Raw genomic sequence first — 913,312 nt, forward strand, 5'->3', positions numbered from 1 at the left:
TTCCAGCAGATCGAGGGAGATCTCCAGTCGGTCAGCCTCTTCGGCGTCGATATTAATACCGATGTCGTACTGACGGGCCAGCAGTGTCAACGATTTCAGGCGTGGATAGAGTTCATCCATTACGCGGTCATATTGCGCGCGGCTATAGCGCGGGTGCAGCGCCGACAGCTTGATCGATATGCCGGGCCCTTCATAAATGCCGCGTCCGTTAGACGCTTTACCAATGGCGTGGATCGCCTGCTGGTAAGAAACCAGATAAGCCTGGGCATCTGCGGCGGTAAGCGCGGCTTCGCCCAGCATGTCGTAAGAGTAGCGGAAGCCCTTTTCTTCCAGTTTACGTGCGTTAGCCAGCGCTTCGGCGATGGTTTCTCCAGTGACGAACTGCTCGCCCATTAAGCGCATCGCCATGTCGACGCCTTTGCGTACTAAAGGTTCGCCGCTCTTGCCGATAATACGGTTGAGCGAGCGGGAGAGGCTGGCTTCGTTATGCGTAGAAACCAGACGACCGGTAAACAACAATCCCCAGGTCGCCGCGTTAACGAACAGGGACGGGCTACGCCCGATGTGCGACTGCCAATTACCGTTGCTGATTTTGTCGCGGATCAACGCATCGCGGGTTGCCTTATCGGGAATACGCAGCAGGGCTTCGGCCAGACACATCAGCGCCACGCCTTCCTGCGAAGAAAGGGAGAACTCCTGCAATAAACCTTGTACCATCCCAGCGCGGCCGCTGGCGGTCTTCTGGTTACGCAGTTTGTCCGCCAGTTCGTACGCCAGCTTATGCGCCTGCTCGGCAATGGGTTGCGGCAGACGTGCCTGCTCCATCAGCATCGGCACGGCGTCGGTTTCAGCGCGGCGGTATGCGGCGGTGATTGCCGCGCGGGAAACGGACTGCGGCAGAATTTGTTCGGCAAACTCCAGGAAAGGCTGATGCGCTTCATTCTGCGGCGCGGTTGACTCCTCGCCCTCATTCGCAGCGCCCGCCAGCAGGGCCGGCAGTTCAGGAAGCGCATCGTCATTTTCCAGTCTTTCGAGATAATTAAAGATGGCTTGTTTGATCAGCCAATGCGGTGTGCGATCGATTCGTGATGCGGCTGTTTTAATACGCTCGCGAGTGGCGTCATCCAGCTTAACCCCCATCGTGGTGGTTCCCATGCCGTTTACTCCTGTTGTACTGAAATACGGGTCTGATAGTTACCGAGAAATATCCTCTATGTTGCAACTTTGTGCAACCGTGTTAAATGTGACGTGGTTTGCAAGCTTGAAAATGAATGAAATGTTAATAAAGTTGGGTTTCGTGACAGGGGGAATAAAAATTACGGAATCTTTTTCTCTGCGGTAGTTAACACTTTTCAAAGGTGCAACCGAAAAAAATGTGAGAGAGTGCAACCTACAGAAAAATGCTATCTACTCTGGATTAATTTTGATGTAAATGGTGTGTTAAATCGATTGTGAATGACCATCGCTTCCGGCAGGATACGGTCGCCCTGGTAAACATAGATATCTTTGCCACGTTCCGGCAGGGTAATAAAACGGCAAGCCACGGCATTGCTGATACATAATTTTGGAGAGTTTTGATGGCTATTAGCACACCGATGTTAGTGACATTCTGTGTCTATATTTTCGGCATGATATTGATAGGGTTTATTGCATGGCGTTCGACCAAAAACTTTGACGATTACATTCTTGGTGGACGCAGTTTGGGTCCATTCGTTACCGCGTTATCCGCTGGCGCATCCGATATGAGCGGCTGGTTGCTGATGGGGCTGCCAGGCGCGATTTTCCTGTCGGGAATTTCAGAAAGCTGGATCGCTATCGGCCTTATTTTGGGCGCATGGATCAACTGGAAGCTGGTGGCCGGACGTTTACGCGTACACACCGAGTACAATAACAATGCGCTGACGTTACCGGATTACTTCACCGGTCGCTTTGAAGATAAAAGCCGCATTCTGCGGATTATCTCCGCGCTGGTTATTCTGCTGTTTTTCACCATCTATTGTGCTTCAGGAATTGTGGCAGGGGCGCGTCTGTTTGAAAGCACCTTTGGCATGAGCTATGAAACAGCGCTGTGGGCGGGAGCGGCCGCGACGATCATTTACACCTTTATCGGCGGTTTCCTGGCGGTAAGCTGGACCGATACCGTTCAGGCCAGCCTGATGATCTTCGCCCTGATCCTGACGCCGGTCATGGTCATTATCGGCGTGGGTGGATTCGACGATTCTCTGGAAGTGATTAAACAAAAGAGCATTGAGAACGTAGACATGTTCAAAGGGCTGAATTTTGTTGCCATCATTTCGCTGATGGGCTGGGGCCTGGGCTACTTTGGCCAGCCGCATATTCTGGCGCGCTTTATGGCGGCAGATTCTCACCATAGCATTGTGCATGCACGTCGCATCAGTATGGCCTGGATGATTCTGTGCCTGGCGGGTGCCGTTGCCGTGGGTTTCTTCGGTATCGCTTACTTTAATAACAACCCGTCGCTGGCGGGTGCCGTTAATCAGAACGCCGAGCGTGTGTTTATTGAACTGGCGCAAATCCTGTTCAACCCGTGGATTGCCGGTATTCTGCTGTCTGCGATCCTCGCGGCGGTGATGTCGACCCTGAGCTGCCAGCTGCTGGTGTGCTCCAGCGCAATCACCGAAGATTTGTACAAAGCGTTCCTGCGTAAAAATGCCAGCCAGAAAGAGCTGGTGTGGATTGGTCGTATCATGGTGCTGGTTGTGGCGTTGGTGTCCATCGCACTGGCGGCGAACCCGGAGAACCGGGTGCTGGGTCTGGTAAGCTACGCCTGGGCAGGCTTTGGCGCGGCGTTTGGTCCGGTGGTTCTGTTCTCGGTAATGTGGTCGCGCATGACCCGTAACGGCGCGCTGGCAGGGATGATCATCGGCGCAGTGACGGTAATCGTCTGGAAGCAGTTTGCATGGCTGGGTCTGTATGAAATCATCCCAGGCTTTATTTTCGGCAGCATCGGTATTGTCGTCTTTAGCCTGTTGGGTAAAGCGCCTTCAGCCGCTATGCAGCAACGTTTTGCCGAGGCTGACGCGCATTATCACTCCGCGCCGCCGTCGCGTTTACAGGCAGAATAATTAATCTACCTTTGTCCTCAGGCCCGCTGTGTGCGCAATACCGTTCGGTTAAGCATGTATGGAGAACGTTTTACCCTGAATTAGTTTCCGTTCACCTTATGTGCATTGCTTCTCTGATATCGCTAGACCTGTGAACGTGCAAGGGAGGCTCACCGCCGCCTCCCTTGCATCCCAGGCTCCCGGCGGGAAAATCGTCGCTGCGCGATTCATTCGTCTTATGCCGTCTGCCTGTCGGGTCGGGGCCGAGCCTGCGTCCCTGCAGGCAGCCCCCTCTGTCCGCATCCCTGCGGACAGACCCGGTCAGCCGTCAACGCCTCATCGATTTTCCCGCCGGGAGCCGGGATTGTAAAGGGCGTGGCGGAGAACGCCCTTTACACGTTCACAGGAATCGGTGTTTCAGAGAAATGATGTACATGAGGTGAACGGAATCCTTTCTCTGAAATAGCATATTCATTACCTTCGCGAATACAGATTGATGCTTTCTGATACAGAGGCGTTAACTTAATGACATTGCGCATGTGGGGGCTTTTATTACCTACTTTGCAAGCTCGCTATAACCATTACCTGCCTAACCTTTTACATTCAGTCATCATTCTCAAAACATTCTGCTTGAGTTTTTCTTTTCTGTAATGATAATCACTATCACTGTAATTTACTTTTCTTTGCATCAATTGACTGAGAATAACGTTTAAGGGTTCTTCGCATGTTTGTTCCATTTCTAATTATGTTGCGCGAAGGGTTAGAGGCCGCGCTGATTGTCAGCCTGATTGCCAGCTACCTGAAACGGACTCAGCGTGGTCGTTGGATTGGTGTGATGTGGATTGGTGTTCTGCTGGCGGCGGCGTTATGCCTGGCGTTAGGGATTTTCATCAATGAAACCACTGGTGAATTTCCGCAAAAAGAGCAGGAGCTGTTTGAAGGCATCGTGGCGGTCATTGCCGTAGTGATCCTCACCTGGATGGTGTTCTGGATGCGTAAAGTTTCACGCAACGTTAAAGTCCAGCTTGAACAGGCAGTTGATAACGCGTTGCAGCGCGGCAACCATCACGGCTGGGCGCTGGTGATGATGGTCTTTTTTGCCGTCGCCCGCGAGGGGCTGGAATCGGTGTTCTTCCTGCTGGCGGCGTTTCAGCAGGATGTCGGCATCTGGCCGCCGCTGGGCGCGATGCTGGGGCTGGCCACCGCGGTGGTACTGGGTTACCTGATTTACCTCGGCGGTATTCGTCTCAATCTCGGGGCATTCTTCAAGTGGACCAGTCTGTTCATTTTGCTGGTGGCTGCCGGACTTGCCGCTGGAGCTATCCGCGCCTTCCATGAAGCCGGGTTATGGAATCATTTTCAGGATGTGGCGTTTGATATCAGCAGTGTGCTTTCGACGCACTCACTGTTTGGTACGTTGATGGAAGGAATCTTCGGCTATCAGGAGGCGCCAAGCGTGAGTGAAGTGGCTGTCTGGTTTATCTACCTGATTCCAGCATTAATTATATTTGCATTACCGCCGCGTTCAGGCACTACGGCATCGCGTACCGCACCTTAAAAAAACGCGATGCAGAATACTTTTTAGTTACAACATACTTATTTAAAGGAATAGGTTATGACGCTTCATTTTCGCCGTAGTGCGCTGCAGTTAGGTATTGCCGCGCTGTTTGCATCCGTTTTTTCTGCACAAGCCGCCGATATTCCGCAGGTGAAAGTCACAGTTAACGATAAACAGTGTGAGCCGATGACGATCACGGTTAACGCCGGGAAAACGCAGTTCATCATCCAGAACCACAGCCAGAAAGCGCTGGAGTGGGAGATCCTCAAAGGCGTTATGGTCGTTGAAGAGCGTGAAAACATTGCGCCGGGTTTTAGCCAGAAAATGACGGCCAACCTGCAGCCTGGCGAATATGATATGACCTGTGGTCTGTTGACCAACCCGAAAGGCAAACTGATCGTAAAAGGAAGCGCTACAGCGGATGCCGCGCAGAGTGATGCTCTGTTGAGTCTGGGCGGCGCGATAACCGAGTACAAAGCCTACGTGACGGCTGAAACCGCGCAACTGGTGGCGGGCACCAAAGCCTTCACCGATGCAATTAAAGCTGGTGATGTGGAAAAAGCGAAATCCCTGTATGCGCCAACGCGTCAGCACTACGAGCGTATTGAACCGATTGCCGAACTGTTCTCCGATCTCGATGGCAGCATTGATGCACGGGAAGATGATTACGAACAAAAAGCCGCCGATCCGAAATTCACCGGCTTCCACCGTCTGGAAAAAGCGCTGTTTGGTGACAATTCCACCAAGGGGATGGACAAGTATGCCGACCAGTTAAACCGCGATGTCCTTGACCTGCAAACGCGTATTAGCGAGCTTGCCTTCCCACCGTCTAAAGTGGTGGGTGGCGCGGCTGGGCTGATCGAAGAAGTCGCAGCCAGCAAAATCAGTGGGGAAGAAGATCGCTACAGCCATACCGATCTATGGGATTTCCAGGCTAACGTCGATGGTGCGCAGAAAATTGTCGATCTCCTGCGTCCTCAGTTACAAAAATCCAATGCTGAACTGCTGGCGAAGGTGGATGCGAACTTCAAAAAAGTCGATACCATCCTGAGCAAGTATCGTACCAAAGACGGTTTTGAAACCTATGACAAACTGACCGATGCCGATCGCAATGCGCTGAAAGGGCCAATCACGACGCTGGCGGAAGACTTGTCACAATTACGCGGTGTTCTGGGTCTGGATTAAGCACTATGCAGCAAGAAAATGAAAACGGCGTGAGCGAACCGTCACGCCGACGTTTGTTGAAAGGAATGGGCGCCTTGGGTGGCGCGCTGGCGTTGGCAGGTGGATGCCCGGTTGCCCATGCGCAAAAACCGCAAAGCGCGCCGGGAACGTTGTCTCCTGATGCTCGCAGTGAAGTGCAGCCGTTTTATGGTCAACATCAGGCGGGGATCCTGACGCCGCAACAGGCATCTATGATGCTGGTGGCGTTCGATGTTCTCGCCAGCGATAAGGCCGATCTTGAACGTCTGTTGCGGCTACTAACCCGTCGTTTTGCGTTTCTGACTCGCGGAGGACCCGCGCCGGATACGCCGAATCCGCGGCTACCGCCGATGGATTCCGGTATCCTTGGCGCATACATCGCTCCAGACAATCTGACGATGACATTGTCGGTCGGATCCTCGCTGTTTGATGAGCGTTATGGCCTGAAACCGCAGATGCCGAAAAAGCTGCAAAAAATGACGCGCTTCCCGAATGACTCGCTGGATGCTGCGCTGTGCCATGGCGATCTGCTGTTGCAGATTTGTGCCAACACACAGGACACCGTCATCCACGCGCTGCGCGATATCATCAAACATACGCCCGATCTGCTCAGCGTTCGCTGGAAACGTGAAGGATTTATTTCCGATCACGCCGCGCGCAGTAAAGGCAAAGAGACCCCGGTCAACTTGCTTGGCTTTAAGGACGGTACAGCGAACCCGGACGCGACTGATGCGAAGCTGATGCAAAATGTGGTGTGGGTTACGGACGGGCAGGGCGAACCTGCGTGGGCGCAAGGCGGCAGCTATCAGGCCGTGCGGCTCATTCAGTTCCGCGTGGAGTTTTGGGATCGCACGCCGCTGAAAGAACAGCAAACGATTTTTGGTCGCGATAAACACACCGGTGCGCCGCTGGGTATGCAGCATGAGCACGATGTACCTGACTATGCCAGCGATCCAGAAGGTGAGGTGATTGCGCTCGACAGCCATATCCGTCTGGCAAACCCGCGGACAAAAGAGACCGAGTCCAGCCTGATGATGCGCCGCGGTTACAGTTATTCGCTCGGCGTGACCAATTCCGGACAACTTGATATGGGACTGTTGTTCGTCTGCTATCAGCACGATCTGGAAAAAGGTTTTCTGACGGTGCAGAAACGCCTGAACGGTGAAGCGCTTGAGGAGTATGTCAAACCGATTGGCGGCGGTTACTTCTTTGCATTACCGGGTGTCAAAACCGCAGATCATTATCTCGGACAGACTCTGCTCGAAGCGTGATACCTATGCCCCGCAGCGCGGCGGGGCTTTTACTGACATCTTCATGAATGAACGAATTATTTTTTATGATCGGTCGGTGAATGAAATAATTCTGTCATCTCTCTGCAAGAGACTGTCAGTGACGACAAGTCAAAATGAAGTTAATAACAAGTGAAAATATTGTTGCATTAGCGAAAGATTATGATGTACTTATAAGTGACAGCGGTAGTTCCCGGCGGTGATAGTTGTTCACTATGGAGATCGCGAATGGAAAAGTCCTGTACTGGACACGTTTTTCACAGTAGCAGCAGTACTTTACGCGGACGTTTCTCTTCCGGTAGCCACGTCGTCACCGCTAAATCTCTCCCCCTTTCTCTTTTTATCCTTGTACCTGACGCCCTGTACGGTGCGCGTAGCCGTGGGTGGCGTCTTATCCAAAAGCAAGCAATGGCTTACAAGGAAGCCAACCCTCAGATGTTCGTGCGCATAATCGTGCCGCCAACGGCGCGCGTGATGTATACCTACAACTCAAGGTGCTATCCATGGGAAGACAAAAAGCAGTGATCAAAGCTCGTCGCGAAGCAAAACGGGTGCTGAGGCGGGACTCGCGTAGCCATAAGCAACGTGAAGATGAATCGGTCACCTCGCTTGTGCAGATGGGCGGCGTAGAAGCGATCGGAATGGCGCGTGATAGTCGCGATGCCACGCCAATCACGGCGCGAAATGAGGCTCAGGCGCACTACCTGAATGCTATCGAGAGTAAACAGCTGATCTTCGCCACCGGTGAAGCCGGGTGTGGTAAAACCTGGATCAGCGCGGCAAAAGCAGCAGAGGCTCTGATCCACAAAGACGTGGACAGGATTATTGTAACCCGTCCGGTTCTGCAAGCTGATGAAGATCTCGGCTTCTTACCTGGAGATGTTTCCGAGAAGTTCGCTCCCTATTTCCGCCCGGTGTATGACGTGCTGGTGAAACGTCTGGGAGCCTCTTTCATGCAATATTGCCTGCGACCTGAGATTGGTAAGGTGGAAATCGCGCCGTTCGCCTATATGCGTGGACGAACATTTGAAAATGCCGTGGTCATTCTTGACGAGGCGCAGAATGTCACTGCTGCACAAATGAAGATGTTTTTGACTCGCCTCGGGGAGAATGTGACGGTGATTGTGAATGGGGATGTAACCCAGTGCGATCTCCCCGCCCACGTTCGCTCTGGGCTAAGCGATGCGCTGGCCCGTTTTGAAGAAGATGAAATGATTGGGATCGTTCGTTTCAATAAAGATGATTGCGTTCGCTCGGCGCTTTGTCAGCGGACGCTCAACGCTTACAACTGATGAGTACGCCGTCTTCAAGGCCCGGGAAACCGGGCTTTGTTTTTAGCGATATTACAGAATATCTTTTAAGGCGGCGGTCGTCATGGTCGCTTCAAATGGGATCAACTCAACTTGCGCGACGCCAGCTTGCTGGAAGGGATCCAGGCTCAGATAGTGTTGTAATTTCTCAGCATCATCACATTTCGCCAATATCACCCCTCCGGAACGCGGGATTTTGCGGCCTGACGCCAGGAATAAACCTTCCGCATAGCCTTTTTGCAGCCATTCCACGTGGGCAGGAAGCAGGCTATCGACGTCATTCAACGGTTTTATATAGGTTAAAACAACAACATAAACAACACTCATTTTATTATCCCTGTTTTTTAAAGGTGTATTAACGTAGCATATAACCAAGGAGAGAAAAGATTAATATCAGAACTGACCTTCCTAAGCTTTAATATTAAAACGTCATATGCCGCATTTATGTATGTTAATTGAACACTTGTAGGGCGAGGATGATTTGGCGTGGTTGATGGCTGGCGAAAAAATGGCGGGAATCACTTTATCGGCGAGTTTTATTAATAATAATGAAACATGCGTGATGCGATAAATATTACGATAATGTTCCAGATCATAAGCGTTTTATATTTTTTAACATATTTGGCAAACTGAAACGCATACTTTCGCTATACTGTAGATCCTTGAATATTCTGCGCTCCCGAACTGGACCCGCCTTCTAATGCTTGAATTAAAAAATATTGCGTGCCTGCGGGATGAACGTCAACTTTTTTGCCGCTTATCCTGTTCTATTCAGCCCGGCGAAGTTGTCCAAATATCGGGCCCAAATGGGGCAGGAAAAACCTCTTTATTACAGCTACTAACCGGGTTATCAACGCCGAGCGAAGGGCAGATTTTGTGGCAGGGTAAACCGCTGCATCGGATGCGTGACGACTGGCATCGTCAACTGTTGTGGCTTGGCCATCAGGTTGGCGTTAAAGGTGGGCTGACGGCGGAGGAGAATTTGCGTTTTTATCACCCGGAGGCATCGCTTGAGATGCGCTGGCAGGCGCTGGAGCAGGTCGGGCTGGTCGGTTTTGAAGATGTTGCTGTGGCACAGCTTTCTGCCGGGCAGCAGCGGCGCGTGGCGCTGGCCAGGCTGTGGCTTAGCCGCACAACGTTCTGGATTTTAGATGAACCCTTTACTGCGCTGGACGTAACCGGTGTGCAAAAACTGACCTCACGACTGGAACAGCATGTCGTCCAGGGCGGCGCAGTTATTCTGACAACCCATCAACCTTTACGGCCTCTCTGCGTCCCGTTGCGCACGATTACGCTCAATGAGTATGAGGCGGCAGTGGCATGATCGCGCAGATATTCTGGCGCGACCTGCGTCTGGCCTTTCGTAACTGTGCCGAAATTATCAACCCGCTGTGGTTCTTCCTGATTATCGTCACGCTGTTTCCTCTAAGTATTGGCCCTGAGCCGCAGTTGCTGCGGCAAATTGCCCCCGGCATCGTCTGGGTGGCGGCGCTACTCTCCTCACTGCTGGCAATGGATCGACTGTTTCGTGATGACTGGCTGGACGGTTCGTTGCAGCAGATGATGCTAATGCCAGTCCCGCTTTCGCTGGTGGTGTTGGCGAAAGTCGCCGCGCACTGGGTGGTTTCCGGGCTACCGTTGTTAATCATCTCGCCGCTCATCGCCACGCTGTTTGGCCTCTCAATTACCGAGTGGAAGGTGTTGGCTCTGACGCTGCTGCTGGGTACGCCTACGCTCAGCTTTATTGGTGCCATCGGCGTGGGGCTGACCGTCGGGTTACGGCGCGGCGGCGTATTGCTCAGCCTGCTGGTGCTGCCGCTGATGATCCCTTTATTAATTTTTGCGACCGCGGCGGTGGGCGCGGCGCAAATGCTGCTGCCGGTTGACGGATATCTGGCGATTCTCGGGGCCTTCCTCGCCGGAAGCGCTACCTTAAGTCCGTTCGCCACCGCGGCAGCGTTACGAATCAGCGTGCAATAACTCCCGTCATCTGCGGGAATATGAGGCAAAGAAAAATGTGGAAAGCGTTACACCAACTCGCCATTCCAGAGCGGTTGTATAAGGTCTGCGGGCGGTTTATTCCGGCAATGGCTATCCTGAGCACGCTGTTTTTGGTGGTGGGCTGCGTCTGGGGCTTTGTCTACGCCCCAGCGGATTATCAGCAGGGCGAAAGTTATCGCATCATGTATCTGCATGTGCCCGCGGCTATCTGGTCGATGGGGATTTATGGCTCGATGGCGGTGACCGCCTTTGTGGGTCTGATTTGGCAAATGAAAATGGCAGACAACGCGGTGATGGCGATGGCGCTTCCTGGCGCTGTCTATACCTTCATCGCGCTGGTCACCGGTTCGGCCTGGGGCAAACCAATGTGGGGCACCTGGTGGGTGTGGGATGCACGTCTGACCTCCGAGCTGGTGCTGCTGTTCTTATATGTCGGCGTGATTGGCTTGTATCACGCCTTTGACGACCGCCGTCTGGCCGGGCGCGCCGCCGGGATCCTTGTTCTGGTCGGGGTGGTTAATTTGCCGATTATTCATTTTTCCGTTGAATGGTGGAACACCCTGCATCAGGGGTCGACCAATATGCAGAAAACCATCGACCCCTCTATGCGTATGCCGTTGCGTTTGACGATTTTCGGCTTCTTGTTCCTATTTATTACTCTGACATTAATGCGTATGCGTAATTTGATTCTGCTGCAGGAACGTCGCCGCCCATGGGTGGCACAGCTGGTTTCCGGGCGCAAGAGCGAGGTTAATTCATGACGAGCGCTTTCCACTCCTGGAGTGATTTCTGGCAGATGGGCGGCTACGCCTTTTATGTCTGGCTGGCGGTTGCCGTGACGGTGCTCTCGCTGCTGGTTGTGGTCTGGCATGCCTGCTGGCAGCGCAGGGCGCTGCTGGCTGACGTTCAGCGTCAGATGGCGCGCGAGCGTCGGATGCTGGCGGCGCGTAAAAAAGGAGAGGCGTTGTGAATCCGCGGCGTAAGGTACGACTCTGGCTTGCCTGTAGCGTGTTGGCAGGGCTGGCGCTGACGGTCGGACTGGTGATGTATGCGCTCAGCGCCAATATCGATTTGTTCTATACGCCGGGGGAAATCATTTACGGCAAGCGGGAAAATGGCCAGAAGCCGGAGCCGGGACAGCGCCTGCGTATTGGCGGCATGGTGATGCCCGGCAGCGTGAAGCGTGACGATAAAACGCTGGACGTGACCTTTAAGCTCTACGATGCGCGCGGCGTGGTAGAGGTGAGCTATACGGGGATTCTGCCAGCGCTATTCAGAGAAGGACAGGGGGTAGTGGCACAGGGAACGCTGCAAGACGGTACCCATATCCGCGCCAAAGAGGTGTTGGCGAAACACGATGAAAACTATACCCCTCCGGAAATTAAAGAGGCGATGGACGAAAATCATCACCCTGCCGGGAATCAACAAGGAGCCGCGCAATGATCCCTGAAATTGGGCATTTTCTGCTGTGTTTGGCGTTGGGCATATCCTGCCTGCTGGGGCTGTATCCGACCTGGGGGGCGATGCGTCAGGATTCGCGGATGATGGCGCTGGCTAAGCCGCTGTCGTTCGCCATGTTTGCGGCGATCCTCGGGTCATTCCTGATACTGGTTTATGCTTTTGTGGTGAATGATTTCACCGTTCAGTATGTCGCCAGCAACTCGAATACGTTGCTGCCGGTGTGGTATCGCGTGGCGGCCACCTGGGGAGCGCACGAAGGCTCGCTGCTGCTGTGGGTGCTACTGATGAGCGGCTGGACCTTTGCAGTGGCGGCGCTGAGCCGCAACATTCCCTTAGAAGCATCATCCCGCGTGCTGGCGGTGATGGGGATGATCTCCTTCTGCTTCCTGGTGTTCATCCTGCTGACCTCAAACCCGTTTGTACGCACATTGCCGGACTTTCCGATCGAAGGCCGCGATCTGAACCCGATGCTGCAGGATATTGGACTGATTTTTCATCCGCCAATGCTGTACATGGGGTACGTGGGCTTTTCCGTCGCCTTTGCTTTTGCCATCGCCTCGCTGATGACCGGGCGTCTGGACAGCGCCTGGGCGCGCTGGTCGCGTCCGTGGACGCTGGCGGCGTGGAGCTTCCTGACGGTGGGCATCGTGTTGGGTTCTGCCTGGGCATACTACGAGCTGGGCTGGGGCGGTTGGTGGTTCTGGGATCCGGTAGAAAACGCCTCGCTGATGCCGTGGCTGGCCGGAACGGCGCTGATTCACTCACTGTCGGTAACGGAGAAGCGGGGTAGCTTCAAATCCTGGACCGTGCTGCTGGCAATCCTCGCCTTCTCGCTCTGCCTGCTCGGCACTTTCCTGGTGCGTTCCGGGGTACTCATCTCTGTACACTCATTCGCCTCTGATCCGACGCGCGGCCTGTTTATTTTGGCGCTGCTGGTGATCACCATCGGCGGTTCGTTGCTGCTGTTTGCCATTAAAGGCGGGAAGGTGCGCTCTCGGGTACGTCATGAGCTGTGGTCGCGTGAGTCGCTGCTGCTGGGTAATAACGTTCTGCTGATTGCTGCGATGCTGGTGGTGCTGTTGGGCACATTACTGCCGCTGATTCATAAATTGCTGGGGCTGGGTAGTATCTCCATCGGTGAACCATTCTTTAATTCGCTGTTTATCGTGCTGATGATTCCCTTCTCGCTACTGCTGGGCATTGGGCCACTGGTGCGCTGGCGGCGCGATGAGTTCCATAAGCTGCGTAAGCGGCTGCTGATTGCGGCGCTGGTATCTATTGTGCTGGCCGTGGTGCTGCCGTGGCTGATGCAGGACCGTATTAAGGCGATGACCGTGCTTGGTCTGCTGATGTCGCTATGGGCGTTGGTTCTGACGGTGATGGAGGTAGTGGAACGCGCGACCGATCGCCACACCTTCTGGCGCGGGCTAACTCGCCTGGGACGCAGCCACTGGGGCATGGTGGCTGGACATGTCGGGCTGGTGGTGACGGTGATTGGCATCGCCTTTAGCCAGAACTATAGCATTGAGCGCGATGTGCGCATGAAGCCGGGTGATAGCGCCGATATCCATCAATATCACTTTGTCTTCCGCGACGTGCAGGACATTACCGGGCCGAACTACTTTGGCGGCGAAGCGGTGATTGACGTCTCGCAGGACGGGCGGCACGTCAGCACGCTGCAGGCAGAAAAACGCGTCTACAGCAGCAGCCGGATGGAGATGACCGAGGCCGCCATCGATGGCGGGCTGGTGCGCGATCTGTATGCCGCGCTGGGTGAAGAACTGGATGACGGCAGTTGGGCGGTGCGCCTGTACTACAAACCGTTTGTTCGCTGGATCTGGTTTGGCGGAATGTTAATGGCGCTTGGCGGCGTATTGTGCATTCTGGACCCGCGCTATCGCTTACGTAAATCGCTGCCGGAGAACGCACAATGAACCGTAAAGCCCTCTACCTGCCGCTGGTTATCTTCTTGATTCTGGTCGCGGCGCTAATGTGGCAACTGCTGCGCAATAGTAATGGCGATGATCCGACGGCGCTAGAGTCGGCGTTGGTAGGCAAACCGTTGCCAGAATTCCGCTTGGCGTCGCTGGAGAAACCCGACGTGATGCTGGATCGAGCCGGCATTATCAACGGCAAACCTGTCCTGCTTAACGTCTGGGCGACCTGGTGTCCAACCTGCCGCGCGGAGCACCAATACCTGCGTTCCCTCGCGGCGCAGGGCATTCGCATCGTGGGCATCAACTACAAAGACGATCGCCAGAAAGCTGTGGACTGGCTGCAAGAGCTGGGTAATCCGTACGCGCTGGGCGTGTTTGATGGTGACGGTATGCTGGGGTTGGATCTCGGTGTCTACGGTGCGCCGGAAACCTTCCTTATCGACGGCAAAGGCATTATTCGCTACCGCCATGCGGGCGATCTGAACGAACAGGTATGGCAGCAGGAAATCCTGCCATTGTGGAATAAATACAGTCGGGAGGGCAGCGCGTGAGATTTTTGCTAATGACGTTGCTGACGGCGCTGCTATCGTTTCAGGCGCTGGCGGCGATTGACACTTATCCGTTTAAAAATGAGGCTCAGGAGCAGCAGTTCCGCCAACTGACCGCGCAGCTGCGCTGCCCGAAATGCCAAAACAACAGCATTGCCGACTCCAATTCGATGATTGCCGCCGATATGCGTAAAAAAGTCTGGCAACTGATGGCGCAGGGGCAAAGTAACCAGCAAATTACCGATTATATGGTGGCGCGCTACGGGAACTTCGTTACCTATGAACCGCCGGTAACGCTGGCTACGCTGATCCTCTGGCTGCTGCCCGCCTGTTTCGTACTGGGCGGCGCGCTGGTCATTTTCCGTTTAAGCCGTCGCCCGCGGGCCGCGCAGGAAACGGAACTCAGTCCGCATGAGCAGGCGCGTTTGCAAGCGCTTCTCGATGAAAACAAAAGGACCCTGAAATGATCGTCGCTTTTCTCATCATGGTGATTTTACTGCTGGGGACGGCGGCACTGCTGTTCATTCCCTGGTCAGGCAGACAGCGCGTTGATCGTAATACGATGAATCATATGATTTTTCGTGCGCGTCTTCAGGAACTTGATGAAGACATTTCTCCGGTAAATGCGGCTCAGCAACAGCAGTTGGTTGACGATTTACGCTTGAATTTATTGGAAGATTTGCCTGAATCGCCGAAAACGGATAACAAAAATAGTAGCTATTGGGTGTATATTCTCGGGGTTATTATACTAACCTCTTTATGCGTAGGGGTATTCGTCCGAACGAGTTATGTTCCCCGCGTGATGGAGTGGCAGCAGGTCGTGCAGCAAACGCCGCAACTGATGCAGCGCGTGATGGATCCTCAGGGGAAACCGCTGTCGGAAGAAGAGCTGTTTCGCCTGGCGCTGGGGCTACGTACCCGTTTGCAGCAATATCCGGCAGACCAGCTAAGCTGGACGATGCTCGGCAGGCTGCAACTGGTGCTGAACAACCCCGCGGCTGCGTTACAGGCGTTTGATAAAGCGCGACAGTTGGCGCCGGGAAATGCGGACGCGCAGCTGGGATATACCGAAGCATTGCTGCACTCTACGGATCCGAATGATAGCCGTGAAGCCCAGCAGTTGCTTGATACGTTGCTCAAAAATAACCATAACGATGTACGGGTGCTCAGTCTTGCGGCGTTTAATGCCTTTGAGCATCAACAATATGATAAAGCGATAGCGGCATGGCAACTGATGCTGAAGCTGTTACCGCCGGACGATAGCCAACGAGAGATCATTACTCGTAGTATCGACCGCGCGAAAAAAGAACAAATCGCTACACTGAAATAATCAAAATATATCAACATTTGCGCAAAGGTTTGTTTGATTTGCAATGTGATACCACGCTGAAATTATCGGCTAATCAACCTCTGATGATTAGCCCGCAGAACCAAACTTCCATAAGCATTGTTGGATTAGAAGATGACGGTAATCGCTATAAATATTTTTATATAGCGATTGTCATATGGCAAGGACTATTGCGTCTTTATTTTAGGAAAAGGGTTAAATAATAAGATGAGAAAACTTTCACTGGAACGCTCAGGTAGGCGAAAAATTATATTTATCGCCCTGCTGGTTGGGATCATTATTGGTGTCGTGCTGCTGGCGGGTACGGCAACTATCATGCATAAAACCAGCGATACCGAATTCTGCGTGTCGTGTCATACCATGCAACAACCTCTGGCGGAATATCAGGGCAGTGTGCATTTCCAGAACGATAAAGGTATTCGCGCCGAGTGTGCCGATTGCCACGTTCCCCACCAGCCGATCGATTACATGCTGACCAAAATTGGCGCCCTGAAAGATGTTTGGGGTGAAATGACCGGCAAAATCGATACCCCAGAAAAATACGAGGCGCATAAGCTCGCGATGGCCCAGAGCGTGTGGGATGGGTTGAAGAAGAACGACTCGGCAACCTGTCGTTCCTGCCACGACTACAAAGCGATGGATATTCTGGCGCAAACCCCTGAAGCCCGTAAGCAGCACCCGGTGGCGATCAAAGAGGGCCAAACCTGTATCGATTGTCATAAAGGCGTCGCGCACATTCTGCCGAACATGAGCGGCCTGGCAGCAGCCGGGGCGAGCGAACTGGCGAATGCGGCAGCGAAAACGCCGGCAACGGCGACCACGCTGTACACCATTCAAACCCAGCCGTTCTGGCTCAGTGAGAAAACCGCCGATCATAACGACGGTAACCTGATGGCGTCCACCGAAGTGCAGGTCGTGAAACGTGACGGTGATATGGTACTGGCTGACGTCAAAGGCTGGCAGCAGGATGGCGTCACCGAGGCGTTCTACGCCGCGCGCGGTAAACGCATCATGAGCGCCCTGTTGGGCGAAGAAGCGCGTAAGGCGCTGAAAGTGAACAGCACGGTAACTGATGAAGAGACCAAACAGGTCTGGCATGAAGTCGATCTGCAGGTCTGGCTGCCGGCGAAAAGTCTGATTGGCGATCAACAAAAAATCTGGAGCTACGCTTCCGATCTCATGGCTAACAACTGTACCGGTTGCCACGGTCTTACCGAGTTGAATCGCTTTAATGCCAACCAGTGGATTGGGGTGGTTAAAGGCATGTCCGGTCGTACGTCGCTGACGCAGGAACAGGTTCGTCTTCTGACCCAGTACGTACAAAAACACGCGAGCGACATGCCCGCAGCAGCCGATCAGGACAAAAAATAAGGAGCCATGATGAAAAAGAATAATGACCATGACATGGCGGAGCAGAGCCAGGAAGCAGGTATGAATCTGACTCGTCGCCGTTTTCTGGCCGGTGCCGGAGCTTTAATGGCGGCACCGCTGCTGGCGGGAATGTGGCCACGCTCGGCGCTGGCCGAAGCGATTAGTCAGGCATTGCCACAGTTTGTCGCGCTGCGCCAGGCGGAGAGCGGCATTCTGACCGGTGCCCACTGGGGCGCGTTTGAAGCGATTATCCGCGATGGCAAAATGGTTGACGTTCGTCCGGTGAAAGACGATCCGTATCCGAACGAACTGATTACTATGGCACCCTATCAGGTGTATGCCGAAAACCGCATTAAGTACCCGATGGTGCGTAAAAGCTGGCTGGAAGGCGGCGCGAAAGACTGTAAACCTGAGCTGCGCGGCCGCGATGAGTGGGTGCGCGTTAGCTGGGATAAGGCGTTGCATCTGGTGGCCGGTGAAATCAGCCGTCTGCAGAAAGAGCACGGACCGTCCTCAATCTATGCGGGTTCTTATGGCTGGAAAAGCGTGGGGATGTTCCACAACCCGCGCACGTTACTGCAACGCATGATGAACCTGGCAGGCGGTTTTGTTGGCTATTCCGGCGACTACTCGACCGGTGCCGCACAGGTGATTATGCCGCACGTGGTTGGCTCTGTTGAGGTTTACGAACAGCAGACCGCATGGCCAAACGTCATTGAAAACACCGAGCTGGTGGTGATGATTGGCTGTAACCCTATGATCACGCTTAAAAACAGCTGGAACCTGCCGGATCACGTCAGCCAGACTGGTTTTGAAGCGCTGAAGAAAAAAGGCACCCGGATGATCTGTATCGATCCGGTGCACAGCGACAGCGCCCGTATGCTGGGTGCCGAGTGGATTGGCCCCCACAGCTATACCGACTGTGCGCTGATGGCGGGGATTGCGCATACGCTGTTGGTGGAAAAACTGCACAACGCTGATTTCCTGAAAACCTACACCGTCGGCTTCGATAAGTTTGAGGCATACCTGACCGGTCAGGATGACGGTATCGTGAAAGACGCCAATTGGGCGGCGGACGTCAGCGGTGTTGACGCCGAGGTGATCAAACAGCTGGCGCGCGATATGGCAAAACACCGCACCATGATCATGGGCGGCTGGGGTATTCAGCGCCAGCATCACGGCGAACAGGCGCACTGGATGATGGTGACGCTGGCGTCGATGCTGGGGCAGATTGGTCTGCCAGGCGGCGGCTTCGGCTTTAGCTATCACTACTCTTCCGGCGGTAGCCCGACTGCTCGCGGCGGCATTCTCGCCGGGATCTCGGCGGGCAGCCCAACCTCTCCGGCGGCAAAAGACATTACACCGTTCCCGGTGGCGCGTATTGCCGATGCGCTGGCAAACCCTGGTAAGACCATTGACTATAACGGCACGAAAGTGACCTACCCGGATATTAAAATGGTCTACGTGGCGGGGGGGAATACCTTCCACCAGCATCAGGATACCAATAACCTGGTTAAAGCCTGGCAGAACCCGGAGACCGTGGTCGTCAACGAACCTTACTGGACGGCAACGGCGAAACATGCCGACATCGTTCTGCCGGTCACCACGACCTATGAACGTAACGATCTGGACATGGGCGGCGATTACTCGCAGCTCTACGTCTTCCCGCTACGCCAGTGTGTGCCGCCGCAGCATGAAGCGAAAAATGACTTTGACGTCTTTGCCGGTATTGCCGAGATCCTCGGCGTACACGACGCCTTTACCGAAGGTAAAGATGAGATGTTATGGTTAAAAGGCATGTATGACGACATGAAAGCCCAGGCGCGTAATGCACGCGTGGCGCTGCCGCCGTTTGATATGTTCTGGGCGTCCAACAACTACATTCGCTTCCCGATTCCGGAAGAGAATAAACAGTGGGTACGATTTGCTGATTTCCGTGAGAATCCGCTGCTTAACCCTCTGGGTACGCCGTCCGGTAAAATCGAAATCTATTCTGACGCCATTGCCAAAATGGGTTACGAGGACTGTAAAGCGATCCCGACCTGGATGCCGCCTCACGAGTGGTATCGCGGGCCGGAAGCCGCGAAATACCCGCTGTCGCTGAATACCGGTCATCCGATTAACCGTCTACACTCTCAGCTCGACAACACGCCGCTGCGTAAGAAGTATGCAGTAGCCGACCGTGAGGCTATCTGGATCCATCCGAAGGATGCAAACGCGCGCGGTATTAATGCGGGCGATCTGGTTCGTGCCTTTAACGATCGCGGGCAGATCCTGGTTGGGGCCGTGATCACCGATAACGTCCGTGAAGGTGTAGTGCGGATCAGCGAAGGGGCGTGGTTTGACCCGGCCGATCCGTCACAGCCTGGTTCGCTGTGTAAGAACGGTAACGTTAACTGTCTGACCTTTGACGTCGGTTCCTCCAGCCTGGCGCAGGGGAACTGTGGGCAGATGTCACAGTTGCAGATCGAGAAATATACCGGACCGGTGCTGCAAAACACCGCGCATAATGTGCCTGTAGGCGCATAATCGACAGCCGGTCATAACGAACGGCCCCTCTCACCACTGGCAAGAGGGGCCGTTTCTTTTAACCCTGGCTGCGCCAGCAGTCGAACCCCGGTCGGGTTTCTCATCCCCCCGCTGGCGTGCAATATGCGAAAAAAAAGCCCGTACTTGCGTACGAGCTCTTCTTAAAATATGGCGGTGAGGCGGGGATTCGAACCCCGGATACGTTGCCGTATACACACTTTCCAGGCGTGCTCCTTCAGCCACTCGGACACCTCACCATATTGTTGTTCCAGTGCTGCTGGAACGGGCGCTAATTTAGGGAAATACCGCCCCGACGTCAATCAACTTTTTGAAAAAAACGTGCATTTACACAAACTTCAAACAATCTGCAGCTTAAATAAGCGGGAATTGTTTTTTTTGCCAGCATCCGAAAATTTGCTACTCTGATGTTCCCTCGGAAAATGATGATAATAAGTGCGAGAAAGTTCCGCATAGCAATGCTCAGGAGACAAAATGGATATAATTTTTTATCACCCAACATTCGATTCAACCTGGTGGATTAATGCGCTGGCAAAAGCAATACCTGGCGCGAACGTTCGTGAGTGGAAAGCGGGTGATAATGCGCATGCTGACTATGCGCTGGTTTGGCATCCGCCGGTTGAAATGCTCGCGGGGCGAAAATTAAAAGCCGTCTTTGCGCTGGGTGCGGGCGTCGATTCCATTCTCAGTAAACTAAAGGCTCACCCGGAAATGTTGGATACCTCGATCCCGCTTTTCCGCCTGGAAGATACGGGTATGGGCCTGCAAATGCAGGAATATGCGGTCAGTCAGGTGCTGCACTGGTTCCGTCGTTTTGATGATTACCAGGCATTAAAAAACCAGGCGAAATGGCAACCTTTGCCAGAGTATACGCGCGATGAGTTTACCATCGGGATCATGGGGGCCGGGGTTTTAGGTGCGAAAGTTGCCGAGAGTTTACAGTCATGGGGCTTCCCGCTGCGCTGCTGGAGTCGTACGCGTAAATCCTGGCCTGGCGTGGAAAGCTTTGCCGGTACCGAAGAGCTGGGCGCGTTTTTGAGTCAAACTCGCGTGCTTATCAACCTTCTACCCAATACGGCAGAAACCGTGGGCATCATTAACGCAGGTTTACTCAGCCAATTACAGGATGGCGCTTATGTGCTGAACCTGGCGCGCGGCGTTCATCTCAATGAAGATGATCTTCTGGCATCGCTGGAAAGCGGCAAGGTGAAAGGCGCCATGCTGGATGTCTATAGCCGTGAACCGCTACCGCAAACCAGCCCGCTATGGAAACATCCGCGAGTGGCGATGACGCCGCACATCGCCGCCGTCACCCGTCCGGCGGAAGCGGTGGATTATATCTCCCGTACGATTTTGAGTCTGGAAAGTGGTAAAGCCGTTACGGGTCAGGTCGATCGCGTACGGGGATACTAATGCCAACCCGGCGGATGCTGGGTTTCAGCTAATAAATGGCGGCGATACCTGCTATCCTTGACGGAAAATGACTACAGGAGAGAGTTATGTATCCCGTTGACCTGCATATGCATACCGTCGCCAGCACCCACGCCTATAGCACCTTAAGTGATTACATCGCTGAAGCCCGTCGCAAAGGCATCAAGTTGTTTGCCATTACCGATCATGGACCGGACATGGCGGATGCGCCTCACCACTGGCACTTTATTAATATGCGCATTTGGCCTCGTGTCGTGGACGGCGTAGGGATCCTGCGCGGAATTGAAGCGAATATTAAAAATATCGAAGGTGAAATTGACTGCTCAGGTCCGATGTTTACTTCCTTGGATCTGATTATCGCTGGCTTTCATGAGCCGGTTTTCGCGCCGCACGATAAAGACACAAATACGCAGGCGATGATAGCCACCATGGCCAGTGGCAACGTACATATCATCAGCCATCCGGGTAACCCCAAATATCCCGTCGATATCACTGCGATTGCCCAGGCGGCGGCAAAATACCAGGTTGCGTTGGAAATCAACAACTCTTCGTTTTTGCATTCGCGTAAGGGCAGTGAGGACAATTGCCGCGCGGTTGCTGCGGCTGTACGTGATGCCGGCGGCTGGGTCGCATTAGGGTCGGATTCGCACACCGCTTTCACGCTGGGAGAATTTGGTGAATGCCGTAAAATTCTGGATGACGTGAATTTCCCGGAAGACCGAATTTTAAACGTTACGCCTAAACGCCTGCTGACGTTTCTGGAATCGCGAGGCATGGAGCCGATCGCGGAATTTGCTGAACTGTAATTGTTACTAACTGGAATATATCAATGAACGAGTTTTCTATCCTGTGTCGTGTATTGGGCTCGCTGTTTTACCGCCAACCGCAGGACCCTTTACTGGTTCCGCTGTTTACCCTGATTAGCGAAGGTAAACTTTCCGCCAACTGGCCGCTGGAACAGGACGAACTGCTGGCTCGTCTGCAGAAGAGCTGCGATATGCCTCAGTTGGCTGCGGATTACAACGCGTTGTTTGTGGGAGACGATTGTGCGGTGCCGCCTTATCGTAGCGCCTGGGTAGAAGGGGCTAAAGAATCGGATGTGCGTGCATTCCTTTCTGCCCGGGGAATGCCGCTGGCAGATACGCCGGCAGATCATATTGGCACGCTGTTGCTGGCGGCGTCATGGCTTGAAGACCAGTCTGCGGAAGATGAAAGCGAAGCGCTCGAAACCTTGTTTGTGGACTACCTGTTACCCTGGTGCGATAAGTTTCTGGGCAAAGTTGAAGCGCATGCGAATACGCCATTCTGGCGTACTATAGCGCCTCTGACGCGCGATGCGATTGGTGCGATGTGGGACGAATTACAGGAAGATACAGACGAGTAAGTGTGGTTTAAGTCACATTGAACTGCAACGCAATCTATCAACTTGCATAAATTGTGTGCGCGATCTCATTCCAATGCCGTTTTTCTGCTAAGATGCGCGGCATGAACATACTTCTCTCAATTGCAATCACAACGGGCATTCTCTCCGGGATCTGGGGATGGGTGGCCGTTTCTCTCGGTTTACTCAGCTGGGCTGGTTTTCTGGGCTGTACGGCCTACTTTGCCTGTCCGCAAGGTGGGCTGAAAGGGTTGTGGATCTCGGCGTGTACGCTGCTAAGCGGTGTGGTGTGGGCGTTGGTGATTATTAACGGCAGTGCGCTTGCCCCGCATATGGATATTGTCGGCTATGTCATGACGGGAATTGTCGCGTTTTTGATGTGCATTCAGGCAAAGCAATGGTTGCTTTCATTCGTGCCGGGCACGTTTATTGGTGCTTGTGCAACGTTTGCAGGGCAGGGGGACTGGCGACTGGTCGTGCCGTCTTTGGCGCTGGGCCTGGTATTTGGCTATGCAATGAAAAATAGCGGATTGTGGCTGGCGTCACGCCGTGAAAATAGAATATCTCCGACGCTGACCAATAAATAAAAAGCGTGAGGATCCCCTCACGCTTTTTATGCCGTAACGACCCATCAGGATTCTGGCGGTACCGACATATGGCGGTATTTAACCAGGATGTCATTATCAACTTGTTTCTTATCCTGCAAATCCCACAATCCGCGGTCTATCCCGTCATTAATCAGGAAGATAACGCCGGTTTCAATTGCTGACATCAGACAAAGCATAACCGGTTCGTTAGAGGTATAGCCAATTTCACCCTCCAACAGACGCTGGTAGTCAATGAAGCGGAATACCCCAGCCTGCACTTCATAAGACAAAATGGTTTTGCTGGTATTCACCGATGAGAGGATCTCACCGGTACTGACGTTAACCACGCGTAGGTTTACCGCTATCTGGTCGAGCTGATATTGCGTATCGGCGCCAATACCGAAATAGCGTGCGCCAACACCACCGGATTTAACGTTGCTTTCATAACCAATAATCGACCCTTCCACCATGACGTTTGCAGCGGTCAGAGACTGGAGCGGGATCCGGTTATTAATGGCAACCGTACCGTTTTCCTGAGCCGCACGAATGATTTTTCGTTCGTTAAGCAAGTTCTGTAACCCCTGACGTTCCAGTGGGACGAACCAACGAGAATCCTTCAATGCGGTGACGAGCATCGCCGTGGCGCTTTGCGGGACGGCGGTAGAGAAGTTACTTGCCGGGTAAGGTTTAAACTGGCCAGTCTCATCCTGAATGTTGTATACCGACACAAATATCTTACCTGTAGGCATAGGCAGATGCGTCAAATCTTTATAGCTTTGGGCTCGGGGCATTAACGTCGGCTTAGCGGCCTCTTGAGGCGGGGCGGTTAAGCATCCGCTGAGTAAAATTACTGCCACCATGATAAGTAAGCGCTGCATGATTTTTTCCTTTCGTGGCTATAATTTAGAAATCGGTTGACTGATTTTGCAAACCCGAAACTTCAATAGTCGACGTTTTCCCTGTTTTCCTGTCCGTGACATTCAATTGCAGTTGCCCATCCCGGTTGGCGATATCAATGATAAAATCATTGGTTACCATCCTCCCCGGTTTACCGGTATTGATATTAGTCAGTAAGCCACCGAGTATTTGCGACTGAATAGCTTGAGTAAAATTATCCAGTGCTGATGGGACTTCAATCCCGAAATCATCACCACTCGGATCTTTATACGAGTTCTGCGCCTGGGCGCTATTTAATAAAAAAGAACCGTTGTTTGGATTGCCACCAAAGTTTGGGTTGCGGAACTGGAACGTCATGTTTCCGGCCCAACTTAATGGTGAAATTAGCATGAGCAAAACCACTGCATGTTTGACACGCATGAAAGCCTCCGGACAAAATCATATTTTAGAATTCATCACGCGCTAAATCGCTTGTGCTTAATAGTGTTTGATCTATTTGCCGGCGATTTAATGCTTCCTCAGTTTCTGCCAATGCGAAGACCACTATTTTGTCGAAGTCTCTTTTCGTCGGGAATAAAAAGGTCTGGAAGATAACGTCCTGATTGACCGTTATCGTTATCCAACTTCCCCAACGTGCACTGGGCCTTTCATTAATGGTTAAGTTTCCTGTGTACTCGCTTTCCCACTTGTCACTAAAGGCCCGATAAAAATCATGGCCAATGGAAGAGACCGTGTGGTCAGTCAATAGTCCGGGAACCTCCACTTCTACAGCTGCGTGTAGAGTCCCGGCAGCAAGGAACAAATTTGCTGCCACAATCCAGGTCAGATAGCGTTTCATGGCTTTATCGCCTGAGGTTATCATTGGCCCACGAAACCGCCTGCGTACGATTTTTGACAGCTATCTTTTTGAAAAGATTATAAAGATGTGTTTTCACCGTATTTTCACTGATAAACAGTGAGCGCGCGATTTCAATATTTGAGGCGCCGATACGCAGTTTATTAAGGATCTCTTTTTCACGGTGAGTCAGTAATGCCGACTCCGTGCTGTTGTAACGATAGTTACCGGAATGCGTGATCAGGTAGCTGGCGAGCTTTTGCGAAAAGTAGCATTCGCCGCGCAACACACCTTGCAAGCCGCTGACTACACGTTGTTCATCTTCGGTTGCGTAAAATACACCATTGATATGCGGCCAGTTTTCAATATCCCGATAGGGATAATCATCTGGGGTATTCAACAATAAAGTCTTTATATTGTTGTTTTTTCTGCTCAAATTATCTTGCCAGTAATGGATCAGTTTTTTATCTGCCTCCATCATATCCATTAAAACAATGCAGCTGGAGGAAATATCATCCAGAGAACGTTGAATATTATGTAGTTTTCCGGTCAATGCCAGTGATTGCTTTAAATGCTGTAATAACGCAGTTGCTTGCAGAGAAGGTTTAGTGATCAACAATAATGTATGACCATGAATACTATGGACTTCATTAAACATGATGAAACTCCACTTTTTTAGTCGCACACCTGACAGCTGTCTCTACTAAAATAGAGGCACCAGAAGTACTGACAGATGTTGCACTGCTGTGTAGAAATAAAATATCGACCCAACGGGGTGATAATAACAAAACAAATGGACTTCAACTGTTTTCAATCTAGCTATTACAAATCTTAAAGCAAGTGTTAAACGTGTTACAAAATGTAAATTTATATATTAAAATGTGATTTTTGGGTTTTAATTGAGTTTAGATTTGATAGTAAAGTTGTACATTCTAGCGTTATTGCATAGATTTAAAAAATCATACAAATTATAATATCTTGTTGATTGTAAAAGATAATTATTATCTTTTTCCGATTTTTCATTTCTAATGAATTCATCTTCTCTTGTCTCACTTTAAGCTGGACAATTTTAGATAGAAAAAAATGACGCTTGTCACGACTTGTACCGATGCCTATCGCAGCACTATGCTGCGAGGCCCGTAAATGGAGGGAAATGCGCTTTTTCTGTCACTGCATAGAAATTCACTCTTATGCTTTTAAAAGAAATTAAGTTCAAGGCGGTAACGGTATTGTCTGTTGTTAATTAATACTTTGGGGTGAATCCAAATATAAAAATACCACTGGCGGGTGAGTTATTTAAAATGTTTCAGCGGACATACTCTTCATCGTAACGTGGCGTTAACAAATGTAAGTCATGTTAACAACAATTTGAGTGGTAACTAATTTAACTTCATGTACGACCAGGTCCAGGGTGACAACATGAAAAACAAGTTGTTATTTATGATGTTTACAATACTGGGTGTGCCTGGGATTGCATCCGCAGCAAGTTATGATTTAGCTAATTCAGAATATAACTTTGCGGTAAATGAATTAAGTAAGTCTTCATTTAATCAGGCAGCCATTATTGGTCAGGTCGGCACTGCGAACAGTGCAAATACTCGTCAGGGCGGCTCGAAGCTATTGTCGGTCATTTCGCAAGAAGGTTCTGGTAACCGGGCGAAAACAGACCAGACGGGATCATATAACTTTGCATATATCGATCAAGTGGGTAGTTCCAATGATGCAAGTATTAAACAAGGTTCTTACGGTAATACAGCGGTAATTATCCAGAAAGGCTCTGGTAATAAAGCGAATATTACCCAGTATGGTACACAAAAAACAGCAGTTGTGGTGCAGAGACAGTCGCATATGGCAATTCGCGTAACTCAACGCTAATCCATTAACGACTTTTAAATCAATCCGATGGGGGTTTACCATGAAACTTTTAAAAGTGGCAGCATTCGCAGCAATCGTAGTTTCTGGCAGTGCTCTGGCTGGTGTTGTTCCGCAATGGGGCGGCAGTCATCATGGCGGCGGTAATAACTATGGCCCTGATTCCTCAATGAGCATCTACCAATATGGGACAGGCAACGTAGCGAATGCTCTGCAAAGCGATGCGCGTAAATCAGATGTCACCATCACCCAACACGGGCGTGGAAACGGGGCTGTTGTAGGTCAAGGTGCTGATGACAGTACCATTAACCTGAAACAGACCGGCTTCCAGAACAGCGCCACTATCGATCAGTGGAATGCAAAAAATGCTGATATTAGCGTGACCCAGTTCGGTGGCCGTAACGGTGCGTTGGTTAATCAGACCGCTTCTGACTCCAATGTGCTGATTCGACAAGTTGGCTTTGGCAACAACGCCACCGCTAACCAACACTAATTCAGTTTTCTGACTGATAATAAACAGGGCGTGAGCCCTGTTTTTTTTCGGGAGAATATGATGCATACGTTATTACTCATTGCCGCGCTGGCAAATCAAATAACATTCAATACGACCCAGCAAGGCGATATGTACACCATTATTCCACAGGTGACGTTAACTCAACCCTGCGTATGTGAGGTACAAGTCCTTGCCGTTCGTAAGGGGGAAGGGGGGCAAAGCCAGTCGCAGCAGAAAACAAGTCTTTCGGTCCCCGCTAATCGGCCGATTGAACTAACCAAACTGAGCTTTAATATTTCACCTGGGGACTCGGTCAAAATTATCGTTACCGTTTCGGATGGGCAGTCTCTGCATCTGTCACAACAATGGCCTGATTCAACCAGTCAGCCATAATTTTTGCTTTATTTGCATTAAGGGTGTGGCTGGGAATGCGGTGCTGTTCTATGAATATAGAAACGTACAACGTTTTATTTGATCGTAGCTCGCAGCGGTGAAGGATCATTCAGATCCCTCAAGGATGACTAATCATTGAGGAACCCTTATGTGTACATTTTTTAAACGTATTTTCAGCGCCAGTTTTTGTACGTTATCTTTTTTTATTCTCCCCGCAATGGCACAGCAAATCTCGTCCGGCGGGATTATTCATTTTCGCGGTGCAATAGTTGAAGCGCCCTGCGACGTTAGTACCCGACAACAACAGATCGAATTGTCATGTATGCGTAATGGCTCTACCCGTAATACTCTCTACAATCATCAACAGGTCACCACAGCCCCTCAGAATGTGCAGCAAATTGCCACTGTGAAAATGCATTACCTCAATGAACAGAAAAACATGGCAATTCTTAACATTGAATATAAATGAACCATTCTGGCTTAGACATGCAAGCTTGCGGTTAAAAATTGAGATTTCAAGGAAAACCCTGCTGTACACTTAATGAATCGTGTTTTGTCAGGGGGAGTTTATGCAATCACGCGTGCATGTGTTACATGGCGATATTACGACGATCGCTGTTGATGTGATTGTCAACGCGGCGAATTCAACGCTACTGGGAGGCGGTGGTGTTGATGGCGCGATCCACCGCGCTGCCGGACCTGCATTGTTGGAGGCCTGCAAACAGGTTATACAGCAACAAGGAGAATGCCCGACCGGGCATGCGGTTATCACGCTGGCGGGGGCGCTTCCTGCAAAAGCGGTTATTCATACCGTAGGACCTGTCTGGCAGGGTGGTGGACATCATGAGGCTGAACGTCTCGAAGAAGCCTATCTGAATACGCTGCAACTGGCCCTGGCCAATGGGTATCAATCCATTGCTTTTCCGGCGATCAGTACCGGGGCCTACGGGTATCCCCGCGCAGCTGCGGCGGAAATCGCGGTAAACACGGTGTTGAAATTTATTACCCGTCGTACGCTACCTGATCAAATATACTTTGTTTGTTTTGACGAAGAAAACGCTCAACTCTACAAGAGACTACTTGCCCAGCAAGGTGACAATAACGGACTGATATGACACGACTTGAGCGGGCTATCACGCCACTTTGCGCTAACCACCCTGGAGACTGTGGCATTCTTACGTTGGATGACAGCCTGGATGCCTTTGCTGCTCGTTATCGGCTAACAGAAATGGCGGAACGTACACTGGATGTGCAGTACTACATCTGGGAGAACGACATGTCCGGGCTATTGCTGTTTTCAGTTCTGTTGGCGGCGGCGAAACGTGGAGTGAAGGTCCGCTTGCTGTTGGATGACAACAACACGCCGGGTCTTGATGACACGCTGCGGCTGCTGGATAGCCATCCTAATATAGAAGTTCGCCTGTTTAATCCCTTTTCCTTTCGCATCCTGCGCGCCCTGGGCTATTTGACCGATTTTGCCCGGCTTAATCGGCGTATGCACAATAAAAGTTATACCGCTGACGGCGTGGTGACTATCGTGGGCGGGCGTAATATTGGTGATGCCTATTTTGGTGCGGGTGAACAACCGCTGTTTTCCGATCTGGACGTCATGGCTATTGGGCCAGTTGTCAAAGATGTTGCGGATGATTTTGAGCGTTACTGGCACTGCCGTTCTGTTTCAACGTTACAAAACGTACTGGAGATGTCGGAGTCAGATTCTTCGCAGCGTATCGAGCTGCCTGAATCCTGGTATAACGATGATATTACTCGTCGTTATCTGCATAAGCTGGAAACCAGCCAGTTTATGGCCAGTCTCGATCAACAGTCGCTGCCGCTGATTTGGGCGAAAACGCGTTTGCTGAGTGATGATCCTGTCAAAGGTGAAGGGAAAGCGCCGCGCCATTCGTTATTACCGCAGCGTTTGTTTGATGTGATGGGGTCGCCTGGCGAACGAATTGATATTATTTCCGCCTACTTTGTGCCAACTCGCGCTGGGGTGGCGCAGCTTTTGAGAATGGTAAGGAAAGGCGTCAAGATTGCTATTTTAACCAATTCTTTGGCGGCGAATGATGTGGCTATCGTTCATGCGGGCTATGCGCGATGGCGAAAAAAACTGCTGCGCTATGGCGTAGAATTATACGAACTTAAGCCTACCCGCGAACGCGTTTCGGTGGTCCACGATCGCGGATTAACCGGTAATTCAGGCTCCAGCCTGCATGCAAAAACCTTCAGTATTGACGGTCGAAAAGTATTTATCGGCTCGCTTAATTTTGATCCCCGTTCAACGCTGCTTAATACGGAAATGGGGTTTGTGATTGAGAGTGAAGTGCTGGCAGAAGTGATCCATAAACGTTTTATGCAGAGCCAGCGTGACATGGCCTGGCAACTACGCCTCGACCGCTGGGGCAGAATTAATTGGGTGGATCGCGTTTCCGGCAGCGAACAGGTACTAAAAAAAGAACCCGCCACAGGATTCTGGAAACGGGTTCTGGTGAAGCTTGCATCCGTGTTACCCATTGAGTGGCTGCTCTGAACCACACAATGAGAGAAAAATTAACCGGGCACCGCTTTATTTTTATCCTGCTTAACGAGTGGTTTACCCGAGAAGAGAAACTTCAGCACCGGTATGCGTAAATGGATTTCGTACAGTATCACCGCAATCCCCACCACAAACAGCAGACCGCAGAAAAAGCCCAGCAGATTCGATGAGATATGCGGTGTGATATACGCGCCAAAAAACAGCGTCAAAGGGTGGTGCACTAAATAGATAAACAGCGACGCGTTGACAAAATAGGTTACGCGGGCCGACTGGAAATTCAGCAAACGGTGGCCAAGTGAAAAGACGACGTTCACCATCCACAGTCCCATGACCATGGTGATGACATATTCGGTTTCATACATCCAGGCGTCGCCACTGCCATAGCGTTGATTGAGCAGGTAGGCGACAAATGCCAATGCGGCGCCTATTGTGCAGCCGCGCGATGGCGTGGTGAACAGCGCTTTCAGATTAGGATTGATAAATGCCAGTGCGCCGAGCATAAAGAAAGGCACATAAAACAGCGTCTGCATAACAATAAAATTAAACATGCCATCGCTGAGAATTGAAGGGTAGAGGATGAAAATCGTCCTTCTGACGGCCGCATAACCGACACCCAATAAAATAAAAATCAGCGTTAATTGGGTCATTGATACCGGGGACGCGTTGGTGCTTTCGCTACGCATCGTCTTGTTTTTCATCTGGGTAAATACCCATATGCTCACGGTCGTTAACACCACCAGAACCAGTAAAAACCACAGATGGGAAATAAGTTCCCAGGCCAGCGTGTTGTACTTTTCGTACCCGCTGAGAGTATGCCAGCTGTCTGCTTTGCCCTTCACGTATTGCAGCATGATAAATTGCGGCAACGTCAGCAATGGAATCGCCGTCAGCATGGGGATTCCCACGCGTTCTACTCGCACCTTCCACCACCGCTTTAGCGGATAGCGCAAAAATAACATGTACGAAAAGTAACCCGAAATAACAAAGAAGACCTGCATGCGAAATGCATGGATAAAATCGTTAAAAAGGGTCAACCACCACGACGGCTCTGCGCTGTTCACGTGCCAGGTATGGGTGGAGTAGATCAAAGAAATATGGAATGGGATCCCTAACAACATTAGCCAGGCACGGATGGAGTCAAGAAAATATTCACGTGGTGGTGATACAGAGCTCATAGACAGTTACGTATTCTCAGACTTTTCGTCTTATCCCTAAGACGAATAATGGTTACATTCGAGGGCAACCCTACACGAAGTCCAACAACCTGTCTCCAGGATAAGCACGCAAAGTGAAAACAGCAGACGAAGCTGCTTAAAGCATGAGCCAGCGCGCGAACAATACAGGGATTCAGTTGTCGGAATACCCGATTATCCATTAAAATGGATCGGATCAATATAAGCACACAAAGGGGGAAGTGCTTACTAATTATGAAACATAAACTACAAATGATGAAAATGCGTTGGTTGGGTGCAGCAGTTATGTTAACGCTGTACACATCATCGAGCTGGGCGTTCAGCATTGATGATGTTGCAAAACAAGCTCAATCCTTAGCCGGTAAAGGCTATGAGGCGCCAAAAAGTAACTTGCCCTCCGTTTTCCGCGACATGAAATATGCGGATTATCAGCAGATCCAGTTTAATCGCGATAAAGCCTACTGGAGCAATCTCAAGACCCCATTTAAGCTCGAGTTCTACCACCAGGGTATGTACTTCGACACGCCGGTCAAAATCAACGAAGTTACCGCCACTGCGGTGAAAAGAATCAAATATAGCCCGGATTACTTTAATTTTGGCGATGTTCAGCATGATAAAGACACGGTAAAAGATCTCGGTTTCGCCGGGTTCAAAGTGCTGTATCCGATCAACAGCAAAGATAAAAACGATGAAATCGTCAGCATGCTCGGTGCCAGCTATTTCCGCGTTCTCGGCGCAGGCCAGGTCTACGGTCTGTCTGCGCGCGGTCTCGCGATCGATACCGCTCTGCCTTCTGGTGAAGAATTTCCCCGCTTCCGTGAGTTTTGGATCGAACGTCCGAAACCGACTGATAAACGTCTAACCATTTATGCCTTGCTGGACTCTCCGCGGGCAACCGGAGCGTATCGCTTTGTCATTATTCCGGGGCGCGACACGGTCGTTGATGTTCAGTCCAAAGTTTACCTGCGCGACAAAGTGGGCAAGCTGGGCGTGGCACCGTTAACCAGTATGTTCCTGTTTGGCCCAAATCAGCCTTCTCCGGCAACTAATTATCGTCCGGAACTGCATGACTCTAACGGTTTGTCTATCCACGCTGGCAACGGCGAGTGGATTTGGCGTCCGCTGAACAACCCGAAACATCTCGCGGTGAGCAGCTTTGCCATGGAAAATCCGCAAGGTTTTGGTCTGTTGCAGCGTGGCCGTCAGTTCTCACGTTTTGAAGATATTGACGATCGTTACGACCTGCGTCCGAGTGCCTGGATCACGCCAAAAGGTGACTGGGGCAAAGGTAAGATTGAGTTAGTCGAAATTCCGACTAACGATGAAACCAACGATAACATCGTCGCGTACTGGACGCCGGATCAACTGCCTGAAGCGGGCAAAGAGATGAACTTCAAGTACTCCCTGACGTTCACGCGTGATGAAGACAAGCTTCATGCGCCGGAAAATGCCTGGGTACAGCAGACTCGTCGTTCTACGGGCGATGTTAAACAATCCAATCTGATTCGTCAGCCAGACGGTACTATCGCATTTGTGGTGGATTTTACCGGTGCAGACATGAAAAAGCTGCCGCAGGATACCCCGGTTACCGCACAAACCAGTATTGGTGACAACGGCGAGATCGTTGAAAACACCGTGCGTTACAACCCGGTCACTAAAGGTTGGCGTTTGATGCTGCGCGTGAAGGTGAAAGACGTGAAGAAAACCACTGAAATGCGAGCAGCTCTGGTCAATGCCGATCAGACGTTGAGTGAAACCTGGAGCTACCAGTTACCTGCCAATGAATAAGACAACTGAGTATATTGACGCAATGCCGCTTTCGGATATCGAAAAAGCGGCACTGCCGAAAACTGACATCCGCGCCGTTCATCAGGCGCTGGATGCCGAGCATCGTACTTACTCGCGCGAAGATGATTCACCGCAGGGTTCTGTGAAAGCTCGCCTTGAGCAAGCATGGCCAGATTCTCTGGCGAAAGAGCAGTTGGTTAAGGACGATGAAGGGCGCGACCAGCTCCAGGCGATGCCAAAAGCAACGCGTACTTCGATGTTCCCCGATCCCTGGCGCACCAATCCGGTTGGCCGTTTTTGGGATCGTCTGCGTGGACGTGATGTGACTCCGCGTTATCTTTCGCGTTTGACGAAAGAAGAACAAGAGAGCGAGCAAAAATGGCGTACCGTGGGCACAATCCGCCGCTATACGCTGTTGATCTTAACGCTGGCGCAAACGGTCGTAGCAACCTGGTATATGAAGACGATCCTTCCGTATCAGGGGTGGGCATTCATTAATCCGGTCGACATGATGGGGCAGGATCTGTGGGTCTCCTTTATGCAACTGCTGCCCTACATGCTACAGACCGGCATTCTGATTTTGTTTGCCGTGCTCTTCTGTTGGGTCTCTGCAGGGTTCTGGACCGCGCTGATGGGCTTCCTGCAACTGCTGATTGGGCGAGATAAGTACAGTATCTCCGCCTCAACGGTAGGCGACGAACCGCTGAATCCGGAACACCGCACCGCACTGATTATGCCTATCTGTAACGAGGACGTTGACCGCGTATTCGCGGGGCTGCGCGCCACGTGGGAGTCAGTTAAAGCAACGGGCAACGCTGAGCATTTTGATGTTTACATCCTGAGCGACAGCTATAACCCCGATATCTGCGTAGCGGAACAAAAAGCGTGGATGGAACTGATTGCCGAAGTGCAGGGCGAAGGGCAGATTTTCTACCGTCGCCGTCGTCGTCGTGTGAAGCGTAAAAGCGGCAACATTGATGACTTCTGCCGCCGCTGGGGGAATCAGTACAGCTATATGGTGGTGCTCGACGCTGACTCCGTGATGAGCGGTGACTGTCTGAGCGGTCTGGTACGTTTGATGGAAGCGAATCCGAACGCCGGGATTATCCAGTCTTCACCGAAGGCTTCCGGTATGGATACGCTGTATGCACGCTGTCAGCAGTTTGCGACCCGTGTTTATGGCCCGTTGTTTACCGCCGGGCTTCACTTCTGGCAGTTAGGTGAGTCGCACTACTGGGGCCATAACGCCATCATTCGTGTGAAGCCGTTTATTGAGCACTGTGCGCTTGCACCATTACCGGGCGAAGGCTCATTTGCCGGCTCGATCCTTTCCCATGACTTCGTGGAAGCGGCATTAATGCGTCGTGCGGGATGGGGCGTGTGGATCGCTTACGATCTGCCTGGTTCTTATGAAGAGCTGCCGCCAAACCTGTTGGATGAGCTCAAGCGTGACCGTCGCTGGTGCCACGGTAACCTGATGAACTTCCGTCTGTTCCTGGTTAAGGGGATGCACCCGGTTCACCGCGCGGTGTTCCTGACCGGCGTTATGTCCTATTTGTCAGCGCCGTTGTGGTTCATGTTCCTCGCGTTGTCTACCGCCTTGCAGGTCGTCCATGCGTTGACGGAGCCGCAGTACTTCCTGCAACCGCGGCAGCTGTTCCCGGTCTGGCCTCAGTGGCGTCCTGAACTGGCGATCGCGCTGTTTGCCTCCACCATGGTGCTGCTGTTCCTGCCGAAGCTGCTGAGTATTTTGCTTATCTGGTGTAAAGGGACAAAAGAGTACGGCGGATTTATTCGCGTCACGCTGTCGCTGCTGCTGGAGGTTCTGTTCTCCGTGCTGCTGGCGCCAGTGCGTATGCTGTTCCATACCGTTTTCGTGGTGAGCGCATTCCTCGGTTGGGAAGTGGTGTGGAATTCGCCGCAACGTGATGACGATTCCACCCCGTGGGGGGAAGCGTTTATGCGTCACGGTTCTCAGCTACTGCTGGGGCTGGTGTGGGCTGTGGGTATGGCCTGGCTGGATCTGCGTTTCTTGTTCTGGCTGGCGCCAATTGTCTTCTCGCTGATCCTCTCGCCGTTTGTTTCCGTGATTTCCAGTCGTTCTACGGTTGGATTACGAACCAAACGCTGGAAGCTGTTCCTGATCCCAGAAGAGTACTCTCCGCCGAAGGTGCTGGTGGATACAGATACCTATCTGGTGATGAACCGCAATCGTACGCTGGACGACGGTTTTATGCATGCGGTGTTTAACCCATCGTTTAACGCGCTGGCTACGGCAATGGCGACTGCGCGCCACCGCGCCAGTAACGTACTTGAGATTGCACGCGACCGTCATGTGGAGCAGGCGCTGAACGAAACGCCGGAAAAACTGAATCGCGATCGACGTCTTGTGCTGTTGAGCGATCCGGTGACCATGGCGCGTTTGCATTATCGTGTCTGGAACTCACCTGATAAATATTCTTCTTGGGTGAACTACTATCAGGGCCTGACCCTGAATCCGTTAGCGCTCAGGAAAGAATAAGCGTTCTGTAACGTGAAAATACCGGCCTGGTGCCGGTATTTTTTTATACTCAATAAAAGAGTCATGAGGTACCAGATGCGAATAGTGGCAGTGGCGATAATGGTCTTGTTCCTGAGCGGATGCGGCAGCATTATTAGCCGGACCATCCCAGGGCAAGGGCACGGCAACCAATACTATCCGGGCGTACAATGGGATGTCCGGGATTCCGCATGGCGCTACGTCACCATCCTCGACCTGCCATTTTCGCTGGTGTTTGATACGCTGCTGTTACCGCTCGACATTCACCATGGACCTTACGAATAATTATCGCTCATCCCATTCATCGGCTGCGGTCTGACCCTCTTCGGTATCAAGGGGAGGCTCCAGCTGAAATTCACCTTCATCCCATTCGTGAAGCGTGTTTTCTTCCTGCCACTCCTGACGAATTTCAATCTCGTCATAATCACCATCAAAAACGCTTTGCGCCGCTTCACCGCTTAGCATTGGCAGACATTCACCATCGACATCATCCTCATCGGCGAAGAATTCTGCTTGCCACATAATGTCGCCATCCTGTAGCACGTATTTTTGTACGCTTAGCTGCTGAACACTGGCGTCGTCAGCCTCCAGACCAGGGTTATCTGCCAGAAAAACTTCACGAGCAGCATCGATAGCCTCTTCCAGCGTGGCATAAAAATACATGTCATTCTTTGCCATAATCTTCTCCTAAGGTGAACAATAAACGGTGATGATTCAATCTATAGACCTCGATCCGCGGAGCGTCAAACCCGTTGACTGCAGGGCAAACCTAAACGAATGGTAGCTTTTCGATGGGTGATAGAAAAATTTACAATGCGAGATACTGAAGTTGGCGTAATGGACGACCGCGAATTTGAGAAAAAAAGGTAATGTGTGTGGTTGGTCGTGGAGTAATAAAAATCAAATAAATAAACAATACTGTTATATAAATGAATCTTCAGATTTAATACGTATTTATTCTGATTTTTGATTGCGGTAATGCCTGTTGTGCTAATGAAATGATTCCTAACCTTATTAAAATGAAAGGAATAATAATTATTAATGTGAAAATGTCACAGAGGTAATCATTGAGAGGTATTAAACTTAAAGGTAGGCAAAGTAATGATTACGTATCCGCTATGTACAAGATGTATTAATGGCGCGAGGCGTTTAAAAGAAAGATACATAATAATAAATTATTAATACCATGTGTTATAAATGGATAAAAAATCATTGAATAAGAAATGAATAAATATCACTGAAGTTGTGCGGTCATATAGATTGCAAATACTTATGCTTTATTATATAAAATGCCAACTCAAGAATACTCCTAAGGATGTTATGGAAAACAGTAATTCAAATAACAGGAAGTTGATGGCGTTCTATATAACTTGCTTAATCAGCTATATTCTTGGTGGGTTATGTCTTACGCAGTTTAAATTAACCATACAGAGTGTTCCGCAAACCATATACTTGATTATCATAGTAGGCTTGTTCTTTTTATATGCAATTATTTTTCTTTTTATGTTGTTTCAGTATTTGTGCAGAAAAGACCTAACATGCCTCATGATCTTAGGCATGGCATTTCTTAGCAATAATATTTTCTTTGTGGAAACCATCTATATCGTTCAGGATTTAATCAATGATCACACTTCGATAGAAAAAAGAACTAACGATATCGCTATATTCTACTATTTTCGCCAGCTTAGTTTTATCGCCTTATTATTTGTATCCTTAAAATCTTATAAAGCATCTTCGACAATCATTGAAACCAAAGAAAGAGAACCATGCTATATAGCGGTAGCATTTTTAATCATGCTGGCTATCGCTGTCCTGGCACATAGCCTGGCCAGTTATAATCCGGGCATGACCCTTGAGATTACGAGCTTAAAACCCGATAACGTAACCGTACACTGGCATATTGGTTATATTTATTCGCTGATTGTTGCCTGGGGACTGGTTCTTTTATATTTGGTCATTAAAACTAAAACGCATAACATCTTATGGAAAAGTATCGGTTTACTGTGTTGCTCAGGAATATTAACCAATGTGCTGCTATTAAGTTTAGATGAATATAGTATGTATATTTGGTATATCAGCAGAGGGATTGAGGTGATCAGTACTCTTTGTATAATATCAATATTAATGTATAACACTTTTATTATTCTAAAAAAAGAAACGGATTCAGCTATCAAAGATGCCATGACCAAAATATACAACCGAAAACTGTTCTATAGAACGTTAAAGGCATCGCTAGCGAAAGGAACTGTTTGCGTAATGGTTCTGGATATCGACAAATTTAAACGCATTAATGATACCTATGGTCATCAGGAAGGCGATCGGGTAATAATAAGTATTGTTGATATAATCAACAACTCAATTAGAGATACGGATATCTTTGCACGCATAGGCGGCGAGGAGTTTGCGATTCTTCTTAAATGCAAGGACAAAGATGAAGCTATTGTCGTTGCAGAACGAATCAGAAGAAATGTTGAGCATGGAACGACAATACCCAACGCCTATGATCTGAAAGAAAAGATGACGATCAGCATCGGTGTATATTGTAGCAAAGTTACTGATGAATCAGCGGATAAAGTTGTTTCTTATGCCGATGCTGCGCTGTATGAGGCCAAAAACTCTGGCCGGAATAAGGTGTGTTACTATTATAATTAAAAGTAATACTGCCTGAAAACGCAAAGTTTACTCTTCGGGTTCAGGCATATATACAGATCATCCAGCGAGCTCAGCGCTCCGGCGACGGCGCAGGCTATTCCACGAGTAGATCGCGTTAAACAGTACTACCCCCGCGGTCACGCAGAAGACGGCGCGAAAGCCGTAGTTGGCGGATATTGCCGCCCCCATTAATGGTCCTGTTACGTTGCCGATATCGCGAAATGACTGGTTGTAACTGAAAATACGCCCGGCTATTTGATTGGTTGAGTTATAGACCAGCAGCGTTTGCACCGCCGGGAGCAGAGCACCATCGGCAGCACCCAATAAAAAACGCAGTACGCCCAATTGCCAGGGCGTTTGTACAAATGACATCGGAATCAGCAGTAGCACGGAAATAATCAGTGCGACGATCAGGATCTTCTCCGGGCCAATTCGGTCACCGAGTTTGCCAAGCCTTGGGGCACTGATTAACGCCGCTACGCCGGGTACGGAGGCAATCATCCCACTAATGAACGCGATATTACTGACGTTTCCGGCCAACTCCCGCACGTATAACGTCAGGATTGGCGCAATAGAACCGGTCGCCACCTGAATGATTAAGGTGGTGACAAACAGGCTCAGCACCAGTTTGGGGTTTTTTAACGAGGCCACGACTTCACGTATGTGCAGCATCTCTTTCTTGCTTACCGGCTGAAAACGCTCGCGGATAAAAAATAGCGTCAGGATAAAACAGACCAGCAGTACGCTGGCGGTAATGAAGAATACGGGACGCAATCCATACTGGTCAGCGAGTAGTCCACCTGCCAGCGGTCCCAGCAGTGCGCCGCTGACGCCGCCGGTTGAGAGCGTTCCCAGCGCCCAGCCGCTTTTATTGCGTGGAACCTGGGTAGCGATCAGCGCATTGGCGTTGGGTATGAAACCCCCGAGCAGACCTAACAGCGCGCGCAGAACCAGGAACTGCCATATATTTTGCGCCAGGCCCATCAGCAGCATCACAATAGCCATACCCAACGCGGAACGCAGCAGCATGATTTTTCGCCCTTTGCGGTCGGCAAGGCCACCCCAGAAAGGGGAGGCGATGGCTGAAAACAAAAAGGTGATGCTGAACACCAGACCTGACCACATGTTCAGGGCGCTATGGCCCGTGACGCCGAGACTCTCAACGTACAGGGGCAAAAAGGGCATGACCAGGCTAAATGCTGCGCCGGTTAAAAAACAACCCAACCAGGCAACGGTGAGGTTGCGTTTCCAGTTTATGGGGGCATCTGAGGGTGACATAACGATCCGCAGTGTGATGCGCTGTATGCGCTATCGATTGAATATAAGTAAGCAGACTAATTATGCGCCCGGTTGATAGTTGCTGCAATGTGGATAGCAGTTAAACCTAAAGCGGGTAGGGTGGCGGTTGCAGCCCACTGGACTGCAACCACGTTTTAGTACAGGGAAGGGGCGCCTGCAGGACGTGTCTTGAAGCGACGATGTAGCCACATATATTGTTCTGGGGCCATCATGATGCATTGCTCAACGATCTTATTCATCCAGGCCGCCGTGGTTTCCGCGTCGTCTAATGGCGGTGAACACTCTGGCGGTAGCATAATCAATTGATACCCTTTACCGTCGGGCTTGCGGCGAGGAACAAACGGCACCAGGCAGGCATTCGACATGCGTGAAAGCATCCAGGTCCCGGAGGTTGTGGCAGCCTGTTCAACGGCAAACAGCGGCACAAACACGCTGGCGCGAGGACCGTAGTCATGATCCGGCGCGTACCAAACCACTTCGCCTTTTTTCAACGCTTTAATCATTCCTTTCAGGTCCTTACGATCAAGCATTGATTTATTAGAGCGCATGCGGCCCCAGGTCTGTAACCAGTCGAGCAGCGGGTTGTCATTGGGACGATACACACCGATACCAGGCTCCTGCAAACCAAACTGACGCGCACCCAGTTCCAGGGTCAGAAAGTGCAGACCGACTAACAGGATCCCTCGCTTTTGCGCCTGAACGTCACGGATATGTTCCATCCCGATCACTTCTGTCCAGCGTGAAATGCGCTTATCGGACCAAAACCAGGCCATCCCGGTTTCTATCACGCCCATACCGACGGACTCGAAGTTCCTGAAGACCATCTGCTGGCGTTCCTGCTCACTCATCTGTGGGAAGCACAGCTCCAGATTACGTGAAACGATTTTTGCCCGACGTTTCATCAAACGTAACGCCAGACGACCTAACGCACAGCCCAACTTGTAAAGTACCGGGTAGGGTAACTGCACGATTAACCAAAGGATGCCAATACCCAGCCAGGTTAACCAATAACGTGGATGCAGAAGCGCAGCCGTAAACTTGGGTAAATTCGTCATGTCTATCCTGTCTTCAAACGACCAATTCCCTGTATTGTCGCATTTTTTCGCGCGTATCAAAAATTTGTGACGGGAGAACGGTGATTAAATCGGCAATTGTTGTTGCGTTTTTATAGTGGAGTATGAAATGTAGCGTAAAATGTGTGGATGTAAATTGGCGATGTTTGCTTTATTATGCCGCCGATTTTCATTTACTCCCTATTTGCAGGATACGTACACCATGCCAGTGTTACACAACCGCATTTCAAACGACGCGCTCAAAGCCAAAATGCTGGCCGAGACTGAGCCGCGCACGACGATCTCGTTTTATAAATATTTCACCATCGCTGACCCGCAACATACGCGTGATGCACTGTACCAACTGTTCACTGCGTTGAATGTGTTCGGGCGTATATATCTTGCCCACGAAGGCATTAACGCGCAAATCAGCGTGCCGCAAAGCAACGTGGATGCATTCCGCCAACAGCTGTATGCGTTCGATCCTGCCCTGGATGGATTACGCCTTAATATCGCCCTGGACGATGACGGAAAATCATTCTGGGTGCTACGCATGAAAGTTCGCGAACGCATTGTGGCGGATGGGATTGATGATCCTGACTTTAACGCCAGCGATGTGGGTGATTACCTGAAAGCGGCAGAAGTGAACGCCATGTTGGACGATCCTGACGCGGTATTCATTGATATGCGCAACCACTATGAATATGAAGTGGGGCACTTCGAGAATGCGCTGGAGATCCCGGCAGACACGTTCCGTGACCAGTTGCCGAAAGCGGTTGAAATGATGCAGGAGCATAAAGATAAAAAGATCGTTATGTACTGCACGGGCGGGATCCGCTGTGAGAAGGCCAGCGCCTGGATGAAGCACAACGGATTTAGCAAAGTCTGGCACATTGAGGGGGGTATTATTGAATATGCCCGCAAGGCGCGTGAACAGGGGCTTCCGGTACGTTTCATCGGCAAAAATTTCGTTTTTGATGAGCGCATGGGCGAAAGGATCTCTGAAGATGTTATCGCGCATTGTCATCAGTGCGGAACCGCATGCGACAGCCACACTAATTGTAAAAATGATGGCTGCCATCTGCTATTTATTCAGTGCCCCGCTTGCGCGAAGAAGTATAAAGGCTGCTGCAGTGAGCTGTGCAGCGAAGAGAGTGAGTTACCGGAAGAAGAGCAACGACGTCGTCGTGCCGGGCGTGAAAATGGCAACAAAATCTTTAATAAATCCCGCGGTCGTCTGAATACCAAACTGGGTATTCCGGATCCCGCGCAATAAAATTTTGCCGGATGATGGCTTTCACCTCATCCGGCAACACGCATACGTTACTTCTGCTGCACGCCTTCCACTGAGATGATTAAATCGACTTCCTGCGAAGCAGGGCCGAGATCGGTGGTGATGTTAAAGTCCTTCAGCTTAATCTTGCCTTGCGCTTCAAAACCAGCGCGCGTGCCACCCCATGGGTCGCCACCCTGACCAATCAATTTCGCGTCCAGCGTAACCGGTTTAGTGACGCCGTTCAGGGTCAGATTACCGGTGATATCGAGGTCGTTCCCCTCTTTCTTCACGCTGGTGGAGCTAAAGGTCGCCTGCGGGAACTTTGCCACGTTGAGGAAGTCTGCGCTGCGCAGGTGTTTGTCACGTTCGGCGTGGTTGGTGTCAACACTGTTGGTGTTGATGGTGACGTTGACCTTATCGGCAGCAGGATTTTTTTCATCAAAGGTGAATGTACCGTCGAAATCTTTAAACGTGCCATACAGCCAGCTGTAACCCAGGTGCTGAATACGGAAATTAACAAAGGCATGCTGTCCCTCTTTGTCAATTTTATAATCTGCCGCTACGGCTGAGCCGGTCGTGAATAACAGAGAGGCGAGTGTCAATCCCAGCAGGTTTTTTTTCATTTTAAGCTCCATAGTCAGATGACGATTTTCCCAACATGCGATTCAGGGTATCGTCGTGATCGATAAAGTGATGTTTCAGGGCCATAAGCCCATGAAGAAGCGATAAAACCACCACGGTCCATGCAAGCCACAGGTGCAAGCTGCCGGCAAGGTCGGCCTGAGCACCTGCGTTGGCAAGAGTGGCGGGAATATCGAACCAACCAAATACGCTTATCGCTTTGCCATCTGCGGTCGAGATCAGATAACCGCTGATAACAATCGAAAAGAGCAGGGCGTAGAGTGCAAGGTGACCCATTGCCGCTGCGATGCGGGTTAAGCGGGAATAACTTGTCAGCGCAGCAGGAGGAGGGGAGAACAACCGCCAGATAACGCGAATGACCAATCCCATCATGAGCAGGATGCCGATGCTTTTATGCAGTTCAGGGGCCTGGTGATACCAGCCATCGTAATAGCTGAGCGTGACCATCCATAAACCCAACGCAAACATGCCATATACAGCAATCGCAACCAGCCAGTGTAAAGCGACTGACACCACGCCATAGCGCTGTGGACTATTAGTGAATTGCATAAAAACACCGTGATATATTTCAGGAGTGAATAAAAATGGCGTGTAAAAGACATGAATGCAACTAATAAATAACAATGGTGACGATATTTATTTTTAGGTCAATAAAATTGATTGAATATAAACATAATCATCAAATGATTAGACGGAATGTGCAGGATGATGCTGTTATCACAAGGTGTAGATGCAATTTTTCTTGTTCAGTTTATTGCAATAAAAATTAAGCAATTATCAATTTTTGTCAATTATTGTCAGCGAGATGCAATCAGAAAAACATAATATATATCACATCCATAATTGCCAGCAGCGACCATAAAATAATGTAGAGCATAAGATGCTCACGAATATTATTAACCAGATAATGAAAGATGCGCCGCATCAATGTTATTCCTGTCATTAAAAATGGCCTCACCATGAGGCCATTAATGCGTTATTGCTTAAAGCGACTCAACCTGAATGGCTTCAGGTCAAAGGCTGGCGGTTTGTCCTGCGCAAAATCCGCTGCGATTTCCCCGAGCACGGAGGCAAACTTAAAACCATGTCCGCTCAGCCCGGTGATGATCAGGGTATTGTCATGCTCAGGTAGCGTATCAATGATAAAGTCTTCATCGGGTGAATTATCGTAAGTGCAGGATGCACCATGCAGGCAACAGCCAATGCCTGGCAGAACTGTACGCAGGAATGGGAAGGCTTCGGAGCCATCGCTGGCCACCGCGGCGAACGGTTTGCGCTCTTCGGCAGCGTGAATAGCCTGTCCGCCGTTGTGCTTACCAATTTTTAGTTCGTCGTTTTCAGCCGGAAAACCGTAGTACTGATCGCCATTTGGCAACTCGCCGGTAAAGGCCGGGAAGTTATTTTTAACGCTGTAGCGCCCATCGGCCTGATACCATGCGAACACTTTGCGCACCGGCTGAATCGGCAGTTCCGGTACTAATGCCTGCACCCATGTCCCGGCGCTGACCAGGGCTTTTTTCGCGTGGTAGTCACCGTCGGCGGTTTCCACCGTGAGGCCATCTTCAGTGTGATGAATAGCCGTGACCGGGCATTTAAACAGCTGCGCGCAGCCAGCTTCTTCAGCCAGACGGATCCAGGTTTTAATCGCTAACTCACTACGCAAAAAGCCCGACTCAGCTTCAAACAGACCAATATAATTTTCAGGTACGCGAATCTCGGGCCAGCGAGCCATGATGGCGGCGGCATCAAGATGCTCGACGTTGAGTTGCCATTGCTTTGCGCTTTGCGCAGCGGTAGCTAAGAAAGTTGAATCAGCCGGACCGAGGTTGATCACACCGGAGCGAACAAAAATCGGCTCTTCATTTTGGGTGGAAAGTTCATCCCACAATGTCTGCGCGCGCAGCACCAGCGGAACGTATTTTTCACCTTCGCCATATGCATGACGAATTAATCGTGTGTCGCCGTGGTGGCTACCCTGTTGATGCGGTGGCATATGCGCATCGATCATCAGAACGTTCAGACCGGCGCGAGTGGCATAGTATCCGGCTGCGGCACCCACGGAACCGCTGCCAATAATGATTAAGTCGTATTTCATCCGCTTCTCTCTGCAATCGCGATAGTAGCAGGGTAAATAACTGACCCGGAATATTCAACCTGGAAATAAGAAAGGCACCGTTAAGGTGCCTTTTGATGGTTGGATGTATCAGATTTAATGGCGCTGATACTCATTTACCTGGTAATCGCCGGATTCAATTTTGGCGATTCCTGCTTCTAATATCGAAATAAATTGCCTGGCAACATCAGTGGTTAACCAGAGCGTTTGACCAACTTCAGTCCCATCCGGGTCCGGTCGATTCGGGGTCTGGTAGTGCAAACGCAGCATCAGCGCATCGTAGCTATCAACGGTGCTGATGTCCCATCCTACAAGCGGATGAGTCTGAATGACTTCATTATTCTTTTCCATCATGCCCCCTAATTCGTGTTACTAGACAACGGTTTTCGAGGTTCAATGCATTTTTTTTCTGAAGCAACTTCAGTATATCAATAAATAAGGGTATTCATTGAAAATTTAAAGAGGGCGGTGCATAAATTTTTAGTTTTCGGCGTTATCTGACTAATAAAACAACATGTCATTCATTTTTTTTTAGCAAGTTGCACAATTATTTTGTTGTTCTGGTTAAAAGATAACCAGGAAATTAATATTAAATTAAATCCCTGCAAGGTTGAATCTGCATTTGTTTTAAAAACTGCGCGTATAAAAAAGCCGGGGCGACCCGGCAAACAAACATCACTGCATATCATTATTTATTCGTTGATAAACCAGTCATCCGCGCTTTCCCAGGTCTCCTGCAGGATCTCGCTGATGCGTTCTTTGTCCTCTTTGGTCGCGCCAATTACCGACAAATTGTTAGCCCCGGCATAACGGACGGTAACGTTACCTTCGTTATCCGGAAAATGATGATGGATACGGCGGGAGAGTTCACCTGCCAATGCGTCAATCGCACCGGCAGGTAAAGGTGAAGTTTTGGCAATAGTGACTTCAATACGCATAGTAGCCCCCTGTTGAATATACTGTTTATTTATACAGTCATTCAAATCAGTTGGCTACACTTTTTTTAGTTTTTTACTGACCAACGTACCGTTTCGCCACCCAGGAAAGGTACCAGCGTATCATCTGCCAGCGCAATGCTCTCCGGGACCTGGTGCTCCACGCGCTCAAGCTCAATAAAGGTCTCATTTACCGGCAGGCCATAGAACTGCGGGCCATTGAGTGAGCAGAAGGCTTCAAAATGGCTTAGCGCATTCATCTCTTCAAATACGGTGGCATAGCTGCCCAGCGCTGTCGGGGCGTTGAAACACCCGGCGCAGCCGCAACTGGATTCTTTGCGATGACGCGCATGCGGCGCTGAGTCGGTACCAAGGAACGCACGGCTAAATCCGCTGGCGACCAGTTCACGCAGCGCCTGTTGGTGGTCGTTACGTTTAAGGATCGGCAGACAATACAGGTGCGGGCGAATGCCGCCTACCAGCATGTGGTTGCGGTTAAACATGAGATGTTGTGGCGTAATGGTGGCGGCGAGAAGCTCGTTACCGTCGCGCACATATTCGGCAGCATCTTTAGTGGTGATGTGTTCAAACACCACTTTCAGCGCGGTCAAACGCTGACGCAACGGTTCCATAACCGACTCAATAAAACGTGCTTCGCGATCGAAAATATCGATATCCGCATGCGTCACTTCACCATGCACCAACAGTGGCATACCCAATTTTTCCATCCGTTCCAGCACCGGCATGATGGCATCAATAGAAGTTACGCCATGCGTCGAGTTGGTGGTGGCATTGGCCGGGTAGAGTTTCGCGGCGGTGAACACGCCTTCGTTGAAACCACGCTCCAGCTCATTGGGATCCAGCGTATCCGTTAAGTAGCAGGTCATTAAAGGCGTGAAGTCGTGTCCGGCAGGTACCGCATCAAGAATGCGTTGGCGATAAGCGATAGCCGCATCAACCGTGGTGACGGGCGGTGCCAGGTTCGGCATGACAATGGCGCGGCCGTAAATTTCACTGGTATAGGGCACGACAGTTTTTAACATGTCGCCATCGCGAAAGTGAAGATGCCAGTCGTCTGGGCGGCGGATCTTTAAAACCTGGGATGGTGCAGTCATCAATATGCTCCGGCTGAGGATTGTCTTTTTTGCCGGAAACAAAGGATAAGCGGAAACGTTTTCGTTTGCACGAAAAAAAAGGGCGCATCAGCGCCCTCGGGTTTATTAGTCGGTGAACGGGATGATGATTTCGCCCGGTTTCACTTCTATACCTTTCGCCAGTTTTTTCGCCAGCGCTTCACCCTGGCTGCTGTCTTCCTGCAGAACGTAGGCAGGCTGTTGGTTAAAGTAATTACGCAGCGACTGGTTTAAATATGGCATCAGCGTTTGCAGTACCGACTGCATTTTTTCTGGTGTCACGGTCGCGTCCACGACCTCCATCTCTTGCAAATAAATTGCGCCTTTCTCTTTATTGAAGACCGGTAAGGCCTTGAGCTTCAGCTTCATGGTGGCTTTCTGACTGCCAAACAGGGAATTCATGTCCAGGTTAGCATCACCCGTCAAAGTCACTTTGTTAGGCTCTTCACGCCCTATCTGACTGGCGAGGTTGCTCAGTACGATGTGTGCCTCAGCGACGCCGGGTAAACCGATATCTTTAGAAAAGTTGTTATGCTTCGCCAGCGCCTGATTAATCTCTTGCTCGCTAACCGTATATTGCGTGAGTTGATTACAACCAACCAACAGGCCGCCAACAATGAGTGCAGCGGCAAAAAAAAGCTTTTTCATGGGGTTCCTCAACATGATGCTTGTGGCGTAATCGTGACACAAAGCATCATCGAGTACCAGCGCTCCGGGCACCAGCAGAAAAAACTGAAAAGTGCCCGTGCACCGAATTAGCTATCAGGCGTCGGGTTCCAGCATGCCGCGCGTTGGGCGTTTGTGGCTGAATTGCCAACCCAAAGCCAGGAAGGTGATGAAGCCGATAATACCGAGCATCATCCACGGCAATTCAGGCTGCGCCAGGGCTTTACCCATATCAAACAACCAGCCGCCGCCGACATAACCGATGGCGCCGCCGATGGCGAGTCCCAGTCGGCTGAAACCCATGTAACTTCCTCGAGCCCGCGCATGGGCCAGCGAGGCGCTCAGCGTTTCACGCGCCGGTTCGGCGATGATCGAGCCAATATAGAAGGTGCAGATCAGCGTGAATAGCTGCTGCAAATTCCCGACCAGACCGATAGGCATCATGCTCAGAGACATCACCAGCAGACCGGCCATCAGGCGATGTTCAAGGCGAAAACGTTTTTCACTCCAGCGGGCAATCGGGTAGAGCAGCGTTAACGAGAGGCATGCTTCGATGGCATACATCCATTTTACGGCGGCAGGTGAGCCTGCGATGTCGTTCACCATAATTGGCAGCATTAACATGACCTGTACCGCCAGCATGTAATAACCTGCCAGCGTCAACACATAGGTGACAAAACGTTTGTCATGCATCACGTGGCTCATCCCTTCGCGCACCGGAATTTTTACCGTCGATAGCTTCCACGCCGGGAGCAGCCAGGCGTTAAACGCCGCGCACAGAACAAACAAAATGGCTCCTGTCGCGCAGACCAGGCGGAAATCATACTGTAACAGCCAACTGCCGAGTAACGCACCAACCACGGCGCCTGCGCTATCCTGCATCATCAGGATAGAGAAAAAACGCCCGCGCTTTTCCGGGCGGATCAGTTTGACCACCAGCGCCGAACGGGGAGGGTCGAACAGCGTGCCGCCTAATCCGGAGAGAAAACAGGAAAACCACAGCAGCCATGGCTCGTGGGCAATCCCCATGGTGGCGAACCCGGCGGCGCGCATCAGCATACCGGTGACGATCATCGGTTTTGCGCCGAAACGGTCAGCAATAGCGCCGCCAAAAATACCCAGCCCCTGCTGAATAAATTGACGCAATCCTAACGCGATCCCGACCATAACGGCAGCCCAGCCCATTTGGTCGACGAAGCGAATTGAGATCAGCGGGAAAACGACGAAGAAGCCCAGCACGACCAGCATATTATCGATGAGAAGGAAGTATTTACCCAGGTTCCTTGCCTGCGAGACTTGCGACATTTCCCCTCCCGGGAAAAACTCGTCACTCTGATTAGAGTTTAAAAGATAAGCACCTCCTATTCTGCGGTGTCGTCATCGCTTTTCCCACCCTTGGCGGGACAATATTTTTTTATCAAAAGTCCGTCTTGATAGAGAGTTTTCATCAAAATGTGTGAATAATTCAAAAAATGGCAATTTGCTCTTTTCAAAGGGCATATTTGCACAGGTATAGTATCGCGAATAGCGTATTGAAGACGTTACGGGAAGGAGTAGGTATAGAATGTTTGGCTATCGCAGTAACGTGCCAAAAGTGCGCTTAACCACGGACCGCCTGGTCGTGCGTTTGGTGCACGAGCGTGATGCCTGGCGTCTGGCAGATTATTACGCAGAAAATCGTCATTTCTTAAAACCCTGGGAACCTATTCGCGATGAAAGCCACTGTTATCCCTCCGGCTGGCAGGCGCGTCTGAGTATGATCTCTGAGTTTCATAAACAAGGCACCGCGTATTATTTTGCGCTGCTCGATCCGGAAGAAAAAGAGATTATCGGCGTCGCGAACTTCTCTAACGTGGTGCGGGGATCTTTCCACGCCTGTTATCTCGGTTATTCCATTGCGCAAAAGTGGCAGGGGCAGGGGCTGATGTACGAAGCCTTAACCTCGGCCATTCGTTATATGCAGCGCACGCAGCATATTCACCGCATTATGGCGAACTATATGCCACACAATAAACGTAGTGGTGACTTGCTGGCCCGACTGGGTTTTGAAAAAGAAGGGTATGCCAAAGATTACCTGCTGATTGACGGGCAGTGGCGCGATCACGTGCTGACGGCGTTGACCACATCAGAATGGACCCCTGGTCGCTAAGTTTCAGGTTAGCCTGAGTAATGGAGAAGACGATGAAATACGAATTAACCGCCACCGAAGCACGCGTGATTGGCTGTTTATTAGAAAAACAGGTCACCACGCCGGAACAGTATCCGCTTTCGGTCAATGGCGTCGTAACCGCCTGCAATCAAAAAACGAATCGTGAACCGGTGATGAATCTGTCGGAATCGGAAGTGCAGGATCAGCTTGATAACCTGGTGAAGCGGCATTTTCTGCGAACGGTGAGCGGCTTTGGTAATCGTGTCACCAAATATGAGCAGCGTTTCTGCAACTCTGAATTTGGCAATCTGAAACTCAGTGCCGGCGAGGTGGCGCTGGTCACTACTCTGTTGCTGCGCGGCGCGCAAACGCCGGGCGAACTGCGAAGCCGTGCATCGCGAATGTACGAATTCAGCGATATGGCTGAAGTGGAGTCGACGCTGGAAAAACTGGCGACCCGTGAAGATGGCCCTTATGTGATCCGTCTGGCGCGTGAGCCGGGTAAACGTGAAAGTCGCTATATGCACCTGTTTTGCGGTGATGTTGATGAGCCCATCGCTGCGACAGATGAACTCCCGGTCGCGTCTGGCGATCTGCAGGCGCGCGTTGAAGCCCTGGAAACAGAAGTTGCGGAACTTAAGCAGCGGCTGGATTCATTACTGGAGCACCTGGGAGACTAATGTGAATAAATTACGTATCGGCGTTGTCGGTCTGGGTGGTATTGCACAAAAAGCGTGGCTGCCCATACTGGGCAGTTCCGCTGACTGGACGCTGCAAGGCGCGTTTTCACCTTCGCGGGAAAAAGCGCTGCGTGTCTGTGAGACCTGGCGCATACCCTACGTTGACTCACTGGTGAATCTGGCAAAAACCTGTGACGCGGTTTTTGTCCATTCCAGCACCGCGACGCACTTTGCGGTAGTCAGTGAACTACTGAATGCTGGGGTCCATGTGTGTGTGGATAAACCGCTGGCGGAAAACCTGCGTGAGGCTGAACAACTGGTCGAGCTGGCCGCGCGGAAAAAACTGACGTTGATGGTCGGCTTTAACCGCCGATTTGCGCCACTGTATCAGGATCTCAAAGCGCATCTGGGCAACGCAGCGTCTGTGCGTATGGATAAGCATCGTTCGGACAGCGTTGGACCACATGACCTGCGTTTCACCCTGCTGGACGACTATCTGCACGTGGTCGATACCGCACTGTGGCTGGCGGGCGGGAACGCGCAGTTAAATAGCGGTACTCTGCAGACTAATGACTCTGGCGCGATGCTTTATGCTGAGCACCATTTTTCTGTCGATCAGCTACAGATAACAACCAGTATGCATCGCCGGGCCGGTAGCCAGCGGGAGAGCGTTCAGGCGGTGACCGATGGGGGCTTGATTGACGTCACGGATATGCGGGAATGGCGGGAAGAACGCGGGCAAGGTGTCGTACACAAGCCGATAGCAGGCTGGCAAACGACCTTAGAACAGCGAGGTTTTGCCGGATGTGCCCGGCATTTCATTGAGTGTGTGCAAAATCAGACGGTTCCCCAGACGGCAGGCGAGCAGGCGCTACTGGCCCAGCGTGTTGTCGAAAAGCTATGGCGGGAGGCGATGGCTGAATAATCCTCTGTAACAACTGGCGGTAGTAATTCATTGTAATCCAGGTACTATATGCCAACTCAAAATAACACCTCTTTTCAACCATAGGCTGGCTTGTAGGCCTGATAAGACGCTGCGGCGTCGCCATCAGGCAACAGTGACATTGCCGGATGGCGATGTTGGTTATACGGGGTTTTGCCTCAGGGTCTGGAATACAACATAGATGAATTTATTAAAGTCGCTGGCAGCCGTCAGCTCGATGACGATGTTTTCACGTGTGCTGGGTTTTGCGCGTGATGCGATTGTCGCCAGAATCTTTGGCGCAGGGATGGCGACCGATGCCTTTTTTGTGGCCTTCAAACTTCCAAACCTGCTGCGCCGAATTTTTGCTGAAGGCGCATTTTCTCAGGCGTTTGTGCCTATTCTGGCTGAGTACAAAAGTAAGCAGGGTGAAGATGCTACCCGCGTGTTTGTCGCTTACGTTTCAGGGCTGCTGACGCTGGCGCTGGCCGTGGTGACGGTTGCCGGGATGCTGGCTGCGCCGTGGGTGATTTTAGTCACTGCGCCTGGGTTTGCCGACACCGCCGACAAATTTGCGTTGACTACCCAACTGCTGCGGATCACCTTTCCTTATATCCTGCTGATTTCACTGGCCTCGCTGGTCGGCGCGATCCTTAACACCTGGAACCGCTTTTCTATTCCGGCGTTTGCGCCGACCTTTTTGAATATCAGCATGATCGGTTTTGCGCTGTTTGCTGCGCCTTATTTTAATCCTCCGGTGCTGGCGCTGGCGTGGGCCGTGACCGTTGGTGGCGTGCTGCAACTGGTGTATCAACTGCCACATCTGAAGAAAATTGGCATGCTGGTGCTGCCCCGCGTGAACTTTCGCGATGCGGGGGCGATGCGTGTCGTCAAGCAAATGGGGCCGGCAATCCTCGGGGTTTCCGTCAGCCAGATTTCACTGATCATCAATACGATTTTCGCCTCGTTTCTGGCCTCCGGTTCGGTTTCCTGGATGTACTATGCCGATCGTCTGATGGAGTTTCCGTCCGGCGTCCTTGGCGTGGCGCTGGGGACCATTCTGCTGCCATCTTTGTCCAAAAGCTTTTCCAGCGGGAATCATGATGAGTACTGCCGTCTGATGGACTGGGGGTTGCGTCTGTGTTTTCTGCTGGCATTACCCAGCGCCGTGGCGTTGGGTATTCTGGCTAAACCGCTGACGGTGTCTCTGTTCCAGTACGGGAAATTTACCGCCTTTGATGCCGCCATGACCCAGCGCGCGCTGGTGGCATACTCGGTCGGTTTGATTGGTTTGATCGTGGTGAAAGTTCTGGCCCCTGGCTTTTACTCGCGCCAGGATATTAAAACGCCGGTGAAAATTGCTATTGTGACGCTGATTATGACTCAGGTGATGAACCTGGCGTTTATCGGGCCGCTGAAGCATGCCGGGCTGTCGCTGTCGATTGGTCTGGCGGCATGTCTGAACGCTTCGCTGCTTTACTGGCAACTGCGTAAACAGAAAATCTTTACCCCGCAACCGGGCTGGGCCTGGTTCCTGGCGCGTCTGGTGATTTCCGTGGTGGTGATGTCAGCGGTGCTGTTCGGGATGCTCTATATCATGCCGGACTGGTCGCAGGGAACGATGTTATGGCGTTTACTGCGTCTGATGGCCGTTGTGGTGGCTGGGATCGCAGCTTACTTCGCCGCACTTGCTGTGCTGGGCTTTAAAGTGAAAGAGTTTGTGCGCCGGACGGCGTAACAGACATTGCCGGATGGCGGCGTTACGCCGTATCCGGCCTGCAGAACGCGCTGGCCTGAAAGCTGCGAACGATCAGGCTAGCATTAAATAGAGAATTTTTTCCCGCCGCGGTGCGCAGCAGAGGTTTGACCGTTTGCGCCATACAGCGCCGGTTCCTGGTGTGGTTTCAGCACTTGAATCGCTTGTTGATTACGCTCAATCTGCCCTTCCAGCAGCCAACCGTTGTGCTGGTTGAGGTCACGCAAATGCTGCGTTTTTTGGGTGATCGTCTGCCAGCGTTCAGCTATCTCATCGTTGGCGCTGCGCGTGGCGTCATGCTCCAGACGGCGCTGCTGCTCCAGATAATCAAGGGTTGCCAGCAAAGAGCTTTTTTCTTCTGTAATACGCTGTAGCTGGCTGCCGTTGATATATCCTGCGGAAAGCTGCTGCTGCTCAGCATCCATTACCGTTTTCAGGTCATTGAGGACGGTTGTCATCTGATCAAGTATTTCTGACAAGCGAGTCATACTTTATTTACTCTGTAGGTAGCTCTGTGCCTCTCGAATGAGCGAGTCGGCAATTTTTCCGGTATCCATTTTCAACTCACCGTTACGGATCGCGGTTTTCAATGCTTCGACGCGTTCCATATTGATGTCATTGGTGCCGGGCTGCATCAGTTTGGCCTGGGCGTCGCTCAGCATAACGCTGGTGCTGTTTGTCGCGGTGGTTTTTTCCTTCCGCGCTTTTTGTACCGGCGCATCGCTGGTTTCACGTGGCTGAACGGTACTGACTGGCTTCAATGGTGAGGTACGATCAATGCTCATTTTGTTTATCCTCATCGAGGGGTTACGCTATAGCGGCCCGCTGTAATCATTGGTTGTTTATCTATCGGCACACGCTAAAAAATCTTTAACCTATTATAGGTTAATAAGAATATTCCCATCAGAATCGACGATGCCGCTCACCACCTGGCCTGAAATCATCCGCACTCGCGCATTCTGTGCGACGGCGGCATTGTTCAGCGCTTTACCTTCGGCATTCACCCGAAAACCATCGCCGTTGGCGATAACCAGTACGCGTTGACCGGCTTTGATCCGCCAGGCCTGGCGCAACATCGAAAGCTGTATCGGCTGACCCGGAACCAGATCCCGCAGACTCACCGCATCCTGCACCTGATTCAAATCTAACACGGCGCGCGGCGGCAGTTGGTCCAGCCGACCACGCTTTAACGTCACGCTGGTCGAGGTTAACGCGCTGCCCCGGGCGACAGGCGCGGCGGCAACCACGTAGTTTCCCGTGGCCTGCACATTCACCTGCAGATAACGTTTCTCGTTAGCGCAGCGGGCCAGCACGTTCACATTGCCCCACAGTTTCGCGCTGCCGGACACGCTTAATGCGGGTTGCTCGCAACTGGGCAGTAGATTAGGCGACGTACGGATAGAGACGACCACCTCATCGCTGAATCCGGCCAGACGTTGGGAAAACCATGCCGTCAGCTGTGAATTCAGGTCTTGCGCCAGCGTCATAGGGCTGAACAGCAGTGCTGCCACAACTATTCCACGTTTAAACGTTTGCATCAAAACCTCGCGCTTTTTCAGGTAGTGGCAGGATTTTACCTGTGCAACGCAGTCATCAACGCAACAAATAGCGACGCATTTTGCGTTTATTCCGGCGATAACGCGCGCGTAATGGGATTTAAGCTGTCGGCTGAATTTTGTCATTTGCGGAGGAGATATGCTCGATAAGCTCGACGCCGCCTTACGTTTTCAACAGGAAGCGCTGAATTTGCGCGCCCAACGTCAGGAAGTATTGGCGGCCAACATTGCCAATGCCGACACGCCGGGGTATCAGGCGCGCGACCTGGATTTCGCCAGTGAATTGAAAAAAGTCATGGTGCGTGGACGGGAACAAACCGGCGGTGTCTCGTTGACGCTGACCTCTGCACAACATATTCCGGCCCAAACCGCTTCTGCTCCCGCTACGGAATTGCTCTATCGCATTCCTGACCAGCCGTCTCTGGATGGCAATACGGTGGATATGGACCGGGAGCGTACGCAATTTGCAGACAATAGCCTCAAATATCAAATGGGGTTGACCGCGTTGGGTGGACAAATCAAAGGCATGATGAACGTGCTGCAAGGAGGGAACTAATTCGTGGCGCTGTTAAATATTTTTGATATCGCAGGCTCTGCGCTGACGGCGCAGTCCAAGCGCCTGAACGTGGCGGCCAGCAACATGGCGAATGCGGATAGCGTCACTGGACCCGATGGTCAACCGTATCGCGCCAAGCAGGTTGTTTTTCAGGTCGATGCCGCGCCAGGTGCGGCTACAGGCGGCGTAAAAGTGGCTGACGTGATTGAAAGCCAGGCGCCGGATAAGCTGGTTTATGAGCCGGGTAATCCACTGGCCGATGCGAACGGCTACGTAAAAATGCCGAATGTGGACGTCGTCGGCGAGATGGTCAACACCATGTCAGCCTCGCGTAGCTACCAGGCAAACGTCGAAGTGCTCAACACCGTGAAAAGCTTGATGCTCAAAACGCTTACGTTAGGCCAGTAGAGGAGACGCACATGTCTGTTGCTGTAACCATGAATGACCCGAGCAATGCAGGCGTTAAAGCCGCTACCGGGAATAGCTCCCTGACGGGCAGCAATGCTGCTGACCTGCAAAGCAGTTTTCTGACGCTGCTGGTCGCACAGTTAAAAAACCAGGACCCAACCAATCCGCTGCAAAACAACGAACTGACCACCCAACTGGCGCAAATCAGTACGGTGAGTGGGATTGAGAAACTGAACACCACGCTGGGGTCTATTTCCGGACAGATCGATAACAGTCAGTCGCTGCAGGCCAGTACGCTGATTGGCCATGGTGTCATGATCCCTGGCACCACCATCCTGACCGGCAAAGGTACGGAAGAGGGCGCGAAAACGACCACGACGCCGTTTGGCGTTGAGCTGCAGCAGCCGGCGGATAAAGTCACCGCAACGATTACCGATAAAGACGGCAAAGTGATCCGCAGTATTGATATTGGCGGCTTGAAAGCAGGTGTTCATACCTTTACCTGGGACGGCACCATGACCGATGGCACGGATGCGCCAAGCGGTTCTTATAACGTCTCAATTGCTGCCAGCAATGGCGGAACGCAACTGGTGGCACAGCCGCTTCAGTTTGCGCTGGTGCAGGGGGTTATTCGCAGTAACGGCGGTAACACGCTGGACCTGGGCACCTATGGAACCACCACCCTCGACGAAGTACGGCAAATAATCTAAGCCCTCACACTTATCAGGAGTAAGTCATGGCCTTTTCTCAAGCGGTCAGCGGTCTGAACGCTGCAGCGACCAACCTCGATGTCATTGGTAATAACATCGCCAACTCCGCTACCTACGGTTTTAAATCTGGTACGGCTTCTTTTGCCGATATGTTCGCCGGTTCTAAAGTGGGGCTGGGCGTTAAAGTTGCGGGTATTACCCAGGACTTTACCGATGGTACTACCACCAATACCGGACGCGGACTGGATGTGGCTATCAGTCAGAACGGTTTTTTCCGCATGGTAGACAGCAACGGTTCCGTATTTTACAGCCGTAACGGTCAATTCAAGCTCGATGAAAACCGCAATATCGTCAACATGCAGGGGTTACAGTTGACGGGTTACCCGGCTACCGGTACACCGCCGACAATACAGCAAGGCGCTAACCCGGCACCGATCACTATTCCGAATACGCTGATGGCAGCGAAAACCACGACTACCGCGTCAATGCAGATCAACCTGAATTCCACTGACAAGGTGCCAACTAAAACTCCGTTTAGTCCAAACGATGCGGACTCCTACAACAAAAAAGGCACTGTTACCGTTTTCGATAGCCAGGGTAACGCCCATGACATGAACATTTTTTATGTCAAAAACGCAGAGAGCAACACCTGGGAAATTCACACTCAGGATGCTTCAACTGGCGAAGCTGCAAAATCAGCCGGGTTTATGAAGTTTAATAACAATGGCGCGTTTTTAGGGATGAGCGCCACGGCAACTGGGGCGCCAGCAGGAACGGATATCACAATTACAACCGGTCAGATTAATGGCGCAACTGAAGCCACTTTCTCTCTGAGTTTCCTGAACTCTATGCAGCAGAACACCGGCGCCAACAATATCGTCGCCACGAATCAGAACGGCTACAAGCCGGGCGATCTGGTGAGCTACCAGATTAACAATGACGGTACCGTGGTCGGCAACTACTCCAACGAACAGCAACAGGTGCTGGGGCAGATCGTGCTGGCTAACTTTGCCAACAACGAAGGTCTGGCGTCTCAGGGCGATAACGTTTGGGCGGCTACACAGGCTTCCGGCGTGGCGCTGCTGGGTACCGCAGGCGAAGGTAACTTCGGCAAGCTGACCAACGGCGCGCTGGAAGCCTCAAACGTGGACTTGAGTAAAGAACTGGTGAATATGATCGTCGCCCAGCGTAACTATCAGTCGAACGCGCAGACCATCAAAACCCAGGATCAGATCCTCAACACGCTGGTCAACCTGCGCTAAGCGCCTGACGGGATGGCTTAATGGATCACGCAATTTATACCGCCATGGGCGCGGCCAGTCAGACGCTGAATCAACAGGCGGTGACGGCCAGCAACCTGGCAAACGCCTCCACGCCGGGTTTTCGTGCGCAGCTCAATGCGCTGCGTGCGGTTCCCGTTGAAGGTTTATCTTTGCCGACGCGTACGCTGGTGGTGGCCTCCACGCCGGGGGCCGATATGACGCCGGGCCAGATGGACTATACCTCCCGCCCGCTGGACGTGGCGCTGCAACAGGATGGCTGGTTGGCCGTCCAGACCGCAGACGGTAGCGAAGGGTATACCCGTAATGGCGCCATTCAGGTAAGCCCTACGGGTGAACTGACTATTCAGGGGCATCCGGTAATCGGGGAAGCCGGGCCGATAGCCGTACCGGAAGGTTCCGAAGTCACCATTGCGGCTGACGGGACGATCTCTGCGCTTAACCCAGGCGATCCGGCTAATACGGTTGCGCCCGTTGGGCGTTTGAAACTGGTAAAGGCGACGGGGAATGAAGTGCAACGTGGTGATGACGGTATGTTTCGTCTGACCCAGGCCGCGCAGGCTACCCGAGGCCCGACATTGCAGGCCGATCCCAGCATCCGCGTTATGTCGGGCGTGCTGGAAGGGAGCAACGTTAAGCCGGTTGCCGCGATGAGTGACATGATCGCTAACGCCCGCCGTTTTGAAATGCAGATGAAAATTATCAGTAGCGTGGATGATAACGCGGGCCGCGCCAACCAACTGCTGTCGATGAGTTAACACAGGACATTTTATGATCAGTTCATTATGGATCGCCAAAACCGGCCTGGATGCGCAGCAAACCAACATGGATGTGATTGCCAACAACCTGGCAAACGTCAGCACCAACGGATTTAAGCGCCAACGTGCAGTGTTTGAAGATTTGTTGTATCAGACGATTCGCCAGCCTGGCGCCCAGTCTTCTGAACAGACGACGCTGCCGTCCGGTTTGCAGATTGGTACCGGTGTGCGTCCGGTGGCAACCGAGCGTTTACACAGCCAGGGTAACCTGTCGCAAACCAATAACAGTAAAGATGTGGCGATTAAAGGCCAGGGCTTTTTCCAGGTCATGCTACCTGATGGCACGTCCGCCTATACCCGTGACGGTTCTTTCCAGGTGGATCAAAACGGCCAGTTGGTGACCGCGGGCGGTTTTCAGGTTCAGCCGGCCATCACTATCCCGGCTAACTCGCTCAGCATTACCATTGGACGCGACGGCATTGTCAGCGTGACCCAACAGGGCCAGGCTGCGCCTGTTCAGGTCGGGCAGCTTAACCTGACCACCTTTATGAACGACACCGGCCTGGAAAGTATTGGTGAGAATCTGTACACCGAAACGCAGTCATCCGGCGCGCCGAATGAGAGCACGCCGGGGCTGAACGGCGCGGGTCTGCTGTACCAGGGGTATGTTGAAACCTCTAACGTCAATGTGGCGGAAGAGCTGGTAAACATGATCCAGGTTCAGCGCGCTTACGAAATCAACAGTAAAGCGGTATCGACCACCGATCAGATGCTGCAAAAACTGACGCAACTCTAAAGTGGGGCCCGGTGAGGTGAGAGCCTCACCGGCACACTGATTTTGAAGATGACCGCAATGCGAAAATACGCGCTTCACCCATACCCCATTTTAGCCCTGCTGGTGGTTTCACTGACAGGGTGCGCCTGGATCCCAGCCACGCCGCTCGTTCAGGGCGCGACGTCTGCTCAACCCGTTCCAGGCCCGACGCCGGTGGCGAATGGCTCAATCTTCCAGTCGGCGCAGCCGATTAACTACGGTTATCAGCCACTTTTCGAAGACCGCCGTCCACGCAATATTGGCGATACGCTGACCATCGTATTGCAGGAAAACGTCAGCGCGAGCAAAAGCTCCTCGGCAAACGCCAGCCGCGACGGCAAGACCAACTTTGGTTTTGATACCGTACCGCGCTACCTGCAAGGGCTGTTTGGTAACGAACGTGCCGACGTAGAAGCCTCTGGTGGCAACACCTTTAACGGTAAAGGCGGCGCGAACGCCAGCAATACCTTCAGCGGTACGTTGACCGTGACGGTCGATCAGGTACTGGTGAATGGCAATTTACATGTCGTGGGTGAAAAACAGATCGCCATTAATCAGGGCACTGAGTTCATTCGCTTCTCCGGGGTCGTTAACCCACGCACCATCAGTGGCAGCAACTCCGTACCGTCAACTCAGGTTGCGGATGCGCGTATTGAGTACGTCGGCAACGGCTACATCAATGAAGCGCAAAATATGGGCTGGTTGCAGCGTTTCTTCCTTAACTTGTCGCCGATGTAAGCGAGGTACCCGGTGTTTAAATCTCTTGTTGGAATGGTACTGGTACTGGCAACCGCCTTTGCGCATGCCGACCGTATTCGTGACCTGACCAGCGTGCAGGGCGTGCGGGAAAACTCGTTGATAGGTTACGGGCTGGTGGTCGGGCTGGATGGTACTGGTGACCAGACCACACAGACGCCGTTCACGACGCAAACGCTCAATAACATGCTGTCGCAGTTGGGGATCACTGTACCAACCGGCACCAATATGCAGCTGAAAAACGTGGCGGCGGTGATGGTTACCGCACAGTTCCCAGCCTTTGGACGCCAGGGGCAAACCATTGACGTGGTGGTCTCTTCTATGGGTAACGCCAAAAGCCTGCGCGGCGGCACGCTGCTGATGACCCCGCTGAAAGGGGTCGATAGCCAGGTATATGCCTTGGCGCAGGGAAATATTCTGGTTGGCGGTGCGGGCGCGGCTGCGGGTGGCAGTAGCGTGCAGGTTAACCAGCTCAATGGCGGACGTATTACCAACGGCGCGACCATCGAGCGTGAGTTGCCCAGCCAGTTCGGCGGTGGCAACACCATTAATCTGCAGCTCAATAATGAAGATTTCACTATGGCGCAGCAGATCACCGACACCATTAATCGCTCGCGTGGCTTTGGTAGCGCAACGGCGCTGGATGCCAGGACCATACAAGTGCGTGTGCCAAGTGGCAACAGCTCGCAGGTACGTTTCCTTGCCGATATCCAGAATATGGAGGTGAACGTCACGCCGCAGGACGCGAAAGTGATTATCAACTCGCGCACGGGATCTGTGGTAATGAACCGTGAAGTCACGCTGGATAGCTGTGCCGTGGCGCAGGGTAACCTGTCGATTACGGTAAACCGCCAGGCAAACGTCAGCCAGCCGGATACGCCGTTTGGCGGCGGGCAGACCGTGGTGACGCCACAAACCCAGATCGATCTGCGTCAGAGCGGCGGCTCGCTGCAAAGCGTGCGTTCCAGCGCCAACCTGAACAACGTTGTGCGCGCGCTGAATGCGCTGGGGGCGACGCCGATGGATCTGATGTCCATTCTGCAATCGATGCAGAGCGCGGGTTGCTTACGCGCCAAACTGGAAATCATCTGATGATTGGTGACAGCAAACTGCTGACCAGCGCCGCCTGGGATGCGCAAGCACTGAACGAACTGAAAGCGAAAGCGGGTCAGGATCCGGCGGCGAATATTCGCCCCGTGGCCCGCCAGGTTGAAGGGATGTTCGTGCAGATGATGCTGAAAAGCATGCGTGAAGCGTTGCCGAAAGATGGGATGTTTAGCAGCGATTCAACGCGTTTGTATACCAGCATGTATGACCAACAAATTGCGCAGCAGATGACCGCAGGTAAAGGTCTGGGACTGGCTGAAATGATGGTTAAGCAGATGACGCAAGGGCAAGCGCAACCTGCTGATGATGCGCCACAGGTGCCGATGAAGTTCTCGCTGGAAACGGTGACCAGCTATCAAAACCAGGCGCTGACGCAACTGGTGCGCAAAGCCATCCCCAGGGCGACGGAAAGCAATGATGAACCGCTGTCGGGCGACAGTAAAGACTTCCTCGCCCAGCTGTCGCTGCCGGCAAAACTGGCGAGTCAGCAAAGCGGCGTTCCGCATCATTTGATTCTGGCGCAGGCGGCGCTGGAGTCCGGTTGGGGCCAGCGGCAAATTCGCCGGGAAAACGGCGAACCGAGCTTCAACATTTTTGGCGTGAAAGCTTCGGGAAGCTGGAAGGGACCAACGACCGAAATCACCACTACCGAATATGAAAACGGCGAAGCGAAAAAGGTGAAAGCCAAATTCCGCGTCTATAGCTCTTACCTCGAGGCGCTATCGGATTATGTCGGGCTGATTTCCCGTAACCCGCGCTATGCGGCGGTGACCGCAGCAGCAACCGCTGAGCAGGGCGCGCAGGCCCTGCAAAATGCCGGTTACGCTACCGATCCTAACTATGCGCGGAAATTAACCAGCATGATCCAGCAGTTGAAATCGATGAGTGAAAAGGTGAGCAAAACCTACAGCACCAACATCGATAATCTCTTTTAAATAGCTCAAGTCTACCGACCTGCTGCCGATAATAACGAGTATTGAAGGATTACAAGGAACCTCCATGTCCAGCTTGATTAATAACGCGATGAGTGGACTCAGCGCAGCGCAGGCCGCGTTGAACACTGCCAGTAATAACATCTCCAGCTATAACGTCGCCGGATATACCCGACAAACGACCATTATGGCGCAAGCGAACAGCACGCTGGGTGCGGGGGGCTGGGTAGGCAATGGCGTCTATGTTTCTGGCGTACAGCGCGAGTATGACTCGTTTATCACCAATCAGTTGCGGGCAGCGCAAAACCAGAGCAGCGGTCTGACGACGCGTTATGAGCAAATGTCGAAAATCGACAACCTGCTGTCCAGCAAAACCAGTTCGATTTCGACCTCAATGCAAGACTTTTTTACCAGCCTGCAAACGCTGGTCAGTAACGCCGAAGATCCGGCAGCACGCCAGGCGCTGATCGGTAAAGCTGATGGTTTGGTGAATCAGTTTAAAACGACCGATCAGTATCTGCGCGATCAGGATAAGCAGGTTAATACCGCTATCAAAGCCAGTGTCGATCAGATCAACAACTACTCGAAACAAATCGCCAGCCTTAACGACCAGATTTCTCGTCTGACCGGTGTCGGGGCGGGTGCATCCCCGAATGATTTGCTCGATCAGCGCGACCAACTGGTCAGTGAACTGAACCAGATTGTCGGCGTGGAAGTCAGCGTTCAGGACGGTGGTACTTACAACGTAACCATGGCGAACGGCTATTCACTGGTGCAGGGCAGCAATGCGCGCCAACTGGCGGCGGTGCCTTCCAGTGACGATCCTTCGCGTACCACCGTTGCGTATGTGGATGGCGTTGCCGGAGCGGTTGAAATCCCGGAAAAATTGCTGAATACCGGTTCACTGGGTGGTCTGCTCACCTTCCGTTCCCAGGAACTGGACCAGACGCGTAACACGCTGGGCCAACTGGCACTGGCGTTTGCCGATGCGTTTAATACCCAGCATAAAGAAGGTTTTGATGCTAACGGCGATAAGGGTAAAGATTTCTTTGCTATCGGCGACCCGTCGGTACTGAGTAACACTAAAAATAGCGGTAAAGCAGAATTAACTGCTGAAGTTGATGACAGTTCGAAAGTGCAGGCTACCGACTATAAAGTTGTGTTTAGCGGCGGGAAATGGCAGGTGACGCGTCTGGCCGATAACACAACGTTTGAAGCCAAACCTGATGCGAACGGTAAACTGGATATTGATGGTCTGAAGGTAACGGTTAAGGCTAATCCAACCGGCGCTAACGATAACGACAGCTTTATTCTGAAACCCGTGAGCAACGCTATCGTTGATATGAAAGTCATGGTGACAGACGAGTCAAAAATCGCCATGGCGTCAGAGAAAAGCACTGATCCTGCTGCGGATACAGGTGCAAGCGATAACCGTAACGGTCAGAAACTACTGGATCTGCAAACCAAGGAAACGGTAGGTAATAAAACCTTTAACGACGCTTATGCCACCCTGGTGAGCGACGTGGGCAACAAAACGGCGACGCTGAAAACCAGCAGTACCACGCAAAACAATGTGGTCAAACAGCTTTATAACCAGCAGCAGTCGATTTCCGGGGTAAACCTCGACGAAGAATACGGTAATTTGCAGCGTTATCAGCAGTATTACTTGGCTAATGCACAGGTATTGCAAACTGCGAATGCGCTGTTTGATGCATTGATCAATATTCGCTAAGGGAGAGGGACACAATGCGTATCAGCACCCAGATGATGTACCAGCAGAATATGCGTGGCATCACTAACTCTCAGGCTGAATGGATGAAGTTCGGCGAGCAGATGTCGACCGGCAAACGCGTGATCAGCCCGTCTGACGATCCGATTGCCGCCTCACAGGCCGTAGTGCTTTCTCAGGCTCAGGCGCAGAACAGCCAGTATACGCTGGCGCGCACATTCGCGACGCAGAAAGTCTCTCTGGAAGAGAACGTACTGAGCCAGGTAACAACGGCTATTCAGGCTGCGCAGGAGAAAATTGTGTATGCCGGGAACGGTACATTAAGTGATGATGACCGTGCATCGTTGGCCACTGATTTGCAGGGGATCCGCGATCAGTTGATGAACCTGGCGAACAGCACCGATGGTAATGGTCGCTATATTTTTGGCGGCTACAAAACAGAATCCGCGCCGTTTGCCCAGGCTGATGGTTCCTATAGCGGTGGTACAACAAATGTGACCCAGCAGGTTGATGCTTCCCGTACCATGGTCATTGGCCACACGGGCGATAAAATCTTCGCCAGCCTGACCAGCAACGCCGTGCCGGAACCACCAGGTAGCACTCAGGAAAAGAACCTGTTCAAAATGCTGGATAGCGCGATTGAAGAGCTAAAAATTCCTATTGCGGGTGATGATGTGGCAAAGGATAAAGCCGCAGCAGCTATCGATAAAACCAATCGTGGTCTGAAAAACTCACTGAATAACGTGCTTTCCGTTCGCGCAGAATTAGGTACCCAGCTTAGTGAATTAAGCTCGCTGGATTCACTGGGCGCGGATCGGGCGCTAGGGCAAACCCAACAGATGAGCAACCTGGTGGATGTCGACTGGAATGCGGCGATTTCTTCCTACGTCATGCAGCAGGCCGCACTTCAGGCGTCTTATAAAGCATTTACCGATATGCAGGGAATGTCGTTGTTCCAGCTTAATCGGTAATAACCCTTTTTGAACATATCTTGAAACTGGGTATGTTTGTCTGCCCGCTCCCTTAACACCCGGGAGCGGGCATTTTTTTAGGCTACCGTTGTTTTGCTAAGCGGCAGATTTCCCGTCAGCCTTATCGCCAGTGCCAGTGCACCGCTAATGGTTGCCAGCGTCACCACACCTTCCCAGTTTGCCAGCGCATAGACCTGACTGCCGAGAACCGAACCCAGCGCCATACCAATGAACACCATCGTAAACAGCAGTGCATTCAGACGGCCCCGGGCCTGAGGCTCCAGGCTATAGACCAGGTTCTGGTGGGCAACGAGGCTGGATTGCAATCCGAGATCAAAACCAACCGCCGAAAGAGCAATCAGCAGCCACTGCCCCTGTACTGGCAGGGCGGGTAACAAGAACATCAGTGCGAAAGAGACGGTTACCAGCAAAGCACCTAATTGCGTCACTTTTGCTGCGCCCACTTTGTCGGCAAGATGACCCGCCAGCGGTGCCGCAAGCGCACCGGCGGCTCCCGCGATACCAAATGCGCCCGCCATAGCGCTACCCATCTGGTAATGTTCAGCTAACATCACCGCCAGCGTGGACCAGAAAGCGCTAAAGGCTATGGACAGAAAGCCCTGTGCCAGCGCCGCGCGGCGCAATGCGGGATACCGTTGCCAGAGCTGCGCCATAGAGAGCATCAATGATGGGTAGCTCAGCGTGGAATGGGCCGTAAAACGAGGCAGCACCTTCCACATAATGACGGTAATAATGGCAATGCTGGCGGCGGCAAGTTGGTACATCTCACGCCAGCCAAACGCTTCACCCCCCAGTCCGCTGACGGTACGCGAGAGTAAAATCCCCAACAGCAGGCCTGTCATCACCGTGCCCACCGTTTTTCCCTGTTTACCTTCCGGCGCCAGAATAGCCGCCGCGGGAACGATGTCCTGCGCCATCGTTGCCGCCATGCCCATCAACAGGCTCACTATTAGCAGTGAATGCAACTGCCCGGTAAAGCTGCATGCCAGAAGCAGCACGGCAAGAGAGATACTTTTCAGCAGGATTAATGTCCGGCGGTCATAACGATCGCCCAATGGCAATAAAAACAAAATACCCAGCGCGTATCCCGCCTGGGTCAGCGTCGGAACCAGTCCCATGCCGGTAATACTTAAGTCCAGATCCTGACCCATTAAAGGCAGAAGGGGCTGGGCATAGTAGATAGCGGCGACGCTGAATCCGGCTCCTAATGCCAGAACGAAAATGACCCAACGGGAAAGTGCGGTGTGTGTGTTCACAAATGATTCCTCAATCACAGGATGTGCGGCTATTTTTATCCTTCTGCGGGTGGTGCGGTAGCGAGCGCAGTGGTAAAACAGTTATACGCCACACGTATGAAGAAACTGATAATGATAAAAACTGAACGTATAGATAGGGTGGAGCTGATGCGCACGTTTGTTCGTATCGTGGAAGCAGGATCGCTTTCCGCAGCGGCAAAACAGATGGGGACAACGCAAGCGACCGTAAGCCGACGGTTGCAATCTCTGGAAACCCTGCTGGGTGTGAAACTGATTATGCGTACCACGCATGCGATGAAACTAACCGACGATGGCGAGCGTGGTTACCAGCACGCCAAAAATATCATCGATGCCTGGCTGGCGCTGGAAGATGGACTTAATGTCACAGAAGATGAACCAGTAGGGACGTTGCGCGTACGGGCGCCGCATGCGTTTGGACAGCAACAGCTTCTTGAGCCGCTTTTGCAGTTTCTTTCGCGCTATCCACAGTTATCGGTGGAGTGGATGCTTAACGACAAAACCGTTGATTTCCTGAGCGATAATATTGATTGCGCGATTCGGGTTGGCGCGGAAGTCGATCCGGCCACGGTTTCCGTTTTACTGGCTGAAGTTCCCCGTAGCATGGTGGCGAGTCCTGTATTGCTTGAGCAATATGGCGCAATTTCGCACCCTGAGCAGTTATCCGCGCTGCCGTGGATTGCAGTGAACACATTTTTTCAGCATAGCGTTTCGTTACTACACCAGGCGCGTAATGAACCTGTCACGCTGACTATTTCTCCCAGATTAAGTACTGACAGTATTTATGTGGCAAGAAATGCCGCGCTGGCCGGGCTGGGAGTGACGATTGTTTCAAGCTGGATGGTTGAAGAAGATATCGCCAACGGACGTTTAGTTATGCTGCTACCCGAGTGGCGGGCGGCATCGTTGCCGGTGCATTTGGTTTATCCGTGGGCGCGTTACTATCCGACACGGTTGCGCAAGTTTTTAGAGTTAATGAAGGATGTCATGCCGCAGCTAACCGGGATGAAACGCATAGAGCCGATATAAAAAAAGCCGACCCTAAGGTCGGCTTTGATGCTGATTATGGCTTATTCAACCGGCTGCGGGCGTGTTGCTGGCGCAGTGGCCTGATGCGTGGCGCTGTGTCCACCTGCGGCGCCTTTACCTTCAAAGGCGAATGCCGGGCGCTGCCAGTCGCTATGACGCGGCGCTTCTGGCACATAATCCGGCGCGGGAGCGCGGGTCATCGGCGCAGTCGCATGGCTGTGAAGGTGTTCGGCCTCAACGCTTGTGGCGACCACTTCAGCCTTAACGACTTCAGGCTTAACAACTTCTGCTTCTACAACCGGCGCTGCAACAACTTCCTGCGGCGCAGCGACTTCTTCAACAGTCGGCGCTACTTCCACAACTTCTTCAACCACTTCCGGCTGGGAGACAACGATTTCCGCAGGCTCTTCAACGGCGACTTCAGCGGCAGGTTCAGCTTCAGCGGCGATTTCTTCCGCTACAGGCGCGTCAGATTCAGCGATAATTTGCGGTTGTTCTTCAACCGGGGTCGCAATGACTTCCGGATGCGTGGTTTCAACAACGGCAATCTGAGGTTCCGCTACAATTTCCTCTGGCTGCACGGCTTCAACCGGCGCAGGAGTGTCCACAATGTGCTCAACAGCAGCCGCAGCAACCTGAGGCTCTACCGCGACAGAGGCAGTTTGCTCCTGGTGAGTTTCCTGCTCGCGTTGGTCTTCAACCTGCTGATCCTGCGGACGAACAACAGGGTAGCTGATCCATACTTTACCGGACGCTAATTCAGGAGAAGCACAGGCGACGGTCAGCGGCATTGGCGACTGAACCGGATAACGCTCGTCACGATAACGACGACGACGCTGTCCACTTACGCGCAGATGGCGAGGGGAACGGCGGGAACGGCGCGGCATACCGTTGGAGTCACGCGCTTCGCTGTTGTCTTCCTGCTCTGGTGCAACAACGGCTGGCAGATCAACTTTCGCCAGTTCGGTACGCGGAGCCGGTACGGGCTGCTCAACGGGTTGAGCGACAACGACCTCAGCTGCCACAGCGGCAGTTGCCACTTCGGCTTCAACCGCCGCGCTGTCCGTGTAACGAACTTTCTGGTTCAACTGACGCTGTTTACGACGGGTCTGAGGCTGACGTACGCGCTCTTCCTGCTCGGTATCCTGCGCTGGCTGTTCAGCCAGGTTCAGCTCTTTAACTTCCTGCTGCGCCTGACGCTTGTCATCGTTGCGGCGGCGGTTGCGCTCGCGACGCGGAGTCTGCTGTTCATCCGCGGATTTCGCTTTGTCAGCGACATCACTGGACTGCTGGCGATTATCGCGTGCTTCTGCATTTTGCTGCTGGGCCTGACGACGGTTACGACGATTGTCATCGCGGTTTTCGCCGTTTTCTGCACGTTCGTTACGGTTATCACGATCGCCACGGCTATCGCGGTTATCACGACGATCGTTACGATCGCGGCGATTATTTTGACGCGGTTTACGGCGGTCCTGCTGACGTTCCGTCTTCTCTTCAGCTTTCGGTGCGGGTTGTTCAACCGGCTTCGCTTCTTCGTTACCGCCGAAGATAGACTTCAGTGCGCTGAAGAAACGGCTAATCAAACCTGGCTGAGAGGCTGTTGCTGTGGTGGCGGCAGCAGCTTTAGGCGCGGCGGCTTTAACAGCGGGCTCTTGCACGGTTGGTGCTGGCGGCACGTCTGGCATAGCAAAGGTCGCGAGTGCTGGTTGCTCTGGCTGCTTACGCTCGACATACTCTTGTTCTGACGGCAGCTCCATTGCTTCTTCGTGCAATTTCGGCAGCAAGTAGCTCAGGGTTGGCGTTTCTTCGCCTTTGCGGACGCGCAGCACGGAATAGTGCGGGGTTTCCATCTGATCGTTTGGCACGATCACACAACGCACGCCATTCTGACGCGTCTCGATGGCGTTGACCGCAGTACGCTTTTCGTTGAGCAGATAAGAGGCAATCGGCACAGGAACGATAGCGTGAACTTCCTGGGTATTCTCTTTCAGTGCTTCTTCTTCGATCAGACGCAGAATAGACAGCGACAGCGATTCGTTATCACGCACGGTGCCGGTGCCGGAGCAGCGTGGGCAGACGTGATGGCTGGACTCACCCAGTGACGGGCTCAGACGCTGGCGGGACATCTCCAGCAGGCCGAAGCGAGAAATATGGCTGATCTGAATACGCGCTCGGTCCTGACGCACGGCTTCACGCAGACGGTTTTCAACCGCACGCTGGTGGCGAACCGGCGTCATATCGATAAAGTCGATAACAATCAGGCCGCCGAGGTCGCGCAGACGCAGCTGACGAGCAATTTCGTCGGCGGCTTCCAGGTTGGTGTTGAATGCGGTTTCTTCGATGTCGCCGCCGCGCGTAGCACGTGCGGAGTTGATATCGATAGCGGTAAGGGCTTCAGTGCTGTCGATGACGATGGAGCCGCCGGACGGCAGACGCACTTCGCGCTGGAACGCAGACTCAATCTGAGATTCAATTTGATAGTGGCTGAACAGCGGGATTTCACCGGTGTACAGTTTGATTTTGCTGCTGAAATCAGGACGGCCCAGCGCGGCGATGTGCTGACGCGCCATCTCCATGACTTTCGGGTTATCGATGAGAATTTCGCCGATATCCTGACGTAAATAGTCACGGAATGCGCGAACGATGACGTTGCTTTCCTGGTGAATCAGGAATGGAGCAGGGCGGCTGTCAGCGGCTTTTTGAATGGCTTCCCAGTGTTTCAGGCGGAAGCTCAGGTCCCACTGCAGCGCTTCGGCGGATTTGCCGACGCCTGCGGTACGCACAATAAGCCCCATGCCGTCAGGCAGTTCCAGGCTTGCCAGCGCTTCTTTTAATTCGGTACGATCGTCGCCTTCAATACGACGGGAGATGCCGCCCGCGCGCGGGTTGTTCGGCATCAGAACCAGATAACTACCCGCCAGGCTGATAAAGGTGGTCAGCGCAGCGCCTTTATTGCCGCGTTCTTCTTTATCGATCTGAACGATGACTTCCTGACCTTCACGCAACACATCTTTAATGTTGGGACGACCATGGGAGTTGTAGTTAGCGGGGAAGTATTCGCGGGCAATTTCTTTTAACGGAAGGAAACCGTGACGTTCAGCGCCGTAATCAACAAAAGCAGCTTCCAGACTCGGTTCAATACGGGTAATTTTACCTTTATAGATGTTGGCTTTTTTCTGTTCGTGTCCAGGACTTTCGATATCCAGATCGTACAGACGTTGCCCATCTACAAGGGCGACACGCAACTCTTCCTGCTGAGTCGCGTTAATTAACATTCTTTTCATCGTAACTTACTCATTATTCTTACATTGACGACTAAGCTGCGGGCAGAGTAATGCCTTTCCGGGTGTGAACCGATGGCCTCGTGTCTATTCGCGTCGCCAACCTCACGGTTATCGTCAGCTCAAAGAGGCGCAGAGTGTCGGTTGCCTGTATTTCATACGGAAACACAGCGCAATTATCAGGGGAACAGTCTGGGTGTTACTCTCCAGAAAAGCTTCCTTATTACCGGTAAGGACTGCAACCCGCAGCCCGCTAACTGCCTGAAAGATCAATACGTCTTACGCCATTGCTGCGTTGATGATCGGTCGGGCAAAATTGGGTCATTCCGGAAAAGGTCTTGTTTTAACAAGATTCAACACGGAAACAACCTCATTATTCCACTGCTAACCTTGTTATAGCAAGATGACTTTTGCCATTTATCACCCGGTTACTCACAGTTTTTTCACTTCCGCGTAGTGATTGGTTTAATAACCACCAAATCGGCTATGTCAAACTTAAGTAATAGGGTATAGCAGTTAATATAAGCATAGAAAAATGTGTGGCGCGAATCTTGATGGCTATTTAAAATCGGCCCCCATGAAAACAGAGACTCCAGCCGTAAAAACAGTTGCCATTACTGCCGACGAAGCAGGGCAACGCATCGACAACTTTTTGCGCACTCAACTCAAGGGTGTGCCGAAAAGTATGATTTATCGCATTTTGCGTAAAGGCGAAGTGCGGGTGAATAAAAAGCGCATTAAACCCGAGTACAAACTCGAAGATGGGGACATCGTGCGTATTCCACCTGTGCGTGTCGCCGAACGTGAAGAAGAGGCTATTTCCCCAAATCTGCAGAAGGTTGCGGCGCTGACTGATGTCATTTTGTATGAAGATGACCATATTCTGGTGCTTAACAAACCTTCTGGAACGGCCGTACACGGCGGAAGCGGATTAAGCTTTGGTGTAATTGAAGGCTTACGTGCGTTACGTCCGGAAGCGCGTTTCCTCGAACTGGTGCATCGCCTGGACCGCGATACCTCCGGTGTGCTGCTGGTGGCTAAAAAACGCTCAGCCTTACGTTCGTTGCATGAGCAGTTGCGTGAAAAAGGGATGCAGAAAGACTACCTGGCGCTGGTGAGAGGCCAGTGGCAGTCGCATGTCAAAACTGTGCAGGCACCGCTGTTGAAGAATATTCTGCAAAGCGGCGAGCGTATCGTGCGAGTGAATCAGGAAGGCAAGCCGTCGGAAACACGCTTTAAGGTGGAGGAGCGCTATGCGTTTGCCACGCTCGTGCGCTGTAGCCCGGTGACAGGGCGTACGCACCAGATTCGTGTGCATACCCAATATGCCGGGCATCCGATAGCCTTTGACGACCGCTATGGCGATCGCGAGTTCGATAAGCAACTCGCGGATACCGGACTGAGCAGGCTGTTCCTTCATGCCGCGGCGTTAAAATTCACCCATCCGGGGACGGGCGAAGTGATGCGTGTTGAAGCGCCGATGGATAAGCAGTTGAAGCGCTGCCTTGAGGTGTTACGCAGCAAAGCCTGATGCGCGTTGCTTATCAGGCCTACAATCGCGTTATGCGCCGTAGGCCTGACAAGGCGCATCGCGTCGCCATCGGGTAAATCAACTAGGCGTTCAGCGGGTTCATCTCTTCCCGGCGCAGCATTTGGCACAATGCGATCAGCGGCAGGCCGATCAACGTATTTGGGTCGCGGCCTTCAAGACGTTCGAAGAGAGCAATACCTAATCCCTCACTTTTAAAACTCCCGGCACAATGTAGCGGGCGTTCTTTGCGCAGATAATCATCAATTTCCGCTTCGCTTAAATGCCGGAAATGAACGTCGAACGGCTCGACCTCAGTTTGTAAATGTCCGGTAGCTGAATTATAAAGCGCCAGTCCGGTGTAAAACGTCACAATATTGCCACGGGCTTTGAGTAATTGTTGGCGCGCATTTTCTTCTGTTAAGGGTTTGCCGGTTATTTCGCCATCAAGAACACAAATTTGATCGGAGCCAATAATCAGATGCGCTGGATAACGGTGGGCGAGAGATTGCGCTTTTTGTTGCGCCAGTCGCGAGACTAAATGGCGTGGCGCTTCGCCGGGTAACGGCGTTTCATCTACCTCGGGAGCCGCGCATTCGAACGGAATTGCTAGTTTTTCAAGTAAAGCGCGACGCCAGGGAGAGGTCGAGGCAAGTATAAGTTGAGGCATATTTTTTCCCTCGCATATAGCGTATTGATGAGAGCCATTTTAAACTACGGACTTCGTCCTACAAGCTGGCTGTATTGGCTTGTCTTGAGCGATTTTAGGTCGATGACCCGCAATGTGTGCGAATTATTGGCAAAAGGCAACCTCAGGCTGCCTTTTTCTTTGACTATATGACGTTACAAAGTTAATATGCGCGCCCTATGCAAAAGGTAAAATTACCCCTGACTCTTGATCCGGTTCGTACGGCTCAAAAACGCCTCGATTATGAAGGTATCTATACTTCTGATCTGGTTGAGCGCGTCGCCGATTCTGTAGTCAGTGTGGACAGTGATGTGGAATGCTCCATGTCGTTCGCTATCGATAACCAGCGCCTTGCCGTTATAACCGGCGATGCAAAAGTGTCGGTTACGCTCGAATGTCAGCGTTGCGGGAAACCGTTCCCGCTTCATGTTCACACAACATATTGTTTTAGTCCTGTCCGTTCTGACGAGCAGGCTGAAGCACTCCCGGAAGCGTATGAGCCGATTGAGGTTAACGAATTCGGTGAAATCGATCTGCTTGCAATGGTTGAAGATGAGATTATCCTCTCCTTGCCGGTAGTTCCGGTGCATGATTCTGAACACTGTGAAGTGTCCGAGGCGGACATGGTCTTTGGCGAATTGCCTGATGAAGCGCAAAAACCAAACCCATTTGCCGTATTAGCCAGCTTAAAGCGTAAGTAATTGAGGAGTAAGGTCCATGGCCGTACAACAGAATAAACCAACCCGTTCCAAACGTGGCATGCGTCGTTCTCATGACGCTCTGACCGCAGTCACCAGCCTGTCTGTAGACAAAACTTCTGGTGAACAACACCTGCGTCACCACATCACTGCCGACGGTTTCTACCGTGGCCGTAAGGTAATCGCTAAGTAATCACGCATGACTCAATGGATTTCCCGCTTCGGTGAGAAAGACAGAGAGCGCACGCGTGATGAAGCTTAGTGAGGCTTTCCCCGGGTAACTGGGGAAACACCGAACCGGGCAGCGACGATACCTTGACACATCTAACCCTGGCGTTAGATGTCATGGGGGGAGATTTTGGCCCTACCGTGACAGTGCCTGCAGCATTGCAGGCACTGAGTTCTAATTCGCAACTCACACTTCTTTTAGTCGGGGATCCCGATACAATCACGCCATTACTTGCCAAAGCTGACTTCGAACAACGTTCACGTCTGCAGATAGTCCCTGCTCAGTCAGTTATTGCCAGTGATGCCCGGCCCTCGCAAGCTATTCGCGCCAGTCGTGGAAGCTCAATGCGTGTTGCCCTGGAGCTCGTGAAAGAAGGTCGAGCGCAAGCCTGTGTGAGCGCCGGTAATACGGGCGCGCTAATGGGACTTGCAAAGTTGTTGCTCAAACCCCTTGAGGGTATTGAGCGTCCTGCGCTGGTGACGGTTTTACCGCATCAGCAAAAGGGCAAAACGGTGGTGCTGGATTTAGGCGCCAACGTGGATTGTGATAGCACGATGTTGGTGCAATTTGCCGTCATGGGTTCCGTGCTGGCAGAAGAAGTCGTTGGGATTGCTAATCCTCGCGTTGCGTTGCTCAACATCGGCGAAGAAGAAACGAAAGGTCTCGACAGTATTCGGGATGCTTCTGCAGTGCTAAAAACAATCCCTTCCATTAACTATATAGGCTATCTTGAAGCCAATGAGTTACTGACAGGCAAAACCGATGTGCTGGTCTGTGATGGCTTTACCGGTAATGTCACATTAAAGACGATGGAAGGTGTTGTCAGAATGTTCCTTTCACTGCTGAAATCTCAGGGTGAGAGCAAAAAACGGTCGTGGTGGCTGCTTTTATTAAAACGTTGGTTACAAAAAAGCCTGACAAGGCGATTTAGTCACCTCAACCCCGACCAGTATAATGGCGCCTGTCTGTTAGGATTGCGCGGCACGGTGATTAAGAGTCATGGTGCGGCTAATCAGCGAGCATTTGAGGTCGCGATTGAACAGGCAGTGCAGGCGGTGCAGCGACAAGTTCCTCAGCGAATTGCCGCTCGCCTGGAATCTGTATACCCAGCTGGATTCGAACTGCTGGACGGTGGCGAAAGCGCAAACTCACGGGCGCACAGATAATAGTGCGTTTGTGAATGCTGCCAGCGTACCAGCGTTTTGCTCGTGGCGGTATATAACCAAAAAGTGACTGAGCGTACATGTATACGAAGATTATTGGTACCGGCAGCTATCTGCCTGAACAAGTGCGTACTAACGCCGATTTGGAAAAAATGGTCGAGACATCTGATGAGTGGATCGTCACTCGTACAGGTATCCGTGAACGCCACATTGCAGCGCCAAATGAAACAGTTGCGACGATGGGCTTTACCGCCGCAAACCGTGCACTGGAAATGGCAGGCATCGACAAAGAAGAAATTGGTCTGATTGTGGTTGCCACCACTTCATCCACACACGCATTTCCAAGCGCGGCATGCCAGATCCAAAGTATGCTGGGAATCAAAGGCTGCCCGGCGTTTGACGTTGCGGCTGCTTGTGCCGGTTTTACCTATGCCCTGAGCGTTGCTGACCAGTACGTTAAGTCTGGCGCAGTGAAGCATGCGCTGGTCGTGGGGTCTGATGTTCTGGCTCGTACCTGTGATCCAACCGATCGTGGAACGATCATTATCTTTGGTGACGGCGCGGGCGCAGTAGTACTGAGCGCATCAGAAGAGCCGGGTATTCTCTCCACGCATCTGCACGCTGATGGTCGTTACGGTGAGTTGTTGACGTTGCCTAACGCCGATCGCGTAAACCCGGATAACCCGATCCACCTGACGATGGCGGGTAACGAAGTATTTAAAGTCGCGGTGACCGAGCTTGCCCACATCGTTGATGAAACGCTGGAAGCCAATAATCTCGACCGTTCTGCGCTGGACTGGCTGGTGCCACATCAGGCAAACCTGCGCATTATCAGCGCGACTGCGAAAAAGCTGGGCATGTCGATGGATAATGTCGTCGTTACGCTGGACAGACATGGCAATACGTCCGCGGCTTCCGTACCGTGCGCCCTGGACGAAGCCGTCCGCGACGGGCGTATCAAAGCCGGGCAGTTGGTATTGCTTGAAGCCTTCGGGGGGGGATTCACCTGGGGCTCCGCGCTGGTTCGTTTCTAGTATAAGGATTTTAACATGACGCAATTTGCATTTGTGTTTCCGGGGCAGGGTTCCCAGACCGTTGGGATGTTGTCTGAAATGGCAGCAAGCTACCCAATTGTTGAAGAAACTTTTGCTGAAGCATCAGCTGCGCTGGGCTATGATCTGTGGGCGCTGACTCAGCAAGGTCCGGCAGAAGAGCTGAATAAAACCTGGCAGACGCAGCCAGCGCTGCTGACGGCATCTGTCGCGCTGTATCGCGTATGGCAGCAGCAGGGTGGTAAAACACCTGCGCTGATGGCGGGTCACAGCCTGGGCGAATACTCTGCGCTGGTATGCGCGGGCGTTATCGATTTTGCCGATGCCGTCCGTCTGGTTGAACTGCGCGGCAAATTTATGCAGGAAGCCGTACCGGAAGGTACCGGCGGCATGTCTGCAATTATCGGTCTGGACGATGCCTCTATCGCTAAAGCGTGTGAAGAGTCTGCTGAAGGGCAGGTCGTTTCTCCGGTTAACTTCAACTCGCCGGGCCAGGTGGTTATCGCCGGGCATAAAGAAGCGGTAGAACGTGCAGGGGCTGCCTGTAAAGCTGCTGGCGCTAAGCGCGCGCTGCCGTTGCCGGTCAGCGTGCCTTCTCACTGCGCGCTGATGAAGCCTGCCGCTGAGAAACTGGCCGTTGAATTGCAAAAAATCACTTTCAACGCGCCGACTGTTCCGGTTGTGAACAACGTCGACGTGAAGTGTGAAACTACCGCAGACGCGATTCGCGATGCGCTGGTTCGTCAATTGTACAGCCCGGTTCAGTGGACCAAAACCGTTGAATTTATGGCATCTCAGGGCGTAGAGCACCTGTATGAAGTGGGTCCAGGTAAAGTTCTCACCGGTTTGACGAAACGTATTGTTGATACCCTGACCGCTTCGGCACTGAATGAGCCGACGGCGCTGTCTGCGGCGCTAGAGCAATAAAAGAGGAAGCCCATGAATTTTGAAGGAAAAATCGCGCTGGTAACCGGTGCAAGCCGTGGAATTGGCCGCGCAATTGCTGAGACACTCGTTGCCCGTGGCGCGAAAGTTATCGGTACTGCAACCAGTGAAAGCGGCGCGCAGGCCATTAGCGATTACTTAGGTGCAAATGGTAAAGGTCTGATGTTGAATGTGACCGATCCGGCATCTATCGAATCTGTTCTGGAAAATATTCGCGCAGAATTTGGTGAAGTCGATATCCTGGTCAATAATGCCGGGATTACTCGTGATAACCTGTTAATGCGCATGAAAGATGACGAGTGGAACGATATCATCGAAACCAACCTGTCATCTGTTTTCCGTCTGTCAAAAGCGGTAATGCGAGCTATGATGAAAAAGCGTCATGGGCGTATTATCACTATCGGTTCTGTGGTTGGTACCATGGGAAATGCGGGTCAGGCTAACTACGCTGCGGCGAAAGCAGGTCTGATCGGCTTCAGTAAATCACTGGCGCGCGAAGTTGCGTCTCGTGGTATTACTGTAAACGTTGTTGCTCCGGGCTTTATTGAAACGGACATGACGCGTGCGCTGTCTGATGATCAGCGTGCGGGTATTCTGGCGCAGGTTCCTGCGGGTCGCCTTGGCGGCGCTCAGGAAATCGCCAGTGCGGTTGCATTTTTAGCTTCTGACGAAGCAAGTTACATCACAGGTGAGACTTTGCACGTCAACGGCGGGATGTACATGGTTTAACCACGATTGAAAAATATTTGCGTTATTAGGGTGAATGGCCTCAAAATAACGTAAAATCGTGGTAAGACCTGCCGGGATTTAGTTGCAAATTTTTCAACATTTTATACACTACGAAAACCATCGCGAAAGCGAGTTTTGATAGGAAATTTAAGAGTATGAGCACTATCGAAGAACGCGTTAAGAAAATTATCGGCGAACAGCTGGGCGTTAAGCAGGAAGAAGTAACCAACAATGCTTCCTTCGTTGAAGACCTGGGCGCAGATTCTCTTGACACCGTTGAGCTGGTAATGGCTCTGGAAGAAGAGTTTGATACTGAGATTCCGGACGAAGAAGCTGAGAAAATCACTACCGTTCAGGCTGCCATTGATTACATCAACGGCCACCAGGCGTAAGTGAACATCTCCAGGCGGTCATTCGACCGCCTGAGTTTTATCTTTTTATCCCACTTGAATTATTTTCCCTCCCTGGAGGACAACCGTGTCTAAGCGTCGTGTAGTTGTGACCGGACTGGGCATGTTGTCTCCTGTCGGCAATACCGTAGAGTCTACCTGGAAAGCTCTCCTTGCCGGTCAGAGTGGCATCAGCCTGATCGACCATTTCGATACTAGCGCCTATGCAACGAAATTTGCTGGCTTAGTAAAGGATTTTAACTGTGAAGACATTATCTCGCGCAAAGAACAGCGCAAGATGGATGCCTTCATTCAATATGGAATTGTCGCTGGCGTTCAGGCCATGCAGGATTCTGGCCTCGAAATTACGGAAGAGAACGCTCACCGTATTGGCGCCGCTATTGGCTCCGGTATTGGCGGTCTCGGTCTGATCGAAGAAAACCATACCTCTCTGGTAAACGGTGGACCGCGTAAGATCAGCCCGTTCTTCGTTCCGTCGACGATTGTTAACATGGTGGCTGGTCATCTGACCATCATGTACGGCCTGCAAGGGCCAAGCATCTCCATCGCGACCGCCTGTACTTCAGGCGTACATAACATCGGTCATGCCGCACGTATCATTGCATACGGTGATGCAGACGCGATGGTTGCGGGTGGTGCTGAAAAAGCCAGTACCCCGCTGGGCGTGGGTGGCTTTGGCGCAGCACGTGCGCTGTCTACGCGTAATGATAACCCGCAAGCGGCAAGCCGCCCGTGGGATAAAGAGCGTGACGGCTTTGTGCTGGGCGATGGCGCAGGCATGGTGGTACTGGAAGAGTACGAGCATGCGAAAGCGCGCGGCGCAAAAATCTATGCTGAAGTCGTTGGCTTTGGTATGAGCAGCGATGCTTACCACATGACGTCACCACCGGAAAACGGTGCAGGCGCTGCGCTGGCAATGGTCAACGCACTGCGCGACGCGGCTATTGAAGCGGGTCAGATCGGCTATGTCAACGCGCATGGTACGTCCACCCCTGCAGGCGATAAAGCTGAAACTCAGGCAGTGAAATCTGTCTTTGGCGATGCGGCGAGCCGTGTGATGGTAAGCTCAACCAAATCCATGACCGGTCACCTGTTAGGCGCGGCGGGCGCGGTAGAGTCTATTTTCTCTATCCTGGCGCTGCGCGATCAGGCTATTCCGCCAACCATCAACCTGGATAACCCGGATGAAGGTTGTGACCTGGATTTCGTTCCTCACGAAGCGCGTCAGGTGAGTGGTTTGGAATATGCTCTGTGTAACTCCTTCGGCTTCGGTGGTACTAACGGTTCTTTGATCTTTAAAAAGATTTAAGTCCCGTCAGGTGATGCGTTAGCATCGAAATAAAACTGAAAAGGTCCGCTTGTCGGGCCTTTTTTTATTCGGTTTTTCGCCCTTGTCCTGTGTTACTCATCCTGCCAAACTAGCGGACCAGATATAAGGAGCCTCCATGTTCTTAATTAATGGCTGCGAGCAAAATCTGCTGGCCGCAGGCGATCGAGCGACCCAATTTGGTGATGGTTGTTTTACTACAGCGCGCATTATCGACGGCGATATTTGCCTCTTTGCAGCGCATCTTGCGCGTTTACAAGACGCTTGCCAAAAGTTGCTGATCTCTTTCGAACAATGGTCAGAACTGCAAGATGAAATGAAAATGCTGGCGCAAGGACACGCGCGTGGCGTATTGAAAGTCATTATTAGCCGCGGTAGCGGCGGTCGGGGCTACAGCGGCGTAAATTGTCACAACGCCACCCGTATTCTCTCTGTTTCAGCCTGGCCCGATCATTACGATCGTTGGCGCCATGAGGGGATTACGCTGGCGTTGAGTCCAGTGCGTCTGGGCCGTAATCCACTGCTTGCCGGACTTAAGCATCTGAATCGCCTGGAGCAGGTATTGATTCGCTCTCATCTTGAGCAGACGGATGCCGATGAAGCGCTGGTTCTTGACAGCGAGGGATGGGTTACGGAATGCTGTGCGGCTAATTTGTTCTGGCGTAAAGGCCATGTGGTTTACACTCCCCGGTTGGATCAGGCCGGAGTGAACGGCATTATGCGACAATTCTGTATCCGTATGCTGGCACAATCACCGTTCAGTCTTGTCGAAGTGTATGCCGGGTTGGACGAGGTTATGCAAGCCGATGAAATTGTCGTCTGTAATGCATTAATGCCGGTTATTCCCGTGCGTACCTGTGGCGACACGTTGTTGTCTTCACGTTTATTATTTGATTTTTTAGCCCCACTTTGTGAGCACCCGAATTAGTCATGAAAAAACTGTTACTCGTTGTCCTGTTATTGCTGGTTGTGCTGGGCATTGCCGCGGGAGTGGGAATGTGGAAAGTTCGCCATCTGGCGGACAGTAAGTTATTGATTAAAGAAGAGACCATTTTTACGCTGAAAGCGGGTACGGGCCGCCTGGCTCTCGGTGAACAACTGTATGCGGATAAGGTTATCAATCGTCCGCGCGTGTTCCAGTGGCTGCTGCGTGTGGAACCTGACCTGTCGCATTTTAAAGCGGGCACCTATCGCCTGACGCCTGACATGACGGTGCGAGAAATGCTGCTACTGCTGGAAAGCGGTAAAGAGGCGCAGTTCCCGTTACGTCTGGTGGAAGGGATGCGCCTGAGTGATTACCTCAAACAACTGCGCGATGCGCCCTATATCAAACATACGCTGAGTGATGATAACTACGAGACTGTCGCTCAGGCGTTGAAGCTGGAAAACCCGCAGTGGGTGGAAGGCTGGTTCTGGCCTGATACCTGGATGTATACCGCTAATACGACCGACGTAGCGCTGCTAAAACGTGCGCATCAAAAGATGGTTAAAGCGGTAGATACCGCCTGGGAAGGGCGCGCTGAGGGGCTGCCTTATCAGGATAAAAACCAACTGGTGACAATGGCCTCGATTATTGAAAAAGAAACCGCGGTTGCCAGCGAGCGTGACCAAGTGGCATCGGTCTTTATTAACCGCTTACGTATTGGCATGCGTTTACAAACCGATCCGACGGTGATTTACGGCATGGGGACACGGTATAATGGCAAATTGTCGCGTGTGGATTTAGAAACGCCAACCGCCTATAACACCTACACCATTACCGGGCTACCGCCTGGCCCGATTGCCATGCCGGGAGAGGCCTCGTTGCAGGCTGCCGCACATCCGGCAAAAACGCCGTATCTCTATTTCGTGGCAGATGGTAAAGGCGGTCACACATTTAACACCAATCTTGTCAGCCATAACCGGTCAGTACAGGATTACCTGAAAGTGCTTAAGGAAAAAAATGGGCAGTAACTATATCGTCATCGAGGGCCTGGAAGGCGCCGGAAAAACCACCGCGCGTAATGTGGTGGTAGAGACACTTGAGCAACTCGGTATTCGTGACATGGTTTTTACCCGCGAGCCTGGTGGAACGCAGCTCGCTGAGAAACTAAGAAGTCTGGTGCTGGACATTAAGTCGGTAGGTGACGAGGTCATTACCGACAAAGCCGAAGTCCTGATGTTTTACGCCGCGCGCGTACAGTTGGTCGAAACCGTTATCAAACCTGCGCTGGCGAGAGGCGCATGGGTCATTGGCGATCGTCACGACCTGTCGACCCAGGCGTATCAGGGCGGTGGACGCGGCATTGATCAAAACATGCTGGCAACTCTGCGTGATGCGGTACTCGGCGATTTTCGCCCGGACCTGACACTCTATCTGGATGTCACTCCAGAAGTCGGATTAAAGCGTGCGCGTGCGCGCGGCGAGTTGGATCGTATTGAGCAAGAATCTTTCGATTTCTTTAATCGCACACGAGCGCGCTATCTTGAGCTGGCTGCCAAAGACGCCAGCATTCGTACTATCGATGCGACGCAGCCGCTGGAGGCTGTGATGGCTGATATCCGCAATACCGTTACCCAGTGGGTGAAGGAGCAGGGCGCATGAAATGGTACCCATGGTTACGACCTGATTTTGAGAAGCTGGTAGCGAGCTACCAGGCGGGTCGTGGTCACCATGCGTTACTGATTCAGGCATTACCCGGCATGGGCGACGATGCGCTGATTTACGCGCTCAGTCGCTATTTAATGTGTCAGCAGCCGGAAGGACATAAAAGCTGCGGACACTGCCGCGGCTGTCAGCTAATGCAGGCGGGGACCCATCCGGACTACTATTCGCTACAGCCGGAAAAAGGTAAAAGCACGCTGGGCGTTGACGCGGTACGTGAAGTCAGTGAAAAGCTGTACGAGCATTCACGCCTGGGCGGAGCGAAAGTTGTGTGGATCCCGGATGCCGCTCAGTTAACCGATGCCGCCGCCAATGCGTTGCTGAAAACGCTGGAAGAGCCTCCGGCGCAGACCTGGTTTTTCCTCGCCAGTCGAGAGCCTGCGCGTTTATTGGCCACCCTGCGTAGCCGCTGTCGGTTACATCACCTTGCACCCCCGGCAGAGTCGTACGCTATCTCCTGGCTTACCCGTGAAGTGACGGCGTCACCAGAAGCATTGTTGAGCGCCTTACGTCTGAGTGCGGGATCGCCAGGGGCGGCATTAACGTTACTGCAGGCTGAAAGCTGGACGCACCGCACAGATTTCCTCGCCGAGCTGGCGAACACCCTGCATTCAGGCGACTGGTATATCCTGTTAGCGGCGCTCAACCACGATCAGGCTGCCGCTCGTTTACATTGGCTGGCAACGCTGTTTACGGATGCCTTAAAGCGTCCCTATGGGATTTCCCATTTAACCAATCCTGATGCTCTGGATCTCATCTCTTCTATCGCAGAGCGGTTATCCGTCGCCCAGATACAGGCGATACTCGGTGATGTTTGTCATTGCCGTCAGCAGTTGCTGAACGTGACGGGCATAAACCGTGAACTGGTGTTAACCGATCTTATCCTTCGTATTGAGCATTACCTGCAACCAGGCACCGTACTGCCTGTTCCTCATCTTTGAGAGAGACATTATGTTTTTAGTCGACTCACACTGCCATCTTGATGGTCTGGATTATCAATCTTTGCACAAGGACGTGGATGACGTGTTGGCGAAAGCGGCCGCACGCGATGTGAAATTTTGTCTTGCCGTCGCGACAACCCTGCCAGGATACCGCAGTATGCGTGAACTGGTTGGCCAACGTGACAACGTGGTTTTCTCCTGCGGTGTGCATCCGTTAAACCAGGATGAAACCTATGATGTTGAAGATCTGCGTCGTTTTGCCGCCGAAGACGGTGTGGTAGCGATGGGGGAAACCGGGCTGGACTATTTTTACACGCCGGAAACAAAGGTTCGCCAGCAGGAATCGTTCATCCACCATATTCAGATTGGCCGCGAGTTACAGAAGCCGGTTATCGTGCATACCCGTGATGCCCGAGCCGATACGTTATCGATTCTGCGCGAAGAAAAGGTGACGGATTGTGGTGGCGTACTACACTGTTTTACAGAGGACAGAGAAACGGCGGGCAAATTGCTGGATCTCGGGTTTTATATCTCGTTTTCCGGCATCGTCACGTTCCGTAATGCTGACCAACTGCGTGATGCTGCCCGTTATGTTCCTCTGGATCGTTTGTTAGTTGAGACGGATTCCCCGTACCTTGCGCCGGTACCGCATCGCGGAAAAGAGAACCAACCCGCCATGACGCGTGATGTCGCAGAGTACATGGCCGTAGTGAAAGGTGTTGCCGTGGAAGAACTGGCGCAGGCAACCACTGATAACTTTGCCCGCCTGTTTCACATCGATGCTTCTCGCCTGCAATCAGTCCGCTAACTGACTTTTTTTAAAGCTCGTAATTAATAGCTAAAGCGAGTAAAGTTCACCGCCACAAAATGGGCGGTGAATAACCAGTTAGACACATTCAGAAACTCATTTTATCGGAATGTGCGAATTTTGCGGCCATTCACAACTGAATTGTGATAGCCGTCAAACAAAAACAGACTGAATTATTTTACTCTGTGTAATAAATAAAGAGCACTTAGATGCTCTGTCCACGGCGAGGTTCTCCCCCCTTGCCAATGCGTGAGAACGTAGAATACACAAAATCATTCAAGCTGCATCAAGGCGGCAAGTGAGTGAATGACAGGAGCTTACGAGAGTAAGTGACTGGAATGAACGAGCGTAGCCAACGCTGGGGCGGTTTGAAGGATGAAGTGTATAAGCACAAATACTCAGGAGCACTCCTAATTATGTTTAAGAATGCATTTGCTAACCTGCAAAAGGTCGGTAAATCGCTGATGCTGCCGGTATCCGTACTCCCGATTGCAGGTATCCTGCTGGGTGTCGGTTCCGCTAACTTCAGCTGGCTGCCAGCCGTTGTATCGCACGTAATGGCAGAAGCAGGCGGTTCTGTTTTTGCGAACATGCCGCTGATCTTTGCCATCGGTGTGGCGTTAGGCTTCACCAACAATGACGGCGTATCTGCACTGGCATCCGTTGTTGCCTACGGCATCATGGTTAAAACCATGGCTGTTGTTGCGCCGCTGGTTCTGCATTTACCTGCTGAAGAGATCGCCGCTAAACACCTTGCTGATACGGGTGTTCTCGGGGGGATTATCTCCGGTGCGATCGCAGCGTACATGTTTAACCGTTTCTACCGTATTAAATTGCCTGAGTATCTCGGCTTCTTTGCGGGTAAGCGCTTCGTTCCTATTATTTCTGGTCTGGCTGCCATCTTCACAGGTGTGGTTCTGTCCTTCATTTGGCCGCCGATCGGTACTGCTATTCAGACGTTCTCCCAGTGGGCTGCATACCAGAACCCGGTAGTGGCGTTCGGTATCTATGGCTTCATTGAACGCTGCCTGGTGCCGTTTGGTCTGCACCATATCTGGAACGTTCCATTCCAGATGCAGATCGGTGAATACACCAACGCTGCGGGTCAGGTATTCCACGGCGATATCCCTCGCTATATGGCGGGTGACCCGACCGCGGGCAAACTGTCCGGTGGCTTCCTGTTCAAAATGTACGGTCTGCCGGCTGCCGCTATCGCTATCTGGCATTCTGCTAAACCAGAAAACCGCGCGAAAGTGGGCGGTATCATGATCTCCGCGGCGCTGACCTCGTTCCTGACCGGTATTACCGAGCCGATCGAGTTCTCCTTCATGTTCGTGGCGCCGATCCTGTACATCATCCACGCGATTCTGGCTGGTCTGGCATTCCCGATCTGTATCCTGCTGGGTATGCGTGACGGGACATCGTTCTCTCACGGTCTGATCGACTTTATCGTTCTGTCCGGTAACAGCAGCAAACTGTGGCTGTTCCCGATTGTCGGTATCGGTTATGCGATTGTTTACTACACCATCTTCCGTGTGCTGATCAAAGCGCTGGACCTGAAAACGCCAGGTCGTGAAGATGCTACTGAAGACAGCAAAGCGGGTGCGTCCGGCGAAATGGCTCCGGCTCTGGTTGCTGCCTTCGGTGGTAAAGAAAACATCACTAACCTCGATGCGTGCATCACTCGTCTGCGCGTTAGCGTGGCTGACGTTGCCAAAGTGGATCAGGCTGGCCTGAAGAAACTGGGTGCGGCGGGCGTGGTGGTTGCTGGTTCCGGTGTTCAGGCGATCTTCGGTACCAAGTCCGATAACCTGAAAACTGAAATGGATGAGTACATCCGTAACAGCTAAGCAGTAAGAAGTTGGGGAGAACTAAGGCAGCCTGCGGGCTGCCTTTTTTAATGCATTAATTGGCCTGAACGCGAATGGGCGCAGTGGCGGCGAACAGCCACGGACGGGCTTCTGCGTTTACGCGCGGGGATAACGTCTCTCTGACCTGCTGGTGGTAATCATCAATCCACTGTTTCTCAGCATCGCTCAGCAGATGCAGTTCCACCAGGTTCAAATCAATCGGCACCAGCGTCAGCGTTGAGAAGCGGCAGAAGCCCGGACGGCTGTTAATAATCTCCACCTGATTCTCAATACGGATCCCATATTGCCCGGCCAGATAATAACCCGGTTCGATGGTGATGATATTGCCCGCGACCAGAGGCCAGGGGTTAACTTTTTTGGCAATGCGATGGGGTTGTTCATGGATAAGCAACTGATGGCCCACGCCGTGTCCGGTACCATGATCAAAATCCAGTCCTAAATCCCACAACGCCCGTCGACTAAAGGCATCCAGTTGATGGCCCTGAGTACCGCTGGGAAACTGCAGTGAAATAAGTGACAAGAAGCCTTTCAACACGGCGGTGTAGTGTAAGCGTCGCTGTGGATCCTGTGGGCCAAATGCGAGGGTGCGCGTCGTATCCGTCGTACCATTCTGATACTGACCACCGGAATCATTCAGGTACATAGCCTGCGAGGTAATTGAGGTATTGGTTTTTTCGCTGGAGTGGTAATGACACATCGCCGCATTGCTGGCAGAGGCTGAAATCGTGCTGAAGCTCTGCTCGATAAATCCCGGCTGCTGCTGGCGAAACTCCAGCTGTTTCGCCTGTGCTTCCAGTTCGGTGATTGGATTGCCTGCCGCTTCGCGTAAAGGGACCTCATGCGCCAGCCATGCGAGGAAGTTAACCCAGGCTGCGCCATCCTGTTCATGGCATTCCCGATAGCCTGCCAGTTCAACGTCATTTTTATGCGCTTTCATTAACGTGATGGGATCGGGGGCCCAGAGGACGTTGCCGCCATGTTCTTCTATGGCAAAACGCAACGCCACCGGAGCGTAATCTTTATCGACCAGGAAGCGCTTGCCATTGGCTAACTGTTGGCAGCGAGCCAGGAAGTTCTCTTGCGGGGCCAGCGTAAGCGTATCTAACAGCGATGCGGGGAGTTGCTGCGTTTTATTGCTATCTACAAACCATTCCAGTTCGCCGCTGCGATGGAGCAGGGCAAATGAGAACGGCACCGGAACCATAGCAAGATCCGAACCGCGGACATTGAGCAGCCAGGCAATGTTATCCGGCAGCGTAATCGCCAGCACGTCGGCCTGGTATTGAGCGAGCAGTTCTACCACCCGCGCTCGTTTCTGTGCGCTGTTCTCACCGCTGATGTCGAGGGGCATTTCGCGAATGATGCCGCAGGGCGCTGCCGGACGATCTAGCCATATCTGGTCGAAGGGATCTTGCTCCACAGGCACCAGTTCGCAGTGGGTAGCCGACAGCGCTTCAAACTGGCTGTTGACCATCAGCAGCGGCTCAAAGCCGATACGTGTACCCGCTGCCACGTGAGACTGCAAATAGTCGGCCAGCGGTTCGTCGTGTAAATGATGAATTTCAAAATCATCCAGCGAGACTTCATTGCGCACCTGGACCTGATAGCGCCCATCGACAAACATTAATGCGCGGTCGCGCAGGACCAACGCGAGTCCCGCAGAGCCGCTAAACCCAGTCAGCCAGGCCAGCTTATTATCATGCGGCGTACAATCTTCACTTTGGTGAGCGTCGGCGCGCGGGACAATCATACCATCCAGCCCCTGCGCTATCAGCAGGTTACGCAGGGCGGAAAGAGGAGTTGAGTTGTGCATAGTTACCTTCAGGCCTTAACGGAACGGCGGTTCGTTGAACGTGCGTAATTTACGGGAGTGCAGTCGGTCGCCTTCGGCGCGAAGACGATCGATAGCCCGGATACCTATTTGCAGGTGCTCGGAAATGGCGCCTTCATAAAAACGGTTGGCCTGGCCGGGCAGTTTGATCTCGCCGTGCAAGGGTTTGTCGGAAACGCAAAGCAATGTGCCGTAGGGAACGCGGAAGCGGTAGCCCTGGGCGGCGATGGTGGCGCTTTCCATATCGATAGCCACCGCGCGGCTAAGGTTAAAGCGCAGCGCAGAGGCGGAGTAACGTAATTCCCAGTTGCGATCGTCGGTGGTGACAACGGTACCGGTACGCAGGCGCTGTTTGACCTCTTCGCCGGGCATGCCGCTGACCTCTTTGGTCGCGTCATACAGCGCGCGTTGCACTTCAGCGATGCTCGGAATCGGGATATCCGGTGGGAGTACGGCATCCAGCACGTGATCATCACGCAAATAAGCGTGGGCCAGAACATAATCGCCAATTGCCTGACTTTCGCGCAGGCCGCCACAGTGCCCAATCATCAGCCAGACGTCAGGGCGCAGTACGGCGAGATGATCGCAAATAGTTTTGGCGTTAGACGGGCCGACGCCGATATTCACCAGCGTGATCCCCTGACCATCAGCGGTGATTAAATGCCAGGCGGGCATCTGGTGTTTCTTCCAGGCAAGGTCGGAGATGGCTTCCTCTGGCGCTTCGGTTTCGGCGGTGATCCAGATCCCGCCTGCGCATGACAGCGCGATGTATGGGCTGTCCGGGTCGAGGATCTGGCTGCAGCCCCAGCGTACGAACTCATCGACATAGCGGGTGTAGTTGGTGAACAGCACAAAGGGCTGGAAATGTTCAACCGGTGTTCCCGTGTAATGACGTAGTCGCGCCAGTGAAAAATCCACGCGTCGGGCATCGAAGTGAGACAGGGGAGAAAATTCCGCCGGATGAAAAATCCCGTCCGCCGTTTCGTCACCAATCTGCGACAATTCAGTGGTGGGGAAATGGCGCGTTAATCCGGCGCTCATCGAGCGATCCAGCGTCAGTTCAGAACCGTCAATCACATAGGGATAGGGGATTTCATGCTGCGATGGCTCAACGGAGATATGCGCATCATAATCCTGATACAGCAGCGTGAGCTGTTCTTCAAGATAAGGACGAAAGAGCGACGGACGGGTAATGGTGGTGGTGTAGCACCCTGCATGGGTAAAGCGGCCATAGGCGCGGGTTTTCGGAGGATTAGTGGCGCTGCCATCCCAGGTGACACGAAGTGACGGGTAAACAAAAAGACCGTTATGGCGGGCGATTACGTCAGGGAGCGTCCCTGTTTCAATATACTTTCCAATGGCGCTACGCAGTGATGTAACTGACTGTTCGTACAGCGCGTCCAGTTTATCCAGTGCCTGAGCCGGGGTCAGGCTGGCGCCCTTATTTTTCATGTCTGTCTCCTTGTTCCACAGATATACCGCTCTCCCGATAGTATGTCACAGGAATGTGAAACAAAAGTCAGACGTTAAGGAAGATTGTGCGAAGACCTGATGGCCTTCGCACCAGGGGTTAACCGTGCTGCTTATCCCGCATCAACAGCGCAGTAGTGGCGGAGATAAGACACCCCGCCATCAGATAAATGGCTACGCTGTGCCAGTCTCCGCCTGAGAATGTCACCAGTGCCGCCGCAATAAAGGGGGTAAAACCGCCACCAACCACGCTGGCCACCTGATAACCAACGCCAGCGCCACTGTAGCGATAGCTTGCGCCAAACAGGCCGGTAAACATAGGCTGCTGCACACACACCACCATATCGTGCGCGATGTTGGCCAGCATAATCGCGAAGAACACGATCCAGAAAATGGACTGCGCTTCCAGCGCCATAAAGAACGGGAAGGCGCTTAGCGTACCGACCAGTGCCCCGGTAATGTAGACGCGACGACGACCAAAGCGGTCGGCAAGCCACGCAAAGCAGGGGATGGTCAGGCAGCTCAGCCCGCCGACCAGCAATCCGATATTCAGAAACAGCTCGCGCGGCAGGCCCAGGTTTTGCGTCGAGTAGTTAAGGGCAAATGCGGTGACGATATACATCGTCAGTAGTTCACACAGGCGCAGGGCGATAATTTTTAAGAACGCGCCCGGATGGCGGATTAAAGCCTCGATGACCGGTAGCCGCTTTTTCTCCGGTTGCGGGGCCTGTTGCTGTTGTTCGAACTCGGCCGATTCATCCATTCTGTTACGCATCCACAACGCGCCTAATACCAACACGATGCTGAACAGGAACGGAATACGCCAGCCCCAACTGAGGAACTGCTCATCGGTGGTTTGAGAGCTAATCAGCGAGACGAGGCCGGTAGACAGCAGTAGCCCGACGCCGTACCCGACCTGTACACCACTGCTGTAGAAGGCTTTTTTATTTTTCGGTGCGCTTTCGACGGAGAGCAACGCAGCGCCGCCCCATTCACCACCTACGGCGAAGCCCTGAATGGCGCGCAGCGTCACCAGCAGAACGGGGGCCCACCAGCCAATGGTGTCAAAGGAAGGAATAATGCCAATCAGCGCCGTGGCAATCCCCATCATCCAGACGGTGAGCATCAGCATACGTTTACGCCCAAGACGATCGCCGAAGTGGCCGAAGATGACCCCGCCTAGCGGGCGGAACAGAAATCCGACGCCAAAGGTAGCGAAGGCGGCAAGTGTTCCCATCGCCGGACTGACCTGTGGAAAGAACTCGCGGTTAAAGACTAACGCGGCGGTAATGCCATAGAGCAGAAAATCATACCAGTCGACCACGGCGCCCGCGAAGCTACCAAGCGCAGCGCGTCGGGCACGGTTGAGCGAAGAGGCGTCCTGTTCGGGACCCGTGGAGGTGAGGGTGGAATCCATAGTTATCCTGTCTGTACTGTTTTTTTAATTATTAGTATTGAATTGGGTTACACACATTGCAGTTGTAATATTAACGAGAGTTATGAGATTACCGCGACAGACGGGAAGATTAAACGATTATATCCCTCACAGAGGGCAACATGAAAAATAAGACGAATGGAAAAATAGAAAAGCAAAAAGCCTGCTCGAAAGCAGGCTTTTCTAAATTTGGCTCCTCTGACTGGACTCGAACCAGTGACATACGGATTAACAGTCCGCCGTTCTACCGACTGAACTACAGAGGAATCGTTTGAACGAGGCGCATAGTAGCGAGGGTGATGAGGGTTGTCAAAGGGGTAAATGCAATTGTGCGTTTGTTTGCTGACAAAATCAGCAAAGCGGCGAACTTTCCATCTTTTTATGTTTTTGCTCCATTCTGGTGCGTGTCTACCTTTTCCAGGGCAGCCACAGTCATCTGTATAGGCGTATAAAAAATGTCATTCTTCACTGTGCTCCTTACCTGACGCGGCGTCAGGGGTAAAACTCCGCTTCCGACGAAACTGGCAAGTATCTTGCAATCCTGAATCACATGACTGCCAGCACGGGTTCTGGTATTCCGACAGGAGGCAAAATGAACTTCAGACGACTGAAATATTTCGTAAAAATCGTCGATATTGGTAGCCTGACCCAGGCAGCGGAAGTGTTGCACATCGCGCAACCCGCGCTGAGCCAGCAGGTCGCCACGCTGGAAGGCGAACTGGATCAGCAATTGCTGATTCGTACCAAGCGTGGCGTTACGCCCACGGAAGCGGGGAAAGTGCTATATACCCACGCCCGGACGATTTTACGTCAGTGTGAACAGGCGCAACTTGCGGTCAATAATGTTGGCCAGACTCTGAGTGGTCAGGTTTCTATCGGCCTGGCACCGGGTACGGCGGCCTCATCCATCACTATGCCACTATTACAAACAGTACGTGCCGAGCTGCCCGATGTACTGGTCTATTTGCATGAAAACAGTGGGGCAGTGCTAAATGACAAACTTCTCAGCGGACAATTAGATATGGCGGTGCTCTATGAGCGTTCGCCCGTGGCGGGCATAAGCTGTCAGCCGTTGCTGAAAGAGGATCTTTTCCTGGTGGGGACACGTGAGTGCCCGGGCCAAAGCGTTGATTTAGCCGCAGTGGCACAGATGAATCTGTTTTTGCCGCGGGATTACAGTGCGGTGCGTTTGCGGGTGGATGAGGCTTTTTCACTACGTCGCTTAACGGCCAAAGTCATTGGCGAAATCGAGTCTATCTCGACCTTAACGGCTGCCATTGCCAGCGGTATGGGCGTTACCGTGTTACCCGAATCCGCAGCCCGCGCATTGTGCAATGCAGCAAATGGCTGGATGGCGCGGATTACCACCCCATCAATGAATCTGCCGCTCTCGTTGAATGTGTCGGCCATGGGGAGCTTGTCGCCACAAGCGCAGGCAGTTAAGGAGATCCTGTTGTCGCTGGTTAGCCGACCGACGCTGGAAAACCGCGAACTGCAGTTGGTGAGCTAAACCTTATTCCCCAAAGGAATAAGATGCAGGTTTTTATTATTTGTTATGCCGGGCATCAGACTTTAACAATAGCGTAATGTCTGATGTGCCCGGAGCGCAAAGTGAATTTCCAGCAACTTAAAATAATCCGCGAGGCGGCCCGTCAGGATTACAACCTGACAGAAGTCGCGAATATATTGTATACCTCGCAGTCGGGCGTCAGCCGACATATTCGTGAACTTGAAGATGAACTTGGCATCGAAATATTTATTCGTCGCGGGAAACGCCTGCTGGGCATGACCGAACCGGGTAAAGCCTTGCTGGTCATTGCTGAACGTATTCTGAATGAGGCCAGTAATGTTCGCCGACTGGCGGATCTGTTTACCAATGACACCTCAGGTGTTCTGACGATAGCCACCACGCATACCCAGGCGCGCTATAGCCTGCCCGCAGTGATTAAAGCATTTCGTGAGCTTTTCCCGGAGGTGCGTTTGGAGCTGATTCAGGGCACGCCACAGGAGATCGATGCATTGTTGCAAAATGGCGGAGCAGATATTGGGATCGCCAGTGAACGTCTGAGTAGCGATCCGCTGTTAGTCGCTTTTCCCTGGTTTCGTTGGTACCACAGTCTGCTTGTTCCTCACGATCATCCACTCGTCAAAACATCCCCTTTAACGCTGGAATCCATCGCCCATTGGCCGTTAATTACTTATCGTCAGGGAATTACAGGACGTTCGCGTATTGATGAAGCGTTTGCTCGTAAAGGGTTAGTGCCGGATATTATACTCAGCGCTCAGGATTCAGATGTGATTAAAACCTATGTGGCGTTGGGACTGGGTATTGGGCTGGTGGCTGAGCAATCCAGCGGTGAGCAGGAAGAGGGGAGCTTAACCCGTCTGGATACCCGACATTTATTTGATGCGAATACCGTCTGGTTGGGTCTGAAACGAGGACAACTGCAGCGCAACTACGTCTGGCGATTTATCGAACTCTGTAACGCTGGATTATCTGTGGATGAAATTAAGCGCCAGGCAATGGAGCCGGATGAAACGGTGATTGATTATCAGATATAAAGCGGGGTTTTCAATATCAATTACTTTGCCACTGGCGCTCTTTTGAATGCGCCAGTCTTCCACTGATTCTGCGGCCTGCATTGCACCGTTGTCTGTAGCGAAAAATTAAGCCCCGGTAATAAATGAGACAAAGCGATTAAGCACCCGGCTGACTTCTCGGTTTTTAAGCCATATCATCATAGTGTTCACGTTACCTATTTGTGGCGTAATCGTATGGCTTCGGATAGGGAAATTATGTTCATACTGTCTGACTACGCTCTCTGGCAACAGGGCAATCCCCATTCCGGCACTCACGCAGCCAAGGATCGCCTGAAAAGAGCCGAACTCCAGGGGATCGGCATAATCGACGCCCTGCAGCCGCAGCCATTGTCCCAGACGGGAGCGATAGTTACACCCCTTAACAAAGACCAGCGGTCTTGACACCTTGAGATCCGCGCCGGTAATGACATCCCGGTGCTCTGCCGCCGTCACCAGTACCAGCGTTTCCTGACATAAAATGTGCAATTGCAGAGGCGAATTTTCCGTGTGCAGTCCCTGATGATCGGCAACGAAAGCGATTTCCAGTTCATTGTTCAGGATGTGCTGCACCAGTACCTCCGTGGGGGAGGTTTTCAGGTTTAGCTCAACGGAAGGCATTTCGCGGTGGAAATTCGCCAGTATCGAAGGCAGACGTACCGCTGCGGTCGTTTCCATTGCGCCGATGCGTAACGGTCCCGCCACTTTTGTTCCATGCATGGACAATTCCGCTTCGTGTAACAGGGCCAGAATTTTGTTGGCATAGCGAAGAAGAAGCTCGCCTTCTGGGGTGATGTAGAGACGATTTTTCTCACGGACAAACAGAGATACGTCAAGGCTGGCTTCCAGCTGTTTGAGACGGGTTGTGACATTCGATGAAACGCAGTGCAGACTACGTGCAGCAGCGGATATGGAACCCGTTTCCGCAACCGTTTTAAACAAGTTAAGCGAGGTACTGTTCATAGAAGGCATTACCTAAAGTGAATGTTTTCGTCATTTTTATTAACTTTTTATTATCATTTCCTTGTGTAAGATAACAATCAAACTTAATTCGTCTTTTGAGGCCAAAAAATGGATCTCGATCACAGCGCTATTGGCCATCGTCAGCTGAGTACTGCTGTATTTGGTATGATCGTCTTGACCTTAGGAATGGGAATTGGGCGTTTTTTATATACCCCTATGCTTCCCGTTATGCTTCATGAAGGGCTTTTTACCTTTTCGCAATTATCCTTAATTGCCAGCGCAAACTATGCAGGTTACCTCGTCGGCAGTCTCCTTTTCTCATTTGGTATTTTCAACGCAGTCAATAAGTTAAGAATGCTGTTACTGGCTTCAGCGTTACTCACAGGCCTGCTGATTTTTCTGATGGCAAAAGTGACTCAGCCTGAAATTATTCTGTTAATCAGATTCCTTGCGGGTGTGGCAAGCGCGGGAATGATGATATTTGGTTCAATGCTGGTGCTCCAGCATACCCATAATCCTTTTGTTATCGCCTCACTGTTTTCAGGCGTAGGAATAGGCATTTTTATCGGTAATGAATATGTCATCGCTGGCGTGTCTTACGCGTTAGATTCAAGCTTGTTGTGGATTGGCGCTTCCATACTTTCAGCGATATTTTTCGTTATCCTGCTGATTTTATTGCCGAAAGATAAGCATATGCTCCCCCCGGTAAAAGCAGTCGTAAGTGCGGAACCTGATATCCAGTGGTGGAATTTAGCCTTACTGTATGGTCTGGCCGGATTCGGCTATATCATTGTCGCTACATATTTACCGTTAATGGCCCGGGGGGTTGGCAACACCTTTTTAGCCGACCATATCTGGTCCATTGTCGGTCTTGCCGTTATTCCTGGATGCTATGGCTGGTTATGGGCCGCGCGCAAGTGGAATATATTATCCTGCCTAAGTGTTAACTTAATTGTTCAGGCGAGTTGCGTAGTCATGGCCATATTTATTAACTCACCATTGCTACTAACCATTAGCTGTATTGGTTTTGGCGGCACATTCATGGGGACAAGTTCTTTGGTCATGCCGCTGGCAAGAAAAATAAGGGCACCAAAAAATATTAACCTTCTTGGCCTCGTTACGCTGACTTATGGGGTTGGGCAGATCGTCGGTCCATTAATTGTCAGTGCCTTCCAGAGCAATAAAAATGGAATGACCTATTCCATATTATTGGGTGCAGTCTCGTTATTTATCGCAGCAGGGATTAGCTATTTACAATACAGTAAAGTTAAATATTCAGACAGTTGGAGCAAAGAATGAAAAAAATGACAGTGGCTATACTGGGTATGGGACCGCGTGGTTTAAGTATTCTGGAAAGGATTTGTGCCCTGCATACAGAGTATGCGATTAATGAACACATGCAGATTATTATTATTGATAAAAATGCCATGGGTGTGGGAGCGCATAGTTTGTCTCAGCCCGATCATTTATTAGTTAATACTGTTGCCTGTCAAATAACATTGTTTGGCGATGCGACCGTAAAAAATGCCGGCCCTTTTCGCCCGGGCCCATGTTTTCATCAATGGGCTAACAATCAGGGTTATCGCAAAGTGGGTGATCGCTATATAAAAAGCGAAACAGGTAGAGCTATTGATGCAAATGATTACTTGCCTCGTCGCCTACTGGGAGAATATTTGAATTGGGCGTATGAGAGAATACTAAAAAATCTGCCAGCCAGTCTGACGGTAACACAAGTAAATCAGCAGGCAACTAATCTTTTTATTCAGCAAGATAAACAATCAGCCATCGTTTTAGAAGATAATCAGAGGATTGTTGCTGACTTTGTCTATTTGACAACCGGCCATGGCGACAATATGAAAACGTTGGAAGATCATTATGTCGAAAAATTTATTGCCAGCAGTAATAAGCAAAATGAACTGCTGGAATATTATTCCACGCCTTATCCGGTTGATAGGTTAAATAATATTCACTCCCGAGCTAAGGTTATCGTCCAGGGCATTGGGTTGACAGCTTATGATGTTATTTCTCAATTAACACTGGGACGTGGTGGACGGTTTGTGACAGACAATGGGATGCTTCGCTATCACCCTAGTGGCAATGAACCTGATATTTTTATTTATTCCAGACAGGCTCTGCCTTTCAGCAGTCGCGGCATGAATCAAAAAGGTGTTGCCGGTCAATACCGACCACGATTCTTAACTTCAGCCGCAATTAATGAATTTCGTGTCCAGAATTTAATTCATAATGCCACATCAAAAATAAATTTCATCGAACAAATTTTTCCGTTGCTGCATAAAGAAATGTGCTACGTCTATCGATCTACTCTGGAGGGGAAGTGGCAGGAACCCACGACATACGTTGCTGATGAGCATGATGCCGCGATTATCGATAGCATACTTTATCCTCATCGCCATCAGGAACATGCCTGCCTGGAAGAATATAGCCAATGGTTTATTGATTTTTTACGCGATGACTTGCATGAGTCTGACAAAGGCAACGTCAAGGGCCCAGTTAAAGCGGCGACCGACATTATTCGTGACGTAAGAGATATTTTGCGAGGGGCTATCGATAATTGCGGACTTGACGCGAAATCGCATCAATACTTCATTGAGCAGATCAATCCTGTCTTTAATCGTATTGCCGTAGGTCCGCCGAAATTGCGTAATGAACAACTGTTGGCATTAATGCATGCCAACATAGTTCGTCTGGCAGGAGGAAAGGATTCCCGGTTAATGATGAATGAATATGAGGGTAAGTTCGAGGTTCATTCTGAATTTAAAGATGAGAGTAGCGTAGTGAAAGCTGATGTGTTGATAAAAGCCAAAATTGCTAACTTTTCGCCGTTGCACGACGTTTCAACGTTGATGAGGAATATGACTATCAACGGCATTGTTCGTCCCTTTATGAACGATGGTTATCATCCAGGCGGGCTGGATATTGATATCAATCAGCATCCGATTAACTGCCTTGGGGAAACGCAAGAATCGATTTGGGTGTTAGGCAATCCAGCGGAAGGGGCTAATTTTTACACTTATGTATTGCCCCGACCCCTTGTCAATTCGAGGTTCCTGGTCGATGCCGGGCGCTGTGTAACCGATATGTATCAACAATTGCACCATCGCAATGTTCAGCATGAGGTTGCCATTAATGCAGGCTGAGCAAATCCAGGCGCACGGTAATCTATGGCAAAATCTGCAATCCTCAATGATTGTGATCTCATTGGGTGTTTTCCTTGCATCCTGTGTGCTTGCCGAAAAATATCCCGTGATGTCGGCTTTTGCACTCGTTGCGTCAATAATGTATATCCTGTTAACTTTTTCATTCTGGTGGAAAAAGTCATCGGCAAGAAGTGGGATCCTCATTTTTATCGCTTCGATGATTTTTCTACTGGCAGCAAACAAGAGTGGGGAACTTAACCTCCTCGCTGTTTTTGTACGATATTCAGACGTCATGTTCTTGCTAGTGGGGATTGCATTACTCCGGCAGGTGATGAACGCGATAAATTTTAACGCTGCGCTGGGGGCATATTTACTTCAGAAAAAACCGTCTCGAGTCACATTGTCCATTACGTTGCTGACCGCTTTTTTAACCTGGCCAATGAGCCTTGGGGCCATTCCTCTCCTGCTTGATAGCCTGAAAAAAGTGGTTCAACCGAAGTTTAACCTGGCGAAGATTGTCACCCGTACGGTATGTATCACGATGGTTTTAATGCCGACGACTATTGGTGCGGCGGCGGTATGGGCAGCTATGCCGGATATCCCTCATGTTCCGGCGATGCTGGTCGGCATTCCCCTGTTTTTATTCAGTATCCTGTTAAACCAGAAATCGCGTGTCCAACTGGTTGTCGAAGATAGCCATACGGTTTCTGACCGCGGCAATATGACCTCCATTATTGCTTTTATCGGCTTGTTTTGGGGAAGCTTTATTCTATCGTTGAGCGTGCTGGGGTTGAATCCTTTGCAGAGCATCACCTTCACGGCAGTTGTTCTTTTTATCGTCAGCCATTTTGTGAATCGCAAAAAGCAGTGGGCACAACAACTGTCTGAATCTGCTCAGGGGATCTCCGGAGAAGTGGTATTACTCCTGGCATGTAGCCTATTAACATCGGTATGTATGATGTTATTTGCAAACATCCCGCAAGGCATTACAGCGTTTGTTAGCGGTCTTACAACTTTTCAGTGCTATGCCATTATTTTATTTGTTCTGCCCTTGCCTGGTATCCTTGGTATTCATCCCCTAATTATATTTAGTGTGTCGTGGTCGATTTTTTCCGACTATCTTTCCGGCAGCGTGGTGGATTATCAGATTTGGATTTGCCTTTTTATTGCTACGCAACTGTTATCTCCGGTATCGATAAACGCAATTTTTGCTGCCAACAGCCTTAATGTTTCTCCCGGCAGAACCAGTTTCCAGATGCATTATGGTTATGTTCTGCTGTTTAACCTGTTTGCGCTTAGCTACCTCGGCGCATTATCCACAATCATTTAGTTTACAGGAGTTGTTATGCCCTACGTAAATATTAAGATCACTAAAGAAGGTGTGACCGATAAACAAAAGAAACAGCTGATGGAAGGCGCGACTCAGCTACTGGTGGATGTGCTTAATAAAAACCCTGCTACAACCATTGTGGTTATTGACGAAGTCGATACCGATAACTGGGGGATTGGCGGCGTACCGGTGACCGAGTTGCGTAAAAAAAGTCAGTAATAGTGAATGTGATGGCGGGGAACGTGCGTTCCTCGCCTGATATCCGCAGTCATCGTGTTTTGCCCTGGATGCAGGTAATGATATTGGCCCTTGCCGGTGTCATAAGCTGAGAAAAATAACCAACATACATTATTGTCTCTTTTCTGAGGATGTCATATATGCATGCTTATCATCATATACGTTTGGGTAATACCTCGATTAATGTTAAAAAAAGCTTTGATGAGTTGCTACCTGATCCCTGGCTTAAAGCTGAAGATGGAAAATTTCGTTTTCGAAGTTATCTTCAGGCAAAGGCAGGGTGTGAAAAATATTTTAGTTTGTGCGAGGCCGGAGTTTTCTTTCAGTCTGAAAAACTTAATACATATTCAGGTGGCATTAGCAGAAAGTATCCAGCAATAAAACAGGATGTTGCCGAAGAAATTATGAATCTGGTATTCCGCAAATTACTGCCATTGCTACCGAAGGATAACTATAACGTTGGTATTCATCAAATAAGAATTACAACACATGATCGACAACCGGGCTATCCTGCTCCGGAAGGTATTCATCAGGATGGCTTCAAGTTCATTGCCGTCTATTGCAGCGAAATGGAAAATATCGCCGGTGGGGATACCACGTTAATCCCTCATCACGACGGCGGAAATGACGCAACAACCTTCAAAATTCTGGCGGGGGAGGCGATCATTTTCAATGATGTTAATTATCTGCATTATACCGCACCAGTGGTACCGTTGTTGCCCGGGAAAGGATTTCGGGATGTGTTTGTCATTACGTTTGATATCGAGAGTGAAAAATAATGAACATCTTACTGTGCCCACCCAAAATTCTTTTACAACACTCGCCAAACGCCTGGCATGAACTCCAGCAATCAACGCCGTTAGTGATAGCCACCTGCGCCAGTCAAAAAGCGCCGATTTTGCATCATATGGGGAATGATTTTACTTTTCTGTTTTATGAAAACTTTAACGATAATCCCCTGGTAGAACTGGATATTTATCATTATGCACGTTCGAACAACGCCAGCGGTATTTACTTCCTGGCTGAAATTGATGTGCTCAGAGCGGCAAGGATCAGCGATCGTTTAGGTTTAACGCAGGGGCGTGAGAATGCGGCGATCCTGTTTCGCGATAAGTTTCTGATGAAATCCCGTGTGCAGCAATATCAGTTGCCGATTCCAGCGATGGCTCGCGTGGGAAATGCGACGGCAATGGCCTCATTTATTGCGCAACAAGGATATCCCTGCGTGATAAAACCAAATGATGGACGTGGATCTCTGGGGGTGGTGGTTTTAAAAAATGAAGGTCAGTTATTTAAATATCTGGCGCAGATGAAATCCTCTGAATACCATAATCTATTAATCGAGAAGTTTATCGAAGGTGAGGCTTATCAGATCAACGCGTTGTATCTGCAGGGGAAACCCATATTTATTTCCGCCTCTCGGGCCACGGTATCTTGTCTTGATTTTCTATCAGGGCAAACCTTAGGGTTGGTCATGGAAGATGATAATTCGCTACACCAGAAGTTGATTGACTATACAAAATACCTTGCGAAAGAAGTCTTCCCTATTGAGAAAAACACCTTACTTCATCTTGAGGTATTTGTGGATCAGGGCGGTAATATTATTTTCGGCGAGCTTGCCTGCCGGTTAGGCGGATGTTTCGTTAATGAAGAATTAGGTGCGGCGTTTGGCCTCGATCCGCGTATGACATGGCTCAAGGCCTGTCTGAGCGAAACGTATCCGCGGGATTTAGCGCAAAGAACACCTGTTATCCGGGTTGGACAACTGAATGTGCCGCCTTCTCAAGGAACCTTACAGGCTATTGCGGATAAATGTCCGTTACCTTTTGTGATCAATTATCGGGCTACAGGTGTTGTCGGACGTCATTACGATGTGATGAAACTGACGAATGGTGAGATTGTCAGTGCTATTGTTGAAGGTGAGTCCAGTCGCGAAATTGAGGAACATCTTGCGATACTAACGCAATGGGTGAGCGATAATACGCATTGGGTTAAAGATACGGTGCACTGAATATATTTATGACGTTGCTGGCGAAAATTATTGTTATCTGAACAACCGGCCTGGAGAGGTACTGGATGAGAGTATTGGCAGGTATTATCCTCTGTTTTCTCGTCGGGCAGGGATTCACTTTCTGTAACGTTCCGCTGGGCATGATGTTTGGTGCCCTTTTTACCGTGCTTATGCTTAAACGTATTGGGTTCTCCGTATCCTCAATGCCGGGGAGTATCACGGTTATCCAGCTTTCTCTCGGAATCTCGATAGGGATTATGTTCAGAGATTTTTCATATGGCGAACATCGGCAGATAAGCCTTTTGTTTGCTTTGTTATTATTCTGCTTATCTTTACAATTTACCTTGAGTTACTTCTGGTGTGTGCGGCGGTTAGGCTGGAGTAAAGAAGAGGCGCTTTTAGGTGCAGTGCCAGGAGCGATGGCGGCGGTACTGGCGTTAGCCTCCCATATTAAGACGCCGCCACAAAAGATTGTGATCTCGCATTCTCTGCGTCTCATTACCCTGACGTTTCTGGCCGGGTATATCACCCGTGGGGCATCTGCAGATATTCTGGCAGCGACTCCAGCCGTTTTTTTCTCCGGGCACAATCTGCTCTGGCTGACCGGAATGGTATTAGCAGGATATATTGCGGGGAAGTTTCTGGAGCGCTTACATTTCCCGGCACCCTTTATGATAACCTCGCTGGTTTGCGCGGCTGTATTGCACCCATTATCCTCACAACCGCTAATTTTCCCCGATCTCTTTAACCAGATTAGCATGGTGTTGATGGGGATCTTGCTGGGGCATCATTTTACGACTTATTCGATGGCTGAATTTAGTCGTCATCTTTGGTCTTCGGTACAGCTTGTTCTGATTGGACTGGGGGTGACGATAATCATGGCATCTATCTCGGCGCGCTTGCTGGATTATCCCTTCCCGGTGTTGATGCTCTCCTGGGTTCCCGGCAGCGTGGAGTCGATGTCATTTGCCGCGCTGGCGTTAAAAGCGGATGCGAGCTTTGTTATGGCGAATCATATTATTCGTATGCTTCTCATTCATACCGTTCCTGCATTGGTTTTCTTTCGCAAAAGACAGATGAAAGTGGATTAATGTCTTCCTTGAAGAGCAAGGCATTGTTGTGGCCCCGACACTGTCGTGAATGAAGTGCTGGCCCGACTGGAAACCATTCTGGCCTGATGCTTTAGTATGCACAATGATCAACGCCACAATAGCAAAAAAACCCGCTCAGTTTCCTGAGCAGGGTTTTCTAAATCTGGCTCCTCTGACTGGACTCGAACCAGTGACATACGGATTAACAGTCCGCCGTTCTACCGACTGAACTACAGAGGAATCGTTGTGGAGGCTAATCTTAGCGGCGAAATTTTTTTTGTCAAACCCCATTTTCCTGAATAACGCTCAATTGATGCTTCTCTCGACAGTTTGTTGCATTTGCAGACATTTTAAATGGAAAAAACTTTGCAGCTTTCTTGATTCTCCCTCATCATTTGAAATGAGGTTTCAACTTTCTTCTTTAAGGTCCACTTTGAACGTCTCCGCAGCCTTACGCCAGGTCGCATCCCGCACGCCCTGGTATGCCAAACGCAAGAGTTATAAGGTTCTCTTTTGGCGCGAAATCACTCCGCTTGCCGTGCCTATTTTTCTGGAAAACACCTGCGTGCTATTGATGGGTGTCCTGAGTACTTTCCTGGTGAGCTGGTTGGGAAAAGAGGCGATGGCTGGTGTTGGACTCGCCGATAGTTTCAACATGGTCATCATGGCATTTTTCGCCGCTATCGATCTGGGTACCACGGTGGTAGTTGCCTTTAGCCTGGGAAAACGAGATCGTCGCCGGGCCAGAGCTGCTGCCCGGCAATCGTTGGTGATTATGACGATTTTTGCTACCGTGCTGGCAGCGGTCATTCACTATTTTGGTGAACAAATTATTGACGTTGTCGCAGGTGAAGCGACGCCCGATGTAAAAGCTCTGGCACTCACCTACCTGGAGCTGACGGTGCTCAGCTACCCGGCGGCAGCGATTGCGTTAATCGGTAGTGGTGCCCTACGCGGTGCGGGTAATACAAAAATACCGCTGTTGATTAACGGTGGTATGAACATTCTGAATATCATTATCAGTAGCATCCTGATCTACGGCGTATTTTCCTGGCAAGGGCTGGGGTTCGTCGGTGCTGGACTGGGGCTGACAATCTCGCGCTACATTGGCGCAATTGCCATCATCTGGGTTCTGATGATTGGGTTTAACCCAGCGCTGCGTATTCCCTTCAAAAGCTATTTTAAACCACTCAACCTCGCCATTATCTGGGAGGTGATGGGGATCGGCATTCCGGCCAGTATCGAATCAGTGTTGTTTAACGGCGGCAAGCTGTTAACGCAGATGTTTGTTTCAGGCATGGGGACCAGTGTGATTGCCGGGAACTTCATTGCCTTTTCTATTGCCGCACTCATTAACCTGCCGGGGAACGCTTTAGGCTCTGCCTCGACAATTATTACCGGCAGACGTTTGGGAAATGGTCAGATTGCCCAAGCCGAAATCCAGTTACGGCATGTATTCTGGCTGTCGACCATCGGTTTAACTGCCATCGCCTGGCTGACCGCCCCTTTTGCCGGCGTTATGGCCTCGTTTTACACCCATGATCAGGACGTAAAAGAGGTCATAGTCATTCTGATTTGGCTCAATGCGGCATTTATGCCGATATGGGCGGCCTCCTGGGTATTACCTGCTGGGTTTAAAGGCGCACGCGATGCCCGCTTTGCGATGTGGGTATCTATGTTGGGTATGTGGGGCTGTCGCGTAGTGGCGGGTTACACCCTGGGAATTGTATTAGGATGGGGGGTAGTGGGCGTCTGGTTAGGGATGTTCTTCGACTGGGCCGTACGCGCCGCATTATTTTACTGGCGTATGGTGACAGGCCGTTGGTTGTGGAAATATCCACGTCCCGAACGTGAAAAGTGTATAAAACAACCCGTTGCGCCTGAATAAACGACGAAATGGGGAATATTTCAGCAAACGATCGAATTTATCGATTCAAGCTTTGACAACGCTGAGTGGCATCGCTAATATTCGCCTCGTTCACACGATTCCTCTGTAGTTCAGTCGGTAGAACGGCGGACTGTTAATCCGTATGTCACTGGTTCGAGTCCAGTCAGAGGAGCCAAATTTAAGAAGCCTGCTTAGGAAACTAAGCAGGCTTTTTGCTTTTTCTTTTTCATCGTCAAAGGCATCCACCTATTGAGCAGGTGGATGCTTGATATCAGAACTGATAGCTGGCGGTAACGCTGACGTTGCGTGGTTCGCCATAAACAATAGAGCCGTCGATATTAGTGTCGTAGGTTTTATCGAACAGGTTGTTGAGATTGCCCTGCACCGAGAAGTTTTTCGTCACCTGATAGCGAGTGAATAAATCTACCAGGGCGTAGCTTCCCTGTTCTGCGCGGAATGTGCCGTAGGGGGTGACCGTATCGCTGTAAACGCGATTCTGCCAGTTAACACCACCACCCACGGTCAGTTCTGGCATCGCTGGCAGGCGATAACGGGTAAACAGTTTTACCGTCGTACGCGGCAGGTTCGGGTTTACCGCATTACCGTCATTGTCTTCAGCAACATAGCGTGTTGCGCCGAACGTCATTTGCCAGTTATCGGTGATCGCGCCGTTGATTTCGAACTCGACTCCTTTGCTGACTGTACCATCTACTGCTTTATAAGCCGTGTCTCCGTTACTGCCGGCAATAGGTACACCGGTTGATTGTCCCACATTATCCTGTTCAATGCGGAATACTGCGAGGGTGGTGGTTAACCGGCTGTTCATCCAGTCTGACTTCAGGCCAACCTCATAGTTGTTGCCCGTAATCGGTGAGAGATATTGACCGGAACTGTCGCGTTTGTTTTGCGGCTGGAAGATAGAAGTATAGCTGGCATAGGTTGACCAGTTATCGTCAATGTCATACACCAGACCTGCATATGGCGTGGTGTGGTTTTGCTCCATGCTGTAGGTCAGTGTGTCGATACGCCAGTTGGTATAGCGCGCGCCGACAATCAAATGCAGCGGGTCGGCCAGTGAAATACGCGTGGCGGCGTAGAGCGATTTCATGTGCGTGGTATCATCCTGGGCTAATGACTGCGGGTTCCAGTTGGTTTCCGGGAGGTTACCATCGAACGTATAGAAGCTGCCTGTCTCGTTGGGGAAGACGTTCGCCCATGAACTTTCGTAACGGTTATTCTGCTTACTATAACTGCCGCCCAGCATCAGATTATGCTGACGACCAAACAGGTCGTAGCCGCCGTCGGCGAAGAGGTCGATGGCATCGACTTTACGTTTGCCGCTGTTCCAGCCGGTACCGCCCACGTAGTCATAACCTGGACCATAATTAGAATATGGACCCACCAGCGAGCCATCGGCTTTGTTGACGTACGCATCGATGTACATCATTTTGCTGTCAAACTTAACCTCGGAGTGGGTGGCGTTCAGGGTTGCCTGCCAGGTATCGGCAAAACGTTGTTTGAGGGTGACAAACACTTTGTTGAAGTCTTTATCGTTGTAGGCCCAGTCCGGGGCAGTGCTACGCGAGCGGTCATAGCTGTTTTTACTGCCATCGGTATTCCAGCGCGGCAATCCTCCCCAGGTTGGGCTGTTGATATCAATCTGCTGGTATTCGTAACCTGCAGACAGGCTGGTGGTGTCACCCAGATCGGCATCGACAATCCCGGAGAAGAACATTTTCTCGCTGTTGTAGCGATCAAGCCATGAGTCATTATTCTGGTAGCCTGCCACGATGCGGCCGCGTACGTTACCGTCCGGCGTCAGAGGACTTTGTAAATCAGTAACATAACGCTGTTTATTCCAGCTACCGTATTCTGCTGAAACATTACCGGTAAACTCACGGCTGGTGGCATGTTTGCGGATCATATTGATGGTGGCGGAAGGGTTGCCGGTCCCGGTCATTAGCCCGTTAGCTCCACGGACAACCTCAACACGCTCAAATAAGGCCGTGTCGGAAAGCGCGTCGCCGAGATTCCAGCGGGATTCAAAATAGGTCGGAATACCATCGACCATGTAGTTATCAATCTCAAATCCGCGGGAGTAGTAACTATTGCGATCGGAATCGGCCTGGCTTTTACTGATCCCCAGCGTGTTGTCCATTACGTCGCCCAGCGTTTGCAGTTGCTGATCCTCCATCCGCTGCTGGCTAACAATACTGACCGATTGCGGAATATCGCGCTGCGTCATCTGCATTTTCGTACCCGCAGTCGTCGACTTTACGCTGTAATCCTGTTCCTCGCTGGAGGCGGTTGAAGTGGAACCCTCAACGATAACCGTCTCTTCCGTCGGGGCCGCCTGGCTGGTAGCAGGCAATAGCGCTAACGTGATGCAGGCGGCCAGTAAGGAGGGCGCACGTGCTGGCTGACGCTGATTATTCCCAGTGTTTGTTGTGAAAGACATCGAAAAGCCCTTGATAATTATTAATATTAAGTTCGAATCACCCGTAACGGTGATGAACCCTTTGGTTGTAAATAATTAAATGCGCATGCAAATACAAATGCGAAATATACGCATTAACATTCAATGTGTAAACAGGTGCTTCATTACAAATGAAATATTGTTTCAGTACTATGCTTAAGCAATAGCGTAGGGAAATGGTTATAAGAGCAGCACTGACCAGGGTTTTTGCTTAAAAAATCGAGGGTTAAAGTTGAAAGAGCGTGAGCAACTCGCTCATACTCTATACTCGCAGTGTTACCCGGCGTAGCATGGCATAACGCTTGGGCTGTTAATGAAAAAGGAAAATGTCGTGGCAGAAGAAACTATATTCAGTAAAATTATCCGTCGTGAAATTCCGTCGGATATCGTGTACCAGGATGACCTGGTCACTGCGTTTCGTGATATTTCCCCTCAGGCACCTACGCATATTCTGATCATTCCTAATATCCTGATCCCCACCGTCAACGATGTGACGGCAGAACATGAGCAGGCGCTGGGCCGAATGATTACCGTTGCGGCGAAAATCGCGGAGCAGGAAGGCATCGCTGCGGATGGATACCGTTTAATCATGAATACCAACCGTCACGGCGGCCAGGAGGTGTATCACATTCATATGCACCTGTTGGGTGGACGTGCGCTTGGTCCAATGCTTGCACATAAAGGTCTTTAAGCATGACCAGAGGATGCATTGCACTTTCACTGGGCTTGCTGTTGCTGGCAGGCTGTCGCTCACACCCTGAAATTCCGGTCAGTGATGAACAGTCTCTGGTGATGGAATCAACGATTCTGGCGGCGGGCATCACCGCAGAACAGCCCGTGTTAACCACGTCTGATATTCAGGCCTCAGCATCCTCGCGACTCTATAACGAAAGACAAGAATCCGTCACCGTGCATTATCGGTTTTACTGGTATGACGCCAGAGGATTGGAGATGCACCCTCTGGAAGCGCCACGCAGCGTGACTATCCCGGCTCATTCGTCGGTAACACTGTACGGCAGCGCCAATTATCTGGGGGCGCACAAGGTTAGACTTTATCTATATTTGTAAGGGGTGAATCTTGATGATCAAAATGAATCGCTACGCATTGCTTGCCGCGCTGGCGATGTTTCTCTCTGGTTGTGTGGCTCAACGTGAACCCGCGCCGGTAGAGGAAGTGAAGCCGGTGCCGGAACAGCCCGCGCAGCCGCAACAGCCGGTGCCTGTAGTACCAACGGTGCCAAGCATACCGCAGCAGCCGGGTCCGATCGAACACGAGGACCAAACGGCGCAGCCAACACCGCGCCAACGTCACTACGACTGGAACAGCGCAATGCAGCCGATGGTGGGTAAAATGCTGCAAGCCGATGGCGTGAAAGCGGGTGGCGTTCTGCTGGTTGATAGCGTGAATAACCGTACCAACGGTTCGTTGAACGCTGGTGAAGCGACTGAAACCTTACGTAACGCGCTGGCGAATAACGGCAAATTTACCCTGGTTTCCGCCCAGCAACTGGCTGTCGCCAAGCAGCAGTTAGGTCTGTCGCCGAACGATAGCCTGGGAACACGTAGCAAAGCGATTGGTATTGCCCGTAACGTTGGTGCGCAGTATGTGCTCTATTCCAGCGCATCTGGCAACGTCAATTCGCCGGCACTGCAAATGCAATTAATGCTGGTACAAACTGGCGAGATAATCTGGTCAGGTAAAGGTGCCGTTCAGCAACAATAACAGACTGACGCGCGATGAAGTTCTGTCGCGCTACTTTCCACAGTATTATCCCGTCGTAGCCAGCCACCGCGGCTTGAGCGGCGGGAGCTGCATTATCGAATATCGGACCCACCGTTTAGTGCTGCGCTGTCATCACGACCCCGACGCGCCGGAATCGCATTTTCTACGCCAATATCATGCGTTAAAACACCTACCGGAAAATCTTGCGCCCCGACCACGTTTTTATACGCGTGGGTGGATGGCAGTCGACTTTTTTCACGGTAAGGTAGAATCCAGATTACCGGACGCCGACGAACTTGCTGGCTTATTGTATTATCTGCATCAGCAACCCCGACTGGGCTGGCGAATCAGTCTGCTGCCGTTACTCGAGCAGTACTGGCAGTACGCGGATCCGGCGCGTCGTACACCACATTGGTTACGAACGCTGAAGCGGCTAAGAAAAAGCGGTGAGCCCCGACCTTTTCGGCTGGGACCGCTGCATATGGATGTCCATGGTGACAACATTGTGCGCGCGCCGTCAGGGTTGCGGCTGATTGACTGGGAATATGCCGGAGACGGTGATATCGCTCTTGAGCTGGCGGCGGTGTGGGTCAGTGATGAACTCCAGCACCAACAGCTGGTCAGCGCCTATGCCCGACGGGCGCGTATTGAGCCAACCGTTTTGTGGCGACAGGTCAGGCGATGGCGACCCTGGATCATCATGCTAAAAGCGGGGTGGTTTGAGTATCGCTGGCGACAAACCGGCGATCAACAATTTATCAGGCTGGCCGATGAAACCTGGCGGCAGCTAACAGTGAAAGGATGAGGAGAGCAGTGTGGGCCCAGTAATGTTGGATGTCGAAGGGTATGAGCTGGACGCTGAAGAGCGGGAGATTCTGGCGCATCCGCTGGTAGGTGGGTTGATTCTCTTTACCCGAAATTATCATGACCCGGAACAGTTGCGTGAGTTAGTGCGTCAGATCCGTACCGCGTCGCGTAACCATTTGGTCGTGGCGGTTGATCAGGAAGGCGGACGCGTACAGCGTTTTCGCGAAGGTTTTACCCGCTTGCCTGCGGCTCAATCCTTTGCCGCTCTACACGGTCTGGAAGAGGGCGGCAAACTGGCTCAGGACGCCGGGTGGCTGATGGCCAGCGAAATGATCGCCATGGATATTGATATTAGCTTTGCCCCGGTTCTGGACGTGGGACATATCAGTGCAGCGATTGGTGAGCGCTCTTACCATGCCGAACCGCTGAAAGCGTTGGCGATGGCGACCCGTTTCATTGACGGTATGCATGCCGCTGGCATGAAGACCACCGGTAAACATTTCCCCGGGCATGGGGCGGTGACGGCAGATTCGCACAAAGAAACGCCAACCGATCCGCGCGCAGAAGCCGAGATTCGTGCGAAAGATATGTCCGTATTTCAGACGTTAATTACGCAAAACAAACTCGATGCCATTATGCCTGCGCACGTTATCTACAGTGACGTTGATCCGCGTCCGGCGAGTGGTTCGCCTCACTGGTTGAAAACGGTACTGCGTCAGGAGCTGGGCTTCGACGGCGTTATTTTCTCTGACGATCTGTCGATGGAAGGTGCGGCGATTATGGGAAGCTACGCCGAGCGTGGGCAGGCATCGCTGGATGCTGGTTGCGATATGATCCTGGTCTGCAATAATCGTAAGGGAGCGGTCAGTGTTTTAGATAATCTGTCGCCGATCAATGCAGAACGTGTTACACGTTTGTATCATAAAGGTTCATTTTCACGTCAGGAACTGATGGACTCGACACGCTGGAAGACGGTAAGCGCCCAGCTCAACCAGCTGCATGAGCGCTGGCAGGAAGAGAAAGCAGGTCATTAACGCACGATTGGCGAGGATGCGATGATTATCTATTTACACGGTTTTGACTCTAATAGTCCGGGCAACCACGAGAAGGTGTTGCAGCTGCAATTTATCGACCCGGATGTCAGGCTGATTAGCTACAGTACGCGGCATCCTAAACATGATATGCAGCATCTGCTGAAAGAAGTGGACAAAATGCTGCAGCTTAATGTGGACGACCGTCCGCTGATTTGTGGCGTCGGGCTGGGGGGATATTGGGCAGAACGTATTGGTTTCCTGTGTGATATTCGTCAGGTGGTCTTCAATCCTAACCTGTTCCCGTATGAGAATATGGAAGGGAAAATCGACAGACCTGAAGAGTATGCTGACATTGCGACAAAATGCGTGACCAACTTTCGTGAAAAGAACCGCGATCGCTGCCTGGTGATCCTCTCTCGTCATGATGAAGCTCTGAACAGTCAGCGCTCGTCAGAAGAGCTGCATCACTTTTATGAGATCGTCTGGGACGAAGAGCAGACGCATAAGTTTAAAAATATCTCCCCACATTTGCAGCGCATTAAGGCGTTCAAGACATTAGGCTAAGCCTGATGAGCGTGTAAAAAACCAGCTTTCGGGCTGGTTTTTTTTGTCCTTAACCTTCGGGTTGTCTATCTTTTCAGCATCAAAACTTGATGCACATCAATTTTGGTATGACCAATGCACCGTTCGTGTTATTCTCACTCTCGAAGGACATTTTCATTATCGTAACTTGTTGTTAATTAAAGGCTATGCCAATAACTTTTAATTAACAATTGGTTAATAAATTTGAGGGGGTCACGTTGACTACACCATTGAAAAGGATCGTGATTGTCGGCGGCGGTGCTGGCGGACTGGAAATGGCGACGCAGCTGGGTAAAAAGCTGGGGCGTAAGAAAAAGGCCAAAATTACGCTGGTGGACAGAAACCACAGCCATTTATGGAAACCGTTACTGCATGAAGTGGCGACCGGTTCTCTGGATGAAGGTGTGGATGCGCTGAGCTATCTGGCGCATGCCCGTAACCATGGCTTCCAGTTCCAGTTGGGCTCGGTGGTTGATATCGATCGCGAAGCGAAGACCATTACTATCGCTGAGCTGCGCGATGAGAAGGGCGATCTGCTGGTTCCTGAGCGTAAAGTACCGTATGACACGCTGGTGATGGCGCTGGGCAGTACGTCCAACGATTTCAACACGCCGGGCGTCAAAGAGAACTGTATTTTCCTGGATAACCCGCATCAGGCGCGTCGTTTCCACCAGGAGATGCTGAATCTGTTCCTCAAGTATTCCGCGAATCTGGGCGCTAACGGTAAAGTGAATATTGCCATTGTCGGCGGCGGCGCGACGGGGGTTGAACTCTCCGCGGAACTGCACAATGCGGTTAAACAGCTGCACAGCTATGGCTATAAAGGGCTGACCAATGACGCGCTGAACGTTACGCTGGTTGAAGCCGGTGAGCGTATCCTGCCTGCATTGCCGCCGCGAATTTCCAGTGCCGCGCACAATGAGTTAACCAAACTGGGCGTACGCGTACTGACTCAGACGATGGTTACCAGCGCTGATGAAGGTGGGTTGCATACCAAAGATGGCGAATACATTGAGGCCGACCTGATGGTGTGGGCCGCAGGGATCAAAGCGCCAGACTTTATGAAGGATATTGGCGGTCTGGAAACGAACCGCATTAACCAACTGGTGGTTGAGCCGACGCTGCAAAGCACACGCGATCCTGACGTGTATGCGATTGGCGATTGCGCTTCCTGCGCGCGTCCGGAAGGTGGTTTTGTGCCGCCGCGCGCTCAGGCTGCGCACCAGATGGCGACCTGCGCGATGAACAATATCCTGGCGCAGATGAACGGCAAACCGTTGAAAGCGTATCAGTACAAAGATCACGGTTCTCTGGTCTCGCTGTCTAACTTCTCTACCGTCGGTAGTCTGATGGGTAACCTGACGCGCGGTTCAATGATGGTAGAAGGCCGTATTGCGCGCTTTGTCTACATCTCACTGTATCGTATGCATCAGATTGCGCTGCATGGTTACTTCAAAACCGGCCTGATGATGCTGGTCGGCAGTATTAACCGGGTGATTCGCCCGCGTCTGAAACTGCATTAATATTGACCTGAGGCGTCGGACGATTTCACGCATCCGACGCCTTCCTTCAGAGTTCTCCGAATCATCCTGCTTTATCCCTGCCTTCCGCTATTTTCATCCGTAATCTGATTGGCATTCCTTACCTTCTGTTGCAAAGTTGTTGCTAATAGCAAAAAAGGAGGAAGTCCCGTGAATAAATCAATGTTGGCGGGTATAGGGATTGGCGTAGCTGCTGCGCTGGGTGTTGCAGCGGTGGCCAGTCTTAACGTTTTCGAGCGTGGCCCACAGTATGCACAAGTTGTCTCTGCAACACCGATTAAAGAGTCGGTAAAAACGCCACGCCAGGAGTGTCGGAACGTGACGGTCACGCACCGTAAGCCGGTGCAAGATGAAAACCGTATCGCGGGCTCTGTACTGGGTGCCGTTGCTGGCGGCGTTATCGGCCATCAGTTTGGTGGCGGACGCGGTAAAGATATTGCCACCGTGGCGGGAGCGTTAGGCGGCGGTTATGCCGGTAACCAGATCCAGGGTTCGATGCAGGAAAACGATACGTACACCACCACGCAGCAGCGCTGTAAAACGGTGTATGACAAATCAGAAAAAATGCTGGGCTACGACGTGACGTACAAAATTGGCGATCAGCAGGGGAAAATTCGTATGGATAAGGACCCCGGCGCGCAAATTCCGTTGGATAACAACGGACAGTTGGTACTGAATAACAAAGCGTAAAATAGCATTATCCTGAACATTAGCCCCCCATTCGCTCAGGCTGGGGGGCTTTTTTTATCAGAAGGTTAAGGCGTAGTTCAGACCAAAGGTACGTCCCCGGCCCTTGTATTCATACAGTGACGGGCTGCCATAAGTTGGGCTGTACAGCAGTGGCGCACGTTGTCCCCATAGCGTGGTGTACTCCTCATTCAGCAGGTTTTCCACGCTGAAGGTCAGTTTACCTAACGGGAGCTGGTAGCTGCCGATAAAGTCCATGGTGTTATAGCCGTCCAGCTTATTGCCACTGGCGTCGCTCAGATCAAATGTTTGCTGGCTCTGTACGCGCAACGACCACGGTTCAGGCGCCCAGCCGACCCATGCGGTTGCTTTAGATGGCGAAGCCAGAGTGACATCCCATTTCTGCCATTTACCGTTTTGTTTCACTTCGGATTTAATGACGTTGAAGTTGCTGCCCAGACTCCAGTCGGTATCGGCGATGAAATAATCTACCGCGCCTTCCAGACCATAAATCCGGCGATCGTCGGGTTGTACGTTTATGGTCATATCACTGCGGTTGATAACGATCGATTTATCCGAAGTGGAGTAATAAGCAGCCAGTTGCGTACGCAGGTTATCGCCCGTGTAACGCCATCCCAGTTCGTACGAGTTAACTTTAATCCCCTCCAGACGTGAATCCGCCACGTTGACGCTGCGCTGGAGCTGGTAATGATCGCCAACCAGAGAATAGGTGCCGTTACCGTAATATTTCCCCGGGTCCGGAAGCTCCACGCCCTGAGAGAAGTTAAACCAGGTTTGCTGGCGCTCAGTCAGGTGGGCGAGGATCCCGGCGTTAAACAGGAAGTTATCGTAATCGGTTTTGCCGCCCGGAATGGTATCGGCGGAGTTTGCAACGCCGGTCGCGATGCCCTGCTGTTGGGCATAGCCAACGAAATCATCAACCCTGTTTTCGGTCCATTGATAGCGCACGCCGCCGCTGAGGGTAAAGATGTCGTTTATGTCATAGCTATTTTGCAGGAAAGGCGCGAAGTTGGTGATGCTGTAACCAGGATAACGTCCGGTAGTATAGGCGGTACGGTTGTCCATGCCGCCGGAGGGCAGAGAGTAAGCCAGATCGAAGAATTTCTGATTGGAGTCGAAGGTTTCATGATCGGCATCGATGCCCCATGTCAATTCCCAGTCATTCATCACCTGGCTGTTGAGGGTGATTTTTGCGCCAAACTGGTCGGTATCCTGCTGTGAGGCGGAGAAACTGGTGACCTTGCCTTTGCTCAATGTGGGGAAGGGGTAGAACTTAAGGGATTCGTCGCGGTAATAGATTTGACTGACCAGGTTCTGACCAAAGAAATCTGCATCTGAATATTGCAGGCTGATCAGATGGCGCTCGGTGCCGGGAATACGATCGGAGTTCAGTCCGCTGCTGGTATACGCTTTACCGTTTCCGGTCACGGCGGACATGTTCTCGCCGAGATCCAGCCCGTAATCGTCATCCCCCTGGCTCTTGTAATACTGGGTAACCAGTTGCAATTGACGGTTGTCATCCAGCTCAATCGTCCCGGTGCCCATCACGTCCAGACGATCGGAATGCTGCAGGCCGGTTTGGGTGTTATCCAGCAGCAGAGCATCGTGGTTGCCATCATACCAACCGCCAAACCGTTGATACGCGACGGACATACGACCGGATGCGCGATCGGTTCCTCCGCTCACCGCGGCGGCGACGCGTTCGTCATGATCGTTACTGTTATTAAACCCGCTTTTACTGCCCAGTTCGAGTTCGACTTCACGCTCAGGCTGACCTTTTTTGGTGACGATGTTGATCAAACCGCCGGTACTCCCTCCGCCATACAAGGATGTGGCGCCTGAGATGACTTCAATATGCGCAATATTAAACGGGTCAATGGAGTCAAGTTGCCGGCTGTCGGTGCGGGAAGAATTCAGACGGACGCCGTCTATCAATACGACTATGGCGCGACCGCGCATGTTCATGCCGTAGTTGGTTCGTCCCTGACTGCTGACATCAATTCCGGGGATTAACTGAGCAAGAACATCCTTGAACTCTTTGCCACCCTGAACTTGCTGTTCAATTTCGCTTCCTTCAATAACCCAGGTCGTTTGCGCCATTTCTGCCACGGTGCGTTGGCTACGGTTAGCGCTGACGATGAGATTCTCTTCCTCCGCCGCAATGGCCGGTAGGGTTAAAGATAATAAGAGCGGATTGAGCACCCAGAGACGCTTATGCATTTGTATTCCTTTTAAAAAAGTCGGTCTGTTTTTGTTATTGCGGTAGAGAAACCGATAGTTACATTGGGAAACAGGTGTTAAAACAAATGCGAATATTGCTGATAATAATTGTCGTTATCAATACATTTTTTAAAAAAGATCTGCTAATGCGATGAAAACAATAAGGAATGAAGGGGTATTGGTACAAATAAACCGAGGGCTTTTAGCCCCCGGCAGTGTCATCTGTTCGTGGAAGAGAGAGGAAAGGACTAAGCTTTGATGAGTTCGGGCCACAGCCGCAGGGTGGTATGTGCGATCTGCATCAGTTTCTCAAATGACGCACCTTCACGGGCGCTAATCGACATACCCTGTAAAATGCAGTTCAGATATTCGGCCAGCTTTTGCACGTCGCAGTGGGCCGGAATTTCGTCCCGCTGCTGGCGCTGACGAAGGAACTGGGTGAGCGTCTGTTCCTGCATCGCATGGCGTGATTTCACCGTGTGGGCGATCTCGCGGGAAGAGGCCGCCAGCGTAGCGGACGTATTAATCATAAAACATCCTGCCGGAGTATCTTTACTGGTAAAGCAGGTCGCTATGGCGGTGAAATAGTCTTCCAGTGCGGACTCCAGGCTTTTTTCCTCACAAAACAGCTGGGCTTCGTGTTTCGCCGCAAAGCGCGTGATATAGCGGTCCAGCACGGCACGAAACAACCCTTCCTTGTTGGTAAACTCCGCATACAGCGTGGGCGCTTTGGCACCGGTTGCTTCCACGAGATCGGCGAGCGATGTCGCTTCATATCCGTGCTGCCAGAAGAGTGTCATGGCCTTATCAAGCGCGGCTTCCCTGTCGAACACTTTTGGTCGGCCACGGCTTTTTTTTGCACAACCTGTCGTTTCAGTTGTCATGGCGCCGATGTACCTTAGTTGGGTTTATTGAATAACCATTATAAAAATATTCCCCCCCACACTCCAGCGGATTAGCGATAAAAATAATTTATAGCTATTAGCATGAAAAATAAGGTCTTTATGTTTTATATAACGATCATTATAAAAAAATGTTGACGTGTGACCTGGATCACATCTATGATTTACCTATCGATCGTTAAGTTAATACTTACGACACCCATTCATCTGCAAAAGGTCACTATTATGAAAAACGTAAAAACTCTGTTTGTTGCTGCTGTTCTTAGCTCACTGTCATTTGCAAGCTTTGCCGCTGTTGAAGTTCAGGCCACGCCTGCAGGTCAACAGAAAGTCGGTACTATCTCTGCAAATGCGGGGACGAACTTAGGTTCTCTGGAAGATCAACTGGCGCAGAAAGCGGATGAGATGGGCGCGAAATCGTTCCGTATTACTTCCGTTACCGGTCCTAACACCCTTCACGGGACTGCCGTTATCTACAAATAAGATTTAACCCATCGCAATGCCACTGCGAGTTAAATAAAAAACCCCCGCGGAATAAAATCCAGCGGGGGTTTTTTTATGCGTAACGTTTACATCGGTTGCTGAGCCACGTCGTGATGACGGGTCACATCGACCGGCATGCCTGAGCGAATTTCCATCGCATGTTCCATGACGGCAGGATCCGTTTGCGCCGCATTTTTAAAGGTCTGCATTGCGGCGTTCAACACGATCGGCAGCAGTTGCGGGTCGTCATTGATCTTTTCAGACAGCGGCTGGTGTACTTCCACCAGCCGCACGCCGTTAGGTTCGACAGAGGCTTTGATCGGCGTGTTAATGATATTGACTTTGGTTCCTGGCTTCACTTGACGGAACAGGGTTTCGATATCACCGTCGCGCAGACGAATACAGCCAGAACTGACGCGCATGCCGATGCCAAAATCAGCATTGGTGCCGTGCAGCAGATAAACGCCGCCGTATGCGGCTAAGCGAATCGCGTGATGGCCCATCGGGTTATCTGGCCCGGCAGGGACAACGGCAGGAAGATCGATGCCGTTTGCCTTATAGCGCGCGCGGATGTTTGCCGTAGGCGTCCAGGTGGGGTTGGCGCGTTTATCGGAAATGGTGGTTACCATGGTGGGGGTCAGCGTATCACCGCCTAACTGGCCAATGCCAATAGGATATACGGTCACCGAATTTGTCCCGGGCTGGTAATAATAAAGACGCAGCTCGGCGAGATTGATGACAATGCCTTCGCGTGGTGCATCCGGTAACAGAGTTTGCAATGGGATAGTCAAAACGCTGCCAGGGCGCGGTACGAAAGGATCAACGCCGGGGTTGGCCTGTAGCAGCGCTAAAAAGCCGACGTTGTATTTTTTCGCAATCGCTTCGAGAGAACCGCCATTGTCTTCGACAACGTGAACGGCATTCTGTCCCACCAGGCGGCTTCCCGGCGGCGGCAGCGGCCAGGTGTTTGCCTGAGCCGGAAGTGCTAACGCAAAGGTCGCTGCAAGCGTAAAAAACGCTAACCAGCGAGAGAGTCGTTTATTGTTTAACATCACCATAAATCCATTGTTTTTACGTGGTTTTTATTATGTAAAAGTAAACAGGAATTATGGCCGTTTGCTGTGTCGGGAAGTGCAGGGAAGTGCAAAGAGTTTGTAAATTCAGGCCGGGAGAGCTGTGTGCGCTCCCGGCCTGTTCACTATGCTACGGCATTTTCTTCAAGCTGGCGCATAAACTGGCGTACCCAGTCGATTCGCGTTTTGCGCTCGCCCAGATCCTGCATGAATTTTAGCCGGGTTGGACCGTCCAGACGGAAGTGCTGCGGCTGTTTTTGCAGTAAACCAATCAGCCAGACCGGGTTGACGTGGTTTTTCTCGGCAAACTCAATCGTGCCGCCTTTTTCATTGCCTTCAAGCTTTCTGATGCCAAGTTTCTGCGCCTGTTGGCGTAAGCGGGCAATATCCAGCAACGTACGGGCCGGATCGGGCAACAGACCAAAACGGTCTATCAGCTCGACCTTAATTTCTTCCAGCTCGTTTTCGCCTTTCGCACTGGCAATACGCTTGTAGAACGACAGTCGCGTGTTGACATCGGGAATATAGTCGTCCGGCAGCAATGACGGCATGCGCAGTTCAACTTCGGTTTGCTGGCTGGTGAGATCTTCCAGCGACGGTTCGCGTCCCTCTTTGAGCGCATCGACAGCATTTTCCAGCAGTTCCATATATAGCGAGAAGCCGATGCTTTCCATGGAACCACTCTGATCTTCACCCAGCAGTTCCCCGGCGCCGCGAATTTCGAGGTCGTGGGTCGCCAGCGCAAAGCCCGCGCCCAAATCTTCCAGCGAGGCGATGGCTTCCAGACGCTTTTGCGCGTCGGTGGTCATCGCTTTTGGATGCGGCGTCAGCAGCCAGGCGTACGCCTGATGGTGCGAGCGTCCCACACGGCCACGCAACTGGTGCAATTGCGCTAAACCAAAATGATCGGCGCGTTCGATGATAATGGTGTTGGCGGTCGGAATGTCGATCCCGGTTTCGATAATGGTAGTACACACCAGCACGTTAAAACGCTGATGGTGGAAATCATTCATCACGCGTTCCAGTTCGCGTTCGCGCATTTGACCGTGGCCGATACCAATACGCGCTTCCGGCACCAGTTCCGCTAATCGGTCAGCGGTTTTCTGGATATTTTCGACGTCGTTAAACAGATAATAAACTTGCCCTCCGCGCAGAACTTCACGCAGGATAGCCTCGCGAACCACCAGATTGTCGTACTCGCGCACAAAGGTTTTCACCGCCAGACGACGGGCAGGAGGCGTGGCGATGATCGACAGATCGCGCATGCCGCTCATCGCCATATTGAGCGTACGCGGAATAGGCGTTGCCGTCAGCGTCAGGATATCGACATCCGCGCGCATTGCTTTGATGCGCTCTTTATGACGAACGCCAAAACGGTGCTCTTCATCGACAATCAACAGACCCAGATCTTTTAGCTTCACGTCCGCTTGCAGCAGTTTGTGGGTGCCGATAAGAATATCGATTTTACCCTCGGCAACCTGCTCCAGAATTTGCGCTTGCTCCTTGGCGCTACGAAAACGGGACAGCATCTCGATGCGTACCGGCCAGTTGGCAAAGCGGTCGCGGAAGTTGTCGAAGTGCTGCTGCGCGAGCAGGGTGGTCGGAACCAGTACGGCAACCTGCTTGTGGTTCTCTACGGCGAGGAAGGCGGCACGCATCGCGACTTCGGTTTTACCAAAGCCGACGTCGCCGCACACCAGACGATCCATGGCCAGCGGCTGACACATATCGCTGAGGACCGCGTTGATCGCCTGCGCCTGATCGGGCGTAGTTTCAAACGGGAAGCTGTCGCAAAACAGCTGGTACTGCTCACGGTCATGCTTAAAGGCAAAGCCTTCTTTCGCCGCCCGCTGAGCATAGATATCCAACAGTTCTGCCGCGACATCGCGCACCTTCTCAGCGGCTTTCTGGCGGGCACGAGACCAGGCATCGCCGCCCAGTTTATGTAGCGGCGCATTTTCTTCCGCGCCACCAGCGTAGCGGCTGATCAGGTGCAACGATGACACAGGCACGTACAGTTTGGCGTCGTTGGCGTAGGTGAGCATCAGGTACTCGCCGGTGATACCGCCCGCTTCCAGCGTGGTCATCCCGGCATAACGGCCAACGCCGTGCTCCAGGTGCACCACCGGTTGACCTGGATGCAGTTCTGCGAGGTTGCGAATTAACGTATCTGGATTGATGGTGCGACGAGAATCCTGGCGGCGGCGCGCCACGCGTTCCCCGAGCAGATCGCTTTCACAAATCAGCGCCAGGTTGCGTTTGCTATCAATGAAGCCGTGTTCGGCTGCGCCAATCATCAGATAGCGGCCATTGTCGATGGCTTCGTCGAGACGCAGTATGCGCTTCGGCGCGATTTTGATACGGGCGAGCAGTTCGCCGAGCGCTTCGCGACGACCTTCACTTTCAACCGAGAAAATCACCGGACCGGTGAAGGCTTCAAGAAATTTACGTAACGCATCTAACGGTGCTTTTTGCTGCGCCTGAACCGCGATATCTGGCAACTTCTGGAAGCCGAGGTTAGTATTTGCGGCTTTGTTCGCCAGTGTCTCGGTTTTCAGTTGAACGCGCGGCCAGCGTTTTAGTTCGGAGAACAGCTCATCAACGCGCAGCCACAGCGAGTGCGGCGGCAGAAGCGGGCGCATCGGATCAACACCCCGATTCTCAAAACGCGACAGGGTATCGGCCTGGAAGCGCTCTGCACTGGTCTCTATATCACCCGTATTGACCAATAACGTATTGGCGGGGAAATAGCTGAACAGGGGGGGCAGCGGCTCGCTGAAAAACAGCGGCTGCCAGTATTCAATACCCGCAGGTAACGTGCCTTTGCTGACCTGCTGGTAAATATGTTCGGCGTCGCGTTTAACTTCAAAGGTATCGCGCCACTGGCTGCGGAACAGCTCGATTGCCGTTTTATCGGTCGGGAATTCGTGCGCGGGCAGCAAATTAATGGCATCGACTTCTTCCAGCGTGCGCTGGGTGTCGGTATCAAACAGACGCAGGCTGTCGATTTCGTCATCAAAAAAGTCCAGACGATAAGGCAATTCACTGCCCATTGGGAACAGATCCAACAACGCGCCGCGCGTGGCGTATTCGCCGTGCTCCATCACCTGATCAACATGGCGGTAGCCCGCGCTGTCCAGTTGTTCGCGCAGGGCGTCGCGCGAAAGCCGCTGACCTTTTTTCATCACCAGCGCATGGCCGTGCAGATAGCTGTGCGGACAGACGCGCTGCATCAGCGTGTTCACCGGTACAATCAGCACACCGCGCTGCATGGCGGGGAGTTGATACAGGGTGGAAAGTCGCGAGGAGATAATCTCCTGATGAGGGGAAAAGCTATCGTAGGGCAGCGTTTCCCAGTCCGCCAGGTTCATTACCATCTGGTCGGTAAACTGACGAATTTCATCATGCAGTCGCAGGGCATTTTGCATGTCCGGCGCGATCAGTACTACAGGACCCGCATGACGTTCAGCGATTTCGGCGACCAGCGTCGCGCAAGCTGCGCCGGTCAGTTCACCTAACTGGCGCTGGTCGGAAGCGCCGGCCGGGAGCGTGTAACGATGTTGTTCAGGCATTCGGTTGTCAGGATCTCGTTTAGATATACATCTGATAAGCAATGTTCTTTATTATCCGTGATCGTTTCTCATAAGCAAATTGATTCGCCCCCTGATGGGGGCAAAAAGCGCGTTGAAATTAGCGCGAGGATGTCGATAAAGACGGTGGGGAAAAGAGCAAGTCGGCAACGGTTTTTTGCGAAATTTTACGCACCAGCAAGCCAAACAGGGTGCACAACAGCAGGCAGGCGAAGGGATAAACCAGCAGCAGGAGCAACTCGCCGTACGCAGGCCAGGCGGCATGATTGATTTTGGGGATTAGCGTTAAGCTGAACAGCTCAACCAAAATACGATGAGTGGTGTAGATGGCGATGGTATTGGATCCAATCACGCTTAACGGGCTGGATGCGCGCATACCAAAGCGCTGCTCGAACTGATAAAACAGCTTCATGATCAGTACAATAGACAGGAGGGAAAGCAGTAGCGAAATATTTGCCAGCCACGCGACCACGGCGGCGACTACGCTAACCATAACGATGAGCGTATGACGGCGCAGGGGCACCTCTTTGATCCATACCATCAGCGTTGCGCCAAACCAGGCGCCGAGGCTGTACCAGGGCAAATTGCGAATCACGCTGTTCATTCCCCACCACGGCGTGGGGAAAAAGTTGATCGCCACGCTTAGCACGACAAACAGCGTCAACAGCGGTAACGCCCAGCGGTTGAAAATCTTACACAGTACAAAATAGACCATCAGTGCATACAGATACCATAGGCTGGTGCTGGCGGTCAGCATCCCGTGGGTAAAGCCAGCGATTGATCCGGCATACGCGGCGTTGGCGGCATGACTCAGATCGCGTTGCGGAGCCAACCAGTTATTGAGCGAGACTAACGCCAGCCATTGCACGATTCCCCATAGCACCAGCACCCAGGCAATACTCCAGATCCGTTTATCCACACAGGTTGTCCAGGGAACGCTATCGATGTAGCGGCGAATCAAATAGCCCGAAATAAAGAAAAATACCGGCATACGAAACGGCGCCAGGTACAGATTGAGGTAAATCCAGCATTTGCTCAGTATCTCTGAAAGCGGATGCTGAAAGGTGGTGAGGTGCGGGTAAAACGTAATGACTGAGTGGTATATAACCACCAGACAAATGCATAACCCTTTGATTTGATTAATCCATAGTTCTTTTTTATTCATCGAGACAGCGTACCCATATTGTTGGCTATAGCCTGCCATCGTGCGCAACCCGCTGTACGCTGTAATGCGTAACTGTCTGCATTTTGTTTTTTTAGGATAAAGATCAGGGACCGGCACTGAAGGGGCGAGGGACAACTACAGCGGATTGATTTGTTTATACTTTTAGGAATAGTGCTGACGAACACTTACGGTTCAGTCATTTACCCATTCCGCTTTCGCTTATATACTCGTGACTTTGCTAACAGCAACCAGACGGATTTCATGTACCAACCTGTCGCTCTATTCATCGGCCTGCGCTATATGCGTGGGCGTGCAGCAGATCGCTTCGGTCGCTTCGTTTCCTGGCTCTCCACCATCGGCATTACTCTCGGGGTAATGGCGCTGGTCACAGTGTTGTCAGTGATGAACGGTTTCGAGCGCGAGCTGCAAAACAATATCCTTGGCCTGATGCCTCAGGCCGTTCTCTCGTCTCAACAGGGTTCCTTAAACCCGCAGCAACTGCCGGAAAAAGCGGTGGTGTTGAACGGCGTCAACCGCGTTGCACCCATAACTACGGGAGATGTGGTGCTGCAAAGTGCGCGTAGCGTGGCGGTTGGCGTAATGCTGGGGATCGACCCGGCGCAAAAAGATCCGCTCACGCCGTATCTGGTCAATGTGAAGCAAACAGATCTGCAACCGGGTAAGTATAATGTCATCCTCGGTGAACAGCTTGCCGGGCAATTGGGCGTTAACCGTGGCGATCAAATTCGCGTGATGGTGCCGTCCGCCAGTCAGTTTACGCCGATGGGGCGCCTACCGAGCCAGCGTCTGTTTACGGTGATCGGTACCTTTGCCGCTAACAGCGAGGTTGACGGCTACCAGATGCTGACCAACATTCAGGATGCCTCACGCCTGATGCGCTACCCGGTGGGTAATATCACCGGCTGGCGCTTGTGGTTGAACGAGCCGTTAAAAGTGGACACGTTGAGCCAGCAAACGCTGCCGCAAGGTACCAAGTGGCAGGACTGGCGCGAGCGTAAAGGGGAACTATTCCAGGCCGTGCGCATGGAGAAAAACATGATGGGGCTGCTGCTAAGCCTGATCGTGGCGGTTGCAGCCTTTAATATTATTACCTCGCTGGGTCTGATGGTAATGGAGAAGCAAGGGGAAGTGGCGATTCTACAAACGCAGGGGCTAACGCCGCGGCAGATAATGATGGTGTTTATGGTCCAGGGGGCCAGTGCCGGAATTATCGGCGCGCTGCTGGGCGCAGGGCTGGGCGCATTGCTCGCCAGTCAACTGAACAACCTGATGCCCATTATCGGCGTACTTCTGGATGGCGCTGCGCTGCCGGTCGCCATCGAGCCGCTGCAGGTTATCGTCATTGCGCTGGTGGCGATGGCCATCGCGCTGCTGTCTACGCTTTATCCTTCCTGGCGCGCTGCCGCCACTCAACCCGCTGAGGCTTTACGTTATGAATAAGATCCTGTTGCAATGCGACAACCTGTGCAAACGCTATCAGGAAGGCACAGTGCAGACCGATGTACTGCACGATGTCAGTTTTTGCGTTGGCGAAGGCGAGATGATGGCGATTGTCGGCAGCTCCGGCTCCGGTAAGAGTACACTTCTGCATCTGTTAGGTGGGCTGGATACGCCGACGTCCGGCGACGTCATTTTTAGCGGTCAGCCGATGAGTAAACTCTCGTCTGCGGCGAAGGCGGAACTGCGTAATCAGAAGCTGGGCTTTATTTACCAGTTCCACCATCTGCTGCCGGATTTTACCGCGCTGGAAAACGTGGCGATGCCGCTGCTGATCGGCAAGAAAAAACCGGCTGAAATCACCGCACGCGCGCGCGATATGCTGAAAGCGGTAGGGCTGGACCATCGTGCCAGTCATCGGCCGTCTGAACTGTCGGGCGGCGAGCGTCAGCGCGTGGCGATTGCCCGTGCGCTGGTGAATAACCCTCGTCTGGTGCTGGCGGATGAACCCACGGGTAACCTGGATGCGCGTAATGCGGACAGCATTTTCGAGCTTCTGGGTGAACTTAACCGCTCTCAGGGCACGGCATTTCTGGTGGTGACGCACGATCTGCAGTTGGCGAAGCGGATGAGCCGCCAGCTTGAAATGCGCGATGGTCGCCTGACGGCTGAACTGAGCCTGATGGGAGCAGAGTAATGGCGTCGCCTTTATCGTTATTGATTGGCCTGCGCTTTAGCCGTGGTCGGCGGCGCGGCGGTATGGTCTCGCTGATTTCTGTGATTTCTACCGTTGGCATTGCGTTGGGTGTGGCGGTGTTGATCGTCGGGTTAAGCGCCATGAACGGCTTTGAGCGTGAGCTGAACAACCGTATTCTGGCCGTGGTCCCGCACGGTGAAATTGAGGCCGTCAACCAGCCGTGGAACAACTGGCAGGAAGCGCTCGATAAAGTACAGAAAGTGCCTGGTATTGCCGCCGCAGCGCCTTATATCAACTTTACCGGGCTGGTGGAGAGTGGGGCGAATCTACGCGCGGTGCAAGTGAAAGGCGTTGACCCGAAACAGGAGCAGCGTTTAAGCGCGCTGCCATCGTTCGTGCAGAACCACGCCTGGGATAATTTCAAAGCCGGTGAGCAGCAAATCATCATTGGTAAGGGGATTGCCGATGCGCTGAAGGTGAAGCAAGGCGACTGGGTGTCGATTATGATCCCTAACGCCAGTGCGGACCATAAGTTACAGCAGCCTAAACGCGTGCGTTTGCACGTTACGGGCATTTTGCAACTGAGCGGTCAGCTCGATCACAGCTTTGCCATGATCCCAATGGGAGACGCGCAGCAATACCTGGATATGGGATCCAGCGTTTCCGGGATCGCGCTGAAGGTTAACGACGTGTTTAACGCTAATAAACTGGTGCGAGACGCGGGTGAAGTGACCAACAACTATGTTTATATTAAGAGCTGGATTGGCACCTACGGCTATATGTATCGCGATATTCAGATGATCCGCGCCATTATGTATCTGGCGATGGTGCTGGTGATAGGCGTGGCCTGTTTTAATATCGTTTCCACGTTAGTGATGGCGGTAAAAGACAAAAGCGGTGATATTGCGGTATTAAGAACCTTGGGAGCTAAAGATGGCTTGATACGTGCCATTTTTGTCTGGTACGGCCTGCTGGCGGGTCTGTTCGGTAGTCTGATAGGTGTGGTCATCGGGGTGGTTGTCTCGTTGCAGCTGACGCCGATCATCAACGGAATCGAAGCGCTTATCGGCCATCAGTTCCTGTCTGGCGATATCTATTTCATTGACTTCCTGCCATCGGAATTACACTGGCTGGATGTGATTTACGTGCTGGTGACAGCATTAGTGCTGAGTCTTTTGGCGAGTTGGTATCCGGCGCGTCGCGCCAGCAATATTGATCCTGCGAGAGTACTTAGCGGCCAATAACAATAAGAAGGAGCGGTGATGTATTACGGATTTGACATCGGCGGGACCAAAATTGCGCTAGGGGTATTTGATAACCAACGCCGTTTGCAATGGGAAACACGCGTCCCTACGCCTCGTGACAGCTATGACGCTTTCCTTGATGCGGTCTGCAATCTGGTAACGGAAGCGGACCAGCGATTCGGCGTCAAAGGTTCGGTGGGTATCGGCATTCCTGGCATGCCGGAAACAGAAGACGGTACGCTGTACGCGGCCAATGTGCCTGCCGCCAGTGGTAAACCGCTCCGTGCCGATCTCAGCGCCCGCCTTGATCGCGATGTTCGTCTGGACAACGATGCCAACTGTTTTGCCCTCTCTGAAGCCTGGGACGACGAGTTCACTCAGTATCCACTGGTTATGGGGTTAATCCTCGGCACCGGTGTCGGCGGCGGACTGGTGCTTAACGGTAAATCTATCACCGGACGCAGCTATATCACCGGTGAGTTTGGCCATATCCGTTTGCCTGTCGATGCGCTGACGCTGATGGGATTTGATTTCCCGCTGCGCCGCTGCGGATGCGGTCAACTGGGCTGTATTGAAAGCTATCTCTCCGGTGGTGGATTTGCGTGGTTGTATCAGCATTACTACCATCAACCGCTGGATGCCCGTGAAATTATCGCGCTGTGGGAGCAGGGTGATGAGCAAGCACGCGCCCACGTTGAACGTTATCTGGATTTACTGGCAGTCTGTTTGGGGAATATCCTGACCATCGTTGATCCTGATTTAGTGGTGATTGGTGGTGGTTTGTCGAATTTTTCCGCTATCACGACGCAATTGGCGGACAGATTGCCACGCCATCTGCTGCCGGTTGCCCGCGTGCCGCGTATTGAGCAGGCACGGCACGGTGATGCGGGCGGAATGCGCGGGGCCGCTTTTTTACATCTTACCGATTAATACAAAGAGGTTGTTATGCTGTCGCGTCGGAGTCATCGGTTAAGCCGCTTTCGTAAAAATAAACGCCATTTGCGCGATCGCCTGCGTCAACGAATCTTTTTCAGAGACAGAGTGGTGCCTGAATTGATGGAAAAACCAAGAGTGCTGGTACTGACGGGAGCGGGGATTTCTGCCGAGTCAGGTATTCGAACCTTCCGCGCGACGGATGGACTTTGGGAAGAACATCGGGTCGAAGACGTTGCGACCCCGGAAGGGTTTAGTCGTAACCCGGAATTGGTTCAGTCGTTTTATAACGCCCGTCGTCATCAATTGCAGCAACCCGAAATCCAGCCCAATGCGGCGCATATCGCGCTGGCAAAACTTGAAGCTGAGCTGGGTGACCGTTTTTTACTGGTGACGCAGAATATTGATAACCTGCATGAACGTGCGGGCAGCCAGAATGTCATCCATATGCACGGCGAACTGCTCAAGGTTCGCTGTTCGCAAAGCGGGCAGATTCTGGAGTGGACCGGCGATGTGACTGCGGAAGACAAATGCCATTGCTGCCAGTTCCCGGCCCCGCTGCGACCCCACGTCGTGTGGTTTGGTGAAATGCCGTTGGGAATGGATGAGATTTATATGGCGCTGGCAATGGCGGATGTGTTTATAGCCATTGGCACATCGGGCCATGTTTATCCGGCCGCGGGTTTTGTGCATGAAGCACGACTGCATGGGGCGCATACGGTAGAGTTAAATCTCGAACCGAGCCAGGTGGGAAGCGAGTTCGAAGAGAAGCATTACGGTCCGGCAAGCCAGGTGGTGCCCGAGTTTGTTGAGAAGTTATTGAAAGGATTGTGAGCATGGGCCCGATAAGCGCAGCGCCATCGGGCCGTGATGATGCGCCGGATGGCGACGCTGGCGCGTCTTATCCGGCCTACACGGACGGCAATTAGCGTCCGGCTTTCAGCTTCTGATAATACTCTTCATAGATAGCGCTGGCGGAACCGACGTCGTTTTGCCATTCCCCTTTGTTGATGGTTTCTGCATCAGGGTAGAGCGTTTTATCGTTCGCGACCTCCGGACTTAACAGCTTACGTGCCGCCAGGTTTGGCGTTGGATAACCGATGGTTTCTGCGACTTCTTTCGCCACGTCCGGGCGCAGCAGGAAGTTAATCAGCTTCAGCGCACCTTCTTTGTTTTTCGCATTTGCCGGAATAGACAGGCTGTCCATCCAGAAAATACCCCCTTCCTTCGGCCACACCACTTCCAGCGGCGTACCCGCCTGGCGCGCAACATACGCGGAGCCGTTCCACACCATTCCCAGATTGACTTCGCCTTCCATATACGGGTTGGCCGGGTTGTCAGAGTTAAATGCCGCGACGTTAGGCATCAGCTTCTTCAACTCGTTATAGGCGGCTTCAATCTCTTTCGGATCGGTGGTATTGCCGGAATATCCCAGCTTGCGCAGCGCCATCTGGAAGACTTCGCGCGCGTCGTCGGTTAACAACAGGCTACCTTTGTACTCCGGTTTCCACAGGTCGGCCCAACTGGTTACGCTTTTCGGGTCGATGGCATCGCTGTTTATGCCAATGGCCGTCGCACCCCAGATATACGGAATGGAGTAGTCATTGTTAGGGTCAAACGGCTTGTTGAGCATTTCCGGATCGAGGTTGTGGAAGTTGGTCAACGTCGACTTGTCGATCTTCTGGATCATGCCTTCTTTACGCATTTTATCGACGTAATAGGTAGACGGAACCACCAGATCGTACGCACCGTCTTTATAGGTTTTGAGCTTGGCGTACATGGTTTCATTCGACTCGTAGGTCGAATAGATAACCTTAATGCCGGTCTCTTTGGTGAACTGCTCCAGCAGTCCTGGCGGCACATACTCAGTCCAGTTATAGAAATAGAGCGTGTTGTTGTCATTCGCGTGAGCGGCGCTCATGCCCAGTGCCAGAGCACCCGCCGCGAGCAGGTGGCGTGACCATTTTTTCATCATTTAACGTCCCCTGAATTAAGGGCCTTAGCGGCCCTTGGTTTTATCACGTGCAATAAGCTGGCTAGCGATCACCATAACCAGCGACAGAACCAACAAAATGGTCGCCAGCGCGTTCACCTCGGGTGATACGCCGACTTTTACCATTGAGTAGATTTTTAAGGGCAAAATTTCATAACCCGGTCCGGTGACGAAGGATGAAACGACGACGTCATCCATCGACAGCGTAAAGCTTAGCAACCAGCCTGCGGCCACCGCAGGCATTGCCAGCGGTAGAATGATCTTGCGCAGGATAGTCACTTCACTGGCACCCAAATCTTTTGCCGCTTCCAGCATTCGCACATCAAAACCTTTCAGACGTGAATAGACCGTCACCACCACAAAAGGCAGACAGAAGGTAATATGCGAAAACAGCAGCGACCAGAAGCCGAGCTGAATGCCAATCAACATGAACAGCACCAGCAGCGAAATCGCCATCACGATATCCGGCGACATCATCACCACAAACAGCATGCCGCTGACAAAGGGTTTCCCGCGAAAACGGTAGCGATAAAGTGCGACCGCGGTGAGTGAACCGATCAGCGTGGCAAACGTTGCGGAGAGCACTGCCATCGTCAGGGAGTGTTGCGCCGCCTGCAGCAGGCTGTCGTTGTTCATCAGCAGGCCGTACCACTTGGTGGTAAATCCTTGCCAGTTGATGCCAAAGCGCGAGCTGTTAAAGGAGTTCACAATCAAAATAATGATTGGGATATACAGATACGCGTAGATAGCGGTCATAAAACCGCCGCGAAGCAGTCGACCGATCATTCGAGTTCTACCCTCTTATTCAGCAAGCGGGAGGCGCGCCAGTAGACCAGCAGCATCAGCCCCATCACGATAGTCAGCGTTATGCTGGTAGCCGCGCCAAACGGCCAGTCGCGAATGTTCAGGAACTGCACTTTAATCACGTTACCAATCAGCAGGTTTTTCGCCCCGCCCATTAAATCGGAAACGTAAAACAGCCCCATTGCCGGCAGCATAACCAGCAGACATCCGGCGATAATTCCCGGCATCGTCAACGGAATAATGATGCGGGTAAAGGTCTGAAGTTTGCTGGCCCCCAAATCGCGTGCGGCTTCCAGCAGTGGTTTATCGAGCTTCTCAATGCTGGAGTAGAGCGGCATTACCATAAACGGTAGCAGGATATACACCAGGCCGATAATCACCGCGCCTGGGGTAAACATGATGCGAATGGGGGTATCAATAATGCCGAGCCACAACAGAAATTCGTTGAGATAGCCCTTGGTGCTGAGGAAAATTTTGAGTCCGTAAATGCGAATAAGCGAGTTGGTCCAGAACGGAACAATCAACAGGAATAGCAGCAGCGGGCGCACTTTTTCCGGCAGCTTTACCAAAAACCAGGCAAACGGATAGCCGAGTACCAGACAAGCGAGCGTGGCAATCAACGCCATATTGAGGGAGTGAAGCAATACCTCAAAATAGAGTGGATCGAGCAGGCGAGTATAGTTGTCCAGCGTAAAGACCATTTTGACGAAATTAGCGTCGTCGCGGGTCAAAAAGCTGGTGCCGATGATCATCAGGTTGGGCAGAAAGACAAATAACACAAGCCAACCGACAATGGTGACGATCACCACACTCTGGAATTTACTTGTGTTCTTCATCAGCCAGTACGACCTCCCAGCTTTCTACCCAGTTAATCGCCATTTTCTGGTCGAGCGAGTGGTCGAAGTCAGGATCGTCTTCATTGAAGAATTCACTGACCATCACCATCTTGCCATTTTCCAGTTCCACAACCGACTCCAGCGTCATGCCTTTGTAGTTGCGTTCACGCACGTAGCCGATAAGACCTTCAATATGATTATCGTCGTTGATCTCATCAACGCGCAGATCTTCCGGGCGCAATAATACGTGCAGTTTTTGTCCCGGAACCACCGCGAAGTTGACGTAAATGTTACACTCGCGACCTTCCACATTAGCACGAACGCGCTGATCGTCCAGACGCTCAATGACCGTCGCGTTAAACATATTGATCTCGCCGATGAACCCGGCGACGAACAGATTTTTCGGCTCTTCGTAGATTTCGCGCGGCGTACCGTCTTGTTCAATCTTGCCATCGCGCATCACCACGATACGGTCTGACATGGTCAGCGCTTCTTCCTGGTCGTGCGTGACAAAAACAAAAGTGATACCAAGCTTACGTTGCAGCGCTTTCAGTTCGTTCTGCATCTGTTTGCGCAATTTGTAGTCCAGCGCAGAGAGGGATTCATCCAACAGGAGCAAACGAGGTTTGTTGACCACCGCACGGGCAATCGCCACGCGCTGCTGCTGCCCACCGGAGAGTTGATGCGGCTTTCGTTGGGCGAATTCTTCCAGTTGTACCATGCGCAGGGCTTCGGTAACGCGAGGAGGAATATCAGCAGCGGGTGTTTTCTGCATGCGTAAACCGAAGGCCACATTTTCAAACACGGTCATGTGGGGAAATAACGCATAGCTTTGGAAGACGGTGTTCACGTAGCGATTTTCCGCAGGAACGTGAGTGATGTCCTGGTTGTCCAATATGATATGACCGGAATCAACCGTTTCCAGACCGGCAATCAGGCGAAGAACGGTTGTTTTACCGCAGCCAGAGGGGCCGAGCAGCGTGAGAAACTCGCCGTTTTTGATGGTCAAATCCAGGCTGGAAATCACCTCTTTGCCATCGAAACTTTTGCGAATTCCCGCTAATTGCACCAGTGGAGAAAGCGAACGCGGTTGTTTATTCAATTTTTTACTCTGTCCCATGTAAACGCAACGGATGGCTGACCGATGCGGGGTTTGTGGTTAACCACCTTGATGACTCTTAATGAGGGCCGTTATTCTACGGCAAACCATGGTAATCGCCAATCCTTGTTGCGAATTACTGACTTAGCCCTATAGTCAGAGGGGATGTCATGGCGAAATATTCTTACTTGCAGGGATAAAAGTGACCTGACGCAATATTTGTCTTTTGTTGCTTATTGATAATGTTGTCACAAAAAGTGAGGGTGACTGCATGGATAAACTACTTGAGCGTTTTTTACACTACGTGTCGCTGGACACCCAATCAAAATCGGGCGTGCGGCAAGTACCCAGCACCGAAGGACAGTGGAAGTTATTACAACTGCTCAAACAACAGCTCGAAGAGATGGGGCTGGTCAATATTTCACTCAGCGAAAAGGGAACGCTGATGGCAACGTTGCCTGCTAACGTTGCTGGTAATATTCCCGCTATCGGTTTTATTTCCCATGTGGATACCTCACCGGATTTCAGTGGTAAAAACGTTAATCCGCAAATCGTTGAAAACTACCGTGGAGGCGATATCGCGTTAGGCATTGGCGATGAAGTTCTGTCGCCGGTGATGTTCCCGGTACTGCATCAGCTTTTGGGTCAAACGCTCATCACTACAGACGGCAAAACATTGCTGGGCGCCGATGATAAAGCGGGCATCGCGGAAATCATGACCGCGCTGGCTGTGCTGATCCAAAAAGAGATCCCGCATGGTGATATCCGCGTGGCCTTTACGCCGGACGAAGAGGTTGGCAAAGGGGCGAAGCATTTCGACGTAGCGGCATTCGATGCGCAGTGGGCCTATACCGTTGACGGCGGTGGCGTAGGGGAACTGGAGTTTGAAAACTTTAACGCCGCGTCGGTTAATATCAAGATCGTGGGCAACAATGTGCATCCTGGCACCGCAAAAGGGGTGATGGTGAATGCGCTGTCGCTGGCTGCGCGTATTCACGCTGAGGTTCCGGCAGATGAAAGCCCGGAAACGACGGAAGGCTATGAAGGCTTTTATCACCTCGCGAGCATGAAAGGGACGGTTGATCGGGCGGATATGCACTACATCATCCGGGATTTTGACCGCAAGCAGTTTGAAGCGCGTAAACGCAAGATCATGGAGATCGCCAAGAAGGTTGGCAAAGGGTTACACCCGGACTGCTATATCGAACTGGTGATCGAAGACAGCTACTACAATATGCGCGAAAAAGTGATTGAGCATCCGCACGTGCTGGATATTGCCCAGAAGGCGATGCGCGATTGCGATATTGAGCCAGTTCTGAAGCCTATTCGTGGCGGAACCGACGGCGCGCAGCTGTCGTTTATGGGGTTACCGTGTCCGAATCTGTTCACCGGCGGCTACAACTATCATGGCAAACATGAATTTGTAACCCTGGAAGGGATGGAAAAAGCGGTGCGGGTAATTGTGCGTATTGCGGAGCTGGCGGCGAAACAAAAATAAATGTAGATGCCGGATGGCGCTTCGCTTATCCGGCCTACAAATATCTCATCCCGTAGGCCGGATAAGCGAAGCGCCATCCGGCGCAGTCACAATGCTTTACCCTTCGAAGAACCAATACCCGCTGTTAACCAGTGCGGCCAGCATAGCAAGGAAGGATGGATCTTCCAGCGCATCCTCAAAATTCTCGGCCGTCAGTACGATATGGCTGGCAAGGGCTTCAAGGGCAGGACGATGCGGCGAGTCAATTTTCTCACCATTGGCGTAGATATCGTCGCCGATGCGCAATACACGCAATCCACCCAGACGCACTAAGACATCCCCTTGCTTCAGGGCGTCGTAGATTTCGTCAGGCTGATACGGTGGCTCTGGCGGGGCAATATCCAGCTCATGACGAGACTGAGAAATAAACTCACCAAACCATTGTTGGAAATGTTCAGGTTGATTAATTAGCCCCAGCATCATTTCGCGCAGCTTGTCCATCTCCTGCGGCAGAACGTCAGCCGGATGATCGCGTGGCGGCAGATCCGGATCGCTGTAATACGTGCTGCCCAGTTCACGCTGCAAAACGTAATCGGCAAATCCGCTGATCAGCTCGCGAGTGTTTGGCGCACGAAAGCCCACCGAATAGTTCATCGCATTTTCCAGTGCGTAGCCTTCATGTGGGAATCCCGGCGGAATATACAGAATATCGCCGGGTTCCAGCTCTTCATCGATGATGGCTTCAAACGGATCAACCTGCAGCAGGTCCGGGTGAGGGCAGTGCTGCTTCAGCTGCAGTTTTTCGCCCACGCGCCAGCGACGACGCCCGGTACCCTGGATAATAAACACATCGTACTGATCCAGATGCGGACCAACGCCGCCGCCGGGTACGGAGAAGGAGATCATCAGATCGTCGATACGCCAGTCCGGTAGCTCGCGAAATGGGCGCATCAGCGCCGCGGTTGGCTCATGCCAGTGATTGACCGCCTGTACCAGCAGCGACCAGTTGTTTTCGCCAAGATGGTCATAGCTTTCGAAAGGACCGTGGCTAACCTGCCATTTACCGTCCTGATGGCTGACGAGTCGGCTGTCGACTTCGCTTTCCATTGCCAGTCCAGCCAGTTCGTCAGGAGAGAGTGGATCAATAAAGTTGTTAAACCCGCGTTTTAAGACCACTGGGCGTTTTTGCCAGTGGCGTTCAAGAAAATCGGGCCAGTTAAGTGTGAGTTGGTATTCCATAATGAGCATCCGCAGGCTGGTATCTGCAACCGATTATAACGGATACTTAACCGCAAGCGTGAAGTCAGTACATATTTATTACATGCGGCGATTACTCGTCTTTCTGACCCGGCTGCTGGCGGCCAAAAATAACTTCCATGCGTGCGCCACCCAGCAGGCTGTCGCCTGCAATAATCTGCCCCTCATACTGCTCGGTGATCTCACGCGCTACCGCCAGTCCGACACCTTGTCCTGGACGTAGCGTATCGACACGTTGTCCACGGTCAAACACCACTTCACGTTTGCTGTGTGGAATGCCGGGGCCATCATCTTCAACCAGAATATGCAGTTGGTCTTCTGACAGTTGTGCCGAAATCTCGACGAACTCCAGACAATATTTACAGGCGTTATCCAGCACGTTACCCATCACTTCGACAAAATCGTTCTGCTCGCCTACAAAACTAATTTCAGGTGAGATGTCGAGATTAATGTTAACGCCTTTACGCTGATATACCTTATTCAGCGCCGAGGTAAGTTTATCCAGTAACGGTGCGACCGGATGCAGTTCCCGGCTGAGCAGGGCGCTGCTGCCACGCATGCTGGCGCGATGCAGGTAATAGCCAATCTGCTGGGAAATACGGCTGATTTGCTCAAGCATGATGGGCTCCGCATCGCTTACGCTCATTTTTTCGTTACGCATTGAGCGAAGCGTGCTTTGCAATACGGCCAGCGGGGTCTTCAGGCTGTGGGTGAGATCGGTTAAGGTCGTGCGGTATTTGTCATAGCGCTCGCGTTCGCTTTTCAAAAGCCGGTTGAGGTTGCGGACCAGGCTGGTCAGTTCTCGCGTGGTGGCGGGATTCAGCATCTCACGATGATGTTCTTCAAGTTCACGAACTTCACGCGCCAGCGATTCAATAGGCCGCAGGCTCCACCAGGCGGCCACCCATAACAGTGGGATGACCAACAACAGATTAGCGACCAGCACATAAATAAACCAGCTCCAGACCATATACGAGCGCTTTAACTCAATAGGAATGGTATCGACAACCACAATGGTCAGTTGTGGCATTCGGGCGGTGGCTGGGTAGACATTCACCGCTACCGAGTGGGTCATTTCAGCATCGTCGTCGTCTTCTCTGACTTCTTTTAACTGCTGCTGTGCGGAGTGATCTGCACCCAGCAACGTGCTGGTGGCGTCGACATTGGCCTCAATTTCATGAAAACCGTTCGTTTTAAGCCAGTCAGGTTGAATACTCTGGGTCAGCCAGGGGACGTTGCGCTGTGCCCATAGCAATTTGCCGTTTTCATCATAAATCAGCGACATTGTGGGGCTTTGCATATCGAGATTTTCGGGCAACTCGACATTAATTTTACCGTTATCCCATTTCGCCAGGGTATAGAACAGATTACTTTCACCGCGCAACAGGCGGAACGTTGTCTTATCAAAGCTGACGCTGTAGCCCACCAGGGCAACCATGCCGTAGGCCAGTGAGAGCACCAATACCACGCCAGCGGTTGCCAGTAAAAAACGTAGCCGTAGCGATAACGGAAAAAAATGACGCAATAATTTATTCATTAGCGAAGTTCAAAAAGATATCCCTGGCCACGCACGGTGGTGATAACGTCGTCAGGATATTGCGCCTGTATTTTTTTGCGCAGACGTCCCATCAGAACATCAATAGTATGACTTTCACGCAGCTCGGCATCCGGATACAGCTGCAGCATGAGCGAATCTTTACTGACCACTTTGCCGTTATTACGGATAAGTGTTTCCATAATGGTGTATTCAAACGCCGTGAGCTTGATAACCTCATCATTGACGGATAACTCGCGGCGAGAGAGGTCCACCTGAAAAGGCGGAAGGGAGATAATCTGCGATGCCAGACCGCTGTTGCGACGCATCAACGCCTGCATGCGCGCAGCCACTTCTTCAATGTGAAACGGTTTGGTAACATAATCGTCGGCACCAGCGCTGAGCACTTCCACCTTGTCCTGCCAGCCTTCACGGGCGGTTAATACCAGAATCGGGAGTGAAACATCGTTGCTGCGCCAACGGCGGATCAACGACAAGCCATCTTCATCAGGGAGCCCTAAATCAACGATCGCAATATCCGGCAGATGTTCATTAAGATAATAGTCTGCTTCCTTAGCATCCTCTGCATCATCCACCTGATGTCCTAAATCCTGTAACTGAACCTTGAGGTGGTGGCGTAATAAAGCATTATCCTCGACAACCAGTACGCGCATCATCGTTACTCCCTATATGAACGGTATGAATAGTTTAACGCTGATTATGTGGCTGTGGGGATAAACATTTAATAAACCGGGGGAAGGGCGGTTATTGCGGGCGATAAAAAGCCGGAAGACGCTGACGCTTATCCGGCTTCAATATGGCATCAACTGGAGGCCGGAACGGGCGAAACCGCCGCCCGGCACAAAACAGATTACTTCAGTTCATCAACCAGGGTGATGGCGCGACCAATATAGTTGGCTGGTGTCATCGCTTTCAGACGAGTTTTCTCGTCTTCCGGCAGGGCCAGGCCGTCGATAAACTGTTTCATACCTTCGGCGTCAACGCGTTTACCGCGGGTCAGCTCTTTCAGCTTCTCGTATGGTTTTTCAATGCCATAACGACGCATCACGGTCTGAATAGGTTCTGCCAGCACTTCCCAGTTATGGTCCAGTTCATCAAGCAGATGATCGCGATTGACTTCCAGTTTGCTCACGCCCTTCAGCGTGGACTGATACGCGATCAGCGCATAGCCAATACCGACGCCCAGGTTACGCAGAACGGTTGAGTCCGTCAGGTCGCGCTGCCAGCGGGAAACCGGCAGTTTGCTCGCCAGGTGTTGCAGAACCGCGTTAGACAGACCCAGGTTACCTTCGGAGTTTTCGAAATCGATTGGGTTAACCTTGTGCGGCATGGTGGAGGAACCGATTTCGCCCGCGATAGTTTTCTGTTTGAAATGGTTCAGCGCCACGTAACCCCAGACATCGCGGTCAAAGTCGATCAGGATAGTGTTGAAACGGGCGATGCAATCAAACAGCTCGGCAATGTAGTCGTGCGGTTCAATCTGAGTGGTGTACGGGTTCCACTGGATGCCCAGCGACGTAACAAACTCTTCGCTGAACTGATGCCAGTCTACTTCCGGGTAAGCGGCGATGTGGGCGTTATAGTTGCCAACTGCACCGTTGATTTTACCGAGAATCTCGACCTGATTAAGCTGGCGGTACTGGCGCTCCATTCGGTAAGCCACGTTAGCCATTTCTTTGCCCAGCGTAGACGGGGTGGCGGGCTGACCGTGAGTACGGGAGAGCAGAGGGATATCGCGATACTGTACGGACAGATCTTTCACTGCGTCGATAAGCTTGCGCCAGTACGGCAGAACCACTTCGTCGCGAGCGGTTTTCAGCATCAGCGCGTGAGACAGGTTGTTGATGTCTTCTGAAGTACACGCGAAGTGGATAAACTCGGAAACGGCGTGCAGTTCCGGGATATCCGCCACTTTTTCTTTCAGGAAATACTCAACTGCCTTCACGTCATGGTTGGTCGTACGCTCAATGGTTTTGATGCGCGCGGCATCTTCTTCATTGAAGTTAGCAACGATTGCATCAAGGAAACCGATTGCGTCGGCAGCAAAAGCAGGAACTTCCTTAATCGCTGCGTGCGCGGCCAGTTTTTGCAGCCAGCGTACTTCAACCTGTACACGGAATTTCAGCAAACCGTATTCGCTGAAAATCCCGCGCAGCGCGCTGACTTTATCGCCGTAGCGTCCATCGACAGGGGAAACGGCGGTCAGTGAGGATAATTCCATAGATCACAACTCCGGGGTTAAATGAGCAAGAATTTGTTTTGCCTGAGTCGTCAGGCGATTACGAGAAAACATGAGTTGCAGACGGCCTCCACCAACCTGATGCCAGAGCACGGCTGCACGAATGCCAGCTAATAGCGAAGCGCGTACTTTGGCCTGAACCTGTGGGCTCTGGAGGATAGCAGGGGAACCCGTGACCTGAATACGCGGGCCAAGTGGGCTGATGACGTCAACATAAATGCCAGCCATCGCGCTCAGCAACGTTTCTGACTGCAAATCAAAATGGTCCAATTGGCGCTGTAAGCCGTTGATACGGTCTCCCAGCGTGTCCATAGCGCCTTTGGCCGCTGACAGCTTACGCTCCAGCACCATCAGGCTTAACGTGTAGCGGGTGAGCTCCGCATTCAGCCCCTGACGACTGCTGGCGTTGAGCACGCCGAGCAGCGTTTCAAGGCCAAGTCGCAGGTTAGCTTCACTCCCGCCAAAAACCCCAAGCGTCGAGCTGGGGTTCATGTCGATGATACTATTGAGTGAAACGTGTAACGCATCGGCATCACAATGCCCCTGGTGCGCCAGTTCTTGCACCAGGCGTGCCGACTGGCATATGCCTGCCAGGGCGAGGGTGATGTCATAATAATTCTTTGCCACGTTCACTGCTTCCTTGTATCAAATGGGTAAATAATTAGACCGGCAAAGGCAGGCGTTGTTCGATAATTCCGCCGCCGAGGCAGACTTCGCCATTGTAAAAGACAGCCGACTGACCCGGCGTTACCGCTGCGACAGGTTCGTCGAAAATGACTTCAATACGCTCAGCATCCAGCGCTTTAACGGTGCACGGAATGTCGGTCTGACGATAGCGGGTTTTCACCGTGCAGCGCATTGTGCCGGTGAACGGTTCGCGATCGACCCAATGCAGCTGTTGCGCCACCAGGCCAACAGACATTAGGCGTGGGTGTTCGTGACCCTGAGCGACAACCAGAATGTTGTTCTCAACGTCTTTATCCACCACATACCATGGATCTTCCGTCCCTTCTTTTGTACCGCCAATGCCAAGACCTTTACGCTGACCCAGGGTGTGGTACATCAGCCCCTGATGCTGACCAATCTCTTCGCCGTCCACGGTGATGATTTTGCCAGGCTGAGCGGGCAGGTAGCGACCAAGAAACTCGCGGAACTTACGTTCGCCGATAAAGCAGATACCCGTGGAGTCTTTTTTCTTGGCCGTAATCAGTCCGAGATCTTCGGCAATTTTACGCACCTGGGGTTTTTCCAGTTCACCAACGGGGAACAGGCTTTGCGCGATTTGCTCATGGCCAAGCGTGTAGAGGAAATAGCTCTGGTCTTTATTGCCATCGAGCCCTCGCAGCAGGCGGCTTTTGCCGTCGACATCGGCGCGGCGCACGTAGTGACCGGTGGCGATGTAATCGGCACCCAAATCTTCGGCGGCAAACTCAAGGAAGGCTTTAAATTTGATTTCTTTATTGCACAGAATATCCGGGTTCGGCGTACGGCCCGCTTTGTACTCTTCAAGGAACAGCTCAAAGACGTTGTCCCAGTATTCTGCAGCAAAGTTAACGGTATGCAGTTCAATGCCGAGTTTGTCACAGACCGCCTGCGCATCCGCAAGGTCGGCAGCCGCTGTGCAATATTCCTCGCCATCGTCCTCTTCCCAGTTCTTCATGAACAGGCCTTCTACCTGATAGCCCTGTTGTTGCAACAGCCAGGCAGAAACGGAGGAATCGACACCGCCGGACATGCCGACGATCACTTTTTTTGGGCTTTCAGACATAGGAATACTCACGACATTGAACTTCAAGGCGGCATATTCTAGCACGCAGCCCTTTACTTGACACCCTCTGTAAACGGCCAGTTAAATTCGCCGATCATTGCCAGCGGATAGCGTTGTCCGCTTTGATAACAGAGAATGCTCTCGGCAACCAGCGGCGAGCGCAGGTTTGGCGCTGAGAGAATCTCTTCTGCGCTGACCCAGCGACAGCAATCTATATCGCTGTCATGGGGTTCAGTAGCGCACATAGTGGCAAGATCTATAGAAAACAAAAAACGTAAAAAAGGCGTCCTGTCCGGAGCAATCCATTGGTGCATCCGAATGAAGTGCTGCGGCTGTGCGTTGATGCCTGTCTCTTCCCATAGCTCACGGGCGGCGGCCTGTACCAGGGTTTCGTCCGCTTCCAGGTGCCCGGCAGGTTGATTCCACAAGGCTTTGCCGTTGATGGTTTCCTCAACGACTAAAAATTTATCTTCTGCATGTACAATGCAGGCGACCGTAACGTGCGGTTTGAACATACCAATTCCTTATACAGTTGCATCCCGCCACTGGCCGTTAGCGAGATTATCCAGCGTGTAATTACCCATGGCATAGCGGATGAGGCGTAGCGTAGGAAACCCAACATGCGCTGTCATACGACGTACCTGACGGTTGCGGCCTTCATATAAGGTGATTTTTAGCCAACTGGTGGGAATATTCTTCCGTTCACGGATGGGCGGGGTTCTTGGCCACAGCCATACAGGTTCTTCTACCACTTCAACGCCTGCGGGCAGCGTGGGGCCATCATTAAGCGTTACGCCAGTGCGCAAGGCTTCCAGCGCTTCGGGCGTAGGTTCTCCCTCAACCTGAACATAATAAATTTTCCCCGTGCGCTTGCCGGGCTGCGTTAACCGCGCCTGTAATGCGCCATCATTGGTCAGCACTAAAAGCCCTTCACTGTCCCGATCCAAACGACCCGCAGCATACACACCTTGCACGGGAATAAAATCTTTTAACGTTTTGCGTCCCGCTTCGTCAGTAAATTGTGGCAAAACATCGTAGGGTTTATTGAACAAAACCACGCGTTTTGGCTGGTTTTCTTTACGCTGCTTAGTGACTTGTCGTGAGCTGAATCGCTCAACCCGGTGATTTCTAAAAGAAGTTTTTTGCATGGTATTTTCAGATTATATCAATTGCCGCATTATAGCCTAAGAACGAGTGTCTTTCATGGCGGCGAACATTAGGGTAGTATTGACATGCTCATTACAAAACATTAACAAAAAATTGCTCTAACGCAGTCGTGCAGCAGGACGCAAACGCACATGCAGCGCGATGACAGACGAGCAGAACCAGAAGCGCTCGAAGGAGAGGTGAATGGAAAGCAAAGTAGTTGTTCCGGCGGAAGGTAAGAAGATCACCCTGCAAAACGGCAAACTCAACGTTCCTGAAAATCCGATTATCCCGTTCATTGAAGGCGACGGTATCGGCGTTGATGTAACCCCACCGATGATCAAAGTTGTCGATGCTGCTGTCGAGAAAGCCTATAAAGGCGAGCGTAAAATCTCCTGGATGGAAATCTACACCGGCGAGAAATCCACTCAGGTTTATGGCCAGGACGTCTGGCTGCCTGCTGAAACTCTTGATCTGATTCGTGAATATCGTGTTGCCATCAAAGGTCCTCTGACCACGCCAGTTGGCGGCGGTATTCGCTCTCTGAACGTTGCCCTGCGTCAGGAACTTGACCTGTATGTCTGCCTGCGCCCAGTACGTTATTACCAGGGTACACCAAGCCCGGTTAAACACCCTGAACTGACCGACATGGTTATCTTCCGTGAAAACTCCGAAGATATCTATGCGGGTATCGAATGGAAAGCAGACTCCGCAGATGCTGAGAAAGTGATTAAATTCCTGCGTGAAGAAATGGGCGTGAAGAAAATTCGCTTCCCGGAACATTGCGGTATTGGTATCAAGCCGTGTTCTGAAGAAGGCACTAAGCGTTTGGTTCGTGCGGCGATTGAATACGCCATCGCGAACGATCGTGATTCTGTTACCTTGGTACATAAAGGTAACATCATGAAGTTCACTGAAGGCGCGTTCAAAGACTGGGGTTACCAGTTAGCGCGTGAAGAATTCGGTGGCGAATTGATCGATGGCGGCCCGTGGGTGAAAATCAAGAACCCGAAATCCGGCAAAGAAATCGTGGTTAAAGACGTTATCGCCGATGCGTTCCTGCAACAAATCCTGCTGCGTCCTGCTGAATATGATGTGATTGCTTGTATGAACCTGAACGGCGACTACATCTCTGATGCGCTGGCGGCACAGGTGGGTGGTATTGGTATCGCGCCGGGCGCTAACATCGGTGACGAATGTGCGCTGTTCGAAGCGACCCATGGTACTGCACCGAAGTACGCAGGTCAGGACAAAGTGAACCCAGGCTCCATCATTCTGTCTGCAGAAATGATGCTGCGCCACATGGGGTGGGTCGAAGCGGCTGACTTAATTGTTAAAGGTATGGAAGGCGCGATTAACGCCAAGACCGTAACCTATGACTTCGAACGTCTGATGGATGGCGCTAAGCTGCTGAAATGTTCAGAGTTTGGTGACGCGATCATCGAAAACATGTAATCCAGATTCTGGGTTGTATGAGAACGGGAGCCATTTGGTTCCCGTTTTTATTATGAGGATTCGAACACTTATCAAAAAAAAATTAGCAGGGTTTAATAACCGACTGATTTCTATTAAATAATTCTGACATAGGCGTGACTTTATCGGTATTGCATATGTTTACAATTAGATCTTATTTCCCGATAAGTGATACTTTTAACCTTCGTGAAAAAGAAGCAACATCATTCCTGCCATACAGTTTAAACAAATTAAACCATCGATTCTTACCGAGATGATTTAGTTTGATTAATTGAGGTTTATAATGGTAACACATTATAAAAATACCCTGATCATCATCAACAATATTGTTTCTAAGCGTTTTTATTTGGCACTGACAAACCAATTCATAAAATTCCTTCCATTTATTTTGTGTTGCAACAACTGCACCGCCAATAATATAAGAACGATTATTAATCATGTGGTCGAAAACCTGATGAAGCGTTTTGACAGTCAAACCTTTTTTTACTGTGAATAAGTTAACTTTGTTGACGTCAAATGGATAATTCCACTGAGATAATCCATTTATTACTTCTGCACTACGGCAGTAACCAAAGTCAACCCATGCAACCATATTATTATTAACAAGATTTAAATCTATTGCCTTATTTACAAAATATGACTTTAGATTGCAAACGAGTACGTAGTTTGAGGACCAGTATTCTGGATTTATCAGTTGGCGAGTTTCAAGCTTATTTCTAAATTCATCATCTTTCTGAATCTGCGAAATCCTGTTTTTAATATGTTGGAATTTATTGTTAATATCTAAAGAAATTACAACGGTTCGCTTACCATTTCTAATTTTTTCTATTTTTGGTTTAAGATCGTTGGATGTAAATATAACCATGTCATTGTCTAATTCAGACAGATTTTTAAAATACTCAATGTAGGTATCAGATGTTCTTTCTAAATGAGGAGAAAAACCTTTATCACTCGTCCAATTCCCCCTCCCAATATCGAAAAATGCTGTAACGATGGTAATAGATGAGTTCATTTTTATGCAGTCCGTTTTTTAATCCAATAACTATTTGATTATGGGGAATATATTTTTGACATCTGTCATAATTCAGTATTCTAACAGTATCAACCTGGAGCAGGAAGCATAATGTGCTATTTAAAATGATACACAATTGTTACCAACCGCGCAGATGGTACTTCTCCGGCGGTGAATTAGGGCGTTTAATCTGAGACCAGCCACATATCGGCCTCTTCAAACATTTCCTGCACGGTACGACTTATTTGCTCTTTTTCGTGCTTGCTGGCATCTGTATTGATTGCCGGTAGTGTCATCATCGGTTTAACGCGGACATCAGCGTCCGGGAAGATCCGGTGCACTCTCTTACTCAACTCGCCCAGAATGATGTCTTTTGCACCTGGCAGTCCATCAAAATTCCTTTTGTCATAAACGAGTTCCACGAACATTGCTACTTACCTCTAATCTGTATGGATATACAGTATTTATACTGGCTTTTTATCCGGTATTCAAGAGGAAGGGCGCCACTATGAGTTTTCCGCCATCTGTCGTCGATTATGTTAAACGCGGGCCTTCAATTTTTCGACGAAATTTTGTACGGAAAAACGTGTAGAGCATTGGCTGCAATTGGGTAAACGCCGAGGCTTTCAGTTCTGGCCTTGATTTCCTCAAAGGGAAGTGAAGGAGACGGTTCCCTTCCTCCCCAGAGATTGATCCCTTCCGGAATGTCGTCTCTGCCGTATTCCTCGGCGATCTCAATCGTTTTGCCGTTATTCAATTCGATGACAACGCTTTTTCCCTCAACGGGGATCAGATTTCCGTCATTGTCAGTAATAAAGATTTTCATTTGCTCCCCCCCTGGTTATGCCTTCATATGATAGCAAATTAAATGTGGGGCAATACTGCTATTGCACTGACCATACTCAATGGTTATTTACTATTAATCAATGCGTTATGATGTGATTCAGAAAATGTGATTGGTTTCATGGCGATTTATGTTGCTGTCTACCATGCTCTGTAGAGACAAACATGACTCAGTCAACGTCTGTTTTCACGTGTTCATTTTTCGCCACAGGATATAAGAATGCGCAAAGCTCTGTTACCGATACTTACTGCGATATGTGTGTTCGTAATCGGCGTTTTTATTCTCAATATGCAGCTTTGGTATTCCTCATCAATGGATGCTCTTGGGGGAGCACGATATGCCGCGAAAAATATGGACAACATACTTAATGAAGCTTTCCAGGCAACGGATACAGCTAAGCGCATCGCTGAAAAGAAATGTGACCTGGAGAGCCAATACCAGCTCGGAACTGAAGCCGCGCTTCGGCCTCATCTACGAACGCTGATTATTATCCGGCAAGGGAAGGTCTGGTGCACCTCACTGCCAGGTAATAGGATCTTACTGAAGCAAATCCCCGAGATACCTGATACAAACTTACTACTGGCCTCTGCACAAAATACGGTGAATGAGATACCTGTACTATTATATCAAACTCATACTCAAACAAGTCGCATCATTGTCACAATAAGTGGCGTGCATATTCGAGGCGCATTGAATGTCCCATTAAAAGGAGTAACGTATTCATTGCGCGTGGGCGATAAAGTACTCGGTTTATTGGCGGATGTGACAGATTTCACTGCCAGCGCACAGCAGTCTGGTCAGGTGAATTCTGCAAAATATCCCTTCAGCATTATTTTCGATCAACCTCCATTATTTAGCTTAAAAAGGCTCGTTACTAATGGTCTGGGAATTCTGATTTTCATCCTGCTGATCTCGGTCGCTGTGGCTTATGCCATCGATAAATATTTGAATAAGGATGATACCCCTGAAGAAACATTGCGCAGAGCGATAGATAAAGGGGAGATAGTGCCTTTTTATCAACCAATCGTAAATGGTCGCGATGGAACGTTACGCGGTGTTGAGGTGCTGGCCAGATGGAAGCACCCAAGGGCTGGGTATATCTCTCCTGCCTCTTTTATTCCGGTTGCCGAAAAATCAGGTCTGATAGTCCCGCTTACTCAAAGCTTGATGAGGCAGGTCTCTGCGAATATGAACTCCATCGCTAGCAAATTACCATCCGGTTTCCATGTCGGAATTAACTTCAGCGCATCCCATATTACTTCCCCTACGTTTGTGCAGGAGTGCCTGTGCTACAGAGACAGTTTCAGCCGTAATGATTTAAATTTGGTGATCGAGGTGACTGAACGAGAACCGTTGCATGTGGATGATGATCTTGTGCAAAGGCTCAATACGCTACATGAAAATGGTTTTGTCATTGCGTTAGATGATTTTGGTACAGGCTATTCTGGGCTTTCTTACTTGCATGATCTGCACATTGACTATATCAAGATCGATCAGAGTTTTGTGGGACGAGTAAATGACCTTCCCGATTCAACCCGAATTTTAGATTGTGTCCTCGACCTGGCGCGTAAGCTGTCTTTAAGCATTGTTGCAGAAGGTGTTGAAACGAAGGCGCAGCTTGATTATCTCAACAAAAACCACATTGTTTTTCTGCAAGGATACTACTTTTATAAACCGGTCACTTTTACTGAGTTTATCTTTATTCTGCTTTCAAAACCCAAAGTGAAGGTATTTGTCGAATAAAACGGGATGAATCTTGTTGATGAAGGTGAGGATGGGGCGTCATCGGCCGTAGAAACCTGTGTTTTTCTTTATCGTGAGATGAATCTCAGACCGCGCTATTGAAAGAATATACCCTTAGCTGTGTAGTGGTTATTTGCGTTTTCACATACAGCAAATGGATAACAGCATGACAGATATAACATTTACCAAGGGAAGCGCTTCAAGTCGTGGTGTGCAGGTAGTACATAAGAAAAAGTTGGCTGTGCGTAGTAACCCTAAATACACAAACCGCGACCAACTAGCCATTGCAGCAGTTCTGTTTCTAGGCGGTATCGCCGGGGCTATTGTTTTGGCAATGTACTTAATGATGCTGGAAGGAATATTTCTGTACTAATTGTTTAATTGTCCTTATGTTTTATTACGGTGTTTGTTGTGTCGTTAATGCCATCACGCAGCATGATCAATATTATTAACCATCAATAAAGTTAAGCAGGTATTACAAAAATACCTGCTTAAAATATCATTTAGAACAATACACTCTGGCTTCACGAGGGGTATAGATGCCAATCGTGATGATGCGCAAGAAAACATCCATACCAGACTCCTGAACTTCGGTACGAACAACCTTGTCTGCACCGCCGCATACAGAAGCTGCATCGATGGTTTGTGACTGGCCAATACCATTAACAAAAAAATTCTGTCTGGTTTCCTGAGAGGGGTTTTCTGCAATGCTGTTGTTGATTTTAAAGCTTTGCTGAGCGCAACCGGATAAAGCTGTTGCCGCTATAATTGCAATCATTAACTTTTTCATTTTGACCATTTTTAGTGTGGGATAGAGTGCAAATGATCTTCTTTAATGTTGCTGGCACATATCCGACCAGCGCTTGTGCCTGACACTATTATGCTGATTGTTTATCTATTATTTAGTTAGATAAATGATTAATGAACTTTCTGTTTAGACTTTGTGGATCATTAGTGGTGGCTTGCGATATCAGCTTTCATTTTATCAATATCAGCATTAAAGTGGATAAAATATATGGGGGTTAATGTCTTTTACTCGAAAATATCAAGAACAGTTACGCATTTGAACAGGGCTATCAGAGATAGCCCTGCCAATAAAACGTTTTAAAATTAGAACTGATAGTTTAAGGAAACCCAATAATTACGGCCTGGGTTTACGTATCCGGTGGTGGATTGCGCAGTCTGATAGTAATCACCTGCATAGGTGCTATTGCGACCTACCTGATACAGTTTGACGTCGCTGAAGTCTTTATCCAGTACGTTATTGACTGCCGTATTCAGCGTCAGGTCTTTGGTCAGCTTATAGGACATTCCCATATCAAGAACGGTCCATGCTTTTAAATTCGCGCCTTTGTCGTCATACACCGCCTTTTGTACCGCGCTGAGGTTAGCGTAATTTTCGGTAAAGCGGGGGGCCTTACCGCGATAACGGGCGCTCAACCAAGCGTTCATATCTTCTGTAGCCTGCCAGTTCAGGCGGGCGTTAGCCATATGTTTAGGGGTGTAGCTCAACGGCGCGCCTTTATTATCACCATCTTTTTGCTTGCTCTGTGTGTAGGTGTAGTTAAGGGATAAACTCAGTACATCCGACCAGAGAGGGAAGGTACTGGCGAATTCAATACCATCTGTCCTTGCCTTACCGCTGTTGGTATAGCTGTTGGTATTATCATCGATAGAATACGAGACAATTTTATTTTTATATTCGGTATAGAAGCCGGTAATGTTGGCGTTAAGTCCGGCCTCGTTCTCGTAATATAGCCCGGTTTCGTAGCTGATACTTTCTTCCGGCTTGAGGTCAGGGTTACCGACCGTATTAACGGTTCCTTGCGCAGTTACGCCGCTAATGCCGTTATGCAACTGGCTGAGTGAGGGCGCTTTATAACCTGTCGTGACACCGCCTTTGAGCGTCCATTCATCGGAGACATCCCAAACCATATAGGCGCGAGGACTGAGGTGACCGCCAAAGACATCATTATGTTCATAACGTGTACCTGCTGTTAACGCCAGTGAGTCGAGAATATGCCATTCATCTTCCGCATAGGCTGCCCACGTTTTTTGGTGGAACGTCTCGCCGGTATTGGCCAGTACGACACCGTCTTTCATTCGCGCATCCCAGTATTCCCCACCAAGGGTTAACAGGTGTGAGTCACCTAATGGTGTCAGTAGCACCGAGTCGAGAATGACGTTAGTGTTCTTCAGTTCTCGCGCATCACCGGCACGGCCAGCGTTCTCCGGCGTGAGTGCTGAGGAGACCAGTTGTCGACCTTTGTTCTCGGTCTCATTCCAGCCGAGGGAGGATTTCCAGGTGCCGAACGTTAAGGCGGTATCGTGGCCGAGAGTCACTTTGTTACGCTCATAGCGCAGCGTTTTATCATAACCCCCCGTCAGGTTGCCCAACTGTCCGTCGTCATTGTCATAGCGCTGTCTGGCAGAGTCGAGATCTAACCACAACGTATTGTTCTCATTGGTTTTCCAGTCCAGGCGCGTGCCGATATTATAGTTCTCAGATTCAGTAGGATAGGGGACGCGAGTAGAGGCGGTATCGCTCAAAGAGGTGACGCTTGAGCCCTGGCGCTGCGTTGTGCTTCCGCGAACCTGCATATCCAGCACGCCGGCGATTAACGGACCGCTGGACCAGAAGTTGGCGACTGTGCTGTTACCCCATTTATTACTTTCTTGCAGGTTAACGCCGGTATTGATGGAGGTGCTCCATTTATCGGTACTTTTTTTAGTAATGATATTCACCACGCCACCGATTGCGTCGGAGCCATACAGCGTCGACATTGGGCCGCGGATCACTTCGATATGATCGATTGCCGCCAGCGGTGGCATAAAGCTGGTATTCATGGCAGAGAAGCCGTTTGGCGTTACATCGCTGCTGCCGTTTTGACGAATACCGTCAATCAGTATCAGGGTATAGCTCGCAGGCATACCACGGATGCTGATCTCCAGACCACCGGTTTTACCGGTGCTGCTTTCAACATCCACGCCCTCTACTGAACGCAGGGCTTCACCTAAATCATTATATTTATTGGTTTGTAACTCTTGCTGCGAAATTACGGAAACACTGGCGGCTGCGTTGGTAATTTTCTTTTCGTAACCGGAGGCGGTGACGACCATGACATCTTCAGCAAAAACCAGGGGGCTGGTGAAACCCAGACAGGACAGAACGACAGAGGCAACAGGTTTTAAACGCATAGTCAAACTTCCTTTGTTAAATTTCAAAGGCAGTAAGATAATTGATGGAAATGATAATACAAATAATTATCATTACAAATTTACATAACTTGTCACTTCTGGTGTTTTTCTTGAATAAATATACATAAGTTGTCGTTAATTTAGCTTAAGAGAATGATCTTGAAGGCAATAGTCTGTATAGGTAATTATTAGACAGAAATTAATATGCCATTGAATAAAAGGCTAAATTTTAAACTGTTTCTGGGATTCACATCGTACTCATAACGGAGTATCAGAAAAAAGTATGATAATTTTAGAAAATCGTCATACTTTTCTGCGCCGCATCATTTTTTTCGCCAATTCTCTTCGCCATAATCCCTTTCCCAGGAGACTGCTTAACGACAATGCATCGTTAAGCGGCATATACATAACGCAAATCTGGATAAAATAATGATCAAAGGCAAGCTGGCACTCCTGACGTGTGCATTGACTCTCGCATTAACCTCACCACTCCTCGCCGCGCAGAATGCGGGCGGAGGTCAGACGTTAAAACTGGCGATTGGGCCGGAGCCAACGGAAGGGTTTGACCCGATGTTGGGCTGGAGTCATGGCAGCTATTTGCTTTTGCATGCACCGTTATTAAAACAAAATGCAGATATGAGCTGGGGGAACCTGCTGACGGAGAAGGTGGTGACCAGCGCTGACGGCAAAACCTGGACGCTGACGCTAAAACCCGACCTTAAGTTTTCTGATGGTTCGCCGCTCACCGCTGAAGATGTTGTGTTCACCTATAACAAAGCAGCAAAAAGCGGTGGGAAAATTGACATGGGGAACTTCGCTCATGCCAGCTTGAAAGATAACCGCACGGTAGAAGTGACGCTGAGCAGCCCGCAGAGCACGTTTGTGAATGTGCTGGGATCGTTAGGCATTGTTCCGGCAAAGCTTTATAACGAAAAAACATTCGCCAAAAATCCAATTGGTGCCGGTCCTTATCGGTTGGTGAGTTTCCAGCCCGGGCAGCAACTGATCGTGGAGGCTAATCCCTGGTATGCCGGGAAGAAAAATGACTTTAGTAAGCTGGTGTTTGTTTTCCTTGATGAAGATAACGCTTATGCCGCAGCACGCAGTGGGCAACTGGGATTAGTACGTATTGCGCCTTCGATGGCGGTCGCCCCTCAGCAGCAGAATTTGAAACTGTGGGTGCGTGACAGCGTGGAAAACCGGGGCATTGTGTTCCCGATGGTGCCGGCGGGTAAGAAAGACGCCAATGGTTATCCGATTGGTAACGATATCACCGCCGATGTCGCGATCAGACGCGCTATCAATTACGCCATTGACCGTAAGCAGCTCGCCGATCAGGTTATGGAAGGTCATGCGATCCCCGCCTATAGCGCGGTTCAGGGCCTGCCATGGCAGGGGCAGTCAGCCGCGTTCAAAGATGGCGACAGCGAAAAAGCGCTGACGATCCTGGAAGCAGCCGGCTGGAAAGTAGGGAAAGACGGTGTACGGGTGAAAGACGGTAAAGAGGCGCGTCTGACGTTGTGGTATGCCAGCGGTGACAGTACCCGCCGGGATTTAGCCGAAGCAGTTCGTGCGATGCTGGAGCCTGTGGGTATCCAGGTATCATTGCAATCCGGAAGCTGGGAAACCGTTGAGCGTCATATGCATGCCAACCCGACGCTGTTTGGCTGGGGAAGCCTGGATCCCATGGAACTGTTCCATCATTACAGCAATCAGGCTGCGGGCGTAGAGTATTACAACCCCGGTTACTACAGTAATTCTGTGGTTGAAGAGCATCTCAAACAGGCTATTGATGCACCGGACTGGCAAAAAGCGCTGCCTTTCTGGCAACAGGTTGAGTGGGATGGCAAGCAAGGCGCTGGTGTGCAGGGCGATGCCGCATGGGCATGGTTATTGAATATTCAGCACACTTACCTGGCAAATCCATGTATTGACTTAGGCAAAGGCGCACCGGAAATTCACGGGAGCTGGTCACTGCTCAATAATCTGGATGAATGGACCTGGACCTGCCGTTGATGAAGTCTGTAGTGGGCCATGTTCTTCGGCTGATGGTGTTATTAGTGCTGGTTGCGGCTGGCACTTTTGTGCTGCTCAGCTTTTCGCCGGTCGATCCGATTCGCGCCTATATCGGCAACGATCTCCTGCACGTGCCGCCGGAACAATATGCGCGTATCGCCGCTCGCTGGGGATTGGACCAGCCGCTGTTGGAGCGTTTTGCTAACTGGTTTATACGGGTATTGCAGGGCGATCTCGGCTACTCGATGTTGTTTAATGCGCCGGTTGCCAGCGTAATCAAGGAGCGCTTTGCTACCTCGTTTGCGCTGCTTAGCGGCGCATGGCTGCTCTCCGGTATCGTGGGGACGGCAATGGGATTTGTCGCAGGCCGCTACCTGAATCGCTGGCCGGATAAAGCAATTTGTCGCCTCAGCTATTTGCTTTCATCGTTGCCGACCTTCTGGATTGGCATGTTGCTGCTGGCGTTATTTGCCGTTCGCTGGCCGGTGTTCCCGGTCTGCTGTGCGTGGGAGCCGGGCAACAGCAGCGAGATGGCGACGCTGACCGAGCGTCTGCGCCATCTGGTGCTTCCCGTTTGTGCGCTAAGTTTGTTGGGGCTGGGGCAGATTACGCTGCATACGCGGGAAAGTATCGCCAGCGTAATGAAGAGCGAATTTGTCCGTTTCGCGCGCTCTCAGGGCGACAAAGGTTGGTCGCTGTTGCGCCATCAGGTTCTGCGCCACGCTATCACGCCCGCGCTGTGCTTGCAGTTCGCCTCGCTGGGAGAACTTTTGGGGGGCGCACTGCTGGCTGAAAAGGTCTTTGCTTATCCTGGGCTTGGGCAGGCGACCATTGATGCCGGATTGCGGGGTGATCTACCGTTACTGATGGGGATCGTCTTGTTTAGCACCGTGCTGGTTTTCATTGGCAATTCACTTTCTACCTGGTTTGTTCACCTGTTGAACCGTGCTCTGGAGCGACCCGATGCTCTATAATCCGACGCCGACGCTTATTCGTCTGGTGCTCTCTTTTAGCTGCCTGCTATTCATTGCGGTGTATGGCGCAGCCACGCTGGACAACCCGTTGAGCGTGAATTTACTTGCCCGTCATCTGCCCCCTGATGCGCTGTACTGGTTCGGTACCGATAACCTCGGTCGCGATCTGTGGGTGCGTTGCTTTCAGGGGGCGTTAACCAGTCTGCAAATTGGTATTGGCGCGGCCTTGTGCAGCGGCTTCATTGCGTTAATGATGGCGGCGGTTTCGCGCCTGCATCCACGTCTGGACGTGCTTATGCGCCTGATAACCGATGCCATGCTGTCGATGCCGCATCTGCTGCTGCTTATTTTGATTTGTTTTACGCTGGGTGGTGGGAAAAGTGGGGTGATCATGGCGGTGGCGCTAACCCACTGGCCGCGCCTCGCATTGATTCTACGTGCTGAAGCCGAGCGCGTTGCCCACAGCGATTATCTGACGCTGACATGGCGTCTGGGGCATGGTCATTTTTACTGCTGGCGACATCACTATCTACCGGCGCTGTTACCCCAGTGGCTCACGGGGACATTGCTGATGTTCCCCCATGCGGTGCTGCACAGCGCGGCGTTGAGTTTCCTTGGCTTTGGGCTGGCGCCGCATGAACCGTCGTTGGGCCTGCTGCTGGCGGATGCCCTGCGGTTTATCAGCCATGGCGACTGGTGGTTAGTGTTGTTTCCGGGGCTGATGCTATTCAGCTTGGTGATGTTATTCGATCAGCTCGCGAGGGCAGTGCATCGTTTATGGTTGCGAGGTGACCTATGTTGAGTTTAAGACAGGTCTCGCTGGACGTGGCGCGTTATCGTTGGTTCGGCGCGAGAAAATGGTCTCCGCTGTTGCAGGATATCTCTTTCGACGTAGCGCCCGGTCAGATGGTGGCGTTAGTGGGGGGAAGCGGTGAAGGGAAAAGTTTGCTCCTGCAATGTCTGCTCGATCTTTTACCGGAAAATTTGCGTCTCCACGGCGCAATAACTCTTGATGGCAAAACGTTGGGCAGTCATGACATTCGCGAATGTCGGGGCAATACCTTCAGCTATGTGCCGCAAGGCGTGCAGGCACTGAACCCGCTGCTCTCAATTGAAAAGCATTTACGTAGAGCAAGTCAGCTCTCCGGCCAAAACTGGAATGCCGGAAAAATAGAAAAATTGCTCCAGCGTAGTCAACTGGAAACCAGCGTATTAGATGCCTTCCCGCGTCAGCTTTCGGGCGGTATGGCGAAACGTGTTCTGGCCTGCCACGCGTCGCTGAGTCAGGCTCGCTATATTCTGGCTGACGAAATTACCGCCTGGCTTGATGCGCCATTAGCTAATCAACTGCTTGAGCAGTTGCGTGGTTTATGTGAACAGGGGGCTGGTGTTTTATGGGTGACGCACGATCTCACGCTGGCGGCCCAGCATGCGGATCGCATCGTCGCGCTGCATCAGGGAGGGGTGTCGGATAACGTTAGTCGTGAACAGCTGTTGCGCGGGGAAATGAGCGAGCATCTGCAACGTCAATGGCGGGCTCTGCCTGAGAGAAATCAATTATTTGGAGTGCGCGATGCTGTGCTGTCATGATGTCGTGATTCGCCAGGGAGGAAAGGTGCTGTGGCAAAACCTGTCTTTCTCTTTGTCCCCCGGTGAACGTATTGGGATTTGTGCGCCCAGTGGAACCGGCAAAACGACGTTGGGACGCGTGCTGGCGGGCTGGCAAAAGCCGACCTCGGGCGACATTCTTATCGATGGCCAGCCGCTACCGATGCATCAATATTGCCCAGTGCAGTTGGTACCGCAGCATCCGGAATTAACCTTTAACCCACGGCGTAGCACCGGCGATGCGGTTCATGACGCCTGGCTGCCTGGCGCGGAAATCCTTACCCGTCTGCATATCAAACCGGAATGGTTAACCCGTCGCCCTGGACAGCTTTCTGGTGGTGAACTGGCGCGAATCGCCATACTTCGCGCGCTGGACCCGCGTACCCGTTTTCTTATTGCCGATGAGATTACCGCCCAGCTCGATCCTTCTATTCAAAGAGATATCTGGGCGCTGCTGCTCGAAGAATGCCAGCGTCGACCATTAGGTATGCTGATTATCAGCCATCAGCAGGCGCTGCTTGATCAGATCTGCACGCGGGCGCTACTCTCCTCGGTATCTTCATCATTGCAGGCAGATAACTAACGTGAGCGTAAAATCAATAGCTATGGCCGCGCTATTGTGCGGGGCCGGTGTTTCTGCGACGCATGCTTCCATACAGGTAGGCTTTTCGCCGGAAGGTTCGGCTCGGGCTTTAGTACTGGATTCGATTAACCATGCCCAGCGAAGCATCGACATGATGGCGTATTCATTTCAGTCTGCAGATATTATTCAGGCGTTGGTGAATGCGGAAAAAAGAGGCGTTGTTGTCCGGGCGGTTATCGACAAAAAACGTAACCGGGGCAAGGTCAGTCAACATGCTATCGCGTATGCCACCGCCAACGGGGTCAATGTGCGACTGGATGGACACTACCACATCCAGCATGACAAGGTGATGATTATTGATGGCGACACGCTGGAGACCGGCTCGTTCAATTTTGCTAAATCCGCCGAATTCGCGAACTCCGAAAATATGTTGGTGATTCGTGGGGAGCCTGCCGTAGTGGCGCAATATCAAGCCCATTTTGACAGTCGGTGGAAGATTGCGAACCAGAGTGGCTAAACATTCACAACGGCGTTGATTAAATTGTAATGTTATATTATAACATTTCACTCGCAAATGATTTGAGGGTGAAATTTTGGCTATTCATTTAAAAAAACTGGCAATCGCTCTGGGAATGCTTTTGGTCAGTGGTCAGGTATTGGCTCACGGTCACCATTCGCATGGAGTTCCAATGAGTGAGACAGAACAAAAGGCGTCAGAAGGCGTATTTGATGATAATCAGGTACAGAACAGAGCGCTGACCGACTGGGATGGCATGTGGCAATCTGTCTATCCGTATCTGGTCAGTGGCGAACTTGATCCGGTATTCAAAAAGAAAGCGGAGAAAGATAAAAGCAAAACGGCAGAACAGATTAAAGATTATTACCGTCAAGGCTATGCAACTAACGTGGATACCATTGGCATTGAAAATGGTGTGATGGAATTTCATACCGGTAATCAGGTTACATCATGCAAATACGACTATGCCGGATATAAAATTTTGCACTATAAATCAGGCAAGAAAGGTGTACGTTATTTGTTTGAGTGTAAAGCTGCTGATAGCAAAGCGCCTAAATACGTTCAGTTCAGCGATCATATCATTGCTCCGCGCAAGTCAAGCCACTTCCATATTTTTATGGGAAATACCTCGCAGGCAGCCTTGCTCGAAGAGATGGAGAACTGGCCCACCTACTATCCTTATCAGTTGAAAGGTGAAGAGGTGGTGGATGAGATGCTGCACCATTAATCCGGACTAAGTTTATCTGTACATACCCGCCGCTCGCGGCGGGTATTTTAATTAACAACCTTCTCTTTCCATCCCCCTGCGCATTCGTTAGCATATTGTCTTGCAGCAAGTGCATGTGTTTTTTCAGGAAGAGGTTAACGTGTTTGCAGAGTATGGAGTTCTGAATTACTGGACATATCTGGTGGGGGCTATTTTTATCGTACTGGTTCCGGGGCCAAACACGATATTTGTGTTGAAGAATAGTGTCGGTCGGGGAGTGAAGGGCGGTTATCTCGCCGCAAGCGGTGTGTTTATCGGTGATGCTGTGTTGATGTTTTTGGCCTATGCCGGTGTTGCCGCTTTGATCAAAACCACGCCTGTTTTGTTTAATATTGTTCGTTATCTCGGCGCTTTTTATCTGCTGTATCTCGGTGCGAAGATCCTGTACGCCACGCTGAAATCGAAGGCGAGCGACGCCGCGGCTGAAGAAGTCCCGTTTGGTGCCATTTTCAAGCGCGCTTTAATTCTGAGCCTGACTAATCCCAAAGCTATCCTGTTTTATGTTTCGTTCTTCGTGCAGTTCATTGATGTCAATGCGCCGCACTCAGGGCTGTCATTCTTTATTCTGGCTATTACGCTCGAGATAGTGAGCTTTTTCTACCTGAGTTTCCTTATTTTCTCCGGCGCGTTTGTGACCCAGTACATTCGTACCAAGAAGAAGTTGGCTAAGGTGGGTAACTCACTTATCGGTCTGATTTTCGTTGGTTTTGCTGCCCGTCTGGCGACACTTCAGTCGTAATCATTGGCCCGCTGAATATGGCGGGCTGCAATTTTCAGCTTTTCTTCCCCACGCATATCAGCTGATGGTTATAACCAATAAATGGTATTTTAAATGTATATTTTGAGGCGTACTCTGTGCACAGCAGCGGTTGAATAAGACTCGCTGGTTGTCGACTGGAAAAGGGAAGAAAAATGCTTCAAATTCCACAGAATCATATCCATACACGCTCAACTCCGTTCTGGAACAAAGAAACTGCACCTGCCGGAATTTTCGAACGCCACCTTGATAAAGGCACCCGTGCCGGGGTTTATCCTCGACTGTCAGTTATGCAGGGGGCGGTCAAATATCTCGGCTATGCAGATGAACACAGCCCGGAGCCCGTAGAGGTGATGGTTATTGAAGCCGGTCAGTTTGGCGTTTTTCCGCCGGAAAAATGGCATAACATCGAAGTGATGACCGACGACACTTACTTTAATATCGATTTTTTCGTTGCCCCGGAAGTTCTGATGGAGAGTGCAAATCAACGAAAAGTCGTGCGCACTGGCAAGGAGTAAATCATGGGCAAAGCAACCTATACCGTCACCGTAACCAATAACAGCAACGGTGTGTCTGTCGATTACGAAACCGAAGCGCCGATGACATTATTGGTTCCGGATGTCGCGGCAGAAGTGGTCAAAGACCTGGTCAATACCGTCCGTTCATATGATACCGAAAATGAGCATGAAGTCTGCGGATGGTAGTGCTTTGACTTCTGCTACCGTTTGAACTGATTGATTTTTAAATTGAAAACCGCACTGCGTTTTGATGGCGCAGGGCGGTTTTTTATTTGAGCCGGATAGATCGCGGTCTGGAAAAAGATTTATTAAGAATACCTTAAGAAATTCGCATTGTTTGCTAATAGTTGATCATTCACAGGAGTTATGATCGAGCACCAGTTACAATACAGAACTCCGCGCTTATATGAAATTGAATACCCGAGTCACATTATCCACATTCATTCTTGGACTTGTCCTCGTAGCGATCCCGTTCACCGCGAACTGGCATCTCCCTCTGCTCAATGGCACGGTCGTCACATGGATTGAAAATGGCCAGGCGCTATGGTTATTGTTTGGTGCAGTATTTACTCTTTGCTACATCCGGCCTTTATCGCGTCCTGCCGGTGAGAAGCAATTTTGGCTTTGGGCGGCGGTATGGTGGCTGGTATTGCTGGGCCGAAGCACCAGTTGGGGCCGTGATTACTTCCCGGAGCATCCTAAACTGCTGTTCAGAGCTATCTCAGTCGTGTTAATTGCGATGATTATTCTGCCGGTCCTGCTGTCGAAGCACTTACGCCAGGATATTGCCCGCCGCTTGCGCAATGAACCACTACCGCTGTGGCTACTTGCGATCACCGTCTGCGCATTTTTGATTTCCGACACAGTGGAGCATCATCGCCTACTGGCCCCTGTCTTTTTGCATAACGCCAGTTACGGCGATTTGATTGAAGAATTGTACGAACTGCCGTTTATGGCGGGACTGTTTCTGATGAACCTCAGTTTTATGCAGCGGGATAAACAGCACGAGTCTGCCGCTATTCGTTTCAGTGAACCGCAGCTGGCGAAGTAGTTGGAAAAGGCCTGAGTCTGAAAAGCCAGACTCAGGCGGTCAGGACGATAATTTACGCAATGGCCTCACACAAGCGTGATTTCATTTCGCTATACGTTTGCGCCGCATACTTCTCTGCCCATCCCTGATCGGTAATATGCTCAATATTTACCGCACAATATTTGGTTTCCGGCGTTTTCGAGATCGGATCAAGGTTATCCTGTGTTAACTCGTTACACGCGCCAATCCACCATTGATAGGTCATATACACTGTTCCGGCATTAATACGCTCGGATACATCCGCACGGCTGATGACCTTGCCTCGGCGCGAGCTTACCCATACCAGGTCACGATGACGGATACCCAGTTTTTCTGCATCATCGGTGTTGATCTGAACATATCCAGGCTCATCTGCCAGCGCCTGTAATGCCGCGCAGTTGCCGGTCATGGAGCGGCAGGAGTAGTGTCCGACTTCGCGCACGGTACACAACACCAACGGATAGTTCTCATCAGGGACTTCAGCGGGAGCACGCCACGGCGCGGCAAACAGTTTGCCTTTGCCATTAGCGGTATCGAACCGGCTGTGTGCGTAAAGATACGGTGTGCCTGGGTGATCGAGATCCGGACAAGGCCACTGAACATGACCCATTTCACCCATTTTCTCATAGGTCACGCCATAGAATAGCGGGCACAGTTCGCGCATCTCATCCCAGATTTGCTGGTTATTTTGGTACTGCATCGGGTAGCCCATTTCGCTGGCCAACAGACTGATAATTTCCCAGTCACGTTTTACATCCCCGCTGGGTTCAATCGCTTGCTCGAAACGCTGGAAGCCACGATCGGCGCAGGTAAAGACGCCACCGTGTTCGCCCCATGATGTTGCAGGCAACAGGACGTCGGCCATCTCTGCCGTTTTGGTCATGAAGATATCCTGCACGACGACAAAATCGAGCGCGTTAAATCCTTCCCGGACCAGCCCCAAATCAGCCTCGGTTTGCAGCGGATCCTCTCCCATGATGTAGTAGGCTTTGATTTTGCCTTCAATCGCCAGATGCGGAACTTCGGTGATGCGCGTTCCAACTTTGTCATCCATCTGATTAACGTCAATACCCCAGGCGGTGGCAAATTTCTCCCTGACGGCAAAATCGGTTACGTCCTGATACCCCGGAAACTGGTTAGGCAGCACGCCCATATCACATGCGCCCTGCACGTTATTTTGCCCGCGTACCGGGCCAACGCCGACGTTTGGACGTCCCAGATTCCCGGTCAGTAAGGCCAGGCTCGACAGCCCACGGACAACGTCAACGGCCTGACCAAACTGCGTGACGCCCATTCCCCACATCACGGTTGCCGATGGCGCAGCCGCAAATGTACGCATCGCCTGACGAACCTGTTGTGCAGGAACGCCGGTTAAATGTTCTACAGCTTCGGGAGCATAGTCCTTAACGGTTTCCCAGTATGTTTCCAGACCTTCGGCATGCTTATGCACGTACTCGCGATCGTAAAGCTGCTCTTCAATAAGCACATGACCAAAGGCGTTGACCAGCGCCATGTTACAACCATTTTTTAACTGCAAGTGCTGATCGGCGATACGGGCGGTTTCAATACGGCGGGGGTCGCAAACAATGATTTTCGCGCCGTTCTGGCGAGCTTTAATCACCCGACGGGCCACAATAGGGTGTGAGTCCGCGCAGTTATAACCAAAGATGAGCAGGCATTTTGAGTTTTCAATCTCGCTGATGGAGTTGCTCATTGCGCCATTGCCCAGCGTTTCCTGTAGACCGGCAACGGAAGGGCCGTGACAGACGCGGGCACAGCAATCGACATTGTTGGTGTTGAGCACCCCACGGGCGAATTTTTGCATCACATAGTTGGTCTCATTCCCTGTTCCCCGGGAGGAGCCTGTCGTCATAATGGCGCGAGGACCATAGGTGTTTTTTATTTCAGATAAGCGTTTAGCGGTGTAACGAATGGCTTCATCCCAGCTAACGGGAGTGAATTTTCCACCTTTTTCATAACGGATCATCGGGCGAGTCAGACGGGGAGTCAGAAGACGGGTGTCGTTCAGAAAGTCCCAACCATAGTAGCCTTTCAGGCATAACTGATTTTGGTTCGTTACACCCTCAGCGGCTTCGGCGCGGATGATTTTGTTATTTTCAACAACAAGCTTGAGCTTGCACCCGGCCCCACAGTATGGGCATACACTGGTGATTTTTTTCATCAATAACAGACCTGTTAAATGCTGAAATAGCGCGAATTGTAGACGGAGCCACGCGAATCGGTATCACGGGCCACGATTTGTCGTAGCGACGGGCTGTCAAAGCATAAAGCATGCCAAAGATAAAAACCCAGTATTGGCAGGGGTAACTGCCCAAGGAGCAGAGAGAAATGACTGTCGATTCGTCACTATTGACGAGAAGCGTCAAAAATATCACCGTCTTGACGTTGGTTTAACTCTATGAAACATCAGAAAAAGATGAAAATCACAGGTGATACCGATCACAAATTTTAATTTTTCAGCGCTATGCTATGCTTTTATACAACGAGTCAATCGTTAACCTAAAAACATAAGTGAGGAAAATAATGGGCATTCTTTCATGGGTAATTTTCGGTCTTATCGCGGGGATTTTGGCAAAATGGATTATGCCGGGTAAAGATGGCGGCGGATTCTTTATGACCATTATCTTAGGGGTCGTTGGTGCGGTGGTTGGCGGCTGGATCAGTACCTTCTTTGGCTTTGGTAAAGTTGATGGCTTCAACTTCGGCAGTTTCGTCGTAGCGGTTATCGGTGCGATCGTGGTGTTGTTTATCTACAGAAAGATCAAAAGCTAACTCATTATACAGAGATGAAAGGCCACTGAAGTGTGGCCTTTTTATTGGTTACCACCAGCCTAGTTCCGTACCCAGAACTACGATGATCGCCACGCCAATCATAATGAGCGTTGTTTTTTTCATCGTTATGCACCCGGCGCAGCGTAGCCGCCAACAAAAAACCAGGATAAGAAAACGACAGCGGAAATAAAAATGATGACGGGGAAAATAATACCGAGTCGCATAGGATTATCTGCCAGAGTTATTTAAAGACGAGCCAGCATAGCAGGGCTTAATGTACGACAAAAGTGGTTTTATCCTGCCGCTTTTTATCTTTGTACATGGCGCTGTCTGCCATGTGGAGCGCACAGTTTACATCGGTCTCATGCGGATCAATTTCCACCACGCCCAGACTGGCTCCAGGATAAAACAGATGGACGCTGCCCATGTGATAGTCGCCACAAATTCGCTGTTGCAGCTGATTTTTCACCTTTTGCAGGTGCCCGCACCGATCGCTTTCACTTTCCGGCGACAGGCTAACGACTAAAAATTCGTCACCACCCAGTCGACCGAGAATATCATTGTCGCTGCATTCGTGGAGCAGGCGCTGTCCGATCTGGATCAGGAACTGGTCGCCAACCTCATGACCAAAGCGGTCATTAATCAGTTTGAAATCATCCAAATCGATATAGGCAACGACGACCTTCTGCTGAAGATGTCGGGCAAGCGAAAATAGGGTTTCAACATTTTCAAAAATCGAGCGTCGGTTCGGTAGCCCGGTCAGCGCATCGGTGTAGGAATGAGCAATCAGCGCGGCGTTGGCTTCGCGTAACTGCGCGACCAGCGACTCTTTTTGAATAGACTGGGCGATCAGGCCCGCAAACAGATGCAGCACTTGTTCACCTCGCTCGCTCAATGCCTGCTGGCGGCGACTGGTGGCGCAGAGCGTACCGTAAAACGTTCCATCCGGAAGATGAACAGGCGTGCTCAGAAACGTGGTGATTTCCAGTGCACGGGCTGCGCTGCATTCCGGCCAGCGTGCGGGCACGTTGTCGCTGTACAGACAGTTATCCTCGATGGCACGTTTGCATAGCGTCTCATCCCACGGGACGGACAGCCCTTCCGGGATCTGCATTTGTTTGCTATTGCGCGCGTACAAAATATGCTGCAGACGAGCATCTAAATCGACCTTGGTTAAATAGGTTGATTCCATCTCTGTCACCACCTCCAGCATCTCCAGAAGTTGCCGGACCAGACTCTCAACAGACTGCTCCGTGGCTAAGGATTGCGAGACTCTGGCGAGGATCATGTCCGACATGAAGTGTAAATACTCCTGAGTAATGACAAGGCTGGCGTTGCCCGCATGATAGAACATCATGGTGAAAGATGAAACACGCTATCCAGCGCAGAATGTAAACATAAAATGGATAGTTAGCAGGAAAACATGGAGATAGGTGGAAAGTCAGGGTAACCTGCCAGGATAAGGTTTTTAACAGGAGTAGATATGAAACTGGCGTCTGTTGTTTTGCCCGCCATGCTGGTGTTGGCAGGATGTAGTACCCCACAACCAGAAGCGCCAATGCCACCGAAAATTGGCATGGCGAATCCGGCATCGGTGTATTGCGAACAAAAGGGCGGCTCGCTGATCGCGGTGCAGACTCCGCAAGGGGTAAGGTCTGACTGCAAACTCCCCGGAGGGGAAGCGATCGATGAATGGGAACTCTGGCGTAGAGATCATCCGGCAGCGGGGAAGTGATCCGCGGTTAGTATTGACGTAGCCACTCAGCCAGCACCAGCGCGTGGTTTTGCTGAGTATTCTTCGCCGCATACAGTAGCGTTAAGGTTTGCTGCCGGGCAATCTCTGCGAGGCGCTTGCCTTCCTGCTGCTGTTGGGCCAGTTCGGTGCGATACAGCTGGGAGAAGTGCGCAAAATCAATCAGTTCTGCGTGGAATGCTTTACGTAAATCTGATGACGGCGTCAGCGCTTTATTCCATTCATTGAAAGCAAGGTCGGTCTTTTTTATCCCGCGTGGCCACAACCGGTCGACCAGGACGCGATAACCATCGCTTGTTTCTGCCGGCTCATACACGCGTTTACACTGAATATTCATCTCTTCATCCGCTCCGTTAAGCTGCCGCTTTGGTTTTTAGCATCATTTTTATTACGGTTAAATAAGATCCCAAAACGTGACCATTATAGCATTTTGCCAGCCCGGACTCCCAATTTAAGGGATTGTGATACCGATGAAAAGTCGGTAGGCTGAGGCTCCTTATGTTGTCCCTCATTGTCTGGACATAAGGAAAGCTTAATGGACATTTCCCCGATAAAAGATACGCTTCGCATTGCGCTGGTGGGCGATTACAACCCCGAGATTGTGGCGCACCAGGCGATTCCCCTTGCTATTGATGATGCTGCTGCCGTGCTGGAGTTGGTGGCTGATTATGACTGGCTAACCACTTCTGATATCAATAGCAGCGAAGATCTGATTGGCTATGATGCCATCTGGGTCGTGCCAGGCAGCCCCTATCGACACCCGGAAGGGGCGCTGATCGCGATACGCTATGCACGCGAAAACAGCATTCCATTTTTAGGCACCTGTGGTGGTTTCCAACACGCCATACTGGAGTATGCCCGTAACGTGCTGGGCTGGAGCGATGCCGCACATGCAGAAACGGATACCTCTGGGCGAATGGTGATCGCGCCGTTGACCTGCTCGTTGGTAGAAAAAACAGACGATATTGAGCTACGGGCCAATACGCTGATTGCGAAAGCCTACGGACGCGATGCTATCTCGGAGGGGTATCACTGCAACTATGGTGTGGCGGACGCTTTTGCCGCCGAGCTTGAGAGCGGCGATCTCCGGGTGACCGGTTGGGATGACGCCGGGGATATCCGCGCCATTGAGCTGGTAACGCATCCTTTTTTTGTTGGCACACTCTTTCAGCATGAACGTGGCGCGCTGGCGGGAAAACCCGTGCCGTTAGTCCAGGCGATGCTCCGCGCCGCACGGGGATAAAATGCCGGGCAGGCGGTTAGCTCACCTGCCCGCAACATTATGCGTTGGCGATCTCCCGATCGCGCCCAGCGCACAGACCAAACACGGCCATCAGCATCGCTAACACGGCGACACCCGCTAATGGAATCAGCCAGCTACCGTTGAGGTCGTGAATTTTCCCCATCAAGGGTGGCCCGCAGGCGGCCAGTAAGTACCCGACAGACTGCGCCATTCCGGACAGAGCTGCGGCCTGATGTGCAGAGCTTGCGCGCAGGCCAATGAAGGTCAAGCCGAGGATCATGGTCGCACCTGAGCCAAAGCCAAACAGAATGGTCCATAGCAAAGCCTGGTTGGGCATTATGGCGAATCCCGCCGCGCCAACGGCGCACATTATCGAAACCAGGGCGGCGATGGCACGCTGATCCTTGAATCTGTTCAGGACGAGGGGAATCAATAACCCTGGCGCGGCGGTCGCCAGTTGCAGTAAACCGTGCAACGAACCGGCCTGCGCCTCGCTGTAACCGTAGCTGATTAAAATGGCGGGTAACCAGCCGATGATCACGTAATAGATAAGCGAGTTGATTCCCAGAAACAGGGTCACCTGCCAGGCGAGGCTGGAGCGCCAGATAGCACGGGAATGTAATGCGCGTGAGTTACTCAGGCTGGCATTTCCTGTCTGACGGCATTGGGGTAACCAGATAACCAGCGCCAGCAGCGGAAAAACCATCAGTACCATCAGTGCGCCGCGCCAGCCAAATCCATTTAACGCCAGCGGAACAACCATGGCTGAACCCAACGCCGCCGCTGCGCCCATGGTTAGCGAGTAAGCGCCAGTCAGTTTTGCCACATGCTGGGCATAATCACGCTTAATTAGCCCCGGCAACAGCACATTTCCCAGGGCGATTCCGCACCCGATGATGGCGGTGCCGCTAAACAGTAATCCCGGTGAGGGCAGCGAGCGTATCGTAATACCGGCGCAAATCAGCAGCATAGCGGCAAACAGGCTGCGTTCGATGCCCCAGCGGCGCGCAACGGCTGCGGCCAGAGGTGATACCAGCGCGAAGGCCAGCAGCGGAAGGGTAGTCAACAGTCCCGTCTGGGCAGTACTCAGACCGTAGTCGGCGCGAATGGCATCTAACAGTGGGGCGGCGCCGGTAAAGGTAACGCGCAGCGTGGTGGCAATCATCAGGATACCCGCGATCAGCAAAGCAGCGTTTTTACCGCGGGAGGAAGGCGTATTTATCATTTTTTTCTCATATTGTCAGGCGAGGCGATACCTTAGCGTTTTTACTCCATGAGTGAATCAAGCTAAAATGACAGTTTATCGCTAAAATCGGACATTCTTATGTTGGGACTAAGACTGGATGGGTATGAACCCGATCTTCACCATGATGCCGCGGTAGCATTTTGTATTCAGGCCCGGGAAGATGAACTCTTTAGTCCGCTGCATCAGCATCGTAAGGGGCAGTTGATTCTGGCTTTGCATGGCGCGATTACCTGCGAGGTTGAAAATGCCATGTGGATGGTGCCTCCCCAATATGCGGTGTGGATCCCTGGTGAAATTCCGCACAGCAACCACGTTACCGTGGGGGCACAATTGTGCTTCTTGTTTATTGAACCTCATGCCGTCGTGATGCCTGAGCGTTGTTGTACGCTGAAGATATCTCCCTTGTGTCGGGAGCTTATTCTGGCGCTGGCGTCGAAAACGGACGACCAACGGCTGGAGCCGTCAACTCAGCGACTGACGCAGGTGTTGTTTGATGAACTCCCGCAACAGCCGCAGGAGCAACTGCAGTTACCGGTTTCCGATCATCCGAAAATCCGCAGAATGGTGGCGACAATGGCGCGAGAGCCTGCCCAATGGCAGACGCTGGGGCAGTGGGCCAGCGTATTTGCGATGAGTGAGCGCAACCTTGCCCGGCTGGTCGTCAAAGAAACGGGATTGAGCTTTCGCCGCTGGCGTCATCAGCTGCAGTTGATCCTGGCGCTGCAGGCGCTGATAGATGGTCATAACGTGCAACAGGTCGCGCAAATGCTCGGTTATGATTCAACCACCGCATTTATCACGATGTTCAAAAAAGGCCTGGGGCAGACTCCAGGCCGTTATCTGAGCTGACTTGCTACTGCTTCCCAACAATCAACGAGACCAGACCAGCCGCAATAAGCGGCCCCACCGGCACGCCGCGAAACAGCGCCACGCCCAGCACTGTACCGACCAGTAAACCGGCAACAAGCTGGGGCTGGCTGCCCATCAACGTGACGCCGCGCCCGCCGAGCCATGAGACCACCACGCCGACGGCAATCGCGACCAATGATTTCCAGTTTACAAAGGAGTGAATGAGCGTGGAGGGCGGTAGCGTTCCGCTGGCGATCGGGGCCATTACGCCGATAGTCAGAATAATAATCCCGACGGTCAGGCCCTGTTTTTCAATCCACGGAAAGAACGTATTCAGAGGGGTTACACGGACGATGATCAGCACCAGAATTGAAACAGCGACAGTGGTGTTGTGACTGACAAAGCCCAGAGCTGCCAGTCCGAGGAGGATCAGCAGAGTGACATCAAACATCGTAGTTTCCTTGCCAAAAGAAAAAAATAAGCCTGCTTACTGTACGCGTAAACGCGTGACGGAACAGGCTTTATTTAATAATTATGAATTTTTTGAGCTAATGCACGATGCGACGTTTTTTACCGCTAACTCGGCTGTTATTGAACGCGGCGGAAAGAAATTAATTCCGGTTGTGCAATTCGCAGGTAATCAGCAGTATCCATGATCACGGATTTCTCCAGCATTCCGGCATTGAACGCAATTTCATTAAAACGTTCAAACAGCAGCGGATCGGCGACCAGTTTGAGATTCGGATGGAAACTAAATGGTGGGATGGCGCCAAATACGCAACCCGTCAGTTCATCGACTTCCGCCGGGCTGGCGAGCGACGCTCTCAAGCCGCCGATATGACTGGCCAACAGGCTCAGGTCGGCCTGCTGGTCGGCAGAGAGAATCGCCAGTACATGCTGATTAACGCCGTTACCCTTTACTTTGCAGACCAGAGCTTTTGCCCCCTGGCCCAGTGCAGTACCGCGAATTTCAGAGACCGCTTCACATTTGCCGACGGCTTCATGGCTAACCACGCGATACGTCGCGCCTTGTTCTGATAACAGCGAAATTAAACGCTGATGCGTTGCGTTACCTTTGTTCACTTCCGTCATGACTTGCTCCTGGTACAACAATGAAAATCCTGGCTGAAAAATGATTACGCATCGGTGCGTTTTTTCTGTTTGTTCAGGTAGAGTTGCGCATCCGATGCTTTGTAAGCATCATCAATGGTGTCGTTTGGCTGCATATTATAAATCCCGACAGAGAAGCTGATTGATATATCTTGCGCAATAATTTGTAAGTTGTAGCGAATCCGTTCCAGCATGCGGTGCGTTAATTCACTGGGATGATCGATGAGGATAATGCAAAATTCATCCCCGCCGAGACGGATGGCATAGTCGCTTTTGCGAATCGAGGTTTGAATGGCTTTAGCCAGAATGGTGATAATGCGATCGCCTTCCTTATGCCCCAATGTGTCATTAATAACTTTTAGCTTATCGCAATCAATGGCGATAAAGGTTACGAGGGTTCCCGTGTTGACCAACTGCTGCAAACGCTGTTCGAGCATCGGTGTTAAAATTTTACGGTTATAGAGCCCGGTCATCGCATCGCTGATATTTTCCCGCGTGACGTTGTGATACAACCGAAAATGTGTTCTGACCATATTCAGCAGCAATATCGTTGCCAGAAGATAAAAGGCGAATATTTTCCACGATGAAACGATAAAGTACATAAAATCAAGCGATAACGTGACGCGTATGCCGCCAGGGATGTCCTTCTCGTAGTGAACGTAGCGGAATAGATTGGTCTCACTTTGGTGAACAATAATCTCTTTACCTGAGCTAATATCCGAGAGTGTAACGTTAAGAAAACGCCAGACGAGAGGGCGATCGCTGGTATAAAAGATATTTTTTAAATTTTCTTTGTTAATATCGACCATCACCACGCCTTTTAGTTTACCGGCAGAGTAGACCGGCGTTAAAAAGCTCATCACCTTTTTCTCGGTCAGGTTATCCTCATAAATACTGGAGATCACCGTACGACCCGTAAAAATACCGTCAATATCATTCTGGTCGATTCCCAGCGTGCCTTTTTGCAAAAACGTCCAGTTGTGTATCGCAAATTTCCGTGAGTCGATCAGATCATAGAAATAGACGTAGTTATTTTTCAGATCGACGTAGTAGCGAAATTTATATTCCAGCGTCCCTAATCCCTGACCGTAATCTTTTTGTAGGCGATTGACGTTCACCGCCCGGTCAAAAGAGGGTAACAGGAATACGTCTTCAAGTTGGCCGCTACATTTCGTTGAGGTGGTCTGCAACGTACCGTGTAATGGCAGGTAATTATGTGCTGTGAGATTGAGACCATGTGTACCGTTAACGCTGTCGAAAGCATCGCAGAACGCTTTTTGTTGTTCGACAGATGCGGGTTCCTTAGGGGATGAAAAGGTGCGCATCAGATGGGCTGCAATACTCTGATTGGTGTACTTATCATAGAGAAAAGAGGAGTCGGCTTTCTCATTGATATAACGCATATAGGCATTCATTGCCTTATCGCTGGCAATGAGTTCATAAACCAAAAAAGAAGATGTCAAAACAATAACGCTGACTGAGATAAAGAGCCTGAGCGCTTTATGATGCAACTTCATAATGAATTACAGCCCATAGGTTAGAGATGCGATTTTACCACATGCTCCACATTCGCTCTAACGAAGCGGCGGGATAAACCATTGCAAAATGTCACGATCATGATACAGGGTAATGTAATCAGCCGAAGCCGAAGCCTCGGCTGAAAGTGGTCGCTTAATTATTGCTGGTTGTACTTTGCTTATGAAACAGTTCGCGGAATACCGGATAAATGTCATCCTGATCGCGGATATGCTGCATCGCAAAGTTTTCAAAGGTTGATTGCAGATGTTCGTATTCACGCCACAAGGTCTGGTGCGCGCGGCGGGTAATTTCGATATAGCTGTAATATCGTACTACCGGTAACAGTTTTTTCGCCAGAATCTCATGACACAACGGTGAGTCATCCGCCCAGTTATCACCATCCGACGCCTGTGCGGCATAGATATTCCACTGAGCAGGGTCGTAGCGCTCTTTCACCACTTCATCCATTAACTTCAGCGCGCTGGAGACAATGGTTCCCCCGGTTTCCTGAGAGTAGAAGAATTCATGCTCATCTACCTCTTTCGCCTGGGTGTGGTGGCGAATATAAACCACTTCCACGTTCTTATAGGTGCGGCTTAAGAACAGATACAGCAGAATATAAAAACGCTTTGCCATATCTTTGGTCGACTGATCCATCGAGCCGGAGACGTCCATCAGACAGAACATCACCGCCTGGCTGGAAGGATCGGGCCGTTTTTCATAATTCTTGTAGCGTAAGTCAAAGGTGTCGATAAACGGCACACGTTCGATTTTTGCCCGTAGTTCGGCAATTTCTTTGCGTAACCGTTCTTCTTCCAGCAATTGAGCGGGTTCACTTTTCGCGATGGTCTCCAGATCCGCTTCGAGCGCATGCAGTTCGCGACGCTTACCTGCCGTCATTGCCGTGCGGCGCGCCAGTGAATTTTGCAGGGAGCGCACCACGCTGATGTTGGCCGGCACACCGTTAGAGGTAAAACCTGCCCGGTGCGTTTTGTACTCCGTTAGCTGACGCTGCTGATTTTGCTTGAGGTTTGGCAGGGCTAAATCTTCGAAAAGCAGATCGAGATATTCATCTTTAGAAATCTGGAAGACGAATTCATCCTGACCCTCGCCATCCTGGCTCGCCTGGCCTTGTCCGCTTCCCGAACCGCCGCCTCCGCCCTGTGGACGTTCAATACGGTCATTCTGCACAAAATGGTCGTTACCCGGATGCACACGATGGCGCAGGCCACCGCGCCCCTGATGGAACATCGGTTCGCTAATATCATCGGTCGGAATAGAGACAGATTCGCCGCTATCTACATCAGTCACCGAACGCTTGTTAATGGCCTCGGAGATCGACTGTTTAATTTGCGATTTATAACGGCGTAAGAAGCGCTGGCGGTTTACCGTGCTCTTGTTTTTGCCGTTAAGACGCCGGTCAATAAACCAGGTCATAAGCCCCCCGTACTGCATTTGCCAACTTTATGCTACATCAGTAACCTGGATGCACAGAGCATATCTGGCCTACTGATGAGTATTGTAGGCCCGGTAAGCGCATGCGCTACCGGGCACTTATGTTAAGACGATTTACGTACGCGCAAATACCATTCGCACAGTAAACGCACCTGCTTACGCGTGTAGCCTTTTTCCATCATACGGTCGACAAAATCGTCGTGCTTTTTCTGCTCGTCAGTCGAGGTTTTGGCGTTGAACGAAATAACCGGCAGCAGCTCCTCGGTATTGGAGAACATTTTCTTCTCAATCACCGTGCGCAGTTTTTCGTAACTGGTCCAGTTTGGATTACGACCGCTGTTATTCGCTCTGGCGCGCAGAACAAAGTTGACGATCTCGTTACGGAAATCTTTCGGGTTACTGATACCTGCCGGCTTCTCAATTTTCTCCAGCTCTGCGTTCAGCGACTCGCGATCGAACAGTTGACCGGTATCCGGGTCGCGATACTCTTGATCCTGAATCCAGAAATCCGCGTAGGTGACATAACGGTCGAAAATGTTCTGTCCGTATTCGGAATAGGATTCGAGATAAGCCGTCTGAATCTCTTTGCCAATAAATTCAGCATATTTCGGGATCAGATAGCCTTTCAGGAACTCAAGATAACGTTCCGCCTGTTCCTGAGGGAACTGTTCACGCTCGATTTGCTGTTCCAGGACGTAGAACAGATGCACCGGGTTCGCCGCGACTTCGGCATGATCAAAGTTAAAGACACGAGAGAGGATCTTAAACGCGAAACGCGTAGACAGACCGTTCATTCCCTCATCAACCCCGGCGTAATCCCGATACTCCTGATAGGATTTCGCTTTTGGATCGGTATCTTTCAGACTTTCGCCATCGTAAACACGCATCTTCGAGTAAATGCTCGAGTTCTCAGGTTCTTTCAGGCGAGAAAGAATGGTGAAGCGAGAGAGCGTTTCCAGCGTGCCTGGCGCGCAAGGCGCATGGGTCAACTCACTGTGGTTAAGCAATTTCTCGTAGATTTTGATTTCTTCGGAGATCCGCAGGCAATAAGGCACTTTGACAATGTAAACACGGTCAAGGAACGCCTCATTGTTTTTGTTGTTGCGGAACGTTACCCATTCGGACTCGTTCGAGTGGGCAAGAATAATTCCGTTAAACGGCAGGGCAGAGATACCTTCCGTCCCGTTGTAGTTTCCTTCCTGGGTGGCGGTCAGCAGAGGGTGCAGCACTTTAATCGGTGCCTTAAACATCTCTACGAACTCCATAATCCCCTGGTTAGCACGGCACAACGCACCCGAGTAACCGTAGGCGTCAGGATCGTTCTGGGCGTGGTGTTCGAGTTTACGAATATCCACTTTCCCCACCAGCGCAGAGATATCCTGGTTATTTTCATCACCAGGTTCTGTTTTGGCGATAGCGATCTGCTCCAGAATAGACGGCCAGACTTTGACGACGCGGAATTTCGTGATGTCCCCGCCAAAATCGTGCAGGCGTTTCGCCGCCCATGGCGACATGATCGTCCCGAGATAGCGACGCGGGATCCCATACTCTTTTTCCAGGATCTGCGCGTCTTCCTGTGGATTAAACAGGCATAACGGATGATCGTTAACCGGGCTACGTTCGCCATTGGCGCTCAGGACATAAATCGGTACTCTCTGCATCAGCGACTTGAGTCGCTCAGCGAGAGATGATTTCCCCCCTCCCACAGGCCCCAACAGATACAGAATCTGTTTCTTCTCTTCCAGACCTTGAGCTGCATGTTTCAGATAAGAAACAATTTGCTCAATGGCGTCTTCCATGCCGTAAAACTCTTCGAAAGCGGGATAACGTGCAATTACCCGATTCGAAAAGAGTCGAGAAAGACGAGGTTCGTGGGCAGTGTCAACCATGACAGGCTCACCAATAGCCATTAATAGCCGCTCTGCCGCGTTGGCATAAGCACTGCGATCTTGCCGACAAGTGGTAAGAAACTCCTGCAGCGTGAACTCTTCGTCCTTGGCAGCTTCATAACGCTGGCGATAGTGATCGAATATATTCATGGTATGCCGTCCTTTCGTTTTTTAGCACATGTTAAGAGCCGTTCATATGAATAGTAGAGGCCCCTGAAGAGGTAAACTGAACGACGTCGCTGCTGAAGAAATAAGCAACTCTCATGCCATTTTGATGGTCAGGAGATCAACGTATTCGGTGATACACCTTCTAAAATTAAGCGTAGATGGCATTTGCAAAACTTGCATGGGTGCGCAAATGAATTTCAACGGCATATCAATAACTCATCAGCAAAAAAAGCACATCTTATGTAAAGAAATGGGGCAGATTTCATGCGGAGTTCACTGTCCTGCAAGCAAAATGTCATCACTCGTTGAGAAATTAGGGGGTTACATTCCTGGACTAATACGTAAAATAGTTGGGCTGAAGCGTATTGGCGATTACACTTTGACCGCTACACATTTGAATAAGGAATTATGGATTGTGACCAAACTCAAACTTCTGGCACTTGGCGTCCTTGCCGCAACCGCAGTTAGCACCGCACAGGCGGAAAGCCAGTGGACTGTTGGTGCAGGTGTCGGCGTGATTAATAGCCCGTACAAACAGTATGACCGCGATGTTTATCCCGTTCCGGTTGTCACCTATGAAGGCGATAACGTCTGGTTCCACGGTCTGGGTGGCGGCTACTATCTGTGGAATGATACGGCAGATAAGCTCTCCATCATGGCGTACTATGACCCGACGCACTTCAAGCCGGGTGACAGCGACAGCCATGCTTTGCGCCAACTCGATAAGCGCAAAAGCAGCCTGATGGCTGGCCTCTCGTATGTACATAACACCCAGTATGGTTTCCTGCGTACCGCTCTGGCGGGTGATACCCTGGATAACAGCAACGGCTTTATCTGGGATCTGGCGTGGCTCTACCGTTACACTAACGGCGCGCTGACTCTGACACCGGGTATCGGTGTGCAGTACAGCAGCGAAAACTACAACGACTATTACTATGGCGTGTCCAATCATGAGTCACGTCGTAGTGGTCTGAAAAGCTACAGCGCTGACGATGGATGGGATCCGTACCTGGAGTTGACCGCGAGCTATAACTTCCTTGGCAACTGGAACGTATACGGCACTGGCCGCTATGTGCGTTTGAGTGATGAAGTGAAGGATAGCCCGATGGTCGATAAGTCCTGGTCTGGCATCTTCTCGGTGGGTGTGACCTACAAGTTCTGATGCTACTGCATGTCAAACACAAGCCTGCAGAGATGCGGGCTTTTTTATGCTTTGAGGGGATGAATATTGATCTAAAACATGAGATTGCATTTTTATAGGGGTTTTGCGTTTCGCCTCGCCACAACGATTATTTAACCTGGTATCTCTTTCAATGTTACTAAAAATAAACCTCTCATTTGATTAGCCTGATATCTATTCTTTTTTGCATGAGGTCATATCGACATGCCTTAATGATTTATTGTTCGGGTCTGGCGTCTTCCAGATTTACAATTTATTGATAATGCTGTGTTTTATTGTATTGCGAAGCATGGGCTATTTATTCTCAAGTGGCATAAAGATAACTGAGAGCTATTTTTTTCTATTTTGGCTTCTTTTGAATGTTAACTTTCAGATGAAAAAATAAAAATTAATCATTTGTTTTTATTTTACATCTTTTAGGTATTTGTCAGAAAAAATTAAAATTGACATTAAATATCCTATTGCCGATATTCGTTAAACTTTAAAAGTAGTGATAGCAACTCTCGTGGTAAAGCCTATAACACGCCACGGGGATATCTTGAGTAAAAACCTGGTATAAATAATGAAAAAGTTAATCATGATAGCTGTGATGGGCGGGGTTCTGGCTGGATGCACCAGCGAGGCTTCACGCATGAGTGCATGCGAAAATAAAGGAATTAGCCGCGATGCCTGCTACATCGCCGAACAAAACCGTCAGGCGACAATCAATGCCGCGGCTGAAAAACAGGCGCTGGAAAACGCGCAAAATCTGTATAGCTCCGATGATACTCATTCCGGTCATCACCACAAACACGATAAATACTAAGGTTTAACTCATGAAGAATTTGATTATTATTGCTGCGCTGGTGGCTTCATCTGCGGCGCCTGCTTATGCTATTAGCGAAGCATACCGTCAGCAATTACAGCATGAACACAAAACTCAGGTCAGCGACGCTAATGCCCCGGTACATGCCAGCAAAACCACACCCGTGCATGTGAATAAACTGGGCGTGGACTTTAAACGTGGCGCTGATGGTATTGCATATATTAATGGCAGCCCTGCGGCAAATGATGAAAACAATGCTGATGCACAATCCTACAGTGCGGGTTTAATTTCCGTCATCGTCTATAAAAACGGAAAAATTAACGCCATGAAAGAGGGCAAATATTTAGGTCGGTTGAAATAACCGCTGTAAGGATATAATTATTCGTTATTTCGGCCCGGGACGGCATCAGATCCCGGGCCTTTTTTACTTTAATCGCGTTAACACTCGACACGCCAAACTATGATGGTGCAATTTGTGCACCATAACAGGACACATGTCTGTTGTTTTGCTTTACTGTGGTGCATTAACACAGGAGGGCACGATGACAGCGAAACAAGTGATGTTTACGGAGCAGGTAGCGCTGCCTGCTATTGGGCAGGGGACATGGTACATGGGCGAGGATTCAGGCCGACGTCGGGATGAAGTCGCCGCGTTACGGGCTGGGCTGGATCTTGGCCTGCGATTGATTGATACAGCCGAAATGTACGCAGATGGTGCAGCGGAAGAGGTCGTTGGCGAGGCGCTGGCAGGTCGGCGCGATAGCGCTTTTTTAGTCTCGAAGGTTTACCCATGGAATGCCGCGGGTCAGAAAGCGATTGCCGCCTGCGAAGCCAGCCTGCGTCGTCTGAAAACCGATTATCTGGATCTCTATTTGTTGCACTGGACGGGAGACTTTTCATTTGCTGACACCGTCGACGTGATGGAAACGCTCATCGCGCAGGGGAAAATCCGCCGCTGGGGCGTCTCTAATCTCGATTACGATGATATGCAGGCGTTATGGCAGGTTGCGGATGGACGGCACTGTGCAACTAATCAGGTGCTCTATCATTTAGCATCGCGTGGCATTGAATATGATTTACTGCCATGGTGCCAGCAACAGCAAATGCCGGTTATGGCCTACAGTCCGTTGGCTCAGGCAGGGCGGCTCCGGGGGGACTTGCTTTCTAACCCCGTGGTAAATGACATTGCGCGCGCCCACAATGCCAGCGCCGCGCAGATTTTGCTGGCATGGGTTATTCGTCTTCCGGGAGTGATAGCCATTCCAAAAGCCGCAAACGTGGCGCATGTCGAACAGAATGCTGCGGCACTGGAGATAACGCTCTCAGCCGATGAGCTGAAGCAGTTAGATAAGGCATATCCGGCGCCAAAAAGTAAAACGGCGCTGGATATGGCCTGATTTGCCGAATAGCCTACGGCTACGAGCAGTTTGTAGGCCGGATAAGGCGTGAGCCGCATCCGGCATGGTGCGCAGAGCTGTGTTAGCGTTTAGCAACACGAATCGTCTGTGCCAGACGAGACGGTTTTTCTTCGGTGGTTTTCTGCGGCGCCGTGGCGTAAGCCGTTTCTACGCAAACAAACGTTTTGTAACCGTCATCCGGCATGTCGCCCATGCTGACAGACAGCGCCGGGCCTGGGTTCCAACCAACAACATTCAGATGGTGGTGGTGGATCACCTCGATATTGCGATTCAGCGCATCATCATGAATGACGCTGCACGCTTCCGGATTCAGATACACACGATCGGTACGGTCCGGGAAGGTCTGAATACCATCAGCCAGCATATCTTCTTTGGCATCATTCACTTTGTCGATCAGACGATCGCCAAGACCGCTAACCTTCACTGCCGCAATATCACCAACGTTGAAGTAGGTATGCAGCGCGGAGGTGGTTTCAAACTCGCCGTGCGCTTCCAGCTCCATCTCGCAGGTGGCGCCCACTTTGAAACGGGCCAGCAGGCAGAACTCGTGCGGCCAAAGCTGATGCGTTTCAGCACTGCTTTGCAGTTCGAACGTCAGAACTACACCATTCTCGTCTTCGTTGTGTGCTTTCAGCGTCCATGGCAGGTTACGGGCAAAACCATGAGACGGTAGGCCTGGCTGAGCGGCAGGGCCAAACCACGGCCAGCAAATCGGTACGCCGCCACGCAGCGCAACACCGGTTTTAAACGGCGTATTGTTACTTAACCACAGGACTTCTTCTTCACCGTTTGGTTTCCAGGAAAGAAGATGTGCGCCCTGCAGCGCAAAAGAGGCTTTAACCTGCGGGTGATCGACAACAATGACCTCAAGCTCATCAAGCTGACGGCGGGAGAGGACCGGGGCAATTTGTTCGACTACCGGAAGTGCAAAAATTTTATTAATCATTACGCAATCCTTTTTAACCCTAAATAATTCGGGTTGCAGGACGGCGGCAAGTGAACGAACCCCGATGAGCTTACTGTAGTAAGTGATTCGGGTGAGAGAGCGTAGCCAACACACCTGTAACTCGAAGTATGACGGGTATCTTCAGGCAAAAAAAAGAGCGACCATAGTCGCTCTTACAGATTACTGTTTCATCTCAACTTATTTGGAGATGTGAGCAATCAGATCCAGAACTTTGTTGGAGTAGCCGGTTTCGTTGTCGTACCAGGATACCAGTTTCACGAAGTTGTCGTTCAGTGCGATACCTGCTTTAGCATCGAACACGGAAGTGCAAACTTCACCGTTGAAATCGGTAGATACTACGTCGTCTTCGGTGTAACCCAGAACGCCTTTCATCGGGCCTTCAGAAGCAGCTTTGATTGCTTTCTTAATTTCTTCGTAAGAAGCAGCTTTTTCCAGACGAACGGTCAGGTCAACAACGGATACGTTCGGGGTAGGAACGCGGAACGCCATACCAGTCAGTTTGCCGTTCAGTTCTGGCAGTACTTTACCTACAGCTTTAGCAGCACCGGTAGAGGACGGGATGATGTTCTGGGATGCGCCGCGGCCGCCGCGCCAGTCTTTGTGAGACGGGCCATCAACGGTTTTCTGAGTAGCGGTGGTTGCGTGAACAGTAGTCATCAGACCTTCGATGATGCCGAAGTTGTCGTTGATAACTTTAGCCAGCGGAGCCAGGCAGTTAGTGGTGCAGGAAGCGTTAGAAACGATGTCCTGACCTTCGTATTTGTCAAAGTTAGCGCCTTTAACAAACATCGGAGTGTTATCTTTGGACGGACCAGTCAGAACCACTTTTTTCGCGCCAGCAGTGATGTGCTTACGAGCGGTTTCATCTGTCAGGAACAGGCCAGTAGCTTCAGCTACTACGTCAACACCAACTTCGTCCCATTTCAGGTTAGCCGGATCACGTTCAGCGGTAACACGGATTTTTTTACCGTTTACGATCAGATGACCGTCTTTCACTTCAACGGTACCGTTGAAACGGCCGTGAGTGGAGTCATATTTCAGCATGTAAGCCATGTAGTCAGCGTCTAACAGGTCGTTGATTGCAACGATCTCGATGTCAGAGCGTTCTTGAGCAGCACGGAAAACAATGCGACCGATACGGCCAAAACCGTTGATACCTACTTTGATAGTCATATATTCCACCAGCTATTTGTTAGTGAATAAAAGGTTGCCTGTAAAATTACAAAAACCTTACGCAGCGTCAAGCGGAATCGTGTCAATCATTGCGACAAATCAATCTGCTGCCTAAGCTTTGCGCAACTGACTCGCCTCACTCTTCCTTTGGGCTTGAAACCACATGGGGTCGGCGGCCCGAATTTTAAAGGGCAATCAAGATAAAAACGTGATTTTGATCACGATTTGCAGGCTGCCATTTCGCAAGGATCAAGTTTAGAACAAAAGTTCGCACCACGGTGTTAATGTTTTGTTAGAATCTGTCTCGCGATGTGAGTTTAGATAAAGCGAGATGTGAGCAAATGGCTAATCAACCTTCTCCAGAAGAACTGAAAAAAAATTTATCCGAAATGCAGTTCTACGTGACGCAGAATCACGGGACAGAACCGCCATTTACCGGGCGTTTGCTGCATAACAAGCGTGACGGCATCTACCACTGTTTGATCTGCGATAAACCGCTGTTTCGTTCCGAAACTAAATATGACTCGGGCTGCGGCTGGCCCAGCTTTTACGAGCCTGTTAGCGAAGAGGCTATCCGTTACATAAAAGATACTTCGCATGGCATGCAGCGCATTGAAATCCGCTGTGGGAACTGTGATGCGCACCTGGGACACGTCTTCCCGGATGGTCCGAAACCTACCGGTGAACGCTACTGCGTTAACTCAGCCTCTTTGAACTTTACCGATGGCGAAAACGGTGAACAAATTAAAGGCTGAAGAAACGATTCAGCAAATTATTCTACGGAGAGTGGATTTCACATGAATCTTGATGAAATGATCAACAGCATGACGCCGGAAGTTTATCAGCGCTTATCTACTGCCGTTGAGCTTGGAAAATGGCCGGATGGCGTGGCGCTGACAGCAGAACAAAAAGAGAACAGCTTACAGTTGGTGATGTTATGGCAGGCGCGCAACAACATTGATGCGCAGCACATGACGATTGATACCAACGGTGAGATGGTGATGAAGAGCAAGCAGCAGCTAAAAGTTGATTTTGGTATTACGCCTGAGCCTATAGCAACCTTCAAATCGTGATAATCCTGGCCCGGCAGTAAAAATGTCGGGCCCGTAGTCGCTGTTATTTTTTGTTCATCATCGCTTTCAGATCGGCAAACGGATTATATTTCGCTTCGCCGACAGCCTTCTGCGCATCTTCTCCGGCAACCACCGTTGAACCATACTGGTCCGCTTCCGTATATTTGGAATGCTCGTGATCGTGACAATACAGACACAACATTTCCCAGTTGCTACCATCTTCCGGGTTATTGGAGTGATCGTGATCGATATGATGTACCGTCAACTCGCGCAAATTTGAATAAACAAACTCACGGGAACAGCGTCCGCAGACCCAGGGGAAGAGCTTGAGCGCCTTTTCCCGGTAACCAACTTCCAGACGGGCGTAATTTTTAGGGATAAAAGCCATAAAAGCTCATGCCTCCAATAGAAAATGAAGAGCTGCGCCAAAGGCTGGCGCAGCGGAATTCGGTAATCATAACCTATTGTGTCAGGCGTTGGGATCAGTGTTTAATGCCTAACGAATCAGCCAACTGCTTAGCCAGTTGATTGCTGTCATCCGCACCGTATTCCCAGAACATAGCGCCTCCCAGCCCCTTACTCTTGATGTAGTCAGCTTTGATCGCCACCGAGCGCGGGTTTTCATAAGAGAGAGCGAAGAGCGCTTTCCCGTCTACTGACTGTACCGACAGCCACGGTACTTTCGCCTCATCGTCCCAATGCTGGCTAAAGCGCTTCTGCGGATCGTTGATCAGCTTCGCAACGATATCGTTGTACTTCACATAGGTATCTTTGCTCAGATCGACGCCCAATGATTTGAACAACGCAATTTGTGCTGCTTCGAAATAGGGCTGGGTGGCAGGATTCTTCTGCGCGTCAGGTTTGCTCCAGTCAATCCCCGGTTCGACGGCGCGTTTTGGCACGCGTCCATAAAAACCAATACCCAGATTCATTTGGCTCGGTTTTAACCCGGCGGCGAGATAGTTATTGACCACAAAATCGGCGCTGTACTTATCTGCGGCGGCGACCGTCGGCCATTTCGTCGAATCATACAGGTTTGAGTTGAAATATTGAGTGCCGTAGGCCATGTCATAGGTCATTAGATTGATATAGTCGAGTGATGGCGCAATGGCTTTCACATCCACCCAACTTTTCGGACTTTCCGCATTCGCGCCCACGGCAATGGTCAGTAGCTTTTTATGTCCCAATGCTGCCCGCAGCTCTTTTAACAGCGCGGTAAAGTTAGCGCGGTCGGTTGGTTGGCTTTCGACCAGTCCCCATGCGCCATTGACCGGATATTCCCAGTCGAGGTCGATGCCATCCAGACCGTATTTCTCAATGACCTCTTGCGCAGACTGAATGAATACTGCTCGTGTTTCTTTCGTCGCCGCCGCGCCTGAGAATCCACGCGCGCCCCAGCCCCCAACAGAAAGCAGAACTTTCAGATTCGGGTTCTGCTTACGCAGTTCCGGGATTTTCTGCAAATCTGCCTGCACTTTCTCTGAAAGCCAAATCTGATGCAGCTTGCTGGCGTCTTTCAAGGCGTCATTGGTCTCATCTTTTTCGTTGTTGTAGATAAGGCCAAACGAATAGTTGAGGTGGGTTATCTGGCGAACATCCAGTTTATCGATATCGCCGCCAGGACCGGCAGTGACGTCGCCGCCGCCATTGAAGTAGCCAACTGACATCAGTGAATTGGCGGAAACAACGCTGGCGCAGAGCAGGGGAAATGCTGCCAACAAAGGCAATAGTTTCATCGGTGTTCCTCTTTGACATTTAAACAAGTAAACACGCCACGGAAATGGCGTGGCGAAAAAAACAGCTCTTGCAGATTAACAGTTCCATAACAGGAAAAATGCGAAGGGGTTCACGGCGTACAGGCGAAGCGGCTTCCACGTTTCTTTGTGTTTCAGTGCATCTTTGCACTTATTTGTGATCTAAGTTGTGAAATGCAGATCATAATCTGTGTTTTAAAGATTTTGTGTTGACCTCAAAAATTATATGGATAAGTATGATGACCACTGATGCAAAACTAAACACAAAGGAAAATTCAATGAAAGCACTGGCAAGATTTGGCAAGGCCTTTGGTGGCTACAAGATGATTGATGTTCCGGAACCGGTATGTGGCCCGGATGACGTCGTGATTGAAATCAAGGCGGCTGCTATCTGTGGCGCGGATATGAAACACTACAATGTTGATAGCGGTTCCGACCAGTTTAATTCGATTCGTGGTCACGAATTTGCCGGTCGAATTGTCCAGGTCGGCGACAAGGTTAAGGACTGGAAAGTGGGTCAGCGCGTGGTTTCTGACAACAGCGGGCACGTTTGCGGCGTCTGTCCGGCCTGCGAACAAGGTGATTTTCTTTGTTGTACAGAAAAAGTGAATTTAGGCCTGGACAACAATACCTGGGGCGGTGGTTTTTCGAAATATTGTCTGGTTCCTGGAGAGATCCTCAAAATTCACCGCCATGCGCTGTGGGAAATCCCGCCAGGTGTTGATTATGAAGAAGCGGCAGTCCTGGACCCCATCTGTAATGCCTACAAATCTATCGCTCAACAATCCAAATTCCTCCCTGGTCAAGACGTGGTGGTTTTCGGTACTGGACCACTAGGACTCTTTTCCGTGCAAATGGCACGCATTATGGGGGCCGTTAATATCGTAATGGTTGGTCTTGAAGACGACGTTGCGGTGCGTTTCCCCATTGCTAAAGAAATGGGGGCGACGGCAGTCGTCAACGGTTCAAGCGAAGATGTGGTCGCACGTTGTCAGGAAATCTGCGGCAAAGACAATCTGGGATTAGTTATCGAATGTTCCGGCGCCAATATTGCCCTGAAACAAGCTATTGAAATGCTGCGTCCTAACGGTGAAGTTGTTCGCGTAGGGATGGGTTTTAAACCTCTCGACTTCTCCATTAATGATATTACCGCGTGGAACAAAAGCATCATTGGCCATATGGCCTACGACTCCACTTCCTGGCGCAATGCCATTCGTCTGCTCGCTAGCGGCGCGCTCAAAGTCAAACCGATGATCACTCACCGTATCGGCTTATCGCAATGGCGCGAAGGTTTTAACGCCATGGTCGATAAGACCGCGATTAAAGTCATCATGACTTACGACTTTGATGAATAAAATATTTATTAAAGGGACGTTATCGCATGGAACAGATTGCAAAACCGCACTGCGGCGCCAGGCTGGACAGGCTGCCTGATTGTCGCTGGCATACGTCGATGTTTGCTATGGTTGCCTTCGGATTATTGGTTTGCTGGAGTAATGCCGTTGGCGGATTAATTCTCGCGCAGTTAAAAGAACTTGGTTGGACCGATAATTCTACCACCGCCACGTTTTCCGCCATTACTACGGCGGGCATGTTTCTTGGTGCACTCGGTGGGGGAATTATTGGCGATAAAACCGGGCGTAAAAACGCGTTTATCCTGTATGAAGCGATTCATATTATTTCCATGGTAGTTGGCGCGTTTTCACCCAATATGACCTTTCTGATCGCCTGTCGTTTTGTTATGGGGATTGGTTTAGGCGCGTTGCTGGTAACCCTGTTTGCTGGGTTTACCGAATATATGCCAGGCCGGAATCGGGGCACCTGGTCCAGTCGGGTCTCGTTTATTGGCAATTGGTCTTATCCGCTCTGTTCACTGATTGCGATGGGGTTAACGCCACTGATCAGTGCGGAATGGAACTGGCGCGTACAGTTGTTGATACCGGCGGTACTGTCGCTCATTGCAACCTTTATCGCATGGCGCAGTTTCCCGGAGTCGCCCCGCTGGCTGGAGTCCCGCGGACGCTATCAGGAAGCTGAACAGGTGATGCGGGTCATTGAGGAAGGCGTCATTCGACAGACAGGTAAGCCACTACCGCCGGTCGTGACAATCGATGATGACAAACAACCGCGTTCAGTTCCGTACTCCGCCTTATTAACGGGAGTATTGTTAAAACGTGTGGTTCTGGGCTCTTTTGTACTGATCGCCATGAACGTTGTGCAGTACACCTTAATTAATTGGTTACCGACAATATTTATGACTCAGGGGATTAATCTGAAAGACTCCATAGTCTTAAATACTATGAGCATGTTCGGTGCGCCGTTTGGGATTTTCATCGCCATGCTGGTAATGGATAAAATCCCAAGGAAAACGATGGGCGTAGGATTATTAGTGTTAATTGCCGTGCTGGGTTATATCTATTCGCTGCAAACCAGCATGTTGCTAATCACATTAATTGGTTTCTTCCTGATTACCTTTGTCTATATGTACGTTTGTTATGCCTCCGCGGTATATGTTCCAGAAATATGGCCGACTGAAGCGAAGCTTCGCGGTTCTGGACTTGCGAACGCGGTAGGCCGTATCAGTGGTATCGCCGCCCCATATGCGGTCGCTGTATTACTTAATAGTTATGGCGTGACGGGGGTGTTTGTACTGCTGGGCGCCGTCTCAATTATTGTCGCTGTTGCTATTGCCACCATCGGAATTGAAACAAAAGGCGTTTCTGTCGAGAGTCTGGGAATTGATGCGATAACCAACAAATAATATTGATGGGAAATGAAATGAAAAACTCAAAAGCGATATTAAAAACCCCAGGTACGATGAAAATCATCGACGCCGATATCCCAGTACCTAAAGATCATGAAGTGCTTATTAAAGTTGAATACGTTGGTATTTGCGGTTCAGACGTTCATGGTTTTGAATCAGGCCCCTTTATTCCGCCGAAAGATCCCAATCAGGAAATAGGTCTTGGGCATGAATGCGCTGGTACGGTGGTCGCAGTAGGGAACCGCGTGACCAAATTTAAACCTGGCGATCGGGTTAATATTGAACCAGGCGTACCGTGTGGTCACTGTCGCTACTGTCTTGAAGGGAAATATAACATCTGTCCTGACGTCGATTTTATGGCCACACAGCCAAATTATCGCGGCGCGCTAACGTACTATCTGTGCCACCCAGAGAGTTTCACTTACAAGCTCCCCGATAACATGGACACGATGGAAGGTGCGTTGGTGGAGCCTGCGGCGGTCGGCATGCATGCTGCAATGCTCGCAGACGTTAAGCCGGGCAAGAAAATCGTCATTTTGGGGGCTGGATGTATTGGTTTAATGACCCTACAAGCCTGTAAATGTTTGGGGGCTACCGATATCGCTGTTGTTGATGTTCTGGAAAAACGTCTGGCGATGGCCAAACAGCTTGGAGCTACGGTCGTTATCAACGGGGCAAAAGAGGACACCGTTGCCCGCTGCCAACAGTTTTCCGGCGATATGGGGGCGGATATTGTTTTCGAAACAGCCGGTTCGGCTATCACCGTTAAGCAGGCGCCATATCTGGTAATGCGCGGTGGGAAAATCATGATCGTGGGCACTGTGCCGGGTGATTCAGCGATTAATTTCCTCAAAATTAACCGTGAAGTCTCAATTCAAACTGTTTTCCGTTATGCCAATCGTTATCCAGTCACCATCGAAGCCATCTCCTCCGGGCGTTTCGATGTGAAGTCGATGGTGACGCATATTTATGATTATACAGATGTTCAGCTCGCGTTTGATGAATCCGTCAATAACAAGCGCGAGATTATTAAAGGCGTTATTAAAATCAATCATTAATTAATTGAAAAGGGAGAAATAATCATGCTGGCAGATATTAAATATTGGGAAAACGATGCCCAAAATAAACATTATGCGATTGCCCACTTTAATGTGTGGAATGCTGAAATGCTAATGGGGGTTATTGATGCGGCGGAGGAGTCTAAATCACCGGTGATCATCTCCTTCGGTACGGGTTTTGTGGGTAATACCTCGTTTGAAGATTTTTCGCACATGATGGTTTCTATGGCGAAAAAGGCCTCAGTACCGGTTATCACGCATTGGGATCACGGACGTAGCATGGAGATCATTCACAACGCCTGGGTCCATGGTATGAACTCTCTGATGCGTGATGCATCTGCATTTGATTTTGAAGAGAATATTCGTCGGACCAAAGAGGCTGTGGACTTCTTTCATCCGCTGGGCATTCCGGTCGAAGCGGAGCTGGGGCATGTGGGGAATGAAACGGTATATGAAGAGGCGCTGGCGGGTTATCACTATACCGACCCGAGCCAGGCTGCAGAATTTGTTGAGCGTACCGGCTGTGACTCTTTGGCGGTGGCGATTGGCAACCAGCATGGGGTGTATACCTCAGAGCCAAAACTGAATTTCGAGGTTGTTGAGCGCGTACGCCAAGCGGTATCTGTTCCACTGGTGCTGCATGGTGCGTCCGGGATTAGCGATGCGGATATTAAAAAAGCCATCTCATTAGGCATCTCTAAAATCAATATTCACACCGAATTGTGCCAGGCGGCAATGGTGGCGGTGCGCGAGAACCAGAATCAGCCATTCCTGCACGTTGAACGTGAAGTGCGTAAAGCAGTAAAAGAGCGAGCATTGGAAAAAATCAAACTATTTGGCTCTGACGGTAAAGCGGAATGACAATATGGATAATATCGAGGTTATTTGTATAGGTGCTGCAATTGTTGACATTCCCTTGCAGCCGGTGAGTAAAAATATCTTTGATGTAGACTCTTATCCGTTAGAACGTATTGCCATGACTACCGGGGGCGACGCAATCAATGAAGCGACGATTATTTCCCGTCTAGGGCATCGTACTGCGTTAATTAGCCGGGTAGGGGATGATGCGGCAGGTCATTTTATTCTCGACCACTGCCGTCGGGAGAACATTGATATTCAGAGTCTGAAACAGGATGCGGGTATTGATACTTCCATTAACGTGGGTTTAGTTACAGCTGATGGTGAACGCACCTTTGTCACCAACCGCAACGGCAGCCTGTGGAAACTGAATATAAACGATGTTGATTTTGCTCGATTCTCTCAGGCAAAGCTGCTGTCGCTGGCGAGTATTTTCAACAGCCCGTTGCTCGACGGCGAAGCATTAACGGCGATTTTCACTCAGGCGAAAGCGCATCGGTTAATTATTTGTGCCGATATGATCAAGCCACGACTTAATGAAACGCTGGACGATATTCGCCACGCTTTGAGCTACGTAGACTATCTGTTTCCTAATTTTGAGGAAGCCAAACTGCTTACCGGCAAAGAGACGCTGGATGAAATTGCCGACAGTTTCCTGGGCTGCGGTGTAAAAACGGTAGTGATTAAGACCGGCAAGAGAGGCTGCTTTATTAAGCGAGCCGATATGAAAATGGAGGTCCCGGCGGTGTCGGGAATAACTGCCATCGACACCATTGGCGCGGGCGATAATTTTGCCTCGGGATTTATCTCCGCGTTACTTGAAGGCAAGTCGCTGCGCGAGTGCGCACTGTTTGCTAACGCGACGGCGGCAATATCGGTACTGAGCGTGGGCGCCACGACGGGCGTAAAAAACAGAAAGCTGGTTGAACAACTTCTTGATGAATATGAAGGGTAATAACGGCAGATGAAAAAGATTCCTTTAGGCAGTACGGATATTATGCTTTCCCGCATGGGATTAGGGACATGGGCGATTGGCGGCGGTCCGGCATGGAACGGCGATCTCGATCTGCAGGTTTGTATCGATACCATTGTCGAGGCGCATCGCTGCGGTATTAATTTGATTGATACTGCACCAGGTTACAATTTTGGTAACAGTGAAGTCATCGTTGGGCAGGCGCTGAAAAAGTTACCGCGCAAAGATATCGTGGTCGAAACTAAATGCGGCATCGTCTGGGAGAGAACGGGCAGCCTTTTTAACAAAGTGGGCGATCGGCAGTTGTATAAAAATCTCACACCCGAGTCGATTCGCGAAGAGGTCGATGCCAGTTTGCAGAGGCTGGGTATCGAGAGCATTGATATCTATATGACCCACTGGCAGTCGGTCGAACCTTGTTTTACGCCGATTGCGGAAACCGTAGATACGCTGAATGCACTTAAGAAAGAAGGCAAAATTCAGTCTATCGGTGCCGCCAACGTGGATGCAGGGCATATCAGGGAGTATCTTAAACACGGCCAGTTGGATATTGTGCAGGCCAAGTACAGTATCCTTGATCGCGCGCTGGAGGCTGAATTGTTGCCGTTATGCCAGCAGCATGGCATCGTCGTGCAGGTTTATTCACCGCTCGAACAGGGGCTACTGACTGGAACAATCGCACGGGATTATGTTCCGGGCGGCGCACGGGCCAACAAAGTTTGGTTCCAACGGGAAAATATGCTGCGGGTGATTGATATGCTCGAGCAATGGCTGCCATTGTGTGAAAAATACCGTTGCACGATCCCCGCGCTGGCGTTGGCGTGGATTTTAAAGCAAAGCGATTTAATCACCTTACTGAGCGGTGCTACCGCGCCTGAACAGGTTCGTGAGAATGTCGAGGCGTTGACCATTGCCCTGACTGATAGCGATTCATCATTGATGAGACAAATGGCAGAAGCGTTGGATATAAAATAAGCCAGATGGTAATGACCTCTGTTTCTGTGTAAAAGAGTACTAAATCTGTGATTCAGACATGTTCTTTTGAAAATAAACATAGCCTGTGAGATACTTGGGTCTTATTATTACTTTGCAGGAAACAGAGGTGTCATTGTGGCGGCAAAAGACAGGATTCAGGCCATTAAGCAAATGGTGGCTAATGATAAGAAAGTGGCGGTATCTAATTTAAGTTCCATCTTTCAGGTAACAGAGGAAACAATTCGCCGCGATCTGGAGAAGCTGGAAGATGAAGGTTTTTTGACCCGAACTTATGGTGGTGCGGTACTTAATACCACCGCGTTGTCTGACAATATTCATTTTTATAAACGTGCAAAGTCTTTCTTTGAAGAGAAGCAGATCATTGCCCGTAATGCATTACCGTTTATTAAAAATAAGACCACCATGGCCGCAGACTCCAGCAGTACGGCGATGGAGTTATTAAAGCTGTTGAAGGAAAGAAACGATCTGACGTTGCTAACTAACTCGGCTGAAGCATTTCATGAACTGGCTCAGTCGGAAATTAACGTCGTTTCCACCGGCGGCGAGTTGAATAAGAATACGCTGTCATTACAGGGAAGGATTACCAAGGAGATCATCAGTCGCTATCATGTTGATATTATGGTGATGAGCTGCAAAGGTCTTGATATGCAGAGCGGGGCGCTTGACTCTAATGAAGCGGAGGCGGAAATCAAAAAAACTATGATCCGCCAGGCGGCTGAGGTGGCTCTGTTGGTTGATCACTCAAAGTTTGATCGTAAAGCTTTCGTCCAACTCGTGGACTTTAGCCATATTAATTACCTTATAACCAATAAGGCACCGGGTGCAGAGTGGATTGCGTTTTGCAAAGAGAATAATATTCAACTCGTTTATTAATTTTAACATTTCTCGTGTCGATATTATTTTAGTTTGCACCTGGAAAATGCCATAAAAATATAATGATGATGGATGGCGCGGCAAAATTACCTCTGCCGCGATCGCCATACTTTCTATTTAGTTGAACTTGAGGCATCCAGATGGAACAATGTGACCCTATCGGTGCAAGATTAGATCGCTTACCCTTATCGCGATTTCATTTTCGTATTTTTGGCATTATTAGTTTTAGTTTATTAGTCACCGGTTTCCTCAGTTATTCCGGGAACGTAGTATTGGCGAAATTAGTCAGTACCGGTTGGTCTAATAATTATCTCAACGCAGCATTTACCTCAGCGCTGATGTTTGGCTACTTTGTTGGTTCGCTAACCGGAGGCTTTATTGGTGATTATCTTGGTCGACGCAAGGCATTCCGCATTAATTTGCTGATTGTTGGGGTCTCTGCTTGCGCTGCAACCTTTATGCCCAATATGTACTGGCTTATTTTTTTCCGTTGTCTGATGGGGATTGGAATGGGGGCGCTGATTATGGTGGGCTATGCCTCATTTACCGAATTTATTCCGCCTGCGGTACGTGGGAAGTGGTCTGCTCGCCTGTCATTTGTTGGTAACTGGTCGCCGATGTTGTCCGCGGCAGTGGGTGTCGTGGTGATTGCCTGGTTAAGCTGGCGGGTGATGTTTTTGCTCGGTGGCGCGACAATGCTGTTGGCCTGGTATCTGTCCGGAAAGTACTTTATCGAATCTCCCCGTTGGCTGGCTGGTAAGGGACAGAGAAGTGAAGCTGAAAAACACCTCGTACAGGTGGAGTCGCAAATTGAGATAGAGAAAAATATCACCTTACCCTCCTGTCAGAGCAATTACCTGACGGCAAAATCTGGCGTGAAAAGTGGTTCATTTTGGCTATTGTTCAAGGGACCGATGTTGCGCTGTACGCTGGTGGCGATCACCGTGCTTATTGCGATGAATATTTCGCTTTATACCATCACAGTATGGATCCCAACGATTTTTGTTAATTCGGGAATCGATGTGACGAAGTCTATCTTTATGACCGCGATAATTATGATTGGCGCGCCCGTTGGGATATTCATTGCCGCGATGATTATCGATCGTTTTCCACGGCGATTATTTGGTTCATTCTTACTCGTTATTATCGCGCTGCTCGGATATTTCTATTCGATTCAAACCGAAGAGTGGGCCATTTTGAGTTACGGGTTGGTGATGATCTTTTTTCTGTATATGTATGTTTGCTTTGCCTCTGCGGTATATGTCCCAGAGTTGTGGCCGACACATCTTAGATTACGTGGTTCGGGTTTTGTGAATGCAGTAGGCAGGATTGTCGCAGTGTTTACGCCCTATGGCGTTGCAATTCTGTTGACACGCTATGGCTCGATCACTGTCTTTATCGTGCTGGGCGTTATGTTGGTATTTTGCGCGCTGATTCTGTTGTGCTTTGGCATCGAAACACGCAAAGTTTCGCTGGAAGAAATTTCAACCCTGGCCTGAGATAACGCGCCGACAGGAGCGATCCTGTCGGCGTCGCTTACGGTTGTGTTTCCAGCCAGTCATCCAGCGTATACAGGGTTGCACCCGCCGCCGCCATTTCCATAAAGGCGTTTGCGCTGTCCTGAGGGTGAATATTGACGCCACGACAGCCATCGGTGATGACGCTGACGGCGTAGCCAAGATCGAGCGCATCCAGAACGGTAAATTTTACGCAATAATCGGTAGCCAGCCCCATGATAACAAGCTCGGCAACGCGATGTTCCAGCAGCCATGCGTTCAGCGCGGTTGCCTGACGACGATCATTATCAAAAAACGCGCTATAGCTGTCGACCCGCGGGTTTTCGCCTTTAGTGAACGTTTGAGCTATCGCGCGCTGGTTAAGCAGAGGATGCAGGGCAGCCCCTTCGCTGTTTTGCACACAATGATCGGGCCAGAACGTCTGCGCCAGGCCATCCAGTTGTCCCTGACTGTAAGGCGCGACCTGGTGCTGGCTGGCAAAACTACCATGATTAGCCGGATGCCAGTCCAGACTGGCGACGATGGCGTCACCGCGTGTGGCGCACCAGTCAATCAGGCGGTTGGCAATATCGATTGTGCTGTCACCTTGCGGGACGGCGAGGGCGCCGCCTGCACAAAAATCATTTTGTAAATCGACCAACAGTAAGGCGCGGGCCATGGGTGTAGACTCCTTATTCGTCTGGGGTGAGCTCGCCACGCAGATTTTGCGACATTGCTTGACGAATGCTCTGCGTATCCAGCCCCTGACTCAACAAATAGTGCAGTTTGGTGAGCGTTGCTTCGACCGTCATATCCGCGCCGCCGATAACGCCTGCATGTGCCAGCGCGTTCCCCGTCGCATAACCGCCCATGTTTACCTTGCCAGACATACACTGCGTAAGGTTAACCACCACGATACCGCGTGAGCTGGCATCTGCAAGCTCTTGTAGAAACTCTTTATTCTGTGGCGCATTACCCACGCCGTATGAGCGTAAAATTAATGCTTTAACTGGCTGACGCAAGAAGTTGCGTACCACATCGGCGGAGATCCCAGGATAAATAGTCACCACGCCAATCGGTTGTGGCGTGATAGGGTGAACAATCAGCTCACCTGTACCGTGAGGCGCAGGGGGCGTTCCCAGTCGACGGATATGGATCCCAGCTTCCAGCAGAGGGGCAAGATTGGGGGAGGCAAAGGCGTCAAAACCATCGGCGTGCGCTTTGGTGGTACGGTTACCGCGAAACAGTCGATTGTTGAAAAACAGGGTCACTTCGTTGATCGGGTAATTAGCTGCAACGTAGAGCGCATTCAGCAAATTAATTTGTCCGTCGGAGCGCAATTCTGCCAGCGGAATTTGTGACCCTGTCACAATGACCGGCTTACCAAGATTCTCCAGCATAAAAGAGAGCGCCGAAGCCGTAAACGCCATGGTGTCTGTACCGTGCAGGATGACAAAACCATCGTAATCGTCATAGTGCGCTTTAATATCTTCCGCAATATGTTGCCAGTCTTCCGGCGTCATATCGGAGGAATCCATCAGCGGATCGTATTCATGGATGGTGAAGTCTGGCATCTCAGGGCGGTGGAATTCTGGCATCAATGCCAGTTGGCGCTGAAGATGACCCGAAACGGGGATATAGCCCTGTTCTGAGCGCTGCATACCAATGGTACCGCCGGTATAGGCAACGTAAATCGATTTCTTTTGCATGGATTTTTCTTCTGTTCCAAAGAAAAACCCCTCTTCATCCCGAAGAGGGGTTAACAGTTAACGAACGTTGGCGCAGGTCAGGCAAAACGCATAGCGGTTTTGCGGATCGTTAAACGCGGCCAGCTTATCGCTTTCAGCTTTTACCGTATTTGCCGCAGAAGCCAGCGGAGCCGGAAGCATTGCCTGAATGGCAGCAGGCAGCATGGCGCGAACCGAACCTGACATACTGTCCATGACCATATCAACGAAAGTTGGCTCATCCTGGTAATACTCAATGTGCCATTGTTTCAGTTTGGCCAGTTCAGCCGCTTTGGCGACGGCGTCGTCAAAATCCCCCAGACTGTCGACCAGACCGTTGGCTTTCGCATCCTGGCCGGTCCAGACGTGGCCCTGAGCGATTTTGTCAATCTGCTCTGGCGTTGTCTTACGTGCATCCGCGACCAGCGTGATAAAGCGCTTATAGCCGTTCTCGATGCTCAGTTGCATCATTTGCTGCACTTCAGGCGGTAACGCTTTGGTGATGGAAATGTCCGCCAGCGGGGAGGTGGCGACGCCGTCGGTATGTACGCCAATGGAATCCAGACTGTTTTCCACGGTGTTAATCACGCCAAAGATCCCGATTGAACCGGTCAGCGTGCTGGGGTTAGCCACAATGTAACTGGCTGGCGTGGAGATCCAGTACCCGCCTGATGCCGCCATGCCGCCCATCGACACGACGACCGGTTTGCCCGCCGCTTTTGCCGCAGCCAGTTCAGCGCGGATCACTTCGGAGGCGCTGACGCTGCCGCCAGGACTGTTCACTCGCAGAACAATGGCTTTCACCTTCGGATCAAGACGCGCTTCGCGAATCTGCGCGGCAGTAGTGTCGCCGCCCACATTACCCGGGGTTTCTTCACCGTCCATAATCGCGCCATTCGCGAAGATGACGCCAATGCTCTCTCCGGTATCCGCTGGGGTTTTCAGCGAGTAATCGTAGTAGCTGACGGCGCGGAAGTTTTTATCCGCTTTGCTCCAGCCGAACTGTTTGGTCAGTATTTTTTCGACTTCGGCGCTGGAGGCGAGTGCATCCACCAGTTTGTTGTCGAGCGCGTATTTTGCGGTATCACCCTCGACTTTTGTCAAACCTTCCAGCATCGCCTGCGCGCCTGGGAACACCTGCTGGGCTGGGATCTGACGGTTTGCGGCTACCGTATCGAGATAGTTCTGCCACAGCTCGCCGATCCAGCGGCTATCGGCCTCGCGCGCAGCAGGGGACATATCATCGCGGATGAATGGTTCTACCGCAGACTTATAGGTACCGACGCGGAACACGTGCGTTGAGACTTTCAGTTTATCCAGCAGGGACTTGTAGTACAGACCGTTAGTGGCAAAACCGTGCAGATCAACGGACCCCTGCGGAGAGAGGTAAATTTTGTTGGCAAAACTGGCGAGGTAATATTGCCCCTGGCTGAAGTTATCGCCCACGGCAAAGACCGGTTTGCCGCTGTCGCGGAATTCCCGCAGCGCTTTACCGATGTACTGCATTGAAGGCTGGTCGGCCCCGGCAAAGTTTTTCAAATCCATCACGATGCCGGTGATGTTGCGGTCATCTTTCGCCTGGCGAATGGTATTCACGATATCAAACAGGGAGTTTTCCTGCAGTCGATCAGAACTGGCGCCAAACAGTTGACGGCCAATGACGCTCAAGCGGCTGGTGCTCGAAGGTTTGTCGACAATCACGCCCGAGATATCCAGCAGCAGCGCACCACGCTCAGCGTGTTCACTGGTGTTGCTGCTACTGACCTGCATCCAGATCCCTACGCCAACCAGCACCAAAAAGATGAAGAACAGGTTAAGCACAAATTCACGGACGAAATTGAGTAATCGCCACGTCCATTTAAAAAATCCGGCAATAAATCGCCACAGGGTTCGCATGTATTCTCCCTACCGATTAACAACACGCCACCCGGTTATCCCGAAAAAGGCGTTAAGATGTGGCTATCGTAATGACCCGACAGGCACTTGTCAGCAGGAATCACCGCCTGTGCTGTAACAAAATCCGCTCACGTGTTAATTTTGTGAATAAATCTCATTGTTGGAGTTAAACAAATGGATGCACTCGAATTACTCACCACCCGTCGTAGCGCTTCTCGTCTTGTCGAACCGGCACCAGCGGGAGAGCAACTGCAAAACATTCTGCGGGCGGGAATGCGCGCGCCAGACCACAAAACGCTGCAACCGTGGCAATTCTTTGTCATTGAGGGGGACGGGCGCGAACGCTTTAGCGCCGTGCTTGAAAAAGGCGCTATTGCCGCAGGCAGCGACGAGAAAGCTCAGGAAAAAGCGCGGACGGCACCGTTTCGCGCCCCGCTGATCATTACCGTCGTCGCGAAATGTGAAGAAAACGACAAGGTTCCGCTGTGGGAACAGGAAATGTCCGCCGGTTGCGCGGTAATGGCCATGCAGATGGCCGCTGTCGCTCAGGGCTTTGGCGGTATCTGGCGTAGCGGCGCATTAACGGAAAGCGCGGAAGTTCGCGAAGCGTTTGATTGTCGCCCGCAGGATAAGATCGTCGGTTTTCTCTATCTGGGCACGCCGCAGCTCAAAGCGTCCACCACGATCAGCCCTGCCGATCCAAGCGCATTTGTTCGTTATTTCTGATATCAACGGCAAAACTGTCTGGATTATGAGCAAAGACACCTGAATTCAGACAGTCACTCTTACCACATCATGGAATGAGCGCTACCATATCCGAATTGCAATGACAGGAGATGTCCATGAGCGAGCAAGCTATTCGTTTAACGCAATACAGCCACGGAGCCGGTTGCGGTTGTAAAATTTCCCCTAAAGTGCTGGAAACCATCCTGCACAGTGAGCAGGCGAAGTTCGTTGATCCAAACTTACTCGTGGGTAATGAAACCCGCGATGACGCCGCTGTCTACGATTTGGGTAATGGCACCAGCGTTATCAGCACCACCGATTTCTTTATGCCGATTGTCGATAATCCGTTTGATTTTGGCCGCATCGCCGCCACCAACGCCATCAGCGATATTTTTGCTATGGGCGGCAAACCGATTATGGCAATTGCTATTCTGGGCTGGCCGCTTGATAAGCTGGCGCCGGAAATCGCCCGCGAAGTGACCGAAGGCGGACGCTTTGCCTGCCGTCAGGCGGGTATCGCGCTGGCGGGCGGTCACTCTATTGATGCCCCAGAGCCTATCTTCGGCCTTGCGGTTACTGGCGTTGTGCCGACTGAACGCGTGAAGAAAAACAGCACCGCCGAGGCGGGATGCAAACTGTTCCTGACCAAGCCTCTGGGCATTGGCGTCCTGACTACCGCAGAGAAAAAATCGCTGCTGAAGGACGAACATATTGGGCTGGCGACGGAAGTGATGTGTCGGATGAACATTGCCGGTGCGGCATTTGCCGATATCGAGGGCGTGAAAGCCATGACCGACGTTACCGGTTTTGGTTTACTGGGGCATCTGAGCGAGATGTGTCAGGGCGCAGGCGTTCAGGCGCAGATCGTCTACCAGGATATTCCTAAGCTTCCTGGCGTTGAAGAGTACATCGCGCAGGGCGCGGTGCCGGGCGGTACCCAGCGTAACTTTGCCAGCTACGGACACCTGATGGGTGAAATGCCGCAGCCGGTACGCGACCTGCTCTGCGATCCGCAAACGTCCGGTGGCCTGCTGCTGGCGGTAACGCCGGAAGCTGAAGCCGAAGTGAAAGCGGCAGCGGCGCAGTTTGGTATCGATCTCACGGCAATTGGTGAGTTAGTGGAAGCTCGTGGCGGTCGCGCCATGGTTGAGATCCGTTAACTCGATGCGGTTGTTTATTGCCGAAAAACCGAGTCTGGCGCGTGCTATCGCCGATGTGCTGCCAAAGCCGCATCGCAAAGGTGACGGTTTTATTGAATGCGGAAACGGTCAAGTGGTGACCTGGTGTATTGGTCACCTGCTAGAGCAGGCGCAGCCAGACGCCTACGACAGTCGTTATGCGCGCTGGAGTCTGGTCGATCTGCCGATTGTCCCGGAAAAGTGGCAACTGCAGCCGCGTCCTTCGGTGACCAAACAGCTCAACGTCATTAAGCGCTTTTTACATGAAGCCAGCGAAGTTATTCACGCAGGAGACCCCGACCGTGAAGGACAGCTGCTGGTGGATGAAGTGCTGGATTACCTGCAACTGGCTCCCGAAAAGCGCCAGCAGGTGCAACGTTGTCTGATCAACGATCTCAACCCGCAGGCCGTCGAGCGGGCTATTGAGCGTCTGCGCGCCAACAGTGAGTTCATCCCACTGTGCGTATCGGCACTGGCGCGGGCGCGGGCGGACTGGCTGTACGGCATCAATATGACGCGCGCTTACACCATTCTTGGGCGCAACGCGGGCTATCAGGGTGTACTTTCGGTCGGGCGCGTACAGACGCCGGTGCTCGGCCTGGTTGTGCGTCGTGATGAAGAGATTGAAAACTTCGTCGCCAAAGATTTTTTTGAAGTGAAAGCGCATATCGTGACGCCTGCCGATGAGCGGTTTACCGCTATCTGGCAGCCAAGCGAAGCATGTGAACCGTATCAGGATGAAGAAGGGCGCTTACTGAATCGCACGCTGGCTGAACACGTGGTGAACCGTATTAACGGCCAGCCGGCGTTCGTCACCAGCTATAACGATAAACGGGAATCAGAATCCGCGCCGCTGCCGTTTTCGCTGTCGGCATTGCAGATTGAAGCGGCGAAACGCTTTGGCTTGAGCGCGCAGAACGTTCTGGATATCTGCCAGAAGCTGTATGAAACCCACAAACTGATCACCTACCCGCGTTCGGATAGCCGTTACCTGCCGGAAGAACATTTTGCCGGACGTCACGCGGTGTTGAATGCGATTAGCGTCCATGCGCCGGATCTGCTCCCGCAACCGGCGGTCAATCCCGATACGCGCAACCGCTGCTGGGACGATAAAAAGGTGGATGCGCACCACGCCATCATTCCTACCGCGCGCAGTTCGTCCATCAATCTGAATGACAACGAAGCGAAAATTTACAACCTGATTGCCCGTCAGTATTTGATGCAGTTTTGTGCGGATGCGGTATTCCGTAAGTGCGTCATTGAGCTGGATATTGCCAAAGGCAAGTTTGTCGCCAAAGCGCGTTTTCTGGCAGAGGCCGGATGGCGTACGCTGCTTGGCAACAAAGAGCGCGATGAGGATAACGACGGGACGCCGTTGCCGGTGGTAGCCAAAGACGATGAATTGCTGTGCGAAAAAGGCGAAGTGGTTGAACGTCAGACTCAGCCGCCACGTCATTTTACCGACGCGACGCTGCTGTCAGCGATGACCGGGATTGCGCGCTTTGTGCAGGATAAAGATCTGAAAAAGATCCTGCGCGCCACGGATGGATTAGGCACCGAAGCGACGCGTGCCGGGATTATCGAGCTGCTGTTTAAACGCGGATTCCTGGTGAAAAAAGGGCGCTATATCCATTCGACCGATGCCGGAAAAGCACTGTTTCACTCGCTGCCTGAAATGGCGACGCGTCCGGATATGACCGCGCACTGGGAATCTATTCTGACCCAAATCAGTGAAAAGCAGTGTCGTTATCAGGACTTTATGCAGCCGCTGGTGGGAACGCTGTATCAGCTCATCGATCAGGCGCGCAGTACGCCAGTACGACGCTTCCGGGGAATTACCGCGCCGGGTGGCAGTGGTGGCGATAAGAAAAAGAGTGCGCCGCGTAAACGCCCGGCGAAAAAAAGCCCGCCATCCGAAGAGGCAGGCGTGTAAGTCTGTAGGCCTGATAAGCGTAGCGCCATCAGGCTTTGCCGGATGCGGCACTCGCGCCTTATCCGGCCTACGGGTCTACAGAGACAATATTAAATCACACCCTGACCCAGCATCGCGTCGGCAACTTTCACGAAGCCCGCGATGTTGGCGCCACGTACGTAGTTGGTTTGTTTGCTTTCGCCGCCGTATTCAACGCAGGCATGGTGAATATCCAGCATGATGTGGTGCAGGCGCGCGTCCACTTTCTCCGCTTTCCAGCCCAGACGTGCGGCGTTTTGCGCCATTTCCAGACCAGAGGTCGCAACGCCACCGGCGTTGGCGGCTTTACCCGGCGCGAACAGAACGCCTGCTTCGAGGAACAGATCGGTCGCTTCGATGGTCGTCGGCATGTTTGCCCCTTCGGCGACAGCTTTCACACCGTTGGCAATCAGCACGCGCGCCGCATCGACATCAAGTTCGTTCTGGGTGGCGCACGGCAGGGCGATATCGACCGGAACCGACCACGGTTGTTTGCCTTCCAGATAGGTCAGGCCAAACTCACGGGCGTAATCCGCCACGCGACCGTCACGGCTGTCTTTGATCGCGCACAGCCGCGCCAGTTTTTCTTTGGTAAATCCACTTTCGTCGACCACGGTACCGCTGGAGTCGGAAGCGGTCACTACCCGGGCGCCAAACTCCATGGCTTTTTCAATGGCGAACTGCGCCACGTTGCCAGAGCCAGAGACCGCCACGCGCATGCCTTCAAAGCTGAGACCATGACGTTTAAGCATCGCTTCGGTGAAGTACACCAGACCATAGCCGGTCGCTTCCGGGCGAATCAGGCTGCCGCCGAAAGAGAGACCTTTACCGGTAAACACGCAGGCGCTGTTGTTGGACAGCTTTTTCATCATCCCGGCCATAAAGCCGACTTCACGACCGCCCACGCCGATATCGCCCGCCGGAACGTCGGTATCGGGACCTAAATGGCGGAACAGTTCGGTCATCAGTGCCTGGCAGAAACGCATGATTTCACCTTCGCTTTTACCTTTCGGATCGAAGTCGCTCCCGCCTTTACCACCGCCCATCGGCAGGGTGGTGAGGGCGTTTTTGAAGGTCTGCTCGAAACCAAGGAATTTCAGGATCGACAGGTTCACGGAAGGATGGAAACGCATGCCGCCTTTGTATGGGCCAATGGCGGAGCTAAACTGCACGCGCCACGCACGGTTAACCTGCACCTGATTACGATCGTCCAGCCAGACTACGCGGAACTGGATCACGCGCTCCGGCTCAACCAGACGCTCCAGCAGCGACATCTGACGATAGCGCGGGTTTTGCTCAAGGAAAGGCCACAGTGTCGTCATTACCTCACGAACGGCTTGCGCGAACTCGGTTTGGTTTGGGTCGCGCTTTTGTACATGGTTAAGAAACGACTCCAGAGAACATGTCTGATCCATAGATATAAAAACCTCTTATGTATTGATATGGTTATATTTTTGATATTTGTGTTAAGTGTTTTGCAGTTTTTGACTATACCACCAGCAGTGTGACGGGACGCAAGAAAAAATTAACCCCGCTAAGTAAATTAATATTGCGGCGAGGGTCATAACCAAAAACGATGACGGGAGGGGCTAAAGTTTCTGCCGATTTATACCGTTATACTGAGCATAACTGTCAGTCACAAAGGAAAGAATATGCGCCGTTTAATCATGGCAGGAGCGTTGGTACTGGTGTCCAGCGCGACGCTGGCAAATCAGCTTTATCGCCCGGATGTGCAGGTGAATGTGCCGCCGGAAGTGTTCAGTTCCAGCGGTCAGCGAGCGCAGCCCTGTAGTCAGTGCTGTATTTATCAGGATCAAAACTATTCTGAAGGGGCGGTGATTAAAGCGGATGGTGTGCTGCTTCAGTGCCAACGCGATGATAAAACGATCAGCACGAATCCGCTGGTCTGGCGGCGCGTAAAAGAATAAAGGCTTCTAACAGCGGGATATCGGCAGGCGCCAGCGGATAACGTCGCGCCTCTTCGGGCGAGCACCAGACAATATCCTGGTGTTCATACGCATTCACTTCTCCCTGAAAAGACGGTACATGCCAGGCATGTAAATGAATCAGCCGGCCCGAAACCTCACGTTGGTGGCTGGCGATATAGCGCCCAACGACCGCCTCAATGCCCAACTCTTCACGCAATTCACGCACCAGCGCCTCGGGCTGACTTTCGCCCGCCTCAACCTTACCACCAGCAAACTCCCACATGCCTGACTGATCCGCATCCAGCGAACGCTGAGCCAGTAAAATTTTGCCATCACGTTCAATGATAGCGGCGACCACGTCGAGGGTTTTCATCATATTCATCAAGATCTAACAGCAGAAAATGACATACTATATTTATCTTTGAGTTATCTAAAGTATTCAGGAGTCATCGTTGAACGATCCTCACTCGTGGGTAAATCCGTTAACGCGTATCCCCTCCAGTTTGCAACCGCTCGTCGCTACGCAGAAAAAACATTATGGCGATGTGCTGCATCCTACACGCTGGTGGGGGCGGATGCCGTTTCTGTTCTGGCTGGTGGCGCTGTTTGTCGGCTTTCTGGAGCGTAAAAAGGCGCGCTTAACGCCGGTGATGCGTGCACTGCTAATGACCCGCGTTTCTCAGGTGTGCCACTGTGCTTTCTGCGTTGATGCTAACAGTTTACGGCTGGCTGAACGCTGTGGCGTGGTGGATAAAGTCTTGCAGGTCGCCAACTGGCAAGAATCAACGCTGTTTAGCGCAGAAGAGCGCATAGCGCTGGCCTATGCAGATGCGGTGACCGCCACGCCACCGCAGATTGACGATGCGCTGAAAAAGCAAATGAAGCAGCATTTTACCGATGACGTCATTACTGAAATGACCGCGCTGATTGCGTTTCAAAATCTCTCGGCGCGTTTTAATGCCGCCTTCGATATTCCTTCGCAAGGACTGTGCGACAGTTTTAAAGGACGCCCGCATGCTTGACCGTCATCTTCATCCACGGTTAAAACCGCTGTTGCATCGCTGTGTGGGCATTATTGATAAGCCCGCGATTACCCCGGATGGCCTGACGCTGGTTGGTTTTGCTATTGGCGTGCTGGCTCTGCCATTTCTGGCGTTAGGCTGGTATCTGGCGGCGCTGGCGGTCATTGTGCTTAATCGCGTGTTTGACGGACTGGACGGGGCGCTGGCGCGGCGCAGAGGGTTAACCGACGCGGGAGGATTTCTCGATATTTCACTCGATTTTCTGTTTTACGCCCTGGTACCGTTTGGTTTTATTCTTGCCGCGCCTGCGCAAAACGCACTGGCTGGCGGCTGGCTGTTGTTTGCGTTTATTGGCACTGGCAGTAGCTTCCTCGCTTTCGCCGCCCTGGCTGCGAAACACGATATTGATAACCCGGGCTACGCGCATAAATCGTTTTATTATCTGGGGGGGCTAACTGAAGGCACTGAGACTATCCTGCTGTTTGTTTTGGGCTGTTTGTTCCCGGGATATTTTGCGGTGCTGGCGTGGGTCTTTGGCGCGCTGTGCTGGATGACGACGTTCACCCGGATCTGGAGTGGATATCTGACGCTGAAAGAGGCTCAGCGTCAGGCGTAATGTCTTGCCTTGCCGGATAGGCTTATCCGGCAATAATGCCAATCTTACTTGCTGGCGTCCGGGCCACGTTCACCGGTAGCCACCGGGTTTTTCGGATTGCTGCTCCACTCATACCAGCCACCGTCGTAAACAGAGACGTTTTTCCAGCCCATCGCGCGGGCATACATAAACGTTTCTGAAGCGCGCCAGCCGGTGCCGCAGTAGAAAGAAACCTGTTGGTCTGGCGTGATATTCCACTGTTTCCACATGGCGGCGATGTCATCCGCGCTGCGCATGGTGCCGTCCGGGTTATGAAAATCTTCCATATGGGTAGAATCACTCCCCGCGTGGCCCCAGCGCGCGCCGGCGATCTCACCTTTTGGTTTGATGTAGCTATAGCCGCTGGTGGTACCAATAAACTCAGGCCACGAGCGGATGCTGACCAGCGACGCATCCTGGCGATGCAGCAGGCCGCGAGCCTGTTCCATATCCAGCATCAGCTGTGGTTGGGCAGGGATAGCAACGCCAAAATCAGGCTCCGCTTTCACCGTCGGCGGCGTGCCACGTTCCACCGGTAAACCGGAATCTGACCAGGTTTGCCACCCGCCATCGAGCAGACGCACATCTTTCACGCCTGCATACAGCATGATTTGCGCCACGCGCGCGGCGGCGTAGACGTCGCGACCGTAGAGGATCACCGTGGTGTCGTGACGGATGCCGTGTTTCGCCAGCATCGCCTTGAGCTGCGCGTCGGAAACTTTATTCCACAGCGGTTCGCTTTCGACTTCGTTGGTATCAATGTAGCCCGCACCGGGGATATGGCTGAGCAGATACAGCTTCGGCGCTCCCCAGGCGGCTTCAATCACTTTCCAGTCACCCGACGGTTTGGCGGTCACGTCTTTTCCCTGCTGCAGGTCGTGCAGCCACTGCGGGTAAACCAATTGTTCGAAGTGCGGCAGACGTTGCAGGCGGGCAGGATCCGCAAGGGCGTCGCTGAGGGTGGAAATATGGCTAAAACCGACTTTCTGCAGGCGGGATTTAACGGCCTGCATCTCGCTATCGCTACCATACAACGCCACCGGTGCATCGGTTTTCAGCTGATGCGCTTTAACCCAGGCATTGAGTTGTTCATCATTCATCTTGTCGAGCCAGGCGGCAGACAGGTTCAGTGCGGAGGGTTCGTGTCCGGAAGGACCGTTGAGCGATTGCGGCCAGCCGTTGTAAAAAGCGCTCTGACGGGTATCGATCGCCGCGCCTTGCTTTTGCTGTAACTGGTTGAGGGTGAGCGTCTGTGCTGTTTCAGCAGCCCAGGAAGAAGCGCAAGCGAGCCCTAAAGCCAGTGCCAGCGCGGTCATTTGAGAAACACGTTTCATCGAATAGCCCGACGTTGAAAAAAAGAAGACGACATTCTGTGCCGCCGGTTAAGGAAAAACCTTGCGTTAACGCAGCATATCGCCACATTCACGCCCAGTTTCCCATCTGTAATACACGGCCTGCTGGCGGGACATCCTGCGCATCATGCGTAACTTGTACCACCGGAATATTCAGCTTGCGCACCTCGGTAAAGACCCATTGGCGAAAGGTATCGCGTAGCGACGCATCCAGTCTGCTAAAAGGTTCATCGAGCAGCAGCGCCTGAGGCTGAGCCAGCAGGGCGCGCAGCAGGGCGACACGCGATCGTTGACCGCCGGAGAGTGAGGCCGGATCGCGATGATAAAACCCTGCCAGGTCCGCACGCGTAAGGGCGTTTTCAACAGTATGGCGTCTGGCGGATCCTTGCAGGCTGGCGGGTAAGGCCAGCAGTAAATTCTGCCCAACGCTGAAATGGTCAAACAGCAACGCATCCTGGAACAGAATGCCAATCTGGCGCTGTGCGGTAGGCAGGGTGTCTATGCGCCGTTCGTTGAGCCACAGTTCGCCTGAAGCCTGAAACTGAGAAGACAATGCGCCGACCATCCACGAAAACAGCGAAGACTTACCGCTACCGGAAGGCCCCATAATAGTGACAATGTCACTTTTATTCACCTGGAAATTAACGTCTTTCAGTAGCGTTGTCGCGCCCTGGTACACTGAAAGGCTTTGAACGATGAGCATTAACGGAGTCCTTGTCGAAAGCGGCCGAGCCACGCGGCGAAAAACGCCGTCAGTGCGAAAACGAATAGCGGTAACAGAAGCTGCCATAGCGCCTGTGTCGCTAAAATAGCCGTGCTGCCGCCGCTGCTTAATGCCACCGCTTCGGTGGTCAGGGTGGGATAGCGTCCGGCTCCTAGCCATAGCGTTGGCATATATTGGGCAATACTGACCGAGAAGCCAACCGCGAAGGCGATCAGTGCCGGGCGTAACAGCAGCGGGCATTTTACCCGCCAAAATATGCGACCTCGCGCCCAGCCCAGCGTTTGTGCAATCAGAATCAATCGTGGATCAATGCGTTGCCACGCCGGTTTGAGTACAAACAGCATCCATGGCATCACCCACAGCAGGTGGCCCCAGATGATGGTCGTCATCAGCCCATCTTGTCCGGTGTATAACGCCACCAGATACTGTCCGGTGACCAGCGGCAGCGCGGGCAGGATAATGGGCAGCCAGACCCAACGGTGTCCGGTTTGCGGTCCCCATTCCAGCCACGCAAAAAGTATCAGTAACCCCAGCACGCTGGAGATGAGTCCCAGTTGCAGACTATTGCTGAGCGCCTCGCTGTTGAGCGATGAAGAGTTGGCGCAAAGCGCCAGTACCAGGACGCATACCACTCCGCTGATGGGCAAAAGTTGTACCAGCGGGCGTGCGATTGTCGCGGACGAAAAATGCAGGCGTATTCCACTTACTGCCGGAATTGTGCGCCGCCAGCCACGCCAGAACAGATAACCCACCAGCGCGAAGATAAAGAGCAACAACACCAGCAATAAGCTGGCGAGTGCGCCTTTGGCCTGCTGTTCGGCATCACCCTGGCTGAGCCATTGCCAGCTCAGCACGGCAAGCGTGGGCGGATTTCCGGGGCCAAGAACGATGGACACATCCACAACGGAGAGCGACCAGGCCACGACGGCCAGCATGGCTTTGCCTAATGCAGGGGCGATGGAGGGCAGTACCAGCCAGTTCAGACATTGCAAACGGCTGTAACCGAGCGAATCCAGGACGATAACCTGCTGTGAAAGTTGTTTTTCACTCAACAGGGCTGAGAGGATCCACAACAAAAAGGCGCTCTCTTTCACCGCCAGCGTTATGCCAAGCCCAACCCCATAGCGGTCCGGTTGCGCGTTGAGAAAGGGCAGCCACTGCCAAAGCATACCGCCTTCGGCAAAAATCAACAGCATGCTGGTCGCGAATGCGACGTGCGGGATCGCCAGCAGCAACGGCAGGCGCGAGCACAGTCGCGCCCAGCCAGCGCCAGGCCACAAAAAGAGGATCGCCAACAGCGCAATGGTCAGGGCACCCAGAGCCGCGAGGCTTACGGAAACCAGCGTTGCCAGCAACGCCTGCGAGAGTTGAGGATCGTCAAAGAGCGCCAGCCAGTGCGTGATGCGAAGCGCTGGGGCTAGCAGAGAGAACGTTGCTGGCACCAGCGGCAGATAGACTGCCGTCATGATGCCCCACAGCAACAGAATTAATGCGTACCGTAGCGGCGTAGCCATTCTTGTTCCAGAGCGTTTACCCAGGCAGCATGTGGTTCTGGCAGTACGGCAGGGAGTCCTTGCGGGATATACGCCAGCAGCGCGTCACGCTGTTCGTCAGGCAGTTTTTGCGGATCAAGCACCGAAGGATCTCCCCAGATAGCAGGGTCGGCTTTACGTAGTTGCGCTGCGGGAGAAAGCAGAAAGTTTGCCACGACTTTTGCTCCGGCGCTGGCGCGGGCATTCGCCGGAATAGTGACAAAATGCACGTTGCCGATCATGCCCTGTGAGAAACCAAAACTATAGCTGGTTTTGGGCAATTCGCCGCTGGCCACTTTTTGCTGCGCGTGGGCTGGGTTAAAGGTCAATGATAAACGCAGCGTACCGGTATTGAGCAACGCATCCATCCGCGCAGGCGTGGGTGGAAAATCTTTGCCGTCACGCCATAGTACAGGGTGGAGTGCGTTAAGATAATGCCATAACGGAGCGGTAACGTTGGCGAATGTGGCGGCATCGGGCGCAACTTTCAATGCTTGCGGTTCCGTGGTAAGCATAATCAGCAACTGCTCGAGAAAAGCCGTGCCGGTAAAGTCTGGCGGGCGCGGGTAGGTGACTGTGCCAGGGTGCGCCTGCGCAAATTCAAGCAATGCCTGCGGGGATTGCGGCGGCTGGGCAGTGAGATCGCGTCTGGCAATGAAGGTTAGCTGTGCGCCGCCCCATGGTGATTCTGCCCCCTCCGTTGGGATGGCAAAGTCTTCACTGACCGGTTTCCGGGTATCAACATAGCGCCAGTTAGGCAATGCCTGCGCCCACTGGGTTTGCAGCAGGCCAGCTTCTTTTAAAGTGCGGAAGTTTTCACCGTTTACCCACAATAAGTCGACAGAACCGCCGGTTTTTCGCCCGGATGCCGCCTCGGTCTGGATGCGTTTCACCGCGTCGGCGGCATCCGCCAGGCGTACAATTTTCAGGTTAATGGCATAGTGCGTTTTCATCTCACCGCTAACCCAGTCGAGATACTGGTTAATGGCGTTATCGCCACCCCAGGCGTTGAACCATACCGTCTGACCGCGGGCATCATTTTTGATTTGCTGCCAGCTGGCGTCCTGGGAAAAAGCCGCCAGCGGGCAGAGCAGCAAACTCAGGCACAATAAGCAGTAACGCATAATATCTCCATTGCTAAAAATGGCGTATGTCTCAGGTTTTTTTCCGTTGACGCTCAAGGTAAAGGCTTCTTGCTACTGAAATCACCACGCTCAGGGCAAACAGGATGAACAGGCCGGTAACAAACCAAAACGTACCGCCGGTTAACAGGCTACCTGCCCATGAATAGACAATCGTGGCGGGTAACTGACCGATGCCAGTGGCGATGATAAAGTGGCGAAAACGAATCGAGGTCAGGCCCGCGGCATAGCTTACCGGGTCGAAGGGCACAAAAGGTAACAGGCGACAGATGAGAATAGTGTGCTTGCCATAGCGTTCGAAAAAAGCGTCCATGTTGTTCAGCACCGTTTTCCCGGTCAGCTTTTCCACCGCACTGCGACCCAAAACGCGGGCAATAAAAAAGCACAGCGCCGCGCCGACCATCGCGCTGCTCCAGGACAGTACACCGCCCCAAAACGCGCCAAACAGCGAGGCATTGGCAAACGTAATCACAAAGGCGGGTAGCGGCGCGACGATGGCCTGTAAGATCATCAGGAAGAACGATACAACCGCCGCCAGGGTCCCGTACGAACGAATGAAGTTCTCGAGAGCATGTTGATCCAGCGTAGTAAACGCCGCCAGGCTGCCGCGGAGAAAATCGCTGACGCCAGGTATCCACGCCCATGCCATCAGCGCGAGCAGCAGCACAGCGAGTAATCCTGTCCGGTAATAGCGGATTAATCGCGGTTTATTCAGCTTTGTCATTTATCTGCGCACCCGTGACTGGACGACGGATCGATATGTCTATATCTGGCCCAGGCTTTTGCCACCTGAACAAGAATGAATAACGCCAGGCCCGCAACGCTGAGTTTGCCGATGAATGCCAGAGTAATGCCTTCGCTGGCCAGTTCGTGCGACATCAGCGTATAGATAAAGATGCCGGGCAAGGTGGTTACCGCAGATATCACCGTAAATGACCAGAACGGAATAGCCGTCAGCCCATAGGCGTAATTTTGAATATTATAGGGGAACAGCGGCACGAGCCGGGTGAGGATCAGAAAGTCCAATCCGCTATGGGCAATGCCTTTTTCGATGGCCTGAAATGTCGCCGTGTGCCCAACGTATTTCAGCAGTAGATCCCGACCAAGCCAGCGGGCCAGCAAAAACGACAGCGCCGAGGCGACTGTTGCCGCCACTAACGAGATTAACGTCCCTGTCACAGGGCCAAACAGCACACCGCCGACGATCACCAGAATGCTGCCGGGGATCAGACACAGCGTAGCGATGATAAACAGCAAGATATAAAGCGTATAGCCGAACATGCCGCTTTGGCGGATGACGTCTTGTAAATGCTGGAAATTGGTTATCAGGTCGGTCAGGCCGAAATAATGGAAAACTCCCGCCAGAATGCAGAACAGGACCGCGACGATCAGCAGTCGGTATTCTGCGTTATGCGAACTTCTTTTTCATGGGGGTTCTCCTGTAAAACCGAGTGTAATGCAGCGTTTCGTCAGCGAAAAGTGCGCGCGAAGATATAATAAATTCCCGGGCACAACAATGTATTACCGTCGCTTTATTGATTTTGCACAGCATCAACAGACTCTCCAGGCGAGGCCCGGAGAGTGAAAAATCGCAGGAGGTCAGACGCGGAATTTAGCCCATACCGGCGCATGATCGGACGGTTTCTCCATGCTGCGGATCTCATAGTCGATACCGGTTTCTTCGCAGCGCTCCGCCAGTGGATTGCTCGCTAACAGCAGATCGATACGCAGGCCACGGTTATCGTCAAAGCCTTTTGAACGGTAATCAAACCACGAGAACTGGTCATTTTTTTCAGGATAAGCATGACGATAGGTGTCCACCAGGCCCCAGCCCAGCAGGCGCTCCATCCACTCACGCTCTTCCGGCAGGAAGGAACATTTACCGGTACGCAGCCAGCGTTTACGGTTTTCTTCGCCAATGCCGATATCGAGATCGGTTGGGCTGATGTTCATATCGCCCATGATCAATACCGGATTGTCGCGTTTCAGTTCAGTCTCCAGATAGTTTTGTAGATTCTGGTAAAACGCGGCCTTGGCCGGAAATTTGGTTTCGTGGTCACGGCTTTCGCCCTGTGGGAAATAACCGTTGATCACGGTAATGCTGCCCAGAGGAGACGGAATTTCCGCCATGATGATACGACGCTGCGCTTCTTCGCCATCGCCCGGGAAGCCACGACGCACCGCGATTGGCGTTTCTTTCGTTAACAGCGCCACGCCGTAATGACCTTTCTGACCATGATAAAAGACGTTGTAACCGAGCTTTGCTACCTCTTCGAGAGGGAACATGTCGTCGTGGACTTTTGTCTCCTGTAAGCCAATCACATCCGGTTGGTGTTTTTCGACAATGGCTGCCAGTTGATGGGGACGGGCACGCAGGCCGTTGATATTAAAAGAGACAAATTTCATAGTTGCTGCCGCTTTGCAAGATGAATAGTGCAAGGATGGTAGCAGAATTTCTGCTGGCTGACTGCTTCTTGTCACCTGATTCCAACAATGATTGCCAATGGTGTTAACGATGGAGCAAAAACTGCACCGTTTTGGCGCGAAGCGCGTCATAACAGAGCAATAATTTCCGATAAATTTCGTATACGATCACATTTCCAGAATTATATTTGGCAACTGAATAAAACTGCGGTTTTTCCTCTATTTAGTCGCCTGATGCGCGAACATATTCACTTTTTATGCGCATAAAGTGAATATCGCCACGTTGTAACCTGTTGATATCCTGTCATCGACCTTCGTTTATGCACTTTTTTTGCTGGCTGGCACGAACCCTGCAATCTACATTTACACCGCAAACACTATATTTATTAACATATAAATAACTTTTTATTTACCGTTGAGGTCGCTATGTCTCTGTCAATTACGCGTGAAAATTTTGATGAATGGATGATGCCCGTATATGCCCCGGCTCCTTTTATTCCGGTGCGTGGCGAAGGTTCACGTCTGTGGGATCAGCAGGGTAAAGAGTATATCGATTTCGCGGGAGGCATTGCGGTTAACGCGCTGGGTCACGCCCATCCGGCATTGCGCGAGGCATTAAACGACCAGGCGAGCAAATTTTGGCACACGGGAAATGGCTACACCAACGAGCCGGTGCTGCGTCTGGCGAAAAAGCTGATTGATGCCACCTTCGCCGAGCGTGTTTTCTTCTGTAACTCCGGCGCGGAGGCCAATGAAGCGGCTTTGAAGCTGGCGCGTAAATTTGCTCACGATCGTTTTGGCAGCCAGAAGAGCGGTATCGTGGCGTTTAAAAATGCTTTCCACGGCCGCACGCTGTTCACCGTCAGCGCCGGAGGACAGCCCGCTTACTCACAAGATTTCGCGCCGCTGCCGCCGGATATCCGCCATGCCGTGTTTAACGATCTCGACTCAGCCCGCCAACTGATTGATGACACCACCTGTGCGGTCATCGTTGAGCCGGTGCAGGGTGAAGGTGGCGTCGTACCGGCAACAAATGAATTCTTACAGGGGCTGCGTGAATTATGCGATCGCCACAATGCGCTGCTGATTTTTGACGAAGTCCAGACTGGAGTAGGCCGTACCGGCGAACTGTATGCCTATATGCACTATGGCGTTACGCCAGATCTGCTGACGACAGCTAAAGCGTTGGGCGGCGGTTTCCCTATTGGCGCGTTATTGGCGACAGCAGACTGTGCCAGCGTGATGACGGTTGGCACACACGGTACAACATACGGCGGAAATCCGCTGGCCACGGCGGTGGCGGGCAAACTGCTGGAGATTGTTAACACGCCGGACATGCTCAACGGTGTCAAGCAACGTCACGACTGGTTTGTGGAGCGTATTAACGCCATTAACGAACGTTTTGGACTGTTTAGTGAAATTCGTGGGCTCGGCCTGCTGATCGGCTGCGTACTGAACGCGGATTTTGCCGGAAAAGCGAAACTTATCTCGCAAGAGGCGGCCAATGCCGGAGTGATGGTACTGATCGCCGGTGCTAACGTGGTGCGCTTTGCGCCAGCGTTAAACGTCAGCGAAGAAGAGGTTGCTAGCGGACTTGATCGCTTTGCGCTGGCCTGCGAACGCATTAAAGCAGGAGGTTCATCATGATGGTGATTCGTCCGATTGAACGCGCTGATATCACCGCGCTGATGCAACTGGCCGGTAAGACGGGCGGTGGGCTGACCTCGTTACCGGCCAATGAAGCCACGCTGATGGCGCGTATTGAGCGCTCGCTACAAACCTGGCGCGGTGAGTTGCCGAAAAGTGAGCAAGGCTATGTTTTTGTACTTGAAGACAGCGCCAGTGGAACCGTGGCAGGGATTTGCGCCATCGAAGTGGCGGTGGGGCTTAACGATCCCTGGTACAACTACCGGGTTGGGACGCTGGTGCATGCCTCGAAAGAGCTGAACGTATATAACGCGCTGCCGACGCTGTTTCTGAGTAACGATCACACGGGTAGCAGCGAGCTATGCTCTCTGTTTCTCGATCCCGACTGGCGTAAAGAGGGCAATGGTTATTTGTTGTCTAAGTCGCGCTTTATGTTTATGGCGGCATTTCGTGACCGGTTTAATGAAAAGGTGGTGGCCGAGATGCGCGGCGTAATCGATGAGCACGGTTACTCCCCCTTCTGGGAAAGCCTCGGCAAACGCTTTTTCTCCATGGAATTCAGCCGGGCGGATTTTCTCTGCGGCACCGGACAAAAAGCCTTTATTGCTGAACTGATGCCCAAGCATCCTATTTATACCCATTTCCTGTCTGATGAAGCACAAAGCGTGATTGGTCAGGTACATCCGCAAACTGCTCCGGCGCGAGCGGTGCTGGAGAAAGAAGGATTTCGCTACCGCAACTATGTCGACATTTTCGATGGCGGTCCGACGCTGGAATGCGATATCGATCGCGTGCGGGCTATTCGTAAAAGCAGGCTGGTGGAGGTGGCTGAAGGTCAGCCTGCAACCGGCGATTACCCGGCCTGTCTGGTCGCCAATGAAAACTATCAAAACTTCCGTGTCATGTTGGTTCGCGCCGACCCGGACACCCAACGTCTGGTGCTGACGGCGGCGCAACTGGACGCCCTGAAATGCCACGCGGGCGACCATGTACGTTTTGTGCGTCTTTGTGCAGAGGAGAAAACAGCATGACATTATGGATAAACGGCGACTGGGTGACCGGGCTGGGTGAGCGTCGGATGAAAACCAATCCGGTAAGCGGTGATGTGCTGTGGCAGGGCAATGACGCCGATGCAACCCAGGTGGCGCAGGCGTGCCGCGCAGCGCGCGCAGCCTTTGCCGGTTGGGCTAAACAACCTTTTAGCGCGCGTCAGGCGATTGTTGAAAAATTTGCCTCATTGCTGGAAAGCAATAAAGCCGAGCTCACGCAGATTATCGCCCAGGAAACCGGTAAACCACGCTGGGAAGCCGCCACGGAACTGACGGCAATGATCAATAAAATTGCTATCTCGGTGAAAGCTTACCACGCGCGTACCGGAGAGCAGCACAGTGAATTGCCGGATGGTGCGGCGACGTTGCGCCATCGCCCGCACGGCGTGCTGGCGGTATTTGGCCCGTATAACTTTCCCGCTCACTTACCTAATGGGCATATTGTTCCGGCGCTGTTGGCAGGCAACACAGTGATTTTCAAACCCAGCGAATTGACACCGTGGACCGGTGAAGCCGTGACAAAGCTGTGGGAGCAGGCGGGATTGCCGCCGGGCGTGCTGAACCTGGTGCAGGGCGGACGTGAAACGGGGCAGGCGCTGAGCGCGCTGGATGATCTGGATGGTCTGCTGTTTACCGGCAGTGCCAATACCGGTTATCAGCTGCATCGACAGTTATCCGGCCAGCCGGAAAAAATCCTTGCGCTGGAGATGGGCGGCAACAACCCGCTGATCATTGAGAACCCGGACGACATTGATGCGGCAGTGCACCTGACCATTCAATCCGCATTTGTTACCGCCGGGCAGCGTTGTACCTGCGCCCGTCGCCTGTTGGTTAAAAAAGGTGCGCAGGGTGATGCGTTCCTCGCGCGTCTGGTGGAAGTCAGCCAACGCTTAATGCCGGGTCACTGGGATGCAGAACCGCAGCCATTTTTAGGCGGGCTGATTTCTGAACAAGCCGCGCAGCAGGTTTGCGATGCCTGGCAGCGTCTGGTGTCGTTAGGGGGGCGCACGATGCTGGCGCCACGTCTGGTGAAAGCCGGAACGTCGCTGCTGACCCCGGGAATTATTGAACTGACCGAAGTGGCAAACGTACCCGATGAAGAGGTTTTTGGTCCACTGCTCGGCGTCTGGCGCTATCACAGCTTTGATGATGCGATTCGTATGGCGAACAACACCCGTTTTGGGTTGTCATGCGGGCTGGTTTCACCCGATCGCAGCCAGTTTGACCAGCTCCTGCTGGAGGCGCGGGCCGGGATTGTTAATTGGAATAAACCGTTAACCGGCGCGGCAAGCACCGCGCCGTTTGGTGGTGTGGGCGCTTCCGGCAACCATCGCGCCAGCGCGTGGTATGCCGCGGATTATTGCGCCTGGCCGATGGCGAGCCTGGAATCACCGGCCTTAACCCTGCCGTCGGCGCTCAGCCCCGGTCTGGATTTCTCTCGCGAGGATAAGCAATGAAAGCGCGTGAGGTAAATTTCGATGGTCTGGTAGGGCTCACCCACCACTATGCGGGACTGTCATTTGGTAATGAGGCTTCGACCAGCCACCGTTTTCAGGTGTCGAACCCTCGTCTGGCGGCAAAGCAGGGTTTGTTAAAAATGAAAGCGCTGGCGGATGCGGGATTCCCTCAGGCGGTGATCCCGCCTCATGAACGTCCCTATATCCCAACGCTGCGTCAGTTGGGCTTTTGCGGCAGTGATGAGCAGATTCTGGACAAGGTGGCGCGTCAGGCGCCGCACTGGCTTTCCAGCGCCAGCTCCGCATCACCTATGTGGGTGGCGAATGCGGCAACGGTATGTCCTTCAGCAGATTCGCTGGACGGGAAAGTGCATTTGACGGTGGCGAATCTGAATAATAAATTCCACCGTTCGCTGGAAGCGCCGACGACCGAAGCCTTGTTACGCTCGATTTTCCGCGATGAAAATACCTTTGCGATTCACGGCGCGTTGCCTCAGGTTGCGTTATTCGGTGATGAAGGGGCGGCAAACCATAACCGCCTTGGCGGGGATTATGGCGATCCCGGCGTACAACTGTTTGTTTACGGTCGTGAAGAGGGGAACGCGTCACAGCCGAGCCGCTATCCGGCGAGACAATCCCGCGAAGCCAGTGAAGCTGTAGCCCGACTCAATCAGGTCAATCCGCATCAGCTTGTTTTTGCTCAGCAAAACCCGGACGTCATCGATCTTGGCGTGTTTCATAATGATGTGATTGCGGTGTCGAATCGCCAGGTGCTGTTTTGTCATCAGCAGGCGTTTGTCAGACAGCAAGCGTTGTTAGAGCAACTACGCTGTCAGGTGGACGGTTTTACCGCGCTGGAAGTCCCAGCCGAGGAGGTGTCGGTGCAGGATGCGGTAACGACCTATCTGTTTAACAGCCAATTACTGAGTCGTGATGACGGTTCGATGATGCTGGTTTTACCGCAGGAGTGTCGGGAGCATGCGGGCGTGTGGCGATATCTGAACCGCTTGCTTGCAGATGACAATCCGATCGATGACCTGCAAGTCTTTGATTTGCGCGAGAGTATGTCCAACGGCGGCGGTCCGGCCTGTTTACGCCTGAGAGTGGTACTTACCCCACAGGAGCTGCAGGCCGTGAATCCGGCGGTTATCATGAACGATACGCTATTCAATACGCTGAACAACTGGGTCGACCGTTACTATCGCGATCGTCTTATCGCAACGGACCTCGCGGATCCACAGCTGTTGCGCGAAGGACGTGAAGCATTGGATACGCTGACGCAATTGCTCAATCTCGGCTCGGTTTATCCCTTCCAGCAGGAGAGAACGCGTCATGGATAATTTTCTGGCCCTGACGCTCTCGGGTAGCCCCCCTGAGAAAACGCAGGGCACAATTCACGGTTTTGTCTGGCAATGGCTTGGTCACGGGGTGCTGGAACTGACGCCAACTAAGCCGGTTGAGCAGTCGCTGGTGCTTTCTGCGGGGATTCACGGCAATGAAACCGCGCCGGTAGAAATACTTGATTCATTGCTGACCAGACTGTTTAACGGTGAGCTGACGCTAACATGGCGGCTGCTGGTAATTCTGGGTAACCCGCAGGCGCTGGCCGCGGGGAAACGTTATTGTCATAGCGACCTGAACCGTATGTTTGGTGGCCGGTGGCAGAGTTTTGCCGAGAGTGAAGAAACGCATAGAGCTCATGAGCTTGAGTTGTGTCTGGAAGATTTTTACTCGCGCGCGAAAGAGCCTGTGCGCTGGCATCTGGATCTCCACACCGCGATTCGCGGCTCTCAGCATCTGCGCTTTGGCGTGTTGCCACAACGCAACGTTGCCTGGGACGAAAATTTTCTGGGCTGGCTGGGGGATGCGGGGCTGGAGGCGTTGGTTTTCCATCAGTCCCCAGGCGGCACGTTCACCCATTTTAGCGTTGAACATTTTGGCGCGCTGGCCTGTACGCTGGAGCTGGGTAAAGCACTCCCGTTCGGGCAAAACGATCTGACCCAGTTTGCGTGCACGGCAGATGCGATGGCGAAGCTGCTACGGGGCGAGCGAGTGTCTACCGGAGAAACATCCCCGCTGCGCTACCGCGTGGTCTCTCAGATTACGCGTCGGAGCGATGATTTTATTCTCCACATGGATAACCAGACGCTCAACTTTACCCCCTTTACCGAGGGAACGCTGCTGGCGCAGGACGGAGATGAACGTTTTATCGTCACCCATGATGTTGAATACGTTCTTTTTCCGAACCCAAACGTGGCCTGTGGTTTACGTGCCGGATTGATGCTCGAAAGGTTTTGATAAATATAATCGCCCTCAGGTTTATTTCTGAGGGTTTATTTATGCGTGCGCTTTAACTTTATTACAGATTATTCCTGGTAAGTTGCTTTCTTAATAATCATAGTTCAGGTATAGTTCTTCATAATCCTTTCAAAATCATCTTGTTGTAATTTTTTATTGCAACTCTGCGCAATTTATTCTTTTTTTCTTCATAATTGATGAAAGTTTGTTTTTTACACTTTCATTGTTTTACCGTTGCTCTGATTAATTGACGCTTAAGCCGGTAAAGTTAATCTCGTCAACACGACATCACATTGCATAAGAGTCGCATGAATGTCGTAAAAATAACTGAAAGAAAGGATAGAAATTATGCGTAAACTGACTGCTCTGTTTGTTGCCTCTACCCTGGCGCTGGGCGCTGCAAACCTGGCCCATGCTGCTGACACCACAACAGCTGCGCCAGCGGATGCCAAACCAATGATGCACCACAACGGTAAGTTTGCCCCGCATCACAACATGATGTTTAAAGACCTGAACCTGACCGATGCGCAGAAACAACAGATTCGCGACATCATGAAAGGTCAGCGCGATCAGATGAAACGTCCGCCGCTGGAAGAACGCCGCGCGATGCACGACATCATCGCCAGCGATAGCTTCGATAAAGCGAAAGCCGAAGCGCAGATTGCCAAGATGGAAGAACAGCGTAAAGCCAACATGCTGGCGCATATGGAAACGCAGAACAAGATTTACAACATTCTGACGCCGGAACAGAAAAAGCAGTTTAATGCCAATTTTGAGAAGCGTCTGACAGAACGTGCCGCGCAGAAAGGTAAAATGCCGGAAGCTGCCGAGTAATCACCAGGCGTCTACACTAAATTAGTCATGCTGTGTCGGCGTTCAGTGCCGCACAGTGTGCAACAAACTCAAGACCGCCGCTCTTGTCCACAACACGTTTAACGATGTGGGCAGGATCGGCGGTTTTTTCTTGTCCGCTGGATGGCGCGTTAATCTTTTTTGCAAAATACCCTATTCAGCGCTAAGGCTAATCACCCCTGTTGCCGATAACGATACTCTGCAGGGTGAATATCACAATGATGATTTATGGCTGGCTGTTTACGGCAGGTCGCCGTGCTACGCCTTTCTGGAGGGATGATGGAATATTTTGATATCCGCAAAATGCCGGTCAGTCTGTGGCGCAATGGTGCGGGAGAAACGCGTGAGATTTGCTGTTTTCCGCCAGCAACACGAGATTTTCACTGGCGAGCGAGTATCGCCTCCCTTGCAGCGAACGGTGAGTTTTCGCTTTTCCCGGGCGTAGAACGGGTTATTACCTTGCTGGAAGGAGGGGAAGTGACACTGGAAGAGGCGAACATGTTCACTCACATCCTGAAGCAGCATCAACCTTTTACTTTTGCGGGTGACAAGGTAGTAAAAGCAAAGCTGACGGAAGGGCGGATGTCGATGGATTTTAATATCATGACCCGACGAGATGTTTGCCAGGCGAAAGTCAGAGTTGCCGATCGCACTTTTACGACCTTTGGCTCTCGTGGCGGTGTGGTGTTTGTCATCAGTGGTGCCTGGCAATTGGGTGAGAAGCTGCTGACGGCCGATCAGGGCGCGAGCTGGCACGATGGTAAACACACCCTGCGCCTGTTGGAGCGCGAGGGGAAACTGCTGTTCAGCGAGATTAACTGGATGCCGGGACACTCTCCGGATTCAGTTCAATAATGTTGTATTCGCCAGACAGAACAGGCCGGCAGAGAATTTTGTAGCCATCATGGTCAAAGCCAGCCGGCATTCTCGCCAGAGTTGTCGCCTCATCCAGCGTTGCAACGGCACCCAGCCAAAACCAGTTATTGATGATATGGTACTGAGTCATTTCAGCGCGGGTTTCTTGCAGCGCAATGGCATTGTTCCATGGCCAGCAGATGACGCGCACTCTTTCCAGCGCTTCAAGCAGGCGCGAATGATGCGCTTGCGGACTCTCTTTCCCACAGCACGCTCCGGCGCAGCGCTTTAGCGCTGAGCGAAAGCAGGCGCGCCCGCGACTCAGAGGTTCCAGCCCCAGCAGGCCGTAGCACAGTTGCTGTTCATCGGCGAGGCTTTGTAATGTTTGTAGCGCGGCACGGCGATTGGCAAACAGGCCAAACAGATTGGGGGCATGGGAGAAATCAATATCTCGTGCGTAAACAACCTGAACAGTCCGATCGGTGAGCTGCAAGGCGCAAAGCTGACGGTTGCGTCGCAGTCGTTTGTTAAACAGCGGCTGCTGCTCTTTGATAAGCCGCGCTTCTAACAGTAGGGCGCCAATTTCTCCAGCTGTACAAATCCAGCTAATGCGTTTGGACTGGCGCAGCATTGCTGCTTCGTCCGTGGTACGCAGGTGTGACAACACGCGGCTGCGAATGTTGACGCTTTTGCCTATATAAAGCGGCATGGTGTCGCTTTCGCTGTGAAACAGATAGACGCCGGGCACAGCGGGAAGCGCGCTCAAAAAGGGGCGCAGGTGCTCGGGGTATTCATAAATTGCTGCTGCCTCTAATGTCAGGCGAGGGGCTGTTTGACGGCGTACCACTTTTCACTCCGCTGCTGGTTATCCATCCAGTATAACAGCTGAGGGGCGATTAAAAAAGCGGCATGCTCAGACAGCTAAGGCCGGAGAGCAGCAAGAGGGGCGCTACCCGGCCTTAAGCAGGAAAAATTACGCTTTTTTCCAGAAATCATCAAACACCGTGATGGGTGGGCGACGTTTGTGCTCTGTCTTCACGTACCAACCTTCGATTATTTTCGCGATATCGGCAGCCAGGGTTTTTCCTTCCAGATAATCGTCGATGTTGTCATAGCTCACGCCCAACGCGGCTTCATCCGGCAGAGAAGGGCGATCGTCTTCAAGGTCGGCGGTGGGGGCTTTCTTATATAAATGCTCCGGGCAACCCAGCGCAGCAAGCAGCTGTTTACCCTGGCGCTTGTTCAGACGGAATATTGGATTTATGTCAGTACCGCCATCGCCATATTTAGTGAAGAATCCGGTGATCGCTTCTGCTGCATGATCGGTACCCACGACAACGCCGCTGGTCATGCCGGCGATGCTGTATTGTGCCTTCATACGTTCGCGGGCTTTTTCATTGCCACGCACAAAATCACTCAGCTCAATACCCGCCTCGCGCAGCGCCTGCTCGCTGGCCAGTACTGCACCTTTGATATTGACGGTGAGTACACGGTCCGGTTGTATAAAGGCAATGGCGTCCTGGCAATCCTGTTCGTCAGCCTGAACGCCATACGGTAAACGCACCGCAATAAACTGTAGCGCGTCATTCCCCGTTTCCTGGCGGAGCTCGGAAATGGCCATTTGACAGAGTTTCCCGGCGAGCGTTGAGTCTTGTCCGCCGCTAATTCCTAACACCAGTGATTTCAGAAAGGGGTAGGTTTGCAGGTATGATTTCAGGAAATCTACGCTGCGACGAATTTCCTCTTCTGCATTGATGTGCGGTTTTGCGCCAAGCGCTTTGATTATCTCTTGCTGCAGAGTCATACAACCCCCTGTGAAAAATAAAATGATAAAAAATGATAGGGTAAAGCTAACGCGTTGAGGCCCAAACGACAAGGGATGCAAGCCTGATATAACATCATTTTGTTTTAATAGAATTTTCCGAAACGGCCTAAGTATCATCTGATTGCTTGAAAAATGTGTTGTTGTGCTCCAGGCTTACATAACACGCTGAAAAACAAGAGGACGAAAAAATGAACAAGAATCTAACAGGAATTCTGGGTGCAGCGGCTGTTTTGACTATGCTGGCGGGGTGTACGGCTTATGATCGTACCAAAGACCAATTTGTTCAGCCCGTGGTGAAAGATGTGAAGAAAGGGATGAGCCGGGCGCAAGTCGCGCAAATTGCCGGGAAGCCTTCTTCAGAAGTAAGCATGATCCATGCGCGCGGGACCTGTCAGACCTACATCCTGGGTCAACGAGATGGTAAAGCTGAAACCTATTTTGTGGCTTTAGACGATACCGGCCATGTGATTAACTCTGGCTACCAGACCTGCGCAGAGTACGACACCGACCCACAGGCAGCGAAGTAGTAACAACTGTTTATTGCCTGAGCACTCTGAACAACCGGCCATCGCGCCGGTTTTTTTGTGCCGCACGATCTTATTTATTGCCGCGAATTATTTGCACAAAATGTGAGGGGGGTCATAACGACAGGTCAAGGAGAGACAATTTAGTTGGTCAAGGAAATACCATCCGCCGGTGCAATCCCGTATACTCATTTCAGCCACCTAAAAAAGTAATTTAGCTGACGCAAGTTACCCAGAGCATGGATGCAGGTTATGGCTTGCGGAGTGTCTGGTTGACAGATAATCGCACATGAGGATCGTTTTAATGGAAAAGAAACACATTTATCTGTTTTGTTCTGCGGGCATGTCGACTTCATTGTTGGTTTCGAAGATGCGTGCTCAGGCCGAAAAATACGAAGTGCCGGTTATTATTGAAGCGTTTCCTGAAACGCTGGCCGGAGAAAAAGGCCCAGCGGCCGATGTTGTGTTATTAGGTCCGCAAATTGCTTATATGTTGCCCGAAATTCAGCGTTTGTTACCCAACAAGCCTGTGGAAGTGATTGACTCGCTGCTGTATGGCAAAGTCGATGGTTTAGGCGTGCTTAAGGCTGCTGTTGCAGCAATTAAAAAAGCCGCAGCAAATTAATTATTTTATTTTAATTTTTCCCGTCAAAGAGTTATTTCATTAACATTCACCGCAATTATTAATTGCGGTATTTAAGGGTATTTTTCTATGAGTAACGCTATTGCTTCACTTGAAAAGGTACTCCTTCCTTTTGCTGTAAAAATTGGAAAGCAGCCGCACGTTAATGCAATCAAAAACGGTTTTATTCGTTTAATGCCGTTAACCCTCGCAGGGGCAATGTTTGTATTAATTAATAACGTTTTCCTGAGCTTTGGGGAGGGGTCGTTTTTTTATTCGATGGGCATTCGACTTGATGCTTCAACTATTGAAACGCTGAATAGTTTGAAGGGCATCGGTGGAAACGTCTATAACGGTACGCTGGGTATCATGTCCTTGATGGCGCCGTTCTTTATCGGTATGGCGCTGGCGGAAGAACGCAAGGTTGACTCACTGGCTGCCGGGTTGTTATCTGTCGCCGCGTTTATGACCGTAACGCCGTATAGCGTGGGGGAAGCCTATGCTGTCGGTGCTAACTGGCTGGGCGGTGCCAATATTATTTCCGGTATTATTATCGGCCTGGCGGTCGCGGAAATGTTCACTTTTGTGGTCCATCGTAATTGGGTGATTAAATTACCTGATAGCGTACCGACGTCCGTATCGCGTTCCTTCTCTGCGCTGATTCCTGGCTTCCTTATTCTCTCCATTATGGGGATCATCGCCTGGGCGCTGAACACCTGGGGTACCAACTTCCATCAGATCATTATGGATTCCATTTCAACGCCGCTGGCATCGCTGGGTAGCGTAGTGGGTTGGGCCTATGTGATTTTTGTTCCGCTGCTGTGGTTCTTTGGTATTCACGGTTCTTTGGCGCTGACCGCGCTGGACAGCGGAATCATGACGCCATGGGCGCTGGAAAACATCTCTATCTACCAACAGTTTGGTTCCGTAGACGCCGCGCTGGAAGCCGGTAAGACCTTCCACGTCTGGGCGAAACCGATGCTCGACTCCTATATTTTCCTTGGGGGTAGCGGGGCAACGCTGGGTCTGATTATCGCTATCTTCCTGGCATCGCGTCGTCCTGACTATCGCCAGGTGGCTAAGTTGGCACTGCCGTCAGGTCTCTTCCAGATTAACGAACCTATCCTGTTCGGTCTGCCGATCATCATGAACCCGGTTATGTTTATTCCGTTCATTCTGGTGCAGCCGATTCTGGCGGCGATTACGCTGGCAGCTTACTACTCAGGCATTATTCCACCGATTACCAACATTGCACCGTGGACCATGCCAACCGGTTTGGGCGCGTTCTTTAACACCAACGGTAGCGTCGCCGCTCTGCTGGTCGCGCTGTTCAACCTCGGTATCGCAACGCTGGTTTACCTGCCGTTCGTGGTGGTAGCCAACAAAGCTCAGAACGTTATTGATCAAGAAGAAAGCGAAGAAGATATCGCTAACGCATTGAAATTCTAAATTTAATCCGGCATGGCTTCACCGTCATGCCGGACTGAACCAGAGGAAAAAAGTATGTTGGATATCGAGAATATCGTCGACACGCAGTCAGAAGCAGAAGAACTTGAAGAAGTGGTGATGGGGCTGATCATCAATTCTGGTCAGGCTCGTAGCCTGGCATACGGCGCGCTCAAACTGGCCAAGCAGGGTGATTTTGAATCAGCGAAGACCATGATGGACCAGTCTCGCCTGGCGCTGAATGAAGCGCACCTCGTGCAAACGAAACTGATTGAAGGCGATCAGGGCGAAGGTAAAATGAAAGTCAGCCTGGTGCTGGTCCACGCACAGGATCACCTGATGACGTCGATGCTGGCGCGCGAGCTGGTCACTGAACTGATTGAACTTCACGAGAAGCTGAAATAGCGAGGAGTGCACAATGCAGCTACAGATTAACGCACCGGAAATCAAAACCGTCTATGAACAGCAGCTGTTTAATGGCAAAAATTTCCATGTGTTCATCTATAACAAAACTGAGAGCATCAGTGGGCTGCATCAGCATGACTACTATGAATTTACGCTGGTTTTAACCGGTCGCTATTATCAGGAAATCAACGGTAAACGCGTATTGCTTGAGCGTGGGGACTTTGTTTTTATCCCGTTGGGATCGCATCACCAGAGTTTCTATGATTTCGGTGCGACAAGGATCCTTAACGTCGGTATCAGTAAACGTTTTTTTGAACAGCACTACCACCCGCTGCTGCCATTTTGTTTCGTTGCATCACAGGTCTATCGGGCGAATAACTCGTTTCTTACCTACATTGAAACGGTTATTGCATCACTGAACTTTCGGGAGAGCGGACTCGATGAATTTGTAGAAGTGGTCACCTTCTATATTATTAATCGACTGCGCCATCATCGCGAAGAGCAGGTGCTGGATGATAATCCTCAGTGGCTCAAAACCACCGTCGAGACCATGCACGACAAACGGCAGTTTAGCGAGAATGCGCTGGAAAATATGGTACACCTGTCCGCGAAGTCCCAGGAGTATCTGACCCGCGCAACCCAGCGTTATTACAGCAAAACGCCGATGCAGATCATTAATGAAATTCGCATTAATTTTGCTAAAAAACAGCTGGAAATGACTAACTATTCTGTAACGGATATTGCTTATGAGTCTGGTTACAGTAGTCCAAGTTTGTTTATTAAAACGTTTAAAAAGCTGACGTCGTTTACGCCAAATAGCTATCGTAAGAAATTAACTGAATTTAATCAGTAGATATTATTTTCCAAAAACTCATTTTTTATAGCTTGCCCTAAATAGCGTCGGGACAGCCACGCTATACCTGACAAACGGGCTGAGCATAATACATGTCAGTGTTTTGACACTGAAGGGAGAACGTATGAGCCAGAAATTAAAAGTCGTCACTATCGGTGGCGGGAGCAGCTACACCCCTGAGTTACTTGAAGGCTTTATTAAACGCTATCATGAATTACCGGTTTCTGAATTGTGGCTGGTTGATGTAGAGGGTGGTAAAGAGAAGCTGGACATTATTTTTGACCTTTGCCAGCGGATGATCGACAAAGCTGGCGTCCCGATGAAGTTGTATAAAACGCTGGATCGTCGCGAAGCGCTGAAAGATGCGGATTTCGTAACCACTCAATTACGTGTGGGGCAACTTAAAGCCCGTGAGAAGGATGAGCGTATCCCGCTGAGCCACGGTTATCTGGGACAGGAAACGAATGGTGCGGGCGGTCTGTTCAAAGGATTGCGTACCATTCCGGTTATTTTTGACATTGTGAAAGATGTGGAAGAACTGTGCCCAAATGCATGGGTGATTAACTTTACTAACCCGGCCGGGATGGTGACTGAAGCGGTCTATCGTCATACGAATTTCAAGAAATTTATCGGCGTGTGTAATATTCCCGTCGGCATGAAAATGTTCATTAGCGATGTGCTGGCGCTGAAAGAGAGCGATGATCTCTCTATCGATCTGTTCGGTCTGAACCATATGGTCTTTATCAAAGACGTGCTGGTGAATGGTGTCTCTCGGTTTGATGAGCTGCTGGACGGCGTCGCATCGGGAGAGTTGAAAGCGTCTACCGTGAAGAACATCTTTGACCTGCCGTTTAGTGAAGGACTGATTCGTTCGCTGAAGCTGCTGCCGTGCTCTTATTTGCTCTACTACTTCAAGCCAAAAGAGATGCTGGCGATTGAAATGGGCGAATACTATAAGGGCGGGGCACGCGCTCAGGTGGTACAGAAAGTTGAGAAACAACTTTTTGATCTCTACAAAAATCCTGAGTTGAACGTCAAGCCGAAGGAACTGGAGCAGCGCGGTGGCGCTTATTACTCCGACGCGGCCTGTGAAGTGATCAACGCTATCTACAACGATAAGCAGACTGAACACTATGTTAACATTCCGCACCATGGGCATGTGGATAACATTCCTGCGGACTGGGCGGTAGAAATGACCTGCACGTTGGGACGCAACGGCGCCACGCCACACCCACGTATTACTCATTTTGATGAGAAAGTCCTCGGTCTTATCTATACCATTAAAGGCTTTGAAGTGGCGGCAAGCAACGCGGCACTGAGCGGCGAGCTGAATGATGTGCTGCTGGCGTTGAACCTTAGCCCACTGGTACATTCTGACCGCGATGCTGAAGTGCTGGCGCGTGAATTGATTCTGGCGCATGAACAATGGCTGCCAAATTTCGCCGGGTGCATCGAGAAACTGAAAAACGAACAACACTAACTGAGGTCGGCTATGGAACGCGTACTGATTGTAAATGCGGATGATTTTGGCCTGAGTAAAGGACAAAACTACGGCATTGTTGAAGCCTGCCGCAATGGCGTGGTCACCTCGACGACGGCGTTGGTGAATGGCGCGGCGATTGACCATGCGGTACAGCTGAGTCGTGACATACCTGCACTTGCCGTCGGGATGCACTTTGTTCTGACGCTGGGCAGACCGTTGACGCCAATGCCGGGCCTTACGCGTGACGGATTGTTGGGGAAATGGATCTGGCGGATGGCAGAAGAAGATGCTTTACCGCTGGATGAAATTTCACAAGAGCTGGCCGCGCAGTATCAGCGTTTTATAGACCTGTTTGGGCGGGAACCGACGCATCTGGATAGTCATCACCATGTGCATATGTTCCCGCAGATTTTCCCCATTATCGCGAGCTTTGCAGCCGAACGAGGGATTGCGTTGCGTATCGATCGTCAGGCGGTGTTCCAGGCGTCTGATTTACCCGACACGTTGCGTACTTCCCAGGGATTCAGCAGCGAGTTTTATGGCGAAGCGATTTCAGAGGCTCTGTTTTTGCAAACGCTGGACGCCTCAGCAGACCGGGGAGAGTCCTCACTGGAAGTCATGTGTCATCCAGCCTTTGTCGATGACACTATTCGTCAAAGTGCCTACTGTTACCCCCGCTTAACTGAGCTTGACGTACTGACGTCTTCGTCACTGAAATATGCTATTGCGGAGCGCGGTTATCGTCTTGGCAGTTTTCTGAACGTGTAATTCCTGAGTTTGCGGCGCATTATGCGCCGCATTTTTTTAGGCAGGGATCGCGTCGATTTTTCCGGCCCGCGACCAGACACGATGCGCAGTCATCAGTGTCAACAGGGTATCCATAAACTGTGCGTCTGCACTGTCCGCTTCTACCACGCCTTCCTCACTCTGATTTGTGATATCCAATGCAGCTTTAAGCTGGCGAGCATCTCCAGCCAGGGCGATAGGTTTCAGGTGCTTATACGCTTCGAGTAAATAATATTTAGCATCTCCATTCGTGGCGATATCTGCGATATTCCCACCCGGAACGATAACCGCATCGACCGTCAGCGACGGCGAGCCGGCAAAGGTGCCCGCGATCGTCAGGATGGAGCCATCGTCGGCAACCACATTGCCCATTCTGGAATACAGCAGCTTGGCATGAACGCCTTTCGCCTGCAGGGCCTGCATAATGGCGAGCAGATCGTCCGCCTTTACCTGATCATTGAGCAGAATGGCGACCACGCGGCCTTTAATATCGCCTTTTGATCCCGCATACAAACTAAGCGAAGGCGCATTGGTTAATCCGTTGACGTCCGGCGGAGGTGAGATCTGGGTTTGCTCTTCGGTCAGCTCAAAACCGAGGTTGCTGGCCACGGACTGCGCCAGTGCGGTATCAATATGCGCCAGATGATCGACCACTCTTTCGCGAATATAAGGCCGGGTCACTTTGCTGAGTTCGAAACTGAATCCGCCAATAATATGCTGTTGCTCTATTGGCGTCTGGCTTAGCCAGAACAGGCGAGGGTGGGCATAGTATTCGCCGAAAGAGGGGCTACGCTCACGAATTTTATTCCCGTCAATGCGCTCCTGATACGACTCAAATCCACCACGTTTTGGCCCCGGCGGTGTTTCTCGCGGCCAGTTGTCATTGATGGAGTTAGGTTCATAGTTGGCGGGATTGGTATCAATATCCATGCGATGCATACCGTCGCGCTGGAAGTTATGGTATGGGCAGGTCGGGCGGTTGATGGGGATTTCATGGAAGTTAGGTCCACCCAGGCGACTGATCTGGGTGTCCGTATACGAGAATAGTCTGCCCTGTAACAGCGGATCATTGGTAAAATCGATGCCCGGAACGATGTGACCGGGATGAAATGCCGCCTGTTCGTTTTCAGCGAAAAAATTGTCCGGGTTGCGGTTTAGTACCATTTTACCGACGCGCTGAACCGGAACCAGCTCTTCCGGGATGAGTTTGGTCGGGTCGAGCAGGTCAAAATCGAATTTAAACTCATCTTCCTCCGGGATTAACTGCAGGCCAAGTTCGTATTCCGGGTAATCACCGGCTTCAATTGCCTCCCACAGATCGCGGCGATGGAAATCAGGATCTCGCCCCGTCAGTTTCTGCGCTTCATCCCATACCAGAGAAGCTTTGCCAGCCAGCGGTTTCCAGTGGAAGCGGACGAAAGTGGCTTTCCCCTGCGCATTAATCAGCCGAAAAGTATGGATGCCGAAACCTTCCATCGTGCGATAACTGCGCGGGATCCCCCGGTCAGACATCGCCCACATCACGTTGTGCAGGGTTTCAGGTTGCAATGAGACATAATCCCAGAAGGTATCATGCGCGCTTTGGCCCTGCGGGATTGCCCAATGTGGCTCCGGTTTTACGGCATGGACGAAATCCGGGAATTTATGTGCATCCTGAATAAAAAAGATCGGCGTATTATTTCCTACCAGATCAAAGATGCCCTCTTCAGTATAAAATTTTGTCGCAAATCCCCGAATATCTCTGACCGTATCCGCTGAGCCTGCACCGCCCTGGACAGTTGAGAAACGGACAAAAACGGGAGTTATCTTGTTTTCTTCGGATAAGAAATCGGCTTTTGTCGTTGCGCTTAAATCGGTATAGGACTGAAAGTAACCGTGCGCGGCAGATCCTCGGGCGTGAACGATACGTTCTGGTATACGTTCATGATCAAAATGGGTGATTTTTTCTCGCAGGATAAAATCTTCCAGTAATGTTGGCCCGCGATTTCCGGCGCGTAGAGAGTTTTGATCGTCTGCGATGCGTACGCCCTGATTGGTGGTCAGGGCAAAGTCTTCGCTTCCTTTGCGAAAACTGTCCAGCGCGTTGAGTTTGTCACTTCTGATGTCAGGCGCTTTTAAGCTGCCGGACGTGGTGGGTTGCATGCCCGGAGGCGTCGGTTCTGGCGTAGGCCGATGTGAACCGTCTGCTGGCGCCAGAGAATCAAGACCAGGTTTGGATTCGCTGGCGTCATGAACCGGCGCAGTGTGATGGAGCGGATGCTTATCTTTCTGTGACATTAAACTCGTCTCCTGTATTCATCGCTGAAAGGGGCGTTGTTGCCGTCAAAAGCTTTAACTATAGACCACTCATTCAGCCGTGCAGGAATATACCGGGCAGGTAAAGCGCGATGAGGCAGACAAACCGCGCACGCAAGGCAGGACGCAGGAGGGGAAAATCGGCTAAGATAGCCGTTTTCTGATTTTTAGAATTTGTCTTTAGTGAAGCAACTGATTATGAAACCTCTTCGCCAACAAAATCGTCCGGTTATCAGCTATGTGCCACGTGTGGAGCCCGCTCCGCCAGAGCATGCGGTTAAAATGGACGCGTTTCGTGACGTATGGATACTGCGCGGAAAATATGTCGCTTTTGTCTTAATGGGGGAGGCGTTTCAACGTTCGCCTGCATTTACGGTTCCGGAATCAGCGCAACGCTGGGCTAATCAGATTCGCCAGGAAAATGAACTGAGCGATTAATTGGATATAAAAAAACCGCCGGAGCATCACACACCGGCGGTTTTTTTGTTTTTCAGCAAACAGGCTTAGCGATGTGCCAGTTCGGCGTTATCGTCGCTGTCCAGAATCGTTTTGTCGGTCTGCTTCAGCCATTGGCTGGTCAGCGTACCGGCAGTCATGGAGCCGCTGACGTTCAGCGCGGTACGACCCATATCGATCAGCGGTTCAACGGAGATCAGCAGAGCAACCAGCGTTACCGGCAGACCCATAGCAGGCAGAACGATCAGCGCGGCAAAGGTCGCGCCACCACCCACACCCGCAACGCCTGCGGAACTCACGGTCACGATACCGACCAGCGTGGCAATCCACATTGGATCCAGCGGGTTAATACCGACGGTTGGTGCGACCATTACCGCCAGCATGGCCGGGTACAGACCGGCACAACCGTTCTGCCCAATCGTAGCGCCAAAAGAGGCGGCAAAGCTGGCAATGGATTCAGGTACGCCCAGGCGACGGGTTTGTGCTTCAACGTTCAGCGGAATGGATGCGGCGCTGGAACGGCTGGTGAAGGCGAAAGTCAGCACCGGCCAGACTTTGCGGAAGTATTTCAGCGGGCTAACACCGTTAATACCCAGCAGGATCCCGTGCACCACAAACATAATACCCAGACCGAGATACGAAGCGACGACGAAGCTGCCCAGCTTGATGATGTCCTGCAGGTTGGAGCCAGCAACCACTTTAGTCATCAGCGCCAGAACACCGTACGGCGTTAACTGCATAACCAGACGAACCAGCTTCATCACCCAGCTTTGCAGGGTATCAATAGCGACCAGAACGCGCTCGCCTTTTGGTGCGTCATCTTTCAGCAGTTTCAGTGCGGCTACACCGAGGAATGCAGCGAAGATAACTACGCTGATAATCGACGTCGGGTTCGCTCCGGTCAGATCGGCAAACGGGTTTTTCGGGATGAACGACAGCACCAGTTGCGGAACGCTGAGATCGGCTACTTTGCCAACATAATTGGTTTCAATGGCGTTCAGGCGAGCGGTTTCAGCCCCACCTTGCACCAGACCTTCAGCGGTCAGGCCGAACAGGTTGGTCACCAGAACACCTACCAGCGCGGCAATCAGCGTGGTAAACAGCAGCGTGCCGATGGTCAGGAAGCTAATTTTACCTAACTGAGAGGCGTTGTGCAGACGCGCAACGGCACTGAGTATAGAGGCAAAGACCAGCGGCATAACAATCATTTGCAGCAGTTGGACGTAACCGTTGCCGACAATATTGAACCACTGTACGGAATCTTTAAGAACTTGGCTGTCGGAGCCATAAATGGTATGCAGAGCGAGGCCGAACACCACACCCATGACCAGACCGACCAGTACTTTTTTTGCCAGACTCCACTGTTTGTGACGGGCTTGCGCCAGCACGAACAGCAGCACTACGAACACGATAATGTTCGCGATTAATGGAAAGTTCATCCCCGTTCTCCTGATCTTATTATGCGTATCACCGTACGATGGTGATTCTGTTGGCGCAAGATTAGCAGAACTGTGACATGCCTCTTATATTCAAATGGAATTGTTTATGCCAAAAATGACATTTCGGCTGATTTATTAGTCAACCTGGTGCGTTATGAAACGATTAAACTGCATTTGTAGCGTATTTATCATTTGCGATGACCAGCGTACTGCACTGTTTTCTTGTACGGTTTGCGGCATCCAGATGGCCCAGGCAAACAGCGCCATACACAGAAATCTTTCCAGTTGATTTCCTTTTTGCGGCACAAGGATCGGCAGACGAAAACGCCAGCGGCAGGGCCAAAGCAGGGGGACGCCTGCCGGGGTCAGCATATCGGCCAGAATGTGGCTGAGATAACCGAGAACCATGCCTTGTAAGGCATCAGCCGGAATTATCCAGGTATCAGGGACTTTCAGGTAAAACGTGGCCAGCAGGGCAAAGACTGCCAGCAGGCTATGCGTAAACCCGCGATGGCCAAATGCGCGGGCAATGGGTTTCGATATCCACTTCAGACGCTGCCCGAGCAGGGATTTTGGATGATCGATATCCGGTAGCAGACATGTCAAAATGGCCGAAGGGACGATATGCCACCAGTCACCCTGCGCAAGAACGGGCGTTAGCTCGGCATTTTTGGCAAATACCGCACAGGCAATAGAAAAAAGAAGGTGGCCTTCCGCCGTCATGATACAACCCAATAAACTGTCAATTCATACAGTATAGGGGTTTTATACAGTAGGCGGAAGAGGTGACGTTGTAACCCTTTGTCACAAGTGCGACATTACCGCGCCAGCCAACCACCATCCACGGCCAGCGTATAACCATGAATATAGTCAGAGGCTGAACTTGCAAGGAAAACGACCGGGCCTTTCAGATCGTCTGGCTTTCCCCAGCGTCCGGCTGGAATACGATCGATAATCTCCTGATTGCGCTCGCTGTCTTCACGTAATTGCTGCGTGTTATTGGTCGCCATATAGCCGGGCGCAATAGCGTTGACATTAATACCTTGTGCAGCCCATTCATTGGCCAGCAGGCGGGTGATACCCAGAACACCGCTTTTAGATGCGGTATAGGAAGGAACGCGGATCCCGCCCTGAAATGAGAGCATTGAGGCAATATTAATTATTTTCCCACCGTTACCCTGCACCACAAACTGGCGCGCCACAGCCTGCGACAGAAAGAACACGGACTTGAGATTCAGGTTCATCACGTCATCCCAGTCTTTTTCGCTGAAGTCCAGCGCATCCTGGCGGCGTATGGTGCCCGCATTATTGACCAGAATATCGACCCGCCCAAATGCCGCCACCGTTCGTGTCACGATACTGGCAAGTGCTTCCTGTTGGCTGAGATCGGCCTGAATCGCCATAAAACGTCGACCGAGCGCGTTAATTTTCTCTGCGGTTTCATGCGGGATTTTACGATTCACGCCGACCACATCACAGCCAGCTTCAGCCAGCGCCAGTGCCATACCTTGTCCAAGGCCGGTATCACAGCCGGTGACGATGGCGACTTTACCTGCGAGACGAAAAGCATCCTGAATCATATTCACCTCAATTATTCATTTTATGCACGTTTTACCATGCGGAAAGAATAGGAGAGGCTGAGCAAAAACACAATAAAAATGAAACGCTGTTTTAAAAATAAAGGAGGAGCGGGCAATGCGAATCATTGCCCGTGAGAGGGTTAGCCGCGCAGATGAACGGCGGTGAGTTCGGTGAGCGAGGACAGTTTTACGTCGGCCAGTACAAAGCGAGGATCGTCCTGATTTTCATGCGCAGGCACCACGATAGAGCGCATGCGAGCCGCTTTCGAGGCGATCATGCCGTTGACTGAATCTTCCAGGGCAACGCAACTCAATGGATCAATGCCCAGTTTCGCTGCGCAATCGAGATACACCTGCGGGTGCGGTTTGCTGTAGGGCAGTTTCTCCGCGGAGGCAAGTGCGTCGAAGCTGTCGCGCAGATCAAACATGGTCAGCACTTTTTCCAGCATATGCAACGGTGATGCGGATGCCAGCCCGACCAGAATTCCCTGCGATTTGCACAACGCCACGGCTTCACGTACGCCAGGCAACAGCGGTCTTGTTTCTTCAACTAACGCAATAGCCCGGGTGATGATACGTTCAGTCACTTCCTGACGTGTGGGGCCATTCCACGGTTGCTGCGCAAACCACAAATCAACCACCATGTCGATGCGTAAGCCAAGGGTATCGGGAAGTTCATGGCGGCGAGTGATATCAACGCCTAAACTTGCCATCACATCCAGTTCGGCCTGATCCCAGAGGGGTTCTGAATCGACCAGTAATCCATCCATATCGAAAATTGCAGCAAGAATTTGACGCGGGGTTGACATCACAACCTCTCCTTTAGGGTGATAAAAGGGATTTCGAGCCAGTCATAACAGGCTCTGAGCGTTCATTATGGCTAATTCTCCATTATACCGCCTTTAAAGATCAGGCGAAAACGGTTATCAACGGGTAAACTTAGGCCAAAATGACACGTCTTTATCAAGGGGAACTCATGACGTATCAACAAGCTGGACGCATTGCCGTCTTGAAAAGGCTGGTGGGATGGGTGATTTTCATTCCCGCGCTGATTTCAACACTGGTTTCTGTACTGAAGTTTATGTATGCGCACAGCGAAAAGCAGGAGGGGATTAATGCGGTGATGCTCGATTTTGCCCATGTAATGATCGACATGATGCGAGTGAACACCCCCTTTCTTAACGTATTTTGGTATAACTCACCGACTCCCGATTTTCAAAGTGGACTCAATCTCGTTTTTTGGCTGATTTTCATCCTGATTTTTATCGGCTTAGCGTTGCAGGATTCAGGTGCAAGAATGAGCCGTCAGGCGCGTTTTTTACGCGAAGGCGTTGAGGATCAACTGATTCTGGAACAGGCCAAAGGTAGTGAAGGGTTATCACGCGCGCAAATTGAGTCACGTATCGTGGTGCCGCACCATACGATCTTTTTACAAATTTTCCCGCTGTATATATTGCCGGTGATCGTTATCGTCATCGGCTACTTCTTCTTCTCATTACTGGGCTTTTTGTAAGCGTTGAAATATCAGGCCTGCCGCGTTGTGTAACGCCAGGCCTGATAAGCGCTTTGCTAAGCCGCCAGTAACCTATCCATCGCTTTCTGCGCCACAACCAGATGCTGCCCTCCGAACAGAATAGCCCGATTCAGCAGCGTATAGAGCTGGTAGACAGGCTGTCTGTCGAGAAAATCCAGGGGTAGCGGCGAGACGGACTGATAACCATCATAAATTTGCGGCGGCTGTTCGGTATGTAACGGCAGCATTGCCAGATCGCACTCTCTGTCTCCCCAGTAGCAGGCAGGGTCGAAAATGTAGGGACCGTTCGGGCCGAGCGCACAGTTCCCCGACCACAAATCACCATGCAGGAGCGACGGCTGTGGCTGATGGGAAGAGAGACGTTGCTGAACATGCTCGACAATGGCGTCAATATTGCCAAACGCAATACCTTTTTCAGCGGCGAGTTCCAGTTGCCAGCCAATACGCTGCTCGGCAAAAAAAGTTGACCAGCGACGTTGCCAGGCATTGGGTTGCGGCGTGGTCGAGAGCGCATTGTCGAAGTCAAGTCCGAACTGCGGCTGATCGCTCCATTCATGCAAATGCGCAAGCTGTTGACCGAGGATAAACGCATTGTGCGCGTCAAGCGGACGGGGAGGGAGGAAGTCCATCACCAGGAAACTGTAATCTCTGTCTGCGCCTACCGCCCAAACTTTCGGTACAGATACGGTTTGGCTACGGGAAAGTAGCTCCAGCTGATCGGCTTCCGCCGTAAAGCCGGTTAACAACTCTCTTTCATCGCATTTGACGAAAAAATCGCGCCCCGCATAGCGTAAATGCCATGCGGCGTGGATCTCTCCGCCGGGCAGTTCATTACGCAGTTCGATTTCGCCTTCACCTAATTGCTCGCTTAAAAGACGACTGATAGCCTGCCACATGATGTCTCTCCCCATGTTGTCTGCCAGATCATAAGGTTAGCGCAAGAATGCGGTTAAAAAACACGAACTGACGCACACCACGGACGCGTCATCGTTGGAAAGGCACTTAATGTTTGCTCTTCTTCTTCATCTCGCACCGTTGTGGAGATGTCCGGTTGCACGTGATTCACTTCTTTGTAATCACGTGATTTTTTATCATAGACGTATAACAACCATGCCGACAGTTTTACGGGAAAATCCCCCTTTCTATTAAAAAGGGGGACGCTGCCATTACTGAGCAAGGTAGGCATATATTTTTTGCGTATCGTCCAAAGCGCACAGACGTGTACCCTGATTCAGGGTTGCTGCGCTACCGGCAGCGACACCGAAACGAACAATATCGTCAAAAGGTGCGTTTTCAGCCAGTTTAAGCGTCATGGCGCCGACCATACTGTCGCCCGCGCCTACGGTACTTTGACTCTTCACCGGGGGAGGAACCACCTGGACGCAAGTTTCGCGATCAACGCCCAGCGCCCCCTGTGGCCCAAGAGAAACAACAACGCGGTGTGCTTTACCCGACTGCACAATTTCCTGCGCGGCTTTACGTACGTCATCGGGTTGCGTGAGTTCGCGGTTCACCAGCGCGCTCAGTTCTTTGAGGTTGGGTTTGACCAGTTCGATATTGCCGATGGCTAACGCCGCCGTTAGCGCCTCGCCTGAGCTATCGACGATGCAGCGAATACCTTGTTTTTGTGCAGAGGTAACGAGTCGGGTCAGCTTCTCAAGCTGTACGCCAGGCGGCAAACTGCCGCTAATCACCAGCAGCGCGCCGGACTCAATTTCCAGCACCTGATCCTGAAGTTGATAGAACTCATCATCGGTCAGCGCAGCCCCGGGCATAACGAAGCGATACTGCTCACCGCTGGACTCAACGTGAACGTGCAGATTTTGGCGGGTCCAGTCTTTGGCTTCGACCGTAGAGACGGGAACATTTTCGTCGGCGAGCAATGCTACAAGATGTTCTCCCGTGGCCCCACCCGCGGGAAAAATAGCCGTCGCAGTACCGCCAAGATGAGCAATTGCACGAGCGACATTGATGCCACCACCACCGGGTTCAAAAACCGGCGAGGTACAGCGAAGTTTACCTTCTGGGTAGATTTGCGGAGTGATTGTTGCGCTATCGAGAGAGGGCGCAAGTGTTAACGTATAGATACGTACCATCTTTACCTCCTGTTAGGCTGCCTTCAGTCTGGCACTTAACCCCCCGAAAGTGAAGTAATTAACAACATGATTTTTCATATCTTTATTTAAAATTATCTGGGTAAAGTTATATAAATAAAATAACGATTTAAGAACGCTCTTATTCAAAAAATGAAATAAGAATTTATTGCTATGTTATTCGAGTCTTTTTATAATTTGTTACCTTTCAAGGGTCTTTTGTCATTGATCCATATGAAAGTTTCCGAGACCGTTATGGTCTCTTTTTTTGTTGTACGGACTCTTAATAAATGAAGCTTTTGAAGACAGTGCCCGCAGCATTCATGCTGATGGGAGGCCTGCTTGCGTCAATGCATGCTGCCGCCGATGATTCCGTTTTTACTGTCATGGATGACCCTTCCAGCGCGAAAAAACCCTTTGAAGGTAACCTGAACGCGGGATATCTCGCCCAGTCAGGCAACACAAAAAGTTCTTCTTTAACTGCAGACACCAACATGACCTGGTACGGTCAGGCCACGGCGTGGTCTCTGTGGGGAAATGCCAGCAATACCTCCTCAAATGATGAGCGTTCATCAGAGAAGTATGCCGTAGGGGGCCGTAGTCGTTACAACATGACCGACTATGACTATCTCTTTGGGCAGGCAAGCTGGTTGACCGACCGTTACAACGGTTATCGCGAGCGTGACGTACTGACCGCAGGTTACGGTCGTCAGTTCCTCAATGGACCGGTGCACAGCTTCCGTTTTGAATTCGGTCCTGGTGTTCGTTATGACGAGCACACTGATGGCACCACCGAAACGCAGCCGTTGGGCTATGCGTCCGGGGCGTATGCGTGGCAGATGACGGACAACACCAAGTTTACTCAGGGTGTATCGGTATTTGGTGCTGACGATACGACACTTAACTCTGAAACGGCTTTGAACGTTGCCATCAACGAACACTTCGGGTTAAAGGTAGCTTACAACGTGACCTGGAACTCTGAACCGCCGGCAACTGCGCCGGAGCATACCGATCGTCGAACGACTGTTTCGCTCGGTTATCGTATGTAATGACAAGCCGGGTCAAATAATTGGCCCGGTTTTCCCAATTAAAGTTAAGTTTATTTAATATTTAATCTACGTTTTATTTTTACCACGCATCAATACGCGCTATTTTTCAGATGAATTCGATTTAATAGATAAATAAACGGAACCGCACGGCAGTTGCCAATAATTTAACCCCAGATCATGGCGGCCCAACGCAGCATCAGCATTGCCGCACAAATAACAAGCAGAATCACCACCATTTTCCAGTGTTTCTTCGCAAAGCGATTTGTTGGCATAGTTCCTTCCTGCTCATATTTGATGACTTTCGGCAAGTGTAACAAAGACGTCAGGGTGTCAGTGAATTGATTTACATCATAGAGTACGCGTTGATTGCTGCTTTGATCGGCCCGTAACACCGTGTACACTGTCAACGGTGTTATCAAAAAGCGGGTGTAGGTCCAGCGTAGCTACCAAGGCAACCAGTGACATATTTCGCAGAGTGAAGCGGGAATCAGCCCACACCTTTTTGATAATTTTAAATATTGAATCTTTGTATGTGATCTTACGTGTGGGTCACCACTGCAAATAAGGATATAACATGCCTGTTATTACTCTTCCTGATGGCAGCCAACGCCATTACGACCACGCTGTAAGCCCCATGGATGTTGCGCTGGACATCGGTCCAGGTCTGGCGAAAGCCACTATTGCTGGCCGTGTTAACGGTGAGCTGGTAGATGCTTCCGATCTGATTGAACATGATGCGAAGCTCTCCATCATCACCGCGAAGGATGAAGAAGGTCTGGAGATCATTCGTCACTCCTGTGCGCACCTGTTAGGGCACGCGATCAAACAACTGTGGCCGCACACCAAAATGGCGATCGGACCGGTTGTTGACAACGGTTTTTACTACGATATCGATCTTGACCGTACGTTAACCCAGGAAGACGTCGACGCGCTCGAGAAGCGGATGCACGAGCTCGCTGAGAAAAACTACGATGTCATTAAGAAGAAAGTCAGCTGGTACGAAGCGCGTGAAACCTTCGTGAAGCGTGGCGAGACCTATAAAGTTTCTATTCTTGATGAGAACATTGCCCATGATGACAAGCCCGGCTTGTACCATCATGAAGAATATGTCGATATGTGCCGTGGCCCGCACGTGCCAAACATGCGTTTCTGTCATCACTTCAAGCTGATGAAGAGCGCAGGGGCATACTGGCGTGGCGACAGCAATAATAAGATGCTGCAGCGTATTTATGGTACTGCATGGGCAGATAAAAAAGCCCTCAACGCCTACCTGCAACGTCTGGAAGAAGCCGCCAAACGCGATCACCGTAAAATCGGTAAACAGCTTGACCTGTATCATATGCAGGAAGAAGCGCCGGGTATGGTGTTCTGGCACAATGATGGCTGGACTATCTTCCGTGAGCTGGAGGTCTTCGTTCGTTCGAAACTGAAAGAATACCAGTATCAGGAAGTTAAAGGTCCGTTCATGATGGACCGCGTGCTGTGGGAAAAAACAGGTCACTGGGATAACTACAAAGATGCGATGTTCACGACTTCTTCAGAGAACCGTGAATACTGCATTAAGCCCATGAACTGCCCGGGCCACGTACAGATCTTTAATCAGGGTCTGAAATCTTATCGCGATCTGCCGCTGCGTATGGCTGAGTTTGGTAGCTGCCACCGTAATGAGCCGTCAGGCGCGCTGCACGGTCTGATGCGTGTTCGTGGCTTCACTCAGGATGATGCGCATATCTTCTGTACTGAAGAACAGATTCGTGATGAAGTTAACGCTTGCATTCGTATGGTCTACGATATGTACAGCACCTTTGGCTTCGAGAAGATCGTTGTCAAACTGTCCACTCGCCCCGAAAAACGTATCGGTAGCGATGAAATGTGGGACCGTGCTGAAGCTGACCTGGCCGTTGCGTTGGAAGAAAACAACATCCCGTTTGAGTTCCAACTGGGTGAGGGCGCATTCTACGGTCCGAAAATTGAATTTACCCTGTATGACTGCCTCGATCGTGCATGGCAGTGCGGTACTGTACAGCTGGACTTCTCTCTGCCGTCCCGTTTAAGCGCCTCTTATGTTGGCGAAAACAACGAGCGTCAGGTGCCGGTTATGATTCACCGCGCAATTCTTGGGTCGATGGAACGTTTCATCGGTATCCTGACCGAAGAGTTCGCTGGCTTCTTCCCGACCTGGCTTGCGCCGGTTCAGGTTGTGGTCATGAACATTACCGATTCTCAGTCTGAATACGTTAACGAATTAACGCAGAAACTACAAAATGCGGGCATTCGTGTAAAAGCAGACTTGAGAAATGAGAAGATAGGCTTTAAAATCCGCGAGCACACTTTACGTCGTGTCCCTTACATGTTGGTCTGTGGCGACAAAGAGGTTGAAGCAGGCAAAGTTGCCGTGCGCACCCGTCGTGGCAAAGACTTGGGCAGCCTGGACGTAAATGAAGTGATTGAGAAGCTGCAACAAGAGATTCGCAGCCGCAGTCTTCAACAACTGGAGGAATAAGGTATTAAAGGCGGAAAACGAGTTCAAACGGCACGTCCGAATCGTATCAATGGCGAGATTCGCGCCCTGGAAGTTCGCTTAACAGGTCTGGAAGGCGAAGCTTTGGGTATTGTGAGTCTGAGAGAAGCAATCGAAAAAGCTGAAGAAGCTGGAGTAGATTTAGTTGAAATCAGCCCTAACGCCGAACCGCCAGTTTGTCGTATTATGGACTACGGCAAGTTCCTTTATGAAAAGAGTAAGTCTTCTAAGGAACAGAAGAAAAAGCAAAAAGTTATCCAGGTTAAGGAAATTAAATTCCGTCCTGGCACCGACGATGGCGATTACCAGGTAAAACTCCGCAGCCTGGTACGCTTTCTGGAAGATGGCGATAAGGCTAAGATCACGCTGCGTTTTCGCGGTCGTGAGATGGCCCACCAACAGATCGGTATGGAAGTGCTTAACCGCGTCCGTGACGATCTGAGTGAACTGGCAGTAGTCGAATCCTTCCCTACGAAGATCGAAGGCCGTCAGATGATCATGGTGCTCGCTCCTAAGAAGAAACAGTAAGGCCTTCAAGTAGCAATGTCTGTGGAGCCTGCGGGTTCCACAGCCGTTGTTCGCCTACGTTTCGTTTATTAACAATGCGAAGTGGAAGTTATTAAAATGCCAAAAATTAAGACCGTACGCGGTGCTGCTAAGCGCTTCAAAAAAACCGGTGGTGGTGGATTTAAGCGTAAGCACGCAAACCTGCGTCATATTCTGACCAAAAAATCTACTAAGCGTAAACGTCACCTGCGTCCAAAAGGCCTGGTTTCTAAAGGCGATCTGGGTCTGGTTATCGCGTGCCTGCCGTACGCATAAGCCGTTAACGTTTAATTAATTTTTTACTAAGAATATAGAGACAGGAGAGCACATATGGCTCGCGTAAAACGTGGTGTAGTTGCCCGTGCACGTCACAAGAAAATTTTGAAACAAGCTAAAGGCTACTACGGTGCGCGTTCTCGCGTATACCGCGTTGCCTTCCAGGCTGTTATCAAAGCTGGTCAGTACGCTTATCGTGACCGTCGTCAGAAAAAGCGTCAGTTCCGTCAACTGTGGATTGCGCGTATCAACGCAGCAGCACGTCAGAACGGTATTTCTTACAGCAAATTCATCAACGGCCTGAAAAAAGCCTCTGTTGAAATCGACCGTAAGATCCTGGCTGACATCGCAGTATTCGACAAAGTAGCGTTCACCGCTCTGGTCGAAAAAGCGAAAGCAGCTCTGGCATAAGCCGGTGAAAAGAGGGAGCCTGGCTCCCTCTCTTTTATTGTAGCGCAATCAATTGGTTGACAATTTATCCATAAGCCTTTTCAATAAAGGTTGTCCGGTTTTTACCACACAAGGTAACGCAAGCATGAATGCTGCTATTTTCCGCTTCTTCTTTTACTTTAGCACCTGAATCCAGGAGGCTTGCGCGTGAAAGAAGAAACGGAAAACAGCGCCTAAAAGCCTCCCTGGTGGAGGCTTTTTTTATACGCGTCATCCTTCAAGTTGTCTCAGTGTTGGCTGCATTCGCTCACCCCAGTCACGTACTGATGTACGCTCCTGAGGATGAGCTCTTTTGCCGCCTTGATACAACTTGAATGATTTTGCGTATAGACGAGCGACTAGTGAATATCGCCACATAACGAGGAAAACCATGTCACATCTCGCAGAGCTGGTTGCCAGTGCAACGGCCGCCATTAACCAGGCTTCAGATGTTGCCGCGTTAGACAATGTCCGCGTCGAATATTTGGGCAAGAAAGGGCACTTGACCCTTCAGATGACAACCCTGCGCGAGCTGCCGCCAGAAGAGCGTCCGGCAGCAGGTGCGGTGATAAACGAAGCCAAAGAGCAGGTACAGCAAGCGCTGAACGCACGTAAAGCCGAATTAGAAAGCGCTGCGCTGAATGCCCGTCTGGCTGAAGAAACGATCGATATCTCTCTGCCGGGACGTCGTATCGAAAACGGCGGTCTGCATCCGGTAACACGTACTATCGATCGTATTGAAAGCTTCTTCGGTGAGCTGGGCTTTACCGTGGCGACCGGTCCGGAAATCGAAGATGACTATCATAACTTCGACGCCCTGAATATTCCTGGCCATCACCCGGCGCGTGCCGACCACGACACTTTCTGGTTTGACGCGACCCGTCTGCTGCGTACGCAGACTTCCGGCGTGCAGATCCGCACCATGAAAGAAAAACAGCCACCGATCCGTATCATCGCCCCTGGCCGCGTATACCGTAACGACTACGATCAGACGCACACCCCGATGTTCCATCAGATGGAAGGGCTGATTGTTGATACCAACATTAACTTCACCAACCTGAAAGGCACGCTGCACGATTTCCTGCGCAACTTCTTTGAAGAAGACCTGCAGGTTCGCTTCCGTCCTTCTTACTTCCCGTTCACCGAACCTTCTGCGGAAGTTGATGTGATGGGCAAAAACGGCAAATGGCTGGAAGTGCTGGGCTGCGGGATGGTTCACCCGAACGTGCTGCGCAACGTGGGTATCGATCCGGAGATCTACTCCGGCTTTGCATTCGGTATGGGTATGGAGCGTCTGACCATGCTGCGTTACGGCGTGACCGATCTGCGTTCTTTCTTCGAAAACGATCTGCGTTTCCTCAAACAGTTTAAATAAAGGCAGGATAAAACAATGAAATTCAGTGAACTGTGGTTACGCGAATGGGTAAACCCGGCGATTGATAGCGATGCGCTGTCAAACCAAATCACGATGGCGGGTCTGGAAGTTGACGGTGTGGAACCTGTTTCGGGCGCGTTCAACGGCGTTGTGGTTGGTGAAGTGGTTGAGTGCGGTCAGCACCCGAACGCTGACAAACTGCGCGTCACCAAAGTGAATGTAGGCGGCGACCGCCTGTTAGATATCGTCTGTGGCGCGCCGAACTGCCGTCAGGGCCTGAAAGTGGCTGTGGCAACCGTGGGCGCCGTACTGCCGGGCGACTTTAAAATTAAAGCGGCGAAACTGCGCGGTGAACCGTCTGAAGGCATGCTGTGCTCGTTCTCCGAGCTGGGCATTTCCGACGATCATAACGGTATTATCGAACTGCCTGCCGATGCGCCAATTGGCACCGATATCCGCGAATACCTGAAGCTTGACGATAACACCATCGAAATCAGCGTTACGCCTAACCGTGCAGACTGCCTGGGTATCATCGGTGTGGCTCGTGATGTTGCTGTACTGAACCAGGCTCCGCTGGTTGAGCCACAAATCGCGCCTGTAGCCGCAACCATTAGCGATGTCCTGCCGATTCAGGTCGAAGCAGTGGAAGCCTGCCCACGCTATCTGGGCCGTGTGGTGAAAGGCATCAATGTTAAAGCGCCAACTCCGCTGTGGATGAAAGAGAAGCTGCGTCGCTGCGGCATCCGCTCTATCGATGCTGTGGTTGACGTGACGAACTATGTGTTGCTCGAACTGGGTCAGCCGATGCACGCGTTCGACAAAGATCGTATCGACGGTGGCATTGTTGTCCGTATGGCAAAAGAGGGTGAAACCCTGGTTCTGCTGGACGGCAGCGAAGCGAAACTGAATGCGGATACGCTGGTGATTGCGGACCATAACAAAGCGCTGGCCATGGGCGGCATCTTTGGTGGTGAACACTCCGGCGTGAATGACGAAACGCAAAACGTCCTGCTGGAATGCGCGTTCTTCAGCCCGCTGTCTATTACCGGTCGCGCACGTCGTCATGGCCTGCACACCGATGCTTCCCATCGCTATGAACGTGGTGTCGATCCGGCGCTGCAACATAAAGCCATGGAACGTGCTACGCGCCTGCTGATTGATATCTGCGGCGGTGAAGCGGGTCCGATTATTGACGTAACCAACGAAGCCACGCTGCCAAAACGCGCGACCATTACGCTTCGCCGCAGCAAACTGGATCGTCTGATCGGACACCATATTGCTGATGAGCAGGTGAGCGATATTCTGCGTCGTCTGGGTTGTGACGTCACGGAAGGTCAGGATGAGTGGAAAGCGGTAGCGCCGAGCTGGCGTTTCGATATGGAAATCGAAGAAGACCTGGTCGAAGAAGTTGCCCGTGTATACGGTTATGACAATATCCCGAATACGCCAATTCAGGCAGGTCTGATCATGGGTGAGCATCGTGAAGCGGATTTATCGCTGAAACGTGTAAAAACCATGCTGAATGACAAAGGCTACCAGGAAGTGATCACCTATAGCTTTGTCGACCCGAAAATTCAGGCGTTGCTGCATCCGGGTGAAGAATCGCTGCTGCTGCCAAGCCCAATTTCTATTGATATGTCGGCAATGCGCTTGTCACTGTGGACCGGTTTGCTGTCAACGGTGGTGTATAACCAGAACCGTCAGCAGAACCGCGTGCGTATTTTTGAAACGGGTTTACGTTTCGTACCGGATACGCAGGCCAACCTCGGGATCCGTCAGGATCTGATGCTGGCAGGCGTGATCTGCGGTAACCGTCATGATGAACACTGGAATCTGGCAAAAGAGACCGTTGATTTCTATGATTTGAAAGGCGATCTGGAAGCGGTTCTCGACCTGACCGGCAAACTGGCGGACATTCAGTTCAAAGCTGAAGCGAATCCAGCACTGCATCCGGGTCAGTCTGCGGCGATTTATCTGAAAGGTGAACGTATTGGTTTCATTGGGGTTGTTCATCCTGAGCTGGAACGTAAACTGGATCTGAATGGTCGCACTCTGGTGTTTGAACTGGAGTGGAACAAGCTCGCAGACCGCGTGGTGCCTCAGGCGCGTGAAGTTTCTCGCTTCCCAGCGAACCGTCGCGACATCGCAGTCGTTGTGGCAGAAAACGTTCCCGCTGCGGATATTTTATCCGAGTGTAAGAAAGTTGGCGTAAATCAGGTAGTTGGCGTAAACTTATTTGACGTGTACCGCGGTAAGGGTGTTGCGGAGGGCTATAAGAGCCTCGCTATCAGCCTGATCCTTCAGGATACCAGCCGTACACTTGAAGAAGAGGAGATTGCCGCTACCGTCGCCAAATGTGTAGAGGCATTAAAAGAGCGATTCCAGGCATCATTGAGGGATTGAACCTATGGCGCTTACAAAAGCTGAAATGTCAGAATATCTGTTTGATAAGCTTGGGCTTAGCAAGCGGGATGCCAAAGAACTGGTCGAGCTGTTTTTCGAAGAGATCCGTCGTGCTCTGGAAAATGGTGAGCAGGTAAAACTCTCTGGTTTTGGTAACTTCGATCTGCGTGATAAGAATCAACGTCCGGGCCGTAACCCGAAAACGGGCGAAGATATTCCCATTACAGCACGGCGCGTGGTGACCTTCAGACCCGGACAGAAGTTAAAAAGCCGGGTTGAAAACGCAACGCCCAAAGAAGAGTGATTTAACGATTCGTTAAGCCACTTGCGCTGCTAAGCGCAAAGCATAACGTATATATACCCTAAATAATTCGAGTTGCAGGAAGGCGGCGACGCAGCGAATCTCCAGGAGCGTACATAAGTACGTGACTGGGGTGAGCGAGTAAAGCCAACGCACATGCAGCTTGAAGTATGACGGGTATAACTAAAAAGGCCGCTCTGCGGCCTTTTTCCTTTTCACTACCGAAACTGCACCGTAGAATCACCCCCATCTCTTTTCAGCAGAATGGAAAACATGCTGACTTTCGCCCATCAACAGCAGCGACGAAACGTGCGCTGGATACTGTCACTGTCAGTGCTGATGTTACTGGCAACGATTTTAAGCTTGTGCGCAGGAGAACAGTGGATCGCACCCGGTGACTGGTTCAGCGCCCGCGGCGATCTGTTCGTCTGGCAAATCCGATTTCCTCGAACCCTCGCCGTTTTGCTGGTAGGCGCTGCGTTGGCCTTATCCGGTGCGGTAATGCAGGCCCTCTTTGAAAATCCTCTCGCGGAACCGGGTCTACTGGGCGTGTCTAACGGCGCAGGCGTAGGACTCATCGCTGCGGTGCTGCTCGGCCAGGGACAGCTTCCCGGCTGGGCGTTGGGCTTATGCGCCATCGCCGGGGCGCTGATTATAACTCTCATTCTGTTACGCTTTGCCCGTCGGCATTTGTCTACCAGTCGCTTGCTGCTGGCGGGAGTGGCGCTGGGCATTATCTGTAGCGCGCTGATGACGTGGGCCATCTACTTTTCCACCTCTTTTGACTTACGACAGCTGATGTACTGGATGATGGGGGGCTTTGGCGGCGTAGACTGGCATCAGGCGTGGCTGATGGTGGCCTTGATCCCTGTACTGATATGGATCTGCTGTCAGTCTCAGCCGATGAATATGCTGGCGCTGGGGGAAACGTCTGCGCGCCAACTGGGGTTACCATTATGGTTCTGGCGCAATCTGCTGGTGGTGGCCACGGGATGGATGGTCGGCGTAAGCGTGGCTCTGGCGGGCGCGATTGGTTTCATTGGATTGGTTATCCCACACATTTTGCGGTTGTGTGGTTTAACCGATCACCGTGTTCTCCTGCCTGGCTGCGCGTTAGCTGGCGCAATCGCGTTATTGTTTGCCGATGTTGTCGCGCGTTTGGTGCTGGCTTCGGCTGAACTGCCCATCGGCGTGGTGACGGCTACCATGGGAGCCCCGGTATTTATCTGGCTATTGTTGAAAGCCGCGCGCTAGAAAGCGTTGGTTCGGTCTATGATTAAAAACTGAAAATCAACCTGTTGTTCTGGAGATGCTATGCAAGACACTATCCTCAATACAGAAGTGACGACCATTGACGGCGAGGCGACTACGCTGCAACCGTATTCCGGCAATGTACTGTTAATCGTCAACGTTGCTTCAAAATGTGGACTGACGCCGCAATACGAACAACTGGAGAACCTGCAGAAAGCCTGGCATCAACAGGGCTTCAATGTGCTTGGTTTTCCCTGCAATCAGTTTCTGGGCCAGGAACCGGGCAGCGAAGACGAAATAAAAACGTACTGCAGTATGACCTGGGGCGTTACTTTCCCAATGTTCAGCAAGATTGACGTCAACGGCGAGGGGCGTCATCCGCTGTATCAGAAGCTGATTGATGCCGCGCCAACGGCTGTTGCGCCAGAAGACAGTGGATTCTATGAACGTATGGCCAGTAAAGGCCGGGCGCCGCTCTATCCGGACGATATTCTGTGGAACTTTGAAAAGTTTTTAGTGGGTCGGGATGGGCAAGTACTGCAACGATTCTCTCCGGATATGACGCCTGAGGATCCGATCCTGGTGCAAAGCATCAAGCAGGCGCTGGCAAACTAATGTCTCGATTGATGCAGCTACAGGATGTAGCGGAATCGACCCGCCTCGGCCCGCTTTCTGGTGAAATCAAAGCAGGGGAAATCCTGCATTTGGTGGGACCTAACGGTGCGGGGAAAAGTACGCTGTTGGCGCGTATGGCGGGTTTGACGACCGGGGAGGGCAGTATCACCTTTGGCGACATGGCGCTTGAAGAGTGGCCGGCAGCAAAGCTGGCGCAATATCGTGCTTATCTTGCGCAACAGCAAAATCCGCCTTTTGCCATGCCAGTCTGGCATTTTCTGACGCTGCATCAACCCGACAAAACGCGTGCCGATCTGTTACAGGAGGTCGCCGATGCGCTTGGTCTGGGGGATAAGCTGGGGCGTGGCGTGAATCAACTCTCCGGCGGTGAGTGGCAGCGTGTACGCCTCGCTGCCGTTATTTTGCAGATTTGCCCGCAAGCTAATCCATTCGGTCAGCTTTTACTGTTGGATGAGCCGATGAACAGCCTGGACGTCGCGCAACAAAACGCCCTGGACAGGTTGTTGGGCCAGCTGTGTTTGCAGGGAATAGCAATTGTGATGAGCAGCCATGACCTCAATCATACTTTGCGCCATGCGCATAAGGCCTGGTTGCTCAAACGTGGAAAGCTGCTGGCCAGTGGCTCACGTGATACGGTCCTGACGCCAGCTAATCTCTCTGCGGCTTACGGCGTCAACTTCCGTCGTTTGGATATCGAAGGCCACAGAATGCTCATATCAACCACTTAAGTTAAATGGGTTCTTGAAAATCCTGTAATTTCCACGCTAAATTGGCATAAAAATTAAATCCAGAGGATTTGTCCGGAATGCGCTTTTGGCTCCTTTTCATCACAGCATTGTTTTTGGCGGGCTGCAGCAGCCATCGTGCTCCTGCGCCAAATGCCCATTTGTCGGATTCTATCGCCGTTATTGCTGGTCTTAATGACCAGCTACAAACCTGGCATGGTACACCTTATCGTTATGGTGGTATGAGCCGTAGCGGGGTGGATTGCTCAGGGTTTGTTTTGATGACGATGCGAGACAAATTCGATCTACAGCTCCCGCGCGACACGCGCACGCAATCAAAGATTGGTACCGAAATCGATAAAGATGATTTGCTGCCAGGCGATCTGGTTTTCTTTAAAACCGGATCCGGAGAAAGTGGTCTGCATGTCGGAATTTATGACACCAATAATCAATTTATTCATGCCTCAACCAGCCGCGGAGTGATGCGCTCGTCACTGGATAATGTCTACTGGCGTAAAAACTTTTGGCAGGCTCGACGTATTTAATCCTCACAACTGACGAGGCTGCCAACGACTGCGCAGCCTCGCCCCCAGCGTTTGCACGTTAACTTTTATATCTGTCTTATGCAGAACAATAATCCTGCGCGTTAAGAGAGTATCTTACTAAAAATATGATTTATGCCGAGATATTAAAAAGTGCAAAGCTGGATATTCGCTTATAATCAGGATAAGCTAAAAAAAAGGATTCGATTTACTGGCTATAAAGGGAAAAATGAAAGAGCCTCTACTTGCATCAGCAGTAACGTATTTCTCCATCCTTTGCTACAGGATGCCGGATAACACCTATGCAGAGGGGCTGGCACGATGATTGTTTCACTGGATAATCTTTATCAATCGGAATTCTCTTTTCTTCCGGCGAGAAGTGAAAAAGGCGATCTTGAGTTCGTAGATATCATCACCAGCTTTGCCAGCCTGCATGGGGATGTGCGTATACCAACCGAGCTGGTCTTACCCCGGATGTCGGACGATGAGCAATGCCGTTTATTTGCAGAAAAACTAGAATTAATCGAAACGTGCCAACATTTTTTTATTCAGCGCAGAGTCTCTGCCTGGATTAATTTAACCCCGGCAATTGCTAATACTTTATTATCAGACGCTGAATATGCTTCACAAATTGAACGATTTTCATTTCTGGAACTGACTATTAATGAAAGCTATCCAGAGTTAAACAAAGGTAAAGACAATCCAACGCTGGCTGCGCTTGCGGCAAGATTTCCATTAGTTTTGCAAAACTATGGCGCCGGCGGCATATCAACGCGGGCAATTTTTGATGGCTTAGTCAAACGCGTGGTGTTGGATAAAAACTTTGTTCAACAAAGGATTGCACATATTTCATTTGAACCATTTATGCGCGCTATCCAGGCACAAATATCACCCTGTTGTGAGTCAATCATCATTAGCGGTATTGATACGCAAGATATGTTGGCGCGAGTACTTCCCCTCGGTTTCAGCGCCATGCAGGGAGGACTGTGGCCTGCGGTACCGCCCGCGCAGATAATTTCGTTGTCCAGGATATAACCCTTTTATTTGCTGGTGTTTAACAGGCTATTAACAGTCTACACTAGAGACAGGAGGCCTTATGACCCTGTCTTTTACCACCCGCTGGCGTGATGAATTACCAGCAACCTATACAGCACTCTCGCCTACGCCCCTGAAAAACGCGCATCTTATCTGGTATAACGATGCTCTGGCTGAGCAATTGGCTATTCCTGCGGCGCTGTTTACTATTCCAGATGGTTCAGGCGTTTGGGGAGGCGAATCCTTGCTTCCCGGGATGTCGCCTTTAGCGCAAGTTTATAGCGGACATCAGTTCGGCGTCTGGGCAGGACAGCTTGGCGACGGACGCGGGATCCTGCTGGGCGAACAACAGCTTGCTGATGGCTCGACGCTTGACTGGCACCTGAAAGGCGCCGGACTGACGCCTTATTCCCGCATGGGGGATGGTCGCGCCGTGCTGCGTTCAACCATTCGTGAAAGCCTGGCCAGCGAGGCGATGCACTACCTGGGAATACCCACCACGCGGGCATTGTCGATTGTCGCTAGCGACACCCCGGTATATCGCGAAACGGTAGAAGCAGGGGCGATGCTCATTCGCGTGGCGCAAAGCCATATGCGCTTTGGTCATTTTGAACACTTTTACTATCGTCGCGAGCCGGAGAAAGTACGCCAACTGGCAGACTTCGCGATTCGTCATTACTGGCCGCACTGGCAGGAAGAAGCCGATAAATATCAGCTGTGGTTTAGCGATATTGTCACGCGTACCGCAAACTTAATCGCCGACTGGCAGGCGGTAGGGTTTGCGCATGGCGTTATGAATACGGACAACATGTCGATTCTGGGGCTGACGATGGATTACGGTCCGTATGGTTTTCTTGATGACTACGTGCCAGATTTTATCTGTAACCACTCCGATCATCAGGGACGATACAGTTTCGATAATCAACCGGCCGCCGCGCTGTGGAACCTGCAACGTCTGGCACAAACCCTGTCGCCATTTATCCCGGTCGAGGCACTCAATGATGCGCTGGACAATTACCAGCTGGCGCTGTTAACGCGTTACGGTCAACGGATGCGGCAAAAGCTCGGCTTCTTTAGCGAGCAAAAAAACGATAACGAGCTGCTGAGTGAACTGTTTAGCCTGATGGCACGAGAAAGAAGCGACTATACGCGAACGTTCCGCATGCTCAGCCTGACGGAACAACACAGTGGGCTATCTCCGCTACGCGATGAGTTTGTGGACCGTGCGGCGTTTGACGACTGGTTCACGCGGTATCGCTCGCGCCTGGAACAAGACAGCGTTGCTGACGAGGTCAGACAAACGCAGATGAAAGCGGCAAACCCGACGATGGTTTTACGCAACTGGCTGGCGCAACGGGCGATTAGTCAGGCGGAGCAGGGAGATTACGCCGAGCTACATCGGCTGCACCAGGCGTTGCGTACCCCGTTTGTGGATCGCGATGATGACTATGTCAGTCGGCCGCCTGACTGGGGCAAACGGCTGGAAGTGAGCTGTTCAAGCTAAGGTGCCAGAAACACCTGGGGGGACGCGTTGGCCGGATGATAGCCAACGTGAACCTCAGCACCGTACCAGCGCATCAGATCATCGGTCCGTAACACGCTCTCCGGCGTCCCTTGCGACACCAGCCTGCCATTATGCAATAACACTATTCTGTCAGCCCACAAGGCGGCGAGATTCAAATCGTGAAGCACAATACATACATGCAGCTCTCCTGAAGCGACAAGCGTCTTCAGTAACCGCAGCAGATGCTGCTGGTGGTAAAGATCCAGCGCAGAGGTGGGTTCATCAAGAAATAACCAGCCGCGAGGCGCTCCATCGCACCAGAGTTGCGCCAGGGCACGGGCTAACTGCACGCGCTGTTGCTCGCCGCCGGAAAGCGCGGCGTATTGCCGGCCTGCCAACGGTGTGCATCCGGTCATCTCCATCACCTGTGCGATAAGGCGAGGTTCCGAACGCGGGGTCCAGGGCGCGCGTCCCATCGCGATAACGGCCTCCACCGGCCAGTCAAATCCCAGTTGCGTTTGCTGACGCATCACCGCCCGATGGCGCGACAGCGTCTGCGTATGCCACTCATCCAGCGCTTTGCCTGCCAGCACGCAGCGCCCCGCAATCGGTTTGAGAAAACCGGTCAGCAGGCGCAGCAGGGTAGACTTCCCCGCACCGTTGGGGCCGATGAGCGCCACCAGTTCACCTTTTGCGAGGGCAAGCGATACGTCATCAATCACTGACCTGCCTGCCACACGATAGTGAAGTCCTTCAGCAACGAAATGTTCAGCCATGCGATCCTCGCTGACGAAAAATAAGCCATAAAAACCACGGGGCGCCGAGCAGACTGGTTAACAGACCGACCGGCATTTCCGCAGGCGCAACTGAAGTGCGGGCCAGCGTATCGGCAATCAGTAATAAGAACGCGCCTGCCAGCACGGAACCGGGGATAACGGCCCGATGGTCTGCGCCGAGCCACATCCGCATTAAATGCGGGATAACCAGCCCGATGAAGCCAATTACGCCGCTTACTGCTACCGCTGCGGCTACCAGCAAGGCGCTGCAAAGCAGCAAAATACGCTGGATTGTACGCACATTCACGCCAAGATAATGCGCCTCTTCCTCGCCCAGTTGCAGCAGGTTCAGGGCCGGAGCCAGACGCGAGATGATCAGCACCGTCGGGATAACCAGCGAAGTAACCGCCAGCAGCGTGGACCATTGCGCAGCGCCCAGACTTCCCATCCCCCACAGCGACAGCTGGCGCAGTTGCGCATCATTACTGACCCACGACAGAACGCCAACAGCCGCCCCGCAGAGCGCGTTGATCGCAATACCGACCAGCAGCAGCCGCGAGAGTGAACCGTCGCGCTGTTGGCTGAGGATAAAAATCACCACGGTAGCCGCCAGCGCGCCGACAAATGCAGCCAACATTGGCGCATACAGCATCAGCAACGCTGGCAAAGAGACAGGCAGTACCACCCACAGGGCGACGGCGCAGGCCGCACCGCTGCTAATTCCGAGTAATCCCGGGTCGGCAAGCGGGTTGCGAAACAGTCCCTGCATCACACAGCCGGATAGCGCCAGAGCGCCGCCGATTACCAGGGCCAGCAGGACGCGGGGGAGACGAATAGTGAGCCAGATTTGACGCAGCGTTTCATTGTCATCACGCCAGAGCAGACTTACCGGCAGGCGCAACGCGCCAAAACCGGTAGCCAAAATTGTCATTACGACCAGCATTAGCGCCATGGCCCACAAAGAACAGGTGATTCGTCGGGACATCAGGGCAATTGCTCTGCTTTCGCGCGAAGCTGCAAAATGGCCTGCGGCGTACGGATACTGAAGCCAAGCAGTGCCATATCATCAACCTGCAATACCTGTTTATTCCGTCCTGCAGGTGTTTGCGCCAGCCCCGGCAGCGCCCACAGGCTCGTCTCGCCACCCATTGCCTTAACACCTTCCCGGGAAATCACCACCAGGTCAGGCTGGCTGGCAATCACACCTTCTTGTGAAAGAGGTTGATAACGTTTAACCCCCTGCATCGCGTTGCGCAAACCGGCGGCGCGAATAGCCGCATCGGCTCCGGTTTGCTGGCCTGCGGCCATGGCGGTCATCCCACCATGATTAAGAATAAACAGGACGCGTTTGTTAAGTTCAGATGACGGGAGGACCGCCAGCTCCTGACGTAAGGTTGCCCGTAACGTTTTGCCTTCTGCCTCCCGGTGAGTCGCCTCGGCAATGACGCGAATTTTTTCATCAATCGCGTTAAGGTCGTTGTTTGCCGGGATCGTAACAACCCTGACGTTGCTCTGCTCGACCTGTTTTAGCGCCAGAGAAGGCTGCGCCTGTGCGCTGGCAAGGACCAGCGAAGGGCGGGTGGCAAGGATCCCTTCGGCGTTAAGCTGGCGTAAATAGCCGACGTCAGGTAGTGCGTTTGTGGCTTCAGGCCACTGGCTGGTGCTGTCTCGCGCCACCAGCGTTGACTGCGCCCCCAGCGCGTACACAATTTCGGTGACGTCGCCCCCCAGAGCAACGATCCTTTCTTCGGGGGCCGCCAGCGCTGCGATGGGCAGCAGCGCAATCAGGAGCAGCAGTTTGTTCATGCGGCCAGCCCTTTCGGCGTCAGTGCGTCAATTTGCGCACGCCATTGCGTTTGCTCCGGTTCGCCTTCCGTACGTTGACCATACAGTTGGGCAATCTGTGTGCCGTCGGCCGCAAACAGTTCCAGGCTGGTGACGTGCCCATCGGCGGTTGGTTTGCGTGTAACCCACGTTTCAGCCACGCTCTCTTCCAGCAGATGCAGGGTGAAGGTCGGATTAAATATATTCAGCCAGCCTTTCATCGGCACCAGTTTTTCGATCACGCCGGTAAAGATCTGTACACAGCCGCGATTACCCACAAAAACCATAATTTCATTGCCATCCTGACGTGCGGTATCGAGTAACTGCGCCAGTGCGCCATTGGTCACTTTACAGGCCAGATCGTCGCCCACCAGATTAAACGCCTGTTGGCGAGTGAGATCGTGGCGTTTCAGCAGACCGAAGAACTGGTGTACATCGGTCATGGCTCGCCACTCTTGATCCACGGTGTGTGCATCAACGGTGACGGCGGCAGGCGCTGGGTTTTTAGCGGATTGCAGCGCCAGTGCCGGGTTTTCAGTGAAGATGAAACGGGTCAGTAACGCAGCCCATGCCTCAACGAGGGTATTTTGTGTGGCATAGACTTTCAGCAATGCATCCCCCTGATGGTCGAAAAACTGAATGCTCTGACGCTCGCCGTGAGCGGTAGTTTCTCTGATATGAAAGGCGCTTGCCCACTGATTCAGGAACAAACGCAGATCGAGGGCGCGCGGATTAAGTACCAGTCCGGCATGACCGTTGAGGTGCTGGTTAGTAAAAGCACCTACTTGCTCATGTACTGCATACTCGTTGCGGCAAATACATTTGGTTTCGCCTACGGCTTCCAGCGCGCCGAGGATCTCGCGGACTTCGCCACGTAAGCGCCAGGCGTCATGACCGACGCGCGCGAAGGTCAGTTCTGCCTCGCTTATGTGCATCATAGCCGCGATGTCACGTGCATATTTGCCAGGATTTTCTTTTTTCAGTTCCAGCCAGCGTGTGTGGTGATTCATTGTCTCTTCCTTCCAGATTGCTGCCCCGGCGAACCGGGGAAAAGTGATTACCACTGATAACTCACGAAAATTTTGCCATTACGACCATCCTGCGGAATGCCCTGCGGCGACCAGTACTCTTTGTCGAAGGCGTTGCCCAGTACCAACGTGGTGGTCATGCCTTTCAGCGCCTGTTGCCCCTGATAGCTCACGTAGAAGTCGTTCACCGCATAGCCGGGTTGTTTGGCGTAGCTGCTGCTGATATGCGTTGAGCGGTCAGCAAATGTACCTATCCAGCCAACGGAGAAACCGCTGTGCGCAACTGGCACGTTCAGTTTGCTGGTGACGGTGTCCGGGTTAATGCTGGAAATGTACTCGCCTGTGTCAGTATCTTTACCCCGCGTGCGGTTATAGGCCATATCGAGACTGAACAGGTCGGCGGTGTATTTTGCCATTACGTCCCAGCCCCAGATTTTGGCGTTGGGAACGTTATAGGATGTCGTTGTCGCAGCGGCAAAATCGACGCTGGTGGAGATGTAATCTTTCGCTTTGGTGTCGAAATAGCTGGCTTTAAATTCGAGCGCATCGCTCGCCATCAACAGATCGTCAAAGCGCAGGCCAAATCCGTATTCCTGTGTTTCGTTGGTTTCCGGACGCAGGTTTGGGTTTGGCACCCAGTAGTTGGTGTAAAAACGGCCAATCGAGAAGTGCTTCGCGTCGTTATACATCTCGCCCATGGTTGGGGCACGGAAGGCCTGAGCGTATGAACCGAAAAGCATCAGCCAGTCGGCAGGCGCAACGGTGAGTCCGGCGCGGGACGACCATTTATCGGCATCGACGTCTTCATAGCCGTCGCTGCTACCACGATAAGAGTCATAACGTGTACCCCCCAGCAGTGTAACCGGCAGGTCGCGCAGGGTGATTTCATCCTGTAGCCAGCCGGAGCTGAAATCGATTTTTGCCTCCGGGAAACCGGTGGTTGCGCCACCCGGTTGTTGTTCCTGACGATAGTATTCACCGCCGTAGGTCAGCAGGTGAGAAGCAAATGAGTCGGTAAACAGGCGGCTACGGTTGTCGATTTTCCCGCCTTTGGTGGTCTGCTTGCGAAATTCGCCGGTGCTATCTGTGTTTTGTGCATTAATGCGCGCTTCAGACCAGTAGATGCGCGCATCCGCGTTCAGCCAGTCATTATCCGCCGGGGCGAGGGAGTAGGTCAGTTGCGCATCGCGCTGGATGGTTGAGCGATCGGTCATCGGGTTGCTGGTGGCATCCGCCGCACTGGTTTGCGGGTTTTTAGGTTCCCGGGCATCATTGTTGTAATAACGCAGCGAGCCGGCCAGCGTCTGGGCGCTGTCAATTTTCCAACTGCCTTTCGCCAGCATATTGTTAATCGCTTCGTCATTCGGGGCGGTAGTGCCGTCGCTCTGGCGCAAATTACCGCGATCGCGACTGGACCAGGCCAGCAGCCCGTCCAGGTTATCGGTGCGGCCAAATGCGCTGGCACCCATACCGAGACTGTGATCGCCGGTAGCCGCGGTACCGAACACGCGATAACCACTATTCTGACCTGCCTGCAGTAAGTCTTTAGCATCCGCAGTGTCATAGGCGATTACGCCACCTAGCGCGCCGCTGCCATACAGCAGTGCAGAAGGGCCGCGCACAACTTCAATCCGCTTGATTAGCGCTGGATCGAGGAAGGTACTGTTCAGGTGCCCGGTGTCGGTTCCCTGACGAACGCCATCCACCAGCACCAGAACGCCGCGACGGTCATAGCCGCGCAGATTAACGTCCTGACCATTTGTCCGGCCCGTACCGTCAAGGGTCAGGCCCGGAACCTTACGTAACAGGTCGGCTGCCGAGCTGGCGGTCTGGTTTTCAGGTGCAGTAGCATCGATAACGCTGACCATCATCGGCGCTTCAAAGGCGCTACGGGCATTGCCGGTAGCGGTGACGGTCATATCCTCTACCGCCGCCCAGGCAACGACGGGAAGATTACTGACAATCGCCAACGCCAGGAGCGATGGGCGCAAGGATGCGGTGTGCAGGTGTGGCATAGCAACTCTCCATTAGAAAATCGAAAAGCGCTGGCTGCCTGGGTATCACCTGGGTGGCTGGCGAAAAGTGTTGTTTATTTAGTCAAAATGAGTTTTCCGGCATGGGTCTGGCGCAGCAGGTAGTGCTGACCATCGTGCTCTATAATCACGCGTCCTTCTTTGCCCAGCAGACTTTTACTGTCAATGCGACGCTCGGTTGCGGCGACGGCAGGCGGTGTTTTTTCTTTTGCAGGCGTTGCTGTTGTGTTATCCATACGTGACATAGAGTTTAAAAATAGCAATCAATGTAACAATGATAATCATTATCATCAAACTGCAAATTTGCGGCAAGCGTTTTTGTGAAATAATTGTGACGGGAACAGTTTTTGCACAACAATGAAGGGAAAAACAAAGAATTACCACCGGGCAACGTGGTGTTACCCGGTGAACAGCGTTAAAAACGGCTATCAACCGCAGAGGCGAGTTTGTCCACCAGCAGTTCAGTATCTTCCCAGTTCAGGCACGGGTCGGTAATCGACTGACCGTAAACCAGCGGCTGACCGCTAACGATTTTTTGCGTGCCTTCGCGCAGGAAACTTTCCGCCATGATCCCGGCAATCGCCGTCGAACCGTTGCGAATTTGCTGGCATACGTCATCACACACTTCCAACTGACGGCGATGCTGCTTCTGGCAATTACCGTGGCTAAAATCGACGACCAGATGCTCAGGCAGGGAAAATTCGTGCAGGGTATCGCAGGCGGCGGCAATATCTTCAGCATAATAATTCGGCTTTTTACCGCCGCGCATAATGATATGCCCGTATGGGTTACCGCTGGTCTGATAAATGGTCATCTGGCCGGTTTTATCCGGGGAGAGGAACATATGGCTGGCGCGAGAGGCGCGAATCGCATCGACGGCGATACGGGTATTACCATCCGTCCCGTTCTTAAACCCAACCGGGCAGGAAAGAGCAGACGCCATTTCGCGGTGGATCTGGCTTTCGGTGGTGCGCGCGCCAATGGCGCCCCAACTGATTAAATCGGCAATAAACTGGCCGGTCACCATGTCGAGAAATTCAGTGGCCGTGGGGACGCCCAGCTCATTGACCTGCAACAGCAATTTACGCGCCAGCTCAATGCCGTGGTTCACACGGTAGCTGCCGTTCAGGTCCGGGTCGGAAATTAAGCCTTTCCAGCCCACGACGGTACGTGGCTTTTCAAAATAGGTACGCATCACGATTTCGAGACGCGTCTGGTACTTTTCGCGCAGCGCCTGTAGACGCGTTGCATATTCCACTGCGGCATCAAGATCGTGAATCGAGCAAGGGCCTACGATCACCAGCAAACGGGGGTCTTCACCATTCAATATTTTTTCTATCCGGCGTCGGGAGTCCGTAACATGACGGGCGACGGAGGACGAAACAGGATGCCGCTGCGCAAGCTCTGCTGGAGTGACCAGGTTGTCAATACGCGCAGTACGGAGTTCATCGGTTCTGTTCATTACTTGTCTCAGAAATTTGTTACTTCAACGGCAGGACTACCGGGAAGTGATGTGCATCACAATATCACACTCATCCGGCCTGGTGGCGAGCATAATAACAAAAAATCGAACCAATGCACTAGCATTCTAGTACATGCGGCGATTCAGCCCCATAATGTCGAGGATCTTGGTGGCAATCTCTTCTACCGAATAATTGGTACTGTTCAACCAAGGGATCTGATTTTTCCGGTACAGCGCTTCCACTTCGGCAACTTCCATCCGGCACTGGCGTAGCGAGGCGTAACGGCTGTTCTCCCGTCGCTCTTCTCGGATCGCCGCCAGGCGTTCTGGGTCGATGGTCAGACCGAACAGTTTATGCTGCAGCGGCTTCAGGGACGTGGGCAGCACCAGGTTATCCATATCATCGGCAATAAAGGGGTAGTTGGCCGCGCGAATACCAAACTGCATGGCCAGATACAAACTGGTTGGGGTTTTGCCACAACGGGAAACGCCGAGCAGGATCACCTGCGCCTGATCGAGGTTGCGCAACGAAATACCATCGTCATGGGCCAGGGTGTAATCAATGGCGGCAATACGCGCATCGTACTTGTTGAGGTTGCCGGGATTCAGGCCGTGGGTGCGGTGGGCAATCGGCGTTGGGTCGAGCTTCATCTCGTGCTGCAGGGGGGCGACCAGCGCCTGCACGATATCCTGACAAAACCCCTCGCTTTGCAGAATGATTGAGCGGATTTCCGGCAAGACGATGGAGTAAAACACCAGAGGACGCACGCCGGTTTGTTGGTAAATGGCGTCAATCTGGTCTTTAACCGCGCGCGCGCGACTCTCATTTTCAACAAACGGCAGCGTAATGCTGTTGATAGTGACCGGAAATTGCGACATTACCGCGTGGCCCAATACCTCGGCGGTGATGGCCGTACCATCAGAAATATAAAAAACGTGACGATCAACAGCATTATCCATTTTGTGCATCCTGGGGCAGACATAATTCTCTGAAAGCATAAATTAAAATTCGCCAGAAGCGAATATTGCGCTATCACTTTTATAAAATGAAATGCTATTTTTATATTTAATGAAAAGTGCATTTCATTTTTCGGAACAAATGTTTATACCGATAGTTCTTGTGGTGATCCCGTGTGGCTCGCGGGTTTGCGCAAATGCGGAAACAATCTTAAAAAATAAAAAATAAAGTTGCTTGAACGATTCACCGTTTTTTTCGCCGAGGTAAATATGCCAAGATAAATACGCAAAATTGAGTTTCCTAACCTCGTTCATATATAAGGATTGTTCGATGTCCAACAATGGCTCGTCACCGCTGGTGCTTTGGTATAACCAACTCGGCATGAATGATGTAGACAGAGTTGGGGGCAAAAATGCCTCCCTGGGTGAAATGATTACTAACCTTTCCGTTATGGGTGTTTCCGTACCGAACGGTTTTGCAACAACCGCCGATGCGTTTAACCAGTTTCTGGACCAAAGCGGTGTAAACCAGCGCATTTATGAGCTGCTGGATAAAACGGATATTGATGATGTTACCGAGCTTGCGAAAGCCGGGGCACAGATCCGCCAGTGGATTATCGACACTCCTTTCCAGCCGGAGCTGGAAAATGCCGTCCGCGATGCCTACGCGCAGCTGTCAGCAGACGATGCCCATGCCTCTTTTGCCGTGCGTTCTTCCGCCACCGCAGAAGATATGCCAGATGCGTCATTTGCTGGGCAGCAGGAAACCTTCCTCAACGTCCAGGGCTTCGATGCTGTCCTGGTCGCTATCAAACACGTATTTGCTTCGCTGTTTAACGACCGCGCGATCTCTTATCGTGTTCACCAGGGCTATGACCACCGCGGCGTGGCGCTTTCTGCTGGCGTCCAGCGGATGGTGCGCTCCGACCTTGCGTCCTCAGGCGTTATGTTCTCCATCGATACCGAATCCGGTTTCGACCAGGTGGTGTTTATCACTTCCGCATGGGGGCTGGGCGAGATGGTGGTGCAGGGTGCCGTTAACCCGGATGAGTTCTACGTGCACAAACCGACTCTGGCGGCTAACCGTCCGGCGATCGTTCGTCGCACCATGGGATCGAAAAAAATCCGTATGGTCTACGCGCCAACCCAGGAACACGGTAAGCAGGTGACCATTGAGGATGTACCGCAGGAACAGCGCGATATTTTCTCTCTGACCAATGATGAAGTGCAGGAACTGGCAAAGCAGGCGGTACAGATCGAGAAGCACTACGGTCGTCCGATGGACATCGAATGGGCGAAAGACGGTCATACCGGCAAGCTGTTCATTGTTCAGGCTCGTCCGGAAACCGTGCGTTCTCGCGGGCAGGTGATGGAGCGGTATACGCTGCACGCCCAGGGTAAAATTATTGCTGAAGGTCGCGCCATCGGTCACCGCATTGGTGCCGGCCCGGTGAAAGTTATTCACGACATCAGCGAAATGAACCGCATTGAACCCGGCGACGTGCTGGTTACCGACATGACCGACCCGGACTGGGAACCGATCATGAAGAAAGCGGCGGCGATTGTGACCAACCGTGGCGGTCGTACCTGTCACGCGGCGATCATTGCCCGTGAACTGGGGATCCCTGCTGTGGTTGGCTGTGGCGATGCCACTGAGCGCATGAAGGATGGTGAGAAGGTCACTGTCTCCTGTGCTGAGGGCGACACCGGTTATGTTTACGCTGAGATGCTTGATTTCAGCGTGAAGAGCTCCAGCGTGGAGACCATGCCGGATCTGCCGTTGAAGGTGATGATGAACGTCGGCAACCCGGACCGGGCTTTCGACTTTGCCTGCCTGCCAAACGAAGGTGTCGGCCTGGCGCGTCTGGAATTTATCATTAACCGCATGATCGGCGTGCACCCCCGTGCGCTGCTGGAGTTCGATGACCAGACGCCTGAGCTGCAAAATGAAATCCGTGGCATGATGAAAGGTTTCGACTCCCCGCGTGAGTTCTATGTGGGTCGTCTGACGGAAGGGATCGCGACGCTGGGCGCGGCGTTTTATCCGAAACGCGTTATCGTGCGTATGTCGGACTTTAAGTCCAACGAATATGCTAACCTGGTCGGCGGTGAGCGTTATGAGCCGCACGAAGAGAACCCGATGCTGGGCTTCCGCGGGGCGGGCCGTTACGTTGCAGACAGCTTCCGCGACTGTTTCGCACTGGAATGTGAGGCGGTGAAACGTGTCCGTAACGACATGGGGCTGACTAACGTTGAAGTGATGGTACCGTTTGTACGTACCGTTGCCCAGGCGAAAGCGGTGGTTGAAGAGCTGGCGCGTCAGGGGCTGAAACGCGGCGAGAACGGCCTGAAGATCATCATGATGTGCGAGATCCCGTCTAACGCTCTGTTAGCTGAACAGTTCCTTGAGTACTTCGATGGTTTCTCCATCGGCTCAAACGATATGACGCAGCTGGCGTTGGGCCTGGACCGTGACTCGGGTGTGGTTTCTGAACTGTTTGATGAGCGTAACGACGCGGTGAAAGCGCTGTTGTCGATGGCGATTCGCGCAGCCAAGAAACAAGGGAAATACGTGGGTATTTGTGGTCAGGGACCATCCGACCATGAAGACTTCGCAGCCTGGCTGATGGAAGAAGGGATCGACAGTCTGTCGCTGAACCCGGACACCGTCGTGCAGACCTGGCTGAGTCTGGCTGAACTGAACAAGTAACATCATGCCTTATCCGGCCTATTCAACGTAGGCCGGATAAGATGCGTTAGCATCGCCATCCGGCACTCTATCCTGCAACACTCTCCATGCTCAAACGTTTAATAATATCCTGACGCAACTGGTATTTTTGTACCTTACCGGACGCTGTGCGCGGTAACTTCTCGACAACCACGATATGCTCCGGGTATTTATACTTTGCCACCCGTTTGCGGCTAAAAAAGGCGACGACAGATTCCAGCGACAGCGAATGATGCGGGGGTTTTAGTACCACGTAAGCGCACGACCTTTCACCTAACCGTTCGTCCGGCATCGCGACAACGCAGGCATCATGAATGCGTGGATGCTGCAATAAAATATCCTCCACCTCACGGCTGCTGATATTTTCCCCACCGCGCACAATAATATCTTTTTTACGCCCGGTGATTTTGATGTATCCCGCGTCGTCCATCCGGCACAAGTCGCCACTGTAATACCAACCTTCTTTATCCAGCGCGCGGGCGGTCAGTTCGGGATCATCGAGGTAGCCCATAAAAACATTGGGACCACGCGAGGCCTCTTCACCTTCTACCCCAGCAGGCAGGGTATTGCGCGCTTCATCGACGACTTTAATTTCGACCCCTGCGGCAGCATAGCCGTCGGTGGTCATCATGCGGGAAGGTGAATCATCGAGATTGACCAGCGCATGCGGCGAGCTCTCCGTTGAGCCATAAATGCTTAACAATTTAATGCCGAGCCGTTGGCAGTCACGGGCAATCTTTTGCGGAATGGTGGTACCTCCGCATAGAAAAAAGCGCAGCGATGAGAGATCACAGGATCGTTTTTCCATGCGACACAACATGTCATAGACAAATGGCGTTGCGCCGAGTACACAGGTGCCGTGCTGTTGCTCCAGCAGATCGAGACAGGCGTCTGGAGTAAAAATATCCAACAACACGCTGCGTGCGCCGATTAAAAATGGTGCGGTAACGCCGTGCAGAAAACCGGTAGCGTGGCCAAGCGGCGCGGGCATTAAAAACACATCTTGCCAGGTGAGATTGAGACGGGCGCAGTAGGCGCGTTCGCTGGCAAGAATGTTATTGTGAGTTAACATTACGCCTTTCGGCATTCCCTCGGTCCCGGAGGTAAACAGTACCGCTGCCAGTTCATCCGCGTGAACGTTAATCGTTTGACTTAACGGCGGGGCTAAAAGCAGTTGGCTGAGCGCCTGCGAGGTGGTTGCCGGCGCCAGTTTATCCACGGCGACAATCTGTTGCAGATGCGGTAACTGGTTTTGTAAGGGGAGGATCAAATCGACCGGCCGGGTTTGTTTAAACAGGGTAGGTGCGAAAAAAATCTTCGCTTTGCATTTATTCAATACCCATACCAACTCCGCTTCGCGCCAGGCTGGCAGCAACGGGACGGAAACGGCTCCGGTTTTCAGGCAGGCCAGATAAATAATGGTAAATTCGCACCAGCCCGGCAACTGGAAAGCGACGCGATCGCCGGGTTGAATACCGCAGGCTAAAAACCAGCTCGCCAGACTGCTGGCGGCACCGTCGAGTGCGGCATAGGTATATGAAGCGCCATGATTATCAACCACGGCGATTTTATCCGGCATGGCTCTGGCTGTTTGGTTCCAGTAATCGCCAAGCGAAGCATCTCCCCATAAACCTTGTTGTCGCCAGGCTTCGCGACGTTCGGCGTTAAACGTTAGTGTGATACTCATTTGTTAGTCCCAGGATAATATCGGCATACGTCTGACCGGATTGGCCGTGGAGGCCGATCCGGGGTACAACGGCTCAATCCGTTAGCCGTAGCGGAAATCAATGCCAAATGTTCCTGCCGGATACTCCCATTGTTCGAGGATCGTATCGCCGCACAGCACCCGACAGGTGCCACATTCCAGGCAGCCAGCAGAATCAAAATGAATATTTCCACTCTCGTCCTGCTTATACAGTCCGGCGGGACAAGCCTTCAGCAGTTTGCGAAATTCGTTAAGGTCGGGATGTTCGGCCAGAATAATGTGCGGGTGACCTTCATCGACATTGAATTTATTGACGCCCAACTTGACGTCGACGTTAACGGTATTGTCCTGACTCATAGCGCAGTTGCCCCCTTGATGCCGTCTTTCAGTAAGTTCATCAACCCAATTTGCTTCACATGGGACATCATCATCTTACGAATCGGTTGGTTCGCACGCCCGTCAACGGTGAACATATCGTTCATGATATCCGCGACCATGCGAGGGTATTGGGTGAACAAGCGCGGGTTTTCCATCAGCGCCGGGATCTTGCGAAAATGCTGCAAATCACGCATCACACAGCCCTGTTCGAGGGCGCGTTTGTAGTCCATCAGGCTGCTGGCGGAGAAGTCCTGGCGTTCTTTGGCTGCAATGGCGGTTTGGGCGGCGGCTTCTGCGGAGGCTATTGCTAAATCCATACCACGCACCGTGTAACCCAGATTCAGACAGAAACCCGCGGCATCGCCGACGATCATTACACCGTCATCAACCAGCTTGGGTACCATTGCCAGACCGCCTTCCGGCACCATATGTGCGGAATACTCCAGCAGTTCTCCTCCCGCAATCAGCGGACGAATAGTCGGGTGTTGCTTAAAGTCTTCCAGCATCTGCGGAATACTTTTCGTCGCGTGAGCAATATCCCCCAGCCCGCATACCAGCCCCAGAGAGACCGAGTCCTGGTTGGTATACAGAAAGCCTCCCCCCATCAGTCCATCCGACGGTGAACCGGCAAACAGCCAGGCTGCGCCTTCATCGCCAGAGAGGTTGAATCGGTCCGCAATTACAGCCGGCGGTAAGCCGATCAACTCCTTTACGCCAACGGCATAGTGGTGAGCGTAAGAGGGCGGGACCATCCCCAGCGACCGTCCTAATATTGAGTTGACGCCATCGGCCAGGATGACAATATTAGCTTCGAGGATATCGTCACCGGCTTGCACGCCGGTGACTCTGGTACCTTCGCGGATCAGCGCATCAACGCGGACGCCGGGGATGAACTGCGCGCCTGCCTGTTCTGCTTTTTCCATCAGCCAGGGATCAAGCCGGTTGCGCAACACGGTGTAAGAATCCTGCGCTGGCGCGTGGTCTTTTTCCCGATGGAAGTCGAGCGTTACGGCGCTCTCTTCGGTCAGGAAGGATATTTTTTCGCGGGTCACTTTACGTTCGAGTGGCGCTTCCTGCGCGAATCCTGGCATGATGCGTTCCAGACTATGCGCGTAGAGTCGCCCACCGGTCATATTTTTACTGCCCGCACTGTTTCCGCGTTCGATGACCAGCACATCCAGCCCGGCCTTGGCCATAACGTAGCCTGCAACGGTACCCGCCACGCCAGCACCGACCACAATGGCATCAAATTTTTCATCTGACATGCTTTATGCTCCTTTCCCGCCGCAAGGCAGCGGGATATGTGCGTTAAATGGGGGGATTAGCGGCTGAGATGTTCGATAAGAGCCGGAACAACTTTGTAGATGTCGCCTACCAGGCCGTAATCGGCGTAATTGAAAATAGGGGCTTTCTTGTCTTTGTTGATAGCGACAATGACTTTCGCGCCGTTACCGCCGACCATGTGTTGAATTTGTCCTGAGATGCCCAACGTGAGGTAAAGGTCTGATTTCAGTAACACACCAGAAACGCCAATGTAGCGCTCGCGCTCCATCCAGTTTTCGCCTTCGGCAATTGGGCGTGAACAGCCCACTTCTGCACCCAGTACGGATGCCAACTGGTGCACCATCTCCAGATCGTGTTGCGCAACCAGGCCGCGACCCACGCCAACCACACGTTTGGCTTTACTGAGGTCCACGCTGCTCACGGATTTGGCGCGACGTTCCTGGCACATAATTTCATGAAGCGGTGCGATGTAAGCTGCTGAGACAACTGGGCAGTTGTGCGATGCGTTTTCCGCTAGGGGTTCAAGCAGTCCTGGGGCAAGCGTAATAATTGCCAGCGCGCTTTTGATTTTTTCTTTGCCGAATGCCAGACCACCATACATGCGGTGCTCTGCGAACACTGTGTCATCCTCAAGAGTCACCGATATTGCGTCGTTCACCATCGCGGCATTGAGTTGGATGCTTAACCGTGCCCCAAGTGATTTCGCGCGCTTTGTGGCGGGCATCAACAGCATTCCGGCGTGTTCTTGCATCAGCGCTGCGATGGTTTCGGCGTAATTTTCAACACGCTGTAAACCGGAGGGAGCTTCGAGCATGATTATCTCATCGGCACCCAGGGGTTTAACCTGATTAGCCTGTTCGCTGCCCTGGACAATCAGATGGACATGTTCACCCCACTGGCGCGCGCCGGTCATTAATTCTGCGTAGCGTTCTACGTTATCGCTGAACACCCATATGTTAGCTAATTTACTCATGACAATTTCTCTCCGTTGAGCTTAGTTCAGGGCTTTTTTCAGGTGTTCAGCCAGTTCGGCAATGGCTTCCGCTGAGTCATTTTCCAGAATGATGTGCTTACGTTCTGTTTGTGGCGGTACGGTGAGGCTCACGAGTTCTGCTAATGGTGACGCAGGCGTCCAGCCAATATCGCTGGCTTGCCACGGCGTGACGGGCTTTTTACCCGCGCCGAGAATGGCTTTCATTGAGGGAATACGCGGCGTGTTGATATCCGAGGTTACGCAGAGTACAGCGGGGAGCGGCAGGTCAATCACTTCGACCTCATCTTCCAGCGTGCGCTCAACCACAATGCGGTCGCCGTTACGTTGGATATTGCTGACGGCGTTAATCACCGGGAGTTGCAACAGTTCGCCAACCAGTAAGCCAACCTGTTGGGCGTAGATATCCCCCGAACCTTCGCCGAACAGCATCAGGTCGAAATTCATATTTTTGGCCGCGCAGGCCAGCGCCTGAGCGGTGTCGCGGGGCAATGAATGCTCCAGTTGTGGATCCTGCACCATGAACAAACTGTCCGGTCCACGCGACAGCACGTCTTTACGCACTTTGGAATTTTGCAGTAGCGAGCCGCCCACGGTTAAAGCGACGATTTCATCACCCTCCGTACTCAGTTGCGCCGCGGCCTCAATCGCATTCAGATCAAACTGGCTGATTTTGGCGTCGGCCCGGTCAAAGTTAAGCGAACGCTGTGGGGTAACAACAATGTCCTGTTCTTCAGGCACCAACTTAAAGCAGGTTATTATTTTCATGGCATCTCCAGTCATCCACCGTAGGGAAAATTAACTGAAAATAGTGTGCGGCAGAGAGGGGACTGTTTTCGACGGGGCAATCTGTTTTCATTCCCAACAATCTTGCAAAAAAAAATGCTGCGGGGATGCTTGTTTTATAAACGTGAACTCGGGAGTGTGAACTGAAGAAAAACAAGAGCACATAAACCAGGGAAGGATAATTGCGAAATGCATCCTGTTTTTTATCGTTTATACGCTTAATTTGTTTCTAATATGTAAATTGTTAATGTTGAATTAATAACATTTATTCGTTTCAATTTATATAAAACCTAAATAATCCTGTGGAACAGTGTGATAGGGCTGGAGGTATCATCTTGCAGTCGACGCAAATAATTTTGTTTCGCCAGCAAGGAATAACGTTGTATAACAGCATTATTGTTCTGGTGTTCCGATATTAATTATTCGCAAAATTACTGCCTGTAGGTGGAGGTTGTCATGTATCAACGCTGCTTTGATAATGCCATGGAGACCCTTTTTGAGCAGGGTAAAACGCCGAGACTTTCCCGATTCGTCATTAGCGATGATCCTAACTGGGAGTCTGGTCATCATGTTCATGATAATGAAACGGAGCTTATCTATGTTAAGAAGGGTGTTGCAAGATTAATCATCGACTCTTCGCTGTATGTCGCGCATGCCGGGGACATTGTAGTGGTTGAGCAAGGGCGATTGCATGCGGTTGCATCTGATAGCAGCGCTCCGGCTACCACTTACACCTGTGCGCTCTATGGTTTCCGGTTTAACGGCTGGCAGGACAATCAGCTCTTGCAGATGCACTCGTGTCCGGTCATTAGCGTCAGTCAGGGTAAAGAGGTTATTAAGAGTATTTTTAATGAACTGGGGGTGATGCTCCCGCAAAGTAAGAACAACCTGACGTCTTCCGCTTATGACGCATTCGCGTATGCATTAACCGTGTTATATTACGAAAATTTTAAAAATGCTTACCGCTCTGAACAGGGATATATTAAAAAAGATGTCTTAATTAAAGATGTACTGGTCTATTTAAATAACAATTTCCGCGAAAAAATCACTCTCGAACAGTTATCTAAAAAATTTCGCGCCAGCGTGAGCTATATCTGCCATGAATTTACCCGGGAGTATCGTATTTCACCCATCAATTACGTTATTCAACGACGAATGACGGAGGCGAAATTTTCCCTGACCAATACGGAGGCGTCGTTGGCGGAAATTTCGTGGCGGGTAGGGTATGAAAACGTCGATCATTTTGCCAAACTTTTTCAGCGGCATGTGGGGTGTACTCCCAGTGATTATCGGAAGCAGTTTAAAAATAACCTTGCTGAACAGGAATGTTTGATGCCTGAAGTCTGATTCTCCCGCACCGTCCCGGATAGCGCATCTGCGCTATCCGGTGAGTTATACCGTTTACTTATTCTGATAATCTTTCAGGATTTGGCGACCTGCGACGTAAATCATGATTTCATCGGTACCACCGCCAATGCGCTCACAGCGAACATCGCGCCAGAATCGGGATACGCGTGCTTCATCGGTGTAACCCAGCCCGCCCATGATCTGAATCGCGTCGTCAATCACTTCCATTGCTGTACGTGCACAATACAGTTTTGCCAGTGCCGCACTGGTGCGCAGCGACTGTTCCTGATCGGCCTGCCAGGCGACCTTCAGCACCATATTACGCATGTTTTCAATTTTGATTGCCATCAGCGCCAGTTTTTCCTGGATCATCTGGTTATGACCGATCGGCTTACCAAATGCGATGCGCTGGTTAGCGTAGCGGGCGGCATCTTCGAAGGCGCATTCGGCAAAGCCCGTGCTGCGCGCGGCGTTGATCAGGCGTTCCATTTCAAAGTTGTACATTACGTTGAGGAAGCCCATGCCTTCTTCGCCGACCATATCGCTTTCGTCCACTTCCACGTCATCAAGATAGACTTCGCAGGTGCTTAACATGTGCCAGCCGATTTTATGCAGCGGGTTAACCTTAATGCCCGGTTTCTTAGAATCCACCCACCACAGCGTAAAGGCTTTCTTCGGATCTTTCGGCTCCGGGTCGCGAGCCAGCACCAGCATGTACGGATACTCTTTAGCGCCGGTGATAAATGTTTTTTGCCCGTTGAGATACACCTTGCCATTTTTGCGGGTGTAGCTGGTGGTGGCACTATTATTATCGGAGCCTGCTCCCGGCTCGGTTAATGCCAGCGCATACGCCGGATCGCCCGTTTCCATGGTGCTTTCTGCTGTTTTACGCAGCTGCTCGGCGGAGCCAAAACGTCGCATGCTGTGGATGCACTGACCGTTGGTGATCAAAAAGGCGGGCGCGCCGCATTTTGACACTTCCATCAGAGCCAGCATCTGGGTGACGTAATCAGCCGGGATGCCGCCAAACTCTTCCGGAACGCCCAGCATCGAAATACCGTTATCCGCAAGAGCTCGCATAAATTCCTTCGGATAAGTCGCCGTCTGATCGCAGGTGCGGAAATACTCCTCCGGGAAATTGCTGGTAATCAGCTCGCGAATGCTGGCAAGCAACAGTTCTTGTTCTTCAGTTAATGAAAAGTCCATCAGGGTACTCCTTTTAATTGGCTGCGTCGGGTAATACAAAGCCCATCGAGGCATCGATAAATAATCTTTCGTCCATCAATTTCAGGTCTGGGGAAATAATCGGCGTGAAGTCCATTTTGTCGAGAATGTCTTCCTGCAAAGAGACCCCAGGCGCAATTTCAACTAAATGGAGGCCATCTTCTTTTAGCGTAAATACAGCGCGTTCGGTGATGTAGCGCACATCGAGACCACGCTCAAGGGCAATTTTCCCGCTGAACGTCACTTCAGGTAATTCGTTAACGAATTTTTTCACCCGACCTTCCTGCACGATATTTAACTTGCCATCGGCAACTTCCGTTTTCAAACTTCCGGCAGTTAACGTGCCGCAGAAAATAATTTTCTTTGAGGTGGCGCTAATATCGATAAAACCGCCGGTGCCCATGATTTTGCCATTAAATTTATGTACGCCGACGTTGCCGTGCCGATCCACTTCAGCAAAACTTAAATAACACACATCCAGGCCGCCACCATGGTAGAAGTCAAACTGGGAGGTCATATCCAGGATGGCGCGGGTGTTGACGTTGGCGCCAAACGCGATGCCCTGAGACGTAATGCCGCCAATCGGGCCGGTTTCGACCGTCAGAATAAAATCGTCGGCACAACCTTCTTCGCGTGCGACAAGGCCAATCCCGTCGGCGATGCCTACGCCAACGTTGCCGACTGCGCCTTTACGCATTTCGAACAGCGCGCGTCTGGCCACCAATTTACGCTGGTTAAGCGGCAGGGCTATTTGCTGGCTGTCATCGAGGACAAAATCGCCGGAAATAAAACGGTTAACCGGCGCGCCACCGTACAGTTGCGTTTGGTCGGGGTCGATGACCACAATATCGACCAGATAGCCCGGAATACGCACCGCTTTCGGATGCAGCGTGGCTTTCTTCACCATTTTTTGCACCTGCATCATGACGATGCCGCCGTTGTTGTGTACGGCCTGAGCAATCACCAGCGCATCGAGATACATCACTTCATCTTCAAAGGTGGCGTAGCCTTCGCTATCGCAGGTCGTGGCGCGAATAAACGCGATGTTTGGCGCAATGGCTTTGTAATAGAGGTACTCTTTGTTATCGATTTCTACCAGTTTGATCAGATCTTCGGTCGTCACCTCATTCAGTTTGCCGCCCTGTTGACGAGGATCGACAAACGTACCGATGCCAATATCACTCAGAATGCCCGGCTGGTGGGCTGCGGATGCTCGCAGGGCTTGGGTTAATACGCCCTGGGGATAGTTATAGGCAGCGATTTTATTCTGCTCCGCCAGGTCGGAGATTCGTGGCGATTGTCCCCAGTGGCCGCACAGCGCCCATTTGACTAACCCCTCCTGCGCCAGCGGGCTGATTCCCCGGTCGGCCCGGTCACCCAATCCCGTCGGGCTAATTAATGATAAATTACGTGGTGATTGCGTATTTTTGTATTTTTCTGCTAATGCATTAATTAATGTGGTTGCTTCAAGAATACCGCCACCAGCACCTAATACACAGAGCGTTGCTTCATCAGGAATATAATTAATGGCTTCTGCTGCGGATAATACGGGTACCCGACCATCGATACGGTTTGGTCTTGGAAATTTCATATAAACTCCAGATCATATGCGTGCGACTACCTGTCGCTATAGTCGACAATAATATTGTGAGTTAATTTAATCAGGCTTAGCTGCCAGCCAGATATTCGTGGTTAAACGAATATCTGGGGCAGGGCATCGCTAATCGTAATGTGGATATATTCTGTTATTAAGCCTGATGTAATATTGTTAATACAGTTCGCAGATCGGCGACTGAAATTTGACCCGGGGCCGACGCTTTTTTGACTGCACCAAAGGTGGCTGCTGAACCAAAAACCTCGCCGGAGAGACGTGAAATCACCCCAGTTTTAGCCATCGACATGGTAATAATCGGCCGGTCCGCATAGCGCTCGTGCATTTCCAGCGTTGCGCCAAGCAGTGTCAGCACATCCGTTTTGTTTTGCGGCATCAGAGCGATTTTAGGAATATCCGCGCCAAGTTCCTGCATTTTACGCAGACGCTGGATGATCTCCTCTGCGGCCGGTGTCTTATGGAAATCATGATTCGACATAATCACGCTGACATTTTTCGCGTGGGCATGTTCGACGGTCGCTTTAACCAGCTCATCACCGGTGAAAAGCTCCAGGTCGATCATATCCACCAGACCGCTGTCTACTGCTGCACGGTTAAGCGCAATATAGTTTTCGACAGACAGTGCCTGTTCACCGCCTTCTTTGGCACTGCGGAAGGTGAAAAGTAGCGGTTTGTCCGCTATCACATCGCGGATGGCGCGAGCCGCTTCCAGCACGGTATCTGTGGAAGAGACATCGCTGAAATGGTCAACGCGCCATTCCAGAATGTCGAAATCCGCTTCGCGATAGGCCAGCGCTTCGCTTTTTACCGTGGCGATGTCTTTACCCATCAGCGAGACAATGATCTTCGGCGCACCCTCGCCAATGACGAGGTTTCTTACGGTTACGGTTTTCATTGATTACCCTTTAAATATATTACAAATGCGTGCCCATCAGGCTGCAAAACCCATAACCTGTTTCACATACTCCAGTGGGAAATCTTTCCCGGTCCAGAGTTTGAACTGTTCAGCCCCTTGCCATAACAACATGCCGTAACCATCAATTGTTTTGCAACCGGCAAGTTGCGCCTGTTGCAATAATTTGGTCATATGCGGGTTATAAACGCATTCAGTCACCAGCAGGTCAGGGCGCAGCAGGGAAACGTCGGTCACGAGGGATTCGTTTTCCAGCGGCTTCATGCCGACTTTTGTGCCGTTGGTCAAAATATCCGCGGTGGCCAGCGCGTCAGCAAAAGCCTGTCGATCGTCGAGATCGATAACGGTGACTACGCAGTCGGTATTTTCATTAACGCGTTTGGCGAACGCCTGCGCTTTGGCAAAGAACTCGTCCTGACGGTTAAAGAGTTTAATTTCTTTGATACCTTCAATCGCCGCCTGAGCACCGATAGCTGTAGACGCGCCGCCTGCGCCCAACAGTACCATGGTTTTACCCCTGATATCGAAACCGCTTTCCTTAATGGCACGAATATGGCCAGTGCCATCGGTATTGTAACCGCGCAGGTAACCATCATCATTAACGATGGTATTGATCGCGCCGACCAGTTTGGCTGCTGGCGTTAATTCATCAACATATTCACAGGCCAACTGCTTATTGGGCATAGAGACCCCGGTACCGCGCATTTTTAAGGCTTTCAAGCCAGCAATCGCGTTAGCGAACGTTGAGTTATCGACTTCAAATGCCATGTAGGTAAAAGGTAATCCCGCTTTTTCTAATGCCTTATTCTGCATTTCGGGTGACAGGCTGTGCCTGATAGGGTAGGCCATCAAACCAATCAGTTCATATTTAGCAGTTACGTCCATTTGATACTCCTTCTAAACAATTTATTGAAAATAACGTTCGCCCAACCGCACATCATTTTTGGGGATATCAAATACGCGGTAGTAACGAATAAAGACGATGATGGCGGTGACGAAGGCCAGCAGAGCAAAGGCAAAGTCCAGCAAAATGATGTACTGCAGGCCAATGTTAGAAAGGTATCCGGTGATTAATGGGATAATAAAATTGGCTACGCCACCCATCATCATATAAACACTGGTGACTTTGGCTTTACTGCGGGGGAAAAACTCCGACATCACCGAGACACCAAGCTGTAAAATACCGCCAGCGGCAGAGAACCCAATCAGAAATGATCCAGCGTTACACACCAGCGGGGAGGGATATAAATAGATGACCGCTGCGGTGATGGTTGCCAGCCCGGCGTTAAACACATTTGCCCATATCGGTCGAACCATTTTCTTCAGCAGGGCGGCAAAAATAAAGACGCAGACCAACGATCCCATACTGTAGTAGGAGATCGTTTTCAGGGCATCGGCTTCCGCCATGCCGGCAAATGCCATAGCGTATTTCGGCATCCAGACCACGATGACGTAAAAGGTCGAAAACGCCGCGACACCGAACATTACGGAAGCGACACCTTCCAGCCAGACCAATGGTTTGCTGTGCATCTGTGGCAACTCTTTGGCGATACCGGCATCCACCATCTGGCTGGGAAAGCGGCTTTTTAACAGCATCAAAGTGATAACGACGAACAGTACGCCGGGGATAATGACCGCATAGCCGTACCAGATATGGTTGAGCAGCATGGTGCTGACGACAATGGGATAGATCATCTGCCCGAACGAGACCATCGCCTTAACCAGGATAACCGCCGATCCTGATGCTTTGGGGAAGCATTCCATTAATGCTGGATAGCCCCCGGTATCCAGCGCCGAGTTAGCCACGCCAACGCAAACGGCCAGAATAAAGGCAATCATTAGATTAGGGCTGGCGGGAATACCGAAGAAGAACAGCATATACAGAATAGCGCCTAACAGAATGATCGCCCGGCGGCCAAACTTATCTGAGAGCACACCGAAGAATAAAATACTCACCAGTCGCCCCAGACCAATGCCTGAAATTAAATAGGCAATTCCGGCATTGTCGGTGGAGAATTTTTCTGCGAGAGAAGTCATATTTTGCGCCAGTGTAATGACGCTAATGCCGTGTAGGAAATAACTTAAATAAATACAGGTTATCGCCAGAAGAAATGGCGTATTAAAGGTCTTGTTTTGAGACATTTTCACAACTCCTTGCGGATTTTAAAATTGTTCCGTACTTGTCGATATTGTTTATATTACGGCGACCTTGTGATTAATATACCTTTCAGTAGTTATAGAACCTACATAGCATGGCGTTTAACTTACCAGGTATTTTGCATCGTAAACTGTGAATTTAATTCTTCCTGATGACTTTTCGCTGAAATTTTAATAGTGCAGCTAATTATGTTGCAGAGGAGAGGAACAATATTGCATCTCCGTTATTCTGCGACCGTCGCCATTTTTAGTTGATGCTTTAATGCGCTGCGGCTGCGATAACCAATAAACAGCGCCAACAGAAAACCGACAGCGGCTATACCGGTATCAAACCACATGATATGTGCAATGCTGGTCTCAGAGATTCTTGCTGTAATCAGCGGAATGGTGAAAGTCGCAATGCTGCCCGCGCTGTAGTAAATGCCGGTCGCTTTACCCTTTGCATGTGGAAAGCGTGCCGCCATCAGCGTTAAGCCGATTTGCACCACGCCTCCGGCTGAAGAAAAACCAATGACAAACGCAAAGGCGATAACCACGTAGGGTGTCGGATGCAGGCAAACTATCAGCAGCGCAATAAATGAAATAAATGTGTACAGCATCAACAACGATGTTGCGCGTTCCGCTTTGCGCGCCAGTGGTGCAGTAATCAATACGCACAGCAAAGAGCCGCAGGTGTAAATGCTTAACAATTTGATAGATAACGTATAGGGCATGCCAGCGACAAATTGTCCGTACTGCGCCAGCCACTGGCTTACCAGATAAAATGTTGCCATGGCGATGTAGCCATACAGGGTGTAACTGGCAAGATCGAGAATCGAACAACGATGTTCAGATTGGGGGATTTCCCGTTTAGCAGGTAATGTCTTGATGGAAGTTTGATTCCCTGGATGCGCCGGGAAGCGACAGCGAAACAAAAAAACGCCGTTGAGTACCATGATGGCGGCCGCCAGCAGGAAGGACCAGCCAAACCAAAGCTCGGCCCACACCAACAAACTGATAATCATGGGAAGCAGAAACTGACCGCTGGAGACGAAGGCTTTTATTAATATATTGGCTGTACTGGGCGAGCGGGGAAACGCCTCCATCAGGCTGGGATAGGTTCCGGCATCGAGAAAACTATTGGCCACTCCTGCTAAAAAGCCAAAAGCATAGGCGATAAAAATACTGTGAGTATTAATGATGCCAACAAAGAAAATCAGGTAGCAGATCATGCCGAAAATAACAAACGGTCGGCGGCCATAGCGATCGGAGAGCATGCCTGCCATTAATAAGACACTTAAACGACCGATGCCCAGCGAGGAAATAACAATCGAGACGCCCGCGGCGTTGGTTTGCCATTGGTGTTCCAGCGAAGACATATTGAGGCTCATCAGAATGACCCCCATGCCGTGGACCAGGTAATTAAAGTACAGCCCTATCGCAGTGGAGAAATAGGTGTTTTTCATAATATGTTACTCAGCGAAGAGGCTAAATCGGTATGGCGTTGTAATGCTTAACACAAACGCTCAAGGTCGTGAGCATAGAGCTCAACAGCAGCCGACTGATAGATTTTCCAGTCGAGGAAATCGTTGTGATGATAAACCGTCTGAAATGAGTTCAGATCGGGGAAAAAACGCATGGTGTTATTACCGATACGGTTATTAATTTTGTCGATAACGGCATTAATTCTTACTTTCCGTCTGGCCTTCATTTCTTCACAAATGTGTACGATGTCTTCCGGGATTTCCCTTTCGCCATTTTCCCATTGCTGCCATGCGGCAACATTATTATCACGCGAGATATACATAGCGCTTTCCTCTACCGTCATAGCAAAAATATGGCGGATAGCCTGCAGTTCCAGTGCGTTCATTATTTGATCACCTCATAAAAGAACGGTGGAATAGTAATAACATTGCTGTGGATATTTCGGCTTGAAGAGAGTCACAGTATCTTGTGCAATATTATTTGTTGGATAGCGGGAAGAGGTGCTGTGTTTTGCAACCAGCCAAGCGGAGAGGCGAGTGAAGGACAAAAAAAAGCCCATCGTGGGAGATGGGCAAAGACTACACACAGCAATTCGTTGTTTCACTCAGGGGAATTCCATGCTTATAAATCAATGTGTTGATCTACAGCCTTGAGCTAATAGTAGGCATACAGATTTTTCGCGTCGATCAGATTCATCTCAATAGTTTAAAAACTGTAAAGAATTTGCGACATAAATGAGTACTTCGGGGAGGGTGCCGTACGGTTTAACTCAGCACCAGGGTGGAATAGATTAACTCGGCTAAACAATCAGGCGGCAATGCCGCCTGACGTTGAGTTACTTGTTGCTTTCTATTTCGGCGAGGAGTTCATCTGGATCGCCCCCCGGCGCAGGCGCTTCATTCACCCAGGCAGAGAACAGACGCCAGGACACGGCCAGTACCACCGGGCCGATAAACAGACCAATCATGCCGAATGCAATTAATCCGCCGATGACCCCGGAAAGGATAAGGATCAGCGGCAAATCGGCACCCATACGAATCAGCATTGGGCGAATAACGTTATCCAGCGTTCCGACCACGCCGCTCCACACCAGCAGCACGGTGCCCCAGGTTGAATCCCCGGTCCAGTACAGCCAGATAATGGCCGGGACCAGCACCGGCAGCGGCCCCAGTTGTACCAGGCAGGAGAGGATCATTAATACTGCCAGCAGCGTGGCATATGGCACGCCGGTTACCGCCAGACCAATGCCGCCGAGGACCGCCTGCACCAGAGCCGTAACCACAACGCCTAACGCAACAGCACGAATGGCCTGCGCCGCCAGCAGAATGGCGGCATCACCGCGTTTGGATGCCAGACGACAAGCGAAATGACGGATCCCTAACGCCACCTGTTCACCACGCCAGTACAGCAGGGCGCTGAACAGCAGCATCAGGCCACAATGCATCATAAAGCGGCCAATATGCGCAGCCTGACCGACAAACCAGGTGGTTGTGGTGCCGATATAAGGCCGAATCTTTGCCATAATGGCCGCGCCGCCCATATCCAGTAGGCTGTGCCATGCGCCATACATTTTGGCTCCCACCAACGGAATGCTGTTCAACCACGCCAGATCCGGCAGCGTCATATCGCCAGCGGTGACGGCATGGATCAACGGTCCGCTGCCATCAACAATGCTATTAACCAGCAGTGCGATGGGAATGATAAACAACATTATCAATAGCAGGGTCATTACCAGCACCGCCAGCGAACGGCGTCCCCACAGTAGTTTTTGCAAGCGTAACAGGATAGGCCAGGTTGCGATGACCACCGTACCCGCCCATGCAAAACCGAGGATAAAGGGCTGCACAATCCAGAGACAGGCCACAATCATGATGGCTAAAAACAGCACCGTTAGCAGCACTTGTGCAATATCCCTGGGCTGACGAAAATTTACCATAAATACTTTTCACCTTTGTCTTTGCGTCAGAACGTTGACGCGACGTGAACACTTAAATCACACCCTGTAATGATGAGCAATTTCAGCGGTTTTGAACAGGCGGATTCTGCCTGTAAATCTGCTGAGCGTATTAGAAAAAAATGTGATACAACAAACAAAGCAACACGCAAACGATTAAATTCACAACACAGACCGCAGGAAAGGGTCACTATAATGATTCCACAAATTTCTCAGGCGCCAGGTGTCGTTCAACTGGTGCTCAATTTTTTGCAGGCGCTGGAGCAGCAAGGATTTACGGGCGATACGGCAACGAGCTATGCCGATCGGCTGACAATGTCGACGGATAACAGTATTTATCAGCTGCTTCCTGATGCTGTGGTTTTCCCTCGTTCAACGGCAGATGTGGCGCTGATCGCCCGTCTGGCGGCGGAACCTCTTTTTTCGTCGTTGATTTTTACCCCGCGCGGCGGCGGCACCGGGACGAACGGTCAGGCGCTGAATCAGGGCATTATTGTTGATATGTCCCGCTATATGAGTCGCATTATTGAAATCAACCCGCAGGAGGGTTGGGTGCGGGTCGAAGCCGGGGTAATCAAAGATCAGCTCAACCAGTTTCTGAAGCCTTACGGCTATTTCTTTGCTCCGGAATTATCGACCAGTAACCGGGCAACGCTGGGCGGGATGATCAATACCGACGCATCCGGACAAGGTTCCTTGGTTTACGGTAAAACCTCCGATCACGTGCTGGGTATCCGCGCGGTACTGATAGGCGGCGATATTCTTGATACCCAGCCAATGCCGGTCGAACTCGCCCAAACGCTGGGCAACAGCAATACCACGATTGGCCGCATCTATAAGACGGTGTATGAGCGGTGTCGTGATAACCGTCAGCTTATTCTTGATAAATTCCCCAAACTCAATCGCTTCTTAACCGGTTACGATCTCCGGCACGTCTTCAACGACGAGATGACCGAGTTTGATTTAACCCGCATTCTTACCGGCTCTGAAGGCACGCTGGCGTTTATTACCGAGGCCCGCCTGGATATCACGCCGTTGCCCAAAGTCAGGCAGTTGGTCAACGTCAAGTATGATTCGTTTGATTCAGCATTGCGTACCGCTCCGGTCATGGTGGAAGCACGTGCATTGTCGGTAGAAACCGTCGACTCCAAAGTGCTTAACCTGGCGCGGGAAGATATCGTCTGGCATTCGGTAAGTGAATTGATTACCGATGTACCGGATAAAGAGATGCTGGGCCTGAATATCGTCGAATTTGCGGGTGACGATGAAGCATTGATTGATGCACAGGTTAGCGCGCTGTGTGAACGCCTGGATGGGTTAATTGCCCGTCAGGAAGCCGGTGTCATTGGTTGGCAACTGTGTACCGAACTCGCGGGCGTGGAGCGTATTTACGCCATGCGTAAAAAAGCCGTTGGTTTGCTGGGGAATGCGAAAGGTGCCGCGAAGCCGATTCCGTTCGCCGAAGATACCTGCGTTCCACCGGAGCATCTGGCTGACTATATTGCCGAGTTCCGTGCGCTGCTCGACAGCCACGGTCTGAGTTATGGCATGTTTGGTCACGTGGATGCTGGTGTGCTGCATGTCAGACCGGCGCTGGATATGTGCGACCCGCAGCAGGAAGTGCTGATGAAACGCATTTCTGATGATGTCGTTGCGCTGACGGCAAAATATGGCGGTCTGCTGTGGGGCGAACACGGGAAAGGTTTTCGTGCCGAATACAGTCCGGCATTTTTCGGGGAAGAACTGTATCGCGAATTGCGCAAGGTGAAGTCGGTGTTTGATCCGCAAAACCGGCTGAATCCGGGGAAAATCTGTCCACCGGAAGACATTGACGCGCCAATGATGAAAGTGGATGCCGTCAAGCGCGGGACTTATGACCGACAGATCCCACTGGCGGTGCGGCAAGAGTGGCGCGGAGCAATGGAGTGTAACGGCAACGGGTTATGCTTTAACTTTGATGCGAAAAGCCCCATGTGCCCGTCGATGAAAATTAGCCTCAACCGTATCCACTCGCCAAAAGGCCGTGCCACGCTGGTACGTGAATGGCTGCGTTTGTTGGCCGATCGTGGAGTTGACCCCGTTCAACTGGAAAAAGAGCTACCGGAAAAACGCGCCAGTTTACGCTCGCTGATTACCCGCACCCGCAATAGTTGGCATGCCCGTAAGGGCGAATACGATTTCTCGCATGAAGTTAAAGAGGCTATGTCTGGCTGTCTGGCGTGCAAAGCCTGTTCCACGCAGTGCCCTATTAAAATTGACGTACCGGAGTTCCGCTCGCGCTTCCTGCAACTGTATCACACGCGTTATCTGCGACCGTTGCGCGATCATATGGTGGCGACCGTCGAGAGCTATGCGCCGCTAATGGCGCGTGCCCCCAAAACGTTTAACTTCTTCATCAACCAGCCGCTGGTACGCAATCTGGCTAAAAAGCACATCGGTATGGTGGATTTACCGTTGCTGTCTGCGCCGTCGCTTCAGCGTCAGTTGGTTGGTCACCGTTCCGCCAATATGACACTGGAACAGCTCGAATTACTCAGCCCTGAGCAAAAAGCCCGCACGGTGCTGGTGGTACAGGATCCGTTCACCAGCTATTACGATGCGCAAGTGGTGGCTGATTTTATCCGTCTGGTAGAAAAACTGGGCTTACAGCCGGTACTGTTACCGTTCTCGCCAAACGGCAAAGCGCAGCACATTAAAGGCTTTTTAAACCGTTTTGCCAAAACAGCGAAAAAGACATCCGAGTTTCTCAACCGGGTGGCGAAGCTGAATATTCCGATGGTGGGCGTCGATCCGGCGCTGGTGCTCTGTTATCGCGATGAATACAAGCTGGCGCTCGGGGAACAGCGGGGTGATTTCCATGTGCTGCTGGCTAACGAATGGCTATCAACAGTTGTGGAGTCACAGCCGGCAGCTTCAATCGGCGGCGAACCGTGGTACTTCTTTGGACACTGTACTGAGGTGACGGCCCTGCCGGGCGCACCAGCTCAGTGGACGGCAATTTTTGCCCGATTTGGCGCCAGGCTGGAGAACGTCAGCGTGGGATGCTGCGGCATGGCTGGTACTTATGGGCACGAAGTGAAAAATCATCAGAACTCGCTGGGGATCTATGAGCTATCATGGCACCAGGCAATGCAGCGACTGCCGCGAAATCGTTGTCTGGCTACTGGATATTCCTGCCGTAGCCAGGTTAAGCGCGTTGAAGGCACGGGCGTTCGCCATCCATTACAGGCACTGCTGGAGATTATAGGATGATCTGGAAACGTGAAGTCACCCTTGAGGCGCTTAATGCCATGGGGGAAGGAAATATGGTGGGGTTGCTCGACATTCGCTTTGAACATATTGGCGACGATACCCTGGAGGCCACGATGCCGGTGGACCATCGCACCAAACAACCTTTTGGTTTGCTACATGGCGGTGCGTCGGTGGTGTTGGCGGAAAGCATCGGTTCGGTGGCTGGTTACCTGTGCACTCAGGGGGAGCAAAAAGTGGTGGGCCTTGAGGTTAATGCCAACCATGTTCGCTCTGCGCGGGAAGGGCGTGTCAGAGGCGTGTGTAGCGCGATCCATACCGGCTCTCGCCATCAGGTATGGCAAATCGAAATCTTCGATCAGCAAGGGCGATTGTGTTGCACATCGCGTCTGACGACCGCTATTTTGTGATGCATATTGCTTTTGGTCATTATCTGCGCAGTGAATGGTGTTATACTGTGCAGGTTTTGAACACAAGCGAGGATGATATGTCTACCCAATTAGACCCGGCCCAACTGGCAATAGAGTTTTTACGTCGTGATAAAACCGATCTTTCACCAGCTCAGTACCTGAAAAGATTGAAACAACTTGAGCTGGAGTTTGCGGATTTATTGACGCTCTCTTCAACTGAACTGAAAGAAGAGATCTATTTTGCCTGGCGCCTGGGCGTTCATTGATTCCGGTATGCTTATCGTAATGAAACCCCGACACGTGTTCGGGGTTATTTTTTGCTTTAAATCTTGTTTACCATTTCATCTCACCGGTATTGACCTTCGCACTTAGCTCCAGAGAGCTTGCGTCCGCCAGACCTGGCCATGCCGCCGTCATGGTTTTAATCACGTAAGCTGAACCCTTATTCGCGCTTAACGCCTGCTCAAACGACTGTAAATAATCCTGGGTGAAGCGAACCGCTTTATCGCCTGTCGGGCGTTCGCCAATGTAATGCCCCGGCACCACCTGAGCGGGATGTAAGTTCTGCATCTCGCTTAACACATTGCGCCACGCGGAACGCTGTTCAGCAGACTGCGTATCCGCCGTCCAGACATGAATACCCGAAGCCACGCCGGTACCGCCAATGATTGCGCGGTTAGACGGGATCCAGACATACGCCGCATAATCGTTGGGATGGCGAAGTTCCAGCGTTTCGCCATCAACCGTGAAACGCGTTTGTGTGGTGGCTTGCGGCACGATGAGTGAAGTTGGCGCGCCGTCCTGCATTTGCGGACCCCAGAACTGCAGTTTGGCCTCTTTCGTGGCGCGAATATGCTCTACCACATGCGGTGTTGCCAGCACTTTCACCTGTGGGAAGGCGCTGACGATGGGTTGCAGGCCAAAATAGAAATCCGGGTCGCCGGAGGTGATTACGATAGCTTTCAGCGTCTTACCGCTGGCACGAATCATCTGCACCAGTTGTTCGCCATCTTTGGTGCTGAACTGCGCGTCAAACAAAATCGCCTCTTTCGGTCCCGAAACCAGCGTCGAGGAGACCGGGAAAATAGCCTTATCCTGCGGGTTGTAGACGTCCAGTTGTAACGGAGCGGCAAAGACAGAAGAGGAGAACAGGGGGAACAGCAGGGCCAGAGTTTTAACTTTCATAATATGTAACCTTGTGCAGGAAATTGTCTTTTGATCGTTCGCGTATTCTAAGGAAATTTGCATCTGTTAGAATTCCTGTATCAGGGTATGCTGAGTTTCTTAAAACGATCGGATGGGATGCAATGGACAGAGTAATGGCGGCAACGGTCTTCAACCATATCTGTGATTTGGGTAGCTTAAGCGCCGCTGCGCGCGCGCTGGGGCTTTCCAGACCGATGGTTAGTCGTTACCTCGACGAAATGGAAAAGTGGGCGGGGGCAAGGCTTATTCACCGGTCGTCGCGTCGCCTGACGATCACGCCAGCGGGAGAAGAAGCGTTAGTGAAAACGCGTTCTCTGGCGCAACTTTCGCTGGATATTGCTGCCGCCAGTGCCGCGCAAATCCCCTCCGGTACGCTACGTGTTGCTTGTGCACATTATACCGCTATGCATATTCTTGCTCCGGTGCTGCCCACTTTTCTGGCGCGGTATCCGCAACTGCGTATTGAAGTTGAGATCAATAATCAGCCGGTCAGTCTTGTCGGGGAACGCATCGATGTGGCGATCCGCATTACGGACAACCCCGAGCCTGGGACCATCGCTCGTCGGTTGGGGAACTGTGAATCCGTGCTATGTGCGTCTGTCGAATATCTGCATCAACACGGCACTCCTGAAACTCTCGACGATCTTACGCAGCATAACTGCCTCTATTACAGCGGCTTTGCCGGAAAATCTTGGCACTTTCTCGATGCACAAGGGCAGACAGTTTCTGTTGCAATCAAAGGGAATTTGAGCGCCGGGATCTCTTCGCTGCTCTGTGAGTTGGCGCTGGCGGGTATGGGTATTGCGCTGGTACCGGAGCCGGAAGCGCGGGAAGGGTTGACGCAGGGAAAGTTAGTTCGGTTACTGCCAGAGCTGCAGCCTAAACGTCTGCCAATATACGGGTTGTATCTTTCTCGTGAGCACCAGCCAACTGGGTTACGCCTGTTGTTAGACGCAATTAGTGAAACTACGCGCTAATTATGTCATTGACTGCGCTCAAAAAATAATCAAACCGCAATTTGTGTTAAACAAAACTTATCCGGGAGTGAGATTATTCTTATGCCCCTTCAAGAGCTAAGCCATTACGAGTGCCGGAGATAAGCGCCGGATGGGGCCGGAACCCTTAAGCCTGCCAATAAGCAGACTTAAGGGTTTTTTGTTATTTGCACGCTTTTTGATCTGATTTCATCTCTGCCGTTACTCGCATCTATCCCTTAAATAGGTATTACCTATACATCTTTTGATATTTGACCTGCCTGAACGATTGGATTTTCATAATCCATTATTAATCAAAGCATTGAACAAAATAATCCATCTCTGATAACCCGCGCTGCAGGGTCTATGCTTATTAAAAGTAGCCAAAAAGGGCGATTAACCCGAATGCCCCTGCTGTTGAGGGGTTGAAGTGATAATCATTATCACTAACATGGTGTTATAGCTTGAAAGCTAATGACTCGAGGTAACCCTATGGAATTGCATTCAGGAACATTTAACCCGGACGATTTCGCATGGCGTGGTTTGACGTTAACGCCAGCGGCCGCGGCGCACATCCGCGAACTGGTGGCAAAACAACCCGACATGTTAGGCGTGCGTTTAGGTGTGAAACAAACCGGATGCGCGGGATTCGGCTACGTGCTGGACACCGTCCGTGAGCCGGAAAAAGACGATCTGCTGTTTGAAACGGACGGCGCCAGACTCTATGTGCCGTTACAGGCGATGCCGTTTATCGACGGGACGGAAGTCGATTTCGTTCGCGAAGGATTAAATCAGTTATTTAAATTTCATAACCCGAAAGCCCAGAACGAATGCGGCTGTGGCGAAAGTTTTGGGGTATAGGCGGTACTATGTCTCGTAATACTGAAGCAACTGATGATGTTAACACCTGGGCTGGCGGGCACCTCAATTATAAAGAGGGCTTCTTCACCCAACTGCAAACCGATGAGCTGGCAAAAGGGATCAATGAAGACGTTGTGCGCGCGATTTCGGCAAAACGTAATGAACCCGACTGGATGCTGGCGTTTCGCCTGAATGCCTTTAACGCGTGGCTGAACATGGAAGAGCCGCACTGGTTAAAAGCGCACTACGACAAGCTGAATTATCAGGATTACAGCTATTACTCTGCGCCGTCCTGTGGCAATTGTGATGAAACCTGTGTTTCTGAACCGGGAGCTGTTCAGCAAACGGGGGCGAATGCCTTTTTAAGCAAAGAGGTAGAAGACGCTTTTGCGCAACTTGGGGTGCCGGTTCGTGAAGGAAAAGAGGTGGCGGTTGATGCCATTTTCGACTCGGTGTCGGTGGCGACGACCTATCGCGACAAACTGGCGGAACAGGGCATTATTTTCTGTTCGTTCGGGGAGGCGATCCATGACCATCCTGAGCTGGTGAAACAGTATCTGGGCACCGTCGTTCCGGGTAATGACAATTTCTTTGCCGCGCTGAATGCCGCCGTGGCGTCAGATGGGACGTTTATCTATGTGCCGAAAGGCGTGCGTTGTCCCATGGAGCTCTCAACCTACTTCCGGATTAATGCGGAAAAGACCGGGCAGTTTGAACGTACCATTTTGATTGCGGATGAGGGCAGCTACGTCAGTTATATCGAAGGTTGCTCAGCTCCGGTACGTGACAGCTACCAGCTGCATGCGGCGGTGGTGGAAGTCATCATCCACAAAGATGCTGAAGTGAAATACTCGACGGTGCAAAACTGGTTCCCCGGTGATGGGAATACCGGCGGCATTTTGAACTTCGTCACCAAGCGCGCGCTGTGCGAAGGCGAAAACAGCAAAATGTCGTGGACGCAGTCGGAAACCGGCTCAGCCATTACCTGGAAATACCCAAGCTGCATTCTGCGTGGCGATAACTCCATCGGCGAATTCTACTCCGTCGCGTTGACCAGCGGACACCAACAGGCCGATACCGGCACCAAAATGATCCACATTGGCAAGAACACCAAATCGACCATCATCTCGAAAGGGATCTCTGCCGGACAGAGTCAGAACAGCTATCGCGGCCTGGTAAAAATCATGCCGACCGCCACCAACGCCCGTAACTATACCCAGTGCGACTCCATGTTGATCGGGGCGGACTGCGGGGCGCATACCTTCCCGTATGTCGAGTGTCGGAACAACAGCGCCCAGCTTGAGCATGAAGCCACGACGTCACGCATCGGTGAAGACCAGCTGTTTTACTGTCTGCAACGCGGGATTAGCGAAGAGGATGCCATTTCGATGATCGTTAACGGGTTCTGTAAAGACGTGTTCTCTGAACTGCCGCTGGAATTTGCCGTAGAAGCGCAAAAACTTCTCGCCATCAGCCTTGAACACAGCGTCGGTTAAAATTTAAGGAAAGCACATGTTAAGCATCAAAGATTTACAGGTCAGTGTCGAAGATAAGGCGATCCTGCGTGGGCTGAGCCTTGAGATTCGTCCCGGAGAAGTCCACGCCATCATGGGACCGAACGGTTCCGGGAAAAGTACGCTGTCTGCCACGCTCGCCGGACGTGAAGACTACGCAGTCACCGGCGGGACGGTGGAATTTAACGGTAAGGATTTATTGGAACTGTCGCCAGAGGAGCGGGCCGGTGAAGGGATCTTTATGGCATTTCAGTATCCGGTTGAAATTCCCGGCGTCAGTAATCAGTTTTTCCTGCAAACGGCTCTGAATGCGGTGCGCAGTTACCGTGGTGAGGAGTCGCTGGACAGGTTCGACTTCCAGGATCTGATGGAAGAAAAAATCGCGCTGCTGAAAATGCCGGAGGACTTGCTGACGCGGTCGGTAAACGTCGGTTTCTCCGGCGGTGAGAAAAAGCGTAATGACATTCTGCAAATGGCTGTGCTGGAGCCGCAGCTGTGCATTCTTGATGAGTCAGACTCCGGGCTGGATATTGATGCGCTGAAAATCGTCGCGGATGGTGTGAACTCGCTGCGCGACGGGAAACGTTCATTCATTATCGTCACTCACTATCAGCGCATCCTGGACTATATCAAACCCGATTATGTTCACGTTCTCTACCAGGGGCGAATTGTGAAGTCCGGTGATTTTACGCTGGTCAAACAACTGGAGGAGCAAGGATATGGCTGGCTTAGCGAACAGCAGTAACGTGCTGCAACAGTGGCATCATCTGTTTGAGACGCAAGGGGAGACCCGTTCGCACTATGCGCAACAGCATCTGCATCAGATGCTACGTCTGGGGCTGCCAACCCGTAAGCATGAGGACTGGAAATACACGCCGCTGGAGGGATTAACCCACAGCCAGTTTGTCAGCACTATCTCCGCGATAACGCCAGCCCAGTGTGATGCGTTGGCACCGGCTATTGATGCGGTACGGCTGGTCTTTGTCGACGGGCAATTTTGTCCAACTCTCAGCGACAGCGTGGAAGGTAGCGGCTTTGATATTGCCGTTGATGATGAGCGTCAGATGCTGCCTGCGGCTATCCAGCCGGAAGTATTCCTGCACCTGACCGAAAGCTTGTCGCGCAGCGTAACGCACATTTTGGTCAAGCGTAACCAGCGACCAGCGAAACCGCTGCTGCTGCTACACATTACCCAGGGACTGACGGGCGATGAGGTGAATACGGCGCACTATCGTCACCATCTTGAGCTGGCGGAAGGCGCAGAAGCCACCGTTATTGAGCATTATGTCAGTCTCAGCGAGCTTCGCCATTTTACCGGTGCGCGCTTAACAATGAACGTCGCGGCTAATGCGCATTTGCGTCATATCAAACTGGCGTTTGAGAATTCGCTCAGCCACCACTTTGCCCATAATGATATTCAGTTGAGTGCCGATGCCTCGGCAGTCAGCCAAAGCTTCTTACTCGGCGACGCTGTTTTGCGCCATAACACCAGTACTCAGCTTAACGGCGAAAATACCACGCTGCGCCTTAACAGCCTGGCGATGCCGGTGAAAAATGAAGTCTGTGACACCCGAACCTGGCTTGCGCACAACAAAGGTTATTGCAACAGCCGCCAACTGCATAAAACGATTGTCAGCGATAAGGGGCGGGCGGTATTCAATGGTTTGATCAACGTCGCTCAACACGCCATTAAAACAGACGGTCAGATGACCAACAACAATTTACTGCTCGGTAAACTGGCGGAAGTGGATACCAAACCACAGCTGGAAATTTACGCCGATGACGTGAAATGTAGCCATGGAGCAACGGTAGGGCGGATCGATGACGAACAGATGTTCTACCTGCGTTCGCGCGGGATCGGCCAGCAGGATGCTCAACAGATGATTCTCTATGCGTTTGCCGCTGAGCTGACGGAAGCCCTGACCGATGAAACGCTGAAACAACTGGTACTGGCGCGGATCGCCCAACGCTTGCCGGGAGGCGTAGCATGACATTTCCCATTGAAAAAGTGCGGGCTGATTTTCCGGTCCTGACCCGTGAAGTGAACGGTTTACCGCTGGCGTATCTGGACAGCGCCGCCAGCGCGCAAAAGCCTAATCAGGTGATTGATGCCGAAGCTGAGTTTTACCGTCACGGCTATGCGGCGGTTCACCGCGGTATCCATACGCTGAGCGCGCAGGCTACGGAAAAAATGGAGAATGTGCGCAAGCTCGCCTCGCTGTTTATTAACGCTCGTTCAGCTGAAGAACTGGTATTTGTTCGCGGTACCACGGAAGGCATTAACCTGGTGGCGAACAGCTGGGGCAACAGCAATGTCAGGGCTGGCGATAACATTATCATCAGCGAGATGGAGCACCATGCCAATATTGTTCCCTGGCAAATGCTGTGCGCCCGCGTGGGCGCAGAACTGCGGGTCATTCCGCTCAATGCCGATGGCACGTTGCAACTGGAGGCCTTGCCAGCACTGTTTGACGATCGCACGCAACTGCTGGCAATTACTCACGTCTCTAACGTACTGGGCACCGAAAACCCGCTGGATGAGATGATTGCGCTGGCGCATCAATACGGCGCAAAAGTGCTGGTGGATGGCGCACAGGCGGTTATGCATCATCAAGTGGATGTGCAGGCGTTAGATTGCGACTTCTATGTTTTCTCCGGACACAAGCTCTACGGGCCAACCGGTATTGGCGTTCTGTATGCCAGAGAGTCGCTGCTGCAGGAAATGCCGCCCTGGGAAGGTGGCGGTTCGATGATTGCGACCGTGAGTCTGAGTCAGGGGACGACGTGGGCCAAAGCGCCGTGGCGGTTTGAAGCCGGAACACCTAATACCGGCGGGATTATCGGGCTTGGTGCGGCTATTGAGTATGTTTCAGCGCTGGGGCTGACTGAAATCAGCGAATATGAACAGTTCATGATGCGCTATGCGCTGGAACAGTTGGCGGACGTGCCGGATTTGACGCTTTATGGACCGGATAACCGCCTGGGGGTGATTGCCTTTAACCTCGGCAAACATCACGCCTATGATGTCGGCAGTTTTCTCGATAACTATGGGATCGCCGTGCGGACGGGGCATCACTGCGCTATGCCGCTGATGGCCTACTATAACGTTCCCGCTATGTGTCGGGCGTCGATTGCCATGTACAACACCCATGAAGAAGTGGATCGCCTGGTGACAGGTCTCAAGCGTATTCATCACTTACTGGGATAACAGGGAGGCGTTATGGCTGCGCTACCGGATAAAGAAAAGTTGTTGCGTAATTTTCTGCGTTGCGCTAATTGGGAAGAGAAATACCTGTACATCATTGAACTGGGTCAGCGTTTGCCGGAATTAAACGCCGACGAACATTGCCCCGAAAATAGCATTCAGGGATGTCAAAGTCAGGTATGGATTGTAATGCGGCAGAATGCTGAAGGAATTATTGAATTACAGGGCGACAGCGATGCGGCAATTGTGAAAGGGCTTATCGCCGTGGTATTCATTTTGTACGACCGCATGACAGCCCAGGATATTGTGAATTTTGATGTGCGTCCGTGGTTTGAAAAAATGGCGCTCGCACAGCATCTCACACCGTCTCGTTCACAGGGGCTGGAGGCGATGATTCGGGCTATCCGCGCCAAAGCCGCAACTCTTAGCTAAACTGATAAAACACGTCAACTTTCAGACCGACTTGAAAGCGTCCGTGTAAGGCAACGCAGTGACTCGTAAGCCGGATCTGGCGCTCGCCGCCGTCCGGCAAGAACGCCAGGGGGGTGAGTGAGTATGAAACGCGCGTCTGTTATTACGTTAATGCTAATCGGCGCTTACAGCGCTATTCAGGCCGCATGGGCGGTCGATTATCCGTTGCCCCAGGCGAACAGCCGTCTTGTTGGGCAAAATCAAACTTACACCGTGCAGGAAGGCGATAAAAACCTACAGGCGATTGCCCGTAAGTTTGATACCGCCGCAATGCTGATCCTCGAAGCGAATAATACTATTGCCCCTGTTCCCAAACCCGGCACCCTGATTACTATTCCCTCGCAACTACTGCTGCCCGACGCGCCACGCGAAGGCATCATTGTGAATCTGGCGGAGCTACGTCTGTATTACTTCCCGCCGGGAGAGAATATCGTTCAGGTCTTCCCGATTGGTATCGGTTTGCAAGGGCTGGAAACCCCGGTAATGGAAACCCGGGTAGGGCAGAAAATACCGAACCCAACCTGGACCCCTACAGCAGGCATCCGTAAACGCTCTCTGGAGCGTGGCATAACATTGCCTCCGGTTGTACCCGCCGGGCCAAATAACCCGTTAGGACGCTTTGCACTGCGTCTGGCGCATGGAAACGGTGAATATCTGATCCATGGTACCAGCGCGCCGGACAGCGTCGGCCTGCGTGTCAGCTCGGGATGTATTCGCATGAACGCGCCGGACATCAAGGCATTGTTTGCTCAGGTTCGAACCGGAACGCCGGTCAGGGTGATTAATGAGCCGATCAAATATTCAATTGAGCCGAACGGCATGCGCTATGTCGAGGTGCACCGACCGTTGTCGCCCGAAGAGGAACAAAACGTCCAGACCATGCCGTATGTGCTACCAGCCGGTTTTACCCAGTTTAAAGATAACAAAGCGGTGGATAGCAGCCTGGTGGAACGCGCGTTGTATCGCCGCGCGGGTTATCCGGTCACAGTGACGGCCGGGCAAGCATCGGTTGTTACCAATGGGAGTGACGTGAAGTCTGCGCAGAATAGTGTGCCGGGAGAGAATACAGAGGTGCGCGCTACGCAATAACAGGGAACGAGAAATTCAGAGTAAAAAAAATGGCGCACAATGTGCGCCATTTTTATTACACAGTTACTATTACTTGCGGTATTTAGTAGCTGCGTTGTCCAGACGCTGGTTAGCGCGAGCTGCGTCATCTTTAGCAGCCTGAACGTCGGAACGCATTGCGTTCACGTCGTTGCTCAGCTGGTCAACTTTAGCGTTCAGAGTCTGAACGTCAGAAGACAGCTGATCGATTTTAGCGTTGCTGGAGCAACCTGCCAGCAGAGTAGAACCCAGGATTACCGCGCCCAGTACCAGTTTAGTACGATTCATTATTAATACCCTCTAGATTGAGTTAATCTCCATGTAGCGTTACAAGTATTACACAAACTTTTTTATGTTGAGAATATTTTTTTGATGGGAATGCACTTATTTTTGATCGTTCGCTCAAAGAAGCATCGAATTGTGCAAAAACGGCTAAAAAACTGAGTGAAAACAGAAAGCTTCCATCGGATTCATCTTAGATAATCACGGATTAGATAGTGAAATCCGATTTGATTTTTTATTAATTGTGGCTATCGATAAAATAAAAAAAGCGCCACGAGGGCGCTTTTTTAAGCAAATTAATTCGTGGTGGAATTATTACAGTACGTGAACGGATGCTGTGTTGGTCGTGCCGCTTGGAACCAGCGCGCCAGAAACCATAACTACAACGTCACCTTTCTGCGCCAGACCGCTCTCCAGAGCAACTTCTTTGCCCAGACGGTAGAAATCATCGGTAGAGCTGATTTCTTTAACAACCTGTGCCACAACGCCTTTGCTCAGTACCAGCTGACGCGCGGTAGTTTCGTTGGTGGTCAGCGCCAGGATGGTGGCATCCGGGAAGTATTTACGCACTGCACGCGCAGATTTACCGCCCTGGGTTGCAACCACGATCAGCGGAGCATCCAGTTTTTCTGCAGTTTCAACCGCGCCACGGCAAACGGCTTCGGTGATACGCAGTTTACGGCTGTCGTTGTTGAAGTCCAGACGGCTGGTCATTACGCGGTCGGTACGTTCGCAGATGGTTGCCATGATGGTCACGGCTTCCAGCGGGTATTTACCTTTCGCAGATTCGCCAGACAGCATAACTGCATCGGTACCGTCGAGGATGGCGTTAGCCACGTCGCCAGCTTCCGCGCGGGTAGGGCGCGGGTTTTTGATCATGGAATCCAGCATCTGAGTCGCAGTGATAACGACTTTACGTGCGCGGATACATTTTTCGATGATCATCTTCTGCGCGAAGATAACTTCTTCAACCGGGATCTCAACGCCCATGTCGCCACGCGCAACCATGATGCCGTCAGAGGCTTCGAGGATTTCGTCGAAGTTGTTCAGACCTTCCTGGTTTTCGATTTTGGAGATGATCTGGATGTTGTCGCCGCCGTGGGCTTTCAGGTGCTCGCGGATTTCAACGACGTCAGAACGTTTACGGATAAAGGAAGCCGCAACGAAGTCAACGCCCTGTTCGCAACCGAAGATCAGGTCCTGTTTGTCTTTTTCAGCCAGTGCTGGCAGCGCGATAGAAACCCCCGGCAGGTTAACGCCTTTGTTTTCGCCCAGGTCGCCGTTGTTCAGCACTTTACAGATAACTTTGTTACCTTCGATGGCGGTCACTTCCATGCCGATCAGGCCGTCGTCAACCAGTACGGTGTTGCCAACGGACAGGTCTTTCGTGAAGCCTTCATAAGTCACAGCAACGATTTCGCTGTTGCCGACAACGGATTTGTCGGTGGTGAAGGTGAAGGTCTGGCCTGCTTTCAGAGAAACGTCGTTGCCGCCTTCCAGCTTAATGGTACGGATTTCCGGACCTTTGGTGTCGAGCAGAATGGCTGCTTTTTTGCCGGTTTTGCTCATCACGTTGCGCAAATTTTTGATGCGCTGGCCGTGTTCTGCGTAATCGCCATGAGAGAAGTTCAGACGCATGACGTTCATGCCCGCGTCCAGCATTTTGGTTAACATCTCTTCGGATTCGGTTTTCGGACCGATGGTGCAAACAATTTTCGTCTTTTTCATGACAGTCTTAGTCTTTAAGTTGAGAAGGATTGGGAAATCTGGCCCCCATCGCGCACGGACGGGAAGCTAAACCTGAGTTACGAAAGTGGTGATGTCTCGCTCTAAGGATAGGTGACATCGAAAGAGCGTGCAGAGGAATGTGTGCTTGCGTTTCAGCCCAACGGGAAGGTGAGTTTTGTAGTCGTTGAGTTTTACAGGTCAATGTGCTGAAACCATTCAAGAGACAATTGGCGCGCATTATACGCTGAATTTTATCTAAAAGGAAAATGGAAACGCTGTTTCAAAACACTTCTGTGCAGTTTGCCGAAGAATATTCATTAATTTGTTCATCGGTATGGATAAAGGGATTGGACACAGCAGCCATTTGTTGCGCAACAAGCCGCGCTTGCCATCCCAACCAGGCAGATTTATGCGCGCGTTTTTAATGTTGTGATTATATTCCCAAAAATTATATCAAATTCGTTTTTATTCATTCTAAAAGCCAATTTCACTCATTACACTCGTTTGGACATCCATACTGCTAAACAGCCAAAAGCGCTAGCAGGATTACAAAAAGCAGCAGCGGATACCCAAACGACATGATTGTCCTGAAAAATATTTCAAAAGTGTTTACGCCAGGCAGGCTTGCAATTACCGCTGTCGATAACGTCAATCTGACGGTTGAGCAGGGGCAGATTTACGGAATTATTGGTTACAGTGGGGCGGGTAAGAGCACCTTAATCCGCTTGCTTAATGGTCTGGAAAAACCGACTTCTGGCAGCGTGACGATTAACGGACACGATATCTCTGCCGCCCGCGGAGAATCTCTGCGCCAGGCGCGACTGAAAATCAGCATGGTGTTCCAACACTTCAACTTACTGTGGTCGCGCACGGTTAGCGAAAATATTGCGTTCTCTATGCAAATTGCGGGTGCGCCAAAGGCGTCCATCAAAGCGCGGGTTGCCGAATTAATTACGCTGGTGGGGTTGAGTGGTCGCGAAAATGCTTATCCGTCCCAGCTCAGCGGCGGACAAAAACAGCGGGTGGGCATTGCCCGCGCGCTGGCGAACAATCCTGACGTACTGCTGTGCGACGAAGCTACCTCGGCGCTGGATCCGCAAACCACCGATCAGATCCTTGATTTACTGCTCGATATTAATCGTCGCTTCAAATTAACCATTGTGTTGATCACCCATGAAATGCACGTGGTGCGGAAAATCTGCGACCGTGTGGCGGTGATGGAGAACGGCAAAGTCGTTGAAGAAGGCGATGTGCTCAGCGTCTTTACCCATCCACAGCAGCCGATTACCCGACAATTCGTTCGTCAGGTGAGCCAGTACGCCGAAGAAGACGAGTTCAACCCACAACTGGCCAGCGAACTGGGCGGCGTGGTGATCAAGCTAACGTTTACCGGGCAGCGCACTCACCGTCCTGTGGTCGGAGAATTGACCCTGCGCTACGGCCTGCCGTTTAACATTTTGCGCGGCAAGATGACGCAAACCGCGCACGGTGTGTTTGGTCAGCTTTGGGTGCACGTTGTGGCCAGTGAAGAACAACTGAACAATATTCTGGCCGACCTGCGCCATAGCGACATTGAAGGTGAGGTGATTCAACATGCCTGAAGAACTGTTCCCCCATCTGAAATGGGATCAATTATTAGCAGCAACGCAGGAAACGCTCTACATGACCGCGCTTTCTGGCGTGGCGACCTTTGTTCTTGGGGTTGCGCTTGGCCTGGCGCTGTTTCTGACCGCGCGTGGCGGACTATTCCACAATCGTGCCGTGTATAGCGCGATTTCGCTGGTGGTGAATATCTTCCGTTCGATCCCGTTCATCATTTTGATCGTGCTGCTGATCCCGTTTACCAAAGCGATGGTTGGCACCATTCTCGGCGCTAATGCCGCCTTGCCTGCACTGATCGTAGGGGCCGCGCCGTTTTATGCGCGTCTGGTGGAAATTGCCCTGCGTGAAGTCGATAAAGGCGTTATTGAAGCGACGCGTTCAATGGGCGCGCGTCTGAGTACGCTTATTTTTCGGGTTTTACTGCCGGAATCTTCTCCTGCTCTGGTGTCCGGGATCACCGTGACGCTGATTGCGCTGGTCAGCTACAGCGCGATGGCGGGAGTCATTGGTGCCGGGGGTTTAGGGAATTTGGCCTATCTGGAAGGATTCCAGCGCAACCACAGCGACGTCACGCTGGTGGCGACGGTGACGATTCTGCTCATCGTCTTCATCATCCAGCTTTGCGGCGATGTGATCACCTCTCTGTTAGATAAACGCTAATAAAATACGGAAACCATTATCATGAAAAAATCACTGACATTACTCGCCGCAGCAACCTTAAGCGCCCTGAGCTTCACCTCCTGGGCTGATACGTTGACCGTTGGCGCATCAAACGTACCGCATGCTGAAATCCTTGAGCAGGCCAAACCGATTCTGGCAAAGCAGGGGATCGACCTGGAAATTAAACCGTTCCAGGATTACATTCTGCCGAACACCGCGCTGGCTGGCCGTGAGATTGACGCTAACTACTTCCAGCATATTCCGTATCTGAACAGCGTGATTAAAGATCATGCGGGCGATAAAACCTACGACTTCGTCAGCGCCGGAGCCATTCACATCGAGCCGATCGGCATCTATTCGAAGAAGGTGAAATCGCTTAAAGATCTGCCGGAAGGCGGCAAGGTCATCATGCGCGATGCGGTATCTGAGGAAGGCCGTATTCTGTCGATTTTCGAAAAAGAGGGTGTGATCAAGCTGAAGCCGGGGGTGGATAAAGTCACCGCGCGCATTAGCGACATCGTGGAAAACCCGAAAAAACTGAAGTTCCTGCCTAACGTGGAAGCGGCGCTGTTACCGCAGATGTACAACAACGACGAAGGCGATGCGGTGGTGATTAACGCGAACTATGCTATCGACGCGGGGCTGGATCCGGTGAAAGATCCGATTGCCGTCGAAAGCGGTGAAAATAACCCATATGCCAACATCATTACCGTACATCGTGGCGATGAGAAGAAAAAGGATATTGTGGCGCTGGTAGACGTACTGCATTCAAAAGAGATTCAGGACTGGATCCGCACGAAATACAAAGGCGCAGTGATCCCAGTAAATAACTGATCCGCTTTTTGCGTTATCCGGCCTACAACGTCCTGTAGGCCGGATAAAACGCGTTAGCGTTGCCACCCGATGCGAGAGTTACACGCGCTCGATTCTCGCTGGCAGACCCTGGCGTACCGCCGCCCCCGACACCCAGTCAAGCCAGGTATTAGCTACCTGCCGGGTAGGATCCGCAAAGCCCAGATCGTTAAGATTGATTCCCGACCTTATTTGCCTATCAAATGGCATCGGCTCGCCGTCAAGCGTATGTTGCGCCGCGCCCATTTCTTTATGTCCATAGCCATGTTCAACGGCGATAACTCCCGGCATCACGCCATGCAGCAGGCTTATTTGCGCCAGTGCCTGACCGCCAGGCGTGGTGATACGTACCGTATCGCCATGTGCTAAACCATACCGCTTACCATCCTGCGGGTTAAGCGCCACCAGATTAACCGGCTTCAGATGATGCAGGCGTGGGATCACCGCCGTGGCGCTGGACATGGTATTGGATTTAAAGGAGATCAATTTCAGCGGCCATTCTTGTTCCGGGAACAACTCTTCGACCGCACGTCCATCTGACAGGCGCGAAGGATACCAGGCTGGGCAACCGCTGTAGCGTTCTCCGGTTATCGCATGGCGGTGCGCGGCGACATTCGCATTCCAAATTTGCAGCGGTTTTTCCCACGCATTGCCGACGCGATTTTCCACCCGGCCACTGCTGGCTGGAGCGAAGCGCCCACCGCGTGAATACACAAATGCCACCCGGCTGACTTCATCGGCTTTCAGCGTTTGCGTTATCACTGGCATAATCCGTTGCACCCCGGTCAACGAAATATCTTCCGGCTGAGCCTCCGGGACCGGTGCTTTACCCATAAATGCAATATTCGCGGCGAGGCGTAAATAATAGTCTTCCGCACGATTTAACGGATACTGATTGCCTTGTGGGTCGGTAATCGCATTATCACCAAAACCAGGCAAGCCAATGCGTTTCGCTACCGCAATACAGAAAGATTCCATTGAGGCCGGTTGACCGTCAGCGGTACTGCTGGTTGCGGCTCTGACCACGGGCCAGCGAGCGGTGGTGGCTTTGCTGGCGACGCCCGCCCACGGGGCGCTGAATCCCCAACTTTCGAAGTTATGTGTATCCGGCACGATGTAATCTGCCAGCGCCGTGGTTTCGTTCATAAAGGCATCAATGGCGATAAATAGCGGCAAACGCGCAGGATCTTTAAGCTTTTCTTCCGCCACGCCGCGCAACCCTGCGATGCCGTAAAACGGGTTGGTCATGTTGGAGATCCAGGCTTTAAGCGGATAAGGGTAGCCTTCGAGTGCCGAGACAAGAAGTTCAGTAAGTTGACCTGCCACAAACGGATACCACGGGGCTTTTGCCGGGAAGGGCGATTGTCCGGCGGCTACTTTATTGCGGTACTCTTCGGAAGACTCATACGCGGTTTTACTGCGTGCGATGCTTAATCCCTTTGGTTTAATCTTCCCGGCAAAACTGTCCATGTTGTAGCGTGGTCCATCGGTGGCACCATTGAACTTGCCGCCGCCGACAAACACGCCGCCTTCAAGACTCAGGTTGCCAATCAGCGCATTAAGCATCATTACCGACCAGGCGTTATAAAATCCATTACCTGCCATCATTCCGCCGTGAGCGATCACCGCCGCTTTTCGTCCGTGGCGGGTAAACGCGTCGGCCAGGGCGCCGATGTCTGCTTCAGACACGCCGCACTGCTGGCTGTATTGCGCCAGCGAGAGTTTTTCGGCGGACTCTTTCAGGCACTGGAGGCTGCTTTTTACTGTCACCGTCTGGCCGTCTGCCAGCGTCACCTCGCGGGTGACAAACAACTGCGCGCGTGGGCAACCGCTGGCGGCGACGATTTCTCCGGCTCCGTTAATGACAACCGGTTCCTGGGCAGCATTTGCGTTCAGATGCGCGAGGGTTAAATGCTGTCCGGCAAGATTTGGGAGCTCATCGGTGATCACCAGATGCGTGGCGTTGCTCCAGCTTTTTTCTCCAGCCTGCTGCATAGCCTGCACGCCGGGAATGGCGAGGTAATCGGCGTTATAGCGCTGTTTTTCGATTATCCAGCGGATCATCCCCATCGCCAGCGCGGAGTCGCTTCCCGGGCGCACGGGCTGCCAGTGGCCGCGATCGTCAGCCAGTACCGTGGTTAATGGCAGGGCTGGCGCCACCACCACATAGCGGAAGTCGTCGCGTAAACGGGCGCTGGCGAGCTGGCGAGCCTGGCGTTTAAACGGGTTGCCGGATTGCGCTGGAGAGGTTCCCATAAACAGCGCGAACTCGACATTATCCCAGTCGGGCTTCACGTGGGCGTTTTTATCCAGATCCCCCATTAGCGCACCAGAACCGGCCCGGTAGGCCAGGCCACAGTAAGCGCCATGCGCGCCGAAGTTTTTACTGCCGAAACTGTTCAGCGCGAAGCGACGTAAAAACGTATCACGTCCTTCATCGCTGGTATTGGTGACCAGCAACTGATTGGATTTTGGCCCAAAGCCGGGATGTTTGGCATTAAGCGGCGTATGGGGATCGTGAATAGCCCGCAGGCCGTCAACATGGCCCTCACCAAACAGATCTCCGCCTTCCACCACCTCTTTGATCAACTGTTCGAAGCTGATGCGCTGCCATTTTCCCTCACCGCGTTTGCCGACGCGTTTCATCGGTTGCAGAATGCGCAGTGGGCTGTACAGACCTTCAAGTAAGGTTGCGCCACGGGCGCAGGCGGTGGAGCGCGCGTCCAGACCCGACTCACCCGCCAGTTGCGCCATTGCTGTGGCAAAGGGGACTGAGGCGTCAATAGGGTGCTCGTGAGATAACGGATGATAGGGGTTACCGGCAATGCGCAGCACCTTGCCTTGTTCACTGTCAACCCGGACCCGCACACCGCACTGTGTCCAGCAACCAAAACATTGCGTCATCGAGATCACCTGCTGTGGATTCTGCTGCCATTGCGGCTTGGCATTGGCTTCGGGGATGAGCGCATTACCAAAGATGCGATCTCGGGTAATTTTGCCGGAGGTACCGTCCAGCAAACCGTCCAGCGCGCGTTTTGCTACGTCCCGATAACTCAGACCAAACGTCACCATGCCACCTACGGCAAGACCGACTTTAAGCCACTGACGACGGGTTAAATTAGCCATGTTGCATTCTCCTTGCGATCGCGTTCAGGGCTTCACGAACAATAATAATCAGTGCTATCCACAGGCCGAAGGTGCCCACAATGGCCAGCCAGCCATCGGTGCCGCCGGGCAGGGTGTAAGGATTAAATTGGGCGTTAAATTTCGGTACGGTCTGTACCTGGATGAGTAACGTCCAGCGCATCAGCCAGCACAGCGCCATGGCGCTAAACGCCAGAAATATGCGCAGCGGCAGAGACAATGGAAAACGCTGCACCAGCCCGCAAAGGCCAAGCGAGACAAGCCATAGCGCAACCCAGCCGATGGCGTAGTGTCGTGCCGACGAGGCGACATCCAGCCACTGGCGGATTGCTGAACCGGAAAGCGTGTTGCCGCTCACCCAAAATGCCACCACGATTGCCAGCGCGCTCAAGGCGACAATTTGCCCCCACGCCAGTTTGCGGAGCAAAGATCCTTCACTTTTTGTTGCCGCGATGAGCAGGGCGAGGAACGTCTGCAGCGCGCTGAGGAACATCGCAACCGGAAAGGCATAGCTGAACCAGATGGGACGCGCCTGCACCACCGACACTTCGCGACCGGTGTAAACCAGTAATCCGATGGCGGACAAGGCGCTACCGACGGTCAACCATTTCGTTACACTGTAACTTTTGAGCGTTATATGCTTAACGTGCTGCGCCAGAAACCACAGGCCCAGGAAGCCGGTGAACAGCGGTAAAAACAGCGCGCCCCATGGCATCCAGGACCATGGCGTCGGATAAGCATAAAAATGCCAGACGCGGGCGGTTTGGTGTAAATCGGCGGTTAGCGCCAGCGGCGCGGTTATTGCACAGGTTAGGGCGATCAACAGCGTCAGGTTTTCCAGTTCAGTTGTCTCCTGTTTGCGCCAGTGCAGTACGCAGGCGAACAGCGCGGCGCAGGCGGCAATACCGATGAAAAAGAAATACTGTACAGCCCAGGGTAACCAGCTTACATGCTGCGGATGGGCCAGAACCTCTTCGATAATCAGTGAATGGTTCATTTAAACCTCCTGCCAGAGAGCGGGTTGCGCACGACCCATTAACGGGGTGACAAACGCCTCATCCAGACCCAGATAAAACACGTGTGGTGACGTTCCGCTTTCGGGTTTCAGCACCTTGATGGCCTCATGGTGTTCATGCAGCATTTGAGAAATCCGGCTGTGCGGATCTTTGATATCGCCAATGATGCGTGCGCCGCCGACGCAGGATTCCACGCAGGCCGGGAGCAGGCCCGCTTCCAGGCGGTGTACGCAAAACGTGCATTTATCGGCGGTTTGCGTTTCATGGTTGATGAATCGCGCATCGTATGGACAGGCCTGCACGCAGTAGGCGCAACCCACGCAGCGGGTGTTGTCGACGACCACGATACCGTCTTCGCGTTGGAAGGTGGCTTGCACCGGACAAACGGGCACACAAGGGGGATTATCGCAATGGTTGCACAGGCGCGGCAGCAGGACGTTGGTAACGCTTTGCTGGCCTGTCATCTGCACCTGATACTGGTTAACGAGAGTTCTGAAATCTCCCTGTGGCGTTTGGTTTTCAATGGCGCAACTGACGGTACAGGCCTGGCAGCCGATGCAGCGTCGCAGGTCAATCAGCATGGCGTAGCGATGCTCGAGTGAGCCTTCATGGCGTTCAGGCGAGAAGGGGAATTGCGCCTGGGCCAGCGGAACCAGTGAAGCCCCAGCGGTCAGGATGCCCAATTGCTGGAGAAACTGCCGTTTACTGCTGTCCATATTTTCTCCCGTCACGGTACAACAACGAAACATTGGTCACGCCGTTGATTTGTGTGTGATGAATAAAGAATCTCAATGATTTACAGTGTAAAAATCGTGATGGGGGGGACTCTATTGTGGTTAACCACATACCCGGCTTGTTGTTGATCTAAAACAACATAATTGACAGGGATAATTGATTGGGACGCAACGTAGTAAGATGTCTGACGGTGCTGGCGTCGCTGTGGATGCTAAGCGGCACGGTCGCGGCGCAGACATGGAACATTGGCGTGTTGGCAATGCGTGGGGAGATCTCCACACGCAATCACTGGCAGCCGCTGGAAACCCTGTTGAATCAGCAAATTCCCGATGAGCATTTTCATATACAACCGCTGGATCTGGGGCAGATGCAGGAGGCGGTAAATCGAGGCACGGTACAATTTGTGGTCACCAATCCGGCGCAGTTTGTACAGCTAAACAACCGCTCTGCGTTACGCTGGCTGGCGTCGTTACGTTCTACCCGAGGAGGCAAAGCCGCCAGTAACGTGATTGGCAGCGCGATTCTCGTCAGGCGCGATAGTGGGATCGCTTCCGCCCATGAACTGATCGGGAAAACGGTTGGCGCCATTGATGCTCAGGCCTTTGGCGGCTATTTGTTGGGGTATAAAGCGCTCAGCGATGCCGGTCTGCGACCTGAGCGCGATTTACGCCTGACGTTTACCGGTTTTCCCGCCGATGCCTTACTCTATTTATTACGCGAAAAAGCCGTGCAGGCGGTGATTGTACCGGTGTGCCTGCTGGAAAACATGGATGAGGAAGGGCTCATTCATAAAACGGACTTTCGGGCTGTACTCAACCATCCCACCTCGATTCCCTGTGTAACCAGTACGCCACTGTATCCTGACTGGTCGTTTGCGGCACTGCCTGCAGTAAGCGACGAGTTGGCCGATCGCGTCACGCGGGCGCTGTTCAATGCGCCGCAGAACGCAACGTTTCGCTGGGGAGCGCCTGCCTCGACTCGTGAAGTAGAAGCGTTGCTGCGCGATGTCCGCCAGCATCCGCAGCAGCGCCAGCTGTGGCTGGACGTCAAAAGTTGGTTTATCCAGCATCGACTGGCTATGGGGGCTGTGACCGTCGTGTTGCTGCTGCTTACGCTCAATTATATCTGGGTGATGCTACTGGTTCGCCGTCGCGGCAGGCTACTGGAGCGGAACAGCATTCTGCTGCGCAAACAAGAACAGGCGCTGGAAACCGCTCGCCAAATGAGCGTGCTTGGTGAGATGACTTCCGGGTTTGCCCACGAACTCAATCAGCCGCTGTCGGCTATCCGCCATTATGCGCAAGGCTGTTTGATCCGTCTGCGCGGTCAGGATAAGCAGCATCCGCTGTTGCCCGCACTGGAGCACATTGATGCTCAGGCGCAGCGGGGGGCTGACACATTGCACAATCTGCGCCAGTGGGTCAGCCAGGCGCAGGGTAATCCGGTGATGACCGATGACTGGCAAGCCGTCAACGTGAATGATGCTATTCATCACGTCTGGCAATTATTGCGCATGCCTCAGCAATTCCCGGCGGTAGCGCTGCAACCTCAGCTAAATAAGACGTTAACGCTGACTCTGCCAAGCGTTCTGCTTGAGCAGGTGCTGGCCAATCTGGTGCTCAATGCGGCCCAGGCCGGGGCAACCACGGTATGGTTTAGCGCCCAGCCTGAGGAGAGTGGTGTGCGTATTCAGGTGCAGGATAACGCCGGCGGTATTGATGAGGCACAGTTGTACCAGGCTTTTCAGCCGTTTATGACCACCCGTAAAGAAGGTATGGGGCTGGGATTAGCCATTTGTCAGCGACTGGTGCGCTACGCAAACGGAGAGATTGAGATCAAAAATCATCAGGCTCCGGATGGCAAGGCGGGCGTGGTAGTGACATTACATTTTAAACAAAACCGGGAGGGAGGCCGTAGTGGCAATAATTCACCTACTGGATGACGACATTGCCGTCACCCAGGCCTGTGCGTTCTTACTGGAAAGCCTCGGATACGAGGTATGTTGCTGGGATCAAGGCGAAACATTCCTCGCGGAGGCAAACCTACGCCAGGTGGGCGTACTGTTGCTGGATATGCGTATGCCGGTAATGGATGGGCATGCTGTACATGAAGCGATGCGTCGACGAGAAAGTACGCTGGCGGTGGTATTTCTCACCGGGCATGGCGATGTGCCGATGGCGGTTGAGCAAATGAAGCGTGGCGCGGTCGATTTTTTGCAAAAGCCGGTGTCCGCCGGGCCTTTGCAGACTGCGTTAGAGCATGCTTTGCTGGTTTCTCACGCCGCCTTCTCGCGACAAGAGATCGTGGCCTGCTATCAGATGCTCACCCCAAAGGAACGAGAGTTGGCGCAACTGGTAGCAAAAGGGTTAATGAATCGGGAAATTGCTGACGCCATGAATATTGCCGTGCGTACGGTTGAAGTTCATCGCGCACGGGTGATGGAAAAAATGCAGGCGCGGAGCCTTGCTGAGCTGGTTAATCGACTGCAGCGGATCCAGTAAATTTATGACATTTGTTTGATTTTCATTGAATTTTGTCTAATTAGCCAGAGTGATATATGCTGTTGGTTTGAGTTAATGACGAGCGGGCAAATATGGGAAATCAGACTAAAGACGACGAGTTGTACCGTGAAATGTGCAGAGTAGTCGGTAAAGTAGTGCTGGAAATGCGCGATCTGGGACAAGAGCCAAAGCATATCGTCATTGCGGGTGTGCTGAGAACCACCCTCGCCAACCAGCGTGTAAAGCGCAGTGAGCTAGAAAAACAAGCCATTGAGACCGTTATTAAAGCATTGGCCGGATAATCCATCAAAAGAGGAGGGTAGTCTCTTGCGCTATCCTCTTATTCTCGTCAGGTTAATCTATCAATATATATAATTTAGGACCGCAATTAGAGGAATACATCTCGTTGTATATTAAGTTTTATATCGATTGATATATAAAAATATATATGAGAGTGGAGTCACAAATATTTGCAAGGCATATGAAATATTATTTCAACTTATCTTAATGATAATAAATCTCAATCCGCATTAATTATTTCCCTTCCGTTTTTTAATTGATGACGATCAAAACGACGAGCGCCGAATAACCACATTATCTTTGTGCCTAACCCTAAAGGATTAGATTCATTTAGTTTAACCACCGTCATTTATACGATCAGGTTAGGGCAAATATTCACGTGTTGTTGGCAACATTAATGGCCGAATTGGCCGATCTGCGCGCAAAAATTAGCCTGGATGTGTTGCTGCTACTGCGTTTGCGAAGAGGATGCGAAATAAATGAACCAGGTTGATCGTCCATTTTTAGATTGTGGTTTAACGCGGCTTGAATTTCTACGTATATCCGGAAAGGGTCTGGCAGGACTGACCATTGCGCCCGCGTTGTTATCACTTTTTGGCTGTAAGCAGGAAGATATTGACAGCGGTACCGTTGGGCTAATCAATACGCCGAAAGGGGTGCTGGTAACGCAGCGAGCACGCTGCACGGGTTGCCATCGCTGCGAGATTTCCTGTACCAATTATAACGATGGGGCCGTTGGCACCTTCTTTTCCCGCATCAAAATTCATCGTAATTACTTCTTTGGCGATGATGGCGTCGGGTCCGGTGGCGGACTGTATGGTGATTTAAACTATACCGCGGATACCTGCCGCCAATGCAAAGATCCGCAATGCATGAAGGTCTGCCCAATTGGCGCTATTACCTGGAAGAAGGAAGACGGCTGTATTGCTGTAGACCACAAACGTTGCATTGGCTGTAGCGCTTGTACCACAGCCTGTCCGTGGATGATGGCGACCGTCAACACGGAAACGAAAAAATCCTCAAAATGTGTGTTATGCGGGGAATGCGCCAATGCGTGTCCGACTGGGGCATTAAAAATTATCGAGTGGAAAGATATTACCGTTTGATAGAGGGCAGGCATGCCTGATACGCGTCATTAATTGCCAAAAATAGCGCAGTTTTGAATAAAAAATCTGCCTGACGGGTATATCTATTAAACCTTCTTGCAAAGGAAAACATGATGGCTAATGGTTGGACAGGTAATATTTTACGGGTCAATCTCACCACGGGTAATATCACCCATGAAGATTCCAGTAAATTTAAGAAATTTGTCGGTGGGATGGGCTTTGGGTATAAAATTATGTACGACGAAGTCCCGCCAGGCACCATGCCTTTTGATGAAGGGAATAAACTGGTTTTTGCCACCGGGCCATTAACGGGCTCGGGCGCACCCTGTAGCTCCCGCGTCAATATCACCTCCTTGTCAACATTTACCAAAGGTAATCTGGTCGTAGATGCCCACATGGGCGGTTTCTTCGCCGCACAGATGAAATTTGCCGGTTACGACGCCATTATTATCGAAGGTAAGTCCGCATCGCCTGTCTGGATCAACATTAAAGACGATAAGGTCAGCATCGAAAAAGCCGATTTCCTGTGGGGCAAGGGCACGCGCGCCACAACCGAAGAGATTTGCCGCATTACCAGCCCTGAGACTTGCGTCGCCGCGATTGGCCAGGCGGGGGAAAATCTGGTACCGCTCTCCTGCATGATCAACAGCCGCAACCACAGCGGCGGCGCTGGCACTGGCGCGGTGATGGGCTCGAAAAATCTGAAAGCTATTGCGGTAGAAGGGACCAAAGGGGTCAACATTGCCGACCGCAAAGAGATGAAGCGGCTCAATGACTATATGATGACCGAGCTTATCGGTGCCAACAACAACCACGTTGTGCCGAGCACGCCGCAGGCCTGGGCAGAATACTCTTCGCCAAACTCGCGCTGGACGGCCCGCAAGGGACTGTTCTGGGGAGCCGCAGAAGGCGGGCCAATCGAAACGGGTGAAATCCCGCCGGGCAACCAGAATACCGTCGGTTTCCGTACCTATAAATCCGTGTTCGATCTGGGGCCAGCCGCAGAGAAATATACGGTCAAAATGAGCGGCTGCCATTCATGCCCGATTCGTTGTATGTCACAGCTCAATGTCCCACGGGTGAAAGATTTTGGCGTACCGAGTACCGGTGGCAACACCTGCGTGGCGAACTTTGTGCACACCACCATTTTCCCCAATGGCCCGAAAGATTTCGACGATAAAGACGATGGGCGGGTGGTGGGAAACCTGATTGGTCTGAACCTGTTCGACGATTATGGCATCTGGTGTAACTACGGGCAGTTGCACCGTGATTTTACTTATTGCTATTCGAAAGGCGTTTTTAAGCGCGTACTGCCAGCGGAAGAGTATGCGGAGATCCGCTGGGATCAACTGGAAGCGGGCGATCCTAATTTTATTAAGGATTTTTACTATCGGCTGGCGCATCGCGTGGGGGAACTCAGCCACCTTGCGGACGGTTCATATGCCATTGCTGAACGTTGGGATTTGGGTGAAGAGTATTGGGGTTATGCCAAAAATAAACTGTGGTCGCCGTTTGGTTTTCCTGTCCACCACGCTAACGAGGCTTCAGCGCAGGTGGGGGCGATCACCAACTGTATGTTTAACCGTGACTGCATGACGCATACCCATATTAACTTTATCGGTTCCGGTTTGCCGTTGAAACTACAGCGCGAAGTGGCGGGTGAACTGTTTGGTTCGCAGGATGCTTACGACGAAACTAAAAACTACACCCCGATCAATGCCGCGAAGATCAAATATGCCAAATGGACGCTGCTGAAAGTCTGTTTGCATAACGCGGTCACGCTATGCAACTGGGTCTGGCCGATGACGGTTTCGCCGCTCAAGAGCCGTAATTATCGCGGAGATCTGGATCTGGAAGCGAAATTCTTCCAGGCGGTTACCGGCGATGAAACCACGCAGGCGAGTCTTGACCTGGCCGCTGAACGTATCTTTACCCTGCATCGCGCCTATACGGTCAAACTGATGCAAACCAAAGATATGCGCAATGAGCACGATCTCATCTGTTCCTGGGTGTTTGATAAAGATCCGAAGATCCCGGTCTTCACCGAGGGGACTGACAAGATGGACCGGGAGGATATGCGTCTGTCACTGACGATGTTCTATCAGGAAATGGGCTGGGATCCTGAGCTGGGCTGCCCTACGCGCGAAACGCTGAATCGACTCGGACTTGAGGATGTGGCTGCCGATCTGGCGGCACAAGATCTGTTGCCAGCGTAAGGAACGTGAGATGACTAACGTGAGCTACGTTCAGGCACCCATTGAGGCGTTTCCTGACGAGGTGGATAGCCAAAAGAGACACTGGCTGCAGGCGCTACAGCCGCCTGCCGAACAGGTGAACGCGCCGCAGGTGCAGGAACCAGCCAGCCCGGAGTCGATAGTGGCGGAGTTTATCCGCCAGCATTCGGCCTCGGGCCAATTGGTGGCACGCAGTGTTTTCCTGCAGCCACCGTATTCGGTTCCTGAGACTGACCTTACCGTGCTGCTGGATACCCTGTGTCAGGGCGCGAATGGGGCGGATATTACCTGTGTGCACGGCGCTGAAGAGGCATATTTCTTTTCAACGCAGACCATGACGGCAAACTACGCCAGCATGTGTGTGCAGGTGGTGGAAAACGATATCTGTCGCGCGATAGCCGAGGCGGTGCGCTTCGACTGTCAAACGTATCCACGGCCCTACAAGGTCGCCATGTTGACACAACCGCCTTATAGCTTTGGAGCTCAGCAGGTTGCAGCGGCGATCTCGGCAATGGAAACGCACCCGGATTACGCAGATATACGCACTGTGGAATCGTCAAATGCGGAACCTTATTTGTTCAGCGAACGTTTTATGAGTTATGGCAAAGCGTACGGCCTGTGCGAATGGTTTGAGGTTGAGCAGTATCAGAACCCCTGAATTCTTCAGGTTGATGTCATGGAATGTGTGGACGACCACTGTCACAGCATTAGAGGATAACCCGATGTCCTTCACCCGACGTAAATTTGTCATTGGCATGGGGACGGTGATTTTTTTTACCGGCCCAGGTCAAAGTTTGTTAGCAAGCCCCAGGAGCACTAAAGGCGTTCGTTATGTCATGATCCACGACGAATCTCTGTGTAACGGCTGTAACATTTGTGCCCGCGCATGCAGGAAAACCAATCATGTTCCTGACCAGGGAAGCCGTTTGTCGATAGCGCATATTCCGGTTTCGGATAACGACAACGAAACGCTGTATCACTATTTTCGTCAGTCCTGTCAGCATTGTGACGATGCGCCCTGTATTGAGGTCTGTCCGACCGGCGCCTCCTGGCGAGATGAGAACGGCATTGTGCGGGTAGATACGTCTTCGTGTATCGGCTGCAGTTACTGCATAGGCGCGTGCCCTTATCAGGTACGCTATCTCAATCCGCGCACCAAAGTGGCTGATAAATGCGACTTTTGCGCTGAATCACGTCTGGCGAAAGGTTTCCCTCCGATCTGTGTTAACGCCTGCCCGGAACACGCGCTGATTTTTGGTCGTGAAGATAGCCCGGAGATTCAGACCTGGCTGCGGGAAAACAAGTATTACGAGTATCAACTTGCAGGCGCCGGGAAACCCCATCTGTATCGTCGGTTCGGTCAACATTTGATTAAAAAGGAAAATGTATGAACGCGTCGCAGAATGCCGAACAGTTTCACGCTCAGCTTGCGCAATATGTCCCTATGTTTTCACCTGACTACTGGCCTGTGTGGTTGGTCATCGCCGGATTAATGCTGGTGGGAATGTGGCTGGTGCTGGCGCTACACGCCATGCTGCGCTTTCGTGCCGCGCATAAAGCGTCGGCAGGGCACGGTGAGAAGGTCTACTTATACTCGAAGGCCGTTCGTTTGTGGCACTGGTCGAATGCGTTGCTGTTTCTGCTTCTTCTGGTGAGTGGACTCGTCAATCACTTCTCGGCCGTCAGCGCGTCGGTGATGAAAAGCCTGCTTACCGTACACGAGGTCTGTGGCTTTTTGCTGCTCGCCTGTTGGATTGGTTTTGTCCTGATCAACCTGATTGGCGGCAACGGACATCACTATATTATTCAGCGCCAGGGTTGGATCGGACGAGCGCAAAGACAAACGCGTTTTTACCTGTTTGGCATTATGCAGGGAGAGTCACATCCATTCCCGGCATCGCCACGTTCGAAATTCAATCCGCTACAGCAGGCGGCCTATGTTGGCGTGATGTATGGTTTGCTGCCGCTGTTATTGATATCGGGTCTGTTATCGCTCTATCCGGCGGTTGTCGGCGATCTGTTCCCCGGCGTGCGTTACTGGTTGTTACAGGCGCACTTTGCGCTGGCAATAGTCAGTCTGTTTTTCATTTTTGGGCATCTGTATCTTTGCACCACGGGACGCACGCCGGGCGAAACCTTCAAGTGTATGGTGGATGGCTATCACCGGCATTAAGCGATGATGATTACGCGTAATGACTTACGGGCCTGGCGCGTTGGGCCCGTAATGTATCGCTGGTTTCTACGTACTTTTCCCGCCGGGGGAAGTTATGCCGATGTACATCGTGCGCTCCAGCGGGAAGGGTATATCGACTGGGCAAATAGTCTGGTGGAATATGGCTGGTCAAAATGGCGGGAAGAAGAGAGTTTTGTCCGGCAGGATATTCGCGCGATGGGAAATATTTCCCGCGTGCAAACGGTGGGTGAAACAGGTAGGCCGCTGGCGAGTGCGGAAGATAATGCCAGCTTTGGTTGTGCGGATGACAACGTTAAAATCGCCAGCGCCGGCTATGCCGCACAGATTGCCAGTGCAGGTTACAGCGTACGTATAGGTAGCGTAGGCTATAACGCGCATATCGGCAGCTCGGGCGATCGCGGGCGAATTGCGGTCGCGGGAAATTCAGCCCGTATCAGTAGCGTGGGCGACGGTACACGTATCGCCAGTACCGGCATGCGTGTTCGCATCAGTGCACTGGGTGACAGAAATCGTATTGCCAGCAGCGGTGATTTAACCCAGCTAGCCTGTTTCGGCGTGGAATCGAAAATCGCCAATTGCGCAGACAATATCCATATTATTGCCAGCGGAGAGAACGCGGTTGTTGCCAGTACCGGTACTGTCGATTCGATTATACTCGGTCCTGGCGGATGCGCGGCGCTGGCCTATCATGATGGCGAAAGAATGCGTTTTGCGCTTGCCGTTGAAGGTGAAAATAATATTCGGGCTGGCGTGAAATATCGGCTCAACGAAGACCACCAGTTCGTGGAATGTTGAGCCTTGAGGTCATTTTAGCGCGAACCGTCGCTGGGTGATTTTTTCCAGGCTAAAGCACAGCAGGTAATAGACCAGTCCGGTAAAGATAAAAATGGCCGCCGGATAGATTTGCACCCGGCTATTAACCTGACCGGCAACGGTCGTGAGTTCTGGCACATTGACGATAAACGCCAGCGACGTGTCCTTCAGTAGTCCAATAAAAATCCCGGTCAGTGACGGCATTATGTTGCGCAGTACTTGCGGCAATAAAATAAGCCACAGGGCCTGGTACGGGCGAAAACCCTGCGCCACTGCCGCTTCATATTGCCCGCCAGGTAACGCGCTAATTCCCGCATACACCGAGTGCATCACCGAGGCGGCGGTGAACCATGCCAGCGCCAACGTCACAGTAACAGCGCCGGGCAGATCGCTTCCAGTCAGCATGGGGAGCAAATACCACATCCAGAAAATCACAAAGATTAACGGAATGCCGCGAATAAACTCGGCCCAGATAAACAGTCCTTTGCGAACCGCGCCCGGAAAACGCCAGGCGCAGCAGGCAAGAACTATCCCACCGGGCAGTGCCAATAATGCCGCGCCGATGGCCATCAGCAAAGTGAGCAGCACGCCGCCGGGTTGGCCTTCGGCCACACGTCCCCACAGGAGATAGTCAAGATTGTCGGTAATGACCGAAATATTAGCGATCATGTAGGATGCTCCTGAAACTGAATGGACGCGTTCTTACCCTGAACGGTTTACCTGACGCAGATTTCGGACCAAGACGCGTAAGCAGCATGCCCAGCACGATGCCGAAAAACAGATAGAGGGCTGTTCCAACGGCAAAGGCTTCCAGTGCATGCGCGTTATAGCTCTCAATTTGCCGTACCTGATAGGTCAACTCTGCAAATCCAATACCGCTGGCAAGTGAGGAGAGCTTCATCAGGTTGAGATATTGACCAACGATCGGCTGCCAGGCGTTCGCCAGTCCCTGAGGAAGCAGAATGTGACGAAAAGCCGCCCAGGCAGAAAAGCCCTGAGCAATGGCCGCCTCGCGTTGCCCGGCAGAAACCGCCTGCAAACCAGAGGCAATCTCCTCGACCAAAAAGGCTGAAGTAAAAACACCCAGCCCCCAAGCAGAACAGAGAAACTCCGGCGTTAACCACCAGACATCACCCGGCAGAACAGACCACGGGTGTTCAGCATTAATAAAGGTAATCACGTCACGGGGTAGCCAATTCCATGCAGCGAAATACCAGAACATCAGTTGCACCAGTAAAGGCGTATTGCGAAAAGCGGAGACCCACACGCCGACCACCGCGGTGGCAACGCGATTGCCCGTCAAGCGCAAGCCGAGTAGTAAGAGAGCAAAGAGAGTGGCGACCGCGACGCCTGCCAGCGTCACCCATAGCGTGGTGAGAAAACCGGAAATTATCCATTGTAGAGGTTGCCCGCTCAGCACCCCCTGCCAGTCCATTAGAAGCATTATTACGGTAACTCCTGGTGTAACGGGTCGAGCACTTTTTTCAGGAAACGCTGGGTTCTGGGATGTTGCGGGCGGGTGAAGAAATCCTCCGGTGAGGCGACTTCAAGTATATCGCCGCCATCAATGAATATCACACGATCGGCAATCTCGCGGGCGAAGTGCATTTCATGAGTCACGACGATCATTGTGATACCGCTGTGAGCCAGATTTTTCATCACTTGTAACACCTCGCCGATCATTTCTGGATCCAGCGCGGAGGTAGGTTCATCAAACAAAATGATTTGTGGCGATGAGGCCAGCGCGCGGGCAATGGCAACGCGCTGTTGCTGCCCGCCGGATAACTGAGCAGCATAGGCATCGGCTTTCTCGAGCAGTCCCACTTGATCCAGTAATTCGAGTGCCCGGCCTTTCGCCTCAGCCTTATTCCAGCCGTGAACATATTCCAGTGCCAGCGCAATGTTTTGCAGCGCTGTCAGATGCGAATAGAGATTGAATTGCTGAAATACAAAACCGATACGGCTGCGTAACTGGCGTAATGCCGCCCCGCGCAACTGGCTAATCGGTTTACCATCAATGAAAATTTCGCCACCGCTGAGCGACTCAAGCTGGTTGATAAGACGTATAAGAGTGGATTTTCCAGAGCCAGAGGGACCCAAAATGGTCACCACTTCACCAGGTTCAACTGCCAGGCTGACACCGTTAAGTACGGTATGAGCGTCATACTGTTTAATCACATTGTGCAGTTCGACGCTTGCCTGACCCAATTGGGTAAAGTCCGCAGCCGAAGCTGCGGAACGATGAAAAAGGGCTGAGAGCATATTACTTAGCTTCTATTTTAAAGGCGCGGGGCTGCGGGTTTTTGGTTTCAGGACCGAACCACACATCATAAATTTTTGCAGCCTGACCGGTAGACTCCAGCTTCAAGAGTTCATCGTTGACGGCTTTTAACAGAGCGGGTTCGCCTTTTTTTACCCCCACGCCGATCTCTTCTTTACTCAGCAGGTCCGGCAAAATTTTGAAATCTGCTTTATCCGGCGCACCGCTTAATAAGCCCGCCAGAATGGTACTGTCCTGGGTGATGGCCTGCACATTACCGTTGCGTAATGCGGTTAATGCCAGGGGGATATCGTCATAGGCTAGTACGCGTGACTGCGGGAAGCGCTGATGTAACGCCTGCTCACCGGTAGTCCCTTTTACCGCGCCGATTCGCGCTTTGCTGTATTCATCGAGCTTGTCCGGAGATTTTGCCGGCACAAGGAACTGCTGGCCGGTGACAAAATAGGGCACTGAGAAATCGATCACCTGTGCGCGCTCAGGTGTGATCGTGATATCCGCTACGATTAAATCGGCTTTACCGGATTGTAATAACGGAATACGGTTGGCCGGGTTGGTGGCTACCAGCTCCAGTTTTACCCCCAGTGATTTTGCCAGCGCTTCGGCAAAATCGACGTCGTAGCCGACAATCTTATGCGTTTTTGCATCAACTGAACCGAACGGCGGATTGGCGTCGAATGTCGCCACTTTTACTACGCCTGCGGCTTTGATATCGGCCAATTGGTCGGCCTGAGCTTGCGAAACGCTCATGCCAGAGGCCAGCAGCACGCTGAGTGCCAGAAGTGTTTTTTTAGCGCTGTGAATTTTCGTTGCCATCATTGTATGAAATCCCTGTAGTTTTTGGTTTGCGCTTTTTACGCTCCCATAACTTACGATTCAGACAAAATAAGAAAAAATTCTTATCTATATACAAAATGTTATTAGTGAAAGGAGGGAGCTGGAGTGATGTCTGCAAACGTTCAGAAACGCTACGTGATTACCCTTATGACCTGTACCATACGTCAATAAAGTTCATGGCTGGGGACAAGCATGCTGCGTGATAATTTTAACGACCTTTATTATCTTATTATCGTCGCCCGCGAGCGGAGTTTTACGCGGGCTGCGGCAAAGCTTGGGGTCTCGCAATCAGCGTTAAGCCACGCGATACGTGGACTCGAAGAGCGGCTGGATGTACGACTCCTAACCCGCACCACGCGCAGCGTTGCGCCGACTGAAGCCGGAGAACGGCTCATCAACAGTATCAGTCCGCGTTTTGATGATATTGAAACGGAACTGCTGGCATTAACCGACATCCGTCAGCGGGTGGCGGGTAACATTCGCCTAACCTTGGGTGAACATGCGTTGCAATCGACCGTCTGGCCCGCGCTGGCGCCATTTTTGCAGGCTTATCCTGATGTGAAGGTGGAAATGACCATCGACAACAGCCTGACGGACATTGTGGCTGGCCGCTATGACGCGGGTATTCGTCTCGGCGAGCAGGTGGCAAAAGATATGGTTGCCGTCAGGATTGGTCCGGACTGGCGCATGGTGGTGGTCGGTTCACCCGATTATTTTGCCCGCCATGGTAAACCACTTACCCCACACGATCTGCAAAGCCATAACTGCATCAACATGCGTATGCCGACGTTGGGCGGGCTGTATGCCTGGGAATTTAGCAAGGGCGGACAAGCATTGCGCGTGCGGGTTGAAGGGCAGCTTATTTTTAACAATCTGCCCCCGCGAATTAGCGCAGCGATTGCCGGGATGGGACTGGCGTTTGTGCCGGAAGATACTGTCGAACAGGCGGTGACTGATGGTGCGCTGGAAAAAGTGCTGGAGGACTGGTGCGAACCTTTCCAGGGCTATTATATGTACTACCCCAGCCGCAGGCAGCACACCGCCGCCTTTGCCCAATTGATTGCGGCTTTACGGTATACAAGCTGAAGTGGGAAGGGTTCACAGGCGATAAAAAACCGGCATTGCGCCGGTTTGGAAATCAGATTTTGCAGGCGTCGCCGCAGTCATTATCAGCAATAATTTCCTGCGCTTTCTTATCTGCATCTTCCAGACGTTCAGCATTACGCTCTTGCGCTTCTTCCAGTCCATCAAAGACCAGATTATCGAGATCAATTTCCATCATTCACCTGCTCAGGTTCAGCGTTTAACATCACACTATTATATTGCAAAAATGTTGCTTAACAGCAGCGATTATTGCTACTTAGCCTCGAACTTAAATCAGGTGCGCATATTTTTCCGGCAGCGTGGCCCACAGATGACGGTTTGCCGCGCTGAGAATAATATCGCGCATACATTCCCGCGCCGTAACACCTTGACGCAGCCGTATGGCTTCCAGTAGCAGACGATGCTGCTCTACAGCATGCTCTGTTTCCCGTACTGATGACTCCTGTGTCTGTTTAAACGACAACATCATGGCCGCTGAAAGGGCGTTGCCAATTGACATTAAAAATGGGTTATGACAGGACTTTAGCAGAGCGGTGTGAAAGGCTAAATCCCCTTCCTCAAAGAGTGCGACCTGATCCTGCTGTTGTCCGCGCGACATCAGCGTCCAGGCATCTTCAATGGCGGCCAAATCGCGGGCTGTCGCGTTCGCGGCAGCCAGTACGGCAGCGTTAGGCTCAAACATCAGACGCGTCACCACCAGTTGCTCCGCCACATCGGGTGAGATCCCCACTTCTTCCATCCAGCCCAGCACATCCGTATCCAAAAAACTCCAGAGTTCGCGCGGATTGACCGTACTGCGCCGTTTAGCCTGGATGGATAGCAAACCTTTTGCCGACAGGACATGCAGCGCGTTTCGCACGGACGTACGTGATGCGGAATATTGCGCGGCAAGCTCATTTTCACCGGGGAGCATATCCCCATCACTCAGTGTTCCGCGGATGATTTTCATCGCCAGATCGCGGGTGATCGTTTCAGAGATAGTGGCCAGAGAAGTGGTCATAGTTTGCCTTGAAAATTTGGGAGTTACCCATTGTAAGCATAAAACGCAACGTTATACATACAAGGTGTCACTTCTTGTCGCTTCAGATGAGAGGTGGCACGTTTTATTCCACTTCACGATCGCGCTCACAGATCCTCTATGCAAAATTCACTACATTCTTGTCATACAAGATTTGATTATTGAGGTTACAAGATGAAAGGGGAATGGATCGCAATCGACTGGGGAACCTCGAATTTCCGCGCTTGGTTATTGGCTGGAAATGATGTGCTGGATAAACGCAGCGCCAACTCCGGACTTCTCCATGTCGAGCCGGGGCGGTTTGATGTGACGTTAAAAACGCTACTTGGCGAGTGGGTTGCGGATAGGACGCCGATGATTGTGATGGCCGGGATGGTGGGGTCGCAGCAGGGCTGGTATGAGGTTGACTATTGTCCGTTACCAGCCAGTGCCGACAGTCTGCTTGCGCACCGCAAAAAGTTAACTACTTCGTGGGGCAGTGAAGCCTGGATTGTTCCTGGTTTATGTAAATCACCCAGTGGTGATTTACCGGATGTGATGCGCGGCGAAGAGATTCAGCTACTGGGACTGTCTTTACTGGAGGGAATCGATAATTTCCAGGCGATCCTTCCGGGTACACACAGCAAACACGTCCGAATGAATCAGGGGCAACTTGTTGATTTTTCAACATATATGACCGGTGAACTTTTCCATGTACTCATCACACATTCTTTGCTGGGACGTGCGCTTCCTGACGCAGTCGTTGATGACAACGCATTTCTGCGTGGCGTCGCGGTATCACGACGCCACGCTGCGCTAAGCCAACTTCTCTTCTCCGCCCGAACGCTACGCCTTTCGGGAGAAATATCTGCTGAATCAGTAGGGGATTACCTCTCCGGCTTATTGATCGGGTTGGAGTTTACCACTGACAACACCGGTCCTGTTTGGCTGGTGGGCAGCGCGGCCTTAACGCGCCGCTATCAACTGGCTGCCGAAGCATTCGGCATTCAGACATGCTGCATCGATGGCGATCGTTGTTTTATTGCCGGTATGCAGTCCCTTCAACAACGGCTAACTGAGAAACAAAATGGACAGTTTTGACTTTGCCTCCTTATGGCAGAAAACGCCGCTTCCGATGATCGCGATTTTACGCGGTCTGACGCCAGAGGAAGCGCCGGAAATTGGCGATGTATTGCTGGAGGCGGGCTTTACGTGGCTTGAGGTACCGCTAAATTCTCCGCGTGCGCTCGATTCTATTACGCTGCTACGTGAACGCGTCGGCGAGCGTGCTATCGTCGGGGCGGGTACGGTACTGACGGCGGAGCAGGTTGATAGCGTCGTCGATGCGGGCGGACAGGTAATTATATCGCCTAATATGAATCCCTCGGTAATTTACCGCAGCAGAGAACGAGGGGCTATCAGCTTGCCCGGTGTCGTCACGCCAAGTGAAGCGTTTACGGCCCTGGACGCAGGTGCCAGCGGTTTGAAGTTTTATCCTGCGGAAATGATCTCCCCAGATATCCTGCGGGCTATGTGCGTGGTATTACCACCTCACGTCGTTTGTATGCCGGTAGGCGGTATTACTGCCGAATCGCAGCAGTTGCAAAGCTGGTGCAGGGCGGGAGCGAAAGGTTTTGGCTGCGGCGGTGGTTTATATCGTGCAGGCGCAGATAGCAAACAGGTTCGGCATAACGCGTTGGCCTATGCTCAGGCATGGCAACAGGTAATCGCAGAGCGTAGCCAATAACAACTCAAGAGGCTGAAAGATGAATACGCGTACCCTCGATTCTGAAAACAAAAATGCGGTTTATCGTAAAGTTACCCGACGACTGATCCCGTTTTTAATCCTGTGTTATTTCTTCGCCTACCTCGATCGTGTGAACGTGGGTTTCGCCAAACTCCATATGCAGGATGCGCTAAATCTTAGCGATACGGTTTACGGAATTGGCGCGGGTATCTTTTTTATCGGTTACTTTATTTTTGAAGTACCGAGCAACTTGCTAATGCAGCGCTTTGGTCCCCGTTTCTGGATTGCGCGCATCATGGCCAGTTGGGCAGTGTTGTCTGCATTGACGATGTTTGTTACCACGCCAACCCAGTTTTACGTTGTGCGTTTTTTACTGGGCGTAGCAGAGGCCGGCTTCTTTCCGGGGATCGTTTACTATTTAACTTTATGGTTTCCTTCATGGCGTTCGGCGCGCACGCTGGGACTGTTTATTCTGGTGACGCCGTTATCCACCATTATCGGCAGCCCGCTCTCGGGGCTGATCCTGAAAATGTTTGAAGGCGTAGGTCATCTGCATAACTGGCAGTGGTTGTTCCTGGTAGAGGCAATTCCTTCATTCCTGTTGGCCTTTGTCGTGCTGCGTTATCTCGATAATGACGTGAAATCGGCGCAGTGGTTATCGAATGATGAGAAAGCATTAATCGAGCAGGATCTGCAAAAAGACCAGCTTGATAAAGTCGCTGCCAATGCGGGAATGCCGCAACATAGTTTGTCCGCGATGTTCCGTAATCGCTTCGTCTGGCTATTGGCGCTGATTTTCTTCAGCTTCAACATCGGGTATTACGGCATTAACTTCTGGCTTCCATCGATTATCAAAAGCTCTGGCGTACAGGATGATTTTGCCATTGGCCTACTGGCAGCTGTGCCTTATATCTTCGGTGCGGCCTGCATGTTGTGGAACAGTCGCCACTCAGATCTGAAACAGGAACGTCGCTGGCATATTGCGATTCCGGCAATAGTCGGCGCAATTGGCCTGACGTTCAGCGCGCTGAATGAAGGCTCAACGTTCTGGATGATGGCATGGATTTGCGTTGCTATGTCCGGCACGTTATCGCTGATTCCCACCTATATCAGCCTGCCGGGGACATTACTTTCTGGTACGGCGGCGGCGGCAGGTATCGCGTTAGTGAACTCAATCGGTAATCTGGCCGGGTTCTTTGGTCCAACCGTTCTTGGCTGGTTGAAAGACACCACCGGCAGCACCAGCAGCGGGCTATATATTCTGGCGGGATTTCTGGTGCTCTGCGCTCCGCTTATTTTCCTTATCCCGGCACGATTGATTAACCCTCGCGATCGCCAGGCAACGAAACCGACAGAAAACAATGTATTAACGAAAAGAGGTCATATATGAGCAGTTGTGGCAGCGGATGCGCAGGTTGCGGTGGCGAACACTTCAATCCGATCCTCAGTGGTGATGACGGTGCATTAAAGCGCGCCCTGTATAAATCGATGGGGCATACGGACGCGCAGCTCCGCCGTCCAGTAATTGCTGTAGTTAATAGTTATACCAATGCGACGGCAGGGCACGCCAATCTGAATGAACTGACCTCACATGTGCTAAAAGGCATTGATGAAGCGGGAGGAGTGGGAATGGTGTTTGGCACCATCGCCCCTTGTGACGGCATCGCCGAAGGGCATCTGGGTATGCGCTATATTCTGGCGGCACGCGAAATCATCGCTAGCTCAATCGAAGTCATGATGCGCGCCCACCGCTTCGATGGCATGGTGTTGCTGGGATCGTGCGACAAAATCGTCCCTGCCATGCTGATGGCGGCTGCACGTCTCGATATTCCTGCCATTCTGGTGAACGGCGGGCCAATGTATCCCGCGGAATACAAAGGTAAGCACTGGGACGGCAATATCGTCACCGAGGCGATTGGCTGGAAACGTCGTGGCGAAATTGATGAAGCTGAGTTCCGGCATATAGAAGATATTGCCGAACCGGGGCATGGTTCCTGCACCATGTACGGTACTGCCAATACGATGTGCTGTATTGCGGAAGTACTGGGTATGAGCCTGCCAGGTAGTAGCATGCTGCCCGCGATTTCACGCGAACGCCGTGATTGTGCTTATGCGACCGGGATGACGGCGGTGGATCTGGTAAAACGTGGAGTGAACGCGCGGCAGATTATTACACGCGAATCAATCCACAATGCGATGGCCTATCTGCTGGCGACGGGAGGTTCCACTAACGCCATTCTGCATTTGCAGGCCATTTACTATGAAGCTGAACTGGGGCATCTGCCGCTGTCTGAATTTGATGCGCTGAGCCATCAGGTACCACTGGTTGCTTCGCTCTATCCGGCATCGGAATACGACATGATCGATTTTTGGGAGGCCGGCGGCGTTGCGGCGGTGGAAAAAGAGATCGCCAATTTACTGGATCTCAACTGCCTGACGGTCAACGGCCAGAAAAAAGGGGAATGGTTGATGGATGTTCCCTCCACCCGACGCCCGGACGTTATCCATACGCTGGCGATTCCGGTACGCAATGAGTCGGGGGTTGCTGTGCTACATGGCAACTTGTCACCGATGGGATGCGTAGTGAAGCCCGCTGCGGTCCCGGACCATTTGATGGTCTTTACCGGTCCTGCGGTGGTATTTAACAGCGAAGATGAGGCCGTAGAGTCAATTCTCTCCGGCGATATTCAGCCCGGTAGTGTATTGGTTCTGCGCTATGAAGGGCCAAAGGGTGGACCGGGTATGCCGGAGATGTATAAGCCAATGAAATTCCTCGAAGGCATGAACCTCTCGGACTTCTGTGCGCTGATCACTGATGGGCGTTTTTCCGGTTCAAACCGCGGCCTGTTTGTTGGGCATATCTCGCCAGAAGCCAGCGATGGCGGCGTGCTGGCACTGGTGGAAACGGGCGACTCAATCAGTATTGATATTCCGCAGCGGACATTAACGTTGAATGTGGCAGATGCTATTTTGGATGAACGTCAGCAACGTTGTCAGTTGGTGCATAAAGAGGTACCGCGCGGGTTCTTGCGTCTGTATCGACGCTGGGCGCTACCTGCGGCGCAAGGCGCGGTGCTGGCGGACAAGGAGGATTTGTAATGGCAACAACTGCAAAGATCCAGGGCGTTAATCCCATTGTAGCTATGACGTTTACGTCACAAGGTGATGTGGATTTTGCAAGTTTTCGTCGTCTGTTGGCACATCTTTCGGGCGTGGGCGTTAACGGGCTGACGCTGTTTGGGATTGCCAGTGAGTTTCCTAAGCTTGACGATAGTGAACGATTGCAATTGGCGGAAATTTTTATTGCTGACTTAGCGGATAAAGGTGTCTTTCGCGCGCTGTCGGTAACCGATCACAGCACCGACCTCGCCGTACGTCGGGCGCGGCGGTATCAGAGTATGGGGGCTGACGCGCTGATGCTGCTTCCACCGTTCTTCCTTCAACCGTCACTTGCCGCCGTGCAGGCGCATATCGCGGCAGTTCTGGAGGCGGTAACCATTCCGGTAATGGTGCAGTACGCTCCGGGAGAGACCGGATTTCCGGTCTCTCCCGCACAACTGGCCGAAGTAGCCAAACGCTATCCGCATGCAGTGTTTAAGATTGAATGCAATCCGCCGGTGGACTATACCCGTGAGTTTCTGGAACGAGCACCAGAGGCTCATGTTCTCAACGGTTATGCCGGTTTGTATATGCTGCAGATGCTGGGGGTGGGGGGCAAAGGTGTGATGCCCGGCTGCTCGTTTAGCGAAATTTATGTGCGAATTTATCGTCACTGGCTGGCAGGAGAACATCAACAGGCGGTGCAATTACACGAGGCGCTATTACCCTATATTCAGCGCTGGATGCAGCACTGTGAGTATATCATTCAGGTTGAAAAGACAATATTACAGCGACGCGGAATCATCGATGATGACTACTGCCGCAAGCCTAGTTGGTCATTAACGAATGAAGATGTAAAACATATCGATCGTTTTATTTCACAATTCAGTTTGTTGGCCTGTTCCGTACGAAAAGAGAACATTTGATAACCGCTTTAACGATACGCTATGCGCCGGATTAAAAATCGAGATCCGGCGCAACTTAACGTTTTCTCTAAACACCTTCTTTTAGCTTTTAATTTCACATCTCCTCATTAACTCAGATTGTTAATTATTTGTAATATTTTGCTGCCTTGCGCCTGATATGGCAGCAATGTGATGTGCGATCATTTTTAACAAATATGCGACAAAATCACTATACATATAACTTAATATCTTTTATACATTCATTGTTCAACCCTGCGACTATTCCACAAAAGAGAAAGATATATGGAACAGACACCTGATAAGAAAAACGATAATCTTCAAAAAGATGGCAAAGAACAGTTCAATCGCTCAATCGGTTTAATTTCAAACTTCGCGTTGGGTTTTACCTACCTTTCGCCGCTCACGGCCGTCTATTCGCTGTTTGCGCTGGCCGTTACGCTGGCGGGGCCGCCCGCAGTATGGTGGATTTTAATCGTCGCATGTGGCCAGCTTTTAGTGGCGTTGGTGTTTGGTGAGGTCGCATCCCAGTATCCGATCACCGGTGGGTTGTATCCCTGGGCGAGAAGATTATGGGGCAAGAAATATGCCTGGATCGCCGCCTGGATTTACCTGTGGGCGCTGGTGGTCACCATTACGTCAATTGCGGAATATACCTCGACGTTTGTTGAGTCGCTGTTCCACTATGGCCAAACGCCTGCCACCATGTTGCTGACATCTGTCCTGCTACTGTTGTTGATGATGGCTGTTAATATGTCCGGGACCAAAAACCTGGCCAGGGTCGCCAAAATTGGCTTCTGGTGTGAAATTGTCAGCGTGATTGCGCTGGGAATTTATCTGTTGATCTTTCACCGTTCGCAGCCTTTCTCCGTCATCTTTGACTCGATGGGCGTGCTGGCTCAGGACGGAAGCTACTCCACCGCATTTATGTCTGCCGCGCTGATGGGGCTGTTTATGTTCTTTGGCTTTGAAGCCTGCGGTAACGTAGCGGAAGAGGTGCAGAACCCGAGCAAAAAGATCCCGGTCGCGATGATTTTAAGCATCGTATTTGGCGCGATTTCCGCCATCATTTCCGTGATGGGTTATCTGCTGGCATCACCGAATCTGGTCAGTATCGTGAATGGTAAAACGTCCGATCCGATCCCCGCCATTCTCAATGAAGCCCTGGGAGAAACCGGCGCAACTATCTTTATCATCGTCGCGATTGTGGCGATGTTGTCGTGCATTTTGTCTCTGCAGGCTGCGTTAAGCCGTCTTATTTTTTCGTTCTCCCGCGACAGAATGCTGCCGGGAAGTGAATGGATGTCCAAAATCTCGAAAAACGGCGTTCCGGATAATGCGATGGTCGTCAGTTGCCTGCTGCCGGTGATCATCTGCGTTTGGGTCTATTTCCAGCCAGACAACCTGTCGCGTATTACCGCGTTTGCCGTAATCGGTATTTATATCTCGTTCCAGATGGTCGTGCTTGCTGCGTTGCGTCAGCGTCTGAAGGGCTGGAAACCGGCCGGGGAGTGGACCATTGGCGGTTGGGGCGTGATTGTAAACGTACTGGCCTTAGCCTATGGATTATGCGGGATCTGGTTATTGGCTCAACCGGCAGACAGCAGCGACTTCATTGACCGTTGGACAGTGTTGTTCGGACTGGCGATTGTCGTTGGGTCGGGGCTTATCTATATGTTCCTGACCCGACCGTTTGGCCGCTCTGCGGCGCCGGAAAACGACGCCATTGCTTACGCCAATAAGCTCAATATGGGGCAGGATAACTAAAACTAAGGGCCTTCGGGCCCTTAGTTTTGATAGTGATAAAGGATAAAGTAGTCGCTCTGATATACCACGGTGCTGTTGGCGGGCGACAGTAACTCACCCACGCGAAAGCGTGGCCAACTGGAGAAGATAATCCTGTTTTCCAGGTTGGTCAGAATGACATAGTCAGGATGAGCGCAGGAGAGCAGTTCGGCTTCGATTTGGCTGACCAGCAGATCGACGGCGGCGACGCCAAGGAACTGATCGTTGTAGTAGACCGGCACTGCCGAAGTCAGGGTATAGGAGATATTGCAGATATAATCGACGTACGGGCCGTGGATATAAGCTTTACCTGCCGGTGGCGAATGTTTAAACCACTCGAAGGTTCTGAAGTCCAATCGTTGCTGCGTGGCCTGATCCAAATCGAGGTGCGCCTGGCTCAAGCCATTATCTTTCTTATACCACCACTCCAGCAGCCAATACTCTTTGCTGGTGGCGGTGCTCTCTATATGGCTGGCAAATCCGGCTCCAGAGCAGTAATGGTTGTCATTGAGCGTGCGCTTAATATGCTGTTGAACGGTGGATCTCACAGAGGGATCCAGGACAACCTCGGCTGAAGCTTTCTGTATCCCGGCAATCGCCTCATGGATGCTCCTCGCCAGCGCCACGGTAGAATCTACGGTAGAGACGGTAATATCATCAATTTTACGGATTAATGCGCTTAAAGATGTCGAAGAGCTCATGGTCTGTCCTGCCTTCACTGATTGTCAGTTCGAGTTATATTTCAGCTTTTTTTCAATAAGGTAGTAGGTAAAGGTGTCGATGATCCGCGTGGCAAGCTGTACTGATTCCGCCTCGTCGTGGGCTGCCAGCGCATCGGCCAGCGCTGAATAAAGCGCAATAATTTCGGCATGAATGCTGTCCGTGCGATAGAGGATCGCCACCAGCGATGCCCACTCAGCCTGCACCTGAAGCTCCTGGTTTGCCAGCCGCGCCGAATGTGAGCTGGCGGCTATCGCCAGCAGGCAACGCATATCGGCCTGGGTCATCAGCTCAGGTGATTTTGCCTTTCTGAGCACCTCAACAAACTCGCGAAATTTGGCGATATCCGCGCCGGTCATTCGTCTGGAGGCAAGTCTTGCGCTATGGCTGATGATGGCGCAATGCATTTCCCCCAGATCCGAAAGGTAATCGGTACTGATCGCTTTGAACGGATGCAGGGGGCTATTTTTGCCATCGATATTTTCGCAAACAAAACTGCCACCATTACGACCACGAACAGTATGGATAAGATTATTAGCCCGAAGCGTGTTTAGCGCTTCTCTGATAGTGATATGTGAGACACCCATCATCTTTGCCAAATCAGTTTCGTTGGGAAGCTGTTCTTTCGGCTCCAACAATCCCGTGATAATGGCGTTTGAAAGGCGTTGCACTATCTGGTCTGAACGACTGACCTGCCCGATAGGCGCAAATATGACCGCGTGAGTAATCATAATCTTTTCTGCACTCAATTCCCTGAAACAACGACCCTTTCTAACACATGCCTGCTGGGCAAGGAAGGTAAGAATGGCCGCGTTATTTTACATGCCCATGCGCAAAAGCTGCCGCACAGACGGATGTGTGTCCCGATAACCTCTGGAGCCGCGCGCGCCGCGTCAGCTGACAGTGACAAGCCTTATCCTGAATAATGTAAAAAATAAGTTAAAAATGCGAGGCTTATCATAGTGTCAATGTTGCGTATTTGAAAAGTTTTTACAATATATATATTACATAAGATTCTTTATGTATTAGCAGGCAGGAGACAGACATGAAAACCCTGAAGCATTTTATTAATGGGCAATATGTAGCAGGCAGCAGCGAAGATACCTTCGAACTGGTGAGTCCGGTCGACGGTGAAACGTACGCATTATCTCCTAATGCCAGCGCGGCAGAGGTGGAGCAGGCTTACTCTGCAGCTGAAGCGGCGTTTAGCATATGGAGAAAATCGACACCGGCCCAGCGACAAATAGCGTTATTGCGCCTGGCGGACGAAATAGAACGCAACGTGGAGCGACTGGTAAATGCCCAGAGCCAGGAGACCGGTCAGCTTCGCCATTTTATTGAAAAGGAAGAGATCGCGGCATCCTGCGACGCCATCCGTTTTTTTGCCGGGGCTGCGCGTTGTCTTGAAGGCAAGGCAGCAGGCGAATATTCCGCTGGATTTACCTCGACTATTCGCCGGGAACCGCTGGGCATTGTCGGGCAAGTTACGCCGTGGAATTACCCGTTTATGATGGCGGTATGGAAGATTGCGCCAGCACTGGCGGCAGGTAACACGGTAGTGTTAAAGCCAAGCGATACCACGCCGGTCAGTACGCTGCTGTTGGCGGAACTGGCGGCACCCTTGTTTCCGAGAGGGGCGTTTAACGTGGTTTTAGGCAAAGCCAGTACCGGTTCTCTGGTGGTTTCAAATCCGCAGGCCTCACTGGTTTCGATTACCGGTTCGGTCCGTGCAGGTCTACAGGTTGCGGCCTCGGCAGCGGCGAACCTGACCCGGGCGCATCTGGAGTTGGGCGGGAAGGCGCCCGCAGTGGTCTTTGCCGATGCGGATATGGACAAGGCGATTGCCGCGATTGTCACGGCTGGCTTTTTCAATGCCGGGCAGGACTGCACCGCGGCCACGCGTATTCTGGTCGAACAGTCCATCTACGCTGAATTTCTGGAAAAACTGGTACAAAAAACAAAGAGTATCAAATTTGGGCCGCCAGAAGATCAGGATGCGCTGTATGGCGCATTGAATAGCCGGAATCAACTGGAGCAAGTGAAAGGCTTTATTGAGCGTTTACCGGCACATGCAAAAATTGAAACCGGCGGGCGCGCCGGATCTGGCCCTGGCTTCTATTTTGAGCCGACGATCGTCTCTGGTCTGCAACAGCGCGATGAAGCTATCCAGCACGAAGTCTTTGGTCCAGTGATGACTATTCAGTCATTTTCGGGCGATGAAGACGCATTACTCAAGGCCAATGACGTGGAATATGGGCTGGCGGCGAGCGTCTGGACCAGCAATCACAGCCGTGCGCAGCGCTTCAGCATTGATCTTGATTTTGGCACGGTATGGATTAACAGCCATATTCCCCTGTGCGCCGAAATGCCGCACGGCGGCTTCAAAAAATCAGGTTATGGCAAAGATCTCTCATCTTATTCACTCGAGGAATACACGCGAGTGAAACATATCATGTGCGACATTTCTGAATAACGAGGGTGGTGATGAAAACATTAAAAGTAGCGGTGCTTTCATTGGTGATGCTCTCGGGCTATAGCCTGGCAGAAAGTCCCTCGCTGAGTACCGTGAAAGAGTATATGGCGGCGTGGAATGCGCATGATGCTTCGCGAGCGGCGCAATATCTTGCAGATGATGCAGTCTATTATGATGCTGCCGCGGGAGAACCGATTAGCGGCAGGGGAAAAGCAGAAAAAGAGGTTATTGGGGCCTTTATTAAGGCGGTCCCGGATCTGACCTGGAAAATGATCAGTAAACCCGTTTATGACGAGGATACCGTGGCTTTTCGTTGGCAATTTTCAGGCAAAAATAGTGGTGAATGGGCTGGGAGCCCACCGACAAATAATCTGATAAAATTTGAAGGTGTCAGCTATATTCATGTTAAAGCAGGAAAAATCACCTGGCAGGGTGATTATTATGATTCTAAGAAACTGGATGAAGAATTAAAGCCAGTGAAATAGATGGCGATCCCCTTTTTGCTGAGAAGGGGACGCCTCTTATTTGTGTCGTGTTAAGGGCAGTGTAGCAATAAGGAAAAAGTTAATGGCAATTACCAGACGTGATTTTCTCAACGGCGTCGCGGTGACCGTTGCGGCGGGGCTTACCCCGCTGGAATGGGTCAGGGCGGCAGGGAAGGAAAACGCATTTATAGATGGAAGTTATTATCCGCCTGCGCTGACGGGTCTGCGGGGTAATCATCCTGGGTCGTTTGAAATGGCGCATGCCGTGGGCCGAGAGCATAAACATTTTGATTTAAACGCTTTGCCTATTGAGGAAGAGTACGATCTGGTGATTGTGGGCGGTGGTATCAGCGGGCTGGCTGCCGGTTGTTTCTGGCGTCAACTTGCCGGACAAAATAGCCGGATTCTGATCCTCGATAATCATGACGATTTTGGAGGACATGCCAAACGGAATGAGTTTACCAGCTCGGGCAAGAAACTACTCGGCTATGGCGGCAGCGAAGCATTCCAGTCGCCTGCGCATAATTTCAGTCCGGAAGTGCAAAAACTGATGGAAACTGTGGGCGTCAGCGTCACGCGGTTGAAAGAGAGTTTTGACGTCAACTTTTACCCCGACTGGCAGCTCAGTCGCGGTGTTTTCTTCGATAAAAAGAATTTTGGCGAAACCAAAATCGTCAGCGGCGATCCGGGACGTGCGGTATCTGATGATATTCCGCCGGACAGATTGAATGGACGCAAGATAGAAGACTTTATCAATGATTTTCCGCTAAGCGAGAACGACAGAAAAGCGTTAATCGATCTGCATGTACATCCTGCGGACTACCTTCCCGGTATGACGGTTGATGAGAAAACTGAATGGCTGGATACCCACAGCTACAGTGAATTTCTGGCGACAAAAGTCGGTTTGAGCAAAATGGCGCTGCTCTATTTTCAGCAGCGCTCTAACGACTTCTTTGCCATTGGCATCGAAGGGATTTCCTGTAGCGATGCCCGGGCGTGCGCCTTACCGGGTATGGAAGCGCTGGGATTACCCCCGCTGGACGGAGAGTCGCTGGCCGACCTCGAAGAGCCGTATGTTTACCATTTTCCGGATGGGAATGCCGGTCTGGCCCGACTGCTGGTCAGGTATATGCTGCCGGATGCGCTACCGGGCACCACCATGGAGGACTCGGTCCTCGCCAGACTGCATTATGAAAAACTGGACCTGCCGGAAAACACCACGCGTCTGCGCCTGAACAGCACGGTGATTAACGCCGCCAACGTACAGGATGGTGTTGTTGTCAGCTACCTGCGCGACGGCAAAATGCATCGCGTTCGTGGTAAGAACACCATTATGGCGGGTTATAACATGCTGATTCCGTATCTGGTGCCAGAGATGCCGGAACAGCAGCAGGCGGATCTCAAACTGAACGTGAAAGCGCCGCTGGTATACACCAACGTGGTGGTTAAAAACTGGCAGGCATTTAAACAGCTTGGCGTGCATGAATTTTACTCTCCGGCAGCCCCTTACAGCCGGGTCAAACTCGACTATCCGGTCAGTATCGGCGGGTATCAACACCCAGCCTCACCAGACGAACCGATGGTGATTCATATGGTTTACGTGCCTACGTATCCGGGCAGTAACCTCTCGGCCAGAGAGCAGTTCCGTCTGGGGCGGGCCTATCTGCTGGGGACGACATTTGCGGCGCATGAAGAGATGATTCGCTCCCAGTTGCAGGAGATGTTTGGCTCAACAGGCTTTGATAATCAACGCGATATTGCCGCCATTACGGTTAACCGCTGGGCGCATGGCTATGCCTATTACCCTAACTCGTTGTTCGACGATATGGATAAAATGCCGGAGATTATCGAGCGGGCGCGCAAGCCAGTTGGTCGAATTGCCATTGCTAACTCCGATTCTGACTGGGGGGCTTATGCTCATACGGCGATCGATCAGGCATGGCGAGCGGTTAATGAACTCAAGGATATGGGGTGATCTATGCGTAATGTAACCGTTCTTGCCGCCTGTTTATTTACCGCCACAGTTTCTGCGGCTGAAACGCATGGCGAATACATCGCCAGGATTTCTGACTGCGTAGCCTGTCACACGACGGAAGGTGGCGCGGCGATGGCAGGGGGCAAAAAGTTTCCCACTCCGCTCGGGGATATTTATTCGACCAATATTACCCCTGATAAGACGCAGGGGATTGGTGGCTACACATACGAGGACTTTGAAAAGGCGGTACGTCAGGGGATTGCCAAAGATGGTCATCCGCTCTATCCGGCTATGCCTTATCCCTCTTATGCGAAGCTTTCTGACGAGGATGTTCAGGCGCTATATCGCTATTTTATGCATGACGTCACGCCGTCGGCACAAGCCAATAAAGAGAATGCCATTCCGTGGCTACTTTCCGCCCGCTGGCCGCTGCATATCTGGAACTGGTTGTTTACCGACGCGCCAGCGACGGCTGCTGCGAGCGCGAAAACGGATGAAAACGCGGCCCTGGTGAAACGAGGCGCTTATCTGGTGGAAGGCCCGGGCCACTGCGGTTCGTGCCATACACCGAGAGGTGTGGCGATGAACGAAAAAGCGTATAGCAATGCTGATGCCGAGTACCTGAGCGGCGCGATGATCGACGGCTGGTATGCACCGTCGCTGCGGGGCACCGGAATGTCGGAGCAGGCGTTAAAATCGCTGTTGCTGACCGGTAAAAGCAAGCATGCTGCGGTTTCTGGTTCGATGGCTGAAGTCGTTACGCAAAGTACACAGTATCTGACGGACGAAGATGCCACGGCGATCGCACAATATCTGCTGAGCCTGAAAAGCGCGCAGCCTGAAGCGGGGCGTAGCGCAGCGACTACGGCATCCTGGTCGAATTCAGCCGAGGCGGGCAAAGTGACTTATAACCGCTACTGCTCAACGTGTCACGGTCTGGAAGGCAAAGGTACGGATGATAATGCACCTTCGTTGATCCACAATCCGCTGGTGATGGTGGATGACCCGACGCCGCTGTACAGAGTGATTGCCTATGGCGCAGAAACACCGACAACGCGTGGCAGCGTCTCCTTTAAGATGCCAGCCTACAACGGCATGTTAAGCGACAACGAAATGCGCGACGTAATTAACTACGTGCGTAAAAGTTGGGGGGAAGGGAATGGTGAAGTAAGCCAGCAGGATCTGGCTGGCGTTAAAAAAGCCTCTCATTAAACAGCGTGCCGTATAAGCACCGCTACCCAGCAGTGCTTATACGGCGTTTACCCTGATAATAGCCGCGAGTCGGGTAAACGCCGCCGCCATTTCATGTTCTTCTATACTGGCAAACCCCAGCAGCAGGCCGCTGCATTTCTTTTCATTCACGTAGTAGCGAGACAGCGGACGCACCAGCAGATCTTGCGCATTCGCCTGCTGAGCAACGGCGACGTCATCACTTCCGGCGGGTAGTTGTAAAATCATATGCAACCCGGCGTTGCTGCTGAAGGAGCCAAGATAATGCTCGCCAAGTTGGCGGGTGATCAGTTCCACCAGCATCTGACGGCGACGGCTGTACAACTGGCGCATTTTTCGAATATGCGCCGCGTAGTACCCCTCGCGGATAAATTCCGCCAGTGCGGCCTGAATCAATAAATGTCCGCCGCGATAGAGGTCGTTATGTACCTTTTTTAGCGGTGCGGCTAGCGGTTTGGGCAGTACCACATACCCGAGTCGCAGTGCGGGATAGAGTGTCTTACTGAATGTTCCGATGTAGATAACCGGTGTCTCTTCCTCCAGTCCCTGTAATGACGGAATAGGCTGGCCGGAAAAGCGAAACTCGCTATCGTAATCATCTTCTATTATCCAGCTTCGCGTTTCACGGGCGCGCAAGAGAAGCTGTTGCCGACGGCTCAGGCTCATTACCGAACCGAGCGGATATTGATGTGACGGTGTCACAAAAATCAGCGTCGGTGCGGGTTCTGTTGTGCCTGGAGGAATCATACCTTGCTCATCAACCGGGATCGCCGAAAAGTTAACCGCGTTGATACGTAGAATGTTTTTTATCCCCCAATAGCCAGGCTCCTCAATCCAGGCATTGTCACCCGGATTGCACAACGCGCGCGTTACCAGATCCAGCGCCTGGTGAATACCTTCAGTAATCAGAATTTGATCTGGCGAACAACGCACACCCCGGGCGGTGCGCAGATAGTCTGCCAGCGCTTCTTTCAATTCACTTACCCCACCTGCGGCATCGTAAGTGAGAAACTCCGGGCGTAGTCGCCTTGCCAGTCGATCCTGGATTTTTTTGAGCACCCGGTGAGGAAAATGCTCAACATCAGGCACGCCAGGAATAAAGGCTCCCCATTGCCGGGGACTGGCGCTGGCGTGCCCCAGCAGTTCAAGGCAGCGGGCTGATAAGCGGGTGTGATCCTCAAGCGCAACAGCAACAGGCTCATTGTTGGGGCGGAGGTCGAGATTGTCGAGCACGCTGTCGGTAACGAATGTGCCGCTGCTGGTGCGCGCAGAGATATACCCTTCGGCCTGCAACTGCTCGTACACCCGCAAAACGGTGTTACGCGATAACGTCAGTTCGCCCGCCAGATCCCGCGAGGGAGGCATGCGGGTAGCCGGTTTCAGACTGCCCTCAAGGATGCAGCTACAGATGGCGGCATACAGGCGACGATGCAGTTTTTCGTCTGTCTGCTGGCTAAATGCTTGCTTGATCACATCTCCGGCAAGTGAACGCATTTGGATCCTTAAAATAAAACGATTTGGCTCTCGATTAAAGTACCAGATGGCGTCTAAATTTAAAGGGTAATTCAACTGAAATGTAGTTATGGACAAGGTGTAGAGAATGAACAATAAAAACCTGCAACAACGTCGTCTGGATGCCACGCCGCGTGGCGTGGGTGTCATGTGTGATTTTTACGCCCAGTCGGCAGAAAACAGCACGATTACCGATATTGAAGGCAATCAGTATATTGATTTTGCCGCCGGGATTGCCGTGCTCAACACCGGGCACCGTCATCCTCGTCTGGTGCAGGCAGTCGAAGCGCAACTGCAGGCTTTTACCCACACGGCTTATCAGATTGTACCGTACGAAAACTATGTGTCTCTGGCTGAGAAAATCAACGCCGTTGCGCCGATTGACGGTAAACGCAAAACCACGTTCTTCACTACCGGCGCAGAAGCCGTGGAAAATGCGGTGAAAATCGCCCGCGCGCATACCGGTCGTCCCGGCGTTATCGCTTTTGGCGGCGGTTTTCATGGACGGACTTACATGACGATGGCGCTAACCGGCAAAGTCGCACCCTATAAAAAAGGGTTCGGCCCGTTCCCTGGTTCCGTTTACCATGCGCCATATCCTTCTGAGTTGCAGGGTATCTCCACGGCGGATTCGCTGAAAGCGATTGAACGCCTGTTTAAAGCCGACATCGATCCAACCCAGGTTGCGGCGATTATCTTCGAACCCGTCCAGGGCGAAGGCGGCTTTGTGGTGGCGCCGTCGGAGTTTGTTGCCGGTATCCGCCGTATCTGTGATGAGCATGGCATCGTGATGATTGCCGATGAGGTGCAAAGCGGTTTTGCGCGTACGGGGAAACTGTTTGCGATGGACCACTACGCCGATAAAGCGGACCTGATGACGATGGCGAAAAGCCTGGCGGGTGGGATGCCGCTGTCTGGCGTGGTAGGTAAGGCAGACATTATGGATGCGCCTGCGCCGGGTGGGTTGGGTGGTACTTACGCCGGCAACCCGTTGTCGATTGCGGCGGCTCATGCGGTACTGGATATTATTCGTGATGAGCAGTTGTGCCAACGGGCAGCGGCTCTCGGTGAACAACTGCGCGCCACCCTGACTGACGCGCAAGGATGGTGTCCTGAACTGGCCGAAGTGCGCGGCTTAGGCTCAATGGTTGCTGCTGAATTTTGTGATGCAGCGACGGGTGAGCCCAGCGCCGCCGTCGCGCAGCGCGTGCAGAAGAAAGCCCTTGAGCAGGGATTGCTGCTGTTAACCTGTGGCCAGTACGGTAACGTTATTCGTTTCCTTTACCCGCTGACAATTCCGCAGGATCAGTTCGCCAAAGCGCTCGAAATCATTAAAGCTGCGACGAAATAGTTAGTCACTCAGTATCAACGAAAGCCGACGGTAGTCATTGCCGTCGGCTTTATTTTTGCCAACATAAATTGATCTTCCTCGCGTGCAGTGCGGTAATTATCGGTAATGGGTTGCCAGTTACATCGCTATATATTTTAATATATATCGATTTTACTCCTCATCCAGATGGTATCCCATGTTAACTCTCCGTTCTTTTGTGCTGGTTTGCGCCAGCTTCTTTGTGGCGTTCTCCGCACAGGCCGATCGTACGATTACCGATCAGCTTGGTCGTCAGGTCACAATTCCTGACCATGTCGACAAGGTGGTGGTGCTGCAACACCAGACGCTGAATATTCTGGTGCAACTCAATGCTCAACAAGACATTGTTGGTGTGATGTCGAGCTGGAAAAAACAGCTCGGGTCTGAATTCGCGCGTTTTATGCCGACGATAACGACATTGCCGACACCGGGCGATCTCACCAGCGTGAATATCGAGAGTCTGCTGGCCATTCACCCACAGGTCGTTTTTGTTGCCAACTATGCGCCTGCGGAGATGATTCAGCAGATTCAGAACGCCGGAATTCCGGTGGTCGCTATCTCATTGCGTAAGGATGCCGATGGTCAGCGGAATAAAATGAATCCGACCATGGCCGATGAAGAGCAGGTCTACAACGAAGGGTTAAAGCAGGGAATTCGCCTGATTGCGGATGTCGTTGGGCGCAAACCGCAGGCCGAGGCGTTGATCGACTACGTTTTTGCGGCGCGGGCAAAATTTAACGCGCCAGTTGCCAACATTCCTGATGCACAAAAGGTGCGAATTTATATGGCTAATCCCGACCTGATGACTTATGGCTCCGGGAAGTATACGGGACTGATGATGCAGCATGCGGGGGGATTAAACGTGGCGGCGGCCAGTGTGAAAGGCACCCGTCAGGTCGCGCTTGAGCAGGTCTTGGCGTGGAATCCGCAGGTTATTTTTGTTCAGGACCGTTATCCGCAGGTGGTAACTGAGATCCAAAACGATCCCAACTGGCAGGGGATTGATGCGGTGAAAAATCATCGTATCTGGCTGATGCCGGAATACGCCAAAGCCTGGGGGTATCCGATGCCGGAAGCATTGGCGATAGGTGAACTGTGGATGGCCAAAAAACTGTATCCGGACGCCTATAAAGACGTGGATGTCGATGCGCAGGCGCAAGACTACTATCAGCGTTTTTATCGTGTGAACTGGCAGTCTGATGCAGCTAAGTAACCGCATTTTACCCCAGCAGCCACTGCTAATGGCGGCGGTTTTATTACTGGGCGTCAGCTCGCTGTGCCTCGGACAATATCCGCTGTCGTTCAGCGAGGTATTTTACCATCTGACGCACTATAGCGACGCCGAAGGGATTGCCAGCCAGATTGTCTGGACGGTCAGGTTACCCCGTATTCTGATCGCGTTGCTGGCGGGTGGCGCGTTGGGTTTATGCGGCGCGACGCTGCAAGGGGTATTTCATAATCCACTGGTCGATCCGCATATTATCGGCGTGACGTCGGGGGCCGCTTTTGGCGGTACGCTGGCGATTCTGCTCGGCCTGTCGCCGTGGCTGATGATGGGATCAACGTTTTTCTTCGGTCTGACGGCGCTGATTCTGGTGTATGCCATCGCTACATTGCAGGGGCTGGAGAATACGCTGGTGCTGATCCTGTCAGGTATCATTCTGAGCGGTTTCTTTGCCGCACTGGTGAGTCTGATTCAGTATCAGGCGGATACCGAAGAGACGTTACCGAACATTGTGTTCTGGCTGCTGGGCAGTTTTGCGACGGCCAATTGGCATAAAGTTCTGCTGTTGGCGATTCCGGTGGGTATCGCCGCGACGGTTTTGTGCCAGTTACGCTGGCGTATAAATCTGTTATCGCTTAATGATAAAGATGCCAGAGCGCTGGGCGTGGCGGTGGTTCCTCTGCGACGCAGCGTGCTGGTGTGCTGCGCTTTTTTAGTCGCCGCTCAGGTGGCGGTCAGCGGCAGTATTGCCTGGGTCGGGCTGGTTATCCCGCATCTGGCGCGTTTGCTGGTGGGTGTCGATCATCGTCGTTTGCTCCCTTGTGCCTTCTGGTTGGGGGGCAGTTTTATGATTGTGGTGGATGATATTGCGCGCACCCTGATGCCTGCGGAGATCCCGCTGGGGATCATCACTGCATTATTCGGCGCGCCGCTATTTGCTTTTTTACTCATCCGCAACAGCCGCCGGAGGAAACAATGAAATCTGTCGCACTGCGCGTAAATCAGCTGACTTACGGGCATCGTGTACCGCTATTTGAGCCGCTTACATTCAGTTGCCGGAAAGGTGAGATCTGGGCTGTTCTGGGACGTTACGGTCTGGGTAAAACTACGCTGCTCGATACGCTAACCGGCACGTTGCCTGCTTTGGACGGCAGTATTGAAAATGACGGTGGAATTGGGATTGTGGCGCAACATTCTCATCTGCCGTTTCCCTATACGGTCAGCGATGTGGTACTGATGGGGCGGGCACAGCACGTGAAGTTATTTGCGCAACCCAGCCAGCAGGATCAAAAAAGGGCTGTGCAGGCGCTGGAACAACTGAGTATTGCACATCTTGGCGCCTGCTCGTTTGGTTCACTTTCCGGTGGGCAACAACAGTTAGTGATGATAGCCCGGGCATTGGTCACGGAATGTCAGACGTTATTGCTTGATGAACCGTGTTCCGCGCTGGATCTCGCCAATCAGCAGGTGGTACTGCAACTCATCAGCGATCTGGCTTGCCAACAAGGCTGCTGCGTTTTGTTTTCAACCCACGATCCGCTACATGCGCTACAGATAGCCACGCATACGCTGCTGCTGCTTCCTGAAGGAAAATGGCGGGCAGGGACGACGGACAGTATCGTAACGGAAGATAATCTGTCTCTGGCCTATGGATTACCGCTGCGAAAATTGAACGTTGACCATTACCAGACGCCGTTTATTGCGCCGCTGTTTTCTATTCGTCGGTAAGCGGTATAAAACCGGCGGCGATCAGAAATTCCTGGCCGCCGTTGCCGAGCATAAACTCAACCAGCGCCAGCGCATCTTTGGACGCCTCCAGCAGCGCCAGTTGGTATTCACATTGAATGTTATATTCAGTCGGAATCGCGACATAACGAACATCGGGTAGTGCGCGGAGCGTTTTTGCATAGTGCGCGTAGCCGATAAACAGATCGGCCAGTCCCTGACGCAGGACCCAGCTGCTGGCCAGTTCTCCCTGCGGGATCTTCACGCTGTCGCGACCACCAACCAGGGGAATGGCCCTTTCGTGAAGCTGCTGCCCAAGTCCCGTTTCCAGCGCATCCATCTTGTCAAAAAATGCCCAGGTATAATCTCCGGAAGGGTCACAGCCTGGCGTAGACGTACCAATGCGCAGGGTAGGGTTTCGCAGCAAATCCAGCCATTCACCGCTCTGGTTGGTAACCAGACCCAGCTGGTTCCAGCAAAAGGTGTGTGTCGAGATGGCGTTATGCTCAGCCAGCAGGCTCTGCGGATGCTCCCGATTGGCTGAAGCAAACAGCGCACAGGGTTCACCTGCTTCAATCCGCTCGCGCAATAAACCGGCTGGACCATATTCCACTTGCACATCGATTCCACTTATGCGCGTGAAATGGGTTATCAACGGGGTCAATGCCGGACGTAAACTGCCGGCAGCAAGCAGAGTGATGGAAGAACACATCGTGTCACGCCTCGTAATAGGGTAAGCGTCGACGAAGACGCGTGGCTGGCCGGGAAATGGCTTGCGCGATGCACTGCCCAATTTCTGCGCAGGCAGTAAGCCCTTGCACGAAAGGTTGATCGTGCATCAGCCAGGGAAGTGCGGCGAGCGCAATGCGGCCCCGGACGATATCAGGTGCCTGTAACGTATAGTCATCGCCGACATCCGGTATTTCATCACTCGTGGACTGCAGTTGATCCCGTAGCGATGGAAATGGCAGGTCTTTAATTTTTAACGCTTTCTGGCCTCTGGCATCGATAAAAACGTCAAACTTATAGGTTTCGCCCTGAGCGCGTATCACCGTCATTTTCTCTTTTTGCTCTAACTGATAATCCTGACCGAGCGCGTAAATATTGAGAATCCCGGCCTCACGCAGCGCCAGTAATCTACGGATCGACTGTGAAGGAATGGCCGCATAATTATCGATAAAGACGCGAGCAAGTCCATTGTTAAACCGCTCTCTGTCTTCCTCGTCCAGCCACGGGACAATTTCCTGTACGGCCTCATGCAGTCGCAGAATAGCGTAACGCCAGGCAACCGTGTGTTTGTCACGTTTATTGCGTTCGACTTCTTCAAGATTGGCGGCGGCCCAGCGAAACGGATCGTGCTTTTTACGGGCGGCGAACCAGACATCTGTAAAGCTGTCGGCGTTAAGAGAAGAGAGGGCGACTTCTTTGCTCCAGACAGGGTCTGCCAGCTCAATTTCTTTGGCTATGAGCATAAAGATCCTGTCCAGCAGCCCGGCAGGACCCTCTGCAATACACTGTTCCAGTGCCTCAGCAGTCACAATGGCGAGCGGTTCGTAGGGGAGAGGGCAGTAAAAATCGGCTTCCGGGAGAATGCCAGAACGGGACATGAGAAGAATGTTGAGATCCTGGCTGCCTTCATTTCTTTCGAAATGAACACCCTGCGCATCATCCACTACAAACCTGCCATGTTGTACGACGACAGCCATAGCCGCATCGATAGCGCTCAGAGATGTACCCAAAATTCCGACATGACATGCCGGGATTTTGGCCTCCATAAGTCCAGTCCACGGACTCGGGAAGAAGGTGCGCGATGCGCTTTGGGCGTCAGGCCAGACGTGACCCGTGGCGATGACAGCAAGATCAAAGTGTTCCAAGTCGTTATGATCGCTACAAATAACAACGCCATCCGTTGTGGCTTTGACATCCTTGACCTGACAGGACTCGTGTACGGTAATGCTAAACCCCTGTTTGCCCGCAAGATCTACAAGGCGTAAAAACTGGTCACGAAAATATTCGCCAAGCAGAATGCGCGGCAGAAATTGTCGGTCATGCAGTGAGGCGTGTTCGACGCCATAACGGGCTAAATGTTCAACGCTCTGTTGGCGTAACCAGTCGAGATAAGAAGAGGTAATGGGGGGGATTTCAATACTGGCGATATTTGCCAGCATCAATCGTGAGTTTTCCTCATCGCTATAGGGCATGCCTACCCCAGCTTCATTCGATTGTTCGTAGAGGCTAATTGAAAGCGGGGTTTGATGCTTGAGAAGTGCGAGTAACGTATAGATTCCTGTCGGTCCCGTACCGACGATAGCGATCTTGTTCATCATTATCCACCTGATATTATTTTTATGCCCTGTGATCGATGTTCTGTGTCGGCATTGTGCCGAAAGCAAGCGAAGCAGGATAAGTGTGGTCGATAACGGCGCAGGAGACAAACGGGATAGACAGCAAGAATGTCGAGGTCGCTCAGGACGGCAACAAGAATTGGGGGATTTTATCGAGAATGATAAATAAGAAAGGCACCATATCAGAAATGATATGGTGCGTCCGAGTGGACTCGAACCACCGACCCCCACCATGTCAAGGTGGTGCTCTAACCAACTGAGCTACGGACGCAATATGGTGCGTTCAATTGGACTCGAACCAACGACCCCCACCATGTCAAGGTGGTGCTCTAACCAACTGAGCTATGAACGCAACGTTGTAGGTGACAACGGGGACGAATATTAGCGGCACAGACCGAATGAGGCAAGAGGGAAATAGCATTTTTCTTCTGGATCTCACGCGTTTGCAGAGTAATTAAGCAAGTTGATTATATTTTGTTGATTTTGCAGCGTGTTTTTTACTCAGCCTGTGCGTTGGGGGCATAATGGGGATATTTGTGTTGGCATCCTGTCGGGCAGCATGCTGACCTGCTCCGTATTCTTTGCTGGCAATATTGTCTCTACGTTAGTCATTACGGCACAGAACATTAACATATACCTTTTACCATATGTATTATTGATTTTATAATCCCAGAGCGTATCCTGTTACCGAATGAAAAGGAGAAGCGATGCAACTATCCACCTTACAACTCTTCAAAAACCTCTCCGATGAGACTCGCCTGGGGATCGTGTTGCTGCTCAGGGAGATGGGAGAACTGTGCGTGTGCGATCTTTGCGCGGCGCTGGATCAGTCGCAGCCCAAGATTTCACGCCATCTGGCAATGCTCCGGGAAAGTGGACTTTTGCTGGATCGCAAACAGGGCAAGTGGGTTCACTACCGCTTATCCCCGCATATTCCTTCCTGGGCCGCTCAGGTGATTGAGCAGGCCTGGTTAAGCCAACAGGACGACGTACAGGCCATCGCCCGTAAGCTGGCATCGGCAAACTGCTCTGGTAGCGGTAAGGCTGTTTGTATCTAAAAAATTTGCCTGAACATATATGATTTTTCGAATGTGATGGATTTATAATGAAAACGTTAACGGTGTTTGACCCGGCAATGTGCTGCAGTACCGGCGTATGTGGCTCAGATGTCGATCAGGTTCTGGTTGATTTTTCTGCTGATGTGCAGTGGCTAAAAGGACGTGGCGTACAGGTTGAACGTTACAACCTGGCACAGCAACCCATGAGTTTTGTTCAGAACGAGAAAGCGAAAGCATTCCTCGAAGCGTCTGGAGCAGAAGGGCTTCCGCTGTTGTTGCTGGATGGCGAAACGGTGATGGCAGGGCGGTATCCAAAACGCGCTGAGCTGGCTCGCTGGTTTGGTATTCCGCTGGAGAAAGTGGGGTTAGCTCCCACCAGCTGTTGTGGTGGTAATACTTCCTGTTGCTGAATATGTCAGGAGGACATATGAAATTCTTACAGAATATCCCGCCTTACCTGTTTTTTACCGGCAAGGGAGGTGTAGGAAAAACGTCCATTTCCTGCGCGACGGCAATCCGCCTTGCCGAACAGGGGAAGCGGGTTTTGCTGGTCAGTACCGATCCGGCCTCCAATGTCGGTCAGGTATTCGATCAGGCTATCGGTAACACGATCCGTCCTGTGACAGCAGTTCCAGGACTTTCCGCTCTGGAGATCGACCCCCAGGAAGCAGCCCAGCAATACCGCGCCAGAATCGTTGATCCTATCAAAGGCCTTCTGCCTGATGACGTTGTTAGCAGTATCAGTGAGCAGCTTTCAGGAGCCTGTACCACTGAAATTGCGGCGTTCGATAAGTTCACCGGGTTATTGACTGACGTTTCTCTGCTGACCCGCTTTGAACATATCATTTTTGATACCGCGCCGACGGGCCACACGATTCGTCTACTCCAGCTTCCCGGAGCCTGGAGTAGCTTCATTGAAAGTAATCCAGATGGAGCTTCTTGTCTTGGCCCTATGGCTGGGCTGGAAAAGCAGCGTGAGCAGTATGCGCATGCGGTAGAGGCGTTGTCCGATCCTGATCGTACCCGACTGGTTCTGGTTGCGCGACTGCAAAAATCAACGCTGCAGGAAGTCTCCCGCACCCATGAAGAACTGGCTGCAATTGGCCTGAAAAACCAGTATCTGGTGATTAATGGTGTTCTGCCTCCAGCCGAAGCTGAAGATGACACCCTGGCTGCGGCGATATGGCAACGTGAGCAGGAGGCATTGGCAAATCTTCCTGGCGCCTTATCTGAACTTCCGACAGATATCTTATTACTCCAGCCAGTCAATATGGTTGGTGTGTCCGCATTGAAGGGACTGCTGGATACCCGTTCTGAGGCATTACCGCTCCCGGTAACGAACATCCCGTACACGCCTGAAAACTTATCGCTCTCTGACCTGGTCGAGGATATCGCCCGCAGTGAACACGGCTTGATTATGCTGATGGGTAAAGGTGGCGTGGGTAAAACTACGATGGCTGCTGCCATCGCCGTAAAGCTGGCGGATATGGGGTTTGACGTGCATCTCACTACATCAGATCCTGCTGCGCATCTGAGTACCACGCTGAACGGTAGCCTCAAAAACCTGCAGGTCAGCAGGATTAATCCACACGATGAAACCGAACGTTATCGCCAGCATGTCCTTGAGACAAAGGGGAGAGATCTGGACGAAGCAGGGAAACGGCTACTGGAAGAGGATTTACGCTCTCCTTGTACTGAAGAAATTGCCGTGTTCCAGGCCTTTTCCCGCGTGATCCGCGAAGCAGGTAAGCGGTTTGTTGTCATGGACACAGCCCCTACGGGACACACGCTGTTGCTGCTGGATGCGACCGGGGCTTACCACCGCGAAATTGCCAAAAAAATGGGGAATAAAGGTCATTTTACTACCCCCATGATGCAGCTTCAGGATCAGGACAGAACCAAAGTTCTGCTGGTTACGCTTCCTGAAACCACACCGGTGCTGGAAGCTGCAAATTTGCAGTCCGATCTGGAGCGTGCAGGGATTCATCCCTGGGGCTGGATTATCAATAACAGCCTTTCTATTGCACAGACGCATTCTCCATTGCTTTGCCTACGCGCCCGGCAGGAACTACCTCAGATTGAGGCTGTAAAGAATCAGCACGCTGACCGTATCGCGCTCGTTCCGGTACTGGCGTCAGAGCCAGCCGGTATTGAAAAACTCAGAGAGTTGATGAGTTAATTTTTGCATATACAGGGCGGTAGAGCCGCCCTGTCAGGAGGATGTATGTTACTGGCAGGCGCTATTTTTGTCCTGACCATTGTTTTGGTTATCTGGCAACCGAAGGGATTAGGGATCGGCTGGAGCGCAATGCTGGGCGCGGGGCTGGCTTTGATTTCTGGCGTTGTGCATGTGGGCGATATTCCGGTGGTGTGGAATATCGTCTGGAACGCGACGGCAACATTTATTGCCGTGATTATTATCAGCCTGCTGCTTGATGAGTCCGGTTTTTTCGAATGGGCAGCGCTGCACGTTTCCCGCTGGGGTAACGGTCGTGGACGTTTGCTCTTTACGTATATCGTTCTGCTCGGTGCGGCGGTGGCGGCACTGTTTGCCAACGATGGTGCGGCACTTATTCTGACGCCGATAGTCATCGCCATGCTGCTGGCATTAGGGTTCAGCAAAGGCACCACGCTGGCATTTGTTATGGCTGCCGGGTTTATTGCCGATACGGCCAGCCTGCCGCTTATCGTATCCAACCTGGTGAATATAGTCTCGGCGGACTTCTTTGGACTGGGCTTCACTGAGTATGCGTCGGTCATGGTGCCGGTTGATATTGCCGCTATTATCGCCACGCTGGTTATGCTGCATCTGTTCTTCTGCAAGGATATCCCGCCGACTTACGATCTGGCTCTGCTTAAGACACCGACAAAAGCAATAAAAGATCCGGCTACGTTTCGCACCGGCTGGATTGTTTTGATTCTTCTGCTGGTCGGTTTTTTCGTCCTCGAGCCGCTCGGTATTCCGGTAAGTGTGATTGCTGCTGTAGGCGCTGTAATCCTGTTTACCGTGGCGAAACGAGGCCGTGCCATTAACACCGGCAAAGTGCTGCATGGCGCACCCTGGCAGATCGTTATCTTCTCGTTAGGGATGTATCTGGTGGTGTATGGCCTGCGTAACGCCGGGTTGACCGAATACCTCTCCGGCATATTGAACATGCTGGCAGATAAAGGGCTTTGGGCCGCGACGCTTGGTACTGGCTTCCTGACGGCTTTCCTGTCTTCCATCATGAACAACATGCCTACCGTGCTGGTTGGTGCTCTCTCAATTGATGGCAGCACCGCAACAGGCGTTATCAAAGAAGCGATGATTTATGCCAACGTGATTGGCTGCGATCTGGGGCCGAAAATTACACCGATTGGTAGCCTGGCAACGCTGCTCTGGCTGCATGTCCTTTCACAGAAGAATATGACCATCACCTGGGGATATTATTTCCGCACCGGGATTATCATGACTCTGCCTGTGCTGTTTGTAACGCTGGCCGCGCTGGCGCTACGTCTCTCTTTCACTTTGTAATGAGATACTGATATGAGCAACATCACTATTTATCACAACCCGGCCTGCGGCACGTCGCGTAACACGCTGGAGATGATCCGCAACAGTGGTAATGAACCAACCGTCATTCATTACCTTGAAAATCCACCGTCTCGCGATGAGCTGGTCAAACTCATTGCAGATATGGGCATTTCCGTCCGGGCTTTGCTGCGTAAGAACGTCGAACCGTATGAGGAACTGGGTCTTGCAGAAGATAAGTTTACTAACGATCGGTTAATCGATTTTATGCTGCAGCATCCGATCCTGATTAACCGCCCGATTGTGGTGACGCCACTGGGTACTAAACTGTGCCGTCCTTCTGAGGTGGTTCTGGATATTCTTCCAGATGCTCAGAAAGCGGCATTCACCAAGGAAGACGGGGAAAAAGTCATTGATGATGCAGGTAAGCGACTGAAATAAGGATGAGGGGGGGCAGATGCCCCCTTCATTATTACTTCGCCATTCTTTCCAGCAGGTCAATACCAACCGACTCTTCGCTCTGTAGCGCTGTGAGTGCAATACGCTTTGCATACTGCTCTGTTACGTCATCTATCAGCGACATTACGCCGCTGGCTCGGGCTACGAGAAACGGTAAGGACGGTTTTGCAGCAGCCAGATTGCTATTGATTACCCATGCCCATGGTTCAATTCCGGCCCGGCGCAAATCCTGTTGCAGGTTTGCCGCTTCCAGCACCGGTGTCGTTTCGGTAAGCGTCACGATAAGCCTGTGCCGCCGCCATCGGGTTAACTTTGAGAGAGTTCGGCTTCATGTTGCCGCCAGAACATCATTCATTCCGGCCCTCAAATTTTGCTCTGATTAACCCGACGGGAAAGTTCTTCTGCTGACTCTTTTCGTTCACTGTAGCGATCAACAAGATAAGCTGAGCTACCTCTGGTCAGCAGAGTAAATTTCACCAGTTCTTCCATTACATCCACGATGCGGTCGTAGTAAGAGGACGGCTTCATGCGTCCAGCTTCATCAAACTCCTGCCAGGCTTTTGCCACGGAGGACTGATTCGGGATGGTGATCATCCGCATCCAGCGACCAAGAATGCGCATCTGGTTTACGGCATTGAAGGACTGAGAGCCACCGCAGACCTGCATTACGGCCAGCGTCTTCCCCTGCGAAGGGCGAACAGCGCCTTCCGATAGTGGTATCCAGTCAATCTGGGCTTTCATGATGCCGGTCATCGCACCATGACGTTCCGGTGAGCACCACACCATGCCTTCGGACCAACGAACCAGCTCACGCAACTCCATGACTTTGGGATGCGAGTCAGGCGCATCATCAGGAAGAGGCAAACCAGAGGGATTGAAGATCCGCACTTCTGCACCCATCGCAGTCAGCAGCCTTGCTGCTTCTTCTGTTGCCAGCCGGCTGTAGGAGCGTTCACGTACAGAGCCGTATAGCATGAGGATTCGAGGCGGATGAGGAACGACAGGAATACCGAATCTTGTCTCTGTTATTGAGGTGTCGAACAGGCTTGCGTCAACATTGTTTAGTTCAGTGGACATATTATTCTCCGACGTTGTTATTGGTATCGTGCAGTCCATCCGCCCCTGTGCAGCACTCTTCTGTCAGAAAGGTAATCAGCGCCCCAAGATTTTCATAGCAAGCGTGGCAGTACAGCGTTCTTCCCTGACGTTCCTGGCGAACAAGAGTTACAGATATCAGGGATGAAAGATGGTGACTCAATGTCGATGCTGGGATCTCGAGTTGCTTCTGTAGTTCGCCCACAGCCATGCCCTGAGCTCCTGCTTTGATCAGCCTTTTGTAAATCCCGAGCCTTGTCGCGTGCCCAAGCTCTTTCATCATTGTCGCTGCAACGTTCAGTTCCATACTTATTCTCATAATCATTGATTCTATATTTCTAGAATAATGAAAATATTTTTTACTTTCAATCTTTGAGCTGTCTGAGCGGGAATGATGTTAAGAATGGCAAAATAATGTTGTGACTTATCAGGTATGTAGGACCAACGTGGTTAGCTGAGCTAAATTCTTATTCTCTCTACGTCCGCGGCTGGCACGAAGCAGACCGTTTGAAGAGCCGTGTGGTCTGCTAAGAGCGAAAAGTGGACTCGGGGTCGACCGTGTCGGTAAAACTTACCTGGCAGATTTCGATATTACGCCAGACCCGGCAAACAACATGCGGATACCGAGGCCAATCATGACAACGCCTGTAAATCGTTCCTGCCATTTGATAAAGCCTGGGTGTTTACCTAGCCAGTTTCCAAATGTTCCTGATGCCATCGCGACTGACCCCAGGGAAACAATTCCTGCCAACTTTTGAATACTGCCCAGAACAAGCAATTGCAGCCAGACAGGACCCGCGGCGGGATCGACAAACTGAGGAAGAAAAGCAAACATAAACAGCAGGGATTTTGGGTTAGTCAAGCTGTTCAGGGCGCCTTCCTTAACAGCATTCCAGTCAGAAATTTTTGCCGTTTTTCGCAGCCGGGTATCAGTACCTGAAGTCGCAATCATTTTTAAGCCCAGCCACATCAGATAAGCCGCACCAGCCCACCTAAGCAGATCCAGCGCAACCGGCCAGGCATGAACAACGGTTACCAGCCCCATAACAAGAAAAGAAACTTGCACAAAACCCGCTACAAATACATTGCCCAATACCGTAAGCAGTGCAATACGTCTTCCCTGACCAACGCCTCTGGCAATGGTCAGCATCATGTCTGGCCCTGGAGAAATCTCAAGAAGCGTCAGCGCGAGAAGGAAAGTTATAAACGTTTCGATGGAAGGCATCGCGGTTGAGTCCGGATAAATATTTCCGCTACATTACCTCAGTCTGATTCGAGCCGAAAGCAGAACATACCGCAACTTCCGCTGCAGGCTCGGAGCGAACAAAACACAGGATAAACAGGGCAGTTATCAGCGGTGAATTCAACGGAACGATGCAACGCTATCTTTGATCAAAACAAGGTACCTCCCTGCATGATTCGACGAATTACGCCAGATCCTTTAACAATGCGAAGACAAATATTTTTACGTGCTGGAGTCGCTTAAATAATTAGACAACAGCTTCCACAGGTAATGAGCAGCAGGTGTAAAACGATGATCTGAACTGCGCAATAGATGCCACTGACACTCCCTCGCAATGTGATGATCAATCGGTATCGCTGTTAGCTCCCCAGTATGTGCATTCGCCCTTGCGGTTTGTTCAGTCATAAACGCTATCCCTAGTCCAGCAGTGCACAGGGCGATTGCGCTGGTAAATAAATTGCAGCAATAAGAGGGTCTGAAAAGGATTGCTTCATCACGAAACATCGCAGTGATATATCGCTGAAGTCCAAAATTGTCATGCATAGCGATCAGGCGATGCTGGGATAATTGCTGAATAGTGACTTCTTTCAAGCCTGAGAATACATGATCGTTCCTGACAATTGCGCAAATTGCTCCTCGGTTATAGCTATATCGCTTCAGAGCGGGTTGACCAACGGGACCAAATCCCACAGCCATATCCACTTCACCTTTTGCTATGAGCTCGATAGAGGTTTCCATATTGCCAGAGGTGATATCAACAAACACGTTTGGATAGATTTGGGCAAAATTGCTCACGACGTGACTAATGATTTCCTGAACCATCCCTTGCCCAACGCGCAGCGTAACTGTCCCACCACGCATATGGCGCATATCGCTTAATTGTCGCTCAAGTTCATTGCGTTTTTGTTGAGTAATGGCGTAGTCATCTGCCAGCAATTTTCCCGCTTCAGTGAGGACAACGTTGCGTCCTCTTTTTTCCAGCAGGGGCAACTGTATCGTTCTTTCCAGCAGGGATATTTGTCGACTGACAACCGAAGGGTTAAACCCGAGGATATCTGCGGCTTTGCGGATACCTCCGTACAGCCCGACCATGTACAAATAGCGGATCGCTTTTTCCGGATAGCTGCTTAATGTCATGTTTTTGCCATTATTGTTGACCTGAAAGCAACAATAATAGCATGAGTGCCTGATTCTTTTTCAACCGGGATTCATTACATACTGACTGTAAATACCGATACGGAGAGTATGGCGATGAAGAGTGTTGTTAATTACTTACAGAAACATGCTGAGCTGATCATGGAGGACATCAGGGACCTGGTACAGGCTGAGTCACCCTCAACGGACAAAGCTGCTGTTGATCGGTGCGGTGACGTTTTAAAAACCATTTTCGATAAACGCCTGGGTATCCAGGCCGAAACAGAAAACCAGGAACACTATGGCAATCAGTTAAAATTTGCTCTCGGCAATGAGGGGCCACAAACAACAATACTGGGCCATTTCGATACGGTCTGGGACAAGGGGCAACTCTCGCTTCGTGAAGAGGAGGGGAAATGGTATGGGCCAGGGATCCTCGATATGAAAGCCGGGATGATTCAATCAATATGGGCGGTACGTGCTTTAAAAGAGTGTGGGCAGCTAAACGGTAAACGCATCATCTTCCTCTGTAATAGCGATGAAGAGCTTGGCAGTCCTAGTTCTAAAGAATGGATTACTCGTAATGCTATCGGGTCTGAGCAAGTACTGGTTGTTGAGCCAGCGACATCCGGCGGTGACTTAAAAATTGCTCGTAAGGGTACGGGTCGCTATCGTATTACTATCACCGGGCTTGCGGCTCACGCAGGAAATAATCCAGGGGACGGGATCAGTGCAATTGAGGAAATGGCTTTTCAGATCCTTAAATTGCGCGAGTTGAATGCGCCTGAACGCGGGACCACTGTTAACGTGGGTATTGTGCAGGGTGGTAGTCGGGTTAATGTTATTGCAGATCATGCGGAATTAGAAATTGATACCAGGGTTGAAAATCAGCCTGAAGCAATGCGAATCCATGATGCAATCACCTGTTTAACTCCCCATTTGCCGGGCAGTCAGCTACGGATTGAAGGAGGTCAAACTCGCCCACCAATGGAGTGTTCTCCAGCATCTCAAAAATTATTTGAAAAAGCGCAACAAATAGCAGAAAAATTGGGAATTACGGTTGCTGCGAAATCGGCAGGAGGCGGCAGTGATGGAAACTTCACCGCTGCTTTAGGTATTCCTACATTAGATGGACTTGGCGCAACGGGGGCGGGCATCCACGCACTTCATGAGCATATATTACCTGAAAATATTGTCACCAGAACGGCTCTGGTTGCTGGCATGATGCTTAATGATATTAATTATGATGATGGGGAAAAGTAGTACCCACAGACATCATATACACTCAGCGACGCTATTGTTTATTATTCTCATGTAACTACCTCTGCTATATGAGTTATTAATATTCTTCACAATAAATAACAGGATATATCCATGAGCGCTTTTATTGTTGCGATAGTGATTACTATCATTGCTGCCTGGTTAATTATCAAAAACTACCAGCCCCAAACTATTTTGCTATTGGCGGGACTTTCTTTACTGACTATCACAGCCATTTTTTATCCTGAGAAAAGTATATTGTATGGGAATGCAAAATCAACGGGATCGGTCTGGGTTGATATATTTGCTTTTGTCAAAGGATCTTTGTCGACGCAGGTGGCGGGAATTGGTTTGATTATCATGGCTGCCGGTGGTTTCGCGAGCTATATGGATCATATTAAAGCGTCTAAGGCGATGGTCGACGTATGTATCCGCCCGCTGGAGGCTTTAAAAGCACCTTATTTGATTTTGGCCATCGGTTATATTTTTGCACAATTACTCCACGTTGCAATCTCCAGCGCAGCGGGTCTTGCGATGTTACTGTTAGTGACATTTTTTCCTGTTTTAGTTCGACTTGGGGTGAGCAAGGCAGCTGCCGCAGCCATGATTGGCATGTGTGCCTTTATGGATCTTGGGCCTGCCGTTGGCACCGCAAATTTAGCCGCTGAATATGCCGGGATGGAAACTGCACTGTATTTTGCGCATTATCAGATGCCGGTTGCTGTGGCGGTGATGATAGTCGTTTCTGTATTAATCTATTTTACGGCGAAATACTTTGATAAAAAAGATGGGCATGTCGTTGTTACACAACATATTGTCCCGGCAGAAGTTACTGAAAATGATGATGCGCCAGCACCTAAGTTTTATGGGCTATTGCCGATTTTCCCTGTCATTCTTGTGTTGGTGTTTAGCCCATTAGTTATTCATACCATCAAGGTAGATGTCGTGACTGCAATGGTAATTGGGACCATTGTCGCCTTTATTTTCGAGTTGTGTGTAAAACGAAACTTCAAAGAATGCTGCAAGGGTGTGCAAGTATTTTTTAAAGGTATGGGCAGTATGTTTACCAGTATCGTTTCCTTACTGGTGTGTGCTGAAATTTTTGCGCAGGGATTGCAAAAAATTGGTGCGGTTGACTATTTACTGGATGCGACACATAACGCTGGATTTGGTTTCACAAGTATGACGATTGTAATGGCATGTTTGGTTGGCGTGACGGCAGTACTGACGGGGTCGGGGGTTGCTGCCTTTTTCTCCTTTGCCGGTATGGCACAGTCTATCGCAACAAAGTTTGGTATGAATGCTGTACATATGCTTTTGCCAATGCAGTTAATGGCTGGGATGGGGCGTGCCATGTCACCGGTCGCCGGTATCATTATTGCAGTAAGCAAGTCAGGTGAGTGTTCTCCATTTATGATCGTGCGCAGAACTGTTATTCCGGCTCTTGGCGGGATCATCACCATGTTAATCGCTAACACTCTGATTTCCAGTATGTAGTGGTAATTGAATACGGAAGGTTTTATCAGGATGAACACTATGTTAAATGAAGCTATAGATGACTTGCTATACATCCCTTACTCTGGTTCCGTTCTACTTGAATCTCCTTTGCTGAATAAAGGGAGTGGTTTCAGCGAAGAAGAACGCATGATATTTAATCTGGATGGATTACTTCCCAATGCGGTAGAAAGAATTGATGAGCAATCTCATCGGGATTATCAGCAGTTCAGTGATTTTAAATCCGATATTGCAAGGCATATATACCTCAGGAATATTCAGGACACCAACGAAACATTATTTTACTACCTTGTAAATAAACATTTGGTAGAAATGCTACCTGTTATCTATACGCCTGTTGTGGGCCTTGCGTGCGAACACTTTTCCGGTATTTATCGCCGGGCCAGAGGACTGTTCATCGCATGGCCGGACCGCCATAAAATTGATGATATATTACACAACGCCACCAAACAGCATATTCGTGTCATTGTTGTCACTGATGGTGAGCGCATCCTGGGTCTTGGCGATCAGGGTATTGGCGGCATGGGAATTCCGATCGGCAAATTGTCTTTATATACCGTCTGCGGAGGGATCAACCCGGCAAATACGTTACCTATCCTGCTTGACGTAGGCACCAACAATCCTCAACTGCTGAATGATCCTCTTTATATGGGGTGGCGGCATCCACGGATCTCCGGGGAAGAGTATTTTGAGTTTGTCGATATGTTCATTCGCGCGGTTAAACGTCGTTGGCCCGAGGTTCTGCTGCAATTCGAGGATTTTGCTCAACAAACGGCACTGCCTCTGCTGGAACGATACAGGGATGAGATCTGTTGTTTTAATGACGATATTCAGGGAACGGCAGCCGTCGCATTAGGATGCCTGATGACGGCCAGTTCATTCTCGGGCCGTCCTTTATGCGAACAAACGGTGGTATTTCTGGGCGCAGGTTCGGCAGGGTGCGGTATCGCAGAGCATATTGTTCAACAGATGGTCGCTGAAGGTTTGTCTGAAGCGCAGGCCCGTGGCAGGATATTCATGGTGGATCGATTCGGATTATTGACTGATGATCAGGATAATCTTCCATTGTTCCAGCGACGACTGTCGCAGCCTCACGCAGTCGTTGAAAGCTGGGGTGTGGAAAGCGAAACAATGACGCTGATGGATGTTGTTTGTCACACGCACCCAACGGTATTGATAGGCGTTAGCGGGCAATCCGGGTTATTTAGCGAATCTGTAATCAGAGAAATATATTCTCACTGTAAAAAACCAATAATCATGCCATTATCCAACCCGACTTCACGAGTAGAGGCCAGACCGGAAGATATTATTGAATGGACGGATGGAAATGCCATTGTTGCAACGGGCAGCCCATTTAATCCGGTTATATACAAAGGGAAGCAATACCCCATTGCGCAATGTAATAATGTTTATATATTTCCTGGCATTGGATTAGGCTGCCTGGCAAGTCATGCTACGCGCATAACGGAAAATATGCTAATTACTGCCAGTCGAACATTAGCCTCTTATTCTCAAGTTAATGTTGATAAAGACTCTCCATTGCTACCGGATATTAATAATATCCAGGAGGTAACAAAAGCTATCGCCTTTCATGTGGGTATTGCAGCTCAGCATGATGGCGTTGCAATTCGTATCCCGGAGGCGTCGTTGCGCAGTAAAATCGACGAGATTTTTTGGCACCCGCAATACCGTCAATATAAACGAACCTCATATTAAGGTTGTCTACAATACCGATCGCAATCACTCATAGTTATGTTGGCGCAGAGCCATAAGAGGGGGAAAATCACCCCTGATGACTCCCGACGGTGGCATATCGTCGGGAGCGCGATTGGTGTTCAGAACACCGGTAAACCGAGGCCTTGTTTCACTTCTCTTAATGTCTGCTGTGTGACTTCGTGCGCATGTTCACTGCCTTTTTTCAGCATCGCCATCAGCATGCCTTTATCCTGAATATAAGTTGCCCGACGCTCACGCATCGGTGCGATGAGTTCTTGCAAGCACATCTCCAGCTCATTTTTGCATGCCCTGTCACCTAATCCGCCACGCTGATAATGCGCTTTCATCTCCGCCACTTTGATTTTATCTGGGTGAAATGCGTCGAGATAGGTGAATACGATATTGCCGTCAATCTGCCCCGGATCGGACACTTTCAAATGGTTAGGGTCGGTGTACATGGCGCTGACGGCGCGATGAATAGTTTCCTCGCTAGCGGACAACAGAATTGTATTACCAAGTGATTTCGACATCTTGGCGTTACCGTCGATGCCGGGCAGACGACTGGTTTCACTCAGCAACGCTTTACAATGCGACAATACTGGGACAGGTAACAAGCTATTCATTTTATGCACGATTTCATTGGTCTGTTCGATCATCGGCAGTTGATCGTCGCCGACCGGAACCACTTCAGCTTTGAACGCTGAAATATCTGCTGCCTGACTGATGGGATAAACCAGAAAGCCAACCGGTAACGAGCGGGCGAACCCTTTCTGCGCAATTTCGTTTTTGACCGTAGGATTACGTTCAACGCGCGCCACGGTAACGATGTTCATATAAAGCGCGGTCAGTTCGGCAAGGGCGGGCAGGGCTGATTGCAAACAAATGGTGGTGAGTGAAGGGTCTATGCCCGCGGCGAGATAGTCAGCCAGCACTTCGGGAATGTTGTTTTGGATCTTTTGTGGCGTACTGCCGTTATCGGTCAGTCCTTGCAGATCCGCGACCAATATAAACTGCTGATAATCGTGCTGCAGCGTGGCGCGTTGGCGTAACGAGCCAACATAGTGGCCGAGGTGCAGCGGGCCAGTAGGACGATCGCCAGTGAGGATGATGGTTTTGTTGTTCATATAAGACTCCTTAAGCGTAAAACCGAAAGGGGTCTTCAAATGCAAATAACCGCCTTTCGGCGGTTATTTAAAATGGGGAAAACACATTCTGACCGCCTTTAAGAAGGCAGCCACCACAGGTTATGAGTAAAACCGTTGATATCGTGTTTAGTGTTCATCCCGTCAACTTACCACTACCTGACGCAGAGGTAAAGCAATGCGCCGACAGCTGACATAGTTCAGCTCGCTTCCAGCATGCCAAAGCTCACAATGCGCGAGCGCCCCAGTTCTTTTGCGCGATACAGTGCTACGTCGGCGGCACGCAGCAGATTATCGCTTTGGGCATGCTGCGGGTAGCTGGCAACACCGATAGAGACATCCACGTGACCGATATCGGATACGCCAAAGCGCAGTGACAGTTCGCGTACGCCGTTGTAAATATCCGTCGCAAAGCTATTGGCCATTTGTTCATCCGCACCTGCCAGCAGTACCAGAAACTCTTCCCCCCCGTAACGGAAAGCCATGCCGCTGTCGTGGACAACGCGCTGAATAATGGCGGCGATACTTTTTATCACACTATCGCCCGCCTCATGGCCAAAGCGGTCATTGATGTTTTTGAAATGGTCGATATCGATCATCAGGCAACTGATCGGTTCTTTGGTACGAACTGCCTGGCTCATCTGGGTACGGAGAGTATCTTCAAGATGATGACGATTGCGCAGCCCGGTTAGTGGGTCGTATAGCGCTTTCTCCAGCAGCGCGTCGCGCAGGCGTTGGTTGGCTAATGCCAGGCCGAGTGCTTCCGCCATCAGTTCCAGGTAGGCGCGAGATGAGGTGGAATCCTCGCTGAGATTCTGGAATGAGAGCAGGCCGATGGCTTCACCTTGGGCAATCAGCGGAACGCATAAGGTATGCCGCTGGCAAGACTCTGGCAGATGGTAACAGGCGATATCCGGTTCGCCTTGCACTGGTGGATGGCTCTGACCGCGGCGTACTGCCCAGCATTCGTCCGGGTGAAACGCATCGGCTTTACCCTCTGGTGAGAGCCACTGCGCAACGCAGCGCATCTGCCAGGGTTCCCGATCCAGTATGTACAGTCGGCCGGCGATACCTGGGGCAATATTCGGCGCGAACAGTTCCGCCACATTAATGACATCGGCAAAACTCTCGCACCCCTGCAGACGCTGCGTCATGCGCGCCAGCAGCTCGCGGATCCCCCAGTCGGCGTCTCTCTCTTTCTCCAGCCGCTGCCGGGCCAGCCCGTTCTCGCGAAAAATCCGGATCGCCTGGGCCATATCGCCAATTTCATCGATCTGGTTAAAGCTGGGGGTCTCGACAGCATAATCTTGCGATGCCAGACGATTAACGACATCGCTCAAACGCACCACGGGGCGCAGCACACGGCGCTTCAATATAAATCCAAGAACGAACAAAAACAGCAGCGCCGTAAGACCGACCATTACTTCAGAGGCCGTGCGCAATGTACGTGACGCCTGAGTGGCATCTTCAATGGCATTAAGTACGCGGTTGTCGAGCAACTGGCGGAAATGGTCTATCCGGTCCTGTGCCCGCTCCAGTTCCTGTTCATAGGTTTTGCTGAAGAGCAGGGCAATAGCTTGGGTATGTTCTCCCTGCGCGACGCTGGCCAGCGCTGCAGCTTGTTCGTCCTGCAGGGCATCAACAATCTGCAATCCCTCATGCAATAGCGCCAACTCTTCATCTGTCGCTCCGGCATCTTTCAACGCCGCCAGACGATGCTCAACGGCTTTCAGTGACGCCTCTTTGTGACGATAGTTGTTCAAAGCATCCGGGTCTTTACTGACCACGTAGAGACGCGCCATATCGGACAGCGACCAGGCGTCGAGTTCCACTTCTTCGGTGAGTTGATCAAATTTGTAACGTTGTTCCACCACCTGGCGTTCGGTGTTATCCGCGTTGGACGCCATCAGCATGACGACGCCGGAGGCGATGGTCAGGCATACCGTCGCGCTGTAGGCCCAGTTGGTGATTGTGGCTATTCGCACTGATGACTTCCTTCTGCGACGATTAATCAATTAGCATGATTGCAATTATAGGAAACGCATGATTTTGCGTGAAAATAAAAAAGGCGGCCCAGGGCCGCCCTCTGTTATCGTCCTGACATCATAAATCTGGAGGATTTTTTCCTTCTTCCATAAAGGCTTCGTCGATTCCTTCCACGTTACCTTCATGGTCACGCCCGGAAAACAGGTTCCAGCAGGTAATGAACAACGCGGCGATCAGGGGACCAATCACAAACCCATTAATACCGTAAATCTCCATCCCGCCAAGGGTGGTTATCAGAATCAGGTAGTCCGGCATTTTGGTGTCTTTTCCTACCAAAAGCGGGCGCAGGATGTTGTCCACCAGCCCGACGATAATCACGAAGAACCCAACGATAAACAGCCCTTGCCACAGTTGGTGCGTAGCGAAAAGGAATATGGCAGCGGGGACCCAGACGATTGCCGAGCCGACGGCAGGCACCAGAGACAGAAACGCCATTAACGCGCCCCACAGAACGCTGCCGTCGATGTCCACAATCGCAAAAGCGATGCCGCCAAGAATCCCCTGAACTAAAGCCACAACTGCTGTGCCCTTGACGGTTGCGCGCGTTACGCCGACAAATTTGGCGAACAAATGCTGTTTGGCAAAATCAGAAAGTGGTAATGAGTCCAGAATCTGGCGCACCAGATAAGGTCCATCTTTTAACAAGAAAAACAGCAGATACAGCATGATGCCAAAGCTGATGGCAAAGCCGAATGTCCCTTTACCGATCAGGAACGCGCTGCCCGCAAGGTATTGGCCGCCTTGTAACACAATGTCGGACAGCTTTTTCTGGATTTCTGCAACATTATCCAGATTGTGCTCTGCGAGGAATCCTCTCGCCCAGCCTGGAAGATACGAAAGAATAGAGGTGACGACTTCGGGAAACTGCGTGTCGTTTTGTTGCAGTTTGGTGTACACCACATTGAGTTCAATGGCCAGCGATGACAGGATCACCATGAGTGGGATAAAGACAATCAGACAGATAATGGCGATGGTTATTAATGATGCCAGCCCGTTGCGTTCGCCAAGTGCGCTGCGCAGTCTGTTTTTTACCGGGTTAAAGATAGTCGTTAATATCGCAGCCCACAAAATGGCGGAAAAGTAGGGGGACAGCACATCGAAGAACGCCCAGGTAACGAGGGCCAGTATGAAAATGAAGAAACCTTTGGTCAGTCCGTTAAATCGCATCGGTGAATCCTGTAATGAGAAGCAGTCCCGACTATAGAACCGTTCAGCGGATTTACCAACTTTTGCTGAAGATCTCTGCTTCATTCTTACGGATACCGACTCACGTAAGCTCTGGTCGCAGAGGATATTGTCCGTTGAACCGATAAGAATGACGTTATTTACGCCGTGTCGTGGCCAGTTTCTTCATCGTATTGTTTGCGGTACTGCAAAGGAGATTGTCCCATCATTTTTTTAAAACAGGTAATGAAATAGGTCATTTCCGTAAAACCCACATGCCCGGCAATCTCCGTCACGTTCAGCGATGAGTAGCGCAATAAATCACAGCTTTTTTTAATCCTGCGGGTCAGTATATATTCCTGGATCCCGCCACCGGTTTGTTGACGGAATATTCGCGAGGTATAGCTGCGTGAAAAGCCAATATCTGCGGCTAACTCATCAAGTGAAAATTTTTGCTGATAATGCTCTTCCACCCACTGCATAATGCGGGCCGCCACGGTCTGCTGTTGGTGCACCACACTCTGCGGTTGCAGGGGAAGAAAGTCCAGAAGTTGCATTACCAGAAAAGCAACATCGCTGGCTGATTGATACCCGTTGCCCTTAAGTGATTCAAACCGATCGAGGATATAGGCAATATAGTCCGCATGTTCACTGAGATCGTGAATTTGTGCCGGAGCATGGGTGCCAGAGAGTGCTGCAAACTGAGCCTGGTGGCGGGGAAACATCTGCAAGGCACTGATGACTTCGTTGTGCTCAATATGCATAGCAGTACGATAAGACGGGTTGTTCGGTGCGACGTCAACCTGCACCTTGTGCAAGCGAAACGGTGGGAAAATAAAAAGTCTACCCGGCCTCGCAGTATAGTGTTGTTTATCAACGACGACTATGCCGTAACCTTTTGAAATATATAAAAACTCAACACATTGATGCCAATGGTAATAATGAACGCTCGCGCCTATTGGACGCTGAAAGGAAATCACTTCATTCCCCATCGCAATTCTTTCAAGTTTTTGTGGATCGTTCATTTCTCACCATGACAACAGAATTAAGTTTTGCTGCTATATATTAAAGATATTGCTGAATATCTGTCCATAAATCTAATCAAACTTAAAAATCGAACTGTTTTTGTGAACATGCTCACGCTGCTGTAGGAAACAAAAAGACTAATCTCCGTCCGTCAGCGCCTGGTTATCGCCAGTAACACTGAGTCTATAAATACTTCATAAGAGGTAGTGGATTATGATTGCAATTAAACCTTCGGTTTTTTTTATTTATACTTATCATTGTCGAGATAATGCTGGAGCCGCATCATGAACGCGATTGCCCCGACTCGTTTAGCACAGCTCAAAATGAGCAGTTTTATTTTTCTCTATTTCTTTACCTGGTCATCCAGCTTCGGCTTATATGCATTATGGCTGAGTCAAAAAGTTGGTCTTGATAGCGTAACCATTGGTACAGTATTCGCGGTTAATGGTGTGTTTGCCGTAGTTATGAAACCAGTATATGGTTACATCATGGATAAAATAGGTATGAGCAAATGGCTTCTCTATTTTGTCTGCGCCACCTCGGCATTAATGGCCCCGTTTTTTGTGGTTATTTACCAGCCTTTACTGCTGAGCCATACGCTGCTGGGTATTATTATTGGGGCATTCTATTTAAGCCTGGGGTGGTACGCGGGGGTGGCTGCCGCTGAATCCTATGCCGACCGTTTCAGTCGCCTTTACGGCCTGGAGTTTGGCCGTATCCGAATGTGGGGATCGCTCGGCTGGGCGCTGGCGGCTTCGGTTTCCGGCGTATTATTCAACTACACGCCAACCGCCAACTTTATACTGAGCAGTACCACCTCTTTAGTCATGCTGGCGGTGTTGTTGAGCCTGAAGATTGGTGATGAGCAGTTACGAAATAACTCGGTTATCTCAGAAAATAAAATTGTTTTTGCCGATGTTATTGCGCTGATGCAAAACCGAAAATTCTGGATGTTTAGTTTGTATGTCGCTGGTGTCGCGTGGATGATGTTTGTAGCAGAACAGCAATTCCCTCGTTACTTTGTCTCTTTCTTTGCCACCAAAGAGCAGGGCAATGCCTGGTATGGTTACCTGGGGACGCTCCAGGCAGGTATTGAATTTCTGATGATGATGTTTATTCCCGCGCTGGTTAACTATTATGGTGCCAAAAAGGGGTTGCTGTTGTGTGGATTAGTCGTGGGGTTTCGCCTGATTCTTTCCGGATTAACAGTCGACCCAATTATGATTTCAATTATTAAACCATTTTACGGTGTGGAAATAGCATTGCTGTTAATTTCTGTATTTAAATATATCGCTGAACACTTTCACAAACGCGTAAACGCCACCATGTATTTGCTGGGCTATCAGGCAATGGTATATGTCGGCTCCGTTGTCGTGGCACCACCAGCGGGATATTTATACGATAAAATAGGTTTTGCACATACCTTTTTAATTATGGGGGTCTGCGCACTGCTGTTCACGCTAATTTCCGCTTTCACCCTTTCTTGTAGCCATGCGGGAAAAAAGACAGTAATACCGCGCGCTGATATGTTGCGTTCGCAGACTATTAAAACATCGAAGTAGTAATAACAGGAAAATTTATGATTGCTAATAAAACGGCTAATGTCGTTACTGAACCCCTGCGCATGTCCGACGCAGCCCCGGTTGACCGTCAGGCATTGAAAAAAGAGTTAGATAATGCAATACCGTATATTTCGTCCCGAATTGATCGAACGCTGTATGCGCTTGGCGATAAATTTCCCAATGAAGCCTGTGAAGGAGGGAAATGGCAACCCGCTGAAAATAATCAATGGACAAACAGCTTCTGGACAGGGCAACTCTGGCTATTGTGGGAGATGACTGGTGATAGCAAATACCGTCAGGCTGCTGAGCGATTCATTACTTCTTTTGCTCATCGCCTGGTAAACCGTATTGAAACAGATACTCATGACCTCGGCTTTCTGTATTCATTGTCGTGTGTAAACGCATGGCAACTGACCGGTAACGCAGCCGCACGCGATATCGCTCTGCATGCTGCTGAAATGATGATGCAACGCTATAACCCAACGGCAGGTATTATCCAGGCATGGGGAGACCTGACGGATCCGGAGCAGCAGGGACGAATGATTATCGACTGTAATATGAATCTTCCGTTGCTCTACTGGGCAAGCGAACAGACAGGGAATCTGGTCTTTGCTGACGCGGCCTTATCCCATGCCATGCAGGCTGCGAAATATATCGTACGGCCCGATGCATCGACGTATCACACCTATTATATGGATATTGTGACCGGTGAGCCGCGGTTTGGCAATACGCACCAGGGGCACAGCGATAGCTCATGCTGGGCACGCGGTCAGGCGTGGGGGATTTACGGATTCATGCTTAGCTATCTGTATACGGGAAAATCTGAGTTCGTCAGCCTGACCCGCAGCCTGAGTCATTACTTTATCAACCGCCTGCCTGAGGACGCCATTTGTCACTGGGATCTGGCTTTAAATAACACAGATGCCGTACGCGATAGTTCGGCTGCCGCTATCGCTGCCTGTGGTCTGCTGGAGCTAGCGAAAGCATTACCTGCGACAGATGCGGATCGGATGCAGTATGAAGAAGTGGCTTTGCGGATTGTACAATCGCTGACGAAGCACTATCTCTCTACGGATGAATCGGAATGTGAAGGGTTACTGATGCACTCGGTTTATCATATGCCTGCTGGTAAAGGCGTTGATGAATGTTGCTCCTGGGGAGACTATTTTTATCTTGAAGCGTTAATTCGCGTGCGCCAGTGCTGGACGTCCTGTTGGTAGAGGCAATGATCTCTAAGCGTATGAAATATTAAAAGTTGGGCAACAGCTTTGTTGCCCAACTTTTGCTGTCAGGGATATCCGCCGTGATTTAACCGTGTCTGATTTTCCCATCAATTCCCGGTTGAGGTTTACCAAACAGATATCCTTGTGCGAAATCACACCCCAGTGCCTGAAGTTTTTCTAGCTGCTCTTGCGTTTCAACGCCTTCTGCCACAGCTTTCATATTAAGGGATTTCGCCATGCCAGTAATGAGTTTGATAATATTAAGGGCATCGTCCTGAGTAGAGAGTGAATGTACGAAGGACTTGTCTATTTTGATTTTATCGAAGGCAAGTCGACTCAACCGCGAAAGAGAAGAATACCCGGTGCCAAAATCATCGATGGAGATTTTTACCCCCAGAGCTCTGAGCTTGTTAAGTGTATTCATCGGCGTATTACTCTCTGTAAAAATAGAGGATTCCGTGACCTCCAGTTCAAGGCGTTGAGCGGGGAGTCCTGTTTCTTTCAGAATAGTCAGCACTATTCCGGCAAAGGCTTTGCTGCTTAGCTGGACAGGCGAGACATTGACTGAAATTTTGGCTGGAATAGCCCAGGACGCCGCTTCCGTACAGGCAATTTCAAGCACAGACTTTCCCATCTCGTTAATCATGCCTGTTTTTTCAGCAACAGGAATAAAACTATCCGGCGACAGGAGACCCTTTAGCGGATGTATCCAACGAATCAGGGCTTCATAACTGTAAATTTCCCGGCTAAAAGAATCCACAATAGGCTGATAATAAACCACGAATTCTTTATTCACGATGGCCATCGCCATATCATGCTCAAGCGTTCTGCTTTCTTGCAGCTTTTCTAACATCCATTGCCGGAAGACTTTTATCTTACCTGAACCTTCATTTTTGGCTTCATACAGGGCCAGATCTGCAAATTTATAAAGATAATCGGAGCGGCGTTCTGTTTCTGATATAACAATTCCCACACAGGTGGTGATGTTTATAATTGTGTTATAAATAGTGTAGGGCTGGCTGATAAAATCACATATCTTTTGGGCTCGCGAAACGGCCTGGCTCTCCGTCAGACCACTTGAGAGAAACGCAAACTCATCCCCACCTAAGCGATACAGCGTATCTGAAGTGTGGCTCATCGAAATGAGACGGTCCGATATCTGGCGTAATAAAACATCACCGGCATCATGACCATAGGTATCATTTACCTCTTTGAATCGGTCCAAATCAAACAGCATCACTGTCACAGAATCGTTGTTTTTTTCTGCCATCTCGATTGTTTGATTTAAATTCCCCCAGAAAAATTGGCGGTTATTCATATCAGTAAGCGAGTCATGGTAGACGTCATATTCCAGTTTTGCATTCTGGATTTGCAACTTTTCTTTCGACTTCTGCAGTTCTTCAGCAAGACTCTTAACCTGAAGATGCGCTCGCAGAATATTTCTGTTCTGGAAAAATATCAGTACACCCAGTATCGCACTCAGTATGATAAGCAGAACAGAGGTCGCCGAGTAAATATAGTATAGAGTTTGAATTTTAAGGTTGGCGTTATTGATCGAGTTAACATCCTTATTTAACGCACCGGATGAAAGACGGCCAAGTTGCGAATCCAGCGTATGCATTTTTTTCAGGTATGTCTGGAGTTCTGAACGGTCCATTTTCTCGAGGTTAACATCCAGATAGTTAAGGATGTTTTCAAGTTTGATCGCCAGTTCACTGTGCGCTTGATTGCTCTCTATATAGTGCCCCAAATCACCTTCTTTTATCAAATCACTCTGGCTAAGCATAATGTCGAGACGCAGGCGTACCTCATCGAGGTTCATTGTTTTATCGATAGTATAAAGACCAAGCAATGATTCGAATCGGTAATATTGCGAGACCATTTGTGCAGCGGACCATGAATCGGTGTAGTGAGTCAGTTTCTGTAACTCTTGCTGTCTTTCATGGACCAGGAAAGAAATATATCCAGTAGATATAAAAAGAAAAAATATGATGCCAGCCAGTATTCTGTTCATGATGTTCCTCTGAACGCTTACTCAATATCCATTCTACTGACCTGCCATGCTGACCTTGAGTAATAAATCTGATTATTCAGTTCAGGTATGCTGTCATAGGGATACACAATGAATAATGGGCCTTTATCACGGATTTGCATGTATTTTCCGTTGATTTTTAAAGCAAGAATGACATTGTACTTCTTGAAATCATTGAGAGGGATCACGGTGGTGTAGTCATTGAGCGCAGTAACTTTTACAACCGAGCCTTTCGCCCCAACAAAATCCATGAGCTTTTGTAGTGGAATACCCGTAAAAGTCGTACGTCCATTATACCAGGGGGAGGTGGTCTGAAAACTTACCATGCCCAGTTTCTCGAGGCTGGCGGTATCAAAAGTGGCTTTCCCGTCTTCATTTGTATTTTCTATATTACCGGACACTGTCAGAAGGACTTTGCCCGTGGGTTTGGAAAGTTCACCTGCCCAGAGCTGTGTGGAGACGACTAAGCTTAACAACATGACAAATAACCGCATTTTGGCCTCACCGGACTACTGGATGTTAAAGAATTATAATTTAGTTATCATTTTATTTGTATGTTCTGTTTATCTTTTATTGGTAAGGTACATTTATCCATTATTTAACATATTAAAATCAATGGGTTAATCTTCCTCTGATTTTTGAAGTTAATTTTTCAGGCAGTATCTTTTATTGCGGAACGGCTTAATTTTATTGGTGTTGTACAAAAAACAATCATTCCGTAATTGGCAAAAAGAAATACACACGAACATAAAGGTTTATTTTCTTGTGCAGCGGCTGCTTATCTTATTCTGACCGATGAATGGACTTGTTGAATAAATCGCGCTTTTACTTAATTGCATGATCAGATTACGCAGATTGTCCCGTGGGGGAGCAAGTGTTCTGGATGTCCTACTGGTGCTGGCGTGTTTACATCAAAATCTTTTTAATTACGATTTAAAAACTGTTTACGTGTGTGATGGAGATAGGCACGAACGGCACCACTGGATTCATCTTTACGACTGACCATCATCAGCGTTGCTGACAGCTCAGGCGTATCAACAACACGGTATATTATTCCCGGAATGGATACTTGGCTCAAAGGTTCAGGAACCAGTGCAACACCTGGCCCCGCTCCGACCATGGCGAGGACGCTCAGTGAACTGGAACTGCGCCAGGCAATATTTAAACTATCCCCAAGCAGCCTTTGCAGATGCGTCTCAAGTTTCGAATCAACGTTATTGATTGAGTAAAGAATCATAGGTTCATGTGCCAGCATATCCAGCGACAGAACCTCTTTATCAGCCAGTCTATGTTCACTGGACATCGCCAGTACACGTCTCCATTGACCTACTGTTTCATAAACCAGGGATGCATTTTTCTCGGGACAATAATCAGGCATATATCCAATATCCAGCGTTCCGTTCTGGATGGCTTCGTTCTGAAGCTGCGGAGCGAGCTCCTGACAAATGATTTCTGCATCAGGGTAGGCTTTGTGAAAGGAACGTACGTCCTGCATCAGAATGCCACTGAATACGGCATTTCCAGCAAATCCTACACGTACTCTGCCCGTTTCACCGCGGATGGAACGCTCAACTGCCATGCGGGTATGTTCCATTTGCTCCAGCGTACGTATGGCCTCCGCTTGCAAAAGTTTTCCCGCCTCAGTCAGCTCAACGTGACGGCTGGTACGGATCAACAACGGACCACCCAATTCAGCCTCCAGCGCTTTGATCTGCATACTCAATGCGGGTTGAACAATATTGAGACGCTCTGCCGCGCGGCCAAAATGCCGTTCTTCTGCGACAGCTAAAAAATACTTAAGCTGGCGTAAATCCATTCGAACCCCCATCAATCACTAAAATTGATTAATCAGTAATATTTATCTATTTGAGTTTAACTTTATTCGAGAACAAACTGAATACACACAAAAAAACACTCAACAAACAGAGATACTAAACATGCAGAATCAACTTCAGGATCGTCAGCAACTTAGTGACCTTGTTAATGGCTGGATGCATCGCGATCTGGGCGAATGGGAACAGTTGCGCGAGTTGTTCCACCCTGACGGCACAATTGAAATTACGTGGTTCGAAGGGCTGGGGAGCGAGTTTGTCAACGGCTCAATGAGAATGGGGGTTTCTGATTTCAGGACTAAACATATCATCACTTCTCCGGCTGTATCTTTCAATGAGGCAGGTGACAAAGCTCTTCTTGAAACAAACGCAATGATCATTGGCGAGAATATAAAACTGAACATTGGGTGCGAATGCCATAACCGTTTTTACGATATGGCCGAGAAAAGAGAGGGCAAATGGAAATTGTTACGCCGCCAGACGATTTATGATTTCGGTATTTTTACCTTTCCGTTAGGCCCGGTCGCTATTGACCAGGCGATTGTGACAAAGTATCCGCGGGAATATGCCGCGCTGGCTTATTTACTGGAACTGAGTGGATTCCCTGTTGGGCGCGTATTCGCGACGCGTGGCAGTGAACTGGAGGATAAGATGAAGGCTGAAGGTAAGCGCTGGCTTGCCGTGTGAATCCGACAAAAATGCAGCGGCTGCGGAATCATTTTTTCTGATTCCGCTTAATGTCGAAAATGACTTTCGATTTTCATGCTCGCTTCGGGTAAGCAGTGATTAACTTTCATTCATGTTTCGTGCCTGAATTAGCTTAATCGTGCATGTGTGCTGACTGGCGGGCATACAGGTAAGCGGTGGCTCGCGACACGCCTAAATGCTGCGCGACGGTATCCATTGATTTTCGTACGTTCAGCAGGCCTTCTTTACGGAGTTGTTGAATCAATAACTTACGATCTTCAGGTTTAAGCGCGCGCGCCGTGGTCGCGCGTTTAGCGGCAAAGTCATCGATACGCTGGCGAATAACTTCATTACTACCGGGATCGATATGTTCCTTTATGGGGGAGTTTTCGGTTTCAGTAAATCGCGCCAGCGCGCTCTGCATACCGCGAAACAACGACATATCAACATTAAGGCACAGCGCCGCGACGTATTTACCGTCCTCATCCTTGATGCCAATGGAGGTGCTTTTTACCGGACGTCCATCAGCAAATTGATTGCTGTAGTTGGCGATGATGCTGGGAAAGTCTGGCGATGCTATGCGCGCCAGACCCAGTTCTGTTGCGGGTTGGCCAGGTTTACGTCCGGAAAGATTATTATGGATGGACAAAATGGCATGTTCAGGTTTTTTGAGGTCATGAACCACCACTTCACAAAAGGGAGAAAAGGTCTCACTTAACCCTCTGGCGATAGTATCAAGTTGGCTGAGAAGCGAGTTATTGTCGGTTTTTGGCATGCCAGTCTCCTGCAGTGATGCCTTTTGCCATAATTGCGAGCAGTTTACAGTGAGCAGGGTTCGCTTTTCCACACTGGAATGTACAGACAGGAATAAGGTATCCGCATGGCAGATACCTTGCTTATCATCCGGCCAGCAATGCACCATAGCGGCTGATGTCCACGTTTCCACCGCTGATAATAATGCCGATTCTCTTACCCTGAAGTTCAGATTTCCGTGCTCTGGCGGCGGCAAAACCCAGACAGCCAGTTGGCTCCACGACGATTTTCATGCGTTCGGCGATAAATTTCATCGCGGTGACCAATTCAGTATCTGAGACAGTCAGAATATCGTTCACGTTTTGCTGAATAATCGCAAACGTATACTGCCCAAGATGTTGAGTCTGCGCGCCATCGGCTATGGTTTTCGGTGTATCAATATGAACAATGTTGCCGCTGCGAAACGACTGCTGACCGTCATTGCCTGCCTCAGGTTCTACGCCATAGATCATACAGTCAGGGGAGAGATGTCGCGCTGCCAGTGCGGAACCGGATAGCAGACCGCCGCCACCCAGACATACGAAAAGGGCGTCTAAGGGGCCCACTTCCTCAATCAACTCTTTCGTTGCGGTGCCCTGGCCCGCAATAACGTGCGGATGATCGTAAGGGGGGATCAGCGTCAGCCCTTGTTTTTCCGCCAGCTCCTGACCAATTTTTTCTCTGTCTTCAGTATAGCGATCGTAAATCACGACATTTCCGCCATACCCTTTGGTGGCGGCAACTTTGGCCGCCGGGGCATCATGCGGCATGATAATTGTCGCCGGAATCCCCAACAATTTTGCCGACAAGGCGATGGCTTGCGCATGATTCCCTGAAGAAAAGGTCACGACGCCCGCAGCCCGTTGTTGTGGCGTGAACTGGCGTAGCGCATTCATAGCGCCGCGAAATTTGAACGCGCCCATTCTCTGGAAGTTTTCGCATTTAAAGAAGACTTCAGCGCCAAATTCTTCATTCACCGTGCGCGACGTCATCACCGGCGTTTTGTTGGCATAATCTGCGATGCGCTCTGCCGCAGCGACGATATCGTTATAATCAGGCAGTGTCATATCAGTCATTTTTATTCACCTGTATACAGTTAAAAATCAGGCCTGTGGGGCCAAAGCCATCGCTTCGATTTCTACGGCAAAACCGTAATGAAGCTCGGCAACACCTGCGACGGCGCGGGCAGGGCGAAAATCACCGATCCACTCACCATAGATCCTGTTAAATGTCGGCCACTGGTTAATATCCGTCACATAAACACGTACCGAGACCAGGTGCTGACGCGAGACTCCTGCGCCAGCCAGGCAGGCATCGACATTTTGTAAGGCCAGTCTGGTTTGTTCTTCAAATGACGCATCGGCTTTTTTTTCGCCATCCTGGGTGACTGGCAACTGTCCAGAAATGAACACAAAACCACCTGCCGTTGTACTGTGCGAGTAATGACCTGCCGGGGGAAAACTGCCTGGTGAAGCGTTGAGCGTAATGTCTGGGGACATAAGCGATCTCCTTGGTTTCTGATGATTCATTTTGTATAAAATAATACTATTTGTCTTATTTATACGCCTTCATGCTTCGGTCGGCTAGTGATAGTTTTCATGGACGCTGATTTTGTGAACTAAAGCAAACGTGGCCCCCGCTATATAGCGGGGGCTGGGGTATGAGTTAGGGGAAAACGGGGGAGAGGGTATCGGCCCAGAACGGGGCGTTTAAGCCACAAAGGTTAGCCAATATGACCGTGGTTAATCTTACTCAATGGCTCATTGATATCGAAGATTTTGAAAAACACCTCTTCCACACCCAGATGCTTCAGACGGGCAGTATGCTTTTTAACATAAGCCAGCGCGGTGTCCTGATCCTGAAACAGATAGATGCCACCGGCTTCATGATTTGCTTCGTTCTCGGTCCAGATTTTCCAGATAAAGCCCGGCTCCTGGTTGATGGATTCGGCCAGTTCGACAAGTTGTTGCGACATTTCAGCGCCAAACGGACCATGAAAAGTAAAGTGAATCTGCAGCAGTTTGTTTGACATACATCCTCCCTGGATTGGGTTGTGTAACGGATAAGAGGGCTAGCGTAACAGCACTTTACCCGTCAGGTAAGTTGTTGCCTGCCCGCCAATATAAACGCGAGAACCCGCCAGTTGGCAGCGTAAATCCCCACCGCGCTCAGATACCTGACGCGCCAGCATTTGTGTTTTGTTCAGTTTTTCTGCCCAGTAAGGAATGAGCATGCTATGCGCCGAACCGGTGACCGGATCCTCCGCGACGGCTTCGCCCGGACAGAAGAAACGGCTGACAAAATCGTATTCCCCGTCACCTGGCGCGGTGATACAAACCATTTTCCCCAGCGGGATCATGGCGTGGATATTCGGGCGTACAGCCTCGACCTGGCGCTGGTTCTCCATCACGACCATGTAGTCGCGCGCCACGCGAACTTCTTTGCATTCGGCGATGCCTAATGTTACCAGCAGCAAGTCGGGCGCTACGACAGGTTCGCTTTGCCAGGCAGGAAAATCAAGCGTCAGCCATTCGCCGCTGCGTGTGACCGTCAGCGGCCCCACAAATCGGGTGGCAAAATGGATAGTTGTGTCCGGGTAATCCAGATGTTCAAAAATGACATGCGCCGCGGCAAGGGTGGCATGCCCACACAGATTGATTTCTCCCTGTGTGGTAAACCAACGTAGCTCAAAGCCATGATCATTAGCGACAAAAAAAGCGGTTTCCGACTGGTTATGCTGCTGCGCCATTTTTAATAATGTTTCATCGGGCAACCAGTCTGCAAGCGGACATACTGCGGCGGCATTACCGCCAAACGTCGTGGTGGTAAAGGCATCTACCATATAGAAATCGATTTGTTGCACAGTGTAACCCTCTCTTTGCACTCGGGATAATCCACACTCTACCATGCAATGATTGCCATGAGTTACGCGGGTCGATTCGCCAGTGCGGTGAAAATTCGTTATCATCCGTGCCCACACTCCATCCTGGCCGTCTGATGTCTACCATTCTTGATACCTTTATTGCCCCGCCTTGTCATGACCAGATAGAGATTCTCTATCAGGACGAGCATTTGGTGCTTATCAATAAACCCTCCGGACTGCTCAGCTTGTCGGGAAAAAATCCGCAGAATCTCGATTCGGTACATCACCGTCTGGTACAGGTTTATCCCGGTTGCACGCTGGTCCATCGGCTTGATTTCGGCACTTCAGGGCTGATGGTGGTGGCCCGTACTAAGGCTATTAACGCCGCGCTGTGTCAGCAGTTCAGTCAGCACATGGTGACGAAAGTATACAGCGCGCTGTTATGCGGGCATCTGGAAAACGATGCAGGAGTTATCGACGCAGCGATTGCTAAAGATCCGGCGCTGTTTCCGCTGATGACGATTTGCGCCGTTAACGGCAAGCCCGCGCGCTCGCGCTATCAGGTTGTTGAGCGTTTTATTCATCGCCAGGAGGACGGGGGATTACTTCCCTTAACGCGCGTACAATTGACGCCTGAAACCGGGCGTACCCATCAACTACGGATCCACTGTCAGCAGTTGGGACATCCTATTTTAGGGTGCGATTTGTATGGCGGGCGTCTGCTGCCAGGCACGGAACGGACGCCGCGACTGATGCTGCATGCCAGCGCATTGCGTTTCAGGCATCCTGTCAGCGAACAGTGGGTGAATGCCGAAAACGCCAGTCCCTTCTGAAGGTGTAAAAAAGCCGCCAGACGGCGGCTATTGTGAGGTTATCGTGCAGCGCGTTGCAAAATGACGGCTGACGGTTGGCGTTGCAGATAGCGCATCCGCAGCATCATTAACACGGCCGCAGAGGTCAGACCGATAATAAAGCCCATCCAGAAACCGGCAGGTCCCATCCTGTCGACCACCAGATCGGTAAGCGCCAGAATGTAGCCGCTTGGCAGACCCAGCACCCAGTAGGCAGTAAAGGTGATAAAGAAGATAGAGCGCGTGTCTTTATAACCTCGCAGAACACCGCTGCCAATAACCTGGATAGAGTCCGATATTTGATACACTGCGGCCAGTAACATGAGCTGCGCCGCCAGCGCGACAACTTCCGGATTGTCGTTGTAGAGCAGGGCAATGTGCTCACGGAAGGTCACGGTGAAAATCGCCGTCACAACCGCCATGCAGACACCAACGCCCAGACCCGTTCTGGCCGCCGTTTGCGCCTCAAGCGTGGATCCCTGACCCAAACGATAACCGACACGAATAGTGACAGCGGCCGCCAGCGACATCGGCAAAACGAACATTAACGAACTAAAGTTCAGCGCGATCTGGTGCCCGGCCACATCGACGATCCCCAGCGGGGACACCAGCAGCGCAACCACAGCAAACAACGTCACTTCGAAAAATAACGCCAGCGCGATGGGTAAACCCAGCTGTACGAGACGCTTCATCACCGCAGTGTCTGGCTTCTGGAAACCTCGCTCATTACGGATATCACGCATTGAACGCGCGTGTTTGACGTAAGACAGCATGGCGGCAAACATTACCCAGTAAACCGCCGCCGTGGCGACGCCACAGCCCACGCCGCCAAGTTCCGGCATACCTAAATGCCCATAGATGAAAACATAGTTAACCGGGATGTTCACCAGCAGGCCGATAAACCCCATCACCATCGCCGGTTTCGTCTTGGCCAGCCCTTCGCACTGGTTACGGGCTACCTGGAAAAATAAATATCCCGGCGCGCCCCATAACAATGCGCGCAGATAACCGACGGCTTTATCGGCTAGCGCCGGGTCGATGTTATGCATGGAGCGGATAATGTATCCCGCATTCCATAGCACGACCATAATCAAAATGGAGACGCTACCTGCCAGCCAGAATCCCTGGCGTATCTGATGGGCGATACGATCGCGGCGGCCAGAGCCATTGAGTTGGGCAATGACCGGCGTCAACGCCAGCAGGAGTCCGTGACCAAACAGAATAGCCGGTAGCCAGATAGACGTACCAATGGCAACGGCCGCCATGTCCGTCGCGCTGTATCCGCCCGCCATGACGGTATCAACGAATCCCATTGCGGTTTGAGCGATTTGCGCAAGAATCACCGGAATTGCCAGAGCTAATAACTGACGCGCTTCACTTACATACTTTTGCACGTGTACACCACTATATTGTTGTTATTTGAGAGACTAAAAAAGCCGCCTTATATGGCAGCAAGGAGAAAAAGCTGGGGAAATTTCAGTCTATTGTAGCGAGGAATACGTAATTCTCCAGTGAAAAAACAGGCAGCGGTGGCGCATTGCTGGCAACCTGAATTTCCACCTGCTATTGTGCTGGGCAGAGATGTCTTAATTGAGTTCAGGAGTGAGAAGTATGTTTACGGGTATTGTGCAGGGCACCGCAAAATTGGTGTCCATTGATGAAAAACCAAATTTTCGTACGCATGTCGTGGAGTTGCCTGAATATATGCTGGATGCGCTGGAGACCGGCGCATCGGTTGCCCACAATGGCTGTTGCCTGACGGTAACCGAAATCAACGGTAACCACATAAGCTTCGATCTGATGAAAGAGACGCTGCGTATCACCAACCTGGGCGACCTGAAGGTCGGGGATATGGTTAACGTTGAGCGTGCGGCAAAATTCAGCGATGAGATTGGCGGGCATTTAATGTCGGGCCATATTATGACCACCGCCGAGGTGTCGAAAATTCTGACCTCGGAAAATAATCGTCAGGTATGGTTTAAAGTTCAGGACCCATCGCTGATGAAATATATCCTGTACAAGGGATTTATCGGCATTGACGGCATCAGCCTGACGGTCGGTGAAGTCACGCCAACACGCTTTTGCGTGCATTTGATCCCGGAAACGCTGGAGCGTACGACACTGGGTAAGAAAAAGCTGGGTGCGCGAGTTAATATCGAAATCGATCCGCAAACGCAGGCGGTTGTTGATACCGTTGAGCGTGTGCTGGCTGCGCGTGAAAGCGCCATCAGTAACGTGGCGGGCGAGGCCTGAATCCGGTCAAAAACAAAACGCCCCCGTTAGCACGGGGGCGGTAGACATTAGCGGGGGACGCGCAGACCGTGTTCGACACCGCGGGAAAAAACCACCTGCCAAAGCTGGATATCGCGAGCACGAAACGCACCGGCGCAGGCGTTCAGGTAATAGCTGAACATCCGTTTAAAACGCTCGGTATAGTTATCGGCGATTTCAGGCCAGGAACGTATGAAGCGCTCGTGCCATGCCATCAGCGTGGTATCGTAATCCGCGCCAAAATTATGCCAGTCTTCCATCACAAAATGCGGTTCGCTGGCGTTGGCAATCTGACGAACTGACGGTAAACAGCCGTTCGGGAAGATGTATTTATTGATCCACGGATCAACATTATTGTCGGTTTTATTCGAACCGATGCTGTGCAGCAAAAAGAGACCGTCCGGTTTTAGATTGCGATCGACAACGTCAAAATAGGTGTTGTAGTTTTTCGGGCCGACATGTTCAAACATGCCGACGGAGACAATGCGATCAAATTTGTCATTCAGGTCGCGGTAATCTTGCAGCAAAATGGTGACATCCAGTCCTGCGCAACGCGCCTGCGCCATTTTCTGCTGTTCTGCGGAGATGGTCACACCCACGACGCTAACACCATATTGCGATGCCATAAACTGGGACAAGCCACCCCAGCCGCATCCGATGTCGAGCACCCGCATTCCCGGCTTCAACTGTAATTTTTCGGCAATCATTTTCAACTTCGCCTGTTGGGCAGATTCCAGGGTATCGGCATCTTTCCAGTAGGCGCAGGAATACTGCATGTAGGGATCAAGCATGCGGGTAAACAGGTCGTTGCCCAGATCGTAATGTTCTTTGCCGACAACCCAGGCGCGTTTTTTAGTCTGTAAATTGAACAGCCGTGCGGTAGCGATACGTAAGGTATCTTTGAAGTGGCGGGGGAGTTGATTTTCAAGCCCGGCGCGCAACACTTTGGTGAAAAATATGTCCAGCCGATCGCACTCCCACCAGCCGTCCATATAACTCTCACCTAAACCTAACGATCCTTCCCGCAGTACGCGTTTGAAAAAATCGGGGTTTTTGACGCGAATATCCGCCGCTGCCGAACCATTAATGGTAATACCTGCACGGCTCAATAATTCATTGGTGATGCGGTACCAGTCATCATCCGGTACGCTGACGTCTTCTATACACGATGAACTCATAGCTTCTCCATCACTGGTCGGTGATCAGAACCTTAAAACAGCGTAGACGCTTTTTTGGGCTTTGTGAGAAATCTCACGGAATTAATCCGCGAATCTATAATCCGACGTAGAACAGAGGAAGGGAGAAACCCTTACCGAAAAGGCCATCCGTGGAAAAACGGAAACGTTCTTGTCCCCGTTAATACCTAAAAATTATCGTTTTTGTAACAACTGGAAATCAGTATAAGCCTGATTTTTTGACGATTCAACAGAAAATTGTTAGCGGGCTAACTAATTGCCCGCGACAATTATTAGTGAGACTCACCGTGGGCAATTTGCCCCCGATCATCTGTTTGTGGAGCGTTATCGGTCTGCGATTGCATTTTGTAACCCATGGCGGCCAGCAGCACCGTGGTCAGCATCACGCTGGTGGTGGTGAGCAGCGGAGTCGCGATCAGCCACGACACCACAAGGCTTGCCAGGAAGCATAAACCCAGTTGCAGCGTATTTTGCAATGCAGCAGCGCGTCCTGTGGCTTGTGGGAAAGGACGTAACGCCTGAGCGACAACGATAGGGTAGATTGCGCCGTTCGCGATCGCCATTACGCAGAATGGGATCAGAATTTCAGCCAGGGCAACATGGTGAATAAAGCCGGTAGCCCAGGTGGCTACAACGCTAATGGCATAAAGAATCAGTAACCATGGCAGCAGTTGACGGCCTTGCCATTTTTGTAGCGCCGCACGGCAGCCGTAACCACCAATTAAGAAGGCGATAGTTTGTGGAACATAGCTCAGGCCAATCACAGCCGGGCTGTAGCCCATTTCGCTAAGGATGAACGGTGACCCTGTCAGCCATGCGAAAAAGCTTGCGGAACAGGCGGCATAAATAAGTACGTTTCCACGGTAAGCTTTCGAACGCAGCAGTGTGGCGAAAGTCAGTTTATCCTGGCTGTCGTCGCGTGCTTTAACCGTCGGTTTTAAACGCAGGGCCGGAAGCATCAGAATCAGGGTAATAGCAAACAGGGTCGCGAAAATGGCCTGCCAGGAGAAATGGACCAGAATCCAGCTGCCTAATAACGGTGCGAGAGCCGGGGATAACCCGACCAGCGGCATAATGGTGGCAAAGATGCGGTTTACTTTTTGTGAGGGGTAGTAGTCGGTGACCAGCGCCTGCCAGATAACCGACGCGGCACAGACGCCAACGGCCTGAATAAAGCGCAGCACCAACAAGCCAGTGGCGTTTTCAACCCACAGCATACCCAGACTGCCCAGTGCAAAAATAGATAAACCCAACAGTAAAATCGGTTTACGGCCATAGTGATCTGAGAGCGGTCCCCACAGAAGTTGCGCGACGGCGAAACCCGCTAAAAACAAACTTAGGCTGGCGCTGACGGCAGAGGCAGGTGTTTGCAGATCGGACTGAATCGCGGCAAAGGCGGGCAGATACATATCCGTCGCCAGAAAACCGAGCACGCTAAGACCCGCCAACCAGACTAAAAAACCTTTCCCAGGTTGCATCATCATTTCTCTTTTTTTAGCAGTAGAACAATGCCGCTGAGTGTAGTGAGTGTAATTCTCGCTGTGAAACGCTAATATTTGCTTACTGATTTCAAATTTTTTGTAGGCAGAATATGTGGTCGGAATATTCACTTGAAGTGGTTGATGCGGTTGCGCGTAACGGCAGTTTTAGTTCAGCCGCACAGGAGCTACACCGCGTACCTTCGGCGGTAAGCTACACCGTGCGCCAACTGGAGGAGTGGCTGGCTGTACCGCTTTTTGAGCGACGTCATCGCGATGTGGAATTAACGCCTGCTGGCGCGTGGTTTTTAAAGGAAGGGCGCTCTGTTATCAAAAAAATGCAGATCACTCGTCAGCAATGTCAACAAATCGCCAACGGCTGGCGAGGACAACTGGCGATCGCGGTAGATAACATTGTTCGCCCCGAACGTACCCGGCAGATGATTGTGGATTTCTATCGTCACTTTGATGATGTCGAACTGCTGGTTTTTCAGGAAGTGTTTAATGGCGTCTGGGACGCGCTTTCAGATGGGCGCGTAGAGCTGGCTATTGGCGCCACGCAGGCCATTCCGGTAGGGGGGCGCTATACCTTCCGCGACATGGGCATGCTGAGCTGGAGCTGCGTGGTGGCCAGCCATCATCCGCTGGCGTCAATGTCGGGGCCGCTAAGCGATGATACGTTGCGCAACTGGCCGTCGCTGGTGCGCGAAGATACCTCGCGTACATTGCCGAAACGTATTACCTGGTTACTGGATAACCAAAAGCGCGTTGTGGTTCCTGACTGGGAATCTTCAGCGACCTGCTTGTCTGCGGGATTGTGTGTGGGCATGGTACCAACACATTTTGCCAAACCGTGGATTGATAGCGGTAAATGGGTCTCGTTGCAGTTGGAGAATCCCTTTCCTGATGCCGCGTGTTGTCTGACATGGCAGCAGAACGACACCTCGCCCGCACTGAGCTGGTTGCTGGATTATTTAGGGGATAGCGAAACGCTGAATAAAGAATGGTTGCGGGAGCCAGATGAGGCCCCCGCACAGCAGGCTTAACGACGATAATCGCGGAATGGACCGTCAGCAACGGAGCGGCGCTCTACCAGACGCGGATGAACCTCGATCGACTGCGACTCTTCGCGTTTATTCACGATGCGGTCTAACAGCATGTTGAAGGCCGTTTCACCCAGTGAATCCTTAGGTTGGTGAATGGTCGTCAGCGCTGGCGTGAAGAAGCGGGCGTTGCGCACGTTATCATAACCGATGAGCGAGACATCCTGCGGTACGCGCAGTCCCATCTCGTCAGCAGCGCACAGCGCGCCCATCGCCATGATATCGCCACCGCAGAACACGGCGGTCGGACGATGCGACTGTGAAAGAATTTGCTGCATGGCGCGATAACCGGACTCAGGTTCAAAATCGCCCTGTACAATCCAGTTGTCGGGAACCTTAATCAGCGCTTCTTCCATCGCTTTCATAAAGCCAGCCAGACGACCGGCCCCGGTATTCCGTTCCATCGGGCCCGGGATCGCGCCAATCTCGCGATGGCCGCGTTCTATCAGATACCGACCCGCCATGTAACCGCCCTCGAAAGCGTTATCAATGACCGTATCGGTAAAATCAGCTTTAGCTTCGCCCCAATCCATCACAACCATCGGAATATGGCGATACTCTTCGAGCATCGAAAGCAGTGATTCCGGATACTCAGAACACATCACCAACAGACCATCAACACGCTTTTGCGCCATCATTGACAGATAGGCCTGCTGTTTTTCAAGGCTGTTCCATGCGTTGCCCAGAATCAGGGTATAGCCTTTCTGGAAACAGTTTTTCTCAACGGCTTCGATAATTTCGGCGAAATAGGCCGCTTCACTGCTGGTCGCCAGCAAGCCGATAGACTTGGTGTGATTCACCTTCAGGCTGCGCGCAACTGCGCTTGGAGAATAGTGCAGCTCTTTGATCGCAGCCCAAACCGCATTACGCGTTTCTTCCGCGACAAAGCGCGTCTTGTTAATTACGTGTGATACGGTTGTAGTGGAAACGTTTGCTCGCTTCGCTACATCTTTAATTGTTGCCATTACATCTCACTCCAGACCATATCCTAAGCTCCTGAGAATACTCCAGGTAAACGTTTGCCTTCACACACCCTTAACGCAACGTAGGGGTTGCGGCACGCCGGGAAAACGACACGGAACGTCAGGAAGGGGTCAATGGCCGGTACGCTAATCAAGTAAGCGTGGAATTTTGTCTGATCTTAACGAAAAGGGGAAGAGTTAAAAGCAGTTATCAATATAAATCGTGAGAGATTTTTGCTTTCAAGTGTGTAAAAATGCGCAATATCACTTTTTGTGTGGGAATAAAAAGGAGAAAACTTGATGAGCACCGATCTGAAATTTTCGTTAGTGACTACCATTATTGTTCTGGGTTTGATCGTCGCGGGTGGCCTCACCGCAGCGCTGCATTGATTTCCCCGAGGGAGTTAGCTCTCCCTCATCCTTTCCGCATCTGTTTCCCCTCTATTGTTTGCGAATAAGCAAAAGTCTTTTGCAATTTTGTTAACTTTATTAATTTTGCGATCAATGTCATGCTTTTGACTCTTATTTTATGTCGCGCCACGGCTCGACGTTACGGAGTCGATATATGAAAATCAATTATCCCTTACTGGCACTGGCGATCGGTGCGTTTGGCATTGGCACCACCGAATTTTCGCCAATGGGATTATTGCCCGTGATTGCCAAAGGGGTGGATGTCTCGATTCCTGCCGCCGGGATGCTGATCAGCGCGTATGCCGTTGGCGTGATGGTGGGGGCTCCGTTGATGACACTGCTGCTTTCCCATCGCGCGCGACGTAATGCGTTGATATTCCTGATGGCGATTTTCACGTTGGGCAACGTGCTTTCAGCTATCTCACCGGATTACACCACGCTGATGCTGTCGCGTATTTTGACCAGTCTTAACCACGGGGCATTTTTTGGTCTCGGTTCTGTTGTTGCCGCAAGCGTCGTACCTAAACATAAGCAAGCCAGCGCTGTGGCAACCATGTTTATGGGGTTAACGATTGCCAATATTGGCGGCGTTCCTGCGGCGACGTGGCTTGGTGAGACTATCGGCTGGCGGATGTCATTTATGGCGACGGCGGGTCTGGGCGTCATCTCTATGGTTAGCCTGTTCTTCTCATTACCGAAAGGTGGAGCAGGAGCGCGCCCTGATGTCCGTAGCGAGCTGGCGGTACTTATGCGCCCACAGGTGCTGTCGGCTCTGCTGACCACCGTGCTGGGTGCCGGCGCGATGTTCACGCTTTATACTTACATCTCGCCAGTGCTGCACAGCATTACCCACGCCACACCGGCGTTTGTGACCGGAATGCTGGTATTAATTGGCGCCGGATTCTCGATCGGAAACTATCTTGGCGGCAAACTGGCGGATCGTTCTGTCAACGGTACGCTTAAAGGCTTCTTGCTGTTGTTGATGGTTATAATGCTGGCCATTCCTTTCCTCGCGCGTAATGAGCTGGGGGCGGCGGTGAGTATGGTCGTCTGGGGCGCGGCGACGTTTGCGGTGGTTCCGCCGTTGCAGATGCGGGTGATGCGCGTTGCCAGCGAAGCGCCAGGGTTATCATCGTCAGTCAACATTGGCGCGTTTAATCTGGGGAATGCGTTAGGTGCGGCAGCCGGTGGGGCGGTGATTTCCGGTGGTCTGGGCTACAGTTTTGTGCCGGTGATGGGAGCGATTGTGGCGGGGCTTGCGTTACTGCTGGTCTTTATCTCGGCAAGAAGACAACCTGAAGAAGTCTGCACGGCCTCAAGCTAAGACTAAAACGCAGAAGGGGATCCCTTCTGCGTTATCATTTTATGCTGCGAAGTTCTGCGCAACAAATTCCCAGTTCACCAGCGCCCAGAAGTGCTCCAGGTAGCCAGGACGGGCATTGCGATAATCGATGTAGTAGGCGTGTTCCCATACGTCAACGGTCATCAGCGGCGTCGCGTCGGTCGTCAGCGGAGTACCAGCGTTGGAAGTGGAAACGATAGCCAGTTTGCCATCCGTTCCTTTAACCAGCCAGGTCCAGCCAGAACCGAAGTTTTTAATAGCTGCATCGGTGAATTGCGCTTTGAAATCCGCAAAGCTGCCAAAGGAGGCGGCAATTGCATCGGCCAGTTTACCGGTCGGTTCGCCACCTGCGTTCGGCGCCAGGCAGTTCCAGTAGAACGTGTGGTTCCACACCTGTGCAGCATTATTGAATACACCGCCTTCAGAGCTACGAACGATCTCTTCCAGTGATTTGCCTTCAAACGCCGTGCCTTTGATCAGGTTGTTCAGGTTGGTCACGTAGGTTTGATGGTGTTTGCCATAGTGGTATTCCAGCGTTTCGGCAGAAATGTGCGGTGCCAGAGCATCTTTGGCATACGGTAATGCAGGTAATTCAAACGACATTGCTTCTCTCCTTATTATTTATATTGAGTACACACAATAGCCTCATTGTGAGTAAGGATAGGGTAGCAAATTGAAAGGTTATGCAAAAGAAGAACTTACCCTACAGCATGTTCTGTAGGGTAAGTTTTTAGCGAATTGTTTTCGGTGTCATTACCCGGCGAGCGCCCACATAGTGGCGCTGCCAGTAATCTTCGCTCAGAGACGTGATTTGAATTTCCTGACCGCTGCGTGGTGACTGAATAAATTTACCGTTACCAACGTAAACACCAACGTGATCGGCTGTGCCGCGACCTTGCGTGCGGAAGAAGACCAAATCACCGTTTTTCAGCTCGCCACGTTCAATCGGCGCGGCGTCGCGCAGGTGGTACATTTCATTCGCCGTACGCGGAATGCGGAATTTAACCAGATCTTTATAGGCGTAATAGACCAGACCGCTGCAATCAAAGCCGGTTCTTGGCGAAGATCCGCCCCAACGGTAAGGTTTGCCGATTTGGTTCATCAGGGTGGACATCGCGGTTTTAGTCGCTTTCTGCACTTTGACTTTATGTGCCTCAGCAAGCGTGGTCGGTGCGGCGGTTTTCACCTTCACGCAGCGCGGTTTATGACCTTTGCGCGGCGTACATTTTTCAGTCCAGGTAACGGCAGCGGTTTGTGCTGCGGCAGTTTTACTGCGACGGTTGGCAGTTTTTGTCGATTTTGCCGGAGTGGCTGTGCGTTTTTTAGAAGAGGAGGCTGTTTTGCTACTGGTTTTGCTGGTGGTCTTTGTCGCCGATTTCTTGTTGGTCTTTGCTGTTTTTTGGCTGGTTGTTGCGCTTTTCTTTTTATCTACCGTCTTGACGGTGTGGGAACTGGTAGGTGTCGTCCTGGCCTGCTTGGAAGCATGCGCCATAGGCGTAAAAGGCAGTGTAGTAAAAAGTAAAGCACAGAGCGTGATCGAGATTCGGTTTATCCGCGCCACTGAGCAGTCCTCTGGTAAGGCAGGTCTATCATACCTGCGTGTGATTTTCAAAACTTGATGATTCTAATCTATCGAAACGGGGAAAGTTAATAGCTTTTTTTGTTTAACCCTGCGTTTCGTTACCGACCGCAAAAAAAAAGAGCAATTGAAGACGTGGTTGGTGAACAAATAACCAAGGCCGTACACTTTAAGCGGGTAAGTAAGATTATGAATGCAACTTTTAACGGCAAACGATAAAATAATAACGCGTAATGAAAATGTTATTTTCCGTTGCCTGCCTGACCCGCTACAATGTCAGACTACTGCCGTAAAAGAAGTTTAAGGAAGCAAGATAATGAGCACCACTATCGAAAAAATCCAGCGCCAGATCGCTGAAAACCCAATTCTCCTGTACATGAAGGGTTCTCCTAAACTGCCAAGCTGCGGTTTCTCCGCTCAGGCCGTACAGGCACTGTCCGCCTGCGGTGAACGCTTTGCTTATGTTGATATTCTGCAGAACCCGGATATTCGCGCCGAGCTGCCGAAATACGCAAACTGGCCGACCTTCCCACAGCTGTGGGTTGATGGCGAGCTGGTTGGCGGCTGTGACATTCTGATTGAAATGTACCAGCGCGGTGAGTTGCAGCAGCTGATTAAAGAAACAGCGGCGAAGTACAAAACCGAAGAGCCGGACGCTGAGTAATATCAGCTGAAATAAAAAAGCGACCAGTGATGGTCGCTTTTTTTATCGGTCCGTTATGCCTCTTCCGGCACGGGGAGAGGCCAGCCGCCGAGACGTTTCCAGCGGTTAACGATTTCGCAAAACAGCACGGCCGTACGTTCGGTGTCATACAGCGCCGAGTGCGCCTGAGTGCCATCAAATTCCATTCCTGCCGCCAGGCACGCTTTTGATAACACAGTTTGCCCCAGCGACAGACCGCTTAACGCCGCAGTATCAAAGGTAACGAAGGGATGAAACGGGTTACGTTTCAGTGAGGCGCGTTCTGCCGCGGCCATCATAAAACTGTGGTCGAATGTGGCGTTATGCGCCACCATGATCGCCCGATTGCAGCCGCTGTCTTTAATGCCTTTACGCACCATTTTAAAGATGGCATGCAGCGCGTCGTATTCACTGACCGCGCCACGTAAAGGATTGTTAGGGTCGATACCGTTAAAGGCGAGCGCTTCAGGCTGCAAATTTGCCCCTTCAAACGGCTCTACGTGGAAATGTAACGTCGTGTCCGGCATCAGCCAGCCTTGTTCATCCATTTTCAATGTGATGGCTGCGATCTCAAGCAGCGCATCGGTTTTGGCATTAAACCCTGCGGTTTCGACATCAATGACGACAGGGTAAAAACCACGAAAACGGTCACACAGACCGGAAAGTTGAGCGTTATCGGACATCTGGGTCTCTTAATACGGGAAAATTGCAGCGCGTATTATGGCAAAATGATGAGTATAAAACTACGGGCACAGACGATCTGCGCCCGAGGGGAGGTTAGTCGCCCAGGCCGCGCCCGGCGTCTTTCTCTTCAATCAGTTCAATTTTGTAACCGTCCGGATCTTCAACAAACGCGATCACCGTCGTGCCGCCTTTTACCGGGCCAGCTTCACGCGTCACGTTACCGCCGTTCTGACGAATACGTTCACAGGCTTCAGCCGCGTTGTCAACGCTCAGGGCAATATGACCGTAGGCGGTGCCCAGCTCATATTTTTCAACGCCCCAGTTATAGGTCAGTTCGATCACCGCTTCACTGGTTTCAGGACCGTAGCCAACAAAGGCCAGAGAGTACTTGTATTCAGGGTTTTCGCTGGTACGCAGCAGCTTCATGCCCAGCACGTTGGTATAAAACTCGATGGAACGCTGCAGGTCACCCACGCGCAGCATGGTATGAAGTAAACGCATCTTTTTCCCCTTCGAAAATGGCTAATACATTCAAAATGTTGTTTTAGTATAGCGGCGTTGTTACGCCGCTATCAATGGCAGAACGGAGATTGTGACGTTAGAGGGTCGGGTAATCGGTGTAACCTTCCGCGCCGCCGCCGTAGAAGCTTTCGGCACGCTGTGGGTTCAGCTCCGCTTTATGTTGCAGACGCGCCACCAGATCCGGGTTAGCGATATAAGCGCGACCAAAAGCAACGGCGTCGATCAGACCTTTCTCGATCAGCGTTTCGGCTTTTTCAGGCGTGTAAGCGCCCGCGCCAATGATCGGACCGTGGAAACGTGCGCGCACTTTCTCGCGGAACGCGTCGGAATACGGCTCACCACCGGCCCAGTCCGGCTCAGACATATGCAGATAAGCGATGCCGCGCTTGCCCAACTGTTCGATCAGATACAGCGCGTCGGCTTCTTCATTCGGACCGTTGTCGACGTTCTGGAAAGAGCCAATCGGAGAGACGCGAATACCAATGCGATCGGCACCCCATTCTTTGATACCGGCATCGACAACTTCCAGTACCAGACGCGCACGATTCTCGACGCTACCGCCGTATTGATCGGTGCGCTGGTTAGAGGTTGGCGACAGGAACTGGTGCAGCAGGTAGCCGTGGGCGGAGTGGAGTTCTACCATGTCGAAACCCGCTTCACGCGCGTTAGCAATTGCCTGACGGAAATCATTAACAATACCCGGAATTTCTTCCGTTTCGAGTGCGCGCGGCATTGAGGTATCGGCACGCGTCGCCAGACCGTTTTCATCGCGAAGTGATGTGCGGGTACCGGCGCTAATCGCGGAAGGTGCTACCGGGGCCTGGCCGTTTGGCTGCAGGCTGGCGTGGGAGATGCGCCCGGTGTGCCACAACTGGACAGCAATATGACCGTGCTCAGCATGGACGGCTGCGGTGATTTTCTTCCATGCGGCAATCTGTGCTTCGCTGTGTAGCCCCGGCGCTCCGGCATAACCTTTCGCCTGGGCGGAAATCTGTGTCGCTTCACTGATGATGAGTCCCGCGCTGGCGCGTTGACGATAATACTCGGTCATCAGCGGAGTAGGGATGTCGCCAGGCTCAATGCTGCGCAGACGCGTCAATGGCGCCATAAAAACGCGGTTTGCGGCCGTAATGGCACCCACTTTCAGTGGGGAAAACAGTTTTTCAGATGACATGTAGTACTCCTGAATAGACCGGTCGTCTAGTATTAAAAGAAATAAAAAAGCCTGTTAAACGGCAGGCGTTGTAATGATGGTTTTAACGTGCGCCAGCGCATTTTCCAGCGGCGTGGCGCTACGCGAAATCTTGGCCTGCAGATTGGCGCCCAGCCACAGCGCATACAGAACCTGTGCCTGTTGTAATGGCTCGCCGACGAAAGACAGACAATGATTGGCCTGACCTTTCTCCAGCGCCAGCGCCAACAGCGCAATAATGTGTCGCGCGCCTTTATCCATCGCTGTACGCATATCCTCTGACAGATCGCACACTTCGGCAGACAGTTTTACGGTTAAACAGCCGCTAATAATGCCGTGCTGGCTAAACTGATTCAGGGTTTCCTGATAGTAGGCCAGGATCCTGTCGCGGTAGTTTCCCGCCCCCATATCAAAATGCGTAGCCAGTCGCAGATGATAAGCCGCATAGTGGCGTTCCAGCATCGCGACACCGAACGCTTCTTTTGAGCGAAAATAGTGATAAAACGAACCCTTAGGCACTTCAGCGGTTTTCAGTAGCTCACTCAAGCCCATGCCGGTGAAGCCGCGCTGCATGCACAGCAGCTCGCCAGTCGCCAGAAGATGTTCGCGTGTATCGTGTTCAGTAACTTTGTTCATGGAAGAAGCATAATAGACCAGTCGGTCTAATGCAATAGCGCTTGCGAGAAATTCAGTTAACGTCTTCAATAGGTATATCAATCTTACTAAAGGAGGGGATGTGGCAGAACAGCTGGAGTTTTTCCCCGTCCAGAGCCCATGCCGTGGTATATGTCAGTCTGACGATCGCGGCTTTTGCCGTGGCTGTTTTCGTAGCCGGGATGAGCGTTTTAACTGGCAAAAAATGAGCGATGCCGAAAAGCAGGACGTGCTGCGTCTTTGTCGTCAGCGCCTGATGCGTAAATTACGTGCAAACAAACCCAACCCACCGGAAGAACCGCAACAACCTTCACTCTTTTAAAAGCGTAATTGCGTATACTCGATGCACATTCATTTATAAGGAAGCTGCTATGGTTCAGCGTATTACTATTGCGCCGCAAGGCCCTGAATTTTCTCGCTTTGTGATGGGTTACTGGCGCCTGATGGACTGGAATATGTCCGCGCGTCAGTTAGTCAGCTTTATTGAAGAGCATCTTGACCTCGGCGTTACCACCGTCGATCACGCCGATATTTACGGCGGATACCAGTGTGAAGCTGCGTTTGGCGAGGCGATGAAGCTGGCTCCGCATTTGCGTGAGAAAATGCAGATTGTCACCAAATGCGGGATCGCTACGACGGCGCGCCAGGAAAATGCGCTCGGGCACTACATAACCGACAGCGACCATATTATTGCCAGCGCGGAACAGTCGTTGAAGCTGTTGGCGACCGATCATATTGATCTGCTGCTGATCCATCGTCCCGACCCGCTAATGGATGCAGACGATGTGGCTGACGCGTTTAAAAAATTACACCATAGCGGCAAAGTGCGTCACTTTGGCGTCTCTAACTTCACCCCGGCGCAGTTTTCGCTGCTGCAATCGCGTCTGCCGTTCACTCTGGCGACTAACCAGGTTGAGATTTCACCGGTACATCAGCCACTCCTGCTGGATGGCACGTTAGATCAACTGCAACAACTGCGTATCCGTCCGATGGCCTGGTCCTGCCTCGGAGGCGGTCGTCTGTTTAATGACGATGCCTTCCAGCCGCTGCGCAATGAACTGGCCACGATCGCAGAAGAGTTGAACGCACAGTCCATTGAGCAGGTGGTGTACGCCTGGATCTTACGTCTGCCTTCGCAACCGCTGCCGATTATTGGTTCGGGTAAAATCGAGCGTGTACGTGCCGCCATTGAGTCTGAAGCGCTGAGCATGTCTCGCCAACAATGGTTCCGCATTCGTAAAGCCGCGCTGGGTTACGACGTACCTTAATCGCGTTTTTGGCGCTTCACCGTTCAAATTTGTGTCACTGGTTTACACTTATCAATCAGACACCTTTTAGACGGAGGTCTTATGAAGCGTTTGAGTTTAGCCATTATTACCTTACTGGCCTGTGCAGGTGCGCAGGCTGCCAGTGAAGAAAAAGTCACGATGAATCTGGTGACGTCGCAAGGCGTCGGCCAGGCGATTGGTACTGTCTCAATTACTGAAACCGGGAAAGGGCTGGAATTTACCCCCGATTTGAAAGCGTTGCCGCCGGGTGAACATGGTTTCCATGTGCATGCTAACGGTAGTTGCCAACCGGCGATTAAAGACGGGAAGGCTTCAGCGGCGGAATCAGCGGGAGGGCATTACGATCCTCACCAAACAGGTAAACACGAAGGCCCAGAAGGTGCAGGTCACATGGGTGACCTGCCGCTGCTGGTGGTGAATAACGACGGTAACGCCACAACACCGGTCGTTGCGCCGCGGCTTAAATCCCTGGATGAGGTGAAAGGTAAGGCGCTGATGATTCATGTGGGCGGCGATAATATGTCCGATCAACCGAAACCACTTGGCGGTGGCGGAGCGCGCTACGCCTGTGGCGTTATTAAATAATCAGCCGCTTAGCGTACCCGGCGGTGGCGCTTGTTCAAGCTGTGACAGCGAGCAGTGCAGCCGCCAGATGAGAGCCGACAGCTCCTGCGCAGCAGGTTGGTGATGGTGGGCGAGCGTATCGCAGATACGCTGTAGCTCGCTTAGCGTGGCATTCAACGGTCGTTGTTGGACGCCGCGCTCACTCATCACGTCGCGTAGCAACGCGATGCACACGTCCCTGACGCGAGCCAACGGATCCGAGCGCGCCTCCCAGGTACGTAGTTGCCACACCACATGCGAGCAGTTCAGCAAGACTACCCCCCAACGTAATAACCAACGCCTCGCCAACGCATCCTGACTGTTACTCAGTTGGCTGACGTGATGATAGGTCAACGACTCAAATTCATTCTCACTGAGTGCAGGATGTCGGCTGAGCTGATCGACAAAATCCCGACGCAGGGCGCGTATATGACGGCGGCTTTTCCGCGCATCCGATCCGGGCCGTAGAATGGCAAAAGCCAGCCATGACAGTGCCACGCCGGTGATTTTCGCCAAATTGTCATTCAGAAAATCAGCAAAGTCGTATACCGGGGGATTCGTCACCGCGATGAACGATCCCATAAATACGATAAGCTGCCCCCAAAGCCCCGCCAGCGCAGGCATTTGTAGCTTTAACAGCTGCATGGTGGCGAGGAGCGGGAAGAGAAACAGGATAAACTGCCAGAGGTCAGTAATTTGTACCATTAAACCAAATTTGACCACAAAGCTAAACAGCGACAGCAGAACCAACGTACGCATTAATAAGGAAAGTGATTTGAAGGGCGTGGCAACGGCGGAATACAACACGCTGCTGATGGCCGCGAGCGTGAGTGCGCCAGATCCTGATTCCCATTGTGCGCTAATGCTCCATGCGCCGATAAGCATCAAAGTGCAGAACGTGCGCAACCCGCTCCAGATAGCTTCCGCATTATCGGTATGGCGGGCAAGTCCTGGCGTGCGGGCAACATTGATACGTTCGGCGGTAACGCCATTATCCAGCAAATGCAGGTAATGGCTGCTGCGTAAGTAGAGGCGGCAAAAATAGCGCAGCCGTTGCCAGAAGGCGACGTGTCGATAATAGCGGGCATCGACGGGTCGCAGTGGGGCGATAATACGCGCGACGGTATAGCTGTCGGTATTGGATTTGACCAGCGCGGCGAGCAATTGCTCAATGATATCGCGGGTATTGGCTGGAGGATTAGGCCAGTTCAGCAGCATTCTGCGCAGGCTGGAAATCACGCTGGTCATACGTAGCTGCTGATGTAACAGCGAATTGAGTAAGGCATTTTGGCGGCGAAAGCGGTAGTGACTCCAGAACGCCTGTATACGCAACAGGTTCATGGTCAGAATCTGACCGATAACATCTTCATGTGCCGTGCGGATGGCATCTGTTGTCTCCGGTTGCCAGAGCAAACTGGCATGTTCCAGCAAACGCGCATGCATGTTTTTCAGTGCCGTAAGCAACGTGGTGCCATCGGAGGTGCTGGGTAGGATCATCATCATCATACCCCCGCACAAGATACCGACAATGACCTCGCATACGCGGGCCTGCGCGATATCCCATAACTGCGTAATCTCGATGGTATTGACCATGGGAAACGCGATGATCGCCGCCGTGTAACCCGCCAGTTGAAAGGCGTAGGCGACGTTATTCGTAAAGTGCGCGCAGGCCCAGGTACAAAAGCCGATCCAGACTGACATGCTCAGCAAAAATAGCCACGGTTCATTGAGGGTATGACCGGCAATAATCAGTGCGGCTGTCGCGCCAAGTAAACTACCGGCTACACGGCCCAGGCTTTTGCTGATGACCCCGCCGACGGTTGGGAAACTCACCACCGCCGCGGAGGTCATCGCCCAATAGGGTTCATCCAGATTCAGATAATAGGCGAAGGTTAACGCCAGACACATTGCAATGGTATTACGCAGCGCATAACGCCATTGTGCTGGCGTGGCTTTAAACCATGGCCAATTGCCTGGCGTCAGTCGGGGCAGTTTCATTTACGCTGGCCGATGGAGACGCTACAGGTGGTACCGGAAACCAGCGTGACATCCTGCGGCAAAGCGTCAAATTCGATGCGCACAGGGACACGCTGTGCCAGACGTACCCACGGCACGTTTGGCTTGATGTCAGGAATCAGGCCGGAATCGCTTTCTACACTTTGGTCATAAATCGCGCGACCGATGCTGGAGACGTGACCCTGTAACTTAACGTTACCACTGTAGAGCGTAATTAACGCCGGTGCGCCCTCGCGTATGTGACGCAACTTGGTTTCTTCAAAATACCCCATCACATAAAAAGAGTGGCTGTCGACAAGAGCAAACAGCGGCTTACCGGTTGAGGCGTAGTCGCCGGTGCGGGTTGAAAGGTTAGTGACCCAGCCCGCTACGGGCGCTTTGACCACCGTTTGCGACAATTGCCATTGCGCCTGGCGCAAACTGGCTTCGGCTGCTTCAACGCTTGCCTGCATCGCTTTTACGTTGAGGTTGGCGGTATCCAGATCTTCGGCTGAGATATAATTTTGCGATAAATGACGGCGGCGATTGGCTTCGTTATTAGCCTTTGCCAGATCGGACTGTGCTTTTGCCAGCTGTGCCTGCGCATTCAGTTCAGCAATGTGAAACGGCGTCTTGTCGATAGTAAACAGGACATCACCTTTATTCACGAACTGGTTATCTTTTATATTGAGTTCATTAATGCTGCCCGAAACCTGTGGTGTGATGCTGACCTGCTCTGCACGCACTTTGCCATCACGTGTCCAGGGCGATTGCATATAGTAATTCCACATCCACCATCCGGCAAAAACTGCGATTGCAGCGACTATAATGGTTGAGAAGTATTTAATGGTTTTTAGCGACATAATCACCACACAATCAGCATAACAAAGGCCAGACCTACGCAAAGCGTAAAGAGAGACAGATCCATCAACAGGGGATGCCAGATTTCACCGGAATAAATCCAGTCGCGCAGTAGGCGATGAACAACCAACCAGAGAATAAACCCTGCGACAAACGCCTTGAAAATGGGAGGAAAGTAGACAGATGCACCGATCATTAAATCTTGTAGGGGCAATCCTGTTGCATTAAACATAAACTTCACGGGCAAAATCCTTGACGGAAGAGAGCATTGCTATAGGTTTAGCAAAAAAGAGACGATGAGTCTCTGTAACACATAATGTCTGAAAAAATGTCAACCGGTAAGCAAATTTGGCAATACATTTGTTTTGAGAATATAAATGCTGCACACTATTCTAAAATCAGTACAATAACTTAGCAAGCTAATTATAAGGAGATGAAATTGGAATCGCCATTAGGTTCTGATCTGGCACGGTTGGTGCGCATTTGGCGTGCTCTGATTGACCATCGCCTGAAACCTCTGGAGTTGACGCAGACGCATTGGGTTACGCTGCACAACATTCATCAATTGCCACCGGATCAATCGCAGATCCAGTTGGCTAAAGCGATTGGCATTGAACAGCCTTCGCTGGTGCGTACGCTCGACCAGTTGGAAGAAAAGGGACTCATTTCACGACAGACTTGCGCCAGCGATCGTCGGGCAAAGAGAATTAAACTGACTGAGAAAGCCGAACCACTGATCGCAGACATGGAAGCGGTTATCAACAAGACACGTGGAGAGATTCTGGAAGGGATTTCAGCTGAGGAAATTGATCTGCTGATTAAACTAGTCGCCAGACTGGAACACAATATTATTGAACTGCAGTCGCAGGGCTGAGACGAGAGATGACGTGTGGCCAGAGCCTGACCACACGTAAATTCGATTAACGTGGAGACACGGTAACCTGGCTGCCGTTGTTCGCCATAACCACGCGCTGACCAGCAGAGAATTTGGTCGCGCCCTGTTTCTGAACCACCATGATGGTATTACCATCATCTTTACGGATTTCCAGTTCGACACCCTGGGTTTTATTCATCGCGCCTTGCACGCCCTGGCCCGCGACGCCACCGGCAACTGCGCCTGCAGCCGTCGCTAATGAACGACCCGTACCGCCGCCGACGGTGTTACCCAGGAACCCGCCGAGCACCGCACCACCGATAGCGCCAATTACGTTTGCGTCATCGCCACCCTGGATTTGCACCGGACGAACATGAACAATCGTACCGTAGGTAACGTTCTGAACTTGTTTCGCTTCGGAAGCGGTATATACGTCGCCTGAAAGGCTATCATTGTTCACGCAGCCCGCCAAAGATACGCCCATTAATGAAACAATCAGCACACGTTTAATCATTTATAAATCTCCTTTATCACCACGGAACGCTAATAAAGCCCCATCATGGTTAAATTATATGGCATTTGTGAGCCTAAGGTCACATGTTCCACTGGCACAATATGAAAATCTTAACCGAAATCGGATCAACCGAGTATAAACGAATCATTCATGTAATTGATGTAATTAAGCGACCATTGGCATGATTTACTCTCAAAAATCATTCAGGAAGCATGGCATTAGTCTGCACTTTATGGTTGAGTGTCAAGGCTAATTTGCTTAAAAGGATGACGTATGAAATCGGGCCGTTTTATCGGTGTTATGTCTGGAACCAGCCTTGATGGCGTCGATGTTGTGCTGGCGACAATAGATGAAACGATGGTTGCACAGCAGGCGAGTCTGACCTGGCCTATCCCCATTCATGTAAAACAGGCGATTCTTGATATCTGCCAGGGGCAGCAGCTTACGCTTTCTCAGTTTGGTCAACTGGACGCGCAACTGGGTTATCTTTTTGCCGAGGCGGTAAATGCGCTGCTGGCGCAGGAAAAACTGAAACCGCAGGATATCGTGGCGATTGGTTGCCACGGACAAACCGTGTGGCATGAACCGAACGGCGCTGCGCCGCACACGCTACAAATTGGGGATAACAACCAGATTGTCGCGCGTACCGGGATTACCGTAGTCGGCGATTTTCGTCGACGCGATATCGCGCTCGGTGGGCAGGGCGCGCCGCTCGTTCCTGCATTTCATCAGGCACTGTTGGCCCATCCCACGGAACGGCGGATGGTGCTGAACATCGGCGGCATTGCCAATTTATCTCTGCTTATTCCGCAACAACCCGTTCGCGGATACGACACCGGGCCGGGCAATATGCTGATGGATGCCTGGATCTGGCGACAATGCGGTCAACCCTACGACAAAGATGCACAGTGGGCCATTTCAGGAACGGTGGTCCTGCCGTTACTGCAAAATATGCTTAACGACCCTTATTTTTCCGCGCCTGCGCCCAAGAGCACAGGACGTGAGTATTTCAATTACGGCTGGATAGAGCGTCATCTGGCGCAGTTCCCGGGAATTAGCCCACGAGATGTACAGGCGACGCTTGCCGAACTGACGGCCGTCACTATTTCAGAGCAGGTCCTGTTAAGCGGAGGCTGTGATCGACTCATGGTCTGCGGCGGTGGAAGTCGTAATCCGCTACTGATGATGCGTCTGGCGGCATTATTACCAGGTACCGAAGTCACCTCTACCGATGAAGCAGGGATTAGCGGCGACGATATGGAAGCGTTAGCCTTTGCCTGGCTGGCGTGGCGAACGCTGGCCGGATTACCGGGAAATTTACCTTCTGTGACCGGGGCGTCAGGGCCGAGCGTGTTAGGGGCGATTTATCCTGCCAATCCACGAACTCAGAGTTAACTGAAATTATTCAGCGCGGTATGCCGGTAAACTAGGGATATTAGGGAGGGTACCATCACCCTCCGGGACCAGGAAAGTCTTCAGGATAGGGTTATGAAAAAACTGTTATTAGTGTGTCTGCCGGTAATGCTTAGCGGGTGCAGCGTGTACAACCAATTTGTCGAGCGTATGCAAACGGATACGCTCGAATACCGTTGTGACGAGAAACCGCTTACCGTCAAGCTGAACAATACCCGCCAGGAGGCGAGTTTTGTTTATGATAATCAGCTATTGAACCTCAAACAGGGCGTGTCGGCATCGGGCGCGCGTTATACCGATGGTATTTACGTCTTCTGGTCTAAAGGCGACGAGGCAACGGTCTATAAACGAGACAGAATAGTGCTAAATAACTGTCAGTTACAGAACCCGAAGCGTTGAGATTTTCACCTGGGCGGCGCACAATAGCGTCACCCACTGACAATCCGTAGCCAAACATCATGTCTGATAACGACGAATTGCAGCAAATCGCGCATCTGCGCCGTGAATACACGAAAGGCGGTCTTCGCCGCCACGATCTTCCCGCCGAGCCCCTTGCGCTGTTTGAGCGTTGGCTGGGGCAAGCTTGTGATGCCAAACTGGCAGACCCTACTGCTATGGTTGTTGCGACCGTCGATGAAAACGGTCAGCCGTATCAGCGCATCGTGTTGCTCAAACATTATGATGACAAAGGGCTGGTTTTCTATACCAACCTCGGTAGCCGCAAGGCACATCAAATCGAGAAGAACCCTCGTATCAGCCTGTTGTTCCCATGGCATACCCTGGAACGGCAGGTGATGGTGATCGGTAAGGCTGAGCGTCTTTCCACGCTTGAGGTGGTGAAGTACTTCCACAGTCGCCCACGCGACAGCCAGATTGGCGCCTGGGTATCTAAACAGTCCAGCCGGATCTCTGCTCGCGGCATTCTTGAAAGTAAATTCCTTGAGCTGAAGCAGAAGTTTCAGCAAGGGGAAGTTCCGTTGCCCAGTTTCTGGGGCGGCTTTCGCGTGAGTATTGAACAAATGGAGTTTTGGCAGGGCGGTGAAAATCGTCTGCACGATCGTTTTTTATACCAACGTGAAGATAACGCGTGGAAAATTGATCGTCTGGCCCCCTAAAGATGCAAAATTCTTGTTTTAAGCGCTGGTGCTGATCAATCCGGCGCTTTATTCTATGTTTCTTTCGCATCAGGCGAAAAGTCGTGTACCGGCAAAGGTGCAGTCGTTTTATACATGGAGATTTTGATGGCAAGCAGTAACTTGATTAAACAATTGCAAGAGCGGGGGCTGGTGGCCCAGGTGACGGACGAGGAAGCGTTAGCAGAGCGACTGGCGCAAGGCCCGATCGCGCTCTATTGCGGCTTCGATCCTACCGCTGACAGCTTGCATTTGGGGCATCTGGTTCCATTGTTATGCCTGAAACGCTTCCAGCAGGCAGGCCATAAGCCTGTTGCACTGGTAGGTGGCGCGACCGGTCTGATTGGTGACCCGAGCTTTAAAGCCGCCGAGCGTAAACTGAATACCGAAGACACCGTGCAGGAGTGGGTGGATAAAATCCGCAAGCAGGTTGCACCGTTCCTCGATTTCGACTGTGGCGACAACTCGGCGATTGCTGCGAACAACTACGACTGGTTTGGCGGTATGAATGTACTGACTTTCCTGCGTGATATCGGCAAACACTTCTCTGTTAACCAGATGATCAACAAAGAAGCGGTTAAGCAACGTCTGAACCGTGACGATCAGGGGATCTCCTTTACCGAGTTTTCTTACAATCTGCTGCAGGGTTATGACTTTGCCTGTCTGAATAAACTGCACGGCGTGGCGCTGCAGATTGGTGGTTCTGACCAGTGGGGTAACATTACCTCCGGTATCGATTTGACCCGCCGTCTGCACCAGAATCAGGTATTTGGTTTGACCGTTCCGCTGATCACCAAAGCGGATGGCACTAAATTTGGTAAGACTGAAGGCGGCGCCGTGTGGCTGGATCCGAAGAAAACCAGTCCGTACAAATTCTACCAGTTCTGGATCAACACCGCCGATGCGGACGTTTATCGCTTCCTGAAATTCTTCACGTTCATGGACATTGAAGAGATCAATGCGCTGGAAGAAGAAGATAAGAACAGTGGTAAAGCACCGCGAGCCCAGTATGTTCTGGCTGAGCAGGTTACGCGTCTGGTTCACGGTGAAGAAGGTCTGGTTGCGGCAAAACGTATTACCGAAAGCCTGTTCAACGGCAACCTGAGCGATTTGAGCGAAGCGGATTTCGAACAGCTGGCGCAGGATGGCGTGCCGATGATTGAGATGGAGAAAGGTGCGGATCTGATGCAGGCGCTGGTGGACTCCGAACTGCAACCGTCTCGCGGCCAGGCGCGTAAGACCATTGCGTCTAACGCGGTGACCATCAACGGTGAGAAGCAATCCGATCCGGAATATTTCTTCCAGGAGAGTGATATCCTGTTCGGGCGCTACACCTTATTGCGCCGTGGCAAGAAGAACTATTGTCTGATTTGCTGGAAGTAAGATTTAGCTAGCAGGGGCGTGGGAAACTACGCCCCTTTATTTTTTCAGGGTTGTGGTAAGTAAAATGAAAAATATCCTCGCCATCCAGTCCCACGTTGTTTTTGGTCATGCGGGCAACAGCGCGGCAGAGTTTCCGATGCGTCGTCTTGGCGCAAATGTCTGGCCGCTGAATACCGTGCAGTTTTCTAACCACACACAGTACGGCAAATGGACCGGTTGCGTTATGCCACCGAGCCATCTGACTGAAATTGTGCAGGGCATTGCCGATATCGATAAACTCCAGACCTGTGACGCAGTACTGAGCGGCTATCTTGGCTCAGCAGAGCAGGGTGAGCATATTCTGGGTATTGTGCGCCAAGTGAAAGCGGCCAATCCGCGGGCAAAATACTTTTGTGACCCCGTGATGGGACATCCGGAGAAAGGGTGTATCGTCGCGCCTGGCGTGGCGGAATTTCATGTGCGTCATGCGCTTCCCGCCAGCGATATTATTGCCCCGAATCTGGTGGAGCTGGAAATCCTGTGCGAACACGCGGTTCACAATGTGACTGAAGCGGTGGCAGCTGCCCGTGAGCTGATTGCTCAGGGGCCAGAAATTGTGCTGGTGAAGCATCTGGCCCGCGCAGGTATTAGCACCGATCGTTTCGAGATGCTGTTGGTCACTGCGCAACAGGCGTGGCATATCAGCCGCCCATTAGTCGATTTTGGCGCTCGTCAACCGGTTGGCGTGGGTGATGTTACCAGCGGCTTGTTGCTGGTGAAACTGCTGCAGGGCGCGTCTTTACAGCAGGCGCTTGAGCATGTGACTGCGGCAGTGTATGAAGTGATGATCGCCACTAAAGAAATGCATGAGTATGAGTTGCAGGTGGTGGCCGCTCAGGATCGTATCGCGAAGCCTGAGCACTACTTTAGTGCGACGCAGCTGTAATCAATGCCCGATGGCGCTCACGCTTATCGGGCCTACAGGCCGGGTAAGCGCAAGCGCTACCCGGCAACACCAATTAATTTAACCCTTCCGCCTTCAACGCTGCGGCAACCGCCGGGCGTTCAGCCATACGCGCCATATATGCATCAATATTGCTTAATCCGGCCATATTTAGCTTAACCGCATAGGCCCAACGCAGCACGGTGAACAGATAAGCATCTGCAATGCTAAAGCGCGGGCCGCAGATCCATTGCTCGTCTTTCAGCGATTCATTCACGTACTGCATTTTTTTCTCCAGCAGGGCGCGAACGGTGGGCTTGTACTCTTCCGGCGTATCGGGACGGAACAGCGGCGTAAAACCTTTATGCAGTTCTGTCGCAATGTAGTTAAGCCATTCGATGGTTTTGTAACGGGAGAGGCTGCTGGTAGGAGCGAGGAGCTGGCGGTCTGGCACAGTGTCCGCCAGGTATTGCATGATGGCGACGCCTTCGGTCAGTAATGTACCGTCGTCCAGCAGCAGCGCGGGAACTTGTCCTTTTGGGTTTACCGCGAAAAAATCATCGCCGTTTTCCAGACGTTTCTTCATTAAGTCGACACCATCCAGCGTGAAATCTTTACCGCTCTCACGCAGGGTGATGTGAGAAGCGAGAGAACAAGCGCCCGGTTTGTAGAACAGTTTCATCGGTAACTCCTTTGGCTGAGGTTTATCGTATGGTAGTGCTACCTCAGGCAAAAAAAAAGCCGCTAACAACAGTTAGCGGCCTGAAAATGAGTTTCCCTGAGAATTACGCTGTCGCGGCCTTAGAGGCTTTCTCATTGACGTCATCATCCTGAGTCATACGATTCAGTTTCGGCGCCGTCAGCAGCATCAGAACAGCGATAACCGCCGTTGCAACACCAATCTGCAGGAACACACGACCGTAGACTTCCAGAGACATCAGCGGATCGGTCACGTTTTCTGGAACTGCCATCATGTTGGCGACGTAACCACCGATGATGTTTGCACCGGCAGTGGTCAGGAACCAGCTACCCATGATGAAGCCCATCAGACGTTGCGGAACCAACTGCGCCACCATTGCCAGACCCAGACCGGAAATCATCAACTCACCGATACTTTGCAGGCCGTAGCAGATGATCAGCCAGTTAACGGAAACGATGCCCGCGTCGGTGGCGAATTTCGCACCCAGCGGCAGGATCAGGAACGCACCGGAACACAGTACCATACCAATCGCGAATTTGGTCGGCATCGGCAGCGTATCACCCATCTTGTTATAGATAGCGGCGAGGATTGGGCTACCAATGATGATCCAGAACGGGTTCAGCGCCTGGTACTGCTCAGGTTCAAAAGCAATGCCCAGAATAGAGTGTTCAACGTTACGAATCGCAAAGAAGTTCAGCGAGGTCGGCATCTGGCTGTACAGCACGAAGAAGATAATCGCTTCCAGCATCAGAATGAAGGCGACGATCATTTTACGACGCGCAGCACCGTGCATGGTGAAGGCTTCTTTACCGAAGATAAATACGATACCAATGGCAATCACACCCAGAACCATACGGGCGATTTGCTGGTTGTGCAGCAGCCAGGTCGCAATCGCGATCAGAACCACAACGCCAACGATGGTCAGCAGCAGGTTACGGAAGTTGATCGGCTCAAAGTCAGGTTTAGAACCGTACTGTTTAACCCAGCGCTGACAGAATGCGAAGTTAACCACGGTGATCAGCATACCTACGACGCTCAGCGCGAACGCGGTGCTCCAGCCGTAACGCGCAGCTAACCATGGCGTTGCCAGCATAGAGAAGAATGAACCGATGTTGACGGACATGTAGTACATGGTAAATGCACCATCAAGACGCGGGTCATCTTTTGCATAGCAGGTAGAGAGCAGGGAAGATGGGTTTGCTTTAAACAGGCCGTTACCGACTGCAATAGCCGCCATGCCCATATAAACAATGCCTGCATCGTGACCGGACCATGCAACCAGCGCATAACCGATGGCCAGGACAACGGCGCCCAGCATAATGACACGTTTTGTTCCCAGAACTTTATCACCTAACCAGCCGCCAATGGCAACCAGACCATACACCAGGGCGCTAAAGGACGAGAAAAGAGTGATGGAATCCGCTTCTGACATACCCAGTTGTTTAACCAGGTAGACGGCCATAATCCCTTGCAGGCCGTAATAACCAAAACGTTCCCACAGCTCTATCGAGAAAATGAGATAGAACGCTTTTGGTTGTTTGAAGGCGTTTAAACTAACGCTTTCTGTTGGTTTATTGTTTGCAGTAGACACTTTTACCTCTTTTTTTACATCCCATATCAACGGGGGTGTTCAGGTACGTGATGAATCAAGTTCATCCGTCCGATTGTTATAGTGGGAGGGGAAACGGCAAGTAATGTTCACTATCTTGACCATTGAGACAAGTGGTTTGTAATAATCTGTTACATATATCCTGAGTGGTGAAATCATCGGTGCTGAGAAATGTTATCTAGCGTTAAATTTCTTCATTTGAAAAATCGCAGATTTTTACACTGTTTAAGCAGCCCAAAAACCGCAATGCGGCGATATGTTCTGCTATTTGCGGTTGAATCCAGTGATATAGGCCATTATCTGAAAAATAGCCAGTGTAATGTTTTGTTTAGAAACTGTTCAGTAAGGTCATCTGATTGTCACTTTAACTAAAAAATAAAAATAATTTAACAATATGTTATCTGGGTGATCTGGATCACGTATAGATAGAAATTTCTATTACTAAAAAAACGATTAACCTGCTCAGGTGTTTATAAACAAGAATAATGCGTTAGATATGCGTAGTTGAATGGCATCATTGACGGGAAAAAATTGTTTAGGGAGTGCATAACTAATCGTTATGTATGAAAGGGGCAAAGGGAACGCCCCATCAGTATCAGATATCCACTTTCTCTTTGAATTCGCAGAGATCTTCGATGATACAGGAACCGCAGCGCGGTTTTCTGGCAATACAGGTGTAACGGCCATGAAGGATTAACCAGTGATGGCAATCGACTTTAAATTCACTCGGTACGACTTTCAGCAGTTTTTCTTCTACCTGCTCGACGTTTTTGCCAGGCGCAAATTGCGTGCGATTACAGACGCGAAAAATATGGGTATCTACCGCAATGGTTGGCCAGCCAAAGGCGGTATTGAGCACCACATTGGCTGTTTTACGCCCAACCCCGGGCAGAGCTTCTAATGCGGCCCGGTCTTCTGGCACTTCACCATTATGTTTTTCCAGCAGAATGCGGCAGGTTTTAATCACGTTCTCCGCTTTGCTGTTGAATAACCCGATTGTTTTGATGTAGGACTTAACCCCGTCTACGCCGAGCTCCAGCATAGCGGCAGGGGTATTGGCGACAGGGTACAGCTTAGCCGTGGCTTTATTGACGCTGACGTCGGTGGCCTGCGCGGAGAGCAAGACCGAAATCAGCAGTTCGAACGGCGATGTAAAATTCAGTTCAGTTGTCGGATGCGGATTGTTATCACGCAGGCGTGTCAGTATTTCCAGCCGTTTTGCTTTGTTCATTACACATTCCCTGTTTCACCAGCCGGACTGTCCGCGACAGCCGCTGCGGCACGACGTTTCTTCATTTTCTCATCAATCAGATATTTCACCGCCAGCATCAGGCCCAGGCCAATGAACGCGCCCGGTGGCAGCATAGCCAGCAGAAACGGCGTATCGGTATGGAAGATCTCTACGCGTAGTACTTTAGCCCAACTGCCGAGTAAACCGTCTGCGCCATCAAATAGCGTACCGTTACCAATTATTTCACGTAGCGAACCCAGAACAAACATGGCGCCGGTTGCGCCCATACCGATGGAGAAACCATCAAGGGCGGATAATGCCGGGCCTTTTTTGGCCGCGAAGGCTTCAGCCCGACCAACAACAATACAGTTAGTCACAATCAGCGGGATAAAGATGCCAAGAGACTGATACAGGCCAAAAGCGTAAGCATTAATCAGCATCTGTACCGCACTCACGACGGAAGCGATGATCATGACATAAATCGGAATACGAATTTCAGGCGGCGTCCAGCGACGCAGAGCTGAAATGGTCAGGTTTGTCAGCGTCAGGACGAGCGTAGTCGCCAGTCCCAGACCTAACGCATTGGTGGCGGTAGAGGTTACCGCCAGCAGCGGGCACATACCCAGTAACTGCACCAGCGCGGAGTTATTTTTCCATAACCCCTGGACAATGACATCTTTAATTTCGCTCATGGTTTATTCTCCACAGGCGCTAAGTTGAGGAAGTTGCGCGGGCAGCGTCTGCGCATACAAACCGGCGCGTTTGACCGCATTAACTACCGCACGCGGCGTAATGGTTGCGCCAGTAAACTGGTCGAAGTCGCCGCCGTCTTTCTTCACCGCCCAGTGGGCATCGTTACCCGTGCCGATCGTTTTGCCGCTAAAGTGGGTGATCCAGTCGGACAGACGCAGCTCAATTTTATCGCCCAGCCCCGGCGTTTCATGATGTTCAGTCACTCGTGTACCCAATACGGTACCTGTGAAATCCACACCAACCAGCAGTTGAATCGCCCCGGAATAACCATCTGGGGCTGTGGCTTCGAGAATTGCCGCGACAGGCCGATCGTCCTGGCGCGCGATATACACCCGGTGAGTCCCTTTACCTAACGCCTGCGCATTTACCAGATAGCAACTCTCAGACAACGCGTTATTGTAGCGATCGCCAGGCAGAACCTGATCAAATAATACTTTTTGTTGCAGCGCCGCTTGCTCATCGATAGTGGATTTGGTTAGTTGATTGATTGCCGCGGTTAACCCCGTAGATCCGGCGGCAAACAGCGCCAGAGTAATACCGTGTTTACGAATCGTTTTCAGCATATGTTGTCCTTAGCGATGTCCGTACACGCGAGGGCGGGTGTAATAATCAATCAGGGGAACCGTAATATTTGCCAGCAACACGGCAAAGGCCACGCCATCAGGATAGCCACCAAAACTGCGGATTAACCACACTAACAAACCTGCAAGCGCGCCAAAAATCAGGCGACCGCGGTTGGTGGTTGATGCCGTAACGGGATCGGTAAGAATAAAGAAAGCGCCGAGCATCGTCGCACCAGAGAGTAGGTGTAACTGAGGCGATGCCAGCGACTCTGGCGAGAAAATCCAGCCTAAAGTGGCGCAAACAGCGAGCGACAGCAGGAAGCTAACCGGGATATGCCAGCGAATCGCTTTTTGCCATAACAGCACGATGCCGCCAGCCAGCCAGGCAAGGTTAACCCACTGCCAGCCGGCACCCGCAAGCACACCGCTGTAAATGGGATACTGCATTACCTGTTCAACCGTACGTCCCGCATGCAGAGAGGTCTTGAAGGTATCAAGAGGCGTAGCCTGGCTGATACCGTCGATCCCCATCCGTAAAGAATTCATATCACCGCCGCTGGCGGTATGTCCGTTAAAGATAACGTTCAGAGCGTCAAAGAATCCGGGGACCGTAGCCGCAATTTCCTGCGGAGGCAGCCAGCTAGTCATCTGTACCGGGAATGAGATAAGCAGAACGACGTAACCAATCATGGCGGGATTGAACGGGTTTTGTCCGAGGCCGCCATACAGCTGTTTAGCAATGATAACGGCAAAAACTGTGCCTAATACCACCATCCACCAGGGGGCGAGGGGAGGAATACTCACGGCCAGCAGCAACCCCGTAAGGAGCGCGGAGTTATCTTTTAAAATCGGCGCTATGGGTTGTTTACGCAGTTTAAGTACGGCAGCTTCGGCAGCGATAGCGCTAATGGCGGCCAGAACGATCTGCAACAACGTCCCCCAGCCAAAGAACCACAGCTGCGCGACGATCCCCGGCAATGCAGCAAGTAACACCAACATCATGATGCGTGATGTTTGACGCTGGTTATGGGTATAGGGGGAGCTTGCTATTCTGAATACCATTTATTCCTCGTTTACAACCTGCTGCTGTGCGGCTTTTTTAGCCTGGGCGCGTGCGATAGCAGCCGCGACGGCGGCTTTACGCGGATCAACCGGTTCTGCGGCCTCAGTAACCGTCTGCTGCTCAAGCTTACGGGCCTTGGCACGGGCGATTGCTGCTTCGACGGCGGCTTTACGCGGATCAACCGGTTCTGCGTTCTCCGTAACCGTCTGCTGCTCAAGCTTACGGGCCTTGGCGCGGGCGATTGCTGCTTCGACGGCGGCTTTACGTGGATCTACCGGTTCTGCGTTCTCCGTAACCGTCTGCTGCTCAAGCTTACGGGCCTTGGCGCGGGCGATAGCTGCTTCAACTGCCGCTTTACGCGGATCGCTACCCGCGCTGCTGTCTTCAATTTTGTTTGAATTTTCCGTCCGGGCCGCACGAGCCTGTGCTTTACGCGCCTCGCGAGCGGCAATCACTGCGCTATTGTCAGGTTTTTCGCCAGCCTGGATAACAACCGGCTGCATTGCCTGAGCCTGTTTCTCTTTTACGCGAGCCAGCGCGGCCGCAATGGCATCATGATCTTTAGCCGCAGGCTGTACGGCAGCGCTTTTGTGGCGTTCAAGACGTGCGGCTTTTTCACGTTCAAGTCGCGCCTGTCGAGCTTCAAACCGCGCTTTGGCTTCCGCGGCGCGTTTTTCTTCCTGGCTAATAGCGTAAATCTCGGCCTTTTCCTGGCGGAAATACTGCACCAGCGGAATGTTGCTCGGGCATACCCATGCGCAAGCGCCGCACTCGATGCAGTCAGCGATATTGTGCGTTGTGGCTTTGTCGTGCTGCTGCCCTTTACTGAACCAATACAGCTGTTGCGGCAGGAGATCGGCCGGGCAAGCGTCGGCACAGGCGCTACAGCGAATGCAGCCTTTCTCTTCCGGCGTTTCACCCATTTCACTGGCTGAAGGTGCCAGAAGACAGTTGGTTATCTTCACCACCGGTACATCCAGCCACGGCAACGTGAACCCCATCAGCGGCCCGCCCATAATGACCATCTGGTCGGCGGAAGGGCAGAAACCCGCGTCGTTGAGCAGATGACGAACTGGGGTGCCTAATCGCGCCCAGACGTTGCCCGGACGGCTGACGGCTTCACCAGTAAGCGTCACAACACGCTCGGTAATCGGTTCTCCGTCAATGACCGCACGTTTAATTGCGTAGGCGGTGCCGACGTTTTGCATCAGCACGCCAATATCTGAGGAGCGTCCGCCATGTGGTACCTGCTTACCTGTCAGAATTTGCGTTAACTGTTTGGCGCCGCCTGACGGGTACTTGGTTGGGATCACGCGTAAGCTGATATCGTGCGAATCGGCCAGCACTGCACGCAGCATGGAAATTGCCTGCGGTTTGTTATCTTCTATTCCCAGCAGGATCTCACGCGGCTGAAGAATGTGCGCGAGGATGCGGATACCTTCGACGACCTGCGCTGCGCAATCCTGCATCAAGCGGTCATCTGCCGTAATGTACGGCTCGCATTCAGCGGCGTTAATGATCAGCGTTTCAATTTTATCACCGCCGCCCTGCAGTTTGACGCCTGTTGGGAAACCTGCGCCACCCAGACCTGCGACGCCGTACTGATGAATACGCGCGATAAGCTCTTCCCGGCTACGGGCGCGGTAATCAGTCCAGCCGTCTCGCTCAATCCAACGGTCTTCGCCATCGGCATCAATGATGACGCTTAACTCAGCTAAGGCCGAGGGGTGTGCGGTGGAGTGCGGCGCGATAGCCACAACGGTACCTGATGTTGGCGCATGTACCGGCAGCATTTTGCCGCGTCCCAGGGTTAACGCCTGGCCACGCAGGACGGTGTCGCCCACGTTGACACACAGTTCACCCTCCGCGCCAATATGTTGTTTCAGCGGAATAACGAAGCGTGGTGCCAGCGGAACCTGTCGCAGCGGCGTACCGTTTGATTGGGTCTTCATTTCTGGTGGATGAATGCCGCCATCAAAGTCCCAGATTTTGTTCTTTCTGAATGCAGAGAATAACTTAAACATGTTGTTCCACAGGAATGATGCGCACAGGGATAGTGTTTAAATCCCATTTCCAGCTATCGGGTGTCTCGGCTACTGGGCGTAATTCGATACATTGCGTTGGACATGGGTCAACGCACAGGTTGCAGCCGGTGCAGAGATCGCTCATCACTGTGTGCATGGCGCGGGTCGCACCCACAATGGCATCAACCGGACAGGCCTGAATGCACTTTGTGCAACCAATACAGTTATTTTCATCAATGACCGCCAGCATACGCACGGGCGTAACATCTTGTTCATCGCCATCAATCGGCTGCGGGTCAACGTTCAGCAGGGCGGCGATTTTTAACATCACCGCTTCACCACCGGGCGCACAACGATTGATTTTTTCACCCTGCGAGCCGATCGCTTCAGCATAGGGATGACAGCCCGGATAGCCGCACTGCCCACACTGGCTTTGCGGGAGAATTTCATCAATTTTCTCCACGACCGGATCATCCTCAACGGCAAAGCGTCGCGAGGCGTAACCCAAAATAGCGCCGAACGCCAGACCCAGCAGACTCACTGCGGCAACGGCAATCCAGATAGCATTCATTACAACTTCACCAAACCACTAAAGCCCATAAAGGCCAATGACATTAAACCGGCGGTAATCAGCGCAATCGCATTACCGCGAAACGGGGCAGGGACGTCTGCCACAGCGAGACGTTCGCGAATGGCGGCAAACAGTACCATTACCAGTGAGAAGCCGACGGCGGCGGAAAAACCGTACAGCGCCGACTGTAAGAAGTTATGGCCGAGGTTAATATTCAGCAACGCCACCCCCAATACCGCACAGTTTGTGGTGATCAGCGGTAAGAAGATCCCCAGCAGGCGGTAAAGCGCAGGGCTGGTTTTACGGACCACCATCTCGGTAAATTGCACGACGACGGCGATGACCAGAATAAAAGCCAGCGTGCGCAGATAGATGAGATTGAGCGGGATGAGGATCCAGGTATCAATCAACCATGCGCAAATGGAGGCCAGCGTCATGACAAACGTCGTGGCAAGGCCCATACCCATTGCGGTTTCCAGTTTTTTGGAAACGCCCATAAACGGGCAGAGGCCCAGAAACTTAACCAGTACAAAGTTGTTGACCAGTACAGTTCCGACAAACAGCAGCAGGTAATCAGTCATTTTTCGGCCTGAAATAAAAAAGCCGCCTATTATCTGACAATCTACAACAGGCGACAACAGGTTAACTGTAGGGTTATTACGGGTTCACAAACGTCGACTTAACGCGCTGTGAGCGCTTGAAATAGGGCACCAGCAGTGCTGCTGCTAACAAAGGGAACAGCAGTTGGCGCACGGCAAAGGCGTCCGGGACGGGTGAAAAAGCAAACGCTTTAATCGCCAGCAACACGGAGATCAGCAGCCATAAAATATAGTGCTTCGGCACACAGGCTCTGCGTTTGAAAAACGCAATCGTCAGCCATAACGTGTAATACCACATGGCGATAGCCGTAATAAAAGAGCCCCCCCATAACAACAAGTTTGTCGCGCTTTGCTCACCGAGCGTTTGGAAGGTTTGCGGTGTGGCCAGCGCAGTGACGTAAAGTAACAACGCCAGCGAAGCACTCAGCAACGCAACTAACAGCCAGGCTAATGGCCCAAGTAGCCAGCCTCCGATACGTTGTGCCGGTGTGGTAGTCATCTCTTCTCCAGGTTTACGCGCGCGATCAAACATGCCATTCATTTTGGGGCAATTATTATAAAGCTTTTAACGTTGAGCGCTACTTTCTTCTTTATTGCACGTAATGCCAGACTGATTTAGGCACCTGACCGACGTCAAACAGACGACCTCCGGAGATGAGCTCCGCACGACGGTGGTCTGCTGCGCGATACATATTGATAATGTCGTTATCGTCGGTGAGCGTGTAGTTAAGATGATCGAACAGTTTTTCCAGACTTTCGAGTGAACTAATTTTACGGAATTTTAATAAGTAATCCTGAACAGTCATAAAGAGCGATCCATATATAAAATAATACCAACGGAGTAGTAAATATTAAGAAATAAACAACGCGCACAGGTAAAAGCGGATTTGCGCAAAAATATAAGAAGAGTATGCATACCTGTGAAAAAGCAGGCGCTATGTACGCCTGTGGCAAGGTTAGCGCGCTTCGCGATCGCAGGCAATACGCGCGGGAGGGGGATGCGGCATAATTCGCTTTTTTTGACACAATTGGATCTTTTACAGCCGGACCCAGCAATGCGTGAATGTGAATTGCGGGTCGAGAAAGGCTGATGACGCTTATTTTTTCTGCACTGCAGCAATTGGCTCCGGCGGCTGGTAATTGTCAATATGATTGGCAATACCCAGCAGGATCACGGAGACCGCAAGAACAATCCAACCGGCTAACTCAATAAGGCGATTCATTACTGATGACATTTGCTTTGATTTATCCATAAACACAGGCGGCAAATGTTACTAATCTCTCCATAATACAGCAAGAAGATTGGGAACGATTTCTGCCTCTTTTTCGCGGCAAATTCCCCCTAAGACGCATATGTTTGACTTAAGTTAATAAACAACCTCTGTAGCGCAAAGGTTATTAAACTATTGAGACGTTGCAAGGTATGGTGTGAAATAGGTTGGTCTGAATTGAGAGGCTATAACATGAGTGACAACATCCGCGTTGGGCTAATCGGCTATGGTTACGCCAGTAAAACCTTCCATGCCCCCCTGATTGTGGGCACACCGGGCCTGGAACTGGCTGCGGTGTCCAGTAGTGATGAAGCAAAAGTGAAGGCCGACTGGCCTACAGTGACGGTTGTTGCTGAGCCTAAGCACCTTTTTAACGATCCTGATATTGACCTGATTGTCATCCCTACGCCAAATGACACGCACTTCCCGTTAGCGAAGGCTGCACTGGAAGCGGGTAAACATGTGGTTGTTGATAAACCTTTCACCGTGACACTGTCACAAGCTCGTGAGCTGGATGCACTCGCGCGTAGTCTGGGGCGGGTACTCTCTGTTTTTCATAACCGGCGCTGGGACAGTGATTTTCTGACCTTGAAAGCGCTATTGGCAGATGGTGTTCTGGGCGAAGTCGCCTATTTTGAATCCCACTTCGATCGTTTCCGCCCGCAGGTTCGTGACCGTTGGCGTGAACAGGGCGGTCCGGGCAGCGGTATTTGGTATGATTTAGCGCCACATCTTTTGGATCAAGCGATTAATCTGTTTGGTTTGCCGGTCAGTTTGACGGTGGATCTGGCGCAACTGCGTCCGGGTGCGCAATCGACAGATTACTTCCATGCCATTCTGACGTATCCGCAGCGTCGTGTGATTCTGCATGGAACCATGCTGGCGGCCGCAGAATCGGCCCGCTATATCGTGCACGGCTCGCGCGGTAGCTACGTCAAGTATGGTCTTGATCCACAGGAAGAACGTCTGAAAAATGGCGAGCGTCTGCCTCAGGAAGACTGGGGTTACGACATGCGCGATGGTGTATTGACCCGAGTTGAAGGTGATGAACGGGTTGAAGAGACCTGGCTGACCGTGCCGGGCAATTACCCGGCGTACTATGCAGGCATCCGTGATGCGCTGAACGGTAACGGTGAAAACCCGGTCCCGGCGAGACAAGCTATCCAGATCATGGAGCTGATTGAGCTTGGTATTGAGTCCGCGAAACATCGCTCTACGCTGTGCCTTGCCTGATAAGGCAAATGCCAGATGGCGATGCCCTGGCATCTTATCCGGCCTACAATGCAACGCCACGTAGGCCGGATAAGCGTTACGCTGCGGCGACTTTCTCGCGCAGCGTACGTTTCTCTTCGTTACTCAGGAATGCCATTTCCAGACCATTGATTTGCGCCTGGCGAATCTGTTCGCGAGTTAAACCTGCGCCAGGGGCGGCAATGGTGTACTCGTGAATGATATCTACACCCTGAACAGCCGGATCGTCCGTATTCAGACTGGCCACAACGCCGTGTTCAAGGAATGTTTTCAGCGGATGGGTCGCCAGCGCAGCGACGGTGCTGGTCTGGATGTTCGATGTCAGGCAGGATTCAATGCCGATACGGTGCTCGGCGAGGTAATCCATCAACGCACGATCTTCGACCGCTTTAACACCATGACCAATGCGTTCAGCGCCCAATTCTTTGATGGCCTGCCAGATGCTTTCTGGTCCCGCGGCTTCGCCGGCATGGACGGTGATATGCCAGCCTGCATCGCGTGCCTGGTTGAAGTGTGACAGGAACAAACTACCCGGGAAGCCCAGTTCGTCACCGGCCAGATCCAGCGCAGTAATATGGTCGCGGTGTGCTAACAGCGCATCAAGTTCCTGCAGGCAGGCGGCTTCGCCGAAGGTACGACTCATAATGCCAATTAAACGCGCTTCAACGCCAAAGGCCTTGCAGCCTTCGCGAACGCCTGCAATAACGGCTTCAACCACGCCTGCAACAGGGAGTCGGTGGGCCATTGCCATGTAGCCAGGGGAAAAACGTAATTCAACATAGTGCAGGCCGTTACGTGCGGCATCCTCAATATTTTCAAACGCGACGCGGCGGCAGGCGTCCAGCGAGGCCAGAACCTTTACGCCCCAGTCCAGTTTGGATAAAAAGCTGACCAAATCAGGCTCGGTTGACGTTACTTGCACATGAGGAATCAACGTTTCCAGCGTCTGTGCCGGGAGGGTTAAATTGAACTGGCGACCCAGATCGAGGATCGTTTGGGCACGGATGTTACCATCAAGGTGGCGATGGACGTCGGTTAACGGGAGAGAAGTATCAATCATGGTCGCACTCGTATTTTTAGGTAAAGTGCACGGTATTATACAACAGAATCATAATTCTCTAATAACTTTGAATTAAGTGCGCCAACACTTTGTAAAAAGGGAACATTGTGGACATATATTTCATGTTTTCAATGAGTCAGGCGATCGGCGCGCTATTCTGGTCAATGGTAACCTTCTCCGTCAGATACTTTGCCGCGAAAGACATAGTAGCTCCATGCCGTATACATCAGAATGACCGGGATAATAATCAGCGTGCCAACCAGCATAAACATCTGGCTTGCAGGGGGAGCCGCTGCATCCCATAAGGTAATATGCGGCGGAATAATATAGGGCCACAGGCTGATACCTAAGCCGCTAAATCCCAGAAAGATTAATCCCAGCGTCAGGATAAAAGGTCGTGCATGGCTGGTGTTGTCACTGCTCAGCCGCCAAATCCACAGGCTGAATATCGTCACCAGAATGGGGACCGGCACAAACCAGTAGAAATTAGGTAGCGTGAACCAGCGTTCTGCGATGTATTGCCAGCTAAGAGGTGTCCAGATGCTGACAACGGCAATAACCGCCAGCAGAGCGAGCAGAACATGGCGCGTTAATTTACGCATCCGTTCCTGCAGCGCGCCATCGCTTTTCATTATCAGCCAGGTGGTGCCGAGTAACAGATAGGCGGCAACCAGTCCGAGTCCGCAAAACACATTAAATGGAGTCAACCAATCCAATGCCGACCCGGCAAAGCGTCGTTCTGCTATATCGAAACCGTTAATGACCGCGCCAACAACGATCCCCTGACTCACGGTCGCCAGCAACGATCCGCCAGCAAATGCGTAGTCCCAAAATAGCCGATGCGAAGGCGTAGCTTTAAAGCGAAACTCAAATGCCACGCCGCGAAAAATCAGCCCAATTAGCATCATCGCGAGTGGAATTGCCAGTGCGTCAGCGATCACGGCATAAGCCAGAGGGAATGCGCCAAAGAGACCGGCCCCACCGAGCACCAGCCAGGTTTCGTTCCCGTCCCAGACGGGGGCGACGCTGTTCACCATCACATCTCGTTCGCCGGGGGTATGTACAATGCTAAACAACATGCCAATGCCCAAATCGAAACCGTCCATTACGATGTACATCAGCGTGGCAAAGACAATGATAACAAACCAGATTACGGTGATATCGATGTCCATCAGATTTTCTCCTCTTCATCCGTTACCGGTTCTGCGGCGGAAAGCGGACGCGCAGGGGTGCCATCGGTTTGTGAGGTCAGTTCACTGACCGGCTGAGGTCCTTTTTTAATCAGCCTGAAAATGTAGTGATAACCCACGCCAAAGACGGTGCAATAAACGACGATAAATACCAGCAAACTGATGACCATTTGCGTTGTACTGTGCAACGAAACGGCATCCCGCGTGCGCAAAAAGCCGTATACGACCCAGGGCTGGCGGCCAACCTCAGTGGTCACCCAGCCGGCCAGTAAGGCCAATAGTCCGGCTGGCCCCATCCAGAGTGCAAACCACTGGAATGGGCGGGAATGGTACAGCCGCTTGCGCCAACGTAACCAGACACTGCAGATACCCAGGGCGATCATCAACACGCCCATGCCAACCATGATGCGAAACGACCAAAATACAATCGCGGAGTTGGGGCGATCGTCTTTGGGAAAATCCTTCAGCGCAGGAACCTGCTTGTCCAGGCTATGGGTAAGAATCAGACTGCCCAGTGCAGGGATCGCCAGAGCGTATTTGGTGCGCTCTTCCTCCATGTCAGGCATGCCAAACAGCGTCAACGGTGTTGCCTCTCCGGGGGGATTTTCCCAGTGCCCTTCGATGGCTGCTATTTTTGCCGGCTGATGCTCAAGGGTATTGAGGCCATGCATATCTCCAACTACCGCCTGAATGGGGGCGACAATCAGAGCCATCCACAGCGCCATCGAAAACATTTTACGAATGGCAGGGGTATCGTTACCCCGGAGTAAATGCCAGGCGGCAGATGCGCCAACGAACATTGCGCTACTCAGAAAAGCAGCTATCGACATGTGCAATAAGCGATACGGAAATGAAGGGTTAAATACGATAGCCAGCCAATCCTCGGGAATGACATGCCCATTTTCAAGGCTAAAACCTTGAGGTGTTTGCATCCAACTGTTGGATGCCAGGATCCAGAAAGTGGATAGCAACGTGCCTAGCGCCACCATACAGGTGGTGAAGAAATGCAGCGCTGGTGATACTTTGTTCCAGCCAAATAACATCACACCCAGGAAGCCCGCTTCGAGGAAAAAGGCGGTCAGTACTTCATAAAGCAGCAGGGGGCCGGTAATGCTGCCGGCAAATTGCGAAAATCCGCTCCAGTTGGTACCAAACTGGTAAGCCATCACCAGGCCGGAGACGACGCCCATCCCAAAATTGACGGCGAAGATTTGCAGCCAGAAATTATAGAGCGAGCGCCAGAGATTGTTTCGCGTGCGCAGCCACATCCCCTCCAGCACCACCAGATAGCTGGCCAGTCCAATCGTAATTGCGGGAAAAAGAATATGGAAAGAGACAGTGAAGGCGAACTGAAAACGGGCTAAATAAAAAGCGTCAAGTTCAGGCACGGTACAGACCCCATCCGAGGAAGCTCTGCTTGAAGCAGAGCGTAATGAGATTATTTTTTGGCTACAACGCCGTCAGCGTCAGACCGTAAGAGAAATTGTTCTGTCGTTTGCGGGATATGTTTAATCAGCCAGTCGGCCATCTCACGCTCCTCTGCCAGAATCGTTTCAATAGCGGGGATAGAGGCGGTATCACCGACTTTTTTGGCAGCGGCCAAAAGCGATGTGTAGCAGGCTATTTCAAATTGCTCGAATACATAGCCGCTGATTGCGCCTTTTACAATTTCGTCCGAAGGAAACATACCGCCAATCGACTGGCCAAAAGCGGCCATTTTACTCATCGAGTCTTTTAATACAGAACGCGAGATATCGTTTCGATCGAGGATCTCTTCCAGCAGGGTAATTTGCCGTTTTGTTTCATTAATATGTTGCTCAATTCTGGCACGCAAATCAGGATAATTATCGATACGACTCGCCATCGATTCCAGCATTGACTCCGCTTGCTTTTCCATCGCGTGCGCATCGCGTAGCCAGTCATGGTAATGTTCTATGTGATTCATCGTAATTTCCTCGTGTCAGTAGGGTTATCGTTTTTCAGCGTCTTTATTAATGTTACCAACCGCCAGATCGGTTAATTTCAGATCGGTCTGTTTCTCTTCTTCAAGCGTTTCTGCGAGGAGTTTTACGGCTTTCTTATATCCCAGTTGTTCTGCCAGCGTTGCCAGTGTGCCGTAGCTGGCAATTTCATAATGTTCCACTTTCTGTGCGGCTGCGATTAATGCCGCATCGCGTACTTCATTTTTCTCCGTGCTTTCAATAACCTCATTAGCCTCTTCAATTAAGCCTTCCATCGCCACACATTTTATGCGTTTAATCTTAATTCCCGGCTCTTGCTCAACGATTTGGTCTATTCGTTCAATTTGCCCCTGGGTTTCTTCCAGGTGGGCATTAAAGGCTTTGCTGAGTTTTTCACTTGATGCCGCTCTGGCGAGTTTTGCCAGTCCGCGCGTTAATTGTTTTTCGGCGCTATAGGTATCTGAAAGTAGGTGAATAAATACGTCTTCAATGCTTTTCATATGCATATTAATATCCTGTAGAGGTTAAAAATAACTGCGAGCCTCATACAGACCCGCAGGACACTCTTTTAATTAAAAGATGAAAATAACGCTAACTATCAGGAGTTGTCAGACTTACGGCCACCGCCGTGGCTGCTTTGTCCGCCTTTTTTACCTGCTTCAGATGCGCGTTGCGGATCGTTTTTGAAGTTACCACCGCTATGTTGACCGCCTTTACGGCCCGCTTCTGAAGCTTTTTCTCGGTCTTCTGCGAAGTTACCGGAACCACCACGATGCTCTGCCATATATCACCTCATATATCGGTTATGTCAGTCAGATACAAAAAAATAATTTCGTATCCGTCGTTGTTCAAGGCTTAAAGTTAGCGGCTATTTGTATTAAGTCAAATTTAATGCTGATAGGCGAATTAGTCCGTGTTGCTAATTTTCAAAGGATTGCGGGAAATACCGCCTCGCTGATTATGGGTAATGTTTGATTACTAAATTGGCGTAACCGCCTGACATTTAGAAGGAATAAAGGTATGAGTGCTCGATCAGGATTATTCTTGTAAATTTTCTTAAATTATAAATAGTTTGCAATAAAACCGAAGCGTTTCGCTCAGTATAAAATGGCATTATTAAATGCCATGGTATTCATTTTGCTCTACGCTTACTAATCTTTTGGACAAAAACAATGCGGACCGAATTCATGGTTAACCTAAATAATGAAACAATCAGCAAAAAGCAATAACTTTTTTTGTTTTTAAGATGATGACTTAAAGGAGAAAAACGATGAAAGCACTGACTTATCACGGCCCTCATCATGTTAGCGTTGATAATATGCCCGATCCCGGCATAGAAGAGCCGGACGATATCATTCTGCGTGTTACTGCGACTGCTATATGCGGTTCGGATCTGCATCTTTATCGCGGTAAGATTCCAGGAATTCATCATGGCGATATATTTGGTCATGAGTTTATGGGCGAAGTGGTTGAAACGGGATCGCAAGTGACGGCCGTAAGTAAAGGTGATCGCGTAGTAGTACCCTTTGTCATTGCCTGTGGAGAATGTTTTTTCTGTCAACTTCATCAGTATGCCGCGTGTGAAAGTACTAATAGTGGCAAAGGCGCAGCGCTGAACGGCAAGAATATCACGCCACCGGCGGCACTGTTTGGCTACAGCGATCTGTATGGCGGTATTCCTGGTGGTCAGGCTGAATATGTTCGGGTGCCAAAAGCGAACACCGGTCCGTTCAAAGTGCCGGATACGTTGGCAGATGAAAAGGTTCTTTTTCTGTCTGATATTTTACCGACGGCATGGCAGGCAGTGAAGAATGCCGACATTAAGCCTGGCTCCAGCGTTGCTATCTTTGGCGCTGGCCCGGTAGGGCTATTAACAGCGGCCTGTGCTCGCCTCAACGGTGCTGAACAGATATTTATCATTGACCATAACGATTACCGTCTTGAATTTGCACGACAACGTTATGGCGCGATTCCGATTAACTTTGATAAAAACGACGATCCTGCAGAGTGGATTATTGATAACACGGCAGGTCATCGTGGTGTGGATGCGGTGATTGACGCCGTCGGTTTTGAGGCAAAAGGGAGCCTCACTGAAACTGTACTCAGCACATTAAAAATTGAAGGCAGTAGTGGAAAAGCGCTCAGGCAATGCATTGCGGCAGTGCGCCGGGGGGGAATTGTCAGCGTCCCGGGGGTTTACGCCGGTTTTATCCACGGATTCATGTTTGGCGATGCCTTTGATAAGGGACTGTCGTTCAAAATGGGGCAGACACATGTGCATGCTTACTTACCTGATCTGCTTAATTTGATTGAGAAGGGATTGCTTACCCCGGAAGAGATTGTGACGCACCATATGCCGCTGGAAGACGCCGCAAGAGGGTATGAAATTTTTGAGAAACGGGAAGATGTGTGTCGAAAAGTTATTCTGGTGCCGGGAATGAAAGCGGGGTTAGCCACGGTGAATGATTGACGTTGGCTGAATGGGGAAAGGCGTCAGGTAGATAAGGTGCGCAATGAGGTCTTCATTGCGCAAACCTGTTTAACGTACTGTACGGATGGCGTTAATCAACCCCTGTACGCCTTTTTCAAGTTTTGAACGCGGGCATCCGGCATTCAGGCGTACAAAACCGCGTCCTTCTTCGCCGTAGGTGTATCCTGGCATGATGGCGACTTTCTGCTGGTGGATAAGCGCTTCCTGCAACGCCTGGTCATCAATGTTAAGCGGACGCAGGTCAATCCAGGCCAGATAGGTAGATTGCGGAACCTGCCAGTTTAATTCGGGGAATGCGGCATTAAGCTCGCGGGCGACGTAATGCAGATTACTGGCAAGATAATCCCGCAGCGCATCAAGCCAGCTTGCACCCTGCTGATAGGCGGCGATATGTGCGGTCAACGCCAGCACCGCGGGCGAGGAAAGACCATCGCGACCTTTTAATGTGCTGAGATAATCATTACGGCTTTGAGCGTCTTCAATAATTCCGTAAGCCCCGGTCAGTGCCGGAATATTAAAACTTTTTGAGCCGGAAGTGAGCAGCGCCCAGCTGTCACGCGCGACGTTACTCCAGGGGATATGCGGGTGATCCCCCCATACCATATCCATATGGATCTCATCGGAAATAACTTTTACATCATGGCGCTGACACAGCTCCGCCATGGTTTCCAGCTCATCACGCGTCCACACTTTGCCCGTCGGATTTTGTGGGCTACAGAGCAGAAGAATTTTGCTCTCTGGACGAGACAGGGCATTCTCCAGCGCGGCCATGTCGCAGTACCAACCGTCAGTACGTTTTTCCAGTTCGACAGCGCGCACCACGCGCTGATTACCCTCAATAGCTTTGTAAAACGCGTCGTAAGCCGGGGTGTGAATAACCACCGCATCACCCGCGGAAGACCACTGGCGAATCAGCTCTGACACCATATAGATGACCGAGGGACCATATACCAGCGACTGAGGATCGATTTTTGTTTTGTGGCGCGTCAGAAACCAATGCTGAATAGCCGCCAAAAATTCATCATTTTTCCAACGACTGTAACCCAACACGCCATGGGACAGGCGCTGGGTAAGCGCCTCAAGAATGCAGGGGGCAGTGGCAAAATCCATGTCAGAGATGGTGAACGGTAGCAGATCGGCTGAGCCAAAACGGTCGGCAACGTAATCCCACTGGGTACACCAGGTGCCGTGTCGGTCCACAACCTTAGAAAAATCAAACATATCGTTGTCCTTAAGCCTGTACGGTGTTCATCAGAACCGCGATTTCGTCTTTCACTGACTGAACCTGCGGACCAATAACAACCTGGAGGTTATGCTGATTGAGTTGTACTACGCCAATGGCACGATTGTCCTTCAGAGCTTGTACGTTAACAAGCGCCATATCTTTCACTGACAAGCGCAGACGAGTAATGCAGTTATCCAGGCTAACGATGTTTTCCGCGCCGCCCAACGCCGCCAGAATAGCGGGCACGTTGTAACCCGATTTACCTGGCGCTCCAGCCATCACTTTTTCGATAGCGCTGGCCATTTCGACTTCGCGACCCGGTGTTTTCAGATTGAAGCGCGTGATGGCGAAGCGGAAGATAACGTAATACACCGCAAACCAGATAGCCGCGACGACAGGGACCAGATACCACTTGGTCGACAATCCATGCAGGATGCCGAACACCACGAAGTCGATCAGGTTACCGTCAGTGTTGCCGATGGTAACGCCAAGCACCGCCATCACGGTGAAGCCGAGACCGGTAAGCAAAGCGTGGATCACATACAGAACCGGGGCGACGAATAGGAACAAGAACTCGAGAGGTTCGGTCGTACCACCAATCACGCAAGCAATCAGACCAGAAATTAATAACCCTTTAATTTTATGACGATTCTCTGGACGTGCGCAGTGATACATCGCTAACGCTGCACCCGGTAACCCGCCAAGGAACGCTGGCATTTTACCTTGGGACAGGAAGCGAGTTGCGCTTTCAGAGAAGCCTTGCGTTGTCGGGCAGCTCAATTGAGCCTGGAAAATAGTCAGTGCGCCGCTCACGCTATGACCACAGACTTCCTGCGTGCCGCCAGCTTCGGTAAAGCGAATCAATGCCACCAGAATATGATGCAGGCCAAAAGGCAGCAACAGACGTTCGCCGGTACCAAACAGCATAGGACCAAATTCACCGGCACTGTTGATGATGTGACCGAGTCCGGTAATGCCCATGGCGAAAACCGGCCAAATCAGGGGAATGACCAGACCGACCAGGCCCATCACTACCGAGGAGATGATGGGAACGAAGCGCGTACCGCCGAAGAAGGCGAGGGCATCCGGCAGACGAATGTTATGGAAGCGTTCATGTAGCATCCAGACGATGATCCCGGCGATAACGGCGCCGAGGATCCCGGTATCGATCGACTGGATCCCCAGAATATTTTGCACGTTGTTGGCTTTCAGGATCGCCGCATCAGTGGTGGGTAAGATGCCTTTGGCGGTTAACCAGAAGTTGACGGCAAGGTTCATTACTGCGTAACCGACAAAACCGGCAAACGCCGCCACGCCTTTGTTCTCGCGCGCCAGGCCAAGAGGAATGGCAATACAGAACATCACCGGCAGGAAGCTAAACGCAAATGAGCCAACTTTGCTCATCCAGGTAAAGATGGCCTGTAGCACCGGATTTCCTAGCGCCGGGATTAACGTTAAGACATCGTGGCTGCTTAACGAACTGCCGATCCCTAACATGATCCCGCAAAATGAGAGCAGAGCCACGGGCAACATAAAGGTTTTGCCCAACTGCTGGAAAAATTCCCATAACGTTATTTTTGGTGTGGTTCTCGTCGTCATTAAACGACTCCTTGTAAAATCAGGCTGGCTAATCATGGCGAGAAGATAAAACGTTTTACCTAATTTTAGTGCGGTATAAATCACATTATCGAACGATAATAGAGGGTATAAATATAAGTGATTGATAAAACGTTTTATCCGTCACGTTATCAGGGAGTTTTCTGTTTTTATGGCTATAGCCAAAAAAATAACGATCCATGATGTTGCGCTGGCTGCGGGGGTTTCGGTCAGTACCGTCTCATTGGTACTCAGTGGCAAAGGACGTATTTCATCGGCAACCGGTGAACGGGTAAATGCTGCCATTGAGCAACTGGGGTTTGTGCGTAATCGACAAGCATCGGCCCTGCGCGGTGGGCAGAGCGGGGTCGTGGGTTTGATTGTGCGCGATCTTTCTACGCCGTTTTACGCCGAGCTGACGGCGGGGCTGACGGAAGCGTTAGAAGCCCAAGGGCGCATGGTCTTCTTACTGCATGGCGGCAAAGACGGTGAACAGCTGACGCAGCGCTTCACCCTGTTACTTAATCAAGGGGTTGATGGCGTGGTGATCGCCGGGGCCGCAGGCAGCAGTGACGCGCTACAGCAACTGGCCGCTGAGAAAGGGATCCCGGTGGTGTTTGCATCACGCGCGAGTTACATGGATGACGTTGACACCGTCAGACCTGATAACATGCAGGCCGCGCAACTCCTGGTTGAACAGCTGATACGCCATGGGCATCAGCGCATTGCCTGGCTGGGCGGGCAAAGCTCTTCATTAACCCGGGCAGAGCGCGTCGGCGGCTATTGTGCAACATTGTTAAAGTATGGTTTGCCGTTTCATAGCGACTGGGTGCTGGAGTGTTCATCCAGCCAAAAGCAGGCCGCGGAAGAGGTAACGGCGCTGTTACGCCGGAATCCAACAATCAGTGCGGTGGTGTGCTACAACGAAACCATTGCCGTAGGCGCCTGGTTTGGCCTGATGAGAGCAGGGCGACAGAGCGGTGAAACAGGCGTGGATCGCTACTTTGAACAGCAAATATCATTGGCCGGATTTGCGGATGTGGCGGAAAGCGCGCTGGATGACATTCCCATTATCTGGGCCTGTACGCCTGCCCGTGAAATGGGATACACCCTTGCGGAACGCATGCTACAACGCATTGGTCACGATGAAAGCCATTCGCGCAATCTGACGCTTGCCGCCCGCCTGGTCGTCGCGAAATAAAAAAAGCCCGATAAACAATGTTATCGGGCCTGTCGTCAGGGAGATTTACTGTTGCGGGGCCGCAGGAGCATCCGGTTCAGCAAAGGCAGGCATACCGAACATGCCAACAAACTCATCCAGCGACATTTTCTGTCCGTTAAGTGTTACCTGACCGTTCGCATACTGCAGGCTGGAACCGATAACGTTGTCCTGCAGCGTCGTAATACGGAACATCTGACCCATCGCCGCGAGGCCATTAACCTGCTGCTTCGCCAGACCCGCCGCTTCTTCCTGCTGATATCCTTCCAGTTTGGCAATCTGCGTCATGAATTCAGTCGCCATATCGACAGGGATCGTCAGCTTAGCGTCCAGTGATTTGACGGAGCGATCCACTTCCTGGGCCAGCGTTTGCGGCTCTACGGTGTTTGCGGTCGGATCTTTCAGCAGTAGAGACAGATTAAAGGCGGTTTCACCTTTCGCATTTTTCCAGCTCAGCGGCGCAATAGTGATAACCGGCTCGCCTTTCATCAGAATCGGTAGGGCATTAAAGAAGGCTTCGGTGACTTTCTGCTGATACAGCTCAGGGTTTTGCACCACATCTACCTGTGACATCAACGCCTTGGTTTGGGCGCTATACTGCTGACTGAACTGGTGCAGGGCTTCGCCATCAATCTGGCCCACTTTCAGCGTCAGTTTGCCGCTACCCATATCCTGGCCCTGCAGTTTAAGGCTGTTCAGGGTGTAATCCAGCTGGCTGTTGACGGTTTTACCCTCGTTGATCAGATCGGATTTACCATCGATACCCATGCCTTCCAGCACCGCCAACTCTTTACCCTCGACTGCAATCGACAGTTTTTCGAGTGACAACTTCTGGTCGCCAATACGCTCACCAAAGCTGGCGATACTGCTGGAACCCTCAGTTTTCAGGTTATTGAAGGTGATTTGTACCTTCTGGTTGTACTCATTGACCGCATTAACCAGGCCACTTTGCGCTTCGCCAGTCAGCGACACTGCATTACCGTCTTTATCTGCGGTAAACTGGAACTCCCCGCCGCTGAAGGCCACTTTTTCATCGCCTTTCTCGTAGTTCAGCGGTTTGAGAGAGAGATCGGAACGGGTATCACCGCTGTAACCGATACGGGAGTTAATGATGAATGGCGTTTCGCCTTTGGCAATATCGAACAGCGGTTTGGTGACGTCGTTATTCACCAATGTTGTTTTCACCGAGGCCATAGCGGGAATCAGATTCAGTGATTTCAGCTGTGCCAGCGGGAAAGGACCGTGATCAACCGTTTCATCAAGGACGATGCTTTGCCCTGGCTTCAGCCAGGAATCTTGCTGCCCGGTGATGGGTTTAACCACCAGTTGCAGTTGGCTATTGAACACGCCGCGCTGATAGTTTTGATAACTCAGTTCAATACCTGCCTCAGGGGAGTAGCGTTTCAACTGATTGTTTGCCTGTGTCACCATTTCGGCGAGATGCGTTTCGAGTTTTTTACCTGTATACCAGGCGCCGCCCGTCCAGACGATACCCAGTGCAACCACTACACCCGCAGCTACCAGCGATTTTTTCATTTTGATATCCATAAAATAAAACCAGGCGTTTGAAGACGCCTGGAGGAGTGACTTGTCTTTAACTCACTACAGCTTAGCAAGAGTTGTTAAAAATATCAGTATCTTGCTACAGCTTGTTATAAACCCGAGCTAAACGGCCCTTGCCGCTGACGTTTACCGGCGATTCATTCGCACTAATAAAGGCCGACTCACCTGGCTGCAGTACCAGACGCTGCTCACCTTTGCTCAACACGGCTTCACCCTCAATGCAGAACAGAATTGCGGCACTTTGCTGGCCGATCTCTGCGCCAGTAGCCGTTAACTCATGTAGGGAGAAGGCGAAATCGTCGACCGGAATGGGGAAGTCCAGTTCGCTATCCGTTTTAACCGGTGTGGTCAGCAACTGGTTTGCAGGTTTAGCGACAAACTTAACGTTGGCGACCAGTTCCGGGATATCAATATATTTTGGCGTCAGTCCCGCGCGCAGCACGTTGTCCGAGTTCGCCATCACCTCCAGCGCCACGCCTTGCAGGTAGGCGTGTGGGGTCTCAGCAAATAAGAACATCGCTTCGCCGGGATTGAGTTTAACCACGTTAAGCAGCAGTGGGGAAAAGAGTCCGCTGTCGTTAGGGTAGAAGTCGGCGATCAGGCGAATGGTTTGCCAGGGTTCGCCCTGCTGACTGTTCAGCGCCGATTTCAGGATCGCCAGCGCGTGGGATTTCTCCTCATCCTGCATATTTAGCAAGCTGGCGAAGAGATAGCTCAGACGCTCTGCACTCGGTTCCTGCAGGAAATGCGCAATAGCCGGATGCGCAGCGGAAACAGGTTGTAATAACGCAACAATATCGGAAAACTCACGAAAGGCGTTCATCGCGAGGAAAGGCGTTAAAGCAAAAACCAGTTCTGGTTTGTGGTTAGGATCTTTGTAGTTGCGCTCGGCGGCATCCATCGGGATCCCAGCGGCGTTTTCTTTGGCAAACCCGATTTCAGAATTGTGCTTGTTAGGATGAACCTGAATTGAAAGGGGTTGCGCGGCACAGAGCACTTTAAACAGGAAGGGCAGTTCACCAAAGCGTTGGGCAACGGCATCGCCTAATAGCGCGGATTTATCGCGTTCAATAACGTCGCGTAAAGCCACCGTCTGACCATCAGCGCTCTGAACCCGCGAACTGCTTTTTGGGTGCGCCCCCATCCAAAGTTCAGCCATCGGTTGCTGAGTTGGGTTGGCAATCCCATAAAGTTCCGTTAACGCAGTTTTACTTCCCCAGGCGTAGTTCTGCACTGAGTTGATGAGTTTTTGCATTCTCAAGCCCTGTTTGAATGTGGAATTTTCTCTGGCTATTAAACCAAGAAACCCTCAGGGAAGTAACCTGCACATGTAAAAAGTCGTACTTGTCTCAGTTTTTGTTAAAAAATTGTGTAGGATATGGTGACTCGCTTTTAATACCCTGAGTAATTCCGGTTGCAGAAAGCCATGCCTTCTCCAACCCGATCTACGGCAGGGAAGCAGGGCAATGGAACATCTGCCCAGAGAATAACCAGACCGAGCAGTAAGTGAGAGCACAATGTCAAATAAACCCTTTCATTATCAGCATCCTTTCCCGCTTAAAAAGGATGATACTGAGTATTATCTGCTAACCAGCGACTATGTTTCCGTTGCCGAATTCGAAGGGCAGGAGGTTATTAAAGTCGCGCCACAAGCGCTAACCCTGCTTGCTCGCCAGGCTTTTCATGATGCATCGTTTATGCTGCGTCCTGCGCATCAGCAACAGGTAGCGGATATCCTGCGTGACCCTGAGGCCAGTGAAAACGACAAATATGTGGCCCTGCAATTCCTGCGTAACTCTGACATCGCGGCGAAAGGTATTTTGCCGACCTGTCAGGACACCGGCACAGCGATTATCGTGGGTAAAAAAGGTCAGCGTGTCTGGACCGGCGGCGGTGATGAAGCGGCACTGGCGCGAGGGGTCTATAACACCTACATCGAAGACAACCTGCGCTATTCACAAAACGCCGCGCTGGATATGTATAAAGAAGTGAACACCGGCACCAACCTGCCAGCGCAGATTGACTTGTATACCGTTGACGGCGATGAATACAAATTCCTGTGTATTGCCAAAGGCGGTGGTTCGGCAAACAAAACCTATCTGTATCAGGAAACCAAAGCGCTGCTCACGCCGGGCAAATTAAAAAATTACCTGGTCGAGAAGATGCGTACGCTGGGAACAGCGGCTTGCCCGCCGTATCATATCGCGTTTGTGATTGGTGGAACGTCGGCGGAAGCCACGCTGAAAACCGTCAAACTGGCTTCGGCGAAATACTACGACGAGCTGCCGACCGAAGGTAACGAGCATGGTCAGGCATTCCGCGATGTGGAGCTGGAAAAAGAACTGTTGATAGAAGCGCAGAATTTGGGACTGGGCGCCCAGTTTGGCGGTAAATATTTTGCTCATGATATCCGTGTGATCCGTCTGCCGCGTCATGGCGCGTCGTGTCCGGTCGGGATGGGCGTTTCTTGCTCAGCCGATCGGAATATCAAAGCTAAGATCAACCGTGAAGGTATTTGGATCGAAAAACTGGAGCATAATCCTGGTAAATACATACCAGAAGAGCTGCGCCAGGCGGGAGAGGGGGAAGCGGTGCGCGTTGACCTCAATCGCCCGATGAAAGAGATCCTGGCCCAGCTGTCGCAATATCCGGTGTCCACGCGCCTGTCGCTTAACGGTACAATCATTGTTGGCCGTGATATTGCGCATGCGAAACTGAAAGAACGTCTGGATAACGGCGAAAGTTTGCCGCAGTATGTTAAAGATCACCCGATCTATTACGCCGGTCCGGCAAAAACGCCGGAAGGCTATGCCTCAGGCTCGCTAGGCCCAACTACAGCCGGACGTATGGACTCCTATGTCGACCAGCTTCAGGCTGCGGGCGGCAGTATGATCATGCTGGCGAAAGGCAACCGCAGCCAGCAGGTGACCGATGCCTGCCATAAGCACGGCGGTTTCTACTTAGGCAGTATCGGTGGCCCCGCAGCGGTACTGGCCCAGGGCAGTATCAAGAGTCTGGAATGCGTGGAATATCCTGAACTGGGGATGGAAGCCATCTGGAAAATTGAAGTGGAAGATTTCCCTGCGTTCATCCTGGTGGATGACAAAGGTAATGATTTCTTCAAGCAAATTCAGACGTCGCAGTGCGCACGCTGCGTTAAGTAACGTCAGCCGCCCTTTGGGGCGGTTTTTTTTTACCGCACGAACCACCAAACGACAGTTTAATCCTCGTTAATACTGATAAGACCAATGCAAGTGGGCAATGTCGAAACATAACCTAATCAATTGTTAATGTAAGGAGCAGGTAATGGTAACGGTACGCCGCGAGAATGATTCAATGGGCGCAATTGATGTTCCTGCCGATAAGCTTTGGGGCGCGCAAACCCAACGTTCGCTGGAGCATTTTCGTATCTCTACGGAGAAAATGCCGGTCTCGCTGATCCACGCGCTGGCGCTGACGAAACGGGCGGCAGCAAAGGTTAACTTAGATCTCGGGCTGCTGGCGGAGGATAAAGCCACCGCGATAATGCAGGCCGCAGATGAGGTATTGGCGGATAAACATCGCGATGAGTTTCCGTTGGCCATTTGGCAAACAGGCTCCGGCACGCAAAGCAATATGAATATGAACGAGGTGCTGGCAAACCGTGCCAGCGAATTGCTGGGCGGCGTGCGGGGAATGGAGCGAAAAGTTCACCCCAACGATGATGTTAATAAAAGCCAAAGCTCGAATGATGTTTTCCCGACTGCGATGCATGTTGCCGCGCTGCTGGCGCTGCGCAAATCACTGATCCCGCAATTAACGGTGTTGACCAAAACGCTTAGTGATAAATCCCACGCGTTTGCCGATATTGTCAAAATTGGCCGGACGCATCTACAGGATGCAACCCCGCTTACGCTGGGCCAGGAGATTTCCGGCTGGGTGGCGATGCTCGAACATAACCTCAGGCACATTGAAAACAGTTTACCCCATGTGGCGGAACTGGCGCTGGGGGGAACCGCGGTGGGAACCGGGCTGAACACTCATCCGGAATATGCTCGTCGGGTCGCGGATGAGCTACGGGTAATTACCTGCGCGCCGTTTGTTACCGCACCGAATAAATTTGAAGCACTGGCGACCTGCGATGCCCTGGTTCACGCCCACGGAGCGCTGAAAGGGCTGGCGGCATCACTGATGAAAATCGCCAACGATGTACGCTGGTTGGCATCCGGTCCGCGTTGCGGTATTGGTGAAATTTCAATTCCTGAAAACGAACCGGGTAGCTCCATTATGCCGGGTAAGGTCAATCCGACTCAGTGTGAAGCGCTGACCATGCTTTGTTGCCAGGTGATGGGCAATGATGTTGCCATTAATATGGGCGGAGCGTCAGGAAACTTTGAGCTTAACGTGTATCGACCGATGGTCATCCACAACTTCCTGCAATCAGTGCGTTTGCTGGCGGACGGGATGGAAAGCTTTAACGAGCACTGCGCGACGGGAATTGAACCCAATCGTGAGCGAATCGACCAGTTACTCAACGAGTCGCTGATGCTGGTTACTGCACTCAATACCCATATTGGTTACGACAAAGCCGCTGAGATAGCCAAAAAAGCGCACAAGGAAGGGCTGACGTTAAAAGCATCTGCCCTGGCGCTGGGATATTTAACCGAAGCGGAGTTCGACAGCTGGGTACGACCGGAACTGATGGTTGGCAGCATGCGGCCGGGCAGTTAATCAGCAACGTACAGGTGCAGTCGGGGAATAATCAATCTCAACGGCTGCGCCTGAGGTTTAAAACGATGCTGAACGTTGTCGGCATCGTAATTCAGTAACTCGCCGATATCGGGTACGGTCATGCCGTTGTCGTTATTGATTAGCGCAATCAACGGCGTCGGGCAGGCATATTGCACCTGTTTTTGCTCTCCTTTGTACCAGACGCGGGCGATGGGCTGCACTTTCACCGGTCTTTTAATCTTCAGTTTTGCCTGCTGTGGCAGGGCTGCGATGTCCTGATATTCCCGCTCCAGCTTCGCCTGCCACTCTTCACGCGTCCAGGGATATACGCTGCGCGGCGACGTCAGACTCTTTTCCAGTTGCTGCAGGACTTCATCGCGCTTCAGGTTTTTAATGATGTGCTTGTTAGCCCAGCCAAAGCGCAGGGTGGCGGGTTCTTTCACCAGCGTGAGGGTACGGTAGGCATTCAACGTAATCAGTCCCGGCAGATGGCGATGCACCCATTCAAAACGTGCCGCTGGCGGCAGTCCCGATTCCACAGTGACAATGCGCTCAAACGTTGTTTTCAACTGGTTAATACGCTGAATGTGTTCTTCCAGTGCGCGTTGCGCTGGGTTATCCACCTGATAGCACAACACGCCCGGAAGACGGACGGCCGCTTTGCTGCTGCGGTTCTCAGATTGCTGCTGAATAAACAGATGACGATAGTGACGTAGTGTGAGCGATTCAGCCTCTTTGCCTAAATGTTGTTTTACATCGATGCTCTGCAAAGGGGCATGTTCTGCTTCCTTGACGACTTCAGGTAACGAGAACACGCGCGCAATCAGCAGCGTCTGCTGCAACAAATTTTCGTTCAGCAGCGCCAGTTCCTGTTCCATCTGGCGGAAGGTACTGTTCAGACGGTCAACGAGATCGTAACGGGCCATGTGTTTTACCATTTTAGTTACAACATACTTTTTTATAGCACAACATCCGCCGCCTGACCACCGAGCCATATGGGTCAGGCAGTAGGAAATTCAGGAATGTTATGCCAGACGGGCCAACTGAAAGAAAAACGAGCGCCGCCCAGTTCACTTTCATCGCAGACGACCGTACCACCCATCGCTAATGCGATCGAGTGGACGATGGCTAACCCAAGTCCGCAACCACCGGTCGCCCGGTCACGACTGGGATCGAGGCGTACAAATGGCTCAAAAACTTGTTCGCGCGCCGCAGGTGCGATGCCAGGACCGTCGTCTTCCACGATCAGCATTGCCTGATTCCCGTCCAGCCGCAGGCTGGCTTGTACCGTCGAGTGGCAATAGCGCAGGGCATTATTCAGCAGATTATCCAGCACGCGCTCCATCAGGCGCATGTCCAGCGCACCGTAGTCGCCACTCTGAAGATGGCGTAGGCGCACCGCATGGTCAGGATTGACGCTTTGCACATCCTCAAGATGGGTTGTCAGCCAAAGGGGGAGGTCGGGTACGCTGAGCTTCAACTCATTTTGTGGGCGGTCCAGTCGGGCGTAGGTCAGTAACTCTTCGATCAACGCTTCCAACTGGCCGATATCACGATTCAGTGCCTGAGATTCTTGACCGGTGAGATTCTCACTCATCTCCAGTCGGTAACGTAAGCGTACCAGTGGGGTTCGAAGCTCATGGGCAATACCATCGATAAGCTGTTTTTTACTGGCGATCAGCGCATTGATATTATCCGCCATCTGGTTAAACGCCACACCAAGACGCTCAAAACTGGAGCCGTTATCAAAATGCAGGCGTTCACCCAGATGTCCTTCACCAAAACGTTGTGCTGCGGCTTCCAGTCGGAGCATTTCCTGCCAGTGGGGGCGCATCCAGATGAGCACCGGGAAGGCCAGCGAAATGGCAATAAACGCCATCAGCGCGACGTCCAGCAAGCGCATTTGATGCAGAAAATAGAGATAGGGAACCGGGCCGACGGCCAGCACGTAATGGCTGCGCGGGATTCGTTGAATAAAAGTGTACTGATCGTCAAGCGCGACTATATCGCCCTCGCGCAGGCGCTGCATGGTTGGGGCGTCCAGCGTGTATTTATTCAGCGGTTCAACGCGCAGATCAAAAGAGAGGTTTAAATCCATCTCCTTTAGCGTCTTACCCCAGTCACGTGGTGGGATCTCGCGTAGCTCACTGCGCATCAGGTATAACGAGCTTTTCATTAAATCGTCGAGCGATTGTCTTCCCGCGCGTTCTGCTGTGAATTTGTATACCAGACCGACCAGCAGGGTCATCACCAGAAAGCAGACAAACAGCAGGAGATAAAACTGTACAAACAGCTTCTTCATGAAATATTACCATAATTTCAATGATTTAATTAGTACGCATCCACCCCTGGGGACACCGTTGTATCCCCCGATGCGCGGGTTCAGAAAGGCAATCCGATCACCATCAAGCGCGTTTATCCAGGCAGAGTACACTGTATAAACCATTTCTGCATTCTCGTGGTCCATCTGATTTGCAATAATCGCAGGGGTGGCCCTGTCGCGGTGTACCTCAACCGAAAGATGATTGCTAATAGTAGTCTGTAATAAAAGGGCCGGAGGATGAGACATCATCATCCCCGGTAAAGGTTAGCAAGATGTTGTAGTGTTCTCCCAATTACAGGGTGGCCTCATGAACGAAATTAAGCAATAATATTTAACATGAAATTAACTCAATATTAACATTATTAATATTTCCCCTGTGAATATATGCGTGATATTGGCGCTGCAAGGATCGTAGGGGGGCTTTATGGTGAATAGTCAGTAGATTAAGGCTAAAAAAATAATGAATAAATGATGTAGCAAATACCTGGTCCCCCAATCAGCGGTATCGGTCTGAATCGTGCCAATGGTTACGCCAGCAGCGGTATTTTGCAAATGCTATGACCGGTGAAGTGATTGTAAAAGCCATCCGCCAGCAGCAAAATGTGCCCCTGAACAAGTAAATCAACGAATACGTAATATAATGCTTCCTGATACTCGCAAAATTGTTGTGATATAAAAATATGAATTTCAATCGTGGTTGTTATTTGCTCCTCATTTTCGCAGCGACAGGCTGTATTTTCACCGCACATCCCTGGGTTATATGGCTAATACTTGCCAATATACTGACGATGGCGCTATACGGCGTGGACAAAATGGCCGCTCGTAAGGCCTGGCGCAGGGTGCCTGAGTCTACTTTGCTGATGTTTGGTGTTGTTGGCGGGTGGGGCGGTGCGATAGCGGGTCAACAAATTTTTCGCCATAAAACACAAAAGCAGCCATTCAAAACTTATTTTATTATTAGCGTGATTGTCAGCCTCTCGCTGATGGGGGCGGTTTATCAGTTGTATCCATTTTCATCTTCCTGAGTGAGGTTGAGAGTAAACGGCCCGATTATCTAAGGCAGGAGATATACTTTTCGCCTGAACGGCGTACGATTTCATCGGCATTGTCCGTAATATCCTTTCCCTCAAATGCGCCGTAGAGTTGTTTAAATTTCACCGTACTCAGGCGTTGGGTGATGTCGCTGACCGTTGCGGCTGGCAGCGGCAGCATATTGGGGTAACTCCACATAAAGGAGACGGCATCCGCCCCTGGCGTGACCTGAACGATGTCGCCGGAAAGTACCAGGCCTTCATTTCGTGCCCAGTGCAGAACACAGCCGCCGGAAAAATGTCCCCCCAGTCGTATCACACTGACGTCTCTGGCCAGTTCTAGGGTGTCGCCTTGCCAAAATCTAATCCACGGACTGTCGCGCATTACCCACTCGCCATCACTGGAATGAAGGTAAATCGGGGCATTAAATTCAGCAGCCCAGTCCTGCATGGTGGTGTAGTAGTGAGGGTGTGATATCGCAATAGCCTGAAGCCCGCCCAAAGACGTTATGAGCATTTTCGTAGCATCGTCGAGCGTAGCAATACAGTCCCATAGAATATTGCCCTCGGGTGTGCGCAGAATAAATGCGCGCTGATTAATAGCAAAATCAGGAACAGTGCGGATGCTGAGAAGATCGCTGTTGTGTTGTTGCCACTTATTTGCATGTGAAGCGCAAAGGGCGGCAAAATCGATCCATTTCTGCCCTGTCGCGGGCACATACTGGCGTTCATCATTACAGATAGCGCAATGTTGTGGATGAGAATCCGTTTTCTCATAGGATGTCCCACAGGCTTTGCATAAAACGATCATCGCGTCTTCCTCATTTAGCAACCACAATCAGCATGGCACACAGAGACACAAGAATGTGCCCGTTAGTGCTCTGATCTATAAGCAAGGGAGGATGAAATTGGCACGTGGTGGCTCAGTCAGGGGAAAGCAGGAATAATGTCTACACAGTCCACGTCGGTTGTCATCTTCCGGCGCAAAAATGAGGGTATTGTTTGAAAAATCGTTTGTTCAACGCCTGGCTCAGCCGCTGGGGACTCATTCCTGATGGTGAGGCATTTGAAACGCACACATCGCAGCTTTTGCCTGTGGTGGTGGTCAAGGATGGGCAGAAAGCGATGCTCAAGCTTACCGACGATGACAGTGAGCGCAACGGCTGCGCACTCATGGTCTGGTGGAATGGCAATGGCGCAGCAAAGGTACTGGCCTATGATGATGGGGCGATTCTGTTAGACCGTGCGACAGGGAGGCGTTCTTTAGCTGAAATGGCGTGGTCTGGCAACGATGCGCAGGCCTGTCGCATTATTTGCCATGCGGCCAGTCGGCTCCATCTACCGCGGAATGCGTCAACGCCTGCGTTAACCCCGCTGCATCATTGGTTTCGCGATCTCGCTCCTGCAGCGAAAAAACATGGCGGCATCATGACACGTTGCGCTGAGGTGGCAAACGTACTGCTCTCATCTCCCCAGAATGAAGTCGTATTGCACGGCGACTTACACCACGGCAATATTCTTGATTTCGGAATTAAAGGATGGCTGGCAATCGATCCGAAAGGGCTGGTAGGCGAGCGTGGGTTTGATTACGCCAATATTTTTACCAATCCGGATCTTGCCGATCCGACCCGGCCTGTCGGTATTGAGCCAGAAAGATTCCTGCAACGCGTGAATATCGTATCAGAAGCTGCCGGGATTGAACGGCAACGTCTGTTAATGTGGATTATTGCCTGGTGTGGATTATCGTTCGCCTGGTTTCTGCAAGAGGGGGACTGCGCGGCTATACCCTTGCGCATCGCGGAGTTAGCGATGGAGGAACTCCCATCAGGTGGTAATCAACTTTGATCTACGACACTGGGTTGGTAATTCTTAAGAGTTATCATTAGCCTGGTAAACGTTTTATTAATCAATCAGTGAACGGCGGTGTGGTGTGTTGTTTAGCGCAAATTTGACAGGCTGGAAACAATGAACACATTGTTTTCAATATTAAAAAAACGCCCAAACATTATTTCGTTGATGGTTTTACTCATCGGGGCAAACATTGTGGCGTGGCTGTGGGCTTTCACCGCGTTTAGCAATAACACGTCGTTATTGGCGCTGAGTCTAATCGCGTGGTGCTATGGTTTGCGCCATGCCGTAGATGCCGACCATATTGCCGCGATAGACAGTGCGACGCGCAAACTTATGCAGCAGAAAAAACGCGCCCTGACGACGGGAGCCTGGTTTTCCCTTGGGCACTCCACCATTGTGGTGCTGGCAAGCATTGGCATTGCGCTGACCACCAGCGTATTTAAGCAGCATATGGCATGGTTTCAGAATGTCGGCGGTCTTATCGGTACCACGGTCTCTGCCGCATTTCTGCTGATTCTGGCTACCATTAATCTCATTATTTTCTGCCATGTCTGGAAGGCTTTTCGCCATCTTAAACGTACCGGTACTTACGCTGGCAACGCGGAAGATATGACGGTTTCAGGCCCGCTGAACTGGCTTTTCCGCTCCGCTTTCCGCCTGGTAGGTAAAGACTGGCATATGTATTTTGTCGGTTTTTTGTTTGGCCTGGGTTTTGATACCGCCACTGAAATTTCTCTGCTGGGTATTTCTGCCTCAAGCGCGTCCAGTGGCATGTCGGTCTGGTCAATATTAGTTTTCCCGGCGCTGTTTACCTGCGGTATGGCGCTGATTGATTGCCTTGACAGCATCCTGATGGTTGAGGCCTACGGATGGGCGTTTAATAAGCCGCAGCGCAAGCTTTATTACAATATGACCATCACCGGCACCTCGGTAATTGTTGCGCTATTTATCGGTGGACTGGAGGCGCTGGGACTGCTGTCTGATGCCTTTTCACTCCAGGGGGGATTGTGGGACACCGTCAGCAATTTGAGTGACCATATGGGAAATGTCGGCTTTGTGATTATTGGCGTTTTTATCTGCTGCTGGATTATTTCTGCAGTGAATTACCGTTGGAAAAAATACGACGGACTGACGTTCAGTTGACACAAAAGAAAGCCTTCCGTTTACAGGAAGGCTTAGTTCTTACAGGAAGGCTGGTTAATTTGCGTTCACGCGTTGCGGTTCTTCAGCACTTTTTTTCAGGAGCCTGTTAGCCAGTACGCCCGACATCATCGAACCATTCACGTTTAGTGCCGTTCTGGCCATATCAACGACAGGTTCGATAGCAATGAAAATCCCCACCAGCGCGACAGGGAAGTTCAGCGTTGAAAGGACGATCAGCGCAGCAAATGTTCCGCCGCCACCAACGCCCGCCACCCCGATGGAACCCAGCGCAATCGCAGGTAGCATGGCGAGCAAAAAATGCACCGATAGCGGATCAATACCAATTGTTGGCGCAATCATCGCCACCATAATAGCCGGATAGATCCCGGCGCAGCCGTTTTGACCCATGCTGGAGCCGAATGAAGCTGCAATATTGGCAATGGTGTTTTGCACACCAAACTTTTCCTGCGCGGTAATAGCCAGTGGAATAGATGCCGCACTGCTGCGTGACACAAAGGCAAAGGTTAATACTGGCCAGACGGTTTTAAAATAGTGAACGGGGTTATTGCCACTCAGCAGCAGGATAAGCGCGTGGACGATAAACATCATCAGAATTGCAAGGTAACAGGCTGCAATAAAGCCTAACAGACTGGCAAATTGTTCAAATCGATACGCGGAAAATACGCCTGCCATTAATGCCATCACGCCATAAGGGGTGAGGGCAATAACGATGCGCACCATCTTCATCACCCAAATCTGGATGGCGTTAATGCCAGCACTTAATTTTTCACCTTCTTGCGGGGCGTCTTGTTTGACCTTTAATAATGCCACGCCGGCAAGAAGCGTGAAGATAACAATGCCAATGACGGATACGCTTCTGGCCCCGGTCAGGTCGAGGAAAATGTTCGTGGGGATCAGGGATGTAATCAGTTTTGGTAGTGAAATGGCGGCAGTCTTACTCACATCATCCGCCGTCAGCGTGGACTGCATATGAACAAATGCGCTGGCGTCCAGACCTAATACATGCGCAGTCAATAGCCCAATAAACCCGGCAATCATTACCAGGCAGAGCATGCATCCGACGATGGTTAACGACATTTTCCCAATGCCTGCGCTATTTTCGAGCTTATTAATGGCCGAGAGAATAGAGATGAAAATTAGCGGAACCGCAACCAGCTTCAGTAAATTCACATAGCCATTGCCGATAACGTTATACCAACTGATAACTGTTTTACTGTCGTCGGCAGCAATGAGATGCAGGGATAAGCCGATAACGGCACCGATAAAAATAGCGATGAAGACACTTTTGGAAAGAGAGTGACTTTTTTGGTTGATTCTGAAAATTGCCCATGAACAAACCAAAAAGAACGCGAGATACGCGAGCGTAACGAACATATTGTAGCCTCTTGCCTCATTCAGCACCTGAAATGCCGGAAAGAGTTTTGTTATTGCGAAATAAACCAGAACCATAAGGTTCAGGACCGCAACGGATTATAGGGAGGGGGGCGGGCAACAGCCATGCAAAAAATGTGGAAATGAGCCGGATGGCGTTTGTATGCTTGTTCTGCAAACAATTTACGTGACAGTGTAACGTATTGTGATGAATCCAGCCGATCTGCGAGACCGGCCCGGTGGCATTATTTCTGTGGCTCGTCGTCCCAGGCGTGCGGTGCGAACAGGTAACCTTTGTTGCGTACCGTTTTGATTCGATAGGGCTCCGTGGCGTTATCGAGCAGTTTTTTACGTAACCGGGAAATCGCCACATCGACGCTGCGATCCATGCCGTCATAGCTTACCCCGCGCAGGTTCTTCAGCAACGCATCGCGGTCCATAATCTGACCGGCATGGGTTGCCAACTCCCACAGCAATTCAAAATCGGCGGTGGAGAGAGAGACTTGCTCGCCGCCGAGTAGCACGGAGCGATTGGTTGGGTCGATAGCGAGTGTACCAAAGCGTAGCGTGGTATGCGGTGTGATGGTTGCTGCCTGAATACCTTTAGACTGGGCTGAGTGTTCGCTCTGACGCAAATGCAGGCGTAGGCGCGCAAGCAGCACGGCCGGAGGCGTGGTTTTAAGGATGTAGTCGCAGGCACCCATTTCCAGCGCCAGGATATGGTTCATGTCGCTGTCCAGAGAGGTCAGCAGGACAATCGGACCCTGCCAGCGTCCACGTAAATCGCGGCAGATTGTCATCCCATCTTTGCCCGGTAGCATGATATCTAATAACACCAGATCGGGTTGAACTTGCAGGATTTTCTCCTCGGCCAAATCACCACGAGGTTCAAGGATAACCTCAATATCATGCCGGGCCAGATAGGCGGCAATCAGCGAGCCAACTTCGGGATCATCTTCAACAAATACGATGGTGTTCATATCATTCATTTTGAATATAAAACGCCAACATACACCGCCCTCGTTTTTCCTTCCATTAATCTTTTCTAAACAAGAACGCTTCCGTTATGCTAGGGGCTGATGTTATTGATGTGTTAAGGCAGGGTGATGGGACTCGTTATCAAAGCGGCGCTGGGTGCGCTGGTGGTCGTGTTGATTGGTTTGCTGGCTAAAACAAAGAATTACTATATTGCTGGATTAATCCCGCTGTTCCCGACATTCGCGTTGATTGCCCATTATATCGTGGCCAGTGAACGTGGGATCGAGGCGTTGCGTACCACCATTGTATTCAGCATGTGGTCGATTATTCCCTATTTTGTCTACCTCGTTTCGCTGTGGTATTTCACCGGATTTATGCGCTTACCCATCGCGCTCGGCGGCTCAGTGGTGTGCTGGGGCCTGAGCGCGTGGTTACTGATTTTTTGTTGGATTAAACTGCATTAACGCAGATGACGCCCGCCATCAAGGGCAAAACTACGCCCTGTGACAAAGCAGCTGGTTAACAGATAGTCGATTAAATCAATGACTTCTTTTTCACCGGGCGCCGTTTTCATTAGTGATTTATTCAGAGCCTGCTGGCGATATTCAGCATCGTCACTCTCGTTGAACAGGATCAACGAGGGGGCAATCGCATTCACTTTGACTTCAGGCGCCAGCTTGCGGGCGAATGAGCGAGTCATATTGTCCAGCGCCGCTTTACTGGCAGCATAAGCAATGTGCTTGTCGCTGCCACGCTCAACAACATAATCCGTAAAATGGATAATATCGCTGGCTGCATGTCCGTGACCGCGTAACAACTCTTCCAGGGCGTGGTTGAGTAAGTAGGGCGTATTGACATGAATCTGCATCATGGCAGATAGCACTTCGGTTAGCGGTGTGCCCGGCTTTTCTGCAACCCAGGCACTGGCATTATGTACAATGGCGCGCAAACTGTTCGTCTGCCTTTTAACCTCATCGGCAAAGGCCAAGACGCCTTTATCGGTAGAAAAGTCAGCCTGGATACACAACGCGCCAGCTTCGCACAAGCCATCAATGGCCGGATAATGGGTCCGGTAGCTGACAATAACTGGCTGTTTTTGATTGAGAAAATGCCATGCGACGGCGAGGCCGATGCGACGACCTCCTCCAGTGATAAGAATCGGCAAAAGGGGCTTTTTACCCATCGTAATCTCCAGGTTTCGCGAACGATGGGGATAGCGTTACCCCACCAACATCCAGGTTGCCGGAACTGCAGCAATAAGCAGCAGGCCGATCAGCGCCATCTCCTGACGTTTCAATACATTTTCATGCGCGTGTGTTTTACGCGCATAAAGGAAAACCAGTAGTCCTGGCGCATACAGCACCACAGACAGTAACAGGTGCATCGGACCTGACGCATACAATAACCATATGCCATAAATACTCGCACCGACACCCACTGCTTTATGTAACGGACGGGTCGCTATTTTCAGCAAAAATGCGCCGACCAGCAAATAGGGCACCAGAATCATCTCTGAGGCAATAGTCAGTAACGTATTGTAGTCGGAACCTGTGAGCCAGATCAGCACCAGACAGATTTGGACGCAGATGTTGGTCAGCCACAGCGACGCGGATGGCGCACCCTGCGCATTCTGACGCGCGAAGATCCGTGGAAACGCTTTGTGGGTAGAGGCGAGGAACGGCACTTCCGCCGCCATAATCGTCCAGCTTAAATAGGCACCGCAAACGGAGACAATCAGGCCCGCGGCGATAATAATTTCGCCCCATGGTCCCATCATTTTAACCATCAGACCGGCCATTGATGGGTTGCGAATTTCTGCCAGTTCTGGACGCGCGACAACACCCAGCGACAGCAGGGTGACTAACAGATAAACGCCCAGCGCAGCAAGTACCGCCAGCAGCGTGGCGCGCCCGACATCGCGTTTGTTTCGTGCGCGGGCGGATACCACCACTGCGCCTTCCACACCGATGAATACCCACAGGGTAATGAGCATAGTGTTTTTAACCTGCTCCCAGACGGGAACGCCCAACGCTACGCCGGTAAAATCCAGACTGAAGGTATCGAGTTTAAACAGCATGAACGCCAGCACGATAAACAGGCCAAGCGGCAGCAATTTGGCCAGGGTCGCAACCAGATTAATGCTGGCTGCGGTTTGCACCCCACGCAGCACCAGAAAGTGGACGATCCACAGCAGCATTGATGCGCCAACGATAGCCTGCCAGGTATTACCATCGCCAAAAAGGCGTAATTCCGGCGTGTCGGTAAAGAAGCTGAGCGCAGAGAAGACGATAACCAGATACGAAACGTTAGCGATAACGGCACACAGCCAGTATCCCCAGGCAGAGCAGAAGCCAATCAGTTCCCCGAAACCTTCGCGCGCGTAGGTAAAAATGCCACCGTCCAGTTCAGGTCGGATACGCGTCAGGATCAACATGGCAAAGGCGAGCAGCAGAATGCCCGCACCGGTAATCGCCCAACCAATCAGTAATGCAGCCGGGCTGGCAACCGCCGCCATATTTTGTGGCAGGCTGAAAACACCAGCGCCGAGCATTGAGCTTAGAACCAGCGCGGTCAGTGCGCTCAGACCCAATTTCTTTTCCATTTGTATCCAGTGACTAAAACAAGAGTGAGAGAATAATTATTTTGGCAAACCGCATAAAAATGGTGAAAGCCACTAAGGCGCGGGATTTTACGGAGAGAAGAGAACGCATGCAATGGGGATAGAGAGATTTGTGACTAATAGTGTGAAAAGTTGTCTTAATATTCGTGTTTTTTTCGGGGTGAGGGCTTCACGAGGGAAAATTATCAGGCCTACAGGAGCTGTAGACCTGATAGAGCTTGGATATTACTTATACAGGTCAGCGCTGATGGTCATGTTGTTACCACGTTCTGACCACTGGCGAGTAATGTGATAGTACTTCGCGCCTTTTTTCGCTGCGCGCTTGGCAACCTGATAAGAGACTTCGGTCATATTACCGTAGTTACCGGTGAACTTGATGCTGTCAAACGGAACCATCATGGCAGCCGTCGCTTTGTTCAGCTCTTCGACTTTCGTTCCATCCGGCAGCGTGACGGTGTAACGTCCACCTTTGGTGGATTGCGTTTCGAAGAAGCGGCCAACTTCAGCACTCGGAGACGCGGTAGTCGCAACGCCCGGGATCTCAACTTTCTTCGCGGCTTCACCGCCTGCTGCTAATGCGGCGCGACCGGCATCAGAATCTGCTGGGATTGCATCAGGACTTTGTACTACGCGTTTTTTCGCATCTGCTTTATAGATGAATGCGGTAATACGCTGGTTACCACCCTGGTTGGCATCGACCTGGCGAACGATATAGAAGGAGTAAGCCCCTTTCTCTTTCGCCGCTTTGGTGATGGCATCATTCACTTCAGGCTGGCTGCGGTAGAAACCCTGCACCGTCACGGTATCGTAAGGTTCTATCAGAACGGCCTGATCTTTAGGTAACTCCATCACACCGTTAATGATACGGTTTTTGGATGCTTCCGCTTTTTCAGCGTCGGCTTTGTAGATGTCGGCTACAACGCGCCAGTTACCGCCGCTGCCAAAATCTGAGGTATCAACAACATAAAAAGAGGCTGCACCGTCTTTATCTGCACGGCGTGATACGGCATTCACCGCGTCGCCGATCGCATTAAAACGACCGGTAACCACAATGCGGTCGTAGGGTTTCAGGGCAGCAGCTTGCTCCGGCGTCAATTCTGTCGCTGCATTTACAGAAAAAGCAGTCGCAGAAATAAGTGCGGACGCCAGGAGAGTGTTCTTAAGCTTCATAAAAATAATCCTTCGCCTTGCGCAAACCAGGTACTGGTATTGTTATTGACTAGAAACGTCGCTGATTATTGCATTTAAATTGTGTCAGTGTCTGCGTCATTTTTCACTCATCGTGCCACTGGGTGTAACAGTGTCGATAACATTTTGTGATATGTCCAAAAATTCGGCATTTGAAGGCTAAAACTGATAAAACAGTTGAATTTCATAAGTTAATTTAATGTTAATCAATTGTTCCATGGTGGCGCTTAATCATGTTTTGCCGCTTCGCTTGAGCGAATTATCAGCCTTTGCGGGCTATTTAAAGGGCATTATCCCTGTCTGTGGGCTAATTCATCCCTGATTTGCGAATTTCATAATAAATACTGTTTTTTGGCGCTAGATCACAGGCTCCATTTTCAGTAGGTTATACAGAGTTTGTTACTGTTTTATTTTATTGAGGTAACACTGACCTCTTTCGAGAGTGCGCGCATGCCTCGTGCGAACATTGATAAACCATCATCATAAATACAGATGGAAGGGAACATTATGCGAATTGGCATACCAAAAGAACGGTTAACCAATGAAACCCGTGTCGCAGCTACGCCGAAGACGGTTGAGCAGCTGCTGAAGCTGGGTTTTAGCGTCGCGGTTGAAAGCGGCGCAGGTCAACTGGCGAGTTTTGACGATAACGCGTTTGTGCAGGCAGGCGCAGAAATTGTGGACGGGAATGCTGTCTGGCAGTCAGAGATTATTCTGAAGGTCAATGCGCCGGAAGAGGCGGAAATCCCGTTGTTGAATCCGGGCACGACGCTGGTGAGTTTTCTTTGGCCCGCGCAAAACCCGGAGCTGCTGCAAAAGCTTGCAGAGCGCAATGTGACGGTGATGGCGATGGACTCCGTGCCGCGTATTTCGCGTGCGCAATCGCTTGATGCCTTAAGCTCTATGGCGAATATCGCCGGCTATCGCGCCATTGTTGAAGCCGCGCATGAATTTGGCCGCTTCTTTACCGGACAGATCACCGCCGCGGGCAAAGTTCCGCCTGCCAAGGTCATGGTGATTGGTGCGGGTGTGGCAGGGCTTGCAGCGATCGGGGCGGCAAACAGCCTGGGCGCTATCGTCCGCGCGTTTGATACCCGTCCGGAAGTGAAAGAACAAGTTCAGAGTATGGGCGCTGAATTCCTCGAACTGGACTTCAAAGAAGAGGCGGGCAGCGGCGACGGTTACGCTAAGGTGATGTCCGAAGCCTTCATCAAAGCCGAGATGGCGCTTTTCGCCGCTCAGGCGAAAGATGTCGACATTATCGTTACTACGGCTTTGATCCCGGGTAAACCTGCGCCAAAACTGATCACCCGCGAAATGGTTGATTCGATGAAAGCGGGGAGTGTAATTGTCGACCTCGCCGCGCAAAACGGCGGTAACTGCGAATATACCGTGCCTAACCAGGTGACCACCACCGCGAACGGTGTGAAGGTTATCGGTTATACCGATTTGCCTGGTCGTCTGCCGACGCAGTCTTCCCAGTTGTACGGTACCAACCTCGTCAACCTGCTCAAACTGTTATGCAAAGAGAAAGACGGCAACATTACCGTTGATTTTGACGACGTGGTGGTGCGTGGTGTGACGGTAGTTCGCGAGGGTGAAATCACCTGGCCTGCGCCACCGATCCAGGTTTCAGCTCAGCCACAGGCTGCGCCAAAAGCGGCTCCCGCGCCGAAAGAAGAGAAAAAACCTGTTTCACCATGGCGTAAATATGCGCTGATGGCGCTGGTAGTCATTTTGTTTGGCTGGCTTGCCGACGTCGCCCCGAAAGAGTTCCTCGGTCACTTTACGGTGTTCGCGCTTTCCTGCGTGGTGGGTTACTACGTGGTCTGGAATGTGTCGCACGCGTTGCATACTCCGCTGATGTCCGTGACCAACGCCATCTCCGGGATCATCGTTGTCGGCGCGTTGTTACAAATTGGCCAGGGTGGCTGGGTGAGTTTCCTGAGCTTTATCGCGGTGCTTATTGCCAGCATTAATATTTTCGGTGGCTTCACCGTGACTCAGCGCATGCTGAAAATGTTCCGGAAAAACTAAGGGGTAACATATGTCTGGAGGATTAGTTACAGCTGCATACATTGTTGCCGCGATCCTGTTTATTTTCAGCCTGGCGGGACTTTCCAAACACGAAACCTCGCAGCAAGGTAACAACTACGGTATCGCCGGGATGGCGATTGCGCTGATCGCGACGATTTTTGGCCCGGATACCGGCAATGTTGCCTGGATTCTGGTGGCGATGATCATCGGCGGCGCGATTGGTATCCGCCTGGCGAAAAAAGTTGAAATGACCGAGATGCCGGAGCTGGTGGCGATTCTGCACAGCTTCGTTGGTCTGGCGGCGGTACTGGTTGGCTTTAACAGCTACCTGTATCACGACACGGGCCTGGAACCAATTCTGGTGAACATTCACCTGACCGAAGTGTTTCTCGGTATCTTCATCGGTGCGGTGACCTTTACCGGTTCCGTGGTGGCCTTTGGCAAACTGCGCGGTAAGATCTCATCTAAACCGCTGATGCTGCCAAACCGTCACAAAATGAACCTCGCAGCGCTGGTCGTCTCCTTCCTGCTGTTGGTGGTGTTTGTCCGTACTGAAAGCGTTGGCCTGCAGGTTCTGGCGCTGCTGGTGATGACCATTATCGCGCTGGCCTTTGGCTGGCATCTGGTGGCGTCCATCGGTGGTGCAGACATGCCGGTAGTTGTTTCAATGCTCAACTCCTACTCCGGATGGGCAGCGGCGGCGGCGGGCTTTATGCTGAGCAATGATCTGCTGATCGTTACCGGTGCGCTGGTAGGTTCGAGCGGTGCGATTCTGTCTTACATTATGTGTAAGGCAATGAACCGTTCCTTCTTCAGCGTTATTGCGGGCGGCTTCGGTTCTGATGGCTCATCTACCGGTTCTGATGAAGAAGTGGGTGAACACCGGGAAATTAATGCAGAAGACACAGCAGAAATGCTGAAGAACTCGCACTCCGTGATCATCACTCCGGGCTACGGTATGGCGGTGGCTCAGGCGCAATATCCGGTAGCGGAAATCACTGAGAAATTGCGTGCGCGCGGCATCAAAGTGCGTTTCGGGATTCACCCGGTAGCAGGGCGTTTGCCGGGTCATATGAACGTGCTGCTGGCGGAAGCCAAAGTGCCATATGACATCGTGCTGGAAATGGATGAAATCAATGATGATTTCGCCGACACCGATACCGTACTGGTTATTGGCGCCAACGATACGGTAAACCCGGCGGCGCAGGATGACCCACGCAGCCCGATCGCGGGTATGCCGGTGCTGGAAGTGTGGAAAGCGCAGAACGTCATCGTGTTTAAACGTTCAATGAACACCGGCTACGCAGGCGTACAAAACCCGCTGTTCTTTAAAGAAAACACCCATATGCTGTTTGGCGATGCTAAAGCCAGCGTGGATGCGATTCTGAAAGCGCTGTAATCGTTAGCTAAAAATAAGACGGCCTCTGCGGAGGCCGTTTTTTTAAACGTCCAGCTTCCGCTGGGTGATCCATTCCACGCGAGCCGGATCGCGATGCGAGAAAAACGCGCTGCTCCCGCTGTCCATAGCCGCAATTTGCGTCATTTCTTCCGGGGTCAAGCTAAAATCCAACACCTGAATATTTTCGGTCATACGCGCTTTACGCACAGTTTTCGCCAGCGAAATAATTCCGCGCTGATAAATCCAACGCAGCACGACCTGACCAACGCTTTTGCCATATTTTTCACCAATAGCCGCTAAGACCGGGTTCTGAAACAGGTCATTGCGTCCCTCGGCGAACGGTGCCCAGGCTTGCGGTTGAATGTTTCTGCTCTGCATCCAGGCGACGGCATGCGGCTGCTGATGAAAAGGATTCACCTCAATCTGGTTAACGGCAGGAATCACGCGGTTAAAAGCCATTAAATCAGCCAGGCGATCCGGGTGAAAATTACTCACTCCAATCGCGCGGATTTTCCCTTCTTCATATAACTCCTCCATCGCGCACCAGGCACCATGTACATCTCCATAGGGCTGATGTATCAAGTAAAGATCAATATAATCAAGCTGAAGGCGTTGCAGGGAACGAGAGAATTGCGCCTTTGCCCCGGAATAGTTTGTATCTTGTAACCACAGCTTGGTGGTCACGAAAAGTTCATTCCGTGGCACACCGCTTTGCCTGAGTGCGTTTCCTACTTGAGTTTCATTCAAATATGACGCGGCGGTATCAATCAGACGATAACCTGCATCAATGGCGTCCAGTACGGCTTGTTCACATTCGGCGGCATCGGTCATTTGATAAACGCCAAAACCAAGCAGGGGCATCTCAACACCGTTATTTAGTACTTTTGTATTCATGGGATTCTCCTGAGCATTCATCTTTGCATTGACAGCAAATTAGCAAATCTCTGTTGGTACTATTAGTCTGTGAATCCCGCATGAATCTATGAGTAGAATTCATTTCTGGTTAGCAAATATTGGAGGTGAATCACAACATCTATCGCTAAAGTTGCCGTTATTCATGATTATGGTTCATAAACTTATGCCGTTTTAGCCATCTAATCACCGCAATACGTCGCGTGTATATTGCGGTCTGTTTCTTCAACATGACAGAGCGCTATGCGTAAAAATGAACAGACATCGCCGGTGGCTACTGTAAGCCACACTGGCCTTACTTTTATTCTGATCCTCAGTGGCCTGATGGCCTTTACCTCACTTTCTACCGATATTTATCTTCCGGCAATGCCGATAATGGCCGCGGATTTACACGGCAATGTCGAACTTACGATCACCGGATTTTTGGTAGGTTTTACTATCGCACAGCTGATTTGGGGGCCGATCAGCGATCATCTGGGCAGGCGTAAACCGCTGTTTATTGGCATGGTGCTTTTTATCATCGGTTCAGCAGGTTGTGCGCTGTCTACAAGCATCACACAGATTGTTTTCTGGCGGGTATTTCAGGCCCTTGGCGCCTGTACTGGGCCTATGCTGGCCCGGGCAATGATCCGCGATCTCTTTGCTCGTACCCGTGCGGCGCAAATGCTCTCGACGCTGGTGCTGGTCATGGCGATTGCGCCGATCGCCGGGCCGTTGATTGGCGGGCAAATTATTCGCCTGAGCACATGGCACGCTGTTTTTTGGCTGCTGGTGCTGATTGGCGCGCTAATGTTTGTCTCTTTATGTTGGCTACCAGAAACACTACCTGAAGAAAAACGCGTGAAAGCGTCTCTGACGGGCGCATTTCGTAATTACCGTTCCCTGTTAGCTAATGGGCGTTTTATGCGCTACACCCTGAGTCTGACGTTTTATTACGTCGGCGCGTATGCGTTTATTACAGGATCGCCATTTGTTTATATTAGCTATTACCATGTTGATCCTCAGCATTATGGCTGGCTATTTGCGTTAAACATTGTCGGTGTAATGGCTATGAGCGTGGTGAACCGTCGGCTGGTGCAACGACATCCTCTGGAGCAACTGCTGAAGTATGCAACGATGCTCGCGGCGCTGGCTGCGCTGGCGCTTGCGCTGCTGGTTAAGCTTGAGCTGGGGGGAATCGTGGCCATTATCATTACCGTTTTTCTGCTGTTCTCAATGAATGGCATTATTGCTGCAACATCAACGGCTGCTGCGCTGGACGCGGTACCAAACATCGCCGGTTCAGCCTCTGCGCTGATTGGCGCATTACAATACGGTAGCGGCATTATCTCATCATTACTGTTGGCCGCGTTCAGTGATGGAACGCCATGGACCATGGCGTGGATAATTGCCTTATTTACACTCTTGAGTGCCTCCCTGGCGCTACGAGCTAAACGATAAACGAAATGCCCCGCGCAGGCGGGGCGGTAGTTCACGCTTTATTGAGATCGCTAAGCAGAACGGCAATACTTTGCCCGCCGTTGGTTTGCTCAAGCGCGATTTTCACGATGATGGTCAGCGGGACAGAAAGCAGCATCCCCACCGGACCCAGCAACCAGCCCCAGAAGATCAACGACAAGAACACCACCAGCGTGGACAGTCCTAGCCCACGCCCCATGATCCGCGGTTCGAGGATATTCCCGAACACCAGGTTAATGACCAGATAACCCGCCAGCACCACCAGAGCTTCGTAAAGACCGCTAAAAGCCAGCACCTGAGCAATAGGGGGGATGGCTGCCAGCACAGAACCGATATTAGGAATGTAGTTGAGGGCAAAGGCCAGCAATCCCCAGACAAAGGCAAAGCGCACGTCGAGGGCGGCGAGCATGCCCCAGGCGACCAGACCGGTCACAATGCTGATTGCCGTTTTAAGCACCAGATAGTGAGATACGCTGTCGATGGCGCGTTGAATTGCTGCCATTCCCTCAATAGGCCGGCTCATCATTTGTTTTAGTTTGTTGGGCAGTTGCGGGACTTCCAACAGCATAAAAACCACCGTCAGCAGCAGTAAAAATATCGATGACATGGCATTAGACAGTTGCGCCAGTAAATTAGTGACCAGCGTCATTGCCGCGTTCGGATCGATGTATTTGACGAGCTCATCCACCGAAACGCCAATCCCTGCGCGCTGTAGCCACGGCTCGAGATTTTTCAGCGGGATAACCAGTGAAGAACGGTATTGCGGTAGCGTCCGCGCGAGCTCATTTAAGGATGTACCTAAGTAGGCTAATAGCAGCACCATTAGCATCACAATAATTACGATCAGCAATGACACTGCGAATACACGTGGTATGCGAAGTTTCACCATGCGTTGCACCACAGGGTTCAGCACAACGGCAATAAATAATGCCAGAATAAACGGCACGATGATATCTGCGGCAAAGCGGATGCCGCTCAGTATGATAACCAGCATGCCCAGCATAATGACTATTTTTAGTCCGTTATGCGTGATGATTGGTTTCGCCATGTGTATTCCTGCGTTTTTAATTTTTGAATCTGAATAATAATGTGATTTGCGTCGAGCCGTTATAACAAAAATCAAACGGGGCTGGTAAAGAAGTGAAAAGGCTTTGAGTTCGTAATGAACCTATGATACAAATCATCTGTGTTTAACTACCGAGGACAATTATCATCCGCGATGATGAGAAGCAACACTGCGGATAATTGTAATATTATGGACAATATGTTCAGGATGTTTTTGCTTTTACCTACACTTCTTCGTACCTCTTCCACTTTCCTGCTTGCGGGTGAGCAACACTGGCGCAACGCGCTTTAGTCCCTTCTTCTGCCTGAGCTGGCGCTGTGCGCTGAGCTAACTGATTTTATTTTTTGGTTTACTGCATGCAGTAGGCCCAAAGGACTATATTCTCAAGCAGGAGAAGCATCATGTTTTACTGGATATTATTAGGTCTGGCCATCGCGGCTGAAATTACCGGTACGCTGTCAATGAAATGGGCAAGCGTGGGCCATGGTAATTCGGGCTTTATTTTAATGCTGGTAATGATCGCCTTATCGTATATTTTTCTCAGTTTTGCCGTTAAAAAAATTGCCCTTGGCGTAGCTTATGCCTTATGGGAAGGTATCGGTATTTTATTTATAACGCTGTTTAGCGTGCTGTTATTTGACGAAACCTTGTCCACGATGAAGGTAGCGGGTCTGGCCTCGCTGGTGGTAGGCATTGTGCTGATTAAATCCGGTACGCGAAAGCCTGCAAAAGCGGGCAGAGAGGTGACCCATGCAGCAGTTTGAATGGGTTCACGGTGCCTGGCTTGGCATGGCCATCGTTCTGGAAATCGTGGCTAACGTCTTTTTGAAGTTTTCGGATGGTTTTCGCCGGAAGACCTATGGCGTGCTGTCGTTGGCAGCAGTTTTAGCTGCTTTTAGTGCGCTGTCGCAGGCGGTAAAAGGCATCGATCTCTCCGTCGCCTATGCCTTATGGGGCGGATTCGGGATTGCCGCGACGTTAGCCGCAGGCTGGGTGCTGTTTGGTCAGCGTCTGAACAATAAAGGCTGGATCGGCGTGGCGTTGCTGTTGGCCGGGATGATCATGATAAAACTAGCCTGATAAAAGTGCTGCCCGTCAATGCGGGCAGCATGTGTTATCCCTTGGCGAGCGCTTCCAGTTTGTCGCGAAATCCGGTCACGGAAATCGCGCGGTTATCTGCCCGCCAGCGATCTTTCGCCGCCGGAGCGGAGCTTTGTACGCCAATCAATTGCCAGCCGGAATCCGTCCTCAGCATCAATGGCGAACCACTGTCACCCGGGAGCGTATCGCACTGATGTGACAAAACGGTATTTTGCGCCCAACCGGTCACCACGCAATCCTGATGCGTGTACAAATCGTCAAGATGATCTTCCGGATAGCCCGACTGCGTGACTTTACGATCTGCAGTTTTCAGTGCCGCGGTTAACGCCGCTTTATCCCCCGCAAATAACGGCAGCGGCGTGATACCGGAAGGTGGGTAACGCAACACCACCAGACCAAAATCCCATGGTGCGGCGGAGGGGGGCACAATCCAGCCATCACCATCGGCTTTTAAACGTTTTCCGAGCGAAGGATCAACCCGGCCTTCAATTCCGTGGATTTCATAACGCCAGAGACCCTTTTTAGACACGAAGCGTAACGCCACGGCTTTATCAGGTTTCCCTTTTGGCGGCGTAAGTAAGCAGTGTCCGGCAGTCAGGGCCAGATGGGGTGAAATGAGCGTAGCAGTACACAGATTACCGCTGGCGGTTTCCAGTTGTCCGATAGCGTCCCATGGTGATTGCGTTGGGTCAGCCACCTTTATGCGATCGTCATGTCCAAAAAACAGCGTTTTTATATTTTCTGCTTCAGCGCTTGCCGTTGCTGGCTGTTCCGCATGCGCAACGACAGGTGTTAAACAAATTGAACCCAGTAACACAACAATGGTTTTATGCATATCACACTCTGGTGGGGAATTATGATTTTTAACAGCAAACCCTCAGTTAATACTATAGACGGGACGGCGGGAAAGTGGGAGTAAAATCAGATAACTACACTCAGGATAGATAAAAATGCATGGCGATGAGGGCGCAAATAATCAGGGTCGTAAGAATGAACTCAAAGCGGTAATGTGACACCATTTTACCCTCCGAAAGGCGGCGCCAAATCTGGATGATTTAGCGCCGTATGCTACGACGTGGGGGACGCCATAGTGACTACAGGTGTGTTATGCAGCAGGCTGAGCGGCTGGTTTAGCGGCGTCGTGTTTTACGGCTTTTTTGGTGTGCTTTTTAGCCGCCTGAGCTTTCTGTGCTGGCGCTTTTTGTTCTGCAGCAGGTTTGGTTGCGGCTTTTTTGGTGTGTTTTTTAGCCGCCTGAGCTTTCTGTTCTGGCGCTTTCTGCTCTACAGCCGGTTTAGTGGTGGATTTTTTGGCGTGTTTCTTGGCAGCCTGCGCTTTCTGCGGTGCAGCTTTGTGCTGTTTTTTATGATGGGTGGTTTTCGCCGGTGCCGCTTTCGTTGCAGCGGCAGTTGGAGCGGTGGTCGCAGTTGTTTCAGCAGCAAATGCAGCAGAAGACAGACCCATAGCAGCGGCAACAACCAGAGCTAATACTTTTTTCATTCTCATACCCTCGATTTGGTTTTTCATTCAACCCCACTGCGGGGCCGTTGAAATAACTATATCGCTGTAATCACTGGGCTTCCGTGAGTCATTGGTATCGGCGTGTAACGATATGTACAATGACTCACGGCACGAGATTACAAATAACGGGCTTCCAGGTGAGCGCGGAAATAGCGGCTGCTGAGCGGCTCTCCGGTGGCCTGGGTAATGAGTTGTTCAGTGGTAAAACGACTGCCATGCTGCCAGATATTCTGGCGTAGCCAGTCAAAGAGGGCGCTAAACTCTCCTTGCGCAATAGACTGGTTCAGATCGGGCAATGCGCGGTGAGCTGCGCTGAACAATTGCGCCGCATACATAGCGCCTAAAGTGTAAGACGGGAAGTAACCAAAACCGCCATCAGTCCAGTGAATATCCTGCATACAGCCATTGCGATAATCCCCCACCGTTGACAGCCCCAGCCAGGCCTGCATCTTCTCATTCCACAGCGCCGGAATATCATCCACTTCAATGTCGCCGTTAATTAACGCTCGCTCGATTTCATAACGCAGGATCACATGAGCAGGATAGCTTACCTCGTCGGCGTCAACGCGGATAAACCCAGGTTTTACCTGCTGGTTCCAGGCAATGAAATTGCTCTCTTCAAACGCAGCCTGATCGCCAAAATGACGCGTCACCGCCGGAATGAGTCGCGTCAGGAATGCTTTGCTGCGGCCCAATTGCATCTCAAAGAACAGACTTTGCGACTCATGAATGGCTGTTGAGCGTGCCAGAGCTATAGGTTGTCCTGACCAGTTACGCGGAAGGTTTTGCTCATAGCGGGCGTGACCCGTTTCATGGATCACGCCAAACAGCGCGCTGAGGAGTTCATTTTCGTCATAGCGGGTCGTAATGCGCACATCTTCCGGCACGCCGCCACAGAAGGGATGCGCGCTGATATCCAGTCTTCCAGCGGTAAAGTCGAATCCTAACTGCGCCATCGTTTCCAGACCCAGCTCCCGCTGGATTGCGGTTGGGAAAGGACCCACCGGGGCGATAAGCGTTTGTTGAGACTGTTTTGCCACTGCTCTGGTGAGGAGATCGGGCAGCCAGCTTTTCACGTCCGCAAACAGGACATCCAGTTGGGCGCTGGTCATCCCTGGTTCAAAGATGTCCAATAGCGAGTCATAAGGTGAACAACCTTTATCGTCTGCACGCAGTCGGGCTTCTTCGCGACTGTACTTCACGACTTCTTTCAGGTTGTCGGAAAATCCTTCCCAATCATTGGCGGGTCGCTGGCTGCGCCATGCATGCTCACAGCGGCTGCCCGCCAGCGACTTTGCTTCTACCAGTGATTCAGGCAGCAGGGATGCCTGGTGATGCAGTCGCGACATTTCGCGCAAATTCGCTTGCTCAACATCGTTAAGGTCTTCCTGTTCTGCTGCGGCGATCCACGTTGCTACCTTCGGGTCGGTTAACAGCTGATGCTCAAGCACGCTCAGTTCAGCCAACGCTTCGCCGCGGGCTTTACTGCCGCCCGGCGGCATCATGGTAAACATGTCCCAACTGGCGATGGCCGAAAGGTGGGAGAAGCGAGAGAGCCGCTGGAACGTGCGGGTGAGTTGATGGTAATTATCATTGTTACTCATTTTTTGTTCTCGTTCTGTTTAGGTGTGGTTAAGAAGTTTACCGTGATTCATTCACTTTTCATAAACACACCTTTGTACCCGCTGTGGCGTAACAGCTTTTTATAGCGCAAAACCAGCAGCACAATAAAACAGAAGGCGTAGATAATAGGTGCCGGTGATAACACTTTTACCGACCACAGGTAATGAACCGGGAGCAAAATGGCAGTCAGGTAGACGTAGTTGTGCAACGTTTGCCAGCGTTTGCCCATTTTACGCTGGGCGGCCTGCGTGGAGGTCAGCGTCAGCAGGAGTAAGATAACCCAACCCGCCATGCCCAACGTTAGCCATGGGCGTAAAACCAGTTCACGTCCCAACAACCCCAAATTTTGTATACCCAGTTCCAATAGCGCATAGCTGGTCAGATGCAGTGTGGCCCAGGCAAAACACCATAAACCTAACAACCGTCGGGTGCGAAACAACAAAGGCTGCTTTGCATAGCGTGCGAGCGGTGATACCAGCAGGGTAGCAAGCAAAAATTTTAGCGCAGTAATGCCGGTAAAATGCTGAATATCTTTCCCGGGATCGGCGCCCAACGCACCCTGTTGCACTGCCCAGAAGAGCCATAGCAGGGGTAAAAAACCGGCGAGATGCAGCAGCACTTTCAAGCCGGTTATCTGTTTTACGCTGAGCCTCACTTAAAAATACTCCCGTAGATCCATGCCCTGATATAAAGAAGCTACCTCATTGGCGTAACCGTTAAAAAGTAACGTCGGCTGGCGTTGTACATCGAGAATCCCACCGGAGCCGATAAAACGTTCCGTCGCCTGAGACCACCGGGGATGATCGACATGCGGATTAACATTGGCGTAAAAACCGTATTCATTCGGTGCCGACATATTCCAGGTCGTCGGCGGACGCTCACGTGTCAGCTTGATACTGACAATCGATTTAATGCCTTTGAAGCCATATTTCCACGGGACCGTCAGGCGTATCGGCGCCCCGTTTTGCGGCGGCAATGCTTTGCCATACACGCCGACGGTCAGCAACGTGAGAGGGTGCATGGCCTCATCCAAACGCAGACCTTCAACATAGGGGTATTTCAAGCCGCCACCAATGAAGCGATCTTTCTGACCGGGCATTTCATCGGGGGCGTAACGTGTTTCAAAGGCGACGTATTTGGCGTCGCTGGTGGGTTCAACCAGCGCCAATAACTTATGTAAGGGAAAGCCAATCCACGGCACAACCATCGACCACGCTTCAACGCAACGCATCCGGTAAATACGTTCTTCTAACGGAAAACGCGTGGTCAGCGCATCATGATCCAACGTTAAGGGTTTGTTCACCTCACCGCTGATAGTTAACGTCCAGGGATCGGTTTTCAGGCTACCGGCGTTGGCGGCAGGGTCGGCCTTATCCAGACCAAATTCATAGAAATTGTTATAGCCCGTCACCTTGTCTTCCGGCGTCAGGGGCAGTGTGCTTTGCCAGGCATCCGGTTTTATGAACTCGAGCGGTTTCCCCGCCGGTGCAGGCGCGCGATCGTTGCCCTTAAACCAATTCAGTAGATTCGCCTGTGTCGGGGAGGAGAGTGAAGCGGCTGCAGCGCCTATCCCAAGCGCTTTGAGGACCTGTCGTCTTTGCATAAAAAAAACTGATTCGGCGGTAACATCGGCTTCCCGAAGTGGACGTTTTTTCTGCATAACTGTTCCTTTTTATTTTCATGTTAAGGAAAACAAAGCGAGGTTTCCCTGTTGAGACCTGACTTTCTATAACGACATCCTGAATCCAGGCATATCCCAGGATCCTCACGAAAAGTTAAAAATTTTGTGATAACTTCCGCCCCTTGCCTGAGGTAAGCTTTCAGAACGATGAGAGGGGGATGACACTGATGGCCGGCGCAAAAAAGATATTTTTGGTGGAAGATGACAGCGATATTGCCTCACTTTTGCAGCTTAGCCTGAAGGATGAGGGATATGAAATTATTCATGAGGCAGATGGAACGCGTGCGCTTGAACAACTGGAAAAACATGTCTGGGATGCGGTTATCCTCGATTTAATGCTGCCGGGTGTCGATGGTCTGGAAATATGTCGCCGCATTCGTCAAATGAGTTTCTATTTACCCGTCATTATTATTAGCGCCCGCACCAGTGAAACTCACCGCGTTTTGGGGCTGGAGATGGGAGCCGATGATTATTTAGCCAAACCTTTCTCCGTACTGGAACTGATGGCCCGCGTGAAGGCGTTGTTTCGCCGTCAGGAGGCGATGAGCCAGAATTTACGTTTGGAGGCGGGGATCATTAGCGTCCATGGTTTGGCGATTGATCCCTTAGCCCGTGAAGTCCGCCAGCATGGCAAATCAATCGATTTGACGCCCCGTGAGTTTGATCTGCTCTATTTTTTCGCTCGTCATCCCGGCGAGGTCTTTTCGCGTCAGGCGTTGTTAGATCACGTGTGGGGCTACCAGCATGAAGGGTATGAGCATACGGTAAACAGTCATATTAATCGTCTGCGGACCAAGATTGAAAAAGATGCGGCTGAGCCGGAAATTATTCTCACCGTTTGGGGACGAGGCTATAAGCTGACGGCGAATAACGCGGAGCATCCGTCATGATTTATCGACTGTCTTTAAGCCAGCGTCTGACCCTGGTATTTACCGCTATTATGTTGATTTGCGCGGTAGCCGTCAGCGTTGTCCAGTTGCGTAATAGTCAAAAGTATGGCGATGCCATGGTGCAAAGGCTGTCGCTGGAACTGGCGAGCAAGATTGTCAATAGTGAGGCTCTGATTGATACCCGCGGGCAGATTAACCGACAGACGTTAAAAGGACTGTTTAATCACCTGATGACGCTCAATCCAAGCGTTGAACTGTATCTGGTTTCACCGGCAGGTGACATACTCGCCGATGCCGCACCGCCTGGGCATATTCAGCGCCAGAAAATTAGCGTGCAGCCGATTCAGGGTTTTCTAAATTCGGATGTTTTGCCAGTGTATGGCGATGATCCGCGCAGTAGTCAGCAGAAGGTCTTTAGCGCAGCGCCGGTGATGCTTAACGGTCAACTGCATGGTTATCTGTACATCATTCTCCAGGGTGAAAATCTGCATATGCTGGCAAATACCGCCTGGCAGAAAACGCTCTGGAATACAGTGACAGGAACGTTAATTCTGGTTTTATTAGCCGGTGGAATTGCGGGTTTTCTGGTGTGGCGATGGGTGACGCATCCGGTGAAAAGGTTGACCGGACAGGTGGTCAAAATGGAGCAGGACAGCATTAGCGTCATTAAACAGTTGGCGCAGAAAAAGCCCGATCCGTCACCGGGGAATGAAATTGCGTTGTTGAACAATGCGTTTATTGAGCTGGCACAGCAAATTGCGCAGCAGTGGGACTTGTTAGCTGACAGCGATCGTCAGCGCAGAGAGTTTATTGCCAATATATCTCACGATCTACGCACGCCGCTCACCTCGCTGCTGGGTTATCTGGAAATGTTGTCGCTGAAAGCCGACACGATCACGCCAGAGGAAAACAGGCATTATCTTAGTATTGCGCTGCGCCAGGGGCATAAGGTTCGCCATCTGTCACAACAACTGTTTGAGCTGGCGAGGCTGGAGCACGGAGGAATAAAACCTCAGCGCGAACGTTTTGCTATGGGCGAATTGATCCAGGATGTAGCGCAGAAGTTTGATCTCCCTGTTGCCACACGTCATTTGCAGTTACACCTTGACGTGATGGGGCCATTACCGCTGGTAAATGCCGATTTATCGATGATGGAAAGGGTGGTGACGAATTTGCTGGATAATGCTATCCGCCATACGCCTGACGGGGGGAATGTATGGCTAAAAATCTGGCGTGATGAAGACCGGCTGGTAGCAGAGGTGCAGGATAGCGGTCCAGGCGTGGAAATGGGCGTACGCGAAGTGTTATTTCAGCGCCCGACAGCGTTAATTCCCCGTGAGAAGCGGGCGGAGCGCGGCGGTCTGGGATTGCTGATTGTGCGAAGAATGCTCGAACTGCATGGAGGCGATATCAATCTGGTTAATTCAACGGCAGGTGCGTGCTTCCGCTTTTGGTTGCCGCTGACGGATTCTCCATAGGGTAAATATTGGTAGGTTGTCAGTGATAATGAGAATTTTTATCATATATAGATAATTCATCATCTTATACTCGACAAGTGCAAGGAGTTTGTATGTCACAGGATGTCGACAACCAATATATCGCCCGGACCAAAGCCGTTTCTGGCTGTTTTTCTATGTTTTTGCTGATGTTTGGTCTCACGTTTACTCCGTTGTTTTTTCCCGCGAGCCAGGTCCTGCTCGCCAAAGGATTACTCTTCCCGCTGTTGTTTGTGTTGGAATTTATCGTCTTGGTTCCGCTGTATTATTTCTTCTTCAGAAAAAGAGAAGGGCTGGGCAAAGGGATCTTTAATGCGAGGTGGTTTGGCATTTTATTTGCAGCACTGCTTTTTATTCAACTTATCTTGCCGTGGTTGGTAGGTCTCAGACAAACCGAAGCGTGGGTAACCAGCCAGATATCCTTAAACAGCTATGCTCTGTTGTTATCCACTCTGACCCTGATATTTATCGCGCCAGTTTATGAAGAAATTGTTTTCAGAGGCTGTCTATTCAATGCATTCCAGTATTGGTTCAATAATAAAACCTGGCTGTCGTCAGTCGTGGTATCAATCATTTTTGCCTTGATGCATACCCAGTATGTGGATCTGCGCACGCTGCTAATGCTGTTTCTTGTGTCGCAGGTTTTGATCCTTGCCAGAGTGAAAAGCAACGGTCTGTTGATGCCGATGATGCTGCATATCGTGATGAACGGGACGGTTATTGTCCTGCAAATGGCGGCTTCTTCATAAGTGATGATGCCCGAAGCCCGGGCATCGTTGATTAAACGTGCAGACGATGGTGCAAACGCGCGCCTACCAGCAATGCCAGCACCAGCATCAGGGCGATAAATCCGCCCACGCCGTTCCAGCCGTAGCTATGCCAGAATACACCGCCCAACGTACCGGCTATGCTGGATCCCAGATAATAGCTGAACAGATACAGGGAAGAGGCCTGGCCTTTAGCGCGTTTTGCCCGTGGTCCAATCCAACTGCTTGCCACGGAGTGCGCGGCAAAGAACCCGGCTGAAAAGAGCAGCATCCCGGCGAAGATCAGCCATAGTGAGGTAAACAGGGTCATCAATAGCCCAAAAAGCATCACGCCGGTTGAAACGATCATCACCGGGCCGCGACCATAGCGGGTGGTCATGGAACCTGCTTTTGGCGAACTCCAGGTCCCGGTCAGATATGCCACGGATAGCAGGCCGACAACCGCCTGACTGAGTTCCCACGGAGAGAGCATCAGGCGATAGCCGATGTAATTAAACAGTGTGACAAACGATCCCATCAGCAAAAAACCTTCCGCAAACAGTAGCGGCAACCCTCTGTCGCGCCAGTGCAAACGGAAATTGATGAACAATGATTTAGGTCGTAGCGACGTGGGCCTGAAATGACGGGACTCTGGCAAAATCTTCCAGAACATCAGCGCGGAGGCGAGAGCAAAACAGCCGATCGCCGCCAGCGCGATACGCCAGTTGAAAAAGTCGGTAAATACGCCGCTGATCAAACGACCACTCATACCACCAATTGAGTTCCCACTGATATACAAGCCCATTGAGAAGGCCACAAAACTGGGATGAATTTCCTCACTCAGATACGTCATCCCCACAGCCGCCACGCCGCTCAGCGACAGACCGATCAGCGCGCGCATGATTAAAATCCCGTGCCAACTGGTCATCATCGTTGAAAGCAGCGTACAGCAGGAGGCGAGTAGCAGTGCCGTAACCATCACCGGCTTACGACCTATCGCATCGGAAAGTGGGCCAGTAAACAGTAAACCGACGGCCAGCATTGCCGTTGAGATGGAAAGTGAAATACTGCTGCTGGCAGGCGAAACGCCAAACTCGTGCGAGAGCACCGGCAGTATGGGCTGCACGCAATAGAGCAGGGCAAATGTCGCCAGCCCGGCAGAAAACAGCGCCAGCGTGACGCGCATAAAGGGGGATGTTCCGCGTTTGATAAAACCATCCGGCAGGGTAACACTTTCGTCAATATCGCTTGCCGGCGCGGTATCGACCGTTGTTGTACGACTCACCTGAAATCCTTGCTTAATAATTTTGCTACTACAGGACCAGCCTTAAGAGTATGAAAATCCCAATATTCTGTCTAATATATTAATAATCTCAAATAATATTTTAAAAATATGAATATCGAACTGCGTCACTTACGCTACTTTGTGGCGGTTGCGGAAGAGTTGCATTTTGGCCGGGCGGCAGCGCGGCTGAATATTTCGCAACCACCGTTAAGCCAGCAGATCCAAATCCTGGAGCAGCAGATTGGTGCCCGGTTATTGGCGCGAACTAACCGCAGCGTGGCCCTCACCGCCGCCGGAAGACAGTTTCTGGCGGACAGTCGGCAGATCCTTGGCCTGGTGAATGAAGCCGCCGCCCGTGCGGAGCGTTTGCATCTTGGAGAAGCGGGGGAGTTGCGTATCGGCTTTACGTCATCTGCGCCGTTTATCAAAGCGGTATCAGACACGCTCTCCCTGTTTCGCCAGCGCTATCCTGTGGTGCATATGCAAACCCGGGAGATGAATACGCGCGAGCAAATTGCCCCACTTAATGAAGGTACTCTGGATCTGGGGCTTATGCGTAATACGCAACTCCCGGAAACGCTGGCGCGAGAAGTTATTCTGCACGAACCGCTGATGGCGATGATCCCACGAGCGCACCCGTTGGCGCAAAAACCCGTAGTGACGCTGGCTGAGCTGGCTAATGAGCCATTTGTCTTTTTCGACCCGCATGTGGGAACAGGGTTATATGACGACATTCTGGGTTTGATGCGCCGCTATGACCTTAAACCGACGATAACTCAGGAGGTTGGCGAGGCGATGACCATCATTGGATTAGTGGCCGCGGGATTAGGCGTTTCGATCCTGCCCGCTTCCTTTAAACGGGTGCAATTGTATGAAATGTGCTGGATCCCGATAGCAGAAGACGATGCCGTCTCCGAAATGTGGTTAGTATGGCCTAAACATCATGAGCAAAGTCACGCCGCGCAACGCTTTCGCGAACAGTTGCTGGCAGCCGTTCAGGCGATTAATTTAGTTTAAAAATGGGTGAAAATGTGCAGTAAATCACAAGGCTAAGTAAAAAGTTGACGGGAGCCATTGAAGTGCTTCACCATAGCCCGCAGATTATTTCGGAGCGCGAAAATAAAGGGAGTAAGTGGTGGTTGCTGATAGTCAGCCTGGGCATATCGATCAAATTAAGCAGACCAATGCGGGCGCGGTGTATCGCCTGATTGATCAGCTGGGACCGGTATCGCGTATTGATCTCTCTCGCCTGGCACAATTAGCGCCTGCCAGTATTACCAAAATTGTCCGAGAAATGCTTGAAGCACACCTGGTACAAGAACTGGAAATCAAGGAAGCGGGGAGTCGTGGGCGTCCGGCCGTGGGGCTGGTTGTCGAAACCGAAGCCTGGCACTACCTGTCCATTCGCATCAGTCGCGGCGAGATTTTTCTGGCGCTGCGCGATCTGAGCAGCAAGCTGGTGGTTGAGGACTGCCTGGAAATGGCGCTGGTCAGTGAAACGCCTCTGCTGCAACGTGTCATTACCCAGGTCGATCAGTTTTTCATCCGCCACCAGCAAAAGCTGGAGCGCCTGACCTCAATCGCCATCACGCTACCTGGCATAATTGATACCGAAAACGGCATTGTACATAGCATGCCGTTTTACGATGATGTCAAAGAGATGCCGTTGGGCGAAGCGCTCGAAAACCATACCGGCGTGCCGGTCTATATTCAGCATGATATCAGCGCCTGGACCATGGCGGAGGCGCTTTTTGGCGCGTCACGCGGCGCACGCGATGTCATTCAGGTCGTCATTGACCATAACGTAGGCGCAGGGGTGATAACCGACGGTCATTTACTGCATGCCGGTAGCAGTAGCCTGGTGGAAATTGGTCATACGCAGGTCGATCCCTACGGTAAACGTTGCTATTGCGGTAATCATGGCTGTCTGGAAACCATCGCCAGCGTCGACAGCGTACTGGAACTGGCGCAGGTGCGGCTGAAGCAGTCAATGAGCTCTTCACTGCATGGACAACCGTTAACGGTGGATGCGCTGTGTCTGGCAGCCATGCAGGGTGATTTATTGGCAAAAGATATCATTAGCGGTGTCGGGACCCACGTAGGCCGCATCCTTGCCATCATGGTGAATTTGTTCAATCCGCAAAAGATCTTAATTGGGTCTCCGCTTAGTAAAGCGGCGGATATTCTGTTCCCCACCATTGCTGACAGCATTCGTCAGCAGGCACTCCCGGCCTACAGTCGGCATATTGTCGTCGAAAGTACGCAGTTTACTAACCAGGGAACGATGGCGGGGGCTGCCCTCGTTAAGGACGCGATGTATAACGGTTCTTTGTTGATACGTCTATTACAGGGTTAACATTTTTTAACTGTTGTACGAAAAATTGCGCTATCTCAAGCTGATTCCGGTCGTCATACCTTAGACTTTCTCCACTGTTTTATTTTCCTGACTTATATTTTCAAAGCATAACGGTGGAGTTAGTGATGCTGAAGCGTTTCTTTATTACAGGTACAGACACTTCTGTTGGGAAGACCGTGGTTTCCCGCGCATTACTACAAGCGTTGGCGTCAGGGGGTAAAAGTGTCGCGGGCTACAAACCGGTAGCCAAAGGAAGCAAAGAGACACCTGAAGGCTTGCGCAACAAAGATGCGCTGGTGCTGCAAAGTGTGTCATCCATCGAACTGCCTTATCAGGCGGTCAACCCGATTGCGCTGAGCGAGGACGAAAGCAGCGTAGCGCATAGTGGTCCGGTCAATTACACCTTGCTATCCAACGGTCTTGCAAGCCTGAGCGAAAAAGTCGATCACGTTGTCGTGGAAGGCACTGGCGGCTGGCGGAGTCTGATGAACGATCTGCGCCCACTGTCTGAATGGGTGGTACAGGAGCAAATGCCAGTGCTGATGGTGGTGGGTATTCAGGAAGGGTGTATTAATCATGCCATCCTTACCGCACAGGCGATTGCCAGCGATGGATTGCCGCTGCTGGGCTGGGTCGCAAACCGAATCAACCCGGGGTTGGCGCATTATGCGGAAATCATTGACGTGCTGAGCAAAAAATTACCTGCGCCGCTAATCGGCGAACTGCCTTATCTGCCTCGCGCAGAGCAGCGCGAGTTGTCACAGTATATCCGTCTGTCAATGCTTGGCAGCGTGCTGTCGGTAGATAGAGTCGTGGCGTAACGTTCTCGACAGCACTGACGCTACCACGCAGGCAATCAGTAACCCGGGGAGCAAGCGATACTCCCCGGTCATTTCACAAACCATCAATGTAGACATAATTGGCGCATGCGTGGTGGCTGCCAGTAGCGTGGCCATCCCCGTTAATCCCAGCAGAATGGCAATTTCATCCGGACCCGGAAGCCATAATCCCCACGCCCGTCCCAGCAGCATGCCGACAGACATACCGACAAACAGCGTTGGCGTAAATACCCCACCAGGCGCACCGGAGCCACTGCTGGCAAGCACCGCCAGTAATTTGCAGATAAAGATCCCGCTCACCACGGCCAGTAGCGGTGGCGAGAGTAGATATGACTGCACCACGCTGTAGCCATTTCCCCAAACGGCCGGTGTGAGCAGCGACAACAGGCCAACGATCAGCCCGCCAAGTGTCAGTTGCCACGGTGGCGAGAGCTTTAAGCGCAAAAAACCATTATGGCTGGCGGTCATCAACCACATGAACAGCGGACCGCAGACACCGGCTGCCAGACCGGTGCTGACAATCATGACGTATTCCAGCACATGAAGTTCCCGTGTGAAATGCACGGCATACAGCAGCGCATTGCTGTCGCTCAGCACATTGGTGGTGAGCAAGGCGACGACGGCGGATACCACCACCGGCCCCAGCGAGGCAAGTATCATGGTGCCAAACAGGACTTCAGCAATAAATAAACTGCCCGCCAGCGGGGCATGATACGCTCCGGCCATACCTGCAGCCGCTCCACAGGCGATCCATAATTTCCATTCAGCGCGCGGTGTGAAGCGTTGGGCAAAGCTGGATGCGGCCAGCGCCGCCAGCAAAATCATAGCGCCTTCACGCCCGATAGCACTTCCGCTGGCGACAACCAGTAACGATGCCAGTGACTTTACCAGGCTGGCGCTGACGTCGAATTGTCCGTCCGTTTGCAGGGCTTCCATGTAATCTGTGGGAGCCTGCGGTCGTAAACGGTTGAATTTTTGCCATCCCCAGAGCAGTAAGCCTGCTGCCAGGCCGCCCAGCGCGGGCGTTAGCATCCGTCTTATAGGTGAAAGGTTTGTCGCCGCATTGACCAGACTCCCCGTGTCGTTGCTCAGGAACAACCATTCAAGGAGGAACATGGCATGGCGAAAACCTGCAACGGCTAACGCGGCAAGAATACCAATCAGCGCGGCAATCAGCAGGCGGCGAAACATAGCACGCAGGTCAGGGTAAGCATGTAAATGATGCATGAGTGGCCAGACAGGGAAATTCAGACGCTTTATTTTGCGGCTAATTGGCAACAGAAGCAAAAGCTCAGCGTGCGCAACGGTAACGGTATAGTATGCAGGCAGGATACATCCTGCCTGGGGCGACATTAACGAAACAAAGGCTTATCAGCTACTGGGATCAATAATTGCGAACGCCACTGTGCCAGCGTCAGGCGCGCCAGTTCACCCAAAGCCTGGTAGAACGGGTGGTCAGCATGTTCGATAAACACGTCAAGGAAACGCGTTGACCACGGTAGCAGATGCCAGGCTAACAGCTGTTCGCACTCGGTGTGGCGTCCGTTTTCAGCAAGCCAGGCCGTCAGTAACAGCAGTGCGCCAAAGTGATCTTCCGGTTCATTTTGCTGCACGGCAAACTGGATCCCGTTGTCCCGCATCCACTGACGTAATATCAGCGTGGAATCGCCAAACAAGACATTTTCACGATCCAGCCAGACGGAACCCCAGGGCGGAGAAGGTAACGCGTAAGGGCCGACAAACAGTCGCTGCCAGGCTTGCGGGAGCGACTCATCGGCCTCGGTCTGAAGTTGTTCGGCTAACGCAGAAAGGAGCGAGGGTTCAAGCGGCCACTGGGCCTGCCAGCCATCGGTTTTTAGCGCACTGACCAGCGCAGAAGCTTCTGCACTGTCTGGCGCATAGTAGAACAGCGCACCCAATACGCGCGCCGCGGTAGAGAAGTTGTCACGTTGTGAAAAATGCGTCATGCAAACAATCCTGAAAAGTGCGGGTTGCCCCGCACCCGAGAGTTAACCTGCAACAGCCATTCCGACTGTCATATGTAAGCCATAAAACAAACCACGGCCAATAACTTCACCGGCAAGCACGAAAATTAAACCCAGCGCCAGTCCGCCGACGGCCGGTTCTTTGCGACGGATTAGCGGGCATATCCAGCAACCCAAACCCGCGGCCAGCAACACGATGCGCCAGATCTGTAAGCTTGCGTAGTCGGGAACCAGAGCGCTGGCGTGTTGTACCGAGCTGTGAATTTCGCTGAGCGATACGCCCTGCAAAACGATAACGGCCACGGTCACCAGCAGGGCGAGTATGCTGATACCGGCGAATCTGGCGGCGTTAAACGACACGCTCGCAGCGCGTAGCAGCAGGGCGGCAAACATCGGGCCACTCAGCAACATTGTCATGAAAAACGCCAGCGTAGTATAGCCATTATACCAGGTCGGAACGGTGTCTATCTGGTAGACGTTGGTCATCGCCAGAACAAATACCAGACCAAGCAACATGCTGAGTAGCAGCCAGATTTTACCTAACAAAGCCGGCATTTTACCGAGAAACGCCACCAGCCACCACAGGCCACCTACCGCGAAAAACAGCGAACCGCTGGCGATTTCGTTACTGAGCGCCGATGCGCCGATTCTGTTCAGCGAGTTAAACGCGCGTAGCGGTGAACCTAAATGCATTACTGAGGCGAGAAAGGCGATGCCCATCACCAGCCACAGAAAAAACATACTGCGCACGATACGTTGTTTTGCCACATCGTCTTTGGTGGTTAACCAGCTATACCCACTCACGATCAGCGCCCCGGCCACACATTGGCCCAGCACCGTAAACAGGACCAGCGGCCATTCATGCCATCCATTTCCCATTTTACACCTCCTTCGGATTAGCCAGAAAACCCGTGGTATCCCCGGTCGGGCGGCTATTGGCATTGGGTTTGATCACAATACTCGGCCTGGTGAAGTGCGCGTCCGGTAACGGGGCAACCGCCGCCAGTTCACCCTGTTTTTTGCGCAGCTCATCAATTGGACCAAAGTCCAGCGCGCGTAGCGGACATGACTCGACGCAGATAGGCTTTTTGCCGTCGGCGACGCGATCATGACAGCCATCGCACTTGGTCATATGACCTTTTGCAGCATTGTATTGCGGTGCGCCGTATGGACAGGCCATGTGGCAGTAGCGACAGCCGATGCATACGTCTTCATCCACCACGACAAAACCATCATCACGCTTATGCATAGCACCACTTGGGCAAACCTTAGTGCAGGCCGGATCTTCGCAGTGATTGCAAGAAATGGAGAGGTAGTAGGCGAAGACATTCTGATGCCAGACGCCGTTATCCTCTTGCCAGTCACCGCCTGCGTATTCATAAATCCGTCGAAAGCTCACGTCAGGAGTGAGATCCTTGTAGTCTTTGCAGGCCAGTTCGCAGGTTTTGCATCCGGTGCAACGACTGGAATCAATAAAAAATCCATACTGAGTTGTCATGGGCTAGTCCTTAAACCTTCTCGATCTCGACCAGGTTAGTGTGCTGTGGGTTGCCTTTTGCCAGCGGTGAAGGGCGCTGGGTTGTCAGCGTATTGACGCAGGCGCCATGGTCAATTTTGTCACCATCCATATCGGCATCGTGCCATGCGCCCTGACCCATTGCGCTTACGCCGGGCAGGATCCGCGGCGTCACTTTTGCCGGGATACGCACTTCACCGCGATCGTTAAAGACCCGCACCATATCGCCGTTTGTAATTCCCCGTTTTTGGGCATCTACGGGGTTGATCCATACTTCCTGGCGACAGGATGCCTGGAGAACATCAATATTGCCGTAGCTCGAGTGGGTGCGGGATTTGTAGTGGAAACCAAACAACTGCAGCGGGAATGAACTGCGTTTTGGATCGTCCCACCCTTCAAACGTTGAGGCGTAAACGGGAAGTGGGCTTATCACCTCATCCTTTTGCAACTCCCATGAGCTGGCAATTTTCGCCAGTCGGCTGGAGTAGATTTCAATCTTGCCAGAGGGTGTTTTGAGCGGGTTGGCCTGCGGATCGTCGCGGAATTTTTTGTAGGCGACAAAGTGTCCGTTGGGATCTTTGCGTTTATAGATCCCCATTTTCTTCAGCTCGTCATAAGAAGGGAGCGCGGGGTCTTTAGCCAACATTTTTGCATACAGATACTGGAGCCACTGTTCCTGGGTACGACCCTCAGTAAACCGTTGATAAATATCGTCGCCTAGACGTTTCGCGACTTCACTCATTATCCAGTAGATCGGTTTGCGCTCGAACTTAGGCGACGTCGCGGGTTGAATAAAAATGAGGTACCCCATGTTGCCCGCGTAGTCGTTAGGAATAATATCCTCCTGTTCGACGGTCATTAAATCAGGCAGCAGAATATCGGCATATTTGGCCGAAGATGTCATGAAGTTTTCGATGACCACTATCATTTCGCATTTCGTATCGTCCTGAAGGATCTCATGCGTTTTGTTGATATCTGAATGCTGGTTGGTGATGGTATTGCCCGCATAGTTCCAGATAAATTTAATCGGCACATCGAGCTTATCTTTCCCCCGAACGCCATCGCGGGTAGCGGTCATTTCCGGGCCACGGGCGATGGCGTCGGTCCAGCTAAAGCAGGATATCTGGGTCTTGATGGGATTTTCAGGCAGGGGCATGCGCTCAATTGTGATGGTGTAGGTTGATTCCCGTGCACCGCTATTGCCGCCGTTAATGCCGACGTTGCCGGTCAGAATAGGCAACATCGCGATCGCGCGTGAGGTTAGTTCCCCGTTAGCCTGACGTTGAGGACCCCAACCCTGGCAAATATAAGCCGGTTTAGTGCTGCCGATTTCCCTTGCCAGTTTGATTATGCGCTCGGCTGGGATCCCGGTGATGTGTGAGGCCCATTGTGGCGTTTTGGCGATACCGTCATCACCGTTGCCAAGAATATAAGCTTTGTAATGCCCGTTAACGGGGGCATCGGCGGGCAGGGTTTTTTCGTCATAACCGACGCAATATTTGTCGAGAAATGCCTGATCGACAAGATCTTCGTTAATCAGGACCCAGGCGATACCCGCTACTAATGCAGCATCGGTGCCCGGACGTATAGGGATCCACTCATCCTCTCGACCCGCAGCAGTATCGGTATAGCGTGGGTCAATGACGATCATCCGGGCGTTAGAGCGCTCCCGGGCTTGTTCCAGAAAGTAAGTTATTCCGCCGCCGCTCATGCGCGTTTCGGCAGGGTTATTGCCGAACATCACCACCAGCTTCGTGTTTTCAATGTCTGAGGTGCTGTTGCCTTCGTTTGAGCCATAGGTGTAAGGCATTGCCGCTGCAATTTGCGCGGTGCTATAGGTGCCGTAATGGCTCAGGAATCCGCCATAGCAGTTCATCAGGCGAGCGACCAGTGAGGCATAAGGGGAGGAGCGTGTAATGTTGCCGCCCACAATGCCAGAGGTGTAGTTGATATAAACGGCTTCATTACCGTATTTCTGTACGGTATTTTTCAAACTGGCGCTGATAGTATCCAGTGCTTCATCCCAGCTGATCCGCTCAAATTTGCCTTCACCGCGCTTACCCACACGTTTCATTGGATAGTTGAGGCGATCCGGATGATTAATTCGCCGACGGATAGAACGACCACGCAAACAGGCGCGAACCTGGTGCTGGCCATAAATATCATCCCCGGTCGTATCGGATTCCACCCATACAACCTCATCATCTTTGACATGAAGTTGCAGGGCACAACGGCTTCCGCAGTTCACGGAACAAGCCCCCCAAACGACTTTCTCTTCAGCTGGTTGTAACGCCTGTTGTACCGCAGCCGCTGCGGAGCGCATTCCGAAAGGTAACGACAGTCCGCCCGCGGCAAGTGCCAGCGAACCGATAGCTGAGGATTTAACTAACGTCCTGCGGCTGATGCCTCCATATTGCTCAGTTTCAGACATAACTCACTCCATTATAGTTATCGCTATATATTAATTTCTATAACGAAATTAATAGCATGCTAATAATAGAATGAGTTTACCCAATTATGGGTAAGACGCCTTAATGCATGTCAAAGGGGAGCGACCCTCCGCGAGCGGAGGGCACTATTTATTTTATTGCGGTTCGGCAGCATGGCCGTCCTGAGCAGGCGTGCTATTGGCGGGGGCGTTGCCACTGTTGGTCCGGGTATAGAGAATTTTATGCGTATCGTTTGCACAATGTCCCACTACCAGGGAATCAGGTTGATCGGCCTGATCGTTGGGGACGATATTCAGCGTAAAGCTGGATTCCGCTACGCCATTGTTAATGATGCGCTGTTCGATATCGCTCTTAACGCGTTCGCAGGACGCTGGCGCCGCCAGAACGTGTGGGGAGGCTGCTACCAATAAGATTGCGGCCATTCCTGTTATGTATTTCATCATCAGCTCCTTTTATGATCGACATGAACTAAGAGTAGCATTTCTGGTGTAAATAACTGTATTTGCTAATATGATTGAGAATTATCTTCTTATCCTGGTGAAAAATGTGAAGAAACAGACCCTGTTAGTTTTCCTGTGCGCCGTACTGGTCGGGTGTGATAACGCCAAAGGGCTGGTTTCTTTTACGCCGGAAATGGCCAGTTTTTCCAATGAATTTGATTTCGATCCGCTGCGTGGGCCAGTGAAAGATTTCAGCCAGACGCTTCTCAATGATAAAGGGGAAGTTTCCAAGCGCGTTGTCGGTACGCTCTCGCAGGAAGGGTGTTTCGATACGCTTGAACTGCACGATATCGAAAACAATTCCGGCATGGCGCTGGTTCTGGATGCCAACTACTATCGCGATGCCGAAACGCTGGAAAAAAAGATCCGCTTGCAGGGTAAATGCCAGCTAGCGGAACTGCCTGCTGCCGGTGTGGTGTGGGATACCGACGATAACGGCTTTGTAGTTTCCGCCACGGGAAAAGAGATGAAAGTCCAGTACCGCTATGACGCGGAAGGCTACCCGCTGGGTAAAATCACCGTCAGTAAAGACAATACCTTACAGGTTGATGCCAAACCGTCGGTTGATCCGCTGAAGAAGCTGGATTACACGGCGGTGAGTATGCTGAACAATCATCCATTGGGTAATGTCAGGCAAACCTGTAAGTACGATGATTACGCGAATCCGGTCAACTGCCAGCTGGTTATCGTCGACGAAAGCGTGAAGCCAGCAGTTGAACATCATTACTCGATTGAAAACACCATCGATTACTACTAGTCGCCTTTACTGAGCGGTAGGTTGTAGCAGGTTAGGACCAGACGTTTTGTGTTCCGCCAGATACTGCTGCTGGAAAATACACATGCGGATGGTGTTGCGGTATTGGCCATTGATAAAGAATTCATGAATCAGTTCACCTTCCACCATAAAACCGAGTTTACGGTAGATGTGGATCGCTTTTTCGTTCTCTTTATCGACGATCAGATACAGCTTATATAAGTTGAGGACGGTAAAGCCATAATCCATCGCCAGCTTTGCCGCCCGCGTAGCCAGACCTTTACCCTGATATTCAGGCGAAATAATAATCTGGAATTCAGCCCGGCGGTGGACGTGGTTAATCTCAACCAGCTCCACCAGCCCGGCTTTTTCACCTTCGCATTCCACCACGAAGCGACGTTCGCTTTGGTCGTGAATATGCTTGTCGTACAGATCTGACAGCTCAACAAACGCTTCGTAAGGTTCTTCGAACCAGTAACGCATAACGCTGGCGTTGTTATCAAGCTGGTGGACAAAACGTAAATCTTCACGCTCCAGCGGGCGCAGCTTAACACTGAGGGCGCTAGTCATATTGTATCCTTGCAATATCCTTTAGGGGGCATAGTCATTATGGTGCAACGGTACGGCCAGTACGACGGTCGAGGCAGCGCAGGGTGTTAGGTTCCCAGTAGGCGTTAATATTGGCGCTCTGTTCGCACTTATCACGGCTATCAAAGGCCGCGTCGGCTTTGTCCCACTCTTTCTCAGTACGCTTGTTTACTTTCTGACGTAACTGGCGCGTATCGTTCCATTGTTCCTTTTCCATTGCGGCCTGTTGACGGCTTTGCGCACTGTCCCCGGATTCAATGACCAGTTTACTGGTTTCAGCAAATGCTGAAGAGGTGTACACAGCCGCCGCAAGCGTCAGCATAGCCGTCAGACACAGACGTTTGGTCAGTGTAATATTCATGGAGAATTCCTTTTATGAGAAAGGGAAAAACGATAAAACAGGGCTAAATTCTACACTATTCCTGCTTCAGGGCATACCCACTGAGCGGATATGGATACGTTGTCGATATTCTGTCGTATCATGCTTAAACCGAAGGTAACTGAATAACATCAATGCTTAAGACGACTTTTCTTTTTTTCATCACTGCGTTATGCGAAATCATCGGCTGCTTTTTACCCTGGCTGTGGCTTAAACGAGGCGCTACGGCGTGGTTGTTGGTACCGGCCGGTGTGTCTCTGGCCTTATTCGTCTGGTTACTGACACTGCATCCCGCCGCGAGTGGGCGAGTTTACGCGGCCTATGGCGGCGTTTATGTTGTCACTGCGCTGCTATGGCTGCGCTTTGTCGATGGCGTAAAACTCAGCCTGTATGACTGGTCTGGTGCGCTGGTGGCCTTGTGCGGGATGCTGATTATCGTGGCTGGATGGGGGCGCGCATAGCGCCTTTTTTGTGATCAACGAGCGTTTTTTCGATCTTTATACTTGTATGGTAGTAGCTCAGTTGGGTAAATTTCCTGCATCTCAAGAACAGATGTAAGGAAGAAAAAATGAAGATTGTCGGGGCTGAAGTTTTTGTCACCTGCCCGGGGCGTAATTTTGTCACGTTAAAAATAACGACAGAAGACGGGATCACCGGGCTGGGCGATGCCACTTTAAATGGCCGCGAGTTATCCGTGGCGTCCTATCTGAAAGATCATGTCTGTCCGCAACTTATTGGTCGCGACGCGCATCGAATCGAAGACATCTGGCAGTTTTTCTATAAAGGCGCGTACTGGCGTCGGGGTCCGGTCACCATGTCGGCGATTTCCGCAGTGGATATGGCATTGTGGGACATCAAAGCGAAAGCGGCGAACATGCCGTTGTATCAGTTGCTCGGCGGCGCGTCTCGCGAAGGCGTCATGGTCTACTGTCACACCACTGGCCATACCGTAGATGATGTGCTGGAAGATTACGCGCGACATAAAGAGATGGGCTTTAAAGCGATTCGCGTACAGTGCGGCGTACCGGGCATGAAAACCACGTACGGTATGTCTAAAGGCAAAGGTTTGGCCTACGAACCTGCAACCAAAGGGCAGTGGCCGGAAGAGCAGTTGTGGTCTACAGAGAAATACCTCGATTTCACACCAAAACTGTTTGCCGCTGTGCGCGACAAGTTTGGTTTCAACGAACACCTTCTGCACGACATGCACCATCGCCTGACGCCGATTGAAGCGGCTCGGTTTGGCAAAAGCATTGAGCAATACCGACTGTTCTGGATGGAAGACCCCACTCCAGCCGAAAACCAGGAGTGTTTCCGCTTGATCCGCCAGCATACGGTCACGCCGATAGCGGTAGGGGAAGTCTTCAACAGCATCTGGGATTGCAAACAGCTGATCGAAGAACAACTGATCGACTATATCCGCACCACCATTACCCATGCGGGCGGCATTACCGGTATGCGCCGTATTGCCGATTTCGCCTCGCTGTATCAGGTACGCACGGGGTCGCATGGACCTTCCGATCTGTCACCCGTATGCATGGCCGCAGCACTGCATTTTGATCTGTGGGTGCCGAACTTCGGCGTTCAGGAATATATGGGGTATTCCGAGCAAATGCTGGAAGTGTTCCCGCATAACTGGACTTTTGATAACGGCTACATGCACCCGGGCGATAAGCCAGGCCTTGGTATCGAGTTTGACGAAAAACTGGCTGCGAAATATCCGTATGACCCGGCATATCTGCCTGTCGCTCGCCTGGAAGATGGCACGCTGTGGAACTGGTAAATATAAATTTTACGTACGAAAGATGTTGATTAACCCAATACCCTACAGAAGGTTAAACTTATGGTTAGTTCAGTCGATATTAAAAATAACGTAGATAATAAGCCCATTATTCGCCGAGTGGCTTCAGCATCCGCAATTGGTACTGCTGCCGAGTATTATGATTTTTTTGCATACGGGACAGCAGCTGTACTCTTTTTTGGCCATCTATTTTTCCCTAGTGATGATCCGTTAATAAGTACTCTCGCTGCTTTTGCAACCTATGCTGTTGGTTTCCTTGCAAGACCATTAGGAGGAATTGTCTTTGGCCATATTGGCGATAAGGTTGGACGTAAAAAAGCACTGGTTATTACCATATTAATCGTTGGTTTGGGGACTTTCTGTATCGGGTTATTACCTACATATGAGAAAATAGGTGTATGGGCTCCAGCTTTACTTATTTTTATTCGTGTATTGCAGGGGTTTGGAGTTGGAGGAGAACAAGCCGGTGCAGTACTGATGACTGCTGAATATTCTGAACCTAAACATCGTGGATTTTTTTCCAGTTGGGTTCAAATCGGTGCCCCGGTTGGTTTCCTTCTGCCGTTAGCACTGTTTGCGTTGTTAAATGCCACACTTTCTCCAGAGGCAATGATGGATTACGGGTGGCGTATTCCGTTCCTGTTAAGTCTGTTACTGGTTATTGTTGGGTTGTTTATCCGCTTAAAAATTGATGAGTCACCGGTCTTTGCTCAGATTAGGGAGACAAAAGCTGAAGAATCACGTCCATTAGTTGAAGTTATCCGTGATTTTCCTGGCATTGTTGTCAAGGGGGTGTGTGCAAAACTGATTGAAGCTTGCACATTTGCAATGTTCACAGTGATTGTTTTGGCTTACGGTAAGGCAAACAATCTTGATGCAAATATTTTGATGGAGACAATGATCGTTGCGGTGATAATAGAAATCATTGCAATACCTATGATGGGGTCGCTATGCGATAAGATTGGACGTAAACCAGTCTATATTATCGGCGCATTGCTGCAGGTCGTTATGATTATTCCTTTCTTCCTTGCGATTAATCAGGATAGTTTTTGGCTTACACAAATAGTAATGATCCTGGTGCTGAGTTTTGGGCATAGTATGTGTTATGCACCTCAGGCTTCTTATTTCCCGGAGCTTTTCCCAACTCATATTCGCTGTAGCGGGATAGCATTAATTTGGCAACTCGGGTCGCTAATTGGCAGTGGGATTCTTGGCTTAGTAGCGGTAAAAATTCTGCAAGTAACAGGTGGACATTACTATGGACTTGCAACTTATGTGATTGTACTTGGGGTTATCTCAATTATTGGTTTGTTGATGATGCCAGAAACCGCTCCGCAAAGACTTAAGCGTGAATACCAGCAGTGGCAGAAACATTAATATCTTTTGGCGGCAGTATGCCGCCAAATTCATTGTGACTGGTACATAACTTAATAAATGGTGTCATACCAATCATAAAAAGCTTAATGCAAATCAAAACATACAACCCTACAGGCGTTACTCTGAGACAGTCCTGATTTCATTGATAAGTAGGTCATACCATGCAAAACAAGCTGTTAGCGGCTAAGGCTGCGCTTCCTGACTACGAACGTACCACTCTGATCCCGCGTATTGTGCATCTGGGATTTGGCGCGTTTCATCGCGCACATCAGGGTGTTTATGCTGACATCCTGGCTGCAGAACACGGCAGTGACTGGGGCTATTGCGAAGTAAATCTGATTGGCGGTGAGCAGCAGATTGCCGATCTGAAACAGCAAGATAATTTGTATACCGTTGCGGAGATGTCTGCGGATGCGTGGACTGCCAGAGTCGTTGGTGTGGTGAAAAACGCACTGCATGCGCAGGTAGACGGTCTGGAAAGTGTACTGGCTGCTATGTGTGAACCGCAGGTGGCGATCGTTTCTCTCACCATCACCGAGAAAGGATATTGCCACTCTCCGGCGACGGGTCAACTGATGTTAGACAACCCAATGATTGCCGCCGATCTGCAAAATCCAAAACAGCCAAAAACTGCGCCAGGCGTGGTGGTTGAAGCCCTGGCACGTCGCAAAGCTGCGGGGTTAGCCGCATTTACCGTGATGTCCTGCGACAACATGCCTGAAAACGGTCATGTGATGCGTAATGTCGTCACCGCGTATGCCCGGGCGGTAGATGCTGAACTGGCCGCGTGGATCGAACAGCATGTGACGTTCCCGTCTACAATGGTTGACCGCATTGTTCCCGCGGTTACCCCGGAGACGCTGGACAAAATTGAACACATCACCGGTGTGCGCGACCCGGCAGGCGTAGCCTGTGAACCGTTCCGTCAGTGGGTGATTGAAGATAACTTTGTCGCTGGTCGTCCGGCATGGGAAAAGGCCGGGGCGGAGCTGGTATCTGATGTGATTCCGTTTGAAGAGATGAAACTGCGCATGCTCAACGGCAGTCACTCTTTCCTTGCCTATCTTGGTTATCTGGCGGGTTATCAGCATATCAACGACTGCATGGAAGATGAAAATTATCGCCTTGCCGCTCGTGCGTTGATGTTGCAGGAACAGGCGCCAACGCTGAAAGTCAAAGGTGTGGATCTGCAGCACTATGCCGATCTGCTCATTGAGCGCTACAGCAATCCGGCACTGCGTCACCGTACCTGGCAGATTGCGATGGACGGTAGCCAAAAACTGCCGCAGCGTATGCTCGATTCCATTCGTTGGCACATTGCGCATGGCAGCCATTTTGCGCTTCTGGCACTGGGCGTAGCCGCGTGGATGCGCTATGTCGGCGGTGTGGATGAACACGGTCAGGCGATTGAAATCAGCGATCCGCTGTTGCCGGTGATCCAGACTGCGGTCCACAGTAGCCACGAAGGGGAAGAGCGCGTTCAGGCGTTACTGGCAATCGATGCCATTTTTGGTCACGAATTACCGCAGATAGAATTGTTCAAAAACCAGATCACAGAAGCCTATCTTGCTTTACTGGCTGAAGGGGCGAGGGCAACGGTTGCGAAGTATGCTGCAAAACTGAAGTAACGAAGGCATCATTTATGTCGCCATCTGGCTTCAAACGGGCCAGATGGCGCAGTGCTTTCTGGCATTTACACCAATTAGTTCATGCCCAAACGAATCAAATCGAGTGGGGCATATTTGCCTTCACACCCTTCGATTGCCACTGTTTTGCCACGGCGAATTTGCTCAGCGGTCAGGCCATCGGTATCTATCGCTGTAATGCGGCCTGTAAGTCCGGTATTGCTAATCATGACGCGGCTGCCAGTGGTGATTGCGTTACGGTTACGATCGTATGTTTTCATGGTGTTTTCTCCTTTCCAACTCACCGTCAAAGCCCGTGGGCTTTTAGTCCCACGTAACGGGCGCAATATAAATACGCTTCTCGTTAATGATTTTTTTTGTTTTCGATCAAAATCACAGCTTTTTTTAGGCAGATGTGCAAGAGAGGGGGAAACGCAGAAAAACTCACCCCACAGAGAGGTGAGCAAGATATTAATCTTCGCTGAACCAGTCGCTATTTTCCTGGCGAATAAGCTGAACAGACTCACCGATTTCCTGAAGGTGCAGCATCATTGCGCGCTCTACGCCGTCACCATCATGTTTTTCAAGTGCGGCAAAGATATCGTGATGCTGGCGAAGCAACATTTCAGGAGGGGAAATGTGATCCAGGCTCATATAGCGAACGCGGTCAATGGTTGCCTTAATGTTCTCGACGGTGTCCCAGGCGAGCTGGCACTCGGCGATTAAAGCCAGTTTCTGATGAAACTCATCGTCAAGCTGGAAGAAATCATTAATTTGTTTCCGGTCAATCGCGATGCGTTGCTGATGCAGATTCTGTTCGAGCTGATAGCACTGTTTATCAGTGATCAGGGCAGCGGCGCGGCGGACTACGGCACATTCAATCGCCTGGCGAACAAAACAGCCGTTTTGCACCTGCGCCAGAGAAATTTTGTTCACGTAGCTGCCACGCTGCGGACGGATCTGAATCAGACCGTTCTCTGCCAGTTTGATGAATGCCTCCCGTACCGGCTGGCGTGACACATTAAAGCGTACGGAAACCTCTTTCTCCGACAGCGGCGTACCAGGCGCAATCAGACAGTGCACGATATCACGACGAAGAATACGGTAAATCTGTTGATTTACAGGCTGTGTAGGGTTGAGCTGCGTTTCTACGGTCATTCATTCTTACTTTTTAGAGAGTTAACCCGGATATTTTATCACTTATTTCAGGCTATCTATACCCGGCGCAAGGCCGGGCAGGAAAATTAGCGCCGATGGACACTCAGCCCGGCAAAAGACTGCGTGACAGGCATCATTTCAAGGGTATTAATGTTGACATGAGCGGGTAACGAAGCCACCCACCATACCGCTTCTGTAACATCTTGCGGGGTCAGTGCGGTGGTATTTTCGTAAGCTTTTTCAGCTTTGGCATCATCACCTTTGAAACGCACGTTAGAGAATTCCGTACCGCCAACCAGACCCGGCTCAATGTCGGTAACACGAATCGCGGTCCCGTGTAAGTCAGTACGTAAGTTGAGGCTAAACTGACGGACAAACGCTTTGGTCGCGCCATAAACGTTACCGCCGGCGTATGGCCAGCTACCCGCGGTAGAGCCGATATTGATAATATGCCCACGATTGCGTTCAACCATACCAGGCAGCACAGCACGGGTCATATAAACCAGGCCCTTGTTGTTGGTATCGATCATGTTTTCCCAGTCTTCAATGCTGGCTTTGTGGGCGGGTTCAAGGCCCAGCGCCAGACCCGCGTTGTTGACCAGAACATCAATATCGCGCCATTCAGCCGGTAAGGACGCCAGCATCTCTTCAATTGATGCGCGATTACGTACGTCCAGTTGCGCGGTATAGAGGCGGTCACCCAGCTCATCTTTGAGTTCCTGCAGGCGCTCCTGGCGGCGTCCGGTGGCAATAACTTTATGGCCATTCTCAATAAAACGACGCGTAATGCACTCACCAAAACCTGCGGTTGCTCCGGTTACTAAAACGATCATCTCACTGTTCCTCAACGCTTTTTATGTAGTACTACCATAGCACGTCATTTCTGTTCAGAGCTATTCCTGGTTAACAGGATTGCGGTCAATTCGCGGGAAGTCTACTCTGGTAAACAAATCGTTTTCAGGAGTGAAAGATGTCGTTAACGAATCCTTTTTTATGTCACAGTACGCTGCCGTATCAGGCCCCGCAATTTGATCGGATAGAGATGCATCATTATCGCCCGGCCTTCGATGAAGGCGTACGGCAAAAACGCGAGGAGATCGCGGCAATTGTACAAAACCCGCAGGTTCCTGATTTCGCCAATACTCTCCTGGCGCTTGAACAAAGCGGCGCATTGCTCACGCGCGTAACCAACGTTTTCTTCGCGATGACGGCGGCGCACACTAATGATGAACTTCAACGCCTTGACGAAGCGTTCTCAGCAGAGCTGGCGGGACTTGCTAATGATATCTACCTTGATGGTGCGCTTTTCGCCCGCGTCGACGCTCTCTGGCAACGACGCCATACGTTAGGTTTGGATCGCGAATCATTGCGTCTGGTGGAGGTCATACACCAGCGTTTTGTCCTGGCAGGTGCTCGCCTCAATGAGACCGATAAAGCACGACTCAAAGCGCTCAATACGGAGTCAGCCACGCTGACCAGCCAGTTTAATCAGCGTCTGTTGGCGGCGAACAAGTCCGGTGCTTTGGTGGTGGATGATGCCCGCCATCTTGACGGGCTTAGCGCTGAAGAGATTGCCGTTGCCGCTGATGCTGCAAAAGAAAAGGGGCTTGAATCGCGTTGGGTTATTCCGTTATTGAATACGACGCAACAACCAGTACTTGCCGTGTTACGCGATCGCCAGATCCGTGAAGAGCTGTTTACCCAGGCATGGACGCGAGCTGAACGCGATGACGATAACGATACCCGGGCTATTATTCAGCGTCTGGTCGACATCCGCATGCAACAGGCAAAATTACTCGGTTTTGCCAATTATGCAGCCTGGAAAATCGCCGACCAGATGGCTAAAACGCCTGAAGCTGCACTTGCGTTTATGCGGGGGATCGTTCCGGCCGCGCGCCAGCGTGCGTTGGATGAACAGGCAGAAATCCAGAAAGTTATCGATCAACAGCAAGGGCAGTTTAGCGTCAGGGCCTGGGACTGGGCCTTTTATGCTGAACAGGTCCGCCGCGAGAAATACGCCCTTGATGAGGCACAGCTCAAACCTTACTTTGCTCTGGATACGGTGTTGAACGAGGGTGTTTTCTGGACCGCCAATCAGCTCTTTGGTATCAAATTCGTTGAGCGATTCGACATACCGGTTTATCACCCGGATGTTCGGGTGTGGGAAATTTTCGACCATGATGGCGCAGGGTTGGCGTTGTTTTACGGTGATTTCTTCGCCCGTGAATCCAAAAGCGGTGGTGCATGGATGGGCAATTTTGTTGAGCAATCGGAGCTTAACGAAACCCGACCCGTCATTTACAACGTCTGTAATTATCAAAAACCCGCAACGGGTAAGCCCGCATTGCTGCTATGGGATGATGTCATAACGTTATTTCATGAGTTTGGTCACACGTTACACGGTCTGTTTGCCACTCAGCGTTATGCCACGCTTTCAGGGACTAACACTCCGCGTGATTTTGTCGAGTTTCCTTCGCAGATTAACGAACACTGGGCGAGTCATCCGCAGGTATTTGCCCGATTTGCCCGCCATGTTGAGACCGGGGAGCACATGCCGCAGGCGTTGCGGGATAAAATGCAGCGGGCCAGCTTGTTTAATAAAGGCTACGATATGACCGAACTGCTCAGTGCCGCATTGTTGGACATGCATTGGCATAGTCTGGAGACGAATGCGTCATCTTATTCGGTTGATCAATTCGAGCAGCAGGCACTGGCGGCAGAAGATCTGGATCTTCAGGCCGTGCCGCCACGTTATCGCAGCAGTTATTTTGCCCATATCTTCGGCGGCGGCTATGCTGCGGGTTATTACGCCTATTTATGGACGCAAATGTTGGCTGACGACGGCTATCAGTGGTTTGTAGAGCAGGGGGGATTAACCCGCGAAAACGGGCAGAAATTCCGTGAAGCGATTTTGTCCCGTGGGAATAGCACTGATTTAGGGGAACTTTATCGCCAGTGGAGCGGTCGTGATCCTCGCATGGAGCCGATGCTCGAACACCGTGGTTTGAGCGCGTAAGGTACTGTCAGCTAAAAAATTGAACCGGGCGTAATGCCCGGTTTTTATCTGGTGTTGATAGTTCCAATTGATAACGTTTACTGTCATTCCACGATGCTGTTCGAGATGAATATTGTTCAACTTGATATATTCCCGTTTCATTAAATATGAAACGAGTGAAAGTCGTGGTTAATGTATCTAATTGATATTTAACGGTTATGTCTGTTTTTTGTCATCTTTCCGACATGTAATTAAGGCTGTATTAAATTATTGTCTAATAACTACTATTAATAAATTTACATAAATTTTCCTTTTTCTCGTTAAGATACTCACACCGGAAACGTTCACACAGGAAGTGAGGTCGTGATGATGAGAAACACAACGGAAATAGATGCAATTTTAATCGAGTTAAACAAGTCCATTGATGCCCACTATAAATGGTTGGTAAATATGTTCCGATGCGCAGCATCCTCGAATGCTACTCAACCGGATATCATGGGTGACAACGCGCATTTTGTTTGTCGATTTGGACAGTGGCTTAATAATCAATCACTATGGAACGAAGATGATTGCAGTTATGTGAGTAAGATAAGTACTGTTCATGAAAAAATGCATTTAGCAGGGAAGGACTTGCTAGTGGCAATACTGGAGGACCGTAGCGGCCCGCGGCATTTCAACAACTTTGAGGAAGCGTTGCTGGAATTCACGTCTGCTGTTATGGACTACAAAATATATTTACTAAGCATTCGCAGCAATATCGACATATTAACAGGCTTACCTGGCAGGAGAATGCTCGATGAGTCTTTTGACCAACAGTTAATTAATGCCGAACCGCTTAATCTTTATATATTGTTGCTGGATATCGATCGTTTTAAACATGTTAATGATACTTATGGTCACCTGGTGGGGGACGTGGTGTTACGCACTCTGGCATCAAATTTTCTGGCATGGACGCGATATGATGAACAGGCTTACCGCTACGGTGGCGAAGAGTTCATTGTCATCATCAGAACAAAAACTGATGAGCAGGCCCGCCAGGCGGGGTTGCGATTGTGTCAGCTTGTTGGCCAGAAAAAAATCCCCTACGCAGATGGCGAGATCGCTATCACCGTAACGGCCGGTATCACCAGAGCTCAGCGGGATGAAAAATTAGATACCACTCTTGGACGAGCTGACAGGGCAATGTATCAAGGAAAACAGACGGGCAGGAATCGTTGTATGTTTATGGACGAGTATGAGCGGATCACGTTGGTTGCCCCTGATGAGGGCATTTCATACCCGCTCAGTGCGTGAGATTAACGTAAACCGTTTTGTGTTAGTTACGTTTCGTTTAACTTTCATTGGGGTTGCCGATGATAGGTTAGCAGACTATCCGTTATCTTCGCAGGGAATTGCCAGATAGCGTATAAAGCAAAACACAAATCTATCCATGCAAGCATTTACCGCTGGTTTATCCGGCGGTTTTTTTTATCTGTGGCCAGGGAAAAGGTGCAGGAAAGGCGATTCAGGTAAAAAAATGGCCCCTTGTGCAGTGACGCTACAAGGGGCCGGTTCGGTTCAGGACTATCGCCGTTCATCAATCATCCCATCTGTGGCTAAAATACGCGGCCAGGAAACCGGAAAATAAAATAATTCCCAGAACAGCCATAAAAATATTCATATTACCCAACATAGTAAATGCTCCTTTATCTGTGAGTTTCCTCTCTTACCTTAAGTTCACCTCGCTTATGACTATAGTAGCAATTGCAACTTAAACAAAGGCTGAACTGTGTGATTATTTCGTCTGAAACGTAAAAATTGACCGATTACGTCGGGGAAAATAAATAATAGTGACGAGGCGCGTTTATCCATGCGCAAATAAGCACGATTTTATGCTGAGTTTCGCCGTCATTGCTCTGTAAACCCGACGCAAATTGTTGCACGTTTATAATGCAACGCTGTCTCATGGTGGTTCAATTTTCCTGACGATTCCCCTTTGCAGCGAAATATTTTCATCCTGTCACTGAGTTGTACGATTCTAATGCTTTGATTTTATATGATGTTTTAATATCTGGCATTGTTTTTGCCTTATCACTTCTGAATCCCCTTAATTTGCACCGTTTTGTCTGCCCGGCTGCACCGGAGCTTTCAGCGAATCTAATTTCAGGAGTGAAACTATGCAGCGTCGTACATTTTTAAAAGCTTTTGCGTTATCGGCCTCTGTTATGGCAATGGGAATGAGTTTTAGCGTCCAGGCGGCTGACACTATTAAAGTGGGCATCATGCATTCGTTATCCGGAACGATGGCAATTTCCGAAACGCCGTTGAAAGATGTGGCGCTGATGACTATTGACGAAATCAATGCGCAAGGCGGTGTGTTGGGCAAAAAACTGGAGCCGGTGGTGGTTGATCCGGCCTCGAACTGGCCTTTATTTGCTGAAAAAGCACGCCAGTTGCTGAGTCAGGACAGAGTAGCGGCGGTGTTCGGGTGCTGGACATCGGTTTCGCGTAAATCGGTGTTACCGGTATTCGAGGAGTTAAATGGTTTGCTGTTTTATCCGGTACAGTATGAAGGCGAGGAGATGTCGCCGAATGTCTTCTATACCGGCGCGGCGCCTAATCAGCAGGCGATCCCGGCGGTTGAGTATCTGATGAGTGAGGACGGCGGCAACGCGAAACGCTTCTTCCTGCTGGGGACTGATTATGTTTATCCGCGCACGACTAACAAAATTCTCCGTGCCTTTTTGCATTCGAAAGGCGTTGCCGATAAAGACATCGAAGAGGTGTACACCCCGTTCGGACACAGTGATTATCAGACCATTGTTGCCAGTATTAAAAAATTCGCCGCAGGGGGAAAAACGGCGGTGGTTTCAACCATCAACGGTGATTCTAACGTTCCATTCTATAAAGAGTTAGCGAACCAGGGTCTGAAAGCCACCGATGTTCCGGTTGTGGCCTTCTCCGTAGGTGAAGAAGAATTACGCGGTATTGATACGAAACCGTTGGTAGGCAACCTTGCCGCCTGGAACTACTTTGAGTCGGTCGATAATGCGGCTAACAAGAAGTTTGTCGCAGATTACCGGGCGTATGCCAAAGCGCACAAACTACCGAATGCGGATTCGGTTGTGACGAATGACCCAATGGAAGCCACGTATGTCGGCCTGCATATGTGGGCACAGGCAGTAGAAAAAGCCGGAACTACCGATGTGGATAAAGTCCGTGCTGCAATGGCAGGGCAATCATTCGCTGCGCCATCGGGCTTTACCCTCACGATGGATGCCACCAACCATCACCTGCATAAACCCGTCATGATTGGCGAGATTGAAGGCAACGGTCAGTTTAACGTGGTGTGGCAAACCGATGAGCCGGTGCGCGCCCAGCCGTGGAGCCCGTATATCGCCGGCAATGATAAAAAATCTGAACAACCCGTAAAAACCGCCAGCAACTGATCTTATGCCCTCCTGCGGGAGGGCAACGCTTGGGAGAATGCTCATGAAAGTCATGCGCTTTATTCGTGGAGTGATGTTGCTGACGTGGTTTTTGCCGTGGATAGCGCAGGCATCAGATGCCGATACTTTTACCGCTGCCAACCGGACGCAGCAGACCGCCTTACTTGAACAATGGGCAATGAATCCCGACCTTCAGCGTTTACCTGTACTTAAGGCGCTGCGGGATGAAAGCCTGCTGACCGATAGCGCGAAAAACGCGTTTGTCATGGATGGGGCGCGAGCACAGCCGCTGGGGACGGCGACAGGTCCAGACGGCGAGCTAAAAAAAGTCCGTCTGACTAATCGACTGCGCAATCTGGTTGCCGGAACGTTGGCCGTTCATCAACTTTTAAGTGACGGTGTCACTGATAGGGCCGCTGCAGCCAGCACATTACAGCGTGAGGCTCAGCCTGGCATGCTGCCATTTTTGCAGCAACGACTGGCGCAGGAACCGGATGCGAATGTGAAATCCGCCCTGGTTATTGCTCTGGCTAACCTGCAACTGACCAGCACCTCGCCAGAGGTCAGGCGTCAGGCAATTGAACGGTTGGGGGCGTCGAACGACCCTGAAACCCAGGCGAAATTACAACCCTTTACCCGCGCAGAACATGAGCCTGATGTCCGCGTTCGTGCTGCCGCCAGCGAAAGTCTGAACTCTATCGCGCATCGCATGAAGATTGGCGATCTTCTCGGTCAGGCCTTTATGGGACTGTCTCTGGGCTCTATTTTGCTGCTGGCGGCGCTAGGGCTAGCGATTACTTACGGGCTGCTGGGCGTCATCAATATGGCGCATGGCGAGATGTTAATGCTCGGGGCTTACTGTACCTGGATGGTGCAACAGCTGATGGGGCAGTTTCTCCCGCAATGGTTAGCCTTGTATCCGGTTATTGCGCTTCCGGTGGCCTTTTTGCTTACCGCAGCAGTAGGAATGTTGCTGGAGCGCGGTGTGATCCGCCATTTATACGGCCGTCCGCTTGAAACGCTGCTGGCGACATGGGGGATCAGCCTGATGCTGATCCAGTTGGTGCGAATGACCTTCGGAGCACAAAACCTCGAGGTCGCTAATCCGTCATGGCTTTCCGGGGGGATTCAGGTCTATGCCAATCTGATTTTGCCGTGGAACCGAATTGTGGTGCTTGGTTTTGCCATGCTGGTGCTGTTTTTTACCTGGCTATTGTTGAATAAAACCCGACTTGGGCTGCGCGTGCGCGCGGTGACGCAAAACCGCAATATGGCGGCCTGCTGCGGCGTGCCCACAGGGCGAGTCGACATGCTGGCCTTTGGACTGGGTTCAGGGATTGCCGGGCTGGGGGGCGTGGCGCTGTCGCAATTGGGCAACGTGGGGCCGGAGCTGGGGCAAAGTTACATTATTGATTCGTTTCTGGTGGTGGTACTTGGCGGCGTGGGACAACTCGCCGGGAGTGTGGCAGCGGCGTTTGGTCTCGGGATCTTCAACAAAATTCTTGAGCCTCAGGTGGGGGCCGTTCTCGGCAAAATTATGATCCTGGTGCTGATCATTCTGTTTATCCAGAAACGACCTCAGGGACTTTTCGCATTGAAAGGGAGGATGATTGACTAATGAGTATGCCAATGACATTAACGCTGGCACGAAAAGCGCCGCGCGTGACGCGCATCCTGGGGCTGTTTTTGCTGCTGGCGCTCATTACTCTGCCATTTCTGGCGCTACTCCCCGTGGATCATCCGCTGGCAATCTCCGTCTGGACGCTGACGCTGGCCGGGAAAATCCTGTGTTATGCCATTGTGGCGGTGGCACTGGATCTGGTGTGGGGCTATGCCGGAATGCTCTCGCTGGGCCATGGCATTTTCTTTGCTCTGGGGGGATATGCGATGGGGATGTACCTAATGCGTCAGGCCTCCGGCGAAGGACTTCCGGCTTTTATGTCGTTTCTGTCGTGGAGCGAACTGCCCTGGTTCTGGTGGGGAACGCAACATTTTATCTGGGCCATGCTGCTGGTTGTGCTGGTGCCCGGCCTGCTGGCGCTGGTGTTTGGCTGGTTTGCCTTTCGCTCAAAAATCAAGGGTGTCTATTTCTCCATCATGACTCAGGCCCTGACTTTCGCGGGGATGTTGCTGTTTTTCCGTAACGAAACCGGGTTTGGCGGAAATAACGGTTTCACCGGATTTACCACTATTCTGGGATTCCCCGTGACCGCGACCTCAACCCGTATCGCGCTGTTTCTGGCGACGGTGATGCTACTGGTGCTGGCGTTGTGGCTGGGACTGGCGCTGGCGCGCAGTAAGTTTGGTCGTATCCTGACCGCCGTGCGCGATGCCGAAAATCGGCTGATGTTCTGTGGCTATGATCCGAAAGGCTTCAAGCTACTGGTGTGGACGCTTTCCGCTGTGCTGTGCGGGCTGGCAGGGGCGCTGTATGTTCCGCAGGTGGGCATTATTAACCCCAGCGAAATGTCGCCGACCAACTCGATTGAAGCGGCGATTTGGGTCGCCCTCGGTGGTCGCGGAACCCTGATCGGTCCGGTTTTTGGCGCTGTGTTGGTGAACGGCGCGAAAAGTCTGTTTACGGTGATTATGCCGGAATACTGGCAGCTGTTTCTTGGCCTGATTTTTATTGGCGTTACGCTGTTTTTACCCCGTGGCGTGATTGGTCTGTTTCGCAAAGGAGATAAATAATGCAGCCAGATGAAGGACTTTTTACCCGCCAGTTGCCAGGGGACAGATTTCGCAATCAAACCGACCCGGTGTTGCAGCTGGAAAAAATCAACGTGAACTTCGATGGGTTTCAGGCGTTAACGGATCTCACGCTCAATATTGGCGTCGGGGAGCTGCGCTGCATTATTGGCCCTAATGGTGCCGGAAAAACGACGTTGATGGATGTCATTACTGGCAAAACCAGACCGCAAAGCGGTCGTGCGATTTACGATCAGTCGATTGATTTAATGGCGTTTGATTCTATCGCCATTGCGCGTCAGGGGATTGGACGAAAATTTCAGAAGCCCACGGTATTTGAAGCGTTAACGGTGGCGGAGAATCTGGAGTTGGCGCTGAAAAACGATAAATCCGTGTGGGGTTCTTTACGGGCGCGCCTTTCGGGTGAACAGCGGGATCGCATCGATGAAATGCTGGCGCTGTTACGGTTAGTCAACGATCGCGACCGCCGTGCCGGGCTGCTTTCGCACGGGCAAAAGCAGTTTCTTGAGATCGGCATGCTGTTGGTCCAGGAGCCGCATTTGCTGTTGCTGGATGAGCCGGCGGCGGGGATGACGGATGCGGAGACGGAATACACCGCAGAGCTGTTTCGCCAGCTCGCCGGGAAGCATTCTCTGATGGTTGTTGAGCATGATATGGGGTTTGTCGAGACAATTGCTGACCACGTTACAGTATTGCATCAAGGGCGAGTGCTGGCCGAAGGCAGCCTACGCGATGTGCAGGCCAATGAGCAGGTTATTGAAGTGTATCTTGGACGGTAAGGAGGGCTGATGCTGCAGGTAAATGAACTGAATCAATACTATGGTGGTAGCCATATTCTGCGTGGCGTGAGCTTTGAAGCGCGTATCGGTGAGGTGACGTGTCTGCTGGGGCGTAACGGCGTGGGTAAAACAACGCTCTTAAAATGCCTGATGGGGCTTATTCCTGCCCGCAGTGGAAGCGTGCTGTGGCAGGAGAAAGATGTCACGCACTGGAAGCCACATCAACGGGTTAAAGCCGGTGTCGCGTACGTACCGCAGGGACGCGACATTTTTCCGCGTCTGACAGTGGAAGAGAACCTGCTGCTGGGCCTTTCCCGCTTTTCAGCACAGGACGCCCGGTGCGTACCGGATGATATTTACGCGCTATTTCCAGTGCTACAGGAGATGAAGCATCGACGGGGCGGAGATTTGTCCGGTGGACAGCAGCAACAACTGGCTATTGGACGGGCGCTGGCCAGTCGCCCGCAGTTGTTGATCCTTGATGAGCCTACCGAGGGGATCCAGCCGTCAGTAATTAAAGAGATTGGTCAGGTTATTTCTCACCTGGCGCACCGTGGTGATATGGCCATTTTGCTGGTGGAACAGTTTTATGATTTTGCGCAGCAGTTGGCTGACAAATACCTGCTTATGTCGCGCGGCAGTATTATTCAACGCGGTTCCGGCGAGAATATGGAATCCGAGGGGGTAGGTGGGCTGGTGGCCATTTGAGATACGCGACAGAACCATTCTGGCTCTGTCGCGATGACCATCAGCAGACCGCCGTCTGATCCCAGGGGTTGGCGCGCATACCCTTAATCATTAACGCCCAGGCAAGGACAATCGCTACTATCAGCGCCACAAACAGCGACCATGGCGGTAATGTGGTCAAGATGACGCCGCTGACCAATGGGTTTACTGCGGCGCCAAGCCAGCCCAGCGACTGAGCGGAAAAATAGCTGGCTTTCATGCCAGCCGGTGCGATGTTATCGATCAGCATATATTCACCTGGCGCGTAAATGACCTCGCCGATAGTGAAAAAGGCGGCAGAAATCCCCCAGAACCACAGACTGTTGCCGGAAAACGTGAAGCCAACCAGACCGAGCACAAAGAAGATTGTACCTACCGTCATCAGCGGTCGGATATTAGCGGCAGTGATCCTGCGTCCAAGGGCATATTGCAGCGATACCACAATGGCGGCGTTGACGGGCAGAACGACCGCCACCACTTTTTCGGCAAAATCACCGTTGGCGACCACCATCACATATTGTGAAATACAGGAGGCAAATGCGCCGCTAACAAATGACGCCAGAAATGCCGACAACGTAAACCAACATAAGGCTCTGTCGCGCACCAGCACCGAGGGTGACCAAACCGCGGCGTTTGAACCTTCTGATGCGGCATTGGAACGTTTGACCCACGTCTGAATAAACACCAGTGGTAAAGCCGAACAGGCGGCTGCCAGCCAGAACGGTAAGTTAATACTTTGCATCACCAGCAGCGTGCCCAGCGGGGGACCAACGGTCCAGCCGACATTCAGCACGGTATAGTTAAGCGAGAAAATTTTAGTCTTGTTGGTGGCAGAGAGATTATCGGCAAACCAGGCCTTCAGCACCGTTGCGAAGACGGAGTAGGCGCAGTTGATCAGGGCGAAGAGCAGCACCACTACCACCACGTTATGCACCAGTGGGATCGCAATAAAACCAGAGGCAAAGCCGCAGATAGCCAGCAGCATATAGCGTTTTTTATCGAACTTGTCGGCCAGAATTCCAAAGCCAAGGCTGAAAACGACGCCAATGGTCAGGGCGACCGTCATCGCATAACCGATCAGGTCGACGCTCAGGTTATACTGCCGACTGAGGTAAATCGTCATGAATGGCAGCGTAGCGCCACGCCCAATGGTTAATAACAAGGATGACGCAAGTAACGCGAGAGTGGACCGTCTCAGAGAGATATTCATTTTCCTGCCCGACAATGCATGTTGTTATGTTTTTTTTAGATATCAGAAACAAATAGCATGGTAAAAGTGTGATGTACACTCAATAAGTTGTCGGAAAATGCCCTCAATAGCCTACCTGAATTAATGATCTGTTACGGTACAATGATTTCCGTTACCTTAACTTGTTTACAAAAATTTAATATTTGCAAGGGCGGTGGTATGTCACGTAAAGACGGGTTGTTAGCGTTGCTGGTCGTCGTCGTTTGGGGCCTCAACTTTGTCGTCATTAAAGTGGGTCTGCATAATATGCCGCCGTTGATGCTGGCAGGATTGCGTTTTTTACTGGTGGCGTTTCCGGCGATATTCTTTATTGCCCGCCCGAAAATCCCGCTTTCACTGTTACTCGGTTATGGCCTGACCATCAGTTTTGGGCAGTTCGCGTTTCTCTTTAGCGCCATCAAATTCGGTATGCCTGCCGGGTTAGCTTCTCTGGTATTACAGGCTCAGGCGTTTTTCACCATCATTCTTGGGGCATTCGCTTTTGGCGAGCGTTTGCAGGGAAAACAGCTGGTAGGGATTGCGCTGGCCGTCTTTGGCGTACTGGTACTGATTGAAGCCAGTATGAACGGACAGCATGTCGGCATGCTCGGTTTTATGCTGACGCTGGCGGCAGCGCTAAGCTGGGCCTGCGGCAATATCTTTAACAAAAAAATAATGCAGCATACGTCGCGTCCGGCGGTGATGTCCCTGGTCGTGTGGAGCGCCTTAATTCCCATTGTTCCGTTCTTTTTGGCATCCGCACTGCTTGATGGCCCGACACAAATTGTGCAGAGCCTGGTGGCGATAGATATGACCACCATTTTGTCACTGGTTTATCTGGCGTTTGTAGCGACCATTGTGGGTTACGGAATCTGGGGTTCTTTGCTCGGGCGTTATGAAACCTGGCGGGTAGCGCCGCTGTCGCTGTTGGTGCCCGTTGTCGGCCTGGCGAGTGCGGTTGTGCTACTGGATGAAACGCTCACGGGTCTACAACTGCTGGGTGCGCTGCTGATTATGGCTGGACTGTATATTAATGTGTTTGGCTTTCGTTTGCGCAAGATAGCGCAGGTGAGAGGGTAAAAAGCCCCGCCGTGGCGGGGCAAAACGAATTACAGGTTGCGCGTATTGTAATACGGCACACCCAATTCGTCGGACTTATCGCTGCCGGCACCCATGTGATTAAAATCGAACGGGGACTGATCGGGCGCAGGGGGCATAATCATCGCGTCACGACTGTTCTGGGTGGCGGGTTGCGCGGTCTGTTCCGCCATGCTCTGGCCCGAAGCAACCAATAGCAGGGCCAGCATCGCATAAGACAGAATTTTCATCATTTCCTCGGTTACGTCGTTAACTGGCGATTAGCAATTACACTGATTGAGCGGAAGCAAATAGCGTGACTCGCCGTGCATATTGGTCATACGGTATTTATGCGGCGGAACATCAAAATAGTTTTTGAACGTTCTGGTCAGCGTTTGCTGAGATTCAAAGCCGTAACGCTCTGCCAGATAAAGAATCGGCTCGTTACTTTCTTTTAATTTTTGCGCTATTTCAGTCATTTTACGGCTGCGGATGTATTGACCCAGTGAATGGCCGGTTTCTTTTTTAAACATCCGTTGCAGGTGCCATTTGGAGTAACCTGAACGCTCAGACACTTTTTCCAGCGAGAGCGGCGATTCAAGGTTATTTTCGATCCAGTCCAAAATGCTATGAATAGTGATTGTGTCAGTATTGCGTCTGGACATCGTCATACCTCTTTTCTGTTTACGGCAGGATTCTCTTAAGCAAATGCTCAAGCGTGGCTACTTCATCCGCCGTTAAGTTTTTTGTTAGTTCCTGGTGCAGGTCTTGCCCGACTAATTGGTGACACTGCTCGCAAATTGCTGCGCCATGCTCGGTGAGTTTCACCAACACGCCACGCTTATCGTGTGGATTCGGAAGCCTTTCTATCCAGCCTTTACAGGCCAGTCTGTCCAGCATCCGCGTCAGGGCGCCAAGATCGACAGACAGCACTTTTTTCAATTCGACAGGGGTAATGCACACCGCGCAACGGATGGAGCAGAGCACTTTGAACTGCGATGCCGTGATATCCAGCGGTGACAGATAGTCGTTTAGCAAACGATCTTTTTTCTGATTAACCATATAGATCAAACGACCCAGTGGGATGATTTCGTTAAACAGATCACTGGTGCTTTTCACAATGGTTGCCCTGGCAAGTAGTTAGTCACGGCTGATATTATTGCTTAGGCAAATATAAGTCAAATGAATGGGTCGGCAAATGCCACGTTTTGCTAAATCAGCAGGCTCATCAACTGACGTATATAATTTTAACGGTCTGATAATTATGGGTTATAGGCGCGGGTGAAAAATGAATCCTTACACCGTGAAAATGGCTTATCACTCTGGTTTCACCTTATACTTGCCGTTGACGATTAACGCACAGGAAAGATGACATTATGATGGACTTGTTTAAAGCAATAGGACTGGGGCTGGTAGTCCTGTTACCGTTAGCAAACCCGTTAACCACCGTGGCGTTGTTCCTTGGCCTTGCCGGTAATATGAACAGCGCGGAGCGTAACCGTCAGTCCCTGATGGCGTCTGTGTATGTGTTTGCCATCATGATGGTGGCGTACTATGCCGGACAACTGGTGATGAATACCTTCGGGATTTCGATCCCCGGATTACGTATTGCGGGTGGGTTAATCGTTGCGTTTATCGGTTTTCGGATGTTGTTTCCACAACAGAAGGCGCATGAGTCTCCAGAGGCGAAGAGCAAGTCAGAGGAGCTGGAAGACGAACCGACTGCCAATATTGCATTTGTACCGCTGGCAATGCCAAGCACCGCCGGTCCGGGTACGATAGCAATGATCATCAGCTCGGCGTCAACCGTCCGTCATGGCTCCGAATTTCCTGATTGGGTAATTATGGTTGCACCGCCGATAATTTTTGCGGTTGTCGGCGTAATCCTGTGGGGGTGTTTACGCAGTTCTGGTGGGATTATGCGCCTGGTAGGCAAAGGCGGCATAGAAGCTATTTCGCGCCTGATGGGCTTCCTGCTGGTGTGTATGGGCGTGCAGTTTATTATTAACGGCGTGCTGGAAATTATTAAAACTTACGCTTAAAAAACGGGCCCGGTATTGTCTTACCGGGCCGGCTTTTTACGAATGCTGAGGCTGCTCTTCGAGCGATACCGGCCATTTACGAAAGATAATCACCGACCATATCAACGCGACAACGGCAGGTACTGCGCCTGTGTAACCAATCGTTGACATCGACCAGTGCAAACTCACCTGATTTCCCACCAGCGCGCCAGCGCCAATGCCGATATTAAAGATACCGGAGAATAGCGCCATTGCGACATCGGTGGCATCCGGGGCCAGCGCCAGCACTTTTACCTGCATACCAAGACCGATCAACATAATCGCAATACCCCAGAAAATACTCAGGATGGCGAGGTGCATTTCGCTGTCAGCGGCTGGCAATAGTAGTACCAGGCACACCGTCAGCAGGGCAATGGCGCAACTGATGAGCATGGACGCATGTAGGTTACCCAGTTTGCCAAATATCACACTACCAACAATACCCGCGCCGCCCAGGATCAGTAGCAGCACGGTAGCAAAGTTGGCACTCAGTCCGGCGACGGTCTGTACAAACGGTTCAATGTAGCTATAAGCCGTGTAGTGGGCAGTGACCACAATCACCGTCAGTACATACAGGCTCATCAACGCCGGACGGTGGAATAACACCGGCAAACTTTTAAGTGAACCGGAGTGTTCGCTGGGTAATTTAGGCAGTAACTTAATCAGGCAGAGCAGGGTGACTAACGCTCCCATGCCGATGGCAAAGAACGTGGTGCGCCAGCCAAAATATTGACCGACGATACGCCCGATAGGCAGACCCAGCACCATTGCCAGCGCGGTGCCGGTAGCAATCAGGCTAAGCGCCTGCGCGCGTTTTCCTGCCGGGGCCAGACGAATTGCCAGCGATGCAGTAATGGACCAGAAAATAGCGTGCGCAAAGGCGATACCAATCCGGCTAATCACCAGCACGGTGAAATTCCATGCCAGAAAAGAGAGTGCATGGCTGGCAATAAACACGACAAACAGACAGATCAGGAGCTTGCGTCGTTCCATCTGGCTGGTGAGTAGCATGAAAGGAAGCGACATTAAGGCAACAACCCAGGCGTAGATCGTCAGCATGATCCCGACCTGAGCGGTCTGCATATTAAAACTTTGTGCGATGTCGGACAGCAAACCGACAGGGACAAACTCTGTGGTATTGAAAATAAAACCGGCAATGGCGAGCGTAACTACACGTAGCCACGCCACCTTGCGGGAAACAGTGTCTGTTGTCATAGTGAATCAGTGGATTAGCTGCGAAAAGGTAAGAGTGCGATCTTAAAACGTTTGCTGGTGAAAATACAATCATTTCGTGATGCGGATCTCATTTTTACAGCTGCGGGTTCAATACCTCAATAAAGGCTTCCAGTTGCCTCGTCATCGCCCCCCTTCGCCAGACCAGCCACGTATTCAGCCAGCGCCAGTTTTCGCTCAACGGCCATGCGTTAACCTGATGGTGCCCGGGCATACTTTCCAGCATCGAACGTGGAATCAGCGCGATACCCGCACCGGCAATAACGCAGGCCAGCATCCCGTGGTATGACTCCATTTCATGAATGGTACCCGGCATGGCGCGATCGGCATGAAACCAGCTTTCAAAGTGTCGGCGGTAGGAACAGTTGGCGCGAAACGCGTAAATACTGCAGCCGTTGACGTCGCTGGCCCGCTGGATGGGAGGGTGACCGTGCGGAGTGACGATCATCATCTCTTCACGATAGACCGGGATCCCCTCAAGTCCGGGGTGGGTAATTGGGCCATCGGCAAAGGCAGCGTTCAGCGTGCCGTCGAGCACGCCGTCCAGCATGGTGCCCGAGGGACCTGTCGCCAGGGCGAACTGAATTTTCGGGTAACGTTGGTTATATTCCGCCAGCGTGGCAGGGATACGCACCGCGGCGGTGCTTTCCAGCGATCCGAGCGAAAACAAGCCCTGCGGTTCATCTCCGGCGACCACCATTCTCGCTTCCTCAACCAACGCCAGGATCCGCTGACTGTAGCGCAAAAAGTTGTGTCCGGAGGGCGAAAGCCGCAGACGCTGGTTTTCACGAATAAACAGATCGACGCCAAGATCGGCCTCAAGTTGGCGTATACGGGTAGTGAGATTGGACGGCACGCGATGCACCTTCGCTGCGGCCTGCGTAATGCTGCCGGTCTCCGCGACGGCATTGAACATTTCCAGTTGCGTCAGATCCATAATATTCTCTAATCGTGAATGGTATGGTTAATATTATTCATTTTTCAGAAAGAGTAAATATGCTCATGATATAACCATACCCTGCGATAAAAGAGAGGCATCCATGACTATCACAGCAGCAACACATGCTTTTTCTGTTGATCCTACCAGCGGTGAAAGACTGACGGCGATGCCGTGGGCCAGCACCGAAGAGATTGCGCAGGCACTAAGTCTTGCCGCGAGTGCCTACAGTGAATGGAAACAGACTACCGTCGCGCACCGTGCGCATATGCTGCGTCAAATCGGCCTGACACTGCGTAATCGCGCGGAAGAGATGGCGCAGTGTATTTCACGTGAAATGGGCAAACCCATTAAACAGGCTCGTGGTGAAGTCGCCAAGTCAGCCGCGTTGTGTGACTGGTACGCCGAACATGGACCCGCGATGCTAAACCCGGAACCGACGCTGGTAGAAAATAACCAGGCGGTGATTGAGTATCGCCCGGTTGGAACTATTCTGGCGATCATGCCGTGGAATTTCCCGCTGTGGCAGGTACTGCGTGGTGCCATTCCGATTTTGCTGGCTGGTAATGGCTATTTGTTAAAGCATGCGCCTAATGTAACCGGCTGTGCTGCGATTATCGCGCAGGTTTTTGCTGATGCAGGCGTACCCGCCGGTGTTTACGGTTGGGTAAATGCCGATAACGCCGGAGTCAGTCAGATGATCAACGACCCGCGTATCGCGGCGGTAACGGTAACGGGTAGCGTACGCGCTGGTGCGGCGATTGGTGCTCAGGCGGGTGCGGCGCTGAAAAAATGCGTACTTGAACTGGGTGGTTCCGATCCGTTTATTGTCCTGAATGATGCCGATCTCGACCTGGCCGTTAAAGCGGCAGTCGCCGGACGTTATCAGAATACCGGGCAGGTTTGTGCGGCAGCGAAGCGCTTTATCATCGAAGAAGGGATTGCAGAAGAATTTACTACGCGATTTGTGGCGGCCGCGAGTGCGCTCAAAATGGGCGATCCGTTAAACGAAGAAAACGATCTCGGACCGATGGCGCGATTTGATCTGCGTGATGAGCTGCATCAGCAGGTTGAAGCATCCCTGGCCGAAGGGGCGAAGTTACTCCTTGGGGGCGAAAAAATAGCAGGTCAGGGCAATTACTATGCCGTGACAGTACTGGGCGGCGTAACGCCAGAAATGACGGCTTTCCGTCAGGAGCTGTTTGGTCCGGTTGCGGCGATCACCGTTGCCAGGAATGCGGAACATGCTTTGGCGCTGGCGAATGACAGTGATTTTGGTTTATCCGCCACGGTGTTCACTGCGGATGACGCGCTGGCCCAGAATATGGCCTCTCGTCTGGAGTGTGGAGGCGTCTTCATCAATGGTTATAGCGCCAGCGACGCCCGTGTAGCGTTTGGCGGCGTGAAGAAAAGTGGTTTTGGTCGCGAGCTTTCGCATTTTGGCCTGCATGAGTTTTGTAATGTGCAGACCGTCTGGAAAAACCGCCTCTGAAGGTGAGGGTGCCTCCGTCGGGGGCACCTGTCTTATTTCTGCAAATTTTCTCACATTGACTCTTCGTACACTGACACCTAATGGTCTGACGCAGCGTATTCAGCTCTGTTATACTCGCAGGCCTTTCATACCTGCGAGCAAGGAGCATGTTGTGGCCAGGGCCATGGACAATTCAATTTTAGAGACCATTGTGCAGCAGGTTCGTCCGCTGATCGGTCAGGGTAAAGTCGCTGACTATATACCTGCATTAGCCTGTGTCGACGGTTCAAAACTGGGTATCGCCATCTGTACCGTCGATGGACAGCACTATCAGGCGGGGGACGCACAAGAACGCTTTTCTATTCAGTCGATTTCGAAGGTGTTAAGCCTGGTCGTGGCGATGCGTCACTATCAGGAAGAGGAGATCTGGCTACGCGTCGGCAAAGATCCTTCCGGTCATCCTTTTAATTCCCTGGTGCAGTTGGAAATGGAGCAGGGTATCCCACGTAATCCCTTTATTAACGCCGGGGCGCTGGTCGTTTGCGATATGCTGCAAGGGCGTCTGAGCGCCCCACGTCAACGGATGCTGGAAGTGGTCCGGGCATTAAGCGGCGTCCCGGATATCGCCTACGATGCGACGGTGGCGCGATCTGAGTTTGAGCATTCCGCCCGTAATGCGGCTATTGCCTGGTTGATGAAATCGTTCGGCAATTTTAACCATGACGTGACCACGGTTCTGCAAAACTATTTTCACTACTGCGCATTGAAAATGAGCTGTGTGGAACTGGCGCGAACCTTCGTATTTCTGGCGAATCAGGGTCATGCTTTTCATCTTGATGAGCCGGTGGTTACGCCGATGCAGGCCCGACAAATCAATGCGCTGATGGCGACCAGTGGTATGTATCAGAACGCAGGGGAATTTGCCTGGCGGGTTGGGTTGCCGGCAAAATCGGGGGTGGGGGGCGGCATCGTGGCCATCGTTCCACACGAGATGGCGATTGCTGTCTGGAGCCCGGAACTGGATCCAGCGGGAAATTCGCTGGCGGGTATCGCCGCGCTGGAGCAACTAACGCAACAAATGGGGCGCTCGGTTTACTGATGAATTCGCTCGACCCTCTTTTTGCCCGGCTGGCGAAATCGACATTTCGCTCGCGGTTTCGCCTCGGCCAGAAAGAAAGGCAGTATTGTCTGGATAAAGGTGCGCCGGTTATTGAACAACATGCTGCCGATTTTATTGCCAAACGACTGGCTCCCGCTTTTCCCGCTAATGATGGGAAGCAGACGCCAATGCGTGGTCACCCGGTATTCATTGCACAGCACGCGACGGCGACCTGCTGTCGGGGATGCCTGGCAAAATGGCATGACATTCCTCAGGGCGTGGCGCTTAACGAACAACAGCAACGTTACGTTGTCACGGTTATTTATCACTGGTTAGTGATCCAAATGAATAAGCCATAGATAACATAATCCTATGATACAACCCCTTGTGTTATGTAATTGTTAAAAGCATGCTAAAGGGGTCAATCTAAGGAGAAAAAATGGCTTCCTGCAAACCCTGCTTCGTGCTAAATGCGGCACAGATTGTGTCGAGAATCGACGAGCTCAGCGATATCCTTGAACAGTGCGTCAATGACGGCGCCTCCGTGAGCTTTATGCTGCCTTTCGAGCGTGATAAATCCCGTCCTTTCTGGATGAACGTCGCACAAAGCGTTGCCCGTGGAGAACGAATTGTTCTTGGTGCCCAAAATGCGCAGGGAACACTCGTCGGAACCGTCCAGCTCATTATTGAACAACCGGAAAACCAACCTCATCGCGCCGATGTCGCTAAGCTGCTGGTTCATACCTCTGCACGGCGGAGCGGCGTTGCCCGGGAGCTGATGAATGAGCTGGAAAGTTGTGCGCGTCAACAGGGCAAAACGTTGCTGGTGCTTGATACGGCGACAGGCAGTGGCGCTGAGTTGTTCTACCACAAGTGCGGGTGGCAAAAAGCAGGCGTGATACCTGACTATGCCAAAATGCCTGACGGGACGCTGACCGCGACCACACTTTTTTATAAAACTCTCTAATTTGTCGCCGGGGATTGATCAAAACAGGGTTTCAATGTATTAAAGTTTGCTAACCTATTGGACCAATTCAATCAGGTTGTATGACTAATTAAAAAGGGAACCCATTGTGCAAACTTTAAATCGTCGCGATTTCCCCGGTGCTCAGTATCCTGAACGCATTATTCAGTTTGGCGAAGGAAACTTCCTGCGCGCCTTCGTGGACTGGCAAGTTGATCTGCTGAATGAGCATACCGATCTTAACTCTGGCGTGGTCATTGTCCGTCCTATCGAAAGTACCTTCCCACCATCACTGAGTACACAGGATGGCCTTTATACCACCATCATTCGTGGTTTGAATGAGAAGGGCGAGGCTGTGAGCGACGCCCGTTTAATTCGTTCGGTTAATCGCGAGATCAGCGTCTATAGTGAGTACGATGAGTTCCTGAAGCTGGCGCATAACCCTGATATGCGTTTTGTTTTCTCCAATACCACCGAAGCTGGCATCAGCTACCACGCCGGTGATAAGTTTGAGGATGCACCAGCGGTGAGTTATCCGGCCAAACTGACCCGACTGCTGTTCGAGCGCTTCAGCCATTTTAATGGCGCGTCGGATAAGGGCTGGATAATCATTCCTTGCGAACTGATTGATTACAATGGTGATGCTCTGCGTGAACTGGTCCTGCGCTATGCCCAGGAGTGGGCGTTACCGGAAGCATTTATCCAATGGCTGGATCAGGCCAACGCCTTTTGCTCCACGCTGGTGGACCGTATTGTTACCGGCTATCCACGTGATGAAGTCGCGAAGCTTGAAGCGGAACTCGGTTATCACGATGCGTTTCTGGACACCGCTGAACACTTCTATCTGTTTGTTATTCAGGGTCCGAAATCATTAGCCGCTGAGTTGCGTCTGGATAAATATCCGCTGAATGTGCTGATTGTTGATGACATCAAACCGTATAAAGAACGGAAAGTGGCGATTCTCAACGGCGCACATACCGCATTGGTTCCCGTTGCCTGGCAGGCAGGGTTGGATACCGTGGGGGAAGCCATGAATGACGCGGAGATTCGCGCCTTCGTGGAAAAAGCGATCTATGAAGAAATCATTCCAGTGCTGGATTTACCACGTGATGAGCTGGCGTCTTTTGCCAGCGCGGTGACAGGTCGATTCTGCAATCCGTACATCAAGCATCAGCTGTTGTCGATTGCACTCAACGGCATGACGAAATTCCGCACTCGCATCTTGCCGCAACTGCTGGCGGGGCAACAGGCCAGCGGTAAACTGCCTGCGCGCCTGACATTTGCGCTTGCCGCGTTGATTGCGTTCTACCGTGGAGAGCGTAACGGTGAGTCTTATCCGGTTCAGGATGATGCGCACTGGGTGACGCGTTTTCAACAGCTGTGGTCCCAGCATCATGACCGCCAGATAAGCACCCAAGAGCTGGTTAAAGCCGTGCTGGCCGTTACAGAACACTGGGAACAGGATCTGACGGAAGTTTCCGGACTGGTAGAACAGGTGACTGCCGACCTGGATAGCATTCTGCTAAAAGGCATGCGCGAAGCCGTTAAACCTCTGTGCTAAGATCGCAACCCGGCTTAGGCCGGGTTTTTTACAGATCTTAATTAGTTACAACATACTATGAAGTTTTACTTTGAGGGTGACAGTCTGTTACTTCGTCACATCATCCGTTCAGCAGGAGGGAAGTTGTTTAGATAGTGTTGCGATAAGCTTGCAACATTGATCATGTTCGCGTTTAATGTGATAGATTTCACATTTTCCTGAAGATAACGATGATCGTTCGCCCCCAACAACACTGGCTACGCCTGATATTCGTCTGGCATGGGTCGGTATTATCTAAAATTTTTTCACGTCTGCTGCTGAACTTCCTGCTCTCCATCGCCGTTATTATCATGCTGCCGTGGTATACGATGCTGGGTATCAAATTTACCCTTGCGCCATTCAGCATTCTCGGCGTGGCGATTGCTATCTTTTTAGGTTTTCGCAATAACGCCTGTTATTCACGTTATGTTGAGGCTCGACACCTGTGGGGGCAGTTGATGATTGCTTCCCGGTCGCTGCTGCGTGAAGTGAAAACCACCTTGCCGAACGATAGCGAACTGGGACAGTTTGTTCGTCTACAAATCGCCTTTGCCCACTGTTTACGCATGACGTTACGCCGTCAGCCCCAGGCTGAACCATTGGCGAAATACCTTAGTGAGGCGGATCTGCGGATCGTATTTGCCTCACAATCACCGGCAAATCGCATTCTGTTGTTGATGGGCGAATGGTTGTCTGTACGTCGGCGCGATGGTCAACTGTCAGACATATTATTCCACAGTTTAAACAATAGGTTAAATGATATGTCTGCTGTGCTGGCAGGCTGTGAACGGATCGCGAATACCCCCGTCCCGTTTGCTTATACCTTGATCCTTCATCGCACGGTCTATCTGTTTTGCATCATGTTGCCATTCGCGTTGGTGGTAGATTTACATTATATGACGCCGTTTATCTCAGTGTTGATTTCCTATACTTTTATTTCGCTCGATACGCTTGCAGAAGAACTGGAAGATCCGTTTGGTACAGAGAACAACGACCTACCGCTGGATGCTATTTGCAATGCGATTGAAATCGATTTATTACAGATGAACGATGAAACAAACGTGCCAGCAAAACACATTCCGGATAAGCATTATCAACTCACTTAGTTATATTCTTTTGCCACCATGTAGGCTGCATATCTGAAAAAGAATGAAATTCCGGCGCCAGGTCTTCATCGTCAGGATCGTCAAAAGCGCCAGCTAACAGTGCAATAACCGGGGCGTCATCAATGGCGCCTACGGAGCTGCCACACAGAGGGCAAAATGCCCGACTTGACGTCTCAGAAGAGCGCCAGGTTGTCGGTTTTCCGCCTTGACCCGTCCACGTTACATTTTCTGCATTAAACTCAATCCAGACGACGGTCGGTGCGCCCGTATGTTTCCGACATATATCGCAGGAGCAGGTATGGGAATTATTTGGACTGCTGGCCGCGAAACGAATCGAACCACACAGACAGCCACCAATGTAGACTTTAGACATGACAACTCCCGTCAGAAACACGTTGTCAGACACTAGCAGATGACAGGCTTTGCCACTAGATCCTCATGATAAAAAGGCGAGGGCGCGCATGGCAGAGAGTTATCTCCTGTGATGCACTTAGGATAAACGCCTATTCATTGCGTCTGGCTACGATAAATAACCGCGGAAAGGCCAGCAAAATTTTACCGTTTTCCTGCAGAGGATATTGTTCCTGAAGCAGTTCATGATAACGTGCCAGGTAAAGATGTTGCTCATTTTCGCTCAAATCCTGTAACCAGGGCCGCAGGCCCGTTGAGCTTACCCAGTCGATAATCGACTGATGTGAATCCATAACGTGATAATACGTTGTGCGCCAGATATCCACCTCACAGCCCGCTTCAGTCAAAATGTCATAGTAGGCGTGTACGCCTGGAAGCGGTGAGCGGCCCCGGTCAGGGTAACCTTGTTCATAAGCCACTTCACGCATCAAAACATGTGTCGGCTCCAGCCAGTTATCCGGCATTTGTACTGCCAGCACGCCATTGCGAGCCAGTAGCGATACCAGATGCGGGAACAAATCATAATGATCGGGAACCCACTGTAACGAAGCGTTTGCATAGAGCAGGTCAAGAGGCCGTTCTGTCTGGAACTTACTGATATCCGCTTCAATAAAACGGCATGTCGGTAATGCATTGCGCGCCTCATTAAGCATGGCAGGTGAGGTATCAACCCCGGTTATTACGGCCGAGGGCCAGCGCTGATGAAGTAATGCCGTACTGTTTCCTGGACCACAACCAAGATCGACGACTGAATGGACATTCTCTAACGCCACTCTGCTAAGTAATTCCGCAGCGGGTCTTGAACGTTCAGTTTCATATTGCAGATAGAGCGAAGGGTTCCAGTCGGCCATGAATGAATCTCCAGTATGAGAGAAAACGGTGGAAAGGGTTACATAAGTCCTTGCCGATGAGCCATTTCTTTTAGAAGATTATATGAAAATGCAGGAGAAGGGCAGAAATATGCTTGAAACATCAAGACTGATTTTACGCCCGTGGGAAGCCAAAGACAGAGCCCCGTTTGCTGCGCTAAACGCGGATCCGGACGTGATGCGTTTTTTTCCGGCTCCGCTGCAACGAACGGAAAGCGACAATCTGGCTGCAAGATTCCAGGAAGGCATTACAGAGCGCGGCTGGGGATTCTGGGCCGTTGAACTCAAAGAAACACACCAGTTTGTGGGGTGTGTAGGTTTACATCCACAGCCTGATAAATTTCACTTTTCACCCTGTACCGAAATAGGCTGGCGTCTGGCTAAATCCTATTGGCATCAAGGGCTGGCATTGGAGGCCGCCAAGGCGTGCCTGGGGTTTGCTTTCGAGGAACTGGCGTTAAGTGAGGTGGTTTCATTTACATCGGTGCTGAATAAACCGTCAGAGCGCCTGATGATACGGCTGGGCATGAATAAAACTGAAGAGTTCGTGCATCCCGCGTTGCCGTCTGATCATCGGTTAGCACAGCACATCCTGTATCGGTTCAGGCTTCAAAAACATGTGTTTTGATCGATGTATTTGCCCACATCAACGACGTTGTTCGTTTCAGGATCGACATTGAGAACCACATAACGCGTTTGAGGACAAAATTGCTCTGCGCTTTTCTTGCTGCATTCAGTTTGCAGCCATCGATGTTCACCATCGTCGGTTACAACCGTATTCAGATTGCCATCGTTGCTGCATACAAAACCTTTTTCAGTTGCTCGTTGTCTCGCGGCATCCAGACTCAGACCAATAACATTCAGGCTGTCGACCTCTTGGGCATGTGCGCTGTCCGAAACGCGGGTCAATGCGCATCCCGTTAACGTACAGGTAAAAAGCAGTAAGAGTGCTAAGTGTAAGATGGGTAGATCGTTTTCGTTACGCATTGTCTGGAAGCAGGCCAAATTATTGATCAGCACAAAGATTACCATACAACCTTAGATTCTTTCTCATTCTATGTTAGTGCGCATAATGTATATTATGTTAAATTACCTATGAAGGACCTTTACTTCACCATCCACATCCACACATACATAAATCAATACGTTGTGATTCCCGACTTCCCTCTCGTTTCTTGCTAAAGTTTATTTCCATTTTGGCTTCACATCCATTAGGCGTTGACGCCCATCAACGTTCTGTACAGGCGCTTCAAGCTGTTCAATGAAAGACTGATAACGGACCTCGTCAAGGACGAACACGCGCTGATCCAAAATAATATTCTGGGCCTCGTGTACGGCCTTCTCAATAATGAAGTCAGTACGGTTTTTATTGGCCAAACTTGCGGCGTAGTCAATTACAGCGCGTTCCTCATCAGTAGCCCGGATATTAATTTGCTTATCACGAGTCGGCTTACGGGTGCTGCTTTGCATGGTTATCTCCTGTTGGTAACAAATTGCTATACACTACTACGAACGTTGCTGGAAGATCAGCGCCGATTTGTGCCATTGCTGGGCGTTCCGCTTTCTTGTAATCTGTCTTGCTGCACACTGACAAAATCTGGAAATACCGAACTGGACTTCATATGAATGCTCATACTTCAAAAGACCCTTTACATGGCGTAACGCTAGAAATGCAGGTCAATGCGCTGGTCGATCGTTTTGGTTGGGCTGAGCTTGCTCAACGCATTAACATCAACTGCTTTAAAAATGAACCGAGCGTTAAGTCCAGTTTAAAGTTTCTGCGCCGTACGCCGTGGGCGCGTGCTGAAGTTGAAGCGCTCTATCTTGATTCGCTGCATGACGTGACCCCGTTCAACAACACCGCGCCTGCTATTGATCCCTGGGCTAACAGCCGCAACAAGAAACAATAAGAGCAGAGTCTGATGCCAGCATCCGGTTTCTTTTCAGGAAAATATCAGAAAAAACTGGCGAATATCTTCGTCCGTTGCCATGCCAGATTACCGCGAACTAACCTGAAATGGTTCGCGGTACTTGTGGGTAGTATGTTGTTACTTGGCAGTTGCTCTTCACAGCCGCCAGGTCCCAAAGTCACCCCACTACCTCCGGTGAGCAAACCGCAACAGAGTAAGGAGCCAGTGCGTGGAATCTGGCTGGCGACGGTTTCTCGTCTGGACTGGCCGCCGATCTCATCAGTGAATATCAGTTCCCCCGCCATCCGTATCAGCCTGCAGCAGAAAGCGTTGACGGATAAGCTGGATAACCTGAAACGTCTTGGCATCAACACCGTTTTTTTCCAGGTCAAACCCGATGGTACCGCATTGTGGCAATCTAAAATCTTGCCGTGGTCAGATACGCTGACCGGCACGATTGGTCAGGATCCGGGTTACGATCCGCTACAGTTTATGCTCGATGAAGCGCATAAACGCGGCATGAAAGTCCATGCCTGGTTTAACCCCTACCGCGTGTCCGTTAATATCAAACCGTCAACGATTACAGAATTAAACAGCACGCTGTCGCAGACGCCTTCCAGCGTTTATGTCCTGCACCGGGACTGGATCCGCACTTCGGGCGAGCGTTTCGTGTTAGATCCTGGCATTCCCGAAGTTCGCGACTGGATCACCAGCATCGTGGCGGAAGTGGTGGAACATTATCCGGTCGACGGCGTGCAGTTTGATGACTACTTCTATACCGAGTCTCCCGGTTCAGCGCTTAACGACAACCAGACTTTCAGAAAATATGGCCAGGGATTTGATTCCAAAGCTGACTGGCGGCGCGATAACACGCAACGATTGATCGCCCAGGTTTCGCGGACCATCAAGAAACTTAAGCCTGAGGTGGAGTTTGGCGTCAGCCCCGCCGGTGTATGGCGCAATCGCTCTCACGATCCTGCGGGTTCTGACACCCGTGGCGCGGCAGCGTATGATGAATCCTATGCCGATACTCGCCGCTGGGTACAATTAGGCTTGCTGGACTACATCGCCCCGCAGTTGTACTGGCCTTTTGCCCGTGATGCGGCGCGATACGATGTGCTGGCGAAATGGTGGGCAGATGTTGTGAAATCAACCAATACCCGCCTCTATATTGGTGTGGCGCTATATAAGGTCGGCGAACCGTCTCGAAAAGAGCCGGACTGGACAGTCAAAGGCGGTGTGCCAGAGCTGAAAAAGCAGCTGGATCTGAACGAATCCGAACCGCACATCAACGGCACCATCCTGTTTCGCGAAGATTATCTTAATCAGCCGCAAACGCAGGAGGCCGTAACCTATATTCGCAGTCGTTGGGGACGTTAATGGTTATCTTTAGGTCAATGTAGCGACTGTATCTGCGTCACCGGGACATTAACCGGCGGACATTATCATTAATTTGTTTCTGGATCGTATCCAGCGTGGTTTGCGTTATCTGATCGGGGTATTTGTCCCTGGCGATAGCGCTCAGCCCTATCGCAGAGTGGCAAATCTTTTCGATTATGGCGTTCACCTGGTCAGCAGAGAGCTCAGCTTCCTGAACGCCAAGCAACTGAAGGTGCTTTCTTTCGATATCCAGCGCCTCCCCCAGCACGTCCATTTGGTGGTACCCGCCGGGTCCTTCACACCAGGTGACGTCGTAAGCCGGAGCCAGAGTCCAGTTTCCATCGGCTGACATTAAATAAGCAAAGTTCTTAGGATGATCGTCACGATTGTTGAATGCCACATTGAAAACCACGCGTTCGAACGCTTTCGCCTTTTCTCTGACATCATTGGTACAGATCTGCGTGGCGCGCAGAAAATCCCGGTAATCTAAAGCGCCGGGTAACTGGTAATTTGCGCCGGTTAGCGCCGCCAGACTCTGCATTGGAATACGTATTGACTGGTCACGGTCGAAACGGCGGGTGGCAAAGGCCGCCTGGCCGCCAGGCAGATCAAAATATGCCGTATCAGGTGTGCTAATCCCACATTGACGCAAACATTCAGCATAAACCGCTTCGATGGCGCATACTTCAGCATGCTCATGCCTGGCGGGAAATTTAATCAACCAGCTTTCGCTCCCGGGTAGCGCCGTAGTGGTGAATCTTGACGTGACGCTGTCACGATAAAGTAGCGCTTTTGGCCTTGCTCCTTGTGGCGAACCGCCCATCTGGAGCAATTTTTGCAAGAATTCCCCGCCGTCTCCACTCAGGACTTCCTGCACCTCAGCAGCCAGTTGTTCGAGAGGCACATCCTCTTTTGAAATCTTATCAACATCTGACTGAACGGGCTGGAAAGTCATGGCGCCCATCGCGTTGTTGCCGACCCAGGTTAACCGCTCCAAAGGACCTATGCGCGCTGCGTTTAGTCCGCGGCGTTTAAATAATCGGTCCATCAATAGCATACCCCAGCCATCAGGTAACGAATCATAGACTGGTCCAGGTAATCCCAACTGATGAGCCGGGAAATCCCTGCGTAAACGGGGACCGTTCAGTGGTAACATCAGCCGGGACAGTTCCAGCCCCTTACGTATGGCGTCTTCACTGTATTCAAAAGCGATTAACGGGCGTCCGGTCAGAGCTGTGGAAGACACCAGTTTCCCCCACAGCCATTTTTCACCCCAACCTTCATAAAAGACATCAACTTGTTCAGGCATCAGAATTTTTCCTTTTCACCCGCTGACGTGCCGCGCTCTTCTCGTAACGCAAAATATCATCCAGACTGTCAATTCTGGGTTTGAATAAACCTTCCAGCGCATCGCCATAGCCTAACACCATTGCGACTTTGACCAGATTCTCAAATCCCACATTCTTACCTGTTTCCAGATTCGAAACGGTATTCACACCCACACCTGAACGCGCGGCAACCTCAGCCTGCGTCATTTGCCGCGCGAGTCGTTCTTTACGCAATCTGTCACAGAGTATTTTGACGATATCAGCAGCTGTATTGAGCGTTAAATCCATAATATTGGCCCTTATCTGGATAAATGCCAGTTTACACACAATATTATAGAGTTAAATTGCGGTTGATACAAAGTAGATAACATCTGCTTTGATGGATTTAACGTTATAAGTCCGTTATAAAACCCATTATAATGTATTTAAATCATGATTGGGGACACTGGTTACTCTGCCGTGATGCAGACTAAATGACCGCGATGCAATTGGATCGCCCCCTGTCGTTTTAACCTGGCAAGCGTATCCATAATGGTGCTGCGAGAAAGCCCGGTTCGCTCCCTGATATACTGTACCGCCGGGATTCTTTTTCTGATGTCATCAGGCTCTTGCTGTAAAAGTTCAAGATGCCCCCAAACCATATCGGTTGCGGTTCGACTGGTGATCAAACGATCGCGTCGGCTCATTACCTGAATAATATACGCTTCAACTATTGCCACAGATTCCCAGAGCCGATCGCGATTAACGATCGTCATGAAATCCGTTTTCTTGACTACGTGAGTAGTGCATGGGCTGACCGCTTCAATATCATAAAAGTTATGCCCAGTGGGAAGAAAGAACTCGGCCATTCCCAACATCATCGGTGCCTGCTGACTGGCCAGGATTAGACCATCTGTGCGGCGGCGAATGACGATTCTACCTTCGGTCAACAACCAGATCCCGTTCTCCCCCTGAGAGTCCATAATAAAAGAACCGCTACGATATAACGATTGGGCTTCAGAAAGGGGCAATAATGCTTTGAAAAGTTTGGCTATATTTGTCGAAAGCAATTCTTCGCTGCTACCGGGTTGTTCAGTATTGCTGGTCATAGAAGGCTCAGTATAATTCACTATATAATCTTATTAATGATTATCGGTAATAGCGTAAAAATCAAACCCAAAAAGTCCATTTTTGGATTTTATTATTAACACTGGTATTACAAGAAAGTCTGATTTTATACTTGCAACATATTAAAACCTCTTGCAAATAAAAACGCAGCGATAATGCAAGCCAATAAAAACGGTTCTTGTTGGAGTTCCTATGCTGCTCAATTATGTATCATTAGCAATACTCATCCTGGTGTTTTTAATTATTTTTTATGGCGTATTAATCTTGCACGACATCCCGTACGAGATTGCTAAGAAACGCAACCACCCTCACCTCGATGCCATACATGTTGCAGGTTGGGTCAGTTTATTTACGCTACATGCGATTTGGCCATTTCTCTGGATTTGGGCAACATTATACAGCGACAAACATGGCTGGCATGGAAATACATCGCGACATGATACCACTGAACTTAACGCGCGGATTACATTACTGGAAAAAACACTTGAACAAACTAATAGCGCATATAATTCGCAGGATTCAAAGGTGAATTAATCGTGGAAATATTATTAACATTAACCTACGCCGCTATCGTATACGTCATTTTTAAAGTGTTTAAAGTTCCGTTGAATAAGTGGACATTACCTTCAGCCGTGTTGGGTGGAGTGGTCATGCTCGGGGCGCTGATCCTTACCATGAATTATAATCATCCCTACACAGAAGATGCACAAAAACTGGTTGTGGGTATCCCCGTTGTTCCGCAAGTTACCGGGGTGGTTTCAGAAATAACGGATAAAATTAACACGCCAATTAAAAAAGGGGATGTACTGTTTAAAATCGATCCTACCCGTTATAAAGCTAAACTGGAAAAGCTTGAAGCGGATATGGTTACGGCAAAACATGATGTTCTGGCCCTGGAGGAGAAACGCAATAGCGCCCGACTGCAGTTAGAACAGGCCAGGGCTGAACGTGATAAATATTACAAAAACTATCAGCGCTACCAGAAAGGCAGTCAGGCAAAAGTGAACCCATTTACTGCCAACGATATTGATAGTGCACGCCAGGATTATCTGGCTCAGGACGCGGCGATGAACGCCGCCAATGCTGAACTGAACAGTATCCAGAAAGAGCTCGACAGCACCATTCATGGACAAAACTCGCAGATCGCCAGTCTGCAAGCTCAGATTGATGAGGCTCGATTTAATTATGAGCAAACCATTGTCCGCGCCCCCAGCGACGGTTATGTCAGTCAATTACTGGTTCGTCCGGGAACCTATGCGTCGAGACTGCCTTTTAAGCCAGTTATGGTGTTTATCCCTGCGCACAAAAACCAAATTGTTGCGGCGTTTCGTCAAAACTCGATCTTACGTCTTAATGTGGGTGATGAAGCTGAAATTGTCTTCAATGGCTTGCCGGGACAGGTAGTTCAGGGAAAAGTCGTCAGTGTTGCCCCCGTGATCCCGACCGGGGCTTATTATGCCCAGGGAACATTGCAATCCTTAAACGTCACACCGGGCAGCAATAAAGTGCTGGTCAGTATCGAAGTTGATAATAATCAGGCTGAACAGCAACTCCCGGACGGTGTTGCCGCTCAGGTTGCGGTCTATTCAGCTCAGCATTTTGAAGCATTATCATTGCTACGGAAAATACTCTTGCGTATGACCAGTTGGATGCACTACCTGTACCTCGATCATTAATCAACTGTCCGGGTGCAATGACTGCGCCCGGACCTCACTCGACGCTCAGGCGGTAGCGGGTTCTGGTAATCTGAAGGAAGAGACCAGCAACGCCAGTTGTTCCGCCTCCTCTTTCAGGGCCTGTGTACGTGCGGCGGCATCATCAATTAACGAGGCATTCTGCTGAACGGTGCTGTCCATTTCAGTAACGGCCAGCGTGACTTCGGAAACGCCTTTACGCTGTTCTTCGCCTGCAACGCGTATTTCCCCCATCAACTGACGCACCTGCCGTACGTTATTGACCAGTTCTCCCAGACGTTCACCTGCATTGTGAATTTGCTGACTTCCGCTACCAACATGAGATACGGATTCATCAATCAATGTTTTAATTTCCTGCGCGGCGGTGGCGCTACGCTGGGCCAGCGTACGTACTTCCGAGGCGACAACGGCGAACCCTCTACCTGCATCGCCCGCTCTGGCGGCTTCAACGGCAGCGTTCAGGGCAAGTATATTGGTCTGGAACGCGATGCTATCGATAACCGCGACAATTTCCACCATTCTGCCGGATGACGCGCTAACGTTATCCATAGTTGAGATAACACCCTGCATGACATCACCGCAACGGTTGGCCGTTTGCGCGGTGCTATCGGATAGCTCATCCGCCAGTTGTGTATTACTCGCATTTTGGTGAACGGTCGCATTTAACTGTTCCATCGCCGCCGAACTCTCTTCCAGCGCAGCGGCCTGCTGCGTGACGCGAGATGAGAGCTCCATATTGCTGTCAGCGAGGCTGACGGCATTATTCGCTACCACCACGCTGCTGCTTCTGACGGTGATCAGAATGGCTGATATTTTATCGACAAACAGATTAAACGCTTCGGCGATAGCCGAAATCTCATCTTTGCCGCGCACATCCAGACGACGGGTAAGATCGCCTTCGCCCTGCGCAATATCATCGAGTGCCCGGCGAGTATCATCGAGACGCGAAATCAGTCGGCGAACCACCAGCCATGATCCCACCAGCAATAGCGTCATAATTGGGATCAACACTTCCAGCACGTCCTGCATCATCACTTTGGCGAGACCGACGATGCGTGATTCAGGCGTCACCAGCCCCACGACCCAGCCGGTATCCGCCATCGGGAATAGCATTACCCGGGACGGCGTATTCAACACGTTGTCGTTCGCAAGCGTAATCGTCTTCACTCCATCGGCCGGGCGCAGGGATTTCAGCCCGTTTTCCACTGGGATAAGCCATTGCGCGCTCTGTGCCAGATCGTTAATGGTTTTGTGTTTTGTCAGATCGGCCTGTGGGAAATAGAGAATTTGTCCCTGTTTGTCCACCACGAACGCGTAACCACCGGTGCTGTTGCCCTGCTGTTGCATAAAGGTGGCAACGTTATCCAGCCGAATATCGGTAGTGGCGACACCAGCAAACTTACCGGCCAGTTGATAAGGAACGCTGCAGGTCACCATGTTGACCCCGGAACTGGCGTCCTGGTAAACATCAGACCATAAGCAGCTGTTTTGTGAATGTCCTTTGGCATGCTGATACCAGCTTTCATTGTGGTATCCGCTTGATCCTTCGACGTTATAGTCGTTGGAATACATCAGCTTTCCTTCAGCGTTACGCGCCCAGAAAAAGCTGCGTTTTTCTACGCCTGTGGTAAAGGCGTCTGGTTCTGGCCAAATGCCGCCGCCGGTAATGATCGACTCTTTATCTTCACCAATCAAATGCGGAACAACGCTTTGGTACAGTGATTCATCGTTGGGCAGCACTTCAGCCAGTCGTGACAAACCAACGGTCTCACCTTCAATTCGGGACAACACGGTACTTAACTGGCGGGTTAAACCTTGCCCCGTTTCTTCGATCAGGGCGGTATTGATTTCAACGACGCGCGGCTGCCCTCGCCAGAGCATGATCGCAACAATAACAAGTGTGGTGACTGCAAGCAGCAGAATGCCGCCAATGGTTAAACGCGTTGAAATACGAGTAGGATACCAGGCCATACAAACTCCTTCTGCAAAAGGCTAACTTTTACCCAGTATCGGCACCAGCATTTTTATCTTTATAAACTTTCCTTAAGTATTGTAAAATAAATAAGTGACAGCGTCACAAATAGCAAAACCCAGCACTTTGGCCGGGTTTTAATAACGCTTTAATTTTATTTTGATAATTCTTTTTTGATTTCGTCTTTTATTTTGCTTAATTCGCTCTGCGGATGTTTTTTACAAAGTTCTACGGTCAGAGGTACTGCGGTCGTGACGGTTTCGTTATAGTCGACGTAATCACCACCTTTGAAATCTTCATCTTCATTGAGCACCCAGAAAGCCACCGGAGCCATGGTCTGCGGGTTCAGATCGATGAACTCCTGGCAGCTCATGCCTTTCGGCGTCACTTCAGTTTTCGCGCTATCAGTGGCTGCATTGACGCTAACACTGGTTAACAGCGCTGCGACCAGAATACCTGCTGTAGAAAGGGAGAATTTATTCATTGTAGTACTCCATTTATAATATAGATAATATCTACACTCGCGCTTCAAACCGTTAATGTAGTTCGCAAAAAATAATACCCTTACCGTCATAAGAATAAAGATCGCCATTATTCATTTGGCTGAAATTTATATTTCCCATTACTGATTCTGATGTTTGAGAGGAAATGTTGCCGACAATGTGATCGTTCCGACGAAATCAGCAGATTCATACCCCGCTCTGCTGTCGCTGCACCAAAACTGAACTACGCTGCACAAATGTTGATCATTAGTTAATAAATATGGTTTGTGTTTTAACAAAAACAGCCTGCGTGCCGCTGTTAGCGACCTGGCACGCGTCCTGCATTGTTAATTCACTAACAGTGAGCGGTAATCTGACAGACAACTAACAGCGAGAAGGTAATGACAGCGAAACCTGAATTATTTACCCGCATAGAACAGACCTTCAGCCAGCTTACGCCGAGCGAAAAGCGCGTAGCCGGATGGCTGTTAGCCCATGGTGTACAGATCCCTTTTGAAACTGCGGATGGCATCGCTAAAGCGGCAGGAACCAGCGGCATTACCGTAGGGCGCTACCTGCGTAAACTGGGCTTTCGCAATCTGGAGGATGCAAAAGCCAGCCTGCGTGAGCTGCCCGTCGTCCCCTATCAACCCTGGGGAATGAACGAGCGGCTGGATTCCTGGCACCAGCAACAAAGCCTGCCGGATCGCGCGCAGCAGTCGCTGTTACTGGAAATCGACGCCATTACCCACGTCTATCAACTCGCGCAAAGCGAAACATTTTTACGCATTGCGCAGCAGCTGGCGCATGCGGAAGCGGTTTACATCCTTGGGATCCAGTCTACTCGCGGGATTGCTAACGCCTTTTTTAGTCACCTGGAATACCTGCGGCCTAAAGTCAGCTACTCCGAAGGGCTTTCCGGTAGTTGGGTCGAGTCGTTGAATTCAGGATTTAACCAGCCATACGTGGTGATCACCGACATGCGCGCCTACTCCGCTACCTCCCGACAATATTGCCGCGTCGCGACAGAACGCCATATTCCACTGGCGCTGATCACCGATGTGTGGTGTCCGTGGGCCAGAGATTATGCCCTTGACCTACTCCAGGTAAAAACTGACACCGGACATTTCTGGGATTCTCTGGCTCCCGTGAGCTGTCTGTTCAACTTATTACTCTCTGCGGTAGTGGAGCAACTTGGTGACTCCCTCGCAGGACGCCTGCAAACCAATCGCCAGTTACAACAACAGTTTGGTCAATTCGAACAATAAACAGGAAATGTGCTATGTCAGAAACCCCAGAGCTGGTCGACCTGTCGGTGATATTCCCGTCGCTGCATATCGATCTCAAATACGCCACTGCCGACAACATTACCGGCGCGCCTATCTACCGGGAAGCGCGCTGCCTGTTACACCGCGAGGCGGTAACCGCGCTGGCTAAAAGCATCAGTATCGCGCAACTGGCGGGCCTACAGCTTGTAGTGTATGACGCGTATCGTCCCCAGCAGGCGCAGGCGGTGCTGTGGAATGCGTGTCCGGATCCCCAGTACGTCGTCGATGTGGCGATTGGATCCAATCACAGCCGCGGGACGGCCATCGACGTTACGCTGATGGACGATCGTGGCAATGTCCTCGATATGGGCGCTGATTTTGATGAGATGCACGACCGTTCCCATGCCTGGCACCCTTCTGTTCCACCGGCCGCGCAGCGTAACCGGTTGCTACTCAACGCCATTATGTTCGGTGGCGGTTTTGTCGGCATTAACAGCGAGTGGTGGCATTTTGAATTGCCTGATGCCGCCCGTTATCCGCTGCTTGACGACCAGATAGCCTGTTTCCCTGTTCCCCCCATAACAACACAACATCCCTTTTAATTCTGGAGCCTGGTTATGAAGACTACACCTGCGTTAAATGCGTTTTTTCGCCCCGCTCTGATCGCCGTTGCGCTGGCATTTGCCCTACCTGCCGCGCAGGCCGCCGTGCCGAAAGATATGCTGGTCATCGGTAAAGCCGCCGACCCGCAGACGCTCGACCCCGCTGTGACCATCGATAACAACGACTGGACGGTCACCTATCCCTCTTATCAGCGTTTGGTTCAGTACAAAACCGAAGGCGGTAAAGGCTCCACGGAAGTTGAAGGTGATTTAGCCAGCGGCTGGAAAGCCTCTGACGATCAGAAAGAGTGGACGTTTACCCTGAAAAACGATGCCAAATTCGCCGACGGTACGCCGGTGACGGCTGATGCGGTGAAACAATCCTTTGAGCGTCTGCTCAAAATTGGCCAGGGTCCCGCTGAAGCATTCTCGAAAGATCTGAAGGTTGAGGCCATTGATGACAACACGGTGAAATTTACCCTCAGCCAGCCGTTCGCACCATTCCTGTATACGCTGGCAAATGACGGGGCCTCAATTATCAATCCGGCTGTCTTAAAAGAGCATGCCGCAGACGATGCCCGCGGATTCCTGGCGCAGAACACGGCAGGCTCCGGTCCTTTCATGCTGAAAAGCTGGCAAAAAGGACAACAACTGGTGCTGGTGCCAAACCCGCATTATTCCGGGGCCAAACCAACGTTTAAGCGGGTCTCGGTAAAAATCATCGGTGAAAGCGCTTCCCGTCGCCTGCAATTGTCGCGTGGCGATATCGACATTGCCGATGCGCTTCCTGTCGATCAGCTTGCCGCTTTAAAACAGGAAGGCAAAGTTAACGTAGCGGATTATCCCTCGCTGCGCGTGACCTATCTGTATCTGAACAACAGTAAAGCGCCGCTCAATCAGGTGGATTTGCGCCGCGCCATCTCATGGGCCACCGATTATAAGGGCATGGTGAATGGGATCCTCAGTGGCAATGGTAAACAGATGCGTGGTCCGATCCCTGAAGGTATGTGGGGTTTTGATGACAAGGCTATGCAGTACAGTTTTGATGAAGCCAAAGCGAAAGCAGCATGGGACAAAGTCGCGAACAAACCCGAGACCCTGAGCTTCTTGTATTCAGATAATGACCCTAACTGGGAGCCGATTGCGCTCTCTACCCAGGCCAGTCTCAACAAACTGGGTATTAAGGTGAAGCTGGAAAAACTGGCGAATGCCACCATGCGTGACCGTGTGGGTAAAGGGGATTACGACATTGCTATCGGCAACTGGAGTCCGGATTTTGCCGACCCGTACATGTTTATGAACTACTGGTTTGAGTCGGATAAAAAAGGTCTGCCGGGTAACCGTTCGTTCTATGAAAATAGTGAGGTCGATAAGCTGCTGCGTAGCGCATTAGCCACCACCGATCCGGTCGCCAGAACCAATGATTATCAGCAGGCGCAAACCATCGTGATTGATGAAGCGGCCTACGTCTATTTATTCCAGAAAAACTATCAGCTGGCGATGAACAAAGACGTCAAAGGATTTGTATTTAACCCCATGCTGGAACAGGTCTTCAACATCTCCACCATGAGTAAATAAGCCACGTTGATGCGGAGCCACTCAGGCTCCGCAAGGGGAAACTAATGACGTTCTGGAGCATTTTACGCCAGCGATGCTGGGGACTTATTCTGGTGGTTATCGGTGTTTGCGTGATCACCTTTATTATTTCGCACCTGATCCCAGGCGACCCCGCGCGGTTGCTGGCGGGCGATCGCGCCAGCGATGAGATAGTCGAAAATATTCGCCAACAGTTGGGGCTGAACCAGCCGCTGTATGTCCAGTTCTTTCGCTACGTCAGCGATATCTTTCAGGGCGATTTAGGCATTTCCATTCGCACCGGTCGTCCGGTACTGGACGAGCTGCGCATCTTCTTTCCCGCTACCCTGGAGTTGGCTTTCTGCTCCTTGTTGCTGGCGCTGGTTATCGGTATTCCGTTAGGCATTTTATCTGCGGTCTGGCGTAACCGTTGGCTTGATCACCTCGTTCGCCTGATGGCGATTACCGGTATCTCCACGCCTGCATTCTGGCTGGGGCTGGGGGTTATCGTGCTGTTTTACGGTCATCTGCAAATTTTGCCCGGCGGTGGACGGTTAGACGACTGGCTGGATCCACCGACCCATGTCACCGGGTTCTACCTGATTGATGCCCTGCTGGAAGGCAATGGCGAAGTCTTTTTCAATGCGCTCCAGCACCTGATCCTGCCATCACTGACGCTGGCTTTTGTGCACTTAGGAATTGTCGCCCGCCAGATTCGCTCCGCCATGCTGGAGCAACTGAGTGAAGATTACATTCGTACCGCCCGTGCCAGCGGACTGCCGGGCTGGTACATCGTGTTGTGCTACGCGTTGCCGAATGCGCTGATTCCATCAATAACCGTTCTCGGCCTTGCATTGGGCGATCTGCTCTACGGTGCGGTACTCACCGAAACGGTCTTCGCCTGGCCGGGAATGGGCGCCTGGGTGGTAACGTCGATTCAGGCGCTCGATTTCCCGGCGGTGATGGGATTTGCCGTAGTGGTCTCTTTCGCTTATGTGCTGGTCAACCTGGTGGTGGATTTACTGTATCTGTGGATTGACCCACGAATTGGACGCGGGGGTGCTGAATGATGCTCACCCAGGAAACGCCGACCGCCCCACAGACTGCTCGTCGTCGCACGGACTGGGCTAAATTATTCTGGATGATGAAAAGCAGCCCGCTGACGCTGGTAGGCGGGGTCATCATCGTACTGATCCTGTTGCTGATGGTGCTGTCACCGTGGATAACCCCTCACGACCCTAATGCCATTAATTTAAGTGCGCGCCTGCTGCCACCGTCTGCGGCCCATTGGTTTGGTACCGATGAAGTAGGTCGCGATCTGTTCAGCCGTGTCCTGGTCGGAAGCCAGCAGTCGGTTGTCGCTGGTCTGGTGGTGGTGGGAATTGCCGGCGGATTGGGTTCGCTGCTGGGTTGTCTGTCAGGTGTTATGGGCGGACGCGCCGATGCAATTATTATGCGAATAATGGACATCATGCTGTCCATCCCTTCGCTGGTACTGACGATGGCGCTGGCCGCGGCGTTGGGACCCAGCCTGTTTAACGCTATGCTGGCGATTGCCATCGTACGTATTCCTTTTTATGTGCGCCTCGCCCGCGGTCAAACGTTAGTGGTGCGTCAGTTTACCTATGTACAGGCTGCGCGGACCTACGGCGCTTCACGTTGGCACCTGATTAGCTGGCACATTTTACGTAACTCTCTGCCACCGCTGATTGTGCAGGCGTCGCTGGATATCGGCAGTGCGATCCTGATGGCCGCCACGCTCGGATTTATTGGTCTGGGCGCACAGCAGCCCAGCGCGGAATGGGGAGCGATGGTGGCGATTGGCCGCAACTACGTGCTCGATCAGTGGTGGTATTGCGCCTTTCCCGGTGCCGCCATTCTGATCACCGCCGTGGGCTTTAATCTTTTTGGCGATGGTATTCGCGACCTGCTGGATCCGAAAGCCGGAGGAAAACAGTCATGACACAACCCGTACTGGAAATTGAGGATTTGCATCTGAGTTTCCCCGGCTATAAAGCTGATGTGCATGCGCTGAACCATGTTTCGCTGCATATCAACCGCGGAGAAATTGTCGGCGTGGTCGGTGAATCCGGTTCCGGTAAGTCCGTGACGGCGATGCTTACCATGCGGCTGCTGCCGGAGGGCAGCTATCATATTCACCAGGGACGCGTTTCGCTACTGGGTGAAGATGTGCTCAACGCCAGCGAAAAGCAGATGCGCCAATGGCGTGGCGCGCGTGTCGCCATGATCTTTCAGGAGCCCATGACCGCGCTTAATCCCACGCGACGTATCGGCCAACAGATGGTGGAAGTTATCCGCCATCACCAGGCGTTAAGCCGCACGGATGCTCGTCAGAAAGCCATTGCTTTACTGGAAGAGATGCAAATTCCGGACGCGGCGGAAGTGATGAAACGTTTCCCGTTTGAGCTTTCCGGCGGCATGCGCCAGCGGGTGATGATTGCGCTGGCCTTTTCCTGCGAGCCGGAACTGATCATTGCCGATGAACCGACCACCGCACTCGATGTCACGGTACAACTGCAGGTGCTGCGTTTGCTGAAGCTCAAAGCGCGCGCCAGCGGGACAGCCGTACTATTTATCAGCCATGATATGGCGGTGGTGTCACAATTGTGCGACCGGTTATATGTCATGTATGCCGGAAGCGTGATTGAGAGCGGCCCTACACAAACCGTTATTCAGCATCCGACGCACCCCTATTCTATCGGCTTGCTGAAATGTGCGCCGGAATACGGCGAACCGCGCGCATTGCTGCCTGCCATCCCCGGCACAGTACCGAATTTAACCTGCTTACCGACCGGATGCGCGTTCCGTGAACGCTGTTTTGCCGCCGGTCCTCACTGTGACGAGACGCCTGCATTAAGCAGTCAGGGAGGCGTGGATCAACAATCTGCCTGCTGGTATCCGCAACTGGAGACAACACATGTCTGAATTTTTACTGGCCTTGCAGGATGTTCATGTCAGCTTTCCCGCGCGTAAAAACTGGCTCGGCAAAGTTACTGAACGGGTGCATGCGCTCAACGGTCTGGATTTACAGATTCGTCAGGGAGAAACGTTGGGGATAGTCGGTGAGTCGGGCTGCGGAAAAAGTACGCTGGCGCAGCTGCTGATGGGGATGCTGCAACCGAGTCAGGGAAACTACTCTCGCCACAACGACAAGCAGCACAACGGCATGCAGATGGTTTTTCAGGACCCGCTTTCATCGCTTGATCCGCGCTTACCGGTGTGGCGAATTATCACCGAACCGGTGTGGATCCAGAAACGGAGCTCCGAGCGTGAACGCCGCATTCTTGCTGAAGATTTGGCGCAACAGGTAGGGATCCGCCCTGAATATCTCGACCGTCTGCCGCATGCGTTCTCCGGCGGGCAGCGTCAGCGTATTGCCATCGCCCGGGCGCTGTCGTCAGAGCCGGATGTGATCGTACTGGATGAACCCACTTCGGCGCTGGATATCTCCGTGCAGGCGCAAATTCTCAACCTGCTGGTGTCATTGCAGGCACGCAGAAATCTGACCTATGTGCTGATATCGCATAACGTGTCGGTGGTTCGCCATATGAGCGACCGCGTGGCGGTGATGTACCTTGGGCAAATTGTTGAACTAGGTGAAACGCAGCAGGTTCTTACTCATCCTGCCCATCCCTACACGCGATTATTACTCGACTCCGTCCCTAAAACGGGAGCACCGTTGGCGGAGGATTTAGTGTTACGGAAAACCGAACTCCCGGGGAACCGAACGTTGCCCGAGGGCTGTTTTTTTCGTGACAGATGTCCGTTGGCGATCCGTGGCTGTGAGAACAAACAGACCTTGCTGACCAGCGAAACGGGCAGTGAAGTTCGCTGCTGGCGGGCGGTTAACATGCGCTGAATGCAGCGGAAAATCAGGTGCAATACGCCTTTTTCAGTGTTTCCACCAGCACTTCGGAGGCGGTAGATAACTTATGATGTGCCGAACGCAGAACGCCGATCCGACGCTGGATCACCGGCGTGTCCAGATCGATACAGGTTGCGCCTAATTCTGTCATTTGCGTACGGCACAGCGCGGGTACGGCGCTGCCGCCCAGGCCCTTGGCCACCAGCCGGCCAACGGTCACCAGCTGATGGCTCTCCAGCGCCACCTCCAGCGAATGCCCGCTTTGCACCAGCTGTTCTTCCAACATCAGACGCACGGCGGAAGGACGTTGCAGGGTGATGAAATCCAGCGTCAGCAGTTCACGCCATGCAATACGATCCCGCCCTGCCAGTCGGCATGTTGGCGGGACAATCGCAATAAAACGATCCACGCCAAGCGGGGTGAAATGCAGATGCCCGGAATAGTCCGGTTCGAAAGCAATGCCCATTTCCACCCGCCCTTCACTCACCATCTCAATGACCTGTTCGTTAATCACATCGTGCACCGTTACGTTGATACCGGAATAGGAATCACGAAACGTCTTCAGTACTGACGGCAGGACGTTAGCGGCAAATGAAGGCATGGCGGCAATAGAGATTTTACCGCGTTGCAGCGTGAATCGCTGGCGCATTGCCTCTTCCGTGTTCTCCCAGTCTGCAAGCAACTGTCGCCCCATGTTCAGTAACGTTTCCCCTTCCTGCGTCAGAGTCACCTTGCGGGTGGTTCTCAACAATAATGCCCCACCCAACGAATCCTCCAGTCCTTTAATCGCCAGACTTAATGCGGGTTGCGACATATTCAGTCTTTCACTGGCATGAGCGAAATTCAGAGTGTGAGCTACCGCTAAAAACGCGCGTAACTGTTTGATGCTCATTCCCATTTCGCATTCCTTTAACTTGTTGAATACCTTTAATTAACATTAAATTGATAAAAAAACCCAATGAGTGAGTCACAAATTTAAAATTAACAAATCATTTTTCTCCCCCAATGATGTCGGCAAGGACAACAGGAGGGGCAAGTATATGGCTGGACTGGATAAACGGGTCGCCACGTATCAAGAGGCGCTGGAAGGACTGACCGACAACATGACGCTGCTGGCGGGCGGTTTTGGCTTATGTGGGATCCCTGAGAACCTGATTGCCGAAGTACGTCGTCGGGAGGTTCAGGGACTTACCGTGGTGTCAAACAACTGCGGCGTGGACGGTTTTGGCCTCGGCGTGCTGCTGGAAACGCGTCAGGTACGCAAAGTGGTCGCATCCTATGTGGGTGAAAACGCGCTGTTTGAAAAGCAGGTGCTGAGTGGCGAACTGGAAGCCATCCTGACGCCGCAAGGCACGCTGGCAGAACAATTGCGTGCTGGCGGCGCGGGGATCCCCGCTTTCTTCACCGCGACCGGATACGGTACCCCCGTGGCCGAAGGAAAAGAGGTGCGCGAGTTTGCCGGACGTCCGTACATTTTAGAGCAGGCCATAACCGGGGATTTTGCGCTGGTCAAAGGCTGGAAAGCCGACTGGTACGGCAATGTTATCTATCGCCATACCGCACAGAATTTTAACCCGCTGATGGCCGCTGCCGGGCGCATTACCGTGGTGGAAGTCGAAGAGATCGTCCCTCCTGGCGAGTTGGATCCCGCAGCGATTCATACCCCCGGAATTTTTGTTAACCGCATTATTCAGGGGCAATTTGAAAAACGTATTGAACAACGCACCCTGCGCCAGAAAGGAGCCTGACCATGTTAACGCGTGAACAAATGGCAATGCGTGTCGCCCACGAACTGCGAGACGGTTATTACGTCAACCTTGGGATTGGTATTCCCACTCTGGTCGCGAACTACATCCCCGATGGTATGGACGTGATGCTGCAATCGGAAAACGGTTTGCTGGGCATGGGGCCGTTTCCCACAGAAGACGAAATTGATGCGGACATGATTAACGCCGGAAAACAGACCGTGACGGCGCGCAAAGGCGCAGCGATTTTCGACTCGGCGCAATCCTTCGCGATGATCCGCGGCGGCCATGTTGACCTGACGGTGCTCGGCGCGTTTGAGGTCGATGTTAACGGCAATATCGCCTCGTGGATGATCCCTGGAAAAATGGTGAAAGGCATGGGCGGCGCAATGGATTTGGTGGCCGGAGCCGACAACATCATCGTGGTAATGACCCATGCCTCCAAAAGTGGTGAGTCGAAATTGCTTCCCGCCTGCACCCTGCCGCTGACCGGCGTGGCCTGCATCAAACGTGTGCTTACCGACCTGGCGCTGCTGGAGATTGCCAACGGGGCGTTCATTCTGCGTGAACGCGCCCCGGGGATCAGCGTGGATGAAATCGTCGCCAGAACCGCCGGCAAGTTGATCGTTCCGGAAAATGTCCCCGAAATGCAATTTAACTGAGGAGCTGACCATGCAGGATGTTGTTATTGTCGCGGCAACGCGCACCCCGATTGGCAGTTTTCATGGCGCGCTGGCGCCGCTTTCGGCGGTTGAACTCGGTTCGGTGGTGATTCGTTCCCTGCTGGAAAAAACGGCCGTGGCGCCAGAGCAAATTGATGAAGTGATTTTGGGTCAGGTGCTGACGACGGGTTGCGGCCAGAATCCGGCCAGACAGACGGCGTTACGCGCGGGCTTGCCGGTCACTACACCAGCGTTAACCATTAATCTGGTGTGCGGCTCGGGCCTTAAAGCTGTGCATCAGGCGGTACAGGCGATTCGCTGCGGTGATGCACAAATTGTGATTGCCGGTGGGCAGGAGAGCATGAGCAATGCGCCCTATTTTCTCGACGGCGCGCGGGCCGGTCTGCGCCTGGGTCATGCCAGCCTGAAAGACAGCGTAGTGCATGACGGTTTGTGGGATGCCTTCAACGACTATCACATGGGCATTACTGCGGAAAATCTGGCGGATAAATTCGTTATCAGTCGTGAGCAACAGGACGCATTTGCTTTGCACTCCCAGCAAAAAGCGGCTGCCGCGATTGAAGCCGGTCGTTTTAGTGCGGAAATTACCCCAGTCAGCGTTCCGCAGGGGAAAAAACCGCCGCGTGTAGTGGACCGTGACGAACAGCCTCGTCCGGATACTCAGGCCGATAAGCTGGCGCAGCTCAAGCCCGCCTTTCGGCCTGGAAACGGTACGGTGACCGCCGGGAATGCTTCTTCAATTAATGATGGCGCTGCGGCGGTGATGCTAATGAGCGCCGCCAAAGCCGCGGAACTCAATTTGCCGGTTCTGGCACGGGTGGCGGGCTACGCGGTCTCCGGCGTCGATCCGACTATTATGGGCATTGGGCCAGTGGAAGCGTCACTTCAGTGTCTGAAACGGGCTGGCTGGACGCTGAACGATGTTGATCTCATTGAAGCCAACGAAGCGTTTGCCGCACAAGCGCTGGCGGTTGGCGAATCGCTGAACTGGGACAGCAGCAAAGTTAACGTCAATGGCGGCGCGATCGCGCTGGGTCATCCGATTGGCGCGTCCGGGTGCCGGATTCTGGTGACCCTGCTGCATGAAATGGCCCGCAGCAACGCCGCTAAAGGGTTGGCCACGCTGTGCGTAGGCGGTGGTCAGGGTGTCGCACTGGCAGTAGAGCGTCCAGAGGGGGTATCTCATGCAAAATAATTCTATCTGCGTACTTGGCGCAGGTTTAATGGGCGTCGGCATCGCTACCCACTTTGCCCGCTTTGGGCACGATGTCTGGTTGTACGACACAGACAGCAGCCGGATTGCGGAAATTAGCCTTATTGCCAGCGGTATTGTGGATGAGCTTATTGCGACTGAACAATTTGCGCTAAGCGAAAAAGCATCGGTGATGAACCGTTTACACGGCACGACGTCGCTACAGGATATTGCCGCGTGCGGATTGCTGATTGAAGCCATCCCGGAACGCCTCGAACTTAAACATGCACTGTATGCGCAACTGGAAGAGCTGATCGCACCGGAGGCGGTGATCGCCAGTAATACCAGCGGACTGCCACCCGATGCTCTGGCAGAAAAACTTGCCCATCCTGAGCGGTTGCTGATCGCCCATTTCTGGAACCCGCCGCACTTTATTCCGCTGGTTGAAATTGTGCCGGGGACGGCAACGAAGGCGGAATATCTCCATGAATTACAAAAACTACTGCTGTCGATGCAACTGGAAGCGGTGGTACTCGATCGCGCCGCGCCAGGGTTTGTCGGCAACCGTCTGCAATTCGCCCTGCTGCGTGAAGCGTTGCACATCGTTAAAAGCGGTATCGCCAGCGCGGAGGTGGTGGATCAGGTGATGCGTGCCTCCCTCGGACGACGCTATGCCATGGTTGGCCCGCTGGAGGCCGCTGATATGACCGGGCTTGCTACGGTACAGGACATTTGTCGGCATCTGCTACCGGAGCTGGCAACAGGTAGCGACATGATGTCGCTGGTCGCTGACAAGGTCGCCAACGGTGATACCGGTTTGCGCAGCGGCCAGGGATTTTATCGCTGGGATGATTCGCGCAAGGAGTACATCCAGCAACGCAGAGAGCATCAACTGCGCTTTGCCCTGAAACCGTAACTTCTCTTTCTGTACCCCACTATAACAATGATATTGAGGAGTCATGATGAGTGTATTAATCGCCCTGGCAGCGCTGGGCCTGCTGATGCTTGCAGCCTATCGCGGATACAGCGTCATCCTGTTTGCCCCCATCGCGGCATTGGGTGCTGTATTGCTTACCGAACCCAGCGCCGTCGGCCCTGCCTTCACCGGCCTGTTTATGGAAAAAATGGTCGGTTTTGTGAAGCTGTACTTCCCGGTATTTTTGCTGGGAGCGGTGTTTGGCAAGTTAATCGAATTGTCTGGTTTTTCCCGCTCTATTGTTGCCGCCGCCATCAATATCCTCGGGCGGCGTCACGCCATTCCGGTGATCGTGCTGGTGTGTGCGCTGTTAACCTATGGCGGGGTATCGCTGTTCGTCGTGGCGTTTGCGGTGTATCCGTTTGCGGCGGAGCTGTTCCGCCAGAGTAATATCCCTAAGCGCCTGATCCCGGCCACCGTTGCGCTCGGCGCGTTCTCCTTCACGATGGACGCTTTACCCGGCACGCCGCAGATCCAGAACATTATTCCGACCAGCTTCTTTGGGACTAACGCCTGGGCCGCGCCGTGGCTGGGGCTGATAGGCTCGCTGTTTATTATTTTCGTCGGCCTGGTTTATCTCGAACGTCAGCGTCGTAAAGCGCAGGCCAGGAATGAAGGCTATGGCACTGAACTGTTAAACGAGCCGGAGACGCCGGATAACATTAACCTACCGAACCCGATAATCGCTATCTCTCCGCTGATTCTGGTTGGGGTGTTTAACCTGCTGTTTACCCGCTGGATCCCACAGTGGTACGGCGCAACGCATCAACTGGAACTTCCAGGCCTTGCCAAACCGATTACCACCGAAGTCGGTAAAATAACCGCTATCTGGGCGGTGGAAGCGGCGCTGATTTCAGGGATCCTGCTGGTGGTGCTGTTCGGCTATCGCAACATTAAAGGTCGCCTGGCGGAAGGCAGCAGAACGGCGGTTGGCGGCGCGATCCTCGCGGCAATGAACACCGCGTCCGAGTATGGTTTTGGTGCGGTGATCGCCGCCCTGCCGGGTTTCCTCGTGCTGTCAAAAGCGCTGGCGGCGATCCCCGACCCGCTTCTTAACGAAGCCATCAGCATCACCACTCTTGCCGGGATCACCGGCTCGGCGTCCGGCGGGATGAGTATTGCCCTCGCCGCCATGTCTGACACTTTTATTGCCGCTGCTCATGCCGCCAATATTCCACTCGAAGTCTTCCACCGCGTGGCGTCAATGGCCAGTGGCGGCATGGATACCCTGCCGCACAATGGCGCGGTCATTACCCTGCTGGCCATTACCGGCCTCAGCCATCATCAGGCATATGGCGGGATTTTCGCCATCACCGTGATCAAAAGCCTGGCCGTGCTGTTTGTTATCGGCGTCTTCTACACCACCGGAATTGTTTAAGGAGAATCATCATGAACTTAACGGGAAAAACCGCCCTGGTTACCGGCTCGACCAGCGGTATTGGATTAGGCATCGCTCAGGTGCTGGCACAAGCGGGCGCTACGTTGATCCTCAACGGGTTTGGTGATGTTGAAGCCGCCAAAGACGCCGTTGCTCAGTATGGTAAAACGCCAGGCTATCATGGTGCGGACCTGAGCGATGACGCGCAAATTGCTGACATGATGCGCTATGCCGCAAGCGAATTCGGCGGCGTGGATATCCTGGTCAACAACGCCGGGATCCAGCATGTGTCTCCGGTAGAAACCTTCCCGGTTGAAAAATGGAACGCGATTATTGCTATTAACCTCTCATCCGTTTTTCACACTACGCGACTGGCGCTGCCAGGCATGCGCGCACGAAACTGGGGACGCATCATTAATATCGCCTCGGTTCACGGCCTGGTAGCTTCAAAAGAGAAATCCGCCTACGTGGCCGCAAAACACGGCGTGGTGGGATTAACCAAGACCATTGCGCTGGAAACCGCGCAGACGGGCATTACCTGCAATGCGCTGTGCCCCGGTTGGGTACTCACGCCGCTGGTTCAGCAGCAGATTGATAAGCGTATTGCCGAAGGTACAGAGCCTGACGTCGCACGTGACGCCCTGCTGGCGGAAAAACAACCGTCGCGTGAATTCGTCACGCCGGAGCAGTTAGGGGAACTCGCGTTGTTTTTATGTTCAGACGGCGCGGCGCAGGTGCGCGGCGTTGCGTGGAATATGGATGGCGGCTGGGTGGCGCAATAACATCATCTGGTGCCGGATAAGACGTAGTCGCATCCGGCACACCACGATTAAGACTTCAACTGATAATCCAGCGTAATTTCCGCGTTCAGTACCTGCGAAACCGGGCATCCGGCCTTCGCCTTCTGGATGATGCCGTCAAACGTGGCGGCGTCTATCCCCGGAACGCTTACCTCACTGTGCAGCGCTACTTTGGTTATCGCAAATCCCGCATCCACCTTATCCAGAGAAACATCGGCAGTGGTATCAATGGCATCTGGCGTAAAGCCCGCTTCACCCAGCATTAACGAAAGCGCCATTGAGAAGCAAGCTGCATGGGCCGCGCCAATCAACTCTTCAGGGTTAGTGCCTTTCTCACCTTCAAACCGGGTATTAAACCCATACGGTTGCTGATTCAGCACGCCGCTTTCGGTCGATACGGTACCTTTACCGCGCTTAATGTCGCCTTCCCAGTGTGCCTGACCTTTCTTATGGATAGTCATTACCGTTCTCCTGTGTTGTCGTTGAAGTTACAAGTATAGGACGCCTGAGAAAATGCATGACACATACGGGATAGTTCTGCATTTACCGCTTAAGCATTGACCTTTCAGATAAAATGACCGACCATCCTGAAAGCCGTTATTTTAAACATCGGCTTTCTATCAGGTTGTATTTCGTCCGTTCTTATACGGACTCGCCCTTGAAACCAGAAACAGGATTAAGGAGTTAGAATGAAATCGAACCGTCAGGCCCGTCATATTCTTGGACTGGACCACAAAATCTCAAACCAACGTAAAGTCGTGACCGAAGGTGACAAAACCAGTGTGGTCAACAATCCTACCGGAAGAAAACGCCGCGCTGACGGCAAATAGCCCTTCGCAGGTCTGACTGAATAACGAGATAAACACCATTGCAACCGCAGTGGTGTTTTTGCTTATAAAACCCCTTAACCCATTCACAATGCTTTATACTTCGCCCGTTTCCCTGGCGGACAGGCCACACACGATCATAAAGAACGCCAGGGACGGTTATTCAAAAAAGAGTGAGTGACATGGAAAACGAAACTAAAAAACTGCGTTCCCTTTACATCCCCTACGCTGGCCCGGTACTGCTGGAATTCCCTTTACTGAATAAAGGGAGCGCTTTCAGTGTGGAAGAACGCCGTAACTTCAACCTGCTGGGGTTACTGCCGGAAGTGGTCGAGACGATTGAAGAACAGGCTGAACGCGCCTGGATCCAGTATCAGGGATTCAAAACCGAAATCGACAAACATATTTACCTGCGTAACATCCAGGACACCAACGAAACCCTGTTTTACCGACTGGTGCATAATCATCTTGATGAGATGATGCCGGTTATCTATACCCCTACGGTTGGTGCTGCCTGTGAGCGTTTCTCTGAGATTTACCGTCGCGCGCGCGGCGTGTTTATCTCTTATCAGAACCGCCACAATATGGACGATATCCTGCAGAACGTGCCTAACCACAATATCAAAGTCATCGTCGTTACCGACGGCGAACGTATTCTGGGCCTTGGTGACCAGGGGATCGGCGGGATGGGTATTCCGATCGGTAAGCTGTCGCTGTATACCGCGTGTGGTGGGATTAGTCCGGCCTACACCCTGCCGGTCGTTCTGGACGTCGGTACCAACAATCAGCAGCTGCTGAACGATCCGCTGTATATGGGCTGGCGTAACCCGCGTATCACTGATGATGAATACTACGAGTTTGTCGATGAATTTATCCAGGCTGTGAAGCATCGTTGGCCGGATGTGCTGCTGCAGTTCGAAGACTTCGCGCAGAAAAATGCGATGCCGTTGCTGAACCGCTATCGCGATGAAATTTGCTCGTTTAACGACGATATTCAGGGCACCGCAGCCGTTACCGTTGGTACGCTCATTGCCGCCAGCCGCGCGGCGGGTAGCCAGTTAAGTGAACAGAACATCGTGTTCCTCGGGGCCGGCTCTGCCGGTTGCGGGATTGCCGAGCAGATCATCGCGCAAATCCAGCGTGAAGGTTTAAGCGAGGAAGCGGCGCGTCAGCGCGTGTTTATGGTTGATCGCTTCGGCCTGTTAACCGACAAAATGCCGAACCTGCTCTCCTTCCAGACCAAACTGGTGCAAAAACGTGAAAATCTGCAGCACTGGGATACGCAAGAGGATGTGTTGTCGTTGCTCGACGTGGTGCGTAACGTTAAGCCGGACATCCTGATTGGTGTTTCCGGACAGACCGGCCTGTTTACCGAAGAGATCATCCGCGAAATGCACAAGCATTGTTCGCGTCCGATCGTCATGCCGTTGTCTAACCCGACTTCACGCGTGGAAGCTACGCCACAAGATATTATTGCCTGGACCGAAGGTAACGCGCTGGTTGCGACCGGCAGTCCGTTCGCGCCGGTTGTGTGGAAGGAAAAAGTCTTCCCGATTGCCCAGTGTAACAACGCCTATATTTTCCCGGGTATCGGGCTGGGTGTTATTGCTTCTGGCGCATCGCGCATTACCGATGAAATGCTGATGTCGGCCAGTGAAACACTGGCGCAGTATTCACCGCTGGTGCTGAACGGCGAAGGATTGGTATTACCGGAACTGAAAGATATTCAGATCGTTTCCCGCGCGATTGCTTTTGCGGTGGGGAAAATGGCCCAGCAGCAAGGCGTGGCGGTGAAAACGTCCGCCGAAGCGCTGCAACAGGCGATTGACGATAATTTTTGGCAGGCGGAATATCGCGACTACCGTCGTACTTCTATTTGACGGTTTGCCCGGCAGCAGAGTCTGCCGGGCAATTTTAAGCGTTTGATAAACGAAATACTTTATGTAGATTACTGTTCTGAAAGTTCCAGCTCAGCAATAACCGGCAGGTGATCGCTCGCCGTAGACCACGTAAAATCGGGTGAATTATGTGGAATTTCCAGGTTTTTGACGTTCCACTTCTGACCTTTAAACGTGAAAATATGGTCTATATCGATCGCAGGGTTAACGGCTGGCCAACTGCGCGTATCAATGCCTTCTTTCGTCACTTCATTGAAAAAGTAACGTATTTCTTTAAGTGGCTGCTCATCCCGGGTCGAATTGAAGTCCCCTGCAAGGATCTTAATAGAGGATGCGATATCCTGGAAATCCGAAGTCGCGTCGCCAATGCTGATATCTAACAGATAGCGGGCTTGTTCAGTACGCATGGTGGGATCTTTTTGCCAGTCGAGATGAGTCACCATGATGATGGGAGCAGAATCAAACCCAGGAACATCAACCTGCGCCAGCAACGCCACGCGTTGCTCAGCATTACCCGACGGTAATTTTACCACCTGCGTATGCAATATTTTATATTTGGAAAGCAGTCCTAACCCGTACTCACCGCCATCAAAATCGAGTGCTTTACCGAAGGCGTAATACAGTTTATTGGCATCAGCGATTTTTTTGAGTTGATCAATCTTTTGACTGCGCCCTGTTTTATTATCAACTTCTGGTACGGCAATAATATCTGCATCTATTCTTTTAATGGCCGAATTAAGTGCCGTAAAATCAGCCACATCAGCAGATGCTTCATTTTTACCAATGTTATAGGTGGCAATCTTTAAATGCGGTTTATTCTGCGTGTAAATTTTGTCAGGAACGCCACCTTTTTGTACTTTAAGTATCTCATTACCCGCGAGTTTTTCACTTGCTTGTGCATTTGCAAATAAACATCCCAGCGCAATCATCGTCAATGTCATTGTTTTTTTCATGTCATCTATTCTCCAAATAATAAAATAGTGAGAGACAGGATACCGAAGAACGTCGATCGTTATTGTGATCATCAACCCAAGCTTTCGACGCGAAGAAAATTAACTTTTGCCTGGTTTATTTGTCTTGTGATCTGTCGGACGTTCAAAGCTTGCACTACTGCATATGTTGCGATTACACTTTCATCACCGATTAACATTCTGAAAAACAAAAGGAGGATACTTATGCTGTACTGTGAACGTTTTATCGTTTCACATGCTTTTGGCGATCGCCAGTGCTCAAGCGTTATCGGTATCGTGCTGCGATAACTTCTGCTTGAGCGAAGCTAACTTCTCAATCCCCTTCTCTCGGGCTTACCGGGTTATCGTCAGCGATGTTTGACGAGGCGTTTTTACGCCTGTAACTCTTGAGTAAGCAACAATGAGCACATTACTAACCGCACAATCCTTACACGTTGATACGGCATTTGGCACGCTATTCGACGATCTTTCCTTCACCCTGAAAAAAGGCGACCGCATCGGGCTTATCGGTTACAACGGCTGCGGCAAAAGTACGCTGTTAAAACTGCTCGACGGCACGATTTCACCCACCAGCGGGGCTATCGCGCAGGCGAATCACTGTCATCTTGCGCGTGTGGAGCAACATTTACCTGACGATATACTACCGCTGACGTTGCAAGAGGCGGTTCTTGCCCAACTTCCCGAGCATGAACGCGCGAGCCAGCAATGGCGAGTTGAAGCGTTGCTGGCCGAAATGGGTTTCACGCCGGAGAATTTATCTCTGACAGCACAAACGCTGAGCGGCGGACAACACACGCGTCTGTTATTAGCGCGGGCGCTGATGCGAAATCCTGATTTACTGCTGTTGGATGAGCCTGGTAACCACCTGGATTTGCCCACATTACTGTGGCTGGAACAGTTCTTACAGAACTGGTCTGGTAGTTTTGTGGTGGTTTCCCACGATCCGCAACTGCTGGACGCGGTGACTCACGGAACCTGGATCCTGCGCGATCGCACCCTGCATGCCTTCGATCTACCCTGTAGCGCGGCGCGTCAGGCCCTGATAGACAGAGACGCCAGCGATGCCTTGCGCCATAAGGCTGAACAAAAGGAGATCGACCGCGTCACCGCCAGCGCCAAACGTCTGGCGACCTGGGGGCGAGTCTACGACAACGAAGACCTTTCCCGTAAAGCCAAGCAGATGGAAAAACAGGTGCAGCGCCTGAAAGAGGTACAGACCGAAGTAACCTCTGGAAGTCAGTGGACACTAACATTGCAGGGGGATGCCCTGCGTGCGGATCGTTTGCTGGAGATGACTCATCTGTCTGTGGCCCCTGCTCCTGGCGCCGATACGCTGTTTTCGATTGCCGGCATCCGCGTAAAAAGCGGCGATCGCGTGGCGATTGTCGGGCGCAACGGTTGCGGGAAATCATCGCTGTTAAGGCTTATCTGGCAACAGTTTCAGTCACAGCTGGCATCGCCTTCATTGGTGTTACACCCGCGCGTTACGCTGGGGTATTACGATCAGACGCTGCACCAGCTCGCTGATGACGATTCGCTGTTTGACGCGCTGGAAGCGTTTGCTCCTCAGCCGGACATCCGCAAAATGGCGCTGATTAGCGCGGGCTTTCCGTGGGTTCGTCACGCGCAGCGGGTCAGTACATTAAGCGGTGGTGAGCGCTCCCGGTTATTGTTTGTTGGACTTACGCTGGCGCGTTATAGCCTGCTGATGCTCGATGAACCGACCAACCATCTGGATATGGAAGGCAAAGAGGCGCTGGCAGAAACGCTGCAAAGCTATCACGGTGGCGTGCTGCTGGTCAGTCACGATCGCCAGCTTATCAGCAAAAGCTGTAACCGGTTCTGGTTTATTGATAACGGCGAGCTCAGCGAATGGCACGATCTGGACGCGATCAATGCGCGGATTCGAGAAACATCTGCTGAGATACCTGTCTTGAAAACGGTGGTCGAAGCGAGAGAGGAAATAAGCTGCGACAGTGATGCGTTACTGGAACAACTTCTCGAACTGGAGCAGCGACTCGCCGACGATCTTGCTCGTAAGCCGAAACATCAAAAACCGCTGTTACAGGCGCAATGGCGTAAGGAGATTGCGCGTCTGAACGCACAACTGGAGTAACCTTTATTGCCGGATGGCGCAAGCATATCCGGCCTACATCAGCAAAATGCGCGTGTAGGCCCACCATCCGGCAATTCTTGCGTGACGCTTTCCAGATATTCCCCTGCTCTCTTTTCCTTTTTGCACATTCGCCGCAAAATTTAAAATATCGCAATCCTGGTGTTGCGTTTAAAGGAACATTAATGGTACTGTTCCTCTTGAGGGAACAAGGAAGGTATGGATGATCATGAACTTCAGACACAAAGGATTGCGCGACTTGTTTCTTCATGGACGTACATCAGGCGTTATGGCGAAGCATGTCCGACGATTACGACACAGGCTTGCTGTTATTGATGCGGCAAGTAAGGTTACAGATATCAATATGCCCGGTTATAAGCTTCATTCTCTTATAGGCGAGCGTGATGGAGTTTGGGCAATTTCTGTTTCAGGTAACTGGCGTATTACGTTTGAATTCGTCAATGGCGACGCGTATATACTGGACTACGAGGATTATCATTGATGAAAATGGCAAATCATCCCCGCCCTGGGGATATCATTCAGGAAGCGCTGGACGAACTCAATGTTAGTCTGCGTGAGTTTGCCAGGGCGATGGAAATTGCGCCTTCGACGGCAAGCCGACTATTAACCGGGAAAGCAGCCCTAACGCCTGAGATGGCGATCAAACTCTCCGTGGTGATTGGCAGTTCACCTGAAATGTGGTTAAACCTGCAAAATGCCTGGAGCCTGGCAGAGGCTCAAAAAAACGTGGATACTTCACGCCTGCGTAAGCTGGCAGTGCAGTGATAAAAGTTGAATGCCGGATAAACTTTTGCCATCCGGCATGTCATTCATTACTGCGGTTTTTTCTCTTTCCAGGCATCCCAGGCCTGTTTAATCTCTTGCTTTGCCGTGGCGGCGTCGTTGAAACCGTTTAATTCTACCTTTTTGCGCCCTTCCGGCAGCTCTTTGTACACACGGAAGAAAGATTCCAGACGTTGCACTTCAATCTTTGGCAGATCGCTCAACTCTTTGATGTCATCATAAGTCGGGTCAATTTTACTGGCCGGAACGGCGACAATTTTGTCGTCCTTTTCTCCACCGTCGATCATCTTCAGCACGCCAATGGCGCGCAGCTTAATCAATGTTCCTGGGGCCAGCGGCGCACGGGTATAAAAAATGACGTCCAGTGGGTCGCCGTCACCGGCCAGAGACTGGGTCAATGAGCCGTAGTTGGCGGGATAAGCAACCGGCATAGACTGGAAACGGTCGGCAACGATAAACCCCGTTTTGGCGTCGGTTTCATATTTAATCATTCCACCTGCCGGAATTTCAGTTACCGCATAAAACTCTTCCGGGTTATTCTCCGGCTGAGGAAATTCGAGGATATTCTGTGCCTGAGCGGACGCACAAAGAAACACGCTGACTGCGAGTAATTTTTTCACCAGATGCATTGTCTTTAACTCTTCTATTATTGAAAAGACAACACCTTACGTTGAGCAGATGACAGTAACATGACGTTTTTTTGGCAAAAAAATGGCGCTACGAATGTAGCGCCATTGCGGTCTGGGAAGGCCAGGGATTAATTAACCCCTTCCTCGCTCTCTTTTTTCGCTTCTTGTCTTTCAACTTCGCGATACCAGCGCGGGTGATGTTTCTTCGCCCAGCGACGGCTTACTTTCCCTTCGACCATGCCTTTAATCGAACCTTTCACCCAGAATGCCATATACATATGGATGAGGATAGCGTGCATCAGGATAATGCCCGCCGCCGCATGGATAAGCAGGCTGTAACGCACGACCTGCATTGGGAAGAACTGCGCAAAGTACGGACGCCAGATAATAATGCCGGTAATCAGCAGCACGAAAATCATGCTCATGATCGACCAGAACATCATTTTCTGTCCGGCGTTGTACTTGCCCACATCCGCCACTTTATGTTCATTGCCTTTCAGCACTTCCACAATATTTTTCAGCCACGGGATATCTTTTTTATCCGGGATGTTGTGGTGAACAAAGCGTACAAACATGAACATTAACGCCACGAAGATCAGCAGTCCGAAGAACGGGTGCAAAATACGCCCCATCTGCGGTGTACCGAAAGTCTGCGTTAGCCATTGCAGGGTCGGGAAGAAAAATGAAATCCCCGACAGCGCCACCAGGAAGAAGCAGATCACCACCGTCCAGTGACAGGCGCGGTCGATAAACTTCGTGCGCACAATCATTTTCGACTTACTCATGATGATCCTCCTCGTCGTCGTCCACTTCCTTATTCGGACCAATACCAATGTAGTGGTAAATAAGTCCGGCGAAGGTGGCGATAAATCCGGCAGCAGCCAGCGGTTTCAGCGCCCCTTTCCACAGATTGATAGAGGTATCGATCTGCGGATCTTTCGGCAGGCCGTGGTACAGCTCCGGCTGGTTGGCATGATGCAGAACGTACATCACATGCGTGCCCCCGACACCTTCCGGGTTGTAGAGACCGGCGTGTTCGAAACCGCGCGCTTTCAGTTTTGCCACCCGCTGCTCTCCCATTTCCAGCATTTCCTGCTTGGTGCCGAAATGTATCGCCCCGGTCGGACAGGTCTTGACGCAGGCAGGCTCCTGCCCAACGCTGACACGGTCCACACACAGCGTACATTTATACACGCGGTTATCCTCTTTATTGAGGCGCGGAATATTAAATGGACACCCGGCAATACAGTAGCCGCAGCCAATGCAGTGCTCTGACTGGAAATCGACGATTCCGTTGGCGTACTGAATAATCGCCCCGGCAGACGGGCACGCCTTCAGGCAACCCGGATCTTCACAGTGCATACAGCCGTCTTTACGAATGAGCCACTCCAGCTTGCCGTTCTGTTCGGTTTCGCTAAATCGCATCACCGTCCAGGATTTGGCGCTGAGATCGGCGGGGTTGTCATACACCCCGACGCAATGACCGACTTCATCGCGGATATCGTTCCACTCTGAACATGCTACCTGGCAGGCCTTACAGCCTATACAGGTGGACACATCGATCAGTTTCGCGACCTCTGCTTTGTAATCACGGGCCTGAGGCGGCGGCGTGATGGAGTTTGTTGCGGACCGTTTGATGATGTCCTGCGTTTCCATAGACATATATTCGCCCCCTTACGCCTTCTCGATGTTAACTAAAAACGCTTTGTATTCCGGCGTTTGCGAGTTTGCATCACCGACATTCGGCGTCAGGGTGTTGGCGATATAGCCTTTACGCGCGACTCCTTCAAAGCCCCAGTGGATCGGGATCCCAACCGTTTCGACCTGCTGACCGTTGACGTTCAGGGTACGCAGACGACGCGTCACCACCGCAACTGCGCGGATAAAGCCACGCTTGCTGCTGACTTTCACGTGATCGCCGTTATTGATACCTTTCGCCGCTGCCAGCGTTTCGCTGATTTCCACAAACTGTTCTGGTTGGGCAATCGCATTCAGCAATGCGTGCTTGGTCCAGGTATGGAAATGTTCGGTCAGACGATAAGTCGTCCCAACGTACGGGAAGTCCTGTTTGGTGCCCATGCGTAGCTTATCCGCCTCGTACAGACGGGCTGCCGGGTTGGAGATTACGTTCGGGTGCAGCGGGTTTGTGCCCAGCGGCGTTTCCATCGGCTCGTAGTGTTCCGGGAACGGCCCTTCTGCCATCTTGTCGATAGCGAACAGACGACCCAGACCTTCCGGTTGCATGATAAACGGATTGGTGCCACTGCCCGGTGCCGCGGTGTTGAAGTCCGGGATGTCGTTCCCCGTCCATTTCGTACCGTTCCACTGGATCAGCATGCGTTTTGGATCCCACGGTTTACCCTGCGGATCCGCCGAAGCGCGGTTATACAGAACGCGACGGTTCAGTGGCCATGCCCATGCCCAACCCAACGTATTACCCAGCCCTGACGGGTCCGAGTTATCGCGGTTGGCCATCTGGTTGCCCTGTTCGGTCCAGCTACCGGTATAAATCCAGCAGGAAGATGACGTACTACCATCATCACGCAGCAGCGCAAAGCTATTGAGCAACTGGCCTTTCTTCGCAACCAGTACGCCGTTGGCATCATAGAGATCTTCCAGCGCGTAGCCGTTGTTCTCTTTCGCCACTTCCTCAGAATGCGGTTCGTCCGGCTGCTTATAGTTCCAGCTCATTTTCAGCACAGGTTCTACGGCTTTACCGCCTTCAGTGCGATACATATCGCGCAGACGATGGTAAATACCGGCCAGAATTTCGCCATCATTTCGGGCTTCGCCCGGCGCGTCCTGACCTTTCCAGTGCCACTGCAACCAACGACCTGAGTTGGCAATTGAGCCATCCTCTTCCGCAAAGCAGGTTGACGGCAAACGGAAGACTTCGGTCTGGATAGATGCCGGATCAACGTCGTTTGATTCGCCGTGGTTTTGCCAGAACGTTGAGGTTTCTGTCACCAGCGGATCGATAACAACCAGATACTTCAATTTGCTCAGGGACTGCACCACTTTGTTTTTGTCCGGGAAGGACGCAACCGGGTTAAAGCCCTGACAGATGTAGCCGGTAACTTTCCCGCTGTCCATCATGTTGAAGTATTTGATCACGTCGTAGGACTGATCCCACTTCGGCAGCCACTCAAAGCCCCAGTCGTTCTCTTTCTGCGCCGCATTGCCGTAGAAGGATTTCATCAGGCTAACGAAAAACTTCGGATAGTTGCCCCAGTAGTTAACCTGATCGGCCAGGGTCGCTTTTGGCGTGTTAGCAGCCAGATAGGTTTGCAAATCTGTCTGTTTTTCTGACGGTAACGTCAGGTAGCCAGGCAGACTGGTAGAGAGCAGTCCTAAGTCGGTTAATCCCTGAATGTTGGAGTGACCGCGCAAGGCGTTGACGCCGCCGCCGGCCATCCCCATATTGCCGAGCAGCAGCTGGATCATCGCCATGGTGCGGATGTTCTGCGCCCCGACGGTGTGCTGCGTCCAGCCCAGCGCATACAGGAAGGTGGTGGTACGATCGGCTGCGCTGGTGGAAGCCAGCACTTCGCAGACTTTCAGGAAGTCTTCTTTTGGCGTACCGCATATATTTTCCACCACATCTGGCGTGTAGCGGGATACGTGCTGTTTCAGCAGGTGCCACACGCAGCGCGGATGGCTTAATGTCTCATCGCGTTTGGCGTAGCCGTTTTCATCGAACTGATAATTCCAGGACGATTTATCGTACTGACGCTTTTCCGCATCGTAGCCGCTGAACAGGCCATCTTCGAACGTAAAGTCTTCCCGCACCAGCAGGCTGGCGTTGGTGTAATGCTTAACGTATTCAGCGTTGATTTTGTTGTTTTCAATCAGGTACAGCAAGACGCCGGACAGGAACGTAATGTCCGTGCCGGAACGGATCGGTGCGTAAATATCCGCCACCGAGGCTGTACGCGTAAAACGCGGGTCAACAACAATCAGCGTGGCGTCATTGTTGTTTTTAGCTTCCATCGCCCAGCGGAATCCCACCGGATGTGCTTCAGCGGCGTTGCCGCCCATCACCATCACGACGTTAGCATTTTTGATATCAACCCAGTGGTTGGTCATCGCACCGCGACCAAATGTTGGAGCAAGACTTGCTACCGTTGGTCCGTGTCAGACGCGCGCCTGGTTGTCTACTGCCAGCATGCCGAGTGAGCGCACAAATTTTTGCGTCAGCATGCCGGTTTCATTACTGGCTGCAGATGCGCACAGCATCCCGGTGGAAAGCCAGCGGTTAACCGTTACGCCCTGCTCATTTTTCTCAATAAAGTTGGCGTCACGGTCAGTTTTCATCAGCTTCGCGATGCGGGAGAAAGCTTCATCCCAGCTGATACGCTGCCATTTGTCGGAACCTGGAGCACGATATTCCGGGTAACGCAGACGGTTTTCACTGTGTACGTAATCCAGCAATCCTGCGCCCTTAGGACATAATGCCCCACGGCTCACCGGATGATCCGGATCCCCTTCAATATGGTAAATCGACTCTTTGGCGTTTTTTGCTCCATCACCCAGGCTATACATTAATAGCCCGCAACCTACGGAACAGTATGTGCAGGTGTTTCGGATCTCTTTGGCGCGTAATAACTTATAGTTTCGCGCCTGAGCCAGTGCCATTTTGGGTGCAAAACCCAGAGCGGCTACTGTTGTTCCCGCCATACCGCCCGCGCAGATTTTAAAAAATTGTCTGCGGCTGACGTCCATTGCTTTCCTCTTTTTTGCAGGGATTCGTACAAGAAATCTCTCAAAGTGCGTAATCGAGGCAGCCTGAAAGATGACATGTACAACTTCGCGACGAAACTATCAGCTATATCCATATTTTTTTTGCGTCAAATCAAAAACGAAACGGTTCCGCTACTAAATAGTGCACTTTGTTTAACCCTTGTACCCATAAGGGGGTATGCAGAAGGTAATTAATTAGCGCGCTACGATGTAAAAGTGCTATAAATTTCAGCTTATTTTTTGCCAGTGGCATGGACAGAGAAACAGAATGACAAAACAAAAAGCAACGTTAATTGGTCTCATAGCCATCGTACTCTGGAGCACGATGGTTGGACTTATTCGTGGAGTAAGTGAGGGACTGGGACCTGCTGGCGGCGCAGCGATGATTTTTTCATTAAGCGGCCTGTTGCTCATATTTACCGTCGGATTTCCAAATATCAGGAAAATTCCTGTTCGTTATTTAATCGCCGGTAGCGTGCTTTTTGTGAGTTATGAAATTTGTTTAGCACTGGCTCTGGGTTATGCCGCTACCCGTCATCAGGCTATTGAAGTCGGGATGGTAAATTATCTTTGGCCAAGTCTGACGATATTGTTCGCCATATTATTTAATGGTCAAAAAACAACCTGGCTGGTCATTCCTGGATTAATTATCGCATTGACCGGTGTCTGTTGGGTATTAGGCGGTGAAAATGGCCTCAATCCAGGCGAAATTATCAGCAATGTTGCCAGTAGTCCGCTCAGCTATTTTCTCGCCTTTCTCGGGGCTTTTATCTGGGCCACATATTGCACAGTGACCAATAAATATGCAAAAGGCTTTAACGGCATCACGGTGTTCGTCTTACTGACCGCCGCAAGTCTGTGGGTTTACTATTTTGTCACCCCTCAACCGGAGATGGTTTTCAGCACTCCGGTGACGATTAAAATGTTCACAGCCGCATTAACGTTAGGATTTGCCTATGCTGCGTGGAATATTGGTATTTTGCACGGTAATGTCACCATTATGGCAGTGGGTTCTTATTTTACTCCCGTGCTGTCCTCCGCGCTTGCCGCCGTGCTACTCAGCGCCCCGCTCTCACTTTCTTTCTGGCAAGGCGCGCTGATGGTCTGCGCTGGCTCACTGCTCTGCTGGTTGGCAACTCGCCGTGTCTGAAAAAAAACCGGGTTTTATCACATGCAAATAAAATCCGGCTATACTTTAGCCAGACTGAAGGATAATTATTGTTCATTGCTCTTGTGTTTTATGTTTATATTTGTTTAATTAAATGTTAAATATGTGATTATTAATTAACGCACGAAAGTATTTCACATTTATCTATAACCCTCCGTATGTATATATTATACATGCGAAACTAACGCCTTTTAAACCATAGTCGCCATAATAGTCCCCTGCGTAAATATATCTAACCATATCTGTCACATATTAAGATTAATATAATCAGCTGTATTATGTAGATCTGGATCACACAACTTCAAATATTTCGCAATATTATGAAACTTATTATTGAACTTATACCACTGCGTCATTTAAAAATGGTTTGCCATTGATGAACCCCTTCGTTTAGCAATGGTTTAGGAAACACACCAAGAAAAAATTATAAGGATTATTTAGAATGAAACTTAAATTAGTTGCAGTGGCAGTGACTAGCCTGTTGGCGGCAGGTGCAGTAAACGCAGCAGAGGTATATAACAAAGACTCCAACAAACTGGATCTGTACGGTAAAGTTCACGCTCAGCATTACTTCTCTGACGACAACGGCAACGATGGCGACAAAACCTATGCGCGTCTGGGCTTCAAAGGCGAAACTCAGATCAACGACCAGCTGGTTGGTTTTGGTCAGTGGGAATATGAATTCAAAGGCAACCGTTCTGAAGATCAGGGTTCCGAAGCAGACAAAACTCGTCTGGCATTCGCTGGTCTGAAATTCGCTGAATACGGTTCTTTCGACTACGGTCGTAACTACGGCGTAGCATACGACATCGGCGCATGGACCGACGTTCTGCCAGAGTTCGGTGGCGATACCTGGACCCAGACTGACGTATTCATGACTGGCCGTACTACTGGCGTTGCAACCTACCGTAACACCGATTTCTTCGGTCTGGTTGAAGGTCTGAACTTTGCCGCTCAGTATCAGGGCAAAAATGACCGTACCGACGTGAAAGAAGCTAACGGCGACGGCTTCGGTCTGTCTACCACTTATGAGTACGAAGGCTTCGGCGTAGGTGCTACCTATGCGAAATCTGACCGTACTGACCGCCAGGCTGTGGGTGACTCCAGTTTCATGGCTTCCGGTAAGAACGCTGAAGTATGGGCTGCTGGTCTGAAATATGATGCGAACAACATCTACCTGGCGACCACCTACTCTGAAACTCGTAACATGACCACCTATGGCGGTTCTGGTATTACAGGTATTGCAGATAAAGCACAGAACTTTGAAGCTGTTGCTCAGTACCAGTTCGACTTCGGTCTGCGTCCGTCCATTGCTTACCTGAAATCCAAAGGTAAAGACATCAATGGTTACGGCGACCAGGATCTGGTTGAATACGTAGACTTGGGTGCTACTTACTACTTCAACAAAAACATGTCTACCTTCGTTGATTACAAAATCAACCTGCTGGATGACAATAACTTCACCAATGCAGCAAAAGTTTCCACTGACAACATCGTTGCTGTTGGTCTGAACTATCAGTTCTAATTTTGTTGTAGTCTGAATATAAAGCCAGTCCTTTCAGGGCTGGCTTTTTCTCTTGATGTAGACTCGGTCATAAGGAGTATGCCGTGCAGACGTTCACTGGTCGTTGTCTTTGCGGACAGAGCCATTTTACCGTTGACGTCGAAATGCTGGATGTCTATGCCTGCCACTGTACGTTGTGTCAGAAATGGTCGGGTGGCATCGCTATGTATCTGGAAGCCAGCGCTCATCCGCTGATGTCACCAGATTCAGCCCAACCCTCGCACTTTCCTTCTTCAAATCGTGGTGAACGTTTCTTCTGTTCCGGTTGTGGGTGCCCACTGTGGTTTACCCTGACTGGGAGCGATCGCTATTTTGTGCCGTGGACGCTACTGGAACTAAACGAGGTAGATCGCCGCCGCCTGGTATTAGCGGCAGAGATCTATACGGAAACTCAGCCTGCATTCTGGAGACTGACGGGGCAATACGCTCGCTTGAGTGGAAAAGAAGTCGAAGAGTTGGATTACCCCTGTCATTTAGCCCACTAGTTATTGACGTTTTACCTTTGCCAGACTGAACCACATCCCTACTGCTAATACGATAAGCATACTGCCAGCGCTGCTTAAGGCCACGCTATGTGACCAGGTAAAGGCTTCTCTGGCAGCCGCCAGCAATGCCTCACTCAGCGACGACGGGAGCGAATGCGCCAGTTGCACCGCTTCGCCCATTGATGATGTGGCGCGCTCTATCTCCTGCGAATTAAGTCCAGCTGGCGGCAGAATCGTGGCAGAAAAGCTACGGCTCAACAGTAAGCCAAAGATAGCGATGCCAAGCCCGGCGCCAAGTTCATAAGCCATCGTCTCAATGGCGCCAGCCGCTGCCGCTTTTTCTGCCGGGGCTGCTGCCATGATCGCCGCAGTTGAGGCCAAAAGCGCACTTGCCGCACTGAATCCGAGCAAGGCCATCAATATCCACGCTTGTATCTGTTGCGTACTGAAATCCGTCATCGCCAGACCGTAAAAACTGACGGCGCTGAGCGCCATGCCCGCCGTTGCCACACAGCGTAATCCCAGACGTGACACCAGCATGCCGGCAATGGGTCCGCTGAATCCACTTGCCAGCATTACCGGCAGCATAAACAGACCGGCCTGATACGGCGTTAAACCGTGCACAAACTGGAGCTCCTGAGCCATCAGCAGCTCAAAACCAACCAGCGTAATCATCGCGGTCATCGCCATCACTACGCCGCTTAAGATAATGCGATGCGTAAACAGCCGCATATCAATCATTGGCCGGGAAGCCGCAAGCTGGATACGGACAAACTGCCCCAACAGCAATGCTCCGACTAACAATGTCAGCACGATGGCAGTGGTCGCCATATGACCCTTCAGTGCGGTTTTAGCGCTATAGACCAGCAGCAGGATAGCGACAATCAGCATGATCGCATGACCGAAATTTAACGATTGATCGCGACGTCCAGCCTGGCGCGGTACGAAACGAGCCGTCAAGGCCATTACCACCACGACAATGGGCACATTGATTAAGAACACGGATCCCCAATAGAAGTGCTCCAGCAGTATGCCGCCCACTAATGGCCCAAACGCCGCGCCGCCGGAACCGACGGCAGCCCAGACGCCAAGCGCCATATTGCGATGACGTTGTTCGGCAAAGGTGGCGCGAATACCCACCAGCGTAGCCGGAACAATCATCGCCGCCCCGATCGCTAATACCGCCCGCGTGGCTATCAGCCAACTGGCGCTGTGGGCAAAAGCGGCGGCCAGCGATGCCAGACCAAATAAGCCCCCGCCCAACAACAGCAGGCGTTTAAAACCGATGCGATCGCCCAATGCCCCCATTGGCAACACCATGCCGGCCATTACCAGGGAATAAATATCAATAATCCACAGCAGCTCGTTACCACTGGCACCCAGCGTCATACTCAGCGTGGGCGCGGCAACGTGCAGCACCGTTGCATCAATCGCAACAGGGATGTAGACCAGTACAATAATGACTAACGTTAACCACTGACGAAACATAAAACTCCCTAACGAAACCGAAACTGGACACACGTCCAGCTTTAGCGATCCTACGGAAAATTGAACATATGTCCAACTTTTTGTTAGACTGCGTGCTATTGAGATACAGGAGGAATGATGAGCTATCTGAACCGGGATGAACGTCGGGAAGTGATTCTGCAAGCGGCAATGCGCGTTGCGCTGGAAGAAGGGTTTACTGCCATGACCGTACGACGTATAGCGGCGGAAGCCCACGTGGCGACGGGCCAGGTGCATCATCACTTTACCTCTGCCGGTGAACTCAAGTCTCAGGCTTTTATTCGCCTGATCCGTACCCTGCTTGATGCGGAACTGGTCAGTGAGGACGCCAGCTTCCGTGAGCGACTGCATGCCATGCTGGGCAGTGAAGATGGCGGCTTCGAACCCTATATTAAGCTGTGGCGTGAAGCGCAGGTTGTAGCCGGTAAAGATCCGGAAATCAAAAGCGCCTATCTGCTGACCATGCGGATGTGGCATGAGGAAACGGCCAATATCATCATTCAGGGACAGAAAGCCGGTGAGTTTTCATCCTCCCCAGATGCCGCCGACGTCGCATGGCGTTTAATCGCACTGGTGTGCGGCCTGGATGGTATGTATATGTTGGGCATCGAGGAAATGGCCGATCCTGCATTCGATCGCCACCTGGATCGTATGATTACGCTGGAGTTATTTAGTTGATGTTATAGATGAATAAATAATACCTCTTTTAAGTTTACAATTAGTAACACTTAAGCAACATGTAATTCTCCCCTCATCCCGCGTTATTGTGCTTTTTTATCTATTCTTTCAGTCAATATTCCCAAAAACTTTCAATAGTTTCTAAAAAGAAGCCGCGCGGCCTGTATGCGTTTATTTCTTTTTCATGAACGGCATGTGCATGGAGAATAATATGTCACCATCAAATGAGAAAAATAATCGTTATCTTTTGACTGACTGGAAACCAGAAAACCCCGCCTTTTGGGAAAACAAAGGCAAGCACATTGCCCGTAGAAATCTTTGGATATCAGTAAGTTGTCTTTTGCTTGCCTTCTGTGTCTGGATGCTGTTCAGCGCCGTGGCCGTCAATCTGAATAAAATTGGTTTTAATTTCACCACCGACCAACTGTTTTTATTAACGGCATTACCTTCCCTTTCTGGTGCAATATTGCGCGTTCCCTACTCCTTTATGGTACCTATATTTGGCGGTCGTCGTTGGACCATTTTTAGCACGATTATTCTGGTTATTCCCTGCCTCTGGCTGGGATTTGCCGTGCAAAATACCGCTACTCCGTTTGGTGTATTTATTATCATTGCGCTGATGTGCGGTTTTGCTGGCGCTAACTTTGCCTCCAGCATGGGCAATATCAGCTTTTTCTTCCCCAAAGCAAAGCAAGGCAGCGCGTTGGGCGTTAACGGCGGTCTTGGCAACCTCGGCGTCAGTGTGATGCAGTTGATCGCCCCGCTGGTGATTTTTCTGCCCATATTTACCTTTTTGGGCGTTCAGGGCATACCGCAAGCTGACGGCTCGTTGTTATCGCTGGCCAATGCCGCATGGATTTGGGTTCCGCTTCTGCTGATAGCCACCCTGGCGGCAGGCATGGGAATGAATGATATTGCCAGTTCGAAGGCCTCAATTGCTTCCCAGTTACCGGTCCTAAAGCGTTTTCACCTGTGGCTATTAAGTCTGCTGTATCTCGCTACCTTCGGGTCATTTATCGGCTTTTCGGCTGGTTTTGCCATGCTGGCGAAAACGCAATTTCCTGACGTGAATATTCTGCAACTGGCGTTCTTCGGCCCTTTCATCGGCGCGCTGGCGCGATCGGCGGGCGGCGTTATCTCTGACAAGTTCGGCGGTGTACGCGTCACGTTAATTAACTTCATCTTTATGGCACTGTTCAGCGCCCTGCTATTTCTTACTCTGCCGGGATCAGGTCAAGGAAACTTTGTCGCGTTCTACCTGGTGTTTATGGGGCTGTTCCTGACCGCGGGTCTGGGAAGCGGATCGACCTTCCAGATGATTGCGGTGATCTTTCGCAAGATCACGATTTACCGGGTGAAACTGCGCGGTGGTACAGAGGAACAGGCCCAGCGTGAAGCGGTAACCGATACCGCCGCCGCGCTTGGATTCATCTCTGCCATTGGCGCTGTGGGGGGCTTCTTCATCCCCAAAGCGTTTGGCTCATCCCTGGCGCTAACCGGCTCTCCGGTGGGGGCTATGAAAATATTTCTGGTGTTTTACATCGTCTGCGTGCTGGTGACCTGGCTGGTCTATGGTCGCCGTAAGCCTAAACAAAAATAACAACAAGTTTATCGCAGGATCGGACGTAGGCCTGATAAGCGCAGCGCCATCAGGCAATAACAGCGCCGGATGGCAGCTTACGCCTTATCCAGCCTACAAGACCGCCTGGCACATTATGAAGCAGGAGTTATGTCATGAGTAAACTGTTAGATCGCTTTCGCTACTTTAAACAAAAGGGCGATACGTTTGCCGAGGGGCATGGGCAAGTGATGCACACCAACCGGGACTGGGAAGACAGTTATCGTCAGCGCTGGCAGTTCGACAAAATTGTGCGTTCTACCCACGGCGTGAATTGTACTGGCTCATGTAGCTGGAAAATCTACGTCAAAAATGGCCTGGTAACCTGGGAAACGCAGCAAACTGACTACCAGCGTACTCGCCCTGACCTGCCAAACCATGAACCCCGCGGCTGTCCACGCGGCGCCAGCTACTCCTGGTATCTTTACAGCGCCAACCGTCTGAAATATCCGTTAGTGCGTAAACGTTTGATCGAACTGTGGCGTGACGCCCTGACCCGCCAGTCCGACCCGGTGCTGGCCTGGGAATCGATTATGAACGACCCGCAAAAATGCCAGAGCTACAAGCAGGTACGCGGTCGCGGTGGTTTTATCCGTTCCAACTGGAAAGAACTTAACCAGTTGATTGCCGCCGCCAACGTCTGGACGGTGAAAACCTATGGCCCGGATCGCGTGGCCGGTTTTTCACCTATTCCGGCAATGTCGATGGTCTCTTATGCTGCAGGCACGCGTTATCTTTCACTTCTTGGCGGCACCTGTCTGAGCTTTTATGACTGGTATTGCGACTTACCGCCTGCGTCACCAATGACCTGGGGCGAGCAGACCGACGTTCCTGAATCCGCCGACTGGTATAACTCCAGTTATATTATTGCCTGGGGTTCTAACGTTCCACAGACCCGCACGCCTGACGCGCACTTTTTCACCGAAGTGCGCTACAAAGGCACCAAAACCATTGCCATAACGCCCGACTACTCGGAAGTCGCCAAACTGTGCGACCAATGGCTTGCACCAAAACAAGGCACCGACAGCGCGCTGGCGATGGCAATGGGGCATGTGATTTTAAAAGAGTTCCACCTCGACAAGCCCAGCGACTACTTCCTCAATTACTGCCGCCGCTATACCGATATGCCGATGCTGGTCCTGCTGGATGCGCGTGAAGACGGCAGCTACGTCCCTGGCAGGATGATGCGCGCCTCAGATCTTGTTGACGGTCTGGGCGAAAGCAATAATCCGGAGTGGAAAACCGTGGCCTTTAACAGCGCTGGTGAGCTGGTCGTACCCAACGGCTCCATCGGCTTTCGTTGGGGTGAAACAGGCAAATGGAACCTCGAGTCGCTGGCCGCAGGGGCAGAAACAGAGTTATCCCTCTCCTTACTCGGTCAGCATGATGAAGTGGCGGGGGTAGCATTCCCCTATTTTGGCGGCAACGAAAACCCCCATTTTCGCAGCGTAAAACAACAGCCGGTGCTGGTGCGTCAACTTCCGGTAAAACGCCTCACCCTCGCCGATGGCAGCAGTTGCCCAGTAGTGAGCGTCTATGATCTGGTGCTGGCAAATTACGGCCTCGACCGTGGTCTGGATGACGTTCATAGCGCGCAAGATTACAGCGAAGTGAAAGCCTACACCCCGGCCTGGGGAGAACAAATCACCGGTGTGCCACGCCGTCATATCGAACAAATCGCCAGAGAGTTTGCCGATACGGCACACAAAACTCACGGTCGGTCGATGATCATCCTCGGGGCTGGCGTTAACCACTGGTATCACATGGATATGAACTACCGTGGCATGATTAACATGCTGGTGTTCTGTGGTTGCGTGGGGCAAAGCGGCGGTGGCTGGGCGCACTATGTGGGCCAGGAGAAATTGCGCCCGCAAACCGGTTGGTTGCCGCTGGCGTTTGCGCTGGACTGGAACCGCCCGCCGCGGCAGATGAACAGCACTTCGTTTTTCTACAACCACTCCAGCCAGTGGCGTTATGAAAAACTCACCGCGCAGGAACTCCTCTCTCCGCTCGCCGACGCGTCGAAATTTAGCGGGCATTTAATCGACTTTAACGTACGCGCCGAAAGAATGGGCTGGCTACCGTCCGCCCCGCAACTTAACCTCAACCCACTGAGCGTGAAAGCGAAGGCTGCGCTGGCTGGGGTATCTCCTGCCGAATACACCGCGCAGGCGTTGAAATCGGGAGATATCCGTTTTGCCTGCGAGCAGCCTGATAACGGCAACAACCATCCACGCAACCTTTTTGTCTGGCGCTCTAACCTGCTCGGCTCCTCCGGTAAAGGGCATGAATACATGCTCAAGTATTTACTGGGTACCGAAAGCGGGATCCAGGGAGAAGCGCTCGGTTCCAGCGATGGCATTAAACCTGAAGAGGTGGAATGGCAATCCGCGGCGATTGAAGGCAAGCTTGATCTGCTGGTCACGCTCGATTTCCGTATGTCCAGTACCTGTCTGTTCTCCGATATCGTTTTGCCGACCGCCACCTGGTATGAAAAAGACGATATGAACACCTCGGATATGCATCCGTTTATTCATCCGCTGTCGGCGGCGGTCGATCCTGCGTGGGAATCGAAGAGCGACTGGGAAATCTATAAAGGCATCGCCAAAGTGTTCTCGGAGGTATGTGTCGGGCACCTTGGGCAAGAAACGGATATCGTCCTGCAACCGCTGCAACACGACTCACCAGCAGAACTGGCGCAGCCGTTTGATATCCTGGACTGGCGCAAAGGCGAATGCGATCTGGTTCCAGGAAAAACCGCGCCCAATATCGCCGTCGTGGAGCGTGACTACCCTGCCACCTACGAACGTTTTACCTCGCTCGGCCCGCTAATGGACAAACTTGGAAACGGTGGCAAAGGTATCTCCTGGAATACCCAGGCCGAGGTCGATTTCCTCGGCAAGCTGAACTACACCAAACGCGAAGGTCCGGCGAAAGGACGACCGCTGATCGACACCGCACTGGATGCGTCGGAGGTGATCCTCGCGCTGGCACCGGAAACTAACGGTCAGGTGGCGGTCAAAGCCTGGGAAGCGTTGGGGGCCATGACCGGACGCGACCATACGCATCTGGCATTAAACAAAGAAGACGAGAAGATCCGTTTTCGCGATATTCAGGCGCAGCCGCGCAAAATTATTTCCAGCCCTACCTGGTCCGGTCTTGAAAGCGAACATGTCTCCTATAACGCAGGCTATACCAACGTCCACGAGCTGATCCCATGGCGCACCCTGTCCGGTCGCCAGCAGTTGTATCAGGATCACGCGTGGATGCGTGCATTTGGTGAAAGCCTGGTAGCCTACCGCCCGCCTATCGATACCCGCAGCGTTAGCGAAATGCGCGACGTTCCGCCTAACGGTTTCCCGGAAAAAGCGCTGAACTTCCTGACGCCGCATCAGAAATGGGGGATCCACTCCACCTACAGCGAAAACCTGCTGATGCTGACGCTGTCGCGCGGCGGCCCCATCGTCTGGATCAGCGAGACCGATGCCAAAGAACTGGGTATTGAAGATAACGACTGGATCGAAGCCTTTAACGCCAATGGCGCGCTTACCGCCCGTGCGGTAGTGAGTCAGCGCGTACCACCGGGAATGACCATGATGTATCACGCTCAGGAGCGAATCATGAACATTCCCGGCTCAGAAGTCACCGGGATGCGTGGCGGGATCCACAACTCGGTCACCCGCGTCTGCCCGAAACCGACACATATGATCGGCGGCTATGCGCAGTTAGCGTACAGCTTCAACTATTACGGTACGGTCGGTTCTAACCGCGATGAGTTCATCATGATTAGAAAAATGAAAAATATTAACTGGCTGGATGATGAAGGTCGCGATCAGGTACAGGAGGCGAAAAAATGAAAATACGCTCACAGGTAGGCATGGTTCTTAATCTGGACAAGTGTATCGGCTGCCACACCTGCTCCGTCACCTGTAAAAACGTCTGGACCGGGCGCGAAGGGATGGAATATGCATGGTTTAACAACGTAGAGACCAAACCAGGCATTGGTTATCCGAAAAACTGGGAAGATCAGGAAGAGTGGCAAGGCGGCTGGGTTCGCGATGTTAACGGCAAGATAAGACCGCGTCTGGGCGGCAAGATGGGGGTGATTAGCAAAATTTTCGCCAACCCGGTGATCCCGCAAATCGATGATTACTACGAACCGTTCACCTACGATTATCAGCATCTGCATAGCGCACCGGAAAGCAAAAACCAGCCCACCGCGCGTCCACGTTCGTTGATCGACGGAAAACGGATGGACAAGATTATCTGGGGCCCTAACTGGGAAGAACTGCTTGGCGGCGAGTTCTCAAAACGCGCCCGTGACCGTAACTTCGAGAAAATGCAGAAGGAGATGTACGGTCAATTCGAAAACACCTTCATGATGTATTTACCGCGACTCTGTGAACACTGCCTGAACCCAAGCTGTGTCGCCACCTGCCCGAGCGGTGCCATCTATAAGCGCGAGGAAGACGGCATTGTGCTGATCGACCAGGACAAATGCCGCGGCTGGCGCTTGTGCATCAGCGGTTGTCCATACAAGAAAATCTATTTTAACTGGAAGAGCGGTAAGTCAGAGAAGTGCATTTTCTGTTACCCGCGAATTGAATCCGGCCAGCCGACGGTATGTTCGGAAACCTGCGTCGGGCGCATCCGCTATCTTGGTGTATTGCTGTACGACGCCGACCGCATCGAGGAAGCGGCCAGTACCGAGCATGAGACCGATCTGTATGAGCGTCAGTGCGATGTGTTCCTTAATCCGCACGATCCGGCGGTCATCGAAGAAGCGTTAAAACAAGGCATTCCGCAGAATGTTATCGACGCCGCCCAACGTTCGCCGGTCTACAAAATGGCGATGGACTGGAAGCTGGCGCTGCCGTTACACCCTGAGTACCGCACCCTGCCGATGGTCTGGTATGTGCCGCCGTTGTCACCGATTCAGTCGGTCGCTGATGCCGGTGGCCTGCCGCACAATGGCAATATTTTGCCAGCGGTGGAATCACTGCGTATCCCGGTACAGTATCTCGCCAATATGCTCAGTGCTGGTGATACCGGTCCGGTATTGCGCGCGCTCAAACGTATGATGGCGATGCGCCACTATATGCGCTCACAAACCGTCGAAGGCGTGACGGATACCCGCGCCATTGAGGAAGTCGGCCTGACTGTTGAACAAGTCGAGGAGATGTATCGCTATCTGGCTATCGCCAACTATGAAGACCGCTTCGTGATCCCAACCAGCCACCGTGAAATGGCGCGCGACGCTTTCCCGGAGAAGAACGGGTGTGGTTTCACCTTTGGCGACGGCTGTCACGGTTCGGATACCAAGTTCAACCTGTTTAACAGCAGCCGGATTGATGCCATCGACATCACCGAAGTGCGCGATAAAGCGGAGGGTGAATAATGCAAATCCTCAAGGTTATCGGCCTACTGATGGAATATCCGGACGAACTGCTGTGGGAATGTAAAGACGACGCGCTGGCGCTGGTGTCCAGCGATGCCCCAATGCTTACCGAATTTAGCCAGGGGCTGCTCAATGCGCCATTATTGGACAAGCAAGCCGAATGGTGCGAGGTGTTTGATCGGGGTCGCGCCACCTCTCTGCTGTTGTTCGAACATGTCCATGCCGAGTCGCGTGACCGCGGCCAGGCGATGGTTGATCTGCTGGCACAGTACGAAAAGGTCGGGCTCCAGCTCAACTGCCGCGAACTGCCGGATCATCTACCGCTGTATCTGGAATATTTAAGCGTACTGCCGGAGGCCCAGGCCAAAGAAGGATTACAGAATGTCGCCCCCATTCTGGCGCTGCTTGGCGGACGCTTAAAACAGCGCGATACGCCGTGGTATCAGTTGTTTGATGCCCTGCTGTTGCTGGCCGGAAGCCCCCTTTCAAGTGACAGTGTCACAAAACAGGTTGGCGCGGAAACACGCGACGATACCCGTCAGGCCCTGGATGCGATCTGGGAAGAGGAACAGGTGAAGTTTATCGAGGATAACGCCACCGCTTGTGACAGTTCACCGTTACAAAACTATCAACGACGCTTTAGCCAGGACGTGGCGCCGCAGTACGTCGACGTCAGCGCGGGAGGTCCGAAATGATACAGTATCTGAACGTCTTCTTTTACGATATCTACCCGTATCTGTGCGGCACGGTGTTTATTCTCGGCAGTTGGTTGCGTTACGACTACGGGCAATACACCTGGCGCGCCTCTTCCAGTCAAATGCTGGACAAACGCGGCATGGTGTTATGGTCAAACTTGTTCCATATCGGCATTCTGGGGATTTTTTTCGGTCACCTGTTTGGCATGCTGACCCCGCACTGGATGTACGCCTGGTTCCTGCCGATTGCGGTGAAGCAGCAAATGGCAATGATTCTCGGCGGTGTCTGCGGCGTGTTAACGCTGGTTGGGGGCGCGGGGTTGTTGGTGCGCCGCCTGACTAATCCACGTATACGCGCAACATCATCCACCGCCGATATTCTGATCCTGTGCATTCTGCTGGTTCAATGCATTCTCGGCTTAACCACTATTCCGTTCTCCGCACAACATCCTGACGGCAGTGAAATGCTGAAACTGGTAGGTTGGGCACAGTCGGTGGTGACTTTCCAGGGCGGCGCATCTGCGCATCTGGATGGCGTGGCGCCGATTTTCCGTGCCCACCTGGTGTTAGGCATGACGATATTTCTACTGTTCCCTTTCACACGTCTGGTCCACGTGTGGAGCGCGCCGTTCGAGTACTTCACCCGCCGCTATCAAATCGTGCGCTCGCGCCGCTAATTGTCTCTGATGTCTTATCCGGCCTGTAGGTCGGATAAGACGCAAGGCGTCGCCATCCGGCATTTTGCACGCTATGATGCTTCTCCATTCCAGGGAGAACGCTAATGAAACCACAGGTTTACCACGTCGATGCCTTTACCTCGGTCCCCTTTCGCGGCAATTCAGCGGGCGTGGTGCTGCATGCTGACGGACTGAGCGAAGCGCAGATGCAGCTGATTGCCCGCGAGCTGCGTCATTCGGAAACCGCATTCCTGTTGACCAGCAACGACAGCGATGTACATATCCGCTACTTCACGCCGACGGTCGAAGTTCCCATCTGCGGGCATGCTACCGTCGCCGCGCACTACGTGCGGGCCAAGGTGCTGGGTCTGGGCAACACTACCGTCTGGCAAACCTCGCTGGCCGGGCGCCATCGGGTGGATATCGAAGCCACCGGGGATGACTATCGTATTAGCCTTGAACAAGGAACACCTGGATTTGAGCCTCCGTTGGAAGGCGTTGTTCGTGCTGCAATTATCCACGCGCTGCATCTGAGCGAAGACGATATGCTGCCAGGGCTGCCGATCCAGGTTGCCACCACCGGCCATTCGAAAGTGATGATTCCGCTAAAGCCTGAGGTAGACCTGGACGCCCTTTCCCCAGATTTGCAGGCTCTGGCGACCATCAGCCAGCAAATTGGCTGCAACGGTTTCTTCCCTTTTCAAATTCGTAAGGGCGAAAACGCCACCGATGGACGCATGTTTTCACCCGCCATTGGTATTGTGGAAGATCCAGTCACCGGCAATGCCAATGGGCCAATGGGTGCGTGGCTGGTTCACCACGGGCTGATGACGCATGATGGAAAAACGTTACGTATTCAGGGGCATCAGGGCCGCGCGCTGGGTCGTGACGGTATTGTTGATGTGACGATTGGTATTCGTGATAACCAGCCGGAAAAAGTCACCATTACCGGTTCGGCGGTGATCCTGTTTCATGCAGAGTGGGCGATAGATTTTTAATCTATTCCTGTAGGCCGGATATGGCGATTAAGCCCCATCCGGCACTATTGCCGATGGCGTTATTTCCCTGCTTCCGGGTGCGTATCAAACGCCGCCATTACCGTCGCCAATTCTGTTTCAGTAAACCCATGCTTCACATCATCTACGCCTAGTCCAAATCGTTCTTGCAACAAAGCATACAGGCTGGCGACGTCCGGCAGATTAATCTGCTCTACCGCATGACCATCCTGATAATGGGTAAAATGAAAGTTGGTTAACGTAAACTTACCGCCGTCTGGCAGATGACGACACATCAGCAGATGATGACGAAAATGTGACTGCGGCCAATGCGCCGACCAGAAGTTGCCCATCAGGTAATCGCTCTGATGCTGCATAACCAGGTCAAAACGGTACATTGATTGCCAATGGTCGTGGTGACGGAACTGCAAAATCCAGTCTTCACCGTCCTGAATCAGACGATACTCCCCGTGTGGTGTGTGCTGCGCAACATCGGCCTGCAGACGAATCGGTGCTGTCAAAGTTTGCCCACCGAATCCGACGTCAGCGATCCACTGCTCTCCCTGTAGCTCAACCAGCAGCAGACGATGCGTGCGTGGCGGTAGACTTGACGGATTCGCCAGCACCACACGTCCAAGTAAACTGCGGACGGTAAAACCGATTTCGCGGAGCGCCCGCTCAAATAACCCATTTTGCTCAAAGCAATAACCGCCGCGACGCGCCGTTACCAGCTTCTCTTCCAGCGATGCGTCGTCGAGTTGCATTTCGCGTGGCAGCAGCACATCGAGATTTTCAAAAGGAATGGCGCTGTTGTGCAGTAAGTGCAGCGCTCGCAGGGTTTCAATGTTGACGTGGGCCGAACCTGACCAGCCAATACGGGCAAAATAAGCGTTTAAAAAAGGCGTCATACCAGCTTCCTGTGTGTGTAATGTTGTACTTATAACGCATTTTTAATTTTACGCCGTCGATTTTGTGCGTTGTTCTTCCTCACAAGGCGACAAAATCGCTAATACCGTTAATATCTAAGTTAATTGTGGTGTGTTATCTCTCAGCCAAGGAGCATTCATGAGCCATTTTCGTCCGCTCGAATTAAAACATGCCAGTCGACTGCTAAATCATGGCCCTACCATTTTAATTACCAGTCGGGACGATCATGCAGAGCGGCGGAACGTGATGGCCGCAGCGTGGTCAATGCCCGTTGAGTTTGAACCGCCACGTATCGCGATTGTTGTCGACAAGACCGCCTGGTCACGTGAGCTGATTGAACGCAGCGGCATGTTTGGCATCGTTATTCCGGGAATTGCCGCCGCCAACTGGACTTACGCCGTAGGCAGTGTTTCCGGTCGCGTGGAAGATAAATTCAACTGCTACGGTATTCCCGTGGTGCAAGGACCGGTGCTGAGTTTACCGCTGATAGAAGCAAAATGCCTGGCCTGGATGGAATGCCGTTTACTGCCTGCAACGGCGGCGCAGGAAAAATATGACACCCTGTTTGGGGAAGTGGTCTCGGCGGCCGCTGATGAGAGAGTCTTCGTAGAAGGACGATGGCAGTTTGATGATGACAAACTCAAGACCCTGCATCACCTTGGGGCCGGAACGTTTGTCTCCAGCGGGAGACGCATTACCGTAGGTGAATAATAGACTGCTAATGAATGGCGGGTCATGCTTGTCATCCCTTGCCGTGTTCTTAAAACTTCTGAAAAACCAGTCGGATGAATCGCTGTCCTTCCTTGCTGAATCATTTATGTGAATTATAGTTAATGTTGCACTAACTCAAATACCTAATCAAAACGCTATCCGTCAAAGCAGCATCTTCCCAGAACTGTACTTATAAAGTGTCAGAGAGGTTTTACGATGCAACTTAATAAAATCGCACAAAGTTTTATCCTTGCTGGGTTACTTACATCGTTTTCTGTTCCCGTTATGGCCGCCGAAGCCCCCAAAGATGCTACCGCGTCTACACAACAAGCGAACAACGCGCTTTACAACCAACTGCCATTCTCCGATAACACCGACTTTACCGATGCTCATAAAGGCTTCATCGCCCCTATTCCTCAGGATGTTATCAAAGGTGAGCAAGGAAATGTCATCTGGAATCCGCAACAATATGCCTTCATTAAAGAAGGCGATAAGGCACCAGATACGGTGAATCCGAGCCTGTGGCGTCAGTCCCAGTTGATCAACATCAGCGGATTGTTTGAGGTGACTGAAGGCGTTTACCAGATCCGTAACCTCGATCTGTCCAACATGACCATCATTGAAGGTAAAGAAGGCGTCACCGTTGTTGACCCGCTGGTCTCGGCAGAAACAGCCAAAGTCGGGATGGATCTTTACTTTAAAAACCGCGGTCAAAAAACCGTTGTCGCAGTGATTTACACGCACAGCCACGTTGACCACTACGGCGGTGTGCGCGGCGTTGTTGATGAAGCAGACGTTAAAGCGGGCAAAGTGAAGATTTATGCACCTGCCGGCTTTATGGAAGCGGCGGTTGCTGAGAATATCATGGCTGGTAACGTCATGAGCCGTCGCGCGAGCTATATGTACGGCAATCTACTAAAACCTGATGCCAAAGGTCAGGTTGGTGCCGGACTGGGAACCACGACTTCCGCAGGAACGGTTACTCTGATTGCACCAACGAATATCATCGAGAAAGATGGGCAAAAAGAGGTTATCGATGGCCTGACCTATGACTTCATGCTGGCACCGGGTTCAGAAGCGCCTTCCGAGATGCTGTGGTACATCGAAGAGAAAAAACTGATTGAGTCCGCCGAAGATGTCACCCACACCTTGCATAACACCTACTCTCTGCGCGGGGCCAAAATTCGTGAGCCGTTGCCGTGGTCCAAATACATCAACGAAGCGATTGTACGTTGGGGTGATAAAGCCGAAATCTTGATGGCGCAGCACCACTGGCCAACCTGGGGTAATGACAAAGTCGTGAACCTGCTGAAAAGCCAGCGAGATCTGTATCGTTACATCAACGACCAGACGCTGCGCATGGCTAACGAAGGTCTGACCCGCGATGAAATCGCCGCGAACTTTAAACTGCCGGACTCACTGGCCCATACCTGGGCTAACCGAGGCTACTATGGTTCCGTCAGTCATGATGTGAAAGCGACCTATGTGCTCTATCTCGGCTGGTTTGATGGCAACCCGGCAACGCTGGATGAACTGCCGCCGGAAGAAGCCGCGAAGAAATTCGTCGACTATATGGGTGGAGCGGACGCCATTCTGCAGAAAGCAAAAGCAGACTATGACAAGGGCAACTATCGCTGGGTGGCTCAGGTGGTGAGCAAAGTGGTGTTTGCCGATCCCAATAACCAGGCCGCGCGAAATCTGGAAGCTGATGCGCTGGAGCAATTAGGATACCAGGCTGAATCCGGCCCGTGGCGCAACTTCTATCTGACCGGTGCGCAAGAGCTGCGTAATGGCGTGGTTAAAGGCCCAACCCCGAACACCGCCAGCCCGGACACCGTACGCGCCATGACACCGGAAATGTTCTTCGACTATCTGGCGGTACATATTAACGGGCAGAAAGCGGGTGATGCCAAATCGGTGTTTAACATCGACCTCGGTAGCGACGGCGGGAAATATAAGCTTGAACTGGAAAATGGCGTGCTGAACCATACCGCCAATGCCGAAGCAAAAGAGGCTGACGCTACGATCGCGCTGAATCGCGACACGCTCAATAAAATCATCCTCAAGGAAGTGACGCTGAAACAAGCGCAAGACAGCGGCGACGTGAAGATAACCGGCGACGGCGCTAAACTTGACGCTATGCTCGGCTATATGGATAAGTTCGAATTCTGGTTTAACATCGTTACACCGTAAACCTGATGAAAACGGGCGGAAAATTCGCCCGTTTATCTCACATGCTGTAGCCGGGTTTTTTAATTAACGTTGCCATCTGCGGCTTAATCTCCGCATCCCACACGCCCTGCCACGCCTCTGGCTCAACTTGATTCAGCGCCACGCTTACCGAGCTGTCTTTACTTTGCAAATGACGAATAATGACGTCGGTAATCTCCGCCGCCAGCGCGGATTTTTGCTCGTCGTTCAGATCGCGGGGAAAACATTTAATATCAACGTGCGGCATAGCAGGTTCCTTATTGTTTTAGTCAGAAAGTTTGTTTTCTCAAATAATCTTATTGTTTTTCAGCACGGTACGTAGCCGCGGGTGCTGGCAAACCGCATCAGCGATAGCGCTAATATTCGGCGTGTTATCCTGGAACCAGTCATGTCCCGGCCCCCAGGTACGCATCACACAAATATAAACGTCCAGCAAGGTTAACTGCTCTCCGAACGCGTACGGCTCGGCGCTTAGCTGATCATTCAACCACATATAGAGCGATTTTCGGTACTCAATACAACTCTTTTTCAACTGCGCCGGAGCATCCGGCACCCAGCGTTCTGGATAATCGGCATAGGTAAACGTGGGATAGACATTTGCCACCAGCCATATCAGCAGACGCTGAAACTGTTGACGTTCGCTGCGACCAATGGAGGGCGAAAGTTCTGGACAACGATCAAGGATCATCAGGGCGATCGCCGCCGTTTCCGTCATGACTTCGCCATTTTCCAGTACCAGTGTGGGCACCTGGCATAGCGGATTCATTGTCTTAAGCAACTCCCGCGAAGGACCATCGCTGTCAAAGCCGTCGACATTAATAAAACTGTAAGGGATTTCCGCCAGTGTGAGCATCACTTCACTGATGGCCGATCCCCAGCCCGGCACCCCATAGACCTTAATCATGCTGCAACCCTCAACGTTAAAACCCTAAGTGTAGAGCACCTATGCAGGCATGATTATTACTCTCATAATAACAATGATCGGATACCGGGAGATAATAAGCGATGCGTTCCAGTATGTTTGAATACATGACCATTTTTACACAGGTTGTTGAGCAAGGGGGATTTGCCAGAGCTGCAGACGTGTTACACCTGCATCGCCCCGCTGTGACCAAAGCCATCCAGCATCTTGAAGACGAGCTGGGAGCAAAGTTGCTTAACCGCACAACCCGTAAAGTGACGCTGACTGATGAAGGTGACGCTTTTTACCAACGCACAAAAATACTCCTCAGTGACGTTGATGACATCATGGCCTCTTTCTCACCAACCCGCCCGCCACGCGGAAAACTCAGGGTTAATGCACCTCTGTCGCTGGCGCACTCCGTGTTAGTTCCTGCGCTGAAAGATTTCCAGTCGCGGTATCCTGACATTGAGATGGTACTCACCTCCACCGACCGTAGAATCGATATGCTTGCCGAAGGTATCGACTGCATGATTCGTATCGGTGAATTACAAGACTCTTCCCTGATATCCAGGCGACTTGGTGAGGTAAAAATGGTGACCTGTGCGTCACCGGATTATCTGCAACAACATGGCGTACCTCAGACGCCAGAGGATTTATCCCGACACCAGGCGCTTAACTTTTTTAGCGAGCGTCACCGCGAAGCGCTGGAGTGGTCCTTCATCAGCGGAGGTAAAACTTTATCGTTCACGCCCACCGGACGGATAAGCGTTGATAACTCCGATATATTGCTGACCGGCTGTTTATCGGGACTCGGTATCATACGCGGTGTGCATGCCGTGCTGGCCCCCTACTTCCAGTCGGGCCAGCTCGTTGAGGTGCTAGCCGATTACGCCGGAGAATCAAAACCGGTGTCTGTGCTTTACCCCGACAGGCGTCATCTCGCCCCGCGGGTGCGGGTATTCATTGACTGGCTGTGCGAACTTTTTAGCCAACAAACACCGCGGCTTCAGGGATTATTACAAAATGAGTAATAGTGAAGTTCCGCAACTGCGGTTTTTCACTCTCATCTGAACCGTTAAATTGTGCGGACCCAAAACAGAACAATTTACTGAGGTCTGCTATGTCTAAGGTCGTAGTTTTTAATCAAATTGGTGGTGCTGACGTCTTGAAGATTCAGGACATGCAGGTTCCCGCGCCTGATGCAAATGAGGTTCAGATCCGCGTACGGGCTATTGGTATCAACCGTGCGGAGATTATGTACCGCACGGGACAGTATATTTACCAACCTGCTTTCCCGGCACGCTTGGGTTATGAAGCTGCCGGAGTCGTTGAATCCGTAGGAGACAACGTACGTGAGTTTGCACCTGGCGATGATGTTAGCGTCATCCCGGCATTCAGCTTTCATCAGTATGGTATGTATGGAGAAGTCGTTAATGCCCCGGCGCACGCGGTCGTAAAACATCCGCAAAACCTCAGTTTTGCCGAAGCCGCCGCCAGTTGGATGATGTATGTGACCGCTTTCGGTGCACTGGTTGAATATGCGGATATTAAACCTGGTGATAACGTGCTGATCAATGCCGCTTCCAGCAGCGTCGGACTGGCGGCAATTCAGATTGCTAATATGCTCGGCGCAAAGCCTATTGCGATGACGCGGACCAGTGAGAAACGAGCTCAGCTACTGCAACTGGGCGCGACAGAGGTTATTGCAAGCCAGGAGCAGGATCTGGTGGCCGAGATTCAGCGGATTACTGAGGGCAAAGGAACCCGTGTGGTCTTCGACCCGGTCGGTGGCCCGGGAGTGGCAAAAATTGTCCAGGTAATGCCAGCCGGTGGGATCTTTTTCCAGTATGGCTCGCTTGATGCACGAGACCTTTCTATACCGGTCATTGAGATCCTCGGTCGCCATTTGACTTTCCGTGGTTATGAAATTTTTGAAATCACCTCGGACGCAGAAAAGCTTTCGCGAGCGAAACGGTTTATCTTTGAAGGATTGCAGTCCGGCCAGCTCAAACCGCTGATTGATAAAACCTTCGCCTTTGATGATATCGTCGAGGCACATCAATACATGGAAGCCAACGGTCAGGTAGGCAAAATCGTCGTTACCCTGTAATCCCTGTGCGGCACAGCCTTGTGCCGCAATGTATCTCAAAGCACTTTCGACAAGAACTGCTGGGTGCGCGTGTGGCGTGGATGATTCAGCACCTGCTCGCTGCTGCCCTGCTCGACAATTTTGCCATCGACCATAAACACTACCTGATCCGCCACTTCCCGGGCGAAGCCAATCTCGTGCGTTACCACCACCAGCGTGGTTCCCGACTGCGCCAGCGCTTTGATAACATCCAGCACTTCGCCCACCAGTTCGGGATCAAGCGCTGACGTGGGTTCATCAAACAGCATGACGCGCGGATTTAATGCCAGTGCACGGGCAATAGCGATACGTTGTTGCTGTCCGCCGGACAAGTGACGCGACCAGGCATCGGCTTTATTACGCAGCCCTACCGCATCAAGCAGGGTTAATGCCCGCTCGGTAGCGGCTTTACGCGATGCCAGTCCGTGCGCGATTGGCGCTTCAATCAAATTCTCCAGCACCGTTAAGTGTGGGAACAGGTTAAAGTTCTGAAACACATAGCCGACGTTCACGCGCTGGCGCAAAATTTCCGCCTCTTTCAACTCATACAGCTTGTCTCCCTGCCGACGATAACCAATGTAATCGCCATCGATTTGAATAAACCCTTCATCGACGCGCTCCAGATGGTTGATAGTCCGCAACAGAGTGGATTTCCCGGAACCGGATGGGCCAAGAATAACGGTTACCGTACCGGGGGGGATCTCCAGCGATACGTTATCCAGCGCTTTATGGCGGCCGAAGTATTTGCTGACGCCAGTAATAGAAATATGGCCTTCAGGCGAGTGGGACATGGACGGCCTCCTGCTGTGGGTGTTGGCGACTGCGTTTTTCTGCCCGACTCACTCGGGCGGTGTTAATCGCCGAACGTCGTTCGCTACGTGCCAGCGCGCGTTCAACCAGATGCTGAATTAGCGACAGGACGCTGGTGATCACCAGATACCACACCGCGCCGACCATCAGCAGCGGGATCACCTCCTGCGTGCGGTTGTAGATCATCTGGATGGTATAGAACAACTCTGGCATTGCCAGCACGTATACCATCGCCGTCCCTTTCGCCAGACTGATGATTTCATTGAACCCGGCAGGCAAAATGGTGCGCAGCGCCTGCGGCAGGATAATCCGCAACGTACGTCGCCATGCCGGCAAGCCCAGCGCCGCAGCGGCCTCGTACTGACCGTGATCAACCCCCAGAAATCCACCACGAATAATTTCAGCGGTATAGGCACTTTGTACCAGCGTCAGACCAACTACCGCAGTGGAAAACTGGCCGAGCACATTGATAGTCTCAAAACTGCCCCACTGAATCGGAGTAAACGGAATACCAATCGTCAGCGTGTCGTACAGATAGGAGAAGTTGTACAAAACGATTAGCACGACAATCAGCGGTAACGAGCGAAACAGCCAGATGTATCCCCATGCCAGACCGTTTAACAGCCAGGAAGATGAAAGCCTCGCCAGCGCCAGCAGACCGCCAATGATAATGCTTAACAGCGTGCCGATAAGCGTCAGCAACAATGTTTGCCCGAGACCGGACAAGATAACCGGATCGAAGAACCAGCGGGCAAATACGGCCCATTCCCAGCGCGGGTTAAACGCCACGGACTGGATAATCACCGCAAGAACAAACAAGGCAACAACCGCTCCCACGGTGCGCATAGGATAGCGCGCCGGTACGACTTTAATGCTATCAGTCGTTTTCATTTTATCTCCTCAGGCTATTCTGGCCTGACCGGCGATGGTCAACAGTTTGGTAAATCGCAGTCGGCCATCAAACGGCGGCTGACTGTACTCTTCCGGATTGCGCGCCGTATCAAATTGCGGATCGTAGCCCTGGCTTAAATAAAGCCGGACGGCTTCCGGCTGGCGAAATCCTGTGGTCAGATATATCCGGCTGTAGCCCGCGAGCAGCGCCCGACGTTCCAGCTCCTGCACCACGCGCGCCGCCAGTCCCTGCTGACGTAGCGTGCTTTTGGTCCAGATACGCTTAATCTCAGCTGTGTCTTTGTCGTAAGGTTTGTAGGCCCCGGTGGCGATAATCTCGCCGCCGCGCTCCAGGACCACGAACAGTCCCTGCGGCGCCAGATACCATTCGGTCAGTTCCACTTCAGCGTCGCGGGAAAAATAATCACCATAGCGGGCGGCATACTCACCGAACAGACCGTTCAAAATGGGCTGCAGCTCGTTGGCTTCCGGTGAAACCACACGAAATTGATCGCTCATGATGACCTCCTTAGTCGCCTAACCCGGCTGGGTTGATTTCAGATTGCGGAATGCGTTCTACCCCTTCCCCCCAACGGTTCAGGACCTTGTCGTAGTCGCCGTTGCCAATCACGCCGTTGAGGGCAGTTTGAACAGGCAGAACCAAACCGCTGTCTTTTTTCAGCGTCACAGCGATATGTGCCGCTTTTGGCCAACCGCCATCAACGCTACCCACCAATTGCGTTTTACCGTTGAGCGCGGCTTTCCACGCACCAATAACGTTAGGACCGAAGTAGGCATCAGCGCGCCCTGACTGCAGGGCCAGAGTCTGGGCGGCATCATCTTTGGTATACACTGGCGTAAACGGCTGTAACCCCTTCTTCACGTTTTCATCGTTCCAGGCCAGCAGGATGGCTTCCTGATTCGTCCCCGAACCGACGATTATGCGCAGACCGGCGATATCTTCCGCCTGCTCAATTTTCTTCAGCTTGCTGCCGGTTTTGACATAAAAGCCCAGAGAGTCCTTACGATACGTCGCGAAATCAAATTTTTCTTTACGCGCTTTTGTGACGGTAATATTGCTGATCGCGGCATCGTATTTGCCGGAGGTGACGCCCAGCGGCCAGTCTTCCCATGATGTCGGTACAACGTTGAGTTCCAGACCCAGACTGTCTGCCACCAGACGGGCAATGTCCGCCTCGCTGCCGATCAGTGTTTTATTGTCATCGGCAAACACGGTCAGCGGCGGCTGACTGAGCCCGGCAATCGCCACGGTGAATTTACCCGGTACGGCCAGGTGCAGGTTCGCGGGCAATTGCGCAATCGCCTGCGGATTTTTTGCCGTATTTATCGGCGTTTTATTGGCTTCCAGGCTTACGCCCGTGCCGTTAATGGTCACGTCATTTGCCCAGACGGTCGCGCTGAAAGCCAGCGACAGCGCGAGGAATACTGATTTTTTCTGCATAGCGTTTTTCTCTTATTGTGTGAATTGATTTGCAGGTGTCGCTAACCCCAGGCTTGCGCGCAGGGTCGTACCGGGATATTCATGGCGGAACAGGCCACGAGCCTGAAGCACGGGGATAACCTGTTCGACAAATCGTGGGAAGGTATCCGGCGTTCCTCCCTGAATGATAAAACCGTCAGCGGCTTTCTCGTCGAACCACTGCTGAAGGCCGTCGGCCACCTGTTGCGGTGTGCCGCTAAAACGCGGACGCGGGCTGGCTGCTTCCAGAGCAACCTGGCGTAGCGTTAAGCCACGCTCGCGCGCATTGCGCTTGATCTCATCGGTCGTGCTGCGAAAGCTGTTTTGTCCGAGGGAACCCAGATCCGGGAACGGTGCGTCCAGCGGATATTGGGCAAAATCATGATGTTCGAAGTAGCGGCCAAGGTAGTTCAGTGCGTCAGTAATGGAAACCAGCGCAGCGGTAGTTTGATACTGCTGCTCCACGTCTTCTGCGCTGTCGCCAACAATAACGCTGACACCCTGGAATATATGCAGTTGATCGGCACCACGCCCGGTGGTTGCTAATTGGCTTTTTACATCCTGATAGAACGCTTTAGCCTCTGCCAGCGACTCCTGATGAGTGAAAATCGCATCGGCATGCTGCGCCGCTAATTTCTTTCCATCAGCTGAAGCCCCTGCCTGGAATATAATTGGACGGCCTTGTGGCGTACGGCCAATATTTAACGGCCCGGCGACCTGAAAATAATCGCCATGATGGTTAAGCGTGTGCAGTTTTTGTGGATTAAAAAATTCTCCGCTTGCCTTATTACGGGTAAAAGCATCGTCTTCCCAGGAATCCCACAGTCCTTTCACTACCTGTAAATATTCATCGGCAATACGATAACGCTGAGCATGCTCTGGATGCTGAGCGCGGGAATAGTTTTTTGCCGACCCTTCCAGAGGCGATGTTACCACGTTCCATCCGGCGCGCCCCTGGCTGAGGTGGTCGAGGCTGGCAAACTGCCGGGCGGTGGTAAAGGGCTCACTGTATGACGTGGATACGGTGCCAACCAGCCCCAGATTACGGGTGATGCTGGCCAACGCGGATAATACCGTCAGCGGCTCAAAGCGATTTAAAAAATGTGGAATTGATTTTTCATTAATATACAGACCATCGGCGACAAAAATAAAATCCAACTTCCCTTTTTCCGCAATAAGCGCTGTTTCTTTAACAAAGTCAAAATTAATACTGGCATCGGCCTGAGCGGCCGGATGACGCCATGCAGACATATTTCCCGACGCCCCATGCAGAATAGTACCGAGCCGTAGTTGCCGATTTTCAGCCATAATAACCCCTACCCAACAGGTAAAATTAAATGTGTGCGAATGCCGTTTTTGCTAAATGAGCAAAGTAATGCGCGGCGGGTTCTATTAAACGTTCATCTGGATTAAATCCCGGATGATGTAATCCGTATTCGCTGGCACTGCCAATACTGACGAACGCCCCAGGCGTATTTTGCAGGTAGACGGCAAAATCCTCCCCGCCCATATGCAGGTCGGCATGGTGGATGGTGTAGCCTGATTGTTTCGCCACGGCGGTGGCGATATCCGCCCAACGATCATCGTTCACCAGCGCGGTCGGTCCCGCATGCCAGATAACATCAATTTGTGCGCCAAAAGCGTGGGCAAATCCAGCGGCGATATCATTTACCCGGGCTTTGACCTGCTGCTGCACTTCTATGCGATGCGTTCTGAGCGTTCCTTCCAGCTCTACGGACTCTGGCAGCACGTTCCATGTGTTTCCTCCCTGAATACGGGTCACGCTGAGCACCACTGAATCCAGGGTGTTAACGTCGCGACTGGCAACGCTTTGCAACACAGTTACCAACTGGCTGGCGAGCAGGATGGCATCTTTGCCTTCATGCGGACGCGCCGCATGTGCGCCTTTCCCATTGATACGTAACACAAAGCGATCAACATTGGCATAGAATGCACCGCCGCGCGTGGCGAACTCCCCTACCGGCAACCCCGGTTCATTGTGCATGCCAAAAATAGCCGCGACGTTTTGCAGCGCGCCGGCGCGAATCAGTGTTTTTGCTCCGCCGAAACTCTCTTCAGCGGGTTGAAACAAAATACGGACTCGCCCCGGTAAATCGGCTTCCTGCTGTTTAAGCAGCAGCGCGGCGCCAAGCATGACGCTGGTGTGAACATCGTGCCCGCAGGCGTGCATCACGCCCGGCGTGAGCGAGCGAAACGGAACATCGGCGCTTTCTTCTATCGGGAGTGCATCAATGTCCGCCCGCAAGGCGATGATCTCTTCTCCCTGACCAATTTCCGCGACCAGGCCGGTTTTCAGGTTGAATGGCAGAATCTGGACATCAGCACCGTACAACCAATCGCGAATACGCGCCGTCGTCGCCACTTCCTGCAAGGAAAGTTCGGGGTGTTGATGCAATTCACGACGCCAGTTGATAAGCGTTGTCGCCAGTGTCATCAGACCACCTCCACGGCGTGATGGGCTTGTGCCAACAAACGTAGCGACGTCATACGCACGTGCCCCTCTGCCACTGGCGTGTCGATAATGAACTCATTAATGCCAAATTGCGTATGCAGAGCATTCAGTTTTGCCAACACGTCGTGGGCGGTACCGTGCAACAAGGCCTGCTCACGACGCGCGATTTTGCGCGGCGGACTACCCGCCTGCGCAGCGAATGCCAGCGCTTGCTCTTCGCTGGCAACCGTGACGCGTTGGCCATTTTCGAGTTCCACGCCCCAGATCTGCACATTTTCCGCAAGCTGCGCGGCGGTGTCGTTACTGTCAGCCACAATCACCTGGACGGCGACTATCGTCGGGCGAGTGCTGTGGGTCTGCCAGAAGGACAAAACGTCACGCAATAACGCTCTGTCACCGTTGAGGTGCGCAGCGAAGATGAAATTCCAGTCGGATTGTGCTGCCAGCTGAGCGCTTTGCACACTGGCTCCCAGAACAAATCCTTCCGGCGGTAGCGGTGGGATTGGCGTCGGGAATACCGTTTCCCCGCTTTCCGTTCCGCTCAACGCCAGCCAGCCGTTAAGCTGGGATAGCTGATCGGCAAAACTGCCTTTTTCATCCTGATGCAGCCCCAGCTGTAACGCCTGAGTCGAGAGCGGTAAGCCGCCCGGCGCTTTTCCGACACCAAGATCAACACGCCCCGGTGCCAGTGATGCCAGAAGATTGAAGTTTTCCGCCACTTTGTACGGGCTGTAATGTTGCAGCATCACGCCGCCGGAACCTACGCGGATACGCTGGGTTTGCCCGAGGATCCAGGCGATCACCAGCTCCGGCGACGGGCTGGCCAACTGGGGCGTATTATGGTGTTCCGCGATCCAGAAACGATGGTATCCCCACTCTTCTGCCAGTTGCGCCAGACGCAGTGTCCGGGCAAGCGCAATCACGGCAGTTTCACCTTCCCCGATGGGGCTTTTATCCAGAATACTCAGGCGATATGACATGTTACAGGCCTATTTTTGTTAACATGTCTTTATTATTAATTTATCGAATAACCATACAGAAACATTTAATTCACATTTGCTCAGCTAAAAAATAGATAACCAGCCCTGTCGCCATCAGGGATAATAGCTAGCGCTTCCTATACTGGTCGGAACACTAAGCAGAAAACAGACGGAATTCACGGCCTACAAAATATAATAGGGTCGATGACATCACGGCAATCACATCAAAATCATTTCGTGCCATTTTTCTTTTTTTGAAAACGTTTTTTAACGCGATTTACGTTAAGTCAGACTAAATGACTAGCAACATTATGTGCTGGCATTTTTTTATTTATAATTTATGACAGGTGCATATGAGGATTTTTATTTTAATCACTTCCACCAAAATCATGATTAGTAGAGAATGCAGCGTTTCTTATTAAAATGGCTTAAAACAGATTTTTAATACCTCCGATTTTATTGCGGGGTTTTTGTATGAATTATACATACCATCATGGGGCCTCTATGAAAAGTAACATGCCCGTTACACAAATTGAATACGCACTTAACGATAAAGCGACGCTGCTTTCGACGACAGATAAAGTAAGTCATATTACCTACGCCAACTCCGCTTTTATCGACGCCAGCGGATTTAACGAACATCAGTTAATGGGCGAACCGCATAATATTATTCGCCATCCTGATATGCCTCCCGCCGCGTTCGCCGATATGTGGTACACGCTACAGCAGGGAGACAGTTGGACGGGAATGGTGAAAAACCGCCGGCAAAACGGCGACCACTACTGGGTGCGGGCCAACGTGACGCCGGTCTGGCACCATGAAAAACTCACCGGTTACATCTCGGTGCGGACTGTTCCTTCGCGCGATGAAATAACACAGAGTGAAAACTTATATCAAAAAATAAATAGTCAGCAGTTTAAACACTTTCGCCTTTTTAAAGGCATTGTCATTCGCCGTGGCATATTGGCATGGGTTTCTGCGTTTAAATGGCTGAGTATTAGTCAGCGGGTTAATTATGGTTTAGGGGGGGCTGCCCTGCTGACACTGTTATTTATCTTTACCCCCGTCCCCCCCTTTATTCAGGCGGGTGGGCTGTTGATGCTGTTTCTGGTACTGGCTATTTACCTTAAGTATCAAATTTGTCAGCCAGTTAATACGCTACTGATGCAAATGAAAAAAGTGGTGTCGGGTCGTAAACCCGATAACTGTCATTTAAACAGGGTGGATGAAATCGGAATGTTGATGCGCCTGGTTAATCAGTCCGGGCTTAATTTGAATTCGCTGGTCGATGACGTCAGTACGCAACTATCCGGTATTCGCGCAATTAGCCAGCAGGTGTCAAAAGAAGGTACTGCGTTGCACAAACGTTCAGAAGAAACCTCCGCTGACCTGCAACAAACCGCTGCTGCCCTCGAAGAAATTGGCAGTGCGGTACAACAAACCGCTGATACCGCAGCGCACACCATGACCATGGCCGATAAAACCAGCGCCAACGCGGCAGAAGGCGGCGATATCATGAAACAAACCATTGCTATGATGCAGGCAATCTCGCGTGATAACGGGCAGATTGTCGACATCATTGGCGTTATCGACAGTATTGCCTTTCAGACCAATATCCTGGCACTCAATGCCGCGGTTGAGGCCGCGCGAGCCGGAGAATCAGGGCGTGGCTTCGCCGTTGTGGCGGCAGAAGTGCGCAATCTGGCGCAGCACTCGGCGTCAGCGGCAAAAGAGATCAAACAGCTGATCGAGAAGAACGTCGCTAACGTTAACAGTGGCGTCAAAATGGTGGAGCAAACGGAAACGCATCTCACCGGAATGATTGGTGATGTCCTGCATATGTCAATGATGATCAAAGATATTAGTCTGGCCACACGAGAACAAACCCAGGCGCTGGATCTGATTAACGATTCAATTTCACGCGTGGGCACCATGACACACAATAACGCTGAGATGGTGGAACGCGTCACTGACGCTACCGCCGATCTGACCCAGCGTTCATTACGCTTACAGCAGGCCGTTCAGGTCTTTGGCGCATCAGCATAACGTTACGGCGCTTACCGGGTGAATATCTCGATAAGCGCACTCTTCTGCCTGGTTAAACGCCCCTCTCTTTTATTGGCTGAATCGAGGCCACACCCCGCCAGTTGCGGCTGCACAAAAATGCTGAATTCTTGTTATCGGAGCTTTGCGCAAGTGAACAATTGAATGTAGGATGCTCGGCCGGCAGTTTTCCCCCGTAACACAATGAAGGGTAACGCTGTTTTCGCCGCAGCAGGTGCGGCAAAAAGGATTTTGTAAATCAGTCAGGTCAACAGGAAACGTAATGAACACACACAACACGCAAGCCGCGGAACAACATGCGGCGAAACGACGCTGGTTGAATGCTCACGAAGAGGGGTATCACAAAGCGATGGGCAATCGACAGGTGCAAATGATCGCCATTGGCGGCGCGATTGGCACCGGGTTGTTTTTGGGGGCAGGCGCACGCCTGCAGATGGCCGGCCCTGCTTTGGCGCTGGTCTATCTGGTGTGCGGTATTTTTTCGTTCTTTATTCTTCGCGCGCTCGGCGAACTGGTTTTGCACCGCCCTTCCAGCGGTAGCTTTGTTTCCTACGCCCGCGAATTTTTAGGTGAGAAAGCCGCCTATGTGGCTGGCTGGATGTATTTCATCAACTGGGCGATGACCGGTATTGTCGATATCACCGCAGTTGCGCTGTATATGCATTACTGGGGCGCATTTGGCGACGTGCCGCAGTGGGTGTTCGCCCTTGGGGCGCTGGCCATCGTCGGTACCATGAACATGATCGGCGTGAAGTGGTTCGCAGAGATGGAGTTTTGGTTTGCGCTGGTCAAAGTGCTGGCGATTGTGATCTTCCTGGTTGTGGGTACCGTTTTTTTAGGCACCGGAAAACCGCTGGATGGTAACGCTACAGGTTTTCACCTGATAACCGACAACGGCGGATTTTTCCCACATGGCCTGCTGCCAGCGCTGGTACTGGTCCAGGGCGTCGTCTTCGCGTTTGCCTCCATCGAACTGGTCGGCACTGCCGCCGGTGAGTGCAAAGATCCGCAAACGATGGTGCCGAAAGCGATCAATAGCGTTATCTGGCGTATCGGTCTGTTCTACGTGGGTTCGGTGGTCCTGCTGGTTCTGCTTCTGCCCTGGAACGCCTACCAGGCGGGTCAAAGCCCGTTTGTCACCTTCTTCTCCAAACTTGGCGTGCCGTATATCGGCAGCATCATGAACATTGTGGTGCTCACCGCGGCGCTTTCCAGCCTGAACTCCGGCCTGTACTGCACCGGGCGTATTTTACGTTCCATGTCGATGGGCGGTTCTGCGCCAAAATTTATGGCTAAGATGAGCCGCCAACAGGTGCCATGGGCCGGGATCCTCGCCACGCTGGTCGTGTATGTCGTAGGGGTATTCCTGAACTATCTGGTGCCGTCGCAGGTGTTTGAGATCGTGCTTAACTTCGCCTCGCTGGGCATCATTGCGTCGTGGGGATTTATCATGGTGTGTCAGATGCGTCTGCGCCGGGCGATTAAAGAAGGTAAAACGGCAGACGTCAGTTTTAAACTGCCGGGTGCGCCGTTTACCTCGTGGCTCACGTTGCTGTTCCTGCTGAGTGTGCTGGTGCTGATGGCGTTTGATTATCCAAACGGCACTTACACCATCGCGTCATTACCGTTAATTGCCATCCTGCTGGTTGCAGGCTGGTTCGGCGTGCGTAAACGCGTAGCGGAAATCCATCGCACCGCGCCGTAAGGATAGAAAGGCCTGACAGGTTACCCCTTCAGGCCTTCTTTTTTAGTCTGCTTCAATGAGCTGCGCAACATCGTTGCTATTAATTTCCCGCGCATTCCCATCCTGATCGGTATAGCTGGTCATTCCGGTATCTTTATCCAGTTGCGGCTTACCCTGGGTGGTAATGGTTTGTCCACTTTTGGTCGTCATAACGTAATTGGTCGTGCAGCCTGCCAGCGTAAACAGCATTACGCCTGCACAAAGACAAATAAATGGCTTTTTCATGGTATTCCTGTGTTATTCAGTTAGCCGTTGAGGGCGTAGTGTAAGTCCCTGAAGTTAGTCAGGCTACTGGCGGGGTGTAACGAGGCGTATCGTGAGGTTTAGAGAAATGACAGGAGGGGTTTCCCCCTCCGGTTAATTACAGCGCGATACGAATAACATCGTCCGGCTGGGTAGCTTCCTGCTCGCGGGTCGATTTCTGTTTCACGCTGACGTACAGCGTTTTACCATCGGCGGAGAGCGCCAGGCTGTTCGGGAATGTTGGGGTCTCGAAGGTTTTGACAACTTTGTAGCTTTTCGCGTCGATCACGCTCACTTTACCGGCCTGACGATGGGTCACATAGGCCTCGTTGCGCGCCGGGTTGAACAGCACGGCCAGAGATTCCGGCGCGGCGACTTTCGCCAGTACATTGCCGTTGCGGGTGTCGATAACCAGCACTTCCGCGGCCTTAGAGTCGGTAACAAATGCGCGGTTACCGGCCGTGTCCAGACTCAGGTTGATAAAGAAGTGCTCTTTTCCATCATCCAACAGCTTTTTGCGGCTGAGAATTTTGTTATTGGTGGTATCGATAGTGATGAATTCACCGTCCGCATTGGCGGTGTAAAGGCGTTTAGCCTTGCTGTCGACAGCCAGAGCGGTGCTCATTTTGCCAGTATTTTGGATTGTGTCCTGAAGTTTGATCGTCTCACCGTCCACGACCCAAATTACGCTCTCTTTACCAATACCGCTAATGTATACCGTGTTGGTAGCATCATCGGCGACCAGCTCACGCGGCTGCAGCGGGCGCACATCTTCAGAACGCTTACGCGCATCCAGCACCAGGCGCCCTTTCACCGCGCCGGTTTTAGCATCCATCGCCGTCACCGCACTGTTTACCGTATTACCAAACCACAGCGTTTGCGTGGTGTTATTGATGGTGGCGCCAAACGGTTTGAGATCGTTATGGATAACCTGAGTCACTTCGAGCGTCACCGGGTCAAGACGGTAAACCACGCCGCCGGTATCCAGTTTGCGGCTCTGTGAGGTCGCCAGCCACAGCGCGTTCTCTTGCTGGCTGTACGCCATTTCATAGGCACCTTTGCCCACGGCTTTGCGCAGCAGTTCTTCCGCAGCCTGTGTCGTAAAAGATGATGCCACGAGCAGTGAACCTAACAGTAAAGAACCACGCAGGCGCGGCGAAAACAGATGACGTAAAGACATGACGACTCCCTTTGATAAATTCGTTTGTTACTGCTTCACATAGCTTCAATGAGCAAAATCATGGTTTTGCCTTTTTAAGAATGAGAATAGTAATCATTATTCATCGCAAAGTGGAGCACTTCTTCACATATTGACTACACTCGTTTTCATTGCCCGAAAAATTGCCGCAGTTCCGCAGCGCTAAAATTTATCTTTTTTATAAAAAAATTCACATGCTTACCGTCCGTTTTCCGGCGTCAGCATCATACATTGGCCTTATTCATGACGATTTTTTCAGCCCGCTATACTGTCTTTCCTGTTTCATTATTGCCTGTCTTCCTCTCGCCTTTTGCCGCGGCAGAAAGTGAACTAAACGAACAAACGCTGATCGTTAGCGCGACGCCACAATCCGTTTCAGAGCTGGATACGCCTGCGGCCGTCAGCGTCGTTGCCGGTGAAGATATGCGTCTGGCAACACCGCGCATTAACCTGTCCGAATCGCTGACCAGCGTCCCTGGGCTACAGGTGCAAAATCGGCAGAACTATGCGCAGGACCTCCAGTTGTCGATTCGCGGTTTTGGTTCACGCACCACGTATGGCATCCGCGGCATTCGTATGTATGTAGACGGGATCCCAGCCACCATGCCGGATGGGCAAGGCCAAACATCCAATATCGATATCAGCAGCGTACAAAATATTGAGGTCCTGCGCGGCCCCTTCTCTGCGCTGTATGGCAATGCTTCCGGCGGTGTGATTAATGTCAGTACTGAAACAGGGCGTGAACCACCCACCATTGAAGCCAGCAGCTATTACGGCAGTTTTGGCACCTGGCGCTACGGTGTAAAGGCCACCGGAGCAGTGGGCGACGGTACTCAGCCTGGCGATGTGGATTACACCGTTTCAACAACCCGATTTACCACTCACGGGTATCGCGATGACAGCAGCGCGCAAAAAAATCTGGCTAACGCCAAACTGGGCGTACGCGTTGATGATGCGAGTAAACTGACGCTGATATTCAACAGCGTGGAGATTAAGGCCGACGATCCCGGCGGCCTGACTAAGTCAGAATGGAATGCCAATCCGCAGCAATCGCCCCGCGCGGAGCAATTCAATACGCGAAAAACCATCAAGCAGACTCAGGCGGGATTACGTTATGAACGCCAGCTTAGCATGCAGGATGATATCAGCATAATGACCTATGCGGGGGAGCGCGAAACCACCCAGTATCAATCGATCCCAATAGATCCACAGTTAAATTCCTCTCATGCCGGCGGGGTCATCACCTTGCAACGTCATTATCAGGGGATAGATAACCGTTGGACTCACCGTGCTGAATGGGGGATCCCGGTAACCTTCACCACCGGTATAAACTATGAAAACATGAGTGAAAACCGTAAAGGTTATAACAACTATCGTCTTGATAATGCTGTGCCTGAGTATGGTCAGAAAGGCGACCTGCGACGCAATGAACGTAACCTGATGTGGAACGTCGATCCCTATCTGCAAACCCAGTGGCAATTGACGGAAAAGCTTTCGCTGGATGCCGGCGTTCGTTACAGTTCCGTGTGGTTTGATTCCAACGATCGCTACATAACTGTTGATAACGGCGATGACAGCGGCGACGTAAGTTATCACCAATGGTTACCTGCCGGATCGTTGAAGTATGCAATGACTGACGCCTGGAACGTCTATCTGGCTGCGGGGAGAGGATTTGAAACACCCACGATTAACGAACTCTCCTACCGCTCCGATGGACAAAGCGGCATGAATTTGGGCTTACAGCCGTCCACGAATGACACCATTGAAATCGGCAGCAAAACGCGCATCGGCGATGGGCTGTTTACCGCGGCGCTCTTTCAGACCGATACCGATGACGAGATCGTGGTTGATAGTAACAACGGCGGTCGTACGACTTATAAAAACGCAGGTAAAACCCGTCGTCAGGGTGGAGAATTAGCCTGGGACCAACGCTTTGCCGCAAACTGGCGCGTAAAAGCGGCATGGACCTGGCTGGATGCAACCTACCGCAGCAACGTCTGTGGCGATCAAAACTGCAACGGCAACCGACTGCCAGGCATAGCGCAAAACATGGGATTTGCGTCACTGGGCTACGTGCCTGATGAAGGTTGGTATGCGGGAGCGGATGTGCGTTATATGGGCGACATTATGGCCAATGATGAAAACACAGCCAAAGCCCCGTCATATACCGTAGTTGGCCTGAATACCGGCTATAAATTTTATTACAGCAACCTTATGATTGACCTGTTTGGCCGGGTGGATAATCTGTTCGATAAGACCTACGCTGGGTCGGTGATTGTTAATGAAACAAGGGACAGGTACTACGAACCGGCGCCAGGACGAAACTATGGCGTGGGGATTAATGTGGCCTGGCGTTTTGAATGATGCTGGCGGGAATGGCTCCCGCCAGCACTATTTACGCATCGTCTGCAACGCGAATAACCACCTTGCCGAAGTTTTTACCGGTCAGTAAACCGATAAACGTCTGCGGCGCATTCTCCAGACCGTCTGTGACCTGCTCACGGTAGTGGATCTTACCCTCTTTAATCCAGCGCCCCATCTCCCGCTGAAACTCATGAATGCGGTGACCATAATCCTGACCAATAATAAAACCCTGCATCCGGATACGCTTTTTCAATAGCGTTGCCATCAGCAACGGTAATCGGTCAGGGCCGGTCGGAAGCGATGTTGCGTTGTAACCGCTGACCAGTCCGCAAAGTGGAATGCGCGCCGAGGTATTGAGTAGCGGCAGAACGGCGTCAAACACCTTACCGCCAACGTTCTCGTAGTAAATATCAATCCCCTGCGGACACGCTTTTGCCAGTTGTTGTGCAAAATCTTGCTCATGGTGATCGAGACAAACATCAAAGCCCAGCACCTCGGTGGCATGCCGGCATTTCTCTGCCCCACCCGCGACGCCGATCACCCGGCACCCTTTGAGCTTACCAATCTGTCCAACCGTTGCGCCCACCGGGCCAGTTGCAGCGGCGACAACCAGCGTTTCCCCTGCTTTCGGCTGGCCGATGTCCAGCAAGCCCATATAGGCGGTAAATCCCGGCATCCCCAAAACACCCAGCGCCCAGGAGGGATGTTCAGGATTATCGCCAAGCTTCACCAGTCCGTTACCGTCTGAAATGTCATAGTCCTGCCAGCCACTGTAGCTCAGCACCCATTCGCCTGGCTGGTAATCAGGATGGTTGGAGGACACCACGCGGCTCACGGTGCCACCAACCATCACGCCGCCAATTTCAACGGGAGGCGAGTAAGACGGTTCATCGCTCATGCGTCCACGCATGTAAGGATCGAGGGAAAGAAAAACGGTGCGCAGCAAAACCTGACCTTCTCCCGGCGTGGCGACTTCATCTTCTTCAAGACGGAAGTTATCCGGGATTGGCGCGCCATGCGGGCGGGAAGCCAGTACCCAACGGCGGTTACGATTAGTCTGTTGACCCATGATGTGCTCCTCTGCTTTTGGCATGAATCCATCAATAGTAGCAGCCTGCGCCAGCATTTAGCTCACGACATGGTTTAATCGCACAACCAGATAAACGCAGGTTTGCGCGGTTTCATTGATAAACCGACAGTCATTCGGCGGGCCCAACTCCAGACAATCGCCCGCTTTCATTTCATGACGCACATCGCCTTCCACAAAGAGTAATTCCCCCTGCTGTAGCCAGATAAGCTGTCTGGCCTGCACGTAGGAGGATGCTGGCATTGGGATATCGCTTCCGGCGGGCAATTCGATCTGTACCAGGTCGATGGGTAGATCGCTACGCGGTGAAACATGGCGTCGCAGATAGTGGCTTTGCGGGTCGTGCCAGACGGGCTGGTCAGCGAGGCGCAGCAGCTTGCCCTCCTGCATTTCGGCCCGCGCAATCAGCATGGACATGCTGATACCAAACGCGCCGGAGAGCCTGCCCAGCAGCGTGGCCGTAGGGCTGCTCTCACCGCGCTCTATTTTATGGATCATTGCCCGCGACACGCCTGCGCGCTCGGCGAGTTCCGTCAGAGACCAGCCGCGAGATTCTCGTTCAAGACGAATTCTTGCACCGATCCGTTGATTTATGCTGTCTTCAATAGTATTCATATTGTAATACTATAGTGAACAACCCCTGAGGTTCAACATGTCAATTCGATTTGCCAGCAAAGCAGACTGCGCCGCTATTGCTGAAATTTATAACCACGCGGTACTGCATACGGCGGCTATCTGGAACGATCAAACTGTCGATGCCGAGAACCGTATCTCCTGGTACGAAGCCCGCCAGTTGATGGGGTATCCCGTGCTGGTAAGTGAAGAAAACGGCGTGGTCACCGGATATGCTTCGTTCGGCGACTGGCGCAACTTTGACGGATTTCGTCATACCGTTGAACATTCGGTGTATGTCCATCCCGAACATCAGGGAAAGGGCCTGGGACGAGCACTGCTCAGACGACTGATAGAAGAAGCGCGCGCGTGCGGCAAACATGTGATGGTGGCGGGGATTGAATCTCAGAATCAGGCGTCGCTGCATCTGCACAGTACGCTGGGATTTAACATCACCGCACAAATGCCGCAGGTTGGCACCAAATTTGGCCGCTGGTTGGATCTGACCTTTATGCAGTTACAGTTAGACGATCGTCGCGATCCGGATGCCGGCAGATGAATCAGACGCTGACCCTCTCCTTTCTGATTGCCGCAGGTATTGGTCTGGTGGTGCAAAATACCTTAATGGTGCGTATTACGCAGACCTCCTCGACGATCCTGATTGCCATGCTGCTGAACTCATTGGTTGGGATTGTGCTGTTTGTCAGCATTCTGTGGTTTAAGCAAGGCGCTGCGGGGTTTGGCGAACTGGTCTCCAGCGTGCGCTGGTGGACGCTGATCCCCGGTTTGCTGGGGTCTTTTTTTGTTTTTGCCAGTATCAGCGGCTATCAAAATGTGGGGGCCGCCACCACGATTGCGGTACTGGTAGCCAGCCAGTTAATTGGCGGACTGGTGCTGGATATTCTGCGCAGTCATGGCGTACCGCTCCGGGCGCTGGTGGGGCCAGTTTGCGGCGCGGTGCTGCTGGTCGTCGGGGCCTGGCTGGTGGCGAGACGCTCATTTTAACTGTCTGATGGCGTTTCGCTTATCCGGCCTGAACAAACAGGCCGGATAACAATAACGAATTAAAGGATTGTGCCGCCTTTGGTCAACTGTTCGCGACGGGCTTCCATATCCTCTTTATGCTGACGGCCATGATGTGCGATAGCCGTACGCAAACGCTGCTGCTGGGTGTAGCGATCTTCCCGGCTCAGCGCGACATCATCGCTGAGTTCAATCAGCAATTCATTCATATGCGTAATGACGCTCTCTTCAATGGCGGCATCAACTCGTGCGCTGACCTCATCCAGATGCGACATAACCTCTCCTTAACTCATTAATTTAATTTTGCTTTTGAAAAATCACTGCCCATCAGGCTGACGCTGTATCCGCTAACGTTGCTACGCGTGGCATAGAACGTTTTACCATTTGCCAGGGCTATCCACGGAGCCTGCTGGTAGAAAATCTCTTGCGACTGCTGGTAAAGCGCGGCGCGTTCTTCTGGTTTGCTCACCAGTTTCGCCTTTTGAACCAGAGAATTATACTCTTTATCGCACCAGCGCGCGGCGTTAGATCCGGTTTTTATACTGTCGCAGCCCAGCAGTACATCGGCGAAGTTATCCGGATCGCCGTTGTCTGACATCCAGCCGAACAGCGCGGTGTCATGCTCGCCTTTGCGCATTCCAGAGAGATATTCGCCCCACTCGTATGACACTATTTTTGCCTTCACGCCGACTTTTGCCCAATCGCTCTGGATCATCTCGGCAATACGTCGGGAGTTGGGGTTGTATGGACGCTGAACCGGCATTGACCACAGCGTCGCTTCGAATCCGTTTTCCAGCCCAGCCTGTTTGAGCAGATCTTTCGCTTTTTGCGGGTCGTAAGCATAATCTTTTAGATCTTTATTGAACCCCATCATATTCGGTGGAATCGGCGATTTTGCCACCGTACCGGAACCTAAAAAGACGGCGTTAATAATGGCTTTTTTATCTGTCGCGTAGTTCAACGCCTGACGCACCAACACGTTATCAAACGGTTTTTTCTCGGTATTAAACGCCAGATACCCAACGTTCAGCGCTTCAACCGAATGCAGCGTCAAATCTTTATTCTTGTTGATCTCGTCAAACTGGATTGGCGCAGGCGCCGGGATAATCTGGCATTCGTTAGTTTGCAGTTTTGCCAGTCTGGTCTGTACATTTGGGGTGATCGCGAATATCAGGTGCTTCGTCGGGACGGCGCCATCCCAGTAGTTCGGATTGGCGAGATAACGGATCTGGGAATCCTGTTTGTACTGCTGCAACACGTATGGCCCGGTGCCAATCGGCCAGTTATCAACGTTTTCCGGGGTGCCTTTTTTCAGCATCGCATCAGCATATTCCGCAGAGAGAATGGATGCGAAATCCATCCCCCAGTCGGCAAGAAACGCGGCGTTAGGTTCATTCAGCACAAACTGAATGTGATAATCATCGACCTTCTTCACTTCTTTAATCAGTTTATCCAGACCGACATCGTTAAAGTATTCATAACTTCCCTGAGAAACCTTGTGATATGGATGATCGGCATCTTTCTGGCGTAATACCGAGAAAACCACGTCATCGGCGTTGAAGTCGCGGGTGGGTTTAAAGAATTTATTACTGTTGAATTTCACCCCCTGACGCAGGGTAAACGTGTAAGTCTTGCCATCGGGAGAAATTGTCCAGTCCGTTGCCAAAGACGGTATTGGGGTATTTTTTACCGGATCAAAGTTAATGAGTCGGTTGTAGAGCACCTGTGAACTGGCCACAAACGATGGGCCGGAACTGGCGATTTGCGGATTAAATGACTCTGGCGACGCTTCTGAGCAGTAGATGATGGTGTCAGTGCTGGCCGCGAACGCAGCGCCTGAGGGTAAGATGGCGCTGAGCGCCAGCGCGAGTAACGTTTTCCTTGCAATCATGGTTATAAGCCTTCTTATTTTATTATTAACCGGAATATCAGAGCATAGCTGACAAAAACTGACCAATAACAAATCACTATCAGGTTATTCTAATCCGGTGGATTTCGCTGAATAATTCATCACCACAAGCGAATTAATTTCCCTTAAGTCTTTTTCAAAACGTCAAGATTTTTCCCGGCACTCTATGCCATGAAAATTCGCCCCTTTTTGCCTCTCTTCCGCCGTTTGCTCGTTTTTATAAACCGTAAAGTAGATGTGTGAAGAAGTCTAAGGGGTAACAACGTGGCAAAAACTCTCTTGCGCAGCGGCAATTTGGATGACTATCAGGCCGTGGGTGGCGGTGGTCAGGCCGTGTTTGATTCAGCACTGCAAATTCGTGAAACGCTTCGCTTGCGTAAACAGCAGGCGATGGTGGATTGTTTGGCGATCCCACAAATTAACGACAACGGCGATCGGGTTGACTGGTATTCCCCGGTTGAAGGAAAAGCCGTTGCGTGGAAAGCCGCTGAGGAAGAGGCGCGTTTTCGTGCGCTGCGCTATCTGGGGAGCACGCTGGAAAATGCAGCGGCCCTGAGCCGTAAAAGCCTGCAATCGGGGAAAACCTCCCTGCAACTGTTTGGTTCATTGCTCGAAAAAGCTATCCAGTTTCCTGGCGAGAATCACGTGTTTCTGGTTGATGGCAAACCTGTCATTACGTTCTGGGGCTTCGTCAATCTGAATGAAAATCCCCGCGATGATGTGCTCGATTGCCTGCGCCTTGCCGATATTCCACCCGTCGTCACCGTGACAGAGCCTGAACCGGAAGAAGAGATTGCGCAAGAAATCACCTTCACTGAGGCCGATGCCCCTTTACTGACGCCGGTCGTTGAACCGCCTAAACCGGTTGAACCTGAACCACAACCGCTGGTCATGATCAACGAACCGGAAGTCACTCCGCCACAGGTACAGACGAAGCCCGCACGTCGTCTGCCGCTGTGGAGCCTGCCCGTTGCCGCCGTAATTATCGCTGCCATCGTGGGACCGCTGCTGTGGAAACAACAAGCCGCCATCCCCGCCCCATCAGTTGCCCCCATTGCCGTCGCTAAAGCAGATATGACGCCGTTGCCGGAACTGACCTCCGCACTGCCGTTGCATCGGGCTGAAGTCATTCCGGTCGCGAAAAAAGAGAAACCTGACGCCGGACCGGTGGTGATTGCCGCTATTCCCAAAGATGCGCTGGTCATGGATGCCAGCCAAATGAAGGCAGGAACAACGCGTTTCCTCAACGGTAACTGGCGCGTCATGGTTGACGTAAAAGATCCGGTCAGCGGCAAAGCGCCGTCGCTGCGCTATCAGATCCAGACCAATAAAGGCACTGCACGCGTAGTGCATGGCGACAATATTGTTTGTCGTGCCGAGATTTTCTCTGGTTTGCATCAGTCTGGCGAATTAATGATTAAGAGTCGTGGCAATGCCCGTTGCACCGACGGGTCACGTTATCCGATGCCAGAAATTACCTGCAAAGCGGGAACCAATGACGTCGCCGCCTGTACCGCACGATATGACGATCACGCGGAAATCCCTCTGACGATCAAAAAGATAGGTGCCTGATTTTATGTTGGTGAATCTGTGTGATTACAAACAGAGCGTGACGCTCATCGCCAATAGCGGTGTGCAATTTTTGGATTTTGGCCTGACGCCGCAGGAATCTGCGCATCATGGACGCTTTGTGCGCAAAACGGCCAACGGTCCCCTGCTACGGCTGGACTTCGATCTGGCTACGGGACGCTATACCTTACCGGGCAGCACCGGCGGTCAGCCTGAAGTCGTGAAGCCGGAAAGCACCCAGACGCTGCATTATTCTCTGGACGTACTCGACGGCGTCTGGCTACCGCTGCCGTTCCTGCGCTTTAATCCGCCGCGTACGTTTATTGAAGGCCCGGATAACTGGGCGCGTGTACAGGTACGAAAACTGGCGCAACCTGACAGCGCAGGCAACACCCACCGCGTTACCCTGGCGGTGGACAGCCAGCTCACTGAGAATGCCCCTGCCGCGTTAACCCCCAACGAAAATGACCTGCTTAACGGTACGCGGTTTGCGCTGGCCTGGCATGATAACGAAATTGCCGATTTCCTCGACCAGACCTGGATTGACGGTTGGCTGCGCGAATCCTTTATGCATCATGTCACGCAGCATGAGAACCGCTCAGAACAAGAGATCCAGCAGGCGCTGCGTAACTTTGAATATCAAGCGCACTGGTTAAATTTGTTGACCCTGTTAGGCGAACAGCTTTCTATTCCGGAAGTTAAGCTGGTCACACATACGCTCAGCACACCGGCGATTCCCGTTGATCTGATCCTGGATATTGGTAATACCCATACCTGCGGCGTCCTGATTGAGGATCACGGCGATGCCAATGATGGACTGCGCCAGACCGCTGAATTACAGGTGCGATCATTAAGCGAGCCGCAGTTTCTTAACGATCCACTGTTCACCAGCCGACTGGAGTTTTCCGAAGCGCGGTTTGGTAAGCAGCACTTTTCCGTTGAAAGCGGTCGCGATGACGCCTTTATCTGGCCGTCGATTGTTCGCGTGGGCGATGAAGCCCGAAAGCTGGCGATGCAACGTCTGGGTACGGAAGGCAGCAGTGGGATCTCCAGCCCGCGCCGTTATCTGTGGGATGAAACGCCGGTGCTGCATGACTGGCGCTTTAGCCAGATGAATGGCAAAACTCAGCGCGAACCGCTGGCTACCGCCTTCCCGCTGATGAATCTGATGAATGATGACGGACAACCGCTGTTCAGCCTGCCGCAGGATGACCGTCTGCCGGTGTTCTCACCGCAATACAGCCGTAGCACGTTGATGACGCATATGCTGTGTGAGATTCTGGCTCAGGCGCTGGGTCAAATTAACAGCGTGGCAACGCGTTTGCGCCTCGGTTTCCCGGCCTCTCCTCGCCAGTTGCGCACACTGATCCTGACCCTGCCATCAGCGATGCCAAAACAGGAGCGCGAGATTTTCCGCCTGCGTATGTTTGAAGCCATTGCGCTGGTCTGGAAAGCGATGGGCTGGCACCCGCAGGATGAAGACTTCTCCACCCGCAAGCAGCAGGAAAAAAGCGTGGTTCCCGTCCCTGAGATTCAGATGGAGTGGGATGAGGCCAGCTGCGGTCAGTTGGTGTGGCTGTATAACGAGGCGATCTCCCACTACGATGGCCATACCGAATCGTTTTTTAATGCCCTTGCCCGCCCGGATCGTCTGCCGGAACCTGGTGAGACAAAAGGCCGTGCGCTGCGTGTGGCATCCATTGATATTGGCGGTGGCACAACGGATATGGCTGTCGTCCATTATCAGCTTGATGACGGCGTTGGCGCGAACGTCAAGATCACCCCGCATTTGCTGTTTCGCGAAGGCTTTAAGGTCGCGGGCGATGACATGCTGCTGGACGTGATTCAGCGTTGCGTGCTACCTGCCCTGCAAACCCGCTTGCAGCAGGCTGGCGTGACCGACGCCGCCGCATTACTGGCTACGCTGTTTGGCGATTCCGGGCGCATCGATACCCAGGCAATTCTGCGTCAGCAAACGGCATTACAACTCTTTATGCCACTCGGACATGCGGTGCTCTCCGCCTGGGAACAAAGCGATATTAACGATCCGGTAGCCGGGCTGCATGCCACCTTTGGCGAGCTGCTTAGCCAGCAACCCACGCGTAACGTGATGAACTATATCCAACAGGCTATCGATCATGCGTTGCCCTCTGGTTCGCCAGCGTTTGATGTTTTGAGCGTGCCGTTACAGGTGCAGTTCAGGCAGTTACAAGAAGCGTTACTGGCCGGGCAATTTACCCTGACCTCGCCGCTGCATGCAGTCTGCGAGGCTATTTCACATTATCGTTGCGATATTTTATTAGTGACCGGCAGACCGGCCTGTTTACCGGGCGTACAGGCGTTGATCCGCCACCTGCAACCCGTTCCAGTTAATCGTATGATCTGGATGGATAACTATCGGGTCCACGAGTGGTATCCGTTCAGTCAGCAAGGGCGGATTGGCAACCCCAAATCCACCGCAGCAGTCGGTGCCATGCTATGCAGCCTGGCGTTGGATCTGCGCTTACCGCGCTTCAATTTTAAAGCGGCCGATATCGGCGCGTATTCGACCGTACGTTATCTTGGCGTGCTGGATAATACGGTCAACACGCTGCGCGATGAGAACATCTGGTATCACGATATCGATCTGGATAAACCCGGCGCGAAGCTGGATACCCGTTTGCACTTTCCGCTGCGCGGCAATGTGACGTTAGGCTTCCGCCAACTGGCAAACAGCCGCTGGCCTGCCACGCCGCTGTATACGCTGAGCATAAATTCTGCCGAACTGGCAAAAAGCATCGCCGGAGATGGCGTGTTAAATGTACGACTGCAGTTACGCGGCGGCAGCAAAGAGAGCGGCCCGGAATGCTTCGTACTCAGCGATGCCTGGTTACAGGATGGCACCCCCGTTGCCGCCAATGCCTTAACATTAAAATTGAATACGCTGGCGGATCGTCGCCATAGCGGTAGCCATTACTGGATTGATAGCGGGAGCGTGTACCTGAAATGAGTAAGATGTTAAACACCGCGCAGGCCGCCATCGAGTGGGTAACAGATACCCGCCAGCGCTCGGCACGTCTTGATGATGAAGCGGATGCCCTGCTGACACAACTTACGTTAGCCGCGGTTAATGAATCTGCGCTGACGGCGACCTTTTCAGCACGAGGGTGTGTTGGGTTATACGGGCACTCACAATCAGCAAAAGCGCATCTGCTTGCGGCGTTGTGCAGCAATACCAATGGCAAAGTGAGTATTGTTACGCCGGATCGCAGTTTTGATTATTTTTCGCATATTAATCCGGGACATGCACCGACCAATATGGCTATTCGTTTTACGCGTGAAGATAATCCGCTCAATAACGAATGGCCGCTGCGCTTACGATTACTCAGTGAAGCTGAACTGGTACAGCTGTTTATTACACAGTTCTGTGCGCTCCCGGACAACCGCCAGGTGGAGAAATCGATCATTGAGGCGCGCCTGGAAAAATGGCAGACGCTGCGTCAGCGTCATCCGGTACAGGGTATTACTGCTCAGGATGTCGCGGCAATCGGTCGTTTCTGGCGATCCTGCGTACCGGCTAACCAGCAGCAAATTGACGATGCGCTATGGCATCAGTTTGCCACGCTGCTGCCCGCTCTGGATCTGACGACCCGGGCCAACGCCTGGGCATTATTGTGGGGAGAACAACCCGAGCTAACGCAACAGTGGCTGGCGCTGGCGCATACGTTGCAACAAACCGGGAATGCGCAAGAGCTGGCGGCTCCGTTGAGCCTGCTGGTTGACCATTTTGGTTTACCTGCCGAAAGTTTTCTCACCCAGGCAGCATTAACCGGAAATGAGGCGCAAAGCGATGTGGTCGTTCATCCGATTGAAAATCATCAGTTGCTCAATGCGGTCAGTCTCTCGCAAACCTCGCTGGCACTGCTGACGCGCGAGCTGGTCCTGACGGTGGAAGATGCAGTGTTGGAGAATGTCGACCTGCTCGATATTCCCCTCGCCCCGGACGCACATTCCCATCCGTTGTGGCAGGCAAAATTAGGCTGGATGCTGGAGCATTATCGCCAGCATCTGCAACCGGATGTGCTCTTAATCTGCAACGCGGTATCTACCCGCGCCCAGACGCCAGCCATTACCCGCAAGCTACTGGGCTGGGTCAACGATACCCAGCCTGTACATGACGCCGCATTACCAGGCGTAGTCTGGGCCATCACCCCACAGGATGCGCGTTTTAGCACCCAGCAAAATCTGGATGAGTCCGTGCAGCAATTAATGGGGAAACCGGGACTGCACTGGGGTACGCTGCAGGCGCTGGATAACCACAGCTTACAACGCCTTGTCGAATGGTTGACTCAGGCTACCTCGCCACAGCAGCGTCAGGCCAGACTGACCTCTCTGCGCGAACAGCATCAACAGCGCATCCGCGAAACGCTGAAGAGTTGGATTAACACCCGTGATGATGCGTCAGGTAGCAGCGAGTCGGTGATCCGCCAGTTGCAATCCCAGGCGGCAAAACATGGGGAACTCCTGGAAGGTTTACTGCCGCCGATGCGCCTCTTTGAGTCGCTGCTGCGTGTTCATCAGCCGCGCGAGGAGCAAGTGAACGGGTTATTTAATGAAGAGATCGACCTGTTTGCTGAAGTGCGTGACATGCCGCACTCGCCGGAAAACAAAGAAACTGGATACCAGGCACACAAAATGTGGGTTAATCACGTGCGCCAGTGGTGTCGCGATGAAAATAATGCGCGCCGTTTAGGCCTCGATCCTCGAACGCTAAGGCAGGTGGCTGACATCCTCGTTACCGCCAGCTATCGCCTGGAGATGCCGCAACGCTTACAACATATTATGCAGCGCGAAAACGTCTGTGCAGCGCAGCTCCATGCCGATATTGGCGATTTTATTACCTGGCTTGGATTTGCCAACGTTGCTGAGGAACAGCGCCCTGCCAGCAGGATCCAAAAAGGCGCGGCTATTTTTAGCGCGCCTAAGCAACAGCCGATGTCGCGACTCGCCAAACTGGATGAACAACCTTCGCACGGCGCAAGCCGCTACGTTTACGACTGGCTGGTTGCTTTGTACACTCGCGCGAATGAGAACGTGGGGTATCAACACCCACAGGATGTCACTGAAGCCGACAAAAAACGTTTAGATTCACTGCTTTCCGTCTGAAACGGCCTCATCAGAAAAGTGAAAACATCAGCGCGACGGGAAAACTCATTGGCCAGGTCGCCCCGACTAATACCGCGCTGAGAAAGCGAATCCGTTTTTTATCGCGGGACAGAAACCAGGTGATGATTGCCGTGATAGCGGCCATCACCGCATAAAAGACCAACATTTTTTGGAACAAAGACATGTAAGGCATCCTGGCCGGAAGGTAAAATCGCGCGCAATATGCTCTTTTTCATGACTCACATCAAGTTTTATTAATTATTTTAAGAGAAACAGCGGTAAAACAACCCGTTTTCATTATGTTCAGAATTCGTACTATTGCGGATAGTTATAACCCGTACTATACCCATAGGGGTTAAAACGAAAGGTGGCACAAATGAATGTTTCCAGTAAAACTGTGGTGCTGATAAATATATTTGCTGCTGTAGGACTTTTCAGTCTGATTTCCGCAAGGTTCGGCTGGTTTGCTTGATGTGACACTTCTTGAACAATGGCAGCGTCCACTGGCAGAGAGGGTTTTCTCTCTGCCATTAGCCAACGATCATCCCACCCTGCCTTCATCCGGTAAATTATCCTTAGGATGTAATATCCCTAATCCTTCTGCGGCATTATTTGCCTGTAAAGCGGGCTGGCGTGGTGCCGGTATGCTGACGGAAAAATGCGATAAAAGCGCTGTCGCTGACAAATTCCAGATGTTGCGCCACGTGACTAATATGACTCCCGTCCGCCAGCATTTCCATGGCTTTTAACAGTCTAAATTGCTGCCGCCAGTTCTGATAATTCATCCCGGTATCTCTGATAAAGATCCGGCTGATGGTCCTCTCGCATGCCCCAACCTGTTGGGACAATTGATTCAGTCGTGGTGGCAACGCGCCCATACGCAATTGCTCAAGCCATCTATCCAGTCGTGGATCGGCGGGAAATTGTAATGTCCAGTTTTCACTGCGCGCGGCCCGCAATTCCTCACAAAAAACGGTGATGAGGCTGGCCTGCTGCGCCGCTGGCATATCCCATGACCAAAAGGCCATACGTTCTATGACTTCGAAAAAAAGAGGATTAACCTCGACGATCTGCAGCGGTAACGCAGATAACGGCAGCGAGGTTGAAAAGTACAAAGAACGATAAGCCATTACCCCACGCATGATGGCGCGGTGAACCGTACCGGCCGGGATCCAGACCGCACGCCGTGGCGGCAGCAGGCACAGCCCCTGCTCCAGCTCAATCGTGATGCTACCCGCCGCCGAAAAAAGGAGCTGATGACGAAGATGGCTGTGGCGCCCTGAATCATGTACCCCCATATCGGCGGCAATCCCAATTACCGGTGTATCAAAACTGTCTGCATCGAAAGCATCATCGGGGGCAATTTTCATTATCTGTCCGATATTTAATATTTAAAGTCCTGATAATGGTAATGAGACACCCCCCTTTCAGCAATAATGCCCGCCTGTTTTCTCTCTGGATACTGCTATGAATACCCAACGACGCCCGCCGTTGTGGCTGCTCACGCTGCTGATTATGTTCCCGCAACTGGTGGAAACCATTTACAGCCCGGCTTTGCCAGGTATCGCCACCTCTTTTCACATCAGCAGTGAACGTGCGGCTCAAACACTCTCCGTTTACTTTGTGGCCTTCGCCGTCGGTGTGACGATGTGGGGCTGGCTGAGCGACAGTATCGGACGACGGCGTACGATGCTGGCAGGACTCATCTGTTACGGCGCAGGTTGTGCATTGGCCGTTGTTGCCTCCGATTTCAACATGTTGCTACTGGCACGGATGGTGTCAGCCATCGGAGCGGCTGCCGGGTCAGTGGTGGTACAGACCATGTTGAGAGACGGTTATGAATCAACCGCGCTCTCCCGCGTCTTTTCCGTAATGGGGGCCGCGTTGGCATTGAGTCCGGTTTTTGGCCTGCTAAGCGGAGGCTGGCTGGTTAGCCTGTATGGTCATATCGGTGTATTCGTTGCCCTTGTTTTACTGGCGATATTACTGCTCATACTGACAGCAACCCTTTTGCCGGAAACAAGACCGGAGAATACGATCCGCCCACGGATGACGGTGCTCCTTCCCCACATGGCACGGGACGGTGAGCTGTGGAAAAATGCCATGCTGGTTGCCCTGTTAAATACCATGCTGTTTAGCTATTACAGTCTGGCGCCATTTCTTTTCGGGCAGTTGGGATGGAGTTCCAGAGCCTTTGGCTGGACGGGAGTGTTACTTGCGCTGGCTTCGCTGTCGGGGAGCCTGTTGAACCGGCGGCTGTTAACGACAGGCCTGACGCCGGAACAGCTGATACGTTATGCCTGTGCGCTGGCCGTGTTGTCAGGACTGGCAGCGTGGTGGCAACAGCATACCGCATGGATCCTGATACCGGTGTTTGGGGTGGTACTGGCCTATGGTATCGCCATTCCCAATGTATTGAGCCAGGCGCTGCACCGCTATCGTGAACAAGCCGGGGCCGCTGGTGCTTTGTTTGGGTTAAGCTATTACCTGTTACTGGGAATGATGCTGGGGTTGGCAGGCATGGTGCAACAACTGGGGCTGGTGCTGAGCGTCTGTGCGCTACTCGCCTGGCTTTGCAGCTTGCGCCGCTGATAACCGGAAGGTATACCTGAAAGCACAAAGCCCCGGCGTTACGCTGGGGCTTTGTCGTATCAATTAGCCTGACCTCGCGGATATTTCCAACTTACCGCCGTCCGATGGCGACGAGGCCAGTGGCGCGAATAGTATAGACACCCGTTTGCCAATATTTAGCTATCCGTGCCTCATTAGCTGTTCGCGCTTAAGATATTACTCATGCTTGATCATGACATGGCGAACAATCGTGTAATCCTCCAGTCCGTACACCGACATATCTTTGCCATAACCAGACTGTTTTTGCCCGCCGTGCGGCATCTCGCTGACCAGCGTGAAGTGGGTATTGACCCAGGTGCAACCATATTGCAGACGAGCGCTGAACCGATGCGCGCGACCGACGTCCCGGGTCCAGACAGAAGATGCCAGTCCGTATTTCGAATCATTCGCCCACGCCAGGACCTGGTCTTCATCATCAAATACGGTCACGCTGACCACCGGACCAAAAACTTCCCGCTGCACGATGGCATCTTCTTGCTTCGCCCCAGCCAACAGCGTTGGGGCAAAGTAGTAGCCTGCGCCATCCACTTTTTTACCACCGGTGATAACCTTAATATGTCCCAGGGCTTTGGCCTCATCGACCGCTTTCGTCACGCGATCAAGATGCGCCTGCGAACTTACCGGTCCCAGCTCCGTCGATTCGTCGTTCGGTGCGCCAATTTTCAGGCTGGCAACCGCCGCGCCGAGTTTTTCAACCAGTGCGTCATAAATGCCTTTCTGGGCATAGATTCGACAAGCGGCGGTACAGTCTTGTCCGGCGTTGTAATAACCAAAGGTCCGCACGCCACTCACTACCGCATCCAGATCAGCATCATCAAAAATGATGACCGGGGCTTTGCCGCCCAGTTCCATATGTGTGCGCTTAATCGACGGCGCGGTATGCTGGATAATGTGTTCACCGGTGGCAATAGAGCCGGTCAATGAAACCATGCGGACTTTTTCATGTCCGGTCAGCGGATCGCCCACCGTTTTTCCACGGCCAAACAGCACGTTGATAACGCCTGCCGGATAAATATCTTTGGCAAACTCGGCCAGTTTAAGCGCTGTCAACGGGGTAATTTCCGACGGTTTAATCACCACGCAGTTCCCAGCCGCCAGCGCCGGAGCCAGTTTCCACGCCGCCATCATCAGCGGGTAGTTCCACGGCGCAATGGAGGCGACCACGCCCAGCGGATCCCGGCGAATCATTGACGTATGCCCTTCCAGATACTCTCCGGCTGCCTGTCCTTGTAGGGTGCGGGCCGCCCCGGCGAAGAAGCGGAACACATCGACGATGGCCGGAATTTCATCGTTGAGCACACAGTGCAGCGGCTTACCGCAGTTAAGCGACTCCAGCTCAGCGAAGGTTTGCGCGTTATCCGCGATAGCATCAGCCAGTTTCAGCAGTAACTCGGAACGCACTTTCGGTGTGGTTTGTCCCCAACTGGCAAAAGCATGATCGGCCGCACGGACCGCGGCATCAACCTGCATGGCTGACGCCTCGGCAATCTCCAGAATCAGTTCACCAGTGGCAGGGTTATAGACCGGCTGCTTTTCACCTTCACCGTTGACCAGCTCGCCATTAATCAGTAATTGATGTTGCATAGCAATTTCCCATATCGTCGTTTATTTACCGTTTCCGGCGAGAGTGTCGCCTTCACGCGTTAGCCACCAGGCCCCTAAAATTGGCAGTGTAGTCACCAGCATTACCAGCAATGCCACAACGTTGGTGACAGGCACATCTCGCGGACGACCCAATTGATTGAGCAGCCACAAAGGAAGTGTTCTTTCATGTCCGGCGGTGAACGTTGTCACGATGATTTCATCAAATGACAAGGCAAACGCCAGCATCCCTCCCGCCAGCAGTGCCGATGCCAGGTTCGGCAGCACCACGTAACGAAAGGTTTGCCAGCCGTTGGCGCCAAGATCCATAGACGCTTCAACCAGACTCCATGAGGTACGGCGAAAACGCGCCACAACGTTGTTAAACACCACCACCACGCAAAACGTCGCATGCCCCACCACGATGGTGAGAAAACCCGGCTCCAGGTTGATGGTTTTAAACGCCGTCAACAGCGCCAGGCCGGTGATGATCCCCGGTAACGCGATTGGCAACAGCAGCAACAGCGATATTGCACTCTTGCCAAAAAAGTCCCTACGCCACAGCGCGGCAGCGGCCAGCGTCCCCAGAACGAGGGCAATGGCCGTCGACAACGCAGCGATTTTAAGTGACAACGTCACTGATTCCAGAATATCGCTACGCTGCGCCGCAACGCTAAACCACTTCAGCGTTAACCCCTGCGGTGGAAAACTGAAAGCAGCCTCCTCAGTATTAAAAGCATAGGTGGCGATGATGAGGATGGGAAAGTGCAGGAAAATAACCCCGCCCCATGCCGCCAGTTTGAGTAGCCAGGGTGCGCGTTCAGAGTGCATCGAAAGCTCCCAGACGCTTCACGAACGCCAGATACAGTGCGATTAACACAATCGGCACCAGAGTAAATGCCGCCGCCATCGGCATATTGCCGATCGCCCCTTGTTGCGAATACACCATGTTGCCGATGAAATACCCCGGCGGCCCCACCAGTTGCGGCACGATAAAGTCGCCCAACGTCAGAGAGAAAGTAAAGATCGATCCCGCCGCGATACCGGGTATCGCCAGCGGAAGGACCACATAGCGGAAGGTTTGACGTGGACGCGCGCCCAAATCAGCGGAGGCCTGTAACAGTGACGGCGGAAGCCTTTCCAAAGCGGCCTGTACTGGCAGGATCATAAACGGCAGCCAGATGTAGACGAACACCAGAAAGCGCCCTAACCCTGAGGTCGACAACGTATTGCCGCCGACTGCAGGCAGCGTCAGGAACGAAAGCAGCAGCGGCTCCAGCCCAAGATGAGTTAAAAACCACTGCGCCACGCCGTCTTTCGCCAACAGTAACGTCCACGCGTAGGCTTTAACAATGTAGCTGGCCCACATCGGCAACATCACAGCAATATAAAAAAAGGCTTTCATTTTGCCGCTGGTATAGCGCGCCATATACCACGCCATCGGAAACGCCAGAATTGCGCTGGCAATAGTTACTGCTATCGCCATCGTCAGGGTACGCAAAATGATGTCGTAGTTGGCGGGATTAAACAGCGCCTGCAAATTCGCCAGCGTCAGATCCGGCGTGACCGACATGGTGAAATCGTCGAAGGTATAAAAACCTTGCCACAACAGCGTCAGCAGCGAGCCAAAGTAGACGATACCAAACCACATCAGCGGCCCGAGAAGCAGTAAAAATAGCCCCAGCCCCGGATTACGCCAGAAGAAACCGGAGATCTTGTTCAGATTCGTCGGTTGCGGTGGCGAATGTAAGACGTTCATAGCCATTCACCTCTCCTCAACCAGCGGTACCATCACATCGCGTGACCACGATGCCATCACCTGCTGACCCGGCGACAGCGTTGACGGCAGCATTTCTCCCGTCAGGTTCGCCTGACTCACCAGTAATTTTTCACCGCCGGCAAGTTTCAGTTCAAACCGCGTCGCCGCGCCCTGGTACTGCACCGCCTGAATCACTCCCGGAGCCTGGACTTCTCCCCCGGCGTCATTCAAACGAATGTGTTCCGGACGCAGGGAAAACATCCCCTGTAGCCCGCAAACGTTCTCTGACATCGTGGCATCAAAGACATTGGACGTCCCGACAAAGCTCGCCACAAACGGTGTCCGCGGACGCATGTACAGTTCACGCGGAGAATCCACCTGTTCGATACGACCGTTATTAAACACCGCCACACGGTCAGACATCGACAGCGCTTCACCCTGATCGTGTGTGACAAAAATGAAGGTGATACCGAGAGATTGCTGTAACTTCTTCAGCTCTAATTGCATCTGTTCGCGCAGCTTGAGATCCAACGCCCCAAGTGGTTCATCCAACAGCAGAACGCGCGGTTCATTGACCAGCGCCCTGGCAATCGCCACGCGCTGACGTTGTCCGCCGGAAAGCTGTGACGGTTTGCGCTCATGAACAAAACCAAGTGCGACCTTATCAAGCGCCTCACGGGCTTTGGCGTGACGCTGTTTTTTATCAATCCCTTTGACCATCAGCCCGTAAGCGACGTTGTCGAGGATCGACATATGTGGGAATAGCGCGTAGTCCTGAAATACCGTATTGACGTCCCGTTCCCAGGGGGGCAACTCGCTGGCCTGTTTTCCAAAAATGGTGATTGCGCCGCCTGAAAGCTGCTCAAACCCGGCAATCAGGCGCAGACAGGTGGTCTTGCCGGAGCCGGATGGCCCCAGCATAGAGAAAAACTCCCCGTCGTTAATCGCAATACTCACTCCATCAACTGCACGAACATCCCCGTACAGACGCGAGACGTTATGAAACTCTACTGCGTACGTCATAAAACCCCCAGCGGAATTAACGACCGCCCATAATGGCGATGTAATCCTGCGTCCAGCGACTGTAAGGAACGAATTTGCCACCTTCCGCCATTGGCGTTTTCCAGAAGGCGATTTTGTCAAAGTAGCTATAGCCATTGGTTTCACAGCCCTTTTCACCCAGCAGCGGGCTGGCTTTACATCCTTCAGGCACCACTGGCAGAGAACCAAACCAGGCGGCTACGTCGCCCTGTACTTTCGGGGTTAATGACCAGTTCATCCATTTGTAAGCGCACACCGGGTGTTTCGCTGCACTGTGCAGCATGGTGGTGTCAGCCCAGCCGGTAACTCCTTCTTTTGGGAATACCGTGGCAACAGGCTGTCCTTCCGCTTTCAGGGCGTTAGCCTGATAAGGCCAGGCACTGGACGCCACCACGCCTTCGTTTTTGAAGTCACTCATTTGTACGGTGGTATCGTGCCAATAGCGGTGGATTAGCGCGTGCTGATCGCTCAGGACTTTGATAACCGCCTGATACTGTTGTTCGGTGAGTTGGTAGGGATCGGTGATGCCTAATTGCGGCTGGGTGGCTTTAACGAATAACGCAGCATCGGCAATATAGATCGGGCCATCGTAGGCCTGCACGCGTCCTTTATTGCTTTTCCCGTCCTCAAGTTTTTGCTCAACAAACACCACGTTCCAGCTATCCGGCGGCGTTGGGAAAGTTTTGGTGTTATACATCAGCAAGTTTGGCCCCCACTGATACGGGGTGCCATATACTTTTCCGCCAACGTTAAACCACTCGCCTTTCACCACGCGTGGATCGATAGTTTTCCAGTTTGGGATCAGCGCGGTGTTAATCGGCTGCACGCGTTTACCCATAATCAGACGCAAAGAAGCATCACCGGACGCGGTCACCAGGTCGTAGCCGCCTTTTGCCATCAGGCTGACCATCTCATCAGATGTGGCCGCCGTTTTAACATTGACCGCGCAGCCGGTATCTTTCTCAAACTGCGAGACCCAGTCATATTGTTTATCGGTTTGTCCGCGTTCGATATAACCCGGCCAGGCAATAATATCCAGGCGGCCTTCCGGTTTATCTAATGATGTCGGGGGTTCGGCTGCCTGTGCAGTCATCAGCGTCATACTGAGCGCACACAGGCTACTGAGGGCAAATTGCTTGCTCATAACATCTTACTCCTGTCTAAAAAATATTGAGCGGCAGCCTTGCCGTAAATATATGTCCTTTCCTAAAAATAGTCGGGGTGTTGTAAGCGTTCCTGCTGGCGCAAGGAAATTTAATCAGGTTGTGAGCTAACGCTCATTACGCTACTGATTCAGACCGGCTTCTTTAATCTTCTGGAGTATAGACAAGGAGTTAGGCGCAGAGGTGGCAATAGTAAGAACTATTGATTTTTTGTATGGTAGCACCCGATATAAATAACATCAGGGTTCGGCACTCTCTATTTCGAAAATAAGAACGCACTATTCTTTTATATTGAATAGCGCGTTACATTTTATTTCATCATTTCGCGAATTAATTTTCCAAGCTGTTTCACTGCCTGTTCCTCGCGTTCTCCCCAGTGCCATGCGGTATTAAAGCGAAAGAAACGCGTCCAGCTCCCCGAGGTTGAGAACATTTTCCCCGGCGCAATGCTGATGTGGTGCGCCAGCGCTTGCGTACTGAGCACACCCGCATCCAGCGGTTCCGGCAGTTCGAGCCACAGAAAATAGCCGCTATTGTTGTGGTGAATTTTGACTTCCGCCGGAAGATGGCGTAGTAGCGTTTGCCAGGCCTGCTGTTTACGTTCCGCAAGTTGACGACGTAAACGACGCAGATGCGCGTCATAGCGTCGGGTTGACAGATAGTCCACGAGTGCAAGCTGCATCGGGGAACTGGTGGATAAGGTGCTCATTAGCTGGAGTCGCTGAATGCGCCGGGCATGTTTCCCTGCCGCCACCCAGCCAATGCGAAACCCAGGCACCAGGCATTTTGAAAAAGATGAACAATGCAGAACGCTATCGCTGCGATCCCAGGCTTTGGCGGGGAGCGGTTTTTCTCGGCCAAAGTACAGTTCGCTGTAAACATCATCTTCAATCAGCATCACATGATATTTCTCCAGTAATGCGACCAGATGCGCTTTTTTCTCTGCACTGAGCGTAAACCCCAGCGGATTTTGGCTGTTGGTCATCAACCAGCACGCTTTTACCGGATACTCCTGCAATGCCTGCTCGAGCGCGGTAAGATCGATCCCCTCTTTGACATCAGTGGCAACAGACAGCGCTTTCAGACGTAATCGCTCCAGTGCCTGCAACGCGCCATAAAAACAGGGGTTTTCGACAATCACCCAGTCACCCGGTTCGGTGACCGCCTGCAGGCTCAGGTTGAGGGCTTCAAGCGCACCGGTGGTGATCACAATTTCGTCAGGTGAAATGGTCATCCCCTGTTGGGCATAGCGACGGGCGATGGCATGGCGCAACTCTTGATTCCCCGGCGGCAAGTTTTCGATCACGCTCATCGCCGTGGCCGTTTTACTTACCTGCGCCAGCGAGCGGTTTAACTGCTGGAGGGGGAACAGACGCGGGTCAGGGAACGCAGAGGCAAATGGCATCACCGACGCATCCCGGCTGGCCTGTAGCATATCAAAAATGTAGGTGTTGATATCCACCGCTTCGTCCCGCATGACCTGCACCTGAGGTGCTGCAGAATTACGTTCAGGGCGCGCGGCAACATAATAACCCGACTGGGGCCGGGCAATAATCCGGCCCTGGCTTTCCAGCAACTGGTATGCGTGGCCAACGGTCATAAAACTCATCCCGCTGCTGACCACCTGCTCACGCAATGAAGGCAGCCGATCGCCAGGTTGCCATACGCCAGACGCGATTTGATCGCGAATTTGCTCTGCCAGTCGCTGGTACTTTTTCATTTTTCGTCCTGATTACTGGTGTTGGTGACAACCACTGTGTATACCCGTCATTCTTCGAGCTGCACGTGCGTTGGCTACGTTCGTTCACCTCAGTCACATAGTTATCTATGCTCCTGAGGATTCTCTCTCTTGCCGCCTTCCTGCAGTTCAAATTATTTATGGTATATATCAGTTTACATAATCATGACATTTTTTATAACTGTTATAGTTAACAGTTTTACAACATCGTTACCGACAGTTCTTTTCCTAAAGCGCGGGCAGCTATCTGCACAGCATCAATTTTTGTCGCGTGCTTTAAATCGAATAAGCGAGTGATTTCCTGCTTAGGCCTGCCGATCCTGTTTGCCAGCTCCTGCTGGGTAATATTCGATTCCAGGAAGGCATTTAACAACAGAACCTTAGACGCAACGCTCAGTGGTATTTCCACATAGTCAGCGCCAGCGACAACCGCTGAAGGCATAGGAATCGGTTCGTTATCGTCGAAATAGAATTCAAAAGCGGTGACCAATGCGGCCTGCGCAGCCTGCAAAGCATCATAGCGAGTTTCTCCCTGAGTCAATGCTTCAGGAATATCCGGAAAAGACACCATGAACCCACCTTCCACGGCGGGTATTAGATTAACGGGATAACGCATAATTTTCTCAAAATTTCTCATATAGTCAGCCTCATAGAGATGATGATTACTGTATGCCAAGCTGCTTTTGAATGGCTTTTCGCAGGGCCTCTTTTATCTCATCACCAGGATGCCTGGGCATAACGCTACGCCTTCCCTGATATCTCAACTTCAGATGATTTGAGCCGTTTGTAACTTCAACTCCCTGAGATTCAAGCCAGCGTCTGAACTCACTTTGCTTCACTGCGCCTCCCTGTCATCCATTATACACAAGGTAAACATTTATGATTACTTTTAATTCCCTTTCTATTAATAACGCACAATCACTAGCCTGGGGAGGACGCTATTTAATAACAGGAATCCCGCTTCCAGATTTCATATCAGCCAGGCCAACCTATAACAGCGCCACAACTGTTATGGTTAAAAAGAACTGTTCTGTTTCTGCCCTCCATTGCTTCCCGGGCTTAGAATTGCGCCAAATCAATTTTGCCTGCGGAGTTAAGCATGTTCGGTCTTGACGCGTTTCACCTGGCGAGGATCCAGTTCGCGTTTACGGTATCCTTCCACATTATCTTTCCGGCCATTACCATCGGCCTCGCCAGTTATCTGGCAGTGCTCGAAGGGCTGTGGCTAAAAACGAAAAATCCCACCTGGCGCTCGCTATATCATTTCTGGTCGAAAATATTCGCCGTAAACTTTGGTATGGGTGTGGTTTCCGGACTGGTGATGGCCTATCAATTCGGCACCAACTGGAGCGGTTTTTCCGAGTTCGCCGGGAGCATCACCGGACCACTGCTGACCTATGAAGTGTTAACCGCCTTTTTCCTCGAAGCGGGCTTCCTGGGCGTAATGCTGTTCGGCTGGAACCGCGTGGGACCAGGCCTGCACTTCTTCGCGACCTGTATGGTTGCGCTGGGTACCATTATTTCTACCTTCTGGATCCTCGCTTCCAACAGTTGGATGCAGACGCCGCAAGGCTATGAAATCGTTAATGGACAGGTTGTTCCCGTCGACTGGTTAGCAGTTATTTTCAATCCTTCATTCCCTTATCGCCTGCTGCATATGTCCGTAGCCGCCTTCCTCAGCAGCGCCTTGTTTGTCGCGGCTTCCGCGGCGTGGCATTTGCTACGCGGAAACAATACGCCGGCTATTCGCGCTATGTTTTCGATGGCGCTGTGGATGACGTTAATCGTCGCCCCGCTACAGGCATTGATTGGTGATATGCACGGTTTGAATACGCTGAAACACCAGCCGGCAAAAATTGCGGCGATTGAAGGACACTGGGAAAACCCGCCCGGTGAACCCACTCCGCTATTGCTGTTCGGCTGGCCGGATATGGAACAGGAGCGGACCCGATATGGACTGGAAATCCCGGCGCTGGGCAGTCTGATCCTGACCCACAGTCTGGATAAACAAGTCCCGGCCCTAAAAGAGTTCCCTAAAGAAGACCGACCCAATTCAACCATGGTGTTCTGGTCGTTTCGCATTATGGCAGGGTTAGGCATGCTGATGATCCTGCTGGGTGCGATCGCCCTGCGGCTGCGTTATAAGCAGCGGCTATACACCTCACGCCCTTTCCTGCGTTTTGCATTATGGATGGGTCCCTCCGGTCTGATTGCCATCCTGGCTGGCTGGGTAACCACTGAAGTTGGCCGTCAACCGTGGGTGGTCTACGGTCTGCAACGTACCGCGGATGCGGTATCCGCGCATGGCGATTTACATATGATCATCAGCTTGCTGTCATTCTTTGTGGTGTACAGCTCAGTGTTTGGCGTCGGTTACAGCTACATGATCCGCCTGATCCGTAAAGGGCCGCAGGAAGATGATCCGTCAACGCCGCCATCAGGCACGCCTGCACGACCGCTTTCTGCTGCAGTTCTCGATTCTCAACCGGAGGCTCACCGCTAATGGGTATCGATTTATCAGTTATCTGGTTTGTCATTATCGTATTCGCCACGTTGATGTATATCGTGATGGACGGTTTCGACCTCGGTATCGGCATTTTATTTCCTGCTATTCAGGATGCTGATGACCGTGATGTGATGGTGAATAGCGTCGCCCCCGTATGGGACGGCAATGAAACGTGGCTGGTGCTGGGCGGGGCCGGATTATTCGGCGCTTTCCCCCTGGCCTATGCGGTGATTGTCGATGCGCTGACGATCCCGCTAACCCTGATGCTGCTCGGCCTGATTTTCCGCGGTGTCGCTTTTGAGTTTCGCTTTAATGCCACGCCAGCACATCGACCATTCTGGGACAAAGCTTTTCTCGGCGGCTCAATTCTGGCGACATTCACTCAAGGCATCGTGGTAGGTGCCGTGCTTAACGGATTTTCTGTCACCGGACGCACCTACAGCGGCGGTCCTTTCGACTGGCTGACCCCGTTCACGCTGTTCTGCGGTGTTGGCCTGGTTGTGGCCTACGCCCTGTTGGGAGCAACATGGCTGGTGATGAAAAGCGAAAATCCGTTGCAGGATAAAATGCGCCGCGTGGCCAAAAAACTGCTGCTGGCGATGCTGGTTGTTATCGCCATTATCAGCCTGTGGACGCCGCTGGCGCACAGTGCGATTGCCGAGCGCTGGTTTAGCCTGCCCAACCTGTGGTTCCTGATGCCGGTTCCGCTACTGGTGGTGTTGATCAGCATGTGGTTGTGGCGCTCACTGGACCAACAACACAGCCATGCACTGCCCTTTGTTTTGACGCTGGGGTTGATATTTCTTGGGTTCAGCGGTCTGGGGATCAGCATATGGCCGCATATTATTCCGCCGTCCATTACGCTCTGGCAGGCGGCAGCGCCCGCGCAAAGTCAGGGCTTTATGTTGGTTGGCGCGCTACTGATTATCCCGATAATCCTGGTGTATACCTTCTGGAGCTACTACGTGTTCCGCGGCAAAGTTCAACATGGTGAGGGGTATCATTGATGCAACAATCAATCTGGAAACGCCTGATGTGGCTGGTGATCCTCTGGGGCGGCAGCGTGCTGGCCCTGGCCGCCGTCGGTATGTTCTTTCGTTTACTGATGACGGCTGCAGGCTTTAAGTCCTGATTCCCTTCCTGAAAACAACCGGGCAGCGCGATGCTTCCCGGTTGTAACAAATCCCAACGTTGACCAAACAAAAATGCAAAAAACATCTCACTGGCAAAACAGAGATTGCCATTTACCCGAGTAAAATATTGAATAGTCACCAGGCAAAATTATCGCCACTTCCGCTGCTAACGTACCAGAGGGTGCACGATGTTTAAGAAAGGGTTAACGGTGTTATTGCTGGCCAGCGCGCTTTTTTCTGGTCAACTTCTCGCAACCAATCAGGGACATGAATATTTTCAGGTGCAGGATGCCGATCACGTATTACGGCATACCGCCGACAGCGATGAGCTACGCGTGACGGCGGAAGAATCCGCCGCCGATCTTCGCGAACATCATTACTGGCAAAAATCACGCAAACCCGATACTCACCAGGGTTAAGATTTACGCTTCGGCAATGTTTTCATCAGTTCGTCGGGACTGACGGAAGCGACGATGCTGCCCGGCAACGGCATCTTCAGAATGTGATGTTTCATCTTGCCGATTACATGCATTTCGCACGGTCGGCAATCAAATTTCAGCGTCAGAACTTCATCGCCGTTAACCAACTGCATCGGTGTGGCTTTCCAGCTCTTAATGTTGCCTTTCGCCTGTTTTGGACACAGGTTAAACGCAAAACGCAGGCAATGTTTGGTGATCATCACCGGCACATCCCCCTTTTCTTCGTGCGCTTCATAGGCCGCATCAATCAACTGAACGCCATAACGGTGATAAAACTCACGCGCTTTATGGTTATAGACGTTTGCCAGGAAGCTCAGATGCGTTTGTGGATACACCGGCGCAGGCTGTGAAACCGGTTTACGACTGCCGCGCTGATAGTTTTGCAAACGCGCCGCATCCAGCATGTCGACAGCTTCACGTCGCAATTGATTGAGTTGACCGTTTGGCACAAACAGCGCCCCCGGCAGATTAACCTGAATATCGCGGGCGTAATAAAGCGTTTGTCCAAGTTTGGCCAGACCATCCTGCAGGTTGCTCAACGCTTTTTCCGCATTGTTCGCTTCTTCAAACTGGCCGTCCAGCGTATGAGTGACGCTCACGCCCTCTTCGCTGGTGAGCGTCAGGATCAACTGCTCCTGCCAGCCGCCCAGTGCAATATCAACCGCAACGCGACGTTCGCTGGAGGTTTTGGTTAACGCCTGCTGCCAGTTATGATCGAGATTACGGTTCAGCGGATGATGCGGGCGAACTTTGTGCAAATCGGCAGGCATTTCATTCGGCCACACCCGATATCGATTGTGCCCCGTTTTTTCAACGGTATTGGCACGGAAACCAACCACCTCACGCTTGATTAACACGTTCAGACCATCGCCGTTCGCCAGCGGCTCGGTGACCTCAACATCAAGATGATCTTTCGCGACCTTCAGGACTTCACCTACCGGCAGACCGATGAATTTTGGCGAGTCAAACGCGCCGATATCGCCCTTACGCGCATTGACAAAATAATCAGTGCTACCGCGATGGAAGGTTTTTTCCGTGGAGGGGGTAAAGAAATGTTCAGTGCGTCCGGCTGATGAACGGGCAAGGTCGCCACGCTCTTCAATGATGGCGTCCAGCATCTGACGATAATGGGCGGTAATATTCTTCACATAGCTCATGTCTTTGTAGCGCCCTTCAATTTTGAAAGAGCGCACGCCTGCATCAATCAACGCGCCCAGGTTGGCGGTCTGATCGTTATCTTTCATCGACAGCAGGTGTTTTTCATAGGACACCACGCGCCCCTGATCGTCTTTCAGGGTATACGGCAGACGGCAAGCCTGGGAACAGTCGCCGCGGTTAGCACTGCGTCCGGTTTGCGCATGTGAAATATAACACTGGCCTGAATAGGCGACGCACAACGCACCGTGAATGAAAAACTCAATGGTCGCGTCCGTGGCCTGGTGGATGGCGTTAATTTGCTCAAGGCTCAGTTCCCGCGCCAGGACAATCTGGGTAAATCCGACATCAGACAGAAACTTCGCCTTCTCGACGCTGCGGATATCACACTGGGTGCTGGCATGCAGCTCAATGGGGGGAATATCCAGCTCCAGAATCCCCATATCCTGCACAATCAGAGCATCAACACCGGTCTGGTACAGATCGGTAATTAATCGCTGCGCGGGCTCCAGTTCATCATCGTGCAAAATCGTATTCAGCGTCACAAAGATTTTCGCCCCAAAGCGATGGGCAAAAGGCACCAGTTCGGCGATATCTTTCAGGCTGTTGCTGGCGTTATGACGCGCGCCAAATCCCGGTCCGCCAATATAAACGGCGTCTGCGCCGTGTAAAATGGCTTCGCGCGCAATGGCGGTGTCCCGGGCCGGGCTTAACAATTCAAGGTGATGAGGTTGCTGGCGCATACAGTTGTTACCATCCACAAGCGGTAAAAATGGCGGCTATTGTAGTCACAAGCGCGGCATTTCGGAATAGTTTTCCCGATCAACTGCGCGGGTAATGGATCAGTGAATGAAAGTGAACTGTTTGTTCACCGCTGTTACGGTAACTATGGGCAGTATCGCCAGCAAAACGGACACCTTCCCCGGCTTTAATGGTACGCCATAGGCCATCAATGCACATATCCAGCAGACCACTAATCACCACTACATGCTCTATAACACCGCTTTCGTGTGGTGTGGATTCACTGAGCGCGCCGGGGGCCAGCAGTATCGAAAAGTGATCGAAACACAACTGAGGATCCCACGGGAACAGCGGCGTGACGACCATCGTCTGGTGTTGGGGATCGAAAGCCGGGGGGCTGTCTGACTCGGGCGGCGAAATAAACGTCGAAAATGGGACATTCAACCCGGTGGCGATTTTCCACAATGTCGCCACGGTAGGGCTGGATTCATTGCGCTCAATCTGCCCCAGCATCGCTTTTGACACGCCTGTTTCCTCCGCCAGCCGCGAGAGACTCCATTCCCGCTGATGGCGTAGCGTTCTGAGCGTCGTCGCCAGATAGTGAGTTAAGTTATCCATATTTCTCCTTCTTCGCCCTGTCTTCTCAAGGCTACAGCTTAGCACTTGTACGCTATAACGCACAGTGCTACAGTGGCTGACCGTTATAACGCACACGGAGTTGCTATGCGCACATTTTCAATCCCTCTGCCTACCGTGCTATCAGGTTTTGTCGCGGTGCTGGTTGGTTACGCCAGTTCGGCAGCCATTATCTGGCAAGCGGCGCTGGCCGCAGGTGCGACGACAGGGCAAATTGCGGGTTGGATGACCGCGCTGGGAATAGCGATGGGCGTTAGTACGCTGGCGCTGACATTATGGTATCGCGCCCCTGTTCTTACGGCATGGTCAACACCCGGCGCCGCACTACTGGTTACGGGGCTGCAAGGGGTAACGATTCAGGATGCGATCGGTATTTTTATCGTGGCTAACGCCTTAATAGTGCTGTGCGGCGTAACCGGACTCTTTGCCCGACTGATGAAAATAATCCCCCACTCGCTGGCGTCAGCCATGCTGGCCGGGATCCTGTTACGCTTTGGCCTGCAGGCGTTCAATAGCCTGAATAGTGAGCTTATCTTGTGCGGTAGCATGCTGGTGGCATGGTTAGCGTTTAAAGTCATTGCCCCACGGTATGCGACGATCGCCGCGATGCTGGTAGGTATAATCATCGCGCTGGCAAAAGGTGACATTGTCACTAATGAGGTGAGTTTATCTCCAGTGTTACCCGAGTTTATCGCCCCACATTTTTCATTTGCCCACAGCATTAGCATCGCACTCCCGCTGTTTCTGGTCACCATGGCCTCGCAAAATGCGCCCGGTATCGCCACCATGAAAGCGTCAGGTTATGCGTTACCCGTTTCACCGTTGATTGTCTTTACCGGTCTGCTGGCGCTGCTGTTTTCCCCTTTTGGCGTCTATTCCATCTGTATTGCCGCCATAACAGCAGCAATTTGCCAAAGTCCCGAAGCGCATCCTGATGCAAGGCGACGTTGGTTAGCCGCCGCGGCGGCGGGTGTCTTCTATCTTTTGGCTGGAGCCTTTGGCGGTTCGGTCACCGGACTGATGGCGGCCTTGCCCGTAAGCTGGATCCAAATGCTGGCGGGTTTGGCGTTGCTTGGCACGATTAGCGGCAGCTTGTACCAGGCATTGCATCATGAACCCGAGCGTGATGCGGCTATCATTACTTTTCTGGTCACTGCCAGTGGTCTGACGCTATGGGGGGTTGGGTCCGCATTCTGGGGGTTGATCGCCGGAGGTGTGTGCTACGCGGTGTTTACGTTATTTCGCCGCACGTAACTGCGTTGGCGTTTTACCCGTCACCTGCTTAAACCGGTTGCTGAAATGGCTCGGCGAACTGAACCCGCAAGCCATCGCAATATCCGACAAACTGAGGGAAGAATGACAGACCAGATGCTGGGCTAATACCATACGTCGTTGCATAACGTACTGATGCGGTGCCATATTCATTGACTGGCGAAACATTCTGGCAAAATGGAACTCACTTAGCGCTGCCTCGCTTGCTAAATCGCTCAGAGTGATGGGGTACGCCAGATGCGCTTCTATGTAGGCCAGCACGTTGCGCAATGTGGCAGGCGCAAGCCCTCCGGTGACAACGGGCAACTGCCATTGGACGTTACTGTAATGCTGGATCAGATGCGTGAGCAATAGCGAAGACGCGGCGCTGAGCGTGAGATGATGGGCCGGTTGTTGCCAGTCATTCCCGAGTAGAAACTGACGATAAACCGCTGTGATCCCCGGATCGCTGCCAAACGTATGTTCATCCAGCGTGAAGCTATAGGGGCTTTTGTCCCAGACTTTTTCACCCACTTCGCGCAAATGAGCGTCCGTACAATAGAGATGCACAAAGGAAAGATCGTCGCGGATATCCCAACTGGATTCGCTCTCTTTCGGCATCAGGCAAAAACGGTCCGGCCCGCCGCCATTCTTCCAGCCCCCGGCCGTCTTGTGATAGCTCTCGTAGCCATCGGCGATGTATAAGCTGAGGGTATGGTGATCGCAATACTGGGTAATGGTATCACGCTTATTTGACCAGGCCGCCAGTTGGATCCCTGAATGTAACGCAACCGACTCATGCAGCACGGCATTATGTTTGCGTAAATTTTCAAAGGCACCGTAGGGCTGAGACATACCATCACATTCAAAATAAGTTAGCAGGCTTTCAGTCTATATCAGCGACATATCGTTAACAGCTTCCTTTTCACCTTTACGCTAAAAAAAGCGCAAGATTTTGCAAGTCCACCGCAATCCGATGAAAGCCTCCTGCTACTCAACGTGACACTGTGTGCGCCTGAAGATAAAAAGAGAGAGTTGTATGAACGCACTGCTGTACTGCCTGGTGGTAGTGATTTGGGGAACGACATGGATTGCCATTTATCTGCAGCAAGGGCCGGTTCCAGCGCCAGTTTCTATCTTTTGGCGCTTTGCTGTTGCCAGCTCGGTAATGATAATAATCCTGTTGGTTAGCGGTAAATTACGCAAACTATCTGGTCGTGACCATCTGTTTTGTCTGTTACAAGGCGGGTGCGTTTTTTGCTTTAATTTTTGGTGTTTTTATACGGCTGCGGCGTGGATTAACACGGGCCTTGAATCGGTGATTTTCTCGATGGCCGTGCTGTTCAATGCGGTCAATAGCTTTCTGTTTTTCGGCCAAAAACCGCCGGTGCGCTTTTATATTGCAGCCGGTCTGGGACTGACGGGCATTGTCACCCTGTTCTGGCAGGACTTGCTCAACAGTGGGTTCAATCATTCACTTCTGCTGGGCATTGGTTTAAGCGCTCTGGGAACCTTTGGTTTTTCACTGGGCAACATGATAAGTCTGCGCCACCAGAAAAAAGGGCTGGAAGTATTGACCACCAATAGCTGGGCCATGCTGTACGGTACATTGCTGATCGCCGCTATTGCGCTGGTGCGTGGCGATGACTTCACTCCGCAGTGGACTTTCAGCTATCTTAGCGCACTGCTGTATCTCGCTATTTTTGGTTCGGTGATTGCCTTTGGCGCCTATTTCACACTGGTCGGTCGCATTGGTCCCAGTAAGGCCGCATACAGTACGTTGCTTTTCCCTCTGGTCGCACTGACGCTGTCAACTTTGTATGAAGGCTATGTCTGGCAGGTTAACGCGATTGCCGGTTTGATATTGATTTTGCTGGGGAATCTGGTGATGTTTGCCCGACCAGAAGCGCTGATGGCTAAACTCGTATATCGTCGCCGGGCGGCATAAAAAAACGCACCATCCTGGGATGGTGCGTTTTTCGTTATTATTGTTTTTTATTTACGTCAAACATGGAAGCATCAGTCGCCATGTCATCAACAACTTTCTTCAACGTTTCGAACGCCATCGGCGTGCTTTCGTTGTTCAGATCTTTACCTTCACCCTTACGTACAACTTTAATGACCGGTTTATTGGTCGCCGCATCAATCAACTCACCCTCGAAATAGAGGTTGGTATCCATGGTACGGTGACCCGTTGCCATTTGCGTTCCCGCAACCAGCAGTGCAACCGGGATCACTTCGTAGAACTGCAAACCTTCTTTGTTGGTCGCTACACCGGTAATTGCCCCGCGGAAAATCAGGCTACGTGGCCCAGGTGTCGTCACCAGGGGTTTACGCTTACTGATAGCGGATTTCAACTGTGTATTGGTGTAGGTCAGTAGTTGATCAAGAACCTTCTGCCCTACCTGCGTAGTAGGTTTAGGAACCGGATAATACGTTACCGGGTTATATACAATGTTGTCATATTTGGATTCGTTGTAGTTCGGGTCAACCCAACGGAGTACCGTTTGTCCGGTTGCCGATTTCGTTTCCTTCAGATCAGAGTAATTTTTTAAAAACCCAGAATATTTATCCGGTTCGGTCACTTTTGACGCACAGCCGGATAATGCCAACAAGCCAGTAAGCACTGCAACTTTAAATAAAGTTTGAGTACGCATGAAACGATCCCTTTAGTTTTCGCAATGATGCCTAAAAAGAATAGCAAAACAGATTCATTTTGGATGTACTAAAAATGGTAAGGACCGCACAATTTTATCTCTGCGCTCAACTCAAAAAATGCTGAACGCAGAGAGAGTTAACCCCGGCTGGAGGTTCAGGCAGTTTTGCGTGCCAGCATGGTGGCAAAGCGCAGTTTAATGCGATTACCGTTTTCATCCGTACGATGAAGTTCGCCTACGTCTTCGTTATATTTCAGCAGCTCCCACCCACTGTAATAGTTGCGTAATTCACCCGTTTTAAAGGCAAACGGAAAACCAACGGTGCATGGGAAATCATCAGTGTCCATTGCCGCAACGATTAAATTATATCCGCCTGGCTTCGTGCAGCGCTGCATATTCTCAATAAGGCCTGGGATAGTTTTAGCCTCAAGGAACATCAGCACAACGGTAGAAAGAATAAAATCGTATTCACCCTCAAAGCGTAAGGCATTAAGATCAGCGACCTGCGCATGCAGGTTGCTCAGTCCTTCTGCCGCTTTGATACGCTCAAGATTCGCTATGCTCATGGGGTTTTTATCCCATGCGGTTACGTCATAGCCGTTTGCCGCCAGGTACAGGCTATTACGACCATTACCGCAGCCCAGATCTAATGTTTTACCTGGCGCAACCACTTTTGCCGCTTCAACAACATCGGAATGCGTACGGGTTAAATCGTATTTCTCAGTAAAGTAGTTTTCGTCGCAAAGGGTCATTATTTATCCTCAGATTTCAGTAATGCAGCACGTTCTGTGCGGATTAGCAGCTTTCCCTGCATCAGCAAAGCAAACGTACGTATCAGTAATAATGCAATGATAAAATTGGTAAAAATAAACAGCGGGATAGACAGCGTATGAAAAAATCCTGATTCGCTGCCGTGTCCCAGATGCAGACCCGTCGTCGCCAGGGCCGACACGCCAAACGAGAAGCTCCAGAACGAGGCATTAAATGGTTGAGACAGATACCATGGCATTAGACGTAGCATAAACAGAAGTTGCAGCAGACCATAGCCGAACAGCATTTTGGCTAACGTATCGCCCTCACCACCGTTGACGCTAAGCCAGGCGCTACAGGCGACCAGTGCGGGCGCCAGTTGAATACCAAGTGAAGTCCGTAAGACCGCAGGCAGCTCCCCGCAGCTCCGTAAACGTTGCAGGATCACCGGTTCCAGGCTGAGCCAGGAAAAAACCCCGGCGCCCAGAAACACCAATCCGGCATCGTTGAAACCAAGCGCACCACAGGCCATTGCGCTGATAAAGTTATTGGCGACGGTCGGCAGATACAGACCCGGCGTGGTGGCCTCCTCTGGATGCGCTCCACGCCATAATCCTGCCGTCTGCCAGGCCGCGTACGCCAGCTGTATCACCACGCCAATGCTGAATAACCCGATCGCCAGCGGCCGATACCAGGGAACAAAACCAATTGCCACCAGCATCGTTGTGGCCGGAAACAGACTGACAAAGCTACTCATCACCGGGTGACGAATTTCAGCCAGTACGCTGTGCGGGAAGTGCAGCAAGCGACGCATAAAAGCCAGCGTCAACAGCCCCCAAATGACCATAGCGAGAATCACTAAACCGTCGCCAATCCAGTGGCTCACCGGCCAAATCTGGCTGGCATAACGCCAGGCGAACCCCATCCCGATGGTACCCAGTACCATGCCAAAATAACCGGCCGGAAGATTGAGGACCCGTTCACTCTGTATGCTCTTACTCATTTTGTTTATTTTTTAAAGTATATTTGAAATGCATTTTATGGAATTTCAGCCGGTTTAGCCAGTGCGGAAAACTTTGCTACGTTTAACTAAGGTGCGCAACATGGAAATGAGCAATGACCAAATATCGACTCAGCGATGAGCTTCGCTCCTTTAGTTACCAGGATAATGGCAATAAAAAAAGCGTATTACTACGCCAAATCATAGCGCTCATTGATTTTAATGATGTGACCGCCGGGACGCCTGGCGGCTGGATTGATGATGAAAGCGTCTTGTCGCAAAGCGGCGATTGCTGGATTTACGATGAGAATGCGCTCGCATTTTCCGGCGCGTCCATAACCGGAAACGCCCGGATTACTCAGGCTTGCGTAGTCAGAGATGGCGCGCAAATAGGCGGTGCCGTGTGGATTGACCGGGCAGAAATCAGCCATTACGCACAAATACGTGACAACGTCACCATTAAGGATTCTGTTATTCGCGGCGAGTGCCTTCTGCGCGGTAATGCACGCGTTGTAGGTGGTTCCGAAATCATTGCCGCCAGGGGACTCACTGTTGAAAACGACCAGTTGCTGCAGATTTACGATCGGGCGACCGTCAGCAACTCACGCGTAGTGCATCAGGCGCAGATCTATGGTGATGCGAAAATCAACTATGCCTTTATTGAACATCGGGCGGAAGTTTTTGATTTCGCCCAGGTGGAAGGTAATGAAGAGAATAATGTCTGGATTTGCGATTGCGCCAAAGTCTACGGGCATGCGCGCGTCATTGCCGGAACCGATGAAGATGCGATTCCTACCCTGCGCTACAGCTCACAGGTGGCGGAACACGCGGTAGTCGAGGGTAACTGCGTGCTGAAGCACCATGTGTTGGTCGGGGGACATGCTACATTACGCGGCGGACCAATCCAGCTTGACGATCACATTCTGGTTGAAGGTCACGCCTGCGTTCTTGGCGAAGTGTTGATCGAGAATCACATTGAGATAACCGGCCAGGCGCACATTGAAGCGTTTGATGGCGACGCTATTCATCTGCGCGGGCCGAAAGTGATCAACGGCGAACAACGCATTACGCGCACCCCTATCGCAGGCTTACTCTGAAGGACCATCAATGATGCGGGCATAGAGATTCATATCGTAGTATTCGCCATTGAGGAACTCAGCCTGTCGTAAACATCCTTCCAGTTGGAAGCCATTGCGCAATGCCACCTGGTTGCTCTCAACGTTCTCTACGCGGCATTTAATCACAAAACGGCGAATTTCCTGGCGCTGCGCATAATGATGAATCAATGCCTGCAGCGCCTGGGACATAATGCCCTTACCCTGCTGAGCTTCATCCAGCCAGTAACCAATATAGGCCGCTTTGTTCTGTGGCTCTATCTGGTTAAACGCGATGACACCCACCACATTCTGTTGTGCAAAAATCAGGAACATTTTGGCGTAACCGCGCTGATGCAACATCATGTTGCCCTGCACATTCTTGCGGGTGTCCTCCTCTGACGTCACAAACTGCGGCCAGTTCAGCGACTGCTGGAGCCAGGTTTTATTTTTAAGCACCAACTGATGCAGAGGGGTGACGTGTTGTTCTTCGACGGCACGCAGTTCCAGCGTGTCATTAATGGTTATCACTTCTGGCATTTTCTTTCCGTTACGATCGTTAAGCAGGCAATTCTGCGCATAAAAAACAGGAAGGGCTTCCCTTGTGGAAGCCCTTTTACACAGCAAGCGCCGTTTTACTTAGCTCTCACCGACACTCTCTTTTTGCAAAATTTTGAGCAGATCTTCTTTCAGGTGGAGTTTCTGTTTCTTAAGGCGAACAATGTCCAAACTATACCCCCGACCATCCGAACCTTCCAGTCTGGAGATCTCATGATCAAGGCTGTTGTGTTTTTCGAATAAGGACAGAAAGCGAGGGTTCTCGGTTTTCAGTCGGGAAATAAGGTCTCTGTATTCTGGAAACATACTTTCTCCCTGTTAGTGGACAAGAACGTGTATAAGAAATACACAGCCCCAGAGTACCCATTTGCCATACAGAAAAATGCGAACAGGATCGAGTAAATAGCGTACAGACTATTTTCAGAAAGATTGCAGATACGGCTCCCCCTCAGGAGAGCCGTAAAAGAAGTGATTAACGCATCTCACGGTCGTCAACGTACTGACGTTTATCCGGCGCTGGCGGGAAGTACTGATACAGCCAGGTTTCGCTGATGGCGTCGCCCTGGCAACGCAGGAACATACGCATATCTACCGGGTCAGTTGAGTCAGACGTCGGATACCAGTCAAACTGGATACGGTAGCCGTCGATAGGCTCCACGTAGAGGATCTCAATCTGTTTCGCTTCACCGCTGGAGAGCGTTATCACCGGTTCAATGCCTTTCGGCGCAGCGGCTTTCAGATCGCCACCGACGAAGTCAACGGCAAAACGACGCGCCCATTTCTCCGGGTAGTGCTCGCCCGGCGCCCATCCTTCCGGGAAGCCGCCCATGCCTGTACGGGTCGCCATCACGCGAGCCAATGGTGAACGTACCGGCGGTTGCGCGCTCCAGTACAGACGATATTTAAATTCCAGATCATCGCCAGCTTTAATCGACTTCTCCGGTTGCCAGAAGCAGACGACGTTATCCAGCGTTTCGCCAGTCGTCGGGATCTCCATCAGGCCGATGGTCCCCTTGCCCCACTGGTTACGCGGTTCGACCCACAGGCTCGGACGCTTGTTATACCAGCCCATGATGTCCTGGTAATGAGAGAAGTCGCGATCGAGCTGCAGTAAACCAAACCCTTTCGGGTTGTTATCGGTATAGGCATTGAACTGCAGTTTCTGCGGGTTATTCAGCGGACGGCAGATCCACTCGCCGTTGCCCCGCCACATCGCCAGACGATCGGAGTCATGAATTTGCGGGTGAATGGTGTCGCACATCCGGCGTTCATTGTTGCCGCAGCTGAACATGCTGGTCATCGGCGCAATGCCGAGCTGCTTAATGTCTTTACGCGCGTAAATATGGTTTTGTACATCCATGATCACCTGCGTTTTCTCGCAGTGGATCACGAACTTAAAGGCCCCCGTTACGCTTGGGCTATCGAGTAGCGCATATACGGTAAAGGAAGTCGCGCCCGGTTTGACCGTTTCGAACCAGAAAGCGGTGAAATCAGGAAACTCTTCTTTGCTGTCGGTATAGGTATCTACCGCCAGACCACGCGCCGATAAGCCGTACTGGTAGGTGTCATCCACTGCGCGGAAGTAGCTGGCGCCGAGGAAAGAAACCACATCACGACGGGCCAGTTCTGGCGCTTTAAACACGCGGAAACCCGCGAACCCGAGGTCAGTTTGCCCTTCCAGTTGTTTGGTATCCACACCCGCGTCGTTGTATTTGAACAGCTCCGGACGGAAGTGGATTTCACGCGCCATATGCGTACTGTCATCGACCGAGAACATGCGAACCCGGCGGCGGAATCCCATTCCCACATGGAAGAACTGCGCATCAAGCTGACGATTTTCAACATTGTTCCACAGAGACTGCTCTGCGTCATATTGAATGCTGTTGTAGGCCTGCGGCGTCAGTTTCGCCAGCGTGTCCGGTAACGCACGCGGCTCGCCGCCCCAGGGTTTCTGTGCTAAGTCGTGGGCCATCGATTGCAGAACGGAAAAATCAAAACGTACGGTTTTTCCGTCTGCAATGTCAGACTCTGCCGCAAAGGCGGCGCGGGAAAAGAGTGATGCAATACCACTGGTTCCGCACACGGCGGCCATTGCCATTGAACCTTTAATAAATCGTCTGCGATTCATGCCTGAAAGTGAGTCCTTCTGGTCGTGTAAATGGTCCCGCGCCGGTCAAAATCTGCGGCAAGAGAGTGCACATTTCTGACCGCTCACTCTAGACAAAATTCATTAATAATCCAATTGTTGGTCGCCGATAATCTGTACAAAATCGAAAATATTTTATGTCGATGGGAACAGACCGAATCCCGTGTAAATTCCGTTAAAGTAAACCACACCGCCGTTTACTTCGCTCTTCCGCCTCCTGATACAGCATAAACTCGTCATATACCGTGCAACCCAGTGCCTGTTCAAACGCGTCGCGACTGGCATTCCCGTGGCTGCGAGCCTGGGTTTCATTCCCCAGATTTGACTGGAAAATCCCCGCTGCGCTCACCGGTAAGAAATCTTCGTAGGTGATAGGTTGAGCAACCAGCCAGCCCCGCTCAATGAGCGGTTGCGGATCGTCACCCGGGCGAATGGCCTGGCGATGCGCTTCGCCTGATGGCGTCAGTCGATAACGAAACCAGGCGAGTCCCTGCTGTCGCAGCAGAAACTCACTGTCCGGGAACGCCTTGAAAACCTCCTGAAGATGCAACTGATGCGTCAGATTGTCTTTTCCCGTTCCCGCTTTATTCAGCAGTTCGTCATACAAGGCTCTGCCTTTTGGCGTGAGCGCTACGCCGCGCTGTTCAATCTCACCAAAACGCGCCGTGTGAGTGCCGCGCATTTCACCGGCAAACAGCACCGGTTCTTCCAGTGCTTTGAAACTGGTCTGACGTAATAAAATCGGCACCTCGCGGCGTGGCGGCCCTTCAATCAATATTTTTGGCTCAATGCCGCATTCCGGCATCATGGACTGTACCCGGTCAATATCCAGCGTACGCGGCGTCAGATGGTTGATGTGACAACCGGGGAAACACACCACATCGGCAATCAGCCGGTGTTCGTTGTGCAAATCATGATAGGTTTCTTCATCTACCGTGGCGTGCTGGTGCCAGCGGAATGTTTCCAGTGCTTCATGGACAAACTCCTGCGCCTGGTCAGGCGTAAAACTACCCTGCGCATCAAACTCATCCAGCAGTTCATGACAACGACGGGTGAAAATGTCGCGTTTCTCGAGGATCTCCGCGGCCTTTTGCCGCAGCGCTACGTTCTCGATTAATTCGAGCCGTAATAACGAGGTGAATACCCTAAACGGGTTGCGTGAAAGCGAAGCATCGTCGATGGGCCGAAAAGCCGTGGAATGTACAGGGACGCCGGCCTGAGAGAGGTCGTAGTAACTCACCGGATACATGCCCATAATGGCAAACATCCGGCGCAGCGTAGAAAGCTCCTGCGCAGTACCTACCCGGATGGCGCCGTGGCGCTCAACGTTTAGCCGGGCCAGCTCATCCGCATTAGCCAGTTTTTCATGTAGCGTCGGATTATTTTCCAGTACCGCCAGATTCACATCAGCGACAAGTTCCAGCAATGTGCCGTACTGCGGGACTTCCTGCTGGTACATTGCTGACATTGCCTGCGAAAATTGTTCCCGAATCTCATCTGCCGTGATGGTGTTCGCCATAATGTCATGCCTCCAGTGAATATTACCTGGAGTGTAGAGAACGCTGCAAAGTCCGGTGGGAAGAATTTACAAAGTGTGACCCCGCGTAAACTTCCCACCCCATACAGACGGCGAACAGAACCTACTGGCGTGGTTTTAAATGACTTTCCAGCCAGGGAAGCATCTGTTTTTTACGGCTGAGCATACCTTCCACCTTGCAGGGCTGCGGGATGTCAGAAAGCTCAGAACCGGCAAACCACAGACTGGTGTCGCCCAGATTAATATCGGTGAGCATTAGCACAACCAGCGCGGCATTCTTTTCCTGCGCATAGCGCGCCATTTCCTGGCGTAATTCGTCCAGCACGGTATCAACCTGTTGCAACGCATACAGTTCAAGCTGCGCCACACAGACCTGATGCCCATGGATAGTGAAGGTTTTAATGTCTTTCTGCAGGAGTTCGCGGGCGCTCATCCCTTCCACGCTCGTTTTGGCAGATAGCAGGTCGCGCCTGAAGGCATCAAGGTCTACACCGGCCTTTTGAACCAGCGCATCGACTGCCAGACGATCGTCAGCAGTAGTTGTGGGCGAACGAAGTGTGACAGTGTCACTCAACACGGCACCCAGCAGCAAAATGGCCTCCGCAGGAGATATCTGGCTACGCTCATCTTCCGTCATCAGTTGCCATAACAGCGTCGCGCTACTGCCGACAGGCTTCACCCACACTTCTGGCGGCAAACGGGTGACTAATCCCCCGAGTCGGTGGTGATCGATAATCCCCACGACGTTACTGTCAGCCAGCGATTGTGGCCCCTGGGCAGGTTCGGTGAAATCAACCAACCAGACGTCACGATCGGTTAGCTCAAACGTCAGCCGTTCAGGCAGTGCCAGCCCAGCTTGCGCAAAGATAAACTGCGTTTCGCGGTTAGCTTCACCCAGACGCCATGCCGTGGCCTGCTGACCGCGTAAGGTAAGCCAACGCGCCGTCATTGCGGCAGTGCAAATGGCATCGCTATCGGGATTAAGGTGTCCTACTACATGTATCATTAATCAGTGCCTTGTGAAGAGAAAGGGGCAAAAGCAAACAATATTCAAGTATAACGACTGGGTACATTCCCTTCCATGATCCCACCCCCCTGCCTGACTGTACAAAACATGAGCAAAATAAATAAGTTGTAAGTAAAACATGATAAATGTTAATAATATTTTGCTATCAAGTTATCAAAAACGAACAACTTCACTTGTCACCGACACGGCTCTGTTTTTAACATCGCTTATGGAAAAAAATGTTCTGTTCAATCAGCGCATTCGCTTGCGCCACCTGCATACTTTTGTCGCCGTTGCACAACAGGGAACGTTGGGGCGCGCGGCTGAAACCCTTAATCTGAGCCAACCGGCCCTCTCCAAAACACTGAATGAACTGGAGCAACTGACCGGAACCCGGCTCTTTGAACGCGGCCGCCTTGGCGCGCAGTTAACGTTGCCCGGCGAACAGTTTCTTACCCACGCGGTAAGAGTGCTGGATGCGCTCAACACTGCCGGACAGGCGTTAAACCAGCGCGAAGAGTCGCAGACTGACGTCGTACGGATTGGGGCCTTACCCACCGCTGCGTTGGGTATTCTTCCGGCGGTAATCGGTCCGTTCCATAAGCAGCAAATGGAGACGACGCTGCAGGTTGCCACCATGAGTAATCCCATGATTCTGGCTGGTTTAAAATCGGGAGAAATCGATCTTGGTATCGGTCGGATGGCCGATCCGGAATTAATGGTCGGTCTGAATTACGAGCTGTTGTTTCTTGAGTCGCTCAAACTGGTTGTGCGGCCTAACCACCCGTTGTTGCAGGAAACCATCACGCTGAGTCGGGTGATGGAATGGCCCGTTGTGGTGTCACCAAAAGGAACCGCGCCTCGTCAGCACGCGGAGACGCTGCTGCAAAGTCAGGGTTGCAAAATGCCGCCGGGCTGCATCGAAACGCTATCAGCATCGCTCTCCCGCCAACTGACGGTTGACTACGACTATGTGTGGTTTGTGCCGTCAGGCGCTGTCCGGGAAGATTTACGCCAGGCCACGCTGGTATCATTGCCAATTCCCACTCACGGAGCGGGTGAACCCATCGGTATACTTACCCGCGTAGACGTTCAGCTTTCTACTGCCGCGCAAATCCTCATTGGCGCGATACGCAAAACCGTACCGTTTTGATGCCAAAAATTAAGGGACCATCGGGTCCCTTATAGCGTGTTAAAACGTTTCCCAGTTATCACCACTGACCGTTGCTGCCTGCGGTTTTGAATGGCTCGACGTTTTGGTACCTGGAGAGCGCTTTATTGCGCTTGTCCCATTTAAGCGGAATGTGCCGACGGCCTCAGTTAAACGTGCAGCCTGTTCCTCCAGCGATGCCGCTGCGGCCGACGCTTCTTCCACCAGAGAGGCGTTTTGCTGCGTCACCTTATCCATCTCCGAAATCGCCTGGCTCACCTGCACAATGCCTCGGCTCTGCTCATCAGAGGCTGCCGCAATTTCCAGCATGATATCGGTCACGCGTTTTACCGCATCGACAATATCCGTCATGGTATTACCCGCCGCGACCACTTCATCGGACCCTTGGTCAATGAGTCGTACCGATTCGCTAATCAAACCCTCAATCTCTTTTGCCGCCTGAGCGCTTCGGCTCGCCAGTGTGCGTACCTCGCTGGCGACCACGGCAAACCCGCGCCCCTGCTCTCCTGCCCGCGCCGCTTCTACCGCCGCGTTCAACGCCAGAATATTCGTCTGGAAAGCAATGCTGTTTATAACGGCTGTGATTTCAGAGATTTTCTTCGAACTACCGGAGATATTGCCCATAGTTTTCACCACGCCAGAAACCATCTGACCGCCACGACTGGCCTTGCCGGAAGCATCTTCCGCCAGCTTGCTCGCATGGTGCGCGTTGTCAGCGTTTTGCTTCACCGTAGCCGTTAGCTCTTCCATACTGGCCGCCGTTTCTTCAATCGCCGCGGCCTGTTGCTCCGTACGTGAGGACAAATCGGTATTCCCTGCAGAAATCTCACTGGTACCGCGATAAATTTCCTCTGCTCCCTGGCGCACCGTGCCCACGGTTTTCACCAGTGAATGCTGCATAGTTTGCAGATGACGACTCAGGCGACCAATTTCACTGCGCCCGGTCGGTTCCTCCGGCATAGTCAGGTCACCTGCCGAAATTTGCTCGATGCGCAGGGCTGCACGTAACAGAGGACGAATAACGGTGCGGCGCAGAACGATAAACGTCATCACTGTAAGCACCAGCGCGAGGGCAAATGCGCCGAGCATAAACGCCATACCAAGTTGCGTACGTTGGTGCGCCTGCTCGCTGAGGTTATTCGCCCTGGCAGTACGAATTTCAATGGCTTTCAGCAGCACCTTGTTGTAAGCAGAATCCAGCGGTCTGGCCTGTTCATTTTCGTGGTTGATAATCGCTTCAAACATGCCGTTTTTAGCGTATTTCAGCATGGGCTGTAAACCGTCAGTATAGGCTTTAAAGCTGGCGCTTAATTCGGCGTCTAATGCTTCATCAGCAGATGTTTTCACCGTACGCGACATATAAGTATTGAAGCCGTCCTGCGATTGCTTAATCCGTTTTTCTGCTTCGGCGATATTGGCCTTCATGTCCTCCATTTCGGCAATACGGCTCGCCGCGCCGGCATGGATCATGTTGATACGTGCGGTGCGTAAATGGTTAGAGCTGTTAGATAACCCCATCCTGACCTGAATCTCATCGGTCACGTCGCGCTGATCGCGATCGGCCTGCATAAGAAAATAGCTTGCCAGCCCTGAACTTAAGGCGAACAACAGAAGGATGCCACCGAGAATGGAGGAAAACAGCGGAACCAGTCGGATTTGATGCAGAAAGCCCAGTTTATGCTGGGCCTGCATCGATGTTGTGTTGTCCATGACCGTCGACTCTCTTGTAGGGTTTATGCGTGAAAACACGCCCGTTAGATAGTCATCGGCAATCCGTGAAGTTTACTTACCGCAAAAAGCGCCGGATTCGTCACACTTTCACAACATAATTCTAAAAAATTCAGGAAAGTGCCAGCGGATAAATCCGCTGGCCAATGAATCAGTTATCGCCAAAGTGGATAACGGTACGGATGGACTTGCCCTGATGCATTAAATCGAATGCTTCGTTAATCTGCTCCAGCGGTAAGCGATGGGTGATAAACGGATCCAACTGAATTTTTCCGCTCATTGCCTCTTCGACCATTCCCGGGAGTTGAGTACGGCCTTTCACACCGCCAAACGCCGAACCGCGCCAGACTCGCCCGGTAACCAGTTGGAACGGACGCGTTTTAATTTCTTGACCGGCGCCTGCCACGCCGATGATGATGCTCTCGCCCCACCCTTTATGGCAGCATTCCAGCGCCGCACGCATCACGTTAACGTTGCCGATACATTCAAAGCTGAAGTCCACACCGCCATCGGTAAGCTCAACAATCACATCCTGAATCGGTTTATCATAATCATTCGGGTTGATGAAATCAGTTGCGCCCATTTCACCCGCCAGTTTGAATTTCTCCGGATTGGTATCAACGGCCAGAATACGTCCGGCTTTCGCCTGTACCGCGCCCTGAATCACCGCCAGGCCGATGCCGCCAAGACCAAATACGGCCACGGTATCGCCTTCTTTCACTTTCGCGGTGTTATGTACTGCCCCGATCCCGGTAGTGACGCCACAACCCAGCAGACATACTTTGTCCAGCGGAGCCTGCGGGTTAACCTTTGCCAGTGAGATCTCCGCGCAAACGGTATATTCACTGAAGGTACTGGTGCCCATATAGTGATAAATCGGCTCGCCGTTATATGAGAAGCGAGTCGTGCCATCCGGCATCAACCCCTTGCCCTGGGTGGCGCGTACGGCCTGACACAGATTGGTTTTCCCCGATTTACAGAACTTACACTCACCGCATTCTGCCGTGTACAAGGGGATGACATGGTCACCCGCTTTCAGGCTGGTGACGCCTTCGCCCACTTCAACCACAATACCGCCGCCTTCATGCCCAAGCACCGCCGGGAATACCCCTTCCGGATCGTCGCCTGAGAGCGTAAAAGCGTCAGTATGACACACGCCAGTGTGGGTAATTTTAACCAGAACTTCACCTTTCTTTGGCGGTGCGACGTCGATTTCGACAATTTTTAGCGGTTGGCCGGGGCCAAATGCAACTGCTGCACGTGATTTCATTTGTCTCTTCCCATTATTGCGAGGTGATGGTGTTATTTTAGATAAGCTCGAAGAAGATGGCCGATTTCAGCCATACGTACGGCTCGCTGGTCTGGCGTTGTCTCGCCGCTGACCAGTTCGTCTTTCAGGTGGATCTCAACCATTTCGCCCATCAGGCCATTGGATGCGCCGCGCACAGCGGCAATTTGTTGCAGGATCGCAAGGCACGGTTCGCCGGACTCCAGCGCCCGCTCAAGCGCGTCAACCTGACCGCGAATACGGCGAACACGGGTGAGGATACGTTTTTTATCTTCAGGTGAATGCGGCATACGCCCTCCAAATACTATAGGGGGGTATACTATCAGGGTTTTTAAATAATTGTAAAATTGAAGGGGTATTTATTCTCCGTCACTTAATCCATACAGATTTGCTGATGGTGTATTAATGACGCTGGCGTATTTGACGGAACGTGAGAAACGTTACCGTCACCGCACTAAGAAGTAATATAACGCTGAGTCCAAAGGAACTTTGCCATCCCAGACGGTCAAACATTAGCCCCCCAGCCGTTGAACCAAGCGCAATCGAAAGCTGGATAACGGCGACCATCAGACCACCGCCCGCCTCAGCATCCTCGGGCAGCGTCCGCGCCAGCCATGTCCACCACCCCGTCGGCGCAGCAGTAGCCAGCATTCCCCACAGGCTTAATAGTACAGTAACAGCCCAGGTGCTATGCCTAACCAAAAGTAACGTTCCGGCAATGATGGCCATCAGTAATGGAATCGCCATGAGCGTCTGATAAAATCGGGTGTTCAGGAATGTCGTCACTATCAGCGTACCAGCCAAACCCGCAATGCCGATTGCGAGTAAAATCAAAGATAGACCAGAAGCACTCACCCTGGTCACCGTCTCCAGAAACGGACGCACATAGGTAAATAACGCAAACTGGCCCATAAAGAAGAGTCCACAGGCCAGCAGACCGGTTGAGACGATGGAGACCCGGAACAGACGAAGTACAGACCCACGCGGCTTGTGCACCGTATCCTTTTTCATTTCGGGCAAACTGATGCTTTGCCAGATGAATGCGATTATCGCAAGAGGCACAAGGCATAAAAAAGCTCCACGCCAGCCGACCGTTGCCCCCAGGTAACTGCCCAACGGGGCTGCCACGACGGTTGCCAGAGCATTCCCGCCATTGAAAATAGCCAGCGCCCGAGGAACCTGGTGCTGCGGTACCAACCGTATTGCCGTTGCTGCCGACAATGACCAAAAGCCGCCAATGACAATACCAATTGTGGCTCTTCCCAACATATAAAGCGGATAACCCGGAGCCAATGCGATAATGATTCCCGACACAGCCATTAAAATGGTCAACCCCAGCAGAAGATATTTACGATTCAGATCCCCGGCAACATTGGAAATGGTCAGACTGGTTAGCACTGCCAGCACGCCGGAAATCGCTATTCCCTGACCTGCCAGCCCCTCCGAAACGTGCAAATCTCTGGCAATCGGCGTCAATAAACTAACCGGCATAAATTCTGAGGCAATAAGAATAAAGACGCAAAGCGTCATGGCAAATACGCCGCCCCAGTGTGCGTGAGTTTTATTACACGAGGTATTATGGCTCAGTGTAGACATTATTATTTTCTCTGTATTATGCCTGGGCAAAACAAGGGCAAAGCCACCTGCCAAACAGGTAGCTTTGTTAAATTTTCCGGCCAGGAATTTATCTTAAGGAGGTTTTGAAAAACTGCTCAAATTTGCTGAATGGTATTTTACCGGCCACATTGTCATATAAATCAACATGGTTAGCCCCCGGCACGACCACCAGCTCTTTATCTTTACTACCAACGGCCTTAAAGGCGTCTTCGGCAAAATAACGTGAGTGCGCTTTTTCACCCGTTACGATCAGCACAGGAACAGTAATTTCATTGGCGTAGCTTAGCAGCGGCATATTCATAAACGACAGGGGCATTGTTGCGTTCCATGCGCCTGTTGAATTGACAGAACGCACATGGAAACCACGTGGCATCCGGTAATAATCGTAAAACTCTTTCAGTACCGGATGCGGATTCGCAGGTAAGGTTTCCGGCAGAATACGATCCCCTGCGCTGACATTGCCATTTTCGTCAACATTAATGTCATGTCCACCCGGGGCAAAAGTGCCCTGTTCCGCATCTTTCCAGCGCTGCGCATTCAGATACTGCAATACCGCGCGGCGGTCTGCGGTGGTATACCGGTCTTTGCCATCACCGACGCCATGGCCCATTGCGCGACTCATGTCATACATTACGCTGGTCGCAACGGCCTTAACTCGTGTATCCATCGCTGCGTCATTTAACGCCATCCCGCCCCAACCGCAGATACCAAGTAGGCCGATGCGATTGCGATCCACTTCTTTTTGTAGGCCAAGGAAATCAACCGCCGCGCTGAAATCCTCAGTGTTGATATCAGGAGAGGCAACATTACGTGGAATACCGCCGCTTTCGCCGGTGTATGAAGGATCGAAGGCCAGCGTCACAAACCCCTGTTCAGCCAGCGTCTGCGCGTACAGTCCGCTGGACTGCTCTTTGACAGCACCAAAAGGACCGCTAACCGCAATTGCCGCCAGTTTGCGCTCGCCTCGATCTTTTGGAATATAGAGATCCCCAACTAACGTGATCCCATAGCGGTTCTGAAAAGTTACCTTGCGATGATTGACTTTCGTACTCTCGGCGAAGGTTTTATCCCATTTTTCGACCATCGAAACGGGCGCGTTTGGGTTGGTTGTATCGGCATAACTCATCGTTGTGACTCCATTTAATGATGCGCAAAGCAGCATGGCAGGTATGGTGGTCGACAGTTTTCTGGTGAAAGCTTTCATCACTTGTTCCCCTAAAAATATGTTGTGGGTACAGGTCTCATACGGACAACACTGCTGTGCCTGGTTGCAATGCGCTCATTATAGGTAGCAGTATTCGTTCTGATTAGAGGGTGTAAAGTGCTAAAATTAATATCATATTGTTATAAATAACGGCATATCAGGCGGGGACTGAAGAATGGCAAAACGGGAAAACTATAACGATCTCTACCTGTTCATGCAGGTAGTGCGGGAAGGCAGTTTTACCGCGGCCGCACAACGACTTGAGTTGGCACAATCAGGCGTCAGCCGTTCAGTGCGTGAGCTGGAGCAGCGTCTGGGGGTTCAGTTGCTCGCCCGAACCACGCGTAAATTGTCGTTGACGCATGCCGGCGAACAACTCTACCGGAGTGTAGAATCGGGGTTCGATGCTCTGAATTCAGGACTGTCCACTCTGGCGTACTATCGTAATACTCCCTCAGGTACGGTACGTATCAATGCCAGCCAGCACGCCATTGATAAAGTCCTCCTACCGAAACTGGCGGTATTTAAACAGCGCTACTCCGATATTCGACTTGAACTTATTAGCGAAAGTCGGTTTGTCGATATTATTGCTGAACGATTTGATGCGGGCGTCCGCCTGGGACCAGAAGTAGGTAGCGGCATGGTCGCGGTGCGCATTTCACCCGATATGGAGATGGCGGTAGTTGGCACGCCGGAGCATTTTCGTCGCTACGGCTTTCCCCAAACACCAGCAGATTTAGTGATCCACCCCTGCATCGCCTACCAGTTTGGTGATGGAAGCCTGTATGCCTGGGAGCTCAACGATGATGGTAAAAAAATCACCCACCGGCCACAGGGACAGTGGGCCTTTGCTGACAGTTACATGGAAGCAAAAGCGGCCAGACTGGGCCTGGGGCTGGGTTATGTCCCTGAAGAGTTGATTGCCGATGATTTAGAACGAGGCACGCTTATCCGGGTTCTACAACGTTACAGTCAGCGTCTGGAAGGTTCATTTCTGTATTACCCGCACCGTAACGTGTCACCTGCTCTGCGAGCCGTCATCGATACATTAAAAATTTGAATCAACAGGTATTAAGACTCACCTCACGCGCAATAAATCAGTAAAACGTGTCGTATAGCGAGGTGAGAGCATTTCTCTTTTCATTTGCCACGGCTGTTCAATCCCCTGTCCGGCAAACCAGATTGTCCCGCGCCCCTTTTTATTCAGCCGATCAATCACCCTCATCAGTTCCGCGCTGCCGTGCCGGGGAGCGTTGCCATCAAACAGATTCAGTTGCGCCACGCCAGAACTGAAAAAATCGCCCAACATCACACCCGCTTTTTGATAATGTTGCCCCTCTCGCCAGATAGCGTCCAGGCTGCGCGTTGCCGCACTCATAATTTCCCGGGTGTCCTGGGTCGGGATCAGCAGTTTTACCGACGCGCTGTTAGCGTAATAAGGTTCCTTCAGGGCAAATGGGCTGGTTTTGATAAACACAGAGATAAACCGACAGAACTGATGCTCACCGCGCAGTTTTTCCGCCGCACGTGAGGCATAGGTGCAAATTGCTTCACGCATCGCGTTGTAGTCCGTGAGTTTTTCACCAAACGATCGTGAACAGACGATCTCCTGTTTAACCGGCGCAAACTCTTCCAGCGCCAGGCACGACTCACCGCACAATTCCCGTACGGTTCGTTCAAGAACAACGTTGAAGTGTTTGCGAATAAAGCGAATGTCGGTATCAGCCAGGTCACGGACGGTTTTAATTCCCATCGCGTCCAGTTTTTTACTGATACGGCGGCCCACGCCCCACACTTCATCAACCGGAAGCGCAGCCATCAGCTTACGCTGGTGCTCAATATTTGATAAATCCACCACTCCGCGAGTCTGCTGCGGCCACTTTTTGGCGGCGTGATTCGCGAGCTTTGCCAGCGTTTTGGTCTGGGCAATGCCAACGCCAACCTGAAGGCGTGTTTTCTGTAGAATTGTGGCCCTGATTTCGAGACCAAAATCCGTCAGATCCCTACAGTTTCTCACTCCCGTCAAATCGCAGAAGGCCTCATCAATACTGTACCTCTCCACATGTGGAGAGAGGTCTTCCAGGATAGACATGACCCTGCCGCTCATATCCGCATACAGTTCATAGTTGGAACTAAAACACACCACGCCGTAGCGCCTGAACAGATCTTTCTGCTTGAAGTACGGAGCCCCCATTGCCACGCCAAGCGCCCGAGCCTTCGCGCTACAGGCGATAACACAACCGTCGTTATTGGAAAGAACGACAACCGGTTTGTCTTTCAGATCGGGCCGGAATGCCATCTCACAGCTGGCGTAAAACGAATTAACATCCACCAGGGCAAACATAATTATCCAGCCGCCTTAACGATAAACGTCACCACGCCAAAGATATCCAGCGAATCCTCGCTGCTGATTATGATGGGCGCGTAGGCTCTGTTCTCTGGTTTGAGCATCACAATCGGATGCAATTGCAGACGTTTAACGGTGAACTCTCCTTCAATGGCGGCAATCACAATGTCTCCATGGGCCGGGTTTCTGGCGCTGTCGACAATCAGCAAATCCCCCTCACCAATCCCCGCCCCGACCATAGAATCACCCGATGATTTAACAAAATAGGTTGCGCTGGGATGCTGTATCAGCAGGTCATTGAGATCGATACCTTTCTCAACGTAATCCTGCGCCGGAGAAGGAAAACCACAGGGAACAAGGTCGCTGAATAGGGGAAAATTTTTCGTTTGACGACGTTTTGCAGGCTGTAAAAACAACATAATAATCGGCCTCTCACTAAACTGTATTTATATACAGTAGTTTTAATGAGGACGGCGATCAAGTGACGAGAGTAGCGAACTGGGTGTTGTTTAACCATCTCGTCGGTAAGCTTTTATCACGTCTGGAAAAATAATTTCTGTTTTATTCCGCAGAAGAAGACGTTCATTTAGCCAGAAAGATAAGGACAAAACAAAGGTGAAAGCGGTAAAAAAGCCCCGCACTTTCGGGGCCTTACGTCAGGAACGCTTACGCGGCATCATGCGCAGCAGCGTATTATCCTTCCAGAAGTAGTGATGCATCAGGGCGGCAGCGGCATGCAGACCGATAACAAAATAGCCCAGATTTGCCAGCGTCACGTGCCAGGACTTCAGCATCTCCACGAGATCAAGGTTGGCTTTTGCCGCATATGGCATGACGATGCCAAATGCCATCCACGGATTGCCCCGGTTGTACATCATCACCAGACCAATAATCGGCAACGCAATAAACAACAGATAGATAACCAAATGCCCCAGATGCGCCATTCCGGTCATCATCGGTTTCGGTTTTGGCACAATCGGCGGCGCCGGATATTTCAGCCTGACCAACAGACGCGCCACCATCAGCGTTAAAATCGTGATGCCACAGGATACGTGCACCATGTTGAACAAGGGACGATAGCTACGCGGGAAAAATCCGCGAAACTCCATGGCGCTGTAGGCCACAATGACCAACAAAAAAACCAGCCAGTGAATACCGATTTGCAGGCCAGAATACTTATTCCCCATAATACTTCCTGAATAGAAACAATAATGCGTCAACATAACGGGCTTTTGTTAAAAATTCATTAAGTTTTGTTCATCCATTATCAGTCAGTTACGTTTAAGCGCAAAAACAGCTATTGCCCCGGATGCCTGACTGGACTATGCCTGGTAGGGAAAATATGTCGTACCGCCTCATCCTGACAGGAGAAAACCATGAGTAAAATTGGCATTAACGGTTTTGGTCGTATCGGTCGTCTGGTATTGCGTCGACTACTGGAGGTCAAAAGCAGCGTGGAGGTCGTCGCCATTAATGACCTGACCTCGCCCAAAATTCTCGCCTATCTGTTAAAACACGACTCAAATTACGGTCCATTTCCCTGGAGTATCGACTTTACCGAAGACGCGCTGATTGTCGACGGTAAAAAAATCGCTGTTTATGCAGAAAAAGAGGCCAAAAATATCCCGTGGAAAGCCACTGGCGCAGAGATCATCATCGAATGCACCGGTTTTTATACCTCAACAGAAAAAGCCAACGCGCACCTGGACGCAGGCGCCAAAAAAGTCCTGATATCTGCCCCTGCCGGGGATATGAAAACCATTGTTTTTAACGTGAACGACGACACGCTGGATGCGAACGATCGAATTATCTCTGTCGCATCGTGCACCACTAACTGCCTGGCGCCGATGGCGAAAGCCCTGCATGACAGCTTCGGTATTCAACTGGGCACCATGACGACCATCCATGCCTACACGGGGACGCAATCGCTGGTAGATGGCCCTCGCGGAAAGGATCTGCGCGCCTCGCGGGCGGCGGCAGAGAACATCATTCCCCATACCACCGGCGCGGCGAAAGCTATTGGCCTGGTGATACCGGCATTGAGCGGAAAATTAAAAGGCCACGCCCAGCGCGTGCCTGTGAAAACCGGATCCGTCACGGAACTGGTGTCGGTATTGGGTAAAAAGGTCACCGCTGAAGAGGTTAATAACGCGCTGAAAAAAGCCACGCTGAATAATGAGTCATTTGGCTATACCGACGAGGAGATTGTCTCATCAGATGTGATTGGCTCACATTTCGGTTCGGTATTTGATGCGACACAAACTGAAATTACCGAAGTGGGCGATCTGCAACTGGTAAAAACCGTCGCCTGGTACGATAACGAGTACGGTTTTGTGACCCAACTTATTCGTACGCTGGATAAATTTATCAAGCTCTGACGTTGTGGCGGAGGTCGAATGAACGGGATAGCCGCCAAAGTGTAAGAATTACGCCGGGTGACGTACCAACTCACCCGGCTAAAAGCTTAGGACTGCAGATAAACCACCTGCGTTTGCAGATATTCGTTCAGACCGTGTTTACCGTCTGCCCCGCCAATCCCGGACTTGCGCCACCCTGCGTGGAAGCCCTGCATTGCCTCGAAGTTTTCACGGTTAATGTACGTTTCACCAAACTTCAGTCCCTTAATCGCCTTCATCGCCGTGTTCAGATTTTGCGTGTAAATCGATGAGGTCAATCCGTAGTCGCTGTCGTTGGCCATCGTCAGCGCCTCTTCCAGCGTGTTAAACGCCACCACTGGCAGCACCGGACCAAAGGTCTCCTCGTGCATAATCGCCATCTCCTGGCGCACATCCAACAGTAATGTCGGTGGATAGTAATAGCCTTTGCCTTCTACCGCCTTACCGCCAAGCACCACTCTGGCCCCCTCCTGTACCGCTCGCGCCACTTTCTGCTCCACTCGTTCCAGTGCCGCGGCGTTAATCAACGGTCCCATTGCGATGTCATGGCGCTCCGCCGGATTGCCGAACTGTACGGCTTTCATCGCTTCACCCAGGCGATTAACGAACTGGTCATAAATACCTTTCTGGACGTACACACGTTCGGCACAGTTGCATACCTGCCCGGTATTGATGACCCGTGAGTCAACAATTGCCTTCACAGCCAGTTCAAGGTCAGCATCATCCATCACGATAGCTGGGGCTTTGCCCCCCAGTTCCAAGCAGACTTTAGTGATGTTTTTGGCCGCTGCAGCCATGATTTTCTCGCCCGCGCCAACGCTACCGGTCATGCTGACCATTGCCACTTTCGGGTTTCCGGCCAGCTCCTGGCCGACCGTTTCACCGCGTCCAAGGACCAGATTAAATACCCCGCGCGGTAAGCCGATATCATCAACAATTTTGGCAAAGGCGATGGCGTTGTTTGGCGTAAACTCACTCGGTTTAATGACAATGGTATTGCCCGTCAGCAGCGCGGGGGCCAGTTTGCGAGCAATCAGGAAGAACGGAAAATTCCACGGCAGAATGCCCGTTGTCACGCCCAGGGCGCGCTTAAACAACAGGATATTCTCGCCCGGACGATCGCTTTGCAGGATCTCGCCTTCATAACGGCGCGCCCACTCGGCCATGTAATCGATATAATCGGCGGTAAATGCGACTTCAATCTCGGCCAGTTGCTGTATTTTCCCGCCTTCAGCCACTATCAATGCACTGATTTCGCTGGCGCGTTGACGGATACCCGCAGATATTTTGCGTAGCCAGTTCGCCCGCTCAATGGCCGGTAGAGCTTCCCATTCAGGCTGAGCGCGCTGGGCCGCGTCTATCGCTTTACGCGCATCTTCGGCACGTCCATCCGGAATACGTGAGATAACCTCTTCCGTGGCCGGATTGACGACATCAATCCAGGCGTCATCGTGCCAGGTCACAAACTGCCCATCGATATACATAGGATGTTGTACGGGTACTGACATGCGCTTCTCCTGTGATTGATTTGTTTTTAACAAGTAAAACTATTGTTAATTAATATCAATCATGCCTGACGAATTATCGCTATAGTGGCTGTTCTGTGAGCAGCTTCATAAAAGCGCCTGGCAAAGCGATGATGAAGGGAAAAAACGGGCGGGATTGATGCCCGTTTGCAACAAAACGCTTACAAACGGGCAGCAGGGATCACAGAGAGCGGCTCTCCAGTAAGTCTGACAGCGCGGTATCGCTTTTCAATTGCTGCCAGGCTGCTTCAACGTTACCTGGAATATCCACGTGCACGATAAAATCGCGGCCACAGGGACCATAGCCACTAACATCGTCCCGCAGACGCGGCAACTCTCCGGTAATGAGCGAAAGATAGCGATCCACTGACCATAGCCCTTCGGCCGTCGGCGCAAAGTCCACGCCGTCGCCCTGTTGGACCAGCTCAGGAACGAATCCCGGAAAACTCAACCAGCGCGGCGCATGTAGCTCATCGCGGGTTACGCGCTGAAACGTTGCCATCGTGCGGCGTTGCATGGTCGGATCCTGCACCACAATGACGGTATGCATGCTTTCTGTCGCCTGGCTCAGTAACGCACAGCTAAATCGGGCATTTTCACCGCAGTTTGTTGACTGGTCTTCCACCCAAATCTTCTCCCCCGGAATGTGCCAGAATTGGTGAGCGATATCGGCAAGGATCGCCGCTTCCGCACGTCCGGTGGTTCGAATGATATTGTAGCGAGGATGCCGGGCAATCGCGTCATACAGAAAGCGCGTGGAATGACCGATGCCCCCACTAATCAATAAGGGAACCTGTTGGTCTTTCGCGATCCGACAGGCGGCGTCGATGGTCGGGATCACCGCGTTCCCCGCCAGAATTACGCAATCTGACTGAACCGTGATGCCCCCCGTAAAATCGCTCTGCGCCAGCCATTGCCCTACAGTATTGATCGCCGCCAGCGTGGTCGCGGAAAGCGTCGGAAACTGACTCATATTCATGACTCCTGGTGTTTATTCTTTACCGGGTACAGAGGCCGGATGGCGGCTACGCCTTGTCCGGCCTACGGCCCCGCACCGCATTATCCCGTGATCTGATCCATCGCCTGCAGGATACGTTTATCTGAAATCGGGTACGGCGTACCGAGCTGCTGGGCAAAATAGCTGACGCGCAGCTCTTCTATCATCCAGCGGATCTCTTTGACGTCGTCATCTTCACGGCGCGCAGGCGGCAGTTTATTGAACCATTGCTGCCAGGCCTGCTGCACACTATCCACTTTCAGCATCTGTGCGCGGTCGCGGTGTGGATCGATGGCCAGTTTTTCCAGACGCTTTTCAATAGCCTGCAAATAACGCAGCGTATCGCCCAGGCGTTTGAAACCATTACCAGTGACAAATCCGCGGTACACCAGCCCGCTCATTTGCGCTTTGATATCTGAAAGCCCTAACGCCATGGTCATATCCACACGCCCTTTCAGACGCTTATTGATATTAAACACCGCGGTCAGGATCTGTTCGACCTGCTTCGCGATATCCACCACCGTATCGTTCAGTTCAGCCCGCACCTTCTCATGCAACGCCGCAAAGCCCTCTTCCGTCCACACGGGACCACCATGGGCGTCGATCAACCGATCCACACCGCAGGAGATACAGTCGTCAATCAAATCCAGCACTTTGCCATACGGGTTAAAATACAGCCCCAGCTTGGCTTTGTTAGGCAACTTCTCGTGTAAATATTTGATCGGCGAAGGAATATTCAACAGTAGCAGGCGGCGTAAACCGCACCACATAGCCTGTTGCTGCTCCAGCGGATTATCAAACAATTTGATGGCAACGCTGTCACGCTCATCGACCAGCGCTGGCCACGCTTTTACCTTATAGTTACCGCGTTTTTGCTCGTAACTTTCCGGAAGCTGCCCGAAGCTCCAGATATGCAATCCGCTCTGTTCGATACCGTCATCCGCCACCGCGGACAGCGTTTCCTGAACCTTACCCTTCAAGGTATCTTTCAGATCCTGTAGCGAACGCCCTTCCTGTAGCTTCTTGTTCTTATCATCCACCACCCGGAAGGTGATTTTTAGGTGATCGGGTACCTGATCCCAATGCCAGTCATCGCGGTCAACGGTGACGCCAGTCATCCGGCGCAGTTCACGTTCCAGCGCGTCCAGCAGCGGCAGTTCCAACGGCGTCACGCGGCCTAAAAATGCCTCGGCATAGTTCGGAGCAGGAACAAAGTTACGTCTTACCGGTTTCGGCAGCGATTTAATCAGGGCAATCACCAGCTCACGGCGCAGGCCTGGAATCTGCCATTCAAAACCGCTCTCTTCGATCTGATTGAGCAGCGGGAGTGGAATATGCACGGTCACACCGTCCGCATCGGCTCCCGGTTCGAACTGGTAGCTCAACCGCAGTTTGAGATTGCCCTGATGCCAGAAGTTCGGATAATCCAGCTTACTGATTTTTTCCGCGCCCTCTTTGATAAGCATGCTCTTTTCAAAGTTGAGCAGGTCCGGGGTCTCGCGGGAAACTTTCTTCCACCAGCTATCAAAGTGGCGAGCAGAAACCACATCATGGCTAATACGCTGGTCGTAAAACTCAAACAGTGTTTCATCATCAACCAGGATGTCGCGACGGCGCGATTTATGCTCTAACTCTTCCACCTCGGCCCGTAGCTTCAGGTTGTCACGGAAGAAAGCATGGCGCGTTTGCCAGTCACCCTCCACCAGCGCATGACGAATGAACAGTTCACGCGACAGCGCCGGATCGATCTGGCTGTAGTTAACCTTACGGGCAGCAACAATCGGTAAGCCGTAGACGGTGACCTTTTCTGTCGCCATTACCGCGCCCTGCGCGCGCTCCCAGTGCGGTTCGCTGTATGAACGTTTGATCAGATGCTGCGCAACTGGCTCCACCCACTCGGGATCGATACGCGCGGCAATACGTCCCCACAGGCGGCTGGTTTCCACCAGCTCCGCCACCATCGTCCACTTCGGCGGTTTTTTGAATAAACCGGACCCCGGGAAGATCGAGAAACGGGCGTTACGCGCGCCGGTAAATTCCTGCTTATCGGCATCTTTCATACCGATATGGGACAGTAAGCCAGTCAGCAATGCGACGTGGATCTCCCGATATTCAGCAGGTTCGCTGTTGACCGGAATGCCCAACTCTTTTACCACCTGGCGCAGCTGCGTGTAGATATCCTGCCATTCACGTACGCGCAGATAATTAAGAAAGTCGACTTTACACTGACGGCGGAACTGGTTTGACGACAACGCTTTTTGCTGCTCGCCGAGGTAATTCCATAAGTTCACAAACGCCAGGAAGTCAGACTCTTTGTCATGGAAGCGGCGGTGCTTCTCGTCGGAAGCTTGCTGCTTGTCCATTGGCCGCTCGCGCGGATCCTGAATGGACAGTGCCGAGGTGATAATCATCGCCTCACGCACACAGCCATGTTTTTGCGCTTCCAGTACCATGCGCGCCAGACGCGGATCCACCGGAAGTTGCGACAGCTGGCGGCCCAACGGCGTTAATTTGTAAGCGGTTGCCAGTTCATCGGTGGTTATCGCACCCAGCTCTTCGAGCAGGCGCACCCCGTCCTGAATATTGCGTTTATCCGGCGCTTCAACAAACGGGAACGCCGCGATATCCCCCAGCCCCAGCGCGGTCATCTGCAAAATAACGGATGCCAGGTTGGTACGCAGGATCTCCGGATCGGTAAACTCCGGACGCGACAGGAAGTCGTCTTCAGAATACAGACGAATACAGATCCCTTCCGAAACGCGACCGCAACGGCCTTTACGCTGGTTGGCAGAGGCCTGCGACACCGGTTCAATCGGCAAACGCTGGACTTTAGTGCGATAGCTGTAGCGGCTGATACGCGCGGTGCCAGGATCAATGACATACTTGATGCCCGGTACGGTCAGCGAGGTTTCCGCCACGTTGGTGGCCAGCACAATACGGCGACCGCTGTGCGACTGGAACACGCGATTCTGCTCGCTATTGGAGAGACGCGCATACAGTGGCAGCACTTCGGTGTGACGCAAATCCAGCTTATTCAGGGCATCGGCAGTATCGCGGATTTCGCGCTCACCGCTCATGAAGATCAGTATGTCGCCCTGACTTTCACGGCCTAACTCGTCTACGGCATCAAAAATTGCCTGCAACTGGTCACGCTCGGTGTCATCTGCGTCTTCAACAATCGGACGATAGCGGACTTCCACCGGATAGGTTCGGCCAGAGACTTCGATAATCGGCGCATTGTTGAAATGCTTAGAAAAGCGTTCCGGGTCAATGGTCGCCGAAGTGATGATAATTTTTAGATCCGGACGACGCGGCAGAAGTTCTTTCAGGTAGCCGAGCAGAAAGTCAATGTTCAGGCTGCGTTCATGCGCTTCATCGATGATGATGGTGTCGTACTGCATTAGCAGTCGATCCTGCTGGATTTCTGCCAGCAGGATACCGTCCGTCATCAGCTTAACCATGGTGTTGTCACTAACATGATCGCTAAAACGGACTTTATAACCAATACAACCGCCCGGCTCGGTTTGCAGCTCTTCCGCAATACGATTCGCCACGGTACGCGCCGCCAGACGACGCGGCTGGGTATGGCCGATCAGCCCTTTTACCCCGCGCCCCAGCTCCATACAGATTTTCGGCAACTGGGTGGTTTTACCTGAACCGGTCTCACCAGCCACAATCACCACCTGATGGTCGCGAATGGCTTCCAGAATATCCTGTTTTTTCTGGCTGACAGGCAGGTTTTCCGGGTAGCTGATGACCGGGCGCGCCGCTTCACGCAGCACAACTTTACCGGCTGCCTGGTCGATCTCTTTTGCCATCTCCTGGTAGATGGCCTGTTGTGCATCAGGATTTTTAACCTTCTTCACGCCGTGCAGACGGCGGGCAAAACGCTGTCTGTCACGCAGCATCAGCGAGTCCAGCTGTTGTTGCAACATGTTGAAGGTTAATTTTGGTTGTTCTGTCATAGCGTTAAAAGGCAGTGATCTGCCGGGTTAAATCTCTTTTAGATGATAGATATAGAGTACCACATCGGGGCTTTTCATGTGTTGTTCAATAATTTCGAACATAGGATTCGATATATTGCGCTATCACTGCGACAGGATTGTGAATAAAGTGTCAACAAGCAACGGGGCACTACCCCTTCAAACACATAAAAGGAAACACCCATGAGCAAGATATTAGTTCTTAAATCCAGTATTCTGGCAGGGTACTCTCAGTCTGGTCAGTTGTCTGATTATTTTGTTGAACAGTGGCGTGAAAAGCACTCTGCTGATGAAATCACCGTCCGCGACCTGGCTGCAAACCCTGTTCCGGTACTGGATGGCGAACTGGTGGGTGCGATGCGCCCAAGCGATGCGCCGCTGACGCCGCGTCAGCAAGAAGCGCTGGCGCTGTCTGACGAGTTGATCGCTGAACTGAAAGCGCATGATGTGATTGTTATCGCCGCGCCGATGTATAACTTCAACATTCCGACGCAGTTGAAAAACTACTTTGACCTGATTGCCCGTGCTGGCGTGACCTTCCGTTATACCGAGAAAGGTCCGGAAGGTCTGGTGACCGGTAAACGCGCAGTGGTACTGACCAGCCGTGGTGGTATTCATAAAGATACCCCGACTGACCTGATCACACCGTACCTGAACGTGTTCCTGGGCTTTATCGGCATCACCGACGTGAACGTTGTTTTTGCTGAAGGTATCGCTTACGGTCCGGAAGTGGCATCTAAAGCACAGTCCGATGCGAAAGCCGCTATCGACAGCGTGGTTGCTGCCTGATAATTCACCCTCTCACCATCCGGTGGGAGGGTTTCTCAGTACTTACTTCTTTGTCTGCACATGTACCTGCTTGCCGTGAATGCGATTAATATCACGCCAGATGGTTGCATAATCCCTGCACTTCGCCAGATTTTCTTCCCAGCAATGAACTAAAAATTGTTCCGGCTCCGCGACATCCCGGCTTAACAGCTTGAATACCCAACGATTCCAGACATACCACTTGAGAAGCCACATGATTTCACTCCACGACGCGACCGGTGTTGAACTATATCAATATCAGTTTGATGCCGTGTGGCAACTATTGCGATGTCGAGGAATAATCCGGAAGGATCCTCCACTTGTAATATCAATCCAACAGCGATGCTCGGAAATGATTATTATTTCCTCAACCACTTACCGTTTATACCTTGCACGTACTCCCCCGGTTTAGCGCGAGCAACCAACTTCTGTCCGGCCATTTTTGCGACTTCCTCTGGCGGAATATTATTGCTCTCAGCCAGTTGCTGATAACTGGCGCTTCGCGCCTTATTAATCTCACTCACCAGCGTCTGCGTTTCGGCGTCAGTCTGTAATGCCACCAGATAACCATTAAGCGTTTCCCCCACCCGCCCCTGAGTTCTGGCTTCATTCAGGGTCAACGCCCATGCATTGCTGGTGATAAAACTCAGCGCCACCAGGATCGCTGCAAGCTGCTTTTTCATCATGACCTCAGAACAGATCGCTGCGCGATTTCAATAAGCTTTCGACGTCTTTATCAACTTTGATATGAATCTCATGCTCGATTTTGACGTTCATATTAATCGTGATCGGCTCTTTTGGCGCAGCCACTTCGATTCTTGGGGTACAACCTACCACCAGAGATGAAGCCAGCAAACCCAGCATGGCGGCTATCGTTTTCATTGTTGTTCCTCACATTCCTTGCCTTCCAGGCAATGGGTTTCCGGCAGCGCTGCATTTTGCTCAAGCCATGCCTGTAAATTGTCGCCAAAACGCAAACTGCGCCATAGCGTAAAGACGTTTTCCTCGTGGGTGTAATTCAAATTAACCGTCCCCACTTTGCCATCTACTCGGCTATTGCCAGTCACGGTGGCCTGCATCGTTAAGACACCCAGGTTATCCAGGTTTATTTTCGTCCAGGAATGGGTTATTTCCATATAGCGCAGCCAGTTAATTGCCGCGCCAGCCGCCATATTATCTTTAACGACGGCATCCGCCGTATCTTTATCGATACGCAGCGTCATTGGACCTGGGTTGGTTAACCAGCCGTCTTTGATGATCCACTTTTCGTTATCCAACCATAATGGCAATGCGCCGCTGACTGGACCCGACATAGCGAACTGCTTGGGGTTAACCGCGCTAATCAGCTCGCTGGAGGAGATATTCTGCACGCGTAATAAGGCTGGGTCGTGCTGTGGCATCCGCAGCTGCTGCATGATGACTTTGCCTCCCAGCAGTTCGGCGCTGACATCGCTCAGCAGTAACGGATTGTCTTCACTCCAGGGGTACGCACCCTGCAGATCGGCAGTAATATTTTTCACCGTCACCTGATTCACAACTTCCGCAATACGCAGTGAAACAGGCCCACGCGTACCCAGTTGCCATGCGCCTTCGCTAAACCGAAACGGCAAAATAAAATCGACGCCATTAATTTGGTTATCAGGCATCCAGGCGCTACCATTTTTTAATACCCCATGACCGCCTGCTTCAAAGCCCTGTTCCGGCGCGGCCGAGAATGCGACCTGCGCATACAGATCACCTTCACGCAGCTTCATTTTCCAGTCAGGCGGGGTCAACGGCTGAAACACGGTGAGCGATTGTTTTGGCCACCAGGCCTGCCCGCGCAGACGGATCCCGTCCCAACGGCCGTTTAGCTGTACGGGGCCGATCGCACCCGCGTGAAGCTGGCCCTTGAACTGGAAAATCGTCGGGTCGCTACCTTCCACGCTGAACTTTAGCGTTGAGGGAGGTAAGATACTTCCGCCGGTGAAGACGGTTTTTCCTGCGTCCAGTGACAGTGCGCCGCTAAAGGTCGGTTTGGTCGCGTCCCGCACCCAAACAATCGGCTCATCCATTACCAGGCGCGGGTTTTCCACCGTCATGGAGCCGTATTGCAAGTGATCAAATCCGGTGGAAAGATCAAAGAGCTTCAGCGTGTTGTCATGCCATTCCCCCTTACCCGCCACGTCCCAGCGAGCATGCATTGGCGTAAAGCTGCCTTCGCCCCAGTAACGCCATTGCCAGCGACCGGCATCAGGAAGAAAATCATTTGCCAGACCATCCAGGTGCAGCTCAAAGCCTCCCATCTGGTTTTCATGCGCACGCAAAATAGCCTGTAGACGCCCATCCACACCGCGTTGTGTTACTTTTACGCCCGCCAGCGGCCAACGAATCTCGTCAATATCCAGCGAATCAATTACCCGCCCCCGCGAACGCAACAGCGCCCCTGGTTCAAACGCCAGTTGCGGATCGTTCAGGCTACCGGTGAGTTTGGCGGGTAGTTTCGCGTAGAAGATCAGATCGCCCTGTTTCGCTTCGCCGATCAGCTGTAACGGCATCTCGTTGTTATCGATACCCAGCTTACCCGGCCCCAGCGTTAAAACGGCGTTTCCTTTACCGGCATCGCCTTGCGTCAAAATGTTCAGACGCCCGCTCACCACCGCGTTTTCCAACCCGGCCTGCCAGTTTTCAACTTTCATGCCCAGCCGCCCGCTTAGCGGGAATCCCTGATAAGGCCAGTTCCAACGACCATCGCTGATAGTCAACTGCTGGCGGGTTATTTCCCACGGAAGATCGAGCAGCGGATCGGCATTATCACGCGCCATGACGATCAATTGGCCGCTATTTTCCTGCCACTCCAGTTCCGCGTCCACAAGCGTGGGTTCCTGCGGCAAGCTCAGAGTCGCAACGGCATGACCGCTCACTGGTAACCCATCCGGAACCAGCGGCATAGTAAATTCACCGACCAGTTTTACCGGCGGTTGCCCTTCAAATGCAGCAATATCCAGCTCATTTACCGTGAGATTTTGCCCATGCAGACGCCCCTGGAATTTAACCTTTTCACCCTGGTAGCGCAGTTGCTGAGTAGAGGGCGTTAGCGAGAGAGACAATTTACCCTGCCATTCCTGCCAGGGAGAGAGAATAAGTTTGTCGATGTTAATCCAGGTATTGGGCAGCATCGATTGCCATTCAGCCAGCGTTTTAGGTGCGACCGGAGACGCTTCTGTCTGCGGTAATTTGGCCAGGCAAGCGGAATCCAGCTCAATTGTCCCGACGTTGAGCAACCAGCGGCTGGGATGGGACAGGTCCGCCTGAGTAATGCGCGCCAGCGGGCAATCATCGACCAGATAGCGAAGTTCCGGGATATGCAGCCCATGCCGTGTCAGCCGTGGACTCTCATCCAGCGCGATACGGGTCCCCACAGGTAACCAGACGCCCACCAGGGTCGGAACCCACAGGCCAAGCGTCATCACCAGCGTCAGCGGCACGAGAATCAATAATAAGAGGAGTGCCAGAACGGCTTTATATTTACCCTTCATGGGTAGTTAATATCCTGATTTAGCAAAAATTTAAGCCGGTTTAGGCCTGTATTGTGGCATGTTTAACTGGATATGCCCACATTAAGGATAGATAATAGCGCTATGTGGCACGCTGTTACACGTGCCGTCAGGAACGATTCCAACACAGCAGCGCATAGGTTCGGACTCAATGATGATTCAGCTGTCCATCGCTATGTTTAGGTCCTATCCGACCAGCCTCTATCAGTATTTCTTCTATAAGTTCTTCAAGACACTCCTTGCCATGATGATCACAGACAAGATGCACCTGGCGGGAAATTTCTTCAGGCTTCATTCCATCGCATAAAGCCGCCTTAAGCATTAAGGTGGCCCATCGTTTTGCTTCAGAGTGAGTTAGCATAACTCCTCCCGATATCTGCTACCTGTATAAGCGTAGCTGTCTGGATGTGAATCACCTGGCTTTTTGCCCACACTCCCTGCCCAGCGAATGGAAAATATCCGGTTGTTGAAATCGCGTAACCTGCCCACACTAACAAAAGATACGCTCCAAATATTCATTACTTCTATGACTATCAATAACTTTTTAGATTTTGTAAAATAATTTGAATTGAACTAATGTGACGTCAAAATCACTGGAGAAAGTCTTATGAAACTCGCCATCTATAGTACAAAACAGTACGACAAAAAGTATCTGCAGCAGGTTAACGAGGCTTTTGGTTTTGAACTTGAATTTTTTGACTTTCTGCTGACGGAGAAAACAGCCAAAACAGCCCATGGCTGCGAAGCTGTATGCATCTTCGTCAACGACGATGGCAGCCGACCGGTTCTGGAAGAACTGAAAAAGCAGGGTGTGAAATATATCGCCCTGCGCTGTGCCGGGTTCAATAACGTCGATCTCGACGCGGCAAAAGAGCTGGGTCTGCAGGTGGTACGCGTCCCGGCCTATTCACCTGAAGCTGTCGCTGAGCATGCGATTGGCATGATGATGACCCTAAACCGCCGTATTCATCGCGCTTATCAGCGTACCCGCGATGCCAACTTCTCTCTTGAAGGGCTGACCGGCTTTACCATGTATGGCAAAACGGCCGGGGTGATTGGTACCGGTAAAATCGGTATTGCTGCGCTGCGGATCCTGAAAGGGTTTGGTATGCGCCTGCTGGCGTTCGATCCCTACCCAAGCGCCGCTGCTCTGGAATTAGGCGTGGAATATGTCGATCTTAAAACGCTGTTCGCGGAGTCCGATGTTATCTCCCTGCACTGCCCGTTGACGCCGGAGAATTATCATCTGCTCAACCAGGAAGCCTTTGAGCAAATGAAAAACGGCGTGATGGTTATTAACACCAGCCGTGGGGCGTTGATCGATTCACAGGCGGCTATCGATGCTCTGAAAAACCAGAAAATTGGTTCTCTGGGTATGGACGTGTATGAAAACGAACGCGATCTGTTCTTTGAAGATAAATCCAATGATGTGATTCAGGATGATGTGTTCCGCCGTCTGTCAGCCTGTCATAACGTGCTGTTTACCGGGCATCAGGCGTTTCTGACCGCTGAAGCGTTGACCAGCATTTCTGAAACGACGCTGCAAAATCTGGAACAAATCTCCAAAGGCGAAACCTGTCCAAACGCCCTCTTCTAATCCTTGTGCCCCCTGGCTTTAGGGGGGCATTTTCAGACAAATGCCGATGATAAAACAGTCAGTATCATTATTATATTGAATGTATTCCGGTCACGAATTTAGAGAATGTTAATGAAGAAAGTTGTCACGTTGATTGCCCTCAGCACGCTGATGGCTGGCTGTGTGAGCAGTGGAAAGGTTTCCGTCAATCGCGACCAGTTACAGCATCACCGTTTCGTTTTGCAGAGCGTGAATGGTAAAGCTGTTACCGTCGCCAACAACCCACCCGAATTGAGTTTTGGCGAAAACATGACGGTATCGGGAAAGATGTGTAATCAATTTCACGGTCAGGGCAAGCTGTCCGACGGCGAGTTGAAAGTGAAAGATATGGCGATGACCCGCATGATGTGCGCCGATCCACAGCTTAACGCGCTCGACGGCATCGTCAGCGAAATGTTTAAGCAAGGCGCACAGGTCGATTTGACTGCTGACCAGTTGACACTGGCGACAGCACAACAAACGCTGACGTATAAACTTGCGGATTTAATGTAATAAACGCGGTGGCTCAATAGCTCCCGCAGCTTCCGGCGGCAAGCGACTGTTCACTACAGCGTTTGCCGTTGGGTAGCGCGCACATCCCGATGGCTGAGCCATCCAGTTGACGAGCCACGGAGAGCGAACCACCAATCATGGCGCAATTTGCCTCTCCGGAACTGGACATTGCTGCCTTCATGCCCGGTACGACATGTGCTGCGGTTGCCTGCTGAACAGGTTCACTGCTACACGCCGATAATAATAACGCGGCACACCCAACCCAAAACGCTGCGCGCATCTTACTCCCCTCTGAATATTAACCCAACGACACAGCCATAAATAATAGGCAGCGGAGACACTGCCGTCGAGAGGCAAACCACGCATTTATGCGCGCTGTTTACATTTTCTGGCAATTTTTTGGCTGCTCCTTTGATCAAACCATTCATTCTCTTTATTCCAGGGACACAAAAGCGAAAATGCGTCTGAATGGCTTTTGCTAAAATAGAAGGATAATTACAGGACTCGCTCCTCTTTCGCGTGTCCCTCTTTTTGCGCAATGTAAGGGTGTCAGTATGCAAACAATTGACGGTAATGGTGCGGTTGCTTCGGTCGCATTTCGTACCAGTGAGGTTATCGCCATCTACCCGATTACGCCCAGTTCGACGATGGCTGAACAGGCAGATGCCTGGGCTGGAAATGGGCTGAAAAACGTTTGGGGGGATACGCCCCGTGTTGTAGAAATGCAGTCGGAAGGCGGTGCGATTGCGACCGTTCACGGCGCGTTGCAGACCGGTGCGCTCTCTACGTCCTTTACCTCATCGCAGGGCCTGTTACTCATGATCCCAACGCTGTACAAACTGGCCGGTCAGTTGACCCCGTTTGTACTGCACGTTGCTGCGCGAACTATTGCCACGCACGCGTTATCGATCTTTGGCGATCATTCCGACGTGATGGCTGTGCGCCAAACGGGATCCGCGATGCTGTGCGCCAGCAGTGTTCAGGAAGCACAGGACTTTGCGCTGATTTCGCAAATGGCGACCCTGAAAAGCCGGGTTCCGTTTATTCATTTCTTTGATGGATTCCGTACATCACATGAAATCAATAAAATTGTGCCACTGGCTGATAGCACCATCCTCGGCCTGATGCCGCAGGCGGAGATCGATGCTCACCGCGCTCGGGCGCTAAATCCAGAACATCCGGTTATCCGCGGTACATCAGCGAATCCGGACACCTACTTCCAGTCACGTGAAGCGACCAACCCTTGGTACAACGCGGTTTACGATCACGTAGAACAGGCGATGAACGACTTCGCCGCGGCGACGGGTCGCCAGTACCAGCCATTTGAATATTACGGTCATCCGCAGGCAGAACGCGTCATTATTTTAATGGGCTCGGCCATTGGGACCAGTGAAGAAGTCGTCGAAGAGTTGATGGCGCACGGCGAGAAAGTTGGCGTACTGAAAGTCCGTCTGTTCCGCCCCTTCTCCGCCAAACATTTACTGCGCGCGCTGCCGGAAAGCGCGCGCAGCATTGCCGTTCTGGATCGCACCAAAGAACCCGGCGCGCAGGCAGAACCATTATATCTGGATGTCATGACCGCGCTGGCGGAAGCCTTTAACTGCGGCGAGCGAGAAACCTTACCGCGTGTGATTGGCGGACGCTATGGTCTTTCCTCCAAAGAGTTTGGCCCCGACTGCGTCATGGCGGTCTTTAATGAGCTTAATAGCGCGAAACCTAAACCACGCTTCACGGTCGGTATCTATGATGATGTCACCAATCTGTCATTGCCGCTGCCGGAAAACACCCTGCCCGGCACCGCTAAACTCGAAGCGCTGTTTTACGGCCTGGGTAGCGATGGCAGCGTGTCGGCCACCAAAAACAATATCAAGATTATCGGTAACTCTACGCCGTGGTATGCGCAGGGTTATTTCGTGTATGACTCGAAAAAAGCAGGCGGCCTGACCGTTTCCCACCTGCGCGTCAGCGAGCACCCCATTCGCTCAGCGTATCTGGTTTCACAAGCCGATTTTGTCGGCTGCCACCAGTTGCAATTTATCGATAAGTACCAGATGGCCGAACGCCTGAAACCTGGTGGTATATTCCTGCTTAATACCCCGTACAGTGTGGATGAAGTCTGGGCGCGTCTGCCGCAGGAAGTTCAGGCGGTGCTAAATCAGAAGAAAGCCCGTTTCTACGTGATTAATGCGGCAAAAATCGCCCGTGAGTGTGGTCTGGCGGCGCGTATAAACACCGTCATGCAAATGGCGTTCTTCCACCTGACGCAAATCTTACCAGGCGACAGCGCGCTGGCCGAGTTGCAGGGGGCGATTGCGAAAAGCTACAGCAGTAAAGGACAGGATCTGGTCGAACGTAACTGGCAGGCGTTGGCCCTGGCGCGTGAATCCGTCGCCGAAGTGGCCTTGCAGCCTGTTGATCCGCATAGCGCCAACCGTCCACCGGTGGTTTCTGATGCCGCACCAGATTTCGTGAAAACCGTCACCGCAGCAATGCTCGCTGGTCTGGGCGATGCGCTTCCCGTTTCCGCGCTGCCGCCGGACGGTACCTGGCCAATGGGGACGACGCGTTGGGAAAAACGCAATATCGCTGAAGAGATCCCTATCTGGAAAGAAGATCTGTGTACGCAATGTAACCACTGCGTTGCCGCCTGCCCGCACTCGGCTATTCGCGCCAAAGTGGTTTCCCCGGAAGCGATGGAAAACGCCCCTGCCAGCCTGCATTGTCTGGATGTGAAATCACGCGATATGCGCGGTCAGAAATATGTCCTGCAGGTTGCGCCTGAAGATTGCACCGGTTGTAATCTGTGCGTCGAAGTATGCCCGGCGAAAGATCGCCAAAATCCTGAGATCAAAGCCATCAATATGATGTCGCGCCTTGAGCATGTTGAAGAAGAAAAAGTTAACTATGACTTCTTCCTCGATCTGCCGGAGATTGATCGCAGCAAACTGGAACGTATTGATATTCGCACCTCGCAGCTAATTACGCCGCTATTTGAATATTCCGGCGCCTGCTCAGGCTGTGGAGAAACGCCGTATATCAAACTACTCACTCAGCTGTACGGTGACCGGATGTTGATTGCCAATGCCACCGGGTGTTCGTCAATTTACGGCGGTAACCTGCCTTCAACGCCATACACCACCGACGCCAATGGGCGTGGGCCAGCATGGGCAAACTCGCTGTTTGAAGATAACGCCGAGTTTGGTCTGGGCTTCCGTCTGACGGTGGATCAACACCGAGTGCGCGTTATGCGTCTGCTGGAGCAGTTTGCCGATAACATCCCGGCTGAACTGAATTATGCTCTGCACGCAGAAGCCACGCCGGAGGTTCGTCGTGAGCAAGTAGCGGCCCTGCGCCAGCACCTGAAAGATGTCGAAGGCGCACAGCAGTTGTTAACCGATGCCGACGCGCTGGTTGAGAAATCCATCTGGCTGATTGGCGGCGATGGCTGGGCCTACGATATTGGCTTTGGCGGGTTGGATCATGTTCTTAGCCTGACCGAGAACGTCAATATTCTGGTACTGGATACCCAGTGTTACTCCAACACGGGCGGACAAGCGTCAAAAGCCACGCCTCTTGGGGCTGTCACTAAGTTTGGAGAGCACGGCAAACGTAAGGCTCGTAAAGATCTTGGCGTCAGCATGATGATGTACGGGCATGTTTATGTCGCGCAGATTTCCCTGGGCGCCCAGTTGAACCAGACAGTGAAAGCTATCCAGGAAGCGGAATCCTATCCAGGACCGTCGCTGATTATCGCGTATAGCCCTTGTGAGGAGCATGGTTATGACCTCGCGTTGAGCCACGATCAGATGCGTCAGCTCACGGCAACCGGATTCTGGCCGCTGTATCGCTTTGATCCGCGTCGTGCAGACGAAGGTAAACTGCCGCTGGCGCTGGATTCTCGCCCGCCGTCAGATGCCTTGGCTGAAACTTTACTTAATGAACAGCGGTTCCGCCGCTTAAATGCCCAACAGCCTGAAGTCGCTGAACAGCTGTGGAAAGACGCAACAGCCGATCTGCAAAAACGCTACGATTTCCTGGCGCAACTGGCAGGTAAAGCGGAAAAGAGCGGAACCGAGTAATACGTTTAGCTCAGCATTAAAGTGGAACGAAAAAAAAGCCCGAACAGTTGTTCGGGCTTGTCAATTTATTCGCTGGCTAATTAATATTGGCTATCAATACGTCAACGAAAAAAATAAAACGTGACAATAAAGGCATATAACACGCGCAGAATAGCTCAACAAAATCCACTTGTATAATTTTTATTTTATATATATTAAATCCACACATTCATAATAATTATCACTATTTCTGCAGAATTATTTATTTAAGGTTTTACTTAAGACGTAACAATTCATATTTATCTCTTTACGGAACTTCTCCTTTAGCATGCTTTTACTCCCTACATGGGTAGTCACAGGTTAAATAAAAAAACTAAAGGATTATTTCAATGAACAGAAAAGTACTGGCTCTCGTAATTCCTGCCCTGCTGGCTGCAGGCGCTGCTCACGCTGCTGAAATTTATAACAAAGATGGTAACAAGTTAGACCTGTATGGCAAAGTAGACGGCTTGCATTACTTCTCTGATGATTCGTCTAAAGATGGTGATCAGACTTATATGCGTATGGGGTTCAAAGGTGAAACTCAGGTTAACGATATGATCACCGGCTATGGCCAGTGGGAATATCAGATTCAGGCTAACGGTACTGAAGGCGACGATAAAGGCGATTCCTGGACTCGTCTGGCCTTCGCAGGTATTAAAGTTGGCGATTACGGCTCATTCGACTACGGTCGTAACTATGGCGTGCTGTACGACGTAGAAGCCTGGACCGATATGCTGCCAGAATTCGGTGGTGACTCCTACACCCAAGCAGATAACTTCATGACTGGCCGTGCGAATGGTGTTGCTACTTACCGTAACAACGATTTCTTCGGTCTGGTTGACGGTCTGAACGTTGCGCTGCAGTATCAGGGTAAAAACGAAAACCAAAGCCTGAATGACGATGTAGGTACCAATAACCGTAAAGATGGCGATAAGCGCTATGACAATGGGGACGGTTTCGGTATCTCCTCAACCTATGATCTGGGAATGGGCGTAAGCTTCGGTGCAGCCTACACTTCTTCTGACCGTACTAACGAGCAGATCAATTCCTATAATGCTGGTGGCGACAAAGCTGATGCCTGGACTGCTGGTCTGAAATACGATGCGAACAACATCTATCTGGCAACCATGTATTCCGAAACCCGTAATATGACTCCGTACGGTAATGACGGCGTTGCCAATAAGACTCAGAACTTCGAAGTCACTGCACAGTATCAGTTCGACTTTGGTCTGCGTCCGGCGGTATCTTTCCTGATGTCTAAAGGTAAGGATCTGAACTCTACAGACGGCGACAAAGACTTGGTGAAATATGCTGACGTAGGTGCGACCTACTTCTTCAACAAAAACTTCTCTACCTATGTTGATTACAAAATCAACCTGCTGGACGAAGACGACAGCTTCTACACCCGCAATGACATCTCTACCGATGACGTTGTAGCTCTGGGTATGGTTTACCAGTTCTAATTCGTCAGCCCGCTGGCAACGGCGGGCTTCTTTTCTGTTATCGCAATTCTGTTTTATCCAGATCAAAACATTATATCTATTGCATCAAAACACATCCCTGATAGATGATATCTTGCATAAAGACCTGTAGTAGAGGATACCTGCAATGAATCATCACCCTGTAAAATCATCCCGTATTGCATCCGTCGGCTATGACGAATCCTCTCACACGCTTGAAATTCGCTTTCATCAATTGTCTACGCTGCAATACCAGCATGTCCCTGCTCGTATTTTTCGTGATTTCCTGAGCGTAGTCTCTAAAGGTCGATTTTATGATGGGGTAATAAAAGGAAAATTCCCTGAAATCAAAATAAAGTGATGCCAAAATGTGATCTTTGTCATTGTACATAAAGTGCCATTACGCGGTAAGCTTTAGGTGGATACTTAAACAGGAGGTTTTATGAACAGAACGATTCTTGTACCCATCGATATTTCAGACTCAGAATTAACTCAACGCGTTATTGCCCATGTTGAAGCAGAAGCAAAAATTGACGATGCGCAGGTCCATTTTTTGACCGTTATTCCGTCACTGCCCTATTACGCTTCCCTGGGATTGGCCTACTCGGCAGAGTTGCCGGCCATGGACGATCTGAAAGCCGAAGCGAAATCTCAACTGGAAGAGATTATCAAGAAGTTCAATATCCCAACGGACAGAGTGCACGTTCATGTCGCGGAAGGTGCGCCGAAAGATAAAATTCTGGAAATGGCTAAAAAATTACCGGCTGATATGGTCATTATTGCCTCTCACCGACCTGACATCACCACTTACCTGCTGGGTTCTAACGCCGCAGCCGTGGTGCGTCATGCTGAGTGTTCGGTTCTGGTTGTCCGCTAAGCTGCCTGGCCCGCACATCGTGGCGGGCTTTTTGTTTTACCTTCATACCCCACGATTCCTGTCCTAAATGTGCTGACATTTTTCCCGCTTATCCGTACCATACACGCCACTGTTTTTATATCAGACTTCTTTTGCCGGACTATCCGGCGTGATGCATACTCTTCTGATGCCACACTATGAATTGAGCCTCTATTAAATGTCGCAAAATCAAGATATTAGCAAGAAAGAACAATATAACCTGAACAAATTGCAAAAACGTCTGCGTCGAAACGTGGGCGAAGCGATTGCCGACTTCAATATGATCGAAGACGGCGATCGCATTATGGTGTGCCTTTCCGGAGGGAAAGACAGCTATACCATGCTGGAGATCCTGCGTAATTTGCAGCAAAGCGCCCCGATCAGTTTTTCCTTAGTTGCGGTTAACCTCGATCAGAAGCAACCCGGCTTCCCGGAGCATATTCTGCCGGAGTATCTGCAACAGTTGGGTGTTGAGTATAAAATCGTCGAAGAAAACACCTACGGGATCGTCAAAGATAAAATTCCTGAAGGCAAAACGACCTGCTCGCTCTGCTCTCGCCTGCGTCGCGGCATTCTGTACCGCACGGCAACCGAGTTAGGCGCCACCAAGATTGCGCTCGGCCACCATCGCGATGACATCCTGCAAACGCTGTTTTTAAACATGTTCTACGGCGGGAAAATGAAAGGTATGCCGCCGAAGCTGATGAGCGATGACGGTAAGCATATCGTGATCCGCCCACTAGCCTACTGCCGTGAGAAAGATATTGAGCGTTTCTCCGAAGCGAAAGGTTTCCCAATTATTCCGTGTAACCTGTGCGGCTCACAGCCTAACCTGCAACGTCAGGTCATCGCTGATATGCTGCGCGACTGGGACAAACGCTATCCAGGCCGCATTGAAACCATGTTCAGCGCAATGCAGAACGTTGTGCCTTCTCACTTGAGTGATATCAATCTGTTCGATTTTAAAGGCATTAAGCACGGTTCTGAGGTGGTGAACGGTGGTGATTTAGCGTTTGACCGCGAAGAGATCCCGCTGCAACCCGCAGGCTGGCAGCCAGAAGAAGATGATACTCAACTGGACGAGTTGCGCCTGAACGTTGTGGAAGTGAAGTAACTTATCATGTCGGATAAACGGAGCGCCATCAGGCGCTCCAACTCGCATTTATTTCAATAAACGAACGCGGCAGGTCTTGCCTTTGATCTTTCCGTTTTGCAATTGTTTCCATGCCTTATGCGCCACAGTCTGGCGAACAGCGACGTAAACATGCGCCGGATGGACGGTGATTTTGCCGATATCAGCCCCATCCAGACCAATATCACCGGTCAGAGCGCCCAGAACATCGCCGGGCCGCATTTTAGCCTTTTTACCGCCATCAATGCATAACGTAGCCATCTCAGCGTCCAGCGGCAGGATTGAACCATTGCCCGGCGCAGGCAACCAGTTCAGTTTTAGCTGCAGCATTTCAGCCAGGATATTGGCACGTTGCGCTTCTTCCGGCGCGCAGAAACTAATCGCCAGACCGCTGTTGCCGGCGCGAGCAGTACGGCCAATACGATGGACATGGACTTCCGGATCCCACGCCAGTTCGAAGTTAACCACCAGTTCCAGCGACTTGATATCCAGACCACGCGCGGCCACATCGGTCGCGACCAGTACACGTGCGCTACCGTTGGCAAAACGTACCAGCGTCTGATCGCGATCGCGCTGTTCAAGATCGCCATGCAACGAGAGTGCGCTTTGCCCTGCCGCATTCAGTGCGTCGCAAACGGCCTGACAATCTTTTTTGGTATTACAAAAAACCACGCAGGATGCAGGCTGGTGCTGGCTGAGCAATTTTTGCAGCAACGGAATTTTGCCGTGGCTGGACGTTTCAAAAAATTGCTGTTCAATCGCCGGCAACGCATCCACCGAGTCAATTTCGATCGTTAGCGGATCTTTCTGTACCCGGCCACTGATGGCGGCAATCGCTTCCGGCCAGGTCGCGGAAAACAGTAAGGTCTGACGTGACGCTGGGGCAAAGCGGATCACATCATCAATCGCATCGCTAAAACCCATATCCAGCATGCGGTCGGCTTCATCCATCACCAGCGTATTCAAGGCATCCAGAGAAACGGTGCCTTTTTGCAAGTGGTCAAGTAAACGCCCCGGCGTGGCGACAATAATATGTGGCGCATGTTGCAGGGAGTCACGCTGTGCGCCAAAGGGCTGCCCGCCGCACAGGGTTAAGATTTTGGTATTTGGCAGAAAGCGCGCTAAACGACGCAGTTCCCCTGCCACCTGGTCGGCAAGTTCACGCGTTGGGCACAGCACCAGCGACTGCGTCTGAAACAGCGCGACATCAATATGCTGCAACAATCCAAGACCAAAAGCAGCCGTTTTGCCACTGCCGGTTTTAGCCTGCACGCGAACATCTTTCCCCGCCAGGATTGCCGGTAACGCAGCAGCCTGAACAGGCGTCATTTCAAGATAGCCCAGCTCGTTCAGGTTCTCGAGTTGGGCGGCAGGTAAAACATTCAGGGTTGAAAAAGCGGTCACAATTTAATCTCGCGGTAAAAACTCACATTCAGCAGGCGCGTATCCTCGCAGATCTGCGCTCGCGATGCGACAATTTAATCGGCTCTTCATCCGGTGGCGGATCCGGCATAGGTTGCGGACGAGGTAGCGGATCGGGAACAGGAACCGGGTCGGTGGGTAACGAATCAACGTTTGGTACTTGCCACTGTAGCATTGCAATCAGACAGGTCATATAGCCCTCCAGTCATCAGGTTGACTCTTTTAGGGTAGACGCTGATTTCCTGCAGGCAAAAAAAAGCCGACTAATCTAAGTCGGCGTCGTACGAATCAATTGTGCTATGCAGTAATTCAAAAAAGGAAGTAAGACAATATGGAGCGCAACGCCCATCGCTTGACGTTGCATTCACCTGCGAGTGAAATATTGCCCCGAATAGGTAGATGGTTTATTGACTTCGCTCAAAAACCTGGCCGTTTTCATGCGCAAAAGCCGATAAAAAATGTTGTTGTTACAACCATTTACTACGATGCAACCATAAAGTAACACCACCAATCAGGACCACTAACAGAATACAGAAAAGTGAGAAGCCAAACTGCCAGCCGCCGCCGGGGATACCACCGAGGTTAACGCCAAACAGCCCGGTTAAAAATGTACTGGGTAGAAAAACCATCGCCATCAAAGACATTGTATAGGTTCGGCGCGCCAGAGACTCCTGCATAACCTGCGCAATTTCGTCCGCCATGATGCCGGTCCGGGCGATACAGGCGTCTATCTCATCCAGCCCTCTTCCCAGCCTGTCGGCGATATCCTGCATCCGTCGCCGATGATCGTCGGTCATCCAGGCTAAACGCTCACTCGCCAGGCGCGCATAAACATCGCGCTGAGGCGCCATATAGCGGCGCATCACAATCAGTTGCTTGCGCAGCAATGCCAGGAATCCGCGCGGGGGGATTTGTTGATCGAGCAGGTTATCTTCCAGGTCTATAATCTTGTCGTGCAGTTGCTCGATAAACTCGCTGGCATGATCGGTTAACGCATCGCAGACATCCACCAGCCAGCTACCGCAGTCAGCCGGCCCTGTACCTTCCTGAAGATCGCTGACCACATCATCCAGTGCCAGTACTTTGCGCTGGCGCGTTGAGACAATCAGACGTTCATCCATATATAAGCGCATAGCGACCAGCTGGTCAGGTCGCTCATCGGTGCTGCCATTAATACAGCGCAGCGTGATCAACGTACCTTCCCCGACTCTGCTTACGCGTGGGCGAGTACTTTCACCCGCCAGCGCATCACGCACATTATTAGGAAGCAGAGGTGTGGTCGCCAGCCATTGCGCACTTTCAGAATGGGTATAATTAAGATGCAGCCAGCAGGGATGCTGAGCGTCGATAACATCGTTATTTTCCAGCGTTTTCACCCCACCACGGCCATCCAGCAGCCAGGCAAACACGGCATCCGGCACATTAACATCCGTTCCCTTAATGGCTTCCACAGCGCCTCCACAAACATTCAGCTTTTTTCGATAGTCTAGCCGTCAGAATAGGTTAAGCAATATCTCATTGTCCCATTGCGCTGAAATGATTCATAAAAGTATCTGATAACAGAAAAAGCGCCGGCGAGTGCGGCGCTTGTAGTGAGAGGGATCCTGTTATGCTCGCTGTCGTATTGCGGGTTCGAGAGTCTTACTTAAGCGAAATTGATGGGTTCGGGACTGGAGGTCAATCACCTGGTTTTTCAGAATGCCCGAGGAATCAGAAAGCTCATCCACCATGACGGCATTACTTTGCGTTACGTTCTCCAGTTCAGCCAGCGCATGAGTGATCCTGATGATCCCTTTCTCCTGCTCCTGGGTAGTCGTTAATATCTCCCCCATTAACTGGCTTAATTGCCCGGCCCCCCCGACAATATCCTGCATATTTTTTTCTGCTTCGCGGACGATTGCCGCGCCTTGCTGAACATTTTGATGAGTCTGGGCAATCAACTGTTTAATATTTTTAGCTGCGTCTGCGCTGCGGTGCGCCAGCTTTCTTACCTCACCGGCCACGACGGAAAACCCTTTGCCATGTTCCCCGGCCCGCGCCGCTTCCACAGCGGCATTCAATGCCAGAATATTTGTCTGGAATGCGATACCATCTATCAGCGTAATAATTTCAGTCATCTGCTCCGCGCATTCGGTGATTGAACGCATATTTGTCGCCACCTGCACCATTAATTCGCCCCCCTGTCGGGCGCACTGCGTAGCAATCGTCGCCTGAGCGCTGGCTATTTGCGTGTTATCAGCATTATTTCGCGTATTCACCGCGATCTCATCCATATTGGCAGCCGTCTGCATTAATGCTCCGGATTGCTGTTCTGTTTTCACTGAAAGCTCGGCGCTGCGTTCTGCAAGCTGTTCTGAGAGCGCCATCGCCGTTTGCGAAGATGTCCTGATCTCATGAACAAGTGTTGAAATATTACTTGATAAGCTATTGATACCCGGAATAAGTCTACCCGCGCAGTTATTACCAAATTCTGGAATGCTGATCGCCAGATTACCGGACGTGACCTCTTCAATACTTCTTTTAACCGTATTAATCGGCATCACCAGATATTTAGTCATATACCACCACAGACATAATAGCGAAATAAGACTTACCGAATTGGTGCCGATAATAACATCAACGCTGGCTGAAAATATTATTTCCACCACATTGAGAGCCACTGCTGTAATCACCAAAAATAAAATAATAAAGGTCCTGACGCTAATATCATTTAACATTTTAGCCCTGTTTGCCAAGAAAATGAGGTGAATATTATTTTTTATAGCACCTGCCTTACAAATTGCCATAGCCCTGATACGAAAAGTGAATATTCAATAAGAGTCGACAACCTTTTTACTTAAAGCGCACAATGGTGCTGGTTATTTGCCTTAATCTAGTGATTTACTCCATCAAAGGTGATAGCCAGGCGTGTTAACAGATTAATGTGATGGTGAGCACGCAGAGAATGCAAAATGTACAGAATTATAATTACCATGAATAGTTATATAAGTATTACCGCATCATTCTCAATATTTTCCTGTTCTAACTAATACATAGTGTAAAAATATGAGTACAGGCAAGCTGGCGATCTTTGGCCAGCATTAATCTGCCTTCTGGCGGTTACCTGGTGGCGCGACGCTGTGTATAGGGTTCACCATTTTTGTTGATGGTTTCATCATCATTCATTCAAATATATTGATGTTAAAATCACGTCCGGCATTGGAATTAAAAATTGAAAGTCTCTTTATCAAAGATTTTAGCGATAACAGTCAAAACGCCAAAATAGTGTCTACTATTACTGGCATAGCCTGTACCCTGAATTGATACCAACATCAGACAAAAGCCAGTTGCACGCCCTTGTCTCAGCGACAATCAAAACATTATGAGACGGTAATATAAAAACATTCGCCATTAAATGGGCAACACAGCAGATAAGATAACGGGATTATCGATGAGTATAACCGCGCTGCATTCACTGGATTTATTAACTCTTCCGGTGTGGATTGTTTCACCACATACCGAAGAACTTGTGTTCGCAAATACCGTTGCACGGGAGCTAATGCAGGATCCCTGTTTTTCTCCCCTACGAAAAGGCATATTCTCAACATATGCCCAAAATGATTTAACTATGTATCTCAGCGACTTGAGAAATCATCACCCTATTGTGGAAATTCTTACGGTTTATCGCAACGGTGAGGAAACCGCGATGGCCAGTCGCCTGTCCATTAGGTCGCTCCAGGATATTGGCGACATCATCATTTTCGAAGGCATTGAAACACCGACCGCGCAGGGACTGAAAGCCAGTCGTTCTGCGAACTATCAGCGAAACAAGCAGGGATTTTACGCGCGCTTCTTCCAGACCAATTCGGCACCGATGTTACTTATCGATCCGTCTCGAGATGGTTTGATCGTCGATGCGAATCTCAGTGCCCTGAATTTTTATGGTTACAGCCATGATGTGATGTGCCAGAAACATACATGGGAAATCAACATGCTGGGCCGTCATATCCTACCGGTGATGCATGAAATCGCCCATCTGCCCGGCGGCCATAAGCCCTTGCATTTTGTTCATAAGCTTGCAGATGGTTCCTCACGTCACGTACAAACGTATGCCGGACCGATCGAAATCTACGGCAATAAGCTCATGCTATGCATCATTCATGACATTACCGAACAAAAAAGGCTGGAGCAGGAACTTGAACAAGCGGCCCTGCGTGACGCCCTGACCGGATTACTGAACCGCCGACATTTTTATCAGGTAACCGAACCGCAACAGACGCACGCGATGTCATTGACGCAGGACTACAGCCTGCTGTTAATCGACACCGATCGCTTTAAAAGCATTAACGATCTCTTCGGTCATTTACGAGGTGACGATGTGCTTTGCGCTCTGGCGCGAACGCTGGAGTCCTGCGCAAGAAAGGACGATCTGATTTTTCGCTGGGGAGGTGAAGAATTTGTAATCCTTCTGCCACGAACCTCACTGGAGGTTGCCCTTAATCTCGCAGAAGTAATACGCGCGGCGGTGGCCAAGGTGACACTCCCTGGCCTTCCCCGCTTTACCGTCAGCATCGGCGTCGCGCGGCATGAAATGAATGAAAGCATCGATGAGCTATTCAAACGCGTTGACGACGCGCTGTACAAAGCCAAAAACGAAGGCCGGAACCGGGTACTGGCCGCCTGATGTGTACGTCGGTCAGCGACTGCGCTTAGCGTGACGCTCCCAGTTCTCCTGTTTTGCCTGCGCGGTTTTACGTAATGCCACATAGCATGCCCCGCTGCCGCCGTGATGCGGCAGTGCGGCGCAGTAGGCTTGTACATCTTCAAACTCCGTCAGCCAACGCGCTACATAGCTGCGAACAATGTTGGCATGAGAGTTATCGTCGCGCCCCTTACCGTGTATCACCAGCACGTTACGCAACCCTTCTTGCTGTGCCTGCAGAATAAAACTGAAGAGCATCTGACGGCAGGTTTCAACGGGCTGACGGACGAGATTGAGACTCGCCTGCTGCGGATATTTACCGGTTCGTAGCTTGTCAGTCACACCGTGCTGCAAACCTTCGCGGCGAAATTCCAACGGTACACTCAACGGGACAATATCGAGAAAACCCGTCGAGAGAAAATTATCCAATTGAAGCGTATCAATACGTGCCGGAGCGCGAAGATTGCGCGTGGGCTGCCAGTGCACCTCGGTGCGGCCTTTCAGCGGTTGAACATCCCCCATCGCGTCAAGAAACAACGATGCATCATCAAGGTTCATGTTTCATCCTCCAGCGTATTGCGACGGGTCTTATCATAACCGCGCACTATTATACCGACAACGGTTTACGATTATTTCCAATAATTCACCAGATTTACGTCGTGGAAGCGATCTACTTCCAACAAACTGATATCCATTTTTAGAGGTATAGCTGCGACGATAACTGGCGTGATAATGTGTCATCTTGCCTGTAATGCTGTAATGAGAGAAACGGATGCTGAACTTACTGGAAGACACCATCGCCACGCCGCTGGGCCCGCTGTGGATTATTTGCGATGAGCAATTTCGTCTGCGCGCGGTCGAATGGGATCAACACAGCGATCGTATGGTGCAGTTGCTGGACATTCATTATCGCGCTGAAGGTTATCAGCGTATCGCTGCCAAAAACCCTGGCGGATTAAGTGATAAGCTGGCTGAATATTTTGCCGGAAACCTTAGCATTATTGACACACTGGAAACCGCCACCGCGGGTACGCCTTTCCAGCGCGAAGTCTGGCAAGCGTTACGTACCATTCCCTGTGGGCAGGTCATGCATTATGGCCAACTGGCCGAAAAGCTGGGACGCCCCGGCGCTGCCAGAGCCGTCGGTGCAGCGAATGGGTCAAACCCGGTAAGCATTGTAGTCCCTTGTCATCGCGTCATTGGGCGTAACGGCACTATGACTGGATATGCCGGTGGCGTGCAGCGAAAAGAGTGGTTATTGCGTCATGAAGGCTATTTGCTACTCTAGAATCCAGGCAATTAATGCCTTATTCATCACACTTCCACATAATACGGCCTTAAAGAAAGTGCGGTTAATCAGGTAGATACAAACATTCAACCCAGTTATGCCTGAATTATTCTCTCTTGGGAGTAGCTCAGGCTTACGTGCTCACCAAAAAGATGTTAAAATTGACAAATATCAATTACGGCTTGAGCAGACCTATGATCCCGGAAAAGCGAATTATACGGCGCATTCAGTCTGGCGGTTGTGCTATCCATTGCCAGGATTGCAGCATCAGCCAGCTTTGCATCCCGTTCACACTTAACGAGCATGAGCTTGACCAGCTCGATAACATCATCGAGCGCAAAAAGCCTATCCAAAAGGGGCAGACGCTCTTTAAAGCAGGTGATGAGCTTAAATCACTCTATGCTATCCGCTCCGGAACGATTAAAAGCTATACCATTACCGAGCAAGGCGATGAGCAAATCACCGGTTTCCATCTGGCAGGTGACCTGGTAGGTTTTGACGCGATTGGCAGCGGCCATCACCCGAGCTTTGCCCAGGCGCTGGAAACCTCAATGGTATGCGAGATTCCTTTCGAAACTCTGGATGACCTGTCCGGCAAAATGCCGAATCTGCGTCAACAGATGATGCGTCTGATGAGTGGCGAAATCAAAGGCGACCAGGATATGATCCTGCTGTTGTCGAAGAAAAACGCTGAAGAACGCCTGGCGGCGTTTATCTACAATTTGTCCCGCCGCTTCGCCCAGCGTGGATTCTCGCCTCGTGAATTCCGCCTGACCATGACCCGTGGCGATATCGGTAACTACCTCGGTCTAACGGTTGAAACTATCAGCCGCCTGCTGGGTCGTTTCCAGAAAAGCGGTATGCTGGCGGTTAAAGGCAAATATATCACTATTGAGAATAGCGATGCGCTGGCAGTTCTTGCTGGCCACACGCGTAACGTTGCGTAATCGTTCTGCAAGTATCTCTGTTATCCTTCTGTCAAATCACTAAATTTTCCCGATTTATTGATTTGGCAGGAGGTTCTCCCCTGTTTAAATAATCAACCTGTAATATTGCCCCCGCCATTTATCCATACTCATACCAAGGAATGTCATGAATCATTTTCAAAGGGAAAGTGCCTGCGCGAGTTTGCAATTAAATTCAAGTCTGGACGCTGAGTTAGAGGGATATAAATGGGCACGCGATAATGTGGGCCAATCTGGGGCTGCAATCTATCGTCTGTACGATAAGGTCGATGCGCCGGAATTATATCTGAAGCAAGGTAAAGGTAGTGTAGCCGATGATATTACGGATGAAATGGCCAGACTTATCTGGTTGAAAGAGCATATCCCGCTGCCACGCGTTAAGCATTTTTCCCGTACTGATGACGAAGCGTTGCTACTCACCACTGCAATACCAGGGAAAACAGCATTCCAGATGTTGGAAGAATACCCTGATGCCAGCCATGATATTGTAGATGCTTTGGCGGCATTCTTGCTCCGGTTACATGCCATTCCAGTAAATAGCTGCCCTTTTAACAGCAACCACCAATTTCGGCTCTCGCTGGCACAAGCCCGCATGAAAAATAATCTGGTTGATACCGAGGATTTTGATGATGAACGTAGCGGCTGGTCTGTTGAACAGGTCTGGGAAAAGATGCATACGCTTATGCCCTTCTCATCCGTTCCAGTTGTAACACACGGCGACTTTTCGCTGGATAACCTCATTTTTTGTAACGGTGAAATAGTGGGGTGTATTGATGTTGGACGAGCAGGCATCGCCGATCAATACCAGGATCTCGCTATTCTCTGGAACTGCCTCGGTGACTTTTCCCCTTCATTGCAGAACAGGCTTTTACAACAATATGGCCTTCCTCAACCCGACGAGAAAAAAATACAGTTTCACCTGATGCTTGATGAGTTTTTTTAAATTAACAGAGAGATTCGGCTCTGACTGGCTTAAGAAGGCGGTGTACTGCAGGTGCCGGGCATATTGAGAAAAGTCGTTTAAATTGAGCGGGATGTGGGTTAACAATGGAAATTTCCCCAATTTATTGATCTGGCTGGAGGTTCTCCCCTGTTTCAATCCTCATTATTGGGTTACTCTTTTAGTTACAAACTGCGATGACAGTTGTAAGGAGACCCTGTATGGCTATGTATAAAAATATGCTGGTCGTCATCGATCCTAACCAGGACGATCAACCAGCATTACGGCGAGCTGTTTATTTGCATCAACGGATTGGTGGCAAAATTAAAGCCTTTTTGCCGATCTATGACTTTTCCTATGAGATGACTACCCTGCTGTCGCCCGATGAGCGTACGGCAATGCGCCAGGGTGTCATCAGCCAGCGAACGGCGTGGATACGTGAACAAGCGAAATACTACATCGAAGCAGGGATCCCTCTTGAGATAAAAGTGGTCTGGCACAACCGGCCCTTTGAAGCCATCATCCAGGAAGTCATCAGTGCCAAACATGACCTGGTGCTAAAAATGGCGCACCAACACGACCGTCTGGAAGCCGTGATTTTCACCCCGACCGACTGGCATTTACTGCGTAAATGTCCAAGCCCGGTGTGGATGGTTAAAGACCAGCCGTGGCCTGAAGGCGGTAAAGCGCTGGTTGCAGTGAACCTCGCCAGTGAAGAGGCCTATCACAACGCCCTCAATGAAAAACTGGTCAAAGAAACGCTGCAACTGGCGGAACAGGTTAACCATACCGAAGTGCATTTGGTTGGCGCCTACCCTGTTACCCCCATCAACATTGCGATTGAGCTCCCTGAATTTGATCCCAGCGTATATAACGATGCGATACGTGGACAGCATCTGCTGGCCATGAAGGCATTACGCCAGAAATTCAGTATTGATGAGAAAGTAACGCACGTTGAAAAAGGGTTACCTGAAGAGGTTATCCCTGATTTAGCCGAACACTTACAGGCGGGCATCGTGGTCCTGGGCACCGTCGGACGTACCGGCATCTCTGCTGCGTTCCTCGGAAATACCGCGGAACAGGTTATCGATCATCTACGCTGTGACCTGCTGGTTATCAAGCCAGATCAGTATCAGACACCCGTTGAGCTGGACGACGACGAAGACGACTAACCACCATACAATGCCGGATGGATATTCATCCGGCATGACAAACACTTAGTGTTTCTCGTCGCCACCAAGGAAGTAGATGCCCAGCGGGATGGCAAGCAGAATGGTAAACACCATGCTGTAGACACAAATCATTGCAGATTGAATGGCATACATTGAGGCGGTCCAGTCGGATAGCGGAATGTCATACTGTTCAATAACACCACCGATCGTCGCTCGCGTGACTACCGACGCTGCGATAATAAACACTCCAAGCAGGCACAACAAAAACTTTCGTCCCTTCGCTGTCTTCAGCTTAGCCATGATCATAGTACTGTCCTTTTGCAGATGAAAAGCTTGTTACTTTGCGCTAACAATACCATGACATCAACTTACTGTCTGCTACATAACGCCGCTTCATCAGTGACGCTTTCGCGATTGCGCTGAAAATAGCGCTGATTGCATTATTTCTCTCGCCCTTTGATTAATGATCTGAGCGCCAAAACTGCGTAAAATATCCGATGAGCGGGATGTCAGATGATATTTAGCAACCACGGAGCTGCCAGGAAGGATTATGATCGCTGAACTGTTTATGAATAATGCGTTTAATTTGACGGTAATTCTCAGTTGCTTTACAGCACTGGTGCTGATGAGCGTTTGGTTTCACCGTGGTGAAAGACGTTGCAAAGGGTTCATATTTCATGCGGCACAATTTTTCGTCTATGCCATTATCATTGGAACGTTCGGCAGTATTGCCAATAACGTGATCGAGAGTTACAACCTGAAATTTATCTCTCCCAGCGTAGTCGACTTTATCTGCACCTCGTTGATTGCGTTGATTCTGACAATCAAACTCTTTCTGGTGATTAATCAGTTTGAAAAGACGCAGATTAATAAAGGCAGAGATATTACCAGTGCAAGGATCCTGTCGCGGATCATTAAGATTACCATCGTGGTCGCCATCATTTTACTGTATGGCGAACATTTCGGTATGAGCTTATCCGGCCTGCTAACCTTTGGCGGCATCGGTGGTATCGCGGTAGGTATGGCAGGTAAAGACATTCTGAGCAATTTTTTCTCTGGCATTATGCTCTATTTCGACAGACCGTTTAGCATTGGCGACTGGATCCGTTCCCCGGACCGTAATATTGAAGGCACAGTGACAGAAATTGGCTGGCGAATGACCAAAATTAACACCTTCGATCATCGTCCATTGTATGTCCCAAACTCGATTTTCTCCTCTATCAGCGTAGAAAATCCAGGGCGAATGACCAACAGAAGAATCAAAACGGTGATCGGGCTACGATATGAAGATGCTGATAAAATTGGGGCCGTTGTCGAGGCGGTCAGACAAATGCTGCAAAATCATCCTGGGATAGACCAGAAACAAACTCTGCTGGTCTATTTCAATGAATTTGCTGATTCATCATTGAATATCATGGTGTATTGCTTCACGAAAACTACCGTATGGCAGGAGTGGCTTGCGGTACAACAAGACGTTTATTTGAAAATTATTTCGATAGTCCAGGCAAACGGCGCCGACTTCGCATTTCCCAGCCAGACGCTGTATATGGATAATCCTGAAGCACAACCTGCGGTACAGTAACGACAAAAAGATGCGGAACCCCGCGTCTTTTTTGCTCATTATTTCAATGAGACAATATCAATTAGAAAGCGATATTTCACATCGCTTTCTACATCGACTGTAATACCGTTGTTCAGGGAAGCATGTTGTACTCAGTATCAGTAACCGGCTCCAGCCATTCATTCGACGCACCAGGCGCCGGTATTTCCACAGCAATATGAGCAAACCAGCTATCCCGCGCAGCGCCGTGCCAGTGTTTCATTCCCGCCGGGATGTGTACGACGTCACCGGTTTTTAGCTCGCGCGCCTGTTGATTCCACGCCTGATACCAGCCTCGCCCACCGGTCACCAGCAAAATTTGCCCGCCCTGATGATGGATATGCCAGTAGTTTCGGCAGCCAGGTTCAAACGCAACGTTACCAATTACTACCCCTTCCATGGAGAGCATGGTCAGGTAGCTGTCGCCAGTGAAATACTTCGCGTACGCTTCATTTTTCTCCCCTCGCGGAAAGATGCTATTGCCGTCAAATTGTTGATTTGACGTCTTCAGTTCGGCATTACGCGCATTACTCAGTTGATTTTTCATAGTAGACTCTCCAAAACGGTAGCGACATTGCGCTACCGGATGCTGAAAACATCGAAATTATAGAGACAAAATGCACTGGCGATTAGAGGGGAAAAGAAGGACAAACTCATGAATTGCGCTCATTAATAGCCAGTCACATGCGCCATTTATCAGCAGTCAAATGCGTGCAGCGTTACGCGACGATTTCAATTAAATTACCGTCAGGATCTTGTATTACCGCTTCGTAATAGCCATCGCCGGTGGTTCGTGGTCCAGAAATTAAAATCCCCTGTTCCTGCGCGCGTGTTGCGATGGAATCAACTTTTCCGACGCCGCCGACCGAAAGAGCAAGGTGTACCCATCCGCAAGAGTTATTGTCAGGCTGCTGTCTTGTTAAGCCCGGTTTGGTCATTATTTCAATCGCAATCTCATCGCCAATACGAACAAAATAAGATTCAAATCCAGGATTGGTTTTACTGCAGTATTTTTCGTTAATCTTTCCGTCAAAGAACGTGACCCAGAAACGAGCTTGCTGCTCAAGATCCTGTGTCCATAAAGCCATATGCGCAATCTTCATCGCGGACCTCTTCTCGTTGTATTCCGAACAGTATGTTCTCAAGGATGTTGACATCGTTATTCATAATGCACGATTATGCGCATTATTGCTCGATGTTTATTTTATCTGGAGTGTTTATGCTCGATTATGCCGCTTTCCCGGAACAGCGCCAGGCGCTTATCTATCAGATCTTGCAGGAAAACGGCAGAGTCATTTGTTCCGAGCTCGCCAGTCGGCTAGGCGTTTCTGAACATACGATTCGCCGCGACCTGCATGAGCTGAGTAAAGATGGCGTGTGTAAAAAGGTTTATGGCGGCGCAGTCATCGCCCTTCCTGAATCCGAAGACATCGCCGTACGCAAGAGCATTAATGTGGCGAAAAAAAACAGTATCGCGCAGAGGTGCGCCCGCCTGGTCAAATCCGGCAGTTGCATTTTTATCGACACGGGCAGCACAAATTTAGCGATGGCTGAAGCCTTGCCCGCCGAACTGGCGTTAACCGTAGTGACCAACTCCCCAGAGATTGCCGCCGTTTTGCTGGAAAAACCGCTGTTTGAGGTCATCATGTTGGGCGGCGCGGTGCAGAGATCTTCGGGAGGATGTGTTGGGGCCACCGCCATCGCACAAGTGCAGAACATCTTATTCGATCAGGGTTTTATTGGCGGCTGCGCGATGTCGCCAGAATCTGGTTTAACCGGATTTGATTACGCGGATTGCGAGTTCAAAAAAGCGGTAATCAAACAGAGCAATGAAACTATTGTCGCACTGACGGCGGAAAAGATCCCAGCAGTCGCCCGTTATGTCGTCACCGAAAGTAGCAATATCGATGTGATTGTCGTGGAGGAAAATATCAGCAAAGAGTATGCCACGGCTTTCCAGGCACATGACATTCGTATTTATACCGTATAACAGCTGCCGCGAATTTGTTGCGTCGTTAATCAACTAAAGTTCACGACGCTAAATGTCGCCCCGGTCGTCAGCGCGGCGATCGCAGACAAACGATCCAGACGAATTTTTTGCTGGTTGTCATGGTATTCCACCAACAGAAACTCTTCTTTATCCCTTGTGGTACATGTCGTCAACGCTCTGGCACTCATACTCGTGCCATCCGTTAGCTCAATATGCAACCAATAATGGTACAGACAGGCGACTTCCAGATAATCATGTAGATCGCAATCTATAGGATGGTACTTGGCTGTAGAATTCATAACTCCCCTTCCTTATAGCAACGCAAGTTCGGGAAATTGCTTACGCCACTCCCCGAACGCGCAGAGTTATTTCAGTGCTTCAATGGGTGCGCCAAAATTGATATGCAGCACATTGCCGTCGATCACCAGCGCCGGAACGGATTTCACTCCAGACAGTTCTGCTTCCGCAACACGGTCAGGTTGTTCTCCCAGGTGAATAACATCGATTTCAACATCAGAACACAGATGCTGAAGCAGTGCTTCTTCTGCGGAAACGCAAACCGGGCAACCGGCATGATAAAAACGGGCTTTGGTCATGACAGATCTCCTTTTAAATTATAGTATCGATTCGATACTATAATTTATGCTACGCCACTTTTATGCTTTGTCAATATAGTTTTTAATCGATACTATATGTCGAGGAGGAAGTTGTTATGCACGACATGTCACTTTTCGATGTACTGGACAGGCTTTCCAGCCTGACACGGATGTGGTTTCGCCAACATCCATTACTGGCGGAACTGCAACCGGTACAACTCAGCGCGTTAATGTATTTGGCTCGCTGCAACCGTTATTCCAATACGCCGCTCGGCGTAACGGATTACCTCGGTCTCACCAAAGGCACCGTATCGCAATCGCTGAAACTGCTGGAAAGCAAAGGATTGATTGTTCGCAAGCAGGATGCCCACGATAAACGCAGCGTTCATTTACAGTTAACTGAATCGGCCGGTACCTTACTGGACGCCCTGCTCCCGCCCACGTTTTTAGTAGCAGGTGAAACGGCGATGGGTGAACGCGCGACTGTACTTAAGGAGCTACTGTTTGAACTGTTACGCGGGATCCAGCGGACCAACAATGTGCCTGGCTTTGGACTGTGTCATAGTTGTCGATTCCACCAAAAAATTGACGGACAGGGATTTTGTAATCTGACGAAAGAGAGATTGAGTGAAGAGGATGCGTTGCTGATTTGCCGGGAACACCAGCCCCCGGAAACCCAAAAAGGCTGATGTAATAATTACACCAGCCGTTATTTCTGTCAGTGCTTCACAATGTACATTGTGCGGCTGTATGCGACATCTTCAGGGTTAGTAATCGGATACCCTTTCAGCCACGGTTTAATTAACCGCCCGTTGGTATACTGATAAATTGGCGCAATAGGTGCCTGTTCCAGCAGTATTTTCTCTGCCGTATTATAATCCGCATTCCGCGCCTTCTCGGTATTTTCCAACGTAGCCTGAGTTAAAACTTTATCGTACGCCGGATTACTAAAGCGGGAGATATTGCCCGTATGGGTCGATGTTAATAGCGACAGGAATGTAGAAGGCTCATTGTAGTCCCCCACCCAGGAAGCGCGGATCACATCAAAATTGCCGGTATTACGGCTGTCGATATAGGTTTTCCACTCCTGATTCTGCAGTTTTACGTCAACGCCGAGGTTCTTCTTCCACATAGAAGCCACAGCGATAGCAATCTTTTGGTGGTTTTCAGAGGTGTTGTACAGCAGCGTCAGTTTAAGCGGTTTCTGCGGACCATAGCCTGCTGCACGCAACAGCGTTTTCGCCTGCGCATTCAACTCTTCCTGACTCATTTGCTCAAACGGCGAAGGTTCAGGTACAAATCCTGCCGTAACATCCGGCGTAAAATGCCATGCGGGCTTCTCGCCGGTACCCAATACTTTCTCCGCCATCAAACGACGATCGATGGTCATACTGAGCGCCAGTCGCACGCGGGAATCGGCAGTCGGCCCCTTCTGGGTATTAAAAGCATAATAGTAAGTGCCAAGCTGAGGTGGGGTATAAACCTGGCCCGGAATATCCTTCAACAGTTTCTGATACATGTTTTTCGGGAAGGATTCAGTGATATCAATATCACCTGCAAGGTAGCGCTTGGTGGCAGCCGATTCCTGGTTAATAGGCAGAAAGGTGACTTTTTGCAGAACCGTTTTGCCGTTGTCCCAGTAATGTGTATTGGGTACAACCTCCAGTTTTTCATTCACCACGCGATCTTTGAGCACATAGGCGCCGTTACCAATCAAATTCCCCGGTTTGGTCCACTCTTTGCCGCTCTCGACGTTGGCTTTTTGTACCGGATAAAATGCAAAACTTGCCGTCAGGTTAGCAAACCAGGGCAGCGGTTTATCCAGTTGAACTTTCAGTGTACGCGCATCAACCGCGCTGACGCCAAGCTTATCAGGCGCGGCTTTACCATCGATGATCGCCTGAGCATTGCTAATACCCGCCAGCGCAGCAAACCACGCAAACGGTGACAGTGTTTTGGGATCAACCAGACGCTGCCAGCTGTAGACGAAATCCTGCGCCGTTACCGGTGTACCATCGGACCATTGCGCATTGTCGCGTAGCGTAAACGTCCAGATGCGGTTATCGTTACTTTTCCACTGGGTAGCGACGCCAGGAACAATTTCTCCCTTCTCATTCTGATTGACCAGCCCTTCAAATAAATCACGAATAACCTGAATTTCAGGAAGTCCGACGGCCTTTGCCGGATCAAGTGACGCCGGTTCATCTTTTATATGCCGCACCAGTTCTTGTTTCTCTGCCAGTAGCGTTCCACTGGGAACATCAGCAGCCCAGGATAAGGAAATGCTGCTAACCAACAGCGCACAACAGGTTACTGAAACAGAATGCTGCATAAAATACCCTCAATTCCGGCTACTAAGTGAATGTGTAATTATTTGTATCGCCAGCAGGAAATGCAATTAACTTCCGACAAGAAAGTGATATTACACCTGAAAAGATTAGTGTGTGAAAACGATTTGATTATCCATACTTTTTGCACAACACTGCGAGTAACTATTCGAGTATTCAGAGATGACTATGACCGCTACCCGTCCCCGTGCCGAGCGCGGCGCATTTCCGCCAGGAACCGAACATTACGGACGTTCATCGTTAGGCGCACCGCTAATTTGGTTTCCTGCGCTGGCAGCCGATCGTGAAAGCGGCCTGATACTGGCAGGCACACACGGTGATGAAAACTCATCGGTCGTCACCCTTTCCTGCGCTTTGCGTACGCTTAACCCTTCCCTGCGTCGTCATCATGTTGTGCTGGCGGTGAACCCCGATGGATGCCAGCTTGGACTGCGCGCAAATGCGAACGGTGTGGATCTTAACCGTAACTTTCCTGCTGCAAACTGGAAAGCGGGTGAAACGGTGTATCGCTGGAACAGTAGCGCAGAAGAACGCGACGTGGTATTGCTGACCGGCGAGCATCCGGGGTCAGAACCAGAAACCCAGGCGCTGTGTCAGCTTATTCACCGGATTCATCCCGCCTGGGTGGTGTCTTTCCACGATCCGCTGGCCTGTATTGAAGATCCCAGACACAGCGAATTGGGCGCGTGGCTGGCGCAGTCATTTGAGTTGCCCCTGGTTACCAGCGTAGGTTATGAAACGCCCGGCTCTTTTGGTAGCTGGTGTGCCGACCTGGGCTTGCACTGTATCACCGCCGAATTCCCGCCCATTTCATCCGATGAAGCAAGCGAGAAATACCTGCTGGCCATGTCCAATCTCCTGCGTTGGCACCCTAGAGATGAAGCTGTCCGGTCGTAAAATGCAGGGATGGCTCCGCGTCGCTGGCAAGCCAGGTAGGTCCATCGAGATCGGCAAAACTGACCTGCGGCGTGAGGGGTAACGCCGCGCCAATCGCCCGGGATGTACACAGCATGCACCCCAGCATCAGCGCAAATCCCTGCTCGCGAGCATCAACGGCCAGCGCCAGCGCTTCGGTCAGGCCACCCGTTTTATCCAGTTTGATATTGACCATTTCATAACGCCCGTGCAGCGCTTTCAGGCTGCTGCGGGTGTGGCAACTTTCATCAGCGCAGATCGGCAGCGGATGCACAAAATTCTCCAGCGCAGCATCATCCTGTGCCGGGAGCGGCTGTTCCAACATCGCGACACCTAGATCAGCCAGAAGCTGACAGCGCGCGGCCAGCCCCTCTGCCCGCCAGGATTCGTTCGCGTCGACAATGAGCGTGGCATCAGGGACAGCCGCACGAATGGCAACCATCCGTTCGCTGATTAACCGGGCATCAAGTTTGACTTTCAGCAGTCTCGCTCCCTTCTCCCACAATGCTGCCGCGCTCGCCGCCATCTGTTCCGGCGTACCAATCACCACCGTTTGCGCTGTCGTCACCACCTCCGCCAGTTCACAACCTACCAGCTCAGCCAGAGACTGCTGCTGTTGACGCGCACTCAGATCCCACAACGCACAGTCCACGGCGTTACGCGCTGCTCCCGCTGGCAGCAGCTTTTGCAGCTCTTCACGCGTCAGTCCATTTTCCAGTTGTGGCGCAATGCTCATAATTTGCGCCAGCACTGAGGCATCGCTTTCACCGTAGCGCGGATAAGGCGTACACTCTCCGACGCCTGTGACGCCATTTTCTTCCACTTCGACAACCACCACATGCGCTTCGGTTCTGCTCCCACGGGCAATAACAAAGGGAGTGTGCAGTGGCCAGGCTTCCTCATATACCTTAACTGTTCTCATTGATTTTCCTTAGTGCAGTCCCTGAAGCGGATATCCGCAAATAGCGTTTGCCGTGTTAACTGCTGATGGCATAAACTAGCCTCGACGTTAATTATATGTAAACAGGAAGATAACCATGTCACAAACCGTTCATTTCCAGGGCAACCCGGTTGCAGTCGCCGGCTCCATTCCTCAGGCAGGAAGCAAAGCTCAGGCTTTTACCCTTGTGGCTAAAGATCTGTCTGACGTTACGCTGGGCCAGTTCGCCGGCAAGCGCAAAGTGCTGAACATTTTTCCAAGCATCGATACCGGCGTTTGCGCGGCATCGGTACGTAAGTTTAACCAACTGGCGACAGAAATCGACAATACCGTCGTACTGTGCATTTCAGCCGACCTGCCATTTGCCCACTCACGTTTTTGCGGTGCGGAAGGTCTGAGCAACGTTATCACGCTGTCCACCCTGCGCAATACAGAATTCCTGAAAAACTACGGCGTTGAAATCGCTGAAGGCCCGCTGAAAGGCCTGGCTGCTCGTGCCGTGGTCGTTATTGATGAGAATGACAATGTCATTTTCAGCCAACTGGTCAATGAAATCACTACCGAACCAGATTACACTGCTGCTTTAGATATATTAAAAGCATAACTCGTAAAAAAGCCGTAACAAATAATGTTACGGCTTTGAATTATACTAATTTAGACAGACTACACGATACATTATTTAGACGATTTCAGAGTCTCTTCGGATACCGTCATACTGTTTAATATATTCAGAATTTTGGCTGAAGATGATTTCCCATCTGCCAGCGCAAGATAGAATTTATCTCCCGGATGTAATGATGATGCAGGGTACTCTGCGCCTATGTAATTATCCCCTTCTGAAGTAAATGAGTACGAGATACATTTAGTACCGCCAGGGCGCGAGAGAGATGCCCCATACCATGAACCACAGAGCTCGGTTTTCACCTTACCAGTGGAATCCTTATACTCAATATAAAAATTAAAATATTGATAAGAAGCCCATACAGGAACGCTCATACCCAAGTTATATTTGACTTTATTACCATCTGAAGCCAACGTTGAAGAAAGAATATCGGATGGTTTTGCCGTCGCGTTATCTTCGGACGTAACCATATGGGTCAGGACAACCTTATTACTTTCATCAGTAACGGTAAACGTAGAATCTGGCTGGAGTTCGTTATAATCCATACTGACCTGCGAATAGCCGTTTCCTTGATCGATCAATTTCATTGGAGAGGTGTAGCCTTCGGAATTATACGTTCCTTCTTTCAGAAGATAACCATCGGATTTTTTTAATGAAACAGTATATTTATGAGCTTTTATGCTTGCCGTATTCTGCGTCCAAGTGAATACAGGATAGAACTTGGATTTATCAACGGTAAACCCTGAGATTTCGGTATCAGCTGATTCCTCCGTATGAGTAAACGGCGCAAAGACCTGGCTAAATGCATACTGCGGTGCCTGCGTTTCAGTTAACCCGCTGTGTTCCGGTGAAACCTGCCCCGGAACACCAGGCTGGTCACGCATCATCGACCACATACCGATCATGCCCATGTCGCGATCTTTGGCATCGTCCATCACCAGGTTCGCATCAGACAGATAGAACACTTCGCCCTGAACGTCGTTATAGCCGTTCATTGGCGTGACGCCCATCATGGCATTGATCTCGTCATCGCTCTTATCGGTGAAGATCTGCTTCAGCTGGTTGAACAGACTTTCGATGGCTGAGGTCGCACATTTGCCATGAATATTCTGCCCTTCCTTCCCGTCTGACTGGCAGGTACTGCTACCATAGTCCATTGCCATCACGTTCACACCAGCCAGATTTACGCCTTTTGCCTTCGCGTCATTCAACACATACAAACCGTCATCGGTCAAACCGGTTGGCAGAATCGGCAACGTGTACCAGATTCCTACATTACGACCTTCCGCTTTCCACTGTTCCTGCGCAGCCTTAACAGCTTCGTTACGGCGGTTAATGGAGGCATGGTCAGCAACCCAAGTACCCTCGATGTCGAAGTCCAGTACGTTCAGGTTCAGGTTTTCAACGATGTCATAATAGTGCTGCTGCAGTTGTGATACGTCGGTACAGGCTGCCGCCAACGGTGAGTTGTTGGCGCCGCCAATAGAGACCATGACATCTCCGCCTGCTTCACGCAGCGCTTTGATCTTGCTGTACTGCGTGTAATCGTTGATGTTGTACGCCGTGCCCCACGTTGGCAGGCAGGTATCAGCATCCTTCGCCACCACAAAGGCCATGGTGAAGTGGGTCACACTCTGGTTTTTGGCCAGGCTTGCAAGGTCAGGTAACGAGTTCAGGGTATAGTCGACATACGGCGCGTAGACATGCGCTGGCCACGGTGCTGAAGGCGTCCCGACCATCGCTTTAGTGCCGGACCAGTCAATATAAATTTTCCATGGGTTGGTATCGGATGGCGTGATTTTCTGGACTTTAGCCTGGGAGACATAGTTGTCGCCGTTGTAACGAATTAATGTACCGCTTTCATATAGTGTCGATGAATTAAACTCAGGTGCGTTATTTAATTGATCTGTCGTATAGGTTACGACGGCGCCTAACGGTTTCCATGGACGGCCATTGGTTCCGGACGGATTCTGGTTAGCCTCAAGAGAAGGATCGTCGCCAATGGTATAAAAGAGCGCCTCATACTCCTGGCCGTCTTTCTGAACTTTATCGCCTTTGTTGTAGGTTGTGGTTGCCGTCCACTGCGCGACTTCCGCATACACTTCCCACGGATTGGCTGCACCCGGCGTGAAACCGTATGCACTCTGTGCGGTAGACGTCTGCCAGGTCGCATTGTTGTAAGTGACAATATCATTGGCATTGTAGGCATTTGCGCTATTGTAGTCCGGATAGGTTACCGTACCTCCGCCGGTATCGCACGTTGTCGGGTTGCCATATTCCGCAATTTCCGCTGTCGTTGCATCACGTTCAAAACGCCACGGGTTATTTGGGTCCTCATCAGTGGCATTCCCCGGGCAGTCCGAAGCACCCACCCACCAGGCATTAGTATAGACGCCGCTGTTGTAAATAACTTCGTAAGGACCTGTTCCTTCTTGCCCGTTCCAGGCTTCAAGAGCAAATACAGGAGCGGCCGCGCATAATACTCCCATTCCAATCATTGCTTTGGTAAATATATTAAGTTTCATAATCATCCCTTATTAATAGTTGCATTATTCAAAATGCGATTAATTGTAAAAGGAATGCTGAATTAACGAAATAAACTACCGCGAAAAGGCTAATTAATTCAGAATGAGGGATACTGGTCGCACCAGAATTTATATTAAATATGATTAATAAAATTGATTATATATATCTAAAATAATGTAATTGCATGAAGGCGAAAAGTGAGGGTATCTCCAGAAACATAGAAATTATATGACTGAGGTGAAGAACGTAGTTAACGTACATTCAGCCTGAAAACAAATAAAATATTGCCAACCCCGGTGTCAGGGCTGGCAACCGTGTTCTATTCTTCGCTTTTTTTCTGCTGGCTCAGGCCATACTCGCGCAGTTTATTGGCTATTGCGGTATGGGAAACGCCAAGTCTTTTCGCCAGTTTGCGCGTGCTGGGATAGTTCATATAAAGCTGCGTCAGCACCGAGCGTTCAAAGCGGCTGGTAATTTCATCGAGCGAGCCTTCCATCACCTCTTCTCCGACCGCAACCGTCGCCGCATCGTAATCTGGCAATAAAATATCCTGTGGCCGCAGCTCATACCCCTCCAACTGGGTCAACGCCCGATAGATGGCATTTTTGAGCTGGCGTACGTTACCCGGCCAGCCGTAGCGGGTTAACACCGTGCTGAGATCGGCGGATAATTTCGGACGTGGCACGCCCTGTTCGTCGGCAAAACGCGCCACAAACAGTTCGGTAAGCGGCATGATATCTTGCGGACAATCGCGCAGCGGCGGCAGGTTGAGGGTCAGCACGTTCAGACGATAATAGAGATCCTCACGGAAAAGCCCTTTCTGCACCAGCTCCACCAGGTTTTTTTGCGTGGCACAAATCACACGTACATCAACATGGACTTCATGATCTTCTCCCACCCGGCGGAACGTCCCGTCATTGAGGAAACGCAGCAATTTGGTCTGCATACTCGGCGACATTTCGCCAATCTCGTCCAGCAGCACCGAGCCGCCGTTCGCCTGCTCAAAGAACCCTTTTTTACCTTCCCCTGCGTGACCAAACAGCTCGCTTTCGACCGCATCTTCAGGGATTGATGCACAGTTCAGCGCCAGATACGGCTTCGCCGCGCGCGGGCTCGCCAAATGACAGGCATGGGCAAAGAGATCTTTACCCGTACCGGTATTACCCGTAATCAACAGCGGTGCGCTCAGCGTCGCCAGCTTACGGGCCTGTTCTACAACATGCTTCATTTTGGCGCTGACGGCAATAATCTGGCTAAACGCGCTCAGATCCTGCGTGGTCATATTTTGCAGCTGACGCCCCATCCGGATGGTGGAACGCAACATGACAACGGCTCCCGTCAGCATTTGCTCCTGATTTTCACCCTGCAAGTGGACTGGCGTAATTTCCATCAGGAAATTCTGTCCGTTAATTACGACATGCTCGCTATGTGAATCCTGCGGATTGCTTTCAAGCCAGCGCTGGAAGTTAAAGCCATTGATTAACTGGGCGGCCGTATGATTACGCATCCGCTCCTGAGTGTGAGCAAAAAGCTGACAGCTCGCAGGGTTCGCCATCTCAATTTTGCTTTTCATATCCAGAGAAAGAACGGGTTCAGGCAATGCCTCAAGCAGTGCGCTCAGTGCCAGATGCTCACGTTCCGAAGGCATCCAGGGGACGGTACGTACATCCGTAACCCCTGAAATACGGCGGATTTCAGCCATCAGGCTACTGAAGTTGGTGAACTCCAGTTCCGCAAAATTAAGGTAAATTCGCCCGATGGGGTCAATCTCGATACCGCGTAAATCAATGCTTCTCAGCACCAGTAAATCGAGTAATTCGCGGGTCAGACCAAGTCGGTCTTCACAAAAGACTTCCAAACGCATAGGAACCTTCACCTGGACAAGGGATTATGTGTTAAATGATAAGACAGTATTTGGTTTGCAGGAAGAACTCTGTCAACAAATATTGACAGCACGCTGGAAAACAGGGCGCCGCGGCGTAAAGTTATACGATCGGCCCCCTCTTCTGGCTAACTTTCACGCGGGGATTTGTTCTTTTGTAAGGTCTCTTTGACCTGGCCAATCAGCTGGCGGCGAAAATCACCCAGGCGTGGTTTGTCGTCATCGATCCACGGCAAGGGACGACACAGCTCCATGGCTTTAATCCCAAGACGCGCCGTTAATAATCCCGCGCCAATACCCTGCGCGGCACGCGTCGAGAGCCGGGCTGCTAAATCCTGTGACATCCAGTCCATTCCGACTTCCCGCACCAGTTCACTGGCCCCGGCAAAAGCGATATTCAGCAGCACCAAACGGAACAGACGCAGACGACTGTAATACCCGAGTTCAATGCCATACAGCGAAGCGATACGATTAATCAGACGCAGATTGCGCCACGCAATAAATGCCATATCCACCAGCGCCAGCGGGCTGACGGCAATCATCAGCGTGGATTCCGCTGCAGAACGGCTGATCTCACGTCGCGCCTGCGCGTCCAGTACCGGCTGCACAAGATGAGCATACAGACTGACGACTTCGCGATCGTTTTGCGTTTCATGGATAGAGGCATACCAGCGCTGTAACGCCGGATGCGACTGATCGATACCCGCCTGCTGCGCCAGCTTTTCACAAAACGCACGCCCTTTTCCTGTTCCGTGGCTATGAATCAGGTCTCGCGCTTCATCACGTTCATGCGCTCGCTGGCGCAAACGCCACAACCTGCGCCACTCAGTCGCCACTGAACCAACGCCCGCACCGACGATCAGCGCACCCGCAGCGCATCCTCCCAACGCGACCCAGTCCTGAGTTTGCCAGGCGTTCATGGTCCACTGTATGCCCTGCGCGACAACGCTCACGCCAAACAGCGCCAGCCCGCCCATCACCATTTTGCGCCACAGACTGCGTTTAGGCCGTAAGGCAGCATCAATCACGGCTTCTGCCTGACCTTCGTCTTCCAGAGGCTCATCCAGTGTCGCCGGAGCAAAGGTCTGCGCTTCCGTTTCGTTGAACATTTGCTGCGCTTTAAACGCCGTGTTTTGTTCCACGTCCAGCGGACCTGAGAAATCGATACGCGGTTTTAACGGCTCGCTCATCGCAATTTATCTCCTATTAAAAACTCCAGCGCGGCATCAAGACGGATATGAGGTAAGGGTTTATCAACGTCCATTACCTGCGGGCGAAAAGCCTCAAACTGAAACCCCTGACTGTCCCAGAACGCCTGCCCAGGCAACCGCGCGGGCACTTCGCCAGGATAAACGGTCAGCGGTTCACCATCGCTCAGGCGATTGCCACGCAGCGCCGGGATCTTTTCGCCTTTCACATCAATCAGGCCGCTGGTGGTTGCCTGTACCGATGCCAGCCCCAGGCAATCCATGCTAATACCTTCGAACGCGGCGTTTTGCCAGGCATCCTGAATCAGTTGCTGGAGCAACGACACCATATTAGCGTGCTGGTCGACCGTGACATGATCGGCTTTGGTGGCGGCAAACAGCAGTTTGTCGATCACCGGGGAAAACAGCCGACGAAACAGCGTACGCTGCCCGTAATGGAAGCTTTGCATCAATTGGGTCAGCGCCAGACGCATATCATTGAACGCCTGTGGCCCGCTGTTTAGCGGTTGCAGGCAATCCACCAGTACAATCTGGCGATCAAAACGTAGGAAGTGATTCTTATAAAAGCCCTTCACAACCTTTTCGCAATAGTAATTAAACCGCTCGCGCAACATGCCCGCGTTGGTGTGTTTGTCCGCCTGCGCCAGCTTTGATTCACCGTATTCTTCAACATCCGGCCACGGGAAGAATTGCAGCGCGGGTGCACCCGCCATATCTCCCGGCAGGACAAAGCGTCCTGGCTGAATAAAATGCAGCCCCTGCTGTTTGCACTGATGCAAATACTCCGTCCACGCGGCGGCGATTTCCGCCAGTCGGTTTTCATCAGCCGGGGCCAGCGGATCCAGCCCCTGGCATAGCTGTCTCCATCTGGCCGACCATTCACCCCGCTGCCCTTGCAATAATCCGGTCATTTGTCGCGACCAGCTCAGGTAATCCTGCGCCAGCATCGGTAGATCGAGCAGCCACTCGCCCGGATAATCAACGATTTCCAGATACAGCGTGGAGGTGTCTTTAAAGTGGCGCAGCAGCGAGTCATTGGACTTGTAGCGCAGCGCCAGGCGAATTTCGCTCACCCCACGCGTCGGAGTCGGCCAGGCTGGCGGAGATCCGTACAGCTGAGCCAGTCCCTCATCATAGGTAAAACGCGGAATGCCAAAATCACGTTGAGGGACCCGTTTAACGCCGAGCAGACGCTCTTCGCGCACGCAACTGAGCAACGGCAGACGCGCACCGGCATGAATATTGAGTAACTGGTTTACCATCGCGGTGATAAACGCCGTCTTACCGCTACGGCTAAGCCCGGTGACAGCCAGGCGCAAATGTCGATCTACGCCGCGATTAACCAGCGAATTGAGTTCATTTTTAAGTCGCTTCATCGCCATCCCGTTATGCTGAAGGAACCGAAGAAATTATAACAAACAGGAAGTAAAGATAGGGGGTAATTCTTATTTATCAACTACCTGAGCGGTGTCAGACGGCATTATTCCTACCGCCTGTTACAGAAGAAATACGGGTGGTTTAGTTTTTCTCTACTTTAGGCTGCGCGATCTGGTTGATCCCACCTTCATTCGTCACCTGCGTGTAGCCCATTTCAAGAAGCATATCCTTCGCCTGCCCCGATTGACGCCCGGAGTTGCAATACAGCTTCACGGTGTCGGTCTTATCAGGCACTTCTGTTGCGATACGCGCCTTGATCTCTTTTAACGGAATGTTGACGGCACCCTGAATATGCTGCTGTTGGTATTGCTCAGGAACACGAACATCAATCCAGTGTTCGGCAGCATAAACCGGCATGCCAATGACCAGTGTCAACGCTAATACGCCTTTTTTAAACATAATATCTTCCTGATCGAGAGTTGGATTTCACTACAACACTATACGCCAGTTCTTAAGAAAATATTGCGACTGCATTATCATCGTACACGCCAGCAGATCACATTGTTCTGCGGGTAACACATTGTGTGGTGTGCCTTTTGATTTTTGTGTCAGCATTCCGTGATTGTTGTCATTCGGCAGTGAACTCCATAATATGTCCGCCATTGACTCTCGGACGGAGCTTGGGATCTATGTCTCCTACCATTTATGATATTGCACGAGCCGCTGGCGTATCAAAATCCACGGTATCGCGCGTGCTGAATAAGCAAACCAACATCTCGCCGGAAGCGCTGGAAAAAGTGCTGCGTGCGATTGATGAATTACAGTATCAGCCCAATAAACTGGCTCGGGCACTCACCTCTTCCGGCTTTGACGCAATAATGGTGATATCGACCCGTTCTGCCAAAACAACCGCCGGTAATCCCTTTTTCTCTGAAGTGCTGCATGCTATTACGGCCAAAGCCGAAGAAGTTGGTTTTGATGTCATATTACAGACGTCGCGAAGCACCGAAGATGATCTACAAAAGTGTGAGAGCAAAATTAAACAAAAATTGATCAAAGGCATCATCATGCTGAGTTCTCCCGCTGATGAATCTTTTTTTGCAAGACTGGATAAATACAACGTCCCGGTTGTGGTTATTGGTAAAGTGGAAGGTGAGTACGCCAATGTCTATTCTGTAGACACTGATAACTATCGCGACAGCATCACACTGACAAATGCGCTTATTGAGAGCGGACACAGTAATATTGCCTGTTTACATGCCCCGCTTGACGTTCATGTTTCCATCGATCGCGTCAACGGGTATAAAGCCAGCCTTCAGGCACATAATATTCAAATACGCGATGAGTGGATTATTGATGGGGGTTATACTCATGAGACAGCCCTGCTCGCTTCGCGGAAATTGCTGAGTCAACAACCGTTACCCGATGCAGTATTTGCCACCGACAGTTTAAAGTTAATGAGTTTATATCGCGTAGCGGCTGAGAAAAATATCACCATTCCGCAACAGCTTGCCGTTGTAGGCTACAGTAATGAACTGTTGTCATTTATGCTGACGCCCGTGCCGGGAGGCATTGATGTCCCAACCCAGCAGCTCGGCGAACAAAGCTGTAATTTATTATTTAACCTGATTGCAGGTGAGAAAGGTTTACAAAATATCACCGTGAGCACGCAAATATCGTTAGCCGACTCACTGGTGTAAAAACAGGGGCATAACAATGCCCCTGCACATTTTAGAATGCGTAATTCACACCGATACCTGCATAATGGAATCTGTCGCTTTCACCTTCGTCATGATCTTCCCATTCATAGGCATATTCCAGGGTCATTGATAAACCATTTTGGAAATCATAGGCATACAGTAAACCAAGGCGATTGAAATCATGCCCTTCACGTTCCGGATCATCCTGCCAGTCCCAGTTAGTCCAGCGGTCGAGGCCAATACGGGTGTAGGGCGTCAGGGTGGTATTGCCTAAAGACAACGGTAAGTAAGCACGGATTTCCTGGGTTGAGAACTCACCATTATTACGCGAATCTGCCAGATTAAAGCCGCGTTCGAGATAATAGTTGACCGTTAAGCCCACCGTTTCGTTGAAGGTATAATTCAGACCGGTTTCGCTTTCAACGCGACTATCGGAGTAACCCGTGGTACTCAAGTCATTGACGAATTGATACATTGCCAGCCAACCGCTAAAACGCAAATCGTCAGTAAGTTTAACATCCCAGTCTGGCTGAACTTTCCAGCGCTGCATATTAGCGGTGTCTTTTCCTGGTTCATTAACATAGTGATAGCCGTAATTACGGAAACCACCGGTCAATCCGAAATTAACCTCCTCGCTTTCGAGGAATTGATAGCGAACTTCCAGTTCCGGGCGATCAAACCAGGTACCGCGTTTACCCTCGCTATAATCAACCGGGCCTTCCTGATAATAGGCCAGAGATATTTTCCATGGGCCATTGGACGCATTAAAATAGACAGACGGCTCAGCCAGTCCATCCATATCTTCGCCCTGACCTTCAACGTTTTCTATTTCGTACATGGCACCGATATTAAAGTGCCAGTCATTTTTTTCAGCGGCCTGCGCGCAGGCCACTCCTGCGCTCATAATCAGCGCAGTTGCGGACAGTAGGGTTTTCATTATTATTCCTTGTTAAAATACTCGCAAAAATACCCCAAGGTTTGGGGGGTTATCCCCCCAGGATTTTATTGAATAGCCACTTCAGTTTCAGCATCAAAGAAATGGCATTTCGCCATATCAAAATGAATAGTGATATTTTCTCCTGCGTGATAATCATTCACTGCCCCGGCACGGACCACCAACTCATGCCCCCCAATAACGGTATAAAGCATAAACTCAGCGCCAGTTAGTTCTGCCACGCTAATTTTTGCCGATACATTGTTTTCATTATTAAGCTGCGGATGTATATCTTCAGGACGAATACCCAGTATAACGGCCTGATGCTCATAACCCTGCGCTTTTAGCTGTGCTAATTTATTTTCTGGAATGGTTAACTTCAGCGTTTCAGTAACGAATTTATTACCATCAATCGCGCCACGAATAAAATTCATGGCCGGTGAACCAATAAATCCGGCGACGAACATATTTGCCGGGTGGTTATACACCGTTTTAGGTGCGCCAACCTGTTGAACAATGCCATCCTTCATAATCACAATACGCGTTGCCATAGTCATGGCTTCGGTTTGATCATGGGTAACATATATCATGGTGGTATTCAGTTTCTGATGCAGTTTGCTAATTTCTGCCCGCATCTGAACGCGAAGTTTGGCATCGAGATTCGATAAAGGCTCATCCATCAGGAAAACCCCAGCCTCACGAACAATCGCACGTCCCAGCGCCACGCGCTGACGCTGACCGCCAGATAACGCGCCAGGTTTACGCTGCAGGTAATCGCGCAGGCCAAGGATTTGCGCCGCCCAGTTGACGCGCTCCTCGATCACTGCCGGAGCAATTTTCTGCATCTTCAGGCCAAACGCCATGTTGTCATAGACGGTCATGTGCGGGTACAACGCGTAGTTCTGAAAAACCATCGCAATATTGCGCGATTTCGCCGGCACATCATTCATCCGTTTACCGTCAATCAGCAGATCGCCGCCGCTGATCTCTTCCAGACCGGCGATCATGCGCAACGTCGTTGACTTCCCGCAACCGGAAGGCCCAACAAAAACAATAAACTCTTTGTCTTCGATTTCCAGATTGAAGTCTTTAACGACGTGGACCTGGTTGTCGTAAATTTTTTGAATATGCTGCAACGAAAGCTGTGCCATGTTGAATCCTTTACTTGTCGTGTTGCCAGAAAGCCGATAAGCACGGCCACGTCAGAAATTCGGTTGAAGGAAGTTGCAAGTTTGCCCCGTTCAGCCCCGTACCGATGCCAACGGAGAGCATGCCGCAGGCGTTAATCGCATCAACGCCCGCTTGAGCATCTTCTATGCCAATGCACTGCTGCGGGTCAACGCCAAGCCCCGCACAGGCCGCCAGAAATATCTCCGGATCCGGTTTCGAATGGGTAATCAGCGCCGCATCCGCACAAAAGTCAAAACAAGCGCTAAGATCAAGCGCCTGTAAAATAGTGGGCGCATTGAGCGACACGGAGGCCAGCCCCACCGGAATCCGCTCTTCCCGTAACGTCATTAACAGCTCGCGAATTCCCGGTAATACCGAGTTAACCGTTAACTGGCGCAAAGAATGGACGTACAGACGATTTTTTCTCTCAGCCAATTGTGCGCAAGTCTCGGGAGTAAATTCCCCCGCCTTCCCGCCGTGATGCAAAATACGCTGCAGTGATTCGCCGCGACTAATCCCTTTCAGGCTGTCATTAAATGCTTCGTCGATCGCAATCCCTATTTCGTCAGCGACCTGCCGCCACGCCAGAAAATGGAGATGCGCGGTATCGGTAATCACGCCATCCAAATCAAAAATGATGGCCTGTGGTTTGAGTATCATTCATCGTCCCTTTTTTTGGTAGCGGTCCCATAAACGGACGTAATAACACCGTCATAGGTAATCGTTGACTCCCCCTGGACGGCGATCTTTTCGCCATTAACCCACAGGGTAATACACTCAGTGCTGCTAATTCGGATTTCAGCTTTGTTGATAGTCACCTGCATATCAACGCCCTGCCAACGCAGTGGGAAAGACAGCGTTTGCCAATGATCAGGTAATGCAGGGGCAAGATGTAACGCTCCATGGCGTACATTCACGCCGGCAAATCCCTGGATTGCGCCCAGCCAGATGGCCCCCGTCGCCGCTGCGTGAATGCCGTCATCACAGCTATGTGGATCGTCTCCGAGATCGATAAGCGATCCTTCCCGCCAGAAGCGATACCCCTGCTCTGAATCGCCGCAACGCGCAGCCACAATCCCATGGATAGCCTTACTTAAAGACGAGTCATGAATGGTGCGCGGCTCGTAAAAGCGCAGGTTCGCCAGACAGGTTTGCGGGTTGAATTGCTCCGGCAGCATGTAGGTCAGCATCACCACATCGGCCTGTTTGAGAATTTGCATCTCATTGACCTCTGCACGGGAATAATCGAGCAAAATCGTCTGCTTGCCCGCTTTCGCTTTGTAGCGGGACAGATCGATAACCGGTTTGCTCAGGAAGGTGTCATCCTGAGGTAACACACCATCGGACAACGCTTCCGGACGCCAGAGATGGCGTAAAAAATGCTCCGCACGATGAATAAAGGTCTCATCGCTACAGCCCAGCCGACGCGCAAAATCCAGCGCCTGTTCCACGTTGTACCAAGCCATGTAGTTGGTGAAGGCATTGTTGTTCACATGCTCGGTGTATTCATCCGGGCCAATAACATCGTGGATCTCTAAACGGTCATTAACCATGACGGCTCTGCTGATCCAGAACTTCGCTGTTTCCAGAAGCAGCGTTATACCTTCACGGGACATAAAATTCATATCCCCGGTGGCATGCCAGTAATTGATCACCGCCCAGGCAATATCCGCCACGAGATGATGCTCAGCCTGGGCGGAGGCCACTTTCTGCCGCAGTCCGGTACGGATGTTGATCGCCGCGAATTCAGGCGTCTCCTCCTCACCGCTGCGCGCGCTCTCCCAGGGAAACAGCGCCCCCTGCCAACCGTTGCGGCGGGCTTTCTCACGCGCGCCCGACAAATTATGCCAACGGTAACGCAATAAACTTCTTGCGGTTTTCGGCTCGGTGAAGAGATGGAACGGTAACAGAAAGACCTCGGTATCCCAGAAAACGTGGCCTTTATACCCTTCTCCGGTCAGACCTTTCGCCGCAATACTGCTGCGCTCATCGTGGTCTGGCGTCATTACACGCAGATGATAGAGCGCATAATCCAGCGCTCGCTGATCGCTCATATCACTACTGGTGACCTGAACGCGATGGCTTTGCCACCAGGCATGCCAGTTGGCGGTCGATTCCGCCAGCAGCGCGTCGTATCCCTGCTGGGCACACGCTTCCAAACTGCGCAGCGACTGGCGTCCCCAGGTTTCCAGCGACAGGCTGCGTTCGCTCGCCCAGTCGATCCAGCTAATTTTCGTCAGCGTAACGCGCTGTCCGGTTTTCGCCTGCACGCTATTGTGTTGTAACAACCGACGCTCTTTCGCGGTGAAGCAGCGTTGCGCCGCACCGTCTACGTCGCAAAACGTCGTGATCGCGATATCATTGCGATTGTCCTGGGTGGTGTAAATACCTTGCAGCAGATGCTGACCAAATACCCGGACCTGCGTTTCATCCAGATGCTGACGCCCATGATTGGTGATCGTGGCATCAATCCCGCTTGAGATGCCAATGCAGGCATCACCATCCAGTGGGGTAACGGCAACTTCCATAGCAAACAGCGGCAGTTTTTGCGCCGAGACAAACCGCCGACTCTCAATGGTGAAACGTGCGCCGCCAGGCGCTCGCCAGACCAGGGCACGGCGTAATTCACCGCTGGTAAAATCCAGCTCACGATGCCAGCTCTCAATAACGCCGCTGGTTAGCGAGAAAATCTCGCCATTAAGCGTAATCTCCACGCCCACCACATCCGGCAGATTAACCAGTTCATTAATTTCGCCTTTCCCTGCCCGGTGATACAGACCCGCAAGATACATGCCGCGAGTCTGTAAGGTGTAAGCTTCTTCGTGGCTGGCGCGAATCCCCATATAACCGTTGCCGGTCGTCATGAGTGACGCATATTTATTCAGGCTGTGTGGGCAAAAAGCCGGTTCGTTTAGCATTACTGGCTTCGTCATAAGTCTACATATGTTCCTGTTTCAGCCGATTGATACAGTGCGGCAACCAGTTGTTGGATAACGACGCCCTGCTCTGCGTCCGCAATAGCGACAGGCTCGCCCTGAACATGATTCACGAAAGACTCCATGCTGCGAAAGTGACGATTGTCATCGGCTATTTCGCGCTGGAACAGCACGTCCAGCGTTCCGTCACGATCGGTATAGACCTGCGCCGGAAATAGGGTCGCTCCCGCAAGATCGCCACAAAAATTGACGTTCATGATCGATTGTTCAGGAATATTCAGCGCGAAAGAGGTCTCAAGACGCAGGATCCCGCCGTTATGAAATTCGATCGTGCCAAATAAAGAATCTTCAACGGTGTACGTCGCGGGATCCCATTCCCCAAACTGGCCGCTGTGCTTACGCGTACCAATACGTTGATAGCTGTGCGCGTTAACGCGCTTTACCGCCGGGAAGCCCAACACATACATAGCGGCATCAAGCATATGGATACCGATATCAATCAGCGGCCCGCCGCCCTGCAGTTCCTTGTTGGTAAAAACACCCCAGCCAGGTACGCCGCAGCGGCGCAAGGCGCGGACATTAGTGACATAGATTTCACCCAGCACACCGCTCATCACTTGTTCGCGAAGCAACTGGGTATCCAGTGCGAAACGATGATGAAAATCATAAGCCAGTACCTTACCCATACGCCGCGCCGTTTGACACATCTCCAGCGCCTCGTCTGGCGTCATTGCCGGAGGCTTCTCGCACATCACATGACAGCCTGCGTTCAGCGCCAACATGGTGTGTTCGTAATGAAAACGATTGGGTGAACAGATGCTGACGATATCTGGCTTCGCCTCACGTAACATCGTCTGAGGATCGTCCCAAACCTGCGGATTACCGTATTTCTCTGCCAGCCCCTGCGCCTGTGACAGGCGGCTGTCACAGACAGCCACCAGTTCCAGATCGTTGCGGGTGCAGTAGTACGAAGCATGAACTTTATCCGCTACCTGCCCGGCGCCGATAATGGCGACACGTAGCGGAGCGCTTGTCAGTGCACTTTTCACGGAAATCCTCTTAGCAGGTACGCAGCCAGGCCAGCGACTGACGGTATGCTTCCGGCAGGTTCTCCGCCCGTACGCGCCCTTCATACACTACATAGCCCTGATAATTATCTTCACGCAGTTGGTCAAACAGCGCAGAGAAATTCAGTGTACCGCTCCCCGGCTGATAACGATGGTTATCCGCAATATGCACGTGTCCAAGTAGATCGCGATTGTCATGCAGCGCCTGTGCCATATCGTCTTCTTCGATATTCATATGGTAAAAATCACCAATGATTTGCACATGCTTCAGGTTGTTTTCCACGATATAGCGGCGAGCATCCGCCAGGGTGTTGATCATATGATCCTGATAGCGGTTGAGCGGCTCGAGATACACTACTGTCCCCGTACGCTCGGCAACTTTATCGAGATAAATCAATGAATCACTGACGGCTTTACGATCGCCTTCCAGGCTCCGCGGAGAGGTCATCGGCGGTAGGCGGAAGGTAAACATGCCCCAGGCGGCAGGGACAATAATGCCTTGCCCGCCGACTTCGGACAGCGCTTCGAGAATGCGAGTAATCTGCTGTAAACCATTCAAACGACGTTCTTCGATAAAATCACCGATCCAACCGTCATAACCCCCGCAGGCGGTGGTAACAGGCAGGCCCGTTTCTTTGATCGCCGCTTTCACTTCCTCAAGATTGTTGACCAGCAATTTGCCGTCAATTTCATAACCGTCAAAACCCATCTCTTTGATGTAACGGAATTTCTCGAGAATATTTTCCGGGAAAAAAGCCTGATTCTGTGTGCCAATTTTCATTTTCTGTATTCCTTAATTAAAACGTCACGCCCATTTTGATGCTCTTTTCCGGATGGCGATCGACATACTGCATATAGCTTTCCGGGCTGCTGGCGAAGGTGACTACCGGGTCGATAAGCTCTTCACAGTTCAGATAACCGTTCATCAACAGTTCCCAGCAGGTCTCCTCAATGCGCTTGCGGCTCCAGCGCGGATAATCTGGATTTGGTTCACTGCAGGCACGGGAGAAGACTATTTTGGCGTTGTTGAAGTGCGCTTCACGGCCCAGGTTAAACCCTTCAGCAAAAGGTTTTGCGAAGGCGACATAGGAGATGGTGCCACCGTAGGCCAGACCGCGTAACGCCGATTGCAGCGCATCCGCATAGCCGCTGGTTTCGATGATCACATCCGCGCCCTGTTTGCCGGTCAGCTTTTTGATTTCCATGCCCACATCGGTGCCAATCGGATTCAGACAGAAATCAGCGCCATGGCGACGCGCGATATCACAACGATGGGTAATCGGATCCACGCCAATAACTACTGACGCTCCCGCTTTCTTAGCCAGTTGCACGGCGATCTGACCAATTGCCCCTAACCCGACGATGACCACAAAGTCGCCGACGCGCACATTGGCATCGCGCACACCGCTCATGGCGAACTGTGCGGGGTCATAGCACACGGCATTTTTCCACGAACTACCTTCTGGCATTTTGCGCAGTTTGTAGTTGTTCACGGCATTAAAGATCACCGTTTCTGCCAGTGGGCCGTAGCCGCAGACCGAGTCGCCGACAGCGTAATCGGTCACATCGCTACCACACTCAATGACATCGCCCACCACCATGTTGCCAAGCTGGAACTTACCGAACTCAATTCCGCGCGGTGCCCCTTCCGGACGCGGCATAAACATTTGCCATTCGCCGTTAAAATCTTCATCAATAAACGGACTGGCAGCGCGGAAATCGACTACTTCGGTGCCATGTTTTGGTGCACCAAAACGTACGCGGACTTTCACTTCATTGGCGGAAACTGCTCTGTCTTCATATTCCACCAGCGCTGCAACACGCGGTTCGGTGGCAACTAACTTCTTCATTTACAACTCCTTAATTAAACTGGCCGCTTAGCCTTTCACGCCGCCTGCGGTCAAACCACTCTTAATAAAACGTTCAGAAAGCGCATACATAATGACCACCGGCAATGCGGTGACTAACGATGCGGCCATCATGCGTCCCCAGATATAGTCAGGCGTACTGAACAGCGCGTTCAGACCGACCGGTAAGGTAAAATTGCTGGCGCTGGAGAGGAAAATCGAGGCAAACAGATAGTCATTCCACGCAACCATAAAGCAGTACACAAAGACCGAAACCAGACCAGACATTGCCAACGGCACGGTGATGCGAAAGATAATTTGCAGACGATTCAATCCATCCATCATCGCGGCCTCTTCTATCTCATCCGGAATGGTGTCGAAGTAGCTTTTCAGCATGAAAACGGCTGTCGGCAGCGTTTGTGTCACCATGGTGATAATCAACGCCATTTCGGTGTCATAAATGCCGAGGGCCGTAATGATTTTGAAAAGTGGCACCACCAGCAAAATCCCCGAAAACATGTACACCGTGTAAAAGCTGGCATTGATGGTCATTCGCCCCTTAAAACGCAGACGGGAAAGCGCGTACGCTCCGAGGATGCCGAGAAACACCGCCACCACCGATGACGTCACCGATACCACCAGGCTATTACGGAAGTAGTCAACAAACGGGAAAATCATCGGGTTAAAAATGTCGATGTAATGTTCCAGCGTCCATTGCTGAGGTAACAGCGTGGGATGCAGCGAGATCGCCTCTTTTGCGCTTTTAAATGAGGTCATTAGCATCACAAAAAACGGAAATAACGTGATGCCCAGGAAGACAATTAATCCACAGTAAAAGCCGATGCGGCCAAGCGTGCGTTTATTTGTTGCCATTGAGGTTCACCCGTTTTCTGGTCAGCAGGATAACAGCGAAGATGATGACGAAGAGGACGACAGATATCGCGGCCGCTTTGCCTAAGTCATTAAATGCAAACGCTGTTTTATAGAGATAGACCCCGAGAATATCGACTTTAGTGGTCAGCAGATAAACATCGGCGAACATATAGAACATCCAAATCGTACGCAGCGTGACTACGGTCGCCAGCACCGGCATGATCGCTGGCAGTGTGACGATACGAAACCGTTGCCAGGCGTTAGCACCATCCATTTCCGCCGCCTCATACAGCGATTTATCAATAGTCTGTAAAATCGCCAGAAACGAGATAAAGGCATACGGGAAGTAGCGCCAGATGGCGAACAGCACAACCAGTGCGAAGCTACTGCCGGGATTGTCGAACCATAACGGCGCCTGATCGTACAGATGCAGCAGATCCACGCCGAGATAGTTCACAATGCCGTAGCCGTTGTTGAACATATATTTCCAGGCAAACACCAGCGAAATAGATGGCGTTACGTAAGAGAGGATCACCAGTGAGCGCGCCGTTTTCCGCAGACGAAACTCACGGTTAAAAAACATCGCCACTCCCAGCCCCAGCACCGTGCTCCCGGCAACAACCAGCGCGGTATACCAGACCGTCATCCACAGCGAATGCCAGAACCCGGGATCAGTTAAGATACGGATATAGTTACTCAGGCCGACAAATGTTGACTCAATTTGCGGATTAAGCGGCAGACGCATAAAGCTGATTTCGATGTTAGATATCATCGGCCACGCGACTAAACCACCCAGCAAGAGCAAGCTGGGCGCCAGCAGCAGCATGGCAAATGGCATATCCGATCGACCTGAAAAGAACTTATTCATCACGGCTTTCCATTTCCCCATTAGCGCTGTTCAACAAGGTCATCCAGTTTGGTCTGGCTTGCCTTCATCGTCGTTGAAAGGTCGGCTTTTCCTACCGTGACGTTGTGCACCATGGTGCTTATGACGCCGGAACCCGTAACGTCGCCCATGCGGGTAAAGTTCTTATCGCCGACTGCGCCAAAGACCTGAATATTCGGCAGTTCAGCAATCAGCTGATTGGGTAATTCACCCAGTGCTTTAATGACGGCGTTATCTTTCCACGTTGCGGTGTTCACCACCGCTTTATTAACCGGGAGCGCGGCGCCTGGGGACATCATTACCCAGTCAGCAATGTTGTCGGCCTGCTCCATAAAGGTGACAAATTTTTCTGCGGCTTCTGTCTCTTCGGTTTTTTGACCAGCTGTTATGGTCAGCGACGTCAACATGCCATATACGGCAGAGGTTTTTTCCGTCGGAACCATAAAGCCAACATTTTGAGGATCCCCCTCCTTAATCACCGCCGGGAGGATATAGGTGGAATAAATAGCCATTGGTGCAGTGCCGTTCATGAAAGCGTCTTTGACCTCCATGATGTCGTTAGATCCCGGCATCGTGTTTGCCGCAAGCGAGCGATAGTATTCCAGTGCCTGCGCCATCTCTGGCGTATCAAGGGTGATCTTTCCCTGCGCATCGAAAACGTTAGCCTGGTTAGAAAGCGCGAACTGGGAGAAGGACTGTTCGGTCAATACGCTTTCCGCCGTAGGGAGCGCAATACCATATTTTTTGCTGGCAGGATCATTTAGCTTCTGCGCCACGTCGAGCAATTGCTGCCAGTCTTTCGGTTCTTCAAGGCCAGCTTTTGCCAGTACATCTTTGCGATACCAGACCCCGCCAATCCAGGCGCTGACCGGAACCCCGGTCCATGCAGAGCCATCTTCGGTGCGTACAATACGCAGTACGCCATCATAAAACGCGCCTTCACCCACACCGTTAATGACCTGCGCCACCGCTTTACGATCGATAAGCGATTCTTTGTCCATGACTTTCGCGTAGTCATGGCTGGTTTCAATAACTTCCGGAAGTGAACCGCTACGCGCGAGGGTAATCACTTTGGTGTTGTAAGCATCCTCTTCAACAGGAACCTGTTTGACGCTGATACCGGGGTTCTCTTTTTCAAAGCGCTCAATCAGTTTGGCAATAACCGCCTGCCGCTCCTGTTCTACAGAAGAGTGCATAAATTCAATCGCGACAGAGGATTTTTTATCATCCTTACACCCGGACACCAGGGCGCAGGACACCAGTGCTGAAATCAGCACAATTTTAGCTTTAAGCATGAAATGTTCCTTTTTATTTCTTAACCCACATAACCTGCCAGGCGTGTAACGTTAATTCCTTACCCGAAATACTTTCTTCGCTAATCAGATCAAATCCATTTTCAATATCAATATTAATGGTTTGTGTCTGAGCGCTGATATTAAATAAACCGGTAATTTCTTCGCCTGTCTCTGCCGTACGCTTAATTTGCATAACGGTCGGTGTAACACTATTAATTTTAAAATCACTATCAGGATGGAATGCTTTGTTATTACGTCGTATAACAATCAATCGGGATAACTCATGGTAAATGGCGTGCCGCAAACAGGTTTCATCGGCCAGTTCCGTTTCTACTTGTCTGATATGATATTTTTTACGGTTAATCGCCCGGTTATAACCCAATGTCTCCACGCCTTTATAGTCATTGCGCGATCCGAGGATACTTTGAATATAAATCGCTGGTACGCCAGGAAAACTCAGCAAAATGGCATGAGCAAGTATAAAACGGGAAAATCTTTCAGCATCACTGCTATTACCCGGCGTTAACGCATCCATATACGTTACGTTAATTTCATACGGGCTGCGACTACCATCAGGATTATTCTTCCAGTTAACCAGTGCGCCTTCCTGTTGTAATTCCATCACCAGTCGCATGATTTCATCTTCAGGTAACAGGCCCCGTAGCGGGTTGAGGCCAATTCCGTCATGTGATGCGAGGAAATTAAACCATGTGGTCTCAGTCGATGGCAGTTCCAGTGATTGCGCCCACTGACACAATATCGTTGTATCCTGGCGTTGTACCGCATGCAGCACCAGCGGCGGCAGCGAGAACTGGTACACCATGTGAGCCTCATCGCGGCCATTACCGTAATAGGAAATGTTATCCTTATGCGGAACGTTCGTTTCTGTAATGATCGCTGTACCAGGTGCCGCGCAGTCAGCAATAGCGCGGAACAATTTGATAAGCTGATGCGTTTTTTCCAGGTGAATACAGGTTGTCCCTGGCTCTTTCCACATAAAACCAACCGCATCCAGGCGGACATAATCAGCGCCCTGCTCCAGGTAACTCAGCAGTACATCGACCATCGCCAGTAATACTAATGGATTGGCATAGTTGAGATCGATCTGGTCGTCACTGAACGTCGTCCAGAGATGACGCACAGTATTATCTTTCAGCGTAAACGGAGTCAGTAACGGTAATGCGCGCGGTCGCGTGACGTTGCTCAGGTCCGTATCAGGATCCATCGCAATAAAGAAATCTTCATAACCGTCAACCTGTTGCAGATAGTTATTAAACCATTCGCTTTTCGCTGACATATGGTTACAAACAAAATCAAACATCAGTCGACTGGATTCACTTAGTTGCTTAATATCATTCCAGTCACCGGTTTCTTCGGCAACCTGATAGTAATTAATTACTGAAAAACCATCATCCGATGACCACGGATAAAATGGCAACAGGTGTACATGAGAAAATATCGACTTAAGCCATTCATTATAAAACTGATTAAACGTTGGCAGCGGTTTTTTATCTTCCGCGTAAAATTGATCGGCGTAAGTGATCAGAACGACATCGCCCTCATCCCAATGCGCTTTACGGCTTTTTTTAATTAATCTTTGTGATTTTTCCAGACGCGCAACCAGCGCTTCATAGTGAAGTGAAGAAAATGTGTCGCCATAGACTTCACTCAGACATTTTTTGATTTTTTGGTTCACCTTCATTTCTCGTGGTAGCGGTCCCATGACGCAAGAGACTACTCTGCCGGAAATAAGCTGTCAATCAGCTGAGGTGGCCTGGAGGGGGGTTATAAAAGAATTTTGGCAGCCAAAAAATCGTATTTGTGAGCTGCCGCAAATTAACTGAGGGAATGTTGACTAATTGTTGCTTGCTTTTGTTGTTTCGGATATCAGGGTTGATTACCTGAATAGCGTTTCGACAGTTTTGTCGCTGCCCGGCTCAACAGAGGTTCCAGTACTAACGCCAGCAACATTTTTAGCGGACGTCGGGCCACGGACTTCACCGCCCACCCTGCTACCCCTGCTGGGCCATAGCGCAGCGCAGTCAGTAGCACCAGCTTACCTGCTATTTTAAAGCCCGGCTTAACCCTTTGCCCGGCACGTTGCCAGCGATTATTCATTTCTAACCTCACAATTGGCGGAAGCGGCTGCGTAATGTAAAAGTATCAGACGTTACATAACGCTCCATCTCACGCAAACGCTTTTCACTTGCAGCCAGCTCACGATCGACAGCATCCAACAGCTCACTGCTTGATGGCTGCTGTTCTCCGGAAACCACGTTGTCCGGCATCGGATCCAACACAAACGTCAGTACGATGTAGGCGACAAAGGTGAAAAAGGCCAGACCAAAAAAGATGGACAGCACCACCAGGATCCGCACCAGTTTCACAGGAACATCGAGATAATGCGCAATACCCGCGCAAACCCCTTTCACCATGCCCTGCTGTGGTATACGCCACAGTTTTTTATTCAGATTAACGCCCCCCATTAGCGGTCCCTCCAGTTTGGATGTTCAGCATCAAGGATGTCTTCCAGCGCTTGAATGCGCTCACGCATCCGCTGTGCGTCCTGGTTAAGTTCTACCAGACGCTGTTGTTCACTTTGCGCCAGCTCGCCTCGACTGGAACGATTGCTGTAATGCAGCCAGAGCCAAATCGGTAAGACGAACAGTACAAAGATGGTTAACGGGATGGCCAGAAATAGCGCGCTCATGAGTACTCCTTACAGGTGATGAGCGGCGGCGCGTTCGGGCACCGCCAGATATTATTATTGCTTGTCTTGCTGCATTTTGGCTTTCAATTGCGCCAACTGCTCGCTGATTTCATCATCTGCTTTCAGGTCAGCAAATTGCTGATCCAAAGACTTCTGCTTACCGAAGTTATGGCTTTCAGCTTCAGCTTCCATTTGATCGATACGGCGCTCAAAAGATTCAAAGCGAGCCATCGCTTCATCCAGTTTGCCGCTGTCCAGTTGACGACGAACATCACGGGAAGAGCTCGCCGCCTGATGGCGCAGCATCAATGCCTGCTGACGAGCACGGGTTTCACTAAGTTTGTTTTCCAGTTCACCGATCTCTTTTTTCATACGCGCCAGCGTATCGTCAACCAGCGTCACCTCATGCTCCAGCGAGGCAATCAGATCAGTCAGTTTCTGCTTTTCGATTAACGCAGAACGCGCCAAATCTTCTTTTTCTTTACGCAGCGCCAGCTCTGCTTTTTCCTGCCACTCGGCCTGTTGGGCGCTGGCCTGTTCAATACGACGCGATAACTGTTTCTTTTCTGCCAGCGCGCGTGCGGAGTTGGAGCGCACCTCAACCAGCGTGTCTTCCATTTCCTGGATCATCAACCGCACCAGCTTCTGCGGATCTTCAGCCTTTTCCAGCAACGCATTAATGTTGGCGTTCACGATGTCGGCAAAACGAGAAAAAATACCCATAATGTAACCCTCACTTACTGTTCTGATATCGGGCAATGCCCTGCTGCTGTTCTAATGCACTTCGCATGCCAACTTTTTAATTCATTGAAATATATGAAAATAACTAATTTTACCTGCCGGGATAAATAGGGTAAATTGGTGAATAACACTAACAAATGGTGAATTTCATCATGGTAGGATACAAAGATAATCTGCTGGGCGAAGCGAACAGCTTTATTGAAGTGCTGGAGCAGGTTTCTCATCTCGCGCCGCTGGATAAACCTGTGCTGGTCATTGGGGAACGAGGAACAGGGAAAGAGCTTATCGCCAACCGCCTGCACTACCTCTCTACCCGTTGGCAAGGCCCGTTTATTTCACTTAACTGCGCCGCACTCAACGAAAATTTACTTGATTCCGAACTCTTTGGGCACGAAGCGGGCGCCTTTACCGGCGCGCAGAAACGTCACCCAGGTCGGTTCGAACGCGCCGATGGCGGCACGCTGTTTCTTGATGAACTGGCGACCGCCCCGATGCTGGTACAGGAAAAACTGCTGCGCGTTATTGAGTACGGAGAACTGGAACGCGTAGGCGGTAGCCAACCTCTGCAGGTCAACGTACGACTGGTTTGCGCAACAAATGCCGACCTGCCACGCATGGTGAGTGAAGGCACGTTCCGCGCCGACCTGCTGGATCGTCTGGCCTTTGACGTGGTGCAACTTCCCCCGTTACGTGAACGTCAAAGCGATATCATGTTAATGGCTGAACATTTTGCCATTCAGATGTGCCGTGAGATCGGGTTACCGTTGTTTCCAGGGTTCACCGCTGAGGCCAAAGAAACGCTCCTCCACTACCGTTGGCCGGGCAATATTCGTGAACTGAAAAACGTCGTGGAGCGTTCGGTATACCGACACGGGACCAGCGATTACCCACTGAATGAGATTGTGATTGACCCGTTCAGGCGTCACGCCGCACCGCCGCTGGCGCAAGAAACCAGACATACATCAGTAACCCTACCGCTGGATCTGCGTGAATTCCAACAGCAGCAGGAGAAGGAATTTTTGCAAACCAGCTTACAGCAGGCGAAATTTAACCAGAAAAAAGCCGCTGAATTATTAGGTCTGACCTACCATCAACTCCGCGCATTACTGAAGAAACACCAAATTTAGCGTGCAGGGGCAGACGTTGGACGCGAGGGTCAAAACAGTTTACCATGTTGCAATTACTGTATAAAAAAACAGGTTAATCATGATGACTCTGGCGTTAGTTGGCGAAAAAATTGACAGAAACAGGTTCACCGGTGAAAAAGTCGAAAATAGCACATTTTTCAACTGTGATTTTTCGGGCGCCGACCTTAGCGGCACTGAATTTATTGGCTGCCAGTTTTATGATCGAGAAAGCCAGAAAGGGTGTAATTTTAGTCGCGCTAACCTGAAGGATGCCATTTTCAAAAGTTGTGATCTCTCCATGGCGGATTTCAGAAATATCAATGCGCTGGGAATCGAAATTCGCCACTGTCGGGCACAAGGGGCAGATTTTCGCGGCGCAAGCTTTATGAATATGATCACCACCCGCACCTGGTTTTGTAGCGCTTATATCACCAATACCAACTTAAGCTACGCCAACTTTTCTAAAGTCGTACTGGAAAAGTGCGAGCTGTGGGAAAACCGCTGGATGGGTACTCAGGTGCTGGGCGCAACGTTCAGTGGATCAGACCTCTCTGGCGGCGAGTTTTCATCCTTCGACTGGCGAGCAGCAAACGTTACGCACTGTGATTTGACCAATTCGGAACTGGGCGATTTAGATATCCGGGGGGTTGATTTGCAAGGCGTCAAACTGGACAGCTACCAGGCATCGTTGCTCCTGGAACGTCTTGGTATCGCTGTCATGGGTTAATGTTCAGGGAGCGGTATATGCCGCCCCCTGCCCTTATACAATATTGTCCGGGCTGGCTTTCCCCCTCAGACGTTTCGACTTCGGGTGCATAAACGTCAGAGGGTTCCGGTCCCCCCGTCAGAACACCATACCTGACCGGATGTATAGCTGTTCTCTTCAGCCGCTAAAGTGACATACAGCGGGGCAATTTCTACCGGTTGGCCAGGGCGACCAAGTGGCGCATTGGCACCAAATTTCTCAATTTTTTCCTGTGGTTGGCCGCCGCAGCACTGCAATACCGTCCAGTACGGCCCAGGCGCGACAGCATTTACACGGATCCCTTTAGGGGCCAGTTGCTTCGCCAGCGATTTAGTAAATGCCACTATCGCCGCCTTGGTCTGAGCATAATCAAGCAGGATCTCACTCGGCTCATAAGCCTGTACCGATGAGGTGTTAATAATCACGCTGTCTCGAGAGAAATGGGGAACAGCCGCTTTGGTGATCCAAAACATGGCGTAGACATTAGTCTTGAATGTCGCATCAAATTCTTCTGTGGTGAGTTCTTCGATCGATTCACAAAATTGCTGACGGCCTGCGTTATTCACCAGGATATCCAACCCTCCCAGCGCGTCTACCGCCTGTTTTACCAGATGGTTACAAAAAGTTTCGTCACGAATATCGCCGGGAATCGCCGCAACTTTTCTCCCAGCTTTTTTTATCAACTCAACAACCTCACGCGCATCGTCCTCTTCTTCAGGTAAATAATTAATCGCGACATCGGCGCCTTCGCGGGCATAGGCAATGGCAACAGCACGCCCAATACCTGAATCACCACCGGTAATTAATACCTTGCGACCATTTAACCTGCCGCTTCCCTGATAGCTTTGTTCGCCATGATCGGGGCGCGGTTGCATTTTTCCGGCGAGCCCCGGAAAAGGTTGTTTTTGATGTGGAAAAGGCGGCTGCGGAAAACGCTCTGAATTAGTTTTATTGGTGGTCTGTTTTCCCTTATTTAGGTCAGTCATTCAATCACCTCTCGTGAGTCATCATTCATCGCAAAGACTAATAAGCGTAGAACAAAATGAATGACATGATCTTTATAATTTACCCACCACTTAATTTTTCCTAATATTAACCTGGCTCTCACGATGATAACTTCACATAGCGTTGAAATATTTCCTAGGATAAGTCCTGGTTTATTTATTTGTTCTTCCAGGCTGACACTTCTTCAATCAATACCGCCAGGCTAAAACGTACCGCCTTTTCAATGACGTCCTGGCAATCCCCGGAAAAACACTCACGTTTTGTTATTATCTGTCCGCGGAAATTCCACGCAAACCACACGGTTCCTGCGGGGGTACCATCCTCCCCGCCCTCCGGCCCTGCATATCCGCTGATGGCTATACTGATGTCGGTTTCGGCTTGCTCACGTATCCCTACAGACATCTCACTGACCGTTTGCTCACTAACGGCGCTATATTTTTCCAACGTACTGGCCCGCACGCCGAGCATTTTCTGCTTGGCGCGATCGCTAAAGGTTATAACGCCGATATCATAAAATTCTGCGGTATCCGCCTGTGCGCAAAGCGCGGCGGCCAGCTTTCCTCCTGTACAGGATTCTGCGGTGGTCAACGTTAAATCGCTATCAATGAGCGTGTTTGCAAGCCGTTTCGTCAGTTCATTGACTGTTTTTGCGTCATTGTACTCCGTATTCATTACCGCCTCGCTAATTCTCTTCAGGAATGACAGAAATATGTCCGTTGCGTTCCAGAATGGCATACTTGATTTTACTTGATTCGGTAATCCCCTGATTTTGTCGCGCAGCGACTAATATATCGTCAAGAGAGACATCCACTTTCTTCATTTTATCTAATAAAGGGATCCCGTGATCAAGCAGGATAACCGGGGAACCATCCAGCACGGATTCGGCCCCACCCACCTTTTTTTTAATGAAACCGAACAGAATATCAATAGTAACCAGAGTGACAATCGTGATCATGGCGCCGGTTATCGAAAAATCATTACCCAACAAGGCTTGTTGAGTTGCTTCACTGATAATCAGTAATAAAATCAGATCGAAGCTGGTCATTTGTAATAATGCCCGGCGACCTGCTATTTTGAAAACCACCAACAAAATAAGGTAAATGGCTGATGCCCGGAAGACCATCTCCATACTCACCTCCTAGGGATAAATAAATTGTCTGAAGCGGATTTCAGGTTCGCCATTTAGCTGGAGAAAACTCTTTACGCTTCCTGGCTTCACGGGCGTAACCCGCAGCCAGATAGTAAAGTTCTGCATTGCTTCAGAATCATTGTAGACGAGGTAAAGATCGTTCCCCTTGCTGTACATGCTGTCTGGCTGCGGCCAAATATTTTCCATTTCATAAAATTTGTTGAAATCGCCGCCAATGCGCAACGTCTTGTTCACAGAATCATACTTTTGTACAGAGATTTTAAATTTAAATTCCGTTTGCAAGCGCCCAAATCTTTCGTACTGTAACCCTGTTGTCTTTAAGGTGTTTTTTCTCGTCACCTCACTTAAATATCCGCCGGAAAACGCTCCCGCGGAAGCAAGTAAAACAATGCAGAGCAAACAGATAAAACCAATCTTGTGAAAGCCTGATTCAAAATTCAGAAAACGCTGACTCTCTTTCACTCCTTGCAAATGGGCTTTCTCTCTATTCATTTCACCGCCTCGCTTATATCACACCAATCCTTTGTTTTATTGAAAAATTATCATTTGAGACTTATCCCACTCGCCAGATTAATAAATAGCTACCAGACTTAATAAGTCAAATCAATTTTAATGGAGGCTCTATGAAAATATCGTTCGCCCCCTTACTGTTCTGTTTTTTATTGCCATCAGCGTTTGCCGATGATAATGGCGGGTTGAAAAAAGATACCGCCCCGCCACCTGCGCACGCACTGGATGAAGGGTATCGCGGCACTGAAGATGCAAGAATCATGACCGTCGAACAAGCTAAAACCATGCATGACGGTGCGACCATCTCTTTACGAGGTAATCTCATTGAGGATCAAGGAGGAGATAAGTTTATCTTTCGTGACAAAACCGGCAGTATCAATACGTTAATCCCGCTTGCCGTCTTTGATGGCCGAACGGTAAAACCCGATCAAATGATCAGGATTAACGGTAGCCTTGACGCTAAAATGCAACCGCCGGTGGTGCGCGTTAATAAAATCCAGAAGTAATGCCTCAGCCGGGAAGAATTTCACTCTTCCCGCCTCTCACACACCAGATTCATTTTCCCCGTCAGACACCTCACATAATCTCTCTGGCAGCAAATCCAGCGTTTAAGCGAGTCAGAGGGGCCATGAAAATGCTAAGATAGCTACTAGAGTATATGCAAAGTGGATAGCGGGTATGAATTTTGACCAACTCGCGATGTCGAATTCGCGGTTATCAACCCCACTGCCCCAAAAACAAACGGTAATGGCAAATGTCATTAAGTATTAGTAAGATAGCTTCTTTATATATAACCCTTTAAAATTATGCGCCTGGTTTTATCATCTCTGATCGTGATGGCTGGATTTCTGAGTGGTCAGGCTGCAGCTGCGCCTGAGCAGGCCTCGTACGCTGATATTCGTGACAGTGGCTTTGTCTATTGCGTTAGCGGGCAGGTCAATACGTTCAATCCACAAAAAGCAAGCAGCGGTCTCATCGTAGACACATTAGCGGCCCAATTGTATGACCGACTGCTAGATGTCGATCCCTATACCTATCGCCTGGTGCCAGAACTGGCTGAAAGCTGGGAAGTATTAGATAACGGCGCAACCTACCGCTTCCATTTACGTCGCGATGTTCCGTTTCAAAAGACAGCCTGGTTCACCCCGACCCGCAAACTGAATGCGGACGATGTGGTATTTACCTTCGAGCGCATCTTTGATCGCCAGCATCCGTGGCACAATGTCAATGGCAGCAGTTTTCCTTATTTTGACAGCCTGCAGTTCGCCGATAACGTCCAAAGCGTGCGCAAGCTGGACAACAACACCGTTGAGTTTCGCTTAAATCAACCCGACGCCTCCTTCTTATGGCACCTTGCCACACATTATGCCTCTGTGATGTCGGCCGAATATGCCGCCAAATTAGCAAAACAGGATCGCCAGGAATTACTCGACAGACAACCCGTCGGCACAGGCCCGTACCAACTTTCAGAAAATCGTGCAGGCCAATATATTCGCCTACAACGGCATGAAAAATTCTGGCGTGGTACCCCCTTGATGCCGCAGGTCGTGGTGGATCTCGGCTCTGGCGGAACCGGACGTTTATCGAAATTACTGACCGGCGAGTGCGACGTCCTGGCCTGGCCGGCTGCCAGCCAGCTCAGCATATTGCGTGATGACCCGCGGCTGCGTCTGACGCTGCGTCCGGGGATGAATATCGCCTATCTGGCGTTCAACACGGATAAACCGCCGTTGAACAACCCCGCCGTACGACATGCGCTAGCGCTGGCCATTAACAACCAACGGTTAATGCAATCTATTTACTACGGTACGGCGGAAACCGCGGCATCTATTTTGCCTCGCGCCTCGTGGGCTTATGACAACGAAGCTAAAATTACCGAGTACAACCCGGCAAAATCGCGCGAGCAGTTAAAAGCGCTGGGGCTGGAAAACCTGACGTTACAACTTTGGGTACCCACCAGCTCTCAGGCCTGGAACCCCAGTCCGCTGAAAACCGCAGAGCTGATTCAGGCTGATATGGCTCAGGTGGGTGTGAAAGTGAAGATCATCCCGGTAGAAGGTCGTTTTCAGGAGGCGCGATTAATGGATATGAACCATGATCTGACGTTGTCCGGTTGGGCAACTGACAGTAACGATCCTGACAGCTTTTTCCGACCGATGCTTAGCTGTGCCGCCATTAACTCGCAGACCAATTTTGCCCACTGGTGCAATCCGGAATTTGACAGCATTTTGCGCAAAGCTCTCTCTTCGCAACAACTCTCCTCGCGAATTGATGCCTACGACGAAGCGCAAAATATTCTCGCGCGCGAGTTGCCGATCCTGCCACTGGCCTCTTCGCTCCGTTTGCAGGCTTACCGCTATGATATCAAAGGGCTGGTGCTCAGCCCGTTCGGCAACGCTTCTTTTGCCGGGGTTTCCAGGGAAAAGGCTGACGAGGTGAAAAAACCATGATTATCTTCACCCTACGTCGATTTTTATTATTGCTGGTCACTTTGTTCTTCCTGACCTTTATTGGCTTCAGTCTGAGTTATTTCACCCCCCATGCGCCGTTACAGGGCGCATCACTGTGGAACGCCTGGGTATTCTGGTTCAATGGCCTGATTCACTGGGATTTTGGGGTGTCCAGTATTAACGGTCAGTTGATCTCAGAACAACTGAAAGAGGTTTTCCCGGCGACAATGGAACTGTGCACTCTGGCCTTTGGTTTTGCACTGATGGTCGGGATCCCCATAGGCATGTTGGCGGGCATTACACGTAATAAATGGCAGGATCGTTGCATCAGCGCATTGGCTTTGATGGGCTTTTCTATTCCGGTTTTTTGGCTGGCGCTGCTGCTGACGTTGCTCTTCTCACTGACTCTCGGCTGGCTGCCCGTTTCGGGGCGTTTTGATCTGCTCTACGAAGTTAAGCCCGTTACCGGGTTTGCCATTATTGACGCCTGGATCGCCGACTCGCCCTGGCGCGACGAAATGCTGGTCAGTGCGATCCGCCATATGGTGCTCCCGGTGTTAACGCTCTCCGTGGCACCGACGACGGAAGTTATTCGTCTGATGCGTATCAGCACTATTGAGGTCTTTGATCAAAATTATGTCAAAGCGGCGGCGACTCGTGGTCTGTCACGGTTAACGATTTTACGCCGTCACGTACTGCACAACGCCCTCCCACCGGTTATCCCGCGCCTGGGGTTACAGTTTTCCACCATGCTGACGCTGGCGATGATCACCGAGATGGTCTTTAGCTGGCCAGGTCTTGGCCGTTGGCTGATTAACGCGATTCGCCAGCAGGATTACGCGGCGATTTCGGCGGGTGTGATGGTAATAGGTTCACTGGTTATCATTGTTAACGTGATCTCTGATATTTTGGGTGCTATGGCTAACCCTCTGAAACATAAGGAATGGTATGCCTTACGATAGCGTCTACAGCGAAAAGCGCCCGCCTGGTACGCTGCGCACCGCATGGCGCAATTTTTACGGCGATGCAACCGCAATGATCGGCCTGTATGGCTGTGCTGGACTGGCAATTCTGTGTATTTTTGGTGGTTGGTTCGCGCCTTATGGCATCGACCAGCAGTTTCTCGGCTACCAGCTTTTACCGCCGTCATGGTCGCGCTATGGCGAAGTCTCTTTCTTCCTCGGGACTGATGACCTGGGGCGTGATGTTTTAAGCCGCCTGCTTAGCGGTGCGGCCCCGACCGTGGGCGGTGCGTTTGTCGTCACCCTTGCCGCCACGTTGTGTGGCTTATTGCTTGGCGTGGTTGCCGGGGCAACACACGGTTTGCGCTCCGCGGTGCTGAATCACATTCTGGACACCCTACTGTCGATCCCTTCACTGTTGCTGGCGATTATTGTGGTGGCCTTTGCCGGCCCGCATCTGACGCACGCGATGTTTGCCGTCTGGCTGGCGCTGCTGCCGCGGATGGTTCGCTCCGTCTACAGCATGGTGCATGACGAGCTGGAAAAAGAGTATGTCATTGCCGCTCGCCTTGATGGCGCAACCACGCTCAATATCCTGTGGTTCGCCGTTCTGCCCAATATTACCGCCGGGCTTATCACTGAAATCACCCGTGCGCTGTCGATGGCGATTCTGGATATCGCCGCGCTGGGTTTTCTCGACCTGGGCGCACAGTTGCCGTCACCGGAATGGGGAGCCATGCTCGGCGATGCGCTGGAGCTGATTTATGTCGCACCGTGGACAGTGATGCTGCCAGGCGCGGCAATCATGATAAGCGTGCTGCTGGTTAACCTGCTGGGTGATGGCGTACGCCGCGCAATTATTGCGGGGGTGGAATAATGCCATTACTCGATATCCGTAACCTGACTATTGAATTCAGAACCGGTGACGACTGGGTAAAAGCGGTTGACCGGGTCAGCATGACCCTCAATGAGGGTGAAATTCGCGGACTGGTCGGCGAGTCCGGGTCCGGCAAAAGCCTGATCGCCAAGGCCATTTGCGGCGTCGCTAAAGATAACTGGCGTGTAACCGCTGACCGTATGCGCTTTGATGATATCGATCTCCTGCGCCTTTCCGCGCGTGAACGACGCAAGCTGGTCGGTCATAACGTTTCCATGATCTTTCAGGAACCGCAATCGTGTCTTGATCCGTCCGAGCGTATTGGACGACAGTTGATGCAAAATATTCCAGCCTGGACCTACAAGGGCCGCTGGTGGCAGCGCATCGGCTGGCGCAAACGCCGGGCGATTGAGCTTTTGCACCGTGTCGGGATAAAAGACCATAAAGATGCCATGCGCAGCTTCCCGTATGAACTGACCGACGGCGAGTGTCAGAAGGTAATGATCGCTATCGCGCTGGCCAATCAGCCGCGCTTGCTGATTGCCGATGAGCCGACGAACGCGATGGAGCCAACGACCCAGGCGCAAATATTTCGCCTGCTAACGCGGCTGAACCAAAACAGCAATACCACTATTTTGTTGATCAGCCATGACCTGCAAATGCTCAGCCAGTGGGCAGACAAAATCAACGTAATGTACTGCGGACAAACGGTGGAAACCGCGCCCAGTAAAGATCTGGTGACGATTCCACATCATCCTTATACGCAGGCGTTGATCCGCGCCATTCCTGATTTTGGTAGCGCAATGCCGCATAAAAGTCGTCTGAATACCATGCCAGGAGCGATTCCATTGCTGGAACAATTACCCATCGGCTGCCGTCTGGGGCCGCGCTGCCCTTATGCTCAGCGCGAATGTATTGAAACCCCACGACTGACCGGAGCAAAGAATCATCTCTACGCCTGTCATTTCCCGCTGAACATGGAGAGAGAGTGAGATGGTAGAAACCCTGCTCGAAGTTCGCAATCTGAGCAAAACCTTTCGCTACCGGACGGGTTTATTTCGCCGCCAGACCGTTGAGGCCGTCAAGCCACTCAGCTTTACCCTGCGCGAACGTCAGACGCTCGCCGTCATTGGCGAGAATGGTTCCGGTAAGTCCACGCTGGCAAAGATGTTAGCTGGCATGATTGAACCCACCAGCGGCGAACTGCTGATTGACGATCACCCGCTAAAGTATGGTGATTACTCATTCCGTAGTCAGCGGATCCGCATGATTTTTCAGGATCCGTCAACATCGCTTAACCCTCGTCAGCGTATTTCACAGATCCTCGATTTCCCGCTGCGTCTGAACACCGACCTGGAACCTGAACAGCGTCGCAAACAGATTATTGAAACGATGCGCATGGTTGGCCTGCTGCCTGACCATGTGAGCTATTACCCGCATATGTTAGCTCCGGGGCAAAAACAGCGTCTGGGGCTTGCCCGCGCGCTCATTTTGCGACCTAAAGTGATTATCGCCGACGAAGCCCTTGCCTCTCTCGACATGTCGATGCGTTCGCAGCTCATCAATTTGATGCTGGAATTACAGGAAAAACAGGGGATTTCATATATCTATGTGACTCAACATATCGGCATGATGAAGCACATTAGCGATCAGGTATTAGTCATGCATCAGGGGGAAGTTGTTGAGCGCGGCAGTACCGCAGATGTTCTGGCCTCCCCGCTGCATGAGCTGACTCGTCGTCTGATTGCAGGGCATTTTGGCGAGGCGCTTACCGCGGACGCCTGGCGCCAGGATCGATAACAAAACCGCTGCCCTCCGTAGCCGGAGGGCAATTGCGTCATTAGTGACAAACACTGGGTAAGAGCAGAGTTTCAACCTCGGTAAAAGCGACTGACGGGAAAACGCTCCCCTGTATCGCCCAGACACCCGCGGCGCTGACGTCATCGATAAGTTGTGATGTTTCCACCCCCTCCACCGCGACGCGATCGCAATATTCCCGGATATTTTTGATAAGCACCGGGAACATCGGCTTTTCTACCTGCTCAAGGAAGAAACCACGATCCAATTTAACCACGTCAAAATGACCGCAAACCAGCGGACTGGCCCCGACGTTACCGGAGCCAAGATCGCCCAGCCATAGCGCGTTTGGGCCGTCACAGAGTGAATTAATCAGCAGATTATTCAGGCAAATCGTACTCGACAGAAAACGCTCTGACAGTTCCAGCGCAATAAAGGGCATTGCGTGTAGGGCCGACTTGATGACCGGATCACCAATCGCCAGAAGCGCCATTTCATCAATGAGATGCAGGGTACAGAGCAGATTGTTGTTCTCAAACCAATCACGCTTTTCGGCAATTAGCTGAATTTGCTTGAGCATGAAATTACGCTTTTGTTCGCTATCCCACGCTGAAACGATGAAATCTGCATGCAACGGGCGAACCGTATCTGCAGCAAACCGAGCGATCATCTCCACGCCCAGCAACTTATTTGTTGTGTCTCTCATCGGTTCCGCGATGAAATGATAGTGCATAAGACCACTCCAATTGATCATAACTTCCTGATAATGCACTTTTAATCACAATCAATCAATAATATCGATCAATGTATCAATATTGATCGATAAAAACAATATATCATAACAAGCTGAATACATGCATATTTTTTGTTTTAAGAAATTTCTTACCTTGCTATGTTTATTAACATCAGCTAGCGCCTTAATAATACCATTTTAGCGCCTTTAAAGCCTTGTATTTTCTCATTGTCTTCAATGCAATACGGATCGGGCAAGGGGCAATCAGGGAAAGTAATATCCCCGCCATTTGCAATGAATGGCAATGGTCATTTAGGGGTGATAACCATTCTAAAAGGAACAAAGAGTAGGATATAATTTCAGACCAATTTCGTGCGTTTTTGAGATGGCAATCATCACGCATTGATTGCTACGAAGAAGCAATGACCATAAGGATTAAAGCTATGGGTTTTCTTTCCGGTAAGCGTATTCTGGTGACGGGTCTTGCCAGTAAATTGTCCATTGCCTGGGGAATCGCTCAGGCCATGCATCGCGAAGGCGCTGAGCTGGCGTTCACCTACCAGAACGACAAACTAAAAGGCCGTGTGGAAGAATTTGCCGCTCAACTGGGGTCCAGCATCGTACTACAATGTGATGTGGCCGAAGACGCCAGTATTGATGCGATGTTTGCTGAACTGCGCCAGTCCTGGCCGACATTCGACGGATTCGTGCATTCCATCGGTTTCGCGCCTGCTGACCAGTTGGATGGCGACTATGTGAATGCGGTCACCCGCGAAGGTTTTAAAATTGCTCATGACATCAGTGCTTACAGCTTCGTTGCAATGGCAAAAGCTTGCCGCTCTATGCTGAACCCTGGCTCTGCGCTCCTGACGCTATCCTACCTGGGCGCTGAGCGCGCGATCCCTAACTACAACGTGATGGGTCTGGCGAAAGCTTCTCTGGAGGCAAACGTCCGTTACATGGCTAACGCAATGGGTCCTGAAGGTGTACGAGTGAACGCCATCTCCGCAGGTCCAATCCGCACTCTTGCCGCTTCCGGCATTAAAGATTTCCGTAAAATGCTGGCGCATTGTGAAGCGGTTACGCCGATTCGCCGCACCGTGACTATTGAAGATGTGGGCAATTCCGCAGCCTTCCTGTGCTCCGATCTGTCTGCCGGTATCTCTGGTGAAGTTGTTCACGTTGATGGTGGCTTCAGCATTGCAGCGATGAACGAGCTGGATCTGAAATAATCGTTTAGTCTTCAGTGGGCGGCCTGCCGTCGCCCATGATTTTCACCGCCTCCTCCACTGCCCTGCGCCATATATACTTTTCCGATATTTATTATCACGTAACAATCTTTCATCCCCCCATCGGCTTACGTCAGGATATCGCAGCGCAAACGATCCGGCGTAGGTGTATGACGACGTGTCCGGGTCGCCACTTTTTAGACCAAGGAACGCCCATGGAACAACGCCGAATTGTAGGCAAAAGCCACTGGTATCATGAGACGCAATCCAGCACGTATCCGCAAGATGTTCTGCCGCTGGTGCCGGAGGCCGCTCATGTTGACGACAGCTTTTTACTGGACCTGGCGATATCTGATGACGTACTTTTACCCTTTCAATCCTGGTTAACCCCTGCCCGTAAACTTGCCCAACTTCTTTTCCCTGCTCACGTAGACAGGGATCAGATGCATACATTCAGCGCCTATGAACGGATGAGTACCGCCCTGACCGTCGCTCAGGTATATGGCGTGCAGCGATTGTGTAATCACTATGCCGCACGTTTAACGCCGCTGCCGGGCCCTGATTCGTCTCGTGAAAGTAATCACCGACTGGCGCAAATCACCCAATATGCGCGCCAGCTCGCCAGCTCACCTGCTGTGATTAGCGAGCGCGATCGTCAGCACCTTGATGCGGTCGGGCTGACCACCTGCGATAGCATACTGATGAATCAAATCATCGGATTTGTTGGCTTCCAGGCACGGGTAGTTGCATTACTTCAGGCCTGGTGCGCCCACCCGGTGCGTCGCATAACGGGCCTGGATGTACAGCAATTCGCTCACGCCTTGCCATTTAGCGCCACAAACTCAATCTGGCACGCTGCGCCTTTAGCGCGCGAAAAACAGCATGCCTACGTTGAATCGATAGCAGGTTATCCCAACGAACTGCACGCGCTGATCCCCTTGTTAACGCATTCACCTGACGTATTAGATTTACTCAGATCTCTGATTTTCAGTACACAACGCAGCGATATGCCGACGCGGGCATTTTCTCTGACGACCCTGATGACATCTCGCATCAACGGTAGCGTGGCCTGCTTTAATGAACACGCGTATACCGCACATGAATTAACTGACATCATCACTGTCCTTCGTCAGGACGAACGTGAATTGCAGCGCTGGGAACAACGACATCCGGTTGAGCGCGTCACCCTGCAGGCGGTACAATGGCTCACCCGAGCGCCCGACCGCTTTAGCGCCGCACTGTTAACACCGTTGTTCGATCAAGGTATCTCTTCAGAACAGGCGATTAACCTGCTGGCCTGGAGTGGATTATGCGGATGGTTAAATCGCTTGAAAATCGCGCTGGGCGAGACGTATTAACCGATCCACCTACTTAAAGAGCGCTTGCTGCAACTGGCAGAATCGCGTAAAACTGTCAGCCGCTCTTTTAGCCACGAAAATAGACAATTATGCTTCAGGACAACCCGCTGCTAGCGCAGCTTAAACAGCAACTACATTCCCAGACGCCGCGTGCTGAAGGGGTGGTAAAAGCCACGGAAAAAGGCTTTGGCTTCCTGGAAGTCGATGCACAAAAAAGCTATTTCATTCCACCGCCGCAGATGAAAAAAGTGATGCATGGGGACCGTATTGTTGCGGTGATCCATACGGAAAAAGATCGCGAGTCTGCTGAGCCGGAAGAACTTATCGAACCCTTCCTGACGCGCTTCGTGGGTAAAATTCAGGGCAAAAATGACCGTCTGTCCATTGTGCCGGACCATCCGTTACTGAAAGATGCGATCCCTTGTCGCGCCGCCCGTGGCGTTGAACATGAATTTAAAGAAGGTGACTGGGCCGTGGCGGAAATGCGCCGCCATCCGCTGAAAGGCGATCGCACCTTCTACGCTGAATTAACCCAATTTATCACCTTTGCGGACGATCACTTTGTTCCGTGGTGGGTCACGCTGGCGCGCCATAATCTCGAAAAAGAAGCCCCGGACGGCGTAGCGACTGAAATGCTGGACGAAGGTCTGGTGCGTCAGGACCTGACCGCCCTCAATTTCGTCACCATCGACAGCGCCAGCACCGAAGATATGGACGATGCGCTGTATGCCGAAGAACTGGCCGATGGCACGCTACAGTTAACCGTCGCTATTGCCGATCCTACCGCCTGGATTGCAGAAGGCAGCAAACTGGATAAAACAGCGAAAATTCGTGCGTTTACCAACTATCTGCCGGGGTTCAATATCCCGATGCTGCCACGTGAGCTGTCTGACGATCTGTGCTCGCTGCGCCCGAACGAAGTACGCCCGGTTCTGGCTTGCCGTATGAGCATTACCGCCGACGGTACGATTGAGGACAACATCACCTTCTTTGCAGCGACTATCGAGTCTAAAGCGAAGCTGGCCTATGATAACGTCTCCGACTGGCTGGAAGGCACCGGCGACTGGCAGCCTGAAAACGACGCGATTGCTGAACAAATCCGTCTGCTGCATCGTATTTGCCTAAGCCGTGGTGAATGGCGGCACAACCACGCGCTGGTATTTAAAGATCGTCCAGATTACCGTTTTGTCCTCGGTGAGAAAGGCGAAGTGCTGGATATTGTGGCGGAACCGCGTCGCATCGCTAACCGTATCGTGGAAGAGTCAATGATTGCGGCAAATATTTGTGCTGCACGCGTACTTCGCGACACGCTGGGCTTCGGCATTTATAACGTCCATATGGGATTTGATCCGGCTAACGCCGACGCACTGGCTGCGCTACTGAAAACCCATGGTATGCACGTAGATGCCGAAGAGGTTCTGACGCTGGAAGGCTTCTGCAAACTACGCCGCGAACTGGATGCGCAGCCTTCCGGTTTCCTCGATAGCCGTATTCGTCGGTTCCAGTCGTATGCTGAAATCAGCACCGAGCCAGGCCCGCACTTTGGGCTGGGTCTGGAAGCCTATGCCACCTGGACCTCTCCGATTCGTAAATATGGCGACATGATCAACCACCGTCTGCTTAAGGCCGTCATCAAAGGCGAAACGATTGCCCGTCCGCAGGATGATACGACCCTGCAAATGGCCGAACGTCGTCGCCTGAACCGCATGGCCGAACGCGATGTGGGTGACTGGTTATACGCCCGCTTCTTGAGCGACAAAGCAGGCACTGACGCCCACTTCGCGGCCGAGATCATTGACGTCAGCCGCGGCGGTATGCGAGTGCGTTTAGTGGATAATGGCGCAGTCGCATTTATTCCGGCCCCGTTCCTGCATGCTGTTCGTGACGAACTGGTATGCAGCCAGGAAAGCGGTACCGTACAGATCAAAGGTGAAGTGGTTTACAAAGTCACAGATGTGATTGATGTCACCATTGCTGAAGTGCGGATGGAAACCCGCAGCGTTATCGCTCGTCCAGCCGCGTAACATCGATAAAGCTAACGGCCTTTCTCTTTTTGAGAAAGGTCGTTTTCTTTTCCCTCCCAAATCTCCATCACGCACTACACTTCTTTCATCCGGACTAATTTATTTTTTACTATTTTCAGTTCCGCTGGCTTTGCTTTTTTTAGATTCTGGATTACATATAAATACATAAATAAAACAATACGTTCAGCCATAATCACCCTGTATGAATCATGGCTACCTATACTTTTGAGGCTCTATGCGCTTTAAACGGGATAGTACACATCATGAAAGACGTCCGGGAGCGGGTTACGTTGTATAGCTATGTGGGCACTCATAACCCCTACTGGCGTTTGTCAGAGGATTGCAACATCCTGCATTTCTCTATCGACGAAACGTCAGCAGCCGATCAGACCGTTGAATTGTCAGTTGAGCAAGCCGACCGCATTCGCGAAATGACGGTGATTACGTCCAGCCTGTTAATGACGCTCCCCATTGAAGATGACGACATTCCTGTGCATCTGGTCGGCAGGAAAATCAATAAACGCGAATGGGCGGGTAGCGCATCCGCCTGGGATGACACCCCTTCCGTCGCGCGCGACCTGGCTCACGGCCTCTCTTTCGCTGAGCAGGTGGTTTCTGAGGCTAACGCCGTCATTGTCATTCTTGATCGCATGGGCAACATTCAGCGCTTTAATCGCCTGTGCGAAGAGTACACCGGTCTCAAAGAGCGCGAAGTGATTGGCCAAAGCGTTTTCACGCTGTTTATGAGCCGGCGCGAAGCCGCGGCCTCAAGACGCAACATTGCGGTTTTTTTTCGCGATGGTAACTCTTATGAGGTCGAACGTTGGGTAAAAACCTGCAAAGGCCAGCGTCTGTTTCTGTTTCGCAATAAATTTGTGCATAACGGTAGCGGTAAGAATGAAATATTTCTGATCTGCTCCGGTACCGATATCACTGAAGAACGCCGCGCTCAGGAACGTCTACGGGTGCTGGCAAATACCGACTCCATCACCGGCTTACCGAACCGCAACGCAATTCACGAGCTGATCAGCAACGCCATTGAAAACGCGGGCGGTACGCAAGTTGGGATTGTATATCTCGATTTGGACAACTTTAAAAAGGTGAACGACGCCTACGGTCATATGTTTGGCGATCAGTTGTTACAGAGCGTCGCGCTGGCAATCCTCAGCTGTCTCGACGATAACCAGCTATTGGCAAGGTTTGGCGGTGATGAATTTATTGTCCTTGCCACCGAAACGTCCCAGGGCGCGCTGGAGGCTACGGCATCACGTATTCTGACGCGCCTGCGTCAACCTTTTCGCATTGGACTAATAGAGGTCTATACCGGATGTTCAATCGGTATTTCTCTCGCACCACAGCATGGACAGGATGGCGAGAGCGTCATCCGTAACGCGGATACGGCCATGTACACGGCAAAAGAAGGCGGTCGTGGCCAGTTTTGCGTCTTCTCCCCGGAAATGAATCAGCGGGTTTTTGAATATCTGTGGCTGGATACCAATCTGCGTAAGGCGTTGGAAAACGATCAACTGGTTATCCACTATCAGCCAAAGATAACCTGGCGCGGTGAAGTACGGAGTCTGGAAGCTTTGGTTCGTTGGCAGTCCCCAGAACGTGGCCTCATACCGCCGTTAGAGTTTATCTCTTACGCCGAAGAATCAGGGCTCATTGTTCCGCTCGGTAGATGGGTTATTCTGGACGTTGTGCGCCAGGTGGCAAAATGGCGTGCCAAGGGGATAAATCTACGCGTGGCGGTAAACGTGTCTGCCCGCCAGCTCGCAGATCAGACGCTATTTACCGCACTCAAGCAGGTGCTTCACGATCTCAACTTTGAATACTGCCCCATCGATGTTGAATTAACGGAAAGCAGTTTGATTGAAAATGAGCAGTTGGCGCTATCCGTCATCCAGCAATTTAGCCAGTTGGGGGCACAAATCCATTTAGATGATTTTGGCACCGGCTATTCGTCGCTGTCTCAACTGGCCCGCTTCCCGCTTGATGCCATAAAACTGGATCAAACCTTTGTCAGAGATGTGCACAAGCAACCTATTTCGCAGTCGCTGGTGCGGGCCATTGTCGCGGTTGCGCAGGCGCTCAACCTGCAGGTCATCGCCGAAGGCGTTGAAAGTGCAAAAGAGGATGCTTTTCTGACCAAGAACGGCGTCAATGAGCGTCAGGGATTCTTATTCGCCAAGCCCATGCCTGCGGCTGCGTTTGAACGATGGTATCGACGACACCTGAACAAAAATACGCGATAATGCAGAAAGATTGATCGGAGAAAATAGCCATAAATGGACAATACGTGATGATCCTATCTGTATGTAATCACAGAATATATAATATTCTTCAATCATTCAGGTTAATACTATTTTTCCCTTCTCTTTTGTCATGAAATTCTGCATCATGAAATTCAAACTCTATTGCCCTTTGGATGATGACCATGTCTGATATCGACGCTCAGCGTCTGGCCGAACGCATTGATACCGTGCTGGATATCCTCGTTGCAGGTGATTACCACTCAGCCATCCACAATCTCGAAATTCTGAAGGCTGAACTGTTAAACACGGTCAAAGAAGATACTCAATCTTTGTCAACAAAACAGAAAGCTCCGTGGGAGATCTGATGACATCGCTCTCTTGATGTTAATGCTTTCAGCAGACTTCCGTTTATTTTCCGATACGATATTGCTATAAAAATTAATACTATGAATTCCCGACAACAATCTATTTTGCAGATGGTGACCGATAAAGGTCAGATGAGCGTTGCCGATCTGGCAAAAATCACCGGCGTTTCAGAAGTGACGATTCGACAGGATCTGAATACGCTGGAAAAACAGAGTTATTTACGCCGTGCGCACGGATTTGCTGTTTCGTTAAACAGCGATGATGTGGAAACGCGCATGATGACCAATTTCACGCTAAAACGTGAGCTGGCTGAATTCGCTGCATCACTGGTCAGCCCCGGCGAGTCCGTATTCATTGAGAACGGCAGCAGCAATGCGCTCCTGGCAAGAACCCTGGCGGAGCAAAAAGATGTCACTATCATTACGGTGAGCAGCTACATCGCTCACCTGCTCAAAGAAACTCCGTGCGAAGTGATTCTCCTCGGCGGGATTTATCAGAAGAAAAGTGAAAGCATGGTCGGCCCCTTAACGCGTCAGTTTATCCAGCATGTACACTTCAGTAAGGCCTTTATCGGCATTGATGGCTGGCAGGCAGACACCGGCTTCACCGGACGCGATATGATGCGTTCTGATGTGGTTAATGCGGTACTGGAAAAAGGCGCAGAGGTTATTGTGCTTACCGACAGCTCAAAATTCGACGCCATTCACCCATACACCCTGGGTCCTTTAGAGCGGTTCAGCCGCGTGGTGACGGACTCTAAGCTCAGCGCCAGCGTACAAATGCACCTTGAGCATTCAGGATTAACCGTCAATATCATTGATACCCACGCATAATGCCTGAGCAAGATGATTTGTCGGCAGGCAAATCATCTCCTCTCTGAGAGTTATCTGACAACCCAATTAAGACTTTTTACCTGTTGTTAACAGAATAAACTCGTAAAATTAATGTTAGCGATATAACAGGAGCGAACATCCAACTGCAGGATATTGGTTGTCATGCCTTCGCTAAACAGTTTCACGGAAATATCTTCGATAGCCACGATTTAGCGCTATCCTTAAAGAACACTGGATTCCGTGAATCAATAATTCAGGAGAAAGTATTATGTTAGTAACGAGCAAAAAAATGACCGCAGCCATTCTGGCGCTTACTCTGGCAATGTCTCTGAGCGCGTGCTCTAACTGGTCCAAACGCGATCGTAACACTGCTATCGGTGCTGGTGCGGGTGCAGTAGGTGGTGCAGTCCTGACGGATGGCAGCGCGCTGGGTACGCTGGGTGGTGCTGCTGTTGGTGGTATTATTGGCCATCAGGTAGGTAAATAATTTACGGTTGACCCGCTCGATATAATTAAACGTTTACTTTTTCAGCTCTGTATTTTAAAAAGCCACGGATTTTATCTCCGTGGCTTTTTTATTTAACCGCCAGCCAGTTTAACTTTCATACCTTTGGCCTCCAGCAATGATTTTATCAGGTCACGTTTATCGCCCTGAATTTCAATCACGCCATCTTTTACCGCCCCACCGCAACCACATTTTTTTTTCAGTTCAGCGGCTAATTTAGCCAGTTCAGCATCATCCTGATCAATACCCGTAATCAGGCATACGCCCTTGCCTTTGCGGCCACTGGTCTGGCGTTGAATGCGGACAATACCATCACCCTTTGGACGTTCAGGAGCGGCCTTAGGTTCATCAATACGCCCGGAATCGGTTGAATAGACCAGGCGAGAGTTTGAATCGCTCATTTACACACCTCGTTTTAGAGAGGCATTGATCATCTTCAGCGTCTGCGCCGGGTCGGCAGACTGCGTGACCGGACGACCAATCACCATATAATCCACACCGGCTAACTGCGCCTGCTCTGGCGTCATAATACGACGTTGATCGCCAGCCTCGCTGCCTTCAGGACGAATACCCGGCGTCACTAACTTAAATACTTGTCCAAACGCCTGTTTGAAACGTACCGCTTCCTGGGCTGAGCATACGACACCGTCCAGCCCGCAATGTTGAGTTAAACGCGCCAGTCTTTCAGCATGCTCTGCAGGTGACAACGTCACTCCGAGATCGGCAAGATCGCTGGCTTCCATGCTGGTCAGAACCGTCACAGCAATTAGCAATGGCGCATCCTTACCAAAAGGCACCAGGGCCTCACGGGCAGCCGTCATCATGCGCACCCCACCAGAGGCGTGTACGTTAACCATCCACACGCCGAGGTCGGCAGCCGCCGCTACGGCATGTGCAGTTGTGTTGGGAATATCATGAAATTTCAAATCAAGAAAGACGTCAAAACCACGCTGCTGTAGTTCACGAACCAACTGAGGTCCAAAAAGCGTGAACATCTCTTTGCCCACTTTCAAACGGCAATCACGAGGATCAATTCTGTCGACAAAAGCTAATGCTTTATCACGATTAGCGTAATCGAGAGCGACAACGACAGGAGAATCAGTAACAGCACGAGAAGAAGATGAAGCAGTAAACGTCATGACCAGACCTTCCTGAGGATGGGCGCCAGTGGTGGCGCAAAATGGGTAAACGGCGTGCATTCTACCTGCGGCAATAGAAAATTAACAGGCGCGATTACATTTCTGCCAGGCGAACTGGCAGCGGAGGTTGATGATGGGACGATTACAATTCATTAGGATGTTGTAACTAAAGTAAGGCTTTTTTAAAAATTACAGTCCATCCAACCCGCGAATAGGTTTAATGGTTGACCATGAACGGCAGGATGGACAATGCCAGTACAGCGTATAAGCGGTAAAGCCGCATTTCTGACAGCGGTAGCGTGGCTTACTACGTACCTGCTCCCCGACCATATCGCGCAGCACCATCAGGCTCTCTTTGGCACGCCCTTCTTCTGCTTCGTTAAGATGATAATCCATCAGCTTGTGGAATACACGCATCGTAGGGTGGCGTTGCAGCTGGCGAGTGATATAAACCTGAGCGGTATCAGTCCCCTCACGCGCCTCAAGAATATCTGCAAGCATGAGTTCAGCGGCGGCACCCGTATTTTCCTCAACCGCACGACGTAAAAACTCAGCCCACTCATCGTTTTTGCCCAGATGCTGGTAGCAGCTTTGCAGCATTTCCAGCGTTTCACTGACCAGCTCTTTATCCTGAGAAATCACCCGTTGCAGACTTTCAACCGCCCTGGAGTAATCGCCGTTCAGCATATATACGCGCCCCATCATAATGGAAACGCGGGCGCTGTTTTTGTCTGCTGCCGCCCCTTTTTTCAACAGCGTCATGGCACGATCCATATCGTCGTTGCCCATTTGCTGTAACGCCAGTTCGCAGTAAAAATGCGCTATCTCAATACGTTGTTTATCTTTGCCAAGCTTCACCAGACGCTCTGCAACGTCAATAGCTTTCTGCCATTCGCTGGTTGCCTGATAAATTTGCAGCAACTGCTGTAAGGCGCCAACGCGAAAATCTGTTTCATCGGTGAGCTGGTTGAACATGTCTTCCGCACGGTCATACAGGCCGGCGGCCATGTAATCGCGGCCCAACTGTTGCACTGCCAGCAAACGCTGTTCGTAGGTCAGCGAGGCGCTTTCCATAAGGGTTTGGTGGATGCGGATTGCACGATCGACTTCACCGCGCGAACGGAACAGGTTTCCGAGGGTGAGATGAGCCTCAACGGTGCCCGTATCCTCTTTCAGCATATCGAGGAACAGATCCACCGCTTTATCTTGTTGGTTGCTCAGGAGGAAGTTCACCCCAGCGACATAGTCACGGGAAAGTCGGTTAGCTTCATCCTGCTTTGTTTGTTGCGCACTTCTGCGACCCATATACCACCCATAGGCAGCGGCTACAGGTAAAAGCAGAAACAACAACTCCAACATAAATAATTATTCCTTCACAACCGACGAATCGGCAGATACCGCAACGTCGGTCGCAGGCGCAAGCTGGTTTTCCAGTCGTTTGATTTTACGTTCGGCGCGCGCAAGAGACACTCGAACCTTCAGCCAGAAAAGGCCGCAAATTAACCAACCAATCGCAAAACCTGCGGCAAACAATACAGCAAGCAGCGTAGAGATACGATACTCACCCTGAGCCAGCAGGTAATTAAACGTAACCTGTTGATCGTTTTGCGCGCCTAATGTCACCGAAATAACAAAAATCGCCAACACCAGTAAGAAAATGAGTAAATATTTCACATTACTTCCCGTTATGTGGTTTGAGCGAATAAATCGTGTCCAACTTACCGCGTTGAGCCCTTTAAATTACCATTTTCACACCGAGTGCGAAATGGAAAAGCGCTTTATGTCTTCTGATTTAAGGGCAAAATTTGAAAAATCAATCATAGCTAACTTTCTTGTTCACGCTGCGCGATTTCTTTGGTCTCCTGCACTGGCGGTGTTAAAGGCCCGCATATCCGCTGCGCAAGCCAGGTTGCCAGGGTCACCAACAGCCAGGAAATCAGAGTTGCAACCACCAAATCACGGGGCCAGTGCATTCCCAGCAGCAAGCGGCTCCCCATCACACCCGTCGCCCAGATGAGCAAGAATGCAATAGTCAGCGTACGTCTGCGTGGCCACAGCAATCCTACCGCCAACAAAGCCCAACTGGCAGCAAACATCGTATGTCCGGATGGAAAAGCAAACCCTGTTTCTTTTTGCCAGTGCTTACGTAGAAACGTTGGCACGTCCCGCTGTTCGGCTAATTGTTCTTTGACTAAGTTCCCACGATCTTTACGTTTTAAAGTGTAGAACTCATCAACCGGAATATTGTGCGTTTTTTCCAGCCATACGACAAATGGCCGCGGTTCCTGCACCCTGTCTTTAACCCAGGACTTCACGCCCTGCCCAACTAAAATCGCCGCCGCCAGGATCGCAAACAGCATTACCGCCGCTTTCAGACGAAAACGCAGACACCACAAAAACCATGCACAGAGCGCTACGTGAGTGATAATCCCCCATGGCTGTGTCACCGTTTCCGTTACCCAGTACAGGGATTTTAACCACCAGACATTATGCCCTGGTTGCCAACTCCAACCTGATACCCATACAGCAACCGGCATGATCAGCAGCAGTCCGGCGCCGACTGCGGTGCGCTTTGCAATTGAAAGCATTGCCTCTCCTTTCGTCGATAAGTATCACAATCATAACTGAAAAATACGCACGCCGGGAAAATTGACAATTTTGTGCCATTCCAAAAGCGAATCCGTTGTCGCGATTAGGTGAACATCGCTGGCTTATGGCAAAATAGTGCAATACAGAACAGAAGCCAACAGGCGACGGCACGACAGTGCCAGCATAATCTGGAGAATTACATGCAGCTTAAACGTGTGGCAGAAGCCAAACTGCCAACCCCCTGGGGTGATTTCCTGATGGTGGGATTTGAAGAACTGGCAACCGGACACGATCACGTCGCGCTGATTTTTGGCGATATTACAGGCCAAACGCCTGTCCTGGCACGTGTCCACTCTGAGTGTCTGACTGGCGATGCGCTGTTTAGCCTGCGTTGCGATTGCGGTTTCCAGCTCGAAGCGGCCCTTTCCCATATTGCTGAAGAAGGGCGTGGTATTCTGCTCTATCATCGTCAGGAAGGACGCAACATTGGCCTGCTAAATAAAATCCGCGCCTATGCGTTGCAGGACCAGGGGTATGATACGGTTGAAGCCAATCATCAGTTAGGATTTGCGGCAGACGAGCGTGATTTCACGCTGTGTGCGGACATGTTCAAGCTGCTGGGCGTTGACGAGGTACGTTTGTTGACCAATAACCCGAAGAAAGTGGAAATTCTGACCGAAGCGGGTATCAATATCGTTGAACGCGTGCCGCTGATTGTAGGTCGTAATCCGAATAATGAACATTATCTGGATACCAAAGCCGCGAAGATGGGCCATTTGTTAAATAAATAATTTCCGTTTACCCGGTACAGAGAAAAGCCTGCTCACGCAGGCTTTTTTACATGCTATTTCAACATATTACGAATGACATAGTGGAGAATACCGTCGTTCTGGTAATACGTTAACTCCGTCGCGGTATCGATGCGGCAACGGCACAAAATCACCTCTTTATGCCCATCCGTACGGGTCAAACTTACCGGAACTGTCGCCCCCGGTTTAATGTTTTGCAGATCCGTAATATCAATCATTTCCTCACCGGTTAATCCCAGCGTTTTACGCGTGACCCCCTGTGGGAATTCAAGCGGTAAAATCCCCATGCCGATCAGGTTAGAACGGTGAATTCGCTCAAAGGACTCAGCAATCACCACACGCACACCCAGCAAGCGTGGGCCTTTCGCAGCCCAGTCACGACTTGAGCCAGAACCATATTCCTTACCGGCAATGACCGCCAACGGAACATTCTCCTGTTGGTATTGCATGGCGGCATCATAGATAGCCACCACTTCCGTCCCCGGCAAATGCCGCGTCATCCCGCCTTCCACGCCAGGCACCATCTCATTGCGGATACGTATATTGGCAAAAGTACCGCGCATCATCACTTCATGGTTTCCGCGGCGGGAGCCGTAGGAGTTAAAATCTTTGCGCTCAACGCCGTGGCTTTGCAAATACCGACCAGCCGGGCTATCCGCTTTAATGCTACCGGCTGGAGAAATGTGATCGGTGGTCACCGAGTCGCCTAACATCGCCAGAATGCGTGCGCCATGAATGTCCTGCACCGGATCCGGCGTAGCCTGCATATCATCAAAGAACGGCGACAAACGGATATAGGTCGAGTCTGACTGCCAGCCATAGGTGTCAGCCCGATCAACTTGAATCGCTTTCCATTCCGGTGTGCCTTCAAACACTTCGGCATACTCTTTATGGAACATAGCGGTAGACACCTGCTCAACAGCTCGGGCGATTTCCTGTGCAGTTGGCCAGATATCTTTCAGGTAAACGGGATCGCCTTTTCTGTCATGACCTAACGGATCTTTCGTCAGGTTGATATTCATATTCCCCGCCAGCGCATAGGCCACGACCAGCGGCGGAGACGCCAACCAGTTCGTCTTGACGAGCGGATGGATGCGCCCTTCAAAGTTACGGTTGCCGGAAAGCACTGCGCCGACCGTGAGATCGCCTTTTTTGATCGCCGTCTCAATAGGATCGGGCAGCGGTCCGGAGTTACCTATACAGGTAGTACAGCCATAACCCACGAGGTTAAAGCCCAACTCATCGAGATACGGTGTGAACCCGGCCTGTGCCAGGTAGTCAGAAACGACTTTAGAGCCAGGCGCCAGCGAAGCTTTAACCCATGGCTGACGTTTCAGGCCAAGCGTAACCGCTTTCTTCGCCAGCAGACCCGCCGCCATCAATACGCTTGGGTTAGAGGTGTTGGTACAAGAGGTGATCGCAGCAATCACCACCGCGCCATCCGGCAACTGGTATTGATGCCCGTTCATTGTATAGTCCACTGGCAGACGATCTTTTAGCGAGCTATTCACCTCAAGCTCGTTACTCGCCGAGAACGCTTTAGGGACATCAGCGAGTGCGACCCGATCCTGCGGACGTTTCGGCCCGGCAAGACTCGCTTCCACACTGCCCATATCCAGCTCCAGCGAACTGGTAAATACGGGTTCATCGCCTGGATTACGCCACATTCCCTGCGCTTTAGCATAAGCGCCGACCAGCTCGACCTGCTCCTCACTACGTCCGCTCAGGCGCATATATTCAAGAGTGATGTCATCAATCGGGAAGAAACCACAGGTTGCGCCATATTCCGGCGACATGTTCGCAATGGTTGCCCGATCGGCCAGCGGTAAGGTGTCCAGACCATCACCATAGAATTCAACAAATTTCCCAACCACACCATGCTTACGCAGCATTTGGGTGACGGTCAGCACCAGATCGGTCGCGGTGATACCTTCCCGCAGTTTGCCTACCAGCTTGAAACCCACCACGTCAGGGATAAGCATTGAGACCGGCTGGCCCAGCATCGCGGCTTCGGCTTCAATGCCCCCGACGCCCCAGCCCAGCACACCGAGACCATTTATCATCGTAGTATGGGAATCGGTCCCGACCAGCGTATCCGGATAAGCAACCCATTCACCGTTTTGTAATTCGCTCCAGACAGCTTTACCCAAATATTCAAGGTTAACCTGGTGGCAAATCCCCGTTCCCGGCGGCACAACGCTGAAGCGACTGAATGCTTGCTGCCCCCATTTCAGGAACACATAGCGCTCATGGTTACGTTCCATTTCCAGGCGGACGTTCTCTTCGAAGGCGTCATCATCACCGAAACGATCCACCGTTACGGAGTGGTCAATGACAAGATCCACTGGCGAAAGCGGATTCACTTTTGCCGTATCCCCGCCCAAACGTTTTACCGCTTCACGCATAGCGGCCAGATCGACCACCGCGGGTACGCCGGTAAAGTCCTGCATCAAAACGCGAGCGGGTCGATAGGCAATTTCACGATCGGCATGAGCGGTTTCCAGCCAACGCGCCAGCGCATGTATATCGTCTTCGGTAACGGTATTTTCGTCCTGCCAGCGAAGCAGGTTCTCCAGCAAAACTTTTAGCGATTTAGGTAGGCGGGTGATATCACCCAGTGTTTTTGCGGCCAGAGGCAAGCTGTAGTAACGGTAGGTTTTATCATTAACCTGCAATGTGTCCTTACTGGCTTCGCGTAGGGTCGACGACATAGCTCCTCCTTAAATGACAGGGTTGGATCCCCTGATTTTCTTCAGGGTTAGTATTAAAGATAACACAAACAAAATGTAACGCTTTGATAACAACTCAAATTGATAAAAGTGGAGAACATCAGAAAAGCGGCGTGTGGTATAAATTGCGAGGAGAAGGTACGAGAGCGAAAGTGGGTCGCGTTAATGTGTAACAGGCATGTATGCAATCGATAATATGCGGATTAGCGGGGACATCGCGACTGCATGTAATAAGTCATTCGATGTTTCAGACAGAGGATGAATAATAATAACGATAAAATTGGTATTAATTACTGTTTCTGTTCATCATCAGTAAACAGATCAATAAACGCGCGTTGTTCAGGGGAAAGCGTCCAGGAGGTGGGGATTTCCGGCCCATTCTCTGCGCCGGTATTGCTCTCTGGTTCATTTTCATGAGGAGATGGCGTCGCGGTGGCGTGTTGTTCCGATGCGGACATGACCTACCCCCACACTTGCCAGGCCACGAGCGCGACGACAATCCAGAACACAGCAGAGCCGAGAAAAACAGCAAACCAGGCTTTACGTTTCATCGCGGGATCCCTGCGTGCTGGCTGGTTTCCTGAAGGCATCGCTAACCTCATACTATCGAAATCACTTATCATTTAGGCACCAAACAATCGGTACAATTAATCATCAGATAGGAGGAATCCTAATAAAAAAGGCGAAAAAAAGCCAGTGAATTTTCAGACTCGTCCTGATAAATAAATCGATTGTTTGATCGGTTATAAATATTTGAAAGGAATTTTTGGCAAGCTAACTAATTTGAAACTACTTTAGAGAACCTTTTCCACAAACTATATATGGTTAATTTATTTGCGGCAAATTAGCAATATTCAGCGTCTCCCGTCGGTATCGCATTATGCAGAAGGATACCGACGAGATAACAGCCGGTATTATTTCTCAGGCAATTTGATATCTTTAAACATGGCTTCAATATCATCATTCGAACGCAACGCCACCGCAGTATCCACCACATCTCGCGTCAGATGTGGCGCGAAACGTTGAATAAAATCATACATGTAACTGCGTAAAAACGTGCTGCGACGAAAACCAATCTTAGTGGTGCTATGACTGAAGATATCGTGCGCGTCAACACGGACAAGATCCGGATCGGAGACGGGATCGACCGCCATGCTGGCAATTACCCCTACCCCAAGCCCCAGACGCACATAGGTTTTAATAACATCGGCATCGGTCGCGGTAAAAACTATCCGCGGTTCCAGACCCGCACGGTTAAACGCGGTATCCAGTTCCGAACGCCCGGTAAAACCAAAGGTGTAGGTGACCAGCGGGTACTGCGCCAACTCTTCAATAGAAACAGATGCTTTTCCCGCCAGCGGATGATCCGGCGTCACGACGATCGAGCGGTTCCAGTGATAGCAAGGTAACATCACCAAATCGTCATACAGATGCAGGGCTTCCGTCGCGATGGCAAAGTCCGCATTCCCTTTCGATACCGCTTCGGCGATTTGCGTCGGCGACCCCTGGTGCATGTGCAAAGAGACGCGAGGGTATCGCTCAATAAAACCTTTAATCACGTTTGGCAGTGCGTAACGTGCCTGCGTGTGGGTCGTCGCGATGTATAGCGAGCCTTTGTCCGGCCAGGTATGTTCGCCGGCCACGGACTTAATGGCGTCCACCTTTGACAGAACCTCACGCGCAATGCGGATGACTTCCTGCCCCGCTGGCGTAACCTGCGTCAGGTGCTTGCCGCTACGGGCAAAAATCTGGATGCCAAGTTCATCTTCAAGCATACGAACTTGCTTACTGATGCCTGGCTGGGAGGTATAAAGCCCTTCCGCCGTTGAGGAGACATTAAGGTTGTGGTTCACCACCTCAACAATGTAGCGAAGCTGCTGTAATTTCATGTTAAGCCATCCCGATTTATGCCATCAGATCATCGTTTCAGAGCAGGCTCGTTAGCGCTGCTAATACGATTTAATAATAAAAAACGTGTTAACTATAACCACTATATCATTTCTATGTAAGCTGTATAGGCATGACAAAAAATAATACGCCAGAAACAAAAAGGGCCGCTTACGCGACCCTTTAAGGAGAAATTCAGGCGGAATGCCGTTATTTCTTCCCTTCTACCCATTTACCGTCAACAAAGAACGCGGACCAACCGGTCGCCTTACCGTCTTTCTCAGCAGCAACGTATTGCTGCTTGGTTTTACGACTGAAACGGACCATGGACTTGTTGCCGTCCGGATCAGTCTGCGGCGCGTCTGCCAGATAGCGCAGTTTTTCCGGCAGACGATCGCGGAAGCGGTACAACTCTTCCACCAACGGCGCGCGGGTCTCACGTGATTTCGGGAACGTATTCGCCGCCAGGAAGATACCTGCAGCGCCATCACGTAACACGAAATACGCGTCAGATTTTTCACACGGCAGTTCCGGCAGCGGAACCGGATCTTCTTTCGGCGGAGCGACTTCACCGTTACGCAGGATCTTACGGGTGTTTTTACACTCGTCGTTGGTACACGCCATGTACTTACCAAAACGCCCCATTTTCAGGTGCATTTCAGAACCACATTTCTCGCACTCAACGATAGGACCGTCATAACCCTTGATGCGGAATTCACCCTCTTCGATCTCGTAGCCGTCGCAGGTCGGGTTATTACCACATACATGCAATTTACGCTTAGGATCGATAAGGTAGCTGTCCATCGCCGTGCCGCACTTCTGGCAGCGACGTTTGGCGCGCAGAGCGTTCGTTTCCGCGTCATCGCCCTCCAGCACGTTCAGTACTTCATTTTCCGGTACCAGGTTAATGGTGGTTTTGCAGCGCTCTTTCGGCGACAGCGCATAGCCGGAACAGCCCAGGAAAACGCCGGTGCTGGCAGTACGAATACCCATCTTGCGTCCGCAGGTCGGACAATCAATGCTGGTCAGCACCATCTGATTCGGACGCATCCCGCCCTCTTCAGGATCTTTCTCGGCTTTATCCAGTTGCTGAGTAAAATCAGTGAAGAAGTTGTCGAGTACGCCTTTCCATTCGGCTTCGTGATTCGCCACCTGGTCGAGGCTGTTTTCCATCTGCGCGGTAAAATCGTAGTTCATCAGTTCGCGGAAGTTTTCTTCCAGGCGATCGGTGACGATTTCACCCATTTTTTCAGCATAGAAGCGACGGTTCTCTACGCGAACATAGCCGCGATCCTGAATCGTGGAAATAATCGACGCATACGTTGATGGACGACCAATACCACGCTTTTCAAGCTCTTTAACCAACGAGGCTTCACTGAAACGTGCAGGCGGTTTGGTAAAGTGTTGCGCTGGCGTCAATTCGACAAGCGTCAACGTATCGCCTTTATCCACAGCCGGTAAGATGCGATCTTCATCGCCCTTACGCAATGCAGGCATCACTTTGGTCCAGCCATCGAAACGCAGAATACGACCACGCGCTTTCAGGCGGAAATCACCCGCGCCCACGGTTAAGGTGGTGGAGTCGTATTTAGCCGGTGTCATCTGGCAGGCAACAAACTGGCGCCAGATCAGCTGGTACAGTTTTTGCGCATCAGCTTCCATGTCTTTCAGTGATTCCGCCTGTACGGCGACATCGGAAGGACGGATAGCTTCGTGCGCTTCCTGAGAGTTCTCTTTGCTGGCGTACTGGTTCGCGCTCTCCGGCAGATATTTTTTGCCAAAATTATCGCTGATGTAATCGCGAACCATGGTGACGGCATCCTGACTCAGGTTTGTTGAGTCCGTACGCATATAGGTGATGTAACCCGCTTCGTACAAGCGCTGTGCCATCATCATGGTTTTCTTCACGCCAAAGCCCAGACGCGTGCTCGCAGCCTGCTGTAGCGTGGAGGTAATAAACGGCGCGCCCGGTTTGCTGCTGGTCGGTTTATCCTCACGTTCCAGGACGCTATAGCGCGCTTTTTCCAACAGGCTAACAGCGGCAAGCGTTTGTTCCCGGTTCACCGGGCGGAACGGTTTATCGTTCTGATGCGTCACCTCAAGCGGCAACGCATCGCCACCAGGCGTGGTTGTGTCAGCACTAATTTCCCAGAACTCTTCTGGAACAAATGCTTTGATTTCACGTTCGCGCTCAACCACCAGACGTACGGCAACCGACTGTACGCGGCCTGCTGACAGACCACGCGCAATTTTTTTCCACAGCAGCGGCGACACCATATAGCCCACGACGCGGTCCATGAAGCGGCGCGCCTGTTGCGCATTAACCCGGTCGATGTTCAGTTCGCCCGGTTTTTCAAACGCCTGACGAATAGCGTTTTTGGTAATTTCGTTAAACACCACGCGACTGTAGCGGGTGTCATCGCCGCCGATCACTTCCCGCAGGTGCCATGCAATGGCTTCCCCTTCGCGGTCAAGGTCGGTTGCGAGATAGATGTGGTCGGCTTTTTCAGCCAGTTGCTTCAGTTCAGAAACAACTTTCTCTTTACCAGGCAGCACTTCATAGCGCGCATCCCAGTTGTGCCACGGGTCAACACCCATGCGGTTGACGAGAGCGCCACGTTCATCCTTTTTGGGCTTTTTAGCCGTTTTGGTGGAGGTTGAGTCGGCGCTCTTTTTAGTTGCTGAGCCACTGGTCGGCAAATCACGGATATGACCGACGCTGGATTTCACCACGTAGTCATTACCCAGATACTTGTTGATCGTTTTGGCTTTTGCCGGGGACTCAACGATGACAAGAGCTTTACCCATATTCACCTTTACCTAATTTGATTCTTCCAGAATGCGTCGCACGTTGATTCACCTTCCACTGGCGACGAGACATCGATATGGTCTCTGCGTCGGCGGATATCAACCCCTTAAACTGATTCGCGCTTGTAATGTAACTCTCATGTAACTGAGTTAACAGGCTTTTTTGCTCACAAACGCTATTGCACGACGAAGTATTGGTCGAATGTCAAGCAAATCTGTTGCCAGATTGACGAAAGCGTCACACTGTACCTGATAAAATGCGTTACGCAACTTTATTAGCATGCAAAAACAAATCTCGCCAGTTGCAACCCCGACGTAAGACCTTCATTTATGTCAGGGAATATTTGCCCATAAGCCGGGCTCGGCGTAGACTAATGTCCTTGTTTAAGGAGTAAATAATGCATAAAGACACGCAACCTATCGATCGCGAAACGCTGCTGATTGAAGCCAACAAAATCATTCGTGAGCATGAGGACACGCTGGCGGGGATTGTCGCCACCGGCGTTACACAGCGAAATGGCGTGTTGGTTTTCAGCGGAGATTACTTTTTAGATGAGCAAGGGCTTCCGACGCCCAAAAGTACGGCGGTGTTTAATATGTTTAAGCACCTGGCGCACGTACTTTCTGAAAAGTATCACTTGATCGATTAATACAAGAAATGATTTGCCGGATGGCGACTCCGCCTTATCCGGCCTGGGATGTTACGATCCTCCAGGCCGGATAAGATGTTTGGCATCACCATCCGGCAATGACAATTTTACATCAGCGGTTTCTGTCCCCGCTGCCACCAGCGCAGCAGCAAACGATCGGCGCTCTCGGCCGCACTTCCGGTAAAGCGATCCATCAGTTTTTTGCGCTGCATATAGCGAACGCTTAACACTTCGCGACCGTCCATTAGCCCGAGAATCACTTCATCGCTGGTATTGATTTCATCCACCAGCCTGTTCGCCAGAGCCTGTTGCCCAAACCAGTGTTCGCCAGTAGCAACCTGCTCAATGTCCAGCGTCGGACGCATGCGTTGGACGAAATCTTTAAACAAGTGATGGGTTTCATTGAGATCTTCGCGGAATTTCTGCCGCCCTTCTTCCGTGTTTTCACCAAGCAGCGTCAGCGTGCGCTTGTACTGTCCGGCGGTGTGCAGTTCGATATCAATATCTTTCCCTTTCAGGAAGCGGTTAAAGTTCGGGATCTGCGCCACAACGCCAATCGACCCGACGATAGCAAACGGCGCCGAGACAATTTTATCTGCCACGCAGGCCATCATATATCCACCGCTCGCGGCGACTTTATCCACCGTTACGGTCAACGGGATCTGCTTATCGCGCAGACGCTGTAACTGTGACGCAGCCAGGCCATAACCATGAACCACGCCGCCCGGGCTTTCCAGGCGAACCACCACCTGATCCTGCGGTTTAACAACCGCCAGCACCGCCGTCACTTCTTCACGTAAGGCGCTGACCTCATGAGCATCCATACTGCCTTTAAAATCCAGCACCCATACACGTGGTTTATCAGATGACGTACTGTCTCCCAGTTTCGCTTTTGCCTTGGCTGCCTTCGCTTCCAGCTTCTGTTTCTTTTTCTGCGCCTTATGCCAGAATTTTTGCTGATGCCCGTCCAGTAACGCCAGCGACAGATCATCCTTCATCTCTTTATATTGCTCGCTGAGGTTAATAACCCGCAGCTCCCCGCGCTGACGTTTGCGTTGTGTCGCGTTCACAATCAGCATCACAACTACCGCAATAGCCACCACGACAGTGACAATTTTTGCCAAAAACAGCCCATATTCAGACAACAACTCCACGAGACCCACCTTGGTTAAACAACGCTATTTCCGCTCAGTGTACAACAGGCTGGTTAACCCGTCTTGCTTCATCCATGCTGGTGCTGAATCAGCAAAAAGCATGACAAAGCGTTCATTTTGCGGTGTTATTACCTTTGGCTGATTGAAAAAGAACAGGGTTTAAGGCATAAAGCCGGAACGTTATCGCGAACGAGATGGCCAGAGCGTTGCCGAGGAGTAGCCGTGCATTACCAACCTAAACAAGACCTTTTACAGGACCGCATTATTCTGGTTACCGGTGCCAGTGATGGTATCGGACGTGAAGCCGCACAGACCTATGTGCGTTACGGCGCGACCGTTATTCTGCTTGGGCGTAACGAAGATAAACTGCGCCAGGTTGCCCGCACCATTGCCGATGAAAACGGTACGCAGCCACACTGGTTCACGCTGGATCTGCTCACTTGTACTTCTGAAGAATGCCACCAGCTCGCACAGCGCATTGCCGCACATTTTCCACGTCTGGATGGCGTTTTACATAATGCCGGATTACTGGGTGATATTTGTCCGATGAGCGAACAAAATCCGCAGGTCTGGCAAGATGTCATGCAGGTGAATGTGAATGCTACCTTTATGCTGACCCAGGCATTGCTGCCGCTATTACTGAAATCCGATGCCGGATCGCTGGTCTTTACCTCTTCCAGCGTCGGCCGCCAGGGACGCGCCAATTGGGGGGCGTATGCTACCTCCAAATTTGCTACCGAAGGCATGATGCAGGTTTTGGCAGATGAATATCAGAACCGTCACCTGCGCGTAAACTGTATCAATCCTGGCGGTACGCGTACCGGCATGCGAGCCAGCGCATTTCCCACTGAAGATCCGCAAAAATTGAAAACTCCCGCCGATATTATGCCGCTCTACCTGTGGCTGATGGGCGATGACAGCCGCCGTAAAACCGGTATGACTTTTGATGCCCAGCCGGGCCGTAAACCAGGAATAGCTCAATGAGTGAAGAACGCTACCAGCAGCGCCAGCAGCGCGTAAAAGAGCGGGTTGATGCCCGCGTTGCCGCTGCAAAGGATGAGCGCGGGATCATTATCGTGTTCACCGGAAACGGTAAAGGTAAAACCACCGCTGCGTTCGGGACCGCCACGCGCGCGGTGGGCCATGGTAAAAAAGTCGGCGTGGTGCAGTTTATTAAAGGTACCTGGCCAAACGGTGAACGAAACTTACTCGAACCCCATGGCGTAGAGTTTCAGGTTATGGCGACAGGATTTACCTGGGACACGCAAAACCGCGAGTCGGATACCGAAGCCTGTATGGCCGTGTGGGAACATGGAAAGCGAATGCTGGCTGACGCTGAGCTGGATATGGTTATCCTGGACGAACTGACCTATATGGTGGCGTACGACTATCTGCCGCTTGAAGAGGTTATCAATGCCTTAAATGCGCGTCCAGCCCATCAGACGGTGATTATCACCGGCCGGGGATGTCATCGCGATATTCTGGAGTTAGCGGATACGGTCAGCGAACTGCGCCCGGTTAAGCACGCGTTTGAAGCGGGCGTGAAGGCTCAGATGGGAATTGATTACTGACAGCAGGCCGGATAAGGCGCTTGCGCCGCATCCGGCTCCACGCTAACGCCTGATGGCGCTTTGCTTATCAGGCCTGGTCATGATTAACCGTTGTTGCTGCGACCGCCCGGACGACGGCTGCTGCCGACCTGTGAGTGGCGCTTCACCGCACGACGGATCTGGTTCGCCTTCATCCGACGACGATCTTTCTCGACGGCAACTTTAGAGGTCGTTTCCGGCTTCAGTTCCACCAGTTCACGCAAATAGTTGGTCTGCGCCAGATCAAGCTCCGTCCAGCCACCACGCGGCAGGCCTTTCGGCAGCGGGATATCGCCGTAACGGACACGGATAAGACGGCTTACCTGCACGCCTACAGCTTCCCACAGGCGACGTACTTCGCGGTTACGCCCTTCGGTCAGCGTGACGTTGTACCACTGGTTGATCCCTTCACCGCCGCTGAACTTGATCGTTTTAAATGCCGCCGGACCATCTTCCAACTGTACGCCACGGCTAAGATCGCGCAGTTTCGCGTCATCAACCTGACCAAACACACGCACCGCATATTCACGCTCAACTTCGCGGCTTGGATGCATCAGACGGTTTGCCAGCTCACCGTCGGTAGTGAACAACAGTAAACCGCAGGTATTCACATCCAGACGCCCTACGGCGATCCAGCGCGCATCGCGCAGTTTTGGCAGACGATCAAATACGGTCGGACGACCTTCCGGGTCGTTACGGGTACACAGTTCACCTTCTGGTTTGTAATAGGCCAGAACGCGACAGATTTGTTCCGCAGACTCTTTAACCGAAATCAGATGACCGTCGATACGGATTTTCAGACCCGGCGTCACTTCAACGCGATCGCCGAGCGTGGCAATTTTGCCATCAACGCTCACGCGGCCCGCGGCAATAATGGATTCAATTTCACGGCGAGAACCGTGGCCGGCGCGCGCCAGCACTTTTTGTAGCTTTTCGCTCATAGAGCTTCCTTTAGATGTCGCCTTCACAGGCGTCGAACAGGAGAATCAACGGCACCAGTCAGCGCCATTTTAAGGCCGCGTAGTATAGCGGTTCGCGCCCTTATAAGAAAGGTTTAACGTCGCCGACACCTTCACGCAAGACCACCGGAGAATCGTCGGTTAAATCGATGACCGTGGTCGGTTGCTGGCCGAGATAGCCACCGTGGATAATCAACTCCACCTGCTTCTCCAGACGATCTTTAATCTCTTCCGGGTCAGACTCGGTAAATTCACTGCCCGGCAGCATCAGTGACGTAGAAAGCATCGGTTCGCCCAGCGCTTCCAGCAGCGCCAGCGCAATCGGATTCGACGGCACACGCAGTCCGATGGTCTTACGTTTTTCCTGCAACAATCGACGTGGCACTTCTTTCGTCCCTTTCAGGATGAAGGTGTAGTTGCCCGGCGTGTTGTTTTTAATTAAACGAAAGGCCACGTTATCGACAAACGAATAGGTCGACAGTTCGGACAGGTCACGGCACATCAGCGTAAAGTTGTGTCCGTCCGGCAGGTGGCGAATGCGACAAATGCGCTCCATTGCGCCTTTATCTTCAATTTTGCAGCCCAACGCATAACCGGAATCGGTTGGATAGACAATCACCCCGCCCTTACGCACGATTTCAACGGCCTGATTGATCAGCCGCTGCTGCGGGTTTTCGGGATGAATATAAAAAAACTGGCTCATACTTTCCTCTCTGTAATCTCGGGCTGTTCCCAAAGTTGCCAGACGCCTTCTACGCCTGCGGGCAACCAGAGTTTACGACCCAGTTCAATCCACGGGCAGGGCTGATGAAAATCAGATCCTTGCGATGCCCACAATTGATGCTGGCGCGCAAGCGTCGCCAGATGGGTGCGTTCATTGGGAGACTGTTGGCACTGTGCCACTTCCATTGCGTCACCGCGATGTTCGGCGAAGTGTGCAACCAGTCTTTTCAGCCACTTAGCGCTAAGATCGTACCGCCCAGGATGAGCCAGAACTGCCTTACCGCCAGAATGATGAATGACATCAATAGCTTGTTCTATTGTACACCACTGCGGCGGAACGTAACCGGTTTTCCCACGGGCAAGGTATTTTTTAAAAACATCCGCGATAGTCGTGGCTTTTCCGCACTCCACCAGAAAACGCGCAAAATGCCCCCGAGTTACCGCCCCGCCATCTGCCAGACGCAATGCCCCTTCCCATGCGCCGGGAATATGCGCTTTATCAAGTCGTTCAGCAATCAGGCGCGCGCGCTGCTGACGACGTTCCGTTTGTTGCGCCAAAAACTCGAGCATCAGTGGATGAGAAATATCAATATTCAGACCCACAATATGGATCTCATGATTTTCCCACACCGTTGAAATCTCGACACCCGAGATCAGATTTAACGCTAAACCCGAACGTGAAATTTCTTCTCTTGCCGCCGCAATACCGGCCGTGGTGTCATGATCGGTGATCGCCAGTGTACCGACTCGCATCTCTACCGCACGGTGTACTAAGGCTTCAGGGGTTAATCGCCCATCAGAGGCTGTAGTATGACTGTGCAGGTCATAAATCACTGCGTAATTCGTGTCGCTCAAGGCGGCTCCCATTTCAATAAATGTCGTAACACGCCCATCATAGCGGTTTCGACAAATTTACTGAAATCAGGTGTTGACTTTACCCCATCGAACTAGTTAACTAGTACACAAGTTCACATGAAGAAGGTATCTGAGATGAAAGCAACATTTGTCCTGCACGGTTGGTGGCGCACTTCCTGATTTCGGGCAGTGTCTTACGTCTGCAATATGCAACCAGATACCCGGCCCGCCAACTGAGCGGGCTTTTTTTTGAACAAAATTAATGAGAATAACGATGCAAATACAAAAACCGACACTCGAATTGCTTACCTGCGATGCCGCCTACCGTGAGAATCCGACAGCGCTGTTTCATCAGGTGTGTGGCGCGCGTCCGGCGACGCTGCTGCTTGAATCCGCAGATATCAATAGCAAAGATGATCTGAAGAGCCTGCTACTGGTCGACAGCGCGTTACGCATCACCGCTTTGGGTGACACTGTCACTATCAAGGCCCTCTCCGCGAACGGCGCATCGCTGCTGCCCCTGCTGGATGCCGCGCTGCCTGCTGGCGTTGAAAACGAACAACAGCCGAACATACGTCATTTGAAATTTCCCAATGTAAGCCCGTTGCTGGATGAAGATGCCCGCTTATGTTCCCTTTCCGTATTTGATGCTTTCCGTTTATTGCAGGAACTGGTCAATGTCCCTGCGCAAGAACGTGAAGCGATGTTCTTCGGCGGTCTGTTTTCCTATGACCTGGTCGCCGGTTTTGAAGATTTACCTCAGCTTGAAGCAGGTAACCGTTGCCCGGACTACTGCTTCTATCTGGCTGAAACGCTGATGGTCATCGACCACCAGAAGAAAAGTACCCGCATTCAGGCCAGCGTGTTTACCCCCAGCGATGTCGAAAAACAGCGTCTGAACGCGCGTCTGGCGCAACTGAGTCAGCAGCTTACCGAGCCTGCGCCGCCGCTGCCCGTGACAGAAATTCCGCAGATGCGCTGCGAATGTAACCAGAGCGATGAAGAATTTGGCGCTGTGGTGCGCGGGATGCAAAAAGCCATTCGCGCCGGCGAGATTTTCCAGGTGGTTCCGTCCCGCCGTTTCTCACTGCCCTGCCCGTCACCGCTGGCGGCCTACTATGTGCTGAAGAAAAGTAATCCCAGCCCGTATATGTTTTTCATGCAGGACAACGATTTCACGCTGTTCGGCGCCTCTCCGGAAAGCTCGCTGAAGTATGATGCCACCAGCCGGCAGATTGAGATCTACCCGATTGCCGGAACGCGTCCACGCGGTCGCCGTGCGGATGGCTCGCTGGACCGCGATCTGGACAGCCGTATCGAACTGGAGATGCGTACCGATCATAAAGAGCTTTCCGAGCACCTGATGCTGGTTGACCTGGCGCGTAACGACCTCGCGCGCATCTGCACGCCGGGCAGCCGCTACGTTGCTGATCTGACCAAAGTGGATCGGTACTCCTTCGTGATGCACCTGGTTTCCCGGGTGGTCGGCGAACTGCGTAGCGATCTGGATGTGCTGCATGCGTACCGCGCCTGTATGAATATGGGCACGCTAAGCGGCGCGCCGAAAGTTCGCGCCATGCAACTTATCGCCGAGGCCGAAGGTCGTCGTCGTGGCAGCTATGGCGGCGCGGTAGGCTACTTTACCGCCCATGGCGATCTGGATACCTGCATTGTGATTCGTTCCGCCCTCGTGGAAGACGGTATTGCCACCGTACAGGCCGGTGCCGGGATTGTTCTGGATTCTGTTCCGCAGTCTGAAGCCGATGAAACCCGTAATAAAGCGCGTGCGGTTTTGCGTGCTATCGCCACTGCGCACCACGCACAGGAGACCTTCTAATGGCTGACATTCTGCTGCTCGATAACATCGACTCATTTACCTATAACCTGGCGGATCAGCTGCGTACTAACGGTCATAACGTGGTGATTTACCGCAACCATATTCCGGCCCAGACGTTAATCGACCGCTTAGCAACCATGAAAAACCCAGTGCTGATGCTCTCGCCGGGACCCGGTGCGCCAAGCGAAGCGGGCTGCATGCCGGAACTGTTAACCCGCCTGCGCGGCAAGCTGCCAATTATCGGTATTTGTCTGGGGCATCAGGCGATTGTTGAAGCCTACGGCGGCTATGTCGGTCAGGCCGGCGAGATCCTGCACGGTAAAGCGTCCAGCATTGAACACGACGGTCAGGCAATGTTCAGCGGTCTGGCAAATCCATTGCCGGTAGCGCGTTATCACTCACTGGTTGGCAGCAACGTTCCGGCTGGATTGACCATCAACGCCCACTTTAACGGCATGGTGATGGCTGTCCGTCACGATACCGATCGCGTGTGTGGCTTCCAGTTCCATCCGGAATCGATCCTCACCACCCAAGGCGCGCTTCTGCTGGAGCAAACGCTGGCCTGGGCGCAACAGAAACTCGAACAGACCAATACGCTGCAACCTATTCTGGAGAAACTGTATCAGGCTCAGACGCTGTCCCAGCAGGAAAGCCACCAGCTATTCTCTGCCGTAGTGCGCGGGGAACTGAAGCCGGAACAACTTGCTGCGGCCCTGGTGAGCATGAAAATTCGTGGCGAACACCCGCATGAAATTGCCGGTGCGGCGACCGCGCTGCTGGAAAACGCCGCCCCGTTCCCGCGCCCTGATTATCTGTTTGCCGATATTGTCGGTACCGGCGGCGACGGTAGCAACAGTATCAATATCTCCACGGCCAGCGCCTTTGTTGCGGCGGCCTGTGGACTGAAAGTGGCCAAACACGGCAACCGCAGCGTCTCCAGTAAATCGGGCTCTTCGGATCTGTTGGCGGCATTTGGCATTAATCTGGATATGAACGCAGATAAATCCCGTCAGGCGCTTGACGAGCTCGGCGTGTGCTTCCTGTTTGCACCGAAATACCACACCGGTTTTCGCCACGCCATGCCGGTACGCCAGCAGTTGAAAACCCGCACGCTGTTTAACGTGCTTGGCCCGTTGATTAACCCGGCGCATCCCCCGCTGGCGCTGATCGGCGTATACAGCCCGGAACTGGTGCTGCCGATTGCTGAAACGCTGCGTGTATTGGGGTATCAGCGTGCCGCGGTCGTACACAGCGGCGGCATGGATGAGGTTTCGCTGCATGCGCCGACTATTGTGGCAGAGCTGCATGATGGTGAAATCAAGAGCTATCAACTGACGGCAGAAGACTTTGGCCTGACGCCGTACCATCAGGAACAGCTGGCGGGCGGCACGCCGGAAGAAAACCGTGACATTCTTAGTCGCTTGTTACAAGGTAAAGGTGAAGCCGCTCATGAAGCAGCCGTTGCCGCGAATGTCGCCATGTTAATGCGCCTGCACGGTGAAGAAGATTTAAAAACCAATGCGCAAACCGTGATTAATGTGCTGCGTAGCGGCGCGGCCTACGACCGTGTCACTGCGCTGGCAGCAAGAGGGTAAATGATGCAAACCGTTTTAGCGAAAATTGTCGCTGACAAGGCGATTTGGGTAGAAGCCCGGAAACAACAACAACCGCTGGCCAGCTTTCAAAATGACGTACAACCCAGCGCTCGTGATTTCTACGATGCGCTGCAAGGCGCACGTACCGCCTTTATTCTGGAGTGCAAGAAAGCCTCGCCATCAAAAGGCGTGATCCGTGATGACTTCGACCCGGCACAGATTGCGGACGTATATAAACATTATGCTTCTGCAATTTCGGTGCTAACCGATGAAAAATATTTTCAGGGCAGCTTTGATTTCTTGCCCATCGTCAGCCGTATCGCGTCGCAGCCCATCCTGTGTAAGGACTTTATTATCGATCCTTACCAGATTTACCTGGCGCGTTTCTATCAGGCGGACGCTTGCCTGCTGATGCTGTCAGTGCTGGACGATGAGCAATACCGTCAACTCGCCGCCGTGGCCCATAGCCTGAAAATGGGCGTTCTGACTGAGGTCAGTAACGAAGAAGAGCTGGAACGCGCTATTGCGCTTGGCGCAAAAGTCGTCGGCATCAATAACCGAGATTTACGTGACCTGTCGATTGATCTGAATCGTACTCGCCAACTGGCCCCGCGTCTGGGCCATGGCGTAACTGTCATCAGCGAGTCCGGTATCAATACCTACGGCCAGGTACGCGAACTCAGCCACTTCGCCAACGGTTTTCTGATTGGCTCTGCGCTGATGTCGCATGATGACCTGCACGCCGCCGTGCGTCGGGTTCTGCTTGGCGAGAACAAAGTCTGCGGTTTGACCCGGGCTCAGGATGCAAACGCGGCATATGAAGCTGGCGCAATATATGGCGGGTTGATTTTTGTGCCCACATCACCGCGCGCGGTTAGCGTTGAGCAGGCGCGAGAAGTGATAAGCGGTGCGCCATTGCAGTATGTCGGCGTGTTCCGTAACACCGAGATTACCGAGGTGTGCGACAACGCGTTGGCCCTGGGACTGACTGCGGTGCAACTGCATGGCAGCGAAGATCAGACCTATGTTGACGCCCTGCGCGATGCGTTGCCCAAACAGGTGCAAATCTGGAAAGCGCTGAGCGTCAGCGAGACCTTGCCAGCCCGGGATTATCAGCATGTCGATAAATACGTGTTCGACAACGGCCAGGGTGGCAGCGGTCAACGCTTCGACTGGTCACTTTTAGGCGGGCAATCGCTGGATAACGTTTTACTGGCTGGCGGACTTGGCGCTGATAACTGTGTCAACGCGGCAAAAACCGGCTGTGCCGGGCTTGATTTTAATTCTGGCGTAGAGTCACAGCCGGGCATCAAAGATGCACGACTTTTGGCTTCGGTCTTTCAGACGCTGCGCGCATATTAAGGAAAAGGACATGACAACATTACTCAATCCGTACTTTGGTGAATTTGGCGGTATGTATGTGCCACAAATTCTGATGCCTGCCCTGCGTCAACTGGAAGAAGCTTTCGTCAGCGCGCAAAAAGATCCTGAGTTTCAGGCGCAGTTTACCGATCTGCTGAAAAACTATGCTGGTCGTCCAACCGCGCTGACCAAATGCCAGAACATTACTAACGGGACCAACACCACGCTGTATCTTAAGCGTGAAGATTTATTGCACGGCGGTGCGCACAAAACTAACCAGGTGTTGGGTCAGGCGTTACTGGCGAAGCGTATGGGGAAAACGGAAATCATCGCCGAAACCGGTGCGGGTCAGCACGGCGTTGCATCGGCGCTGGCCAGTGCATTGCTGGGTCTGAAATGCCGTATTTATATGGGTGCGAAAGACGTTGAGCGTCAGTCGCCTAACGTTTTCCGTATGCGTCTGATGGGAGCTGAAGTCATTCCTGTTCATAGCGGTTCTGCAACGCTGAAAGATGCCTGTAACGAAGCGCTGCGCGACTGGTCTGGCAGCTACGATACCGCGCACTATATGCTCGGGACAGCGGCGGGACCGCATCCTTTCCCGACCATAGTACGTGAATTCCAGCGCATGATCGGCGAAGAAACAAAAGCCCAGATTCAGGAAAAAGAAGGGCGTTTGCCGGACGCTGTTATCGCCTGCGTGGGCGGTGGTTCTAACGCCATTGGCATGTTTGCCGATTTTATTAATGAAACCAGCGTCGGTCTGATTGGCGTAGAGCCAGGCGGTCACGGGATCGAATCCGGTGAACACGGCGCACCGCTGAAACACGGTCGTGTCGGGATTTACTTTGGCATGAAATCCCCGATGATGCAGACCGAAGAAGGACAGATTGAAGAGTCTTACTCTGTTTCCGCAGGCCTGGATTTTCCGTCTGTCGGGCCGCAGCATGCATACCTGAACAGCATCGGACGCGCCGATTATGTTTCAATCACCGACGATGAAGCGCTGGAAGCCTTCAAAACGCTGTGTCTGCACGAGGGGATTATCCCGGCGCTGGAGTCCTCCCATGCCCTGGCTCACGCCCTGAAAATGATGCGTGAAAATCCGGAAAAAGAGCAGTTACTGGTAGTTAATCTCTCCGGTCGCGGCGACAAAGACATTTTCACCGTACACGATATTCTGAAAGCGCGAGGGGAAATCTGATGGAACGTTACGAAAATCTTTTTGCACAGTTGAAGGACCGCAAAGAAGGTGCTTTTGTCCCCTTCGTAACCCTGGGCGATCCGTCAGTTGAACAGTCACTGAAAATCATTGATACGCTGATTGAAGCCGGCGCTGATGCGCTTGAACTCGGCATTCCGTTCTCCGATCCGCTGGCGGACGGTCCGACTATACAGGAAGCCACACTGCGGGCGTTTGCCGCAGGCGTGACACCGTCACAATGCTTTGAGATGCTGGCATTGATTCGTCAGAAACACCCCACCATTCCAATTGGTCTGCTGATGTATGCCAACCTGGTGTTCAGCAAAGGTATTGACGAATTCTACGCTCAGTGCGAGAAAGTCGGTGTGGATTCGGTTTTGGTGGCAGATGTGCCTGTTGAGGAGTCTGCGCCATTCAGAGCTGCGGCACTCCGCCACAACATTGCGCCTATCTTTATCTGCCCGCCGAACGCTGATGAAGACCTGCTGCGCCAGATTGCCTCTTACGGTCGCGGCTATACCTATCTGCTTTCGCGTGCCGGCGTGACCGGCGCTGAAAATCGTGCGGCGTTACCGCTGCATCATCTGGTCGAAAAGCTGAAAGAATATGGAGCACCTCCGTCATTACAGGGCTTTGGTATCTCTGCGCCTGACCAGGTGACCGGCGCGATTGAAGCTGGTGCTGCCGGGGCAATTTCCGGCTCAGCGATTGTGAAAATCATTGAGAAGAATGTTGCCGCGCCTGAGCAGATGCTGGCGGAGCTGAAAGCCTTTGTCAGCGCGATGAAAGCAGCCACGCCTTACTAAGCGAAATCAACCGCCAGAGACTTCTGGCGGTTTTACCCTTCTTTCTTGTGCTTCATTTTATACATGGCGTTATCCGCATTCTGAATTGCCACATCCAGCTCACCGTTAACTTCCGCAATCCCCCACGATACTGACAATGGCACAGTATGACCGTCCACCACAAACACATGGCTGGTCACCTGCCCGCTAATACGTTGCGCAATTGCCGTGGCATCAGTTGCCTGCGAACGAAACAGCAGGATCATAAATTCATCCCCGCCGGTACGAATCACGATGTCATGACTGGTTCGGGTGTTAGACAGCATTCTGTTAGCGATAATTTGCAGCGCCCGATCGCCTGCCGCGTGGCCCCAGGTATCATTGACGGCCTTGAACTTATTGCAATCCAGTAGCACCACCGAGCAGTGTGATAAATCACGACGCTTGATGATATCGAGAATTCGGCGGTTAAAACAGCCGGTCAGCGTGTCGATATAAACCTTGAGGTCGCTTTCATTCAGCCAGGATTTTAGTGAGAAACTGATCATAATGAAGAAAAATGGCGCCAGCAGAATCACAATCCCAGCCTGCGTGTCGCGTGTCATAAAACGGCCTAATGACAGCGAATAGTGCAATGCATATTTATCTGATAGCTTGCGCACCATCAGGCGCGTTTTATCCACGCATTTACCAGATAAACAGAGGCTTTCATTGTTGGTTAAATTCACCAGCGCCACGTTCAGACTCTGTGGCATTTGATAGTCAAATGCATTGGCCAGCGCCTCCTGCAACTCAGGCTTTGAATGGTCATAGACCAGATAGGCCACGATTTGATCTGATATTTCCTTGCCAGACAGATCGTAGATATAGCTCACCACGCTGTAAGCTTTTTCACCGGTAATTTTATCGGTATAGAAGTTCGTTGAACTAAGGGCTTTGTTTTTGACGTTTTTTTGCAACAGTCGGGTATAGAAATCAACGGGCGGATAGAAAAAGTTGGTGATATCCCGCGCCATGTCAGAACTGGAGAAGCTGAAATGGCGCGAGTCGGACGCCATAAACCAGTAAAAATAATCCGAGTTTTTAGCAATGATGTAACGATGCGCATCAAAACTGCCCGGATTTAGCTCATTAACCATGCCACGAATAAACTCCGCCGCCGCATACATACACAGAGCGCTACGGCTGGTTTGCTGGGCAATAATTGTCCCTGTTGCCGAATGCACCCGCTTTGGGTCGGCGTTAATTCCCCATTCTCCCTCATTGCGAGGAACAAACTGCGACGTATCTCCACATTGACCGTCATTTTTGATGTGATGATAACGCTCACCAATTGCATCGGCGATCAGTTCATTGTCATTGAAAATATCCAGCATCCGAGCTTGCAGGCGGTTGATACCTTCACTGGTTGTGGCCATACGCTGTTCGTAAATGATAAACAGAAACAACGAAGTAAATACCAGAGTAATCAGCCCCGATACCAGCAGTGCCTGCCTGTTTCTGAGCTTATCCTGCACAATCTTCACGAGCCCACCCTGATAGTTAACAGTATTGCCAAACCGGTTACCCGATTATGTTGCTGCATAACGATGCTGTATGTTGATAGAGAATGTTAACCTTCCTGAGACTAATGATAATTTGAACTAGCGTCGCTTTTGGGTGTGAATAAAAGTTACAACCTTATACAATAAAAGCACATTTTTGTTAACACAAATGCAAACTAATCATCCCCTTCAATGGAATACCCTGCCCGACGAATAGCCTCTCTGCAGTCGTTCACACCAGCGGCATACCCTGCTTCGATCTCGCATACTGGACTGGCGCTGCAATAGGGCAGTTTAACCGGAGTGGCCATACGTTTCTCTATAATCTCAATTTTATTCATGCAATTCAGCAACTCACGCGCCGCAGTCAGGGCAAACTCAGCCGTATCATCGCCGGTGAACGATTCCAGAAGTGTGATTTTTTGCTGGAGCTGATGGCGGGTTAACATCGTCAATACCCTCAAAGCCAGTTTGCTTAAAGAATAGCATTACATCGAAGAGGAGAAGTACGCATTGACGATTCTGGCGGCAAATCTTGATCACAGCCTTCAAATTTATGACTGAGACCGGGAACGGTATCCTCGTACTTTTAAAGGACATATTTATCGGTAGCGAATGACTCTGCCCACCCCACATTTGATCTCAGATGTTGTCGTTGTTTTTAATGTGTAAGAGATGAGCATGGAAACACTGAACGCATCAATATCATAAAGTTTTAGTAATGATTCACAGGCAATCATATTATGTGTGAATATAATATTGGCTCATCAAGACTAAAATCATTATAGTGTCAGAGTCATGGCGTTATTTTTTACAAGGCCATCATAATTTCAGTTAGGTGATGTTATCAGATCGTGAATTAATTGTTATGCAAACATAGGGCGTTCCAGCCACTATTTTTACTTAACTTAAGTTCACTCCTTACACTATTCAAAAATCGAAAGGGACCAAATCACAGGATAACGACGACATAGCATTGAATAACGCGACATAAAGGCGATCACACCTGAGACAGGTCTGTGAGGTTGCCACATGTAACTTATTTACCCTCAATAATTGCATGAATAAACAATAAAAGCGCATAAGAAAGAACTTCTTATGTTTAAAACATATTCTCTTTGCCAGGATATTTGGGTCCGTAAATTAAAAATTATGTCTATCCAACTTAACCTTCAAATGGTCAGAAGTGGTTTACGTCCACTGAAAATAACCCCGATAATTATTTCCGTGCTAATCATTGCATGCGTTAATATTTTGAATGCAAAATATAATGCTGTAATCAATCGGACATTTGTATTTTTCATGATCATGCTTTCATTACGATGCATACAGCATGTTTTTTTCAGAAATATTCTGGCCGTTTTAATTTTGATACCTGTTGCAGCTGATATCACTCTTCAATTACATGTCTGGAATAATTACAGCTCAGAATTTAGTTATGGATTTGCGTTAAGTATTTTGAATACCACACCCAGTGAAGCGGTAGCGATGCTGAGATTGTATTGGCGCGACTGTGTGACGTTCTTTACACTTATAATGTTTTTTATTTACTCTATAAACACTGGCGCGAGGCCTGTACCCTATCGATTTCGTCACTACCCAATAGTTATTTTGGGATTAATAATTTTCTTTTTGTTTTCACAAGCATATCTCCACCAGATAAGAAAAAGTAATGTTGAAAGTCTGGTACAACGAGTCATCAGCTCCACTCCAGTAAGTACCGGAAAAGAGTTTATGCAGGCTATGCAAGATAACGCCATAATTTCTGACATCGGGACAAATATTCCCAATTATAAGATAACAGTAGCTGATACAGGAATTGAAAATTATATACTGATCGTCGGGGAATCTGCGCGTGCGTTAAACATGGGAATTTATGGATACGCAAGGGATACCACCCCTGAACTCATCAAACAAAAGCAGCAACTTTTACTGTTTCATAACGCGATTGCGCCTGCACCGGTAACAATCATGGCAGTCCCCTTGGCACTTACAGTTGACTCAGTGCAAGCACGTAACCCTCGTAACTATAGCGATAATATTATTAATATTACAAACCAGGCTGGCTATGACACTTACTGGTACAGTCGCCAGGGAAATGGCGGTGCGCATAACAATATAATTACCGGGATTGCCATGAATGCACATCAGCATGAATGGGTAGAGGATGGCTATGATGAGGCGTTGCTACCGTTATTGCATAAGGCATTACAGAAGCCAGGTAAGAAACTTATTGTCCTGCATTTATATGGCAGTCATGAACCTTCCTGTGAACGTTTTCCAGAAAGTGATACAGTCTTATTTGGTCAGAATAAAGCTGACGATTGTTATGATAATTCAATTCGCTATACTGATAAACTGATGGGTAATATATTCAATGAACTGGAAAACACTCGCTCATCAGTCATGTATTTTTCCGACCATGCGCTGATCCGCGATCCTGCACGCTCTGTAGTTTATTCTCATGGTGGTGTCAGACCGCCTAAAGAGGCATTGCAAATCCCCATGTATATTTGGTACAGCCATTTAGTCGATGAAAAAATAAAGTTCACTGGAGATTATAATACTCCGTGGTCTTCCGATGATCTTAATACTCTTGCCGAATTATGGCTTGGCATTCATCGTCAGGGTAGTGCGAAAAAGTCTATGAAATCCTGGTTAATAAACTACCAAAAAGAGATTTTCGTCATGGATACCACAGGTAAAAAATACAATTGGAATGATGTTCGTTAATGCTGAAGCGTTAGCAAAACTGGTCATCAAATGACCAGTTTTGCAGAGGGGTTTTGCAGAAGAACTTAAAAACGATAACCCGCAGAGAACATAAACACCCACGGATCGAGGCGTACGCTGTCGCTATAACGGGCTTGTGGCAGAACTGCACCATTAGATTTGTACTTCGCAGTCGTATCGATATCCATGTACCAGACCGACATGTTAATCAACCAGTCGCGGTTAATCAGATAGTCCATACCGACTTGCCCTGCCGCACCCCAGGAATCTTTCAGGCTCAGATCCGATAATCCGGTTTTTTTGCCGTTATCGTTAAAGCTTTCGTCGAAGAAGGTCGTGTAGTTCACACCAACACCAACGTAAGGACGCAGTTTGCTGCTGGAGTCACCGAAGTACCACTGTGCCATTAGCGTCGGCGGTAAGTGGTGGACAGTGGCAATATCGCCCGTCGCGGCAGTCCCAATTTTATGACGGAACGGCGTGGCTGCCAGTAATTCAACACCGATATTGTCGGTTGCCATGTAGGTGAATGTCAGCCCCAATTGGGTGTTATTGCTGACATCAAAGCCGCCCAGGCTTCCCAGCGTCCCCCCCGCACCTTCCGTCGGCCTGACGGTGGCAGAACCCGCACGAATAAAGAATTCTCCAGCCTCATGCGCAAATGCGTTACCAGAGAGAAGAGTTGTTAAAGCCAATGCTGCAACTGTTAATTTTTTCATGTCCGCTCCATCGTTATGGTTATAAAAGCGAAACAAATATACCCACATTGGAGTAATAAGTGATCTTACCTGGATCACATTGACTTTGATAATTTAACATTTATTGATCCAGATTAAGTTAGAACTTGCATACAAAATCCTGGTTAAGTTAATTCAGATCAATTTTGATATATTTTCGCCATGCAAGTGTTCGACACCCGCTGATGATAAGCGTTGCTTATTTGCCCATGATGCGCAGATAACAACCAGCGTTCTTGCATAACGCTGAAGTCATAGCCAAAAATTACCGGAGCTTTACAAAGATATGCCTTTCCATACGTCGTGCGATGCTGCCACTGTAGAGTTATCCAGGGTACAATTGCCCGCAAATGAACACCTGCAAAACTCAAGGAGAGTGCATGTCTATCACGGCGAAATCCGTTTACCGTGACACGGGAAACTTTTTCCGTAATCAATTCATTACCATCTTGCTGGTATCGTTGTTGTGCGCGTTTATCACAGTGGTGTTAGGGCATGCCTTTTCTCCCACCGACGCACAAATTGCGCAGCTCAGTGAAGGTGATCAGTTAACCAGTAGCGTGGGTCTGTTCGATCTGGTACAAAATATGACCCCGGAGCAGCAGCAAATTCTGCTACGCGCTTCCGCGGCGTCGACATTTTCAGGCCTGATTGGTAATGCCATCCTCGCGGGAGGTGTTATCCTGATGATTCAGCTGATTTCAGCAGGTCATCGGGTCAGCGCGTTACGCGCCATCGGCGCCAGTGCGCCAGTGCTGCCCAAGCTGTTTATTCTGATTTTTCTGACTACTCTGCTGGTGCAAATCGGTATTATGCTGGTGGTCGTACCCGGTATTCTGCTGGCCATCCTGTTAGCACTCGCACCGGTGATGTTGGTACAGGATAAAATGGGTGTCTTTGCCGCTATGCGCAACAGTATGCGTCTGGCATGGTCTAACATGCGACTGGTTGCGCCAGCAGTGATCGGTTGGCTGCTGGCAAAAACGCTGCTGTTGCTTTTTGCGCCAAGTTTTGCGGTACTTACGCCGAACGTAGGCGCGGTATTGGCGAATACGCTGAGCAATATGATCTCCGCCGTGTTGCTGATCTATTTGTTCCGCCTGTACATGCTGATTCGCCAATAAACCCTGAACGCATACCGGGCGCATGCCTGGTGCTTTTGATGACGGAATCGATGAATGAAGCAGTTTCTTGATTTTTTACCGCTGGTTGTCTTTTTTGCTTTTTATAAGCTTTACGACATCTACGCGGCGACCTCGGCACTGATTGTCGCGACGGCTGTGGTTTTAATTTACAGCTGGGTTCGCTATCGCAAGGTCGAGAAGATGGCGTTAATCACCTTTGTTCTGGTTGCCGTATTCGGTGGCCTGACTATCTTCTTCCACAACGATGAATTCATTAAGTGGAAAGTCACGGTGATTTACGGACTGTTTGCCGGTGCACTGCTGGTTAGCCAGTGGGTGATGAAAAAGCCGCTGATTCAGCGCATGTTAGGCAAAGAGCTAACTCTGCCGCAGCCGGTGTGGTCGAAGCTTAATGTCGCCTGGGCCATCTTTTTCATTCTGTGTGGCCTGGCGAATATCTATATCGCTTTTTGGCTGCCGCAGAATATTTGGGTCAACTTTAAAGTATTCGGCCTGACAGCTCTGACCTTATTCTTCACGCTGCTGAGCGGTGTCTATATTTACCGCCATCTGCCGCAGGAAGATAAATCGTAATACATGCTCGCCAGATCAACCGATCTGGCGAATTTTTATCCCCTCACGTTCCTCATTGCCGTTAACCCGGCTTACTTGCGCGCCACACGCCGCATCCCTCTGTTCTCAACGCGCAAATTCTAGTAGCATCGCGCCTGTAATCTTTCTCTATAGTCGGTTCAACAATGACAACAACGAATAATACTCCCCAGGGTGAGCTGGTTTTACGCACTCTGGCTATGCCTGCCGATACCAACGCGAACGGTGATATTTTTGGCGGCTGGCTGATGTCACAAATGGATATAGGTGGCGCTATTCAGGCCAAAGAGATCGCACATGGTCGTGTGGTAACGGTACGGGTTGAAGGGATGAGCTTTTTACGCCCGGTTGCCGTAGGTGATGTGGTTTGTTGCTATGCGCGCTGTGTGAAGCGCGGGACGACCTCGATCAGCATTAATATTGAAGTCTGGGTGAAGAAAGTTGCATCAGAACCTATCGGCCAGCGCTATAAAGCCACCGAAGCCCTGTTTATCTATGTTGCCGTTGATAAAGACGGTAAGCCTCGCCCAATCCCTACCCTGGCCTGATAAGTCACGATAGCTTCGCCATCCGGCAATCACGCAACTCATTGCTTAGTGCCGGATGGCGGCGAACCGCCCAATCCGGCCTGCGCCTTATTCGATCTGCGTTGCGCCGTTCAGACGGAAAACGATATTCACTACCAGTCCGGAACCCGGTTTACCGGCCTCATAGCGCCATCTGCGCATCGCATTTTTTACTTCACGCTCAAACATATTCGCCGGCTGCGCGGACAGAACTTCCACATTTTCGACGCGCCCGTCTGGCGTCACGTCAAATTTGACCTTGACGCGCCCTTCTATTCGCAGAGCCTGTGCTCGCGCCGGATACTGTGGCTGATTTCTGCTTAAAGCCCGTGGGCCAGATGGCGCACTCACCGCGGGTTTACTGGTTGCCGGCGCGGTACTGGTCGTTGGACGCGCTGGCGCCGTGTTTTCAAACGGGGATGCCGGGCGTGGCTCTGCTGGTTTAGCATCACGTTTAGGCTGCTCTACCACTTTTTTCACCGGTTTTGGCTTCGGTTTAGGCTTGGGTTTCGGTTTCTCAATTACTACCGGTGCCTCTTTTGGTGGTTCCGGGATCGGCTCTGGTTCCGGTTCAGGCTCGACGACGGGTTCTGGCGGCGGCTGAACGGCCTGAGGCGGTTCGAGATCGGCAGGCGCGACCATCGTAACGGAGATCGGCTGCGCTGGCGCAGGCAGTTCAATAACCTGATGTACCGAGGTATACAATAGACCCGCCACTACGGCACCATGGATGCCGACGGAAAGTAACGTTGGCCAGGGAAAGCGACGAGGTAAATCAAGGGTCATTGTATTGTAGCTATTCGGCATTGTAGCATTAGCCATAACGTTTATAAGTTCATCTTTAAATGATAATCAATTGCATGGGAGTTTATCACCATGAGGGCCGTAATTACATACCTTCGTTACAGTTCAGCTATACAAGGTGTTGATGGTGCTGATTCAACCAGACGACAAAATGAGCTATTCAAACAGTGGTTAAGGAAGAATAGCGATGCTCAAGTAGTAGCATCTTTCAATGATGAGGGTCTATCCGGTTACAAAGGTAAACACTTATCAGGGCAATTTGGGGATATGCTTTCCCGTATTGAGTCTGGGGAATTTCCAGAAGGAACAATTCTACTAGTTGAAGCTATCGACCGTATAGGTCGTCTTGAGCATCTTGAAACAGAAGCCTTGATGAATCGCATCTTAGGCAACGGGTTAGAGATTCACACGCTACAAGATGGTCTTATCTACACAAAGGATGCTTTAGCCGATGATTTAGGAATCTCAATCATTCAGCGTGTCAAAGCCTACATAGCGCATCAGGAGAGTAAACAGAAGTCTTTCCGTGTTTCTCAAAAGTGGGAACAGCGTGTAAAGCTTGCCCTTGCTGGTGAACAACGTTTAACAAGGAATGTTCCCGGATGGATTGACCCTGAGACTTTTAAACTCAATGAACATGCTGAGACTGTAAGGCTGATTTTCAAGCTGCTGCTAGATGGTGAAAGTCTGCATAACATTGCACGTCACCTTCAAAGCAACGGTATAAAGTCTTTTAGTCGCCGTAAAGATGCTAATGGGTTCTCTGTTCACTCTGTACGTACCATTTTAAGGTCAGAGACAACGATAGGCACGTTACCAGCATCACAGCGTAATGACCGCCCCGCTATACCGAACTACTACGAAGCCGCTGTAGATGCTTCAACGTTCAATAAAGCTCAAGAGATTCTTGGTAAGAACCGTACAGGCCGTACACCTGCAAGTGATAACCCATTAACGATTAACCTCTTCAAAGGTCTGTTTAGGTGTCAATGTGGGGCTAGTGTTCATCCCACCGGAACCAAGAATAAGTATGCGGGGGTCTACAGGTGCAATAACCATCTAGACGGTCGTTGTGATGTTCCACCGTTGAAGCGTAAACCGTTTGATAAGTGGATGATTGATAATTTTCTGGGGATGATTGACGTTGTTAGTGACGGGGAATCTGAGAGGAAAATTGCAGCGTTACAGCATGAGGTTGAAACTGTCACAGCCAGAATCAAGAAAGCTACCGCCCTACTTCTTGAGATGGATGATATTACAGAGTTGAAATTGCAAGTGAAGGAACTTAACCAGAAGCGCACAGAGCTACAGACCACGATTGATAGCATGAAGCGTAAAACTTCACTCAGTGACAAGGAACTACCCCAGCTTAAAAATATTGACCTTGCGACTAAAGCGGGTCGTGTTGAGTGTCAGTTGATTCTGTCCAAACATCTGGAATCCCTGACATTAGATGAAGGGGTTGTGACGGTTAAATTACAGAATGGCACTGAAATAATCGTTCCTACAGACCCGCTACCACTAAATGATGGAACATCAATCTTTGAAATTGCTGATAAAAAACTACTGGATATTGATGCTTATCAACTGTAACTTTCAGGGGCTATGAGGCCCCTTTTTATATCGCTAGTAAGTACCGCGCTTATTCGGGTTCACAGAATACTTCCGCAAAACCTGACCAGTGCCACTATTAAGCGCCTTCGAAGCCTGAGCGTTAGCAGAATCTGAGAAGGTACTCTCACCGCTCTTAATGCTAACGCTCTTGGAACAAGCGACACGGGCTTCAAGCTGTTCGTTAGACAATTCACTTGATGGATAGTTGTAAAGTTCTTTGCAGGTCAACATAGGGCTTCCAAGGCTCGTTGTAGTATTACCTGTGTTCTTAAGCCCTGTAGTAGCATCATCATTAGTTGTCATAGGTTGTCCGGTAGCTGAAGAGATATCAGTCTGACCGACGATTGATTTAAACTCTACCCCTTGAAATGTCATCTGGATTCTTAATCCATTGGTAATAGTATGCTCTTTACTCGCCTTAAACTGTGTAATTACTGAGTCAGTGATAGAGATTCCATCTTTACAGATAATAGTGACGATTTGCTTCTGGTCTCGCCACTGTTCAACGGTTGAAATAAAGGTCTCTACAAGTTGCCCTTGTCGAGTTAGCAGAATTGAACCTGTCGAATCAATCACTACGACGCCACTAATTGAAATTACTTTAGGTGCTCTCTGAACGTTATCGGTGATAGTCTGCCCAGATTGCATAGCCTGTGTTGTAACCTGCATAGGGCTGTCATAGTCCATCTGTTCAGTAGCAGTTAAGGCAAGAAAAGATTCTACATCATCCCTTAAATGAAAATAGATACCGTCTTTACCGGAGTATTTGAATTGTGTGCTTGTAATAGCCATCTTATTTATTCCTTCTTAATGATGTGCTACGTGAATACACCTGAGTAGTTATAGGTATCAGTTTTTATTTTTCACGTAGCACACTGTTATTCATCTTCTGGGTAACTAGAATTTAGAAGCATGTCTTGTGTGAACTGGTCACTAGCTGATTGGCTGAATGTAAAAAAAGCTGGTTCATCAGGTCTGACAGTTGCTTCACCAGTGATATTAACTGCTAGGGGCTTCTTAGCTTCTGCTGTTAAAGCGTCTACTTTGCGTGATAGTTCGCTAATAGATGTAGCTAACTGAATATCACTATTGCTATTAATAACTGGCTGAGGCGTACTATTAATAAAGTTATTCATCGGCTCTTGGAAGTTAGCAACTTTATTAGCTGCACCACTAAACCAATCAGCAATAGAATTACCAATCTTAGCCCAGCCTTCATTAATCTGATTCGGCTTAGATGAGTCACCTTTATATTCAGGATTGAAGTTTGTCTCTGTTCCAATACCTGATTGGTGTAAGTTCGGATTCTTAGCTGCTTCAGGATTTAAATTATCAAGAGCAAAGTTTACCAACTCCGCATAAAGAACAACTTTACCAACCTTACTTAATGCACCACCTGAAGAACTGACCTTACCAGCTTTAGTTTTATTAACAGCGTTACCAAATGAAGTAACAGCACTTGCAAGGTTTAATAAGCCACCAGCTACATTTGCAGCCTTTTGAGCGGTAACAGCTACAGCAAGCATTTTCAAACCATCAATTAATCCACCGGATAAACCATCAACAATTTTCTTCTGTGTTTCATCTAATGAACGATAAGCCAGCGTCATTTCGTCAAAGAACGCTCTTACCCTGTAACTAATATCGGTCAATGAGTCGATGCCATGTGACATATCACTCATCAAGCTACCAAGAGATTCACCTAATGTTTTACCAGTTCCACCAAGAGCGTTTAAAATATTGGTCAAGCTTCTTGTAAAGTCCTGCAAACCATTTTCAGAACCTTTGAAAATATCTGTTAGTGAGTTATTCCAAGTATTCTTCAGGTTTCCTAGCATCGTCTGTGTAGAATCCTGAATAGCTTTCCAGCCACCTCTGGAATTAATCTGTGAACCAAGTTCTTTAGCAAATTTAGGGAGTGCATCAGAGGCTTTAACGTCACCATTCTTCATCTTATCAAAAAGTTGTTTTTCAGTCAGACCTAAAGCCTTTGCAAATGCCTGAGTAGCACCCGGCAAAGCTTCAGCTAATTGACCTTTCAACTCTTCAGACATTACCTGACCTTTAGAGGCCATCTGTGATAAAGCGGTTAGCGCTCTCTTAATCTCTTCATCTGAACGCCCCATCAATCGGGCATAACCTGTTAAGTTTTTAAATAACTCTTCTGAACCTTCAAGACCCATCGTATTTTTTGCAGATGCACCAAATGAAGCAAATTGTGCTTGTGTTTCGGTTGTATCCATACCCGTGACTTTGGTTAAATCCTGAATGAACTTTTTAACCTGTGTACTCTGGTCACCAAATACGAAATCAATACTTCTTTCCGATGAAGCACGTTGAAGACCGGTTTCCATAATCTTTTGATAGCTGTTTAGTACAGCCTGCACACTGATAAATGCACCTGCTGTTTTAACTGCTGCTAAAGACAGACTATCAAGACTGTTAGCCGCTTTATTCCCGTTAATCCCAGATGTGACACCTTTGGATTTAACAAGCGCTTCTCGTACACTTGCATTTAACTGAGCTAACTTCTCATTAAACTTAGAGTTATCCATTGAACCAGCTTTACCAGCTAACCCATAAAACTGACTCTTAATGTATTTCTGCAAAATAGGGTCGAAGCCTTTTAGCTTAGACATATTAGCTTGATAAGCCGCTCTTACTGCTCGGTCACCTGTATTTACTCTCGGTTGCCTTGGTTGTTTAAGAACGCCATTAACTTGACTGGTAAACTGAAATGCTTTTGTGTTTCTTGCTCGTTGCTCAAGTTTATTAAAAGTCTTGTTAAACTTTCTTTCAAGTTGCCCTAAAGAACTTGTCAGATTGCTATCAAGTTGTTTTGTATTAATCCTGAAACCTTTGTTTAGGTTCTTTTCGATACGTTGAGCAGACTGCATAGCCATCTTCTCAACTCTCTGCAAACCTTTTACAACCTTTTCACTGAAGCCAAGTTCTACAATAAAACTATCAACTGTATACTGTGCCATTACATATATTTTCACCTCTTATCTTTTAAATACAAAAAAGGGAAAGACCAACCAATCAAGGCTAATCTCTCCCTTTGACTTTATAGACTCGATAGAGCCTATATTATTTACCCAACCAACTTTAATGTCTGACAAGATAATGCAATTCCGTTTCACCTACGATTTGAGCATCAGAAGGAACACGGTCAATACACCACTTTGGAATCTTGCGTGTTTTTACTGTGTGTGAGGTGCTGGCCTGACGTTTATTTTTAACTCTTAGTTTCGGCTTGTGTGGTTGGTTTTTAATTTTTTCACAGACTGCCTTGATAGTTTTTAAACGCTTCTCATACATTAATCACCCTTCACTTAAGCGCTTTAGAATATTTGGTTGAAATTGCTGTAAGCTGCTCAATATCACTTTGTAGAGCAAACTTTTTAGAATCCTCATATTCCTTCACGAGTTCTTTCATAATCTTAAGCTGGTTAGCCAGTTCTTTTTTAAGTTTGCCAAGCTTGGCATTGAAAAGTTCAAGCAGATTCTTTTCCGCAAGAGCGTTAATCTCTTCATCGGTTTTATCACTTAAAATAATGTAAGAACCGGAACCGCGTAAGGCTGGCTTAACGGAAATTAAACGGAACCCTTCAGGGATGTTTTGAATTGCTTTCTGTACGTCCTCTTTATATGTCCCAAAGCCGTCATTATAGTCAAACTGGTAGTATAAACGTGGATTTTTCTTAATCTCGTAATCAACGTCAAGATACTTTGTTTCCTCAAAATGCTTCAGCGTTGCATATGCTGCATCTAGTTTATCACGTTGTTCTTGAAGGACTGGTCTATATTTGCTTTCCACCTGAAGTAATGCTTCAGCTTTCCCGCTATCATGTGACAGGATTTTCTCAGGATTTACATGATGGATATAACCACCAGGAACAAGTTTTCTTAGTCGCTCCATCTCATATTCTTCATCTGCAATTCTTTCAGATAGCTTCTGAGCTGGGTGTAACTCCCCCTTGCTGAAATTAATATTATCAATTGCTAGTGGTCTGCTATCAATTTCTTTTTCATGTTCATTACGAATAGCCATTTCATTCACCTCTTTAGTTTATTTGTTATTTCAATTCATAGAAGCACACTCAGCAATCAGAGGTGAAGGGTCTGACTGAACAAGAACCTGCCAAGTGTGCTTTTAAAAACTGAAAAAAGCCCTAAAATTAAAGATGATTCGGAAGAAGCATCCTCATTAGGGCTAACGTCTGTAGGATATATCAGGATTGGTTAAAGCTTCTTAGAATAGCCTCTCAAGTGTGGGACTTAAAAGGCCATGAAAGCAAGCATTGCACTTACCAGAATATCTATCCACTAGATGTTTTTTTGTTGAAATATAAATAGAGAGAGTTGCTCTCCCATACTTAAAATTATGGCACATTTGAGGTTATTTGTCAACAAGTTTTTAACAATCTGGTAACATCAATTTCTGTTAGTTGCGTTACCAATCAGGCAGCCACATAATAGCCCTAGAACCGTCCAGAGAATAACGAGTGTCATTAGTGAACCGCCTTAGAATCTGCAATCATGATATTGTCGCTATACAAAATCGCAATAGCCGCTTTCATGTATTTTTCAGGACTAACGCTAAGTTTGTTTGTCTCTTTGATGATAAGTCGCTTTATGGTTGAGTCGGTAACAGGTAACATCATTTGAGGCTCGCCACATTCTACCGACTGAATAAAGTCAGAGATGCCTTCTGCATTATCAGCCATCAAAGATAGCAACATGAGAAAGTCAACATAGATGCCTGCATCATCTAAATGTTGAAGCATATTTACCGTGTCATTATCAAAGAAAATCTGTAATTCGTATTCGTTCATTTTTAAAATCCTCTATGAGATAGTTTCTATCGAATCAATTAAAACAGGTCTCAGACCTATAAAAATAGCCATTTTAAAGCCAGTATTCATGCGGGTTACAGAGGGAGTGAGACACCTAGGTAATAGGGTAGCTCATCTTTGAGTCTCACTCTCTCTTACAGGCTTACACAGACGCTTTAGTCTGTAGTATTGACTGCGTGATAAGCCGTATTTCTCAGAAATATAACTTTGTGATTGGCCTTTGGCGATTGCATCAATGATTAAATCTTTATCGTATCTGTTACCATTGGCTTTGTGCTTGTCACCATTTTTAATAGAGTTGAAATTCTCCATTAATTTAATGGCGTCTTTAAAGTCATCCTCGTAAGTATAATCAAAGCCTCTGATAAACTCGAAATCACCATTATCTTTTTGTGCTTCAGTCCAAATATCAAATCTTGAGGCTAATTGCTGGTGGGTAAACTTGGGCTTATTAGTTTGTGTTACGTCTTTCCAGACCTTACCGTCAAACCTTACCAAATGGTCACGATGTTTATAAAAGTCATACATTAAACCCCCATAGATAACTTGTGAATCTTGATGCTTAAGAGTCTTGCTAAATCCAGTTCAAAAGCATTTGAAGACTTCAGACTATCAAGGTCATCTTGTGTAATCCTGATATGATGCCTTGCAGACTCTAAGCGACTATTAAGCAAATCTTGTTCGTTAATGTCACGGTTAATTGCAAGTTTCATTACTGCCGCATGTGATAACCCTGTAATATTTTTGATTCGGTTAAGTTCGTCAAAGGCTGTCTTTGTAACTCTGGTTAAAGTGTGTTTAGTCATTTTAAAATACCTCTGTAACTAAATATGGGTCAAATCCAAAGTCTGGTTGTTCGTTTTCCATTAGCTCAATATTTCCAACGGTAATATGATGCTTAACAACACCAATTAATTTCGCGCACATTACAGCAAGCAGCGCGCAATAGGCATCAGTTGGTAACTCATGGCTTAATCGGGTTGCTTGTCGCTGAAGATGATTTGTCACGGTAGCTGAGTTAATTTCATCAAGATTCTTCAGAAGATAAAATAGTTTTTTGTTGTATTTCGGGTGACCTTCACTTCTACAGAATCCAATAAAAATATCATCAAGCTTGCTCGGTAGTTGCTCGTAGCTGTCGAAGTTATTCAAATAATTCTTGATGCTGTTCTTTGTTGTTTTGCGTGTTGGCATAAATCGGTCTCGTGGCGTAATGCTACGAATGACCGCTTCAATGTTTTTACGTTCGGTTTTGGAAAAGGCTGGTAGTTCGTAGCTGGTGGGGGTATCTGTGTAGCTGTAACCGTTGCTTCTGTTTCTTGCTTTACTCTCTTCAAGAAACCTTTGAAATTCTCTGTCGTTCATTCATATTCTGACCCTCATGGAATGTTATTATTCTGTTAACCCTATATATACAATGCTATCAGTTTCAAGGACTAATGTCAAGTATTTTTTAACAATTTAGTAACATTTATGGTATAATGGTTTTATGAGAGAGGTATTATTAGAAGGCGTGGCTGTATCGTTCGGTCACATGTTTTGCATTGCACAGAAGGAATATGAATGAACCTCCCTCCTGAACTGGTATCACCAGATACGTGGACCAGTGGCGGTGTCGGGCTTGTTATTGGCGTCCTGCTCCGTTACTTCGTTGTTCGGCTATTCGTGGTCTTCAGATTGTTCGGTCGTGAATGGTCGTTTGACTTGAAAGACAGAAGCCGTGAAGACAACCACCAAGACCCATCCTAACCCCCATCACTCCCACCTCTGAAGTATTTTAGCTGGTGGGTAGTGAAATCTCTTGACAAAGCCGGAAAGCTGTATCTTTCAGTTGTTCACATCAAGCTATCCAGTTGACAGTTTGTATAAAAAACGCTTATATTTCAACGAATTGTAATTAGCCAATATATAAGCTGTTCAGCTTCTTCACAGAGAAACTTCAAAGGTTAACTTCACCCATAGAGCGACACCCCCAGAAAGGGAAGCTCCTTTCTTAACCGACTTCTTAACCCGCCCTTTACGTTATTCGTTCACAGTGTCGATAAGTGGTTTTGCCCTCTGTTTTCTGTCATCATCGGGCTTGCCTTATCAGGGCTTTGAAATGTCTCTGTAACTTCCTTCTTAACGAGAGAGAAGAGTATAGTGACCCCAAGCGAAGCGCCCCTCTTAGCATATATCTTAAACATCGGTTTAGCATTTAGTGTTATTCATTAAGTTTAGCACTTTTTGTTAAAGACAAGCCACTTGACAAATGTTAAGATTTTTGACATAACCCTCTTAACAGACTTTTAAGAAGCTTTGAAACAGTCTGATTAACAGGGTCACTACCTCCGGTTCTTCGTTCCTTCTTTCAGGTAGTTTCTGTTAAGTACCTTTTCAGGTATCTCTTACAGTCACTGTTAAGACGAACCTACCTTCGGTTTCATGGTTCTCTTCTCCCGTTAAACACTCTATCTAGCTATCTGCATAATCACTTCCAAGAATCTTACAAGATAATATCCAGACCTCTTATAGTTGAGCTGATACAGAAACATTACAGACATGCTCTCTAGGTACTGTGTAGTTCACTTAGTGGGAAGAGAGGGGAATATGTGACCATAGGAACCCCTCCTGTTATAAAGGCTTCTATACTGATTAAAATCTGCACAGACAATATTTAGGTTCTAAAAATTTTTTATAAAATCGTAGTAGCCACCTTTGAATCTCATCTTTCCCGAATCTTCGAAAATATCTGTCTAGGATGTATATCTGCTTGGTATGGTACATTCTCGCTATAGCACCCCCTTTGCAAAATCTCAAAATATCATTGACTTTCTTTGTGAATTACTCTAAAGGCATCTATCTAGGTCTCTAACTGTACAAATAACCATGACAACAAACGCCCGTTAAGTGTCTATATAAAAAGGTAGCTGCACCTATAGACAACAATTGTGATAATTGATTTAATGTCTATAGACAAATAAAACAGACCTTTGTTGGCTATATTGAGAGATAAGAACATGTCACGCATCTTTGCTTACTGCCGCGTATCAGTTGATGATTCCACCAATGAGAACCAGATTGAAGCCATCAAGAATGCAGGTTACACAATCCCTAAGACACGAATCATAGAGGAAGTAGTATCCGGTTCAGTGGCTGCTATGGAGCGTAAAGAGTTCTCTAACTTGGTCACACATAAACTAGAAGCTGGTGATACGCTGGTGGTTCTCAAGCTTGACCGTTTAGGACGTGATTGTATCGACCTGCAGAAAACGGTTGATATGCTCATTGCAAAAGGGATTAAGCTAATTTGCCTAGACTTGCCTGCACAGGACTTATCCAAGCCAGAAGGTAGGATGATGCTTCAAATGTTCGGGGCTTTTGCAGAGTTCGAACGTAACCGCATCAAGGAACGTACTAAGCAGGGTCTACAGCGTGTTAAATCTCAAGGTAAAGTGTTAGGTCGTCCTGTAGCTGTGAACACTACAGAAGCCGTTTTAGAGCATAAGGCAAAGGGATTGTCACAGAGTCAGGTTGCAAAGCTTCTGAATCTCTCTGTAAGAACGGTTAGCCGTCACTGGACAAAGACACTGTAAAAAACTTAGTAGCATCTTCATAGCCTCCTTCATGGGGGCTTTTTTGTATCCACTCTCTAAACGTGTCCTACGTAAATTCTCCTGAACACTGATACACATTGAAAAATAATATTCACGCAGGAAACAGTTATCTCTTGCAACTGTAATATAGAGTGACCAAACATCTATACATCGTTATATAGTCCTGTATATAGCACTTTTCTAGGGGTCGAGAGAGGGGTGACTGATACGACACAGTTTACCCTAAACAGAGGCCGTACAGATTCTTTATAGATATCAATAAGTTATGCAAAACGTAAGCCGTATTAATTCTGTGTGATAGTGTATAGACACATGGGAAAATACCGTTAAATTGTATAAATCTAGGGGCTGGAACAAGCCTAACTCACCTGTTTATGGCCTGTTTTTACCAGTTCTATTGATGAGTGATTTCAGCCACGTTATTACAGACTGCATAGTGGTTTCATGCTGGTAAAAATCTTTAAAACTGATTTCTTTTAACTTAAACGATATCTCTACAGGTTCATCCATACTAGTAAGGATAGCCATGTAATTGTTGTTCACATTGCCTCGCATCGGTGGGATGTTCTCTTTAGTTATTCCTGCCCTTATAACCTTCCAAACTGAGGTATTGAAATTCATCACATCATTGCAGAATCGTCCATGTGCTTTCATCATATCACGAACCAGTTCAGCCGATTTAGGGCTGAGTTTGTTACCCATTGCATCCATCATTTGCAGTGAAGATGCCAGATAATCCAGTTCAGCTATGATTTTGTAAGAGTTCGATTTGACTTCCCACTGTAACGACTGGTCTTTAGGCTCAGATATCGGGGTATTCAATCCATACTGACTATCAAATATTCTTCTTGAATCCTCAACGTATTGGATAGCTGAATAGTAACGGTTATGAAGATTGTGTACTTCTTTATAGAAGTTTTCAGCACTCTCAAGACGTTTAGTCTTAAACCAATCATTAGCTTTGAATGCAGCCCATACAGCGGTAGTAGCCATCGTGATATCAGCTAACATGCTGAAGAAGTCAGTTGTGTCACTCATCCTGTCATACCCAGAAAACTCAATTGGTTAACTATCTTAACGCTCTGGGGAGTTGTAAGGAACATCAATTGAAGAAGATGTAAGGTGAACATCTAAAGAAAACCGAATAGACTTCATTCAAGGGTCATTGAAGTCATAATCGTTTCAGTTAAAAAACCAGGCCCTGATTTTAAATGCAAATAGCAATCATATTCAATAAGGCCTGGACAGTAAGCTGCATTTAAAACACGATTTTATGTAAAAAAACCTTCGTGACAATGTGGTCTTAACAAATCCGTTATCTTTACGTTGCAGTTGCCATGCCTTTCCAATAACGTAATTAACGACTTTTACCGATTAAGGAGCTCTACCCGTGCTGTACGTTATTTATGCTCAAGATATCGCAGACTCTCTCGACAAACGCCTTTCCGTGCGCCCTGCTCATCTGGCCCGTCTGCAACTCCTGCATGACGAAGGACGACTGCTCACTGCAGGACCGATGCCAGCCGTTGACAGTAACGATCCAGGTGTCGCGGGTTTTACCGGCTCGACGGTGATTGCCGAATTTGAATCTTTAGAAGCGGCGCAGGCGTGGGCAGAAGCCGACCCCTATGTGGCTGCTGGCGTTTACGCGCAGGTTTCAGTAAAACCGTACAAAAAAGTATTTTAAAAACAGAATAAAAGCAGACATTGGGCACCAGCAGCGGTGCCCTTTTGAGATCAGATACTGTGGATTGCAAACAGCAACGAGTTACGTTGATGATTCAGAATACACTTTCTGATGGTATGGATACGCATGTTACGACGCGATTGTCCTTCAAGCCAACGTGCTTTACGGCGGCTAGCCTGACGCTGCATCCGCCAGCGTCCCACTTCCGTTCTACTACGCTTCATGTTAACTACTCTTCCAGTCACTGAGCGGCCATTATAACGCCACACCGAATGCAGACCAGTGGTTTTCCCGTGTTTTTATTTGCCAGATTTATCCTGATGCGTAAACTCTTAACAATACGCTTTCAAAAGGATTTTTAAATTTATGACAACCTTCTACACCGTGGTGAGTTGGCTGGTCATTCTGGGTTACTGGGTACTCATTGCTGGCGTCACATTACGCATTCTAATGAAGCGACGCGCAGTGCCCTCCGCAATGGCATGGCTGTTGATCATCTACATACTGCCATTGGTAGGGATCATAGCTTATCTGTCCTTCGGTGAACTCCACCTGGGTAAACGCCGGGCCGAACGCGCCCGGGCAATGTGGCCTTCAACGGCCAAATGGCTGAACGACCTCAAAGCCTGTGAACATATTTTTGCGCAGGAAAACAGCAGCGTGGCTTCTTCATTATTTAAGCTGTGCGAGCGTCGTCAGGGAATCGCTGGCGTTAAAGGGAATCAACTGCAGCTGCTCACCAGTTCCGATGACGTGATGCAGGCGCTAATCCGTGATATTCAACTGGCGCGTCATAACATCGAGATGGTGTTCTACATCTGGCAACCGGGAGGTATGGCCGATCAGGTTGCCGAGTCGTTAATGGCGGCCGCCAGAAGAGGCGTTCACTGCCGTCTGATGCTGGACTCTGCGGGCAGCGTGGCATTCTTCCGCAGCCCGTGGGCGGCGATGATGCGTAATGCGGGTATTGAAGTTGTCGAAGCTCTGAAGGTTAACCTGATGCGTGTGTTTTTGCGCCGGATGGACCTGCGCCAGCACCGTAAGATGGTGATGATCGATAACTATATTGCTTACACCGGCAGCATGAACATGGTCGACCCGCGTTTCTTTAAGCAGGATGCGGGCGTGGGGCAATGGGTCGATTTAATGGCGAGAATGGAAGGACCTGTTGCCACCGCGATGGGCATCGTCTACTCCTGCGACTGGGAAATTGAAACCGGGAAACGCATTTTACCGCCGCCGCCGGACGTCAACATTATGCCGTTTGAGCAGGCCAGCGGTCACACCATTCACACCATCGCCTCGGGTCCTGGTTTCCCTGAAGACTTAATCCATCAGGCGTTATTGACTGCTGCTTATTCGGCGCGTGAATATTTAATTATGACCACGCCCTATTTTGTCCCCAGCGATGATTTACTGCATGCGATCTGTACGGCAGCACAGCGTGGGGTCGACGTCAGTATCATTCTTCCGCGTAAGAATGATTCCCTATTGGTTGGCTGGGCAAGCCGGGCCTTTTTCACCGAACTGCTGGCCGCGGGCGTCAAAATCTATCAGTTCGAAGGCGGCTTGCTGCACACCAAGAGCGTACTGGTTGATGGCGAACTGAGCCTGGTCGGTACCGTTAACCTGGATATGCGTAGTTTATGGCTGAATTTTGAAATTACGCTGGTCATAGATGATGCCGGGTTCGGTGGGGATCTCGCCGCAGTGCAGGATGATTATATTTCGCGTTCTCGCCTGCTTGATGCCCGTTTGTGGGTAAAACGACCACTCTGGCAGCGGATCGCCGAGCGACTGTTTTACTTCTTTAGCCCGTTGCTGTAAAACGTGCCCATCAGATAGTAAACAGGTAGTCATTATGGATATGGATTTGAACAATCGTCTGACAGAAGACGAAACGCTTGAGCAGGCTTACGATATTTTTCTCGAACTGGCTGCGGATAACCTCGATCCGGCAGATATCATTCTGTTCAATTTGCAGTTTGAAGAGCGCGGCGGTGCAGAATTATTTGACCCGGCGGAGGACTGGCAGGAACACGTCGATTTTGACCTGAATCCTGACTTCTTTGCCGAAGTGGTGATTGGTCTGGCAGATACAGAAGACGGCGAAATTAACGATATTTTTGCCCGCGTTCTGTTGTGTCGCGAAAAAGATCACAAGCTCTGCCACATTCTCTGGCGCGAATAATTAAAAAAAGCTGCTCTCGCAGCTTTTTTACTTTTAGCCCGGTAATTTGCTTCCACACCGGTTACAAAACTGCGCGCTATGCTCATGCTGGCTCTGCTGACACTGCGGACATTTACGCTGATTCTGCCGATGCTGGAACGCACTGCTCATATGCGTCGTTATCAAACCTGTCGGGATCGCAATCACGGAATAACCAATCAAAATCAGTACTGACGCTACCATGCGCCCGAGCGGCGTGTGGGGAGTTATATCACCATAACCAACGGTGGTTACCGTGACAATGGCCCAATACACTGACGCATTCAGCGTACTAAAACCATATTTAGGTCCTTCAATCAGATACATCAGCGCGCCGAAAACAATCATCAGAATGGCAATAAAGGAATAGAACAGGATTAGCTGATGACGGGCGCTTTTTATTGCGCTCCAGAATATACGCAGAGAAGGCATAAAGCGCAGCAGTTTGAGAATTCGCAGTACGCGCAGGACACGCATCGCCCGCCAGGCGAAAACATAACTCAGACTGATTTCCGGCCATAACCACATCACATACAGTGGCAGAATGGTGGCAAGATCAATAATCCCCCAGAAACTAAAGACATATTTAGCGGGATTGGCCCAGCAGCATAATCGCAGCAGATATTCGAGAGTAAAGACCAGCGTGATAAAGACTTCCAGCCAGACAAAGACATGCCATTCATCGTAGGTTAAATGGTATTGCGTCCCGACTCCGGACTCAATGAAGATAACAATCACGCTGAGCAGCGCGAACAGTGCGCACATACCTTCAAAACGGCGCCCCGAGCGAGTGTCTAAATCAAATAATGTACGATAAAGCGTACGGCGAGCAGAAGAAACTAAGCCAGACACAAATACCTCACCAAAAAGAAGGGCTGACCTTTGTCAGCCCTCACGATTATAGCGGGTCTACTTTCAGGCAGGAAACGGCGTGTCGAAAACTGCCTTCGAGAACCGGGCGTGTTTTTGCACACTCTGGTCCGGCAATCGGGCAACGCGTACGGAACACACAGCCCGTAGGAGGATTAATCGGTGACGGCAACTCGCCTTCCAGCAACTGAATAACCTTGTTCCTTTCCATATCCGGATCGGGGATCGGCACTGCAGACATGAGCGCTTTGGTATAAGGGTGCAGCGGATTATGGTACACCTCGTCATAGGTGCCTAATTCCACCGCGTGTCCGAGATACATCACCAGTACGCGATCGGAGATATGCTTAACCACCGCCAGGTCGTGGGCAATGAAAATTAATGACAACCCCATTTCACGCTGTAGCTGCTGCAAGAGGTTAACGACCTGGGCCTGAATGGATACGTCCAGCGCAGAAACCGGTTCGTCACAGATAATCAGCTTCGGTTCGAGAATCAGCGCGCGGGCAATACCAATACGCTGACATTGGCCGCCGGAAAACTCATGCGGGTAACGGTTAATCAGGTTGGGTAGCAACCCAACCTTCATCATCATTGCCTTCACACGGTCACGGACTTCCTGCCCCGACAATTTCGGATGATATGTCCGTAGCGGCTCGGCAATAATTTCACCAATGGTCATACGCGGGTTTAATGATGCCAGCGGATCCTGGAATATCATCTGGATATCACTGCGCACCTCCCGCCATTCATCGGGTTTCATCCCCAGCAAATCTTTACCCAGCCAGGCGACCTTTCCATCAGTGGCTTTCACCAGACCGATAATCGCACGAGCAAAGGTCGATTTCCCGCAGCCGGATTCCCCCACCACGCCTAAGGTTTCACCTTCATACAATCGCAGGGTCACGCCATCAACCGCTTTCAGGGATTTAGACGGTTGCCAGAACCACTGCTTGCCGTCTTTAATGTCGAAATGGACTTTTAAATCGGCAATTTCAAGGAGCACTTTTCGTTGTTCGGTGACCGTATTCATACCAGTTCCTCCACGGGTTTAAAGCAGGCGCGCAGGCGACCCGGGCTAAACTCTTCCAGTGGCGGAGCACTGCTACAGATTTCCATCGCATACGGGCAGCGGGGCTGGAACGGACAGCCTTTGGGCAGACGCAGCAGGTTCGGCGGGTTGCCCGGGATAGTCAACATCTCTTCCCCTTCAGCGTCCAGGCGAGGTACGGCATTCAGCAGACCAATCGAATACGGATGAACGGGCTTATAAAAGACATCCCGCGCGCTGCCATATTCCATAGTTCGTCCGGCGTACATCACCAGCACTTTGTCACAAATACCGGCGACAACCCCCAGATCGTGGGTGATCATAATAATTGCGGTGTTGAATTCGCTTTTCAGTTCATTCAGCAGCGTCATAATTTGCGCCTGTACCGTAACATCGAGCGCGGTAGTCGGCTCATCGGCGATCAATAATTTTGGCCTGCACAGCAGCGCCATGGCGATCATTACGCGCTGACGCATTCCGCCGGAGAATTCATGCGGATACATTTTCATGCGCTTACGCGCTTCCGGCATTTTCACCGCATCCAGCATTCTGACCGATTCTTCAAACGCTTCTGCTTTGCTCATGCCTTTATGCAGCATGAGAACTTCCATCAGTTGCTCTCCGACCCGCATGTAAGGATTCAACGAAGTCATCGGATCCTGAAAAATCATTGAGATTTGCTCGGCGCGCAGTTTATTCAGCTCGTGCTCCGGTAAATTCAATATTTCACGCCCGTTAAACGTTGCAGAACCCCCAATACGGCCATTCGCCGCCAGCAGCCCCATCAGGGCAAATGCCGTTTGCGATTTGCCAGAACCAGACTCACCGACAATACCCAACGTTTCACCGGCTCGCAGAGAAAAGTTTAAATCGTTTACTGCCGTAACATCGCCATCGGGAGTGGCAAACGTCACGCGCAGATCCTGCACGTTTAGCAGTGCGTTAGCCTGTTGTTGCGCGAGCGGCGCGGTTGCGGTCTCAATTACGCTCATGGCGGCGCTCCTTAACGGTCTTTCGGGTCGAGGGCATCACGCAGGCCATCGCCGATAAAGTTAAAACAGAACAAAGTAACCACCAGGAAACCGGCCGGGAACAGCAACAGCCATGGCGATACTTCCATTGAGTTGGCACCATCACTCAGCAGTGCGCCCCAGCTACTTAACGGCTCCTGCGTCCCTAACCCCAGGAAACTCAGGAAGGATTCAAACAGGATCATGCTGGGCACCAGCAACGAAGCATATACCACCACGACGCCGAGTACGTTGGGCACAATATGACGGATAACAATGCGCACGGTAGACACCCCGCCGACTTGCGCCGCTTCAATGAACTCTTTGCGCTTCAGGCTCAGCGTTTGTCCACGCACGATACGCGCCATGTCCAGCCAGGAAACCATCCCAATAGCGACAAAAATCAGCAGAATGTTTTGACCAAAGAAGGTCACCAGCAGAATCACGAAGAACATGAACGGGAAGGAGTTGAGGATTTCCAGCAGGCGCATCATCACCGAGTCGATTTTACCGCCGAGATAACCTGACAAAGAACCATACAGCGTGCCAACCACGACCGCCACCAACGCCGCGGCAATGCCGACCATCAGCGAGATGCGCCCGCCAATTGCCACACGCACCAGCAGGTCACGACCCGATGAGTCGGTGCCAAAGTAGTGTCCGGACTCCATATCTGGCGCGCTGGACATCATTCCCCAGTCGGTATCAAAGTAGGTAAACTGCGACAGCATCGGCGCCAGGGTCACAAACAGCGCAATAATCACCAGCACTACCAGGCTTGCCACCGCCGCGCGGTTATGCATAAAACGTCGACGCGCGTCCTGCCACAGGCTGCGACCTTCGACCTCCAGCTTCTCACTGAAATTCTCCAGCGCCTCGCTGTTTTTCTTACTTAACATCATAGCGAGCTCCAGTATCAGTAACGAATCTTCGGATCGATAACGGCATACAGCACATCGACAATCGCGTTAAACACGATAGTCAGCGTACCGACCAGAATGGTCAGACTCAGGACCAGCGAATAGTCGCGGTTTAAGGCGCCATTCACGAACAGTTGGCCAATGCCCGGCAAACCATAGATTGTTTCAATAACCATTGAACCAGTAATAATGCCGACAAATGCGGGTCCCATATAAGACAGCACGGGTAGCAACGCAGGTTTTAACGCATGGCGGAAAATAATCCGCCGCATCGGCAGCCCTTTAGCGCGCGCGGTACGAATAAAGTTTGAGTGCAGCACTTCAATCATCGAGCCGCGAGTAATACGGGCGATACTGGCGATATAGGCGAGTGATAACGCCACCATCGGCAGGATCATAAATTTCAACGCCCCGCCGTTCCAGCCACCGCCGGGCAGCCATTTCAACGTTATGGCAAATATCATGACCAATAAGGGAGCAACGACGAAACTGGGAATAACCACCCCGGTCATCGCGACCCCCATCACCGTGTAGTCCCAGCGCGTATTTTGCTTCAGTGCGGCGATCACCCCAGCGCTAACGCCGACCAGCACCGCCAGAATAAATGCCGCAGCGCCAAGCTTCGCTGACACCGGAAAACTTGAAGCGACAAGGTCGTTAACCGTGTAATCTTTGTATTTAAAGGATGGTCCAAAATCACCATGCGCCAGCTGTTTCAGGTAGCTGAAATACTGTGTGGAGATGGGATCGTTGAGATGATATTTCGCTTCAATATTAGCCAGCACTTCTGGCGGCAATGCGCGTTCACCGGTGAATGGACTACCCGGCGCAAGGCGCATCATAAAGAATGAAATCGTAATAAGAATAAACAGCGTCGGAATCGCTTCCAGACAACGACGTAATATGAATTTTAACATTGCCCGTACCTTCTGGCGTGTGCCTTTACACCTCTTCTACCCAGATCTTCTGGTAAAGAGGTGTTAATAGTTCGAAGAAAAAGACACTGTGGGGCAAAATTGATTGCCCCACGTCTTGCCATTAATGCTTGATAATATACAAGTCTTTTACATGGATATTATCCATCGGGTCTTTACCGGAGTATCCGCCAACCCATGGTTTCACCAGGCGGGCGTTAACATAGTAATAAACCGGTACAATCGCAGAATCTTTATCCAGTTGCTGCTCCGCTTTCGAATACAGCTCACTGCGCTGCGCTTCATCTGTCACTTTCAGGGTGTCTGCAATCAGCTTGTCAAATGCAGGGCTCTTATAGTGAACCGTGTTGTTGGAGCTGTCGGACAGCACCATATTCAGGAAGGAAGTTGGTTCGTTGTAATCCGCGCACCAGCCGGCACGTGAAACATCATAGTTGCCCTGATGACGCGTATCGAGGAATGTTTTCCACTCCTGGTTTTCCAGCTTGACGTTAGCGCCCAGATTTTTCTTCCAGATAGATGCCGCGGCAATAGCCAGTTTCTTGTGCAGGTCTGAGGTGTTATACAGCAGGTCAAAGGTCAATGGTTTTTCAGCGGTATAACCGGCTTCAGCCAGCAGTTTCTTCGCTTCTTCATTACGTTTTTCCTGTGACCATTTGAACCACTCTGGCTCGACCAGTTTCGCGCCATCGGTGTAAGGAGGGGTAAAGCTATAGGCAGGCAGGTCGCCCTGATTTTTCACTTTGTTGACGATGATGTCACGATCCATCGCCAGCTTCAGCGCGGTACGAACACGAACATCGTTGAACGGTGCTTTCTGGTTGTTGATTTCGTAATAATAGGTGCACAGATACGGATCAACGTGAACTTCGTTCGGGATCTCTTTTTTCAGTTTCTGGAATAACTCGATCGGCATGTTGTTATAGGTCATGTCGATTTCACCGCTGCGATAGCGGTTAACGTCAGTCACTTCAGAAGAAATTGGCAGGTAGGTCACCTGGTTAATAACAGTTTTGTCGTTGTCCCAGTAGTTGGTATTACGCTCAAGCACAATACGCTCGTTAACCACCCAGTCTTTCAGTTTATACGCGCCGTTAGTGACAATGTTAGCGGGCTGGGTCCACTTATCACCGTATTTTTCCACGGCGGCTTTAGGAACCGGAGAAACGGAAGAATGCACAAGCAGTTTATAGAAATAAGGAACAGGTTCGCTCAGGGTGACTTCAAAAGTATGATCGTCAATCGCTTTCACACCGAGATCGGTGACCGGCTTTTTACCGGCGATGATGTCATCAATGTTGACGATATGACCGTACTGCAAATAACTGGCGTAAGGTGAGGCAGTATTTGGGTTCGCCAAACGTTGCCAGCTATAGACAAAATCTTGCGCGGTAACAGGCGTACCGTCAGACCATTTAGCATCTTTACGCAGATGGAATGTCCAGACTTTAAAATCTTTATTATCCCATTTTTCAGCCACGCCCGGCGATGGTTTGCCATCGACATCACTGATTAATAAACCTTCAAACAGGTCCCGGCTAATGTTGGATTCCGGCACACCTTCGATTTTATGTGGATCGAGAGACTGAACTTCCGAACCGTTATTACGCACCAGAGTCTGCTTTTCAGCAAGCTGCACACCCGCCGGCACAACTGCCGCCGTGGCCACATTTCCAGCGATTAGCGCAGTGAGGATCCCCGCAGCGACTAAACTTTTTTTAGTGATGATCGTCATTGTGTTTGTACTCCCTCATTATTATGGCTGGTTATTTAACCAGACTGTTAATCCTGTCAGGATCCCTGTACGGCACCGGAGATTTTCTGCCGTCAGGTGGTTTATTGTTTTACTGCTTGCTATCACCGACTTTATTTATTCTGGCGATTCGTACGACCGCCTTGCGTCGATTATCTACGTGTCTCCCCTGCCGGAAACACGCTATTACCCTGTTGAGAGAAGCCAACTGAAAATCATTCTCATCAACGTCAATTCTTCTGCAAAATACCTGGCCGGAAAGTACCAAATGCGTTTCTTTACCGCCAATTCATTTTACAAAATTGTTAACCAATTCTCTTTTATTGAAAATAGATCGCACCTTGAAAGGGGCAAGGCAGCGAAACAAGCATCAAAAAACCATTAATAATCATCATGATAAACAACACTCACGCATAAGCTCCCTGTCAGATGCTGGTTTGACGCAGAAATGCATATAAATTTAACAATTGATTATTAATTAGCACATTCATCTGAAATAAGTGCCGAAATAACTAATAACATTTCGATAATCCTACAGCAAGCCCCAGAGTATGATGTTAATAAAATAACAAGGACATCGACGTTCACCAGACATACAGAAAATTATTTCATCTTTAAAATCAATGCATAAAAAACATATGCACCTCAGCATCTTCTTTTAGATGCTTTGCTGATTTTGAACTTTAGTGAGAAATATTACTGGTTTTACTAATAATGAAAGGAAACGGAGCCTACAGCGGCTCCGTTTGTACTGAAGAAGGACTATCAGGCAAGCAAACCGGGGAAAATGGATTTGATACCAGTAACAATGAATTCAATCCCTAAGGCCATGAGTAACAGCCCCATAATACGCGTAATGACGTTGATTCCCGTTTGGCCCAGCAAGCGCACTAACCACGGCGCCATGCGAAACAGCCCCCAGCAACACAAGGCAAACAACGCAATCGCGACAAAAAAGCCAAACAGATTAATCGCACTGTGGTAACGCGTCCCCCAAACGATAGTCGAGCTAATTGCCCCTGGCCCCGCCATCAGCGGTAATGCCAGCGGCACCACGCCAATGCTTTCACGAATGGCTGTTTCTGATTTTTCCTGTTTGTTCTGCTTATCTTCGCCAAGTTTTCCGCTAATCATCGACATCGCGATAGTCACAACCAGGATACCGCCAGCAATCCTGAACGAATCTATAGAGATACCGAAAAGTTGCAGAATACCGTCACCCAGGAACAGCGAAGTCCACAGGATGATAGCAACCGACAGGTTTGCCGTGAGATTGGTTTTATTTCGCGCAGCCGCAGTTTGATAACTGGTCATACTGATAAAGACAGGGATGATCCCTACCGGGTTGACCAGGGCAAATAACCCAATAAAAAATTTAAAATAAACAGGAAAATCAAATAGCGTTTGGATCACGGTTAGCTCCGAAGCGTTAGCCGGATAAAATGAGTCATAAAAATTGATAAAATCCGCGCTGAAGATACGCCTTTTGTCAGCATACTTCACCTCCTATCTGCGTATATCTACGTAAATACGCTACTAATAGTTAGTGTTATTAATATGTATTAAATATGCTAATGTGATTAGCATTCACCACCTCGATTTTTTAACACTTACCGATAAACGCTAAAAGGGCCTGCTGAAAGGTGTCAGCTTTGCGAAATTTTGATCCAGATCACGCAATTACTACTCAGAAGTGAGTAACCTTGCTTACGTCCCCTGGAGGTAAAGCGCGAGAGTTAACTGGCGCTTGCGTATAAGCTCTTTTAGTAAATCAAGGTAAAGTGGACGTTAATTAACCGTTTGATTTTCAAACCGTTACACAAATTTTCGTCGGTCTGTCTATACTCTCGTATCGAGCAGATGATTTACTAAAAAAGTTTAACATTATCAGGAGAGCATTATGGCTGTTACTAATGTCGCTGAACTTAACGCACTTGTAGAGCGCGTAAAAAAAGCCCAGCGTGAATATGCCAGTTTCACTCAAGAACAGGTTGATAAAATCTTCCGCGCCGCCGCTCTGGCTGCCGCAGACGCTCGAATCCCTCTCGCGAAAATGGCCGTTGCCGAATCTGGCATGGGCATCGTCGAAGATAAAGTGATTAAAAACCACTTTGCTTCTGAATACATTTACAACGCTTACAAAGATGAAAAAACCTGTGGTGTGCTGTCTGAAGACGACACTTTCGGTACCATTACTATCGCTGAACCGATTGGTATCATCTGCGGTATCGTTCCAACCACTAACCCGACTTCTACTGCTATCTTCAAATCGCTGATCAGCCTGAAGACCCGTAATGCCATCATCTTCTCTCCGCATCCGCGTGCTAAAGATGCCACTAACAAAGCTGCTGACATCGTTCTGCAAGCGGCAATCGCTGCTGGCGCACCGAAAGATCTGATCGGCTGGATCGATCAACCTTCCGTAGAACTGTCTAACGCGCTGATGCACCATCCGGACATCAACCTGATCCTTGCGACCGGTGGTCCAGGCATGGTTAAAGCGGCATACAGCTCCGGTAAACCGGCAATCGGCGTAGGTGCAGGTAACACCCCTGTTGTTATCGACGAAACCGCTGATATCAAACGTGCTGTTGCATCTGTTCTGATGTCTAAAACCTTCGATAACGGCGTAATCTGTGCTTCTGAACAGTCTGTTGTCGTGGTTGACTCTGTATATGACGCAGTACGTGAGCGCTTCGCCACTCACGGCGGCTACCTGCTGCAGGGCAAAGAGCTGAAAGCTGTTCAGGACGTCATCCTGAAAAATGGCGCGCTGAACGCCGCTATCGTTGGTCAGCCGGCCTACAAAATTGCTGAGCTGGCAGGCTTCTCTGTACCAGAAACCACTAAGATTCTGATCGGTGAAGTTAAGGTTGTTGACGAAAGCGAGCCGTTTGCTCACGAAAAACTGTCTCCGACACTGGCTATGTATCGTGCGAAAGACTTCGAAGACGCAGTGGACAAAGCTGAAAAACTGGTTGCGATGGGCGGTATCGGTCATACCTCTTGCCTGTACACCGACCAGGATAACCAGCCAGAACGCGTTGCTTACTTCGGTCAGATGATGAAAACCGCGCGTATCCTGATCAACACCCCTGCTTCTCAGGGTGGTATCGGTGACCTGTACAACTTCAAACTCGCACCTTCCCTGACTCTGGGTTGTGGTTCCTGGGGTGGTAACTCCATCTCTGAAAACGTTGGTCCTAAGCACCTGATCAACAAGAAAACCGTTGCTAAGCGAGCTGAAAACATGTTGTGGCACAAACTTCCGAAATCTATCTACTTCCGTCGTGGCTCTCTGCCAATCGCGCTGGATGAAGTGATTACTGATGGTCACAAACGTGCGCTGATCGTGACCGACCGCTTCCTGTTTAACAATGGTTATGCTGACCAGATCACCTCTGTGCTGAAAGCTGCTGGCGTTGAAACCGAAGTGTTCTTTGAAGTTGAAGCTGACCCGACGCTGAGCGTTGTTCGTAAAGGCGCTGAGCTGGCTAACTCCTTCAAACCAGATGTGATTATCGCGCTGGGCGGTGGTTCCCCGATGGACGCCGCGAAAATTATGTGGGTTATGTACGAACACCCGGAAACCCACTTCGAAGAACTGGCGCTGCGCTTTATGGACATCCGTAAACGTATCTACAAGTTCCCGAAAATGGGCGTGAAAGCGAAAATGATCGCCGTCACCACCACTTCCGGTACCGGTTCTGAAGTAACGCCGTTTGCGGTTGTGACCGACGATGCAACCGGTCAGAAATATCCGCTGGCTGACTATGCCCTGACCCCGGATATGGCGATTGTCGATGCCAACCTGGTGATGGATATGCCGAAGTCCCTGTGTGCGTTCGGTGGCCTGGATGCCGTCACTCACGCTCTGGAAGCTTACGTTTCCGTACTGGCTTCTGAATTCTCTGACGGCCAGGCTCTGCAAGCGCTGAAACTGCTGAAAGAAAACCTGCCAGCGTCCTACCACGAAGGTTCCAAGAACCCGGTAGCCCGTGAGCGTGTACACAGTGCAGCGACCATCGCCGGTATCGCGTTTGCGAACGCCTTCCTGGGTGTATGTCACTCCATGGCGCACAAGCTGGGTTCTCAGTTCCACATTCCTCACGGTCTGGCGAACGCACTGCTGATTAGCAACGTTATTCGTTACAACGCGAACGACAACCCGACTAAACAGACTGCATTCAGCCAGTATGACCGTCCGCAGGCACGTCGTCGCTACGCTGAAATTGCCGACCATCTGGGTCTGAGCGCACCGGGCGACCGCACTGCCGCGAAAATCCAGAAACTGCTGAGCTGGTTGGACGAAATCAAAGCTGAACTGGGTATTCCTAAGTCTATCCGTGAAGCTGGCGTGCAGGAAGCTGACTTCCTGGCACACGTTGACAAACTGTCTGAAGATGCGTTTGACGACCAGTGTACTGGTGCTAACCCGCGTTATCCGCTGATTGCTGAGCTGAAGCAGATTCTGCTGGATACCTACTACGGCCGTGAGTACAGCGAAGGTGAAACCATCGTTAAGACTGAAGCAGTAGTTGCACCGAAAGCTGAGAAAAAAGCGAAGAAATCCGCTTAATTCGTTCAGATAAGTTTTAGTCTGACTCTAAACGGTCCCTTTTGGGGGCCGTTTTTTTTTGTGTTTTACGCTATAAAATGAGGTAATACCTGACTCAGCCACTGGCGAGATAGGGCCTGATGAAGATTACATACAGGGAAGAAGCCAGAATGGCGTCAGAAGAGCGTGTGACAGGGTAGAGAACACGTATAATAGTTTGTGGCCTACCCTGTGCTTATAAGCGCCCAGAAGCGCATAGAGTTAATCGTGGCTGTGTCGTTCTTGTATTGCCGTCAGAGAGCCTTCAGACTGTGCTTGCTTATAATGCTTACGGCACACCGACACATAGCGCTCGTTTCCGCCTATAACCACCTGCTCGCCCTCGTTAAACGGCCTTCCGGCCTGATCAAGACGTAACACCATGCTGGCCTTACGGCCACAGAAGCAAATAGTTTTTAATTCAACCAGCTTATCTGACCACGCAAGCAGGTATTCACTGCCGCCGAATAGCTCACCACGAAAATCGGTGCGTAATCCGTAACACAACACAGGAATATCCAGCCGATCGACAACTTCAGATAATTCATAAACCTGTTGTCGCGTCAGAAACTGAGACTCATCAACCAGTACACAGTGAATTCTTTGCTGCGCATTCTCGGCGCGAATCTCTTCGAACAATGATGAATTTTGGTTAAACAATTTTGCAGGTGACGACAGACCTATACGTGAACTTACTTTTCCTGTGCCAAAACGGTCATCAATTTCCGCTGTATATACAACAGCGCGCATTCCACGCTCCTGATAATTGTACGAAGATTGCAGCAATGCAGTCGACTTACCGGCATTCATTGCCGAATAGTAAAAATATAGCTGTGCCATTGACCGTAGGCCCTCACCTGGGGAAATAAATATGGGTTGGAGTGTATCATATTTCACGCACATGTCGGTGCAGCGTTGTCCCGAAAGACGTATAAAGGCGCGCACCGACTCGCTCAGTGCCGCGTTAATAACCAGAGAATGCAGGTGCTCTTTATGGGTGGGAGTAAGCTCGCGCGACATCTTAGGCCAAACAGTCTGGAGCCGAACCGTATATACACATTCTTTCACAAATAGTGCTCATGAAATTTATCAGTCTGGCTTATCAAGGATCGACAATTAAGAAACCGTTCCCTTATTGTTATTGAATCTCCCCACCGCCGCCAAGTAATAGCGAATTCACGTAAGCAAAACTAATACAAAAGGTTGAAATCACTGCAAAGTGATACTATTTGTACACGATAAAATGTGACCTGAATCTTGAATTTTTACTCTCAGCCGTTGAGACGCCCCCCCACCAATAAGCCTTTTTTATGCCCAACATCGCGGAGAATTTAAGACAGAGGAATTAATTCTGATACTAAATAAAGCGCAATTTTGAATTCCTTACATTCCTGGCTATTGCACAACTGAAATTATCGCTCTATTATTAGCTCAACAAACCACCCCCAATATAAGTTTGAGATTACTACAATGAGCGAAGCACTTAAAATTCTGAACAACATCCGTACTCTTCGTGCGCAGGCAAGAGAATGTACTCTGGAAACGCTTGAAGAAATGCTGGAAAAATTAGAAGTTGTAGTTAGCGAGCGTCGTGAAGAAGAAAGCGCTGCCGCTGCTGAAGTTGAAGAACGTACTCGTAAACTGCAACAATATCGTGAAATGCTGATTGCTGACGGCATTGATCCGAACGAGCTGCTGAATAGCATGGCTGCTGTTAAATCTGGCACCAAAGCTAAACGCGCTGCGCGTCCGGCTAAATATAGCTATGTTGACGAAAACGGTGAAACCAAAACCTGGACTGGCCAAGGTCGTACACCGGCTGTGATCAAAAAAGCGATGGAAGAACAAGGTAAACAACTGGACGATTTCCTGATCAAGGAATAATTCAGAAATAGTTTGCTTAAAATCCCGCCGCTGGCGGGATTTTTTTTACCGTACTTCGCATGGCCCCTACCCGGATTAGGTATAAAAAAACGGCGCTGGATTAACAGCGCCGTTCTGACCTGATAATTACTGGTGGTTACTTCTTAATACCCATCTCTTCTTCCAGCCAGGCTTTAAATTCAGCACCGAGGGTATTATGGCGAATACCATATTCAACGAACGCCTGCATATAGCCGAGCTTATTACCACAGTCATGGCTTTTGCCCTTCATGTGATAGGCTTCAACCGTTTCTTTTTCAATCAGCATATCGATAGCGTCAGTCAGCTGAATTTCGTCGCCCGCGCCCGGAGGCGTTTTTGCCAGCAGAGGCCAGATATCTGCACTGAGAACATAACGACCTACGACCGCCAAATTAGACGGCGCAACATTCGCTTTCGGCTTTTCAACAACGCCAACCATCGGCACGCTTTCGCCCGGCGCTAATTCAACGCCTTTACAATCCACTACGCCATAAGCGGTAACATCTTCTACGGGTTCAACCATAATCTGGCTGCTACCAGTTTCATCAAAACGATGAATCATTTCGGCCAGGTTTTCGCGAGATAAATCTGATTCGTATTCATCCAGAATTACGTCTGGCAGGATAACCGCAACCGGTTCATCGCCAACTACCGGGTGCGCGCACAATACGGCGTGACCCAGACCTTTAGCCAGCCCCTGACGTACCTGCATAATAGTGACATGCGGCGGACAAATAGATTGCACTTCTTCCAGCAGCTGACGTTTTACACGTTTTTCCAGCATAGCTTCGAGTTCAAAGCTGGTATCAAAGTGGTTTTCAATGGAATTTTTAGACGAGTGAGTTACAAGTACAATTTCAGTGATACCCGCAGCAATACATTCGTTTACCACGTACTGAATTAATGGCTTATCAACCAACGGTAGCATCTCTTTCGGGATTGCCTTCGTAGCCGGTAACATCCTGGTTCCTAATCCCGCCACCGGGATAACGGCCTTTTTGACTTTTGAATTAATAGCAGCCATTTAAAACTCTCCTGGACTGTTCATGTATTGAACGTGTTCATCAATCTGTATCGCATCCAAGTATATCAGTACAGCGGTAAGCCTCTGGTCTGAAAAGGACGCTCGTCGGTATAATTAAGATAAATACGAATAAATCTGGCGCTGATAGTAGCACTCACAGCATGAGGGAGGTGAAGCAATTTCATTCCTCCCCCGCTCAATTGTTCATTCCGCAGACAACATCAGGCGCAGGCGACCACCCGCCCCCCAAATTTGGCACTGCCATGACTCGCAGCGCTGGCTCAACTGATTAAGATAGGTATTACCAAGCGTTCCCAGCGGTACGCCATTGCTGATTTGTACCTGATGAGAACCCGTATTTAATGTCGCATTCAGTCCTGCTGATACCAGAATCAGGTTTTTTAACCCGCTGTGGTAATACCCTACCAGTAAGGGAAACTGGCCTGGTAAATTAGCCTGGCGTAGCAAATGGTTCACCTGTTTCAATAACGCACCTAACTCTGGCAACCGCTGATTTTGTTGCGTCAGTTGCTCCTGTAGCAAACCGTTAAATAGCGCTCGCAGCAATAATGCGGCCAGCACGCCATTATCCCCTGCCCGCGTGACATCCAGACAATAAAAAGCAAGGTCGTGATCCGACAGTGGTGCAATATCCAGCACCAATCCCGGTTGATCGGCGGCAACCAATTGCCGATAGTTTATGCGACATTGTGAAATCACTTGCGATACTGGCGGCTGTAGCTCCTGCAGCAACTTAGCTGCAGCAGCAGGATCGTCCACCATAGCATCCCAGTCGCGAAACAGCCGCTCTTCTTCTTCAACCCGTGAATTGAACATATTGGGATACAGGCACGCAAAAACCGTTTCTCGCAGGCGATTAAGATCCTTCACCGGTTTCAGAAGAACGTCGTCCACACCAAGTCGCAGCGCTTTGGCTATATCAGACATGTTTTCCGTCGCGGAAATCACCAGTATCGGCGTTTGATCGCCTCGATTGCGTAAATACTCAACCAGTTTAAGACCGTTCATGCGTGGCATAGCCAGGTCGCAGATCATTAAGTCCGGCGTAAAGTGACCAAGTAAGTCCAGTGCTTCAAGCCCATCGCCGGCCACCGCTGTTGTCGCTCCCAAAGAGGAAAACCATGAGTCCATGAGTGAGCGGAATACCGGCTCATCCTCAACGATAAGAATCTGTTTTCCGACCAATGGCTGCGTCATATTCTCCCCCCTGACTGGCTTTAATAAATAGTGGCATGCTATTGCTACTCACGCCTGTCAGATTTAACTTAAGTATTGATAAAAAGTGCCTAGACGTTGGTCTTCACCAGAGGTAGAAGCTCATCCATTTTCTTCTCAACCGCCAACTGCCCGGCAGCAATTGCTGCACTGGCGCGGTGGAAATCCAGCGTGGATATTTGCGGACAAAACGGCTGAATCAGAATATCAGGCGGGTCGCCAGCCATACGGTTACGTTTCAGACGGTTTTCCAGAACCTGAATAGAGGTCGTCATGATCTCCATCGCCGTCGGCGCGGTCACGGTCCGCCTCGCCGTAATGTTGCTCAGACGCTCTTTCAGACGGCCATGCCATGAGAGTTCGTCAGCGCCATCGCCTGATTCAGCATCGCTACTGACGTTGAAGGAGAGTAAATCTTGCTGCATGAGGTGCGCATCGTGTTGCAGGTCGACCGCAATAACAATATCGGCGCCCAGCGCACGCGTCAGGGAGACTGGCACGGGATTCACCACCGCGCCATCGACCAACCAGTAACCATTATGCGCTACGGGAGACATCAGACCAGGAATGCTGCAGGATGCCCGGACAGCCAGGTGCAAATCACCTTCGGTGAACCAGAGTTCCCGGCCGGTACTTAAATTGGTTGCAACCGTTGCAAAACGGCGTGTGCATTGTTCAATCGCTTCTACCGGCATGACATTACGGTACTGGTTGAACACCCGTTCTCCGCGCAGTAGTCCTCCCCTGCGCCACGAGAGATCCATCAGGCGTAAGACGTCCCAATAACTGAATGAACAAACCCACTGTTCGAGAGCGGGCAACTTATTGCAGGCGTAGGCAGCGCCAACCAGCGAACCAATGGAGCACCCTGCCACGATATCTACATCAATCCCCATATGCTTAAGGGCTTTAATCACTCCAATATGCGACCAGCCGCGCGCCGCGCCGGAACCTAGCGCCAGCCCAATTTTAATTTTTCTCATTGTACGTACAAACTTCCCCTGGCTTGCAGACGTAGCAACATCGCTACCGCTCAGTTAACATAGTGCCACCGTGGCGTTTTTACGCCGTTTTTTTATTCCAGGGAGTATTTTGTGTCTCAGCTTTGTCCCTGTGGTAGCGCTGTCGAGTATAGCCTATGTTGCTACCGTTATGTGTCTGGCGCGCAAGTAGCACCTACGCCGTCACACCTCATGCGTGCTCGTTACTGCGCTTTTGTGATGAAAGACGCAGATTACCTTATCAGGACCTGGCATCCGGACTGCCATGCGGCTGCGTTTCGTGACGACATTATCGCAGGATTTACGCATACCGAATGGCTGGGACTGACCGTTTTTGAACAACAGACGACAGATTCAGAAAATATCGGCTACGTCAGTTTTGTCGCGCGGTTTTCTGAACAGGGAAAAACCGGCGCCATTATCGAACGCTCTCGTTTTTTAAAAGAAAACGGTCAGTGGTACTATATAGACGGTACACGCCCTCAAATTGGACGAAACGACGCCTGCCCTTGTGGCTCGGGTAAAAAATTTAAGAAGTGCTGCGGCTAATCAACGCCCGACAGTATCAATTTTGCAAACATTCTCAACAGGATCACCGCTGCAAATGCATTCATTACAACGAAAAGTGCTGCGTACTATTTGCCCGGACCAAAAAGGTCTGATCGCGCGCATTACAAATATCTGTTACAAGCATGAACTGAATATCGTGCAGAACAATGAGTTCGTGGACCACCGTACCGGACGCTTTTTTATGCGTACCGAACTGGAGGGCATTTTTAACGATGTCACGCTACTTGCCGATCTTGACAGCGCCTTACCGGAAGGCTCTATTCGCGAATTAACGCCAGCAGGACGCCGCCGTATCGTCATTTTGGTCACCAAGGAAGCGCATTGCCTGGGCGATCTGTTAATGAAAGCAAATTATGGCGGACTGGATGTTGAAATCGCTGCGGTGATCGGCAACCACGAGACGCTTCGTCCTTTGGTTGAACGCTTTGATATTCCGTTTGAACTGGTTAGTCACGAAGGTTTAACCCGCGATGAACACGACCAGAAAATGGCCGATGCTATCGATGCGCACCAACCGGACTATGTCGTGCTGGCAAAATACATGCGTGTTCTGACACCGACCTTTGTTTCCCGCTTCCCGAATAAGATCATCAATATTCACCATTCATTCCTGCCAGCGTTTATTGGCGCTCGTCCATACCACCAGGCCTACGAGCGCGGGGTGAAGATCATCGGCGCGACGGCCCACTATGTGAATGATAATCTCGATGAAGGCCCAATCATTATGCAGGACGTGATTCACGTTGATCACACCTACACCGCAGAAGACATGATGCGTGCCGGCCGTGACGTTGAAAAAAATGTATTAAGCCGCGCGCTGTATCAGGTTCTGGCTCAACGCGTATTTGTTTACGGTAACCGAACGATTATTCTGTAATCGATTGATAATATAATTGGTTACCTTTACATCTTTACGCGTAAAAATCAGGCAACCAGTTCTTTTTTATCAACGGAATACTTTACAGGGGCGCATCATTTGATATGATGCGCCCCGCTTCTAACGGAAGCAGGCCAGTAAATAGCATTACCCCGTGGTGGGGTTCCCGAGCGGCCAAAGGGAGCAGACTGTAAATCTGCCGTCATCGACTTCGAAGGTTCGAATCCTTCCCCCACCACCATCACTTCATAAAGCATCGATACCCAATCCAACTGCAATTTGTCATATTCTGCCCATGCGGGAAGGATGAGAAGCTTCGACTAAGGTTCGATTCGAGCGTCAGCGAGAAAGCGTTGCCGCAGGCAACGACCCGAAGGGCGAAGCGCGCAGCGCTGAGTCATCCTTCCCCCACTACCATCACTTCCCTGTCGTACTTCAGCGAAATCAAACCTGAATGTCCTATATTCTGCCCTCAATACATACCCGTAATTTGCCTGATGCGCTACGCTTATCAGGCCTACAGAGTTCCCTGACACGGCGGTGTAATTTGCCTGATGCGCTGCGCTTATCAGGCCAATAGTGAGCTGACACCTGCCCAGGCCGGATAAGGCGGTTACGCCGCCATCCGGCAAACAGGCATAAAAAAACCCCGCCGGAGCAGGGTTTTGTCTTACACAGATAACCGATCAGTGACGCGCACGTACAATCTGGTATTTGCGGGTCAGATACTCGACCGGAACGCTCCAGATGTGTACCAGACGCGAGAACGGGAACAGCAGGAACAGCGTCATACCCAGCACCAGGTGCATACGGAAGATAAACGCCACGCCATCCAGATATTCAGACGCGCCGCCGTGGAAGGTCACTACGGTTTGTGCCCAGTTCACCAGCTTCATCATCTCGCTACCGTCCATATGCTGAGCGGAGAACGGAATGGTCAGCAGGCCAAGGGCACACTGGATAACCAGAATGGACAGCACCAGAATATCCGCACCGGTGGTGGTGGCCCGCACGCGAGGGCTGAACAGACGACGTTTCAGCAGCAGCACACCGCCGACCAGACACATCACGCCTGAGGCGCCGCCCGCAAACATCGCCATCTTTTGTTTCACTTCCAGCGGCAGCCACGCTTCATACATCCAGTGCGGCGTCAGCATGCCCAGGAAGTGCCCGGCAAAAATCCCGAGGATCCCGATATGGAACAGGTTTGACGCCAGGTTCATCCCTTTGCGATCCAGCATCTGACTGGAAGCCGCGCGCCAGGTATACTGCCCATAGTCATAACGCAGCCAACTGCCGATCAGAAAGACCGAACCCGCGATGTACGGATAGATGTCAAAGAAGAACGTATTCAGGAAGTGCATTATTGCTGTCCTCCGGTGGTGATATTCAGATACTGCGGCGCAACGGCCCCGGCAAAACGGCGCTGGTGAGCGGAGATTTCCGACTCGCCACACCCCTGATCGGCGAAGAATTTCACCTGCTCTTCTTCCCAGACCGCATCCAGCGCTTGTGGGGTATCATCACGCGCTTCATCCGCAATTTTTTCAGCCACTTTGTCGCTGTCGATAACGGTATTCGCCAGTTTTAACAGCAGGTCGAACAGCACCGCATAACGGCTTTCACGCTGTTGCAAACGAGCGCTGAGCAAAGCCAGAATCGGCGCGATATCCTGTAAACCACCTAACGCTTCGCTTTTCGGCAACTGGGCAAGGTATTCCAGATACAGAGGCAGATGATCGGGAAGTTCGCGGCTGTCGAGCTGCAAACCGTGCTGCTCATACTGTGCCATCAGGTCTACCATCGCCTGACCGCGATCGCGGGACTCCCCGTGAACATGTTCAAACAGCAGTAGCGATGTGGCGCGACCACGGTCAAACAGTTCGCTGTAGGCGGCCTGAACATCCAGCATGTCCTGCGCGGTTAAATCGCGCAGGAAAACGCCCAGAGTCTGGGCATCCTCTTTATCCAGGTTCTCAGATGACGCGAGTGCATCGAAAAGTTCCTGCTGATGCTGCCATAAGGCAGCATCCGGGTACTCGAGCAGACGCGAAACAATGACGAGTTCAATCATTGGTGCGGCTCCGTTTTGCTGGTCACATCAACAGCGTCGATGCGGCGGCTGTTGAACAGATTGAATTTGGTATCAGAACCGTGGCAACCATCACCGAAGGTAAAGCCACAACCGCTTTTCTCCGGGAATGCGTCACGCGCCAGTTCACGATGGCTGCTTGGTACCACGAAACGATCTTCGTAATTAGCAATCGCCAGGTAACGATACATTTCCTGTGCCTGCGCTTCGCTCAAGCCCACCTCTTCCAGCGCACGGGTATCAACTTTACCGTCAACAGTTTCCGCACGTTTGTAGTGTCGCATTGCCAGCATACGTTTCAGCGCTAACAGTACCGGCTGAGTGTCGCCAGCGGTCAACAGGTTCGCCAGGTACTGAACCGGGATACGCAGACTGTCTACATCCGGCAGAATACCGTTGCTGCCAAGCTCGCCCGCGTCGGCGGCAGACTGAATCGGTGACAAAGGCGGCACGTACCACACCATCGGCAGCGTGCGGTATTCCGGATGCAGCGGCAGCGCCAGCTTCCAGTCCATCGCCATTTTGTAAACCGGAGACTGTTGTGCAGCATCAATGACGCTCAGTGGAATACCATCTTTTAGCGCCTGTTCAATGACAGCCGGATCGTTCGGATCGAGGAACACGTCCAGTTGACGCTGGTACAGATCTTTTTCGTGCTCGGTGCTTGCCGCGCTTTCGATCGCATCTGCGTCATACAGCAGTACGCCGAGATAACGAATACGACCAACACAGGTTTCGGAGCAAACGGTCGGTTGACCCGCTTCGATACGCGGGTAACAGAAGATACACTTCTCAGACTTCCCGCTCTTCCAGTTGAAGTAAATCTTCTTGTACGGGCAGCCGGTGATGCACATACGCCAGCCGCGGCACTTGTCCTGGTCGATCAGCACGATGCCATCTTCTTCACGCTTGTAGATAGCACCGCTCGGGCAGGTCGCCACACACGCCGGGTTAAGGCAGTGCTCACACAGGCGCGGCAAATACATCATGAAGGTGTTTTCGAACTGGCCGTACATCGCCTTCTGCATGTTTTCGAAGTTCTGGTCTTTGGCGCGTTTTTCGAACTCGCCGCCCAGAATTTCTTCCCAGTTCGGACCGCTGATAATTTTGTTCATCCGCTGACCGGTGATCAGCGAGCGCGGACGGGCAATCGGCTGCGCTTTGCTGCCTTCCGGCGCGGTGTGCAGATTCTGATAGTCGAAATCAAACGGCTCGTAGTAGTCATCCATGCCCGGTAGATGCGGGTTAGCAAAGATTTTACCCAGCAGCAGCGCACGGTTACCCATGCGCGGTTGCAGCTTACCGTTGATTTTACGGATCCAGCCGCCCTTCCATTTTTCCTGATTTTCCCAGTCATTCGGGAAACCGACGCCAGGCTTGCTTTCCACGTTATTGAACCAGGCGTATTCCATACCTTCACGGCTGGTCCAGACGTTTTTACAGGTCACTGAACAGGTGTGGCAGCCGATGCACTTATCGAGATTCAGCACCATGCCGACTTGTGAACGAATTTTCATTTTACGCTCTCCTGTACCTGGTCATTGCCTTCGCCATCCAACCAGTTAATGTTCTTCATCTTACGTACAACTACGAACTCATCGCGGTTTGAACCGACGGTACCGTAGTAGTTAAAACCGTAGGCCAGTTGCGCATAGCCGCCGATCATGTGGGTCGGTTTCGGCGTAATACGGGTCACCGAGTTGTGGATCCCGCCGCGCTGCTGGGTGATTTCTGAACCCGGCAGGTTAACGATACGTTCCTGCGCGTGGTACATCATGGTCATCCCGGCCGGCACACGCTGGCTTACAACGGCACGGGCAGTTAATGCACCGTTGCTGTTGAAGACCTCGATCCAGTCGTTATCTTCGATACCCAGATCTTTCGCATCCGCTTCACTCATCCAGACGATTGGACCACCGCGTGACAATGTCAGCATCAGCAGGTTGTCGCTGTAGGTGGAGTGGATACCCCATTTCTGGTGCGGCGTCAGGAAGTTAAGCGCTTTTTCCGGGTTACCGTTAGACTTCTCACCCATCACCGCTTTCACTGAACAAGTGTCGATTGGTGGGCGGTAAACCAACAGGCTTTCACCGAAATCACGCATCCACTGGTGATCCTGATACAACTGCTGGCGGCCAGACAGCGTACGCCATGGGATCAGCTCATGAACGTTGGTATAACCGGCGTTATAAGACACATGTTCATCTTCCAGTCCTGACCAGGTCGGGCTGGAGATAATTTTGCGCGGCTGCGCCTGTATATCGCGGAAACGAATTTTTTCGTCTTCTTTATTCAGCGCCAGATGCGTATGGTCACGACCGGTAAATTCACTCAGCGCAGCCCAGGCTTTAACGGCTACCTGACCGTTAGTTTCCGGTGCCAGGGTGAGGATCATCTCGGCGGCATCAATGGCGGTATTAAGCCAGGGCTGGCCTTTCGCCGGGCCTTCAGCCTTGGTGTAGTTGAGCTTACGCAGTAGATCCATTTCACTCTGGGTATTCCAGGCAATCCCTTTCCCGCCGTTACCGATTTTTTCCATCAGCGGGCCGATGGAGGTAAAGCGCTCATAGGTTGCCGGATAATCACGCTCAACGGTCATGATGTGCGGCGCGGTAACGCCAGGAATCAGGTCACATTCACCTTTTTTCCAGTCCTTCACGTCTAACGGCTGCGCCAGCTCGGCGGCGGAGTCGTGCTGAATCGGCAGCGTAACAACGTCGGTTTCTTTACCGAGGTGACCCACACAGACTTCAGAGAATTTCTTGGCGATGGCTTTATAGATTTCCCAGTCGCTTTTCGATTCCCAGGCCGGGTCAACGGCGGCAGACAACGGATGAATAAACGGATGCATATCCGAGGTATTCATGTCGTCTTTTTCATACCAGGTTGCAGTCGGCAGCACGATGTCGGAATACAAGCAGGTGCTCGACAGACGGAAGTCCAGCGTCACCACCAGATCCAGCTTGCCGTCGAGGCCGTTGTCCTGCCATTCCACTTCTTCTGGTTTCACGCCGCCCTGCTGGCCGAGATCCTTACCCTGAATACCGTGTTCAGTACCCAGCAGGTACTTCAGCATGTATTCGTGGCCTTTACCGGAAGATCCGAGCAGGTTGGAACGCCAGATAAACAGGTTACGCGGATGGTTTTTGCCGTTTTCCGGTTGTTCCGCCGCAAAGCGAAGAGAACCGTCTTTCAGGGCGTTAACCGTGTAATCCACCGGCGTCATGCCGGCTTTCTTTGCCTCTTCAGCGATACGCAGCGGGTTAGTCCCTAACTGCGGTGCAGACGGTAACCACCCCATTCGTTCAGCGCGAACGTTGAAGTCAATCAAATGACCGCTGTAACGGGATTTGTCTGCCATCGGTGACAGCAACTCCTGCGCGGTAACCGTCTCATAGCGCCATTGGCTGGAGTGGTTATAGAAGTAAGAGGTGCTGTTCATATGACGAGGCGGACGCTGCCAGTCCAGCGCAAACGCCAGCGGCTGCCAGCCGGTTTGCGGGCGCAGTTTTTCCTGGCCGACATAGTGGGCCCAACCGCCGCCGCTCTGGCCGATACAGCCGCAGAACACCAGCATATTGATCAGGCCGCGATAGTTCATATCGAGGTGGTACCAGTGGTTCAGACCCGCACCGACGATAATCATCGAACGACCGTGTGTTTTATCGGCGTTATCCGCAAATTCGCGGGCGATGCGCACGATTTGAGCGCGCGATACACCGGTAATTTTTTCTGCCCATGCCGGCGTATACGCTTTCACGTCATCGTAGCTGGTTGCACAGTTTTCATCGTTCAGACCGCGTTCCAGACCGTAGTTGGCCATGGTCAGATCGTAAACGGTCGTCACCAGCGCGGTAGAACCGTCGGCAAGTTGCAGACGTTTAACCGGCAATTTGTGCAGCAGAATGTTTTCCAGTTCAACTTTATTGAAATGTTCGGTACCTTCGCCACCAAAATACGGGAAGCCGACTTCCGCGATGTCATCCTGGCTACCCAGCAGACTGAGCTGTAGTTCGGTTTCATCACCCGACGTGCCGTCGCGCTGCTCGAGGTTCCATTTGCCTTTTTCACCCCAACGGAAACCAATTGAACCGTTTGGCGCAACCATTTCACCGTTGCTGTTGATAGCGACGGTTTTCCATTCCGGGTTATTTTCCTGGCCCAGAGAGTCAACCAGATCCGCTGCACGCAGCATACGACCAGCAGCATAATAGCCGTCGCGCTCTTCGAGCATCACCAGCATTGGCATATCGGTATAACGACGAACGTAGTCGGTGAAGTACTGGCTCGGATTATCGAGGTGGAACTCACGCAGCATGACGTGGCCCATCGCCATTGCCATCGCCGCATCAGTCCCCTGCTTTGGCGCCAGCCACAGGTCGCACAGTTTGGCGATCTCAGCGTAGTCCGGCGTAATCGCTACCGTTTTGGTGCCTTTATAGCGAACTTCAGTAAAGAAGTGCGCATCCGGAGTACGGGTCTGCGGTACGTTAGAACCCCATGCAAGAATGTAGCTGGAGTTATACCAGTCAGCGGATTCAGGGACGTCAGTCTGTTCGCCCCAGGTCTGCGGAGAAGCCGGTGGCAGGTCACAGTACCAGTCATAGAAGCTCAGGCAGGTACCGCCTATCAGCGACATATAGCGTGCGCCGGACGCGTAAGAAACCATCGACATCGCCGGGATCGGCGAGAAGCCTGCGACGCGGTCTGGACCATATGTTTTGATGGTGTACACGTTAGAAGCGGCAATCAGTTCATTGACTTCCTGCCAGGAAGAGCGAACGAAGCCACCACGACCACGTGCTTGTTTGAAGCTTTTTGCTTTGTCGGCGTCTTCGATAATCGATGCCCAGGCATCTACCGGATCGCTGTGCAGCTTTTTAGCTTCACGCCACATCTTCATCAGACGTTTGCGCATCAGCGGATATTTCAGACGGTTAGCGCTGTAGAGATACCAGGAATAGCTCGCACCACGCGGGCAGCCGCGAGGCTCGTGGTTTGGCATATCTGGACGAGTGCGTGGGTAGTCAGTTTGCTGGGTTTCCCAGGTCACCAGACCATTTTTCACATAGATTTTCCAGCTGCATGAACCGGTGCAGTTTACACCGTGGGTTGAACGCACAACTTTGTCATGCTGCCAACGCTGGCGATATCCGTCCTCCCAGTCCCTGTTGGTATTGAGAAGCTGGCCGTGCCCATCGGCAAAGGTTTCGCCCTTCTGCTTGAAGTAGCGAAACCGGTCCAGGAATTTACTCATCGGTTTTCTCCTGTAGGAGCCTGACGGCTCTCTGATAAATCGACATTGCTTGATTGAGAGCGAAGGTAACGCTCTGAAAGGGCGCGAGAATTGATAACGATCAAGGCAGGCAGGGATGAAAAATGAGGGTCGATTTTCACATACCCCCTAAGTGGGATATCAGGAAATCAATTAACACCATGAATTTAAATGATTTTTTAAAATTCACTTATCATACAAATGTTAAATTCTTTATAAGTGGGTATTAAGGGGTATCCCCCCTGCTTAGCATATTGCGAGCACAGTTCTCACAGGCTGTTGTCATGTCTCAATACAAAAGTATGTTGTAACTAATTACAGGCAAAAAAAAGCGCGGTCTAACGCCGCGCAATGGATAATCAACTGCTACTACTTTTTTACTTTTTAGAATGACGTCCGTACACCGCCCAGGTGATAACCACGCAGGCGACATAGAAGATCACAAACACTTTCATCGCATCAACAGGTGATCCCGTTAACGCCAGGGAAGTACCAAATGCTTTGGGAATAAAGAAGCCGCCAATCGCGCCAATGGCTGAGATAAAACCGAGCGCCGCCGCAGTGTCGGTTGCCGCTTCACGCATTGCCTTCTCTTCTGACCCGCCTTCCGCTTTCACTCTGTCCATCGTCAGCTTGCGGAAGATAACGGAGATCATCTGGAAGGTTGAACCACTCCCCAGACCGGCCGTCAGGAACAGCGCCAGGAACACCGCGAAGAAAGCGGTAAAGTTGCCACCTACGCCATTGGTTGGCAGCGTCAGGAACAGCAAGGCACTGAAGAGAGCCATCAGCACAAAGTTCACCAGCGTCACGCGCGTTCCGCCCAGGCGGTCAGAAATTGCCCCGCCGGCTGAGCGCGCCAACGCGCCAATCAGCGGACCAAAGAAGGCGTAATGCAGGATCTGTACTTCAGGAAATTGCGTTTTAGACAGCATCGCAAAACCGGCAGAGAAACCGATAAACGAACCGAAGGTTGCCAGATACAGCAAGCTCATGATCCACAGGTGCCCGCGTTTTAGCACCGGTAATTGCGCTTTCAGTGACGCTTTTGAGGTTGCCAGTTCGTTCATACCAAACCATGCAGCCAGCGTCAGCACAGCCAGGAACGGAACCCAAATCCATGCGGCGTTTGCCAGATACAACTGCGTACCATCCGGTTGTTGAACCCCGTGGCTACCAAATGCAGCAAAGATTGACAGTGAGACCACCAGCGGAGCAACCAACTGCATTACGCTGACGCCCATGTTGCCCAGACCACCGTTCAGACCCAGCGCACCGCCCTGCTTTTGTTTTGGAAAGAAGAAGCTGATATTCGCCATACTTGATGCAAAGTTCGCACCGGCAAAACCGCACAGCAAGGAGATAATAATAAAGGTACTAAATGGCGTGGTGGTATCCTGCACCGCAAAACCTAACCATACGCATGGGATGATCAAGATACCGGTGCTGAACGCCGTCCAGCGACGTCCACCAAACAGAGGAACCATAAAGGAGTACGGCACACGCAGAAGCGCGCCGGAAACCGACGGCAACGCCGTCAACATGAACAATTGCTCCGTGGTGAAATTAAAGCCGACTTTCGGTAAGTTCACCGCAACGGCGCTAAATAACATCCACACGCAAAACGCCAGCAGCAAGCAAGGGACGGAAATCCACAGGTTACGGCTGGCGATTCGTTGACCACGCTGTTGCCAGAAGACAGGATCTTCCGGCCGCCATTCTGTAATTACAGCTCCAGATGCCCTTTCCGGGGCAGATGAGTGACTCATAGACACCTCTGATACTTGTTTCGATGCCTGCAACCTTAGGGTTTACAGCTGGAGGTAAGTTGATATAAATCAAAGGAAAAGGTGTCATTATTCATGCCTAAAATTTATCATCACCCTAAATGAGTACATTACTTCGGTAAAAAAGATGTGGTTTTTCACGCTTCTGTCGTCTTCTACTCCCCCTTACTCATGACCTCCCCCTTGACTGGCAATTAAGAGGTAGCCCGTTTGAGGTATGGGTATACTCCAGTGTATCGCCGAGAATAACGCCACTGCCCGCAGCAGAACCGTTATTCAAAAGGGTTTCTGTTCTACGAAGACCCGAAGGAAACAAGTCACCATGTTTAAACGTTGTCTCTCCCCGCTTACGCTGGTCAACCAGGTGGCGCTGATTGTTTTATTGTCTACTGCCATCGGCGTGGCAGGTATGGCAGTCTCCGGTTGGCTGGTTCAGGGCGTTCAGGGTAGCGCCCATGCCATTAACAAAGCCGGCTCGCTGCGTATGCAGAGTTATCGTCTGCTGGCGGCGGTGCCACTGGAAGCCGACGATCAACCGCTACTGGATGAAATGGAGAAAACGGCGTTTAGTCCAGAGTTAACGCGGGCCGCACAGCGCGATGGACAACAGGCGCAGTTAAAGGCATTACAGGATTACTGGCACACTGAGCTGGCGCCAGGGCTTGCCCACGCGCAAACGCCTGATGCGGTGGCGCAAGATGTTACGCGCTTTGTCGTTGGGCTGGATAAGCTGGTTACCGCCTTCGACCATACCACCGAATTACGGATTGAACGCGTCGTCCTGTTACATCGTCTGATGGCGGCATTTATGGCTTTACTGCTGGTCTTCACTATTATCTGGCTACGCGTACGCCTGCTGGAGCCGTGGAAACAGCTATTGGCGATGGCGCGAGCCGTCAGCCAACGTGATTTTACCCAACGTGCGCATATCAGCGGGCGTAATGAAATGGCGGCTTTGGGCTCGGCGCTGAACAATATGTCGGAAGAGCTGGCTGAGAGTTACGCGGTACTGGAACAGCGGGTACAGGAGAAAACGGCCGGGCTGGAGCATAAAAATCAGATCCTCTCTTTTCTGTGGCAAGCCAACCGCCGCCTGCATTCTCAGGTGCCGTTGTGCGAACGCCTCTCTCCGGTGCTGAACGGCCTGCAGAATTTGACCCTGCTGCATGATATTGAGCTGCGGGTTTATGATCTGGAGGATGAAGATAATCATCAGGAATTTACCTGTCAGTCCAATGTCAGCTGCGATGAGAAAGGATGTCATCTGTGCCCACGCGGTACGCTGCCCACGATAGAAGGTGGTATCACGCTGAAGTGGCGGCTGACCGACGCGCATACCCAGTATGGTATCCTGCTCGCTACATTGCCGAACGGACGCCATCTCAGCCACGATCAGCAACAGCTGGTTGATACCCTGGTTGAGCAACTGACCGCTACGCTTGCGCTCGACAGGCATCAGGAGCGTCAACAGCAGTTGATCGTGATGGAGGAGCGTGCCACCATTGCGCGCGAACTCCATGATTCTATTGCACAATCGCTTTCATGTATGAAGATGCAGGTTAGCTGTTTGCAGATGCAGGGCGATGCGCTGCCCGAGAATAGTCGCGAATTGCTTAGCCAGATTCGTAATGAATTGAATGCCTCGTGGGCGCAACTGCGTGAGCTGTTAACGACCTTCCGTTTGCAGCTCACCGAACCCGGGTTGCGGCCCGCGCTGGAAGCCAGCTGTCAGGAATACAGCGCCCGCTTTGGTTTTGCGGTTAAGTTGGATTATCAGCTGCCGCCGCGTCTGGTCCCTTCGCATCAGGCGATTCACTTATTACAAATTGCTCGAGAAGCCCTGAGCAATGCCCTGAAGCACTCCCATGCCGATGAAGTTGTCGTGACGGTGGTGCAAAATGGCAAACAGATCAAACTCACAGTACAAGATAACGGCTGCGGCGTACCGGAAAACGCCGAACGCAGTAACCACTACGGCATGATAATAATGCGCGACCGTGCGCAGAGCCTGCGCGGCGATTGTCGTGTTTGCCGTCGTGAGACAGGCGGTACGGAAGTTACTGTCACTTTTATTCCCGAAACAAACTTCACAGAAGTCCAAGGAGATACCCATGAGTAATCTGGAACCGGCTACCATCCTGTTGATCGACGATCATCCAATGCTGCGAACCGGTGTAAAACAGCTTGTCAGCATGGCGCAGGATATCACCGTTGTCGGTGAAGCCAGCAATGGTGAACAGGGTATCGAGCTGGCTGAATCTCTTGATCCCGATCTGATCCTGCTTGATCTCAACATGCCCGGCATGAACGGTCTGGAAACCCTCGACAAGCTGCGTGAAAAGTCCCTGTCTGGCCGCATCGTGGTGTTTAGCGTATCCAATCATGAAGAAGATGTCGTTACCGCACTGAAACGCGGCGCGGACGGTTACCTGCTGAAAGATATGGAGCCGGAGGATTTACTGAAAGCATTGCAACAGGCAGCCGCCGGTGAAATGGTGCTGAGCGAAGCCTTAACGCCGGTTCTGGCCGCCAGCCTGCGCGCCAACCGCGCGACATCTGACCGTGATGTCACCCAGTTGACGCCGCGCGAGCGCGACATTCTCAAGCTTATTGCCCAGGGCCTGCCTAACAAGATGATTGCCCGCCGCCTGGACATCACCGAAAGCACGGTAAAAGTTCATGTGAAGCATATGCTGAAGAAAATGAAGCTCAAATCACGCGTAGAAGCGGCGGTTTGGGTGCATCAGGAACGCATTTTCTAATTACGCAGTCGTGCATCGTGGTTAGCGAGGATCATTTGCCGAAACGCTGATAAACGGTTCGGTCAGTGATAGCGTGATCTCATTGGAAGAGACACGCTGGCCCAGCTCATCTTCTACCACTACCGACAGCCGCCAGCGGTTTGTCGCCCCTTCTCTACTGTCCCACTTCGGCATAATAATCGTCCAGCCCTGTGCGCTTCGGGTACTGCTGCCAGCAGTTAAACTCAGCGCCTGCGTATCCCCCTGCCATGCGAGGTGGCGGATCCCATGCAGGCTACGCACTTGTACCTCCAGCGCCACCGTTTCTCCAGGCTTGAGATCCCAGGGCGGCGTGGCCAAAAATACCGACAGGGTTTTACGCTGGCGATACTCCAGCGTTGGTAAACTATTACGCTGCGGATCGTCATAACGACTGCCACGTAGCGAGCGGCTGTTTGCCACTTCGCTGACCATCAGTTGTTTTTTTAATGGGACACCGAAACGATAATTCAGCGTTAATCCGAGGTTATTCTGACTGACGCCATTTTCACCTTGCTTATGCTGGGCAGTCATCGTAATCAGCGGCACCGGCGTATAGCTCAGCCCGAGGTTCACTGCTACCGGATTGTGATATCCAGTTCCTGAATGAAACAGATCCACCCGGTCGCCAAAATACTGTTCAACACTGACGCTGGTATTGAGATGATGATAGAAAGGCATCCGCATCTGCGCGGTCAGGTCGTATCCCCGGGCCATCCGTTGTTCCTGCGTGGTGGAACGATCCTGCCAGGAAGAAAAGGGTTGGTAATAATTCGCGGATAATCGTAAATATTCGCCCCACGCTTCTGCACCTAAGCCGCCCCGGGGCAGATTTTCATCCAACAAATTGTCATAAAACGTGTTGTAACCCAGTAGCCAGCCGTCGTGTACCCAGCGCTGCCCAATCCCCGCATTACTGACTAAGCCCTCATCCTGTTGCGTCATGCCTAACTGGCTCCAGGTAAGATAGCGTTGATTGTCCTGCCACGGAATAAACCAACTTCCCCGGCTGCCGGTAAAGCTGCCCTCGTTATCCACCTGCAACCCTACGCTGGCGTTTCCCCAGGGAGAGAGCCAGGATTCCAGTTGTTGATTCACCTGTTCGCTGACCGTGTCACGTACCTGACCAAACGCGAATTGCTTCGCCTGTTCGCCGGTATCAAGGCCGTTATCGGTCATACTGGCTTCACCAAATGCTTTAACCATTTCGGCAAAATGCTTTTCGCCTGCCCGCGATTCCGGTGCCATACCGAGATCGGGCAAACCATCGCTATCGTTATCGAATGGATTTTCAGCTTGGTGAACAAAAGAGGATTGTGCGCTGGCAGTACCCCCTGCCAGTGGCAAGAGTGCAAATACGGCGAGAGGAAAATAAATAATACGGCTCAAATCGTTAGTTATTTCTTAAATCAATTAATTAGGCTCACTTAACCTAAACCATAACGTCTTCAGCAATTAATTGCAGCCTTTATCCCTGTTTTCGGGATTTTCTGACACGAATAATAAGGGGTCTTCACATGCTTTCTTTTCGATATCTGGTACAGGGAGTACCATACACGCCAGGAATTATCCCTCCCATCCGACAACAGGAGTCAAAATGCAAAAGATAGTGATCGTCGCGAACGGTGCGGCCTATGGAAGCGAATCGTTATTTAACAGCCTGCGTCTGGCCATCGCTTTGCGTGAACAAGATGCCGGTCTCGATCTGCGTCTGTTTTTAATGTCGGATGCGGTTACGGCGGGATTACGAGGTCAGAAACCGGCGGAAGGATACAATATTCAGCAAATGCTGGAGATCCTGACAGCGCAAAACGTTCCGGTAAAACTGTGCAAAACCTGCACTGACGGTCGGGGGATCACCGACCTGCCTTTAATCGATGGCGTAGCCGTGGGCACGCTAGTAGAACTGGCCCAATGGACGCTGGATGCAGATAAAGTGTTGACCTTCTGACAGCGCTTGCAGGCACGCGCACTGAAAGTGCTGGAAATTTCCGGATTTAATCTTAGATGGGCGCGGTTTCGTTGAACGTTAACACGCCCTTTCAACCGTTCTGAGGAACTTTGTCACTTTTGTTTAATCGTTATGCCATTTTTTGATCAAAATCAGCATCCTGTTGCTCCCCCTTTGGTGTTATGCAATGAGTGAAATGTGAACAACATCACGCAGCACTTTCGACAGAAAGTACGTTGTTTTCAAGAACGGGGTGAAAAATGGCATTAGTGAAGGCGAGTTTAAAGTTATTTGGTGGCGATACGGTGGTAGTGCGCTGTTCCGAGCGCTGCCACATCCATCTGATGAGCGAGAAAAATCACGTCAAAGACACGCAGTCCGACATCTTAAGCGTGCAGGATCGTGATAGCGCATGGTTGACCGTACCTTATACCGGCGTCTGGAACGTGCTGATCGACAGCCACAGTCAGTCGCTTGAGCATTCAATAAGTTTTATTGCAGCATAATCGTGAAATGCCCGATAAGCACCTGGCTGTCGGGCACACGACACACGCTGAAGCTAGGCAAATCCTGGCCGTATAACGCCTTCCGGCAGGTTCTCTCCCAACAACCGTTTGACCGTAATCACCAGATCGTTAAGACAGTCATCCTGCATTCCCAGCTTCACCAGTTCTTGTTCCAGTGAGAACAGATACTGGGCATTGGTGCCTAAAGGTCCACTGGCCGCGGCGATAAGCGGCGCGATCACCTGCGCGCGCGTATCCGACTCGAACAACGGGTGGCGCGGATCCATAATAAAGACCAGCGCGTTCACTGTCCGTCCGTCATCCAGCGCCAATTGACACCAGGTCGGCAGATAACAACCGGTGATCATTTCACGCTTCCACAGCAGAGAAAGTTCTTGCTCCAGCGATGCGTCCGGTAAGCGATAGGCCACGCCGGTAGTGCGTCCGCCCTCTTTCAGGGCCAGCATACGTCCCGGCTGACAGGCCGTTCCTCGCCCCGCCGTCAGACGCAGGCAAAATGCACGGTGCCAACCGACTAATGTCCCGGTACAGGACTCTTCAAATTCTAAGGCCGGGTTCCACATCAACGATCCATAACCGAAGATCCACACCGGTCCATCATCTGGTCGGCAAGCGAGCGTGGCGGCCAGTGAGGCTGCCCGTTGTTCCGCTGACCAGAGTAGTGATTCTTCAATAGCGCCAAATGCCGTCTTACAGTCGGCATTCAATAAAAAATCACGCGTTAACACCTTACACCTCCGCCACTGCAGCTTCCCTGCGACAACTTTTTTGACGCCTTCCGGGCCTTTTTACTGCTCATTTTGAAACCAATAGCTGCACGATAGGCAATTCACCACTCGCTTGCAAGCCAGTAACGGCGCGGCATAGCACGATTCGCTAACGGATGATTCAGACTAATTGATAAAGGCATTATAATTGATACTGTTACGTCTTTTTATGCCATTTATCATCATCACCCTTTTGATAATCATTTTTCACCGCGGCCCACGCTACCTTGTGTGCCGTCTCTTCGCGGGTGGCATCATCACGACGGTCAGATTTATCTTTATACTGTTCCCAGGCGCTATTAAAGGCTTCTTTATAGATGTCCTGAGCATGGGCTGGCAGAACATGCTGTACGCTGTCAGGCAGATCGCTTTTCGATTTATAGGGCATTGTGAACTCCTCTTTTTGGGCTAAACCTTAAGTGTGGTTAACAATGCTGCGATGCGCCAATCATAGACATTTTTAAATTATTTCCTCACCTAACCTTCTGTTAATTAAACACTCTATAAACAAGAAGTTTGTTTTTGACCACTTAGAGAAGGAAAATAAGCGATGCGGTAAAATTTCGTAAAATGTCACCTACAAAACCGCTTTTTCTGTTATTTTTTACATTCTTTAATACTTTTATAATTATAAATACCTGCAGAGATGGAGAATTAACTTAATGACGCAAGTACATGAGGCGGTAAAAACCCGCCACAAGGAGACCTCTCTCGTCTTCCCGATTCTGGCGCTGGTAGTACTGTTCTTATGGGGGAGCAGTCAGTCACTACCAGTGGTCATCGGCATTAATGCGCTTGCCCTTATTGGTATATTAAGCAGCGCATTCAGCGTTGTCCGTCATGCGGACGTATTAGCACATCGACTTGGCGAACCCTACGGCTCGCTGATCCTCAGTCTGTCAGTTGTTATTCTTGAAGTCAGTTTAATTTCCGCATTAATGGCGACCGGCGATGCCGCGCCGACGCTAATGCGCGACACGCTGTATTCGATCATTATGATCGTCACCGGCGGTTTAGTCGGTTTTTCATTACTGCTGGGCGGCCGCAAATTTGCCACTCAGTATATGAACCTGTTTGGTATTAAGCAGTATTTAATCGCCCTGTTTCCGCTGGCCATTATTGTGCTGGTGTTTCCAATGGCGTTACCGGGAGCCAATTTTACTACCGCGCAGGCGCTACTGGTGGCGCTCATTTCTGCGGCAATGTACGGCGTATTCTTGCTGATTCAAACAAAAACGCACCAGAGTCTGTTCATTTACGAGCATGAAGATGAGGGTGACGACGACGATCCTCATCATGGTAAGCCGTCAGCGCACAGCAATATCTGGCACGCTGCGTGGCTCATCATTCACCTGATCGCTGTTATCGCCGTCACCAAGATGAACGCCAGTCCGCTGGAGACCTTGCTGACTGAGCTCAATGCGCCAGTGGCGTTTACCGGTTTCCTGGTGGCATTGTTGATCCTCTCCCCTGAAGGGCTGGGGGCGCTGAAAGCGGTGCTGAACAATCAGGTACAGCGGGCGATGAATTTGTTCTTCGGTTCAGTATTAGCCACTATTTCACTCACCGTACCGGTAGTGACGCTGATCGCCTGGGCAACAGGTAATGATTTGGTGTTTGCTTTGGGCGCGCCGGAGATGATTGTCATGGTCTCGTCGCTGGTACTGTGCCAAATATCTTTCTCCACCGGACGAACCAATGTGCTTAACGGTGCGGCGCATCTGGCGCTATTTATCGCCTATCTGATGACGATATTTGCCTGATTATTATTTTGGCGGCACCAACGGCCCTTTGCAGGGCCGTTTTCTTTTACCGCGTTTATTGCGCCGGATAAACCTGTTGGCCATCGACAAACGTTAATAACGATTCCGTTTGATGCAATTTGTCTGGCGCAATAGCCATAATATCCTGATTCAGCACCGCAAAATCGGCGAGTTTACCGGCCCGCAAACTTCCCCGCTGCTGTTCGGCAAAAGCCAGCCAGGCGGCATTCAGGGTATACATTTTTAACGCATTTTCCCGGCTTAACTGGCGCGTGTCATGGCGTACCGAGCCGTCGAGCGTCTTACCTGTGACATGATACTCAATAGCATGCCACACTCCCGCAACGCCAATTCGCGTCGCATCTGTCCCCCCGGCAACGATTACCCCCTGCTCTAACGCGGGTTGAACTGGCGATGCTAGCGCCGCCACCGTTTTACCATTTGCGCGTTCAATGGCGGGAGATTCAAAATAGGGTCCCATCTGAACAGAATAGGCTAAACCGAGTTTCTTCATGCGGGCAATCGATTCGGGCGTACCGGTATTGAGGTGCGCAATAGACCAGCGCAACGGAGCAATGTCATACGATTTAGCCACCTCGCTAATGAGATCTAAAATCGCGCCCGCACTGTCATCGGTGTAGGCATGTATTTCTACGGCAACCCCTTCTTTGGCAGCAAGCTGGAGCACCTTTAATTGTTCTTGTTGGGATTGTGCAGAAGAATTAAATCCAGATGACATCCGTACGCCATCATTCATTGCCATCACCAGGCTTTCACCGAAGCCCAGAAAGGCTATTCTGCCGTCATCGTGTATTGCCGGGCGAAATGCCAGACGTTGTTTAAACCATTCGGTCTCATTACCAGGCGGCGCCGATAAACGATACCCAACCCGTATCCTGAGAGGTTGCTGCTGAAGTTTAAAGAAATCACGATAAGCTTGCTCATGCCCGGCAGAAGGATCGATAAAACCGACCACGCCGCGTTTATTTAGATAATGAATAAAGGCGTTAAGGTTCTTTTCAACATCGGAAGTCTGGCTAATCTGGGCGAAAAGCTGGTTAAAGCTGCCAATGGTCCCGCGTAATTTACCCGTTGCCAGCCCTTTATCATCGCGTTCTATCACGATCCCTGCCGGAACATCCGGCTGTGGACTATTAAGTTTTAGGGTCTCGATAGCCTTTTGATTTAACAGGGCATAGTCATAAAGGCTTTGTATATACGCAGGATGATGAGGCAGCGCCTGATTCAGTTCCTGAACCGTCGGATCCCGCTTTTCAGCAAATTGTTCAGGTATCCATGAGCCAGCCACCGCCACCCATTGCGTAGCGTTTTTCTTGGCCGCAGATTGCGAGAGTTTATTTAACGCATCGGGTAAATTTTTAGTATCAAACCAGTAGGTTTCAAATAAAAACGTCCTGCCACCACGAATGCCATGCAGATGCGCATCAATTAATCCCGGAATAACGGTTTGCCCCGTCAGATTGATTTCCTTCGTGTTCGGTCCGGACCATTTTTTCACCGTTTCATTATTACCAACCGCAATAATATGCCGCCCTTTTACCGCCAGCGCCTGCGCGTTGGGTTGTTGTTCATCCATGGTAATCAGCTTGCCGTTATACAAAATAACATCGGCTTTGTCCTGAGAATGCACCAGAAATGAAGTTCCAATCAGAATTGCAGCCAACGTTGCGTTGCGAATAGCCGGAGGGGGAGTATTAAAGCAAAGTCCCAGTTTACCCATCATATTAATCTACCTTTTCACGTGATGAAAATCAGGAAAGCTGATGCAGCACCGCCTGGCTGGCGATGTGTGCACTGGATAGCAAACGTTCGAGCGTATGCCCACAACGGGCTTTTCCCGACAGACCGAGCATCGTGGTACTGACATAATCGGTCAGGCTGTCAGCCACTTCGGGATGGCGTTGGGCGATAAAGTCATGAATTTTATGTTCAGCAACCGAGTAGAAATCCCGTGCCACCTGCCGCGCCTGCGGATCGTTGCTATGCGTGCCCTCCAGAACCAAACAACCCGGCGCATGCGGATCCGCGGCATAGCGCCGCGCCGCCTCTTCAAGCAACGCAGCAAGACTCTCGGCAACCGGCCTGTCAGAACGCAAAATGTCATCAAACGGGATCGCATCGGTTTGTACATAGCGACCAAGCACGCGTTCATAAAGACCGATTTTGTTCCCAAAAGCGGCATAGAAACTGGGCGGCTTGATGTTCAGGGCCTGCGTAACATCCGCTACGCTCACAGCATCGTATCCATGCGCGTGAAATAAGGGCTGTACTTTGGCAACAGCCAGTTCCGGGTCAAAATTGCGTGGTCGGCCTGGGGCGCGCGAACATTTTGTAGTGCTCATTACAAATCCATTGACAGAAAACCATGCGGCCATTATATATCGATCACTACATAATTGTTCAAGGAGTATCTCATGTCCCCATTTAACGGCAAGTCAGTTCTGGTCCTTGGCGGCAGTCGTGGGATTGGCGCGGCTATTGTGCGCCGTTTCGCTGCAGATGGCGCAGCAGTGACCTTTACCTATTCAGGCTCCGCAGACGCGGCTCAAGTGCTTGCGGATGAAACAGGTTCCCACCCGGCGCAAACCGATAGCGCCGATCGCGATGCCGTCATTAAGCGGGTACGGGAAAGCGGACCGCTGGATGTGTTAGTGGTGAATGCAGGAATTGTGCTGTTCGGCGACGCGCTGGAGCAGGATCCCGATGACGTTGAGCGCCTGTTCCGCATTAATATCCACGCCCCCTGGTACGCGGCAGTAGAGGCGGCACGACAAATGCCTGACGGCGGGCGGATTATCATTATTGGTTCAGTGAACGGCGATCGTATGCCAATTGCCGGTATGGCTTCCTACGCGTTAAGCAAGTCTGCTCTGCAAGGCCTGGCAAGAGGACTTGCCCGTGATTTCGGCGCGCGCGGTATTACGGTCAACGTGGTGCAACCGGGTCCCATCGATACCGATGCGAATCCAGCTGAAGGCCCATTGAAAGAGCTGATGCACAGCTTTATGGCGCTAAAACGACACGGTCGACCAGAAGAAGTAGCCGGAATGGTTGCCTGGCTTGCTGGCCCGGAGGCCGGGTTTGTGACGGGAGCGATGCATACAATTGATGGGGCGTTTGGCGCCTGACAGTAATAACAGGCCGGAGACAAATGCCCCGGCCTGTTCAGCTTTCTTAGTTCTCAGTATCGAGTTCGTCGAAGCTTTTCACCAGGTCATCAATCGCTTTAATCTGCGTGAGGAACTGTTCCAGTTTCGCCAGCGGCAGTGCGGATGGGCCATCGCATTTCGCATTGGCTGGATCCGGATGCGCTTCAATAAACAGGCCTGCCAGACCTACCGCCATGCCCGCGCGCGCCAGTTCAGTCACCTGACCACGACGGCCGCTGCTTGCGGCGCCAAACGGGTCGCGGCACTGCAGCGCATGGGTAACGTCGAAAATCACCGGTGAGTTGCCGGAGACCTTTTTCATCACGCTAAAGCCCAGCATATCCACAACCAGGTTGTCATAACCAAAGTTCGCGCCACGGTCACACAGGATAACCTTATCGTTACCGCCTTCATGGAATTTATCCACGATATTACCCATCTGACCCGGGCTTACGAACTGCGGTTTTTTCACGTTGATAACGGCACCGGTTTTCGCCATCGCTTCAACCAGATCGGTCTGGCGAGCGAGGAATGCCGGCAGCTGAATCACATCCACCACGTCAGCAACAGGCTGTGCCTGGCTGGCTTCATGAACGTCGGTGATCACTTTTACGCCAAAAGTTTGCTTCAGTTCCTGGAAGATTTTCATCCCTTCTTCAAGGCCCGGTCCACGGTAAGAGTGGATGGAAGAACGGTTGGCTTTATCAAAGGAGGCTTTGAACACGTAAGGGATACCCAGTTTTTGAGTAACGGTTACGTAGTGCTCACAAATGCGCATCGCCAGATCGCGGGATTCCAGCACGTTCATTCCGCCAAACAGCACGAACGGCAGGTCATTTGCCACGTTGATGTCGCCAATGCTAACCACTTTTTGTTTCATAGGATCGCCTTAAACGGTAGGTAAAGTGTCATTAATCAATGCAATACAATTTGTTTGTGCGAAATCGTATTAATCTGCGCACGAATCATTTCGCTGATCGGGTCTTCCGGACACTGCTCAACGAAATAACTTAAATCTGTCAGCGCAACATGTTCACACTCCAGTTGCGCATATATCAATCCCCGATCGCGTATTTCATACGGATCTTCAGGATTAAACTGCAATAATGCTTCACTGGCACGCAGCGCCAGTTCCATTTGCCGCTCTTCCATCAGCGATGATTTCAGCGTGTCGAGCAGTTTGCGGATCACTTCTGCGTTATCCGCTTCATCCAGATCTTCATTAAACAGTTCCGCGACCGGGCTGATATTTCCCTTCAGCCACACTTCCAGCGTGTGTTCATTTAACGTTTCGCCATTGAACGGATTGATTAGCCACATTTCGCCATCGAGCGATTCAATGCGCAGGATGAGTTGTGTCGGGAAAATCACCGGTACCAGCGGCAGATCCAGTCGGTTGGCAATCCACAATAAGATCGCGCCCAACGACACCGCACTGCCCTGACGATTTTTCAGAACCTGGTCGAGCCATAGTGCATCAGAAAGACGATAGACGCCGTGGGTGTCCGTAAAACCCCATTCGCCGTAAAAAAGTGCCAGCAGTTTTTCCAGTTGCTCATCCTGAGACAGGAGCTGGCTAATTTCTTCTTGCGCCAGACTGACCAGACGTTCCAGTTCGTCATAGACAGTTTGTGTTGGAAAATCCAGACGGATAGACTCCGACGCCAGGATCATCCCATCACACAATGGCGCTTTATTAAATTCGAAATCAGCTAACGACCTCATGACTTACCCCAGTAACGGTATTTTTGTGGTGGCGAGTTTAATGATGATGTACAGCACCACCAACGCCAGCGGAAATGCGACTAATCGCGCCTGCTGGCTGCGCGCCCGACGGTAATCGAGCGCAATAAAACCCAAAACGATGTAAATGATAACCCCAAACAGCTTTTCAGTCAGCCATGTCCCTTGTTCGGTGAATGGCAGGATGTGCGTTTTAACCATTAACGCTACGCCGCTGAGTAATAAAACGGTATCCACCACCGGCGGCACAATGCGTGTCCAGCGGGCATGGGCAAGACGCGCGTCGGTGTAACGCCACCAAAAACGCAGCGTCAGCAGACTAACGGAAAGCGCAATGCTGATGAGATGAACGTTGAGTAACACACTGAAGGTACTCATGATGGGATGCGTCCAAGCGTAATTCGCTCGTTGCCGCCATAATCACGGCAGGTTTCAACCGCCAGATAACCCGCGCGAGTAAAGGCATCGCGCACGGCCTCACCCTGCTGCCAGCCATGTTCCAGCAACAGATAGCCGCCGGGCGTTAACACGTGCTGAGCCTGGTCAATAATATGTACGATATCCGCCAGCCCCTCATCGCCCGCCACCAGCGCCGACAGCGGCTCAAAGCGCACATCACCCTGCGCCAGGTGCGGGTCCTGTTCGTCGATGTACGGCGGATTGCTGACAATCATGTCAAACTTTTGCCCCTGCAAAGCGCTAAACCAGTCGCTTTGCAGCACACGAACATTGTCGATAGCCAGGTGCTGTGTATTGCGCATAGCCAGCGCCACGGCATCCGGCATCCGATCAACCGCCGTCACCGCGCAATCCGGACGCTCGGTTGCCAGCGCCAGCGCAATCGCGCCCGTACCGGTTCCCAGATCGAGAATGCGACATGCAGAGGCTGGCAGGCGAGCCAGCGCCTGCTCCACCAGACACTCGGTATCCGGACGCGGAATCAGCGTGGCCGGCGATACAAACAGCGGCAGCGACCAGAACTCGCGAACACCGGTTAAGTGCGCCACGGGTTCGCCCCGCTGACGCCGCTCCAGTAACGTATCGAGCTGCTGACGCTGCGCTTCGGTTAACAGCGTTTCACCGAAAGCCAGAATAAAGGTGCGCCCCTTGCCGGTAACGAACTCGAGTAAAATCTCGGCGTCACGGCGCGGGCTTTCGCTTGCCTGTAATTGGCTTATCGCTTCACGCAGCCAGTGCTGATAGTCCATTAATCCTGCTCGGACAACGCCGCCAGTTGATCGGCCTGGTATTCCTGGACAATCGGCTCAATGAGCATATCCAGTTTACCTTCCATCGCTTCATCCAGACGGTAGAGCGTCAGGTTAATGCGGTGATCGGTCACGCGCCCCTGCGGGAAGTTATAGGTGCGGTTGCGATCGCTGCGATCGCCGCTGCCCAGCAGGTTGCGACGCTCAGAGGCTTCCGCCTGTTGACGTCTTGCTACTTCGGCCGCACGAATGCGCGCTCCCAGCACCGACATCGCTTTCGCTTTGTTTTTATGCTGTGAACGTTCGTCCTGGCATTCCACCACGATGCCGGTTGGCAAGTGGGTAATACGGATTGCAGAGTCGGTGGTGTTAACGTGCTGACCGCCAGCGCCTGATGAGCGGAAGGTATCAATACGCAGATCGGCCGGGTTGATATCCGGCAGTTCAGCATCCGGCAGTTCCGGCATGACCGCGACCGTACAGGCCGAAGTATGAATTCGACCCTGTGATTCCGTCGCTGGAACACGCTGCACGCGATGACCGCCGGACTCAAATTTCAGTCGGCCATAAACGCCTTCGCCGCTGATCTTGGCAATGACTTCTTTAAATCCACCATGCTCGCCTTCGCTGGCGCTCATGATCTCAACCCGCCAGCGACGCGCTTCAGCGTAACGGCTGTACATGCGGAACAGATCGCCGGCAAACAGCGCCGCTTCATCACCACCGGTTCCCGCACGCACTTCGAGGAAGGCGTTACGTTCGTCGTCAGGGTCTTTCGGTAACAGCAGTACCTGCAGGTGTTGTTCCAGCTGTTCACATTTCTCTTTTGCTTCGCGCAGTTCATCCTGCGCCATTTCACGCATTTCAGGATCGTCGAGCATCATCTGAGCTGTCTCGATATCTTCCTGAACCTGTTGCCAGTCCGTAAAACAGCGCGATACATCGCTTAATTGGGCATATTCGCGCGACAGTGCGCGAAAGCGGTCCTGGTCTGCGATAGTACCCGCATCGCCGAGCAGCGCCTGAACTTCTTCATGACGTTCATGCAGGGCTTCCAGTTTGGCAACGATAGAAGGCTTCATAGGCGTAAATGCACCCTGTAAAAAATAAGATTGGTGTGCTGCTACTCCAGCCCGAGGCTGTCGCGCAGAATATTCAGGCGTTCACTATCCCCGTCACGGGCGGCCTGTTGAAGTGATTTGGTTGGTGCATGGATCAGGCGGTTAGTCAGTTTCCAGGCCAGATCCTGCATAATAGCTTGCGCATCACCGCCCTGTTGAAGAGCGGCCAACGCTTTGGCGGTCAGTTCATCACGGATCTGTTCTGACTGACTGCGATACTCGCGGATAGTGTCACTTGCGCCCTGGGCACGCAGCCAGGCCATAAACTCGCTGGTTTCCTGCGCAACAATTGTTTCGGCTTCCACGGCCGCCGCTTTGCGCTGGGCCAGGTTATGCGAAATGATGCTTTGCAGATCGTCAACGCTGTACAAGTAGGCGTTGGACAATTTGCCCACTTCCGGCTCGACATCGCGCGGTACGGCGATATCCACCAGCAGCATAGGCTGGTTACGACGGTTTTTAAGCGCACGCTCTACCATTCCTTTACCGATGATCGGCAGCGGACTGGCGGTTGAACTGATAATGATATCGGCATCCTGCAAGCGGGCGTCGATATCGCTCAATGAAATCACTTCGGCGCCGACTTCATCCGCCAGCACCTGCGCGCGTTCACGCGTACGGTTGGCGATGATCATCTTCTTCACTTTGTGTTCGCGCAAATGACGCGCCACCAGCTCGATGGTCTCGCCTGCGCCGACTAACAGCACGGTTACCGTGGAGAGTGATTCAAAGATCTGCCGCGCCAGCGTACAGGCGGCAAAAGCCACGGAAACAGCGCTGGCGCCGATATCAGTTTCGGTACGAACACGTTTAGCGACAGAGAATGACTTCTGGAACATGCGCTCCAGGGCACTGGCGTTCTGGTGGCCTTTCTGCGAATCCGCAAAGGCTTTTTTCACCTGTCCCAGAATCTGTGGTTCACCGAGCACCAACGAATCCAGACCACTAGCGACACGCATCAGATGACTGACGGCGTCATTGTCCTGGTGCCAGTACAGGCTATTGCGCAGGTCTTCTTCATTAAGATTATGGTATTCGCACAACCAGCGAATCAGCGCTTCTTGCAGGTTGTCCTGCTCTTCCACGCTGAGGTAAATCTCTGTGCGGTTACATGTCGACAGCACTACCCCGCCCTGCACCATTGGCAGCGCTTGCAGGCTGTCCAGCGCCTGATCGAGCGTATCCGGCGAAAACGTTACGCGTTCTCGCAGCGATACAGGTGCCGTTTTATGGTTAATACCAAGCGCTAAAAGGGTCATGTGAGCGGGAATAGTACCAGCGTTGATAAGGTTAGACTGGGTGCATCATACAGGATGCGTGCGGTCAATAAAAGAGACACCCCCCTTTTGGAGTAATAGCTTAGCGCACAAATTTAAGCGATTTAAGATAACTTGAACGTAGACGATGTCAGATGGTGGCGCTAGCATTGAGAGTTATAACTGCAACGTATCTCAAGGATTTGTCATCATTATGACCCTGCCTGATTTTCGCCTGATTCGCCTGCTGCCCCTTGCGGCCCTGGTTCTTAGTGCCTGTACGCTCAACGCGCCGAAAGGTCCCGGCAAAAGCCCCGATTCCCCGCAGTGGCGCCAGCACCAGCAGGAAGTACGCGCCCTGAACCAATATCAGACGCGCGGTGCGTTTGCTTATATCTCCGATCAACAGAAAGTGTATGCCCGCTTTTTCTGGCAGCAAACCGGACAGGATCGCTATCGTCTGCTGCTGACTAACCCACTGGGCAGCACGGAACTGGAACTCAATGCGCAGCCGGGCAACGTTGAGCTTGTCGATAACAAAGGCAAGCACTACACCGCCGACGACGCCGAAGAGATGATTGGTAAACTGACCGGTATGCCTATTCCGTTGAACAGCCTGCGCCAGTGGATCCTTGGTCTGCCGGGTGACGCCACCGATTACAAACTCGACGACCAATATCGACTGAGTGAAGTGAACTACAGCAAAGACGGTAAAAACTGGAAAGTGGTCTATAGCGCCTACGACAGCAAAACGCAGCCTGCAATGCCGGCCAACATGGAGCTGTCTGACGGCTCCCAGCGTATCAAGCTGAAAATGGATAACTGGATTGTGAAATGATGAGCCATTGGCCCTCTCCGGCAAAACTGAATCTGTTTTTATACATCACCGGGCAGCGTGCGGACGGTTACCACACGCTGCAGACGTTATTCCAGTTTCTCGACTATGGCGACGAGATTGGCATCAATCTGCGCCACGATGGTGAAATTCATCTCCTAACCCCGGTGGAGGGCGTTGCGCATGAAGATAACCTGATCGTGCGCGCGGCGCGTTTGCTGACGAAGACGGCGTCTGCAAGCGATCGCCTGCCCGCAGGAAGCGGCGCGGACATCAGTATCGAAAAACGTCTGCCGATGGGTGGCGGCCTGGGCGGCGGTTCGTCAAATGCGGCCACCGTTCTGGTGGCGCTGAATCATCTTTGGCAATGCGGGCTTTCGGTTGATGAACTGGCGGCAATCGGCTTGACGTTGGGGGCGGATGTTCCCGTGTTCGTGCGCGGCCACGCGGCTTTTGCCGAAGGCGTGGGAGAAATCCTGACGCCGGTCGATCCACAAGAAAAATGGTATCTGGTCGCTCACCCGGGAGTCAGTATTCCGACGCCGGTCATTTTTAACGATCCTGACCTCCCGCGTAACACGCCAAAAAGGTCAATAAACACGTTACTAAAATGTGAATTCGGCAATGATTGCGAGGTTATCGCAAGAAAACGTTTTCGCGAGGTTGATGCGGCGCTTTCCTGGCTGTTAGAATACGCGCCGTCGCGCCTGACTGGTACAGGGGCTTGTGTCTTTGCTGAATTTGACACAGAGTCTCGTGCTCGCCAGGTGCTTGAGCAAGCCCCGGAATGGCTCAAAGGCTTTGTGGCGAAAGGCGTCAACCTCTCCCCATTGCATAGAGCGTTACTCTAAATCATTCGGGTTTCAGGAAGATGGCGAGATGACAGAACGCCTGGCGCATACAAAACTATGCACTGGTGTGAGGAATTAACGCCAACGCACATGAAACGCGAAGGATGAAGGGTAAGCCGGGCAAGCTGAGTTGCGGTGACAACGTCACCCTGTTCCAGACGTTGCATCGCGCTCTTTAATACACCGCATGGAGAGGATACTGCCTGGCCCGCACAGTTTTCGGCAGATTCTTTCCACCAATGGACGCATGCCTGAGGTTCTTCTCGTGCCTGATATGAAGCTTTTTGCTGGTAACGCCACCCCGGAACTAGCACAACGTATTGCCAACCGCCTGTACACTTCACTCGGCGACGCCGCTGTAGGTCGCTTTAGCGACGGCGAAGTCAGCGTACAAATTAATGAAAATGTACGCGGTGGTGATATTTTCATCATCCAGTCCACTTGTGCCCCTACTAACGACAACCTGATGGAATTGGTCGTTATGGTTGATGCGCTGCGCCGTGCTTCCGCAGGCCGTATCACCGCCGTTATTCCTTACTTCGGCTATGCACGTCAGGATCGTCGCGTACGTTCCGCTCGTGTACCGATTACCGCTAAAGTCGTCGCTGATTTCCTGTCCAGCGTTGGCGTTGACCGCGTCCTCACCGTTGACCTGCATGCTGAACAGATCCAGGGCTTCTTTGACGTACCGGTTGATAACGTATTCGGTAGCCCGATCCTGTTAGAAGACATGCTGCAGCTGAACCTGGACAACCCGATCGTGGTTTCTCCGGACATCGGTGGCGTCGTGCGTGCCCGTGCTATCGCTAAACTGCTGAACGATACCGATATGGCTATCATCGACAAACGTCGTCCGCGTGCGAACGTTTCTCAGGTGATGCACATCATTGGTGACGTTGCAGGTCGTGACTGCGTGCTGGTTGATGACATGATCGATACCGGTGGTACGCTGTGTAAAGCAGCAGAAGCACTGAAAGAACGTGGTGCAAAACGCGTATTTGCTTACGCAACCCACCCGATCTTCTCAGGTAATGCGGCAAACAACCTGCGCAACTCAGTGATTGATGAAGTCGTTGTCTGTGACACTATTCCACTGACTGACGAAATCAAAGCGCTGCCAAACGTGCGTACATTGACCCTGTCGGGTATGCTGGCCGAAGCGATTCGTCGTATCAGCAACGAAGAATCTATCTCTGCTATGTTCGAGCATTAATCGAGCCCGGCTCAAAAACCCGCTGCGGCGGGTTTTTTTATCTGTAATACTTATTTGTATGACTTTTGCCTCCTTCACCTGCCATTCAATTGACAGATGATGCGCTCATGGATGAAACATTATTGTGAACAGATTATTTTCCTCACATGTGATGCCTTTCCGCGCCCTCATCGACGCTTGTTGGAAAGAAAAATATACCGCTTCTCGCTTTACCCGTGACCTGATCGCCGGGATAACCGTGGGAATCATTGCCATTCCGCTGGCAATGGCCCTGGCAATAGGCAGTGGCGTTGCGCCGCAGTACGGTCTGTATACCTCAGCCGTCGCTGGGATTGTGATCGCCCTCACCGGGGGATCGCGCTTTAGCGTCTCTGGCCCAACCGCCGCCTTCGTGGTGATCCTGTATCCGGTGTCGCAACAGTTTGGGCTGGCAGGCCTGCTGGTTGCCACCCTCATGTCCGGGATATTCCTGATCCTTTTCGGCCTCGCACGCTTTGGTCGCCTGATCGAATATATTCCCGTGTCGGTTACGTTAGGCTTTACGTCGGGTATTGGTATCACCATTGGTACCATGCAGATTAAAGATTTTCTTGGCCTGCAAATGGCCCATGTGCCGGAGCACTACCTGCAAAAGGTCGGTGCGCTATTTATGGCCTTGCCCACCATCAACTTCGGCGATGCCGCCATTGGCGTTGTAACGCTGGGGATCCTGATTTTCTGGCCTCGTTTGGGGATCCGACTGCCGGGTCACCTTCCTGCACTGCTTGCAGGCTGTGCGGTAATGGGGATTGTGAACCTGGCCGGTGGTCACGTTGCGACCATCGGTTCCCAGTTCCACTACATTCTGGCTGACGGCTCACAGGGTAACGGTATCCCGCAGTTGCTGCCGCAGCTGGTATTACCGTGGAATATGCCGGAGTCAAACTTTACCCTGAGCTGGAGTTCATTACAGGCACTGTTACCGGCAGCCTTCTCGATGGCGATGCTGGGGGCAATTGAATCACTGCTGTGCGCCGTCGTCCTCGACGGCATGACCGGCACCAAGCATAAAGCCAACAGCGAGCTGATTGGTCAGGGGCTGGGCAACATCGTCGCACCGTTCTTTGGGGGTATCACCGCCACGGCGGCAATTGCCCGTTCTGCGGCCAACGTCCGCGCCGGGGCAACCTCACCCATTTCTGCGGTCATCCACGCGATTCTGGTGATCCTGGCGCTATTGGTTTTAGCGCCGCTGCTTTCCTGGCTACCGCTTTCCGCCATGGCCGCCCTGCTGCTGATGGTGGCATGGAACATGAGTGAAGCCCATAAAGTGGTGGATCTGCTGCGTCATGCGCCAAAGGACGACATCATCGTCATGCTGATGTGTATGTCGCTGACGGTGCTGTTCGACATGGTTATCGCCATCAGCGTCGGGATCGTTCTCGCCTCTCTGCTGTTTATGCGTCGTATTGCGCGCATGACGCGTCTGGCGCCAGTCAACGTGGATGTCCCAGACGATGTTCTGGTGCTACGCGTCATCGGCCCGCTGTTCTTTGCCGCAGCGGAGGGATTATTTACCGATCTCGAGTCGCGCATTGCGGGTAAACGCATTGTGGTATTGAAGTGGGACGCCGTCCCGGTACTGGATGCCGGTGGTCTGGACGCCTTCCAGCGTTTTGTAAAACGTCTGCCGGAAGGTTGCGAATTACGTATCAGTAACCTGGAGTTCCAGCCGCTACGTACCATGGCTCGCGCGGGTATTCAGCCTATTCCAGGACGTCTGACGTTCTTCCCGAATAAAGACGCCGCGCTGGCGGATATCAGCTAACGTGCAGCCCGACCCGGTGAAGCGGCCCGGGCTACACATGACAGACAAAAAAATGGCTCCCGTACGTGGGAGCCATTTTTATATCAAGCGTAGCGTTTACGCTTTCAGCAGTTGCTCAGCCGTCGCCTTCACGCTCGCCAGCAGGACTTTCACATCCTCCAGGCACACGGTCGGGTTCAGCAGCGTCAGCTTCAGGCAGGTGATGCCATCGGCCTCGGTGACGCCGACATTGGCGCTACCGGAAGCCAGCAGCACGTCGCCGATGCGCTGGTTGAGCAGCGCGACAAACGCCATATCGTCGCTTGCCGGGCGGAAGCGGAACAGCACGCTTGCCAGCTGCGGCTCCATCACCAGCTCCAGATGCGGCTGGGTTTTGACAAACTCAGCCACATCACGGGCCAGCGTCACGCCGTTATCGATGATTTCCGCATACTGCTTTTTACCCAGCGCTTCGAGGCCCATCCACAGCTTCAGCGCGTCGAAACGGCGCGTGGTCTGCAGCGACTTCGACACCAGGTTCGGTACACCGTGCTCTTCATCGAAATCAGAGTTCAGGTACGCCGCCTGGTAGCGCATCAGCTCATAATGACGCGCGTCTTTTAACAGGAACGCGCCGCAGCTGATGGTCTGGAAGAACTGTTTGTGGAAGTCCAGGGTTACGGAATCCGCCAGCTCAAGGCCGTTCAGGAAGTGACGATACTGCTCAGAGAGCAACAGCGCGCCGCCCCATGCCGCATCGACGTGCATCCAGATCTGGTGTTCTGCCGCCAGCGCCGCGATGTCCGCTAACGGATCGATAGCGCCTGCATCGGTAGTACCAGCCGTGGCAACAATCGCCATCACCTGCTCGCCGTTGGCTTGCGCCTGGGCCAGCCTGGCTTTCAGATCAGCCAGATCCATACGCGAGAACGCATCGGTCTTCACCTGAGTGACGGAACGGTAGCCCAGCCCCATCAGCGCCATGTTTTTCTGCACGGAGAAGTGCGCGCTTTCAGAACAGAACACTTTGATTTTGCTCAGGTCACCGGTCAGACCATTCTGCTGAATGGAGTGGCCCTGACGCGCAAAGAAAGCGTCGCGCGCCAGCATCAGGCCCATCAGGTTGCTCTGGGTGCCGCCGCTGGTGAACACGCCCGCGTCGCCCGCGCCGTAACCGACCTGCTCGCGCAGCCATTCGATCAGTTTGATCTCAATGATCGTGGCCGACGGGCTTTGGTCCCAGGAGTCCATGCTCTGGTTGGTGGCGTTGATCAGCACTTCCGCCGCCTGGCTAATCACCAGGCTTGGGCAGTGCAAGTGTGCCACGCACTGGGCATGGTGAACTAACAGACTGTCTTTGAGAAAGTATTCAACCGCACGCTCAATAGCGGCCTGGTTGCCCAGGCCCTGAGACGTAAAATTCAGGTTGATACGTTCGCGCAGTTGTTCAACGGTTTTCCCCTGATACATCTCAGGCTGTTTCAACCATTCAACGACCGCTTGCGTACTCTGCTCGATAGCGTCCTGGTAGGCAGCAATGCTTTGTGCCGAGCCGGACAGAATCGGGTTTACGTCTGACATTCGATCCAACTCCGTTTAAACCGGCTTCACGCCAGCGCCCAGCAGGGCGTTTTCGAATTTATCGAGGAAAATTTCCAGCTCAGCGTTGGTGATCAGCAGAGACGGCAGCAGGCGCAGTACGCAACCGTTACGGCCGCCACGCTCCAGAATCAGCCCGTTTTCGAAGCATTTTTTCTGCAGCAACGCGGACAGCTCGCCATCGGCCGGGTAGCAGCCCATGTGATCCTGCGCTTCGTTCGGCTTAACGATTTCCAGACCGATCATCAGACCCAGACCACGCACCTGACCAATCACCGGGTAACGTTTCTGCAGGTCGGCCAGTTTGCCTTTCAGCCACTCGCCCTGGGCGGCCACTTTATCGGCAATCTTGTCGTCTTTGAGGATCTTCAGCGTTGTCAGGCCGGTGGCCATCGCCAGCTGGTTGCCGCGGAACGTACCGGTATGGTGGCCCGGCGCCCACGCATCGAACTGCTTTTTAATGCCCAGTACCGCCAGCGGCAGACCGCCGCCCACCGCTTTGGACATCACGATGATGTCTGGCTCAATACCAGCGTGTTCGAAGGCGAACAGCTTACCGGTACGCGCGAAGCCAGCCTGAACTTCATCGATGATCAGCAGAATGCCGTGTTCCTGAGTCACTTTGCGAATGCGCTGCAGCCACTCGACCGGCGCCGGGTTCACGCCGCCTTCGCCCTGCACGGCTTCGAGGATCACCGCAGCCGGTTTACGCACGCCGCTTTCAACGTCGTTGATCAGGTTTTCGAAGTAGTAGCTTAATGCTTTAACGCCAGCCTCACCGCCGATACCCAGCGGGCAGCGGTACTGATGCGGATACGGCATAAACTGCACTTCCGCCATCATGTTGCTAACGGCTTCTTTCGGCGACAGGTTGCCGGTCACGGACAGCGCGCCGTGGGTCATCCCGTGGTAGCCGCCGGAGAAGCTGATAATGCTGGAACGGCCGGTGACTTTCTTCGCCAGTTTCAGCGCCGCTTCAACGGCATCGGCGCCGGACGGCCCGGTGAACTGCAGGCAATACTCTTTGCCCTGGCCCGGTAATAAAGACAGTAAATAAGATGAAAATTCATCTTTTAACGGCGTGGTAAGATCAAGCGTATGTAACGGTAAGCCGCTTGTGATGACACTTTGAATGCTCTGGAGCACTTCAGGATGATTGTGACCGAGCGCCAGGGTACCGGCACCTGCAAGACAATCAAGATATTGATTATTTTCTACGTCAGTAATCCAGACGCCCTGCGCTTTGGCAATCGCTAATGGCAGTTTACGTGGATAGCTGCGGACATTAGATTCAAACTCAGCCTGTCTTGCTAAAAAGGTATCATTGCTCTGCGGTAATGAATTAGCACTTAAAGTATCAATACGGACTTTATCCGTCATCATATCACTCCTACAACCAGGTGTAGATTAACGCCTGATTGAATAAATGGTTATAAGGATTACCTGTAAAAAAGCGCGGCTAATATATGTTGTTTTAGCACTGGACTCAATCATTTATTTTACGCCGCCTTAAATGAGCATTTTTACCTTAAAATTCAAAGCATAAAGCACATCCCACATTACGAAATCATAAACAAATATAGCTATTTATTTTACAATGCTGTAGCCAGTTGCAACCTGTACGATGTAATAGAAACCATGAGGTTTTCATGTTTTTATTATTTTTTTACATGTTTTTACTATTAATAATGTGCGCGTTTTTTCTTTACGACATGATTTTTCACTTATTTTTCGATAAATCGAATAAAAAAGTCGATCCCTAAATATAAATCACTTAGTATGGCGCGCTTATTTACAGGCTATGTAGATAAATTTAATGCGCAGCACCCGGTAACGCGTACAGGCGACACGCGTTATCGACAACAGGAATTCCCTGGGTTGTCAGCAGAAATGTTCGCGGGCGGACATTTCGTAAGGCGAACGTCGTTCCCTTATGCCGAGAATGAAAATTTTCTAGCCATACTTTTATGGCGCCCTGATATGAGATTGTTATGACTCGCATTTATCCACCATCCGTCGTTGCCAAATTTGGCGGCACCAGCGTCGCTGATTTTGATGCGATGAACCGCAGCGCCAGCATTGTTCTTGCTGATCAAGATGTCCGTTTAGTCGTTCTGTCTGCTTCTGCAGGCGTGACAAACTTACTGGTCGAGCTTTCTGAAGGTCTGGAAACGCATCAACAATTAGATAAGCTTGAGACGTTACGCGCCATCCAATACAACATTATTTCCCGCCTGAAGCAGCCGTCCGTTATCAGCACGGAAATCGATAATCTTCTCAACAATATACGCCGCCTTGCACAAACGGCGACGGTTTCACCGTCCGATGCGCTAAGCGATGAGTTAGTCAGCCATGGCGAGCTGATGTCCTCTTTGCTGTTTACTGAAGTATTACGTGAACGGCACGCCGAAGCCGGGTGGTTTGATGCCCGCAGCGTGATGCGTACCAACTCGAACTACGGCTGCGCTGAACCGGATCTCAGCACTCTGCACCATCAGGTGGAGACTCATCTGCGCCCGCGTCTTGAGCAGGCTATTATGGTTACCCAGGGATTTATCGGTCGCGATGCAGATGGACATACCACGACGCTGGGACGCGGCGGGAGTGACTACACCGCCACGCTACTTGGTGAGGCCCTGCACGCCGCACGCGTGGACATCTGGACCGACGTTGCCGGGATCTACACCACCGATCCGCGCATTGCGCCACGGGCCAAGCGGATCGACCATATCTCATTTTCCGAGGCCAGCGATATGGCCGCCTACGGTGCGAAGGTTCTTCACCCGGCTACGCTGCTCCCGGCAATGCGGAAAAGCATTCCGGTCTTTGTTGGCTCAAGTAAAGATACTGCCGCCGGTGGTACGCTGGTGCACAACACCACCGATAATCCACCGCGTTATCGGGCGCTCGCCGTGCGCCGTAAACAGACGCTATTACGATTACACAGTCTGGAGACACAACCCTCCTGTTCTTTTCTGGCGCAGGTATTTGCCATTTTATCCCACCACGCGGTGGCAGTGGATTTGGTCACGACATCAGAAAATTGTATTGCGTTGGCGCTGGACGCCACTCATGCGACATCGGGTGAGGACCATATACTGACCACGGCACTGTTTACCGCATTGTCCTCCCACTGTCGGGTGGAAGTGGAAACCGGACTGGCATTAGTCACTTTGGTGGGCAATCAATTGACCCAGGCTGCGGGGGTTTGCAAAGACGTTTTTGCCTGGCTCGAAGAGCATACGGTACGCATGATTTGCCACGGCGCATCAAACGATAACCTGTGCATTCTGTTACCGGCTGACGCGGCGGATAGCGCGATTAAGACGTTACATTATCGATTATTCGAATAACGTCTCTGCAATTGCGCAGCGAAGATAAGTGCATTTTATCGAGGATAAGCGTGAACAAGCAGAGGACTGGTTTTCAACCAGGACTCTGCCTGCAAACAGTAGCTCTCGCAGCGGAGAGACTATTTAGTTGTGACGATGATTGGTATCACCGCGACGGCAGCGTTTGTCATAGTGACGCACCCACCAGTAACGGTCACTGATTTGTTCGTGTCCGCCAACTCTGGCACCCGCTAACCAGAGAACACCGCCAACGAAAATACTGAGCACGGCACCATGTGCGAAAAACTGTGGCAGATTAAATTGCGGCAGTTGGTTTAAAATAGAGTAACCAACGCCACCCACCATCACCACCAACCCTAAAGCCATGAGCACGTTACCGAGTAACGAAGCGTTTTTGCGTTTCATGTGTCACCTCCGGAACTTTGGGTTGTTACAGGGAATACCCCTAATCCTTATGTGTAAAGTATAGACAACACTGCCGTTCGCAAGTGCGGGAGCGATCACAATTACAAACACTCACGCAACAAAACTTTACAAATAAGCTACTGAACATACTCATTTTCTAATAGTCCAGTTTCGCAATTATTCAGTTTTCGAGGATAAGCACGCAGTTTTTTGTCAAGCGTAGCGCCAGACAGTAAACTACACGTCGTTTATGGATACACTCAGGACAAAACACGTGACGATTAAATTGATTGTCGGTCTGGCGAACCCCGGCGCAGAGTATGCGGCCACGCGGCACAACGCCGGCGCATGGTATGTTGATCTACTGGCAGAGAGATTACGCGCTCCCCTGCGCGATGAGCCGAAATTCTTCGGCTACACCTCCAGAGTTACGCTCGAAGGCGAAGATGTCCGCCTGCTGGTGCCGACCACATTTATGAATCTGAGCGGCAAGGCCGTTGGCGCGATGGCCAGTTTTTATCGCATCAACCCCGATGAAATTTTAGTTGCCCATGACGAACTAGACCTGCCGCCAGGCGTGGCCAAATTTAAGCTTGGTGGCGGTCATGGCGGACATAATGGCCTAAAGGACATCATCAGCAAGTTAGGCAATAACCCTAACTTTCATCGTTTACGCGTTGGAATTGGTCATCCGGGCGATAAAAACAAAGTTGTTGGATTTGTTTTAGGCAAACCACCTGTTTCTGAACAGAAGTTAATTGATGAAGCGATTGACGAAGCGGCCCGTTGTACCGAGATTTTGTTCAAAGATGGCCTGACTAAAGCAACGAGCCGGTTACACACCTTTAAAGCGCAATAAGCAGCGATGTGCGGCATTTTGCTCGCGTGCTGTGTATAATAGGCAGAGTTATTTACTTTTCTACAATCTGTTTTCCATAACAGATTGAATATCAAAAGATTAAGGTGATTTAAACATGGGATTCAAATGCGGTATCGTCGGTTTGCCAAACGTAGGCAAATCCACCCTGTTCAACGCGCTCACAAAAGCGGGTATTGAAGCGGCAAACTTCCCGTTCTGTACTATCGAGCCGAACACCGGTGTTGTCCCGATGCCCGATCCGCGTCTGGATCAGTTGGCCGAAATCGTCAAACCACAGCGCATCCTGCCAACCACGATGGAATTCGTTGATATCGCGGGGCTTGTAAAAGGCGCCTCCAAAGGTGAAGGTCTGGGTAACCAGTTCCTGACCAACATCCGCGAAACCGAAGCTATCGGCCACGTGGTGCGTTGCTTCGAAAACGACAACATCATCCACGTTAATAACAAAGTGGATCCGGCTGACGATATCGATGTTATCAATACCGAACTGGCGCTGTCCGATCTGGATACCTGTGAGCGCGCTATTCATCGCGTACAGAAGAAAGCGAAAGGCGGCGATAAAGATGCCAAAGCAGAACTGGCTGCCCTGGAAAAATGCCTGCCGCAGTTGGAAAACGCTGGCATGCTGCGCGCGCTGAAAAATCTGACTGACGAAGATAAAGCCGCCATCAAATACCTGAGCTTCCTGACGCTGAAGCCGACCATGTATATCGCTAACGTCAACGAAGACGGTTTTGAAAACAACCCATACCTCGACAAGGTGCGCGAAATCGCCGCTGCTGAAGGTTCCGTGGTGGTAGCTGTTTGCGCCGCCGTTGAAGCCGATATCGCAGAGCTGGACGATGCTGACCGTGAAGAGTTCATGGCCGAGCTGGGTCTGGAAGAACCGGGGCTGAACCGCGTGATCCGCGCAGGCTACGAGCTGCTGAATCTGCAGACCTACTTCACCGCGGGCGTGAAAGAAGTACGTGCATGGACTATCCCTGTCGGCGCTACCGCTCCGCAGGCGGCCGGTAAAATCCACACCGACTTCGAGAAAGGATTCATCCGTGCACAGACTATCGCGTTTGAAGACTTCATCACCTACAAGGGTGAGCAAGGCGCGAAAGAAGCCGGTAAGATGCGTGCAGAAGGGAAAGATTACATCGTGAAAGATGGCGATGTGATGAACTTCCTGTTCAACGTCTAAATAAAATTTCTCGTCTCATGAGGTTTCATTGAATCTCATGACAACGGTGAAACACTATAAAATCCACGCAATTGCGTGGATTTTTCATTTCATAGAATTTCAACTTTCACACTAAAATCTATCAGTAACAGTATGACGTGCCCATAGACGTCCCTTGCGGGATGATCTATCTATGGGCCAGAGACACTTAGCTATAGGAAAAAAATTACAGGGACGGGGCTTTGAAATACCCTATACCAATCGTTTTACGGAAACGCCAGTTCTGCCATTGCGGCCATAATACCTGGGCGATCATCGCAATCGCTATCCAGCGGAACCAGGTCGCGAAGGTATTACTGTAGCCCTGCGGCTCTTTGTAACCCTTCACCCATCCATCGTAACCGCGTTCACCAAGCAGGGTGTCCGGGAACCCTCCATCTGCATTCTGGAAATCCAGTAATGCCACCAGCATACGACGCAACCAGTGTTCAATTTCATCACGACGATGCGGACAGCGCGCATGGCCGTGCGCCAGAATATCGATAATATCGACATCAATGCAGCTGCTGCGGATGGCTAAGGGCTGCTCCAGGCAGCGGCTCATTGACTGGTTAAAATTGGGAATATCTTCATCAAGGGCATAGAACACGTGCAAATTATGCGTTGCACCGCAGAGCGCAAATAGAAGCGCCTCCTGGCTGAACTGCTGCCCCGGTCCCCAGAAACCGGTATAGGGTTCACTCTGCTGGTTATGCCAGAAAATCATATCCTGTAATCGCTGCGCCGCGGGTCCCTGCGGATCGCGTTGCTTTTCAAGCAGCAGGAAGCTGCCAATATTGACGATGTTGTTACCTTCAAGCCACGGATCGCGCATGTCACGTTGCGCTAACCATGCCCAAAAATACTGAGGATCGAGATACGGTTTTATAAAAGGCAGTTCCAGCCTGTTGAGCTGATCAAGCACTTCCAGCGCCCCCATACAGTAATTCGTCGCGTGAAAACGCATGTACTGGCGCGTTTTATCGGCATCCGGGCCTTTCCACGTTTCGCTCCAGTTTAAACCCGGCAGCTCGAAATATCCGTCCTCCCGTTGATGGCGCAATATCCAGTCCGCCAGCGCTTTTTTCTCCGGGATGTCATCTCCTAATAACGCGCGCGCCATCGTACCATCATAGGTTCCAGGCAGAAGCATTTGCGGCCATTGTTCAGCCTGGTGTCGTTCGCTCACACGCAATATGCCCGGAGTTGCGTTCTGAAGTTGCATGCTTTTTAACCAAAGCAGACTTTTATCTTTAGCCGCAAGAATACGTTCCTGTAATAAATTATCGGTTAATGACATTTTTTGTACCTGTGAGATCAATATTATTTAAATTTAGCAACCGACATGGTTGGAATTAATACGTGCATAATCAGGAAACCCAGCAAATAGGCAAATCCGCCCATCAGGAAAATAGACCAGTAGCTGCCCGTTGCCTGCAAAATATGTCCCGTCGCTTGGGTAAAGAGAATGGAGCCAAGCGAGCCTACCAGGCAGCCGATACCGACCACGGCACCCACCGCTTGTTTAGGAAACATATCCGATACACTGGTATAAAGATTGACGGACCAACCCTGATGCGCCGCGACGGCAATACCAATTAACGTTACCGCCACCCACAGATTAGAAACGTTGGAGACCAATAAAATCGGGAGCACACAGATTGCGCATAATAATAAGGTAAACTTACGCGCCTTATTTACTGCTATTCCACGGTTAACCATCCATGCCGGGAGATAGCCTCCGGCAAGACCGCCAAGCGTTGCCAGCACATTGATGAGCACCAGCGGCATCGCCATATGGGCCATATCAATATCGCGAGCGTCGTGTAGCCACTTCGGGATCCAGAAGAGGAAGAACCAAAAAATAGGGTCGGTAAGGAATTTACAGACGGCGAATGCCCAGGTTTGCTTATATTTTAGCAGCCCTAACCAGCTTATTTTTTGCGTGGTTTGCGCTGCCGTCTCAGCATCATCATCCTGATGGATCCAGGCCAATTCTTCTTTGTTTACTTTCTTAACTTTCTCCGGTTTTCCATACAGCAGTAGCCAGAAGGCAATCCAGATAAGCCCTACCGCGCCCGTCACGATAAAGGCTTCACGCCAGCCCCACTGTAAGGCTATCCAGGGAATAATGACCGGCGCAAACACATTCCCGACATTCGAACCAGCGTTAAATATGCCCGTTGCGAATGCGCGCTCTCGTTTGGGGAACCATTCTGCGGTTACCTTCACGGCTGAAGGGAAGTTGGCGCTTTCACCCAGTCCAAGAAAGATGCGTGCGTAAATAAATCCAACAACCGTACCGACCATGCCGTGCGCCATCGCCGCGATACTCCAGAGTGCGAGTGCAATGGGCAAGACCAGGCGGGCGCCATAAACATCAACAATACGTCCGCACAGGAATAAGCCTACCGCATAGGCCGCCTGAAACGCGGTAACAATATTTCCGTACTCAATCTCATTCCAGCCAATATCCTTCTGGAGCATTGGCGCGAGCAAACCTAAAATAGATCTGTCGAGATTATTAATGGTGACGGAAAAAAAGAGTAATGCGCAAATTGTCCATCGATATCGACTGGTTGTCGATCCTGCCTTTACTGCCTCATTACTGACACCGCTTTGCAACTGCCCCATCGTATTTCCTCCGTCACGATAAGATAATGTATCCAAACAGACCCAATACAAATAACTGTTAACTTTTCGCCATTGTAAGTGACCGGGTCAGAGTCCGTGACGGGTTAGAAATGGAATTGAGATCCCCGAAGTTCCTCCCTGTATTTATGTGAGTAATATCGCTACCCGCAAATGTTAATGTGACAAAGATCACGCTGATAAAATTTATAATGAGATGTCGATCACACGAAAACACGGTACATTTTCGACATCCATCACATTTACGGTTTTTTCCCACTTTCGATTCCGTCAGTGATTGAGGAAGCAGTCCTGAGTATGAATTTGAACCGTTATCCTTCAGAAACACCTCATTTAGGAAGGATATATCATGCTGGAAAAATCGGACCTGGCTGAAAATGCCGTCGAGTGCTTACACAACGAGCAATATGACATTCCGTACAATACGCAGAATTTTAATCACACCAATCTGTTGTTCACCGGGGGGCGTGACGGTGAAAGCCTGAGCGGCGAGTGGCGCTTTACGCTGGATCTCCATGACACCGGGCTAAGGCAAAAGTGGCATCTCCTGGAAAAGCGCGATCCTGAAACACGCCGCGATCCTTACGACTACGATCCTTTTGCTGGTAATTCCGTACCGGTTCCAGGATGCTGGCAAATGATGAATGAAAAGTGGTACTACTTTGAGGGGAGCGCCTGGTATACTCGGGAAATCGATTATATCGAACAGGATGCGGGCGAACGTGTTTTCTTGCGCATTGGCGCGGCTAACTACGATTGCAAAGTGTTCCTCAACCAGCAATTTATTGGCAACCATTATGGTGGTTCCACCCCATTTTGCGCAGAGTTAACCTCCGAAATTCAGCCGGGAAATAATGTGCTGATGATCTGCGTAAATAATACACGTACCACTGACCGTTTACCCTTACGAAATAACGACTGGTTTAACTATGGCGGGATATACCGTGAAATTGAATTGTATCGCACCCCGCCATCCTATATCCGGGATCTGTTTGTCTATTTAGTGCCTGATGGGAAATATAACCGGATCGCGGTAAAAATTGCCGTGGAAGGAGAAGCGAAGGAGGTCAGCTTAACGATCTCAGAGCTGGGTATTGCCGTCATGCTTCCAGTGATTAACGGCATGGCGAACGCTGAACTGTCTGCCACGCCGCAGATCTGGTCCCCTGACCGTCCCAAATTATATCGTGTGATGGCATCTCTGGGATGTGACTGCGTGTGCGATCGTGTCGGCTTCAGGCAAATAGAAGTTGTAGGTACGGATATTCGTCTGAACGGCCAGTCACTCTATCTTCGCGGCGTCAACTGCCACGAAGACGATCTTCTGTCTGGAAAAATGACCAGCGAAGCGGATATACGCCGCCGGTTTCACCATGCAAAAGAGCTCAACTGCAACTACCTGAGGCTGGCGCATTATCCACATCATGAGATGGCGGCTCGCATAGCGGATGAAGTCGGCTTGTTGCTCTGGGAGGAGATCCCAAACTACTGGGCGATAGATTTTAAAAATCCGGCCACCCAGCGCGATGCGCATAATCAGCTGATGGAGCTGATTTATCGTGACCGAAACCGTGCCAGCGTGATTATCTGGTCGGTCGGTAATGAAAACGCGGATACCGACGAACGGCTGGACTTTATGACCATGCTGGTTGACGCCGCCCGTCAGGCCGATCCGAGCCGTTTAATTTCTGCCGCCTGCCTTGTTAACCATGCCAAAATGAAGATTGAAGATCGCCTGGCGGATCATCTCGATATTATCGGCCTTAACGAGTATTACGGCTGGTATGAAGAGAATTTCGACGATCTGATTGTGCTGGGGGAAAATTCATCACCCTCTAAGCCCGTCGTTATTACCGAAACCGGGGCTGAAGGAGTTATCGGTGATAATGCGCCGACGTCAGGGCCGTTCTCGGAAAACTATATGGCGGAAGTCTATCGCAAGCAGACCGAATATTTGCCAAAACTTAATTATGTTCGGGGTTTTACCCCGTGGTTATTGTATGACTACCGGACAGAACGCCGCCAGAATCCCTATCAGAAGGGATTCAATTGCAAAGGCCTTATTACCGCTGACAAAGTAACGCGTAAAAAAGCCTTTTATATCCTGCGTGATTTTTACCAACAGCTTAAAAACGCTGACGCGTAAGCTATTCATTTTCAGCCAGACTGTCTGCCAGGCTAATCAGCCTGGCAGGATCAAACAGCATCGCCAGATAATGGGGTTGCTGCTGTTCTTCTTTATCCATCCAGTCTGAAAGTCGTGTTGCCAGCAGCCGCAGTTCATTAATTTCTTTCGTTAATTCAAATAAAGAAATACCGCTCTGATAACCATAATTGTCTACCATCATTTTCATGGCAACGCTGCGTGAGACGCGGTTAAACATTTCGGTATACCAAGGGACGCGTTCCCAGACTCGCTTAAACAACTCCCTCTTCTCGTCGGACATCGCAACAGAATGGATGATTTGATAGAGCCGGTTACGCGAATCCTGAGCAAGGAAAAGAGCCCTCTCTTTTTCCAATACCAACTGCTGGAATTGCTCACGTCCACTATCGGGATCGTTTACCGGGAACAGGGGCGACAGGGCATAATCATCGGATTTACGCACGTGCAGCTGAAGCTGCTTCACAGCCTGGGCGTAGCTCTCCGGCGCCTGGCTGTAATGATGCAGAACATGCCCCAGAATGTAGGGGGTCTTTCTCATCCATTCGTAGCTACAGGTGTACAGCTGGTGGAAAAGGTTCACCTCAGCCGTCCCCACTTTATGCTCAAGCATATCCGTCAGCCAGCAGTGAAACGCCTGTTTTTCGGTCATAAACATTTCGCGGCCAAACATCGCCAGGCCGTGCAAGTTGACAGAATTGACAGAGTTGATCAGCGAACTGTTCGAAATCCATTCCCAGTTAAGCCGCCCCGTTATGGCCTCCAGCTCCTCGCCCGCCATACTTTCTACCCAGCTTAACCGGCCCTGGATTTCCTCCAGCAGGTAGCACGGAAGAAGCGTCCAGCCATATTCCAACCCCCACATGTCAAACTCGATCCACTTTATTCGCCCGTCAAGCTGGGTCAGGAGTGGATTATTAACAAACCCAGGGCGGTAACCCTGTGCAACCGCCTTTATGGAGACCCGCACATCTGGCGGTAGTACCTGCAAGGCATTAACCAATTGCCACGAGGCGGCTTCATCGTCCATATAGTCACGTAACACCATTTTTTTTCCGAGGGTGCGCAGCGTTTTATAGAGATATGGAAGTATTGAAACCCAGTTGGCTTTATAAGGCTGATGTCGAGGAAGATTAACAATTGCCCCATCAATATCCGGCAATTTTTCCAGGGCCTCATAAAGATCGTGCTGATAAAAATTCTTCCAGAAAATCTCATCCGCACTACTGTTATCAATTAGCGCATATTCGGGGTATTTTTCCTGTATTTTAGCGCCACGGGGAAGCGCCTCTCCTTGCAGCCACACCCGAATGCCGGAAGTGCGGCAATACCGGCATAAACGCTGCAAATAAAGTAAATGCTCCTGATGTTCACGAAGCAGATTTTCACGACCTTGCTGACAATACTTTGAAGGAGAAACTAACAAAGAAAATAAATTCTGTTGGTTAATGACCAGCCCGTTAAATTGATCCCGTATCATCACTGCAATAACACTTTGCAAATACGGCCAGTGCCAAATCAGTGACGAGTTTACTTCCAGTAAACGTAACGGAACGGAAGCTTGCATTAAAAAAATTCTCATCATTCATGTCAAGGTTAATGGACATTTTATAGAGAATCCCCAGGTTGTGCTACTCCAGAATCTTTCAAGTCCGCCGTATGGTGTCGGTTTACTGATGTGGATTTTCTGGGGATCCCTCAGCCCAGAGAGGTGTACCGAGTCCAGGCTCTAAGAGCCTTCGCTTCATACTTCTTTTAGTAACAGAAAGAGCACTTCTTCGTAACCCATCCTTGGTTGCTCAACTGGAGGCACGATAAATATGACAAACAGCAGATACTTTGGCTAGCGCAACGGGATCGCATATACCGCGTAAAATTCACATCCTGTGATTTACTCAGGCATGTTCCAGCCAGTGCCTGAATATTGGGGTTTGCAGTATTCCCTGAAAATCAATCAACCCCGAACAACCCAGTTTCTTGATCAGGTTTTGCCTGCTCAGGTAAATCGTTTTTAAGTGCAGGTTCAGCAAGTTAGAAATTTCAGAAATAGTCCGCCCTTCCCCTAATTGCGTTAAGATGAATTTATCCCGTTCAGTCAGGACGATATTTATTTCAGATTGCTGGTCGTGATCGGTATCAGTGCTGATAATTTCAGCGATAAACTTTTTGATTGAAGCTACACCACTGTCTACAGGAAGCCTGTAGAACGAAAGTTCATTGAGATACTGATACAGATGGCCATCAATCAGAAGCACCAACCGATGCGTCCTGAGATTATAGTTTTGCTTTTTCACCGTGTTGAAGTAGTTGATCGTAAAGAAAACAAGACGTACGTTCTCATCTTTATATTCTATATCAGCGAGAATATTCTCCAGGCCTTGCCTGATAAAAACATCATCAATCCACAATTGTGCATGTCTGGCGTGTTCCTGAACTGTATTCATCATTTATGACCTCTAAAAAATCACAATTAATCTGACGGGGTTCAGAACGAATACCTGGTTGTAGGTGACTCATAATCTGCATATAGAGATCGGTTAATATAGCATTCTTCTCATTCTTCAGCTGTGCACTGAGCGCCTGAACAAGAACATCATCACTGACATAACCCATTTTCAACATCACACTACGCTCTAAGTTCTTATATAAAGCGCACTGGAAAATATAATTTTCCGGAATTGAATTAACCATATCAAGCCCATAAGAATGCAGTCTAAGAATGAGAAGATGCTATGTGTAGTCTTAATTCAAAGTATACAAATACTCAGCACATACTATAGATGCTGGAGTTTCATGATTATATAATAATTTTATTAAACGTCGTCAGCTGTGTAGCGCAATACTATTTCCAGTGTTTTTCTGATGATATCAGCCTGAACAACATCGGTTGTCGATTCCAGTGAAGCGATCAGGCTTAAGATGATGTTTTTATTATTAACATTATCGCCAGCTAAAATCACATTTGTTACTGCCTGTCCCAAGACAACGGATTCATCTGCTAAAAGCTCACCGGCATTACGAAAGTAACTCGACAAAGCCTTATCTGCTATTGCTCTGTGAACATTCATTTCCTGAAGCATAGTCACCTCGCTTGTATAGTATGGAAAATGGTCTCTAATGTAATTTAGGCTTTTTACTGCCACTGAAAACACTATCATCAACAGTTCTTTCCGGTTTGGGGTTCATCCTTGCCGGATTAGAATCTGTGAAATCATGAATTATGCTGTCAATAAGATGTCTACGCCCGGCATCCGCTTCATTCACCTTCATAAGACGTAATTGCTTAATCAATGCGGGTAGCGATATTGCCGTGTTCATGCGCAAAATCTGTATAACAGCTAAACCTGTAATTTCGTGTTTCAAGCGTTCATGGTCAGTTTTCTTCATAACTACTTCACTACATTCCCCATTTAGATGTTTTAGGGCATCCCTTTATTCGAAGAGCAGGCCGATTAAGGCATTGTAATGCTTCTGTTCATCCTCACCAGAGGCTTTTTCAAGACGGTTCAGAAGCTTGGCACAGAGTGATTTTCGGCTCAGGTTACGTCCATCTTTCAGTATCTCAGTGACGATTTCTCCCAATGTTTCCTGCTGTGTCGGAAGATGCGCTTTTGCAAAGTAACGAGAGATTGCGTTTGCGGAATCAGTGAGAACTCTGTGCTGCTGCATATGTTGCTCCTGTAACAAAATGCTGATGAATATTAAGTTTTATAACAGTAGCAAAGTTGTACCAAAAATGTGTACATCAAGATAAAGCAAATTTTAACATAAAGTGCTATATGTTATTTATCAATGTGTTATAAGAAAACTAAAAAGTACAACGCCTCCACGCTTTGTACAACCCACATAAACTCCCGACAGTTATGATTTTTGTCGAGCCTTATTGTGTAAATTTATAGTTAAAATAATGTATTTAAAATCAGGACATAACCGCGTTTGTCTGATACTGTCCCCTTCTCTTCTTCGCCATTAATCCCGGACTCTCCATGCTTACTACCATTATTTATCGTAGCCATCTACGTGATGACACGCCCCTTAAAGCGCTTGAGGATATGGTGACAGCGGCAAATATCAAGAACATACAATCTGATGTAACGGGAATCCTCCTTTTTAACGGCTCTCACTTTTTCCAGCTACTTGAAGGCCCTGAGAAGCAGGTAAAGGAAATTTTTCGTTGTATATGTAACGACTCACGGCACTACAATATTGTCGAGCTGATGTGCGATTACGCCCCGGCGCGTCGGTTTGGTAAGGTTGGGATGGAGTTATTTGATTTACAAAAACATGAACGGGCTGAGGTCTTACAAGCCGTACTGAATCAGGGAACGTCAAAGTTCCAGCTCACCTATGATGACCGGGCATTGCAATTTTTCCGGACATTCGTACTGGCAACGGAAAAATCGACGTACTTTGAAATCCCTGCTGCCGATTACTGGGATTTTATTACCGATAAAAGTTGTACAACCCTTGAGGGAGCAGAGCTTGCGTCAAGTACCGACTACACCTTTGCCTTTCAACCTATTATCGACCCTATGTCACAACGCGTTATCGCCCTGGAAGCGCTAATTCGAGGTAAAGATGGAGAAAGTCCGGCAGCGTACTTTGACAGATTAAACACGGAAGAGATGTACACAGCGGATCTGGAAAGTAAAAAGACGGCATTTGCCATGGCCAGCGCGCTGAATCTTGGCGAAAAAATGTTGTCTGTCAACCTGTTACCCATGACGCTGGTGAACAGACCCGACGCTGTTAACTTTCTGATTCATGAAATAGCCGCACATGGACTCGTCCCCGAACAAATCATCGTGGAATTTACCGAGAGCGAAGTCATCTCACGCTTTGATGCTTTTGCACAGGCGGTAAAATCACTTAAAGCTTCGGGAATTTGTGTGGCGGTTGATCATTTTGGGGCGGGTTATGCCGGGCTTTTGCTCCTGTCTCGTTTCCAGCCGGACAGAATAAAGATAAGCCGTGAACTCATTGCTGATGTCCATAAAAGTGGCCCGAGGCAAGCTATCATTCAGGCGATCATTAAATGCTGTACCTCACTTGAGATTGAACTTTCAGCGGTCGGTATTGAAAAACCCGAAGAATGGATGTGGCTTGAATCTGCTGGGATCGAGCTTTTCCAGGGTAACTTATTTGCAGCAGCCTTGCTGAACGGTACCCCTTCCGTGGCATGGCCTGAGAAAAAATAATTTCCACAAAATAAACAATTAAAATTCAATGCATTATGAAGTTCGTTTGTTACCCTTCCCCCCTTACATGAGGTTAAGGCCAGCAATATTCTCACGCGTGATAGTAAAGTAAATCTTAATTTTGCTAGAATGCTCTGTATGTTTTGTACAATTTGATGCATGTTGTACAAAGTGACAGGAACCGCATATCGGTGACGGAGAATCAGGAGTGTTTGGGGGAACTATGGCTTTTTACAGCATTGGCGACGTCGCAGAACGTTGCGGGATAAATCCTGTGACCCTTCGGGCATGGCAGCGACGCTACGGTTTACTCAAACCTCAACGAAGTGAAGGCGGCCACCGGCTCTTTGATGAAGAGGATATTCAACGTATTGAAGAAATCAAACGTTGGATTAGTAACGGTACTCCTGTCGGGAAAGTTAAAGCATTACTGGAAACCAGTACCCGCGAAACTGACGATGACTGGAATCAATTGCAGGAAGAGATGATGAGCATTCTGCGGATGGCGCATCCGCCGAAGCTGCGGGCCAAAATGCTCTCTCTTGGCCGCGCGTATCCGGTAGATGCGTTGATTGACCGGGTCTATCTTCCTGTACGTCAGCGGCTCATACTTGATCATAATACCTCTCGCATAATGAACAGTATGCTTGACGGCGCGCTGATCGAATATGTTGCGGTACTCCTGTCAGAAACGCGTCGCAAGTCAGGGAAAGATGCCATCCTGATGGCCTGGGATGTTGAAGACAGAACCCGCTTATGGCTGGAGGCCTGGCGCTTATCGCAATCCGGGTGGCATATCGCCATTCTTGCAGAGCCTATTGAAACACCACGTCCTGAGCTATTCCCCGGGCAAACGCTTTTTGTCTGGACCGGTACGACGCCAACCAGAAGACAAAATGAACTGCTGCAACACTGGAATGAGCAGGGATACAAAGTTATTTTCCACGGGCCTTAACCCGACGGACGCTATAAAGACAGGATGCGTTAATACGTCCATTCAGAGCTTTCCCCTCACACACCCTTTCTAACCGCTGTACGCATGATGATCTTACCTGCTAAGAACTTGCGACACGGTTAGCACAAAAAAATAAAAATATACTCACTCATTGGTATTATTTTTTGTAGGCGGCATCACCTTTTTCCTAAGTAAAATTTATTAGATCAACTGGCGCACGACTAATACTTATCCTAGGGTTAAATCATGTCTTCTTGTGCCACATTATTGTTTTTCTACAGTAATAAATGTGGTTATTTGAAAAAGGTTAAAGATATGGCTCTAGTCCTGGACAAACGCTTAATTCTTTTATGCTGCACCTTTTCCATTATTTCAGTGGCAAATGCAGCAACGACCAGTGGTACGTTTCAGGTGCTGATGACGATTCAGAAAGCATGCACCGTTACCGCCGGTTCCGCTTCAAATATCACTCTTTTGCCTGTCAACTCTACAGCAACAAATACCAGCGCAAGTAATACCATTTCGGTTAATTGCTCAAAGACCACGCCCTATTTTATTGGTCTGGCACCTTCGGCCGCCAATGGCGGAACGACGACGGGCTCCGGCGCCATGTCCTCCGTGGCTAATGCCGCCACCAATACAGATAAAGTGCCCTATCAACTGAACCGAACATCAGCAACAGGCCCAGTGTGGGGGAATACCGCCACTGACACCACGCAAGGAAACGGCGTTGCGGCGACGGGGACCGGTCAGGCGCAAACTTTCACCGTTTATGCCACTGCACCGAGCGCCAACTTCACTCCTGACGACTATGCCGACACGGTAACGGTTAACGTTAATTACTAACCTCAGGAAACCTCATGAAAGTAAAACTGCCTGTTCAGCAGTGCGCCTGCGCATGCCTGCTAGGGATGGTTATGAGCGTAAAATTTGCCGCCGCCAGCGGGCTGCAAATAGCCCCCGTCACGTTAACCTTGCAAGCGACGCAAAACGCCGATGGTATCTGGCTTAGCAACGCAGGGGAAAATGCGCTTAATGCCCAGGTTCGGGTTTTTCACTGGAGTCAGAACGCGTATAGCGACAGACTCTCACCTTCTCAAGGGCTAGTCATTAGCCCACCGATGTTGGCATTAGCCCCCGGAGAACGTCAGTTGATTCGCGTTATTCGTACAGGTCCGCCATCGACACATGCTGAAGATGCCTATCGGTTATCAATTGATGAGTTGCCGCCAGCAAAAATACAAAAAAATAAACTTCAGTTTGTACTGCATTATTCCGTGCCTGTTTTCATCCAACCGGTATCACCTGCGCCAACAGAAGCAAAATTAAAATGGAAATTGCAACAACTCGATGGCAAAAAATTCCTTGAGGTTAGTAACCAAGGAAATGCGCATGCGCAATTATCTGCTGCCACCTTTATAAACCCTAATGGCACTAAAAAAGTCATTACCCCGGGACTGTTAGGTTATGTTCTTCCAGGTTCCACAATGCGCTGGGTAATCTCCCCGTCGGCCAGTGATACCCATTACGGCGGGAAAGTAGAAGTCACAATCAATGGCCAAAAAACAGTACAAGATCTGTAAGAGATCCTGGTTTCTGGTGAGGTTTTGCTTTCTCAATGGAGTATTAATATCGGGAATGGTTTGTGCACAAACGCTGAATAATAACCTGAATGAAAAGAATGTTATTAATGATGCGCGCCGTCTCGCGGGTATCGATCTCTATCTTGATGTCACCCTGAATGGAAATCCCGTCGGGCTGGTACATTTGGGTTATGACAATGGAAAGCTCTATGCAGCAGCAGAGACTCTGCGACAAATGGGTTTCCGTTTTGCGCCAGACGCCATTGACCCTGTCTGCCTGAACGATATCCCCCAGCTAACGGTTGACTACAACGTTCAGTTGCAAACGCTCTCGCTCACCGCGCCATTAAGTTCACTCGACCTTGCTATCACTCAGCTTTACTCGCCTGCAACACCTGCGCCGTCGGTGACAACATCACGCGGGGCGCTACTTAATTACGATATATATGCCCAGCAGGGAGATGAAAGCGCAGTGAATACCTTTAGCGAACTACGCGCGTTTAATGCTGCAGGAGTGCTAAGTACAACCCAGTTGACGCAATACTCCAGCGAGGCATATGCAGATAGCAGCTTTGCACGTCTTGATACCAGTTGGCGATCGTCATTTCCCGAAACCATGATGGCAGTGACCATTGGCGATACCCTGACAAGTTCGCTCATCTGGTCCCGACCAACCCGCATCGGCGGTATTCAGATAGGAAGCGATTTTGGATTGCAGCCTTATATGCCAACTACCCCGCTCCCCGCATACCTTGGCTCTGCGACGCTACCCTCAAACGTGGAACTGTATGTCGACGGCGTCAGGTACTACAACGGAGAAGTCCCCGCCGGGAGTTTCCAGATCAACACCATGCCCAATATCAGCGGCGCCGGGACGGGCCAGGTGATGATGACGGATGCGCTGGGCAGAACGAGTGTGCAAAACTTTTCGTTCTACAACGACCAACAGCTTTTACGGGAAGGATTAACCGCCTGGTCAGCTGAGTTGGGCACAGTACGCGAAAATTATGGTTACTCCTCATTTGATTATGCCAGCGCGCCAGTGCTAAGCGGGACATGGCGTCGTGGATTCAGCAACGCGTTCACGGCGGGTGTTCATGCTGAAACCAGCGATGGACTTATTAATGCAGGATTCGGTAACGACTGGATCCCGGGAACCCGTAGCGGGACATTATCTACCGCCCTGGCCGCGAGCACCGACTCAGGAACAAACGGATTTCTGTACAGTTTTGGTTATCGTTGGTCCGGTGAACGGTTTAATTTCAGTACCAGTACCACGGCAGCGTCGGGTGATTATCGTGACGTCGCCACTCGTTATGGCGGGCCGCCCCCCACGCTGAGCAGCAACACGGTAATTGGCTATTCGCTGGAAACAGCCGGGAACATTAGTCTGAGCTACCTGCAGTTTCGTTATCCACACGAAAATGCGGTGCGTTATGCCAACGCCAGTTGGTTTAAAACCATCACAGATAACATCTCACTCAATGCCGGATTCAACCAGAATATTGATGATAACCGCGATCGCAGCCTCTATTTGATGGTGACGATAACGACTGAAAATAACCTTAGCGCCAGTAGCACCATACAACGTACCAACGATGAAACCGGCTATCAGTTCAACGCCAGCCGGACGCCTCCTGCTGACGGCGGCTGGGGGTGGAATCTGGCAGCCAGTCAGCAGAGTTCCCGGCAAAGTGGTCAGGGTGAAGTAGGATACCTGGGACGTTACGGCAAAGCATATGCCGGACTCAGCCGTTTACCTGATAACCATTACGGCTATGCGGGCGCCACCGGATCGCTGGTGACCATGGGGGGCGGAGTGTTTGCAGCGCGAGAAATCACTAATGGTTTTGCCGTGGTATCAACTGACGGTGTGCCCGATGTACCGATCAAATTGCAAAATAACCTGATCGGTCGTAGTGACGACCAGGGGCTGCTGTTGGTCACCCCGTTGAACAGTTATCAAAACAATTTGATCAGTATTGACCCGATGGATCTCCCCGCCAATATGCGGATCGCTCGCGTTGAAACAAATGCAACGCCTGCGGATCGTTCCGGTACGCTGGTTAGCTTTGGCATCACTCCCATACGTGCCGCGCAGGTCATCCTCGTTGACGACCAGGGTAAACCAATCCCGGAGGGGAGTATGGCATACACCATCAGCGGAGCAGGACAATCGTCAGTCGTTGGCTTTGATGGCATGACCTGGTTCGACACGCTGCAGCAGCACAACACGCTCCGGGTCGATACGGAGACGGGGGGATGCCGCGTGCAATTTGACTATCCCGCTTCAGCGAAAGGGATTGTACAAATTGGCCCTCTGGTTTGTCAGCCACAATAACAGGAGTACGTCATGAGGTTAAGACAGCTGTTATTCATCGCGACCGTACTCTTCTATCCAGCAATTAGCCCTGCGGTGACCTGCTCGGTGAGCAATGTCCAACCCATTAACTTTGGCCCGGTAAACCCGCTGTCAACCACCGGCACGACGTCAACCATGACGTTCAGCTACACCTGTACAAAAGAACTTGGTGACACGCTGGCGGGGATCAATCTGTGTTTTAATATTGGCGCCTCGGCCGTCAGTGGTCAGGTGACACCCCGAAATATGTCGTTAAGCGGCAACCCGACCAGAACATTGACCTATCAGCTGTATCAGGGCGCCAATGGCACGAATGTCTGGGGCAGCCAATACCAGGCGGGCACCACTTTTCCAATGGTGCAACTTAACTTGCTGAATCTTACGCCAGTCACTGGTTCACTAACGGTCTCTGCTCAGATCGTCACACCGCAAACCGCAGCTGTACCAGGAAACTATCAGGATAGCTATACGACGGCGACAGCGTTTGTTACGCTCAACCCTGGCCTGCTTTTCCCGCCCACCACCTGCGGCGATACCGTTGCCGCCAGGTTCCCTTTCACCGTATCAGCGGTTGTCAGCAAACAATGCAACATCACCTCGGCGACTAATATCAGCTTTACGCCAACGAAGGCCACCGGACGTAATCTGACGGCTTCAAATACCGTAGGCGTCGCATGCTCTAATAACACCCCTTACACTATCGGCCTGCAACCCTCCAATGGTAATACGGCGGGTAGCGGTCAAATGACCGGTACGGGGATGAATGCCGATAAAGTCCCCTACCAGCTTAGCTCAACGCCAGGACCTTCCGGTACGGTCTGGGGCAATACAGCGCTCAATACCGTCGCGGGTAACGGTACGGGTACCACCATGGCGTACCCGGTTTATGCCACCGTTCCCAGCGCGAACTATACGCCCGACAACTATGCCGATACCGTTACCGTTGTCGTTACCTATTGACGACCCGCTAAAAAGCAATAAGGAAAATACATTTTATTATCATATTGTTTACTTTTAGAGGTGCGTCATAAATCTGACAAATTGTGAATTTCACAACCCATGCATATCAAACCATTTAAAATGCAAATATGTTCGATAAACACCAAAAAGCACAGATAAATATTCATAAACCATCCAAAGCCCACACTAATCACATAGATAAAACAAGCTGGGCAAGCAGGCCGTCCTTTGAAAAAAATGTTAAATTTAGGTGTATATGGTGAGATTCACTGTATACCACGGCCAAATTAAGAACATATTACTTTTATAACTAAGGTTTATCATGGATAAGTTATCTTACGCTTCAGATAGCAGCACATCTGCCTGGAATACCTACCTGCAACAAATCGAGCGTGTGGCCCCTTACCTGGGCGAACTTTCCCATTGGGTGGATACCCTGCGTCACCCAAAACGCGCGTTGATTGTCGATATCCCGGTACAAATGGATGACGGTACTATCCGTCATTTTGAAGGGTATCGCGTGCAACATAACCTTTCTCGCGGTCCGGGCAAAGGCGGTGTGCGTTTTCATCCTGATGTTGATCTTAATGAAGTGATGGCCCTGTCCGCATGGATGACCATCAAATGCGCAGCGTTGAATCTGCCGTACGGCGGTGCCAAAGGTGGTGTGCGCGTCGATCCGTTCTCACTGTCTGAAGGCGAACTGGAGCGTTTGACCCGTCGCTATACCAGCGAAATCGGCATTATTATAGGACCGCAGAAAGACATCCCTGCGCCGGATGTGGGTACAAACGGTAAAGTGATGGCCTGGATGATGGATACCTATTCCATGAACCACGGCACCACCGTGACCAGCGTGGTCACCGGTAAACCTATTCACCTCGGCGGCTCGTTAGGCCGTGATAAAGCCACCGGTCGCGGCGTTTTTGTCAGCGGTCTGGAAGTGGCTCGTCGTGCCAATATCGAAGTTGAAGGCGCTCGCGTAGCGGTACAAGGTTTTGGTAACGTCGGCAGTGAAGCCGCCCGTCTTTTCGCGGCAGCTGGCGCACGTGTAATTGCTATTCAGGATCACACCGCAACGCTGTTCAACGCCACCGGTATCGACATGTCCGCGCTGTCAGCCTGGCAACTGGAGCACAAACAAATTGCTGGTTTCCCGGGGGCTGAAACCATCGCCAGCGAAGCGTTCTGGAGCCTGGAGATGGACATACTGATCCCTGCCGCGCTCGAAGGTCAGATCACGCGTCACCGCGCTGAAACGCTGACCTGTAAACTGGTACTCGAAGGTGCCAACGGTCCCACCTATCCGGATGCCGACGACGTTCTGGCAAGCCGCGGTATTGTGGTTGTCCCTGACGTAATTTGTAACGCCGGTGGTGTTACCGTCAGCTACTTCGAATGGGTTCAGGACATGGCAAGCTTCTTCTGGAGCGAAGAAGAGATCAACCAACGCATGGATAAAATCATGACCGATGCGATGGTGCACGTATGGGAAAAAGCGGCTGAGAAATCCTGCTCTCTGCGTACCGCAGCCTATATTGTCGCCTGTGAGCGTATTTTGCTGGCACGTAAAGATCGCGGAATTTATCCGGGCTAAGACCCTACGTAATCTTGAGCATCAGCCATCTGCTAAGCAGGTGGCTTTTTATTTGCAACTCGCCGGGATCATGTACAATTCTGCACCAGCCGCAACGGGCCGAGTTAGTGTTTCTTCACTCGCAACTGTTTTCTCCGCGCTGAACACCCTCTTTTCCTGCGCAGCGTTGAGGAACTGTAATAATTCGCAATCCGACCTCAACCTAAATTTATTCATTAAGGCTCGACGGTGCGCCAGCACCGTTTTCTGACAAATATGCATATGCAAACCAATTTGCTTTGACGTAAGCCCTGACAATAATAAACGAATTAACTGATGCTGCTGCGCTGTGAATGTTTTATGTGGGCAGCCTAAGCAGGAGCGCCCCTTATTGAATGAATTTGCTTTTTTTACTAAGGACCAGTGATATTTAATCACCGCCCCCATCTGACTGGCCGAAGTATCGTGTGGAATAAAAACAATATGGTTGATACATGAAGGCACTTCGCCACGCGCAGGAATATGCTCCCTGTCAATCAAACCCACAATAAGCCCTGGCGACCGGGTAAAAAATTCCGCATGACAAAGATAATGTTCACCGGGGCTGAACATTAAGATCATCACATCGTCAGTTGGCCTATTTTTAGAGTGAACATTCTGAAAACTAAGCGTTTGCTGGGCCATTTCCGGTGAAAATATTTCTCTAAGTAATGCGGTTAATCCAAATTTATACATGTTATCAGAACAGCGGATGCTGATGTTCATTAAGGCGCCTGCTTTAATTTATTGATAGGTCATAGAAATAGTAATCGCAGAGTTGATCATTCCCGGTGTTACCTGCCCTTGCTCACTATAGATTCTGGCGCGCAAACGCCATGTATAACGCTGTTCGGATATATTTGCGGTTAATGATTTTCCGTTGCCAAGGGGCATACCATCGTTCGCCTGTAACTGGATTGCTACAGGTGAGGCGGTACCGGTATTCTGGTACATATCATTGGGATGGTCGCTATCGGCATTACCGTTAAATAATACCGTTACACGGCTTGTCCCGGCAGGGCACTGTTCAACACTTAACTCAAAAGCGACCCACGGCGTGGTCGAACCCGCGGTATATAACGATGAAGCGGTAACAGATTGCCCGGGCGTTAAATCAACAGTTTTGGTCACACTGTCGCTGCTCACCTGACAGGGCGCGGTTTTGACATTACCGTTGATGTTGAGCGTCACCGGATCGCCCATGCCCCACGCAGGGGATGCAAGCATCATCGCTATGGCCGTCCTTTTTCCAGGTAACATTCTTTATTCCCTGTTATTGGTAAGTAATATTCAGTGTCGCGGTTGCATTGGCGCTTCCCGGTCTGACGACCGACCTGGTCTGGTAGTAACGCGCCACCAGCGGAAATGTTTCCTGCCCGCCCGCTGAACGCTTCAACACAATGCGATTATTCAGTTGCAACGGAGCGTTGTTATAAAGCATTTGTATCCCTACCCCGTCTGCGGTCCCCTGCGTTCCCTGACCGTTCAGCGCCAGCACGCTCGTATCGCTTGTCACATCGGGGTTCTGCGTTCCCATGAGTTCCACGTTAATGTTGGCGGAAGCATCGCAGTTAAGCCCGAGATTCTGGCTATCGCTACGCGGCGGGTTAAACCCTGGTTGGTTAGAGAATTCGCTGGCATTAATGTCGCCGAGGTTAAAATTCAGCGTCTGGCTGGAAACAGAGCATGCTAATACCGTTACCTGCGTATTTGCATCGAGGGAAATTTGCGTAAAATAATTATCTGGTGTGACGAACCATCCCTGCATTATTACTCCCGGCGTTAAATATCCAGGGGTTATTTTCCCGGTTTTAATTAACATCACATCGTAAAAACCCAGATTATAAACGTAAGCCGTACCGTTGGATGGCAGCACAAAACGACCAGGTGACACTGATACACGTATCCCCACACCATCGAGGTTAGTGTTAAATACATTATTTATTGGCGAGTTTGTTGCCGATAAGTAATTGAACGTATAACCGCCACTGCATGACGTTGGACTGTCGGGAGCATCCACTTCAAGCTTTGCATACCCGGAAAGTCTGGCTCGCGCAATTTCGCTACCTACCGGCGCATCGAGTTGCACAAGAATATTGCCCATGCTAACGGTGCCAAATAGCGTCGCATTGACGGAACAATTATCGGCATAGCTCAAACCGGGGAGTAACAATAAAATACACAGAACGTAAATTCGGTTCATCTTAATAGACTCAATAAATAAAGTGAGTTACCGACACAGACTGTCAGCCACGCTAATACCACGATAATTTTCTTCGCTATTCAGGGTATATTTAGCCGTACAGTGCTGTTGGTTGTCATTGCCCCAGACAACGTCCAGTACGCTTTGTGGCTGCATGCCGCTTAAATAAACCTGACCGTCATCCCCTACAATGAAGCTTTGCCCCTGCACACCTCTGACCGTCACCATCGCACCAAATGGCACAGGCTTTCCGTTATTACGGCGTAACGTGAGCAATACGCGCAATCCGACGTTAGCCACAAAATCTGTGCGAACCACCGCGCCACGGGTCGGCACCACGGTTTTATTAGTCAGTTCCAGCTCAACGTCATCCGCTATGGTTGCCGTCTCCAGTCCGATATCATTTTTGCGATAGGGAGAGACGTTACTGGCAACGGTGTATCCACGAAAATCAGTACGTACGCCACTTTGGTTTTTTATCCCGACATTCGCAGCGCCCGGCGCTTTAATCAATACGTTGGTTTCACCCAATGGCTGCGAAAATGTGACACCATCGGCGTGGGCGAGCACGCCCCCCGCTAGCGAATAATTCACCCGTTGCAGATTGCGATCGTAACTGTAACCCCCGCTGACTTCCGCGTACCCGCCTTTATAATCCGCGTTCAGGCTGCCGGTATAACCAGCATCCTCGGAACCATACCCCTGACGTATATTCCAGCTGAGAGCATTTCCCTCCAGCGCCATCCCGCTCAAGCCGACGCTGTGCGTTGTCCCGCTGTTACGGCTGGTATTCATGCTATAGCTGGCCCAGGAATTGGTCGAAAAGCGTTCCAGTGGAATGCTGATATTCAGAGCGGCCAGACGATCGCTGTCGTAGCGAGCATTGCTGCCCGAATAACCGTTTTTACTCTGCGTCCAGCTAATCCCATAGCTTATTCCGTACCAGGTGTTGTTATAACTCAGGCTCCATGACTGTAGTGGTTTTGCGTAATGCCAGTAATCTTCCCGCACCGCGTTGAGCGAAAGGGATCCACCTGACGCACCCAGAGACTGGTTGATGTTTGCCTCCATGCGATTACGGCGTTTCTCTATCGATGAACTGCTGACCCCATAAGAATCAAACGTGTCTTGCATCCCGGAATAGCCAGCCGTTGAATAACGATATCCGGCAATCGAAAAGTTTGTCCCGGTTACCACGCTGTTTTTGCTGTAACGAATGCGCCAGGATTGTCCCTGCTGTTGTCCCGTATTCTGTGGCTGGGACCAGGACTGGGTAACATCAGCCGACAACGCCCCCACCACGCCAAGATTTTTACCGATTCCTGTTGCAACAGAACGATAATAATCCGCCCCCTGGACACCGCCATAAGCCGTGAATCCTGCCGGCAACCCATAAATGAGTGTTCCTTGAACAAAGGATGTCTGCTCAATCCGACTGTCATATGAGCGATAACGTCCGGCGGTCAATGCATATTTAAGACGCCCTTCCCGTTGCAACACAGGCAATGAAGCAAACGGAACGGTAAAATGTTGTTCACTACCGTCTGCTTCTTTGATACTCACGTCGAGATCGCCCGCGCCTCCTGTCGGGTACATATCGGTTATTTCGAACGCACCAGGAGAGACGTAGTTTTGGTAAATTTGATAACCATTTTGTCGAATGATCACCTGCGCGTTTGTACGGGCGATTCCTCGCACCACCGGCGCATAGCCTTTCAGCGAATCCGGGATCATCTCATCATCAGAGGCAAGCTGGCCGCCGCGAAAAGGAATACTGTCAAAAACGTCGGCTGGCGAAGAACTGTCGCCCAGCACCAGTTGCGCTTTCAGCGGAATAATATTGCGCTGTACGTAGCTATAGACGGTGTCCCAGTGAGCATTTCCCTGGCTGTCTTTATTCCAGGTGCTGTAGTTACGTAACCGCCATGGGCCAATGTTAATTCCCGGGCGCAGGTTCACGTACTGACTGTTGCTGTTGTTTCCTGTGTCCTTCGTCCGGCTGTTATCCCCACTCAGACTGTAATTGAGCATCATTGCGCTAATTCCCTCATCCCACTGTTCTGGCGCAACATAACCGCGCACCGGTGAAGAAAGCGCGGCCTGCGGAATACTCAATAACAGCTTCTGGGAAGAAAATAACAGTTCGCTGGAAGCCTGAGGAATAGCGGATAGATCAGCGCAATTCTCTTTCCCGACAAGCCCTGGATATAACGCTGTCTTCACACCGTAGCCCTCCAACAACTCTGGAGAAAGACACGGTTCCAGCATTTCCCCTTCTCGTCTGGTAAACACCACATCACGGGTATCAACATTGTCTCCATTAAGAAGAATATCAACGTGATATGTTCCTTCCGCCTGTTGCCCTGTCTCAAAGCCGGAAAGATCGACATCACCGTTTGTGGATCCTGTACGCTCCAGTAACGCAGGGTTAAAGTAATCACGACCTTTTACTTCATTCAGTACATTGGCGAAGGTTAATAAAATAAACAGCAGCAATCGGACCGGAGGCGGATTAGTTATCATTTTGGCTATCATCATTGACATAATCTTCCCGTCCGGACTGCGTTTTAGAGTGAGGCGTGATGCGCCTCACTTATTCCGCCGTAATCATTAATAATTCTGTAGGTTATTGCTCCACCGGTAATACCTGTCGGTAGTGCGAAACTTGCGCTGCGTCCGGGCGCGACAAACGTGACGTCTTCGACTCTTTTACCTGCAACGGTAATTTCATTAAAATTAATAAAGTATGCTGATGGGTTTGCCACCTGAATGAATTTACCGTCCGATTTCCAGCGTAGTTTTTCTACCTGCGCATCTGGTGTTGACTGGGTTAATCCGACCGGCCTGTAGATCAGTTTTATTCGCGTTTTAATAGCTATTTGTAATGTATTATCTTTACGCTCTGCCGACGGTATCGATTTAATATTGAGCCAGAACAGAGATTCTTTATCTTCTGGCAAATTACCTGCGCGAATAATGCGCATTACGTTTCGCTGCCCTTTATCCAACCGATAAAGCGGTGGAGTAATGATAAATGGTGCTTTCGCCGCGTCGTTGCTTTGCGTTTCAATCCACGATTGAATTAAGTAAGGAACCGCATCAGGATTATTAACGCTCAGCGAAGCCTCTTTCTTTCCGCCATCGTAAATAACTCGGGTGCCACCGATAGAAACACCCGCATGCGCGGTAGTAATACCGATCGCCACAACCACCAGGGGCAACATGCAAAAACGTAATACTCTCATCATAAACCTCTGAAAGGGCCGTTTGCCGGCCCTTAAAACTGCACAGGTAAATCAGTTATAGTTAACAGTGAAATTAGCCACCGCGTTAGCCGCGCCAGGAAGAACAGGCATAACGGTTGCCACATAGGCGGCATAGAAATCCAGATTATTATCCGCAGTACTGGATAACATGTAGGTATAACCGTTGTCCTGATTAAGTCCTAAGTTCATACTGTCTGCCGTCTTAAGGCGTATTGCCACGCCGCTTGCCGACCCGGAACCTTGAGTGATGGCCAACAAGCTACTGTCATTACCGTCATGTGCACCGTCAAATTTCACCTTTGCTGCGACCACACTGGCCGGGCAATCTTTCAGCCGTAGCGTAAATTTTGTGGTGGATGCTTCATCGCCAGTACTGGCGAATGCTGTTTTAGAGACACGCCCCAGGTCGACCATCAACGTATTGCTACTACCAATATCAACGGTACAGGCCGAATCGAGGATTTCACCATTAAAAATGACCGTACCATCATAGGCCATTGCGTTTGAGGCCATGAGAATGGCCGCCGCAGACAACGTCTTCGCTATCACATTCTTTTTCATAATTGCTTTCCTTAACTTTTATTTATAATGCTGACTCGTTATTTATCCTGATGCAAATAACGCCCCATGCTTTTTATTATTGCCATCACTTTGAAAGTACTGAGAGAAATAACAATTAACGCAAATCATTAAGGATTGCATTAGGCCTCCAGGTAAGGAAGGCCGTTCCTTATTAGATGCTATTGCTCTTCTGCTTATGGGCAATTTTGATATAGATACACATATTTGCTCAAGTTATTTTTCGGTGTAATTTTACACCGAGCGATGGATTCCATTATCTCCCTCTCATTACCATAATTATTAAAACCAACAACATCTTATATTGTTTTTAACAGCATATTCATTGAGGAGGGCGACTCATGCCTGAAACAAAAATAATCATTGAATCAAGCATGTATCATGCCTTACCGATAAAGCCGGTGGAGCACATAATAAATATCATTGAAAAATTAAAGCCGAACGCCAACATTTATGAAACAAAATACAGACAAGTAATTAACTACAAGAGTAATAATTCTCATCAATGTTATTTGCTATTGAATGGCACGATTGCGATCTTCAGGCAACGCGACGGCTTTATGCTGAATTCTGAAGTCGCGCCATTTATCTTCGGGCTAAGCAATCAACTTGCAGAATCGGAATATCTCTTTATGCGGTGTGAAGAGTGCTCAACCGTAGCGGCCATTCCTCTGGAAACAGCTAATGAGATTATTGCCGATGAGGACCTGTGGGAGAGTCTGTCCAGGTTACTCATTTATACGGCCGGGCGTGTTTATGACCATTGTACTCGCATTTCCGCCCCAACCTCTTACGATATTATTCGCTCACAACTTTATGAGTTGATGCGCGAATCTGACGAGTTTCGGCAACACATTACCGCCGCAAACTATATTCAGAGCCGCACGTTTCTGTCGCGCAGCAGTATCATGAAAATTCTGGCCGAATTAAAAAAAGGCGGCTATATCGTTACCGAACGCGGCGTATTGAAACAAATACAGCAAAATATTCCCCTGAAATATTAACGGTACGCTATGCTGCACAACGTAAACAAATGAAAATCTATGCGGGATAACCCCATCATGCCTCATGAATCGCCGATAAACCTGCTTAAACAACCCTCGCCCTATGCTCCGGAGTTGCTGCGACAATTGGCAGAAGAATGCGAGTTCAGGCGCTACCCCAAAGGTAGCCGCTTCGTATTTATCCATTCTGGAGAACATATGTGTCAGTTTATTCGTCAGGGCACGGTAAGTATTGAAAACCTGGAGAATAATCTGGCCCTAGGCATAGCCTCTGCGCCGGTGTCGCTCGGCTTCACCAGTGCATTATCAGAGAAACTGTTGCTCCGCGCCCTTGAGGAATGTGAAGTTGCGACTGTCCCACTGGAAACCGTTATGGCACGGATTGAAGCAAAACAGCTTTGGGAGATCATGGCCCGGCATATGATCATCGTGACCAATAAACTGTTTATTCAAAATGAGATGGTAGCGGCGCCCACCACTTATGATGTGCTGTGCTATCAACTTCAGGCTCTGGCCAAAGAATCAGACAACATTCGCCAGCAGATTGCCGCCTACCAGTACATTCTGGACAGGACGCACCTTTCACGCAGTAGCGTGATGAAAATGCTCGCGGCCTTAAAAAAAGGGGGATATATCGAACTCGAGCAAGGAAAACTGGTGGCGATCAACCACCTGCCTGCACGGTTTTAACCTTCTTCCTCTGCCTCCTGGTCGTTCACGCCCTTCACCTTGACGAAACTGCCTATCCCCCTTTGCCAACCGTAAAACAAAAGGATGTCCAACGTCGCATTTTAGGCGAATTTCACGCCATCTCGTTTCAATATGGAACATATTGAGGTAGCAATGTTTCGTATTGAAACGCTGACTCATACAATTTTCTTTTGCATACCCGTGTGCAAAATTACCTTATCGGCAGCGAGCGGTCGCCGTAGCGTTGTACAAACCGATACCCTACATCAGATGGCTGTAGAATTTTGGCAGCCTCCAGGACTGTCTGCGGAGCATAAATAATGAAAAAATTGATTAACCGTGTTGAAGACGTACTGAATGAACAACTCGCCGGACTGGCGAAAGCTTACCCCTCCCTGGCACTGCATCAGGACCCGGTGTACGTCACTCGCGCAGATGCGCCGGTGATGGGCAAAGTGGCGCTACTCTCCGGCGGCGGCAGCGGACATGAACCAATGCACTGCGGTTATATTGGACAGGGTATGCTCGCCGGGGCCTGCCCGGGTGAAATTTTTACCTCACCCACGCCGGATAAAATGTTCGAATGCGCCATGCAAATTGACGGCGGTGAAGGCGTCCTGCTGATCATCAAGAATTACACAGGCGACATTCTTAACTTCGAAACCGCCACCGAGTTGCTGCACGAAAGCGGTATAAAAGTCACTACTATGGTGGTGGATGACGACGTCGCGGTGAAAGACAGTCTGTATACCGCCGGTCGTCGTGGCGTGGCGAATACCGTATTGATAGAAAAACTGGTCGGCGCGGCCGCCGAACGCGGTGACTCGCTGGAAGCCTGCGCGGCACTGGGGCGTCAACTGAATAACCAGGGGCACTCCATTGGGATCGCCATTGGCGCCTGTACCGTTCCGGCCGCCGGACAACCGTCGTTCACGCTGCAGGATAACGAAATGGAATTTGGCGTGGGTATCCACGGGGAGCCGGGCATTGACCGCCGAGCCTTTACCTCTCTCGATCAAACCGTAGATGAAATGTTCGACACGTTGCTGGGAAACGGCAACTACAGCCGCACGCTGCGTCATTGGGACAACGTCCAGGGCGCATGGCAGGAAGGCAAAGAAACCAAGCGGGCGTTGCAAAGCGGCGATCGCGTTATTGCGCTGGTCAATAATCTCGGTGCGACGCCGTTGTCAGAACTCTTCGGCGTGTATAACCGCCTCGAAAGCCGTTGCCAGGATGCGGGGATCGTCATTGAGCGCAACCTGATCGGTTCTTACTGTACCTCTCTGGATATGACCGGCTTCTCAATCACCCTGTTACAGGTGGATGACGAAACGCTGGATTTATGGGATGCACCGGTTCACACCCCTGCTCTCAACTGGGGTAAATAAGGAGATTCATGATGTCCCTCACCAGAACACAAATTGTTAACTGGCTCTATCACTGCGGCGAAATATTTACTACCGAAAGTGATTTTCTCACCGGACTGGATCGGGAAATCGGCGATGCCGACCACGGTCTGAATATGCACCGTGGTTTCAGTAAAGTGGTCGAAAAACTGCCGTCCATCGCCGATAAAGACATCGGCTTTATTTTGAAAAATACCGGCATGGTATTGCTTTCAAGCGTTGGCGGAGCCAGCGGCCCGCTGTTCGGTACCTTTTTCATCCGCGCCGCCCAGGTCACTCAAGCCCACCAAAGTCTGACCCTGGACGAGTTGTATCAAATGATTCGCGATGGCGCGGAAGGCGTCATTAGCCGTGGTAAAGCGGAGCCTGGCGACAAAACCATGTGCGACGTTTGGCTGCCGGTAGTCGACTCTTTACGTCAGTCCTGCGAGCAAAAGCTAAGCGTACAGGCGGCGCTGGAAGCCGCAAGTCAACAAGCGGAAGCCGCGGCACAAAGCACCATCACCATGCAGGCACGCAAAGGCCGCGCCAGCTATCTTGGTGAGCGCAGTATTGGACATCAGGATCCTGGCGCAACGTCCGTCATGTTTATGATGCAAATGCTGGCTCAGGCGTCCAGAGAGTAAGGATAAAGCGATGGTAAACCTGGTTATTGTGTCTCACAGCGCCCAACTGGGCGAAGGCGTCGGTGCGTTAGCCCGACAGATGTTAATGGGCGATGGCTGTAAACTTGCTATTGCCGCAGGCATTGACGATCCTGAGAATCCGATTGGCACCGATCCTATTAAGGTGATGGAAGCCATCGAGTCCGTGGCCGATACGGATCACGTGTTAGTGATGATGGATATCGGCAGCGCGTTACTGAGTGCGGAAACCGCTCTGGAGCTGCTCGACCCTAACATCGCCGCGAAAGTCCGGCTGTGTGCCGCCCCGCTGGTGGAAGGCACGCTGGCCGCGACGGTTAGCGCCGCTGCGGGTGCTGATATCGAGCGGGTCATCCGTGATGCCATGAACGCCCTCGACGCCAAATGTGAGCAACTGGGTTTACCTTCGCCCTCGGCAGCAAAGCCCGCTTCTGCTGAACACTCCCCCGACACAGATGCCCTTTCGATTGCCATTGTGGTGAAAAATCCCAACGGCATCCACGTTCGTCCGGCCTCGCGGCTGGTATCTACACTGTCTGCTTTTAACGCCGACATGTGGCTGGAGAAAAACGGCAAGTGCGTCGTCCCTGATAGCCTCAATCAGATAGCCCTACTGCAGGTTCGCTGTAACGACACGCTGCGCCTGATTGCCAAAGGCGAACAGGCAGAAGATGCGCTGGCCGCATTCAAACAGCTGGCGGCAGAGAACTTTGGCGAATCGCTTGAGCCAACGCAGACGAAAAACGCGGCGACTCAGGTCCCCCCAATGGCAACGGGCACGGCATTTTGTTACTCGCCGTTCTCACCCGAGGTAAGCCAGCAGCCTGCTGCATCATTGCAGGCTGAGCAGCAGCGATTGCAGGCCGCCATCCAGAGCACGCTGAGCGATTTAAGCGAGCTAACCGCGCTTGCTGAAGAGAAGTATTCCGCCGATATCGCCGCGATCTTCTCCGGTCACCACACGCTGTTGGACGATCCTGAATTATTCGATATGGCATGCGACGTAATGCGTGAAAAGCAGTGCAGCGCCGCCTGGGCCTGGCAGCAGGTGCTGAGCGAACTCAGCCAGCAGTATTTACAGCTCGACGATCTCTACTTACAAGCGCGATACATCGACATTGAGGATTTACTGTCTCGATCGCTGCAGCATTTAACAGGAGTGACGGCGCAAATCCCGACGTTCACCCGCCCGACAATCCTGGTCGCTGACGTCATTTATCCGTCTACGGTATTGCAACTCGATCCGCTGACCATCAAAGGGATCTGCCTGCGTGCCGGGAGTGAGGCTTCTCACCCGGCGATTATCGCCCGCGAAATGGGACTTTGCTGGATGTGTCAGCAAGGGGATATCCTCAATAGTATAAAGATGGGAGACACCCTGACTCTTGACTGTGCCGCGCAGCGGATAACCCACGCAGATTAATGTCAGTAGCACATCCTTGCCTGTAAAGGATGTGCTACTTACCTGTACGCGTCGGGAAATGTCTGTTTATTCGCAAAATGGGGAGCCGATCACGCGCAACGGTCGATCCTGAACTAAGGTTTTCTCATGGTAAATGCCGCTGCTTCGGCACGCCGCTAAGGAGATTAACCGATGATAACACCAGCAATTCGCCATCCCGGCCTGCTTTCTGTCGCTATAAAACTGACGCTTGCCAGTACCCTTTTTGCCTTTACCTCTTTTACTGTCAATGCGGAGGACACGCCAGCAGCGACACCGCAACCGCCTGATATTCTGCTCGGCCCTCTGTTTAACGATGTACAAACGGCCAAACTTTTCCCTGACCAGAAAACCTTTGCTGACGCGGTTCCCAATAGCGATCCGTTAATGATCCTCGCCGATTACCGAATGCAAAAGAATCAATCTGGATTCGATTTACGTCATTTTGTCGGAGTGAATTTTACCTTACCGAAAGAGGGTGAGAAATACGTCCCCCCTGCCGGGCAATCGCTGCGCGAGCATATTGATGGTCTGTGGCCGGTGCTAACCCGCTCAACAACCGACACTGAAAAATGGGACTCGCTGCTGCCGCTCCCGGAGCCATATGTGGTGCCAGGCGGGCGTTTTCGCGAAATATACTATTGGGATAGCTATTTCACCATGCTGGGGCTTGCCGAAAGCAACCACTGGGACAAGGTCTCCGATATGGTGGCAAACTTCGCTTACGAAATTGATGCCTGGGGACACATTCCAAACGGCAACCGCACCTATTATCTGAGCCGTTCTCAACCACCGTTCTTTGCCTTTATGGTTGAACTACTGGCGCAGCATGACGGGGATGATGCGCTGAAAAAATACCTCCCGCAGATGCTCAAAGAGCACTCCTACTGGATGGAAGGCGTCGAAACGCTCCAGCCCGGTCAGCAGAATAAGCGCGTGGTTAAGCTGGATGACGGCACCATTTTGAACCGCTACTGGGATGACCGCGATACGCCGAGGCCGGAGTCATGGGTGGAGGATATCGCCACTGCTAAAAGTAACCCGAACCGCCCGGCAACCGAAATCTACCGCGACCTGCGTTCCGCCGCCGCGTCCGGCTGGGACTTTAGCTCCCGCTGGATGGATAACCCCAACCAGCTAGGCACCCTGCGTACCACCAGCATCGTGCCGGTGGATCTCAATGCGCTGATGTACAAAATGGAAAAAATGATCGCCCTCGCCAGTAAAGCCGCCGGTGATGATGCCAAAGCTGCTCAATATGACGGTTTTGCCGATGCCCGACAAAAAGGGATCGAAAAGCACCTGTGGAACGACAAAGAGGGTTGGTATGCCGACTACGATCTGAAGAGCCGCAAAGTACGTAACCAACTCACTGCCGCCGCCCTGTTCCCGCTGTATGTCAATGCAGCGGCAAAAGATCGCGCCAGTAAGGTTGCCGCGGCAACCCAGGCGCATCTGCTGCAGCCCGGCGGTCTTGCTACTACTTCGGTAAAAAGCGGCCAGCAATGGGATGCGCCAAACGGCTGGGCCCCGCTCCAGTGGGTCGCGGCATCAGGGTTACAGAATTACGGTCAGGATAACGTCGCCATGGACGTCACCTGGCGATTTCTCACCAACGTGCAGCACACTTACGATCGCGAGAAAAAGCTGGTTGAAAAGTATGACGTGAGTACCACAGGCACTGGCGGTGGCGGCGGTGAATATCCGTTGCAGGATGGGTTCGGCTGGACCAACGGCGTAACCCTGAAAATGCTCGACCTGATTTGCGCCAAAGAAAAACCGTGTGACAGCGTCCCCGCAACTCGTCCGGCTCCGACAGGGGCAGCATCAACTGAGTCTCAAAAGCAGACGCAACCGACGCCATAACGAACTTTATATTACAAAGAAACGGCCCCCGCGGGGGCCGCTCACTCAATCTCGTCGCACAAGCCGGAAGATACCCAGCACAACAATCGCGCCGACCACGGCCACCAGGAAGCTGTGGAGATTAAATCCGCTGACATCGCCGCCGATGCCAAACATCGTTGCCAGCCATCCACCGACAACAGCACCGACCACACCGAGAATACAGGTCAGGATAAACCCACCGCCATCACGCCCCGGCATAATCATTTTAGCGATAACACCTGCAATCAGACCAAAAACAATCCAGGCAATAATTCCCATTTTCAGGCCCTCTTTCCAGTAAATGCGCGCAAGTTATTCCCGCGCCAGTGCATTAAGTATAGGCAAGCTGTTGGATGACGCTTTTCCATACAGACTTAATTCATTGGCTTTGGTAAAAAATTTCATTCATTTGTCTTAAGTTCCGTCGTTTGATGCCGATAATCCAACGATAAACCAGGCATCCAGGAGTCATTAGGTGTGAGCAACTACAATGAGCAGTTCCTGAAGCAAAATCCGTTAGCGGTGTTAGGTGTACTCAGGGACTTAAATTCACAGCAGGTTCCGCTGCGTATCTCCTGGTCAGGTGGCCAGTTCATCAGCAAAATACTGTCGGTCAGCCCGGACGAACTGATCATGGATTTTGGCAGCCAGGAATATGAAAACCAGGCCGTGCAGCGGGCCAGCCAGATCTCAATTATTGCCGAAACGCAGGGCGCCAAAGTGGAATTCACCCTGCCGCAGCTTAAAAAAGGCGAGTATCAGCGACTACCGGCATTTATTTCATCGTTGCCGCCTTCCCTGTGGTTCGTCCAGCGTCGGGAATATTTCCGTATCGGTGCGCCGCTGCATCCCCCCTATCGCTGCGCGGCAAAGATGCCGGACAACAGCATTCTGCATTTTCGCCTGTTCGATTTGTCTCTCGGCGGCATGGGTGGACTGTTAGAAACGGCAAAGCCAGAGGGACTGGTAGAAGGCATGCGCTTCTCACAGGTTGAACTGAACATGGAGCAATGGGGTGTATATCACGTTGACGCTCAGCTCATTTCCATTAGCGAGCGCAAAGTTATCGACAGCAAAAACGAAACCATTACCACTCCCCGCCTGAGCTTTCGTTTTCTCAACGTCGGCCCGGCGGTGGAGCGGAATTTACAGCGGATTATTTTTTCCCTTGAACGCGAAGCCCGGGAAAAAGCAAACAAGGTGCGCGATTAACATCACCTGAATTACATCGCATCCAGCGCTTGTTGAAGCTTCCAGATATAGCGCGGGGCCTGCGGCGCCGGATGATTATCAGCCACATAATCGATAAATTCATCCGGACTGAGATCGTTGATCTTATTGATGGCTTTTTTCCTGTCGGAGGAGAACGTTCGCAGTAGCGCGCCCGCCCCGTTGGCGTACGACACCACCACCGCATATTGCATTACCTGCGGATCTTCAATTCCGGCCAGCGGTCCGGTCTCAAGAATACTCAGGTAGGCGGCGCCCATCGAAATATTACGCTCAGGATTTTTCAGCTCGCTGGTCGACGGCTCTCCGCTCCATCCCATGCGACGGTAAACATCGCGTCCTGACGTAGACGCTTTTAGCTGCATCAGACCAATCGCATTCGATTTACTGACCGCATTCGGATTTCCGCCAGACTCAATGGCGATGATAGCGGTAATCAATTGTGGACTGACCCCCCAGGCCGCGCCGGCTTTTTCACTGATCGGCATCCATTGCATTGCGCGTTTGACCGGAACTTCAGCATTCCATGGCGGATTTTTGTAATCCTGTTTTGAACTACAGCCCGCAAGTAATACAACCAAAAAAGCAAACCATCTCAATTTCACGTCATCTATCCTTATAGCCGGAACCTGTCGCTGAGGTGACAACGACATACCTACGCGGCATGATATACATTTGGTTTTAGTTGTAGCAAGGAAATGCCATGTCCCGGTTTCACTTAATTGCCCCTTCGGGCTACTGTATCAACCAGCAGGCCGCATTACGTGGGCTTGCGCGGCTTACTGAGGCCGGTCACCAGGTCGACAATTCGGCGGTCATTGCGCGCCGCTGCCAGCGTTTTTCGGGCACCGAAGCAGAGCGTCTGGCTGATGTGAACTCACTCGTTAATCTGCAAACGCCCGACACCATTGTGATGGCGGTACGCGGCGGCTATGGCGCCAGCCGTTTACTGGAAGGGATCGACTGGCAGGGGCTGGCTGCCCGTCAGCAACAGAACCCGCTGTTGCTTTGCGGGCACAGTGATTTTACGGCGATTCAGTGCGGTTTGCTGGCGCAAGGGAATGTGATTACCTTCAGCGGCCCAATGCTGGCGGCTAACTTCGGCGCCGAAGAGATGAACGCGTTTACCGAGCACCATTTCTGGCAGGCTTTGCGTCATCCCCAATTTACCCTCGAATGGCAGAGTAACGGCCCGGCGTGTGCGACCGAAGGTACGCTATGGGGCGGAAATCTGGCGATGATCATTTCGCTGATGGGAACGCCGTGGATGCCCGCTATCGAAAACGGTGTGTTGGTGCTGGAAGACATTAATGAGCACCCATTCCGTATTGAACGCATGCTACTACAGCTATACCACGCTGGAATACTGGCCCGGCAGAACGCCATTATTCTGGGCAGTTTTAGCGGCAGTGCGCCCAATGGCTATGACGACGGTTACAGCCTTGATTCGGTTTGCGCTTTTCTCCGCGCCAGATTGTCAGTTCCGTTAATCAGCGGTCTCGATTTTGGTCATGAACAACGCACCGTCACCCTGCCTTTGGGGGCGAATGCGATGCTGAAAAACGATAAAAATGGCGCTCAGCTCACTATAAATGGTCATCCGGTACTTAAATCGTAAAAAAAGCGGCCAACAGGGCTAAGTAAAACGCTGTTTCTGTCGTTATTATGTTAGGGTTTGTTAATACGAAACAGCGTAATTCAGGAGTAAACGAACGTTGGATGCCGCAGCAATTATTAGCCTTTTTATTTTGGGTTCCGTTCTCGTCACCTGCAGTATCTTACTCAGTTCATTCTCATCACGTCTTGGCATCCCTATTCTGGTGATATTTCTCGCTATCGGGATGTTAGCGGGTGTGGACGGTGTCGGCGGAATTCCTTTTGACAACTACCCTTTTGCCTACATGGTGAGTAACCTGGCGCTGGCGGTTATCCTGCTCGACGGCGGCATGCGTACCCAGGCCAGCTCTTTTCGCGTCGCGCTGGGTCCGGCGTTATCGCTGGCGACCGTCGGGGTACTGATTACCTCCGGACTTACCGGCATGATGGCCGCATGGTTGTTTAATCTGGATCTCATTGAGGGACTATTGATTGGCGCGATAGTCGGTTCCACCGACGCGGCGGCGGTCTTTTCCCTGCTTGGCGGTAAGGGGCTTAACGAACGTGTTGGCTCCACGCTGGAAATTGAATCCGGGAGTAATGACCCGATGGCGGTTTTTTTGACTATCACGCTTATCGCCATGATCCAAAACCACGAGACCGGTTTAAGCTGGATGTTCGCGGTGCATATTCTCCAGCAGTTTGGCTTAGGGATTGTGCTGGGCCTCGGCGGCGGCTACCTGCTGCAGCAAATGATTAACCGCATTTCGTTGCCTGCCGGGCTATATCCGTTACTGGCCTTAAGCGGCGGGATCCTCATTTTTGCCCTGACTACCGCGCTGGAAGGCAGCGGTATTCTGGCGGTTTATCTGTGTGGTTTCCTGCTGGGTAATCGCCCGATCCGCAACCGATTTGGTATCCTGCAAAACTTCGATGGCCTTGCCTGGCTGGCGCAAATCGCTATGTTCCTGGTGCTGGGGCTACTGGTCACGCCGTCCGACCTGCTACCTATCGCAATTCCGGCGCTAATTTTGTCCGCGTGGATGATTTTCGTGGCTCGTCCGCTGTCGGTCTTCGCCGGACTGCTGCCGTTCCGTGGCTTCAATCTGCGCGAGCGTATTTTTATCAGTTGGGTGGGCTTGCGCGGCGCGGTGCCGATCATCCTTGCCGTCTTCCCGATGATGGCGGGCCTGGAGAATGCGCGTCTGTTCTTTAATGTGGCGTTCTTCGTGGTTCTGATCTCCCTGCTGTTTCAGGGAACGTCGCTTTCCTGGGCGGCCAAAAAAGCCAAAGTGGTGGTTCCTCCGGTCGGCTGGCCCGTTTCACGAATTGGTCTGGATATTCACCCGGATAACCCCTGGGAGCAGTTTGTTTATCAGCTCAGCGCGGATAAGTGGTGTGTGGGAGCCGCATTGCGCGATCTGCATATGCCGGAAGAAACGCGAATTGCCGCCCTGTTTCGTGACAATGTCTTGTTTCATCCGTCGGGCAGCACGCGCCTGCGTGAAGGTGACGTGTTGTGCGTCATTGGTCGCGAGCGCGATCTCCCCGCTCTCGGCAAGCTATTCAGCCAGTCGCCACCGGTATCGTTAGACCAGCGCTTCTTTGGCGATTTTATTCTCGAAGCCAGTGCAAAATATGCCGACGTGGCGCTGATATATGGCCTCGACGATGGCACAGAGTATCGCGATAAACAGCAAACGCTGGGTGAAATCGTTCAGCACCTGTTAGGCGCCGCGCCGGTCGTTGGTGACCAGGTTGAATTTGCTGGCATGATCTGGACGGTGGCAGAGAAAGAAGATAATGCAGTGCTCAAAGTCGGGGTTCGTGTTGCTGAAGACGAGGATGAGTAACAGAGCTGTTTTTGCCGGGTAGCGGCTGCGCCTTACCCGGCATACAAAATGCACCGACTCTCCAGGCCTGAAAGCTGCGCGCTATCAGGCCCTCTAAAGTTACACCGTCACAACCGGTACGCGCAGCGCCAGCGAACACATCAGTTCATAGCCCACCGTACCCGCAGCAGCGGCCACATCGTCGATTTTAATCTCTTTACCCCACAGCTCTACCGGCGTGCCGATCCCCGCCTGAGGACATGGCGTCAGGTCAACCGCCAGCATATCCATTGATACCGTTCCGACCGTTTTAGTGCGCACACCGTCCACCAACACTGGCGTGCCGCTCGGCGCATGGCGCGGGTAACCGTCCGCATAGCCGGTTGCCACAATACCGATGCGTTGGTCGCCGCTGGAGGTATAACGCCCGCCGTAACCGACCCGATCGCCGGCTTTGAGCGTTTGTATGCCGATAATTTCGCTGCTTAACGTCATCACAGGTTTCAGCCCCGTATTGGCGATGTCTCGCCATTGTCCCGACGGCGAAGCTCCGTACAAAATGATGCCAGGGCGAACCCAATCATAATGCGCTTCAGGATGCCACAGCGTTGCAGCCGAATTGGACAGCGATCGTCTGCACTCCAATCCTTCTGTTGCCTGCGCAATACGCGTCATCGCGTCCTGAATGCCATCCGGGTGTTCTGCATCTGCGAAGTGCGACATCAGCGTCATTTCACCGACGTTGGGCATTGCCCGCAGCTGTTGCCAGACCGTGGAAACTCTGTCCGGTAAGAAACCCAGCCGGTTCATGCCGCTGTTCACCTTCAGATAAACATCAAGCGGTGCGTTCAGGCGCGCATTCTGCAATGCTTTTAGCTGCCAGTTACTATGCACACACGTTGTCAGACGATATTTGTCATAAACCGTCAGATCCTCGGCGTGGAAAAAACCCTCCAGCATTAATATCGGGCCTTTCCATCCCCGCTCGCGCAGAGTTATCGCCTCTTCAAGATTGAGCATGGCAAAACCGTCGGTTGTGCCCAGCGCATTCCATACTCGTTCAATGCCGTGCCCGTAGGCATTGGCTTTCACTACCGACCAGACGCGGGCGTCCGGTGCGGCCTGGCGCGTAATGGCCAGATTTTGTTTCAACGCCTGCAGGTCAATGCTGGCCAGTATCGGGCGGGTCATCTCTCGTCCTTATCAGTTATGTGCGCCGTGTAAATGCCGTGGACGAGAGGGGGTAAACCCCGGACTGTAACGCGCCACGCTCAAATCGTCGTAAGGAATGGCTGGGGTACGACCAGACAAAATATCACTCAGCAACTGACCGGATCCACAGGCCATGGTCCAGCCCAGCGTGCCATGACCGGTATTGAGCAGCAGATTCTTAAAGCGGGTTCGTCCCACGACCGGCGTACCGTCCGGGGTCATCGGACGCAGTCCGGTCCAGAATGTGGCTTGCTCCACATGGCCGCCGCGCGGGAAAAGATCGCGTACAACCATCTCCAGCGTTTCGCGGCGAGGCTGCAGCAATTCGGTATTGAAGCCAACAATCTCCGCCATGCCGCCAACGCGAATACGATTATCAAAGCGGGTTATGGCGATCTTGTAGGTTTCATCAAGGATAGTAGAAACCGGTGCCCCGTCATCCTGCGCCACCGGAATGGTTAAGGAATAACCTTTCAGCGGATAGACCGGAATATCAACAATCCCTTTGAGCATTGCCGTGGAGTAAGAACCAAACGCCATCACATAAGCATCGGCTTTAATGATTTCATCCCCACACTGGACGCCATATATTTGCTCACCTTCGCTGAGCAGCTTATCGACCGGCGTGTTAAAGCGGAACTTAACGCCCGCCTGCTCGGCCATCTGCGCCAGGCGCTGGGTAAACAGCTGGCAATCACCGGTTTCGTCGTTTGGTAAACGCAAACCGCCGGTCAGCTTGTGCGCGACTTCCGCCAGCGCCGGTTCAACTTCCGCCAGGCGGCTTGCTTCCAGCAACTGATACGGCACGCCCGCGTCTTCGAGCACGGCGATATCGCGGGTAGCGTTCTCATACTGTTGAGCAGTACGGAACAGCTGTAACGTTCCGCCCTGACGTCCTTCATACTCAATACCGGTAGAGGCGCGCAGCGCTTTCAGACAATCACGGCTGTATTCCGCCAGCCGCACCATGCGACCTTTGTTTTCCATGTAGTGGCTGGTGTCGCAGTTGCGCAGCATTTGCCACATCCATTTCAACTGGAACTGGGTCCCGTCGAGACGGACGGCCAGCGGGGCATGGCGCTGAAACATCCATTTAATTGCTTTAAGCGGTACGCCTGGCGCCGCCCATGGTGCTGCATAACCTGGAGAGATTTGTCCGGCGTTTGCCGCACTGGTTTCCAGTGCCGGACCGGGCTCACGATCAATGACGGTGACATCGTGTCCAGCCTGACTTAAGTACCAGGCGCTGGTCACGCCAACGACACCACTTCCCAGTATGACAACTCGCATAGCCACTCCGTTAACAGTAAAAGAACAATCATCTAATTACATCTTGATAACTCAGTTGAAAATATTATTCAACATATGGCTTTTTTATGGTGACTTATCTCACATATAGCGGTGATTGCAGGGAACTCCCTGCTTTGGAATCTCATGCTGTGCGTTATTTTTATCCAGCATAAAATTTTGCGGACACGCCTTTTTTCCACGCCTCGCTATCGTGAAATCGCAAAGAAAAAATTTCTGCCACAGCACGTTTTTTAACACCATGATCTATGCTTGAAATGAGGTACTCCAGACAGAGAGTGCCGCCAACAATGAGGGTGCGCGAATGGCTACGATTGATTCCATGAACAAGGACAGCACACGGTTAAGCGATGGACCCGACTGGACGTTTGATCTGCTGGATGTCTATCTGGCGGAAATAGACCGCGTGGCGAAACTCTACAGACTGGATACCTACCCGCACCAAATCGAGGTGATCACCTCCGAACAGATGATGGATGCCTACTCCAGCGTCGGGATGCCAATTAACTATCCGCACTGGTCGTTTGGTAAGAAGTTCATTGAAACCGAGCGCTTGTATAAGCATGGTCAGCAGGGGCTGGCCTATGAAATCGTCATTAACTCCAATCCGTGTATTGCGTATCTGATGGAGGAGAACACCATCACCATGCAGGCGCTGGTAATGGCGCACGCCTGCTACGGACATAACTCCTTCTTCAAAAATAACTACCTGTTCCGTAGCTGGACGGATGCCAGTTCCATTGTCGACTATCTGATCTTCGCGCGAAACTACATTACCCAGTGTGAAGAGCGTTACGGCGTGGATGAAGTGGAAAAACTCCTCGACTCTTGCCATGCGCTGATGAACTACGGTGTGGACCGTTACAAACGACCACAAAAAATCTCGCTACAGGAAGAGAAAGCCCGGCAGAAAAGCCGTGAAGAGTATCTGCAAAGCCAGGTGAATATGCTGTGGCGCACGCTGCCGAAGAAAGAGGAAGAGAAAACCATTTCCGAAGCGCGGCGATATCCTTCTGAGCCGCAAGAAAACCTGCTGTATTTTATGGAAAAAAACGCGCCGCTACTGGAGTCCTGGCAGCGTGAGGTCTTACGCATCGTGCGCAAGGTCAGCCAGTATTTTTATCCGCAGAAACAGACGCAGGTGATGAACGAAGGCTGGGCCACCTTCTGGCATTACACCATCCTCAACCACCTTTATGATGAAGGTAAAGTTACCGAGCGTTTTATGCTGGAGTTTCTGCATAGCCATACCAACGTGGTATTCCAACCACCGTACAATAGTCCGTGGTATAGCGGGATAAATCCTTACGCGCTGGGCTTTGCGATGTTCCAGGATATCAAGCGTATCTGTCAGTCCCCCACCGAGGAAGACAGGTACTGGTTCCCGGATATTGCCGGTTCCGACTGGCTGGAAACGCTGCATTTCGCGATGCGCGATTTTAAAGATGAGAGCTTTATCAGTCAGTTCCTGTCACCAAAAGTGATGCGCGATTTCCGCCTGTTCACCGTGCTGGATGACGATCGCCACAATTACCTGGAGATTTCCGCTATCCATAATGAGGAAGGGTATCGTGAAATTCGTAGCCGACTGTCGTCGCAATATAACCTCAGCAACCTGGAGCCGAATATTCAAATCTGGAATGTCGATCTGCGTGGCGACCGTTCGCTCACCTTGCGCTATATTCCGCATAACCGCGCCCCGCTGGATAAAGGCCGCAAAGAGGTGCTGAAACATGTGCACCGGTTATGGGGTTTTGATGTGATGCTGGAGCAGCAGAATGAAGATGGCAGCGTGGAGTTGCTGGAGCGTTGCCCGCCGAGGATGAACGGTCTGTAAATCTTATTGCCGGAGGCGGTGTAAACACCTTATCCGGCCTACGAAGTGGACGTATTCCATGCCGGATAAGACGCTCTGGCGTCGCCATCCGGCATGGCGCGTTTAGCGTCCCTGAATAGCTAAATCGCCCGGCAGGTTCTTCTGCATACGATGCCAAATCTCGCCGCTGTCGTGACCGTAGCGGCGCACCGTTTCATAAACCTGCTCATGAGCACCCTGCTCGCACAGTTCTGACAGCTTACGATAGAAGCTCAGCGCCAGACCACGCGCTTCTGGATTGGCAAAATAATGACGACCAATGCGCGTATATAACCCTTTCATTCCGTTGAGGATCAGACCGTAAATGGGATTACCGGACGCAAATGCCAGACCGCGGAAAATGTTGTAGTCCAGATCGGCGAACGCATCAGCATGGTCAGCTACCTGATTTGCTGTCGCCAATACCTCCTGCGCTTTGTCAGGATGCTGGCGAAACGCGGTGCGGATAAAGATGGTTGAAATGTTGGTACGCACAGACAGCAGATTATCGATCAACTGCGGTACGCTCTCGTGATCGAGGCGCGCCAGCGTTTCAAGAATATTCAGCCCGGAGGTTTCCCAGAAGTTATTCACCTTCGTCGGTTTGCCGTGTTGAATGGTCAACCAGCCATCCCGCGCCAGACGCTGTAATACTTCGCGCAACGTAGTACGTGTCACTCCGATCAGTTCAGAGAGTTCACGTTCAGCGGGCAAAATAGTGCCAGGTGGGAAGCGGTTATTCCAGATACTCTCAATGATGTACTCTTCCGCGAACCCCGCCGGGCTTTGCGCCTTAATGACCATAGTAATAATTCCATTACACAGCAAAACATAGTTACAGTTATCATACCAGACGGGTTTCATAGCTGATAGCTGACGAAATGAAGAAAAAGTGGATCAAGGCTTCATTTTCCAGATAACGCTGATGCACACTCACCCTTGCCATTCACGTGAAGAGCTTGCCTGTGCTCCCTCCTCCCGCTAAGCTTTGCGGTCAAACATAAAAACATGATTTCATTTTTAAAGGTAGGGAAATCACCATGGAGCTATCATGGAGCCGCGCTATGTGGCGAAATTTTTTAGGCCAGTCGCCAGACTGGTATAAACTTGCACTGCTCATCTTCTTAGTCGTTAACCCGATTATTTTTTTCATCAATCCCTTTATTGCTGGCTGGTTGTTGGTAGCCGAGTTCATTTTTACGCTGGCAATGGCGCTAAAATGTTATCCGCTGCTGCCGGGCGGGCTGTTGGCCATCGAAGCCGTCATCATTGGCATGACCAGCGCCGCACATGTGCGTGAAGAAGTTGCCGCCAACCTTGAGGTGTTATTGCTGCTGATGTTTATGGTGGCGGGCATCTACTTTATGAAGCAACTGCTGTTGTTTATTTTCACCCGTCTTCTGCTCAGCATTCGTTCCAAATCACTGCTTTCGCTCTCCTTTTGTATTGCTGCCGCCTTCCTCTCCGCGTTTCTTGACGCGTTGACCGTCGTTGCCGTGGTAATAAGCGTAGCGGTCGGTTTTTATGGCATCTACCATCGCGTAGCCTCTTCCCGCGGGGAAGATAACAATATGCTCGATGACAGCCATATCGATCAGCACAATAAGGTCGTTCTGGAGCAGTTCCGTGGTTTTCTGCGTAGCCTGATGATGCACGCAGGCGTTGGTACGGCGTTAGGCGGCGTAATGACCATGGTTGGCGAACCGCAAAACCTAATTATCGCCAAAGCGGCTGGCTGGCACTTTGGCGACTTCTTTCTGCGCATGTCTCCCGTCACCGTTCCGGTACTGATTTGCGGTCTGCTAACCTGCGTGCTGGTTGAGAAATTACGTTGGTTTGGCTATGGCGAAACGTTGCCGGAGAGCGTCCGGGACGTCCTGCAACAATATGACGATCAGAGCCGTCAGCAGCGAACCCGTCAGGACAAAATCAAACTGATTATTCAGGCGATAATCGGCGTCTGGCTGGTGGTCGCCCTGGCACTGCATCTGGCGGAAGTGGGATTAATTGGTCTGTCAGTGATCATACTGGCAACGTCGTTGACCGGCGTCACCGACGAACATGCTATTGGCAAAGCATTTACCGAGTCGCTGCCCTTCACCGCCCTGCTGACCGTGTTCTTCTCCGTTGTCGCGGTTATCATCGATCAGCAGCTCTTTTCGCCGATTATTCAGTTCGTTTTACAAGCCTCTGAACACGCGCAATTAACGCTGTTCTATCTGTTTAACGGCCTGCTGTCGTCTATTTCTGATAACGTCTTTGTCGGCACTATCTACATCAACGAAGCCAAAGCGGCCCTGGAACACGGAACCATCAGCCTTAATCAGTATGAGCTGTTAGCAGTGGCGATTAACACCGGGACCAACCTGCCTTCCGTGGCCACACCCAACGGTCAGGCGGCGTTCCTGTTTCTGCTGACCTCCGCACTGGCGCCATTGATTCGCCTCTCTTATGGTCGCATGGTATGGATGGCTCTGCCTTATACCCTCGTCCTGACGCTCGTCGGGTTGCTTTGCGTGGAGTTCACGCTTGTTCCAATGACCGAATGGATGACCCAGTCGGGCTGGTTAGCTACACTTTCATAACAATTAACCGGGCAAATCACTGCCCGGTTTGACTTTTTGCATGATAATTATCCGATTACGCAAATTTTCAATTCCCGCTAGTGGCGCATAAATTGAATTGGTTTAAACTGCGGTCTCTACGCATGTTGCAGGGAAATTATTATGTTGCGATTTTTAAACCAGTGTTCCCGTGGTCGCGGAGCATGGTTATTGTTGGCGTTTACCGCCTTTGCGCTGGAACTCGTCGCGCTGTGGTTCCAGCACGTCATGCTGCTAAAACCTTGCGTGTTGTGTATTTATGAACGTAGCGCATTATTTGGCGTGATGGGTGCGGGACTGGTGGGTGCTATCGCCCCAAAAACACCGCTGCGCTATGTGGCGATGGTTATCTGGATTTACAGCGCCTGGCGCGGACTTCAGTTAGCGTATGAGCACACTATGATCCAGCTTCACCCGTCACCATTTATGACCTGCGATTTTGCCGCGCGCTTTCCGAGCTGGTTACCGCTGGATAAATGGCTGCCGCAGGTGTTTGTGGCATCCGGTGACTGCGCTGAACGTCAGTGGTCGTTTTTAACCCTCGAAATGCCGCAGTGGCTGCTAGGGATCTTTGCCGCATATCTTGTTGTGGCAATACTGGTCGTCATAGCACAACCATTTAAACCGAAAAAACGTGACCTTTTCGGTCGCTAACAGAAACGCTCTTTCGGGAGCGTTTTTTTTGGCCTAAATTCATTGCCTGCAGGCATCTATAAGATGTATATTAAATGCATCTTATAGATGCCACACGAAGGAGATGTCTTATGTCCCATTTACGCATCCCGGCAAACTGGAAAGTTAAACGCTCTACTCCCTTCTTTACGAAAGACAATGTCCCTGCGGCACTGCTCTCCCACCACAACACCGCTGCGGGGGTGTTTGGACAGCTCTGCGTGATGGAAGGAACGGTGACGTATTATGGCTTTGCCAATGAAGACGCAAAAGAACCCGAAGTGAAAGTGGTGATTAATGCCGGTCAGTTCGCGACCAGTCCACCACAATACTGGCATCGCGTTGAATTAAGCGACGATGCGCAATTCAACATTAATTTCTGGGTTGAAGACGACAACCACGGAGATGAGATGTATCAGGCGAAGAAATCTTAACTCTTAACGCCTGCAAATCGATGGGCGGCTCAGTCCGCCCATGAAGGCTTGTTCAAAATATGATCCTGCCAGTCACGCACTTCTGATTCTTTCACCGCAATATGACGTACCGAAATACGTTCGCCATGCATTGCCGCTTTCGACCCAGTGAGCAACGGATGCCATTCTGGCAACCCTTTTCCTTCCGCCAGCAAACGATAAGCACAGGTCACCGGCAACCATTCAAAGGTAGGTAGATTATCACGCGTTAGCTTGATGCAGTCCGGCTCGTATTCGAATCGACGTTCGTAGTTACGGCACTGACAGGTTTTAATATTGAGCTGCTTACAGGCGACGTTGGTAAAATAGATTTCGTCGGTGTCTTCATCCATCAGCTTATGCAGGCAGCATTGACCACACCCATCACATAATGACTCCCACTCGGCATCGGTCATTTCATCAAGGGTTTTACTTTGCCAGAAAGGTATGTCGCTCATCAGGGTATCCGCTATCGTCATAAAGCTGCACCTTATAACCAGTCTGGCACGCTGATGCAAGTTTTGCCGCCCAAAAAGGCGGCAAGCAGAGATTACAGCACGCGGGTGGTCAGCGTTTGTCCATGGAAACTGATAGCCAGTTCATCACCACTGCTTAACGGCCCAACGCCTGCTGGCGTACCCGTCAGCACCACATCGCCCGCTTTGAGCGTAAAGAAACGGCTCATATAGGCAATCAAAGGAACAATGGGATGGATCATATCTGCCGTTGAGCCGTGCTGGCGCGTTTCGCCGTTTACCGTCAGGCCGAGCATCGTATCCTGCGGATCACCATCAAATTCCGCCACCGGGATAAATCCTGACAGCGGACAAGAGTTATCAAAGCCCTTCGCTTTTTCCCACGGCTGTCCGGCTTTCTTCATTTTCCCCTGAATATCGCGCAGGGTCAGATCCAGCGCTACGCCATAGCCCGCGATGGCTTTACGCACATGTTCTTCTGTCGCCTGGCGTAAGGTTGCGCCAATCAGTACAGCCAGCTCAACCTCATGGTGAACCGACCCCATATCGGATGGGATCACCAGCGGCTGGCGCAAATCACACAGCGCAGTTTCCGGTTTTATAAACAGTACCGGCTCTTCCGGGGGAGTTCCCCCCATCTCTTTTATATGGTTGGCATAGTTACTGCCTACACAAACCACCTTACTCACCGGATAATCCAGCAGAGCACCATGCCAGTTGTGATGTTGATACATTACTTTCCCCTAACGTAGTCATAGATTTCAGGTACTGCATCGATGGAACGTGCTGCTGCCGGATGCAGTTTAACGTTTAGCGTCTGATGTATTTTGTTTGGTCACTGCCAGATGTTGTTTGAGTAAATCTTCTGGCGGTGGCGGTATTTGTAAATAATAGCCCTGCTCGGTTAGCGCCTGTTTTACTTTTTCAAGATCGGCATTAACCAGTTTTTTTCGGCCATCAAGCGGCAGCATCATTGCCAGCGTTGGCTGACCAAATCCTTTCATCAGTTCTTCAGGAACTCGCGAGAAATCGTCTTTTTTTTCGACATATAAATAAGTCTGGTCACGTTTGCTGCTTCGGTAGATCACACAAAACATATCTTTTACTCTGAATTCACGGAATGGTGGCTTGCCTCAATATAATACTGACTATAACATGCCTTATAGTCTTCGGAATATCACCCCGCGCTGGGGATGATAAATAGCAAATTGAGTAAGGCCAGGATGTCAAACACGCCAATCGAGCTTAAAGGCAGTAGCTTCACCTTATCAGTGGTTCATTTACATGAAGCAGAACCCGAGGTTATTCGTCAGGCGTTGGAAGACAAAATCGCGCAGGCACCTGCATTTTTAAAACATGCGCCCGTGGTGGTTAACGTGAGTGGTCTTGAAAGCCCGGTAAACTGGCCGGCGCTGCAGGAAGTTGTCGCGTCTACCGGCTTGCGCATTATTGGCGTTAGCGGGTGCAAAGATGCCCGATTAAAGGCTGAAATTGACGAAATGGGACTTCCTTTACTGACTGAAGGTAAAGAAAAAGCGATTCGTCCCGCGCCTGTTGAGGCTCCGGCTCCCGTCCCGCCGCCGCAAAACGTTACTCCCGTCACAAAAACACGATTAATAAATGTACCGGTTCGTTCCGGTCAGCGCATTTATGCTCCACAATGTGATCTGATTGTTACAAGCCACGTCAGTGCAGGCGCAGAGCTTATCGCTGATGGCAATATTCATGTTTATGGGATGATGAGAGGGCGTGCGCTCGCAGGCGCAAGCGGTGACCGGGAAGCGCAAATTTTTTGTACCCATCTGACGGCAGAACTGGTGTCTATCGCAGGTGTTTATTGGCTGAGTGATAAAATCCCAGCAGAATTTTATGGCAAAGCGGCACGTCTGCAATTAGCAGAGAACGCTTTGACAGTTCAACCGTTGAATTGATCCCTTTTTAACAAGGAATTTCTATGGCACGCATTATTGTTGTTACTTCGGGTAAAGGGGGCGTTGGCAAAACCACCTCCAGCGCGGCCATCGCTACAGGTTTGGCCCAGAAGGGAAAGAAAACTGTCGTTATTGATTTTGATATCGGCCTGCGTAACCTTGATCTGATTATGGGTTGTGAACGCCGCGTCGTTTACGACTTCGTCAACGTTATTCAGGGCGATGCGTCGTTAAATCAGGCGTTAATCAAAGATAAGCGTACCGAGAATCTCTTTATTCTTCCGGCCTCACAGACCCGCGATAAAGACGCGCTGACGCGTGAAGGCGTCGCAAAAGTTCTGGACGATCTGAAAGCGATGGATTTTGACTTCATCGTCTGCGATTCCCCGGCGGGTATCGAAACCGGCGCGCTGATGGCCCTGTATTTTGCTGATGAAGCTATTATCACCACTAACCCGGAAGTCTCTTCCGTACGTGACTCTGACCGTATTCTGGGTATTCTGGCGTCAAAATCCCGTCGCGCAGAAAACAGTGAAGAGCCGATTAAAGAGCATCTGTTGCTTACGCGCTACAACCCTGGCCGCGTAAATAAAGGTGACATGCTGAGCATGGAAGACGTACTGGAAATTCTGCGAATCAAGCTGGTTGGCGTGATTCCTGAAGATCAGTCAGTCCTGCGCGCGTCTAACCAGGGTGAGCCGGTTATTCTCGACATCAATGCTGATGCCGGTAAAGCCTATGCTGATACCGTAGACCGTCTGTTGGGAGAAGAACGTCCTTTCCGCTTCATTGAAGAAGAGAAGAAAGGTTTCCTCAAACGCCTGTTCGGAGGATAAGTTATGGCATTACTGGATTTTTTTCTCTCGCGGAAAAAGAGCACAGCGAACATCGCTAAAGAGCGACTGCAGATTATTGTTGCGGAACGTCGTCGTAGTGACGCCGAGCCACATTATTTACCGCAGCTGAGGAAGGATATTCTCGACGTTATCTGCAAGTATGTACAAATTGATCCAGAAATGGTCACCGTACAGCTTGAACAAAAAGACGGCGATATTTCGATCCTCGAGCTCAACGTGACATTACCGGAAGCAGAAGAGTCTAAATAACCTTTTGTGTGAATACGTCATGGTTGCAAAAAAGGCAGATTATTCTGCCTTTTTTAATTTTAGTCCTTTGCCAATCTGCAAGGCATTTATTCCAAAGTAAACTTCGGGTAGTTTTCGGCAAAATAGCGGCGCAAATACTCAACGGTAATACGGATTTTGGCCGACGTCGCCAGGCGTGAAACATAAACCGCCCAAATATTTGCTGGTTGATAATACTCGGGCAATATGTGTATCAGATGTCCGCTGGCAATGTTGCCACAGACATCCCACCACGAACGCAGAGCGATTCCCTGGCCGTCAAGACACCATTGATGCACCACTTCGCCATGATTAGACGACAGAGGTCCGGTGACTTTAATTGAGTGAGTCCCCTCTTTATTGCGCATTTGCCAGATACCAAACGGATGGTCACGCTCTTTAATGACCAGACAGGGAAAAGTCGAGAGATCGTTGAGCTGCTTCGGCATTCCATGCTGCGCCACAAACTCCGGCGAGGCGCAAAGAATGCGATAGTTAGTCGCCAGTTTACGGGCAATCAGATTGGGTGCGATATCATCCCCAATACGAATATCGAGATCGACGCCCTCATTCACCAGATCCACCAGGCGGTCTTCAACATCGAACCTCAGCTCAAGCTGCGGGTATTCTTTCGCCAGCGCAGACAACGCAGGAGCCACTACCCGGCGGCCAAAACCAAAGCTGCTGATAATACGTAACATCCCTTGCGGGATCTGCCTGACATCGGACAGTTCGTCCATCATCTGATCAACATCCTGCAGGATCCGCTGCGCCCATTCGTATATCCGTTCCCCCTCTTCCGTGATGGTCACCCGCCGTGTAGTCCGGTGTAACAGCACCACGTTCAGCGTCTGCTCCAGCATGGCTACACGCTTACTGATATAAGCCGGTGATACACCCAATTCTTCGGCAACGGCAGCAAAACCCGCGCGACGCGCAACCAGCATAAAGACGCGCAAATCATTTAACAGCGGCAGATTATTCATGATCTGTGTTTTATGTTTCACCAGTTAGGGGGATTAACTACCGTTCAGTCAATTATAGGATGAGGGGAAAGTCAATTTTGATGGCGTACAAGTGAGAGCTGCTATGAAGAAAACCTGTCGTATTGCCGCTATCCCCGGAGATGGCATTGGTAAAGAAGTCCTGCCTGAAGGCATTCATGTGTTACAGGCAGCCGCCGAGCGCTGGGGTCTGTCGCTCAGTTTTGAACAAATGGAGTGGGCCAGTTGCGAATACTATGCACATCACGGCAAGATGATGCCGGATGACTGGCGTGAACAGCTGCAATCCTTCGATGCTATCTATTTTGGCGCCGTTGGCTGGCCGGACACCGTCCCGGACCACATCTCACTATGGGGTTCGCTGCTTAAGTTTCGCCGCGAATTCGACCAGTACGTTAACCTGCGCCCGGTGCGACTGTTCCCCGGCGTCCCTTGTCCGCTGGCGGGCAAACAGCCGGGTGACATTGATTTCTACGTCGTGCGTGAGAACACCGAGGGAGAGTACTCTTCCCTCGGCGGACGCGTGAGCGAAGGTACCGAACACGAGATGGTGATCCAGGAATCGGTCTTCACTCGTCGTGGTGTCGACCGTATATTGCGTTACGCCTTTGAACTGGCACAAAGCCGCTCGCGCAAAACGCTAACCTCAGCGACTAAATCAAACGGTCTTGCCATCAGCATGCCCTACTGGGATGAGCGCGTCGAAGCGATGGCGGCTAACTATCCCGAGATCCGCTGGGATAAACAGCATATTGATATTCTCTGCGCCCGCTTTGTGATGCAGCCAGAACGTTTTGACGTCGTGGTGGCTTCCAATCTGTTTGGCGATATTCTCTCCGATCTTGGTCCGGCCTGTACCGGTACAATTGGCATTGCGCCATCAGCCAACTTAAACCCGGAACGCACTTTCCCGTCCCTGTTCGAGCCAGTACACGGTTCAGCCCCTGATATCTACGGCAAGAACATCGCCAACCCTATTGCCACTATCTGGGCTGGCGCGATGATGCTCGACTTCCTTGGCAACGGTGATGCCAACTATAAGGCCGCCCACGACGGCATTCTGGCGGCAATTGAGCAAGTTATTGCCAGCGGCCCGAAAACGCCAGACATGAAAGGTAACGCCACCACACAACAAGTGGGTGAGGCCATCAGTCGGGCATTGTCTTAGAGGTCAAACCATGAAATATGAGCCGCGTCACTGACGCGGTTTTTTTATGCGTTTCGTAAGCCAAATAACCTGCGCCAATTCACCTTTTATTATTTCCGTTCCGTGTTTTATTGCTTCACGCATCCGGCAATTGTTTAATTCATGTGAAGAACAAATAATAAAATTGTTAAATACAAGATAAGTCATTTTCCCCCTACAGCATGATAACAATGACAGGCTAATGCCATACGCGGGCAACTGTGCCCAGGAGATCCCATGTTGAGCAACGTAAAGAAAAAAGACGTGCCGCTGATAGCCATCAGCCTGGTGGCGATTCTTTTTATCGCCGCCACACTTAGTCTCTTCCCTCAGCAGTCTGCACAAGTCGCAAATACCATTTTTAACGGCGTCACCCGTATGCTGGGTTCAGCCGTGCAAATTCTGGTTCTTATGGCCATGGGGCTGGTGGTCTGGCTGGCCACCAGCAAATACGGCAATATTCGTCTGGGAGAAGGTAAAGCGGAATACAGTACGCTGTCCTGGCTGTTTATGTTTATATGCGCCGGGTTAGGCTCTTCCACCCTCTACTGGGGCGTTGCTGAGTGGGCCTATTATTACCAGACACCGGGCCTGAATATTGCGCCCCACTCGCAAAAGGCGTTGGAATTCAGTCTGCCCTACTCCTTTTTCCATTGGGGTATTAGCGCATGGGCGACTTACACGCTGGCTTCATTAACCATGGCCTACCACTTCCATGTGCGTAAAAACAAAGGGCTGAGCCTGTCCGGGATTATTGCCGCTATCACCGGCGTGCATCAGCAGGGCGTCTGGGGTCGCCTGGTAGACTTGATGTTTTTGATCGCCACCGTTGGCGCATTAACCATCTCCCTGGTGGTCACCGCCGCAACCTTTACCCGCGGTTTGTCGGCTCTGACAGGTTTGCCGGATAACTTTATGGTGCAGGCGTTTGTGATCCTGTTCTCTGGCGGCATTTTTTGCCTCAGCTCATGGATTGGTATCAACAATGGTTTGCAACGTTTGAGCAAAATGGTCGGCTGGGGAGCATTTTTACTGCCGCTACTGGTGCTGATCGTCGGCCCGACCGAGTTCATCACTAATAACATCATCAACGCCATTGGCCTGACGACGCAAAACTTTTTGCAGATGAGTCTGTTCACCGACCCGCTCGGCAACGGTGAATTCACCCGTAACTGGACGGTGTTCTACTGGCTATGGTGGATTTCCTACACCCCGGGCGTGGCGATGTTTGTCACACGCGTATCCCGCGGTCGCAAGATTAAAGAGGTGATTTGGGCCCTGATCCTCGGCAGCACCGTCGGCTGTTGGTTCTTCTTCGGCGTAATGGAAAGCTACTCCATTCATCAGTTTGTGAACGGCGTGATAGATGTCCCGCAGATCATGGCGACGCTTGGCGGTGAGACTGCCGTACAGCAAGTTTTGATGTCGTTGCCTGCCGGGAAACTATTCCTGGTGGCATATCTGGCGATCATGATTATATTCCTCGCCTCGCACATGGATGCCGTCGCCTACACTATGGCGGCCACCAGTACGCGCAACCTGCAAGAAGGGGAAGATCCTGAGCGCAGCTTACGTCTGTTCTGGTGCGTGGTCATCACACTGATCCCATTATCGATTTTATTCACCGGCGCCTCACTGGAAACCATGAAGACCACGGTCGTTCTGACCGCGCTTCCCTTCCTCGCCATTTTGTTGGTGAAAGTAGGTGGTTTTCTTCGCTGGGTACGCCAGGACTATGCCCACGTTCCTGCGCACCAAATTGAAGGTCATCTACCCGAAACACCACTTAACGCCCCCATTGCGCCACCGGCCGGGACATTACTCAAAGGCGATAATTAAGCGCCAGTACATAAATCCTCTTACTCACAAATTAAAGGTAATCCAATGAGCAATCTGAACCCTGAGTTTATTCTGCCGCAAAATTTTTGTGCCAATCCGCAGGATGCCTGGACTATTCCGGCGCGGTTTTATACTAACCAGCAGGCTTTCGAGCATGAACAAGAGAACGTGTTTGCGAAAAGCTGGATTTGCGTGGCCCACAGTAGCGAACTGGCAAAACCCAATGACTATGTTACCCGGGAAGTGATTGGCGAAAACATTGTACTGGTTCGCGGTCGCGATAACGTGCTGAGAGCTTTCTACAACGTCTGCCCACATCGCGGTCATCAGCTACTGAGTGGCGAAGGGAAAGCAAAAAATGTGATTACCTGTCCTTATCATGCATGGGCATTCAAACTTGACGGCAATCTGGCGCACGCGCGTAACTGCGAGAACGTTGCCAACTTCGACAGCGAAAAAGCCCACCTGACGCCAGTACGTCTGGAAGAGTATGCAGGATTCGTGTTTATCAACATGGACCCGAACGCGGGCAGTGTGGAAGAACAGCTCCCCGGTCTTGCAGATAAGGTTATCGAAGCCTGCCCTGACGTACACGAACTGAAACTGGCGGCACGCTTTACTACCCGCACCCCGGCCAACTGGAAGAATATCGTCGATAACTATCTGGAATGCTACCACTGCGGACCAGCGCATCCCGGCTTTTCCGACTCGGTACAGGTTGACCGTTACTGGCACACCATGCATGGCAACTGGACATTGCAATACGGTTTCGCCAAACCCTCTGAGCAGTCATTTAAGTTCGAAGATGGTGTTGATGCCGCCTTCCACGGTTTCTGGCTGTGGCCGTGCACCATGCTTAACGTGACGCCAATCAAAGGCATGATGACCGTTATCTACGAATTCCCGGTGGATGCGGAAACCACGCTGCAAAATTACGACATCTACTTCACTAACGAAGAGTTGACCGAAGAGCAGAAAGAACTGATCGAATGGTATCGCAACGTCTTCCGTCCAGAAGATTTACGTCTGGTTGAAAGCGTACAAAAAGGGCTGAAATCACGCGGCTATCGCGGCCAGGGACGCATTATGGCGGACACCAGCGGCAGTGGTATTTCTGAGCATGGCATTGCCCATTTCCATAATCTGGTCGCTCAGGTATTTCAGGAATAACCCGGGGTTGTAACGACAGGTCCGGTGCGGAGGACTTCGCGCCGGACAGATTCTTTTGGGAGTGCTGCAATGTCTGATTATCAAATGCGAGAAGTCCGGATCAGCCGGATTGAGACGATTACCGCGCAGGTAAAACGCTTCACCTTAACGGCAGCTTCAGGCGAGTCGCTGCCTGCATTTCAGGGGGGCAGCCATATTATTGTACAGATGCGCGATGGCGAGAATATCTACAGTAATGCCTACTCGTTGATGAGTTCACCGCTGGATACCAGCACATATCAAATAGCCGTAAGGCTGGAGGAAGGATCCAAAGGTGGCTCACGGTACCTGCACCAGAATGTGAAGCCAGGCGACACGATCACGATTTCCACACCAAACAACCTCTTTGCCCTCGCGCCTCAGGCACAAAAACATCTGTTGATTGCCGGAGGGATTGGCATCACGCCTTTTTTATCGCAGCTCCCGGAGCTGGAACAATCTCAGGCACAATGGCAATTGCATTACTGCGCCCCCAGCCAGGAGAGCTGTGCATTTTTTAGCGAACTCTTACAACACCACAGCGCCGATCACATTCACCTGCATCTGTCGAGCGAGGGAACTCGCCTTGATATAACGCGTCTGCTGGCCGATGTGGAACCCGGCACGCATATCTACACCTGCGGCCCTGCGGCGCTCAACTATGCCGTCAGAGAAGCGGCTACCCGCCACGGGCTAAGCAGCGAAATACTCCATTTCGAACAATTTGCCGCGGAAGATAAAAGCGGTGATGCCTTCACCCTGGTACTGGCGCGTTCAGGACGTGAGTTTGTCGTCCCGGAAGAGATGACCATTTTGCAGGTTATCGAAAATAACAAAGCCGCGCGGGTTGAGTGCCTGTGCCGGGAAGGCGTTTGCGGCACCTGTGAAACGACTATTCTGGAAGGAGAGGCAGATCACCGCGATCAGTATTTCAGCGACGACGAAAAAGCCAGCCAGCAGAGTATGCTCATTTGCTGTTCGCGCGCCAAAGGGAAACGCCTGGTTCTGGATTTGTAGCTTGTAGCAGGCCGGGTCAGCAATAGCGCGACCCGGCAAGTCTGGTGACTTACTGCGGATACTCCAACAGCAGCGCGTTGAGACGTTCGGCCATCAGTTCGCCACGCCAGCCGGAAATCAGCTCAGGCAGGGATTGCTGCGGCTTTAATTTCCAGTGCCAGTTGAGCAACTGGTTGATCTGGCGGCGTGAAGCCAGCAGCTCGACGCTGAGATTGTGCTCCGCACTGACTTCGGCAACCAGCGCTTTAATGGCTTTGAACGCCTTGCGGTAGCCTGGCATATCCATCAAATTCAGGAGCGGTTGCGGCAGCGATGCTTCCGGTAAAGCCTGCGCTTTCTCGACAAGGGAAATCAGCGTCTTGCCGTGGAAGCGAATTTCGCTGCCGGAAAGACCCAGGCTGTCCAGTTCGCCCAGACTGCCCGGCATATAACGCGCCACCGCCCATAAATGTTCTTCACGCACCACGAAGTTTACCGCCAGATCGCGCTCGCGCGCTTTACGCAGTCGCCAGTCGGCAAGCAGTTGCAGACAGGCCAACTGACGGGTACGCAGTTGCCAGGCGTTGGTGATCTCGCGCCAGGCATCCTCGGGCGCCAGAATCTCCTGGCGACGCTGCTGCATTAAGCGACATTCGTCCAGCGCGGCGGGCAGCCAGCCGCTGGCTTCGGTTTCGGCCATCAGCGTTGTGGTGATCGGTAACAAATACCAGACGTCAGCCGCCGCGTATTCACACTGACGCTCGGTCAGCGGCCTGGCCAGCCAGTCGGTACGGGATTCGCTTTTGTCCAACGCCACGCCGGTAAACTCTTCCACCATCGCGGCAAAACCCCACGACAGCGGACGACCGCAAAAAGCGGCGAGTATTTGTGTGTCAATCAACGGCTGCGGGAGTTCACCGAAGGCATTGAGAAACACCTCCAGATCTTCACTACCGGCATGCAGAAACTTGGTTATCGCCGTGTCACGCAAAATATCGCGTAGTGGTGACCAGTCAGTGATCCCCTGTGGGTCAATCAGAGCAACGTGTTTGCCATCAAACAGCTGAATCAGCCCCAACTGCGGGTAATAGGTACGTGTGCGAACAAATTCGGTATCCAGGGCTATCGCCGGAAATTCACGGACGGCTTCGCACAGCGTGGCCAACGCGTCGTCCGTAGTGATCATTTGATAATTCAAATCGTGCTCTCTTAGGTTTACGCCAAAAAAAACGCCGGATTACCCGGCGTTTTCTGCTGGCTGACTTAACGCTCAGTCTTTATTGTCCACTTTGGCACGTGCTTCGTCACGTAATTCTCGTCGCAAAATCTTACCAACGTTAGATTTTGGCAACTCATCACGAAACTCCACCAGCTTCGGTACTTTATAGCCCGTCAGATGGCGACGACAAAAAGTAACCAGCGCATCTTCGGTTAACGAGGCATCTTTCTTCACCACGAAGATTTTCACCGCCTCACCGCTGCTGCCTGACGGAACGCCAACTGCGGCAACTTCCTGGACCCCAGGATGTTGCATCACCACGTCTTCAATTTCGTTCGGGTAGACGTTAAAGCCGGACACCAGGATCATATCTTTCTTACGATCGACAATCCGCAGGAAGCCTTCATCATCCATCACCGCAATATCGCCAGTGTGCAACCAGCCGTCTTTGACGATTTCATCAGTCGCATCCGGTCGCTGCCAGTAGCCCAGCATCACCTGCGGACCTTTCACGCACAGTTCGCCCGGCTCTCCCGGCGGCACTTCGTTATCGTCGTCATCCACCAGTTTGACCTCGGTGGAAGGAACCGGTAAACCGATACTGCCGCTGTGATAGTCGATATCGTGAGGGTTAACACTCACCAGCGGGGCGCACTCCGTCAGGCCATAGCCTTCCAGCAGATACTGACCCGTCAGCTTCACCCAACGCTCGGCCACCGCCTGCTGAACCGGCATGCCGCCGCCTGCCGAAAGATGCAGTGAGGAGAAATCCAGTTGCTGGAACTCTTTGTTATTCAGCAGCGCGTTAAATAGCGTGTTGACGCCGGTCATCGCGGTGAACGGGTATTTCGCCAGCTCTTTGACCAGTCCCGGAATATCACGCGGATTAGTAATCAGCAGGTTTTGACCGCCCAGCTCAATAAACAGCAGGCAGTTCATTGTCAGCGCGAAAATGTGATACAGCGGTAAAGCCGTTACCACCAGCTCTTTACCCGGATGCAGCAACGGCCCGTAGGTGGCGTTAACCTGCTCAAGGTTAGCCAGCATGTTGCGGTGCGTGAGCATCGCGCCTTTCGCCACACCGGTTGTCCCGCCGGTATATTGCAGGAACGCCAGGTCTTCCGACACCACTTCAGGCTTCACATATTGCATGCGATAACCGTTTTGCAGCGCACTGCGAAACGAGATGGCATCCGGCAGGTGATATTTCGGCACCAGGCGCTTAATGTACTTCACGACAAAGTTAACCAGCGTCCCTTTGGCGGTAGAAAGTTGATCGCCCATACGCGTCAGGATCACGTGTTGCACCGACGTTTTATCGACCACCTTCTCTAGCGTGTGAGCAAAGTTAGACACGATGACAATCGCCGATGCGCCGCTGTCATTGAGCTGATGTTCCAGCTCGCGAGGCGTGTACAGGGGGTTCACGTTCACGACGATCATGCCAGCCCGTAAAATCCCAAACAGTGCGACCGGGTATTGCAGCAGGTTCGGCATCATCAGTGCGACGCGATCGCCCTTTTTCAGTCCGAGCCCTTGTTGCAAATAGGCCGCAAACGCCCGGCTGCGCTCTTCAAGCTTGCGGAAGGTCATCACCTCCCCCATGTTTACAAATGCGGGCTGATCGGCATAGCGCCTTACTGAGTGTTCAAAGAGTTCCACCAGGGATTGATAACGGTCAGGATTGATCTCCGCAGGGACACCAGCGGGATAACGGTTAAGCCAAACCTTTTTCAATACATCACCTCTAAAATGCGTATTCGTCGTCATCACAACCCCAGACAATAAACAAACTGTTAACATAATATTAACTCAGCGTACCAGTTTGTTTATTACACAACGACAAGGTTGCGAAGCACGTCACTATTTATTTTTCTTATATCCACGTTAATGCAGAAACAGCGGACGAGCCGCTGTTTCTTTTACTAATAAAACAAAGAGTTACTCGGTTACTATGGTCTGAACCTGTGCCGGGCCGGGATTGTACCATCCCCATCCGCCGTAGCCACCGTAAGGCCAGCCTCGCGCACCGTAGAACCAGGGGTCGATCGGCTGAGGCGGCATAACAATCTGCTGAGTAATATGCCAGCGTTTATAACCGGTTACCTGCATCAGCATGAATTTATACGGCGTACTGCCAATTTTTCCGTCCACTGTACCGCTAATCGGCCCGACGACGGTCACCAGTTGACCACGGAAATCCACCGGGTCGAGAAAGCCGTTTACATCAGCATAAATTCGCCCGCGAGAGGCTTCACCCAGCACGGGTCGCGCCCCGCTATCGAGAGGAACAGTGGCAATTTCCAGACGGGATTTCCCCTGCTGGTTCTGAATATCAACCACTTTGCCGCCGAAACGCGCTTCCTGTCCGACATACAGCTGCGGCGCATTCATCACCCGCACCAGATCCTGCTGCGGCGTAGGGCTTGAGCCTTTGATCGCATCCGGGATGGTGACGCAGCCGTTTAGCATTAACGCCAATACGCCCGCCAACACACCTTTCACTACCTGCTTATGCACCGCCATATTGCGACTCCCTCTTCTTAGCGCCTGCCCCGGGAAATTCACAAGGCAGGTCACTGACGACTGCGCGAATTAACCGGGGATGTACTACTAAGATTCATTCTTTACCGGGAAGTTTCTTCCACGCCACGGTGTTACGTAAATAAACCGGTTCAGCATGTTCAACCGCCACGGTCTTACCGGCAGCCAGCATTTGCGTAGCGACAGGCAGCATGTCTTCAGCCGCCGGCAGCAGAACATCGCCCTCGCTCAGCGTCAGACCGCTGTCTTTACCGAGTTCTGGCCAGGCAGGCCAGCCCGTCCCGACAGTGACCCATTCGCCAGACAGTTGCAGCAAGCGTTCATGTACTTGTTCAGGCGTTAACACGGCTTCGGTTTCTTCACCGCGCCAGATACCATTTTCAGCACGCTGGTATTCGGCCCAGTAAACCTCGCCCATTCGCGCATCAATCGCCGCCAGCACGCGGGTGGCCCCAGACTTACGCCAGGCCCCCTGCGCCATAGTCGCCAGGGTGGAGACGCCGATCATCGGTAAATTCGCGCCTAACGCCAACCCCTGAGCAATGCCAATCCCGATACGTACGCCGGTGAAACTGCCAGGACCGCGACCAAACGCCAGGGCGTCGATATCGGATAAGGCTAATTCGCCAGCGGCCAGGATCGCCTGAACCATCGGTAAAATTCGTTGGGTATGTTCTCGTGGGCAAAGCTCGAAATGAGCCTTGATAGTACCGTCATTCCACAGGGCAACAGAGCACGCCTCTGTGGCGGTATCGATAGCCAGAATTCGCATGGGTGTTTGTGATCAGATCAATAAATTTGGCGCGCATCTTACCACACTCCGTAACAAATTACTCAGTCGATGGTATGGCAAGAAAACGAACAGCACGCGCTATATCACGCGTTCGTGGTGCTGGCGGAAGACTCGCCAGGAAGGTAGCGCCGTAGGGTCGCATCACCAGGCGGTTGTCGCAAATTACCAGCACGCCGCGATCGTCCGCGTCACGAATCAGTCGTCCTACCCCCTGTTTCAGGGTGATTACCGCATCCGGGAGTTGAACATCTTCGAAGGGATCGCCGCCGCGCAGGCGACAATCTTCCATCCGGGCTTTTAGCAGCGGGTCATCAGGCGAAGTGAACGGCAGTTTATCGATAATCACCAGCGACAGCGTATCGCCACGCACGTCTACCCCTTCCCAAAAGCTGCTGGTGGCAACCAGTAACGCATTACCTGCGCTGACAAACTGCTGTAGTAGTTGCCCTTTACTGGTTTCCCCCTGCAACAGGACAGGCAACGTCATGGTGGCGCGGAATTGCTCCGCCAGATCGCGCATCATCGCGTGTGAGGTACACAGCATAAAACAGCGACCGTTGTTTGCTTCGATAATGGGACGCAGCATCGATGCTAACTGGCGCGCGGCTCCCGGCTGGTTGGTCTGCGGGAGGTTACGCGGCACGCAGAGCAGCGCCTGACGCGTGTAATCAAAAGGACTGGGCAACAGCATCGACTCGGCGTCATCGATACCCAGTCGTGCGGTAAAATGATGAAGGTCGTCGTTTACCGACAGCGTCGCGGAGGTAAAAATCCAGCAGCCCGGCTTTTGTTCCATCACTTCTTTGAATTTATCCGCCACCGTAAGCGGCGTCAGCGCGAGGGTGAAATGGCGGGAGGTACATTCATACCAATAGCTGTAGCCTGGCTGGTTAATATCTTTCAGACGCTTCAAACGGGCGCGATAAAGCGTGGCGCGCTCAAACGCGGCATCCAACAACGCCGAACGTCCAAGAGACAGTTTCGCCACGTCATAACACAGCTCCAGCGTATCATCGAGCAGCAAAAACGCGCGCTGTACACGCTGATCAGCCAGCAGTTCGCGCAGATTGCCGCGATAGCCCGGCTCGCCAAGTTGCAGGCGGAAGTCCTGCGCGCTTTGCGCCAGACGGTCAGCGCATTTCTGCAACTGCTGAGTGTCTTTCAGCTCGGTGCGATAGGCAATGGTGATGTCTTTCGCCAGGTCTAACAGCTGACGACTGGAGAGCGATTGACCAAAGTACTGGCTGGCGATATCCGGTAACTGATGCGCTTCATCGAAGATCATCACGTCAGCTTCGGGGATCAGTTCACCAAACCCGCTCTCTTTCACTACCATATCAGCGAGAAACAGATGGTGGTTTACCACTACCACATCGGCATCCATCGCTTTTTTACGCGCTTTGACGACAAAACACTCTTTGTATAGCGGACAGTCGCTGCCCAGACAATTGTCGTTAGTACTGGTTACCAGCGGCCAGGCCTGAGAATCTTCCGCCACGCTGACGCAGGTACTGATGTCGCCATCAAGGGTTTGACTTGACCAGGAGCGCAGCAGAATGACATCGCTTAGGGTTTGTACCGGCAGGTCGCCACCCGCCAGCGCCTGCTGTTCAAGGCGTTCCAGACACAGATAGTTGGAGCGCCCTTTCAGCAGCGCCAGTTTGCCGGTGAATTCCAGCGCCTTAGCGACGGTCGGGAGATCGCGGCTGTAAAGCTGATCCTGCAACGCTTTCGAACCGGTAGAGACGATGACTTTTTTACCCGCGCGTAGCGCAGGGGCAAGATAAGCGTAGGTTTTACCCGTTCCGGTTCCGGCTTCTACAACAAGCGGCTGTGATTTTTCAATGGCATGGCTAACGGCGAAGGCCATCTGCCGCTGTGGTTCACGCGGTTTAAAACCCGGTATCGCTTTAGCCAACTGACCGTCTGCTGCAAAATCGTCCGTCACACTGCCCCCTGTTCATTTGAACAGGGATTATGTCAGGCCAGCGTGTCTTTCGCCAGTTGAAGAGGTGACGTAGGCACAACATTATGGCAGTCTTGGCGCAACCTGAAGCCATTATGAAAAACGTAAATGAGGAATGATTTATGACGATTGTGCGCATTGATGCCGAAGCGCGTTGGTCCGACGTGGTTATCCATAACAACACGTTGTATTACACCGGTGTACCGGAAAACCTGGATGCAGACGCCTTTGAACAAACGGCGAATACGCTGGCGCAAATTGATGCTGTTCTGGAAAAACAGGGCAGCAACAAGTCACATATTCTTGATGCCACCCTTTTTCTGGCAGACAAAAGTGACTTTGCCGCGATGAACAAAGCCTGGGACGCGTGGGTTGTTGCCGGTCACGCGCCGGTACGTTGTACGGTTCAGGCCGGGTTGATGAACCCGAAATACAAAGTAGAGATCAAGATTATCGCTGCAGTTTAAGCGACATTACTCGTCTTCATCTTCGAAACGCGCCACGATCCGCTCGCCGGTATGGCTGGCGCGTAACTCTTCAGCAACCAGAGCAATCGCTTGTCCGCTGCTCATCCCCTGCGACATCAGTTCCTGAATACGCTCGACCGCTTTTTGCTGCTGCTCATGACTGAGTGAAGGTAAACCTGCAAACATTGTTAACTCCTGCTAAATTGTCTGCGCTAATTATTTCATGCTACCGGGCAGTTAGCCAGTAGAGTAGCAACGAGTCAGGACTGATGAAGACGTTATCTCCCGCTGTAATCACATTACCCTGGCGTCAGGACGCCGCTGAACGCTATTTTTCGACCTTAAGCCATCTCCCCTGGGCGATGCTGTTGCATTCGGGTCATGCTGACCATCCACATAACCGTTTTGATATTCTGGTGGCGGATCCCGTCGCCACGCTGGTTACGCACGCTGAAGAGACCGTTGTCCATAACGGACACACAACCGTACGCACGCTTGATGACCCAATGACGGTATTACATTCAGCGCTCAGCGCACAGGAGATTCAGCCCGGCTATCATCCCGACCTGCCGTTTCAGGGCGGCGCGTTAGGTCTGTTTGGCTACGATCTTGGCAGAAGATTTGAATCTCTACCCGCGGTTGCCACGCGCGATATTGCCCTGCCGGATATGGCCGTCGGCATTTACGACTGGGCGCTCATTGTCGATCACCAGTTGCAAACCGTATCCCTGCTCAGCCATACCGATGTCGAGGCGCGGCGGAAGTGGCTCGACGCGCAACAACCGCCAACGCGTGAACCGTTTGCCTTAACCTCTGCGTGGCAATCCAATATGAGTCGCGCGCAGTATGGCGAAAAATTCCGCCAGGTACAGCGCTATCTGCACAGCGGCGACTGTTATCAGGTCAATCTCGCCCAGCGTTTTCAGGCGCATTATCAGGGCGATGAGTGGCAGGCCTTTGTCCGACTCAATCACGCTAATCGTGCGCCGTTTAGCGCGTTCATTCGCCTTGAGGAAGGCGCAATCCTCAGCCTTTCGCCCGAACGGTTTATTCTGCTGGAAGACCAGCACATCCAGACGCGTCCTATTAAAGGGACGCTGCCAAGACGTGAAGATGCTGATGCCGATCGTGAGCAAGCCCGGCGGCTGGCGAATTCGCCGAAGGATCGTGCGGAAAACCTGATGATCGTCGATTTAATGCGCAATGACATTGGTCGCGTTGCCGTGCCGGGTTCGGTACAGGTTCCGGAGCTGTTTGTGGTCGAGCCGTTCCCTGCCGTTCATCATTTAGTCAGCACCATTACCGCACGTCTGCCTGAGTCTTTGCACGCTACCGACCTGCTGCGCGCCGCCTTCCCCGGCGGCTCCATCACCGGCGCGCCGAAAGTGCGGGCGATGGAAATTATAGATGAGCTGGAGCCACACCGACGTAACGCCTGGTGTGGCAGCATTGGTTACCTGAGCTTTTGCGGCAATATGGACACCAGTATCACCATTCGCACCCTGACGGCGACTGGCGGACACATTTATTGTTCTGCGGGCGGTGGCATTGTGGCGGACAGTCAGGAAGACGCGGAGTATCAGGAAACATTTGATAAAGTGAATCGTATTTTGCACCAACTGGAGAATTGACACGTGGAATACAGCAGCCTGACGCTTGATGATTTTTTATCGCGCTTCCAACTCCTGCGCCCGCAGGTTAACCATGCCGCGTTAAACCAGCGTCAGGCAGCCGTACTGATCCCCGTCGTCCGCCGGCCACAGCCGGGTCTGCTGCTAACCCAGCGATCCGTTCATCTACGCAAACATGCCGGCCAGGTCGCTTTTCCTGGCGGCGCGGTGGACAGCACCGATGCCTCGTTGATCGCCGCCGCCCTTCGCGAGGCGCATGAAGAAGTGGCCATTCCGCCGTCATGCGTTGAGGTGATCGGCGTACTGCCGCCGGTCGACAGCGTCACCGGTTTCCAGGTTACCCCGGTCGTCGGCATTATCCCGCCTAATCTGCCGTATCGCGCCAGTGAAGATGAGGTTTCCGCGGTGTTTGAAATGCCGCTGGCGCAGGCTCTGCATTTAGGGCGTTACCATCCGCTCGATATTTATCGTCGTGGTGATTCACACCGCGTTTGGCTTTCCTGGTATGAGCAATATTTCGTCTGGGGAATGACCGCCGGGATAATTCGTGAGCTGGCTCTGCAAATTGGCGTCAAGCCCTGACTATACTTATCTTTACGCACACCATAGACAACTTGAAACTCAGGTCACAACATTAGTAAAACCGCGGTTATCTATTAGTTTAATTCATGTGAATAGTTAAGCCGATCGCCGCGTTCCCTCTTACACTATGCGCAGTTATAACATCGTTACTGGAAAGCCCAGTCGCCCTGTAGGAGTATTATCGTGATTAGTCTATTCGACATGTTTAAGGTGGGGATTGGTCCCTCATCTTCCCATACCGTAGGGCCTATGAAGGCGGGTAAACAGTTCGTCGATGACCTGGTCGAAAAAGGATTACTGGACAGCGTTACTCGTGTTGCCGTCGACGTGTATGGTTCACTGTCGCTCACGGGTAAAGGTCACCACACCGATATCGCCATTATTATGGGTCTGGCGGGCAACGAGCCTGCTACCGTAGACATTGACAGCATTCCCGGATTTATCCGCGATGTAGAAGCGCGTGGACGCCTGCTGCTTGCGCAGGGTCAGCACGAAGTGGATTTCCCGCAGAATGATGGCATGCGTTTTCATAACGGCAACCTGCCGCTGCATGAAAACGGCATGCAGATCCATGCGTATAATGGCGAAACCGTCATTTATAGCAAAACGTACTACTCAATCGGCGGTGGATTCATCGTTGATGAAGAACATTTTGGCCAGGATGCCGCCAATGAGGTCAGCGTCCCTTATCCGTTCAAATCCGCCACTGAAATGCTGGAATACTGCAACAGCACCGGCCTTTCCCTCTCTGGCATGGTGATGCAGAATGAACTTGCTCTGCACAGCAAAAAAGAGATTGAAGAGTACTTTGGCAACGTCTGGCAAACCATGCAGGCCTGTATCGATCGTGGGATGAATACCGAAGGCGTTCTGCCTGGGCCGCTGCGCGTTCCTCGTCGTGCCTCTGCCCTGCGTCGTATGTTGGTCTCCAGCGACAAACTCTCCAACGATCCGATGAACGTGATCGATTGGGTGAATATGTTTGCACTGGCCGTTAACGAAGAAAACGCCGCGGGTGGTCGCGTTGTCACAGCGCCAACTAACGGTGCCTGCGGTATCGTGCCTGCGGTACTGGCTTATTACGATCATTTCATCGAGTCCGTCAGCCCGGATATCTACACCCGCTATTTCCTGGCGGCCAGTGCAATTGGCGCGCTGTACAAAATGAACGCATCTATCTCCGGTGCGGAAGTCGGCTGTCAGGGTGAAGTGGGCGTGGCCTGTTCCATGGCGGCTGCCGGTCTGGCTGAGCTGCTGGGGGCAAGTCCTGAGCAGGTGTGTGTTGCGGCAGAAATCGGTATGGAGCATAACCTTGGTTTAACCTGCGACCCGGTTGCCGGTCAGGTACAGGTTCCGTGCATCGAACGTAACGCCATTGCTTCCGTGAAAGCGATCAATGCCGCGCGTATGGCAATGCGCCGTACCAGCGCGCCACGCGTCTCGCTGGATAAAGTCATTGAGACCATGTACGAAACGGGTAAAGACATGAACGCCAAATACCGTGAAACATCACGTGGTGGCCTGGCAATCAAAGTTCAGTGTGACTAATACTTAATTTTCGCCCATCTGCGACGGATGGGCGAATTTGCCCCCTCTCCCTCGTCTGCTGTAATTTTCCCCACTACACTTGCTCTGTTGCTTTTGGCTTTTGTGACCAACGGCTTATCGGGCGGCCCGCATGCATACAGCACAACGGATCATTAAAAACTATCGCCGGAATCGCTTAATTGTTTGCACACTCTGTGCCCTGGTAACGCTTATCCTCACTTTAACGGTCCGATTTATTTCGGAGCGTAATTTAAATCATCGGAATACCGTAACCTTTGCCAACCACGCCGTCGAAGAGTTGGATCACGTGCTTTTGCCCCTACAGACCGGACGCGATGTGCTGTTGCCGTTGATTGGTCTCCCCTGCTCAGTCGCGCGTTTACCGTTGAGCAAGCACGCTGCCAGGCTGCAAACGGTGCGCTCTATCAGCCTTATTCAAAGCGGGATTCTGTATTGCTCCAGCATTTTTGGTTATCGCAATGTGCCTGTTCGTCAACTGGAGCCTGAATTACCCAGCCGGGAGCCGCAACTGCTGCTGTCTACCGACCATTCGCTGATTAAAGGCAGTCCGATTCTGACGCAATGGTATCCATCCTCTGCCGATGGCGAAGATGGCGTGCTGGAGATCGTTAATATTGATTTATTGTCGTCGATGCTGCTTGAACCCCAACCGCCACAGATCACCCATGCCAGCTTAAGCGTCGGCAATCGCCATCTGCTCTACGGACAAGGTGTTGTCGAGACACTACCGGAGCTAAAGGATGAAAAACGCTACCAGCTTTCATCACAGCATTTCCCATTCACTATCAGCGTTACCGGTCCGGGCGCCAGCGAACTGGCGATTAAGCATCTGCCAACACAGCTGCCGCTGGCGGTGATCCTCAGTCTGTTAGTGGGCTACCTGGCATGGCTGGCAACCGCCAACAGAATGAGTTTCTCCTGGGAGATTAATCTGGCCCTTGCCGCCCGGGAATTCGAGCTGTTCTGCCAGCCGCTGCTCAATGCGCAAACGCAGCAATGCATGGGGGTGGAAATTCTTCTACGCTGGAATAATCCGCGCCAGGGTTGGATCTCTCCCGAAGTGTTTATTCCCATCGCCGAAGAGCACAACCTGATCGTCCCCCTGACGCGTCATGTCATCGCAGAAACCATTCAGCAGCGACACGTCTTCCCCATGAGCAGTCAGTTTCATATCGGGATCAATGTCGCCGCCAGCCATTTTCGCCACGGCACGCTGTTAAAAGATCTCAACCAATACTGGTTTAGCCAGCATCCTATTCAGCAATTAGTCATCGAACTTACCGAACGTGATGCGTTACTGGATGTGGATTATCGAATTGTTCGCGAGCTAAATCGCCTCGGCGTAAAACTGGCGATTGACGATTTTGGTACCGGCAACAGCTCGCTCTCCTGGCTGGAAAAACTTCGCCCGGATGTACTGAAAATTGATAAATCATTTACTTCTGCGATCGGAACCGATGCCGTGAACTCAACCGTTACAGACATCATCATCGCGCTGGGAAAAAAACTGAATATCGAACTGGTGGCAGAAGGGGTTGAAACGCAGGCGCAGGCACAGCATTTGCGCCGGCACGGTGTACATTTATTACAAGGTTTTCTGTATGCGAAGCCAATGCCGCTCCGCGATTTTCCGAAATGGCTGGCGGGCAGCACGCCGCCGCCCACCCGGCATAACGGGCGACACAGTATGCCCATTATGCCGTTTCGCTAAACCCGATTACTCGTCTTCGTCGTGAGCGGGTTGTTCTTTAACAATGCGAACTAAATCCACACGATAGTCATTGGCTTCGACAATCGTAATGCTCAGCGGCGCAACCTCGATAACATCGCCGACACGTGGAATATGACCGTTAGCCGCGATGACTAAACCTGCCACCGTCGCGATGTCTTCGTCTTCATCCACCAGCGTATCCACATCCAGCGCCTGCTGCAATGCATGCAGGTCGGTTCCGCCTTTCACCAACCAACCGCCTGCATCAGCAATAATTTCAGGCGTTTCATCGGCATCCGGGAACTCACCGGCAATAGCTTCTAATACGTCCAGCGGTGTAACCAGTCCCTGCACTACACCAAATTCGTTAGTGACGATCACGAAACTACCGCGGGCACGACGCAGAACGCCTAACAGATTGATCGGGTCCAGCGTTTCCGGGACCACGATAGCCGGAGAGGCAGAGGCAATCGCCGCCACATCCACACCCTCTTCAAGCGCCACCAGCAGTTCTTTGGCACGGACGATACCGATAATTTCGTCCAGCTCACCGCGACATACCGGGAACAGGCTGTGTGGAGAAGAAAGCAACTGTTCGCGAATTTCCGCTACGCTCAGGTCCGCATCAACCCAGCTAATCTCGCCACGAGGCGTCATAATGCCACGTAATGAACGCGAGGCCAGGGAGAGTACGCCGTTGATCATATAGCGTTCTTCTTCCACAAATGCGCCTTCCGGAACGGGAACAGGTACCGGATTGTCGGATTCCATCTGCGCGCTGACCTGACGTTTACCGCCCATCAGACGCAGGATTGCATCGGCAGTCCGCGCACGCAGCGGCAGTGTCGACTGGTGACGAATAAAGTTACGACGCGCAATCTGGTTAAACAACTCGATAACAATCGAGAAGCCAATCGCCGCATACAGATAACCTTTCGGAATGTGGAAGCCAAACCCTTCGGCAACCAGACTCAGACCAATCATCAACAGGAAGCTCAGACACAGCACCACCACCGTCGGATGTTGGTTCACAAATCGCGTCAACGGTTTGGAAGCCAGCAGCATCACGGCCATAGCAATCACGACCGCCGCCATCATGACCGGCAGATGGTTGACCATACCGACCGCCGTAATCACCGCATCCAGCGAGAACACCGCATCGAGGATGACAATCTGCGTCACGACAACCCAAAAGCTCGCATACCCTTTCGTCTGCCCGGTATCATGTTCACGGTTTTCCAGCCGCTCATGCAGCTCTGTCGTAGCCTTGAACAAGAGGAAGATACCGCCCAGCAGCATAATCAGATCGCGCCCCGAGAACGCATAGTCCATTACCGTAAACAGCGGCTTTGTCAGCGTCACCATCCACGAAATCACGGACAACAAGCCCAAACGCATAATCAGTGCCAGCGACAAACCGATTAAACGCGCTTTATCTCGCTGTTTCGGCGGCAGCTTATCAGCCAGGATCGCAATGAAGACCAGGTTATCAATACCCAGAACAATTTCGAGAACGACAAGCGTGAGCAAACCCACCCAAATCTGCGGGTCCATTAATAATTCCATGACAAGCTCCTGCTTAAGGAATGACCAAACTGCGCGCTGAGAATCTCAGGCGTTAAAGCATTATGCAGAGAAATTTTGTGGCAAAAAGTGCCAATCTGACAGGCGCAAAGCGGCCTGAGGGTGAAATGACGTCGGTGACGATCCATATGGTGGGCTACTGCCCTATACTCCTGAGTAATTAAACAGATGCTAAACATAACAGAGACAACCGGTTTTTAGCAAAGATTTACCTTCCTTTGCAATAAGTTGTTTCGGAGATATTTTACCCTTCGAAATTTCTTTTCATCGGAAGTTAAATTACGGATCTTCATCACATAAAATATTTTTTTCGATATCTAAAATAATTCACGAAAATCATAGGTTTTTCTTTGTAACCCTTATCTGAATCGATTCGATTGCGGACGACGATTCAAATACATCTTCACGTTGATGTGTTAACGATAATAAAGGAGGTAGCAAGTGACCATTGCTATTGTAATAGGCACACATGGTTGGGCTGCAGAGCAGTTACTTAAGACAGCAGAGATGCTGTTAGGCGAGCAGGAAAACGTCGGCTGGATCGATTTCGTTCCAGGCGAAAATGCCGAAACGCTGATCGAAAAGTACAACGCTCAGTTGGCAAAACTCGACACCAGTAAAGGCGTGCTGTTTCTCGTTGACACATGGGGAGGCAGCCCGTTTAACGCTGCGAGCCGCATTGTCGTCGATAAAGAGCATTACGAAGTTATCGCCGGTGTGAACATTCCCATGCTGGTTGAAACTTTCATGGCGCGTGATGACAACCCGAGCTTCGATGAATTAGTTGCACTGGCCGTTGAAACCGGTAGCGAAGGCGTGAAAGCGCTGAAAGCGAAACCGGTAGAAAAAGCCGCTCCTGCCCCCGTTGCGGCACCAAAAGCCGCAGCACCAGCGAAGCCGATGGGCCCGAACGATTATATGCAGATCGGTCTGGCGCGTATCGATGACCGCTTGATTCATGGTCAGGTAGCCACTCGCTGGACCAAAGAAACCAACGTATCGCGCATTATCGTCGTCAGCGATGAAGTCGCCGCCGATACCGTGCGTAAAACGCTGCTGACTCAGGTCGCACCTCCGGGTGTGACGGCGCATGTGGTTGATGTCGCGAAAATGATCCGCGTCTACAACAACCCGAAATATGCAGGCGAGCGTGTGATGCTGTTGTTCACCAACCCGACCGATGTGGAACGTATCGTTGAAGGTGGTGTGAAAATTACCTCTGTAAACATTGGCGGTATGGCTTTCCGTCAGGGTAAAACACAGGTAAACAACGCAATTTCTGTTGATGAAAAAGACATCGAAGCCTTCAAAAAACTCAACGAACGCGGTATTGAGCTGGAAGCGCGTAAAGTTTCGACCGATCAGAAACTGAAAATGATGGATTTGATTGCCAAGGCGAAATAATTCCCTGGCATTTACTTAGTTTTCACACTTAAGTCTGTATAGCAATAGGAGAAGTACAATGGAGATTACCACTCTTCAGATTGTGCTGGTGTTCATCGTCGCATGTATCGCGGGTATGGAGTCGGTACTCGATGAATTTCAGTTCCACCGTCCGTTGGTGGCCTGTACGCTTATTGGCGCCGTTCTCGGGGATATGAAAACCGGTATTATCATCGGTGGTACCCTGGAAATGATCGCCCTGGGCTGGATGAACATCGGTGCTGCGGTTGCACCAGATGCCGCACTGGCGTCAATTATCTCTACCGTTCTGGTTATCGCGGGTCACCAAAGTATTGGTGCCGGTATCGCGCTGGCTATCCCGCTGGCAGCAGCAGGCCAGGTTCTGACCATCATCGTTCGTACTATCACCGTCGCATTCCAGCACGCAGCGGATAAGGCGGCTGAAAACGGCAACCTGACGGCGCTTTCGTGGCTGCACGTGTCCTCACTGTTCCTGCAGGCTATGCGTATCGCTATCCCGGCGGTAATCGTGGCGATTTCTGTAGGTACCAGTGAAGTTCAGAGCATGCTCAACGCCATTCCGGAAGTCGTCACCGGCGGCCTGAACATCGCAGGTGGTATGATCGTAGTGGTTGGTTATGCGATGGTCATCAATATGATGCGCGCGGGCTACCTGATGCCGTTCTTCTACCTCGGCTTCGTTACTGCGGCATTTACTAACTTCAACCTGGTTGCTCTGGGTGTGATTGGCGCAGTGATGGCAATCCTCTACATTCAGCTGAGCCCGAAATATAACCGCGTCGCCGGTGCGCCAGTTCAGGCAGCTGGTAACAACGATCTTGATAACGAACTGGACTAGCAGGTGAGCGAAATGGTTGATATGACTAAAACTACCACCGAGAAAAAACTCACTCCGAGTGACATTCGTGGCGTGTTCATTCGTTCTAACCTGTTTCAGGGTTCATGGAACTTCGAACGTATGCAGGCGCTGGGTTTTTGTTTCTCCATGGTACCGGCTATCCGCCGTTTGTACCCGGAAAACAACGATGCACGTAAGCAGGCTATTAAGCGTCACCTGGAATTCTTTAACACCCATCCGTACGTAGCCGCACCTGTACTGGGCGTTACGCTGGCGATGGAAGAGCAGCGTGCCAACGGCGCAGAGATTGACGATGGTGCTATCAACGGTATCAAAGTGGGTCTGATGGGACCGCTGGCAGGCGTCGGCGACCCAATCTTCTGGGGTACCGTACGTCCGGTATTTGCCGCGCTTGGCGCAGGTATCGCGATGAGTGGCAGCCTGCTTGGGCCACTGCTGTTCTTCATCCTGTTTAACCTGGTGCGTCTGGCTACCCGTTACTACGGTGTGGCATACGGCTACCGTAAAGGTGTCGATATCGTTAAAGATATGGGCGGCGGCTTCCTGCAGAAACTGACTGAGGGGGCGTCAATCCTCGGCCTGTTTGTCATGGGAGCATTGGTTAACAAATGGACGCACGTGAACATCCCGTTGGTGGTCTCCACTATCACCGGTCAGGATGGTCAGACTCGCGTTACCACCGTGCAGACTATCCTTGACCAGCTGATGCCGGGCCTGGTTCCTCTGCTGCTGACTTTCGCTTGTATGTGGCTGCTGCGTAAGAAAGTGAACCCGCTGTGGATTATCGTTGGCTTCTTCGTCATCGGTATCGCGGGCTACGCTGTCGGCCTGCTCGGCCTGTAAGACTGTTGTACACCACCGGGGGCTTGCCCCCGGTTTTTCTATTTAGAGGGTTGAGGATTCATGACTATCACGGACCTGGTGCTGGTTCTTTTTATCTTTTCGCTGCTGGCGTATGCCATTTACGATCAGTTCATAATGCCCCGCCGTAATGGCCCGACTCTGCTGACGGTCGCCCTGCTTCCTCGCAGCCGTGTTGACAGTGTTATCTTCATTGGCTTGGTAGCTATTCTTATTTACAACAACGTCACCAGCGACGGAGCGCAATTCACCACATGGTTATTATGCGCACTGGTATTGATGGGGTTGTATCTGTTCTGGATCCGTACGCCAAAAATCATCTTCAAGCAGAAAGGTTTTTTCTTTGCCAACGTCTGGATTGAATATAACCGCATTAAAGAGATGAATTTATCAGAAGATGGCGTGCTGGTGATGCAATTAGAACAGCGGAGATTGCTGGTTCGCGTACGAAATATAGACGATCTCGAAAAAATATATAAGCTTCTTATTTCAAATCAGTAAGTTAACAAGATAGCCTGAACTATGTTTTTTATATACTAATGAAAACAAAACATAGCTAAGGCTATATTACACCGTCCGTAATGTTATTTATTTTAACGTTCTATTTATAAATAAATCTAAATGAAAATCGTTTTCAATTAGAAGTCAAATATTATTTCCCTGTTTCTTGTTTTATATTCTCAAAATATGTTAAGGTTGCGCCCGTCGTTGGGGAGTAGCCGATTTCCAGACTCCGGAAATGTACGTGTCAACATACTCGTTGAAAAACGTGGCGCGTACGGACTGAACATACAGCTTCAGTCAGGCGAGACCATAGGCACATCAACTGCAATGCATACCTGAATGGCACGATATATTTCGTGATTTCCGTCTGTATGCATGGTTACTGGGGGCAGTGATGTGTGTTATGGATACCCCGGTCAGGACGCTGTTATGAATCTCACCGCTACTGTACTTCTCGCTTTCGGCATGTCGATGGATGCTTTCGCTGCATCAATTGGCAAAGGCGCCACACTGCATAAACCCAAATTTTCTGAAGCGCTGCGCACCGGTCTTATTTTCGGCGCAGTAGAAACCCTGACGCCGCTGATTGGCTGGGGTATGGGTATGCTGGCAAGTAAATTCGTCCTGGAGTGGAACCACTGGATCGCTTTCATTCTGCTTATTTTCTTAGGCGGGCGAATGATAATCGAAGGTTTTCGCGACAACGGTGATGAGGATGAAGAACCGCAGCGTCGTCATGGATTCTGGCTACTGGTCACCACCGCCATTGCCACCAGTCTCGACGCGATGGCTGTCGGGGTGGGTCTGGCATTCCTGCAGGTCAATATCATCGCGACTGCGCTGGCCATCGGCTGCGCCACGTTGATTATGTCCACGCTCGGCATGATGATCGGTCGTTTTATTGGTCCGATGCTGGGCAAACGGGCTGAAATTTTGGGCGGGGTGGTACTGATTGGTATCGGCGCCCAGATCCTCTGGGCACACTTCCACGGTTAATTCAGGCGCTGCCAGATATGAATACTAAAATCTGTCTGGCAGTCAAACTTCGTCTTTCCTGCTAACGTTTCCCACACTTCCGGTTTTGCCCGCCAGGCGAAGGGCGTCATTTGCAGTAATGCAACGGCTTCGCTGCCCGTGAGCTGCATCTGATAGCCCAGCGCGATACTCTGCTGCAGAACAAAACCTTCCAGCTGTTCGGTATGTGGCGCGTGCAAACGCACCTCATCATAAATCAGCCCTTTCAGTTCCATTAAATGACGCGGCCCCGGCGTGGCGGTGATGACCCATCCACACGGTTTAACCACGCGAGCCAGCTCTTGCGCTTTACAGGGCGCGTAGATCCTGATGATGGCATCCATGGACGCATCGGCAAACGGCAGACGATGGCTGGACGCCACGCAAAAGGTTACCTGCGGATAACGGCGGGCTGCGGCCTTAATCGCCACTTTGGAGACGTCGAGGCCAACGGTCCTGCCACCAGTCAGCGTATCGGCAAAGGCATGGGTGTAATACCCTTCCCCACAGCCGATATCCAGAATCGCCGCGTTTTCTGAACCCAGCCTCTCTGTAAGCACATTCACAATCGCATCACGCAGCGGTTGATAGTGTCCGGCATCAAGAAACGCCCGGCGCGCCTGCATCATCTCAGCGCTGTCACCCGGATCGCGCGACCGCTTATGCTGAACCGGCAGTAAGTTGACATACCCTTCTTTCGCCACGTCAAACTGGTGCCGCTCAGGGCAAATAAAACTGTTTTTCGTTTGAGTAAGAGGCTGGTGGCAAAGAGGACAGGAAAACGACATGACAACTCCGGCAGGTGATTTGAGGGCGCAAGTGTAACGCGAATTGCGCCCCGGGAAAATAACTTACAGCGTCGGCGAGGATACGCTATCGCCATGCATCACCAGCAGGTGATCGGAGTCGGCAGGCATGCCGTCGGGTTTAACATTTTCCAGACGCAGAACATCACCCATAATCTGGCTGAATACCGGCGCGGAGACGGCTCCCCCGTAGTAAGCACCGTTTTGTGGATTATTAATCACCACAACTAACGCGAATTTCGGGTCGCTCGCTGGCGCAACGCCTGCCGTATAGGCCACGTATTTATCAACATATTTACCATCATCACCAATTTTTTTCGCCGTCCCGGTCTTCACCGCAACCCGATAATCCCTGACCGCGGCCTTGGTTCCCCCACCGCCGGGTAACGCAACGCTTTCCATCATATGTTCAACCTGATGAACCAACTCCTCTGGCATGACCCGCGTTCCTATTACCGGTGGATCAATACGCGTTATAGAAAGGGGGCGATAGATGCCAAAGCTACCGATGGTGGCGTAGACATGCGCCAACTGGAGCGGCGTCACCATGAGTCCATAACCGAATGCAAAGGTCGCGCGATCCAAATCGCTCCAGTAGCGGCGTTGAGGCATTAAACCACTGCTTTCGCCGGTTAATCCCAAGCCGGTTGGATCGCCAAAGCCAAAACGCTTATAGGTATCCAGCAATTTCTGCACAGGCATAGCTAACGACAGGTGTGATACGCCCGTATCGCTCGATTTCTGCAAAATGCCGGTCAGCGACAGCTCCGGGTAAAATCCAACGTCGCGAATACGATGTCCATCGACATTAAAAGGATGGGTATCAATTACGCTGTCCGGTTGCACAATCCCCTGCTGGAGCGCGGTCATAATCACCAACGGCTTAACGGTTGAGCCGGGTTCAAAGGTGTCGCTAATGGCACGGTTACGAAAATCATCCAGTACCGCGCCGTCACGATTGTTGGGGTTAAAGTCAGGGAAGCTGGCCATGGAGAGAATTTCGCCGGTAGCGATATTGACCAGTACCGCTGCCCCTGACTCCGCTTTATTCCACGTCACGGCATTATCCAGCGCGTCTTCGGTAACCGTCTGCAAACGCTCATCAATACTGAGTTGTAATTCGTGTGCAGGCACTGGCATCACTTCGGTGATATTTTCGATGACATGACCAAATTTGTCTTTACGGACCAGACGGGAGCCGGGTTTACCCATCAACTGACTATTGAAGCTTTTCTCCAGGCCTTCAATACCCTGGCCATCAATATTGGTGAAACCAATGAGATTAGCCGCAACATGTCCGGCGGGATAAAAGCGGCGGGATTCTTCACGCAGGTTGATCCCCGGAAGATTAAGGTTATCGACCCATTCAGCCTGCTGAGGAGATATCTGGCGGGCCAGATAAATAAAGCGTCCAGCAGGATTACTGTTAACGCGCTCAGCCAGAGAACTAAGCGAAATGTTCAAAGTCTTTGCTAACGCCTGCCAACGTTCGTTGTAGCCCACGCCACCTTTGCTAATAATGGTTTTAGGGTCTGCCCAGACGGCATTCACCGGGACACTTACCGCTAGCGGTCGCCCTTCTCTGTCGGTAATCATTCCGCGTGGCGAGGCTATGGTTACCTCGCGTAACGAACGCATGTCTTCCTGTTTTACCAGACTTGTCGGCGTGACAATTTGTAGCCACGCCACCCGACCCAGCAGCAGTCCCAGACTTAATAATATCGCCACACAAAGCAGGGCAAAACGTACGGGAGTAAAATTGCGCGCATCTATGTCGTTTTTCTTTTTCACCTGGACTCCCGCATGATAGTTTTTCAGGTGACTGATTTAACGAGAAATGCCGCGAGAATGCGGGGAAAACTATGCTACGAACATCACGCCTTTGCAACAAAGCGCTAATGGATGGGCTTTCAGAAATATTTTGACGTAGTTTGAATTAAAAAGCCCCGCATAAGCGAGGCTTTATATCTGAGATGGTTGCGCATAAGCGCATCAAATCAGTGGTGTCGATCAGATAGCTGTTACGTTAACAGCAGCCGGACCTTTCTGGCCGTCCTGAATTTCGAACTCAACGTTCTGGCCTTCAGCCAGAGTTTTGAAGCCGTTACCCTGGATAGCGGAGAAGTGTACGAACACGTCTTTGCTGCCATCAGCCGGAGTAATGAAGCCAAAACCTTTAGACTCGTTGAACCACTTAACTTGACCTTTAATCTTTGCCATTTGCAAAATTCCTTAGAGTATTTTCTTCGCCCGCGGGCATAACATAGATAAAACTGAGACATTACTGCTTGAGGCACTAATATAAGGTTCGGCAGAGAAGCGGTATTCAACGTCAACGTGTTTACTCAGGACTTCTTTACTGAAAATGCCACACATAAACAGAACTGTACCTCGTTTAACCCAAAACGTGTTATCACATACAACGTAAATAATGGCAAGCCATTTTTAAACGTGTCTCGATCGGTCGCACAAATCCTGTCTTTCATCAAACAACGACTGCACAGTTATGCGCCAGACCGAGCAGAGTTATATCGTCACCTCTCTCCCCTTGCCCCGTCAGGCGTGCACCGTCACAGGGACATTTCTACCATAGCTCAATAGCTTCGGTTGTTCCAGGTTATCTGTCACAGGGTCTGGCGGATATCATTTTTTATGCTTAGTAATGCATAAAATGTCACAAGCGCAAAAATGAGATCCGCCTTCTGTTTTTGCATCAAAATAATGAAAGAATGATGACAATGCACAAAAAAAGTAAGAGAAACGTTTCGCTGTTAATAAGACGATCGTTATCACAAAAATGACATAATCATATTTTTAACGTATGGGAAAATATATTTATATCAGACCGGAGAGAAGTTATTAATTGGTTAGAGTATCTGAAAATGCTCAGGTTACAGACAACGCCGAACGCTAATACGCGGCGAGAGCAGAAGAAAATGATCTGACATGTTGACGACAGGATGAAGTATCTGCGAAGAGCATCAACAGACCTTCATCCTGACCTACTGTTTTTAGCGCTCAGCTACCAGGCGGATGATGTCATCATCTTCATCCTTCGCGGTGACCGCTGCAGGTTCTGCCGCTTTTTCTGGTTCGTTAGCCTCACAAAGGCGACGGAGTAATGCGTTCTGTCTTTTTTGCTGGTCTAACAATGCCTCAAGCAGTTCTATCTGCTCGTTAGTACGCGAACTTGCCCGATTGATGAAAAACCACAACACAAGCCCAACAATCAAAACCACCACCGATACCGCTAAAGACGCAAAACTTAACGCGCCAGAATTCAAAACTTCATTCATTTTACCACCTCAATGTAGACAGCGTAGTTTACCACTGCCGCACAAGAAGGTAATCAACTGTTGCAAAAATGCGCTTACCAGGGAATAAATTTATTGATGGCACAAATACCGCTGAAAAATTGTACGTCCTGATCGCACATGATGTTAAACACCTGCGCCCACATCAATATGCATACCAGCACGACAACAATCAGTACCACCCAGCGTATTTTTTTCACTCCAGCTCCACTCTTCGACTCTACATCTTATGTCTATAAATTATCATGCGTTACCTAAACCCAGCGTTAACTGTAACGGCATTCCAACTTTTTAGGAATGATTGACTTGTTTCAGCCCGTGTACAGGCTAATCTACTAATAACGAGAAAAGATAAGAGGTTGTAATGCGTCTGATAATCCGCGCTATTGTGTTGTTAGCTCTGGTTTGGATCGGTTTATTACTGAGCGGCTATGGAGTTTTGATTGGGAGTAAAGAGAATGCGGCCGGTCTGGGTCTGCAATGCCAATATCTGACTGCTCGCGGGACCAGCACCGCGCAATACATCCACACAAACAGCGGCCTTATAGGCCTTTCAGATTGCCCTGTATTACGCAAAAGCACTGTCGTTATCGATAACGGTTAAGATAGCGGCAATACATTCTCTATGTTATTTGCGCAAAATAGCGCTAATTTTATTCATTAAAAAACCCCAGGTACGCAATACCTGGGGTTTGTACTTAGCGCTATTTTTTCTAATTAGAACGGATAGTCGTTATAGCCCATTTGTTCAGAAATTTTACGCGCAGCCGTATGCAGCATCGCCACATATTCGTGTAAACGTTCTTCCGAAAAGCGCAGCGTCGGGAATGATATACTCAAGCCCGCGATCACCACGCCAAAACGGTCAAATACCGGAACACCGATGCAGCGCAGGCCTTCTTCCTGCTCTTCGTTATCTTCACCGTATCCCTGTTCGCGCACTTTATCCAACAGTACCAGCAATTCATCAGTATTCGTGATAGTACGGTCGGTGCTGCGTTTGTACTCGATGCCGTCAAGAATTTCCTTCACTTCATCGCGGTCACGCCATGCCAGAAGAACTTTACCGATAGCCGTGCTGTACAATGGGTTACGACGACCGACGCGGGAATACATACGCAGATTGTACATGGAGTCGATTTTATGAATGTAGACGATGCTGTCTTCATCCAGCGCACCAAGGTGTACGGTTTCTTTAGTCAAACGTGAAAGTTCACGCATCTGGATGTCAGCACTACGGATCAGATCAACGTTTTGTAACGCGCGCGCACCCAGCTCGAATAATTTCAGGGTCAGGGAGTATTTCTCTGACTCTCCCTCTTGTGCCACATAACCCAGCGTTTTCATGGTCTGCAAAAAGCGATAAACGGTGCTTTTTGACATCATGACGCGTTGCGACAGCTCGGTAATACCAATTTCGCGCTCTTCACCCAGCGCCTGCAGGATGCCAAAAACTTTCAGCACGGAAGATACAGAATCAGGTTGTTTATCCAGATCTGCGATTGCCATTTATCACCTCATTACGAGTGTTTTATAAAAATCAGAACCGGTTTTTATTATAATTTCACGGACCTGCCCTCGCAATCGCTCTTTGCTCACTTAGTTACAAATCTGCGACCTAACGCCTGTATATCAATGCTAAGATTATTATTCTCATCATAATTCCCGATAAAATGACCCCTTATGGAAAAAATTCAGGCTGATGGCCTGCCATTGCCCCAGCGATATGGTGCAATTTTAACCATTGTTATTGGCATCTCTATGGCAGTACTCGACGGCGCAATAGCTAACGTGGCACTTCCGACGATTGCTACCGACCTTCAGGCTTCACCCGCCAGCTCAATCTGGATCGTTAACGCCTATCAAATCGCCATTGTCGTCTCACTGCTGTCACTCTCATTTTTGGGTGATATGTTCGGCTATCGACGCATTTATAAATGTGGTCTCGTCGTATTCCTGATTGCCTCGCTGTTCTGTGCTTTATCAGACTCGCTACAAATGCTAACGCTGGCCCGCGTGGCTCAGGGGTTTGGCGGCGCAGCGCTGATGAGTGTGAATACAGCATTAATTAGACTCATTTATCCCCAGCGTCAGCTTGGTCGGGGGATGGGAATTAACTCCTTCATCGTGGCGGTCTCCTCAGCGGCAGGACCCACTATTGCCGCGGCGATCCTCTCTATCTCGTCCTGGAAATGGCTGTTTCTGATTAACGTCCCGCTGGGGATTATTGCCCTGCTGCTGGCCATGCGCTTTCTGCCACCTAATTCGTCACGCAGTAATAAACCGCGCTTTGACTTGCCCAGTGCGGTAATGAATGCCTTAACGTTTGGCTTGTTAATTACAGCACTCAGTGGGTTCGCACAAGGACAGTCGCTAAAACTGATTGGTGCCGAGCTTGTGGCGCTTATCGTGGTCGGTTTTTTCTTTATCCGCCGCCAGCTGGCGTTGCCGGTACCGTTATTACCGGTTGACCTGCTGCGCATTCCGCTGTTTTCACTCTCGATTTGCACGTCAATCTGTTCATTCAGCGCACAAATGCTGGCGATGGTTTCTCTGCCCTTCTTTCTACAAACCGTGATCGGTCGTAGCGAAGTCGAAACAGGACTACTGCTGACCCCATGGCCGCTGGCAACCATGGTGATGGCCCCGCTGGCCGGATATCTTATCGAGCGCGTCCACGCGGGGTTGTTGGGTGCTCTGGGTATGGCCGTGATGGCAAGCGGATTATTTGCACTGGTGCTACTCCCTTCTGCGCCCTCCGATTTTAATATCATCTGGCCGATGATATTGTGCGGCGCGGGCTTTGGTCTATTCCAGTCACCGAATAACCACACCATCATCACCTCCGCACCGCGTGAACGCAGCGGCGGGGCGAGCGGGATGTTGGGGACTGCGCGCTTGTTAGGGCAAAGTACCGGCGCGGCGCTGGTGGCGTTAATGCTCAATCAGTTTGGTGACAGCGGGACACATATGTCGCTGATAACCGCGGGTGTACTGGCAACGGCTGCCGCCATAGTGAGCGGCCTACGTATCACGCAGCCGCGCGTTCAGGCATAAAAAAAGCGCGTCTGTAGACGCGCTTTTTCTTGTAGACTTCTTCGGGTTACTTCAGGTATTCCCCACTACGCAGCGCTTCAATACGCTTATCCAACGGCGGGTGAGTCATAAACAGCTCACTCAACGATTTAGATTTACCGTTGATGCAGAACGCCATCATGCTGGTCGCTTCCTGCGGCTCATAGCTGGTTTTCAGACGCTGCAGCGCGGCGATCATCTTCTCACGGCCGACCAGTTTGGCAGAACCGGCATCCGCATGGAATTCACGGTGACGTGAGAACCACATGGTAATGATGCTGGCCAGAATACCAAACACCAGTTCCAGCACCGTCGCCACCGCAAAGTAAATTAATGGGTTGCCGTTGCTGCCCTCGCCCTCATCGCGGTTACCGCCCATAAATCCGGCGGCGATTTGCGCCAGAATACGGGAGATAAAGATAACGAAGGTGTTAACCACCCCCTGAATGAGGGTCATGGTCACCATATCGCCATTGGCAATGTGGCTGATCTCGTGCGCGATAACCGCTTCGGCTTCGTCCGGGCTCATGTTTTGCAACAGGCCAGTACTCACAGCCACCAGCGAAGCATCCCGGCGCGCACCGGTAGCAAACGCGTTAATATCTGGCGCATGGTAGATTGCAACCTGCGGCATAGCGATACCGGCCTGGCGGGCCTGATTCGCTACCGTATTCATCAGCCAGCGTTCTCTTTCATTACGGGGCTGTTCGATCACTTCCCCGCCAACGGACTTTAACGCCATCCATTTGGACATCAGCAGCGAAATGAAGGAACCACCAAAACCAAACAGCAGTGCCATGATCAACAAGCCTTGAACGCTGCTTGACTGAATCCCTGTCAGGCTCAATACCAGCCCGAAAACGACCATCACAGCCAGGTTCGTCAGCAGGAAGAGCGCGATTCGCATCATAATTTTCTTTTAACCTCAATTTAACAAAACGCACTATGCGATTACCCATATCGTATGGGTCTTATGGCTATTTTCAAGCATCCATAGGTGCTAAGTCACCAGAAAGACACAACTTTACATTTTATCGTATCAGACTGACGTCTTCATGCGCTTGTTAAAAAAACAGGCACAATTTCTTGTGCCTGTTGGAGGTTATTGACGGGTTGCGGGCTGTTCCGCTGGCTTGTCTTTTTCAAGATGCGCCAAGTCGAGCGCGATTTTCACCGTTTCATCCAGATACGGATCCGGCTCCTGGTAATCTTTGGGCAGATCGTCCAGTTTCTTCAACAACGGTTTGCCTTCACGCTTAAACCGATCGTTGATGCGCGCCAGACGCAGTGCATCATCTTCGTTATTCTCTTTCTCACGCTGAGCGTAATTCAGAGAAGCGATGCTGCGCTTATCCTTCATCGCATTGAAACGCGCAATGTCCTTCATGATGTACTGGAACTCAGGATCGTTCGCAATACGTGCATTGTGCTCTTTTAGCAATTCAGGTCCAAACGGCGTCAGGTTATCAGACTTGGTATAGGTCGCCGCATCAATGCTATCCCACGGCAACGCGTTATCTTCAAACTTCTCACCTGTTTCAGTTTCTTCATTACCTGTCGGCATGAGGATATCCGGCGTAACGCCCTTACGCTGCGTACTGCCACCATTTACACGGTAGAATTTCTGGATCGTGTATTGAACAGAACCCAGCGCTGGCCATTCCGGACGCAGCATCTGATCGTAAATACGGTTCAGGGAACGATACTGCTGTACGGTGCCCTTGCCAAAGGTCGGTTCACCGACGATCAGCGCACGACCATAATCCTGCATTGCCGCGGCAAAAATTTCCGATGCCGAGGCACTGAAGCGATCAACTAACACCACCAGCGGACCTTTGTAATACACCACGCCGTCGGTATCGCTGTCTTCACGCACTTTGCCGTTATTGTCACGAACCTGTACCACCGGGCCGGAAGGAATGAACAGACCGGAAAGCGAGACCGCTTCGGTCAGTGCGCCACCGCCGTTGGTACGCAGATCGATAATCACGCTGCTGACATTCTGTTTTTCCAGTTTCTGCAGCTGAACTTTGACGTCATCCGTCAGGCCAACATAGAAACCAGGAATATCCAGTACGCCGACCTTTTCTTTGCCAACGGTTTTCACGGACATTTTAACAGCGCGGTCTTCGAGACGAATGCGTTCACGCGTTAGCGTGACAATGCGCGTCTTGGTGCCTTTACCGGCAGGCAGGATTTCGAGGCGAACTTTGCTGCCTTTAGGTCCCTTGATCAGCGCCACAACATCATCCAGACGCCAGCCAATCACATCGACCATGCCTTTTCCGGTCTGGCCCACGCCGACAATACGGTCGCCAACGCTTATCGCTTTACTCTTGGCTGCCGGGCCGCCCGCTACCATGGAGTTAATGACGGTGTAGTCATCATCCATTTGCAGAACTGCGCCAATACCTTCCAGAGACAAGCTCATTTCAGTATTAAACTGTTCAGTGTTGCGCGGAGAAAGATAGTTAGTATGCGGGTCTATTTCACGAGCAAAAGCCGTCATCGCCAGTGAGAACACATCTTCACTGTTCGTTTGCGCCAGACGGCGAATGGCAAATTTATAGCGACGCGTCAGTGTTTCGCGAATTTCCGCATCGGTTTTACCGGTCAGCTTCAGGCTGAGTTCGTCAAATTTAACTTTGCCGTCCCACAGCGCATTCAGCTCTGCTTCGCTCTTCGGCCACGGAGCTTTGCTCCGGTCGAGGTTAAAGGTGTCAGTACCGGTAAAATCCATTGGACGTGCCAGCACGCTTAACGCGTACTGATACCGTTCAAATCGGCGTTTTTGCGCCAGATTATAAAGATCGTAAAAGACATCCAGCTTGCCCGTGCGCAGTTCATCGCCGAGGACAGTTTTCTTTTTTGCATACTGTTCGATATCGCTCGCCAACAGCACGTTATGGCTGTAGTCGAGCAAATTCAGATAGCGGTCAAAAATTTTTGCCGAAAACGCCTGATCCAGATCGAACTGGCGATAGTGTGAACGCGTAAAACGTGATGTTACACGTTCACTCACCGTCGCATGCTGGGTTTCTTCCTTTAAAACGGGGATTTGATCGGCACGCGTGATGTCTTCTACAGCAAGTGCCTGGCCTGCTAATGCAAGCAGACCAGCTAACGCAGTAAGCCTAAAAAAAGTGTTCATGCCAGGCCTGGCCTCCGTTTCAGAACACCAGGTGTTCTGCGCGTACAATCAAAGACATACCCGAATTCAGCTGTACACGGACGCCATCTTTGGTGATTTCTAATACGGTGGCATCCATCGCATTATTACCTGCTTTCACCTTCAAAGACTGCCCTACCGTCAGCACTGAAATATCAGATACCGGGGTATGCTGTTCTTCACGAGGAGCACGCGGTGCTTTTGCTGCTGGTTTTTCAGCGCGAGGTTTACGATCAGCCCCATCTTTACGACGCGGAGCAGGACGCGGCTTACGCTCGCGACGCGGTGCGTCTTCTTTTTCGCCGGCAGCAGCGGCCGCTTCGCGTTTTTTCGCCTGTTGCTCTGCACGTTGCGCCTGAACGCGAGCTTTAGCTTCTTCCAGCTGTTTGCGAGCATGTTCAACATGTTGCTCATCCAACTCACCACATGGGTTGCCGTCGAGATCAACACGCGTTGCGCCCAATTTAACGCCATACAGATAGCGCCAGCTTGAAGTATAGAGACGTAAGGCAGAACGGAGCTGCGTCTTGCTGAGGTTCATTTCGCCCTCAACACGCTCTACCAAATCCTGAAAAATGCCAATTTTCAGTGGGCGCGCTTCGCCTTCAGCACTAAAACACTGCGGGAAGCGTTCGGCCAGAAACGCGATGACTTCTTTACTGCTATTCAACTTAGGTTGATTTTCCATGAAATTTCCTGATTACAACGGACGTAGCCAACAAGCGCAGGCATGAACAGGCGACATTATAATGACGTCATCAGTAATTGCTACGTTATCCGTTGATTATCCTGCGACGCTCGCAAAGAATTTTTTGTAATCCGTCGTTGCAAGCACGGTTTCAAGCTGTGCCACAAGCGTACGCAGCCCCTGTTCGTCTTCTTCAGTGAAGCGACCAAACGCGGTGCTATCAATATCCAGCACGCCGATTATCTGATTTTCAATGGTGATCGGCAGAACGATTTCCGCGTTGCTGGCGGCATCGCATGCGATGTGCCCGTCAAAAGCATGGACGTCTTCGATGCGCTGCACCTGATTACGCGCCACCGCGGTACCGCATACGCCACGCCCTACCGGGATCCGCACACAGGCAATTTTGCCCTGGAAAGGACCAAGTACCAGAGTCTCGCCCTCAAGCAGGTAAAAACCGGCCCAGTTTACTTGTGCAAGACGTTCGTACAACAATGCGCTGGTATTTGCCAGCGTTGCCAGAAAACTGATTTCACCTGCCATTAATGCCTGAAAATCACGGTTCAGATCCGTGTATAGCTCTGATTTGTTCATTATGTAATCACTTAGTTGTCTTACTTAAAACTGCAGCCTACTAAAATAAACATTAAATGCGTAAATGCTCAAGATCATTCCCGTCATGAGTTAAGATAACATTACTTCAACATTTTGATACGCGGTACATGGCCCTTACGACATCACGCATCACGCCCACTAAAAAAATCGCCATCAGATCTATCGGTGAGGCACTCCCGCGTGCACATTATCATCGTTGTCCTGAATGCGACCTGATATTTAGCTTGCCTAAAATGCGCTCGCACCAAAGTGCATTCTGTCCACGCTGTCAGGCAAAAATCCGTGACGGGCGCGACTGGTCCTTAACGCGGCTGGCGGCAATGGCTGTCACCATGTTGCTGCTGATGCCCTTCGCCTGGGGAGAGCCGCTATTACACATTTTTTTGCTCGGTGTACGCATTGACGCCAATGTCATGCAGGGTATCTGGCAAATGACCCGCCAGGGTGACCCACTCACCGCATCCTTCGTGCTATTTTGCGTTGCGGGCGCGCCGATTATTCTCGTTACCTCAATCGCTTATCTGTGGTTTGGCAATATTCTTGGGATGAACCTACGCCCGGTCCTATTGATGCTGGAAAGGCTCAAAGAGTGGGTGATGCTCGATATCTATCTAGTGGGTATCGGCGTCGCGTCGATTAAAGTTCAGGACTATGCTTATTTGCAACCTGGGGTGGGACTGTTTGCTTTTATTGCGCTGGTGATCCTCAGTATTTTGACGTTATCACACCTCAACGTAGAACAGCTTTGGGACCGTTTTTACCCGCAAAGGCCTGCTCGTCGGCCCGATGAAAAGCTTCGCGTTTGCCTTGGTTGCCACTTTACAGGCTATCCGGACGCCCGCGGTCGCTGCCCTCGTTGCCACATACCGTTGCGCTGGCGCAGAAATCAAAGTATTCAAAAATGTTGGGCTGCTCTGCTGGCCTCGATTGTCCTGCTGCTGCCTGCAAACCTCCTGCCTATCTCGATTATTTATGTCAATGGCTCCCGTCAGGAAGACACGATCATGTCAGGCATACTGTCACTGGCGAACAGTAATGTCGGCGTGGCGGCGATCGTGTTTATCGCCAGTATTCTGGTGCCATTCACCAAAGTGATTGTGATGTTTACGTTACTCATCAGCATTCATTTCAACTGTGAGCAAGGATTGCGTACCCGTATCAAACTGCTGCGTATGGTGACCTGGATTGGTCGCTGGTCAATGCTGGATCTTTTTGTTATCGCTTTAACCATGTCGCTGATTAATCGCGATCAGATACTTGCTTTTACTATGGGACCGGCTGCGTTTTATTTCGGCGCAGCGGTAATATTGACTATTCTTGCTGTGGAATGGCTGGACAGCCGCTTACTTTGGGATGCACATGAGTCAGGAAACGCCCGCTTCGCAGACTGAAGCGCAGATTAAAACAAAACGTCGTATCTCCCCGTTCTGGCTGCTGCCCTTCATCGCATTGATGATTGCAGGATGGCTTATTTGGGGAAGCTATGAAGATCGCGGTAATACCGTAACCATTGACTTTATGTCGGCGGACGGCATTGTGCCGGGCCGTACCCCCGTTCGCTATCAGGGCGTCGAAGTGGGCACGGTGCAGGATATCAACCTCAGCAAAGACCTGCGCAAAATTGAAGTCCGCGTTAGCATCAAATCAAATATGAAAGATGCACTGCGCAAAGATACCCAGTTCTGGCTGGTCACGCCGAAAGCATCGCTGGCAGGGGTTTCTGGCCTCGACGCGTTAGTTGGCGGCAACTATATCGGCATGATGCCCGGAACCGGCGAGCCAGAGGATCATTTCGTCGCGCTCGATACGCAGCCCAAATACCGCCTGAATAACGGCGATTTGATGCTGCACCTGCGGGCCCCCGACCTCGGATCGCTTAATAGCGGCTCGCTGGTTTATTTCCGCAAAATCCCGGTAGGTCGGGTCTATGACTACACCATTAATCCAAATAATCAGGGCGTAACCATCGACGTGTTGATTGAACGTCGCTTCACCAATCTGGTGAAAAAAGGCAGTCGTTTCTGGAACGTATCAGGGGTCGATGCGGATGTCAGTCTCAGCGGCGCAAAAGTGAAACTAGAGAGTCTGGCTGCGTTGGTTAATGGTGCTATTGCTTTTGATTCACCGGAAGATTCGCAACCTGCCGTTGCCGACGACACGTTTGGTTTGTATCAGGATCTCGCGCACAGCCAGCGCGGCGTGATCGTTAAGCTCGATTTACCCAGCGGCGACGGACTTAAAGCTGGCTCAACCTCGCTGATGTATCAAGGATTGGAAGTCGGTCAACTGACCAAACTGGATTTAAATCCGGGCGGGAAAGTCACCGGCGAAATGACCGTCGATCCCAGCGTCGTGACGCTATTACGTGACAACACGCGTATTGAATTACACAGTCCTAAATTATCGTTAAGCGATACGAATCTCAGTTCGCTGCTGACGGGTAAAACATTCGAACTGATACCAGGCGAGGGCGAGCCACGTAACCAGTTTGCGGTGATTCCTGCAGAGCAATCCTTGTTGCACGATCCGGGCGTCATGACGCTGACGCTGACCGCGCCGGAAAGCTACGGAATTGATGCTGGCCAACCGCTGATTCTCCACGGCGTTCAGGTCGGTCAGGTGATTGATCGCACGCTCTCCAGCAAAGGCGTTTCGTTTACCGTCGCCATCGAACCGCAGCATCGCGCGCTGGTGCAAGGCGACAGTAAGTTTGTGGTCAACAGTCGGGTCGATGTCAAAGTTGGGCTTGATGGCGTGGAGTTTCTTGGCGCCAGCGCCAGTGAGTGGATCAGCGGCGGCATTCGTATTTTGCCCGGTACGAAGGGTGAAATGAAAAAAAGCTACCCGCTGTATGCCAACCTGGAAAAAGCGATTGAGAACAGCCTGAGCGATCTGCCAACCACAACAGTCAGCCTGAGTGCCGAGACGTTACCGGATGTGCAGGCCGGTTCGGTGGTCTTATATCGTAAATTCGAAGTCGGTGAAGTGATTAGCGTTCGTCCACGCGCCGATGCGTTTGATATCGATCTGCATATCAAACCGGAATATCGCAACCTGCTGACCAGCAACAGCGTGTTCTGGGCCGAAGGCGGCGCCAAGGTTCAGCTTAACGGCAGCGGTTTAACCGTTCAGGCTTCTCCCCTGTCGCGAGCGCTTAAAGGCGCAATTAGCTTCGATAACCTGAGCGGTGCCAGCGCCAGCCAACGCAAAGGCGACAAGCGTATTCTGTATGCATCAGAAACCGCTGCGCGTGCGGTGGGCGGCCAGATTACCCTGCACGCCTTTGATGCCGGTAAACTGGCAGCCGGTATGCCGATTCGCTACCTGGGAATCGATATTGGCCAGATCCAGACACTTGAACTGATCACTGCCCGTAACGAAGTTCAGGCCAAAGCGGTGCTGTATCCGGAGTACGTACAGACCTTTGCGCGTAGCGGCACACGCTTCTCCGTGATTACCCCGCAAATCTCAGCTGCGGGCGTGGAGCATCTGGATACCATCTTACAGCCGTATATCAACGTTGAACCTGGACGCGGTAACCCGCGCCGCGATTTTGAGCTACAGGAAGCCACTATCACCGACTCTCGTTACCTCGATGGGCTGAGTATTGTGGTGGAAGCGCCGGAAGCGGGTTCATTGAATATCGGTACGCCAGTTCTGTTCAGAGGCATTGAAGTGGGCACCGTCACCGGTTTGACGCTCGGCTCCCTTTCCGATCGCGTGATGATCGCTATGCGCATCAGCCAGCGCTATCAGCATCTGGTGCGTAACAACTCTGTATTCTGGCTGGCCTCCGGCTACAGTCTCGACTTCGGCCTGACCGGCGGCGTCGTGAAGACCGGTACCTTTAATCAATTCATTCGCGGCGGTATCGCCTTCGCAACCCCGCCGGGTACGCCACTGGCTCCGAAAGCACAGGCTGGTAAACACTTCCTGTTGCAGGAAAGCGAACCGAAAGAATGGCGTGAATGGGGAACCGCCCTGCCTCGTTAATGCATCCACTGCTCCGGCGCGAGTACGTACGCCGGAGCAGTTATGCTACACTGCGCACCTGTTTTTTTGCCGGTGGTACCAAGTGGCTTATTTTCCCGACGCCTTTCTGACACAAATGCGTGAAGCAATGCCTTCCACGCTTTCATTCGATGATTTTCTCGCTGCCTGCCAGCGTCCGCTGCGCCGCAGTATCCGCGTCAATACGCTGAAGATCTCTGTTGCCGATTTCCTCACTCTGACAGCCCCCTACAACTGGTCGCTCACCCCTGTTCCGTGGTGCGCTGAAGGCTTCTGGATTGAACGCGATGATGAAGCATCACTGCCGCTCGGCAGCACCGCAGAACATTTAAGCGGCCTGTTTTATATTCAGGAAGCCAGCTCAATGCTGCCAGTCGCCGCGCTGTTTGCCGATGGCAATGCCCCGCAACGTGTAATGGATGTCGCGGCCGCTCCCGGCTCCAAAACCACGCAAATTGCCGCCAAAATGAATAATCAGGGCGCGATTCTGGCGAATGAGTTTTCCGCCAGTCGTGTCAAAGTTCTGCATGCCAATATCAGCCGTTGCGGTATCAACAATGTCGCCCTGACCCATTTTGACGGGCGGGTATTCGGCGCGGCATTACCAGAAGCATTCGATGCCATATTGCTGGATGCCCCATGTTCCGGCGAAGGCGTGGTACGTAAAGATCCCGATGCGCTGAAAAACTGGTCCATAGAAAGTAATCTGGAAATTGCCGCTACCCAGCGTGAGCTGCTCGACAGCGCATTCCACGCTCTGCGTCCCGGCGGCACATTGGTGTATTCAACCTGTACGCTGAACCGTGACGAAAACGAAGCCATCATGCAGTGGTTGATTGAAACCTATCCGGATGCCGTCGAATTTTTACCGCTGGGCGATTTATTCCCGGAGGCCGAACGCGCCCTGACGCCGGAAGGATTCCTGCATGTGTTCCCGCAGATCTACGATTGTGAAGGTTTCTTCGTCGCGCGTTTGCGCAAAACGGCCGCCATTCCAGCGCTGCCCGCGCCGAAATATAAAGTGGGTAACTTCCCGTTCAGCCCGCTGAAAGGACGTGAATCCGCGCTTGTCGCCCAGGCCGCTAACGCCTGCGGATTACAATGGGCAGACTATTTGCGCCTGTGGCAGCGAGATAAAGAGATCTGGTTGTTTCCGACAGAGATTGAACCCCTGATTGGCAAAGTTCGTTTTTCCCGCCTCGGGATTAAACTGGCTGAGACGCATAACAAAGGGTATCGTTGGCAGCATGAAGCCGTCATCGCCCTCGCCGATCCGAGCCACAGCCAGGCGTTCGAACTGAGCCTTGCCGAAGCGGAAGAGTGGTATCGCGGCAGAGATGTTTACCCACAAACTGCTCCTGCAACTGACGACGTGTTGGTTACGTTCCAGCATCAACCGATCGGTCTGGCGAAACGTATTGGATCGCGATTGAAGAATAGCTACCCACGCGATCTTGTCCGGGATGGCAAACTCTTTACAGGATAACGCACGTTTTGACTGGCGCTTTTGCTAACGTTGACTACGCTGAAAAATGGATGACCTAACTGGTCGTACCACAATCAGCAGATAAACGGAGAGCACGATGATGAAAACCAGTGTGCGCATTGGCGCTTTTGAAATCGACGACGCCGAGTTGCATGGCGAATCGCCGGGGGACCGAACGTTAACCATTCCATGTAAGTCCGATCCGGATTTATGTATGCAACTGGATGCCTGGGATGCCGACACCAGCGTCCCGGCCCTTCTGAATGGAGAACACTCTGTTCTGTTTCGCGAGCACTACGATCGTAAGTCAGATGCCTGGATCATGCGCCTTGCCTGATTCAAAAAGAACCCGTCGCCAGACGGGTTATTTCCTGGTTAATTTCCCTCATCTATCAACATCTTCTACACTACAGGTATGGCTTTACCCATTGAGGATGGAATGTTCACGCTGGTACTTTTTGTATGCTACCTTGACGGCGGTTGTGAAGATATTGTGGTTGATGTCTACAAAACTGAGCAGCAATGCCTTGTATCGATGGACGATCAGCGCATTCGTAACGGCGGATGTTTGCCTGCGGACGATTACATCGACAGCTTCTGGCGTCCGGCCCAGGAATACAGCGATTTCTGATTATTGCAATTGCACCAGCGTTAATTCGCCGCCAAATACCGCACCGGTATCAATATAGTGCAGATTGTCGCGATCCAACCGATGCCGCAGCGGCGTATGACCAAACCAAAAGTGATCCGCGCCGCGTATACCGTTCCCTTTGTTCATCAACCGCGCACGATCCCACAGCACCCGCTGTAAATCGATCTCTTTTTGCCACTGGTAATCATCATCCGGGTAATCTGCATGGGCAACAACGTGTATGCCACTCCGACAGCGTAGTTCCAGAACCCAGGGTAATTTTCGGCACACTTCCAGTGCTAATCTCGCCGCTGGCTGATCCGCGTGAGCAAACCACGCACCGCCGTTCATAAACCATGACAGTTGCTCCCCCGTCGCCAGGGCATCCAACGCCATCTGCTCATGATTGCCCCTGACTGCCACAATCCAGCTTTTACGCATCAGGCGCAGACAACGCAGACTGTCAGGCCCACGGTCAATAACATCGCCCACTGAAACCAGCAGATCTTGCCGGGGATCAAAGTGGCACTGGCGCAATCTCGCCATTAATAAAGAGAAGCAACCGTGGAGATCCCCAACGACCCAGACGTGACGCCAGTGTGAACCTTCGATTCGTTGGTAGATATTGTCAGGCTGTGCCATGCAACCTCCTGAGCACATTGGGACCTGGTTATAATTTTAGCAATGGCTGCAAAAAATCCTGGACGATCAAGGGGCGGAGTATGGTATGGTTTACGCAGAATGCAGCATGTGATACGCAGTGTTTTGCCCTGGATGGCATGGCATTCACCACATAAAAAGAGACCGAATACGATTCCTGTATTCGGTCCAGGGAAATGGCTCTTGGGAGAGAGCCGTGCGCTAAAAGTTGGCATTAATGCAGGCTAAGTTACCCTGCCATTTAAGAATAGATGACAGCGCCAGGTTTTCCAGTCCGCGGCTAAAGTGGCCGGAAAAAAAGGCAGTTTGCCACACGACCAAATGCAAAAACCGCAAGTTCTCTGGTGAGACCCTGCGGTTTTTTTATTGGAAATCAGAACGCTACATCTGACAATTAACAGAGCTTTTCTGCACGCTCTACAAACGGTGCCAGGCTCATTTTTTCGCCAGGTTTCGTCGGGTCATCAATCTGGATAATCTCAATCGGCTGCGCCGTGGTTTTACCGCTCTCAACCTGTTTTCTGGCAACATCATTCAACGGATATTGCACCAGCGTGCTGGGATTGATGACATACAGCGCGTTACCTGCACGGCAGGTCAGCATCACCTCTTCCCGATTAAACGCCCACTTATCTTTGCCAACCTCAAAACGGCTGACGGTGATGACCTGTGGCGCTGCCAGCGCGGCCCCTGAACTTGCTAATAGTAGTAAAGAGAGAATGATTTTTTTCATGCGTTTTGCCAGTCCATCAATCAAAAAGGTTCGAGGGTTGCAAACAGGCTGACAATCGCCAGCACAACGGCCCCTATTCCCCATTCCAGTTTTGTCATCCAAATGAAATAGAGCGTCATACAGCCATTATCCTGCTGCATGCGTGGTACCAGAACATACCGATTCACCAGGGCAATCGCCACCATTAGCATGACAAGGGCACCTTTTAACAAAAGGAGTTGTCCATAAGCCATGTGCCAGGAGCCGGAAACACCGACAATAAACAGGGCATTCACAATCCCGGTAAGTAAAACCCCGGCAACGAAGAGATGCCCATAGCGGGAGAAACGCATCATGGTACCGATCGCTTGTTCCCGCCAGCGGCCTTGCGCCATCCTCATACAGTAAAGTACGGGCAGCAAGCCGCCAAACCAGGCGGCGGCACATATCAGATGTAAGGCATGGTTAACCTGTTGGATAGCCCCAGCGACGCCAGTATGCAGCGTTGCATGTCCAACGCCAGCCAGCAAAATAAACTGAGCAATCGTCAGCATTAACAGCAGTCGCGACATGCTGCGCGGCACAACGAGGGTCACTACCAGCGTGACCATCGCGAGGATAATCTGCCATAACCAGACGCCGCCAAACTGGGTCTGCAGAACGGCGCCCCAAACGTCTGTCGAGACGACATCCCGCCAGCCTGAGCCCATTAAGCCCCCCTGGATCGCCAGCATTAGCGTCGCGCTGATAAAACTCCACGTCGCGGCATGGCGTTGCAGACGTAAAAAACGACGCATCATTAAACGGCGAACCGAAACGGGGGCCAGCCATGCGCCGTAAAGCGCACAGCCAAACACCAGCATCAAAGCGGTAAAATGAATAAATCGCAGGGCAACCCAGGTAAATGCCAGCATCGGTTATTTCACGCTAAAGGTATATTGTCCCTTTGTCTTATGGCCATCCACGGAAACAACGTGCCAGTCCACCGTATATTTTCCGGCCTCCAGGGTTTGAGCGAGCGGAATAATCAGTTGCGTTTTGTCTTGTTCGCTGCGGGTCGCCTTGCCCGTCTTGATTGATTCTTTTTGTGGACCTGTCAACGTTGCACCACTGAAAGCGGGTTCGACGCCTTCAGAAAAATTCAGCGTCAGCGCCTGGGGGGAAGCGGTGACTTCCGCATTCGCCGCCGGACTTTGTTTTGTCAGGTGAGCATGCGCCAATGCAGCGGGTGTTGCGAGGAGGCTGGCGAGTACGATGATAACATTACGCAGCGAAGATGCAGATGAAGCCATTTCAACTATTCCTTTTTGTTATGTCTAATCTGTAGAGAATAACCTTCTACAATGATCGAGTCGAGAATCATCAATTCTGTCTTGCCATTAATGCGCACTCTTAGTAACTTTGCGCGCCGAAAGACAGAGAAAAGGAGCAGCCCATGAACATCAATCTGGCCAAACTTGAGCAAGCTGAAATGGATAAGGTCAATGTCGACCTGGCCGCGGCGGGTGTCGCATTTAAAGAACGCTACAACATGCCGATCGTTGCCGAAGTGGTTGAGCGTGAACAGCCCGAGCATTTACGCGACTGGTTTCGTGAAAGGCTCATCGCGCATCGCCTGGCATCCGTCTCCCTTTCACGTTTACCGTACGAGCCGAAAGTTAAATAAAACTTATATTACGTTACGATTCCTTACATGATGCCTGCTACAGTATAAGTATATTCTTAATCTATACTTTAAGGATGGTTGTAGACACTATGAAAAGGAAATCATTATGTCACACTGGAAAATCGCAGCAGCACAGTACGAACCCCTTCACACATCAGTGACCGAACACGTTGCACATCACCTGCAATTCATTCAGGCAGCCGCACAATGCCAATGTGAATTGCTGGTCTTCCCCGCCCTCTCCTTATTGGGCTGCGTTGATGAGAATAACGCGCTTCCTGCGCCACCCGATGAAACATTACTGGAACCTCTGGCGCATGCCGCAGCGACTTACCGCATGACAATTATTGCGGGATTGCCGGTAGAGCATAACAATCGCTTTGTGAAAGGCATTGCGCTTTTCTCTCCCTGGATGACATCACCATTAACGTTTCATCAAAGCCACGGGGCCTGTATTGCCAGACAGCGCAACGCCATCAGCGTTGTGGATAGTCAGCCGGAAGGTATTGATATCGATCCTGCTTTTTCGTTATTCACCAGTAGCCAGTCCATCAGCGAGCCAGAACTCCTCTCCTCCACATCTCAGCTACAAAGTTTCTCGCATAAATTTGCCATCGCGGTATTAATGGCCAATGCACGCGGGAGTAGTGCGTTATGGGACGAGCGAGGTCGATTGATTGTTCGCGCCGACAGCGGTTCTTTGCTCTTAACCGGTCAACGCACGCCACGGGGTTGGCAAGGTGATATCATTCCATTACGCTAGTCGTTTTGGTCGGGAGCATGGCATGTTGCGCATAATAGATACAGAAACCTGTGGTCTGCAGGGAGGCATTGTTGAGATTGCTTCTGTCGATGTGGTTGATGGAAAGATAGTTAATCCAATGAGCCACCTGGTGCGCCCTGACCGCCCCATTAGCCCCCAGGCGATGGCTATTCATCGCATTACTGAAGCGATGGTAGCCGATAAGCCATGGATTGAAGATATCATTCCACACTATTACGGTAGTGAGTGGTACGTGGCGCACAACGCAAGCTTCGACCGCCGCGTCTTGCCAGAGATGCCCGGAGAGTGGATCTGCACCATGAAGCTCTCCCGTCGTTTGTGGCCGGGAATCAAATACAGCAATATGGCGCTGTATAAATCGCGTAAGCTGAGCGTTCAGACGCCTGCAGGCCTGCATCATCACCGTGCTCTGTACGACTGCTACATCACAGCGGCTTTGCTGATCGACATCATGCAGACTTCAGGCTGGACCGCAGAGCAGATGGTCGACATTACCGGTCGCCCTGCGTTACTCACGACCTTCACATTTGGTAAGTACCGTGGAAAACCGGTATCAGAGGTGGCTGAACGCGATCCGGGCTATCTGCGTTGGTTATTTAATAACCTCGACAGTATGAGCCCGGAACTGCGATTAACGCTGAAGCACTATCTGGATAACGCCTGATCTGAAGACTGCCCAGGCAGCGTTCCCTGTGCCAGCCCAATCAAAAACGCGTATTCAAGGGCCACGCCTTCGTAAGATTTAAAACGCCCGGATTTACCGCCATGCCCGGAATCCATATCCGTGCACAGTAACAGCAACCGATCGTCCGTTTTTAGCTCACGCAATTTCGCCACCCACTTTGCCGGTTCCCAGTATTGCACCTGGGAGTCGTGTAATCCCGTCGTAACCAGCAGATGCGGATAAGCCTGTGCTGTCACATTGTCATACGGGCTGTAGCTTTTCATGTAGGTGTAATACTCTTCGTCCTGCGGATTACCCCACTCTTCAAACTCCCCGGTCGTCAGGGGAATTGACTCATCCAGCATCGTGGTCACCACATCGACAAACGGCACCTGGGCGATCACGCCGTGAAACAAGTCCGGGCGTTCATTAATGGCGACGCCCATTAACATTCCTCCGGCACTGCCCCCCATGCCGTAGCATAACGATGGCGCACCATAACCCATTTTTAGCAACGCATCGCAAACGTCGAGGTAATCATTGAAGGTATTTTTCTTGTGCAGAAACTTACCGTCTTCGTACCATTGTTGACCCAACTCGCCGCCGCCACGCACATGGGCAATGGCATAAACAAAGCCGCGATCCAATAAGCTTAAACGGCTGCTACTGAAATCGGCATCCATGCTGGCGCCATACGAGCCATAGCCGTAAACCAGTAGTGGATTTTTCCCTTTCAGGAAATACTTTTGATGATAAACCAGTGAGACCGGAACCTCGGTACCATCGCGCGCGGTGATCCAGACATGTTCGCTGCGGTAATTCGCCGCATCAAATCCGGGGACCTCCGTCTGCTTAAGCACGCGACGTTCCCCGGTGTCCATATCCAGTTCAAACAACGTGTCTGGCGTGGTCATGGAGGAATAACCATAGCGCAGGCGCGATGTCTCCGGTTCCGGGTTATAGGCAAGCCAGGTCACATACGCCGGATCGTCAAAGGCGATACCAATGACTTCGCGCGTTTTGCGATTGATCTGTCGCAGACTGGTTAAACCCTGCTGGCGTTCTTCCACCACCAGCCAATCGGTAAACAGGGTAAACCCCTCCAGCATGACGTTTTCGCGCGGCGGGATCAGCACCTCCCACGCCTGTTCATTGCGTACGCGCGTGCGGTACAAACCAAAGTTTTTACCTTCACGATTAGAGCGCAGATAAAACTTGTGCTGATAGTGATCGAGGCTGTACTCGTGGTCTTTACGCCGCGCTAAAAAAAGCAACGGTTCGGCGTCGGCCAGTTCTGCATCCAGCAGCAAAACCTCACTGGTCGTCGCGCTGGCAATATGGATCACAACATAATGTAATGAGGTGGTTTTATGCAGACTGACATAAAACATGTCATCAGCTTCTTCATACACCAATTCATCCAGTGACGAGGGAGAGCCGACGGTATGTCGCCAGACCTGGTACGGCAGTAACGTCGTGGCGTGTTTGCGAACATAATAAAAGGTTTGTGAATCATTCGCCCAGACCAGATCCGCTTCAACGTTATCCAGTACTTCCGGATACCAGTTGCCGCTTTCCAGATTGCGAAAGCGCACGCCATATTGCCGACGAGAGAGGTAATCTTCGGCCAGCGCCATAATACTGTTATCGGGGGATATCGCCAGCCCTCCCAGCGTATAAAATTCACTGTGGGCTGCGCGCTGGTTGCCGTCCAGCAAAGTATTCCATTCATCCCACTCTTCGCTGAGAACCGACTGGCGCTGATAAATGGCATATTCGCATCCCGGTTCATAAATATGCCGGTAACGATAACCATTTTTCACATAGGGAGCGGACGCATCCTGTGGGGGAATACGGTCGATAATTTCTTTCAGGACACGATCCTGCAAAGCCTGCTGCGAAGCCATAACCTGATGGCCATACGCATTTTCCTGTTGCAGGTAATCAAGTACGTCCGGCTGCGAGCGGGTGTCGTCTCGCAGCCAGTAATAATTATCAACACGTGTATCGCCATGCTGCGTCATGGCGTGGGGAATACGAGAAGCTTTTGGTAGCATGTCATTGTTCTTTTGCTTAAACATCCTATAAGGGTGGCAAAAGACAGCGATGATGCAAGCGAAACATGCTTCTTAGCGATAAGTAATTAACCCGGTAACGCCTGTTTTTGTGCCTTCAGATCCTGTTCAATGCCGTCACGAACATCCTGTGGGATCTTCAACGCGTCACCCAGCGCATTCAGATAGCTGCGCTCCATAAAATGGTCGATATCAATTGCCGCGCAGCTCAGGAAGTATATTTCCAGCGCCTCTTCTTCGTTGCGGATCCCTTGCGCCAGTCGCTGAGGATCCAGCGGTTGTTCAATAGCCCGCTCAATCAGAACGCGGCCTTGCTCTTCAACACCCGCTTCACGAAGCTGCTGCTCAATGGCGGTACGCTCTTTGGCATCAATATGCCCATCACTTTTCGCCGCAAAAACCAGCGCCAGGATCAGGCGTTCAGTTCGCTCATCCAGCGGCGTGCTTTGTGCGCCAAACTGCGGCTCACCCTGATGCGCAGCGCGAACTTTATCTTTGTATTTGTTCCATAACACGGTTCCGGCAACTGCACCACCGCCCATCAACAGTGCGCTGGTACCGTATTTACTCAGTAACTTACGTGAGGATTTGTTGGCAACCAGTAATCCCGCCAGACCGCCTAACGCGCCAGGGACCAGAAGTTTACTCAGCCCTTGCTCGCCAGAAGATGATGCGGAGGATCCTTTTTGCCCAAGAAGAGATTGTAGTTGGTTCAGCCAGTTAGCCATTTTGCCCCTCAAGTACAGACGAATAATTGTCAAAGCGTACCCGAGGGGATGTCAGGAAGTGTTCAGGTCATCAAAAGATGTGCAAATACGCTCATTACTGCGGTTGATACTCCGCCGTTCCGGCTTTGCAGTCGACTTTTACCTGATAGTGAATATCCGCGCTTTTCCCACGGACCGTCAGCGGGACCGACCACTTGCCATCTTTGCCCGTAATATCGGGGGTATTAACCCAGGCGACAGGATCGGCTTGCCCAACATGCTTTTGATCGTCAGCCCAGCGCGCGATGCGATTTTGCTGATAGTCACGTTTTACGCTCGCCGCAATACCATCAGCATCCAGCCCTTCGCACTTGGGGAACTGAACATTTTTGCTTTCCATATTTGCCGCAAATACAGATACGCTGGCAGATAACAACAGCAGACTTAACAACGCTCTTTTTTTATACATTTTTTTCTCCTTTATCTCCCCTTCGTCCTTCCAGTTACATGCAGCAACGCGAAAGGACGTCAGGGATTGCACAATGATTCAGGAAAAAGCATGGTACAAAACGTCAGGAGCGCAAGTCGTTTCAGGCTGCCTGGGTATCATCCTCAGCGTGTGCGTCATTTTCAACCGCCTGCGGAGACGGCAGCTTGCCGTTTTTCAGGATGGCGCTCAGTACATCTTTTTGCTCAGCCAGCCACAGGGAAAGCGCTTCACGCTGTTCGTCTTCAAGCGCTACCGGTGATTGCTCCAGCCATGTGTCGAGCAAATCCGCTGTATCAAGCATTTTGTCATACGCATCGGCTTCCTTTTTGCTGGTAAACGACATTTTTTCCTCACCTTCCCGAATGACTACGTATTTAACTTCAACCGCCATTTTTGCAGCCTCTTAAATTACCTGTATTTATGTACAGTATATTCTTTTTAAGCCCTGAAATCAACCTGGCAATAAAGACAGACGCAAACGTTTTCGTATATACTGCGCCCAGATAAAACAGGGGATTAATTTATGACGTTATTAGGCACAGCGCTGCGTCCCGCAGCAACGCGAGTGATGCTATTAGGTTCAGGTGAACTGGGTAAAGAGGTGGCGATCGAATGCCAACGCCTGGGTGTGGAAGTCATTGCCGTGGATCGTTACCCCGACGCGCCAGCCATGCACGTTGCCCATCGTTCATACGTCATCAACATGCTGGATGGCGAAGCATTACGCCAGGTTGTTGAGCGTGAAAAACCACATTATATCGTGCCGGAAATAGAGGCGATTGCCACGGATATGCTGGTAAAACTGGAACAGGAAGGGCAACACGTTGTACCGTGCGCACGAGCGACCCAACTGACCATGAACCGCGAAGGGATCCGTCGCCTCGCCGCAGAGGAACTGTCTTTACCGACCTCTTCTTTCCGCTTTGCAGACAGTGAAACTCGCTTTCGCGAGGCCGTCGCCGAAATTGGTTTTCCTTGCATCGTGAAGCCGGTAATGAGTTCCTCTGGCAAGGGGCAAAGCTTTATTCGTTCAGCCGATCGGCTCACCGAGGCCTGGAACTACGCTCAACAGGGAGGCCGGGCTGGCGCCGGGCGCGTTATCGTCGAAGGCGTAGTAGATTTTGATTTTGAAATTACCCTGCTTACCGTTAGCGCCGTTGATGGCGTGCACTTTTGTGCGCCGGTGGGGCATCGTCAGGAAGATGGCGATTATCGTGAATCCTGGCAGCCTCAGCAGATGAGCGACCTGGCACTGGCGCGCGCGCAGGATATTGCCCGTAAAGTCGTGCTGGCGTTAGGTGGCTACGGTCTGTTTGGCGTAGAGCTGTTTGTCTGCGGTGATGAGGTGATTTTTAGCGAAGTCTCCCCTCGCCCGCACGATACCGGGATGGTGACCTTAATATCGCAGGACCTGTCCGAATTTGCCCTGCACGTACGCGCATTTCTCGGTCTGCCCGTTGGCGCAATCCGTCAGTACGGACCTTCTGCTTCCGCCGTTATTCTGCCGCAACTTACCAGCCAGAATGTGACGTTTGATAACGTACAGTCTGCCGTGGGCGCTGGCCTGCAAGTACGATTCTTTGGTAAGCCGGAGATCGACGGGAGTCGTCGTTTAGGGGTGGTACTGGCTACAGCGCAGACCATTGAAGACGCGGTTGAACGTGCGAAAGACGCCGCCGCACAGGTGAAAGTTACCGGATAAAAACCAGCCCCGTAGGCCGGATAAGGCGTTGATGCCGCATCCGGCAAAGCCCGATGTCGGCGCTGACGCGCCTTATCGGGCCTACGGTATACACATTAACGGCTTACTGCTTTGCGCCTTCTACTGCTTCACGCGCCAGTTTAGTAATGCGATCGTAATCACCAGCTTCCAGCGCATCTGCCGGAACCAGCCAGGAACCACCGATGCACAGCACGCTTTTCAGCGCCAGGTAGTCACGGTAGTTCGCCGGGGAGATACCACCGGTTGGGCAGAAACGCACCTGAGAGAACGGACCCGCAATCGCCTGCAGCGCTTTAGTACCGCCGTTCGCTTCTGCCGGGAAGAATTTGAACTCTTTCAATCCGTAGTCCATACCCAACATCAGTTCAGAAACGGTGCTGATACCAGGGATCAGCGGAATAGTCCCTTCCGTTGCGGCTTTCAACAGCGGCTCGGTCAGACCCGGGCTGATAGCAAACTGCGCACCGGCTTCAGTAACTTCAGCCAGTTGTTGCGGATTCAGTACAGTACCTGCGCCGACGATGGCGTCCGGAACTTCTTTCGCGATCGCGCGAATAGCATCCATCGCACATGCAGTACGTAAGGTCACTTCCAGAACGCGCACGCCACCTGCAACCAGCGCTTTTGCCATCGGCACCGCATGTTCCAGTTTATTAACCACAATAACCGGTACAACCGGGCCAGTGGTCAGGATTGCTTCTGCACTTGTCTTCCAGTTTTTCATCAGAGTTTTCTCTCGCCTGATTACAAAATAAGTCTTAAAAAGTGATACAGGTTGCGCCCTGCTCCGCTCCGGACAGCTTCTCACGCAACGCGCTGAACATTTCACGTCCGGTCCCTATGCGCGATGCGCTGAGGTCTGGAATGTGAGGCTGACGTGAAGCAAGTTCTTCTTCATCAACCAGCAGCGTCAATTCACCTGTCTGTCCATTCACACGAATGATGTCGCCATCACGTACTTTTGCCAGCAGACCGCCATCATAGGCTTCTGGGGTTACATGGATTGCTGAAGGCACTTTACCTGAAGCACCTGAAAGTCGTCCATCGGTAACTAACGCAATTTTGAAACAACGGTCCAATAATACACCAAGTGGCGGCATGAGTTTATGTAATTCTGGCATTCCGTTCGCTTTTGGTCCCTGATGACGCACAACAACCACGCAATCTCGATCCAGCAGACCGGCATCAAACGCCGGTAACACATCATGCTGACTTTCAAAGACAACAGCCGGCGCTTCAATGATCTGATTTTCGACCGGTACCGCCGACGTTTTCATCACTGCCCGCCCGAGGTTACCGCTCAGCACTTTGGTGCCGCCGTGGTGAGAGAAAGGTTGGTCAAAGGAGGCAATCACGTTGCTGTCCAGGGATTTCACCGCCCCTTCGCGCCAGTCCAGTTCACCGTTGTTAAGCCACGGCTCCATGGTGTAACGCGATAAACCGAATCCGGCAACAGTATTCACATCTTCATGCAGCAGGCCCGCGTTCAGCAGCTCACGCATTAGCACCGGTACGCCGCCCGCCGCCTGGAAGTGGTTAATATCCGCCGGACCGTTCGGGTACAAACGCGCCATCAGCGGCACGATATCGGACAGATCGGAGAAGTCATCCCAGTTAATCAGAATCCCGGCCGCACGCGCCATGGCCACCAGATGCATCGTATGGTTAGTTGAGCCCCCGGTCGCCAGCAGCGCCACAATTCCGTTCACCACCACTTTTTCATCGATCATTTTACCGATCGGCATCCATTCATTACCGTTCCCGGTAAGACGCGTAACCTGACGGGCTGCAGCCGCGGTCAACGCTTCACGCAGCGGCGCATCCGGATGGACGAATGAGGAGCCTGGCAATTGCATCCCCATGAACTCCACGACCATCTGGTTCGTATTCGCCGTGCCGTAGAACGTACAGGTACCCGGTGCGTGATAAGACGCCGCCTCGGACTCGAGCAGCGCCATACGATCAACTTTGCCTTCCGCATAGAGTTGACGAATACGCACTTTTTCTTTGTTCGCCAGGCCGCTCGCCATCGGGCCGGAAGGGATAAAAATTGACGGCAGGTGACCGAATGACAGCGCCGCCATCACCAGGCCTGGGACAATTTTATCGCACACGCCGAGGAACAACGCGCCATCGAACATATTATGAGAGAGGCCCACAGCGGCTGACATCGCAATCACTTCACGACTCAGCAGCGAAAGCTCCATCCCATCCTGCCCCTGGGTAACACCGTCACACATGGCCGGCACACCACCTGCAACCTGACCTACCGCATTGGCTTCATGCAACGCTTTGCGAATGATAGCCGGATAATGTTCATATGGCTGATGCGCAGAAAGCATGTCGTTGTAGGAGGTAATGATCGCGATATTGTTACGCAGCATGCTTTTCAGCGATGCTTTGTCGTCCGGTTGACACGCGGCAAAGCCATGCGCCAGATTACCGCATGCCAGTTGCGACCGATGAACGGTGGTCGATTTAGCTTGTTCAATACGGGCGAGGTAGGCGGAACGTGTGTCGCGAGAACGTTCGATGATACGTTGTGTTACGCGTAACAAATTCGGATTCATAGAGGCTCCTAAAATTTATCTGTCAGAGCGGTAGGATTAACAATGCTTATCAGTCGGGTTAAAAGTGCTGAATCGCTTGTTTGCCGTAGCTCAGGGGCAAAATCGTTTCAGGCAGTGTAATAAAAAAAGCCCCGCGGGTGAATCCACGCGAGGCTTAAAAGTGCAAAAATTATTCTGCAATCTGTGTTAGATCATGTTACCGGTAAAATAACACCTATGGGCTAGATGATATTTTACTCGAATTCGTTCCAGGAACGGCCATCACGGGTGATCATTGCCACAGAAGCAACCGGTCCCCAGGTCCCTGCCTGATACGGCTTCGGTGCATCGTTGTCCATTGCCCATGCTTCGGTAATTGAGTCGACCCACTTCCAGGCTTCTTCAACTTCATCACGACGCACAAACAGCGCCTGAATACCGCGCATCGTTTCAAGCAGCAGACGCTCATAGGCGTCAGCCAGGTGCGTCTGGTTGAAGGTTTCGGAATAGCTCAGATCAAGCTTAGTAATTTGCAGGTTATGCTTGTGATCCAGACCCGGCACTTTGTTCAGCACCTGGATATCAACACCTTCATCAGGCTGCAAACGAATAGTCAGCTTGTTCTGCGGCAGATCCTGCCAGGACTCTCTGAACAGATTCAGCTCAGGCGTTTTGAAGTAGACCACGACTTCAGAGCACTTCGTCGGTAAACGCTTGCCGGTACGCAGATAGAATGGAACGCCCGCCCAACGCCAGTTATCGATATCCACACGGATCGCCACAAACGTTTCCGTATTGCTGCTCTTGTTCGCGCCCTCTTCTTCCAGATACCCCGGTACTTTTTTGCCCTGGGCAAAACCCGCGGTGTACTGACCGCGAACCGTCTTCTCACGCACGTTTGAGCGATCGATGCGGCGTAGTGATTTCAATACCTTCACTTTTTCATCACGGATGCTGTCGGCGCTCAGGTCCGACGGCGGGGACATCGCGATCATGCACAGGATCTGCAGCAGGTGGTTTTGGATCATGTCGCGCATTTGACCGGCCTGGTCAAAATAGCCCCAGCGACCTTCAATCCCCACTTCTTCCGCTACGGTAATTTCAACGTGATCGATCGTGCGGTTATCCCAGTTGTTTACAAACAGGGAGTTGGCAAAGCGCAGTGCCAGCAGGTTCAACACCGTCTCTTTGCCGAGATAGTGGTCGATACGATAAACCTGGCACTCTTCGAAATATTCGCCGACCTGATCGTTGATCTCACGCGATGTTGCCAGTGACGTTCCCAACGGTTTTTCCATCACGACGCGGGCCGGTTTAGCATTCAGCTTTGCTTCACCCAAACCTTTGCAGATTGCGCCAAAAGTGCTTGGCGGCATCGCGAAATAGTTAATAGTGGTCCGTGATTTCTGATCCAGCATTTCACCCAGACGGCTAAATGCGGCGGTATCATTGACGTCCAGATTACAAAACTCCAGACGGCCACTGAGGGTCTCCCACAAACCTTCATCAATTTTTTCTTTCATGAAGGTTTCGAGCGCTTCGCGCACAACCTTGGTATAGGCTGCTTTATCCCAGTCGGCACGCCCAACCCCGATGATACGGGTTTCCGGGTTTATCTGGCCGGCTTTTTCCAGTTGATACAGGGAAGGCAGCAATTTCCGCCGCGCCAGGTCGCCCTTCGCGCCGAAAATGACCAGGTCACATGCCTGGGCTGTTTGCGTTACCGCCATGTCATTCTCCTCAATTAAGTGTCTGGTGCTTTTGCCAGAAACTGGTTGTAATTTTATTACAGTGCACTGTACTGCTTTTACGTGAATCCGGAAACCGTAAACGCTTATCCAGCTGTGCTGTTACCGCGAACAGGCGTTTGATTGGCGTTTACCTCTGCAAAATGGATAAAAAAGTCGCTTTTTTTCGTACCCATGAAGAAGTAAGAAAACCAGACTCCGATCATGTAATGAAAAAAAACAACAACTATTCTGTCCATTTTGCCCCGTTCCTTCCTTAGCAGGGGTAATATCTAACAAATGTATCTTCCGATTTCCCCGTATCGTTGAAATCGTTTTTTCCCATGAGCCATGAGTCGACCTACATCATGAATATGCTGGAAAAAATCCGGTCAAAACTGGAACAGTTGAGCAAATCAGAGCGTAAAGTCGCTGACATTATTCTTGCCTCACCCGACCGGGCAATCCATTCAAGCATCGCCGCACTTGCGCTGGAAGCCAATGTCAGCGAGCCGACGGTGAACCGATTCTGTCGCAGTATGGATACGCGCGGCTTTCCTGATTTTAAACTGCATCTGGCGCAAAGTCTGGCAAATGGCACCCCATATGTTAGTCGTAATGTGGATGAGGATGACAGCGTAGAATCATACACGGGAAAAATCTTCGAGTCGGCGATGGCAAGTCTCGACCACGTTCGCCAGTCTCTGGATAACACCGCGGTCAACAGAGCGGTGGATTTGTTAACCCAGGCGAAGAAAATTGCCTTTTTTGGCCTGGGGTCTTCCGCCGCAGTAGCGCACGACGCGATGAATAAATTTTTTCGTTTTAACGTACCGGTGATCTATTCCGACGATATTGTACTGCAACGTATGAGTTGCATGAATTGTAGCGACGACGACGTTATTGTGCTGATTTCGCATACCGGGAGAACCAAGAGTCTGGTTGAACTGGCGCAGTTGGCCAGGGAAAACGACGCGATGGTTATCGCCCTGACCTCTCCCGGCACGCCGCTGGCGCGTGAAGCTACGCTGGCCATTACCCTCGACGTACCGGAAGATACTGACATTTATATGCCCATGGTCTCTCGACTTGCTCAACTGACCGTGATAGATGTGCTGGCTACAGGATTTACTTTGCGCCGTGGGGCAAAATTTAGAGATAACTTGAAGCGTGTCAAGGAAGCACTCAAGGAATCGCGTTTTGATAAAGAATTACTCATCAAGAGTGATGACCGCTAAAAGCAATAACAATGTTCTACCCTTTTATCATCCGGGTCGTTCAGTTACCGTTACTGTTTGAGAACGGCCGGATTAATGTTCACGCAACACCTAGTTGTTTCAGTCAACGGAGTATTACATGTCCAGAAGGCTTCGCAGAACCAAAATCGTTACCACGTTAGGCCCAGCAACCGATCGCGATAACAACCTCGAAAAAATTATCGCTGCGGGTGCAAACGTCGTACGTATGAACTTTTCGCACGGCTCTCCAGAAGATCACAAAATGCGGGCGGATAAGGTCCGTGAAATTGCCGCAAAACTGGGACGTCATGTAGCTATTTTGGGTGACCTGCAGGGACCTAAAATCCGCGTATCAACCTTTAAAGAAGGTAAAGTTTTTCTTAACGTTGGCGACAAGTTCCTGTTAGACGCCAACCTCGGCAAAGGCGAAGGCGACAAAGAAAAAGTCGGGATCGATTATAAAGGTCTGCCTGCTGACGTCGTGCCAGGCGATATCCTGCTACTTGATGACGGTCGCGTACAGCTTAAAGTGCTGGAAGTCCAGGGTATGAAAGTCTTCACCGAAGTTACCGTCGGTGGCCCGCTGTCTAACAATAAAGGCATCAACAAACTGGGCGGCGGTCTTTCTGCTGAAGCCCTGACCGAAAAAGATAAAGCTGACATCGTCACTGCAGCGCAAATCAGCGTTGACTATCTGGCTGTCTCCTTCCCTCGCTGCGGCGAAGATCTGAACTATGCCCGCCGTCTGGCGCGCGACGCTGGCTGCGACGCGAAAATTGTCGCCAAGGTAGAACGTGCGGAAGCTGTCTGCGACCAGAATGCGATGGATGACATCATCCTGGCCTCTGACGTGGTGATGGTAGCGCGTGGCGATCTGGGCGTTGAAATCGGCGACCCTGAGCTGGTTGGTATTCAAAAAGCGTTGATTCGTCGCGCACGTCAGCTGAACCGTGCGGTCATTACCGCCACGCAGATGATGGAGTCGATGATCACCAACCCAATGCCGACCCGTGCGGAAGTGATGGACGTGGCTAACGCCGTTCTGGACGGTACTGATGCCGTAATGCTCTCTGCAGAAACGGCAGCAGGCCAGTACCCGGCAGAAACCGTCGCGGCAATGGCTCGCGTATGCCTGGGTGCCGAGAAGATCCCGAGCATCAATGTTTCCAAACACCGTCTTGACGTGCAGTTTGACAACGTCGAAGAAGCGATTGCTATGTCAGCGATGTATGCCGCTAACCACCTGAAAGGGGTAACCGCTATCATCGCGATGACAGAGTCTGGTCGTACCGCGCTGATGACCTCTCGTATCAGTTCTGGCCTGCCGATTTTCGCGATGTCTCGTCATGAACGTACGCTGAATCTAACCTCTCTGTATCGCGGCGTCACTCCGGTTCACTTTGACAGCGAAACTGACGGCGTGGTTGCCGCCAATCAAGCGGTGAACCTGCTGCGCGATAAAGGTTATCTGGTCTCCGGCGATCTGGTGATTGTGACCCAGGGCGATGTCATGAGCACCATTGGCTCCACCAACACTACGCGTATTCTGACTGTCGAGTAATGCCCGCGTTTGATGTAAAAAAGCCTCTCATTTGAGAGGCTTTTTTTTATTTCTTCGGGTAGAGATCTTTGCGTTTATATGGCTCAATTTCACCTGGTTTGCGTGTCTTAAGCAGCTTTAAAATCCAGGTGTATTGCTCAAGGTGTGGTGCAACAAAAATTTCCACCTCTTCGTTCATTCGTCTGGCAATGGTGTGATCATCCGCCGTCAGGATGTCATCCATCGGAGGACGGACCTGGATCGTCAGGCGGTGGGTTTTACCATCATATACCGGGAACAGTGGCACCACGCGCGCATGGCACACCTTCATCAGACGACCAATCGCCGGTAACGTTGCTTTATAGGTAGCAAAAAAGTCCACAAACTCGCTGTGTTCAGGACCATGGTCCTGATCCGGCAGATAGTATCCCCAATATCCCTGACGTACAGATTGAATAAACGGTTTGATACCGTCGTTACGCGCATGCAGGCGACCACCGAAACGACGGCGCACCGTGTTCCAGACGTAATCGAAAACCGGGTTTCCCTGGTTGTGGAACATCGCCGCCATTTTCTGCCCCTGGGAAGCCATCAACATCGCCGGGATGTCCACCCCCCAGCCATGAGGAACGAGAAAAATTACTTTTTCATCATTGCGACGCATCTCTTCGATGATATCCAGGCCTTGCCAGTCGACCCGACTCTGAATTTTCTCCGGGCCGCGTATCGCCAGTTCCGCCATCATGACCATCGCCTGAGGCGCGGTTGCGAACATCTCATCGACAATGGCTTCGCGCTCGGCTTCACTACGCTCAGGAAAGCAGAGGGACAAATTGATCAATGCTCTGCGACGTGAGCTTTTTCCCAGTCTTCCGGCGAGCCGTCCGAGCTTCGCCAGAACAGGATCGCGGAATGATGCTGGGGTTAACGCAATCCCGGCTATCGCCGCCACGCCAAGCCAGGCGCCCCAGTAGCGCGGATGGCGAAATGATTTATGAAACTCAGGGATATACTCAATATTCTTTTTTTTCGTTTCCATGCTCTTCCAGTGTCTGGTATCGCGAAAAGTAAATCTGCTGATAGTGTAGCGGCGCACCGTGCGCCGTACAAAATAAAAAAGCCGGCACGCATCGCGTACCGGCTCTGTCAGTGTGCTAATTAATCGAAACGCAACTGAGGAACAACTTCTTTCACCTGTGCCAGGTAATCAGTACGATCTGAGCCAGTCAACCCTTCTGTACGCGGCAGTTTCGCCGTCAGCGGGTTAACAGCCTGTTGGTTGATCCACACTTCGTAATGCAGGTGCGGCCCCGTTGAACGTCCGGTATTGCCTGACAGCGCGATACGGTCGCCACGTTTCACTTTTTGTCCTGGCTTAACCAATAGCTTACGCAGGTGCATATAACGCGTAGTGTAGGTGCGTCCATGACGTACCGCGACATAGTAGCCAGCGGCGCCGCTGCGCTTCGCGACAACCACTTCACCATCACCTACCGACAGCACCGGCGTCCCCTGCGGCATCGCAAAGTCGACACCTTTATGCGGCGCTACGCGTCCCGTCACCGGGTTGAGGCGACGCGGGTTAAAGTTCGAAGATATACGGAACTGTTTCGCCGTTGGGAAACGCATGAAGCCTTTCGCCAGCCCGGTACCATTACGGTCATAGAACTTACCGTCTTCAGCGCGAATGGCGTAATAATCTTTGCCTTCAGAACGCAACCGCACGCCCAGCAGTTGGCTTTGCTCACGTTTGCCGTCGAGCATTTCGCGAGACATCAGCACTGAGAATTCATCGCCTTTTTTCAGTTTGCGGAAATCCATCTGCCACTGCATGGCCTTGATCACCGCACTGATTTCAGAGCTGGTCAGCCCGGCATCTTTAGCACTGGCGACGAAGCTCCCGCCGACCGTGCCTTTGATACGGCTATTGACCCAATCGCCCTGCTGCATTTCGCTACTCATTTTGAAACCCGTCGCGGTGCGATCGTAAGTACGGGTTTCGCGACGAGAGACTTCCCAGGTCAGGCGTTGCAGGTCGCCTTCCGCGCTTAGCGTCCAGGAAAGTTGCTGACCAATTTTCAGGTTACGCAACTCTTTATCGGAAGCCGCAAGCTGGCTGATGTCACCCATATCGATGCCGTACTGATTCAGGATACTGCTCAGCGTATCGCCCGTAGAAACGACATACTCATGCACACCGGCCTCACCAGACGTTTTGTCATCCAGTTCATCCTGTGGGATAGCTTCATCTTCCTGAGCGGCCTGGTCGATAGGTTCGCTGGCCTCAGGCAACAGTGAACGAATCTCGCTTTTTTCCAGCTCGATAGTTTTGACGATGGGTGCAGAATCGGGGTGGTAAACATAGGGCCGCCACACAGCGACGGCCAATGTCAGTACGGTAAGCGACCCCAGCATAACGCGATGGGGTCGCGGCAGATTATTAAATGCCAGAGCGACAGAGCGGGCTATCTGTTGCACGTATTCACTTCCTCATTAATCTCCTTTCAGGCAGCTCGCATACTGGTTGGCTAATTGGTTCAAAAACGCTGAATAGCTTGTTTTACCCAGTTTGATATTCGTTCCGAGCGGATCCAACGTTCCCATTCGAACAGTTGTCCCTCTCGCGACGGCTTCAACGACCGCTGGCCTGAACTGTGGCTCAGCAAAAACGCAGGTTGCTTTTTGCTCAACCAACTGTGTTCTTATTTCATGTAAACGCTGCGCACCAGGTTGAATCTCAGGGTTCACGGTAAAGTGACCAAGCGGTGTTAGTCCGTAGTGTTTCTCGTAGTAGCCATAGGCGTCATGAAAAACGAAATAACCTTTACCCTTGAGCGGCGCGAGCTCGTTACCTACCTGCTTATCGGTTGCGGCTAATTGTGCCTCAAAATCCTTCAGGTTGGCGTCAAGTTTGGCTCGACTTTGCGGCATAAGTTCCACTAATTTTTCATGGATTGCAACCGCTGAGGCCCGCGCTATCTCTGGGGAGAGCCAAAGATGCATGTTGTAATCGCCATGATGGTGATGCTCGTCACTTTTTTCACCATCAGCATCATTGTGTCCATGATCGTCATCGTCGTCGTCAGCACCTTTCATGAGTAACGGTTTCACATCATTAAGCTGCGCAATCGTTACCTGTTTCGCGTTAGGAATATTCTTGACCGACTTTTCCATAAACGCTTCCATCTCAGGTCCAATCCACACCACTAAGTCCGCGCCCTGTAAGCGTTTTACGTCTGAAGGACGCAGTGAGTAATCGTGTTCGGAAGCCCCGTCAGGCAGCAGAACCTGGGTATCGGTTACCCCATCAGCAATGGCTGAAGCAATAAATCCCAGCGGCTTAAGAGAAGCCACGACAGCAGCATTTGCCGCCTGTGTTGCACTACCCCAAAGAGCAGCGGATAATGCTGCGAAAAGAAGCGTATTTTTATGTAACATAATGCGACCAATCATCGTAATGAATGTAAGAAATGTGATATTATAACATTCTATAACTTCTGCAAGACTAAAATTGATATGACGACTTTGGTTTCACTGGAAAATGTCTCGGTCTCTTATGGTCAACGCCGCGTCCTATCTGACGTATCGCTTGAACTTCGACCCGGTAAAATTTTGACGCTTCTCGGCCCAAATGGCGCCGGGAAGTCTACGCTGGTGCGCGTTGTTTTAGGGCTGGTAGCGGCTGACGAGGGAGTTATCAAGCGCAATGGTCAATTGCGGATTGGCTATGTCCCGCAAAAGCTGTACCTCGATACCACGCTTCCGCTGACGGTAAGTCGTTTTCTGCGCTTACGTCCCGGCACCAAAAAAGAGGATATCCTTCCAGCACTGAAGCGCGTACAGGCCGGTCATCTGATGAATGCGCCGATGCAAAAACTCTCTGGCGGGGAAACGCAACGCGTCCTGTTAGCCCGTGCTTTATTGAATAAGCCTCAGTTACTGGTCCTTGATGAGCCAACCCAGGGGGTGGATGTCAATGGCCAGGTCGCACTGTATGATCTTATCGACCAGTTACGACGCGAACTGGATTGCGCCGTTCTGATGGTTTCTCATGACCTGCATCTGGTGATGGCTAAAACCGATGAGGTGCTGTGCCTCAACCATCATATTTGCTGTTCTGGCGCGCCAGAAGTGGTTTCCATGCACCCGGAATTCATCTCAATGTTCGGGCAACGCGGCGCCGAACAACTCGGAATATACCGTCATAATCACAATCACCGCCACGATCTACAGGGTCGTATCGTCTTACGCCGGGGAAATGGTCACTCATGATTGAATTGTTATTACCCGGTTGGTTAGCCGGGATCATGCTGGCCTGTGCCGCTGGCCCACTCGGCTCGTTCGTCGTCTGGCGTCGTATGTCCTATTTTGGTGATACGCTGGCCCACGCCTCACTGCTGGGCGTCGCTTTTGGTCTGCTGCTGGATGTAAATCCTTTCTATGCCGTCATTGCCGTGACCCTGATGCTGGCGGCTGGGCTGGTATGGCTGGAGAAGCGCCCTCACCTGGCGATCGATACCTTGCTCGGTATTATGGCGCACAGCGCGCTGTCATTGGGGCTGGTTGTCGTCAGCCTGATGTCAAACATTCGCGTGGATCTGATGGCCTACCTGTTTGGTGATTTACTCGCCGTGACGCCAGAAGATCTCATCTCCATCGCCATTGGCGTGGTTATCGTTCTGGCGATTCTGTTTTGGCAGTGGCGCAACCTGCTGTCGATGACCATCAGTCCTGACCTGGCCTTTGTTGACGGCGTGAAGCTGCAACGCGTTAAGCTGCTGCTGATGCTGGTTACAGCTTTAACTATCGGTGTGGCGATGAAGTTTGTCGGGGCGCTGATTATCACCTCGCTGCTGATTATCCCTGCGGCAACCGCCCGTCGTTTCGCCCGTACGCCGGAACAGATGGCCGGCGTCGCCGTTGGTGTGGGTATGATAGCGGTTACCGGTGGGCTGACCTTCTCAGCCTTTTATGATACCCCAGCAGGGCCATCCGTAGTGCTGTGTGCCGCACTGCTGTTTATCTTCAGTATGATGAAAAAGCAGGCAAGCTAAGCATATGTTGCCCGGTGGCGCTGCGCTTACCGGGCCTACAAAATCGCCCAGGCCTGATGAGCGTAGCGACTTCAGGTGCTAAGGCATCTCTGGCGGCGTGATCCCAAAATGGTTCCAGGCGCGCACCGTTGCCATTCTACCGCGCGGCGTACGCTGCAGAAAACCTTGCTGAATCAAATACGGCTCCAGCACATCCTCAATGGTTTCACGCTCTTCCCCGATCGCCGCCGCCAGGTTATCCAGACCGACCGGCCCACCAAAGAATTTATCGATCACCGCCAGCAGCAGCTTGCGGTCCATATAATCGAAGCCTTCCGCGTCGACGTTGAGCATATCCAGCGCCTGAGCGGCGATATCCGCCGAAATGGTGCCGTCATGCTTCACCTCGGCAAAATCACGTACCCGGCGTAATAAACGGTTGGCGATACGCGGCGTACCGCGGGCGCGACGCGCCACTTCCAACGCTCCTTCATCGCTCATTTCCAGTCCCATAAAGCGGGCGCTACGTCCGACAATGTGCTGCAGATCGGCAACCTGATAGAACTCCAGCCGTTGCACAATACCAAAGCGGTCACGTAGCGGGGACGTTAACGACCCGGCGCGCGTCGTCGCCCCAATCAGGGTAAACGGCGGCAGATCGATCTTAATTGAACGTGCAGCAGGCCCTTCGCCAATCATGATATCCAGTTGATAATCTTCCATCGCCGGATACAGCACCTCTTCCACCACCGGTGACAGGCGATGGATCTCATCGATAAACAGCACATCGTGGGGTTCAAGGTTAGTGAGCATAGCCGCCAGATCGCCCGCTTTCTCCAGTACCGGTCCGGATGTGGTGCGCAGGTTGACGCCCATTTCATTGGCAACAATATTGGCAAGCGTGGTTTTACCGAGGCCAGGCGGGCCGAAAATCAGCAGGTGATCGAGGGCATCACCGCGCAGCTTCGCCGCCTGGATAAAAATCTCCATTTGCGAGCGTACCTGAGGCTGGCCAATATACTCTTCCAGCAATTTAGGGCGGATCGCACGATCCACCAGGTCTTCAGGTGTCGTGCTGACAGCCGAAATCAGGCGATCTGCTTCAATCATCCTTTACCTCACAATGCCGCGCGAAGCGCTTCACGAATCAGGGTTTCACTGCTGGCATCAGGGCGGGCAATTTTGCTCACCATGCGGCTGGCTTCCTGTGGTTTATAGCCTAACGCCACCAGCGCAGCAACCGCTTCCTGCTCGGCGTCGTCCGTTGCCGGACTTGCCGGAGAGGTCAAAACCAGGTCTGCCGCCGGGGTGAAGAGATCGCCATGCAGACCTTTAAAGCGGTCCTTCATTTCAACGATCAAACGTTCGGCAGTTTTCTTTCCAATGCCAGGTAACTTCACCAGCGCGCCAAGCTCTTCACGTTCAACGGCATTCACGAACTGCTGGGCAGACATACCGGAGAGGATCGCCAGCGCCAGCTTCGGGCCTACGCCGTTGGTTTTAATTAACTCTTTAAATAATGTGCGTTCTTGCTTGTTGTTGAAGCCATACAGCAACTGCGCGTCTTCACGCACCACAAAGTGGGTGAAGATAATCGCTTCCTGCCCGGCTTCCGGCAGCTCGTAGAAACAGGTCATTGGCATATGCACTTCATAGCCTACCCCACCCGTTTCCAGAAGGACCAGTGGGGGTTGTTTTTCAAGAATGATGCCTCTGAGTCTGCCTATCACGTGACGCTCCTGCGTTAAGGGCTAAAAGGTAATGCGCTATCATAAAAAAAGGCTGGATAGATATCCAGCCTCATTTGTCACTAACGTAACCGACCTCGCGCCAGATTCAGCCTCGACTCGCTCATTTGCATGGCATTCTGACTGACATGGCAGTGGGTAATAGCAATCGCCAACGCATCCGCGGCGTCCGCCTGCGGGTTGGCGGGCAGCTTCAGTAGCGTACGCACCATATGCTGCACCTGGCTTTTTTCCGCGCTACCGATACCAACCACGGTCTGTTTTACCTGGCGGGCCGCGTATTCAAAGACCGGAAGATCCTGATTGGTTGCGGCAACAATCGCCACGCCGCGCGCCTGCCCCAGCTTCAGCGCCGAGTCGGCGTTCTTCGCCATAAAGACCTGCTCAATGGCAAAATAGTCCGGCTGGAACTGGGTGATGATCTCCGTTACGCCCGCATAAATCAGCTTCAGGCGAGACGGAAGATCGTCAACTTTGGTGCGAATACAGCCACTGCCGAGGTAGGTCAGTTGCCTGCCGACCTGACGGATTACGCCATAACCGGTAATGCGCGACCCCGGGTCAATGCCGAGAATAATAGACATCACGCATCTCCTGTTATTTTATGGCTTAACCACATCATTCTAAGGTTGCAGCAACCTCATCGGAGATTTCACCGTTGTGGTAAACTTCCTGTACATCGTCGCAGTCTTCCAGCATATCGATCAGACGCATCAGTTTCGGTGCCGTTTCTGCATCCATATCCGCTTTGGTGGATGGGATCATTGAAACTTCAGCCGCATCCGCTTTCAGACCAGCCGCTTCCAGCGCATCACGGACTTTGCCCATCTCTTCCCACGCGGTGTAAACGTCAATCGCGCCGTCATCGTAGGTCACAACATCTTCAGCACCCGCTTCCAGCGCCGCTTCCATGATGGCGTCTTCATCGCCTTGTTCAAAGGAGATCACGCCTTTTTTGCTGAACAGGTAAGATACGGAACCGTCGGTACCCAGATTGCCGCCCGTTTTAGAGAACGCGTGACGCACTTCCGCAACGGTACGGTTACGGTTGTCAGACAGGCATTCGATCATCACGGCGGTGCCGCCAGGACCGTAACCTTCATAGATGATGGTCTCCATATTAGAGTCTTCATCACCGCCCACACCGCGCGCGATGGCACGGTTCAGGGTGTCACGGGTCATGTTGTTAGCCAGCGCTTTATCAACGGCTGCACGCAGACGCGGGTTAGCATCCGGATCGCCACCGCCCAGTTTAGCCGCCGTCACCAGCTCACGAATGATTTTGGTAAAGATTTTACCGCGCTTAGCATCCTGCGCGGCTTTACGATGTCTGGTGTTGGCCCATTTACTATGACCTGCCATAAATAATATCTCCAAAAAGCGCGCCTTCTCAGGCGACGTTAATCACAAATTCTTCAATCGCCTGCCGGTTACTCCACGACTTGGTTAACCGAGCGGCTTCAGCCGCATTAACCCAACGATAAGTCAGATGTTCGGTGAACACGATCTCTCGTTCTGAGGGAAGAGCCAGGCAAAACCAGGATTCAGTATTACGCTCAATTCCCGGCGCATAGCGATGACGTAAATGGCTAAAAATCTCAAACTCCACCGTGCGCTGACAGTCAATTAAGGTCAGTTGCTCAGTAGCAACATCAATGGCGACCTCTTCCTTTACTTCGCGCATGGCGGCCTGCGACGCGGTTTCACCCTCTTCCAGGCTGCCGGTGACCGACTGCCAGAAGTCAGGATCGTCGCGTCGCTGTAACATCAGCACTCTCCCGGTGTCCTTTGCATAAATCACGACTAACACCGAGACAGGCTGTTTGTACTTCATATCAGTTATTCTCGGCCTTCTTCACAACCTGAATGCTCAGTTCCGCCAGCGCAGCTTCGTTGGCGAAGCTTGGCGCTTCGGTCATCAGACACGCGGCTGCCGTCGTTTTCGGGAAGGCAATAACGTCGCGAATGTTATCAGTACCTGTCAGCAACATGGTCAGACGATCCAGACCAAACGCCAGGCCCGCATGCGGCGGTGTACCATATTTTAGCGCATCCAGCAGGAAGCCGAATTTCTCACGCTGCTCTTGCTCGTTAATGCCCAGAATGCCGAATACGGTCTGCTGCATGTCGCCGTTGTGAATACGGACGGAACCACCACCGACTTCATAGCCGTTGATAACCATATCGTAAGCATTGGCAACCGCATCTTCCGGCGCAGTTTTCAGCTCAGCAGCGGTCATATCTTTCGGCGAGGTGAACGGGTGGTGCATCGCGGTCAGACCGCCTTCACCATCGTCTTCAAACATCGGGAAGTCGATGACCCACAGCGGCGCCCATTTCGACTCGTCGGTAATGCTCAGATCTTTACCCAGTTTCAGACGCAGCGCGCCCATCGCGTCGGCAACCACTTTCTTGTTGTCGGCACCGAAGAAAATCATGTCGCCGTCTTGCGCACCGGTACGCGCCAGAATCGCTTCGACGATTTCTGCGTTCAGGAACTTAGCCACCGGGCTGGTGATACCTTCCAAGCCTTTCGCACGCTCGGTGACTTTGATGTAAGCCAGGCCTTTCGCGCCGTAGATCTTAATAAAGTTACCGTAATCGTCGATCTGCTTACGGCTTAAACTCGCACCGCCCGGTACGCGCAGGGCTGCG

882 protein-coding genes, 7 tRNA genes, 2 other RNA genes, 8 pseudogenes and 2 other annotated features (2 of these 901 cut by a window edge) are annotated in these 913,312 nt (G+C 51.3%); of the genes and pseudogenes, 449 read left to right on the forward strand and 450 right to left on the reverse strand.

Annotated elements, in window-relative coordinates; translation table 11 throughout:
• A protein-coding gene (gene putA, locus ACVXHP_RS01965; protein ID WP_447570760.1) for a trifunctional transcriptional regulator/proline dehydrogenase/L-glutamate gamma-semialdehyde dehydrogenase crosses the window boundary here: on the reverse strand, window positions 1–1,155 show its start. It extends 2,808 nt beyond the left edge of the window; only the first 1,155 of its 3,963 coding nucleotides appear in the window; its start codon is at window positions 1,153–1,155; the stop codon falls past the left edge of the window.
• Window positions 1,156–1,577: 422 nt separating this feature from the next.
• On the opposite strand from putA, the gene putP reads away from it, so the two are divergent.
• From putP to phoH, 6 genes are all read left to right on the forward strand, one after another.
• Window positions 1,578–3,086 (forward strand): sodium/proline symporter PutP, encoded by a 1,509-nt coding sequence (gene putP / locus ACVXHP_RS01970; protein ID WP_447570761.1) that lies wholly within the window; start codon window positions 1,578–1,580, stop codon window positions 3,084–3,086.
• A 703-nt stretch (window positions 3,087–3,789) separates the two neighbouring features.
• Entirely contained in the window at window positions 3,790–4,623 is an 834-nt protein-coding gene (efeU, locus tag ACVXHP_RS01975; protein ID WP_137361059.1) for an iron uptake transporter permease EfeU, read from the forward strand.
• A 57-nt stretch (window positions 4,624–4,680) separates the two neighbouring features.
• The gene (gene efeO, locus ACVXHP_RS01980; RefSeq protein ID WP_200006879.1) at window positions 4,681–5,808 is read left to right on the forward strand and encodes an iron uptake system protein EfeO; all 1,128 of its coding nucleotides are present in this window, start codon (window positions 4,681–4,683) and stop codon (window positions 5,806–5,808) included.
• A 5-nt stretch (window positions 5,809–5,813) separates the two neighbouring features.
• Window positions 5,814–7,097: an iron uptake transporter deferrochelatase/peroxidase subunit gene (gene efeB, locus ACVXHP_RS01985; protein ID WP_316129638.1), complete on the forward strand. Its 1,284-nt coding sequence runs from the start codon at window positions 5,814–5,816 to the stop codon at window positions 7,095–7,097.
• 246 nt (window positions 7,098–7,343) lie between these two features.
• Complete coding sequence (locus ACVXHP_RS01990; RefSeq protein WP_447570762.1) at window positions 7,344–7,640, forward strand: hypothetical protein; 297 nt, start codon at window positions 7,344–7,346, stop codon at window positions 7,638–7,640.
• Window positions 7,619–8,407 carry a phosphate starvation-inducible protein PhoH gene (phoH, locus tag ACVXHP_RS01995; RefSeq protein ID WP_447570763.1) on the forward strand — a complete coding sequence of 263 codons (789 nt, stop codon included), beginning with the start codon at window positions 7,619–7,621 and terminating at the stop codon, window positions 8,405–8,407. The genes ACVXHP_RS01990 and phoH overlap by 22 nt, the downstream gene beginning before the upstream one ends.
• Window positions 8,408–8,458: 51 nt before the next feature.
• Here the strand turns inward: phoH and ACVXHP_RS02000 are convergent, their stop codons facing one another.
• Complete coding sequence (locus ACVXHP_RS02000) at window positions 8,459–8,752, reverse strand: YciI family protein (protein WP_200006876.1); 294 nt, start codon at window positions 8,750–8,752, stop codon at window positions 8,459–8,461.
• 373 nt (window positions 8,753–9,125) lie between these two features.
• On the opposite strand from ACVXHP_RS02000, the gene ccmA reads away from it, so the two are divergent.
• The 11 genes from ccmA (at window position 9,126) to torA (ending at window position 19,620) form a co-directional block, all read left to right on the forward strand.
• The gene (gene ccmA / locus ACVXHP_RS02005) at window positions 9,126–9,749 is read left to right on the forward strand and encodes a cytochrome c biogenesis heme-transporting ATPase CcmA (protein ID WP_447570764.1); all 624 of its coding nucleotides are present in this window, start codon (window positions 9,126–9,128) and stop codon (window positions 9,747–9,749) included.
• Window positions 9,746–10,405, forward strand: coding sequence for a heme exporter protein CcmB (gene ccmB / locus ACVXHP_RS02010; RefSeq protein ID WP_165407376.1), 660 nt, complete (start codon window positions 9,746–9,748; stop codon window positions 10,403–10,405). The genes ccmA and ccmB overlap by 4 nt, the downstream gene beginning before the upstream one ends.
• Before the next feature lie 35 nt (window positions 10,406–10,440).
• Window positions 10,441–11,187, forward strand: a complete 747-nt coding sequence (locus ACVXHP_RS02015) for a heme ABC transporter permease (RefSeq protein WP_200006873.1) — start codon at window positions 10,441–10,443, stop codon at window positions 11,185–11,187.
• Window positions 11,184–11,396: a heme exporter protein CcmD gene (ccmD, locus tag ACVXHP_RS02020; protein ID WP_200006872.1), complete on the forward strand. Its 213-nt coding sequence runs from the start codon at window positions 11,184–11,186 to the stop codon at window positions 11,394–11,396. Before ACVXHP_RS02015 ends, ccmD begins: the two co-directional genes overlap by 4 nt.
• Complete coding sequence (ccmE, locus tag ACVXHP_RS02025) at window positions 11,393–11,869, forward strand: cytochrome c maturation protein CcmE (RefSeq protein WP_200006871.1); 477 nt, start codon at window positions 11,393–11,395, stop codon at window positions 11,867–11,869. Before ccmD ends, ccmE begins: the two co-directional genes overlap by 4 nt.
• On the forward strand, window positions 11,866–13,821 hold the full coding sequence (locus ACVXHP_RS02030; protein ID WP_447570765.1) for a heme lyase CcmF/NrfE family subunit: 1,956 nt from the start codon (window positions 11,866–11,868) through the stop codon (window positions 13,819–13,821). The genes ccmE and ACVXHP_RS02030 overlap by 4 nt, the downstream gene beginning before the upstream one ends.
• Window positions 13,818–14,375 carry a DsbE family thiol:disulfide interchange protein gene (locus ACVXHP_RS02035; RefSeq protein WP_200006869.1) on the forward strand — a complete coding sequence of 186 codons (558 nt, stop codon included), beginning with the start codon at window positions 13,818–13,820 and terminating at the stop codon, window positions 14,373–14,375. Before ACVXHP_RS02030 ends, ACVXHP_RS02035 begins: the two co-directional genes overlap by 4 nt.
• Window positions 14,372–14,839, forward strand: a complete 468-nt coding sequence (locus ACVXHP_RS02040) for a cytochrome c-type biogenesis protein (RefSeq protein WP_407056923.1) — start codon at window positions 14,372–14,374, stop codon at window positions 14,837–14,839. Before ACVXHP_RS02035 ends, ACVXHP_RS02040 begins: the two co-directional genes overlap by 4 nt.
• Complete coding sequence (gene ccmI, locus ACVXHP_RS02045; RefSeq protein WP_447570766.1) at window positions 14,836–15,702, forward strand: c-type cytochrome biogenesis protein CcmI; 867 nt, start codon at window positions 14,836–14,838, stop codon at window positions 15,700–15,702. The genes ACVXHP_RS02040 and ccmI overlap by 4 nt, the downstream gene beginning before the upstream one ends.
• A 225-nt stretch (window positions 15,703–15,927) precedes the next feature.
• Window positions 15,928–17,091, forward strand: a complete 1,164-nt coding sequence (locus ACVXHP_RS02050) for a NapC/NirT family cytochrome c (RefSeq protein ID WP_137361053.1) — start codon at window positions 15,928–15,930, stop codon at window positions 17,089–17,091.
• Between the two features lie 9 nt (window positions 17,092–17,100).
• Window positions 17,101–19,620 (forward strand): trimethylamine-N-oxide reductase TorA, encoded by a 2,520-nt coding sequence (torA, locus tag ACVXHP_RS02055; protein ID WP_447570767.1) that lies wholly within the window; start codon window positions 17,101–17,103, stop codon window positions 19,618–19,620.
• 169 nt (window positions 19,621–19,789) lie between these two features.
• Here torA and ACVXHP_RS02060 read toward each other — a convergent pair.
• Window positions 19,790–19,877: transfer RNA gene (locus tag ACVXHP_RS02060), tRNA-Ser, on the reverse strand.
• Window positions 19,878–20,112: 235 nt separating this feature from the next.
• On the opposite strand from ACVXHP_RS02060, the gene ghrA reads away from it, so the two are divergent.
• From ghrA to ACVXHP_RS02080, 4 genes are all read left to right on the forward strand, one after another.
• Window positions 20,113–21,051, forward strand: a complete 939-nt coding sequence (gene ghrA, locus ACVXHP_RS02065; protein WP_316129429.1) for a glyoxylate/hydroxypyruvate reductase GhrA — start codon at window positions 20,113–20,115, stop codon at window positions 21,049–21,051.
• An 86-nt stretch (window positions 21,052–21,137) separates the two neighbouring features.
• Entirely contained in the window at window positions 21,138–21,875 is a 738-nt protein-coding gene (locus ACVXHP_RS02070; RefSeq protein WP_200006808.1) for a phosphatase, read from the forward strand.
• A 23-nt stretch (window positions 21,876–21,898) separates the two neighbouring features.
• The gene (locus ACVXHP_RS02075; protein ID WP_447570768.1) at window positions 21,899–22,453 is read left to right on the forward strand and encodes a TorD/DmsD family molecular chaperone; all 555 of its coding nucleotides are present in this window, start codon (window positions 21,899–21,901) and stop codon (window positions 22,451–22,453) included.
• 101 nt (window positions 22,454–22,554) lie between these two features.
• Window positions 22,555–23,037: a DUF1097 domain-containing protein gene (locus ACVXHP_RS02080; protein ID WP_200006806.1), complete on the forward strand. Its 483-nt coding sequence runs from the start codon at window positions 22,555–22,557 to the stop codon at window positions 23,035–23,037.
• Between the two features lie 44 nt (window positions 23,038–23,081).
• Here the strand turns inward: ACVXHP_RS02080 and csgG are convergent, their stop codons facing one another.
• From csgG to csgD, 4 genes are read right to left on the reverse strand one after another with little or no spacing between them, the layout of a single operon-like run.
• The gene (csgG, locus tag ACVXHP_RS02085) at window positions 23,082–23,915 is read right to left on the reverse strand and encodes a curli production assembly/transport protein CsgG (RefSeq protein ID WP_003036082.1); all 834 of its coding nucleotides are present in this window, start codon (window positions 23,913–23,915) and stop codon (window positions 23,082–23,084) included.
• Between the two features lie 25 nt (window positions 23,916–23,940).
• On the reverse strand, window positions 23,941–24,354 hold the full coding sequence (gene csgF, locus ACVXHP_RS02090; RefSeq protein ID WP_200006805.1) for a curli production assembly/transport protein CsgF: 414 nt from the start codon (window positions 24,352–24,354) through the stop codon (window positions 23,941–23,943).
• A gap of 25 nt (window positions 24,355–24,379) precedes the next feature.
• Complete coding sequence (gene csgE, locus ACVXHP_RS02095) at window positions 24,380–24,772, reverse strand: curli production assembly/transport protein CsgE (RefSeq protein ID WP_200006804.1); 393 nt, start codon at window positions 24,770–24,772, stop codon at window positions 24,380–24,382.
• Window positions 24,773–24,776: 4 nt separating this feature from the next.
• Window positions 24,777–25,427 (reverse strand): biofilm master transcriptional regulator CsgD, encoded by a 651-nt coding sequence (gene csgD / locus ACVXHP_RS02100; RefSeq protein ID WP_042309248.1) that lies wholly within the window; start codon window positions 25,425–25,427, stop codon window positions 24,777–24,779.
• Window positions 25,428–26,188: 761 nt separating this feature from the next.
• Here csgD and csgB point away from each other — a divergent pair.
• The 6 genes and pseudogenes from csgB (at window position 26,189) to ACVXHP_RS02130 (ending at window position 30,060) form a co-directional block, all read left to right on the forward strand.
• Entirely contained in the window at window positions 26,189–26,644 is a 456-nt protein-coding gene (gene csgB / locus ACVXHP_RS02105) for a curli minor subunit CsgB (RefSeq protein ID WP_042309246.1), read from the forward strand.
• Between the two features lie 40 nt (window positions 26,645–26,684).
• Window positions 26,685–27,134, forward strand: coding sequence for a curli major subunit CsgA (gene csgA, locus ACVXHP_RS02110; RefSeq protein ID WP_316129426.1), 450 nt, complete (start codon window positions 26,685–26,687; stop codon window positions 27,132–27,134).
• A gap of 60 nt (window positions 27,135–27,194) precedes the next feature.
• Window positions 27,195–27,527: a curli assembly chaperone CsgC gene (csgC, locus tag ACVXHP_RS02115; RefSeq protein ID WP_042309242.1), complete on the forward strand. Its 333-nt coding sequence runs from the start codon at window positions 27,195–27,197 to the stop codon at window positions 27,525–27,527.
• A gap of 148 nt (window positions 27,528–27,675) precedes the next feature.
• Window positions 27,676–27,996 (forward strand): type 1 fimbrial protein, encoded by a 321-nt coding sequence (locus tag ACVXHP_RS02120; protein WP_447570769.1) that lies wholly within the window; start codon window positions 27,676–27,678, stop codon window positions 27,994–27,996.
• Between the two features lie 100 nt (window positions 27,997–28,096).
• Window positions 28,097–28,624, forward strand: a pseudogene (gene ymdB, locus ACVXHP_RS02125) (O-acetyl-ADP-ribose deacetylase); the annotation flags it as partial.
• Window positions 28,572–30,060, forward strand: a pseudogene (locus ACVXHP_RS02130) (phospholipase D family protein). The pseudogenes ymdB and ACVXHP_RS02130, both read left to right, overlap by 53 nt.
• A 20-nt stretch (window positions 30,061–30,080) precedes the next feature.
• Here ACVXHP_RS02130 and mdoC read toward each other — a convergent pair.
• On the reverse strand, window positions 30,081–31,241 hold the full coding sequence (gene mdoC / locus ACVXHP_RS02135; RefSeq protein ID WP_447570770.1) for a glucans biosynthesis protein MdoC: 1,161 nt from the start codon (window positions 31,239–31,241) through the stop codon (window positions 30,081–30,083).
• A gap of 270 nt (window positions 31,242–31,511) precedes the next feature.
• Between mdoC and mdoG the strand changes: the two genes are divergently transcribed.
• From mdoG to ACVXHP_RS02150, 3 genes are all read left to right on the forward strand, one after another.
• The gene (gene mdoG / locus ACVXHP_RS02140) at window positions 31,512–33,047 is read left to right on the forward strand and encodes a glucans biosynthesis protein MdoG (protein ID WP_087857802.1); all 1,536 of its coding nucleotides are present in this window, start codon (window positions 31,512–31,514) and stop codon (window positions 33,045–33,047) included.
• A complete protein-coding gene (gene mdoH / locus ACVXHP_RS02145; RefSeq protein ID WP_447570771.1) occupies window positions 33,040–35,568 on the forward strand; it encodes a glucans biosynthesis glucosyltransferase MdoH in 2,529 nt (842 codons plus the stop codon). Before mdoG ends, mdoH begins: the two co-directional genes overlap by 8 nt.
• Before the next feature lie 75 nt (window positions 35,569–35,643).
• A complete protein-coding gene (locus ACVXHP_RS02150; RefSeq protein WP_038639644.1) occupies window positions 35,644–35,871 on the forward strand; it encodes a YceK/YidQ family lipoprotein in 228 nt (75 codons plus the stop codon).
• Here ACVXHP_RS02150 and ACVXHP_RS02155 read toward each other — a convergent pair whose 3' ends face one another.
• On the reverse strand, window positions 35,872–36,249 hold the full coding sequence (locus ACVXHP_RS02155) for a MysB family protein (RefSeq protein WP_038643106.1): 378 nt from the start codon (window positions 36,247–36,249) through the stop codon (window positions 35,872–35,874). It abuts the gene before it with no gap.
• A 690-nt stretch (window positions 36,250–36,939) separates the two neighbouring features.
• Here ACVXHP_RS02155 and ACVXHP_RS02160 point away from each other — a divergent pair.
• Window positions 36,940–38,238, forward strand: a complete 1,299-nt coding sequence (locus ACVXHP_RS02160; RefSeq protein WP_447571137.1) for a sensor domain-containing diguanylate cyclase — start codon at window positions 36,940–36,942, stop codon at window positions 38,236–38,238.
• Between the two features lie 57 nt (window positions 38,239–38,295).
• Here the strand turns inward: ACVXHP_RS02160 and mdtG are convergent, their stop codons facing one another.
• Together mdtG and ACVXHP_RS02170 are read right to left on the reverse strand one after the other, a co-directional pair.
• Entirely contained in the window at window positions 38,296–39,516 is a 1,221-nt protein-coding gene (mdtG, locus tag ACVXHP_RS02165; RefSeq protein WP_200006796.1) for a multidrug efflux MFS transporter MdtG, read from the reverse strand.
• 155 nt (window positions 39,517–39,671) lie between these two features.
• A complete protein-coding gene (locus ACVXHP_RS02170) occupies window positions 39,672–40,592 on the reverse strand; it encodes a Kdo(2)-lipid IV(A) acyltransferase (RefSeq protein ID WP_447570772.1) in 921 nt (306 codons plus the stop codon).
• 220 nt (window positions 40,593–40,812) lie between these two features.
• Here ACVXHP_RS02170 and trhO point away from each other — a divergent pair, with 220 nt between their 5' ends.
• Window positions 40,813–41,865 (forward strand): oxygen-dependent tRNA uridine(34) hydroxylase TrhO, encoded by a 1,053-nt coding sequence (gene trhO / locus ACVXHP_RS02175; protein ID WP_447570773.1) that lies wholly within the window; start codon window positions 40,813–40,815, stop codon window positions 41,863–41,865.
• A gap of 47 nt (window positions 41,866–41,912) precedes the next feature.
• On the opposite strand, the gene ACVXHP_RS02180 is transcribed toward trhO, so the two are convergent.
• The 9 genes from ACVXHP_RS02180 to mdtH form a co-directional block, all read right to left on the reverse strand.
• Window positions 41,913–42,488: a YceI family protein gene (locus ACVXHP_RS02180; protein ID WP_003832130.1), complete on the reverse strand. Its 576-nt coding sequence runs from the start codon at window positions 42,486–42,488 to the stop codon at window positions 41,913–41,915.
• A 1-nt stretch (window position 42,489) separates the two neighbouring features.
• Window positions 42,490–43,056 carry a cytochrome b gene (locus ACVXHP_RS02185; RefSeq protein WP_316129421.1) on the reverse strand — a complete coding sequence of 189 codons (567 nt, stop codon included), beginning with the start codon at window positions 43,054–43,056 and terminating at the stop codon, window positions 42,490–42,492.
• 262 nt (window positions 43,057–43,318) lie between these two features.
• On the reverse strand, window positions 43,319–43,432 hold the full coding sequence (locus ACVXHP_RS02190; protein ID WP_003036148.1) for a YceO family protein: 114 nt from the start codon (window positions 43,430–43,432) through the stop codon (window positions 43,319–43,321).
• A gap of 51 nt (window positions 43,433–43,483) precedes the next feature.
• Window positions 43,484–44,602: an N-methyl-L-tryptophan oxidase gene (gene solA, locus ACVXHP_RS02195; protein ID WP_316129420.1), complete on the reverse strand. Its 1,119-nt coding sequence runs from the start codon at window positions 44,600–44,602 to the stop codon at window positions 43,484–43,486.
• Window positions 44,603–44,716: 114 nt separating this feature from the next.
• On the reverse strand, window positions 44,717–44,971 hold the full coding sequence (gene bssS / locus ACVXHP_RS02200) for a biofilm formation regulator BssS (protein ID WP_003036154.1): 255 nt from the start codon (window positions 44,969–44,971) through the stop codon (window positions 44,717–44,719).
• A gap of 341 nt (window positions 44,972–45,312) precedes the next feature.
• Window positions 45,313–45,558: a DNA damage-inducible protein I gene (gene dinI, locus ACVXHP_RS02205; RefSeq protein ID WP_006685106.1), complete on the reverse strand. Its 246-nt coding sequence runs from the start codon at window positions 45,556–45,558 to the stop codon at window positions 45,313–45,315.
• A gap of 65 nt (window positions 45,559–45,623) precedes the next feature.
• The gene (gene pyrC, locus ACVXHP_RS02210) at window positions 45,624–46,670 is read right to left on the reverse strand and encodes a dihydroorotase (protein ID WP_447570774.1); all 1,047 of its coding nucleotides are present in this window, start codon (window positions 46,668–46,670) and stop codon (window positions 45,624–45,626) included.
• Window positions 46,671–46,775: 105 nt separating this feature from the next.
• Window positions 46,776–47,336, reverse strand: a complete 561-nt coding sequence (locus tag ACVXHP_RS02215; protein ID WP_200006789.1) for a lipoprotein — start codon at window positions 47,334–47,336, stop codon at window positions 46,776–46,778.
• A 114-nt stretch (window positions 47,337–47,450) separates the two neighbouring features.
• Window positions 47,451–48,659, reverse strand: a complete 1,209-nt coding sequence (gene mdtH, locus ACVXHP_RS02220) for a multidrug efflux MFS transporter MdtH (RefSeq protein ID WP_447570775.1) — start codon at window positions 48,657–48,659, stop codon at window positions 47,451–47,453.
• A gap of 259 nt (window positions 48,660–48,918) precedes the next feature.
• Here mdtH and rimJ point away from each other — a divergent pair, with 259 nt between their 5' ends.
• The 4 genes from rimJ to murJ all read left to right on the forward strand — a co-directional run bounded on the left by rimJ (window position 48,919) and on the right by murJ (window position 52,843).
• A complete protein-coding gene (gene rimJ, locus ACVXHP_RS02225; protein ID WP_006685101.1) occupies window positions 48,919–49,503 on the forward strand; it encodes a ribosomal protein S5-alanine N-acetyltransferase in 585 nt (194 codons plus the stop codon).
• 32 nt (window positions 49,504–49,535) lie between these two features.
• On the forward strand, window positions 49,536–50,183 hold the full coding sequence (locus ACVXHP_RS02230) for a YceH family protein (protein WP_200006787.1): 648 nt from the start codon (window positions 49,536–49,538) through the stop codon (window positions 50,181–50,183).
• A gap of 1 nt (window position 50,184) precedes the next feature.
• The gene (locus ACVXHP_RS02235) at window positions 50,185–51,108 is read left to right on the forward strand and encodes a Gfo/Idh/MocA family protein (RefSeq protein WP_304697869.1); all 924 of its coding nucleotides are present in this window, start codon (window positions 50,185–50,187) and stop codon (window positions 51,106–51,108) included.
• Between the two features lie 199 nt (window positions 51,109–51,307).
• Window positions 51,308–52,843, forward strand: coding sequence for a murein biosynthesis integral membrane protein MurJ (gene murJ, locus ACVXHP_RS02240; protein ID WP_038639684.1), 1,536 nt, complete (start codon window positions 51,308–51,310; stop codon window positions 52,841–52,843).
• Window positions 52,844–52,926: 83 nt separating this feature from the next.
• Here murJ and flgN read toward each other — a convergent pair whose 3' ends face one another.
• The 3 genes from flgN to flgA form a co-directional block, all read right to left on the reverse strand.
• Window positions 52,927–53,349: a flagella biosynthesis chaperone FlgN gene (gene flgN / locus ACVXHP_RS02245; protein ID WP_069323314.1), complete on the reverse strand. Its 423-nt coding sequence runs from the start codon at window positions 53,347–53,349 to the stop codon at window positions 52,927–52,929.
• A gap of 3 nt (window positions 53,350–53,352) precedes the next feature.
• Window positions 53,353–53,646 (reverse strand): flagellar biosynthesis anti-sigma factor FlgM, encoded by a 294-nt coding sequence (flgM, locus tag ACVXHP_RS02250; RefSeq protein WP_042309206.1) that lies wholly within the window; start codon window positions 53,644–53,646, stop codon window positions 53,353–53,355.
• A 93-nt stretch (window positions 53,647–53,739) separates the two neighbouring features.
• The gene (gene flgA, locus ACVXHP_RS02255; RefSeq protein ID WP_316129414.1) at window positions 53,740–54,399 is read right to left on the reverse strand and encodes a flagellar basal body P-ring formation chaperone FlgA; all 660 of its coding nucleotides are present in this window, start codon (window positions 54,397–54,399) and stop codon (window positions 53,740–53,742) included.
• A gap of 157 nt (window positions 54,400–54,556) precedes the next feature.
• Here flgA and flgB point away from each other — a divergent pair, with 157 nt between their 5' ends.
• The 11 genes from flgB (at window position 54,557) to flgL (ending at window position 64,438) form a co-directional block, all read left to right on the forward strand.
• The gene (gene flgB, locus ACVXHP_RS02260; protein WP_200006783.1) at window positions 54,557–54,973 is read left to right on the forward strand and encodes a flagellar basal body rod protein FlgB; all 417 of its coding nucleotides are present in this window, start codon (window positions 54,557–54,559) and stop codon (window positions 54,971–54,973) included.
• Window positions 54,974–54,976: 3 nt separating this feature from the next.
• A complete protein-coding gene (gene flgC, locus ACVXHP_RS02265) occupies window positions 54,977–55,381 on the forward strand; it encodes a flagellar basal body rod protein FlgC (RefSeq protein WP_006685091.1) in 405 nt (134 codons plus the stop codon).
• A gap of 11 nt (window positions 55,382–55,392) precedes the next feature.
• Complete coding sequence (gene flgD / locus ACVXHP_RS02270) at window positions 55,393–56,091, forward strand: flagellar hook assembly protein FlgD (RefSeq protein WP_061381773.1); 699 nt, start codon at window positions 55,393–55,395, stop codon at window positions 56,089–56,091.
• A 26-nt stretch (window positions 56,092–56,117) separates the two neighbouring features.
• Window positions 56,118–57,353, forward strand: a complete 1,236-nt coding sequence (flgE, locus tag ACVXHP_RS02275) for a flagellar hook protein FlgE (protein ID WP_447570776.1) — start codon at window positions 56,118–56,120, stop codon at window positions 57,351–57,353.
• Window positions 57,354–57,373: 20 nt separating this feature from the next.
• On the forward strand, window positions 57,374–58,129 hold the full coding sequence (locus tag ACVXHP_RS02280; RefSeq protein WP_165407365.1) for a flagellar basal body rod protein FlgF: 756 nt from the start codon (window positions 57,374–57,376) through the stop codon (window positions 58,127–58,129).
• A gap of 13 nt (window positions 58,130–58,142) precedes the next feature.
• Window positions 58,143–58,925 carry a flagellar basal-body rod protein FlgG gene (gene flgG / locus ACVXHP_RS02285; RefSeq protein ID WP_003036202.1) on the forward strand — a complete coding sequence of 261 codons (783 nt, stop codon included), beginning with the start codon at window positions 58,143–58,145 and terminating at the stop codon, window positions 58,923–58,925.
• A gap of 57 nt (window positions 58,926–58,982) precedes the next feature.
• Window positions 58,983–59,681 carry a flagellar basal body L-ring protein FlgH gene (gene flgH / locus ACVXHP_RS02290; RefSeq protein WP_016152630.1) on the forward strand — a complete coding sequence of 233 codons (699 nt, stop codon included), beginning with the start codon at window positions 58,983–58,985 and terminating at the stop codon, window positions 59,679–59,681.
• 33 nt (window positions 59,682–59,714) lie between these two features.
• Entirely contained in the window at window positions 59,715–60,791 is a 1,077-nt protein-coding gene (locus tag ACVXHP_RS02295) for a flagellar basal body P-ring protein FlgI (RefSeq protein ID WP_087857787.1), read from the forward strand.
• The gene (gene flgJ / locus ACVXHP_RS02300) at window positions 60,791–61,741 is read left to right on the forward strand and encodes a flagellar assembly peptidoglycan hydrolase FlgJ (protein WP_447570777.1); all 951 of its coding nucleotides are present in this window, start codon (window positions 60,791–60,793) and stop codon (window positions 61,739–61,741) included. The genes ACVXHP_RS02295 and flgJ overlap by 1 nt, the downstream gene beginning before the upstream one ends.
• Before the next feature lie 64 nt (window positions 61,742–61,805).
• A complete protein-coding gene (gene flgK / locus ACVXHP_RS02305) occupies window positions 61,806–63,470 on the forward strand; it encodes a flagellar hook-associated protein FlgK (RefSeq protein ID WP_304697884.1) in 1,665 nt (554 codons plus the stop codon).
• Between the two features lie 14 nt (window positions 63,471–63,484).
• Complete coding sequence (flgL, locus tag ACVXHP_RS02310; protein WP_110498365.1) at window positions 63,485–64,438, forward strand: flagellar hook-associated protein FlgL; 954 nt, start codon at window positions 63,485–63,487, stop codon at window positions 64,436–64,438.
• Between the two features lie 77 nt (window positions 64,439–64,515).
• Here the strand turns inward: flgL and ACVXHP_RS02315 are convergent, their stop codons facing one another.
• The gene (locus tag ACVXHP_RS02315; protein ID WP_447570778.1) at window positions 64,516–65,715 is read right to left on the reverse strand and encodes an MFS transporter; all 1,200 of its coding nucleotides are present in this window, start codon (window positions 65,713–65,715) and stop codon (window positions 64,516–64,518) included.
• Between the two features lie 21 nt (window positions 65,716–65,736).
• On the opposite strand from ACVXHP_RS02315, the gene ACVXHP_RS02320 reads away from it, so the two are divergent.
• A complete protein-coding gene (locus ACVXHP_RS02320; protein WP_447570779.1) occupies window positions 65,737–66,762 on the forward strand; it encodes a LysR family transcriptional regulator in 1,026 nt (341 codons plus the stop codon).
• Between the two features lie 41 nt (window positions 66,763–66,803).
• On the opposite strand, the gene rne is transcribed toward ACVXHP_RS02320, so the two are convergent.
• The gene (rne, locus tag ACVXHP_RS02325) at window positions 66,804–70,046 is read right to left on the reverse strand and encodes a ribonuclease E (RefSeq protein ID WP_447570780.1); all 3,243 of its coding nucleotides are present in this window, start codon (window positions 70,044–70,046) and stop codon (window positions 66,804–66,806) included.
• Window positions 70,047–70,620: 574 nt separating this feature from the next.
• On the opposite strand from rne, the gene rluC reads away from it, so the two are divergent.
• Entirely contained in the window at window positions 70,621–71,574 is a 954-nt protein-coding gene (gene rluC / locus ACVXHP_RS02330) for a 23S rRNA pseudouridine(955/2504/2580) synthase RluC (protein ID WP_447570781.1), read from the forward strand.
• Window positions 71,575–71,656: 82 nt separating this feature from the next.
• On the opposite strand, the gene ACVXHP_RS02335 is transcribed toward rluC, so the two are convergent.
• On the reverse strand, window positions 71,657–72,241 hold the full coding sequence (locus tag ACVXHP_RS02335) for a Maf family protein (RefSeq protein WP_042309189.1): 585 nt from the start codon (window positions 72,239–72,241) through the stop codon (window positions 71,657–71,659).
• Between the two features lie 197 nt (window positions 72,242–72,438).
• Between ACVXHP_RS02335 and yceD the strand changes: the two genes are divergently transcribed.
• The 14 genes from yceD (at window position 72,439) to ptsG (ending at window position 85,055) form a co-directional block, all read left to right on the forward strand.
• Window positions 72,439–72,960 (forward strand): 23S rRNA accumulation protein YceD, encoded by a 522-nt coding sequence (gene yceD, locus ACVXHP_RS02340; RefSeq protein WP_003036239.1) that lies wholly within the window; start codon window positions 72,439–72,441, stop codon window positions 72,958–72,960.
• 16 nt (window positions 72,961–72,976) lie between these two features.
• Window positions 72,977–73,150 (forward strand): 50S ribosomal protein L32, encoded by a 174-nt coding sequence (gene rpmF, locus ACVXHP_RS02345; RefSeq protein ID WP_003036242.1) that lies wholly within the window; start codon window positions 72,977–72,979, stop codon window positions 73,148–73,150.
• 122 nt (window positions 73,151–73,272) lie between these two features.
• Complete coding sequence (gene plsX, locus ACVXHP_RS02350; RefSeq protein WP_447571138.1) at window positions 73,273–74,352, forward strand: phosphate acyltransferase PlsX; 1,080 nt, start codon at window positions 73,273–73,275, stop codon at window positions 74,350–74,352.
• Window positions 74,353–74,429: 77 nt separating this feature from the next.
• Window positions 74,430–75,383 carry a beta-ketoacyl-ACP synthase III gene (gene fabH / locus ACVXHP_RS02355; RefSeq protein ID WP_304697898.1) on the forward strand — a complete coding sequence of 318 codons (954 nt, stop codon included), beginning with the start codon at window positions 74,430–74,432 and terminating at the stop codon, window positions 75,381–75,383.
• A gap of 15 nt (window positions 75,384–75,398) precedes the next feature.
• Window positions 75,399–76,328, forward strand: a complete 930-nt coding sequence (gene fabD / locus ACVXHP_RS02360) for an ACP S-malonyltransferase (protein WP_304697899.1) — start codon at window positions 75,399–75,401, stop codon at window positions 76,326–76,328.
• A 12-nt stretch (window positions 76,329–76,340) separates the two neighbouring features.
• On the forward strand, window positions 76,341–77,075 hold the full coding sequence (fabG, locus tag ACVXHP_RS02365) for a 3-oxoacyl-ACP reductase FabG (protein WP_006685074.1): 735 nt from the start codon (window positions 76,341–76,343) through the stop codon (window positions 77,073–77,075).
• 155 nt (window positions 77,076–77,230) lie between these two features.
• Window positions 77,231–77,467 (forward strand): acyl carrier protein, encoded by a 237-nt coding sequence (gene acpP, locus ACVXHP_RS02370; RefSeq protein ID WP_000103754.1) that lies wholly within the window; start codon window positions 77,231–77,233, stop codon window positions 77,465–77,467.
• 85 nt (window positions 77,468–77,552) lie between these two features.
• On the forward strand, window positions 77,553–78,794 hold the full coding sequence (gene fabF, locus ACVXHP_RS02375; RefSeq protein WP_003036260.1) for a beta-ketoacyl-ACP synthase II: 1,242 nt from the start codon (window positions 77,553–77,555) through the stop codon (window positions 78,792–78,794).
• A 136-nt stretch (window positions 78,795–78,930) separates the two neighbouring features.
• Window positions 78,931–79,740, forward strand: coding sequence for an aminodeoxychorismate lyase (gene pabC, locus ACVXHP_RS02380; RefSeq protein ID WP_304697913.1), 810 nt, complete (start codon window positions 78,931–78,933; stop codon window positions 79,738–79,740).
• Between the two features lie 2 nt (window positions 79,741–79,742).
• Entirely contained in the window at window positions 79,743–80,765 is a 1,023-nt protein-coding gene (yceG, locus tag ACVXHP_RS02385) for a cell division protein YceG (protein ID WP_304697914.1), read from the forward strand.
• A complete protein-coding gene (gene tmk, locus ACVXHP_RS02390; RefSeq protein ID WP_200006771.1) occupies window positions 80,755–81,396 on the forward strand; it encodes a dTMP kinase in 642 nt (213 codons plus the stop codon). Before yceG ends, tmk begins: the two co-directional genes overlap by 11 nt.
• Window positions 81,393–82,397: a DNA polymerase III subunit delta' gene (gene holB / locus ACVXHP_RS02395; protein ID WP_304697917.1), complete on the forward strand. Its 1,005-nt coding sequence runs from the start codon at window positions 81,393–81,395 to the stop codon at window positions 82,395–82,397. Before tmk ends, holB begins: the two co-directional genes overlap by 4 nt.
• Before the next feature lie 10 nt (window positions 82,398–82,407).
• On the forward strand, window positions 82,408–83,205 hold the full coding sequence (locus ACVXHP_RS02400; protein WP_038639768.1) for a metal-dependent hydrolase: 798 nt from the start codon (window positions 82,408–82,410) through the stop codon (window positions 83,203–83,205).
• 416 nt (window positions 83,206–83,621) lie between these two features.
• Window positions 83,622–85,055: a PTS glucose transporter subunit IIBC gene (gene ptsG / locus ACVXHP_RS02405; protein WP_003036277.1), complete on the forward strand. Its 1,434-nt coding sequence runs from the start codon at window positions 83,622–83,624 to the stop codon at window positions 85,053–85,055.
• A 55-nt stretch (window positions 85,056–85,110) separates the two neighbouring features.
• Here ptsG and ACVXHP_RS02410 read toward each other — a convergent pair whose 3' ends face one another.
• The 4 genes from ACVXHP_RS02410 to ACVXHP_RS02425 all read right to left on the reverse strand — a co-directional run bounded on the left by ACVXHP_RS02410 (window position 85,111) and on the right by ACVXHP_RS02425 (window position 90,078).
• Window positions 85,111–86,889 carry an aminopeptidase P family protein gene (locus tag ACVXHP_RS02410; protein WP_447570782.1) on the reverse strand — a complete coding sequence of 593 codons (1,779 nt, stop codon included), beginning with the start codon at window positions 86,887–86,889 and terminating at the stop codon, window positions 85,111–85,113.
• Window positions 86,890–86,904: 15 nt separating this feature from the next.
• Window positions 86,905–88,359 (reverse strand): AMP nucleosidase, encoded by a 1,455-nt coding sequence (locus ACVXHP_RS02415; protein WP_447570783.1) that lies wholly within the window; start codon window positions 88,357–88,359, stop codon window positions 86,905–86,907.
• A gap of 118 nt (window positions 88,360–88,477) precedes the next feature.
• A complete protein-coding gene (gene shiA, locus ACVXHP_RS02420) occupies window positions 88,478–89,794 on the reverse strand; it encodes a shikimate transporter (protein ID WP_200006768.1) in 1,317 nt (438 codons plus the stop codon).
• A 208-nt stretch (window positions 89,795–90,002) separates the two neighbouring features.
• Window positions 90,003–90,078 (reverse strand) — tRNA-Asn (locus tag ACVXHP_RS02425).
• A gap of 326 nt (window positions 90,079–90,404) precedes the next feature.
• Here ACVXHP_RS02425 and nac point away from each other — a divergent pair.
• Entirely contained in the window at window positions 90,405–91,322 is a 918-nt protein-coding gene (nac, locus tag ACVXHP_RS02430; protein WP_316130582.1) for a nitrogen assimilation transcriptional regulator NAC, read from the forward strand.
• A gap of 101 nt (window positions 91,323–91,423) precedes the next feature.
• Window positions 91,424–92,374 (forward strand): HTH-type transcriptional regulator Cbl, encoded by a 951-nt coding sequence (gene cbl, locus ACVXHP_RS02435; protein ID WP_447570784.1) that lies wholly within the window; start codon window positions 91,424–91,426, stop codon window positions 92,372–92,374.
• Between the two features lie 105 nt (window positions 92,375–92,479).
• Here the strand turns inward: cbl and ACVXHP_RS02440 are convergent, their stop codons facing one another.
• Window positions 92,480–93,352 (reverse strand): LysR family transcriptional regulator, encoded by an 873-nt coding sequence (locus tag ACVXHP_RS02440; RefSeq protein WP_316130580.1) that lies wholly within the window; start codon window positions 93,350–93,352, stop codon window positions 92,480–92,482.
• A gap of 108 nt (window positions 93,353–93,460) precedes the next feature.
• Between ACVXHP_RS02440 and ACVXHP_RS02445 the strand changes: the two genes are divergently transcribed.
• The 7 genes from ACVXHP_RS02445 to ACVXHP_RS02475 all read left to right on the forward strand — a co-directional run bounded on the left by ACVXHP_RS02445 (window position 93,461) and on the right by ACVXHP_RS02475 (window position 101,179).
• Window positions 93,461–94,651, forward strand: coding sequence for an MFS transporter (locus ACVXHP_RS02445; protein ID WP_316130579.1), 1,191 nt, complete (start codon window positions 93,461–93,463; stop codon window positions 94,649–94,651).
• Window positions 94,648–96,510 (forward strand): FAD/NAD(P)-binding protein, encoded by a 1,863-nt coding sequence (locus ACVXHP_RS02450; protein ID WP_447570785.1) that lies wholly within the window; start codon window positions 94,648–94,650, stop codon window positions 96,508–96,510. Before ACVXHP_RS02445 ends, ACVXHP_RS02450 begins: the two co-directional genes overlap by 4 nt.
• A complete protein-coding gene (locus ACVXHP_RS02455) occupies window positions 96,500–97,840 on the forward strand; it encodes a hypothetical protein (RefSeq protein ID WP_316130577.1) in 1,341 nt (446 codons plus the stop codon). Before ACVXHP_RS02450 ends, ACVXHP_RS02455 begins: the two co-directional genes overlap by 11 nt.
• A gap of 15 nt (window positions 97,841–97,855) precedes the next feature.
• Entirely contained in the window at window positions 97,856–98,059 is a 204-nt protein-coding gene (locus ACVXHP_RS02460) for a 2-hydroxymuconate tautomerase family protein (protein ID WP_038639801.1), read from the forward strand.
• A gap of 158 nt (window positions 98,060–98,217) precedes the next feature.
• Window positions 98,218–98,856, forward strand: coding sequence for a 2OG-Fe dioxygenase family protein (locus ACVXHP_RS02465; protein ID WP_447570786.1), 639 nt, complete (start codon window positions 98,218–98,220; stop codon window positions 98,854–98,856).
• Window positions 98,856–100,088, forward strand: a complete 1,233-nt coding sequence (locus ACVXHP_RS02470; RefSeq protein WP_447570787.1) for an ATP-grasp domain-containing protein — start codon at window positions 98,856–98,858, stop codon at window positions 100,086–100,088. The genes ACVXHP_RS02465 and ACVXHP_RS02470 overlap by 1 nt, the downstream gene beginning before the upstream one ends.
• A 140-nt stretch (window positions 100,089–100,228) precedes the next feature.
• Entirely contained in the window at window positions 100,229–101,179 is a 951-nt protein-coding gene (locus ACVXHP_RS02475) for an AbrB family transcriptional regulator (RefSeq protein ID WP_447570788.1), read from the forward strand.
• Between the two features lie 164 nt (window positions 101,180–101,343).
• On the opposite strand, the gene ACVXHP_RS02480 is transcribed toward ACVXHP_RS02475, so the two are convergent.
• Window positions 101,344–101,419: transfer RNA gene (locus tag ACVXHP_RS02480), tRNA-Asn, on the reverse strand.
• Between the two features lie 160 nt (window positions 101,420–101,579).
• Here ACVXHP_RS02480 and ACVXHP_RS02485 point away from each other — a divergent pair.
• Both ACVXHP_RS02485 and ACVXHP_RS02490 read left to right on the forward strand, forming a co-directional pair.
• On the forward strand, window positions 101,580–103,067 hold the full coding sequence (locus tag ACVXHP_RS02485) for an EmmdR/YeeO family multidrug/toxin efflux MATE transporter (protein ID WP_304697985.1): 1,488 nt from the start codon (window positions 101,580–101,582) through the stop codon (window positions 103,065–103,067).
• Window positions 103,068–103,166: 99 nt separating this feature from the next.
• A tRNA-Asn gene (locus tag ACVXHP_RS02490) sits at window positions 103,167–103,242 on the forward strand.
• A 96-nt stretch (window positions 103,243–103,338) separates the two neighbouring features.
• Here ACVXHP_RS02490 and fhuE read toward each other — a convergent pair.
• The gene (gene fhuE / locus ACVXHP_RS02495; protein WP_447570789.1) at window positions 103,339–105,525 is read right to left on the reverse strand and encodes a ferric-rhodotorulic acid/ferric-coprogen receptor FhuE; all 2,187 of its coding nucleotides are present in this window, start codon (window positions 105,523–105,525) and stop codon (window positions 103,339–103,341) included.
• A gap of 349 nt (window positions 105,526–105,874) precedes the next feature.
• Between fhuE and hinT the strand changes: the two genes are divergently transcribed.
• From hinT to ACVXHP_RS02535, 8 genes are all read left to right on the forward strand, one after another.
• The gene (hinT, locus tag ACVXHP_RS02500; protein WP_061381942.1) at window positions 105,875–106,234 is read left to right on the forward strand and encodes a purine nucleoside phosphoramidase; all 360 of its coding nucleotides are present in this window, start codon (window positions 105,875–105,877) and stop codon (window positions 106,232–106,234) included.
• A gap of 2 nt (window positions 106,235–106,236) precedes the next feature.
• Window positions 106,237–106,611, forward strand: a complete 375-nt coding sequence (locus ACVXHP_RS02505) for a YcfL family protein (RefSeq protein WP_038639814.1) — start codon at window positions 106,237–106,239, stop codon at window positions 106,609–106,611.
• Window positions 106,612–106,624: 13 nt separating this feature from the next.
• Window positions 106,625–107,266: a penicillin-binding protein activator LpoB gene (gene lpoB, locus ACVXHP_RS02510; RefSeq protein ID WP_038639817.1), complete on the forward strand. Its 642-nt coding sequence runs from the start codon at window positions 106,625–106,627 to the stop codon at window positions 107,264–107,266.
• Window positions 107,247–108,071, forward strand: coding sequence for a thiamine kinase (gene thiK / locus ACVXHP_RS02515; RefSeq protein WP_447570790.1), 825 nt, complete (start codon window positions 107,247–107,249; stop codon window positions 108,069–108,071). Before lpoB ends, thiK begins: the two co-directional genes overlap by 20 nt.
• Window positions 108,072–108,081: 10 nt before the next feature.
• Window positions 108,082–109,107, forward strand: coding sequence for a beta-N-acetylhexosaminidase (gene nagZ, locus ACVXHP_RS02520; RefSeq protein WP_316129472.1), 1,026 nt, complete (start codon window positions 108,082–108,084; stop codon window positions 109,105–109,107).
• 21 nt (window positions 109,108–109,128) lie between these two features.
• A complete protein-coding gene (ycfP, locus tag ACVXHP_RS02525) occupies window positions 109,129–109,671 on the forward strand; it encodes an alpha/beta hydrolase YcfP (protein ID WP_003030817.1) in 543 nt (180 codons plus the stop codon).
• Window positions 109,672–109,907: 236 nt separating this feature from the next.
• Window positions 109,908–111,212, forward strand: a complete 1,305-nt coding sequence (gene ndh, locus ACVXHP_RS02530) for an NADH-quinone dehydrogenase (RefSeq protein ID WP_061381749.1) — start codon at window positions 109,908–109,910, stop codon at window positions 111,210–111,212.
• A 168-nt stretch (window positions 111,213–111,380) separates the two neighbouring features.
• A complete protein-coding gene (locus tag ACVXHP_RS02535) occupies window positions 111,381–111,920 on the forward strand; it encodes a glycine zipper 2TM domain-containing protein (RefSeq protein ID WP_003030814.1) in 540 nt (179 codons plus the stop codon).
• Window positions 111,921–111,977: 57 nt separating this feature from the next.
• Here the strand turns inward: ACVXHP_RS02535 and ACVXHP_RS02540 are convergent, their stop codons facing one another.
• Window positions 111,978–114,158: a TonB-dependent siderophore receptor gene (locus tag ACVXHP_RS02540; RefSeq protein ID WP_447570791.1), complete on the reverse strand. Its 2,181-nt coding sequence runs from the start codon at window positions 114,156–114,158 to the stop codon at window positions 111,978–111,980.
• A gap of 248 nt (window positions 114,159–114,406) precedes the next feature.
• Window positions 114,407–115,042, reverse strand: a complete 636-nt coding sequence (gene comR, locus ACVXHP_RS02545; RefSeq protein ID WP_061381747.1) for a TetR family copper-responsive transcriptional repressor ComR — start codon at window positions 115,040–115,042, stop codon at window positions 114,407–114,409.
• A 243-nt stretch (window positions 115,043–115,285) separates the two neighbouring features.
• On the opposite strand from comR, the gene bhsA reads away from it, so the two are divergent.
• Window positions 115,286–115,543: a multiple stress resistance protein BhsA gene (gene bhsA / locus ACVXHP_RS02550; RefSeq protein ID WP_029139491.1), complete on the forward strand. Its 258-nt coding sequence runs from the start codon at window positions 115,286–115,288 to the stop codon at window positions 115,541–115,543.
• Between the two features lie 86 nt (window positions 115,544–115,629).
• Here bhsA and ldtC read toward each other — a convergent pair whose 3' ends face one another.
• The 3 genes from ldtC to ACVXHP_RS02565 form a co-directional block, all read right to left on the reverse strand.
• Window positions 115,630–116,595, reverse strand: a complete 966-nt coding sequence (ldtC, locus tag ACVXHP_RS02555) for a L,D-transpeptidase LdtC (RefSeq protein ID WP_200006714.1) — start codon at window positions 116,593–116,595, stop codon at window positions 115,630–115,632.
• Window positions 116,596–116,741: 146 nt separating this feature from the next.
• On the reverse strand, window positions 116,742–120,188 hold the full coding sequence (gene mfd, locus ACVXHP_RS02560; protein WP_042309100.1) for a transcription-repair coupling factor: 3,447 nt from the start codon (window positions 120,186–120,188) through the stop codon (window positions 116,742–116,744).
• 118 nt (window positions 120,189–120,306) lie between these two features.
• Window positions 120,307–121,371: an acyltransferase family protein gene (locus tag ACVXHP_RS02565; RefSeq protein ID WP_316129478.1), complete on the reverse strand. Its 1,065-nt coding sequence runs from the start codon at window positions 121,369–121,371 to the stop codon at window positions 120,307–120,309.
• Between the two features lie 261 nt (window positions 121,372–121,632).
• Between ACVXHP_RS02565 and lolC the strand changes: the two genes are divergently transcribed.
• From lolC to cobB, 5 genes are read left to right on the forward strand one after another with little or no spacing between them, the layout of a single operon-like run.
• Window positions 121,633–122,832 carry a lipoprotein-releasing ABC transporter permease subunit LolC gene (gene lolC, locus ACVXHP_RS02570; RefSeq protein ID WP_061381745.1) on the forward strand — a complete coding sequence of 400 codons (1,200 nt, stop codon included), beginning with the start codon at window positions 121,633–121,635 and terminating at the stop codon, window positions 122,830–122,832.
• A complete protein-coding gene (gene lolD, locus ACVXHP_RS02575; RefSeq protein WP_042309095.1) occupies window positions 122,825–123,526 on the forward strand; it encodes a lipoprotein-releasing ABC transporter ATP-binding protein LolD in 702 nt (233 codons plus the stop codon). Before lolC ends, lolD begins: the two co-directional genes overlap by 8 nt.
• A complete protein-coding gene (lolE, locus tag ACVXHP_RS02580; RefSeq protein WP_200006712.1) occupies window positions 123,526–124,770 on the forward strand; it encodes a lipoprotein-releasing ABC transporter permease subunit LolE in 1,245 nt (414 codons plus the stop codon). Before lolD ends, lolE begins: the two co-directional genes overlap by 1 nt.
• Before the next feature lie 18 nt (window positions 124,771–124,788).
• Window positions 124,789–125,700 carry an N-acetylglucosamine kinase gene (gene nagK, locus ACVXHP_RS02585; protein ID WP_137349603.1) on the forward strand — a complete coding sequence of 304 codons (912 nt, stop codon included), beginning with the start codon at window positions 124,789–124,791 and terminating at the stop codon, window positions 125,698–125,700.
• Between the two features lie 15 nt (window positions 125,701–125,715).
• Entirely contained in the window at window positions 125,716–126,537 is an 822-nt protein-coding gene (cobB, locus tag ACVXHP_RS02590) for a Sir2 family NAD+-dependent deacetylase (RefSeq protein ID WP_069323348.1), read from the forward strand.
• 91 nt (window positions 126,538–126,628) lie between these two features.
• On the opposite strand, the gene potD is transcribed toward cobB, so the two are convergent.
• Genes potD through potA form a run of 4 tightly spaced genes read right to left on the reverse strand, consistent with a single transcriptional unit; the run spans window position 126,629 to window position 130,456 of the window.
• Window positions 126,629–127,675 (reverse strand): spermidine/putrescine ABC transporter substrate-binding protein PotD, encoded by a 1,047-nt coding sequence (gene potD, locus ACVXHP_RS02595; protein ID WP_137365689.1) that lies wholly within the window; start codon window positions 127,673–127,675, stop codon window positions 126,629–126,631.
• 27 nt (window positions 127,676–127,702) lie between these two features.
• Window positions 127,703–128,482 carry a spermidine/putrescine ABC transporter permease PotC gene (gene potC, locus ACVXHP_RS02600; RefSeq protein WP_003030794.1) on the reverse strand — a complete coding sequence of 260 codons (780 nt, stop codon included), beginning with the start codon at window positions 128,480–128,482 and terminating at the stop codon, window positions 127,703–127,705.
• On the reverse strand, window positions 128,479–129,336 hold the full coding sequence (gene potB / locus ACVXHP_RS02605) for a spermidine/putrescine ABC transporter permease PotB (protein ID WP_200006711.1): 858 nt from the start codon (window positions 129,334–129,336) through the stop codon (window positions 128,479–128,481). The genes potC and potB overlap by 4 nt, the downstream gene beginning before the upstream one ends.
• On the reverse strand, window positions 129,320–130,456 hold the full coding sequence (potA, locus tag ACVXHP_RS02610) for a spermidine/putrescine ABC transporter ATP-binding protein PotA (RefSeq protein WP_038639864.1): 1,137 nt from the start codon (window positions 130,454–130,456) through the stop codon (window positions 129,320–129,322). The genes potB and potA overlap by 17 nt, the downstream gene beginning before the upstream one ends.
• Before the next feature lie 250 nt (window positions 130,457–130,706).
• Between potA and pepT the strand changes: the two genes are divergently transcribed.
• Window positions 130,707–131,933, forward strand: a complete 1,227-nt coding sequence (gene pepT, locus ACVXHP_RS02615; protein WP_316129482.1) for a peptidase T — start codon at window positions 130,707–130,709, stop codon at window positions 131,931–131,933.
• Window positions 131,934–132,029: 96 nt separating this feature from the next.
• On the opposite strand, the gene roxA is transcribed toward pepT, so the two are convergent.
• From roxA to rluE, 8 genes are all read right to left on the reverse strand, one after another.
• A complete protein-coding gene (roxA, locus tag ACVXHP_RS02620; protein ID WP_038639870.1) occupies window positions 132,030–133,151 on the reverse strand; it encodes a [50S ribosomal protein L16]-arginine 3-hydroxylase in 1,122 nt (373 codons plus the stop codon).
• A gap of 91 nt (window positions 133,152–133,242) precedes the next feature.
• Complete coding sequence (gene phoQ / locus ACVXHP_RS02625; RefSeq protein ID WP_316129483.1) at window positions 133,243–134,706, reverse strand: two-component system sensor histidine kinase PhoQ; 1,464 nt, start codon at window positions 134,704–134,706, stop codon at window positions 133,243–133,245.
• Window positions 134,706–135,377, reverse strand: a complete 672-nt coding sequence (phoP, locus tag ACVXHP_RS02630) for a two-component system response regulator PhoP (protein WP_042309337.1) — start codon at window positions 135,375–135,377, stop codon at window positions 134,706–134,708. Before phoP ends, phoQ begins: the two co-directional genes overlap by 1 nt.
• A gap of 197 nt (window positions 135,378–135,574) precedes the next feature.
• Window positions 135,575–136,945: an adenylosuccinate lyase gene (gene purB / locus ACVXHP_RS02635; protein WP_447570792.1), complete on the reverse strand. Its 1,371-nt coding sequence runs from the start codon at window positions 136,943–136,945 to the stop codon at window positions 135,575–135,577.
• Between the two features lie 3 nt (window positions 136,946–136,948).
• Window positions 136,949–137,590 carry a high frequency lysogenization protein HflD gene (gene hflD / locus ACVXHP_RS02640; RefSeq protein ID WP_042309320.1) on the reverse strand — a complete coding sequence of 214 codons (642 nt, stop codon included), beginning with the start codon at window positions 137,588–137,590 and terminating at the stop codon, window positions 136,949–136,951.
• A gap of 34 nt (window positions 137,591–137,624) precedes the next feature.
• Window positions 137,625–138,731, reverse strand: coding sequence for a tRNA 2-thiouridine(34) synthase MnmA (gene mnmA, locus ACVXHP_RS02645; protein WP_003832402.1), 1,107 nt, complete (start codon window positions 138,729–138,731; stop codon window positions 137,625–137,627).
• 53 nt (window positions 138,732–138,784) lie between these two features.
• Window positions 138,785–139,246, reverse strand: coding sequence for an NUDIX hydrolase (locus tag ACVXHP_RS02650; protein WP_316129487.1), 462 nt, complete (start codon window positions 139,244–139,246; stop codon window positions 138,785–138,787).
• A gap of 9 nt (window positions 139,247–139,255) precedes the next feature.
• Window positions 139,256–139,879, reverse strand: a complete 624-nt coding sequence (rluE, locus tag ACVXHP_RS02655; protein ID WP_316129488.1) for a 23S rRNA pseudouridine(2457) synthase RluE — start codon at window positions 139,877–139,879, stop codon at window positions 139,256–139,258.
• A gap of 202 nt (window positions 139,880–140,081) precedes the next feature.
• Between rluE and icd the strand changes: the two genes are divergently transcribed.
• Window positions 140,082–141,332, forward strand: a complete 1,251-nt coding sequence (icd, locus tag ACVXHP_RS02660; protein ID WP_042308974.1) for an NADP-dependent isocitrate dehydrogenase — start codon at window positions 140,082–140,084, stop codon at window positions 141,330–141,332.
• A 172-nt stretch (window positions 141,333–141,504) separates the two neighbouring features.
• On the opposite strand, the gene yibB is transcribed toward icd, so the two are convergent.
• The 3 genes from yibB to ACVXHP_RS02675 form a co-directional block, all read right to left on the reverse strand.
• The gene (yibB, locus tag ACVXHP_RS02665; protein ID WP_447570793.1) at window positions 141,505–142,362 is read right to left on the reverse strand and encodes a protein YibB; all 858 of its coding nucleotides are present in this window, start codon (window positions 142,360–142,362) and stop codon (window positions 141,505–141,507) included.
• A 185-nt stretch (window positions 142,363–142,547) separates the two neighbouring features.
• Window positions 142,548–142,790: a DinI family protein gene (locus tag ACVXHP_RS02670; RefSeq protein WP_038642073.1), complete on the reverse strand. Its 243-nt coding sequence runs from the start codon at window positions 142,788–142,790 to the stop codon at window positions 142,548–142,550.
• A 125-nt stretch (window positions 142,791–142,915) separates the two neighbouring features.
• On the reverse strand, window positions 142,916–143,188 hold the full coding sequence (locus tag ACVXHP_RS02675) for a hypothetical protein (protein WP_304698036.1): 273 nt from the start codon (window positions 143,186–143,188) through the stop codon (window positions 142,916–142,918).
• A gap of 237 nt (window positions 143,189–143,425) precedes the next feature.
• On the opposite strand from ACVXHP_RS02675, the gene ACVXHP_RS02680 reads away from it, so the two are divergent.
• On the forward strand, window positions 143,426–144,949 hold the full coding sequence (locus ACVXHP_RS02680) for an EAL domain-containing protein (protein ID WP_447570794.1): 1,524 nt from the start codon (window positions 143,426–143,428) through the stop codon (window positions 144,947–144,949).
• Window positions 144,950–145,115: 166 nt separating this feature from the next.
• Window positions 145,116–145,322: a hypothetical protein gene (locus ACVXHP_RS02685; RefSeq protein ID WP_316130083.1), complete on the forward strand. Its 207-nt coding sequence runs from the start codon at window positions 145,116–145,118 to the stop codon at window positions 145,320–145,322.
• A 126-nt stretch (window positions 145,323–145,448) separates the two neighbouring features.
• Here ACVXHP_RS02685 and ACVXHP_RS02690 read toward each other — a convergent pair whose 3' ends face one another.
• Together ACVXHP_RS02690 and ACVXHP_RS02695 are read right to left on the reverse strand one after the other, a co-directional pair.
• Window positions 145,449–145,739: a Bor/Iss family lipoprotein gene (locus ACVXHP_RS02690; RefSeq protein WP_447570795.1), complete on the reverse strand. Its 291-nt coding sequence runs from the start codon at window positions 145,737–145,739 to the stop codon at window positions 145,449–145,451.
• Between the two features lie 320 nt (window positions 145,740–146,059).
• Window positions 146,060–148,147, reverse strand: coding sequence for a TonB-dependent receptor (locus ACVXHP_RS02695; protein WP_304698043.1), 2,088 nt, complete (start codon window positions 148,145–148,147; stop codon window positions 146,060–146,062).
• 429 nt (window positions 148,148–148,576) lie between these two features.
• On the opposite strand from ACVXHP_RS02695, the gene ACVXHP_RS02700 reads away from it, so the two are divergent.
• The 11 genes from ACVXHP_RS02700 to ACVXHP_RS02750 all read left to right on the forward strand — a co-directional run bounded on the left by ACVXHP_RS02700 (window position 148,577) and on the right by ACVXHP_RS02750 (window position 156,937).
• The gene (locus tag ACVXHP_RS02700) at window positions 148,577–150,163 is read left to right on the forward strand and encodes an ABC transporter substrate-binding protein (RefSeq protein ID WP_447570796.1); all 1,587 of its coding nucleotides are present in this window, start codon (window positions 148,577–148,579) and stop codon (window positions 150,161–150,163) included.
• Window positions 150,163–151,137, forward strand: a complete 975-nt coding sequence (locus tag ACVXHP_RS02705; protein ID WP_447571139.1) for an ABC transporter permease — start codon at window positions 150,163–150,165, stop codon at window positions 151,135–151,137. The genes ACVXHP_RS02700 and ACVXHP_RS02705 overlap by 1 nt, the downstream gene beginning before the upstream one ends.
• Window positions 151,127–151,939, forward strand: coding sequence for an ABC transporter permease (locus ACVXHP_RS02710; RefSeq protein WP_200006687.1), 813 nt, complete (start codon window positions 151,127–151,129; stop codon window positions 151,937–151,939). Before ACVXHP_RS02705 ends, ACVXHP_RS02710 begins: the two co-directional genes overlap by 11 nt.
• Window positions 151,933–152,727 carry an ATP-binding cassette domain-containing protein gene (locus ACVXHP_RS02715; protein ID WP_316130079.1) on the forward strand — a complete coding sequence of 265 codons (795 nt, stop codon included), beginning with the start codon at window positions 151,933–151,935 and terminating at the stop codon, window positions 152,725–152,727. The genes ACVXHP_RS02710 and ACVXHP_RS02715 overlap by 7 nt, the downstream gene beginning before the upstream one ends.
• Window positions 152,711–153,328: an ATP-binding cassette domain-containing protein gene (locus ACVXHP_RS02720; RefSeq protein ID WP_447570797.1), complete on the forward strand. Its 618-nt coding sequence runs from the start codon at window positions 152,711–152,713 to the stop codon at window positions 153,326–153,328. The genes ACVXHP_RS02715 and ACVXHP_RS02720 overlap by 17 nt, the downstream gene beginning before the upstream one ends.
• Before the next feature lies 1 nt (window position 153,329).
• Complete coding sequence (locus ACVXHP_RS02725; protein WP_447570798.1) at window positions 153,330–153,845, forward strand: phospholipase D family nuclease; 516 nt, start codon at window positions 153,330–153,332, stop codon at window positions 153,843–153,845.
• 76 nt (window positions 153,846–153,921) lie between these two features.
• On the forward strand, window positions 153,922–154,572 hold the full coding sequence (gene zinT / locus ACVXHP_RS02730; RefSeq protein ID WP_200006683.1) for a metal-binding protein ZinT: 651 nt from the start codon (window positions 153,922–153,924) through the stop codon (window positions 154,570–154,572).
• A gap of 139 nt (window positions 154,573–154,711) precedes the next feature.
• Complete coding sequence (leuE, locus tag ACVXHP_RS02735; RefSeq protein ID WP_032940118.1) at window positions 154,712–155,350, forward strand: leucine efflux protein LeuE; 639 nt, start codon at window positions 154,712–154,714, stop codon at window positions 155,348–155,350.
• Window positions 155,351–155,523: 173 nt separating this feature from the next.
• A complete protein-coding gene (gene yeaR / locus ACVXHP_RS02740; protein ID WP_003030735.1) occupies window positions 155,524–155,886 on the forward strand; it encodes a DUF1971 domain-containing protein YeaR in 363 nt (120 codons plus the stop codon).
• Window positions 155,887–155,889: 3 nt separating this feature from the next.
• On the forward strand, window positions 155,890–156,072 hold the full coding sequence (locus ACVXHP_RS02745; protein ID WP_003832433.1) for a DUF1869 domain-containing protein: 183 nt from the start codon (window positions 155,890–155,892) through the stop codon (window positions 156,070–156,072).
• A gap of 220 nt (window positions 156,073–156,292) precedes the next feature.
• Window positions 156,293–156,937, forward strand: coding sequence for a hypothetical protein (locus ACVXHP_RS02750; RefSeq protein WP_447570799.1), 645 nt, complete (start codon window positions 156,293–156,295; stop codon window positions 156,935–156,937).
• Window positions 156,938–156,989: 52 nt separating this feature from the next.
• Here ACVXHP_RS02750 and fdhF read toward each other — a convergent pair whose 3' ends face one another.
• Window positions 156,990–159,137: a formate dehydrogenase subunit alpha gene (gene fdhF, locus ACVXHP_RS02755; protein WP_447570800.1), complete on the reverse strand. Its 2,148-nt coding sequence runs from the start codon at window positions 159,135–159,137 to the stop codon at window positions 156,990–156,992.
• 362 nt (window positions 159,138–159,499) lie between these two features.
• Here fdhF and ACVXHP_RS02760 point away from each other — a divergent pair, with 362 nt between their 5' ends.
• A complete protein-coding gene (locus ACVXHP_RS02760) occupies window positions 159,500–159,748 on the forward strand; it encodes a GlsB/YeaQ/YmgE family stress response membrane protein (protein WP_042308928.1) in 249 nt (82 codons plus the stop codon).
• A 48-nt stretch (window positions 159,749–159,796) separates the two neighbouring features.
• On the opposite strand, the gene yoaJ is transcribed toward ACVXHP_RS02760, so the two are convergent.
• The 3 genes from yoaJ to ACVXHP_RS02775 are packed head-to-tail and all read right to left on the reverse strand — an operon-like array spanning window position 159,797 to window position 161,045.
• Window positions 159,797–159,871: a protein YoaJ gene (gene yoaJ / locus ACVXHP_RS02765; protein WP_099530266.1), complete on the reverse strand. Its 75-nt coding sequence runs from the start codon at window positions 159,869–159,871 to the stop codon at window positions 159,797–159,799.
• A gap of 2 nt (window positions 159,872–159,873) precedes the next feature.
• Complete coding sequence (locus ACVXHP_RS02770) at window positions 159,874–159,972, reverse strand: YoaK family small membrane protein (protein WP_038640017.1); 99 nt, start codon at window positions 159,970–159,972, stop codon at window positions 159,874–159,876.
• A 47-nt stretch (window positions 159,973–160,019) separates the two neighbouring features.
• Window positions 160,020–161,045, reverse strand: coding sequence for a sensor domain-containing diguanylate cyclase (locus ACVXHP_RS02775; protein ID WP_447570801.1), 1,026 nt, complete (start codon window positions 161,043–161,045; stop codon window positions 160,020–160,022).
• A 186-nt stretch (window positions 161,046–161,231) separates the two neighbouring features.
• Between ACVXHP_RS02775 and ACVXHP_RS02780 the strand changes: the two genes are divergently transcribed.
• The gene (locus ACVXHP_RS02780; RefSeq protein WP_048226826.1) at window positions 161,232–161,483 is read left to right on the forward strand and encodes a putative hemolysin; all 252 of its coding nucleotides are present in this window, start codon (window positions 161,232–161,234) and stop codon (window positions 161,481–161,483) included.
• Between the two features lie 7 nt (window positions 161,484–161,490).
• Here the strand turns inward: ACVXHP_RS02780 and ACVXHP_RS02785 are convergent, their stop codons facing one another.
• On the reverse strand, window positions 161,491–161,838 hold the full coding sequence (locus ACVXHP_RS02785) for a DUF488 domain-containing protein (RefSeq protein ID WP_447570802.1): 348 nt from the start codon (window positions 161,836–161,838) through the stop codon (window positions 161,491–161,493).
• Window positions 161,839–162,036: 198 nt separating this feature from the next.
• Here ACVXHP_RS02785 and ACVXHP_RS02790 point away from each other — a divergent pair, with 198 nt between their 5' ends.
• Entirely contained in the window at window positions 162,037–162,744 is a 708-nt protein-coding gene (locus ACVXHP_RS02790; protein ID WP_447570803.1) for a CTP synthase C-terminal region-related (seleno)protein, read from the forward strand.
• A 37-nt stretch (window positions 162,745–162,781) separates the two neighbouring features.
• On the opposite strand, the gene ACVXHP_RS02795 is transcribed toward ACVXHP_RS02790, so the two are convergent.
• Complete coding sequence (locus ACVXHP_RS02795) at window positions 162,782–163,969, reverse strand: CynX/NimT family MFS transporter (RefSeq protein WP_447570804.1); 1,188 nt, start codon at window positions 163,967–163,969, stop codon at window positions 162,782–162,784.
• 99 nt (window positions 163,970–164,068) lie between these two features.
• On the opposite strand from ACVXHP_RS02795, the pseudogene ACVXHP_RS02800 reads away from it, so the two are divergent.
• Window positions 164,069–164,861: pseudogene (locus ACVXHP_RS02800) on the forward strand (AraC family transcriptional regulator); the annotation flags it as partial.
• Here ACVXHP_RS02800 and ACVXHP_RS02805 read toward each other — a convergent pair.
• The 5 genes from ACVXHP_RS02805 to yeaG form a co-directional block, all read right to left on the reverse strand.
• Window positions 164,844–165,290, reverse strand: a complete 447-nt coding sequence (locus ACVXHP_RS02805; protein ID WP_042308914.1) for a DUF441 domain-containing protein — start codon at window positions 165,288–165,290, stop codon at window positions 164,844–164,846. The pseudogene ACVXHP_RS02800 and the gene ACVXHP_RS02805 overlap by 18 nt on opposite strands.
• A 137-nt stretch (window positions 165,291–165,427) precedes the next feature.
• Entirely contained in the window at window positions 165,428–165,931 is a 504-nt protein-coding gene (locus ACVXHP_RS02810; RefSeq protein WP_200006678.1) for a YbaK/prolyl-tRNA synthetase associated domain-containing protein, read from the reverse strand.
• Between the two features lie 44 nt (window positions 165,932–165,975).
• Window positions 165,976–167,466, reverse strand: a complete 1,491-nt coding sequence (gene dgcJ / locus ACVXHP_RS02815) for a diguanylate cyclase DgcJ (RefSeq protein WP_447570805.1) — start codon at window positions 167,464–167,466, stop codon at window positions 165,976–165,978.
• A gap of 154 nt (window positions 167,467–167,620) precedes the next feature.
• Window positions 167,621–168,904 carry a YeaH/YhbH family protein gene (locus ACVXHP_RS02820; protein WP_200006676.1) on the reverse strand — a complete coding sequence of 428 codons (1,284 nt, stop codon included), beginning with the start codon at window positions 168,902–168,904 and terminating at the stop codon, window positions 167,621–167,623.
• A 122-nt stretch (window positions 168,905–169,026) separates the two neighbouring features.
• Window positions 169,027–170,961: a protein kinase YeaG gene (gene yeaG, locus ACVXHP_RS02825; RefSeq protein ID WP_200006675.1), complete on the reverse strand. Its 1,935-nt coding sequence runs from the start codon at window positions 170,959–170,961 to the stop codon at window positions 169,027–169,029.
• A gap of 433 nt (window positions 170,962–171,394) precedes the next feature.
• Between yeaG and ACVXHP_RS02830 the strand changes: the two genes are divergently transcribed.
• From ACVXHP_RS02830 to ACVXHP_RS02845, 4 genes are all read left to right on the forward strand, one after another.
• Complete coding sequence (locus ACVXHP_RS02830; protein WP_165407330.1) at window positions 171,395–172,141, forward strand: MipA/OmpV family protein; 747 nt, start codon at window positions 171,395–171,397, stop codon at window positions 172,139–172,141.
• A 580-nt stretch (window positions 172,142–172,721) separates the two neighbouring features.
• The gene (locus ACVXHP_RS02835) at window positions 172,722–172,964 is read left to right on the forward strand and encodes a hypothetical protein (protein WP_200006674.1); all 243 of its coding nucleotides are present in this window, start codon (window positions 172,722–172,724) and stop codon (window positions 172,962–172,964) included.
• A 10-nt stretch (window positions 172,965–172,974) separates the two neighbouring features.
• Entirely contained in the window at window positions 172,975–173,325 is a 351-nt protein-coding gene (locus ACVXHP_RS02840) for a hypothetical protein (RefSeq protein ID WP_200006673.1), read from the forward strand.
• Between the two features lie 181 nt (window positions 173,326–173,506).
• On the forward strand, window positions 173,507–174,361 hold the full coding sequence (locus tag ACVXHP_RS02845; RefSeq protein ID WP_200006672.1) for an aldo/keto reductase: 855 nt from the start codon (window positions 173,507–173,509) through the stop codon (window positions 174,359–174,361).
• Window positions 174,362–174,443: 82 nt separating this feature from the next.
• On the opposite strand, the gene ACVXHP_RS02850 is transcribed toward ACVXHP_RS02845, so the two are convergent.
• Both ACVXHP_RS02850 and gapA read right to left on the reverse strand, forming a co-directional pair.
• Window positions 174,444–175,328: a D-hexose-6-phosphate mutarotase gene (locus ACVXHP_RS02850; RefSeq protein WP_447570806.1), complete on the reverse strand. Its 885-nt coding sequence runs from the start codon at window positions 175,326–175,328 to the stop codon at window positions 174,444–174,446.
• Between the two features lie 198 nt (window positions 175,329–175,526).
• A complete protein-coding gene (gene gapA, locus ACVXHP_RS02855; protein ID WP_003030697.1) occupies window positions 175,527–176,522 on the reverse strand; it encodes a glyceraldehyde-3-phosphate dehydrogenase in 996 nt (331 codons plus the stop codon).
• A gap of 341 nt (window positions 176,523–176,863) precedes the next feature.
• Between gapA and msrB the strand changes: the two genes are divergently transcribed.
• Both msrB and ACVXHP_RS02865 read left to right on the forward strand, forming a co-directional pair.
• The gene (gene msrB, locus ACVXHP_RS02860) at window positions 176,864–177,277 is read left to right on the forward strand and encodes a peptide-methionine (R)-S-oxide reductase MsrB (RefSeq protein WP_200006670.1); all 414 of its coding nucleotides are present in this window, start codon (window positions 176,864–176,866) and stop codon (window positions 177,275–177,277) included.
• Window positions 177,278–177,319: 42 nt separating this feature from the next.
• Window positions 177,320–177,595, forward strand: coding sequence for a YeaC family protein (locus ACVXHP_RS02865; RefSeq protein ID WP_304698084.1), 276 nt, complete (start codon window positions 177,320–177,322; stop codon window positions 177,593–177,595).
• Window positions 177,596–177,638: 43 nt separating this feature from the next.
• Here ACVXHP_RS02865 and yajD read toward each other — a convergent pair whose 3' ends face one another.
• Window positions 177,639–177,983 carry an HNH nuclease YajD gene (gene yajD / locus ACVXHP_RS02870; protein ID WP_003832478.1) on the reverse strand — a complete coding sequence of 115 codons (345 nt, stop codon included), beginning with the start codon at window positions 177,981–177,983 and terminating at the stop codon, window positions 177,639–177,641.
• 94 nt (window positions 177,984–178,077) lie between these two features.
• Window positions 178,078–179,331: a glycoside hydrolase family 18 protein gene (locus tag ACVXHP_RS02875; RefSeq protein WP_447570807.1), complete on the reverse strand. Its 1,254-nt coding sequence runs from the start codon at window positions 179,329–179,331 to the stop codon at window positions 178,078–178,080.
• 296 nt (window positions 179,332–179,627) lie between these two features.
• Here ACVXHP_RS02875 and ACVXHP_RS02880 point away from each other — a divergent pair, with 296 nt between their 5' ends.
• The 8 genes from ACVXHP_RS02880 to ACVXHP_RS02915 all read left to right on the forward strand — a co-directional run bounded on the left by ACVXHP_RS02880 (window position 179,628) and on the right by ACVXHP_RS02915 (window position 188,370).
• Complete coding sequence (locus tag ACVXHP_RS02880; protein ID WP_447570808.1) at window positions 179,628–180,704, forward strand: zinc-binding dehydrogenase; 1,077 nt, start codon at window positions 179,628–179,630, stop codon at window positions 180,702–180,704.
• Window positions 180,705–180,730: 26 nt separating this feature from the next.
• Complete coding sequence (locus ACVXHP_RS02885) at window positions 180,731–182,110, forward strand: MFS transporter (protein ID WP_304698091.1); 1,380 nt, start codon at window positions 180,731–180,733, stop codon at window positions 182,108–182,110.
• A gap of 17 nt (window positions 182,111–182,127) precedes the next feature.
• The gene (locus ACVXHP_RS02890) at window positions 182,128–183,171 is read left to right on the forward strand and encodes an NAD(P)-dependent alcohol dehydrogenase (protein WP_447570809.1); all 1,044 of its coding nucleotides are present in this window, start codon (window positions 182,128–182,130) and stop codon (window positions 183,169–183,171) included.
• 24 nt (window positions 183,172–183,195) lie between these two features.
• Window positions 183,196–184,032 (forward strand): ketose-bisphosphate aldolase, encoded by an 837-nt coding sequence (locus tag ACVXHP_RS02895; RefSeq protein WP_447570810.1) that lies wholly within the window; start codon window positions 183,196–183,198, stop codon window positions 184,030–184,032.
• Window positions 184,033–184,036: 4 nt separating this feature from the next.
• Window positions 184,037–184,984: a carbohydrate kinase family protein gene (locus ACVXHP_RS02900; RefSeq protein WP_304698097.1), complete on the forward strand. Its 948-nt coding sequence runs from the start codon at window positions 184,037–184,039 to the stop codon at window positions 184,982–184,984.
• Window positions 184,985–184,993: 9 nt separating this feature from the next.
• Window positions 184,994–185,977, forward strand: coding sequence for an NADH-dependent methylglyoxal reductase (ydjG, locus tag ACVXHP_RS02905; protein ID WP_447570811.1), 984 nt, complete (start codon window positions 184,994–184,996; stop codon window positions 185,975–185,977).
• Between the two features lie 135 nt (window positions 185,978–186,112).
• On the forward strand, window positions 186,113–186,871 hold the full coding sequence (locus ACVXHP_RS02910; protein WP_286549756.1) for a DeoR/GlpR family DNA-binding transcription regulator: 759 nt from the start codon (window positions 186,113–186,115) through the stop codon (window positions 186,869–186,871).
• A gap of 140 nt (window positions 186,872–187,011) precedes the next feature.
• The gene (locus ACVXHP_RS02915) at window positions 187,012–188,370 is read left to right on the forward strand and encodes an MFS transporter (protein WP_447570812.1); all 1,359 of its coding nucleotides are present in this window, start codon (window positions 187,012–187,014) and stop codon (window positions 188,368–188,370) included.
• A 37-nt stretch (window positions 188,371–188,407) separates the two neighbouring features.
• Here the strand turns inward: ACVXHP_RS02915 and pncA are convergent, their stop codons facing one another.
• The 3 genes from pncA to sppA are packed head-to-tail and all read right to left on the reverse strand — an operon-like array spanning window position 188,408 to window position 191,990.
• Entirely contained in the window at window positions 188,408–189,046 is a 639-nt protein-coding gene (gene pncA, locus ACVXHP_RS02920) for a bifunctional nicotinamidase/pyrazinamidase (protein ID WP_447570813.1), read from the reverse strand.
• A 13-nt stretch (window positions 189,047–189,059) separates the two neighbouring features.
• Window positions 189,060–190,076 carry an asparaginase gene (ansA, locus tag ACVXHP_RS02925; protein ID WP_447570814.1) on the reverse strand — a complete coding sequence of 339 codons (1,017 nt, stop codon included), beginning with the start codon at window positions 190,074–190,076 and terminating at the stop codon, window positions 189,060–189,062.
• A 57-nt stretch (window positions 190,077–190,133) separates the two neighbouring features.
• The gene (sppA, locus tag ACVXHP_RS02930; RefSeq protein ID WP_200006665.1) at window positions 190,134–191,990 is read right to left on the reverse strand and encodes a signal peptide peptidase SppA; all 1,857 of its coding nucleotides are present in this window, start codon (window positions 191,988–191,990) and stop codon (window positions 190,134–190,136) included.
• Window positions 191,991–192,164: 174 nt separating this feature from the next.
• Here sppA and ACVXHP_RS02935 point away from each other — a divergent pair, with 174 nt between their 5' ends.
• The 3 genes from ACVXHP_RS02935 (at window position 192,165) to ACVXHP_RS02945 (ending at window position 195,827) form a co-directional block, all read left to right on the forward strand.
• The gene (locus tag ACVXHP_RS02935; RefSeq protein WP_447570815.1) at window positions 192,165–192,716 is read left to right on the forward strand and encodes an NAD(P)H nitroreductase; all 552 of its coding nucleotides are present in this window, start codon (window positions 192,165–192,167) and stop codon (window positions 192,714–192,716) included.
• 116 nt (window positions 192,717–192,832) lie between these two features.
• Window positions 192,833–193,876 (forward strand): selenide, water dikinase SelD, encoded by a 1,044-nt coding sequence (selD, locus tag ACVXHP_RS02940; protein ID WP_061381471.1) that lies wholly within the window; start codon window positions 192,833–192,835, stop codon window positions 193,874–193,876.
• 4 nt (window positions 193,877–193,880) lie between these two features.
• Complete coding sequence (locus ACVXHP_RS02945) at window positions 193,881–195,827, forward strand: DNA topoisomerase III (RefSeq protein ID WP_447571140.1); 1,947 nt, start codon at window positions 193,881–193,883, stop codon at window positions 195,825–195,827.
• An 89-nt stretch (window positions 195,828–195,916) separates the two neighbouring features.
• Here ACVXHP_RS02945 and gdhA read toward each other — a convergent pair whose 3' ends face one another.
• Entirely contained in the window at window positions 195,917–197,260 is a 1,344-nt protein-coding gene (gene gdhA, locus ACVXHP_RS02950) for an NADP-specific glutamate dehydrogenase (protein WP_006684865.1), read from the reverse strand.
• 252 nt (window positions 197,261–197,512) lie between these two features.
• On the opposite strand from gdhA, the gene ACVXHP_RS02955 reads away from it, so the two are divergent.
• Window positions 197,513–197,773 (forward strand): YnjH family protein, encoded by a 261-nt coding sequence (locus tag ACVXHP_RS02955; protein WP_170973239.1) that lies wholly within the window; start codon window positions 197,513–197,515, stop codon window positions 197,771–197,773.
• Here the strand turns inward: ACVXHP_RS02955 and ACVXHP_RS02960 are convergent.
• On the reverse strand, window positions 197,733–198,146 hold the full coding sequence (locus ACVXHP_RS02960) for a pyrimidine (deoxy)nucleoside triphosphate diphosphatase (RefSeq protein WP_200006857.1): 414 nt from the start codon (window positions 198,144–198,146) through the stop codon (window positions 197,733–197,735). The genes ACVXHP_RS02955 and ACVXHP_RS02960 overlap by 41 nt on opposite strands.
• 79 nt (window positions 198,147–198,225) lie before the next feature.
• Here ACVXHP_RS02960 and ACVXHP_RS02965 point away from each other — a divergent pair, with 79 nt between their 5' ends.
• Both ACVXHP_RS02965 and ACVXHP_RS02970 read left to right on the forward strand, forming a co-directional pair.
• Window positions 198,226–198,795, forward strand: a complete 570-nt coding sequence (locus ACVXHP_RS02965; protein WP_447570816.1) for a carboxymuconolactone decarboxylase family protein — start codon at window positions 198,226–198,228, stop codon at window positions 198,793–198,795.
• Window positions 198,788–199,411, forward strand: coding sequence for a CDP-alcohol phosphatidyltransferase family protein (locus ACVXHP_RS02970; RefSeq protein ID WP_200006659.1), 624 nt, complete (start codon window positions 198,788–198,790; stop codon window positions 199,409–199,411). Before ACVXHP_RS02965 ends, ACVXHP_RS02970 begins: the two co-directional genes overlap by 8 nt.
• 44 nt (window positions 199,412–199,455) lie before the next feature.
• Here ACVXHP_RS02970 and ACVXHP_RS02975 read toward each other — a convergent pair whose 3' ends face one another.
• From ACVXHP_RS02975 to xthA, 7 genes are all read right to left on the reverse strand, one after another.
• On the reverse strand, window positions 199,456–200,763 hold the full coding sequence (locus tag ACVXHP_RS02975) for a sulfurtransferase (RefSeq protein ID WP_304698118.1): 1,308 nt from the start codon (window positions 200,761–200,763) through the stop codon (window positions 199,456–199,458).
• An 88-nt stretch (window positions 200,764–200,851) separates the two neighbouring features.
• The gene (locus ACVXHP_RS02980) at window positions 200,852–201,484 is read right to left on the reverse strand and encodes an ATP-binding cassette domain-containing protein (RefSeq protein WP_304698120.1); all 633 of its coding nucleotides are present in this window, start codon (window positions 201,482–201,484) and stop codon (window positions 200,852–200,854) included.
• Window positions 201,484–203,019: a thiamine ABC transporter permease gene (locus ACVXHP_RS02985; protein WP_447570817.1), complete on the reverse strand. Its 1,536-nt coding sequence runs from the start codon at window positions 203,017–203,019 to the stop codon at window positions 201,484–201,486. The genes ACVXHP_RS02980 and ACVXHP_RS02985 overlap by 1 nt, the downstream gene beginning before the upstream one ends.
• Window positions 202,992–204,161, reverse strand: coding sequence for an ABC transporter substrate-binding protein (locus ACVXHP_RS02990; RefSeq protein ID WP_447570818.1), 1,170 nt, complete (start codon window positions 204,159–204,161; stop codon window positions 202,992–202,994). The genes ACVXHP_RS02985 and ACVXHP_RS02990 overlap by 28 nt, the downstream gene beginning before the upstream one ends.
• A gap of 31 nt (window positions 204,162–204,192) precedes the next feature.
• Entirely contained in the window at window positions 204,193–204,903 is a 711-nt protein-coding gene (locus tag ACVXHP_RS02995; protein WP_447570819.1) for a TVP38/TMEM64 family protein, read from the reverse strand.
• Window positions 204,900–205,556 carry a TVP38/TMEM64 family protein gene (locus ACVXHP_RS03000; protein WP_447571141.1) on the reverse strand — a complete coding sequence of 219 codons (657 nt, stop codon included), beginning with the start codon at window positions 205,554–205,556 and terminating at the stop codon, window positions 204,900–204,902. Before ACVXHP_RS03000 ends, ACVXHP_RS02995 begins: the two co-directional genes overlap by 4 nt.
• 222 nt (window positions 205,557–205,778) lie before the next feature.
• Window positions 205,779–206,585 carry an exodeoxyribonuclease III gene (gene xthA / locus ACVXHP_RS03005; RefSeq protein WP_043016615.1) on the reverse strand — a complete coding sequence of 269 codons (807 nt, stop codon included), beginning with the start codon at window positions 206,583–206,585 and terminating at the stop codon, window positions 205,779–205,781.
• Window positions 206,586–207,029: 444 nt separating this feature from the next.
• Here xthA and astC point away from each other — a divergent pair, with 444 nt between their 5' ends.
• The 7 genes from astC (at window position 207,030) to ves (ending at window position 214,761) form a co-directional block, all read left to right on the forward strand.
• On the forward strand, window positions 207,030–208,250 hold the full coding sequence (astC, locus tag ACVXHP_RS03010; protein ID WP_316129519.1) for a succinylornithine/acetylornithine transaminase: 1,221 nt from the start codon (window positions 207,030–207,032) through the stop codon (window positions 208,248–208,250).
• Window positions 208,247–209,281, forward strand: coding sequence for an arginine N-succinyltransferase (astA, locus tag ACVXHP_RS03015; RefSeq protein ID WP_079224490.1), 1,035 nt, complete (start codon window positions 208,247–208,249; stop codon window positions 209,279–209,281). Before astC ends, astA begins: the two co-directional genes overlap by 4 nt.
• Window positions 209,278–210,756, forward strand: a complete 1,479-nt coding sequence (gene astD, locus ACVXHP_RS03020; RefSeq protein WP_447570820.1) for a succinylglutamate-semialdehyde dehydrogenase — start codon at window positions 209,278–209,280, stop codon at window positions 210,754–210,756. The genes astA and astD overlap by 4 nt, the downstream gene beginning before the upstream one ends.
• Entirely contained in the window at window positions 210,753–212,096 is a 1,344-nt protein-coding gene (astB, locus tag ACVXHP_RS03025; RefSeq protein ID WP_447570821.1) for an N-succinylarginine dihydrolase, read from the forward strand. The genes astD and astB overlap by 4 nt, the downstream gene beginning before the upstream one ends.
• Complete coding sequence (gene astE, locus ACVXHP_RS03030) at window positions 212,089–213,054, forward strand: succinylglutamate desuccinylase (RefSeq protein WP_447570822.1); 966 nt, start codon at window positions 212,089–212,091, stop codon at window positions 213,052–213,054. The genes astB and astE overlap by 8 nt, the downstream gene beginning before the upstream one ends.
• 348 nt (window positions 213,055–213,402) lie before the next feature.
• Window positions 213,403–213,888, forward strand: coding sequence for an ATP-independent periplasmic protein-refolding chaperone Spy (gene spy / locus ACVXHP_RS03035; RefSeq protein ID WP_200006649.1), 486 nt, complete (start codon window positions 213,403–213,405; stop codon window positions 213,886–213,888).
• Window positions 213,889–214,185: 297 nt separating this feature from the next.
• The gene (gene ves, locus ACVXHP_RS03040; protein ID WP_447571142.1) at window positions 214,186–214,761 is read left to right on the forward strand and encodes an environmental stress-induced protein Ves; all 576 of its coding nucleotides are present in this window, start codon (window positions 214,186–214,188) and stop codon (window positions 214,759–214,761) included.
• Here the strand turns inward: ves and cho are convergent.
• Entirely contained in the window at window positions 214,721–215,608 is an 888-nt protein-coding gene (cho, locus tag ACVXHP_RS03045) for an excinuclease Cho (protein WP_447570823.1), read from the reverse strand. The two genes, ves and cho, sit on opposite strands and share 41 nt — an antisense overlap.
• Window positions 215,609–215,734: 126 nt before the next feature.
• The gene (gene nadE / locus ACVXHP_RS03050) at window positions 215,735–216,565 is read right to left on the reverse strand and encodes an ammonia-dependent NAD(+) synthetase (protein WP_200006647.1); all 831 of its coding nucleotides are present in this window, start codon (window positions 216,563–216,565) and stop codon (window positions 215,735–215,737) included.
• Window positions 216,566–216,774: 209 nt separating this feature from the next.
• On the opposite strand from nadE, the gene osmE reads away from it, so the two are divergent.
• The 7 genes from osmE (at window position 216,775) to chbG (ending at window position 222,687) form a co-directional block, all read left to right on the forward strand.
• Window positions 216,775–217,113 (forward strand): osmotically-inducible lipoprotein OsmE, encoded by a 339-nt coding sequence (gene osmE / locus ACVXHP_RS03055; protein WP_006684842.1) that lies wholly within the window; start codon window positions 216,775–216,777, stop codon window positions 217,111–217,113.
• A gap of 301 nt (window positions 217,114–217,414) precedes the next feature.
• On the forward strand, window positions 217,415–217,735 hold the full coding sequence (gene chbB, locus ACVXHP_RS03060) for a PTS N,N'-diacetylchitobiose transporter subunit IIB (RefSeq protein WP_003030620.1): 321 nt from the start codon (window positions 217,415–217,417) through the stop codon (window positions 217,733–217,735).
• An 87-nt stretch (window positions 217,736–217,822) separates the two neighbouring features.
• Entirely contained in the window at window positions 217,823–219,181 is a 1,359-nt protein-coding gene (gene chbC, locus ACVXHP_RS03065) for a PTS N,N'-diacetylchitobiose transporter subunit IIC (protein WP_174770348.1), read from the forward strand.
• 54 nt (window positions 219,182–219,235) lie between these two features.
• Window positions 219,236–219,583, forward strand: a complete 348-nt coding sequence (gene chbA / locus ACVXHP_RS03070; protein ID WP_200006645.1) for a PTS N,N'-diacetylchitobiose transporter subunit IIA — start codon at window positions 219,236–219,238, stop codon at window positions 219,581–219,583.
• A 13-nt stretch (window positions 219,584–219,596) separates the two neighbouring features.
• Window positions 219,597–220,436, forward strand: coding sequence for a transcriptional regulator ChbR (gene chbR / locus ACVXHP_RS03075; protein WP_447570824.1), 840 nt, complete (start codon window positions 219,597–219,599; stop codon window positions 220,434–220,436).
• A gap of 124 nt (window positions 220,437–220,560) precedes the next feature.
• On the forward strand, window positions 220,561–221,916 hold the full coding sequence (locus ACVXHP_RS03080) for a 6-phospho-beta-glucosidase (protein ID WP_304698144.1): 1,356 nt from the start codon (window positions 220,561–220,563) through the stop codon (window positions 221,914–221,916).
• A 12-nt stretch (window positions 221,917–221,928) separates the two neighbouring features.
• Window positions 221,929–222,687 (forward strand): chitin disaccharide deacetylase, encoded by a 759-nt coding sequence (gene chbG / locus ACVXHP_RS03085; RefSeq protein ID WP_316129525.1) that lies wholly within the window; start codon window positions 221,929–221,931, stop codon window positions 222,685–222,687.
• 36 nt (window positions 222,688–222,723) lie between these two features.
• Here chbG and katE read toward each other — a convergent pair whose 3' ends face one another.
• Window positions 222,724–224,982: a catalase HPII gene (gene katE, locus ACVXHP_RS03090; protein ID WP_200006643.1), complete on the reverse strand. Its 2,259-nt coding sequence runs from the start codon at window positions 224,980–224,982 to the stop codon at window positions 222,724–222,726.
• Between the two features lie 192 nt (window positions 224,983–225,174).
• On the opposite strand from katE, the gene cedA reads away from it, so the two are divergent.
• A complete protein-coding gene (gene cedA, locus ACVXHP_RS03095) occupies window positions 225,175–225,438 on the forward strand; it encodes a cell division activator CedA (protein WP_071887334.1) in 264 nt (87 codons plus the stop codon).
• A 65-nt stretch (window positions 225,439–225,503) separates the two neighbouring features.
• Here cedA and tcyP read toward each other — a convergent pair whose 3' ends face one another.
• The 4 genes from tcyP to hxpB all read right to left on the reverse strand — a co-directional run bounded on the left by tcyP (window position 225,504) and on the right by hxpB (window position 229,284).
• A complete protein-coding gene (gene tcyP / locus ACVXHP_RS03100) occupies window positions 225,504–226,895 on the reverse strand; it encodes a cystine/sulfocysteine:cation symporter (protein ID WP_003832558.1) in 1,392 nt (463 codons plus the stop codon).
• A 135-nt stretch (window positions 226,896–227,030) separates the two neighbouring features.
• The gene (locus ACVXHP_RS03105) at window positions 227,031–227,618 is read right to left on the reverse strand and encodes a metal-dependent hydrolase (RefSeq protein ID WP_006684832.1); all 588 of its coding nucleotides are present in this window, start codon (window positions 227,616–227,618) and stop codon (window positions 227,031–227,033) included.
• A gap of 95 nt (window positions 227,619–227,713) precedes the next feature.
• Window positions 227,714–228,475, reverse strand: coding sequence for a 2-dehydro-3-deoxy-D-gluconate 5-dehydrogenase KduD (kduD, locus tag ACVXHP_RS03110; protein WP_447570825.1), 762 nt, complete (start codon window positions 228,473–228,475; stop codon window positions 227,714–227,716).
• A gap of 140 nt (window positions 228,476–228,615) precedes the next feature.
• Window positions 228,616–229,284 carry a hexitol phosphatase HxpB gene (gene hxpB / locus ACVXHP_RS03115; RefSeq protein ID WP_200006641.1) on the reverse strand — a complete coding sequence of 223 codons (669 nt, stop codon included), beginning with the start codon at window positions 229,282–229,284 and terminating at the stop codon, window positions 228,616–228,618.
• Window positions 229,285–229,451: 167 nt separating this feature from the next.
• Here hxpB and ACVXHP_RS03120 point away from each other — a divergent pair, with 167 nt between their 5' ends.
• Complete coding sequence (locus ACVXHP_RS03120; protein WP_200006640.1) at window positions 229,452–229,988, forward strand: YniB family protein; 537 nt, start codon at window positions 229,452–229,454, stop codon at window positions 229,986–229,988.
• Between the two features lie 56 nt (window positions 229,989–230,044).
• Here the strand turns inward: ACVXHP_RS03120 and ACVXHP_RS03125 are convergent, their stop codons facing one another.
• Window positions 230,045–230,905, reverse strand: coding sequence for a fructosamine kinase family protein (locus ACVXHP_RS03125; RefSeq protein ID WP_069324267.1), 861 nt, complete (start codon window positions 230,903–230,905; stop codon window positions 230,045–230,047).
• A 270-nt stretch (window positions 230,906–231,175) separates the two neighbouring features.
• Entirely contained in the window at window positions 231,176–232,105 is a 930-nt protein-coding gene (gene pfkB / locus ACVXHP_RS03130; protein ID WP_200006639.1) for a 6-phosphofructokinase II, read from the reverse strand.
• 287 nt (window positions 232,106–232,392) lie between these two features.
• Between pfkB and ACVXHP_RS03135 the strand changes: the two genes are divergently transcribed.
• On the forward strand, window positions 232,393–233,151 hold the full coding sequence (locus tag ACVXHP_RS03135) for a DUF481 domain-containing protein (protein ID WP_079224479.1): 759 nt from the start codon (window positions 232,393–232,395) through the stop codon (window positions 233,149–233,151).
• A 164-nt stretch (window positions 233,152–233,315) separates the two neighbouring features.
• Here the strand turns inward: ACVXHP_RS03135 and yniD are convergent, their stop codons facing one another.
• Window positions 233,316–233,423, reverse strand: coding sequence for a small membrane protein YniD (gene yniD, locus ACVXHP_RS03140; protein ID WP_003030590.1), 108 nt, complete (start codon window positions 233,421–233,423; stop codon window positions 233,316–233,318).
• A gap of 302 nt (window positions 233,424–233,725) precedes the next feature.
• Between yniD and thrS the strand changes: the two genes are divergently transcribed.
• The 14 genes from thrS to selO all read left to right on the forward strand — a co-directional run bounded on the left by thrS (window position 233,726) and on the right by selO (window position 246,695).
• Window positions 233,726–235,654 (forward strand): threonine--tRNA ligase, encoded by a 1,929-nt coding sequence (gene thrS / locus ACVXHP_RS03145; protein ID WP_447570826.1) that lies wholly within the window; start codon window positions 233,726–233,728, stop codon window positions 235,652–235,654.
• Window positions 235,655–235,657: 3 nt separating this feature from the next.
• On the forward strand, window positions 235,658–236,200 hold the full coding sequence (infC, locus tag ACVXHP_RS03150) for a translation initiation factor IF-3 (protein WP_048997935.1): 543 nt from the start codon (window positions 235,658–235,660) through the stop codon (window positions 236,198–236,200).
• 96 nt (window positions 236,201–236,296) lie between these two features.
• Window positions 236,297–236,494: a 50S ribosomal protein L35 gene (gene rpmI / locus ACVXHP_RS03155; protein ID WP_003030583.1), complete on the forward strand. Its 198-nt coding sequence runs from the start codon at window positions 236,297–236,299 to the stop codon at window positions 236,492–236,494.
• 54 nt (window positions 236,495–236,548) lie between these two features.
• Window positions 236,549–236,905, forward strand: a complete 357-nt coding sequence (rplT, locus tag ACVXHP_RS03160; RefSeq protein ID WP_003030578.1) for a 50S ribosomal protein L20 — start codon at window positions 236,549–236,551, stop codon at window positions 236,903–236,905.
• Between the two features lie 119 nt (window positions 236,906–237,024).
• Window positions 237,025–237,149 (forward strand) — a sequence feature (Phe leader region).
• Window positions 237,030–237,074, forward strand: a complete 45-nt coding sequence (gene pheM / locus ACVXHP_RS03165; protein ID WP_001386830.1) for a pheST operon leader peptide PheM — start codon at window positions 237,030–237,032, stop codon at window positions 237,072–237,074. It overlaps the preceding feature by 45 nt.
• A 165-nt stretch (window positions 237,150–237,314) precedes the next feature.
• Complete coding sequence (gene pheS / locus ACVXHP_RS03170; protein ID WP_003832580.1) at window positions 237,315–238,298, forward strand: phenylalanine--tRNA ligase subunit alpha; 984 nt, start codon at window positions 237,315–237,317, stop codon at window positions 238,296–238,298.
• 15 nt (window positions 238,299–238,313) lie between these two features.
• Window positions 238,314–240,701 (forward strand): phenylalanine--tRNA ligase subunit beta, encoded by a 2,388-nt coding sequence (pheT, locus tag ACVXHP_RS03175; RefSeq protein ID WP_447570827.1) that lies wholly within the window; start codon window positions 238,314–238,316, stop codon window positions 240,699–240,701.
• Between the two features lie 4 nt (window positions 240,702–240,705).
• Window positions 240,706–241,005 (forward strand): integration host factor subunit alpha, encoded by a 300-nt coding sequence (ihfA, locus tag ACVXHP_RS03180; RefSeq protein WP_003030571.1) that lies wholly within the window; start codon window positions 240,706–240,708, stop codon window positions 241,003–241,005.
• 270 nt (window positions 241,006–241,275) lie between these two features.
• Window positions 241,276–242,256, forward strand: coding sequence for a vitamin B12 ABC transporter permease BtuC (btuC, locus tag ACVXHP_RS03185; RefSeq protein WP_042308812.1), 981 nt, complete (start codon window positions 241,276–241,278; stop codon window positions 242,254–242,256).
• A gap of 60 nt (window positions 242,257–242,316) precedes the next feature.
• On the forward strand, window positions 242,317–242,868 hold the full coding sequence (locus ACVXHP_RS03190; RefSeq protein ID WP_316130602.1) for a glutathione peroxidase: 552 nt from the start codon (window positions 242,317–242,319) through the stop codon (window positions 242,866–242,868).
• Window positions 242,868–243,617 (forward strand): vitamin B12 ABC transporter ATP-binding protein BtuD, encoded by a 750-nt coding sequence (btuD, locus tag ACVXHP_RS03195; RefSeq protein ID WP_304698171.1) that lies wholly within the window; start codon window positions 242,868–242,870, stop codon window positions 243,615–243,617. The genes ACVXHP_RS03190 and btuD overlap by 1 nt, the downstream gene beginning before the upstream one ends.
• Window positions 243,618–243,694: 77 nt before the next feature.
• Window positions 243,695–244,159 carry an NlpC/P60 family protein gene (locus ACVXHP_RS03200; protein WP_200006635.1) on the forward strand — a complete coding sequence of 155 codons (465 nt, stop codon included), beginning with the start codon at window positions 243,695–243,697 and terminating at the stop codon, window positions 244,157–244,159.
• A 318-nt stretch (window positions 244,160–244,477) separates the two neighbouring features.
• A complete protein-coding gene (locus ACVXHP_RS03205) occupies window positions 244,478–245,191 on the forward strand; it encodes an EAL domain-containing protein (protein ID WP_447570828.1) in 714 nt (237 codons plus the stop codon).
• A gap of 61 nt (window positions 245,192–245,252) precedes the next feature.
• Window positions 245,253–246,695 carry a protein adenylyltransferase SelO gene (selO, locus tag ACVXHP_RS03210; RefSeq protein WP_447570829.1) on the forward strand — a complete coding sequence of 481 codons (1,443 nt, stop codon included), beginning with the start codon at window positions 245,253–245,255 and terminating at the stop codon, window positions 246,693–246,695.
• Here the strand turns inward: selO and ACVXHP_RS03215 are convergent.
• The 8 genes from ACVXHP_RS03215 to ppsR form a co-directional block, all read right to left on the reverse strand.
• Window positions 246,692–247,471, reverse strand: a complete 780-nt coding sequence (locus ACVXHP_RS03215; protein WP_447570830.1) for a heme ABC transporter ATP-binding protein — start codon at window positions 247,469–247,471, stop codon at window positions 246,692–246,694. The genes selO and ACVXHP_RS03215 overlap by 4 nt on opposite strands.
• The gene (locus ACVXHP_RS03220) at window positions 247,464–248,456 is read right to left on the reverse strand and encodes a FecCD family ABC transporter permease (protein ID WP_447570831.1); all 993 of its coding nucleotides are present in this window, start codon (window positions 248,454–248,456) and stop codon (window positions 247,464–247,466) included. The genes ACVXHP_RS03215 and ACVXHP_RS03220 overlap by 8 nt, the downstream gene beginning before the upstream one ends.
• Window positions 248,456–249,277, reverse strand: coding sequence for a heme/hemin ABC transporter substrate-binding protein (locus ACVXHP_RS03225; protein WP_447570832.1), 822 nt, complete (start codon window positions 249,275–249,277; stop codon window positions 248,456–248,458). The genes ACVXHP_RS03220 and ACVXHP_RS03225 overlap by 1 nt, the downstream gene beginning before the upstream one ends.
• Complete coding sequence (locus ACVXHP_RS03230; protein ID WP_304698183.1) at window positions 249,274–250,305, reverse strand: hemin-degrading factor; 1,032 nt, start codon at window positions 250,303–250,305, stop codon at window positions 249,274–249,276. The genes ACVXHP_RS03225 and ACVXHP_RS03230 overlap by 4 nt, the downstream gene beginning before the upstream one ends.
• Window positions 250,306–250,352: 47 nt before the next feature.
• Window positions 250,353–252,338: a TonB-dependent hemoglobin/transferrin/lactoferrin family receptor gene (locus ACVXHP_RS03235; protein ID WP_200006628.1), complete on the reverse strand. Its 1,986-nt coding sequence runs from the start codon at window positions 252,336–252,338 to the stop codon at window positions 250,353–250,355.
• A 74-nt stretch (window positions 252,339–252,412) separates the two neighbouring features.
• On the reverse strand, window positions 252,413–252,601 hold the full coding sequence (gene hemP, locus ACVXHP_RS03240; protein ID WP_038640207.1) for a hemin uptake protein HemP: 189 nt from the start codon (window positions 252,599–252,601) through the stop codon (window positions 252,413–252,415).
• 170 nt (window positions 252,602–252,771) lie between these two features.
• Window positions 252,772–253,818 carry a 3-deoxy-7-phosphoheptulonate synthase AroH gene (gene aroH / locus ACVXHP_RS03245; protein ID WP_079224452.1) on the reverse strand — a complete coding sequence of 349 codons (1,047 nt, stop codon included), beginning with the start codon at window positions 253,816–253,818 and terminating at the stop codon, window positions 252,772–252,774.
• A 126-nt stretch (window positions 253,819–253,944) separates the two neighbouring features.
• Window positions 253,945–254,778 (reverse strand): posphoenolpyruvate synthetase regulatory kinase/phosphorylase PpsR, encoded by an 834-nt coding sequence (gene ppsR, locus ACVXHP_RS03250; RefSeq protein ID WP_200006627.1) that lies wholly within the window; start codon window positions 254,776–254,778, stop codon window positions 253,945–253,947.
• A 328-nt stretch (window positions 254,779–255,106) separates the two neighbouring features.
• Here ppsR and ppsA point away from each other — a divergent pair, with 328 nt between their 5' ends.
• Window positions 255,107–257,485, forward strand: coding sequence for a phosphoenolpyruvate synthase (ppsA, locus tag ACVXHP_RS03255; RefSeq protein WP_447570833.1), 2,379 nt, complete (start codon window positions 255,107–255,109; stop codon window positions 257,483–257,485).
• Window positions 257,486–257,552: 67 nt separating this feature from the next.
• Here the strand turns inward: ppsA and fadK are convergent, their stop codons facing one another.
• The 5 genes from fadK to ACVXHP_RS03280 form a co-directional block, all read right to left on the reverse strand.
• Window positions 257,553–259,190, reverse strand: a complete 1,638-nt coding sequence (fadK, locus tag ACVXHP_RS03260; RefSeq protein ID WP_447570834.1) for a medium-chain fatty-acid--CoA ligase — start codon at window positions 259,188–259,190, stop codon at window positions 257,553–257,555.
• 81 nt (window positions 259,191–259,271) lie between these two features.
• Entirely contained in the window at window positions 259,272–259,565 is a 294-nt protein-coding gene (locus tag ACVXHP_RS03265) for a ferredoxin (RefSeq protein ID WP_038640220.1), read from the reverse strand.
• A complete protein-coding gene (locus tag ACVXHP_RS03270; protein WP_447570835.1) occupies window positions 259,562–260,851 on the reverse strand; it encodes an FAD-dependent oxidoreductase in 1,290 nt (429 codons plus the stop codon). Before ACVXHP_RS03270 ends, ACVXHP_RS03265 begins: the two co-directional genes overlap by 4 nt.
• 56 nt (window positions 260,852–260,907) lie before the next feature.
• The gene (locus ACVXHP_RS03275; protein WP_447570836.1) at window positions 260,908–261,843 is read right to left on the reverse strand and encodes an electron transfer flavoprotein subunit alpha; all 936 of its coding nucleotides are present in this window, start codon (window positions 261,841–261,843) and stop codon (window positions 260,908–260,910) included.
• 21 nt (window positions 261,844–261,864) lie between these two features.
• Window positions 261,865–262,629 (reverse strand): electron transfer flavoprotein, encoded by a 765-nt coding sequence (locus ACVXHP_RS03280; protein WP_200006622.1) that lies wholly within the window; start codon window positions 262,627–262,629, stop codon window positions 261,865–261,867.
• 474 nt (window positions 262,630–263,103) lie between these two features.
• Between ACVXHP_RS03280 and ACVXHP_RS03285 the strand changes: the two genes are divergently transcribed.
• Window positions 263,104–263,994 (forward strand): AraC family transcriptional regulator, encoded by an 891-nt coding sequence (locus ACVXHP_RS03285; protein WP_447570837.1) that lies wholly within the window; start codon window positions 263,104–263,106, stop codon window positions 263,992–263,994.
• Between the two features lie 54 nt (window positions 263,995–264,048).
• Here the strand turns inward: ACVXHP_RS03285 and ACVXHP_RS03290 are convergent, their stop codons facing one another.
• From ACVXHP_RS03290 to ydiK, 9 genes are all read right to left on the reverse strand, one after another.
• Window positions 264,049–265,200: an acyl-CoA dehydrogenase gene (locus ACVXHP_RS03290; protein WP_003836610.1), complete on the reverse strand. Its 1,152-nt coding sequence runs from the start codon at window positions 265,198–265,200 to the stop codon at window positions 264,049–264,051.
• 13 nt (window positions 265,201–265,213) lie between these two features.
• Window positions 265,214–266,809: an acyl CoA:acetate/3-ketoacid CoA transferase gene (locus tag ACVXHP_RS03295; RefSeq protein WP_316130061.1), complete on the reverse strand. Its 1,596-nt coding sequence runs from the start codon at window positions 266,807–266,809 to the stop codon at window positions 265,214–265,216.
• Between the two features lie 157 nt (window positions 266,810–266,966).
• Window positions 266,967–267,725, reverse strand: a complete 759-nt coding sequence (gene aroD, locus ACVXHP_RS03300; RefSeq protein WP_447570838.1) for a type I 3-dehydroquinate dehydratase — start codon at window positions 267,723–267,725, stop codon at window positions 266,967–266,969.
• Between the two features lie 36 nt (window positions 267,726–267,761).
• A complete protein-coding gene (gene ydiB, locus ACVXHP_RS03305; protein ID WP_200006618.1) occupies window positions 267,762–268,628 on the reverse strand; it encodes a quinate/shikimate dehydrogenase in 867 nt (288 codons plus the stop codon).
• Between the two features lie 21 nt (window positions 268,629–268,649).
• Entirely contained in the window at window positions 268,650–269,885 is a 1,236-nt protein-coding gene (locus ACVXHP_RS03310; protein WP_200006617.1) for an MFS transporter, read from the reverse strand.
• A gap of 239 nt (window positions 269,886–270,124) precedes the next feature.
• Window positions 270,125–271,345 (reverse strand): MFS transporter, encoded by a 1,221-nt coding sequence (locus ACVXHP_RS03315; RefSeq protein WP_447570839.1) that lies wholly within the window; start codon window positions 271,343–271,345, stop codon window positions 270,125–270,127.
• 47 nt (window positions 271,346–271,392) lie between these two features.
• A complete protein-coding gene (locus tag ACVXHP_RS03320; protein WP_447570840.1) occupies window positions 271,393–271,749 on the reverse strand; it encodes a YdiL family protein in 357 nt (118 codons plus the stop codon).
• A gap of 158 nt (window positions 271,750–271,907) precedes the next feature.
• Window positions 271,908–272,015, reverse strand: an RNA gene (gene rprA, locus ACVXHP_RS03325) — antisense sRNA RprA.
• 184 nt (window positions 272,016–272,199) lie between these two features.
• Window positions 272,200–273,300: an AI-2E family transporter YdiK gene (gene ydiK / locus ACVXHP_RS03330; protein ID WP_447570841.1), complete on the reverse strand. Its 1,101-nt coding sequence runs from the start codon at window positions 273,298–273,300 to the stop codon at window positions 272,200–272,202.
• A gap of 213 nt (window positions 273,301–273,513) precedes the next feature.
• On the opposite strand from ydiK, the gene ydiJ reads away from it, so the two are divergent.
• The 3 genes from ydiJ to ACVXHP_RS03345 all read left to right on the forward strand — a co-directional run bounded on the left by ydiJ (window position 273,514) and on the right by ACVXHP_RS03345 (window position 277,243).
• The gene (gene ydiJ, locus ACVXHP_RS03335) at window positions 273,514–276,570 is read left to right on the forward strand and encodes a D-2-hydroxyglutarate dehydrogenase YdiJ (protein WP_447570842.1); all 3,057 of its coding nucleotides are present in this window, start codon (window positions 273,514–273,516) and stop codon (window positions 276,568–276,570) included.
• Window positions 276,567–276,977, forward strand: coding sequence for a 1,4-dihydroxy-2-naphthoyl-CoA hydrolase (gene menI / locus ACVXHP_RS03340; RefSeq protein ID WP_137398075.1), 411 nt, complete (start codon window positions 276,567–276,569; stop codon window positions 276,975–276,977). Before ydiJ ends, menI begins: the two co-directional genes overlap by 4 nt.
• 77 nt (window positions 276,978–277,054) lie before the next feature.
• The gene (locus ACVXHP_RS03345; RefSeq protein WP_005120249.1) at window positions 277,055–277,243 is read left to right on the forward strand and encodes a YdiH family protein; all 189 of its coding nucleotides are present in this window, start codon (window positions 277,055–277,057) and stop codon (window positions 277,241–277,243) included.
• Window positions 277,244–277,310: 67 nt separating this feature from the next.
• On the opposite strand, the gene ACVXHP_RS03350 is transcribed toward ACVXHP_RS03345, so the two are convergent.
• On the reverse strand, window positions 277,311–278,162 hold the full coding sequence (locus ACVXHP_RS03350; protein WP_447570843.1) for a Vmh family MBL fold metallo-hydrolase: 852 nt from the start codon (window positions 278,160–278,162) through the stop codon (window positions 277,311–277,313).
• Between the two features lie 122 nt (window positions 278,163–278,284).
• Here ACVXHP_RS03350 and ACVXHP_RS03355 point away from each other — a divergent pair, with 122 nt between their 5' ends.
• The 8 genes from ACVXHP_RS03355 to ldtE all read left to right on the forward strand — a co-directional run bounded on the left by ACVXHP_RS03355 (window position 278,285) and on the right by ldtE (window position 286,297).
• Window positions 278,285–279,160, forward strand: coding sequence for a LysR family transcriptional regulator (locus tag ACVXHP_RS03355; RefSeq protein WP_447570844.1), 876 nt, complete (start codon window positions 278,285–278,287; stop codon window positions 279,158–279,160).
• Between the two features lie 489 nt (window positions 279,161–279,649).
• A complete protein-coding gene (gene sufA / locus ACVXHP_RS03360) occupies window positions 279,650–280,018 on the forward strand; it encodes a Fe-S cluster assembly scaffold SufA (protein WP_200006610.1) in 369 nt (122 codons plus the stop codon).
• A gap of 8 nt (window positions 280,019–280,026) precedes the next feature.
• Window positions 280,027–281,514: a Fe-S cluster assembly protein SufB gene (gene sufB / locus ACVXHP_RS03365; RefSeq protein ID WP_200006609.1), complete on the forward strand. Its 1,488-nt coding sequence runs from the start codon at window positions 280,027–280,029 to the stop codon at window positions 281,512–281,514.
• A gap of 16 nt (window positions 281,515–281,530) precedes the next feature.
• A complete protein-coding gene (gene sufC / locus ACVXHP_RS03370; RefSeq protein ID WP_447570845.1) occupies window positions 281,531–282,277 on the forward strand; it encodes a Fe-S cluster assembly ATPase SufC in 747 nt (248 codons plus the stop codon).
• Window positions 282,252–283,523, forward strand: coding sequence for a Fe-S cluster assembly protein SufD (sufD, locus tag ACVXHP_RS03375; RefSeq protein WP_447570846.1), 1,272 nt, complete (start codon window positions 282,252–282,254; stop codon window positions 283,521–283,523). The genes sufC and sufD overlap by 26 nt, the downstream gene beginning before the upstream one ends.
• Window positions 283,520–284,740, forward strand: a complete 1,221-nt coding sequence (sufS, locus tag ACVXHP_RS03380) for a cysteine desulfurase SufS (protein ID WP_304698225.1) — start codon at window positions 283,520–283,522, stop codon at window positions 284,738–284,740. Before sufD ends, sufS begins: the two co-directional genes overlap by 4 nt.
• Before the next feature lie 12 nt (window positions 284,741–284,752).
• On the forward strand, window positions 284,753–285,169 hold the full coding sequence (sufE, locus tag ACVXHP_RS03385) for a cysteine desulfuration protein SufE (protein ID WP_042308753.1): 417 nt from the start codon (window positions 284,753–284,755) through the stop codon (window positions 285,167–285,169).
• A 123-nt stretch (window positions 285,170–285,292) separates the two neighbouring features.
• A complete protein-coding gene (gene ldtE, locus ACVXHP_RS03390; protein ID WP_447571143.1) occupies window positions 285,293–286,297 on the forward strand; it encodes a L,D-transpeptidase LdtE in 1,005 nt (334 codons plus the stop codon).
• A 69-nt stretch (window positions 286,298–286,366) separates the two neighbouring features.
• Here the strand turns inward: ldtE and lpp are convergent, their stop codons facing one another.
• The 3 genes from lpp to ynhH all read right to left on the reverse strand — a co-directional run bounded on the left by lpp (window position 286,367) and on the right by ynhH (window position 288,527).
• Window positions 286,367–286,603, reverse strand: coding sequence for a murein lipoprotein Lpp (lpp, locus tag ACVXHP_RS03395; RefSeq protein ID WP_003029373.1), 237 nt, complete (start codon window positions 286,601–286,603; stop codon window positions 286,367–286,369).
• Between the two features lie 309 nt (window positions 286,604–286,912).
• The gene (pykF, locus tag ACVXHP_RS03400) at window positions 286,913–288,325 is read right to left on the reverse strand and encodes a pyruvate kinase PykF (RefSeq protein ID WP_200006605.1); all 1,413 of its coding nucleotides are present in this window, start codon (window positions 288,323–288,325) and stop codon (window positions 286,913–286,915) included.
• Window positions 288,326–288,332: 7 nt separating this feature from the next.
• Window positions 288,333–288,527: a protein YnhH gene (ynhH, locus tag ACVXHP_RS03405; RefSeq protein ID WP_249357174.1), complete on the reverse strand. Its 195-nt coding sequence runs from the start codon at window positions 288,525–288,527 to the stop codon at window positions 288,333–288,335.
• A 376-nt stretch (window positions 288,528–288,903) separates the two neighbouring features.
• Between ynhH and ACVXHP_RS03410 the strand changes: the two genes are divergently transcribed.
• The 3 genes from ACVXHP_RS03410 to ACVXHP_RS03420 are packed head-to-tail and all read left to right on the forward strand — an operon-like array spanning window position 288,904 to window position 291,421.
• Complete coding sequence (locus ACVXHP_RS03410; protein ID WP_447570847.1) at window positions 288,904–289,926, forward strand: methionine ABC transporter ATP-binding protein; 1,023 nt, start codon at window positions 288,904–288,906, stop codon at window positions 289,924–289,926.
• Entirely contained in the window at window positions 289,919–290,587 is a 669-nt protein-coding gene (locus ACVXHP_RS03415) for a methionine ABC transporter permease (RefSeq protein WP_304698238.1), read from the forward strand. Before ACVXHP_RS03410 ends, ACVXHP_RS03415 begins: the two co-directional genes overlap by 8 nt.
• Window positions 290,588–290,608: 21 nt before the next feature.
• Entirely contained in the window at window positions 290,609–291,421 is an 813-nt protein-coding gene (locus ACVXHP_RS03420; RefSeq protein ID WP_316129457.1) for a MetQ/NlpA family ABC transporter substrate-binding protein, read from the forward strand.
• Window positions 291,422–291,499: 78 nt separating this feature from the next.
• Here ACVXHP_RS03420 and ttrA read toward each other — a convergent pair whose 3' ends face one another.
• The 3 genes from ttrA to ttrB are packed head-to-tail and all read right to left on the reverse strand — an operon-like array spanning window position 291,500 to window position 296,315.
• The gene (ttrA, locus tag ACVXHP_RS03425) at window positions 291,500–294,565 is read right to left on the reverse strand and encodes a tetrathionate reductase subunit TtrA (RefSeq protein ID WP_447570848.1); all 3,066 of its coding nucleotides are present in this window, start codon (window positions 294,563–294,565) and stop codon (window positions 291,500–291,502) included.
• Entirely contained in the window at window positions 294,558–295,580 is a 1,023-nt protein-coding gene (gene ttrC / locus ACVXHP_RS03430) for a tetrathionate reductase subunit TtrC (protein WP_316129455.1), read from the reverse strand. Before ttrC ends, ttrA begins: the two co-directional genes overlap by 8 nt.
• Window positions 295,581–296,315: a tetrathionate reductase subunit TtrB gene (ttrB, locus tag ACVXHP_RS03435; RefSeq protein WP_447570849.1), complete on the reverse strand. Its 735-nt coding sequence runs from the start codon at window positions 296,313–296,315 to the stop codon at window positions 295,581–295,583.
• A 227-nt stretch (window positions 296,316–296,542) separates the two neighbouring features.
• On the opposite strand from ttrB, the gene ttrS reads away from it, so the two are divergent.
• From ttrS to ydhT, 9 genes are all read left to right on the forward strand, one after another.
• Window positions 296,543–298,276, forward strand: coding sequence for a tetrathionate respiration histidine kinase TtrS (gene ttrS / locus ACVXHP_RS03440; protein WP_447571144.1), 1,734 nt, complete (start codon window positions 296,543–296,545; stop codon window positions 298,274–298,276).
• Window positions 298,251–298,835 (forward strand): tetrathionate respiration response regulator TtrR, encoded by a 585-nt coding sequence (ttrR, locus tag ACVXHP_RS03445; RefSeq protein ID WP_304698248.1) that lies wholly within the window; start codon window positions 298,251–298,253, stop codon window positions 298,833–298,835. The genes ttrS and ttrR overlap by 26 nt, the downstream gene beginning before the upstream one ends.
• Window positions 298,836–298,927: 92 nt before the next feature.
• A complete protein-coding gene (gene fumD / locus ACVXHP_RS03450) occupies window positions 298,928–299,137 on the forward strand; it encodes a fumarate hydratase FumD (protein WP_003029345.1) in 210 nt (69 codons plus the stop codon).
• Between the two features lie 477 nt (window positions 299,138–299,614).
• Window positions 299,615–300,241, forward strand: coding sequence for a ferredoxin-like protein (locus tag ACVXHP_RS03455; protein ID WP_447570850.1), 627 nt, complete (start codon window positions 299,615–299,617; stop codon window positions 300,239–300,241).
• 113 nt (window positions 300,242–300,354) lie between these two features.
• Window positions 300,355–302,457 carry an aldehyde ferredoxin oxidoreductase gene (locus ACVXHP_RS03460; RefSeq protein WP_200006853.1) on the forward strand — a complete coding sequence of 701 codons (2,103 nt, stop codon included), beginning with the start codon at window positions 300,355–300,357 and terminating at the stop codon, window positions 302,455–302,457.
• A gap of 10 nt (window positions 302,458–302,467) precedes the next feature.
• A complete protein-coding gene (locus ACVXHP_RS03465) occupies window positions 302,468–303,133 on the forward strand; it encodes a YdhW family putative oxidoreductase system protein (protein WP_447570851.1) in 666 nt (221 codons plus the stop codon).
• Between the two features lie 64 nt (window positions 303,134–303,197).
• Complete coding sequence (locus ACVXHP_RS03470) at window positions 303,198–303,866, forward strand: 4Fe-4S dicluster domain-containing protein (RefSeq protein WP_042308731.1); 669 nt, start codon at window positions 303,198–303,200, stop codon at window positions 303,864–303,866.
• On the forward strand, window positions 303,863–304,648 hold the full coding sequence (phsC, locus tag ACVXHP_RS03475; RefSeq protein ID WP_137349831.1) for a thiosulfate reductase cytochrome B subunit: 786 nt from the start codon (window positions 303,863–303,865) through the stop codon (window positions 304,646–304,648). Before ACVXHP_RS03470 ends, phsC begins: the two co-directional genes overlap by 4 nt.
• 3 nt (window positions 304,649–304,651) lie before the next feature.
• A complete protein-coding gene (ydhT, locus tag ACVXHP_RS03480; RefSeq protein ID WP_447570852.1) occupies window positions 304,652–305,464 on the forward strand; it encodes a protein YdhT in 813 nt (270 codons plus the stop codon).
• 9 nt (window positions 305,465–305,473) lie between these two features.
• Here ydhT and ACVXHP_RS03485 read toward each other — a convergent pair whose 3' ends face one another.
• Genes ACVXHP_RS03485 through ACVXHP_RS03500 form a run of 4 tightly spaced genes read right to left on the reverse strand, consistent with a single transcriptional unit; the run spans window position 305,474 to window position 308,579 of the window.
• A complete protein-coding gene (locus tag ACVXHP_RS03485; protein WP_200006597.1) occupies window positions 305,474–306,151 on the reverse strand; it encodes an amino acid ABC transporter permease in 678 nt (225 codons plus the stop codon).
• Entirely contained in the window at window positions 306,141–306,926 is a 786-nt protein-coding gene (locus ACVXHP_RS03490; protein WP_447570853.1) for an amino acid ABC transporter permease, read from the reverse strand. Before ACVXHP_RS03490 ends, ACVXHP_RS03485 begins: the two co-directional genes overlap by 11 nt.
• Window positions 306,927–306,928: 2 nt before the next feature.
• Window positions 306,929–307,744: an amino acid ABC transporter ATP-binding protein gene (locus ACVXHP_RS03495; protein ID WP_447570854.1), complete on the reverse strand. Its 816-nt coding sequence runs from the start codon at window positions 307,742–307,744 to the stop codon at window positions 306,929–306,931.
• 1 nt (window position 307,745) lies between these two features.
• Window positions 307,746–308,579, reverse strand: coding sequence for an ABC transporter substrate-binding protein (locus ACVXHP_RS03500; RefSeq protein WP_200006594.1), 834 nt, complete (start codon window positions 308,577–308,579; stop codon window positions 307,746–307,748).
• A 210-nt stretch (window positions 308,580–308,789) separates the two neighbouring features.
• Between ACVXHP_RS03500 and ACVXHP_RS03505 the strand changes: the two genes are divergently transcribed.
• Window positions 308,790–309,683 carry a LysR family transcriptional regulator gene (locus ACVXHP_RS03505; protein ID WP_200006593.1) on the forward strand — a complete coding sequence of 298 codons (894 nt, stop codon included), beginning with the start codon at window positions 308,790–308,792 and terminating at the stop codon, window positions 309,681–309,683.
• Window positions 309,684–309,735: 52 nt separating this feature from the next.
• Here the strand turns inward: ACVXHP_RS03505 and ACVXHP_RS03510 are convergent, their stop codons facing one another.
• Together ACVXHP_RS03510 and ACVXHP_RS03515 are read right to left on the reverse strand one after the other, a co-directional pair.
• Window positions 309,736–309,876 (reverse strand): hypothetical protein, encoded by a 141-nt coding sequence (locus ACVXHP_RS03510; protein WP_003832695.1) that lies wholly within the window; start codon window positions 309,874–309,876, stop codon window positions 309,736–309,738.
• 93 nt (window positions 309,877–309,969) lie between these two features.
• Complete coding sequence (locus ACVXHP_RS03515; RefSeq protein ID WP_200006592.1) at window positions 309,970–310,701, reverse strand: FadR/GntR family transcriptional regulator; 732 nt, start codon at window positions 310,699–310,701, stop codon at window positions 309,970–309,972.
• Window positions 310,702–310,893: 192 nt separating this feature from the next.
• On the opposite strand from ACVXHP_RS03515, the gene ACVXHP_RS03520 reads away from it, so the two are divergent.
• From ACVXHP_RS03520 to ACVXHP_RS03545, 6 genes are all read left to right on the forward strand, one after another.
• Window positions 310,894–311,799: a 2-dehydro-3-deoxygalactonokinase gene (locus ACVXHP_RS03520; protein ID WP_447570855.1), complete on the forward strand. Its 906-nt coding sequence runs from the start codon at window positions 310,894–310,896 to the stop codon at window positions 311,797–311,799.
• The gene (locus tag ACVXHP_RS03525; protein WP_316129445.1) at window positions 311,786–312,445 is read left to right on the forward strand and encodes a 2-dehydro-3-deoxy-6-phosphogalactonate aldolase; all 660 of its coding nucleotides are present in this window, start codon (window positions 311,786–311,788) and stop codon (window positions 312,443–312,445) included. Before ACVXHP_RS03520 ends, ACVXHP_RS03525 begins: the two co-directional genes overlap by 14 nt.
• A gap of 19 nt (window positions 312,446–312,464) precedes the next feature.
• On the forward strand, window positions 312,465–313,835 hold the full coding sequence (locus ACVXHP_RS03530) for an MFS transporter (protein WP_200006589.1): 1,371 nt from the start codon (window positions 312,465–312,467) through the stop codon (window positions 313,833–313,835).
• Window positions 313,832–315,544 carry a dihydroxy-acid dehydratase gene (gene ilvD / locus ACVXHP_RS03535; RefSeq protein WP_447570856.1) on the forward strand — a complete coding sequence of 571 codons (1,713 nt, stop codon included), beginning with the start codon at window positions 313,832–313,834 and terminating at the stop codon, window positions 315,542–315,544. The genes ACVXHP_RS03530 and ilvD overlap by 4 nt, the downstream gene beginning before the upstream one ends.
• Entirely contained in the window at window positions 315,544–316,470 is a 927-nt protein-coding gene (locus tag ACVXHP_RS03540; RefSeq protein ID WP_447570857.1) for a dihydrodipicolinate synthase family protein, read from the forward strand. Before ilvD ends, ACVXHP_RS03540 begins: the two co-directional genes overlap by 1 nt.
• A gap of 282 nt (window positions 316,471–316,752) precedes the next feature.
• The gene (locus ACVXHP_RS03545; protein WP_447570858.1) at window positions 316,753–318,234 is read left to right on the forward strand and encodes an APC family permease; all 1,482 of its coding nucleotides are present in this window, start codon (window positions 316,753–316,755) and stop codon (window positions 318,232–318,234) included.
• A gap of 20 nt (window positions 318,235–318,254) precedes the next feature.
• Here the strand turns inward: ACVXHP_RS03545 and ACVXHP_RS03550 are convergent, their stop codons facing one another.
• Window positions 318,255–318,953 (reverse strand): cache domain-containing protein, encoded by a 699-nt coding sequence (locus ACVXHP_RS03550; RefSeq protein ID WP_447570859.1) that lies wholly within the window; start codon window positions 318,951–318,953, stop codon window positions 318,255–318,257.
• 24 nt (window positions 318,954–318,977) lie between these two features.
• Complete coding sequence (locus tag ACVXHP_RS03555) at window positions 318,978–319,703, reverse strand: FadR/GntR family transcriptional regulator (RefSeq protein ID WP_262797219.1); 726 nt, start codon at window positions 319,701–319,703, stop codon at window positions 318,978–318,980.
• A 314-nt stretch (window positions 319,704–320,017) separates the two neighbouring features.
• On the opposite strand from ACVXHP_RS03555, the gene ACVXHP_RS03560 reads away from it, so the two are divergent.
• From ACVXHP_RS03560 to ACVXHP_RS03575, 4 genes are all read left to right on the forward strand, one after another.
• On the forward strand, window positions 320,018–321,445 hold the full coding sequence (locus tag ACVXHP_RS03560) for a gamma-aminobutyraldehyde dehydrogenase (RefSeq protein WP_447570860.1): 1,428 nt from the start codon (window positions 320,018–320,020) through the stop codon (window positions 321,443–321,445).
• An 11-nt stretch (window positions 321,446–321,456) separates the two neighbouring features.
• Window positions 321,457–321,930, forward strand: coding sequence for an ester cyclase (locus ACVXHP_RS03565; protein WP_447570861.1), 474 nt, complete (start codon window positions 321,457–321,459; stop codon window positions 321,928–321,930).
• 82 nt (window positions 321,931–322,012) lie between these two features.
• A complete protein-coding gene (locus tag ACVXHP_RS03570; protein WP_447570862.1) occupies window positions 322,013–323,905 on the forward strand; it encodes an NAD(P)-binding protein in 1,893 nt (630 codons plus the stop codon).
• A gap of 3 nt (window positions 323,906–323,908) precedes the next feature.
• The gene (locus ACVXHP_RS03575; RefSeq protein ID WP_447570863.1) at window positions 323,909–325,117 is read left to right on the forward strand and encodes a cytochrome c; all 1,209 of its coding nucleotides are present in this window, start codon (window positions 323,909–323,911) and stop codon (window positions 325,115–325,117) included.
• Window positions 325,118–325,153: 36 nt separating this feature from the next.
• On the opposite strand, the gene pdxR is transcribed toward ACVXHP_RS03575, so the two are convergent.
• Window positions 325,154–326,629, reverse strand: a complete 1,476-nt coding sequence (pdxR, locus tag ACVXHP_RS03580) for a MocR-like pyridoxine biosynthesis transcription factor PdxR (RefSeq protein WP_447570864.1) — start codon at window positions 326,627–326,629, stop codon at window positions 325,154–325,156.
• Between the two features lie 106 nt (window positions 326,630–326,735).
• Here pdxR and puuE point away from each other — a divergent pair, with 106 nt between their 5' ends.
• From puuE to ACVXHP_RS03600, 4 genes are all read left to right on the forward strand, one after another.
• Window positions 326,736–327,998: a 4-aminobutyrate transaminase gene (gene puuE / locus ACVXHP_RS03585; RefSeq protein WP_200006579.1), complete on the forward strand. Its 1,263-nt coding sequence runs from the start codon at window positions 326,736–326,738 to the stop codon at window positions 327,996–327,998.
• A gap of 175 nt (window positions 327,999–328,173) precedes the next feature.
• A complete protein-coding gene (locus tag ACVXHP_RS03590) occupies window positions 328,174–329,229 on the forward strand; it encodes an ABC transporter substrate-binding protein (RefSeq protein ID WP_447570865.1) in 1,056 nt (351 codons plus the stop codon).
• Window positions 329,216–330,220, forward strand: a complete 1,005-nt coding sequence (locus tag ACVXHP_RS03595) for a FecCD family ABC transporter permease (RefSeq protein ID WP_447570866.1) — start codon at window positions 329,216–329,218, stop codon at window positions 330,218–330,220. The genes ACVXHP_RS03590 and ACVXHP_RS03595 overlap by 14 nt, the downstream gene beginning before the upstream one ends.
• Complete coding sequence (locus ACVXHP_RS03600; RefSeq protein ID WP_447570867.1) at window positions 330,217–330,969, forward strand: ABC transporter ATP-binding protein; 753 nt, start codon at window positions 330,217–330,219, stop codon at window positions 330,967–330,969. Before ACVXHP_RS03595 ends, ACVXHP_RS03600 begins: the two co-directional genes overlap by 4 nt.
• Here the strand turns inward: ACVXHP_RS03600 and ACVXHP_RS03605 are convergent.
• The 4 genes from ACVXHP_RS03605 to ACVXHP_RS03620 form a co-directional block, all read right to left on the reverse strand.
• Complete coding sequence (locus tag ACVXHP_RS03605) at window positions 330,956–331,678, reverse strand: substrate-binding domain-containing protein (RefSeq protein WP_447570868.1); 723 nt, start codon at window positions 331,676–331,678, stop codon at window positions 330,956–330,958. The two genes, ACVXHP_RS03600 and ACVXHP_RS03605, sit on opposite strands and share 14 nt — an antisense overlap.
• 4 nt (window positions 331,679–331,682) lie before the next feature.
• A complete protein-coding gene (locus ACVXHP_RS03610) occupies window positions 331,683–333,290 on the reverse strand; it encodes an FAD-NAD(P)-binding protein (protein ID WP_447571145.1) in 1,608 nt (535 codons plus the stop codon).
• 215 nt (window positions 333,291–333,505) lie between these two features.
• Window positions 333,506–333,582: transfer RNA gene (locus ACVXHP_RS03615), tRNA-Val, on the reverse strand.
• A 4-nt stretch (window positions 333,583–333,586) separates the two neighbouring features.
• A tRNA-Val gene (locus ACVXHP_RS03620) sits at window positions 333,587–333,663 on the reverse strand.
• Window positions 333,664–334,018: 355 nt separating this feature from the next.
• Between ACVXHP_RS03620 and arsR the strand changes: the two genes are divergently transcribed.
• Genes arsR through arsC form a run of 5 tightly spaced genes read left to right on the forward strand, consistent with a single transcriptional unit; the run spans window position 334,019 to window position 338,321 of the window.
• Window positions 334,019–334,369, forward strand: a complete 351-nt coding sequence (gene arsR / locus ACVXHP_RS03625; RefSeq protein ID WP_200006574.1) for an As(III)-sensing metalloregulatory transcriptional repressor ArsR — start codon at window positions 334,019–334,021, stop codon at window positions 334,367–334,369.
• A gap of 47 nt (window positions 334,370–334,416) precedes the next feature.
• Complete coding sequence (gene arsD, locus ACVXHP_RS03630; protein ID WP_000855179.1) at window positions 334,417–334,779, forward strand: arsenite efflux transporter metallochaperone ArsD; 363 nt, start codon at window positions 334,417–334,419, stop codon at window positions 334,777–334,779.
• Between the two features lie 17 nt (window positions 334,780–334,796).
• Entirely contained in the window at window positions 334,797–336,548 is a 1,752-nt protein-coding gene (gene arsA, locus ACVXHP_RS03635; protein WP_447570869.1) for an arsenite efflux transporter ATPase subunit ArsA, read from the forward strand.
• A 45-nt stretch (window positions 336,549–336,593) separates the two neighbouring features.
• Window positions 336,594–337,883 carry an arsenite efflux transporter membrane subunit ArsB gene (gene arsB, locus ACVXHP_RS03640; protein WP_447570870.1) on the forward strand — a complete coding sequence of 430 codons (1,290 nt, stop codon included), beginning with the start codon at window positions 336,594–336,596 and terminating at the stop codon, window positions 337,881–337,883.
• Window positions 337,884–337,895: 12 nt separating this feature from the next.
• Complete coding sequence (gene arsC, locus ACVXHP_RS03645) at window positions 337,896–338,321, forward strand: glutaredoxin-dependent arsenate reductase (RefSeq protein ID WP_447570871.1); 426 nt, start codon at window positions 337,896–337,898, stop codon at window positions 338,319–338,321.
• 31 nt (window positions 338,322–338,352) lie between these two features.
• On the opposite strand, the gene ACVXHP_RS03650 is transcribed toward arsC, so the two are convergent.
• The 5 genes from ACVXHP_RS03650 to ACVXHP_RS03670 all read right to left on the reverse strand — a co-directional run bounded on the left by ACVXHP_RS03650 (window position 338,353) and on the right by ACVXHP_RS03670 (window position 341,814).
• Window positions 338,353–338,619 carry an ArsA-related P-loop ATPase gene (locus ACVXHP_RS03650; protein WP_447570872.1) on the reverse strand — a complete coding sequence of 89 codons (267 nt, stop codon included), beginning with the start codon at window positions 338,617–338,619 and terminating at the stop codon, window positions 338,353–338,355.
• Between the two features lie 83 nt (window positions 338,620–338,702).
• Window positions 338,703–339,416 carry an arsenical resistance protein ArsH gene (gene arsH / locus ACVXHP_RS03655; RefSeq protein WP_304698300.1) on the reverse strand — a complete coding sequence of 238 codons (714 nt, stop codon included), beginning with the start codon at window positions 339,414–339,416 and terminating at the stop codon, window positions 338,703–338,705.
• Between the two features lies 1 nt (window position 339,417).
• The gene (locus ACVXHP_RS03660) at window positions 339,418–339,741 is read right to left on the reverse strand and encodes an ArsR/SmtB family transcription factor (protein ID WP_304698302.1); all 324 of its coding nucleotides are present in this window, start codon (window positions 339,739–339,741) and stop codon (window positions 339,418–339,420) included.
• A gap of 264 nt (window positions 339,742–340,005) precedes the next feature.
• Window positions 340,006–340,659, reverse strand: a complete 654-nt coding sequence (locus ACVXHP_RS03665; RefSeq protein WP_304698304.1) for a LysE family translocator — start codon at window positions 340,657–340,659, stop codon at window positions 340,006–340,008.
• Between the two features lie 240 nt (window positions 340,660–340,899).
• Window positions 340,900–341,814: a LysR family transcriptional regulator gene (locus ACVXHP_RS03670; protein ID WP_447570873.1), complete on the reverse strand. Its 915-nt coding sequence runs from the start codon at window positions 341,812–341,814 to the stop codon at window positions 340,900–340,902.
• A 108-nt stretch (window positions 341,815–341,922) separates the two neighbouring features.
• Here ACVXHP_RS03670 and ACVXHP_RS03675 point away from each other — a divergent pair, with 108 nt between their 5' ends.
• The 3 genes from ACVXHP_RS03675 to ACVXHP_RS03685 all read left to right on the forward strand — a co-directional run bounded on the left by ACVXHP_RS03675 (window position 341,923) and on the right by ACVXHP_RS03685 (window position 346,302).
• Complete coding sequence (locus tag ACVXHP_RS03675; RefSeq protein WP_447570874.1) at window positions 341,923–343,074, forward strand: M20 family metallopeptidase; 1,152 nt, start codon at window positions 341,923–341,925, stop codon at window positions 343,072–343,074.
• Window positions 343,075–343,185: 111 nt separating this feature from the next.
• A complete protein-coding gene (gene dcuC, locus ACVXHP_RS03680) occupies window positions 343,186–344,568 on the forward strand; it encodes a C4-dicarboxylate transporter DcuC (RefSeq protein ID WP_304698308.1) in 1,383 nt (460 codons plus the stop codon).
• A 39-nt stretch (window positions 344,569–344,607) separates the two neighbouring features.
• Window positions 344,608–346,302 (forward strand): NAD-dependent malic enzyme, encoded by a 1,695-nt coding sequence (locus ACVXHP_RS03685; protein WP_447570875.1) that lies wholly within the window; start codon window positions 344,608–344,610, stop codon window positions 346,300–346,302.
• A gap of 119 nt (window positions 346,303–346,421) precedes the next feature.
• Here the strand turns inward: ACVXHP_RS03685 and trpS are convergent, their stop codons facing one another.
• The 4 genes from trpS to ACVXHP_RS03705 all read right to left on the reverse strand — a co-directional run bounded on the left by trpS (window position 346,422) and on the right by ACVXHP_RS03705 (window position 351,679).
• The gene (gene trpS / locus ACVXHP_RS03690; protein WP_447570876.1) at window positions 346,422–347,426 is read right to left on the reverse strand and encodes a tryptophan--tRNA ligase; all 1,005 of its coding nucleotides are present in this window, start codon (window positions 347,424–347,426) and stop codon (window positions 346,422–346,424) included.
• Between the two features lie 218 nt (window positions 347,427–347,644).
• Window positions 347,645–349,429 carry a diguanylate cyclase gene (locus ACVXHP_RS03695; protein WP_447570877.1) on the reverse strand — a complete coding sequence of 595 codons (1,785 nt, stop codon included), beginning with the start codon at window positions 349,427–349,429 and terminating at the stop codon, window positions 347,645–347,647.
• Between the two features lie 118 nt (window positions 349,430–349,547).
• Window positions 349,548–350,657: an AI-2E family transporter gene (locus tag ACVXHP_RS03700; RefSeq protein WP_200006552.1), complete on the reverse strand. Its 1,110-nt coding sequence runs from the start codon at window positions 350,655–350,657 to the stop codon at window positions 349,548–349,550.
• 158 nt (window positions 350,658–350,815) lie between these two features.
• Complete coding sequence (locus tag ACVXHP_RS03705; RefSeq protein ID WP_447570878.1) at window positions 350,816–351,679, reverse strand: helix-turn-helix domain-containing protein; 864 nt, start codon at window positions 351,677–351,679, stop codon at window positions 350,816–350,818.
• Between the two features lie 285 nt (window positions 351,680–351,964).
• Here ACVXHP_RS03705 and ACVXHP_RS03710 point away from each other — a divergent pair, with 285 nt between their 5' ends.
• Together ACVXHP_RS03710 and ACVXHP_RS03715 are read left to right on the forward strand one after the other, a co-directional pair.
• Entirely contained in the window at window positions 351,965–353,242 is a 1,278-nt protein-coding gene (locus ACVXHP_RS03710; protein ID WP_200006550.1) for an oligosaccharide MFS transporter, read from the forward strand.
• A gap of 17 nt (window positions 353,243–353,259) precedes the next feature.
• Window positions 353,260–354,462, forward strand: a complete 1,203-nt coding sequence (locus ACVXHP_RS03715) for a glycoside hydrolase family 88 protein (RefSeq protein WP_447570879.1) — start codon at window positions 353,260–353,262, stop codon at window positions 354,460–354,462.
• A gap of 88 nt (window positions 354,463–354,550) precedes the next feature.
• On the opposite strand, the gene ACVXHP_RS03720 is transcribed toward ACVXHP_RS03715, so the two are convergent.
• The 3 genes from ACVXHP_RS03720 to ACVXHP_RS03730 form a co-directional block, all read right to left on the reverse strand.
• Window positions 354,551–356,479 (reverse strand): putative bifunctional diguanylate cyclase/phosphodiesterase, encoded by a 1,929-nt coding sequence (locus ACVXHP_RS03720; RefSeq protein WP_316129365.1) that lies wholly within the window; start codon window positions 356,477–356,479, stop codon window positions 354,551–354,553.
• A 17-nt stretch (window positions 356,480–356,496) separates the two neighbouring features.
• Window positions 356,497–356,991, reverse strand: a complete 495-nt coding sequence (locus ACVXHP_RS03725) for a molybdopterin-dependent oxidoreductase (RefSeq protein ID WP_447570880.1) — start codon at window positions 356,989–356,991, stop codon at window positions 356,497–356,499.
• 428 nt (window positions 356,992–357,419) lie between these two features.
• Window positions 357,420–358,313 (reverse strand): LysR substrate-binding domain-containing protein, encoded by an 894-nt coding sequence (locus ACVXHP_RS03730; protein ID WP_304698326.1) that lies wholly within the window; start codon window positions 358,311–358,313, stop codon window positions 357,420–357,422.
• Window positions 358,314–358,434: 121 nt separating this feature from the next.
• Between ACVXHP_RS03730 and ACVXHP_RS03735 the strand changes: the two genes are divergently transcribed.
• Window positions 358,435–359,016 carry a nuclear transport factor 2 family protein gene (locus ACVXHP_RS03735; protein WP_447570881.1) on the forward strand — a complete coding sequence of 194 codons (582 nt, stop codon included), beginning with the start codon at window positions 358,435–358,437 and terminating at the stop codon, window positions 359,014–359,016.
• A gap of 133 nt (window positions 359,017–359,149) precedes the next feature.
• Here the strand turns inward: ACVXHP_RS03735 and ACVXHP_RS03740 are convergent, their stop codons facing one another.
• The 5 genes from ACVXHP_RS03740 to ACVXHP_RS03760 form a co-directional block, all read right to left on the reverse strand.
• The gene (locus ACVXHP_RS03740; RefSeq protein ID WP_304698330.1) at window positions 359,150–359,791 is read right to left on the reverse strand and encodes a helix-turn-helix transcriptional regulator; all 642 of its coding nucleotides are present in this window, start codon (window positions 359,789–359,791) and stop codon (window positions 359,150–359,152) included.
• A 124-nt stretch (window positions 359,792–359,915) separates the two neighbouring features.
• The gene (locus ACVXHP_RS03745) at window positions 359,916–360,884 is read right to left on the reverse strand and encodes a threo-3-hydroxy-L-aspartate ammonia-lyase (protein ID WP_447570882.1); all 969 of its coding nucleotides are present in this window, start codon (window positions 360,882–360,884) and stop codon (window positions 359,916–359,918) included.
• Between the two features lie 27 nt (window positions 360,885–360,911).
• Window positions 360,912–361,307: a RidA family protein gene (locus tag ACVXHP_RS03750; protein WP_200006542.1), complete on the reverse strand. Its 396-nt coding sequence runs from the start codon at window positions 361,305–361,307 to the stop codon at window positions 360,912–360,914.
• Between the two features lie 224 nt (window positions 361,308–361,531).
• Complete coding sequence (locus ACVXHP_RS03755) at window positions 361,532–361,840, reverse strand: monooxygenase (protein ID WP_304698335.1); 309 nt, start codon at window positions 361,838–361,840, stop codon at window positions 361,532–361,534.
• 39 nt (window positions 361,841–361,879) lie between these two features.
• Window positions 361,880–362,671, reverse strand: coding sequence for a PhzF family phenazine biosynthesis protein (locus tag ACVXHP_RS03760; RefSeq protein ID WP_447570883.1), 792 nt, complete (start codon window positions 362,669–362,671; stop codon window positions 361,880–361,882).
• Window positions 362,672–362,805: 134 nt separating this feature from the next.
• Between ACVXHP_RS03760 and ACVXHP_RS03765 the strand changes: the two genes are divergently transcribed.
• The gene (locus tag ACVXHP_RS03765) at window positions 362,806–363,504 is read left to right on the forward strand and encodes an RluA family pseudouridine synthase (RefSeq protein ID WP_316129359.1); all 699 of its coding nucleotides are present in this window, start codon (window positions 362,806–362,808) and stop codon (window positions 363,502–363,504) included.
• A gap of 38 nt (window positions 363,505–363,542) precedes the next feature.
• On the opposite strand, the gene mdtK is transcribed toward ACVXHP_RS03765, so the two are convergent.
• Window positions 363,543–364,916 carry a multidrug efflux MATE transporter MdtK gene (gene mdtK, locus ACVXHP_RS03770; RefSeq protein ID WP_200006538.1) on the reverse strand — a complete coding sequence of 458 codons (1,374 nt, stop codon included), beginning with the start codon at window positions 364,914–364,916 and terminating at the stop codon, window positions 363,543–363,545.
• A 217-nt stretch (window positions 364,917–365,133) separates the two neighbouring features.
• Here mdtK and ACVXHP_RS03775 point away from each other — a divergent pair, with 217 nt between their 5' ends.
• The gene (locus ACVXHP_RS03775; RefSeq protein ID WP_137349814.1) at window positions 365,134–365,775 is read left to right on the forward strand and encodes a riboflavin synthase subunit alpha; all 642 of its coding nucleotides are present in this window, start codon (window positions 365,134–365,136) and stop codon (window positions 365,773–365,775) included.
• Window positions 365,776–365,822: 47 nt separating this feature from the next.
• Here ACVXHP_RS03775 and cfa read toward each other — a convergent pair whose 3' ends face one another.
• Both cfa and punC read right to left on the reverse strand, forming a co-directional pair.
• Window positions 365,823–366,971, reverse strand: a complete 1,149-nt coding sequence (gene cfa / locus ACVXHP_RS03780) for a cyclopropane fatty acyl phospholipid synthase (RefSeq protein WP_447570884.1) — start codon at window positions 366,969–366,971, stop codon at window positions 365,823–365,825.
• 290 nt (window positions 366,972–367,261) lie between these two features.
• Window positions 367,262–368,467, reverse strand: coding sequence for a purine nucleoside transporter PunC (punC, locus tag ACVXHP_RS03785; RefSeq protein ID WP_304698888.1), 1,206 nt, complete (start codon window positions 368,465–368,467; stop codon window positions 367,262–367,264).
• 113 nt (window positions 368,468–368,580) lie between these two features.
• Here punC and punR point away from each other — a divergent pair, with 113 nt between their 5' ends.
• Window positions 368,581–369,513 carry a DNA-binding transcriptional activator PunR gene (gene punR, locus ACVXHP_RS03790; RefSeq protein ID WP_038640367.1) on the forward strand — a complete coding sequence of 311 codons (933 nt, stop codon included), beginning with the start codon at window positions 368,581–368,583 and terminating at the stop codon, window positions 369,511–369,513.
• On the opposite strand, the gene purR is transcribed toward punR, so the two are convergent.
• Window positions 369,510–370,535, reverse strand: a complete 1,026-nt coding sequence (purR, locus tag ACVXHP_RS03795; protein WP_200006535.1) for an HTH-type transcriptional repressor PurR — start codon at window positions 370,533–370,535, stop codon at window positions 369,510–369,512. The genes punR and purR overlap by 4 nt on opposite strands.
• A 297-nt stretch (window positions 370,536–370,832) precedes the next feature.
• Between purR and cydH the strand changes: the two genes are divergently transcribed.
• Entirely contained in the window at window positions 370,833–370,922 is a 90-nt protein-coding gene (gene cydH, locus ACVXHP_RS03800; protein WP_003029209.1) for a cytochrome bd-I accessory subunit CydH, read from the forward strand.
• 175 nt (window positions 370,923–371,097) lie between these two features.
• Window positions 371,098–372,267, forward strand: coding sequence for an MFS transporter (locus tag ACVXHP_RS03805; protein WP_447570885.1), 1,170 nt, complete (start codon window positions 371,098–371,100; stop codon window positions 372,265–372,267).
• Between the two features lie 39 nt (window positions 372,268–372,306).
• On the opposite strand, the gene sodB is transcribed toward ACVXHP_RS03805, so the two are convergent.
• Both sodB and ACVXHP_RS03815 read right to left on the reverse strand, forming a co-directional pair.
• On the reverse strand, window positions 372,307–372,888 hold the full coding sequence (gene sodB / locus ACVXHP_RS03810) for a superoxide dismutase [Fe] (RefSeq protein ID WP_200006533.1): 582 nt from the start codon (window positions 372,886–372,888) through the stop codon (window positions 372,307–372,309).
• A 127-nt stretch (window positions 372,889–373,015) separates the two neighbouring features.
• Window positions 373,016–373,846 carry a C40 family peptidase gene (locus tag ACVXHP_RS03815; RefSeq protein ID WP_137360090.1) on the reverse strand — a complete coding sequence of 277 codons (831 nt, stop codon included), beginning with the start codon at window positions 373,844–373,846 and terminating at the stop codon, window positions 373,016–373,018.
• A 334-nt stretch (window positions 373,847–374,180) separates the two neighbouring features.
• Here ACVXHP_RS03815 and grxD point away from each other — a divergent pair, with 334 nt between their 5' ends.
• Window positions 374,181–374,528, forward strand: coding sequence for a monothiol glutaredoxin 4 (grxD, locus tag ACVXHP_RS03820; RefSeq protein WP_003832760.1), 348 nt, complete (start codon window positions 374,181–374,183; stop codon window positions 374,526–374,528).
• A gap of 53 nt (window positions 374,529–374,581) precedes the next feature.
• Here grxD and rnt read toward each other — a convergent pair whose 3' ends face one another.
• From rnt to ACVXHP_RS03840, 4 genes are all read right to left on the reverse strand, one after another.
• Window positions 374,582–375,229, reverse strand: a complete 648-nt coding sequence (gene rnt, locus ACVXHP_RS03825) for a ribonuclease T (protein ID WP_016152990.1) — start codon at window positions 375,227–375,229, stop codon at window positions 374,582–374,584.
• Between the two features lie 94 nt (window positions 375,230–375,323).
• Window positions 375,324–375,731, reverse strand: coding sequence for a lactoylglutathione lyase (gloA, locus tag ACVXHP_RS03830; protein WP_042308649.1), 408 nt, complete (start codon window positions 375,729–375,731; stop codon window positions 375,324–375,326).
• 97 nt (window positions 375,732–375,828) lie between these two features.
• Window positions 375,829–376,926: an N-ethylmaleimide reductase gene (gene nemA / locus ACVXHP_RS03835; protein ID WP_447570886.1), complete on the reverse strand. Its 1,098-nt coding sequence runs from the start codon at window positions 376,924–376,926 to the stop codon at window positions 375,829–375,831.
• Between the two features lie 54 nt (window positions 376,927–376,980).
• On the reverse strand, window positions 376,981–377,580 hold the full coding sequence (locus ACVXHP_RS03840; protein ID WP_447571146.1) for a TetR/AcrR family transcriptional regulator: 600 nt from the start codon (window positions 377,578–377,580) through the stop codon (window positions 376,981–376,983).
• A gap of 100 nt (window positions 377,581–377,680) precedes the next feature.
• On the opposite strand from ACVXHP_RS03840, the gene ACVXHP_RS03845 reads away from it, so the two are divergent.
• The 3 genes from ACVXHP_RS03845 (at window position 377,681) to sodC (ending at window position 379,472) form a co-directional block, all read left to right on the forward strand.
• Complete coding sequence (locus ACVXHP_RS03845; RefSeq protein ID WP_137360092.1) at window positions 377,681–377,920, forward strand: DUF1289 domain-containing protein; 240 nt, start codon at window positions 377,681–377,683, stop codon at window positions 377,918–377,920.
• 49 nt (window positions 377,921–377,969) lie between these two features.
• On the forward strand, window positions 377,970–378,866 hold the full coding sequence (locus ACVXHP_RS03850; protein WP_316129355.1) for an aldo/keto reductase: 897 nt from the start codon (window positions 377,970–377,972) through the stop codon (window positions 378,864–378,866).
• 81 nt (window positions 378,867–378,947) lie between these two features.
• Entirely contained in the window at window positions 378,948–379,472 is a 525-nt protein-coding gene (gene sodC / locus ACVXHP_RS03855; protein WP_038640384.1) for a superoxide dismutase [Cu-Zn] SodC, read from the forward strand.
• On the opposite strand, the pseudogene ACVXHP_RS03860 reads toward sodC, so the two are convergent.
• The 3 genes and pseudogenes from ACVXHP_RS03860 to ACVXHP_RS03870 form a co-directional block, all read right to left on the reverse strand.
• Window positions 379,448–381,488 (reverse strand): annotated as a pseudogene (locus ACVXHP_RS03860) (FUSC family protein). The gene sodC and the pseudogene ACVXHP_RS03860 sit on opposite strands and share 25 nt — an antisense overlap.
• Window positions 381,485–382,348, reverse strand: coding sequence for an efflux RND transporter periplasmic adaptor subunit (locus ACVXHP_RS03865; protein WP_038640386.1), 864 nt, complete (start codon window positions 382,346–382,348; stop codon window positions 381,485–381,487). Before ACVXHP_RS03865 ends, ACVXHP_RS03860 begins: the two are co-directional and overlap by 4 nt.
• Before the next feature lie 2 nt (window positions 382,349–382,350).
• Entirely contained in the window at window positions 382,351–382,587 is a 237-nt protein-coding gene (locus ACVXHP_RS03870) for a DUF1656 domain-containing protein (RefSeq protein WP_200006528.1), read from the reverse strand.
• A 192-nt stretch (window positions 382,588–382,779) separates the two neighbouring features.
• Between ACVXHP_RS03870 and slyA the strand changes: the two genes are divergently transcribed.
• Window positions 382,780–383,220, forward strand: a complete 441-nt coding sequence (gene slyA, locus ACVXHP_RS03875; RefSeq protein WP_019076732.1) for a transcriptional regulator SlyA — start codon at window positions 382,780–382,782, stop codon at window positions 383,218–383,220.
• A gap of 46 nt (window positions 383,221–383,266) precedes the next feature.
• Here slyA and slyB read toward each other — a convergent pair whose 3' ends face one another.
• Window positions 383,267–383,734, reverse strand: coding sequence for an outer membrane lipoprotein SlyB (gene slyB, locus ACVXHP_RS03880; protein WP_003029175.1), 468 nt, complete (start codon window positions 383,732–383,734; stop codon window positions 383,267–383,269).
• Window positions 383,735–384,007: 273 nt separating this feature from the next.
• Between slyB and anmK the strand changes: the two genes are divergently transcribed.
• From anmK to pdxY, 5 genes are all read left to right on the forward strand, one after another.
• A complete protein-coding gene (gene anmK / locus ACVXHP_RS03885) occupies window positions 384,008–385,129 on the forward strand; it encodes an anhydro-N-acetylmuramic acid kinase (RefSeq protein WP_200006527.1) in 1,122 nt (373 codons plus the stop codon).
• A gap of 93 nt (window positions 385,130–385,222) precedes the next feature.
• Window positions 385,223–385,546, forward strand: a complete 324-nt coding sequence (gene mliC, locus ACVXHP_RS03890) for a C-type lysozyme inhibitor (protein ID WP_200006526.1) — start codon at window positions 385,223–385,225, stop codon at window positions 385,544–385,546.
• A 59-nt stretch (window positions 385,547–385,605) separates the two neighbouring features.
• The gene (gene pdxH, locus ACVXHP_RS03895) at window positions 385,606–386,262 is read left to right on the forward strand and encodes a pyridoxamine 5'-phosphate oxidase (protein ID WP_038640396.1); all 657 of its coding nucleotides are present in this window, start codon (window positions 385,606–385,608) and stop codon (window positions 386,260–386,262) included.
• A gap of 126 nt (window positions 386,263–386,388) precedes the next feature.
• The gene (gene tyrS, locus ACVXHP_RS03900; RefSeq protein ID WP_032939770.1) at window positions 386,389–387,663 is read left to right on the forward strand and encodes a tyrosine--tRNA ligase; all 1,275 of its coding nucleotides are present in this window, start codon (window positions 386,389–386,391) and stop codon (window positions 387,661–387,663) included.
• A gap of 64 nt (window positions 387,664–387,727) precedes the next feature.
• Complete coding sequence (gene pdxY, locus ACVXHP_RS03905) at window positions 387,728–388,588, forward strand: pyridoxal kinase PdxY (protein WP_304698368.1); 861 nt, start codon at window positions 387,728–387,730, stop codon at window positions 388,586–388,588.
• A 73-nt stretch (window positions 388,589–388,661) separates the two neighbouring features.
• On the opposite strand, the gene gstA is transcribed toward pdxY, so the two are convergent.
• The 12 genes from gstA to blr form a co-directional block, all read right to left on the reverse strand.
• Complete coding sequence (gstA, locus tag ACVXHP_RS03910) at window positions 388,662–389,267, reverse strand: glutathione transferase GstA (protein ID WP_200006524.1); 606 nt, start codon at window positions 389,265–389,267, stop codon at window positions 388,662–388,664.
• 103 nt (window positions 389,268–389,370) lie between these two features.
• Window positions 389,371–390,876 (reverse strand): dipeptide/tripeptide permease DtpA, encoded by a 1,506-nt coding sequence (dtpA, locus tag ACVXHP_RS03915; RefSeq protein ID WP_200006523.1) that lies wholly within the window; start codon window positions 390,874–390,876, stop codon window positions 389,371–389,373.
• A 613-nt stretch (window positions 390,877–391,489) separates the two neighbouring features.
• Window positions 391,490–392,125, reverse strand: a complete 636-nt coding sequence (gene nth / locus ACVXHP_RS03920) for an endonuclease III (protein WP_038640407.1) — start codon at window positions 392,123–392,125, stop codon at window positions 391,490–391,492.
• Window positions 392,125–392,817, reverse strand: coding sequence for an electron transport complex subunit E (locus tag ACVXHP_RS03925; protein ID WP_200006522.1), 693 nt, complete (start codon window positions 392,815–392,817; stop codon window positions 392,125–392,127). The genes nth and ACVXHP_RS03925 overlap by 1 nt, the downstream gene beginning before the upstream one ends.
• A 3-nt stretch (window positions 392,818–392,820) precedes the next feature.
• Window positions 392,821–393,441 carry an electron transport complex subunit RsxG gene (rsxG, locus tag ACVXHP_RS03930; protein WP_447570887.1) on the reverse strand — a complete coding sequence of 207 codons (621 nt, stop codon included), beginning with the start codon at window positions 393,439–393,441 and terminating at the stop codon, window positions 392,821–392,823.
• A gap of 9 nt (window positions 393,442–393,450) precedes the next feature.
• Entirely contained in the window at window positions 393,451–394,503 is a 1,053-nt protein-coding gene (rsxD, locus tag ACVXHP_RS03935) for an electron transport complex subunit RsxD (RefSeq protein ID WP_200006521.1), read from the reverse strand.
• Entirely contained in the window at window positions 394,504–396,528 is a 2,025-nt protein-coding gene (gene rsxC, locus ACVXHP_RS03940) for an electron transport complex subunit RsxC (RefSeq protein WP_447570888.1), read from the reverse strand.
• The gene (gene rsxB / locus ACVXHP_RS03945) at window positions 396,521–397,099 is read right to left on the reverse strand and encodes an electron transport complex subunit RsxB (protein ID WP_032943340.1); all 579 of its coding nucleotides are present in this window, start codon (window positions 397,097–397,099) and stop codon (window positions 396,521–396,523) included. Before rsxB ends, rsxC begins: the two co-directional genes overlap by 8 nt.
• On the reverse strand, window positions 397,099–397,680 hold the full coding sequence (gene rsxA, locus ACVXHP_RS03950; protein WP_003029144.1) for an electron transport complex subunit RsxA: 582 nt from the start codon (window positions 397,678–397,680) through the stop codon (window positions 397,099–397,101). The genes rsxB and rsxA overlap by 1 nt, the downstream gene beginning before the upstream one ends.
• Before the next feature lie 76 nt (window positions 397,681–397,756).
• Window positions 397,757–398,197 (reverse strand): DUF2569 domain-containing protein, encoded by a 441-nt coding sequence (locus tag ACVXHP_RS03955; protein WP_447570889.1) that lies wholly within the window; start codon window positions 398,195–398,197, stop codon window positions 397,757–397,759.
• A gap of 91 nt (window positions 398,198–398,288) precedes the next feature.
• Complete coding sequence (gene ydgT, locus ACVXHP_RS03960) at window positions 398,289–398,504, reverse strand: transcription modulator YdgT (protein ID WP_008784684.1); 216 nt, start codon at window positions 398,502–398,504, stop codon at window positions 398,289–398,291.
• A gap of 291 nt (window positions 398,505–398,795) precedes the next feature.
• Window positions 398,796–398,921 (reverse strand): division septum protein Blr, encoded by a 126-nt coding sequence (gene blr / locus ACVXHP_RS03965; protein ID WP_038643149.1) that lies wholly within the window; start codon window positions 398,919–398,921, stop codon window positions 398,796–398,798.
• Between the two features lie 240 nt (window positions 398,922–399,161).
• Between blr and ACVXHP_RS03970 the strand changes: the two genes are divergently transcribed.
• Window positions 399,162–400,202 (forward strand): oxidoreductase, encoded by a 1,041-nt coding sequence (locus tag ACVXHP_RS03970; protein WP_200006518.1) that lies wholly within the window; start codon window positions 399,162–399,164, stop codon window positions 400,200–400,202.
• A gap of 76 nt (window positions 400,203–400,278) precedes the next feature.
• Here the strand turns inward: ACVXHP_RS03970 and add are convergent, their stop codons facing one another.
• From add to ACVXHP_RS04000, 6 genes are all read right to left on the reverse strand, one after another.
• On the reverse strand, window positions 400,279–401,280 hold the full coding sequence (gene add / locus ACVXHP_RS03975; protein WP_447570890.1) for an adenosine deaminase: 1,002 nt from the start codon (window positions 401,278–401,280) through the stop codon (window positions 400,279–400,281).
• Window positions 401,281–401,441: 161 nt separating this feature from the next.
• Entirely contained in the window at window positions 401,442–402,452 is a 1,011-nt protein-coding gene (gene cydB, locus ACVXHP_RS03980) for a cytochrome d ubiquinol oxidase subunit II (RefSeq protein ID WP_447570891.1), read from the reverse strand.
• The gene (locus tag ACVXHP_RS03985) at window positions 402,452–403,858 is read right to left on the reverse strand and encodes a cytochrome ubiquinol oxidase subunit I (RefSeq protein ID WP_304698393.1); all 1,407 of its coding nucleotides are present in this window, start codon (window positions 403,856–403,858) and stop codon (window positions 402,452–402,454) included. Before ACVXHP_RS03985 ends, cydB (ACVXHP_RS03980) begins: the two co-directional genes overlap by 1 nt.
• A gap of 50 nt (window positions 403,859–403,908) precedes the next feature.
• The gene (locus tag ACVXHP_RS03990) at window positions 403,909–404,415 is read right to left on the reverse strand and encodes a ferritin-like domain-containing protein (protein WP_165407556.1); all 507 of its coding nucleotides are present in this window, start codon (window positions 404,413–404,415) and stop codon (window positions 403,909–403,911) included.
• Window positions 404,416–404,439: 24 nt separating this feature from the next.
• Window positions 404,440–404,937 carry a YciE/YciF ferroxidase family protein gene (locus ACVXHP_RS03995; RefSeq protein ID WP_316128653.1) on the reverse strand — a complete coding sequence of 166 codons (498 nt, stop codon included), beginning with the start codon at window positions 404,935–404,937 and terminating at the stop codon, window positions 404,440–404,442.
• A 92-nt stretch (window positions 404,938–405,029) separates the two neighbouring features.
• Window positions 405,030–405,215, reverse strand: a complete 186-nt coding sequence (locus ACVXHP_RS04000) for a con-10 family general stress protein (RefSeq protein WP_006684659.1) — start codon at window positions 405,213–405,215, stop codon at window positions 405,030–405,032.
• Window positions 405,216–405,701: 486 nt separating this feature from the next.
• On the opposite strand from ACVXHP_RS04000, the gene ACVXHP_RS04005 reads away from it, so the two are divergent.
• Window positions 405,702–406,901, forward strand: coding sequence for a zinc-dependent alcohol dehydrogenase (locus ACVXHP_RS04005; RefSeq protein ID WP_447570892.1), 1,200 nt, complete (start codon window positions 405,702–405,704; stop codon window positions 406,899–406,901).
• Window positions 406,902–406,970: 69 nt separating this feature from the next.
• Here ACVXHP_RS04005 and ACVXHP_RS04010 read toward each other — a convergent pair whose 3' ends face one another.
• A complete protein-coding gene (locus ACVXHP_RS04010) occupies window positions 406,971–408,143 on the reverse strand; it encodes a MalY/PatB family protein (RefSeq protein WP_447570893.1) in 1,173 nt (390 codons plus the stop codon).
• Window positions 408,144–408,153: 10 nt separating this feature from the next.
• A complete protein-coding gene (gene malX, locus ACVXHP_RS04015) occupies window positions 408,154–409,746 on the reverse strand; it encodes a maltose/glucose-specific PTS transporter subunit IIBC (protein ID WP_200006511.1) in 1,593 nt (530 codons plus the stop codon).
• A gap of 169 nt (window positions 409,747–409,915) precedes the next feature.
• Between malX and ACVXHP_RS04020 the strand changes: the two genes are divergently transcribed.
• The gene (locus ACVXHP_RS04020; RefSeq protein WP_038640443.1) at window positions 409,916–410,944 is read left to right on the forward strand and encodes a Mal regulon transcriptional regulator MalI; all 1,029 of its coding nucleotides are present in this window, start codon (window positions 409,916–409,918) and stop codon (window positions 410,942–410,944) included.
• Window positions 410,945–410,989: 45 nt separating this feature from the next.
• On the opposite strand, the gene ACVXHP_RS04025 is transcribed toward ACVXHP_RS04020, so the two are convergent.
• Window positions 410,990–412,498 carry a YdgA family protein gene (locus ACVXHP_RS04025; RefSeq protein ID WP_316128648.1) on the reverse strand — a complete coding sequence of 503 codons (1,509 nt, stop codon included), beginning with the start codon at window positions 412,496–412,498 and terminating at the stop codon, window positions 410,990–410,992.
• A gap of 106 nt (window positions 412,499–412,604) precedes the next feature.
• On the reverse strand, window positions 412,605–413,780 hold the full coding sequence (gene manA / locus ACVXHP_RS04030; RefSeq protein WP_447570894.1) for a mannose-6-phosphate isomerase: 1,176 nt from the start codon (window positions 413,778–413,780) through the stop codon (window positions 412,605–412,607).
• Between the two features lie 262 nt (window positions 413,781–414,042).
• Between manA and fumB the strand changes: the two genes are divergently transcribed.
• Both fumB and fumC read left to right on the forward strand, forming a co-directional pair.
• Window positions 414,043–415,689: a class I fumarate hydratase gene (gene fumB / locus ACVXHP_RS04035; RefSeq protein ID WP_061381392.1), complete on the forward strand. Its 1,647-nt coding sequence runs from the start codon at window positions 414,043–414,045 to the stop codon at window positions 415,687–415,689.
• Between the two features lie 142 nt (window positions 415,690–415,831).
• Entirely contained in the window at window positions 415,832–417,235 is a 1,404-nt protein-coding gene (gene fumC, locus ACVXHP_RS04040) for a class II fumarate hydratase (RefSeq protein ID WP_304698412.1), read from the forward strand.
• Here fumC and tus read toward each other — a convergent pair.
• Window positions 417,232–418,161, reverse strand: a complete 930-nt coding sequence (gene tus / locus ACVXHP_RS04045; protein WP_447570895.1) for a DNA replication terminus site-binding protein — start codon at window positions 418,159–418,161, stop codon at window positions 417,232–417,234. The two genes, fumC and tus, sit on opposite strands and share 4 nt — an antisense overlap.
• Before the next feature lie 74 nt (window positions 418,162–418,235).
• Window positions 418,236–419,537: a two-component system sensor histidine kinase RstB gene (rstB, locus tag ACVXHP_RS04050; protein ID WP_316128642.1), complete on the reverse strand. Its 1,302-nt coding sequence runs from the start codon at window positions 419,535–419,537 to the stop codon at window positions 418,236–418,238.
• A 701-nt stretch (window positions 419,538–420,238) separates the two neighbouring features.
• On the opposite strand from rstB, the gene ACVXHP_RS04055 reads away from it, so the two are divergent.
• The gene (locus tag ACVXHP_RS04055) at window positions 420,239–420,583 is read left to right on the forward strand and encodes a DUF1294 domain-containing protein (protein WP_447570896.1); all 345 of its coding nucleotides are present in this window, start codon (window positions 420,239–420,241) and stop codon (window positions 420,581–420,583) included.
• A 25-nt stretch (window positions 420,584–420,608) separates the two neighbouring features.
• Here the strand turns inward: ACVXHP_RS04055 and ACVXHP_RS04060 are convergent, their stop codons facing one another.
• Complete coding sequence (locus ACVXHP_RS04060) at window positions 420,609–421,400, reverse strand: MBL fold metallo-hydrolase (protein WP_447570897.1); 792 nt, start codon at window positions 421,398–421,400, stop codon at window positions 420,609–420,611.
• Window positions 421,401–421,591: 191 nt separating this feature from the next.
• Here ACVXHP_RS04060 and ACVXHP_RS04065 point away from each other — a divergent pair, with 191 nt between their 5' ends.
• Together ACVXHP_RS04065 and ACVXHP_RS04070 are read left to right on the forward strand one after the other, a co-directional pair.
• Window positions 421,592–422,434 (forward strand): aminoglycoside phosphotransferase family protein, encoded by an 843-nt coding sequence (locus ACVXHP_RS04065; RefSeq protein ID WP_447570898.1) that lies wholly within the window; start codon window positions 421,592–421,594, stop codon window positions 422,432–422,434.
• A gap of 120 nt (window positions 422,435–422,554) precedes the next feature.
• Entirely contained in the window at window positions 422,555–423,583 is a 1,029-nt protein-coding gene (locus tag ACVXHP_RS04070) for a HoxN/HupN/NixA family nickel/cobalt transporter (RefSeq protein WP_165407565.1), read from the forward strand.
• A 54-nt stretch (window positions 423,584–423,637) separates the two neighbouring features.
• On the opposite strand, the gene ACVXHP_RS04075 is transcribed toward ACVXHP_RS04070, so the two are convergent.
• Together ACVXHP_RS04075 and rstA are read right to left on the reverse strand one after the other, a co-directional pair.
• A complete protein-coding gene (locus ACVXHP_RS04075; protein WP_447570899.1) occupies window positions 423,638–424,978 on the reverse strand; it encodes a cation:dicarboxylate symporter family transporter in 1,341 nt (446 codons plus the stop codon).
• A 242-nt stretch (window positions 424,979–425,220) separates the two neighbouring features.
• Window positions 425,221–425,955 (reverse strand): two-component system response regulator RstA, encoded by a 735-nt coding sequence (gene rstA, locus ACVXHP_RS04080; protein WP_447570900.1) that lies wholly within the window; start codon window positions 425,953–425,955, stop codon window positions 425,221–425,223.
• A gap of 126 nt (window positions 425,956–426,081) precedes the next feature.
• On the opposite strand from rstA, the gene ACVXHP_RS04085 reads away from it, so the two are divergent.
• On the forward strand, window positions 426,082–426,417 hold the full coding sequence (locus ACVXHP_RS04085) for a GlpM family protein (protein WP_200006499.1): 336 nt from the start codon (window positions 426,082–426,084) through the stop codon (window positions 426,415–426,417).
• On the opposite strand, the gene folM is transcribed toward ACVXHP_RS04085, so the two are convergent.
• The 3 genes from folM to ydgH form a co-directional block, all read right to left on the reverse strand.
• On the reverse strand, window positions 426,414–427,136 hold the full coding sequence (folM, locus tag ACVXHP_RS04090) for a dihydromonapterin reductase (RefSeq protein WP_316128629.1): 723 nt from the start codon (window positions 427,134–427,136) through the stop codon (window positions 426,414–426,416). The two genes, ACVXHP_RS04085 and folM, sit on opposite strands and share 4 nt — an antisense overlap.
• A 36-nt stretch (window positions 427,137–427,172) precedes the next feature.
• Window positions 427,173–428,555, reverse strand: a complete 1,383-nt coding sequence (locus tag ACVXHP_RS04095; RefSeq protein WP_200006497.1) for an amino acid permease — start codon at window positions 428,553–428,555, stop codon at window positions 427,173–427,175.
• A 243-nt stretch (window positions 428,556–428,798) separates the two neighbouring features.
• Window positions 428,799–429,743 (reverse strand): DUF1471 family protein YdgH, encoded by a 945-nt coding sequence (ydgH, locus tag ACVXHP_RS04100; RefSeq protein ID WP_042308569.1) that lies wholly within the window; start codon window positions 429,741–429,743, stop codon window positions 428,799–428,801.
• A gap of 525 nt (window positions 429,744–430,268) precedes the next feature.
• Here ydgH and pntA point away from each other — a divergent pair.
• A complete protein-coding gene (gene pntA, locus ACVXHP_RS04105; RefSeq protein ID WP_137370571.1) occupies window positions 430,269–431,798 on the forward strand; it encodes a Re/Si-specific NAD(P)(+) transhydrogenase subunit alpha in 1,530 nt (509 codons plus the stop codon).
• A gap of 10 nt (window positions 431,799–431,808) precedes the next feature.
• Window positions 431,809–433,197 (forward strand): Re/Si-specific NAD(P)(+) transhydrogenase subunit beta, encoded by a 1,389-nt coding sequence (gene pntB, locus ACVXHP_RS04110; RefSeq protein ID WP_447570901.1) that lies wholly within the window; start codon window positions 431,809–431,811, stop codon window positions 433,195–433,197.
• 42 nt (window positions 433,198–433,239) lie between these two features.
• Here the strand turns inward: pntB and ACVXHP_RS04115 are convergent, their stop codons facing one another.
• Entirely contained in the window at window positions 433,240–434,091 is an 852-nt protein-coding gene (locus tag ACVXHP_RS04115) for an aldo/keto reductase (protein WP_447570902.1), read from the reverse strand.
• Between the two features lie 261 nt (window positions 434,092–434,352).
• Here ACVXHP_RS04115 and ACVXHP_RS04120 point away from each other — a divergent pair, with 261 nt between their 5' ends.
• The gene (locus ACVXHP_RS04120; RefSeq protein WP_447570903.1) at window positions 434,353–435,549 is read left to right on the forward strand and encodes a multidrug effflux MFS transporter; all 1,197 of its coding nucleotides are present in this window, start codon (window positions 434,353–434,355) and stop codon (window positions 435,547–435,549) included.
• Between the two features lie 31 nt (window positions 435,550–435,580).
• On the opposite strand, the gene ACVXHP_RS04125 is transcribed toward ACVXHP_RS04120, so the two are convergent.
• Window positions 435,581–436,615, reverse strand: coding sequence for an AI-2E family transporter (locus ACVXHP_RS04125; RefSeq protein ID WP_447570904.1), 1,035 nt, complete (start codon window positions 436,613–436,615; stop codon window positions 435,581–435,583).
• Between the two features lie 138 nt (window positions 436,616–436,753).
• Here ACVXHP_RS04125 and ACVXHP_RS04130 point away from each other — a divergent pair, with 138 nt between their 5' ends.
• From ACVXHP_RS04130 to mdtI, 3 genes are all read left to right on the forward strand, one after another.
• Window positions 436,754–436,924 carry a protein YdgV gene (locus tag ACVXHP_RS04130; protein WP_006684635.1) on the forward strand — a complete coding sequence of 57 codons (171 nt, stop codon included), beginning with the start codon at window positions 436,754–436,756 and terminating at the stop codon, window positions 436,922–436,924.
• 107 nt (window positions 436,925–437,031) lie between these two features.
• Complete coding sequence (gene mdtJ / locus ACVXHP_RS04135; protein ID WP_200006847.1) at window positions 437,032–437,397, forward strand: multidrug/spermidine efflux SMR transporter subunit MdtJ; 366 nt, start codon at window positions 437,032–437,034, stop codon at window positions 437,395–437,397.
• On the forward strand, window positions 437,384–437,713 hold the full coding sequence (gene mdtI, locus ACVXHP_RS04140; protein WP_200006493.1) for a multidrug/spermidine efflux SMR transporter subunit MdtI: 330 nt from the start codon (window positions 437,384–437,386) through the stop codon (window positions 437,711–437,713). The genes mdtJ and mdtI overlap by 14 nt, the downstream gene beginning before the upstream one ends.
• Before the next feature lie 34 nt (window positions 437,714–437,747).
• Here the strand turns inward: mdtI and ACVXHP_RS04145 are convergent, their stop codons facing one another.
• The 5 genes from ACVXHP_RS04145 to msrP all read right to left on the reverse strand — a co-directional run bounded on the left by ACVXHP_RS04145 (window position 437,748) and on the right by msrP (window position 442,536).
• Window positions 437,748–438,569: a trypsin-like serine peptidase gene (locus ACVXHP_RS04145; RefSeq protein WP_447570905.1), complete on the reverse strand. Its 822-nt coding sequence runs from the start codon at window positions 438,567–438,569 to the stop codon at window positions 437,748–437,750.
• A 270-nt stretch (window positions 438,570–438,839) separates the two neighbouring features.
• Window positions 438,840–439,232, reverse strand: coding sequence for an acid resistance repetitive basic protein Asr (gene asr / locus ACVXHP_RS04150; protein ID WP_304698438.1), 393 nt, complete (start codon window positions 439,230–439,232; stop codon window positions 438,840–438,842).
• Between the two features lie 137 nt (window positions 439,233–439,369).
• Window positions 439,370–440,857 (reverse strand): carboxypeptidase M32, encoded by a 1,488-nt coding sequence (locus ACVXHP_RS04155; RefSeq protein ID WP_447570906.1) that lies wholly within the window; start codon window positions 440,855–440,857, stop codon window positions 439,370–439,372.
• A gap of 47 nt (window positions 440,858–440,904) precedes the next feature.
• Complete coding sequence (msrQ, locus tag ACVXHP_RS04160) at window positions 440,905–441,531, reverse strand: protein-methionine-sulfoxide reductase heme-binding subunit MsrQ (RefSeq protein WP_447570907.1); 627 nt, start codon at window positions 441,529–441,531, stop codon at window positions 440,905–440,907.
• Window positions 441,532–442,536 carry a protein-methionine-sulfoxide reductase catalytic subunit MsrP gene (gene msrP, locus ACVXHP_RS04165; protein ID WP_447570908.1) on the reverse strand — a complete coding sequence of 335 codons (1,005 nt, stop codon included), beginning with the start codon at window positions 442,534–442,536 and terminating at the stop codon, window positions 441,532–441,534. It abuts the gene before it with no gap.
• A gap of 188 nt (window positions 442,537–442,724) precedes the next feature.
• Here msrP and ACVXHP_RS04170 point away from each other — a divergent pair, with 188 nt between their 5' ends.
• The 3 genes from ACVXHP_RS04170 to ACVXHP_RS04180 all read left to right on the forward strand — a co-directional run bounded on the left by ACVXHP_RS04170 (window position 442,725) and on the right by ACVXHP_RS04180 (window position 445,692).
• Window positions 442,725–443,447 carry a response regulator transcription factor gene (locus tag ACVXHP_RS04170; protein WP_316128659.1) on the forward strand — a complete coding sequence of 241 codons (723 nt, stop codon included), beginning with the start codon at window positions 442,725–442,727 and terminating at the stop codon, window positions 443,445–443,447.
• Entirely contained in the window at window positions 443,444–444,925 is a 1,482-nt protein-coding gene (locus ACVXHP_RS04175) for a sensor histidine kinase (protein ID WP_447570909.1), read from the forward strand. Before ACVXHP_RS04170 ends, ACVXHP_RS04175 begins: the two co-directional genes overlap by 4 nt.
• Window positions 444,926–445,017: 92 nt before the next feature.
• Window positions 445,018–445,692 carry a CPBP family intramembrane glutamic endopeptidase gene (locus ACVXHP_RS04180; RefSeq protein WP_447570910.1) on the forward strand — a complete coding sequence of 225 codons (675 nt, stop codon included), beginning with the start codon at window positions 445,018–445,020 and terminating at the stop codon, window positions 445,690–445,692.
• Between the two features lie 31 nt (window positions 445,693–445,723).
• Here ACVXHP_RS04180 and ACVXHP_RS04185 read toward each other — a convergent pair whose 3' ends face one another.
• Window positions 445,724–446,974: an MFS transporter gene (locus ACVXHP_RS04185; RefSeq protein WP_199951157.1), complete on the reverse strand. Its 1,251-nt coding sequence runs from the start codon at window positions 446,972–446,974 to the stop codon at window positions 445,724–445,726.
• Window positions 446,975–447,082: 108 nt separating this feature from the next.
• On the opposite strand from ACVXHP_RS04185, the gene ACVXHP_RS04190 reads away from it, so the two are divergent.
• The 3 genes from ACVXHP_RS04190 (at window position 447,083) to bioD (ending at window position 450,151) form a co-directional block, all read left to right on the forward strand.
• A complete protein-coding gene (locus ACVXHP_RS04190; RefSeq protein ID WP_200006485.1) occupies window positions 447,083–447,991 on the forward strand; it encodes a LysR family transcriptional regulator in 909 nt (302 codons plus the stop codon).
• Between the two features lie 118 nt (window positions 447,992–448,109).
• On the forward strand, window positions 448,110–449,330 hold the full coding sequence (gene mlc, locus ACVXHP_RS04195) for a sugar metabolism global transcriptional regulator Mlc (RefSeq protein WP_042308501.1): 1,221 nt from the start codon (window positions 448,110–448,112) through the stop codon (window positions 449,328–449,330).
• A 125-nt stretch (window positions 449,331–449,455) separates the two neighbouring features.
• On the forward strand, window positions 449,456–450,151 hold the full coding sequence (bioD, locus tag ACVXHP_RS04200; RefSeq protein WP_200006483.1) for a dethiobiotin synthase: 696 nt from the start codon (window positions 449,456–449,458) through the stop codon (window positions 450,149–450,151).
• Here the strand turns inward: bioD and clcB are convergent.
• The 6 genes from clcB to ACVXHP_RS04230 form a co-directional block, all read right to left on the reverse strand.
• Complete coding sequence (gene clcB / locus ACVXHP_RS04205; protein WP_304698446.1) at window positions 450,107–451,396, reverse strand: voltage-gated ClC-type chloride channel ClcB; 1,290 nt, start codon at window positions 451,394–451,396, stop codon at window positions 450,107–450,109. The genes bioD and clcB overlap by 45 nt on opposite strands.
• A gap of 125 nt (window positions 451,397–451,521) precedes the next feature.
• Window positions 451,522–452,136, reverse strand: a complete 615-nt coding sequence (dmsD, locus tag ACVXHP_RS04210; RefSeq protein ID WP_447570911.1) for a Tat proofreading chaperone DmsD — start codon at window positions 452,134–452,136, stop codon at window positions 451,522–451,524.
• A gap of 42 nt (window positions 452,137–452,178) precedes the next feature.
• Window positions 452,179–453,033, reverse strand: coding sequence for a dimethyl sulfoxide reductase anchor subunit family protein (locus tag ACVXHP_RS04215; protein WP_316128615.1), 855 nt, complete (start codon window positions 453,031–453,033; stop codon window positions 452,179–452,181).
• 1 nt (window position 453,034) lies between these two features.
• The gene (locus tag ACVXHP_RS04220; protein WP_447570912.1) at window positions 453,035–453,652 is read right to left on the reverse strand and encodes a DMSO/selenate family reductase complex B subunit; all 618 of its coding nucleotides are present in this window, start codon (window positions 453,650–453,652) and stop codon (window positions 453,035–453,037) included.
• A 10-nt stretch (window positions 453,653–453,662) separates the two neighbouring features.
• Window positions 453,663–456,101, reverse strand: a complete 2,439-nt coding sequence (gene ynfE / locus ACVXHP_RS04225) for a selenate/tellurate reductase subunit YnfE (protein WP_316128613.1) — start codon at window positions 456,099–456,101, stop codon at window positions 453,663–453,665.
• 153 nt (window positions 456,102–456,254) lie between these two features.
• A complete protein-coding gene (locus ACVXHP_RS04230) occupies window positions 456,255–456,563 on the reverse strand; it encodes a DUF1161 domain-containing protein (RefSeq protein ID WP_447570913.1) in 309 nt (102 codons plus the stop codon).
• A gap of 103 nt (window positions 456,564–456,666) precedes the next feature.
• On the opposite strand from ACVXHP_RS04230, the gene ACVXHP_RS04235 reads away from it, so the two are divergent.
• A complete protein-coding gene (locus tag ACVXHP_RS04235; protein WP_447570914.1) occupies window positions 456,667–457,377 on the forward strand; it encodes a YnfC family lipoprotein in 711 nt (236 codons plus the stop codon).
• A gap of 6 nt (window positions 457,378–457,383) precedes the next feature.
• On the opposite strand, the gene speG is transcribed toward ACVXHP_RS04235, so the two are convergent.
• Window positions 457,384–457,944 (reverse strand): spermidine N1-acetyltransferase, encoded by a 561-nt coding sequence (gene speG, locus ACVXHP_RS04240; protein WP_200006475.1) that lies wholly within the window; start codon window positions 457,942–457,944, stop codon window positions 457,384–457,386.
• Between the two features lie 37 nt (window positions 457,945–457,981).
• The gene (locus ACVXHP_RS04245; protein ID WP_038640515.1) at window positions 457,982–458,323 is read right to left on the reverse strand and encodes a DUF1283 family protein; all 342 of its coding nucleotides are present in this window, start codon (window positions 458,321–458,323) and stop codon (window positions 457,982–457,984) included.
• 152 nt (window positions 458,324–458,475) lie between these two features.
• On the opposite strand from ACVXHP_RS04245, the gene ACVXHP_RS04250 reads away from it, so the two are divergent.
• The 4 genes from ACVXHP_RS04250 to ACVXHP_RS04265 all read left to right on the forward strand — a co-directional run bounded on the left by ACVXHP_RS04250 (window position 458,476) and on the right by ACVXHP_RS04265 (window position 463,147).
• Window positions 458,476–458,802, forward strand: a complete 327-nt coding sequence (locus ACVXHP_RS04250; RefSeq protein ID WP_200006474.1) for a YnfA family protein — start codon at window positions 458,476–458,478, stop codon at window positions 458,800–458,802.
• Window positions 458,803–458,909: 107 nt separating this feature from the next.
• Window positions 458,910–460,124 (forward strand): starvation-sensing protein RspA, encoded by a 1,215-nt coding sequence (rspA, locus tag ACVXHP_RS04255; RefSeq protein ID WP_003832907.1) that lies wholly within the window; start codon window positions 458,910–458,912, stop codon window positions 460,122–460,124.
• A gap of 60 nt (window positions 460,125–460,184) precedes the next feature.
• The gene (locus ACVXHP_RS04260; RefSeq protein WP_316128611.1) at window positions 460,185–461,519 is read left to right on the forward strand and encodes an MFS transporter; all 1,335 of its coding nucleotides are present in this window, start codon (window positions 460,185–460,187) and stop codon (window positions 461,517–461,519) included.
• 161 nt (window positions 461,520–461,680) lie between these two features.
• Window positions 461,681–463,147, forward strand: a complete 1,467-nt coding sequence (locus ACVXHP_RS04265; RefSeq protein WP_447570915.1) for a mannitol dehydrogenase family protein — start codon at window positions 461,681–461,683, stop codon at window positions 463,145–463,147.
• Window positions 463,148–463,221: 74 nt separating this feature from the next.
• Here the strand turns inward: ACVXHP_RS04265 and ydfZ are convergent, their stop codons facing one another.
• The 3 genes from ydfZ to ydfG form a co-directional block, all read right to left on the reverse strand.
• A complete protein-coding gene (gene ydfZ, locus ACVXHP_RS04270) occupies window positions 463,222–463,425 on the reverse strand; it encodes a putative selenium delivery protein YdfZ (RefSeq protein ID WP_200006470.1) in 204 nt (67 codons plus the stop codon).
• A gap of 190 nt (window positions 463,426–463,615) precedes the next feature.
• Window positions 463,616–464,302 carry a GntR family transcriptional regulator gene (locus ACVXHP_RS04275; protein ID WP_200006469.1) on the reverse strand — a complete coding sequence of 229 codons (687 nt, stop codon included), beginning with the start codon at window positions 464,300–464,302 and terminating at the stop codon, window positions 463,616–463,618.
• Between the two features lie 86 nt (window positions 464,303–464,388).
• Entirely contained in the window at window positions 464,389–465,135 is a 747-nt protein-coding gene (ydfG, locus tag ACVXHP_RS04280; RefSeq protein WP_200006468.1) for a bifunctional NADP-dependent 3-hydroxy acid dehydrogenase/3-hydroxypropionate dehydrogenase YdfG, read from the reverse strand.
• Window positions 465,136–465,272: 137 nt separating this feature from the next.
• Here ydfG and dcp point away from each other — a divergent pair, with 137 nt between their 5' ends.
• Window positions 465,273–467,318 (forward strand): peptidyl-dipeptidase Dcp, encoded by a 2,046-nt coding sequence (gene dcp, locus ACVXHP_RS04285; protein ID WP_447570916.1) that lies wholly within the window; start codon window positions 465,273–465,275, stop codon window positions 467,316–467,318.
• A 345-nt stretch (window positions 467,319–467,663) separates the two neighbouring features.
• The gene (locus ACVXHP_RS04290) at window positions 467,664–468,590 is read left to right on the forward strand and encodes a diguanylate cyclase (protein WP_316128608.1); all 927 of its coding nucleotides are present in this window, start codon (window positions 467,664–467,666) and stop codon (window positions 468,588–468,590) included.
• A 146-nt stretch (window positions 468,591–468,736) separates the two neighbouring features.
• On the opposite strand, the gene ACVXHP_RS04295 is transcribed toward ACVXHP_RS04290, so the two are convergent.
• Both ACVXHP_RS04295 and mgtS read right to left on the reverse strand, forming a co-directional pair.
• Window positions 468,737–468,874 carry a hypothetical protein gene (locus tag ACVXHP_RS04295; protein WP_447570917.1) on the reverse strand — a complete coding sequence of 46 codons (138 nt, stop codon included), beginning with the start codon at window positions 468,872–468,874 and terminating at the stop codon, window positions 468,737–468,739.
• On the reverse strand, window positions 468,874–468,969 hold the full coding sequence (gene mgtS, locus ACVXHP_RS04300; protein WP_003032406.1) for a protein MgtS: 96 nt from the start codon (window positions 468,967–468,969) through the stop codon (window positions 468,874–468,876). The genes ACVXHP_RS04295 and mgtS overlap by 1 nt, the downstream gene beginning before the upstream one ends.
• A 484-nt stretch (window positions 468,970–469,453) precedes the next feature.
• Between mgtS and urtA the strand changes: the two genes are divergently transcribed.
• Genes urtA through urtE form a run of 5 tightly spaced genes read left to right on the forward strand, consistent with a single transcriptional unit; the run spans window position 469,454 to window position 474,921 of the window.
• Window positions 469,454–470,725: an urea ABC transporter substrate-binding protein gene (urtA, locus tag ACVXHP_RS04305; protein WP_316128607.1), complete on the forward strand. Its 1,272-nt coding sequence runs from the start codon at window positions 469,454–469,456 to the stop codon at window positions 470,723–470,725.
• A gap of 43 nt (window positions 470,726–470,768) precedes the next feature.
• Window positions 470,769–472,343 (forward strand): urea ABC transporter permease subunit UrtB, encoded by a 1,575-nt coding sequence (urtB, locus tag ACVXHP_RS04310; protein ID WP_447570918.1) that lies wholly within the window; start codon window positions 470,769–470,771, stop codon window positions 472,341–472,343.
• Window positions 472,343–473,416 (forward strand): urea ABC transporter permease subunit UrtC, encoded by a 1,074-nt coding sequence (gene urtC / locus ACVXHP_RS04315; RefSeq protein WP_447570919.1) that lies wholly within the window; start codon window positions 472,343–472,345, stop codon window positions 473,414–473,416. Before urtB ends, urtC begins: the two co-directional genes overlap by 1 nt.
• Window positions 473,416–474,213: an urea ABC transporter ATP-binding protein UrtD gene (urtD, locus tag ACVXHP_RS04320; RefSeq protein WP_200006462.1), complete on the forward strand. Its 798-nt coding sequence runs from the start codon at window positions 473,416–473,418 to the stop codon at window positions 474,211–474,213. The genes urtC and urtD overlap by 1 nt, the downstream gene beginning before the upstream one ends.
• A gap of 9 nt (window positions 474,214–474,222) precedes the next feature.
• Window positions 474,223–474,921 (forward strand): urea ABC transporter ATP-binding subunit UrtE, encoded by a 699-nt coding sequence (urtE, locus tag ACVXHP_RS04325; RefSeq protein ID WP_447570920.1) that lies wholly within the window; start codon window positions 474,223–474,225, stop codon window positions 474,919–474,921.
• 40 nt (window positions 474,922–474,961) lie between these two features.
• Here the strand turns inward: urtE and ydeE are convergent, their stop codons facing one another.
• Window positions 474,962–476,149, reverse strand: a complete 1,188-nt coding sequence (ydeE, locus tag ACVXHP_RS04330; RefSeq protein ID WP_447570921.1) for an efflux MFS transporter YdeE — start codon at window positions 476,147–476,149, stop codon at window positions 474,962–474,964.
• A gap of 198 nt (window positions 476,150–476,347) precedes the next feature.
• Here ydeE and eamA point away from each other — a divergent pair, with 198 nt between their 5' ends.
• Window positions 476,348–477,247 (forward strand): O-acetylserine/cysteine exporter, encoded by a 900-nt coding sequence (gene eamA, locus ACVXHP_RS04335; protein ID WP_447570922.1) that lies wholly within the window; start codon window positions 476,348–476,350, stop codon window positions 477,245–477,247.
• A gap of 29 nt (window positions 477,248–477,276) precedes the next feature.
• Here the strand turns inward: eamA and marB are convergent, their stop codons facing one another.
• Genes marB through marR form a run of 3 tightly spaced genes read right to left on the reverse strand, consistent with a single transcriptional unit; the run spans window position 477,277 to window position 478,363 of the window.
• On the reverse strand, window positions 477,277–477,495 hold the full coding sequence (gene marB / locus ACVXHP_RS04340) for a multiple antibiotic resistance protein MarB (RefSeq protein ID WP_200006844.1): 219 nt from the start codon (window positions 477,493–477,495) through the stop codon (window positions 477,277–477,279).
• 30 nt (window positions 477,496–477,525) lie between these two features.
• On the reverse strand, window positions 477,526–477,909 hold the full coding sequence (gene marA / locus ACVXHP_RS04345; RefSeq protein ID WP_003032424.1) for an MDR efflux pump AcrAB transcriptional activator MarA: 384 nt from the start codon (window positions 477,907–477,909) through the stop codon (window positions 477,526–477,528).
• A 19-nt stretch (window positions 477,910–477,928) separates the two neighbouring features.
• Window positions 477,929–478,363 carry a multiple antibiotic resistance transcriptional regulator MarR gene (gene marR, locus ACVXHP_RS04350; protein WP_042308445.1) on the reverse strand — a complete coding sequence of 145 codons (435 nt, stop codon included), beginning with the start codon at window positions 478,361–478,363 and terminating at the stop codon, window positions 477,929–477,931.
• Window positions 478,364–478,620: 257 nt separating this feature from the next.
• On the opposite strand from marR, the gene ACVXHP_RS04355 reads away from it, so the two are divergent.
• Window positions 478,621–479,286, forward strand: a complete 666-nt coding sequence (locus tag ACVXHP_RS04355) for a MarC family NAAT transporter (protein ID WP_061381352.1) — start codon at window positions 478,621–478,623, stop codon at window positions 479,284–479,286.
• Between the two features lie 36 nt (window positions 479,287–479,322).
• Here ACVXHP_RS04355 and ACVXHP_RS04360 read toward each other — a convergent pair whose 3' ends face one another.
• Both ACVXHP_RS04360 and ptrR read right to left on the reverse strand, forming a co-directional pair.
• Window positions 479,323–480,519, reverse strand: a complete 1,197-nt coding sequence (locus ACVXHP_RS04360) for a sugar transporter (protein ID WP_447570923.1) — start codon at window positions 480,517–480,519, stop codon at window positions 479,323–479,325.
• Between the two features lie 94 nt (window positions 480,520–480,613).
• The gene (ptrR, locus tag ACVXHP_RS04365) at window positions 480,614–481,474 is read right to left on the reverse strand and encodes a putrescine utilization regulator PtrR (RefSeq protein WP_038640556.1); all 861 of its coding nucleotides are present in this window, start codon (window positions 481,472–481,474) and stop codon (window positions 480,614–480,616) included.
• A 103-nt stretch (window positions 481,475–481,577) separates the two neighbouring features.
• Here ptrR and sad point away from each other — a divergent pair, with 103 nt between their 5' ends.
• The 6 genes from sad (at window position 481,578) to ACVXHP_RS04395 (ending at window position 487,693) form a co-directional block, all read left to right on the forward strand.
• On the forward strand, window positions 481,578–482,966 hold the full coding sequence (sad, locus tag ACVXHP_RS04370) for a succinate-semialdehyde dehydrogenase (RefSeq protein ID WP_447570924.1): 1,389 nt from the start codon (window positions 481,578–481,580) through the stop codon (window positions 482,964–482,966).
• A 151-nt stretch (window positions 482,967–483,117) separates the two neighbouring features.
• Entirely contained in the window at window positions 483,118–484,044 is a 927-nt protein-coding gene (glsB, locus tag ACVXHP_RS04375) for a glutaminase B (RefSeq protein WP_447570925.1), read from the forward strand.
• Complete coding sequence (locus ACVXHP_RS04380; RefSeq protein ID WP_316128597.1) at window positions 484,044–484,403, forward strand: DUF4186 domain-containing protein; 360 nt, start codon at window positions 484,044–484,046, stop codon at window positions 484,401–484,403. The genes glsB and ACVXHP_RS04380 overlap by 1 nt, the downstream gene beginning before the upstream one ends.
• Window positions 484,404–484,483: 80 nt before the next feature.
• Window positions 484,484–485,011: a GNAT family N-acetyltransferase gene (locus tag ACVXHP_RS04385; protein ID WP_304698505.1), complete on the forward strand. Its 528-nt coding sequence runs from the start codon at window positions 484,484–484,486 to the stop codon at window positions 485,009–485,011.
• Window positions 485,012–485,117: 106 nt separating this feature from the next.
• Window positions 485,118–486,569, forward strand: a complete 1,452-nt coding sequence (locus ACVXHP_RS04390) for a tagaturonate reductase (protein ID WP_316128595.1) — start codon at window positions 485,118–485,120, stop codon at window positions 486,567–486,569.
• 209 nt (window positions 486,570–486,778) lie between these two features.
• Complete coding sequence (locus ACVXHP_RS04395) at window positions 486,779–487,693, forward strand: bestrophin family protein (protein ID WP_447570926.1); 915 nt, start codon at window positions 486,779–486,781, stop codon at window positions 487,691–487,693.
• Here the strand turns inward: ACVXHP_RS04395 and ACVXHP_RS04400 are convergent.
• Window positions 487,686–488,066: a GFA family protein gene (locus ACVXHP_RS04400; RefSeq protein ID WP_200006450.1), complete on the reverse strand. Its 381-nt coding sequence runs from the start codon at window positions 488,064–488,066 to the stop codon at window positions 487,686–487,688. The genes ACVXHP_RS04395 and ACVXHP_RS04400 overlap by 8 nt on opposite strands.
• Window positions 488,067–488,196: 130 nt before the next feature.
• Window positions 488,197–488,955, reverse strand: coding sequence for a trans-aconitate 2-methyltransferase (gene tam / locus ACVXHP_RS04405; RefSeq protein WP_447570927.1), 759 nt, complete (start codon window positions 488,953–488,955; stop codon window positions 488,197–488,199).
• A 109-nt stretch (window positions 488,956–489,064) separates the two neighbouring features.
• Between tam and ACVXHP_RS04410 the strand changes: the two genes are divergently transcribed.
• Window positions 489,065–489,601: a GNAT family N-acetyltransferase gene (locus tag ACVXHP_RS04410; protein ID WP_200006842.1), complete on the forward strand. Its 537-nt coding sequence runs from the start codon at window positions 489,065–489,067 to the stop codon at window positions 489,599–489,601.
• On the opposite strand, the gene ACVXHP_RS04415 is transcribed toward ACVXHP_RS04410, so the two are convergent.
• Complete coding sequence (locus ACVXHP_RS04415; RefSeq protein ID WP_447570928.1) at window positions 489,583–490,005, reverse strand: hypothetical protein; 423 nt, start codon at window positions 490,003–490,005, stop codon at window positions 489,583–489,585. The genes ACVXHP_RS04410 and ACVXHP_RS04415 overlap by 19 nt on opposite strands.
• Before the next feature lie 153 nt (window positions 490,006–490,158).
• Window positions 490,159–490,443 (reverse strand): type II toxin-antitoxin system TacA family antitoxin, encoded by a 285-nt coding sequence (locus tag ACVXHP_RS04420; protein WP_316128591.1) that lies wholly within the window; start codon window positions 490,441–490,443, stop codon window positions 490,159–490,161.
• A gap of 152 nt (window positions 490,444–490,595) precedes the next feature.
• Here ACVXHP_RS04420 and ACVXHP_RS04425 point away from each other — a divergent pair, with 152 nt between their 5' ends.
• The gene (locus ACVXHP_RS04425; RefSeq protein ID WP_200006447.1) at window positions 490,596–490,883 is read left to right on the forward strand and encodes a VF530 family protein; all 288 of its coding nucleotides are present in this window, start codon (window positions 490,596–490,598) and stop codon (window positions 490,881–490,883) included.
• A gap of 12 nt (window positions 490,884–490,895) precedes the next feature.
• Window positions 490,896–492,263 (forward strand): glycoside hydrolase family 10 protein, encoded by a 1,368-nt coding sequence (locus ACVXHP_RS04430; RefSeq protein WP_447570929.1) that lies wholly within the window; start codon window positions 490,896–490,898, stop codon window positions 492,261–492,263.
• A gap of 37 nt (window positions 492,264–492,300) precedes the next feature.
• Here ACVXHP_RS04430 and ACVXHP_RS04435 read toward each other — a convergent pair whose 3' ends face one another.
• The 3 genes from ACVXHP_RS04435 to ACVXHP_RS04445 form a co-directional block, all read right to left on the reverse strand.
• The gene (locus tag ACVXHP_RS04435) at window positions 492,301–493,572 is read right to left on the reverse strand and encodes a type II toxin-antitoxin system HipA family toxin (protein WP_447570930.1); all 1,272 of its coding nucleotides are present in this window, start codon (window positions 493,570–493,572) and stop codon (window positions 492,301–492,303) included.
• Window positions 493,565–493,879, reverse strand: a complete 315-nt coding sequence (locus ACVXHP_RS04440) for a helix-turn-helix domain-containing protein (protein WP_304698519.1) — start codon at window positions 493,877–493,879, stop codon at window positions 493,565–493,567. The genes ACVXHP_RS04435 and ACVXHP_RS04440 overlap by 8 nt, the downstream gene beginning before the upstream one ends.
• A 161-nt stretch (window positions 493,880–494,040) precedes the next feature.
• Window positions 494,041–494,679 carry a helix-turn-helix domain-containing protein gene (locus tag ACVXHP_RS04445; RefSeq protein WP_447570931.1) on the reverse strand — a complete coding sequence of 213 codons (639 nt, stop codon included), beginning with the start codon at window positions 494,677–494,679 and terminating at the stop codon, window positions 494,041–494,043.
• A 211-nt stretch (window positions 494,680–494,890) separates the two neighbouring features.
• Here ACVXHP_RS04445 and ACVXHP_RS04450 point away from each other — a divergent pair, with 211 nt between their 5' ends.
• On the forward strand, window positions 494,891–495,232 hold the full coding sequence (locus ACVXHP_RS04450) for a DUF3302 domain-containing protein (RefSeq protein WP_447570932.1): 342 nt from the start codon (window positions 494,891–494,893) through the stop codon (window positions 495,230–495,232).
• 2 nt (window positions 495,233–495,234) lie between these two features.
• Window positions 495,235–496,374, forward strand: a complete 1,140-nt coding sequence (locus tag ACVXHP_RS04455) for an HlyD family secretion protein (protein WP_447570933.1) — start codon at window positions 495,235–495,237, stop codon at window positions 496,372–496,374.
• A gap of 45 nt (window positions 496,375–496,419) precedes the next feature.
• Here ACVXHP_RS04455 and ACVXHP_RS04460 read toward each other — a convergent pair whose 3' ends face one another.
• Window positions 496,420–498,363 carry a methyl-accepting chemotaxis protein gene (locus ACVXHP_RS04460; RefSeq protein ID WP_200006440.1) on the reverse strand — a complete coding sequence of 648 codons (1,944 nt, stop codon included), beginning with the start codon at window positions 498,361–498,363 and terminating at the stop codon, window positions 496,420–496,422.
• A 155-nt stretch (window positions 498,364–498,518) separates the two neighbouring features.
• The gene (gene hdeB, locus ACVXHP_RS04465; protein WP_032939734.1) at window positions 498,519–498,848 is read right to left on the reverse strand and encodes an acid-activated periplasmic chaperone HdeB; all 330 of its coding nucleotides are present in this window, start codon (window positions 498,846–498,848) and stop codon (window positions 498,519–498,521) included.
• Window positions 498,849–499,247: 399 nt separating this feature from the next.
• Here hdeB and ACVXHP_RS04470 point away from each other — a divergent pair, with 399 nt between their 5' ends.
• From ACVXHP_RS04470 to ACVXHP_RS04500, 7 genes are read left to right on the forward strand one after another with little or no spacing between them, the layout of a single operon-like run.
• Window positions 499,248–500,114: a MurR/RpiR family transcriptional regulator gene (locus ACVXHP_RS04470; RefSeq protein WP_200006439.1), complete on the forward strand. Its 867-nt coding sequence runs from the start codon at window positions 499,248–499,250 to the stop codon at window positions 500,112–500,114.
• A gap of 14 nt (window positions 500,115–500,128) precedes the next feature.
• Window positions 500,129–500,716 (forward strand): D-alanyl-D-alanine dipeptidase, encoded by a 588-nt coding sequence (ddpX, locus tag ACVXHP_RS04475; protein WP_200006438.1) that lies wholly within the window; start codon window positions 500,129–500,131, stop codon window positions 500,714–500,716.
• 15 nt (window positions 500,717–500,731) lie between these two features.
• Entirely contained in the window at window positions 500,732–502,294 is a 1,563-nt protein-coding gene (locus ACVXHP_RS04480) for an ABC transporter substrate-binding protein (RefSeq protein WP_447570934.1), read from the forward strand.
• A gap of 44 nt (window positions 502,295–502,338) precedes the next feature.
• Window positions 502,339–503,361: an ABC transporter permease gene (locus ACVXHP_RS04485; RefSeq protein ID WP_447570935.1), complete on the forward strand. Its 1,023-nt coding sequence runs from the start codon at window positions 502,339–502,341 to the stop codon at window positions 503,359–503,361.
• On the forward strand, window positions 503,358–504,254 hold the full coding sequence (gene ddpC, locus ACVXHP_RS04490) for a D,D-dipeptide ABC transporter permease (RefSeq protein ID WP_103770595.1): 897 nt from the start codon (window positions 503,358–503,360) through the stop codon (window positions 504,252–504,254). The genes ACVXHP_RS04485 and ddpC overlap by 4 nt, the downstream gene beginning before the upstream one ends.
• Window positions 504,251–505,237: an ABC transporter ATP-binding protein gene (locus tag ACVXHP_RS04495; RefSeq protein WP_447570936.1), complete on the forward strand. Its 987-nt coding sequence runs from the start codon at window positions 504,251–504,253 to the stop codon at window positions 505,235–505,237. Before ddpC ends, ACVXHP_RS04495 begins: the two co-directional genes overlap by 4 nt.
• Entirely contained in the window at window positions 505,230–506,171 is a 942-nt protein-coding gene (locus ACVXHP_RS04500; RefSeq protein WP_447570937.1) for an ABC transporter ATP-binding protein, read from the forward strand. The genes ACVXHP_RS04495 and ACVXHP_RS04500 overlap by 8 nt, the downstream gene beginning before the upstream one ends.
• Window positions 506,172–506,184: 13 nt before the next feature.
• Here the strand turns inward: ACVXHP_RS04500 and ACVXHP_RS04505 are convergent, their stop codons facing one another.
• The gene (locus ACVXHP_RS04505) at window positions 506,185–507,075 is read right to left on the reverse strand and encodes a LysR family transcriptional regulator (protein ID WP_200006434.1); all 891 of its coding nucleotides are present in this window, start codon (window positions 507,073–507,075) and stop codon (window positions 506,185–506,187) included.
• Window positions 507,076–507,217: 142 nt separating this feature from the next.
• Between ACVXHP_RS04505 and ACVXHP_RS04510 the strand changes: the two genes are divergently transcribed.
• Genes ACVXHP_RS04510 through ACVXHP_RS04535 form a run of 6 tightly spaced genes read left to right on the forward strand, consistent with a single transcriptional unit; the run spans window position 507,218 to window position 512,933 of the window.
• Window positions 507,218–507,925, forward strand: a complete 708-nt coding sequence (locus ACVXHP_RS04510) for a CoA transferase subunit A (protein ID WP_032939731.1) — start codon at window positions 507,218–507,220, stop codon at window positions 507,923–507,925.
• Window positions 507,926–507,927: 2 nt separating this feature from the next.
• A complete protein-coding gene (locus ACVXHP_RS04515) occupies window positions 507,928–508,584 on the forward strand; it encodes a CoA transferase subunit B (RefSeq protein ID WP_447570938.1) in 657 nt (218 codons plus the stop codon).
• Window positions 508,585–508,594: 10 nt separating this feature from the next.
• The gene (locus ACVXHP_RS04520; RefSeq protein ID WP_447570939.1) at window positions 508,595–509,800 is read left to right on the forward strand and encodes an acetyl-CoA C-acetyltransferase; all 1,206 of its coding nucleotides are present in this window, start codon (window positions 508,595–508,597) and stop codon (window positions 509,798–509,800) included.
• Entirely contained in the window at window positions 509,790–510,713 is a 924-nt protein-coding gene (locus ACVXHP_RS04525; RefSeq protein ID WP_316128579.1) for a 3-hydroxyacyl-CoA dehydrogenase family protein, read from the forward strand. The genes ACVXHP_RS04520 and ACVXHP_RS04525 overlap by 11 nt, the downstream gene beginning before the upstream one ends.
• A gap of 43 nt (window positions 510,714–510,756) precedes the next feature.
• Window positions 510,757–512,151 (forward strand): GntP family permease, encoded by a 1,395-nt coding sequence (locus tag ACVXHP_RS04530; protein WP_447570940.1) that lies wholly within the window; start codon window positions 510,757–510,759, stop codon window positions 512,149–512,151.
• An 11-nt stretch (window positions 512,152–512,162) separates the two neighbouring features.
• A complete protein-coding gene (locus ACVXHP_RS04535) occupies window positions 512,163–512,933 on the forward strand; it encodes a 3-hydroxybutyrate dehydrogenase (RefSeq protein WP_200006430.1) in 771 nt (256 codons plus the stop codon).
• Between the two features lie 47 nt (window positions 512,934–512,980).
• Here the strand turns inward: ACVXHP_RS04535 and osmC are convergent, their stop codons facing one another.
• The gene (gene osmC, locus ACVXHP_RS04540; protein WP_447570941.1) at window positions 512,981–513,412 is read right to left on the reverse strand and encodes a peroxiredoxin OsmC; all 432 of its coding nucleotides are present in this window, start codon (window positions 513,410–513,412) and stop codon (window positions 512,981–512,983) included.
• A gap of 228 nt (window positions 513,413–513,640) precedes the next feature.
• Here osmC and sra point away from each other — a divergent pair, with 228 nt between their 5' ends.
• Both sra and maeA read left to right on the forward strand, forming a co-directional pair.
• The gene (gene sra / locus ACVXHP_RS04545) at window positions 513,641–513,781 is read left to right on the forward strand and encodes a stationary-phase-induced ribosome-associated protein (RefSeq protein ID WP_038640628.1); all 141 of its coding nucleotides are present in this window, start codon (window positions 513,641–513,643) and stop codon (window positions 513,779–513,781) included.
• 179 nt (window positions 513,782–513,960) lie between these two features.
• Window positions 513,961–515,658, forward strand: a complete 1,698-nt coding sequence (gene maeA, locus ACVXHP_RS04550) for a malate dehydrogenase (RefSeq protein WP_447570942.1) — start codon at window positions 513,961–513,963, stop codon at window positions 515,656–515,658.
• Between the two features lie 68 nt (window positions 515,659–515,726).
• Here the strand turns inward: maeA and ACVXHP_RS04555 are convergent, their stop codons facing one another.
• Window positions 515,727–516,629, reverse strand: coding sequence for an endonuclease/exonuclease/phosphatase family protein (locus tag ACVXHP_RS04555; RefSeq protein ID WP_447570943.1), 903 nt, complete (start codon window positions 516,627–516,629; stop codon window positions 515,727–515,729).
• A gap of 418 nt (window positions 516,630–517,047) precedes the next feature.
• Between ACVXHP_RS04555 and ACVXHP_RS04560 the strand changes: the two genes are divergently transcribed.
• The 3 genes from ACVXHP_RS04560 to ACVXHP_RS04570 all read left to right on the forward strand — a co-directional run bounded on the left by ACVXHP_RS04560 (window position 517,048) and on the right by ACVXHP_RS04570 (window position 519,546).
• Window positions 517,048–518,763, forward strand: coding sequence for an ABC-F family ATP-binding cassette domain-containing protein (locus ACVXHP_RS04560; RefSeq protein ID WP_447570944.1), 1,716 nt, complete (start codon window positions 517,048–517,050; stop codon window positions 518,761–518,763).
• A gap of 220 nt (window positions 518,764–518,983) precedes the next feature.
• Complete coding sequence (locus tag ACVXHP_RS04565) at window positions 518,984–519,262, forward strand: type II toxin-antitoxin system RelE/ParE family toxin (RefSeq protein WP_061381325.1); 279 nt, start codon at window positions 518,984–518,986, stop codon at window positions 519,260–519,262.
• Window positions 519,262–519,546, forward strand: a complete 285-nt coding sequence (locus ACVXHP_RS04570) for a HigA family addiction module antitoxin (protein ID WP_200006426.1) — start codon at window positions 519,262–519,264, stop codon at window positions 519,544–519,546. Before ACVXHP_RS04565 ends, ACVXHP_RS04570 begins: the two co-directional genes overlap by 1 nt.
• 47 nt (window positions 519,547–519,593) lie before the next feature.
• On the opposite strand, the gene ACVXHP_RS04575 is transcribed toward ACVXHP_RS04570, so the two are convergent.
• The 4 genes from ACVXHP_RS04575 to fdnG form a co-directional block, all read right to left on the reverse strand.
• A complete protein-coding gene (locus tag ACVXHP_RS04575) occupies window positions 519,594–520,193 on the reverse strand; it encodes an inorganic diphosphatase (protein WP_316128572.1) in 600 nt (199 codons plus the stop codon).
• 128 nt (window positions 520,194–520,321) lie between these two features.
• Window positions 520,322–520,978, reverse strand: coding sequence for a formate dehydrogenase-N subunit gamma (fdnI, locus tag ACVXHP_RS04580; protein ID WP_016153106.1), 657 nt, complete (start codon window positions 520,976–520,978; stop codon window positions 520,322–520,324).
• On the reverse strand, window positions 520,971–521,855 hold the full coding sequence (fdnH, locus tag ACVXHP_RS04585) for a formate dehydrogenase N subunit beta (RefSeq protein WP_316128570.1): 885 nt from the start codon (window positions 521,853–521,855) through the stop codon (window positions 520,971–520,973). Before fdnH ends, fdnI begins: the two co-directional genes overlap by 8 nt.
• Before the next feature lie 12 nt (window positions 521,856–521,867).
• Window positions 521,868–524,915 carry a formate dehydrogenase-N subunit alpha gene (gene fdnG / locus ACVXHP_RS04590; protein ID WP_447570945.1) on the reverse strand — a complete coding sequence of 1,016 codons (3,048 nt, stop codon included), beginning with the start codon at window positions 524,913–524,915 and terminating at the stop codon, window positions 521,868–521,870.
• A 286-nt stretch (window positions 524,916–525,201) separates the two neighbouring features.
• Here fdnG and yddG point away from each other — a divergent pair, with 286 nt between their 5' ends.
• The 3 genes from yddG to ACVXHP_RS04605 all read left to right on the forward strand — a co-directional run bounded on the left by yddG (window position 525,202) and on the right by ACVXHP_RS04605 (window position 528,150).
• On the forward strand, window positions 525,202–526,083 hold the full coding sequence (yddG, locus tag ACVXHP_RS04595; RefSeq protein ID WP_447570946.1) for an aromatic amino acid efflux DMT transporter YddG: 882 nt from the start codon (window positions 525,202–525,204) through the stop codon (window positions 526,081–526,083).
• Window positions 526,084–526,543: 460 nt separating this feature from the next.
• Complete coding sequence (ompD, locus tag ACVXHP_RS04600) at window positions 526,544–527,626, forward strand: porin OmpD (RefSeq protein ID WP_447570947.1); 1,083 nt, start codon at window positions 526,544–526,546, stop codon at window positions 527,624–527,626.
• Window positions 527,627–527,709: 83 nt separating this feature from the next.
• Window positions 527,710–528,150, forward strand: coding sequence for a GFA family protein (locus ACVXHP_RS04605; RefSeq protein WP_447570948.1), 441 nt, complete (start codon window positions 527,710–527,712; stop codon window positions 528,148–528,150).
• On the opposite strand, the gene ACVXHP_RS04610 is transcribed toward ACVXHP_RS04605, so the two are convergent.
• Window positions 528,151–529,638, reverse strand: coding sequence for a SmvA family efflux MFS transporter (locus ACVXHP_RS04610; protein ID WP_447570949.1), 1,488 nt, complete (start codon window positions 529,636–529,638; stop codon window positions 528,151–528,153).
• Window positions 529,639–529,755: 117 nt separating this feature from the next.
• Here ACVXHP_RS04610 and ACVXHP_RS04615 point away from each other — a divergent pair, with 117 nt between their 5' ends.
• From ACVXHP_RS04615 to ACVXHP_RS04645, 7 genes are all read left to right on the forward strand, one after another.
• Window positions 529,756–530,334, forward strand: coding sequence for a TetR family transcriptional regulator (locus ACVXHP_RS04615; RefSeq protein WP_200006419.1), 579 nt, complete (start codon window positions 529,756–529,758; stop codon window positions 530,332–530,334).
• 211 nt (window positions 530,335–530,545) lie between these two features.
• Window positions 530,546–531,934, forward strand: coding sequence for a NarK family nitrate/nitrite MFS transporter (locus ACVXHP_RS04620; protein WP_447570950.1), 1,389 nt, complete (start codon window positions 530,546–530,548; stop codon window positions 531,932–531,934).
• A gap of 134 nt (window positions 531,935–532,068) precedes the next feature.
• Entirely contained in the window at window positions 532,069–535,809 is a 3,741-nt protein-coding gene (locus tag ACVXHP_RS04625; RefSeq protein WP_447570951.1) for a nitrate reductase subunit alpha, read from the forward strand.
• A complete protein-coding gene (gene narH / locus ACVXHP_RS04630) occupies window positions 535,806–537,350 on the forward strand; it encodes a nitrate reductase subunit beta (RefSeq protein ID WP_200006416.1) in 1,545 nt (514 codons plus the stop codon). Before ACVXHP_RS04625 ends, narH (ACVXHP_RS04630) begins: the two co-directional genes overlap by 4 nt.
• A complete protein-coding gene (narW, locus tag ACVXHP_RS04635) occupies window positions 537,350–538,045 on the forward strand; it encodes a nitrate reductase molybdenum cofactor assembly chaperone (RefSeq protein WP_447570952.1) in 696 nt (231 codons plus the stop codon). Before narH (ACVXHP_RS04630) ends, narW begins: the two co-directional genes overlap by 1 nt.
• Window positions 538,042–538,722 (forward strand): respiratory nitrate reductase subunit gamma, encoded by a 681-nt coding sequence (gene narI / locus ACVXHP_RS04640; protein ID WP_038640663.1) that lies wholly within the window; start codon window positions 538,042–538,044, stop codon window positions 538,720–538,722. Before narW ends, narI (ACVXHP_RS04640) begins: the two co-directional genes overlap by 4 nt.
• A gap of 104 nt (window positions 538,723–538,826) precedes the next feature.
• Window positions 538,827–539,720 carry a PhzF family isomerase gene (locus tag ACVXHP_RS04645; protein ID WP_447570953.1) on the forward strand — a complete coding sequence of 298 codons (894 nt, stop codon included), beginning with the start codon at window positions 538,827–538,829 and terminating at the stop codon, window positions 539,718–539,720.
• A 59-nt stretch (window positions 539,721–539,779) separates the two neighbouring features.
• On the opposite strand, the gene nhoA is transcribed toward ACVXHP_RS04645, so the two are convergent.
• The gene (gene nhoA / locus ACVXHP_RS04650; RefSeq protein ID WP_447570954.1) at window positions 539,780–540,625 is read right to left on the reverse strand and encodes an N-hydroxyarylamine O-acetyltransferase; all 846 of its coding nucleotides are present in this window, start codon (window positions 540,623–540,625) and stop codon (window positions 539,780–539,782) included.
• A 157-nt stretch (window positions 540,626–540,782) separates the two neighbouring features.
• On the opposite strand from nhoA, the gene ACVXHP_RS04655 reads away from it, so the two are divergent.
• Entirely contained in the window at window positions 540,783–541,355 is a 573-nt protein-coding gene (locus ACVXHP_RS04655; RefSeq protein ID WP_447570955.1) for a flavin reductase family protein, read from the forward strand.
• A 216-nt stretch (window positions 541,356–541,571) separates the two neighbouring features.
• The gene (locus tag ACVXHP_RS04660) at window positions 541,572–543,548 is read left to right on the forward strand and encodes an alkyl/aryl-sulfatase (protein WP_447570956.1); all 1,977 of its coding nucleotides are present in this window, start codon (window positions 541,572–541,574) and stop codon (window positions 543,546–543,548) included.
• Window positions 543,549–543,585: 37 nt separating this feature from the next.
• On the opposite strand, the gene pptA is transcribed toward ACVXHP_RS04660, so the two are convergent.
• Together pptA and ACVXHP_RS04670 are read right to left on the reverse strand one after the other, a co-directional pair.
• Window positions 543,586–543,813, reverse strand: a complete 228-nt coding sequence (gene pptA, locus ACVXHP_RS04665) for a tautomerase PptA (RefSeq protein ID WP_200006410.1) — start codon at window positions 543,811–543,813, stop codon at window positions 543,586–543,588.
• 39 nt (window positions 543,814–543,852) lie between these two features.
• Window positions 543,853–544,470, reverse strand: a complete 618-nt coding sequence (locus tag ACVXHP_RS04670; protein ID WP_447570957.1) for a glutathione S-transferase family protein — start codon at window positions 544,468–544,470, stop codon at window positions 543,853–543,855.
• 101 nt (window positions 544,471–544,571) lie between these two features.
• Between ACVXHP_RS04670 and ACVXHP_RS04675 the strand changes: the two genes are divergently transcribed.
• On the forward strand, window positions 544,572–545,501 hold the full coding sequence (locus ACVXHP_RS04675) for a LysR family transcriptional regulator (protein ID WP_447570958.1): 930 nt from the start codon (window positions 544,572–544,574) through the stop codon (window positions 545,499–545,501).
• 89 nt (window positions 545,502–545,590) lie between these two features.
• Complete coding sequence (locus tag ACVXHP_RS04680) at window positions 545,591–546,580, forward strand: zinc-dependent alcohol dehydrogenase family protein (RefSeq protein WP_447570959.1); 990 nt, start codon at window positions 545,591–545,593, stop codon at window positions 546,578–546,580.
• 35 nt (window positions 546,581–546,615) lie between these two features.
• On the opposite strand, the gene ACVXHP_RS04685 is transcribed toward ACVXHP_RS04680, so the two are convergent.
• From ACVXHP_RS04685 to ACVXHP_RS04710, 6 genes and pseudogenes are all read right to left on the reverse strand, one after another.
• Window positions 546,616–547,389, reverse strand: coding sequence for an amino acid ABC transporter ATP-binding protein (locus tag ACVXHP_RS04685; protein ID WP_016153129.1), 774 nt, complete (start codon window positions 547,387–547,389; stop codon window positions 546,616–546,618).
• Window positions 547,373–548,299 carry an amino acid ABC transporter permease gene (locus ACVXHP_RS04690; RefSeq protein ID WP_200006403.1) on the reverse strand — a complete coding sequence of 309 codons (927 nt, stop codon included), beginning with the start codon at window positions 548,297–548,299 and terminating at the stop codon, window positions 547,373–547,375. Before ACVXHP_RS04690 ends, ACVXHP_RS04685 begins: the two co-directional genes overlap by 17 nt.
• A gap of 9 nt (window positions 548,300–548,308) precedes the next feature.
• On the reverse strand, window positions 548,309–548,818 hold the full coding sequence (locus ACVXHP_RS04695) for a GNAT family N-acetyltransferase (protein ID WP_447570960.1): 510 nt from the start codon (window positions 548,816–548,818) through the stop codon (window positions 548,309–548,311).
• Between the two features lie 10 nt (window positions 548,819–548,828).
• Window positions 548,829–551,087, reverse strand: a pseudogene (locus tag ACVXHP_RS04700) (NtaA/DmoA family FMN-dependent monooxygenase).
• 25 nt (window positions 551,088–551,112) lie between these two features.
• Window positions 551,113–552,234, reverse strand: a complete 1,122-nt coding sequence (locus tag ACVXHP_RS04705) for an amidohydrolase (protein ID WP_447570961.1) — start codon at window positions 552,232–552,234, stop codon at window positions 551,113–551,115.
• Window positions 552,234–553,232 (reverse strand): MsnO8 family LLM class oxidoreductase, encoded by a 999-nt coding sequence (locus ACVXHP_RS04710; protein ID WP_447570962.1) that lies wholly within the window; start codon window positions 553,230–553,232, stop codon window positions 552,234–552,236. The genes ACVXHP_RS04705 and ACVXHP_RS04710 overlap by 1 nt, the downstream gene beginning before the upstream one ends.
• A 504-nt stretch (window positions 553,233–553,736) precedes the next feature.
• On the opposite strand from ACVXHP_RS04710, the gene ACVXHP_RS04715 reads away from it, so the two are divergent.
• Both ACVXHP_RS04715 and ansP read left to right on the forward strand, forming a co-directional pair.
• Window positions 553,737–555,278 (forward strand): methyl-accepting chemotaxis protein, encoded by a 1,542-nt coding sequence (locus ACVXHP_RS04715; RefSeq protein WP_447570963.1) that lies wholly within the window; start codon window positions 553,737–553,739, stop codon window positions 555,276–555,278.
• A 280-nt stretch (window positions 555,279–555,558) separates the two neighbouring features.
• Window positions 555,559–557,001 carry an L-asparagine permease gene (ansP, locus tag ACVXHP_RS04720; protein WP_200006397.1) on the forward strand — a complete coding sequence of 481 codons (1,443 nt, stop codon included), beginning with the start codon at window positions 555,559–555,561 and terminating at the stop codon, window positions 556,999–557,001.
• Between the two features lie 42 nt (window positions 557,002–557,043).
• Here the strand turns inward: ansP and ACVXHP_RS04725 are convergent, their stop codons facing one another.
• Both ACVXHP_RS04725 and yncE read right to left on the reverse strand, forming a co-directional pair.
• Complete coding sequence (locus tag ACVXHP_RS04725; protein WP_137398139.1) at window positions 557,044–557,265, reverse strand: YgdI/YgdR family lipoprotein; 222 nt, start codon at window positions 557,263–557,265, stop codon at window positions 557,044–557,046.
• 136 nt (window positions 557,266–557,401) lie between these two features.
• A complete protein-coding gene (gene yncE, locus ACVXHP_RS04730) occupies window positions 557,402–558,463 on the reverse strand; it encodes a 7-bladed beta-propeller protein YncE (RefSeq protein WP_038640696.1) in 1,062 nt (353 codons plus the stop codon).
• Window positions 558,464–558,724: 261 nt separating this feature from the next.
• Between yncE and pqqU the strand changes: the two genes are divergently transcribed.
• On the forward strand, window positions 558,725–560,845 hold the full coding sequence (pqqU, locus tag ACVXHP_RS04735; RefSeq protein ID WP_447570964.1) for a TonB-dependent receptor PqqU: 2,121 nt from the start codon (window positions 558,725–558,727) through the stop codon (window positions 560,843–560,845).
• Window positions 560,846–560,876: 31 nt separating this feature from the next.
• On the opposite strand, the gene ACVXHP_RS04740 is transcribed toward pqqU, so the two are convergent.
• Both ACVXHP_RS04740 and ACVXHP_RS04745 read right to left on the reverse strand, forming a co-directional pair.
• The gene (locus ACVXHP_RS04740; protein ID WP_447570965.1) at window positions 560,877–561,914 is read right to left on the reverse strand and encodes an NADP-dependent oxidoreductase; all 1,038 of its coding nucleotides are present in this window, start codon (window positions 561,912–561,914) and stop codon (window positions 560,877–560,879) included.
• Between the two features lie 57 nt (window positions 561,915–561,971).
• Window positions 561,972–562,547, reverse strand: coding sequence for a helix-turn-helix domain-containing protein (locus ACVXHP_RS04745; RefSeq protein ID WP_447570966.1), 576 nt, complete (start codon window positions 562,545–562,547; stop codon window positions 561,972–561,974).
• Between the two features lie 37 nt (window positions 562,548–562,584).
• Here ACVXHP_RS04745 and ACVXHP_RS04750 point away from each other — a divergent pair, with 37 nt between their 5' ends.
• Together ACVXHP_RS04750 and ACVXHP_RS04755 are read left to right on the forward strand one after the other, a co-directional pair.
• Window positions 562,585–563,103: a GNAT family N-acetyltransferase gene (locus tag ACVXHP_RS04750; RefSeq protein ID WP_304698629.1), complete on the forward strand. Its 519-nt coding sequence runs from the start codon at window positions 562,585–562,587 to the stop codon at window positions 563,101–563,103.
• Window positions 563,100–563,549: a DMT family transporter gene (locus ACVXHP_RS04755; RefSeq protein ID WP_042308290.1), complete on the forward strand. Its 450-nt coding sequence runs from the start codon at window positions 563,100–563,102 to the stop codon at window positions 563,547–563,549. Before ACVXHP_RS04750 ends, ACVXHP_RS04755 begins: the two co-directional genes overlap by 4 nt.
• Before the next feature lie 59 nt (window positions 563,550–563,608).
• Here ACVXHP_RS04755 and ACVXHP_RS04760 read toward each other — a convergent pair whose 3' ends face one another.
• Both ACVXHP_RS04760 and ACVXHP_RS04765 read right to left on the reverse strand, forming a co-directional pair.
• Window positions 563,609–563,842 (reverse strand): YdcY family protein, encoded by a 234-nt coding sequence (locus ACVXHP_RS04760; RefSeq protein ID WP_003020183.1) that lies wholly within the window; start codon window positions 563,840–563,842, stop codon window positions 563,609–563,611.
• Between the two features lie 17 nt (window positions 563,843–563,859).
• Entirely contained in the window at window positions 563,860–565,458 is a 1,599-nt protein-coding gene (locus ACVXHP_RS04765; RefSeq protein WP_200006392.1) for an ABC transporter substrate-binding protein, read from the reverse strand.
• A 282-nt stretch (window positions 565,459–565,740) separates the two neighbouring features.
• Between ACVXHP_RS04765 and ACVXHP_RS04770 the strand changes: the two genes are divergently transcribed.
• Genes ACVXHP_RS04770 through ACVXHP_RS04780 form a run of 3 tightly spaced genes read left to right on the forward strand, consistent with a single transcriptional unit; the run spans window position 565,741 to window position 572,190 of the window.
• Window positions 565,741–567,048 (forward strand): SrfA family protein, encoded by a 1,308-nt coding sequence (locus ACVXHP_RS04770; protein ID WP_447570967.1) that lies wholly within the window; start codon window positions 565,741–565,743, stop codon window positions 567,046–567,048.
• A 4-nt stretch (window positions 567,049–567,052) separates the two neighbouring features.
• Window positions 567,053–570,034, forward strand: coding sequence for a virulence factor SrfB (locus ACVXHP_RS04775; protein ID WP_447570968.1), 2,982 nt, complete (start codon window positions 567,053–567,055; stop codon window positions 570,032–570,034).
• Window positions 570,031–572,190, forward strand: a complete 2,160-nt coding sequence (locus ACVXHP_RS04780) for a virulence factor SrfC family protein (protein ID WP_447570969.1) — start codon at window positions 570,031–570,033, stop codon at window positions 572,188–572,190. Before ACVXHP_RS04775 ends, ACVXHP_RS04780 begins: the two co-directional genes overlap by 4 nt.
• A 10-nt stretch (window positions 572,191–572,200) precedes the next feature.
• On the opposite strand, the gene ACVXHP_RS04785 is transcribed toward ACVXHP_RS04780, so the two are convergent.
• Window positions 572,201–572,374 (reverse strand): GhoT/OrtT family toxin, encoded by a 174-nt coding sequence (locus ACVXHP_RS04785; RefSeq protein WP_200006388.1) that lies wholly within the window; start codon window positions 572,372–572,374, stop codon window positions 572,201–572,203.
• A 192-nt stretch (window positions 572,375–572,566) separates the two neighbouring features.
• On the opposite strand from ACVXHP_RS04785, the gene yncL reads away from it, so the two are divergent.
• The gene (gene yncL, locus ACVXHP_RS04790) at window positions 572,567–572,662 is read left to right on the forward strand and encodes a stress response membrane protein YncL (protein ID WP_071524268.1); all 96 of its coding nucleotides are present in this window, start codon (window positions 572,567–572,569) and stop codon (window positions 572,660–572,662) included.
• A gap of 136 nt (window positions 572,663–572,798) precedes the next feature.
• Here yncL and ACVXHP_RS04795 read toward each other — a convergent pair whose 3' ends face one another.
• Complete coding sequence (locus ACVXHP_RS04795) at window positions 572,799–573,560, reverse strand: AraC family transcriptional regulator (RefSeq protein WP_447570970.1); 762 nt, start codon at window positions 573,558–573,560, stop codon at window positions 572,799–572,801.
• A 97-nt stretch (window positions 573,561–573,657) separates the two neighbouring features.
• On the opposite strand from ACVXHP_RS04795, the gene ACVXHP_RS04800 reads away from it, so the two are divergent.
• On the forward strand, window positions 573,658–574,782 hold the full coding sequence (locus ACVXHP_RS04800) for a multidrug effflux MFS transporter (RefSeq protein ID WP_447570971.1): 1,125 nt from the start codon (window positions 573,658–573,660) through the stop codon (window positions 574,780–574,782).
• Window positions 574,783–574,977: 195 nt separating this feature from the next.
• Here the strand turns inward: ACVXHP_RS04800 and patD are convergent, their stop codons facing one another.
• The 8 genes from patD to ACVXHP_RS04840 all read right to left on the reverse strand — a co-directional run bounded on the left by patD (window position 574,978) and on the right by ACVXHP_RS04840 (window position 582,942).
• Window positions 574,978–576,405 carry an aminobutyraldehyde dehydrogenase gene (gene patD / locus ACVXHP_RS04805; protein ID WP_200006386.1) on the reverse strand — a complete coding sequence of 476 codons (1,428 nt, stop codon included), beginning with the start codon at window positions 576,403–576,405 and terminating at the stop codon, window positions 574,978–574,980.
• 21 nt (window positions 576,406–576,426) lie between these two features.
• Window positions 576,427–577,233: an ABC transporter permease gene (locus ACVXHP_RS04810; RefSeq protein WP_003020204.1), complete on the reverse strand. Its 807-nt coding sequence runs from the start codon at window positions 577,231–577,233 to the stop codon at window positions 576,427–576,429.
• Window positions 577,223–578,167: an ABC transporter permease gene (locus ACVXHP_RS04815; protein ID WP_200006385.1), complete on the reverse strand. Its 945-nt coding sequence runs from the start codon at window positions 578,165–578,167 to the stop codon at window positions 577,223–577,225. The genes ACVXHP_RS04810 and ACVXHP_RS04815 overlap by 11 nt, the downstream gene beginning before the upstream one ends.
• Window positions 578,168–579,184: an ABC transporter ATP-binding protein gene (locus ACVXHP_RS04820; protein ID WP_447570972.1), complete on the reverse strand. Its 1,017-nt coding sequence runs from the start codon at window positions 579,182–579,184 to the stop codon at window positions 578,168–578,170.
• Window positions 579,185–579,200: 16 nt separating this feature from the next.
• Window positions 579,201–580,346, reverse strand: coding sequence for a putative ABC transporter substrate-binding protein YdcS (gene ydcS / locus ACVXHP_RS04825; protein ID WP_447570973.1), 1,146 nt, complete (start codon window positions 580,344–580,346; stop codon window positions 579,201–579,203).
• Window positions 580,347–580,675: 329 nt separating this feature from the next.
• Window positions 580,676–582,085, reverse strand: a complete 1,410-nt coding sequence (locus ACVXHP_RS04830) for an aminotransferase-like domain-containing protein (protein WP_447570974.1) — start codon at window positions 582,083–582,085, stop codon at window positions 580,676–580,678.
• Window positions 582,086–582,302: 217 nt separating this feature from the next.
• Window positions 582,303–582,719 (reverse strand): type II toxin-antitoxin system HicB family antitoxin, encoded by a 417-nt coding sequence (locus ACVXHP_RS04835; RefSeq protein ID WP_447571147.1) that lies wholly within the window; start codon window positions 582,717–582,719, stop codon window positions 582,303–582,305.
• Between the two features lie 46 nt (window positions 582,720–582,765).
• A complete protein-coding gene (locus ACVXHP_RS04840) occupies window positions 582,766–582,942 on the reverse strand; it encodes a type II toxin-antitoxin system HicA family toxin (protein WP_304698661.1) in 177 nt (58 codons plus the stop codon).
• A 260-nt stretch (window positions 582,943–583,202) separates the two neighbouring features.
• Here ACVXHP_RS04840 and ACVXHP_RS04845 point away from each other — a divergent pair, with 260 nt between their 5' ends.
• The 4 genes from ACVXHP_RS04845 to ACVXHP_RS04860 all read left to right on the forward strand — a co-directional run bounded on the left by ACVXHP_RS04845 (window position 583,203) and on the right by ACVXHP_RS04860 (window position 586,161).
• A complete protein-coding gene (locus tag ACVXHP_RS04845) occupies window positions 583,203–584,606 on the forward strand; it encodes a cytochrome ubiquinol oxidase subunit I (RefSeq protein WP_447570975.1) in 1,404 nt (467 codons plus the stop codon).
• The gene (gene cydB, locus ACVXHP_RS04850) at window positions 584,606–585,616 is read left to right on the forward strand and encodes a cytochrome d ubiquinol oxidase subunit II (RefSeq protein WP_447570976.1); all 1,011 of its coding nucleotides are present in this window, start codon (window positions 584,606–584,608) and stop codon (window positions 585,614–585,616) included. The genes ACVXHP_RS04845 and cydB (ACVXHP_RS04850) overlap by 1 nt, the downstream gene beginning before the upstream one ends.
• Window positions 585,616–585,741, forward strand: coding sequence for a DUF2474 domain-containing protein (locus ACVXHP_RS04855; protein ID WP_064507023.1), 126 nt, complete (start codon window positions 585,616–585,618; stop codon window positions 585,739–585,741). Before cydB (ACVXHP_RS04850) ends, ACVXHP_RS04855 begins: the two co-directional genes overlap by 1 nt.
• A 189-nt stretch (window positions 585,742–585,930) precedes the next feature.
• The gene (locus tag ACVXHP_RS04860; protein WP_316128919.1) at window positions 585,931–586,161 is read left to right on the forward strand and encodes a DUF2554 family protein; all 231 of its coding nucleotides are present in this window, start codon (window positions 585,931–585,933) and stop codon (window positions 586,159–586,161) included.
• On the opposite strand, the gene ACVXHP_RS04865 is transcribed toward ACVXHP_RS04860, so the two are convergent.
• Together ACVXHP_RS04865 and ACVXHP_RS04870 are read right to left on the reverse strand one after the other, a co-directional pair.
• A complete protein-coding gene (locus ACVXHP_RS04865) occupies window positions 586,158–588,119 on the reverse strand; it encodes a peptidase U32 family protein (RefSeq protein ID WP_447570977.1) in 1,962 nt (653 codons plus the stop codon). The two genes, ACVXHP_RS04860 and ACVXHP_RS04865, sit on opposite strands and share 4 nt — an antisense overlap.
• A 79-nt stretch (window positions 588,120–588,198) precedes the next feature.
• On the reverse strand, window positions 588,199–588,735 hold the full coding sequence (locus tag ACVXHP_RS04870) for a helix-turn-helix domain-containing protein (RefSeq protein WP_447570978.1): 537 nt from the start codon (window positions 588,733–588,735) through the stop codon (window positions 588,199–588,201).
• A gap of 105 nt (window positions 588,736–588,840) precedes the next feature.
• Between ACVXHP_RS04870 and ACVXHP_RS04875 the strand changes: the two genes are divergently transcribed.
• On the forward strand, window positions 588,841–590,007 hold the full coding sequence (locus ACVXHP_RS04875) for a benzoate/H(+) symporter BenE family transporter (protein WP_447570979.1): 1,167 nt from the start codon (window positions 588,841–588,843) through the stop codon (window positions 590,005–590,007).
• On the opposite strand, the gene ACVXHP_RS04880 is transcribed toward ACVXHP_RS04875, so the two are convergent.
• The gene (locus ACVXHP_RS04880) at window positions 589,990–590,859 is read right to left on the reverse strand and encodes an AraC family transcriptional regulator (protein WP_447570980.1); all 870 of its coding nucleotides are present in this window, start codon (window positions 590,857–590,859) and stop codon (window positions 589,990–589,992) included. The two genes, ACVXHP_RS04875 and ACVXHP_RS04880, sit on opposite strands and share 18 nt — an antisense overlap.
• 184 nt (window positions 590,860–591,043) lie before the next feature.
• On the opposite strand from ACVXHP_RS04880, the gene ACVXHP_RS04885 reads away from it, so the two are divergent.
• A complete protein-coding gene (locus ACVXHP_RS04885) occupies window positions 591,044–591,952 on the forward strand; it encodes a DMT family transporter (RefSeq protein ID WP_304698676.1) in 909 nt (302 codons plus the stop codon).
• A gap of 37 nt (window positions 591,953–591,989) precedes the next feature.
• Here the strand turns inward: ACVXHP_RS04885 and ACVXHP_RS04890 are convergent, their stop codons facing one another.
• The 3 genes from ACVXHP_RS04890 to tehA all read right to left on the reverse strand — a co-directional run bounded on the left by ACVXHP_RS04890 (window position 591,990) and on the right by tehA (window position 594,414).
• Entirely contained in the window at window positions 591,990–592,661 is a 672-nt protein-coding gene (locus tag ACVXHP_RS04890; protein ID WP_200006375.1) for a DUF3313 domain-containing protein, read from the reverse strand.
• 155 nt (window positions 592,662–592,816) lie between these two features.
• A complete protein-coding gene (gene tehB, locus ACVXHP_RS04895; RefSeq protein WP_447570981.1) occupies window positions 592,817–593,413 on the reverse strand; it encodes a tellurite resistance methyltransferase TehB in 597 nt (198 codons plus the stop codon).
• Window positions 593,413–594,414 (reverse strand): dicarboxylate transporter/tellurite-resistance protein TehA, encoded by a 1,002-nt coding sequence (tehA, locus tag ACVXHP_RS04900; protein ID WP_200006373.1) that lies wholly within the window; start codon window positions 594,412–594,414, stop codon window positions 593,413–593,415. Before tehA ends, tehB begins: the two co-directional genes overlap by 1 nt.
• A gap of 113 nt (window positions 594,415–594,527) precedes the next feature.
• Here tehA and ydcK point away from each other — a divergent pair, with 113 nt between their 5' ends.
• Window positions 594,528–595,508 carry a YdcK family protein gene (gene ydcK / locus ACVXHP_RS04905; RefSeq protein ID WP_447570982.1) on the forward strand — a complete coding sequence of 327 codons (981 nt, stop codon included), beginning with the start codon at window positions 594,528–594,530 and terminating at the stop codon, window positions 595,506–595,508.
• Here the strand turns inward: ydcK and rimL are convergent.
• The 5 genes from rimL to ACVXHP_RS04930 form a co-directional block, all read right to left on the reverse strand.
• The gene (gene rimL, locus ACVXHP_RS04910) at window positions 595,500–596,045 is read right to left on the reverse strand and encodes a 50S ribosomal protein L7/L12-serine acetyltransferase (protein ID WP_447570983.1); all 546 of its coding nucleotides are present in this window, start codon (window positions 596,043–596,045) and stop codon (window positions 595,500–595,502) included. The genes ydcK and rimL overlap by 9 nt on opposite strands.
• 99 nt (window positions 596,046–596,144) lie before the next feature.
• On the reverse strand, window positions 596,145–596,369 hold the full coding sequence (locus tag ACVXHP_RS04915; RefSeq protein ID WP_006684453.1) for a YdcH family protein: 225 nt from the start codon (window positions 596,367–596,369) through the stop codon (window positions 596,145–596,147).
• Window positions 596,370–596,535: 166 nt separating this feature from the next.
• Window positions 596,536–598,191, reverse strand: coding sequence for a glucan biosynthesis protein D (locus ACVXHP_RS04920; RefSeq protein WP_200006370.1), 1,656 nt, complete (start codon window positions 598,189–598,191; stop codon window positions 596,536–596,538).
• 193 nt (window positions 598,192–598,384) lie between these two features.
• A complete protein-coding gene (hglS, locus tag ACVXHP_RS04925; RefSeq protein ID WP_316128927.1) occupies window positions 598,385–599,728 on the reverse strand; it encodes a 2-oxoadipate dioxygenase/decarboxylase HglS in 1,344 nt (447 codons plus the stop codon).
• Between the two features lie 121 nt (window positions 599,729–599,849).
• A complete protein-coding gene (locus ACVXHP_RS04930; RefSeq protein WP_447570984.1) occupies window positions 599,850–600,752 on the reverse strand; it encodes a manganese-dependent inorganic pyrophosphatase in 903 nt (300 codons plus the stop codon).
• Window positions 600,753–600,981: 229 nt separating this feature from the next.
• Between ACVXHP_RS04930 and pcaQ the strand changes: the two genes are divergently transcribed.
• Window positions 600,982–601,905 (forward strand): pca operon transcription factor PcaQ, encoded by a 924-nt coding sequence (gene pcaQ, locus ACVXHP_RS04935; protein WP_200006367.1) that lies wholly within the window; start codon window positions 600,982–600,984, stop codon window positions 601,903–601,905.
• 39 nt (window positions 601,906–601,944) lie between these two features.
• On the opposite strand, the gene ACVXHP_RS04940 is transcribed toward pcaQ, so the two are convergent.
• From ACVXHP_RS04940 to ACVXHP_RS04960, 5 genes are all read right to left on the reverse strand, one after another.
• A complete protein-coding gene (locus ACVXHP_RS04940) occupies window positions 601,945–603,633 on the reverse strand; it encodes a methyl-accepting chemotaxis protein (RefSeq protein ID WP_447570985.1) in 1,689 nt (562 codons plus the stop codon).
• Window positions 603,634–603,802: 169 nt separating this feature from the next.
• Window positions 603,803–604,921 (reverse strand): S-(hydroxymethyl)glutathione dehydrogenase/class III alcohol dehydrogenase, encoded by a 1,119-nt coding sequence (locus ACVXHP_RS04945; RefSeq protein WP_038640779.1) that lies wholly within the window; start codon window positions 604,919–604,921, stop codon window positions 603,803–603,805.
• A 32-nt stretch (window positions 604,922–604,953) separates the two neighbouring features.
• The gene (locus tag ACVXHP_RS04950) at window positions 604,954–605,229 is read right to left on the reverse strand and encodes a metal/formaldehyde-sensitive transcriptional repressor (RefSeq protein WP_003833178.1); all 276 of its coding nucleotides are present in this window, start codon (window positions 605,227–605,229) and stop codon (window positions 604,954–604,956) included.
• Between the two features lie 112 nt (window positions 605,230–605,341).
• Window positions 605,342–606,535, reverse strand: coding sequence for an MFS transporter (locus tag ACVXHP_RS04955; protein ID WP_447570986.1), 1,194 nt, complete (start codon window positions 606,533–606,535; stop codon window positions 605,342–605,344).
• An 88-nt stretch (window positions 606,536–606,623) separates the two neighbouring features.
• Window positions 606,624–607,760 (reverse strand): alpha/beta hydrolase, encoded by a 1,137-nt coding sequence (locus ACVXHP_RS04960; RefSeq protein ID WP_447570987.1) that lies wholly within the window; start codon window positions 607,758–607,760, stop codon window positions 606,624–606,626.
• A gap of 175 nt (window positions 607,761–607,935) precedes the next feature.
• Between ACVXHP_RS04960 and ACVXHP_RS04965 the strand changes: the two genes are divergently transcribed.
• Window positions 607,936–608,820 carry a LysR family transcriptional regulator gene (locus tag ACVXHP_RS04965; RefSeq protein ID WP_447570988.1) on the forward strand — a complete coding sequence of 295 codons (885 nt, stop codon included), beginning with the start codon at window positions 607,936–607,938 and terminating at the stop codon, window positions 608,818–608,820.
• 18 nt (window positions 608,821–608,838) lie between these two features.
• Here the strand turns inward: ACVXHP_RS04965 and ACVXHP_RS04970 are convergent, their stop codons facing one another.
• The 3 genes from ACVXHP_RS04970 to cybB form a co-directional block, all read right to left on the reverse strand.
• Window positions 608,839–610,104, reverse strand: a complete 1,266-nt coding sequence (locus tag ACVXHP_RS04970) for a Y-family DNA polymerase (protein ID WP_447570989.1) — start codon at window positions 610,102–610,104, stop codon at window positions 608,839–608,841.
• Between the two features lie 2 nt (window positions 610,105–610,106).
• Complete coding sequence (locus tag ACVXHP_RS04975) at window positions 610,107–610,526, reverse strand: translesion error-prone DNA polymerase V autoproteolytic subunit (RefSeq protein ID WP_447570990.1); 420 nt, start codon at window positions 610,524–610,526, stop codon at window positions 610,107–610,109.
• A 237-nt stretch (window positions 610,527–610,763) separates the two neighbouring features.
• Window positions 610,764–611,294, reverse strand: a complete 531-nt coding sequence (cybB, locus tag ACVXHP_RS04980; protein WP_200006356.1) for a cytochrome b561 — start codon at window positions 611,292–611,294, stop codon at window positions 610,764–610,766.
• A 189-nt stretch (window positions 611,295–611,483) separates the two neighbouring features.
• Here cybB and gap point away from each other — a divergent pair, with 189 nt between their 5' ends.
• Window positions 611,484–612,485: a type I glyceraldehyde-3-phosphate dehydrogenase gene (gene gap / locus ACVXHP_RS04985; protein ID WP_316130248.1), complete on the forward strand. Its 1,002-nt coding sequence runs from the start codon at window positions 611,484–611,486 to the stop codon at window positions 612,483–612,485.
• 86 nt (window positions 612,486–612,571) lie between these two features.
• Here gap and aldA read toward each other — a convergent pair whose 3' ends face one another.
• The 3 genes from aldA to hrpA all read right to left on the reverse strand — a co-directional run bounded on the left by aldA (window position 612,572) and on the right by hrpA (window position 618,991).
• A complete protein-coding gene (gene aldA / locus ACVXHP_RS04990) occupies window positions 612,572–614,011 on the reverse strand; it encodes an aldehyde dehydrogenase (RefSeq protein ID WP_316130247.1) in 1,440 nt (479 codons plus the stop codon).
• 199 nt (window positions 614,012–614,210) lie between these two features.
• Complete coding sequence (locus ACVXHP_RS04995; RefSeq protein ID WP_316130246.1) at window positions 614,211–615,002, reverse strand: YdcF family protein; 792 nt, start codon at window positions 615,000–615,002, stop codon at window positions 614,211–614,213.
• Window positions 615,003–615,088: 86 nt separating this feature from the next.
• Window positions 615,089–618,991 (reverse strand): ATP-dependent RNA helicase HrpA, encoded by a 3,903-nt coding sequence (gene hrpA, locus ACVXHP_RS05000; protein WP_316130245.1) that lies wholly within the window; start codon window positions 618,989–618,991, stop codon window positions 615,089–615,091.
• A gap of 201 nt (window positions 618,992–619,192) precedes the next feature.
• Between hrpA and azoR the strand changes: the two genes are divergently transcribed.
• Window positions 619,193–619,798, forward strand: a complete 606-nt coding sequence (azoR, locus tag ACVXHP_RS05005; RefSeq protein ID WP_316130244.1) for an FMN-dependent NADH-azoreductase — start codon at window positions 619,193–619,195, stop codon at window positions 619,796–619,798.
• A 42-nt stretch (window positions 619,799–619,840) separates the two neighbouring features.
• On the opposite strand, the gene ACVXHP_RS05010 is transcribed toward azoR, so the two are convergent.
• The 5 genes from ACVXHP_RS05010 to ACVXHP_RS05030 all read right to left on the reverse strand — a co-directional run bounded on the left by ACVXHP_RS05010 (window position 619,841) and on the right by ACVXHP_RS05030 (window position 623,713).
• Complete coding sequence (locus ACVXHP_RS05010) at window positions 619,841–620,032, reverse strand: hypothetical protein (RefSeq protein WP_447570991.1); 192 nt, start codon at window positions 620,030–620,032, stop codon at window positions 619,841–619,843.
• Between the two features lie 143 nt (window positions 620,033–620,175).
• Entirely contained in the window at window positions 620,176–620,499 is a 324-nt protein-coding gene (locus ACVXHP_RS05015) for a YdbL family protein (RefSeq protein ID WP_447571148.1), read from the reverse strand.
• Window positions 620,500–620,506: 7 nt separating this feature from the next.
• The gene (locus ACVXHP_RS05020; RefSeq protein ID WP_038640810.1) at window positions 620,507–620,698 is read right to left on the reverse strand and encodes a YnbE family lipoprotein; all 192 of its coding nucleotides are present in this window, start codon (window positions 620,696–620,698) and stop codon (window positions 620,507–620,509) included.
• Window positions 620,695–623,334: a YdbH family protein gene (locus tag ACVXHP_RS05025; RefSeq protein WP_447570992.1), complete on the reverse strand. Its 2,640-nt coding sequence runs from the start codon at window positions 623,332–623,334 to the stop codon at window positions 620,695–620,697. The genes ACVXHP_RS05020 and ACVXHP_RS05025 overlap by 4 nt, the downstream gene beginning before the upstream one ends.
• A gap of 166 nt (window positions 623,335–623,500) precedes the next feature.
• Complete coding sequence (locus ACVXHP_RS05030) at window positions 623,501–623,713, reverse strand: hypothetical protein (RefSeq protein ID WP_074458538.1); 213 nt, start codon at window positions 623,711–623,713, stop codon at window positions 623,501–623,503.
• A gap of 246 nt (window positions 623,714–623,959) precedes the next feature.
• Here ACVXHP_RS05030 and ACVXHP_RS05035 point away from each other — a divergent pair, with 246 nt between their 5' ends.
• Entirely contained in the window at window positions 623,960–624,949 is a 990-nt protein-coding gene (locus ACVXHP_RS05035) for a 2-hydroxyacid dehydrogenase (RefSeq protein WP_200006344.1), read from the forward strand.
• A gap of 111 nt (window positions 624,950–625,060) precedes the next feature.
• Window positions 625,061–625,480, forward strand: coding sequence for a heat shock protein HslJ (gene hslJ, locus ACVXHP_RS05040; RefSeq protein WP_200006343.1), 420 nt, complete (start codon window positions 625,061–625,063; stop codon window positions 625,478–625,480).
• A 13-nt stretch (window positions 625,481–625,493) separates the two neighbouring features.
• Here hslJ and ACVXHP_RS05045 read toward each other — a convergent pair whose 3' ends face one another.
• Complete coding sequence (locus ACVXHP_RS05045) at window positions 625,494–625,760, reverse strand: putative hemolysin (RefSeq protein WP_447570993.1); 267 nt, start codon at window positions 625,758–625,760, stop codon at window positions 625,494–625,496.
• 274 nt (window positions 625,761–626,034) lie between these two features.
• On the opposite strand from ACVXHP_RS05045, the gene nifJ reads away from it, so the two are divergent.
• The 5 genes from nifJ to ttcA all read left to right on the forward strand — a co-directional run bounded on the left by nifJ (window position 626,035) and on the right by ttcA (window position 633,049).
• Window positions 626,035–629,559 carry a pyruvate:ferredoxin (flavodoxin) oxidoreductase gene (gene nifJ, locus ACVXHP_RS05050; RefSeq protein ID WP_447570994.1) on the forward strand — a complete coding sequence of 1,175 codons (3,525 nt, stop codon included), beginning with the start codon at window positions 626,035–626,037 and terminating at the stop codon, window positions 629,557–629,559.
• 368 nt (window positions 629,560–629,927) lie between these two features.
• Window positions 629,928–631,043 carry a porin OmpC gene (gene ompC, locus ACVXHP_RS05055; protein ID WP_447570995.1) on the forward strand — a complete coding sequence of 372 codons (1,116 nt, stop codon included), beginning with the start codon at window positions 629,928–629,930 and terminating at the stop codon, window positions 631,041–631,043.
• A 145-nt stretch (window positions 631,044–631,188) separates the two neighbouring features.
• A complete protein-coding gene (locus ACVXHP_RS05060) occupies window positions 631,189–631,401 on the forward strand; it encodes a KTSC domain-containing protein (RefSeq protein WP_072014741.1) in 213 nt (70 codons plus the stop codon).
• Between the two features lie 81 nt (window positions 631,402–631,482).
• Window positions 631,483–631,917: a universal stress protein UspF gene (gene uspF, locus ACVXHP_RS05065; protein ID WP_006684401.1), complete on the forward strand. Its 435-nt coding sequence runs from the start codon at window positions 631,483–631,485 to the stop codon at window positions 631,915–631,917.
• A gap of 196 nt (window positions 631,918–632,113) precedes the next feature.
• The gene (ttcA, locus tag ACVXHP_RS05070) at window positions 632,114–633,049 is read left to right on the forward strand and encodes a tRNA 2-thiocytidine(32) synthetase TtcA (protein ID WP_200006340.1); all 936 of its coding nucleotides are present in this window, start codon (window positions 632,114–632,116) and stop codon (window positions 633,047–633,049) included.
• Between the two features lie 48 nt (window positions 633,050–633,097).
• On the opposite strand, the gene dbpA is transcribed toward ttcA, so the two are convergent.
• From dbpA to ACVXHP_RS05090, 4 genes are all read right to left on the reverse strand, one after another.
• A complete protein-coding gene (dbpA, locus tag ACVXHP_RS05075) occupies window positions 633,098–634,471 on the reverse strand; it encodes an ATP-dependent RNA helicase DbpA (protein ID WP_200006339.1) in 1,374 nt (457 codons plus the stop codon).
• 28 nt (window positions 634,472–634,499) lie between these two features.
• A complete protein-coding gene (gene ynaL / locus ACVXHP_RS05080) occupies window positions 634,500–634,682 on the reverse strand; it encodes a proline-rich small protein YnaL (protein ID WP_200006867.1) in 183 nt (60 codons plus the stop codon).
• A 274-nt stretch (window positions 634,683–634,956) separates the two neighbouring features.
• Window positions 634,957–635,940 (reverse strand): zinc transporter ZntB, encoded by a 984-nt coding sequence (gene zntB, locus ACVXHP_RS05085; RefSeq protein WP_200006338.1) that lies wholly within the window; start codon window positions 635,938–635,940, stop codon window positions 634,957–634,959.
• A 156-nt stretch (window positions 635,941–636,096) separates the two neighbouring features.
• Window positions 636,097–637,206, reverse strand: coding sequence for a methyl-accepting chemotaxis protein (locus tag ACVXHP_RS05090; protein ID WP_316130741.1), 1,110 nt, complete (start codon window positions 637,204–637,206; stop codon window positions 636,097–636,099).
• 713 nt (window positions 637,207–637,919) lie between these two features.
• Between ACVXHP_RS05090 and ACVXHP_RS05095 the strand changes: the two genes are divergently transcribed.
• On the forward strand, window positions 637,920–639,152 hold the full coding sequence (locus ACVXHP_RS05095; protein WP_200006337.1) for a GGDEF domain-containing protein: 1,233 nt from the start codon (window positions 637,920–637,922) through the stop codon (window positions 639,150–639,152).
• 12 nt (window positions 639,153–639,164) lie between these two features.
• Here the strand turns inward: ACVXHP_RS05095 and smrA are convergent, their stop codons facing one another.
• Complete coding sequence (smrA, locus tag ACVXHP_RS05100) at window positions 639,165–639,728, reverse strand: DNA endonuclease SmrA (protein ID WP_200006336.1); 564 nt, start codon at window positions 639,726–639,728, stop codon at window positions 639,165–639,167.
• 214 nt (window positions 639,729–639,942) lie between these two features.
• Here smrA and ogt point away from each other — a divergent pair, with 214 nt between their 5' ends.
• The 4 genes from ogt to uspE all read left to right on the forward strand — a co-directional run bounded on the left by ogt (window position 639,943) and on the right by uspE (window position 643,535).
• The gene (gene ogt, locus ACVXHP_RS05105; RefSeq protein WP_200006335.1) at window positions 639,943–640,458 is read left to right on the forward strand and encodes a methylated-DNA--[protein]-cysteine S-methyltransferase; all 516 of its coding nucleotides are present in this window, start codon (window positions 639,943–639,945) and stop codon (window positions 640,456–640,458) included.
• A gap of 194 nt (window positions 640,459–640,652) precedes the next feature.
• Complete coding sequence (gene fnr, locus ACVXHP_RS05110) at window positions 640,653–641,405, forward strand: fumarate/nitrate reduction transcriptional regulator Fnr (protein WP_003020397.1); 753 nt, start codon at window positions 640,653–640,655, stop codon at window positions 641,403–641,405.
• Window positions 641,406–641,550: 145 nt separating this feature from the next.
• Window positions 641,551–642,366, forward strand: coding sequence for an APH(3')-I family aminoglycoside O-phosphotransferase (locus ACVXHP_RS05115; protein WP_447570996.1), 816 nt, complete (start codon window positions 641,551–641,553; stop codon window positions 642,364–642,366).
• A 218-nt stretch (window positions 642,367–642,584) separates the two neighbouring features.
• Window positions 642,585–643,535, forward strand: a complete 951-nt coding sequence (gene uspE, locus ACVXHP_RS05120; protein WP_137370659.1) for a universal stress protein UspE — start codon at window positions 642,585–642,587, stop codon at window positions 643,533–643,535.
• A gap of 45 nt (window positions 643,536–643,580) precedes the next feature.
• Here the strand turns inward: uspE and ACVXHP_RS05125 are convergent, their stop codons facing one another.
• The gene (locus ACVXHP_RS05125; RefSeq protein WP_038640840.1) at window positions 643,581–643,841 is read right to left on the reverse strand and encodes a DUF2534 family protein; all 261 of its coding nucleotides are present in this window, start codon (window positions 643,839–643,841) and stop codon (window positions 643,581–643,583) included.
• Window positions 643,842–644,085: 244 nt separating this feature from the next.
• Here ACVXHP_RS05125 and ACVXHP_RS05130 point away from each other — a divergent pair, with 244 nt between their 5' ends.
• Window positions 644,086–645,117 carry a mechanosensitive ion channel family protein gene (locus tag ACVXHP_RS05130; protein ID WP_200006333.1) on the forward strand — a complete coding sequence of 344 codons (1,032 nt, stop codon included), beginning with the start codon at window positions 644,086–644,088 and terminating at the stop codon, window positions 645,115–645,117.
• Window positions 645,118–645,229: 112 nt separating this feature from the next.
• Here ACVXHP_RS05130 and ACVXHP_RS05135 read toward each other — a convergent pair whose 3' ends face one another.
• Window positions 645,230–645,682 (reverse strand): cupin domain-containing protein, encoded by a 453-nt coding sequence (locus ACVXHP_RS05135; RefSeq protein ID WP_200006332.1) that lies wholly within the window; start codon window positions 645,680–645,682, stop codon window positions 645,230–645,232.
• Between the two features lie 172 nt (window positions 645,683–645,854).
• Complete coding sequence (locus ACVXHP_RS05140) at window positions 645,855–646,238, reverse strand: VOC family protein (protein ID WP_200006331.1); 384 nt, start codon at window positions 646,236–646,238, stop codon at window positions 645,855–645,857.
• Between the two features lie 116 nt (window positions 646,239–646,354).
• Here ACVXHP_RS05140 and ACVXHP_RS05145 point away from each other — a divergent pair, with 116 nt between their 5' ends.
• On the forward strand, window positions 646,355–647,125 hold the full coding sequence (locus tag ACVXHP_RS05145) for a DeoR/GlpR family DNA-binding transcription regulator (protein WP_200006330.1): 771 nt from the start codon (window positions 646,355–646,357) through the stop codon (window positions 647,123–647,125).
• Window positions 647,126–647,154: 29 nt separating this feature from the next.
• Here the strand turns inward: ACVXHP_RS05145 and ACVXHP_RS05150 are convergent, their stop codons facing one another.
• A complete protein-coding gene (locus tag ACVXHP_RS05150) occupies window positions 647,155–647,424 on the reverse strand; it encodes a Rho-binding antiterminator (RefSeq protein WP_316128753.1) in 270 nt (89 codons plus the stop codon).
• 66 nt (window positions 647,425–647,490) lie between these two features.
• A complete protein-coding gene (locus tag ACVXHP_RS05155) occupies window positions 647,491–647,721 on the reverse strand; it encodes a glutaredoxin family protein (protein WP_316128754.1) in 231 nt (76 codons plus the stop codon).
• A gap of 116 nt (window positions 647,722–647,837) precedes the next feature.
• On the opposite strand from ACVXHP_RS05155, the gene ACVXHP_RS05160 reads away from it, so the two are divergent.
• Window positions 647,838–648,410, forward strand: coding sequence for a MarR family winged helix-turn-helix transcriptional regulator (locus ACVXHP_RS05160; protein ID WP_316128755.1), 573 nt, complete (start codon window positions 647,838–647,840; stop codon window positions 648,408–648,410).
• 29 nt (window positions 648,411–648,439) lie between these two features.
• Here ACVXHP_RS05160 and mppA read toward each other — a convergent pair whose 3' ends face one another.
• The gene (mppA, locus tag ACVXHP_RS05165; RefSeq protein WP_316128756.1) at window positions 648,440–650,053 is read right to left on the reverse strand and encodes a murein tripeptide ABC transporter substrate-binding protein MppA; all 1,614 of its coding nucleotides are present in this window, start codon (window positions 650,051–650,053) and stop codon (window positions 648,440–648,442) included.
• Between the two features lie 184 nt (window positions 650,054–650,237).
• Here mppA and mpaA point away from each other — a divergent pair, with 184 nt between their 5' ends.
• A complete protein-coding gene (gene mpaA / locus ACVXHP_RS05170) occupies window positions 650,238–650,966 on the forward strand; it encodes a murein tripeptide amidase MpaA (protein WP_316128757.1) in 729 nt (242 codons plus the stop codon).
• Here mpaA and ycjG read toward each other — a convergent pair.
• Window positions 650,941–651,906, reverse strand: a complete 966-nt coding sequence (ycjG, locus tag ACVXHP_RS05175) for an L-Ala-D/L-Glu epimerase (RefSeq protein WP_316128758.1) — start codon at window positions 651,904–651,906, stop codon at window positions 650,941–650,943. The genes mpaA and ycjG overlap by 26 nt on opposite strands.
• Before the next feature lie 115 nt (window positions 651,907–652,021).
• Here ycjG and tpx point away from each other — a divergent pair, with 115 nt between their 5' ends.
• Complete coding sequence (gene tpx / locus ACVXHP_RS05180) at window positions 652,022–652,528, forward strand: thiol peroxidase (RefSeq protein WP_316128759.1); 507 nt, start codon at window positions 652,022–652,024, stop codon at window positions 652,526–652,528.
• Window positions 652,529–652,599: 71 nt separating this feature from the next.
• Here the strand turns inward: tpx and ACVXHP_RS05185 are convergent, their stop codons facing one another.
• From ACVXHP_RS05185 to pspE, 5 genes are all read right to left on the reverse strand, one after another.
• Window positions 652,600–655,071 (reverse strand): glycosyl hydrolase family 18 protein, encoded by a 2,472-nt coding sequence (locus ACVXHP_RS05185; RefSeq protein WP_316128760.1) that lies wholly within the window; start codon window positions 655,069–655,071, stop codon window positions 652,600–652,602.
• 320 nt (window positions 655,072–655,391) lie between these two features.
• The gene (tyrR, locus tag ACVXHP_RS05190) at window positions 655,392–656,936 is read right to left on the reverse strand and encodes a transcriptional regulator TyrR (RefSeq protein WP_200006322.1); all 1,545 of its coding nucleotides are present in this window, start codon (window positions 656,934–656,936) and stop codon (window positions 655,392–655,394) included.
• Between the two features lie 146 nt (window positions 656,937–657,082).
• Entirely contained in the window at window positions 657,083–658,144 is a 1,062-nt protein-coding gene (locus ACVXHP_RS05195; RefSeq protein ID WP_447570997.1) for a TIGR01620 family protein, read from the reverse strand.
• Window positions 658,141–659,538, reverse strand: a complete 1,398-nt coding sequence (locus tag ACVXHP_RS05200; protein WP_069324996.1) for a YcjX family GTP-binding protein — start codon at window positions 659,536–659,538, stop codon at window positions 658,141–658,143. Before ACVXHP_RS05200 ends, ACVXHP_RS05195 begins: the two co-directional genes overlap by 4 nt.
• Window positions 659,539–659,680: 142 nt before the next feature.
• Window positions 659,681–659,998 carry a thiosulfate sulfurtransferase PspE gene (gene pspE / locus ACVXHP_RS05205; RefSeq protein WP_447570998.1) on the reverse strand — a complete coding sequence of 106 codons (318 nt, stop codon included), beginning with the start codon at window positions 659,996–659,998 and terminating at the stop codon, window positions 659,681–659,683.
• Window positions 659,999–660,228: 230 nt separating this feature from the next.
• Here pspE and ACVXHP_RS05210 point away from each other — a divergent pair, with 230 nt between their 5' ends.
• On the forward strand, window positions 660,229–661,239 hold the full coding sequence (locus ACVXHP_RS05210; RefSeq protein WP_447570999.1) for a LacI family DNA-binding transcriptional regulator: 1,011 nt from the start codon (window positions 660,229–660,231) through the stop codon (window positions 661,237–661,239).
• 31 nt (window positions 661,240–661,270) lie between these two features.
• Here the strand turns inward: ACVXHP_RS05210 and ACVXHP_RS05215 are convergent, their stop codons facing one another.
• From ACVXHP_RS05215 to pspA, 15 genes are all read right to left on the reverse strand, one after another.
• Window positions 661,271–662,176 carry an OmpG family monomeric porin gene (locus ACVXHP_RS05215; RefSeq protein ID WP_447571000.1) on the reverse strand — a complete coding sequence of 302 codons (906 nt, stop codon included), beginning with the start codon at window positions 662,174–662,176 and terminating at the stop codon, window positions 661,271–661,273.
• A 65-nt stretch (window positions 662,177–662,241) separates the two neighbouring features.
• Window positions 662,242–663,324: an ABC transporter ATP-binding protein gene (locus ACVXHP_RS05220; protein WP_042308134.1), complete on the reverse strand. Its 1,083-nt coding sequence runs from the start codon at window positions 663,322–663,324 to the stop codon at window positions 662,242–662,244.
• A gap of 10 nt (window positions 663,325–663,334) precedes the next feature.
• Window positions 663,335–664,003: a beta-phosphoglucomutase gene (gene pgmB, locus ACVXHP_RS05225; protein ID WP_447571001.1), complete on the reverse strand. Its 669-nt coding sequence runs from the start codon at window positions 664,001–664,003 to the stop codon at window positions 663,335–663,337.
• Complete coding sequence (locus tag ACVXHP_RS05230; RefSeq protein WP_447571002.1) at window positions 664,000–666,276, reverse strand: glycoside hydrolase family 65 protein; 2,277 nt, start codon at window positions 666,274–666,276, stop codon at window positions 664,000–664,002. The genes pgmB and ACVXHP_RS05230 overlap by 4 nt, the downstream gene beginning before the upstream one ends.
• Window positions 666,273–667,328 carry a Gfo/Idh/MocA family protein gene (locus ACVXHP_RS05235; protein ID WP_316128766.1) on the reverse strand — a complete coding sequence of 352 codons (1,056 nt, stop codon included), beginning with the start codon at window positions 667,326–667,328 and terminating at the stop codon, window positions 666,273–666,275. The genes ACVXHP_RS05230 and ACVXHP_RS05235 overlap by 4 nt, the downstream gene beginning before the upstream one ends.
• Before the next feature lie 10 nt (window positions 667,329–667,338).
• On the reverse strand, window positions 667,339–668,127 hold the full coding sequence (locus ACVXHP_RS05240) for a sugar phosphate isomerase/epimerase family protein (protein WP_304698973.1): 789 nt from the start codon (window positions 668,125–668,127) through the stop codon (window positions 667,339–667,341).
• A gap of 16 nt (window positions 668,128–668,143) precedes the next feature.
• Complete coding sequence (locus ACVXHP_RS05245) at window positions 668,144–669,196, reverse strand: zinc-dependent alcohol dehydrogenase (protein WP_304698975.1); 1,053 nt, start codon at window positions 669,194–669,196, stop codon at window positions 668,144–668,146.
• Between the two features lie 27 nt (window positions 669,197–669,223).
• A complete protein-coding gene (locus ACVXHP_RS05250) occupies window positions 669,224–670,066 on the reverse strand; it encodes a carbohydrate ABC transporter permease (protein ID WP_200006313.1) in 843 nt (280 codons plus the stop codon).
• A complete protein-coding gene (locus ACVXHP_RS05255) occupies window positions 670,053–670,934 on the reverse strand; it encodes a carbohydrate ABC transporter permease (RefSeq protein WP_038643191.1) in 882 nt (293 codons plus the stop codon). The genes ACVXHP_RS05250 and ACVXHP_RS05255 overlap by 14 nt, the downstream gene beginning before the upstream one ends.
• 20 nt (window positions 670,935–670,954) lie before the next feature.
• Entirely contained in the window at window positions 670,955–672,247 is a 1,293-nt protein-coding gene (locus ACVXHP_RS05260) for an ABC transporter substrate-binding protein (RefSeq protein ID WP_200006312.1), read from the reverse strand.
• A gap of 13 nt (window positions 672,248–672,260) precedes the next feature.
• Window positions 672,261–673,943 (reverse strand): sugar phosphorylase, encoded by a 1,683-nt coding sequence (locus ACVXHP_RS05265; RefSeq protein ID WP_447571003.1) that lies wholly within the window; start codon window positions 673,941–673,943, stop codon window positions 672,261–672,263.
• Between the two features lie 191 nt (window positions 673,944–674,134).
• On the reverse strand, window positions 674,135–674,365 hold the full coding sequence (gene pspD, locus ACVXHP_RS05270) for a phage shock protein PspD (RefSeq protein ID WP_200006310.1): 231 nt from the start codon (window positions 674,363–674,365) through the stop codon (window positions 674,135–674,137).
• Window positions 674,366–674,373: 8 nt separating this feature from the next.
• Complete coding sequence (pspC, locus tag ACVXHP_RS05275) at window positions 674,374–674,733, reverse strand: envelope stress response membrane protein PspC (protein WP_447571004.1); 360 nt, start codon at window positions 674,731–674,733, stop codon at window positions 674,374–674,376.
• The gene (gene pspB, locus ACVXHP_RS05280) at window positions 674,733–674,957 is read right to left on the reverse strand and encodes an envelope stress response membrane protein PspB (protein ID WP_004193245.1); all 225 of its coding nucleotides are present in this window, start codon (window positions 674,955–674,957) and stop codon (window positions 674,733–674,735) included. Before pspB ends, pspC begins: the two co-directional genes overlap by 1 nt.
• Window positions 674,958–675,011: 54 nt before the next feature.
• Window positions 675,012–675,680 carry a phage shock protein PspA gene (pspA, locus tag ACVXHP_RS05285; protein ID WP_003020532.1) on the reverse strand — a complete coding sequence of 223 codons (669 nt, stop codon included), beginning with the start codon at window positions 675,678–675,680 and terminating at the stop codon, window positions 675,012–675,014.
• A gap of 155 nt (window positions 675,681–675,835) precedes the next feature.
• Here pspA and pspF point away from each other — a divergent pair, with 155 nt between their 5' ends.
• On the forward strand, window positions 675,836–676,825 hold the full coding sequence (gene pspF, locus ACVXHP_RS05290; RefSeq protein ID WP_200006308.1) for a phage shock protein operon transcriptional activator: 990 nt from the start codon (window positions 675,836–675,838) through the stop codon (window positions 676,823–676,825).
• 82 nt (window positions 676,826–676,907) lie between these two features.
• A complete protein-coding gene (locus ACVXHP_RS05295) occupies window positions 676,908–677,552 on the forward strand; it encodes a quinolone resistance pentapeptide repeat protein QnrB65 (protein ID WP_063866241.1) in 645 nt (214 codons plus the stop codon).
• A gap of 95 nt (window positions 677,553–677,647) precedes the next feature.
• Here ACVXHP_RS05295 and ACVXHP_RS05300 read toward each other — a convergent pair whose 3' ends face one another.
• The 4 genes from ACVXHP_RS05300 to ACVXHP_RS05315 all read right to left on the reverse strand — a co-directional run bounded on the left by ACVXHP_RS05300 (window position 677,648) and on the right by ACVXHP_RS05315 (window position 680,217).
• On the reverse strand, window positions 677,648–678,556 hold the full coding sequence (locus ACVXHP_RS05300) for an SDR family oxidoreductase (protein ID WP_447571005.1): 909 nt from the start codon (window positions 678,554–678,556) through the stop codon (window positions 677,648–677,650).
• Window positions 678,557–678,731: 175 nt separating this feature from the next.
• A complete protein-coding gene (locus tag ACVXHP_RS05305; protein WP_447571006.1) occupies window positions 678,732–679,247 on the reverse strand; it encodes a 2-oxo-tetronate isomerase in 516 nt (171 codons plus the stop codon).
• A gap of 10 nt (window positions 679,248–679,257) precedes the next feature.
• On the reverse strand, window positions 679,258–679,704 hold the full coding sequence (locus tag ACVXHP_RS05310) for a DUF421 domain-containing protein (RefSeq protein WP_304698994.1): 447 nt from the start codon (window positions 679,702–679,704) through the stop codon (window positions 679,258–679,260).
• A 9-nt stretch (window positions 679,705–679,713) separates the two neighbouring features.
• Window positions 679,714–680,217 carry a hypothetical protein gene (locus ACVXHP_RS05315; protein WP_447571007.1) on the reverse strand — a complete coding sequence of 168 codons (504 nt, stop codon included), beginning with the start codon at window positions 680,215–680,217 and terminating at the stop codon, window positions 679,714–679,716.
• Between the two features lie 131 nt (window positions 680,218–680,348).
• Between ACVXHP_RS05315 and ACVXHP_RS05320 the strand changes: the two genes are divergently transcribed.
• From ACVXHP_RS05320 to sapF, 6 genes are all read left to right on the forward strand, one after another.
• Window positions 680,349–680,741, forward strand: a complete 393-nt coding sequence (locus ACVXHP_RS05320; protein WP_200006305.1) for a YdeI family stress tolerance OB fold protein — start codon at window positions 680,349–680,351, stop codon at window positions 680,739–680,741.
• A gap of 300 nt (window positions 680,742–681,041) precedes the next feature.
• Window positions 681,042–682,685 (forward strand): ABC transporter substrate-binding protein SapA, encoded by a 1,644-nt coding sequence (gene sapA / locus ACVXHP_RS05325; protein WP_004193272.1) that lies wholly within the window; start codon window positions 681,042–681,044, stop codon window positions 682,683–682,685.
• Entirely contained in the window at window positions 682,682–683,647 is a 966-nt protein-coding gene (sapB, locus tag ACVXHP_RS05330) for a peptide ABC transporter permease SapB (RefSeq protein ID WP_447571008.1), read from the forward strand. Before sapA ends, sapB begins: the two co-directional genes overlap by 4 nt.
• Window positions 683,634–684,524, forward strand: coding sequence for a peptide ABC transporter permease SapC (gene sapC, locus ACVXHP_RS05335; RefSeq protein WP_016156640.1), 891 nt, complete (start codon window positions 683,634–683,636; stop codon window positions 684,522–684,524). Before sapB ends, sapC begins: the two co-directional genes overlap by 14 nt.
• Entirely contained in the window at window positions 684,524–685,516 is a 993-nt protein-coding gene (gene sapD, locus ACVXHP_RS05340; RefSeq protein WP_003020556.1) for a peptide ABC transporter ATP-binding protein SapD, read from the forward strand. The genes sapC and sapD overlap by 1 nt, the downstream gene beginning before the upstream one ends.
• Window position 685,517: 1 nt before the next feature.
• The gene (gene sapF / locus ACVXHP_RS05345) at window positions 685,518–686,324 is read left to right on the forward strand and encodes a peptide ABC transporter ATP-binding protein SapF (protein ID WP_165407697.1); all 807 of its coding nucleotides are present in this window, start codon (window positions 685,518–685,520) and stop codon (window positions 686,322–686,324) included.
• A gap of 40 nt (window positions 686,325–686,364) precedes the next feature.
• On the opposite strand, the gene ACVXHP_RS05350 is transcribed toward sapF, so the two are convergent.
• A complete protein-coding gene (locus ACVXHP_RS05350; RefSeq protein WP_200006304.1) occupies window positions 686,365–687,054 on the reverse strand; it encodes an EAL domain-containing protein in 690 nt (229 codons plus the stop codon).
• 443 nt (window positions 687,055–687,497) lie between these two features.
• On the opposite strand from ACVXHP_RS05350, the gene fabI reads away from it, so the two are divergent.
• From fabI to osmB, 7 genes are all read left to right on the forward strand, one after another.
• Entirely contained in the window at window positions 687,498–688,286 is a 789-nt protein-coding gene (gene fabI / locus ACVXHP_RS05355; protein ID WP_447571009.1) for an enoyl-ACP reductase FabI, read from the forward strand.
• Between the two features lie 212 nt (window positions 688,287–688,498).
• A complete protein-coding gene (locus ACVXHP_RS05360; RefSeq protein WP_447571010.1) occupies window positions 688,499–689,641 on the forward strand; it encodes a CMD domain-containing protein in 1,143 nt (380 codons plus the stop codon).
• Between the two features lie 89 nt (window positions 689,642–689,730).
• Window positions 689,731–691,665: an exoribonuclease II gene (locus ACVXHP_RS05365; RefSeq protein WP_447571011.1), complete on the forward strand. Its 1,935-nt coding sequence runs from the start codon at window positions 689,731–689,733 to the stop codon at window positions 691,663–691,665.
• A gap of 263 nt (window positions 691,666–691,928) precedes the next feature.
• Entirely contained in the window at window positions 691,929–693,920 is a 1,992-nt protein-coding gene (pdeR, locus tag ACVXHP_RS05370) for a cyclic di-GMP phosphodiesterase (RefSeq protein WP_447571012.1), read from the forward strand.
• A gap of 182 nt (window positions 693,921–694,102) precedes the next feature.
• A complete protein-coding gene (locus ACVXHP_RS05375; RefSeq protein WP_042308514.1) occupies window positions 694,103–694,285 on the forward strand; it encodes a YciZ family protein in 183 nt (60 codons plus the stop codon).
• A gap of 81 nt (window positions 694,286–694,366) precedes the next feature.
• A complete protein-coding gene (yciT, locus tag ACVXHP_RS05380) occupies window positions 694,367–695,119 on the forward strand; it encodes a DNA-binding transcriptional regulator YciT (protein WP_316128781.1) in 753 nt (250 codons plus the stop codon).
• A gap of 268 nt (window positions 695,120–695,387) precedes the next feature.
• The gene (gene osmB / locus ACVXHP_RS05385) at window positions 695,388–695,606 is read left to right on the forward strand and encodes an osmotically-inducible lipoprotein OsmB (RefSeq protein WP_038640946.1); all 219 of its coding nucleotides are present in this window, start codon (window positions 695,388–695,390) and stop codon (window positions 695,604–695,606) included.
• Between the two features lie 92 nt (window positions 695,607–695,698).
• On the opposite strand, the gene yciH is transcribed toward osmB, so the two are convergent.
• The 5 genes from yciH to pgpB all read right to left on the reverse strand — a co-directional run bounded on the left by yciH (window position 695,699) and on the right by pgpB (window position 699,351).
• Window positions 695,699–696,025 (reverse strand): stress response translation initiation inhibitor YciH, encoded by a 327-nt coding sequence (yciH, locus tag ACVXHP_RS05390; protein ID WP_304699017.1) that lies wholly within the window; start codon window positions 696,023–696,025, stop codon window positions 695,699–695,701.
• Window positions 696,026–696,763 carry an orotidine-5'-phosphate decarboxylase gene (gene pyrF, locus ACVXHP_RS05395; protein ID WP_316128796.1) on the reverse strand — a complete coding sequence of 246 codons (738 nt, stop codon included), beginning with the start codon at window positions 696,761–696,763 and terminating at the stop codon, window positions 696,026–696,028.
• A 189-nt stretch (window positions 696,764–696,952) separates the two neighbouring features.
• On the reverse strand, window positions 696,953–698,122 hold the full coding sequence (gene lapB, locus ACVXHP_RS05400) for a lipopolysaccharide assembly protein LapB (protein WP_038640951.1): 1,170 nt from the start codon (window positions 698,120–698,122) through the stop codon (window positions 696,953–696,955).
• Between the two features lie 6 nt (window positions 698,123–698,128).
• Window positions 698,129–698,437 (reverse strand): LapA family protein, encoded by a 309-nt coding sequence (locus tag ACVXHP_RS05405; RefSeq protein ID WP_006684318.1) that lies wholly within the window; start codon window positions 698,435–698,437, stop codon window positions 698,129–698,131.
• Window positions 698,438–698,586: 149 nt separating this feature from the next.
• Window positions 698,587–699,351 carry a phosphatidylglycerophosphatase B gene (pgpB, locus tag ACVXHP_RS05410; RefSeq protein ID WP_316128782.1) on the reverse strand — a complete coding sequence of 255 codons (765 nt, stop codon included), beginning with the start codon at window positions 699,349–699,351 and terminating at the stop codon, window positions 698,587–698,589.
• Between the two features lie 201 nt (window positions 699,352–699,552).
• On the opposite strand from pgpB, the gene ribA reads away from it, so the two are divergent.
• A complete protein-coding gene (ribA, locus tag ACVXHP_RS05415) occupies window positions 699,553–700,143 on the forward strand; it encodes a GTP cyclohydrolase II (RefSeq protein ID WP_038640958.1) in 591 nt (196 codons plus the stop codon).
• Between the two features lie 53 nt (window positions 700,144–700,196).
• Here the strand turns inward: ribA and acnA are convergent, their stop codons facing one another.
• The 5 genes from acnA to topA all read right to left on the reverse strand — a co-directional run bounded on the left by acnA (window position 700,197) and on the right by topA (window position 707,585).
• Window positions 700,197–702,872 carry an aconitate hydratase AcnA gene (gene acnA, locus ACVXHP_RS05420; protein ID WP_447571013.1) on the reverse strand — a complete coding sequence of 892 codons (2,676 nt, stop codon included), beginning with the start codon at window positions 702,870–702,872 and terminating at the stop codon, window positions 700,197–700,199.
• A 308-nt stretch (window positions 702,873–703,180) separates the two neighbouring features.
• On the reverse strand, window positions 703,181–703,348 hold the full coding sequence (locus tag ACVXHP_RS05425; RefSeq protein WP_447571014.1) for a hypothetical protein: 168 nt from the start codon (window positions 703,346–703,348) through the stop codon (window positions 703,181–703,183).
• Window positions 703,349–703,351: 3 nt separating this feature from the next.
• Entirely contained in the window at window positions 703,352–703,492 is a 141-nt protein-coding gene (locus ACVXHP_RS05430; RefSeq protein WP_233612535.1) for a YmiA family putative membrane protein, read from the reverse strand.
• A 312-nt stretch (window positions 703,493–703,804) separates the two neighbouring features.
• Complete coding sequence (gene cysB / locus ACVXHP_RS05435; RefSeq protein WP_042308079.1) at window positions 703,805–704,779, reverse strand: HTH-type transcriptional regulator CysB; 975 nt, start codon at window positions 704,777–704,779, stop codon at window positions 703,805–703,807.
• 208 nt (window positions 704,780–704,987) lie between these two features.
• Entirely contained in the window at window positions 704,988–707,585 is a 2,598-nt protein-coding gene (gene topA, locus ACVXHP_RS05440; RefSeq protein WP_447571015.1) for a type I DNA topoisomerase, read from the reverse strand.
• A gap of 398 nt (window positions 707,586–707,983) precedes the next feature.
• On the opposite strand from topA, the gene ACVXHP_RS05445 reads away from it, so the two are divergent.
• On the forward strand, window positions 707,984–708,235 hold the full coding sequence (locus tag ACVXHP_RS05445) for a YciN family protein (protein ID WP_003020616.1): 252 nt from the start codon (window positions 707,984–707,986) through the stop codon (window positions 708,233–708,235).
• A 107-nt stretch (window positions 708,236–708,342) separates the two neighbouring features.
• Here the strand turns inward: ACVXHP_RS05445 and sohB are convergent, their stop codons facing one another.
• On the reverse strand, window positions 708,343–709,389 hold the full coding sequence (sohB, locus tag ACVXHP_RS05450; RefSeq protein WP_304699034.1) for a protease SohB: 1,047 nt from the start codon (window positions 709,387–709,389) through the stop codon (window positions 708,343–708,345).
• A 222-nt stretch (window positions 709,390–709,611) separates the two neighbouring features.
• Between sohB and ACVXHP_RS05455 the strand changes: the two genes are divergently transcribed.
• Both ACVXHP_RS05455 and cobO read left to right on the forward strand, forming a co-directional pair.
• The gene (locus tag ACVXHP_RS05455) at window positions 709,612–710,373 is read left to right on the forward strand and encodes a YciK family oxidoreductase (protein WP_200006293.1); all 762 of its coding nucleotides are present in this window, start codon (window positions 709,612–709,614) and stop codon (window positions 710,371–710,373) included.
• A complete protein-coding gene (cobO, locus tag ACVXHP_RS05460) occupies window positions 710,370–710,960 on the forward strand; it encodes a cob(I)yrinic acid a,c-diamide adenosyltransferase (protein ID WP_137398312.1) in 591 nt (196 codons plus the stop codon). The genes ACVXHP_RS05455 and cobO overlap by 4 nt, the downstream gene beginning before the upstream one ends.
• A gap of 83 nt (window positions 710,961–711,043) precedes the next feature.
• Here cobO and rluB read toward each other — a convergent pair whose 3' ends face one another.
• From rluB to rnm, 3 genes are all read right to left on the reverse strand, one after another.
• A complete protein-coding gene (gene rluB, locus ACVXHP_RS05465) occupies window positions 711,044–711,919 on the reverse strand; it encodes a 23S rRNA pseudouridine(2605) synthase RluB (protein ID WP_003020625.1) in 876 nt (291 codons plus the stop codon).
• A gap of 100 nt (window positions 711,920–712,019) precedes the next feature.
• Window positions 712,020–712,640: an L-threonylcarbamoyladenylate synthase gene (locus tag ACVXHP_RS05470; RefSeq protein ID WP_042308069.1), complete on the reverse strand. Its 621-nt coding sequence runs from the start codon at window positions 712,638–712,640 to the stop codon at window positions 712,020–712,022.
• Window positions 712,637–713,515 carry an RNase RNM gene (rnm, locus tag ACVXHP_RS05475; RefSeq protein ID WP_447571016.1) on the reverse strand — a complete coding sequence of 293 codons (879 nt, stop codon included), beginning with the start codon at window positions 713,513–713,515 and terminating at the stop codon, window positions 712,637–712,639. Before rnm ends, ACVXHP_RS05470 begins: the two co-directional genes overlap by 4 nt.
• 135 nt (window positions 713,516–713,650) lie before the next feature.
• On the opposite strand from rnm, the gene trpL reads away from it, so the two are divergent.
• From trpL to trpA, 6 genes are all read left to right on the forward strand, one after another.
• Window positions 713,651–713,695 carry a trp operon leader peptide gene (gene trpL / locus ACVXHP_RS05480; RefSeq protein ID WP_012905981.1) on the forward strand — a complete coding sequence of 15 codons (45 nt, stop codon included), beginning with the start codon at window positions 713,651–713,653 and terminating at the stop codon, window positions 713,693–713,695.
• Window positions 713,672–713,766 (forward strand) — a sequence feature (Trp leader region). (Overlaps the previous gene by 24 nt.)
• A gap of 23 nt (window positions 713,767–713,789) precedes the next feature.
• Window positions 713,790–715,352 carry an anthranilate synthase component 1 gene (locus tag ACVXHP_RS05485; protein ID WP_447571017.1) on the forward strand — a complete coding sequence of 521 codons (1,563 nt, stop codon included), beginning with the start codon at window positions 713,790–713,792 and terminating at the stop codon, window positions 715,350–715,352.
• Window positions 715,352–716,947, forward strand: coding sequence for a bifunctional anthranilate synthase glutamate amidotransferase component TrpG/anthranilate phosphoribosyltransferase TrpD (gene trpD / locus ACVXHP_RS05490; RefSeq protein WP_316128787.1), 1,596 nt, complete (start codon window positions 715,352–715,354; stop codon window positions 716,945–716,947). The genes ACVXHP_RS05485 and trpD overlap by 1 nt, the downstream gene beginning before the upstream one ends.
• 3 nt (window positions 716,948–716,950) lie before the next feature.
• Window positions 716,951–718,309, forward strand: a complete 1,359-nt coding sequence (gene trpCF / locus ACVXHP_RS05495) for a bifunctional indole-3-glycerol-phosphate synthase TrpC/phosphoribosylanthranilate isomerase TrpF (RefSeq protein ID WP_200006837.1) — start codon at window positions 716,951–716,953, stop codon at window positions 718,307–718,309.
• A 10-nt stretch (window positions 718,310–718,319) separates the two neighbouring features.
• Window positions 718,320–719,513 (forward strand): tryptophan synthase subunit beta, encoded by a 1,194-nt coding sequence (trpB, locus tag ACVXHP_RS05500; protein WP_447571018.1) that lies wholly within the window; start codon window positions 718,320–718,322, stop codon window positions 719,511–719,513.
• On the forward strand, window positions 719,513–720,319 hold the full coding sequence (gene trpA, locus ACVXHP_RS05505) for a tryptophan synthase subunit alpha (RefSeq protein WP_447571019.1): 807 nt from the start codon (window positions 719,513–719,515) through the stop codon (window positions 720,317–720,319). The genes trpB and trpA overlap by 1 nt, the downstream gene beginning before the upstream one ends.
• A 32-nt stretch (window positions 720,320–720,351) precedes the next feature.
• On the opposite strand, the gene ACVXHP_RS05510 is transcribed toward trpA, so the two are convergent.
• Together ACVXHP_RS05510 and ACVXHP_RS05515 are read right to left on the reverse strand one after the other, a co-directional pair.
• Window positions 720,352–721,824: a GGDEF domain-containing protein gene (locus tag ACVXHP_RS05510; protein ID WP_200006288.1), complete on the reverse strand. Its 1,473-nt coding sequence runs from the start codon at window positions 721,822–721,824 to the stop codon at window positions 720,352–720,354.
• 194 nt (window positions 721,825–722,018) lie between these two features.
• Window positions 722,019–722,291: a hypothetical protein gene (locus tag ACVXHP_RS05515; RefSeq protein ID WP_200006287.1), complete on the reverse strand. Its 273-nt coding sequence runs from the start codon at window positions 722,289–722,291 to the stop codon at window positions 722,019–722,021.
• A 649-nt stretch (window positions 722,292–722,940) separates the two neighbouring features.
• On the opposite strand from ACVXHP_RS05515, the gene ACVXHP_RS05520 reads away from it, so the two are divergent.
• On the forward strand, window positions 722,941–724,575 hold the full coding sequence (locus ACVXHP_RS05520) for a phosphoethanolamine transferase (RefSeq protein ID WP_447571020.1): 1,635 nt from the start codon (window positions 722,941–722,943) through the stop codon (window positions 724,573–724,575).
• 65 nt (window positions 724,576–724,640) lie between these two features.
• On the opposite strand, the gene ompW is transcribed toward ACVXHP_RS05520, so the two are convergent.
• The gene (gene ompW, locus ACVXHP_RS05525) at window positions 724,641–725,294 is read right to left on the reverse strand and encodes an outer membrane protein OmpW (RefSeq protein ID WP_316128791.1); all 654 of its coding nucleotides are present in this window, start codon (window positions 725,292–725,294) and stop codon (window positions 724,641–724,643) included.
• A 283-nt stretch (window positions 725,295–725,577) separates the two neighbouring features.
• Between ompW and ACVXHP_RS05530 the strand changes: the two are divergent.
• From ACVXHP_RS05530 to yciA, 4 genes and pseudogenes are all read left to right on the forward strand, one after another.
• Window positions 725,578–725,664: pseudogene (locus ACVXHP_RS05530) on the forward strand (YkgJ family cysteine cluster protein); the annotation flags it as partial.
• Between the two features lie 28 nt (window positions 725,665–725,692).
• Entirely contained in the window at window positions 725,693–726,436 is a 744-nt protein-coding gene (locus tag ACVXHP_RS05535) for a YciC family protein (RefSeq protein WP_003020663.1), read from the forward strand.
• A gap of 54 nt (window positions 726,437–726,490) precedes the next feature.
• A complete protein-coding gene (locus ACVXHP_RS05540) occupies window positions 726,491–727,030 on the forward strand; it encodes a septation protein A (RefSeq protein ID WP_200006285.1) in 540 nt (179 codons plus the stop codon).
• Between the two features lie 164 nt (window positions 727,031–727,194).
• Window positions 727,195–727,596, forward strand: coding sequence for an acyl-CoA thioester hydrolase YciA (gene yciA / locus ACVXHP_RS05545; protein ID WP_003020670.1), 402 nt, complete (start codon window positions 727,195–727,197; stop codon window positions 727,594–727,596).
• An 87-nt stretch (window positions 727,597–727,683) separates the two neighbouring features.
• Here the strand turns inward: yciA and tonB are convergent, their stop codons facing one another.
• Window positions 727,684–728,400 (reverse strand): TonB system transport protein TonB, encoded by a 717-nt coding sequence (tonB, locus tag ACVXHP_RS05550; protein ID WP_204562032.1) that lies wholly within the window; start codon window positions 728,398–728,400, stop codon window positions 727,684–727,686.
• A gap of 90 nt (window positions 728,401–728,490) precedes the next feature.
• Between tonB and ACVXHP_RS05555 the strand changes: the two genes are divergently transcribed.
• Window positions 728,491–730,011, forward strand: coding sequence for a recombinase family protein (locus tag ACVXHP_RS05555; RefSeq protein ID WP_447571021.1), 1,521 nt, complete (start codon window positions 728,491–728,493; stop codon window positions 730,009–730,011).
• A 33-nt stretch (window positions 730,012–730,044) separates the two neighbouring features.
• Here ACVXHP_RS05555 and ACVXHP_RS05560 read toward each other — a convergent pair whose 3' ends face one another.
• From ACVXHP_RS05560 to ACVXHP_RS05595, 8 genes are all read right to left on the reverse strand, one after another.
• Window positions 730,045–730,824, reverse strand: coding sequence for a phage baseplate protein (locus ACVXHP_RS05560; protein ID WP_447571022.1), 780 nt, complete (start codon window positions 730,822–730,824; stop codon window positions 730,045–730,047).
• Window positions 730,825–730,910: 86 nt separating this feature from the next.
• Complete coding sequence (locus ACVXHP_RS05565; RefSeq protein WP_447571023.1) at window positions 730,911–733,019, reverse strand: tape measure protein; 2,109 nt, start codon at window positions 733,017–733,019, stop codon at window positions 730,911–730,913.
• Between the two features lie 121 nt (window positions 733,020–733,140).
• Window positions 733,141–733,353 carry a hypothetical protein gene (locus ACVXHP_RS05570; protein WP_447571024.1) on the reverse strand — a complete coding sequence of 71 codons (213 nt, stop codon included), beginning with the start codon at window positions 733,351–733,353 and terminating at the stop codon, window positions 733,141–733,143.
• Window positions 733,354–733,363: 10 nt separating this feature from the next.
• Window positions 733,364–734,086 carry a hypothetical protein gene (locus ACVXHP_RS05575; RefSeq protein WP_447571025.1) on the reverse strand — a complete coding sequence of 241 codons (723 nt, stop codon included), beginning with the start codon at window positions 734,084–734,086 and terminating at the stop codon, window positions 733,364–733,366.
• Window positions 734,087–734,546: 460 nt separating this feature from the next.
• Entirely contained in the window at window positions 734,547–734,870 is a 324-nt protein-coding gene (locus ACVXHP_RS05580) for a hypothetical protein (RefSeq protein WP_447571026.1), read from the reverse strand.
• Between the two features lie 132 nt (window positions 734,871–735,002).
• A complete protein-coding gene (locus ACVXHP_RS05585; protein WP_447571027.1) occupies window positions 735,003–735,419 on the reverse strand; it encodes a helix-turn-helix domain-containing protein in 417 nt (138 codons plus the stop codon).
• On the reverse strand, window positions 735,419–735,697 hold the full coding sequence (locus tag ACVXHP_RS05590) for a hypothetical protein (protein ID WP_447571028.1): 279 nt from the start codon (window positions 735,695–735,697) through the stop codon (window positions 735,419–735,421). Before ACVXHP_RS05590 ends, ACVXHP_RS05585 begins: the two co-directional genes overlap by 1 nt.
• 1 nt (window position 735,698) lies before the next feature.
• The gene (locus ACVXHP_RS05595) at window positions 735,699–736,256 is read right to left on the reverse strand and encodes a hypothetical protein (protein ID WP_447571029.1); all 558 of its coding nucleotides are present in this window, start codon (window positions 736,254–736,256) and stop codon (window positions 735,699–735,701) included.
• Window positions 736,257–737,890: 1,634 nt separating this feature from the next.
• On the opposite strand from ACVXHP_RS05595, the gene ACVXHP_RS05600 reads away from it, so the two are divergent.
• Window positions 737,891–738,466 carry a recombinase family protein gene (locus ACVXHP_RS05600; protein ID WP_447571030.1) on the forward strand — a complete coding sequence of 192 codons (576 nt, stop codon included), beginning with the start codon at window positions 737,891–737,893 and terminating at the stop codon, window positions 738,464–738,466.
• A gap of 393 nt (window positions 738,467–738,859) precedes the next feature.
• On the opposite strand, the gene ACVXHP_RS05605 is transcribed toward ACVXHP_RS05600, so the two are convergent.
• Window positions 738,860–739,525 carry a hypothetical protein gene (locus ACVXHP_RS05605; protein WP_447571031.1) on the reverse strand — a complete coding sequence of 222 codons (666 nt, stop codon included), beginning with the start codon at window positions 739,523–739,525 and terminating at the stop codon, window positions 738,860–738,862.
• Window positions 739,526–739,877: 352 nt separating this feature from the next.
• On the opposite strand from ACVXHP_RS05605, the gene ACVXHP_RS05610 reads away from it, so the two are divergent.
• Complete coding sequence (locus tag ACVXHP_RS05610) at window positions 739,878–740,174, forward strand: YciI family protein (protein WP_006684292.1); 297 nt, start codon at window positions 739,878–739,880, stop codon at window positions 740,172–740,174.
• A 50-nt stretch (window positions 740,175–740,224) separates the two neighbouring features.
• Here ACVXHP_RS05610 and ACVXHP_RS05615 read toward each other — a convergent pair whose 3' ends face one another.
• On the reverse strand, window positions 740,225–740,398 hold the full coding sequence (locus tag ACVXHP_RS05615) for a YciY family protein (RefSeq protein WP_094301000.1): 174 nt from the start codon (window positions 740,396–740,398) through the stop codon (window positions 740,225–740,227).
• Between the two features lie 142 nt (window positions 740,399–740,540).
• Here ACVXHP_RS05615 and cls point away from each other — a divergent pair, with 142 nt between their 5' ends.
• Both cls and ACVXHP_RS05625 read left to right on the forward strand, forming a co-directional pair.
• A complete protein-coding gene (gene cls / locus ACVXHP_RS05620) occupies window positions 740,541–742,001 on the forward strand; it encodes a cardiolipin synthase (RefSeq protein ID WP_038641094.1) in 1,461 nt (486 codons plus the stop codon).
• Between the two features lie 34 nt (window positions 742,002–742,035).
• Window positions 742,036–742,365, forward strand: coding sequence for an HI1450 family dsDNA-mimic protein (locus ACVXHP_RS05625; RefSeq protein WP_003020691.1), 330 nt, complete (start codon window positions 742,036–742,038; stop codon window positions 742,363–742,365).
• A gap of 33 nt (window positions 742,366–742,398) precedes the next feature.
• Here ACVXHP_RS05625 and ACVXHP_RS05630 read toward each other — a convergent pair whose 3' ends face one another.
• From ACVXHP_RS05630 to oppA, 6 genes are all read right to left on the reverse strand, one after another.
• Window positions 742,399–743,235: an ion transporter gene (locus ACVXHP_RS05630; protein WP_200006284.1), complete on the reverse strand. Its 837-nt coding sequence runs from the start codon at window positions 743,233–743,235 to the stop codon at window positions 742,399–742,401.
• Window positions 743,236–743,281: 46 nt separating this feature from the next.
• The gene (oppF, locus tag ACVXHP_RS05635) at window positions 743,282–744,286 is read right to left on the reverse strand and encodes a murein tripeptide/oligopeptide ABC transporter ATP-binding protein OppF (protein WP_447571032.1); all 1,005 of its coding nucleotides are present in this window, start codon (window positions 744,284–744,286) and stop codon (window positions 743,282–743,284) included.
• Window positions 744,283–745,296 carry a murein tripeptide/oligopeptide ABC transporter ATP-binding protein OppD gene (gene oppD / locus ACVXHP_RS05640; protein ID WP_200006282.1) on the reverse strand — a complete coding sequence of 338 codons (1,014 nt, stop codon included), beginning with the start codon at window positions 745,294–745,296 and terminating at the stop codon, window positions 744,283–744,285. Before oppD ends, oppF begins: the two co-directional genes overlap by 4 nt.
• A gap of 11 nt (window positions 745,297–745,307) precedes the next feature.
• Entirely contained in the window at window positions 745,308–746,216 is a 909-nt protein-coding gene (gene oppC, locus ACVXHP_RS05645) for an oligopeptide ABC transporter permease OppC (protein ID WP_008784950.1), read from the reverse strand.
• A gap of 14 nt (window positions 746,217–746,230) precedes the next feature.
• Window positions 746,231–747,151 (reverse strand): oligopeptide ABC transporter permease OppB, encoded by a 921-nt coding sequence (gene oppB, locus ACVXHP_RS05650; RefSeq protein WP_003020708.1) that lies wholly within the window; start codon window positions 747,149–747,151, stop codon window positions 746,231–746,233.
• 121 nt (window positions 747,152–747,272) lie between these two features.
• The gene (oppA, locus tag ACVXHP_RS05655; RefSeq protein ID WP_304699074.1) at window positions 747,273–748,904 is read right to left on the reverse strand and encodes an oligopeptide ABC transporter substrate-binding protein OppA; all 1,632 of its coding nucleotides are present in this window, start codon (window positions 748,902–748,904) and stop codon (window positions 747,273–747,275) included.
• Between the two features lies 1 nt (window position 748,905).
• Here oppA and ACVXHP_RS05660 point away from each other — a divergent pair, with 1 nt between their 5' ends.
• On the forward strand, window positions 748,906–749,307 hold the full coding sequence (locus ACVXHP_RS05660) for a hypothetical protein (protein WP_447571033.1): 402 nt from the start codon (window positions 748,906–748,908) through the stop codon (window positions 749,305–749,307).
• A 380-nt stretch (window positions 749,308–749,687) separates the two neighbouring features.
• Here ACVXHP_RS05660 and ychE read toward each other — a convergent pair whose 3' ends face one another.
• Window positions 749,688–750,335, reverse strand: coding sequence for an NAAT family transporter YchE (gene ychE, locus ACVXHP_RS05665; RefSeq protein ID WP_003020714.1), 648 nt, complete (start codon window positions 750,333–750,335; stop codon window positions 749,688–749,690).
• 487 nt (window positions 750,336–750,822) lie between these two features.
• Between ychE and adhE the strand changes: the two genes are divergently transcribed.
• Entirely contained in the window at window positions 750,823–753,501 is a 2,679-nt protein-coding gene (adhE, locus tag ACVXHP_RS05670) for a bifunctional acetaldehyde-CoA/alcohol dehydrogenase (RefSeq protein ID WP_447571034.1), read from the forward strand.
• A gap of 240 nt (window positions 753,502–753,741) precedes the next feature.
• Here adhE and tdk read toward each other — a convergent pair whose 3' ends face one another.
• The gene (gene tdk / locus ACVXHP_RS05675; RefSeq protein ID WP_200006279.1) at window positions 753,742–754,359 is read right to left on the reverse strand and encodes a thymidine kinase; all 618 of its coding nucleotides are present in this window, start codon (window positions 754,357–754,359) and stop codon (window positions 753,742–753,744) included.
• A gap of 630 nt (window positions 754,360–754,989) precedes the next feature.
• Here tdk and hns point away from each other — a divergent pair.
• Window positions 754,990–755,403, forward strand: coding sequence for a histone-like nucleoid-structuring protein H-NS (hns, locus tag ACVXHP_RS05680; RefSeq protein WP_003020723.1), 414 nt, complete (start codon window positions 754,990–754,992; stop codon window positions 755,401–755,403).
• A gap of 136 nt (window positions 755,404–755,539) precedes the next feature.
• Here hns and galU read toward each other — a convergent pair whose 3' ends face one another.
• The 3 genes from galU to rssA form a co-directional block, all read right to left on the reverse strand.
• Complete coding sequence (gene galU / locus ACVXHP_RS05685; RefSeq protein WP_038641107.1) at window positions 755,540–756,448, reverse strand: UTP--glucose-1-phosphate uridylyltransferase GalU; 909 nt, start codon at window positions 756,446–756,448, stop codon at window positions 755,540–755,542.
• Between the two features lie 204 nt (window positions 756,449–756,652).
• On the reverse strand, window positions 756,653–757,666 hold the full coding sequence (rssB, locus tag ACVXHP_RS05690) for a two-component system response regulator RssB (protein ID WP_038641109.1): 1,014 nt from the start codon (window positions 757,664–757,666) through the stop codon (window positions 756,653–756,655).
• 89 nt (window positions 757,667–757,755) lie between these two features.
• Window positions 757,756–758,667, reverse strand: a complete 912-nt coding sequence (gene rssA / locus ACVXHP_RS05695) for a patatin-like phospholipase RssA (RefSeq protein WP_069324649.1) — start codon at window positions 758,665–758,667, stop codon at window positions 757,756–757,758.
• 111 nt (window positions 758,668–758,778) lie between these two features.
• On the opposite strand from rssA, the gene ACVXHP_RS05700 reads away from it, so the two are divergent.
• The 4 genes from ACVXHP_RS05700 to ACVXHP_RS05715 all read left to right on the forward strand — a co-directional run bounded on the left by ACVXHP_RS05700 (window position 758,779) and on the right by ACVXHP_RS05715 (window position 760,549).
• Window positions 758,779–759,234, forward strand: coding sequence for a YchJ family protein (locus tag ACVXHP_RS05700; RefSeq protein ID WP_447571035.1), 456 nt, complete (start codon window positions 758,779–758,781; stop codon window positions 759,232–759,234).
• 55 nt (window positions 759,235–759,289) lie between these two features.
• Window positions 759,290–760,132: a formyltetrahydrofolate deformylase gene (purU, locus tag ACVXHP_RS05705; RefSeq protein WP_003020737.1), complete on the forward strand. Its 843-nt coding sequence runs from the start codon at window positions 759,290–759,292 to the stop codon at window positions 760,130–760,132.
• 156 nt (window positions 760,133–760,288) lie between these two features.
• A tRNA-Tyr gene (locus ACVXHP_RS05710) sits at window positions 760,289–760,373 on the forward strand.
• Between the two features lie 44 nt (window positions 760,374–760,417).
• A non-coding RNA gene (locus ACVXHP_RS05715) (RtT sRNA) lies at window positions 760,418–760,549 on the forward strand.
• A gap of 269 nt (window positions 760,550–760,818) precedes the next feature.
• Here ACVXHP_RS05715 and narI (ACVXHP_RS05720) read toward each other — a convergent pair.
• The 5 genes from narI (ACVXHP_RS05720) to ACVXHP_RS05740 form a co-directional block, all read right to left on the reverse strand.
• Window positions 760,819–761,496: a respiratory nitrate reductase subunit gamma gene (gene narI / locus ACVXHP_RS05720; protein WP_038641116.1), complete on the reverse strand. Its 678-nt coding sequence runs from the start codon at window positions 761,494–761,496 to the stop codon at window positions 760,819–760,821.
• On the reverse strand, window positions 761,496–762,206 hold the full coding sequence (narJ, locus tag ACVXHP_RS05725) for a nitrate reductase molybdenum cofactor assembly chaperone (RefSeq protein WP_008784959.1): 711 nt from the start codon (window positions 762,204–762,206) through the stop codon (window positions 761,496–761,498). The genes narI (ACVXHP_RS05720) and narJ overlap by 1 nt, the downstream gene beginning before the upstream one ends.
• On the reverse strand, window positions 762,203–763,741 hold the full coding sequence (narH, locus tag ACVXHP_RS05730) for a nitrate reductase subunit beta (RefSeq protein WP_447571036.1): 1,539 nt from the start codon (window positions 763,739–763,741) through the stop codon (window positions 762,203–762,205). Before narH (ACVXHP_RS05730) ends, narJ begins: the two co-directional genes overlap by 4 nt.
• A complete protein-coding gene (locus ACVXHP_RS05735; protein WP_447571037.1) occupies window positions 763,738–767,481 on the reverse strand; it encodes a nitrate reductase subunit alpha in 3,744 nt (1,247 codons plus the stop codon). The genes narH (ACVXHP_RS05730) and ACVXHP_RS05735 overlap by 4 nt, the downstream gene beginning before the upstream one ends.
• A 395-nt stretch (window positions 767,482–767,876) precedes the next feature.
• Window positions 767,877–769,268: a NarK family nitrate/nitrite MFS transporter gene (locus ACVXHP_RS05740; protein ID WP_200006273.1), complete on the reverse strand. Its 1,392-nt coding sequence runs from the start codon at window positions 769,266–769,268 to the stop codon at window positions 767,877–767,879.
• Window positions 769,269–769,608: 340 nt separating this feature from the next.
• Between ACVXHP_RS05740 and narX the strand changes: the two genes are divergently transcribed.
• Together narX and narL are read left to right on the forward strand one after the other, a co-directional pair.
• Window positions 769,609–771,405 carry a nitrate/nitrite two-component system sensor histidine kinase NarX gene (narX, locus tag ACVXHP_RS05745; RefSeq protein WP_447571038.1) on the forward strand — a complete coding sequence of 599 codons (1,797 nt, stop codon included), beginning with the start codon at window positions 769,609–769,611 and terminating at the stop codon, window positions 771,403–771,405.
• Window positions 771,398–772,048 carry a two-component system response regulator NarL gene (gene narL, locus ACVXHP_RS05750; RefSeq protein WP_038641125.1) on the forward strand — a complete coding sequence of 217 codons (651 nt, stop codon included), beginning with the start codon at window positions 771,398–771,400 and terminating at the stop codon, window positions 772,046–772,048. The genes narX and narL overlap by 8 nt, the downstream gene beginning before the upstream one ends.
• 21 nt (window positions 772,049–772,069) lie before the next feature.
• Here the strand turns inward: narL and ACVXHP_RS05755 are convergent, their stop codons facing one another.
• A complete protein-coding gene (locus ACVXHP_RS05755; RefSeq protein ID WP_447571039.1) occupies window positions 772,070–773,455 on the reverse strand; it encodes a YchO/YchP family invasin in 1,386 nt (461 codons plus the stop codon).
• A 208-nt stretch (window positions 773,456–773,663) separates the two neighbouring features.
• Between ACVXHP_RS05755 and ACVXHP_RS05760 the strand changes: the two genes are divergently transcribed.
• Together ACVXHP_RS05760 and ACVXHP_RS05765 are read left to right on the forward strand one after the other, a co-directional pair.
• Complete coding sequence (locus tag ACVXHP_RS05760; RefSeq protein ID WP_447571040.1) at window positions 773,664–774,017, forward strand: DsrE/DsrF/TusD sulfur relay family protein; 354 nt, start codon at window positions 773,664–773,666, stop codon at window positions 774,015–774,017.
• Between the two features lie 260 nt (window positions 774,018–774,277).
• Window positions 774,278–774,523, forward strand: coding sequence for a DUF1883 domain-containing protein (locus ACVXHP_RS05765; protein WP_165407771.1), 246 nt, complete (start codon window positions 774,278–774,280; stop codon window positions 774,521–774,523).
• 53 nt (window positions 774,524–774,576) lie between these two features.
• Here the strand turns inward: ACVXHP_RS05765 and ACVXHP_RS05770 are convergent, their stop codons facing one another.
• Together ACVXHP_RS05770 and chaB are read right to left on the reverse strand one after the other, a co-directional pair.
• A complete protein-coding gene (locus ACVXHP_RS05770) occupies window positions 774,577–775,272 on the reverse strand; it encodes a gamma-glutamylcyclotransferase (RefSeq protein WP_191221085.1) in 696 nt (231 codons plus the stop codon).
• Window positions 775,273–775,468: 196 nt separating this feature from the next.
• The gene (gene chaB / locus ACVXHP_RS05775) at window positions 775,469–775,699 is read right to left on the reverse strand and encodes a putative cation transport regulator ChaB (RefSeq protein WP_043016118.1); all 231 of its coding nucleotides are present in this window, start codon (window positions 775,697–775,699) and stop codon (window positions 775,469–775,471) included.
• A gap of 274 nt (window positions 775,700–775,973) precedes the next feature.
• Here chaB and chaA point away from each other — a divergent pair, with 274 nt between their 5' ends.
• Window positions 775,974–777,074, forward strand: a complete 1,101-nt coding sequence (gene chaA, locus ACVXHP_RS05780) for a sodium-potassium/proton antiporter ChaA (RefSeq protein ID WP_200006269.1) — start codon at window positions 775,974–775,976, stop codon at window positions 777,072–777,074.
• A 55-nt stretch (window positions 777,075–777,129) separates the two neighbouring features.
• Here chaA and ACVXHP_RS05785 read toward each other — a convergent pair whose 3' ends face one another.
• Window positions 777,130–778,818 carry an amidohydrolase gene (locus tag ACVXHP_RS05785; RefSeq protein WP_447571041.1) on the reverse strand — a complete coding sequence of 563 codons (1,689 nt, stop codon included), beginning with the start codon at window positions 778,816–778,818 and terminating at the stop codon, window positions 777,130–777,132.
• 28 nt (window positions 778,819–778,846) lie between these two features.
• Entirely contained in the window at window positions 778,847–779,437 is a 591-nt protein-coding gene (locus ACVXHP_RS05790; protein WP_200006267.1) for a TetR/AcrR family transcriptional regulator, read from the reverse strand.
• A gap of 72 nt (window positions 779,438–779,509) precedes the next feature.
• Here ACVXHP_RS05790 and bdcA point away from each other — a divergent pair, with 72 nt between their 5' ends.
• The gene (bdcA, locus tag ACVXHP_RS05795; protein WP_316130288.1) at window positions 779,510–780,223 is read left to right on the forward strand and encodes an SDR family oxidoreductase; all 714 of its coding nucleotides are present in this window, start codon (window positions 779,510–779,512) and stop codon (window positions 780,221–780,223) included.
• A gap of 46 nt (window positions 780,224–780,269) precedes the next feature.
• On the opposite strand, the gene kdsA is transcribed toward bdcA, so the two are convergent.
• The 6 genes from kdsA to hemA are packed head-to-tail and all read right to left on the reverse strand — an operon-like array spanning window position 780,270 to window position 785,575.
• A complete protein-coding gene (kdsA, locus tag ACVXHP_RS05800) occupies window positions 780,270–781,124 on the reverse strand; it encodes a 3-deoxy-8-phosphooctulonate synthase (protein ID WP_200006265.1) in 855 nt (284 codons plus the stop codon).
• A gap of 35 nt (window positions 781,125–781,159) precedes the next feature.
• Window positions 781,160–781,969 carry an invasion regulator SirB1 gene (gene sirB1, locus ACVXHP_RS05805; RefSeq protein WP_006684256.1) on the reverse strand — a complete coding sequence of 270 codons (810 nt, stop codon included), beginning with the start codon at window positions 781,967–781,969 and terminating at the stop codon, window positions 781,160–781,162.
• Window positions 781,970–781,972: 3 nt separating this feature from the next.
• Window positions 781,973–782,365 (reverse strand): invasion regulator SirB2, encoded by a 393-nt coding sequence (gene sirB2, locus ACVXHP_RS05810; RefSeq protein ID WP_304699113.1) that lies wholly within the window; start codon window positions 782,363–782,365, stop codon window positions 781,973–781,975.
• Window positions 782,362–783,195, reverse strand: coding sequence for a peptide chain release factor N(5)-glutamine methyltransferase (prmC, locus tag ACVXHP_RS05815; protein WP_447571042.1), 834 nt, complete (start codon window positions 783,193–783,195; stop codon window positions 782,362–782,364). The genes sirB2 and prmC overlap by 4 nt, the downstream gene beginning before the upstream one ends.
• Entirely contained in the window at window positions 783,195–784,277 is a 1,083-nt protein-coding gene (prfA, locus tag ACVXHP_RS05820; RefSeq protein WP_200006262.1) for a peptide chain release factor 1, read from the reverse strand. The genes prmC and prfA overlap by 1 nt, the downstream gene beginning before the upstream one ends.
• 41 nt (window positions 784,278–784,318) lie before the next feature.
• Entirely contained in the window at window positions 784,319–785,575 is a 1,257-nt protein-coding gene (gene hemA / locus ACVXHP_RS05825) for a glutamyl-tRNA reductase (RefSeq protein ID WP_042307946.1), read from the reverse strand.
• A gap of 211 nt (window positions 785,576–785,786) precedes the next feature.
• On the opposite strand from hemA, the gene lolB reads away from it, so the two are divergent.
• The 4 genes from lolB (at window position 785,787) to dauA (ending at window position 790,278) form a co-directional block, all read left to right on the forward strand.
• Window positions 785,787–786,410 carry a lipoprotein insertase outer membrane protein LolB gene (gene lolB, locus ACVXHP_RS05830; protein WP_032939657.1) on the forward strand — a complete coding sequence of 208 codons (624 nt, stop codon included), beginning with the start codon at window positions 785,787–785,789 and terminating at the stop codon, window positions 786,408–786,410.
• On the forward strand, window positions 786,407–787,258 hold the full coding sequence (gene ispE / locus ACVXHP_RS05835) for a 4-(cytidine 5'-diphospho)-2-C-methyl-D-erythritol kinase (RefSeq protein WP_447571043.1): 852 nt from the start codon (window positions 786,407–786,409) through the stop codon (window positions 787,256–787,258). The genes lolB and ispE overlap by 4 nt, the downstream gene beginning before the upstream one ends.
• A gap of 265 nt (window positions 787,259–787,523) precedes the next feature.
• Complete coding sequence (prs, locus tag ACVXHP_RS05840) at window positions 787,524–788,471, forward strand: ribose-phosphate diphosphokinase (RefSeq protein WP_001518537.1); 948 nt, start codon at window positions 787,524–787,526, stop codon at window positions 788,469–788,471.
• A 124-nt stretch (window positions 788,472–788,595) separates the two neighbouring features.
• Window positions 788,596–790,278, forward strand: a complete 1,683-nt coding sequence (gene dauA, locus ACVXHP_RS05845; RefSeq protein WP_316130797.1) for a C4-dicarboxylic acid transporter DauA — start codon at window positions 788,596–788,598, stop codon at window positions 790,276–790,278.
• 96 nt (window positions 790,279–790,374) lie between these two features.
• Here the strand turns inward: dauA and ACVXHP_RS05850 are convergent, their stop codons facing one another.
• Together ACVXHP_RS05850 and ACVXHP_RS05855 are read right to left on the reverse strand one after the other, a co-directional pair.
• A complete protein-coding gene (locus ACVXHP_RS05850) occupies window positions 790,375–791,838 on the reverse strand; it encodes a pyridoxal phosphate-dependent decarboxylase family protein (RefSeq protein ID WP_447571044.1) in 1,464 nt (487 codons plus the stop codon).
• Window positions 791,839–791,853: 15 nt separating this feature from the next.
• Window positions 791,854–793,239, reverse strand: coding sequence for a diaminobutyrate--2-oxoglutarate transaminase (locus ACVXHP_RS05855; protein WP_447571045.1), 1,386 nt, complete (start codon window positions 793,237–793,239; stop codon window positions 791,854–791,856).
• Between the two features lie 608 nt (window positions 793,240–793,847).
• On the opposite strand from ACVXHP_RS05855, the gene lysC reads away from it, so the two are divergent.
• Complete coding sequence (lysC, locus tag ACVXHP_RS05860) at window positions 793,848–795,209, forward strand: lysine-sensitive aspartokinase 3 (protein ID WP_447571046.1); 1,362 nt, start codon at window positions 793,848–793,850, stop codon at window positions 795,207–795,209.
• 123 nt (window positions 795,210–795,332) lie between these two features.
• Here lysC and ychH read toward each other — a convergent pair whose 3' ends face one another.
• Complete coding sequence (gene ychH, locus ACVXHP_RS05865; protein ID WP_003833480.1) at window positions 795,333–795,614, reverse strand: stress-induced protein YchH; 282 nt, start codon at window positions 795,612–795,614, stop codon at window positions 795,333–795,335.
• 274 nt (window positions 795,615–795,888) lie between these two features.
• On the opposite strand from ychH, the gene pth reads away from it, so the two are divergent.
• Window positions 795,889–796,473, forward strand: coding sequence for an aminoacyl-tRNA hydrolase (gene pth, locus ACVXHP_RS05870; RefSeq protein WP_016153302.1), 585 nt, complete (start codon window positions 795,889–795,891; stop codon window positions 796,471–796,473).
• Window positions 796,474–796,588: 115 nt separating this feature from the next.
• Window positions 796,589–797,683 (forward strand): redox-regulated ATPase YchF, encoded by a 1,095-nt coding sequence (gene ychF, locus ACVXHP_RS05875; RefSeq protein WP_048211448.1) that lies wholly within the window; start codon window positions 796,589–796,591, stop codon window positions 797,681–797,683.
• 205 nt (window positions 797,684–797,888) lie between these two features.
• Here ychF and ACVXHP_RS05880 read toward each other — a convergent pair whose 3' ends face one another.
• Both ACVXHP_RS05880 and ACVXHP_RS05885 read right to left on the reverse strand, forming a co-directional pair.
• Window positions 797,889–799,001: a hypothetical protein gene (locus ACVXHP_RS05880; protein WP_200006256.1), complete on the reverse strand. Its 1,113-nt coding sequence runs from the start codon at window positions 798,999–799,001 to the stop codon at window positions 797,889–797,891.
• Between the two features lie 23 nt (window positions 799,002–799,024).
• Window positions 799,025–800,335: an MFS transporter gene (locus ACVXHP_RS05885; protein ID WP_233593108.1), complete on the reverse strand. Its 1,311-nt coding sequence runs from the start codon at window positions 800,333–800,335 to the stop codon at window positions 799,025–799,027.
• Window positions 800,336–800,702: 367 nt separating this feature from the next.
• Here ACVXHP_RS05885 and ACVXHP_RS05890 point away from each other — a divergent pair, with 367 nt between their 5' ends.
• The gene (locus ACVXHP_RS05890; protein WP_447571047.1) at window positions 800,703–802,499 is read left to right on the forward strand and encodes a glycoside hydrolase family 2 protein; all 1,797 of its coding nucleotides are present in this window, start codon (window positions 800,703–800,705) and stop codon (window positions 802,497–802,499) included.
• Window position 802,500: 1 nt separating this feature from the next.
• On the opposite strand, the gene ACVXHP_RS05895 is transcribed toward ACVXHP_RS05890, so the two are convergent.
• From ACVXHP_RS05895 to ycgZ, 6 genes are all read right to left on the reverse strand, one after another.
• Window positions 802,501–804,084: a hypothetical protein gene (locus ACVXHP_RS05895; RefSeq protein WP_447571048.1), complete on the reverse strand. Its 1,584-nt coding sequence runs from the start codon at window positions 804,082–804,084 to the stop codon at window positions 802,501–802,503.
• Window positions 804,085–804,412: 328 nt separating this feature from the next.
• Window positions 804,413–804,964 (reverse strand): LuxR C-terminal-related transcriptional regulator, encoded by a 552-nt coding sequence (locus ACVXHP_RS05900; RefSeq protein ID WP_447571049.1) that lies wholly within the window; start codon window positions 804,962–804,964, stop codon window positions 804,413–804,415.
• Window positions 804,915–805,208 carry a hypothetical protein gene (locus ACVXHP_RS05905; protein ID WP_200006252.1) on the reverse strand — a complete coding sequence of 98 codons (294 nt, stop codon included), beginning with the start codon at window positions 805,206–805,208 and terminating at the stop codon, window positions 804,915–804,917. The genes ACVXHP_RS05900 and ACVXHP_RS05905 overlap by 50 nt, the downstream gene beginning before the upstream one ends.
• Window positions 805,209–805,330: 122 nt before the next feature.
• Window positions 805,331–805,597, reverse strand: a complete 267-nt coding sequence (locus ACVXHP_RS05910; RefSeq protein ID WP_038641176.1) for a biofilm/acid-resistance regulator YmgB/AriR — start codon at window positions 805,595–805,597, stop codon at window positions 805,331–805,333.
• Window positions 805,598–805,631: 34 nt separating this feature from the next.
• Window positions 805,632–805,904: a hypothetical protein gene (locus ACVXHP_RS05915; protein WP_447571050.1), complete on the reverse strand. Its 273-nt coding sequence runs from the start codon at window positions 805,902–805,904 to the stop codon at window positions 805,632–805,634.
• A gap of 45 nt (window positions 805,905–805,949) precedes the next feature.
• Entirely contained in the window at window positions 805,950–806,186 is a 237-nt protein-coding gene (ycgZ, locus tag ACVXHP_RS05920) for a regulatory protein YcgZ (RefSeq protein WP_038641180.1), read from the reverse strand.
• A gap of 317 nt (window positions 806,187–806,503) precedes the next feature.
• Here ycgZ and ACVXHP_RS05925 point away from each other — a divergent pair, with 317 nt between their 5' ends.
• The 7 genes from ACVXHP_RS05925 (at window position 806,504) to ACVXHP_RS05955 (ending at window position 815,172) form a co-directional block, all read left to right on the forward strand.
• The gene (locus tag ACVXHP_RS05925) at window positions 806,504–807,715 is read left to right on the forward strand and encodes a diguanylate phosphodiesterase (protein ID WP_447571051.1); all 1,212 of its coding nucleotides are present in this window, start codon (window positions 806,504–806,506) and stop codon (window positions 807,713–807,715) included.
• Window positions 807,716–807,938: 223 nt separating this feature from the next.
• Entirely contained in the window at window positions 807,939–808,670 is a 732-nt protein-coding gene (locus ACVXHP_RS05930) for a MerR family transcriptional regulator (RefSeq protein WP_304699649.1), read from the forward strand.
• A 315-nt stretch (window positions 808,671–808,985) separates the two neighbouring features.
• On the forward strand, window positions 808,986–809,516 hold the full coding sequence (locus ACVXHP_RS05935) for a Csu type fimbrial protein (protein ID WP_304701252.1): 531 nt from the start codon (window positions 808,986–808,988) through the stop codon (window positions 809,514–809,516).
• A 14-nt stretch (window positions 809,517–809,530) separates the two neighbouring features.
• Window positions 809,531–810,253, forward strand: coding sequence for a fimbrial biogenesis chaperone (locus tag ACVXHP_RS05940; RefSeq protein ID WP_304699651.1), 723 nt, complete (start codon window positions 809,531–809,533; stop codon window positions 810,251–810,253).
• 55 nt (window positions 810,254–810,308) lie between these two features.
• Window positions 810,309–812,594, forward strand: a complete 2,286-nt coding sequence (locus tag ACVXHP_RS05945) for a fimbria/pilus outer membrane usher protein (protein WP_316129069.1) — start codon at window positions 810,309–810,311, stop codon at window positions 812,592–812,594.
• 12 nt (window positions 812,595–812,606) lie between these two features.
• Window positions 812,607–813,575, forward strand: coding sequence for a Csu type fimbrial protein (locus ACVXHP_RS05950; protein WP_304699657.1), 969 nt, complete (start codon window positions 812,607–812,609; stop codon window positions 813,573–813,575).
• Between the two features lie 322 nt (window positions 813,576–813,897).
• Window positions 813,898–815,172, forward strand: coding sequence for a Glu/Leu/Phe/Val family dehydrogenase (locus ACVXHP_RS05955; protein WP_200006248.1), 1,275 nt, complete (start codon window positions 813,898–813,900; stop codon window positions 815,170–815,172).
• Between the two features lie 48 nt (window positions 815,173–815,220).
• Here the strand turns inward: ACVXHP_RS05955 and ACVXHP_RS05960 are convergent, their stop codons facing one another.
• The 6 genes from ACVXHP_RS05960 to ACVXHP_RS05985 are packed head-to-tail and all read right to left on the reverse strand — an operon-like array spanning window position 815,221 to window position 821,220.
• Window positions 815,221–815,916, reverse strand: coding sequence for a helix-turn-helix transcriptional regulator (locus ACVXHP_RS05960; protein WP_316129071.1), 696 nt, complete (start codon window positions 815,914–815,916; stop codon window positions 815,221–815,223).
• 18 nt (window positions 815,917–815,934) lie between these two features.
• The gene (locus tag ACVXHP_RS05965; RefSeq protein WP_447571052.1) at window positions 815,935–816,420 is read right to left on the reverse strand and encodes a fimbrial protein; all 486 of its coding nucleotides are present in this window, start codon (window positions 816,418–816,420) and stop codon (window positions 815,935–815,937) included.
• A 43-nt stretch (window positions 816,421–816,463) separates the two neighbouring features.
• The gene (locus tag ACVXHP_RS05970; RefSeq protein ID WP_447571053.1) at window positions 816,464–817,393 is read right to left on the reverse strand and encodes a fimbrial protein; all 930 of its coding nucleotides are present in this window, start codon (window positions 817,391–817,393) and stop codon (window positions 816,464–816,466) included.
• Between the two features lie 27 nt (window positions 817,394–817,420).
• Window positions 817,421–819,931, reverse strand: coding sequence for a fimbria/pilus outer membrane usher protein (locus ACVXHP_RS05975; protein ID WP_447571149.1), 2,511 nt, complete (start codon window positions 819,929–819,931; stop codon window positions 817,421–817,423).
• A 29-nt stretch (window positions 819,932–819,960) separates the two neighbouring features.
• A complete protein-coding gene (locus ACVXHP_RS05980; RefSeq protein WP_316129091.1) occupies window positions 819,961–820,638 on the reverse strand; it encodes a fimbrial biogenesis chaperone in 678 nt (225 codons plus the stop codon).
• 51 nt (window positions 820,639–820,689) lie between these two features.
• Window positions 820,690–821,220: a fimbrial protein gene (locus ACVXHP_RS05985; RefSeq protein ID WP_304699668.1), complete on the reverse strand. Its 531-nt coding sequence runs from the start codon at window positions 821,218–821,220 to the stop codon at window positions 820,690–820,692.
• 359 nt (window positions 821,221–821,579) lie between these two features.
• On the opposite strand from ACVXHP_RS05985, the gene ACVXHP_RS05990 reads away from it, so the two are divergent.
• The 6 genes from ACVXHP_RS05990 to ACVXHP_RS06015 all read left to right on the forward strand — a co-directional run bounded on the left by ACVXHP_RS05990 (window position 821,580) and on the right by ACVXHP_RS06015 (window position 828,292).
• On the forward strand, window positions 821,580–822,242 hold the full coding sequence (locus ACVXHP_RS05990; RefSeq protein ID WP_316129075.1) for a winged helix-turn-helix transcriptional regulator: 663 nt from the start codon (window positions 821,580–821,582) through the stop codon (window positions 822,240–822,242).
• Window positions 822,243–822,281: 39 nt separating this feature from the next.
• Window positions 822,282–822,932 (forward strand): winged helix-turn-helix transcriptional regulator, encoded by a 651-nt coding sequence (locus ACVXHP_RS05995; protein WP_233612531.1) that lies wholly within the window; start codon window positions 822,282–822,284, stop codon window positions 822,930–822,932.
• Window positions 822,933–823,252: 320 nt separating this feature from the next.
• Window positions 823,253–824,323: a dihydroxyacetone kinase subunit DhaK gene (gene dhaK, locus ACVXHP_RS06000; protein ID WP_447571054.1), complete on the forward strand. Its 1,071-nt coding sequence runs from the start codon at window positions 823,253–823,255 to the stop codon at window positions 824,321–824,323.
• A gap of 11 nt (window positions 824,324–824,334) precedes the next feature.
• Window positions 824,335–824,967 carry a dihydroxyacetone kinase subunit DhaL gene (gene dhaL / locus ACVXHP_RS06005; protein ID WP_137397909.1) on the forward strand — a complete coding sequence of 211 codons (633 nt, stop codon included), beginning with the start codon at window positions 824,335–824,337 and terminating at the stop codon, window positions 824,965–824,967.
• A 10-nt stretch (window positions 824,968–824,977) separates the two neighbouring features.
• The gene (dhaM, locus tag ACVXHP_RS06010; RefSeq protein WP_447571055.1) at window positions 824,978–826,408 is read left to right on the forward strand and encodes a dihydroxyacetone kinase phosphoryl donor subunit DhaM; all 1,431 of its coding nucleotides are present in this window, start codon (window positions 824,978–824,980) and stop codon (window positions 826,406–826,408) included.
• Between the two features lie 171 nt (window positions 826,409–826,579).
• Window positions 826,580–828,292, forward strand: coding sequence for an alpha,alpha-trehalase (locus tag ACVXHP_RS06015; protein WP_447571056.1), 1,713 nt, complete (start codon window positions 826,580–826,582; stop codon window positions 828,290–828,292).
• A 45-nt stretch (window positions 828,293–828,337) separates the two neighbouring features.
• On the opposite strand, the gene ACVXHP_RS06020 is transcribed toward ACVXHP_RS06015, so the two are convergent.
• Window positions 828,338–828,592, reverse strand: a complete 255-nt coding sequence (locus ACVXHP_RS06020; RefSeq protein WP_200006239.1) for a GlsB/YeaQ/YmgE family stress response membrane protein — start codon at window positions 828,590–828,592, stop codon at window positions 828,338–828,340.
• Between the two features lie 198 nt (window positions 828,593–828,790).
• Here ACVXHP_RS06020 and ycgR point away from each other — a divergent pair, with 198 nt between their 5' ends.
• Entirely contained in the window at window positions 828,791–829,525 is a 735-nt protein-coding gene (gene ycgR / locus ACVXHP_RS06025) for a flagellar brake protein YcgR (RefSeq protein ID WP_200006238.1), read from the forward strand.
• 11 nt (window positions 829,526–829,536) lie between these two features.
• On the opposite strand, the gene emtA is transcribed toward ycgR, so the two are convergent.
• Window positions 829,537–830,148, reverse strand: coding sequence for a membrane-bound lytic murein transglycosylase EmtA (emtA, locus tag ACVXHP_RS06030; RefSeq protein ID WP_042307896.1), 612 nt, complete (start codon window positions 830,146–830,148; stop codon window positions 829,537–829,539).
• Between the two features lie 98 nt (window positions 830,149–830,246).
• Here emtA and ldcA point away from each other — a divergent pair, with 98 nt between their 5' ends.
• Together ldcA and ACVXHP_RS06040 are read left to right on the forward strand one after the other, a co-directional pair.
• Window positions 830,247–831,161: a muramoyltetrapeptide carboxypeptidase gene (gene ldcA / locus ACVXHP_RS06035; RefSeq protein WP_447571057.1), complete on the forward strand. Its 915-nt coding sequence runs from the start codon at window positions 830,247–830,249 to the stop codon at window positions 831,159–831,161.
• A gap of 97 nt (window positions 831,162–831,258) precedes the next feature.
• Window positions 831,259–832,974: pseudogene (locus ACVXHP_RS06040) on the forward strand (potassium/proton antiporter); the annotation flags it as partial.
• Here ACVXHP_RS06040 and ACVXHP_RS06045 read toward each other — a convergent pair.
• The 3 genes and pseudogenes from ACVXHP_RS06045 to ACVXHP_RS06055 all read right to left on the reverse strand — a co-directional run.
• Window positions 832,933–833,046 (reverse strand): annotated as a pseudogene (locus ACVXHP_RS06045) (hypothetical protein); the annotation flags it as partial. The pseudogenes ACVXHP_RS06040 and ACVXHP_RS06045 overlap by 42 nt on opposite strands.
• Window positions 833,047–833,091: 45 nt before the next feature.
• On the reverse strand, window positions 833,092–834,162 hold the full coding sequence (gene dadX, locus ACVXHP_RS06050; protein WP_200006236.1) for a catabolic alanine racemase DadX: 1,071 nt from the start codon (window positions 834,160–834,162) through the stop codon (window positions 833,092–833,094).
• Between the two features lie 12 nt (window positions 834,163–834,174).
• Window positions 834,175–835,473, reverse strand: coding sequence for a D-amino acid dehydrogenase (locus ACVXHP_RS06055; RefSeq protein ID WP_316129080.1), 1,299 nt, complete (start codon window positions 835,471–835,473; stop codon window positions 834,175–834,177).
• A 322-nt stretch (window positions 835,474–835,795) separates the two neighbouring features.
• On the opposite strand from ACVXHP_RS06055, the gene ACVXHP_RS06060 reads away from it, so the two are divergent.
• Window positions 835,796–837,328, forward strand: a complete 1,533-nt coding sequence (locus tag ACVXHP_RS06060) for a SpoVR family protein (RefSeq protein WP_006684212.1) — start codon at window positions 835,796–835,798, stop codon at window positions 837,326–837,328.
• A gap of 102 nt (window positions 837,329–837,430) precedes the next feature.
• On the opposite strand, the gene fadR is transcribed toward ACVXHP_RS06060, so the two are convergent.
• On the reverse strand, window positions 837,431–838,150 hold the full coding sequence (gene fadR / locus ACVXHP_RS06065; protein WP_038641229.1) for a fatty acid metabolism transcriptional regulator FadR: 720 nt from the start codon (window positions 838,148–838,150) through the stop codon (window positions 837,431–837,433).
• Between the two features lie 236 nt (window positions 838,151–838,386).
• Between fadR and nhaB the strand changes: the two genes are divergently transcribed.
• The 3 genes from nhaB (at window position 838,387) to ACVXHP_RS06080 (ending at window position 841,055) form a co-directional block, all read left to right on the forward strand.
• Window positions 838,387–839,931 (forward strand): Na(+)/H(+) antiporter NhaB, encoded by a 1,545-nt coding sequence (gene nhaB, locus ACVXHP_RS06070; RefSeq protein WP_304699689.1) that lies wholly within the window; start codon window positions 838,387–838,389, stop codon window positions 839,929–839,931.
• A 141-nt stretch (window positions 839,932–840,072) separates the two neighbouring features.
• Window positions 840,073–840,603 carry a disulfide bond formation protein DsbB gene (gene dsbB / locus ACVXHP_RS06075; RefSeq protein ID WP_042307884.1) on the forward strand — a complete coding sequence of 177 codons (531 nt, stop codon included), beginning with the start codon at window positions 840,073–840,075 and terminating at the stop codon, window positions 840,601–840,603.
• 110 nt (window positions 840,604–840,713) lie between these two features.
• Window positions 840,714–841,055, forward strand: coding sequence for a DUF1971 domain-containing protein (locus tag ACVXHP_RS06080; RefSeq protein ID WP_003020940.1), 342 nt, complete (start codon window positions 840,714–840,716; stop codon window positions 841,053–841,055).
• Between the two features lie 29 nt (window positions 841,056–841,084).
• Here the strand turns inward: ACVXHP_RS06080 and ACVXHP_RS06085 are convergent, their stop codons facing one another.
• The 3 genes from ACVXHP_RS06085 to ACVXHP_RS06095 all read right to left on the reverse strand — a co-directional run bounded on the left by ACVXHP_RS06085 (window position 841,085) and on the right by ACVXHP_RS06095 (window position 842,646).
• Complete coding sequence (locus ACVXHP_RS06085) at window positions 841,085–841,531, reverse strand: YcgN family cysteine cluster protein (protein ID WP_447571058.1); 447 nt, start codon at window positions 841,529–841,531, stop codon at window positions 841,085–841,087.
• Window positions 841,532–841,623: 92 nt separating this feature from the next.
• Window positions 841,624–842,283, reverse strand: coding sequence for a fumarylacetoacetate hydrolase family protein (locus ACVXHP_RS06090; RefSeq protein ID WP_200006176.1), 660 nt, complete (start codon window positions 842,281–842,283; stop codon window positions 841,624–841,626).
• A 69-nt stretch (window positions 842,284–842,352) separates the two neighbouring features.
• A complete protein-coding gene (locus ACVXHP_RS06095; RefSeq protein WP_304699811.1) occupies window positions 842,353–842,646 on the reverse strand; it encodes a YcgL domain-containing protein in 294 nt (97 codons plus the stop codon).
• Window positions 842,647–842,772: 126 nt separating this feature from the next.
• Here ACVXHP_RS06095 and minC point away from each other — a divergent pair, with 126 nt between their 5' ends.
• Genes minC through minE form a run of 3 tightly spaced genes read left to right on the forward strand, consistent with a single transcriptional unit; the run spans window position 842,773 to window position 844,586 of the window.
• Entirely contained in the window at window positions 842,773–843,480 is a 708-nt protein-coding gene (minC, locus tag ACVXHP_RS06100) for a septum site-determining protein MinC (protein ID WP_200006174.1), read from the forward strand.
• Between the two features lie 23 nt (window positions 843,481–843,503).
• On the forward strand, window positions 843,504–844,316 hold the full coding sequence (gene minD, locus ACVXHP_RS06105) for a septum site-determining protein MinD (RefSeq protein ID WP_042307876.1): 813 nt from the start codon (window positions 843,504–843,506) through the stop codon (window positions 844,314–844,316).
• 3 nt (window positions 844,317–844,319) lie between these two features.
• Entirely contained in the window at window positions 844,320–844,586 is a 267-nt protein-coding gene (gene minE, locus ACVXHP_RS06110; RefSeq protein ID WP_003833739.1) for a cell division topological specificity factor MinE, read from the forward strand.
• An 86-nt stretch (window positions 844,587–844,672) separates the two neighbouring features.
• Here the strand turns inward: minE and ACVXHP_RS06115 are convergent, their stop codons facing one another.
• A complete protein-coding gene (locus ACVXHP_RS06115; protein ID WP_316129084.1) occupies window positions 844,673–845,590 on the reverse strand; it encodes a LysR family transcriptional regulator in 918 nt (305 codons plus the stop codon).
• Window positions 845,591–845,693: 103 nt separating this feature from the next.
• Between ACVXHP_RS06115 and ACVXHP_RS06120 the strand changes: the two genes are divergently transcribed.
• From ACVXHP_RS06120 to ACVXHP_RS06135, 4 genes are all read left to right on the forward strand, one after another.
• A complete protein-coding gene (locus ACVXHP_RS06120; RefSeq protein WP_304699815.1) occupies window positions 845,694–846,776 on the forward strand; it encodes a tartrate dehydrogenase in 1,083 nt (360 codons plus the stop codon).
• Window positions 846,777–847,031: 255 nt separating this feature from the next.
• Window positions 847,032–848,633: a BCCT family transporter gene (locus ACVXHP_RS06125; protein WP_447571059.1), complete on the forward strand. Its 1,602-nt coding sequence runs from the start codon at window positions 847,032–847,034 to the stop codon at window positions 848,631–848,633.
• Between the two features lie 45 nt (window positions 848,634–848,678).
• Entirely contained in the window at window positions 848,679–849,803 is a 1,125-nt protein-coding gene (gene yeaW, locus ACVXHP_RS06130; RefSeq protein WP_447571060.1) for a carnitine monooxygenase, oxygenase subunit YeaW, read from the forward strand.
• 69 nt (window positions 849,804–849,872) lie between these two features.
• Window positions 849,873–850,838, forward strand: a complete 966-nt coding sequence (locus ACVXHP_RS06135; RefSeq protein WP_447571061.1) for a PDR/VanB family oxidoreductase — start codon at window positions 849,873–849,875, stop codon at window positions 850,836–850,838.
• 49 nt (window positions 850,839–850,887) lie between these two features.
• Here ACVXHP_RS06135 and rnd read toward each other — a convergent pair whose 3' ends face one another.
• From rnd to ACVXHP_RS06160, 5 genes are all read right to left on the reverse strand, one after another.
• The gene (gene rnd, locus ACVXHP_RS06140; protein WP_447571062.1) at window positions 850,888–852,003 is read right to left on the reverse strand and encodes a ribonuclease D; all 1,116 of its coding nucleotides are present in this window, start codon (window positions 852,001–852,003) and stop codon (window positions 850,888–850,890) included.
• A gap of 84 nt (window positions 852,004–852,087) precedes the next feature.
• On the reverse strand, window positions 852,088–853,773 hold the full coding sequence (gene fadD, locus ACVXHP_RS06145; RefSeq protein ID WP_447571063.1) for a long-chain-fatty-acid--CoA ligase FadD: 1,686 nt from the start codon (window positions 853,771–853,773) through the stop codon (window positions 852,088–852,090).
• Window positions 853,774–853,977: 204 nt separating this feature from the next.
• Window positions 853,978–854,562, reverse strand: a complete 585-nt coding sequence (locus tag ACVXHP_RS06150; RefSeq protein WP_200006166.1) for a Slp family lipoprotein — start codon at window positions 854,560–854,562, stop codon at window positions 853,978–853,980.
• Window positions 854,563–854,656: 94 nt separating this feature from the next.
• Entirely contained in the window at window positions 854,657–855,352 is a 696-nt protein-coding gene (tsaB, locus tag ACVXHP_RS06155) for a tRNA (adenosine(37)-N6)-threonylcarbamoyltransferase complex dimerization subunit type 1 TsaB (RefSeq protein WP_447571064.1), read from the reverse strand.
• Window positions 855,353–855,410: 58 nt separating this feature from the next.
• On the reverse strand, window positions 855,411–857,321 hold the full coding sequence (locus ACVXHP_RS06160) for an ATP-dependent DNA helicase (RefSeq protein WP_447571065.1): 1,911 nt from the start codon (window positions 857,319–857,321) through the stop codon (window positions 855,411–855,413).
• A 140-nt stretch (window positions 857,322–857,461) separates the two neighbouring features.
• Between ACVXHP_RS06160 and ACVXHP_RS06165 the strand changes: the two genes are divergently transcribed.
• Window positions 857,462–857,806: a RidA family protein gene (locus ACVXHP_RS06165; RefSeq protein WP_447571066.1), complete on the forward strand. Its 345-nt coding sequence runs from the start codon at window positions 857,462–857,464 to the stop codon at window positions 857,804–857,806.
• A 6-nt stretch (window positions 857,807–857,812) separates the two neighbouring features.
• Here the strand turns inward: ACVXHP_RS06165 and ACVXHP_RS06170 are convergent, their stop codons facing one another.
• On the reverse strand, window positions 857,813–857,992 hold the full coding sequence (locus ACVXHP_RS06170; RefSeq protein ID WP_003020986.1) for a YoaH family protein: 180 nt from the start codon (window positions 857,990–857,992) through the stop codon (window positions 857,813–857,815).
• Between the two features lie 80 nt (window positions 857,993–858,072).
• Here ACVXHP_RS06170 and pabB point away from each other — a divergent pair, with 80 nt between their 5' ends.
• From pabB to ACVXHP_RS06190, 4 genes are all read left to right on the forward strand, one after another.
• Window positions 858,073–859,437, forward strand: a complete 1,365-nt coding sequence (gene pabB / locus ACVXHP_RS06175) for an aminodeoxychorismate synthase component 1 (protein WP_316129092.1) — start codon at window positions 858,073–858,075, stop codon at window positions 859,435–859,437.
• 3 nt (window positions 859,438–859,440) lie between these two features.
• The gene (locus ACVXHP_RS06180) at window positions 859,441–860,019 is read left to right on the forward strand and encodes a CoA pyrophosphatase (RefSeq protein ID WP_038641269.1); all 579 of its coding nucleotides are present in this window, start codon (window positions 859,441–859,443) and stop codon (window positions 860,017–860,019) included.
• A 183-nt stretch (window positions 860,020–860,202) separates the two neighbouring features.
• Window positions 860,203–861,567, forward strand: a complete 1,365-nt coding sequence (sdaA, locus tag ACVXHP_RS06185; protein ID WP_447571067.1) for an L-serine ammonia-lyase — start codon at window positions 860,203–860,205, stop codon at window positions 861,565–861,567.
• 130 nt (window positions 861,568–861,697) lie between these two features.
• On the forward strand, window positions 861,698–863,299 hold the full coding sequence (locus ACVXHP_RS06190) for an EAL domain-containing protein (protein ID WP_316130636.1): 1,602 nt from the start codon (window positions 861,698–861,700) through the stop codon (window positions 863,297–863,299).
• A 6-nt stretch (window positions 863,300–863,305) separates the two neighbouring features.
• Here ACVXHP_RS06190 and yoaE read toward each other — a convergent pair whose 3' ends face one another.
• Window positions 863,306–864,865, reverse strand: coding sequence for a CNNM family cation transport protein YoaE (yoaE, locus tag ACVXHP_RS06195; RefSeq protein WP_304699835.1), 1,560 nt, complete (start codon window positions 864,863–864,865; stop codon window positions 863,306–863,308).
• The gene (locus ACVXHP_RS06200) at window positions 864,853–865,062 is read right to left on the reverse strand and encodes a protein YoaL (RefSeq protein WP_407062851.1); all 210 of its coding nucleotides are present in this window, start codon (window positions 865,060–865,062) and stop codon (window positions 864,853–864,855) included. Before ACVXHP_RS06200 ends, yoaE begins: the two co-directional genes overlap by 13 nt.
• A 262-nt stretch (window positions 865,063–865,324) precedes the next feature.
• Here ACVXHP_RS06200 and manX point away from each other — a divergent pair, with 262 nt between their 5' ends.
• The 5 genes from manX (at window position 865,325) to mntP (ending at window position 869,528) form a co-directional block, all read left to right on the forward strand.
• Window positions 865,325–866,287 (forward strand): PTS mannose transporter subunit IIAB, encoded by a 963-nt coding sequence (gene manX, locus ACVXHP_RS06205; protein ID WP_200006161.1) that lies wholly within the window; start codon window positions 865,325–865,327, stop codon window positions 866,285–866,287.
• A 58-nt stretch (window positions 866,288–866,345) separates the two neighbouring features.
• Window positions 866,346–867,146: a PTS mannose/fructose/sorbose transporter subunit IIC gene (locus ACVXHP_RS06210; protein ID WP_005122174.1), complete on the forward strand. Its 801-nt coding sequence runs from the start codon at window positions 866,346–866,348 to the stop codon at window positions 867,144–867,146.
• 12 nt (window positions 867,147–867,158) lie between these two features.
• A complete protein-coding gene (locus ACVXHP_RS06215) occupies window positions 867,159–868,010 on the forward strand; it encodes a PTS mannose transporter subunit IID (RefSeq protein WP_003833769.1) in 852 nt (283 codons plus the stop codon).
• A gap of 60 nt (window positions 868,011–868,070) precedes the next feature.
• Complete coding sequence (locus tag ACVXHP_RS06220; protein ID WP_200006160.1) at window positions 868,071–868,529, forward strand: DUF986 family protein; 459 nt, start codon at window positions 868,071–868,073, stop codon at window positions 868,527–868,529.
• A gap of 432 nt (window positions 868,530–868,961) precedes the next feature.
• Window positions 868,962–869,528 (forward strand): manganese efflux pump MntP, encoded by a 567-nt coding sequence (gene mntP / locus ACVXHP_RS06225; protein WP_020996621.1) that lies wholly within the window; start codon window positions 868,962–868,964, stop codon window positions 869,526–869,528.
• Here the strand turns inward: mntP and rlmA are convergent.
• The 6 genes from rlmA to mgrB all read right to left on the reverse strand — a co-directional run bounded on the left by rlmA (window position 869,525) and on the right by mgrB (window position 873,866).
• Window positions 869,525–870,334, reverse strand: coding sequence for a 23S rRNA (guanine(745)-N(1))-methyltransferase (gene rlmA, locus ACVXHP_RS06230; protein WP_447571068.1), 810 nt, complete (start codon window positions 870,332–870,334; stop codon window positions 869,525–869,527). The two genes, mntP and rlmA, sit on opposite strands and share 4 nt — an antisense overlap.
• A gap of 63 nt (window positions 870,335–870,397) precedes the next feature.
• Window positions 870,398–872,143 (reverse strand): peptidoglycan glycosyltransferase FtsI, encoded by a 1,746-nt coding sequence (gene ftsI / locus ACVXHP_RS06235; RefSeq protein ID WP_200006158.1) that lies wholly within the window; start codon window positions 872,141–872,143, stop codon window positions 870,398–870,400.
• 219 nt (window positions 872,144–872,362) lie between these two features.
• Complete coding sequence (gene cspE, locus ACVXHP_RS06240; RefSeq protein ID WP_001062678.1) at window positions 872,363–872,572, reverse strand: transcription antiterminator/RNA stability regulator CspE; 210 nt, start codon at window positions 872,570–872,572, stop codon at window positions 872,363–872,365.
• Window positions 872,573–872,584: 12 nt separating this feature from the next.
• Window positions 872,585–872,728 carry a DUF2627 domain-containing protein gene (locus ACVXHP_RS06245; RefSeq protein ID WP_006684179.1) on the reverse strand — a complete coding sequence of 48 codons (144 nt, stop codon included), beginning with the start codon at window positions 872,726–872,728 and terminating at the stop codon, window positions 872,585–872,587.
• Between the two features lie 635 nt (window positions 872,729–873,363).
• A complete protein-coding gene (locus ACVXHP_RS06250; protein ID WP_304699853.1) occupies window positions 873,364–873,648 on the reverse strand; it encodes a YebO family protein in 285 nt (94 codons plus the stop codon).
• Between the two features lie 74 nt (window positions 873,649–873,722).
• Entirely contained in the window at window positions 873,723–873,866 is a 144-nt protein-coding gene (gene mgrB / locus ACVXHP_RS06255; RefSeq protein ID WP_003034977.1) for a PhoP/PhoQ regulator MgrB, read from the reverse strand.
• Window positions 873,867–874,030: 164 nt separating this feature from the next.
• Here mgrB and ACVXHP_RS06260 point away from each other — a divergent pair, with 164 nt between their 5' ends.
• Window positions 874,031–874,270 carry a YobH family protein gene (locus ACVXHP_RS06260; protein ID WP_304699857.1) on the forward strand — a complete coding sequence of 80 codons (240 nt, stop codon included), beginning with the start codon at window positions 874,031–874,033 and terminating at the stop codon, window positions 874,268–874,270.
• A 113-nt stretch (window positions 874,271–874,383) separates the two neighbouring features.
• Here ACVXHP_RS06260 and kdgR read toward each other — a convergent pair whose 3' ends face one another.
• Window positions 874,384–875,175: a DNA-binding transcriptional regulator KdgR gene (kdgR, locus tag ACVXHP_RS06265; protein ID WP_006684175.1), complete on the reverse strand. Its 792-nt coding sequence runs from the start codon at window positions 875,173–875,175 to the stop codon at window positions 874,384–874,386.
• A 174-nt stretch (window positions 875,176–875,349) separates the two neighbouring features.
• On the opposite strand from kdgR, the gene ACVXHP_RS06270 reads away from it, so the two are divergent.
• A complete protein-coding gene (locus tag ACVXHP_RS06270) occupies window positions 875,350–876,723 on the forward strand; it encodes an MFS transporter (RefSeq protein WP_447571069.1) in 1,374 nt (457 codons plus the stop codon).
• A gap of 46 nt (window positions 876,724–876,769) precedes the next feature.
• Here ACVXHP_RS06270 and htpX read toward each other — a convergent pair whose 3' ends face one another.
• From htpX to ACVXHP_RS06290, 4 genes are all read right to left on the reverse strand, one after another.
• On the reverse strand, window positions 876,770–877,651 hold the full coding sequence (gene htpX, locus ACVXHP_RS06275; RefSeq protein ID WP_003034964.1) for a protease HtpX: 882 nt from the start codon (window positions 877,649–877,651) through the stop codon (window positions 876,770–876,772).
• A gap of 192 nt (window positions 877,652–877,843) precedes the next feature.
• On the reverse strand, window positions 877,844–879,892 hold the full coding sequence (gene prc, locus ACVXHP_RS06280; protein WP_447571070.1) for a carboxy terminal-processing peptidase: 2,049 nt from the start codon (window positions 879,890–879,892) through the stop codon (window positions 877,844–877,846).
• A gap of 19 nt (window positions 879,893–879,911) precedes the next feature.
• A complete protein-coding gene (gene proQ, locus ACVXHP_RS06285) occupies window positions 879,912–880,598 on the reverse strand; it encodes an RNA chaperone ProQ (protein ID WP_200006153.1) in 687 nt (228 codons plus the stop codon).
• 96 nt (window positions 880,599–880,694) lie between these two features.
• Window positions 880,695–881,192, reverse strand: coding sequence for a GAF domain-containing protein (locus ACVXHP_RS06290; RefSeq protein ID WP_447571071.1), 498 nt, complete (start codon window positions 881,190–881,192; stop codon window positions 880,695–880,697).
• Window positions 881,193–881,320: 128 nt separating this feature from the next.
• Between ACVXHP_RS06290 and yebS the strand changes: the two genes are divergently transcribed.
• From yebS to ACVXHP_RS06315, 5 genes are all read left to right on the forward strand, one after another.
• Complete coding sequence (yebS, locus tag ACVXHP_RS06295) at window positions 881,321–882,604, forward strand: membrane integrity lipid transport subunit YebS (RefSeq protein ID WP_200006151.1); 1,284 nt, start codon at window positions 881,321–881,323, stop codon at window positions 882,602–882,604.
• Window positions 882,573–885,206, forward strand: coding sequence for a PqiB family protein (locus tag ACVXHP_RS06300; RefSeq protein ID WP_200006150.1), 2,634 nt, complete (start codon window positions 882,573–882,575; stop codon window positions 885,204–885,206). The genes yebS and ACVXHP_RS06300 overlap by 32 nt, the downstream gene beginning before the upstream one ends.
• A gap of 82 nt (window positions 885,207–885,288) precedes the next feature.
• Window positions 885,289–886,710 carry a 16S rRNA (cytosine(1407)-C(5))-methyltransferase RsmF gene (rsmF, locus tag ACVXHP_RS06305; RefSeq protein ID WP_447571072.1) on the forward strand — a complete coding sequence of 474 codons (1,422 nt, stop codon included), beginning with the start codon at window positions 885,289–885,291 and terminating at the stop codon, window positions 886,708–886,710.
• Between the two features lie 100 nt (window positions 886,711–886,810).
• Entirely contained in the window at window positions 886,811–887,047 is a 237-nt protein-coding gene (locus ACVXHP_RS06310; RefSeq protein WP_029139506.1) for a YebV family protein, read from the forward strand.
• Window positions 887,048–887,149: 102 nt separating this feature from the next.
• Window positions 887,150–887,341 carry a YdfD/YebW family protein gene (locus ACVXHP_RS06315; RefSeq protein ID WP_032939629.1) on the forward strand — a complete coding sequence of 64 codons (192 nt, stop codon included), beginning with the start codon at window positions 887,150–887,152 and terminating at the stop codon, window positions 887,339–887,341.
• On the opposite strand, the gene pphA is transcribed toward ACVXHP_RS06315, so the two are convergent.
• The 4 genes from pphA to yobA all read right to left on the reverse strand — a co-directional run bounded on the left by pphA (window position 887,342) and on the right by yobA (window position 890,005).
• A complete protein-coding gene (gene pphA / locus ACVXHP_RS06320; protein ID WP_447571073.1) occupies window positions 887,342–887,983 on the reverse strand; it encodes a protein-serine/threonine phosphatase in 642 nt (213 codons plus the stop codon).
• Window positions 887,984–888,395: 412 nt separating this feature from the next.
• Window positions 888,396–888,734 carry a YebY family protein gene (locus ACVXHP_RS06325; RefSeq protein ID WP_447571074.1) on the reverse strand — a complete coding sequence of 113 codons (339 nt, stop codon included), beginning with the start codon at window positions 888,732–888,734 and terminating at the stop codon, window positions 888,396–888,398.
• Window positions 888,735–888,754: 20 nt separating this feature from the next.
• Window positions 888,755–889,627, reverse strand: coding sequence for a copper homeostasis membrane protein CopD (gene copD / locus ACVXHP_RS06330; RefSeq protein ID WP_447571075.1), 873 nt, complete (start codon window positions 889,625–889,627; stop codon window positions 888,755–888,757).
• A gap of 3 nt (window positions 889,628–889,630) precedes the next feature.
• Window positions 889,631–890,005 (reverse strand): CopC domain-containing protein YobA, encoded by a 375-nt coding sequence (gene yobA, locus ACVXHP_RS06335; RefSeq protein WP_200006110.1) that lies wholly within the window; start codon window positions 890,003–890,005, stop codon window positions 889,631–889,633.
• A 143-nt stretch (window positions 890,006–890,148) separates the two neighbouring features.
• Here yobA and ACVXHP_RS06340 point away from each other — a divergent pair, with 143 nt between their 5' ends.
• From ACVXHP_RS06340 to exoX, 3 genes are all read left to right on the forward strand, one after another.
• Window positions 890,149–890,379: a DNA polymerase III subunit theta gene (locus ACVXHP_RS06340; RefSeq protein ID WP_038641397.1), complete on the forward strand. Its 231-nt coding sequence runs from the start codon at window positions 890,149–890,151 to the stop codon at window positions 890,377–890,379.
• Between the two features lie 106 nt (window positions 890,380–890,485).
• Window positions 890,486–891,142: a carbon-nitrogen hydrolase family protein gene (locus ACVXHP_RS06345; protein ID WP_447571076.1), complete on the forward strand. Its 657-nt coding sequence runs from the start codon at window positions 890,486–890,488 to the stop codon at window positions 891,140–891,142.
• Window positions 891,143–891,164: 22 nt separating this feature from the next.
• The gene (gene exoX / locus ACVXHP_RS06350; protein WP_042307829.1) at window positions 891,165–891,827 is read left to right on the forward strand and encodes an exodeoxyribonuclease X; all 663 of its coding nucleotides are present in this window, start codon (window positions 891,165–891,167) and stop codon (window positions 891,825–891,827) included.
• On the opposite strand, the gene ptrB is transcribed toward exoX, so the two are convergent.
• The 4 genes from ptrB to yebG all read right to left on the reverse strand — a co-directional run bounded on the left by ptrB (window position 891,809) and on the right by yebG (window position 895,490).
• A complete protein-coding gene (ptrB, locus tag ACVXHP_RS06355; RefSeq protein WP_447571077.1) occupies window positions 891,809–893,884 on the reverse strand; it encodes an oligopeptidase B in 2,076 nt (691 codons plus the stop codon). The two genes, exoX and ptrB, sit on opposite strands and share 19 nt — an antisense overlap.
• An 86-nt stretch (window positions 893,885–893,970) precedes the next feature.
• Complete coding sequence (locus ACVXHP_RS06360) at window positions 893,971–894,630, reverse strand: tellurite resistance TerB family protein (RefSeq protein ID WP_200006107.1); 660 nt, start codon at window positions 894,628–894,630, stop codon at window positions 893,971–893,973.
• Window positions 894,631–894,724: 94 nt separating this feature from the next.
• Window positions 894,725–895,078, reverse strand: coding sequence for a protein YebF (gene yebF / locus ACVXHP_RS06365; protein WP_304699955.1), 354 nt, complete (start codon window positions 895,076–895,078; stop codon window positions 894,725–894,727).
• Window positions 895,079–895,199: 121 nt separating this feature from the next.
• Window positions 895,200–895,490 carry a DNA damage-inducible protein YebG gene (gene yebG / locus ACVXHP_RS06370; RefSeq protein WP_003833810.1) on the reverse strand — a complete coding sequence of 97 codons (291 nt, stop codon included), beginning with the start codon at window positions 895,488–895,490 and terminating at the stop codon, window positions 895,200–895,202.
• 132 nt (window positions 895,491–895,622) lie between these two features.
• Between yebG and purT the strand changes: the two genes are divergently transcribed.
• The gene (gene purT, locus ACVXHP_RS06375; protein WP_447571078.1) at window positions 895,623–896,801 is read left to right on the forward strand and encodes a formate-dependent phosphoribosylglycinamide formyltransferase; all 1,179 of its coding nucleotides are present in this window, start codon (window positions 895,623–895,625) and stop codon (window positions 896,799–896,801) included.
• A gap of 103 nt (window positions 896,802–896,904) precedes the next feature.
• Here purT and kdgA read toward each other — a convergent pair whose 3' ends face one another.
• The 3 genes from kdgA to zwf all read right to left on the reverse strand — a co-directional run bounded on the left by kdgA (window position 896,905) and on the right by zwf (window position 901,101).
• Window positions 896,905–897,546 carry a bifunctional 4-hydroxy-2-oxoglutarate aldolase/2-dehydro-3-deoxy-phosphogluconate aldolase gene (kdgA, locus tag ACVXHP_RS06380; protein WP_003034901.1) on the reverse strand — a complete coding sequence of 214 codons (642 nt, stop codon included), beginning with the start codon at window positions 897,544–897,546 and terminating at the stop codon, window positions 896,905–896,907.
• A gap of 34 nt (window positions 897,547–897,580) precedes the next feature.
• On the reverse strand, window positions 897,581–899,392 hold the full coding sequence (edd, locus tag ACVXHP_RS06385; protein WP_447571079.1) for a phosphogluconate dehydratase: 1,812 nt from the start codon (window positions 899,390–899,392) through the stop codon (window positions 897,581–897,583).
• Window positions 899,393–899,625: 233 nt separating this feature from the next.
• On the reverse strand, window positions 899,626–901,101 hold the full coding sequence (gene zwf, locus ACVXHP_RS06390) for a glucose-6-phosphate dehydrogenase (RefSeq protein WP_003034896.1): 1,476 nt from the start codon (window positions 901,099–901,101) through the stop codon (window positions 899,626–899,628).
• A 365-nt stretch (window positions 901,102–901,466) separates the two neighbouring features.
• On the opposite strand from zwf, the gene ACVXHP_RS06395 reads away from it, so the two are divergent.
• Window positions 901,467–902,336: a MurR/RpiR family transcriptional regulator gene (locus ACVXHP_RS06395; protein WP_447571150.1), complete on the forward strand. Its 870-nt coding sequence runs from the start codon at window positions 901,467–901,469 to the stop codon at window positions 902,334–902,336.
• A gap of 118 nt (window positions 902,337–902,454) precedes the next feature.
• Entirely contained in the window at window positions 902,455–903,897 is a 1,443-nt protein-coding gene (pyk, locus tag ACVXHP_RS06400) for a pyruvate kinase (RefSeq protein WP_042307816.1), read from the forward strand.
• Between the two features lie 46 nt (window positions 903,898–903,943).
• On the opposite strand, the gene lpxM is transcribed toward pyk, so the two are convergent.
• The 3 genes from lpxM to znuA form a co-directional block, all read right to left on the reverse strand.
• Window positions 903,944–904,915 (reverse strand): lauroyl-Kdo(2)-lipid IV(A) myristoyltransferase, encoded by a 972-nt coding sequence (lpxM, locus tag ACVXHP_RS06405; RefSeq protein ID WP_038641423.1) that lies wholly within the window; start codon window positions 904,913–904,915, stop codon window positions 903,944–903,946.
• Window positions 904,916–905,034: 119 nt separating this feature from the next.
• A complete protein-coding gene (gene mepM, locus ACVXHP_RS06410; RefSeq protein ID WP_050764953.1) occupies window positions 905,035–906,354 on the reverse strand; it encodes a murein DD-endopeptidase MepM in 1,320 nt (439 codons plus the stop codon).
• A 15-nt stretch (window positions 906,355–906,369) separates the two neighbouring features.
• Window positions 906,370–907,314 (reverse strand): zinc ABC transporter substrate-binding protein ZnuA, encoded by a 945-nt coding sequence (gene znuA / locus ACVXHP_RS06415; RefSeq protein ID WP_304699969.1) that lies wholly within the window; start codon window positions 907,312–907,314, stop codon window positions 906,370–906,372.
• Between the two features lie 78 nt (window positions 907,315–907,392).
• On the opposite strand from znuA, the gene znuC reads away from it, so the two are divergent.
• Window positions 907,393–908,148, forward strand: a complete 756-nt coding sequence (gene znuC, locus ACVXHP_RS06420) for a zinc ABC transporter ATP-binding protein ZnuC (protein ID WP_006684140.1) — start codon at window positions 907,393–907,395, stop codon at window positions 908,146–908,148.
• Window positions 908,145–908,930, forward strand: a complete 786-nt coding sequence (znuB, locus tag ACVXHP_RS06425; protein WP_200006102.1) for a zinc ABC transporter permease subunit ZnuB — start codon at window positions 908,145–908,147, stop codon at window positions 908,928–908,930. Before znuC ends, znuB begins: the two co-directional genes overlap by 4 nt.
• A 78-nt stretch (window positions 908,931–909,008) precedes the next feature.
• On the opposite strand, the gene ruvB is transcribed toward znuB, so the two are convergent.
• The 6 genes from ruvB to aspS form a co-directional block, all read right to left on the reverse strand.
• Window positions 909,009–910,019: a Holliday junction branch migration DNA helicase RuvB gene (gene ruvB, locus ACVXHP_RS06430; protein ID WP_005120696.1), complete on the reverse strand. Its 1,011-nt coding sequence runs from the start codon at window positions 910,017–910,019 to the stop codon at window positions 909,009–909,011.
• Window positions 910,020–910,027: 8 nt separating this feature from the next.
• Complete coding sequence (gene ruvA / locus ACVXHP_RS06435) at window positions 910,028–910,639, reverse strand: Holliday junction branch migration protein RuvA (protein ID WP_016153412.1); 612 nt, start codon at window positions 910,637–910,639, stop codon at window positions 910,028–910,030.
• 80 nt (window positions 910,640–910,719) lie between these two features.
• On the reverse strand, window positions 910,720–911,241 hold the full coding sequence (gene ruvC, locus ACVXHP_RS06440) for a crossover junction endodeoxyribonuclease RuvC (protein WP_003034867.1): 522 nt from the start codon (window positions 911,239–911,241) through the stop codon (window positions 910,720–910,722).
• Between the two features lie 34 nt (window positions 911,242–911,275).
• Window positions 911,276–912,019, reverse strand: a complete 744-nt coding sequence (locus ACVXHP_RS06445) for a YebC/PmpR family DNA-binding transcriptional regulator (protein WP_200006101.1) — start codon at window positions 912,017–912,019, stop codon at window positions 911,276–911,278.
• A 28-nt stretch (window positions 912,020–912,047) separates the two neighbouring features.
• Window positions 912,048–912,491: a dihydroneopterin triphosphate diphosphatase gene (gene nudB, locus ACVXHP_RS06450; protein ID WP_200006100.1), complete on the reverse strand. Its 444-nt coding sequence runs from the start codon at window positions 912,489–912,491 to the stop codon at window positions 912,048–912,050.
• A 1-nt stretch (window position 912,492) separates the two neighbouring features.
• Window positions 912,493–913,312, reverse strand: partial view of an aspartate--tRNA ligase gene (gene aspS / locus ACVXHP_RS06455; protein ID WP_447571080.1) — the end only. The gene runs 953 nt beyond the window's last position; 820 of the gene's 1,773 nt are visible here — the last part of the coding sequence; its start codon lies off the right edge, out of view — the gene reads right to left on this strand; the stop codon is at window positions 912,493–912,495.

The organism is Citrobacter freundii complex sp. 2025EL-00176 (genome assembly GCF_053309355.1).

What these genes read in the sequence shown, in the direction of transcription:
- ACVXHP_RS04855 (WP_064507023.1), top strand. Translation starts at nt 585,616, where the DNA reads ATGCAACAATCAATCTGGAAACGCCTGATGTGGCTGGTGATCCTCTGG.
- ptrB (WP_447571077.1), bottom strand. Translation starts at nt 893,884, where the DNA reads ATGCTACCAAAAGCTTCTCGTATTCCCCACGCCATGACGCAGCATGGC.
- ydcS (WP_447570973.1), bottom strand. Translation starts at nt 580,346, where the DNA reads ATGAGCAAGCAATTTGCCCTCAGTAGCCTGTGTGCGCTCAGTATGACG.
- ACVXHP_RS03955 (WP_447570889.1), bottom strand. Translation starts at nt 398,197, where the DNA reads ATGACTACCACACCGGCACAACGTATCGGAGGCTGGCTACTTGGGCCA.
- ACVXHP_RS04290 (WP_316128608.1), top strand. Translation starts at nt 467,664, where the DNA reads ATGATGAGAAACACAACGGAAATAGATGCAATTTTAATCGAGTTAAAC.
- lolD (WP_042309095.1), top strand. Translation starts at nt 122,825, where the DNA reads ATGAATAAGATCCTGTTGCAATGCGACAACCTGTGCAAACGCTATCAG.
- tpx (WP_316128759.1), top strand. Translation starts at nt 652,022, where the DNA reads ATGTCACAAACCGTTCATTTCCAGGGCAACCCGGTTGCAGTCGCCGGC.
- ACVXHP_RS03730 (WP_304698326.1), bottom strand. Translation starts at nt 358,313, where the DNA reads ATGGATTTACGCCAGCTTAAGTATTTTTTAGCTGTCGCAGAAGAACGG.
- ydiB (WP_200006618.1), bottom strand. Translation starts at nt 268,628, where the DNA reads ATGGACGTAACTGCTAAATATGAACTGATTGGTTTGATGGCCTACCCT.
- pheS (WP_003832580.1), top strand. Translation starts at nt 237,315, where the DNA reads ATGTCACATCTCGCAGAGCTGGTTGCCAGTGCAACGGCCGCCATTAAC.
- ACVXHP_RS03275 (WP_447570836.1), bottom strand. Translation starts at nt 261,843, where the DNA reads ATGAGTAAATTAGCTAACATATGGGTGTTCAGCGATAACGTAGAACGC.
- hemA (WP_042307946.1), bottom strand. Translation starts at nt 785,575, where the DNA reads ATGACCCTTTTAGCGCTTGGTATTAACCATAAAACGGCACCTGTATCG.
- ACVXHP_RS03530 (WP_200006589.1), top strand. Translation starts at nt 312,465, where the DNA reads ATGAATACGCGTACCCTCGATTCTGAAAACAAAAATGCGGTTTATCGT.
- ACVXHP_RS05850 (WP_447571044.1), bottom strand. Translation starts at nt 791,838, where the DNA reads ATGTCAGACGTAAACCCGATTCTGTCCGGCTCGGCACAAAGCATTGCT.
- ACVXHP_RS04555 (WP_447570943.1), bottom strand. Translation starts at nt 516,629, where the DNA reads ATGAAAAAAACAATGACATTGACGATGATTGCGCTGGGATGTTTATTT.
- ACVXHP_RS05365 (WP_447571011.1), top strand. Translation starts at nt 689,731, where the DNA reads ATGCTTCAGGACAACCCGCTGCTAGCGCAGCTTAAACAGCAACTACAT.
- ACVXHP_RS04120 (WP_447570903.1), top strand. Translation starts at nt 434,353, where the DNA reads ATGCGTAAAAATGAACAGACATCGCCGGTGGCTACTGTAAGCCACACT.
- ACVXHP_RS02805 (WP_042308914.1), bottom strand. Translation starts at nt 165,290, where the DNA reads ATGTTTGATGTCACTCTGCTGATCCTCCTCGGACTGGCAGCTCTGGGC.
- ACVXHP_RS02075 (WP_447570768.1), top strand. Translation starts at nt 21,899, where the DNA reads ATGAACGAGTTTTCTATCCTGTGTCGTGTATTGGGCTCGCTGTTTTAC.
- flgK (WP_304697884.1), top strand. Translation starts at nt 61,806, where the DNA reads ATGTCCAGCTTGATTAATAACGCGATGAGTGGACTCAGCGCAGCGCAG.
- ACVXHP_RS03135 (WP_079224479.1), top strand. Translation starts at nt 232,393, where the DNA reads ATGAAGCTTTTGAAGACAGTGCCCGCAGCATTCATGCTGATGGGAGGC.
- flgN (WP_069323314.1), bottom strand. Translation starts at nt 53,349, where the DNA reads ATGACTCGCTTGTCAGAAATACTTGATCAGATGACAACCGTCCTCAAT.
- ACVXHP_RS05095 (WP_200006337.1), top strand. Translation starts at nt 637,920, where the DNA reads ATGAGTATAACCGCGCTGCATTCACTGGATTTATTAACTCTTCCGGTG.
- ACVXHP_RS04875 (WP_447570979.1), top strand. Translation starts at nt 588,841, where the DNA reads ATGCGCACATTTTCAATCCCTCTGCCTACCGTGCTATCAGGTTTTGTC.
- ACVXHP_RS04415 (WP_447570928.1), bottom strand. Translation starts at nt 490,005, where the DNA reads ATGGTAATCTTTGTGCTGATCAATAATTTGGCCTGCTTCCAGACAATG.
- ACVXHP_RS04610 (WP_447570949.1), bottom strand. Translation starts at nt 529,638, where the DNA reads ATGTTTCGTCAGTGGTTAACGTTAGTCATTATTGTACTGGTCTACATC.
- ccmI (WP_447570766.1), top strand. Translation starts at nt 14,836, where the DNA reads ATGATCGTCGCTTTTCTCATCATGGTGATTTTACTGCTGGGGACGGCG.
- ACVXHP_RS04940 (WP_447570985.1), bottom strand. Translation starts at nt 603,633, where the DNA reads ATGGACAACACAACATCGATGCAGGCCCAGCATAAACTGGGCTTTCTG.
- xthA (WP_043016615.1), bottom strand. Translation starts at nt 206,585, where the DNA reads ATGAAATTTGTCTCTTTTAATATCAACGGCCTGCGTGCCCGTCCCCAT.
- ACVXHP_RS03270 (WP_447570835.1), bottom strand. Translation starts at nt 260,851, where the DNA reads ATGTCAGATGAAAAATTTGATGCCATTGTGGTCGGTGCTGGCGTGGCG.
- btuD (WP_304698171.1), top strand. Translation starts at nt 242,868, where the DNA reads ATGTCTCGATTGATGCAGCTACAGGATGTAGCGGAATCGACCCGCCTC.
- ACVXHP_RS06345 (WP_447571076.1), top strand. Translation starts at nt 890,486, where the DNA reads ATGTCACACTGGAAAATCGCAGCAGCACAGTACGAACCCCTTCACACA.
- ACVXHP_RS05535 (WP_003020663.1), top strand. Translation starts at nt 725,693, where the DNA reads ATGTCTATCACGGCGAAATCCGTTTACCGTGACACGGGAAACTTTTTC.
- yeaG (WP_200006675.1), bottom strand. Translation starts at nt 170,961, where the DNA reads ATGAATATATTCGATCACTATCGCCAGCGTTATGAAGCTGCCAAGGAC.
- ACVXHP_RS05980 (WP_316129091.1), bottom strand. Translation starts at nt 820,638, where the DNA reads ATGAGAGTATTACGTTTTTGCATGTTGCCCCTGGTGGTTGTGGCGATC.
- ACVXHP_RS04450 (WP_447570932.1), top strand. Translation starts at nt 494,891, where the DNA reads ATGCTGCTCAATTATGTATCATTAGCAATACTCATCCTGGTGTTTTTA.
- flgM (WP_042309206.1), bottom strand. Translation starts at nt 53,646, where the DNA reads ATGAGCATTGATCGTACCTCACCATTGAAGCCAGTCAGTACCGTTCAG.
- ACVXHP_RS06200 (WP_407062851.1), bottom strand. Translation starts at nt 865,062, where the DNA reads ATGTTTAGCATCTGTTTAATTACTCAGGAGTATAGGGCAGTAGCCCAC.
- ACVXHP_RS05915 (WP_447571050.1), bottom strand. Translation starts at nt 805,904, where the DNA reads ATGAAGAAAACTGACCATGAACGCTTGAAACACGAAATTACAGGTTTA.
- ACVXHP_RS05145 (WP_200006330.1), top strand. Translation starts at nt 646,355, where the DNA reads ATGCTCGATTATGCCGCTTTCCCGGAACAGCGCCAGGCGCTTATCTAT.
- fabG (WP_006685074.1), top strand. Translation starts at nt 76,341, where the DNA reads ATGAATTTTGAAGGAAAAATCGCGCTGGTAACCGGTGCAAGCCGTGGA.
- znuB (WP_200006102.1), top strand. Translation starts at nt 908,145, where the DNA reads ATGATTGAATTGTTATTACCCGGTTGGTTAGCCGGGATCATGCTGGCC.
- ACVXHP_RS06300 (WP_200006150.1), top strand. Translation starts at nt 882,573, where the DNA reads ATGAGTCAGGAAACGCCCGCTTCGCAGACTGAAGCGCAGATTAAAACA.
- sapC (WP_016156640.1), top strand. Translation starts at nt 683,634, where the DNA reads ATGCCTTACGATAGCGTCTACAGCGAAAAGCGCCCGCCTGGTACGCTG.
- arsC (WP_447570871.1), top strand. Translation starts at nt 337,896, where the DNA reads ATGAGCAACATCACTATTTATCACAACCCGGCCTGCGGCACGTCGCGT.
- ACVXHP_RS04765 (WP_200006392.1), bottom strand. Translation starts at nt 565,458, where the DNA reads ATGATTGCAAGGAAAACGTTACTCGCGCTGGCGCTCAGCGCCATCTTA.
- exoX (WP_042307829.1), top strand. Translation starts at nt 891,165, where the DNA reads ATGTTGCGCATAATAGATACAGAAACCTGTGGTCTGCAGGGAGGCATT.
- ACVXHP_RS05970 (WP_447571053.1), bottom strand. Translation starts at nt 817,393, where the DNA reads ATGAACCGAATTTACGTTCTGTGTATTTTATTGTTACTCCCCGGTTTG.
- ACVXHP_RS05855 (WP_447571045.1), bottom strand. Translation starts at nt 793,239, where the DNA reads ATGATGACGGATAAAGTCCGTATTGATACTTTAAGTGCTAATTCATTA.
- pdeR (WP_447571012.1), top strand. Translation starts at nt 691,929, where the DNA reads ATGAAAGACGTCCGGGAGCGGGTTACGTTGTATAGCTATGTGGGCACT.
- pykF (WP_200006605.1), bottom strand. Translation starts at nt 288,325, where the DNA reads ATGAAAAAGACGAAAATTGTTTGCACCATCGGTCCGAAAACCGAATCC.
- ACVXHP_RS05135 (WP_200006332.1), bottom strand. Translation starts at nt 645,682, where the DNA reads ATGAAAAATCAACTGAGTAATGCGCGTAATGCCGAACTGAAGACGTCA.
- punR (WP_038640367.1), top strand. Translation starts at nt 368,581, where the DNA reads ATGTGGTCGGAATATTCACTTGAAGTGGTTGATGCGGTTGCGCGTAAC.
- edd (WP_447571079.1), bottom strand. Translation starts at nt 899,392, where the DNA reads ATGAATCCGAATTTGTTACGCGTAACACAACGTATCATCGAACGTTCT.
- mntP (WP_020996621.1), top strand. Translation starts at nt 868,962, where the DNA reads ATGAATCTCACCGCTACTGTACTTCTCGCTTTCGGCATGTCGATGGAT.
- ACVXHP_RS03850 (WP_316129355.1), top strand. Translation starts at nt 377,970, where the DNA reads ATGGTTCAGCGTATTACTATTGCGCCGCAAGGCCCTGAATTTTCTCGC.
- ACVXHP_RS05785 (WP_447571041.1), bottom strand. Translation starts at nt 778,818, where the DNA reads ATGATGGGTAAACTGGGACTTTGCTTTAATACTCCCCCTCCGGCTATT.
- ACVXHP_RS05600 (WP_447571030.1), top strand. Translation starts at nt 737,891, where the DNA reads ATGTCACGCATCTTTGCTTACTGCCGCGTATCAGTTGATGATTCCACC.
- ansA (WP_447570814.1), bottom strand. Translation starts at nt 190,076, where the DNA reads ATGCAAAAGAAATCGATTTACGTTGCCTATACCGGCGGTACCATTGGT.
- astC (WP_316129519.1), top strand. Translation starts at nt 207,030, where the DNA reads ATGTCTCTGTCAATTACGCGTGAAAATTTTGATGAATGGATGATGCCC.
- ACVXHP_RS03600 (WP_447570867.1), top strand. Translation starts at nt 330,217, where the DNA reads ATGAAATCTGTCGCACTGCGCGTAAATCAGCTGACTTACGGGCATCGT.
- phsC (WP_137349831.1), top strand. Translation starts at nt 303,863, where the DNA reads ATGAACGCGTCGCAGAATGCCGAACAGTTTCACGCTCAGCTTGCGCAA.
- dhaL (WP_137397909.1), top strand. Translation starts at nt 824,335, where the DNA reads ATGTCCCTCACCAGAACACAAATTGTTAACTGGCTCTATCACTGCGGC.
- urtA (WP_316128607.1), top strand. Translation starts at nt 469,454, where the DNA reads ATGCAGCGTCGTACATTTTTAAAAGCTTTTGCGTTATCGGCCTCTGTT.
- gloA (WP_042308649.1), bottom strand. Translation starts at nt 375,731, where the DNA reads ATGCGTTTACTTCATACCATGCTGCGCGTGGGTGACCTGCAGCGTTCC.
- ACVXHP_RS04565 (WP_061381325.1), top strand. Translation starts at nt 518,984, where the DNA reads ATGATCATGAACTTCAGACACAAAGGATTGCGCGACTTGTTTCTTCAT.
- ACVXHP_RS04740 (WP_447570965.1), bottom strand. Translation starts at nt 561,914, where the DNA reads ATGGGTCAACAGACTAATCGTAACCGCCGTTGGGTACTGGCTTCCCGC.
- ychF (WP_048211448.1), top strand. Translation starts at nt 796,589, where the DNA reads ATGGGATTCAAATGCGGTATCGTCGGTTTGCCAAACGTAGGCAAATCC.
- maeA (WP_447570942.1), top strand. Translation starts at nt 513,961, where the DNA reads ATGGAAAACGAAACTAAAAAACTGCGTTCCCTTTACATCCCCTACGCT.
- ACVXHP_RS04835 (WP_447571147.1), bottom strand. Translation starts at nt 582,719, where the DNA reads ATGCGTTATCCCGTTAATCTAATACCCGCCGTGGAAGGTGGGTTCATG.
- ACVXHP_RS04775 (WP_447570968.1), top strand. Translation starts at nt 567,053, where the DNA reads ATGTTGGTGAATCTGTGTGATTACAAACAGAGCGTGACGCTCATCGCC.
- yniD (WP_003030590.1), bottom strand. Translation starts at nt 233,423, where the DNA reads ATGCCAACAAATCGCTTTGCGAAGAAACACTGGAAAATGGTGGTGATT.
- ACVXHP_RS04525 (WP_316128579.1), top strand. Translation starts at nt 509,790, where the DNA reads ATGCAAAATAATTCTATCTGCGTACTTGGCGCAGGTTTAATGGGCGTC.
- rluB (WP_003020625.1), bottom strand. Translation starts at nt 711,919, where the DNA reads ATGAGCGAAAAGCTACAAAAAGTGCTGGCGCGCGCCGGCCACGGTTCT.
- sirB2 (WP_304699113.1), bottom strand. Translation starts at nt 782,365, where the DNA reads ATGAGTACCTTCAGTGTGTTACTCAACGTTCATCTCATCAGCATTGCG.
- trhO (WP_447570773.1), top strand. Translation starts at nt 40,813, where the DNA reads ATGCCAGTGTTACACAACCGCATTTCAAACGACGCGCTCAAAGCCAAA.
- ycjG (WP_316128758.1), bottom strand. Translation starts at nt 651,906, where the DNA reads ATGAGAACAGTTAAGGTATATGAGGAAGCCTGGCCACTGCACACTCCC.
- ynfE (WP_316128613.1), bottom strand. Translation starts at nt 456,101, where the DNA reads ATGTCTGAAACTGAGCAATATGGAGGCATCAGCCGCAGGACGTTAGTT.
- ACVXHP_RS02700 (WP_447570796.1), top strand. Translation starts at nt 148,577, where the DNA reads ATGATCAAAGGCAAGCTGGCACTCCTGACGTGTGCATTGACTCTCGCA.
- ACVXHP_RS06445 (WP_200006101.1), bottom strand. Translation starts at nt 912,019, where the DNA reads ATGGCAGGTCATAGTAAATGGGCCAACACCAGACATCGTAAAGCCGCG.
- rnd (WP_447571062.1), bottom strand. Translation starts at nt 852,003, where the DNA reads ATGATCACTACGGACGACGCGTTGGCCACGCTGTGCGAAGCCGTCCGT.
- ACVXHP_RS05150 (WP_316128753.1), bottom strand. Translation starts at nt 647,424, where the DNA reads ATGAATTCTACAGCCAAGTACCATCCTATAGATTGCGATCTACATGAT.
- ACVXHP_RS06250 (WP_304699853.1), bottom strand. Translation starts at nt 873,648, where the DNA reads ATGAATGAAGTTTTGAATTCTGGCGCGTTAAGTTTTGCGTCTTTAGCG.
- ACVXHP_RS03745 (WP_447570882.1), bottom strand. Translation starts at nt 360,884, where the DNA reads ATGACTGATATGACACTGCCTGATTATAACGATATCGTCGCTGCGGCA.
- pspB (WP_004193245.1), bottom strand. Translation starts at nt 674,957, where the DNA reads ATGAGCGCGCTATTTCTGGCCATCCCGTTAACCATCTTTGTACTGTTC.
- mdoC (WP_447570770.1), bottom strand. Translation starts at nt 31,241, where the DNA reads ATGAGCTCTGTATCACCACCACGTGAATATTTTCTTGACTCCATCCGT.
- ACVXHP_RS03595 (WP_447570866.1), top strand. Translation starts at nt 329,216, where the DNA reads ATGCAGCTAAGTAACCGCATTTTACCCCAGCAGCCACTGCTAATGGCG.
- ACVXHP_RS03295 (WP_316130061.1), bottom strand. Translation starts at nt 266,809, where the DNA reads ATGAAATTTCCAAGACCAAACCGTATCGATGGTCGGGTACCCGTATTA.
- yobA (WP_200006110.1), bottom strand. Translation starts at nt 890,005, where the DNA reads ATGGCTTCATCTGCATCTTCGCTGCGTAATGTTATCATCGTACTCGCC.
- phoP (WP_042309337.1), bottom strand. Translation starts at nt 135,377, where the DNA reads ATGCGCGTACTGGTTGTCGAGGATAATGCTTTATTACGCCACCACCTC.
- mppA (WP_316128756.1), bottom strand. Translation starts at nt 650,053, where the DNA reads ATGCAGCATTCTGTTTCAGTAACCTGTTGTGCGCTGTTGGTTAGCAGC.
- ACVXHP_RS05140 (WP_200006331.1), bottom strand. Translation starts at nt 646,238, where the DNA reads ATGAAGATTGCGCATATGGCTTTATGGACACAGGATCTTGAGCAGCAA.
- ACVXHP_RS02650 (WP_316129487.1), bottom strand. Translation starts at nt 139,246, where the DNA reads ATGTTCAAACCGCACGTTACGGTCGCCTGCATTGTACATGCAGAAGAT.
- kdsA (WP_200006265.1), bottom strand. Translation starts at nt 781,124, where the DNA reads ATGAAACAAAAAGTGGTTAGCATTGGCGACATCAACGTGGCAAATGAC.
- ACVXHP_RS04725 (WP_137398139.1), bottom strand. Translation starts at nt 557,265, where the DNA reads ATGAAAAAGCCATTTATTTGTCTTTGTGCAGGCGTAATGCTGTTTACG.
- ACVXHP_RS04275 (WP_200006469.1), bottom strand. Translation starts at nt 464,302, where the DNA reads ATGACCGTAGAAACGCAGCTCAACCCTACACAGCCTGTAAATCAACAG.
- fumB (WP_061381392.1), top strand. Translation starts at nt 414,043, where the DNA reads ATGTCAAATAAACCCTTTCATTATCAGCATCCTTTCCCGCTTAAAAAG.
- punC (WP_304698888.1), bottom strand. Translation starts at nt 368,467, where the DNA reads ATGCAACCTGGGAAAGGTTTTTTAGTCTGGTTGGCGGGTCTTAGCGTG.
- cobB (WP_069323348.1), top strand. Translation starts at nt 125,716, where the DNA reads ATGCTGTCGCGTCGGAGTCATCGGTTAAGCCGCTTTCGTAAAAATAAA.
- ynaL (WP_200006867.1), bottom strand. Translation starts at nt 634,682, where the DNA reads ATGACCTGTCTGATTGCAATGCTACAGTGGCAAGTACCAAACGTTGAT.
- ACVXHP_RS02410 (WP_447570782.1), bottom strand. Translation starts at nt 86,889, where the DNA reads ATGCACAACTCAACTCCTCTTTCCGCCCTGCGTAACCTGCTGATAGCG.
- ACVXHP_RS05885 (WP_233593108.1), bottom strand. Translation starts at nt 800,335, where the DNA reads ATGGGGCAGTTGCAAAGCGGTGTCAGTAATGAGGCAGTAAAGGCAGGA.
- nhaB (WP_304699689.1), top strand. Translation starts at nt 838,387, where the DNA reads ATGGAGCTATCATGGAGCCGCGCTATGTGGCGAAATTTTTTAGGCCAG.
- ACVXHP_RS04965 (WP_447570988.1), top strand. Translation starts at nt 607,936, where the DNA reads ATGGCAAAACGGGAAAACTATAACGATCTCTACCTGTTCATGCAGGTA.
- hslJ (WP_200006343.1), top strand. Translation starts at nt 625,061, where the DNA reads ATGAAGAAAGTTGTCACGTTGATTGCCCTCAGCACGCTGATGGCTGGC.
- chbA (WP_200006645.1), top strand. Translation starts at nt 219,236, where the DNA reads ATGTTGGATATCGAGAATATCGTCGACACGCAGTCAGAAGCAGAAGAA.
- ACVXHP_RS03320 (WP_447570840.1), bottom strand. Translation starts at nt 271,749, where the DNA reads ATGAACGCACTGGAACTGCAGGCTATCCGCCATATTTTTGCTATGACG.
- tsaB (WP_447571064.1), bottom strand. Translation starts at nt 855,352, where the DNA reads ATGCGAATTCTGGCTATCGATACCGCCACAGAGGCGTGCTCTGTTGCC.
- pyrC (WP_447570774.1), bottom strand. Translation starts at nt 46,670, where the DNA reads ATGACTGCACCATCCCAGGTTTTAAAGATCCGCCGCCCAGACGACTGG.
- dsbB (WP_042307884.1), top strand. Translation starts at nt 840,073, where the DNA reads ATGTTGCGATTTTTAAACCAGTGTTCCCGTGGTCGCGGAGCATGGTTA.
- ACVXHP_RS04660 (WP_447570956.1), top strand. Translation starts at nt 541,572, where the DNA reads ATGCAACTTAATAAAATCGCACAAAGTTTTATCCTTGCTGGGTTACTT.
- ACVXHP_RS04880 (WP_447570980.1), bottom strand. Translation starts at nt 590,859, where the DNA reads ATGTCTCAGCCCTACGGTGCCTTTGAAAATTTACGCAAACATAATGCC.
- ACVXHP_RS04435 (WP_447570930.1), bottom strand. Translation starts at nt 493,572, where the DNA reads ATGCCTGAACAAGTTGATGTCTTTTATGAAGGTTGGGGTGAAAAATGG.
- arsH (WP_304698300.1), bottom strand. Translation starts at nt 339,416, where the DNA reads ATGTCCACTGAACTAAACAATGTTGACGCAAGCCTGTTCGACACCTCA.
- roxA (WP_038639870.1), bottom strand. Translation starts at nt 133,151, where the DNA reads ATGGAATACCAACTCACACTTAACTGGCCCGATTTTCTTGAACGCCAC.
- fdhF (WP_447570800.1), bottom strand. Translation starts at nt 159,137, where the DNA reads ATGAAAAAAATCACCAGTGTATGCCCATACTGTGGGGCCGGGTGCAAG.
- blr (WP_038643149.1), bottom strand. Translation starts at nt 398,921, where the DNA reads ATGAATCGCCTTATTGAGTTAGCCGGTTGGATTGTTCTTGCGGTCTCC.
- grxD (WP_003832760.1), top strand. Translation starts at nt 374,181, where the DNA reads ATGAGCACCACTATCGAAAAAATCCAGCGCCAGATCGCTGAAAACCCA.
- hxpB (WP_200006641.1), bottom strand. Translation starts at nt 229,284, where the DNA reads ATGTCAACCCCGCGTCAAATTCTTGCTGCAATTTTCGATATGGATGGA.
- ACVXHP_RS04695 (WP_447570960.1), bottom strand. Translation starts at nt 548,818, where the DNA reads ATGAGCGATCAATTTCGTGTGGTTTCACCGGAAGCCAACGAGCTGCAG.
- ACVXHP_RS05940 (WP_304699651.1), top strand. Translation starts at nt 809,531, where the DNA reads ATGAAAGTAAAACTGCCTGTTCAGCAGTGCGCCTGCGCATGCCTGCTA.
- flgD (WP_061381773.1), top strand. Translation starts at nt 55,393, where the DNA reads ATGTCTGTTGCTGTAACCATGAATGACCCGAGCAATGCAGGCGTTAAA.
- ACVXHP_RS04260 (WP_316128611.1), top strand. Translation starts at nt 460,185, where the DNA reads ATGGTTAGTTCAGTCGATATTAAAAATAACGTAGATAATAAGCCCATT.
- ACVXHP_RS03420 (WP_316129457.1), top strand. Translation starts at nt 290,609, where the DNA reads ATGAAAAAATCACTGACATTACTCGCCGCAGCAACCTTAAGCGCCCTG.
- ACVXHP_RS02000 (WP_200006876.1), bottom strand. Translation starts at nt 8,752, where the DNA reads ATGAGTGTTGTTTATGTTGTTGTTTTAACCTATATAAAACCGTTGAAT.
- ACVXHP_RS03500 (WP_200006594.1), bottom strand. Translation starts at nt 308,579, where the DNA reads ATGATGGCAACGAAAATTCACAGCGCTAAAAAAACACTTCTGGCACTC.
- ACVXHP_RS05975 (WP_447571149.1), bottom strand. Translation starts at nt 819,931, where the DNA reads ATGATGATAGCCAAAATGATAACTAATCCGCCTCCGGTCCGATTGCTG.
- ACVXHP_RS05995 (WP_233612531.1), top strand. Translation starts at nt 822,282, where the DNA reads ATGCGGGATAACCCCATCATGCCTCATGAATCGCCGATAAACCTGCTT.
- ihfA (WP_003030571.1), top strand. Translation starts at nt 240,706, where the DNA reads ATGGCGCTTACAAAAGCTGAAATGTCAGAATATCTGTTTGATAAGCTT.
- rssA (WP_069324649.1), bottom strand. Translation starts at nt 758,667, where the DNA reads ATGAGAAAAATTAAAATTGGGCTGGCGCTAGGTTCCGGCGCGGCGCGC.
- lolC (WP_061381745.1), top strand. Translation starts at nt 121,633, where the DNA reads ATGTACCAACCTGTCGCTCTATTCATCGGCCTGCGCTATATGCGTGGG.
- ACVXHP_RS05960 (WP_316129071.1), bottom strand. Translation starts at nt 815,916, where the DNA reads ATGAACATCAGCATCCGCTGTTCTGATAACATGTATAAATTTGGATTA.
- pgpB (WP_316128782.1), bottom strand. Translation starts at nt 699,351, where the DNA reads ATGCTTTCAATTGCAAAGCGCACCGCAGTCGGCGCCGGACTGCTGCTG.
- ACVXHP_RS03120 (WP_200006640.1), top strand. Translation starts at nt 229,452, where the DNA reads ATGACGTATCAACAAGCTGGACGCATTGCCGTCTTGAAAAGGCTGGTG.
- pheT (WP_447570827.1), top strand. Translation starts at nt 238,314, where the DNA reads ATGAAATTCAGTGAACTGTGGTTACGCGAATGGGTAAACCCGGCGATT.
- ACVXHP_RS02960 (WP_200006857.1), bottom strand. Translation starts at nt 198,146, where the DNA reads ATGAAAACCCTCGACGTGGTCGCCGCTATCATTGAACGTGATGGCAAA.
- ACVXHP_RS06210 (WP_005122174.1), top strand. Translation starts at nt 866,346, where the DNA reads ATGGAGATTACCACTCTTCAGATTGTGCTGGTGTTCATCGTCGCATGT.
- ACVXHP_RS04115 (WP_447570902.1), bottom strand. Translation starts at nt 434,091, where the DNA reads ATGAATACAAAAGTACTAAATAACGGTGTTGAGATGCCCCTGCTTGGT.
- mfd (WP_042309100.1), bottom strand. Translation starts at nt 120,188, where the DNA reads ATGCCTGAACAACATCGTTACACGCTCCCGGCCGGCGCTTCCGACCAG.
- urtD (WP_200006462.1), top strand. Translation starts at nt 473,416, where the DNA reads ATGCAGCCAGATGAAGGACTTTTTACCCGCCAGTTGCCAGGGGACAGA.
- acpP (WP_000103754.1), top strand. Translation starts at nt 77,231, where the DNA reads ATGAGCACTATCGAAGAACGCGTTAAGAAAATTATCGGCGAACAGCTG.
- sad (WP_447570924.1), top strand. Translation starts at nt 481,578, where the DNA reads ATGACTATCACAGCAGCAACACATGCTTTTTCTGTTGATCCTACCAGC.
- ACVXHP_RS04890 (WP_200006375.1), bottom strand. Translation starts at nt 592,661, where the DNA reads ATGCGTACTCAAACTTTATTTAAAGTTGCAGTGCTTACTGGCTTGTTG.
- ACVXHP_RS04485 (WP_447570935.1), top strand. Translation starts at nt 502,339, where the DNA reads ATGACGTTCTGGAGCATTTTACGCCAGCGATGCTGGGGACTTATTCTG.
- purR (WP_200006535.1), bottom strand. Translation starts at nt 370,535, where the DNA reads ATGGCAACAATTAAAGATGTAGCGAAGCGAGCAAACGTTTCCACTACA.
- potC (WP_003030794.1), bottom strand. Translation starts at nt 128,482, where the DNA reads ATGATCGGTCGACTGCTTCGCGGCGGTTTTATGACCGCTATCTACGCG.
- ACVXHP_RS05570 (WP_447571024.1), bottom strand. Translation starts at nt 733,353, where the DNA reads ATGTATGAGAAGCGTTTAAAAACTATCAAGGCAGTCTGTGAAAAAATT.
- ttrA (WP_447570848.1), bottom strand. Translation starts at nt 294,565, where the DNA reads ATGGCTAATTTAACCCGTCGTCAGTGGCTTAAAGTCGGTCTTGCCGTA.
- rnt (WP_016152990.1), bottom strand. Translation starts at nt 375,229, where the DNA reads ATGTCCGATAACGCTCAACTTTCCGGTCTGTGTGACCGTTTTCGTGGT.
- ACVXHP_RS04155 (WP_447570906.1), bottom strand. Translation starts at nt 440,857, where the DNA reads ATGAGTAACAATGATAATTACCATCAACTCACCCGCACGTTCCAGCGG.
- purT (WP_447571078.1), top strand. Translation starts at nt 895,623, where the DNA reads ATGACGTTATTAGGCACAGCGCTGCGTCCCGCAGCAACGCGAGTGATG.
- astB (WP_447570821.1), top strand. Translation starts at nt 210,753, where the DNA reads ATGAAAGCGCGTGAGGTAAATTTCGATGGTCTGGTAGGGCTCACCCAC.
- ACVXHP_RS03570 (WP_447570862.1), top strand. Translation starts at nt 322,013, where the DNA reads ATGGCAATTACCAGACGTGATTTTCTCAACGGCGTCGCGGTGACCGTT.
- sapB (WP_447571008.1), top strand. Translation starts at nt 682,682, where the DNA reads ATGATTATCTTCACCCTACGTCGATTTTTATTATTGCTGGTCACTTTG.
- rspA (WP_003832907.1), top strand. Translation starts at nt 458,910, where the DNA reads ATGAAGATTGTCGGGGCTGAAGTTTTTGTCACCTGCCCGGGGCGTAAT.
- trpS (WP_447570876.1), bottom strand. Translation starts at nt 347,426, where the DNA reads ATGAACAACAAAACCATCATCCTCACTGGCGATCGTCCTACTGGCCCG.
- ACVXHP_RS04820 (WP_447570972.1), bottom strand. Translation starts at nt 579,184, where the DNA reads ATGACGTACGCAGTAGAGTTTCATAACGTCTCGCGTCTGTACGGGGAT.
- ccmB (WP_165407376.1), top strand. Translation starts at nt 9,746, where the DNA reads ATGATCGCGCAGATATTCTGGCGCGACCTGCGTCTGGCCTTTCGTAAC.
- ACVXHP_RS03740 (WP_304698330.1), bottom strand. Translation starts at nt 359,791, where the DNA reads ATGCCAAAAACCGACAATAACTCGCTTCTCAGCCAACTTGATACTATC.
- ACVXHP_RS03545 (WP_447570858.1), top strand. Translation starts at nt 316,753, where the DNA reads ATGGAACAGACACCTGATAAGAAAAACGATAATCTTCAAAAAGATGGC.
- ACVXHP_RS03990 (WP_165407556.1), bottom strand. Translation starts at nt 404,415, where the DNA reads ATGAATCACATAGAACATTACCATGACTGGCTACGCGATGCGCACGCG.
- ACVXHP_RS02030 (WP_447570765.1), top strand. Translation starts at nt 11,866, where the DNA reads ATGATCCCTGAAATTGGGCATTTTCTGCTGTGTTTGGCGTTGGGCATA.
- ACVXHP_RS04425 (WP_200006447.1), top strand. Translation starts at nt 490,596, where the DNA reads ATGAATGCTCATACTTCAAAAGACCCTTTACATGGCGTAACGCTAGAA.
- ACVXHP_RS05765 (WP_165407771.1), top strand. Translation starts at nt 774,278, where the DNA reads ATGGCATTAGTGAAGGCGAGTTTAAAGTTATTTGGTGGCGATACGGTG.
- ACVXHP_RS05060 (WP_072014741.1), top strand. Translation starts at nt 631,189, where the DNA reads ATGAATCATCACCCTGTAAAATCATCCCGTATTGCATCCGTCGGCTAT.
- ACVXHP_RS06085 (WP_447571058.1), bottom strand. Translation starts at nt 841,531, where the DNA reads ATGAGCGACATACCTTTCTGGCAAAGTAAAACCCTTGATGAAATGACC.
- ACVXHP_RS04885 (WP_304698676.1), top strand. Translation starts at nt 591,044, where the DNA reads ATGAACGCACTGCTGTACTGCCTGGTGGTAGTGATTTGGGGAACGACA.
- ACVXHP_RS05200 (WP_069324996.1), bottom strand. Translation starts at nt 659,538, where the DNA reads ATGAAGCGACTTAAAAATGAACTCAATTCGCTGGTTAATCGCGGCGTA.
- ompC (WP_447570995.1), top strand. Translation starts at nt 629,928, where the DNA reads ATGAACAGAAAAGTACTGGCTCTCGTAATTCCTGCCCTGCTGGCTGCA.
- ACVXHP_RS03560 (WP_447570860.1), top strand. Translation starts at nt 320,018, where the DNA reads ATGAAAACCCTGAAGCATTTTATTAATGGGCAATATGTAGCAGGCAGC.
- clcB (WP_304698446.1), bottom strand. Translation starts at nt 451,396, where the DNA reads ATGCATCATTTACATGCTTACCCTGACCTGCGTGCTATGTTTCGCCGC.
- tmk (WP_200006771.1), top strand. Translation starts at nt 80,755, where the DNA reads ATGGGCAGTAACTATATCGTCATCGAGGGCCTGGAAGGCGCCGGAAAA.
- nac (WP_316130582.1), top strand. Translation starts at nt 90,405, where the DNA reads ATGAACTTCAGACGACTGAAATATTTCGTAAAAATCGTCGATATTGGT.
- cybB (WP_200006356.1), bottom strand. Translation starts at nt 611,294, where the DNA reads ATGGGGAATAAGTATTCTGGCCTGCAAATCGGTATTCACTGGCTGGTT.
- ACVXHP_RS05605 (WP_447571031.1), bottom strand. Translation starts at nt 739,525, where the DNA reads ATGAGTGACACAACTGACTTCTTCAGCATGTTAGCTGATATCACGATG.
- ACVXHP_RS05030 (WP_074458538.1), bottom strand. Translation starts at nt 623,713, where the DNA reads ATGCTAACTCACTCTGAAGCAAAACGATGGGCCACCTTAATGCTTAAG.
- ACVXHP_RS03310 (WP_200006617.1), bottom strand. Translation starts at nt 269,885, where the DNA reads ATGTCTCAAAACAAGACCTTTAATACGCCATTTCTTCTGGCGATAACC.
- oppD (WP_200006282.1), bottom strand. Translation starts at nt 745,296, where the DNA reads ATGAGCGTAATTGAGACCGCAACCGCGCCGCTCGCGCAACAACAGGCT.
- sufD (WP_447570846.1), top strand. Translation starts at nt 282,252, where the DNA reads ATGGCTGGCTTAGCGAACAGCAGTAACGTGCTGCAACAGTGGCATCAT.
- ACVXHP_RS05015 (WP_447571148.1), bottom strand. Translation starts at nt 620,499, where the DNA reads ATGAAAAAGCAGCTTGCAGCGATCCTGGTGGCGCTGAGTTTTATCACC.
- ACVXHP_RS03670 (WP_447570873.1), bottom strand. Translation starts at nt 341,814, where the DNA reads ATGACATTAAGCAGCTATCCGGAAAAAGCGATCCGCTATTTGTACATG.
- ribA (WP_038640958.1), top strand. Translation starts at nt 699,553, where the DNA reads ATGCAGCTTAAACGTGTGGCAGAAGCCAAACTGCCAACCCCCTGGGGT.
- ACVXHP_RS02745 (WP_003832433.1), top strand. Translation starts at nt 155,890, where the DNA reads ATGGGCAAAGCAACCTATACCGTCACCGTAACCAATAACAGCAACGGT.
- ACVXHP_RS05115 (WP_447570996.1), top strand. Translation starts at nt 641,551, where the DNA reads ATGAATCATTTTCAAAGGGAAAGTGCCTGCGCGAGTTTGCAATTAAAT.
- eamA (WP_447570922.1), top strand. Translation starts at nt 476,348, where the DNA reads ATGTCACGTAAAGACGGGTTGTTAGCGTTGCTGGTCGTCGTCGTTTGG.
- minE (WP_003833739.1), top strand. Translation starts at nt 844,320, where the DNA reads ATGGCATTACTGGATTTTTTTCTCTCGCGGAAAAAGAGCACAGCGAAC.
- narX (WP_447571038.1), top strand. Translation starts at nt 769,609, where the DNA reads ATGTTTAAACGTTGTCTCTCCCCGCTTACGCTGGTCAACCAGGTGGCG.
- ACVXHP_RS03540 (WP_447570857.1), top strand. Translation starts at nt 315,544, where the DNA reads ATGGCAACAACTGCAAAGATCCAGGGCGTTAATCCCATTGTAGCTATG.
- narJ (WP_008784959.1), bottom strand. Translation starts at nt 762,206, where the DNA reads ATGATTGAACTCGTCATTGTTTCGCGTCTGCTCGAGTACCCGGATGCT.
- ACVXHP_RS02810 (WP_200006678.1), bottom strand. Translation starts at nt 165,931, where the DNA reads ATGACGGAAGTGAACAAAGGTAACGCAACGCATCAGCGTTTAATTTCG.
- msrB (WP_200006670.1), top strand. Translation starts at nt 176,864, where the DNA reads ATGGCTAATCAACCTTCTCCAGAAGAACTGAAAAAAAATTTATCCGAA.
- ACVXHP_RS05020 (WP_038640810.1), bottom strand. Translation starts at nt 620,698, where the DNA reads ATGAAAACGATAGCCGCCATGCTGGGTTTGCTGGCTTCATCTCTGGTG.
- ACVXHP_RS02720 (WP_447570797.1), top strand. Translation starts at nt 152,711, where the DNA reads ATGCTGTGCTGTCATGATGTCGTGATTCGCCAGGGAGGAAAGGTGCTG.
- ACVXHP_RS02705 (WP_447571139.1), top strand. Translation starts at nt 150,163, where the DNA reads ATGAAGTCTGTAGTGGGCCATGTTCTTCGGCTGATGGTGTTATTAGTG.
- gapA (WP_003030697.1), bottom strand. Translation starts at nt 176,522, where the DNA reads ATGACTATCAAAGTAGGTATCAACGGTTTTGGCCGTATCGGTCGCATT.
- marA (WP_003032424.1), bottom strand. Translation starts at nt 477,909, where the DNA reads ATGTCCAGACGCAATACTGACACAATCACTATTCATAGCATTTTGGAC.
- ACVXHP_RS05250 (WP_200006313.1), bottom strand. Translation starts at nt 670,066, where the DNA reads ATGGCAACAAATAAACGCACGCTTGGCCGCATCGGCTTTTACTGTGGA.
- ACVXHP_RS05220 (WP_042308134.1), bottom strand. Translation starts at nt 663,324, where the DNA reads ATGGCACAGCTTTCGTTGCAGCATATTCAAAAAATTTACGACAACCAG.
- ACVXHP_RS02080 (WP_200006806.1), top strand. Translation starts at nt 22,555, where the DNA reads ATGAACATACTTCTCTCAATTGCAATCACAACGGGCATTCTCTCCGGG.
- yeaW (WP_447571060.1), top strand. Translation starts at nt 848,679, where the DNA reads ATGAGCAATCTGAACCCTGAGTTTATTCTGCCGCAAAATTTTTGTGCC.
- chbB (WP_003030620.1), top strand. Translation starts at nt 217,415, where the DNA reads ATGGAAAAGAAACACATTTATCTGTTTTGTTCTGCGGGCATGTCGACT.
- ACVXHP_RS02475 (WP_447570788.1), top strand. Translation starts at nt 100,229, where the DNA reads ATGATGTTTGGTGCCCTTTTTACCGTGCTTATGCTTAAACGTATTGGG.
- ACVXHP_RS06095 (WP_304699811.1), bottom strand. Translation starts at nt 842,646, where the DNA reads ATGTTTTGTGTGATCTACCGAAGCAGCAAACGTGACCAGACTTATTTA.
- slyA (WP_019076732.1), top strand. Translation starts at nt 382,780, where the DNA reads ATGAAATTGGAATCGCCATTAGGTTCTGATCTGGCACGGTTGGTGCGC.
- ACVXHP_RS04530 (WP_447570940.1), top strand. Translation starts at nt 510,757, where the DNA reads ATGATGAGTGTATTAATCGCCCTGGCAGCGCTGGGCCTGCTGATGCTT.
- ACVXHP_RS05130 (WP_200006333.1), top strand. Translation starts at nt 644,086, where the DNA reads ATGATCGCTGAACTGTTTATGAATAATGCGTTTAATTTGACGGTAATT.
- oppB (WP_003020708.1), bottom strand. Translation starts at nt 747,151, where the DNA reads ATGTTAAAATTCATATTACGTCGTTGTCTGGAAGCGATTCCGACGCTG.
- ACVXHP_RS03415 (WP_304698238.1), top strand. Translation starts at nt 289,919, where the DNA reads ATGCCTGAAGAACTGTTCCCCCATCTGAAATGGGATCAATTATTAGCA.
- narW (WP_447570952.1), top strand. Translation starts at nt 537,350, where the DNA reads ATGCAAATCCTCAAGGTTATCGGCCTACTGATGGAATATCCGGACGAA.
- ACVXHP_RS02915 (WP_447570812.1), top strand. Translation starts at nt 187,012, where the DNA reads ATGGAACAATGTGACCCTATCGGTGCAAGATTAGATCGCTTACCCTTA.
- ACVXHP_RS03660 (WP_304698302.1), bottom strand. Translation starts at nt 339,741, where the DNA reads ATGGAACTGAACGTTGCAGCGACAATGATGAAAGAGCTTGGGCACGCG.
- yncL (WP_071524268.1), top strand. Translation starts at nt 572,567, where the DNA reads ATGAATGTTTCCAGTAAAACTGTGGTGCTGATAAATATATTTGCTGCT.
- ACVXHP_RS05090 (WP_316130741.1), bottom strand. Translation starts at nt 637,206, where the DNA reads ATGTTAAATGATATTAGCGTCAGGACCTTTATTATTTTATTTTTGGTG.
- sapD (WP_003020556.1), top strand. Translation starts at nt 684,524, where the DNA reads ATGCCATTACTCGATATCCGTAACCTGACTATTGAATTCAGAACCGGT.
- ACVXHP_RS02785 (WP_447570802.1), bottom strand. Translation starts at nt 161,838, where the DNA reads ATGAATATTCAGTGTAAACGCGTGTATGAGCCGGCAGAAACAAGCGAT.
- ddpX (WP_200006438.1), top strand. Translation starts at nt 500,129, where the DNA reads ATGTCAGAAACCCCAGAGCTGGTCGACCTGTCGGTGATATTCCCGTCG.
- ansP (WP_200006397.1), top strand. Translation starts at nt 555,559, where the DNA reads ATGAACACACACAACACGCAAGCCGCGGAACAACATGCGGCGAAACGA.
- mdtI (WP_200006493.1), top strand. Translation starts at nt 437,384, where the DNA reads ATGCAGCAGTTTGAATGGGTTCACGGTGCCTGGCTTGGCATGGCCATC.
- patD (WP_200006386.1), bottom strand. Translation starts at nt 576,405, where the DNA reads ATGCAACATCAATTACTGATTAATGGCGAGCTGGTCAACGGTGAAGGT.
- yebF (WP_304699955.1), bottom strand. Translation starts at nt 895,078, where the DNA reads ATGTATAAAAAAAGAGCGTTGTTAAGTCTGCTGTTGTTATCTGCCAGC.
- ACVXHP_RS03230 (WP_304698183.1), bottom strand. Translation starts at nt 250,305, where the DNA reads ATGAATCACCACACACGCTGGCTGGAACTGAAAAAAGAAAATCCTGGC.
- fabH (WP_304697898.1), top strand. Translation starts at nt 74,430, where the DNA reads ATGTATACGAAGATTATTGGTACCGGCAGCTATCTGCCTGAACAAGTG.
- ACVXHP_RS05760 (WP_447571040.1), top strand. Translation starts at nt 773,664, where the DNA reads ATGCAAAAGATAGTGATCGTCGCGAACGGTGCGGCCTATGGAAGCGAA.
- ACVXHP_RS03775 (WP_137349814.1), top strand. Translation starts at nt 365,134, where the DNA reads ATGTTTACGGGTATTGTGCAGGGCACCGCAAAATTGGTGTCCATTGAT.
- folM (WP_316128629.1), bottom strand. Translation starts at nt 427,136, where the DNA reads ATGGGTAAAAAGCCCCTTTTGCCGATTCTTATCACTGGAGGAGGTCGT.
- nifJ (WP_447570994.1), top strand. Translation starts at nt 626,035, where the DNA reads ATGCAAACAATTGACGGTAATGGTGCGGTTGCTTCGGTCGCATTTCGT.
- ACVXHP_RS04125 (WP_447570904.1), bottom strand. Translation starts at nt 436,615, where the DNA reads ATGGCGAAACCAATCATCACGCATAACGGACTAAAAATAGTCATTATG.
- oppA (WP_304699074.1), bottom strand. Translation starts at nt 748,904, where the DNA reads ATGACGATCATCACTAAAAAAAGTTTAGTCGCTGCGGGGATCCTCACT.
- ACVXHP_RS04570 (WP_200006426.1), top strand. Translation starts at nt 519,262, where the DNA reads ATGAAAATGGCAAATCATCCCCGCCCTGGGGATATCATTCAGGAAGCG.
- topA (WP_447571015.1), bottom strand. Translation starts at nt 707,585, where the DNA reads ATGGGTAAAGCTCTTGTCATCGTTGAGTCCCCGGCAAAAGCCAAAACG.
- ACVXHP_RS06165 (WP_447571066.1), top strand. Translation starts at nt 857,462, where the DNA reads ATGACGATTGTGCGCATTGATGCCGAAGCGCGTTGGTCCGACGTGGTT.
- ppsA (WP_447570833.1), top strand. Translation starts at nt 255,107, where the DNA reads ATGTCCAACAATGGCTCGTCACCGCTGGTGCTTTGGTATAACCAACTC.
- ogt (WP_200006335.1), top strand. Translation starts at nt 639,943, where the DNA reads ATGCTGAACTTACTGGAAGACACCATCGCCACGCCGCTGGGCCCGCTG.
- ACVXHP_RS02685 (WP_316130083.1), top strand. Translation starts at nt 145,116, where the DNA reads ATGACAGATATAACATTTACCAAGGGAAGCGCTTCAAGTCGTGGTGTG.
- ACVXHP_RS03225 (WP_447570832.1), bottom strand. Translation starts at nt 249,277, where the DNA reads ATGAACAAACTGCTGCTCCTGATTGCGCTGCTGCCCATCGCAGCGCTG.
- chbG (WP_316129525.1), top strand. Translation starts at nt 221,929, where the DNA reads ATGGAACGCGTACTGATTGTAAATGCGGATGATTTTGGCCTGAGTAAA.
- anmK (WP_200006527.1), top strand. Translation starts at nt 384,008, where the DNA reads ATGAAATCGGGCCGTTTTATCGGTGTTATGTCTGGAACCAGCCTTGAT.
- ydiK (WP_447570841.1), bottom strand. Translation starts at nt 273,300, where the DNA reads ATGGTAAATTTTCGTCAGCCCAGGGATATTGCACAAGTGCTGCTAACG.
- ACVXHP_RS04705 (WP_447570961.1), bottom strand. Translation starts at nt 552,234, where the DNA reads ATGACACTGGCGACAACGCTTATCAACTGGCGTCGTGAATTGCATCAA.
- ACVXHP_RS02775 (WP_447570801.1), bottom strand. Translation starts at nt 161,045, where the DNA reads ATGTCGGACATGATCCTCGCCAGAGTCTCGCAATCCTTAGCCACGGAG.
- ACVXHP_RS03350 (WP_447570843.1), bottom strand. Translation starts at nt 278,162, where the DNA reads ATGAAAGTTAAAACTCTGGCCCTGCTGTTCCCCCTGTTCTCCTCTTCT.
- ACVXHP_RS03710 (WP_200006550.1), top strand. Translation starts at nt 351,965, where the DNA reads ATGAACGCGATTGCCCCGACTCGTTTAGCACAGCTCAAAATGAGCAGT.
- ACVXHP_RS04860 (WP_316128919.1), top strand. Translation starts at nt 585,931, where the DNA reads ATGTTTAAGAAAGGGTTAACGGTGTTATTGCTGGCCAGCGCGCTTTTT.
- yceG (WP_304697914.1), top strand. Translation starts at nt 79,743, where the DNA reads ATGAAAAAACTGTTACTCGTTGTCCTGTTATTGCTGGTTGTGCTGGGC.
- nudB (WP_200006100.1), bottom strand. Translation starts at nt 912,491, where the DNA reads ATGAAGTACAAACAGCCTGTCTCGGTGTTAGTCGTGATTTATGCAAAG.
- ACVXHP_RS02875 (WP_447570807.1), bottom strand. Translation starts at nt 179,331, where the DNA reads ATGAAACTATTGCCTTTGTTGGCAGCATTTCCCCTGCTCTGCGCCAGC.
- fadK (WP_447570834.1), bottom strand. Translation starts at nt 259,190, where the DNA reads ATGAGTATCACACTAACGTTTAACGCCGAACGTCGCGAAGCCTGGCGA.
- ACVXHP_RS02820 (WP_200006676.1), bottom strand. Translation starts at nt 168,904, where the DNA reads ATGACCTGGTTTATTGACCGGCGTCTTAACGGCAAAAACAAGAGCACG.
- ACVXHP_RS02970 (WP_200006659.1), top strand. Translation starts at nt 198,788, where the DNA reads ATGCTTGACCGTCATCTTCATCCACGGTTAAAACCGCTGTTGCATCGC.
- ompW (WP_316128791.1), bottom strand. Translation starts at nt 725,294, where the DNA reads ATGAAAAAATTAACAGTTGCAGCATTGGCTTTAACAACTCTTCTCTCT.
- pntB (WP_447570901.1), top strand. Translation starts at nt 431,809, where the DNA reads ATGTCTGGAGGATTAGTTACAGCTGCATACATTGTTGCCGCGATCCTG.
- ptsG (WP_003036277.1), top strand. Translation starts at nt 83,622, where the DNA reads ATGTTTAAGAATGCATTTGCTAACCTGCAAAAGGTCGGTAAATCGCTG.
- btuC (WP_042308812.1), top strand. Translation starts at nt 241,276, where the DNA reads ATGCTGACTTTCGCCCATCAACAGCAGCGACGAAACGTGCGCTGGATA.
- ACVXHP_RS03485 (WP_200006597.1), bottom strand. Translation starts at nt 306,151, where the DNA reads ATGATCGCTAATATTTCGGTCATTACCGACAATCTTGACTATCTCCTG.
- ACVXHP_RS06340 (WP_038641397.1), top strand. Translation starts at nt 890,149, where the DNA reads ATGAACATCAATCTGGCCAAACTTGAGCAAGCTGAAATGGATAAGGTC.
- ves (WP_447571142.1), top strand. Translation starts at nt 214,186, where the DNA reads ATGGAATATTTTGATATCCGCAAAATGCCGGTCAGTCTGTGGCGCAAT.
- ACVXHP_RS05955 (WP_200006248.1), top strand. Translation starts at nt 813,898, where the DNA reads ATGGATAAGTTATCTTACGCTTCAGATAGCAGCACATCTGCCTGGAAT.
- ACVXHP_RS05880 (WP_200006256.1), bottom strand. Translation starts at nt 799,001, where the DNA reads ATGTCATTAACCGATAATTTATTACAGGAACGTATTCTTGCGGCTAAA.
- ACVXHP_RS03765 (WP_316129359.1), top strand. Translation starts at nt 362,806, where the DNA reads ATGTCTACCATTCTTGATACCTTTATTGCCCCGCCTTGTCATGACCAG.
- gdhA (WP_006684865.1), bottom strand. Translation starts at nt 197,260, where the DNA reads ATGGATCAGACATGTTCTCTGGAGTCGTTTCTTAACCATGTACAAAAG.
- ACVXHP_RS05515 (WP_200006287.1), bottom strand. Translation starts at nt 722,291, where the DNA reads ATGTTAACCCGCCATCAGCTCCAGCAAAAAATCACACTTCTGGAATCG.
- ACVXHP_RS05160 (WP_316128755.1), top strand. Translation starts at nt 647,838, where the DNA reads ATGCACGACATGTCACTTTTCGATGTACTGGACAGGCTTTCCAGCCTG.
- ruvB (WP_005120696.1), bottom strand. Translation starts at nt 910,019, where the DNA reads ATGATTGAAGCAGATCGCCTGATTTCGGCTGTCAGCACGACACCTGAA.
- kdgR (WP_006684175.1), bottom strand. Translation starts at nt 875,175, where the DNA reads ATGGCAATCGCAGATCTGGATAAACAACCTGATTCTGTATCTTCCGTG.
- ACVXHP_RS03550 (WP_447570859.1), bottom strand. Translation starts at nt 318,953, where the DNA reads ATGAGCTCTTCGACATCTTTAAGCGCATTAATCCGTAAAATTGATGAT.
- ACVXHP_RS06125 (WP_447571059.1), top strand. Translation starts at nt 847,032, where the DNA reads ATGTTGAGCAACGTAAAGAAAAAAGACGTGCCGCTGATAGCCATCAGC.
- chbR (WP_447570824.1), top strand. Translation starts at nt 219,597, where the DNA reads ATGCAGCTACAGATTAACGCACCGGAAATCAAAACCGTCTATGAACAG.
- minD (WP_042307876.1), top strand. Translation starts at nt 843,504, where the DNA reads ATGGCACGCATTATTGTTGTTACTTCGGGTAAAGGGGGCGTTGGCAAA.
- efeU (WP_137361059.1), top strand. Translation starts at nt 3,790, where the DNA reads ATGTTTGTTCCATTTCTAATTATGTTGCGCGAAGGGTTAGAGGCCGCG.
- potD (WP_137365689.1), bottom strand. Translation starts at nt 127,675, where the DNA reads ATGAAAAAATGGTCACGCCACCTGCTCGCGGCGGGTGCTCTGGCACTG.
- ACVXHP_RS05045 (WP_447570993.1), bottom strand. Translation starts at nt 625,760, where the DNA reads ATGCGCGCAGCGTTTTGGGTTGGGTGTGCCGCGTTATTATTATCGGCG.
- ldcA (WP_447571057.1), top strand. Translation starts at nt 830,247, where the DNA reads ATGTCCCGGTTTCACTTAATTGCCCCTTCGGGCTACTGTATCAACCAG.
- tam (WP_447570927.1), bottom strand. Translation starts at nt 488,955, where the DNA reads ATGGCCGACTGGAACCCTTCGCTCTATCTGCAATATGAAACTGAACGT.
- fhuE (WP_447570789.1), bottom strand. Translation starts at nt 105,525, where the DNA reads ATGTCTTTCACAACAAACACTGGGAATAATCAGCGTCAGCCAGCACGT.
- cysB (WP_042308079.1), bottom strand. Translation starts at nt 704,779, where the DNA reads ATGAAATTACAGCAGCTTCGCTACATTGTTGAGGTGGTGAACCACAAC.
- pepT (WP_316129482.1), top strand. Translation starts at nt 130,707, where the DNA reads ATGGATAAACTACTTGAGCGTTTTTTACACTACGTGTCGCTGGACACC.
- cobO (WP_137398312.1), top strand. Translation starts at nt 710,370, where the DNA reads ATGAGTGAAGAACGCTACCAGCAGCGCCAGCAGCGCGTAAAAGAGCGG.
- pyrF (WP_316128796.1), bottom strand. Translation starts at nt 696,763, where the DNA reads ATGACGTTTACTGCTTCATCTTCTTCTCGTGCTGTTACTGATTCTCCT.
- pdxR (WP_447570864.1), bottom strand. Translation starts at nt 326,629, where the DNA reads ATGCGTTCACTTGCCGGAGATGTGATCAAGCAAGCATTTAGCCAGCAG.
- ACVXHP_RS04470 (WP_200006439.1), top strand. Translation starts at nt 499,248, where the DNA reads ATGACAGCGAAACCTGAATTATTTACCCGCATAGAACAGACCTTCAGC.
- lolE (WP_200006712.1), top strand. Translation starts at nt 123,526, where the DNA reads ATGGCGTCGCCTTTATCGTTATTGATTGGCCTGCGCTTTAGCCGTGGT.
- ACVXHP_RS02690 (WP_447570795.1), bottom strand. Translation starts at nt 145,739, where the DNA reads ATGAAAAAGTTAATGATTGCAATTATAGCGGCAACAGCTTTATCCGGT.
- ACVXHP_RS04480 (WP_447570934.1), top strand. Translation starts at nt 500,732, where the DNA reads ATGAAGACTACACCTGCGTTAAATGCGTTTTTTCGCCCCGCTCTGATC.
- ACVXHP_RS04055 (WP_447570896.1), top strand. Translation starts at nt 420,239, where the DNA reads ATGAATTTCAATCGTGGTTGTTATTTGCTCCTCATTTTCGCAGCGACA.
- shiA (WP_200006768.1), bottom strand. Translation starts at nt 89,794, where the DNA reads ATGGATTCCACCCTCACCTCCACGGGTCCCGAACAGGACGCCTCTTCG.
- rstB (WP_316128642.1), bottom strand. Translation starts at nt 419,537, where the DNA reads ATGAAGAAGCTGTTTGTACAGTTTTATCTCCTGCTGTTTGTCTGCTTT.
- ACVXHP_RS05565 (WP_447571023.1), bottom strand. Translation starts at nt 733,019, where the DNA reads ATGGCACAGTATACAGTTGATAGTTTTATTGTAGAACTTGGCTTCAGT.
- smrA (WP_200006336.1), bottom strand. Translation starts at nt 639,728, where the DNA reads ATGAACCTTGATGATGCATCGTTGTTTCTTGACGCGATGGGGGATGTT.
- fnr (WP_003020397.1), top strand. Translation starts at nt 640,653, where the DNA reads ATGATCCCGGAAAAGCGAATTATACGGCGCATTCAGTCTGGCGGTTGT.
- rsxD (WP_200006521.1), bottom strand. Translation starts at nt 394,503, where the DNA reads ATGGTATTCAGAATAGCAAGCTCCCCCTATACCCATAACCAGCGTCAA.
- phoQ (WP_316129483.1), bottom strand. Translation starts at nt 134,706, where the DNA reads ATGAATAAATTATTGCGTCATTTTTTTCCGTTATCGCTACGGCTACGT.
- znuC (WP_006684140.1), top strand. Translation starts at nt 907,393, where the DNA reads ATGACGACTTTGGTTTCACTGGAAAATGTCTCGGTCTCTTATGGTCAA.
- sra (WP_038640628.1), top strand. Translation starts at nt 513,641, where the DNA reads ATGAAATCGAACCGTCAGGCCCGTCATATTCTTGGACTGGACCACAAA.
- mdtH (WP_447570775.1), bottom strand. Translation starts at nt 48,659, where the DNA reads ATGTCGCAAGTCTCGCAGGCAAGGAACCTGGGTAAATACTTCCTTCTC.
- ACVXHP_RS03665 (WP_304698304.1), bottom strand. Translation starts at nt 340,659, where the DNA reads ATGCCTTCCATCGAAACGTTTATAACTTTCCTTCTCGCGCTGACGCTT.
- pdxH (WP_038640396.1), top strand. Translation starts at nt 385,606, where the DNA reads ATGTCTGATAACGACGAATTGCAGCAAATCGCGCATCTGCGCCGTGAA.
- ACVXHP_RS04395 (WP_447570926.1), top strand. Translation starts at nt 486,779, where the DNA reads ATGATCGTTCGCCCCCAACAACACTGGCTACGCCTGATATTCGTCTGG.
- ACVXHP_RS04970 (WP_447570989.1), bottom strand. Translation starts at nt 610,104, where the DNA reads ATGTTTGCCCTGGTGGATGTTAATTCGTTTTACGCCAGCTGTGAGATG.
- ACVXHP_RS03525 (WP_316129445.1), top strand. Translation starts at nt 311,786, where the DNA reads ATGGACAGTTTTGACTTTGCCTCCTTATGGCAGAAAACGCCGCTTCCG.
- bssS (WP_003036154.1), bottom strand. Translation starts at nt 44,971, where the DNA reads ATGGAAAAGAATAATGAAGTCATTCAGACTCATCCGCTTGTAGGATGG.
- ACVXHP_RS04920 (WP_200006370.1), bottom strand. Translation starts at nt 598,191, where the DNA reads ATGAATCGCAGACGATTTATTAAAGGTTCAATGGCAATGGCCGCCGTG.
- ttrC (WP_316129455.1), bottom strand. Translation starts at nt 295,580, where the DNA reads ATGAACCATTCACTGATTATCGAAGAGGTTCTGGCCCATCCGCAGCAT.
- pspA (WP_003020532.1), bottom strand. Translation starts at nt 675,680, where the DNA reads ATGGGTATTTTTTCTCGTTTTGCCGACATCGTGAACGCCAACATTAAT.
- fadR (WP_038641229.1), bottom strand. Translation starts at nt 838,150, where the DNA reads ATGGTCATTAAGGCGCAAAGCCCGGCGGGGTTCGCGGAAGAGTACATC.
- ACVXHP_RS04005 (WP_447570892.1), top strand. Translation starts at nt 405,702, where the DNA reads ATGAAAGCACTGACTTATCACGGCCCTCATCATGTTAGCGTTGATAAT.
- ACVXHP_RS04830 (WP_447570974.1), bottom strand. Translation starts at nt 582,085, where the DNA reads ATGAAAAAGTACCAGCGACTGGCAGAGCAAATTCGCGATCAAATCGCG.
- ACVXHP_RS02990 (WP_447570818.1), bottom strand. Translation starts at nt 204,161, where the DNA reads ATGCGTTACTGCTTATTGTGCCTGAGTTTGCTGCTCTGCCCGCTGGCG.
- ACVXHP_RS04535 (WP_200006430.1), top strand. Translation starts at nt 512,163, where the DNA reads ATGAACTTAACGGGAAAAACCGCCCTGGTTACCGGCTCGACCAGCGGT.
- icd (WP_042308974.1), top strand. Translation starts at nt 140,082, where the DNA reads ATGGAAAGCAAAGTAGTTGTTCCGGCGGAAGGTAAGAAGATCACCCTG.
- ACVXHP_RS04750 (WP_304698629.1), top strand. Translation starts at nt 562,585, where the DNA reads ATGTCAATTCGATTTGCCAGCAAAGCAGACTGCGCCGCTATTGCTGAA.
- ACVXHP_RS05315 (WP_447571007.1), bottom strand. Translation starts at nt 680,217, where the DNA reads ATGAATAGAGAGAAAGCCCATTTGCAAGGAGTGAAAGAGAGTCAGCGT.
- phoH (WP_447570763.1), top strand. Translation starts at nt 7,619, where the DNA reads ATGGGAAGACAAAAAGCAGTGATCAAAGCTCGTCGCGAAGCAAAACGG.
- ACVXHP_RS03840 (WP_447571146.1), bottom strand. Translation starts at nt 377,580, where the DNA reads ATGAACAAAGTTACTGAACACGATACACGCGAACATCTTCTGGCGACT.
- ACVXHP_RS03220 (WP_447570831.1), bottom strand. Translation starts at nt 248,456, where the DNA reads ATGTCCCGACGAATCACCTGTTCTTTGTGGGCCATGGCGCTAATGCTG.
- ACVXHP_RS05790 (WP_200006267.1), bottom strand. Translation starts at nt 779,437, where the DNA reads ATGAGCACTACAAAATGTTCGCGCGCCCCAGGCCGACCACGCAATTTT.
- yciA (WP_003020670.1), top strand. Translation starts at nt 727,195, where the DNA reads ATGACAACAACGAATAATACTCCCCAGGGTGAGCTGGTTTTACGCACT.
- ttrS (WP_447571144.1), top strand. Translation starts at nt 296,543, where the DNA reads ATGCTAAGCGGCACGGTCGCGGCGCAGACATGGAACATTGGCGTGTTG.
- ACVXHP_RS05010 (WP_447570991.1), bottom strand. Translation starts at nt 620,032, where the DNA reads ATGTGGCTTCTCAAGTGGTATGTCTGGAATCGTTGGGTATTCAAGCTG.
- ACVXHP_RS03575 (WP_447570863.1), top strand. Translation starts at nt 323,909, where the DNA reads ATGCGTAATGTAACCGTTCTTGCCGCCTGTTTATTTACCGCCACAGTT.
- ACVXHP_RS02230 (WP_200006787.1), top strand. Translation starts at nt 49,536, where the DNA reads ATGAAATACGAATTAACCGCCACCGAAGCACGCGTGATTGGCTGTTTA.
- ACVXHP_RS03105 (WP_006684832.1), bottom strand. Translation starts at nt 227,618, where the DNA reads ATGACGGCGGAAGGCCACCTTCTTTTTTCTATTGCCTGTGCGGTATTT.
- rne (WP_447570780.1), bottom strand. Translation starts at nt 70,046, where the DNA reads ATGAAAAGAATGTTAATTAACGCGACTCAGCAGGAAGAGTTGCGTGTC.
- adhE (WP_447571034.1), top strand. Translation starts at nt 750,823, where the DNA reads ATGGCTGTTACTAATGTCGCTGAACTTAACGCACTTGTAGAGCGCGTA.
- ruvC (WP_003034867.1), bottom strand. Translation starts at nt 911,241, where the DNA reads ATGTCTATTATTCTCGGCATTGACCCGGGGTCGCGCATTACCGGTTAT.
- sufB (WP_200006609.1), top strand. Translation starts at nt 280,027, where the DNA reads ATGTCTCGTAATACTGAAGCAACTGATGATGTTAACACCTGGGCTGGC.
- ACVXHP_RS05950 (WP_304699657.1), top strand. Translation starts at nt 812,607, where the DNA reads ATGAGGTTAAGACAGCTGTTATTCATCGCGACCGTACTCTTCTATCCA.
- ACVXHP_RS03515 (WP_200006592.1), bottom strand. Translation starts at nt 310,701, where the DNA reads ATGACCACTTCTCTGGCCACTATCTCTGAAACGATCACCCGCGATCTG.
- ACVXHP_RS05900 (WP_447571049.1), bottom strand. Translation starts at nt 804,964, where the DNA reads ATGATGAATACAGTTCAGGAACACGCCAGACATGCACAATTGTGGATT.
- csgA (WP_316129426.1), top strand. Translation starts at nt 26,685, where the DNA reads ATGAAACTTTTAAAAGTGGCAGCATTCGCAGCAATCGTAGTTTCTGGC.
- ACVXHP_RS05890 (WP_447571047.1), top strand. Translation starts at nt 800,703, where the DNA reads ATGCTGGAAAAATCGGACCTGGCTGAAAATGCCGTCGAGTGCTTACAC.
- ACVXHP_RS02880 (WP_447570808.1), top strand. Translation starts at nt 179,628, where the DNA reads ATGAAAGCACTGGCAAGATTTGGCAAGGCCTTTGGTGGCTACAAGATG.
- ACVXHP_RS04000 (WP_006684659.1), bottom strand. Translation starts at nt 405,215, where the DNA reads ATGGCAGAGCATCGTGGTGGTTCCGGTAACTTCGCAGAAGACCGAGAA.
- fabI (WP_447571009.1), top strand. Translation starts at nt 687,498, where the DNA reads ATGGGTTTTCTTTCCGGTAAGCGTATTCTGGTGACGGGTCTTGCCAGT.
- ACVXHP_RS06290 (WP_447571071.1), bottom strand. Translation starts at nt 881,192, where the DNA reads ATGAACAAATCAGAGCTATACACGGATCTGAACCGTGATTTTCAGGCA.
- ACVXHP_RS04655 (WP_447570955.1), top strand. Translation starts at nt 540,783, where the DNA reads ATGAGCCATTTTCGTCCGCTCGAATTAAAACATGCCAGTCGACTGCTA.
- ydgT (WP_008784684.1), bottom strand. Translation starts at nt 398,504, where the DNA reads ATGACTGTTCAGGATTACTTATTAAAATTCCGTAAAATTAGTTCACTC.
- flgA (WP_316129414.1), bottom strand. Translation starts at nt 54,399, where the DNA reads ATGCAAACGTTTAAACGTGGAATAGTTGTGGCAGCACTGCTGTTCAGC.
- ACVXHP_RS05305 (WP_447571006.1), bottom strand. Translation starts at nt 679,247, where the DNA reads ATGAATACGGAGTACAATGACGCAAAAACAGTCAATGAACTGACGAAA.
- ACVXHP_RS05035 (WP_200006344.1), top strand. Translation starts at nt 623,960, where the DNA reads ATGAAACTCGCCATCTATAGTACAAAACAGTACGACAAAAAGTATCTG.
- pspE (WP_447570998.1), bottom strand. Translation starts at nt 659,998, where the DNA reads ATGTTTAAAAAAGGCGTATTAGCGTTGACACTGGTCATTGGCATGCCG.
- ACVXHP_RS03685 (WP_447570875.1), top strand. Translation starts at nt 344,608, where the DNA reads ATGTTAAATGAAGCTATAGATGACTTGCTATACATCCCTTACTCTGGT.
- ACVXHP_RS04215 (WP_316128615.1), bottom strand. Translation starts at nt 453,033, where the DNA reads ATGGGAAATGGATGGCATGAATGGCCGCTGGTCCTGTTTACGGTGCTG.
- copD (WP_447571075.1), bottom strand. Translation starts at nt 889,627, where the DNA reads ATGCTGGCATTTACCTGGGTTGCCCTGCGATTTATTCATTTTACCGCT.
- chaA (WP_200006269.1), top strand. Translation starts at nt 775,974, where the DNA reads ATGACGCAAGTACATGAGGCGGTAAAAACCCGCCACAAGGAGACCTCT.
- mdtG (WP_200006796.1), bottom strand. Translation starts at nt 39,516, where the DNA reads ATGTCACCCTCAGATGCCCCCATAAACTGGAAACGCAACCTCACCGTT.
- ACVXHP_RS05300 (WP_447571005.1), bottom strand. Translation starts at nt 678,556, where the DNA reads ATGACTGACCTAAATAAGGGAAAACAGACCACCAATAAAACTAATTCA.
- marB (WP_200006844.1), bottom strand. Translation starts at nt 477,495, where the DNA reads ATGAAAATTCTGTCTTATGCGATGCTGGCCCTGCTATTGGTTGCTTCG.
- pqqU (WP_447570964.1), top strand. Translation starts at nt 558,725, where the DNA reads ATGACGATTTTTTCAGCCCGCTATACTGTCTTTCCTGTTTCATTATTG.
- ACVXHP_RS03470 (WP_042308731.1), top strand. Translation starts at nt 303,198, where the DNA reads ATGTCCTTCACCCGACGTAAATTTGTCATTGGCATGGGGACGGTGATT.
- nth (WP_038640407.1), bottom strand. Translation starts at nt 392,125, where the DNA reads ATGAACAAAGCAAAACGGCTGGAAATACTGACACGCCTGCGTGATAAC.
- ACVXHP_RS05195 (WP_447570997.1), bottom strand. Translation starts at nt 658,144, where the DNA reads ATGAGCGAGCCGTTAAAACCGCGTATCGATTTCTCAGGTCCGCTGGAC.
- ACVXHP_RS05985 (WP_304699668.1), bottom strand. Translation starts at nt 821,220, where the DNA reads ATGAAAAAGAATGTGATAGCGAAGACGTTGTCTGCGGCGGCCATTCTC.
- ACVXHP_RS05185 (WP_316128760.1), bottom strand. Translation starts at nt 655,071, where the DNA reads ATGAAACTTAATATATTTACCAAAGCAATGATTGGAATGGGAGTATTA.
- gap (WP_316130248.1), top strand. Translation starts at nt 611,484, where the DNA reads ATGAGTAAAATTGGCATTAACGGTTTTGGTCGTATCGGTCGTCTGGTA.
- ACVXHP_RS05320 (WP_200006305.1), top strand. Translation starts at nt 680,349, where the DNA reads ATGAAAATATCGTTCGCCCCCTTACTGTTCTGTTTTTTATTGCCATCA.
- ACVXHP_RS06260 (WP_304699857.1), top strand. Translation starts at nt 874,031, where the DNA reads ATGCGTCTGATAATCCGCGCTATTGTGTTGTTAGCTCTGGTTTGGATC.
- ACVXHP_RS03565 (WP_447570861.1), top strand. Translation starts at nt 321,457, where the DNA reads ATGAAAACATTAAAAGTAGCGGTGCTTTCATTGGTGATGCTCTCGGGC.
- ACVXHP_RS05025 (WP_447570992.1), bottom strand. Translation starts at nt 623,334, where the DNA reads ATGAAGGGTAAATATAAAGCCGTTCTGGCACTCCTCTTATTATTGATT.
- ACVXHP_RS04785 (WP_200006388.1), bottom strand. Translation starts at nt 572,374, where the DNA reads ATGTCTTTGTTCCAAAAAATGTTGGTCTTTTATGCGGTGATGGCCGCT.
- ACVXHP_RS05625 (WP_003020691.1), top strand. Translation starts at nt 742,036, where the DNA reads ATGGATATGGATTTGAACAATCGTCTGACAGAAGACGAAACGCTTGAG.
- dhaK (WP_447571054.1), top strand. Translation starts at nt 823,253, where the DNA reads ATGAAAAAATTGATTAACCGTGTTGAAGACGTACTGAATGAACAACTC.
- ACVXHP_RS04230 (WP_447570913.1), bottom strand. Translation starts at nt 456,563, where the DNA reads ATGATGAAATACATAACAGGAATGGCCGCAATCTTATTGGTAGCAGCC.
- ACVXHP_RS04145 (WP_447570905.1), bottom strand. Translation starts at nt 438,569, where the DNA reads ATGCATAAAACCATTGTTGTGTTACTGGGTTCAATTTGTTTAACACCT.
- ACVXHP_RS03410 (WP_447570847.1), top strand. Translation starts at nt 288,904, where the DNA reads ATGATTGTCCTGAAAAATATTTCAAAAGTGTTTACGCCAGGCAGGCTT.
- cspE (WP_001062678.1), bottom strand. Translation starts at nt 872,572, where the DNA reads ATGGCAAAGATTAAAGGTCAAGTTAAGTGGTTCAACGAGTCTAAAGGT.
- yebG (WP_003833810.1), bottom strand. Translation starts at nt 895,490, where the DNA reads ATGGCGGTTGAAGTTAAATACGTAGTCATTCGGGAAGGTGAGGAAAAA.
- mdoH (WP_447570771.1), top strand. Translation starts at nt 33,040, where the DNA reads ATGAATAAGACAACTGAGTATATTGACGCAATGCCGCTTTCGGATATC.
- pphA (WP_447571073.1), bottom strand. Translation starts at nt 887,983, where the DNA reads ATGGCACAGCCTGACAATATCTACCAACGAATCGAAGGTTCACACTGG.
- hglS (WP_316128927.1), bottom strand. Translation starts at nt 599,728, where the DNA reads ATGGCGAACACCATCACGGCAGATGAGATTCGGGAACAATTTTCGCAG.
- fabD (WP_304697899.1), top strand. Translation starts at nt 75,399, where the DNA reads ATGACGCAATTTGCATTTGTGTTTCCGGGGCAGGGTTCCCAGACCGTT.
- minC (WP_200006174.1), top strand. Translation starts at nt 842,773, where the DNA reads ATGTCAAACACGCCAATCGAGCTTAAAGGCAGTAGCTTCACCTTATCA.
- ACVXHP_RS05470 (WP_042308069.1), bottom strand. Translation starts at nt 712,640, where the DNA reads ATGAGCCAGTTTTTTTATATTCATCCCGAAAACCCGCAGCAGCGGCTG.
- efeO (WP_200006879.1), top strand. Translation starts at nt 4,681, where the DNA reads ATGACGCTTCATTTTCGCCGTAGTGCGCTGCAGTTAGGTATTGCCGCG.
- tyrR (WP_200006322.1), bottom strand. Translation starts at nt 656,936, where the DNA reads ATGCGTTTGGAAGTCTTTTGTGAAGACCGACTTGGTCTGACCCGCGAA.
- yibB (WP_447570793.1), bottom strand. Translation starts at nt 142,362, where the DNA reads ATGAACTCATCTATTACCATCGTTACAGCATTTTTCGATATTGGGAGG.
- arsA (WP_447570869.1), top strand. Translation starts at nt 334,797, where the DNA reads ATGAAATTCTTACAGAATATCCCGCCTTACCTGTTTTTTACCGGCAAG.
- ACVXHP_RS02770 (WP_038640017.1), bottom strand. Translation starts at nt 159,972, where the DNA reads ATGCGACTCGGTATTATTTTCCCCGTCATCATTTTTATTTCCGCTGTC.
- ACVXHP_RS04950 (WP_003833178.1), bottom strand. Translation starts at nt 605,229, where the DNA reads ATGCCGCATTCACCTGAAGATAAAAAACGTATCCTCACCCGTGTTCGC.
- ACVXHP_RS05585 (WP_447571027.1), bottom strand. Translation starts at nt 735,419, where the DNA reads ATGTATGACTTTTATAAACATCGTGACCATTTGGTAAGGTTTGACGGT.
- ACVXHP_RS06325 (WP_447571074.1), bottom strand. Translation starts at nt 888,734, where the DNA reads ATGAAAAAAATCATTCTCTCTTTACTACTATTAGCAAGTTCAGGGGCC.
- ACVXHP_RS06090 (WP_200006176.1), bottom strand. Translation starts at nt 842,283, where the DNA reads ATGTATCAACATCACAACTGGCATGGTGCTCTGCTGGATTATCCGGTG.
- ACVXHP_RS05945 (WP_316129069.1), top strand. Translation starts at nt 810,309, where the DNA reads ATGGTTTGTGCACAAACGCTGAATAATAACCTGAATGAAAAGAATGTT.
- rlmA (WP_447571068.1), bottom strand. Translation starts at nt 870,334, where the DNA reads ATGTCGTTTTCCTGTCCTCTTTGCCACCAGCCTCTTACTCAAACGAAA.
- ACVXHP_RS02900 (WP_304698097.1), top strand. Translation starts at nt 184,037, where the DNA reads ATGGATAATATCGAGGTTATTTGTATAGGTGCTGCAATTGTTGACATT.
- ACVXHP_RS04865 (WP_447570977.1), bottom strand. Translation starts at nt 588,119, where the DNA reads ATGCGCCAGCAACCTCATCACCTTGAATTGTTAAGCCCGGCCCGGGAC.
- ACVXHP_RS03995 (WP_316128653.1), bottom strand. Translation starts at nt 404,937, where the DNA reads ATGCATATGAAAAGCATTGAAGACGTATTTATTCACCTACTTTCAGAT.
- speG (WP_200006475.1), bottom strand. Translation starts at nt 457,944, where the DNA reads ATGACTAGCGCCCTCAGTGTTAAGCTGCGCCCGCTGGAGCGTGAAGAT.
- ACVXHP_RS04760 (WP_003020183.1), bottom strand. Translation starts at nt 563,842, where the DNA reads ATGTCGCATCTGGATGAGGTCAGCGCACGAGTTGATGCCGCCATTGAA.
- ACVXHP_RS04460 (WP_200006440.1), bottom strand. Translation starts at nt 498,363, where the DNA reads ATGGCCTGGTATCCTACTCGTATTTCAACGCGTTTAACCATTGGCGGC.
- ispE (WP_447571043.1), top strand. Translation starts at nt 786,407, where the DNA reads ATGATGAGCCATTGGCCCTCTCCGGCAAAACTGAATCTGTTTTTATAC.
- ACVXHP_RS02795 (WP_447570804.1), bottom strand. Translation starts at nt 163,969, where the DNA reads ATGATAAATACGCCTTCCTCCCGCGGTAAAAACGCTGCTTTGCTGATC.
- ACVXHP_RS04520 (WP_447570939.1), top strand. Translation starts at nt 508,595, where the DNA reads ATGCAGGATGTTGTTATTGTCGCGGCAACGCGCACCCCGATTGGCAGT.
- ACVXHP_RS04190 (WP_200006485.1), top strand. Translation starts at nt 447,083, where the DNA reads ATGAATATCGAACTGCGTCACTTACGCTACTTTGTGGCGGTTGCGGAA.
- ACVXHP_RS04615 (WP_200006419.1), top strand. Translation starts at nt 529,756, where the DNA reads ATGAGCTATCTGAACCGGGATGAACGTCGGGAAGTGATTCTGCAAGCG.
- pspF (WP_200006308.1), top strand. Translation starts at nt 675,836, where the DNA reads ATGGTGAATTTCATCATGGTAGGATACAAAGATAATCTGCTGGGCGAA.
- ACVXHP_RS04020 (WP_038640443.1), top strand. Translation starts at nt 409,916, where the DNA reads ATGGCTATAGCCAAAAAAATAACGATCCATGATGTTGCGCTGGCTGCG.
- ACVXHP_RS05375 (WP_042308514.1), top strand. Translation starts at nt 694,103, where the DNA reads ATGTCTGATATCGACGCTCAGCGTCTGGCCGAACGCATTGATACCGTG.
- yncE (WP_038640696.1), bottom strand. Translation starts at nt 558,463, where the DNA reads ATGTCTTTACGTCATCTGTTTTCGCCGCGCCTGCGTGGTTCTTTACTG.
- ACVXHP_RS02540 (WP_447570791.1), bottom strand. Translation starts at nt 114,158, where the DNA reads ATGCATAAGCGTCTCTGGGTGCTCAATCCGCTCTTATTATCTTTAACC.
- trpB (WP_447571018.1), top strand. Translation starts at nt 718,320, where the DNA reads ATGACAACATTACTCAATCCGTACTTTGGTGAATTTGGCGGTATGTAT.
- htpX (WP_003034964.1), bottom strand. Translation starts at nt 877,651, where the DNA reads ATGATGCGAATCGCGCTCTTCCTGCTGACGAACCTGGCTGTGATGGTC.
- sppA (WP_200006665.1), bottom strand. Translation starts at nt 191,990, where the DNA reads ATGCGAACCCTGTGGCGATTTATTGCCGGATTTTTTAAATGGACGTGG.
- potB (WP_200006711.1), bottom strand. Translation starts at nt 129,336, where the DNA reads ATGAAGAACACAAGTAAATTCCAGAGTGTGGTGATCGTCACCATTGTC.
- ACVXHP_RS04400 (WP_200006450.1), bottom strand. Translation starts at nt 488,066, where the DNA reads ATGTCTAAAGTCTACATTGGTGGCTGTCTGTGTGGTTCGATTCGTTTC.
- aroH (WP_079224452.1), bottom strand. Translation starts at nt 253,818, where the DNA reads ATGAACAGAACCGATGAACTCCGTACTGCGCGTATTGACAACCTGGTC.
- pspD (WP_200006310.1), bottom strand. Translation starts at nt 674,365, where the DNA reads ATGAATAATCGCTGGCAACGTGCCGGGCAAAGGGTTAAGCCGGGCTTT.
- ACVXHP_RS03610 (WP_447571145.1), bottom strand. Translation starts at nt 333,290, where the DNA reads ATGAACAAGATCGCTATCGTCGGTACGGGACCGACAGGAATCTATACG.
- mpaA (WP_316128757.1), top strand. Translation starts at nt 650,238, where the DNA reads ATGACCGCTACCCGTCCCCGTGCCGAGCGCGGCGCATTTCCGCCAGGA.
- ACVXHP_RS05560 (WP_447571022.1), bottom strand. Translation starts at nt 730,824, where the DNA reads ATGGCTATTACAAGCACACAATTCAAATACTCCGGTAAAGACGGTATC.
- rimL (WP_447570983.1), bottom strand. Translation starts at nt 596,045, where the DNA reads ATGCCAGAAGTGATAACCATTAATGACACGCTGGAACTGCGTGCCGTC.
- ACVXHP_RS02680 (WP_447570794.1), top strand. Translation starts at nt 143,426, where the DNA reads ATGCGCAAAGCTCTGTTACCGATACTTACTGCGATATGTGTGTTCGTA.
- ACVXHP_RS03520 (WP_447570855.1), top strand. Translation starts at nt 310,894, where the DNA reads ATGAAAGGGGAATGGATCGCAATCGACTGGGGAACCTCGAATTTCCGC.
- ACVXHP_RS04510 (WP_032939731.1), top strand. Translation starts at nt 507,218, where the DNA reads ATGGCTGGACTGGATAAACGGGTCGCCACGTATCAAGAGGCGCTGGAA.
- ACVXHP_RS05925 (WP_447571051.1), top strand. Translation starts at nt 806,504, where the DNA reads ATGCTTACTACCATTATTTATCGTAGCCATCTACGTGATGACACGCCC.
- cydB (WP_447570891.1), bottom strand. Translation starts at nt 402,452, where the DNA reads ATGGACATCGATATCACCGTAATCTGGTTTGTTATCATTGTCTTTGCC.
- ACVXHP_RS05240 (WP_304698973.1), bottom strand. Translation starts at nt 668,127, where the DNA reads ATGAAAATTGGCACACAGAATCAGGCTTTTTTCCCGGAAAATATTCTC.
- ACVXHP_RS04380 (WP_316128597.1), top strand. Translation starts at nt 484,044, where the DNA reads ATGAATTCGCTCGACCCTCTTTTTGCCCGGCTGGCGAAATCGACATTT.
- selO (WP_447570829.1), top strand. Translation starts at nt 245,253, where the DNA reads ATGACCCTGTCTTTTACCACCCGCTGGCGTGATGAATTACCAGCAACC.
- manA (WP_447570894.1), bottom strand. Translation starts at nt 413,780, where the DNA reads ATGCAAAAACTCATCAACTCAGTGCAGAACTACGCCTGGGGAAGTAAA.
- ACVXHP_RS05215 (WP_447571000.1), bottom strand. Translation starts at nt 662,176, where the DNA reads ATGAAAACCCTACTGTCCGCAACTGCGCTGATTATGAGCGCAGGAGTG.
- ACVXHP_RS06020 (WP_200006239.1), bottom strand. Translation starts at nt 828,592, where the DNA reads ATGGGAATTATTGCCTGGATTGTTTTTGGTCTGATTGCAGGTGTTATC.
- ACVXHP_RS04025 (WP_316128648.1), bottom strand. Translation starts at nt 412,498, where the DNA reads ATGAAAAAATCGCTGGTAGCTGCGGGTGTAGTGGTTGCACTGGGTATC.
- sufC (WP_447570845.1), top strand. Translation starts at nt 281,531, where the DNA reads ATGTTAAGCATCAAAGATTTACAGGTCAGTGTCGAAGATAAGGCGATC.
- torA (WP_447570767.1), top strand. Translation starts at nt 17,101, where the DNA reads ATGAAAAAGAATAATGACCATGACATGGCGGAGCAGAGCCAGGAAGCA.
- ACVXHP_RS02035 (WP_200006869.1), top strand. Translation starts at nt 13,818, where the DNA reads ATGAACCGTAAAGCCCTCTACCTGCCGCTGGTTATCTTCTTGATTCTG.
- fumD (WP_003029345.1), top strand. Translation starts at nt 298,928, where the DNA reads ATGGGAAATCAGACTAAAGACGACGAGTTGTACCGTGAAATGTGCAGA.
- ACVXHP_RS04975 (WP_447570990.1), bottom strand. Translation starts at nt 610,526, where the DNA reads ATGTTGTTTTTACAGCCTGCAAAACGTCGTCAAACGAAAAATTTTCCC.
- mnmA (WP_003832402.1), bottom strand. Translation starts at nt 138,731, where the DNA reads ATGTCTGAAAGCCCAAAAAAAGTGATCGTCGGCATGTCCGGCGGTGTC.
- galU (WP_038641107.1), bottom strand. Translation starts at nt 756,448, where the DNA reads ATGGCTGCTATTAATTCAAAAGTCAAAAAGGCCGTTATCCCGGTGGCG.
- ACVXHP_RS02675 (WP_304698036.1), bottom strand. Translation starts at nt 143,188, where the DNA reads ATGAAAATCTTTATTACTGACAATGACGGAAATCTGATCCCCGTTGAG.
- ACVXHP_RS05905 (WP_200006252.1), bottom strand. Translation starts at nt 805,208, where the DNA reads ATGGTTAATTCAATTCCGGAAAATTATATTTTCCAGTGCGCTTTATAT.
- pptA (WP_200006410.1), bottom strand. Translation starts at nt 543,813, where the DNA reads ATGCCGCACGTTGATATTAAATGTTTTCCCCGCGATCTGAACGACGAG.
- ppsR (WP_200006627.1), bottom strand. Translation starts at nt 254,778, where the DNA reads ATGGATAATGCTGTTGATCGTCACGTTTTTTATATTTCTGATGGTACG.
- ACVXHP_RS04955 (WP_447570986.1), bottom strand. Translation starts at nt 606,535, where the DNA reads ATGTCTACACTGAGCCATAATACCTCGTGTAATAAAACTCACGCACAC.
- rstA (WP_447570900.1), bottom strand. Translation starts at nt 425,955, where the DNA reads ATGAACACCATCGTATTTGTTGAAGATGATCCCGAAGTTGGCTCGCTG.
- yciH (WP_304699017.1), bottom strand. Translation starts at nt 696,025, where the DNA reads ATGAGCGATTCAAACTCTCGCCTGGTCTATTCAACCGATTCCGGGCGT.
- bdcA (WP_316130288.1), top strand. Translation starts at nt 779,510, where the DNA reads ATGTCCCCATTTAACGGCAAGTCAGTTCTGGTCCTTGGCGGCAGTCGT.
- ACVXHP_RS02750 (WP_447570799.1), top strand. Translation starts at nt 156,293, where the DNA reads ATGAAATTGAATACCCGAGTCACATTATCCACATTCATTCTTGGACTT.
- ACVXHP_RS02185 (WP_316129421.1), bottom strand. Translation starts at nt 43,056, where the DNA reads ATGCAATTCACTAATAGTCCACAGCGCTATGGCGTGGTGTCAGTCGCT.
- ACVXHP_RS02895 (WP_447570810.1), top strand. Translation starts at nt 183,196, where the DNA reads ATGCTGGCAGATATTAAATATTGGGAAAACGATGCCCAAAATAAACAT.
- ACVXHP_RS02565 (WP_316129478.1), bottom strand. Translation starts at nt 121,371, where the DNA reads ATGAATAAAAAAGAACTATGGATTAATCAAATCAAAGGGTTATGCATT.
- ACVXHP_RS03505 (WP_200006593.1), top strand. Translation starts at nt 308,790, where the DNA reads ATGCTGCGTGATAATTTTAACGACCTTTATTATCTTATTATCGTCGCC.
- chaB (WP_043016118.1), bottom strand. Translation starts at nt 775,699, where the DNA reads ATGCCCTATAAATCGAAAAGCGATCTGCCTGACAGCGTACAGCATGTT.
- ACVXHP_RS04495 (WP_447570936.1), top strand. Translation starts at nt 504,251, where the DNA reads ATGACACAACCCGTACTGGAAATTGAGGATTTGCATCTGAGTTTCCCC.
- ACVXHP_RS04930 (WP_447570984.1), bottom strand. Translation starts at nt 600,752, where the DNA reads ATGATACATGTAGTAGGACACCTTAATCCCGATAGCGATGCCATTTGC.
- ACVXHP_RS02835 (WP_200006674.1), top strand. Translation starts at nt 172,722, where the DNA reads ATGAAAAAGTTAATCATGATAGCTGTGATGGGCGGGGTTCTGGCTGGA.
- ACVXHP_RS02415 (WP_447570783.1), bottom strand. Translation starts at nt 88,359, where the DNA reads ATGAAAAATAAGGGCGCCAGCCTGACCCCGGCTCAGGCACTGGATAAA.
- oppF (WP_447571032.1), bottom strand. Translation starts at nt 744,286, where the DNA reads ATGAATACGGTCACCGAACAACGAAAAGTGCTCCTTGAAATTGCCGAT.
- ccmD (WP_200006872.1), top strand. Translation starts at nt 11,184, where the DNA reads ATGACGAGCGCTTTCCACTCCTGGAGTGATTTCTGGCAGATGGGCGGC.
- ACVXHP_RS01990 (WP_447570762.1), top strand. Translation starts at nt 7,344, where the DNA reads ATGGAAAAGTCCTGTACTGGACACGTTTTTCACAGTAGCAGCAGTACT.
- ACVXHP_RS03805 (WP_447570885.1), top strand. Translation starts at nt 371,098, where the DNA reads ATGAAAATCAATTATCCCTTACTGGCACTGGCGATCGGTGCGTTTGGC.
- cydB (WP_447570976.1), top strand. Translation starts at nt 584,606, where the DNA reads ATGGGTATCGATTTATCAGTTATCTGGTTTGTCATTATCGTATTCGCC.
- hns (WP_003020723.1), top strand. Translation starts at nt 754,990, where the DNA reads ATGAGCGAAGCACTTAAAATTCTGAACAACATCCGTACTCTTCGTGCG.
- osmE (WP_006684842.1), top strand. Translation starts at nt 216,775, where the DNA reads ATGAACAAGAATCTAACAGGAATTCTGGGTGCAGCGGCTGTTTTGACT.
- tcyP (WP_003832558.1), bottom strand. Translation starts at nt 226,895, where the DNA reads ATGAACTTTCCATTAATCGCGAACATTATCGTGTTCGTAGTGCTGCTG.
- ACVXHP_RS05445 (WP_003020616.1), top strand. Translation starts at nt 707,984, where the DNA reads ATGCATAAAGACACGCAACCTATCGATCGCGAAACGCTGCTGATTGAA.
- proQ (WP_200006153.1), bottom strand. Translation starts at nt 880,598, where the DNA reads ATGGAAAATCAACCTAAGTTGAATAGCAGTAAAGAAGTCATCGCGTTT.
- ACVXHP_RS03080 (WP_304698144.1), top strand. Translation starts at nt 220,561, where the DNA reads ATGAGCCAGAAATTAAAAGTCGTCACTATCGGTGGCGGGAGCAGCTAC.
- ACVXHP_RS03265 (WP_038640220.1), bottom strand. Translation starts at nt 259,565, where the DNA reads ATGAGTCAGGACAATACCGTTAACGTCGACGTCAAGTTGGGCGTCAAT.
- ACVXHP_RS03355 (WP_447570844.1), top strand. Translation starts at nt 278,285, where the DNA reads ATGGACAGAGTAATGGCGGCAACGGTCTTCAACCATATCTGTGATTTG.
- ACVXHP_RS05230 (WP_447571002.1), bottom strand. Translation starts at nt 666,276, where the DNA reads ATGACGAAGCCAGTAATGCTAAACGAACCGGCTTTTTGCCCACACAGC.
- ACVXHP_RS02160 (WP_447571137.1), top strand. Translation starts at nt 36,940, where the DNA reads ATGGCGTTCTATATAACTTGCTTAATCAGCTATATTCTTGGTGGGTTA.
- lolB (WP_032939657.1), top strand. Translation starts at nt 785,787, where the DNA reads ATGACCCTGCCTGATTTTCGCCTGATTCGCCTGCTGCCCCTTGCGGCC.
- msrP (WP_447570908.1), bottom strand. Translation starts at nt 442,536, where the DNA reads ATGCAGAAAAAACGTCCACTTCGGGAAGCCGATGTTACCGCCGAATCA.
- ACVXHP_RS02215 (WP_200006789.1), bottom strand. Translation starts at nt 47,336, where the DNA reads ATGAAAAAGCTTTTTTTTGCCGCTGCACTCATTGTTGGCGGCCTGTTG.
- ACVXHP_RS06190 (WP_316130636.1), top strand. Translation starts at nt 861,698, where the DNA reads ATGCATACAGCACAACGGATCATTAAAAACTATCGCCGGAATCGCTTA.
- ACVXHP_RS05580 (WP_447571026.1), bottom strand. Translation starts at nt 734,870, where the DNA reads ATGAACGAATACGAATTACAGATTTTCTTTGATAATGACACGGTAAAT.
- ACVXHP_RS02180 (WP_003832130.1), bottom strand. Translation starts at nt 42,488, where the DNA reads ATGAAAAAAAACCTGCTGGGATTGACACTCGCCTCTCTGTTATTCACG.
- ACVXHP_RS03725 (WP_447570880.1), bottom strand. Translation starts at nt 356,991, where the DNA reads ATGCGGTTATTTGTCATGTTGTTAAGCTTAGTCGTCTCCACACAGCTC.
- flgH (WP_016152630.1), top strand. Translation starts at nt 58,983, where the DNA reads ATGCGAAAATACGCGCTTCACCCATACCCCATTTTAGCCCTGCTGGTG.
- ACVXHP_RS04680 (WP_447570959.1), top strand. Translation starts at nt 545,591, where the DNA reads ATGTCTAAGGTCGTAGTTTTTAATCAAATTGGTGGTGCTGACGTCTTG.
- ACVXHP_RS04815 (WP_200006385.1), bottom strand. Translation starts at nt 578,167, where the DNA reads ATGGCTATGAACGTCTTACATTCGCCACCGCAACCGACGAATCTGAAC.
- arsR (WP_200006574.1), top strand. Translation starts at nt 334,019, where the DNA reads ATGCAACTATCCACCTTACAACTCTTCAAAAACCTCTCCGATGAGACT.
- ACVXHP_RS06215 (WP_003833769.1), top strand. Translation starts at nt 867,159, where the DNA reads ATGGTTGATATGACTAAAACTACCACCGAGAAAAAACTCACTCCGAGT.
- ACVXHP_RS05255 (WP_038643191.1), bottom strand. Translation starts at nt 670,934, where the DNA reads ATGAATAAGTTCTTTTCAGGTCGATCGGATATGCCATTTGCCATGCTG.
- potA (WP_038639864.1), bottom strand. Translation starts at nt 130,456, where the DNA reads ATGGGACAGAGTAAAAAATTGAATAAACAACCGCGTTCGCTTTCTCCA.
- csgG (WP_003036082.1), bottom strand. Translation starts at nt 23,915, where the DNA reads ATGCAGCGCTTACTTATCATGGTGGCAGTAATTTTACTCAGCGGATGC.
- ACVXHP_RS04690 (WP_200006403.1), bottom strand. Translation starts at nt 548,299, where the DNA reads ATGAAAACGACTGATAGCATTAAAGTCGTACCGGCGCGCTATCCTATG.
- purU (WP_003020737.1), top strand. Translation starts at nt 759,290, where the DNA reads ATGCATTCATTACAACGAAAAGTGCTGCGTACTATTTGCCCGGACCAA.
- zwf (WP_003034896.1), bottom strand. Translation starts at nt 901,101, where the DNA reads ATGGCGGTAACGCAAACAGCCCAGGCATGTGACCTGGTCATTTTCGGC.
- ACVXHP_RS04505 (WP_200006434.1), bottom strand. Translation starts at nt 507,075, where the DNA reads ATGGGAATGAGCATCAAACAGTTACGCGCGTTTTTAGCGGTAGCTCAC.
- ycfP (WP_003030817.1), top strand. Translation starts at nt 109,129, where the DNA reads ATGATTATCTATTTACACGGTTTTGACTCTAATAGTCCGGGCAACCAC.
- mliC (WP_200006526.1), top strand. Translation starts at nt 385,223, where the DNA reads ATGAAAAAACTGTTATTAGTGTGTCTGCCGGTAATGCTTAGCGGGTGC.
- urtB (WP_447570918.1), top strand. Translation starts at nt 470,769, where the DNA reads ATGAAAGTCATGCGCTTTATTCGTGGAGTGATGTTGCTGACGTGGTTT.
- rsxG (WP_447570887.1), bottom strand. Translation starts at nt 393,441, where the DNA reads ATGCTGAAAACGATTCGTAAACACGGTATTACTCTGGCGCTGTTTGCC.
- lapB (WP_038640951.1), bottom strand. Translation starts at nt 698,122, where the DNA reads ATGTTGGAGTTGTTGTTTCTGCTTTTACCTGTAGCCGCTGCCTATGGG.
- ACVXHP_RS05295 (WP_063866241.1), top strand. Translation starts at nt 676,908, where the DNA reads ATGACTCTGGCGTTAGTTGGCGAAAAAATTGACAGAAACAGGTTCACC.
- puuE (WP_200006579.1), top strand. Translation starts at nt 326,736, where the DNA reads ATGAACAATAAAAACCTGCAACAACGTCGTCTGGATGCCACGCCGCGT.
- yddG (WP_447570946.1), top strand. Translation starts at nt 525,202, where the DNA reads ATGACAAAACAAAAAGCAACGTTAATTGGTCTCATAGCCATCGTACTC.
- arsD (WP_000855179.1), top strand. Translation starts at nt 334,417, where the DNA reads ATGAAAACGTTAACGGTGTTTGACCCGGCAATGTGCTGCAGTACCGGC.
- ACVXHP_RS04780 (WP_447570969.1), top strand. Translation starts at nt 570,031, where the DNA reads ATGAGTAAGATGTTAAACACCGCGCAGGCCGCCATCGAGTGGGTAACA.
- nagK (WP_137349603.1), top strand. Translation starts at nt 124,789, where the DNA reads ATGTATTACGGATTTGACATCGGCGGGACCAAAATTGCGCTAGGGGTA.
- yceD (WP_003036239.1), top strand. Translation starts at nt 72,439, where the DNA reads ATGCAAAAGGTAAAATTACCCCTGACTCTTGATCCGGTTCGTACGGCT.
- lpxM (WP_038641423.1), bottom strand. Translation starts at nt 904,915, where the DNA reads ATGGAAACGAAAAAAAAGAATATTGAGTATATCCCTGAGTTTCATAAA.
- acnA (WP_447571013.1), bottom strand. Translation starts at nt 702,872, where the DNA reads ATGTCGTCGACCCTACGCGAAGCCAGTAAGGACACATTGCAGGTTAAT.
- ACVXHP_RS04560 (WP_447570944.1), top strand. Translation starts at nt 517,048, where the DNA reads ATGAGCACATTACTAACCGCACAATCCTTACACGTTGATACGGCATTT.
- ACVXHP_RS04060 (WP_447570897.1), bottom strand. Translation starts at nt 421,400, where the DNA reads ATGATCGTTTTATGCAAAGCCTGTGGGACATCCTATGAGAAAACGGAT.
- prfA (WP_200006262.1), bottom strand. Translation starts at nt 784,277, where the DNA reads ATGAAGCCTTCTATCGTTGCCAAACTGGAAGCCCTGCATGAACGTCAT.
- chbC (WP_174770348.1), top strand. Translation starts at nt 217,823, where the DNA reads ATGAGTAACGCTATTGCTTCACTTGAAAAGGTACTCCTTCCTTTTGCT.
- ACVXHP_RS02320 (WP_447570779.1), top strand. Translation starts at nt 65,737, where the DNA reads ATGTGCGGCTATTTTTATCCTTCTGCGGGTGGTGCGGTAGCGAGCGCA.
- flgE (WP_447570776.1), top strand. Translation starts at nt 56,118, where the DNA reads ATGGCCTTTTCTCAAGCGGTCAGCGGTCTGAACGCTGCAGCGACCAAC.
- ACVXHP_RS02120 (WP_447570769.1), top strand. Translation starts at nt 27,676, where the DNA reads ATGTGTACATTTTTTAAACGTATTTTCAGCGCCAGTTTTTGTACGTTA.
- ACVXHP_RS06135 (WP_447571061.1), top strand. Translation starts at nt 849,873, where the DNA reads ATGTCTGATTATCAAATGCGAGAAGTCCGGATCAGCCGGATTGAGACG.
- kdgA (WP_003034901.1), bottom strand. Translation starts at nt 897,546, where the DNA reads ATGAAAAACTGGAAGACAAGTGCAGAAGCAATCCTGACCACTGGCCCG.
- ACVXHP_RS03720 (WP_316129365.1), bottom strand. Translation starts at nt 356,479, where the DNA reads ATGAACAGAATACTGGCTGGCATCATATTTTTTCTTTTTATATCTACT.
- ptrR (WP_038640556.1), bottom strand. Translation starts at nt 481,474, where the DNA reads ATGGATCTGACGCAACTGGAAATGTTCAATGCCGTCGCGGAGACCGGC.
- csgD (WP_042309248.1), bottom strand. Translation starts at nt 25,427, where the DNA reads ATGTTTAATGAAGTCCATAGTATTCATGGTCATACATTATTGTTGATC.
- ACVXHP_RS04670 (WP_447570957.1), bottom strand. Translation starts at nt 544,470, where the DNA reads ATGATTAAGGTCTATGGGGTGCCGGGCTGGGGATCGGCCATCAGTGAA.
- ACVXHP_RS04960 (WP_447570987.1), bottom strand. Translation starts at nt 607,760, where the DNA reads ATGAAAGCTTTCACCAGAAAACTGTCGACCACCATACCTGCCATGCTG.
- ACVXHP_RS02670 (WP_038642073.1), bottom strand. Translation starts at nt 142,790, where the DNA reads ATGTTCGTGGAACTCGTTTATGACAAAAGGAATTTTGATGGACTGCCA.
- ACVXHP_RS05990 (WP_316129075.1), top strand. Translation starts at nt 821,580, where the DNA reads ATGCCTGAAACAAAAATAATCATTGAATCAAGCATGTATCATGCCTTA.
- ACVXHP_RS04620 (WP_447570950.1), top strand. Translation starts at nt 530,546, where the DNA reads ATGTCACCATCAAATGAGAAAAATAATCGTTATCTTTTGACTGACTGG.
- ACVXHP_RS04795 (WP_447570970.1), bottom strand. Translation starts at nt 573,560, where the DNA reads ATGAAAATTGCCCCCGATGATGCTTTCGATGCAGACAGTTTTGATACA.
- add (WP_447570890.1), bottom strand. Translation starts at nt 401,280, where the DNA reads ATGATTGATACTTCTCTCCCGTTAACCGACGTCCATCGCCACCTTGAT.
- ACVXHP_RS03490 (WP_447570853.1), bottom strand. Translation starts at nt 306,926, where the DNA reads ATGCTTCTAATGGACTGGCAGGGGGTGCTGAGCGGGCAACCTCTACAA.
- ACVXHP_RS03700 (WP_200006552.1), bottom strand. Translation starts at nt 350,657, where the DNA reads ATGCGATTTAACGGACTGACCAAAGGTTTCTTCATTTTCATACTGGCC.
- ACVXHP_RS02890 (WP_447570809.1), top strand. Translation starts at nt 182,128, where the DNA reads ATGAAAAACTCAAAAGCGATATTAAAAACCCCAGGTACGATGAAAATC.
- ACVXHP_RS06310 (WP_029139506.1), top strand. Translation starts at nt 886,811, where the DNA reads ATGAAAACCAGTGTGCGCATTGGCGCTTTTGAAATCGACGACGCCGAG.
- rpmF (WP_003036242.1), top strand. Translation starts at nt 72,977, where the DNA reads ATGGCCGTACAACAGAATAAACCAACCCGTTCCAAACGTGGCATGCGT.
- astE (WP_447570822.1), top strand. Translation starts at nt 212,089, where the DNA reads ATGGATAATTTTCTGGCCCTGACGCTCTCGGGTAGCCCCCCTGAGAAA.
- ACVXHP_RS06315 (WP_032939629.1), top strand. Translation starts at nt 887,150, where the DNA reads ATGTTCACGCTGGTACTTTTTGTATGCTACCTTGACGGCGGTTGTGAA.
- trpA (WP_447571019.1), top strand. Translation starts at nt 719,513, where the DNA reads ATGGAACGTTACGAAAATCTTTTTGCACAGTTGAAGGACCGCAAAGAA.
- ACVXHP_RS04945 (WP_038640779.1), bottom strand. Translation starts at nt 604,921, where the DNA reads ATGAAATCACGTGCAGCAGTTGCATTTGGCCCCGGCCAACCGCTAAAA.
- ACVXHP_RS04995 (WP_316130246.1), bottom strand. Translation starts at nt 615,002, where the DNA reads ATGAGTCAGTTTCCGACGCTTTCCGCGACCACGCTGGCGGCGATCAAT.
- ACVXHP_RS05935 (WP_304701252.1), top strand. Translation starts at nt 808,986, where the DNA reads ATGGCTCTAGTCCTGGACAAACGCTTAATTCTTTTATGCTGCACCTTT.
- ACVXHP_RS04845 (WP_447570975.1), top strand. Translation starts at nt 583,203, where the DNA reads ATGTTCGGTCTTGACGCGTTTCACCTGGCGAGGATCCAGTTCGCGTTT.
- ACVXHP_RS02455 (WP_316130577.1), top strand. Translation starts at nt 96,500, where the DNA reads ATGCAGGCTGAGCAAATCCAGGCGCACGGTAATCTATGGCAAAATCTG.
- ydfG (WP_200006468.1), bottom strand. Translation starts at nt 465,135, where the DNA reads ATGATCGTTTTAGTAACCGGAGCAACCGCAGGTTTTGGTGAGTGCATT.
- ACVXHP_RS05520 (WP_447571020.1), top strand. Translation starts at nt 722,941, where the DNA reads ATGTTTAAAACATATTCTCTTTGCCAGGATATTTGGGTCCGTAAATTA.
- solA (WP_316129420.1), bottom strand. Translation starts at nt 44,602, where the DNA reads ATGAAATACGACTTAATCATTATTGGCAGCGGTTCCGTGGGTGCCGCA.
- ttrB (WP_447570849.1), bottom strand. Translation starts at nt 296,315, where the DNA reads ATGGACAGCAGTAAACGGCAGTTTCTCCAGCAATTGGGCATCCTGACC.
- dcp (WP_447570916.1), top strand. Translation starts at nt 465,273, where the DNA reads ATGTCGTTAACGAATCCTTTTTTATGTCACAGTACGCTGCCGTATCAG.
- kduD (WP_447570825.1), bottom strand. Translation starts at nt 228,475, where the DNA reads ATGATTCAGGATGCTTTTCGTCTCGCAGGTAAAGTCGCCATCGTCACC.
- ACVXHP_RS03290 (WP_003836610.1), bottom strand. Translation starts at nt 265,200, where the DNA reads ATGGACTTTTCATTAACTGAAGAACAAGAACTGTTGCTTGCCAGCATT.
- ACVXHP_RS03285 (WP_447570837.1), top strand. Translation starts at nt 263,104, where the DNA reads ATGTATCAACGCTGCTTTGATAATGCCATGGAGACCCTTTTTGAGCAG.
- ACVXHP_RS02070 (WP_200006808.1), top strand. Translation starts at nt 21,138, where the DNA reads ATGTATCCCGTTGACCTGCATATGCATACCGTCGCCAGCACCCACGCC.
- ACVXHP_RS02985 (WP_447570817.1), bottom strand. Translation starts at nt 203,019, where the DNA reads ATGGCTACGCCGCTACGGTACGCATTAATTCTGTTGCTGTGGGGCATC.
- ACVXHP_RS04360 (WP_447570923.1), bottom strand. Translation starts at nt 480,519, where the DNA reads ATGACAACAGACACTGTTTCCCGCAAGGTGGCGTGGCTACGTGTAGTT.
- rplT (WP_003030578.1), top strand. Translation starts at nt 236,549, where the DNA reads ATGGCTCGCGTAAAACGTGGTGTAGTTGCCCGTGCACGTCACAAGAAA.
- thrS (WP_447570826.1), top strand. Translation starts at nt 233,726, where the DNA reads ATGCCTGTTATTACTCTTCCTGATGGCAGCCAACGCCATTACGACCAC.
- ACVXHP_RS04175 (WP_447570909.1), top strand. Translation starts at nt 443,444, where the DNA reads ATGATTTATCGACTGTCTTTAAGCCAGCGTCTGACCCTGGTATTTACC.
- sapA (WP_004193272.1), top strand. Translation starts at nt 681,042, where the DNA reads ATGCGCCTGGTTTTATCATCTCTGATCGTGATGGCTGGATTTCTGAGT.
- ACVXHP_RS06270 (WP_447571069.1), top strand. Translation starts at nt 875,350, where the DNA reads ATGGAAAAAATTCAGGCTGATGGCCTGCCATTGCCCCAGCGATATGGT.
- csgE (WP_200006804.1), bottom strand. Translation starts at nt 24,772, where the DNA reads ATGAAACGCTATCTGACCTGGATTGTGGCAGCAAATTTGTTCCTTGCT.
- ychH (WP_003833480.1), bottom strand. Translation starts at nt 795,614, where the DNA reads ATGAAACGCAAAAACGCTTCGTTACTCGGTAACGTGCTCATGGCTTTA.
- fdnH (WP_316128570.1), bottom strand. Translation starts at nt 521,855, where the DNA reads ATGTCTATGGAAACGCAGGACATCATCAAACGGTCCGCAACAAACTCC.
- lysC (WP_447571046.1), top strand. Translation starts at nt 793,848, where the DNA reads ATGACTCGCATTTATCCACCATCCGTCGTTGCCAAATTTGGCGGCACC.
- ydeE (WP_447570921.1), bottom strand. Translation starts at nt 476,149, where the DNA reads ATGAATATCTCTCTGAGACGGTCCACTCTCGCGTTACTTGCGTCATCC.
- flgJ (WP_447570777.1), top strand. Translation starts at nt 60,791, where the DNA reads ATGATTGGTGACAGCAAACTGCTGACCAGCGCCGCCTGGGATGCGCAA.
- ACVXHP_RS03280 (WP_200006622.1), bottom strand. Translation starts at nt 262,629, where the DNA reads ATGAAAATAATAACCTGCTTTAAGTTGGTGCCTGAAGAACAGGACATT.
- mgtS (WP_003032406.1), bottom strand. Translation starts at nt 468,969, where the DNA reads ATGTTGGGTAATATGAATATTTTTATGGCTGTTCTGGGAATTATTTTA.
- ACVXHP_RS05555 (WP_447571021.1), top strand. Translation starts at nt 728,491, where the DNA reads ATGAGGGCCGTAATTACATACCTTCGTTACAGTTCAGCTATACAAGGT.
- dmsD (WP_447570911.1), bottom strand. Translation starts at nt 452,136, where the DNA reads ATGACGCATTTTTCACAACGTGACAACTTCTCTACCGCGGCGCGCGTA.
- spy (WP_200006649.1), top strand. Translation starts at nt 213,403, where the DNA reads ATGCGTAAACTGACTGCTCTGTTTGTTGCCTCTACCCTGGCGCTGGGC.
- sirB1 (WP_006684256.1), bottom strand. Translation starts at nt 781,969, where the DNA reads ATGAGGTCGTTAGCTGATTTCGAATTTAATAAAGCGCCATTGTGTGAT.
- yciT (WP_316128781.1), top strand. Translation starts at nt 694,367, where the DNA reads ATGAATTCCCGACAACAATCTATTTTGCAGATGGTGACCGATAAAGGT.
- cydH (WP_003029209.1), top strand. Translation starts at nt 370,833, where the DNA reads ATGAGCACCGATCTGAAATTTTCGTTAGTGACTACCATTATTGTTCTG.
- ACVXHP_RS02945 (WP_447571140.1), top strand. Translation starts at nt 193,881, where the DNA reads ATGCGGTTGTTTATTGCCGAAAAACCGAGTCTGGCGCGTGCTATCGCC.
- rimJ (WP_006685101.1), top strand. Translation starts at nt 48,919, where the DNA reads ATGTTTGGCTATCGCAGTAACGTGCCAAAAGTGCGCTTAACCACGGAC.
- ACVXHP_RS02715 (WP_316130079.1), top strand. Translation starts at nt 151,933, where the DNA reads ATGTTGAGTTTAAGACAGGTCTCGCTGGACGTGGCGCGTTATCGTTGG.
- narH (WP_200006416.1), top strand. Translation starts at nt 535,806, where the DNA reads ATGAAAATACGCTCACAGGTAGGCATGGTTCTTAATCTGGACAAGTGT.
- ACVXHP_RS02015 (WP_200006873.1), top strand. Translation starts at nt 10,441, where the DNA reads ATGTGGAAAGCGTTACACCAACTCGCCATTCCAGAGCGGTTGTATAAG.
- ACVXHP_RS02885 (WP_304698091.1), top strand. Translation starts at nt 180,731, where the DNA reads ATGGAACAGATTGCAAAACCGCACTGCGGCGCCAGGCTGGACAGGCTG.
- ACVXHP_RS04440 (WP_304698519.1), bottom strand. Translation starts at nt 493,879, where the DNA reads ATGGATTTAACGCTCAATACAGCTGCTGATATCGTCAAAATACTCTGT.
- nhoA (WP_447570954.1), bottom strand. Translation starts at nt 540,625, where the DNA reads ATGACGCCTTTTTTAAACGCTTATTTTGCCCGTATTGGCTGGTCAGGT.
- oppC (WP_008784950.1), bottom strand. Translation starts at nt 746,216, where the DNA reads ATGATGTTAAGTAAGAAAAACAGCGAGGCGCTGGAGAATTTCAGTGAG.
- ACVXHP_RS04800 (WP_447570971.1), top strand. Translation starts at nt 573,658, where the DNA reads ATGAATACCCAACGACGCCCGCCGTTGTGGCTGCTCACGCTGCTGATT.
- pncA (WP_447570813.1), bottom strand. Translation starts at nt 189,046, where the DNA reads ATGGCCCGCGCCTTACTGTTGGTCGATTTACAAAATGATTTTTGTGCA.
- ACVXHP_RS04430 (WP_447570929.1), top strand. Translation starts at nt 490,896, where the DNA reads ATGCCAGCATCCGGTTTCTTTTCAGGAAAATATCAGAAAAAACTGGCG.
- asr (WP_304698438.1), bottom strand. Translation starts at nt 439,232, where the DNA reads ATGAAAAAAGTATTAGCTCTGGTTGTTGCCGCTGCTATGGGTCTGTCT.
- holB (WP_304697917.1), top strand. Translation starts at nt 81,393, where the DNA reads ATGAAATGGTACCCATGGTTACGACCTGATTTTGAGAAGCTGGTAGCG.
- pabC (WP_304697913.1), top strand. Translation starts at nt 78,931, where the DNA reads ATGTTCTTAATTAATGGCTGCGAGCAAAATCTGCTGGCCGCAGGCGAT.
- trpCF (WP_200006837.1), top strand. Translation starts at nt 716,951, where the DNA reads ATGCAAACCGTTTTAGCGAAAATTGTCGCTGACAAGGCGATTTGGGTA.
- murJ (WP_038639684.1), top strand. Translation starts at nt 51,308, where the DNA reads ATGAATTTATTAAAGTCGCTGGCAGCCGTCAGCTCGATGACGATGTTT.
- azoR (WP_316130244.1), top strand. Translation starts at nt 619,193, where the DNA reads ATGAGCAAGATATTAGTTCTTAAATCCAGTATTCTGGCAGGGTACTCT.
- pdxY (WP_304698368.1), top strand. Translation starts at nt 387,728, where the DNA reads ATGAAAAATATCCTCGCCATCCAGTCCCACGTTGTTTTTGGTCATGCG.
- ACVXHP_RS03235 (WP_200006628.1), bottom strand. Translation starts at nt 252,338, where the DNA reads ATGCCACACCTGCACACCGCATCCTTGCGCCCATCGCTCCTGGCGTTG.
- ACVXHP_RS04170 (WP_316128659.1), top strand. Translation starts at nt 442,725, where the DNA reads ATGGCCGGCGCAAAAAAGATATTTTTGGTGGAAGATGACAGCGATATT.
- znuA (WP_304699969.1), bottom strand. Translation starts at nt 907,314, where the DNA reads ATGTTACATAAAAATACGCTTCTTTTCGCAGCATTATCCGCTGCTCTT.
- yeaR (WP_003030735.1), top strand. Translation starts at nt 155,524, where the DNA reads ATGCTTCAAATTCCACAGAATCATATCCATACACGCTCAACTCCGTTC.
- ACVXHP_RS03590 (WP_447570865.1), top strand. Translation starts at nt 328,174, where the DNA reads ATGTTAACTCTCCGTTCTTTTGTGCTGGTTTGCGCCAGCTTCTTTGTG.
- ACVXHP_RS03865 (WP_038640386.1), bottom strand. Translation starts at nt 382,348, where the DNA reads ATGTCGCTAAAAACCATTAAATACTTCTCAACCATTATAGTCGCTGCA.
- ACVXHP_RS04710 (WP_447570962.1), bottom strand. Translation starts at nt 553,232, where the DNA reads ATGTCATATCGCCTGAGTATTCTGGATAAAAGCCCCATCGGGGAAGGT.
- ACVXHP_RS05575 (WP_447571025.1), bottom strand. Translation starts at nt 734,086, where the DNA reads ATGGCTATTCGTAATGAACATGAAAAAGAAATTGATAGCAGACCACTA.
- malX (WP_200006511.1), bottom strand. Translation starts at nt 409,746, where the DNA reads ATGACGACGAGAACCACACCAAAAATAACGTTATGGGAATTTTTCCAG.
- ACVXHP_RS05350 (WP_200006304.1), bottom strand. Translation starts at nt 687,054, where the DNA reads ATGCACTATCATTTCATCGCGGAACCGATGAGAGACACAACAAATAAG.
- ACVXHP_RS04645 (WP_447570953.1), top strand. Translation starts at nt 538,827, where the DNA reads ATGAAACCACAGGTTTACCACGTCGATGCCTTTACCTCGGTCCCCTTT.
- tehA (WP_200006373.1), bottom strand. Translation starts at nt 594,414, where the DNA reads ATGAGTAAGAGCATACAGAGTGAACGGGTCCTCAATCTTCCGGCCGGT.
- ACVXHP_RS03970 (WP_200006518.1), top strand. Translation starts at nt 399,162, where the DNA reads ATGAGTGACAACATCCGCGTTGGGCTAATCGGCTATGGTTACGCCAGT.
- nadE (WP_200006647.1), bottom strand. Translation starts at nt 216,565, where the DNA reads ATGACTCTGCAGCAAGAGATAATCAAAGCGCTTGGCGCAAAACCGCAC.
- ACVXHP_RS02450 (WP_447570785.1), top strand. Translation starts at nt 94,648, where the DNA reads ATGAAAAAAATGACAGTGGCTATACTGGGTATGGGACCGCGTGGTTTA.
- uspE (WP_137370659.1), top strand. Translation starts at nt 642,585, where the DNA reads ATGGCTATGTATAAAAATATGCTGGTCGTCATCGATCCTAACCAGGAC.
- cls (WP_038641094.1), top strand. Translation starts at nt 740,541, where the DNA reads ATGACAACCTTCTACACCGTGGTGAGTTGGCTGGTCATTCTGGGTTAC.
- arsB (WP_447570870.1), top strand. Translation starts at nt 336,594, where the DNA reads ATGTTACTGGCAGGCGCTATTTTTGTCCTGACCATTGTTTTGGTTATC.
- pspC (WP_447571004.1), bottom strand. Translation starts at nt 674,733, where the DNA reads ATGGGGGGCGTTAATCTGAATAAAAAACTGTGGCGTATACCACAGCAG.
- fumC (WP_304698412.1), top strand. Translation starts at nt 415,832, where the DNA reads ATGGTAACGGTACGCCGCGAGAATGATTCAATGGGCGCAATTGATGTT.
- ACVXHP_RS04675 (WP_447570958.1), top strand. Translation starts at nt 544,572, where the DNA reads ATGCGTTCCAGTATGTTTGAATACATGACCATTTTTACACAGGTTGTT.
- osmB (WP_038640946.1), top strand. Translation starts at nt 695,388, where the DNA reads ATGTTAGTAACGAGCAAAAAAATGACCGCAGCCATTCTGGCGCTTACT.
- ACVXHP_RS02050 (WP_137361053.1), top strand. Translation starts at nt 15,928, where the DNA reads ATGAGAAAACTTTCACTGGAACGCTCAGGTAGGCGAAAAATTATATTT.
- ACVXHP_RS02440 (WP_316130580.1), bottom strand. Translation starts at nt 93,352, where the DNA reads ATGAACAGTACCTCGCTTAACTTGTTTAAAACGGTTGCGGAAACGGGT.
- ACVXHP_RS05910 (WP_038641176.1), bottom strand. Translation starts at nt 805,597, where the DNA reads ATGCTTCAGGAAATGAATGTTCACAGAGCAATAGCAGATAAGGCTTTG.
- ACVXHP_RS03705 (WP_447570878.1), bottom strand. Translation starts at nt 351,679, where the DNA reads ATGAACGATCCACAAAAACTTGAAAGAATTGCGATGGGGAATGAAGTG.
- bioD (WP_200006483.1), top strand. Translation starts at nt 449,456, where the DNA reads ATGCTGAAGCGTTTCTTTATTACAGGTACAGACACTTCTGTTGGGAAG.
- ydiJ (WP_447570842.1), top strand. Translation starts at nt 273,514, where the DNA reads ATGATTCCACAAATTTCTCAGGCGCCAGGTGTCGTTCAACTGGTGCTC.
- yajD (WP_003832478.1), bottom strand. Translation starts at nt 177,983, where the DNA reads ATGGCTTTTATCCCTAAAAATTACGCCCGTCTGGAAGTTGGTTACCGG.
- ilvD (WP_447570856.1), top strand. Translation starts at nt 313,832, where the DNA reads ATGAGCAGTTGTGGCAGCGGATGCGCAGGTTGCGGTGGCGAACACTTC.
- ACVXHP_RS04250 (WP_200006474.1), top strand. Translation starts at nt 458,476, where the DNA reads ATGCTTAAGACGACTTTTCTTTTTTTCATCACTGCGTTATGCGAAATC.
- ACVXHP_RS04870 (WP_447570978.1), bottom strand. Translation starts at nt 588,735, where the DNA reads ATGGATAACTTAACTCACTATCTGGCGACGACGCTCAGAACGCTACGC.
- fdnI (WP_016153106.1), bottom strand. Translation starts at nt 520,978, where the DNA reads ATGAGTAAGTCGAAAATGATTGTGCGCACGAAGTTTATCGACCGCGCC.
- ACVXHP_RS06015 (WP_447571056.1), top strand. Translation starts at nt 826,580, where the DNA reads ATGATAACACCAGCAATTCGCCATCCCGGCCTGCTTTCTGTCGCTATA.
- selD (WP_061381471.1), top strand. Translation starts at nt 192,833, where the DNA reads ATGAGCGAGCAAGCTATTCGTTTAACGCAATACAGCCACGGAGCCGGT.
- ACVXHP_RS03750 (WP_200006542.1), bottom strand. Translation starts at nt 361,307, where the DNA reads ATGTCCCCAGACATTACGCTCAACGCTTCACCAGGCAGTTTTCCCCCG.
- ACVXHP_RS02465 (WP_447570786.1), top strand. Translation starts at nt 98,218, where the DNA reads ATGCATGCTTATCATCATATACGTTTGGGTAATACCTCGATTAATGTT.
- ACVXHP_RS05210 (WP_447570999.1), top strand. Translation starts at nt 660,229, where the DNA reads ATGTCTCCTACCATTTATGATATTGCACGAGCCGCTGGCGTATCAAAA.
- urtE (WP_447570920.1), top strand. Translation starts at nt 474,223, where the DNA reads ATGCTGCAGGTAAATGAACTGAATCAATACTATGGTGGTAGCCATATT.
- ACVXHP_RS02955 (WP_170973239.1), top strand. Translation starts at nt 197,513, where the DNA reads ATGGCAGGAGCGTTGGTACTGGTGTCCAGCGCGACGCTGGCAAATCAG.
- pfkB (WP_200006639.1), bottom strand. Translation starts at nt 232,105, where the DNA reads ATGGTACGTATCTATACGTTAACACTTGCGCCCTCTCTCGATAGCGCA.
- ACVXHP_RS04445 (WP_447570931.1), bottom strand. Translation starts at nt 494,679, where the DNA reads ATGACCAGCAATACTGAACAACCCGGTAGCAGCGAAGAATTGCTTTCG.
- ACVXHP_RS03455 (WP_447570850.1), top strand. Translation starts at nt 299,615, where the DNA reads ATGAACCAGGTTGATCGTCCATTTTTAGATTGTGGTTTAACGCGGCTT.
- hdeB (WP_032939734.1), bottom strand. Translation starts at nt 498,848, where the DNA reads ATGAATAAATTCTCCCTTTCTACAGCAGGTATTCTGGTCGCAGCGCTG.
- dadX (WP_200006236.1), bottom strand. Translation starts at nt 834,162, where the DNA reads ATGACCCGCCCGATACTGGCCAGCATTGACCTGCAGGCGTTGAAACAA.
- ACVXHP_RS05430 (WP_233612535.1), bottom strand. Translation starts at nt 703,492, where the DNA reads ATGAGGTTAGCGATGCCTTCAGGAAACCAGCCAGCACGCAGGGATCCC.
- ACVXHP_RS03190 (WP_316130602.1), top strand. Translation starts at nt 242,317, where the DNA reads ATGCAAGACACTATCCTCAATACAGAAGTGACGACCATTGACGGCGAG.
- ACVXHP_RS03200 (WP_200006635.1), top strand. Translation starts at nt 243,695, where the DNA reads ATGCGCTTTTGGCTCCTTTTCATCACAGCATTGTTTTTGGCGGGCTGC.
- ACVXHP_RS03510 (WP_003832695.1), bottom strand. Translation starts at nt 309,876, where the DNA reads ATGGAAATTGATCTCGATAATCTGGTCTTTGATGGACTGGAAGAAGCG.
- ACVXHP_RS04410 (WP_200006842.1), top strand. Translation starts at nt 489,065, where the DNA reads ATGCTTGAAACATCAAGACTGATTTTACGCCCGTGGGAAGCCAAAGAC.
- sufA (WP_200006610.1), top strand. Translation starts at nt 279,650, where the DNA reads ATGGAATTGCATTCAGGAACATTTAACCCGGACGATTTCGCATGGCGT.
- ACVXHP_RS06360 (WP_200006107.1), bottom strand. Translation starts at nt 894,630, where the DNA reads ATGGCTAACTGGCTGAACCAACTACAATCTCTTCTTGGGCAAAAAGGA.
- ACVXHP_RS04385 (WP_304698505.1), top strand. Translation starts at nt 484,484, where the DNA reads ATGGCTTCCTGCAAACCCTGCTTCGTGCTAAATGCGGCACAGATTGTG.
- rsxA (WP_003029144.1), bottom strand. Translation starts at nt 397,680, where the DNA reads ATGACTGATTACCTGCTGCTGTTTGTCGGAACTGTACTGGTCAACAAC.
- ACVXHP_RS04095 (WP_200006497.1), bottom strand. Translation starts at nt 428,555, where the DNA reads ATGGAAAAGAAATTGGGTCTGAGCGCACTGACCGCGCTGGTTCTAAGC.
- hemP (WP_038640207.1), bottom strand. Translation starts at nt 252,601, where the DNA reads ATGTCACGTATGGATAACACAACAGCAACGCCTGCAAAAGAAAAAACA.
- csgF (WP_200006805.1), bottom strand. Translation starts at nt 24,354, where the DNA reads ATGCGTGTCAAACATGCAGTGGTTTTGCTCATGCTAATTTCACCATTA.
- ACVXHP_RS03715 (WP_447570879.1), top strand. Translation starts at nt 353,260, where the DNA reads ATGATTGCTAATAAAACGGCTAATGTCGTTACTGAACCCCTGCGCATG.
- ACVXHP_RS03205 (WP_447570828.1), top strand. Translation starts at nt 244,478, where the DNA reads ATGATTGTTTCACTGGATAATCTTTATCAATCGGAATTCTCTTTTCTT.
- ACVXHP_RS05485 (WP_447571017.1), top strand. Translation starts at nt 713,790, where the DNA reads ATGCAAATACAAAAACCGACACTCGAATTGCTTACCTGCGATGCCGCC.
- ydfZ (WP_200006470.1), bottom strand. Translation starts at nt 463,425, where the DNA reads ATGAAAACATACGATCGTAACCGTAACGCAATCACCACTGGCAGCCGC.
- ACVXHP_RS04295 (WP_447570917.1), bottom strand. Translation starts at nt 468,874, where the DNA reads ATGAACGGCGATAGTCCTGAACCGAACCGGCCCCTTGTAGCGTCACTG.
- ACVXHP_RS02710 (WP_200006687.1), top strand. Translation starts at nt 151,127, where the DNA reads ATGCTCTATAATCCGACGCCGACGCTTATTCGTCTGGTGCTCTCTTTT.
- ACVXHP_RS04715 (WP_447570963.1), top strand. Translation starts at nt 553,737, where the DNA reads ATGAAAAGTAACATGCCCGTTACACAAATTGAATACGCACTTAACGAT.
- katE (WP_200006643.1), bottom strand. Translation starts at nt 224,982, where the DNA reads ATGTCACAGAAAGATAAGCATCCGCTCCATCACACTGCGCCGGTTCAT.
- putP (WP_447570761.1), top strand. Translation starts at nt 1,578, where the DNA reads ATGGCTATTAGCACACCGATGTTAGTGACATTCTGTGTCTATATTTTC.
- ACVXHP_RS02295 (WP_087857787.1), top strand. Translation starts at nt 59,715, where the DNA reads ATGGTACTGGTACTGGCAACCGCCTTTGCGCATGCCGACCGTATTCGT.
- ACVXHP_RS04010 (WP_447570893.1), bottom strand. Translation starts at nt 408,143, where the DNA reads ATGTTTGATTTTTCTAAGGTTGTGGACCGACACGGCACCTGGTGTACC.
- ACVXHP_RS05895 (WP_447571048.1), bottom strand. Translation starts at nt 804,084, where the DNA reads ATGCAAGCTTCCGTTCCGTTACGTTTACTGGAAGTAAACTCGTCACTG.
- pntA (WP_137370571.1), top strand. Translation starts at nt 430,269, where the DNA reads ATGCGAATTGGCATACCAAAAGAACGGTTAACCAATGAAACCCGTGTC.
- pyk (WP_042307816.1), top strand. Translation starts at nt 902,455, where the DNA reads ATGTCCAGAAGGCTTCGCAGAACCAAAATCGTTACCACGTTAGGCCCA.
- ACVXHP_RS02760 (WP_042308928.1), top strand. Translation starts at nt 159,500, where the DNA reads ATGGGCATTCTTTCATGGGTAATTTTCGGTCTTATCGCGGGGATTTTG.
- ycgZ (WP_038641180.1), bottom strand. Translation starts at nt 806,186, where the DNA reads ATGCAGCAGCACAGAGTTCTCACTGATTCCGCAAACGCAATCTCTCGT.
- yebS (WP_200006151.1), top strand. Translation starts at nt 881,321, where the DNA reads ATGGCCCTTACGACATCACGCATCACGCCCACTAAAAAAATCGCCATC.
- ACVXHP_RS04575 (WP_316128572.1), bottom strand. Translation starts at nt 520,193, where the DNA reads ATGCATCTGGTGAAAAAATTACTCGCAGTCAGCGTGTTTCTTTGTGCG.
- ACVXHP_RS04220 (WP_447570912.1), bottom strand. Translation starts at nt 453,652, where the DNA reads ATGACAACTCAGTATGGATTTTTTATTGATTCCAGTCGTTGCACCGGA.
- ACVXHP_RS03215 (WP_447570830.1), bottom strand. Translation starts at nt 247,471, where the DNA reads ATGGCTGAACATTTCGTTGCTGAAGGACTTCACTATCGTGTGGCAGGC.
- urtC (WP_447570919.1), top strand. Translation starts at nt 472,343, where the DNA reads ATGAGTATGCCAATGACATTAACGCTGGCACGAAAAGCGCCGCGCGTG.
- ACVXHP_RS02840 (WP_200006673.1), top strand. Translation starts at nt 172,975, where the DNA reads ATGAAGAATTTGATTATTATTGCTGCGCTGGTGGCTTCATCTGCGGCG.
- rsxB (WP_032943340.1), bottom strand. Translation starts at nt 397,099, where the DNA reads ATGAATGCTATCTGGATTGCCGTTGCCGCAGTGAGTCTGCTGGGTCTG.
- rluC (WP_447570781.1), top strand. Translation starts at nt 70,621, where the DNA reads ATGAAAACAGAGACTCCAGCCGTAAAAACAGTTGCCATTACTGCCGAC.
- ACVXHP_RS06220 (WP_200006160.1), top strand. Translation starts at nt 868,071, where the DNA reads ATGACTATCACGGACCTGGTGCTGGTTCTTTTTATCTTTTCGCTGCTG.
- sufS (WP_304698225.1), top strand. Translation starts at nt 283,520, where the DNA reads ATGACATTTCCCATTGAAAAAGTGCGGGCTGATTTTCCGGTCCTGACC.
- ACVXHP_RS06170 (WP_003020986.1), bottom strand. Translation starts at nt 857,992, where the DNA reads ATGTTTGCAGGTTTACCTTCACTCAGTCATGAGCAGCAGCAAAAAGCG.
- gstA (WP_200006524.1), bottom strand. Translation starts at nt 389,267, where the DNA reads ATGAAACTGTTCTACAAACCGGGCGCTTGTTCTCTCGCTTCTCACATC.
- ACVXHP_RS04745 (WP_447570966.1), bottom strand. Translation starts at nt 562,547, where the DNA reads ATGAATACTATTGAAGACAGCATAAATCAACGGATCGGTGCAAGAATT.
- nemA (WP_447570886.1), bottom strand. Translation starts at nt 376,926, where the DNA reads ATGTCATCTGAAAAACTGTTTTCCCCACTGAAAGTGGGTGCCATTACG.
- mdoG (WP_087857802.1), top strand. Translation starts at nt 31,512, where the DNA reads ATGATGAAAATGCGTTGGTTGGGTGCAGCAGTTATGTTAACGCTGTAC.
- ACVXHP_RS06245 (WP_006684179.1), bottom strand. Translation starts at nt 872,728, where the DNA reads ATGTGTGGCATTTTCAGTAAAGAAGTCCTGAGTAAACACGTTGACGTT.
- tyrS (WP_032939770.1), top strand. Translation starts at nt 386,389, where the DNA reads ATGGCAAGCAGTAACTTGATTAAACAATTGCAAGAGCGGGGGCTGGTG.
- ACVXHP_RS02935 (WP_447570815.1), top strand. Translation starts at nt 192,165, where the DNA reads ATGGATGCACTCGAATTACTCACCACCCGTCGTAGCGCTTCTCGTCTT.
- ACVXHP_RS04085 (WP_200006499.1), top strand. Translation starts at nt 426,082, where the DNA reads ATGGGACTCGTTATCAAAGCGGCGCTGGGTGCGCTGGTGGTCGTGTTG.
- ACVXHP_RS05360 (WP_447571010.1), top strand. Translation starts at nt 688,499, where the DNA reads ATGGAACAACGCCGAATTGTAGGCAAAAGCCACTGGTATCATGAGACG.
- ttcA (WP_200006340.1), top strand. Translation starts at nt 632,114, where the DNA reads ATGTCGCAAAATCAAGATATTAGCAAGAAAGAACAATATAACCTGAAC.
- prc (WP_447571070.1), bottom strand. Translation starts at nt 879,892, where the DNA reads ATGAACACTTTTTTTAGGCTTACTGCGTTAGCTGGTCTGCTTGCATTA.
- ACVXHP_RS02400 (WP_038639768.1), top strand. Translation starts at nt 82,408, where the DNA reads ATGTTTTTAGTCGACTCACACTGCCATCTTGATGGTCTGGATTATCAA.
- osmC (WP_447570941.1), bottom strand. Translation starts at nt 513,412, where the DNA reads ATGACTATCCATAAGAAAGGTCAGGCACACTGGGAAGGCGACATTAAG.
- efeB (WP_316129638.1), top strand. Translation starts at nt 5,814, where the DNA reads ATGCAGCAAGAAAATGAAAACGGCGTGAGCGAACCGTCACGCCGACGT.
- ACVXHP_RS05615 (WP_094301000.1), bottom strand. Translation starts at nt 740,398, where the DNA reads ATGAAGCGTAGTAGAACGGAAGTGGGACGCTGGCGGATGCAGCGTCAG.
- ACVXHP_RS05590 (WP_447571028.1), bottom strand. Translation starts at nt 735,697, where the DNA reads ATGACTAAACACACTTTAACCAGAGTTACAAAGACAGCCTTTGACGAA.
- ydhT (WP_447570852.1), top strand. Translation starts at nt 304,652, where the DNA reads ATGATGATTACGCGTAATGACTTACGGGCCTGGCGCGTTGGGCCCGTA.
- ACVXHP_RS04685 (WP_016153129.1), bottom strand. Translation starts at nt 547,389, where the DNA reads ATGTCCCACTCGCCTGAAGGCCATATTTCTATTACTGGCGTCAGCAAA.
- ACVXHP_RS06150 (WP_200006166.1), bottom strand. Translation starts at nt 854,562, where the DNA reads ATGGCGGTGCATAAGCAGGTAGTGAAAGGTGTGTTGGCGGGCGTATTG.
- ACVXHP_RS03735 (WP_447570881.1), top strand. Translation starts at nt 358,435, where the DNA reads ATGCAGAATCAACTTCAGGATCGTCAGCAACTTAGTGACCTTGTTAAT.
- sufE (WP_042308753.1), top strand. Translation starts at nt 284,753, where the DNA reads ATGGCTGCGCTACCGGATAAAGAAAAGTTGTTGCGTAATTTTCTGCGT.
- ACVXHP_RS03125 (WP_069324267.1), bottom strand. Translation starts at nt 230,905, where the DNA reads ATGTGGCAGGCTATCAGTCGTCTTTTAAGCGAGCAATTAGGTGAAGGC.
- ACVXHP_RS05540 (WP_200006285.1), top strand. Translation starts at nt 726,491, where the DNA reads ATGAAGCAGTTTCTTGATTTTTTACCGCTGGTTGTCTTTTTTGCTTTT.
- prmC (WP_447571042.1), bottom strand. Translation starts at nt 783,195, where the DNA reads ATGGACTATCAGCACTGGCTGCGTGAAGCGATAAGCCAATTACAGGCA.
- bhsA (WP_029139491.1), top strand. Translation starts at nt 115,286, where the DNA reads ATGAAAAACGTAAAAACTCTGTTTGTTGCTGCTGTTCTTAGCTCACTG.
- ACVXHP_RS06060 (WP_006684212.1), top strand. Translation starts at nt 835,796, where the DNA reads ATGGCTACGATTGATTCCATGAACAAGGACAGCACACGGTTAAGCGAT.
- hrpA (WP_316130245.1), bottom strand. Translation starts at nt 618,991, where the DNA reads ATGACAGAACAACCAAAATTAACCTTCAACATGTTGCAACAACAGCTG.
- astD (WP_447570820.1), top strand. Translation starts at nt 209,278, where the DNA reads ATGACATTATGGATAAACGGCGACTGGGTGACCGGGCTGGGTGAGCGT.
- ccmA (WP_447570764.1), top strand. Translation starts at nt 9,126, where the DNA reads ATGCTTGAATTAAAAAATATTGCGTGCCTGCGGGATGAACGTCAACTT.
- ACVXHP_RS06120 (WP_304699815.1), top strand. Translation starts at nt 845,694, where the DNA reads ATGAAGAAAACCTGTCGTATTGCCGCTATCCCCGGAGATGGCATTGGT.
- ACVXHP_RS03345 (WP_005120249.1), top strand. Translation starts at nt 277,055, where the DNA reads ATGTCTACCCAATTAGACCCGGCCCAACTGGCAATAGAGTTTTTACGT.
- ACVXHP_RS02850 (WP_447570806.1), bottom strand. Translation starts at nt 175,328, where the DNA reads ATGATTAATAAAATTTTTGCACTTCCGGTAGTCGAACAAATTGCCCCG.
- ACVXHP_RS04070 (WP_165407565.1), top strand. Translation starts at nt 422,555, where the DNA reads ATGAACACATTGTTTTCAATATTAAAAAAACGCCCAAACATTATTTCG.
- sodC (WP_038640384.1), top strand. Translation starts at nt 378,948, where the DNA reads ATGAAGCGTTTGAGTTTAGCCATTATTACCTTACTGGCCTGTGCAGGT.
- dgcJ (WP_447570805.1), bottom strand. Translation starts at nt 167,466, where the DNA reads ATGAAGTTGCATCATAAAGCGCTCAGGCTCTTTATCTCAGTCAGCGTT.
- ACVXHP_RS05245 (WP_304698975.1), bottom strand. Translation starts at nt 669,196, where the DNA reads ATGAAGAAGTTAGTTGCCACCGAACCGCGTGTTGCAGCGCTGGTGGAA.
- ACVXHP_RS04075 (WP_447570899.1), bottom strand. Translation starts at nt 424,978, where the DNA reads ATGTTCGTTACGCTCGCGTATCTCGCGTTCTTTTTGGTTTGTTCATGG.
- ACVXHP_RS06395 (WP_447571150.1), top strand. Translation starts at nt 901,467, where the DNA reads ATGAATATGCTGGAAAAAATCCGGTCAAAACTGGAACAGTTGAGCAAA.
- ACVXHP_RS02505 (WP_038639814.1), top strand. Translation starts at nt 106,237, where the DNA reads ATGACCAGAGGATGCATTGCACTTTCACTGGGCTTGCTGTTGCTGGCA.
- flgG (WP_003036202.1), top strand. Translation starts at nt 58,143, where the DNA reads ATGATCAGTTCATTATGGATCGCCAAAACCGGCCTGGATGCGCAGCAA.
- flgL (WP_110498365.1), top strand. Translation starts at nt 63,485, where the DNA reads ATGCGTATCAGCACCCAGATGATGTACCAGCAGAATATGCGTGGCATC.
- ACVXHP_RS02975 (WP_304698118.1), bottom strand. Translation starts at nt 200,763, where the DNA reads ATGAAACGTGTTTCTCAAATGACCGCGCTGGCACTGGCTTTAGGGCTC.
- tdk (WP_200006279.1), bottom strand. Translation starts at nt 754,359, where the DNA reads ATGGCACAGCTATATTTTTACTATTCGGCAATGAATGCCGGTAAGTCG.
- ACVXHP_RS05425 (WP_447571014.1), bottom strand. Translation starts at nt 703,348, where the DNA reads ATGTCCGCATCGGAACAACACGCCACCGCGACGCCATCTCCTCATGAA.
- ACVXHP_RS05965 (WP_447571052.1), bottom strand. Translation starts at nt 816,420, where the DNA reads ATGATGCTTGCATCCCCTGCGTGGGGCATGGGCGATCCGGTGACGCTC.
- ACVXHP_RS02170 (WP_447570772.1), bottom strand. Translation starts at nt 40,592, where the DNA reads ATGACGAATTTACCCAAGTTTACGGCTGCGCTTCTGCATCCACGTTAT.
- astA (WP_079224490.1), top strand. Translation starts at nt 208,247, where the DNA reads ATGATGGTGATTCGTCCGATTGAACGCGCTGATATCACCGCGCTGATG.
- comR (WP_061381747.1), bottom strand. Translation starts at nt 115,042, where the DNA reads ATGACAACTGAAACGACAGGTTGTGCAAAAAAAAGCCGTGGCCGACCA.
- rssB (WP_038641109.1), bottom strand. Translation starts at nt 757,666, where the DNA reads ATGACGCAGCCATTGGTCGGAAAACAGATTCTTATCGTTGAGGATGAG.
- ACVXHP_RS05310 (WP_304698994.1), bottom strand. Translation starts at nt 679,704, where the DNA reads ATGGAGATGGTCTTCCGGGCATCAGCCATTTACCTTATTTTGTTGGTG.
- pcaQ (WP_200006367.1), top strand. Translation starts at nt 600,982, where the DNA reads ATGGAAAAAAATGTTCTGTTCAATCAGCGCATTCGCTTGCGCCACCTG.
- ACVXHP_RS03315 (WP_447570839.1), bottom strand. Translation starts at nt 271,345, where the DNA reads ATGAAAAACACCTATTTCTCCACTGCGATAGGGCTGTACTTTAATTAC.
- ompD (WP_447570947.1), top strand. Translation starts at nt 526,544, where the DNA reads ATGAAACTTAAATTAGTTGCAGTGGCAGTGACTAGCCTGTTGGCGGCA.
- ydcK (WP_447570982.1), top strand. Translation starts at nt 594,528, where the DNA reads ATGACCAAATATCGACTCAGCGATGAGCTTCGCTCCTTTAGTTACCAG.
- sapF (WP_165407697.1), top strand. Translation starts at nt 685,518, where the DNA reads ATGGTAGAAACCCTGCTCGAAGTTCGCAATCTGAGCAAAACCTTTCGC.
- ACVXHP_RS02150 (WP_038639644.1), top strand. Translation starts at nt 35,644, where the DNA reads ATGCGAATAGTGGCAGTGGCGATAATGGTCTTGTTCCTGAGCGGATGC.
- trpD (WP_316128787.1), top strand. Translation starts at nt 715,352, where the DNA reads ATGGCTGACATTCTGCTGCTCGATAACATCGACTCATTTACCTATAAC.
- ACVXHP_RS02470 (WP_447570787.1), top strand. Translation starts at nt 98,856, where the DNA reads ATGAACATCTTACTGTGCCCACCCAAAATTCTTTTACAACACTCGCCA.
- ACVXHP_RS02445 (WP_316130579.1), top strand. Translation starts at nt 93,461, where the DNA reads ATGGATCTCGATCACAGCGCTATTGGCCATCGTCAGCTGAGTACTGCT.
- lpp (WP_003029373.1), bottom strand. Translation starts at nt 286,603, where the DNA reads ATGAATCGTACTAAACTGGTACTGGGCGCGGTAATCCTGGGTTCTACT.
- ACVXHP_RS04265 (WP_447570915.1), top strand. Translation starts at nt 461,681, where the DNA reads ATGCAAAACAAGCTGTTAGCGGCTAAGGCTGCGCTTCCTGACTACGAA.
- csgB (WP_042309246.1), top strand. Translation starts at nt 26,189, where the DNA reads ATGAAAAACAAGTTGTTATTTATGATGTTTACAATACTGGGTGTGCCT.
- ACVXHP_RS05155 (WP_316128754.1), bottom strand. Translation starts at nt 647,721, where the DNA reads ATGACCAAAGCCCGTTTTTATCATGCCGGTTGCCCGGTTTGCGTTTCC.
- narI (WP_038640663.1), top strand. Translation starts at nt 538,042, where the DNA reads ATGATACAGTATCTGAACGTCTTCTTTTACGATATCTACCCGTATCTG.
- ACVXHP_RS04500 (WP_447570937.1), top strand. Translation starts at nt 505,230, where the DNA reads ATGTCTGAATTTTTACTGGCCTTGCAGGATGTTCATGTCAGCTTTCCC.
- yoaE (WP_304699835.1), bottom strand. Translation starts at nt 864,865, where the DNA reads ATGGAATTATTAATGGACCCGCAGATTTGGGTGGGTTTGCTCACGCTT.
- ACVXHP_RS02980 (WP_304698120.1), bottom strand. Translation starts at nt 201,484, where the DNA reads ATGCTCATCGTTCAAAGCCTTTCAGTGTACCAGGGCGCGACAACGCTA.
- aroD (WP_447570838.1), bottom strand. Translation starts at nt 267,725, where the DNA reads ATGAAAACCGTAACCGTAAGAAACCTCGTCATTGGCGAGGGTGCGCCG.
- ydgH (WP_042308569.1), bottom strand. Translation starts at nt 429,743, where the DNA reads ATGAAGCTTAAGAACACTCTCCTGGCGTCCGCACTTATTTCTGCGACT.
- flgB (WP_200006783.1), top strand. Translation starts at nt 54,557, where the DNA reads ATGCTCGATAAGCTCGACGCCGCCTTACGTTTTCAACAGGAAGCGCTG.
- lpoB (WP_038639817.1), top strand. Translation starts at nt 106,625, where the DNA reads ATGATCAAAATGAATCGCTACGCATTGCTTGCCGCGCTGGCGATGTTT.
- tus (WP_447570895.1), bottom strand. Translation starts at nt 418,161, where the DNA reads ATGGCCCGTTACGATCTCGTTGACCGTCTGAACAGTACCTTCCGCCAG.
- ACVXHP_RS02280 (WP_165407365.1), top strand. Translation starts at nt 57,374, where the DNA reads ATGGATCACGCAATTTATACCGCCATGGGCGCGGCCAGTCAGACGCTG.
- ldtC (WP_200006714.1), bottom strand. Translation starts at nt 116,595, where the DNA reads ATGTTAAACAATAAACGACTCTCTCGCTGGTTAGCGTTTTTTACGCTT.
- ACVXHP_RS03465 (WP_447570851.1), top strand. Translation starts at nt 302,468, where the DNA reads ATGACTAACGTGAGCTACGTTCAGGCACCCATTGAGGCGTTTCCTGAC.
- dinI (WP_006685106.1), bottom strand. Translation starts at nt 45,558, where the DNA reads ATGCGTATTGAAGTCACTATTGCCAAAACTTCACCTTTACCTGCCGGT.
- ACVXHP_RS04180 (WP_447570910.1), top strand. Translation starts at nt 445,018, where the DNA reads ATGTCACAGGATGTCGACAACCAATATATCGCCCGGACCAAAGCCGTT.
- ACVXHP_RS04355 (WP_061381352.1), top strand. Translation starts at nt 478,621, where the DNA reads ATGATGGACTTGTTTAAAGCAATAGGACTGGGGCTGGTAGTCCTGTTA.
- csgC (WP_042309242.1), top strand. Translation starts at nt 27,195, where the DNA reads ATGCATACGTTATTACTCATTGCCGCGCTGGCAAATCAAATAACATTC.
- narL (WP_038641125.1), top strand. Translation starts at nt 771,398, where the DNA reads ATGAGTAATCTGGAACCGGCTACCATCCTGTTGATCGACGATCATCCA.
- uspF (WP_006684401.1), top strand. Translation starts at nt 631,483, where the DNA reads ATGAACAGAACGATTCTTGTACCCATCGATATTTCAGACTCAGAATTA.
- sodB (WP_200006533.1), bottom strand. Translation starts at nt 372,888, where the DNA reads ATGTCGTTTGAATTACCTGCATTACCGTATGCCAAAGATGCTCTGGCA.
- ldtE (WP_447571143.1), top strand. Translation starts at nt 285,293, where the DNA reads ATGAAACGCGCGTCTGTTATTACGTTAATGCTAATCGGCGCTTACAGC.
- purB (WP_447570792.1), bottom strand. Translation starts at nt 136,945, where the DNA reads ATGGAATTATCCTCACTGACCGCCGTTTCCCCTGTCGATGGACGCTAC.
- pgmB (WP_447571001.1), bottom strand. Translation starts at nt 664,003, where the DNA reads ATGATACTCAAACCACAGGCCATCATTTTTGATTTGGATGGCGTGATT.
- ghrA (WP_316129429.1), top strand. Translation starts at nt 20,113, where the DNA reads ATGGATATAATTTTTTATCACCCAACATTCGATTCAACCTGGTGGATT.
- ACVXHP_RS05595 (WP_447571029.1), bottom strand. Translation starts at nt 736,256, where the DNA reads ATGAACGACAGAGAATTTCAAAGGTTTCTTGAAGAGAGTAAAGCAAGA.
- tehB (WP_447570981.1), bottom strand. Translation starts at nt 593,413, where the DNA reads ATGACCCTTTGCGACGAAAACTACTTTACTGAGAAATACGATTTAACC.
- ACVXHP_RS03495 (WP_447570854.1), bottom strand. Translation starts at nt 307,744, where the DNA reads ATGCTCTCAGCCCTTTTTCATCGTTCCGCAGCTTCGGCTGCGGACTTT.
- ACVXHP_RS04915 (WP_006684453.1), bottom strand. Translation starts at nt 596,369, where the DNA reads ATGTTTCCAGAATACAGAGACCTTATTTCCCGACTGAAAACCGAGAAC.
- ACVXHP_RS03755 (WP_304698335.1), bottom strand. Translation starts at nt 361,840, where the DNA reads ATGTCAAACAAACTGCTGCAGATTCACTTTACTTTTCATGGTCCGTTT.
- aldA (WP_316130247.1), bottom strand. Translation starts at nt 614,011, where the DNA reads ATGTCAGTACCCGTACAACATCCTATGTATATCGATGGGCAGTTTGTG.
- ACVXHP_RS04755 (WP_042308290.1), top strand. Translation starts at nt 563,100, where the DNA reads ATGAATCAGACGCTGACCCTCTCCTTTCTGATTGCCGCAGGTATTGGT.
- cfa (WP_447570884.1), bottom strand. Translation starts at nt 366,971, where the DNA reads ATGAGTTCATCGTGTATAGAAGACGTCAGCGTACCGGATGATGACTGG.
- ACVXHP_RS04810 (WP_003020204.1), bottom strand. Translation starts at nt 577,233, where the DNA reads ATGCACTCTGAACGCGCACCCTGGCTACTCAAACTGGCGGCATGGGGC.
- ACVXHP_RS02790 (WP_447570803.1), top strand. Translation starts at nt 162,037, where the DNA reads ATGGACATTTCCCCGATAAAAGATACGCTTCGCATTGCGCTGGTGGGC.
- dcuC (WP_304698308.1), top strand. Translation starts at nt 343,186, where the DNA reads ATGAGCGCTTTTATTGTTGCGATAGTGATTACTATCATTGCTGCCTGG.
- ACVXHP_RS02460 (WP_038639801.1), top strand. Translation starts at nt 97,856, where the DNA reads ATGCCCTACGTAAATATTAAGATCACTAAAGAAGGTGTGACCGATAAA.
- slyB (WP_003029175.1), bottom strand. Translation starts at nt 383,734, where the DNA reads ATGATTAAACGTGTGCTGATTGTTTCATTAATGGGCGTATCTTTGGCG.
- ACVXHP_RS05930 (WP_304699649.1), top strand. Translation starts at nt 807,939, where the DNA reads ATGGCTTTTTACAGCATTGGCGACGTCGCAGAACGTTGCGGGATAAAT.
- narI (WP_038641116.1), bottom strand. Translation starts at nt 761,496, where the DNA reads ATGCACTTCCTGAATACGTTCTTCTTTGACATCTATCCGTACATCGCG.
- rsxC (WP_447570888.1), bottom strand. Translation starts at nt 396,528, where the DNA reads ATGTTTAAGTTATTCTCTGCATTCAGAAAGAACAAAATCTGGGACTTT.
- ACVXHP_RS05740 (WP_200006273.1), bottom strand. Translation starts at nt 769,268, where the DNA reads ATGAGTCACTCATCTGCCCCGGAAAGGGCATCTGGAGCTGTAATTACA.
- ACVXHP_RS06055 (WP_316129080.1), bottom strand. Translation starts at nt 835,473, where the DNA reads ATGCGAGTTGTCATACTGGGAAGTGGTGTCGTTGGCGTGACCAGCGCC.
- ACVXHP_RS04420 (WP_316128591.1), bottom strand. Translation starts at nt 490,443, where the DNA reads ATGCAAAGCAGCACCCGTAAGCCGACTCGTGATAAGCAAATTAATATC.
- ACVXHP_RS03555 (WP_262797219.1), bottom strand. Translation starts at nt 319,703, where the DNA reads ATGATTACTCACGCGGTCATATTTGCGCCTATCGGGCAGGTCAGTCGT.
- ACVXHP_RS03925 (WP_200006522.1), bottom strand. Translation starts at nt 392,817, where the DNA reads ATGAGCGAAATTAAAGATGTCATTGTCCAGGGGTTATGGAAAAATAAC.
- ACVXHP_RS06115 (WP_316129084.1), bottom strand. Translation starts at nt 845,590, where the DNA reads ATGAATAATCTGCCGCTGTTAAATGATTTGCGCGTCTTTATGCTGGTT.
- ACVXHP_RS02155 (WP_038643106.1), bottom strand. Translation starts at nt 36,249, where the DNA reads ATGTATTTTTATGCCACGCTGGAAGAGGCTATCGATGCTGCTCGTGAA.
- ACVXHP_RS02845 (WP_200006672.1), top strand. Translation starts at nt 173,507, where the DNA reads ATGACAGCGAAACAAGTGATGTTTACGGAGCAGGTAGCGCTGCCTGCT.
- ACVXHP_RS03675 (WP_447570874.1), top strand. Translation starts at nt 341,923, where the DNA reads ATGGCGATGAAGAGTGTTGTTAATTACTTACAGAAACATGCTGAGCTG.
- ddpC (WP_103770595.1), top strand. Translation starts at nt 503,358, where the DNA reads ATGATGCTCACCCAGGAAACGCCGACCGCCCCACAGACTGCTCGTCGT.
- ACVXHP_RS02865 (WP_304698084.1), top strand. Translation starts at nt 177,320, where the DNA reads ATGAATCTTGATGAAATGATCAACAGCATGACGCCGGAAGTTTATCAG.
- ACVXHP_RS06080 (WP_003020940.1), top strand. Translation starts at nt 840,714, where the DNA reads ATGTCCCATTTACGCATCCCGGCAAACTGGAAAGTTAAACGCTCTACT.
- ACVXHP_RS02780 (WP_048226826.1), top strand. Translation starts at nt 161,232, where the DNA reads ATGAAACTGGCGTCTGTTGTTTTGCCCGCCATGCTGGTGTTGGCAGGA.
- dhaM (WP_447571055.1), top strand. Translation starts at nt 824,978, where the DNA reads ATGGTAAACCTGGTTATTGTGTCTCACAGCGCCCAACTGGGCGAAGGC.
- tonB (WP_204562032.1), bottom strand. Translation starts at nt 728,400, where the DNA reads ATGACCCTTGATTTACCTCGTCGCTTTCCCTGGCCAACGTTACTTTCC.
- ydjG (WP_447570811.1), top strand. Translation starts at nt 184,994, where the DNA reads ATGAAAAAGATTCCTTTAGGCAGTACGGATATTATGCTTTCCCGCATG.
- ACVXHP_RS02335 (WP_042309189.1), bottom strand. Translation starts at nt 72,241, where the DNA reads ATGCCTCAACTTATACTTGCCTCGACCTCTCCCTGGCGTCGCGCTTTA.
- ACVXHP_RS02485 (WP_304697985.1), top strand. Translation starts at nt 101,580, where the DNA reads ATGAGGTTTCAACTTTCTTCTTTAAGGTCCACTTTGAACGTCTCCGCA.
- ACVXHP_RS05125 (WP_038640840.1), bottom strand. Translation starts at nt 643,841, where the DNA reads ATGATCATGGCTAAGCTGAAGACAGCGAAGGGACGAAAGTTTTTGTTG.
- menI (WP_137398075.1), top strand. Translation starts at nt 276,567, where the DNA reads ATGATCTGGAAACGTGAAGTCACCCTTGAGGCGCTTAATGCCATGGGG.
- ACVXHP_RS04515 (WP_447570938.1), top strand. Translation starts at nt 507,928, where the DNA reads ATGTTAACGCGTGAACAAATGGCAATGCGTGTCGCCCACGAACTGCGA.
- ACVXHP_RS04625 (WP_447570951.1), top strand. Translation starts at nt 532,069, where the DNA reads ATGAGTAAACTGTTAGATCGCTTTCGCTACTTTAAACAAAAGGGCGAT.
- rpmI (WP_003030583.1), top strand. Translation starts at nt 236,297, where the DNA reads ATGCCAAAAATTAAGACCGTACGCGGTGCTGCTAAGCGCTTCAAAAAA.
- ACVXHP_RS03460 (WP_200006853.1), top strand. Translation starts at nt 300,355, where the DNA reads ATGGCTAATGGTTGGACAGGTAATATTTTACGGGTCAATCTCACCACG.
- ACVXHP_RS04245 (WP_038640515.1), bottom strand. Translation starts at nt 458,323, where the DNA reads ATGAATATTACACTGACCAAACGTCTGTGTCTGACGGCTATGCTGACG.
- ACVXHP_RS02995 (WP_447570819.1), bottom strand. Translation starts at nt 204,903, where the DNA reads ATGACAAAGCTGAATAAACCGCGATTAATCCGCTATTACCGGACAGGA.
- rluE (WP_316129488.1), bottom strand. Translation starts at nt 139,879, where the DNA reads ATGCAAAAAACTTCTTTTAGAAATCACCGGGTTGAGCGATTCAGCTCA.
- ACVXHP_RS02190 (WP_003036148.1), bottom strand. Translation starts at nt 43,432, where the DNA reads ATGCGGCGCATCTTTCATTATCTGGTTAATAATATTCGTGAGCATCTT.
- ACVXHP_RS02695 (WP_304698043.1), bottom strand. Translation starts at nt 148,147, where the DNA reads ATGCGTTTAAAACCTGTTGCCTCTGTCGTTCTGTCCTGTCTGGGTTTC.
- ACVXHP_RS05260 (WP_200006312.1), bottom strand. Translation starts at nt 672,247, where the DNA reads ATGCTTAAAGCTAAAATTGTGCTGATTTCAGCACTGGTGTCCTGCGCC.
- narH (WP_447571036.1), bottom strand. Translation starts at nt 763,741, where the DNA reads ATGAAAATTCGTTCACAAGTCGGCATGGTGCTGAATCTCGATAAGTGC.
- ACVXHP_RS03605 (WP_447570868.1), bottom strand. Translation starts at nt 331,678, where the DNA reads ATGTGTTCTTCCATCACTCTGCTTGCTGCCGGCAGTTTACGTCCGGCA.
- ACVXHP_RS05735 (WP_447571037.1), bottom strand. Translation starts at nt 767,481, where the DNA reads ATGAGTAAATTCCTGGACCGGTTTCGCTACTTCAAGCAGAAGGGCGAA.